The following is a 922,746-nucleotide window of genomic DNA, read 5'->3' as shown; positions in this document are numbered from 1 at the left end:
AGTTGCTCACGCTGAAGATTCGCTACAAGCAACCCGAAGGGGGCGCGAGCAAGAAGCTCGAGTTCCCGCTTGAGGACGCTGGCGACGACATGAGCGTCAGCGACGCGGACGCGGACTTCCGCTGGGCCGCGGCGGTGGCGGAGTTCGGCATGTTGTTGCGGAACTCCCGGCACGTCGGCGACGGATCGTTCGACACGGTTCTCGAACGGGCCCGCGGCGCGATCGGCGACGACCCGCAGGGGTACCGGGCCGAGTTCATCGACCTCGTCCGGCGCGCAAAAGAAGTGAGCGGGCGCTGAGCGAACGAAGGGCCCCCGTGTGAGCCGCGTGGTTGGGCTGGTCCGATCGCTTACGAGTTCCCGATCGCAATCGCCTTCGATAGGTCGATCGTCCCCTCGTACAGCGCGCGGCCGATGATGGCGGCGGCGAGGCCCGCGTCTTTGAGCCGCTGCACGTCGTCGAGCGTCGTGACGCCGCCGGAGGCGACGACAGGGAGACTCCCCATGGCGGCTTGCATCTCGGCCATGGCGGCGACGTTCGGGCCCTGCATCATGCCGTCGGTGGCGATGTCGGTGTAGACGATCGCGGCGAGGGGCTTACCGATGAAGCGCTGGGCGAGTTCAACGGCGTTCGTCTGGCTGGTTTCGAGCCAGCCGTCGGTCGCCACGAGGCCGTCGCGGGCGTCGACGCCCAGCACGAGCTTGCCGGGGAACCGCTCGACAATCCCTTCGAACCAGTCGGTATGCTTGATGGCCGACGTGCCAACGACGAGGCGGTCGAGGCCAAAGTCGAGCAGCTCGGCGATCGCTTGCTCGTCGCGGACGCCGCCGCCAAGCTCGACGTGGCAGGGCTCGTCGTAGCTATTGAAGACATCGAGAATCTCTTCAACGGCCGGCAGGTTGACGGGGGCGCCTTCGCGGGCGCCGTCGAGGTCCACCACGTGCAAGCAGCGGGCGCCGGCGTCGGCGAACATCCGTGCAACAGCGGCGGGCTCGTCGTTGAAGACCGTCTCCTGGGCGTAGTCCCCCTGCCGAAGGCGGACGCACTTGCCGCCGCGGAGGTCGATGGCGGGCCAGATTTGCATTAGTGGGCAGTCAGCAGTGGGCAGTGGGCAGTTTCTTGAGCGAGACCGGTATTTTCGCAGAGGCAGCTTTCGACGGCTAGCCATCCTCCGAGCCTTGCGATGAAGTAATCTAGGTGTTCCTGCCCACTACCGACTGCCCACCGCCCACTCCTTCATGCCCACCCCCACCCAGCCGCTGGACGTGCTTGCCGCGATTGACGCGGTTTGCGACCGGTACGAGGCGGCCTGGCGCGAGGCGGCGGGCGCCGACGGGCCGCGTTGCGAAGACTTTGCCGCCGAGCTGCCCGAGGCCGAATTGCCGGAAGGGCTAAGACTGGAGGCTCTGCGGGAGCTTTTCCAGATCGAGCGGCAGTACCGGGCCGTGCGGGGAGAGCAGGCAGCCGACTGGGCGGTTGGCAGGCCGGCGATTGAAGCCCTGCTGAACGAATCGCTGGCCGACGCCGCGACGCTCACTGGGCGCGGCGTCACGCCCTCTAGTTCGGGCGCCTTGCAGCTGCGCTGCCCGCAGTGCCAGAGCCGGGTCGGCTTGCCGGTGGACGCCCAGCTCGACGACATCACCTGCCAAGCGTGCGGCAGTTCGTTCGGATTATTAAGCGAGGGGCCCAACGCCGACATCACGGCGCCGCGCGTCGGTCGGTTTGCTTTGAGGCAACGGCTGGGCGTCGGCGGCTTCGGCGCGGTGTGGCGGGCGCGCGACCCGGAGCTCGACCGCGACGTGGCGCTCAAGCTGCCGCGCCGCGGCGGGCTGGCGCCGCACGAGGCCGAGCTGTTCTTCCGTGAAGCGCGAGCCGCGGCGCAGCTCGCGCACCCGGGCATCGTTTCGGTCTACGAAGTGGGACGTGACACGGGGCCCGAGGGGACGGGCTCGATCTACATCGTCAGCGAGTTGGTTGATGGCGAGCCGCTCTCGGAGCGGATCAAAGAGTGGCGCCCGGCGCCCCGGCAGGCGGCGGCGATCGTCGCCGACATCGCCGAGGCGCTCGACTACGCGCACAGCCGTGGCGTCATCCACCGCGACCTCAAGCCGTCGAATGTGATGCTCGACCGTTTCGCGTCGGGGGGCGAGACCGCGCGCGTCGGCTTGACGGAGATCGGGCGCCCGCGGCTGATGGACTTTGGACTGGCGAAGCGCGACGCGGGCGAAGTGACGATGACGATGGACGGTCAAGTGCTCGGCACGCCGGCCTACATGTCGCCCGAGCAGGCGAGCGGCAACGCGCGGTGGATCGACCGCCGCACGGACGTGTACTCGCTCGGCGTGGTGTTGTTCCGCCTGTTGACGGGCGAGTTGCCGTTCCGCGGCACGGCAACCAGCCAGATCCAGCAGCGGATCACCGACGACGCCCCGAGCCCGCGGCGCCTCGACGACAGCGTGCCGATGGACCTGGCCACGGTCTGCCTGAAGTGCCTAGAGCGAGACCCCGGCGGGCGCTACGCCACCGCGGCCGATGTCGCCGCCGAGATGCGGCGGTACCTGGCGGGCGAGCCGGTGCTTGCGCGGCCGCTGTCGGTGTGGGGAAGAGCAGGGCGGTGGGCGCGGCGGCGTCCGGCGTTGGCGGCGGCGTTGGTGCTGGGAGCGGTTCTGGCGATCGTTGGGCCCACCGCGGCGGTGGTGATCGGACGGCAAGCGACGAAGCTGGAGTCTCAACTCGACGAACGCGACGAGTTGATCGCTCAACAAGAGAAGCGAGTCGATGAGCTCGAAGCGGCGAAGGACGCCGAGGGCGTTCGCGTCCGAGGGCACGATATCGATCCGATCCGCGTGGCGGCGATCGAGCGGTTGCTGACAAACGACGGCGAGCGTCTCATGGCGACCACGCAACAGTTGCCCGTGAAAACGGCTGGCGGAATTAAAGCCCGCATCGCAATGGCCCGGCTGCTCCTCGCCGTCGGACGTGACGCCGAAGCCGCGATGCTGTTGTCCGAGATCGGCGAGCCATCCACCGCTCAGTTATCGAAAGAGCTAACGCAGCTGCGCGAGGCGTTGTCCAAAGCCGAAGCCCTACGCGATGCGGTGCGCGAAGAACGTCTCGGCGCCGCCGGTGTGAAAGCGGCAAGGCAATTAAGAGACGTAACAACGCCGCAACTGCCCGCCGGCAATCTCACACCAAGCGACATCGTCGCACTAGCCGAAGTGCTCCTAGAGCAAGAGCAAGGTCGTCTCCCCCTCCCTTCAAGGGAGGGGCTAGGGGAGGGTCTCGATAGACCGTGACGATGTCATGTTAGTTACTGAAAAGGCGACCTGTGGGAGGCGTCTCCAGACGCTGATGAGGCGCACCATGCCGTTTTGGAATGGAGACCGTAATCGGGGTCTGGAGACCCCTCCCACACTAAAGTCGCGCACACGGTTCAAAACTCCCCGTCGCGCACTTCGCCGCCGTTCCGGCTGCCGAGCGCGCGATACAAGTTGATGTCGATGTCGTCGCGCAAGAACGGCACGCTCGCATCGGTCATCGCAAAGTGGGCCCCGCCGGGGTGATGGCTACCGAAGTAGAAGTCGTTGATCTTGAGTGACTTGTCGGCGCCGGGCGGCGCCGTGACGTCTTGGTAGTAGTAGCCAAACTGTTTGGGATCGGCGTTGATCGGGTAACGGACATTCTTGGTGGCGAAGGACCTTACTTCGTCGATTCGCCGCGTCGGGCCCGGAGGGCCGTCCCAGATGGCGCCCTCTAGCAAGGCGTCCCAGCGAGTAACGCCATAGACGCGCTCGCCGATGGCGAGCGTTTGGGAGGCGCCGTCTGTTATATGGGAGAATCGAACCTCGCTCCCGGGGTAGAAGACGCCATCAATGTAGAGATCGCCGTTGAAAGTACCGGTGAGGTCCCACACGCCCTCGGTTGTGGCGCCGGAGCCGTTAACGCCGGCGTAGTTGGACCAGCCGCGGTCGAGTTGTAGGCTCGAAGGCGTCGCCGGATCGTAGGGACCGTTGTTCGTGGGACGATCGGGCGAACTGGGGCATACGAAAACTTCGGGCACGTGCGTCGGGTAGGCGTTGGCGTATCCGCCGTCGTCTTGCAGGCCAACGAAGTCTTGTAACGCGGACTCTTCGATGCCGTCGAGCACGATCGCCCTCCAGGATACGCCCGCTCGCTGACGCACATCGTGCAATCGTGAGCCGGGCGGCAGCACCTTGTGACGCGACTCATAGAGGTGCGCGGCGAGCACCAGTTGCCGCAAGTGATTCGCACACGTCATCCGCCGCGCCGCCTCGCGCGCCGCTTGGACTGCCGGCAGCAGCAGCCCCACCAGCACCGCGATGATTGCGATCACCACCAGTAGCTCGACGAGCGTGAACGCACGACAGCGATCGACGGCGCCGGCGCTCATCCTGGACGGCGGCGCGCCGCGTAGGAGAGCATCGCAATGAGCGACAGCGCGGCGCCGGTGGGTTCGGGGATTGCGAAGAAGGCCTGCGCGTACGCCGAGGCCGGGGCGCCGACATCCTTCATGACCTCGAGAAACCACGGGATGTCGTCGAAGTCGAACGTGCTGTCGAGGCTGCCGTTCTCGACCGGGTAAGCGCCCCAGAAGTCGATGCGGTAGGCCTGCGTGTCGAGCATCCCCAGGGCGAAGGCGTCGTAGTCCCCTTGATCGAGGTCGCCGCTAAAGTTCATGTCGCCCAGCAGCGTAGCGTAGGAAGTCATCTCGATGTTGTCCACCGCCCACCAGCCGTCGTCGCCGGCGTTCTCGACGGCAAACTCGATCTGGATGTCGCCCTTGAGTCGCGTCGCGCCTCCCGCGATTGTCGGAGCGGGCGATAGGAGGGCGGCGAGGTCGATGAACACGCGTTCGTCGAGCGCGAAACGGCGGTAAAAGGGGTTGGGCGTGTTGGGCGCGCCGGTGAGCGACATCGGCATCATCGTCGGGAAGCCGTTGCCGTCGTAGTAAGGCGCCGACTCCCAGCGGAGCAGCTCGATCGGCGCCCCACCATTGACGCGGGCGCGAACGACGGCCGTTTGGTTGTTGCGGTGGAAGAGGGGCGGGTCGAGGTAGTCGCCGTCGTCGCAGCAGTTGAGGCTGAGCCAACTGCTATCGAACGCTAGGGTCAGCCTGTCCTCGGCGGCGGGCCGGTCGTCGAGGTCGATCACCGGCGTGTGGAGGAAGCTGTAGAAGAAACCCCCTCGGTTGGCGGGGTCGCCGGTCTGCCCGATCTGCGGCGAGTTCCAGAGGTCGGGGTCGGCGACGGCGATGGTCCCGCTACCGCGGGTGAACTGTTCGCGGCCCGGGGCGTCGCCCGACGCGGCGCCGACCGCCTGCCAGAACGACTTGCGGGCCATCGCCCAGCCCCGCCACTCGGGGACACCCCCCGGCGGCAGCGAGTTCGAGACATCCCAGCCCGGAGGGGGGACTGGAGAGTAGGCGTTGGGGACGCCGTAGGTTGGCGAGGCAGTCAGCGTGACGCTGTTGAAGTCCTCAGCGAACAGCACCGTCGCGGCGAAGCACGGCCCGGCGCCGGTGGCGAGGGCCGTGACGGCGATAATCGGCAGGATTCGGCGTGACGAGTGGCTTCGCATGGCGTTATTCAAGAAGTGGGCGCTATCAAGATAACGTTGCCGCCGGGAGAGCCGGCACGCGGATTGTGAAACTTTTCCCCAGCATTTGGCCCGGCCAAACCCGGCGGGTAATTTGAGAGGGGCGCCGTTGCGCCATTTTTCCGGGCCCTAACTCTTCGGAGCCGATCGACGTGCGTTTGCCTTTAGGCCTAGCAGCCGCTGTGATCGCTCTGTCGGCTTCGTCTGACGCCGGGGCCGTATCGGCTCACTTCTGGCTTTCGACGAGCGCCGTGGCCACGCCAGGGCCCTCTAACGCCGATGTGGGGGCTACTCTGGGCGTCACGACGCGTCTGTACGTCTGGGGCCGTCCGACGGCGGGCCGGCAGTTCGAGGCGGTCTCGCTCAACGTCGTGGCGACCGGTCCGGAAGTTGATTTCGTGGACGGCTCTTTTCTCTTCTACAACCAGATCGATGGGTCGACCGACCGCTTCGAGTACGTTGTCGATTCCACCACCACACCGACACTTGGCTCGGAGTACAACGCCTTCGAGCTCGGATTGGGGGGCGTGACGGACGGGCTTTATGGACTCAACGGATTCAACCTCACGGCGACGGCGCCACGAGGGCCAGGGCCCGTTTGTGCGTCTGGCGAGATCGGTTGCGTTGTTGCGGGCGACGGCCAGCCGGCGTGGCTGATCGCGTCTTTCGAGGCAGCGGCGATCGACGCCGGGTCGGCCGACCTGCACCTGCAAATCGGCGATCGGGGCGTCGTCGAACGTATAACCGCGGTCGGTGACTACGATCTGCTGGGGACTGTCGACCAGCCTGACCACGCCACCTGGACTGCGGGATATGGCGCCGTGGGTTTGCACGCCGCTGACGGCAACCTCGATGGCGTCGTCGATGCGGCTGACTATACGGTCTGGCGTGACCACATTGGGGGGGTCTCGCAACTGCTGGGCGTTGCGGCGACGACGGTCCGTTTCGGCGAGGATCTGGGAGGATTGGATGAACCGGCGCACAACGCCCTCACGGATCGGGACCTGAACCTGCCCGGGGACGACGCCGACGCCACGTTCACCATCGCGGCGCCGGCGCTGTCGGTCCCCGAGCCCGCGACGGCCCTGATGGCGGCCGTCGCTCTCATGCCGCTGATCCGCAAGCGTGGGGCGTGCCCGACAGAGATTTTTTCGTGGCGCTGATAGTTCACCACGACGGGCACAAAGGACACGACGGACTTTCTGGCGGGGCCAAGGTAGTCCCAATGACAGGCCGTCGTGTGCTTTGTGTCCTTCGTGGTTAATTTCCTTCCCGAATCTCAAACCTCAGCCGCCGGCGCCCACGTCGCCCGGATCAAGGCGAGCTTTCGCTCCACCGTTCGCTCCACGACGCCTAGCTCCGTGGCGATCTCGGCGCTCGAATAACCCTCGAGCTTGCGGCCAGCGATGCGGCGTAGGGTTTCGTCGGGGAGGATCGTCATCAGGCGGCGCATCTCTTCCTCCATCGCGACGATGAACTCGGGGCCGAGGTCGTCGTCCGAGGGGTCGCACCGTGGCATCGAGTCGTCGGCGCCGGTGGGGCCGACGCTCAGCCGCGGGACGCCGCCGCCGCGTTTCTTCGCGGTCTGCTTCTGGCGTTCGTTGATCGCTTTGCGGGCGGTGATCTTCGCCAAGAGCGACCAGAGGTTGTGACGGTCGCACAGATCGGGGAAGCGGTCGCGCTCGAAGCCGTGGAACAGGCTCTGCATCGCGCTGATGGCGACGTCTTCTTCGTCCGCCGGCCCGCGCGGCAGCGCGCCGAGCTTCGCCCGCGCTAGGGCGACGATCCGCCGGAAGTACCGGTCCCAAAGCTCCCGCTGCGCCGACGACGCCTCCCCGTCACGCAACTCGGCGATCCAATAAGTGACAGAGCCGTGGGAAGGGTCGTCAATCATTAGAGTTGCACAGTAGGAAACGGACTCAGTGGCACGACTGCGAAAGACTTGGGTCGGGTTTCGCATGCCCGCTTCGCCTGAGGAGGCTAACCACGAACAACTCTTCGTCCGGTTAGAGGCAGAGCGGCAAACAGTCCGAAGGCGACAAAGATACTCGATGCGGGTTCGGGCACGGCAACCGCCGACCAAGCGATGGCGAACGCCTCGCTCAGTGACGCGCCGGTGATCGATGTGCCGACGACCCGCAGCGTGTAAGTAGCCGCCGCGGTGATCGGCGTGAACAGATGCTCGATGTTGTCGAGCTGGCTCCGCGACTCGGCGACTAAGACCCCGTCGGCAAGCAACTGTAGGTCGAGGTTGTCGAGCGCTTCTTCGAGGAAGAAGCTGTCAGAGGCGTCGACGCCGACCCGACCCCGGTCTATGCGACCGATATGCCGCGACCATGCCAGCGTTGCTGTGAGGTGCGACCCGAGGACGAGCGGGGCGTCAAAGGTGTAATCGACAGACGCGCCACCGACGGCTTCGCTGAGGTCCCAGCCAACTGCGGCTACTATTCCAGGTGATTGCTCTCTGGCGAGGTATTGAGTCGCCAGGTTGGCGCCGTCAACCTGTCCTGCGCCCGAATCGGGGTCGAGTGGGCGGGTGACTCCGTCGGTCGCCCACGCCTGCCCTTGCTTGTCGAGGACCTGCTTCGACGCCGAATTCAGAACGGTGGCGCGGATGACTTTCGGATCAACGCTGAGACCGTGTCGTCGGCCGGCCTCGATCTGCTGGGCAATCAGACCCGCGACATGCGGCGTGGCGAAGCTGCAGCCGCTGGCCGTGTTGAAATCGGATTGCGTCTCCCAATCGTCATTAGCCATCGTGATCGAAACGCCGGGCGCCACGACATCGGGCTTCATCCGCCCGTTCTGTGTGTAAGAGGTTGCGCTATCGTTGTCGACTCGGAGGAAGCGACCGTCCGTTTTGCCGACCGTGATTCCGTTGTAAGCGCTCCCTGGGCCACGCACCGTTGTGGCGCCGTTCCCCTGACCAATATTGCCAGTGCAGATGGCGCAGACGACGCCCTGTTTATCAGCCGCCCAATCAATCATGTACTCTAACTGAGTATTGCCCCCGCTCGTTGTGGCGAAGTAGTTGAGCGACAGGTTAACGACATCGGCGCCGTTATCGATGGCGAACCCGAGGCCGTTTCGGACTTGCACATCGCTCGGGAAGCCGTTGTTGTTGTCGAGCACACGTGCGTTGATATAGCGGGAATCCGGCGCCAGCCCCGTGTGAGTTGCGTCGCTGCTTCCGATGACGCTGGCGATCCAAGTGCCGTGGCCGTGGACATCGTCTCCCGTGTTACCCGGCTCGCTTGCCACGAAGTTGGCTTCCGCCACGAGTCTCGGGAGCCCCTGTGAATCGAACCCCGCTAGAGCCGGGTGCGTGTCGTCAACGCCGCTATCAACAACGCCAACAATGACACCGGTTCCGTCGCCAAGAGCTAACCGTGAGATGTCACCGTGGATCGCGGGCACACTCAAGTCGAGCGCACTGACCGTAGTCGGCGCCAACAAACACCCCGCCGCCATGGCGCGGAGTGCTATAGCCGTGATGCTCATTAGCTCCAACTCAACTTGTTAGTTGACCGCTATCGGATGTGGCGTCAAATCACCGCATCAAGAATCTCAAAGAAGGCCGTGATGGCACGATAAATCGTCTGAGGCGGCCACACAACTAAATAAGATCGCTGGAAATGGACAGACGCTCAGCAGCGGCCCGGTTCAGCACGGGAACGTAGCGACAAACGTTGAGGCTGTGGGATTAAACCCCCAGCTTGGCGTAGTCCTCCACCGAAGCCCCGCCGAGGCAAGCCTCAATGATTTCGCGGCCGCGGGACTGGAGGTCGGGGACGGTGAACTCCCGCAGCTGGGTGTGGAAGAATTCGGTGAGAATCTTGGCGCCGAGGTCGTACGCTTCCTCGCCTACCTCCGGCTGCTGCGACACGTCCATGAACCACTTGCCGATGGTCTGGCCTTCGACTTGCAGCGTTTCCTTGTGGTAGCCCAACAGGGGGCAGCGTGACGCCTTGAGGTCGCCGTTCTTGAACTTCGCCGCTCCACGGCGGGCCAGGTACTCGCGCGCCACCCACTGTGGGGCGAAGCCCACCTTCCAGGCGCCGAGGTTTTGATTGGGGATTAGCACGAACTGCGTGTGATCGGTCTGCATAATCTGGTCGAGCAGGATGTTCGCCTGGTCCACCTTTCGCCCCGTGGCGAACGGCCAGAACGAGCCGACGCCTTCGGACTGCATACCCCCCTGATCGACGATCGAGGGGTTGCCGTGACCGCGCGGCGCCACGAGCCGCCACAGCCACGCCAGCGAAGGCGGCAGCACGTGGAACAAGCCGATGATGCCGTAAGTCGGCAACTCGCGCGTACACGGCGGGCAACGGACGCCGAAGCTGCGGATGTCAACGGTAACCGGCCCGTTGATCACGTCCGGCACGTACTTGCGGGGCACGACGACGCGCGGGTTGGGGCACGGCTTGCCCGGTTCGTCCATCGTGTGCTCCCAGATCAGCGCCGTGGCCCCGGGGTGGGCCTCGATGTTGAGGAACAACAGCGGCCCCGGTGGCGTACAGGTGAGCCGCTCGTTGTAAGGGTCAGTGCCGTAGCGGTCGATGTGATTGACGCGGAGGAACCACGCGCTCTCGGCGTCGATCAGCGACAGCTTGCGTTGGTCGGTCTGTTGCAACGACGGGTGGCAGAGGGCCATGTCGTCGGTCACGGGTCGTAAGGCGCAGCCGCGCGGCAAGACCAGCTTGCGGGCGTCGTGCGTCACGGTGTTGACGCCCAGGAGCAAAGTGCCGTCCGCTTCGCGATGCATCTGCTCGAGCATCTCGCTCTTGCCGCCGCCCGAGGCGCCCTCGTGCATGATGACCGTGGCGTTCTCGTAAGGCGTCATCACCTCGACGGTCGAGCAATGGGCAGTGGTCCACGGCGTCTCGTGTCGCTCGCCGAGCGTGAGCAGCATGCCGTAGACGCCCTTCTTCGCCGACGGGCCGGGGTAAAGGTTGTAACTGAACAGTTCGTGCAGCCCGACATCTTCCTGGCGTCGGTTGTGAACGACGACTTGCCGGCCATCGAAGTGCGTGTGGCGGAAGGGCGGGGCGACGTACACCACGGCGCCGTGGTAGTAGTCTGAACCGGCTGCACGGATCTCATCCAGCGGCACGATGCCTTGCAGCATCGCCAAACCCAAGGCGAAGAAGCCCGCGTTCGCCGGCGCGATCGCCACGGCGTTGAGCGGTTCGTCCGGAAGGCCCGTGCGGAAGAAGAAGCAGGCGATCGGCTGCGACTTCAGCCACTCGATGGTCTCGTTCCGCAGCTTGTCGAAGGGCTCACCAAATCGGCCCTCGTAGGTTGGCTTGTCGGTCGCCCGGTTGTCGCCCACCACCATGCAGTCGGGGTCGCGGCGCCGCATGTAGGCCTCGAGGTAGTTGGCGGCGACGCCGTTCTTGACCTGACAGACCTTGGCCTCCTCGACGAAGCCGTTGCCGGGCACGTCGTAGCCGACCGTGTAGTATCCGTCGGGGGCTACTTCCCCCAGCCCGAGCGAGGCGTCGGGCGTCGCCAGAGCGACGAGCTCTTCGACGCTGCCGGCGAGATGCAGGCGGCCAGCCGCTTCGGCCGCCTCCAGAATCGACATTGCGCTATTGGAGAGGGTAATCCCGGGAAGCTGCGACAGGGGCATGGCGGGTCGTGGGGGGTAGCGGTGCAATGGGAGGCGCCTGTTTCGCCTCAGAAGCTAACTCGTGGCGCTGCCGGCGCGAAGGATTGGGGCCCGGTGACTTGGCAAATCAGGCTGCTGCGAAACCGAGAGACATTCGATCGATCGCGCATTCTGACGGCTCCCGGTGGTAGGGAGGTGGGTTTACGTCAAGTCTTCCGCCTTGACCGGACGACGAATCAAGCGGAGAGTTGTGTCATGCGGTTTCTTGTCGCCCTACTGCTCGTCGCTTCGGTGCTGCACACGCAGCTCGCCGTTGGCTGTCACTGCCATCACGAAGGGCATGACGAAGCGGCGCACGGCGATTGCCTGCACGGCGGATTGTCCGAGGTTCATGAAGATCATCGTGACGACTCACGGCCGTCTAAGCCGTGCGACGGGTGCGCCGAGTGCGAAAAAGGGGACCCAGTGGCCGTCCGCATGGCGGCGTCCCCGGACGGCAGTCCCAGCGTCGAGCTGACCGTCTGGATGGCGCCACCCGCTAAGGCGACGTCAGGAGTTGTCCAGCACGAGCGGAACAACGCGGCCCCGCCGCCGGCTGGCGTGCGATCGCTCTTTGCCTGTGGGACGCTGCTGCGCATTTGATGCGAGCATCTTGGGCCTTCTGCCCCGCAATAGCGCCTTCTCGGCGTTGAAGACTTCTTTGACCTCGTTGTCATGTTGCGATCGGGCTTGCGCTAGCGCGCAACAGCTCCTCCGTGCAACCGTCACCTCTCAATCGAAGGATCGAAGGTATGCGTTCCCTCCTGTTCATTGCGCTCTACACGACCGCAGTTGTCGCGGTACCCCACGGCGTCCTTTCCGCGCCAGGTGTTTACGAAGATCACGATCATGCGGCCCATGAAGGACATCGCCACGACGAGGAGGGTCCCCACGGCGGCGTGCTGTTCGCTCTTGGGAATGAGGAATACCACGCCGAGCTCGTGTTCGACGAGGAACGGAATCAGGTAACGGTTGTGGTGTTGGACAGCGCCGCCAAAGGGCAGATCGCTCTTCAAGAACCGCACATGCTGATCAACGTCCGTGGCGGCGGTGCGCCGCGGCAGCACAAGCTGACCCCGCTGTACGCCGACGGACAGAACGCTGGCCCAACGGCGATGTACGCGGCCGTTGGCAAGACGTTGATGAACGACCTGCACTCGCACAACGCGGTCGCTAAGCTCGCGCTGCGGATCGCTGGAAAGCCGTACTCCACGACGCTGCATCACGACCACAGCGGTCACCAGCACTGATAAGTCATGATTGGTCCCCGGGCGCTGGCGCGTCGGCCAGCGCCCGGCGGATCGTTTCGATAAGGATTGCAGCATGCCATCACCGATTCGTGGCGTAACGGCCGTGCTGGGACTGGCTCTAGCATTGATCGCGTTTGCCGGTGGCGTTGTCGTCGCATCGTTGGACACGCCCGTGGCCCGTTGGGCCCGCGCGTGGCGAGGTGATACCGCCGTGGATCACGACGATCACGATGACCATGAAGGTCACGATCACGAGGTCCATGACGATGAGCACGCGGATCATGACCACGATCACAACCATGAGGGCCACAGCGAGGAAGCCTCGCTCGAGCTTTCCGCAGCGGCGATGGCCAACCTCGGCCTTGGCCCGGAGACGGTCCGTCCCGTCGAGACTTCGACCTACGTACGCAGCGTTTCGGTCCCAGCCGTCGTCGTCGAACGTCCCGGTCGCAGTCGACTACCGGTAAGCGCTCCGATGACGGGAGTTGTCACCCATGTTCACGCCGTCACGGGGGAAGCTGTCACACCGGGGACGCTGCTATTCGAGTTACGTTTGACCCATGAGGACCTTGTGAACTCTCAGAAGGAGTTCTTGCAAACACTCGGCAATCTCGATGTCGAGGAGAAAGAGGTCGCTCGACTCGAAGAGGTCAGCGCCAGCGGCGCCGTGCCGGGAAAGGTGCTGTTAGAACGCAAGTACGCGCGCGACAAGCTACTGGCGTCGCTTGCTTCGCAGCGCGAAGCCCTGCGGTTGCACGGGCTGTCGATGGAACAGGTTGATCGAATCGCTACGGACCGACGGCTCCTCACGCAGATGCGGGTTTTTGCCCCGAGCCTTGACGATCACAGCCACCCACACGGAGATGGCATTCAACTCTCCAACACGCCGCCGGTCCAGCAGGCGCTCTTCACGGACGAAGAGGCGGCGACCGATGACGAGCCCACACACCATACGCCGGCGAGTGACCCGCTCGTGGTCCAATCGCTCGACATCCACAAGGGAGAAACCGTCAACACGGGCGACGTGCTTTGTGTGCTCGCCGACTACAGCGAGCTCTATATCGAGGGCGCCGCCTTCGAGACCGACGCCACTGCGGTCGCCGAGGCCAAACGCCGTGGTTGGAAGGCGACAGCGGTCGTCGAACAACTCGGCTCCGAGCGCGACTTGACAGGTCTATCGATTGCTTACTTGGCGAACGAAGTGAACGCCGCTTCGCGGACGCTTCCGTTCTATGTCTCGCTGAAGAACGAGATTGTCGAAGACACCCAGAACGAATCGGGTCAACGATTTTTATCGTGGCGCTACAGGCCGGGGCAGCGGATGCAACTGCGCGTTCCCGTGGAGGAGTGGGCCGACCAGATCGTGCTGCCGGCCGGAGCGGTCGTGAAGGAAGGGCCCGACAGCTTTGTGTTCGTGCAGAACGGCGACCACTTCGATCGCATCGCGGTCCACGAGCGTTACCGCGATCGACGCTCGGTGGTGGTCGCCAACGACGGCGCCGTCTTCCCGGGCGACTCCGTCGCGATGACCGGCGCGCACCAGATGCAGCTCGCTCTGAAGAACAAGGCGGGCGGAGCTATCGATCCCCACGCCGGCCACAACCACTGATCAGGCGCCTCGCACGATGCTCAACGCCGTTATCCGATTCTCGTTGCGTAATCAGTTGCTGGTGCTAGGCTTGGCGTGCGCGGTCATGGCGGCGGGCGTGTGGTCGGCGACCTTGATGCCGATCGACGTCTTTCCCGACCTCGATCGTCCGCGCGTCGTCGTCATGACCGAGGCGCCGGGACTCGCGCCCGAAGAGGTCGAGTCGCTCATCACTTTCCCACTCGAGACCGCGTTCAACGGCGCCAACGGCGTGATCGCGGTCCGTAGCGCTTCAGGCATCGGGCTGTCGGTGATCTATGTCGAGTTCGACTACGGCACCGACATCTACATCGACCGACAGGTCGTCGCCGAACGGCTCGCGATGGTCGCCGAGAGGATGCCCGAAGGGGTGCAACCACAGTTGGCGCCGATCTCGTCCATCATGGGACAAGTTCTCGTGCTGGGCATGTGGAGCGAGGCGGGGGCCACCGACCCTATCGAGCTGCGCACCCGCGCGGACTGGGTGCTGCGGCAGCGGCTGTTGACGGTTCCCGGCGTCGCCCAGGTCTTCACGATGGGTGGCGGCCGTAAGCAGTTCCAAGTGTTGGTGAACGCCGAAGCCCAGCGGCGCTACGGCGTGACGCTAGCCGATATCCGCGAAGCGATCGCCAGCTCGAATCAGAACGCGACGGGCGGCTACCTCGACCAGCAAGGCCCGAACGAACTGCTCGTCCGCGCGCTGGGTCGGGTGAAATCCATCGAAGACCTGAAGAAAGTCCCGGTCACCGTCCGCGACGGCCGGCCGGTGACGCTCGCCGAGGTGGCGCGCGTTGTCGAGGGACCACAGATCAAGCGCGGCGACGGCAGCGCTTACGTCCGTCAGACCGGGGGAGCCTTCTCTGGGGGTCCCGCCGTGATTCTCACCATCAGCAAGCAACCCGGCGCCGATACACGCAAGCTCCATCAGGGAGTGATGGAAGCGGTAGCCGAGATGCGAGGCGCCCTCGGCGCCGATGTCCGCGTCGAGCCCGTTTACGCCCAGCGTGCCTTCATCGATCGCGCGCTGCACAACGTGGCCGAAGCCCTGCGCGACGGCTGCATTCTCGTGGTGATCATCCTCTTCGCGTTCTTGATGAACTTCCGCACGACGTTTATCTCGCTCACCGCGATCCCGCTGTCGCTGGCGGTGACGATGCTCGTGTTTCACTGGTTCGGTCTGTCGATTAACACGATGACACTCGGCGGCTTGGCGGTCGCAATCGGTGAGCTCGTCGACGACGCGATTGTCGATGTCGAAAACATTTTTCGTCGGCTCAAGGAGAACCGCACTCAGGCCGAGCCGAGGCCCGCGATTCAGGTCGTTTACGAGGCGAGCGTCGAAGTCCGCAGCTCGATTGTCTACAGCACGATCATCGTCTGCCTGGCGTTCCTGCCGCTGTTCGCTTTGACAGGGATGGAGGGCCGACTCTTTGCGCCGCTTGGAGTGGCGTACGTCGTTTCCATCGCCGCGTCACTCGGCGTGTCGCTCACTGTGACGCCGGTGCTGTCGTACCTGTTGCTCGGGCGCAGCAAGAGCATCGGTCACGGGAAGGACGGGCCGTTGCTCCGCTTGCTGAAGTGGGTAGCCACCGGCGTCATCCGGTTCAGCCTCGCGATGCCTTGGCTAAATCTTATCGCCGTTATCGCTGCAGTGGTCGTTGCGATGGCGACGCTTCTACAACTCGAAAGGGACTTCCTCCCGCCGTTCAACGAAGGGACGGTACAGCTGAACGTGCTCTTGCCGCCGGGCACTTCGCTCGCCACTTCCAACGCCGTCAACCAACAAGTCGAGCGCCGGTTGACCGAGAACCCCGACGTTATTCAGTTCGCCCGTCGCACCGGCCGCGCCGAACTTGACGAACACGCCGAGCCCGTGAGCGCCAGCGAATACCTCATCGATCTCGACCCCAAGTCGCCCCGCTCCCGCGAAGAACAGCTAGCCGCGATCCGCGCGATGATGGACGAGTTTCCCGGCGTCGTCTCCGCCACCGAGCAGCCGATCGCCCACCTCATCTCGCATATGCTATCGGGCGTCAAAGCGCAAGTCGGGATCAAGATCTTCGGCGACGATCTAGATGTTCTCCGCCGCGAAGCAGAGAAGACCCGCGCCGCGATCGCCAACGTGCCTGGAGTGCGCGACTTGTTGGTCGAGCAACAAACACTCATCCCGCAGTTGCGGATCGAGCTTGATCGCGACAAGCTGCTGCTCAACGGTCTGTCGGTCGAAGCGGTTAATCAGATGATCGAGACCGCCATGAATGGCCGTGTCGTTTCCGAGGTGCTTATCGGCCAGAGGACGTTCGACCTGTTAGTGCGGCTCGACGAAGACGCGCGGGAGAATATCGAGGTGCTGCGCCGCTTGCCGATCGAAACGCCCGGCGGGGGCGTGGCGCCGCTGGAGTCGGTCGCCCGTATCTACACGTCGGCCGGCCCGAATGTCGTCAACCGCGAGCAGGTGCGTCGACGCATCGTAGTGCAGTGCAACGTGGCCGGCCGCGGTTTGGTGGATGTCGTGCAGGACATCAAGGATCGGCTCCGCCCGATCCAAGAGGCGCTGCCGCCGGGCTACTATTTCGAGTTCAGCGGCCAGTTCGAGAGCCAGCAGAAGGCGTCGCGGATGATCGGTTGGCTCTTTATCGCCTCGCTCGGCGGAGTCTTCCTGGTTCTTTACAGCATGTTCAAGTCGGTTAATCTCGCGCTGCAAGTGATGGCCGCCGTGCCGATGGCGTTTATCGGCTCGGTCGCCGCGCTCGTGCTCACCGGCCAAACGCTGACGATCGCCAGCATCGTCGGCTTCATCTCCTTAGCGGGCATCGCGTCACGAAACGGCATCCTGCTGCTGCAGCACTATCTACACCTCGTGAAACACGAGGGCGAGACGTGGACCCACGAGATGATCCTCCGCGGCGGCGTCGAACGCCTGGCGCCAGTGCTGATGACCGCCCTCACCGCGGGCATCGCCTTAGCGCCGCTTGTGGTAGCCGCAGGCGAACCCGGCAAAGAGATTCTCTACCCCGTCGCCACCGTCATCCTCGGCGGCGTGATTAGCAGCACGCTGCTGGACTTCTTCGTTCACCCGGCGCTATTCTGGTTGTTCGGGAGGAAAGAGGGTGAGCGGGTGGTGAGCGAAAGGGACGAGCAGCGACTCTGAGAGATCGCACGATACGTCGCTGGCTTTGCTTGCCATGTCGCGCTTGCCTCTGGGAGTCATTTGATACAGGCTATTCAAGTCGCGTGACGTCGTGAACAATTCTGCCGCCGACCACGGTGCAATCGACTTCAATATCCTTCAACTCGTTCGGGGGCGTCGCCCAGGGGTCGCGGGATAGCACAACCAAATCGGCTATTTTTCCGACTTTCAGCGAGCCTTTCTCCTCTTCCTGGAACGATGCAAACGCGCCGCCCCAGGTCCATGCGCGGATGGCTTCATCAATCGTAACAGCTTGCTCAGGTCCGTAGCACTTTCCCTCGGCGCTTGTCCTGGTGACCATGCTTTGGATGCGGAGCATCGGCCGCGCCTCGCTGACGGGAGAGTCGCTGGTGCCGGCGACGGGGATTCCCATACGGATTGCTGAACCGTTGGGGTGCATCCACGGCCAGCGCGACTCGCCGAAAGCCTCCATCTTGTCGCCGTGCTCCCAGATGTAAGAGTGCGGAGCCAAGACGATGCCGAGACGTTTGACGCGTTCCAGTATGGATTGATTCACGACGCTGGCGTGCTCGATGCGATGACGATGATCGTCGCGAGGCGATTGCTGTAACGCCGCCTCGAATGCGTCGAGGACCATATCAATCTCACGGTCGCCATTGGCATGGATGCAGGCTTGGAGGCCCGCTTCATGGATCGCAAGAATGCGTGCGTTGAGCTTCTCTTGCGATGTCGCCGGGGGAATGCCGTGGTAGCCGGGGCGGTCGGCGTACGGCCCGTAGAGCCAGCAGGTCCGGCCGGAGAGGGAGTTGCCGTGGAAATCCTTCACGGCGCCGATTCGCAGCCAAGCGTCGCCGCGCCCCGATCGAACGATCGTCTCCTGCAAGTCGTCGAGGTAACGCCGACGCAGCATGGCGTACACTCGCACTTGGGGCTCTTCACTCTGAAACGCTTGGTAGCGGCGCAGCTTGTCGGGATTGATGCCGGCGTCATGGATGCTGGTGATGCCGACACGGTTGTACCGAGCAAATGTGCGGCGCATGCCTTCGATCCATTCGCTGAGGCTCGGCTCCGGAGGCTCTGGCCCCGAGTCGGAAATGCGTCCCTTCGCTGATTCACGGAGGACCCCATTCGGCTCTCCGTCGGAGTCACGGTCGAAGGCTCCGCCGGGCGGGTCGGCGGTTTCACGAGTGATGCCGGCTATGGAAAGCGCGTACGAATTGGCAACGGCGACGTGTCCGCTGGAGTGAACGATGTAGATCGGGTGAGCTGTTGATGCTTGGTCGAGGTCTAGACGCGTCGGATGACGGCCGAGTTTGGTGTCTTGGTAACCTCGCCCGCGCACCCATTCCCCGCTAGGGGTGTGCTCGGCCTTTCGCCGCAGTCGCTCGATGAGTTCATCGATCGACGAGACGGCCTCGGGCCCGCAAGCGACGACCCCGTAGGGCGACAACTCGTCAAAGGTCGGCGACGGGTGGATGTGCGCGTCGATGAAACCCGGGAGAACGACGCGACCCTGGGCGTCGAGGACCTCTGTGTCATCGACAAGATGTTCGCGGATCGCTTCGTCGGCGCCTACCGCGGTGATTCGGCCATCTTTGATGGCGATGGCCTCGGCGGGGGGCGTCTCCTCGTCCATCGTTATTACGCGGGCATTGACGATCACGAGGTCCGCGGCGAGCGCGGCTTGCCGCATCCGCACCTCTTCAAGTTGGCGCAGCAACGCGGGATTCTCGGGTCTGTTCGCGAGCCGATCGAGCGCTTCGGCATTGGCCACGGCTAGGTCTCGTCGAGCGTGTTCAAGGTCGCCATCCCGCTCGTAGGCGGACGCCCTGAGCAGAAGCCAGGACCGCTTCCAGTGGCTCTGCTGAAGACCCGCTTGAATCATCGACCGAGCTGCGCTCGTATCGCCGCACTCAATCAACGTGGCGATTGCTTCCCGATGCAGGACGACGCTAGGATTTCGGCGTCGCGCCGCTTCAAGGGCGAGCCGTTTGGCTTTCGGTCCCTCAACACGGCCAGCGGTTTCGGCGTGAGCCAACAGCCAATCGACCTCGGGAGACGGCGATCGGATGGCCTGCTCCCATGCGGCCAGCGCTGCGACGTTGTCGCCTTGCATGCTCGCGGCTTCTGCGAGGACGGCGTGAAGCGACGCCGCGGTTATGTCGTCGGAGTACGGCAGTGCGCTATCGACAACCGCACGGCATTCGGCGAAGTCCCCGGCTGCGAGGAGTGTCCGCGAAAGACCTAAATTGGCATTCGGCGAATGGGGGTCGAATTGAAGGGCGTCCCGATAGCTTGCGATTGCCTGAGCAAAGTGGCCAATCGCCCGGAGCTCATCCCCGCGGCGTACGAGCAGGCGTGAATTGCCGCCCTCTACGGCTAACTTACGATCGATAGCCTTGATGGCGTGCTCGGGGCTCTCGTGGCCGTTTGCAGCGATCCCACTACCGACAATCAGAATCAGCAAAGCGATTGAGCCAGCTTTCATTTTGCTCGCTCCACGACCAAATCGCTAAACTGCACTGAGGTCCCTTCGGAGAGCACGACACCAACCCGACCCGCTTGGAATGGTTCGGGCAGTGGCACGGTGTACTCAAGGTCGTCGTTGAGCTGAACCTCGAGCGCCGTGGGACTGGGCTCGAGCTCGATCTTGATCGGCTTATCGAAAGGCAGGTCAATCGATCGCTGGCCGACGACGGTTCTTTCGCCGTCAATGACTTGCACCAACAACGCCTCACGCGTTTCCGGAGAGATAACGTACGCGAATAGCCGATCGGCGCTTTCGCAGGCGAAGGCAAGCCCCGCGGCGCCGACGGACGTCGTAAACTGCACGTGTGCTTCGAGCTCGCCTATCTTGCCTTCGAAGCGGTCGCTCGTGATGAGCAGGGGTTGATCGGTAGAAGTGACCGCGATCAGATTCCTCCGCAAATCTTCTCGCCTCTCAATCTCAAACCGGCCGGGTTCTCCTGAGAGGACCGACCATCCTTGCGGTTGCCCCCCCTTCCCCTCACGCCATCGCAACCGCATCTCCGTGATGAGGTCGGGGTCGTGCGCCGGGCGCCAAGGGTTGGTGATGGGGGTGTGCTCAACTTTACCCCGTTTCACAAGTTGGAACTCGTCGCGGACAGCGCCGTGCTTGTTCACCATGGTCCCGGTGAGCGTATCACCCTTGATGTCCAGCAGCAGCGAGCCGTGCTCGACAATGATCTCACGCATGATCGGCATCGTTCCTTTCCGGCCTACTCCGCCGCCGCCATGTCCAGAGACAATCGCTAGGGAGCCGTTGTGGGGACGGAGCCCGGCGCTCTTGCGATAGGCGCCGTCTCCCTTCGGGTCACCATCGCCGTCGTCGAGCACGACACCTTCGGAAACCGTTGGCGTCGCGTAGGCGCCGTCGATCAGCATGCTCCGCTCGTAGATGTGAGAGTGGCCTGAGAGGACCACATCGACGCCGTGCGCCTCCAAGAGCGGCATGATGTGCTCGCGCATCTCCACCAATGCCGTTTCGTGGTCGCTGTCGTGCGACCCCTTGGTGTAGGGCGGGTGATGCCAGAACGCGATCAGCCAGTCCGAGTCGTTCTCCTCCAAATCGGCTTCAAGCCAACGAGCCATGGCGCCATCGGGGGAGCGGTCGAGGTCGTGTGAGTCGAGACAGATAAAATGCACGCGTCCGAAATCGAAGGCGTAGTAGGCCTCGCTGCCGGAAGCCAGTCCACCCGCCTCGCCGGCGGTCGGCAGGACGTAAGCGTCGTAGTAGGGGCCAAACTGGGAGAGGCCCCGGGACGTATGCCCTTCGTGATTACCCATCGCCGGCCAGCAGACGGTGTTGCAGAGAGTGGGCTGGTAGACGTCGAAGAAATGCCGTTGGAACTCGACATCGGCGCCGTCGCCATACGCCATGTCGCCCACGTGCAGGACGGCGTCGGGCGTTCGGCCGGTCGTCGCGGCAAAGTCCTGCATCGCCTCGTAAACCCGCTTTTGGTCGGGCCCGCCGGTGCCCGAATCTCCAACGACCCAAAGCCGTAAGTCAGCCGGGGCTGAGGGCGAGGGCGGCGTCGTGAAGGTGTGGTCGCCGTCGCCGCCAGCCAAGAGGCGGTCTCCATCGTAGACGGCATACCAGTACTTCGTTGCCGGCTTCAATCCGGCGACCTTTGCCTCGTACTGCCAAGTCCCCTCAGGAGTCGAAGGGTTGCGGTCCCACAGCTTGCGGTCTCCGGCGTACGCATCCGGCTCGTCGTAGAGAACGGGAATCGATCCATAGGGGGCGTCGCTAGTGGCTGCGACATCGGCAGACAGACGCACCGTCACTGCATCCGAGTGCGTGCTATGCGAAAGGTCCTCACGGGACGTTCCGTATCGGACAACTGGATCAATGGCCTGGTTGGTTCTCAAGACGACCACCACCGAGCGAGGCGTCGCGAGTTGCAAATAAGGGCCGCGGGTGACTTCCTGGGCCCAAGAGTCACTCGTCGAAGCCAGGGCGGCTAGCGACAGCCAAGCGAATGCAAGGGAGTGGTTCATTGCCATTGGACGTGAGCGTTCCGGTCAGAGGATCGACGATGACAGAGATGTCCGACGCGCGAAGTCTGCCAGAGATCCTCCAATTGGTAAAGCATCTTTCAATCGAAGCGACAGGGCTTCTTCCATGCAGGTTTCTCAAGAGGATGTTGTCCGTCCGAACTCTTCACACTTCCCTTACAAGGCGATCCTCTTGCTCTTCCGCGCATTCCACATCGTAACTTAACACCCGGCGCCCACCTGCAGAGTTACGCAAATCAATCGATTGTGCAGACCAGTTGAAGAGACCGTGAATGTTTCAAGTCAGAGGTGGTAAACGGCTGGCGCCCGTTTACAACACCCGCATCTGACGCGGCGTCTGAACGTCGCACCCCAAGCGCGGCGCCCGCCGCAGTAGTTGGTTAGCCCACCCTGCGAAAAGACATCATTCAAGAAGGAGTTTGCCGTGATCCGAAGACTGGCTTTGATTGCTATCGGATGCAGTGCGACCTCGGCCGTTCATGGCCAAGCGGTCACGTTCCGTGACGGTGTCTCGGAACTACCGGGGGGCGGCATCTACGACGGGACCATCGACACCGAGTTCCGCGCAGCCAACCCGACAACCGAGCAAAGCGCCAACGAAGGCATATCGATCGACGACTTCGATGGCGGATTCCAAACACAAGGCGCGATTCGCTTCGAGAACCTCCTGGTGAGCCAGGGCGGTTTGGTGCCTGATCAAGTCGCCAGCGGGCAGTTCGAGTTGGTCTTTGCTGAGCTGAGTCTCTGGGTGACTAGCAACACCGATTCAAATGCTGTCATCAATTTCAATCGCATCGTCAGCGTGGATTCAACCTCCGGCGACTTCTGGCAGGAGGACGACACGTGGGCGTCGCTCGGCGGCGACTTGATCCCGGACCAGGGCGGATTCCTCGATGGGGACCCGATCAAGGAGGATGGTACTGAGGCCGCTGCGACGCCCGACTTCGTCGTCGCGACGCCCGACATCGATCCTCTCAACAACACGTCAAACGATTCCAGCGACGTCCTCGGGGAACTTCTTGCGTCCGGCCTCCCATTTCAAGACGCTATTGCCCAGTCTTTCTACCGCTTCGACGCAACGGCGGCCGTCACCGACTGGCTCGTCAACGGCGCGCCCAACTTCGGCTGGTCGATCAACAACAACACCGGCAACGGCTGGGACTTCCTCACCAGCGACTTCACTAACGGTGGTGAAGGTACCGTCGATGTAAATGGTGAATTGATCGACGCTACTCTGCTGCGTCCAGCATTGACCGTCATCTTTGCGAGCCCCGGTGGCCGCGGCGACCTCGACTTTGATGGCGACGTCGACCTCGACGACTATCAAACCCTCCTCGACAACTTGGCCATCGAACTCGACGGCCCGATCTCGACCGGTTCGACCGGCGACCTCGACTTCGACCGCGACGTTGACTTGAACGACTTCGCGATCTTCAAGAATGAGTACGACATCGTAAACGGCACGGGCGCTTTCGCCTACGCGATGGCCGCCATTGTCCCCGAGCCGTCTTCGCTGTTCTTGCTTTCCTGCTGTGGCCTGATCGGCGGCGCTTGGCGTCGTCGCTGATCCGCGACCGCTCGTGTGCGGCCGACGGATGCTTCTGTTACTTACCCGACTGAAGCCAGCATTTCCTTCAAGATCAGCCACAGGATCTCACACCATGCGTACTCGAGTTTCTACGGCGCTGGCGGCCTGGGCCGTTATCGCCACCGCTCTCAGTCCGACTTTCGCGGACGAAGATCTTTCCATCGTTGTCAATCCTCGAACCGGCGCTGCATCACTACGCAACGATTCGAACGCCCCGATCGATGTCGATGGCTACCTCCTACGGGCAGGATCGACCGTCTTCGATCCGTCCGCTTGGAACAGCCTCGACGAGCAAGGGGTTTCCGGATGGTTCGACGGGCCCGCGGCAGCGAATCGCCTCGGCGACACCAATCTGCTGGGGTCCACATCGATACAACCAGGGGCCTCGCTTTCGATCGGATCGCCATACATTCCCATCGAGCCCGCGTCGATCGGCGAAGCCGAACCAGAGTTCGACTTTACCTACAGTGTCCCTGGCCTCGGCTCCTTCACCGGCGATGTCGAGTTCAGCGTCCGCAACACCGTAGTGCTCGTCGTTGACCCCGCCACGGGGGAGGCGACTCTCGAGAATCAGTCGGAGTTCGGTGTTGATCTCGACGCCTACCTGATCCGCTCATCCGCGGGAGTCCTGAGCCCAACTGGTTGGGAGCCGCTGCAAGACTCGAACCCTGCTTGGCGCAAGGCTGCCGGCGCCGCCAATCGGTTGGCGGAAGGCAACCTACTCAGCTCGACCTTTTTGTCTCCCAACGGCGGTTCGCTGTCGATCGGCTCTCCAATCGACCTCACCTTGCTAGAGGACGAGACGGACCTCGCCTTGGAGTACCACGTCCCGGGGCTAGGAACTCTAGTCGGCGGAGTCCTGTTCGCGCCGTCGACGATCGCCTCGCTACCCGGCGACTATAACAACGACGGTCGTGTCGACGCCGCCGACTACACGGTCTGGCGTGACGGTGGGTCTCCCGACAGCACGCAAGCGGGCTACGACACCTGGGCAAGTAACTATGGCGCCGTCGCTTCGCCTGCGGCTGCTGCACCTGTAGCCGCTTCGATCCCAGAGCCCAGTGGCCTCTGGGTTGCAGCCCTCGCCGCCGTCATCGCATCGTCGTTGCGCCGTCGAACGCTAGGCGCCTGAGTTGTTCCCACCCCGGCACGGAGTCGATGAGGTAATGCTAATGGAAAGCCAATCACGTTGGAATCACCGAGGCTTCACTCTCGTTGAGTTGCTGGTCGTCATTGCGATCATCGGCATCCTCGTCGCCTTGCTTCTACCGGCTGTTCAATCCGCTAGGGAGGCGGCGCGTAGGAGCCAGTGCCAGAGCAACTTGAAGAACGACGCGCTGGCGGTGATTAACTACGTCGATGTGGCCGATGAGTACCCCATCGGGGTTCGGGGCGGTAATCCCCAATATGGCCGTGTTGTGCCCGGTGAGGAAGCGGCGGAGAACGGTGGACCTTCAACGGGATTCTGCGACAGAGGTATGGGATGGATCCCTTACACGCTCCCATACCTAGAGGAGCAGGCTCTCTACGATCGAGTTTTTGACAGCACCGGAATCGATCCGGAGCAGATCAAGAACAACTGGCCGTTCCCAAACATGCTGCAGGCGGGGCCCATACTGATTGGAGAAGAGGTTTGGCGGGGGGGGGATTACGTCTTACCTACTTATCGGTGCCCTTCATCACAGTTGCCCGATCACGCCACCGAATGCCATCCCGAAGAAACCAACGGGTACGCCACCTCCGATTACAAGGGGTCGGGGGGTACGGGGGACGATGGCATCTTCTTTCATATCTGTGACAACATCCGGGCGAGAATCCGCTTTCTCGGAAAGGACCCCGACACGTCACCAGCTACCGTCTCGCCTATCACCATCAAGCCCGCGAACATCACGGACGGATTGAGTCAGACGATCCTGATCGGGGAATCGGCCTACTACAACCGTGATTTTTCTGCGGGAGTCGGCGAGAAGAACTCCGACTGGCCCATCTGGATGGGCGGGGTGTCGAGTGACGAAAATACCATCTTCAAGACAGCGCCCCGAAGCGGTCGCGATAACGGCGGGAAGGGGAGAGGCTCGGCTCCCATCAACTGCGGCGTCTCACCAAAGTCCGTCGATAAGTTCTTCTACGGCACCCGTCCAGGAGTGGATATCACCGACGGCACCGACGGCGCTGTCCTCGATGACGATTGCGCCTTCAGCTGGCACGCCGGCGGCGCGTTCTTCGCCTTCTGTGACGGATCGGTGCATTTTCTGCGGGACGATATCGACGATCAGTTGTACGAGAACCTCGGCGCCCGCAATGACGGAAATGTAGTTGAAGGGGGAGCGTACTAGTGGAGTCGCTGCAGGCTCCTACTAAGCACTCTAAGCGACGATGAAACGCGACGCGGTCCATAGAGATTAGACCGATGCGGGATCAACTAACGAAAGCACCAACGCGATAAGAGGTAGCGCTAATGATCGGCAACAAGCGTCTTCGCAACTCCGCTCTTGCGGGTTTCGTGCTCACCATTATTGGTCTGAACACAGCCGTCCCTTCGGCTCGTGGCACGACCATATTCGACAACGGAACCCAGAACCTCATCACGCAACCGATTGATGACATCGAAGTGCGTGACGGCGTCGGCGGTGCGCCTAGCCTCGTGGTCAATAGCGGGTCGCAGGTTGGCTACCAACTCAATCTCGACGGCACGCTCTTCCTCGACCCGGTAACGAACCAACCCGTCAGCTCTAATAGTTCCCAGAGCATCGCCGTGTTCGATACGTCGATCGTCGCAATGGCGGGCGGCCAGACCGCCGACTCCGTCGTCGCCAACGACATCTCACGGATCGCGATTTCGAGCGGCGCTATTGGCGATGACATCATTGCCAACCATGATTCATCGATCTCGATCGCCGGTGGGTCCGCCGACGATGTTCTTGTCAATGACAACGCGGTGGTCGCGATGTCGGCTGGATCGGTGGATGCCGTCCAAGTTGGCGGAACCGCGACGTTCCGCTTCAGTGGCGGTCGTATCGATGATATCGAAGACGCGACCGGTGCTAGCCGTGTCTTCGTCAGCGGGTCGGCCAAAGTCGATGACGATGCTTTTTTCTTCGGGACCTCACGGCTCGAAGCAACCGGAGGACAATTCGACGACGAGTTGCAGCTCTACGAGAACTCTTCCGCTTACTTCAACGGCGCTAATGTCGATGACGATCTTGTCGTCGCGGACAATGCTGTCGCAGATATCGACTACATCACCATCGGCGACGCGATCGAGGCCTCAGGTGACTCGACGACAAACTATCGAGGCGGCGTGATCGGCAATCTTATTGCTGGCGACCGGGCTGTCGTCAACATGAGTGGCGGGCGTGTCGAAGACGTTATTCAGGCCGGTCCCGGGGGGACCATTCGTGCGACCGGTGGTGAGCTCGGCGCGGAAGTCATTGCGTCTCTGAATGGACGCGTCGAGCTTCGGGGTGGAACTGCCAATTCAATCGCCCTCTCGGCGCAGAGCGGCGGCGAGCTGCTGGTGGACGGCTTGGTAGCCGATTCGCTAAACGTGGAGGTCTTGGCGGGCGTTGCCGAGATCGCCGGCGGCGCGGCCGGCTCGATCGACCTCTACGCCGAGCTGTCGGGCGAGGTTTCTATCTCGGGCGGCGTCTTTGCGAGTGGCGATCTAGAGGCTCGCTCGGGGTCGGTCATCACGATCTTCGGCAAAGAGTTCTCGGTGCTCGGCATGCCAGCGCCATTCGGCGCCATTCCATTCGTCGCCGGAGACATCGTGGGCACGCTCGCCGACGGCAGCCCGTTTGACGTGACCTTTCGTCGGGACTTCGGGGCTGGGAACGCTGCACAGATCGTTTTGGTCAATTTGCCCGAGCCTTCGACATCACTTCTGGCGGCTTTGGTGATTCCCGCCGCGTGGCGTGTTCGCCGCAACGCGACGCAGCTCGGCTAGCAGCATTTGGCGCCACCCGCACAACTTTCCGCGGCGTCGCGGGGTGGAACGATGCCCTAGGCGGCCCAGCCCGCCTAGGGCGTTATTGTTTTCCCCCTTTTCAGCCCATGCCATCTCTATTTCGATCCAGGCAAGCCCAATCTCAGTGAACTGCGGGTCGAGTTCGAGGCTGGCCAGTTCAAGTCTCCCACGTCGGTAGCCATTCGCACCGCAGGCCCAACGATCCCCTTGCCTTGGCCGACGGACACTCGCGCCAATGCCGCGAGTCCGCTCCGTTGAACCAGATCTCAGGCTGCCGATAGCCGCAGACGTCGCTTCACCAACACGACATAAGTCGTTACGACCAAAAAAAAGGCCGGCGTTAGACGCCGGCCTCTGAGGTGCTCCCTCTAGGACTCGAACCTAGAACCCATTGATTAAGAGTCAATTGCTCTGCCGATTGAGCTAAGGGAGCGGCTGCAGGGGGCTTGCCCCTGAGCTCCGTAATTTATCGGCTCGCTCTGAGGACGGGAAGGGGGGCGAGAAGGTTCGCCGGGGCACACTTTCGGACTTTTCTGCTCGGCTTTTTCGGTTGCCCGGACTTTGGGGGGCGTCTATGTTGACGCTAATAACGGCTGGCGCCTCTGCCGGCCGGGTTCTTGCCGGATGGCTGCCCCGGACTACTACGGCCCGTCGATGTCCTCTCGTACTGCTCGCCGTCGCTTCGCCTTACGGGCGTTGGCGGCTGCGCTCGCGGTGGGGTATGTCTTCTTGGCGGCGGTCGGCGATGGGCTGCACCGGTTTGCCTGCTTGAGCGGCTGTTGTGACGCCGTTTGCTGCCAATCGGTGGAGTGCCAGTCGGTTGCTGGCGATTGCCTCTTCTGCCACCACGAGGGCGGCTGTAACGAGGCCCTGGGAGCTGAGTCCACGGGTATTGCGCCGTGCGGTTCGTGCCCCACGGAATCGCCGCAGCCCCATGACAGCGACTGCGATGTCTGCCGCCTGCTGGCCCAGCTGAAGACGGCGACCGCGACCGTCGAAGTCCCCGCCCAGGTGATCTGGGCCGCCGCGATGGCGCCCCCCGAGTCGGACCCCAAAGCGCCCTCGCTCGTTCTCCCCGCGACCAGCGCTCGCGGCCCGCCGATCGCCTAGTGCGATCGTCACGTCGAAGCCCCCCAGCGCATCGCCGCGCGCAGGGTGTTTCGCCGTGTTCCTCTCTCGCCTGACCACGTTACGCATCAGCACGGCGTTGGTAGGCAAGCCCGGTTGATCGTTCCAGTCGCCCCCGCGCGCCGTGTTGGCTCGCTAGGGCGGTTCGGCGCGAAACCCGGCGTTCTCAGCGTGTCCTGCAAGGCCGCATTATGTCTCTCAAGCGTAGCGGTTTCACTCTTGTCGAGCTGCTGGTGGTGATCGCCATCATCGGGGTGCTCGTCGCGATGCTCCTGCCCGCCATCCAGGCGGCCCGGGCCACCGCGCGACGCAGCCAGTGTGCGAACAACCTCCGGCAGATCGGCCTCGCCGTGCATGGCTACGTCGGCGTGCACCGCGGGCAGTTTCCCTTCATCTCGGGCCATGAGCACGGGCATGAAGAGGAGGAAGAGGAAGACGAGCACGAGGACGAACGCGACATCTCCTGGATCCGGACGCTCGCGCCGTACCTCGAGGGGGTCGATTCGATCCGTCTCTGCCCCGAGCACCACGCCCGTATCGAGCAATCGATGGTGAGCCGTAAGGACGCGGACGGCAACGTGATCGAGACCGCTCTGGTGATGACGCGTGACGAGTACGACCGTGCGAAGGCGACCGGCTCGCTCGATCCGAATGTCGAAGTGCGGGTGATCGACACCAGCTACGCGCTGAATGGGTTCTTGAGTCGTAAGGACAAGCCACCGGTCGGCGCGCCGCCGCCGGTGATTGCGGCCCACAACGCGGAGCAGTACGGCAAGGTCGATAACATCAACCGCTTGCAGGAGACGCACGGCACGCTGCTGGCGGTCGAGGCGTCGGAGTTCTCGCTGGCGGTCCATTACGACCATGTGCATTCGTACGACTGGTTCAGCGAAGAGAACCTAGCGGCGAATGGCCCGGGGCAGAGAGAGGTCTGGCATGCGGTGACGGCCGAGCTGGTCGTCGACCGGCACCAGGGGAACACGGCGAACTATCTGTATGTCGATGGTCACGTCGAGGCGATTTCGGCGGACCAGATCGGCGAGTGGTGCGACGAGGGGTTCAATTTCGCGATCCCTCCTGAGTTTCGTTAACCACTGGCGCTGTTAATTATCGCCGCAGTGGATGCGCGGCGTTCATTCATCCGGGGCGACCTGTAGGTCGTCCTGCGGGTCGCTTTTTGCACTTACCCAAGAATTAGAGATGCTAACCATGCGATTCACCAAAGCCTTTCTCCTGACCGGCCTCGCTTGCCTCACCGCGGACGCGGCGGCTCACAGCGACATCCTACTCCGTGCCGACGGCGGCCAAGTTGTCGTCGGCGCCGCCGAGGATCTGTCGGGCGAAGAGGGCGGGCCGTTCTATCACCTCGACGAGAAAGTCTTCGAAGGCGTGTTTCTGAATCCGACGATGCCGACGCCGCCGTTCGGTTACGACTTCGAGCGCACCGAGCCGGGCTTCTTCTCAGCGCCCGGTCTGCCCGAGGGAGAAGATCTGCCGGCCAACGCCGACATCGCCTTGTCGTTGTCTTCATTCTCGATCGGCGCCGCGAATGACTTGGCGTATTACTGGGACGGCACGGGCGAAGTGGACTTCCAGCCGCTGTCGGCGACGCAGCCGGGCGTGAGCTTCGCGTTCGGTCCGGCGTCGTTCGCTTCGACCGACGCGACCGGGGCGGTGGATGATCACCCGTTGTTCGGCCTGACCGGCGGCGCCGCGGACGGCGTTTATCTCGTGAGCCCCGTGGTCTCGGTGGCGGGTCTCGCCGACAGCGACCCGTTCTACATGGTGTGGCTTGCGAACAGCGTGCTGGTGGATGACGAGACGGCGGAGCAACTCGAGGGCGCGCTCGAGGCTTACGAAGAGGGCGGCCCCGAGCCGATCGTCGGCGGCGTGAACTTTGCGTTCTTCGAGGAAGCGGTCGAGTATGTCGGCGCGATCCCCGAGCCTTCGACCGCGTTGCTCGCGATGTTGGCGGCAAGCCTCGGCGGCGTGATGCGTCGTCGTTGAGGCAATCGCTTCGCCGCGTGCTCGGATTGGCCGAGCACGCGGCGCTCTTTGATGAACGAAGTCCTATGGGTTGCGGATCATGAAACGAAACTTGATTGCCCTACTCGGGGCGGTGTGGCTCGCCTCGCCGGTGCTGGCCCAGCACTCCGATATCTACCCGTTCGATGATGCCGGGCAGGTCGGCGTTGGCGAATACAGTTACGAGCAAAGCGCCATTCTTGCCAACCGAGTCTTTGGCGGGCGTTTCGACGCTATCTATTACTCGGTGAACAACCCGGGATTCACCGCCCTCTCGACGGGCGCCGCGCTTCCCGGCGGCGAGACGCTGTCGTGGGACTTCTTACCGATGACCGCGAGCGGCTACACGTCAACGCTCCTCTATTGGGATGGGCAAGGCGAGTCGGCGAACTTTGGCGCAACGCCGACCCCCGACTACTCGCTATCGCTATATGGCGGCAACGGTTCCGCTTCGGCCGACGGCGGCGACACGCTCGTTCCGGGCGCTTCGATCGGGATCACCAGCTCTTCGGGCGCTTTGCACCAGCACCGCTTCTTCTTCCTCGATGACAACGGCGACGGCGATATTACGACGCTCCCCCTCAGTGGTTACTACCTGATTTCGATGCAGCTGAGTATCGATGGCCTGGAAACATCGGCCCCGTTTTTTCTGGTCTGGGGGACGCCGGACTCCGACGCCCTGAAGCAAGCGCAGGTCGCGATCCCGTGGGTGAACGACCGGCTCGATTCGCTCGTCGGCGGGGGGCTGCCGGGCGACTTCAACAACGACGGCGTCGTCAACGCCGCCGACTACACCGTCTACCGCGACAACGAGCGCAACCTCTTCACGGCGGGCGCTTATTCGCAGTGGAGCGAAAACTACGGCGCCGTGGCGACGCCGCCCGCAACGGTCTCGATCCCCGAGCCGTCGGCCTTCGCGCTCGCTGCGATCTTCGCAGGCCTACTCCGCCGTCGCTAAGGAAACGCACCAAAGAACACCATGTCACCGGCTTTCAACAACCCGCTGGCGCGAGAGCGCCGACTGCACCTTGTGGTGAGCGTCTTGACGCTCACCACGGCGGGGTTGTTGTCGTCGATTGGTCTGGGGTTTCACGCTTGGTTTGGATGTACATCCAGCTGCGCGACGCCTATCGTCAAGGCAGCCGACCGGCCCGATGCGCCGGCTTTCGAGTCGGCCGAGCGTTGTGCTCTTTGCGACCTGCTATCGCAATACCGCTTCGTCCGCGTACCCACGCCTGAAGTTGTTCGCGCTCCCTCTCTGCCGGCGACACGGCGACCTGAGGCCCGGCCTCGGCTGCATGCATTCGCCGCCACCTGGCCCGCTCCGCGCGGGCCCCCTCTTGGTTGGTTGATCTAAACCGGCACGGCGCTCCGTCTCATGAGCGCCTTCCATGTCCGCACTTTCGACGGACAGCCGGAGATTCTGCCCCTTGGGTCTCGCCTTCTCTTTGTGAAGAGGCTGCGCCCAAGGACTAGCGACACGTCTTCCAACATTCGATATCAATCAACCAAGAAAGAGAGAATGACTGCTAATCAAATCCGCACCTGTGTTGCGATTGCGATCCTCTTGGCGACCTGCGCGTCGGCGCTCGCCGCGCCAGAGCCGGGCGTCGGCTTGTACCACGTTACATACGACAACGCGCCGAATGTCACCTTTGGGACTTACCTCGGCCAGCCGAATCCGAACTACCAGCGGCTGACGTTTATGCTGACGCACACCTACGCCGAAACGCCTTGGAACAACCACTTCCATCGCATCGGTTCCTATAGCTATACGGGTCCCGCTGAAAGCCCTGTCGAGGCGCTCAGCACCAATGATCGTGTTCCGGAGCCTCACTACCTTGATGACGGCCTCGCTCTTCTGCCTGGCGTTGGCGTCTTCGCTGGCAAATTGGTCTCGGGGATGGGCCCTGCCGCACTCCCCAATGATTCCATCGAACAGGAGTTTGGTCACTTGACCATCGCCCCGATGGATTCGCTGATGGCGTTCGACGGGCTCGATCACCCGAACCCGGCGCTCGAGGACCCGAACCCCGCGATCGATGGCGCGAAGCACCCGGTGCATTACCTCATCAACGCCAGCAGCGGGGTCTACAAGAACTCGGTGGATGGCGTGCGGATCGGCTTGGAGCTGACGGCGATCTCGCCAGGTCTCGAAATCGCCGACGCCGCAGGGGCTTCGCTCTTCGGCAGCGTGGGCGACGTGCTGACGCTCGGTGAGACCGACGACTGGTCGCTGACGCCGTACTTCGCCGTGGATGAGTTGACGGCGCCCGGCTCGGCGTTCAGTGCGACCTTCAAGCTGGTCGATCTGAGCGACACGCCGCAGTTCGGCGATTCGGCGCCGTTCTCGTTCGACTTCATCACCGTTCCGGAACCGACCGGAGCGGTGCTGGGGCTCGTCGCGATCGGTCTCGTGACCGTCCGTCGGCGATAACGCGGCAATTTAAGGGGTTCCCGGCGGCCTTCGGGCCGTCGGGAACCCGCCGCCGCGGCGCCAAATCGTTGACCGTATGGCCGGTCCTATCTACTTTGCTAGTAGAGGTTTACTACTAGTAGTCTCGGCGTTCGCCGGAGCCTGCGGCCCCAATTAGCGGCACAGAGAGAGCGACATGCGGCAAGGCGGCTTAAGAACGTTACGCGCCTTGAGCGCGCTACTGATGCTATCGATCAGCGTCGCCGCCGTTGCCCAAGTTCCCATCGATGGGTTCTTCCCGATGGTGGGCCTCGCGCTCACCGATGAGTTCGACGAGGACTTCAACTTCTTCCCGTTCGCCTCGTCATCGCCAAGCGGCACGATGCTCGGCCCGAACGGCAATCCGTTCTACGACCTCGCATTGCTCGACACGGGCGCCGGCTTCTCGGTGCTGACCTCGCAGGCTTACGACGACTTCAACCTCGACGGGCCTTATCCCGGGGAGAGCGACGGGTTCTTTGGAACCGAGGTTGTCACGATCGGCGGCGCCACGGGGCAGCTCGACGCCCATATCAACGATCCGTTCGGGTTGTACGTTGGCGGCTTGCAGGGACGATCTAGCGCCGGCGCGTCGCTGACGATGAACCATGCGGCGTTGAGCGGGCAGACGAATACCTCGACCATCACGCTGCCGCCCGAGTCGGACCTTCCGAACATCGTTGGTTTGCCATTCGCGAGCCAGTACGCCACGCGGATCCGCAACGACGCGCCGCAGGTTTTCGAGTTGGAAGGGAAAACCATCCGCACGCCGTCGATCGACTTCCTGCCACGAGGCAGCGGCGGCAACGGCATCACTCGCAAGGCGCCGCTGCTATTGAATCCAGGCGCCGCGTTCGCGCAACCGCCGACTTATCTGCCAAACATCCAGAATTTCGATATCGACAACCCCGAAGAGAACCCGACGATCCCGACGATCATTCAGGGCGCGCTGTTCATGAACGCCAGCGCGACGAACGCTGGTTCGAGCCTTGGCAACAAGGAGTTCTTCTTCGATACCGGCGCCAGTGTGACGGTCGTCTCCGAGTTCAATGCGCTACTCCTCGGTTTTGATGTGACGACCGACTCGCCCGAGTTCACGGTCTCTATTGTCGGTTCTGGTGGGACGCTCCAAGACGTTCCCGGATTCTTTGTCGATCAATTCACCATCCCGGCTCTCGGCGGAAGCATCACGGCGAATAATGTCCCCGTGCTGGTCCTCGACGTCACCAACCCTGCCGACCCCGGTAACGTTGTCGAAGGAATCATCGGCACGAACCTGCTGGCGGGTCGCAATATCGTCATCGATCCCAATCCCTCGGCCGGCGCCGGGGGGCAGAGCGCGGGCGTCTATATCAGCGACCCCGTCACAACGGCGTTCAACTGGACCACGGCGGCGGCTTCGGCGGCTTGGTCCACCGGCGGGTCGTGGAACGCCGCAGCGACGCCGACTTATCTCAGCAAGGCGACGCTGCAGAACACCGGCGCCGCCGGCAAAGAAGCCGTTGTCTCCGGTGAGCAGCAAGCGTGGGACGTCACTGTCGGCGGCGCCTCGGGCGCGATGACGGTCCGCATCGCCAGCGGCGGCAAGTTGACGACCTTCTCGGGCGTCACCGTCAACGACGGCGGCGTCGTGCAACTACAGGACTCGGCGCTCGACACCCAGTACATCGATGTCCGCGGCGGCACGCTCACCGGCGCCGGCGACATCCGCACGGGCAGCGGCCCGATCACCGGCCAAGTTGAGGTCATCGATGGCGTCATTGCGCCGGGCAATGGCGTCGGAACACTTTCGATCGATGGCCGCCTGGCGACAAGCGGTGGCGCGGAGTTCCAGTTCGAGCTGGGTGGCACGACTGCGGGCACGGGCTACGACCAACTCGTCATCAACGGCGACGCCGCCCTCGCCGGCAAATTGTCGGTCTCGCTCGTGAACGGCTTCACGCCTGCCGTGGGCGCTCTCTTCGAGCTCATGACCTACGAGGCCCAGGGTGGCGAGTTCGCGACGCTTGATCTCCCCGGCGGCTTCCAGTGGGAAGTGATCTACGGTCTCGAATCGTTGATGTTGGAAGTCATTGGCGAAGGCCTAGCCGGCGACTTCAACGCCGACGGCACGGTGAACGCCGCCGACTACACCGTCTGGCGCGACGGACTCGGCTCGGTCTACACACAGGCCGACTACACCGACTGGAAGAACAATTATGGCGCCACCAACGTCTCGATGAGCGTCAGCGTTCCCGAGCCGGCGTCGCTGGTGTTGTTGGCTTTTGCCCTGTCGGCGTTCACCAAGCCGCGCCGCTGATCCTGAAAGCCGCCCTAACCGGACAGCGCCGCGCCGCAAAGATCGCAGTAGAGCGCGTCCTGGGCGTGCTGTTGTCGGCCGCAACCGGGGCAGGGGAAGGACTTCGGCCGCGCCTCCCGGATCACCTCGGCCGAGAAGATGCCCGTCGGCACGATGATGATGGCGTAACCGAAGAGCATGATCATCGCCGCGGTGAACTTCCCCAGAGGCGTTATCGGTGCGATGTCGCCGTAGCCGACGGTGGTCATCGTCACGATCGCCCAGTAGACGCTCGTCGGGATGTCATTGAAGCCGCTGCCCGCGTCACGCTCGATCAGGTACATCAGCGTCCCGAGGATGACGATCGAACAGAAGATGACCGTAAGGAACACGGTGATCTTCGGCCAAGTGTGCCGTAGCGCCCGCAGCAAGGTGTTCGCCTCAGAGAGGTGACGCCCCATCTTCAACACACGGAACACCCGCAGCAGCCGCAGTGTGCGGATCGTCGCCAGCGAATGGCTCTCCGCGGCGAACGGCGCGAGGTAGGTCGGCAAGATCGAGAGGATATCGACGACGCCGAAGAAGCTGAACACGTACCGCAGCGGCCGATCGACGCATGCCAGCCTGGCGATAAACTCGGCCGTGAACAGCAGCGTGACGCCCCACTCGAACGCCACCAGCAGCGGCCCCCAATCCTCGCGCACGCTACGCACACTCTCAAGCATCACGACCGCGATGCTCAAGAGGATCATCGCCAAGAGGAGGACATCGAACGCCCTGCCGTAAGGGGTGTCCGCCTCGAAGATCACCTCGTAGAAGCGGCGCTGCCAGGGGCGTGGGCCCGGCCGTAAGCGGTTCTCGAGATAGCCGGCGCGTGGGGGTCGTTCCATGCCGCGGAGTTTAACGTCCGCGGGAGTCGCTTACCAACTGTGTAGTGATGCGTCCCGTCAACCTCTCGCCCGTTTGAGCCGCGCCCGTTAGGGCGCGGCTCAACATCTTGGCAGTTGCTACTCGAGCAGCACCGCGGCGTCGTCGCGCATCGCGTCGCGTTGCCGGGCGACCATCTCACGGTACGCGCCTCCCCGGGCCATCAGCTCGTCGTGCGTGCCGTGCTCGACGATCCGCCCCTCCTCCATGACGATGATCACGTCCGCCGCCGCGATCGTCGACAGCCGGTGGGCGATTACGAAGGTCGTCCGGGTGTGCATCAACTCGTCCAGCGACTGCTGGATGAGCTGCTCGCTCTCGCTGTCGAGATTGCTCGTCGCCTCGTCGAGGATCAGGATCTGCGGGTCGGCTAATAGAGCGCGGGCGATCGACAACCGCTGCGCCTGCCCGCCGGAGAGCTTCACGCCGCGTTCGCCGATCAGCGACTCATAACCCTTGTCGAGTTCGGCGATGAAGTTGTGGGCGTTGGCGTGCCTGGCGGCTTCGACAACCTCTTCGTCGGTGGCGTGCTGCCGGCCGTAGGCGATGTTGTCGCGGATCGATCCGTCGAACAGGAACGTGTCCTGCTGCACGACGCCCAGCAACCCGCGGTATGAATCGAGCCGCAGGTCGCGCAGGTCGATGCCGTTGAGCCGTACGGCGCCGTCGGTTGGGTCGTAGAACCGCGCCACGAGGTCGGTGATCGTCGTCTTGCCGGCGCCGCTGCGACCCACCAACGCGACGACCTGCCCGCCCTTGGCAGTCAGATTGAAATCGCTGATCACCGGCTGTCCCGGCGCATACTCGAACGTGACGTGGTCGAAGCGGATCTCTTCGACCACCTGCGGCGCCTCGATCGCGCCGGGCTTGTCCGGTTTGTCGGTGGGGCTCTGCAGCACCTCGAAGACGCGCTCCATGCCGGCGAGCGACCGCTGCAACTCGCTGAACGAGTTGACGATCTGCCACACCGGGTTGAGCAGCATGAACGTGTACCATTGGAACGCCATGATGTCGCCGATCGAGGCCGAGCCGGCGAGATTCAAGAAGCCGCCGTACCAGACGATGACGACGTTCACGATCGCCAGCAGCAGCGCCCAACTGCTCCACAACACCATCTCGCGCTGCTGGGCGAAGTACTCCTTGCGGGCGATCGTGTGCCGACCGACGAGGTACTCGGCGAGCTCGCGCGTCTCGCGTTGGAACGACCGCACGACCCGGATGCCGCCGAACGTCTCGCTGACGCGGGCGTCGATCTCGGAGTTCTCCTTACGCATCGAACGGTAGATCGGCCGGATGCGCCGCGCGACCCACAAGCTGATCACCAGCGCCGGCGGGATGACCATCATCGCCGTCAGCGCGAGGCGCCAGTTGACGGCCAGCAAGATGCCGATGGCGATCACCAGCCGCACGGCCGAGACGCCTGGCGAGATCACCGCCAGTTGCAAGAGCCCCGTCGTGCGGTCGATGTCCCCCGACAGCCGAGAGAGGATGCCGCCCGTCTTCATATCGGTGAGTTGCCCCAGCGGCAGCCGCAGCAACCGGCTGAACAGCGCCCGTCGCAACGCCTGGATGACCCGCAGATTCAGCAGCCGTTGCTGGCAGTTCTTCCAGATGTCGAGCGTGCGGTCGACGATGACCACCAGCAGCAGCGCGATGCCGGCGACATGCAGCTTGGTGAGCCGCTCGGCGTCGGTGAGCCCTTCCGCTAGCAGCACGTTATCGACGACGTAGCGCATGAACAGTGGCTGCGCGACTTCCAGGGTCGCCACCGCCAGCGCTAGGCCCATCATCAACGCAACGGCGCCACGGTGCGGCCACAGCCACTCGATGTACTGCCGCAGGTACTGCTGCCGCTCGTCGGCGGATGCCCGCTTGTGGTCCTTCTCAGGGTCCGCGGCGCCCGGCGGCAGGTCGGCCTCGACCTTGCCGGCAAGATAAGCCTGACGGAACCGCTCGAAACGCGAGCGGGACGAACGCAAACGGGGCACGGCAGCGGGGGGCGAGGGGTAGGGAAGGGGAAGCGAGGCGGGACGGAGAAGTGTAGCGCGACGCGGCTGACGAGCAAGCGTTAGTAGGCGTACTTAGCGACTTGCAAGGAAGAGTGGTGCTTCAAACGGAGGCGTTCCCTGTTCCCTCTCGAATTTCGGAGTTACCGAGGGCTATTACAACGTGATGAACAAGGGCTTCAACCACAACAAGACCTGAGTACGACCGTTGCGAAACCAACTCTTTGCGAGGCCGCGCGAAGGGGCTCGTCGGGCAAGGGTCACAGGTGGCCAATTGCAACTGAAAAGGTCAGCAAACATCGGAAAAACACGGAATCCGTAACGCCCCGCTAGAGGCTCCTGGCGGCCTTCTAGCGGCGTTCTGATCCTCCCCGAGCCCCAACTTCGCCTCGGGGTGTTTGGAGCCGTCCTAGGGCCTCCTGTGGGCCCTCAGGGGCCTGCTGTGGGCGCCACCGATTCGACACCGGAGTCAGTGTGCAGCAATGAAGGCTGATCGCTACAAGGCACACGCTTCCGGGGCTAAAGCCGCCCGGCTCGCACTTACGCGAGAACTCAGCGAGCCGCGTGGCGTAAGCCCCGGAGGGCGCCACGAACCGTTCGCACAGCCGCTTACTTCCCGCAGTAGTCAATCGTCCGCGCGATCTCGCTCTTCAAGTCCGCGCGGCGGACGATGCGGTCGATGTAGCCGTGCTCGAGGAGGAACTCGCTTGTCTGAAAGCCCTCGGGGAGTTCGGTGCGGAGCGTGGCCTTAATCGTTCGCGGGCCGGCGAAGCCGATCAGCGCCTTGGGCTCGGCGAACACCAGGTCGCCCAGCGACGCGAAGCTCGCGGCGACGCCGCCCATCGTGGGGTTGGTGAGCACCGAAATAAACAGGCCGCCAGCGTCGCCGTACTTCGCCAGCGCGGCGGAGACCTTGGCCATCTGCATCAGTGAGAGGATGCCCTCGTGCATCCGGGCGCCGCCGCCCGAGCCGCTGACGATCACGACGGGGAGCTTCTGCTCGGTGGCGCGCTCGATGAGCCGGGTGAGCCGCTCGCCGACGACCGAGCCCATGCTCCCCATGATGAAGGCCGAGTCGGTGACGCCGAACGCCACCCGGCGGCCGCGGATCATGCCCGCGCCGGTGAGGGCCGCGTCCTTCAGGCCGGTCCGCTTCTGCTCGGCGATGACGCGCTCGGCGTAGGGCTTCTTGTCGGCGAATTGCAGCGGATCGGCCGGCATCAGGTCGCCGTCCCACTCCTCGAACGTCCCCTCGTCGAGCATGAACCGAACCCGGTCGGGCGCGCTGAGATACATGTGCCGGCCGCAGACCGGGCACACGCTCATCAGTTGTTCGACTTCCTTGCGGAAGACGGTCTCGCCGCAGTCGTCGCAACGCAGCCACAATCCGCTCGGGACGCCGCGCTTGGGGCGCGGGGCGGCCGGGGTCGGCAAGGCGTCTTCGGGCGTCTGGTTGTCAGACGTCATGGCGGCGGGCGGGATCGACTGGCCGATCGACATAGGGCAAGGCGGGGCGGGGGTAGCTGTTTTCTCAGCGGCCACGAGAGCCGCGTCGTCCCCGACCGCGGCAGACCCACGGCGAGGGGGAGCAATCTCGCAGAGGACGCGGAGCCGTCGCGCAGCGGGGGCCGCTGGCGCCACCGGCGCGTCCGTGCGCATCTTACCAGTCTGTTAAGGTCGCCACCATGGCGGCAGGACCATGAGTTTCCCTCAAAAATCGGCCCGAATGCCCCGCCCCAGCCGCCTGTCGATCGCCGTTCCCGCCGATTTGTGGCTCCCCACGGCAGTCTGCTCGTACGGCTACTTCCTGCTGGCGCCCAACCGCTGGCGCCCTCAGGAGTTCACTTGGGAGCGATCGTTCGACGCCGCCGAGTTCGGTCTCCCCGAGGAGCGGTTCCACGCCACGATCGACCAACCCGCCGGACGGGGGGCGCCCCTGCGGGTCCGCTGCGACGTGGTCGTCTCGCCGCCGGCCCGCCAGGCCCTGCGGGCGGCGATCGGCCGGATGCTCCGCCTCGACAAAGACCTCCGCCAGCTCCACCGGGCTCTCCCCGCCGCCAAACGCCGCGGCTACGGCCGGCTGATCCGGTCGGCGACGCTGCTGGAGGACATGGTCAAGACGATCACCAGCTGCAACGTCGGCTGGCCGAGCACGGTGCGGATGAACCAGCTGCTGGTCGAGCGCGTCGGCGGCGGCGCCTTCCCCTCGGCCGAGCGCCTCGCCCGCTGGACGCCGGCGCGGCTACAGAAAGTCTGTCGGGTCGGCTATCGGGCCAAGCGGATCATCGGCCTCGCGCGGCTGTTCGCCAAAGGCCAGCTCGAAGCCGCTTGGTTCGAGTCGCCGGAGCGCTCGACCGAGGAGCTGCGCGAGAAGCTGCTGTCGCTCGATGGGTTCGGCCCCTACTCGGCGGCGAACGTACTTCAGCTGCTCGACCGCGACGACGAGCTGCCGATCGACACCGAAACCTACCGCCTCTACTGCAAACGCCAAGGCGTCGAGCGACCCGTCAACCCGCTCGCGCTGCACCCACAGATCATCACCCATTACGAGCGCTACCGCCCGCACCGCTTCCTGGCGTACTGGTTCGAACTCTGGCGCGACTACGAGAGCCAACGCGGCGAAGCCTGGACCTGGGACGCCGACACCGTAGGCTCATCCTTCACCGCAGCGCAGCTTGATAAATGAACCACAAAGGAACGAGGGAACAAAGGAAAGTATTAAGGGCCCGCGAATAGCGCGAATGGACTGTCTTATTCGCGCCCATTCGCGCTATTCGCGGGCTATTTTAATCCTTTGTTCCTTCGTTCCTTTGTGGTTCAACTAAATCGATAGCCCGTTTTTTGGCTTCGAGGTCTAATCTGACGGGGGCGGGGTGTGAGCTAGACTTGGGGGATGCACCATGTCTACCTCCGAGATTCGCTTGATGAGAATGATGCAGCACACGGTCAAGAGCTGTCGCCTGATGCAGATCAGCGAGGACGAAGCCCTCGCCGTGGGCGGGCTATTGGCCAAGGTTTTTCCGAAGCCCGACAAAGGGCCGGTTGAAAGGGCTGCGCAGCTCAAGCGGATTGGGCAGGAGTATGACGGGCCTGTCGAGTGCGGCCCGGTGTCGCACATCATCCTTCAAGAAGACCGTGTCGTCGCCCATGCCGTGACTTTCGGCCGCACGGTCGGCGCCAACGCGGGCGAGCTCACGGTGATGGCGCTCGCTTACGTGGCGACCGACCCGGAGTGCCGCGGCCAAGGCCTCGGCGCCGCGGTGACGCACGCGGCGTTCGCGCGCGTCGATCAGGGCGTGTTTCCATTCGCGCTGTTTCAGACCAGCTTCAAGGTTCAGCCGTTCTATGAGCAGATCGGCTGCAAGCTCGTCGAAAACCGCGTTTACAACTCGCTGAATGAAGAAGACCCGCAGGCGAATCCCTTCTGGGATGATGTCTTGATGCGTTATCCAGCGAGTGAGGGTTGGCCCATTGGTGAAATCGACCTTCGCGGTCGTGGTTGGTGAGGGCGGCTCGGTCCGTGATTCACGCGCGGCTAGCGCCGACGGCTCATGATGCGAGCATCTCTTCGATGACTTCGATCACGCGCGGGCAGCCGTCCGGGCATGGGCGCGTTTGGGCGAGGCGCTCGCGGTAGAGTTCGCGGCGCCCGAGAAAGCCCTGCATGTCGTCGGCGGTGACGCGTTCCAGTATCCGCCGTTCGCCGCCCTGCATCTGCTCGACGAACTCGCCATTGATGCGTTGCTCGTAGTGGTGACGTTCGGGGAGCACCAGCACCGGCTTGCCAAAGTACAGGGATTCGCCGGTGAGTTGGTTGCCCGCGGCGCCGATCACTGCGTCGCAGCCCGCCAGATCGTCGGCGAAGGTCTGCTCGTCGATGGGGTGATAGGTCAGTGAGCCTTTGGCGGGTCGTGCACCGAGCCCGTAGAGCTTGACCGGCATCGGCAGATCCGCCAGCAAGTCGAGCACCCGTTGCGGCGTCGCCCGGCGGACGTAGGAGAGGATGAAATCGCCCTTCGTCGGCTGACGGCTGGCGACAGCGCTGCGGATCAGCGGGCCGACCTGCACGACGTCCTCGCAACCGCGACGCAGCGGCGGCTTGTAGAACGCCGAGACGACCGTTCGCTCTTGGCGGATGCCGAAGGCCCAGATCGACCAGCTCATCCGCCATGCCCAATCCCGCAGCTCGCGCGGCAGGGTCGAGAGGTCGTAGGTCGAAAGAAAGTGCTGATGATCAAGGCTCAACACGGGCACGCCCTGACGTCGCGCGGCGCGGGGGAGCAGGGGCTCAAAGTCGGTGATGACGAGGTCTGGACGCTCGGCGACGATCGCCTCTTCCAATTCGTTCGTGTGCCGCCGCATCGACGCCCAGAACGCTAATCCAAGGCGGATCGTCTTGAGGTTGTCGATCCCCGAGGTCGTGTAGTGGAACTTGAGCCCCGGGATCTCACGGACGTCGACCTCGGCGTCGTCTGCGTACTCCTTCGCCAGGAATTCCAGGGCATCGTGCGAGGTGAATAGCACCACCCGATGCCGCCCCCGCATCCGCTCGACAACAGCCCGCGCGCGAGCCGCATGGCCGCGACCCTCGCCCATCACGCTGTAGTAGAGGAGGGACACAGGGAAGTGGGAAGTAGGAAGTGCGAAGTGGGAGGAAGCAAGTTTGGTTAGAAGTGTTGTAATGGCCGCTGCATCGCTTGCGCCAACTTCCCACTTCCAACTTCCTACTTCTTTCCAATGAACCGGTAATACGGCGCGCGGATGATCGGCAGCAGCGGCAGCTTGCCTTGCGACTCTTCCACCAACTCGGCGGTGAAGCGCCGTTCGAGCATCGGCAGGTGGTCGGGGCTCGGGTGGACGTTGTCGTGGTTGAACCAGTACGGCCAGAAGTTGCGGTTGAAGTACGAGTGCTTCCGCCGCCCGTCGGCCGGGTACTTGCGCGAGACGTAGAAGTCCACGACGCCGATGACGCCTCCGGGCTTGAGCAGACGCTGCGCTTCTTCGATCGCCGCGAACCAGTCGGGGATCATCGTTAGCGAGTAGGTGAACGTCACCAGATCGAGCGACGCGTCTGGCAGCGGGATCGCCGTGGCGTCAGCGCAGAGCGTCGTGGCGTTGGACCAGCCCGAATCCTTAATGCGGCGGTCGGCGACTTCGAGCAGCGACTTCGACAAGTCGAGGAACGTCACCGCGCCGTATTCATGGATGCGGTCGCCCAACAGCTCGCCGTTGCGAGCGGTGCCGGCCCCGATGTCGATCCACGAGCCGCCGGGCGTCACGGGGAGCCGCTCGAACAGCGCCTCACGTCCGTGCAGCATCTTCTTGCGGAACGCGTCGTACTCGTCCGCTTGGCCGCCATAGAAGCTGTCGAGGCGCTCCTGATGCGTCTCACCGCGAATGGGCGAGAGCGTCAGGTGATACAGCGTTTTTAGCTGACTGAGCGCCCCCATCGGCCGCCGTCCCCGTTGTTCGGTTGGTTTTCTTGTTGGCTCGGCCGCCGGCGGCGTAACCGAGGACTCCGGCGCCCTGCGCAGCCGCGGCCGCCTCGGCCGACACGCCATCGCGACGCAGCGTTGCGATCGAGAAGCCGCCGTAGGTGTGGACGCGGTCCACTTGGTGGAGTTCGTCGGCGAGCTCACGGTTGTATTCGAGGATGTCGCCGAGGCGCCGCGTCTTGCCGCCGACATTGACGGTGATCGGATCGACGAACTCGCAAATCACCGCGGCGCTACGCCACAGGTACTTCGCATCGTCGTCCGATCGGTCGATGATCTCTTGCCACTGGAGACCGAGCACGTCGCGCATGTGCTCGGCCATCCAGTCCATGTGGTCGAGCAGCACGAAGTGCGAGTAGTTGCAGTCGGCGCCCTTGAGGTGGTCGAGGATCGTTGTCGTGTGCGTATGGACGCGCTCGGCAAGGCCGGGCTGGCCGTTCGTCCCCTTCAGGCGAGCGAAGTTCTCTTCCTTCAGGTACTCGGGGCAGCACTCCTTGGTGTACTCGCCCGTCAGGTAGACGCGCCAGAAGTAGTTGTCCTTGAGCGGCAGCTCGCTGAACACCGTGTCGAGGCTGTCTTCGACAAACTTGGCGATGCCGCCGGGGTAGTAGCGCTCGAGCTGCTTCCGCTGCGCGCGGGGCACTCCCAACAGCGACAGCGCCGCGTCACGCCGCATGAACCACTTGATGTACGGGCCCCAGAAGGCGGGCTTCACGCGGCTCTCGTAGATCTCTCTTTGCTGTTCGACCGTGTCGGCGGCCAACAGGGCTTCGATGTCGTCGCGGACCTTGGCGTAGCGGTTGATGTACCAGTTGATCCACGAGGCGAACATGCCCGCGGTGCCGCGGAAGTAGAAGCTCGGGCGCCGGCCTTGTCCGAGGAAGAACTTGCCGTGCTTGTCCCAGAACTGGCGGCTCGCCTCGGGGAGCTCGGCGCGGATGGCGTCGGTATAGACGGCCTCCCAGTTATCGGTCTTGCCACGACCGAAGAGGTCGAAGAACTGCTCGTAGCTAAGCGTGCGGATGCCGGCGAGCTTGAGGTCAAGCAGCGCGTTCTGACGCGGGTTGACGTCGACCGTGTCGATCCGCGCCGGGCCGTCGAGCGCGTAGTCCAGCGCGTTGCAGCCCGCGGAGGTGATAACAATCAGTCGGTCGCCTTCGCCAAGCTGCAGGGCGACGCGGTCGAGCCGCGGGTCTTCCCAGCAAGTGTTGTAGACCAGTTGATTCCCGTGGCAGAGCTTGAAGAAAGCTCGGCTAATGTGGGTGGCCAGCATCGGGGGTCCTCAATGACGCCGTGACGGCGCGGGGCAATGCCTGGCCCGGCGCGAAGTCATCAACGTACGCGAGTTAGCCCGGATTGGAAAGATGCTGGCCTGCGGAAGGCCGCATAGTTCGGGGGATTTGCGCCGGCCGAGCGTGCAGAACCCGCAAGTTGGATCGGTGCTGGGGACTCAGCAAGCGCCGGCCATCGGACGCTGCGGCAGCGACGGGGTCGGACGGGCTGGCAGCCGGTCGATCACCTGACCGTCGCATCGCACCAGCTCGAACGAACCGTCAGCATTCTCGATGAGGGCCGAGCAGTTCTCGACCCAGTCGCCCGTGTTCAGGTAGGTCACGTCCTCGAACGAGTCGATCCTGGGAACGTGGATGTGGCCACAGATGATCCCGTCACAATCCGACTGGCGGGCGTCGGTCACGAGTTGTTGCTCAAACTCGCTGACGTGCGTGACGAGGCGTTTGACCCGCGCCTTGATGCCGCCACAGAACGCGTAGGGGTTGTGCTTCTTGCCCCGCAGGCGGTTGCCGAACCAATTGGCGGTCAGCAGCACGTCGTACGCGTAGGAGCCGACGAGCGACAACCACTGGGCCGACTGCTCGATGCGGTCGAACTGGTCGCCGTGCGTGACGACGTACCGCCGGCCGTCGGCGGCGGTATGGACAAAGCGATCCTGGATATCGATGACGCCGAAATTGGCCAGGAAGCCGCGCAGGAAGTTGTCGTGGTTGCCGGGCGTGTAGAACAGCTCGACGCCACGGCGTTTGAAGCCCATCAGGCAGCGGAGTACGGCGTCGTACTCTGGGCGCCAACGCCAGCGGTTCTTGAGTTTCCAGCCGTCGATGAAGTCGCCGACGATGTAGAGCTTCTGCGGTTCGTACCGTTCCAGCAACTCGACCAGGGCGGCGGCCTGCGAGTGGCGGCAGCCGAGGTGGATGTCGCTGATGAACAGGGAGCGAACCACGCGGCGGTTCTCGGGTCGGTGGGGTCGGACGCTATCCGGGCGGACGACCGGGGGTCGCGGCGCCGGGCGGACCGGGGCGGGGGCCTCGAGCACGGCGGTCGCTGAATCGCAGCCGGATTCTAGGAACATGCGGAGTTCAACCCGTCGGGGCAAGGCGGCTTCCGGGCGGCGTGACGCTAAGCGGCCCGTTGGCGGCGTGTCGCACGTTCAATGTTATCGGGCCTCTATGTTACGCCTTTGCGTGTCTGCGGTGGATACCCCGTTAAAGTTTCGTGAGGATTTAGAGAAGGCCCTCCAACCCCGGTGATAGCAACGGGTTGCGGCGCCATCACATCCGCCTGTGAGCCCACGACACGAGTCGTGGGAGAGAATTGGGAGCTCGGAGCACTCCCACGACTGGCGTCGTGGGCTCCCGGACACTCGCAGGGCAGAGTTTTTAGCTGTGCATCCGTGGCGGATCCTCGCTAGCAGCGAGGATCTCCGCCTCTAGGATTGCTAGCTCGTCCAGCCGCTGCATTACCTCTTCGGCGGGGGCGAAGTGCTTCGCCAAGCGGGTGTAGGTCGTGTGGTGGCGGGCCTCGGATTCGAACAGGCTGCGGTAGAACTCGGCCAGCTCTTGGTCTTCGACATGCTCTGCCAGCTTGCTAAACCGCTCGCAAGACCGGGCCTCGATCAGTCCCGCCACGAGCAGACGGTCAACGGCCCGCTCCGGCTCCTGCTTACGGACTAAGTCGTTGAGCTTGCGACCGTAAGTGCTGGGCGTCAGCCGACGCAACCGTACGCCGCGGCGCTCGAGCAGCTCGACCACCATGTGGAAGTGCTCCAGTTCCTCGTTGACGATCTCGGTCATCTCACGGCACAACTCGAGGTCCTCGACGTAGGCGAACATCAAGTTCAGCGCCGTCCCGGCGGCCTTCTTCTCGCAGTGGGCATGGTCGATAAGGACGGCGGTGAGGTCCTGATCGACCTGCTCGAACCAGCGGGCGTCGGTCTCGCTCTTCAGATGCAGCATGGGAGTTCTCGGGGGCGTGGCTCCGAATTGCAGCCCACAGGCTTAACTGCTTCAAGGGGGAACCGCCAAGACGCCAAGAGCGCCAAGGCTCGCCAAGAAGTTTTCTAGACGGGATCGACAGGACTAACAGGATTGAATACGGACCTTTCTTATCCTGTGAATCCTGTTGATCCTGTCTAGTTTTTCTTCCTGGCGAGCCTTGGCGCTCTTGGCGTCTTGGCGGTTCCTCACTTCTCCAGTTCGCGGTTCGCCTGCTCGGCGACGCGGCGCAGCACGAGTTTGGGCAGCCAGCGTTTGAGCCAGTAGTAGCGGGTTGCGCGGCGGCCGATCGGGACGACGAGTTTGCGGCGACGGTAGGCCACCAGGGCGGCGTCGGCGACGGCGTCCGCGGTTAGCTCGGAGGCGCCGACGTGGCGACGGACCATCTCTCTGAAACGATCGTCGGCGTAAGCGGCGTGGGTGAAGAGGCCCGTTGGAGTGACGCCTGGCAGGACGGCCGTTGCCGTCAGGCCCACGGGCGCCCACTCGCCGCTGAGTGTCTCGGTGAGGGCGATGACGCCCGCCTTGGCGGCGTTGTAGGCGGCGAAGCCCGGTGGCGCGACCGTGGCGAAGATCGAGGCAATGTTCAGCATGCCCCGCGGCAGTGGCACGTCGCCCCCCGCGGTTTGCGAAGCGGCGAGCAGCGGCGCCATCGCCTGCGCGCCGAGCACGACGCCGGTGAGGTTGACGCTCACCAGCCGCTCGACATCGACAGGCTTGCAGTCGGCGAGCCGGCCGGCGACTAACACGCCCGCGGCTTGCACCAAGAGGGCGACGCTCGCGCCGTCGTGCTGAAGCGTGGAGGCGAAACCCGCCCACATGTCGGCGTCGGACGTGTCGGCTACGACGAGCTCGTGCTCAATGCTTTCAGAGGGAAGCAGCGACGCCTGGACGTGACGCAAACCCTCATGGTCGAGGTCCCAGAGCACCAATCGGTAGCCGAGCGCAGCCAGCCGTAGGGCGATCGCCCGACCGATCCCGCTGGCGGCGCCGGTGACGATGGCGACGGGGGCGTTCGCGCGGTTGGGTGAGGTTAGGTCCACCGGTTGAGTTTACCGGGGAGACTCGATGCTGTGGGAGGCCCGGATAGCGGTCGAACCGGGGGCTAAGGCCCCGCGGCTGATAATAAGGCGCCACCAAGATCAGCCGGCACGCGTTAGCGTCCGGTTCTTGCCGCTTCAGAGATTCGAAGCCAGCGCACCGGGGTACTTCGTCTCGAACTTGCGCCGGCAGCCGCCGCAGCGGTGGAGGTGCTCGGTCATCTTGGTGGCTTCCTCAGCCTTGATCGGCGGGGCGCCGGCGTCTTTTTGCGTGAGCTGCTGATAGTAGGCCGGCATCAGCACGTTGCAGGCTCGGCAATTGATCCGTGTCGCAGCGGCTGGCGTCTCGGTCGGCTGAAGCGTCAGCACGAAGATCGCCACGGCCGCCACCGAAGCGGCGGCGACGCTCGCCAGACGGGTCGCTACTCGGGTCGTCGCCTGGCGTGAGCGGTTCGCCCGCAGGCTGTGGCCTAGACCCGTGAGCGTTCCCGGCGCGCACGCCCCCCAGTCGTCAATCGACTCATCGGCGGGGCGGAAGGGGGTACTCATGGTCGTCTGCGGGGGGAAGGATAGCAGGTTGTCCCGCTCGTCGCGCCTGCATTGTGGGACGAACTTTCCTGCTGCCTTTAATATTGGTCAATAGGAGCCTGGGGGTCCGTGATCCACTTCACTGTGGGGTCGCGGTCTCTTGGGGAGTGGCCGGCCGATTCGATTCCAGAGGCCCGTCCGCTGCCTTTTCTAGCATCGACAAGTCGGCGAGAACAATTTTCCGCCGGCCAATGCTGACCAAGCCTTCGCTCTGGAGTTCGCCCAGCACAACCGTAACGGTTTCGCGGGTGCTGCCGATCACGCTGGCCATGTCCTGGTGCGACAACTTGATGCCTAGCCGCACGCCCGGCGGGTCGTCTGACGATTGTCCGTACTGTTCCGCGAGCTCTAGCAGCAGGCTCACCAGCCGCTGACGGTTGGAGCGGAAGAGGAGCGACTTGAGCCGCCGCTCGATCCGGCGGCGGCGGAGGCCGATCAACTTCGTGATGCCAAGAGCCAGCGTCGGGTCGGCTTCCATCAGCCGCCGCAGGACTTCGGCTGGCATGAGCACGACGGTCGATTTCTCGGCCGCTTCGGCGAATTCCTCACGGGGGCCGCCGTCGAGAGCCTCCAGCTCGCCAAACAGCTCGCCTGGCTCGATGAAGGCGAGGATGGTCTGCTTGCCGTCGCTGGTGAGGGCGCCGATCTTTACCCGGCCTTCGGCCAGGACCATCGCGGCGTCGGCGGCGTCGGCGGGCAGGTAGATCGGCTCGCCACGGCGGAAGGTCCGTGACCGGCAGAGCGGCTCAAGCCGTGCGATCTCTTCCGGCCCGAGTCGGCGGAAGAGGTCGCACTGCTTTAGGTACCAGAGCTCTTCGGTCATACGCGAAATTAATCGTATGGATTCAGAACCGCCAGGAAGCAAGCGCCGCTTCGGCTTGATTGGCAGGACCGTCGGGCGTTCAACCCCGAGCCGCTCCGTAGGTTCCGTCTGTTCCGTTCCTCAGCTGGGCCTATCGACGACAGCCGCTCAGGGAGTGCCTCAAGGCTTGCCTCCGCCGGTCGCCCAATAGCCGCCTCTGGCATGGTCGTACCGGGCTTCGGCCCCCCGTACAGAGTCGTCGAAGCGACCCTCCGCGTAAACCGTCCTCCCCAGGATCATGGTGCGCACCGGCCTGCCGACAAGTTCGACGCCGTCCCAGGGGCTCCAGCCACTTTTTGTGATTTGTTCGGCGTTGCGAACGGTGTGGCGGGCCTCTAGGTCCACCAGCACGAGGTCCGCGTCGTAGCCGACCTCGATTCGGCCCTTGCCCACCAGGTCCCAGGTCCGGGCTGGGGCGTCGCACATCCAGTGGATGACCTGCTGGAGCGTACAGCGGCCGTGGTGGGCCTCGTTGAGCATCAAAGCCAGGGAGTTTTCGACCGCAGGCAGGCCCGAGGGGGACTGCGGGTAGGGCTTCCGCTTCTCCTCCAGGGTGTGTGGGGCGTGGTCGGTGGCGATCACCTGGAGCGTCCCGGCCGCCAGGGCGTCCCACAGTCGGGCGGCGTCGGCGGCCGTTTTCAGCGAGGGGTTCATCTGCACCAGCGTTCCCAAGCGGGCATAGTCATCCACCGTGAACAGCAGGTGGTGTGGGCAAGCCTCGCCGGTGATCAGCCCGTGGCCGCGGCCGATCGCCGCGCGGATCAGGTCGGTTTCGTCCCCCGTCGAAACGTGCAAGACGTGGAATCGGTGGTTATGCCGCTCGGCGAGGTCGATGGCTCGGGCCGTGGCGATGCGGGCGGCGGCGTGGTCACGGATGCGAGAGTGGTCCGCTACGTCGGCCGTACCGGCGATGCGGGCGGCGTTTGCGCGGACTGTGGTCTCGTCTTCGCAGTGGGCCGTGAGCGGCAGCGTCGTCTCTGCGAAGATCTGCTCGAGGGCATCCTGCCCGTCCACCAGCAGGTCGCCCGTGCTGGAGCCGATGAAGACCTTGATGCCCGGCGTCCGCTCCGCGGCCTTCAGCTCTTCAACGTTGGTGGGCGTCGCCCCGATGTAGAAGCCGTAGTTGACGAGGCACTTGCTAGCCGCGAGAGCGAGCTTCTCGTGCAGCCGCTCGACGGTGGTCGTTGTCGGCAAGGTGTTGGGCATTTCGAGGAAGGTAGTAACACCCCCTTTAGCGCACGCGCGGCTGGCGGTGGCGAGGTCCTCTTTGTGCGTCAGGCCCGGTTCGCGGAAGTGGACCTGATCGTCAACGACGCCCGGCAAGAGGTGCAGCCCGGCGGCGTCGATTGTTTCATCGACCGCTAAGCCGGCGCCCGGGGCGATGTCGGCGATCTTGCTCCCTTCGATGACCACATCCACCCGTTCGAGGCCGGTGGGGAGCATCGTGGCGGCGTTTCGGATGAGGATTCGCATCGGTTGCTTGGCGGCGACACAGGGATGGGGCAGGGCGTTGCGGTCGGGCCTCTGATTGTGACCGGCCTTGTGGCTTTCCGGCAACACGCCTCGGCGGTTGTCGGCAAGGGGCGGGTTCGCCGCTGGTAATTGATGGCCGCATCGATTGCGTGACCTAGGCTTTTCACGGCCCGGGCTTTCCGGGCTGAACCTCCTCACCGACACGGCTTCACGCCACCCACCTCCTCCCGCTGTGCGTTGCCCGCGCCACGAAGGCCGGCGACGCCCCCTCCTCGCGTCACCGCCATGGCCCGCCGAGCCCCCCGCCGCCAAGTCACGAAGACACGCTCGCCCGAGACGCTCGAATCACGTGTCGTGATGTCGGCCGACCCGTTGTTGAGCTTGCATGGCTCGCTGTCGATGCTCGACGACGTCCCGGCGATGACCACGCACAGCGCGCCCGCGCTCGACTATTCCTTGGTGCAAGGGGCGCTCGTCGAGACGGCGCCGGCGCACGACCCGGACGCCGACTTCTGGGCCGGCGACGGGCTGTTCAACGAAACGCAGGACGACCTTGGCCAACGCATCGAGCAGACGCTCCACGAAGCGAATCAGCAGACCGGCCAAGACGACGTCCTCGCCAAGTATGGCTTCACCGGCGTCGGGCAGACCGTCGCGGTGATCGATACCGGCATCGCCTACAGCCATAATGCGTTGGGGGGCGGCGTCGGCGCGAACTACAAGGTTGTCGGGGGTTGGGACTTCACCGAAAACGACGCCAACTTCTACGACGACCAGGGCCCCAAATCGGCCCACGGTACGCACGTTGCTGGCATTATCGGCGCTCAGGGAGCCGGCAACCATTCGGGCGTTTCGACGGGAGTCGACTTGGTGGGCCTGCGCGTCTTCGACGACGCCGGTAATGGATACTTCCACTGGGTCGAGCAGGCTCTCCAATGGACCTATGACAACCGCAACAGCTACGCCAACCCGATCACGGCGGTCAACCTCTCACTGGGAACCGAATGGAACTCGATGAGCAACCCCGCCTGGGCAATGCTCGAGAACGAGTTCGCCCAGCTGGAGTCGGTAGGGATTTTTATCTCCGTATCGGCCGGCAATAGTTTCACGAACTACAACACCAAGGGCCTCAGCTACCCAGCGGCCAGCGATCACGTCGTCCCCGTAATGGCGACCGACGGCAACGGACAGCTCAGCTACTTCAGCCAGCGCGCTGAGAACGCCATCGCCGCGCCGGGCCGATACATCACCAGCACCGTCCCCGACTACGCCGCCAACGACGCCGACACAATCGACGACGATTGGCTGAGTATGTCGGGCACCAGCATGGCGGCGCCGTACGTCGCCGGCGCGAGCGTGTTGATCCGCCAGGCGATGGAGTTCGTCGGCCAGACCGGAATCGACCAGTGGGACATTTACAACCACATGATGGCGACGGCCGACACGTTCTACGATTCGGCCACCTCAACCAACTTCAAACGGCTCAACCTCTTCGCGGCGATCGACGCCCTGATGCCCGCCGACGACTTCACCTCGTCGCAGGTAAACGCCTACAACCTGGGAACGATCAACGACTCGGGCGCGACGCCCCTAGCGAACCTGAGCGGCGTCATCAGCACGCTTGACGACGCCGACACGTTCAAGTTCGTCGCCGGCGCCTCTGGGACCGTGACGATCAGCGCGACGCAGTCGCACGAGTTGGCCGCTCAATGGAATGTGTGGGGTGCGAACAGCTGGACGGTCAATCAAGCGGGCGAGTGCGTCATCGATGTCGTCGCCGGGCAGACGTACACGTTCTCCCTCGCAACCTCCGACGGCCTCGGCTACTACGACCTCTCCGTTGATCTCGAAGCGAGTTTCGCGGCGGTCGAGTGGGGCTCGATCGGCCCACAAGAAACCCGCACCGGTCTCTCCGTCAACGGCGAGACCTGGTACCAAGTCACTGCCGGCCGCACGGGCTACTTCACCGCCGAGACAATCGCCCAGAGCGGCGCGGCGACGGTCGCGATCTACGACGCCCAGATGGGCGCCCTCGCCGCCGACGGAACGAGGGCCGACGTGCAAGTCACTGCGGGGGAAACGCTCTACCTCCGACTGACTGGGAACTCGGCGGACTACAACCTGCGGATGACGAACGCGTTGACAGTAAGCGGCGGCGTAGCGACGTTGGTGGGGACGGGGGGGGATGACTCCCTGTCGTTTAGCGCTGGCGGCGGTTCGCACTCGGTAAGTTTGAATAGTGTTACCTACACAATAGCCAGTTCTCATGCCGGCGCCTTTCAGCTGGACGGAGGTGTGGGTGGGTATGACCGCGTGGATCTCAACGGCGGCGTGGGTGACGATGCCGCAACACTAAATAGCGCCGGGGGCTCGATCTCAGGCGCCGGTTATTCCGCAAGTTCGTCAAACATTGACTACACCGTCGTTACAGGTGGAGGCGGTAACGACCAAGCGGTGCTGTACGATTCGGCGGGAGACGACCAGCTAGTAGCGGACCCGACGAAGGTGGAGTTGCGGGGGGTCGGTTACCGAAATCGCGCGGAGGGATTCTCACGGGTGCTTTCATACGCCACGCTCGGCGGCTACGACACGGCGGTGTTCCACGATTCGGCCGGCAACGACCTGTACCGAGCTTGGGATAATCGGGCGTTGATGGTTGGGGCGGGATTCTACAACTACGCCTTGGGCTACGACCGGATTGACGCGTATGCGAGCACTGGCGCGGACCGGGCTGAGCTCTTTGGCGGGGCCGGAGATGACGCTTTCCTGGCATGGAGCACCCATGCCGTGATGCAGAGCAGCCTGTCGTATAGTTATGCCCGTGGCTTCGACGAGACGATTGGCTACGCGACAGGCGGTAACGACCAAGCGGTGCTGTACGATTCGGCGGGAGACGACCAGCTAGTAGCAGACCCGACGAAGGTGGAGTTGCGGGGGTTCGGTTACCGAAATCGCGCGGAGGGATTCTCACGGGTGCTTTCGTACGCCACGCTCGGCGGCTACGACACGGCGGTGTTCCACGATTCGGCCGGCAACGACCTGTACCGAGCTTGGGATAATCGGGCGTTGATGGTTGGGGCGGGATTCTACAACTACGCCTTGGGCTACGACCGGATTGACGCGTATGCGAGCACTGGCGCGGACCGGGCTGAGCTCTTTGGCGGGGCCGGAGATGACGCTTTCCTGGCATGGAGCACCCATGCCGTGATGCAGAGCAGCCTGTCGTATAGTTATGCCCGTGGCTTCGACGAGACGATTGGCTACGCGACAGGCGGTAACGACCAAGCGGTGCTGTACGATTCGGCGGGAGACGACCAGCTAGTAGCAGACCCGACGAAGGTGGAGTTGCGGGGGTTCGGTTACCGAAATCGCGCGGAGGGATTCTCACGGGTGCTTTCGTACGCCACGCTCGGCGGCTACGACACGGCGGTGTTCCACGATTCGGCCGGCAACGACCTGTACCGAGCTTGGGATAACCGGGCGTTGATGGTTGGGGCGGGATTCTACAACTACGCCTTGGGCTACGATCGAACTCAGGCATACAGCACTTCAGGGAGCGACCGGGCCGATCTCTACGGAGGCGCCGGTGACGATGTCTTCTCGGCTCTCGGAGCCGACGCAACACTCTTGCGGGACGATTACTATCACGCGGCCTCTGGCTTTAACGCCGTCACTGCTCACCTCGATGGCGGTGGAGATGACACCGTGAATGTGGGCGTGACGGACTTTGCTTTTGCAACGTTAGGCGGCGGGTCTTAAGCGAACGGTTCGTAGACAAGCGTCGTCTTGGCCGACATTCCTCATACCGGAAGCAGATCGCAGCTCCGCGGTTGCTAGGGCATAGCATCGATGCGTAATTCCCACGACCAGATAGATCGGAACGGCTGTTTGTAGTTGGATGAAGTAGAGTTGAAAGTGCGATCCGATCAAGGCGGCTATCAAAAACGACATCGATCCAACACCGACGACCATATAGTTATGGGAGAGAGCGCGCGCGCGTCGCGATGTGAGTCGACGGCACTGACATATCGCCTTCCAGAAAAGCATGCAAACGGCTACTAGGTAGACGACGCCTCCACGCAGTCCCAGGTCTACGTATTGGTTGTGAGCGCCGAATAACCGCTTGACGTCCACCTCTTCTCCACCAGCCCGCTCCTCCCAGCTAGGGATAAACATATCGCCGAACATAGGTCTCGCGGCGATCCGCTCGCAGCCTTCTATGAATAGCTCAAGCCGCTTCCGATCAGATTTGTTGTCTACCGAGTGGACGTCGGTCCTGGCGCCGAAAGTGCTTCCCATCTTCAGGACTGCTACCGGCAACACGACAGCAAAAACCACTAACGCGACAACGGCCCGTTGCATGCCGCGGCCACGGTCACAGGTTGCCGCATAGAGCAACTGAATCGCGCCGCACAACGCGAACCCAAGCATCCCCGCTCGCGACCAACAGAGCGGCAAAAACAATGCATGGGCGGCCAGCCATAGTTTCGCATAGTTGCTCCCGTCACGGCTGAACAGGTAGTGGGACAGAGCGAAACTAAACGTCGCCAACACGGTCATTGGGTAGTAGCTCTTGAACTGTGGGATCGCATAGGCGATCTCCTTCATGACGCTGATTCGATCGAAGGTTAGCCGCACAAGTCCGTAGTTGTGGACTGTTGAAATGGTGAGCGCAATAATAAAGAAACTCGTGGTGGCGCTTGCGATTCTTATGAACCGCGGAATATCATCACGAGTTCGGATCAGCCGCCACCCATATGCCATTGCGAAGATTGGTAAGAGAGTCTGTACGTAGTAAAGCAGATTCTCTTTGGAGGGTTCGATGTAGATGCCTGCTGTCAACGATGCAGTGAGCCACAATAGACAGAAATTGATATGCCGGCAGATCGACTTCCCTGACCAGCCGCTGAACCAGAAATAGAATCCTGCGGCTGAGATCGCTAGGCTAAAGCTTAAGTTGAGAGAATCCCTGCTCATCGGGATTTGGAGCAAGCTGAGAATCGGTACAGAGAGTGTCGGTAGGCCGACAAATAGCGGCAAATAGGCGAGCGGCAGCAGGAGGCCGCCTGACGCGGGGCGTTGTGCTTGCGGGTGTAAGTGGCCCATTCGGGGGTCCGTCTTCGAAGGTCGTTCAAGCCGCGATGCGAGCATCGCCACTTAGTGAGGCTTGCATAGCCGTACCGATTGATCGACGCCACAACCAGATCAACGCAAAGGCGTGGACGACTGACACCACGGTTCGTAACACGGCCAAGCCAGCGGCGCCTCCGGTCACCGCCCACGGCGCAACAACGACGAATATGGCTGAGCGGGTTAGGCCGATTGTGAGAGTGTTCCGGTAGCCGGCTATGGCTAGCAGTGACCGTTCCACCATGACCTGCAAAGCCACTGCAACGCCTGCTGCGATCAATGCGACCAAGACCTCGGTGCGATCCGCGTAGGCAGGACCATAAGCGCGCATGATCCATGGCGCCAAAGGAGTAGCAATGGCCAGCACCAACACGCCACCAGCGCAGATTGCCAGTACCGCTCGTTTCATGGAATCTCTCCCGTGGGCGATCGCTCCATCGCTAAATTGCTTTGCAAGGTGCGATTGTAAAGCGATTCCCACTGACAACGGCGCAAACCGGAGCAGCGTGCCGATCTGATTGGCGGCGCTGTAGACGCCAACTTCGACCAATCCGTCAGGTTGACGAGCCAGCGCAGCCAACCCCCACCAGTCGGCCGGTCCGGATAGTCCCAATAAGAGTACCGACGGCAGGCCCATCGACCAGATTGCGAAACGACTCCGCCAAGCCCCCTGCTTCCAGTCGAATGCCCATAGTGGAGCACTTCGCTGAACTTCGCGATTGAGCAGGAAGCAAGTCGCTAGAGCACCTATCGACAACCCTACGAGAGCGCCGTGGCTTTGGCCGAGTCTAATGCCAACAGCCACGCAAGTGATGGCTACGATTCCACCGGTCGCTTGTGCGAACGCGAGCGGCCGGAATGCAGAAAGTCCGGCCAAGACTCCCGCCTGATAGAAGGCAATGGCGTTCAGCACTACGAGGAACGCCCCCGTTGCGAAGTGGGAAGCGAATTCGGCTTGCCCTGTCGTGATCCGTGCAATTGGGCCGCTTAAGGTAGCGAGGGCAATCGCTCCCAATAGAGACACGCCAATCGTCGCTGAACCGAGAGCCGCTGATTCGCTTAGGGCTCGCTTTGGATCGCTATGCAGGCGTGCTGCAAGTGCCGTCGTCGCCGCGGCGCCGAACCCGATTCCCACGATTCCGCCGGCCATTAGCACCGTCGAAGTAACAATCGTAACGACGCCGTACGATTCAGGCCCAAGACACACAGCGCATAACAAAAGCGCCGCTACGCCACTCGATCTCGCGAACAAGGTTGCGAGCAACGTCCAAGCGGAGTTCTTCGCAAGGGATGATGAGGTCAAGGTAGCTGAATTGGGTTGTGCCAGCAGTAGTGAGAGATGGCGAGGGAGATTCGCGTTGATACTGCAAAGCTCTCCGCCAACCAATACCAGGCCAAATTAACTCAATCTTTGGCAAGCCAGCTTGTGAGGTCTGGGCGGGGTGTCTAGACTCCCGCGCCCAGACCAATTCCCGGGGAATCATCCGAGCAGTGTCTCGCGATCAATCACTACAAATTGCCGTCAAGTCTATCGGCGATCGTTGCGTTGCTGTTGCGTTGCTAGCGTTGGCGGTTCCGCTATGGCTAGCGATCGTGGTGGCGATACGATTAGACAGCCCAGGCCTCGCCCTGTTCCGACAAGAGCGAGTCGGGCGGAACGGGCGACGATTCACCATCTTTAAGTTTCGTTCGATGGTGCATGACGCCGACGAACTGCTAGACAACCGCGGGCGCGTCCTGGGGAACCGCATTACGCGTGTCGGCCGGTTCCTTAGGAAGACAAGCCTCGACGAGTTGCCGCAGCTGCTGAACATTGTCCGCGGCGAGATGTCGTTTGTCGGTCCCCGGCCCATCCTGCCCGAGCATCTCGGCAGGTATGAAGGGCGAGGCGAACTTCGCTTCAGGCTCAGGCCGGGCATAACGGGTTTGGCTCAGGTCAATGGCAGGAACACGATCCCATGGTCGCGTCGTGTCGCGCTCGACGTTGAGTACGTCGAGCAATTCTCGCTGGCACTTGACCTTCGGATCTGGATGAAGACCTTTGTCGTAGTCTCGAAGGGATCGGGGGTAGTAATGGATCGCAACCCAGAAGTAGTGGACGATCTTGCCGGTGTGAGAGTGGGAGGGACAACGGAGTACAACGGCCGTGTCGAACCACGTATGCAGGGGGCGTTCCGCAAAGATGCCGCCTACGAAGACATCATGACGGCTATGAACGCGTCGCTCGCGGGGAGCCATGACGCCGCTCTCGAAGATATGCCGGAGACGCACGCCACGATTCACGTAATTGGTGCTCCCCGCTCGGGGACAACGCTAATGACTCAGCTACTAGCATCGCAACTCGACGTGGGGTACGTGAATAACCTGGTTGCAGCCTTCTGGCGTGCGCCCGTCTACGGGATTCATTTATCAAAGAAGCTCATGCCAGAGGCGACTCCGATGAGCTTTGCCTCTCGCTACGGCCGGACAGACGGGATCGCGGAGCCACACGAATTCGGCTACTTCTGGTGCCGGTTACTCGGTTACTCAGAGATGCGGCAGCGTTTGCAGGAGGCGGAAGGATCTGTGGATTGGGACTGCTTCCACCGGCAGATCGTCAATATGACGCATGCCTTCGGCAAGCCGATGGTGTTCAAGTCCTTCTTGCTGTCATGGCATTTACGACGTGTGGCGGAAGTTCTGTCGCGTTCATGCTTCGTCTGGGTTCGGCGCGATCCGGTTGAGAACGCACTGTCATTGCTTGAGGCGCGTCGGCAGCAGCTTGGGTCGGTCGATCAGTGGGTTTCGCTGAAGCCGCTGGAATATGAATGGTTGCGCAGCGAATCGCCCGAAGTTCAGGTCGCAGGTCAGGTGTTTTTTCTAGAGAAAGCGATACGAGAGCAGTCTAGAATGCTTGACTCGTCTCGACTAGTCGAGATCAATCACACCGACCTATGCGGCGACGCAGCAGGCGCGGTTGCTAGCGTTGCGGAGCTGCTCAATAAGAACGGCGAGACGACGTCCTTGCGAGGCGTTCCGACACCGTCCCTCAATGCGGCGAAGAAGCTGGGCGATTACGACCCCGCTGAGCGGCGGAAGGTAGAGCGAGCCGTCGAGAGGTTCTTCACCGAGATTCCGCACCAATGCGACAATAACCGAGCCGCATAGAGGCAAGGAATGGATGCACTGCGAGTGTTGAGAGCCGATCGGGTTGACGAGCGCGCCGCATGGATCGACCTATGGTCGCAAAGCCCTGCGCAAGAGGTCTTTACTCATCCCGCCTACCTAGAGATCTTCCGTCAGCGTAGCGATCACGACTGTTGTTGTGCGACGATGTCTTCTGATGCCGGAACCGTCTTGTATCCGTTCTACCTAAGGCACTTGCAGAGCGAGTACGGATTAGGGCTGCCGTGCTCTGAAGCAAAAGACATCGCAACGCCGTACGGCTACGGAGGGCCCTACGCCTGGGGTCAGGCAGACCCGAAAGAGCTCGCGAAGGCCTTCTGGGGCGCCTTTGACAACTGGACAATGCAAGAGAACGTTGTCAGCGAGTTCATTCGATTTAGCCTCTTTGAAGACGAGTTGTTGCCTTATCCGGGGGAGGTTGAATCCCCGTTGATGAATGTTGTAAGGTCGCTAGACCTCACCGAAGAAGAATTGTGGGGCGAAGTTCGTCATAAAGTCCGCAAGAATGTCAAACGTGGACGAAACGCAGGAATCGAAGTCATAATCGATGGCAATGGAAATCGGCTCGGAGATTTCTTGAGCATCTACCACCGCACGATGGACCGCCGCTGTGCAGACGCCTCTTTCTACTATGACACCAATTTTTTTGAGAGCTTTTGCGACGCTCTGGCGGGGCGATACTGCTTCGTCCACGCGATGTCCGGTGATCTTGTGGTCGCCTCGGAGCTAGTGCTCGTTTCCCCACGGAATGTCTACAGCTTTCTTGGCGGCACTGATCCCGCCCACTTCAGCAACCGGCCTAATGATCTGCTCAAGTTTGAGGTCATGCTGTGGGCAAAGTCTGAAGGGAAGCACAATTTTGTTCTGGGAGGCGGCAAAGCAGCCGATGACGGTATCTACAAATATAAAGAATCGTTCGCTCCCAATGGGGTTCGTCCCTTCCGAGTCGGCAAACGTATCCTCAATTCGGTAGATTATGGCCGACTTGCTGCCGCTCGATCGAAATCCGTAGATCTGGCGTACTTCCCTGCCTACCGTGCGGCGTAGGGCGCATTGCCTTGCGATGGATCAGGCGGCAATTGAGTCTTCTACCCCTAGCCGTGTCGCTTGTTTCATCACGGCCTGGATTGCATCGCAAGTCCTTTCGATTTGCGCTTCGGTGAGGGTTGGGTCGACGAGCCAGGCGAGGCTTGTCTCTGCTAGTTGCTTCGCCATAGGCAGGCGATCTACCGGACGAATACTCTCGAAAGCGCGTTCGAGATAGATCTCACCGCAACTGCCGCTGAAACAAGGCACGCCCAGGGCTTCAATGGCTTGGAGAATACGGTCACGTGTCCAGCCATCGGCAAGCCTCTCTGTCCGTACGAAGGCGTAGTATCGGTAGTAAGCCTGCTCCCCCTCAGTGGGAGCCGTGAGTGTTCGCAATCCCGGGCATGCGCGGCAGCACCTATCGATCCGTATGGCGTTAGACTTGCGGGCAGCCAACGCGACGTCGAGCTTCGAGAGTTGCGCCAGTCCTAACGCGGCCTGCATGCCTGTGAGGCGCCAATTTGTGCCAAATGTCGTATGCAACCAGCGGAACCCAGGCTTGTCTGCCGGCGCGGCGATCAATTCAGGGCACTTGCCGTGATCTTTGTAGCTCCACGCTCGATTCCAAATTTTATCACTGTTAGTGACGAGAGCGCCACCTTCTCCGCCGGTCGAGATAATTTTGTCGGTGCAGAAGGAATAGCAGCCCACGTCACCCAAGGAGCCAACCGGGTACCCTCGATATGTCGCGCCAATCGCCTGAGCGCAATCTTCGACAACATGCAGGTTGTGTGCTCGCGCCAGGTCGAGAAGGGGACCCATCTCGCACGGCCTGCCGGCAAGGTGCACGGCAATGACAGCTTTTGTGTGGGGCGTCAGCACCGCTTGAACCGAGTCAGCCGAGATATTCTGCGAATCGAGTTCGACATCCGCCAACACTGGCCTAGCGCCTCGAGCCACGATTGCACTTGCGGTAGCGATAAACGTCCGGCACGGCACGACGACGTCATCGCCAGGGCCTATGCCGAGCGCTAACAGGGCGAGCTCGATGGCAACGGTCCCATTGGCTACCGCGATAGCGTGCTTGGTCTGCATGCGTTCGGCCAACGCGTCCTCGAACTCGCGTCCGTGTGGGCCGGTCCAGTAATTCACGCGGCCGGACCGAAGCACATCGGCCGCAGCGGCGATCTGTTCCTCATCGTATAGGGGCCAACGCGAGAATGGAATGTTTATAGGTTTTGTAGACATCACTACAAGGCTGTTGCGTGTTGCTCTCTGTTCAGGTGACTCGGCCGAACCTCGGCCAGAACTTCCCCAGATACTTTGCCTAGAAGATTCTCAAACTTAGCGACTTGGACGCTTGAGCAGTAATTATCTAAATAGGCACGTCGTCCAGCGGCGCCCATCTCTTCGCGATCTAGAATAGGCATATCCCGCAGCTTGCAAACAGCGCGACATAGCGCTGCGGCATTGGATGGCGCCACCGCGATGCCGCAGCCATGGCGTTGTACGATGGCGGCCGCCTCGCCTTCGACCGCCATCAAGAGAGGCTTCCCACTTGCCATGTAGGCGAACGTCTTGGAGGGGATTGAGATGCTCGAAAGAGGATCGGGCTTTAGGTGAGCCAACAGGGCATCGGCGCAAGCATATAGCCGCCGTATTTCTTCGGGAGGTCGGCGGCCAACGAATTGCAGATTGGTTAAGCCGCGATCGATAGCCTCTTTCTCTAATTCGACACGTTGGATGCCTTCACCCGCAACGGTGATCTTGATGGTCTTATCGCTAAGTAGCCTCTCGGCTACGTCGAGCAGGACACGCAGGCCTTGGACAGGACCAATTGCCCCGGCGTAAACGATGTTGAACTTTCCTTCCATGCAGTACTCTCGCCGGATGGCTGGCTGGGGCGCCACAGGATCGAAAAGCCCTTCCGCAGGCCAGCAATGGATGAGCGAAAGCTTTAGTGGACTAATGCCGCGCGCGGCGAGGTTGCGCCAATACCCGTCGGTAATGACGTTGATTCGGTTGGCGCCGTTATAGATGAGACTCATGGCGAAGTTGATTGCTCCGCTGGCTGCTCGACTATTAAGCATCCCAGATGCTTGCACACTCTCGGGCCAGAGGTCGACGACATCGAGTACGTAGGGGATTCTTCGTAGACGCGAAACCAGCCAACCTGCTAGGCCGGTCGGCATCGCGGACTGGTAGACTAACAAAACATCTGCTTGACGTGCCTTAAAGACACCAATCGTCGCCGCACTCAATGCAAAGGAAAAATAGTAGATCGCCCGACGTATCGCGGAACGGCTGTGGTCAGGGACTTGCGGGACCCTCGTGACGAGAACTCCGTCCAACACATGCTCCTGGCATAGTGATTGCCGATAGCCGGCGTAGGTCTTGCCAAAGGGATAGCAAGGAAATCCCGTAATGACTTGGACTCGGTGCCCACGCGCCGCAAGTTGACGCGCCAAGTCCGGGAACTTGAAAGCAGGTTCCGGATCGTAGAACTGCGTCAGAATCAGTATCCGCATGGTGTTTCCCTCCTCCTAAGCCGCACGGATGCCGTCCCACAGGTGGCCGAGCTTTGCGGTGCCGAGGATCAGCTTCACGACGCGGTGGGATACGTTGGTCACCTGATACTCCGCGGCGATGGGCTGCTGGCGGGCGTGATCGCGGTTCTTCGTGACGAAGGCGACCGACGCGACGACCGTATCGACATCGAGACCCGTTAGCACGATGTGCCCCGAGTCCATCGCTTCGGGGCGTTCCATCGCGGTGCGGGTCGTGACGGCGGGGAAGCCAAGGATCGAGCTCTCTTCGCTGATCGTGCCGCTATCGGAGACCGTGCAGAACGAGTCGAGTTGCAGCTTTACGTAGTCGTGATAGCCGAATGGCTTGAGAAACTGAATTCTCGAATCGAACGTGACGTCGACCGCGTCGAGCCGCGCCCGAGTGCGTGGGTGGGTGCTGACAATCACCGGCATGTCGAATCGCTCGCAGAGCGTGTTCAGGACGCCGAGAAGTTGCAGCAACTGATTTTTGTTATCGACGTTCTCGGCTCGGTGTAGGCTCACCAACAGGTAGCCGTGCGGAGTCAGGTCGAGTCGCTGGGTGACGTCGGAAGATTCGATAGCCGGGCGGTTGGCGTCGAGGACCTCGCGCATCGGCGAGCCGGTGAGGTACACGCGCCGCGGGTGCACGCCTTCGCCCAGCAAGTTCCGTCGGGCGTGTTCGGTGTAGACCAGATTGAAGTCGCTGATGTGATCAACGATCCGCCGATTGATCTCTTCGGGAACATTGAAGTCGAAGCAACGATTGCCTGCTTCCATGTGATAGACGGGGACCTTCATCCGCCTTGCCAGCACTGCCGCGAACGCGCTGTTGGTGTCGCCAAGGATTAGCACCGCATCGGGCTTCTCGGCGATGAGGACTTCCTCGGTCTTAATCAGAATGTCTCCTAGAATCACTCCAAGCGAATCGCGGCGGATGCCCAAAAAGTAATCGGGCTGGCGGACGTTGAGGTTGTCGAAGAAGACTTCGTTGAGCTCGTAGTCGGAGTTCTGTCCCGTGTGCACGATGACGTGACGCACGTGCTGATCGAGCAGCGTCATCACCCGCGACAGCCGTATGATTTCCGGACGCGTGCCGAGCACGGTCATCACTTTGAGGGGAGCGGTCACAGCGGCGTCCTTGCTGTTCGGCAAAGCATGAGGTGTCAGGCGGCGTGGGCGATGCGGCTCGGGAGGACTTCTTCGAAGTGCGTATCGGCGTCGGCGGGGTCGAATCGCTCGTTGCACCAGAACAACGTCAACAACTCGTCATCGCCGGTGTTCTCGATCGAATGGCTGTGCAGCACAGGGATCGAGATGTATTCCGGCCGGTCGCCCGTGACGTGGAACTCGGTGACCTTGTCGGTTCCGATCTGCCGAAGGCGGATCGTCGCCTCCCCACGAACCACGCAGAACCACTCCGCTTTGCGGGTGTGGTAGTGATTGCCGCGTGTGACGCCGGGGTTGGTGGTCGAGAAGAAGACCTGACCTCCATTTGCTGTCTTAACGACCTCGCAAAGGTCTCCGCGGGCGTCGCTATGAAGCGGAGGTCGGTGGACGTGGCTCGCCAAATCGATATGCGAGAGGAATGTTGTGTAAAGCGTCGAATGGAGTTGCGTCGTCAAATCGGGGACGATGTCGTGCTCGAAGTAATCGCGACGGAATCCATCGAGGATCTTGAGCAACTCGCTGATGCGCAGGGCGGCGGAGCCGTGAACCTGCACCGTAATCGCCGCGTGGGGCTTCGACCCTGTTGCGATGCGGGCGATGCGTTCGGCAAGATCGCCCACCCAGATGAAGTCGATCGTACGGTCTTCGACGATCGTCGGTTGGTCGCCACGGGCAAGCTGGTGGCAAAACGTCGCCACCACCGAGTTGTAGAATGGCTTGCAGCCGGCGCCGTAAACGTTCGGGACGACGAGCGTCGTTACGCTGGCGCCGGATTCTTCTGACCAGGCGGCGAACGTCTGCTCGGCGTGAACTTTGCCGCGGCCGTAGGGGGAATCCTCGGTGCGCTTGGTTGTTGACGCGTAAATGATGTGCGGCGTGTTCGCCGTTTCGCGGCAAGCCTGGACCAGCCGCTCGGCAAGCGCGGCATTGGCTGACTCGACTGCGTTGGGTTCGCCGCGATTCACGCCGGCGAGATGGATCACTACATCACAATGGCCGACCCATGTCCGTAGCAAGGTGGGGCTGTCCCACGCTTTTCGATCGAGCGTGACGACTTCGCAGGCGGTCTCCCTCCGCAGTCGGCGGAGGACCCACCCCGCGACAAAGCCGTTCGGTCCGGTGATGCCGATGCGCCGGTTCACGCCGCCACCTTTAGTCGCGGGTTCTTTGCCTTCCAGCCGACGAGTTCTGCTTGGACCTCGGGTAAGCCGATCAGCAGTTGCTTGGTTTCTTCAATGGTGAGTTGGTACGCATTTTCGGACGTGTAACCTTCCGTGACGAAGCGTGAGGTGCGGTCGCCATCGGTGAAGTAGCGGTCGTAGTCCTGCCCACCCTCGCACGGGACACGGTAGTAGTCTTCAAACTCCTCCGCCCGTCGCAGTTCCTCGGGAGTGACGAGCATCTCGTGCAGCTTCTCGCCGGCGCGGACGCCAACGATGTCGATTGCGTTGTCGGCGCCGAATAGTGATAGCAGCGCCTCAGCCAGAACCTGCACGGTGGCGGAGGTCGCCTTACGGACGAAGAGGTCGCCCTGCCGGCCGTTCTCCATGGCGAACGTCACCAGTCGCACCGCTTCGGCGAGCGGCAGCAACAGCCGCGTCATGCGTGGTTCGGTGATTGTGATCGGCTTGCCGGACTTGATCTGCTGGATGAACAGCGGGATGACCGACCCGCGCGAGTACATCACATTGCCATAGCGGACACCGCAGTAGGTGACGCGTGACTGGTCGCTGAGGGCCCGCGCGAAGGCGAGCTTCTCCATCAGGGCCTTGGTTTGGCCCATCGCATTGATCGGTTGGACCGCCTTGTCGGTGCTAAGGACTACTAGCTTCTCGACGCCCGTTTCTTCGGCGGCCTCAAGCACGTTGTGCGTGCCAAGGACGTTAGTGCGGACCGCTTCTATCGGGAAGAACTCGCATGACGGCACTTGCTTTAGCGCTGCCGCATGGAAGACATAGTCAACGCCTCGCATTGCTGCAGAGATCGAGCGAGATTCGCGGATGTCGCCGATCACGAACCGCAGTCGGTCGTCGGCGAAGGCTAGCCGCATGTCGTGCTGTTTCTTCTCGTCGCGACTGAAGACGATTACCCGCCGCGGCGAATGCTCTGCTAGCACGAGCTTGACGAAGTCGTTGCCGAACGACCCGGTGCCGCCTGTCACGAGTAGCGTCTTGCCGTCGAACATCCTGTTCCTCTGGCGTTAAGCCTGAAGTCGTAGCGGGCTCTCGTTTGTGCTGTCCGGTTGGGACGCACCCCCGCTGCACAGGCCTCCTGCCTGCAAATGGCGAGCATAGTCCGCTAAACGGAAAAGCGGCAAGGTCGAATGCGCGAACGTTCTGCGCGAGGTCGTGAAAGTATCGCTCAACTTCTGAACTCACCTTGCCGGGGGGGCGAGCGTTCGGTAATTGTCCGCCCGCTCGCCGAGCCAAGCGAGGGAGAGACGCATCGAGGCGTGGCTTCTTAGTTCTTCATTTGCTGTCCTGCAACGAACGCGACATGCCTGCTAGCTGTCGAGATAAGTTGGCGCCTGTCCTGATGTCGCTCGCCGTGTTGTCGGCGATCGGAGGGTGTTCATCGCCTCGTCTGCAGGCCCGCTCGCTGCCGGCTGAGTTCCGCGCTGCTCGCGATTTGGGCCAACAGCGGGTTCAACTCAGCGCGTTCTCGTCTGTCAGTCGACCCAGCAAGGCGATCGATATCGACGACCGCGTCGTGGTGCGTATCGTCACGGGTCTTGCTGGCGAGGAGCCGATCGAGCAGGAAGTGCGCGTCACGAGGGACGGGTCGATCGATACGCTTCATATTGGGCGGGTCGTCATCGCGGGTCTTGAGCCCGCCGCCGCCGCCGAGCAGATCGCCTCGGCAGCCGTAGCGCGTGGCGTTTTTGTTCGGCCGCAGATCAGTGTTGAGCTAACCGAACCTGCTACCAACCAGATAACGGTCCTCGGCGCCGTGAGCGAGCCGGGGGTCAAGGAACTGCCACGGTCGGGTTGCGATGTCCTCAGCGCCATCGCCGCTGCCGGCGGCCTATCCGAGGAAGCGGGAGCGGTTGTCGAACTCCAACGCGGCGGCTCCCATCGAGTCGCTGAAGGGAAGGCGACTGATAGCGCGGGCGGCGTTCAGCAAGTTTCGTTCAACGCCCCTGGTGAAGGTCAGATGGCATCCTCTCCCGGAGCCGAAGTGATTGATTTGTCGCACCCGGAATCGACGTCCCCGGATCGCATGCAGTTGTCAGACCGTGATGTCATCATCGTCCGGCCCAGGCAAAAGCGCTTCGTCCACGTCACGGGCTTGGTGAAGACACCCAAGCAGTTCGAGTTGATCGACGAGCACGATATGCGTGTGCTCGACGCGATCGCGATGGCGGGCGGCGCGTCGTCGGTGATCGCGGACAAGGTATTGTTGGTCCGCCAGACGGCTCAGCAGGCCGAGCCGCTGTTGATTGAGGTGAGTCTCAACCGCGCTAAACGAGACGGCGCGGAGAACCTGATCCTGCAATCGGGCGACCTGGTGAGCGTCGAATCGACTCCCGCCACGGCGGCGCTCGACACCTTCTCAACGTTGTTCCGCGTCACGATGGGCGTCGGCGGCAACCTCACGCTGTTCTAAATAGAAATCGTATGTCGCTGGATACCGTCAACGACCGCGGTGAGCCGTGGGGCAACGAGTTGGACGCCGGGGGGCATGCCCTCGAGGCGGTGGTGCGTCTGACGCGCGTCGTCCAGTACCGCCGCAACACGGTGCTGTGGACGCTAGCGGGGTGCTTGGCGATCGGCGCCGTCTACTACGTGACGGCTAAACGCTACTACCGTTCCACCGCGAAGCTGCTCGTCGTGGATCAGAGCGCCGGCGAACTGACGACGATGAATGACCAAGCGGGCGCCGACAATCTGATGGCGACGCACCGAGAACTTGTTAAGAGCTCAGAGGTGGTCACTCGGGCGATCGAACGGCTCGCTCCCGAGCACCGGATCGACTTCGTCGATCAGAAGCCGAATCGATGGGTGGAGACGATCGGCGATAGCCTCACCGCCTCGACGGTGCGAAAGACCAACTTCATCAACGTCGGCTACGACTCGCTCGATCCCGAGGCGGCCGCCGCGGTGGTCCGAGCCGTCATCGAGGCGTACGTCGATTTTGTCGGCGAGACCCACCGCGGCACGGCCGCCGAAGTGCTCGATGTTCTGACGATCGAACGCGACCAACTCGAGCAGAGCCTTGCGGCCAAGCAGCTTGAGCTGCAGCAGTCGCGCGAGCGGGTCGGCCACCTTTCGCTGCCTGATCGGGACGACGTCGTCGATCCCATCATCAGTCGCGCGATCCAATACAACGACGCCCTCCTCGAAGCGCAGCGTCGGCGACTCGATCTGCAATCGTCGCTCACCACGATCCAGATGGCGATTGATCGCGGCGACGACCTTTCGCAACACTTGGGACTCGTCGAGCAATCGATCGGTGAGGCAGCGATGCTCGCGGCGATGGGCATGGGCCCGAATGACATGGAAGTCCTCGCCAAGCAGCAAGCAAAGCTAATCGACCTACGTGATGAGCTCGGCCGTTTGGAGCCATTCTATGGGCCTTCGCACCCACAGGTCGCCACGCTCAAGTCGCAGATCGATTCGACCCAGCAGTTTCTAGCCTCCTACCGCAGCGACGCGTCGGGACGGCCTACTGGTTTGACAGCGGCTGAGCTGGGACCGTTCCTGGTCGGCATGCTCAACCAAGCCATGTCGCAATCCGTTGAACGTGAGCGGCAACTCGAGGAGGCGTTCCAGGTTGCTCGCGCTGATGCGGCGCGCCAGAGCGGCGACTTGGTGAAGGTTGATATGCTCGACCGTGAGGTCGAGCGGCTCGAGAAGTTGCACGACCTCCTGTTTGAGAAGATCGCCACGGTTGATATCCACCAAGTGCAGGCGCCCATCCGCGCGACGATCGTCGAAGAGCCGTTGCCTTCGGACCTTCCCGCCTCACCGCAGCTGCGTCTTGTGTTGGTGGCGTCGCTCATGGCGGGCTTATGTTTGGGCGTCGGTCTGGTCTACGTCCAAGACTTGCTCGACGACCGATTCGGGTCACCCGAAGAAATGGCGATGCAGCTCGGCTGCCGCGTTTTGGCGGTGATCCGTGAATTGCCGTTGCGAACGGGGGTTGGGCTTGAGAAGGTCCAGATGTTCTCTCAACCGCAAGCGACTGAATCGGAGTCGTTCCGGACGCTCCGCACCGCGATCACATTGGGTGCAGAGGTCTCCGAACGGCTCGTGATCACTAGCAGCGAACCCGGCGACGGCAAGACGACCGTATCGGCGAACCTTGCTGTCTCTTACGCGCAGACAGGAAGGCGGACGCTCGTTATCGACTGCGACATGCGGAAGCCTGGCCTCACGTCGCTTCTCGAATTAAAAGGCTACGAGGGGGTGACCGACATCCTCTCGGCAGAAGGCAACGTCGGCTTGATTGCCCAGCGCTGCGTGGTTCGCACGGCACTCGAGTCGCTCGACGTCATCCCGGCGGGGCCGCGCCGTCCTGACCCCGCGGAGCTGCTTCTGAGTCCAAACTTTGCCGAGCTGTTGGCCTGGGCCGACTCGAAGTACGACCAAGTCCTCATCGATTGTCCACCAATTCTGGCGGTGAGCGACGCGCAGATCGCCGCACGATTGGTTGATGGCGTCGTGCTCGTGGTGTCGCCCGAGAAGAATCACCGTCGCTTGGTGAACCGCGCCTGTGGGCACTTCACATCCGGCGGCGCGCCCCTGGTTGGCGTGGTTGTGAACCGCGTCTCGGACCAGATCGGCAAGGGGTACGGATACGGCTACGGATATGGCTACGGTTACGGGCATGAAGAGGAGGAGCACGTGTCTCATGCCGACGAGAATCGCCCAATGGCGGCGTAAGCCGAACTGTCGATCAGCTGGGGCCTCAGCAGCCAATCCCCTCCAAATATGCCGTTACCGATGACGATCGCAGGCCTCATGCATCGGGTGACGCTCATACGCTGGTGCAGCGTTCAGAGCCGGCAGACAGCGTTGGACTTGACCTTGGTCGTTGGGTTGGGGCTGACTCTGCTCGCTCTGGGAGGGCGACATGATGGTGGATGCTTGGTCTACGTGGCGACGGTTGCCCTGGCGACGCTTCTAACGGTGCTGAATAGCGCGGGCGCAGGCAGGACAATCCGGGTGCAGAAGGGCCCCTTGCTTCTTGGGATAGCGGCGCTGGCATGCGTTGTTGTCCAGCTTGTTCCCCTGCCGGTGGGGCTCCTCAATGCCCTCGCTCCCGGCCACGCTAGCCTGCTTCCGTTGTGGTCAGAGGAATCGCCTCTCGGACGTTGGACAAGGGTCTCTCTGGCGCCGCCAGAGACGTTCGAGGGTCTCGCTGTCTTAGTGTCGCATTGTCTATTGTTCTTCGTTGTTGCGGAACGGGTCCGATCCGAAGGCGATGTGAAGAAGGTTTTGGGCTGTGTCGCAGTCGCCAGCGTCGTGCTGGCGATCATTGGCGTGGTTCAAGCGGGCTTCCCAGACGGACGCCTGCTCTGGATGTACGACTATCCGAGCCGCTCGTTCAAGGGGCAGGTCCAAGGCGCCTTCGCCAATCGCAATCATTTCGCCCATTTCCTGATCTTCGGGCTGGCTTCGCTCGCGCCTTTCGCCTTTCAACGATCGATTCGAGCAAAAGGGTCTACGGCGCTTGGGAGTGAGAAAACACGGAGGATTGTATGCCTCGGCGCGATGATCTTCGTTGTCGTGATCTTGGTGGCGACTCAGTCTCGTGGCGGCGTTGCGGCATTTGGGGTAGCGCTGCTGGTCGCGGTGATTGGCTGCTGGTGGCGTCGACTAGTGGGGTTGAAAGAGACGCTACTCTTAGCGGCGATGGCCTCCGTCGTGCTGCTGGGCGTGTCGCTTTTCGACTATGAAAAGGTGACCAATCGGCTGAACGACTTGGTGTCGGGTGAGATCGAAGAACTCGACGCCAATGCCGGGCGCCGGCTGATATGGGGCGCAAACGCTCGGGCGTTCCTCGCGAATCCGTGGCTCGGTCACGGGGCGGGTAGTCATCGCTACGTCTACCCTGCCTACATCGACGGATCGTCGGCGAGAGAGTTTACCCATGCAGAGTCGGGGTACTTTCAGATCGCAAGCGAGAACGGCGCCGCCGGACTGCTTGTCCTCGCTGCTGCTGCTGCGATGGTCGTGCGGACCCTCCTCTGCGGCTTGAGACGAGCCGCCTCGCCGAACGGCGTGTTGTTGCAGGCCGTCCTGATGGCGGGAATCGCCGCCAGCTTCGCCCATTCCGTCGTCGATTTCGTTTGGTACGTGCCGTCGCTTGCCATGTTGGCGATTATCTTTGCGGCGTGTGCAACGCGGCTTGAGCAGTTGCACCCCGTTGGAAAGCTGAACGAATCAGCGCCCCCCCAACTCTCCCGCGCCAACGGCGCCCCGATCTCCTCCTGGTTCCCAGCGGCTGTCGCTGTCACGGCGGGAGCGCTTGCCGTTGCGATCAGCTGGGGGCCGGGGTTGGGGTCACTCGCCTGGGACCGATACCTACGGGCTTCCAAGACCACACAGTCGCTAGAGGCCAGCTTGCTAACTTCGGCAACGGAAGAGGGGGACCCTCACTTACTGGCGACTATCGATGAAACGATACGCCGTGCCGTGAACGAACTTCTGATGGTTGTCGAGAACGACCCACAGAACGCACGTGCGCACACCCGGCTTGCCGGACGGCTCATGCAGCAGTTCGAGAGTGCGGTGATGCAGGGTGAGAATCCGCTGTCGATCGAGATGATCGCGGACACCGTGACATCTGGGGGATTTCAAAGTAAGGCAGAGGTTCGGGACTGGCTTGCTCGCGCCTTTGGCGAGGACGCGCTGCTGCTACCCCGGGCATTGGAGCACGCACAGGCAGCGATACGGTTGTGCCCTCTCCAGGGTGAGACTTATCTCCAAGCCACTAGGCTCTCCTTCTTGGACGCCGACCCCTTGCCGCTCGGCGGCGCCATCGCCCAGGCGGTCCGCCTCCAGCCTAACGACGGTGGCGTCCGATTCGACGCCGGGCGACAGATTCACCTCTCGGGTGATGTGGAAGCAGCGCTGGAGCACTACCGCGCCAGCATCCGTTTGCCCGGTTCTCACCGGGAGCGGCTGGTGCTGTCGCTGGCGCGTGTCTTACCCGCTTCGGTGTTTGTCGCGGAGCTCGATCCCGATTGCGCGGCGACGGACCTAGTCTTAGCGGCCTACCGTCAGTCTGGCACCGACGAGGACCTTGTGGCGATCGCTGAACACGCCGAGGGTTCGACCCTCGCCGAGAGCGAAGCCCTCAGCCCTCGCGATTCCGCCCGACGTTGGCGACAAGTCAGTGTCGTCAACCGCTCGTTGAAACGATACGAGAAAGCCATCGAGTGCGCAACGCGGGCGTATGAACTTTGCCCGAATGACTTTTGGGTCCGATTCGATCTGGCTTTCGCCTACTTCGACTCCGGCGCGTTTGTCGAAGCCGATCCCCATTTACGCTGGTGCCTCTCCCGGCGACCCGACCTACGCCACTTGCAGTCGAGTTTGCAAGCGGCCGCTAAGCGACGGCTGGAGATGGCGTCTGGTGAACGCATGCGGACCGTGTCGCGTTTCCTTGCGCCGCGTCGTCTCCCCATCGTCGAATCCGACGCACACAGCTCACCAGAAACGGTGGCGCGATGACCGCACTCTTACGTCGATTAACTCTTTTGCTTGTGCTGACGGCGATCTCCGCGGTCACATTCGTCGTCGCCTACTCACTTCGTTTCGGGGGGCCGATCCCCGAGTCGCATGTGGCTGGCATGTCCGTGGCCGCTCTCTGCGCCGTCGGCGTCAAGTTATTCTCATTTTGCTGGCATCGTCTCGACCAGAACGTGAATCGCTACATCGGCTTCTACGACCTGCTCACGATCGCCAAGGCGACGACTTGGAGCACGGTTGGGATGACGTTTGTCGACGCCTTCTTGCTGCCGGAAGTATCGATTCCTCGTGGCGTGTTGCTGATCGATTGGGGGACGACGTTCCTCGCTTTGGGTCTACTGCGGTCGGCGCCGCGGGCGTTTCGCGACCTACGGGCGAGTTTTGGCGCCGAGGCCGTACGGCGGGTCCTTATCGTCGGCGCCAATGACGAGGGCGAGACGTTGCTGCGGACGCTTCGGCTGGGTCGTAAGCAGTCACTCCGTGCGATCGGCTTTGTTGATCCTGATGCGCGACAGATTGGTCAGCGGATCGGCGGCGTGCCAGTTGTCGGTGTACCCGACGACCTAGAACGCTTGGTGGCCACGTTTGCAGCCCAAGAGGTGCTCATCACCGGTTCGCTGCCTGGGCATGTGGTCCGATCGTTGATGGGACGAGCGCAGAGCGTCGGCGTGCCGGTGCGCGTGCTGCCGACTTATGAACAGCTGTTGCGCGGCAGCGTCTCGGTCGGTCCACGCGACGTCTCGATCGAGGACCTGCTTCGTCGCGACCCGGTACGGCTCGACGACGGCGCGATTTCAGAATGGATCACGGGACAGACGGTGCTTGTCACGGGCAGCGCCGGGTCGATTGGTTCGGAAATCTGCCGGCAGTTGCTCAAGCACAAACCAAAGAAGCTCGTTGCGCTCGACCGTTCGGAGACCGGGCAGTTTTTTCTGGAACGCGAGCTTGAGACATTGGCGCCGGGCGTTGTCGACGCTGTGCTGGCGGACACAAACGATCGTGACCGGCTCGACGCGGTGTTCGCCGAGCATCGGCCAAGGATCGTTTTCCATGCGGCGGCTTACAAGCATGTGCCACTGATGGAGAAGCACCCGGGCGAGGCAATTAAGAACATCGCATTGGCGACGCGCAACGTCGCCGACGCCGCCGAGGCCGCCGGCGCCGAGAGCTTCGTGATGGTGAGCACCGATAAAGCGGTGAACCCCACCAGCGTGATGGGCGCTTGCAAGCAGCTGGCGGAGCGCTACGTGCAGGCCAAGAGCGTCGGCTCGGCGTGCCGGTTTGTGACCGTGCGGTTCGGCAACGTGCTCGACTCGGCGGGGAGCGTGATCCCGATCTTCCGCCAGCAGATCGCTCAAGGCGGGCCGATCACCGTGACGCACCCGGACATCAACCGCTACTTCATGATGATCCCGGAGGCCGCGCAGCTGGTCATCCAAGCGGGGACGATGGGGCAGGGGGGCGAGATCTTCGTGCTCGACATGGGCGAGCCGGTGCGGATCCTCGACCTCGCGAAGGACATGATCCGCTTGTCGGGCCTGCGCGAAGGCGAAGACATCTCGGTCGAGATCACCGGCCTGCGTCCAGGCGAGAAGCTTTACGAAGAGCTCTACAACGACAGCGAGCAGCACAAGCCAACGTCGCACGAGAAGATCATGACGGCGGACTGCGACACGCAGCCGCTGGTGCGTGTGCTCAACGAGATATCGCAGTTGGAAGACGTCGTGGATGGATCGCCAACCGAGATACTCGGATTGCTAGAGACGATCGTGCCGCGGACGGAGAGCGAGGCGCCGAAGCTGCGCGTCGCGGCGTGATTTCTGGCGGCGAACCTGTTCGTAGGGCTACCCGCGGCTAGGGCCGACGGGTCACACCTTGCGAGGTGTCGTCATTGAGCCGTCGGCGCAAGCCGCGGGTAGCCCTACGGGTGACTCTGCTCCTCACCACGCAATGTCTCTAACGTGTGTGGCAAAACGTCGGCGATCAGCCGTAGCGTATCGACGGCGCCCTTAGGTGAACCCGGTAGATTGACGATCAGCGTCTTGCCAAGTACGCCGGCGACGCCGCGCGAAAGGTAGGCGTGCGGCTTGCCCGGCAGGCAGCGCGCGCGGGCGAGCTCTAGGAGGCTCGGGTGCGTGCGCTCGACGACATCGAGCGTCGCCTCAGGCGTTACGTCGCGCGGACCGACGCCGGTGCCTCCGGTGGTGAGGATGAGCGTTGGCGCGCCGTCGCCGGTCGCCCAATCTCGTAGCTGGTCGGCGATTGCTTTACGGTCGTCGGCGACGAGTTGGGTAGCGATGACCTCGCTGCTGAAGAATTTCTGTACCGCTTCGACGAGCAGCGGCGTGGCGGTGTCTTCGGCGGCGCCGGCGGTACGGCTGTCGCTGATGGTGAGGATTGCAACGCGGAAGCCAGCCGCCCTGCATGTGGTTGGGTCGCTCTTGCCGCCGGTCTTCTCGACGACGCGGAGCGAGACGATTTCAATCGCCGGGTTGAGCGATTTGCCCATGTCCACGACGTTGAGCGCAGCGCCGGCGACGGCGGCGAGGGCTTCCATCTCAACGCCTGTCTGACCCGCGGTGCGGACCGACGCGGTGAGCAGGACGTCATCGTCATCGAGCCGTGCGTCGATGTCGATGTGCGACAGCGGCAGCGGATGGCAGAGGAGCACGAGGTCAGAAGTCCGCTTCGCCGCTTGGATGCCGCCGAGTCGGGCGACTTGCAGCAGGTCGCCTTTCTTGAGCGAATTGCTGCGGATCGCGGCGGCGACTCCGGCGCCAACGCGGACGCGGCCTTCGGCGACCGCACGACGGTCGGTTACTGGCTTGCCTCCAACGTCCACCATCCGTGCACGGCCGTCGGCGTCGAGGTGCGAGAGCTTGGCGGCGGGGTCTTCGGTCGAGGCCATGTCGTTGTTAGATCCGCCAGGAGTAGTACGAATAGGGGCCGGCGTCGGCGCGTTCGGGTGGGACCTCGATGAAGCCGTCACTCATCGCGGGGCCGCACACGTCGCCGGAGCCTTGTAGCGCTGCGAGCCTCGCAACGCCCGGCGCCGTGAGCGTCACGGGTCGCCACCAGGTGAGCGGTAGCGGCTTACCGCTCCAGGCGTTTAGCGTAACGTGCGACGCGGGCGGATCGAACGTCGCCAAACCGGCGAGGCGCTTTAGGAGAGGCGCCAACACCCGGCGTCCGGCGGTGAGCACTGCTAGCGGATTGCCCGGCAGCCCGATGATCGGTTTGCCGCCGGCGATCGCGCCGAGCGTCGGCTGTCCTGGGCGCGCGCGGAGGCGATGGAAGAGCACGTCGCCCCCTTCGGCGCGGACGGCGTCGGGGACGAAGTCGTAGGCGCCCTTCGACACTCCGCCGGTGAGCACCACCGCTTCAGAACCGCCGAGACCCAGGCTAATTGCCATTTTCAGTGAGTCGAGCGAATCGTTCGCATGCATCCGCCGCACGGACTCGATCCACGGCGCCGCGCCGAGCATCGCGGCGAGCGCCGGACCGTTGGAGTCGCGGAGGCGCCAGGGCTTGAGTTCGCCTTCGCCAAACTGAGCCAGCTCGTTGCCGGTGGTGATGACGGTGACTCGCAGGCGTCGATGAACGGGGATCACGGTGAGCCCGACCGTTGCGACAGCGCCGATCGCTGCGGCCGTCAATTCAATGCCTGGCGATAGTACAACCGAGCCTGCCGCGGCATTCTCGCCACGGCGGCGGATGTCTTCGCCTGCGCGGACCGACTTGCCTTTGATCAGCGTGATGGAGCCCTCTGACTCGATGACGTGCTCTAAGCGAATCACGGCGTCGGCCCCGTCAGGAACGGGACTGCCGGTGTAGATGCGGAGCGCGCTGCCAGCGGGCAACGTCTCGGGCGCCTCGCCGATGCGGCACTCGCCGACGATCGGTAGCACGCCCGCAGTCAGCTCCTCGGCGCTGACGGCGAAGCCGTCCATCGCGCTGACGTCGCAGGCCGGGCTGTCGCGGTCGAGACGCACTTCGCGGGCGAGCACACGACCGGTGGCGTCGGGCGTGGCGAGTTCCTCCGTGCCGATCGGCGCGAGACGGCTCGCCAGGAGCTCGATCGCGGCGGCAGGCTCGATGGCTTGGAGGGTCATGGTGATGTGTCGGCCGAGGCTGGTTTCAATCGAGTCTAAACCGCCGGCGTGCTAGCGTCGCGGGCCCTCCTTGGGTGACCGGTTGTACCGATTCTGCCGCTTTTAACGGTTCGCCCGTCAAGCAGGCAGGCGTTGGGCGTCGATGCTTCGAGAAGCACGTCGGCTACGCCGGCATGCAAACGGGGGTCGCCGAGGGGGCGGCCCGGCCTTCGTCACGAAGCCGGGACATCTTGTTCACAACGCTCTTGCGCATCGTCTGCGTCGCCGCTATGCTGGCGCCGCTCGCCGGCTGCAGCCGCAGCAAGGCCCGCCTACGCGCGGACCGCGACGCCTACGAGCTGCTCGATCAGAAGTCGACGGTCGCCGGCGGCGACATAGGGGATTACCGGATCACCGTCGATCCGCGCTCGCGGATGTTCGACGAGGAGTCGCCCGACTGCCCGCCGATGCCGCCCGACGACCCGACCTCGCATCACTACATGATGCAGGTCGACGGCAAGAATGGCGCAAAGTATTGGAAGAAGGCGCCGCGGACGCCTTGGGTCGATCCGCCGAACTGGCGGGCCACGCTGCCGCTCGACGAGCAGGGGCGATTGGTGCTCGACACCACCGCCGCGGTTCGCTTGGGTCTGATCAACGACCCGGATTACCAGAACGAGCTCGAAGAGCTGTATCTCTCGGCGCTCGACGTGTCGTTCGAGCGGTTCCGCTTTGACGCGCAGCTCTTCGGCGGCGCCGCGGTGGACTACGTTGCCCAGGGCCGCGTGGCCTCGGGGACAGGCGAGTCTTCGAGCCAGTTATTCGTCTCACCTAGTAGCCGGACTCTCGGGCCCGCCACGCCCAACCGCTGGCGCGTGCAGCGGCTGACGGCGTTTGGCGGTGAGATGGTCGTCGGCCTCGCCAACACGCTGGTTTGGCAGTTCTCCGGGCCGAACGACTACACGAGCCGCACGTTGCTTGATTTCTCGATCGTCCAGCCGCTGTTGCGGAACGGCGGTCGCATCCGGGTGCTGGAGCGGCTTACGGTCGCCGAACGCGCGCTGCTGGCGAACGTCCGCTCGATGGAGCGGTTCCGGCGTGAGTACTACATGAACGTGGTGACCGGCCGCTTTGCGGGCGGCGGACCGCAGCGGCGCGGTGGTCTGCTCGGCGGCGCCGGTTTGTCGGGCTTCGCGGGTGTGAACTTGCAAGTTGGCAACTTCGGCGGTGGGTTCTTCGGTGGCGGCGGCGGCAACCAGGGCGTCGCTGGTGCCGCGGCGGCGGGCGGCTACCTCGGTCTGTTGCAACAGGCAAAGGTGCTCAGCAATCAACGCGCGAACGTCGCGGCGCTACGCGACAGCACGCTGCAGCTGGTGGCGTCGTACGATGCGGGCCGCATCGACCGCTTCCAGGTCGACTTGGCGCGTCAGGCGCTGTTCAACGCTCAAAGCCAATTGCTGCGCGCCGAGGCCGACTATCAGACATCGCTTGACGCGTTCAAGGTGGAACTGGGCTTGCCGCCGGACCTCGAGTTGGTGGTCGCCGACCCGCTGCTGGAGCCGTTCAACCTGCTGTCGCCCGAAGTCACGGACTTGCAGAACAAGGTCGCGACGGTGCTGCTCGTGGGTAACGAAGCGATCGACGCCGCCAGCGAGAGCGCGACGCCCGAGGCCCTGGTCGATCCCGAAGCCGAACGGCTTGCCGACGACGTGGAGACGCCGATCGCCGGCCCGACGCTGCCACCGCCGCCGCCGACCGAGCCCGAGCTGGTCCCGGCCGAGACGCCCGAGGGCGTCATTGCGAACAATGTCGATCCGCTGGTGGCCGAGGCGGAGGCCCAGTTCGCGATCGTCGAGTCGGACCTCGGCAAGCTGCTCGCCGTGCTTCCCGATCGTCGCGAACACCTCGTGGTGATCGGCGACCGCCCCGAAGTGCGTGACGCGCAGATTGATTTGGCGCTATTCGATCCGGTTGCACTGGACGAGCGTGTCCAGTCGATCGAGGCCGACATCGTCGCTTGGCGGCAGATGCTGGACGAGTTGAAGGCGGACATGGCGGGCGCCACGAGCGACGAGCGGAACACGCTGCTGCGGCGGCTGTCGTCGATGCTGCTGGAGCTGTCGATCCTGCAAGCCCGCACACGGCTCGACGCGTTGGACATCACGCCGACGGAGTTGACGCCCGAGCAAGCGCTGGAAATCGCCCGCGCCAACCGCCGCGACTGGGCGAACGCCCGGGCCGCGCTGGTGGACGCTTGGCGGCTGATCCACTTCAACGCCAACAACCTGCTGTCGGCGGTGGACCTAGTCTTCTCGGGCGATTTGGCGAACGTTGGGGACAACCCGCTGGAGTTCCGCGACACCAACGGACGCCTGCGGGTGGGCGTGGAGTTCGACTCGCCGACGTCGCGGCTCGCCGAGCGCAACGTCTATCGCCAGTCGTTGATCGAGTACCAGCAGGCGCGGCGGAGTTACTACCAGTTCGTGGACCAGATCTATCAGGGGCTGCGTTCGACGTTGCGGCAGATCCGCCTCAACGAGGTGAATTTCGAACTGCGGCGTGAGGCCGTGCTGGTGGCGATCGCGCAGGTGGACCTGACGCAGTTGCGGCTCTCCGAGCCGCCCAAGCCCGGCGCCAGCGAGCAGTTCAATAACACCACCGCGCGGGACCTCGTGCAGGCGCTTGGCGACTTGCTCAACGCCCAGAACGACCTCCTGTCGGTGTGGGTCAACAACCGCGTTCAGCGTTACAACCTGGAGCTCGACCTGGGCGTGATGCTGGTGGACAACGAGGGGCTGCGAGTCGATATCGGCGAGTCGCTCGATGTGTTCGTGCCAACGGGCCGGAGCTGCCCGGGCGGCGGGGACGTTTCGCCGCTGCCGCCGATGGGGCCGTCGCTGCTGCCGCCGGACATCGTCCAGGAGATGCAGCAGGAGTTTGGTGAGCTGGTGAACCCGGCGGCTGGCGGCGCGTCGTCCGGCGGCGGTGAAGCAGCGAACACTCCGGCCGGTGGCGACGCAGAAACGGATGCCGAGATTCCGCAAAACAACCTCACAATGCCCCAGTTATCGCTGGGATTTAGCCACCAGAAAGCTCATAATAGTTAGCTGCTTTGCGGGCTCGGTCCTACCGTTACAAGAGCACTCCTTTCGGCCAACCGGCTGCTGCTATGAAGCGTCCAACCGCCATTGCCAAACGCCCTTCGCAACGCCGTGGCGGCGCCGCGGTGTGGCTGTTGGTGCTGGTAGGGCTGGCGAGCGCCGGAGGGTATGCGTGGTGGCGTTCGGTCGAGGCCCAGAAGGCCGCGGCGGCGATGACCGATGCGGTGCTCCACAAGGTGGACCGCCAGGACTTCTCGCTGCAGATCACCGAGCGCGGCGAGATCCAGTCGGCCGGCGGCGTCGAGGTGAAGTCCGAGGTGAAGACGCTCGGCGCCGCGGGGATCTCGATCCTGCGGATCATCCCCGAGGGGACGCAGGTCGAGCCCGGCGACTTTCTCGTGGAGCTCGATTCCTCGTCCTTGCAGAACGACCGCTTGCTGCAGCAGATCAACTTCAACACGGCCGAGGCCTCCGTCATCGAGGCGCAAAACCTCTACGACACGGCCGTCATCGCGGTGAAGGAGTACGTCAACGGCCTGTTCGTTCAAGAGAAGCAGACGATCGAGAGCGAGATCTTCGTGGCCGAGGAGGACCTCAGCCGGGCGAAGGAGTACGTCGAGTATAGCAAGCGGCTGGCGGGCAAGGGCTACGTTAGCGAGCTGCAATTGCAGGCCGACCGTTTCGCCGTCGAGAACGCCCAGAAGGCCCTCGATGCGGCCAAGACGAAGCTGATGGTGCTGGAAGACTACACCAGGGCGAAGACCGTCAAGACGCTCGAGTCCGACGCCGCGATCGCCCAGGCGAAACTCAAGTCGTTACAGAACAGCTACCAGCTGGAGAGCGACAAGCTCCGCGACATCGAGGACCAGATCGCCAAGTGCGTGATCACGGCGCCGGCCGCGGGGACCGTCATCTACGCCCACGGCGACCGGCCGCAGGGGGGCGGCGGTGGGGGCACCGAGTTTGTCGTGGAGGAGGGCGCTGCGATCCGCGAACGCCAGACGATCATCCGCTTGCCGGACGTGTCGTCGATGCAGGTGGTAGTGGATATCAACGAATCGCTGATCCAGCACGTCAAAGAAGGGATGCCGGCGGCGGTGAAGCTCGTTGGCGGCGACGGCAAAGTGCTGAAGGGCCGCGTATCGAAGGTCAACCAGTACGCCGAGCCGACAAACTGGCGCCGCGCGAACGTCAAGGACTACAAAGCCTACGTCGCCATCGAATCGGAGCCCGGCCAGCTCAAGACGGGCATGACGGCGAGCGTGACGATCAGCGCGATGTACGTCCCCGACTCGATCGTGACGCCGGTGCAGTCGGTCTACGCCCATGGCGACAAGCTCTATTGCTTTGTCCAGGAGGGCGATGCCGTTGTGCCGAAGGAGGTGACGGTTGGACCGACCAACGACCGCTTCTTCGTCGTCGAGTCGGGTCTCGATGTGAACGACGAGGTCGCTCTCAACCCGCGGGCGCTGGCGAGCCAGGTGGCGCTGCCGGAGATCTCCGCCGACGAGAAGCAGCAAGCGGTCGATAACGGCGCCGACTGGCGGAAGCTCCAAGAAGAGCAACAAGAGCCAAAGCCCGCCGCCACGGCCTCCGCCGGTGAAAGAACAACCGCGGCGAAGACGTCGAAATCAACCGCCGGCGTAGGGCAGGGCGGATGACAGCCTCGGCAGCAGCTCCCCCGCCACGCAGCGATACGCGGCTTGCGGTCAGCATCCGTGACCTCAAGAAGGAGTACGTGCTGGCCGGCGGCACGGTGCACGCGCTGCGAGGCGTGTCGTTCGACGTTCCCAATGGTGACTTCGTTTCGATCATGGGGCCGAGCGGTTCGGGCAAGAGCACGCTGCTGAACCTGCTGGGCTGCCTCGACCGGCCGACGGCGGGCGAGTTCTTCCTGGGGCCCGACAACGTGGCCCGGATGAGCGACGACGAGCTCGCCGACGTCCGCGCCACCCGGCTGGGCTTTGTCTTCCAGTCGTTCAACCTGCTGCCGGCGTTGACCGTCGTGGAGAACATCGAGCTTCCGCTGCACTACAGCGGCCGCTTTGGCGTCGAGAGTCGTCACCGCTGCGAAGAGCTAGCCGGGAAGGTAGGCCTGGGCGACCGCCTCGATCACCGCCCGATGCAGCTCTCCGGCGGCCAACAGCAACGCGTGGCGATCGCCCGCAGCTTGGTGAACGATCCGTGGTTTCTGTTGGCGGACGAACCGACCGGAAACCTCGACACGTCCACGACGCGCGAAATCCTTGGCCTGCTAACGGGCCTCAACCAAGAGGGCCGCACGATCATCCTTGTCACGCACGAACCCGAGGTAGCCGACCTGACGAAGCGCACCGTGGTGCTGCGAGACGGCCGCGTCGTCTACGACGGCCCGCCCGACGGCAGCCGCGCGGCGCTGGAGTCGAGCCGGCAGGTTTAACTCTTTGGAAGAAGAATGGGACGCGGATAAACGCGGATTGAAAGGATGGACGCTGATAGGTTTTTTTCTATTTGCGTCCATCCTTTCAATCCGCGTTCATCTGCGTTCCATTCGTATGCAGTAAGTTAATGGCTAGCCCCAGTTTTATCGCGTCTTTCGCTCGCTGGCGCCGTACGGTGGCGCTCAGTGTGAAGAGCCTGTTATTGCATCCGATGCGCAGTGGGCTGACGGTGCTGGGCATTTTGATCGGCGTGCTAAGCGTTGTGTGGCTGCTGGCGATTGGTGAGGGGATCAGCCAGGCTTCGCAGGAGCAGATCGCTTCGCTCGGCGCGAAGAACATCATCGTTCGCACGGTGAAGCCCACCGGCGACGACTATGACGGCGCGGGGTACGGCGTCACACGCGACGACTATGTGAAGCTACAAACGACGCTCTCGACGCTCGAGTCGGCGGTGCCGATCCGCGAGATGAGTTGCGAGTTCCGCGTCGGCCGGCGGGCGCTCGAGGGGCGGCTCGTGGGCGTGACGCCCGAGTACCGTGAGATCGCGAGGCTGAACCTCAGCGCGGGGCGGTTCCTCTCCGACGGCGATGGCCTTACCGAGCGCAACCACTGCGTCATCTCGGGAGAGGTGGCCGACACGCTCTACCCGACCGGCAATGCGATCGGCGAGTTGATCCAGGTCGATCACGAGTTCTACGAGGTCGTCGGCGTTTGCGAGCCGCGGTCCGCTTCGGCGGGGATCGGCGGCTCGCTGGCGGCGGAGGATTATTCGAAGGACGTCTACATCCCGCTGCAAACCATGTGGCGACGCCTGGGCGATCAGATCATTCAGATCACGCCGGGCCAGTTCCGCCGCGACTTGATCCAGTTGTCGCAGGTGACGCTGCGCGTCGCCGAGGCGGACGACGTGCTGCCGACGGCGGACCTCGTGCGCGAGACGATCGCCGGCGACCACCCGCTAGTGGACTACGCCGTCACGGTGCCGATGGAGCTGCTCGAACAGGCGAACACGACGCGGCTGATGTTCATGCTGCTGCTGGGGCTGATCGCGGCGATCTCGCTGGTGGTTGGCGGCATCGGCATCATGAACATCATGCTCGCCACCGTCACCGAGCGGACGCGCGAGATCGGCATCCGCCGCGCGCTAGGCGCCAAGCGACGCGACATCGTCGGGCAGTTTCTGACCGAGAGCGTGGTGCTGTCGATCGTTGGCGGCGGGCTAGGCGTTATCGGCGGGCTCTTTTGCCGGCCGGTAGCGGTGGGTCTGCGTTACCAGCTCGAACGCTGGATTCCCGAGCAGATGGCGGCGGTGCCGGACCTGGTGCGCAATGTCGAGCCGCAGGTCGTGCCGTGGTCGATCCCCCTGTCGCTTGGGATCTCGGTGGTTGTCGGCGTGGCGTTCGGGGTTTACCCTGCGATCCGTGCGGCGCGGCTCGATCCGATCGAAGCATTGCGGCACGACTGAAGTCTTATCTGATTGCGCACGTCCGGTGACCTTAGAGAAGAGCGTGCGCGGGTCTTCACACGCTCTTCACGCGCGGCGGTTAGCCTTCGCGCAGGCCCGTGGTTTGTCACTCAAGGATCACCGCATGACTCGCTTGGTTCTGGTTGCACTTGTCTTCATGGATGCGGCAGGGCTGAACGCCGCCGAGTTGCAGACGCTCGATAAGTCGAATTACGACTTGCTCGTCCCTGATGGAAAAGAAGTCGACGCCATCCATGGCGACTTTGTCTTGCAGAACGACAAGATAATCGCCGTCATCGGAGCGCCGGGACCCGAGCGTGACGCCAACTTGACCGTCCACAACGTCGGCGGTGGCGTCATCGATCTCACCGAGCGTGACACGCAGAGCGATCAGCTAAGCTGTTTTTATCCTGGCGGCGGCGGTTTTAAGTTTAAGAAGCGGATCGACTGGCCCGCCGAATGGGGCAAGCCCGCCGACGGCGCGGCGACAATTGCCTTCGAAGGCGAGGCAACGGCTAAGAACCAGAAGGGGCTCGTCCACCGAGTCGGCTACGAACTGCGCGATGGCGAAACGTTCGTCCGTGTCGTTTCGACACTAAAGAACGACGGTGAGGAATCGGTAAAGGCGCCGCTACGCGATGGGTGGCGGCTCGATGGGGAGTTCAAGTTCGGCGCGATCGAGGGGATCGACCTCGTCTGGGGCCACGACCTCTTCTGGCGGCAGGCGTACGGCGTGCAGTCGGAGGAGGGCGTCACGCTCCGGACTTTGGAGATGCAAGAGCCACGCCGGCCGCGGCAGTTCGAGTACGGAGTCGCAGGCCGTGACGAATCGGGAACGCTCGCCGCGGGTGACTCGGTCACTTGGCGTCGCTGCTTGATCCCGGCGGCGGACAGCTTGGCCGTGCAGGCGACCGCGTATGCGATGCGGGACGAGGATTTGGCGACGGGGAAACTCACCGTAACCGACGGCGTCGATCCGGTCGCCAACGCGCTCGTGACCGTCCGGCAAGACAACCAAGTCGTCGGCTACTTGTTGACCGACGCCCAGGGTGGGGCGGTTTCGCAGGCGCCGGCGGGTGAGTACGCCGTCACCATCTCGGCGGAGGGGCACGGCTCAATGACGCATGAGGGGTCTCTCGAAGCGAATCCCGACGAGATCGACGCCGAATGGACGGTCCCTTTGAAGCGGGCGGGATACGCCGAGGCGACGATCACCGACGGCGCCGGCAGGGCGATTCCCGTCAAGGTGCAGTTCACCGGCCTCGACGGCGCGAAGTCGCCGGACTTCGGGCCGGAGTCGGCCGAGCGGGGCGTCAAGAATGTGCAGTACACGCCCGACGGGCGGTTCCGCTGCAAACTGGCGCCCGGGCGTTACAAGTGGGTCGCGAGCTACGGGCCCGAGCACGACGCCGCCTATGGCGAGATCACCGTCGAGGCGGGCGAGACGGCGACGATCGCCGCGAAGTTGCCGCGGACCGTGGACACCACCGGTTGGCTCTCAAGCGAGTTGCACAGCCACAGCAGCCCGTCGGGCGACAACACGGCGAGTCAGGCGGGGCGGGTGCTTAACCTGCTGGACGAGCACCTGGAGTTCTGCCCCTGCACCGAACACCAGCGGATCGACGTGTACGACCAGCACTTGGCGGCGTTCGACGCACAACATCGGATGCTGACGTGCCCCGGCATGGAGCTGACCGGCCAACCGTTGCCGCTAAACCACCAGAACGCCTTCCCGCTTAAGCATCATGTCCATGAGCAAGACGGCGGCGGGCCGCAGACCGACCCGAATCCCGTGACGCAGATCAAGCGGCTAGCGGAGTGGGACGACAAGTCCGAGAAGCTGGTGCAGTCGAACCACCCGAACACGGCCCAGATGGTCGGTGACCGCGACCTCAACGGCGAGCCCGATGAAGGTTTTGAGGCGATGTTCGGCTACATGGACGTGCAAGAGATTCACCCGCCAGAGCTGATCTTCGACCCTCTCGGCGAGCGTGGCGACCCCAACAGCGGCGTCGGCAACGGCGGCTGGGACAATCGCGGCAATGCGATCCAGAATTGGCTACAGCTGCTCAACCTGGGCTACCGGGTCACCGGCGTTGTGAACACCGACGCTCATTACAACTTCCACGGCAGCGGCTGGATGCGGAACTGGGTCCGCAGCTCGACCGACGACCCGGCGGAGGCTTCCGTGATGGAACTGGTGCATGAGTTCGAGCACGGCCACGTGGTGGTCTCTAACGGCCCGTTCATGAGCGTCACGGCCCGCTCCGCCGCTCAGGACCGTCGCGCGCTCCCTGGCGATGACCTCCGCACGAAGGACGGCAAAGCAACGCTCCGCATCGTTGTCCGCTGCCCGAACTGGATGGAGATCAACCGCGTGCAGCTGTTCATCAACGGCCGACCCGACCCCGAGCACAACTACACGGTGCGTTCGCACGGCGACTGGTTCGGCCGCGGGACCGAAGTTTTTGACCGGGAGATCGAGGTCGAGCTCGAGGAGGACGCCCACTTGGTCGTCGCCTGCTGCGGCGAGGGGCGGTCGATCGGGCCGATGTACGGCGTTCCCGAGGGCAAGACCGAGTGGGGCCGGGGGATGCCCGTAGCGGTCGCCAACCCGGTGTTTGTCGATACCAACGGAGACGTCGACGGGGACGGCGTCGTGTTCGAGCCCAACGGCGACGACCTGGGCCTGCCCTTGCCCCGCCTCGAGGGCCGTAGGCCCTCACACGGGCACGATCACCCGAACCACCACCATACGCACTAACCGGTGGCTGGAGGCCCGTAGCGTGCCTGCAGGGGCCTCTGGCGCGGTCATCCGGGCGAGGGCTAAAAAGAAAGCCGCCGGCTGCCGCCGGCGGCTGAGAGTTGAGGGGGCGTGGAGGTTTCGCTGGTCGCGAATCCGACGCCTCGAATCTAGTGGGCAGAGGCGGGATCGAACCGCCGACACCAGCATTTTCAGTGCTGTGCTCTACCAACTGAGCTATCTGCCCGCACCACAGACTTACGAGTTTAGCTCCCGCCGCCGCCGTGTAAACGGGGAGGGCGGGCGCCACCAGCCGAGTGTGCCGCGGATTACGCCGGTCGCAGCGTTTCTGCGGTTTCTCGGCGCCAGCGGTTGACCCACGGCAGGGCTTCGATCGCAATAGCCACGACTTCCTTCGACTACTTAGATCCTCCGAGGTTCGTTTCGATGACGCCGATTTGCTGGAACCGCTACTGGCACGCCATCGCCCTGCTGATCGTCCTGGGGGCGTCGCCCGTTTGGGGGCACCCCAACCACGACGAGCCGCCGCGCGTTTACCCGTCGGTCGAGCAGTTCCGGCCCACGCCGCTGCCGGACCGGGTGGTGGTCAGCTGGAGCGAGGACCCCGCGACAACGTTCGACGTCACGTATCGGACCGACCCGGCGACGACGCCGACGGTCTGCCAGTGGATCGCCGCCAGCGAGATCCTCGGTGACCACAACAAGGGCGACATCCCCGAGGCGGCTACGCTCGAAGGGACGAGCGAGTCGTTCACCAGCGACCTCGGCGAAGCCCGCGTCCACACGGTGAAGCTCCGCGGCCTCGAGCCGAAGACGCGTTACGCTTACCGCGTCGGCGACGGCGCCAACTGGAGCGAGTGGCACCACGTCACCACCGCTAGCCGTGTCAAAGCCGGTGATGAAGTCGAGCCCTTCGAGTTCCTCTACTTCGGCGACGCCCAGAATGCTGTTAGGGCGCTGTGGTCGCGGGTGCGGCGTGAGGCCCACGCCGAGGCGCCGCGGGCCGCGTTCGCGCTGCACGCCGGCGACTTGATCAACCACCACAAGTCCGACGCCAACTGGGGCGAGTGGCACGGCGCCGCCGGCTGGCTCAACGCCACGGTGCCGACGGTCGCGGTTCCCGGCAATCACGAGTACCACGTCCGCGACCTGAAGCCGACGGTGTCGGACCATTGGCGGCCGCAGTTCTCGTTCCCGACCAACGGGTTGAAGGGGCTCGAGGAGACGAGCTATTGGTTCGACTACCAGGGCGCGAGGTTCGTCGCCCTCAACTCGAACGAGCGGCAGGAAGAGCAGGCCGAGTGGCTCGACCGGTTGCTCACCGACGAGCCCAAGACGCGGTGGACCGTCGTCACATTCCACCACCCAATCTTCTCGGCCGCGAAGAACCGCGACAACCCGACGCTCCGGGCGATGTGGAAGGCCGTCTTCGACAAGCACGGCGTTGATCTGGCGCTAACAGGCCACGATCACACCTACGCCCGCAGCGGCCTCGGCGGACCGACCGATGATGAGCTGGTGGGGACCGAGAATGTCGGCGAGGGCCTCCGCGGCAAGGTGGGCAAGACGGTCTACGTCGTCAGCGTCAGCGGCCCGAAGATGTACCCGTTGGGCGACGCCTGGGAGGTAAGCCGCAACGCCAGCGGCTTGCAGCTCTACCAGGTGATTGGCGTCGATCAGGACGCGATCCGCTACCAGGCCTTCAGCGCCGCGGGCGACCTCTACGACGCCTTTACGCTGCACAAGAACGCGGATGGCGAGGTCGATCTCGAAGAGCAGACGCCGCCTACGCCCCCCATTCACAAATAATCGTATTCGACAGACTCAGTCCGCCATCACGAACTGGCCGTTGATGTCGTAGAACGGCCCGCAAGGCTTACATTTGCGGATCGTGCAGACGACCCGGATCTGTTTGCCGCCGACCTGCGTGGCGTTCCAGCAGAGAGCCAGGTACTCGGCGTTGGTGGCGCGGGTGTGCAGCAGCCGCACGCCCCCTTCGGAGAGGTCGCGTAACGCGAGCTTGAAGGGGTCGCCGATGCGTTTCCACAAGCGATCAACAGGCACGGCCACGGCCGTCGTGAAGCAAGTGACTCGGTCGCTGTTGCGACCGGGGTGGCTTGGCATTGCCGACCCGTCGGCCTTGTCGTTCTCCATGACCTCCGATTCCGCCATCCGGCGAATGAATTCGCGGATGGCGCGCGGCGGGTCGGGGAGTTCATGGTGGACTTCGAACACGCTGTCGAGGCGGTCACCACCCAGTTCGGTGAGTTCGACCAGTGAGGCCTCGACTTGCTGGAGGAGGTTGAACTTCTTGAGGTTGGCTTTCTTGGGCGGGCCGACGACGGACTTCATCTGCTGTTGCCGGCCCTGTTCGATGACGGCCTGAAGCTTCATCGCGAGCACGTCGTAGTTCACGGGCTTCTGGACGACGTCCTTGACGCCCCGCATCATCAGGTCGCGCACCAAGCGGGGATCGGTCAAGGCCGTCAACACCATCACGCAGGGCGGCTTAGGTAGCTGCATGAGGTCGATGCACAACGAATGCCCGTGCTTGCGTGGCATCCGCAGGTCGGTGAGCACCGCGTCGTAGCTGGTCTTGGAAACGAGCTGCACCGCCTCCTCCCCGTCGGAGACCACGTCACACTGGAAGCCATGCGCCGTGAGCGCACGACGCGTCAGGTCGCGGACCTGAGGCTCGTCATCGACGATCAGAATGTGGTTGTTCGGTTGGGACATGCTCGTGCGCGGTCAACTCACGAAGTGCTCTCCCAGGGGCGCCAGTGCGACGTCTTCAGTGGCGGTCGCGAGCGGCAAGTAGAGGTCGAACCGTGTCCCCTCGCCGGGGGCGCTGTCGATCGTGATGGCGCCGCCTGCTTCGGCGACACAATTAGCGACCATCGCCAGCCCCAGTCCGGTTCCTTCACTCGGCCCTTTGGTGGTGAAGAAAGGCTGGAATATCCGCTGTTGGATCGCCTCGGGTATGCCGTCGCCGGTGTCGGAGACCGACAGGCGGACATAGCTCTGGTCCGAAAACACACCCACGTTGGGTGTTACCCCGTTCGGCGCCGTGGTTAGCGCCGTCTGAAGCAGCAACTCGCCACCGCCGGACATCGCGTCACGAGCGTTGATACACAGGTTGAGCAGCGCCTGGCGGATCGCGGATTCGTTGACGCCCGCCTCCGGCATTCCGTCGCGAACATCGGCAAGGATGCGGATGTTTTCGCCAATGATCGGACGCAACAACAGCTTGGTGGCAAGCACCGTGTCGCTGATGTCCGCGCTGCGACTTTCTCCGTCTGGGGAGCGTGTGAATTGAAGCAGACGTGACGCCAATTCAGCTGCGCGATCGGTCGCTTGTAGCGCCGCCTCTAGGTCTTGGCGGGGCTCGCTTTCTGCTGGCAACGCGTCCCGCGCGAAACTGACGTAGCCGTGAATGATCTGCAATACGTTGTTGAATTCGTGCGCGACACCAGCGGCGAGACGATTGATCGTCTCCATCCGCTGATGGGTATAGTCAGCCGGCGGGGGGCCGAGTTTGTTGGTCACAGTGGAGCATTAAAGACGTTGAACTACGGATTGTTGTCGCCGGCAAAAATACTTCGCTCAGTAGCCCCATGCCTCCCGCTTCGCGGCATTCCACACGCCAACTTTGGTTTGCTCTTGGATGGCGCAATACACCAGGAATGCTTTCTAGACCAGATAGTCCGAAAGCTCTGGATAGTCCGACGGAGAAGCCCCTCTTCGCGAACCGCATTTTTTCGGTAGTTACCGATGCGAAGCCGTCCAAGCTTCGGTTTTCGACCTACCTTTGGTGGTTGCCCGACCGCACAGCCGGAGGGTGAAAGGCCAGGCGCCAAATGCCACCGACAGCTACGCCTAGAGAAGCGGAAGAATGTTCCTAATTGCATCCGGCAGCGCGATGTTAATCGTAGTGAATCTGGTGTTTGCTGCGATCGCGCTTGCCGTGGGTTTTGCCGCCGGTGCTTGGGTGTGCGGTGGGGCCAAGGCGCCGATAACACCGTCCGTTGAAAACCCGGCAATCGACAGTGACCGCACCGAAGAGTTAAAGCTTCAGCAACTCATCATGGAACGAACCATGATGGCTAGTGATCGACTCCGCGACCTCGCTGCGAGCGTCGCCACGGACGTGGACGCTCACACCGCCAATATCGGCGCTATCGAGGCGCAACTCAGCAGCCAGAAGTCAGACGGGAGCGCGAGTTCCGACGCGGTTTTCGCCGCTCTCACCCAGATCGAGCAGGCAAACCACGATCTCCAATCGAAGCTCGCACGGGCGGAAGAGCAGATTCAGTCGCAAGCCGCCCTCATCCGTACGCACGAGTCCGAGGCCCGTACCGACTCCTTGACGGGGCTGGCCAACCGTCGCGCGTTCGACGACGAGATCAACCGCCGGTTCGCCGAGTGGGAACGCCGCGGAACCCCGTTCTCGCTGCTGATCCTCGACGTCGATCACTTTAAAGCGTTCAACGACACCCACGGACATCAAGCCGGAGACGAGGTTCTTCGCAATGTCGCCAAGGCGATCAACGGATGCGTGCGGGAAATGGACTTGGCATGTCGTTACGGTGGGGAAGAGTTCGCCGTTGTAATGCCGACCACCGAATCGGCCGACGGATGCGTCCTTGCCGAGCGGGTCCGAACGGCGATTGAGGCGTTGGTGGTGCCATTCGAGGGCAAAAAACTGTCCGTCACGGCTAGCGTTGGGCTCGCGGGCATCGCCGTCGAGGACAAGCTCGGGGGCCTAGTGAAGCGGGCCGACGAAGCCCTTTACGCGTCGAAAGACGCCGGCAGAAACAACGCCCACCGTCATACAGGCGTTTCTTGCGTGCCGATCAAGAACGCCAAGGACGTGGCGTCGAAGGGACCTGCTGGCCCCCCGGACCTGGGGATCGACGCCTTGCCAAACCGGACCCGCTTCCTGGAGATCCTGCGGACCGAGATCCGGACGTCGCAGGAGGATCGCACGCCGCTCTCTCTGTTGACGGCGCGTTTCGATGGCTACACGAAGCTTGAGCAAGAATACGGCGACGCGGTCGCCAAGCTCACCCTCGATTCGGTCGCTCAGTTTCTCGATAGCGCCTTGGATGGGGAGGAGCGGCTCGGACGCATCAATGACTTCACTTTTGTCGCCATTCTGCCGGAACACAGCCGACAACAGGCGGACGAGGTGGGTGACCGAATCAACACGGCTTTAGCGAAGTGCGCCGTCCCGCTGGGCGAACAGGAGCTGAATCTCACGACCACAATGGCGGCCACCGAAATGACCAGCGACGACACGGCGGTGTCTTTGATGGCCCGGGCCGAAGAGGGCGCCGGGATCGAGGTCCCGGCGTCTTTGGCGATGGCGTAAGTAGCCACAACGTGTGCGTGCCAACGGCGTACGAGCAAACCGTGGGCCGGCGAAAACGACGTGAAATCCCGGGGAAACAGCCGACCGCAGAAAAATCCGCTGGCGCCCCCTTGTTCTCTCTCAAGGGTCCAGTAACATTCTGCCGAAGTTGGTTGTCCGAAGTCGCTTGTGACACTTCACTTGCGGCGAGGACGTCCAGCGAGCGGCTCTGGAAGGCCCAAGGCGACACCCGCCCGGCCAACCGAAAAAAATCCTGAAAACGCCCCTTGGCAAGCTTTCAGGACTCGGTTAAATTTCCGAGCTCGCAACTGACGGAGCGAACGAAGTAGTCAGCAGCAGGGCGGCTCAATGGCCTCTAGGCTGTGGCCGCCAATCAGGCTGGCTTCTTCGTGCGTCCCGTCGCGATGCGACGCTGTGATGTAGACCTCGGCAGGCTGTGGCCGGGCCAACGCAAGTTGGCGATCTTTGACAATTTGGCTTGAGCAAGAGTGGCATCTTAAATGAGGGCGACTCAGCTGCTGCGGTCCCAAGGGGGCTGTTGGCGGTCCTTCGGGGCCGTCGGCGAACCTGCGATCTGCTGCCAGGTGAGTTGTCCTTGTCGAGCACCTCGCTCTTCTGTCGCAAGCGGTTTTCTAGCCCGCGAGCGGCAGCAGGGCAATGAAGAAGCGTTACTCGCTGTTAGTCTTCGCCGACTAGCAGCATAGATAGCTAGCATTCTTCGCTCGCCGATGGATAGCTGGTTCGCTTGCGAATCAGCGACGCCTGGAGCGTTCGATTAATGTGGCCAAGCTATTAAGAGCGTATGGGGGATGTCTTGGCATCAGGTGGCGATAATGGGCGTGAAAGTCTGCGAAATGCTCGGGGGAGTTGACAAATAAACAGTGATCCCGAGATTCCCTAGCAAACGCGGAGAACTGAAACATCTAAGTACCCGCAGGAAGAGAAAGAAAAATCGATTTCCTCAGTAGCGGCGAGCGAACGGGAAACAGCCCAAACCGTCGAGGTTTCCTCGGCGGGGTTGTAGGGCCCTTCACATGAGAGTCACAAATCTATCTGGAAGCAGAAGTCCTTGGAAAGGGACGCCGCAGAGGGTGACAGCCCCGTAAGCGACTCCGGATAGACTCTCGAGGGGTACCTGAGTAGGTCGGGTCACGTGAAACCCCGACTGAATCCACGGGGACCATCCCGTAAGGCTAAACACAACCTGATGACCGATAGTGAACTCAGTATGGCGACTGAAAGATGAGAAGAACCCCTTCTAGGGGAGGTATGTGAACCTGAAACCATACGCTTACAAGCGGTCGGAGCACTATTTTAATGTGTGACGGCGTGCCTTTTGCATAATGATCCGGCGAGTTACCGTTTGCGGCTTGGTTAAGGCCTTACGGGCCGAAGCCTCAGGGAAACCGAGTCTTAATAGGGCGAAATTGTCGCGGGCGGTAGACGCGAAACCTAGTGATCTACCCATGAGCAGGTTGAAGCGCGGGTCATACCGCGTGGAGGACCGAACCCACTTGGGTTGAAAACCGAGGGGATGACTTGTGGGGAGGAGTGAAAGTCTAATCAAACTAGGAGATATCTCGTTCTCTCCGAAATGCCTTTAGGGGCAGCGTCGAGCCACTATCTACCGGGGGTAGAGAGACTGATTTGGTTTGGGGCCCTTCGCGGGGTACCCTGCTGAACCAAACTCCGAATACCGGTAAAACTATCTCGGCAGTGAGTCCGCGGGGGATAAGCTCCGCGGTCGAGAGGGAAACAACCCAGACTACCTGCTAAGGTCCCGAAGTCGTGCTAAGTCACTAAGGAAGTTGAATTGCTGTGACAACCAGGATGTTGGCTTAGAAGCAGCCATCATTTAAAAAGTGCGTAACAGCTTACTGGTCGAGCAGTTCTGCGCCAATAATGAACGGGAGTAAGTACGACACCGAAGCAGTAGATTTATGGTAGGAGAGCGCCGCTGAGCAGATACAAGCCGTACCGGAAGGAGCGGTGTTGGGTTCAGCGGGTGATTATGCCGGAATGAGTAACGATAAGGCAGGTGAGAATCCTGCCCGCCGAAAGCCTAAGGTTTCCTGGGGTAGGTAATTCCGCCCAGGGTTAGCCGGAGCCTAAGTCGAGGCCGAAAGGCGTAGACGATGGACAGCAGGTTAATATTCCTGCGCCGGTTCTGTGGACCGAAGAGGGGACGGCGTTTGGATCGCGAGGGGACTGTTAGAAATGTCCCTGGCCGCAAGGCTAACCCCGTTTACGATGGGTATGTCGCGTGAAGGACGTCCAAGAAAAGCCTCGTAGGGTTGAAGCAGACCGTCCGTACTAAAACTGACACAGGTAGGCGAGACGAGTAGTCTAAGGCGCTCGGGAGAACATTGGTTAAGGAACTCTGCAAATTGATCCCGTAAGTTCGCGATAAGGGATGCCTACGCGAGTAGGCCACAGTAAATCGGTTCCAGCGACTGTTTATCAAAAACACAGGACTCTGCTAACACGCAAGTGGATGTATAGAGTCTGACGCCTGCCCGGTGCTGGTAGGTTAAGGTAAGAGGTTAGTTATATTTATATAGCGAAGCTTTTGACCGAAGCCCCAGTAAACGGCGGCCGTAACTATGACGGTCCTAAGGTAGCGAAGTTCCTTGTCGGGTAAGTTCCGACCTGCATGAAAGGCGTAACGACTGGAATACTGTCTCAACCAATGACCCGGTGAAATTGTAGTCGTGGTGAAGATGCCACGTTCCCGCAGCTAGACGGAAAGACCCCGTGAACCTTTACTGTAGGCTGATATTGGGCTCGTGTATTGACTGTGTAGGATAGGTGGGAGGCTTCGAACCTCGGGCGCCAGCTCGAGGGGAGCCGTTGGTGAAATACCACCCTTTTAATGCATAAGTTCTAACGCTGATTCCTGTGAAACCAGGCAGCGGACAGTGTCAGTTGGGCAGTTTGACTGGGGCGGTCTCCTCCTAAAGAGTAACGGAGGAGCCCAATTGGTACCCTCAGCCTGGTTGGCAATCAGGCATCGAGCGTAAAGGTAGAAGGGTGCTAAACTGCGAGACTGATAGGTCGAGCAGGTACGAAAGTAGGGCTTAGTGATCCGGTGGTCCCGCATGGAAGGGCCATCGCTCAACAGATAAAAGGTACTCCGGGGATAACAGGCTTATCGCTCCCGAGCGTCCATAGCGGCGGAGCGGTTTGGCACCTCGATGTCGGCTCATCACATCCTGGGGGTGGAGAAGCTCCCAAGGGTTTGGCTGTTCGCCAATGAAAGTGGTACGTGAGCTGGGTTCAGACCGTCGTGAGACAGGTCGGTCCCTATCTACTGTGGGCGCACGAAACTTGAGAGGGTTCTTCTTTAGTACGAGAGGATTTAGAAGGACGTCCCTCTGGTGTTCCTGTTGTCGCGCTAGCGGCACGGCAGGATAGCTAAGGACGGAACGGATAAACGCTGAAGGCATCTAAGCGTGAAGCCCGCCTCAAGATTAGGTTTCGTAGGTCAATGACCGAAAGTCCCCTGGGAGACGACCAGGTTGATAGGCCGGATGTGTAAGCACAGTAATGTGTTCAGCTGACCGGTACTAACGGACGAACGTTTGGCCACATTAATCAAACGCTTCAAGCGTGCGAGAGACGCGTCACAGCGATGTGACCGTCAGTCGCTCTTGCTCAAGTCATGTCAAAAATTGACACAGCCATATTCGCCGCGTAAGCGGTGAGGCGTGATCGGTCTAACCGCCGATCACGGCTTTCTGGCGACCATATCCGAAAGGAAATACCTGTTCCCATTCCGAACACAGTAGTCAAGCTTTCGGAGCCGATGATAGTGCCTACCAGTGCGAAAGTAGGTATCGCCAGTTTTTAAAACCTTCCCGGGCTTCGGCCCGGGGAGGTTTTTTTATGCGCCGACCGTAACTCGCTGTCTCTCTTACTCGTCACTTTTTGTAGCGAGTTTCCCGCGGGGTGTCACAGACCCGTGGGCTTCTACGTCTAATTGGTGATCCCTGGCGCCTTGGCGCGGGGAAAGCGCCCGATCATGGGCGATCACCGATGCGTTTTCATTGTCTTGGAGGAGAACTCTGATGAACCGATGCCGCCTCTTTTCCTTATTGGTTGGCCTCGTTCTAGCAGTATCGATGGCGCCCAGGGACATGCAGGCAGAAGAGCATGACCCGGTAACGACAGACAATCTCGCCGCGCTGCAGGAGTTTGAGGCGACCTACGGCTATGACACTGCTTACCTCCGGCAGTTGGCGGAGGAATCGCCCGGCGCCTACGAGGTGTTCACCCAAGCGGAGGGGATGTCGGCTTATCGAAGGGCGCTCCCGCTCGAGGCCCACTATGTCGCCCGCATTGCGACGATGCTCGAGGAAGATTGCGGCCCCTGCACCCAATTGAATCTACGGATGGCTATTGCGGCGGGAGTCGAGCGGAGCACGCTTAATTTGCTGCTTCATAGCCCGGAGAAGCTCCCCAGCCATCTGCGGGATGTCCGGGACCACTCACGGGCGATCGTTGGCGCCGGCGAAGTCACACCTGAACGCGTCAAACGCCTCCGAGCCCACTATGGCGACGAGGCCGTTGCTGAAATCGCGGTGGTAGTGATAGGTTCGCGCGTCTATCCAACGCTCAAGCGCGCCATGATAGCCGATCAGAAGTGCATCATCGGCGAGCTGAAGTTCTAGAGTGGGGTTCGCGTAGCCGTAGCTTCTGAACCGTGGGCGTTGTCCCTTGGAATGCAGCACCCAGTCGCCCTCCCCTCTGACGGCTAGCGCCCACGGCTCAGACGTTCTATCGTGGGAGCTGCTATAGGCATCGGCATTGCCCGCTCCCGACTTGCTGTCACGAGAGGCTCGTGCCCCCGGCGCCCATCGTGGTTCACTCTGCCTCGTTTCTACTGCGAGAGCTGCCCCGCGAAGCCCGCGGCTTCGAGGGCCGGCTGTTTCAGCGGGTCGGTGAACTTCACCGTCGAGATCTCTTCAAACGGGATGACGATGAATCGTCCACCGAGCGAGTCCGGGCTCACCCGCTCAAGCAGCAAGAAGTCGCCGCGCATCATGAAAGCCTTGAATGGCGAGGCCTCGTTGAGCTTCGTGATTAGGATGCCCCGCTTGGGGATCTGACTCGGCCATTCAGAGAAGAACGTTCGCCACGGGTGCTCGGCCAGCGCCTCCCCAGGAGCGGGCGCAGCCGGAACCGACGCCGTGGGTTTAGGTCCCGCGGCAGGCGCCGTGGGAAGCGGAGCCAGTTTGGCAGGCGATTGCCGCGACGCGGCGAGGGCTTCTGAGCGGGCAATCGCTGCCGCCGCTGCGTTGGTCGATGCCGAGGCTCTTGAGCTCGGCGGAGCAGGGTGGCTTGAGGGCGCTGCGGCGAGAAGTGTCGGGGGGGCGTTTAACGGCGTTGGTGCGTTCATGGCTGCTACCCGAAGGGGCGATCGAAGGTTCAGACGAAGGCTCGAACCACCGCAACCATACGTCGTCCCCCGCGCTGCGGCAGCCTAGAGGCCGATGTTAGAGACCTCTTCGATCAGCTTCCAACGCGATTCGCCCTTCAGGCGGCTCTCTGGCACGCTGCGGATCTTTTCGAGTCGCGGGCGGATGCCGGTTCGGTTGGCGACCTGGATTGCCAGGCCCGGGCGGGCGTTGGCTTCGAGGACGACAGGTCCCTTTTCGGCGTCGATCACGAAGTCCACTCCGATATAGCCCATCTCCAGGGCGTCGGAGAGTTTCATGGAGGACTCGAGCAGCCGTTTCCAGTCGGGCAGGCCGATGCCGGCGATCGGTTGGTGGGTGTCCGGGTGTTCGTCGTAGACGCGATTGTTGCAGACACCGCCGTAGGTGCGGCCAGTCACGAGGTCGATCGCCGCGGCGATGGCGCCCTGGTGGAGGTTGGCTCGGCCGCCGGAGGCGTGTGTCGGCAGGCGGAGCATCGCCATGACGGGGATGCCACGGTAAAGGATCACACGGCAGTCGGGCGTGCCGCCAACCGAGACGGCGTCGAGGGCGGGATGGGTCACGATCCGCCGCTCGACAATCGCTTTATCCATCTGTCCGCCGAGCGAGTGCAGGCCAGAAATGACGGTCGAGAGGTGGTAGCGGACCTCGCTCCACCGCAGGCCGCGTCCGCTGGGGGTCACGTAAATATCACCGACGTGTTCGGCGATGACCATCACGCCACGGCCCGCGGCGCCGCAAGCCGGTTTGATAACGAAGTCGTTCTGTTCCTGGACCAACGCCGGGAAGTTGCGGACCTGCCCATGCGAGCTGAAAACGCCGTAAGTCTCGGGAACGGGAATCCCGTTCGCCTCGCAGATCGACTTGGTGATCAGCTTGTTGTCGACCCGCGGGTAAAGCCGGCGGGGGTTCGACTCGAGGATGTACGAGAGGTTGCGGCGGTTGATCCCAAGGATCCCGCTCTCTTTCAGCTCGCTCGGCCAGGCAAACCAGCGCGGCATCGCTATCGGCTCGGAGGGGGGAAGGGGATCAAGCGTCCTGGGCCTTCACCAGATCGCGGAAGCGCCAGAGCTCGACGATCCGGTAGCCGGCGTAACGACCGATGGCGATGAACAGGGCGACGGTGATCAGGTGGATCTCGGGGTAGACGAGGATCAGGTCCCCGACTTCCTTCCAGCTGAGGATCGTGAAACACACGGCGCCAACGGCGATTGTGCCCGCGATAAGCTGCAAGGAGTAGCCGATGCCATCTTCTTCGGTGGTTACGTAGAAGCGTTCGATCAGCACCGTCACGATCACCAGCGGCAACAGCACGGCGTTGGCGCTGGGAGTTAGATTGAGGTAGTCGAGCGCCGACACGCCAAAGACCACGCACAGGATGATGACGGTTAGGATGATGCTGAGCCGTGGCACCATCAGCAATTGAAGCCTGCCGACAATTGCGCGGCCGATAAGCCCAGCGGCGAAGACGACCGCTAGGATCATCAGTCCGGACCCCCAGTCGGCATAAATGAAGCTGACGGCGAACAGTGCTGGCGCGAACGTCCCGAAGGTTGGGATGCCGACAATGTTACGGAAAAAAGCGGTGATCAACGCCCCGAACGGCAGCAGGAGAAGCAGCTTCAGGACCTCGTGCATCTCGACTGGCAGGCGAGTGAGATTGAAGACCTGAGAGGGTCGAGGCTTGGCGCGGTTGATGACGGCGTTGGAGGGGCCAAGTCGCACAATCGAATACTTCGTCTCGATCGCTTCGGCCATGGCGGCCCGGGGCGTGCGGACGATCTGTTCGCCATCGCGGCGGGCGGCCACGAACTCGTTTGGCATCCGTCGGGCATGTCCGTAGACCGGGTCGAACGGCAACCAAACGCCTTCACTGAAGACCTCGACCCAGGTGTGAGGGGTTAGCTGGTCCTGCTGGCGCAGCTCAAAGCCAGTAACTAGTCGTGCAGGGAAATCGGCGGCGCGGCAGAGCGTCACCATCAAGCGGGCACGGCCCAGCGGTGTCGCCGTTTGATCGCGAAGGGCGCCGAGGACGGTGTCGTTGGCGTTTGCCGGGGCCGGTTTCAGGTCCCGTGAGCAGTGCTCGAAGATCCATTGAAGAATGGCGCCGCGGGACTCGCCGCTCACTTCCTTCGCCTGATTCAGCAGGGCCTGCACGTCCGAGTTGCGGGTGGGGAAAATCGTCCGGACTTCGGCGGTGTACCGGGCGCGGACATCGCCAGAGAGGCCCGCCAGCGGCGTTTCGCCGAATCCCCCCCGTGGACGGAGTCGTAGGACGAACTCGGAGGTTACTTGATAGTCGCCGAGCTGGTTGGTGGCGACGACCAACTCCCGAGTCCCGCTCGGCACTAAACGACGGGTGTCTTCGGTGAGCTTAGGGTTGGTGGCGTTCTCTTCCTCGATCCGGATGTGGTCGCTGCCCAGGGGCAACGCCAGGCGGACCTCGGTGCGCGAACCGGTCGCCTTGAACTTGACGTCGTACGTCAAGCGCCAACGGCTGTCTTCAAGGGCGGTGCGGTCGGCAATGCGGGCGGAATGCCGCATCGCCACCCACGCCCCGCCGATAACGAGGAGGGAAACCAGCCCGATTTGGCTAAGCGAGCGACTGCTCACGGTCGGAAGGGGGAGTCATAGGGAGTGTGTCGTGTCGCAGAAACATGCCGTTTAGGCAGCCTGCAATCCGTCGCAAGGGAACTAAACTGGCGGTGTTCGCGTAGACTATAGCTCGGAAATAGCCCCCCTGAACTACCGACAGCTTGCTATTCTTCCGTATCGCCCCGATTTTCCAAGCCCACCCTGGGCGCCTGATCCACGTGATCCGAATCCCGATGCTGAGCTACCTAACCTGCCTGAATTGGTCCCGCTGGCTCCTCTGCTTCGCTGTCGTGCCGACTTGCGTGTTCACGTCGAGCATGGCGCCGGCTTGGGCGCAAGAAGCGGTAATAACGGAAGAAGTGGACGAATCCGTGCCACCGGACCCGCCGGCGCCGGAGGACTGTCCGGAGGCGGAGAATAAGGTCGTCCTCGGTCCGGTCGCCAAGTTTACCGAGAAGGAATCGGGATTTAGCTATCGGGCCCGCGTCGATACGGGCGCCAAGACGTGCTCGATCCACGCCACCAAGGTCAAGATCGAAGACGCCAACAAGAAGTCGATGATCAAGAACATCGGCAAAAAGGTCTCCTTCGAACTGGAATCGACCGACGGCAAGAAGAAGCGGGTGACAACCACCATCGCCGACACCGTCCGGGTGAAGACCACCAACTCCGACGCCATCCAGCGTCGCTACAAAGTCTGGTTGACGCTGAGTTACGGGGACGTCGAGCGGCGCGTGCATGTCACGCTCAACGACCGTTCGCATATGAAGTATCCGCTCCTCATCGGGCGCAATCTGCTCTGCGGTACCTTCCTTGTCGACGTCTCCGTTGAACCGGTGGCGGAGCAGATCGCCGATAACGAGGAGGTCGAGATCGAGGACGACGAGGAAGAGGACGAGAGCGAAGGCTGAGATTAAGGCGCGCTCCGGGTTGCTGACGGCAGGGGCTGGAGGTTAATCTCCTCCATCAGTGGTTTTTCTAAACCATTGTTACTTTTCTGTCCCGACACTCCTCTGCCTCTCGGATCGCCGTTCGTGGAAACGCTCGACTGGGCCGTCATTGGCGGCTACTTCGCCATTATCCTGGGACTCGCTTGGTGGGTCATCCGCCAGAAGAACGATACGTCTGAGGATTACTTCCTCGCTGGTCATAGCCTCGGCTGGTTCATCGTCGGGGCGTCGATCTTCGCGTCGAACATCGGCTCGGAGCATCTCGTGGGCCTCGCCGGTTCGGGCGCGACCGACGGCGTCGCGATGGCGCATTACGAGCTGCACGCCTGGTGCCTGCTGGTGCTCGGATGGATCCTGGTTCCGTTCTACGCCCGGAGCCGGGTGTTCACGATGCCGGAGTTCCTCGAGCGACGGTTCTCGCCCGCGGCGCGGTACACGCTGAGCATCATTTCGCTCGTGGCGTACGTCGTCACAAAGATCGCCGTGGGCATCTACGCCGGTGGCATTGTCTTCTCGGTGCTGCTGCCCGAACTCACGATCGGACCACTCAACAGTTTCTGGATCGGCTCGCTGATTGTGCTGGTGCTGACGGGTGTTTACACGACGCTCGGCGGCTTCCGCGCGGTCGCCTATACCGAGACCTTGCAAACGGTCGTGCTGATCGTCGGCTCGGCGTTGGTGACTTACTACGGCCTGCAAGCGATCGGGGGCTGGGAGGGGTTGCGTGACACGATCGGCGACGACAAGTTCAACCTCTGGAAGCCGCTCACCGCGGTAGTAGACGGGAAGGCGTTGCCGTTCGAGTGGGCCCCGGTCGAAGAGACCAACGACGCGGGCCAGCTCACCCGCCAGGCGTGGTACTTCAATGGCAACTACCCGTGGCTTGGCATGCTCTTCTGCGCGCCGATCATCGGCCTCTGGTACTGGTGCACCGACCAGTACATCGTCCAGCGCGCCCTCGGCGCCGAGAACGAGACCGAGGCCCGCCGCGGCAGCATCTTCGCGGCGCTGCTCAAGCTGCTGCCGGTGTTCATCTTCATCGTCCCCGGCATGATCTGCATGGGGCTGGTGATGAAGTCGCAGTCGGGTGAAATCGACAATCTGGACTTCGCGCCAATGATGACCGAGGACGGGTCCGAGATCGAGGACTCCGGCAAGGCGTTCCCGATGATGGTGCAGAACGTCTTGCCGACGGGCATCCGCGGACTGGTCGTTGCGGGTCTGCTGTCGGCGCTGATGAGCTCGCTGGCCGGCGTCTTCAATGCGTGCAGCACGCTGTTCACGATCGACCTCTACCAGAAGTTCGCGCCGCTGGCGTCGGAGAAGCGGCTGGTGCAGGTGGGCCGCATGGCCACGGTGGCGATGGTGCTCATCGGTATGGCGTGGATCCCTGTCATCCAGGGCTCGAAGGGCCTCTACGATTATCTACAGAGTGTGCAGGGTTACCTGGCGCCGCCGATCTTTGTCGTCTTCTTCCTCGGCATCGCCTGGAAGCGGCTCAACGCGGCCGGCTGCATGGCGGCGCTGCTGGTGGGTTTCGCGCTGGGGCTTTTCCGCATGGGCGTCGATACGCCGAGCAAGATCTACCCCGGCTTCGAGTACCCGGCGGGCTCGCTGCTGTGGATCGTGAACAAGATCTATTTCCAGTACTTTAGCCTGATCATCACGCTGGTGAGCGCCGCGGCGATGATCCTCGTCAGCTACCTGACATCGCCGCCCAACGAAGCCCAGATTAGCGGACTCACGTACGGCGCGATCACCGAAGAAGACAAGGCGCGGACGCGCGAAAGTTGGGGCACGATTGACGTGATCACTTCGTGCCTCGTGATGGCGCTGATCCTCGGCGCGTACATCTACTTCAGCGGTTGATCGAAAAGACTTGTAGGAGGCGTCTCCAGACGCCGATTTCGGTATCCACTCCGTAGCCGAATGGTGCGCGTAATCGGGGTCTGGAGACCCCTCCCACAGCCGAACCTTATCGGGGTCTGGAGACCCCGATTACAGCATGCGCGCGCCTCGCTTTACGCCCCGAACTGCCGCAGCACCATGTCGAACACATCGACATCGGCGGTCGGCTGTTCGATGAACGTCCCTTTGCGGCTGGAGAGCAGCACGCCGCGTTGGGCGTCGCTGCGCGGCGGGGCGCCGTGCGAGCCCTTCACCCGCAGCGGATCTAGCGGCACGCCGCCGCCGTGCTGCTGCATCGCGGCCATGTCCCAGAACTGCTCGCACGGGTCGTAGCCCGGCTTCTGGTGGATATCGACTTGCCGGGCGAACCGCGGCGAGAGCGCGTCGTCACGCCACCAGTAGTAAGCCTGCCAACTATGCGGCTCGCTAACCAGCAAGAGGTCGCCCGAACGCTCGTGGCCGACTCCCTGGCGGGCTTGCTCTTCGGCGTCCCAAACCGCGGCGATCCCTTCGAGTTTGCCGAGCGCGTCGGTCGCTTGAGCGATCACCGCCGCGTCGCGGTCGCGGACGAAGACATGCCCCACCTGATGGTCCACCATCACCCATGCGCGGCTCGCCGCGAAGTCGAGCCGTTCGCGACCGTCCTCGTCCTGCCGTACTTCCAGCAGCCCCGCGTCGCGCAAGGCGCGGTTCGGGTAGCTGGCGTGCGAGACCTCGCTGATCGCATACTCCGAAGCCACTAGCCACAGCGGCTCGCCGCTTAGCGCCGTCTGCACGCCATCGACGAGTCGCCCAATCTCACCATCAAGTTCCTCCAAGGCCGCAATCGCCTGCGGCGAATCGGGCCCGAACTTCTGCGCCGCGTAATCGAGGTGCGGCAAGTAGACGTAAACAAAGTTCGGCTGCTCACGCTCCAGCAGCCACAAGAGCGACGACACGATCCAACGGCTCCCCTGGATGTTCGCCATCGGCCCCCAGAAGTGCTGCAGCGGGAAGTGGCCCAGCTCGGGCAGCAGGTCGGCGTACAACGGCTCGGGCCGGGTGTAGCACCACATCGACTCGCTGCCGTCCTCGTTGTGCTTCGGCGCGGGCGTGCAAACGAAGTCCGCCGCACAGCCTTTCACGAGCAGGGGGAACCAAACGGCGCTGGTGAGCGACGTGTCGTGGTCCTTGAGCCGATCCCAGATGCGCGGCCGCTGCACCACGTCGGCCCAAGCGGTCCACATCTCGACGCCGTCGTGCGCGCCACGCCCGTCGCGCCAGTAAAAGCCGTTGGCGACAACGCCATGCTCCGCGGGTGGCTGCCCCGTCGTCATGTTGGCCTGCACCGGCAGCGTCACCGCCGGCACGCTCGCCACGAGCGGCGCCCGATCGCCCGCCGCGGTAAGCGAGCTCAGCCGCGGCATGTGCTCAAGGTCGCGCTCACGCAGACCGGGAACGGACAACAGAAAAACGTGGTCGGCCATGCTCAATGGGATTCAGTTATTCACCACAAAGGAACTAAGGAACGAAGGGAAGGGGTATATAGTTGGTTGGGACGGTCCAACCCACCTTGGTTCCTTCGTTCCTTTGTGGTTAATCAAAAGAGGTAAGGAAGTCGTAAGCCGCGCGGGCGACGCGCGGGGCGTCGTGGCTGTGGCGGCTGAGCTCGACGCATGCCGGGCCCGTGTAGGTGATTCGCTTGAGGGCCGCCATCACTTCGGTGAAGTCGATCTCGCCTTCGCCGAAAGGCAGGTGCTCGTGGACGCCGGCGCGCATGTCTTCAAGGTGGACGTTCGCCAGGTCGGCGGCGTGCCGCTCGATCTCATCGGCGAGCGGCGTCTCGCCGTTGCAGTGCAGGTGCCCGATATCGATCGTCAACCGCAGCGGTTCCATGACCACGCCGCTAGCGGCTAAGCGTTCCTTCAACTCACGGTAATCGGCAAGCGTCGCGACAAACATCCCCGGCTCGGGCTCGAAGGCGACCGGCATCGCGCACCGATGGGCGTGCTCCAGCACCGGCTTCATCCCCGCGACGAGCCGCTCCCAAGCTTCGCCCGCCGGCGCGTCATCACGCAAGACGCCCGACCAGAGCGAGACGCACACGGCGCCGAGTTCCTGTGCGACATCAATCGCTTGCTCATAAAACGCCACCCGCGACGCCCGCTTGTCGGCGTCGGTGGAGACGAGCGTCGGCTCGTGCTTCATCCACGGGTCGAGCAAGTAGCGTCCACCCGTTTCAACGACGATCGTCAGCCCCAGCTTCTTCGCCACTCGCCGCAACCGCCCGGGCTGATCGCCGAGAGCCGCGTCGCGCGGATTGAGCACGCCGTGATCGATCGTCAACGCGACCGCGCGATAGCCGATCGAAGCAAGCACCTCCATCGCGTCCTGCGGCGCGTGGTGGGCGAAGCCGTTGGTGTTGTAGCCGAGGATCAAGAGAGAAGGGACGAGGTGCTAGGGACGGGGGGCTAGGGACGGGGGACTAGGGGCTGGCGAGCCGGGAGCGTTAGCGACCGGAGTGAATCACCAAACGACTTTCTATTGGGTGCATACGTCACGTCTGCGGAATCCACCGCGCAAGCAGCATCGTAACCGGCAGCAGCGCGAGAATCGCCAGCCCCGCGACCGGCCCCGCGTAAAGCGTCGCCAGCGTCGCGTCGATGACAACGAGCCCCTGGATAGCGATGCCAACGCCGCGGCCGATGTTCTTGGGTGTGGGCTGAAGGATGCCGGCGACCATGCCGCGTACAGAAAACAGGCCCGCTACTACCAGCATGAGACGCCAAGACAACGGATTGACGCTAGGTGGGATCCATAGGGTGGTCGCTGCAATAGCAATCGCGGCTAAGCTAATAGAGAGCCCAATTAGAAGAGGAACTCTATTTGCGCCTGCCGTTTCATGGCGAGCAAACAGCGTTAGACCCAGCACATAGCAGCCGATAACAAAAGCGGCGGCATAGGCGTCGGATAGACTCGCAGGTGCTTTGCCTTCAAAGGTTTGCAACGTGAAGACCGCGGCAGATGATCCCAACTGAACATTCAAGAATCGGCAAAATGCCATCAAGAACGGGCCGGCAACGGTTGGTTTGTATCGCGAGTTGTAGGCGATGATTGCTGCGCAGAGCAGAGCTGTGATGAAGAGCAGTTCAAATCCAGCGATTAGAATGCAGAGATAAAATGAGAGCAGTATCGCCAAGGTGAAAAGGCCATAGGCGAGGCTATACGCGGTGTTTCTTGAGACCTGCTCGTTCTCAATTGGGCGGCCGCGATTATCTCGTGCGTCCTCCTCTGCGTCATTCGCATCATTGAGCGCCATGCCGCCGTGGTAGAGGCACAGCGACGCTACCGTCATCAGCGCCAGCGGCCAAGTCGGCTTCAACTCTCCGCTCACCACCGCGTAGCCCATCCACACATCCGCCACGGCCGTCGGCGCGTTCGACAGCCGCAGCAGCTTGGCGTAGGCGGCGATTTTTTTGACCACGGATGTCACGGATAACACGGATGGGGATTGCCTTTATTCTTCATCCGTGAAATCCGTGTGATCCGTGGTTCTCCTCTTCGCGTCATGCACCAGCGGCGCCAAGTACGCGAAAGCCTCCGCCGCTGCGGCGTCGGGCGAGTCACCATACGGATAGAGTTCGACGGTGAGCCAGCCGTCGTAGCCCGTATCGGCGATCGCGTTGATCGTTGCCTTTAGATCGACGGCGCCGTGGCCGGGGATGAGGTGCTTGTGGACGCGGGTCGCGGCGATGTCTTCGAGGTGGTAATGCACCGTGTGCGGCGCCATCCGGGCGACCCAGTCCTGCGGGACTTCGCCGACGCAGTACGCGTGGCCCACATCGAAGTTCAGCCCCACACGCGGCGAGTCGAGCGACTCGACGAACTCCAAGTACTCACCGAATCGTTCGATCGTGAGCTCGGGCTCGGGCTCGATGAGCAGCCCGACGCCGATCGCCTCGGCCATCTCGACGCACGGCAGCAGCTCTTCGCGGAAGAGGCGCAGCGCGTCGGCGCGGGACTGGCCTTCGAACGCCGGGCCGCCGGGCTCGGTCGTGATGTGCGGGGCGCCGAGGTCCAGGGCGAGCCGCAACGAGCGCTTCGTGTGTTCGCGGCGGATCGTGCGGTAGTGCGGGTCGGGGTCGGTCCAGCTCGGGTGCCAGTACGGCTGCCGCGGGTCGGCGACGGCGTTCATCATGAACGCGTTGATGTTCGAGATCGTCAGCCGGTTGTCTTCGAGCGAACGCCGGATCGCGTCCTTCTGCACTTCGAGCAGACCCGCGGGCCAGGCGTGCGGCACGTCGGCGAGCAACTCGACGCCCGCATAGCCCGCCGCCGCGATACGACGCAGCGCCTCGTCGATCGGGAAGGAGAGATAGGCGTTGGCGCTGAAGGCGAGTTTCACGGCGGCTCCTGAGGTGGCAGAGGACGATTGTCGCCAGCAACCCGTGCGCCGGACAGGGCTACCCGCTGTCGGACGCTCAGAGTGGGCGCTCGGCGATGACGACGATCGGTTTGCCGCGGTGGTCGGGGAAGATGAGGAGCGTCGCTGACGCGTCGCCTTGGGGCTTGAGCTCTCGCCGCAGCGCTTCGGGTCGGACATCGACGCCGCGGCATTTGATCTCAAGCGTCCCGACGTTGTGCTCCCGAATCCAATTCGCCAGCCGCTTGCGGCTTAGCGGCGCCACTTCAACAACCCGGAACGAAGCCACCAGCGGATCATCGACCGCTGTGTCGCTGGTGAAGTACGCCACCCGTGTCGCGCAGCGCGACAATGCGTGTCGCGCGGCGAGCGCGCTGTCGAGGCCCGCGGCGAGGATGGCGGGGTCGAAGTCGTGGATGTAGGCGCCGAGTTGGCCTGCTAAGCCGCAGGCGGCGTTGGAATCGCCAAGGAACGTCGCTGCCGTTCCGTCGCTATGAACTTTGGTGGCGCGGCGCTGACCCGGATCGTGGGCGAGGGGGCCGGCCCAGGCGACGAGCTGGCGGCACTCGCCGGCGCGGCTGATCCATTCGAGTTCGCACTCCGCCTGCCAGTCGTCGGGGAGCTGGGCGGCGGGGGCGAGTTTGATCGCGGCGGCGGGGGTCCGTCGGCGCCAAGCGGCGAGCGTCGCTAGCGTCGGTTCGTGGAGGTCGGGCTGCGACGAACGCCGGCCGCCGACGCGGCGGTCGGGGTCGGCGTGCCAGGCGTCGCACTCGGGCAGATTATCGGCGGCGAGGGTGGTTGTGGAGATGGTCGCCTCGACGCCGTAGACCTCCGCGTTACGACCCGCGTAGGCGGCCAGAAGGGGGTCAGAATCGACGCCTTTGGGTCGGCCGGTCAGATTCCCCACTAGGTCGCCACCGAGCCCACAGCATGCGTCTACGAGCGTCTGGTGGGCGCTCAGCCGCTGGGCCTTGTAGCGGGCGATCCACTCGTCGGTCGACTGCTCAAGGGCCTTGCGGGTGAAGAACATCTCGGCTGCGCGGGTGAACTTGTTCGTAGCGCGATGGCGCAGCTCGGCGAGCTCGAAAGCGGCGGCGGCCCGCGGAGCCGCGTCGGGGCCGCCGAGCTGCTTGCGCAGCTTCTCGATCGCCGCGGGGCTGAGCGTCGCGTCGGCGATGTCGGCGAGGACCGTCGCCGCTTCGTCGCCCAGCAACCATTGGGCTGTCGTCGGCGAGGGCAGGGGAGGGGACGCCATCGATTGGGCTGGTTCTCGGGATGGGGCAAAGCTCGCCAGCTAGCGGCGTCCTAGCGGCGCGGGCGCCATTGCAGGGGCGGCGCGACTGCTGGCGCCGATCTTCTCCGATGCGGGCGTTTTGTTCCAACGCCCCGCCGCCCGCGCCGTCGCTGGCCGGTTACTCCTACCGATCCTCCTGTGTGATCCCATGATCGGACGCCCCCTCGTACTCGCTGGCGTGCTCGGCGCCGCCGCCGGCGGACCGTACGTCCTGTCGCAAGCGAACAACGGCGGGCTGCCGAACCCCTGGGCCGCGCCGGCCGCACCGGCCGAGGCCGAAGCGGCGCCCCCGCCTAAGCAAGAGTTCGACCCGCTCGGCGGCGGAGTCGCCCGCCCGCCCGAAACAGGTTTCCGGGGCGGCCCGGGCTCGCACGTCTACGACAGCCCCGCTTCGCTCGTGGGACCCGTCGGCATCCCGCTCGAACAGGCGATGGACTGGGGCGTCGATAAGAACTGGGTCTACCGCAACTGGGCCCGCAAATCGACCGGCCTCTCGGACCCAACGCTGTTTGGCGTCCGTGTGCCGCTGGTGACCGGCGCCGGGATGACCGACATCGCTGGGTCGCTCACCTACTACTTCGACGCGAACGGCGTGTTGCAACGCATGACGCTCCACGGCCGCACGGCCGACACGTCGCGCCTCGTCCACTTGGCGACGAGTCGCTTCGCGATGCAGCCCGCCAGCGGTTCGCCCGGCGATCAGGTCTTCCAAGCCGTCGAGAAGAAACAGCTCCGCGGCATCCTCCGGACCCGGCCCGAGGGGACCCTCTGGGCCACGTCTCCGCACGGCAGCTTCACGGTGGACATGGACGTGACGCGTCCCGGCGGTCCCTACGTCGCCAAGTCGTTCGCGCCGCGGCTTGAGATCCCGTCGGCCGCGCCGCCGCCGGAGCCCCGGCTTGCCGAAGCGAGAGGGAAGAACGACGACGCGTCGCCGGTTCTCCCGTCGCGGAGCGTGGTGCCCGACGCCAAGCCGATCGATCCAAAGGCGTCCGCCGCCCCCGCCGACCCCAACGCGGTGAACGGCCCGCCGACGCCGAAGCTGCCGGAGTTCGGAACCCCCGCCGCGGCGCCGCCGCCGGAAGTGGAGAAGCTGGATGGGTATCGGGATCGGTTTCGCTGGCCGGGTTAACGGCAAGCCGGGAGCGTCAGAGACCGGAGTGAAGCAGGTACCCGCTTCGCTCCGACGACTGGCGTCGCCGGCTCTCCGCGAACGGAGTTTTAGGCGTGTACCCGCCTCGACTCCGGTCGCTGATGCTCACGGCTCGCCGGTTGGTGGTTGGTGGCGTCGCCATGCCGACCGCGTATAACGGGGCGGCATGTCGACGTCGTCACTACGAATCCGCGTTGCCGCCGAGCCCGAGCGCCGTCAGGCGCTGGAGCTCGTGTTGCGGCCGCTTGCGCCGGAGTCGCGGGGGCCGCTGCTCGACGCCGTAGCGGGCGCCGAGCCGCATGCGCTCGGGCCGCTCGACGCGTTGTTGGTGGCGGTCGATGGCGAGCGGATCGTCGCGGCGACTTGGGCGCAGCCCTCGCCGGGCAAGGCGGCCTCGTTGTGGCCGCCGGAGTGGGTCGGCAAACGCCCTCAGGACGCGCAGCTTGCCGAGGCCGCCCTCATCGCCAAGGCCGCCCAGGCGTGCGACGCGGTGGGCGTGGCCATGACGCAGACGTTGTTCGAGCGGTCGGACGACGCCCGCATCGCCGCGCTCGCCGAGGCGGGCTACGACAAGATCGCCACGCTCCAGTACATGGGCCGCTCGATCCGCGGCGCCGATCGAAAGGCGGCTGGCGACGACGCCCTGTCGTTCGAGCCCTACTCCCCCCGTGAACACGGCCGCCTCAAGCGGCTGCTGACCGCGACCTACATCGACAGCCTCGACTGCCCGGGGCTCGAAGTCTATCGCGACCTCGACGACGTGCTCGCCGGCTACCGGGCGACAGGCATCTACGACCCGCGGCACTGGCTCGTGGCCAGTCGCGATGGCGAAGACGTGGGCGTTGTCCTCGTCGCCGAGCACCCCGGGACCGATCAGGCCGAGCTGATCTACATGGGCCTCACGCCCGCGGCGCGCGGCCGTGGCTACGGCAAACGGCTGGTGCAGCAAGCGATCAGCGCCGCCGCGTCGATCGGCGTCGATCAGCTGATGGTCGCCGTCGATGAAGGGAACGCGCCGGCGAAGCGCCTCTACCAGCGGGCCGGCTTTGCAGCGTGGGCAAAGCGTTACGTCTACGTCCGCCCGCGCAGCGGCGCGAAATGATGGGTTCTCATGTCTTTTGAGCCGCGCCCGTCAGGAAGCGGAGTTACGCACCGACTCCGCTTCCTCACGGGCGCGGCTCCAACGGGCGCGTCGATTTGAGCTCGAAGCGGTGACCGCGAACGGGTTATGCACATCCTTCCATCGAACGTCGCGCGGCTGTCGATAACCGTTCGAAGATTGTTTTCTGCTGATTAAGCCGAGGTTAAGAAACGTCGCACGAGAATCTTTTCCCCCGTTGTCGTGGGGGTGTTTGACATTGGTGCTAGCACGCCCATAATCGGCCCCTCGGGTGGTCGGGGTGACCGCGGGCAGGGCCAAGAGCATGGCCTGCCGCGGCGCTTCTCTCTGCGTGGTGATGGGGTCGCCGGCAGCGACGTGATTAGGGGTTGATTCCCTAGTGCGACGCGCTTCAGCCGGCCCGCTACGAAGGCGGGCCAGGCGCCGGGCCTTCACCGCGACGGCCCTCCCTGGAGTGGTGAATCGAGCCGATCGGAGTGCGCCTTGGGCGCCGCGTCGCAACGGCTTTGTAGGACTGGCACGGAAGGCTTCGCATGGAAGGTCGTTGGGTGAGCGAACGGACAGCGCTAGACGCTTTTCGTGACGCGCTGCTGCTGCGGATCGGCGCGACTCGGTATGCGACATGGTTCGGCCCCGTCGGGCTGGGCGCCAAGGACAACCCCTCAGGAGCCGCGTGCATTGTTGTGACTTGCGACCCCGGCGCCGCCGACGCGACCGTTACCGTCGAGACCGGCTCGCCGTTCGAGCAGTCGCTCATCCGCCGGCAGTTCCACGCCGAGGTCGAGGCCGCCGCCAAGGACTCGCTGGGCGAAACGGCCCGGGTGCACTACGCCGTCGCCGCGACCGCTCCGCAGCAGGCGCCGAAGGCGCGAAGCCGTCGGTCCCATGCCCCGGCGCCAACGCTGTCCGCACCTCACGTCGATGTCGCCTCGGCCGCTGAGGTTCGTAAGCCAACCGAGGCCCGGCAGCCGGTCGAGAAGCTGCTGCCCGAAGAGGCGTCACAAGTCGCCGAGGCGCCTCAGCCCGCCGTCCTGGCGGCTCCCATGATCGAAGGCGATGTCGTCGAAGCCGCTGTCGTCGAAGCCGCTCCCACCCCTCCAAGGAAGTCGCGGCCCATCGATCCGCTCGAGGGTTGGGTCGTCGGTGAGGGGAACGCCCCCGCGACGCGACTCTGCCAACGCGTCATCGCCGGCCATGTTGTGGCGTCGCCGGCCCTCCTCTGGGGTCCTTCGGGCGTCGGCAAATCGCATCTGTTGCGGCTGGTGACCGACGGTGTCCGTAAGCGGCAGCGCCGACGGCGGGTGCTGCACGTGACGGCCGACCAGTTCTTGCGGGGCTTTGTCGAAGCGGCGCGCGGCGGCGGCTTCCCCAGCTTCCGCCAGAAGCACCAGGGCGCCGACGTGCTGCTCGTCGATGACGTGCAGCAGCTGATCGGCAAGCCGCGCACGCTCGAAGAGTTCCGCCAGACGCTCGACGCCGCGATCGAGGCGGGCGCCCAGATCATCCTCACCGCCGACCGCGGCCCGGCCGAATTGCGCGACCTCGGCCCGGAGATCGCTTCGCGTCTCGCCGGCGGCTTGGCGGTCGAAGTCGCCACGCCCGACGGCGACATGCGTGAACGGCTGGTGCTCCAAGCCGCAAAACGTGTCGGCCTCGACCTCCCCGCAGCGACCGCCCGGGCCTTGGCCTGCCGGCTCGTGGGCGGCGGTCGCGAAGCCCAAGGCGCCGTGAACCGCATCGCCTTGATCCACGACACGTTCGCGTCGGTGCTCGATGAGGCCCTCGCCCAACGCGTCGCCGACGACACCAACCGCCTGTCGAGCCCGCCGGTGCGGCTGGCGGACATCCAGCGGGCCGTCAGCGAGGTCTGCCACGTCGATCTCAAGACGCTGCGCTCGGACAAGCGGACCAAGGCCGTCACCGAGCCGCGGATGCTCGCCATGTGGCTGTCGCGGAAAATGACCGGCAGCGCCTGGAGCGAGATTGGCGACTACTACCACCGCAAGAGCCACAGCACCGTGATCGCCGCCCACAAGCGGGTCGAGCAACTCTTGTCGGCGAAAGAACCCAAGCGGATCACCGCCGGCGACCTCGGCGAAACGATCCGCAGGATCGAAGCGGCACTGCGGTGTGGGTGAGAAGCAGGGGTCAATCCACAGTCGTCAGGACGCGCTGGGAGTGACCTCGGGGACATAAGCTCCCAATTGAACAGTGGCGAGCCGGCGACGTTAGTCGTCGGTGGAACCTGGGTACCCACTTCACACCGACGACTAACGTCGCCGGCTCGCCATCATTGGTGATGGGCTATGGGTACCCGGCGCGACTTCTGACCCTGAGCTGAGGGTGCCCCAAGAGTGGGGGAATCTGACTCGGCGGTTCCGACTTCGCGAAATCGTTGTGCTGATTTGCGCATTTCGTAGGCTCTTTCACCGTCGTGGGGCGCCTTAGCCCCTTTCAATCGGCTCAACTGCCGACCATCGTAGAGAGACGCCTCCCGGACCTTTGCGGGTCGTGGCGTCTTTTCTTACCGATTTCCTCGTTGTGCGTAGGTCTCCCTCGATGTCACCAAAGCCGCTGCTCGCTTCTCGCCGTGATTTCTTGAAGGTCTCCGCGGCGTCGGCCGCCGTGGCCAGCGTCGCACCGGGGGCGTGGGCCAGCGGCTACCGCAGCGCTAACGAACGGCCCGTCTGTGCGTTCATCGGCACGGGCATCCGATACGGGCAGCTCGTCCACGACTTTCTCAAGTTCGGCCCCGGCGCCGCGCTGTGCGACGTGGACAGCGCCCAGCTCGACGCCGCCGTCCGCCAATTCCACTCGGTCTATGAGGGCCGCGGCGTCGCGGCCCCAACGCCGGACCGCTACGAAGACTACCGCCGCATCCTCGACCGGCCCGACATCGACGCGGTCGTGATCGCGACCCCCGACCACTGGCACGTGAAGATCGCCATCGAGGCGCTGCAAGCCGGCAAGGACGTCTACTCCGAGAAGCCGCTGACGCACAACGTCGGCGAGGGCCAGCTGATGCTCGACGCGCTCGGCCGCTCGAAGGGCGTGATGGCCGTCGGCACGCAGCAGCGTTCGAACTACCAGTTCCAGACCGCCGCGGCGCTGGCGCGCACCGAGCGCGCCGGCAAGGTGCAACGCGTCACGTGCGGCTTGCAAGGCGCGCCGAGCAGCGACTCGCTCCCCAAATGCGCCCCGCCATCGGGCATGAACTGGAACCGCTGGCTCGGCCCGGCGCCGTGGGCCGACTTCCGCTCGGCGTCCGAACTCCCGCAGGGAGGGTACGGCAGCGAGTTCCCTTACAGCCGCGGACACGCCCACTTCCGCTGGTGGTACGAGTACGCCGGGGGCAAGCTCACCGACTGGGGCGCGCACCACGTGGACATCGCCCTCTGGGGCCTCGGCAAGAGCGACGCCTCGATGGGCCGCTTTACGATCGACCCCAAGCGTGTCGATCACCCTGTTGAGTTCAAGGACGGCTATCCCGTTGACGAGACGCGCCTCAACACGGCGACGGGTTTCGATTTGAACGTCAAGTTCGAGGACGGGGTCGAACTCGACATCGTCGACCGCTCCGAGCGGTTGGACTTCGACAACGGCATCATGTTCGAGTGCGAGAAGGGCCGCTTCTTCGTCAACCGCGGCAAGCTCAAGGGCAAGCCCGTCGAGGAACTGGAGGGCGAGCCGCTCCCCGACTCGGCCTTCGGCGATCTCTACAACGGGCTGACGCGGGAGCAGGCCGAGAAGAACGGCCTCGCCGATGGCGTGAACCACGTCCGCAACTTCATCGACTGCGTCAAGAGCCGCCAGACGCCGATCTCCGACGTCGCCTCCCACCACCGGCACCTGACGGTCTGCCACGTGGCGAACATCGCGATGCGGCTGGGCCGCAAGGTGACGTTCGACCCGGCGAGCGAACGGTTCGTCAACGACGAGCAAGCCGACGGCCTCCTGAGCCGCGAACCCCGCAAGGGTTTCGAGTTCGCGACCTGAGTCCATCGAGTAACCCTAGGGCCACCGAGGAAGTCACGGAGAGCGGTCTCTGTGACTCTCTTGGTGATCCATGAGGTTTTAGGGAGCGCAGGGAAGGACGATCTAGCAAGCTCCCCGGGGGGAATTGTCCTCACCGGGAGTAGCGGGGCGCAAGGTGTGGCGGCGCCGATGGAGTTCGAGTTTCGCGGCTCTCCACGAAAGCCCAGTCCTTCTGGGGGCGTCCAATCCGCTACTCTCGGTCGAGATCGCGTCGCTGGCGATCCTGATCCACGGATCCCCCCCGATATCCGGAAATCTGGCCATTCTTCCGGATAATCGCGCGCGTAATGGAGGGGGCTGGTTGTCTTCTATATAGGAGAGTCCGCGGCGCGTCGCCCCTTTCTGGACTCCTGATTCTCGATCAACCCACCTCTTCTCCTTTTGTCAGTGCTCCTGCTGGTCCGATGAGGCCCGAGATCGGCTTCCAGGGTCAGCTAGTGTGCCGTTCACGAACGGTCCGCAGAGAACTCGGGTCGCAGTAAGCATAGGCGGATTCTTCCTCGATGGACCCAATCCAACCATCAACAATGCGTGGAGACGAAGCCGACCGGCTGGACGACGAGCGAACGGACCCGGCGAACGCCGAACGTGACCGGGCGGAGTTGTTTCTGGTGCTGCATGCACAAAACCATTCTCGTATTTCGGCGTTTGTCCACACGCTGGTGCCGTCGTGGCAGGACGCCGAGGAGATCATCCAAGACACGCTCGTCGTCCTGTGGCGGAAGTTCGACGACTTCGATTTGTCGACGAACTTCTTCGCTTGGGCCGCCCGAATCGCGCAGTACGAGGTGCTCAATTACCGCCGCGTCAATCGACGCAAGCGGGTTCTAACCTTCGACGATGACGTGCTCGAATCGCTCGCAGCGACAGCCATCCGGCAGTTGAACGACATCGAGCTCGAGCGAGAAGCCCTGGAGATCTGTTTGCAGAAGCTCGCCCCCGCCGATCGCGAAATCGTCCGGGCGCGGTACCAATCCGGCGGCGACGTGCATCTCGTTGCGGAGCTGTTGCAGCGCACCGCGGGTCACGCGCAAAGAGTCTTGAGGAGCATTCGATCTTCCTTGATTCGCTGTGTGCAGCAGCGGATGGCGGAGATTGGGGCGTAAAGGTGAGAGGCTCTCACGGGGTAATTGGTTTGAATGGCAGATGACGCCAATGAACGATGAATTGGATCAACTGATCGGCGATCTCTTTGACGGAGAGATTGAGGAGACCAAGCGGCAGCGTCTGAATTCGCTGCTGCGCGACGAGCAAGGCCGACGTCGCTACCTTGAGCTGACGAAGATGCACTTCAGCTTGGCCAGCCGGGCTGGCGCATCCAGCCAGACGGACCAAACGGCCCGGGCTTATCGTAAGGTGCATGATCGCATCGCCCCCGTTACGGATTCCGCGTTCGATCGACGGACGGCCCTCGAAGAGACGTCGTCGGCGCCCGGCTTTCGCGCGTGGCGAGGGGCTTCGGTTGCCGCTGCGGCGGTGGTTCTTGTACTAGGCGGCCTGGCTGTCATAGCGCAACGACCCGAGGCGCCCCTCGCAGATCCCGTTGTGATGGCGGCGTCATCGCCATCGGAGGCGCCGGTTACGTCCGAGGATGTCGCCGAGCCGGTGGCGCCAGAGGTCTTTGCGGCGCGCATCGTTTCAATGTCGAGCGACGCCGACTGGGCCCTTGGCTCGGGCGTCGCCGACTTCTTGTTGAGGCTTCAGATTGGCGACGAGTTGCGACTCAAGCGAGGCGTCGCCAAGTTAGAGTTCGCATCGGACGCCATCGCGGTTCTGTTCGGCCCGGCGCGCATGAAGATCACCGGGCGTGGTGAGGTCTTGCTGATTGAGGGACGTCTCACCGGGCGTTCTGAGGAGGGCAACTTCGTCGTCAATACGCCGAACGCGCGCGTCATCGATATCGGCACCGCCTTCGGTGTTGTCGTGGAGGCGGATGAAACGAATGTCGTCGTCTTCGAGGGCGAGGTCGATGTCCAATGCGACCATGAGCAAATGGAAGCCGTGCGGCTCACGACCGGCATGTCGATCCGTGCGGATAAAGCCGGATTCGACTCGCCCCAGCAATCGAGCGATCCCCCGTGGCTGGACCGCGATTTCCGAGGACAGCGGCCGGGCGCCTTGGGGCCAACCGAGTTGAGCCTAGTCGACGTCGTGTGCGGCAGCGCGCCTAACGAGTACCGGTTTGCAGGTTCCATCGATCCCAACACAGGCACGTGGACGAGTCTGCCGTGGTCCGAGCGCAAGGGCGTTCGCGCGGCTCCGGCGACGGGGTTGGTGTCGGCGGTTTCGGGCAATCCCTGGGTGCACAGTGTTTTCGTGCCAGCGCCGGGCGGAGCCGCCATCCCTGTGGACCTCGAAGGCGTTACGGTCGAAGCGCCGGAGTTTAGTGGAGGCTCGTGGGGGCCGATCTGGGCGCGGCGTCCCTTCGACAGCCAGGCCGATCCGTTGATGAGCAGCGTGGAATCGGACTCGGAGGGATTCTGGGGCGCCGGCACTAAGCGGGCGCTGCTTGACCGTTCACGGTGGGTCCGCGACGGGATTGTCGGTCTACACGCCAATGTCGGAATGACCATCGACCTCGACGCGATCCGAAAGCACTTCGGCGTCGCGCCCAAGGCGTTCCGCGGCGTGCTCGCGCACCTAGAGAAGTCTCACGTCTCGCTGCCGTTTCACCCGGAGGCGAAGACCAGTTTTCAGGTCTTTGTCGATGGCGAACTGCGTTACGAACGCCTCGGTTTCTGCCGCGAGAACGGCGACGTGGTGTTTGGCGCTGATCTCAAAGCAGGCGACCGTCATCTCACGCTCTTCGCCACCGATGGCGGCGACGGACCGATCTACGATCGTCTTGTGCTGCTTGACCCTGTCATCCTGCTAGCGGCGCCGATGGCGCAATAGTCTCATTCTGCGATCTTGTTCTGCTGCCTCTTCTATGATCCTCAACAGTCCTGCATCCCGAATCGCGTTGACGCTCGTGCTCTCGCTAGCGGTCGTCTCTTCGACGCGCGGCGCGTCACCGAAGTTGGTGACGCGCTGGGCGGCTGAGGTTTCTGCCGAGACCGCTTGGCCCGAATACCCCCGTCCGCAAATGGTGCGTGACGAATGGCTCAATCTCAACGGCGAATGGGACCTCGCCATCCTCGACGCCGCTGAGCAACAGCCCAGCGAGTACCCCGACAAGATTCTTGCGCCTTACCCGATCGAGAGTCAGCTAAGCGGCGTTGAGAAGCCTTTGCTGCCGGATCAGAAGGCGTGGTACCGCCGCGAGTTCCGCGTCCCCGCTGCCTGGGGCGAGCGCCGCGTGCTGCTGCACTTTGGCGCCGTCGATTGGGGCGCGGCGGTGTGGCTCAATGGCAAGCGGATCGGCGAACACCGCGGCGGCTTCGATCCCTTTAGCTTTGACGTCACCGAAGCCTTGGATGCCAACGCCAACAACGTGTTGGTCGTAGCCGTTGAGGACCCGACCGACTCGGGCAGCCAACCGCAGGGCAAGCAGCACCTTAAGCCTGACGGGATTTGGTACACGGCCGTGAGCGGCATCTGGCAGACGGTATGGCTCGAGCCAACGCCGCAAGCCGCGATCCGCAACCTAAAGACGACCCCACGCCTCAGGGATTCGGTGGTTGATGTTGTCGTTGATGCGGTCGGCGTTGACGACTCGATGGAGATCGAGGTGAGCGCTGTGGTTGACGGGGACGTGGTGGCGTCGGCTAGCGGCCGATCTGGCAGTCTTCTCACGCTGGAGATCCCCGATCCCCATTCCTGGTCGCCAGACGATCCCTTTCTCTACGACCTCGAGGTGCGTCTGGTGAAGAGCGGTGAGATCGTTGATCGGGTGAGCAGTTACTTCGGCTTTCGGTCGATCGAACTAGGACCCGATCGCAACGGCCACGTACGGATGTTGTTCAATGGCGAGCCACTGTTTCAGTATGGTCCTCTCGATCAGGGCTACTGGCCGGACGGCCTTTACACACCGCCCACCGAAGAGGCGATGGTCTTTGACCTCAAGCAGGCGAAGCGACTGGGCTTCAACATGGTGCGTAAACATGTGAAGGTTGAGCAAGCGCGGTGGTACTACTGGTGTGACCGACTGGGCCTGTTGGTGTGGCAAGACATGCCCAACGGGGGAGAGCACGCCCCGTGGCCAGCGGACGGCGTGGAGACCACGCGAACTGCGGAATCAGCTCAGCAGTATCGAGTTGAACTCAAGGCGATGGTCGATGCGCTCTATAACTTTCCTTGCATCGTCACCTGGGTTCCTTTCAACGAGGGTTGGGGCCAGTTCGACACGGTCGAGGTTTCCGATTGGTTAAAGGCGTACGATCCTAGCCGCCTCGTCATCGCCGCGAGCGGCGGCAACGATTTCGGCGCGGGGCATATCGATGACGATCACTTTTATCCGGGGCCCGGTTCGCCCCCCGCTGAGCCGGACCGCGCCGCGGTGGTCGGCGAGTTTGGCGGCCTTGGCCTGCCGATGGAGGGGCATACGTGGCGGGACAAGGAAAACTGGGGTTACCTTAGTTTCCAGAAGCCCGATCAGCTCACCAACGAGTACGGCGACTTGATTGCGCGGCTGCGGCCATTGGTCGAATCCCACCTCAGCGCGGCGGTGTACACGCAGCTGACGGACGTCGAGGTCGAGGTCAACGGGTTGATCACGTACGACCGTGAGGTCGTTAAGCCAGACGTTATGGAAGTGCGTCGCGCGAACTTGGCGCTGCATTCCGCTATCCCAACGCAGCCGCCAGCGGTTCGCGCTGCGGCTTCGGCGCTGGCGTGGTGGAGGTTCGAAGCGGGAGAGCCTGATCAGCAAGTGGCGAACGTTAGCAGTCGGATGGGCGCTATTGCTGCCCACGACTTCTCGGGGCGCAACAATCACCTGTATGCGTTCTTCGAAGCTTCGGCGCCAGCGATCACGACCACCCACCCGAGTCGGCCTCTATCGATCCCAGGCGTTGTGAATCGTCAATCGCTCGACGATCGTTTGGCGCCCGAGGCGCCGGCTCCGAGTCGGGACTTGTATACGAATCCGGAGCAGTCGTTGACGCACATGGATTTGCTAGACCGCTACCCGCTCCGCGACTTCACGATCGAGGCCAGCTTCTGCCCGGAGAGCATTGACCGGGAACAGATTGTCCTGGCCAAGGAAGAGGATGTCGGTGGGACAATCACGCCGCAGCTACAGCTCGGTCTCCTCGGTAACCCGCCGGCGATCGTTTTCGAACTGCTCAGTCCGTCTGGCGAACAGGTGCGACTCACGAGCGACATCGACGTCGTGGAGGGTGAGTGGCGACATGTCGCCGTGACTTGCGAGAAAGGCGAGCTCTCCCTCCAAGTGGCTGACGAGCACGGCAGGTCTAGCGATCCGGTCAAGGTATCGATCGATACGTCTCCGCTTTGGCGGCGTGGCACCTGGGTGGTCGGGCGTGGCTCGGTTGAAGGTCGGATGGGGCGCGACTACGCCGGGCTCATCGACGAGGTGCGTGTATCCGCCAAAAAGCTCGAAAACGCCGAGCTGCTTTTCGGCAGTCCGCAAGCGACCGCACGGAATCGCGATAACAATCAATAGAAATAAGTACTAGGCGGCTTCTCAAAACACTCCTCCTACAGGAACTCCACCATGCGAAACCATCGATCCAGGCAAATGATCATCAATCGATATCGAGCCGCGCGGCTGCCCTTAGTGCTCGTTGCGCCTTTCCTGGCGATCCCGCCGGCCGAGAGTCAAGCGGCGACGGCCGCCTACTGGCGACACGAAGAAGGGCCGGCCGGATCGATCGTGCCCGATGGCTCGAATACCGTGCTGGATTCGTCGGGCGCCGGCAACCACATGCAGACGTTTAGCTCGGCGAACGCTCCGTTCACTGCCGCGACCTACTCGTCGAACGTATCACCGCTAGCACTGCGGAGCGGCCTGCCGAACGACCTGTCGCTGGACTTCGGCGCCAACCCCGTCGGGACCGAGGACGGTGGCGGCCGCAACGACGACAACTACACCGCCGGCAAGCCGATTCAGACCCAGTTGTTCACCGCGATGACGGTCGAGTTGGCTTTCAACATGAATGAGATTGGCGGCTTTCAAACGCTGTTCGGCCACGATGGCAAGCCTCTTGGCGACGCCGAAGGCGAGATCGATTCGCCGGTCGCGCCGTTGCAAATCAAGGTGCGCGGCGACGACTTCCCGAATGCAATCCCCAACCAACTGTTCATCGAATGGATCGACGGCGACGGCGATATCCATTCGCTTGCCTCGGGTGAGTCGGCGGTCGCGGGCCAGTGGGTCCATCTAGCGTTCACGCTCACCGACAGCGCGGCCGAACTTTGGGTGGCCGGCGAGACGGGCGACTACTTGCTGAAGGACGCTATCTCCGGTGAAGACTTCGCCGGCGCCCTCGGCCCCGGAGAGGTCACGATCTTTGAGCCGGCCGGCTTCTCGATCGGTCGTGGCATGTTCAACAACGGAGTTACGGACTGGTCCGACGCCCTCATCGACGAGGTGCGCATCAGCGATGTCGCCCTCACTCCTGACGAGTTCCTCTTCATCACGGCGCCGGGCATCGATGGCGACTACAACGGCGACGGCTCGGTCAACGCCGCGGACTACACCGTCTGGCGTGACACACTGGACTCAACGACCGAACTTGCTGCCGATGGCAACAACAACAGCGTAATCGATTCGGGTGACTACACCGTCTGGTCGAACAACTACGGGGCGTCGTCCGGGTCGGCGGTCGCTGTCCCCGAGCCGACGGGCGTCGCCTTGTTCACGGGTTTACTGCTGGCGACCTCCGTTCTGCATCGCCGGAAATAAAGCTGCTTCTTTTCGGGTCGTGGCCCAGGCCATTTCGGCTGGGCCATGCCCCCTCTCTTCCTCTCCCTGTGAGACAAGGCTCATGAGTAACACCACGATGATGATGTCTCCCCGCCGCATGGCGTGGACTGCCCTCCCCGCTTTGCTGGCGGTCATAGGGCTGGCCCAGGCAAGCCAAGCAGCCACCTCCGCCTATTGGCGGCACGAAGAAGGGAGCGACGGCGCGTTGATCGCTGCCGGTCCCGGTTCGGTGCTCGATTCCTCGGGCAACAGCAACCACATGCAAACTTTCGATCCCACTTTCACTTCGGCGTCTTACTCGACGAACGTGTCGCCCGTCCCGCTCCGGAGCGGGCTGCCGAATACGTTGTCGCTCGACTTCGGCCCCGGCGGCGACGACGCCGGACTGAACGACGACAACTACTCGGGCGGTGCCGCGATCAATTCGCAGTTGTTTAGCTCGATGACGATGGAACTCGCCTTCAACATGAATGCGATCGGCGGCTTCCAGGCGGTTTTTGGGAAGGACGGCAAACCGACGTCGAGCGTCGTGCCGCCTCTCAAGGTCTTGGTGCGGGGCGACGACTTCCCGAACGCCGTTCCCAACCAGTTGTTCATCGAATGGATCGACGGTGACGGCGACGTCCACTTTCTCGCTGGTGGATCGACCATCACTGCCGGGGAGTGGAACCACTTGGCGTTCGTGTTGACCGATGCCTCAGCGAGTCTCTATGTCGCTGGCGAAGACACGCCGTACGAGTTGGTCAGCTCGATCGCGGGTGAGGATTTTGCCGGCACCTCCGGCGAGGTGCTGTTCGCCAGCGACGCGAACTATTCGATCGGCCGAGGCGCCTTCAACGGGGGCGTCGCGGACTGGGCCGACGCGGTGATCGATGAGGTGCGGATCAGCGACACCGCTTTGGATACGTCGGAGTTCCTCTTTGCCGCCGTGCCTGAGCCGAGCTCGCTGCTTCTGGTCGCCCTGGGCGCCGCTGCGCTTGGGGCGCGGAGCGTGCGTAACCATTCCTAGTAGATAATGGCTCGGCGGGGTCGTTGGGGTGGCGGCCCCGCCGAGCAACCTTATTCAACGATTGTTGCTTCTCCAAGGAAGACAGAGATGAAGACCGAACGGCCATTCCCGAGACCTACGGCCAAGGCATTCACGCTGGTGGAACTGCTGGTGGTGATCGCCATCATCGGCATCCTCGTCGCCCTGCTGCTCCCAGCCGTGCAAGCCGCGCGCGAGGCGGCCCGGCGAGCCCAGTGCACCAACCAGCTCAAGCAAGTGGCCTTGGCGTGGCAACTGCACCACGACACCCATGGATTTCTGCCCTCGGCAGGGTGGGGTTATCTGTGGACCGGCGACCCCGATAAAGGGTTCGGCGCCTCGCAACCGGGGAGTTGGGCGTACAGCAGCCTCCCTTTCATGGAAGAGTCCGCACTGCACGACATCGGCGCGGGGCTGACGGGCGCAGCGAAGATGGAGGCGCTTGGAACAACCCTGCAAACGCCGGTTGCTACCTTCTATTGCCCTAGTCGTCGCGCCCCAGCCGCGTACGCCAATCCTGACTCAGTGTATGGACCCGGGGCGAACCACAGTACGGCGGACAGCATCGCACGGATGGATTACGCCGCGAATCTGGGGCCAGAGATTCCAGTCAGCGGCTTCGGCCAGACGCCTCCGACATTCGGTCGTTACACCCAATGGAAATCAGGGCCGCAGAACGAAGCCGCTGCGGAAGCCGGCGACGGCTTCTATACATTCAATCCCCTCAAGTACTGCCACGGCATCTCGTTCCAACGGAGTGAGATCAACTTCCGTCAGATCACCGATGGCACGTCGAAGACGTACATGGTGGGCGAGAAGAACGTCAACCCGGACTACTACTTGGGCGGCGCCGGCACGGACTTCGGTTTAAAGGACATTGGCGACGATCAAGCCGCATGGGTCAGCGACGACCTCGATGGCAACCGCAACACCGAACTCCTTCCCCTACCCGATCAACCCGGAGTGCCGGCGCAGCTGGTCTTCGGCAGCGCCCACCCCGGCGTCTTTCAGATGTCGTTCTGTGATGGATCGGTTGCGAGCATGTCCTACTCGATTGAACAGACCGTCCACAACTCGTACGGCACGAGGAACGGCGATGAAGTCAACCTCGGTCAGTGAATCAGACCCTTCCAACGACCAAGCACGAAGCTAAGACCTATCCCATGCGATTCTACGATAATCTGCCGTGCGGCTTGATCCTGGCTCTGGCGGCCTTGCACCTCGGCTGCTCTTCTGGCCCGGGCCGTATCGCGCCGCCTAGCGTCAACGCCGGAGAGGCCGCCGCCTCCGCTGTCGAAGAGTTTGACGCCAATGGTGACGGCTTACTTCAGCGAGAGGAAGTCCGCGCGTCCCCCGCGCTGGTTCACGCCCTGGGAGTGTATGACGCCGACCACAACGGTGAACTGACGGTGGAGGAAGTCCAGGCCGGCATCAATCACTGGGCCGCCAGCCGTACCGGAGCGATGATGCTTCCCTTTCGGGTGTCACTCGACGGGCGTCCCGTAGCCGACGCCGAGGTGAAGCTCATACCGGTGAGTTTCTTGGAAGGATCGATCCTGCCGAACGTCGGCAAGGCCGACCAAAACGGCGCCGGCATGCTGGGGCTCGCCCCCGAAGACCGGCCGAGCAACGCCCCCTCTACTCCATTGGCGACGCCGGGTCTGTATCGAGTGGAGATCACCGATCCGAGCGGAAAGGTCCCCTCGCAGTACAACACCGAATCGACGCTGGGGATTGAGACTTTCGTCGCTTCTCGCAACCCAGCGGGGATTCACTGGGACCTGCAGTCAAAGAAGAAGTAGCGACCGCTGGCGGGATGACGGCGCCTTGGGGCAGACGCCGGTAATACGGAACGAGAGGTAAAACGCGGCTATGCAGACATATCGAAGCAATCGTCGATCGGCTTGTCAGGCTGGGCGGGTCACAAGGATTGAGCAACTCGAACAGCGTACCGTCCTCTCCGGGAGTGGACTCGTCGGGCAGTACTTCCACAACGAGGACTTTACCGGACTCGCCTACGAGCAGACCGAAGCTATCGACTTCGATTGGGGCAATGGCTCGCCAGCGCCGGGAGTCGCTTCCAGCACGTTTAGCGTGCGCTGGACGGGGCAGGTCGAGGCGCTGCATTCCGAGCAGTACACGTTCTACACGACCAGCAATCAGGGCGTGCGGCTGTGGGTCGATGGACAGCTGCTGATCGACAACTGGGAGCCGCACAACGCCGAGGTCGATTCGGCGACGATCACGCTCTCGGCGGGGGAGAAGTACGACATCCGTCTCGACTACTACGAACAGTTCGGCGCCGCCGAGATCCAGCTCGAGTGGTCAAGCCCAACGCAACAGCGCGAGATCGTCCCCGCCGCGCGGCTCTACGAGAGTCCCCAGGGCCTCTACGGACGGTACAGCGACGCTTTCGGTGGATCGGCGACCCGCGTTGATCCATCGATCGACTTCAACTGGGGGACCGGCCGCGCGCACCCGTCGGTGGCGGTCGATCAATTCAACATCAAATGGATAGGCCAGGTCCGTCCCGATCACAGCGAGGAGTACACGTTCTCGATCCTCAGCGACGAAGGCGTGCGGCTGTGGATCGGTGGCGAGCTGGTCATTGACGACTGGGAGCCCCACACCACGCAGACGGCCTCGGGGACCAAGATGCTCGAGGCCGGCAAGTGGTACGACATCCGGCTGGAGTACTATGATCGAACCGGCTTGGCCCAGGTGTCGCTCCGCTGGTCGGGGGAGGGCCAGACAGGGGGCGTCGCGCAGGTGGTCCCCCTCACAAACCTGCAAGCCGCTAAGGCCGCGGAGCTGACGTTCTCCAACCCGATCGGACCGGGGCAGGACCCCTACGTCACGCTGTGGAACGATAGTTATCTGCATGTCCGCTCGGCGGGCCGTTCGGTCTTCATCGAGAAGGCCAACGCCTTAGAGGATGTCCATTCGAGCAATCCAGCAAGCTCGACGGTCGTCGCCTGGACGGCGCCGCCCGGGACCGCTTATTCCGAACAGATCTGGGCGCCCGAGATCCACCACCTCAACGGCAAGTGGTACATCTATGTCGCGGCGTCGGACGGTGACAACGCCACCCACCGGATGTATGTCCTCGAGCGCGACGACCCCAACCCGATGGGAGCGTACGTCTTCCGCGGTCAGCTCGCGGCGGCCACCGATCGCTGGGCGATTGACGGGACCGTGCTTGATTGGGAGGGCCAACTCTACTTCATCTGGTCGGGGTGGCCCGGCACGACGGACGGGCAGCAGAACCTGTACATCGCGGAGATGTCAGACCCGCTCACCATCAGCGGCGAGCGTCACCTGATCGCCACCCCGGACTATGCGTGGGAAAGGCACGGGCTGGCGATCAACGAAGGTCCGCAGATTCTCACGCACAACGGCAAACTGCACATCATCTACTCGGGCAGCGCGTACTGGCGGCACGAGTATGCGCTCGGCAGGCTCACCTACGACGGCGTGGGATCGCTGCTCGATAGGGCTTCGTGGCAGAAATCGCCGACGCCCGTTTTCCAGCAGGCAGGCGACATCGTGGGAACAGGGCACGCCTCGTTCACGACGTCCCCCGATGGGACCCAGCACTGGATCGTCTACCACGCCCATCACGACGCGGACAACTTCCAAGACGACCGCGACATCTACCTACAACCATTCGACTTCAACGCGGCGGGGACGCCCGTCTTCGGCTCCCCGATCCCCGCCTCCGTTCCGCAAACGGTCCCCCACGGGACGGCCGACCCCGAACGCCCGTTTCTTGTCGGCGACTTTGACGCCAGCGGGGTTGTCGATCAAGCGGACTACGATGTCTGGCGGTTGAGTTACGGCCTGACAGTCGCTCCCGGAGTCGGCGCCGACGCCAACGGTAACGGCGTCATCGACGCCGGCGACTACACTGTCTGGCGCGATAGCGTGGGCGTCGTGCCTCCCGAACAAGACCCGACCGTCGCGTACTGGCGGCACGAAGAGCGGGCGGGTGGTCAACTCGTGGCTTCGGGCGCCAACTCGGTCCTCGACTCGTCCGGCGAGGGAAATCACATGCGGACGTTCGACCCCTCTTTCAGCGCGGCCAGCTACTCCACCGATGTGTCGCCTCTCGCCTTGAGGAGCGGCTTGCCGAACACCCGGTCGCTCGACTTCGGTCCCGGCGGCGACGGGGCAGGGCGGAACGATGATAACTACACCGAAGGCAAGCCAATCAACACCCAGGCCTTCGAGGCCCTGACGGTTGAGTTGGCGTTCCGGCTCGACGCGGTTGGTGGTTTTCAGTCGATCTTCGGCAAAGACGGGGCGCCGGTCAGCAGTCCTGTGGCGCCGCTGCAGATCAAGGTGCGTGGCGATAGCTTCCCGGGCGGCGTGGAGAATCAGCTGTTTGTCGAATGGATTGACGGCGACGGCGATGTCCATTTCTTGGCGAGTGGATTCCCGATCACGCCAGGAGACTGGAACCACCTCGCCTTTGTGTTGGAAGACGATTCCGCTCAGCTCTTTGTCGCGGGTGAGGCGGGCGCCTACGAGATTGTCGACGCCATTTACGGCGCCGACTTTAGCGGGCCCTCGGGCGAAGTGCTTTACGTCACCAATTCAAACTTCACGGTTGGCCGCGGAGCCTATAACGGCAATCCCGCCGACTGGGCCGACGCACGGATCGACGAGGTCCGTGTCAGCGACGCGGCGTTGTCGCCAACCGAGTTCCTCTTCCTGCCGAACCTCGCCCCGTCCGCAGCGCGGATGGTCGGCGATGTTTCGAGCACGCCATCCACCGCGGAACAAGAGATGCCGCGATTCCTGTTCGCCGCCACGACTCCCGAAGCGACATCGCCAGAATCCACTCGATCGGCGCCAGTACGCACCGAGAGTATTCATGCAGCCCTCCAGCTCTTGCTGCTGACCAGCGATGACGGCTTGGGAGATGAGGCGACTCTGGAGAGTACGGAGTATCGGACGCTGTCGGAGGAACAAACCGACGAGGCGGCGTACGATGCCGCACTCGCATTGCTCTGAGCGGGAGTGTCTTGCGCCTTCCGCCCGTTGGACCATGACGGCAGATCCGCCGAGCGGCGGGATTCAGAACCCCCCTACACGTCTCTGTATTAGCACAGATGCAGAAAGCTAGTGCGGGCTGCGCCGAAGCGTAGCAGCTTCCATGAGAGAGAGCCTGAGCCGTAGGCGCGGGCCCTCGGAGTAGAACTCGAGTCGCGCTGCACTCGGAGGGCTAGTGCCCACGGATCAGACACTGCGATAACGCGAAGCATGCTTTGATGCTTCGCTCCAGTGAAGTAAGTAGCGGCAAGGTGCGTGCTGTATTCGCACGGCCCCTAGCAAGCGTCGTAGCCCGAGCGGCGAGTAGCTAGGGCTGCAACGCCCATAAGGGAAGCCCACACCGCTAGAGAAAAGGGCTCGGGCAAATCGGCCGGAGGCCCAGGGGGCGTCGCGTATTGGATGATCTGGTCCTGCTTGCCGGGGTTCGTCAAGGCGACAAGCGATAGGGAGTCGTCCGCCGTGAGCGTCGCTAACTGTCCCAGCCAGTCGTTCGCCAAGTCGATGGCGTCGCGGATCGAGCCGCTACTGGGGTCTGCGTTGACGAAGAAGGAGCCCTCGCTTTGGCTCACATTCAAATCGGCCGCGAGCGGCGGATTCAGCATGTCGGTGACAGTGACATTGCTGAACTCGTGAACGATCTCCCAAACGGCAAATTGAAACGCAACGGCGCCAACGAGGTCAGAGCCTGTTGCATTGTCCCAGAAGTGATCAGCGAGGAGGTCGAGAGCGGCGGCGCGGGCCGACCCGAGCTTGTGGCCCGGCTTGCCCGAAATCCCCGGATCGACGGCGTCGGCGACAGCGCTCTTCTCGTAGACGTTCCAAGAACCAGAGACATACTGGCCCAGCTCAATACAGAAGGTCATGATGCTGTCGGGAGCAGCGTCGGCGCCATTGATCAGAGCGGGCGTTCCGGAATCGTTCTTAGCGTCCCAAGTCATCTGGCCAACGATGGCCGAGACGTTGTTGCCGTTGTAACGCAAAGCCACGGCACTCGAGCCGGGGCCTGGTTCGACTCCTGCGAACTTCAACTCAATGCTCGCCTTCGTCGCCGTAGCGCCGGAAAGGGCAATAGTGGCGAGAGAAAGGACAAATAGATTCGATGCGTGGCCGAACATGCTGACTCAAAGTTGTGAGAAGCTGATAGCTTAGACGCTTATCTAAACGGATCAGCCCGAGTGCCCTTCTGGTCCTCCAATAAAATAACTGGCAGGTTGGGCAAATCCTAGGGATTTGACCGAGTTTGAGTTTAGAATTAGAGAATAAGATTACCCCGATCGGGGGGGGCTTGAGGGGGGCTTTGGGTTGTCAAGCAAATCAAGAAAGCACGACTGGGCAGCCTGGGGTGTCCTCGTGGCACTGTTGTTCGCGCCGGCATTGAGTCACGAGTCCTTGGCGGGAAAGGTCCTGGTGCTCGGCGACGACTGGATGCTTTCCGATTACGCGTTCGACATCGACCCCAATGGCACGGGTCTACTAGCGAGCGGCCTTGCCGATTTTTTGGTAGGCGAAGCTCCAGCAAGCTTTCTGGTAGTGTCCGACACGTTGCCAGAGATCCCCTTTGGGCCTCGGGGTCTCCTTGGTAACGAGCTGGCTCAGTGGATGGGCGACCATGGACATTCATGGACCATCGATCCCCTTGCCGACCTCGATTTCGCAAACCTAGCGTCTTACGACGCCCTGATGCTGGGGGGCCAAGTTGCCAGCGGTGAGGCGAACGCCATTGCCTTGCAAAAGTACGTGCTTGCTGGCGGGAGTGTGCTGCTCGTGGGGGGAACCGGCGACTTCGGCAGCGCCCAGAACGAGGCGGACGCATGGGCGCCTTTTCTTAGCCGCTTTGGGCTGTCACTGGGCAACGAGCTGCTCGCCGCCGACCCGGGAGCGTTGACCCAGCTTCCCGTCCAAGTTGAGACGGAGATTCTACCCCCCGCCCTCGCATCAGTCGTCTGGGGCCAAGGTCAGCTTGCAGTGGCGGATGTCCCTTCGAACCCTCGAACAAGCGTCTTTCTCCAGGGCGACTTTGCGGGCCTTGGAGGCGTGTCACAGGCAACGCTGAATGACGTCGGGGTCGCCTACGATTCTCCCTTCCTGCCGGGTGATTTCAATGATGACGGGAGGGTCGATGCCGCGGACTACACCTCGTGGCGAGACTCGCAAGGAACGACGGCCCTCCTCGCCGGTGACGCAACACCCAACTCCATCGACGCCGCTGACTACGAAACTTGGCGTCTGAACTATGGTCGGACCGCCCCAATGGCGCTTACAGCCGCCACCACCGTCCCTGAGCCGTGCACCACAGGACTTGTGGCGATGTCAGCGATCCTCTGCTGGAGTCTGGCGTTCCACCGGACCTGAGCAGCGTAGCAGCGATTGTTCTGCAGCCTGTTAGAGGCATCCAACGCCAGCCGCACTAAACGAAACGCGGGCGGTCCTACCCATCCCGAACTCCCATGACGTGAGTCTCAGGTACTTGGAGCAGGCCTGAAGAAGCTGAGGCCTCATGAGACGGTTGTGCGGGTCGTGACGAAAGCGATAGACGAGGCCTGGCGACGACGCCGAGCCTCGTCCTGTCTCTATGGCGTAGGGTTGGGAGGCTCCTCTCAATTTGGCGCCACTCGCAACCGTGTGGCGGTGTCGGATGGATTTTCTCGCCGTTAGGATGCTCCTCGCCGACCGCGGCAAGCTCGTCACGGCTCTGGTCGGGGTTGTCTTCGCTGTCGTGTTGGTGAACGTCCAAGGGGGACTTTTCATCGGGCTGATCCGGAAGGCAAGCCTCTTAGTGGATCAGGGGGGCGCCGACATTTGGGTTGGTCATCTCAAGATGAATAACGTGGATTTTCCGCACGATATTCCTCGACGCTGGGTTCACCGTATCCGGTCGATCGAAGGGGTCGAATACGCCGAGCCCTACATTGTCGGCCACTCCGTTATGACCTTGCCCAGCGGCGGGTTCGAGCAAGTGCTCGTTGTCGGTGGTGACAGTAAGACTCTGCTCGGGACGCCGGGGAGCGTCGTGGCCGGCAGTCCGCAATCGATCAGGACGCCCGATGGCGTCTTCCTCGACATCGGCGACCTTCACAAAGTTGAGAATCCTGCGATCGGCGACCTCCGTGAGATAGGGGGGAAAAGGGCGCGGGTTGTTGGGCTTACCGAGGGCATCCTTGGTTTTCTTGTAACGCCCTACGTCTTTACGACGATCGACCGCGCCACCGCCTTCTTGAGCAAGCCCAGCGACCGGGCTTCTTACTTCTTGGTCAAGCTAAAAGACTCGGCCGATGTCGAAGCGGTGCGACGAGATATCGAAGCTCGTTTGCCCGACGCCACGACGATGACCGGGCAGGAATACGGCCGCGCGTCCATCGACTACTGGTTGCGGCGGACAGGCATCGGAATGAGCTTCGGCGCCGCGACGGGCCTCGGGCTCATTGTCGGCCTCGTCGTGGTGGGCCAAACCCTTTATGCATCGGTCCTCGACCGCGTCCAGGAGTACGCCACCCTCAAGGCGATTGGCGCCACAGAGGCGCAGGTCCGAACCGTGATCCTCACCCAAGCCGTCTTGCTGGCCCTACTCGGATCAGCAATCGGCCTAGTGGCGGTTGGAGGCGTGCAAGCGATGGCCAGTACTCCCCGGGCGCCGATCGCGGTTCCCTGGTCTGTGAGCGTCGCCAGCTGCGTCCTGGTCACGGCGATCTGCCTGGTCGCATCGCTTGCCCCCTACCTCCGATTGCGACGAGTCGATCCGGCTATCGTCCTCCAATAGCAGCGGCGCCCGTCGCGATAACCGTATGCCTACGACAACAGAACACACATCGAGTGACGCGTCGACCAACACCTTGAGCCCGGCAGTTGTTGTCCGTGGGGTAACGAAGTCGTTCGCACGTGGTGATGTCGTCACCAACGTTCTAAAGTCGGTCGATCTGACGATCGAACAAGGCGAATGCCTGTTCTTGCTGGGCCCTTCGGGCAGCGGTAAGACGACACTTATGTCGATCATCGGCTGCCTGCTCACTCCCGACACGGGGACGGTAAAAGTCCTCGGTCGCGACATACCGGCGTTGACGTTGAGTGAGCGTGCGGACTTGAGGCGTAGAGAGGTCGGCTTCGTCTTTCAACGATTCAATCTGATTCGCGGCCTGACCGCCGCTGAGAACGTCGGGGCCCCGTTGCGTCTGGACGGCGTTTCGGAGCGGGACGCCCGTCGCCGCGCCGTCGAACTCTTGGAGCGAGTGGGGCTTGGCGATCGGGCCAACGAGTCACCCGAAAGGATGAGTGTGGGGCAATGCCAACGGGTTGCCGTAGCCCGGGCGCTTGTCGCCGACCCGCAAATCGTGCTTGCCGACGAACCAACCGCCTCTCTCGACGCCCAGTCGGGTCAGCAAGCGATGCGGCTCCTGCGGGAGCTAACGGTTGAAGCGGGTAAGACGCTCGTGGTCGTCACACACGATCACCGCATCGTCCCGGCTGGCGTCTCGGTGGATCGTATCGTTGCCATGGATAGTGGGCGGCTCGTCGAGTCTCCCTCGTGACGCCCTGGCCCAAGCCGCCGAGACCGGACTCCCGTAAACATGGCTCGGTTCGTATTTCTAACAACCGTCCTGACGGCGATCGTCGCGGCGTCCGCGGTGATCGACTACCGCTCGCAAGGGGTCGAGCCGCCGCTTTCCGACATCGCAGCAATGCCTTCGAAGATTGCGGCGCCAGGAGTTGTTGAAGGAGCGACCGAGGAAATGGGCCTCCGACCCGAGGTCGCGGGCGTCTTGGTCGAGTTGCTAGTCGCCATTGGCGATCGGGTTCAGAAGGATCAACCGCTGCTGCGACTAGACGATCGTGAAGCACGGCTGCGGGTAGAGTCGGCCCGGGCCGACCTCGCATCGGCGGTCGCCCAACGCGATCGCCTCATCAACGGCGCCCGGGTGCAAGAGCGGGACGAAGCCCGCGCCCTCGTGAGGTCGGCGGCGGCCCGGTTGCTGCAAGCCGAGTCGTCTCTGGGACGCGTCGAGCACTTGGAGCGTGAAGCGGCGGTGACCGAGCAGGAAGCCGATGACGCCCGGTCGGACGTCGATTCGTTGCGGGCAGAGTTGGCGGCGGCTGAAGCGCGGTTGGCACAATTGGAGGCGCCAGCCCGCGAAGACGAGGTCCGCCTTGCCGACGCCCGCATCGCTTCTGCCCAAGCGGCGGTCGACTATGCAGAGCTATCGCATCAAAAGACAACCGTCCGGTCGCCGTGCGACGCTCAGGTGCTCGATTTCAATGCGGAGTTGGGCGAGTTGATCGGTCCGACCAGCCCGACGTCAACCGTTGTCTTGGCCGACACCAGCCGCCTACGAGTCCGCGCATTCGTTGAAGAACTCGACGCGCCGCGCGTGATGTTGGGCGCGCCCGTGACCATCACCGCCGATGGCCTCCCCGAGCATACCTACGAAGGCCGGGTCGTCTCGCTCAGCCCCCGTATGGCGGCAAAAACCCTGACGACCGGCCGACCCAACGAGCTACACGACACCAAGACCCGCGAAGTGATGGTGGAGGTCCGAGGTGGGGCGGGGCTGATTGTGGGGCTTCGGGTGGATGTGTCGATTTCAACTCTCTCCGAGTGAAGGATCGGAGCGGTTAGCCGCGTCGTCGCGGCGTTAGTCGACAGCGCTGACCTAGGTTAGTTGAGGTGAAGACCCCAACCCCTACACGGCGCCTGGAGATTGACGAGTATGTCCTCGACGACACTAGAGTTAGACGCAAGCGAGCTTATCCAGGACATCGCTCCAGAAGAGGCGGCTCGTTTCTATAGCGTCTTTGGTGGGCACATCTTCTTTCAAACGCTGCGTGCTGCGGCAGCGTTCGACTTGTTCACGCTGCTGTCGAACAATGGTCCTATGACGCGATCGCAGATCGCGAGCGCCCTGGGGGTTGAAGAGCAACCGACGCGTGTCCTGTTGTTGCCGCTTACCGTGTCGGGGATCCTCGAAAAGCAAGGCGACACCTACACGAATAGCCGGCTGGCTGAGCAACTGCTCGTCGCCGGATCGCCGCACAGCGTGCTGGCTTACATAGAGCTACAGCACCGCGTTATGTACCGTGGGCTCACCCGACTGTACGAGTCTTTGGCGGAGAATCGCAACGCCGGTCTCGACGAGTTTGAAGGCGACGAGCCGACTCTCTACCAGCGCCTAGCGCACGACCCAAGCACCGAAGAGGTTTTCCAGGACGCCATGCAGGAGCTCTCGCTCCAATCGAATCGGTGTCTAGCGAACGGAGTCGACTTCTCGGGTGTCCGTCATGTGGTAGACGTTGGCGGCGGTGACGGCACAAACGCGATTGCGTTGGCGTCGCGCTGGCCAGACCTGCGAGTCACGGTCTTCGACTCGCCAACGGTCTGCAAGATCGCCGAGCAAAACATCCGTGAGAAGGGATTGTCGAGCCGGATCAGCACGCACTCGGGAGATTGCTTCCGGTCCGATTTCCCGACCGACGCCGATTGCTTCTTGTTCTCTCACTTCTTCACCATCTGGAGCCCGCAGAAGGACCGCTTCCTCCTCCAGAAGGCCTTCGACGCGTTGCCGGAAGGCGGTCGTGTCGTGCTGTTCAACATGATGCAGGAGGACGACGAGTCGTCCTCCTGGGCCGCCGCGGTGGGGTCGCCCTACTTCCAGGCGATCGCGACCGGCGAAGGCATGCTCTACACCTGGAGCGAGTACGAGGAGTGGATGGGCTCAGTCGGATTTACCGGCATCGAGCGGCTGCGACTACCTCGTGACCACGGCGCCATCAGCGGTGTTAAGGACAGCGCGGTTCAGAGGTCGTGATGATTGCTATCGACGATCCTGTGCAGACCGATGGGACCGCGCAGACCGATGGGACTGGGCAGCTAGGGGGATCGACGCAGGGGGATCGAACCTCCATCGCCGATGCCTTTCAGGAATGGTCCACCGCGATCGGCTCGCAGCACGTTGACGCCAGCGAAGCGGTCTGTCGTCAGTACGGCCGTTCAACGTCCCCGTGGCGTCAGGCGCCGATCGGCGTGCTGTCTCCCGGTACAGCCGACGAAGTCCAAGCGGTTGTCCGGATTGCCGCGAAAAACCGCGTTGCTGTTTATCCGGTAAGCGGCGGCAAGAACTGGGGTTTGGGAGACGCCTGCCCGACAGGACCCGGGCAGGTGGTTGTCCACCTTCGGCGATTGAACCGTATCCGAGAGGTCAACGAAGAACTCGGCTATGCCGTCGTCGAAGCGGGCGTCACCCAGGGGCGGCTCTACGAGCACCTGCGTGAGAACTACCCCGACCTGATGATGGACGCGACCGGAGCCGGTCCGAACGCGACGATCGTTGGCAACATAATGGAGCGCGGGTTCGGCCACTCGCCGCTGGGGGATCGGTTCCACAACTCCTGCAACTACGAGGTCGTGCTGTCTAATGGCGAATTGATCCGCACCGGGTTTGGGGCGTTTGAAAACGCCACGACGGCTCATCTGTTAAAGGCGGGTCTCGGGCCTTCACGAGACGGGCTCTTTACACAGTCCAACCTTGGCGTTGTGACGTCGATGACGGTCTGGTTGATGCCGCGCCCCGAACGCGTCGAGGCATTCGCGTTTAAGGTAGACGACGACGCTCGACTCGGGGCAATCATCGACGCGTTGCGGCCGCTCCGCCTGCAGGGAACACTTACGAGCACGATTCACATCGCGAACGACCTGCGGCTCATCTCCAGCAAGACAACTTACCCGTACGACGAGACGGGCGGGCAGACGCCACTAACGCGCGAGAAACGCCAGGAGCTACGCCAACGCTACCAGGTCGGGGCGTGGAACGTGTTGGGAGGGGTCTACGGGTCCCATGCCATTGTTCGCGCGACGCGTGACGCGGTGCGAAAGGCCCTACGTGGTGTTGCGACGCCGCGATTCGTGAATGACGGTCGCTTAGCGCTGGCCAAGCGAGCCTTGGCGATCTCAAGCCGCGTAGGCATCGGTCGTGGCTTCGCCGAGCAGGTGGGCTGTATTGAATCCGCCTACGAGTTGCTGAAGGGCAAGCCCGTCGCCGAGCACCTGCGGGGGGCGGCATGGCGGCGCCGCGAGTCTATCAAATCAGACGCATCGCAAGACCCGCTCGACCGTGGCGATGGCTTGGTATGGCTCAGCCCGACGCTGCCGATGACAGGTGAGCACGCCGTGGCGTGGGAGAAGATCGCCACCGAAACGCTCGAGTCGCATGGCTTCGAACCGTTGATGACCTTTGTTTCCATCAGCGGTCGGGCGATGTGCGCCCCGACAACGATCTGTTACGACCGCACTGATGTAACACAAACACAGCAGGCGCAACGTTGTTATAAACAGCTCTTCGATCGGGCGATGAAGGCGGGTTACACACCGTACCGACTGGGAACGCAGTCGATGGGAGACGCCGGACTTTCGAGCAAGGCTTCCGGCGACGCTGCACCATCGGCTCCATCGCCGAGCGTTCTTGCTCCAGGACGCTACGCCCCGCTGTGAGGCCGCTGCATCACCAGCGGGGACGTGCCCGAGCGGCGGCTGGGCGCTACCACGTCCGCGGGGTAATCGCAGCGAAGGCGACCCTTCCGCAGAGTGGTGTGGGTGGTGCTTTCCAGTTACGCCACGAAGTATGGCCATAAACACGTGTTCAGAGCCCCGTAGAGGGCCGCTACACGCCTCCTTAGGCTCGCCTCAGGGTTTCTTAAGCCCTCGGTCCGAACGCAGCAGGCGGCGTTCTGTGGGCTTCTGGGGGGTACTCCGACGGGGGTTGGTTGGCCAATCAAAAAGGGCAGGGAACCCTAAGGTTCCCTGCCCCAATTCGTCAGTAAGTGAAGTGACTAGCCGCTCGGACTAAGCACGCTTCCGGCGACCGGCACACAGACCGAAGGCGCCACTGGCCAGGAGGCCCCAGACAGCAAAGGTTGTGGGCTCGGGTACCTGCGCTAAACTCGCGAAGGATGTCTGAGTGATTTGAAACTGGTAAGTGCCTGGGTTCAGAGAAATCGTCTCTGAAGTAAAAGTTTGGTTAACCTGAGGGCCTGAGATGGAGGAGCCTGGGCTAATGATAGAAATCAGATTGTCGTTCAACGCACCGATGCCGAGGGTGCCGTCAGCTGCTGAGCCGTAATTGAAAGGGGTACCCGTAGTAGAGGTCCCATTGATGGTAATCGAGTAACCGCTGCTGGCAGATGCGACGAACGGTATAATTCCCGTATTAGTGACATCCATCTCTAGCAACGCGTCGAAGCTGAATGTGAGAGTAATTGGCGCTGTGACACGAATGGATTGCACCTGTAACTGCTCAAAAGAAGAGGTCGCTCCGGCCAATGGCAAGGTGTCATCGGCACCTATGCTAGCCATAGTTGTTACTGATGCGCCCCCTGGGCTAAGGATGGTGCCACTACCGTCAGAATCTGCAAAAATATAGGGAGTGCCAACAGTTCCATGGGACGGGAACGCGTTATCAGCGACTAGGGTCCCAAACGAAGAGATTGTGCCGTCCAGAGTTGTACCAAAAGTAGTCACGAGTCCTGGAGTGACGGTGTCCATCTCAACGTCGAAAATCCAACTCTCGTTGGGACCGCCCAAAGGGGTTATAGCTCCTGGGTTGCTGGCATTGACGGTGAAACCAGAGATGGAAAGTTTGGACGTTGCTTCGATCGCAGCGAGTGTCGTTCCGGAGATCAGGCTGCACGCTACAGCGGCAGCTAGAGTTAGGATTCGGGCGTACATCGTATTGTTACCTTAAGAAGCTGGGAGGAATTTTGAGAAACAGCCGCATGACTGGGCAGTACAAAGCAGACTAGTAGCCGCCAAGTCATCTGTGCGGTTGCCAAGTGCAGCTGAGCCATGACACCGGCATAAAACAGCGATGCATAACCCGTGAGCTCAAACCCGCGGTGGTCTCAGCAATTCCATCCCAGGGGCCTCCGGCAGGAAGAGCGAACGCTCAGCGGCGTAGCGCTCGACCGGGGCGTCGTCCGCGAGGAGTGGCTCGGAAGCGGCGTAGGGGGCGAGCCCCACACCATTGCCAGAGCCTGCGGACGTTGAAGAAGTGGACGTGGTCGAGCCGCCGGACGAGCCGGCATCAAGACTCAGCGTCGCAAACTGTTTTTGATCCGTCCGGCTGGGAACAGGTAGGTCTTCAGCTGGGCACGAAGGCGACTCGTCGGCAGCGGCCCCTCGGGAGGCCCGCTTCGAGGAAGGAGCTGCCATCGACTGATCGGCGTCGGCAAGCTTCTCAAGCGCCACATCGATCTGGTCCGCCGTGAGCGGGACGCCAAATTCAACGCCAAACTCGGCATCGGACGCCGGCGCCAGAATACTGGCTCGGAGGTCAGCGCAACCAAACGCCGCGCAGAACGCCACCAGAATCAACGCAGATCGCGTTGCTCGGTGAGGCTCGGCTGGGTTGCTTTGGCGCGTCATCTAAGTCGCTGGATGAGATCGTCGTGTGTGCACAAGGCAACTCCTGCCCGGGGCACATCACGCGGCATTGTCGTGGATTGCCGCAACGCATGCAAGCATAAAAAGCCGGAAATTCTGTCGGACAGTCTGCCCTCCCGAAATCAAAGCAAGCGTGGCGATCATCCAGGCTTGGGCAACCGGCAGGCGTTCCAGATTCCGCGCACCCTACGGATCGCCTCTGACCACCCGTGTGGGCGCGGACGCAGGTCCGTTACGGCGAAGTGTCCCAAGGAGGTGGGGGTAGGGGAGGATATGGTCGCTGCTAGGCCTTTCGCACTAGTCGAGAAACTCTGGGGAGGGGGGTCGGGCTGGCTGCGCTAGGTTTGACGGTGCGGTTCCGAGCACCTTCGTCGTTTCAAGGTTTCTTTGCAGATAAATCGCTTGCGGGTACCCCCCTCGTAGGTATCATCAGCACGACAAGTTCAAGCGTGATTTGGCGCAAAATTGCTTCTCACCTTGCGCATTTCGACCCTTCGGGTCACCTTCGCATCATGAAGATCAACATCTGGAAGAGCGGCATCAACTTACGAAGGGCTGTGTCGAGTCTACCTAGTCGCGTCCAAGCGGACGTGCCCGGAGCCTGATTCGCAGGCTGGGACGCTCGTACGCAAAGGGGGCCGGAATGAACTCACAAGCAGACCGCCTGGACAATGTCGCCTCCAGTTTAGCTGGGCCGCGAGATGCTTCGCGATTCCTTTACCCTGTGGACCTTCTCGATCGGGATCGCTCTGCGTCGGAGCAATTGGAGTCAAGTTGCGAAGCTCGTATCACGCGGTTCGTAGGACCCGTGTCCGACGAAGACGAGGCAGCCGCTCCGCATGAGGCCGGCTCCAGCGCCGAGTTCTGCGAAAGATCGAGTGAGATTGAGGGGCGGGGGTGGTGGCTCGTCTACACAAAGAGCAGGCAGGAGAAGAGGCTATCGCAACAGCTTTCCGAGATGCGCGTCCCTCATTACTTGCCCGTGCATAAGCGGGAGGCGATTACGCGGGGACGAGTCCGCTCGGTCGAGGAGCCGCTCTTTTCCGGCTATCTCTTCTTGTACGTGGATGACACGCAGAGGCGAGAAGCGCTGACTACCAATCGAATTAGCGTGACCTATCCGGTAAGCGACGGAGATCGGCTTCGCAATGAGCTCAAGCAGATCGCCCGAGCGATCGGAGTCGGAGCCCGACTTACGCTCGAAGCACAGATCGAGCCAGGCGACTGGGTGCGAGTGCGTTCCGGGGTCTACGAAGGTTTAGAGGGAGTCGTTCTGAGGCGGAAGAACAAATCAAAGCTGCAATTGTCGGTCAACTTCCTGAAGCAGGGGGCCTCACTAGAGCTGCCCGACTGCTTATTGGAGGTGATCGATCCCCCCCAGATCGACGACTCACCGGCGGTCGAAATCGTCGGCCGGAGAGGCCTGTGAAGGCTCTCGAGCGTTGATGAAATCGTTGCCGGCCGGCAGCGATCAGGCGAGAAGAGGCTAGGCGCCGAATTGCTTCGGAGCAGACGCCTCAATATATAGCCGCCCTTTCGAGGGCAAAAGCCGCTCGGACGCGGAACGTTTGCGACAAAGCGCGCAATCGACGAGAACGGAGTGTGCGCAAAATTGCTCGCTAAAGAATTAGGCAACCGCTGAAGTGAATAGCTCCAACCTACCTAGCTCCGAGATTGGTCGCACCAGCGATAGTGGTGCATGGCGTACCAGTGTGCTAGCCACGCTGGTAGTTCTCGCCATAGCGGTGGTCTGGTCGTATTGGCCCGCTCTGGTTGATATGGTCAGGGCGTGGAATAGCAATCCGGACTATTCACACGGGTATCTCGTACTGCCGATTGCCGTCTACTTTCTTTGGGCACGGAGAAACGCCATCGCGTCCGAAGTTATCGCGCCTAGTTGGGCTGGGATCGCGCTGCTGGGGGGCATTGTCGCCATTCGCTACTTCTCTGCTAAGTACTATTTAGGCCCCGTCGATTCCTGGACTTTTCCGTTATCAATTGCCGGGATAGTCCTTGCCATTGGCGGTTGGAGGTGCCTCCGCTGGAGTTTGCCGAGCATCGCGTTTCTCTACTTCATGATTCCAATTCCCTACTCAGCCGAGACTTGGCTGAGCGTTCCGCTGCAAGCCGTTGCGACGAAGTTGGCCACCGAGTCTCTGCTTCTACTCGGGCAACCTGCGATTGCTGAAGGGAATGTTATCTGGATCGAAGACCACCCTCTCATGGTGGCCGAAGCGTGCTCAGGACTCCGGATCCTCGTAGGCATCAGCGCGTTGGCGTTCGCCTTCGTCTTGTTCTCTAGCTGGTCGTGGTGGCAGAAGGCGATGGTCTTAGTCGCTACGGTTCCCGTTGCATTGGCGGCCAATGCGGCTCGGATCGTCGTCACTGGACTATTGCATCGGCTGGTGTCGGGCGAGGTTGCAAAGCAGTTCAGTCACGACATGGCGGGGCTCGTCATGATTCCTTTCGCGGCATTGTTGTTTTTTGGATTGCTGGTCTACGTGGAAGCGTTATTTCCTCGAGTGCAGACGATTTCACCAAGTGCGGTTGTGAGATCGTCTGGATCGGATCGCTGAGCGATGTTGCATCAAGGCTTACAACGGATCGACGCATGAGCGACCATACAAAAACTGACGAAACCCAACTCCCGATACGGCGAGTGGACAACGGCATCGTGAAGCACGACGCATATCACCGTCACCCCCGCCCAGTGAACAATAGCGGTCCGGCGCCGTCTCACTTCACGCCCAAGTTTCTACTCTGGGTTTTTTCACGCTCGTGGAAGGTCGTTGTTCCGGTTGGAGTTCTCCTTGCAGCCGCAACTGCCGCCGTCCTCTTGTACACTTACGTTCCCCAGTTCGCTGCGTCGGGTTTAATCAAGATTGAGGACATTCAGCCATACGTTGCTTTCCAGCAGGCCGCCGTTGGGAGCAATAACGGAAGCTTTATACGAACGCAGATCGAATTGATGCGGAGTCCCGTTGTTCTGCGAGAGGTGCTCTCCGATCAGCGGGTAGGAGCTGCGTCTCACTTGAATAAGACGCCAGACCGATTGAGTCACCTCCGAAAAAATCTCCAGATAAAACAGGTTGGTGGGTCAGAGCTTTACGAGGTCTCATACTCGGCGCCCTCGCCGCAAGAGGCAAGCGATGTCGTTGGAGCGGTGATACAGCAGTATTTTGCCCGTCAGTCCGATGAGGGCTATCGTCGTGTCCAGCGCGTCGTCGATCTCCTTGAAAAAGAGCGGACGCGACGACAACTGGAAGTCGAACGACTCCAGACCTACGTGATTGATTTGTCTCGGGAGGTTACCGGCAAGGACCCGTTCGGGCAGAACGTTGTTGACGTCGAGAAGGCGATCAGCCCTCTGGCTTCACTACATCAACAGCTGACCGAGATCGAAGTCCGCATCGAGATATTGAAGGCAGAGCTTCAGTCAATCGAAGAGACCCCGATCGTCACGCAGACCCATGAGGACCGTACCGGGTCGATCGACCTTGAAGTGTCGATGCATGCCGAGGTGCGTCAACGGGAGCAAGCCATTCTTGCCCTTGAGTCCCAGATGCGGCAGATTCAGCAACTCACCAAACAGTGGCGGGAGAATGGTTCATATAAGTCGCTGTCTGATGCTCGTAAGCACGCAAGAACGGAACTAACGGAATTCAAAGCCGCGCTGCGTGAACAGCTCTTAGCGGCTCGGGAGTCAGATCGCCAAGTCGGCGGTCAATCGGTCGCCGATCACAAACGAGAAGAGTTGGCTTCACTCGAAATCCAAGAGCGCACGCTCCGGAGAAGATTCGAAAAGGAACTTGCAAACGTTCAGGAGGGGGGAGGCAAGGGGGCGGAACTCGAGTTCGCAAAGGCGGAGCTCGCGCGGGAGGAGAAGGTATTTGAGTTGATCGCCGCGAGGAAGCTTGCCCTTCAGACAGAGTCGAAGGCGCCCGCTCGAGTGGAAGTCGTCGATGAAGTGACTGCTTCCCCGGTCCCGTTGGAAGCTGCCCCATGGAAGAAGCTTGTTCTTGCGTGCGGGCTAGCGATGGCTGCCCCATTCGGTTTGGCGGTGCTACGCGAGGCGTCGCTACGCCGCGTCTCTGATGCCGAACAGCTCTTCGAGGACACTCGTCTTCGGATCCTGGGAGAGATCTCCACTTTCCCGACTCGCCGTGTAGCGGCCAACCCACGACAGATTCCTCGTAAGCTTCGCAAGGAGATGTTCGCCTTCGCGGAGTCGATCGACGCGCTGCGGATGAGCCTGACATTCTCAGCCGACTCCGAACAGCAGCGGATTGTTGCGATCACGAGCGCCAATTCGGGTGAAGGCAAATCAAGCGTGTCGGTCGCGCTCGGCATGAGCTTCGCAAATGCGACGCGACGGCGAACACTCATCATCGACGGCGATATGCGTGACCCTAGTGTGACCGACCTGCTCGACGTGCCGGCCGGTCCCGGCCTGTGCGAGGTCCTAGGGGGAAAGCTCTCGCTGAACGAAGCGATCCAGCCCGTTCCTGCTACGGAGCACTTGTTTGTGCTTCGCGCAGGTTCGTGTGCCGGTGCGCCTCACCATCTGGCGCAGCCGCAGCGCTTGCAAAAGCTAGTGGAGGCACTTCGCGGAGATTTCCGAACAATCGTAATTGATACGCCCCCTGTCCTCGGCGCCAGCGAGGCACTTTCGTTGTGCCGATCGGCCGACATGACCGTCGTCTGCGCCCGCCGAGGTGTGAGCCGAATCCGGCAGATTAAGATCGCCAGCGAGAAGCTTGAGAACGCAGGGGTCTCCATAGTGGGTTCTGTGTTGAGTGGAGTTCCTCCCCGCGGCTATGGCTACGCTTACGCCTACGGGTATGGATACCGCGACGACACTCAGGAACAGATCGAGTCGGACGATGCGGGAAGACGTTGATCTACCCTCTAGGTCAAGAGTAGACACCATTAGCAGGCGGCAGTTTTACCTGAAGTGAGCGAGAACAAGCCAAACCAATCGACGCATCGAGCGGGGGCCGCGAAGGCGTCTCGATCAAGCGCCGTGTCCGAGCATCGCGTCGTCAATTTTTCACTCTTGGGTGTCTCCGCCATCGTTCTGCTGGCGGTTATTGCTGCAGGTTATTTCCTGCGAGGACACCAGCAACAGCGACTCTCGAAATACTTGGCCAGCAGGTCCCAGCAGCTTGCCGACGCTGGCGATTGGCGAAAGGCGAAGTTCTATCAACAGAGGTATTTGCAGGCGCATCCTCAAGACTTCCAAGCGAGGGTTCGTCTTGTTGAGATTGCGAGCGAACTTTCTTCCAGCCGCGAAGATGTGGACTACCTGCTGCGACTGCTGTACGAGACGATCGGCTTGTCGGGCGAGGGATCGTCCGAAACGGTTGTCGGGATGCGAACTCTGCTCGCCGAGAAGTTACTTGTCGTTGGCGACTACCAAGCCGCCATCCGGGAGTCTCAGCGAGTTCTCGACTCGAAGAGTTCGGAGCATCAGCCGTCTGCCCGGCGAGTCCTTGCGTTGGCGAGTTGCAACAGTGTTCCAGCGCGGGGTGTTGTGTCCGAGGTCGAGCGTCGCGAACGATTCGGCAAAGTTCTCCCGCAAGTCCTCGAAGCACTGGCGTCGAATTCGAAGGACGTCACTCTGGCGCAGACTGCCGCGGAGATCTACCGAACTTACCCACTCCTGGCGCCCTCGCCCGGACCGAGTGCTGCTGAGCTTGCCGATAAGATAATCGATGATCTCGTGGCGAGTTCTGCGGGCGACGCCGACGCCTTGTTGGCCCGGTATCGCTACCGCAAGCGTTACCTTCTCCCCAAGGCCGAAGACGACTTGCAGGCAGCGCTCGCGGCTTCACCAGAACATTTCGAGGCAAATCTCTTAACGGGCTTAGAGTATGCCGCAACGAAGGATGATGCCGAATCCGTCGGGAACGCTAAACGCCACTTTGAAGCCGCTGTTCGTTCGAAGCCGACCGACGAGCGTGGTTACCTTGCGCTGTCGCAACTCCTGTGGCGATCAGGAGAGCGTAGCGCTGCCATTGAAACGCTGGAGTCGGCGTCCCGTCAGCTGCCTCCCACCGTCTTAGCGACGAGGTTTCTGTTGGCAGACTATCTGTTGGCTGAAGGGGAACACGAGAAATCGGGCGAGGTTGTCGTCGCTCTGAAATCGCAAGTAGAGAACCAGCTTGCTCGCTTCCCGGTGCAATCGCGAGGTCAACTCACCAACCGTGTGCGTCTCCTAGAAGCGCGTCTCGACGCGGCGAGAGGCGACATCGCTTCGGCAATCTCATTGTTTAGCGCTGTAGCCGATTCGCCGGAGAATGAGACCGGCAGCACCGCGTCAACCGAGGTAAGCCGTCAGGCGAGGCTTGGCGCGTCTCAGTTGCTCGCGACAGTTGGACACTGGGACCAGGCCGGTCAGGAGCTGGCTCGACTTGCTGACCGCCTTGCCGTGGAGATCCAGTCCGCTGACGCCCAGAAGGGAAATGCCGAGTCGCTTACCGATCCCGGGGCTGTCGAGGGCGAATACCGCCGTGCACGGCTTCAAGCAGCCGAAGCATTCCTCCGGTCAGGGCAGCCCCAAGAAGCACGCTCTCAGATCGATATGTTGGGGAAGATTGGATCGCTTCCAGTGGACGCGATCGAGCTTCGACTGGTTGTCGAGCTCGCACTGCAACTGGATCTGCAACCTCAGAATCGTCGGTGGGACGAATTCGCCTACCTACTAGAGCGAGCTCGGAGCCTGCAGCCAGAGAGTGAGCGGGTTTACTTCGCCGAACTGCAGCAGGCAGTTGCAGTCCACCTGTCAAATGACTCATCAGCCAGACTAGCCGATGTGATTGCCAGCGGCGAGAAGCGGTTTGACAAGAGCCCCGGTTACTGGCGCGCAGCCATGAGTGCCTACCTGCGGGTTGATGACGTGCAGGGCGCGGAGCGATCGGTAGCTCGATTCTTGGATGTTGAACCAGACCCGATGCGTAAGGCCGAAGTAAAAGTTTCGTATCTCGTCCTCACGAATCGGCTTGAAGAAGCGAGTGCTTGGCTCTCGGAGCAGATCGCTCAAAGTCAGGACCCACAAAAGCGATCGTTGCGTCGTCTAGAAGTGCAGGTTCTCTCACAGTTTCCAGACAAGTCTGACGCACTATCCAAAGCTGTCGCCTTGGCGGAAGCACCCGAGGGCAATAAGGAAGAGGTCGTGCTCGCTCTAGAGTTGGCCGCTTCCCAGCAAGAATGGGAGTTAGCCGAGAGATTAGAGGCGCGGCTCGCCGAGCAAAGGATGATTTCGCCCTCGGATGTCGACTTCTACCGGGCGGTGCGACTGATTGGCACTTACGAGAAACTCACTCAGGGCCAGCGCGAAGAACTCTCGAAGATCGTATCGAGGCAACGTTCCGAGAGGCCAGGGTGGCGAAAAGGGGCAGCACTTGCAGCGCAGTACGCGGAGGTTCGAGGTGACGTCAACGGTGCTATCCAGGCTTACGAACTAGCCGTTACTCTCGGCGACCGCCGCCCTGAGGTACTCGAGCGACTGACCCTGCATCTTTACCGTACGGGTGAGTACGACCGTGCTCAGCAAGTCATCGATCGACTCTATTCGGGCGACGGCGACCTCTCCGTCGGCGCCGAGTCACTCGCCATCTCGACCGCCGTAAAGAGGCAGCGGATCGAAGACGCGCTCGTTATCGCCCGCAGGTCAGTGGAAGCCCACCGAAACGAGGTGGAACGACGGCTGTGGCTCTACAACGTCTTGTTGGCTGCCGAGAATCCGACCGAGGCTGCCTCGGTATTGGAAGAAGCCCGGGAGGATTTCCCCGATGACGAATTGGTTTGGAACGCCCAATTCATGCATCACCTGAGAGGCGGACTGCACGAGGCCGCCCGTGAGTTGTTGAGTCAGCTCCCACCTTCGATCGCCAAGGATGACTACCGTCGAAGCCTAACCATCGCAAGAGGGAGCGAGCAACTTGGAGACCTCGCCGAAGCGGAAAGGAGCTACGCTGCGGCCCTGGAGATCCGGCCTGACGATTTGGATGTCCGCTTGAGTTACGCCAACCTCTTGGTCCGCAAGAATCCGCAGGCCGCCAAGGAGCAGTTCGAGAGGATCCTCACGGGAGATCCTAAGAATGCCGACGCGCGAAGGAAGCTCGCCGCCCTTCTTGCATCGAGCGGCGCGGTTACCGACTGGGGGAAGATCGACTCGCTCCTCGCCGACGCCGGCAGTGGCGGTGAAATCGCCGACCGAAGATTGCGGGCAGTCTTGCTGACCCGTCGCGGCCGAAATGTGCAGGAACGCGCCTCGAATTGTGAGCTTGCGAGGCGGATTCTGACTGGAGTCGTCGAAGACTCGGGAGCAACTCCTGAGGACATTGACTACCTGCTTCTTGCGGGAGCCTACGAGCAAGAGGGGATGTTCAAGCGAGAAGTTACCTACTTCGAGTCTGCACGGAACCAATTGCGGCGTCTTCTTGAGCGTACTGACGCGTCGGATAAGTACGAGAATTTGTACCTCACCTATCTTCTGCGCACCGCGGATGAATTGGCGAAGATCCCTCAGGCGGAAGGGGCACGACAGGTATTCCTTCGGGACGCCAGCGGTCGATTGGAAGACCTTGAGCGACGTCTCACCGCGCGTGGTGATGCTGTTGACTTGTCCGCGAGACAGGCACTGATCGCCCACCAGACGCGGCTCCTACGGTCAGAAGGTCGGATTGACGAAGCGCTTGAGAAACTCGCCGCCTACGCCGATAGATTCGTCGATACGGCGGAAGACCCTGGCGCGAAGGCGCGCTTGGTTCTCGGGCTTGCCTCGCTTTATTCCTTGCTGGAAGCATACGAACTTGCGGAGCCTCGATACCGGGAGCTGATGGAATTAGCTCCAGGAGCGAGACTGCTTCTTTCGCAGTCTTTGGTGAGACAGGGCAAGTCTGCCGACGCAGTGAATCTCTTTTTGGAGCAAGATACCAAGGACCTGTCGCCCAAGAGTGCAGCAGTGCTCGCCGGGATCCTTGCGAGCGATCAAGCCGAGAGTGAGCAGTATGAACGGGCTTGGCCGGCTATCTCGGGGGCTATAGAGCAGCATGGCGACGATGTTGAATTACTCATGTCGGTCGCCGTCCTTCATGTGACGCGAGGCGATGAGGATGAGGCCATTCGCTTGTTTCGACGGGTTATTGAAGTGGCGCCGGACCACACACTTGCTCTGAATAATCTGGCGACGCTGCTTGGCGAGCGAGAGAGCGATCGCGCGGAAGCCCTACAGGTCGTCGGGCGAGCCATTAAGGTGGCCGGACGGAACGCCGCGCTGCTCGACACGCAAGGGACGATCCAGCTGAGGGTTGGCGCCGTCTCCGAGGCCATCGCCTCTCTTGAGGAGTCGGTCGCCTCCGTGGATGTCGATCCCCGGTACTACTTCCACCTATCGGCTGCCTACCTGCGGAGCGGTCGAACGGCCGACGCCGCTAATGCGTTCAAGGAAGCGAAGCGTCGTGGCATCGCAGACGCGGTGCTGACGGCAGCCGATCAAGTTCTGATGCAGGAGATCAAAGCGAGTCTTGATGTATCTCGAACCGTTTCTCGTAAGGCTTCTTGACGGGTGAAACAACTCACAGCAAACCAATCTGTCGCAAGGTTTTCCGTCGCGGTTGCCGCCCTGGCGCTGCTTTCAGTCGCGTTGGGAGGCCTGGTCCATGGTCGCCTTTCTCACCGCTGGGGTGAGCCTGCTGATCTCGTGGCGGCAGCCGAGGTGCTCAACGATTTTCCTGAGCAGTTCGGCGACTGGCGACTGGCGACAAAAGAATCGATGGATGACAGTGTGGTCGAGACTCTGCAATGCGCAGGTTACCTAAGCCGCGCCTATACAAATTCTGCAACCGCGGAGTCGGTTCGTGTAGCCGTCATCGTCGGCCCACCCGGCCCCACGGCGGTCCATACTCCCGAGATTTGCTATTCCAGCCGCACATACAACCTTGAGAAGCGTCCCGAGTCCGAAAAAATCGGAAATGAGCAAGACGGCGACACATTCTGGTCAGTTAAGTTCCGTTCCAAAGAAGCGGGAGGCGGTGAATTGAATGTTTACTACGCCTGGGCGTCTGACGGAGTTTGGCGAGCTTCCGAATCGCCTCGATATGAGTACGGCGGTCTCCCCTTCCTTTACAAGATTCAAGTGGCGGGTGCGCCGTCACCGTTCGGGGTGAGGCAGGAAGAGGACTTGTGCAAGAGGTTCTTGCAAGACCTCTTGCGGAGTGGATGGCGGGTGGGGCCAAAAGTCGGCAATGAAGTTTAGGAATCACGTCATGAGATCATCTGGAATGTCTGCAACACTCGAGCTTGAGACGTTCGCGAAGGACTCGGACTGCGAGCCTTTGGAGCAATTCGCACCGTCAAGCTATCTCAGGAGAAAGCGACTTCCTGTGAGGCTGGTCGGGATTGTGTTAGGGGTGTGTCTTGCGCCACTAATAGCGATGTTAATCGTCGCCGTTCGGCTAACCTCCCGCGGTCCCGGATTGTATTGGCAGCGCCGAGTCGGCCTCCATGGCCGGGAGTTCACCATTTATAAATTGAGGTCAATGCGCCAGGATGCAGAGTCACTCAGCGGCCCTGTATGGGCTCGTAAAGGAGACAGCCGCATCACGCCGATTGGCGGGTTTTTGCGATGGTCGCATCTTGACGAACTGCCACAGATCATCAATGTCATTCGCGGAGAGATGTGCTTTGTGGGGCCCCGTCCCGAACGTCCGGAGATCATTGACGAAATCATCGAGGAAGTTGATGGCTACTTGGATCGCCATGAGGCGATGCCCGGCATTACCGGCGTCGCGCAAGTTAACCTGCCTCCCGATGAGAATGTCTACTGTGTAAGGCGCAAAGTTGCCGCAGACAAGTACTACATTGAGAACGCAAGTCTGTGGCTCGACATTCGTCTCATGCTCGCCACCTTCCTGCGGATTGCCGGGATACGTTATCACTACGGCGCCCGCCTCTTAGGCGTCACACTTCCCGTTGAAGTACTCAAGCTGGAAGCGTCTCTTGAGGATAACGCTTTGTCAGAGCTGGAGAGTGATTTTAGGCCGGGCGTCTTGCCTGCTTCGGCCGAAGAGACCCATGTCGATCTCATCGGCGCTGAAACGCTCGTCGCGCCTGCATGGAACCGCAGCGTTGAAAGTGCGGTGTCCTCCAGCGCTAGACCAAATGCGCCTCGTTAGTGTGGTGAGCTTAACGCTGTCGCACGGGACGAATAGCGTTGCTTGAAGCGGGGTGTTCTCCGCCGAATCTCACGGATGAGGAGTTGCCTCACCGTCATGGTGGCTTGATGAGTTGTTGCATTGGAGTTGGATTGCAGGCGATCGCGGTGCCATTGATGTCCAATAGTCGGACGCATTCACAAGTCATGGAAGACGGTTTCTACATTGATATCGCAGTTGACGTCTTCGCGAGCCGTGGCTCATTTGCGAAGAATGCCCTCGCACACAGCCCCGAGGGTGCAGAAGTGGTCGAGACGGTTAGTCCTCGCACTTCCCCGGTGGATCTGTGTCGGCTCGAGTCTTCTGTGCACAAGTATGCTTCACATTGCGGCGTCGTTTCCGGCTTGAGTCAGTCTACGACGCCTGCGTTTTCGCGAGCAAAGAGTAGTCGCCTCGCCACCACCCCACCTACAAGCCTTTCTAGGCGCGTTATGGCGAGATGTTCGGCCTATTTATTCTGCTCAATTTGATCCTGTTTCTCCGTCCCGGAGAGATTGTGCCAGGTCTGCGTGCTGCGCCGCTCTACCAGGTTACGATCCTGGCGTGCCTAGTCGGGGTTTCATCAACGTTGCCGCAGCTGCTGTCAGGGCAGTTCCTTCGGCAAAACCCCGTTAGCGCCTGCGTGACAGCGGTTCTCGTGGCCGCTCCACTTTCGTTCCTGGGCCAAGGGCTCGGTCAGCTTTTCTATTTCGGCCAGCTCGCCTTCGAAGACTTTGGCAAGACTTACCTTTACTTCCTGGTCGCTACGGCGGTGCTGACCAGCGCAGAGCGAATCGAGCGGATGCTTGTCTGGTTGGCACTCATGATCGGTGTGGTGGCGGCCCTCTCACTTGCACATGATCGGGGCCTTCTCGTTATTCCCGAGCTAGCGGCAATCGAACGAAGCGAACTCGACGAGAGCGGGCAGAAGTTAACGTTCACCCAGTTGCGCGGAACGGGGATCTTCAACGATCCGAACGACTTGGCGATGGTGCTGACGGTCGGGTTTGTCGTGGCGGTGCACACGATGAGCTCACCGTGGGCGGGCGCCGCTCGCCCTATCGCGATCGCGGTGGCGGCTCTCTGCGTGTTCGGTATCTTCGAGACGAAATCGCGCGGCGGGGCACTAGGATTCCTTGCGGCGGGGTGGGTGATGGTTTACGCCCGCTGGGGAATGAGCAAAGCCGTCCTTGCGGCCGCTGGGATGGCCCCCGTAGCCCTGGCGATCTTCGCGATGCGAGAGGGAGGGGGCTCCGTCACCGAAGGCACCGCCCTGCATCGCATCCAGCTCTGGTCCGAAGGACTGAAGTACCTGAAATGGAACCCCCTCTTTGGTGTTGGGTACGACCGGTTCGCCGCGGAGATCGGGCTGGTCGCTCACAATTCCTTCGTCCATTGTTTCACCGAGCTGGGCTTCTTTGGCGGAGCGTTTTTCCTCGGCGCTTTTGTCGCGGCGGGAATTGGCCTCAGGCGGGTCTGGCAGCATGGCAACGATTATCTGCCCCCTGCAAACCGGGCCCGGATTGCGACTGTGGCGGCCTGTCTCGTTGGTTACACTACAGCGATGCTCACGTTGTCCCGGGGCTACGTGGTCCCGACCTACCTGATTCTCGCACTCGCGGCGAGAACCGCGGCGATCGAGCAAGAGAGTCTCCACGAAGAAGGCGTCCAGGTCGATCTGCCGCAGTTTGACGGGGCCTTCTTGTGGACCCTTGCGAAGGCAAGCTTTGCCTTCTTACTGGCGATCTACTTATTTGCTTTCATGATTACTAGGCTGGTGATGTGATCGGCGAGATTGTTAGCAACGCGTCCACCGTCGACGCACCGACTGAAATCGATAGTTCGACTGAAATCGTCACAGCCGAGGCGGCTGCCATGCCGCCCGCGGCGGCCAATCGCTTCGAGGTTGTCATCGAGCCCCGGCGTGGCTTCTCGCTCGTCGATCTCGCCGAGCTCCATGCGTACCGCGACCTGTTCCGCTTCCTGGTCTGGCGCCAAGTCAAAGTCCGCTACGCCCAGAGCGCCATCGGCATCGGCTGGGCCGTGATCCAGCCCGTGTTCTCGGTGCTGCTCTTTACCGTTGTCTTTGGGAAACTCGCCCAGATCGAGAGCGACGGCGTCCCTTACGCCCTCTTCAGCTTCGCCGCCCTCGTCCCCTGGACGTACTTCTCGAACGCCCTCACCGAAGGCGTCGGCAGCCTGGTCAGCGAAGCCAACATGCTGCGTAAGGTCTACTTTCCGCGGATCATGATGCCCCTCTCCGCCGTCGTGGCGAAGCTGGTGGACTTCGTGATCGCGATGGGTTGCCTGGGGATCGTCATGCTGGCTCACCGCCACCTCCCCCCGTGGGAGATCGTCTTCATGCCGCTGCTGACGCTGCTCATGGTCGCCGCCGCGGCCGCGGTCAGCATCTGGCTCACGGCCCTCGCCGTCCAGTACCGCGACGTCAAGCACGCACTGTCCTTCGTCGTCCAGCTCGGCATGTACGCGTCGCCGGTCGTTTACCCGGCCAGCCTGATCCCCGAGCGGTTCCAGCTGCTCTACGCCCTCAACCCGATGGTGGGCGTCATCGAAGGCTTCCGCGCCTGCCTGCTCGGGACGCAGCCGATGCCCTGGGGCTTCTTCTTGGTGGGCTCCGCCGTCACCGCGCTGCTGCTGGTGACGGGGCTCGCCTTCTTCCGCAAGAGAGAGACCGTCTTCGCCGACGTCGCCTGATCGACGGCTGCTAATCACCGTCGCCTGATCGACCCCACCTGATCGACGGCGCCCGAATCGACACCCCCCCCTCCGCTATGACCCAGCCCATCATCTCTGTCGAGAACCTCTCCAAGGGGTACCGCATCGGCGCCAAGGAGGAGGCGGCCGATACGATCGTCGGGGCGCTGACCAAGTCGATCCGCGCGCCGCTCCGCAACCTCCGCCGGCTGCACGAGGCGACCAGCATCCGCGACGGCGACGAGCGCGACGATATCCTCTGGGCCCTCAAGGACGTCAGCTTCGAGGTCCACGAGGGCGAGGTCGTCGGCGTCATCGGCCGCAACGGCGCCGGCAAGAGCACGCTGCTCAAGATCCTCAGCCGGATCACCGAGCCCACCGGCGGCCGGGCCGTGATCCGCGGCCGGGTGAGCAGCCTGCTGGAGGTCGGCACGGGCTTCCACCCCGAGCTGACCGGCCGCGAAAACATCTACATGAACGGCACGATCCTCGGGATGACAAAGCGCGAGATCGACCGCAAGTTCGACGAGATCATCGACTTCTCGGGCGTGGAGAAGTTCCTCGACACGCCCACCAAGCGATACAGCTCGGGGATGCAGGTGCGGCTGGCGTTCGCGGTGGCGGCCCACCTCGAGCCGGAGATCCTGATCATCGACGAGGTGCTGGCGGTCGGCGACGCGGAGTTCCAGAAGAAGTGCTTGGGGAAGATGAAGGACGTGGCGGACGGCGGGCGGACGGTGTTGTTTGTGAGTCACAACCTTGCTGCAGTAAAATCGCTTTGCACTCGTGGCCTTCTGATACAAAGCGGAAAATGTAAGTTCGCGGGCGATACATCTGAGGCTCTCGCCGCGTATGCGAACATTAGTCCGGCTTCAAGTAATGCAGGTGAACGCGGGGATACCTACGCGTCCAGTGATATCTACTGCTCGCAGGTTGAAGCGTCACTTATAGGCCATCAACCTAATATGAAGTTGATACTAGATTTGAAACTTCGGTCGAATGCGCAGCATCCGCCATTACTAATTGCAATAGATCTTTTTGATACGCATGGCGATTGGCTTATGCAGACACTGCCATCGGATTCGCCCTTTGTGCATTCTCAGCCCGTTTCGGAGATCAGCATCTCGATCGACCTTCCGCCGCTTATCCCTGGTGATTATCAGATTGGAATCTGGGCAGGTACTGCACTCTGGGACGGTAGGTACGAAGATCGGTCGATCTGTAGTGTGTCGGTAGTTGATCCACCCGTCCACGGTCGCAGTTTGCCGCATAATCCAATGCGTGGGCACATAGCGCCCACTTCGAGATTGCTGACGCGTTCAGGTCGCGCTAGTCTATCTTCGCCGATAGGTGCTTGAAGAAATGAGAGGATACTGGTCTGCACAGTTTGTTGCGAGATGGGCACCCTACATGACTATCGGGTCTGCGATGAGGGTTCGTCGCGCTTTTAGCCTTGATGTCGATTGCGCTCAAACGGTTAGTGTTGTACTGCGGCCACCCATTGGGAGGCGTGTGCAAATACGTGTGCCGTCGTCTGATCTTGGCGCGATTGGCGAAGTAATGCGTCAGAAGGTTTACTCCCCAATTAAGAAGCATGTTAAGAAGGCAAGAGCTGTTTTGGATCTTGGCGCGAATATTGGCATAGCAACAAATTACTTTGCGTCCATTTATCCAAATGCCCAGATCATAGCTGTTGAGCCGCACCCCGAGACTTTCGAGCTTCTTGTTGAGAACACTAGGCATGCGAATTTTCGCGGCCTTGTAACGCCGGTTCATGCAGCCGTTTGGCATGAGGCTGGATCGCTAAATCTTACTACGCCTGAATCGGGGGCTTATGTTGCTGCAACAGTAGTCGAGAGAAGTTATGACGGTGATTGCGTGGCCGAAGGTATTGAAGTACCGGCGGTTAGGGTGCAGGATTTGCTGGCTAAGCTAGATGGAGGCCAGGCTGATATTGTGAAGATGGATGTTGAAGGTGCGGAAGCGGTGTTACTTTCTAGTTCTAACGATTGGATCGATTCGGTGCGTTGTCTCGCGGTTGAGTTTCATGCCGACTCGCGAGAGGCGTCCGGATTTGATGCGTTAATGAAAGAAAAGGGTCTGAGGGTTTACGAGTATCCACACACAGTGCTTGGGGTTAGGGAGTAAGGGTATGGTTGGGAAGCGTTTTGGCATTGGAGTCTAATCTGTAGTGGAGTGCGTTCTCGTAGAGGTTGATATTCGATTGAAGCAGAGCCGAACTCGACGAAGTTCCTCAAGAGAATTGATTTCACGCGGTTCAATAGTGCAGCATCGTTGTCGAATTGCATACGATGTAGCAGCCAGCAGCTCCGGTCCAGGACGTTATGTAATGTCCCTGTCGAAGGGGGAGAGCGGACACGACTCCCTATTGGGAGTCGACGTTAACGACAATCGGACTGACGATGTACCGCTATCGCGCGAGCGGCATGCCGAGCCGCGTCAGACCTACCGAGTCTTTAATAAGCTAGCGCCGGCTGACGCCAAGATCCTCCTCGGCGCCCTCCGCGAGGCCCGCGCGGAGGCGGATCGAATCCGCCGGATCGGCGCCGACCTCTACCACGCCCAGAACACTGGTTGCGAGACTTCGCCGATCGCCGCTCGTTGGGCCGGCATTCCGATCGTGCTAGGCACCTTCCACACCGACAGCACCTACGACCTCGACCGCCAGCGCGACGGCTGGGGCCACCGCCTCATCGAACGCTACAGCAACCGCTGTTTGCACCACGCCATCGCCGTTAGCGAAGCGACAAGACACGACTGGATGCGTCGCACCGGCATCCGCGGCGATCGCGTCACCACCATCCACAACGGCGTCTGCCCCGAGACGTACCGTCGCCGGCGGTCGCAGGCCGCCGCCCGCGCCGAACTCGGGCTCCCCGCCGACCGTTTGTTGATCGGGGCCGTCGGTCGCCTCGACCGAGCGAAGGGCCACGCCGATCTGATCGACGCCTTCGCACGGATCGCGACGACCAAGCAGGAAGCCGATCTCGTGATCGCCGGCGCCGGTCCTCTGCGTGAGGAGCTGGCGAGCCGCTCCGAGCGGCTGGGCGTCGCGAGCCGCGTGCATTTTCTCGGTCAAGTGAGCGAAGTGTCTTTGGCCTACGACGCGCTGGACGTCTACGCCATGCCGTCGCTGTGCGAGGCGCTGCCGTTCGCGCTATTGGAGGCGATGGCTCACGGCTTGCCTTGCGTGACGAGCCGCGCCGGCGGGATGCCCGAGGTGGTAGTTGATGGGCAGACGGGTCGGTTGGTGGCGACCGGCGACGTCGAGGCGTTGGCCACGGCGTTGACCAACCTGATCGGCGCCGAGGAACTGCGCCGCGACTACGGCGCTGCGGGCCGGGCGCGGGTTGAGAAGCATTTCACCGAGCGGCAGATGGTCGAGCAGACGCTACGAGTGTATGACCAATTGGTAGAGCAGCGCCTAACCAAACAGCGGAGTGGTTCGTGAACCCGCTCCATTCCGCGGCGATTTCTGCCTACCAGCATTTGGCGCCACGTGTTCCATCGTTGCAGAGGACTTATCGCCGTTACCGTAGGTACGGCCGAGCAGGTAACATCCTATTCGCCAAGCGAAGTCACGTCCTTTTTGCGCCAGTACTGGGGATGCATCGCTCTGGAACCAGTGCGACTAGCAATTTACTGGAGGCGAATGGGTTGTTTCTTGGTGACGATTTGATCGACGCCAACACGCATAACCCCGTGGGATTCTTTGAATCTGAGAGAGCGATCGTCCTCAATGAGGCGGTGCTGCGGCGATTCGGATCGGGGTACCTTGACCCCTCACCGCTAGTCAATCGATTCCCAACGAAGCTCTACAAACAGGCGATTCGATACCTGTTGGAGCTTTCGACGGAGCACAAGGTAGTCGGTTGGAAAGACCCGCGGACGACGGTGACATGGCCGTGCTGGCAAGAGGTTCTGAGTGACTGTCAAGTCCGACCGATCTGCGTCTTCCGTCACCCCGACGCGGTCGTGCGATCCTTGATGAAGATTTATAGCGACCTCGATCGCGAGAAATCCCTACGTTGCTGGCTCACGTATAATCGGCGCTTACTGGGGCTAGGCGCCGACGTTGAATGGATCAACTTCGACGAATCCCTAGGACCACAACTCGATCGGGTGCTGTCTCGCCTTGGACTGCAGTTCGATGAAGCAACCTTGGACCGGTTCGATACATCCCTAGTGCACAACCAGTCGAAGGCGAGCCCAACTGGCGATGCTGAAGTAGACGCAACGTACGAGTGGCTGCATACGGTGTGGTCTGCGGCACACGGAAGGTCTGAGGCGCCGCGTTGAAAGTCGCGATCGCATCTTCTGGCCTGGGGCATGTCGCCCGGGGGATCGAGGCCTGGGCCTCGGACCTCGCCGCGGAACTCGACCGCCGTGGCGTCGACGTCCGACTCTGCAAAGGGGCGGGCCCCGCGGCGGCGCCCTACGAGCGGGTCGTCCCCTGTGTACGGCGCGACTCGCGTCTGGGCCGGCTGGCTTCGACCCGATTGGCGACGCGCGTCCTCTGGCGCTTCGGCTGGGGCGGCGGCTACGCGGTCGAGCAGTCGACCTTCGCCCGGGGGCTCCTCCGCCTGCTCGCCGACGAGGACGTCGACCTGCTGCACGTCCAGGACCCGCTGCTCGCGCTGCTCGTCCAAGAGGCCCGCGGGCGGGGCGCCGTGAAGACGCGGGCGATCCTCGGCCACGGCACCGAAGAGCCGAACGAGTTCCTCGCCCGCCTCGACTACGTGCAGCACCTGGCGCCCTGGCGGCTCGAACAGGCGCAGCGGGAGGGCTGCCACAGGGCCAGTTGGACGGCGATCCCCAATTTCATCGACACCGAGCGTTTCGCCCCCGACGGCCCCAACCTACGCGATGAGCTAGGCTTGGCGGAGTCGACGCGGGTGGTCCTGTGCGTCGCGGCGATCAAACGCGGGCACAAGCGGATCGACTACCTGCTCGACGAGTTCGCGGCGGTCGCCGACGGCAGGGAGGCTTGCCTGATTGTCGCCGGGGGGCGCGAGTCGGACACCGACGAGCTGATGAAGATCGGCACGCAGCGTCTCGGCGAGCGGGTCCGCTTCCTGCCCGCGTTGCCGCGTGAGAAAATGCCCGAGCTATATCGAACGGCCGACGTGTTCACGCTGACCAGCCTCAACGAGATGATGCCGATCGCCCTGATCGAAGCGGCCGCCAGCGGCCTGCCGTGCGTGACGCACGAGCACCCCGTCATGCAGTGGATGACCGGCCCCGGCGGCGTCGTCGCCGACCTGCGGGCGCCGGGCGGACTGGCGGCCCCGCTCGGCCGTTTGCTCGACGACCCGGCAGAGGCAGAGCGGCAGGGCAGGGCGGCGCGGACGCACGCCGTAGCGAGCTTCTCGACCGAACGGGTCGTCGACCGGATCGTCGAGTACTACCGGCAAGTGCTCGACGACGCTGTCCCCGCCGCATCGCGGGAGGTGGCGTGAGCGACCTGCGAGTCATCGTGATCATCCCGGCCTACAACGCCGAGCGGACGCTTGCGCGGGCGATCGACAGCGCGCTGGCTCAGACCGAGCCGGCGTGGGAAGTGCTCGTGGTGAACGACGGCAGCCGAGACGCAACGGCCGACGTCGCGTCGCGCTACCCGGCACCGGTCCGGTTGATCGACAAGCCCAACGGCGGCGCCGCCAGCGCACGCAACGCCGGCCTCGACGCGGCGCGCGGCGAGTTGGTGGCGTTCTTGGACGCCGACGATTACTGGGAGCCGGACAAACTGAAGCGGCAATGCGAGCTCTTCCGGCGCTGGCCCGACTTGGTGCTCGCCGCCGGCGCCTACTACTCGCAAGAGCCGGGCGCCGACAGGGCGCCGTCACGCTTGCCGGCTAGCATCGCGACCAACGAACGGTTGAACCTATCGGGCGGCGCGGCGTTGCGGTTTGCGATGCATGCCTGGACGGGAGTGGTTGTCGCTCGCCGCGACGCGATTGGCGAGGATCGCTTTGTGTCGGGGCTCGAGCCCGCTGAGGACCGCGACTTTTGGTTCCGCCTGACGCTGAAAGGCCCGGTGTGCTTCCACGCCGAGCCGCTCGCCACGGCGGTGCTCGAGCCGAGCTCGCTTTCACGTTCCAATGTGGCGAGAGACTGCGGCAACATGCTCCGGGTGATCGATAAGAACCGCGACGCTTTGCCGGGTTGGGTCCGAGCGAAGTGGTCGAGCCATACTCGCTACCGCTGGGCCGCCTGTGACCCGGACCTGGCTGCGGCGTGGCGTCAGTTCGGTCGGTCGCTATGGGCGTGGCCGTTCCCCTACGCAAGACACGACGTCACGATGCCCTTCGCCAGACCGCGACTCTTCGCCCGGCTGGTCAGGCAGACGTTGATGGGGCGACCGGTCGGCGTATCGCAAGGGGCGGCGTCGTGAGCGTCACCGCAAAGATCCGCCAAGGGCGGGGCCCGTTCTGGGGAGGAATCAAGCGTATCGCCCGTAGGTTGATGACAGCCCACTTGCCCGTTAACAGGGTGACGCGGCCATTCTGGCGGGGACTCTATGCCGTCCACGTCGCCATTCGTGACGGATGGATCGCTACACGCCGGTTCTTTTGGAACGAGCCGTTGTTTCGCAGCCAATGCGAGGCAATCGGCGCACAGTTTCAGATGGAGGAAATCCCTTACCTCACCGGTAGGGGCCGGATTGTCATCGGGAGTGGTGTGCGGCTATCGGGTAAATCGGGTATCGGCTTTACCAGCAGGGTGACGGCTCAACCCGAGCTAAAAATCGGAGACAAGACGTTTGTCGGACATGACTGCAGTTTCAGTATCGCCAAGGCGATCTCTATCGGTCGGAACTGTCTCTTGGCGGGAGGTGTTTCCATCCGTGACTACGATGGTCACCCTCTCGACGCCGAGGCTCGCCGTGCAGGCGAGTTCGTCGTGCCGGAAGCGGTTCGGCCTGTTGCGATCGGTGACGACGTATGGCTCGGGTCTGGTGTGCGGGTTCTGAAGGGCGTGACAATCGGCGACCGCGCGGTAGTCGCGGCGGGATCGATCGTCGTCAAGGACGTTCCGGCAGATTCGGTCGTCGCGGGGTCGCCCGCACGAGTCGTTAAGCAACTAACGCCTAGTCCCGAGGGGGCAACCCGTGCTGGAGAGTAGCACGAAAGAGCCGCTGGCTGACACGCCGCGGCCGAGGAGCCTTTGGCGTCGTGCGGCGACGTGGAGCGTGTGGGGTTACACCGTTGCGCTGGCGGTGATTGTCGGTTCTCTATGGATTGGGACCGACCGTTGGTGGTGGGCGACGATCCTTGCCTTCGCCCCGCGCTGGCCGTGGCTGGTCCCCGCACCTTTGGTGCTATTGTTTGCGGTCTTCGCCCGTTGGGGAGTCGGCGCTTGCGCGCTGATTATCACATTGGGCGCTGTCCTGATGGGCGTGCGTGTGAATTTGCCTCTTCCGCGGGAGCACACAGGAGCCGAATTCCGACTCGTTACGATGAATGTCGCCGGTGGGAAGGTGAACCCCAATCACTTTACAGCCATCTGGCCTGAAAGGATCGATCTTGTGGTCCTGCAAGAGGGTGGGCGGGAATTCATAGAGCAAGTCGTGCCCTCAGACTGGTTTGTCGAGAACCCCGACAGCGGTGGTATATTCATCGCAAGCCCGCATCCCATAGGGGGTGTCGATTCGCTTCCGCGACCCTACATGCCGAGTTGGGGGCAGTCTGCCGTGAGGTGTGTGGTAGAAACCCCGCAGGGGCCGGTGCGAGTCGTCATTGTTCATCTACGAACTCCCCGTGACGGATTTGAACGGATTTTGTCGAACCGGCTCTCAGGCATTGCCCATTTGAAGACCGCGATCGAGGAGCGGCTTCAAGAATCTCGAGTCCTAAGAGAATGGATATCCCAATGGGAAGACGCAGATAGAGCTCCTTTGGTAGTGGCGGGCGACTTTAATTCGCCAGTTGAAAGCCTTGTCTACCAACGCTATTGGTCTGATCTATACAATGCGTTTGGAATCGCCGGTCTCGGTATAGGTGGAACTAAGAATACCGGATGGCATTCTATACGGATTGACCATGTCCTCTGTGACGCAGAGACCAAGGTGGTTTCGTGCGAAGTGACGCCGAATCTAGGCGGAGATCACCGTGGTCTGATCGTGTCCTTAGCGATGAAGCGAGCGACGGGGGCGCAATATGAATACACAGGCAATGCCAATGCCGCTCGATAAAGTAGAGACCACATCGAGAAGCGACCTTCTTCCGGTCCTTCATCTCGTTCTGTCGCTTGATTGCGGTGGGCTTGAACATTTAGTGGTTGAATTATCTCGATTGGCTGTTGTATCGGGCCGACGAGTTGGTGTCGCGTGTCTAGAACGTCCCGGTGTACTGGCCGATCTCGCCAAGGCCGCTGGCGCAGAAGTAGTCACTTTCGGTAAGCAGCCAGGCATTGACTGGGGTCTACGACGGCGTCTCGCCGATTTCTACGCAGAATGGAAGCCGGGTGTGGTGCACACCCACCAAGTTGGCGCACTCTTCTACGGGGGGCCGCCGGCACGCCGCTTGAGCGTCCCCGTGGTGCACACCGAGCACGGTAAGCACTACGACAGAAGTTGGAGACTCCGCATTCTAGCGAGGTATTCGTTTGCCTACGCCAATCGTTATGTGGGCGTAGCCTCCGACGTCACGGAGCATGCAGTAGCCAGGTATGTTGTTTGCAAACGTAAAACGGCAACGATTGTAAACGGCGTCGATATCGCAAAGTTTACAGCGTATCGCAGTGGCGACGCAGTTCGTAAGGCTCTATCAATACCCGACACCGCGCCAGTTGTCGGAACGGTTGGTCGTCTTGAACCCGTTAAGAACCAAGCCCTTTTGCTCCGCGCCTTCGCCAACGTAGCTGAGCAGCTTAGTGACGCCAGGCTGTTAATCGTCGGGGACGGAACGCAGCTAGAGACGCTGGGCAGCCTCGCGGGGGAGCTAGGGTTGGGCGACCGCGTGCATTTCACGGGCTACCAAGCTGACGCTGCGGCGTACTTGGGCGCGATGGACGTCTTCTGTCTTACTAGCGATTCTGAAGGTTTACCCCTATCGCTACTTGAAGCAATGGCTGTTGGGGTGCCTGTGGTTGCTAGCGCGGTTGGCGGCGTTCCCGGCGTTGTGCGGGATGATGAGAGCGGCCGGCTCTTTCCTCGCGGCGACATTGCTGCCGCAGCAGGCGCCATCAAGCAGATGCTTGTAGACCGCAATTTGGCGCACCGCTTCAGCAGGGAGGCTTCCAAGGTGGTCAATCAGCAATTCTCGCTGGACACCACAGCAATGGCGTACGACAAACTCTATGAGGCCGTTGCAGCAGGCAAGTGAGCGAGATGCGAGTCTTATTTATCAGCAACCTCTATCCCCATCCCTATCAGTGGCGTCGAGCGCCATGGAATCGGCAGCAGATTGCTGCGCTTTCAGAGCAGTGCCCTGTCCGTGTCATCGCCCCCTTAAGTTGGATCGATGAGTGGCGATGGGCCCGTGAGCAAGGGGAGCTATTTACGCAGGGAAGACGTCGGAGCGAGGGCTGCCTCACAATCGATCACCCGACGTACTGGTATCCGCCACGATTCCTTCGAAGTTCGTACGGCGAATGCTTCCGTCGGTCAATTTCTTGCGCCTTTCGAGCAGCGGTCAAAGAGTTTCAGCCAGAGATTGTGCTAGCGGCGTGGGCCTATCCAGATGGTTGGGCTGCGGAAAAGCTCTGCCACGAGACTGATTTGCCGTGCGTTATTAAAGTCCATGGTTCAGATGTGTTACAAATGAACGCTTTCTCGGGACGCGCCGGCAAGACGGCGGCGGGTCTCCGGGCGGCCGATGGCGTCGTGGCAGTGAGCGACCACCTCCGTCGTGAAGTCGTGAAGCTTGGTGTTGACGAAGCGAAGGTTAACGTTGTGTATGACGGAGTGGATACTAGCATCTTTTCCCCCGGATCGAAGCAAGAGGCTCGGGAATCGCTCGGCATTCCGCCAGAACAGGCGGCGATTCTGTTTGTCGGCAATCTCGTTCCGGTGAAGGGTATCGACCGTCTTCTCTCGGCAGCCGCTGATCTCGTACAATCGACTGAGCGACTTCATGTCCATCTGGTGGGCGCCGGACCCGAAAAAGCGAGACTGCAAGAGTTAGCGATAGACTTAGGGGTAAGCGAGAAAGTTACTTTTCATGGGCCAAGGGAACATGCAGAGCTGCCGAATTGGTTCAGGGCGGCCAACGTTGTATGTCTGCCTAGCCATTCCGAAGGAGTGCCCAACGTCTTGTTGGAATCCGCTGCGTGCGGCGCTCCCTTTGTCGCCTTTGACGTCGGGGGAATTCGGGAAATTGCCCATCTTGGACCCTCCACGCTGGCGCCGGCCGACAAGCCGGAAGCCCTAGCAGGCGCACTGCGACCCTATCTAGAAGAGAATCGAGTCGTTGGCGAGCAGACGCCGTTCCGCAGCTTCCGGGACTCGGCATCCGACCTCGCCAAAGTGCTAGAAGGCGTCCTCCATGCCCGGGCTGGGGGTTGCCGTGCTTGAGTCAGTCACGGCGCTGGACGCGCCGAAAGTCAGTTATGCATTCGACCTTGCCAACAATCACTATCACCTTTCTTTGCTATATGCGGGCCTGACGGGTTTGGCCGCCGAAGGCCGCATCCGTCTTGATTGGCGGATGCAAGGTGGCTGCGAGCTAGACGCCACCGCGACAGGTGGCATGGTTGCTCGAATGCTCGTCGTGCATGGAGATCAAGAGCATCGCGTGGCGCTCGATCTTTTTGACCGTAGCGACACGTTCGACTCGCCAACGCTCCAGTGGTGCGACCGATACTATAAACGGAGCTTCTACGAGCCTCACGTTGCGACTATTGCTGACGAAAACGCGCGGAAGGTTCGTCCCTTCGGGATGAACTACGCTTGCCGTGACAAGCGAGTCGACCGCCTGCTGGCCCGCTCGGTGATGATCCAGGTCACGCAGCGCGGGTTTCGGGCGCCCACTCGAGTAGCTAGGCGACTGCTTGAGCAACGCAATGTCTTCCGCACCTACGCCTCGCTACCGACGCTAGCGGAGTTTAAGGAATCGCCCAGCACGCCGCGACAAGAGAGTGTGCTTTTCCAGACACGGGTCTGGGAGCCTTCCGAAGTAGCGCCAGACCACGCCGAAGAGATCAACGGCATACGGAGCGAATCGGTCAGGAGGTTGAGAGCCTACTTCAAGAGTCGCTTTGTGGGTGGGCTTGTGCCCACTCGCTATGCTGAAGAGCGGTACCCTGACCTGTTAACCAACTTGTCCACGAAGAGGCGAGACTTTGCTAAGCTAGTACGAAGCTGTGGCGTGTTGGTCTACACACGCGGCTTGCACCATTCGGTGGCATTCAAGCTGCCGGAATACTTGCTGTCATCGGGAGCGATCGTCACCGACCCGATCCGCAACGAGTTGTCTTGTCCGCTTCGGGAGGGCGTCAACTACGCATCGTTCGGGGATTTAGACGAGTTGATCGGAGTCGCCGATCGCCTGTTGAACGCAAACGCTTCGAAAGCGATGCGGTCGGCCAACTGTGACTACGCTACTGCCCATTTAACACCTTGTGCGGCGGTGGCTCCGTTAGTGGATCACAGATAGTGGTGCACACCTTGCGGTAGGATTGCATGTCAAGAACTCTCTTTGTCATTGATGATCTAGCGACAGCGGAATTGCATGCCCCGGATGTATGGGAGGGTAAGGTAGGGATGAGCTGCTCTCGAAGCTCTTTCCTTCTGGTTCTGAAAGCATTGTCCGAGTTAGATGAGTTCGTCGCTGTAACGATCTTGCGGGGCGACCGATTAACGGGGTCCCCTGTCCTTGTTGTCAATTCACTTGATGAGGCGCTCGAGTGGGTTGGAGCTGGGAGAGTGGTGTACTGCAGTTGGGGCAACAGTGATGGTTTGAAGCAGCTGGTTGGGCGAGGTGTTACGCCCTATGTATGGTTGCACACGTATCTTGATCGTCACCATCTGGTGGCGCTCGACGCCGGCGACTTGGAAGCAGTTATTGTGCCCTCCGACACTGCGCGGGTTCATGCTCTTCGTCGCCGTTGTGTGCGCCGCGTAGCACGTATGTACAATCCTATACACCCGATATTTATTGAGATCCCTCGGAGAAGCGATGCGTCGTATGCTTCTAAGCGAGTGGTGTTTGCAGGCGCTGTCAACGAGCACAAGGGAGCCCACCGTGTATTGCAGCTTTGGCCGCGCGTGCGTGATTCTGCACCAGGGTCGCAACTCGTTGTCGCTGGTTCTCCCCGTCTCTACGACTCTAACGCTGGGCTTGGGGCGTTTGGCGTCGCCCTTCCGGAATTCGAGGCAAGGTATGTTCAACCCCTCGTTGATCGATACGGCTCACTCGATGAGGCGGGCGTCGAATTTGCCGGTCTGCTGACGCCGTTAGAACTCCGCGAGCTATACTCACATTCGGCATTAGGGCTATGTAACCTGAATTGGTCGACTGACGCAGAGACTTTCGGTTGTGCCGTTGTCGAGATGGTGGCCGCTGGATTGCCGGTAGTAGGCGTCGCCAGAGGCGCATTGCCGGAGACGGCCGGGCAAACTGGTGCAGCAACACTACTCAATAGCCCGGATGAGGCGACTATCGCTCATGCTGTTACGGAATTGCTGAACGATACTCAAGCACTACGCGCGCTGGGTATGCGTGGGCGCGAACAGGCGTTGCGTCTCTACGGCGGTGACACGATAGCGAGTGATTGGCGTAAGCTACTCAACTCTCCGCCAGAGAAGGTCGGCATAGTCGCGGGAAGTTGGCGTAATAAGAATCGTCGACGTGCTGCGGTCGAATCTGTCGCGGGATACTTCGGGCTGGGCAAACTACTCGATCGTATCGAGGACATGCGCAATGGGATTTGATACAGACGAGTGCTGCCATACGACGCTATAACGTGCCGCGTCGCTGTCCCGACTAGAGTGTCTTCTAGTATCACCTTTCCCGTACCCGCCTACCCACTTTGAAGTTACCGCCGCAAGACATCGTTTGCTTCTCACACGACTGGGGCGGAGACCCCTTGTCGAAGAATCACCTCATGCGTCTTGCTGCCGAACGGCACCGTGTGCTGTGGGTCAATTCGATCGGATACCGTGCCCCGAAGGTCAACGCACGCGATATGCGTCGCGTGGCGCAGAAACTTCGCGCCGTAGCGCGAGAGCGGCTCAAACGTGTTGAAGACAACATCTGGACACTAAGTCCGCTCGTGTTGCCTGCATATGGTTCTTCTGCCTTAGGATCGATCAGCCGATACGCTCTCGCTCGTCAGGTCCGCGGAGCGATGCGTCAGCTTGGGTTTGTGGAACCGATCAACTGGGTGTTCAATCCCACTGCTTCGACGGTGGCGGGGCGGCTAGGGGAGAGCCTGCTAGTCTACTATTGCGTCGACGATTACCTCCATATCGAAGGGGTCGATCACGAAGCGGTTGGTCAGTTGGAAGATCAATTATTGACGAGGGCGGATGTGGTCGTTGCTTCCACCGCTGCTCTATGCGAGACGAAGACGAGGGGGGAAAGACGACCTATCCTGATCCCACATGGCGTGCAGTACGATCACTTCCGCACGACGCTCGAGGAAAACCTCACCGTCGCGTCGGAAGTCGCTGACTTACCCGGGCCGGTCTTTGGTTACTTCGGCTTAATGAGTCATGACTGGTTCGATTGCTCGTTGATCGAAGCTATCGCAGACAAGTGGCCGCAAGGATCGGTTGTACTGATCGGCAAATCTACGATGGACCTCGGACGCGTCTCCCGACGTTCCAACGTCCACGTGTTAGGTCAGAAACCCTTCGCCGAGCTTCCGCGCTACTGCAAAGGTTTCGACGCAGCTCTGTTGCCATTCCCACTGACGGAGTTGACACGGGCGGCCAATCCGTTGAAGGTTCGCGAGTACCTCGCAGCAGGATTACCGGTTGTTTCGACTGGCATCCCAGAGGTGGAATCTATTGGCAGCTGCTTTATCGGGGATGGTCCCGAGGGATTCGTCCAAGCGGCGCGGGCGGCGCTGGAGGACTCGACAACGCCTGGAGAGCGGAGCCGCCGCATGTCTGCCCAAAGTTGGAGGGCTCGTTACGAGCAGGTCGAAGCCCTGCTGTCGTCTCATCTGAGGGCGTCTTCCGGAAAGTGATGAACCCATCCCCTCCCGATAAAGGCGCGCCGATCGTATGGATTGCTGAAGACATCCGCGCAAAGGCGGAATGGCTGTACGGATCAAGCACGTTCCGAAACACGGTCAAGGCGACTCTCACCGACGGCAGCCTCGCCATGATCCTCTATCGCTGTATGCAGCAAGCGACCCGCTGGAGGCTATCGCCGGTTGCGATGGTAATCGGGAAGCTTAATAACCTACTGGGCGGGTGTGTCATTGGCAGGCGGGCTGACTTCGGACGACGGTTTGTTTTGATCCATTCTAACGGCGTCGTTATCAACAGCAGTGTTCGTGGCGGAAGTGGCGTTCACATTGAGCACCAGGTAACGATCGGCGCCGAACGCCAGGAGTCACCGATCGTGGGGAGCGGCGTTTTCATCGGCGCTGGGGCCAAGGTGGTCGGCCCCGTGCGTCTCGGCGACGGCGTCAAGGTTGGCGCCAACGCCGTTGTCGTGCGTGACGCGCCCGCAGGTGCAACGGTCGTCGGGGTGCCTGCGCGGCCGTTAGAGCGTTCGGTTGCGGAGTCGAACCATGATTGACGCGATTGCGATAGCCGGCCTTTGGACCAGCGTCGGGTTAATCGGGTTCAGCTACCTAATCTACCCCCTCGTTATCCGTGGGGCCGCTCAACTCCTGGGCCAACCAACCCTTCCTGTGACGTTCAGTGAAGACGCTTGGCCGAGGGTTTCGCTCATTGTGGCTGCTCATAACGAAGAGGCCGTGATTGACCAGCGTATCAAGAACGCCTTGGAGACGGACTACCCGTTCAATCGGTTTGAGATGCTTGTCGGCTCGGATAGCAGCACCGATAGAACGAATGAGATTGTCGCCGATTGCGAGGATTCGCGAGTGCGCCTGTTGGCGTTCGAGGAACGGGGAGGAAAGGCATCGGTTCTTAACCGCGTTTGTCCAGAGGCGACAGGTGAGGTGCTAGTCTTCTCCGACGCAAATACCTATTTCCACCCGGATGCGATCCGTCATCTTGTCGCGATCCTTCTGGCGCCGGGTGTCCTCGGTGTCTGCGGGCGATTGATGCTGGTGGATGACAAGAACACCGCCAATGCCGATGGGGTCTATTGGCGTTATGAGACAAGCATCAAGAAAGCCGAGGGTCAGCTTGGCGCGGTGCTAGGAGCTAACGGCGCCATCTACGCTATTCGCAAGGAGCACTTTGTCCCGCTGCCTAGCAACACGATCATTGATGACCTTGTTGGGCCGTTGATGGCTAAGCTTCGCCACGGTGGCCGTCTCGTGTATGCTCCCAACGCCGTGGCAAATGAAGAGGCGGCCCACGACCTAAGGGCCGAGTTCCGTCGTCGCTGCCGGATCGGGGCTGGCAACTTCCAATCCCTCAAATGGCTATGGCCTGTGCTCAGCCCGACGCGCGGTTGGACCTGCCTCGCATTCTTCTCGCACAAGCTCCTCCGCTGGGTGACTCCCCACTTGATGATCCTGGCGTTCGTGAGCAACCTCTGGCTGGCTTCACGACCTTTCTATGCAGTTCTTTTAATCGTGCAGGTGCTGTTCTATGCGGCGGCGATTGTCGGACCGAGATTCGCCTCACTCGGCAAGTCGTGGGCGGTAATCCGATTGGCCGAAATGTTCGTCGCGATGAATATTGCTCTGCTTGTCGGCTTCTTACGCTGGCTGCGAGGAGACTTGAGTGGAACTTGGCGGCGCACAGCACGACGCGAAGCCACGTCTTCAATCGCACTTGGCGCCACCAATGCGGATGGATAGCAGCGGAGGCAGAGATGATTCTGATTCAAATCACGGAAAAAGGCTAAGACAGGTTGAAGTACTGTTGGTCGTTTGCTGGGCCGATCGCTGCGGTTTTACAAGCAACAATATGCGGTTTGCCAGACGCTATACACCGACGATGACGTCGAATCGGTTCAGCACCTCCCCATCCATTTCTTTCTATGCATCCGGCGTTCTCACCCGTGTTGAATCACCATCGAGGCGATACGCATTCATCGGTGGGGGCTAGAGCTAAAGCGGCAAAGGACACAGAGTTTGATGAGGTTGAAAGGCATTCCGCTGGACGTTATCGCTTCCCTTGCCGCGCCGCGTCGGCGCAGGCTGCCACAGGGGCCGGTCCACGTCTTCATTGCGATTGCCGACCACTACGAGCCAATGGTCGGCGGAGCCCCTTTATCGCAACAGATGGAGCGGGTTGAACGTTGGGTGCGGCAATACCCGGAGAGTCTTGGGGACTTTCGGGATTGCTGGGGACGACCGCCACGCCACACCTTCTTTTATCCGGCCGAAGTCTATGAGCCTGAGCCGGTAGAGCGACTTGCACACCTCTGCAGAGTGGGATACGGGGAGGTCGAGATTCATCTGCACCATGACAACGACACGGCGTCAAACCTCAAAGAGACCTTGTTGCGTTTCGCCGATACCCTGCGTAGTGAGCACGGCCTGCTGCGAGATGGACCCGACGGACGTCCGACCTATGGATTCGTCCACGGAAACTGGGCGCTCGACAACAGCAGGCCAGACGGACGTTGGTGTGGAGTCGATAACGAACTGAAGGTCTTGGTAGAGACAGGGTGCTACGGCGATTTCACTCTGCCGTCGGCGCCCAACCCGACTCAGACACGTATGGTCAATTCGATCTACTACGCGCGGGGCGTGGACGGTTGCCGGAAGAGCCATGACCGTGGTGTGCGTTCTCGAGTGGGCGTGATACCGGCCCCGGAAGACCTGTTGCTGGTGCAAGGGCCGCTTGCTCTCGATTGGTCGCGGCGAAAGTTTGGCCTAGCTCCATCGCTCGAGAATGGCGAGATTCATGGCGGCTTTCCCCCTTCCTGCCGCCGACTGGCGTTGTGGTTGAATGCTTCGGTCACGGTGGAGGGCCGAGAAAACTGGCGCTTTATCAAGCTCCACACCCACGGAGCGAAGGAAAGCAACGCCGACGTCCTTCTTGGCGGCCCGACATGCGATTTTCACCAGACGCTAAGGCGCTTGCACCTAGCAGACGCAGATTTCAACTACTACTACGTAACGACCTGGGAGATGACACAACTCATCCATGCCGCAGAGTGCGGTGTTGAACAGCCACAGTTGGAACTCTTGTCGTAATTACGAGCACCTCGTGACATCGCTGGGTCGATTGGGACCCGCACGCCGATCAGTATTGGGCGTCGCGGCATTTGGGCCGCGAATCATCCGTCACGTTCCCTGACCCCGCAGCAGCGAATTGGTCTGCGTCATTTGACGATGCGGAAACCAAAATTTCCGCATCCACCCGACTGGGTTGATCTGGAAGCGTCGGAAGACTGCGGATCCAGTTGAGTGCTCCATGGGGCGCCCTCGGCGACTAGCGGCATTTGCCGACCCTCCGGCTTGCTCCGTTGGGGGCTTTGCAACCACGAGGCGACCGGCAGAGCAAATCCATGGATTCGCGCCGAGTCTAGCGCCTCGTCAGGCAGCATTTCGGTCTCATCGCCGGAATCCTCGAGACCCTCGGGGCCGACTGGCAAGGTCTCGTATCGGAGCTCATCTGCGCCATCCTCTGGCTCACCCATTCGGGGGTCGGCAATCGGGGGCGGGGTGGTCACCGTCGGGCCGCTCCCGTCGTGGTAGACCGGCGACAAGGGCGCCGGACCGTAGCCCGATGTGGGGCAGCCGCAACGCTCATCGCGCCACACCGACGCGGGCGCCTGCCAATCGCGCCAGCACGTCGGCTTGTGACCGTGATAAGCCTCATCGGGGCCGCAGGGGCAATCGAAGACGGCGTCTTCTCCCCAGCACCAGTGGTGCATCTTCCTGACGTCAGTGGGGCAAGAAAGTTCTTGCGTCCGCTTTCCCCATGGGCCCGTGCTGCACCCGACGCCGCCTGCCAGGGTGATCACGGAGCATGCGACAATAACTAGCCTAGTCACCGCGATTCTCCGGCTTATACGTTGTTCGAACCGTCAGCAATTGCCAGGGGTAGCCGACCACGCATCACTAGAAGCCGCCACCACCGAAGCCGCCGCCGCCGTTTTGGCCTTGGAGGGAGCGGACCGTCGAGTTCCCGAGAAGCGTGACGCCTAGAACTCGTTCCACCGGAGCGATCAACTTGCCGAGTCGGGTGTCGATCGCGATCAGCTTGTCCTCGGAAACAAACAACCGGTCGCCGGGGAGAATCTGGTAGTTGGTCGAGGCGTCCCCTCGCTGGGTGATCGCTAGCCAATCGACAGGCAGGATTTGGTCTCCCCCACACTGGTTTCCACCGGGCCGCGCCACCCACATCCGGGTGCTGGATATCGATTGCAACCCTTGGATCTGGCCGATCGCATCGAGTACGGTTTCGTTGCCTCGGGACGGCAGGATCGCAACCCCGTCGCCAAGCCCCGCGCCTTGGGTTACGACATAAAAGACCTTGCTGTTGTATCCCAGCACATCGACGCTCACCTTCGGCGCTTCTAGATAAGCAGAGAGGTGAGACTCGATAGCGGCCCGTGTCTCATCGATGGTAAGACCGACCACTTTGACACGGCCGTAGGTTCCGAGATTGACCCTGCCATCCGGAGCGACCAAGTGCTCGCCCGCGATCTGTTGCTGGGCGCCGAGTTGGCTGAGCGTCACCCACACCTGTGGGTCTTGGTAGACCTCTCTGAGTCGCGCATCGATCTGGGCCTGGAGAGCCTCTGTCGTCATCCCGGCGGCTTGCACCGCTCCGATCTTGTAACCCAGCTGGATGGTTCCGTTGGGCTGGATCGCGTACTCACCCGTGATTTGCTCTTCTGGCAGCAGCCCCGTCGCGGCGATCGCCACGACGTCGAGCGGCTCCAACAAGTAGGGAGCACGCGGCGTGATACGGATCGCTTCGATCTCGAGCACGTCTGGTGGCTCGACGATGTAATCGGGGTGGACGACCTTCGAGAGCTCTCGTGGGATCGATTCCGGGACGCACGGCTGAGGCCCGTCGTGCTTCTGGCCCGGGTAAACCAAATGGCATCCGGAGCAGACGGCGAGCGCCGCTACCACAAGTGGAGCCAATAAACCGAAGTGTCTTGATCCCATCGTTCGTCCATGAACGGTCTACCTGCCGAAGCATTGAAGCTTGCCAGGCGGAATCCCTAGTTACGCATGCTTGGTACTATCGTCAGTTCCGCTACAATGCTGAAGTAGAAGTCGCATCACAGCCGACATAATCCTCGTAGTGCGTTTAGCGACGGTTTGACGTCAACGGGAGTTGCGATGAAGACGGACCGGATAAATGGGGCGGTTTGGGGACTGTTGACGGCGGGCTTGGTGCTTATGGTGAGTTCAGGCGCGGCGCAGGCCCAGCGTCCGCAGCGGTTTCAGCCGGCTCGGCCAACGGTCAGTCCCTACCTCAATCTGCTGCGCCAGAACAATTCGGCAATCCCGAACTACTACTCGTTGGTGCGTCCCGAGCTACAGCAATTGCAGGTGAATCAGCAGCAGCAAGCCCTGCTCCTGAAACAGAACTCTCAGATCCAGCGTCTGCAAACCAACCTCTTGAAGACCCAAACAGAGGGGCCGGTCTCCGGAACACCCAGTTGGTTCCAAACTCCGGGGTCGCGGTCGACATTTCTCAACACGGGACAGTTCTTCAGCCGCTCGGGCGTAGCTGCGTCTCGGTGACTGCGAGAAATAAGTGAGTCGCCGCCTTTCCAAGGCTGGCCTTGCTGCGCGCGGCGATTGCAGGGCAGAGCGGCGATTGCAGGTAAGTCGAGTGAGTTGAGACGCCGCCCGCCTTCATCGACGCCTAAGCTGGGGCATCGGTTGGCCATCGTCTCGTTGGCGACGTAGGGTTGAAGAGGGCGCCACGATCATCCAGACCGCACCCCCTGCGGCGTCGGTCTGGGCGGAACTGGAGCGGCGTATGAATACTAAGCTGCTGACAGTCGCCGCATTGCTGTTGCTTGGGGGCTGTGGGTTCATCGCATCAATATCGTCGGACGCGACGACGCGCGGACTTGCGGTGCTGGGAGGGCTGGCGACAAGCTTTGTCCTCGGCTTGGGGGTCGGCGAACGCTCCAAGTCGGCCTATTGCCAAGAGTTGATCCGTATCAATAGTCACCTCGGCGAGATTAACGAGGCGCTCAGCGAGACCAACCTCACGTTGATGCGTTCGGCCCGTCGAGGACCCTCTGCTGACCCCGACATCCCCGCGTAGTCCCTTTGCGATCTGGTGCAACCTAGTCGATCACGAGCAGGCATCGATCAGGAGGACCTTCGCCCAACTTGGTCCTAACGCGGTGCAACAACGGACGTGCGGTTTGCCGCTGCCACTTTAGGAGGCTCTAGGAGGCCGTCTGCCGCGTGCTTTGCGGAGGCCTGGGTAAACCCTCAGGTGGTGAATAAAGTCGCGCCTATGGGCCCTCTATGGCGATGTGGGCGCATGTTCATTGTCGCGCCACTTCACCGGACTCGGAATTGCCCCGCCACGCCCTACCGATAGGGGGGTAGGCTCTTCCTGCAAGGGCTTTGCAAGAGACCTGAGAGACCTTAGCTCCCCTCATCGACATCTCGGTTGAGCGACCGTTACTAGGACGCTTATCCCCCATAGGCACTGATTGCCTGCAAGCGCCTATGCAAGCTCGACTAGCTCGCCCTCACGTACGTTACCGCAGTGTTGGACAATCGTTGAATAGAAGGCCTTCTGCTCGGGGCATAGGTGCGAAGGGGAAAGAATGTCCTCAGCGATTCGCTCGCTAAAGAACTGCCGCCAGACCCGTGGATAGTTCACTTTCAGTTCGCGTAAATCCACGCAGAGGGGGACAGCCGGGTTCCCGAGGACCGCTGGATAGTCGCTGAGCTCTCCCTGCCGCTCGAATGCGAGTCGTCGTTCGTAGAGCAGCGCGTGGTTGGGGTGGCAAGCGATCCAGATCTCGTCGACGCCGTGCAGTTCGGCGAACTGGGCCATCAAGCGGCTTAACTCGCAAAACAGGGTGAAGAACCTCTTAGGGCTCAGCCGACGGTCGGCAAGGCAAGTCACCTCAGCAAGCCGCAGCCCACGGTTGCGCCTGCTGGCGATCTCTTGAGGGTAGACGGCTTCCATCGGTAGTCCGAGTTCGCCATCCCGCACAAGCGTGAGGGTGCAAATCACCTCCTCGTGATAGGTGGCGACGAACACCTGAGAGGTGTCCAGTAGCTGGTGCGCCGTTACCCGCATGCCGTACTCGTTCGGGTTGTCGAGCCCAGCGCGGCAGTACGATTTGTAAGCCAGCTCAAACGCTCCGCAGTACTGGTCGTTCGTACGCGCCAGCTGCAGGGAGATGTTCGGGCTGGTGTTCGACGGAAGGCTGTTCGGCCGGGGTGTGGACACGATATTTACCCCTTCCAAGGTTGACGTGGGTCGAGTTCGGGAAGCAGCCCAATCGATCAGCTAGCCAACGGGTGACGTCGGCAGTCGGAGCGCGGATCGTGGCGGGCATAGTGCGTCAGAGACGCCAGCCCTCGTCGGATAAGTCGTGGTGAAAAGGTGGCGGCGCCGCATTTGGCCCCGCACCAGAACCCTAGGTCACAGACGGACCCCAGGTCGACGGACGGGCGGCTAAAGAGTGGATGCCGAGGGCCTAGAATGCCGGATTTGCCGGTCGTACGCAGTGCTGGGTCGCTAGGATTTCGAGTCCTTAGAGCATTCCAGCGGCGTACCGCAAACGCAATTCCGCCAGCACCCGGTTCGTACACGCCTCAAGATAGCGAGCCCTGGCTTCTGCCAGAGACGATCGGGATGCGATCGTCTCTGACGACATCGCCGCTCCCGTCATGCACCGCTGCTGAATCGACCGGTCGAGTTCGAACGCATAATCCAGTCCTGCCGCGGCGGCGCGCTCGGCGCTGATCGCATCGGACCGGCTATTCCACGCCCGTAGCACTTCCACAGCAATCTGTGACTGCAGGTCACGCAGCGCAGCAAGCGTTGCAGCGGCGCGTCCAGACGCCGCCTCTGACTTATGGCGCCGGCTCCCCGCGTCGAAGACGTTCCAATCGACGAAGACCCCCGCCACCCCGATCCCGGGTCGGGTCTGGAAATCGTTATCTTCGAAGGCGTACCCCAGCTCCGCGTTAACCTGCGGATACATTGCGGCACGCCAGCTGTCGGACTCGCGCTTCAAGGAGTCGAAGGTCGCCTGCAACGCCCGAACGTCCGGCCGTACGGCAATCGCCCGTTGCAACATCTGATCCCGCGAAAGGCCCAGTAGAGGCAGGGCTGGGAATGCGGGCCGGCAGTCAAAATTAGGGGGGCGCCCCAGCAGTTGATTGTATTCCGCAAGGGCGGCTGTTGCCGCGTTCTCGGAGGTGTTGGCGCGGTGCTTTGCCTCCTCTAGGGCGACTCGCGCCGCAAGAACATCGGTCTTCGAGGCGCGCTGTTGGGCTGCTCGACCGACCGCGTTGTCGGATTCGGCCTGCGCGGCGACCAGGGCTTGCTCGGCAGCCGCTTGCCAAGCGTCTGCACAGAGGATCGCCATGTAGGCCTCTGCGACCTTCAAACGCAGTTGCATCTCCTCCCACCGCACGCCTGCCGCACCGGCGAGATAGCGGCTCTCGGTGGAGGCGACCGAGTTCTCTATCCGCCCGGCCGTCCATAGTGGAGCCGTCAACTGCGCCGAATAGGTAGCGGCGTTTTGCTGAGCGGAGGGAAACGCAAACACGCCAACTCCCGGTTGAGACCCTCGGAAGCCGGGTTGTGCCGTTCGGGCGAGGTACCCTGTTCGCATCGAGACCGCAGGCCATTGGCCCGAAGCGACCGCTTCGGACTCCTGCCGCAGAGCACCGGCCTCTAAACGCGCGCCATGAAGCGAGGGATTCTGTGATATCGCTATTCCCCACGCTTGGGGCAGCGTTTCCTCCGCCGGGCAAGGTCCGAGCGATACCAGGATCACCAGAATGGCGCGAGTGGCGGCCTTCATGGGGAGCCAGTGCCAGCGCAGGGGGATAGCTGCAGTGGGAGGCGCCTCTCACTACCCATACTATCGACGGTCGGGAGGTTGCCCTCAGACTTCTCCGCCACAACCCTAACGGCTTGCCCAATCCGCAAACGCGGGCCCAAGACGCTAGGTAGGCGGCCCCTAGAGTCGACTTCTGCTACAGCCCTAGTCATGAACCAAGAAGGTTCAAGCCAGCACCTCGATGTCGGCGGCCGTCCACTCGACTTTGCCAGGAGCTAGCCGCGTAACAACTCGGCGATCACCGACGCGGGTCGATGCAATCACCTCGAACGCGACGCGGCAGGTATGGTGGCTGTCGGCCAAGAGACCCTCTAGCAGCCATCCCTTGGCGAGATCGAATTGCAGCCGCAAAACCTGCACGCTATGCCAACGCAGGGTGGCGCCAGCGGGGAGCGGCGCCAACACGTCGATGCATCGGCCAGCCGACGCGGCGTGCTGCGCCGCCTCCAGGACCCCGGCGTAACGCAGCTGGTCGCTCGGCAACGCCCGTACCATAACGCTCGCCTGGAACTGCTCGTACTCCTCCCGTTGCGCGGGCGGGAGGCGAGTGGCGAGAGCCTCAGCAGCCGCTGCCGCTTGCCGCCGTTGGGTAGTCGTTGCGGGCAATGACGTCGCTGCGGCGTGACGCAATAGTGTCAAAAGAGCTTCGGGGTCGGGTAGGCTATCGTCATCGTCGCGGCTGCTGGTGTGTCCCTTTCGTGAGGGATCGAAGCGGATCTCGAGGCCAGCGCTTCGGAGTGCTCGAATGTCGCGGAAAATGGTCCTGCGGCTGACTCCTAACTCCGCTTCCAGATCGCTGACGCGGGCCGAAGGGCGACCTGCGAGGGCCCTTTGCAGGACGATCAAACGATTAATTCGCGATTGCATGGCGAGTTTCTTTGGTGATGCTGGCGTTGTCGGCTACCCCTGTGGCTCTGAGCGTCTTCCCCGCCCGATCGACCCTGAGCCAACCTCTAGTCGCAAGCCGGCCCTGAGGTCCGCCACGTCGCGACGAGAAAGCCAGAAAAAATCTCCGGCGTCGGGGGTTCTTTTCACCCACACACTTGGCCTTGCCGGAGAACTGGGTAAAAACTTCTCATCCACTTCCGCAGGCACGGCCCGTCGATGACCCTTTCTGGTTCCGTCAGCGTCTGGATCGCCGGCCTGCAGTCGGGAGACCTTAGCGCCTTTGAGTCGCTCTGGCTTCGTTACGCCGACGCGCTCTCCGCCGAGGTAGAGCGGCGGCTGCCAGACAGGGCAGGCGTGTACGACGGCGACGACGTGGCCCAGAGCGTCTTCACGGCAATCTGGGCGGCGGCCGAATCGGGCCGGCTGAAGGACGTTCGCAGCCGTGACCAGCTATGGTGGTTCCTCACTGCGGTTGCCAAGCGGAAATTCATCGATCGGTTGCGGCGAGAGACGGCCCAGAAACGCGGCGGCGGCCGGGTGAATGGTGAGTCGGCGCTTGCCCGTATCGACGGGAGCGGCTTCCGGATCGATCAGCTGATCGGTGATGTCCCCAGTCCCGATCTGCTTGCCGAGATGCAGGAGGAATACGCCGCGCTGATGGCGACCTTGGCCGACCCGGTGCTCGTGAAGATCGCCCACTCCCGACTGGTGGGTTACGATGTGCAGGAGATTGGCGAGCGCTTAGGAGTCAGCAAACGAACCGTGGAACGCAAGCTCCGTCTTATCCGGGGCCGGTGGTCCAGCTATCTCGACGCCTACGACCATGCCGCCAAGCCCGCCGATAGCTCCCCCTAACGCCGCCGATCGGGACACGATCGAGGCGCTTTGCGACGAGGGGGAGACGCGGTTGAAGCAAGGCGCTCCGTTCGAACTCGTCGAACTTGTGCGGCGATGCCCAACGCGGCTGCAGGATCGGCTGGCGCCCGAACTGCTCTTTTTGGAGATCGATTACGCCCGTCGCTCTGGCGGGTGTCCCCGGCGTGAGGAGTTTCTCACTCGCTATCCGGGTTACGGCCGGCACGTTGAAGCGGCATTTTGCACTCTGGACCCGGACGAGGGAGGAATCGAGGAAGCGCGAAGGCGTTTCGCAGCCCTTCAGCCTGGCGCCACGTTGTCGCACTATCAGATCGAGCAGCGTATCGGACAGGGGGCCGCGGCCGAAGTATGGAAGGCCAGCGACACCATGACTGGGAGGCGTGTCGCACTCAAGATTCCACGTTGGGCCGATCACTCGATCGATCAGCGGCTGCGGTTCCTGCGCGAAGGCCGCGTCCTTTCTCGGCTCGATCATCCCGGGATCGTAGGGCTCTACGAGATGGGACACGACGGCGTGCTACCGTACCTAGCCATCGAGTATGTCGATGGGGGCGCGCTGCGGGACGCGCTGCGAGCGGGACCGCTGCCGCCAACCCGGGCGGCGGAGCTTTGCCGATCACTGGCCGAGGCGCTCGACCATGCTCATCAGAAGGGCGTGCTGCACCGCGATATCAAGCCGGGCAATATCCTGCTGCGTTATGACGGCGAGCCCGTCCTGACGGATCTCGGATTGGCGAAGGATGGCGCCGAAAGCGGCGACCTCACCGAGCACGGCGACATTCTTGGCACGATCGCCTACATGGCGCCCGAGCAAGCGGCGGGGCGATCGGCGGAAGCGGACGAGCGTTCCGACATCTATGGCGTTGGCGCTGTGCTCTACGAATCCCTCACAGGCCGCCAGCCGGCCCTCCCCAACGCCGGCTCCCGCGCAGGAAACCTAACAGGCATAGGGCTAGACGCGCGGCGGTTACAGCCGGCGGCCCCTAGCGACCTCGCCGCTATCTGTCTTAAGGCGACGCAAACGCTGCCCACCGATCGCTACGCCACTGCCGCCGACCTCGCCGCCGACTTGAGGCGTTACTTGGAAGGCCAGACGGTTCAAGCGCGTCATCCCTCTCGGTGGGCCCTGGGGCTCCGGCGCGCGGTGGAGTCTCGCTGGACGGCAACGGCCGCGATTATCACGGCATCGGCGGTGGTGCTCGCCAACGTGATGGGCCCGGCGCCCGGCGACGCAGCGTTGCGTGACGTGCAGGTCCTTGTGGATCCGCCCACGGCCCGTGTCGCTTTCGTCCCGTTGGGAGATCGCGGCGACTCTCCCGACCCGCGGCAAGCCGTCTTTGGCCGAGGCGAGGGGCGAATCCAGGCGCGGCTCGCCCCGGGACCGTACCTCGTGGTCGCGGTGACGCCAGACGGTGGATTTCACGAAGTCTATCGGGTCGTCCGGGCGATCGACAACGTTATTGGGAGCCCCGGCAAGTATCGGACGAACGCGGCGCTCCCTACAGGTGGAGTTCGGCTCCCGCCGATTCAGGTCCCCTCGGCCGAAGTCTCCGGGGATATGGTCTACGTAGACGGTACGCCCGGCTATGCACCGGGCGGCGCGGAAGGCGCTACCGGCCGATTCGCAATCCCAGCGTACTACATGGATGTTATTGAGCATCGCAACGACGATGGCGGCGCCTGGACCGGTTCGTACTTCATGGCGGTTGATATCGCCGAGCGACTGGGTAAACGGCTGCCAACAGAACTAGAATACGAGTTTGCGGCGACCGCGCGCGGCGCTTCACGATTCCCGTGGGGCGACGCATTTCCCGATGCCGACACAACTTTCGAAGGCAATGTCGCGGCTATCGATCGGCTTGATTTGGAGGGGGTCATCCGCGGGCTCTGTTCGGGCGTCGCTGAATGGACGATGCCTGCCGAGGGGTTGAACCCGGCTCGTCCGCTCGACTTCGCGGTGGTGCGGGGCGGCGACGGCGGGACAATCGAGGGCGACCTCCGTTTTACGGAAGCGTCTCGAGACCCCACCAACCGCAGCGAACTCCCGGACGTCATCGGCAAACGGGGGATCGGCTTTCGTTGCGTGCGGAGCGCGGCGCCGCTCTTCCGCTACGACGAGATACGTTAATGGTTATTCGATAGGGTCGAGCTGAGGGCCTGTCGGTAAGTGCGAGTAGCGGGCGTCGCGCCACCACAGGAAGGCGAATATCGGAATTAGGAGGACGCAAGCCACTTGGTAGACAGTCAGCCCTGCGATGTAGGTCGGCTCAGGCCGGACCGTCTCGGTCGCCATCCGATAAACGGCATAAGTCATGATGTAGAGTTTCAGCAACTGGCCGCGGAACAAGCCTCGACGCTGGAGCGTGATAAGCACGATCGCCATCACGGCGTGGAAAGCAGCTTCGTAGAGTTGGGTTGGGTGACGCGGCAACTGGTCTGCGAGTGGAAAGACAACGCCGCAAGGTGCGTCGGTCGGGACGCCATAGCAGCACCCCGCACGGAAACAGCCCAGCCGACCGATCGCCACGGCAACCGCCACCGCCGGCGCGAAGGAGTCGCCGGTCTTCGTGCGAATCTCCAAGGCCCACTTGGCGAGTTCGACCGCCAAATAGCCGCCGACGAGGCCGGCGAGGATGGTCTTGCCATTGGCAAGCCAAGCCGGCGCCGACCACCACGCCGCGTCGCCCGCCAGCACGAACGGCGCTTTGGAACCGATCATCGCCCCGCAGAACGCGGCGAAGCCGATCGCCAGGCGATCGGTTCTGTCGATCGGCAGCGACCGTTGGCTGCGGTGGAGCACCACCCCGCCGGCTAGCACCGCGGCGGCCATGATGAGCGTATAGACCGGGTCGATCATCGACCTGACCCAAGAGGAACGAGGTCTACGATCGGGGCGATTGGCGGCAAGGGCGCGTGACCTTCCCGGTACAAGACGTTGTAGGCCGAGAAAGGGATCAGATGGCCCGTCGGCAGCGCAAAGGCGACACAAGACTGCATCAACTGCCGCAGGTCAAAGTTGTAGGCGTCCATGAAGCTAGTGATGGTGACTCGGAAGACGTCGCACGGGTCGAGTCGTTCGGAGATAGCTCGTTCGACGAACTCCAGCCCGATCGTCGCCAAGTCAGTATCGGTATTCGGCGTCGTTTCGAGTACGGGCAAGTTCATGCCTAGCGTCGCTGGGGGTGAATCAATGGGATCGCAACCGCTCGTGCCGCAACCACCGGGTCCGCAGCACTGGCGGCTGAGGTACTCCTCGATCAGTTTTTTGGCCCGCGGACGTGTGTACGTGATCCGGCCGGAGAGCAGATCGATGTGCTCACCCAGGTCGATCAGCCTCGCCAGCGGTGTGACGCGGCCGCCCGACCGATAGGCGTAAGCGATGGCGTGGGCGTTGGGATGTGCACACGGCAGCGGTGTGAAGTCGCTTTCGCGGAAGCGGCCTGCGGTCTCTCGCTCCGCGGCGTGGATCACGTCCGGCAGCGTGACGCGCATCTCCAATTCCGCCGGCAAGAAGTGACGGCCCGAGTAAGTCGCCGGCTGGAAGCTGACGCCGGTCACCCACGGCCGTGCGGAAGCGTAATCGATCAACTCACCAACCTCGCCGGCGCCGAAGTTGACGCCCGCCTGCAAGGTTGCGACCAGCGTCATGTTGAGGCCTGCCTCGCCGCACGCCTCGATGGCGGCAAGCTTCGTCTCAAGCAAGTCCTCGCCGCGCAGCCGGCGATAGACCTCGTCCCTGAAGCCATCCATCTGAAGATAGATCTCTAACCGATCGCGCCGTGCGGCAAGTTCTTCGAGCAGCCGTCGATCCTTTGCCAAGCGGACGCCGTTCGTGTTGATCATCAAGATGTCGATCGGCTGATCGCGGGCGTAATCGATAATCGGAAGCAGCGCGGGGTGAATTGTTGGCTCGCCTCCGGAGAGCTGGAGCACCTCGGGGCGTCCTTCCGCCGCGACAAGGGCGTCGATCGCTCGGCGGCACTCCTCGAGCGATAGATGCCTTCCGCCCGGCGCGCTCGAGGCGAAGCACATCGGGCAGGTCAGATTGCAAGAGCTGGTGATCTCGAGCAGCGCTAGACACGTGTGCTGCTCGTGCTCGGTGCACAGACCGCAGTCGTAGGGACACCCCCGACGCGGCCCGACCGCCCTGCGATGCGGCGTCTTGCCGATGTTATTGCCAACGTGCCGATCGAACCACGCCGCGTCGCCCGAAACAAAGTCCTCTCGCACGCCGTGCGTGGGGCATCGCTTGCGAAAGTAAACGCGGCGGTCGCGGCGGAGGATCTTCGCTGGCACGACCTCCAAGCACTCGGGGCAGAGGCTTTGCGTCATGCCGAGGAAGGCGTGATCGCTGGCGCGGAGAGGCTCAGCCATCATTTGCTTCGTCTTCCTGTGGCATTGGTTGATTAGCGAACAGCTTCTTGCGGAGGCGAATCAAGAGATAGACCGTCAAGATCAAGCCGGCGCCAACCCCCACATAGAAGGCCAGCATCGCGCCTGATTTTGGCAGCCCATACATCGCCGCCCCTTCGAACTGCATGACTCCCAGGCAACAGCAGAAGCCGCACAAGAACACTGCCAACGGCGATAGCAACACGAGCAAGACGAAGAGGGCTTTGCGTCCTGGAGGGTCTGTCCTGTTGGGCACGGCCACGTTCCTCACTGGTTCCGATGGTGGCATGGACTGTACTTAGGAACGCCGACTGTAGGTTGCACCGTTGTCCTTTACCGTACGTTCTTCGCTTACAAGCGAGTCGCCGCGCCGTCGTCACGGGTCGCCAAGTTCTTGAGCTCGATGACTTCTAGCGATTCGTGCAACGCCCTAACCGAGCCGTCAAGCATCGCCGCATTGACGATACCGGGGTGCGCCGAGAGCAGCGGGTTGTTGGGCCCTCGGTTGTCGTTGACGCCGGGCAACTCGTAGCGCTTCGTGTTGAGAGGGTAACGCACCGTCGTCACGTTGTAGGCCGGGCTTACTCCTGCATAGTTCGGGGGAGTGCCGGGCGAGCTGGTCCCCGCGGTCCAGCCCATATAGACGGCGCCGTCAATCCGGTGTGGATAGCCCGTGGAGCTATAGGCAAAGTCCGTCTGTTCCGCCACCAGCAGAGTGCGCGAGGCGCCATCGGTCACCTCTCGCCAGCGGACGGCGTGTCCGGGTGGCAGCAATCCACCGCCGCTAATATCGCCATCGACTCTCGGTAGGCAGCAAGCCGAGACGCGGGCTTCAAGGTAGCCCTCAGCGCTCGACGCCCCGGCAACGCCTACGTACGAAGGATTCGTCAGTGGCGATAGCGATCCGTGAAAAGGACTCATGGCTGGGATCGGAGACGAGGGGCAGAGCAGGGGGGGGATTAGCTTCCCTTCCACCACTCGGCGGTTGCGTGAGTGCAGACCAATCTCGCCGCTATGCATCGACCGCCGGTCGTACGCGTCGTAAATGATGGATTCCTCAAGGTAGGGGAGCAGCTCGACGATCCACGATGTTCCCATCGTTCGGTAGGGCGCAGAACTAGCGCCTGCCGGAAGGAAGTCATGGGTCTCTTCGTGCAACCAAAGACCCAACGCGATTTGCCGCAGGTGGTTCTTGCAGGCGGAAGAGCGAGCCGACTCGCGCGACGATTGCAATGCAGGCAACAGGAGAGCCACGAGCACCGCAAGGATTGCGATGACCACCAGCAATTCTACAATCGTAAAGCCCCACGAGGGGTGTCGCTCAGTGGCGCCGTTCATCCCGCATGCTCCCGCAGGCCATCGTCAGGAAGGTCACCGTCAATGCGGCGCCGGTCGGCTCGGGGACGCCGAGCGGCGGCATGCCATAGCGATCTCGCCAGATCGTGTAGTCGGCGGCGTCGACAACCCCGTCGAGGTTGCCATCGGCCGAGGACACGCCGATCGTCCCGTAGTCGGTGCGCCACGCCGTGAAGTCCAGGGCGTCAACCTCGCCGTCTAGGTAGTAGTCGCCTAAGGGGATGACGAAGCGTTCAAGGCTGCCGAAATCAATGAACCCGAACACCAAGTTCTCGCCATCTCGGACGAGGATATTGCCAATCGGGAAGTCGCTCGGCTGAGGGTCGAGCGGTAGGTGGGGGGAGTCGACGTACAGAGAGTTGGCGACGAGCGCCAAGTCCATCGCTGCCGTTTCAACTGGCACTCCGTTGACGCTGACGAGTCGCGTTGGCGACTCGGAAGGACTTACATTCTTTGAGAAGGCAATGACGTCCTCGGTCGTGTCTGGGAACAGCCCTGGCCCGTCGTTCGAAACGCCAGCCAAGTAGTCGTGATAGCGGAGCGAGAGCGGCCCGACTTGCATCACAAAGCCATTGAACATCCGCATTGGGTAGGCGGCGCAATCGTCGCAGTTCGCCATGGGCGCCGGGGTCGATGAGTGCGGCCGGAACACCACGTGGCCCCTCACGGCGTCGTCGGGGCCGATCGAGTGGCCGAAGAGTTCTGCCTCAATGGCAAGGCTGGCCGTGAACCGAAACCCTATGAGCCCTGAGGCGGACGCCGTGCCGATCCCTGAAAACAACACGGCCGTTGCTAAGAGGTAGTTCCAGTGCATGCGATTACTTGAAAGAGGGGGTCGGGCGCTGAGGGCGATCCGCCGCCGCTAGCGATGGCTGGATTGTAACCGGCCGAAGCATTAAGTGGTGCGCGACGCTGCCGCCGGCGGGAGGTGGTCGCCTGCCCGACGAGGAAGCCTCTGGTCGTCAGCGGCGCTGGCGCCTTCAGGACCCACTCTCCGGGTCAAAGGAGGGGAGATCCGCCGGTTCCTCGGGCCACATCTCCCTGAGCGGCGTCGCATTGGCGTCGAGCTGAGCGGCTAGATTGCGGATCTCAATCGCCGAGATAGCGAACTCAAAGCTTCGCCCCTCGAAGGGGAGTCCGAACGACGTCACGCCCAAGACGTTGCCAAACCAGTCCAACACGGGTCCTCCGCTGTGGCCGGGCATAGAAGTCGCTGTGAACTGGAGCAAGGCGCAATGAGGCGAAAGGTCCAGCCGGCCGCCCCCTCGAAGTTGTCGCGCGATGCGCTCGACCTCCCTTACCGTGCGCGCCGCACTGATCGATCCCTCGCTAAAGGTGAAAGACAGTCCGGCAGGCGACCCGAACGTCACGACCGGCTCGCCCTTCTGCGGCGGGGCCTCGGCGAGCCTCAGGAAGGGGAGCGGCTGCGGAGCGGCGACTTGCAGGATGACGAGGTCTCTGCCCGGACTCATCGCGCGAACCCCCTCGACCTCCAGCACACCATTGTCCGCGAAAACGACACGGGCGGAAACGTCGTTTTCCACGCAATGAAGGCACGTCACGATCAAGCCCGCTGGGTCGAGGACAAAACCACTGCCCACTCCTGATACGTGTCTCGATTTGTACGACGGCCGGTTCGATCGTCCGGATCAGGTCCGAGACGGTGGCGAACGGAGAGTCGATTCGCGCCGCGGCGAGCTTCACGTCGCGTCCCCAACGCTGGTGCGGTGAGACGGTGGGGGCTTCGTTGCGATCGGCCGTCACCAACGGCACGAGCGCGATGCCGGCTAGACCGATGGCGGCGAGGGCAACCGCCGCGAGTACCAGAGGGCGCTGTCGGAGGGGCCGCATCCGTCCCGTCCACCTTCCCTCACGCCAGCGAACAGCTGCGAGGTTGGCGGCCAACGCGGCGGCGATTGCGCGCTCGCCGACCCCTTGATGCTTGGCCACCCGCCGCCTAACAGGTCGAGTGACAACGCTCGCCTCGATCACGAACTCATGCCCGCAGCTACGGCACTTGGCGTGCTTTTCATGCGTGAGCGGGGGCAGGTGGTAGACCCGCCCACAGCCGGCGCACTTCACGGCGATTTGCTGTTGCGGAACGATCGGCGTGTCGCCCGTTACGAGGGCTCCGCGGCTACACGACCGGTCGCCAGCGGCCTCAGTCTAACTCAACGCCCTCGGCCGTAGCGAGACTGGGCTAGTAAATCGATGTCGGCATGTCGGCGTGTCGGAACGAACGACGTCGCTGAAGTTACAGGAGTCAATTCGTCGCGGCCCGTCTTCGGGGGCGTGCAGCGAGACCGCGGCGGGGTATCATGTCTGCCGCTCGCCCCTGCGGCAGGCGCGCTGGCGTACCACTGACGGAGTGCTCGATATGCAGCTGAACGCCCAAGCCGGGGTTCTCTTCGCAGAGAATCTGTCCGGGGTCCGAGCGATCATCGATGGGAATGGAATTGCGATCACGATCACCGGTCTGCTGATCGTTTTTGCGGCGCTAGCGGCGATCAGCCTGTTCATTGCCGCTCTGCCGAGGTTACTCAGCGCGCTCGGGCCCTACCTTCCCGAGATCGAATCGCACCACGACCTGCCATCTGGCAAGGGCGCCGCGACAAAGTCCTCACGTGACGATGACATCGATCCGCGACTCGTTGCGGCAATCGGATGGGCCGTTCATGCGACCCGGCAATCGGACCGATAGAGCACCGCACTACCGTTTTCGCCACCAAGCCCGTAACGCTCGGCAATCCGCTCGATGGACATCCTGCTCGAGTTCTTGAAGACCACCGGCTTCTATCAGATGTCGCCGGGCAATCTGGGGATGCTCCTCGTTGGATTGGTCTTCATCGCGTTGGCAATCCTCAAGGACTACGAGCCCTTGCTGCTTTGCCCGATCGGGTTTGGCATCCTTGTCGGCAATATCCCGTGCGCCGACAACATGGCGCTCGGCGTGTACGACGAGGGGAGCGTGCTGCACTACCTTTACTTCGGAGTCAGCCAAGGCGTCTTTCCGCCACTCATCTTCCTGGGCATCGGGGCGATGACCGATTTCTCGACGATGCTCTCGGAGCCGAAGCTTGTCCTGTTGGGGGCGGCGGCGCAAGCAGGCATCTTCTTGACGTTGCTCGGCGCCATGTTCATCGGCTTCACGCCGAGCGAGGCGGGGGCAATCGGCATCATCGGGGGCGCCGATGGGCCGACCGCTATCTTCCTATCGGCGAAGTTGGCCCCGCACCTCCTCGGGGCGATCGCCATTGCCGCCTACTCCTACATGGCGCTGGTGCCGGTGATTCAACCGCCGGTCATGCGGCTGCTAACCACGAAGAGTGAGAGACTTATCCGGATGCGACCGCCGCGTCAGGTATCGCGGCACGAGCGGATCCTCTTCCCGATCGCCGCCTTTTTAATATGCGCGATGATCGCGCCGGGGTCGCTTGTGTTGATCGGCATGCTGTTCTTCGGCAACCTGCTGAAAGAGAGCACGGTGACCGAACGGCTCGCTAATACGGCCCGCACCGCGATGATCGATATTGTGACGATATTGCTGGGCTTTGTAGTCGGCGCGAGCACCGACGCGGACCAGTTCCTCACCAAACAGTCATTGTTGATCTTCGGTCTCGGCGCGCTGTCGTTCGCCATCGCGACCGCGTCCGGCGTGCTCTTCGCGAAGTTCATGAACCTCTTCCTGCATCACAAGATCAACCCGTTGATCGGCGCGGCGGGAGTGTCGGCCGTGCCCGATTCGGCGCGCGTCGTCCAAGTGGTAGGCCACGAGTCCGACCCGAACAATCACCTGCTGATGCATGCGATGGCGCCGAACGTGGCGGGCGTCATCGGGTCAGCGATTGCGGCGGGCGTGCTATGGTCCGTCCTCACCAAGTAAGAAGCGTGCTGCTGCCGTCCCGCCGTGCGAGATGGAAGCGGCTTGCGACCCCCAATGCCGAGCCACCTGAGGCACAGAAGGGGTGATCCACTTTCGCGACCGGCTGGGCTCTCAACCAACCAAGGCTTTTGACCGTGGCGAAGAAAATCGATTTCATGTGCACCGCTTTCCGGGACGGCTTCCAGTCGGCCTATGGGGCACGAGTACAGACCGCCGACTTCCTGCCGGCGCTCGAGGCGGCCCGTGACGCGGGCCTCAATTACTTCGAGGCCGGTGGGGGCGCCCGGTTTCAATCGCTGTACTTCTACTGCCAAGAAGACGCGTTCGACATGATGGACGCGTTCCGGGCCACCGTCGGCCCCGACGCGAACCTGCAGACGCTTTCCCGCGGCGTGAACGTCGTGGGGCTCGAGTCCCAGTCGAGCGACGTCATCCGACTGCACGCCGAGCTCTTCAAGAAGCACGGCATGACAACGATTCGCAATTTCGATGCGTTGAACGACGTGCAGAACCTCGTCTACAGCGGGCGCTGCATCGTTGAGGCAGGCCTGAAGCACCAAGTGGTCGTCACGATGATGGAGCTGCCGCCCGGCTGCGTCGGCGCGCACGACGCCGACTTCTACGCCGGCGTGCTCCAACAGATCCTCGACGCCGAGATCCCCTACGACTCGGTCTGTTTCAAGGACGCCTCTGGCACGGCCGTGCCGTCCAAAGTCCACGAGACGATCAAGCGCGCCCGCAAGGTGCTGCCGGCCGACACGTACATCCATTTCCACACCCACGAAACGGCCGGCGTCAGCGTGCAGGCCTACATGGCCGCATTGGAGGCTGGCGCCGACGCCATCGACCTGTCGCTTGCGCCCTGCTCGGGAGGGACTTGCCAGCCCGACGTGCTGGTGATGTGGCACGCCCTTCGCGGCAGTCGCTTCGAGCTCGACGTCGATATCGACAAGGTCCGCGAAGCGGAGGGGGTCTTCAAGGATTGCATGAAGGACTATTTCCTTCCGCCCGAGGCGGTTGCCGTCGAACCCCTGATCCCCTGGAGTCCGATGCCGGGCGGCGCCCTAACGGCGAACACGCAGATGCTGCGGGATAACGGCGTCATGGACCGCTACCCGGAGATGATTCACGCCATGAGCGACGTCGTCCGCCGCGGCGGCTATGGCACTTCGGTTACGCCGGTCTCGCAGTTCTACTTCCAACAGGCGTTCAACAACGTCATGTTCGGAGCCTGGGAGAAGATCGCGGAGCCGTATGGGAAGATGGTCCTCGGCTATTTCGGAAAGACGCCGGTCCCACCGGACCCCAAGGTTATCGCCCTGGCGTCGGAGCAGTTGGGCATTGAGCCGACCTCCCGCCCACCGCTTGAGCTGAACGACGCCGACCCCAACAAAGGCGTCGAACCGGCACGCAAGCTGCTCCAACAGCACGGGTTGGCGGAGACGGACGAGAATCTCTTCATCATCGCCACCTGCAAGGACAAAGGCCTCGCTTTCCTGAAGGGTGAGGCGACCCTCGGCATCCGCAAGATCGATAAGAAGGCCACTGGCGCGACGACGGTCGACCATCCGGGCGACTTCGCCCTTCGAATCGGCGGCAAGCGCTTTGACGTACGGGTGGATGGTCAGCGTGTGACGGTCGACGGACGCGTCTACGACGTTGACATGGTGGACAAGTCCGACGCGCCCGAGCCGGTCCCCTCTGAAGACGTGACGGAAGTCGCAGCACAGATGCCCGGAGTGGTGCTCCGAATCCTTGCGCATCCGGGCGACCAGGTCCGCGCCGGCGAGCCGATCCTCGTGCTCGAGGCGATGAAGATGGAGGTCCGTGTAAATGCGCCCCAAGACGGTGTGGTGCGTTCGATCGGGGTTGAGGTGGGGCAGCAAGTCGCCAATGGGCAGGCGTTGGCCACGCTTGGCTAGGCCCTCGGTACTTGTTGCAGCTGTCGTCCGCTGCGATCGCTTGAGGCGAGGCGGACGCGAAGCGATCGATCGACCGCGGTGTGAGGCTATGTCTACCGGTTGAGCGAAGGCGATTGGCGCGCATGCCTCCTTTTGGATTTCGCCGTCCAAGGCCTCGACAAACCGTTCGCTAGATCAGCGCAGGGACCGCTTCTGAGCGCCACCTTTTGCTTGCTGTTTACCTACATTCTTTTGCGCATTCGCACACGGGCGGACGCCGGCGAAGTGGTTATGTTGGCAGTTGGCGTCAAGCATTCGCGCTTCAACGGCTCGAGTGGGGATGCCGGCTCTTCTTTCGATGGTCAATCGCGAAATCCGACTTCAATGCAAGCGACGTGAGGCGTTGCACGCAGTTATGAGATACCGGCCGCTAATTCACTGAGATCGCACGGCTGGCGATCCCTTCAACGAAGGTCTGACGGTGCAGGCGAAGTTGCGATCGAGAGCGGAGCCAAGCAGTTACTAGTCCCCAAAAACCAAGGTTGATGGCGAGACGGCAAGCTGTGTGTTCTGTCTTCGGTGAGCGATTTGTTCGCGTCGCCGACGGTATCGATGGCTGACGCCTCTATCGGAGAGGAAAACTGGGCGCCGAGGCGAGTTCTGAGTCGAATTGCCAGCGGTGCCATTTTTCCTCTAAATTAAGTTGACACTATGGTTTCACGGCGATAACGTTGCGAATAACCGGTAGGGGTGGCCGAATTCTACGCGCCCGTCGCCGAGTTTGCTCCTCCGATGTTTGTTCAAACTACGAAACGCTGCCAATAAAGTGACAGCGCCGCCACTTCTGCTCTGACCCTCAGAGGCCCGGCTCATGGGCGGAAGGCGTAGCGCTGACGCTTCCAACTTCAGCGACTGGATTCGGCTCGATGAATGGGCGCCGCAGGGCGCTCTTCAGCTTCTCCTTCTCATCCCGCGGCTTCTCTACGTTGATCTACACCTCTCCTCTGATGCAGCAGGGTTCAACTGATGAAAGCGACATCGGCTTTTCTGCTTTGCCTGGTCTTGTGCGCGACGGCTGCACAGGCCGTCATCATCGTGTCCGGAACGGACAGCGGCATCTATGACTCGTCCGGCGGGGCCGGGAGCATCGACTACACGCTCCAAGGGTCTGGCAACGCGCTCGTCTTCGGCACCTACATCGACAACACCTACACGCCCTCCGGCATCCAGTTCGGTGGGGCCACTGCCGACGGCTTCGTTCAGGACGGCCGGACGTCGCTCTTCTACTTCTACGACCCCGTCGATATGGGGTCGTTCTCCTTCAATGTGTCGGCCGGCAGCGCTAACTCGGCATACTTTGTTTACGAGTTGAGCAACGTCGATACGTCCTTCGCGCCCGACCTCGGGACGGGAAACTCGATCACTACAACGACCGATAATCGCTTCATCACCAACTTTATCGGCGTCAACAACGCCGATGGCTCGGCGCTCACTTCCACCGGCATCCAGTCCCTGTTCGGCGTGGGGAACGCCAATGGGGCGATCGGTGGCGGAGCGGTCGGCGCCGGCATCGCCGACGAACTCGCCACGGGCGTCGCCGGTTTGAAGTCCCTAACGTGGGACGGCTTCGGCGGCGGCTTCTCGCAGGGAGAGGTCTCCGCGGCGTTCGTCGGGTTGGCCGGCGGCCCGGTCTCGTGGGCGATCGACGGCGGCGGCGACTGGAGCCTCAACAGCAACTGGAACGGCGGCGCGCCGAGCAGCGGCGGCGAGGCTCTGTTGGGCAACATCCTCTCCACGCCGAACTCTCCCGCAACGATCAGTCTCGACGCTCCCGGCATCAACCTCAGCAAGCTGACGATCAGCAACCCCAACCGTTACGTCGTCACCGGACCCCAGACGCTGACGCTGAGCGGCGACGCCGAGATCTCGGTCGGTGGCGGCACGCACGAGATCGCCGCGACGATCACCGGGTCGTCGGGCTTATTGAAGAGCGGCGGCGACAACCTGATCCTCTCGGGCGTCAACACCTACACGGGCGGCACGACCATCCAGGGTGGTTCGCTGCAACTCGCCAACAGCGGCGCCGTGCCGGGCGATGTCACCATGGCAGCGGCCGGCGAGCTGCGCTTCATTGAAGGCTTCAACGGCGCGTTCGCCGGGAACATCACCGGCAGCGGCGCGGTTGTGCTCGACAACTCGATGACGACTGAGACCGTCACGTTCAACTCGGCCAAGTCGATCTCGGGCGCGGTCAACATCAACGGCGGCACGCTAGCCGTCAGCAACAGCGGCGCGTTGGGCACGGCGGACGGGACCGCGGCGACTTGGACACGGGTGAGTGGCGACGAACTAGGCGGCGTCGAGGACACCGGCAAGCTCGCCCTGACGGGCGGCGTCAATATTGCTAGTGAGTTCCTCGTCCTCGGGCCGCGGGCAAATGCGGCGATCGACGCGGTTCACCTGACGAGCAGCGGCGCGAACACCTGGGGTGGCAACATCAAGGGTGAGGCGACCGGCTCGCAGTACAACATCGAATCGACTTCTGGAACGCTCACGCTTAGCGGCACCCTCTCTGCTCCCGAGGGGGACGGCGGCGCGGTGGCCTACGTCTTCTCGGGCGCCGGCAACACCAACCTGACCGGCCGGATCACCGACGCCGAGACCAACGCCAGCGGCGACACCTTCGTCGGCGCCCCGAACGCCGAAGACAACGTTAGCGTGATAAAGCGTGGGTCCGGCACGCTGACGATCGGCACAGCCACCACGCTCCAAGCGGACTACTGGCAGGCCGGGACGGTCGTCGAGGGGGGCACGCTGGTGGTCCTCTCCAACGGCGCCAACGGCGGCGAGCTCTGGGGACCCGTCGAGGTGCAGAGTGGCGCGGTCCTTGATGTCGATAACTTCTCGAGCTACTCAACGCAGGTCGATCAACTCATCTCGGGTGGTGGAACGATTCAGGCCCAGACCCTGGCTCTCTTCGACGACGCCCAGGTCAGCCCTGGCGATGGCGGGGTGGGTACGCTGACCGTGAACGGCAACGTCGTGATGAACGCAGGCGGCGGTGGCGGCGGCACGCTCCAGTTCGAACTGGGCGACACCACGGCCATCGGCGACAGCGACCTGATCGACGTCAACGGCAACGTCACGACGGCGGGCGGCGCGCCCAGCATGACGGTCAGCGTCGTCGCGGCCGAGGGCAGTCTCGCCGCGGGGCAGTACAAGCTGATCTCTCACAACGGCGCGGCGATCAACGTCAGCGGCCTCACGCCGGCGTTCCTGGATTCCTTGGGCAACGCGCTCACGACGCGACAGTCGCTGGCGATCAGCTCGGCTAGCGGCGCGGTGAACCTCGACGTCACCGGCACGGCGGGGAGTCTCACCTGGACCGGCGCCAACGGGACGGCGTGGGACAAGAACACCACGCAGAACTGGGTCGATGGCGGCGCCGAAGTCTTCTACGACCTCGACCAGGTCACGTTCGACGATTCGGCGGGCGCCAACAGCACCGTCGATATCTCGGGTGAGGACGTCTACCCCTCGGTCGTCACGTTCAATAGCTCGACCGGCAACACCTACACGGTGACCGGCACGAACGGCTTCGGCGGTCAGACGCCCCTCAACCTGACGGGCGATGTGACGGTCTCGCTTGGGAATACGAACACGCACGAGGGCGACATCAGTCTTGCCTCGGGCACGACCCTTGAGATCAACGGCGGCGCCCATACGTTCTCGGGTGAGATCAGCGGCGCCGGGTCGGTTGTCTTCCAGACGGGCGCTACTCTGAACGGGGCCAACACGTTCACCGGCGAGGTGACGATCAACGGCGGCACCGTGTTCCCGAACTCGGCGACCGCTTTCGGGACCACCGATGCGGGGACGACCCTCAATGGTGGGGCTATCTGGTACAACTTCCAGAACCTGGCGGTCGCCGAGCCGATGACGCTCAACGGCGGCAGCGTGATTGTCGCGGGCAACGACGCGTCGGCCGTGAGTTTCACCGGTCCGGTGAGCGTCGGCGCCGGCGGCGGCACGTTCCTCGTCAACGGTGGGCTCGGCGGCGACGCCCTCGCTATCACGAACAACGTCACGGGTTCGGAATCGGGGGTCGTCACCGTCAACGTCGGCCCGAACTCGGTCGCCACGCTCACCGCCAACGTTTCTAACAACGGCGCGTTGAGCAAGGTCGGCACCGGCATCCTCGCCCTGGCCGCTTCGGCGGCTGTTTCGTCGCCGGTGATCGAAGTCAACGGCGGCACGCTCGACGTCACCGCAAAGCCGTCCCTCGTGCTCGGCGATGGGCAGATGCTGACGGGCAACCTGAGCACCGTTAGCGGCAACGTCACCGCTGGCAGCGGTTCGACAATCCGGGTCGGCGGCGACGGCTTGCCGTTGTCGGACGCCGTGTATGTCGACGCCACCTGGGGCGCCGCCGAGAGCAACACCACGCTGGTGGGCGGCGGAACCCTCACGCCACTCAACAATGTCTTCGGCGACCAGCCCGAATGGAACGCCCGGACCCCGTTCGGTAACGGCGGCAGTGTACTGCAAGGCCAGACGTCGCAGCCGAACCCGAACTCCGCGCCCGTGCTCGTGACGACGGTTGACGGGCTGCAGTCCGGCGAGGAGTACGAGGTCTGGGTCAACTTCTGGAACGACGGCTCCGGCTGGCGGGTGCTCGCCGGTGATTCGGAGAGCAACCTGTCGCTCTACGACCCGGCCAACAGCGTGGCCGCCTCGACGCTGACTTATCCGACCCTCGTGCTCACGACCGAGGGGAACCGAACGATGCTCGCCGGCAGCCTCGGCACGTTTACCGCGAACGCCTCGGGTGAGATCCAGGTGTACCTCGACGAGAGCAGTGAGACCGGCGGCGGCAATCGCGCCTGGTACGACGGTCTCTCGGTCTCGGTGCAAGAGATCATCGGCGCGACTCTGACCGTTACGGGCGACGTGACCCTGCAAGCCGACTCGGCGGTCGCGCTGGACCTCGGCACTCCCGAGAACTCGGACCTGCTGAGTATTTCTGGCAACTTGGCCGCCGCCGGCATCCTCGACCTCTCGCTCGACTCGCAAGCGCCGGCTCCGGCGGAGGGCGATGTGTTCAACCTCTTGGACTTCACTGCCGCTAGCGGCGTCTTTGACTCGATCTACGTTCCGGGGTTGGGCGCCGACCTGACGTGGGACGACGCCAATCTGCTCACCACCGGCGAGCTGAGCGTCGTCAGCTTCGAGGGTTTGCTCGGCGACTTCAACGACGACGGCGTCGTCAACGCGGCTGACTACACCGTGTGGCGTGACAATGTCGGCACCAGCTTCGACCTCAACGGCAACGGCAATGAGCTTGCCGATAGCGCGGGCTTGGTGGACGCCGCCGACTACCAGCTGTGGGCTCGGAACTACGGCGCCCAAGCCGCGTCGTCGTTGGCCAGCGTGCCCGAACCGTCGGCTCTGATGTTAGCGCTGACCGCGGGATTGCTCGCAGCCCGGCGGCAGCGAATTGAGAACTGATGCGGGGGTGTGGGGTGGGACGAGACGCCGTGCCGCTGGACGGCGGCATGGCGTCTCTCTCGAAGTGAGTTAACAAGCACGACACAGCTTTCTTGATCCAAAAGGAGTCGAGGGATGTCGACCGAAGCGATTCGTGTCACCCTACCGCGCAGGGCTTTCACGCTTGTTGAGCTGCTAGTCGTGATCGCGATCATCGGCATCTTGGTCGCGCTGTTGCTGCCGGCGGTCCAGGCGGCCCGCGAAGCGGCCCGGCGCACCCAATGCACCAACCAGCTCCGCCAGTTGGCGATCGCGGTGCATAACTACGAATCGACCAACGGCAGCGCGCCGGGCGGCTCGGGGTATCCCAACTACTTCGACGCCCGCCTCTGGCAGAACGGCGATCAGGTGTACTGGAACTGGATGACGGCTCTGATGCCTTTCATCGAGCAGCAGAGCGTCTACGACACGCTAAACATGACTAAGGGGGCGGCCGCCGGGACTTGGCCCGGCAATGGCTCGCTGACCGACCCGAACTCGAACGTAGCGATCGCGGCCAACACGCAGGTCCCCGAGTTGCTCTGCCCGAGCGACCCGTTCTTCTCGATCGCGTTAAAGGTCAACTCGTCAACGCTGTCGGCCGACTTGCAACCCATCAAGATCTTCGGGATCGAGAACCCCCCCTCGTCGCAGGGGAACTCGTACATCGGATCGCTAGGGCCCACGGTCCAAGACTTCTGCACGTTCGACAACGCGCCCGACGTCTGTATGGGACGCAACTGGGGGACGCCCGACCCCGCCAGCTTCGCGTCCGATTGCTTCATGGCTGGGACCTGCATCCAGTCGGGGCCGTGTGTTGGCATGTTCTGTCGCAATCCCGAGGGCGTTAAGTTCAGGACGGTCTCCGACGGGCTGTCGAAGACTTACATGTTGGGAGAGACGCTAGCCGACGACAGCAACCGCAACTGCGTGTTCTGTCTCAACACGCCGCTGGCTGGGACGCAGACGCCCATCAACACGCCGGGCAGCTACAAGGACGGCATCCCCAACGCTTACTACCTCTTCAATAGCTACAAGAGCGCCCACCCCAGCGGCGCGAACATGGCGATGGGCGACGGGTCGGTGCAGTTCGTCCAAGACACGATCGACTACCTCGTGTGGAGCCAGACCGGCACCACGGCCGGCAGCGACTTCGGCGGCGAGAAGCTGCAAGGGACCGTCAACGAACCGCCGCGGTAGGCGGCTCGTCGATGGGTCTTCCACTAACACTCACTTCACAGCGAAGCGGTCTTGCTTCTCCTCACCAACCAGCGGCGCCCGATGTCTCGGCTGAAGATGAAGTTGAACCAGCAACATGCTCCACTGCTTGCGATGGCGGGCTTCGCCGTGCTGGTGATGGGGTGTGGCGATTCGGGCATGCCGATGACCAAGGTGACCGGCAGCGTGACCATCGCCGGCGGGCCGCCGCCCCAACCGGGGCAGATCATCTTCACCCAGGTCGCCGGAACAGGTCGGGACGGCCTGCCCACCCGACCGGGGATGGCGGTCTTCCGGACCGACGGGAAGTTCGCCGCCCGGACCTTCGAGGAGGGCGACGGCCTCTTGCCCGGCACGTACACCGTGAGGATCGACTGCTTTTCCGGCGCGCTCGGCGAAGGCAAGTCGGCCCGTGAGCTCAGCGTCGTGCCGGCCGGCTGGGCGCCGGAGCAGCTGGTGGTGACTGGCGACGAGCGTTCGATGACCGTGAACTACGAGGTGCCCGCCAAGTGACGTCGCGCCTGCCGGCCGCTGGGCGGAGCCCAATCGCCTCCCAACTGCGACGGTCCGACGAACACACCACAGGACGACCCTGCATTCCAAAAGGCCCCCGTAGGAGGCCCCAGGAGGCCGTTTAGAGCGTCCGAAACCGGGGCCTGGCAAAACCTGAAGGCGGCGCAAGGACGCGTCTACGACCCCTCCATGGCGATCTAAACGCATGTCCACGTTCCCGCCTCCCCGCCCCGGGGAACGGCGCCCGCTATACCCCCTCGAACGGGGTCATTCTGGGATCCGTTGAGCGCGACCCCCACGACGAACCAACAACGCCTTCAGAGACGCGCCTAGGCGCGTCCAGAGTCAGGAGCCGCCAAGCAACGGCGGGGCGCCAAATCGAGGCACGAACGAGTCGGATCAGAGAGCATGGCAAAGCGGTCACGAAACACTCGACCCCGACGGGTCGGCGCGTACGCCTACCCCCACAAGCGGCCCCATAAGCGGCCCCACTTCGAGCCGCTCGAACAGCGGCTGGTCTTGTCGGCGACGTCGACGCAGCTGTCGGCTGCCTGGAGCGATGAGGCGGCGGTCTTCGGCGACTACAACGGGGACGGCGCCGTCAACGCGGCGGACTACACCGTGTGGCGCGACGCCCTCGGCGCCACGCTGACGCCCGGCGCGGGCGCCGACGGCAGCGGCAACGGCAAAGTCGATGCGCAGGACCACGCCTTCTGGGCCGCCAACTACGGCGCCAACTCCGTCACGCAACGCGTCGAGCTCTCCTGGGAGGCTGTGCCCGGCGCGAGCAGCTACGACATCCAACGCTCGACAACGCCCGATGGCCCGTACGTAACGATTGCGACAGGCGTGCTGGGCGAACGGTTCAGCGACCCGGCGCCCCCCGCGGCCGAGCACTACTACGTCGTGACCCCGATCGTGGACGGCGTCGAGAGCGCGATCAGCAACGTGGCGACGCCGCCGCGGGTATTGCAGGCCGAGGACGCCGCGCTCTCCGGCGCGGTCGAGGCGACGTCAGGCGAGGGGTTCTTCGGCGATGGCTACGTGAGCTACGCCTCGGCGACCGGGGGCTCGATCGAATGGACGGTCAACGCCGCCGCGGACGGCTTGCACCAACTCGGCTTCCGCTATGCGCTCGACTCGACGCTTTCGCGCTCGCTTGAGCTGACCGTCAACGGGCAGCTGATCAACCCCGAGTTCATCTTCGCCACGACCGGCGACGACTCGAATTGGAAGGAAGTCACGCTCTCGACTTTATTAAGCGCCGGGGCCAATACGATCCGGCTCACGACGACGGGACTCGGCGGCGGCGCGTTCGATCAGCTCACCGTCACGCAGCTGAACCACGAGAGCCCGGCGGACAGCAACCTGCGGCGACCGATCTCGTCGGAGCAGCCGATGTGGTTGGTGCACATCGACACATGGAACTACGCCGACCCACAGAAGATCATCGACCTGATCCCGGAGGACCTGCGTCCCTATGTGGTGATGAACATCTCGCTGTCCATCAGCCACGACGCCGAGACGAGCCAGTTCCAGGTCGCCGAGTACGGCTACGAGATCGCCAAGTCGTGGCTGCGGGTGTGCGCCGAGAACCAGATGTGGGCGGTGATCCAACACTCCAGCGGCGGGTTCGCTCAGTTCTCGGATTTCGACCTCTCGGTCTACGAGGAGTTCTACCGCGACTACCCGAACCTGATCGGCTTCAGCTATGCCGAGCAGTTCTGGGGGTTCGACGACCCGAACGACCCGCTGTCGGCGCAGTGGACCGACCGGATGGACCACTTCGCGAACCTGCTGGAGTTGAGCAACCAGTACGGCGGCTATTTGATCGTCAGCTGGTGCGGCAACCAGTGGAACGAGAACATCAATCCGATCGCGATGATGAAGCGGGCGCCCGAGTTCGCGCAGGCGGCCCGCGACTACACGGAGAACTACATCCTCTTCGAGAAGTACACCCAGCAGTCGTACCAGCTCGACATGGAGAGCGTCACGCTGGGGGCCTACCTGTCGGGCTACAGCGGCAACTACGGCATCCGCTACGACGACACGGGCTGGACCGACGCCAACGGGAACCACGAGAACTTCACGCTCGTGACCGGTGCCGCGCCGCAACTCGAGCACGCCATGCTCACCGGCCAGACCGTGGTCGATGGCCCCGAGCTGATCTGGACGCAGAACTTCTACGAGACGGGCCGCATCCCGGCGGGCGACGGCTACACGCAGCGCAACTGGGACACGTTCTCGCAGTTCGACAACGTCAGCTTCGATCTGTTCCGCAAGGTCCTCGACGGGACGGTGCGTATCCCGACCCGTGAAGAGGTGATCGAGCGGACCAAGGTCGTGGTCGTCAACGACGTCGACACCGGCACGCCCGAGCAGGTGTACGCCTCGCCGCAGACGCTGTTCGACGGGCTCTATGCCATGGACGGCAGCTACGAGAATAACAAGAGCTTCTTCAAGTCGTCGGGCCGTTACCCCACGATCCCGACGGTGTTCGACCTGGACGACGACCTCGCCCAGTCGTTCGAGGTCCAGGTCAACCGCTCCGATTACAACGCCCTCTGGCCCACCGTCGGCGACAAGGTCGCCGACTTAAACGCGCTCTTCCCCGAAGAGTCCACGGGCGACCTCTACGCCGGCCGGCACGAGAACGGGTGGGTCGTCTACAACCCGTTCAAGACGGGTCAGACGGCCAGCGCCAGCATCCCGCTGAAGTACAACACCAGCGACCGGATGGAGTTGACCTTCTCTCAGTACACCACGGGGATCGTCAAAGAACACGCCGACAGCCTGACCTTCTATCTCAACAACTACGACAACGTCATCGACACCGGGCTAAAGACCGACACGATCAAAATTTACGGCGCGACGACCGAACCGAGTTGGTCCTACGCCGACCGGGCGAGCCACCAAGCGAGCGTCGTCACCAGCGACTGGACCGACGGGGTGTTTATCCTGACGGTCGAGCACAACGGCGCGATCGACATCACCATCAACGCGGCGGGCGCTGCGACCGACCGCCTGACCGAGTTCACGCCGGCGACGATCGTCGCCCCCGATCGGCCGATGGCCTACACGGGCGCGCTGCAGCACGAGGCGGAGGTGTTCGACTACAAGAACATCAGCGGCGTCACTACGGCCGGCCAGTGGGGCGGGGTCCGCAACTACACGGGGCAGGGCTACCTGAATTTCGGGACGAACCCGTCGGCCGCGGTGCGGGACACCTTCAACGTCCTCCAAGAGGGCGTGTTCGAGCTCCAGGCGCGGTACTCCGTCACCGGCGCGACGGTCTCGACAATCGATGTGTACGTCAACGGCGTCTTCGCCGGTACGCCGATGTTCACACCAACCGCCTCGACCAGCGACTGGGCCGTTACAACGCTCGATATCGCGCTCGCTGAGGGCCAAAACACGATCGAACTCCGCGCCCGCTCGAACGGGGCGGCCAGCCTCTACCTCGATAACCTCGTGCTGGTCCCCACCGCCTACGGCAGCGGATTGGTGATCGAGGAGGGCGCGCCCGGCTTCGCCGGCGTGGACGGCGTCATCGGCGCGACCCATTCAGGCTACAGCGGCGCCGGCTACGCCGACGCCCAAAACGCCGCGGGCGCCAGCGTCGATTGGGTGCTCGACTTCGACGCCTCCACCGTCAAGTCGTTCACGTTCCGCTACGCCGGGACGACCCCGCAAACCGCCGACCTGGTGGTGAACGGCGCGACGGTGGCTTCCGACATCCTTTTCGCTCCGACGGGTTCGCTCTCCGATTGGGGATATGTCACGGCCTACGCCAGCGTGCCGGCGGGCGTCTCGGCGGTCGAGCTTGTGGCGACCAGCGCGAACGGCTTGCCCAACATCGACCACCTCGAGGTCGTCGGCGCATCGACCTGGACCGTGGGCGACGCGCCCTTCATGCCGGTCGGAGTCGCGGTGACGGGCGTCACCGCCTCGCAGGTCGATCTGGATTGGTGGCCCACTCCGGGCGCCGACAGCTACACCGTCCTCCGCGGTACGAGTAGCGGCGGCCCCTACGCCACGGTCGCGACTGGGGTGACGGCGACTGACTACAGCGACGAAGGGCTCGAAGAACTCACCGGCTACCACTACGTCGTCGTAGCCGTCAATGCGAACGGCTCCAGCACGCCCAGCGTCGAAGTCAGCGCGATCACCAAGACGACCCAGCCCCCGGCGGCGCCAAGCGGCTTGTCGGCGGTCGCCTTGGCTTACAACGCGACTGCCCTGTCGTGGTCGGCCGTGCCGGGCGCCGAGAGCTATACCGTCAAGCGAGCGACCAGCAGCGGCGGCCCTTACGTCACGGTGGCGATCGGCGTCGCGGGGACCTTGTTCACCGACAACGGGTTGTTCGCCGACTCGACCTATCACTACGTCGTCGCCGCGGTCAACGACGTCGGCGAGGGCCCCGCCAGCGCCGAGGCGAGCGTCTCGACGCCCGCGTCGGCGACGCTTGAACCGGTGGCGGACACCTTCGTGCGCGACGGCGGTAGCGTCAACGCGAACTTCGGTAACGACACCACCATCGTTGTCAAGAACGACGGCGGCGCCGGCTTTACCCGCAACGCCTTCTTGCGGTTCGACGTCAGCGATCTCGCCAACGCGTCGAGCGTGCTGCTGTCGCTGACGCCGTTCCAGATCGACAGCGGCGACCCGATGTGGGTCGAGCTGATGACGGACGACAGCTGGAGCGAGTCGGGCACGACCTGGAACAACCAGCCATCGGGTTCGGGCAACGTGTTGGCGGTTGTGTCGGGCTTCGTGGTGGGTCAGCCGAAGTTGATCGACATCACCAACGCCGTTCTCAGCGAAGCGGCGAACGACGGCGTGCTGTCGCTGCGGCTGTCGATGCCGAACGTCGGCAACAACTTTGTCGGCTTCTATTCGAGCGAGAGCGTGGCGCCCGGTTCGCGTCCCCAATTGTTGGCGACGCTGCCCAACGCGAACGACCCGGCGCCAGCCGCACCAACCTACCTGTCTGCGACGGCCGCAACCGCTGCCCAAATCGACCTCACCTGGACGGCCGCCCCTGGCGCCGCGGGCTACAACGTCTACCGATCGGCGGTCGCCGGTGGGCCGTACACGTTGATCGCCGCGGGCGCGCCGGCGAACGGCTATAGCGATGCCGGCCTCGAGACCAGCGCGACGTACCACTACCGCGTTAGCGCGATCAATGGCGCCGGCGAGAGTCCCTTCAGCGCCGAGTCGAGCGCGACCCTGGCGGCGGGCCCGCTCGTCCTCGAGGCCGAAGACGCGTTGCTCTCGGGCGCCGTCGTCGGCACCGAGTGGGCAGGCTTCACCGGCAGCGGGTACGCCGACTTCGTTAGCGCGACCGGGGACTACGTCGAGTGGACCTTCGACACACCGGCGGCGGGCGCCTACGAGTTGGCCTTTCGTTACGCCAGCGGCGCCTCGGGAGACCGGCCGCTGCGACTGACCGTCAACGGCGCGATCGTCAACAGCGGCTTAAGCTTTGCGCCGACGGGCGGTTGGGGGGCTTACACGTCGGTCGCGGAGGTCGTCGCCCTCGTCGCGGGCGTCAACACCGTGCGGCTGACGGCGACCGGTTCCAGCGGCGGCAACCTCGATCAGCTCACCGTCACGCCGGTCGAGGAAGGGGTGGGGCGGATCGTCGCCGCCGCTTTAGAAGACGGTGTGGAGGCGGCGATTACGGCGCCGCGCGGCAGGCCGACGCTCAACACCACGGGGACAACTTTCGTTGCCGACAACGGCGCCCTCTTACGGGGGCCGTTCGCCTCGACCGAATGGGGCAATCCACCGCCGCTCGCCAACATCCAACAGATCAAGAACTACGGCGCCAACTCGATCCACCTCTACGGCGAGGTGTTCGACCCTGACTACAGGTCGGGCGTGCCCGGTTCGGGGACGGCGCCGGGTTACGCGATGAATCGCATCGACCAGATGGTGCAGATGACCCGCGACGAGGGCCTGTACCTCGTGCTCACCATCGGCAACGGCGGCAACAACGGGAGTTTCAATAACGACTATGTGATGGACTTCTGGGCCTTGTACGCCGATCGCTACAAGGACGAGACCCACGTCATCTTTGAGGTCCAGAACGAGCCTCACGCCTGGTCAACGCCCTACCCAGCGCCGGCGCTGCAGATGCAGGCCGACGCCTACACGCTGATCCGCTCGCTGGCGCCAGAGACGCCGATCCTGCTGTTCTCGATCGCGGTGCTGGGCGACGGGGCGTCGGCCATCGCCGACATCAACACGGTCTCGCAGGCGGCGTCGATCGACTGGTCGAACACGGGCGTCGCGTTCCACGGCTACGCGGGCATGGCGACCATCCCCGCGGTGGAAGCGATCATCAACGCCGGCTACCCGGTGTTCATGACCGAGGTGGCCGGCGAGGAGTGGGGCTCCTTGGACCACGGCCTCGTGGTGGAGCAGATTTCGGAGTACGAGCGGCTGGGTATTTCCTGGCTGACGTTTCAGCACATCCCGCCGAACTTCATCTCCTCCTCGATCTTCGCTCCCGGGACCTACAGCGACCTGATTGAGCGGGCGGGCCTCTCATGGACGCCCGACTTCGGCGCGTTCCCGGCCCAGCGAGGCGTCTACAGCAACGGCGGTCTGCCGCGCTACACGACTGGCCTCTCGGGAACGCTCCGCATCGAAGCGGAACACTTCGACACGGGCGCCGAGGGCGTCGCCTACAGTGACGCCGACGGCGTCAACCTAGGCGGCGCATTGCGGCCCGACGTGGGGGTCGATATCGAACTGACCGACGACCGCTTCGGCGACTTCAACGTCACCGATACCGTGTCGGGCGAATGGCTCGAGTACACGCTCAACGTCCGCGAGCCGGGGTACTACACGCTCCGGCTGCGCACGGCGAGTTCTGTTGGCGGAGCCGTGCGTGTCTTGATGCACGACGACGACAAGACCGGCGTCTGGCAGTTGCCCGCTACGGGCGGCAACCAGAACTGGACGACCGTCGAGAGAGTGGTCTACCTCGAACCGGGGAGGCAGAAGCTTCGTCTGGAGGTCGTCACCGGCGGCTTCAACCTCAACTGGATCGAGCTGACGCCGTCGGCGACGGGCTCGCTCCCGAACGGCGTCTACAAGCTGATCAATCGTAACAGCGGCTTGGCCCTCGAGCGCGGAACGTCGCAGGGGAGCGACGTGGTGGTGCAGAACGAGTACACCGGGTCCACTAGCGAGCAGTGGAGCCTCGTTCACCGCGGCGCCGGCCAGTACAGCATCCTCAACGTAGGCGCCAGCAATTGGAGTTGGAGCAACACCTACGCCCCAGTCTTCTCGCAGCAAGGGAGCGACCCGCTGGGGTTGACGCCGTGGGGCTTTGACAACGCGTCGGCGCGGCGGTTCGTCCTTTCGCCCGCCGACGATGGTTTCTTTAACATTGTCGTCGTCGATCAAGGCTACAGCGTGGGAATGGCGGGCGGCTCGACCGTCGTTGGTGATTTTGCTCAGTTCCTCGAAACCTCGAACGACGCCGCCCAGCAGTGGGCGATCGTCGCGCCGGGCTCGCCCTCCTTCCCAACGGGGCTAACCGCAACGTGGGGCGTCGAAGAGGCGACGCCCGGCGACTACAACGGCGACGGCGTCGTCAACGCCGCCGACTACGCCGTCTGGCGAGACAACGTCAACACCGTCGTAGCGACGCCCGGCCAAGGCGCCGACGGCGATGGCGACGGGGTTGTCGATTCCAATGACCACGCGTTCTGGGCCGCGAACTACGGCGGCAGCACGCCCGCTCGCAGGGTGGAGCTCTCCTGGAATCCCTCGCCGGGCGCCACCGCCTACAACGTCAGCCGTGCGCCGAACGCTGGGGGCCCTTATGTAACGATTGCGACCGGCGTCACCGGGACTAGCTTCAGCGACCCCGCCCCCGCGCCGGGCGACTACTACTACGTCGTCAGCGCCGTCGGCCCCGGCGGCGCCAGCCTGATCAGCGCCGAGGCGCTGGCGAAGACCGAGCGGCTCTTCGTCGAGGTAGGCGGCGTCGTCTCGATGGAGACGGAAAGTGGCGTTGTCGGCGACCGCTGGACAATCCAGAGCGACACCTCGGCTTCGGGCGGCGCGTCGATCGAAGTCGATCCCGCCTACAACCACACCGGCAACGCGCCCCCGGGAACGACCGACGAGTTCATCGTCAGCTACAGCTTCAACGTCTCGACGGCGGGCAACTACCGGTTCTGGTTCCGGATGATGACCAACTCCGCCGAGGACGACTCGTTCTTCTGGCGGATCGATAACGGGGGCTGGAACCTCGAAAACAACCGCTCGGGAATCGGGGCTTGGTTCTCGACGGACAACGCGCAGGTCAACGCACTCGGGGCCGGCGACCATGTGCTCCAGATCGCTTACCGTGAGAACGGAACCCGCCTCGATAAGTTCGTCCTCCAACTCGACGCCTTGCCGGCGCCCACGGGCTTCGGCCCGGCTGAAAGCCTCGCGCCGTCGGCGCCGAGCGGTTTGACGGCGACCAGCGCATCCAGTTCGCAGATCAACCTGGCGTGGACGCCGTCCTCCGGCGCCACGAGCTACAACGTCTACCGTTCCACTGTCAGCGGTGGGCCGTACGAAGTCGTCGCCACGGGCGTCACCTCGACCAACTTTAGCAACAGCGGCTTGGCGTCGAGCACGGCCTACTTCTATGTGATCAGCGCCGTCAACGCTTTCGGACAAAGCCTCAACAGCCTCGAAGCCAGCGCCATCACCGGCAGCGGCGGGATCGCCCGGATCGTCACGACGCCGACCATCACCGACACGCAGACGCTGCTTCTGCTTTCGTTACAACGGGACGAAGCCTTTGACGCTGACAGAGTCACTATCTCTCTAGCAGATGAATCGGGCGATGAGCCCGGCGAAGGAGAGAGTTCATGGCTCGATGAGTTAGCCGCGGATTTGGCGGTGGCTTTGTGATCCAGGTGAAACGACCAACGATCGTCCGCTCATGCCTTCAACCACCGTGTAAAAGCGTCATGACGAGAAGCGTCGGTTTCACGCTGGCGTGCCTGTTGACGCTCACGTCGGCGGCGGCCCAAAGTCCGATCGCCCTCAGCGTGATCAATGGCGGCTTCGAGTCGGGCGCTCCGCTTTCGATTCCTGCCGGTTGGAGTGTGGCGGACGGGTTCAATCCCTTCTGGGTTGGCGACAGCTCGCTGGCGGGGGCCGATCCCGGTGGTGGCTACGCGGGCAGCAATCAGTTCATCTCGGCGAACTGGCCCTACGGCGGTTACAGCGGGTCGGGCCCGCTGATCGGCGGCGACGCGAACGCCGCGCGGATTTACCAGGACATCGACCTGACGCCTTACGGTTCTCAGATCGGCGCGGGCGATTGGTCCTTGGGGCTGTCGTACGCCTACTTCGACATCGACACGAACGACCTCGGAACGATCTCGTACGACTTCTACGACGCGGGCGGCGCCATGCTCGGGGCGGGTTACGCCGGCGACACCCAAGCCGGAGGCGGGTGGGTCCATGTCGAAGACATGCAGGCGGCTGCGGTCCCGTCCGGCGCAGCGCGGTTGCGGGTCTCGCTCGGCGCCGAGCGGACCGGCGTGGGGTCGCAGCGAAACATCGCGTTCGACGCCATCTCCGCCAGCCTCCTGCCCCCCTCAGGGCCGGCGCCCATCACCGACATCGTGCGCGGCAATCTGATCCAGTTCGATAGCGACGGCAACTGGACCTGGTACACCGACGAGCGCGCGATCGTCAATCCAAACAATGGCCGCGTGCTCGTCAACTCGGTCGGCTTCGACGAGACCGTGCAGGGAGGCGGCTACCCGGGCAACGTGGACGTAGTCGATTTCGATCCCGCAACGGGCCGTCGCGTCGTGACGCGATTGTCGAACCAGACAACCAACCCCGCCATCCAGAACGACGACCACAACGTCGGCGCCCTCTTGGTGCTGCCCGACGGACGCTACTTGGCGATGTACGCCAACCACGGGAACAACGGCGGCCTCGGCGACGAGTTCACTCGCTACCGTGTCTCCAGAAACCCCGGCGACAGCAGGTCCTGGTCGGAGGAGCAACTCTACAACTGGTTCGAGAACGTCCCCGGCGCCAACACGCATCCCGGCGGGACCGCCGAGTTCGCCAACGTGAGCTACCACAATCTCTTCTACCTTTCGGAAGAAGATCAGGTCTACAACATCTCCCGCAGTTACGGCCTGCTATCGACCAACGGCGCCGCGCAGAACATGCCCAATGTGCTCCGCTACGACCCCGAGACGAATAGCGTCGAGTGGGGAGGGCAACTTCTGGAGAGCGCGGCGCAGGGGTACTCGGCGTACCCGAAGTACGTCTCGAACGGCGTCGATCGCATCTACTTCGCCACCACCGAGACCCACCCTCGCAACTACAACAACAGCATCTTTGCGGGTTATATCGAAGGGGGCCAGACGTTCGACTTGCTGGGCAATGTCATCGACGAGAATCTGTTCGACAGCAACGTGACCGCCGGCGCCGGCGCCGGCGCCGTGCCGGACGTCACCGACTTTACGCCGGTCGCAGCGCCCGACCCGTTAGGGCAAGGGACCAACCGCCTCTGGACGTCCGACGCAGCGCTCGACTCTGACGGCAATCTGATGCTGCTCTACACGTCGCGGTGGAACCCCGACGGCCTGACCAACGACGGTAGCACGAGCAACCCGATCGACCATCGCCTGCACTTCGCCCGCTGGAACCCCGCGACCTCCAGTTGGGAGAACCAGGAGATTGCCCGGATGGGGGATCGTCTGTATGGCCCGGAGCAAGACTACACAGGCATCGGGGCGCTGATCCCTGGCGATGAGAACACGCTCTACATCTCGACGTACATCGATCCGCGCGACGCGACCGGGAGTACGGAGACCGCCAATCACGAGATCTACCGGGGCAAGTACGACGGGTCGCAATGGAACTGGAACGCGGTCACCGAGAACTCCTCGGTCGATAACCTCCGACCGATTGCGCCCGACACGCACGGCGTGGGGCCGCAAACGGTGTTCTGGTTCCGCGGCAACTACACGTCGGCCCACGACATCAATGCGGCTGTCGTCGGGATCATCGATCAAGACGACATCGGGCCGAGCAGGCTCGTCACTTATGTGGACGCGACAGCGACGAACACCGCCCGAATGGATGGTTCGCCGATCGCCCCGACCTCCGCCAGCAGCACCGCCGGGGCGACGGACAACCTCTGGCACGAGCGCACCGGCTTCGGCAACGGCGGCAGCGTGCTGACTTCGAACGAGTCGGGCGCCGAGAACGCCCCTACGCTGAGAACCACTGCTTCCGGCATAGAGGTAGGCGTCTACGACGTGTTCGCCTACTTCTGGAGCGACAATGACGAGGACTGGCGTCTGCTCGCAGGACTCGAAAGCGACAACCTGCTGGACTTCCGCAAGTACGGCTCGCAACACGCCCCAGATGATCAGTTCGAAGAGCAGTTCGATGACGCCGTGACGGTCGCCGCCAACAACAACGACCTCTTGCTCTACCGCGCCTACTTGGGTCGGGAGAGCGTCGAGACGGGCGGTGGCATTGAAGTGTTCATCGACGACTGGCAGACGCTCAACGGGAACGCCTCACGAACTTGGTTCGATGGGATCGGATACGCGATGGTGGCGCCCCTCTTGCCCGGCGACTACAACGGCGATGGCGTGGTCGACGCGGCGGACTATACCGTCTGGCGCGACAACCTCGGGACCACAGGCTTGGCAGCGTACGATTCCGCCGATGGCGACGGCGATGGCGAAGTCACGCTCTTGGATTACCAGCTCTGGAGCAGCAACTATGGCGCGACGATCAGTCTAATTTCTTCCCAATCGACGCCCGAGCTGACCGGAGCCGTGTTGCTGCTGCCGCTGTTGGGCGCTGGCATGCTACGACGCCAGCGCAACCACTGTTGTCTCTGACGGCTTACTCTTCTTTATCCATCCATGCCTCATCGTTATCCGTCGAACGCCATGCTACACAACTCCCGCTGCGCCACGTCCGCCATAATTTCAGCGCTCTTGCTCGCCACGGCGTGTCAGGCCGACTACCCGATCGTGTCGCACCGGTACTTGGCGGACCCGAGCTGTCTGGTGACCGACGACCGCGTCTACATCTACTGCTCGAACGACGATGAGAGCCCGGTCGAGGGGTCGTACAACATCCCCAACGTCGTCTGCGTCTCGAGCAGCGACATGAAGAACTGGACGGACCACGGATCGGTCTTCCGCGCCGAGGACAGCACCACCTGGGCGAAGAAGACCTGGGCGCCCGCGGCGATCGAGCGGGACGGCAATTACTTCCTCTACTTCGGCAACGGCGGCGCGAACATCGGCGTCGCGGTGAGCGACAAGCCGACCGGCCCCTTCACCGACCCGCTGGGCAAGGACCTCATCAACCACGGCACGCCGGGCGTCCAGCCGGCCGAACGGATGTGGCTCTTCGACCCGGGCGTCTTCATCGACGACGACGGCCAGGCGTACATCTACTTCGGCGGCAACGGCGACGACAACGTCCGCGTCGCGAAATTGAATCGCGACATGATCAGCCTCGATGGCGACGTGATCAAGATGAAGGCCCCCAACTTCTTCGAGGCGGCGTGGGTATTCAAACACGACGGCAAGTACTACTTCACCTACTCGACAACGCCCCGCGCCGAGATGCGGATCGACTACATGACCGGCGACCATCCGATCGAGGGCTTCGAGTACGGCGGCATTGTCGCCAAGCAACCGCCGATCAATAACGACAACAACCACGCCGCGCAGTTCCATTTCAAAGACCGCTGGTTCCACGTCTATCACAACCGCGTCGTCGCCAAAGCGGCCGGCATCCCCACCGGCTTCCGCCGTAATCTCGCCATCGAAGAGATGCGATTCACCGAAGACGGCGCCATCGAGCCGGTGACCTACACCGAGGACGGCGTCGCTCAAGTCGGCCATCTCGATCCCTACGAGACGGTGGAGGCCGAGACTTTCCACGCCCAGCACGGCGTCGAAACCGAACCCGTTGAAGCCGGCATTGCGCTCACCGATCTCCAGAGCGGCGATTGGGTCGAGCTCGTCGGCGTCAACTTCGGCGATGAGGGCCCGAGCCAGTTCATGGCCCGGGTGGCGAGCGACGGCGCCAGCGGCAAGATCGAGGTCCACTTGGGAGGCGACGACGGCAAGCTCCTCGGGACCTGCGACGTGGGCAACACCGGCGGGTGGAATAAGTGGCAAGAAGTCTCGTGCGACGTTTCTGGCGTCAAGGGCGTTCAGGACTTGCGGCTCAAGTTCGTCGGCGATGGGGATCGCCTTCCGAACGTCGATCTTTGGCGATTCGAACGCTAGTCTCCTGTGCTGGAAGTTCGTTCCTAAATTGGGACGGCTACAGAACAAAGTCATCGACCAGACATTTATCCACGACGGGCACAAATAACACGACGGCCTGCCTGCTAAGGCGCCGTTGCCTCAAGAGGCAAGCCGTCGTGCTCGTCGTGTCCGTCGTGGTTCACATGACTTTGCATCCCAACAGTGACTAGCTTGTCCAAATGAGAACGATTTTCTGACTCGGGGCATGAGAGTCGGAACGCTCCCCTACCGGACCTCTACGCGTCCTAACTCGATTACAGCATGAGACGGTTACTCCTTACGCACGTCGCCGCGCTCGTCGTCGCGGTAGCTCCTTACGCTCGGTCCGAGCGAGCCGCCAATCCGATTCTGTTCGCGGATGTCCCCGACGTGGCGATGATCCGCGTTGGCGACACGTACTACATGAGCAGCACGACGATGCACATGAGTCCCGGGCTTCCGCTGATGAAGTCCAAGGACCTCGTCAATTGGGAACTGCTCAACTACGCCTACGACACACTGGGCGACGCCGACGCGTTGCGGCTGGAGAACGGGGAGAGCGATTACGGCCGGGGCTCGTGGGCCAGCAGCCTCCGCCATCACGACGGCGTGTACTACGTCACCACGTTCTGCGCCACGACGAACCAGACGTACGTCTTCAGCACTCCCGACATCGAGACGACGCCCTGGGAGCGGCGTTCGTTCACGCCCTCGCTGCACGACCACTCGCTCTACTTCGCCGACGACGGTCGGGTCTACATGCTGTGGGGCGCCGGCGCTCTGCGGCTCACCGAGCTGCGGCCCGATTTCAGCGGGATCAAGGAAGGCGGCCTCAACAAGGTGATCATCGAGAACGCCAGCGCGCCGGCGGGCGACGACATCATGCTGAATGCCGAGGGGAGCCAGCTGTTCGAGGTCGACGGCAAGTTCTATCTGTTCAACATCGTCTGGCCGCGGGGCGGGATGCGGACCGTGCTCGTCCACCGTGCCGACAAACTGGAAGGCCCCTACGAAGGCCGGGTCGCGTTCCAGGACCAAGGCGTCGCTCAGGGGGGCCTGATCGAAACGGCAGGCGGCGACTGGTACGCCTACTTGTTCCAAGACCACGGCGCCGTCGGCCGCATCCCGTACCTCGTCCCCGTGACGTGGGAAGAGGGCTGGCCCGTCCTCGGCGTTGACGGCAAGACGCCGATGCAGCTCGACCTGCCGGCGAGCAAGGGGCTGATACCGGGCGTCGTCGATTCGGACGAGTTCGATCGCACCGAGGGAGACCCCGCGCTCCCGCTGGTGTGGCAATGGAACCACAACCCGGACCCGCAGCACTGGTCGCTGACGGATCGCCCCGGCTATCTGCGTCTCACGACGTCGCGTCTCGACGAGAGCCTCGTCGCGGCGCGCAATACGCTCACGCAACGCACCATCGGGCCCGAGTGCACGGGGACCATCTCCTTGGATACCGCGGGCATGCGCGACGGCGACGCGGCCGGCCTCTGCCTGTTGCAGCAGAACTACGGCTTTGTCGGCGTTGAGGTGGTCGGAGACCAACGCAGGGTCGTCATGGTCAAAGGCGGCGCGGCGCCACAGCGCCGTGGAGCGGAGCGCAACCCCACCGACGGGCCCACGGTGCGCGTCGTCGAGTCGATGCCGCTCGCCCAAGAGCGGGTCTACCTCCGAGCGACGTGCGACTTCCGCGATCGCGCCGACGCAGCCCACTTCTCCTACAGCTTGGACGGCGAGTCGTGGACTCCGATCGGCGATGGCCTCACGATGCGCTACACCCTCCCCCACTTCATGGGCTACCGCTTCGGCCTCTTCAACTTCGCCACGAAAGCGGCCGGGGGGCACGCCGACTTCGATTACTTCCACATCGACGACACACTCACATCGACGACGGAGTAACGACCCCTGCCGGTCCGAGGCCCGCAATCGACTCATCGCATTCGACGCCGTCCGCCAGCGGACGTTTGCTTGTTACTCGATCGTTAGTCGGACGGTCTGGAGGTCGGCAGAGCTCGGCCCGACCATCACCTCGAAATCACCCGGCTCGACAACGAACTGCGTGTCGATATTCCAAAAGGCGAAGCTCTCCCGCGTCAACTCAAGCGACACGCTGCGCGTCTCGCCGGGTCCAAGCGTCACCCGCTGGAACGCCTTCAATTCTTTGACGGGCCGTGTCACGCTGCTGACGAGGTCGCGTACGTAGACCTGCACGACCTCGTCCCCGTGGCGGTCGCTCACGTTGGTGAGATCGACCGAAACGGTGACGGCCTGATCAACTCCGATCCGCTCCGACGACAGGCGTGGCGCCGAAAACTCGAACCGGGCGTAGCTGAGGCCGTACCCGAAGGGGTAGAGCGGCGTCACGTCGTCGAACAAATACCCGCGGCGAGCCGAGGGGCGGTAGTTGTAGTAGGCCGGGAGGTGCCCAACCGACCGCGGGATGGTCACCGGGAGTTTCCCGCCGGGGCTGTAGTCGCCGAAAATCGCCTCGGCGACGGCGCGCCCCCCTTCTTGGCCCAGGTACCAAACCTCAAGCAGCGCTGCGCTCTTCGACGCCAAATTCGCCACCGCCAAGGGGCGCCCATTGGACAACACCGAGACGATCGGCTTGCCGGTCTCGGCCAAGGCGTTCACCAAGTCGTTTTGGCTGCCGAAGAGTTCGAGGCTCGTGCGGTCCCCCAGGTGGTTGGACATCCACGCTTCCCGAGAGGTCTGCTCGTTGCCGCCGACGACGAGCAAAACGACATCGGCTAGCTGCGCGACGCGGACCGCTTCGGCGATCGAGCGGCGATCCTGCTCGGGGTCGCTCGGGACGACTTCGTCCTCCCACCAGCTGCCGCCAACGGTGATCTTGCACCCCTCGTGGTGTAGCACCTCGGCCGAGCCACCGACGCGTTCCCGAATGGCTTGCAACACGGTCGAGACCGCGGCGGGCCGGCCACTGTACCCGCCCAGCAGGGGGCGGTCCGCGTTCGGTCCGATCACGGCGATCGTCCGGAGGGACTCGATCCGAAGCGGGAGAATCCCGTCGTTCTCAAGCAGCGTCACGGTCTTGCGGGCCGCTTCGAGGGCGAGCTCTCGATGCGCGGCGGCGCCAACGATCGTCGGCGGGGCCGACTCATCGACGTAGGGGTTCTCGAAGAGGCCTAACTCAAACTTCATCGCCAGCAGCGGCGCCACGAGCGCGTCGAGTTCGGACTCTTTGACGAGCCCCGCCTCCAACGCGGCCGGCAATTCGCGGTAGCAGTCTGCCTCGGGGAGTTCGACGTTGACCCCGGCCTGCACCGCAAGCACAGCGGCATGGAGCCCATCCTCGGCCACGTGATGCCCGTAGAGTTCGGGCCGTTCGGCAAGCTCTCTGATCGCGTAGTAGTCCGAAACAACGAATCCCCGGAACCCCCATTCACCACGCAGCACGGCGCCGAGCAGCCACTTGCTGGCATGCGACGGGACGCCGTCGACTTCGTTGTACGACGCCATCACGCTCCGTGCGTCGGCGAGCCGGATGGCGCGTTCGAACGGGGTGAGGAAGGTTTCTCGGAGGTGCCGCTCGGAAACGCTGACCGGCCCGCAGTTGTTGCCCGACTCGGGTTGGCTGTGAGCGGCGAAATGCTTCAGCGTCGCGACCACGCCGCGGCCCTCGCCGAGGCCCGCTTGCAGGCCACGCACCGCGGCGACCCCCAGCTCGCTGACGAGGTGAGGGTCCTCGCCGAAGGTCTCCTCCACACGGCCCCAGCGGGGATCGCGGGCCACATCGACGACCGGTCCGAGAGCCTGATGGATGCCCCGGCAGCGCGACTCGGCCGCCGTCATTTGGTAGAGCCTCTCGACCAAATCGGGATCGAAGGTCGCTCCCAGCCCGATCGGCTGGGGGAAGCTCGTCGCGCCGACGGCGACATGGCCGTGGAGCGCCTCGTCGTGGAACATCACCGGGATGCCCAGCCGACTGTGTTCGATGAACCATCGCTGGATGACGTTGGACTCTGTGGCGGATTCGGCGGGGACGAGCCCCGGCTTCGCCCCCCCGGCGGCGTCGCTCGGCCGGCCGATCTGACCAAGGCCGTCGCCGCGACCAAAATGCCGCCCCGCAACGTCGGGGTCGAATCGGCCGTCGGGCCCCAGCAACTTGGTGTGCCGCTCGTTCCAGAGACACGTCATCTGCGCGACCTTCTCGCCGATCGTCATTCGACCAAGCAAATCGGCGACGCGCTCAGCGATAGGCAGCGAAGCGTCTCGATACGCGGGGGGGTCCATCGGGGCGGGAGGCAGAGAATCAGCTTGGAGTACGGGCATTGCATAAGGCCAATTGGGGAGCCGACACGTACAGGCAGGCTATCTGCGTCGTCGTCGTCGAGCGATAGGCCGATCGCGTAGAAATATGTAGAGAATGCGGCCGATCATCCGACGCCAGCGAGCTTGGCTCAGGGTCCGTCCCCCAGAGGGGACCGCGTCGGCACGCTACAGCGGCCAGCGTCCCCTTCCGAACTTCTGAGTCGAAACTTCGCGGTCCATGTAACGTGGAGACTTCCGCTCCTGGACCAGTGACCGCAGCGTCCTCCCAGTGCAAGCGGCCGCGACTTGGAGGCCGCGACAAGGATCGGCGTAGCGCTGACAAGTCTCCCGGATGCCCCATGTTGTCGACGCCGACGCCCGCGTCTCAATACGAAGCGACAATTGATGTCGAGAGAAGGAAGATAGTGGGGCCATAGCCAGGACAGGGGAGACGCCTCGGCGGCGCCGACCTCGGTCGCGACGACCTTCCCCGATAGCAAGTGTGACACCAACGGCGCCAGCGAACGAACCCGCTCGGGCCCGGCGCACAAAAAAACCCCGACGAAACAAGCTGTTTCGCGGGGTTTCCTGAGCGACGCCGACGGGGCTCGAACCCGCAACCACTGGATCGACAGTCCAGTACTCTAACCAATTGAGCTACGGCGCCTCACTCGACCAAGAGTAGCCCACGCCTGGGGGCTTGCCGTAATGACACGCCCTGCGGCGACCGGTTCGCTCGGTCGAGATTCGTAATCTTATTCGGATGGGCGGGCCCGTCAATCGGGGGTCTTGGGGCTTCTCGGCAAGCCTTTTTTTCGCCGCTTGGACGGGTGGGGTGGGTTGGGCCGGTTACGCCGCGGGCCTCGTGGCGACGCAAGTCGGGCCGGGGCATAGCTGCGGATCGCCGTGGCGTACGGTTGCACAGGGCCTCTTCGGGCCCGCCGCCGCCGTGATTCCACCTTTGCAGCCCTGAGGGCGACGCCATGCTCGAATGGCAAGACTACGCGATCTCGTTTGCCGGCGATCGGATCCACGACCTCTGGGTGTGGTTCGATTCGTTGTCGCGGGAGGAGTGGCTCATCGTTCTGGCGGCCTGCTGTGCGGTCGGCTTTCTATTCCTCAAAGGCTGGGGCCAGCGCGGCCCTTGCTGAAGCTCACCCCAAAAAAACTCACCCGACCCTCCTGGGCGGCAGGCCTGCTATGAACTTCGTGTCGATATGGGGGGGTGGCTTCGGTTTGCCGGAAACGGTCGCACTAGCGGCGGTGGCTCTCGTCGGCTATCTGTTCGGCCGCAGTCAGAAACGTGAAGAGGACGAGATTCCCGCCGACGCGCCGATCGAGGTGATCCGCGCCGCGGAGATCGCCCGCCAACTCGAAGCGATCGCCGCCGCTCTGCGGAGCGACTTGGCGATGCACCGCGCCGAAGTCGAGCACTTCAAGAAAACCGTCTTCAGCGCCAGCGGCCGAGCGGGCGACGACGCCTCGTGGACGGTGCTGCGCGACGAAGCCGACCGCGTCCTCGAGCCGACGCTGCGGCTGGTGTCGCGCGTCGCGGCGGCCTACGACCAGATACGCCGCCAGTCGAGCGCCCTCGCTCGCTTCAGCGGCGGGCGGACCGACACGCTCACCGGGCTTTGCAACAGCCGGGCGTTGAGCGAGCTGCTGCGTATCGAACTCGCCGGCCACGCCGCCACAGGCGGCAAGCTGTCGATCGCTATTATCAGCGTCCATCCATCGAAGGACGCGACGCCCGAGTCCCGCAGCGAGCAACAGGCCCGCATCCTCCAAGCAACCGAGCTGCTGCGTCCTCAATTACGAGAATCGGACGTGCTGGCACGCTACGGGATCGACGAGCTGGTCGTCGTGATGCCGCACACACGGCTCTACGGCGCCAGCGTGTTCGCTCGACGTGTGCGGCGAGCGCTCGGCGACGCAGGCATTGCGATCAGTTGCGGACTTGCCCAGACGGTTGCGGAAGATACGGCCGCCGCGATGCTCGGCCGCGCCGACTCGGCCCTCTACAGCGCTCGCGCCAAGGGAGGCGGCGCGCAGTTCCTGCACAATGGCCATACGATCCGCGAAGACGCGGGGGAAATTGGCAGCGGGAAGTGGGAAGTTGGAAGTGGGCAGGACGATGGTGAGGCGACAGCAACGATTGAAGAACACGTAACGTACTCAACAAGCAAGTGACGGAAAGCCGACAACGCCCGGCGCATACGGCTCAAGTTATCTGCCCAACTGCTGACTGCCCACTATGCACCGCTTCGCCCTCGCAGCACTCCTCACCGCCACCACGGCCCTGGCCGCTGAGCCGCAGCAGGCGCGGCTGACGATTGGAGAGAAAGTCTACAACGTGCCGGTGGGCAAGGCTTTCGCGGTGCGGGTCGCGGGGGAGCGCGTCACGTTACGGATCGAAATGCTCGACGAGAAGGCCTTCGACGCGGCCGGAGTGAGTTTCCGCTATCCGATGAGCCTCGAAGCGGGCGAGTCCTCCGGCGATGCAGGCGTACGCGTCTGGACCCTCCAGGGCCGCACCACGGCCGTTATGCTGCAGCAGTACGGCGACGACCTCGACGCCAAGTCGCTACGCGATGTGCTCGCCGAGAATCTCGTCGCTAGCGCCGGCAAGGATTCCGAGAAGCCCAAGACGGTCCGGCTCACGACGCCTGGCCGGGCTTACGATGGCTTGCAGTTCAACTACACGACACCCGCCCGGGGCAAATCTCCGGCCACCGTGACGGTGCAGAACCTCTTCACGTTCGCCAGCACCGAGGGCGTCTTTGCATTGATGGTGCAAGACGTGCGGCCCGAGGGGGAAGGCGAATCGGCGGAGTATACCGAGACGCTGCGGCTGCTGGGCGACTCACTCAAGACGGGCGACGAGCCGGTGGCGAGCGACACAGCGCCGGAAGAGGACGCAGCGAAGTAATCAGGAGCCGGCGACGTTAGTCGTTGGAGTTGCTTCGAATTCACTCCGACGACTAACGTCGCCGGCTCGCTGCGGCTCTTGTGAGTCGCGCCGTCTGCAACGCCACCCGCGGCTAGCGCCGACGGCTCACGGTGGCGATTGCGACTGCCGCCAGCAGCGCGGCGGCCGTGGGCTCGGGGACCGAAACGCTGCGATTGCCGCCGCTACTAGGGTAGGCGCCGAGGTGGTAGCCGTAGTGGGTACGGAAGAGCGCCATCGCGTCGTCGGTCATCGAGGTGGCGCCATCGCGGATCAGGGTGTAATCAGCGGCATTGACGACGCCGTCGCCATTCAGGTCGCCTTCGGCGAGATCGGTAAAGCCGGGGACGAAGAACACATTATCTTGCAGGCTCGTGACGCCGGTATTGACCTGGATGATGTCCGCCAACGTTACCGTGTCGAGGTCCACCAGGGAGCGGATCAGCGGGTCGAGCTCGCCTTCAATGTACAAACCGGCAGCGACGCCGGTGTAGAACAGTCGGTCGCCATCGCGGAGACGGCGGAACTGACTGTCGATGATGGCGTGGAACATCCGCCCGACGCTGCCGCCGGCGACGTGGTCTTCGGCAAGTCCGCCGACCCAAGCGTCGATGTTGCTGAGGTTGTTGCCGTAGACCGTCGCCAAGGCCTCAGCCAACTCGGGGTCGGAGGTGATCTGGCTAAAGGTCTGGACCCCCCCGGCGCCATGGCTGGACTTGAGGTTGCGGTAGTTGGGAAGGCCTGCGTCACGGCCGCGTTGGATATTGATCGCCGCCAGATCGAGCCCGCCCGAACCGGGAGGGCCAAATAATGCGTTCCGCAGGTCGTCGACAACAAGCGTATCGATCTCTTCGGATCGTTGTCTGGCCGCCCCCCGCAGGAAGGTATCGACAAGCGACGGGTCCGCGTCGATTAAAGCGGGATTATGGAAGGCGTTGCGTAGCGGCAGGGTCGAATCGACGCCAGTCTCATCGACGAGCGTTAGGTCGCTCGACACCTGGCTATGGCCGAGACGGAAAGCGGCGTTGGCGAAGGCGTTGGTGACCGAGGAGTCGAGGCCCGACAGGTACTGGTGGTTGTCGAGATTCTGTGTGCTCGTGCCGCCGCCGATCAGGGCGGGCAAAAACTCTCGGTAGGTGATTGCCTGGATCTCGGCGCCGACGAGTTGACGGGCGAGTTGGTAGCGGCCCTCGTCATCGAGACCCGGCCGTTGCACGGCGATCGCATCGACCAGCCGATTGTGCTCACGGGCAAACACGGTCTGTAGCGAGGTCAGCAGCGGGTTCTCGTTTGCGCGGATATCGCCGGCGAGGAACATGCTGGTCGAGGGGAGGGGGCCGTTGTTCTCGACTTCCAGACCGGCCGTGTTGCGAGGCAACAAGCCACTGGGGTCGAGCAGCAGCTTTCCCCCCGTGTCACGGAGGGCGGCCGCCCGCGTCGCGTCGCTGCCATAAACGACCGAGCCGTCCAAGTAGCTCGACACATAGTTGACGGGCGACCTGCCGCCGCCGCGACCCGGGATGGTCGTGAAGTCGGCGCGCACAAACGGGATCGGACCCGGCGCCAGAACGTCGGCGGGATTGTTCACCGCGATCGGTGCGAATCCATTAATGACCGGTCCATTGTCGGTCTTGAGCAGCTCGATGTCGTGGGTGACGAACTGCCCCCAGCCCCAGGCGAAGTCGCTGAGCCCCCGCATGCTTTTGACGCTTGAGGACTGGGCGAAAATCGCATTGCTGATGTCGCGGGCGTTAGCGCGCTGGGCGTCGGTGATCATCGCCCCGGTCGAGTCAAGAAACTCCGCGCTGTAGCCGAAGCGGATCATCCCGGTCCCGGCGGCGCCCCGCGTCGGAATGGCGACGTTGTTGCCCGTTCCGTCGTAAGTGCGAACCTCGGCGAACGCCGAGATCGGCACGAATGCCAATACGAAGAAACCCAAGGCATGTAATCGCATCGCACCGTCTCCCAACCGATAGCTAGCCCCTGGCCGCCTAGTTGGCCCAGCAACCGTGAGTGTAACGGCATTGGCCCGCAGGGAAACGATGAAATGCCGTTAAATGTCGTCCGACGGCGTCGGTCGAAGAAGCTCGCCCAGCCGCGGCAGAGTTAAATAACAACGTGTCATTCGTCACGCCACCCGCGGCTAGCGCCGCTGGCTCACAAAGGCGAGCGACGTTGCTGCGAGCAGCGCGGCGGCGGGTTCGGGGATCGATAGCGGCAGCAGCGCGCCGAGCACTCTGCCGAAGTGGCTCCGCCAAGAGGCGAGGTCGGCGTGGTTGACCCAGCCGTTACCGTTGCTGTCGGCGAGGCCCCCAGTGAACTGTCCAAGGTGGTCACGCCACACAGTGTAGTCGGCGATGTTGACGACGCCATCGGCGTTGAAGTCGCCTTGCTTGCGGCCCTGGTAGAGGCTCAGTAGCGTGTCGGCGTCGGCTTGATCGACGCGGCCGTCGGCGTTGAGGTCGCCGTCGGCGTAGAAGACGGCGCTGTCGGCCGAGTTGGCGCCGAGGTTCAACTTGAGCTGGGCGTAGTCCTGCGGATCGACGTCGCCGTCGAAGTCGATGTCGCCCAGCGGTGTCGTGCGGGCGAGGACGGCGCGCCAAGCTTCGTTCTGGCCGGTGGGGTTGCGGCCGTTGCCGATGATCGTCGTGCCATCGTCGCTGATGCCGGTCGCTTCGTTGAGCGTCCAGCCGGAGAGGTCGAGGCCGTAGTCGAGCTGGAGGACAGCGGAGAGTTCGCGCATGCCGCGGGCTTCGTCCCAGAGGAAGGGGGTAGACTCACAGTCGATGCATTGCCCTTTATACGAACTGCTCGAGATTTCACCGATCACAACGCTGCCATCGCCGGAAACGCCGGTCGCGACGGCGCTGTTGATGAATTGGTCGGGCCGTGTGCGGATCTCCCCAAGATTGGTCCAGCCGATCGATTCACGCCAGAAGACGGCGGCGCTTTGCCATCCAACGTCGAAGTAGAAATTTTCGGCGGAACCTACGACCGTCGTGCCGTCGGCAGAAATTGCATAGGCCTGTGTGTAGAAAGAGTCGTAATAGTGGCTTTCTCCTTGTAGATGATCGTAACCACATAGCGCCTTAACAGTCCCATCAGCCGCCCAAAGGAACGGCTCGCTGCGTCCTGGTATTGTGGGATTGCTGCCATTGAGGAGTACGGTGCGTCCGTCGCGGGTGACATCTACCGCCGCGGAGTTAAGGTAATAGCCTGCGCCGCTTGTTAGCACACCCGGCTCTTGGAGGACGCCGCCGCGCGTATAACGGTAGGCCCATTGGGAGGGCGTATCATCATCATCGTTTTCAAGGTCGCCGGCATAGTTCGCATCCGGCCCAATATCGGAAGCTCCGTCCGAATGGTATCCCAGACCTGAAGTTCCTGGGAAGTGATAACGTCGATACTGCGTGCCAACTGCAATCTTACCGTCTCCCGAAAGTGCGTTAACTTCACGGCTGCGGTCCAAGGTTGTAGGGAGGCGTTGGTTACTCGCGAGCGACCACAGAAAGCCCGATGAAAAATAGTTGGACGACGTAACGTGCCCGCCGACATAGACGCCGTTGGCCGAAATTGAAGTGGGAAATGCGTTGCCCAAGACGCCGCTCGGCTGCATGTTGTATGCCGTCTTGCCGGTGGCTGGTGACCAGACGAAGGGACGAGACTCCAAGGAAGTCGTCACGTCGTATCCCACAACAACGCGGCCATCGCCCGACAGATCGGCGGCGAAACTATACCTACTGGCGCCGATCCCCAGGCCGTGGAACTCCCCGCGGAACGGATGCAGCACGCGCCCGACTTGGTCGCGGGTTGACGCCAGCGAGCGGGCCACCCGGTCGCGCACGATGTCGGGCGTTTGCGCCGGCAGGTTGACCGCAGGAACGGTGTACGCCGCGTGCGATACGGTTCCCAGACCTAGCAGCCAAGCTGCGATCCCCGCCAGCGCCGTTCGTGTACGCATTTGTTCATCCTTGAGAAGTGGTGTCCCAACCAGTCGGGCCGAAGTATGACGCCCGGAGGGTCGCTACGCCAATCGCAGTCGGGCACGACAAGAGCGTCGGCGCCACGAACACTTGAGCATCACAATGGACGGCGAGCCGGGGACGTTAGTCCTCGGTGGAACCTGGGTACCCGCTTCCCACCGACGACTAACGTCGCCGGCTCGCCACGATGCGATGGTGGAGTTGCTCGTGGCGCTAGCGAGCGGCTAGCGCCGACGGCTCAGAAGAGGCGCGGGGCGTCTTCTTCGCTTGGCGCTTCGACGCCGAGGTGGTCGTAAGCCTTCGTTGTTAGCTTTCTGCCTCTTGGTGTCCGGATCACGAGCTCGCTGCGCAAGAGGAACGGCTCGACTTCGTCGGTCAGCGTATCGACGGGCAGGTTCATCGTGTGGGCGATGGCTTCGACGCCCGCTGGGCCGCCGTGGAAGACGCGCAGGATTGTCGAGAGGTACTTGCGGTCTTGCGGGTCGAGGCCCGCTTGGTCGACGCCGAGCATTCCTAGCGCGTCGTCGGTGACGGGGAGCGTCGCCTCGCCGGCGGCGCGGCTCTGGGCGTAGTCGCGGACCCAACGCAGGCGGTTGTTCGCGATGCGCGGCGTGCCGCGGCTAGCGGTGGCGATCTTCTCGGCCGCGTCGTCATCGATCGGCAGGCCTAGCTTCTTGGCGTTGATGACGACGATGCGCGTCAACTCGGCGATCGAGTAAAAGTCGAGGTGCTCACGCACTGGGAAGCGGTCGCGAAGCGGGGCCGACAGCATGCCGCTGCGCGTGGTGGCGCCGATGATCGTCATCGGCCGCAGCTTCATGTTCAGCGTGCGGGCATTCATCCCTTCGCCGAGCGTGATGTCGATCCGAAAGTCCTCCATCGCCGGGTACATGAACTCCTCGACCGCTTTGGGGAGCCGATGGATTTCATCGATGAAGAGGACCGAGCCCTCCTCGGCGTTGGTGAGGTAGGGGAGCAGGTCCTTCGGCGCGGAGAGGGCGGCGCCGCTGGCGATCTGAAGGCTGACGTCGAGCTCGCGCGGGATGCAGGTGGCGAAGGTCGTCTTGCCGAGCCCCGGCGGCCCATCGAGCAGCACGTGCCCGAGCGGCTCCTTGCGGCCCGCAGCGGCGTCCACGGCGATCTGGATGCGCTCGCACACCGCGCGCTGCCCGATGATGTCGCGCAGGTACTTGGGCCGCAGGGCGACATCGTCAACCGTGGCGAGGTCGGTGCGAGGCGCTTCGGCAGCGAGTCGCGTCGGCTCGACGCGGTCATCGGCAGCGGCGTCACTGTCGGCGGCGGTGAGGATGGTTTCGCGGGGCATCGGGCGCCCTCCGTGGTGCGTAGCGGCGGAGTGAACAGCTTAACAGATGCACGCCCGGCCGCGGAGAGCAGTGGTAAATCCGCGGGCATTCGCGGAAAAAGGCGAGTCGGCGACGCCAGCCGTCGGTGTGGAACGGGCGCCAGGCCACTAGCTGCGTTAGGCGCGACGCCGCGATATTGATAGCACAACCGCGCAGGCGGTGATGGCCATCGCGGTCGGCTCGGGGACCGCGGCGCTCCCGGTCTGCGTCGCGCCGTAGTTGGTGCGCCACTGATTGAGGTGACGGAGGCTGATGACGCCGCCGATACCGTGGTCGTTCGGCAGGATGGCGTTCGTGCCGCGGGCGTCGCGCCAGACGGTGTAGTCAGCGGCGTCAACGACGCCGTCGTCGTTGTAGTCTCCAGCGAGGCCCAGCGGGGAACTGAGGCCCACATGCAGATACGACCGCGCGACCGACGCCATGTCGTTGAGGCTCCACTCGGTGAGGGTCGCGGACTGCACGCCGCCACGGCCCCAAAGCACCCCGTAGTGGCCCTCGGGGTCGAGCCGATTGGCGTGCAGCCACTCCAACGCGTCGCCGGCGGCGTTGACCCACTTGGGGTTGCCGTCGTGCTCGTAGAGGTCCACCAGAGCGTCGACGAGTTCGAAGGTCCAGTAGCCTTCGTCGTTGAGGGCGCCGGTGGATTTGTTGATGTAGCGGTTGAGCGAGGCGTTGCCGATCCGCTGTGCTTCGACGAGGCGGGTGCGATCGCCCGTGGCGTCGAACCAAGCCAAGTTGGCCGAGATGCCGAATCCCGCGAAGTTCACAAGCGGGAAGTTGCCGGCCGTACCGGCCTGAGGTCCAGTGAGGAACAACTTTTCGTAGAAGGTCCCTTCGGGGAGTTGAGTGTACTCTTCGGCCCACTGGACGCGCTCGATCGCGTCGTTCAGATAGCCGGTGGAGCCCGTCTCTTCGTACAGCATGAAGCCGGCGCGAGCGCCTTGCAGCACGGCGGCCGAGTCGATGAAGGAATCGTCGCCGACGCGCCAGTAGCTTCCGCCGGTGTAGCCGGGGACGTCGCCGGCAAGCAGGAAGCGATAGACGTCTCGGGCGCGGCGGGCGTAGATATCGTCGCCCGTGAGTCGGTAGGACTCCATCAGCGCTAAGGCGATATGGGCGTTGTCGTCGTAGTAGCGATCGTTGCCACCTTCGCAGCACGAGTAGCCGCCGCTCCCCTGCGGCCACCAGAAGTCGTCGTGGAACCGGTCGGAGAACGCCCGCAACTGAGGCGCGTAGGTGACCGGGTCGATTCGCGTCAAGCTGTTGAGCACACGGAACTGTGTGCTGAGCGGCCAAGCGAATGCGACGCCGCCGGCGCCGCCCGACTGACTGCCATTGAGATGGGCAGTTTCGGCGTAAAGGGGGCTATTGGCGAGTCCGAGCGTCGCTTCGATTTCGGCCTGTGTCTCTAGGCCCCAGCTGATGAGTTGTTGGTGGTCGAAAGAGAGCGACTGCGCGGCGGCCTGGCACGAAAGGCCGAGGGCCACCAACCACACGAAGGGGGCGCGCCAAGAGCTATCAGAGGGTCGTAGAGACAAGGTGAACCGCCCCATTCATGAATCGCACTGTGGGGGAGGGTCCGGACCTCCTCCGCGGGATTCAGAATAACCACTGGCGTCGGGCTTGTCTCGCACCCACACCGCCGGCTCGCCGTGACGTGGGATTGGTGAGGCAAGCTCGGCGTCACCCGCGCCTGGCGCCAAGGGTCTCAAACGCATCAGCCCGCTACGGGTAGGGGGATGGGCGTCTCTGTTTCTTCCAAGAATCGATTCAGCTGGGAGTAGAAATCGAGCGGCGCCGGGTCGTGGTGCTGGCCGCCGCGATGGATGACGAAGCGCTTTCGCTCACTCGGGCAAGCGGCGAAGAGTTCGCGGGCGAACTTCGCTGGGACGATGCGGTCGCGCGTTCCGTGGAGTTGGAGCAGCGGGCCATCGTACTGGCGGATACGCTGGATAGAGTCGTAACGCTCGTGCATCACACGGCGCACGGGCGCCCAGGGGAACCGGTAGGCCGCCACATCCGTCAGCCGGCTGAAGGTGTTCTCAAGCACCAAGGCCCGCGCGCCGCGCGTGGCGGCGACCGCGACGCTAACCGCCCCGCCAAGTGAGCGGCCTACCAGGACAATCTCTTCGGGAAGCCTGCCAGTGCGCTCTGCGAGCCATTGCTGCGCGGCGAGTCCGTCGGCGATGCATCCCGCCTCGGTTGGCCGGCCAGTGCTTTTGCCATATCCGCGGTAGTCGTAGATCAGCACCGAAGCGTCCAGTGCGTCCTGCAATCGGACCACGACGCTTACGAGGCTCGCCACGTGCTCACTTTGGCCATGCGAATAAAGCACGACCCGCCGCGACCGCGGGTGAGGGCAGAACCAACCGTGCAAGCGTTGGCTTTGCCGACCGGGTCCGATTGACGTGATCGAGATGTCTTCGTGATCGATCCAGCGAGTCTCCCAATTCCCCCTATTGAACGGGGGGGCGGGGTAGACCAGCGATCGTTCTATGGTGCTGAGTATCACTTCGGTAGCGGCAGCGGGGCCTCTTCCTGGGTCCGTGGAGTCGGCGACCAATGCAATCCGGGCGCCAGCCTCTGGCGGAGCGTCGCGCGAGCAATGCTTGCTACGCAGCGATAGTCGTCCGTGGTTCGTTATCGGCGAGCGTAGCGAAGGGAATGCACGCCCAATCAGCGCGGCAAGATGGCGAGTACTGTGGGCGGATTAACTCTTGGCGCATTGCCGACTCTAGCGGGACCGCCTACTCCGCCTAGACCACCCTGGTCGTAGGGAGATCAATCGATTGCGCAACGGGCGATCAGTTGTGGTTGCCCGTAAGAATCGCCAGGATATCGTCGTAGTACGCCAGCGGTTGGGCGTCGCGGTGCATCCCCTCGGGGAGTTCAACGAACCGTTTGGGTCCCGCGGCCGCGTCGTAGAGCTGCCGCGCCTGCTCAAAAGGGACGACCTCGTCCCTCGTTCCGTGGCTAATGAGCACGGGGCCCTGGTAGCGCGCCATCCGCGCAAGCGAGTCGAATCGATTCTTCATCAGCCACCGCACCGGAAGCCACGGATAATGCCGCGCGGCCGCGTCCGGCAGGCTCGTGAACGTGCTCTGCAAAACGAGCAGGGCGGCCCCTTGCTCGGCGGCGATCGCCGTGGCGACGCCGCCGCCGATTGAGCGGCCGATGACGACGATGTCGACTGGCGTGCGGCCCGTCCGTTCTGCTAGCCAACGCTGGGCGGCTAGGCCGTCAGCGATAACTCCGGCCTCGTCAGGCGTCCCTTCGCTCTTGCCGTATCCACGGTAATCGAAGACGAGCACCGCCGCGTCGAGTCGATCCCGCAGCAGCCGCGCCAGCTCGGGCAGGTCGGAAATATCGTTACCATTGCCGTGGCAGTAGAGAACAGCGTGCTTGGCGTTGGGCGCGTCGAAGAACCAGCCGTAGATGCGGGCCGCCTTGGCGCCGGGGGCGGCTGGCACGTCGATCCAGGCTTCCTCGTAATCCCCACCCGCGGGGGTCCAATTGCCTGACGCCGCGGAAGGCGCCGGGAACACGAGCCGCGTTTCTAAGAACGACATCAAAAGCAGGATCGAGAGATAGACGATCGCGCCGAGCCGAGCGGCGCCTAAGGCAATGATCCCGAGGCGGCGGCGATACGAGAGAGCGGACGTCACATCCGCTATATTCCCCTCCCCATCATGGAGGGGCTAGGGGAGGGCAGGCGTCGCGAGCCGTCCGGCGTCTATCCATTGAGCCACAGGAAGACACTGAGCAATCTCCTCGATGCCTTCCTCCGCGTTCTCTGTAGCTCTGTGGTCACCTGTTACCGGCTCTCGACGGAGATGGGACACTTCTCGAGGATGCCTTAGTTCGGCATCTCGTCCTCAAGCCTCTTCGTCGCCGCCGCTCAGAATGCCACTGCGGGCGAGCTTCACGCCGACACCGATGACAACGACGATCGTCCCGATTACCAATCGCCTCAGCGTTCGCGACATATACCAGGGGCGGCCGGAGGAATCTCCGTCATCAATGTCGGCGAGCAGACTGATGTCACCCTCTGCTAGAGCCACGCCACACAACGGGCACGGCGTCCCGGTGCTGAAGCCTACCGGGACGACGTACTCGCCCTCGCAATGCGAGCAATAGGCATCGGCGTACGCGTCGTCATAGTTGATCTCGGGATAAGACGCGAAAGCCTCATCGAGTCGGCGATCGTATTCGTCTCCGCTGAGCTCATCGACACTCGAGATCCAGGGTGGGTCGCCGCGTCCCTGGTCGCCAGCGGCCCCATCGACAACTGTCGCGGTGTTTTCAGGCGGCGGCATATCGACGGGCGGCTCGGACGCCTGATAGGCCTGCACCTCGGAGGACGGGTCAGACGCTTCGGCCGTGCCAGCAGGGTCTTGGTAGCCGCGGTCGTAGGGAGGCTGATTGAATCCGTTCGACGCCATCTGGCGGGGGTCGCTGTACGGCGCGCCGCGATTCCCGCCCGGCGGGGCCATGCCCGGTTGACCCATCGGCGGCATGGTAGGGGGCGTCCGGCCTTCCATCATTGCCTTTGCCATGCCGGTCATTGCGATCGTGGAGGCCGCCGACCAGCCCCCTTTTAGATCGTTAGCGAGTTGCCCGAGCTTCTGCTGACCGACCCACGTGCGGTCGGCGGCGCTGAGGCGGCTTAGCGGGTACACATATCGCTTGCCCTTGATCCACAGCACGGCTTGATCACCCTCGGTGCCGCCGTAGAGGGCCGTGATGGTGCGCCCCTTGGCGTCGGTCCAGTCGCGCTCCACGGCGCCGTCGGGCGGCCGGCTCGCCACAGCGGTGCGCTTGACGGTCGCAAAATAAGCCGGCAGCTCCTCCTCGGTATGAGCGTACAACGCCTCAAGGTGCGCCACGTCTTCGGCGGTGAGGTCCTTGAGCGGGATGCTGAGCGATTCACTCGCCAGCCGCACCTCGACGTGGTCGTCGCGGAGCACTTGAAACCGGCCCCGCTGGCGTTTCGCCGGGTCGCCCCAGATGCGCGGCGCCACAAAGTCGCGGTATGCCTCGACCCATTGCTGGTCTTCTTCGCTGAGCCGATCGATTGGCGCCGGGACGAGCTTACCGTTCTCGCCACGGAGCAGCACGGTGCGGTCGCTGCTGCGATAGCGGACGAAATCGGCTTCGAGCGTCTGGTCCTCGTCATTGGTCCATGTTCGGGCCGATGCGACTGAGGCAGTAACTGCCAGTACGCCAAACAGAGCGCAAGCGAGCGAACGCATAGCGAAGAGAGGGGCTAGAGTCCGAGCGCCCAGCCGGCCTACGTCCCCAGACGCGATCCCAGCCGCCAGCGCCGGCCCCTACCTATGTTCCGCCGCATATCCTAGCCGATCGGAGGCGGCGGAGCAAAATCACGGCCCCGCAGTGGGGTTTTTGAGTGTTCCGACCCAATTGAGCCGACGGCGCTCGCCGCTGATCCAAATTGCAGTGCTGTTTGTGGCTAGCGCGTTCGGCCTGAGTTCTTGCTGCCCACTAATCGTTCCGATGCTCGTACACCGCGTGCAGCAGCGCCTCGACGTCCTTGAACTTCGACTTGCTGCGGGTGACGACGCCGTCGATCAAACGGCGGGCGTCGGCGTCGCTGTGCCCGAGGGTGCGGAGGATCTCGAACGCTTCGCTGAGGAGGTCGCCTTCGACGTCGCCCAGCGGCGTCTCTTTGCGGCCGACCAGGAGGGCGAACTTCGCCGCCTTGCGCCGTAGCTTGGCGATGACGCGCTCGGCGGTTGCCGGGCCGATGCCGGGAAGCGTCGCCAAGCCCTTGGCGTCTTGCTCTTCGATCATGACGGCCAGCTCTTCGACCGGCCGCACCATAGCCCGCAGCGCCTTGCGGACGCCGATGCCGTCGACCTGGCAGAACATGTCGAAGAATTCACGCTCCACCGCGGCGGTGAAGCCCACGAGGCGCGGCGTGAGCTTGCCACGCGCCGCGTCCCCTTCGAGGTACTCGATGGTGTGCAGGGAGGTTTCGTTACCGATGATTCCCGACAGCCGCCGGCGGCAGAACTCGGGGATGAGCACTTCGTACTCGAAGGGCCCCGCGGCGATCGTGGCGGCGTCGCCCGCAGCGGCGACAACATGGCCGGTGATTTTGGTGATCAAGGGGGTGGGCAGTGGGCAGCAGGCAGTGGGCAGTAATGGCGAGCCCTCGACGTTAGTCGGGGGAGGGCGGCTCGAACAGCCCGGGCTTCGGCGCCCCGCTCTCCCGCCGCCACCGGACATAGAACAAACCCGCCAACACGATCCACATCCCGACGCCGATCCAGTCGCGTTGCAATGCGTTGGCGGCGCAGAAGAAGAGCACCACCACCGCCCACCCGAAGTTCTCAACCGCCGTCGGCGGCCCCGAACGCTTCTGGATCGTCTGCCGCCAAAGCACGTACAGCACCAGCCCAACGCCGACGGCGACCTCGGCGTACTTTGTAGCGGTGATAAGATCCATGGTGTCTCTCGGAGAAGTTTCGAGCCCTACAGCTGCCCGCTGCCCACTGCCCGCTGCCCACTCAAGTACCAATGCGTCACCGCAATCGCCAGCGCGTCGGCGACGTCGGGCGGCTCGGGCGCGGCGGCAAGGCCCAGCTCGCGCTGGATCGCTTGCTGCATCTGCGACTTCGGCGCGCGGCCGGCGCCGGTGAGGATACGTTTGACTTGCGTCGCCGCGTAGTGCGCGACGGGCACGTCGGCCTGCGTCGCCGCCAGGACGATGACGCCCCGGGCGTGGCCCATCAGGATCGAGGTCTTCACCCGCTCGTAGTGCGAGTACAGCTCTTCGACGGCCATCGCCTCGGGCTTAAGAGCTGCGATCACTTCGGCGATCCCGGCGTGGATCTCGCCAACCCGGTGCGCAAGCGACTTGCCCTTCGTGCCCCGCACGACGCCCGCCTCCACCAGCCGCACGCCGGCACGCGACGCGTCGATAACGCCGTAACCGGTGATGTTCAGGCCGGGGTCAACGCCGAGGATACGCACAGGGTAGGGGTGAGGCTTGAGGCTACAGGCTTGAGGAAGGGAACCGCCGATGAACACAGATAAACGCAGATGCTAATCTCACTGCTACCCGTTTCGAGTCGGCAGTACGAAGGACATCTGCGCTTATCTGCGTCCATCTGCGGCTAGAAATTAATAGCTACAGCAGCTTGCGGAACTCTTCGATCGTTAGCCCCGCGTCACGGACGATCCCGCCCATTGTGTGGGCGTTGACCGGATTGTGTCGTGGGATGGTGAGGATGCGCTCGCCGTCGGTCATCACGGTGTGCTTGCCTTCGCGAGCGACGACGAAGTCCGCCTTCTCAAGGGCGCGGATCGCATCCTTGTGGTTGACGCCGGGGAGCTTGGGCAACGCTTACGCCTCCACTTCGACTTCACGCACTTCGCGGTCGGCCCAGAGGTCGCGCTGCACCTCCAGGTACTCGCGGATCGCGTCTTGGATGTTCGCCATCGCCTCGGCTTCGTCGGCGCCTTGCGAGTGGCAGCCCGGGAGGCCGAGGACCGAAGCCGCGACGCCTTCGTCGCTACGCTCCAGTGAGACTTTGTACCGCATCGCTTTGACTCCGCAGGTTGGGGGACTATTTGGCGCTCCACTCCGTGCCGCCCGCTCGGTCTTCGATCGTCACGCCGATCGCCGCCAGCTTGTCGCGCAACGCGTCGGCGGTGGCGAAGTCTTTGCTATTGCGGGCTGTGGCGCGGAGCTCGATCAGCATCTGCATCACCGCTTCGGTGGCGCCATCGCCTCCTCCGGTCCACTCGGCGCCGCTGGGGCGGTCTTCGATCGTCAGGCCCGCCGGCTTGAGGCCGTCGCGGATCGCGTCGGCCACGGCGAAGTTCTTCGCCTTGCGGGCGTCGGCGCGGAGGTCGATGACGACCCCCATGACCTTCGCCAACAGCTCGTCGCCCCCGCCAACTTTCGCAGGGGGCACGCGGAAGAGTCCGAGGATGTTGGCGAGTTCCTTGATGGTGGTCATCAAGAGCTCGAGCGAAGCCACGTCGGCGGGGTCGGCCGACTCTTCGAGCTTGTGGTCTTCGCAGTACTTGTTGGTGATCCGAGCGAGCTCGAACAATTCGGCGATCGCGCCGCCCGTGTTGAAGTCGTCGTCCATCGCGGCGATGAACTTGTCACGGCACGCCTCGGCGGCGTTGAGCGTTGGGTCGTCGCCCAGGGCGATGGTGCTCGCGCCGCGGCTGGTGGGGGGCGTCAGCGCGTAGAAGTCGGCCTTCGTGATGCGTGTGAATCGCTTGAAGAGGCGGTAGAACGTCTCCAAGCCAACGGCGGCCTCTTCGATCGCATCCTCGCTGAAGAGGACGGTGCTGCGGTAGTGCGTGCGGAGGAGGAAGAAGCGGATGCGTTCGCCGCCTTGCTTGGCGATGAGGTCGGCGAGGCCGCCGGCGCCCTTGCTGCGGCTCATCTTGCCGCCGGCGTCATCGGCGGCTGCGCCTTCTTCTCGCTCGGCCTTACCGCCGATTTTTCCTGCCGCGGCGTCTTTGCGTAGCAAACCATTGTGGGCCCAGTACTTCACCATCGGCTTGTGGTGGCACGACTCGCTCTGGGCGATCTCGTTCTCGTGGTGCGGGAACACCAAGTCGAGGCCGCCGCCGTGGATGTCGAACGTCTCGCCGAGCAGCTTCTTGCTCATCGCCGAGCACTCGATGTGCCAGCCCGGCCGGCCCTTGCCCCACGGCGAGTCCCAAGACGGCTCGCCCGCCTTGGCGCTCTTCCATAGTGCAAAGTCCGCAGCCGACCGCTTGCGGTCCGCCGCGCCGCCGCCGTCACCCTGCATCCCTTCGACGGTGCGGTTGCTGAGTTTGCCGTAGTCGGCGTCCTTGGCGACATCGAAGTAAACGTCGCCCTGCGATTCGTATGCAACGCCTTCCTTCACGAGGCTCTCGATGAAATCGACGATGTCTCCCATGCACTCGGTGGCCTTGGGGAAGTCGTCGATCTCCGTGACGCCGAGCGCCGCGAGGTTGTCGTTGTAGTCCTGGATGTTGAGGTCCGCGACCTCGGCCATTGTGATGCCTTGCTCATTGGCGGCCTTGATGAGCTTGTCGTCCACGTCGGTGATATTGACCACCCACTGCACGTCGTAGCCGCTGAACGTGAGATAGCGCTTGATCGTGTCGAACAGCACCGGCCCGACCATGTGGCCGATGTGCGCCTTGCCATAGACGGTGGGCCCGCAGAGGTAGATGCCGACCTTGCCTTGCTCGACGGTCTCAAAGGGCTCTTTCTTCTTCGAGAGCGTGTTGTAGATGGTCAGCGTAGGATGCGGACCGGCGCTCGTCGCAGGATTGAACACGGTAGAAGGCGAGGCGGCAGGCATAACGGACTTGCTGATTGCGGATTTTGAATTGCGGATTACGTTCACCCACTGCGAGAGCCGCGTCGTCCCCGACGGCGGCTCGTCGTAAGCATCAGCGAGCGACGCGCGTAGTTCGAGTCGCGTCGTGCCGACACAAAGCAGTCAAACCGTAAGGGTACGGCTTTCGGGGCGATCTGGGAAAGAGCAGGCGGCGAGCTGACCGTCGCCGCCCATTTAGCCCCCGGTCATTGACCGGGGGCTAATTGCGGAGGAAAGCCAGCTGGGAGGAGACATCAATCGGCCGATTGCTCACGGCATACCAGCACCACGCACCGCGCGTCGATCGCCTCCTCACGCCCCACGGCCCCGACGCCCTCGCCGGTCTTCGCCTTGAGTGAAACCTCCGCGACGGGGACTTCGAGAATCGCCGCGATCGCGTGCCGCATGGCGTCCTTGTAGGGCGCTAGCTTCGGCTTCTCAGCGAGGATTACGCAGTCGAGGTTCACCAGCTCGTAGCCGGCCGCCCGGACCCGCTCCATCGCAAAGTGCAGGAAGTCCCGCGATTCGCGGCCGCGATTGGCGTCGTCGTGGTCGGGGAAGAGTTGCCCGATGTCGGGCTCGCCAATCGCGCCCAGGAGGGCGTCGGTGATGGCGTGCAACAGCACGTCCGCGTCGGAGTGCCCCACGAGCCCACGCTCATGCGGCACATTGACGCCGCCAATCCGCAGCGGCCCCGTGCCGGGCTGATCGAGGCGGTGCCGGTCTTCGCCCAGTCCAATTCGTTGGTTCATAAAGAAGTTCACCACGGAGCCACTGAGAGCACTGAGTAAACGCACAGAGGAAACACAAAGGCTACTAACCTCTGTGCTTCCTCCGTGTTCTCAGTGTCTCTGTGGTTCCAAAAAAGGAACTAAGAGGCGACCGCCATCGACTCCGCCGCCTTCGCCAGGGTCGCGGCCTTGTCGGTCTTCTCCCAGCTGAACTCGCCGTTCGGGCCGGGCTCGCGGCCGAAGTGGCCGTGGGCGGCGGTGACGCCCATCACGGGCTTGGTCAGGCCGAGCTCCTTGATGAGGCCGCGCGGGGTCAGCTTAAAGTTGTCGCGGATCAGCTGGATCAGGGACTCGTCGTCGATCTTGCCCGTGCCGAACGTGTCGACGTTGACGCTCACCGGCTCGGCGACGCCGATAGCGTAGGCGAGCTGTACCTCGATCTCATCGGCGAGGCCGGCGGCGACGAGGTTCTTCGCCACGTAGCGGGCCATGTACGCGGCCGATCGGTCCACCTTCGAGGGGTCCTTGCCGCTGAAGGCGCCGCCGCCGTGACGGCCACGGCCGCCGTAGGTGTCGACGATGATCTTGCGTCCGGTCAGACCGGTGTCGCCGTGCGGGCCGCCAACCACGAACTTGCCGGTCGGGTTGATGTGGTACTTGATCGGGCCGCTGACGTACTCGGCCGGCAGCATCGGCTCGATCGCCTTCTTGATGACCTCTTGCTTGGCCTCTTCGGTGATCTTCGTGCCGCACGGGGCGAGGATCGACTCGTCGTGCTGCGTGCTGACAACGACGGTGTGGATGCGGATCGGCTTGTTGTCCGGGCCGTACTCGACGGTGACCTGGCTCTTGCTGTCCGGACGCAGCCAAGCGATCTCGCCCGACGCACGCAGCTCGGCGAGCTTCTCGACGATGCGGTGCGACAGGTGGATCGGTAGCGGCATCAAGACGTCGGTCTCGTTGCAGGCGTAGCCGAACATCAGGCCCTGGTCGCCGGCGCCTTGCTCGCCGTCAACGTCCGACGCCTTGTCGACGCCCTGGGCGATGTCGGGCGACTGGCCGTGAATCGCGTTGAGGATGCCGCACGAGTCGTAGCTGAAGCCGATGTCCGAGTGCGTGTAGCCGATCTTCTTGATCGTGTTGCGGACGACCTCTTGGACATCGACGTAATGCGTGGTGCGGACCTCGCCGGCGACGACCACCTGGCCGGTCGTGACGAGCGTCTCCACCGCGACGCGGCAGTTGGCCGGGTCCGGGTCGTTCGCCAGAATATCGTCGACGATCGCGTCGGAGATCTGGTCGGCCACCTTGTCGGGGTGGCCCATGCTGACGGACTCGCTAGTGAAGAGGTAGTTGCCAGACGCCACGGGGTGAACTCCTTTTACGGAACGCTACGCGGAAGGGGCCGTCGCGGGGCCCCGAGGATTGACAGCGGTAGCCCAGTAGAATAACCGCTTATCCATCGGCTGTGAACGCCCCGGGGGAGCGGGAATCCGGCTGCAAAGCGGACCATCCTGTGTCACAATCGGCGGCCGACGATATCCAACGACGCCTGTGGAATCACAAAACTGTGGGAGGCGTCTCCAGACGCCGATTGCGGTATCCATCCCGAACCGGCGTGGTGCTCGTCGTCGGCGTCTGGAGACGCCTCCCACCGTTATCCGTTCGGTTGAATCCGCCGCTCAATAGCAACGACCCTGGTCACTTCAATGCCTGCCCCCAGCCACCTCGTCGATCGCCTCACCGCTCACGGCCAGCACCACTCGGTGATGTTTTGGGACTCGCTCACCGCCGCTGACCAGCAGGCACTCGCCGCACAGCTCAACGCGATCGACCTCGACGAACTGTCCGCCCTCTACAAAGGGGACATGGACCAACCCGACTGGCACGAGCTGGCCCGCCGAGCCGAACCGCCGGTCGCGATGCGGCTCGCCGATCGCCGTTCGGGGCAGGGCGGTGGCCTCGGCGTGACGCCCGCCGAGGCGAAGAAGCTCGGCAAGGCCGCGCTCGACGCCGGCAAGGTGGGCGTGCTGCTCGTCGCCGGCGGGCAGGGGAGCCGCCTTGGGTTCGAGAAGCCCAAGGGGATGTTCCCGATCGGCCCCGTCTCCGACGCGACGCTCTTCCAGATCCATTTGGAGAAAGCCGTTGCCCTCGCAAAGCGGCATGGCGTCGGAGTGCCTGTCTATCTAATGACGAGCCCCGTCACGCACGACGACACGATCGAGTTCCTCAACGCCAACAACCGCTTCGGCCTCGCCGAGGACGACCTCTTCATCTTCTGCCAGGGGACGATGCCCGCCGTGGACATGGCGACCGGCAAGCTGCTGCTCGCCGAGAAAGGCCAACTTTTCCTCAGCCCCGATGGCCACGGCGGCACGATCGCTGCGCTCGCATCGTTCAAGAACGCCAAGGGCGAAGGCGCCATCGACCACATGCGGCGTCGCGGCGTCGAGAACCTCTTCTACCTGCAAGTCGATAACCCCATCATCCCGATAGGCGATGCGGAGCTGATCGGCTACCACCTCGCCACCAAGAGCGAACTGACGAGCGTCGCCGTCGCCAAGCAAGAGCCACAAGACAAGCTCGGCAACTTCGTCATGGTTGACGGCAAGCTCTGCGTCATCGAGTACAGCGACTTCCCGGACGACGTGGCCGACCAAGACGACGGCCGCGGTGGTCTACGCTTCTGGGCGGGCAGCATCGCGGTCCACGTCTTCGGCGTGGCGTTCCTGGAGCGGATGCTCTCGATGAGGGACGCGCTCCCGTTCCACATCGCGAAGAAGAAGGTTCCCCACATCAACGAGCAGGGGGAGCAAGTCGAACCCGCCGAGAACAACGCTCTCAAGTTCGAGCGGTTTATCTTCGACCTCTTGCCGCAGGCCGAGCGTCCGATCGTCGTTGAGTACGCCGAGGAAGAGATCTTCGCCCCTTTGAAGAACGCCCCCGGGGCCGCGAAGGACACGCCCGAGTACGTGCAGCGGTTTCTGACCGGCCAGCACCGCGGCTGGCTCGAAGCCGCGGGCGCCCACGTCCCTCAAGACGTGACCGTCGAGATCAGCCCCCTCTGGGCGCTCGACGCCGAAGGCGTCGCCGAGCGCGTGGCGGAGCAGCCGCCGGCGCTTGAGAAGGACACCTATCTGCGGGACTAAGAAGTCAGCCACAAATGGACACGGAAGGGCTATCCGTGTGCATCTGCGTTCATCGGTGGCTCTACTGATTGTGTGATCGATGCTCCATCGCGGTGGCGAGCAAGCGTGGCGCCAATCGCGTAGCCGCATGCCATGCCCAACCAAACTTCAAAGACGAGACCGGCTCGAATAGCGAGTCCAGCTACAGAAATAGCAGCGAGTCCAGTGACCACGTAGGTACAAACCGGCCACGATGTTTGGAGCTGGATGGGACAGCGGAAGAATCGAGCCATATTGCTTGCACTACCTTCCGCACGTAAGGCAGACATCAGCATTATCAAAGCGCCGCCAATAATTCCCAAGACACTGATCGATCGTTCTGGTTGAAGCTGGCTGATCACCATCGCCGTCCCGAAGCAAATAGCAAGGATTGTGAGGATAGCCAGTACGTCGGCAAGATTGATTCGCATAGCGCATTCCGCAAGTTGAGAAATCCTGTCGATGCAGTGTATCTGCTCGCCCCTCCTATGTGTTCTTCGAGCCTTCGCGAACTGATTTGGGAGCCACAGATGGACACGGATGAACGCGGATGATTGATCCGCGTTCATCCGTGGTTTCCCTCTACTTGCTTGGCGGCGATGATCGATTGGACTTCGTCGATAAGGTCGCGCGGGACGCCAAGGCTCCAATCGGTTGTAAACCCATTCCCTTTCCGTCGGCGCTGCCAACGGAGTTGACGATCGCCTTCTCGGAGTCGGAACTCATATCGATCCCACGCTAGGAAGCCCGCGCCAGCAGCGACTCCGTTCGACCCGACTGTCACGACGGAACCGATCCATACGATCACGGGGCTGACAGCGAAGAGCACTGCCAGCGGCGCCGGCACGGTTTGCTCGGCCAGCCTGAACAAGATCGCCATCGACAGCAGGAATGCCGGCGCCAGCGTCAACAGGACCCATGTCAACGGCCGCCATCGCCAGGAAGCGAGGCGCGGCCCGGCTCGGTATCGACTGACGATCGTGAGGACGACACCGACGGCAAAGATTGGCAGCATCAGATTGGCCGAGTGTACGCCAGGCGCCTCGCGTACGGGGGCGAGCGCATAGGCCGTCAGGCAAATCACGATCAGAGCCAGTAGGCCGATCAGGTCGCGGTTGCCGAATCGCATACGTTGTCCTCGCAGCATCCGCTTGGTGAAGGGGGGCCCACGGCTGGCGGCTGAAACAAACGCCGGCAAGCTTTCCGGCAACTGCCATCCGCTTTGTCGCTTGTGAACATGATTATACGAAATCGCGCGGCCATTTCCGAGCATAAAGTAATCAATCGGCATGCCGGACGGTGAACACCTCGCCCTCGCGCCAAAGGACGCCCCGCCATTGCAGGGTCGTTGGCCCCTCCTTTGTGTCCTTCGTCTCTTCGTGGTTCACTCTCAGGGCCGCCGCGGTCGGGGACGACGCGGCTCACACCTTTTCCTACGGACTGCCCACCGCCAACTCCTCATGCTCGAAGTCGAACTCAAGTTCCCGCTCGATGACGCCCGCTCGCTGCGCGAGCGGTTGGTGAGCGTTGGGGCCGTTGCGATGGGCGTGGTCGCGCAGAGCGACGCTTACCTCAATCACCCGGCGCGCGACTTCGCTGTGACCGACGAGGCGCTGCGGCTCAGGACTGTCGGTGACGAGTCGTTTGTGACCTACAAAGGGCCGAAGCAAGGAAGCGCCGCCAAGACGCGTTTCGAGCTCGAGCTGCCACTTGCGGTGCAGACAACGGACGGCTGGACCGAGATCCTGACGCGGCTCGGCTTCCGTGCGGTCGCGACGGTGCGGAAGCGGCGAGAGCTGTTTGGTCTCGAACGAGACGGCAGGGCGTTCGAGTTCACGATCGATGAGGTCGAAGGCCTCGGCGCGTTTGCCGAAGTCGAGACGCTCGCCGACGAAGCTTCGCGCGACGCTGCCGAGCACGCGGTACTGGCGCTCGCGGCTGAACTTGGGTTAACGGACGCGGAGCCGCGCAGCTACCTCGAAATGCTGATAACAAAGCGTTCCTAGTTAGATGGGCCTCAGCCGAGGGCGGCAGCCCACGGCCTTGCAGCGCGATCAACCGTGGGCTGCCGACTACGGCTGGTGGTCCTTGGCGATGGCGGCGCTTAGAGTGAGGGCTCCCGCCTTGCTCTGCCCACCTCTCCTGCCCCATGTCGCGCGTCGCCCCGCCGATTTCTGCCTCCGCTCCCGATCTGGTGACGGATGCGCAGGTGGTGGACCCCGACCATGGCGGCGTTCCGGGCGCGGACCAACGCAACTTCGCGCTGCTGGTGATGCACCAGGTGCTCTTCCGCATCGGCTGGGTCTTTAAGACCGAGAGCATCGTGATGCCCTACTTCCTCGACGCGATCGGGGGCGGGCCGATCATCCGCAGCTTGCTGATGGTGCTCAACCGCCTCGGCGCCAGCGTCCCGCCGGCGCTCTACGCGCGGCGGCTGAAGCTCATGAAGCAGAAGCGCTGGAGCCTCTACGCGACGACCACCGGGTCGGGCGTGCCGTTCGCGATCATCGCCGCTGTGTGGTGGTCGGAAGTGTGGCGCGAGGCCGACGGCTCGGTGGCGCCGTGGACGAAGTGGTTCTTCCTGGCGATGTACGCCTGGTTCTTCGTCGTCACCGGGCTCAACCAACTCTCGCTACAAGTCATCCAAGGTAAGCTCGTTCGCGCGAACCTCCGCGGTCGGCTTTTCACGGCGGGCGTTGTGATCGGTTCGCCGCTGTCGATCCTGGCGGTGTGGCTCTTGATGCCGGGCTGGCTGGCGCGGCCCGACGGATTTGCGCTGATCTTCGCTGCGCCGGCGGTGTTGTTCTTCTTGTCGGGCTTAGCGATGCTCGCGATCCGGGAAACCAGCGATAGCTACACCGAAGTCCGCGAGCCCGGGTGGCGACGGCTCGTGCGCGCGGCACGACTAGCATTTGAAGACCCCAAGCTCCGCCCCGTGGCGATCTCGGCGGTGCTCTACAGCGCGGCGTTCACGCTCTTCCCGCACTACCAAGCGATGGCGCGTGAGTCGGCGGGCGAGGCGTTCAACATCCAGTCGCTCGTCACTTGGACGATCACGCAGCACACGGCCGTCGCGGTGATCAGCTTCCTCGCCGGACCGATCGCCGACTGGTTCGGCGCGCGAAGAGCGGTGCAGATGACGATGTTCGGCGCAGCGCTCGCGCCGTTCACCGCGATCTTCCTGGCGAAGGGCGCCGGGCTTGGCGACGGCCAAGCCTTCTGGCTCGTCTTCCTGCCGCTGGGCTGCACGCCGGTCACCAACAAGATGCTGCTCAACTACACGCTTGAGCTCGTCGGCCGCGAGCACCACACGCTCTACAGCAGCTCGATCGGCCTCTGCCTGGCGCTGCCGGTGATCGTGATGTCGCCAATCGTTGGCGTGCTGGTGGCGTGGCTCGGCGCAGCGCCGGTGTTCGTGCTGATGGCGACGATCCTGCTGGCAGGCGGCGTGCAGTCGCTCTGGCTCGCTGAGACCCGGACCAAAGAATAGTCACCACGACGGGCAAGAAGAGCACGACGAGTCGAATTGGCTGCTTACCGAAACGGTGTAGCTTTTCCGAGTTGCCCGTCCTGTTCTTCGTGTCCGTCGTGGTGACTTTAATTTTTCTGCCGAAGAGGTTGGCGACTGTCAGGCTTACAACGGTCTTTGTAAGGATGTCGCAGAGGACACGGCCTGATCGAAGCGGCGCCGCGTTCTTTCCGCGGTTCTGGCGACCCGGCCCGTTTTGGCGCCGGGGTTGCTTTATGGTTCCGTCGGTGACGCGAGTCGTCGCCAACGTTTCCCCTACTTCGCCGGCGACGCGGCGCCGGGTCCATCCGAACGAAAGGAGTCGTTCTTATCTCTATGCCAATGAGTCCAACCACGAACTGGCCCGGCGCCTGATCAATCGCCGGCTTCCATTCCAAACCTTCCATCCAATACTTCCAACCAAATCCTTCCAACAACCATGCCTCCTCGCCGGGCTCCGCGTTCTTGCAGAACGGGGAGCCCGGCGACTTTTCGTACCTGTAGGCCGTAACAAGCGCAGTTACGGCAGAACCGGCCTAGCACCAAATACCCTGACGCCGCCGCAACTTCGTTGGTGCTTGTTACGGCCTAAAGTGCCCCAGGAACTGGCGCTGCGTCGCCTGGCCCGATTTGGAATACTCCCGCCGCGCTTGCGCTCTTTGTGCAAACCCTCAAGCGATGCGGCGATGGCGAAAACGATCTTCTTCTCCGTTGGCGAACCCAGCGGCGACCTCCACGGCGCGAACCTGATCCGCAGTTTCCAGCGGCGCGGCGCTGACGTGCGCGCGGTCGGCTTCGGCGGTCCACGTATGGCGGCCGAAGGGGCGGACCTCCTCTTCGACCTCACGCAGCTCGCCGTGATGGGCTTCATCGAGGTCTTCTGGAAGCTGCCGCAGTTCTTCCGTCTCAAGGCGCTCGCCGAGAAGTACTTCGCCGAGCACCGGCCCGACGCGGTCGTGCTCATCGACTTCCCCGGCTTCAACTGGCACATCGCCAAGGTCGCCAAGAAGCACGGCATCCCTGTCTTCTACTACGGTACACCGCAGGTGTGGGGCTGGGCCGCGTGGCGCGTGAAGAAGCTGCGGGCGTACGTGGACCATGCCCTCTGCAAGTTGCCGTTCGAGGAAGCATGGTTGCGCGAACGCGGCGTCAACGCGACCTACGTCGGCCATCCGTACTTCGACGAGCTGCACAGCCGGGTACTCGACAAGGCGTTCATCGCCGAGCACTGCGACCCCAAGCAGCCGCTGGTGACGCTGCTGCCGGGTTCGCGCACTCAGGAAGTACGGAACAACTTCCGTTCGCAGCTCGAAGCTATGAAGAAGGTCCGTCGCCGCGTGCCCGAGGCCCGCTTTGCCGTGGCGGCGTTCAAAGAGAAGCATGTCGCGATGGCCGAGGAGGCGATCCGCGACGCCGGCATGGTCCGCGGCGAAGGCCCGACGATCTATGTCGGCAAGACGCCCGAGCTGATCGAAGCGGCCACGTGCTGCGTAGCCGTGTCGGGGTCGGTGTCGCTCGAACTGCTGCACCACGCCAAGCCAACGGTGATTCTCTACCACGTCTCGCGTTTCGCGTACTGGCTGCAAAGCGTCTTCCGCCGCGTGCCGTACATCACGCTGGTCAATCTGCTTACGGCGCCCGAGTTGTTTCCGGACAAGGTCGGCGTCTACGACCGTCGCGACTCGAAGGACGCGCACGTCTTGATGCCCGAGTACCTGACTTATGAAGACAAGTCGGACGACCTCGCCTATCACGCTGTACAATGGTTGAACAGCGAAGCGGCCCGCGCGCAGCTCGTAGAGCGGATGACGACGCTCAAGCAGCAGGTGGCGGTCGCCGGCGCTTCGGAGCGCGCGGCGGAGTATGTCTTGCGGGAGCTTGGCGGTGCGAGCGGTGTCGCCAAAGCCGCCTAAACGCCTTTCCGCCAACGATTTAGCGATTAATGCTGTTCACCAGCGCCGCCCCCGGTCCCTACGACGTGCGTTTCTCGCTGCTAGGCGTTCCGGTGCGGATTGCGCCGGTGTTCTGGATCGTCGCGTTGTTCTTAGGAGGCGGTCGGCCGCCTGAGTTCGCGATCGTCTGGGTCGTCGCGGTGGTCGTTTCGATCCTCGTTCACGAACTCGGCCACGCGGTCTTGCAGCGTGCGTTCGGCGGCCAACCAGAGATCGTTCTCTACGCCTTCGGCGGTTACGCGTCCGCTTACGGGGTGCGCGAGAGCTGGTGGCGGAACATTTTGATCGCGTTGGCGGGACCTTTTGCCGGATTTTTTTTGGCGGCGCTTGTGTGGGGTTATGTCGAGCTTGCGGGCGAGCCCGAGGCCCGACTAGCGCGCGTGTTCGTGGGCGACATGCTCTTCATCAACATCGTTTGGGGCGTGCTCAATCTGTTCCCGATCTGGCCCTTGGATGGCGGGCGCGTCGCGCGCGAAGTATTGACTTTGCTAATGAAGCCATCGACGGGCATCGTCGTCTCGCTCGCGATTTCTGCGGTAGTTGCTGCGGGTTTAGCGCTGTGGTGTTGGGTTGAGACCCAATCGATTTGGAATACAGCGCTGTTCGGCCTGCTCGCCTATCAGAGCTACGAGACGATGCAGCAGTACCGCGCTTCGCGCGGCGGTTGGTGACGCGCGCGGGACGTCGCGCAACCGCGCAGCGCGCGGTGCGTCGATCATCGCGCGCGATCATCATGACGCGCGCGACGCAGAATCCGCGCTACGATTCTCGAAAAACCTGTTGCAGGGATTGAAGTAATGCTTACAGTAGCAACGCAGGTGTAGCCGATAAGGTCAACGCCAACGCGCTCGACTACCACGACGCACGATACAAGTCCCTGTGACTCACGTCGTCGTCGCGAAGCAGCGGGCGCCTTGGTCACTGCGTCGGTTACTTGAGAGTCGCTGCGGAAGAGCGGCTCGTTTTCAAAAGCGGGTGATGAGGGTTGCCCAAACTAACGCAAAGCAGCCGCTCGATCACCGCGACTCGTTTTGAGGAGGAAGAACGTGGCTAAGAAGAAGAAGGTCGCCAAGAAGAAGACGGCCAAGAAGAAGGTCGCGAAGAAGAAGGGCGCCAAGAAGAAGGTCGCCAAGAAGAAGAAGGGGACCAAGAAGAAGGTAGCGAAGAAGAAGAAGGGGACCAAGAAGAAGGTCGCCAAGAAGAAGAAGGCGGCCAAGAAGAAGGTCGCCAAGAAGAAGAAGGGGACCAAGAAGAAGGTCGCCAAGAAAAAGACCAAGAAGAAGACCACGAAGAAGTCCTGATCGGCGTCGCCGTCAGCCTTCGGAAACATCGAAAGCCGCGTGCTCTCTCGCAGAGCACGCGGCTTTTTCCGTTGTTTCACCGGCACTTTGCCGGGAGAGGCCGTTTCCCCAGGCCACGAAATGGGAACCACAAAGGACACAAAGGACACGAAGAACTGTCATTGGGACTGATGTCCTGCAAGAACATCCTTCGTGCTCTTTGTGCCCATTGTGGTTTGACTTCTTAGGTACGACGAACCGCTCAGCCTCAAAGCACCGGCAGCGAAGGCATCGCCGGTTGGCCGCCGCGCTGGGCGACGATCTGCCGGACCATGCCGCGGGTGATCTCCATCAGCGGGGCCGCGATCGCCGGGTCGTCGTAGAGGCCCGCCATCTGGCCGTCGTCGCCGCGCTTGCGGAGGTCGACGTTGATCGGAGCGTCGCCGAGGAACGGGACGTCCATCGCTTCGGCTTTCCGCTTCGCGCCGCCGGTGCCGAAGATGTCGTGCCGCTCGCTACAGCCCGGACAGATGAACGAGCTCATGTTCTCGACGACGCCCAGCAGCGGGATCTTCACCTTGCGGAACATGTTGATCGCCTTCACCGCGTCGAGCAGCGCCACGTCTTGCGGCGTGCAGACCACCACGGCGCCGGTGAGCGGGATGAGTTGCGACAACGTCAGGGCGATGTCGCCCGTGCCCGGCGGCATGTCGATGATCAGGTAGTCGAGGTCGCCCCAATCGGTGTCGCGGAGCATCTGGGTGACCGCCCCGTGCAGCATCGGGCCACGCCAGACGACGGCTTCCTCGGCGGGGACCATGAAGCCCATGCTCATGACACGGAGGCCGGAGCGTTCGATCGGTTGCAAACGTTGATTGACCGCGGTGGGTCGTTCGTTAACGCCCAAGAGGTGCGGCACGCTGGGCCCGTAGACGTCCGCGTCCATCAAGCCGACCTTGCAGCCGGCGTTGTGGAGGCCGAAGGCGATCGCCGCGGCCATCGTGCTCTTGCCGACGCCACCCTTGCCACTGCCGACGGCGATGACGCTCTTCGCTGTGACGCCTATCTGACCCAGTTTGTCGGCGGGGCGCTGGTGCGTGGTTGTGTCGATGGTGCACTGATTGGGATCGACCCCCGACGCGACGAGTTTCTCGCGCAGCGCCTCGACGGTTTCGTCGCGCAGCGGCGCCGCCCACGTTGTTAGCCCGATCTCGACACGCACCCGATCGCCATCGATCTCGACGGCGCCGGTCTGCCCCATCACGCCCAGGGGGCGATTCGTTTCGGGATCGGGGAACGAATCAACGACGGACTTGATAGCGTCAGCGGAGGGCATCGGGTAACGGCAGGGCGAAAGGGTGGTGGTGGGCAATCCAGTGGTGGTGAATGACCAATGACCAAATCCCAATGACCAATGCCAGCGGAGCGGCAGCTCCCTCATTGGTCATTGGGGCTTGGACATTGGTCATTCCCCAGCACGAACTCCCCACAGTGTAGGCGTTCGCCGCTCCCCGCGTACCCGGGGCCCCCGGCGCGATTGTCCCGATGGCGAGGGTTTTTCCCTCAATGCCGGATGTGCCGCGGGCCGATCTTTTCCCTAGCCAGGGAGCCGTGCGCGGCGCCCGGCGTATCGATTCGCGCGGCGGCCGAGAGGCGCGCCGCGTTCGCGCGACGACTCGCCTCGTCGCTTCCGGGGGGGAAACCGATGATCCGCAAACTCTTGTGCGCGGCCGTGGCGACGGCCGCCTTGACGACGGTCTTCGCCGACCGCGCCGAAGCCCAGAACGCCTACGGCCGGGCGTTCAGCGGGACCTACACCGAAACGGATTGGAACCGCTTCTACCACTACCCGTACGTCTACTATCCCCAGAACTACTGGGGCAGCGACTACTACCGCTCGGCCGACAGCCTGTACCACCGCTATCCGCCCGAGATGCGGATCCCGGTCTACAACAAGCGCTGGCACAACTACTACCCAAGCCCGCGCAAGTTCCATTCAGGACACCACTTTATCCTGGACGTGTTCTGATGCCCTGCGTTGCGAGCAAGGTCTTGGCGTAGCCAAGCCGCGCCGCGCCGAAACGCAGCCATTCAGGGCCCCACTTTATCCTGGACGTGTTCTGAGAACGCGCCTTGTGGGAGGCGTCTCCAGACGCCGATTTCGCGCTGCGATGCGATACGGCATGGTGCACGTAATCGGCGTCTGGAGACGCCTCCTACAGATAAGACGAAGTGCGAGGCGCGACCCAACCAAAAAGAGGCGAGCCCCCGACGTTAGTCGGGAGAGGGAACCGCGTCCCTCCCCCGACTGATGTTGGGGGCTCGCCCTTTCTTGTTGGTGGCTACTCGCTTAGCTGCCGATCGACGCGAGCAGCTCTTGCGCCTTGACGGCGGCTTCGGTGTCGGGGTGCTCTTCGACAAGCCGGTTGAGCAAGCCCTTCGCGCGGTTGACGCCGCTGGGGCCGCGAGACGCGGTCGCCATCGCCTTGCCGAGCATCTTTGCCGCGGCGATCTGGCCTTTCACGGTGTCGGACTTGGCGAGTTCCTTGGTCTTGTCCTCGGCCCGCTCGATGAGGTCGAACTCATAGCCATCGAAGCGTTGCGGGATCGACTCCAGTAGCTTGTAGGCGTGCCAGTCGTCTCCCTCATTGAGCGACTCCTGGGCTTCCTTGGCGGCGCTGGTCAGCTCTTCCTCGACCGCGGCGAGCAGCTTCTCAGCCCCTGCTTTCAGTTCGTCGTCTTTGGACTCGGCGGCTTGAGTGAGCGGCCGGGCCGCCGCTGTGAAGCTGCCGAGTTCGACAGCTCGCCAAGCGCCCTTGAGCTTTTCCGGGACCTCGGCGGGATCGACGCGCCACGCCGCGCCCTTCAACGCGGCCTCAGCTGTGCCGGCCACGTCGGCGCCTTTTCCTTGACCCATCGATCCATCGCCCGCGACGTAGCGGAACGCAAACTCATCGCCGCCCGGGTTGAGTTGGGGGACCGCCATTGCCCGCTCGAGCGAACGGTCGTAGTCGTGGATCACCGGCCAGCCGACGCGGTACTGCCCGAGGTATCGCTTCAACACCCGTGGGTCGGTCCCCGAGCTGACGGCGACGAACAGCACGGGCTTGCCTTCGTACTGCTTCGACAGCCCTTGCAGGTTCGGCCAATTGGCGGCGATCCGTGGGCTCTCCTCCTCAAAGAGATAAAAGACCACGCCCTTCCCCTTGAGCGACTCGAGCGTGAGCGGCGGCGAGTTGTGCCACAAACGCGGGTCGGTGGGTAGCCGCAAGGCGGGCTCTTGCTCGCCGGCTTCGTACGACTGCGCGCTGACGTTCGCGACGCAAGCCAGCGCTGCGGCCAGTGTCGCCAAGGCGACCGGGTATCGACGAGACATGCCCCTTGCTCCTGATTGGATGGACGTGCGGCAGGCGGCGTCCCCGCGCGTTCCAGACGCGGGCGCCGCAACCCTCTTCAATTGTACTCGCAGCGGCGCGTCTACTGCGGCAAGCGCCCCTCGACGAGTTCGTCTTCCCACTCTTCCATCAGCGGCCAACTCGTGGCGCAGGTGCCGAAGTCGGCGAGCTTCTGGTAGCCCTCTAGCCGAGCGATGGTCGCTTGGATGTGGGCGTTGTCTTTACGGAAGACCGGTCCGTGGCTCGGCAGCAGCCACTCGACGTCGCTGTCGCGGATGCGCTCCAACGAGCGGATGAAGTCAGGGATGCTGCTGCCGTGGTGGGCGTCGATGACGCCGACCGAGCCGTCGCGGAACAGGTTGTCGCCGGAGAACAGTAGGTTGCCGAGGCGGAAGGCGAGCTGCCCGTCGGTGTGGCCGGGCGTGTGCCAGACTTCGAGCTCGAGGTTGCCGACGCAGATGATGTCGCCATCGGTAACGGGCCGCTCGGTCTTCACCGGCGGCATCGCCAGGTCGATCCCCTGCGCGCTGATCTGGGCGAAGGTCGCGATGCGGTCCCCCTCTTCGAGCTTCTTCGCCGCCACGGGGTGGCAGGCGACCTCGGTGCGGAGGACCTGCTTCGCCTTCGCCAAGCCTTGGATGTGGTCCACATCGGCGTGCGACGCGATCAGGGCGACGCACTTGCTGAACGGGAAGTCGAGCTGCCGGATCAGCTCCAGCACCTCATCGACGGCGTCCTCGTAGCCGATGTCGATCAGGGTCCAGGCGTCGTCGTCATAAATCAGGTAAACGCTGCAAGTCACCCGGCGGCGGGCCTGGTGGTTGAGCTCGATGACGTGCGGAAATATCGGCGTACGCGGCAGCATTCGGCGGCAATCAGGCGATAAGGGAGGGGGGCGTGGCCCCCGATGATACGGGCCCAAGCGGGGGCCTCGCAACCAACGACGGCGCGGAACGACCAGCGTCGTTGCGGTTCCATCCCATTTAACCCCCGGTCATTGACCGGGGGTTAATTGACCGTGGCTAACGTCATGCCGGCCCCAGAATCGCCGCCAGTCCTTCGCGGTAGCTCGGATACCGCAGCGAAACGCCCAATCCACCCGCCAACAGGTCGCTACGAACCCGCTTCGACGCCGCCGCCCGGGCGGCGCGAGGTGAATCGGCTGGTGGGTCGGTGAAGGTCGGCGGCGCGGCGCCGATCAGCCGGGCGACTTCGGCGTAGTAGTCACTCCGCAGCGGCGGCTGCCCGTCGCTGACGCAGACGATCGGTGGCGGGGCGGCCTGGTCGGCGGCGGCGAGCACCGTGGTCGCGGCGTCGTCAACGTGGATCAGATTCAGCCAGCCAGTGCTCGGGGCGGCGATCGGTTCGCCGGCCTTCAACTGAGCCAAGTACGGCAACCGGTCGGGGCCGTAGATCCCCGCCAGCCGCAGCGACACGCCACGGGTGGCGAACGGGCTTGTCCGTAGAATCTCCTCGGCGGCGAGCGACGCCCGCCCGCCGTCGCGGCTCGGGGCGGGGTGGGTCGTCTCGTCAATCCATTCGCCGTCGGCGTCGCCGTAGACGCCCGTCGTACTGATATAGACGATGCGCTCGGTCGATCGGGCCGCGGCGGCGAGGACGTTCGCCAATCCGGCGGCGTAGACCTCTTCGATCGACGGCCCACCGCTGCGGTCGTAGCCGACGGCGTAGAGCAGCGTCTCGGCCTGCGGCAGACCCCGCAGGGTCTCGGGCTTCGTCACGTCGGCGACCAACGGCTCGAGTCCCTGCTCAACGAACTGTCGGGCGGTCGGCTCGCTGCGGGTGACGGCGATGACACGGTCGCCCGCCGCTCGCCACCGCAGGGCGACGCGGCGACCGAGGTATCCGCAACCGAAAACGAGTCGTGTCGCCACCTGTGCCGCCTTTAACCGTCGTGAGGGCCTTAGCCATTGTGAAAGGGAGGTTGATTGCTAGCGTATCCCCCCGCGGCGGCGTCCGATACACTCATCGAAGCCCGCGACAGCCAGAGTTCCCCCTTAAGGAAGGGCTGTCGCACTTGATCGCCCCAAGGTGAGACGCCCCTCCGATGAGTGACGCCCCCCTCTTGGCCGAGCTTGGCTGGATCGAGTGGTGCGCTCTACCCAGCCTCGGCATCCCCTTGCTGCAAGCAAAGATCGATACCGGCGCGCGGACCTCGTCGCTCCACGCCGAGGACCTCGAGATCGTCGATCAGGGCGGCCGCCACGTCGCCAAGTTTCTCGTCCGCACCCGCAAAGGGGTCTATGCTTGCGAATGCCCCGTCAAGGACGAACGCCACGTGAAGAGTTCGTCGGGGCATGAAGAGCTGCGCGTCGTCATCGAAACCACCTACGTCATCCAACGCGTCCGTTGGACGATCGAGCTGACGCTCACCGACCGCACCACCATGCGGTTCCCGATGCTGCTAGGCCGCCGGGCGATGGCCGGGCGGTTCGTCGTCGATCCCAGCCGCCGTTATGTGTGCGGCAAGCCCAAGCGAAAGTTCAAGTCGTAAGCTTCGATTACGGCCGTAGAATTGTCTCACTGACGTTGCCGCCGCGCCCCGGAACCGCCATGAAGCTCGCGATCCTCTCCCGCAACCGCAACTGCTACAGCACGCGGCGGCTCTGCGAAGCCGCCGAGGGCCGTGGGCATACGGTGCGCGTGCTCGATACGCTCAAGTTCTCGATCGACCTAACCCAGGGCGAGCCCGAGCTGTTCTTCCGATCCAAAGTCCTCAGCCAGTACGACGCCGTGCTGCCGCGCATCGGCGCGTCGATCACGTACTTCGGCACGGCCGTCGTGCGGCAGTTCGAGCAGATGGACGTCTTCGTCGGCAACTCGTCGGCGGGCATCGCCAACTCGCGCGACAAGCTCCGCTGTCTGCAGATCCTCAGCAAGCACCACATCGGCATGCCGCCGACAACGTTCGTCCGCGAACGCAAGGACATCCTGCCGGCGATCGAGCGCGTCGGCGGCTCGCCGGTCGTCATCAAGCTCATCGAAGGGACGCAGGGCGTCGGCGTGATCCTCGCCGAATCGACCAAGATCGCCGAGGCGATCATCGAGACCCTGCAGAGCACCAACCAGAACGTGCTGGTGCAGAAGTTCGTCGCCGAGAGCCGCGGCCGCGACGTGCGGGCGTTCGTTGTCGGCGATCAAGTCGTGGCCGCGATGCGCCGCGTCGCCGTCGGCAGCGAGTTCCGCAGCAACATCCACCGTGGCGGCACGACCGAACCGGTTGAACTCTCGGAGGACGCCAAGCACCTCGCCGTCCGCGCCGCGCAGATCATGGGCCTGCGGATCGCGGGCGTCGACATGCTCGAAGCGAACGAAGGCCCGCAGGTGATGGAGGTCAACTCGTCGCCGGGCCTCGAGGGGATCGAACGCTGCACGCAGCTCGACATCGCCGGCGCGGTGATCGACTACCTCGCCGCTCAGGTCGATTTCCCCGAGGTCGATATCCGCCAGCGGCTGACGGTCAGCCGGGGTTACGGCGTCACGGAGATCCGCATCCCCGAGGGTTCGGACTACGTCGGCAAGACGATCGACGAGTCGGGCCTCCCCGACCGCGACATCAACGTCCTCACGCTCTACCGCGACACGAGCGTGATCCCCAACCCCCGACTCAAACGCGCGTTAGAAGCCGGCGACCGCCTCCTCTGCTTCGGCAAGCTCGACGCGATGCGCGACCTGGTGCCCGAGAAGGTCCGAAAGAAGCGCCGCCCGAAGGTGAAGGAACTGCCGGAAGAGGCGATCGAGGCGCCGGCGGCGGTGTAGGGTCCGCTGTGCGGACCGTGGGCTAGCCAGTATGCAGCTACTGTTACCCAACTCCCCAGTAGGGCAGAGCGTTGGAGGCGAAACACATGATGTTTGCTACGAGTTGGTCTTCGGCGAGCAATCTGTTGCCCCTGTTCGCGCTGTTGCTGGTGACCGGTTGCGATAGCGGCTACCAAAAGATCAATGGCAAATGGAATTATGTTGTCATCAATGCGGCAGTTGGTAGGCAGGTCCATTCCATAAACGCAGATGTAGGGACGTTTGAAGTGCTGTCCGATCCCAGCTACGCGAAAGACAGCAAGAACGTCTATGTGAATGGGCGCCCCTTTGTTGAAGCTGACGCTTCTACATTTGAGCTTCGAGGCAGGGACGGATTCGCCATCGATAAGCACCACGCCTATTTCTTGCAGAGAATTATCTCTGGGGCTGATCTCGGCTCATTTCGCCTTCTGACGTTTCCCTACGCCAGAGACGACGAGCATATCTACTGCGGAAGCCTGAGGATTCCTGTTGAAAGCGTGGAGGATTTTCAAGTATTGAAAAAGGGCGATGCGGGCTACGCGTCCTTCTACTATTCGACGGACGATTTAGTTCAGCGGATCGGAAAGGAGTACTCGCAGCATGTAGTAGAGGCAGACCCGGATAACTTTCATGACACCAGAATCATTGCCGCTTCAGAATCTGGCGTCGCCACAGATGGCGTTTGGATGTACGAAGGTCCGAAACGGAATGGGGCAAAAAAGTGAGTTGGTTGGGTGCGGCGTGCGGCTGGGGTCGTAGGCGTCAGCCGAAGCCCCCAGCCACGTAGGGATTCAGCGTCTTACCGTGATTCGCTGGGGGCTCCGCTACGCTGCGACCCCAGCCACCCGAACGGTTGGCGACAGCCCCGGAGGGGCGGCAGCGCGTAGCCAGGGGCGCGAGCCCCTGGAACCAAGCGTTGTGAAGAACGAGCCCCGGAGGGGCGACAGCAGTTTGGCTTGCTAAGTTGCTGTCGCCCCTCCGGGGCTTTTCCCAGCATCGCGTTTGAGTCCAGGGGCTTGCGCCCCTGGCTACGCGCTGTCGCCCCTCCGGGGCTTCTTTGAATTACGCGCGGGTGGAACCGACAATCGTTCGTGGTATGCCTTCTCGCATGGTGAACGGGTCGCTTACGACAGTCGCGGCCACCCAAGCCCGCGGCTCCGACCGATCGCCGCTGCCGAGCCGCCGGGTCCCGCGCCGGTGGCGGGTACCCGCCATAAAATGGGCGCCCCTCGGACGCCTCCGTCACCCCTCCGAGGCGCGGGCCGTAACGGGCCCGTGAGGGGCCCTAGCGTCCACGTACAGCCCCGCGCGCGGTGTCCGGCTGCCCATCTCGGGGGTCGGCCAGGAATCGCGTAAATGGGCCTCTGAGAGCCTCTGGCGCGGGGGCGACTTCTTCGGGCTTTCTCGCGGCTTTTCGCTTGCTTTTAGCCACCCTTGGGTCCGCTACTTGGACCGGCGCAGGCGGCCTGGACGGGGTCACTGACGGCCGCCGCTCAAGCCATCTTTCGAACCTTCGCCTGCGCGTCCGGCGTCGGCAGTTTCACGTCCCACGCCAGTGAGAGCCGAGCCATCGCGTCGATCACCCAGTAACTCAGATCGATCTCCCACCAGCGGAGCCCGTGCCGTGCCGACGTTGGAAAAGCGTGGTGCGTGTTGTGCCAGCCCTCGCCCATGGCGAGGACGCCGAACAGCGCGTTGTTGCGGCTCTCGTCGTCGCTCTTGAACGGCTGACTCCCCCACAGGTGACACGCCGAGTTGACGCTCCACGTGACGTGGTGGACCAAGAAGATCCGCACGAGCCCGCCCCAGATCAGGCCACTCAGCGCGCCCATCCAACTCTGCGAAAGCAACCCGCCAACGACCGCCGGCAACAACAGACCCAGCGCCACCCATAGCGGGAACAACGCGCTGATCACCCGGAACGTGCGGCTCTTGCGGAGGTCTTGCGAGTAGCGCGCCAGGTTCGGCGGATCGGCTTCGAAGAACCAGCCGATCTGCGCGTGCCAAAGCCCTTTCATAAGGCCGACGAAGCCGGCGCCGCCGTGCTGCGGCGAGTGCGGGTCGTCGGGCGTGTCGCTATGCTGATGATGCCACCGGTGCATGCCGACCCATCTCAGCAGAGGGCCTTGCAGCGCCATCGAGCCCATGACGGCAAAAACGACTTTGACCCACAGGTACGTCTCGAACGAGCGATGGACGAACAGCCGATGGAAGCCAATGGTGACCCCCAGCGCCGTCAGCACGTACATCCCCACGAGCACCGCCAAATCGCTCCACCGAAAGCCCCACTCCCACACATAGAGCGGCGTCACCAGCACGGCCGCCAGAGGAACAACGATGGCGATCATCGTCGCGACGCGTTTCCCCAACGAAGCCGGCGTCCGGGGCGGTTCGGTCGTCGGAGTCGTGACGGACGCTGCGGCCGACCTGGGGGTGACGGCTTCGAGCGCGGAGGGTTCGCTATTGATGATCGGGTCTCACGGGCAAGTGAATAGGCGGTCGTCGTTCAACCAATCCTCAGCGTCGATTGGCAGGACTCGCCCCAACTCGATGCATCAATCGGCAGTGACCTGCCCGGATGGCAGGCTGTAGAGCCTGTCAGATATGCGGCAAAGCCGAAAGGGGAAGGGGCACTTACTGTGCCGAAGGCGCTGGGGGCAGTAGGGTCTGCTGTGCGGGCCGTAGGTAAGAGCTTGCATCAACTCTAGCGCAAGCCGCAACGAACGGTTCGCTCAGGGGACCTTACCGGGCGGTTGGTTCACTTGCCGGCGATGCGCTTGAGCACCTGCGACATCACATTGATGTCGAAGTAGTACTGCAACGCCGACAACCGGTCGTCGAGATCGCGGCCCTCGCCGACGCGGGCGATCGAGTAGAGGTGAACACACCCCGTGTAATCGATGCCGGAGTCGACGAGCGAGTGAATCGCCCGCCGGGCTTGGCTACGGCTGTCGTCGAGCCAGTCGCTCACGGCGGGCTCGTTCTTGATGCCCGTGATCAAGAAGTTCTCGTCGAGCTCGGCGCCGAGCGAATGGTACTTCGCGATGAGCATCGCCGACCGGGTGTTGAGGCTCAGCGCGGCGCCGAGCCGGGCGTACTTGAGTTGCTCGGTGGGACCGAAGACCTCGTTCAGACGCGAATGCATCGACCCGATCACGATCGCGTTGGTTCCGTAGACGGGGTCGGCGATCGATAGCCGCCCCTTCATGATGTCTTGCGAGGCATGCAGCTCCTTGGCCGCCGGGGTGAGCACCAGCTCGTCGACGACGGCTTGGTTGGCCTCGGCGCAGCGGAGGTAGAGCTCGGTGAGTTCCTCGAGCGGCGCGTCGTCGGGGATGGGATGGCCCCCTTCGAGGTTGGCGAGCTCCAAGTACTCGTAAGACAGCTTCATCGCCAGCCACGCCATCGCTTGGCGTTCGGCCGCATCGACGATCCGGATGGTCGCCTTTTCGTCGTCCTCCGACAGGTTCTCGGCGATCGCTTCGCCGAGTTCTCGATAGGCGAGGCCGACGAGGAACTGATCGCACGAGTACATGTAGTACGGCAGTTGCTCGAGCGTGGTCGGGCGGAAGAACTTCAGCGCGGCCTGCAGTTTCTCGGACTCGTCCTCGATCCAATCCTTCTGCGCGAGCATCGCTTGGACCGCCTTGAGCCCGCCGTCGGCGTACACGTACTCGCAGCGGCCGACCTGATGGGCGACGGAGCCGTTGATCGCCGCCCACTGGGCGTCGGCGTAAGCGGCGGCGAACTGCCCCTGTCGCCGCAGACGCTCGGCCTTCTCACGGCAATCGGCGGCCTCTTCGAGCAAAGCGTCGGCGTAATCGTTCTGTCCGCGAACGCCCCACGACTCATAGGTCTGGCGGGCTGAGGCCTCCATGGCGAGCCAGCGATCGATCCGGCTCTCCATCCGCCGGCTCGCCTGAAGCGGCAGAGCAGGGGGGCTGACGTCGTCGGGCCGCGGCAACGGCTTGCCGGTGAAAGCTTCGTAGGCTTCCCAGATGTTGTGGACCAGCCGCACCTCGACGCCGTGCTCCTTGCCATGCTCAACCAGATCGACCACCTTGTCCGCGCGCTTGTCGAACTCCAGCGGCGCCATCTTGGGGATGAGCACCACCTTCTTGCCGGCGCGGGCGGCGCCTTCGAGCTTGTAGGGGATGCCGCCGACGGCGCCGATCTCGCCGTCGGGGTTGATCGTGCCGGTCATCGTCATCGCGGGATCGAGCGTGTGACCCTGGGCGCCGGCGAGCACGCCGACGGTCAGCAGCGCCCCCGCGCTGGGGCCGTCGATGTTGCCGCTGACCGCCAGGGTCGCCTGCGTGGCGCGCGGGTTGTAGTCGAGCAGCTGCGAAGCGGTCAGCGCGGCCTGCCAAGTGGTCGCGTGCCAGAGACGACTCGACCCGCCGATCCGGCTATCGAGAACGCCGATGCGGATCGTTCCCGGTGCGTAGCCCCCGATAGTGAACTCGAAGTCCTCGCACATGCCGAAGGGCTCGATGTCGTCGGCGCCCGGGGCTCCCGCCCGACCGGTGACGAAGAACAGTGGCGACACGACAACCGAAGTCGCGGGCAGCGGCTTGGCGACGGGTGAGGGGACGGGCTGAGCCTGGACGACTCCCGCCGCCAACAGACCCAGTAAGATCGACCACGCACGAGAACGAATCGGACCGCGAATCGCCATCAACTCACCCTCCAGCGAAAAGGAAGTGCTAACCGCGTGAATTGCTGCTCGTCTGCCCCTGACAGGCGCCATTCTAATTACAGCGGACGCGGCTGTGTCGAGATCGATGAGAACCTTTCGAGAAAGGGTCCGAAGAGGTGAGCGTTATTGCTCCCTACACGGGTAGCACCACACGGCTAAGCGATTCCGCGCAGGATATCGAGCCGATTTGGCGGTGCGTCAGCCGCAAGGAAGTTTGGGATTGTCGTTGGAGTTCGCTTTGGCCGCACAAGGAACTTGGGCGGCCACTCGACTTGCCGGGGCGCGGTCACGTGCTCGTAAACGCCGGGACTGGGTTCGTTCAGATGCTCTAGTTGCAGGACGAGCGCAAGCGGCTCTTCTGCACCTGGGTTTGCTTGGGCGAACGATGCAGCTTCGTCGTAGGTGGCAAACGCGTGGTAGTAGTCTCCACCCTCGCTTATGTCTGGGGCGCCGTGTTCAGGATGCATCCAAACGCGGTACTCCAGGACCGCATCCCATACGAGGCCTCCTCCAGCTCCGGCTCTCGCGGGGTAACTGCCAACCTTTTCAGCATCAAGGGCATCTGGGTACATGGCAGTCATCCGATCGACCCGGGGTCGGTTTGGCCCTTCGCGCCGCTCTCCAGATACGCCGTCAGCATGATCTGTGCGGCGAGTGCGTCGAGCCGCGCCTTGCGGCGTTTGCTGGTGAGGTTCGCCGCCTGCAGAATCTCTTCGGCTTGCGACGACGTGTAGCGCTCGTCGAAGAACTCGACCGGCACGCCGGTCTTCTCCGCAAGCCACTTGCCGAAGCGCCGCGCTTCAAGCGACTTCTGGCTCTCACCGCCGTCGAGGTGCACCGGCAGGCCGACGACCCAGCGGATCAGTCGCTCTTCCCGCGCGAGCGTCGCGAAGTACTCGCCGTCGAGCCGCTCGCTACGCCGGTTGTAATTCTCGTGCGGCGAAGCCATGCCGACCTCGAGGTCGCCGATCGCCACGCCAATGCGGACCGTGCCGTAATCGATACCGCCGATGCGACCGCGCTGCAATTGCGGATTGCGTATTGCGGATTGCGGATTGGCATCGTCGCTTTCGGCATTCCCCTTTCCACTTTCCGCCTTCATAAAAAGCTCTCCCACCCGCGCGTCTCCAACTCCTTTACAATCGCCCGGATGCTTTCTTCGTCGTGCTTGTTGGCGACGAGGGTGGCGTCGGGGGTGTGGACGACGATCAGGTCTTCGCAGCCGAGCGTGACGACGAGGTGGTCGGGCGTCGTGCGGACGATGGCGCCGGTGGTGTTGAGGCCGAGGTGCTTGCCGACGATCGTGTTGCCGGCGTCGTCCGCGCCGAGGCGGCGCGGCAGCGACTGCCAACCGCCGAGGTCGTCCCACTCGAAGGGCGCCTCGATGACGGCGACGTTCTTGGCGTGCTCCATCACGGCGTAGTCGATCGACACGCCCTTGATGGCGGCGAACTCATGCTCGAACACGGCCGGCCCGTCGGGCGTGTCCCAGGCGTCAACGATTTTTTCGAGGTGGGCGAGCGTCTCCGGTTGGCGTTCGCGCAGGGCGTCGAGAATGGTCGAAGCCCGCCAGCAGAAGATGCCGCTGTTCCAATAGAAATCGCCCGAGGCGAGGAACTCGGCGGCGGTCGCCGCGTCGGGCTTCTCACGGAATCGCGCGACCTTGAACGCTGACGCGTCGCCGCAAGTGTCCGTTAGCGCTTCGGCCCGTTGGATGTAACCGAAGATCTCGGCGGGGTAGGTCGGCTTGATGCCGAAGGTGACGATCCGCGATGGCTCAGCGTCCACTAGGGCCTCGGCCTGCTTCACCGCTGCCTGAAAGACTTCGGGCGTGGCGATCACATGGTCGGCCGGCATGACGATCATCGTCCCGTCCGGGTCCTTGCGAGCCTTCGCCACCAGCAGTGCCGCCAAGCCGATGCACGGCGCCGTGTCGCGCTTGCAGGGTTCGCCAACGATCGAGGACGCGGGGAGCTCCGGTAGTTGCTTTGCAACATCGGCAACGAGCCGCTGATTCGTCACGACCATCCGCCGTTCGGGCGGCACGACATCGCCGAGCCGCTGCGCGGTCTGGCGGATCATCGTCTCATCGCCCACGAGCGAGAGCATCTGTTTGGGCCTGTCGCGGCGGCTAGCGGGCCAGAACCGAGTGCCGGACCCGCCGGCCATGATGATCGCGTGGAGCATGAAGAAGTGGGCAGTGGGCTGAGTTTTTTGAGCCGCGACCGTGAGGGAGTCGGAGCCGTCGGAAAGAGCCAACACACTCTAACGCCCCAACTCTATCCCGCCGACTGGCCCCCGAGCGTTGCGACGAGCGATTCCACGGCGGCTATCGGATCGCTTGCTCCGGATACGGCCCCACTGACGGCTACACGACGCAGGCCCGCGGTGACGACCTCACTAACGTTTGCCGGGGTGATTCCGCCGATCGCGAACGCCGGCAGCGAGACCTCTGCCGCGACTTGGCGGACGAAATCGAGCCCCGGGAACTCGGCAAACGCCTTCGTTGTCGATGGGAACGTCGGCCCAACGCCCAGATAATCCGCCCCGGCTAGCACCGCGGTGCGGGCCTGTTCGATCGAGTGCGTCGATACGCCCACCAATCGCCCCGGCCCAACAACCGAACGGGCGTCGGCGACGGTCAGTTCTTCTTGCCCCACGTGTATGCCGTCGGCCCCGGCGGCGACGGCGATGTCGGCCCGGTCGTTGATGATCGACGTGACGCCGTGCCGACGGCAGAGACTCGCTAAGTGGCGAGCCCGCTCGACGAGGGTTCGATCGTCGAGCGACTTGTCACGGAGCTGCAGCACATCAGCGCCCGCCTCGCAGAGCGTCTCGACACGTCGGGCGAACGCTTCGGACGATTCGGAGCCGTCAATAAGGACGTAGAGTCGGGCATCGCCGAGGCGTTCGCGGCCGCGTTGAGTCCCGCCGAGGCCGGAGGCGAGCGTGTAGGCGTCGTACCGCAGCCGCTCGAACCGGGCGCCGAGGGCCGGGTCGATCGTTTTGCCATACTCCTCCAGCGAGCGGATCGCCTCCTGCAAGCGACCCAGGCTCGCGGCGCAGACGGCCCAGGCGTCGGTGCGTTGGCCCTCGCTAGCAGTCGAGATCGCCGTCCCCACGTCCCCAGGCGTGTCACGACACGCCAGCCGGTCTGCTAGCGGCAGAATGCCCCCCGCCGCCGCGATGCCGTGCCGCAGCTCCTTCGCGAGCCGTGCGAGGTGAGCGTCGTCGAGCACAAACCGTGCATAGTCCTCAACGACCCGCGCGCCCTCGCTCGCCCGGTTGAGCGAAGCGTCGAGGAGCCGGATGACGCGGTGGTTTAGGGTGTTTGGGTGGTTCATGGGCCGGGCGTGCTTGGAGAGTTCAGGTCGTAGTCTCACGCAAAGGCGCGATGAAGTTAATGACCAATGTCCAAATCCCAATGACCAATGCTGTAGTGCGCACGGCGACAGCACCACATTTTCGGCCCCAGATCCCTTCAATTGGTCATTGGGGCTTGGTTATTGATCCCTTCAACCTCTTCCAGACAGGGCGCCTCACCTTCGCCTGCCACATTGGCGGCGAATCCGCACGATGTGGAATCCCACATCCAACCGGCGGCGTACGTTTGTAGAGGCCGTCAGCGAGGGCGCTGCTAGCGGTCCTGTTTCGCCGTAAACCCCCTTCGCCGTTGGGTTTGTCTTGTTACCCCTCGGGGCGACCGATACACTCCGCGCCGCCGTTACGACGGGACGGATCGGCCTATCCCGTCGATGCGCCCCGCTATTTGCATACTCACTAGCCATGCCGCCGCTTCGATGAAGCCGGCGGCTACCCGAAAGGGCCGGTTTTTTGCCTCGTCGTCAGCCCCGCCGCCACCTGCACTGGGCCGCCTATCTGTGGCCCGGGTTGCCGCACTTATGGGTGCGGGGCTCACTGGCGGGACTGACGTTGGCGCTGGCCTTTTCGGTGCTGCTGAACGTTCTGGTTCTGGCGACGCTAGTTTGGCCCGCGTGGCTGGAATCACGGCTTAAGTTTGCATGTGGCGCAACGGCCGTTGCGCTATGGCTCGCGGCGTTATGGGAAACGCGCGGCGAGCTCCGTCGATTGGCCGCCCAACGCAAGGCCGCCGAAAGCGAGGCAATCGACGGCAATGACCCGGCCGAAACCGACCGATCAAAGCCTGTTCCTAACGACTCCTTACTGAACGACTCCTTATTGGGCGAGGCGCAAACGAGCTACCTGCGGGGCGATTGGCTCACGGCGGAACGCAAGCTCCGCGAGGCGATCCGCCGCGACCGCGACGACTTCGAGGCCCGGTTCTGGCTGGTGAGTGTGCTCCGCACAGCGGGGCGTCACCGCCACGCCCAACGGCTGCTGCGGCGGGTCGAACGGCTCGACGCCGCTGTCGCCTGGCGCCACGAGATCACCGACGAGCACCGCCGCCTCGACGAGTTCCTGCGGCCCGCGGCCGACGAAAGAGACGAGGACCCCACCATCCTGCCGATCGATTCTGCCCGGCCCTCGGCTGACGCCGGTCAGCGTCGGGTGGCCTGAAAGTTCGCCGCCTTGGCGGACCGTCTTGGTGAGAAGGTGAACAAAGGCCTACAATACAGCGCATCAACGACAGCACAGCGACACTACCGAAAGACGTCCACAAGCGACCCCGGCACGGAAAGACAAGCCCGCCGAGCTAAACCGATCCAACCAGTGAGCCGCCGGGCTCGCTATCGCAACGGAGACACTCCATGTACGAACGCTTCACCGACCGCGCCCGCAAGGTGATGCAGCTGGCCAACCAAGAGGCCCAGCGCTTCAACCACGAATACATCGGGACCGAGCACGTGCTGCTCGGCCTCATCAAGGAAGGAAGCGGCGTCGCGGCGAACGTTCTGAAGAACCTCGACGTCGACCTGCGCAAGATCCGCCTCGAGGTCGAGAAGCTCGTTCAGAGTGGCCCCGACATGGTCACGATGGGCAAGCTCCCGCAGACCCCCCGCGCCAAGAAGGTCATCGAATACTCGATGGAAGAGGCGCGGAACCTCAATCACAACTACGTCGGCACCGAGCACATCCTGCTCGGACTACTTAGAGAACAAGAGGGCGTCGCCGCTCAGGTGCTGATGAACCTCGGTCTCAAGCTCGAGGAAGTCCGCGACGAAGTGCTCAACCTCCTCGGCCACGGCATTGAGGGGGGTGAGCCCGAGCGTGGCGGCCGTGCCGGCATGGAGACCGCCGAGGAAGGCGAAGAGGAAGGTGGCGAAGGCCGCAGCGGGCGCAAGGGCTCGCGCAGCAAGACCCCCGCGCTCGACAGCTTCGGCCGTGACCTCACCGAGCTGGCGCGTCAGGGCAAGCTCGACCCGGTCATCGGCCGCGAAAAAGAAATCGAGCGCGCGATCCAGGTCCTCTGCCGCCGCACGAAGAACAACCCGGTGCTGCTTGGCGAAGCGGGCGTCGGTAAGACGGCAATCGTCGAGGGCTTCGCCCAACGCGTCATCGACGGCAACGTCCCTGAACTGCTGCTCGATCGGCGGATCGTGGTGCTCGACCTGGCGATGATGGTCGCCGGCACGAAGTACCGCGGCCAGTTCGAAGAGCGGATCAAGGCCGTGATGAACGAGGTCCGTCGCGCCAAGAACACGATCCTGTTCATCGACGAGTTGCACACGCTCGTCGGCGCCGGTGGCGCCGAGGGCGCGATCGACGCGTCGAACGTCCTCAAGCCGGCCCTCGCCCGTGGCGAGATCCAGTGCATCGGCGCTACGACGCTCGACGAGTACCGCAAGTACATCGAGAAGGACTCGGCGCTCGCCCGCCGGTTCCAGGAAGTGCTCGTCGAGCCGACCACGGCCAACGACACCAAGGAAATCCTCCGCGGCCTTCGTGAGCGGTACGAAGAGCACCACCGTGTGCAAATCACCGACGACGCAATCGACGCTGCCGTCGATTTCTCGGACCGCTACATCACCGGCCGTTGCCTGCCAGACAAGGCGATCGATGTCATCGATGAGGCGGGCGCGCGGGTCCGTCTGAAGACGATGTCGAAGCCGCCAAATCTCAAAGAGATCGACGAAGAGGTCGAGGCCCTCAACCGCGACAAAGAAGAGGCCGTCGCGAACCAGGACTTTGAGAAGGCCGCCGCCCTCCGGGACCAGGCCGACAAGCTCAAGAAGAAGAAGGCCCAGATCACCAAGGACTGGCGCGAAAAGTCACGTGAGAATGGCGGCGTCGTCGATGAGGACATCATCGCCGAAGTCGTGTCGAAGATGACCGGCATCCCGCTGACGCGGATGAGCACCGAAGATTCGCTCCGCCTGATGCGGATGGAAGAGGAGCTACACAAGAAGGTCATCAGCCAGGACGAGGCCATCAAGGCGATCGCCAAGGCGGTCCGTCGCAGCCGCAGCGGCCTGCAAGACCCAAAGCGTCCCACCGGCACGTTCGTCTTCGCCGGTCCGACCGGCGTCGGCAAGACGTTGCTCGCTAAGGCGTTGGCGGAGTTCATGTTCGGCGACGCCGAGGCGTTGATCCAGATCGACATGTCCGAGTACATGGAGAAGCACAACGTCAGCCGACTGATCGGCGCCCCTCCCGGGTACGTCGGTTACGAGGAAGGTGGTCAGCTCACCGAGCAGATCCGCCGCCGTCCGTACGCCGTGGTGTTGCTCGACGAGATCGAGAAGGCGCACCCCGAGGTGTTCAACATGCTCCTCCAGCTGATGGAGGAGGGGCGCCTCACCGACTCGTTCGGCCGTAACGTCGACTTCCGCAACACGATCGTCATCATGACGACCAACGCGGGCGCCGAAGCGATCAAGAACGAGTCCGCCTTCGGCTTCCAGAAGCCGGACGAGGACGCCAGCTACGACGCGATGAAGGCCCGTGTGATGGACGAGATCGAAAAGGTCTTCCGTCCCGAGTTCATCAACCGTGTCAACGACGTCATCGTCTTCCGTCACCTGACCGAAGAGAACCTCAAGCACGTGGTGGAGCTGGAAGTCGCCAAGGTCCGCCAGCGTCTGGAAGAGAAGGGCCTCGTGCTCGAACTCTCCGACGAGTCCAAGGCGTTCCTCGTGAAGAAGGGCTCGAACACCGACTACGGCGCGCGTCCGCTCCGTCGTGCGATTGAGTCGTTCGTCGAGGACCCGCTGGCCGAGGAGCTGCTCAAGGGCGAGTTCGCCGGCAAGGACACGATCCGCGTCGACGTGAAGACCGTCGGCGAAAAGAAGCAGCTCGTGTTCGAGGGGGTGCAAACGAAGGAATCGGAGCCTGAAACCGTCGGCGCCGGCGTCGGCGGCGAAGGCGAAGAGACCGAGGGCTGAGCCCCGCAGGACGCCTGAGTACCGCAACCATCGAGGCGGGCCGCAGAGTGCGGCCCGCCTTTTTGCTTGATCAACACCTTCGATTCGAAGGCGTCGTGCTTCGATTAGTCTCAGGCGACCGCATCTAACGGCAGAGTTGGTGTTCTATAGCGGACTTTATTTTGCTGTAGCGTCTCGCGCAGAGACGCGGAGACGCGGAGGGTAGGCAGCGAAGACTCACGCCAAGCCGCCAAGGCGCAAAGACAAAGTCGTTGAGAAATGAGCGTAGCTGTAAACGATCGCACAGCAACGCGTTCTTTGCGGCTTAGCGCCTCTGCGTGAGTCTTGAAGGCATCCAACTCTGCGTCTCTGCGTCTCTGCGCGAGACTTCTCCACATTGCGTCGTGGATCAGAGCGAGGCTAGAAGCGCTACGGCCAAGTGAAGCACGCTCTAGAACGACGCCGCCCCACTAGCATGCACTAATGGGGCGGCGTTTGATTGGATCGTCCGGCTCTTCAACTCAGCCGGGCAGCCGTCGGCGCCACAGCAGTGAAACGGCTCCGAGGCACGCCATGCCGATGGCGGCCGGTTCCGGGATGGCGCTGGACGCGATGTCGGTGCGGCCGTAATTGGCGACCCAGCGATCGTACTGGGCGGCGCCGACTTCTCCACCGTCGATGTCGTTAGGCAGAAGGCTGGCGTCGTTCCCAACGTTGTCGCGCCAGACGGTGTAGTCCGCCGCATCAACGACGCCGTCGTCATTGAAGTCACCCTCAAGTACGTCGGCGACAACACGGTAAATCTTGTTGCCGAGATAATCGACCAGATAGAGCTCGCCCATCGCGTCTTCCGTAATGGCGGTGATGCGCGGGGGGAGAGAGTCGGGGAAGAGTTCAGGGCCGCGATCAATCACGTTGATCGTCTCGTCATCGACATTAAAAGAACGGACGTACCGCTGGTTGAAGTCGGCGAATACGTACTCCCCCTGTAAGGCAGGGATCGCATCGCCGCGATAGACGGTTCCCCCTGTGATCGAGACGCCACCAGAAACGGAGGGATAGTAGTAGATGGGGTCGATGGCGTCGGGAGGAGCCGGGTCATTTACGTACGGGACGTCGAATGGTCCCTCAAGCGCCCGCCATCCGAAATTGGCGCCGCTTTGCCCCGTGGGCAAGAGATTAACTTCCTCGTAAATGTTCGAGCCCACGTCGCCGATGTAGAGGTCGCCGTTGGCCTGGTCGAATGACGCGCGGTAAGGATGCCGCAAGCCTAGCGCATAGACTTCCGCCGCGCCCTCGCCCGGCTCGAACGCGTTGTTGGCAGGAATCGCATAGTTGCGAGTACTGTCCTCGGGGAAATCGTCACCACTGACATCGAGTCGCAGCACCTTCCCGTGTAGATCGTTCGGGTCTTGGGCGGGCAAGCCGTTATCGACGCCGTTGTTGGCTCCGCCGTCACCCGTCGTCACGTAGAGGTAGCCATCGACGGGGCTGAAGCCGAGCCAACCACCGTTGTGGCTCCCCCGGTTCGGCATCTCCATAATCTGACGCTCGTACGTGGGGTCAGCCTGCAGGGGATTGGTCTCAGAACGCTTCCGCTCGACGACACGGACAAAGGGGTCCGTGTCACGGTAGACGTAGGTGTAGAAGAGGCCGTTGGTCTCGTAATCCGGGTGGAAGGCAAAACACAACAAGCCGTCTTGAATCCCCGTCGAATTGGGCAGGTCGAGAAACGTCGACTTGAGAGCCCCAGTCGTCCGGTCGAGCACGTTGATCAAGCCGCTCGCCCGCGTCGCGTAGTAGATGTTGTTGGGATCCGATTGAGTGGCCGAAAGGTAGATTGGCAATCCGGACGTTGTTGCGACTAACTCTGCGCGCAAGGGCACAGCGTCCGCCGCAGTTGCCATCGTGAGGATCAGGCCGACCGCGGTGAGAATCTGGGTGATTTTGCTTACGGGATAGGCCATCAATTTACAGTGATTGAGTAATCGCCTGAGTCGATCCGCAACTAAACGACAGGCAGGAAGGCGGGTGGAAAGAGGGCCGCAGCGTGTCTCGGCCGCGGCAAGGGGGGACAGCCGAAGGGAATCAGCGAAGATGCGTTAGCCAGAAAGTCCCTCCCAGAGACCTCGCCTCCAGCATCGAGAGCAAATGCAGGGTAGTTGCGTTGCAAAATGCGGTCAACAATTGGGCCACAATCAACCAATAGCCGCCTGTTATCGAGTTAGCGGCCGCCGTAGCAATTGGGACCCAAGAACCCCTCACCGAGGGGGGGCGGCCGGCTGGATGGACACCTCCGTCACTCGCCATTGGTGCAAGCGCGACTAGTTCGTTACCCGCCGGCTGCTGTCTGCTGTAAGACGTGATTAATAACGTCATCGTCGGCAAATTTTGCTCAAGTCGCCCAGCCGGCAAAGTCGAAAGCATTCGATGGCCCTGCGCCGCGCTTTCGTCCGTGCCTCGATTCACTGCCCGAGTCCTTCCGATGGCTTCGCCGCTTGCCGCCGCGCGTTCGGGCTTAGGTCTGTTGGATGGCGTTGTATGGGTTGGCGCCAAGGTGCTCGAAGGCGTTGCGACGCTCGGCAGCATGGCGATTTTCTTCCTGCAGACACTTTCCTGGATTGTCGCGCGCTGGCCGAGTCGGCGGCTCTTGGTGGCGAGCTTGCACCAGATCGGCGTCTCGAGCTTGCCGGTGATCTGCCTTACCGGCGCGTTCATCGGCATGGTGCTGGCGGTGCAGTCGTACTACCAGTTCCGCGCGTTCGGCATGGAGTCACGCCTTGGCGTGATGATCAACCTGTCGATGTTCCGCGAATTGGGTCCCGTGCTCGCCGCGACCATGCTCGCCGGCCGGGTCGGAAGCGCCATCGCCGCCGAACTGGGCACCATGAAAGTGACCGAACAGATCGACGCGCTGGCGTCGATGGGCGCGAGCCCTATCCAACACTTGGTAGCGCCGCGGTTCCTCGCCTGCTTGGCGATGATCCCGCTGCTCACGATCGCTGCGATCGCGATGGGCGTGCTCGGCGGCGCGTTCTACTGCATCTACGTGTTCGGCGTAGACCCGTTCTTTTACTTCGAGAACGCCCGCGAAGGGACCGAGCGCTGGGACATCGCGTACGGCGTCATCAAGAGCTTCTTCTTCGGCGCCGCGATCGCGATCATCAGCTGCTACCGCGGCTTCCACTCCAGCGCCGGCGCCGAGGGCGTCGGCCAGGCGGCGACGATCTCGTTCGTGCAATCGTTCGTAACGATCTTGGTGCTCGATCTCTTCCTGAGCATCGGGCTCGACCGGATGCACGACTTCCTCTGGCCGCCGAGCGGGATGTGACGGCTACGCCAGTTTCAACTACCGAAGAGCCGCTGGTTGCCGTCGAGCGGATGTCGGTCCAGTTCGGATCGCAGACGGTGCTGCGCGACCTGTCACTCGGCGTCCGCCGTGGCGAGACGCTGGCGATCATCGGCGAGAGCGGGTGCGGCAAGACCGTGCTACTCAAGACGCTGATCGGCTTGGTAAGGCCGACCTCGGGCCGTGTGGTCTTCGATGGTCAGACGCTAAATGAACTGGACGACCGCCACTTGACCGCCGCCCGGTTGCGGTTCGGATTCGTGTTCCAGCAAGCGGCGCTGTTCGACTCGCAAACGGTGGCGGAGAACGTGATGTTCCCGCTCTTGGAACACCGGCGGGGTACGCCCGACGAGGCCCGCGCGAAGGCGCTCGAGCACCTGCGTCAGGTCGGCCTGCCCGAATCGGCGATGCAGAAGAAGCCCGCGGAGCTTTCGGGCGGCATGCGTAAGCGGGTCGGCCTTGCGCGGGCGTTGATGATGGACCCCGATGTGCTGCTCTACGACGAACCGACGACCGGTCTCGACCCGATCATGAGTGACGTCGTGAATGAACTAATCCTCAAGACCAGTGATCTGCGGAAGTCGGAGAATCCCGTCACGAGCATCGTCGTAACGCACGATATGCACAGCGCGAGGAAGGTCGCCGACCGGATCGTGATGCTCTACCCGGTGCCGCGTCTCAAGGGAGACGAATCGCAGATCGTCTACGAAGGCCTGGCCGAGAAGATCGAGAAATCGAGCGACCCACGCGTCACCCAATTCGTCCGCGGCGAAGCCGGCGATCGCCTCGAAGAACTACAAATCGCCTAGCGGTTTTTACCTGCCCACTGCCGACTGCCCACTCCAAATGTCCAACCGAAACCAAGAACTGCGTGTCGGCGCTGTGACGCTCGTCATCTCGGGCATTGCGGCCGTGCTGGCGACGTTTGGCGCCGGCGTGTCGTTGCCGCTTGGGGCGTCGACTTACCAGATTAAAATCCGCACCGACCGCGCGCCGGGCGTGGGCGAGAACACGCCCGTGCGTAAGGATGGCGTCGCGATAGGCCGTGTTACCAGCGCAGACTTCTTACCCGAAGGGGGCGTTCTGATCACGGCCGATATCCAGCCGGGGGCGCCGATCTACCAATCCGACACCTGCAGCATCCGGCCTTCGTCTCTCTTTGGCGACGCGGTGATCAACTTCGCCTACGCTGGCGACGGAACCATGCCACCGCAGCGGCTCGAGCCCGATTCGCTCGTGGCGGCCTCTTCACTCCCCGACCCGATCGAAGCACTCACCAGCTTGCAGGTCGATGTGGGACCGACGATCGAGTCGATGGGCCGCGCCGCCACCGCCGTAGAACAGTTGACGACCAAGGTGAATCGCGCTCTAGGGGACGACTTCGGCGGCGAACGCATGACGAGTCTCGTGGATGACATGACCGTCTCGATGCGCGAATTTCAGGCGACGATGCAAGTGATGGAGCGGACGATGAAGCAGGTCGAGACCCTGGTGAGCGACCCCGACCTGCAGCGTGGTGTCGACGAGATCCCCGCTCTCCTCACGGACGCCCGCACCACCGTGCAGAAGGCGACGCAAACGCTCGATCAGTTCGGCGGCGTTGTGAACAGCGCCGAGACGAACCTGCGTAACCTCGAAGGCTTCACCAAGCCCCTAGGCGACCAGGGCGCCGAGCTGTCGCAGAAGCTGGTCTCGGCGATCGACAACCTCGACCGCACGCTCGCCGACGCGTCACGTTTCGTCGGGACGATGACCGCCAGCCGCGGCACGCTCAACCGGCTGCTCAACGACCCCGAGCTCTACGACGAAGTGCAACGTGTCGTGGCGAACGCCAACGTGGTGCTCTACCACATGGACGAACGTCTCAAGCAAGTGCGGCCGATCCTCGACGACGCCCGGGTGTTTACCGACAAGATCGCCCGCGAGCCCGGCCGCCTCGTCGGTGGGGCGCTGAATAAAGGGCCCGGCTTGAAGTAATGCAATCCTTCGCGTCGCGGCGCCTCCCTTCAATACCGGAACGAGTTCGGCGAGGTTGTCGTCGGCGATAACGCCGGCGGTTCTGAGCGAAGGGGAGGAGGTGGATCGCTCGGCGTCTGCGGCGTGAAGCCGCCGAAGGGGTCCACCGCAGAGGCCGGCGTCACCGGCGCGGCGCCGACGGGCGTCACTTGCCGCCGCAGGTCCTCGCCGCGGGCGATGATCTGCTCGGCCGGTTCAATCCGCGCGGGCTGGAGGTTGAAACTCACGGTGCGAGCGTCCTCGATCCGCGCCGGCACGAGGTTCTCGCTGATGAAGTCGATGCCTGGCCACTGGTACCACGGCGCGGGGAGCGGCTGATTGACGGTCAGCGTCTCGTAGCCCGGCAACGACATGCGGACTTCGCGCGTGCCGTAGTAGACATAGTCGACCGAGCACGGCGTCGTGCCGATCCGCTGGTTATCGACGTGGACCACGGCGCCCGGCGGGTTGCTGCGGACCGTCAGCCGGCGACGCACGCAGCCCGTGGCCGAGACGACCGCCAGCAGCACGACGATCGCCGCGAGGGAGCTTCGACGATGGATTCGGATGGCGAGCAAGGGCGGACCGCGACCGATGACAGGAAAAACAAGGGCGGCGGAGTCTAGCGGGCGGCGCCTTGCGGCTCCAGGCCAACGGCGGCGCGAGACGCTGTCACCATCGGGCGCCGCTGGCTACGATGCAAAGACAGGAGCCGTCAATGCCGAGCACGACACCATCACCGCCAGCACTGGTCGTCCACGCCGTTTCGCGGACGGACATCGGCATGCGTCGGTCGACCAATCAGGACGCCGTCTCGGTGGTTCCCGCTGGGGAATCCCCGATCGAGGGGGACGCCTTCCTGATGGTCGCCGATGGAATGGGCGCCCACGCCGCGGGGGAGCTCGCCAGCAAGATCGCGGTCGACACGATCCCCCTAGCTTACGCCAAGTCGCGCGGCGAAGCCCCACCCGCCGCCCTCCGGCAAGCGATCCGGCAGGCCAACGACAAGATCCATCAGAAAGGCTGCTCGTCCACCGAGTTCCATGGCATGGGCACCACTTGCAGTTGCCTGGTGCTGACGCAGGGGGCGGCGATCGTTGGCCACGTCGGCGACAGCCGCGTCTATCGTCTGCGTCACCGCGTGCTCGAGCAGCTGACGTTCGACCACAGCCTGGTCTGGGAGATGGCGGCCGCCAGCAAGGTTTCGGCCGACCGCGTCCCGGCGTGCATCCCGAAGAACGTGATCACCCGATCGCTCGGCCCGCACGAGACGGTGATGATCGATCTCGAAGGACCCCACGAGCTTTGCGACGGTGACATCTTTCTGCTGTGCAGCGACGGCCTGAGCGGCGTTGTGGAAGACCCGATGGCCGGCAGCCTCCTCAGCGTGCTAGAGCCGGAAGCAGCGGCGGAGGCCTTGGTGAATCTGGCGAATCTGCGTGGAGGGCCCGACAACATCTCGGTGATCGTCGCCCGGGTCCAGAAGTCCCAAAGCGCGGCGGGCTGCTGTCACAAGGGCGCCGCTGGCAGCGACACCCTGCCCGCTGCGGGGATCGCCTTGGCGGCCGCCTGCACCGTGGCGATCTTGGTGTCGATCTCAAGCGGGGCCTTCGGCGCGGCCCTGCTGTTCGCGATGGGATTGGGCGCGGCGCTGATGTATACGTTGGCGCGACGACAACCGACCCGCGCCGCCGCGCTGCCGCCCATGCTCGGCGAGGCCCTGGGCAACGGTCCCTACCGACGAACCGAGTGCGGCGACCACGCCGCCGCCGCGGGCGACCTCCGCGACTTGGTGCGCGAGTTATCGTCGCTCCGGTCGGAGGAAGACACGGTCCGCCCCGAAGACGCCGCGACCAATGGCCACCCCAAGGCGGCGCCCTACTACCTCGACTGGGAGCCCTTCCGGGCGCTGCAGCAGACGGCCGACGCGGCGTTCGAACGCGGCGATCACCTCGGCGCCATCAAGCATTACGCCGAGATCATCGCGGACGCGATGGCTCTAGTGCGTGGCGACGACAACACCCGACGCTACGCCGCCCACGGCGATGGAGTGATTAGCTAGCACTCTGAAGTTAGTCGACTCGCGTCCCCGGCTCGCCAGCAAAACCGTTGTTCTCACAACGTCGGTGGCTTGGTACGTTTCTCGGCCTCTCTCGGTCGACTTCCCGCCACGCCCCGCCGCCACCCGTGAAGCTCCTCACCCGGTACGTCTTGCTCGAGCTGTTGCAGGTCTTCCTGCTGACGCTCGCCGGACTGACGGCGCTGATCTTCGTGGGTTTGATCGGCAAGGAGGCGGTTGATAAGGGCCTCGGCCTCGGGCCGCTCTTGCGGATGACGCCTTACATGCTGCCTCAGGCGATGCAGTTCGCGGTGCCGGCGACGATGCTGCTGGCGACGACCAGCGTCTACGGCCGGCTCTCGGCGACCAACGAGATTATCGCCATCAAGGCGATGGGCATCTCGCCCTGGAAGCTCGCCCTGCCGACGATGATCCTCGCGGCGGCGACGAGCCTCGGCGCGGTGGCGCTTAACGATATCGCCGTCTCGTGGGGCCGGCTCGGTGTGCAGCGGGTGTTTGTCGAATCGCTTGAAGAAGTCATCTACAGCCAGCTCCGCCTACACCGCAGCTACGCCGAAGGCGGCCTGCAGATCAGCGTGCAGCACGTCGTCGATCGGACACTTGTACGCCCGACCGTCATCGTGCAGGCGCAGGGTGACAATGAGGCCTGGAAGCTCGAATCCGATTCGGCCCAGCTCAGTTCGTCCCCCGACCGCAAGAAGCTGATCGTCCGCTTCGAGGGGATTGCTCTGGAAGGCGAGGTGAAGGCCGTCATCGACTCTACCGTCGAGCGCGAGATCGATCTCGAAGAGCTCTTCGGCGAGTCGAGTAGTTCGCGTAGCCCCTCGAACTACGCCCTGTCAGAGATCGATCAGGAGCAACGCATCATCAGCAATCGGATCGCCGACATCCATCGCCGCGAGACGACCGAACAAGCGCTGGCGATGATGACCGGCGATTTCGACCGGCTGTCGGCCGAGTCGTGGTTCCCGCTCACCAACACCATTGCCGGCGAAGAGTACCGTTACCGCCGGCTGTCGGTCGAGCCGTTCCGTCGCTGGGCGAACGGCTTCAGCTGTCTGGCGTTCGTCATGGTCGGCGTGCCGATGGCGATCTGGCGTCAGAAGGGCGAGTTCCTGGCCAGCTTCTTCCTCTGCTTCCTGCCGATCCTGCTGGTCTACTACCCGCTGCTGATGGTGAGCGTCGACCACGCCAAGCAGGGAGACGTGCCGCCGATCGCGGTCTGGGTTGGCAACGCGGTGCTAGCGTTGTGGGGGCTGTGGATGATGCGGCGGGTGGTGAGGAACTGAACAATCGGCGGCGAGCCGTAAGCGTCACAGGATTATGCAACTAGTAGCTGAGGGTTCTTTGCGAGCGAGCGGGTTCCGGCGATAAGGAGCTTGGCCTGGACCCAGTGTCGGACGCGGTGGAAGCGTCGGACCCAGGCGGGGAGCGAGGCGAGCCCGCCGCCGAAGGTGACCAGCGTCCCGAAGGAGGTCTCGATCGCCGTCCGCTGGCGGTAGAGAGCCGCCCCGAACGCCGTCCCCAACAGCTCGATGCTCCGCAGCCGACTGGGCGAATGTCGTTGGTGGCCCAAGCCTTTCCCCTTGCGTTTCTTCGCCACCAGCTGAAACCCTTCGGCTTGGGCCGCGTCGTAGAGCGGGTTGGCGTCGTACTCGGTGTCCGCCAGCAGGTAACCGCCGCCGGCAAGCCCTTCGATCAACCAGCGGGCCACGCGTTTCTCGCTGACGTTCATCGGTGAGAGGTCCCAGGCCAGCGGCATCGGCCCATCGCCCCAGATCACATGCAGCTTGTAGCCCAGCTGCTTGCCCCCGGCGCCACGGCCGTAGCCCGCGTCGGGGTCCTTGCTCACCAGACTCACCGCGAGCGCCTTGCCATCGATCTTCTTGACGATCCCCTGGCCCAGGTTCAGCAGCCCGATCAGCCGCTGCTCCACGGCCGTCAGCAGCAGCACGCAAGCGGGCTTACGCAAGCGTCGGCTCAGCGTGCCTTGCGTCGGCAAAGGTTGAGGGCAGAGGTCGGTGGGCCAGTTCTCGGGGCACGCGGCCCAGGCGGTGGGGCGGTCGTGGACCACCGCCCACAGGTAAACCACCACGATGTCGCCGGTGGAGTACCTCCAACTCCCCCATCCCACGTCCAACTGTTTCACCAAACGGTACAATAACCGCCAGAGTTCGCGTTCCATCGGATCGTCTCCCCCTGCAAGGAATAGAATCTCTCCATGCAGAATGGGACGCGGACTCCCTCTTCGCCATCGGACCGTGCTAGCCCTTGCATAATCCTGGTCAGCGCCCGGAGTAGTAGCGGAGAACGCGCTGCCACTCCGGGCGCTGACGCTTACGGCTCGCCTTTTTCTGTCGTTGCCGCCCCCGCGCGGGTCCTGTTATGCTCGCCGACCGCCGGGCGATGGATGCCCAGCGAACCTTCCGTTGCGACAAGGAGGTCGCGCGTGCTCGCGCACCGTTCCATCGGCGTTAAGCTGCGCATCGGCGTGGGCCTCTTGGGGGCCAGCACGTTTGTGCTCTTTTTCGCCGCGATCCACGGGCTCTACGCCTACCGCAACCTGGTCAAGACCCTGAGCGCTCGGGCGGCGGAGTTGCCGATCGCCAACGAGCTGAGCCAGCACGTCGCCGATCTGCGCGTCGCCTACGGCACGGCGCGCGAGCGTTCGATTCTATTGCAACACGCGACGGAGAGTTCCCCCGAAGCGCCGTTCAGTTTCACGGAGAGCAAACCAACCGATGACTCGGCTCTCTCGGCCGAACCTTTCGACTTGCGTCTCCTCTACGTCGCGTACCGCAACGGGCTCGACCGATTTGCGATTACGTTGAACAACTACCGCGGACGACTCGACGCCAACAACGATACGGAAGCATCGCAGATCGGCGACGACGAACCAGAACGCCAGACCCTGGCTCAGATCGACACCGTTCTGAAGAAGATCCATCGCGAAGGAACCTCGGACACGCTGCTCTACGAGGAATTGCGGGGCGGCCCCACGTCGTTAGAAGCGGCTCTCGAACAACTGCGCGAATTAGCGGCGCAACTCCCCAGCCACTTGCACGAGCGATTGGGCGAGCTTTCGGGCGAGGTCCGCTCGCAGTACCACGTCGCGATGGTGCTGTCGTGGACGACCTTCATCTCCGCCCTCGGCCTGCTCACGCTGGCGATGTACGTCTTCCAGTCGTCCGTCGCCAGGCCGATCGGCCACCTCGTCGCCGCGGCGCGGCGGGTGGCGGCCGGTGACTACCAGCATCGCGTCGCGCTCGACTCCAACGACGAGATGGGCGAGCTCGCCGAAGCGATGAACCGGATGATGACCAGCTTCAAGCAGACCCGCGACGAACTCGACAAGCAGGTCCGTGACCGAACCAACCAGGTGATCCGCAGCGAGCAGCTGGCGAGCGTCGGCTTCCTCGCCGCGGGGGTCGCCCACGAGATCAACAACCCGCTCGCAGCGATCGCTATGTGCAGCGAGTCGCTTGAGAGCCGCTTGGTCGATCTGCACGAGGACCCGTCCAACGCCGCCGAGTGGGACATCGTTCACAGCTACCTTGAGACTATCGGTAAGGAATCGTTCCGCTGCAAGCAGATCACCGAGAAGCTGCTTGACTTCTCAAGGATGGGCGATCGCGAACGCCGGCCGACCGAGCTACGCGAGCTCGTGGACGGCGTCATCGAGATGGTCCGCCACCTGGGCAAGTACAAGCACAAAGACGTCGAACTGTTGCCGGGCGAGCCGGTGATCGCCGAGGTCGATGCGCAAGAGATGAAGCAGGTGCTGCTGAACCTCGTCACCAACGGCCTCGACAGCCTCGAGGCCGGCGGTCGCGTGACCGTGGAGATCGATACCGCGTTGATGACCGATGGGCGCCACGCTCGGATCGCCGTGCGCGACAACGGCTGCGGCATGACTGACGAAGTGAAGAAGCACCTCTTCGAGCCGTTCTTCACCCGCCGTCGTGGAGGGCAGGGGACCGGCCTGGGGCTGTCGATCACTTACCGCATCATCGAAGAACACCACGGCGAACTCGCAGCCGACAGCGAAGGCCCCGGCCAGGGCTCGACGTTCACCGTAACGCTGCCAACCGAACAACCCGCCGCCGCCATGGCGGCGTGAGAGATTTTTTTACCACAGATGCACAGGGAGCACGGAGGAAAGCACAGAGGCAGGATCTTGGAGGAGGCGTCTCCAGACTGCGATTACGCGCACCATACCGTTTCGGAATGGAGACCGTAGTCGGCGTCTGGAGACGCCTCCCACAGAGATTGTTCATCTCGTCTCCGTGCCTTCCTCCGCGCCCGCTGTGCCTCCGTGGTGAATCGATTAGAAGAACCGGCCAAGGATGGCCGCCGACGACCGTAAGGAAGCGTGATGCCCGCCGACGTGAAGAAGACGAAGACCCCCAGCCTGTCGCTGCTGTTCGCCGACGACGAGCGCTCGCTGCAAGAGCTGATGAAGCTCGAGCTGCCGCGGATGGGGCACACCGTCACGGTTTGCCCCGACGGGCTGACGGCGGTCGCCGCCATCGAGAAGAATAACTACGACGCGATCATCGTCGACCTCGACATGCCCGGCATGACCGGCGTCGAGGTGATCGGCCGCCTGAAGGAGATGTCCCCCGCGACCGAAGCGGTGGTCCTCACCGGCAAGAGCACGACCGAGAGCGCGATCGCCGCGCTCCGCTACGGCGCGTTCGACTACCTGACGAAGCCTTGCAAGCTGGTGGAGATCGAAGCCCTGCTGCGTCGCATCGCCGCGAAGCGCGAGCTGACTCAGAAGTTCACGGCGCTGCAGCGACGGCTCGACCGCATCGAGGGCGCGCCGACGCTTGTCGGTGACAGCCGACCGATGGCGCGGGTAAAGGCGCTAATCGACAAGGTGGCGCCGACCGAATCGACCGTGCTGATTCTCGGCGAAACGGGCACCGGCAAAGAACTCGTCGCCCGCGCGGTTCACAACCAGTCTCCCCGCGCCGACAAGCCGTTCGTCGCGATCAACTGCGGCGCGCTGCCCGAGAACCTGATCGAGAGCGAGCTGTTCGGTCACGCCAAAGGCTCGTTCACCGGCGCCGACGACCACCGCGTTGGTTTGTTCGAAGTCGCGTCGGGTGGGACGATCTTTCTCGACGAGATCGGCGAACTCCCCAAGGCGATGCAGGCTAAGCTCCTGCGGGTGCTCGAGAGCCGCGAGATCCGCCGCGTCGGCGAGAACAAGACGGTGAACGTCGACGTCCGTGTCGTCTGCGCGACGCACCGCGACCTGTCGGCGATGGTCGCCGCGGACGAGTTCCGCGAAGATCTGATGTACCGCGTCAACACGTTCGAGATCCACCTGCCGGCCTTACGCGAGCGGCTCGACGACCTGCCGAACCTCGCCGAGCACCTGCTGCGGCGTTTCCGCCCGCACGCCAAGCCAATTGAGCAGCAGCTCACCGACGACGCCGTCGCGGCGCTCAAAGGTCACGTCTGGCCGGGCAACGTCCGTGAACTGGCGAACGTGATCGAGCACGCCACGATCCTCTGCGACCAAGGCCCGATCACCGCCGACGACCTGCCGCAACATTTCAACCGCCGGCAGCTCAGTGGCGCTGCGAAGGCGAGCCGCGGGCCGATCACGCTGCGTGAGCTCGAGATGGAGGCGATCTACGAGGCCCTTGAGCGCAACGACGGCTCGAAGCCAAAGGCCGCCGCCGAGTTGGGCATCGCGCTGAAGACGCTTTACAACAAGCTCAGTCAAGAAACGGGACTGAAGGCCGCCTGACGGCTAGAATGACGAAGCACGAATGACGAATGACGAACCTGCCGGTGGCGGATAACTGTGCCGAGAGGTTCGACATTCAGGCTTCGACATTCGTCATTCACTTTGCCTCAGGCACCCTATGAGCATTCTCCTCGAAAGCCCTCTCGCCGTCGGCGCCTTGGGCCTGCTGCTCGTCACGATGGCGGCGATTCCCTATGTGCAGACGCGGTCGCGCGGGGCGTTCATGCTGCTAGTTGCCGCGATGTTGCTGACGGCTGGCGGGATCGCGTTAGAGCGCTGGTGGCTAACGCCGCGCGAGCAGGTGCGGCAATCGCTCGGTCAGCTCTTCGAGGCGATCCGCTCGAACGACCTGCCGGGCGTGCTGCGGAGTATTGACCCCAGCGCGACCGACGTGCAGTCCGACGCCCAAATGCTGATGCCGATGTTCAACGTCGCGGCGGCGAGCCTTGGTGGGGAGGTGACGGTCGAGCTGCCCGACCCCCTGACGGACGGCGCCGTCGCGGTGGCGAAGTTCAAGCCGCTGATTCGTGTGCAGCACAAGCAGTCGGGCGCCGTCGGGCCGTACCACGGTCGGCTCGAGATGGACTTCGTGCGCCGTGGTGACGAGTGGCTGGTAAAAGCATACCGGCCGGCTGAAGGTAAGAATTGGCGTGAGGAAGCGAGTCGGTTGGGGCGATGAAAGGCGCTGCAACTCCGGGCGCTGACGCTTACGGCTCGCCAGCTCGCTGTAGGCGAGCCGTAAGCGTCAGCGCCCGGAGTTGCAGCGCAACCAAACTCACCAACCTTACGCGTTCACGCACCGCGGCGCAATCACCACCCGCCGCCCTGGAAGTGCGATTGCCGACCGGGGCCGTATCCCGACCACGGTTGGGGACGCCAACCGGGGTGCTGACCGCCACTCCAGCCGCCGCCGTTCCAGCCGCCACCACCCCAGTCGCCGCCCCAGTACGGGAACGGAACGGCGTAGGGCATCGGCGCCACGAAGCCAGATTGTGGCGCGTAGGGCCACGCCGTGCCGGGCATGCCGGGGGAAGGTTGAGGCGCGGCCATCGGTGGCGCCCAGTTTCCGTTCCCTTGCGGAGCGTAGCCGTTCTGTGACGGGACGGGCGTTCCGGGGGGCGCCGCCGGGTAACCCGGGTAGCCGTAACCGAAACCCTGCATGCCGCCGAAGAACAAGAACGGGTTGTTGCGGAAGGGCGTCAACGCGTTGAGGGTCTCTAGCTGCGCGTCGTGGCCACGTTCACGTTGGGCATCAAATCCGCCCAGCGTGTTGCCAAAACTCCTCACCTCGTAGATCGCGTCGCTCGAACCGTTCACGCCCTGCAGATTGGTGCGGGTACGCCAGTAACGGCTCACCGTCTGCCGCGGGTCGGGGAGCCCCTCGACAGGCTCGTGCTGGGCGTACTGCACGACGCGCTGCCCCGACTCCGGGCTGTGCGTATAGGCCCCGGGCGCAAAGGCCCAGCTGGCCTCGGCGAGCGCCTCAACCGGGCCCAAGCACAGGCAGGCGATCAGGGCCACCAGCCGCTTGCGGCACAGCGGAGCGAGTTTGGCGTTCATCATCATTTCGCTGCGAAGAGGAGGGGGCAGCTGAGGAAAAGCGAAAAGATTTCGGGGGCTCGGGGGACGTTTAGGTACTAAGGAGCAACAAGCATGCCGGATGACGGTTGCGGTGCGGGTAAGGAGGGTTGTAGAGAAGAAACTGCGGACTACTGCTTGGCCGCCTCCGCCTTGCGGTCGGCCTCGGCCTGGGCGGCCGCGGCTTCGGCTTGAGCCGCTTCAACGGCTTCTTGCTTGGCGACCTTGTAGAGCTCGCCGTCCTCGGCGTTGTAGTAGTACTCGTAGGGCTCTTGGAGCGGTTCGAGGACGATGCCGTTGTAGTCGATGATTTTCTCCATGAACTCTTCGTGCGACTTCGGATAGTTGCCGTGCTCGCCGTAGTAGAGGTTCATGGCGTGTTGGACGGTGTAGAGGTTCAGCTTTTGCTCGGCACGGATGCCGCCCTTGAGCGTGGTCTGCAGGTAGCCTCCGCGGGTCATTTTGCTGCCGCGTTGCATGTCGTCGGTCGTGACCTCGGTCCCGCCTTGGGTGGCGAGCCGCTCGGCCTCCGCGGCCTTGGCGTCGGCGGTAGCCTGGGCGTCGGCGGCGACCTTTTCCTTGGCGGCCTGCTTCTCCTGGACGGCCCCTTGGTTGAGCTTCTCGGCCATCGCATCGAGGCTCGACTTCCCGCCGCTGCTGCTCGACCCACCGCAACCCGTCAGCGAAACCACCGACAGGGCAATGAGGAGGAACCGCGGATAAACGCGAATTTGCGCGAATGAGGATTCGCGAAGATTCGTGTCAATTCGCGGTTCTTTACCGAAATCGCATAGCGTATTCATCGCGGACTCCGTCCAAGGACTAGTGGTTGGTTGTATTAAATGAGCCGGCGGGGAATTGGAGGTTCCAATCAGCCATCTCGCCGAGCATCGCGTCGCGGGTGCGATCGACGATCAACGGCGACAGCGACACGGCGCCGTCGCGGATCGCGATGATGTCCGTGTCGGCGCCGGGCTCGTCGGTCGGTGGTGTGCCGATCGTCCAGAAGTAGCGGCGTCCCTTGGGGTCGAGCCGCTCCTCGAACGCCGCGTCCCAACGCGTCGACCCCATTCGCGTGATCCGCAACTCGGGCGTTGATTCGGGGAGCGTGGCGACAGTGGGGATGTTGAGGTTGTAGAGCCGGTGCTCGCGCCAAGCGTTGCGCTCGAGCATCTGGGCGATGACGTCGGTCGCCATCGCCGCGGCGGCGTTGAAGCGCGAATGGTCTTCCCACTCTAGCGACACGGCGATCGCCGGCAGGTCGTTCAGAGCCGCCTCGGTCGCGGCGGCGACGGTGCCGGAGTAGAGGACGTTGATGCCCGCGTTCAGGCCCCAGTTGATCCCGCTAACGACAAGGTCAGGCCGGAAGATTTCGCCATTCGCATCGACGCAGAGCTTCGCGAGCGCGAGCTTCACGCAATCGGCCGGCGATCCCTCGACGGCCCAGCCGCGCGGCTCATCGCCATCGAAGACCTGGCTCGCCATCAGCGGCGTAAGAAACGTGATCCCGTGCCCGACGCCCGATTGCTCCGTCGCCGGCGCGACCACATGGACCTCGCCCAACCGCGCGAGCGCGGCCCGCATCGCCGCGAGGCCGGGGGCGTAGATGCCGTCGTCGTTGGTAAGGAGTATTCGCACGGGTGTTGATGCTTGAGGCGTGAGGCCGCAGGGGTCGTCATCTGTGGGAGGGGTCTCCAGACCCCGATTGCGGTATCCATTCCGAAACGGCGTGGTGCGCGCAATCGGGGTCTGGAGACCCCTCCCACAACGGAATGGAAGGAGAAGGGTCTCGAACCCATGATAAGCGGCTTCGCCACTTGCGCGAAAGCATCGGGGGAGCCGCTGCTGGGCGGGCCGCGCCGGGACCGTTAGAATCCGCGTTCACGACCGCACAACCGGCGCCACTCGACCCCCACGGGCGCCTCTCCGTCACGGAACGACCGCATGACCGCGACCCCGACCCCCGCTGCGACCCACCAGAAACCTCCCAGCGGCTCGAGCAGCCTCGCGGCGGAGAAGGTGCTGGTGCTCGACTTCGGGTCGCAGTTCGCCCAGCTCATCGCCCGCCGCGTCCGCGACGAGCACGTCTACTGCGAAATCGTCCGCCACGACCTCACGGCCGAACGGATCGCCGAGCTCTCCCCCGTCGGAATCATCCTCTCGGGCGGGCCGAGCAGCGTTTACGAAGCCGGTGCGCCGCAATGCGACCCGAAGATCTTCGAGCTCGGCATCCCCGTGCTCGGCATCTGCTACGGCATGCAGCTCGCTTGCAAGGCGCTTGGCGGCAAGGTCGAGAGCCACACCGTCCGTGAGTACGGCCGCGCTCACTGCGAGGTCGTCGATTCGGGCGATCTCTTCCGCGACGTTCATGCCCAGACCGAAGTCTGGATGAGTCACGGCGACCAAGTCACCGAGATCGCCGGCGACTTCACGGCGCTGGCGAAAACGGCGACGTGCCCCTTCGCCGCGGTGCGTCACAACCGGTTGCCCATCTACGGTTTGCAGTTTCACCCCGAGGTGACGCACACCGTCGAAGGGAAGAGGATCCTCGGCAACTTCTTGCGCGAGGTGTGCAAGACGTCGGGGCAGTGGCGCCTCGGTGACTTTGCCGACGAAGCGGTCGACGCAATCCGCCAGCGCGTCGGCACGAGCCGGGTGATCTGCGGCCTCTCGGGCGGCGTCGACTCGGCGGTTGTGGCGGCCTTACTCGCCAAGGCGATCGGTCCGCAGCTCACGTGCATCCTGGTGGACAATGGCCTCTTGCGTAAGGACGAAGAGATCGCGGTCGTCCGTGAGTTCACCGAGCACTTCAAGACCGACCTTCACGTCGTCAAAGCGGAAGAACGGTTCCTCGCCAAGCTCGCCGGCGTGACCGAGCCGCAGACCAAGCGCAAGATTATTGGCGGCGAGTTCATCGTATGCTTCAGGGAAGAGGCCGCCAAAGTCGAAGACGCCCGGTTCCTTGCTCAGGGGACGCTCTACCCTGACGTGATCGAGTCGGGCGGTAGCCCCGATGGCCCCGCGGCGTCGATCAAGCTCCACCACAACGTCGGCGGCCTGCCGAAGGAGCTGGGCTTCGAGTTGATCGAACCCTTGCGAGACTTGTTCAAAGACGAAGTGCGTCGCTTGGGCCTGCAGCTCGGCCTGCCGGAAGAGATCATCTGGCGCCACCCGTTCCCCGGGCCGGGCCTGGCGGTGCGTTGCCTCGGCGAAGTGACGGCCGAGAAGCTGCACGCGCTGCGCGAGGCCGACGCGATCGTCGTCGGCGAGATCAAGGCCGCCGGCCTCTACCGACAGACGTCGCAGGCATTCGCGGTGCTGCTGCCGGTGCAAAGCGTCGGCGTGATGGGCGACGGCCGCACCTACGAGAACGCTCTTGCGGTGCGATGCGTGAACACCGACGATTTCATGACCGCCGACTGGAGCCACCTGCCGCACGATCTGTTGAGTCGGATCAGCACGCGGGTGATCAACGAGGTGAAGGGCGTCAATCGGGTGGTTTACGATATTAGTAGTAAGCCGCCGGCGACGATTGAGTGGGAGTGACCTGATGGCCAAGCCGGATCCCGAAGATGGGCGTTGGAATTTTGCACCGGATGACCTTGGAGGACTTATCTTCCGTTTCTCTCGATACTTCCGCCCGAAAATCGGCCCTTATCGACCAGCGAGCTGGGATCACGACCATTGTGAGTGTTGCTGGAAGAAGATCATGGAAGAGGGCGGAGACGCAGAGTCCGGCTGGGTAACGCAACTCCACGATGAGGACCGCTGGATTTGCGGTGAATGCTTCACCGATTTCCGAGAAGCCCTTGACTGGAGAATAGAAGCGACAAAAGGGCATTAGGTGATCATGTGCTGCTTTTGTCGGCGAGCCGGCCACGTCAGTGGTCGGTGGGCGCCGGGTGCCTGCTTAACTCCGACGACTTGCGTCGGCGGCTCCCGGTCAATTGGAGTGAGGGCTGTTGCTCCAGGTGAGTAAGGGATTTGCTTGGCGATGGAGAACATAGTTGATTGCTGCCACTAAGGCCTCTTCGTCGGGGAGTAACCTCCGCGATCCGCTCTTGGTCCACCAAGTGCCAGACTTCGGTTTGCCAAAGTCCTTGTTCAGAACGCGGCTACCATACGACTTGAACTCTTGTAGTGCCTTAACCGACGACGTTTCCCGCGGCAAACCAACTACGAGGTGGACGTGGTTAGCCATCAGCGCAACCGCAGAAAGACGCCAGCCGTGGTGCGACGCCGTACGCTGGAACTCGGATAAAAGGCACTGAGCTTGTTCGGGGGTGAGTAGCACCGGCGGGCCTTTCAGAGTGCTCTCCGCACTTCGCCGCAAACCCTTTGCTTGCGGTTCCCACGCTTCTCCGTATCGCGCGTGCTCAATGCGAGTCGCTGGACTTCCGTCACCAGGGCGATAGTCTCGCACTGACGTGACACTCCCGCGCGCGTCGCCGGGGAGCCACGTGCCGTAAGTCGTGCTAGTGAGGAGCCAATACCACATGGCTCGCACAGTAATTGCGAGAAAGAGCGGCTTCAACTCGTTTAGACTGGGAGCCCACGACGCAAGTCGTGGGAGTTACGTCACTCCGACGACTTGCGTCGTCGGCTCTTGGTCAACTCCTCAGTTCTAGTTTTCTGCTACACTCACACGCGTCCGCTTCCCACACTCATCCACGGAGGACCTCCGCCATGTCGGACAACAAGGGCGTTGCTTACGTCAAGCCGGGTGTTGTTGAGATCCAGTCGATTGACGACCCGAAGCTCGAGCTCGATTACAAGGGGAAGACGCGCCCGTGCCATCACGGCGTCATTCTCAAGATCGTCTCCACCAACATCTGCGGCAGCGACCAGCACATGGTCCGCGGCCGCACCACCGCGCCGGCCGGCATTATCCTCGGCCATGAGATCACCGGCGAAGTGATCGAAGTTGGGCGCGATGTCGAGTTCATCTCGAAGGGCGACATCTGTAGCGTCCCGTTCAACATTGCATGCGGCCGCTGCCGTTGCTGCAAGGAACGCGACACGGGCGTCTGTCTCAACGTGAACCCCGACCGCCCCGGCGCCGCTTACGGCTACGTCGATATGGGCGGCTGGATCGGTGGGCAAGCTCGCTACGTCATGGTGCCGTACGCCGACTGGAACCTTCTCAAGTTCCCGGATCGTGACGCGGCGCTGGCGAAGATTCGCGACCTGACGCTGCTCTCGGACATCCTGCCGACCGGCTACCACGGCGCCTACACAGCGGGCGTGACGACGGGGAGCACGGTCTATGTCGCCGGCGCCGGCCCGGTCGGTTTGGCTTGTGCTTATAGCTGCCAGATTCTCGGCGCCGCGGTCGTGATCGTTGGCGACATGATTCAAGAGCGGCTCGACCAGGCGAAGTCGTTCGGCTGCGAGACGATCAACCTCGCCAAGCACGGCAACCTCGCCGAGCAGATCGAACAGATCCTCGGCGTGCCGGAGGTTGACTGTGCCGTGGACTGTGTCGGCTTCGAGGCCCGCGGCCACGGCGACGACTCAGGCGCCGAGAAGCCCGCCACGGTGCTCAACAGCGTGATGGAAGTCACCCGGGCGGCGGGCGGCATCGGCATCCCCGGCCTCTACGTCACGGGCGACCCCGGCGGCGTCGACGCCAACGCCCAGATCGGCATGCTCGGCATCCGCATCGGCCTCGGCTGGGCGAAGAGCCACCATTTCACCACCGGCCAGTGCCCCGTGATGAAGTACAACCGCGGCCTGATGATGTCGATCCTTCACGACAAGGCCCACCCGGCCAAGGCGTGCAACGTCGAGGTCATCTCGCTCGAAGACGCCCCGAAGGGCTACATGGACTTCGACAAGGGCGCGGCGAAGAAGTTCGTGATCGACCCCCACGGGATGATCCCGGCGGCCTCGGCGTGATGGGATTTTCGGCTGAGATATCCGCCGCGGGCATGCGTGGCGTGGCCTAGAGTTGTCCAACCTGCGACGAGCCGAAAAGCTCGTCGCAGGTTGCTTCTAGGGCCTGGAGCGGAATGCCGTGTATCTTCTGCGTGTATTGCTGTTGGGGTTATTGGGAGCGGCGATCGGCCTCGTCACAGGCTTTGCGATCCCGTACGTCGGTGGCGAAATCATCGATTACTTGGCCCCCAATCCCAATGGCCCGTCAAACTCGATGATCCTTCTGATCGTCGCGCCGTTTACGATTCTTGGCGGCCCCGTTGTTGGAGCGTGGCTCGCCATTCTTTGGGCAACTCGGCAACGGCGCCAGAAAACGACGCACTGATCCTGCCCGGCTGACTAGCCCTTACTTGTCCGCCGACACATCGAAACAGAACAGCAGCTCCTGATCCCTCAGGTAAAGCTTGCCGCCCGCGATCACCGGGTGGACCCAGATTTTTCCTTGAGGCTTGCGCTGTTCGGTTTGCGGGTCGAGCTTGAAGCGGCCGTGCTCTTTCCAGCCTTCGGGCGAAGCCTCGATGAGCACCACTTCGCCGGAGTCTTCGCCAAGGCAGACAAAACGGCCGTCGGCGTAACCGATGGCGCCCATCTCAAGGGCGCTGCGTTCGCGCCAGACGGTTTCGCCGGTCTCGAAATCTTGGCAGACCCAGCCGACGCCGTCGGAGTGGCCGTAGAGCTTGCCATCCAAGAGAACGACGCCCCCGTGCTTGTTCTTCATCACCTTGTTTTCGTAGACCTTGGTCGCCGTATTGTCTTCGGAAATCTCAACGAGCATGCAGCCAACGCCGTAACCCATGGTCGCGTAGACGCGGTCGCCATCGACGATCGGCGTCGGGATCACGGCGACGCGGCCGGGCCAGCCGACGGTCCACAGCAGCTTGCCATTGGCGGGATCGACGCCGACGAGTTGGTCCTGCAGCAACTGGATGTACTGCTTCTCGCCATGAGGTTCACCGACAACGATCGAGGAATAATGGGCGGTTGGTTTGAGCTCGGCAGCTTGCCAGAGGAGTTCGCCGGTCGCCTTGTCGAGCGCGACGATGGCGCCTTGGTCACCGCCGGGGGTGACGACGACGCGGTCCTCATCGACCAGCGGCGACTCGGCGTAACCCCATTGCGGGATGCTGCCGCCGAAGTCCTGCATCGCCACGCGCCAGACTTCCTTGCCGCTGGCGATCTCGACGCAGATTAAGTTGCCTCGCGCGCCGAGGGCGTAGATGCGGTCGCCGTCCACGGTCGGCGTGTTGCGCGGGCCGTTGCCCCAGTCGTTCTCATACTCATCGCCGATGTCGGTCGCCCACAGTTCGTCGCCCGTCATGGCGTCGAAGGCGATCAGCTGCTCGGTCCCGTCGCGCGAGCCGAGGATAAAGAGCTTGCCGTCAACGATCGCCGGCCCCGAGTAGCCGAGCCCCGCTTCGCGGCTGAGCCAGACTTGCTTCGGGCCGCCCTCCGGCCACTCCTGGAGGATGCCGGTTTCTTTGGTCAAGCCGTCCCGGTCGGGGCCGAGCCATTGCGGCCAGTCGGAGGCCATCGCCGAGGCGGTAGCAGTCACTAGAGCGAGGGCAAGCAAGCGGCGCGTCATGGCGATTCTCGTCGAGACCCGATGGAGGTGTTTCAGCCCACAGTCCCCGGACCATATGCGGGCGAGGCGCTCTGGGCAAGCGACGCCGGGCAAGAAAGCCGCCCCTTTAGGATGACTGCTTACTTTGGGCGTTGAGGGCCGCGATCGCGATCACCGTCGCCAGGACGATTGCGTCGTACTCGGCCTCCAGCACCTCAACGCCATAGACGTCGCGGAGCGACCACATTTTGCTCGAGACTTCCGCGATGACGCGACTGCCTTCCGTAAATTGGTAATTGTGCTCCCAGAACGACCCGGCCACTTCCAGCCTCCCCCCCTCCGCCAGGTCCACCGTGAAGTACGGCTTTAACGTCATCCGCCGCACGACGGTCGCCAGCGGCAGACCCTCCCGGGTGATGTCGAACCGTGGCCGCCAAGTCAGCAACTTCTGCCGCAAACACGCCAGCTCGACGCCGTTCTTGGAACGGATGACGATCTGCGGCCGAAACCAGGACTCGCGGACCGCTTCGAGAATCGGCTCACCCGCTTCGTTGGCGATATCGTAATGAGCGGTGAACGTCAGCAGCCGCTGTCGGATCTGGTAACGCATGGGCTAATACCACCATGGCATAGGGGACGGCGGCTCTTCGTCGCTGGACCGCGGAGCTAGCCACAAAAATGCACAGAAGGCGCAAAAAGCGCGGGGCGCACAGTCCTTGTGTCTCTTCTGTGCCTTTTTGAGGCGATCCCGTTTAAGGGCCCATCAAGGGCCCATCAGGGGCGCCATCCGCGGCTTAGCTTTGGTAAAACATGGGTCTCACCCACCAAGTCCCTCCGCTTGCCGCGCCCACGCGGCCCCGCTGTATGCCGCCCAATCAGAAGTACATCTACCAGATCGCCGGCCTCAACAAGAAGCACGGGCAGCGCGAGATCCTCAAAGACATCGACCTCGCCTTCTACCCGGGGGCGAAGATCGGCGTGCTGGGCCGCAACGGCGCCGGCAAAAGCACCCTGCTGAAGATCATGGCCGGCATCGACAAGGAGTTCGAAGGCTCGGCCCGGCTGACCGAGGGTTTCACCGTCGGCATGCTCCAGCAGGAGCCGCCCCTGAATCCTGAGAAGGATGTCATGGGCAACGTCATGGAGGCCGTCGCGGCGACACAGGCCCTTCTCGACGAGTACAACGCCAGCTGGGAGAAGATGGCCGAGGTTGCCGACGACCCCGTCGCCACCGAGAAGCTCATGGCCCGCCAAGCGGAGCTGCAAGACAAGATCGACGCAGCAAACGCCTGGGAACTCGACCGCCAGATCGAGATCGCCATGGACGTGATGAACCTCCCGCCCGGCGACGCGGGCATTACGAACCTCTCCGGCGGCGAAAAGCGTCGCGTCGCGCTCTGCAAGCTGCTGCTGGAGAAGCCCGACCTGCTGCTGCTCGACGAGCCCACCAACCACCTCGACGCCGAAAGCATCAACTGGCTCGAACGATACTTGGCCGACTACAACGGCACGATTGTCGCGGTGACTCACGACCGGTATTTCCTCGACAACGTCGCCAGCTGGATCCTCGAGATCGAGTACGGCCGCGCTTATCCGTTCGAGGGCAACTACTCGTCGTGGCTCGAGCAGAAGGCCAAACGGCTCGAGATGGACGAGAAGAAGAAGTCGGCCCGTCAGAAGACGCTCACCAAAGAGCTGGAGTGGATCCGCAGCTCGCCCAAGGCCCGCCAAGCGAAGAGCAAGGCGCGGATCAGCTCTTACGAAAAGATGGCGTCCGAGGAGTTCGAAGAGCGGCCCGAGGAGCTGGAAATCCAGATCCCGCCCGGGCCCCGGCTCGGTGACAGCGTCATCGAAGCGGTCAACCTGTCGAAGAGCTTCGGCGACAAGGTGCTGTTCGAGAACGTCAACTTCCGCCTCCCTGCCGGCGGCATCGTCGGCATCATCGGGCCCAACGGCGCCGGCAAGACGACCCTCCTCAAGATGTTCATGGGGAAGGAACAGCCCACCAGCGGAGAACTGAACTTCGGCCCCACGGTCGCCCTCGGCTACGTCGACCAGAGCCGCGACCACCTCGACCCGGACAAGACCGTCTGGGAAGAGATCTCGGACGGGCTCGACCTCATCGAGATGGGCAAGAAGCAGATCAACAGCCGGGCCTACGTCGCGAAGTTCAACTTCCAGAAGGCCGACCAGCAGAAGAAGGTCGGCGTCCTCTCCGGCGGTGAACGCAACCGCGTCCACCTGGCGAAGCTCCTCCGCGGCGGCTCGAACGTGCTCATGCTCGACGAACCGACCAACGACCTCGACGTGGACACGCTGCGGTCGCTCGAAGAAGCGGTCGCGACGTTCGTCGGCTGTGCGATCGTGGTGAGCCACGACCGCTGGTTCCTCGACCGCTTGGCGACGCACATCCTGGCGTTCGAGGGCGACGGCTACGTCCACTGGTGCGAAGGCAACTTCTACACCTACGAGAACCAACGCCGCGAACGCCTCGGCATCGACGCCGACCAACCCCACCGCTTCCGCTACAAGAAGCTCGAACAGAGTTAGCGGTTAGCCTGTGGTTCGTTGCTGAAAGGAGATAGGGGGGATGTTGGTGATAGGGGGGATCGCAAGCGGCCGGCACGGTGTGCCGATGCTGCGAGCCGCCAAGTCGCACGATGTCCTCTGTATCCCTTTCAAAAGATCAGGCACTGATCGGTAGGAGGCGTCTCCAGACGCCGATTACGATCTCCCTACCGAAACGGCGCGGTGCGCGTAATCGGCGTCTGGAGACGCCTCCCACAAACAACAAGAAATTCAATAGGTGAGAGTCCGCTTCGCTAAGTCGCGTCGCCAAGCAATGACGGCGTCCACACCGCCTGCGATTCCCCTATCATCACCCTCCCCCCATCTCCTTCCCAAAAGCGAGCCCCCAATTGAGTACGATCCGCGTCGGTTCCAACGAAAAGTACGCCAGCGGCTGGGAGAAGGCCTTCGGCGGCGGCAAGTCGACTAAGAAGCAGTCGGCCAAGAAGAAGACCGCTAAGAAGGCCGCCCCGAAGAAGGCCGCCAAGAAGAAAGGAAAGAAAAAGAAATAGCCCCGCCTTTAGGATCGTTTCGGAGGCCCCCGACGCCAGTCGGGGGAGTGCAGCACGAAAAAAGAGTTGCAAACCAAGCGGCGATTCGGCCACAGTTGGGGTAAGGGAATCTCTCTTCTCTCCGGTGGAGGTGACCAAGATGCGCCATCGATTGACGGTCTCAGTACTGGCCCTACTTCTGACCGCGGCCGCTCCCACCGCCGGTTGGGCCGACCCACCCGATTGGGTGAGCCGCTACCGCATCGTCCCGCGTAAGAGCACGCTGATCGAGAGCGGCGGTTTCACCGGTTGGACGCAGCGCTACCGGGTGCACGGGCAGTTCGACTTCCTCCAGCTGTGGACCCCCGGCGTTCCGGGGGACCCCCAGCAGCGGGTCGTCGAGTTCGACAACGCCAACGTCTACGCCCCATTGGGCGAGATGCTGCCGGCGTTTTACGACGTCGATGACCTCTTCAACCTGGAAGGCCTCGCTGGCAAGTTGCTCCCGCTGGGCGCGCCGTTCGATGTCTACCACTTCCAAGGCCTGGGAAACACGAGCGCCGCCGCGTCGCCGCTCGAGCAGTCGAGGGTCGATCTGTACGCCGCGATCCATGGTCGCTGGATGTACCTCTACGGTGAGACCACGCCGCCCCCCTACTCGGCCGACTACCCCGTCTACCAGCTCCAGGCGCTCGCCTACCAAGGACGCTGGGCCGACTGGAACAGCGATGGCGTCATCGACGCCGCCGACTACACGGTGATGCGCGACCTGCAATCGAATCCCGCGGCGTTCCCGCCGGACTGGGATACCGAACACGCACTCTGGAGCGCCCAGGTCGGCGAGCGAGAGCCCGACACCGACGCGATGTTCGCCGCGCTCAGCGCCGCGCTGGCGACGTCAACAGCGCTCGCGGTCCCCGAGCCGTCGTGCCTGGTGCTCTTGGCGTTGGGAGTGACCGCACGCTTAACCCGCCGTCACTAAGAACTGGTGGTGGCAAGTTCGTAGGGTGGGTTGCCACCGACCGAATGCCGGTACCGGCTTCCCAGTGGGTCACGCCCCCCCTTCTTGTTTTCGTGCACAATATTTGGATGCGGACGACGAAGAGTGATAAGGTCCAAAAACCTCGCCGCGACGGAGTTCACGCATGAAAACAGAAGAGCGTCCCTATCCTCTTGACCGTCTCGCCCTGGGATTGTCTTTGTCTGGAGTCGTGCTGGGCGTGCTGATCGCAATCGGCGGTCGGCTAAACGCCCAGGATTTTACGATGCACGGTTACGGTGTGTTTGTCGCCTTCTCCGTCGCTGCGATTGTTCTCGGAATCATCACACGCACTTCGGCAATCGGACGGACTGCACTGATCACGTCATCGATCCTGTTGGTCGGTTCCCTCGGGATGCTGGCCTGAATGCCTCTCTCGCAATTACGCGGCGTGTGGCCGGGGTCGGAGGCAGCAGTCGTAGCCCTCGCGGCAGTACGTAGAGTGGGTTGCAACCCACCGAATACTGGTACCCGCTTCTTCGGCCACCCGCAGCCGTTTCCGCGTCGACGCACGTTCCCGAGCCCATCCTGCCCGTTTGGCGTTATGGATTACGGAACGGAAGTTGGTTCGAGTTTCCAAAGTCCATTCGGGTTATGGAACATATCCCCTGGTGGATAGAATCCGTGCTCTTCGAATGAAACTCGATAACGTTCCGTTCCATCCGGGACGCTGAAAGTGTGCCCGTCTGCAAGTGCTGGACTCTCATCCATTAAATAGCAGCAGAACTCGGTTGCAACCTCGAACGCGGTCCGCAGGTCACCTTGCTGAACCGAGCAATCTGGAAGCGAGAAGGCACTCATGCCACATGTGAAGTGTCGGGTGTCGTCTCCAACTAGGGCAACCATGGAGCGATAGAGTGAATACGCAACCTTCGTCAATGCATGTTCACGCCATTGGGCTGCATTGACCGAGAATCCGGCGAACTCCACCTTAACCGCTAGCCCGCCCGATTCGAGCAAGCCCACCGCGGCATCCACCATACGCTCGACGACATCGCGGCCTGTCTCGTAGGACACGAGGTAGAGTGTGAACGTATGTGCTTGAATTGCATTGAGGACATCCTCCGGAATTTGCCCCATGCTACCCGAACGCACCTTCTCTACGAGAGTCGGGTCGTGGTCATACACTTCCAATCCGAAGTGCGTATTGCTCTCGGAGTGCATCAAGACCTTGCCAGCAAACAGATAGCCCCCGCTGTGCAAGGCGATCGATTTCACTAATTCGGAGCGATCTTTCCAAGCACCCGGGATGCCGAGGACGATAGATGGTTCTTTGGAACACATGTCTCTCCGTTCCTCTGCACTTCTAGTTCGTAGGGTGGGTTGCAACCCGCCGAATGCTGGTACCCGCTTCCCGGTGGATCACGACCCACCCTACTTGCTTTGTTAACGCAGCTCATCCGGGCGTGGCGGTCGAACGTTTTCGATCATGGCCTCCTCGCACGCCCCAAAACGCAAATAGTTAGCCCGCGCTTGGCGGAGACTTAGCGAGCCGTTCGGACCACCCCGGCACTCGTTCGCGTCGCCGTCGTCTTGTCCGTCGTCTTCCCAGAAGCAGACATCGCAGATTTCGAATGCGATCCGCTCAGTCAGTGTCCGGCACCCACAGCACGGGCACCTCAAGGGCAGGTCGCGCGGCCGGGCGTTGACCCGAGCGGAATACTCTTCGATCCACAATTCCCGCTGCGACAGTTCTTCGGGCGACGGAGAGTCTGATGAGTCGTGCCCCACTTAAATTCCTCCTACGCCCGCCCCAAAAACTCCCCCGTCCGCGTATCCACCTTAATCACCTCGCCCTCGGCGATGTACTCGGGCGCCTGAATGGTGACGCCGGTCTCGAGCGTCACCGGCTTCGTGCGGCCGGTCGCGCTGTTGCCGCGGACGCCCGGGTCGCATTGGGTGATCTTTAGCGCCGCTGACGCGGGGATCGTGATGCCCACGCACTCGTCGTTGTAGATCATCGCGATGATGCCGGTCGTGGCTTCGGTGATCCACTGCATCTCTTCGGCCACGTCCTCGCGCGCCACCGAGTACTGCTCGTACGACTCGGAGTCCAAGAGGTGCACCGACTCGAGGTCGGAGAACATGATCGTGACGTCGCGGCGGCTGAAGTCGGCCTCGGGGAGCATGTCGGTCCCCTTCATCGCGAAGTCGACCTTGTTCTTCGTGACGATATTCCGCGCCCGGAACTTGTAGAGCGTCGTGCCGCCGCGGGCCGAGGGCGACTGCACGTGGATGTTTTCGATAACACACGGCGCGTCGTTGTAAACGACCATCGCGCCGGGCTTGATGTCTTTGCCAAGCATCGAGGAGAAGTGGGAAGACGGAAGTGGGAAGTGGGAAGTTGAGGAATGTTACTCCACTGGAGGCCACTCCAGTAATTCCCCCCATCCCGTAGCTGTACAGCCCCTAGCCCCCCGTCCCTAGCCCCTTAAATCAAGACTTCCCCCGCCTCCGGATCGATCGGCAGGCCGCCGGTGAGCCTTGCCAGGGCTTCCACGACGGTGATCAGCGTCGCCGGGTCGAGGCCGCCGGGGCCCATGAAGTCCTCCTCGGGCTCGTCGGCCCACTCATCCGTCGCGGCGACGCGCTGGAAGTGCATCACCTCGAGCCAGGCGTCGCTACGCAGCAGCTGGGCCAGCTGCTCGCCTTCGAGTTCTTCCCGCAGCTGCTTGGCGAGGGCCATCGCCCGGTCGCTGACGGCGTCGCCCTCTTCGTAACGGATGTCGATGGCGGCGTTGTCTTCGGCGGCTTGGACGAGGACCGACTTGAACTGCCCGTCGTCGTTCGCCTTGAGCCGCTCCATCCGCAGCCGGTGCCCCGCCTCGCCGATGGCGGACTCGACCTGCGTCAGCGTCGGCCGCGCAGCGGACTCGAAGAAGACGACATACGTCTCGAGCCACTCGAGGTCGTCGCCCGAGCCAGCGCTTTCGAATCCGAAAGGATCGTCCATCATGTTTCCTGTCAGCGGCGGCGGTCGAACGCGCGCCGGTTAATACGGTTCGTCTGGAAGGCCCGAGACTCCTTCAGCCCCTCAGCCCCTGACCCCTCTAAAATTGTTCATCCGCGGGGCCGAGACCGCCCTGCCACGATTCGAGCATCTCGACCAGGTTGTCGCGCTCGGCGGTGGTGGCCCACAGCGACTCGTCTTGTTCGAGCCGCACCTCGTACGAGCCCTCGCGCAGGCAGTCCTCTTCGCCGCAGAAGTGGGGCGTCGCCGCCACCCACATCACACGGTAGAGCGGCACGTGCTTGTCATCGACGCGGCAGAGGATGGACATGGCGGGGGGAGGGGCTAGGGGCTGAGGGGTTGGGGGCTGAGGGGTTGGGGGCTAGGGACCTTGTGGCGAGCCCTAGCTACTTGTTGCCTTGTCCCGGTTGTTGTTGTCCCAGTTCGGCGGAGCGCCGGGCGGCGGTGGTCACCGCTTCGATCAAGGCTGACCGTATGCCGTGGCGCTCGAGTTCCGCAAGGCCGGCGATCGTCGTGCCGCCTGGGCTGGCGACGGCGTCGCGTAGCGCGGCGGGGTGCTCGCCCGTGGTGATGACCATCTCGGCGGCGCCGGCGACGGTCCGCGCGGCCAGCTCCGCGGCGAGCGCCCGCGGCAATCCTGCCCGAACGCCGCCATCGGCCATTGCTTCGATCATCGTATACACATACGCCGGTCCGGAGCCCGAGACCCCCGTCACCGCGTCGAGCAGCTTCTCGGGCGTCTCGCTGGCGAAGCCGACGGCCGACAGCAGGCGGCCCACGTCGGCGCTATGCTCGGCGGTGGCGTGCTCACCGAGGGCGTAGCAACTCGCCCCCTTGCCGATCAGGCTCGGCGTGTTGGGCATCACCCGCACGACGGCCGATCCCTTCGGCAGTGGCGCGGCGAGCGCCGCCAGCGTCACCCCCGCGGCGACCGAGACCAGCAGTTGCTCCCCGGCGCGCCAGTCCTTGGCCACCGAGGCGAGGGCCTCGGGCGCCTTCTGCGGCTTGACCGCCAAGAACACGATCCGAGCCGCTTTAGCGAGCTCGCTCGGCGAGGCCGCCAGTCTGCCGTCGGGGCCAACGGCGTCGATGAAAGCCTCGCCGGCCGCCGGGGAAGGGTTGTAGGCGATCAGGTTGCTAGCGCTCACCAAGCCGCCGCGGACAAACCCCGCCGCCAGGGCTTGCGCCATGCGTCCCGCGCCGAGAAACCCGACGACGCCTTCGATCTCACCGTTGCTTGCCATGCTGGCGCCCGGGGTTTTGAAATCCATTGCTTTGCCTGCACTGATGCTAGGCGACCTCCTCCCGCACCTCAATCCGCGACGCTTCAACTCCCTTCTGGCCGTCCCGGCGGGTTCGGTCTGGACAGATTACGCACATTTTGCGAACTCTCCGCACGGACTTATTGCCCGCAAACGCCGATAAGGGGTTAAGTGGGCAGACCAGAACACCTTCAAAGATCTTGGAGTGGACGCACGATGCGAGCCCTTCGCACGAATCGACTACCGATCCTCGCCGCCTTGGCGGCGACTGTTTTCGCTCTCGCCGGCGGCGTGTCGTCGGCGGCAGCGCAGGAAACCGGCGCCGCAACCGAGGACCCAGCGATGGTCGACTCGTCGGCCTTCAAGCTCAGCTGGCCGAAGTTTGAGATGCCCAAGTTCTCCTGGAAGGGGGACACGGCGCCGGCAACGGGCGAGTCGGCGCTGACGCCCGAGGGGAACCCGATCTCGCGCGCCCTGGATAAGGTGTCCGAGTCGTCGAAGAACGCCGCGACTAACGTGCGCAACGCCTGGGGCGCCGCGGTTGATAAGCTCCCCTTCGGCGGCAAGGGCAACGCCCAGGTCACCCAGAAGGAAGAGAAACCCGGCTTCTTCACCCGACTCTTCAGCCCCGCCGAAGAGCCGCGCGGTTCCGAGACCATGTCGGAGTTCATCGCTCAGGATCGTGTCGGCACGCTCCGCTGAGAGGGATGAATCCGCCACAGCGGCGCTTTGACAGCAGGGGACGGCGGTCTACAACCGGTGGACACGGTTGACCGCTCCCCCGCCGGACTCGCGCCCCAATGTCCCGTCCCGAATTCCTCTCGCAGCTCCCCTCGATCGAGGAGTTGCTCGAGCACCCCCGCGTCGCTAAGACGATCGACCGGGTGAACCGCTCGACCGCGGTGGTGCAGCTCCGCGGGGCGATCCACAGCCTCGGCGCCGAGATCGCCCGCCGCACCGAGGGGCTGCCGTCGCTCGGCGCCGGCGAGCTGCTGGACCGCTTGATCCGCCAGCTGGAGTTCCCGCGGCCGACCTCCAGCGCCTCGTGCGTCAACGCGACGGGCGCGTACTTCCTGGCGCCGACGCTCCGCCCGCCGATCGCCGCCGCCGCGATCCAGGCCGCCCGCGTCGCCGCGGACGGCTTCCGCCAGGGGCCTTTCCAAAGCGCCGCGCCGATCGCCGCCAAACTCGTCGGCGCCGAACGCGGCAAGGTCCTCAACTCACGGCCGCAGGCCATCGCCTCCGCGATCGAGGCCCTGGCGGCGGGGGGCGTCTGCGTGGTCGCCCGCGGCGACATGACCGAGCTGGCGCCCGGCGTCCGCATCGACGCGGTGGCCCGTCGGGCGGGCGCGACGCTGCGCGAGGTCGGCGCCGCTGATGCGGCCTCGGCGGGGGATTTCCAAGCGGCGCTGGAGGGCGTGGGCTCGCCCGACGGCGGCGCGGCGTGCGTGTTGCTGAGGCAATCCGTTCTCGGCAGCCCCGACGCGGACCTCCTCGCCCAAGTGGTCGCCGCCGCCCACCAGGCGGGCGCCACGGTCCTGATCGACGGCGGCGGCGCCCGGTTACGCCGCGACACGCCCGCCTACGGCGACCGGTCGCTGACGGTCGAAGAGCTCGCCGCCTGCGGCTCGGACCTGGTCGTCTTCGACGCAGCGGGGCTCGTGGGCGGTCCGGTCGCCGGCGTCGCCGTGGGGACCCAGGCCGCTGTGGAGCGACTGGACGCCTCGCTGGCGGCGAAGATCGACGCCATCGACCCCGCGGTTGATGCGGCCCTCGGGGCGACGCTGCGGCTGTTCGAGAAGCCCGGCGACCTGCGGTTCACCCACCCGCTGCACCAGCTGCTCGACGCTCCGGTGGAGAACCTGCGGACGCGGGCCGAGCGGCTCGCCCCGCGGATCGCCGCCCTCGAGGGGGTCGCCGCCGCGGCGGCCTTCGAGCGGCCCAGCAGCGCTCGAGGGGCCGCCACCTGGGCGATCCGCGTCGAACCCGCCGGCGGCGACGCCGAGGCACTCCGCACGCGCCTGGCGACGAGTGAGCCGGCCGTGCTCGCTGAAATAGCGGAGTCCGCGGTGGTTTTCGACCTCTCGACGGTGTACCCGGGCCAGGACAGCGCCCTGGTTGCCGCGATCGGCCCCGAGCGGCCCACCAGCGGTGACACAACCGGCGGCGACCCCGGCAGCGGTGAACCGTCCTCGGAAGCGTCCCCCCCGCCTGCCTGAGACCCCCCGGACGTGGGCTGGGCCCTCCCAATCCCGAGAAAACCAGGTCCAACTCAGCGAAGGCTGCTCAATGGCTTGAATTTGCGTCCGCTGGAGTGGTTCGATACATTTGTCCACCGAGCGCGCAATCGTCCGCTAAGACGCATCCTGGGCGATCTGGCGCGGGTCTGGGCGGGTCCAGTGGACAGCCCCGGATCCAACGGGCGCGGGTCGATTTCCGTAGCCGGTCCGTTTAGCGGCTCAAACCGGGCTCGCCGACCGGCTACAATGCGGGGCTCCGCCAAACTCCGGAGCCTAACTCCCCCCAACCGTGCCTCCATGACAGGCAGTGATGCGCCGCCGCTTCGAACACCTGATCCCACGACTCCTCTTCGGCGCTTGGTGCGTTGCGGCCGGCGGCGCCGCGCTGGGCCAGCAGCCGGCCCGAGCCTCGACCGTTGACGCCCCCCTCCTTGAGCCGGCCGGTGAGTCGCCAGCAGAACCGGCCGAGGAAGCGTCCATCCTGGCGGAACCGATGTCAGCCGGCCCGCTCGAAGACGCGTCGCCTAACAACGCCGAGGACGCGACCGAGGACGAACCAGACAACGGGGCCGACGTCCTCTGGTCCGAACTCCGCCGCACGCACGCCTGGGCCCGTTTCGAGCCCGGCGCTTGGCGGCGGCTCCGCGTCGTCACCGAGTCGTTTGACGCCGCCGGCGAGTCCGCCGGCGTCAGTTCCGCTGAGCGCATCGAACGGCTGGTGGCCGTTGACGAAGAAACCTACACGCTCGAAGTCGAGAACCTCGCGCCCGTGGCGGGCCTGGCGACGCCCGGCGCCGTCGAGAGCCGTCACCTCTCGCTGCTGACCGACCGATCGGCCGACTTGACGACGCCAACGATCGAAGAAGACGAGCCGACCACCATCAGTTCGGGCGGGGTTGTCGTGCCGTGCCGAACATGGCGGGTGACCATGACGGGGCAGGGGGCGACCGAAGAAGAGCTGCTAGCGGTCGCGGTCGGTTCCGATCCCGCCGTGTTGCGCCGCAGCCTGGCGACCTCGGTCGGGGGGACGCCGGGGTCGACCGTGACGGCGAACGTCAGCCGACTTGGCCTGCCCGTCATCTACGCGGAGCAACTGACCCGCTCGTGGCAGGTCAGAACGACGATCACCCACCCCAGCGGGTCGCGTACCGAACGCACCGCGGTTTACTCGGCCGACGCCCCCGGCGGGCTGCATTCGGAGTCTGCCGCTGACTTCGACGCCAGCGGGCGGCGCACCTTCTGGTCGGTGACGGATTTGGTCGAATCGGGCCGCACCCCTGTCGAACGGGTCGAGGCGGCCGACGCGCCCGAGAAGCCGGCGGTGTCGATCGAGGTGAATCCGCGGCGGCTGATGCGGTTGTTGCGGCGGGACGAACGTCGCAGCGATGACGCCCCGGCGGCGCCGACCGTTCCGATGCAATGACCGTTCCGATGCAAGGAGCGAACCCGCGGGCGCTTTGGGGCGTAGGCGTGGGTTAGGGGCGGCGTAGCGTCTTGCGCCTGATCGTTACAGATACGCGATCTTGCCCCGTTTGAAACTCCCCGATAAGCTGCAAGTCGTTAGCAGATTTTGGCTTAAGGCAATGAGCCGGGAGTCGCCCGCCGGACATCTTCATCGCGGTGACCAATCGCGGTGATGCCTCCTATCGGGCGACGCCGAAACCGTCCTTATCGCCCCGAAGCCGTCTTTTTCCGACCAGGCTGCTCGAAACCGTCGAGTTCTTACGGCATGACCGATTCAACCCGCCGCGCGCGTCCCTTGTCTTCCCCCTCACAAGCGATCGCCTCGCCGCGCCCAAGGCGGTGGGGCTGGACGACCTCGGCCGGCCTGGTCGCCCTCGGCGTCGCGGTGATCGTCGCGCCGGCTTTGGCGCGGCCCGAGCCGCCGACCCGCACCGACAACACGATCGTGATGCTCGTGCGGCGCGAGCTCGAGCGGAAGCATATCTCAAAGCACGCGGTGGACGACGAGATGTCCGCGCGCGCCTTCGACGCGTTCCTCGAGACGCTCGACCCGCTCAAGCTCTACTTCTACCAGTCCGACATCGACGCCTTCGCCAAAGACCGCGACAAGCTCGACGACCAGTTCCGTCAGACCAAGATCGACTTCCCTCACGAGGTCTTCGCGGTCTTCCTCGCCCGCGTCGAAGAGCGCGCCGCAACCGCGCTGAAGTGGGTCGACGCCGAGCACGACTTCACGGTCGAGGAGACGATGGTCACCGACGCCGATACCGCGACCTACGCCAGGACGCCCGAGGAGGCCGACGAGCGCTGGCGCAAGCGAGTCAAGTTCGACCTGATGATCAAGCTCTCCGAAGCCGAGCCCGAGCTCGTCGAGAACGTCGTCAATCCCATCGACCCGCTGCAGAATCTCGGCTGGAAAGTCGGCGAGCACGTCGAGTTCCCCGAGGACTCGGGCCCGAAGCTCAACGAGGCAAAGGACCGTCTGCGCAAGCGGTACAGTTCGCTCGCCAAGCGTTGGGAACAGACCTCGAGCGACGAGCTGCTGGAGCTGTACGTCACGGCGATGACCAGCAGCTTCGACCCCCACTCCAGCTACATGTCGCCGGAGACTCTCGATAACTTCAACATCCAGATGCGACTGGAGCTCGACGGCATCGGCGCGTCGCTGCGTAGCGTCGACGGCTACACCGAAGTCGCCGAGATCATCGCCGGCGGCGCCGCCGACACCGAGGGCTCGCTCAAGAAAGGCGACACCATCATCGGCGTCGGCCAAGACACCGATGGGCCGATCGAAGACATCGTCGACATGAAGCTCAACGACGTGGTGAAGCTCATCCGCGGCAAGCGCGGCCGGGTCGTTCGTCTGCAAGTGAAGCCGGTCGAGAACCCCAACCAGATCGTCGAGTACGTCATCACTCGTGACCGCATCGAACTAAAGAACCAAGAGGCCCGCAGCGCGATCATCGAGACCGGCGAGAAGCCCGACGGGCGCCCTTACCGTATCGGCGTCATCGATCTGCCGAGCTTCTACATGGACATGGACGGCGCCCGCGCCGGCATCCCCGACTTCAAGAGCGCCACCCGCGACGTCCGCCGGTTGCTCGACGGATTCGAGGCCGAACGCCAGGCCGGAAGGCCGATCGATGCGGTGGTCGTCGACCTCCGCTTCAACGGCGGCGGCTCACTGACCGAGGCGGTCAACCTCACCGGCCTCTTCATCGATCAGGGCCCCGTCGTCCAGGTGAAGGGAACCGACGGCCGCGTCACGCCTTACTCGGACGAACTCCCCGGCATGAAGTGGGACGGACCGCTCGTGGTGCTATCCAACCGCTTCAGCGCCTCGGCGAGCGAGATCTTCGCCGGCGCCATCCAGGACTACGGCCGCGGCATCGTCGTCGGCGACGAGTCCTCGCACGGGAAGGGGACGGTGCAACAGCTGTTCGACCTCGGCGAGCGTCTGCTCGGCAACTCCAAGCTCGGGGCGTTGAAGCTGACCATCCAGCAGTTCTACCGCCCCGGCGGCGACAGCACCCAAAACCGCGGCGTGCTCGCCGACGTGAAGATCCCGTGCCTGACGGACCACCTCAAGGGGATCACCGAGGCGGAGATGGACTTTGCCCTGGCGTTCGACCGCGTCCGACCGCTGCGGCACGATTTCCACGGCATGGCGGGCTCCGAGATCGCCAACCACCTCCAACGGCAGTCAGACGAGCGCGTCGCCGCTTCGAAGGAATTCAGCGAAGACATCCGCCGCATCGACAAGTATGAGACCCAGAAGGACCGCACCGAGATCTCGCTCAACCTCGAGGAGTTCCTCGCCGAGCGTAAGCAACTCGACGCGGACAAGGAGACCGAAGAGATCAGCGAAGAGTTGAACGACTCGGACCGCCCGGTCTTCGACATCGAGGACCACTACAACAAAGAGGCGATGGCGATCACGGTCGATTACATCCGCACGCTACTGGCGAGCAAGCTCGCCGTGGCGCGGTGAGCGGCGGAGATCGCCTTCGACAGAAATCGGAGGGAGGCGTCTCCCGACGGCGATAACGGTATCCATTCCGAATCGGTATGGTGCGCGTAATCGGCGTCGGGAGACGCCTCCCACATTTCATTTAGAGCGTGCTTCACATAGGGGTAGCGATTCTAGCCTTAAGCGACTGTGCGGGAAGTTTCGCGCAGAGACGCCGAGACGTAGAATGCCTGCGATGAACACTCACGCAAAGCCGCTAAGACGCGAAGCTAAGGATCGGTAGAAGAAGGACCGCAACGGCAGACGAACGCGCACTTGCGTGCCCTTCGCGACTTCGCGCTTTTGCGTGAGTCTTCAAGTCATCCAACTCTGCTGTCTCAGCGCCTCTGTGCGAAACGCTACGGCAAATTGAAGAACGCTCTAGTGATGGCGGTTCTTAGAAGCCGCACCGATGATCGCTAACAGCACCAGCGCTGCGCCCGTCGGTTCTGGCGTTGCGACGCTGTTCGCCATCGCGATGGCGAACCGATCTCGCCACACGGTGTAGTCGGCCGCATCGACGACGCCGTCGCCATTGCCATCGGCCGAGAGGTCGCCGCTACCGTAGGTGGAACGCCATACCTCGTAGTCGGCCTGCGTGACGGCGCCGTCGCGGTTGTAGTCGCCCGCCAGTTGCTCGAAGAACAAGTTGTCGAGCGCTTCGGAGACCTGCGGCAGATCGGCGACGAAATGCGCCGAGCTCTCGGGCCCATCGATGTACCGCATCAACGCCATCAGCGAGAGGGCCAGGTTCCAGTTGTCTTGCAGGGCGTTGACGATCGACGGGCCCTCAGCGCCGGTGGTCCAGCGGGCGCCATCCGCCATCCCCAGCGGGCCGTGCAGGTCGCTCTGTAAGAGGTGCCGCAGCGCAAACTCGGCGTTCTCGTCGCCCGACAAGAGGGCGAGCGTCGCGCTCCACGGCATGAAGAGGTCTTCGTTAGTGAAGCCTCCTGCGGGGTGGAGGTCGTACAGGCTGTAAGCCTTATAGCCCGAGGGCGGCCCGCCGCGAGCCGCGTCGGGCTGATAGAAGTAAGGGCGGTCTTGCTGGGCGAGGTACTCGCCCGAGTCGACCTCGAAGTCTTTGAAGTTCTGCCAGCTGTTGGTGCGTAGATTGGCGTCGGGATAGGTGTCGAGGCCGCGGTCCGAGACGTCCACGAACAGGTTGACCAGCGCCTGACCAAATGGCGCGCGGTGGTCGGTGCTGGTGTATGTGACGACGTCGTTGTCGTCGTCGGCCAGCGAGTCCCGCGTCCGCAGCGTGTCGGAGTGCCACTGGTCCTCGAGGTCGACGTGGTTTGTGTCGGCGAGCTCGGCGGCGAGCGAGATCGTCTTGCCCTCGCCCGTGTAACCCTTGTAGCGGAACGACGAGAACCCAGCGCCGGCCGAGTACGCTAGTCGCCACCCATCGCTCGCCTCGAACGCGGCAAAGTTGAACTGGTTGACGGTATCGTGGACCTTCTGCTGCACCGCGGGCGCAACGCCGGGCTGCGACTGGTAGAGCTGCATCCCCAGGGCGATGAACGCCGCGTCGATCGAACTCTCCTCCGTGTAGGCGTCGCCGGTCGCGAGGCCGACGAAGCGACTCGGCAGGTACGTTGTCCCCGCCATCGTGTGGACGAGCGTGTCGCTGAGCTGCGACATGTAGGCGTCGGCCTCGGTCTGCGAGACCCAGCCTCGGCGCACCGCCGACGGCAGCGCCCAGACGAGCCCCGCGGTGGTGTTGAGCGCGCCGGTGTCGGCGTCGATAGAGGTGTTCGGCACGATGCCCGACTGCCGGCTGCGCTGCCCCCAGAGGCCGCGGAACGTCCGCTGCGCAAGGGCCTCGGCCACGTCGTAGATCGGCGCGGTGAGTGGGTCGATCGCAGCGCCCGGTTCGATAAGCCGGGCGTCGTCGAAGTAGATCGAGCCCGACGCAAAGCCTTGCTGCGGCCTGACGCCGAAAGACATTGCGTACATCTGGTCGAGCTGTGGCGAGCCGTTGACGTTCCAACCGCTTGTAAGGTCGAGCGACGTGCTGATCGGGGACCAGGCGGCGCCGGCGGGGACGACGAAGTCCTTGGTGGCCGAGTGGGCGAGCGAGTCGCGATAGTCCTTGAGTTCGAGCGTCACCGTGAGCGGCGAGCCCGTGTCGTTGCGGACGTAGGTCTCGAACGCGTCGAAGTAACCGAGGTCGCGCGTGTTGCGCTGGCTAGCGCTCTTGAGTTCGGTGGCGAAGGTCTGGAAGAACTTCGACTGCCCAGCGGTCATCGCGCCGAGGTCGACGCGGTAAGCAGCGCTACCGCTGCGAACGACGCTCGACTGACGCGTGACGCCGCCGGTGCTGCCGGCGCTGAAGCCGCCGCCGAAGTAGTTGACGAGGGCGCCCTGATTATCGAAGTCACGTCGCTCACCGTCGAACAGCGGCGTGCTCCGCAGGTTGGTCGACTTGCCGAGGTAGAAGTTATCGACAAACGCCGATCGCAGGGCCCCCGTCCCGCCGACATGCGAAGCGTACGCCCCTACGGACAGTTGCTGGCCCGCCTGCACGCCCGACAGCTTCAAGGCGTTGGTCCGATAGCCGCCCGCGTCGGCGGCGGAGTAGGCGCGTCCGACCGAAGACGCTGGCCCGGTGAGATCAACGTGAAGGCTGTCCGCGGCGGCAAAGTAGTTCTCCTCGACCTTCGACTTGTAGAGCAATACGTAGTCACCGGCGCTTGGCGCCGTGACCGCTTGCGACACCGACGCGAAGCCCGGATTAAAGCCACGGACCCAGACGCCACGCATTCCGGCCCCGGCGGCCCATTCGGCCTCTTGCACTTGCGCCGGCCCGCTCACGAGCCAAGCGGTCGCGCCGGACTCGAAGCTTGGATTGAGCAGCAGGTTGGGCTGCGCTTGGCCCAGCGCGAGCGAGGCAACCGCGAAGGCGGCGGCGCCAAAGACGCCGTGAGCGATCGTGGTGGGGAGACGCATGGCGGAAATGCAGGACAAGCGCAGGCGCGGGTGGGACCTCGGCGCCGACCGGGACTGCAAGCGTTTGCAGAACCCTTCCAGCCTAAACCAGCCCCGCGTTCTTCTCAAGCAAACAGGGGCGCCTTTGTCCGTGCGATCCCTTCTGCGCCAGGCCCTAAGTCAGCGGCACGCGCAGGCCGTCGTACGCCAGGGCCATCCCTGCTGGCAGGGCGGCGTTGGTCGCTTCGTGCTCAAGGTCGTGCGACATGTGCGTGAAATAGACCTGCTTGGGCTCGAGCTCCTCAGCGAGCGAGATCGCTTCCGGCAAGCTGAGGTGTGTCGAGTGGCCCGTCTCGCGCAGCGCGTCGAGGATCAGCACGTCGAGGCCATGCAGCAGCTCCTTGCTGGCGTCGGGCATCGCGTTGAGGTCCGTGCAGTAGGCGACGTTGCCGATGCGGAACCCCAGCGTGCTGAAGTTCGGGCCGTGTTGCTGCCGCACGGCGATAAGGCGGGCGCCGAGCACGTCGAAGGGGGGCCAGCCCCCGTCGGCGGGGCCAATCCGTTCGAACTGCAACTCCGGAACCGCGCCGCTGTGCAGGTTCGGGCGGCGCTCGAACGCGTAGTCGTACGACTTGCGGATCCGCTGCTCGGTCCACTCCTCGCAGTACAGCGGCACCGGCCCGCCGAGGTAGAACTGCATCAGCCGCAGGTCATCGAGTCCGAACAGGTGGTCGGCGTGCTCGTGCGTGTAAGCCACCGCGTGCACCAAGCCGATCCCCTCACGCAGCAGCTGCTGGCGCATATCGGGCGCGGTGTCGATCAGTAGGTTCCCCTCGGGGAGGCCGAGAATGACGCTGCACCGGGTGCGGTTGTTCTTCGGGTTGGTGCTCGTGCAAACGGGGCAGCCACAACCGATCAGCGGCACGCCGACGCTAGTCCCGGTCCCCAGAATGACTAACTGGCCGGAGATATCAGCGGAAACGATGTTGGACGGCACGGGCGGCGCTGTGGATGACCTTGGGCGAATACCGCCTTGAGTCTGTGCCAGACGATCCGCCTCGTCCAGAGTGGAACCGCCAGGACGCCAGGAGCGCCAGGAATCGCCATGCAGTATTACTTGACAGGATTTACAGGATCAACACGACGAATTGACAGCAGTTTGAAGGCATTGCATGGCAAGCCCTCATGCTGAGAATCCTGTCGATCCTGTCCAAGTTCTTCGACCTTGGCGCTCCTGGTGTCTTGGCGGTTCCCTTACCGGGAGCGTACGCGCTCGGTGCGCATCGTCGCCGACGAGGTCAGCGTGCGGCCGCGCGTGAAACGGGGGACGACCCAGCCGTTGCTGTCGAGCGGGATGGTGACCGTGACCGTCACCGAGTCGGTTTCGGGCGTGATCGTGCCGGGGTTGAAGTTCACCGAGGCGCCGCGGGCGCCGACGATTGTCAGGAGACGATTCGCCTCGGTGCGGGCCTGGGCCGTCGTCGCACCGGGGACGATCGCGACGCGGGCCGCCTCGTAAGCGGCGTTGTCGGCCGTGTGGCGGAGCACGTTGAGCCGTGTGAACTCGAACATCGACATGATGACGAGGAAGAACGCCGGCGCGACCAGCGCGAACTCGACAGTCGTCGCGCCCATCCGTCGCTTGCGGCCCCAGCGGCGCCCCAATGCGGAGCGGGAACCCGGTGCGGAGCGGGAACCCAGCGCGGAGCGGCGACGGCCAGCGGCCTTCGTCATTCGGGTTTCGTCATTCGTCATTGAGTCTTTCGTCAACATGGCTCAGTCCGTGACCAGCACCGGGAGGGTGCGGGCGATGTCGCGGAAGGCGCTGGAAAGGTCGCCGGACGTGTCGGCGTGGAAGCTGCGGCCGCCGGCCGAGTTCGCGATCGCCCGCATGCGGTTGATGTCGGCCGCGGGGCTGAACGTGACGGTGTGGATGGTAATGCCTGCGGCGCGCGCGGAAGGAACCATAGACTCGGGCGACACGCCCGTGTTGTGGCGTCCGTCGGTCATCAGGATGATGGTTTTGATGGCGTAGGGTCGGGCGTCTTCGAGTGCCGAGATGCCCTCACGCAGCCCTTCGCCGATCGCCGTGCCGCCGCCAATGCCGTTGGTCATGAAGTCGTCCATCGACGACGTGATGCGGTTGTAGTTGAATGTCAAAGCACGGTCGGTGTTTGCTGTGTCGTAGCGGAGCCGACCCCTGTCGCATCGTGTGTTGAAGCTGCTGCTATAGCTGACCAGGGCGACCTGCTCGTTAGGGATCGTCAGCTCCAACTCGTTCAAGAACACGCCGATGGCGGAGTTGAGCGCGGCGAAGCGGGTTCGTGATCCCATCGGGCCGCAGTTCTGGCCGTTGGCGTCGTAGGGGATGCTGATGTCGAGGCCCATCGAGCCCGAGCGGTCGATCACGATGGCGATGTCACGGTCAAGCACCGTGGAGGTCGCGGTCAGCCGCGGCTCGAATTCTTCCGAGCCGAGCATCGACCCGAAGAACAGGTTGACGCCGCCGTCGGCAGAACTGGCGGTGCGGAGCCCTTGGACACGCACCGCATTGACAGGCGAACCGCCGACGCTGAAAGCGAAGCGGGCGTTCGGGTTGGCTTGGGTCGATTGACCAAACGTCACGTCGGCGGGGTCAACCGTAAGCGGCGTGCCCGCGACCGTGTTCCGCGCGGCGGCTTGGACGGCGGCGGTGCGGGCCAGCGCTTCGCTCTGACGCAGCGACAGCGTCTTGGCCCCGGCGCGCGAGGCCGAGTCGGTGGCGGTCCGCAGTTCGGTCCGCACCAGTTGCATCCAGGCGAGGTCGATGGCGAACGCGGCCATCAGCACGAACACCGGCATCAGCACGGCGACGAGCACGAGGATCGCGCCCCGGCGACGCGGTTGAGGGCGGCGTGATCGACGGCGGTAGACGAGGGGGGGACGCACGTGGTCGTTCCTAGAGGTTCTCTCTCATGAAGGAGGCCGTCGCCGTCAGCGTACGACCCCCGAAGAAGTTGAGCGGCAGGATGCGGTTGGCGTTGGTTGGTGCGCTGACGCGGATATCGAAGAACTCGCCCTCGGCGATCGACTCCAGCGGCCTGGGGGCAATCTCGACCGAGCCGCCCGCGATGCGGCGCTCGGTGAGGATTGCTTCGGCAGCCACGCGGGCCTGGGCCGACGTCGCGCCAGGGGCGAGCGCGGCGTGCCCCCCTTCGTAGGCGGCGACGGCGAGCGTCTGCTTCAGGAAGATCATCGAGCAACACTCGATGGTCCCCAGCAGCAACAGCATGAGCACGGGAAGGCACACGGCAAACTCAGTCGCCGCGACGCCACGTCGCGCTGGTCGGTTGGGATGGAACACGGCGGCTGGTCTCTTCGCGGAGGCTACTGGCGCCACGACAGGCTGCTACTGCAGGCTGCAATTACGGGCTGCCACTACAGGCTGGTGGTGGAGGGCGGTTGGTGGTCCGGCTTGGCGGAGGGATCGAAACGATCGATCACCCGGTTGAAGTCGGCCGCGACCTCTTGCCAAAAGTCTCCGCGTCGAAGCTGTATCTTGGCGGGCCTCTCGCCCGAGGCGAGCGACTTCGCCGCGTTCTTGAACCGCAGCATCGGTCCCGTGAAGCGGTTGCTGAGACGCACCGCATCGAACACAAAAATCGGCGCCAGGCAGACGAGCACCAGCAGCGCCGGCCCGTAGTCGCTGGTCATCCGTTGGAAGTGCGTCGTGGCCGGAGTGAACGGGTCGCTGAGCCAGTTCATACCGAAGATCAACATCGCCGCCGCGATGATGAAAATCGCCCAGTGCAGCACGAGCCGCCGCGCGAGCGCGCCCTGCACTTCGGGATCGATGTACGTTCTTCGGCGGGCGTTCATGCCTAGCGGCTCCTGCAAGCGCGGACCGGGCGCCGGAATACCTCTCGGCGCCTACGGCAAACCTACGTCATGCCCTGGCTTGGGACGTGGGGCGATGAATGAACGCCAAGCGTTCAGCCCCGCATAACCGTCACGAGCGGCGCCGCCGTCGGTTGTGAGACCCGCAATCCGCAAGCGAGCCGGCTGCGTCAGTGGTCGGAGTCGAGCGCCGGTCGCTGGTAAGGGCGTGTTGGCGCACACGGGGCGCTGACGCTGACGGCTCGGCTCGACCGTCGCTGGCGCCGGTAACGACGCGGTTGCACTCAACCCAGCGGTAGTTCCGCGAAGTTCTTCAACACCCGTAAGCCCGCCGTTTGGCTCTTCTCGGGGTGGAACTGCGTGGCGAAGAGATTGCCGCGCCAAACGCTCGAACAGAACGGACCGCCGTAATCGGTCTCGGTGGCGATGACCGACGGGTCGTCGTTCACGACGTGGTACGAGTGCACGAAGTAGAAGTACGCGCCCTCTTCGATGCCCTCGAAGATCGGCGGGCGGTGGACGAACCGCACCTGGTTCCAGCCCATGTGTGGGACCTTCAGCTCGGCGGGCACTTCGAAGCGCACCACCTTGCCGGGCAGCACGCCGAGGCCGCGGTGCTCGCCGTCCTCGTAGCTCCAGTCGTAGAGCATCTGCAGCCCCAGGCAGATGCCCAGGAACGGCTTGCCCGAAGCGATGAAGTCCTTGAGCGGGCCTTCGAGCCCCTGCGTCCGCACCGCGGCGAGCGCGTCCGCCGAGGCGCCGACGCCCGGCAGGATGACCCGCTCGGCGCGGGCGACGTCGGCCGGGTCGGACGTGATCGTCGCCGCGTGCCCCACCTTCTCCAGCGCCTTCTGCACGCTGCGGAGATTGGCCATTCCGTAATCGACGATCGCGAGCAAGGGAGGCGGTGAGGCTTGAGGCGGCGGGTTTGAGGGTAACGCTGCGGGGCGTCAACAAAGGGCCCCTATTCTCGCCCGGGGTTCGCCTGGTGACCAGATGCCGGGCGTACCGTGGTTGGCGGTTGGTCGTACGATCTACTCCGCTTCCTGACGGGCGCGGCTCAAAGAAGCCAACTAAATTGAGCCGCGCCCGTCAGGAAGCGGAGTGACAAAGCAGGAGAAAGCGAACGCCAAGGTCCACCCAGCGGACGCTACCTAGCGGCGACGGACCGTCTCGGGATACACCACCAACTCAAGCCGGCGGTTCTTCTGCCGGCCCGCTTCGGTGGCGTTGGAGACCAGCGGGTGGTTGGCGCCTTGGCCAACGGTGAAGAGCTGGGCGGCCGGCACCCCTGTGCGCCGCAGGGCGTCGTAAGCCGCTGTCGCTTGGGCGACCGACAGGTGCTGGGCCGTGGGGAACTGGGCCGAGGCGCTGGGCGCCCCGTCCGTGTGGCCCTCGACGCCGATCATGTGGCCCGGGTAGGCCTCCATTAGCTGCGTGGCGACGTTCGTCACAAGTCGCTCGCCGGTCGGCTGTAGTTGGGCCGTGTTGGTGTAGAAGACTTGGTCCGCGGGGAGCGCGACGCGGATCACGTCGCCATCCTGGCGGATATCGACGCCTGTCAGGCCGCGGAGCTGGATCGGTTGCAGCAGCGAGCTGTTCGGCGCGAAGCCGATCGTCTTCGTCTGTGCCTGAGTCGAAGCGAGCAGCTCTTGCGTGCGGTTTTGTAGCTGGGTGTTGTCGCTCTGCGTCGAGGCGAGCCGCTCGGCCGTGGCGCGAAGCTGGTCCTGCGTGGCGGTCACTTGGTCGCCGAGCAATTGCACCTGTTGACGCGACTGGGCCAAGAGCGACTCGAGCTCTTGGTTGTCGCGGTCGAGCTGATCGGCGCGGCGTTGCAGGTCTTGCTCACGCTGCGCGATCTGCTGCTGCTGGTCGTAGGTGAGCGTCACCGGTTGGGGCTGACCGGGCGCTGTGCCGTTGGGCCGGAACACAACCCGACCGCATCCCGTTGCGAACAACAGGCAGAGGCACAGGCAGGGAACCGAGTATCGAGCCATGACGCTTGGCAGGGGGCCGGCGGCAGCAGTTGCTCTTACAAGCGGCGGGAGACTAGCAACCACTCGCCGAGGGGCCAAGAGAGCTTGGGGAGGGGCTGAGGAACTAAGGGGCTGAGGGAAGACGCTGCTACCACTCCCCCTCAGCCCCTCAGCCCCTTAACCCCTAGCCCCTGACGCGAAGCGTCGGATGTAATTGCGGCGGCCCCACATCGGGGCGTGCGGTTCCCAGCCCATTCGCCGCAAGATACGGTCTGAGAGGCGGCGGTTGGCGGCGTCGCAGACGATGGCCCGGCAGCCTTTGAGGACGGCGATCTCGTCCAGGACCGTCAACGCCGCTCGGAACGTCTTGTAGCTGGCGCCAGCGGTGCAGGCGGCGTAACGCAACGCCAGAAAATCTTCGCAGCCGCAGGGCTGGTTGTAGTAGAGCCGGCAGCGGTCCGCCGGTCCTGGGGGGCGCCAATCGTCGCCCAACGGCCACAACTCCCGCAGCGAAAGCAGGTGCGGCCAGGGACGCAGCGTGACGCTCACCAGCTCACCGCCACGCGTCTCGATCACACCGTACCGCCGACGACAGAGCGCGTCCGCGCCGGCGGTGAGGTCGGTGATGGTTTCGAGCAGGGGCATGTTGGCGAAACGAAGTGGAGCTGTGGGAGGGGTCTCCAGACCCCGATTACGGTAGGCATTCCGAAACGGCGCGGTGCGCGTAATCGGGGTCTGGAGACCCCTCCCACAAGAAACTACTCGTCGCCCCAATCTTCGCTCATACCGAGCACCCTAATCTTGAATTGCCGCCAGATCGCCAGCAGGACGCCGAGCATCACTAGGCACACAATCAGCACCACCGGCAGGACCGTCCCCATGCCGAAGAGGGCCTCGCTCCGCGGCCAGACAACGGCCCACAGGCAGACGACGCCCCCGGTCGCCAGGCAGAGGTAGGGGCCGTAGGGGATCTCGTCGTCGCGCTTGAGGATCAGCTGCGCCACCGCGATCAGCACGGCGGCGAACGGCGCCAAGAAGAACACCAACAGCCCCGCCTGCCAGCCGACGAACGCGCCGATCATCATCATCAGCGTCACGTCGCCGAAACCCATCGCCTCGCGTTGAAGCGCGAGCGAGCCGACGATCCGCACGGCCCAAACCATGCCGCCGGTGACGACCATCCCCACCAGCGCCGTCAGCAGTCCGCGCCACGCGTCGCCGCCGGTAAACCACGTCGCCGTGATCCACAGCACGCCGAGCAATAGAATCTCGCGCAGCGGCCGCCGCAGAAGCTCTCGGCCAACACGCCGCAGCATCACCGCAAAACCGAAGCCGACGCCCTTACGCGTGCGCCAGAACCGGGGCGTCAACGCGAAGCACCAGACGACGAAGCAGCCGAGTCCCAATAGCAGCGAACGGTGATTGTTCGGTCCACCTTCCAGCGATCGCGGCCAATCGTTCGGCGCCGCAAGGTGCGTGGGTTCGAGCCAAGTCGGTACGCGCCAACTCAATCCGAAGGAGCCGACGAGCTGTCCGCCGCCGGGCTCCTCGAGTGCGACACCCATAACAGGCCGCTGAGGGCGGTCCTCGACGTTTGGCAAGAGCCCGATCGGTAGCAACGTCGCGAGCAACAGTCCGATCAGCGTGCCCGGCACAGTGATTTCGTCGGGGATTGTCTTCTCGTCGAGATCGATAAGCGACGCAACCAGCATCAACCACGCCAGCACAGCGTGAAAAGCAAATGTCGCCCATAACCAAGCTGTCGGCGCCTCAATCGCTAACGAACCAACTTGCTTCGCGACGAGACCCTGCGCGCCGACCTCCCACCAACAGAGCCACGCCAGCGCCGAGGCGAACAACAGCTCGACCACCATCGGCCGCACCCAGAAGCCGCGACCGAGCAGACCGGAGTCACGTCGCAGCCGCAGCCAACCGACGATCGGCAACCGATCAAGCCAGCCACGCGGCGCGACGCCCTCGGGAGTCGGTTGCCACGGCGAGAAGCGGCGGCGGTTCCACGCCCATTCGTAGGTCGCCGCGTTAGCGAGCGAAGCCGCTGCCGCCGCAACAACAAAGACGACGGCTAGAGCTAGGTTCATTTTTAACCGCCAAGACGCCAAGAGCGCCAAGGATCGCCAGGGATAGATTTTTTAGACGGGATCGACAGGATTTACAGGATGAGTTGAAGTCAAAGCCATCCCGTCGATCCAGCTAATCCACTCTGACACTTTTTCTTGGCGACCCTTGGCGCTCTTGGCGTCTTGGCGGTTCACTTCACTTGGAAGTGGCCCACGATCTCGTCGGCGATCGCCTCGGGCGCCCGGCCATCGACGTCGATCGCAACCGTAGCACACTCTCGGTAGATCGGCTCGCGGACGGCCAACACGCGCTCGACTTCTTCGAGGCCCGCAAGACCGGTCAAGCTAGGTCGGCGGCTGGCGGTGGTCGCGTCGCCGGCGATCCGGGCCGCGAGCGTCGCCGCCGGCGCGGTGAGGTAGACGACCTGCCCCGCAGCTGTCATCCGCCGTCGCGAAGCCTCACGCAGCACGGCGCCGCCGCCGAGGGCGATCACCGTCTTGTCGCGGTTGCAGAGCGACGCGACGACCCGCTCTTCGAGGTCGCGGAACGCCGGCTCGCCGTCCTCGGCAAACATCGCGGCGATCGACTTCCCCGCCTCGCGTTCGACCTCGTCGTCGGAATCGATGGACGCCCAGCCAAGCCGTTCCGCTAAGAGCCTCGCGACAGTGCTCTTGCCGCTGCCGCGATAGCCGATGAGGAAGAGGCGGTGCATAAAGCGTTTGCGGTCGGTTGCGTCGCGCGTGGCGCGCCGTGGGCTGCCGCCCTCGGCTGAGGCCTCATTCCAATCCAATCCGTAAATCCCTCAGCCCCTAACCCCCAACCCCTAGCCCCTGCCTAGTACTTCACCGGTCCGATGATCCGCTTCAGCGTCTCGCGCATCACATCGAACGGCGGATCATCCCCCGTGAACAACAGGTACTGCAGCGACGCTTGGCGGATGAACATCTCGACGCCCGTCACCACGCGGCAGCCGTGGTCGCGGGCTTCTTTCACCAGCAGCGTCGATTCGGGGTTGTACACGGTGTCGAACACCACCATCGACGGGCGCAGGTGGGCCTTGCCGTAGGGGGACTCATCGACGTTGGGGTGCATGCCGATCGGCGTGCCGTTGACCAGCACGTCGACGTCGGGGTTGTGTCGGGCGGCCCACTCGATCGCCCGCGCGCCGAACTCCTTGGCGAGTGTCTCGGCCCGCGCCTTGGTGCGGCTCGAAATCGTCACCTGCGCGCCGCGCTTCTGCAAGCCGTAAAGAACGGCCCGCGACACGCCCCCGGCGCCGAGCACCATCACCCGCTTGCCAGTCAGCGGGCTGGCCGCGCCGGCGATCGCTTCTTCGTTCGGGCCGCGCAAGCCGTGCTCCAGCGCGTCCATCGCCCCCTTGTAGTCGGTGTTGTAGCCGACGACCTGATCGTCACGGATCACGACGGTGTTGACCGCGGCGATCCCCTTGGCGGCCGGATCGACCTTCGTCAGGTGGGCGGCGATCGCTTCCTTGTGCGGGATCGTCACCGACAGCCCCCGCAGCCCCAGCCGCGGCGCGTCTTCCATGAACTCGCCCAACGAGTCCGGCGGCACCCGGAACGGCACGTACACCGCGTTCACTTCGTGCGCGCGGAACGCCGCGTTGTGGATGTGCGGGCTGAGGCTGTGCGCTACCGGGTCGGCCACGACGCCGTAGACGGCCGTCTCGGGGCCGATCTTCTCGTAATTGTAGACCTCGCTCATCTGCTGGAACGACAGCTGCCCCGGCGCGAGGGTGCGTTCGTGGTGGAACGTCGCGTACGTGAAGGGCGCCCCGAATCGCGCGCCGAGGATCCGCGACGGCGTGCCGATGTCCCCCATGCACATGCCGACGGTCGGCACCGTCGCGTTCTTCACCAGCTCGAGCATCCGCACGTTGTCTCGCGGGCGCTGGGCCATGGTGGCGATCTTCACCACGTCGGCGTCCATCGCCGCCATCCGCGCATGAAGCTCTTCGAGGTCGTCCGGCGTGTGGCGGAAGTTGTGGTAGCTGACGATCCGCTTGGTCTTGCCGTACCGCGGGATCTTGTCGGCGATGTCCTCTTCGATATCGACGTAATCCGCGCCGAGGACGATCGCCTCGCGGATCGCCTTCATCCGCTGCTCCTCGGAGCCCGCGTACTTGCCGCCGTCCTCTTCACGCCGGTAGGTGACGATCACCGGCGTCGGCCGGTCGGTCAGCAGACGGCCGAGGTTCACGCGCGAGCTGATGTAGTCCAAGCGCAGCTCGACCAGCTTCGCACCCTGCTCGGCGAGGTGCTTGTGCTCCGCCAGCATGTGCTTGTGCCGGCTGCGGCCGATCGAGACGCAGATCATGGGGGAGGGGTGAGGGGTTAGGGACGGGGAACGAGGGAAGAACGATTGCGGATTGGAGATTTCGGATTACGGATTCTTTGGAGGAGACCTCAGCCGAGGGCGGCAGCCCACGGCGCAGCGCAACCCAGCCCCCCATTCTGTCTACCGCAGCGCCCCATCGCCACCCGCCACCAAAACTCCCCCGTCCCTTAGCCCCTCGTCCGCAGGGCGTCAGCCCCCTCAAATCCTCTGAAAACGCCGGTCCAGCTCTTCCCGCGTGAAAACCAGCGACGTGGGCCGGCCGTGGGGGCAGTGGTGGTGGTTCTCCGTCGCGGGGCGGGCGGCGAGCAGGGCGGCGATTTCTTCGTCGCTCAAGGGGTCGCCGTACTTGACCGCCGCTTTGCAGCTCATGGTGTGCAGCAGCTCGTCGAGCACGTCGCGGGCGTCGGGCGCCTTGCCGGCCTCCGAAGCGAGCTGGGCGGCTAGGTCCCGCAGCGTCTCACCCGGCGTCAGCCGCCGCAGCATGGCCGGGAACGAGTGCACCAGCACCGTGTCGCCGCCAAAGGCGCGCACATCGAGGCCGACCGACAACAGCAGCTCGCGCGCGTCGAGTACCGCCGCCGCCTCGGCTGGCGACAGGTCCACCGGCTCGGGCACCAGCAGCTTCTGCGTTTCTAAGGGCCCCGCAAGCACGCGCGTGCGGAGTTGCTCGTACAGCACCCGCTCGTGCAGCGCGTGCTGGTCGATCACCTCCATCCCCGCGTCGGTCTCGACGATCAGATAGCGGTTATGGAGCTGCAACGCACGGACCGGAGCAGCATTGTCGTCGCTTTCCGAGTATGCGTGAGCCGCGTCGTCCCCGACCGCGGCGCGCATCGGGACCGACTCCCCCTCCGCCGCGGTCGGGGACGACGCGGCTCTCGGGCCCATGAAGCGGTGCATCGACAGCGACTCGCCCCCCGAGGGGAACGGCCGAAAGGCGGGGACGCTGCCGCCCGATGTGTGCCGCGCGTACGACATCGGCGCCGAGTCATCGAAACGCCGTTGCCGTTCGCCGAGTTCGTTCTTCGCCCAATCCACCAGCCCGCTTGTCGCATCGCCGACGGCGTCGTCCTCGTCGTTGCCGATGTGGTTGCTCGCCCCCACACGCAAGTCCGACGACAAGAACCGCGACCGCAGCGTCCCGAGCAGTTGGCTATAGAGCGGCCCCGAGTCGGCGAACCGCACCTCGAGCTTCTGCGGATGCACGTTCACGTCCACCAGCGCCGGCGGCATTTCGAGACGCAAGAAGCAGATCGGCTTGCGGCCCGTAAGGATCAGCCCGCGGTACGCCTCGCCGAGTGCGTGCTGCAGCGAGCGGTCGCGGATCGCCCGGCCGTTCACCAGCAGGTACTGCATCCGCGTGTGCGTGCGGGTCTCCTTCGGGTCGGCGACAAACCCCGACAGCCGCACCAGCCCCTCGGTCCGCTCGTCACGGCTCTCAACGGCGATCAGCGCCGCCGACAAGTCTTCACCGAAGAGCGCGGCGATGCGGTCCCGCCACGCCCGGTCTTCGCCTTCCTCCGGCGGAGCGGGGCAGGGGGGGAGGTCGTGCAACAGGCGGCCGTTGTGGCTCAGCGTGAAGTGCCGCGACGGGTGCGCCAGGGCCACCCGCGCGAACGCCTCGCTGACGTGCCCCGCCTCGGTCTGGGCGGTGCGCAAGAACTTGCGGCGCACCGGCGTGTTGAAGAACAGGTCGCGGACCTCGACGGTCGTCCCCACGGGGCACCCGGCGGGCGAAATGTCGGCCGTCGCCGAGCCCGACATCACCAGCTCCGCCCCGTCGCACCCTTCCTGCCGACTACGGATCACCAGCCGGCTTACCGAGGCGATCGACGCCAGCGCCTCGCCGCGGAACCCCAGCGTGCCGACGCGGAACAGCTCCTCCGCCGAGGCGATCTTGCTGGTGGCGTGGTTGGTGACGGCCAGATGTAGCTCGTCCGCGCCGATGCCGCAACCATTATCAACGATCCGCACCAGCCCCGCGCCACCTTCTTCGATGGCGACATCGATCCGCGTCGCCCCCGAATCGACGGCGTTCTCCAGCAGCTCCTTCACCACACTCGCCGGCCGCTCCACCACCTCGCCCGCGGCGATCTGGTTGACGACGAGCTGGGGTAAGGGGCGGATCGTGGGCATCGTCATCCTTGCGATGAGAATGACGAAGCCCGAATGACGAATGACGAACCTGTCGGAGGGTACTAGCCGCTACAAGCAGCTTCGTCATTCGTCATTCGGATTTCGTCATTCAGCAGTTTAGTTCAGTCCGTACTCTTTAATCTTCCGATACAGCGTCCGCTCGCCGATGCCGAGCATCGTGGCGGCTTCTTCGCGGTTGCCGGCGGTGACCTTGAGCGTCTCGGCGATGAACAGGCCTTCGATGTCGGCCATGCTCTTGCCCACGAGTTCGGCGAGCGAGCCGCCTGTCGTGATCGGCGCCGCCGCTGTGTCGTCGCCGCCGTAGCCGCCGGTGAACTGTTCCGGCAAGTCGTCCAGGTCCAGCACGCCGTCGAGGTCCACGACGACCATGCTCTCGATCGCGTTCTTCAGCTCGCGCACGTTGCCGGGCCACTCGTAAGCGAGCAACCGCCGCCGCGCGGCCGGAGCGACGCTCTTCACCTTCTTGAAGTGCCGCTTGCTGTGCAGCTTGAGGAAGTGCTCGATCAGTAGCGGGATGTCCTCGCGTCGCTCCGCCAGCCGCGGCAGCCGCACCGTCACTACCTTGAGGCGGTGGTAGAGGTCCTCGCGGAACGTCCCGGCGGCAATCGCCGCTTCGAGGTCGCGGTTGGTGGCCGACAGGATCCGCACGTCGACCTTCTTTGCCTCATTGGACCCAACGCGGGTGATCTCGCCGCTCTCCAGCACCCGCAGCAGCTTGATCTGTGTCGCGGGGGGCATGTCGCCGACCTCGTCGAGGAACAGCGTGCCGCCGTCGGCGTACTCGAACTTGCCGACCCGGTCGTGCGACGCGTCGGTGAACGCGCCTTTGATGTGGCCGAACAGCTCGCTCTCGAGGATGTTCTCCGAAAGCGCGCCGCAGTTGAGGGCGACGAAGGGCCGTGTCTTCCGCGGGCTGTTCTGGTGGATCGCCTGGGCCACCAGCTCCTTGCCGCAGCCCGTGTCCCCTTGGATCAGCACGGTGGCGTCGGTCGGCGCGATCCGGCTGAGCCGTTCGATGACGCTGCGCATCGCCTCGGACTCGCCGATCACCCCCTCGAAGCCGAACTTCTCATCGAGCCGCTTCCGCAGCTCGGCGTTCGCGCGGCGCAGGTGCTGGCTGCGGGCGGCGTTGTCGACCACCGCGCGGAGCTGCCCGAGGTCGAGCGGCTTCAGCAGGTAGTTGAACGCCCCGCGACGCATCGCCTCGACGGCCGACTCGATCGTGCCGTGGCCAGTGACGAGGATCACCTCCGCCTCGGGGAGCCGCTGCCGAGCCTCGGCGAGGACCTCCAGGCCACCGGCGCCGCCGGGCATCACGAGGTCCGTAACGACGATCTCGTAGCCCCCTTTCTCCATCCGCTCGACGGCGGCCTTCCCCGACAGGGCCGTGTCGCAGGCGTAGCCGATCTTGCCGAGCGACTCCGCCATCGCCTCGGCGTGGCCCTCGTCGTTATCGACCACCAAGACCCGGATCGGCGGTCCAGCGGCGGCGCGGGTGGTGGGGGTGGGCATACCGGAAAGTATGAAGTGGGAAGTGGAAAGTCGGAAGGTCCTCAGCCGAGCCGTGAGCGGCCGACCGTCCCGAGCCGTTACTAGCGTGGCCGGCGAAAGCACAGCGGAAGCCCAGACGGCCGCCACGCTTGATGGTGTCGGGAGGCAACCCGCGAGCAGCACGGCGGCGCACAGACGACTCAACACGCGACACCCCCAGGGGAAGAAACGCAATGACGTCGTAATAGTGCTCGGCAACCCTCTAAAGGATTCAAGAATCTTGAAGAAAACAGGGAAAGCGGAAAGGGGGCATCAAAGCGAGTGAAGTCGAGCGAATCGCTTGGGCAAGCGATCGAACCTTCCACTTTCCCCTTTCCGCATTCCCCTTTCAAAAACGCTCACTAACGGTCGCGGCTCGGCCCCCAACTTCCCACTTCAAGTGATCGTATCGACAATCCCCCCATCGACCCGCATCGCCGCGCCGCTGGTCGCGCTCGCCAAGTCCGAGCACAGGTACGCCACGAGCGACGCCACTTCTTCGGCGGTTGCGAAGCGCTGGATCAGCGACGTCGGGCGGTTCTTGGGAACGAAGTCGCTCTTCATCTGCTCCTCGCTGACTCCCTCGGCGTCGGCCATCTCGCGGACGAACTCCTCGACGCCATCGGTCCAGGTCGGGCCCGGCAGGACGCTGTTCACGGTGACGCCCGTGCCGCTGAGCGTCTTCGCGAGGCCGCGGGCCACGGCGAGTTGGGCCGTCTTCGTCATGCCGTAGTGGACCATCTCCACGGGGATGTTGAGGGCCGATTCGCTGGCGATGAACAGCACACGCCCCCAGCCGCGGTCACGCATCGCGGGCGCAAGCAGCCGACTCATCCGCACGCCGCTCATCACGTTGACCCGGAACAGCCGTTCCCACTCGTCGTCGGGGATCTCGAAGAACGGCTGCGGCGTGAAGACCCCCGCATTGTTGACAAGGATATCGACATCGCCGAGCGCCAGCGCCGCCGCGGCGACCTGCTCAGCCCCTTCACCCGTCGACACATCGCCCGCAACCGGCCGCGCGTCGCCAAACGCCTTCAACTTCTCCGCCGCCGCGGTGGTGCGAGATTCGTCACGGCCATTGACCAGAACTGTCGCCCCTTCTCGAAGCAGCGTCTCGGCGATCGACGCGCCGATGCCGAGGGTCGAACCAGTCACCAAGGCCGTACGGCCCTTGAGTTTGAGATCCATGAGAGAGACTCACGAGAGGAAGGTGGGACGTTGGCGTAGCGACGCGGTTTACGGTGGGAACGCTTCTACGCTCCAGAGTGAGCAGAGGTTCGTATCCGAGCCGCGACCGTCAGGGAGCGACCAGACACTAGACCACGGGTGAGCGGTTCGGGTCCGTAAAGGGATAGACGCCCTCTTGCTTCAACAAGTCAATCAGGGCGTCACCGCCATTTTCTTGCTTGTATTCAAACTCGCTGGGAAAAATCTCGATAACGGCGAGCAATCCAAAGGTTTGATTGTCACCCAAATCGAACTTTGCAAACTCGTCGAAGATTACCAAGGGGTAATCGGATTCGCTCTCATCGACCTTCGGAACCGCGCTAGTTTCATATGGATTCAGAGTCGCCTGCTCGCTGTAACGCGCTAACGCATTCATAAAGATGTCGAGTCGTCGATAGATTCGACCCGAGGTTGTCTCAAGATTGCCAGCGTCTTCACCGGTGAATGGTGGACGCATGAATCCAACCATCTCATAGGTCGTGAGTCTGTCATTCGATGACCCCTGATCTGGCAAGAGCGACAATTCCTTCGTCGCCATCGCCGTGCCGGTTTGGAACGACCTGTAAAAGTACTGATCAAGCCTTCCACCAACATCGTATGGGATAATGGCGTGCATTACCCAATCTTCAGGCTTGCCAAGTACTGATGCCATGAGCTCAGACTTACGTTCGTACCATGCGTCCACCTCGGCGCCTTCCGAATCGTTAACGTTGTCTGTCATCGCATGATCTCGAATACAAGGCGGTCTTTGGTAGCTGAACGGTTTGGTCCGTCCCTGACGGTCGCGGCTCGGACACAATCACCATCTTCTACACATCATCTGCGCTCATCCGCGTCCATCGGCGGCTCTTTACCAGAACCACTAGAAGCCTTCGGCAGCCGCGCCACCGCCGGCAGCTCGATCGCGAACCGCGTCCCGCGTCCTAGCTCGCTCTGCACGCTGATCGCGCCGCCGTGGGCTTCGATGATCTTCATCGTTGTCGGCAGGCCCAGGCCGCTGCCGCCGGGCTTGGTGCTGAAGAACGCCTCGAACATCTTGCTCGCGGTCGCGTCGTCCATGCCCAGGCCCGTGTCGGTCAGGTAGACCGCCGCCCGATCGCCCAGGGCCCGCGTCTGCACGACGATCTGCCCGCCGTCGGGCATCGCCTGCACCGCGTTCAAGAGCAGATTCACCAGCGCCCCGCGGAACGCCTCGCGGTCGAGCCGCACCGTCGGCAGGTCGGGGTCGAGGTAGGGGACGATCTCCACCCCCGCGCGCTCGCACTCGGGCTCGAAGAAGTCGAGCGCCTCGGCGATCTCGATGTTGAGGTCGCGCGGCGTGAGATCGACGCGCCGCACCTTGGCGTAGTTGAGGAAGTCCTCGAGCAGGTCTTGCAGCCGCGTGCACTCACGCTGCACCGCCGCGATCCGCTTGGCGACCCGCTTCTGCTGCGGAGAGAGCAGGGCTTCATCCTCAACGTCTTCGGGGAGCACGTCTTCGGCGAGCAGCTGCATGTTGAGCCGGATCGTCGACAGCGGGTTCTTGATCTCGTGCGCAAGCCCCCCGGCGAGCCGAGCGATCTCGGCGTACTGGTCCATCAGCCGCTGGACCGTCTCGTCGGTGGTGGGGTCGCTCATGGGACTTATTTAACCGCCAAGACGCCAGGAGCGCCAGGGATCGCCAAGAGTCAATTCTAGGGGTTGACGTAGCGCGGACCCCAAAACCAGATATCAAGTGAAGATCGATCGAGCGCCTTCAAGTTGCGGCGAGATATACCCGAGCACTCTGGATCGACTGCGAAGTCTTCATGCCCTTGAAGCCACTTTTCAAACGCCTGGCACAAAGCGTCTGCGCCATGCGATGTAACAGTCACGGTCACCGAACCCTTAGAAGTGGATTCGACGTGCATAACGGCCAAATCGTCTGTTGGTTTCATCCACCGGAGCTGAAGCGAACTGACCGATTGCGGTCGATCACAAGCCTCGAACGACAGTAAGCATCGCGTTTGTGTTTCGGAAAGCTCGGCTACCGCGTTACGCAACTGCGTCCCCCGTTCGGCGTCACTGTGAAAGAGACAAACCGACCGTGTCATAGAGCTAAGCTTGCCATCATGCAACCAGCACTCAACGTTAATATCTTGGTACTCAGGTCGTGGCACGATCAAGCTCTCAACATGCTCTTGGCGATCCCTGGCGCTCTTGGCGTCTTGGCGGTTCCAAAGAAAAGAGCCGGGCCCCGCAAGCGAAGCCCGGCTCTCGATTAGTTGTCAATCACACGCACGCGATCAGGCGTCCGCTTCGGCGGGCTCGGCCTCGGCGGGGCCGGCGGCGTCGGCCATTGCGGCGCGGCGGCTGAGCTTCACGCGGTCTTGGTCATCGACGGCGATGACCTTGACCTCCATGACGTCGCCCACCTTGCAGATGTCGCCAACGCTCGCGACGTAGCCGTCGGAGAGCTCGCTGATGTGGCACAGGCCGTCCTTGCCGGGGAGGATCTCGACGAACGCGCCGAAGTCCTTGATGCTCGACACCTTCCCCTTGTAGACGCGGCCGACCTGGACGCTCGCGGTGAGCGCCTCGACTCGGCCGAGACCGGCGGTGACGGTCTCTTGGTCGGGGCCGGCGATCGTAATCGTGCCGTCCTCTTCCACGTCGATCTGCACGCCGCAGTCCTCTTGGATGCCGCGGATCGTCTTGCCGCCGGGGCCGATGAGGAGGCCGATCTTCTGCGGGTCGATCGAGGTCCGCACCAGACGCGGCGCCGACGAAGCGGTCGACTCACGCGGCCGCTGAATGGCCGAGAGCATGCTGCGGAGGATCTCGATCCGGGCGTCACGGCTCTGAGCGAGCGTCGCGCGGATGATCTCCTCGCTGATGCCCATGATCTTCAGGTCGAGCTGGATGCCCGTGATGCCGTTCTGGGTGCCGGCGATTTTGAAGTCCATGTCGCCGAAGTGGTCCTCGTCGCCGAGGATGTCGGTGAGCAGAGTCCAATCCTCGCCTTCCTTCACCAAGCCGACCGAGATGCCCGCCACCGGGTTGGTGATCGGCACGCCGGCGGCCATCAGACCCAGGGTGGCGGCGCAGACCGAGGCCATCGAGCTCGAGCCGTTCGACTCGAGGATGTCGGAGATCACGCGGATCGTGTAGGGGAACGAGTCGTGGTCCGGCAGCACCGGGTTGACCGACCGCTCGGCGAGCATGCCGTGGCCGATCTCGCGGCGACCGGGTCCCCGGATCGGGCGGCACTCGCCGACCGAGAAGCTCGGGAAGTTGTAGTCCAGCATGAACCGCTTGCTGTACTCGTCGAAGAGGCCATCGACGCGTTGCTCGTCGCGGCCGGTGCCCAGGGTGATGGTCACCAAGGACTGGGTCTCGCCACGCTGGAACAGGGCCGAGCCGTGGACGCGCGGCAGCAGGTCCACTTCGCAGTGGATCGGACGCAGGGTCTTCGAGTCGCGGCCGTCGGGACGCTTCCCTTCGAGGATCGTCTGGCGGATGACCTTCGCTTCGAGGTCGTGCCACGCGCTCTTGACCTTGCCGATGTCGAGGGCGTCCTCGGCCTTCGGGTCGGGGACCAGTTCGGCCAGGGCCTCGGCCTTCAGCGCGCTGCACGCCTCGGCGCGATCTTGCTTGCCGACGATCTGCTTGGCGGCCTTGAGCTTCTCGCCGTAAGCGGCTTCGAGCTTCTCGAAGATGCCGTCGGGCTCGGGCGAGACGTAGCTGCTGGCCGGCGTGCCGACCTTCTCACGTAGTTCGAGCTGCAACTCGCACAGCTCGCCGATGAGCTTGTGGGCGTACAGCAGGGCCTCGGTCATCTCGTCTTCGGGCATCTCGCGGGCGAAGCCCTCGATCATCAGGATCGCGTCCTTCGTGCCCGACACAATCAGGTCGAGCTCGCTGAACTCCAGCTGCTCGGCGGTCGGGAATGCGACCAGCTTGCCGTCGACCTTGCCGACGCGGAGCGAGCCCAGCGGGCCCTCGAACGGCAGCGTCGAGATCGTCAGGGCGGCCGAGGCGCCGATCATCGCCAGCACGTCGCCGTCGGTCTGACGGTCGCTCGACATGACGAACGATTGGATCTGGACCTCGTCGTTGAATCCGGCCGCGAACATCGGGCGGATCGGGCGGTCGATCAGGCGGCTGGTGAGCGTCTCCTTGGTGGTGGGACGCCCTTCGCGCTTCATAAAGCCGCCAGGGAACTTGCCAGCCGCGGCGGTCCGCTCGCGGTAGTCGCAAGTGAGCGGGAAGAAGTCGATGCCGGGACGCGGGGCGCTGGTGGCGACGGCGGTCAGCACGACGGTGTCGTTCAGGCTCACCAGGACGGCGCCGGCGGCCTGCTTGGCTAGGGTTCCGGTCTCGATGCGGATCGTCTCGCCGCCGATCTGCCGTTCAACGATGTGTTTCTGCAACTTGGTAGTTCCTTGAGTAGCGGGCCGCTGGCTCCGATCGCTTAAGTCCGATCGATAAGAGCCGCAGGCCCCGTTTCAGCGGGGGCGGTCCGGAGTCGCAGGGGCGGGTGGGCGCCAAGGAGCAGAAGCAGCCGAAAGACGCCGAGTGCGCCCAAGCCCCACGACGGGGTGAACGCATCATTGACGTCGCGACAAGGCGCGGCTGGGACGGCACGACAACGCCCACGAGGCGTGCGTAGGAGCCGCTTGTCAGAAAGAAGACTCTCGGTCTGGCAGGGCGCCGCCGATCGGCGCCCGCACAAGCAGCACGGCGCTACTTGCGGATGCCCAACCGCTGCAACAGATCGAGGTACAGCTGCGGGTTCTTGCCCTTCACGTAGTCCAGCAGGCTGCGGCGGCGGCTCACCATCCGCAAGAGACCACGGCGGCTCGAGAAGTCCTTCTTATGGACTTGCATGTGCTGCGTCATCTCTTGGATGCGGCTGGTGAGCAAGGCGATCTGAACCTCGGGCGAACCGGTGTCGTCGCTCTTGCGGCCGAACTCGTTCACTACTTCGCCGGTCTTTTCGGTCGTCAACGCCATTGCCTGGTACTGCCTGCGTGTCTCGTTGGGGCTCTGGGGGCTCTCCTTAGGCAGTTAAGCCAAGAAGGGCCTCCAAGCCGCGTTTCTCGGTCTGGAGCCTGCTTCCCTCGCGGCCGTGATCCCTTTTTCGCGGGATGTCGGCGGGGGGGGCTGCACCTGCTCCTGGGCGGGGACCACCGTTGGCCCCGGCTCCTACGAACCTTACGGATGTCAATAAACGCTTCGCAAGCCGCGTAAGGTAGCAGAAGGCCTGCCCATTGCAAGAGGGGTATGGGCAACAGGGGTTGCGGCGGCTTTGCGCAGAAGTGGCCATAGGCGAGCCGGCGACGTTAGTCGTCGATTGGAAGGAGATACCCGCTGCCACCGACGACTAACGTCGCCGGCTCGCCCTACTCTCGTCCCGAGTCCCTCAACCCCCCACCAACAATCAGGCCGGCGGCGTCCCCTTCGGGATGTCCCGCAACCGGACCACGTTCCAGGCTAGGCCCGTCTTCTCCATCGCCAGGATGAACCAGTAGGTCATGTCGATCTCGTACCACTTGTGGCCGGCTGAGGCGATCCGCTGGTAGGCGTGGTGGTTGTTGTGCCAGCCCTCGCCGAACGCCAACAGCGCGACCCACCACAGGTTCTTGCTGTCGTCGGTCGTCTCATAGGTGCGGTAGCCCCAGAGGTGGGTGGCCGAGTTGATCAGCCACGTGACGTGCATGACGTACACCATCCGTAGCGCCAGGCCCCAGATCAGCATCGAGCAGCCGTACCAATGGCCGCCCATGCCGAGCCCCGTGCCGAAGTAGCCGACCGCGTACAACACCACGCCCAGGAAGAGGTGCGAGGGGAGAAAGAGCTTGTGCAGCACCAGCATCCCCTTGTCTTTGAGCATGTCCGGGGCGTAACGCTTGAGCAGCTCTTCGTTCCACTTCAACCCGCGGTTGGGCATGAACCAGAACATGTGCGACCACCACTTGCCGTGCCGCGGCGAGTGCGGGTCGCCGTCTTTATCGCTGTACTTGTGGTGCTTGCGGTGGTTGGCGACCCACGTCAGGGCCGAACCCTCGCCCGACAGCCCGCCCAAGAAAGCGAGCAGCCAGCGGATCGGCTTGTAGGTCTGAAAGCTGCCGTGTGTCAGCAGCCGATGGTAGCCCATGCAGATGCCGAGCGAGCCGGTGAGCACGTACAGCACTAGGAACGCCGTCAGCGCCTGCCAGCTGAAGAAGAACGGCGCCGCTAGGGCCGCCAGGTGCGCCAGGCCGATCCAGACGACCGTTGGCCAGTCGAGGCCGCGGCGCCACAGCGCCCAACTATTGGCCGGCGGATTGATCGCATCCATCGCGTCCTTGTCGCGATCGACAGGGCCGCGATCGACAGGCTGGGCGGGACGGGTCTTGGAGCGGGGGGCGACCGTGGTCGCCGAAGCGCCGGTCGAGGGGAGATCAGAGGACGGTAGCGACATGCGAATAAGCCTTCGCAGGATTTCTTGTAGGGACCACCGCTCGCGTGCGAGACGGTCCGAGGTTAAGCATCTGTTACGCAGTTGGTGTGCCGGATCGCCAACTTTATTCGGAGATCGGCTCCGAAAATTCGGGCAAATCGTCTCAGTAGAAGCTAGGCGTGGCAAGCCCGGCTGCCTACCCCAACAAGGCCAATTGCGGCGATCGGTCGCGGCCTAGCATGAACGTTTCGAACGGTTTGCGAAGCTAGCGGTCATCGCCAGGCAGAAACCCGCACACCACTGCCGCTAACGGCGCCCGAAACGAAGCCCCGTTCATAGGTCTCCCAGACCGAGGCGCCTCTCGCCGTGAACGAGTCCTGGGCCACAGTGCGGGCCTCACCGCTGGAGACGACCACCTGGTCGGGCAAGCACCACGCCGCGAAGCCGGCGGGGTCGCTGCGTGCGCTCCCGTGGTGCGGCGCTAAGAGCAGGTCGCAGTCGTAAGGTTCCTGACGCATCAGCCACTCAGTGCCGGGCGATTCCAGGTCACCGGGCAAGAGTACGCGCCGGCCTGCGTACTCGACGCCCAGCACGAGACTGTTGGCGTTGTCCGACCCCGCGACGCCGATTTCGTCGGGATGGAGCACCAGGAACTCCGCCTCGCCGACCCGCCAGCGGTCGCCCATCTCGACGGTCTGCACGGGCACGCCCGCCGCGTCGAGCATTCGGGCGAGCTCCGTCGGGCCGCTGTGGTCGTCCGGGTCGAGCCACATCGGGAACATCAGCGTCGTCGTCAGCACCTGGCCGATCGCGAACCGCTCCAGCAACCCCGGGACGGCGTTGTAGTGGTCGGTGTCGGGGTGCGTGAGCACAAGCGTGTCGATCCGATGCACGCCGCGGGCCCAGAGGGTCCTCGCAACGACGTCCGCCACGTGGTCTGGCGCCGTCAGCGCCCCGGCGTCAACGAGCACCACACGACCATCGGGCGTTTCGATCAAGGTCGAGGAGCCATGCCCCACCGCGATAAACGAACACCGAAGTTCATCGTTCGCGCTGACGAAGTTCCACAGCGAGGGAACGAACGCCGCCGCTAGAAGGGCTAGGCCTAGTCGTGTCGTCACCCAGCCATGGGTGGGCCAGAACACCGCAATCGCAGACGCCACAGCGAGCCACACAGTCCACGCCAACACCCACCACGGCGCCGGCCCCGCGGTCCAGATGCTCGACCCGTCGAAGGTCGCCGTCGCCTTGACCGCGCTGTCGAGCCCTTCCGAAGAGACCGACGCCAACCATGCCGGCAACGCGACCAGCCAGTTCAAGCCGAATATTTCGCAGAACAGCGTGCCAACGCCGCCAATCATTTGAAGGTAAACGAAGGGCGTCAGCACTAACGATAACGGCGCCGCAGCGAACGAAACGAGGTGGTACTCGCTCGCCACCAATGGACCCGTGGTGATTTGAACAAGAACGGATGCAGCGAGCGCCCAAACAATCCAACGACAGGCGCCGCGTGTCAGTCGGTCCAATGGTGACCGTGTCGAGCGAATCAAACGTTCTAACGGCGGCGTCACCGCGGCTTCCCGCTTAGCGGCGTACCCCGCGACCTCCAACAGGGTCGCCGTCGCCAAGAAACTCAATCGCGTCCCCGGCGCGACCCACGCCCCCGGCGATAACGCGAACACAACGACCGCCGCGCCGGCAAGCGTGTTCACACTAATCGGCCGCCGCCCCGCGAGCGCCGCGACGCACGCCGCGATCGCGACAATGCCCGCCCGCAACGCCGACGACTGACCACCGACGATCGCGACGTAGACCACCACGAGTGCGATGCCCAACAAGCTCGCGGTTCGCTTCGATACTAAGCCGCATATCAAGAATAAGAACGGCGTAAACGCGATCAACCCGACGTGGAAGCCCGACACCACCAAGAGGTGTACGGTTCCCGTGTAGCGATACGCGTCGAAGTCCTCGGCGCTCAGCCCCGACGGGTCGCCGAGCAACATCGCGCGCGCCAGGGGCGCCGCCCTTGGCGTCAGTCGTTTGTCGAACGCGTCGATCGCACCTTGCCGCAGCGAAGCGATCGATCGAGCGAACGCCGACGCCTCGCCGCTGTCGATCGTTGTCACGCACTCGGGTGATTCGGACCAGACGCGCGCCAGCCGACGCTCGGCGCGATCGGCGGCGGCGCTGTCGCGCTGGCCGGGGTTCATCGCCGGGAGCGGACGACTCAGTTGACCGAACACCCGCAACCGGTCGCCCGGCCGGATGTTCTCCGCGTCTCCAGCGATGGTGACTTCGCACTGGCCGCTCGCCTCGCGCCAGTCGGCGGCGCTACGCAGCTTAACCACGCGCGCCGCGACGACCGTGCGATCGGTTGAGGGGATCGCGCGGAAGGCCGTTGGCGTCTCGGCGGGGTAGTGCGTCGGCGGCGCCGTGGCGACGACCTCAAGGCACACGGGCTCCGCCTCCAAGTGCGCGAAGCGCCCAATGTCGTCTTGAGCAAACAGCCGCCACGACGCGCCCGACCACGCCGCCGCGAGCAGCGCGATGGCTCCCAGCAGCCAGGCGGCGGCCAGCGCTTCGCTCGTGCGGCGACGTAACACGCCCATGTCGCTGCCAAGACGACCGTTAACAACACGAGCCACTCGGGCCGCAGCCACACCGCTGCGGGCGCCAGCAGGCCGCCAACGGCCACGGCGACGCCTACCCAGATCAGCGGCAGGTCGGCGGGGCTGCGTGGCGCAAGGCGACGCTCCGCTAACCGCATCTCAGCGGCGCGGCGGGGCGAGGCGGCGGGCGTGCTAGCAGGCGTCACGACCGGCAGCTTAATCGCCCGATCCCCGCCCGACACGCCGCAGCCGGGCGAACCTCGCCAGATTGCCCCGCGTAGCCAAGCTGTTGCCTGATAGGGCTGCGCTTCTCCCTGGTAGGCAACGGGGCCCGGTTGGCGGTAGGATCGCCAGCTAGGCCCCAATGCGGGGGGCCGAGCCGCCCGCGCAGCTCCAAATCGCGGCGGTCAGGGAAGACCCGCACTCACCATGTCGTCGCCGGCCACGAAGGCCCGGCGAGCGGCCGCCGCTTCAGGGAGGACTTTTCGCCATGTCTCACCGCCGCCCATCCCGCGCACCACGCCGCAAGGCGTCATCTTCGATGCGAACCCTAACCGAGCTCGCCGCTTTCCTCGGACTGCTCGCTCTGTTTGCCAGCGGCTGCGCCGAAGGGCCGATTGAGTCCGTCGCCGCCGCGCAAGATTCTCGCGACAAGACGGCCCCCGCTAAGACGACGAATGTCGCCGCCAAGCCCATGACCAAAAACGCCGGCGCCGCCGCCGAGGGCGTCAACTCCACGCCCCTGATCCCCCGCGACGTGCTGTTCGGCAACCCCGACCGCGCGCAGGCCCGCCTCAGCCCCGACGGCAAGTACCTCAGCTACCTCAAGCCCGTCGATGGCGTGCTCAACGTCTGGGTCGGGCCCGCCGACGACGTGGACGCCGCCAAGCCCGTCACCGACGACAAGCTCCGCGGCATCCGCTCGCACGGCTGGGCCTACAACAGCAAGTACATCCTCTACACGCAGGATAAGGGTGGCGACGAGAACTGGCACGTTTACGCCACCAACGTCGAAACCAAAGAGACCCGCGACCTCACGCCGATCGACGGCGTCCGCGGCGAGCTCTCCGGCTCGAGCGAGCGCTTCCTCGACGAGGTGCTCATCGGCTTCAACGACCGCGACGACCGCTTCCACGACATCTACCGCGTCAACGTCCTGACGGGCGAGAAGTCGCTCGTGCAAGAGAACCCGGGCGTCGCCGGCTTCGTGACCGACGACGACTTCAACGTGCGCCTCGCCGTGACCTTCACCCCCGACGCCGGCCAAGTGTGGCTCAAGCCCAAGAGCGACGAGCCCGGCCTCAAGGGCTACGAAGACTGGGAGCCGATGGAAGAGTTCACCAGCGTTGATGCGATGAATAGCGGACCGGCGGGCTTCGACAAGACTGGCAACGTCCTCTTCTACGAAGACAGCCGCGACCGCAATACGGCCGGCCTCTTCTCGCGCAACCTCGACACGAACGAGACCAAGCTCGTCGCCGAAGACCCCCGCGCCGACGTAGGCGGCGTCATGTCGCACCCGACCGAGAAGACGCTGCAAGCCGTCTCGTTCACGTATAGCAAGACCGAGTGGAAGATCCTCGACGAGGCGATTCGCCCCGACATTGAGTTCCTCCAAGCCTTCGGCAAGCAGGACGGCTCGGACGGCGAGTTCATCGTCAGCGGCCGGACGCTCGACGACTCGAAGTGGACGGTCGCCTACGTGCTCGACGACGGCCCGATGAAGTTCTATGTCTACGACCGTAAGCCCGAAGGGGACGCGAAAATGCGGTTCCTCTTCAACAGCCGCGACGACATCGCCGAGTACCCGCTGGCAAAGATGCACACGCCGGTGATCGAGGCCCGCGACGGGCTCAAGCTCGTCAGCTACCTGACGCTCCCGGTCGGCAGCGACCCCGATGGCGATGGCGTCCCCGCCGAGCCGCTGCCGATGGTGCTCGACGTTCACGGCGGCCCTTGGGCCCGCGACGGTTGGGGCTTCAACTCGACGCATCAATGGCTTGCCAACCGGGGCTACGCCGTGCTCAGCGTCAACTACCGCGGCTCCACGGGCTTCGGCAAAGAGTTCGTCAACGCCGCCGACGGCGAGTGGTCCGGCAAGATGCACGACGACCTCTTGGACGCGGTGAAGTGGGCCGTCGAGGGCGGCGTCGCCAAGCAGGACGAGGTCGGCATCATGGGCGGCTCGTACGGCGGCTACGCGACGCTCGTGGGCCTGACGTTCACGCCCGACGTGTTCGCGTGCGGCGTCGATGTCGTCGGCCCGTCGAGCCTCGTGACGCTATTGAACAACGTCCCGCCGTACTGGTTCCAGTTCATGCCGGTGATGAAGCAACGCGTCGGCGACTGGACCACCGAAGAAGGTATTAAGTCGCTCGAAGCCCGTTCGCCCCTCAACAAGGTCGACGCCATCAAGAAGCCGCTCCTCATCGGACAGGGCGCCAACGACCCGCGCGTCAAGCAGCAAGAGGCCGACCAGATCGTCGAGGCGATGCAGGAGAAGGGCATCCCCGTCACCTACGCCCTCTACCCCGACGAGGGCCACGGCTTCGCCCGCCCCGAGAACTCGACGAGCTTCAACGCCGTCACCGAGATGTTCCTCGCCGAGATCCTCGGCGGCCGCTACGAACCGCTAACGGCCGAAGACCTCGAAGGCTCAAGCCTCCACGTCCCCGCCGGCGCCGACGACGTGCCCGGCCTCGCCGAGGTTCTGCCGGCGGAGCGGAAGCAAACGCCGAAGTCGGAAGAGAAGGAGTCAGACGACGGCGCGTGACGGGTCTGCAGTAGGCCACCCCTTCCGCTACGGGTTCTTCCTAACGGAATGAACCAACGAGTTGATTCCCGGCACGCACACCAGCGTATGCTAGCCCACAGGTCGCCCGCCTTGCAAAGTGAGAATCTGCTAACAGGCATTCTGACCTTGATGGTATGTGTGCTCGCCTTGTTTGGGGGCGCCAGCGGAGCGGCGAGTTGGCTTGAAGCCACCTCATTCGTGACTGGCGCCGCCTGTGTTTGGCTAACGGTGAAGGAGAACGTCTGGAACTTCCCAATCGGCTTAGTGAATGTGACGACTTTCTCTGTCGTCTTTTTTCAAGCAAGGTTGTATGCCGACGCCGGTCTGCAAATCGTGTACTTTGCTCTTGGTGTCGCCGGATGGATGATGTGGCTTCATGGCGGTGCAAACCGGTCGCCCTTAAAGGTGACTCGTGCGCCGCTCGTGGAATGCGTTCTGTCGGCGGTTTTTGTTTCTCTGGGGACGATTGCCCTTTGGAGTTTGCTCACGAACGTCGGCGGCTCAGCTTCTTTCTGGGATGCGTTGACAACCTCGCTTAGTCTCGCGTCGCAGTGGCTGCTCAATCGCAAGCGGGTCGAGAGTTGGCTTGGCTGGATCCTCGTCGATGTCATATACGTGCCGCTCTATCTTTGCAAAGAGCTCTATCTAACGGCTCTTCTCTACGCTGTGTTCTTAGCGATGGCGGTCGTTGGCTTAAAAGCGTGGACGAACAGCTGGCGCCTTCAGGTAAACGCTCAAGAGGATAGTGGCGCATACCAAGCCATTCTAACATGACCCTCGGCTTCATCGTTGGTAAGTTTTACCCACCACATCACGGTCACAAGCATCTCATCAACACAGCGCGTGCGCAGGTTGATCAGTTGATTGTGATGGTGGCGCACCATGCTTCTCAGAAGATTCCTGGCGAGCTCCGCAAGGCGTGGCTCGAGGAAATTCACCCGGACTGCGAGATTCACCTCGTCCCCGACGAATTGGACGACGACAGCCAGCAGTGGGCCGAGTTCACGGTGCGTTATCTAGGCCGTTCGCCTGACGTAGTCTTCACGAGCGAAGACTACGGCCACGAATACGCTAGGCTCATGGGGGCTCAGCATGTCATGGTCGATCGCAACCGTTCCGACGTACCTATTTCAGGAACTGCCGTTCGTTCAGCGCCGCTAGATAACTTAGACTTCCTTGAGCCGTGCGTGCGTGCGTTCTTTGTCCGCAGAGTCGTACTAATCGGCGCCGAATCAACAGGCAAAACGACGCTCGCTAATATGCTGGCGGATCGATGGCAAACAACCTGGGTGCCAGAGTACGGACGAGAGCATTGGGAGAGGAAGGTTGCGGGGCTGCCAATGAGTGGGCCGTTGCCGGTCTGGACTGATGAGGAGTTTGTCCACATCGCGAACGAGCAGCAGGCCCGAGAAAACCTAGCGGCGAGGTCGGCAAACCGCGTCCTGGTCTGCGACACCAACGCGTTTGCAACAGGCACTTGGTTCGAGCGCTATCGAAACCACAGAAGCCTAGCCGTCGATGCGATCGGCGCTGCCGACAAAGCCGATCTCTACCTAATTCCAACACCCGATGTGCCGTTTGTCCAAGACGGGTTTCGCGACGGAGAGTCGGTCCGGAGCTGGATGCACGCTCGGTTTGTCGAGCAACTGTCGGAGGGGAGAGTTAATTGGCGGCAACTGAATGGAACCTATGCCGAGCGTTTACAACAGGCCGAGAACGCCGTTACCGAACTGATGTCAAAAAGCTGGGAGAGTGAATGACTCCGTCACGACCCGTCTCAAGTTGCGAGCGTCGCATTCCGCCGCCACGTCTGCCTCAGCAACCGCGTCGGTGGCGTCTCGCCGCGGAATTGCCAGTCCCACGCTTCGGCGATGAAGTAGGCGTACAGCAACTCGGACGTCCGGCGGGGACGGCGCAGTAGCGACTGTGCGATCTTCCACAGCACCTTGGGCTTCGTCGCTAGCGCCCGCCGCATGCGGCTCATCCGGTACTGGCTGGCGGCGCCGTAGCCCGTGGTGCCGTCGGTTTGCTTCTCGAGCGCGAAGTACGGCTGCGCGCATTCGGCGAGTTGCGTGTAGGTCGGGTAGTAACCGCCGAACCAGTGGTGCAGAAGGCTGAACATCCGTTCGGACGAACCCTTCGGCAGGCGGCGCCAGTCGGTCAGCAGCGCGTCGGGGTCGAGCGACTCGGGGACGTGGATCGCCGTCGTCACGAAGCGTGCGTCGGCGTCTTGTGGATCGAGCATCCGTTGAGCGATCTCGAACGCCTCGTTGTAGATCGCGTTCGCTTGCCCTGCCTTCACGTCCTCGGGCTGCACCCAGTGTTCGAGGGATCCATTGGCGACAACGCCATCGAACCGCCCCTGCCACTCCGGCGCCTCCATCAGGTCGCGGTAGTTGCAACAGTGGACCTCAAGGCCCTGCTCTTGGCAGTCGCGGACTTGCTCCGGCGAGATGTTGACGCCAACGCCAACGGCGCCGCGCTGGCGCGCCTGCCTCAGCAGCCGGCCGTAACCGCTGCCGATCTCCAGCAACCGAAAGCCCGGCCGCGTGCAGCCGACTTCGTCGAGCAGGTAGTCGTTCTGGCGAATGATCCCCTCTTCCAGCGTCGTGTCGCTCTCGGTGTACTCCCCGTCGGCAAAGTCACGGACGCCGGCGCCCGCGGCGATGTGCATCAGCGCGTAGCACGTCTGCACCCGCCTCACCGGCGGGACCCGTCGCGGGGGCTCGGGCAAGTCGAGGCGGTCGGCAACGCCGGGCCGTTCAGCGGAGGGAACCGGCGTCAATGGTTCAGAAAGGAGAGTCATGGCGTCGCTCCTCGGTGAGAGGGCAGCTATGGGAATCGTAGCGCTCGACGGCGCCCGCTGTCAAAACGTTTGTCTGGCGAGTCGCTAGCGGCGTTACGGCTGCCTTCCATCACGGGCGATCCACGCCCGCTCAGGCTGGCCGCTTTGCCGCCACGCTACGCCGCGACATCGAAGGCTCTTCGTTGTCGCAAGCGACGAAAGCCCGCTGACAGGTAACGAGTGCGCGTTGCGCGCCAAAGTCAGGGCGTTCGGTACAGGCTTTGCTTCCATGTCGGCGACTGAGAGCCGGCCAACGTCACGCCGCGCTCCTCACCGCACACTCCCAAACGATCAGGACAACACCATGTCGATGGAAACCCTAGCCGACGCCTTTCATGACGAACTCCGCGACGTGCTCAGCGCCGAACGCCAACTCACCAAGGCGTTGCCGAAGATGGTGAAAAACGCGACCTCGCCGCAGCTCAAGAAGGCTTTCGAGAGCCACCTCGCCGAGACCGAGACTCACGTCGAGCGTGTCGAGCAGGCCTTCGAAGAAACGGGCAAATCGGCCCGCGCCAAAACCTGCGAGGCGATGAAGGGCCTCCTCAAGGAAGGCGAGGAGCTGATGGAAGAGGAGGCCGCGCCCGAGGTGAAGGACGCCCTGCTCATCGCCGCCGCCCAGAAGGTCGAGCACTACGAGATCGCCACCTACGGCACGCTCTGCACCTGGGCGGAGGCGTTGGGCTACAAGAAGGCCCTCAAGCTGCTGAAACAGAACATCGCCCAGGAAGAGGCCGCCGACAAGAAGCTGTCGCAGATCGCCGAGAAGGTGAACGCCGAAGCCGCCCAAGCGGCCGTTGCGTGAGCGCGACTATTCGGTCGGTACTCTTTACCTGACGTGCAGACACGGCGGGCGCATCACTTTTCGGGGGCGCCCGCCGTGTCGCTGCGCGTCGGGGCCGACAATCTTTTACCAAAGTTGGTTGCAGGCGGCGTGATCGGTCGGCGAATATGGGGCGATGAAGAAGCCTCTCCTCACGCCGCGCGACCTTCCGCGACTTTTGCTGGGCGTTACCTTAGGGGTCGTGGGGGCAGTGGCGGTGGTGTCACCGTTCTCGCTGATCCCGCGGGCGTGGGTCGAAGCCCCGACCAGCCTGCCGGCGCCCGAGCATCTGCCCTCGACCGGGCCGTCGCACGCCACTTGGCCGCCGCACGAGTGGACCGACGATCCCAAGTGGCACTGGGTCCGCTACGACGACGAGGGTTGGAGCACCGGCTACGTCGGCACCTATCGCAGCCTGGAAGACTTGCTCGGCCCCGCCCCTGCGAGCGATCGGCAACTCTCTGTCCCGCTGTTCCCTACCGTCTATCAGCCCGACAACCTCGACAAGCTGTACTACGACTGGATCGCCGAGGGCCCCATCGAGCGCGGCGACAAGGTGCTGGTGATCGGCACAGGGTCGGGCGCCGATTCGTGGGCCGTAGCGCTGAAGACTCAGAGCAAGGTCTACGCCGTCGATATCAACCCGCTGGCGGTGCTCAACGCCCGCGTCACGGCGCGGCTGGGCGGCTTCGAGCTCGAAGCGGTGGCGGGCGACTTCCAAGCGATCGAACTCCCCAAGTCGTTCCGAGACTTCGACTACGTCCTCTGGAACATGCCCTTCGTCGAAGCCGGCGCGAGCGACGAGAACTTCCTCAGCCGCAACTTCCACGACGGCGACGACGGCACGATCGCGACACGCTTCTTGGAACGGCTGCCCTCGCTCCTCAAGCCCGAAGGCGTCGCCGTGGCGCTCAACTACGCCCTCGCCCGCAACTACCTCAACACGCCCGGGACGACGACCCATGTCGCTCCCGACGACGAAGCAGCGATCACCGACACGACCTACATGCTGTTCGTGGTCCCCAACCCGGGGACGGCGCAGTAAGACTACGGATTTGTGATGTGGGTTCCGTTTCGTGCGTTCTAAGGCCCCGCGGCTGATAGGGATGAACCTTTACGCAAGAGATCAGCCGGCACGCCTTAGCGTCCGGTTCTTCTGCTGTGCGTGAGACTTCCCAGAGCAGGTTGCAACGAACTGAGCGCTATTCCGCGACCCGCGCGCCGAGCATCGCTACTTCGTTGAACCGATCGACGTTGCGATGCCCCGCCCAGGCGACGCCGCGTAGCAGCAGCGTGCGGTAGACCGGGTCGTCGAATGTCCACATGTAGTGGCCCGGGATCGAGACGAACACGCGGCCGCCGCTGGCGTGCTCCATCGTCCAGAAGAGCGGCTGCGGAGCGCCGTCCTCGACGCCGGCGCCGAGCAACGTCAGCCGCGAGGGGTCGCCCGTTAGCGCCCAGTACGACTCGTCGGTCCACCGCGCGCGGTGCAGGTTGCGGGCGACCGGGTGGCCGGCGCCGGGCGTGAAGTCGAGGTCGAGCTCGCCGTGGCGGTACTTGATGCCGCCGCCCCCCTTGGCGGAGAGGCCGATCCGCTCGGCCATCGCCTGCTCGCCGCCGCGGCCATCGACGGCCCAATGGATGTAAACCAAGCCGCCGCCCCGATCTAGGAAGGGGTCGATCACCGCCGCCCGCTCGTCGTCCCAACGACCCCGCTGGTAGAACACCATCACATCAGCGCCATCGGCTTGCTCGGCGGTCGGAAACTCCCACGCCGAATCGACCTCAACGCCGGGCGATCGCGGCAGCAACTGCGACCAGACGTCGAGCCAGCTGGGGTAATCGTGCTCGCCGGCGTCGTGGTCCTTTGGGCCCGCCACGAGCAGCACCCGCAGCGGTTTGCCGGCGCGGTCGGCTTCGACCTTGCTTTGGTTGGTCCCCGAGTGCAGCGCTTCCACCGCGTCCTCCGACGCCGGCTCGGGGATTGCGTCTTCATCGCTGTAGACCGGCATCTTTGCCGAGGACTCCTCGCCGAGCACACGGTCGAGCTCCGCCTTGATTTGCGACGACCACAGCTCGTAGCCCGCGTCGTTGAGGTGCAGCCGGTCCGCGCGGTAAACGTCGCTGCGGGCGTCGCCGTTGTCGAGCAGGTACTCGTCGGCCGTGTCGAGGTAGTAAACCCCAGCCCGTTTGTCGCACTCGGCCTTGAGGGCGGCGTTGACCGCCTTGGTCTTGTCCCACACGTGATGGCGCGACGGCGTCGGCCGCACGTCGCAGCAGATGACCGGGGCGTCGGGCTCGTGGCGACGCAGCACGTCGGCGACGTAGCCGAACCACTCCGCCACCTCTTCAGGCGAACGGTCCCCGGCGCCGCCCGTCACGTCGTTCGCACAGAACACCACCGCCGCGCGGTACCGGTGCGGCGAGACGATCCGCTCGGCGTAGTGGGCGAGGTCCGCGAAGCTCGCGCCGCCGTAGCCCCGCTCGATGACGGGGTAGGGCGCCAAGTCCTCGGCCGCGGTTTTCCAGAGCCGGATGCTCGAGCTGCCGATCAGCAGCACCGCGTCCTCGGGGTCGGGGTTCACCGCGTCCTTCGCTTCGAGCCGCGAAACCTCGTCCTCCCAGCCCGCGATCGACTTGGCGTACTTCGACAGATCGGGAAGGCGCGGCGCCTCACCGCAGGCGACCGCGCAGGTGGTGAGGATCGCGAAGCAAATGCCGAACGATGACCGAAACGTCATGACACAACGCAGGCGTTTGAACAGGAAGGATGGCGCTACGACGAACGAAGCCGTAACAGAACCGCCATTTTACCATAACGCCGGTGAGACTCACCTCGTTTTAGCCACTACTTCGCACTTTCTGCGAAGCCCCTTACGCCCCAACAGAAGGCGCCTAACGAATCCGATCTTCGGGCGGCCGGCGGCCGATCGGCACCGTCGCGCGGATACGCGTGCCGTTACGGATCAGCTCGATCTCGACCCGCTCGCCGACCTCGCTAAGGTTCACTAGATTGAAGAGATGATCGAAGTCCTCGATCGTCGTGCCGTTGTAAGTCAGCAGGATGTCGTCCTCGCGCAGCGCCGCTTGGGCCGCGGGCGAGTCGGTCTTGATCGCGGTGATGCGCGCGCCGAACAGCCGCGGCAGGCCCGCCGAGCGCGCCCGCTGTTCGTTGAACATCGCGTCGAACTCGACGCCGAGGTAGCCACGCTGCGCTTCGCCGTTCTCGATCAGCTGGCCCGCAATGCGGGTCGCCAGGTTGATCGGGATCGAGAAGCCGATCCCCTCGTTTCCGCCGCTGGAACTAGCGATCGCCGTGTTGAGGCCGACGACCTCGCCGCGGAGGCTCACCAGCGGACCGCCCGAGTTGCCCGGGTTGATGGCCGCGTCGGTCTGCAAGAAGTTCTGCAGCTCGACCTCGCCGTCGCCCAGGTCGAGGTTATAACGACCTTTGGCGCTGACGATGCCGCGCGTGACGCTGTGGCTGAGGCCGAAGGGGCTCCCGAAGGCCATCACCTGTTCGCCGATCTCGAGTTGCGAGCTGTCGCCGAGCACCGCGGGCACGAGGCCAATGGCGTCCGCTTTGCCAACCGACATCACCGCGACGTCGGTCTCGCTGTCGCTCCACAACTGTTCCGGGCGGAACGGACGACCGTCGACCAACTGCACACGGATATGACTCGGTGACGAGTGCTTGATGACGTGGCGGTTGGTCAGCACGTAAGGCTTGCCACGGAAGTGGACGATGACGCCCGATCCCGCTTCTTGTCCGCCGCGGACGCGGTGTTCGTTGATCGGCCGGGCTTCGATGTGAACAACGCTCGGCGCAACGAGCTTGGCGACGCGTTTGAAGATGCCCAGCTCCGACTCCAACGCCGCCACGTCGCGCGCCAGGGCGCGGAACTCGTTGGCGCGTGTCTCGAGCGTGAGCGGTTCGATCTTCGCCTCAAGCGAGTCCACCGCCACGAGCCGTGGCGAAGCCTGATCGACCGCCGTCGCGGCCTCTTGAGCCACGGCGGGCGATCCGAGAGCCGCGATCACGACGCTCAAGACGATCGCCGCCGGGGACGATTTACGGACGACGTCCGACATAGCAGGCAAGGGAAGCGGGCAAGGAGACAGGCGTGCGGCAGGACACGATGCGGAACGGGGCCGCGACGCCCTGGCGTCCCGACCCCGTAGTCTAGCGGATTGTTGTCGGCTTTCGACGCCGGAGAGCAGTTACTGCAACTCGAAATCGTTGACGCGGCTATCGACCTCGGAATAACCGGTATCGACGACGCGACTCCAATCTTCGGGCATCCGATCGTCCAGCGTGCCGTCCTCGGCCGCTTGTTGACACTCGATGCACATGGTCGCGTAGGGGAGGGCGTTCAGCCGAGCCAGCGCGATCTTCTTGTTGCAGATCTCGCAGTCGCCGTAGTGGCCCTGTCGGATCCGGTCGAGAGCCTTCTCAATGCTCCCCAGCTCACGGCTTTCAACTTCGGCCAGCTGCGAACTGATCTCGTCTTGGGTGGCGTCGAGGGCGGCGTCGACGATGTCGCCGCCGGACTGCTCACGCAGTTGCATCAGCATGCTGAGGTCCCCCGCGAGCGCCTTGCGGAGCGCGTCACGTCGGGTCGCCAGCAATTGCTGGATCTTCTTGATCGAGTCGTTACGGGTGCGGGACATGTTTGGCGCCTTCTCGTAGCGCCCTCCCGGTCAAGCCGCGTGGTGCGGCGGTGTGCGGGCAGGGCCTTGTTTGCTGTTCCAGGTGCAGAGCGCGCCAGTCCGGGTAGTGGAGCCACCCGACAGGACCGCTTTGCAAGCTTAGTACGCGTTGACCGGCAGATGGGTTGCTGAGTTCGGTTCGGATTCTGGGTTTCCGTTTATTCCCCTCTTGCGGGTGGTAGCGGCTATCCGCGGACCCCTCGTGGACGGATCGGCAAAATGACCGACGAAACCAGCCGATGCCCGCGATCCACAGGCTTTCTTACCGGGGTCGTTGTTTTGACCACCCCGGTTCGGCGAGCTACATGCTGGTGTCCGGTGCGCCTGCCACGAGCCGGACGGCCGGCCTCCCCAACAAGGCCCACCCCCGAAAAGGCAATCCAAGATTGCCGCCTCGGCCCGACTGCCTACCGCTCTTGCACCATGACGACCCTCGCCCCTCCCGCCAGCCCGAAAGCCGCCGCGGCCGACCGCATCGCCCGATTGGCGTTGATCGACGCCGGCGGGACGAACCTCGCCGACCTGACCGACCAGCCGCAGACGATCGGCGGCGGTCCGCGCTGCTCGGTGCGGCTCGACGCGACGGGCCTGCGGCCGCTGCACTGCGTTATCACGCCTAGCCAGGAGGGTCCGGTGGTCCGCCGCTGGGCCGTCGAGACCCACCTCAACGGCCAGGACTTCACCGAAGCGGCCCTCACCGCCGGAGACCTGCTGCGGATCGGGTCGATCGACCTGCGCGTCGTCGCGCTCCCCAGCTATCTGCCGGATGACGGTCGCCCCGACGAGACGCTAGAGCCAACGCCGCTGAACGATTCCATCGTTGAAGCGGCGGCGGCGCCGATGGCGCCGATAGCCGAGCCAATGAACGGCGACACGACGGCCCTCGAGCCGCTAGCCGCCGATCCGGAAGACCCGGTTGAGCCAGACGACTTGTCGGAGCTAGACGCAGTTGTCGAGCCAGAGTGGTTCGCCGACAACGCCGACGGCAGTGCGGATGAGAACGAGACGAACGCCGAGCGCGCCGACGCGGCGCCCTTGGCGGAGGTCGACCCGGCGATACCGAGTTGGCTGCTAAAGCCGTGGGCGCAGGATAAGACGGACACCAACCGGATTGCGAACGATCCCGTTGAACCCGTGACCCAGGCCGAGCAAGCGTCGGACGACGACCCGTTTGCAGCCTTCGGTGGCGTCGGGCGCGATGACGCTTCCGTGGCGGAGTCCGTTGATGCCAACGAACCAGAGCCTGCCGGTAAGACGGTGTTTGGCGCCTTGATACAGCAACCGGGGTTTATTGAAGTCGCTCCGGAAGCCGTTAGCGCCGCAACCGACAACGACGACGACCCATGGCGTGTCGCGCTGCCGACCGCGACAGCGGTCGAGCCGGCCACGGCCTTCGACCTAACAGCGGCGGCCGCGTTCAGCGCCGATGCCGTCGCCCCTGAGGTCGAACCCGCGGACAGCTCGATTGTCGAGCGACTACTTGCACGTACGGCGTCGAGCCGCACCCGCGTCTCGCGTCTGGTCGCGGCGCTCCGCGCGGAGCGACGCCATACGCACGAGCTAACGGACGCCGTCACCGAATTGGCGTCGCAGCTCGAACAAGCCCTCGCCGCTTCCGACGAGTCCAGCGCCGAGTTGGCGCGGTTGGCGAACGAGCGTTCCGCCGCCAACCACGACCTTGCCGCGGTTCGCGAATCCCTCGCCGAGGCGACCAGCCGCGCCGAGCGACTCGAGTCGCAAGTCGCCCAACTCGAAGCGGACCTCGCCGCCCTAGCGACAACGCCCGAGCCGACCGTTCCGGAGACGTCAATTGCCGAGCAATCGGGTTCGACTGGTGAGAGCCCGGCCGAGACCGAGGGGTCGATTTTGTCGTGGGGCAACGACGCCGACGCCGTTCCGGTCTTTGCCGACGAGATCATCGAAGACGCGACGGAAGAAGTCGATGCAAATGAAGAACGCGTCGAGGCGACAGCCTATCCCACCGACGGGGCCGAGGCGGCCAACGGGGACGCATACGCTTGGCCGGCGCCCCCCGAAGCCGAAGATTCGGTAGCCGAAGATTCAGTAGCCGAAGACGAGCCCCTCTGGGGCATCGAGCGTCTCGCCGCGACGGAAGAACCTTTGCCGACGGTGTCGCCATGGGCCGATCACGCGCCCGACCCCCGCGCCGAATCGCCCGCTGCCGAGACGCCCGCCACTGAGACGCCCGCCACTGAGTCCGGCTGGGAAGACGAGCCTGCCGCCATTGCGGTCGATGAATCGCCGGAGGCAGCCTTCGAGCCGACAGCGCATGCCGACGAATACGAGGAGCCCGCGGCGGCGTACTCTGAGCCCGAACTTGCGCCCGTCCACGAAGAAAGTGAATCGGCGCCGGAAGCTGCGGCCGGCCTGTGGGGACCCGAGTCAGAGAATCGATCCGAGGACCCCATCGATCCGGCCACGCCCGAGCCGCAGGCGTCGTTCATCGAGCGGTTCGCGCACTTGGTGCCCGACGAAGACGAGCCGATCGAGCGGCCCGTCGCGGTCGAAGCAGCGCCCGCGGCGCCGGCGGCGGACAACGATGAGTCGATCGACGACTACATGCGGAAGTTGATGCAACGCGTCCGCGGCAGTTCCACGAACGAAGACGCCCGCGATCCATCGCCGAAGCCGACGTTCAGCGCAACGGTCACTACGACCAAGACCGCCAGCGAAAGCCTCCAAGTCCCTGCTCAGGCGCAGCCGGTCGAGCCCCCCGCCGCCAAGCAGGAACTCTTTCGTGACATCTCCGAGCTGCGTCGCGGACCGGCGCCGGAGGTGAAGACCGACATGGGCGCGCTACGCCAACTCGCCAACCAGTCGGCCCGCCACGCCATCGACGTCGCCGCGTCGCGTCAATCGCGCGAGAAGGCGACGATGCGGCTGGCGGTGTCCGTCATCTCGGTCGCCGTCGGCACGCTGGCGTCGGTTGTTTCACCCAGCCCACTCGATCTCCAATTCATCGGCGGCTTCACGTCGGTCGTCGTTGGTGGTTGGTTCTTCGTGCGAACCGTTCGCCAGTGCCAAGTCCGCACGCTCGACGAACAAATCGCCCTCGCCGCCAAGCAAGCTGGCTAGAGTTCTACAAAGCGAACCACAAAGTCGTAGGGTGGGCATGACCCACCAGCAGCAGAGTCGACTCGCAATTCTCGGTGGTTCGCGACCCACCCTACTTGCTCAAGAGGCGGTTAGATCGCCGAGCCCGCGTACTGCGCCGTCACCGTCTCGGTGATGCCGCCGCGGGCGTTGAACGCGATCTCGACCTTGATCCACTGCGGCTTCACCACCGCCACCAGGTCGTCGAGGATCGTGTTGGTGATGTGCTCGTAGAAGATCCCCTTGTCGCGGAACGAGCCGAGATAGAACTTCAGGCTCTTCAGCTCGACGCACAGCGCCCGCGGCGTGTAGGTGATCGTCACCACACCGAAGTCCGGCTGCCCCGTCTTCGGGCACAGCGACGTGAACTCCGGCTGGCGGATCTCGATCCGGTAGTCTCGGTCGGGGAACTGGTTGTCAAACGTCTCGAGCAATTCGCGCGACATCGGTGGCGTGGCGGCAGGGCTAGCGGGGAGGCGACTAGCGGTGAGTGGGGCGTTGTGAACTAGTCGGCGAGTTTGGCATGATGGAGCGGTGCGGGGTAGGGGAGCACGGCTTCCTCCGGTGACTTGCGTCACCGGCTCCCGGACCATTGGTACACGCTCCCATCCCGTTGCGCCGGGAGCCGGTGACGCAAGTCGCCGGAGTGAACCCGCCTTACCGCCCGCCACCCCGCCCCGCCCGCCGTGCCCGACCCCCCCAAAGCCGTCGTCCTCCTCTCCGGAGGCCTCGACTCCGCCACCGTCGCCGCGATCGCCAAGGCAGCCGGTTTCGCCGTCTACGCCCTTAGCATCGACTACGGTCAGCGACACCGATTCGAGCTGCAATCGGCGGCCCGCGTCGCCGCCGCGACGGGCGTCGTCGAGCACCGCACCGTGCGGATCGACCTGGGATCCTTCGGCGGCAGCGCCCTGACCGCCGACATCGAGGTCCCCCACGGCCGCAGCGACGAGGAGATGGCCGGCGGCGTGCCGATCACCTACGTCCCGGCCCGCAACACCGTGATGCTGTCGCTGGCCCTGGGTTGGGCCGAGGTGCTGGGCGCGGCAGACCTTTTCGTCGGCGTCAACGCGGTCGATTACAGCGGCTACCCCGATTGCCGGCCCGAGTTCGTCGAGGCGTTCGAACGCCTGGCGAACCTCGCCACCAAAGCCGGCGTCGACGCCGACGCCGGCGTTCCCGGCGCCCGCCCCATCCGCCTCCACGCCCCGCTGATTAAACTAACCAAAGCCGAGATCATCCGTCGCGGCCTCGAACTAGGAGTCGATTACCGCCTCACCCACACCTGCTACAGCCCCAGCGAAGCGGGCGTCAGCTGCGGCCAGTGCGACGCTTGCCTGCTGCGGAAGAAAGGCTTTGCGGAGGCGGGGCTGACGGATCCAGTTGCTTACCAATAGAAGTTCACCACAGAGACACCGAGGACACCGAGGCGGCACTTAGGAAAAAAATTGGAGAGGTTAAATGTGGGAGGGGTCTCCAGACCCCGATTACGTGCTCCATGCCGTTTCGGAATGGATACCGTAATCGGGGTCTGGAGACCCCTCCCACAAAAAGACCTTTCTCAGTGCGTCCTCCGTGCTCTCTGTGCCTCCGTGGTTAAACAACCCACCTCATGCGTATCGCCGAAGTCTACAAATCGATCCAAGGCGAAGGCCTCCTCACTGGGACGCCCTCCGTCTTCGTGCGCGCTAGCGGCTGCAACTTGCGGTGCTGGTTCTGCGACACGCCGCACGCCTCATGGGCGCCGGAGGGACGGGACCTCTCGGTTGACGAGATCGTCGCCCAGGTCGAGGAGTGGGACTGTCGCCACGTCGTCCTCACCGGCGGCGAGCCGATGCTGTTCGCCGAGCTGATACCGCTCTGCGAGCGATTGCGACGCATCCGACGCCATGTGACGATCGAGACGGCCGGCACGCTCTTCCTGCCTGTGACGTGCAACCTGATTTCAGTCAGCCCCAAGCTCTCCGGCTCAACGCCCGACCCCGAGCGCCACGCCCACTGGGCCCGCCGCCACGAACGCTCGCGCCTACGGACCGACATCGTCCGCCGCTTGGTGGCCCGGCACGTGTACCAACTGAAGTTCGTCGTCGATGTGCCCGACGAGCTGCCCGAGGTTGAGGAGTTCCTCAACGACATCGGCGAAGTCGATCCCGAACGCGTCCTGCTCATGCCGCAAGGCGTGACGCCCGCCGAACTCGACCAGCGCGCCGCGTGGCTCAAGCCCTACTGCGAAAAGCAGGGCTACACCTACTGCCCCCGCAAACAGATCGAGTGGTTCGGCGCAACGCGCGGCACGTGAGCGTGTGATGGGCGTTTCGTAGCGACACCCGCGGCTAGCGTTACAAACCGCTCAACTTCACGAACCGCCGAGAGCCCACGACACCAGTCGTGGGAGGGCGCCACAAACCGCTCACCTTCCGAACAACGTCGAGCCGGCGACGCCAGCTCAATCACGAAATGCGTCGTCGGTGTGTAGCACGCCTTCACGGCACCGGCGCTACCGCCGCCTCCACCGCCGGCTTCGGCGTCCCCCCCTTCGGCGCGAACACCAGCACCAGCGCCGCTCCGCTGATCACCAGAATCAATCCGGCGAAGAACCCGCCCAGCATCATCGGTGACATCCCCTCGGCGCCACCGCGTGCCCATAGCGCCTCGATCGTCGTCACCACCGGCGCCCCGCCAAACACCAGCGGCATCACGTACATCGGCTTGCCGCCGAAGTTGAACGCCAGGATGATCCCCAGGGCGCCGATCGCGCCCGCGGCGCCGCCGGCGAGGCTCCAAAACGTGCCCGAGAAGTTGTAGCTGCTCGCCTCGGGGAAGCTCGCCACCAACAAGAACTGCGGCACGATCACCGCGATCGCGAAGTAAGCGAGCCCGACGCACAGCAGCGGCCGCAAACGGCTGTGGTGCATCGCGGCCTGCCCCTGGTGCAACACGGGCCCGTAGGCGCCCCAGCAGAGGATCACCGTGGCGATCGAAAGAATTTGCAGCAGCCAGTTAGCGCTCGCGGTGGCGGCTTGCTCAACCTCGGTCTCAACTTCTTCGGTGATCGACGCATCCGCCGGCGCGTCGGCATGGGCGACCGCAGCGGGGCCATGCGGTGGCGGGCCCGGCTTGCACACCAGCACCACCACCGCGCCGATCACCACCATCAAGAGGCCCGCGATAAAGATCGGGCCGACCTCACGGAACTTCTTCGCCCAATAAATCGTGAGGATCGCGTTCACGACCGGCGCCCCGCCGAACACCAGCGGCATCACGAACGAAGGCCGCCCGCCGAACGTGAACGCCATGATGATCCCCAGCGCGCCGACCGCGCCGAGCGCGCCGGCGACGAGGCTCATCACAATGCCGCGCGCCGTCCAATTCCCTTTCTCCCCCTTGGTCGCCAGCAGCACGATCGGCACGACGACACCGATCGCGAAGTACGCCATGCCGACACAGACGAACGGCCGCAGCCGGGCGAACTCGCCGGGCACGTCCGACATCGCCGCCTGGCCGCGGTGCAGCACGGGCCCATAGAGCCCCCAGCAGAGCACCGCCAGAGCGATCGAAGCGACAACAAACACTAGGCCACGCATGGCGGGTCTCGAAGAAGGGGAGGGCGGTGAGGGGGAGGACGCCCCACTCTAAACGAACGCGCGACAACCGACCACCGCAGCACTCTTTACCTGAAGCGGAAGCGATCTGTGGGAGGGGTCTCCAGACGCCGATTACGGTGTGCCGGCCGTATATGTAATGGTGCGCGTAATCGGCGTCTGGAGACGCCTCCTACAGAATGTGGGATACGTCACTCACCGCGCAGCGCACTGGTGAGCGGCGCGGCGAGGGCGTTGCGGGCGGCGATCCGCGCCGCGACTAAACCGATCGCGATCGTCGCGGCAATCAGCGCCGCGGCCGACAGCCACGGCGGCCGCGCGTCGCCCGCCGCGGCGAGCGGTCCGAGCGTCGCCGCCGCCGCGATGGCCCCCGCAGCCAGTCCCGTCGCCAGCAGCGCCAAGTTCTCCAGCAGCACCAGTCGTCGCAACCGATCCTTCGTAAAGCCCGCCGCCCGCATCAAGGCCAACTCGCCGCGACGCTCCAACAAGTTGCGGAACTGCGCCACCGCCAGGCCGATGGCGCCGAGCGCCAGTCCCAGACCACCGAGCGCTTGGAACGTCGAGAGGTAAGTGTTCTGCACCGCCAAGAAGCCGGCGAGGCGTAGCGCGGCGCTCTGCGCGTCGAAGCCGTAGTCGGCGAGCGCGTCCTCGAGCAATGCGGCGAGCTTGTCGGGCTCACTTCCAGCGATGAGGAAGAAACGATAACCCGACGCCGACGGATAAAGCCGCAAGAAATCGGCTTCGCTCATCAGCAGGTCCCCTTGTAGCACGCTGTTCTTCAGCAACCCCGCAACAACCGCGGTGACGGGCTGACCGGTCTCGTCCTGGATGGTAAACGTCGATCCGACACCGCCGTAGAGTTTCAGCGAGTAGACCGCCGTGTTGAAGTCGATGACGACCGGGACCGGTTGGTCCGTCGTCGTGTCCGAGAGCTTGCCCGCATTCAGCGTCTGCCAAGGATGGTTGGAATCGGTGGAGTGAACTTCTGCCCATTCAAAACGATGCTCGGGCTGGGCCGCGGTCATCTCGATGAACAACGGCGTCACGCCGAGCACCCGCGGCTGACGCGTCTGATAGAGATTGCGGCAACTGGCGTCCTCGCCGTCGTGGACGCGGAAGCCATAGACGCTCGCGTCGGCGAGCGCCGCGTCGGCGTCGCGCGAGACGCCCAAGTCCGCCCGGCCCGCTGCCGTGGCCAAGTCGTAGTGCAACGGTTGGTCCGCTTGGGCGACGAGATCGAAGCCGCCGGTCCCCGCTTCGGTGGGCGGCAGTCGGAACGCACTCGTAGCGAGCAACAGAAAGCTCGCCGCCGCCACCAGGCCGATCGTCAGCAGCGACCGCCCCGGCCGCCGCCGCACGTTCATCGCCGCGAGGCGCGCTAGATCAAGGCCGCTAGTCGGCTTAGCGGCGCCACTACGGCTCAACCAATACACCAACGCCAGTAGCGCAGCGAGCGTCAGCCCGCCCGCGGTAAAGAAGACCCCCGCCGCCGCTTCACCGCGGAGCGACGCGCCCGACAGGATCGCGACGCCCGCGAGCGCCGCGCAGCCGAGCGCTGCGCCGGCGGCCCAGCGGGACGCCCCGAAGGCTTCCGCCGTCGGCTGCGCCGATTCGCCGGCGAGCAAGGCGCGTGGCGGAGTCTTTGTCGCGCGACGAACGGCCCAAGCGATGGTAATTAGCGCGACGAGCCACGAGCCGATGGCGCCGGCGATGATGGTCAACGGCCCTGCGTGCAGTTCTAAAAACGGCGCGCCGACCGCCGCGACCCACACGGTGCGTAGCAGGAAGAGCAAACCGCCGGCATACGCGACGCCGATCGCAGCGCCGACGATCACGCCGATCGCCGCGACCGGCGCCATCTCACGCAGCAGCCCTTTGCGGAGCGACTGGCGATCAAATCCCACAGCGCCGAGCAGGCCCAACTCACGCCGGCGCTCGTCGATCGCCAGCCACGCCAACAGCACGATCAGCATCAGGGCGGCGCCGATCAGGAACATGCTGAAGAGCAGAAACAGCACATCGAACGGCGTACTCCCCGACGACGCCGCAAGCCCCTGGGCGCGAACGGCAATCGGCGCGAAGCCGAGGTCGGCGGGTTCGATCGCGTCGAGCAGCGACTGGCGTAGCTCATCGCCCGTCGCCTCTTCCGCCGCGACGCGGAGCAGGCTCACGTCCCCCCAGCGCGAACTCCACAGCTTTTCGGCGAGCGCGAAGCTAACGAACGCCTTTGGCGTGGTGCTGTATTCGTCCCAGTACGTCTCGTCCTGGTCGCGAATCTCCTCGACCAACTCGAACGGCAGGTCCCAGTTGTTGATCGACTCGGCGTCGGTCACTCCTTCAAGCCGCGGCGTCAACCTCGGGTCGCTGGCCGCCGTTGGCTTGTCATCCGCGTCCACGAATTCGACGATCCCGGCGAGCCGTAGCGTCACCGGCGCCGCCTCTTTCAACTCGCCGTGCGTGCTTTCGGGCTCGTAGTAGGTGAGCGTCACGTCGTCGCCAACCTTCGCGCCGAGGTCATCGGCCGCCCAGCGATTGAGGACGACGTCGTCGTCACTCGCCGGCGACAGCGGCGGCGTCCCCGGCGTCGCTTCGATGCCGGTGACGGTCGAGTAGGGGATCGACTTCTCGCCAACTCGGATGGTGTTCGCCAGGTACGTCGTCGCCGCAGCGGTCGGATGCCGGCTCCACGCTTGCCGGGCGGTTTGCACCAGCCGATCGGGCAGCACCAGTGCGCTCGATTCGAGTTGCCACACGCCGGGGTGCGCCTCCTCGAACGTCAGGCCATAATCGGCGAGCTTTGGGAGAACACTTGGCTCAGCGTCACTGTTGACAACGATCGCCGTGCACTCGCCTTCAATGCCGACCAGCCGCTGCGCGACGTCGAGCGATACGAACACGTTCCGCGGCTCGGTCTGCGAAGGAGCAAGGCCGAACCGCGCCAGGCCTTCGGGCGGCAGCACCGCATCGACCTTCAATCGCAAGGAGGCCACCGTGTCGGCCTTCTCGCCCAGCGCACTGTCGGAGGGGAGGGCCGTCGCGGCCTTGGTTCGCACCAGCACGGAGTCGCCCGCCGCAACGCCTAGCTCCTGCGCGATCGCTTCGCCGAGCAGCACGCCGCTCGCCATCCCCGGCGCGGGGGCCGCGCCCATCGCCCAGAATCGTTCGTCGCAACCGATGAGTGTCAGGCCGCTGACGTTGCGCGTCTTGCCATCGACACGAATCGAAACCGAAGCGGGCGCCAACAAGAGCGGCGCCGCCTTCGCTCCATCGTTGCCGGTTTCGATCTCGTCAGCGAGTTCAACCCGGAACGGCCGGCCGGGCGCGATCGCGTAGTCGATGGCGCCAAGCCGCTCGAGTGTCAGGCCGCGCAGGCTCCCGCGGACCGAGTCGCCGACCACCAGCGCGCCGACGAGCACCGCCGTGGCGATCGCCACACCCGCCGCCGTCGCCGCGTGAGCGCGCCGCCAACCCCACAGGCCGCGCCGCGCGAGCATCCAAGGAGTGAAACCATTCATCGCGTCAGCAGAACACGACAGCGCACGGCGAACCACCCCCACTGAGCCTGCGCTAACGACCGGCGAGCCGGGAGCGTGAGCGACCGGAGCGGAAGTGGGTACCCGCCTCACTCCGGTCGCTGACGAGCATTTGCATCCATCGTCGTCAGTCGAAGAACCGGATCCTAAGGCGTGCCGGCTGATCTTGGTGGCTAGCCGCTTATTAGCCGCGGGGCCTTAGCCCCCGGTTCCTTACCTATCGTTTGCCATAACCTCATGATCGCCAAAGCCTTTGATTAAGTCAGCGACCGAAGTTGCTCCGGGCGCCCACTTCCCTCCGGTCGCTCACGCACCCGGCTCGCCAAAACAAAAAAAGCCCCCCGGCCACTTGGACCGGGGGGCTCGTCATTCAAGCGTTCAACAAGGCGGCTGCGTCAGATCGTGTCCGATGTGGCGCACGAACCGTCTTCACAGCACTCGCCGCTCTCGCAGCAGCACTCGTCGCCACCGGGGCACGACGTGTCGCAAGTGCAGTCTTCACACTCGCAGCCATCGCCACAGCAGCAGTCGGCCGCGGCCTTGGCGGAGACGGCGGTCGTCTTCGCAGCGGCTTCGGTGGCCGGGCAGCAACCTACCGTGCAAGCCGCGTCGCCGGTGCAGCAGTCGCCATCCTCGCAGCACGTGCCGTTCTCACAGCAGCACTCGTCGCCGCCCGGGCACGTCGCGTCGCACTTGCAGTCTTCGCAAGCACACGTCGCCCCACAGCAGCAACCCGCCGTCTCAGCGGCGACGTCATTCGCCGGCGCCAAGCGGCCGGTGAAAGCCATCGCGGCAGCAATTCCAAACAAAGCAACTAAACGTAACATTGCATAACTCCGTGTTATGAGATGGTCGCTACGTCAAACGGACGAAGCGAAGAGATTTGAATCGCAGCAGAAGCTTCCCATGGCGTGGCGCGGAGGGAAGCCAGCGATTCAAATGACCCACACACAGAGCAGGGCCCGCCGATCGGGCGGCGGGCGGTCGAGCGTGCGACCTTCCAACCCGGCCCATCGCGACTCGCCAAGCGAGACGACCTGAGGCGGGTCCAGCGGACCGGCGCCGAGGGCCAGGGGGAGATCGTCCAGAGCAGGCGCCCGCGGAGCGGCCGCCGTTTCGGTAAGGGGGTCGTCAGGCCGATTGGTCAAGCAACCGTCGCACTTGCACGGACCCGACTCGACGCCAGCCACCTGCTGTTGGCAACACGGCGGCGCCTCCTGAGCGACCCTGCAGCAGCCGGGCAAGCTCGTCGCCGGAGACTCGTTCGGCGTCGAGTCGTCCAGAGCCGCGACACGGCAGGCGCCCGTCGGCGACTTGCAGCAACACGGCGGCTCAACGATCGCCCCAACGGCGAGCGTCAGCGTCAGCACGAGTGCAAGCAGCTGGTCGAACACGGGAACAAAACGCCTCGGAGAGCGACGGACGGAACAGGGCAATTATAACGTATTACGTGGCCAATTCCGAGAAGGTTTTGGCGGCCCTGTTAACTTCTTCACAGGTTACCGGGGCCCGATGGTGATCATCATCTGATCGTGCCCAATCTTCTGCCCCAGCCGGTCGGTCACCGACAGCTCCAGACGGTAATCGCCCGGCGTCAGCGTCGTGGGGAGCGTCAATGCGTACTGGATGTGGAAGTCGCGGCGGAGCGTCAGGCACAGGTCGTCCACCACCGGGAAGTCGCCCGAAGCCGCCTCATCGCCGGCCTGGTTCACGAGGCGGTACGAGCTGTCGAACGTCGTCCGATATCCCTCCGCCGTGGCGTCGCTGCGGTAGTTGTCTAGCTCGGCGTACAGAACCAACTGATCGCCGGCGGCGTAGCGGGCGTCGCTCGAGGGCTCGTAGGCGCCGTAGCCGTACACCTCGCGGCAAGCGACGAAGTTGCGGACTTGCAGGTTGCCCATCGACCGCAGCTTGGCCGACGCCTCGCTCTGGTGCCGAGCGGCTGCGTCGACGCGCGTCCGTAGGTCGGCGGGGCCGTTCTCGTCGAGCATCGTCGACATCGCGTAGAGCTGGTTCGACCAGTACCCCTGCTCGGCCGACGACAGACCTGCCGCCGGGGTGACGGCCTGCTTGGTGTCGCCCGACACCAAATGCAACAGCTGGAGCCGCATCCGCTCCCGCGCCTCGTCCACGGACTTCGGTGGCGAACTCGCCGAGGCGCCGAGCTGCGTGATCGCAGCATCGACGTGGCCGCGCCAGTCGGTCGGCTTGGCGGGTTGGGGGGGGAACAGGGCCTTGGCCTGCGGCGCCGCGGACGAAGCCCCACGCTTGGAGGACATCGCAACCCGCTCCGACTCGTCGAGCAGGTGGTGGTTCTGGATCACCGAGGGTTGCTGCTGGGAAGCATCGCCGCCGACAACCATTGGCATCGCGTCGGGCATCGCCGTCGAGTCGAACGCCATCGGGTCAGCCGTCTTCGTCGGAGTATCGACCGTCGCGCTCGCTTGCACGACGTCGCTGTCGTCGGACGTGGTGTAGGGGCTCGGCAGCTTGGCGGGCGGCGCCGGTTTCGCGGCGGCCACCTGCGTTGTATCGGACCCCGCCTTGCTCTTCTCGGCGAGTTGTTGCTTGTAGGCTAGCCGGTGTTGTGCGCTCTGCACGGCCAGCGTCCACAGCGACGGCTTCGTGCCGGAGAGTTGTTGCAGCACTTCTCCGTGGAGCTCGGGGTCGGCAACGGCGATCTCGGCGAGCATCGGCGAGACCTGCGCCATGGCCTCTTGCTCGGTCATCTCGGCGTACGGACCCGGCGGCACGGCAGTGGCTGCCGGCGCGGCGGCCATCGGCGCCGCGTCCGCCAATCGATGGTCGGCGGCGTGCGCCGACGACATCTCCTTCAGCGCAGTCGTCGGCGTGCCGAGCGTCGTGCAACCGGCGAGCGTGACGAGTGCGATTGGCGCCAAGCGCAGTGACATAGCCAATCCTTTGGCGTGACAAATCCTTTCGGCGTCGGTCGGCGAAGTGCTAGCGGCAGACCAACGAGCGGCGGATGGTAGGAAGTTTGGGCGACTTCAAGCAACGCCAGTCGCAAAACTCTTGGGAGTGCGCCACAAAAGATTCTCTATCGACCGAACGCTAGCGGACCGCCGCCGCCTCGCGCGACAGCCGGAGCAACAGCCGCTCGAGCTCCAGCCGCGCCCGCGCCGGCGCGCTGTTGTGCCCCTTCATGGCGAGGTCCGCTTCCAGCACCCAGTCTGCTAGCTGCGACGCGCGGCCGCGGCCGATCTGCCGCAGCTGCCGCTCGGCGGCTTCCATTTTGAACGGCGCGAAGCCCGCCGCCTTGAGCGCCGAAGACAGCGAAGGCCGCTGGCCCATCCGCTCGGCCGCCTCGACATTGGCCGCGGCGGCGGCGAACTTGCGCAGCGTCGAACCGAGCTGCGCCAGCACGCCGATCGGTTGCTCGCCCGCTTGCAACAGCCGATCGAGCTGCCCCAACGCGTCCGCCGCCCGGCCATCGGCCGCGGCGTCCACGAGGTCCCAAGCGGTCCGCGTCCGCCACCCGCCGACATGCTCGCGCGCCAGCGCCCCATCGACCCGCCCGCCGTCACCCGCCAACAGCGCGAGCCGGGCAACCTCTTGATCGATGACGCCCAGGCTCATCGGCAACAGGTCGAACAGCACCTCAACCGCGTCGGGGGTGAGCTTCGTCTGATGGACCATCTCGGCCCGCATCGTCAGCCACTTGGCCGCGTCGCGGCGGTGCTTGCCGACCTCGGGGCCACGCTCGGGCGTCTTGCAGGCGACCAACAGGCCCGCCTCGGCGATCGCCTTCGCCAGCCGTGTGTTGCCGGGGAGAGTCTTCACGTCGAGCACCAGCAGTCCCGCTTTTGGGCCTCCTGCCTTGCCCGTCGCGAAGTCCTCCAGCTTTTCCCGGTAGCGCGTCACGAACACGTCGGCGTCGTCAATCACGGCGACCGGCTTACCGCCGCCCCCGAACAGCGACCGCTGCCCAACGGCGTCGATCACGTCGCGCCACTCGACAACCGGCCCCTCGAAGGCGTGCCAGTCGATGTCCCTCTCGCCACCGCCGCACAGCGACCTGCGGAGCGAAGCGAGGACCTCGTGCTTGAGAAACCCATCGTCCCCCACCACCGCCACGACCGACCCCGGCGGCGCCGTGGGCGACAGGAGGTAGTCCAGTCCGGTCGGGGATGCGTTGCTCTTCGCCATGGGGGTGAGTTTACCGCGACGGCCTTGCCTCGGTTAGCGGGTTAATCGGCGCCAGCTTTCGCGGTCTCCGCAGTATCTGCCAATGCCAACGAGCATCGAAAGCAGTCCCACATGAAAGACTTGCAACAGAAACGAATCGTCATCGCGGGCGGGAGCGGCTTTCTAGGGACCTCGATGGCCGCGAACTTCGCCAGGCGCGGCGCGAAGGTGACGGTGCTTTCTCGCGCGAAGCCTCGTGTGATCGGCACGTGGGCGTCTACCAACTGGGACGGCCGGAACCTCGGCGATTGGACGACGGCGATCGACGGCGCCGACGCGGTGGTGAATCTAGCCGGCCGATCGGTCAACTGCATCAAGACCCCCGATCACCAAGACGAGATTCTGCGGTCACGGGTCGAATCAACCCGAGTGCTGGGCGAGGCGATGCGAACCATCGACTCTCCCCCGCCGGTTTGGGTGCAGATGAGCACCGCCCACATCTACGGCGACCCACCTACCACAGTCTGTGCGGAGGATTCGGCAGAAGGCATTGGACTCGCGCCGATGGTCGCTCGGGCGTGGGAGGCAGCCTTCGCGGCAAGCAAACTGCCGGATCAGCGCGGTGTGATCCTGCGCACGAGCTTTGTTATCGGCCGCAACCGCGGCGCCGGTGGCGGGGCGTTGGCCACTCTCGGTTTGCTCGCCCGTATTGGCCTCGGCGGCCGCGTTGGAGCCGGCACGCAGGGCATGTCGTGGATTCACGAAGCCGACCTCAACAACCTCTTCGCCCGCGCGATTACCGACGACATGATGTCGGGCGTTTACATCGCTTCGGCGCCCAACCCCGTCTCACAAGTTGAATTCATGCGCACGTTGCGTCGCGTCATCAGAATGCCTCTGGCGTTGCCAGCCTTCGAGTGGATGGTCCGCCTCGGCGCGCCGGTCATCATGCGGACCGACCCGGAACTGGTGCTCTACGGTCGGTACGTCGTCTCGCAGCGTTTGCCCAATGAAGACTTCGTCTTTCAGTTCCCAATGCTCAAGCCAGCGCTAACGAACCTCTACCACGAGGCGCGGTGAAATAGCATCAGTGCAGCGCGATCTTTGCCGATCTCAATCCGATCGCGAGCCCCCGATGTTAATCGGGGGTGTGCAGCGAGATTCGCACCTCCGATTAACATCGGGGGCTCGCCATAGACTCGCGTCAATTCCCGCTGGCCCGTACACTCTTCAGCGACCCGCTCGCTACCGACACGTCGATCTCAATCGCTTGCGGCGACGCCGCCGTGGCGACGTTGCCGGCTTCGTCGCGGGCCTCGGCTCGGACGAACAGTTGTCGGGGCAAGTGCCGCTGGAGACGCCAGGTATGCCGACCATTGTTCGGCAAGTTCGTAGCGATCGGGATCCAGGGGCCCGTCTCGCGGTTGGAGTAGAAGAGGTCGATCGGGCGCTCGGCGAGGTGCTCGTCCTCGGCGCGCCATTCGATCGTCAGCTGGTCGGCGAAGTAGCCGACGCCCTGCCGTACGTCCCCGAGCAGCACCTGCGGCTTGGTGAGGTCCACGCCAACAATTGCCTCGGGCTCGTCGCCCGGTCGTGGTGTCGTGCCTTCGAGTCCGCCGACCGACTCGACCACGAGGCGGAACCCGTAGGTCCCTTCACCGGGCGTGGTGACGAAGATCGGGCTCTCACGGTCGGCGTCCACCGCGAAGCGGCGCCAACTGCGTCCGCCATCGTTGGTGCCCCACAGCTCGACCTTCGCGACGCCCCAGCGGCCCGTGTGTTCGAGTTCATAGTCGAACTCGAACTCTGCGCTATTGACGAGCCGGCTCGGCGTCGCGGGGTTGAAAGTAGGCCGCTCGCGGTCGCGACTGCTGAACGAGTCCGTCGTTGTGAACGGGTCCCCCGACGAGCGACGGAAGCTCGCCGAATTGAACGGCGACGAACTGAACGGCGCCGAGTCGAATTGCGATGATGGCTGTGCGTTCTCACCCCCCATCATCCCCGCCACGAGCGGCCGCGACTTCGGCGACTCCGCAGGCCAAGGCGTAGCCGAAGCCGGCAGACTGGGTGGCCCCGCCGGGAGAGTCGATCCCGCCGAAGGCGGCGCCGCTGCGCTCGACGACGAAGCAAACAAACCCGGCGCCCCGCCGTGCCGCCGCTCGGCCTCTGCGAACGGATCGCCCGAGGAGGTCGATGCCCGCGAAGTGGGCGAGGGCCAACCCGACCCCAGACTGAACGAGGGCGCCGATGGCTTCAGCGCCGCGACCGCTTGCGCCGCGTTGGCGGAAGTGGAACGCTCGGCGCGGTTGCCAGCGCGGTCCTCAACCGTCGCACGGACTTCGAGACGCGCCACGTTTGCCGGCGGTTGCCACTGCCCGACAACGCGCAGCGACCGGCCGTCTGCCGACGGCTGTGCAGCCGTGATCGGCACCGGGGTCCAGCCTGGCTGTCCACTCGATTGGGCGTACAGAGAGACGGGCTGGCCGGTTGAGAAGCCGCCCGGGTCGGTCGCGCTGAGTTCGACGGCCAGCACGCCGCCGGTCACTTGGGCGTCGAGTCGATCGATCGTCGGCGCTGTCGTGTCGACGACTACCCGCATCTCGGGCGCGAGCGGCCCGGCGGGGGTGGCGACGCCGGCGCTGTCGTAGGTGCGGATGGCGAACCAGTGCTCGCCATCGCCGGGCGACTGGAAGCGGAACGACTGGACGTGCGGCGCGGCCGTGCCGGCGACGCGCCACGAGCGTCCCAGGTCCGACGAGTAATAGAGGATCACCTCCGAACCCGACTTCGCCGCGCCACCCCATCGGTAGGGGATCATCAGCTCGTGCCGGGCCCAGTAGACGGGCTCGCTCGTCGGCGTACCCGTTGGGGGCGACTGGGCCATGATGGACGCGCAGCAGAGGCCCAGTGCGAGGAGCCCCAGCACTAGGGGAAGCCCCACAGCTCGCGTCACGGTCGGCGGTCGCCGTCGGCCCTGCATCCGTGTCGTCGGGCGTTAGTGTCAGCGGGAAAAAAACTCGGCGGGCGGGGCCGTTCGACCCGAAGAGCACCAGACCGCACCCGTCTCGGTCCCTATCGACCGCCCCGCCGAGCCTGCTTGATCGGGTGCGGCTGTTGCGAGGATTGGGTAAGATGGGAGGCGGGCAGCGTCCGCGGCATCGGCTTCGGCATTCACCCGAGGACGCGACCCTGACGAATAATCCGGTGCGACGCGCGCGATTTGGCTAGCAGGCGGTTATGCTGGCGCTGTCGGAGCGCTTGCGCTGAATCGTTACCGAGAAAAGCAAGGCGTTCCGCGCGTGTCGTTACCTCCCTTGGCCGTCGCTATCGTCTGGATCGCGGTGATCCTGGGGATGACCGCGGCGTTCATCGTGTTCGTCCACAAATGGCGCGAACGGCGGGTGCAGGAGCGAGAGTCGACGGCGAGCGACCTGCTATCAGAGTTCCACGAGATCCGTTCCCGTGGAGAGCTGAGCGCGGAAGAGTATCAACGAATCAAGGAGCGGCTGAACGCCGAAGTCCAGCGCGAGCTGATTGAAGGGGACGCGAAAGACAGCAGCGACCCGGCCCGAGCCCTGAAGGCGACGGCCCGGCGGCTCTTGTCCAGTCATCACGCCCCTACGGGTGAGGGAGAGACGAACGGCGCGGTGGGCGGCGCCGCGCAGGACGGTTGTGACGCGGCGCCCCCCAGCGGTGGCGATAGCACGGAAGAACGCCGATGAACGATTCCTGTCGGCGTAACGTACACACGGACGCTTACACTGCTCGAACTATTGAGCGTGGACAAGGAAGCCCCGCCTGGCGTGAGGTGAGTGAACCAGTTCGGAAGCGGCCGCAGCGGAAAAACGTGTTCGGGGCTTGGCGTCGGGAAGAACGCCGCCGCCACCCGAAGGCGACCGCGGACCGACCGAACGGGGGCGCGAGCATCGAGCGGCACCACACGAGTTGCGATTGGAATTACGACCGGCTAACGAGCCCCTCGCGTTCCGTCGCCACGCATGACGGGTTAAGGAGAATAGTCCATGCCTTCGGGTAAAGAGATCACCGGCACGCGGCGCACCGGCGCCACGAAGAAGAACGCGTTCTGTTCCTTCTGCCGCAAGAGTTACCGTGACGTCGGCCCTCTCGTCGAAGGGCCGGGCGATGTCTACATCTGCGGCGAATGCATCGAGCTCTGCCAGAGTATTCTGGACCAGGAGCGCAAGCGTCGCGGGAACAGCCAGCAGCTGTTCACGAAAATCCCCTCGCCGCGGGAGATCGTCGCCGAGCTCGACAACTACGTCATCGGGCAAGAGGCGGCCAAACGCGTGCTCGCTGTCGCCGTGCACAGCCACTACAAGCGGCTCGTGGCCGCGGAGGACGAGTCCGACGTCGAGATCGACAAGTCTAACATCCTCCTGGTGGGCCCGACGGGCTGCGGCAAGACGCTGCTCGCCAAGACCTTGGCCCGAACCCTCAACGTGCCGTTCGCCATCGGCGACGCCACGACGTTGACCGAGGCGGGCTATGTCGGCGAGGACGTCGAGAACCTGCTGCTCAAGCTGCTGCACGCCGCCGATTTCGATGTCGAGTCCGCCCAGCGTGGCATCCTCTACATCGACGAGATCGACAAGATCGGCAAGACCAGCCAGAACGTCTCGATCACCCGCGACGTGTCGGGCGAGGGCGTTCAGCAGGCCTTGCTGAAGATGCTCGAAGGCACGATGGCGAACGTCCCCCCGCAAGGCGGACGCAAGCACCCCGAGCAGCAGTACATCCAGATCGACACCACGAACATCCTCTTCATCTGCGGCGGCACGTTCGCCGGCATCGAAGACATTGTTCGCAAGCGTCTGGGCAAGCGTTCGATCGGCTTCAGTCAGGACGTCGAGCAAAACGAGGACCTGTCGTTCTCCGAAGCGATTTCGCAGGTCAACTCCGACGACCTCGTGGAGTTCGGCATGATCCCCGAGCTGGTTGGCCGACTGCCGGTCGTCAGCAGCCTGCGTCCGCTCGACAAGTCGGCGCTGGTGCGGGTGCTCACCGAGCCGAACAACGCCCTGACACGTCAGTACCAGCGGTTGTTCAGCATGGAAGAGGCCGACCTGCAGTTCACGCCGGGCGCGCTCGAGGCGATCGCTCACCGGGCTCACGAGCGTGAGACCGGCGCCCGTGGCCTGCGGTCGATCATCGAGAACGTGATGCTCGACATCTTGTTCGAACTGCCCGACCAGCCGCGTGGCCAGCGCTACACGGTCACCGACGCGATCGTCGAAGGCCGTGAGAAGCTGTTCACCAGCACCCCAGAGAAGAAGTCGGCCTAACGGCCGAGTGGGCAGCCGGCAGAGGGCGGTGGGCAGCAGCGCAAGCGGCTGCCCAGATGACTACCCACTGCCGACCACCCACTGCTGAATAAATCACAGGGCGACGTTCAAACTCGGGGCGGGGGCGCTAGACGCTGCCGCCGCTGGGGGTCCAGTTGCCCTTCCAACGCCAGCGGGTCGGGTGGAGATAATTCTCCACCCGACCCGCTGCGTTTCTTTATATCACTTCGCGAACAGCTGCCCCGCGATGTCGCGGAACGCCTTGAACTCCAGCGCGTTGCCGCTGGGGTCGCGTAGGAACATGGTCGCTTGCTCGCCGGGCTCGCCCTTGAAGCGGGTGTAGGGCTCGATCACCCACGCGACGCCATGCGATTGCAGCCGGTCGCGGAGCGCCTCCCAGTCGGGCATCTCGAGCACCACGCCGTAGTGCGGCACGGGCACGCCGTGGCCATCGACCGGGTTGGTCGTGGCGTCAGCTTTGGCCGGGTCTCGTGACGTGTCGAGGTGGACGACGAACTGATGACCGAAGAGGTCGAAGTCGATCCACTGTGGCGCACTACGGCCCTCGGGGCAGCCAAGCACCCCGCCATAGAACGCGCGGGCGGCAGTGATGTCGTGGACGGGGACGGCGACATGGAAGGGCGTGAGGGCGGGCATTGGCGCAGCCGGGGGTGAGGGGGCGAGTCGCCGCTATTCAATCGCGCCCGTCGGCAAGTGCAAGCAGAAACCCGCTGGCGGCTAAAACGCTGCGCAAAAAAAACGCCGCGGCGGGCTTTTGCCCACCGCGGCGCCGGGACGCTTGCTCCCTTTATCCTTGGTCACTCCATTCTCGTCCCATCAGGGGAGGTCCGTCTCCCAGTACGGCCGAGTCCCGTAGAACTCGTGGACCGAAGCCCCCCACGTCTGGTCGGCGAAGTCCGGCCAGTTGTCTTGGTCGAAGCCCGGCGCGTCTTCCAGGCGGTCCTTTGTGACGTCGAACAAGAGGGCGTGGTTTTCACCATCAACCTGCATCGCTCCCCACGGCACAGCGAACAAACGGTCACCGATGCCAAGGAAGCCGCCACTCGAAACCACCACATAAGAGATGCGACCGCGATCGACGTCGAGCATGATCTCCTTGACGGTTCCGACCTTCTCACCGGCGAAGTTATTCACGTCGTCGCCGACGAGCGTTCCTGCCGATAGGGTTTGTCGATTGATACCAACAGCCATTTGATCCGCTCCTTCGCTATTGTTGCGAACAGGCGATTGAGTCGTCGCCGACGGAACGCCAGTTCGCAAAGTTGGTCGATTCTTCACTCCAGTATGGAAGTAAGCACTTACTAGATGCAGCACATGCGGCGCCAAGCGACGCGTGATTAACTGCGTGCGCGGATGGCGTCGATCAATTCGACCTTTGACAACCGGCTGCGGCCAACGATGTGCAGCTGCTTCGCGCGGTTGTAGAGCTCCTGACGGGTTCGCTCTTCGAGCTTGGCGTGGGGCGAACCGGTCCCTTGAGTGGTCTTATTGGCTGTTTTGCCGTGCAGGCGTCGCTGCTTGTTGACCGTCCGCGCTGCAATTTCTTCGGCCCGTTCGGTCGTTCGGCCCCGGTCCAAGGCGCTGTCGCGGATGTGCTCGTACTGTCGTTCTTCTCTGTCGGTCCATGCGGTGGGCATGATGGCGTACTCCGATTGAGGGGTGTAGGTTCCCGTCTCAAACGATGAGCAAACCCGAGGCCAACGCTTTGATAGAAGCGCCCCCTGCGAAGATGGAAACGCTTTGGGAGAACAGAGAAACGACAAAGCCCGGGCGAACTTTAGAGTTTACCCGGGCTTCGCGGCTTGCGAATTGCGAAGAGGTAATCAGTCGGCGTCGATGCGGCGACGGAAGCCGAACTGCACCATGCCTAAGGTGCCGGCGAACCAGACGAAGGACATTGGCTCCGGGACCGCAGCGACGGTGACATAGGAGACGCCAGAGAAATGCACCTGGGTGTTCCACGGAGAGTTGAACTCGAACTCGATCGTCGGATTCATCAAAGGAGTATCGAAAATCCAAACGATATCCCCAGTCGCACTGTTGCCAGCGCTGCCAGTGAGCGACGAGCCGACCGTGTCGCTATTAAGTGCATGGGTTAAGTCCCCGGTTGCATAATCTGGATTGCCTGCCGACCCCCCGGTGAAAGTAAACGTACGGGAGTCTTTGAGACTCGATACCGATAGCACAATCTCGCTGATTGGATTTGACGAGTTGAAGGTGATCGTGTGCTCAGTAGGAGCGGCAGTTGTGAGAAGCGTCACCAGATTCGGAATGGAACCAGGGTTGTTGGTGCCGCGAAAATACTTGGTGCCGGTCGATGAGAACGAGATCGAATCTCCCGCTGGGATTGAGTTGCTCCCCGTAGGGACCACGGAAAAACTTGAGAGTCCCTGGGAATCAACGGCAGCTTGGAAGCCCAGAGGATTGGGGACAGTGAATCCAAAGACGGTTGTCGTATAAAGACTCTCGTTGATATCCGTTAACTGCGTGCTAGGGTCCAGGTTCGCGTTGTTGAAGGTGCTGGTCGCGATCGATGCTTCCGCAACGGTACCGGCGAGGAGCATCGCCACGAGGGCCGGTAGAGCCAAAAGAGTACGCATGGGTGTCAGTCTACTATGGTGCTTATGGAGGAGCCGGTCGGACGCGTCACCGTCGCCGCGGTGAAATAGCGCGTCGGGGCAGCGACGTTGCCTGGGGAATGGCGCCTGGGGAAATGCCCGGGGCTCAGGCGTCGCTAGACCACCTGCTCAGCAGACCTTAATTAGGGGTGCGCTAGCCTACAACCGTCAAGAACCAACTTTCTTCCAAGCGGGAAGCTGCTGGGTGGAGAGGGCGCCCATCAGCCCTTCACCAGCCGCCGCAATACTTCGAGGCCGCGGTCGATGGTCGCCTTCGACGCCGCATAGCTGATGCGGAAGTGCGTGTCACGGCGGCTGAAGATGCCGCCGGGGATTACCAGCAGTTCGTTCTCGATCGCGCGGGTGACGAACTCATTGGCGGTGCCTCGCCCCTCGGGGACCTTCGGGAAGACATAGAAGGCGCCGCCGGTGGGGGCGACCTCATAGCCCGCGTCGCGGAGGCCGGTGACGATGTGGTCGCGGCGTTCGCGGTAGGCGTCCACCTGCGGCGTCATGTCGGTCGTGAACGCCTCGATCGCCGCGTGCTGTAACGGATTGGGCGCGCAGACGAACGTGTACTGCTGCAGCGCCGCCATCTTGTCGATCAACGGCGCGGGCCCGTGGACCCAGCCGATCCGCCAGCCGGTGACGCCGTACGACTTGCTAAAGCCATCCACGACGATCGCTTGGTCGTTCCACTTGGCGGGCGAGGGGAGGGCGCCGTCGTAGCAGAACTCGCGGTAGATCTCGTCGGAGAGCAGGGCGATGTTGTGCTTGGCGGCTAACTCCGCTAAGCCGCGAGCGGCTGCGTCGCTGGCGACGACGCCCGTGGGGTTCGCCGGGCTGTTGAAGAGAATGAGCTTGGTCTTTGGTGTGATGGCGGCTTCGACCTTTGCCAAGTTAATCTGAAAGTCATCCTCGTAGGTGTCGATCACGACCGGGACGCCGCCGACCATCTCGCAGAGGGTCGGGTACATGACAAAGTACGGGTCGAAGACGATCACCTCGTCGCCGGGGTTCACGAGGGCCCACATCGCCAGGTTCAACGCGCCGCTCGTGCCGCTGGTGACGAGCAGCTTCCGATCGGCGTGGCCCCACTCTTCGTCGACGCGCTGCTGCAACCGGTCGCGCAGCGCCGCGGCGCCTTGCGTTTGGCTGTAGCCATTCTTGTCCTCGCGTATCGCCTTGCAGGCCGCTTCTTTCAGCGAGTCGGGCGCTGGGAAGTCGGGCTGGCCGATCGATAGGTTGATCGGGTCCTTCATCTTCGCCGCGAGGTCGAACACCTTACGGATGCCGGACGAGTCGAAGCGGTCGGTGCGATCGGCGAGCCAAGGATGCGCGGGCATGAAGAGCGATTGCGGATTGCGGATTTGGGATTGCGGATAGGGCAATTAACCACAAAGGAACGAAGGAACCAAGGACTCTCTATGCGAGGCCATCCTTGGTTCCTTCGTTCCTTTGTGGTTCAACTTTCTACGCATCGGCCGGGAGGGTTTTCCCCGGCCAGCTGTCGTTGGCGTTGAGCGTGGCAGCTTGTTGGCGTGCCGGGGCTTGGACGAGAGCGACCATCGACAGAATGCCGGTGATCGCGACCACTTGGCGGGTGGTGATCTGCTCCTTGTCGAGTAGGCCCCACACCAGCGCCACGACGGGGACGACGTACGTCACCATGCCGGCGAAGAGCGGGCCGTGCGATTGGACGAGCTTGACGATCAGCCAGATGCAGACGCCCGTGCCGATCGTGCCCAGCACCAGAATCGCGCTGGCCGCCAATTGAAAGTCGGCGCGAACCGCGGGAACCGGCGCGCCGAGCGACGCTTGTAGCGCCGGCGAAGCGGCGAAGGGCCCGAGCGCCGTGGCGGACGACATCAGCATTACGCACGTCAAGGCGATCGGCGGCGTGCCGCTCAGGCTGCGGCTTAGCCACGTGTTGCCGATGGCGTAGGTGAGCGGCACGGTGACCGCCATGGCGAGCATCGCGAAGCCGATGCCGCGGAGGTTGCCCTCGTACATCAGCAGCACAACGAACACGAGCCCACCGAGAACGCCGACCATCTGCCGCGTCGTCGGCTTGACGCCCAAGAGCGGGATCGACACCAGGATCGTCAGCAGCGGGTTCAGCGTCACGGTCATGCCGAAGAAGCTGTGCCCGAATCCGTTGGAGATCAGCAGCGGTTGAATCACATACGGATAAGCGTTCGCCAACACGCCGATGCCCGCGATCACCGGCAAGTCGCGCCAGCGGACGCGTTGCTTGCGGTCAACCGTCACCCATAGAGCCGCTAGCAGCAATGCGGCGCTGGCGACGCGGAAGAACGCGATCTCAAACGGCCCGAAGTAATGGGCCGCACGGTCCATCAAGACAAAGTTGGAGCCGAAAGAGAGGCAGACGAAGAGGAACTGGAGGTAGGCCATCACACAGCAGGCGGGGCAGGGGAGGGAGGCTCGATTCTAGCCCCGAAGGCCCCCGACGGACACTGGCTGTGGAGGGTGGGTTCATGCGACCAGCACATTGTGCTGCTCAAATGACGAAATCCGAATGTCGAATGACGAACCTGTCGGAGGGTATTGACCGCTCCGACAGGTTCGTCATTCGGGGCTTCGTCATTCAGCGCACGCGGCACTTGAACGTAAGAACGCCGCCTTGGCCGGCTTCTAACTTGCCGTCGAGCTTCCAGCGAAGAATGAGCGACCCCGCGTCGTTGCGGCTGGTCGTAAAGTCGGCGTCGCGCGACGACTTGGCCGAGCCATCGACGTACTCCAAACGGGTCGTCAGGTTGTCGACGATCACGAGGTCTTCCAGCGCCGAGTCGCCGACGTTGTCGAAGCGGAGTGTGAACTCGACCTCGTCGCCCGGCAGAGCCGTGTCGGTCGAGGCACACTTCACGAGTCGTAGTCGGGGGCAGCCTTCGTCGACGTGATACAGCAGGCCCGGCTGCTTGGGCGAGAAGACCGACGACGCGGCTTGGCCCGAGATGACGACCTGCACCTCTTGGTCGCCCGTCCAGGTGACGGCGGCGATCGAGTGCTTGGCGATCACCGGTCCTTCGGACATCACGACCTCGCCGAGATGCATGATCTGCAGGTTGACGTAAGGGCCAACGAGCGCGCGGACCTCGGCGACGGCGAGCAGCCGCTCCATAGCGCCCGCTTGTTGGCGGCCCTTGTAGAGACCCGGCGGGAGCGGCAGCACTTGGCCCTTGAGGGCGACGTTCTGCATCGAACTGGTCGCGACCTGCGTGCGGTCCGCCTCGGCGGGGCCGAAGATGTCGCCGAACTCGCCGACAAACGTCCGCTGATTGGCGCCCATCGGATAAACGACCTGCCGCACCGACGCGAAACGCGGCGCATAGATGCAAACCCGCGAGCTCGGCGCGACGATCGTCTTGCCTTCGCAGCCGGTGTAGGTGGCGACGGTGTCCTCTTGCTCAAAGCCGGAGAGGCTGCCGTCACGCATGACGCCGGTCGAGTAGGCGCCGTCGCCGCCGTCGCACAAGTACTCGTCGCCAGGGCCGGCGAAGCAATCCGGCTGACAAACGGGGCAACCCCCTTCGACGTTGCAACCGCCCTTGGCGCTACCGTCACGGCCGACCGGGCAGCTCAGACAATCCTGCCCATAAGCGCGGCAAGAACACATTAGCAGCGCCGCGACGATAACCAGCGTCCGCCGGAACCAGTTCGGCATCATCGGCGAGTCCAATCGTGTGCTCATCGCGCTCTCTTCGAAACAAGAGTTAACCACGACGGACACGACGAGCACGACGAACGATCCGTCGTGCTCGTCGTGTCCGTCGTGGTGCATCTTTCTTTTAGTGAGTTGATGCTGGACGCACTTCGCTTTCCGGTGCGGCGTCGGCGAGCGGCGTGGGTTCGGCGTAGCAGCCCGTTGCTAGGACGCCCGTGTCGCGGGCGCCGAGGCGGACGATCGCTACGGGGCGGCCCAACTCATCGGCGAGGACGAGCGGGTCGTCGGTCGGCCGGGCCTCGAACCACTGCTGGCCGCCCGCTTCCTTCTCCGAGACCGGCAACGCCGTCTTTGGGTCCTCGACATAGACTACCCGCGTAACGAAGGCGCCCTCGGCGGCGAGCCGGAGGTCTTCCATCGTCAGTTCGATGGGGATCGGAAACTCGCTCTCCCGTCCGCAGGGCGGGTAGGTGCGGTCGATCAACTCGATGGTCGGGTAGACGACCGCTTGTTCCATGCCCGGGACCCCCTCGACACGGAAGCGATAGAGCTGTCCCGCTAGGATGCCCACCTTGAGACGCTCCGACCGATCGGTCGTCTCGCCGTAGGGGCCCGTCGCCGCGATGCTCGTGCCCGCAGGCATCCGCCACTCGATCGGCTGTGTGTAACCATACAACGGTCCGCCTCTCAGAAGCCGCTGATTCCCAATCGCTCCCGGAGGCATGGCGCCGGCGTGTAGCCAGTGCTTGGGCGTTTCGGCGGCCGAGTGTTGAGGCAAGCTCGGCAGCAATCCGCCCAGCGTCGCCAACAGCATCACGCTGCTAGCGGCAAGGCCCCGCTTTCGCGGGACGCATCTGAGAGGGCGGACCGTTGTCATGATTACTCTTAGCGTCTCTCGTGAAGAATCGTGGCGTTACGCACTCGCAGCAGCCATCACTCGCAGTACTGCTCGCCGTGGTTGCCGTAGACCTGGGCCCCCTGCAGCGCGGTGCGGATCCCAGTCCCCGGCTTCACGGTGCCGTGCAGCGGGTTGAACGGGGCGCGGTTCACTTCGTCCACGTGGACGTGCGTCACAGGATTCGGGTAGTTCAAGCCAGGACGCTGCTTGACCGAGATATTGACGGCGTTCGTCGGCGGCGGCAGGTGGACCCGGGTGCGGTTCTTCATCGTGTGCTTTCGCAGGCCGGCGGGCGAACCCAACGGGAGGTGCGGCGGGCCGGGGAGGCCGATCGGCGTACCCGTGTACGGCATGCCCCACTGCGGGGCGCCGGCCATCATGTGCGGCGGCATCGGCGTCGGAGCGAAGCCGGCGGTCGGCATGCCCATCGGCATGTTGGCGCCGCCAGCCGAGCCCGCCATCGGCCCACTGAAGCTCGGCGACGAGCCGCCGCCGTTCGGGCCGCAGTTGTCACAACCTTCCCCGTAAGCGGCGGGGATGACGTTCTCTTGGTAGCCGGCGCCCGGGTTGTTCAGGTCCTTGCTGCCCATCCGCAAGACCGCGAGGATCGAGCCGCGACGGTCCGCTTCGGCGACCGGGTCCACACCCGGATCGAGTCGCGTACTCACCAGTGTCTCGACGCCCGACAGCGCGAGCTCTTGGAACTCGGGGTCCGGCAGGTAGATGACCTTGGTGACGAAGTTGCCGCTCATCACTTGGTCGAAGTCTTCTTCAGTGAACTGCACCGGTACCGCGGCGTGCGCCAGGAAGGCGTCGGTCCGTGAGGTGACCGGCGCCACCTCGAGCGTCGGGTACAGCGTCACGCCGGCACGGCCGGGGATGTTGCTGACCTTGAGACGGAAGATCGCCCCTTGCGGGAAATCCTGACGACCCGGGACGAACAGCGACGCCGAGTCGAACATCCCTTGGCTGGCGACGTCCCAGTTGATGGTGAGGCCGTCTTCGCCGACGAATTGGATCTGCGAGGTCGGGCCCGCGGCCATCCCGCCGCCGGCGCCGCCGCCGTAGCAACCGCCGCCGCCAACGGGGCAGCTGCCCCCTTCGCAGTATTGGACCTGCTGGCCCTCGTAGGAGCACGGGCTAGCGCCGTACTGCATCGGCGGCGTGCCGCCGGGGCCGAACTGTTCCGGCATGCCGGGGCCCATCATCTGATTCCCCACCGGGATTACCCCGGGACCAGGGCCGTCAACGCCCGGGCCTGGGTGCATCAGGCGCGAGGCGGGCGGCAGGTTGTAGGCCATCCGGCCGGCGCAGCCAGTGGCCGCTACCGCGGCTACCAGCAACGTGTTCGCGAACAAGGTTTGGACACGCATCGCTTCCCCCCTCGGCGTGTTCGTCGCGTGCTCGGTCGCTGGCGTCGTGCCGGCGAGTCGCTGCGCTACGTAACGTGGCTTGTTAAATGGGCTTGTCGCCGCCGGTGATCGCACGGCCATTGGCTCGCCAGAATTCGGCGGCAATTGCCGTGGACTCCCCCCGTGGGCGGCCCCTAGACTCCCGCCGCGACGCGTCCGTAAGAGACGCGCGCCACGGGGCCGGTGTTTACCCAGCCCTTAGGTTCGGCCCCGCACAATGCGTTTCTTTGGTGAAAGCGGCAAACTCGGCGCATGAGGACGAACCCGCGTAGCCCGACCCCCTCGCGGCGGTCCCTTGGATGGATGGCCCGGGGCCTCGCGCTGCTAGCAGTCGGCGTCGGCGCCTACTACGGCCTGGAGCTCGCCGATCAGGTGTTGATGGACCGCTTAGCTGGCGGCCGGCAAGACTTGGTGATCGAGCCGATCGAATCCCCCCCCGCCCCCTCGCCCCCGCCCCCGCGCGTGGCGGCTTCGAGCGAAGGGCCCGGCAACGCTTACGTCCGCCGCGCCGCGCTGATGCTCGAAGAGCACTCGACGGTCGGCGTCCGCATCGACCAGCACGGCTGGATCGACGGCGAGCCGGTCAAAGCCAGCGGCCAGTACTACCAACTCGGCGCCGGCGGGCAGCGGCAGTTCTTGTTGGAACAGACCGGCCAGCTCGCCGGCTTCCCGACGCGGCTCTTGCGGGTCTCGGACAGCCGTTTCATGTGGACCGACTTGGCGTGGGGCGACCCCTCGCAGCCCAACCGCTCGGTCACGCGCGTCGATCTGCGGAAGGTCCGACGTGCTGTCGAAGGAAGCGAAGACGAGGAGGATCAACCGCTCTCCGACGACCCGTCGGCTTGGTCTCGCTTCGGCGGCCTGCCGATGCTGCTGGCGGGCCTCGACGAGTCCTTCACATTCGGCCAGCCCTGGCTGATGCAGTTCCGCAATGAACGCGTCGCCGCGATGGTGGGCCGCTGGCGCCCCGAACGACTCAAGCAGCTGTACGGCCATGAAGAGGTCCCGCCACGGACACCGAATCACGTGGTCATCGCGCTGAGCGAGACGACGGGCTTCCCTGTGCTTGTTGAGTACCGCGACAACAAGGACCCTCTGTCGGCCGAGGGTTTGGCCGACAAGACGCTGCTAACCTCCAGCAACCGCCCGCTGTTCAAGCTCGACCTCGGCGCGCCGACGTTCGACGAACACCTTGACTCGCGGCTGTTCAGTTATCGCCCGACAAAAGACGACTGGTCCGACCAGACCGACCGCGAGGTGCGCCTTGCCGCCCAGAGCGCCGGCGTGGTGCGATAAGTCTCTGTCGGTCTTACTCAAACGGATGGCAGGAGAGGATTACCACGACGGACACCAAGGACACGACGGCCGTTTCCACCGGCCCACATGGTCGTGATGGCCGCTTGTCGTGTCCTTCGTGTCCGTCGTCGTTAAACATTCTTTGGCTCGCGATAGATGCGAGCTGCCCTTGCCGCAAGGTAGCAACAAGCGACCAATACGGGCGAATACCCGCCGTAACGCGGAGGATTTCTTTGTTAGAATCACCCCGTCACTTGGTTGTGGTGTGCAGCGGATTCACGGTTGCTATTAGCGAATGATCGACCTGCTCCTTGAGAACGCCGTCTTGCCGCTCGCCGACGGCGCAGCGGACGCGGTGGCGATTCGGGATGGCAAGATCGCCGCGGTAGGGCAGGGCGCCGACTTGCGCCGCGAGCTCTCGCCGCGGCGCCGTCTCGATCTTGAAGGCCGCGCGTTGCTGCCGGGCTTCAACGACGCCCACATCCACGTCTGGAAAGTCGGGCATCTCCTGACCTCGCTCGTCGATCTCCGCGACGCGACCTCGCTCGGCGAGCTGCAGACGCGCCTCGCCTCACGGAGCGACGCAACGAAAGCCTGGCTGCTCGCGCGCGGCGTGAACGAGCTCAAGCTCGCCGACGGCCGGTTGCCGACGCGCGACGAACTCGACACGTGGTTCCCCGATCGGCCGGTCTGGATCACCCGCGTCTGCAACCACGTGGGGCTCGCCAACAGCGCCGCGATGCGCGCCGCGGGAATCGATAACGCGACGGATTCACCGGCGGGCGGTGAAGTCCGCCGCGACGCGGCCGGCCAGTTGACGGGCGTCTTCACCGAGAACGCGATGCGCCTCGTCGCCGACCGCGTGCCGCCGCCCTCGAGTGACGACTTGCGAGCGATGGTCCGCGCGGCGAACCAGAAGCTTCTTGGCCTCGGCGTGACCGCGTTCACCGATCCCGGCGTGGACGACCATCTGCTCGCTGTCTACCAAGCCATGGACGACGCCGGCGAGCTTGTCGGACGGTTCAACGTCATGCGGCTTGCGCCCGAGGAGGCGTCGTCGGAGGTGATGGCCGAATGGGCGCCGCCAACCGTTAGTGGTTTTTTGCGTATCGATACGGCCAAGCTCTTCATGGACGGCGGGCTCAGCGGTGCGACGGCGGCGCTATCGGTCCCCTATCGCCACGCCGACACACGCGGCGTGTTGCGCTACGAATGCGACGAGTACGCCACGCTCTGCCGCAAGGCGGACGCCGCTGGCTACCGGGTCGCGACGCACGTCATCGGCGATCGGGCGATCACGACGGCGCTCGACGCGTTCGAAGCGCTGCCACGCATCGCCAAGCGCGCCCGCTTCGAGCACTTCGGTCTGCCCACCAGCGCCGACCTCCTCCGCACAACTCGGCTGCGGATCGGCGTGGCGACCCAGGCGATCTTCTTGCCGGAACTCGGCGCCAACTTCCGCCAGTACCTGCCCGAAGACTTCCCGATCACGCCGTACCCGATCCGTGCGATGGTCGACGCGGGGCTAACGGTTGCGCTCTCCACCGACGCGCCGGTGGTCGTCGATGAACGCCCCCTCGCCGGTGTTGCGGCGGCCGCGCGGCGGCTCAGCGGCGACGGCGCCCCGATTGGCCCCCACGAAGCGATCACTGTCCGCGAAGGCCTCCACGCCTACACGGCCGCCGGCGCCCAGCTCTCGGGCGACGCCGACCGCTTCGGCGCGATCGCCCCGGGCCAGCTTGCCGACCTCGTGGTGCTCGATCGCTCACCGCTGACGACGCCGCTCGAAGAACTCGCCGACATCGAAGTGAAGATGACTCTCGTGGGGGGAGAAGTCGTTTACGAAAGCTAGTGCACGCGACGTTTTGGCGAAGCGTACTCCGGAAACGGATCTGCATTCGATCTCCGGCAAGCGGCGCTAAAGACCCCCCCGAAGGGTGCCCCCCTGTGAGCCTCTAGGACGCAATCTGACGCGTTCGAGCGGACCCCCTGGGTAAACCCTGAGTGAGGCGCCAAAAGGCCCGTGGCGTGGCTCCTATCGCGTCTGAACGGGTGTTCATGGTGGGTGTCTGGGCCGGCCGCGGCGGGTACAAGGAAGAGTCTCCCAGCCCTCCCTGCAGCGGCGTTTGCCACGAGAAGACCATGTCCGACTTTCCCGCCCAGCAACTGATCGCCGGCGACTGGGTCGCCGCGGCCGATGGCCGCACGATCGACGTGATCGACCCCGCGACCGAGCAGCCGATCGCCACGGTCCCCTACGGCGCCGCCGCCGACGCCGAGGCGGCGATCGACGCCGCCGCGAAGGCGTTCCCCGAGTGGGCCGCGAAGACCGCCTACCAACGCGCCGACGTGTTGCACGCCGCCGCGACGCTGCTGCGCGAACGCCGCGACGCGCTCGCCGCTGTCACCACCGCCGAGAGTGGCAAGCCGATCGCCGAGTCCAAGGGAGAGTGGACCGTTGTCGCCGACCTCTTCGACTGGTTCGCCGAAGAAGCGAAGCGCGCCTATGGCCGCACGATCCCCGCGAAGCTCCCCGGCCGGCGGCTGATGACGCTCGTGCAGCCGCTGGGCGTCGTGGGCGTGATCACGGCCTGGAACTTCCCGGCGTACAACCCGGCCCGCTCGATCGCCGCGGCGCTCGCGGCCGGCTGCACGGTGGTGTGCCGCCCCGCCGACGAGACGCCGCTGTCGGGATTCGCGATCGGCGCCGCGCTCAAGGACGCGGGACTGCCGGCGGGCGTGCTCAACGTCATCAACGGCGCCCCCGCGGCGATGGCGGGCGCGATGCTCGACGACCAGCGTTGCCGCAAGGTGAGCTTCACCGGCAGCACCGAGGTGGGCCGGCTGCTCATCAAGCAGTCCGCCGCGACGATCACGCGCCTCGCACTCGAACTCGGCGGCAACGCGCCGGTGATCGTCGAGCCCGACGCGATCGAGCGCGTCGGCGCCGAGGCGTTTGCGAAGGCGGCGGTGCTCGCCCGCTTCCGCAACGCGGGCCAGGTCTGCGTCGCGCCGCAGCGCTTCTACCTGCACCGTGATGTGTGCGGCGCCTTCGTCGAAGCGGCGGCGCCGATCGTCGCTGGCTACCGTGTCGGCCCCGGCGCCGACGCCGCCAGCGACATCGGCCCGCTAGTGAACGCCGCGCAGCGCGACCGCGTCGAGAAGCTCTTGTCGCACGAGCATGGCGGCCGTGTGGTCGTCGGCGGCAAGCGGCCGGCCAACCGTGACGCCGGTTACTTCTTCGAGCCGACGTTGGTCGCCGACGTGGCGACGAACTCGGCGTTGTGGCGCGAAGAGACCTTTGGGCCGGTGCTCGCCGTCACGCCGTACGACAACCTCGACGAAGCGATCAACGACGCCAACTCGCTCGAAGCGGGCCTCGCCGCGTTCTTGTTCACGCACGACCTCAATCGCGCGGTGCACGCCTACGAGCGCCTCGAGTTCGGCATGGTGGCCGTCAACGGCTGGGTCCCCCACGCCACCGAGGGCCCTTTCCCCGGCTGGAAGCAAAGCGGCCTCGGCGCCGAGTCGGGCCCCGAAGGGCTGCACGAGTATCTGGAGCCGAAGCTCGTGAGCTTCTTCGTATAGCTAGAGCACGCTTCACTTAGCCGTAGCGTTTCTAGCCTCGCTCTGATCCACAGAGCAACGTAGGGGTGTCTCGCGCAGAGACGCAGAGGCGCAGAGTTGGATGCCTTCAAGACTCACGCCAAGGCGCCAAGGCGCCAAGCCGCCAAGCCGCAAAGAACGCGTTGCTGTGTGATCGTTTGCGGCTGCGCTCATTTCTCAACGACTTTGTGTTTGCGCCTTGGCGCCTTTGCGTGAGTCTTCGCTGCCTACCCTCGGCGCCTCCGCGTCTCTGCGCGAGACGCTACGGAAAAATGAAGTACGCTATAACGGGTTAATTTTGGAGAGGAGGGCGTCAATATGGGGCCACCCGCGGCTAGCGCCGACGGCTCACTATCACTTCTCATTCAAGCGACAAACATACGTCTCCTCCCGCAACACGCGCCCGTTGAGACCCGGCGCGTCGCTGAAGTACTCGGTGCGGTCGCCGATGCCGTCGGTCAGCTTCTGCGAGCTGCGGTAACGGAAACCGACGCGCTGGCCGTCTTCTTCGATCCACTTAAGGAAGATGACGCTGTGCCCCGAGCCCCCTTCACGCCACAGTTGCACGAAGTCGCCGGTTTGCGCGTCCTCGAAGGGGACGGCCTCGCCGATGCCGAGGTTCTCAACCGCTAAGACGACGAGCGTCTTGTCACCCCCCGGCGCGCCGTACCAGTCCTTGAGGAACTTGCGGGCGTCTTCGACCGACTTGTCCTTCAGCAGGCTGCGTTCTTCCGCCACGCGCATCGCGACGGCGAACGTGTAACCGCAGCAGAAGCTGCCGCCCTCGGTCGCTTCGAGCAGTCGCGCGCCCTTGAAGTCCACCGGCTCCTTCACGCCCGTGGCGCCGGCGGTCCAGTTGTAACCACCGCCATCGGGGAAAGAGCGGGCGACATCGATGACGTCGGAGGCCAAGGCGAGAGGCGTAGCGATAACGAGAGAAAGTAGCAGCAACGCGGCGCGCATGGCATTCTCTAACGGATCAAGAAGATGTTCGGACAATCAACTTCTGTAGGAGGCGTCTCCGATGCCGATTACGCGCACCATGCCGTTTCGGGATGGATACCGTAATCGGCGTCGGAGACGCCTCCTACAGATTGAGCTTTTAGCATACGCCCGATCGCGGACGCGAACAGCAGTGCGAAGGCACATGACTACCGAGAGACGGCGAGCCCACGATGTTGAGCGTGGGTGGGCAGCGGCTACCAACATCCACCCACGATTAACATCGTGGGCTCGCCGTTATCGTGAGCTTTGTATCGCCCGTCGCGCTACGCCAAAAGGTCCAAATGCCCTTCGCTGTCGGGGTCCGGCGCCGATCCGTCGGGGGAGGTTGCTTCCTCCTCCGACTTCGGGTGGTCGTTCCACTCCCACGCCCGGCGGCCGTCGGCGTCGCGGTCGGAGGTTTCGCTATCGCCTTCGGTGGACCCGATGCCCGCCGACTTCTCCGCTTGGAGGTCGAGCTGGTCGGTCGTCTCTTTGACGGCGCTGTCGCGCGCCGCCCGCTCCGTCGTTGCGCCCTTGGCCTGCGACAGCGGCGAACCGGCCGCGCTGCCAAGGATTCCTCCCAGCGGTCCCATGCTCATGATGAACGAGAGGGGTTAGGGATTGCGGATTGGCGATCTCGGAATGCGGATGGAGTCTCGTGTTGCGGAGCCAAAAAAATCGTCCGGCGAGCCCCCGACGCCAACTGTCGGTCGACAATCGTCGTGGGAGCACGCCCCAGTAACGTACTTCAATATCTCGCCGCCGGCGCGCTTGCGGCGCGCGTCGCATTCATCCCCGGGCGCGTCCCGAGGTCCGTCTGCAACTGTTCTAACGCATCTCCGACCGCCGGCAGCACCTTACGGATGACCTGCGGGTTGTCGATCGGACCCACCACACGCAGCTGCAAGAACTGCTCGCTGGCCGAGCTGACAAACGCCTTAAGCACCGGCACCGCGAACTCGCTGCGGCCAACGATCGTGGCGAACGTTAGGTCGACGTTGCGTTGCAGTGTCGCTGTCCCCCGGCCGTTGAGGCTGAACGCGTCGCCCAATAGGTCAAGCGTCTGGAAGTCGAGCTTATCGCCATCGACCGTGAACTTGGTTTCGAGGCGGTTGAACGCCGTGTTGTCGGGGTTGCGGTTGCGAAGCACCTTGAGCACGCTGAGGAACAGCGGCAGCTCGTAGAGGTCGGCGTCGTTGACAGCGATCGCGCCCTCGCCGGTGAGGCCGTACAGCGAATTGCCCATGCCTTGCAGCTTGAGCTGCCCGTCAAGGCTGCCGTGCAGGGTTTCGGGGCGGCGGAGCCACTCGGTCGAGAGCCGGGTGACATCGACGCCGCTCATGCCGATGGCGATGCCATAACGTGTCTGTCCGCCGCGGCGGATCCAGCTGTTGACCTTCACCTCGCCGCCGTAGGCTTGCGCTTCGATGGACCGCGTTTGGGTGCTCTGGAGTTTGCGCGCGGCCCCCTCTCCCAAGAAGCAGTCGGCGCCGTCTGACCACAGCGGGCCGCGCACCTGCGTGAGTTGCAGGTCGTTCCAGAAGAGCGAGTCGAGATTCAGTTCGCCCGCCGTGGTGGCCGAGGCGCCGTCGCTCTGCCCGCTGAGGAAGATCTCACCCGAAACGCCTTCGATCGGCACGCCGGCGTTGATCGACGCTTGATGGCAGCTCAAACCCAAACGCCACCGCGCGTTGACGGGGCCTGTCGGACCGGCGCCCTTGGTGAACTCCAGCCGGCTGTCGAAGAGCCCGAACGCCCCCTGCGGTTGCAACTCGTCGATGACGCTCCGCAGCCCCGCCGGCGCGGCGAGCAAGAAGTCGCGGTTGAACTCGACCCGGTCGACGTCGAGGCCCAGCAATTCGAGCTTCCAAGCGCCACCCGGTAGGGCCTCCCATACGCTGTCGCCCGTTAGCACCGAGCGGCCGTGCTCGGCCCGCGCTTGCCGCGCCGTCAGCTTGTTGTCGGCCCAGTAGAAGTCGCCATCGACTCTCTCGAGTCGATAACGGTAGCCGCTGTCGGAGAGGGGCGGCTCGACGCGCAGGTTCTGCTCGTGCGGCCGCATCCGCAGCCGCACCGTGGGGTCTTGGTGCGCGCCTTCGCGCGAGATGTCGGCGACGAAGTCGATCTGCCCCTGCGGCCGCATCAGCGACCAGGCCTGTTGGGCCGAATCGGGGAGCGCGTCGAACAGCGTCTGGTCGAGCGGCGCCGCTTCGCCGGTGAGCTTGAGCTCGAACCGGTGCGAGTCGTCGCGTGGCTCGAGCGAGCCCTCGCCCTCGACGATGGTGCGGCCTTGCGTGTCGCGGCTGCGGAGCTCGTAGAACTTCCACTGCGTGCCACGCTGCTCGACCCAACCGGTGACGCGGCTCAGCGGGTACGGGAAGCGGTCGTACGTCATCCGGCAATCGACTAGCCGCATGTTGGTCGCGACGTACAGCTCGGGGTCTTCGAGGCTGTTGCGTTCCACGCGCCAACGGACATCGATGCGGCCCGTGGGGTGGAGCGCCTCGATGAACTCACGGGCGCCTTCCTCGGGGATCGCCGCCACCAGGCGGTCGCTGATCGGGATGTTGTTGCCAGAGACCTCGATCCACCCGGGCGGCATCTTCTGGCGGCCGTCATCGTCCGCGGTTGGGTTCAAAGGCCCGGTTGGGTTCAGGGGCCCGATTGGGTTCAGGGGAACATCGCGTAGCGCGCCGGTGATGACGACCGGCGCGCCGTCGGCTTGACCTTGGAGTTGGACGTCGATCGTGGCGCTTCCCGGCGCGGGCGGTTGCGGGTCGTCGGTGACGCCGCCGTTGACGAGGATCTGTCCGGTCGCCCCCGTGAGCCGGTAGGGAAACTTCTCGGCGTCTTCGAAAGACGCCCCCTTGGCGGTGATGGTCGCGCGCGGCGCCCAGGTCTGTCCGTCGTAGGCGAGGTCCATCGCGACGTCGCTACGTCCCGCCGGACGGAAGCGGTTCCATAGGCCGAGGGCTTTCTGGGGCAGCTGTTCGATGGGAACGTCGCCGAAGTCGAGGTCGTCGATCCGCACCCGCGCGGCGAGCGGCGATCCGAGCGACCAGCCCTCACGCCGCCCAACCAGCCGGATCACCGAATCACCCCACCGCGCCGTCGCCTGCTCGAACCGCACGCCCGTGGGCGAGGCTTCGCCGATGATGACGATGTCGCTGAGAGGGCGCTTGAAGCCCGGGATGTGGCCCTCGCTCCCCGCGAAGTTGAAGGCGGTCCGCCACGATAGCGGTTCCGCTGCGGCGGTGCGCGACGCTTCGCCGCTGAGCGAGAGGACGCCCTGCATCGGCGGCAACGTCATCCGCGGCGCGAGGCCGAGTCCGGCGAGCGTCTCGACGAGGGCGGGCGTCGCTTCAATGCCATCAGCCTTGTAATCGAGGCGGAACCCCGAGCCATCCGCCGAGGCGGCGCCACGCACCTCGAGCGACTTGGCGAGCGTGTCGCGCGCGGCGATCGTCAGATTGAAGGTACGGCTGCCGTCCGTGGCCGGTACGAAAGACGCGTTGAGGTGGTTGACGCCGAGCGTCTTCGTGCCCCCAGCTTCACCCGTCAGCAGGACGGTGGCGTTGTGGAGGTCGATCCGCGGCAACGGTTGGTTGGGGTTGCTCTTGAGCTTGAGGTCGCTGACGTTCCACACGCCGTTCTCGCGACGTGTGACCGCCAAACGCGGCGACTTGGCGACGATGCGCGTCACCACCGGCGCGCCGCGCAGCAGCGTGGTGATGTCGAATTGCCCCTGCACCTGAAGCTCGTCGATTTGCAGGACGCCACGCGGCGGCTGCCATTGGAGACGTTCGACGATCTCGACGTCGTACATCGTGACGCCCTTGCCCGGCGTGAAGCGGGCGGCGCCGACGCGCGCGACGAACGGCTCGCAGTGGCGGTTGAGCGCCGCTTCGCAGAGCCGCTGCGCCTCGTCGTCGAGGCGGTAGTACAAAAACACCGCCAGCGCAACCGCGAGCACCGCCGCGAGCGTGAGCACGCCGCGGAAGAGCGACCAACAGGAGTTGACGACGTGTCCGAAAATGGAAGCCCAGGTCCGTCCGTGGAGTGCTGCGGGCGGCGCGACGGGTGGCGATCCTTCGCCAGCGGTGGGTCGCGTCGCACCGTTTCCTTCAGTTACATAGGCCCTTTCGTTACAAGGGGTTATCGACCCGCGAAGAGTACGCGGCCCCTAGGAATAGGGTCAACAGGAGCCAGTATCTTTCGGCCCAGCTAGCACAAACTCGGCGCCGACCCGCTCGACCCGAATACTTCCAGGGAACACCACCGCCGGTTGCGGCTTAGCGGTGACCGCCATCTCCCCTAGCTGCCGCCAGTGCCCCGCCGTCATCGCCTGCTGCGGCCAACCTGCCTCACGCCATGCCAGCCGCAACGCTTCGACCACCAATGGCTGCGGCGACTGCGTAAGCACGGCGCTTTGGAGCGTGACATGACCCTCGGCGGTTGGCGTCGCGCCGACGGCGCGTCGTAGCAGGTCGGCGGCGAGGCTCTCGACGAGGTCGCTCGTCTCGGCGGCCCGCTGCGCGAAGCCAGCCAACTCAGTCGCCGCCGTCGGAAACCGCTCAGCCAGCAGCGGCAGCGCTTGGTTCCGCAGCCAGTTGCGGGCGTACGTGTCCTCGCCGTTGGTGGCGTCGGTGCGGTAGGGCTGGCTGATCGCGGCAAGATAGGCAAGCACGCCGCCCCGGGTGGCGCCGAGCAGCGGCCGCACGAGCGAGCACGCGGGCGACAGCGCCGCCATCGGCCGAATACCGGCGGCGCCCCGCACGCCCGTGCCCCGCAGCAGCCGAAAGAGCACCGTCTCCGCCTGGTCGTCGGCCGTGTGCCCCGTCGCCACGTAGCGGGCGCCGAGTGAGTCCGCCGCCCGGCGGTAGAATTCGCGCCGCAGATCGCGCAGGGCCTCTTCGCTGTGAGGGCCGGCTTGGGTAGCGGCTTCGACAACGGACTCCAGGCCGAGGCCGGTCGCCAGTTGTCGCACCCATTCGGCATCGTTATGGGAAGCCTCGCCACGACTTCCGTGGTCGAGATGTAGAACGATGAGGTCACCCCTCCCGCCAGCCGATTGCTTGGCCTGGACCAACGCGCGCAGCAGCGCGACGCTATCGGGCCCGCCGGACACGGCGACCGCGACGCGTAAATCTCGCCACTCACCGGCTGGCCACGCCGCTTCCAGAAGGGCATCGAGACGCGCAGCGGCCCCCCTCTCGGTCGGTGCCGAAGGGGCTGTGCTGAGGCTGGTGGATAACGCCCTATCTTGCATCGTGACAAGAGTTTGGGTAAACACGCACCCTAGCCGACTGGTAGCCCGCGCGACGAGCGTTGACACCATGTGGGCAAGAGCAAGCTAGCAGCGGCGCCGGTACTCCTTCCCCCTGGTGGAGCTATGGTCTACCAGCGATCGAAGCCCGCGCCGCCATCATCAATACACCAAACCGCGTCTTCTCTCACCCCAGCGCGGGGCGTCGCCGCCCCGGGGCAAATCGCATCGCTGAGTGTTTAGGGATCGACCGCGGACCACCAGGACGCCGCTTGGGCAAGCGCGTCCGATGGGACAATCCGATCCATGCAAACGTTGATCTACGCCGCGGTGGCCCTTGTCGCCGCCCTGATGGGAATGGGCGTCGTCCTATTCCTTGGTCGACTCCGCAAGTGGGACGCCGAGAAAGAGGCCGCCCAAATTCTCGAGCGGGCCGACCTCGAAGCCAAGAATCGTCTGAAGGACGCGGCGATCGAGGCCAAAGAAATGGCCATCACCGAGAAGTCGCGCATCGAGGAGCAGCTTGCCGACGTACGCGACAAGCTCCACGAACGCGAGCGGCACCTCGACAAGCGTGACGACGCCGTGACCTCACGTGAGGACCAGCTCGCCAAGCAAGAGAAGATGGTCGAGAGCAACCAGCGCCGCCTGACGGAAAAGCTGGCCGATGTCGATGTCCGTACGAAAGAACTCGAGAACCTCCTCGACGTCCAGCGGCAAGCCCTGCACAAGGCCAGCGGGCTGGGGCCCGAAGAGGCCCGCAAGATGCTCCTCGAGCGGCTTGACGCCGAACTGTCGCACGAGCAGGGCGTCCGCGTCATGGAGGCTGAGAAGCGTCTGGCTGAGAAGGTCGACGCCAAGGCCAAGGAAATGCTGATCACCTCGATCCAGCGTTTCGCCGCCGCGCACACGGCCGAGTCGACCACCAGCACGGTCGATATCCCCAGCGACGAAATGAAGGGCCGGATCATTGGCCGCGAGGGTCGCAACATCCGCACCTTCGAAAAGGAGACCGGCGTTGACGTCATCATCGACGATACGCCGGGCGTGGTGATCGTCAGCTCATTTGACCCTGTGCGGCGGCAGATCGCGCAACTCGCGCTGACGAAGCTCATCGCCGACGGCCGCATCCATCCCAGCCGCATCGAAGAGCTGGTCGTCGAGACGACCGCCGAGGTCGAGAAGCTGCTGGTGAAGTACGGCGAAGAAGCGGCCCAAGAAGTCGATATCCGTGGGCTGCACCCCAAGGCGATCCAGCTGCTGGGGCGCCTCTACTACCGCACCAGTTACAGCCAAAACGTGTTGCGACACTCGATCGAGGTGGCGTTCGTCGCCGGCATGATCGCCGAAGAGCTGGGCTACGATGGCGACCTCGCTCGACGTGCGGGCCTGCTGCACGACATCGGCAAAGCGGCCGACCACGACACCGAGGGCGGCCATCCGAAGATCGGCGCCGACCTACTGAAACGCTATGGCGAGAACGATGTCGTTGTGCACGCCGCCCTCGGCCATCATGACGATATCCGCGTCGATATGCCGTACACCGTGATCGTCGCCGCGGCGGACGCCTGCAGCGCTTCGCGGCCCGGCGCGCGGCGCGAGACGCTCGACCGTTACATCAAGCGGATGCAGGAGCTCGAAGCGATCGCCTCAGGCTTCACCGGCGTCCACCAAGCTTTCGCGATCCAAGCGGGCCGCGAGGTGCGTGTCATCGCCAAAACGAACGAGACGACCGACGAGTCCGCCGCCAAGGTCTGCCGCGACATCGCCAAAGCGTTCGAAGAACAGCTCACCTACCCCGGCGAAATCCGCGTGACAATGATCCGCGAGACCCGCTTTACTGAGATGGCAAAGTGACGTGAAAGGGGAAGTGGAAAGGCGAAAGGGGAAAGCGGTTGATTCCCCGAAGCAATCCCTCCCCGTTTATCTCTCCCCTTTCCACTTTCGCCTTTCCCCTTTCCCATGCTTCTCCTCTTCATCGGCGACGTTGTCGGCAGGCCGGGGCGGGAGATCGTTCAGCGTGCGTTGCCGGGACTGATCGCTGAGCGCGGGATCGACCTGGTGGTCTGCAACGCCGAAAATGCCGCGTCGGGATCGGGCTACACGCCAAAGATCCACGCCGAGCTGACCGCCGCGGGCGTCGATGCGGTGACGCTCGGCGATCACGTGTACCGCCGGCGTGAGGTGCTGCCGCTGCTTGAATCGGCGGACAACGTTGTGCGGCCCTGCAACCTGCCGGCCGAGGCGACCGGCCGCCGCTGGGCAACGGTCCGCACGAAGGACGGCGCACATCAAGTGCTCGTCTGCTGCGCGTTGGGTCAGCTCTTCATGAAACCGATCGATAGCCCCTTTCGAGCGGTTGACGCCGCGCTCTCAGAGGCGCCGGCGGACGTGAAGGTCCGCTTCGTCGATTTCCACGCCGAGGCCACCAGCGAGATGCAGTCGATGGGCCGGTATCTCGACGGCCGCGTGGCGGCCGTGCTGGGGACGCACACCCACGTGCCGACGGCGGACGAGTGCGTCTTTCCCGAAGGGACCGCCTTCCAGTGCGACGTCGGCATGACCGGCCCGCACGACAGCATCCTCGGCCGTCGCGTCGATCGTGTGCTAGCGGCGACGCTGACCGGCGTACCGCACTCGTTCGATGTCGCGGAGAAGGACCTGCGCATCAACGGCGCCCTGGTGACGATCGACGCCGAATCGGGCCGGGCGACCGCGATTGAGCGCGTGATGGTCAATGAGGCGGAGGCCGATCGGCTCCGAGTCGATAAGCGTAGCTCTTAGCGATTGATCGTGATGGCGCCCTCCAGGTAGAGCACCGCTTGTCCGGTGAGATACACGCGATCGTCCGCGACGGCACAAAGCACTTCGCCACCTCGTGAAGACACCTGTTCGGCTTTGAGTTGCTGCTTGCCGAGAACGCCAGCCCAATAAGGCGCTAGCAAGCAGTGGGCCGCTCCCGTGACAGGGTCTTCGTTGATGCCATAACTCGGCGCGAAGAAGCGGCTCACAAAATCGACATCGTTACCCTGAGCCGTAATGGCGACACCTCTCAACTCGACCTCTGCCAGCGCACGAAAATCTGGCTTGGCGCTACGCACGGCTTCTTCGTCGCGGAGCACCACGAGATAATCATTCGCCTTGAGGCATTCCACCGGTTCGATTCCGAGCGCCTCGGCAAGGCCCCGCGGGGCTTGGCACGGCTGCGCGGCGCCGGCAGGAAAGTCGAGGGTGATGCCGTCGGCGCCGCGCTCGGCGAGCAAGAGGCCACTCCGCGATTGGAAGCGGAGAGTGTCCCCGCGGAACCCCTGTCGTTCAAACAAAACAAAGGCCGTCGCCAAGGTCGCGTGCCCACAGAGGTCGACTTCGCGGATCGGAGTAAACCACCGCAGCCGAAAGCCGTCTCCCTCGGGCGAAAAGAAGGCGGTTTCCGAGAGATTGTTCTCTGCCGCGATGGCTTGTAGCGTCGCATCGGGAAGCCACTCTTCAAGCGGGCATACCGCGGCCGGGTTGCCGCCGAAGAGCTCGTTGGTAAAAGCGTCGACCTGGTAGAGGGGGATTGGCATGCTGGCGCGGGGTTGAGGTGTTCGAGAGGACAGCCAGGATACCCCGAGGTTCGGCGTCTGCCTTGGTGTTGACGCAAACGGAATCCAGCTTGCGACCATTGCCGCCTCCCGCTATTCTCCCGCCGCCCCGCATGGCAGCGGGCCTGCGCTCTGCTTACTTACCTTGAAGAGAACGACGCGATGGATCGCCCCGCTTCTCGCCCTTTGGCCGTCGTCACGCCCCGTTATGCAACGCGGCTGTCGCTCGCGCTGGCGGCGTTGACGCTCCTCCCCACCGCGGGATGCCTGCACATGTTGCTGGCGACCGGCATCTACATGTTCCAAGGGGGGAACATCAAGGACGCGGAGTACGAGGGCTTCAAGAAGAAGACCGTCGTCGTGTTCTGCAGCCAGCCGGTCTCGCAGGAGTTCCGCCACGCCGGCGCCTCGCGGCAGATCTCGCAGCGCGTCAGTGAACTGCTCGAAGAGCACCTCACCAAGAAGCAAAAGATCAAGGTCGTCCCGCAGCGTAAGGTAGACGCCTGGATCGACGAGAACGACTCGGACGACTACCTCGAGCTTGCCAAGGCCGTGAAGGCCGACATGGTGCTCTATATCGACCTGGCGCACTTCGACCTGATGCCGGGCCAGACGGTCTACCAAGGGAGCTCCGACATCACTCTCAAGGTGCACGACATGACCACCGGCGGGAATATCGTCTGGAGCAAACCGCTCGGCGAGATCCTCTACCCGCTCAACGCCCCGATCGCAGCTCAGAGCAAGAGTCCTTCGACGTTCCAGACCGAGTACGTCAACGTGCTCGCCATGGCGATCGGCAAGCACTTCTACCCGCACGACCCCACGGCCGACTTCGCGATGGACGCTCTTGCCAATCGGTAGGCGTTGTTGAGGAGAAGGGGATGTGGAGATGGTCGTACGTGACCCTCGCATAGGATGCGCTGCACACATCCCGTCGTAGCGGCGGTATCCACGAGGAGATATCGGGGATGTCGCTTTCGCAGGACGGCGCGGGACGGTCATCGACGCCGTCGTGCAAGAAATATAAGAACCTCTCCACAGAGTGGCGGTAGGTCCCAACGACCCGCCATCCCCATGTCTCCTCAGCTGGCAGTCGCCACCAAGGCGAGGCCAAGACCTCACATCGGTGGCGTGAGTTCCGTTCCCGCCATCCCCCCATCTCCTTTCTCTGATTAAAGCTTTGGAGTGCGCCGCGGCTTCGGCGGCGGCTCGGGGCGTTCCGGTCGCGGGGGGCGGTTGTTCTCTTGCTGACGCCTTTCGGCGAGGTTGCGGAACTCGTCGTTCCATTTCCAACCCAGCGGCGTGCTGAGTTCGCGCTGGGCGAGAAAGGCCCACGGCGTTCCTTCGTGCTCAGCGACGACACGCTTCAAGTAGCGGATCGCGTCTTCCGCTTCGCGCTGGTCTAAGCTGCCGGTAGAAATCTCCTCGGCGGGGCGGATGACCCAGGTGTCTTTCTTTTCGGACGTGAACGACAACCCCTGCTTCGCCAGGGCGAGCATCGCGTTGTAACCCTCGGCCCGGACCTTGGCGGCGAGAGCCTGGCCGAGCGCCAAGTCGTAGCCCGCCTGCCAACGCGGGTCGTCGATCTTCGGCCGGTCCGCTTCGCCGCGCCGCAACGTCGTCACCAGCTGCGCCAGCTTGGGTTCAAGAATCGCCGCGGCGCGCTGGGCGTTGCTGAGGTCCTCGGCGAACTGGGCTTCGTCGAGTTTCGGAAAATCACGCCGCACATTCTCGAGCTTCTCGGTCCAAGCCATCGCCGACGCCTCGACCAGCGCCCGCTTCGCGCCGTTGCGGCTGACACGCTTCTGGTACTCGGTCGTGGGCACATAGTCGGGCAGGTAGCGCCGCATCACCCGCTGGTCGAAGAAGTAATCGAGCCGTGCGACCATCGTGTCGTCGGCGCCGCGGCGGTTGGCGCGGCCGGCGTCAACACGGAAGGGATGCACGGCGATGAATGAACCATTGGTCTCGCGCGTCAGCCGCGTCAGGGCGTAGGGGCCGAAGCCCGAATCGAGGATCGTGCCGTCGTAGTCGTCGCCCGCAAACGACCCGAGCCGCAGCCGCTCGGGGAACAGCGTCTCGGGGCCTTGCTGCACCGGCAGGTACTGCGGCGTCTGGTCGTACTTCGGGTCGGGGTCAACGTAGCGGACGTAGGTCTCTCGGCGGCCAAACGGCGCCGGCGCTCCCACGGCGTAGACCGGCATCTGCATCTTCCGGCAGTAGGCGACGGCGCGATCGATATTGGCGAAGTCATCGCCCGCCTCGTCGGTGACCACCACTAGCATCACATTCCGCCGCGGCCGCTGGAGCCGGTAGCGCTTGTGACGCTCGGCGGCGCTCAGCACGGCTCCAAAGACGTTCTCGGCGCCGCTCTCGTCGGGCTCGATCGAGCGGACGGCCTCCTTGATTGCTTCGATGTCGGCCGTTGGCTTGCGGGTGACGAACTCGACGCCCTCGCCGAACGCCACGATCGAAGTCAACAGCGGCGCCTCGTCCTCCTCGGCTGCGTCGAAGCCTTCGGCGCCGCGCGTCGCGGCGACGCCTAGCTCTTCGTAGACGCGGTCGAAGCGGCGGACGATCTCCTCCCGCTGCGCTGTGAGGCTCTCTGAACGGTCGAACAGCCAGACGACCACCGTAGGGCTCTGTTCGAGCGATTGCAGGATCGCGCCGGTGAGCCAATCGATGGCGCCCTCGCTGCCGGTTGTGCCTACCGCGCCGACGCCAATGACGAGCGTGTTGCTGTTGGGGTCCGGGCTGGAGAGCGAGGGCGTTGAGGCTTCGAGTGTCGGGATCTGTCCCAGCTCCGTCAGCGCTTGCAGGTCGAGCGCCACCTCGGGGACGACCGCCTCGAGCGGCGCCGAGGCCGCGGCGTCGCCGACGCCGCCGTCGGAGAGGGCGCCGATATCGATCGAAAGCTCCTCAGAGACGCGGAACGCATCGTCGAGCGGTTCGGGCTCTTCGGGTGGGGGCGAGGTGAACAGCAGCGGCGCTTTGTCCAGCGGTGCGATCTGCGTGAAGACCGCTAGACAAATCAGTGCGCAGGCATGCATTGCCAAGCTGGAGAGCCATGCCAGCGGCTCGCTGAACCGTCCGCTCGCTGCGGCGGTGGCGTTCGGTTGATCCTGGTATGCCTCGGACAAGCGCTGACCGCCTCGATAAAAGTCGGTTCGGGTCGGGGCCGACCCCGCGGCGAGGGCCCTTCTATTAACTATACTTGAGTTGGCCGATTTGTCCCCTGCCTGGAGCCAACCGCCTGATGCTATTCCTTCGCCAGCCGATTTCTTCCGCCTTACGCCGCTTTATCGGCATGCTGCCACTTGTGCTGTTGGCGGGAATGGGCGTCTCGATCGTGGCCGCTGCTGCTCCGCTACCGGTGGAACTTGAAACGCCCGACGGCGTTCTCCTTTCGGGCACGTTTTTCCCTGCCGAAGAAGCCGGGCCCGACACGCCGGTCGTCGTCATGTTGGCTGGGGAGAACGAGTCCTCGGCGGTGTTTCACGGCCTAGCGACGCGACTACAAACAGCCGATGAGGGGGGGTCCACCGCGACGCCGATGTCGGTCCTCACGGTCGCCCTCCGTGGCTTGGGAGACAGCACCCGCGTCCGCAGTGCTAATGGCCAGGTGACCGACCGTCGCGGCGCGAAACTCACCCCCATCGACGCCGCCGCGATGGTGAAATCGGACATGGAGGCGGTGCGGCGGTTCCTCGTCGATAAGAACGACGCCGGCGAGTTGAACCTCAACCGGTTGGCTTACCTGGGCATCGAGCTCGGCGCGATCGTCGCCACCGGCGCAGCGGCGGTCGATTGGGCCGTGCCGGTGCTCAATCGGGGCAAGCAAGGACGCGACGTGAAGGCGTTGGTGCTGGTGTCGCCGCCGTGGAAGCAGCTCGGCCTGGAGATGCTCCCCGTGCTGCGTCAGCCGGGTGTGCAGTCGGAGATCGCGTTCTTGATCACCTACGGCGGCGACGACAAGGGCGTCGCCAGCGACGTGAACCGCATCGTCAAGCAGCTCGAAAAAGGTCGCCCTGAGCCGACCAAGCTAAACGAAGGTGATGACCCCACACCACCGAGCGTCATCGACGCCCCGGGCCCGTCACGCTTGCAAGGCTCGGCGTGGCTCAAGCAAGCGGGCCGCGACGGCGAGACCGCGATCATCCGTTTCCTCGACCGTACCCTGGCCCAGCCCGACTACGCCTGGTCGCAGCGGCGCTTGAAGTAAGTCTTCTACTGAGGAAGGAGATGGGGGGATGTTGGTGATAGGGGGGATCGCAAGCGGGTGGAGGCGGGGAACCTTGGGGGACGGTTATGGAAGAGGTATGCCCGACCCACTGTAAGCTTGGAGATGGGCGGGCAGTCGCATTGCGACTCTCCGAATACACGAAAAAGGACTGCGAGCCGCTCGTCTTCTGAAGGGGGTTTTAAGGTGCGTCGCAACTTACCATCCGCTTGCGATCTCCCCTATCACCAATATCCCTTTATCTCGTTCCCCTTCCTAGCGACACAACTAATCGCTACTTCCCGAGGCGAGTTGCTCCGCGAAGGGTTGGTTCAGCTTGGGCATCCATTTGCACAGCGCGATGCCGATGAAGTAGAGCGGCGTCAGGCAACCAGCCATCGCTAAGAGACTCTGTGGGTCGGCCGGAGTAAGGACCATCGACAGGACAAAGATTACCAGCACCGCGTGCCGCCAGTACTTCCAGTAGTAGTCCGTCGTCATCACGCCGATCCGCTCGAGGAAGAGCATCACCAGTGGCATCTGGAACGACACGCCAAACATCACCGGCAGGACCAGCACGAACGACAGCCACTCGTTGATCCGCGGCGTCGCCTCGATACCCATCCACTCGTTGAATCCGAGCAGGAAGGTGATGACGTACTTCAGCACGACGTAGAACGCCACAATCGCGCCGAGGAAGAACAGCCCGATGCTCAGCGGCATGAAGACATGCACGTAGCGTTTTTCGTGCGGGTAGAGTCCCGCGGCGACAAACGTCCACAAGAAGTAGAAGACGGCGGGGCTCGCTAGCACGACGCCCAACACGAGTGACGCTTTCACGTAAACGGAGAAGACATCGGGCGTGCCGGTCGAGATCAATTGCGCGTCGCGCGGCTTGGTCCACATCCACAGGTCGATCTGCGGTGGCGCGTTGGCGGTCGGCTCGGCGTCAATGCCGAGACCGCTCAGCGCCTCAAGCAGGGCTCCTGTCTCCAGCGAATACCGCTCCGGGACGAGGCCTTCCTTAACCAGAGGGTGCTCGTCATCCGGCGTTTCGCCTTGCTCAGCGTTGTATGCCGATTGCTTGCGGTTGCGTTCGAGGTTCTCTAGGCCCTGTTCGAGCGGCGCCTTCACGTACTCAATGAACTGCTTCCCGCCCGCGAGGCCAACGAGAAACCCCAGGAAAACAGCGACGACCGCTTTCCAAAGCGCCCCACGCAGCTCCTCGAGGTGCTCGCCAAAGGACATCTTCGAGTCCTCGGGCGGGTCGGCAGACGTCAGACGCTTCAGCACAGGCGAGCGGGGAGGGTATCGGGCAGGGGGGAGGCGGTTGGCGGTGAGCGGCAGGGGCGCGATAATAGCTGGAGTCGTCGCGGCGGAGAACCCGGCCGCGGCGGTCGCAAAGAAAGCTATGCCAACAGTTTACGCTCCAGAACCCCCGAAGGGCGCCGATGTCTTGCAATTACCCACTCCGCTTGCGACCGATTCTCCAAGAGTACCTGTGGGGAGGGCGTCGCCTTGGCGAGCTGTTGGGTAAATCGATCGGCGACGGCCCGACCTACGCCGAGAGCTGGGAGGTTGTCGATCACCCGGACGGGCAGAGCGTCGTCGAGAATGGCCCGCTGGAAGGCAAGACGTTAGGAGAAATCTCCAAGGAGTTCCCCGCCGACCTCTACGGACCAATTACGCCGCCCGAGCGGTTCCCGCTGTTATTCAAGTACCTCGACGCCCAGAAGACGCTCTCAGTCCAGGTCCACCCGAATGACGCCCAGGCCGCGAAGCAATCGCCGCCCGACCTCGGCAAGACCGAGGCGTGGCTCGTCATCGCCGCCGAGCCCGGCGGCAAGATCTATTCTGGCCTCAAGCCGGGCGTTGATCGCGAAACCCTCGCCGCTGCGATCGAAGCGGGCGAATGCGATAAGTGCCTCTACTCGTTCGAGCCGCGTCCGGGCGAATGCGTGTTCATCCCCGCCGGCACGGTCCATGCCCTGGGGGCGGGCCTCGTGATCGCCGAGATCCAGCAGGCCAGCAACACGACGTTCCGCCTGTTCGACTGGAACCGCGTCGATAAAGACGGCAAGCCGCGGCCGTTGCACATCGAAGAGTCACTCGCTGTCACGGACTACGAGCGCGGCCCCGTTGGTGCGCAAAAGCCCCAGGCATGCGACCTGCGTTGGGAACGCCTCGTGACGAGCGACAAGTTCCTCTTCAGCCGTCTGCGGACCGGCTCGGACGAGAGCCTCGCACTACCGAACTGCGAGAGCTTCCACATCGTGTCGCTCGTCGAGGGGAGCGGTCGCCTGACGGGCGAGGGCTTCGACGAGCAGCTGGCGCCGGGGCAGACGCTCCTCGTGCCAGCGGCGTGCCCCAAGGCGACCTTCGTCGCCAGCGAGCCTTCAACACTGCTCGACATGCGTTTGCCGTCGTAGAAAGGCGATCCAGACACGGACGAGCACGAAGCATCTGATGGCGAGCCCCCGATGTGAATGAGGGGTGGGAAGCGGGTAGCCACGTTCCACCCCCGATTTACATCGGGGGCTCGCATTGATCGGTAGTGGCGCCAGCACCCGGCGATTGCCGTAGGGCGGCGGCGGCGGGGCTGATACGATTCCGCCCCATGCTCCGCGCCCGATCAATCGCTTGGTTCACGCTGCTCGCCGCCGTCGGCTGTGGGCCGAGCACGCGCATGCCCAATCTCTTCGATCCGGGCAACGCCGCGACGCAGCAGTACAACGCGATCCGCCATGACCCGTACCCGATGAACGATGTGGGTCCCGAGATCGTCGGCGGCCGCCCGCGCGAATACGCCCAACCGGTGCCCGAGGCCCGCCGCGGCTGGTACAAGCAGCAGACCGTGGCCCCGCCGCGATAGATTGAGAAACTTAGAGTATTTCGCCACGACGGGCACGAAGAACACGACGGCCGATTTGGCGGGGCGGCGGATTGCCTTAGAGCGTGACCCTCGTGTGCTTCTTGCCCGGCGAGGTGAATTAGCATCGGCATTGGCGTAAGGCCGCTGGGTTTTGCGGGGTTGCGGCGTTAAACTAGGCGGTTTAACTCTCCGTCTACGCCGCGTGGCCCCGATGCCCAAGAAGTTCGCTAAACGATCCAAGCCCAGCGGCCCGTCCGCCAAGAAGGGCGTCGGCGGCAAAGGGCAGGGTGGTCGGCCGAAGAAAAAAGGCGCCAAGAAGAAAGGCCCCGCGGGAAGGACTTCCTACGGCCCGCCGAAGAAGCGTGTCTTCCGCAAACGCCCGCCACGGCCCAGCGCAACGCCGGCAACGACGGGGCCGCGTGAAGACGGCGAGCGTCTGCAAAAGGTCCTCGCCGCGGCGGGCGTCGCCAGTCGGCGTGAGTGCGAAGAGCTGATCACCGCGGGTCGCGTCCATGTGGACGGCAAGATCGTCACCGAGCTCGGCGCCCGCGTCGATCTGTCGAAGCAAACGGTGCATCTCGATGGCGAGTTGCTCACCGCGTCGAAGCCAGTCTACTTCGCCCTGAACAAGCCCACGGGCGTCGTCTGCACGGCGCGCGATCCCGCTGGTCGTCCGCGTGTGACGGACCTCTTGCCGCCGAACGCGGGTCGCGTCTTCGCCATCGGTCGGCTCGACATGTCGAGCGAAGGTCTGATCCTGCTCACCAACGACGGCGAACTCGCCAACCGCATCACCCACCCCCGGCACGGCGTCGAGAAGCTCTACCACGTCCAAGTGGCGGGCATGCCGAGCAACGAGGTGCTCGCCGAGGTTCGTAAGGGCGTCTACATCGATGAGGGCCGCGTCGCGTTCAAGAATGTGAAGCTCAAGAGCACCCGCAAGTCATCGGCGATCCTCGAAGTGATCCTCGACGAGGGTCGCAACCGCGAGATCCGCCGTGTCCTGGCGCGTGTCGGCCACAAGGTGCAGAAGCTTCAGCGCATCGCGGTCGGCCCCGTGCGGCTGGGTGAGATGCCCGTTGGCGCGTACCGCGAACTGACGCGCGAAGAGGTCACGGCCCTGCGTGAAGCGACTACCGGCAAGCACAAGACGATTGCCGTAGAAAAGCGGCCCTCGGGCCCGCGCCCCGATCGCAAGCGACCGCCGCGCAAGGCGGCGCCGAAGAAAGCCGAGCGGCCCGCCGAGGGTCGAGCCATCATTGGCGGGGAAGAATCCAAATCGGCGACGGAGCGTCCTAAACGCCCAACCGCGCGCCCCGCCAAACACCGCCCCCATAAGCACGGCGCCACGGGCAAGCCTACCGGCAAACCTAGTGGCAAGCCGCCCATCAAGAAGGGCGTCAAGAAGTCCGGCGGCAAGCCGTTCAACAAGTCGAAGAACAAAGGCCGCGGCGGCAGTGGTGGCGGCAAGCCGAAGGGCAAGCGTTGAAATTGGTTGCCCGCGAATGAGAGCGATTTCCATTCGCGTCATTCGCGGGCTCGACAAGGAAGCACAAGTGCCGGACTGCCAACGCCTCGACGCGACGCCGCTACACGCCAATCACTACGCCGACGGCGCGGCGTTCGTTTCGGCGCCGATCATCGAGAACGTCCAGCTCGCGCGCGACACCTATCGTCTGCGCTTCGAGGCGCCGGCGATCGCCGACGTGATCACGCCGGGGCAGTTCGTCATGGTCCGCGTCGCGGGGATCGATGACCCGCTGCTGGGCCGGGCTTTCGCACTCTATGACACCAGCGACGACCGCACGACCGTTGACGTGGTCTACCTAGTTCACGGCAAACTGACCGCGCTGCTTGCGACGCGTCAGCCCGGCGACCTCGTTGAAGTGTGGGGTCCGCTCGGCAATGGTTTCACGGGTTCTCGGTTGGCCGGCGACATTGAGGCGCTCGACCACCTGATCCTCGTCGCCGGCGGCATCGGCTACACGCCGTTCCTCGCCGCGGGCAGGGAAGCCCTCGCCCAAAAGACCTACGGCGCGCCCAGCCGCTCGCGGCTTAGCGCTTCCCGCGTCACCTTCTGCTACGGCGTCCGCACCGCCGCCTACGTCGCTGGTGAGCAAGACTTCCGCGCCGCGGGATTCGACCTTCGCATCGCCAGCAACGACGGCTCGATCGGGCACAACGGCCTGGTGACCGACCTCTTGCAGCAGGCGCTATCAGAGACCACCGGCCCGTCGCGGCGCGTCCTCTGCTGCGGCCCTGAACCAATGATGCACGCCGTCGCCGAAGTCTGCCTCGCCTCCGGCGTGCGTTGCGACGTGTCGCTCGAAACGCCGATGGCCTGCGGCCTAGGCGTCTGCTTCAGTTGCGTCGCCAAAGTGCGCCAGCCCGACGGCGAGTGGGACTACAAACGCACCTGCGTCGAAGGCCCCGTGTTCGACGCCTCGCTCATCGAGTGGTAACGGCGCTAAGCTCTCGCGCAGAGACGCGGAGAAGACTCACGCAAAGCCGCGAAGGCGCTAAGGAAGTGTGTCACCGACTTATTGCGAGACTTCTGGCCATTTGAGAAGCCAGCGACGATGGACTTCGCGAGCGAAGTCGCTGCCATAGATGGGCATCTGTGCGTCGTTGTCGAACTGAACCAGGTCCCTGCGATCGCGATGGACTTCTGACCACAAGCGACGAGCAAGTTCTGCGGACGGACCAACGCCTTCGGTCATGAGATTATCAACAGCCCCCCAGTTGTCCGATAGGGCGCATTTGGTCCAGAGTTCTGAAGCACGGACGAGCAGGTCTTCACGCTGAGCTTCCAACTCTTCCATCGAGCGGAGAGCTAGACCAGCGACGAGAACGACTGCCAGAGCGTACGCACTCTGCATATCGCCCTGCTGAACCTCACGTTCCAACTCGGGAATCAATGCCGCAAAAACCTCAGGGCTCTTGCTCGGCTGATTCAAGGCAGGGTTGTAGGCTTCCCCCTCCATTGCGGAGAGGAATCGATCGTGAGCGGACGGTGATTGCGGCATGATTGCCCCCATCTCAAAAGAAAAAGGGCTGGCAAATGCCAGCCCTCGTCTTCTCTGCGTCTTTGCGTCTCTGCGCGAGACCTTTAGGCCTCAGCCCTGGGCCTTCGCCTTCACGGCTTTGATCGCCTTGGTGAGGCGGGCCTTGGTGCGGGCGGCGCTATTGTCGTGGATCAGGTTGCTTGCAGCGGCCTTGTCCAGCTTCTTTTGCACCGTCTTGAACTCGGCGTCGCACTTCTCGGCGTCGCCGGCAGCGATCGCAGCGCGGACCTTCTTGATCTGCGTCCGCAGGCTCGAGCGGACGCTGCGATTGGCGAGGCGACGCTCCTGGTTCTGGCGGAGGCTCTTCTTGGCGCTGGCTGAATTGGGCATCGGGAAGGGGTCTGAAAATGACGCTGGCGGGTGTCCGGACTCACGGGGCTGGCCTCGTCATCATCGACCGGCCGCCCCTGCCCACGCCGCTCCGCGGCGGGGAAGTCAGCCAGTTTTGCGGATCGTGGCCAGTTTGTCTAGCCGTGCCGAGACGTCTCGATACCCAAAATCGGCCGAAGCGAGGTCCGTCAGGTACTTTTCCGCCGCGTCGAGGTCCTTGAGCCCCATGGCCAGCACCCCGGCCCGATACAAGGCCAGCTTCCGGAGGTCGGTCCATTCTCCCTCGCCGCAGATCGCGATCGCCGCCTCGTAGCTACGCATCGCCAAACGGTGCTGCTCGATGTGCTGGAAGCACTCTCCCAGGTGCAGTTCGGCCTCGGCGGCCCGCTTCTTGTCGGCTCGGGCCGCCTGGAAGGGCTTCACCGCCTCGCGGAAGTTGCCGACCCGCTTGAGCCGGATGGCGAAGTCAAACTGCACCCGCGGATCGCCCGGCGTCCGTTCGGCCCGGGCGGAGAAGACCTCGACCTCGGCCAGGTTCGCCTCACGCTGGGCTTGCTCGGCAAGCTTCTGGGCGGCGGGGCTCTGCTGTCGCTGGGCCCGTTGCTCGGCGACCCGGGCCGTGTCGCGTTTGCGGTTGAGATAGACCTCTTCCAGCTTCTCCAAAAGTTCCAAGTCGCCGCCGCCGGCGACATGGAGGGCCTTCTTGTAGAGCCGTTCGGCGTCGTGCAGCCGTCCGGCGCTAGAGAACATCTCGGCGAGCTGCACGTACGCGGCGGGGTCGGCCGGGTTGGCGTCGATCGCGGCGCGAAGCTCTTCCTCGGTAAGGGCAGCCTGGGGCGGCTCGGCGGGCTGCTCTTCGCGTTCCGCGTCGGGCGAATCGTACTTCCGCCGCGCCGACGCCTCGGCGACCCGCCCGGTGTGGGGCATCGCCACGTCGCCGGCGCCCTTGAGCAGCTGTGGATTGTAGCCGCCACGGTCGATCGTCTTCTCGACGCTAAGCCGGGAGATGGCCCGGGAGGCCTCTTCGTCCCCGGGCTTTTGTTGCTGAACCCGCAGCCAGCAGCCGATCGCCTGGTCGAACTCGCCGATCTTCTCCAGCGCCGCCGCCGCTTGGCGGTTGACGTCGAGGTCCGTCGGCGACAGGTCGAGCGCCCACCGCAAGTAGTAGAGCTGGCAGTCGCTGTGTCCGAGCTCGCCCGCCGCGCCGCCGAGCTCGGCGATGACGCCCACGTCACCGGGCGACTTCTTTAGCGCCTTACAGCCCGCGGTGAAGGCCTCGCGCCAATTGCCCTTGTCCGCCAGCTTCGACACGGCGGCCCGCCCGCCGCCGAAGCCCGGCAGGCCCGAGAACGCGCTGTGCTTCGCGGCCGCAGTCTTGGGGTGCATCTGCGCGAGGTTCGCGCGGAAGTGCTGCAAGTAGATCAGCGAACCGGGGTCTTCCGCGACGCACTGCGAGAAGAGGTCATGGGCGTAGGCGTAGTCGGCCCGTTCGAGGCATTTCTTCGCCCTCAGGAACACCTGTTGCAGCCGATTCCGATCGGCCGCTGAGAGGCCGCCAGAGGCCGCAGGAGGCGGTTCCATCGGGGGTGGCGTCTTTGATGGGGGAGGGGTTTTCATGCCCGTAGGATGCACGCTGGGGCCTTGTAGGGGCCTCTGGCGCGGTTGGGTCTGCTTTGTCGGTTCCGGACGAGGGGGACTTCGAAGATCGCCCTCCCTCCGAGTCTACAACTTCCTGCTCGCCGGGACCAACATCCGCCCGGCGCCCCTCGTTTGTGGGCGGCGGTGGTAGTCATAATCGGCACAGGCCGTCCTGCCGCGCCCCGTCCGCCAGTAACTTCGCCTCTTTGAGCCCCGGTCATTGCAAGTGTCAGCCCCCCCGACAGGCCGCGTTTACCTCGTCGGCGCCGGGCCGGGTGATCCCGAGCTGCTGACGCTCGCCGGCGCCCGCCGCCTGCGAGAGGCCGACGTCGTCCTCTACGACTACTTGGCCAACGACGCCCTGCTGCGCCACGCCTCACCCGCCGCCGAGCGCGTCAGCCTCGGCCGCCACGGAGCCGGCAAGCTCTGGAAGCAGGACGAGATCAACGCCCGGATGATCGCCGAGGCGCGGGCCGGTCGGACCGTCGTGCGGCTCAAGGGGGGCGACCCGAGCGTCTTCGGTCGTCTGGCGGAAGAGGTCGCCGCCCTCAAGGCGGCGGGCATTGAGTACGCCATCGTCCCCGGCGTGACGACCGCCGTCGCCGCCGGCGCCTACGCGGGCGTCACGATCACCGACCGTGACCACGCCTCGTGCGTTGCGCTCGTCACGGGTCACGACCGCAGCGACAGCGATCCATCGGGCACCGCGGATTTCGCGAAGCTCGCGGCGTTCCCCGGCACACTGGTCGTCTACATGGGCGTGACGAACGCCCCCGAATGGAGCCGTCATCTCATCGCCGCCGGCAAGGCGCCCGACACGCCCGTCACAATCGTCCGCCGTTGCTCGCTCCCCGATCAACAAACCTTGCACGGCAGGCTTGGCGAGTTGCCGACGATCCTTGCGCCGGGGCGGATGCGTCCGCCCCTGGTGGTGGTGATCGGCGACGTCGCGGGTTCGAGCGATGACGCGAATTGGTTCACGAGTCGCCCGCTGTTCAGCAAGACCGTCGTTGTCACGCGCCCCGCTGGTCAGGGCGACGCCATGGCCGAGCGCCTAGCGGACTTCGGCGCTCGAGTGATCGAGCACCCCGTTATCGAGATCACCCCGCCCGACGGCTTCGCTGAACTCGACGCGGCGATCGATCGCCTGAGCGACTACGCCTGGGTGGTGTTCAGCAGCCGCAACGGTGTCGAAGCGTTGCTCCAGCGGATGCAACAGCGCAACCGCGACGCACGGGCGTTCGGCAATTCAAGAATCGCCGCGATCGGCTCCGCCACCGCCGACGCCCTCGCCGCTTGGCGGCTTAACGCGGACCTCGTCCCGGAAGAGTTTTGCGCCGAGTCCCTCGCCGCCGAGCTAAGCCGCGAAGCGGCAAGCAAGAGGATTCTCTTGATCCGCGCCAGCCGCGGGCGCGAGGTCCTCGCCGAAACGCTCGACGACGCCGGCGCCGAGGTCGATCAAGTCGTCGCCTACGTCAGCCGTGACATCACCGCAGCGAATCCGGCCGTGATCGAAGAGATCGCCGCCGGCCGCGTTGATTGGATCACCGCAACCAGTTCGGCCATCGCGCGTTCCGCCGCTGTGTTGTTTGGCGAAGCGATTGCGGCGTCCCCAAACGCGCCACGATTCGCCGCGATCAGCCCGATCACCGCCACGGCGTTAAGGGACGCCGGCTACGAAGCCGCAGCTGTCGCCACGGACTACACCGCCGACGGCGTTATCGACGCGATGTTGCAACAGCGATAGCGATGGCAAAGAACCGCCCCACAACGATCGCCGACTACATCGACGCCGCACCCGCCGCGGGGCAGACGCACTTGCGGCAGGTCTATGCGATCCTTCAGAGCGAGGCGCCCGAGGCCGAGGAAGCGATCAAGTGGGGCGCCCCGTTCTTCATCGAGCCGCGGGTCGTCTACTCGTTCGCTGCATTCAAGGCCCACTGCGTCTTCGCGCCGATCGAGGGGACGCTCGAAGCGTTCGCCAAAGAACTCGAGCAGCACGAGACGACCAAGAACTACCTAAAGATGCCCTACCACGAGCTGGTGCCGGAGAAGTTGCTCCGCAAGATGGCCCAACACTGCGTCAAGACCGTGAGCAAACGCAGGGATGACGCGTTCTGGGCGTAGCGTGACGTTATGCTTTCCTAAACCAGTGACGGGGGGCTACGACGCGACTCATGGAGGTGTGTCGGTACCCGCTTTACTCCCACGACTCGCGTCATCGGCTCGCCACGAGTCGCCAGCGATGCGCTCACTGCGATTTCAATTCCCCAACCCACAGCCGGTTGCCGTCCGGGTCTTCGATCCGGAACTCCATCATGCCGTAGAACGTGACTTCGAGTTCGGGGACGGCAACGCCGTTGTCGGCTAAGGAGCGATGAAAGTCGGCAACGTCGTCGGGGTAGAGGTAGACGACCGACATCCGCGGCGCCTCGGGATGGACGTTGATCGACTGGTCGAGCATCAGCCGGCAACCGTCGCGGGTGAGCATCGCCCAACCCCACGGGGCGTTCTGGCCTTCGACGGAGAAGCCGAGTTTCTCGTAGAACGCGATGCTAACGGCGACGTTTCGCACAGGAAGCATCGGGACGAGGGCCGTCAATCGCATCGCGAACTCCAGGGATGAAAGCAGCGGGCGCGGGCGTCCAGCCTAACATCGGCAGATAACTTCTGCCCCCTACGATCAGCGCGTCGTTGGCGCCCCGTCGCTCTGTGTCGCCGTTCGCTCCCTGACGTGAAGCGGCGCCGGCAACCAAAGCTCGGCGACTTCGGCATGAAAGTAACGGAGGTCGCTGGGCTTCTCATACGTCAATGCGTACGGGACTTGATCGTACTGGATAGCGGGCTGGGCGAGTTCGGCTGGCGGGGCGTACTCGATCGTGAAGAGCCGGGTCTGGCCCGGTTCGATCAGAAGCGCGCCGCCTTCGAGCTTGTCGATCGAGCACGCCAGGACTTGCGACTCGGGGCCATAGGGCCTGCATGAACGATCGCGAAGGCCATCCGAGTTGGTCGCCATCAGCGCTTCGGGGCAGGGGACGATGAGCGGCGCCGCTTCGAGGTTGGAGAGCGCGAGCGTCGCGGTGACGATATCGGGGCCGCCCGCGGGGTTGCGGCGGGTGGTCCACTTGATGGTGTCGATCTTCAAGCCCGTGCGGTCACGCTTGCGGTAGGCCTCGTAGCTGGCGGCGTCGGCGCCTTCGACGTCGAAGCTCGCTTCCAAGGCGACGCCGCAAGCAATCCCCGCGACGCAGGTCGCAGCGAACGCCGCCGGGTAACGCAACACCCGGGCCCATGCGCGGCGCGACTCCTCGGCGAGTGACGCGGCAACGGTGAGCATCCCTCCGCCCGCGCAGAAGAAGAGAAGCCCCATCGCTGTGTAGTTCACCCAGTCGAATTCGAAGGGAGAGAGCTCCATGTCGAGCGCGACCCGTAGTCCCATGGATCCGAAGACCAGGACCGCAACCATCGCGTACAAAAAGCCCGCGGCGTAGCAGCAACAGGCGAACAGCGGGCTCCGCGTCGGACAGCGACCGACGCCCCCCGCCCAGGCCAGCAGCGTCGCCAGCGCGACGACGATCAGGACACTCGGGAACGTCATCACTGCCGCGGTGGCGAGCGATGCTTGCGAGAAAGTCTCCCGCAAGTCGCTGACGAGTTGGTTAGCGGCGACCTCCTCGGCCCACTCGTGCGAGCGGTGCAGGCGGACGCCCACGCCGGCGAGGAACAGGGTCGCTGTCAGGTACGACAGCGGCGGAGCGAGCCGCTTGTCGCCTGCGTGGGCGAGCACGGCCACACGCTGCGGCAAGACCAGCGACATGCCGGTCGTGAACAATGAACGTCCGATGAACCGCACGACGCCTGCCGCGGTGCGTTCGAAGAACGATTCTTCGATCGGCTCGTCGTCGGCGGGGCTGGTTTCAGACATCGCTAGAGCGGCAAGGGACGGCGGCGCTCGCGGAGCGCGCAAAGCTATCGCGCGCGAAGCGTAGCGACGGGTCGGCGACAGCGGAAGACCGAAGCCGGGGAGCTAGCAACCGAGGCCGATCGGGCCCACGATTCCACCAAACCATGCGGGGATTACCGGATAGGCGTAGGCCCTCCGCCTCCGAATGCCGGGGGCGCGCCCTCTGTGCGCCGCCGCGAGGTTAGAATGATGCGTTAATGTTTTCGAACCTTGAGAGGGTTCGTTGCTACCGGTCCACAAGCAGAACCTCGAGCTGAAAATCCCACCGCATGTCTTGGCGCAACTTAGCTTCGATCTTGATTCTGCTTTCGGGTTCAGCCATCGACGCTTGGTCCCTGCCCCCGACTGGAAAGCCGATCTCTCCGAGAGGCGCCTCGCTCGGTGACTTACCGATCGTCGATGTCGCTCCGGCGGCGAACCAAACGGGTCGGAACGCCGGCGACCGCGACGCTCGCGTCTATAGGCAGCACGTCAGGCCTCATTGGGTCGCGGGCAACAATCTGTTCTGGTACCGCAACGACCTAGCGGACGGCGCCCGAGAGTTCGTCGTGGTCGATGCACTGAAGGGCGTGCGGTCGCCGGCGTTCGACCACGCGGCAATGGCGGTGGCGTTAGGCGAATCCACCGACGCCGCCCGCTTGCCGATCGATTCGCTGGAGTACTCGGCGGAGGGCCAACTGGTCGCCGTGCGGAGCAACGACAATCGATTGCTGTGGAACGCCGACACAGGAGTGCTGACGAAGTCGGACGACGCTGGACCGCCCGAGGAATCGATTCAGTCGAGGGACGAACGCCCGTCGCGGACCGGCGCCGATACCACCATCACCTTCATCAACAAGTTGAAGGATTCGGTCGAGCTCTTCTGGTTGAGCGGCGACGGCACGAAGCGTAGCTACGGCGAAGTCTCCGCCGGCGCGCGCCGCGACCAACACACGTTTGGCGGCCACCGCTGGCGGATTGTCGACGCCGATGGCGTCGAGGTCGACGAGGTCATCGCCGACGATCGACCTCGAGATGTCGTCATCGACGGCAAGCGGCGCCCGCGTTCGGAACGCCGGTCTCGCCGAGGGCGTCGCAACATGGATCGGGGCGCCAACTCACCGGACGGCAATTGGGTCGCTGCGATTGAAGACCACAACGTTGTGGTGCGGTTGGTCGAGTCGGGGCAGACGCGGCCGCTGAGCACCGACGGGGGCGACAGGCAGAGTTACGGACAACTGACTTGGGCGCCCGATTCACAGCACTTGGTCGCCTTCCGAACGTTTGAGGTAGAAAAGCAACCGGTCCATGTCATCCGCTCATCGCCTCCGCAGGGCGGACGCGCGGTGCTGGAGTCGCATCCGTACCTTTTGCCGGGAGACCCGTTCCCGACGCACGAGTTGAACGTCTTTTACATCGACTCGGGGCAACAACTCAAACCCAAGGTCGAACGGTTCGAGCACGAATGGGAGCGACCCGCCGTGACGTTCTCTCCCGGCGGCGCGCACCTGCGTTACGGCCAGACGGATCGCGGGCATCAGCGCTATCGGCTGATCGAGGTTGGCCTGGCGGATGGCGAGGTACGCAACCTCATCGACGAGAAGTCCGAGACCTTCATCTGGACTGCCCACACGGAGAATCCATCGACGCCGCGCATCAGCTGGCTCGAGGGCGCCGATGAGGTGTTATACGTCACGGAGAAGAACGGTTGGCGTCAGTTGCTGCTGGTGAACGCCGCGAGCGGGCAAGAGGTCCGTGAGCTGACGCCGCGCGGCTTGGTCCTACGTTCGATCGAGCGGATCGACCACGCTCAGCGACGCGTCTTGGTCGCGCTCAGCGGCCGGGCGGAGCAAGACCCTTACTTCAAGCACTACGCGCTGGTCGATATCGACACCGCCGCGTTGATATGGTTGACCGAGGGCGACGGGAACCACTCGATTGAGTTCTCGCCCGACGGGCGTTTCCTCATCGACACTTACTCGCGCGTCGATCTACCGCCGGTCCATGAACTGCGCAGCGGCGAAGACGGGCGGCTCGTCTGCCCGTTTGAGTCGGCCGACGCGAGCGAACTCGTCGCCTCCGGCTGGACGTCGCCGGAGGTGTTCGTGGCGAAAGGTCGCGACGGCGTCACGGATATCTGGGGAATCATCTGCCGGCCGCGCGACTTCGATCCGCAGAAGAGCTACCCGGTGATCGAGGACATCTACGCCGGCCCGCAGGGTTCATTCGTGCCGAAGTCTTTCAGCCCAGCGCCGTACTACGAGGCGTTGACATCACAGGGGTTCATCGTCGTGAAGATCGACGGCATGGGCACCGCCAACCGCTCGAAGGCCTTCCACGACGTTTGCTGGAAGAACCTCAAGGACGGCGGCTTTGAGGACCGCATCCTCTGGATGAAGGCCGCCGCCAAGCAGCACACCGAGCTCAACCTCGACCGAGTCGGCATCTATGGCGTCTCGGCCGGCGGTCAGAACGCAGCGGCCGCCGTGCTCTTTCATCCCGAGTTCTACAAAGTCGCCGTGGCGGCGTGTGGTTGTCACGACAACCGGATGGACAAGGCCTCGTGGAACGAGCAGTGGATGGGATACCCGGTCGGTCCGCACTACGCGGAGTCGTCGAACGTCGAGAATGCCCACCGACTGCAAGGCAAGCTGCTGCTGATCGTCGGCGAGGTCGATACCAATGTCCCGCCCGAATCGACGATGCGCGTCGCCGACGCGTTGATCCGTGCCGACAAGGATTTTGACCTGTTGGTGGTTCCCAACGCCGGTCACGGCATGGGCGGAGCGTACGGGGAGCGACGGATGTGCGACTTCTTCGTACGGCACTTGCTAGGCGAGCGATAACTCGATTGATCGCACATGTAGAGCAGGCTTCACCTGCCGAAGCTACGTGCAACTCCGATCCAGGCAGGCAATGGCCTGACCTACCGTGTGCAATTCGAAACGCGCAGGTTGTAACGCCTGTTTCCGCTACGGAAGCGGCGCCGGCGCCTCGAGAAATCTTCCGTGCGTGAAGGGGCAACCGCCGAAGCCTAAGGACGCGGGCCGGAATGCGCCCGCCGAGCGGCGGAGCGTTTGGGAAAGTTTTCTGGTAACGAATCCCGCGCGGCGCCGCTCAGCCCATTAAGCACGATCCCACGGGGCGCAAGGAGGGCCTCGCTGGACGGCCGAACCCGTTTCCACACGACGGAGCCGTTCCGATGACCCCCATCACGAGCCGCCCTTTCATTCTCGGCCGCCCCACTCTAGCGCCGCGACGCCACAACCTCCCCGAGAGCGAGGTCGCCCTCTTGCGGATGCGTCGCCGCTTGTTGCGGTTCATTATGGAGAACCACCGCCAGCGCACCGCTGAGCGTGGCCTCAGCCAACAGCCCGTCAGGCACACCGCATGAGTGCGTGGCTTGGCAGGATCGCCGCGGGCCTTCTTCTTGTCGACTTCGCAAGCCGGGCCGACGCTGCGCTCTTCGGCAACACGGCGGTGCCGCCGCACCCGGCCGTCTGTCGGGTGGCGGTTGAAGAACGCGACGGCAAAGCCTACGGCAGCGGCACGCTCATCGACTGCCGCGATGCGTATGGCCTAGTGGTGACCAACTGGCACGTCGTCCACGAAGCGAAGGGCAAGATCGAGGTCCGTTTCCCCGACGGCTTCACCAGCGAAGCCCGCCCGCTCAAGCTCGACGAGACCTGGGACTTGGCGGCGCTCGTCGTGTGGCGACCACCGATCACGCCAGCGCGTCTCGCGATGTCGCCGCCGCAGCCCGGCGATCGGCTCACGATCTGCGGCTACGGCCAAGGCGAGTACCTCGCGCAGACGGGTCGTTGCACCGACTACTACTCGCCGGAAGTTGGTCAGCCGCAAGAGATCGTTGAGCTCAACGTCCAAGCGCGGCAAGGCGACTCGGGCGGGCCGATCTTCAACGACCGCGGCGAGCTCGCCGGCGTCCTTTTTGGCGCCGCGCGGGGGACGACACTGGGTAGTTTTGGCGGCCGCGTCCAGACGTTCTTGGCGACGCTCGCGCCCGACATCGGCGCCGCGAAGTCGGCGACGCTCATAGCTCAGACGCCGCAACGCTTGCCATCGATCGACGCGGCTCCGCTCTCACGGGACGCGACCGATCCGTTCTTGGCGGCAGAGCGGTCGGCTCCACCGACAGCGGCGCCGCTTTTTCCGACGCCGCCTCCGGCGTTGAGCGATCGGAGCTCGGCGCCACAGCTGGCTTCGATTCACCAATCGGCAGAGGCCAACCTCCGGCCGGAAACGCCCAGCCGCCAGACGGAAATGCCCAGCCGCCGACCGGTTTCATCGAGCCACCACACGTCGGCGGACTGGAAGCCCTCGGCGCCTGCGACATCTTCTCAGCAGCCAATGAAGCCAGAACGCGACGCTCGCGCAGAAGTTTCGCCCCCAATCTCCAGCATTTCTGCGGAGCCTGATGAGGAGTCCCTCGATTGGTATGAGGAGGGGAGGACTTTGCTTGCCTTGGTTGGAATTGCTGCAATTGTTATGACCGGCCTGCGAACACTGGGTTGATCCGCCCCGTCTGTTACCCGGGCGATTGCGGCGCTTGATTTCGCCGGCCCCGGCACGCAATCTAAAGGTTCAGGCGAATCCAAAGGGCGGCAGCCCCACCGTTGCAGGACGAGGCTAACCGAATGGATCAACTCAGCGCCGAAAGCGCCTTTAGTAGCGTCGAGTTCGCCGAGAACCCCGAGCCCCGGGTCCCCTGTGTGCTCGTGGTCGATACCTCGACCTCGATGCAGGGCATGAAGCTCATCGAGCTTTCGAAGGGCCTCAAGACCTACCGCGATCAGCTGATGAAGGACCCGCTCGCCTCGAAGCGAGTGGAAGTGGGCATCATCACCTTCGGTGGCCGCGTGCAGCGGAAGACGAAGTTCGTCACGGCCCCCGACTTCAATCCGCCCCAGCTCGACGCCATCGGCGGCACCCCGATGGGCGAGGCGATCCTCGAGGCCATCACCATGGTCGAGGAACGCAAGCAGGCGTACCGAGAGAACGGCATCGCCTACTACCGCCCGTGGATCTTCTTGATCACCGACGGCGAGCCCAACGACCACTGGAAGCCGGTCTGCAGCCGCGTCCAAGCGGGCGAGAAGGACAAGGCGTTCTGCTTCTTCGCGGTGGGCGTGGAGGGCGCCAACATGGAAGTCCTCAACGAGATCTCGGTGCGCAAGCCGCTGTGGCTGAAGGGCCTGAAGTTCCACGAGCTGTTCACGTGGCTGTCGAACTCGCAGCAAGCGGTGTCGCAGTCGTCCCCAGGCGAAGAAGTCGCGCTGCAAGACCCAACCTCCGGCCCCAGCGGCTGGGCGGCGATCTGACGGAGGGGATGGGGATTTGAGGGGCTAAGGGGCTTAGGGGAATCGCAAGCGGACCCCGGCCCTCCCCTTGGTCCCTCAGCCCCTCAGCCCCTCAGCCCCTCAAATCCTCAGCCCCTCCCCACCCCATGTGGCGATACATCGCAGGAAGCGTCACGGGGCCCTCTCACGCTAAGAGCGGCGCGCCGTGCCAGGATAGCCATCGGGCCTGCGTGCTGACTCGTCTGGGGGAGTCTTCGTTCATTGCTTGCGTCGCCGACGGCGCAGGCAGCGCCGACTTCAGCCAGGACGGTTCAAAGCTGGCCTGCGAGGCCGTGCTCGAACTCGCCACTTCTCACTTCGACGAGTCGAAGGGCTCGTTCGCCGGCGTCACCGCCGACACGGCCCTCGGCTGGGTCCGTGAGGCCCGGTCGCGGATCGAGCAGCTCGTCGCGATGCGTGAGGGGAAGTTGCGCGATTACGCGACCACGCTCTGTGTCGCCTGTGTGTCACCGGCCGGGGCCGTTTTTCTCCAGATCGGCGACGGAGCCATCGTCTGTCGTCGCAATGGCGCGCTCGGCGTGGTATTCTGGCCCCAATCGGGCGAGTATGCGAACTCAACCATGTTCCTCACCGGCGACCGGTACGAGGACCACGTCGAGTTCCAAGCGGCCGAGGGCGACTTCACCGATGTCGCCTTGATGACGGACGGAGTAGAGAGGCTAGCGCTGTCGTTCGAGGGGCGGACGCCCCACGCACCGTTTTTTGACCCGCTGTTTAACGCTCTCCGTTCCGCCCCCGCCCCCGACGCCCTCAACGCCGAGCTTCACCGATTCCTCGAATCGGATTCGATGAAGCGTCGGTCTGATGATGACAAGACCGTCGTCCTCGCTGTTAAGACAGCCGCTCGATAAGCCGCTGCTCTACGACGCGTCCGACCGAGTCGTCCCCCTGGGGGACGTGATCGGCTCCGGCGGTGAGGGCGCTGTGTTCGAGATCACCGGCCACCCAAAGCTGGTGGCCAAGGTCTACCACAAAGACAAGCTCACCGAGCAGCACGAGCACAAGCTCCGTAAGCTCGCTTCTCTCAGCGGCGGCGAGCTGCTGACGATCGCGGCTTGGCCTCGGGGGCTGCTGTTCGACCCTCGCACCAAGGGGGTCCGCGGTCTCTTGATGGACCGCATCGCCGACGCCTACCCGCTCCACGAGCTGTACGGCACCAGCAGCCGCGCGCGCACGTTCCCGCAAGCGCAGTGGGGGCACCTCGTGCTCGCCGCGCGGAACCTCGCGGCCGCGTTCGCCACGATGCACGAGCGCGGCGTCGTCATCGGCGACGTCAACCAGGGCAACCTCCTGGTCGATTCGTCGATGTGCGTGCGGATGATCGACTGCGACTCGTTTCAGATCCCGCACGGCAAGCAGTTCTTCCGCTGCCCGGTCGGCACGCCTCACTTCACGCCGCCCGAGTTGCAATCACTGAAGCTCGTCGACGTCGATCGCACGGTCGATCACGACGCGTTCGGCCTGGCGATCCTGATCTTCCACCTGCTGTTCGTCGGGCGGCACCCCTTCGCGGGCCGCTACAACGGGCCGGGCGAGATGACGATCGAAAAGGCGATCGCCGAACGCCGCTTTGCGTTCTCGCACAACCGCGCCGAGACCCTCGTCGATCCGCCGCCGGCGTCGCTGCGGCTCGACGACCTGCCGCACTCGGTGGGCGACCTCTTCGAACGCGCGTTCCGTGCGCAGGGAGACAAGCCCACGCGCCCCAGGCCGGCTGAGTGGATTGGCGAGCTCGAGACGCTGATCAAGCAGCGACGTGTCTGCCCGATCGAAGAAGCCCACGTCTACTCGTCGGCGTCGCTCGACTGCCCGTGGTGCCGGATCGAAAATGCGGGCGGCCCGTCGTTCTTCCTCAACTTCGCGATGACCGACGGCTCGACCGAGTCGCGGCTTGCGGCGCTCGACACGCAGCTCGAGAAGATCGACGCGATCCACTTCCCCGAACTGGTCGGCGCCTCGCTCAAGCTCCCCCGTCTGCCGCTAGCGATGAAGACCGCTAAGACGCCGACGCGCACCGCGGCCGACTGGATCGCCGCGGGCTGGATCGCGTCGGCAGCCACGTCGGTGGCGGGCGCCTTCTTCTGGCCCGTGCTTGCGGCCGGCGCCGTCGGCTCGTTGGCCACCGCTTCGCTGCTCGCCTTCGGCAAGGCGGGCAAGCAGCGTCGCCAAGACCTCCTCGACGCCGACAAGGTGCTCACCGAAAAGCTGCAGCGCCTGGCGCTCGAGGCCCGCAAGATCAACGGCGAGCACGGCAAACGCCAAGAAGAGTATGACGCCTACGCCGCGAGCGTCTCGACCGGCATCCAACGCTACAAGTCCGACACCGAGGACATGGAGACGATCCTCCGCCAGCTCCGCGTCGAGCAGAAGGAGGACTACCTCCGCAACTACTCGCTCAGCGACTACCGCCGCCGCATCCCCGGCCTGACGCCGCAGATGGTGTCGGTCCTCGAATCGTACGGCGTCGATTCGGCGTACCACGTCGACAAGGCGCTGCTGACGGGCGTCCCCGGCCTCAGCCCCGCGGTGATGCTCGAGCTCCAGGCGTGGCGGCAGCGCGTCGAAGAGAAGTTCGAGTACAAGGCCGAAGAGGGAATCACCGAGCGCGAACTCGCCGCCGACAAACAAGAGGCGACCCGGCGGTTCAAAATCGCCCTCGCGCGCAAAATCCTCCAAGGCGCCAAACGGATGCGCGCGATGGCGTTCGCCGCGCAGGGCCAACTCGACCAAGCGATGTCGGTGTTCAAACGCCACGTCGAAGAATGGCGCGGCCTCGCCCAAAAACGCCAGCAAGAACAGGCCGAACGCGCCCCGTGGGAGCGGCAGTTGAACTCGAACCTGTGGGCCGTGCTAGGCGCTGGAATCGGCGCGCCACTGGTGGGGGCAATCTTGTGGCTTCTTATGGGATGAGGCAGACTACGCCGTTCTGTAGTATCAGTATCTCCAAAGACAGCGTGTCCGCAGAAGACATTGCGAAGTTGTCCTACCCCGTGCACGTGCTAAGCACGCTAAAGAGGAGACTCGCAATGCAAGTCAGGGTTTGCCTTCGTGTCATCCTGCTGCTGCTTGCCGGCAGCACAGCCAAAGCGGTTCTTGTACAGGTCAACGACCCTCTCATCGTCGGCAATTACACTTATACCCGAGATGGTTTCAACATCACACGCGACACGCAGTCAGGTCTTGATTGGCTCGATGTAACGTTATCGACTGGCTACTCATACAAACAAGTCATTGAACAACTTGGCGACGGTAGAGCATTCGAAGGGTTCCATCATGCAACGGAGGCCGAACTGGTCGTTTTGTTCGAGCATGCTGGGCTTGATATCGACGCTCATACTCCCGTCGCGCCAGCAATAGCGTTACTCGACCTTGTCGGCATATCTGTGACGTCGAGAGGGGGCGGGCATATAGCAGGGTATTTTAATGATGGGGATACAAATAGCTCTGTTGGTCTGGCCACATTGATTGCTCCAACGCGACAAGAAGAAAGTTACGATATTATCATTTGGAAGAATTCACGTTCTTCGTCCCAAGTCTCTTCCATTACAGGGAGTTGGTTAGTTCGCGACACCCCTATTAATGTCCCAGAGCCGGCAGCATTCTTGATGTGCACGATTGGACTATTCGCCGCGTTCCTAGAAGATTCTGCATGCCGTAGGGTGAAGCAAAGCACACAAAGCTACCCTGACCGTGAAGAGGGCTGAGTGTGGAAAAACGCCAGCTTATTTGGCTTCGTCAACCTCTCTTCAGCCAGGCGCCACACCCACACGCAGCATGGGCATGTGAACTGTCGATAGACTCTGCCGCGCTTGCCCACGCTGAAGTGCTGGGGCATGGCGCCCAGACCGACGCCTCGGGTTCCTCGCCCACAGCATCCCCTTAAAGGGCCCTAGAACGCTCCAGGATTTGCGCCGGCGTGTCCGTGTGTCCGGCGTTGGGTTGGCGAAGGAACGCGGCAACGGGCCGCTGAGGGGCTCAGGCGAGGGGCGCCACTTCTCCGACTTTTGACCGGCATTTTGCTTTTGGCCAGGGGGCCACTCGCGGATGCCTACTCATTTCGTTGTTTCGTAACGTCGGTTGCTTCGGGGCTTCCGTATAGTTTTTTGAACGCAGGACCCATCTCGTAATCATACGGAATCTCCTCTGCCGGCCGTTCCTTCTTAATCTTGTCTTGCGAGTGTCGATGTCGACTATCATGCAATCATGAAGCTAAACAAGATCACGCCGCAGGTAACTAAGAGAAGGACCCATTTGGGAATCCCCGGCTCATCGGGCAAGACAGGTATTCTTCTATCGGGTGCTTTGCTCTCGAGCTGCGTCTTGTATCGATCGAGTTCGCTATCCCTTCCGATACCTAGCCATTCACAGGTCTTTTGAAAGTCCTCAATCTTCTCGGGCGTTTCGAGTCTCGATTCTTCGGGGTTCTCGACCCAGAAAATAATGTCGCGGGAATCGTTCTTGGCTGACTCGACGTAATTAGCAACTGCATTGATCTTTCCACGCGACAACAAGAGAATGTATTTTGCAAGTTTCGCATCCCCTTCCATGAAGGGGCGGATCATTTCTTTAACGCGATCTTGGTCAGCAGCAGCGAATTGCTGCGAGATTTGACGATCGATTGCGTCCCAAACGTGGGCCGGCGGGTTGCTATTGAAGGCCATTTCCTCTTTCAGAATTCAATCGAGTTAGAGGAATTGATTCCGCCTACCAGCCCTCGTGCGATAGTCAGCGGCGGCGCTACTAGTGGGTCTCACCCCATCCCTAGCGTCATCACCTCAATAAAACTCGTGTGTCCCGCCAGCAGCTTCTCCACCGCGTCGTCCATCATTGAGACGCCGCCGTGCTCCTTAGCGGCGGCGGTGATCTCGGGCTCGGGGGCGCGTTCAACCACTAATCGTTGCATGTCGGGCGCGATCGGCAGCAGCTCGAAGACGCCCACCCGGCCGCGGTAGCCACGCTTGCCGCAGAGCTCACAGCCAACCGGCTCATACAGCGCCGATCCCACGAGGTTCGGGTGGCCCAACGCCTTCGCTTCGGCGAGCGTCATCTCACGGCGGCGACGGCACTTGGAGCAGAGCCTCCGCAGCAGCCGCTGCGCGACGCAGAGCCGCAGCGTCGCGGCGACGAGGAAGGGCTCGACGCCCATGTCCACAAGGCGCGTCACCGCGCCGGCGGCCGAGTTGGTGTGTAGCGAGCTGAACACGAGGTGCCCGGTGAGCGCCGCCTTGATGCCGACGTCGACCGACTCGAAGTCGCGCATTTCGCCGATCATGATCACGTCGGGGTCGCTGCGGAGGATGTTCCGTAGCACCGAGCCGAACGCCACCTTGTCGGCCGTATCAACCTCGACCTGCGAGACGCCGACGATGTCGTACTCGACCGGGTCCTCGACCGTGATGATGCGGCCGGGTGAGTTTGCCAGGCGGTGCCGGAGGGCGGCGTAGAGCGTCGTCGATTTGCCGGTGCCTGTGGGGCCGGTGAGCAGGATCATCCCCTGCGGCTGGGCGATGGCGTTGGAGAAGAGTTTGTACGCGGTGTCGGTGAGGCCGAGGCGGTTGAGCGTCATGCGGGACGCTTCGATCGCCAGCAGCCGCAGCGTAAGCCGCTCGCCGTGCGTCGTCGGCAGCGAGGCGACGCGCAAATCGACGCGGCGTTGGTCGGGCCCTAGGTGGACCATGAAACGCCCGTCCTGCGCTTCGCGGCGTTCGGCGATGTCCATACCGGCCATCACCTTGAAGCGCGAGACGATCGCCGAGTGGTGTTTCTTGGCGAGCTTGCGCACCGGCTCGAGCGAACCATCGACGCGCAGCTGCAAGAGGACGACGTTCTCTTCGGCGTCGACGTGAATGTCGGAGGCGCCTCGCTCGTACGCCAACTCGAGCAGCTCATTGCAGACCTCGACGGCGTTGATCGGCGCCGTTTCGGTCTCGAGTTCCTTCGCGGGCTTAGCCTTCGTCATGCCGAGGAAGCCGCGGCGCTTCGGCGCTGCGTCGTCGTCGAGCGCCGCTTTCTTCTTAGCGTCGGCGGCGGTCGTCAGCTCGAGGCCGTCGACGTACGCCGCGATCATCCACTCGTCCGAGTCGGCGTGCCGCACACGGTGCGTGGGCATCAGGTTGCCAGCCTCGGCCCACTTCTGGAGCTTCGCCATCGGGTAAGGGCCGTAGACTTGGCCGTCACCGATCTCGAAGTACCAAGCGTCTTTCATGGCATGAACCCGGGCGGGAGCGTATCGACACGCTTAGTCTAATCAACGCGATACTTTTTCGCTTGGGAAGAAAAGGTCAGGGAAACACTAAGGCACGAAGGGCACGAAGGAAAGAAAAGGTCTTGCCCGCGAATAACGACGGATGTCTGAAAGCAAGTTCATTCGCGCTGATTCGCGTCATTCGCGGGCGTTCCTTCCTTTGTGTCCTTCGTGCCTTCGTGGTTCATTAAAAAAGTGAGCCGCGTCGGGTTGGCCCCGACGCGGCTCGCTTCGATAGTAAGGTGCACCGACGGCTTAGACTTTCACGTCGGAAGCTTTGCGGGGCGTGCGGCCGCCGGGGACGGCGTCGCTTGCCGGGTCGAACCACTCGGGGTTGAAATCGATGCGGCGGTTCTCGGCGATCGCGATGTTGGTCGTCAGCGCGATCACCGCGTCGGCCAGGGCGACCTTCGGGTGGCAGTGCAATGTCGTGGCGGGCTCGCCGTTGCGGATGCACCAAGCCCAGTGCTCGATCTCTTCCTTGTAACCACGGCTGACGGCTTGCGTGACGGCCTGGGCCGCGGGCGTGTAGCCGCCGCCCGTCTCGTACGAGTCGAGCGCGTCGGCGGCGTCGTTGACCGTCACCTTGGTGCGAGTGTTCGACCCACCGTAGAGGAGGACGTCTTGCTCACGTTCGAGGATCAGTGTGCCGTCGGTGCCAAGAACGACCTCGCCGTACCCGCCGAAGCCGTTGCCGTTGATCGACGAGTAGACGACGCCGACCTTCTTGTTGGCGTCGGCGACCTTGGCCGTCGAGGGATTGTTGTCCTCGAAGTAACCCTTGCCGGGGTACTCGTAGGTGGCGTAGACGTGGTCGTCGCAGTCGCGGTCTTGCGGGAAGATATAACGGCCACCGACCGCGGTGACGCTTAGCGGGTTGACCTTCACGTGGCCCTCGAACTGCGAGCTGATGAAGATGCCCGAGGCGTCGAGTTGGTGGCTGCCGAGCTCGGCCATCAAGCCGCCGCCGGTGCGATTCCAGATCCGCCAGCGGATCAATTCTTCGAGCGCCGAGCGGTGATAGCCGCCGGAGAGCGTCCCTTCTTCGTAGCCGTAGTCCTTGGCGTCGACGTTAATATCCTCGAGCTGGGCCTTGAGTTGAGCGACCTTCATCGCCCACTTCTCTTGGTCGCTGACGCTGAGCTTGCCGTACTTGGGATGCTTACCAGCGAGCACCAGCTCCCACGACTCGAGGGACAGCACCAGCTCGTGCGTCGCCTTGATCTGTGCTTCAAGCGCTTCGGCCTCCTGCTTGTTGGGAAGCTTGCGGGCAGCACGGATGAGGTTCTTGACCTCTTCAACATCCATTCCTTGCGGCACAGGCGGCGTCCAGCTGTCATTGCCCGGCAGGTTGCCGCGGTGCCATTGGGCGCGGATGCTGTGGATGTCGCCGATCAGGCCGCGGCGGATCGTGTCGACCGCGTTGTCGTAGAGCACGCTGTAGTGACGCTGGTGGCCGGTGGCGAGCAACAGGCCCGTCTCGTCGGCGACACGCGCCATCTCTTTGCACTGGGCCACGTCCCAGGCCATCAGCTTCTCGGTCAGCACGTGCTTGCCGGCCCGCATCGCGGCCACCGCCGCCGGGTGATGCATCCACAGCGGCAACGCGATGATCACCGCCTCGATGTCGTCGCGCTCCAGCAGCTCGTTGTAGTCGTTGTAGACGGCGATGCTCTTCTCCGCCTCGGTGCGGTCCTTGTAGCCGTAGACGCGGCACAGGCCGGGACGGGCGTCGAGTGTGCCGTCGCTGGACCAGTCGCCGTAGAACGCGCGGTGCTGGTTGTACGGCCGGATGTCGGCGATCGCCTTGACGTCGATGAAATCGGGGTTGAGGGCGCCGATCAGGACGTTCCCCTCGTCCCCCGTGCCGATGACGCCGACCCGGAGACGGTCGTCAAGCTTCCTCCCATAGCCCCAGTAAGCGGCGCCAAAGCCGCCCGCGGCAACGGCGCCCGCGAGCGTCACCTCTTTGAGGAAGTCACGTCGCGACTCGTTGCGGGCGAGCAGCTCGCCCGAGACGCGGCGGAAGTTGTCTTGGCCGATGGCCTTCTCTTCGTCGGAAAGGTTCATGGCTGGCGAGGAGGGCAGGGGGCGTGCCGCGATCTTGCGGCGTTGATGGACGGTTGGGTTGCTTTGTAGTACGCGTCAAACGGTCGAGGGTTTCGGCTCTCGAGACCGGCGCCAGACGCCGAGGATCACGCCGTCGAGCCCCGCCCAGCGGCCGGCGCCAACCGTGGCGAGCACCAAGAAGGCGGCCAACTCGATCGACCAGTTGAAGAACGCCGTCATGTCCGCGCCCGTAGCCCATGGCGGTTGGGTCATGATTAGCGAGAGAAGGAAACCCGCCGCAATCACTCCCGCAACGGGCGTGAGGAAACCGAGGAAGACGCACACCCCGGCGCCGAGGACCACGCACGTCACCGCGCCGTCAATCAGCTTCAGGTTGGACTTCTCTTCCAGGGCGTCGGCGATGCTGCCGGCCTCAACGTCGGCGTCGGCGGCGAGCGCTTGCGCCGCTTCGATGAACTGGTCCTCGATCTGCCGCACCGTCGCGATCCAGGGCTGCATCGTTAGCCAGTTCTCGTTGTCTTTTTGATCGATGAGCGCTTGGGCGAACGGCGCGGGCGTATCGCCGCCGGACTCGCGGAGCTGATGCAGTCGCCACTCTTCGTGTTGGAGGTCTTCGATGTCGGGGTAGATGCCGTAGACGTAGTAGACGACTTCGCCGAGCTTCTCGTCACGCAATTGGCGGATTTTTCCGATCGTTTCGTCGCCGAGATTCGCCTGCTCCAGCCGCTGGATGCCCTGGTCCCAGCCCTTGGCGATGTTCTGCACCCAACCGCTGCCGGGGACCGCGGGATCGATGTCGTGCGGCAGAGGCTTGCCGTCCTTGGCTGCTTGGTCGGCGCGCTTGCCGTAGTCCGCGAGCCAACCGTCGATGGCGGCCTGCGTCTCGGCCGACCGCGAGCCGAACTTGATGGGGCGCGCCAAGTCGATGTGGGCGCCGTAGGGGCCCGGGATCATCGACCGGAACAGCGGGGCGAAGGTCCCCTTCGCCGTGCGGAGAAAGCCTGCCGACGAGAACGACGGGTCGAGCTTCTTGACCCCTTCGTTGAAGAAGTGCCACCCACAGAGCAGGCGCAGCAGCACGATGGCGGCGATCGCAATGGTAGAGATTCGTGTCATTCGAGATTGATAAGCAGCCGGCGACGATTCGCAAACCCGCAGTCTAGCGGACGTTATGGCTTGTTTCTACGACGGTCGGCCGGGCATCTGGGCCATGTGTTAGGACGCAAACCCTGGTCTCGGCTCGAATTGCTGGGCTCGGGTCGACCTGCTGGGCTCGACGGGGATGAAAAGGGGCAGCAGACTCTCTGGGCGCCGCAACCGCTGTGTCCAAACTGACGACGTGCAATGCCCTCACTACCTAATTCCACAACTGAGCGAATCGTTCTCTGTTTTCCGGCAGAATCTTGGCATCTTCGCCAAATCGAGGCCACGGTTCAGGAACTCGGCGTCGCCGCCGAGGTCATTAACGCGGGCCAGGAGCGGATCGCTGAGGAACTGCCAACCGCGACGATCTACTGCGGCCACGCCAAGGTCCCCGTCCCCTGGGCCGAGACCGTCGCCGGCGGCCGGCTCAAATGGATCCAGAGCACGGCAGCCGGGATGGACCACTGCCTTGTGCCGGAGGTGATCGCCTCGGACATCACCGTTTCGAGCGCGTCGGGAGTCCTGGCGAACCAGGTGGCGGACCACACGTTTGCGCTGCTTTTCGGCCTCGTGCGCAGCTTGCCGGTCTTCTTCCGGGCCCAGCAAAAGAAGGAGTTCATCCGCCGTCCGACGCGCGACCTGCACGGCTCGCGAATCGGCATCGTCGGCCTGGGCGGTAACGGCCGGCGGCTGGTGGAGGTGCTACGGCCGTTCCACTGCCGGATTCTGGCGACCGACTGGTTCCCCGAGGACAAGCCCGAGGGGGTCGAGGCTCTGCTCCCCGCCGACCAATTGGACGAAATCCTGCCGGAAATCGACGTGCTAATCCTGGCGGCGCCGCTCAACGCGATGACCCGCCACCTGATCGACGCCCGCCGGCTGGCCTTGCTCCCCAAGGGCACCCTACTGGTGAATATGGCCCGCGGCCCGATCGTTGACGAAGCGGCGATGGTCGACGCCCTGGAGTCGGGCCACCTGGGCGGCGTGGGGGTGGACGTGACGGAGGTGGAACCTCTGCCCGTCGAAAGCCGTCTGTGGGGGCAGCCCAACGCCATCATCACCCCGCACGTGGGGGGGCAGGTCGCCACGCGGGTCGAGGATGTCACCGACTTTTTTTGCCAGAACCTGATCAGATACTTCCGCGGAGAGACGGTCCTCAATCTGCTGGCGGACAAGCGGCTGGGGTTCCCGCGACCGGAGCATGCCGCTTGGCGGCGATGAAAGAGGCTCGGGGGACGAACTTGAACATCGACGCGGCCGTACAGGAGATCGCCCGATCTGCCAGAATCCCCCACACTGCCAGCGGCTTTTCTAGCGACCTGGCAGCCGACTTTATGCCTACAATGGGGGGATGATCCAATCGCTGGGTTGTCTCCTCTCGCCGAACCCCTCGGACGGGGCCTGCGCTGTTCACGAACGATTGACTAGAGTCCTACCTAACGAGGCGAGTGGCGGCTCGCCTTGCCCGACAGTTTCACGAGTGGCCGTCGCGCCACAACTATGAACACGACGGTCCTCCAGCAGAGCAAGACGCTCACGTTCCACGGCGACCCCCCTCGGTCCCGCGAGAACGCCATTCTCTGCAAACGCTACGACGAACTGCTCCAGTCCGAGAAACTCGGCTGGACCGAGCACCTCCGCCTCAAGAGCCTGCTCGGTACGGGCGGTCAGGGCGTTGTCTACCTGAGCGAACGCCGCGGCGCCGACAGCTTCACGCTGCCGGTCGCGCTGAAGTTCTTCTCTCCGGAGCGATACGCGTCCGAACACGCCTACGACGAAGCCATGCGCCGTATGGCGATGGTTAGCGGCCGCGTCGCGCAGATCGCCCACGACAATCTGATCGACGTCCAGAACTTCATTGAGCGGGACCGGGTGCGGATCCTCGAGATGGAGTGGGTCGATGGATACGACCTCGACCTTTTGCTGACGCCGGCCATGCTCCGCCGCGCGAAGGACCGTGTCAGCGGCCGCCGCTGGGACTACATCAACAACGTGATCGTCACCCGCGGCCCCGTGCGGCCCCGGCTCAAGCCCGGTATGGCCGTGGCGATCATGCGCGAGATCATCGGCGGCCTCGCCGCGCTGCACAGGGAGGAGATCGTCCACGGCGACATCAAGCCTTCCAACATCATGGTGAAGCGCACCGGCAACGCGAAGATCATCGACATCGGCTCGGCGATTGACCTCAACGACATGCCCGCGCAGCGCACCTGCACGCCGCAGTACGCCGCCCCGGAAATGCTCGAGCGTGAAGAGTTCACCCCGCGCAGCGACCTGGCGAGCCTCGGCTATGTGCTGATCGAGCTCCTGTCAGGCCAGCCCCTGTTCGCGGGCATCAACGATTACGCCAAGCTGCTCGAAGCCAAGCGAACCTTGCCGCAACGGCTCGACCAGCTCCTCCCCGACGAGGTCACCGACAGCGACCTGTTGATGGGCATCTGCCGCCGCCTGACGGCGCCCGACCCAATGCTGCGCTACGGCAGCGCCGAAGAAGCCGACACGGCCGAGATGGGTTTCGCGGAGTTTCAACGCACGCTGGTGCGCGGCGACCTAGCGAGCGAGTACGAGAACGAACTACGCGTCTGGCTTGAAGAGCTGGATTGATCGCGCCAGCGCCGCCCGTCGTAGGATGGCGCCGAAGGCCCATCACGCTTCGACATGGGCGAGCGTCTCGTGGAGCATACCGGGCGCTAACGCGCTCCGGCACTCCACCCACGGGATGGTCGGCCATTCGTTGCGCAGGGAGCCGGAATGCGTCACCGTAGGCCGTAACCAGCGCCAGCGCAGTTACGGCGATTTCCAGGGTGACGCCTATCGCACTACACGCCGTAATTGAGCCTACGTCGCGCGCCAATCAGGCCGCTGGCGGATCGTGGCGGGGAATTTCGCATCTCCTGCATCGCTCGCCAATGTTTGGCAGCGAACCATTGCCGCAATGTCCGCACACACCAGCCTTCGTTCGGCTGGTGTAAACGTTGTGTAGCGAGCGTAGCTGAGAGAGTAGGGTAGCGACCTCTTCGTGGCCTTTCTTAGTGTGAGAGACAACAAGGGCCATCAACTTTCTGTCAGTCTTGATGGAGTGCGTTGCGTTCCACGAATCGGGCAAGACGTAAGTTTGAACGGCGTTGGTTAGCCCATCGTAGTCCGGTTCTGTGTCCTTAGGGTCCCAGGAGACTACGAGGTCGCGAACGGGATAGGTCACGCTTGTGACGCTTGTATCCTTGCCGAGCAATCCGCCAGCATGCTGATAGCCGACGAAGTAACCGGATGACGCAGCGACCACAGCTAACAAAGAGGCAGCTAAGGATTTCCTTAACGAACTTCGCATACGACACTCTCTGGCTGAGTTGTAGCAACAGAAGTGGATTTTCTACCCCTTGTTTCCGCGGTGCAGCAAGCTCAGTCGCACGCAATCAAATCGGAGCCCAAGCGGCAGCGCCGGGAGTGAAGCGCGTACGCGCTCGCCTTGGTGTTCCCCGCTTCATTCCCGGCGCTGACGCCTAGGGGTTCTGACAAGACCCAAGTGTTACGTTCCTGCTGTCTAGCAACGGTAGCGTCAACTCGGCCACAATTGCCCTCCACCCTCATTGCTCTTGACGCCGCCTCGGGGTCTGGCGACCTTGATGGCTAGGCAGTCAGGAAGGCCGCCATTCACCGCCCGAAAACTCGTGTCGCGGAGACGCAAGGATGCGTTTCGTACTGCCGTTGCGTTTTCTACCGACGCTTGCGCTGACTGCTATCGCCACTCTCGTGGCGGCGCCGGCCTATGCCGCTGAAGAAGACCGATACGGCGGCGATATGTCGACGTACGACTTCGGCTCGTTCGACAAGCTGCCCAGCAGCAGCTCGGCCACCGGCGGGTATCGCAACTCGACGACGCCCTCCTCGAGCTCGTCGCCGTCCTCGAACCCCGCGCCATCTTCGGCGCCGCGGCCATCACAATCCGCGACTACGACGGGCGCATCGGCGCCGAGGCCCTCGTCGATGAACGACCTGCGGCAGCCCTCGTCCACACAGGCGCCCTCAAGCTCAGCATCGCTGCCGCCGCGGACCTCAAGCGTCACGCCCAGCAGCCAATCGCAAGTGACGCTCCCCGGTTCGTCCCGCCCGCTGTCCGCGACGACGCCTGGTTCGGCATCAGCATCCGCCATGCCTCCTTCGACTTCAAGCCAATCGGCGCCGCGGGCTTCCGATCCCTACGCCGGCCTGCCGCCATCGCCTTCATCGAACTCTAGAGGCAACAATCAATCTTCGCGCGCAAACCTCTCCTCGACAGCGACATCCTCCGGCTCTTCGAACTCTTCTTCTTCAAGTTCGTCGGCGACAAATCGCTCCACCGCCGACGACTTCCGCAGCTACTCGCAATCGACCGCGGGATCGTCGAGTCCATTCGATCAACCCAGCCGTCCCGCCGATCAACCCAGCCGTCCGGCGACGAGCCAACCGTCGCGCCCTTCGCAACCGACGTTCGACGGCAATTCGTCGGTGCTGACGAGTCGCGTCGGCGCAGCCAGCGATCCGCAGGCTCGGACGCGCGAAGAGAACACCCGCAAGATGCTCGAGAAGATGCTCGCTCCACGGCAGGGATCACAACTCAGCGGGTCGCCGATGTCGCTGGCGTCGGTGGTCTCGTCGGCCGCGGATCGCGACGAGCAAGCACGGCGCGTCGAGGCCTACTGGGCGCTTAGCTCCGCAGTGGCGGACTACTACCTGGGTCTCGACGAGATGGTCGAGATGTCGCGGCTCCGTCAGACGCTGCCGACCTACAGCACCGCACTTGGTGAAGCGGAAACAACGCTGAAGACACGCCTCGATACGTCGCTCAAAGCGGCCCGAGCCGCGCAGTTCCGCCTGTCAATGTTGATGGGCGGCGGCGTGGCGCCGCTGCCGTCCGACACGCCCTTTACGGGACCCTACGCGACTCGCATCGAAACCGTCTTCCCCGAAGGCGCCCCCGCCGAGGCGCGGCTGATCGCCGAGCTACTCCCACTACGCCTCGCCGAATTGCAGGGCGCCGCTGCCGACCTAGCGGGTTCGGAGAACTGGGTGGACAAGGTACGCAATGACCAACAGAACACCTCCGATGGTCGTGGTATCGTCCTGGCATTGAAGCTTAACGCGCTGAGCCGCCGGGCATTTGTGCAGATCGCCCGCGACTACAACCTGCAGATCAACCGCTACTCGCAGCTGGCGACGCCCGACCACATCGACACGGGCCGCCTCGTGGCTATGCTGATAAGGACGGCGCCGACGAGCGCCGCGTCGGCCGACGACGCCCTGATGGCCGGCTTCTCGGCCGGGTCCAACAGCTCGGCCAGCCGCACCCCCTCGACGAACGGCCCCGCGCGGCGTTAGTGAACGCGTCCGGCGGCGGCCTCCGCTTAGCAGCCCGCCATGCCAAACGGGATCACCGCCATCGCCAACCGCAAGCCGCTCAGCGGCTTAGCGTCGTCGGACACGACGCCGTTTGACGCCGCCGTTCTGCCGATAGTGACGCCGCTGCGGATCGGCGACCTCGTCGTCGATCCACCGATTCTGCAGGCGCCGATGGCGGGCTATACCAATTACGCCTTCCGTCAGATCGTCCGCGCGTACGGCGGCGCGGGGCTGCTGGCGACCGAGATGGTCAACGCCCGCGGCTTCATCTGGATGGACCGCGAGCAGGCCGAGCACCCCGACCGTTTGTGGGGCGTCGCCGACGAGCCGCGTCCGCTGGCCGTGCAGATCTGGGACAACGACCCGGAGACGCTCGCCGCTGTCGGCGCCCGACTGACTCACGAGTACAAGGTGTCGGTCGTCGACATCAACTTCGGCTGTCCGGTGCGGCAGGTGACCGAGAAGGCCCACAGCGGTTCGTACCTGCTCCGCACGCCCGACCGGATGGGTCAGATCATCGAGCGCGTCGTCGCCGCCTGCCATCCGACCCCGGTCACTGCGAAGACACGACTCGGTTGCAGCCGCGACAAGATCAACATCATTGATGTCGCGCAGATCGTCGAAGGCGCCGGCGCTGCAGCGCTGACGGTCCATGGCCGAACCGCCGCCGACATGTTCCGTGGGCAGGCGTCGTGGGACCTGATCAGCACGATCAAGCCGCACCTCAAGCGGATCCCGCTGATCGGCAACGGCGACCTCGACACGGCGGAGAAGGTCGTCGAGGCGTTCCGTCGCTGGAACGTCGATGGCGTAATGATCGCGCGGGCGAGCTTGGGAAAGCCCTGGCTCTTCCAGCAAGCCGCCGCCGCGCTGCGCGGCGAGCCAATCCCGCCCGACCCGACGCTCGAAGAAGAGCGTGAACTGATGGTCGAGCACTTCCGTCTGGTGTGCGAGCGCTTCGGCGAAGAACGCGGCGCCGTGCTAATGCGGAAGTTCGCCTGCTGTTACGCCCAAGGCCGCCCCGGCGCGCGGGAGTTCCGCAAGCACGTGGTGGGTATTGAGACAGCCGCGGAGTTTTTCGACGTGGTGGAGCAGTGGTTTCCGCGTTCGGTGGTGTAAGATATCAGAGATAGATGCCTATCCCGTTGAGGTAATTATGACCTTGCACATTGAACTCGATCCCGGATTGGAGGCTTCGTTAAGTGTTGCGGCGCAGTCGGAAGGGCTCAGCATAGAAGACTTCGTCCGCGGCTGCTTGAAGAAGCAGTTTGGTAAAGCAGCTCCCGCAACGAACGAGGAAACAACAACGCCGACGCACAGTGAAGCGTACGAACTCGGCAAGCATGTGTTTGGCAAGTACTCGAGCGGTCGTTCTGATTTGTCGGTGAACCACGAGAAAATCTTGGGCGAGATCTTTGACGAGAAACATCGCAATCGTTGACACCGGACCGCTCGTTGCCTTGTTTGATGGCGCCGACATCTACCACCACGAGACGGTCAACTTCTTGGCAGCGTCCCGGCGAAAGCATGTAACCACGCTTGCGGTCGTTACCGAGAGTGTCTACCTCCTGCGTTTCAATAAGAACGCACAGATTGATTTTCTCGAATGGCTTCAGTCTCCTGCCGTGGAGATCGAGACGTTGGAGGACGCCGACCTCGCCCGCGCGATTGAGGTCATGCAGAAGTACAGCGACCTACCAGCCGACTTCGCCGACGCTACCCTAGTCGCAATCGCGGATCGGCTTGGCGTCAATGAAGTCGTCTTGTTCGACTCTGACTTCGACATCTATCGCCGAGGCGATGGCGCACCGTTTATCCGACTCCCCGCATAACGCACGGACGCGACCGGTTTGGAAGCCACCGACGTAGCCATCGACGAAGCCCAAGTCCTCGAGAAGCTCGAGCGGTTGCTCGAATCGGAGGACGCCGCTGTCGAGCCGCTGACCGAGCTGCTCGGGTCGCTAGACGCCCGTGAGACAGCGCGCGCGGTGTGCGAGCTGCCGATCGAGCAGCAGGCCGAACTGTTGCGGCGGCTGTCGCCCGAGGCGGCGGTCGAGGTGCTCGACACGCTCCCCGAGGTGACCGTTGTTGAGGCGGTGGAGGAGCTTCCCGCCGATGTGGCCGCGGCGATCGTCCACGAACTCCCCAGCGACGACCAAGCCGACCTCATCGGCGCCATGGACTCGGCGGCGGCCGCGGCGGTGCTCGCCGAACTCGCCGACGACGAAGCCGAACGGATCGCCGAACTCGCCGCGTATCCCGAAGATTGCGCGGGCGGCCTGATGGCGACGGAGGTCGTGGCGCTGCGCGACATCGCCACGGTCGAGACAACCTTGCGGCGTCTGCGCGCCGGCGCCACCAAGCTGCGCGACCTCGACGTGCAATACGCCTATGTCGTCGCCAAGGGGCGGCGGCTTGTGGGCGTGCTGCGCCTGCGGGACCTCTTGATTGCCGATGAGCGCTCACGGCTAACCGAGATCATGATCGCCGATCCCCTGTCGATTCCGGCGGAGACGCCGCTCGACGAGCTGATCGCGTTTTTCGATAGTAATTCGTTTCTCGGGGTTCCGGTTGTCGATGGCGAGGGCCGCCTGCTTGGGGTGGTCAGTCGCCGCGCGGTGGACGAGGCGGCCGAAGAGCAGGCCACCAGCGACTACCGCCGCTCAATGGGAGTCGTGGCCGAAGAACTGCGTTCGATGCCCGTGCTGCGCCGCAGCCGGATGCGTCTCTCGTGGCTGAGTGTCAACATCCTGCTGAACGTCGTCGCCGCGAGCGTCATCGCCGCCTACGAGGAGACGCTCAGCAGCGTGATCGCCTTGGCGGTCTTTCTGCCGATCATTTCGGACATGTCCGGCTGTAGCGGCAACCAAGCGGTCGCCGTCAGTATGCGCGAGTTGTCTTTGGGCTTGTTACGGCCGAGCGAGTGGCTGCGTGTCTGGATCAAGGAGGGGAGTGTCGGCTTTCTGAACGGCTTGGTGCTGGGGGGATTGCTCGGCGTCGTCGCGGCGTTGTACGCCGGAAATGTTTGGATGGGGATTGTCGTTGGCGGCGCCCTGGCGATCAACACGCTGGTCGCCGTGTTGCTCGGCGGCGTGATCCCCCTCGCCCTGAAGAGGGCGGGAGTGGACCCTGCGCTGGCGTCCAGCCCGCTGCTGACGACCGTGACCGACATGTGCGGCTTCTTCTCGGCGCTGAGCCTGGCCACTCTGCTGCTGGACAAGCTGGTCTGATAAGCTCACGCCCTAACGGCGTCGGCTTGGCCTAGCGTGGGGCCGGACGCCCGGCAACGCATAACGAGTCGCAACGATGGTCGCCTTCGGGCTGCTGATTGGTGGGTTGGTGCTATTGGTGTTCGGCGCCGAGTGGCTCGTACGCGGCGCCAGTCAGTTAGCGGGCCGGGCGGGGATTTCGCCGCTGGCAATCGGGCTGACGGTCGTCGCCTACGGCACGAGCACGCCGGAGTTGGCGGTGAGCATCAACGCCGCTCTCACGGGGCAGGCCGACATCGGCATGGGCAACGTCGTTGGCAGCAACATCTGCAATGTGCTGTTGATACTCGGTGTGTCGGCGCTGGCGGCGCCACTCATCGTCTCCTCACAGCTCGTACGGATCGACGTGCCGTTGATGATCGCCGTGTCGCTGGGAGTGGTCGGGCTGGCGTTCGACGGGAAAGTCAGCCGTGTCGACGGTCTCATCCTGCTAGCGGTGGCGATCGGTTACACCGCGCTGCAACTAGTGCTTGCCAAGAGAGAAGCATCGATCGACGCCGACGCAACGCCGCCCAGCGGGTCGGTGGTGGCGTCGGTCCTGTTCATCCTCGTCGGCCTGGGGCTGCTGATGCTCGGCGCGCGATGGATGGTGGGCAGCGCGGTCACGATCGCCAAGTGGTGGGGCGTCAGCGAGTTGGTGATCGGCCTGACCGTTGTCGCGGTGGGGACGTCGCTGCCGGAGCTGATGACCTCCGTCGTCGCGAGCCTCCGCGGCCAGCGCGACATCGCCGTGGGGAACATCGTCGGCAGCAACCTTTTCAACCTGACCGCCGTGCTCGGCGCCGCTTCGGCGATCTCGCCCAACGGCGTGGCGGTCGCGGCGGAGACGCTTCGATTCGACTTGCCGGTGATGGCCGCGGTCGCGGTGATCTGCCTGCCGATTTTCTTCACGGGAAGCACGGTCGCCCGCTGGGAGGGCGCCCTGCTACTCGCTTACTATGTAGCCTATGTGACCTACCTCGTGATGGCCGCCCAACGGCACGAAGCGACGCAAGGCTTCGGCGACGCGATGCGCTTCTTTGTTGTGCCGATCACCGCCGCGGTCTTCGTTGGCCTGACGGTGCTGGAACTAAGGCGTCGTAGGAACGGCGCGGCGAACGTTTAAACCTCCCAAGGCAAGCCGCCGATGAAAGCCCTGCTGCTCACCGACGCCAAGCGGCTGGAATATGTCGACTTCTCCGAGCCGCCGATCGCCGCCGACGAGGTGCTGGTGCGTGTCGCGGCGTGCGGCGTGTGCGGCAGCGATGTCCATGGTTACGACGGCAGCACCGGCCGCCGCATCCCACCGATTGTCATGGGGCACGAGGCCGCCGGCGTGATCACGCAAATCGGCGCCGCGGTCGAAGGCCTTGCGATTGGTGAACGCGTCACCTTCGACTCGACAATCTACTGTGGTAAGTGCGACTACTGCCGCGTCGGCAAGATCAACCTCTGTGATAACCGACAGGTGATGGGCGTGTCGTGCGGCGACTACCGTCGCCACGGCGCCTTCGCGGAGTACGTCGCGGTCCCTAGCCACATCGTTTATCGTCTGCCCGATACGCTGCCGATGGAGCACGCGGCGATGATCGAGGCCGTTTCGGTCGCCGTCCATGCGGTCAGGCGGTCCGGGGCAGGGCGGGGCGATACAGCCGTCGTTGTCGGCGCCGGCATGATCGGCCTGTTGGTGATTCAGGCGCTCCGCGCTTACGGCGCCGAGCGCGTTATCGCCGTCGATGTCGATGACGACCGGCTGCGCGTCGCCCACCAGCTCGGCGCTAGCGACACGGTGCATCCCGATCGGCAAGACCCCATCGCCCACATTCGTGAACTCACCGGCGGCCGCGGCGCGGCGGCTTCGTTCGAGGTCGTCGGCGCCACCGCGCCATTGCGAACGGCCGTAGAATGCGTCGCAAAAGGTGGCTCGGTGACGCTCGTCGGCAATGTGAGCCCGCGCGTCGAGGCGCCGCTGCAGTCGATTGTAACCCGCGAGCTCACCCTCTACGGCTCCTGCGCGTCGCAGGGCGAGTACCCCGAGTGCATCGAGTTGATGGCGGCGGGGAAGATCGACGTGGCGCCGCTGCTCAGCGCCCGCGCGCCGCTCGCCGAGGGGCCGCGGTGGTTCGAGCGGCTCTATGCCCGCGAAGCGGGCTTGATGAAAGTAGTTCTCGAACCGTAGCCGATCAGCAACTACATGTCAGTGAATCCATTCGATCTTACCGGCCGAGTTGCCGTGGTCACCGGCGCGAGTCGCGGTCTTGGCCAACAATTCGGCCGCGCGCTAGCGAAGGCGGGCGCTGACCTCATCGTCACGAGCCGCAAGCGGGACGACCTCGCGCCGTTCTGCCGCGAGATCGAGACGCTCGGCCGCGACGCGGCGCCCATCCAACTCGACGTGCGCGAAAAGGCGAGCATCGATCGCTTCGCCGACGAGGCCGTCGCCGCGTTCGGCAAAGTCGATATCCTCGTCAACAACGCCGGTTGCAACGCCCGCAAGCCGGCGCTCGACGTCACGTGGGACGACTGGAACTTGGTGCTCGATACCAACCTCCGCGGCACGTTCTTCGTCGCGCAGGCGATCGGCCGCCACATGATAGAGCACGAGTACGGCCGGATCGTCAACATCGGCTCGGTGACGTCGGTGATGGGCTACGCGGGCCTCGCCCCCTATTGCGCGAGCCGCGGCGGCGTCAAGCAACTGACGATGAGCCTCGCCGACGACTGGGGCCGCCACGGCGTAACGGTCAACTGCTTGGCGCCGGGCTGGTTCCGCACCGAGCAGAACAAGATGCTCTACGAGAACGAGCGCTGGGTCGAGTATCTGAAGGACCGCATCCCGCTCAAACGCCCGGGCCTGCCGGGCGACCTCGAGGGCGCCGTCGTCTTCCTGGCGTCCGACGCGAGCGCCTACGTCACAGGCCAGACGCTGCTGGTAGACGGCGGCATCAGCACCGGCGCGACCAAGGCGACGCTGGACGAGGTTTGATAGCGCCGCTCGTGGACAGCGAACGATTCGCAAGGGGGTCGCTGTATGTCGAGTCGAGTGCGTAAGAACCGGACGCTAAGGCGTGCCGGCTGATCTCGCTGATCAGCCGCTGGGCCTTACCCCCGGTTCGTTGTGGACGGTTGGCTCAAGCGTCGCCATCGTCCAGCAGCACTTTCGACAAGCAGAAAGTCACCAGCGACAGCACCGTGCCGATCGACAGGCCCATCACGATCCAGCCTGCATAGGTCATGACTTGGTTCCTCGGAGTTAGGGGCGTCGTAGTTTTGTCGTCGATTTCATTGCGCTGACATCGTTCTCAGATGCCCGCGCCGTCTTCTTCGACCTCGTCGAACTCCAACTTGCCGCCGTCGCGCCAGCGTCGTCCCGCGACGTGGATCAGGATCAGCAAGAAGGCGCCCACAACCGCGATAAACGATATCGAGCTCAGTGCGACCGTGTCTTCGGTGATGATGGCAAGTCGCGGCCCGAGGTCTTTGTAGCCGGAGACCGCGAGGATCACGATGAGGTACGTCGGCACGAAGTACTTCAGGAGGTACTGCACCAGTCTTGGGATCGGGAACTTTGCGCCTTCAGCGGCGATCTTGGCGCCTCGGTCGATGCCGAGTTTCCAGCCATACAGGATCGATTGGATCAGCGCGAGGATGACGATCAGGGTCGTGCCTATCCAGAAGTCGAACGTATCGAGCGCCACCATCCCCTTCGAGAAGTAAAGGATGAACCCCGATCCCAAGGCGGAGATGAGCCCCAGCAGCGAGGCGGAAGCCGGCCGGGGCAGATCGAACCCTTCCTCGAAGAACGCGATCACCGGTTGCAGCATCGAGAGGCTGCTGGTGATCGCGGCGAGGAACAGCATGAAGAACCACAGAAACCCGAAGAAGCGTCCGGCCGGCATTTCGGCGAAGACATTGGGCAAGGCGTTGAAGCCGAGCCCGAAGGTTCCCTGATCTCCAACGGTGGCGCCGAGGAACAGAAAGGCCGCTGGAATGGTGATCAAGCCACCGAGGCAGACCTCGAAGAACTCGTTCATGCTCGACGCCGTCAGGCCGCTAAGAACGACATCGTCCTTCCTCTTCAAATAACTGGAGTAGTTGATGATCACCCCGAAGCCGACCGACAGACTGAAAAAGATCTGTCCAGAAGCGGCCAACCATGTTGATGGCTTGGCAAGCGCCTTGAAGTCCGGGTTCCACATGAAACCGAGGCCATCGAGAATCGTGCGTCCCGAGTCATCGGGCGGCAGCGTCAGCACCCGTGTGAGGACGATCAACGCACAGATGGCCATCGCCGGGATGGCGACCTTGCAGAAGGTCTCGATCCCGCGGGCGACGCCGCGATAGATCAGGATGAAGTTGAGCACAAAGGTGATGACCACCAACCACATCAAATTGCCGCCGCCGCGCTTTAGCAGCGCGCCGTCTTCGCCGGCGCCGACGAACTTATCGAAGAACGCGCCGTAGGCCTGCGGGTCGCTGCCGAGCATCAAGTCGCCGGTCAGATAGCTCCACGCATAGCCGAGGCACCAAGCCTCGATCACGACGTAGTACATATAGATGACCAGCGGGATCAGCAGCGCCGGCATGGCCAAGTACTTCGACAGCCGATGCGGCCAGATCACGGAAAAGATGCCCGGCGCCGAATTGAAGCCGCGCGACCCGCCGTGCCTCCCCATAACCCATTCCGCCCAGCAGAGCGGGATGCCGAGCACCAGCAGCGAGATGAAGTAGGGGATCATGAAGGCCCCCCCGCCGTTCTGGGCCGCTTGCCCGGGGAACCGCAGGAAGTTGCCTAGGCCGACCGCCGAGCCGGCCACGGCCAGAATGACCCCGATCCGCGACCCCCAGCCCTCGCCAATTTTTTGGGCCGGTGTGGCCTCGTTTACTTCGTTTGGGGGGGGTGTCTCTGGCATGGGCACTCATTCCTAGAGGTTTGAGGGGTCGATTGACGGTTTGCCGTGGCGCCTGCGGGGGGCATCCAACACTTAAACCTTTGGCGAGTCAAGGCTTTACGTCGCGTCGCTATCGCGCTAATGCGACGCCGTCTCATTTAAAACATTATGGGTTGTCGAAAATGCGGACTGCTTTACGATTGAGTCAGCCATGGTTACCAGCGACGACTCCGACCGCCTGTTACTCGACTATCTCCGCCGCCACCGCACGGCGTCGGTGGGGGAGTTGGGCGATTTGCTCGGCGTCACCGCCACCGCCATCCGCCAGCGTCTCACGAGGCTTATGGCGGAGGGTTTGATCGAGAGGCAACTTAGGCACCCGGCGGTCACAAACGGCCCGCAGGAGGCCTCTGAGGAGCTCCTAGAGGCCTCTCAGGGGGTCCGTCGGGACCCGACGCCGCCAAGGAGCAAGAACGGCCGTGGGCGACCGAGCTATGACTACCGCCTCACCGACCGCGGGCGTCAGTCCGCGGGCGACAACTTCCACGACCTCGCCGAGGTCCTCTGGCAGGAAATCCGCCAGATCGAGGAACCCCGCGTTCGGGTGGGCCTCGTGAAGCGAGTCGCCGAGCGGCTCGCCCAGCGTTACTCCAGCCAAGTCGGCGGCGAAGACGTCGCCGAGCGGATGCGTCACCTTATGCGGTTGATGGGCGAGCGCGAAGTGCCGGTCGATGTCGATGAGACGAACGGCCTGCCGGTGTTGACGATGCTGGCGTGTCCCTACCCACAACTCGCCGAGCAGGACCGCAGCATCTGCGCCGTCGAGAAAGCGATGATCAGCGAGATCGTCGGGCAGGGCATGCGGCTCAGCGAGTGCCGCTTGGACGGTGGCGGTTGCTGCACGTTTAGCCCATCGGCTGAGTTCGCGACGGAGGGGGCGACGGAATGAAAACCCCCGCCACTTTCAACTCGACCAGTTACACCGAAACGGGCGACGTGCTCCCCACGACGCTCGGCGCTGATGGCGTCACTTACACCGCCGACGGTCGGCCGTGGATCGAGGGGCGCTTCGAGGAGAACGTCATTACTACGACCCTCGAGCAAGCGATCAACTGGGCCCGCGAGTCGAGCCTCTGGCCGATGACCTTCGGCATCGCTTGCTGTGCGATCGAGATGATGGCGACCGGCGCCGGCAAGTACGACCTCGACCGCTTCGGCGCCGGCGCCTTCCGCGCGACGCCGCGGCAGGCCGACCTGATGATCGTCGCCGGGACCGTTACCTACAAAATGGCGAGCCGGATCCGCCGGCTCTACAACCTGATGCCCGACCCGAAGTACGTCATCGCGATGGGCGCCTGCACCGTCGGTGGCGGGCCGTACTTCAAGCACGGTTACCACGTGGTGAAGGGCGTCGACTTGGTGGTGCCGGTGGATGTTTACATCCCCGGCTGCCCGCCGCGGCCCGAGTCACTGCTCGAGGGGCTCATGCGGGTGCAGGACAAGATCCGTAGCCACCGGATCGCGCGCGTTGCTGGCGCAGCGGTTGGCGTCACCGACGCCGAAGAGTTGCCGATGCCGCACCACTCGGGCCACACGATTCCCGCGATCGACCTCGAGCCGGTCCGCCATCACCAGCAGATCACCGACCAAATCAAAGCGGCGTCGAAAGCGTAATCCTTGTGAAAGGATGGAGCCCACGAATCAACGCGAACAAGAACGAATAGAAAACAAGTACTGCGACCATCGAACCACTAGGCGAGACCTGACTGCCAGAAGCAAGCGAGTGAATACAGTTCCGGAAGATTCGAGATAGTTCGTGTCATTCGTGGGCAGTTCCTTCATTCGCGAGAATTCGCGTCCATTCGCGGTTCCCTCTAGCAGTCACCCACAAACCATCACTTCAGCGAAGCTTCAAGCGAGTCCAGCGATGTCCAAAACTCTCCGCATCAAGAACCTCCACGTCTGCGTCGAGGGAAAGCCGATCCTCAATGGCGTCAACCTCACGATCAACCGCGGCGAGACCCACGCCCTGATGGGCCCTAACGGCTCGGGCAAGAGCACGCTGGGCAACGCCATCATGGGCCACCCGTCGTACGAGGTGACCGACGGCACGATTGAGCTCGTCGAGGAAGACGGCACAGTCGCCAATGTCCTCGAACTCGACGCCTCCGAGCGCGCCCGCGCGGGGCTGTTTATGGCCTTCCAGCGGCCGATGGCGATCCCCGGCGTGAAGCTCGCCGACTTCATGCGGCACGCTACGTCGAACGTCCGCAACCCCGAGCGTAAAGAGGGCGAGGACCTGATCCCGATGCGTGAGTTCCGCAAGGAACTGCAGGAGAAGATGGGCCACCTGCGGATGGACCTTGACTTCGCCCGCCGCTACGTCAATGACGGCTTCTCTGGTGGTGAGATGAAGCGAGCCGAAATCCTGCAGATGGCGATGCTGCGACCCAAGTTCGCGATCCTCGACGAGACCGACTCGGGCCTCGACGTCGACGCGGTGAAGCTCGCCAGCGAGTCGATCGCCGAGATCTCCGCCGACGCGTCGCACGGCGGCGCGATGGGCGTCCTGATCATCACGCACCACGATAAGCTGCTGGAGCGGAACACGCCTGACTTCACCCACGTGATCCTCGGCGGCCGCATCGTCGAGACCGGCGGCGTCGAGCTCGCCAAAGAACTGCACAACGACGGCTACGACCGCATCCGGGCCGAGTACCCCGAAGCGGCAAAGCTCAACAGCAAGATGGCCGAGGAAGAAGCCGTTTCGGTCTGACGATTAGAACTCAATTAAACAGGTAGTGACGAATTACGAAGCACGAATGACGAACGCAAGCGGACGCTTCTTCGTCATTCGTCATTCGGGCTTCGTCATTCGCAAATAGCGTTCACTAGCGAACAGCGACAAATATCATGGCAACCGACACAATTCCCACACCGGCCGACCTCGAACGTCCCGTCGATGACGTGCCGCACGAGATCAACAAGTACAACTTCATCACGCAGACGAAGGACATCTTCAAAGCGAAGAAGGGTCTCTCGCGCGAGGTCGTTGCGCAGATCTCGGAGATGAAGAGCGAGCCGGCGTGGATGCGCGACTTCCGGCTGCGATCGCTCGAAATCTTCGAGTCGAAGCCGATGCCCAAGTGGGGCGGCGACATCGCCATCGACTTCGAAGACGTCTACTACTATCTCAAGCCCACCGAGGGTCAGAGCAAGAGCTGGGACGACGTGCCCCAGGAGATCAAGGACACCTACGACAAGCTCGGCATCGTCGAGGCCGAGCAGAAGCGGCTCGTCGCCGGCGTGAAGGCGCAGTTTGAGAGCGAGGTCGTCTACGGCTCGCTTCAGGAAGAGGTCGCCAAGATGGGCGTCATCTTCACCGACACCGATACCGCCGTCCGTGAGCACCCCGAACTCCTGCGTGAGTACTTCGGCAAGATCATCCCGCCTGAGGACAACAAGTTCGCCGCGCTCAACTCGGCCGTCTGGTCGGGCGGTTCGTTCATCTACGTGCCGCCGGGCGTGCACATCGAGTTCCCGCTCCAGGCCTACTTCCGCATCAACGCCGAGAGCATGGGCCAGTTCGAGCGGACATTGATCATCGTCGATGAAGGCGCGTCGGTTCACTACGTCGAGGGCTGCACGGCCCCGATGTACACGACCGAAAGCCTCCACTCGGCCGTCGTCGAAGTGATCGTCAAGAAGAACGGCCGCGCCCGTTACACGACGATCCAGAACTGGGCGAACAACATCTACAACCTGGTGACCAAGCGCGCCGTCGCTTACCAAGACTCGCTGATGGAGTGGGTCGATGGCAACCTCGGCAGCCACCTGACGATGAAGTATCCGGCCGTCTACATGATGGAGCCCGGCGCCCGCGGTGAGATCCTCTCGATCGCGTTCAGCAGCACCGGCCAGCACCAAGACGCCGGCGCCAAGGTCGTCCATTGCGCGCCGAACACCTCCAGCCGCATCGTCTCGAAGAGCATCAGCAAGAACGGCGGCCGCAGCAGCTACCGCGGCCTCTGCAAAGTCGAGAAGGGCGCCACGGGCGTGAAGAGCAACGTCGTCTGCGACGCGCTGATCCTCGACCCGCAGAGCCGCAGCGACACGTACCCGTATATCGAAGTCGAAGAGCAGGACGTGCAGATCGAGCACGAGGCCAGCGTCTCGCGCATCGGCGAGGAGCAGCTCTTCTACCTGATGAGCCGCGGCCTCACCGAAGCAGAGGCGAGCTCGATGATCGTCTCGGGCTTCATCGAGCCGCTCGTCAAGGAACTGCCGATGGAGTACGCCGTCGAGATGAACCGTTTGATCGAACTGCAGATGGAAGGCAGCGTCGGCTAATTGTTCGACGTTGCTTCTGAATAGACGGCGAGCCGGCGACGTTAGTCGTCGGTGTGAATCACGATCAACACCGCCACCCACCGACGACTCGCGTCGTCGGCTCGCCAAACCGTAAAGCTAAGCGTCTCCTACGACGCAACTCCACAAGCTCAGCATGACCACCGCGATCTCTAACACGACCAAATTCGACGCCGCCGGCTTCGAAGCCCTCCTCGCCGAGCGCGCCGGCGAGCCCGCTTGGCTCACCGAGCGCCGGAAAGTCTCTTGGCAAGCCTTCGAAGCCGCCAACTGGCCGTCGAGTAAGGACGAGGAGTGGATGCGCACCGACATCCGCCTCTTCAAGCTCGACGCCTTCAAGCCGACCGCCGGTGTCCCCGTTGCCATCGCTGGCGAGCAGCCGCTGCTGTCGCATGGCGTTGATCTCGGCGGCCGTGTCGAGTCGGTCAACGGCGCAGCGACACTCTCGGAACTCGATGGCGAGATCATCGCGAAGGGCGTCGTCTTCGGCAGTCTGAGCGAAGCCGTTACGCAGCACGGCGATCGGCTGCAGAAGGCGTTCGACCGCGAGGTGGTAAGCCCCACCTACGATCGCTTCGCGATGCTCAACGACGCCTGCTGGACGGGCGGCGTTGTGCTGTACGTCCCCAAGGGCGTACGGATCGAGAAGCCGCTGCACGCCGTCTCACGGCTCAGCGGCGCTGGCGCCACGGATATGACCAAGACAATCGTCGTGCTCGAGGAGGGCGCCGAAGCGACGCTCCTCATGGAGTCCGCCTCGACCGACGCCGAGTCGGCGGGCCTCCACAACGGCACGATCGAGATCGTCGTCGGCCGCGGCGCGAAGCTCCGCTATGTGAACCTCCAGAACTGGAACAACCGCACCTGGCACTTCGCCCACCAGAAGGCGGTGGTTGGCAAGGAAGCACAACTCCAGTGGACCATCGGCGCGCTCGGCGCCCGTTTGGCGAAGGTCAACCAGCGCGTCGCCCTCGCCGGCGCCGACGCCGAGGCGCAGGTCAACGGCGTGATGTTCACGCAGGGCAAGCAGCACCTCTGCTACAACACGCACCAGCACCACGAGGCGCCCTACTGCCGCAGCGACCTGCTCTACAAGAACGCCCTGCAGGACAGTTCACGCACCGTCTGGCGCGGCATGATCCAAGTCGATGAGGCCGGCCAGCGCACCGACGCCTACCAACGCAACGACAACCTGATGCTCGCCGCCACGGCGCGGGCCGACTCGATCCCCGGTCTCGAGATCGAAGCCGACGACGTCCGCTGCACGCACGGCAGCACCAGCGGCCGCGTCGATGACACAATGATCTACTACGCGATGAGCCGCGGCTACACGCGTCAAGAAGCGGTGCGGATGATCGTCACCGGCTTCTTCCAACAGGTCTTCGACCGCATCACGATCGACAGCGTCCGCGAAGCGCTGGGCGAAGCGATCGGCCAGCGGGTGCAGGATTTGCCGAATCAGTGAGTGGGCAGTCAGCAGTGGGCAGTAAGTTTAGAGGTGAGCCGGAAGCGTAAGCGCCCGGAGTAAGCGTCAGCGCCGGCTGTAGAGCACGGTCGCTCAGCCAAGCGTCAGCATCCGGAGCAATCGTGTCCGAGTTCATCCCTGTCGGCCCCATCACCGACTTTGCCGATCCGTCGTCAACGCTCGTTGAGGTCGATGACGAATCGGTTGCATTGATCCACGCCGCGGGCAGCTTCTACGCACTCGACGACGTTTGCACGCACGACGGCGGCCCGCTATCGGACGGCCCGCTGCACGAGGACGAGAACCCGCCGGCGATCGCTTGCCCACGCCACGGCGCCAAATTCGCCCTCACCACCGGCGCCGCCCTGACGATGCCCGCCACCCAACCCACCCGCGTCCACGAAGTGAAAGTCGAAGACGGCCAAGTCTTGGTAAAACTCACTGTATAGAGAAGTAAGCGGCAAAGTTCCCCGAGACGGCTCTGTGATTGAAGCCCGAGGCGAACGGCACTAAGCTGAAGGTATGAGCACCGGCGCCCTACGTTTCGACACGATCTCGGTTGAAGACTACCTCGCTGGCGAGGAAGTCGCCGAGGTCCGCCATGAGTATGTCGATGGCCGTGTTTACGCGATGGCTGGCGGGACGGTCAGCCACGCATTGGTGCAAGCCAATGCTCTCGCTTCTCTCCATACTGGCCTACGCGGTAAGAAGTGCCGCCCCTTTGGTTCGGACATGAAGGTCCGGGTCATCACTCCCGGGCGTCCCCACTTTTATTACCCGGACGTCTCGGTCGTTTGCGACTCCAACGCCAACAGCGACGTCTTCCAAGACCGGCCGGTCGTGATCGTCGAAGTCTTGTCGCACTCCACGCGGCGTATCGACGACGGCGAGAAACGCGAGGCGTATTTCTCGGTCCCAACCCTGCTGGTCTACCTCCTGGCAGAGCAGGATAAGGCGGCCGTCAAGGTTTACCGACGGACCGAGGCTGGGTTTTCGATCGAGGCTTATGCAGGTCTTGAGGCGGTGATCGACTTGCCCGAGATCGACGCACAGTTGCCACTCGCCGAACTCTATCAAGGCGTCGACTTTACGCCCGAGCCCGGCGATCCCGAAGACATAAGCTCATAAATCGACGTTTACGAAGAACTTTAGAACCACGGATTGCACGGATCACACGGAAAGAGATTGCTGCAGACTCATCCGTGCTATCCGTGTCATTCGTGGTTCCCAACCGAACCAAGAGCTACCCATGCCCATCGCCGAAGACCACGTCCGTGAAGCGCTCAAAGAGGTCATCGACCCCGAGCTTTTCGTCAACATCGTCGATCTGGGACTGATCTACGACGTGACTATCACGCCGAACGAGGCGAGTGGCGCCGAGGACGTGGCGATCGACATGACGATGACCAGTCCCGCGTGCCCCGCCGGGCCACAGCTGGTGAGCAACTCGCACGCGGCGATCAAGAAGATCGAGGGCGTCGGCGAGGTCGAGGTGAAGGTCGTGATGACCCCGCCGTGGACGCCCGACCGCATGACCGAAGACGCCCGCGACCAGCTCGGCATCTTTTGAGGCGCAACCTGCATCGCGTCGCTGAACCTGGCCTAGCAATAAGGAGCTTCGATTGCGCGCCCGTACCGTCAACGTTTGGGTGGCCATCTCGTCGAGCTTCTGGTTTGTGCCGGGGCTGATGATGGCGGCGGGCGTCGTGCTCGCCGTGTTGTTGCCCGAGATTGACCGGGTGATTCAATGGAATCTACCAGGCCGCTTCCAGGTGTCTGGCGAGACGGCCCGAACCACTATCAGTACGCTCGCCGGGGCGATGGTGACGGTCACCGGCATTGTCTTCTCGACCACCACGGTCGCGATCTCAATCACCGCCGCACAGCACGGCCCGCGGCTGCTGAGGAACTTCTTCGCCAAGTCGGTGACGCAGGCGACTCTCGGCATCTGCCTCTCGGTGAGCGTGTATTGCTTGCTGCTGCTCCGGACGGTGGACGAGCGCGAGGGTGAAATCTTCATACCACAGATTTCGGTCCATGCGGCTTACCTCTTCGTGCTTGTCGCGTTGGTCGCCATCATCTTCTTCACGCACCAGGTGGCGAGCCTGATGCAGACGCAGAACGTCGCGTCCGATGTCGCCGACGAACTGGACAACGCCGTCGGTCGTCTTTACCCCGACCCGCTCGACGACGAAGCCGAGGAGGGGGGGGATTCGCCTGCTTGGCGAGAATGCTGGGAGGGCTTCGATGAAGAATCGTCACAAGGGGCGCCTTCTTCGTATGACGGCTACGTGCAAGCAATCGATGTCGATTCGCTCGTCGATATTGCCACACGCCGCGACGTGCTCTTGAGGATCGAGGCCCGGCCTGGGGATTATGTCCGCGATGGCGATCGGCTCGTGTCGGCGTCGCCGGGCGATCGACTCGAGGAGGATGACGCCAAACGCATCCGCAGCGTCTTCATGATCGGCAACCTGCGGACGCCCCAGCAGGACGTCGAGTGTGCGGTGGTCGAACTCGTCGAGATCGCCGTCCGCGCGTTGTCGCCCGGAGTGAACGACCCGTTCACCGCCATCACCTGCATCGATCGATTGAGCGGCACGCTGCGGCGTCTCGCCGGCAGGAAGCCCGCGCAATCGCTTTGGCGTGACGACGACGAGGCACCCCGGCTGGTCGTGAAGCCCCGGGCGTTCGCCGACGTTGTCGACGCGGCGTTCAACCAGATCCGCCAGCACTGCCGCTCGGACGTCGCCGTGACGGTGCGGTTGTTGCAATCCATCGAGGCAATCGCCTCCGCGCCGCGTAATGCCGAGTCGCTCGCCGCCCTGCGACGTCAGGCCGAGATGATCCTTGCGGGCGCCCGAACCGCGGGGCATACCGACGGGGATATCAAGGACATTGAAGACTTCTTTGGCTCTGCGGTGGATGCGCTTGCACAGAATCCGGCTTCGACGGCATGAAACGCCCAACGCCCCCCCCAAGCTTCTGCGCGACGGTAACGCGCGTACCGACTAGATGATGGTGGGATCCGCATTCGCCCGCCGATGACGACCAGCATCGGCGGCCTCGACACGCTGTGCCTCGCTGTGACGTATCGTTTACGAAGGCGCGACGCGTACGTCGGCGCCGGCCAAGGCGGAGTTCCAGGAATGATCACAGCGCGAGTCAGCCCCATCAACGAGTCGCGACACTTCGCGCCGCAGGAGCTTTTTTTCTCACTCACCGACGACAAGGGCCGAATCCGCTACGGCAACCAAGTCTTTACCCGGGTGTCGGGGTACAGCGAGCACGATTTGCTCGGCCAGCCGCACAACATCATCCGCCACCCGGACATGCCGCGGGGCGTCTTCCGCTTGCTCTGGGACTATCTCGGAGAGGGCAAGACGATTGCGGCGTATGTCAAGAACCTTGCCGCCGACGGGCGTTACTATTGGGTCCTTGCCGCGGTGACGCCGTGTCGTGACGGGTATCTCTCGGTGAGGCTCAACCCGTCGAGCCCGATGTTCGATGTCGTCAAGAAGGCTTACGCCGATACGCTCTCAGTGGAATCGCCGCTTGAGATTGAACACGGCAAGCCGTACGCCATTCAGAAGTCCCTGGAGCACTTGTGCGGCGCGGTCGAGTCTCTGGGATACAAGTGCTACGACGACTTCATGCGCGCCGCTCTCTGCGCCGAGCTAACGGCGCGGTCGCGGATTGCCGACGCCCGGCCTACGAGTTCGCTCCGCGTATCGGAATCGACCGCCGCGGGCGACCTGCTCGACTTGCACGCGTCGCTCGCGAATCTACGCGAGCAGCTCGGCGAAATCTTTCGATCGCTCGACGTGTTCGAATCGCTTAGCACACGGCTGGTCGAGAAACACGAGGCCATGGAGGAGCTTGGCCCGTCTCTGACGTTCCTGTCCCTCAACACGCACATCAGCGCGTCGCGTTTGGGAGACGACGGCGCCGTGCTCTCGGTGGTGTCACGCAACCTGGGCGAGCGATCGAAGGACGCGGACCGGCTGATCGCCACCTTGATGCAACGCATGACCCCGGCTTGCGACGCGGCCCGCGCGATTGCGTTCGATGTCGCCGTCGCCCAACTTGAGTCCGAGGTCTGCAGTTCGTTTGTCGAGGAACTGCTCGAAGGCGACTCGGGCGGTGATCAGGCGCTCGTGGCCGAGAGCCTCGACTCGCTTATCGAGGAACTTGTTGATCGGTGCCACAAGGTGCTGGTAGCGCTGCACTCGCTCCGGGACGACATCGGCGTGATGAAGCACGCCGCGTGCAACCTCGTCGGGCGGGTTGATCAAATGCGGACCGCCCAACTCAACGGCAAGATTGACATCGCGTCTCGGAAGAACGCCCAGGGCTTCGAGGCGATCTTCGAGGACGTGGCCAGGATCGTCGCCGAGGCGCGCCGAGACTGCGACGACATCATCGAGCTGTTGAACACGACCGGCGAGCGGCTCACAGCGCTGTTGTCGATGGAGGTCGCTCTGCGCACCGAACTCGGCGCCGCTCGAGCGTCCACCTCCGCCGCAGTAGGGAGCCGGTGTGAGCCGGTGTGAGGAGAGGCGGCCCGGTGAGCGCGGCCCGAGGGCGATCCTCTCAAACCCGTCGTCGGCGCATGCCGCACAGCGCGATCGCGCTCAGCGCCGCCATGGCGGACGCCGGTTCGGGAACAGCTGACACGACAAAGTCGAGTTCGTACGTGATCTCCATGCCTTGCTGCTGTGTCCAGAACGTGTAGCTCGAACCGGTGAGCGGACCCGTGAAGCCGATCGCACCAAAGTTCGTGCCCATTCCCGGCAGGATATCGCCATCGATGCCCCCTTCGAACAAGCCGAAGTGGGACCAGCCGAGCAACTCGCCAACTTTCATGTTGGCCTCATCGGCAGGAAAGCTAAAGCTGGTTCCTTCTTGCACGCCAATAAAAGCCGTGCCGTCGAAGAGGGTCTCGAAGGCGCGCAAGATGATGGCGTCGATCTGTCCCTGAGCCGGCAAGTTCAAGCGGAAGTACTCGAGGTCGAGCGATGTGGTAGCGCCTGACGTCGCGCGGATCGTGTTGACGCCCAAGTCGAGATTGATCTCGGTGGGGTTCTGGTAGTCCCCCGAGAGGTCCCCATCATCGGCTTCAATCCAGCTTGCCGCCGAAGCGTAGGTGGCCGACAGCGACGCCAATAGCGCGATAAGTAAGGTAGCTCGGAAATAGATGCCTAATCGATTCATGGTGGGTGCGCCGAAGGGGAACGGGTGGTCGAAGATTTGCACGGTGTGGGAGCGGACCGCCATCGGGGCGCCTGAAACCGGGTCTCGCTGACAACAATCTCTCGGAGCGATTCTCCTTCTCGACGCTATCAGGTCGTGGGAGGGAGAACGCGACTGAGAGAGTGTGAGGTTGCCACCAACCGCGCGTGATCGCTGTGGCGATCGTGTTGCACTCGATTCAGATGAGTGCTGGCGGGGTCGAGAGACGCGGCAATCGTCACAGCGAGGTCGGCGCTGGAACGGCTGCCCTTCGGCGGCATTAGCAAGAAGCGGTGGAGGGGGAAGGTCGTTAACTCAGCTTAATTCAGCGTTGGCAGCCAATCTAGCGATTGTCAGACGCGCTTGCGCACGCCTGGGCGCAAGGCGACCAAGAGCGCCAACAGCAGGCTGGCGACCGAGGTGGGCTCGGGGATGGCGGCGGATGCTGAGTAGAAGAAGTCTTCCCAACTCGCGCCGTAGTTGTCCCGCCAGACGGTGTAGTCGGCGGCGTCGACGACCCCGTCGCCATTGCCATCGGCCAGGAGCGACTCGGAGGAACCGTAGTCCGCTTGCCAGACAGCGTAGTCATCATCATTGACGAGCCCGTCGCCGTCGTAGTCACCCGATAGGGCCACGAAGGGGTCGGTAAACAGATCACTGGTCAAAAAGGCCGTGTCGGTGAGCGTCTCCATGAAAGCCACCAACGCCGCCTTGTCGTCCTCAGTGAGGTTCAAACGTAGTGGGTCACCGGTGCTTGTCTTCAGCCGGAAGTCCAGGTCCGGGTTGTCCTGCACGCCGCTGTTGTAGAACTCGACGATCTCTTCTAGCGAGCTGAACCGACCGTCGTGCATGAAGTGTTCACGCACCGCCACGTTGCGGAGCGACATCGTCTTGAAACGACCATCGCCGGCGCCTTCGTCCGCGGAGTTGTCGGCATCGAGGCCGATGTTATGCGGCTCGGTCCCGATCTGGGCCGGTGACGCGTGGCACATGTTGCAACGGCCGACGCTGTTGAAGACATCGTGCCCCCGCTTCTCTTGCGGCGTGAGCACCGAGTTGAATCCAGGCGATCCGGGCGGGCCGGCGGCGAGCGCGACATCGAACTTCGATTGGTACGACACCATCGAGCGGACAAACTGCGCCAGCGCCTTGCCGATCTTTTCGTTGGTGATTTCTGAGTCGCCGAATGCTTCCTGGAACAGCTGGGGGTAGAAGTCCGTGGCGGCTAGCTCTCCGCGGAGCTGGTCGAGGTCCGTTCCCATCTCGACGGGATCTTGGATCGGCATCAACGCCTGCTCTTCAAGCGAAGCGGCTCGCTCATCCCAGAAAGCCCGGCCATTGGCGTAGTACGCCGCGTTCGACAACGGCGTCGAATGGCGCCCGGTGAGGCCCCCCTCGAACCCCGTGCTCTTCTCGCCGGGATCGTCGAAGGCGAACTCCTGTTGGTGACAGGAGGCGCACGCCGTGCCGTTGTCGTGGGAAACCCGCTTGTCGTAAAAGAGCACCCGACCCAGCGTCGCGCCGGCGTTGGTGATCGGGTTATCGACCGGTGTGTTGTTGAAGAGAGCCAGCTGACCCGTACTGAAATGGGTTGGCAGATTCGTGACGGCGTAGCCGACATAGTCGGCGTTCGTCGATGGCAACGCGGGTACGCCCGGCGCAGCCAAGGTCGTAGACGCTGAGATTCCCAGCGCAGAGACAGTAGCCAACAAGGTCGCCGTGATAATGCGGCGAGAAGTGGATTGCATCGACATCAGGAGGTGTTCCGGACAAGCTGCTGTCGAGCGCCCAAATCCGTTCGCTACGGAGGGCGACAGTCGATCCATGCTAATTGCGTTCTGCAACCGCGGAAACACCCTTAGCTGGGCAAATCCTCAGTATTTTTGATGAAGATTGCGTTATGAGACGATCGTTCGTCCACTCAGCCATCCGGATTGGCCGGATCGGCGCGATTACCGCGGAAAAACCGGGGCCCCCACGCTGGTGGGGTACGCTTCGGCGGCGACATTGACCGCGTCGTCGGTGAAGAATCGCGTCGTCTCTTCGGCGGCGAGCTTGATCTCCAGGTCTCGACACAGCACCTCGGCACGGAAGAGGTGAGTCCCTTCCTCGTGGGCCCGGGCGTAGATCTTGAAGACCCGCTTCTCGCCCGCCGCGAGACGCTCAATCGTTTGGAAGGCAACCCGTCCGTCGCGGATGTCGGTCGTCTCGCCATCGACGTGGTGCGGATCGACCCCTTCCGAGAAGAGGCCAACGACCCGCACATCGTGGGCGTCGTTCGATCCGCGGTTGGTGATGCGGATCTCGTAAACGACCTCTTGGTTGGTCGCCACGGGTCCCTTCGGATCGATGACGTCGAGCTTCAGGTCCGCCAGGGCGACGACCTCGGTGACGGCGTCGACAGCCTCGGAACGCGTCTCGTCCGTCGCTGCGGCACGGAGGCCAATCGTGTTAGCTCCGGCCTGACGCAGAACGCCACGCAGCTCGACCACCCGTTCGGCGCCCGGCTCAAGCGAGCCAACGCGGTACGCAAGGGTGTTGTTCTTTGCCGCGGGCGTTCCCTCGGTGGGGAGCACCTCGAAGCCCTCCGGCAACGCGACATCGAGCACCACGTCAGGCGCGGCGGCGGTGCCGGGGTTGCTCACACGGAAGTAATAGGCCGTCGGGGCGCCGGCGTAGCGGTCTGCCGGGCCGCGCCAATCAACCACCAGCTCGGCCTTGCGACAGAAGACTTGTTTTGTAAGCTCGGCGGCGACGCCGTTGAGGGCGCTGGCCGAGGCGTTAACAGCGAGCTGGCCCGCCTCGCGGGCGGTAAGCTCGATTTCGACCGTGCGTTCTTCACCGGCGCCGATGTTGCCGAACTCGTGACTGGTGCGGCGGTCGGCGTCGCCGCCGGGCGGCGTCAGGTGCAACGCGACGTTCTCCGCGACGCCGGTGCCCGGGTTGGAGATCGTCAGACGGAACGTTTGCGGCTTGCCATACAGCACCTCTTCGGGTCCGACGATCGCCAGCGCGAGCTTCGGCTCTTGGACTTGGACCAGCGTCGTGCCGTCGATCGGCTTGTGGGTGTGGGTCACGCCCAGCTCAATCGGCGTGCCGGTGCGGGCGATGAGGCGCAGGTCGAGCTTGGCGACCGCGCCGACGTCCAGCCGCTTGGTGCGCCAGACAACCACGCCGCTCGTCCCTTGCTGTTCGATGACGCCATCGACCGAATCGACGCCGACGACTTCGGCGCCCTCGGGGACGTTGACGTTGGTGACGACTTCTTCGGCGGCGATATCGCCACGGTTGGCGAGCAGCACACGGTAGGTCGCCTCTCGGCCGACGACAATCGTGCGCGGACCGCCGACCTTGGACACCAGCACCGGCATCTTCTGCGTCATCAAGAAGTCCTCTTCCTCGGCGTTCTTGCCCGCCTTGGGACTCTCGGCCGGGGACTCTTCAATCGTGCTCTTATCGACAGCCGCCGTTGCGCCGAGGGACGAACCCTTGTCGGATGTGCTGTAGCGATCGCCGATGAACATCGGCAGCTTGGTCGTGGCGCTGGGCTTCGAGGCGACGCTGACGCGGCCGGAATCCGTCTCGGCGAACTGATCCGATTCCTCTTCGGCGGGGGCGTCGTCTACAGGGGCGTCGTTGGCGGCGGAATCGTCCGCGGGGATGGGCGTGATTTCCTCAGCGGGTGCGGGAATCGGCGCCGGCGGTGGGGTGGCTTCGCTGGGGGCTGGCCCGATCTCGTTGGTTCCGGCAACAAGCGGGGCGATGTCGTCCGGCGTGTGCGTGCGGACGGGCCGCGGGGTGGGCGAGGTGTTTGACACCGCGCTCGCGGCCTCGGCGGCGATCGACCGCGCAAGTCGGGCGTTTGTCGAAGCTCTCGTAGCCGCCTCAGCGCCCGAGCGCGGTGCGCCCGGCGAGAGAGCGCTGCCTGCGCGGGCCGTCGGCACTCGGCCGTCGGTCGCCATCGCGACATCATTCCGTCGGACGTCGTGCAGCAGTCGTGACTGGGCGCTGCCCGTCGGACCGCCTGCGGCTGCGTTTACTGCCGCGGGCTTCGGCGTGGCAGGGCGCGGCGAACCAGCTCCGAACCAGTTGCGTGGCAACAACTCGCGCGGATTGATCCGCGGCATGGAGACTTTCTGATCGGTCGCCATCACCGGGTAGAGGTCGCCTTGCGACGCCGCGGCGGATTGACCCTGGGCCGTCGCGGTGGGCGCGTAGGCGAGGGACAGAACGGTCAACAGACTTCCAATCAGCCGCTTCATGCCAAGACATCCCTGCTTGGTGGCGCGCGGCGCTGCTAGCAACCGCGCACGGATCGACACTCACTCCTTCCCGACATCGGCACGGCGAGGGGTGGGGATTGAGCCGAAAGCTACGAATCTTCCGGTCAGAGAAGACGGGTGGTGTGCGTAAATTGCGGCGTTGGCTGGTAGGCGGATTTGAGGCTTGAGTCCAGAGGGTTGGTCGTCAGACCGAAGGGCATGGATAGGCGAAGGATGGTGGCGCCTAGAGCACGCTGAACCAAACCCAAGCGTCATAGCCGTGGGCGGTACAGGATTATGCAACTGCTAGCAAATGGACGTTTAACAAAGGACTTACGTCGATGATGCACTGCTGCGATAGCAGTCCGACGACGCTTAAGTCCTTATCTGAACGTGGTAACTGCTAGCCCTTGCATAATCCTGGGTAGCCCTCGGAGTGCAGCGCAACTCGTCCTCCACTCCGAGTGCTACCGCCCACGGCTCAGGCGTTCACGGATGGGAGCCGCTAAGCCTAGGCGTAGCCCGCACTATCCGGGGGCTAAGGCCCCGCGGCTGATTCGTCGCTGCCGAAAGTATCAGCCGGCACGCCTTGGCGTCCGGTTCTTTGCATTGGGGTAACACTAAGCAAGACGCTCAGCTCCGGCCCATCAACCCCCACGCCTTAAATCTCAAGCCTCACTCCTGCTAGCAGGCGCCAACCTCTTCGCGCAGCACCGGCTCGAACCCCAGGTCTTCGATCATGTCGTAGTCTGCTTGGGGCGTCTGGCCTGCGGTCGTCAGGTAGTCGCCGACAAAGACGGAGTTTGCCATGTAGAGGCCAAGCGCCTGCAAGCTCCGCAGGTGCAGCTCGCGGCCGCCGGCGATGCGGAGTTCGCGGTCCGGGTTCACGAGGCGGAACATCGCCAGGACCTTCAGGCAGTAGCGCGGGTCCAAATCAATTGGCTCGCCGATGACCGCGCCCTCGATCGGGATCAGGAAGTTCACGGGGATCGAGTGGACGCCCAGCTCGCGCAGCTGGATCGCCATGGCGACCACATCGGTCGGCTTTTCACCCATGCCGACGATCCCTCCCGAGCACATCTCCATGCCGGCGTCGCGCACCGACTCGAGCGTCCGCACCCGGTCGGCGTGTGTGTGGGTCGAGCAGATCGTCGCGTAATGTTCGGCGCTGGTGTTGAGGTTGTGGTTGACACGGTCCACGCCCGCCGCGGCGAGCCGCTTGGCCTGTTCGTCGGTCAACAGGCCCAGGCATGCGCACACCTTCAGGTTGTGCTCGGCCTTGATCTGCGGAACGATCTCCTCAACGGCGCGGATCTCCCGCTCGTTGGGCCCGCGGGCAGAAATCACGATGCAGTACGTGCAGGCGCCACGCTCGGCCGCCATTTTCGCGCCGGACAGCAGCTTGTCGCGGCTCAGCAGGTTGTATTTGGGGATCTCGGCGTCAGAGACCTTGGACTGTGAACAGTACGAGCAGTCCTCGGGGCAAAGCCCGCTCTTGGCGTTCATCAAGAAGTAGAGCTGGACCCGCTTGCCGAAGTGCTCACGGCGGACCCGGTAGGCGGCGTCGATCAGGGCCAGTAGTTCGTCGTCCGGGCAGGCCAGCACCGCCCGTGCCTCTTCCACTGTGAGGTGGTCACCGGCCAGGACGCGGTCGGCTAGGGCCGACCAGTCGGTCCGCTCGGTGGTCGGGGCGGGGCAGGGGGGAGCTTGCGTCGGCATCGCGGTCATCGGCAGATCGTCAATTCGCGGGGTTCGCTCGTATGGCGTGGCATGGCATGATAACTCGTACCAATGCCACGTGTCAGCGTGGCGCCACACCGGTCGATCGCGCCACTGGCCACTTAGCCCCCGGTCAATGACCGGGGCAAAATGAACGGCGAGCCGGGAGCGTCAGCGACCGGAGTGAAGAAAGTACTCGCATCCCCTACCATTTCAATATGAACCACCTCATCCGCGTCGGCGCCATGGGCCACGTCGGCCGCTTCCGCTCGGCGGACGGCCTGCGATACGCCCGAGGCCAGCGCGTGGTTGTCCGCACGGCCCGCGGCTTGGAGGTGGGCGAGGTCCTCGCCGACGACCCTCAAGGACCTGGCGACGCCGACGGCCCTCTCTTGCGGCGGATGACCGATTCGGACGAGATGGTCGCCGAACGGCTCCAGCGGAACCGCGACGCCGCCTACGGGGCCTGTCTCCGAGTGCTCGCTGAGCGCGGTTCCGACGCCGTGCTGCTCGACGTGGAGCATCTCTTCGACGGCCGCGGGCTCTACTTCTACTTCTTGGGAGAAGTCGACCCAGCGACCGAGGCTATCTCCGCCGAGCTCGCCGCCGCCTACGACGCGGAGGCCCGCTTCGGGCAGTTCGCCGACACGCTGGAGCAAGGCTGCGGCCCCGGATGCGGCACCGCCGAGGCGAAGAACGGCTGCGGAACGGCCGGCGGCTGCGCCACCTGCTCGGTCGCGGCGGCGTGCTCTCGTTAGCCGGTTGGGCGGGTTGATTGTGGGAGGGGTCTCCAGACCCCGATCTTGGCGTCCAGACCGTTCAGGCATGGTGCGCGTAATCCGTGTCTGGAGACGCCTCCCGCAGTTCCACGCCATAAGGCGTGCAATCTAGTGCAAAGGGAGTAGACTGCACGCCCCTGCACACCCCACTCCGGGCCCTACCATGGCGATCACCACCGCGATCCGCGACGGCATCCTCTTCATCCAGATCGATGACGTCCGTCTGCTCGACGAGACGAAGATCGGCAAGCTCGAGCAGGAACTCGACGAAGCGATCGACGCCTCCACCGAAAGCCGCGTCATCGTAGACTTTTCCAAAGTCCAGTTCATGTCGTCCTCCATGCTCGGCAAGCTGGTGAAGACCCAGAAGAAGGTCACCAGCTACAAGGCGAAAATGAAACTCGCCAACGTCTCGCCCGATATCAAAGAAGTTTTCAAGATCACAAGGCTCGACAAGCTCTTCAGCATCGAACCCGATGTGGAGACGGCGCGGAAGGCGTTTTTGAAGAAAGGACTGTTTGGGTGAATGACGAATGACGAAATCCGAATAACGAAAGCTCTGATGTCTTCGTCATTCGGATTTGGTCATTTGGGCGTTAGCCGATGAGCGTTTGCGCCGCCGCCGGCCTTCCGTAGTAAAAGCCCTGCCCGCACAAGAAGCCCATCTGCGCGCAGACCTCGTGGTCTTCGCGTGTCTCAATCCCTTCGGCGAGCGGGATGATGCCCAGCTCTGCCGTCATCTGCACCAGGCGCTCGACCATCTTCTGCCGCTCAGTCGAGGCGGCGTGGATGTTCTGCACCAGCGCCATGTCGAACTTCAAGTAGTCGGGCGGGACCTCCACGAGCTCGATCAACCGCGCCTGGCCGGCGCCGAAGTCATCGTACGCCAGGCCGATGTTCAGGTCGTTGAGCTTGGCCCGCAGCTCGCGCATCGGCTGCGTTTGGGTCGCGGTCTTCTCGTGGATCTCTAGCACCAGCGGCCGCGTCGGCGCCGACTCACGCAACTCACGCAGCGAGAACTCCAACAGCTCGGGCTCTTCGATCTCGTTGGGATGCGTGTTGGCGAACAGCAGGTGCTGTTCCGGCAAGACCGAACCGAGGTGCAGGCCCTCTTCGCGGAAGATGCGGCTCAGCTCCGACTCAAGATTGAGCACCGCCGCGGCGCCGAACATCGTCTGCGGATCGCTCAGGCCGAACAGCCGGCTGCGGCCGAGGATCTCGTAGCCAAACGCCTGCTGAGACTTCATCGACACGATCGGCTGAAAGTGCGGCACGACCGCCCGCTCGGTCATCAGCTTGTCGAATTGGATCAGCGATAACGCACGGTCAGCGGAGTCGTCCTTGATCGTCTGGCAGTGGTTCGTCGCGGCGTTGCGCCCTGTGCGGAACACCACCTGGGCGAACTGCACGAGGTCGCCGTGCCCGATCGGGCATTCGCCGTGGACCCGTTCGCCGTTGACGAAGGTGCCGTTGGTGCTGCCGAGGTCACGGACCACCAGCCCTTTTTCGACGAAGAGGATCTCGGCATGAGCCCCGGAGACCGTTGGCGAGGTGAGGCAGAGCTTCTGGTCGGGGCGGCGCCCGACGGTGAACGGCGACGCGTCGATGGCGTAGCTACGCATCGGCTCGTCGTCGCTGACCTGGCCGCTAAGCATCCAGGCGCCGGTCGTGGCTTCGGGGGTGGCAACGCTCATGGAGATGGTCGATGGCTGGTCGCGGTCGAGGCGAAGCAGCGTGGGGTGAGTTAAAGGACGGCGGTCACCATCGGGCCGGCGCAGACGCCGACCGTCGAGACCAGCGGCGAAGGCGTCTTGTCTGCCGACAGAACAGGGTCGCGCCACTCGATGTCACGACGTGTGCGGACGCGCTCGGCGTACGCGGCGTAGTCACGGCGTCCGCCAATCAGCGACGCGGCGAGGTGCGGCAGCGAGACGCCCGCCATCTCGGTGACGAGCAGCAGCTCGCTCTCCTCGGTGGTGTCGGTGGGCGACGTTTGCTGGATCGTCAGATGGCAGTAGTCGCCGCCGCAATCCTGCAGCGGTGGTTCGGCAAAGCCGGCCGTCAAAGCGGCGTCGGCGGCGGCCCGAGAGGCGTTTGCCCCGTCGCGGGCGACCCGCTTCGCGCCGTGAGCGATCGTCCCCGCCAGCGATGGCGAGCGGGTCTCTTCGGCGAGTGCGCCGAGCAGCCCCCCGTGCGACGTCAGGTAATCCGCCTGCAGACGCTGCTCGAGCGCGATCGAGAACCGCTCGATCTCCGACGGCGGGGCGTCCAACGCCTCAAGGTTCACTGCCGGACGCAACGACTCGATCACGTCCCTTAGCGTTGTCAGCTCGGCCGGCAGCTCCCGCAATTGTTCACGCAACCGCTGGCTGATCCGGCGGGCGGCGACGAGTGCGGCGTGATCGAGCCTCAGACGGAAGAGCTTGAACTTGTCGCCCTTGGCGTTGTTCTTCACAACCCGCGCGCGATCCGCAACGACGTTGGCCATCACCTTCTGCAGGTCGGCCTCGACGGCATTCAAGTGATCTTCGAGCCAACGGATCGCCCGATCGGCGCCCTCGAGGCGTTCTTGCGTGTCGTTGACGCGGCCGATTGTCCAGGCGATCGACTCTTCCGCCAGCTTGTTGACCATCGGCTCGATGATCGTGTCGATCACTTTCTGTTCGAGCTTGGTCGGTTCGTCGTCGGCGGAGACGATCCCGAAGCCTTCATCGATCTTGCCGCCGAGCGCGGCGAGGTTGCGCGACCGATCGGCGCCGAAGCGGGCCTCGAAGTACGCCGACGCGTCGCCGCCCAGCGACGCTTCCAGGATCGAGCGGCAGTTCGACGCAAGTGTCGAGGCGTCGAGCTGCGTGCGACCCAAGAACGCCACAGCGCCGTGCACCACCTGGTCGGTCGAGTTGAGGTCCGTCGCTGGGGGCTCGTCCGTAGTGACGCCAACCCACCGATCGAGCATCCGCGAAACCGCAGCGCTCTCCAGCGGGCTGAGTGTCGTATCGCCTTGGCTGTCGCGGTGACGGACGGCGAACGAACGCAGCGTCGAACCCTTGGCGTCCGCGCGCTGGGCGCGGAACGCGTCGAGCAGGCGTTGCCCCGTGGTGAACGCGTCGGCGAACAGGTACTCCGCAACCGCTTCGGCGGCGGACTCCAGAGCGGGCGTATCGATCTGCTCGCCCAGCGGCACGAAGTAAGTGTGGTCGAACGCCTCGACGCCGCGTTCGTGTTCGGGCAGCCCAACACTCGAGTCGCCTGGGTAGCCCTGATCGCTCTGGCGGAACTGCTCAAACTCGCTGAGCCAGGCGTAAGAGTTCACCCGGGCGAGTTCGGATCGGCTGTTCTCTCGGAAAGTCGAGTGCGTCATCACACCGATGACCGTCGCGTCCTCGACGCCTAGTCGCTTCACAATCGAACGCACCGCGTAAGCGATGTCGATCGACATGCCCGACCCGGTCCCGCCGGCCGTTGAACCGACAACGTACACCCGTAACCCGGGTTGATCGAACGAGAGGCCAATCGCCTCGGTCGAGGCGTCGCGGCTGTCGGGCTCGATCGCGCCGGAGACCACCGATCGCAGTCGTTGGAACGCTTGGCGCGCGTGGTCTACCAGCGCCAGGCGACCGAGCGGGCGGATGCCCTCGGTCTGTAGCGAGCGCGGGACGTTGTACAACCAGCGGCGGCCGAGCCAACGCAGCAGCAGCTCCGACTTGTCGCGGTACGCCTGCGGCCGCCGGAGGGGCAGCGACACCGTTTCGCCGGCGTCGAGTCCGATGCCGCGATCGCCGCCGATGGAAGCAGCGGCCAGCGTTCGCGAGTCCGTATCGAAGAGCAGCATCGGTGCCGCTGGCAACGGCGCGGTGGCGCCGAGACGCTCGCGCATCTGCGCGCGCAAGGCGCGGAGCACCCGCGCGCCGGTCCCGCCGACGCCGATGAAGACCGCCGGCGCCGCGGCGAAGGGCGAGGCGTCGGCGTCGGGCGCCGAGACCTCGCTTGGCTTGGGCGTGACGAGCGGCGCGGGCCGCACCGTCGCGAGCTCCGACCCGCCAGGACCCGTTTCGGCCGGGTTGTCCTCGAAGACCTCGGTCACCGAAAAGCGATTCGCCGCCGGGGCCGTGAAAGCTTCACGGCTTTCGGGAGGGCTCGCGACGTTGCACGCCGCGCCATCGAACGCCGAGGAAGTCGGTTGCGATCGCAACGCCGCGACAAACGCGCGGGCCGAGTCGAAACGGTTCGCGGGGTCCTTCGACAGCGCCCGCGCCACGGCGAACCGGTCCGCCCCGCCGAGCGAGTGGAGGTCCGGGTCGTCCTTCATGTGCTGCAGCGTCAGCTCCGCCGCGTTGGCGCCGGCGAACGTCGGGGCGCCCGTCAGCATCTCTTGGTAGAGGATCGCTAGGCTGTACTGATCGCTATGGCGAGTCGGCACACCGCGGAACACCTCGGGCGCTGCGTACGCGGGCGTCATGCCGCCCACCAGCGACGCCTGCGTCTGGAGACTCAGGCTCTTCACGAGGCCGAAGTCGGCCACCTTGACGTGCCCCGCCACGAGCAGCAGGTTCTCGGGCTTGATGTCGAGGTGCGCCAGCTCATGCCGGTCCGCAAGGTAGTCGAGCGCGTCGGCGGCGTCGGCTAGATAGCCGAGCAGCTCGTCGCGCGGGATGCCCGGGAGACCCTCCGCGAAGCACTCACGGAAGCGGTCGCGCAGGCTGCCGTCGGCGAGCTCCGACACCACGATCAACCGGCCGTCGACCACCTCGATCCGCTCGAGCGAGAGCAAGAACGGGTGCCGCACCGACTTCACCTTCTGCAGCGCGTTCATCTCGCTGATGGCGCGCTTGTCGAACTCATTGCCGAAGACATACTTGACCGCCTTGTGCAGCCCGCCCGGCGCCATGGCGCTCCACACCTCGCCGTAACCGCCCGCGCCGATCTTCTCGATCAGCTCGTAGCCGGGGAGCAGCACGTCGGGCTTTTGGTGGTTGTCGTTCACGACGCTTTCTCGCGGGTCGTTCATGAGATTCATCTCGCGCCGCCGAGGGCCGTGAAGTACGCCCCCACCGCGCGGTCGAGGTAGTCGGGCCGCAACTCAACGGGCAGGCCCTGGTACGCGCAGAAGTTCCGCACCTGCATCAACAGGTCGCGCGCGTGGCAACGCCGCAGCGGCATCTTCCGCGGGTGGTAGTGCTTCTGCAGCAGGTAGTCGACCGCTTCGGGTCGGTATGCGCAGCCGATCGACTCGCAGCTCGCCCGGAACAACGAGCGGAACTCATCGACCGTTGGGTCCGTCACCTCCACCTTGTAAGGGATGCGGCGTAGGAACGCCTCGTCCGCTAGTTCGTGGGGTTCGAGGTTCGTCGAGAAGATGATCAGCTGGTCGAACGGCGTCTGAACCTTCTTGCCGCTGGCGAGCGTCAGGTAGTCACAGCGGTTTTCCAGCGGGATGATCCAGCGGTTGAGCAGCTCGGTCGGCTCGACGCGTTGGCGGCCGAAGTCGTCGATCAAGAGGCAGCCACAGTTGCTCTTGAGCTGTAGCGGCGCCTCGCTGACCTTCGACGCCGGGTCGTGGCGGATCTCGAGGCTGTCCATCGTCAGCTCACCGCCAACGATCGCCGTCGGCCGACGGATCTTGATCCAACGCGGATCGACGCCGTCCTCGGCGAGCATCCCCAGGTCGTCGTCCCCAGAGCCGGCCCGGGTGTGGATCGCGGTGTCGTAGAACTTGATGATCTGGCCGTCTTCGATCAGGGCGTGCGGGACCCAGATGTTCTTGCCGAAGCAGGCCGTGATTCGCTTAGCGAGGGTCGTCTTGCCGTTGCCCGGCGCGCCGTAGAGGAACAGGCCGGCGCCGGAGTTCACCGCCGGGCCGAGCACATCGAGCAGCGCCGGTTCGACGCTGATGTCGGAGAACGCCCGCACGAGCTGCTGACGCTGGACCGCTTCGGCGCGGATGGTCTGCGCCTCGACCGCCAGGACGTAGTCGTCCATCGGCACCGGCGCCGGGCCGACGTACGCCGAGGTCTTCATCGCCGACGCCGCGCGGTCGCGACCGCTGTCGGTCAGCGCGTAGTAGTAGTCGTTCAGCGGCGCCTGCCGCTCGTGGAACATCAGCTGCCGCGACCGCAAATCGCCTAACAGCGGCTCGACCAGACAGAAGGGCAGGCACATCCGCCGGCCGATCTCGCGCCCCGCGGCCGAGCCGACCTGCAGCAGCAGCTTCAGCGCTAGCTCCTCGAGCAGCACGCGGCTGACCCCCGTCTCCGCAAGGTCCGTGGGTTCGCGCGGGCAGAACTCCTCGTCCGACAGTAGCGGCGAGAAGAGCTGGTTGTCGGCGAAGGCGCCTTCGGTGAAAGCGCCATCGGTGAAAGCAGAGTCGAGCGAGACCATCGGCGTCGGCAGTCGGAACGTCGCCTCTCTCCGCCGGTAAATCCGGCGCCGAGTGGCGACACAACTTCTGCCGAACCGTACGTCACCGTAACGGGAAAGCCACACTCACCACGGCCCTGCGGAGGCCCGCGTAGCCGGCGCCAACGGCGCATGCCGCACGAAGAGTGCGACGCGACTCTCGCTACCGAGCCTCTGCCGTCACGCCCGGCCAATCGTCGGTGCGGAACGGAGTCAGCGGCAACCAAGCAGAGTCGAAAACGTTCACCACCGGGTTGTTGGCCCAGCCGTAACGGACCGCGACGGGGTTCGGGACCGCGTCGGAGTGGACGACGACCTTCGACTTATCGACGATCTCGGCCGCCGCGGCATGGAAGACTTGGTCTTCGCCCGCAATGGTAAATCCTCGCGGCGCGACGCCGTCGAACGTCTTGAGCCCGTCGCCGACGTCGCCGATGGTGACCGTCGCCTTCTCGCCGTCGATGGAGAGGCTCTCGTAACGCGGGCTCGCCGCTTTGATCTTCTTGCCGTAAGTGTCGGCGAGCGCCAGCCGCGCCAGCCGGAGGCCGACCTCGCGCTTGTTGCGCGGGTGGATGTCGTTCGCCTCGCCGATGTCGATGATGACCGCCTCGCCCGCGTTGGGGACGGCGTCGATGGTCATTGTCTGGGCTTCGCGGAGCTCGGCCCAGTCGGAGCCCTTCACCGGGTCGGCGGTTTCGGGCGTGAAGTCGGCGAGCTGGACCCAGTAGAACGGGAAATCGCCCTGGCCCCACGCCTCGCGCCACGACGTAATCATCCGCGGGAACAGGTCGCGGTACTGGTACGCCCGGCCGGCGTTCGACTCGCCCTGGTACCAGATCACGCCCTTGATCGCGAAGGGCACGATCGGCAGCACGCGGGCGTTGTAGAGATTCGCCGGGCGGTGCTGGTGGAACAGCGGGTTATCGACCCACGGCGCCCGTCCCGACGGCTTGCCGGCGGCGTACGCGGCGTCGCGCTGCTCGTAGAAGCCGGCGAGCTTTGTAGCGTAGTCGGCTCGCAACGCGGCCTCGTCGTGCTCTCCCTCGACCTTTTTCCAGCGTTCCAACAGCGGGCCGTACATCGCCGCGTCTTGTAGCTTGTCGAGCGGGACCCAGGTCTCACACGACGAACCGCCCCAGGCGTTGCGGATCAGGCCGATCGGCACGTGGAGCGACTGCTGCAACTGCACGCCGAAGTGGTACCCAACCGCCGAAAACGACTTGACCGACTCGCGGTTGGCGACGCTCCAGGCTTGGTCGACATCGTCCAGCGGCGTCGGTGAGCCCATCTGATTGACCTGGAGTAGCCGGATTCGCCGCCGATTGGCCGCGGTGAGGTCGAGGTCGCCGTCCTTGGAGTTCTCGATCGACCATTCCATGTTCGATTGACCCGAGCAAATCCAGACGTCGCCCACCAGCACGTCACGCACCACGACGGGTTCGTCGGTCTCGGACCCGGTGACCGTCAGCTCCCGCGGCCGGCCGAGCGACAGCGGGTCGAGCGTCACGCTCCACTTGCCCGACTCGTCGGCCGTCGCCACTTGCTCCTGATTCCCAAACCGTACCGTCACGGTCTCGCCCGCCGCCGCCTTCCCCCAGACCGGCGCCGGCTGGTCGCGTTGCAGCACCATGTGGTGCGTGAAGAGAAACGGCAGGCGGACCTCCGCCGTCGCGACGCAGGTAGCGACGAGCGCGAGAAGGAGGGAGCAAACGACAGGCGTCAATCGCATCGGGAGGGCTCGCATGACCGTGGAAGAGAGGCAACCTTGTGAAGGCGTATTTTAACGCATCCCGAGGCGGCCTTCGAATCGAAATAGCCACTATTACCGGCCGATTCAACCAGTGTGAGTCACGCTACCGTAGCGCTCGCGAACCGCGATGGATCGAACGGCGCGGCCGGCAGATCACATGGCTCGCCGCGGATCATGGCGCTCACCAGCCGCGCCGTCGGCGGCGCCAATTGCAGACCGCTGCGGTGGTGCCCGCTGGCGACCCAGGCGTTGCTGTACCCGGGCAAGAGTCCGATCTGCGGCAACGCGTCCCCCGACGCAGGCCGCAGCCCCGCCCAGTGCCGCATGAGCGTGGCGTTCGCTAGTGCCGGGTCGATCTGCTCCGCCGCCCGCAAGAGCTCGGTGCGGGCCGATTCGGTCACTTGCTTGTCGAACCCGGCTTCCTCGACCGTCGCACCAACGAGCACCAGCCCATCCCGACGCGGCGCCGCGTAGTGCGGGTAGCGATGGACGATCTGCTCCAACGGCTTTTCCGGTCTCAGCAGCAGCATCTGCCCCGTCACCGGCCGGCCTGGGGCATGCGAATAACCAAGCTGCGCGAGTTCCGGCGTCCAAGCGCCGGCGCAGAGGCAAAGTCCTCCGCACGGGATCGTTCCGCTAGGCGTCCGCACCGTGGCGATCACGCCATCCGCGCCGACCTCGAAGCCGTTGACGGGGGTGTCGGTCACCAAGTGCACGCCACGCCCCGCACACGCCGCCGCCAGGGCCCGCAGCCGCCGCGGGTTGCGGACCTGCGCTTCGGCGGGGACGTGGTAGGTCGGGCCCTCGTCGATCACCTCGATGCCCAGCGAACGCCAGCGCGCGAAGGTGGCGGCAAGACAGGCCGCGTTCTCGGGCGTCTGGTGGTAGACGGCGCCGCAGCGTGTGTACTCGTCATCGACGCCGGTCTCGTCGAGCAATCGCTGCGACAGCTCGGCGTGGGCGGCGCTGGCTTCGATGGCGAAGGCGTCGAGCGCCGGGTGATCGACATACCACGACGCCGGAGGCAGGATGCCGGCCCCCGCCCACGACGCCTCACGGCCGATCTCGCCGCGTTCCAGCAGCGTGATACGCATCCCCGCGCCCGCCAACTCATACGCCACGGAGAGACCGACGATGCCTCCGCCGATAACGATGAGGTCGGTGGCAGTGGCGCGGCTGGGCATACGACGTGGTGTTCTGTGGGAGAGAATCGATCGGTGACGCATTCAATGGCGCAGGCCGCGCTACATCGTATCAGCGTTACCCACGATCGAACCGGGGGCGCGGCAAGTGCGGTCGCGTAGCGTGTCCGTCCCCTCCGGACGCCATCCAACGGCTGCTCGGAGGCGGAACTAGCGAGTCGGCGGAGGTGTCCAGCCAGCGCACGCTACTCCGGGGACACCCTCTACGGAGGGGGTGGCCGTCCCGGCGCCACCCGCTGATCAGCCCTTTCCGCCTATTCCGACGTGCGGCTTTGCGCATGGTCCGAAAGAGGGGGTCGAGCAAGGCGGGCTGGTCGTTCAGAAACCACTTTCGATAACTCGGGACAGGGCCCGGAGTTGCGGATTGCGGGGTCACGCACGGGGACCGCAATCCCCTCTGTGGGGTGGTTTTCCTCCCGGGGGGTTGCACACCGATTTCAGCCTGTCGAAATAACGTAAGTTATTATTCAGTAGTGACTTATGTGTTTATTTGCTTCCCCGTTTCCCAGCTGCATAGCATGAAGATGTGGCTCGCTAGATCGCCCAAACACCCACGGCAGTGGAAGGCACGAGCGGCCGCATCTCGACAGGTACGTCGAGTCAACACACGCCGCGCATGTCACGTGACGAGCGCGATTGGAGAGGAGGCCAATTGATCGAGTTCGGCGTTGTCACCGTGAAGATGAACGTTATCCCCCCGACGTCATGGCCGCCTCTCGATCAACACGCAGCGACTTCCGCGGGAAGCAGCCCGCGCGACAGGCACGTCGTAGCAATACCAACGTTTCAGCGCGCATCGCGCGTGACTCGCAGCCCAAGTCACGTCGCGGCGTCGCCAAGCGCAACCTCGCGCTACCATTCTCACCGCCTGAAGACTGGCACGAGCCATCCGAAGAGTGCGACGGCTACCGCGTCATCGTGCAGCGGCCCGGTGAGGGCTATCGCCACGTCCTCACGCCCGAGGACGTGCGTGAACGGCTGTCGCAATTGCCCGAATCGTTCCTCGTCGACCTCGAAGTGGTCCAATTCAGCCGGATGACCCGCAAGAAGCAGTCCCTGCCGTGCTATGGCATGCAGTGGGGGCCCGCGCTGTACCTCTATCCGATCGACGAGACGCTCGTCGAGTACTTCGGCCAACCGCCGACGCCCGCCATCTACAACGAATCGAAGATGTACGGCGGGAAGTGGAACGAGGGGGACGGCGGCTATTGGACGCTCACCTGGAGTGAGTCCGCGATCCGCGACTTCTACCTCAACAACATCCTAATCCACGAGCTGGGCCACCTGCTCGACGACCGCAACAGCAGCTATATCGATCGTGAGCGCTACGCCGAGTGGTTCGCCACCGAGTACGGCTACCGCGGCACCGGCGGCGCCGCGTCGCGTCGGCCGAAGCAGAAGGTCAAGCGGCGGCACCATGCGTGTTGAGCTGGCGTCGCTGTTGACGCCGCTAAGCCGCCATCGGCTTGCCGCTTAGCGGCGTCTCTTCTGGGGCAATCCCCAGCTTGATCCGCAGAGCCGCTTCTCTATTAGCGCCGAGCGCCGCCAGCTCGGCCCGCTTCTCGGCCACCCGTTTCGATCGGCCGAGCGAGTTCATCCAGTCGAACACGCCCGGCGCCAGCCCCATCGCGCCCCGCAACCAGCGGCCGACGGGATCGACCACGACGCGGCGACGGTTCCGCTCGACGCCCGCCACCGCCGCGCGGGCGATTTGATTGGGCGTCACGCAGAGGACCCACGGCGGTTGCCGCAGCGGCGCCCCCGCAACCGGCGCCGAGTCGATCATCGCCGTGCGGACGAAGCCCGGGCAGAGCGTCGTCACGCCGAGCCCCTGACGGCCGTACTCCAGCCGCAGCGTCTCGCTGAAGCCCACCAAGCCGTGCTTGGACGCGCAGTACAGGGCCACCTTCGGCATCACCGCCAGCCCCAGGACGCTCCCCACGTTCAGCACGTGCGACTCGGGCCGGGCCAGCAGCGCCGGCAGCAGAGCGTGCGTCAGCCGGATCGGGGCGTGGAAGTTGACCGCCAACAGCCGATCGATCTGCGCCTCGGTCATCGCATGGACCGGGCCGTAATGGGCGATCCCGGCATTGTTCACCAGCAGGTCCACGCCCGCCCAGCGCCGCAGCATCGACCCGGCCAGGTCATCGACCGACGCCGGGTCGGTTAGCTCACAGTCGCAGGCGTGGGTCTCGACGCCGTAGCCCTGGACCTCCCGCACCGTCAGCGCCAGCCGCGCCATGTCGCGGTCCGCCAGCGCCAGCCGCATGCCCTTCACCGCCAGCCGCAATGCGATCGCCCGGCCGATGCCGCGGGCGGCGCCGGTCACGAGTGCGGTCTTACCGGCGAGGGGTCGCATTGAGGTTCCGGCTGCCCGGGGAGGAGTTAGGCGGCCAGCCGTGTCGGCATGGCGTCGTAGCCGCGCTCGAGCATCTCGGCCGGAATGGTGCGGCTCAGCTGGTGACGGTCCTCACCGCGCAGCAGCGCGACGCCCCACTTGTCGAGGTGGTACTTGCCGCCGTTGTAAACGCTGCGGTAGTACTTCTTGCCGGGATAAACAGCGACGTTCGTCGGGACCGCCCGGAGGTTGAAAGCGATCCGGTGCTTGTCGGTCTTGTTCGCCGCCGAGCCGTGGATGCAGCGCTCGGTGAACAGGATCATCTGGCCCGCACGGCAGGGGATCTCGACGATCTCTTGGTCCTCTTCACGGAAGTCGAGCTCGAACGCCGCGTTGTAGAACCCTTCCTTGCCGCCGAAATTGATCGTACGGATGCGGCTGTGCGTCCCGGAGGCGAACTTTAGGGCGCCGTTCTCGTGGGTCGAGTCATCGACGGCGATCCAGGCCGTGATCTGGAACAGCTCGTTCCGGTCGGCGGGGAACAGGGCCGGGTCTTGGTAGTCCTCGACCATGAACGTGCTTGCCTGGTGCCACTGAATGGCGGGCGAGCCCGGGCCCTTGTAGAAAATCTGCGAACGCCAGCAGTTGAGGTCCGGGCCCAGCAATTGGGCGATCCGGTCCGTCACCGCCGGCGACTTCATGTAGTACCACAGCCGCGGCATCTCGAAATGACGGTCACGCGGCGTCACGAAACCGTAGGTCTGCGACTTCTCACCCTCGATCGCCAGCAGGTCCTTCTTGAAGTCCCGCATCTGCTCGGGCGTGAACACGTCGATCGGGCCGATGAACCCGCGGGTGTAGAACGACTCGAGCTGCTCCTGGGTCAGCCGGTACTCCGGCGCGACCTCGGCCTTGGGGGCGACGACGGCCGGCTGGCGGAACTCGCAGGGCTGGTCGATGTACGCCGACGTCACGCCCGAGCGAATCAGCTGGTGGAACATCCGCGGGTCCCAGTTGCGGACGATCGCCTTGATGTCGCGCGGCAGGATGCGCGTCGGCAGCCGCATGGCCTGGTAGGCCCGCAGGGCGCTCAGGGCGCCGACGATCGGGGCGCGTTGCCATAGCGGACGGACCTTCGGGGCCATGTTCATAGCCAGCACTTCCCTGCAAAAAGGCCTTCGATTCGACCGGCGGTCCGCGGAAGGGACCAGCAGCGGTCTGGATGGCGCCTCGTGGCGACCTACTTCTTATCGGCGTTGCGGTCAGCACGATTGAACCGGTCGCGCCCTTAGTCCGGTCGTGCCGGCGCCGGCGCCGGCAAACTCCTCACGCCCGACGTATACTGGCGGATTCACGCGCGCCCACGGCGCCGACGATCGCCCGTTTCCTCTTGCTACCCCCTCGGCTGGGCGGCTTCTTCGATGGCTTGGATCACTCGACTGCTAGCGGCTGCCGCGGTGGGCCTGTCGGCTTACCTGCTGTGGGCCAGCGCGACGCTACAGCCCGTCGTTGGTTGCAACGCCTTCTCGGGCGCGGACTGCGATGCGGTGCTCGCTAGCCCTTGGGCCAAGTGGCTTGGCGTGCCGGTCGCGGCGGGCGGAGTGGTTTGCTACGCGCTGGCGCTCGTTGGATCATTCTTGGCCGGAGGCCGTGGCGCGCTGGCGACCGCTGGATGGCGACTGATGGAGTTCACGGCGCCGCTAGCGATCGGGGCAGGGCTCTGGTTCACCGGCGTCCAGTTCGTCGAGGTCGGCTCCCTCTGCGTCTGGTGCCTGGCGACGCACGCCTGCGGCTTAGCCATGGCGATCGCGATGATCGTCTGGCGCAACAAGGCGTCGGTGGACGGCCCCCGACCGGTCGCCCTCTCGCCGATTGCCGCGTCGCCGACGATTGCCCACGCCGCCGAAGGCCCGCCGACGCTCGGCCTGCCGACGGTGCTAGGCCTTCTGGGCGTCATCGTGCTAGCCGGCGGGCAGACGATGTTCGCCGCCCCAACGGTCTCTGAGTACACGGCCGAGATCAACGAGCAGTTCGACCTCGGTGACGCCACACTTAACGAAAATGTCGAAGCAATCGAAGAGCCCGAGTCCGAAGCAACGGTTGCTGATGAACCTGTCGCGCCACGAGAGGTAGCCAAGCCGGCCCGGCGGAAGGGCGGTTCGCGGATGTTCTCCGCGCTCAACGGCCGGCTCAAGTTCGACACTTACGAGCAGGCCGTGCTCGGCTCGCCCGACGCGCCGCACATCGTCATCGAGATGATGGACTACGCGTGCCCCCACTGCCGTGAGTTCCATGAGAAGCTCACCGAGGCGCTGCAGCGTTTCGATGGCCAGATCGCCGTCGTCGTGATGCCCGTGCCGAACGAGATCGCCTGCAACCCCTACGTGCAGAAGGCCCGCAAGCAGTCGCTCGGCGCCTGTTACGCGGCCAAGCTAGCGCTCGCCGTATCGACGCTGGCCCCCGATGAGTTCGAGTCCTTCCACGAGTGGATGCTCCGCGGCGACTCGATACCCAACAGCACAGCGTCCTTGATCGAGGCCCGCAATCACGTCGATGGCGACAAGCTCAGCCGCGCGCTGGTGGATGAAGACGGCTCGCTCGCCGCGCGCGTGAAGAACCACGTCGCGCTCTCCGCCGCGATCGCCAAGCAAGGCCGCTTCGGTCTGCCGGCGCAGATCCTCGGCAACAAAGTAATCGCGGGGCCCCCCGACACCGTCGATGAGTTGTGCGAGACCTGGGCGGAGGCGTTTGGGTTACAGACGCCAACGGACCCGGTCCCGTTCTAATCCGATGGCGAGCCCACGATGTTAATCGTGGGTGGGAAGTGGGTACCAAGCTCACACCCACGATTAACATCGTGGGCTCGCCGTCAATCGTGATAGTGCGTTAACGTGAGGGTTCGACGAATCTCACCACCGCCCCACTATGCCCACAGCGCGCATCGCTAAACCGTCCGCCGAGCGCAGCCGTACGATGCGGGCGGTGAAGAGCCGCGACACGAAGCCCGAGTTGCTCGTCGCAGCGCTGCTCGATGAGTTGGGCGTCGCTTACCGTCGCGAAGTCGCTGCGCTCCCCGGCAAGCCCGACTTTGTGATCACAGGGCGGGGCCGGGTCGTCGAGAAACGCGGCCGCCAACCGCTGGCGCTGTTCGTGCACGGCTGCTGGTGGCACGCCCACGACTGTCCGCGCGGCGCCCGAACGCCCAAGACGAACCGCGCCTACTGGACCGCCAAGATCACCCGCAACCGCCGCCGCGACCGCCGCGTCACCCGTGAACTGCGCGAGCTGGGCTACTCCGTCTGGACCATCTGGGAATGCCGCCTCAAATCACGCCGCCTTCCCCCCAGGCTCACCGCTCGCTTAAAAGACTACGTCGTGAGCCGTCGGCGCTAGCCGCGGCCACGTCTCCTTGGCAATGGCCCGCGAATCAACTCACCATTCCAATCACGCTCGCCTCCCGATGTCGCACGCCAATCAAACGACGATCCACCTCGACCAATTCCTCAAAGTCCAAAACCTCGTCGGCACCGGCGGCCAAGCGAAGCAAGTCATCCAGGGGGGCGAGGTCCAGGTGAACGGCGAAGTCGAAACCCGCCGCCGCCGCCAACTCCGGCAGGGCGACGTGGTTCTCTTCGAAGGGGAGGAGATGGTGGTGGTGTTTGATGATGACGAGAGCGAGCACGTGTCGTAGGGCAGGCTCTGGCTGCCCGCTTGACGCGTGCCCGCCGATCTTGGAAGGTGAAGGTCCGCCCCACGATCGTCGCCACAATGCCGAGCATCGTGATAAAGTGCCAATGGCTAGCTGTGGTGACGGCAATCGAACGTTAGTCCGTTAAGCTTGGAGGCATTCCGATGAGCGCGCTTAGGCTGTCTAAACCTGCTGCGGTCTCGGCTGGTCTCGTCATCGCAGTAGCGGTAGCGATGATCGTTTACCGCGAAGCAGCCGCTTCTTCGCGCGTCGATGACGGAGTTAGATTCCGTAACGCCATCAACGCAACGCTACATGCGAGTGTGAACACGCAGCCTCAGGGCGTGGCCGTCATTCTCCCGCCTACGAATGACAAGCTGGCCGGATTTGTAAATCCACTTTCAGACGAAGCGCACATTCGCAGCGTCCTCAATCAACGCGATTGGCAAGAGAGCAGCCAATTTCAGCTTCTTCTCGAGCTGACTCCCTCCGCCTTGCCAGCGGAAAAGCAAGGAAGCTCGGAAACGATGGCGGCGACTGTCTTGCTGAACCATTATTTCGGCGGACTGGAGAAAATTGGGCTTAGTCGCCGAGGATCGCAGGGGGTTGTCATCGGAAAGGTGCAATCTTCTCGTAACGAGTGGCACGATCCCATGGGTAATTTTTATGTTGACGGTGCGGTCTTCGTTTCACCCGAATCGAAGCAGGCCATCGTGATTGGGCATATTCGCGCGCACCTGTCTAACTGACAGCTTGGAAGGTGCGATTGCATCGACACCCTACGGCGCCGTGTCCAATGCCGGACTTCTTCGTGTCCTTTGTGCCCTTTGTGGTTCAAAACCGAGGTGCCTACCAGCGCCGCCGTTCAGACGATCTTTCCGTTGGTGAAAGGGGGCTGGCGTCTCATGATGGCGAGAGAATCGGGACGCTACCCGCGGCTAGCGCCGACGGCTCACGCCTGCCGCGCGCGCCAGGCTTCGGCCTCGGCCCGTTCGTACACGGGGCGCGATCCGAGTTGCTCGCCGGCTAAGCGGTCGGCGGCGTCGGTGGCTTGGAGGTCCCCATCGACGGCGACGCGGTCGTCGAACACAAAGCACTCGCCCGTGTAGTGGGCGGCGCCGCACTCCTCGAAGTACTTGAGGATGCCTCCTTCGAGCTGGAAGACGTTCTTGAAGCCGGCCCGTTCCATGTAGGGGCCCGCCTTCTCGCAGCGGATGCCGCCGGTGCAGAACATGACGACCGTCTCTTCCTTGCGGTCGTCGGGCAGGGCGTCCACCGCCTTGGGGAAGTCGCGGAAGTGAGCGACGCCAATCGGCTCGGCGCCGGCAAAGGTTCCTAACGCGACCTCGTAGTCGTTGCGCACGTCGAGCAGCGTGACGGGGCGTCCCTCGTCGAGCCACTGCTTGAGCTGCTTTGCCGGCAGCTTGGGCGAGGTCCGCTGCGACGGGTCGATCCCCTCGACGCCGAAGGCGATGATCTCACGCTTGAGCTTCACCAGCATCCGCCCGAAGGGCTGCCGTTCGGTGTAGCTCTCTTTGATATCGAGCGCGCCGACTTGCGGATCGGCTTGCAGCACGGCGACGAACTCATCAACCGCGGCCCGTGCGCCGGCAAGAAAGAAGTTGATCCCCTCGGGGCTAAGCAAGATGGTCCCCTTGAGCTCCAGCCGACGGGTGAGTGCACGCAACGCTTCACGACGCTGCGTGAGCTCATCGAGCGGCGCGAACTTGTACGCCGCGATGTTGACGATCGGCGGCGACATTTCGGCGTTAGTAGAAGACAGTTCGCTCATGGGTTCGAATTGTACCCAAGTAGTTGTTGGCGTGCTGCCCCGACGGCTCGGCTCCCTGAGTCCTTCTTCGTGCCTATTGTGCCCTCGGTGGCTAAGTCATCCAAGAAGTAAACCAGCGTCGCCTCACCATTTATGGCCTGCGTGGCGTTTCAAGAACTCTGTCGGCAGCGCTAGCGCCGCGACCGCCAGGTCGGCGACGATCGCCCGGCCCTTCGTGAGCCACGCCGCGGCGAACGCCCATAATGCGACCCATTCCATCCAGAACAGGAAGCGGTAGTCGTTGAAGTACGCCTTTAGCCAAGCGGGCATGACGAGGTAGGCGCCCATCGCCGCCATGCTGGTGAGGATCACCAGGCCGCTCGCCCAGTAGATGAGGTTGCGTTCGAGTTCGTGTGAGTCGAGTTCTTCGGCGGGCTCTTGTTGCGATCGCTCCCTCAGCCAATTGGGCACGAGCCAAGTGAGCCAGCGCCAATTGGGCCAATGATAGTTTGGGAAGTGCACCAGCGAGTAGAACGCCAACGTCAGGAACAGCGCGGCGCCGAACGCCATGTGCATGTACCCCACCCACGATTGCTGCTCGAGCGGGTTCTTGCCGGCGTCGAGCGGGAAGAGGGCAAGGCCCAATGCGGAGATACTGCCGAGGTTCGCCGAGGCGTTCTCGATCCAGTCGTGGCCGCGGTAGCAGTAGAGGAAGACGCCCATCGTAAACAGGGCGCCGACGAACACGTCCCGCGCGGGCGTGTGGTAGTAGGCGCTCATGTTGTCCTGCACCGGGACGCCAAAGACGAGCCATGCGCCGGGCCAGAGGAGCAGGGGGAGCGCGAGGCCCGTGACGCCGACCGCGCGGCGGATGGAGAGGTAGGAGACGACGAGGGGGTCGGCGGCGCTGTTCTTTAGTTCGCCGTTCTCAGGTTGCATGTCGTCGCCGCTTGCGCGCTTTCCCCCTCCCTTTTTAGGGAGGGGTTAGGGGAGGGTCAGCCGTGTCCAGTATCGCAAGGGTTGCCGATAAGTGAATTGCCGAGCAGTTCGTTCTGTGGGAGGTGTCTCCAGACGCCGCTTACGGTTTGCTGGCTGAACACGACATGCTGCGCGAAATCGGGGTCTGGAGACCCCTCCCACAATTGTGCTGTATAGCCAATGCACACCGTTCTCTTTGGGAACGGTTAGACCCTCCCCTAGCCCCTCCCTGAAAAGGAGGGGAATTACTGCTCGCTGCGCTCGCATGAAAGAAAGGCCGTCGTCGCACTTGCGACGACGGCCTTGGTCGTTAGTCATTAGCGAACGAACAGCTTCAGTCCTTCGCCGCTTCGCGGAGCGCCACGAGGTACGGCACCGGCTCGCTGCCCAGGGCGTTGAGCACCGTGCCGCCGGCCGTGAAGTTGTGCGTGACCCAGCTCTCTTCGCCGTAGAGCTCAAGGGCTTTGCCGCCCTCGCCGCCGCCGACGTAGACGTTGATCCCGGCGTCTTGCATCCGCTTGAGCTCGGGGACCCACGACTTGGTGCCGTTCTCGAACCGTGGGTCCTCGAACATGCCGAAGACGCCGTTGTGGAACGCCACCGAGCCCTTCGGGGCGGTCTCGATGAACTTGGTCACCGCGTCGTGGAAGTGCTGGATCGACTTGGGGCCGATGTCGAACTGCTGGTCGCTGGGCGAGAGTTCGTCCTTCGCTGAGCCGTCCTCGATGACCGAGTCGCACGGCACCGTGAACGTGATGCCCTTCTCACGGCCGTCGGCGACAATCGCCTTGGCCTGCTCGACGCGCGCCGGCGGGATGTACCAGGGGGCCTTCGAGTTGGCCGGGTCTTCGGCGGCGCCGAGGCAGACGGGCTTGTCGTCGAGCTCGCCGATCGCCTTGCGGATCGCCATGGCGAGTGAGCCCGATGCGAAGATCTGCTTGATCGTGCCGCGCGAGATCATGGCTTCCATGTCGTCGAGCTTGTCGATCTTGATGCCGCTGAACACGGCAAGCGCCGCCTTGAGGCACTGCTGCATCGGGCCGTCGAACTCGCCGGCCGCGTACTTGCCCAGCGCGACGCGCTTCATGGCGGCGGGCACGGCGACGCTCGACGCGTCGAGCGAGCCGGCGCTGAAGGCCTCGTGGACGTAGACCGTACCGACCTTCTCGGCCAGCTCGTTGGCGAGCTTCGCCAATTGCGGCGCGAGGTCGGCGAGCTGCTCGGGCTTCGCCTTCCAAAGGACGCGCTCGATGTCGTACTTGCGGGTGTTCTGCAACACGATCACGTCGCCGGGCTTAGCGGCGGCGATCGCCTCGGTGACGGCGGGCGTGACGGTCGTCGTCGCTGGGTCGAGCCAGTCCTCGATCATCGGAATGTTCGTACCGAGCAACTCGCCGAGACGCTTGGCGACCTTGTCGAGCGACTTCTCGGGCTCACGGCCGATGTGCCCGAAGACGACCTGGACCCAGCCCTTCTCTTGGCCGTACTTGAGGGTGTCGGCCATCGAGCGGAGGCGGATGTCCCCCTCGCCGACCTTGGCGCCGGGCTTAGCGTCGGTGTCGCCACGCACCAGGACGACCGTGCCCAAGGGCAGGTCGGCGAGCGAGTCGAGCCGCGGCACGTCCGTCAGGTAATCGTTTAGCGAGAGGTCCGGATTCGCCTCGCGACCTCGGACGACGGTCTCGCAGAAGGCCTTCATTTGATCGGGGGTGACGCTCATGGGGGCGTTCCTTCGACAGGGGGTGGGCAGGTTGATTTGGGGTCTGCGCAGCAACGTAGCACAGAGCGCCCCGGCGGTTGAGGGGGCGGGGCGGCGGCGGAGAACTCCGCCAGCAGAAGCGACCTGAGCCGTGGGCGGTAGCCCTCGGTGGATTGCTGGTACCAGCTTCCCACCGAGGGCTAACGCCCACGGCTCAGATCAAATGAGGTAGCGACCCGTATCCTACGCGTTCACCGCGGGGTGCTTCGCCAAGAGCCGGAGGATGTCGTCGATCTGCTCGGGCTTCTCGAAGCCGATCGTCATCGCGTCGAGCCACTCGTGCTGCTGGGCGTAGGCGATGCAGCGGTCGCGGTCGTCGGCGAGCTGGCCTTCGCCGATGATCTTCATGCCAATGATCGTCTTGCCGGCGGCGTGGGCGTCGGCGAGGACCGCTTCGACCTCGGCGGGCGACGCGTCCATCTTTACCCCTTCGGGGTTCGTACGGGCGAGGATCACCTCGACCCAGTCGGTCTGGGCCGCCGTCTTTAGCGCGCCAAAGTCATGGCACGAGACGCCCATAGCCTTCACTTGTCCACGAGACTTGGCGTCTTCGAGCGCCGCGCGGTACGGCTTCATCTGCTCGGGCCACTTCGCATCCATCAAACAGTGCAGGAGTACGATGTCGACGCGGTCGGTCGAGAGCTCGTGGCAGAAACGTTCCAGCGCACTCTTGGTGACCTGCTCACGGAACGCGGCGGACGTGTTGGCCTCGGGGCCGTCGTAGCGCCACCACAGCTTGCTGAGGATCGTCACCTCGTCGCGCGGGATCGTTCGCAGGGCCTCGCGGAAGTAGAGGTGCGTGCCGTAGAGGTCGGCGAGGTCGAAGAAGCGGACGCCGCGGTTGTAGGCGTGTTGAATGAGCCCGACAAATTTCTCGAAGCCCAGCCGCGTCTGGTTTGATTGCCGATTGCCGCCGGCGACGCCGGTCCCCTGGGCGAGCCGCGTGGTGCGGATGCCGGTGTTGCCGAGCGTGACCATCGGCGGCGGCGGGACGGCGCCGAACTCTGGCTGCGCAGCGTTCTCGGCCGTCTTGCCGTGGGCGAGGGCGCCGACACCGAGTCCCGCGCCGATGCCAGCAGCGGTACCCAAGAATCGGCGGCGGTCCAGTTCAATGGTGGGGTCGCTCATGGCGTCGCTCCAAAAGGCGAAAAGGGCGTGGTATGACCCGAACCCTAGCCTATTCCAGCGATGCCGACAGGGAAAGCTCGCCGGCGCCACGTTTCGATAGCTCCGCCGGATCAACACGACGCCGACTTCTGAGGCTATCCTGATGGAGGGTCGTTGCTGAGAAGCCACCCGCGGACCCCTCCGTTTCATCACCATACGACAGGCGTCGAGCGAATGAACTTCAACCGTCCTCATTTCAGCAAGGCGATTCTTGTCGTCGCTGGACTGCTTGTCTCTACACACGCCCATGCCGCTTCGGTCGACGAGATGCTCGCCAACGGAGAGTTGGCGGCGGCCGAGAAGTCACTACAAGAATCGCTTGACGCCACTCCGAACGACGCCCTGGCGCTAACCCAACTCGGGGCCGTGAAGTTTCTCGGCGCCGTTGAACGTCTTGGGCAAGCGAGCTACCGATTCGGGACGGGCGACTCATTGATGCGGGCGATGCCTTTCTTCCGCTTGCCGGTCCCACCCAACGACGAACCTCAAAAAGTCGGTTACGAGGATGTCCGCGAAGTCCTTGAGCAATTCGTCGCGGACCTCGCCGAGGTCGAAGCAATCCTCGTGAAGGTTGGCGACCGTGACGTTAAGTGGCTAGTGGATATCGCCGCGCTGCGGATGGACTTCAACGCCGACGGCAAGGCAGAAGCTAGCGAGTCGCTCGGCGCGGCCTACCGGTCGATGACAAGAATGCGTGACGAGAAGGCGGAGGAGGACGCCTTCGTCGTCGGTCTCGATACGGCGGACGTGTATTGGCTGCGGGGATATTGTCACGTGCTATGCGCCCTCGGCGAGTCGCTGCTTGCCTACGATCAGCAGCGGATGTTCGACCATACGGCGCAACTGGTCTTCCCGAAGTCAGAGTTGAAGCACGACTTCCTTACGCACGACACCCCAGGAGCCGATGAAAGGCAGCAGCGAAGCAAACGCTGGCAGTACCAGTTTGCCGATGCGATTGCGATGATCCACTTGGTGGACTGGCCCCTGGCAGAACCGGAACGGCTCAAGAGAGCTCACGGTCACCTGCTGCTGATGGTAGAGACCAGCCGCGACAGCTGGCGGTCGATCCTCGCCGAGACCGACAACGACCACGAGTGGATTCCTGGCCCAGAGCAACAAAGCGTATTGCCGCGTGGCGCTCTCTCGCAAGAACAGATCGACGCCTGGCAAACGTTTCTGGACGAGGCCGAGTCGTTGCTTGAGGGCGAGAAGCTCGCTCCGTTTTGGCGTGAAAGCGACCAGGGCGTCAATCTACGCCGCGTGTTCTATGAGCCGACTCAACTCGACCTGGTGCTCTGGGTCCAAGGTTCGGCGGCCGCGCCCTATCTTGAAGAAGGCCCAAAGACCGAAGAAGAAACCTGGATGATGCTCCAGCGTGTCTTCCGTGGCAACTTCATCGGTTTCGCCTTCTGGATCAATTAGAGCCGACGCATGACGACGTCATGGCGCTGGCTTCCGCAACGGCCGCCCCGCGGTGAGGTCGGCAAGCTCGCCGTCGCGGATCGCCAGCGAGCCATTCACCAGCAACCACTTCACGCCGGTGGACATGCCGAACGGCGCCTCGTACGTCGCCGTGTCGCGGTAGGTCGCGGGGTCGAGCACGACGATGTCGGCGTACAGGCCCGGTCGCAGGTAGCCGCGATCCGTCATGCTGAGGATATCGGCGGGGAGGCCGCTGGAGCTGCGGACGGCTTGTTCGAGTGGCATCGTCCCTTCGCCGATCGCGTAGTGGCCGATCTTGCGTGAGAACGTGCCGAAGCTGCGTGGGTGGGGCTTCGTGCCGTCCTCGACTTTGACGCCGCCGTCCGAGGCGGTCGCTAGCCACGGCCGGGGCATTAGCCACTCCACGTCGCGCGGGTCCATGCCGAAGTTGACGCCCGGCACGTCGCCCATCGTAAGGAGCTCGAACGCGATTTCGATCGGTTCCCGGCCCTCGGACCGCGCGATCTCCTGCACGAGTCGGCCGTTCCATTCGGGGCGCTTGCGGCAACTGGCGACGAGGATGCGGTCGCGCTGGGCGAGCGACTCGGCGACGATCGGCCGCAAACGCTCGACTTCGGCGGGGTCCTCGAGCCGTTTGATGACGGCCCTGTTCCCGCCTTCACGCTCTTCGTCGGGGAGCAGCATCGCCGAGATCGACGTGCTGCTCGCTTCGTAGGGGTACTGGTCGGCAGTGACGCGAAGGCCCTTGGCGCGGGTCGCCTCGATCAACTCGGCGGCGGCGCGGACCTTGCCCCAGTTGCGGCGTTTGCTCGCCTTAAGATGCGAGATGTGTACCGCTGCGCCGCTCAGACGGCCGATCTCGATCGCCTCGTCGATCGATTCGAGGAGCGTGTCTCCCTCGTCACGGATGTGGCTGGCGTAGATGCCGTTGTAGTTAGCGACGACCTTGGCGAGCGCGGCGATCTCGTCGGTGTCGGCGTAGGCCGACGGGACGTACTGTAGGCCGGTGGTCATGCCCCACGCGCCCGCCGCCATGCCGTCATCGACGAGCTGCTGCATCCGCATGAGTTCGTCCTCCGACGGCGCGCGACGCGTCGAACCGATGATCTTCTCCCGCACCGCGCCTTGGGGCACGAGGTGCGCGACGTTGACGCCCGACGGTGTCTTCTCGAGGGCGTCGTAGTACTCGGCGACATCGAGCGCCCCACCGCCGCAGTTTCCGGTGACAATTGTCGTGCAGCCCTGCGTCAGATAACAAGCCGAGGGCCGCGTGTCGTCGGCTAGAATCGCGCGCGTCGAGATGTCCTTGCCAGTCTCCTTATCTTCGACCGTGGTGGAGGAGTCGCTGTGGTTGTGCAGGTCAATGAACCCCGGCGTGACGACGAGGCCCGTGCAGTCGATTTGCTCGGTGTCGCCTTCGACCGTGAACTCACCGACCGCGACGATCTTGTCGCCGAGGATCGCTAAGTCACCGACGTAACCCTTCTCGCCCGAGCCGTCGACGATCATGCCACCGGTTAGGACGTAGTCGGCTTCGATGGCGAGTGAACCCGGAGTGAGCACACCGAGTGCGGCAAGTGCTATGAAGACAGAACGAAGTCGCGGCATGGAACTTCTCGGCTGGGGTTAGGAAACCTCGCCGAGGATAAGCATGCGGCGCCCATGAAGTCGAGCAGCGGGCGAGACGGCAGCGCAAATGCGCGATTGCTGCTGAGCGGAAGCTTTGCTGTGGAAGGGGTCTGCGGACCCGGATTACGCGCACCAAGCCGTGTTCGGCCAACACACCGTAATCGGGGTCTGGAGACCCCTCCCACAACTCGTGCTGACAAAGATTACGAGAGGTAATCGATCAAACGACGGCCATCGGCGAGAAACGTCGTTCTATCGAAATCGTCGCGAAAGCTTTCACCAAAGCTCGCGGCGCCTTTACGGCAGACGACGAGATACTCTGGGTGCGGCAGCAACTGCGGATCATCGGGCCCGAGATACTCCAGCGCGAACGCTTTCGAAGAAGAGTTGTCGGAGGCTCCTTCGCCCCACGGCGTTATCGAGACCTCGGCCAACCGATAACCCGTCTCACGTTGGCGAAAGCCTTTGAGGTCTTCCGCTGCGAGCGAGTAGACGAGTCCGTTGACGCGGTCGGTCGGCAGGCCCGTTGCTCTCACACCGAGCGCGGCGACGTGCTGTGGCGTCGGGCCGGGGCCGTAACGCTCGATTGCGTCGGGCGTCAGCGGATAGTTGAAGACCCGAACTAAGCCCACCGCATTCGCGGGGCGGCACTCTTCACCACGCCAACCCGGCATCGTCCGCACCGCCGACGCGGCGTTGAGCAACGAGCCATACGCGAACAGCGGCAGCCGGCCGTTGTGATGCGCGGCGAGATGATCTTCGAGGCCGGCCCAAGGGTAATCGAATGATAGCAAGCGGGCCTCACTGGTTCAGCGAATCGTCAACCTCACGCCGCTCGGCGGCTTTGCGCCGGTTCACCGAGCGCAGCCGGTCTCTCCATCTTTAAGATGGCGGGTTCCTCAACTTCCGACCGGATCGCAAGCACGTCAAGCTTCTCTGTCAGGAAACGATAGTTGTGTTCGGCGAGCGTATCGACCCATTCCGTGAGGTCGCCGCGGTCGAAGTGGCGGTGCTCGAAGCGGATGACCCGCGGCGCGACGCGCTCCAGGTCGATCGAGCGGAGGATCGCGTAGTCGTGCCCTTCGGCGTCGACCTGGACGAGGTCCACCGATTCCATGCCGGCCCGATCGAGCACGTCGTTGATCGTCAGGCACTCGACCTCGACCGCCTCGATCTCGTTGTGATTCAAGCCGTGCCGCAGCAAGTGACCACGGTCGAACGAAGCGAACTGCACATCGGCGTTCTTCGCCAGGTAGAACGGCCGCGATCCGCCCTCGCTGTCGATCGCCGCGTTGACGAGCGTCAAGTCGTTGCGGCGTTCGTGCCGCTTGCAGAGTCGCGCGAAGACGCGTGGCTGCGGCTCGACTAAAACGCCGCGGGCCGGGTAGTTCTCAATGAGGTGGACGATGGCGTCCCCCTCCTCACCATCGAAGGCGCCGACCTGCAAGAAGGTGATCTCACCGTGCTCCAGCACGTGGGCCGCCGCAACCAACGAGAGCAGGCCGTCGAAACGCAGCGTCGGATCGATCGTCAGCGCCTCGGGCTCGTAGGCCCGGGTGAGGCCGATCTTCCGCAAAAGTCGGTCACGGAGCCGTCGCACCTCGTAGCCTTCCATGAGGAAGGGGAGATAGCGGCGCTTGAAGCGGCGAAACCCGGCCATCGTCTGCCTCACGGTGGAGGGGTGCTAGCAAGGCCGGGCGTGGCGACAGGAAGTCGCACCCGCAGCGGCGTACCTTTTGCTAGTCGGCGGCACTGGTGAGTTGACGTGATGTCAATTTACGTGAGTTGTCGCGTGGTTGCTCACCTCCATCTTGTTATTAAGGGTTCTTGAAATCGCCCAATCCACTGAATGAGAATTCTGACTCACTTTACATCGAGAGATTCAACGGAGAGATCACGGTATCCAGCGAAAGCGTTGCCGCCCCACCTAGGCTCTTTGCCGTCAACGACCGCTGCTTTGACAATCTCAAGAGCCTCCTGCCATTCCTCACTAGGCGTTTCTTCAGTGGGATTCCGTGTTCCCGCGTTGCGGATCAGTCGGACAAACGACTCGTAGTCGGGGTCGTCGTCGCTAACGATGGCTGCCTGCTCAAGCATCTTGGGCGGGTAAGTGTAGACAGGCTGCGTTAGGTTTGGATTCGATGTCTCTTGATTCAAATAGAGACTTCTTGGGCTAGGGAGGAACACGAAGACGTCGGATTTTGGTGCACCCTCAAGCTCATTCGCCGAGCGAGATGAAAAGCCGAAGATCAAACTACCGCCGTCGAAGACAAAGTCGAACTTAATGAGCGTTAGCGAGTCAATATCTTCGATCACTTGGCCGAGTTTCATTCGAGCAGGTGCGTCGCGTTTCGTGTTGGGAGATTCGACACTCTTTGGGCGAAGAGCGAACGCAAGAAGGGTCAAACCGATGGCGGAGATTCCAACCCCCAGTGATACGGCGCGTCGAGCGCTCATCGCGCCTCCTCCGAGAGTAAGGGACATCACTCCTTCAACCCAAACCGCGTCCGCTCATCCTTCACCTTCACCTTCTCCTCCCACACCGCCTTGTCGGCGATGTCCTTGCGGCACCAGGCGCCGCGCCAGCGGATCGCCTTCACGGCGGTGTAGGCGGCGAGCTTTGCGGCAGGGATCGTTTCGCCCAGGGCCGTGACGCCTAGCACGCGGCCGCCGACGTTCACCACGTCGCCGTCGATCGACGCAGTGCCGGCGTGGAACACTTTCACGTTGGGGACCTTCGCCGCTTCTTCGAGGCCGCTGATGACATGGCCCTTCTCGTAATTGCCCGGATAACCCTCGCTTGCCATCACAACGCAGACCGACGGTCGCGGGTCCCACTCCATCGGCGGCGCCTCGTCGAGCCGGCCGTCGGCGGTCGCCTCGAGAACGTCGAGCAGGTCGCTCTTGAGCCGCATCAGTACCGGTTGGCATTCGGGGTCGCCGAAGCGGACGTTGTACTCCAGCACCTTCGGGCCTTGCTTGGTGAGCATCAGGCCCGCGTAAAGGACACCGCGGAAGGGGCGGCGCTTGCGCTTCATGTGGTGGACCGTCGGGATGAGGATCTCTTCCTCGACGCGGCGCAAGAGGGCGTCGTCAACGATCGGGGCAGGGGAGTACGCGCCCATGCCGCCCGTGTTGGGGCCTTTGTCGCCGTCGTAGGCCGCCTTGTGGTCCTGGGCGGCCGGAAGAGCGACAATCGACTTGCCGTCCGTAATCGCCAGGATGCTCACCTCTTGGCCGTGCAGCCGCTCCTCGATGAGGATCCGATTGCCCGCGGCGCCGAACTCCTTGTCGCCGGCGATGCGCTGGACGGCGTCGAGCGCCTCGTCGCGGTTGTCGCAGACCACGACGCCCTTGCCCGCGGCGAGGCCGTCGGCCTTCACGACGAGGGTTTGGCTCTCACGCTCGTTGAGGAACAGCACCGCTTCTTCGGCGGTGCGGAACGTGTGGAAATCGCCGGTGGGGATGTCGCCGTGCCGGAGCAGCTCTTTGCAGAAGACCTTGGAGCCCTCGAGCTCGGCGGCGACCTTCGAGGGGCCGAACACTTTGAGCCCGGCGTCTTGTAGGGCGTCCACGAGACCCGCCACCAGCGGCGCCTCGGGGCCGACGACCGTCAGGCCGATCTCGTTCGCCTTGGCGAACTCCACGAGCCGGGCCGTGTCGGTAGCGGCGATATCGACGTTCTGGATCGGTAGACCCGTTTCCCGAGCCGTGCCGGCGTTGCCCGGGGCGCAGAAGACGATATCGGCCCGCGGGCTCTGCGCGAGCTTCCAACACAGGGCGTGTTCACGCCCGCCATTCCCAACGACCAAGACTTTCATCGCGACGCTCCAACCGGACTGCCAAAGAACGGGGGCATTCTAGCGTAGGGGCGGGGTGAGCGGTACGCGGTGGCAGGGTTTAGGAGGTGGATAAGGAGATTGCTGGGGATGGGGGGATGGACTTCTGGAGGGGCGGCGCCATGCGGATGGCTAAGCGTCTAGAATGAAGGAGAAATTTACCCACGATTGATTCGACGCGTCGGAAGCGGCTCGCAGTTATTTGGAGTATCTCGTCCGCTTGCGATCCCGCGTATCTCCATCTATCCCCCTCTCTCCTTTCTTAAGTTGCGCCCCGCAATGAAGTTCATCCTCGCCCTGACGATTCTCTCGGTCTCAGCCGTCGCCTACGCGGGGGGCGTGTCGGGGCGGGTCGTGGTGGTGGGGGACGTTCCGGCGGCGGAGCCGCTGCCGCCGGGGAAGGACGTTTGCTGTCAGGAAGCGGGACCGGTGGACGAGCGTGTGGTGGTTGGGCCCGAAGGGGGGCTGGCGAACGTGTTCGTCTCGGTTGAGCCGCGTCGTGGGGAGCCGCAACCCCCGGCGGCCAGCGATGTCGCTAATTCGGGGCCCAACGAGCCCGTGACGCTCACCAACCACGGTTGTGCCTTCTCGCCCCGGGCCTTGATGGTGCGGGTTGGGCAGCCGCTGGTGCTCGCCAACAGCGATCCGACGATGCACAACGTCGATATCAACTTTGTCCGCAATCGGTCAGTAAACGTCGTCGTCGAACCCGACGGCGAGCGGCGTATTGACCTCCAGAAGCCCGAAAGCCGGCCCGTCGCCGTGCGGTGCAACGTCCACACCTACATGCGGGCGTGGATCATGGTCCGCGACGACCCCCACGCCGCCGTGACGGACAAGACGGGCCGTTTCGAGCTCCCCGACCTCCCCCCCGGCGAGTGGCGCCTGCGGTTCTGGCGCGAGGGCCAGCCGCTGGTCGGCTTAGCGGTGGGCGACCAATCCACCGACGACCGCGGCGAAGCCGTCCTCACAATCCCCAATGACGGCCTCGACCTCAGAGATCTCAAAGTCGCCGCCGACACGCTCCGCTGACGCGACGAATCGCCGCGGCAAACCGCCGGCTGTGGCGGCGCCGCTCGGGGCCGCAGTTGGGTACGCTGAATGGTTTCCCCCGTTGTCGCCGGCTTCACAGTATGCGTCTCGCCCGCCACCGCCGCCTCGCCGCGATGCTCTGCATCGTGCTCGGCGCTGGGGGATGTCGAGATCGCGTCGTCGAGTTCGAGCCCGACGCCGTGCTGCGGGCCGTCAATGGTTTGACGGCGGAGCAGTCGGCGTCGATCGACGCGGCCCTCGTCGAGCTGTTCGGTTCGCCGAACGAACCAAGACTCCCCGCCGACCTGCCGAGGATGGCGGAGCTTTGCGGCTTAGCGGCGCTGGAGCAAGCGGCCGGTCCCGTTGCGAGCCATGAGGTGGGCGTCGTCCACGGGCTTTACCGGCGGCACTGCGCGCGGTGCCACGGCGTCACGGGCGACGGTCGCGGGCCGACGGCGCGTTATCAGGCCCCTTATCCGCGCGACTACCGCCGCGGTGTCTTCAAGTGGAAGAGCACCTACCGGGACGCCGCGCCCACCGCGGCCGACCTCGACCGGGTGCTCGAGCACGGCGTCCCAGGGACGGCGATGCCGTCGTTCCGCCTCGTGAGCCAAGAGGAACGCGACATCCTCCGCCAGTACGTCGTGTACTTGGCGATCCGCGGCCAGACGGAGCGTGTGCTGGTGGACTTCGTCGCCAACGAACTGCCGGCAGGTGAGCCGCTCGAGTTCGAGGGCGATTTGCGTGACGAGATCGTCGCAGACTACCTCACGCCAATCGTTAATAGGTGGGCGGATGCCGGCACGCTTGTCGTCGAGCCTTCACCCGAACCGCCTAGGACCGACGAGGGCTTGCTCGTCGGCGTTGAAGCATTTCACGGCAACATCGCAGGGTGCGCCGCTTGTCACGGAGTCAATGGACAAGGCGGCGCGCAAGGGATGGCGAACTACCAAGTCGATTACGACATCTGGAACCGTGACCGCCTCGTCCTCAAGCCCAACGAAGAGTTGCAGCGAGTTCTGGCGCGCGACCTTCCGGTTCGGCCAACGACGCCACGAGAACTCGTTGAGCCAGGAAGCGGCGGGCTCGTGATCCCGCACGGCGGCGCTTCGACCGGAGACCTCTACCGCCGCCTCCACCAGGGCATCGCCGGCACGCCCATGCCGGCCTACGGTAGTTTGAGGCCCGGCGAGCGTGGTGTGTTGTCGGAGCAACAAATATGGAACCTCGTGCACATCACCAAAGCGTGGATGGAGAAGGACCCGGTTCCCGGTGATTGACCGATCGCAATGACGCAAGCCGCCGCCACCGCCGACTGCTACTCCCCCTGGCCGCACCGCTGGGCTTGGGTGCTGTGCTGCGCGACGTACCCGCTCCTCTGGCTCGGTGGCTTGATCACGACGACCGACGCCGGCATGGCTGTCCCCGACTGGCCCGGCACCTTCGGCTACAATCTCTGGCTCTATCCATGGAGCACCTGGTTCTTCGGCCCGTGGGACCTGTTCGTCGAGCACGGCCACCGGCTGTTCGCGTCGGGCGTCGGATTGCTGACGATCGTTCTGGTGGTCGTCGTGTTCCGCTGTGACAAGCGGCGGTGGCTACGGGGGCTTGCGCTATTGGCGCTGGCTTTAGTGATTTGGCAAGGCGTGCTCGGCGGCATGCGCGTGGTGCTCAACGAACGCTTGTTAGCCTTCGCGCACGGCGCGACGGGACCGGCGTTCTTCGCACTAACCGCAGCGCTAGTCGCTTTGACCTCAAGAGGACCTCAGCCGCGACCGGAAGGTAGCGGTGAAGTGGGGACTCACGCCGCTAAGCCGACAAGCGGCTGGCGCTGGATGTGGCTACCGCTGCTGATTTACATCCAAGTCATCGCCGGCGCGGCGGTGCGGCACGTCCCCGAGGACAGCTCGTTCAACACCTTCGCGATGCACGTGCAGATGCACTTGTGGCTCGCGCTGGTGGTCTCGCTGGCGGTGCTCGCGAATGTCATCTACGCCTGGCGCAAGCCGGTCGGCGTGGCTCGGCGGATGCTCTCGACGCAGATGCTGGTGATCCTGATCCTGCAGGTCGTGATGGGCGTCGCCACCTGGGTCGCCAAGTACCGCCTCCCCGACTGGGCCCAGAACGGAGTCGCAGCCGACGCCTGGGAGACCGTCGCCGGGCCGGGTACGATGTCTCCTTCAACTTCCGGCGGCTGGACCGAGACCTATGTCGTCACCGGCCACAGCGCCACGGGCTCGCTGCTGTTGGCTCTGGCGACTGCTCAGGCTGTCGTAGGTCGCCGACGATCCCGCACGCTCTCGCTTACCGATTCCCCCACCGACTCCCTCCGCGAAGGGACCAGCGCTACCGCTAGTCATCCCGCATGAACCCAGGCGTCACGACGTTGCCGGCCACTGCTGATTGCTCCAGCCCCACGGCGAAGCTCAGCGCGTACCTCGGGCTGACCAAGCCGAAGATCGTGCTGCTTGAACTCGTTGCCGTGTTGATCGCGCTGCACATGGCCACCGGCTATGGGGCGCCGGGCTCGCCATGGTCGGCTGCGCTGGTGCTCGCCACCGCGGTCGGCACGGGCCTTGTGGCGGCAAGCGCCAACGCGCTGAACATGTGGGTCGAGCGCGAACGCGACGCCAAGATGCCGCGCACGATGGGCCGGCCGTTGCCTTCGGGTCGGCTGACGCCCGACGAAGCGCTATGGTTTGGCACGTTGTCGCTGGCGCTCGGCGCGTCGCTGCTGCTGTCGTTCACCACGCCAATGGCGACGTTCGTGGCGGTGTTCACGTGGCTGGTTTATGTCGCCTTCTACACGCCGCTGAAGACGCGGACTTGGCTGAACACGGCGGTCGGCGCGGTGAGCGGCGCGACGCCGCTCCTCATCGGTTGGACCGCCGGTGGCGGCGAGCTGACGCACCCGATCGCGATCGCGATGCTGGCGACGATGTACGTCTGGCAGTTCCCTCACTTCATGGCGATCGCTTGGTTGTGTCGCGACGACTACACTATCGCCGGCTATGAGATGTCGACGAAGCTCGACCCGAGCGGCCGATGGGCGGGTCTGCAAGCGGTGATCGGTTCGGCGATTCTGCTGCCGGTCAGCTTGGCGCCGGTTCTGTGGGCCGCCGCGGCGCCAGTCGCGTACACGATCGTCGTCGGCCTCGCTGGCGTGGCGATGCTCCAGTCCTCCGCGGCGTTCCTCGCCGACCGCAACGACGCGCTGGCCCGCCGGTTGATGCGAGTCAGCTTGCTCTATGTGCCGGTGTGGCTCGTGGCGCTGTGGTGCTGTGTGGGCTAGTAGCGAATGGGACGCGGATGTACGCGGATCGAAGAGATTCAAGCCGATCGCTTTCTACCAATCTTTCTATCCGCCTTAATTCATGTCTTCTTTCTTGAATGAGTTTGGCTTCGCCTGAATGACGGACAATCCTGCCATCTCGATCCGTGATGTCCGCCATGCGTATGGCGAGCGTGAGGCGTTGCGGGGCGTGTCGTTCGACGTAGGGGCGGGCGAAGTATTCGCGCTATTGGGGCCTAACGGCAGCGGTAAGACGACGCTCTTCAAGTTGCTCTCGACGCTCGCGCCGGTGCAGTCGGGGATGATCTCGCTCTTCGGCCACGACGTGACGCGCGAGCCCGCCGTCGTGCGGTCGATGCTCGGCGTCGTGTTCCAGTCGCCGGCGCTCGATAAGAAGCTGCGCGTTGAGGAGAACCTCTGGTGCCACGGCCGGTTGTACGGGCTCAAGGGCGCCGAGCTGCGCGAGCGGATTAACGAAGGTCTCGGCCGCTTCAACGTTGCCGACCGACGCCGCGACTATGTCGAGACGCTCTCGGGCGGATTGCAACGGCGCGTCGAACTGGCAATGTGCCTGATGCACCGCCCGCGGGTGCTGCTGCTCGACGAGCCCTCGACGGGCCTCGACCCCGGCGCGAGGGCCGACTTGTGGCGGGCGATTGGTGAGGCGCGTCGTCAGGGAGTCACCGTCGTCGCCACGACGCACCTGCTCGAAGAAGCCGAACGCGCCGATCGTATCGCGATCGTTCACCAAGGCCAACTCGCCGCGCTCGACACGCCGCAGGCGCTCCAAGCCTCGGTCGGCGGGGACACGATTACGCTCCGCACCACCGAGCCGGGGCAACTCGCCGCCGCGATCGAATCAGCGTTGCAGCTCAAGACCACCGCGCTCGACGGCGCCGTCCGTGTCGAAGCCACCGGCGGCGCCGGCCCCGACCTCGCCTCACAACTCTATAGCCGCTTCCGCGACCAGATCGACGAACTCTCGATCGGCAAACCGACGCTCGAAGACGTCTTCATCGCTCGGACTGGGTCACGGTTTGAGGAACAGGATTAACCACGGAGGCACGGAGGGCACGGAGGACAACACAGAGAAAACTAGACAGGATTTGCAGGATCGACTGGATGAAAACGAAATGCCTAGTTCATTCATCCTGTTGATCCTTTAAATCCTGTCTAATAAATCTTAGTGCCGTTCTCCGTGCCCTCCGTGGTTCAATTTCAAAAGACAAGCATGACAGGCTCAACCTACTCATCACCGACTGGCGTCATCGGCGCGCTCGCTTGGCGGGAGCTCGTGCGGTTCTTCCGCCAGCGGAACCGCGTCATCGGCGGCCTGGTACAGCCGGTGCTGTTTTGGCTGCTGTTTAGCGAGGGGCTCAAGTCAAACCAACTGGGTTACGCCCATTTCTTTCCCGGCACGCTGGTGATGATCCTGCTGTTCACGGCGATCTTTGCGACGATCTCCGTGATCGAAGATCGCAACGCCGGCTTCCTGCAAGGCGTCCTCGTGGCGCCGACGCAGCGGCTTTCGATCGCACTGGGCAAGGTCGTTGGCGGGGCGGCGATTGCGATGGCTCAAGCGGTGCTGTTTCTCGTCCTCGGACTGGCGACGGGCGCGGCGACCGTGTCGGGTCCGCTCGATGTGCTGTTGGTGCTAGTCGCGATGACGTTGATCGCTATGGCGCTGACCGGTCTTGGCTTCGCGATCGCATGGCGGATGGACAGCACGCAGGGTTTCCACGCCATCATGAGCGTGTTCCTCTTGCCGATGTGGCTGCTTTCCGGCGCGTTCTTCCGCCGTGGGGCGGAGGGCTGGCTAGGCGGCGTGGTCGCGGCGAATCCGCTCACCTACGGTGTCGCGGCGCTGCGGTACCGGCTCGAGGCGGGCGACACGAGCGGCCTGCCGCCGGAGCCGCTTTGCTGGATGGTGACTATTGGCTTCGCCGCGCTGATGCTGGCGGCGAGTTGGTGGGTCGTGAGTTGGAAGAAGAGTTAGTCATCGGTTAGTAACTCCGCTTCCTAACGGGCGCGGCTCGAAATCAACTAGCGCCTCGCGCCTAATAACTAGCGCCTTTGCATGGCCCATCCGATCGTCCACATCAACGCCTTGCTCAACTCTGTCGCAACAGTGCTGTTGGTGCTGGCGTTCGTGTTCATCAAGCTGCGCTGGGAACGCGCGCACCGCAACACGATGTTCGCCGCCCTCGGCGTCTCGGCAGTATTCCTGTGCTGCTACCTCTGGTACCACTACCACGTCGGCAGCGTTCGCTTTACGGAGCAGGGCGCGGTGCGGTATGTCTACTTCGCGATCCTGATCAGCCACGTGCTGCTTGCGATCACGGTGCCGTTCTTGGCGCTTTGGTCGGCGTGGCTGGGGACGAAGGCGATGTCCGCGGGCGAAGGCGCCTCGCTCGAGTTCCGCAAGCGGCACAAGCAGGTGGTCCGCTGGGCGTACCCGATCTGGCTCTATGTCTCCGTCACGGGGGTGCTGGTCTATCTGATGCTCTACATCTGGTTCCCGCCGATTCGTTCGTAGGAAGAGGAATAGGGACTAGGGGCTGAGGGGACGCGCAAGCGGCTTGCGATCCTTTCCTCAGCCCCTCGCCCCTAACGCCTCCCCCTGCCGGTTGTTTCCCCCCGGCGGGGCGCCGCGGTAGACTGGAAGGACCGCTACGAGCGACCGAGCGACCCTCTTGCCCACGACACGGATGCCGCCCCGCCCCCGCGCTGACCGCCGCACGGCACTGCTTGCGCTGGCGGTCTGGGTATCGGCCGGCGCACTGGCGGGCGCGGAAGAGCCCGATTTCGGCCCGCCGCGGCTGCTCCGTGAGGCGCCCGAACAGCCCGCCAACGCCCTGCTGATGTCGGCGGCGCTAACTCCGTTCGAGCCGCACGGCGTCTCCAGCCGGGTCCGTCGCACGCTGTTGCAATACGAGGCGCTCGCCGCCGACGGCGCATGGGACGAAGCGATTGCGCTCGTCGAGCGCCTCCAAACCGAGGCGGGCGCCGAACTGACCAGCGTCCCCAGCGGCGAGGCGCCCCTCGAGGACGCCGATGGGCACGAACGCTTTGTGTCGATCGCCGAGCGTTGCCAGCGACTCCTCTCGTCGCTCCCACCGGAAGGGCTCGCCGCCTACCGGGCGCGGGTCGATCGTTCGGCCCGAGAGCGATTGGACGGGGCGACCGCGCGGCTCGACGCGGCGGAGCTTGAGAAGCTGGTGCGCGAATTCCAGGCTAGTGAACCCGCCGCGGACGCCCTGTTGGCGCTGGGGGAACTCGCCCTAGAGCGGGGCGACTACGCCGCCTCACGCCGCTGGCATACGCGGCTCCATCCGTTGCTGAGCGACCCTTACGGCCGCCCGGCCGCGACCTCGCTGGTGTTGCTTGATCCCAGCGCCGATCCCGCTCAACTCGCCGAGGCGTGGCGCGATGGTGAGCGCCCCGAGCGGATGCCGCTCGCGCCGGCGGACGACGGGCTCCTTGCCTTAGCGTTATCGCGCCTCGCGCTGACGTCGATCCGAGAAGGCGACTTGCGGCGCGCGGCCGCCGAGACACGCTTGCTGCGGGCGCTCGCTACCGACGCCGAAGGCCGCATCGCCGGGCGCATTCAACCGTTGGCGCCGGCGCTGGAGGCGCTCATCGAAGCGCGGCGTTCCTCAGCGATGACGAGTGCGCGTTGGGGCGAGTTGGTTTGGGCTTGGGCTGACCCGGTTGAAATCGAACAAGAGGAGCCGGCGCCCGAGGCGGTTCGGCGGCGGAATGTCATCCAGCTCAACGCGTTCGGCCAACTGATCGCGGCGCCCGAATCCGGCGGTGAAGGGGACGTGCCGACGCCGACCCTCAACGCGATGGTCCACGGAACGGCCGCCTATTTCGTCGAAGCGGGTCAGCTACGGCGATTGGACCTCGCTACGGGGGAGAAACATCGTCAATCCGTTCCCGGCGTCTCCAACCCACTCCGTCGAGGTCCGCAGCCAGCGCCCGGCGACATCGCCAACGCCGAGGCGATTATGCGTCGGCTCGCAGCAGCGAACGGCGCGCGGCCGTTGGTGTTGGGGGCGCGGGGAGGCGCCCGTCCTGCCGCGGCGGGCTTGTCACAGGTTGACCCCGAGATCACGATCGCCGGGGACACGCTCTATGTGCGGATCGCGGACACGCAATGGCCCGCCCGGACGCGACAAGCCGCGTTCCCCTCGAGGGAAGAAATCGTCGCCATCCCGCTGGAAGGCGAGGTAGAGACGCCGGTGCGGTTCGAGCCGCCCAGCGACGACGCGCCGGCTGATGCGCAAGGCCCCGCGGCACAAGCCCTTGGTTTTCAGTTTGTCAGCACGCCGACAGTCGTTGGCGACCGCCTGTATGTCGCGGTGGCGCGTCCTGGCGCCCGCACCGAGATCGCCGGCGTCTGCTATTCGGCTACGAGTGGTCGACGGCTGTGGACGACTCCGCTGGGATCGGGGGACAGTTCCCAGCGTCTCATCGGAGCCAACGCATCGCCTCCTGTCGTAGCGGGCGATACGCTCTACCTCGCCACCAATCTCGGCGCCGTCGCGGCGCTCGACGCCGCCACGGGACGCGTGCGCTGGATCGCCCGCTACCCGCGTGAAGGGCAGCCGATGACGCGATTCACTGCAGAACCGCCGCAGCAATCGACGAGGTGTGTCGTCGCAGGGGACCAAGTCATCGCGGCGCCGTCGGATTCGAGCCGCCTCTTGGCGTGGGACACGGCGACGGGCGCCCCGCTGTGGGACGCCGACCGGCCGCGTGACGCCGCGCTGGTGGGCGTCGTGCGGAGCAAGGCGGGTTCGGCCGTCGTGTTGGCGGGTCGGCAGTTGGCGAGCTACGACACGCTCACCGGCCAGCGGCGGATGCTGTGGCCCGAAAGCCCGCGCTCGGGACTGCGAGGCGTCGGCGAAGCGGCGATCGTCGGCGATGAGGTGTTCTGGCCGACGCGCGAGGCGATCTTCGCAATCGACCCGATCACCGGCGGCCTCACCCGCTCGCCGATCGACCTCTCGCCTGTCGGCGGCGCCGGCGCGAACATCACCGCCACCGACTACGGCCTCTTAGTCTGCGGCCCCCAGCGGCTGCGCCTACTGGCCCGAGCCGAAGTAGTAGCCCCTCCGGAACCACCCGAGCCGGTGTCGCGTTTAAGGGGAGCTGAGCCCGCTGAGTTAGCTCAACAGTAGTACTGAATTTAGCAACCACAGATGAACACAGATAAACACCGATAGATGATTTGGCCGTGGCTGTCTCATCCGTGTTTATCTGTGTCCATCTGTGGCTAATAACTGAAATAGAAGGCAAGTCGCATGGCGTTACCTGATTCGGACCTTGAAGCGATCCAGCAGCTCGGCGCTGCGCACAAGCGGCTGACGGCGGAGCTGGGCAAGGTGATCGTGGGGCAGCAAGACGTCGTCGAGCAGTTGCTCGTCGCGCTGTTCGCGCGCGGGCACTGCGTGCTGGAGGGTGTGCCGGGGCTGGCGAAGACGCTGCTCATCCACACGCTCGCCGACGCGTTGTCATTGCAGTTCAGCCGCGTGCAGTTCACGCCCGACCTGATGCCCGCCGACATCACCGGCACCGAGGTCATCCAAGAGGACAAGGCGACCGGCCACCGCGAGTTCCGCTTCTTGCCGGGGCCGGTGTTCGCCAACATCGTGCTCGCCGACGAGATCAACCGCACGCCGCCGAAGACGCAGGCTGCTTTGCTGGAAGCGATGCAGGAACGCCAAGTCACCGTCGGCGGGGAACGCCACAAATTGCCCAACCCGTTCTTCGTGCTTGCGACGCAGAACCCGATCGAGCAAGAGGGCACCTACCCGCTCCCCGAGGCGCAGCTCGACCGCTTCATGTTCATGGTGAAGGTCGATTACCCCAGCGAAGTCGAAGAGCTGGCGATCGTCAAGCAGACGACGACCGACGTGAAAACAAGCGTCACGCCACAGCTCAGCGCCGAAGACTTGCAATCGATGGCCGACCTGGTGCGACGTGTGCCGGTGGCCGACCATTTGGCGCAGTACGCGATCCGCATCGTGCGGCAGACCCGCGTCGGCCGCGGCGAGAGCGGCCCGTCTAAGAACGACATGGTGGACCGCTACCTAAGCTGGGGCGCCGGCCCTCGCGCGAGCCAGTTCCTGGTGCTCGCCGCGAAGGCGCGCGCAGCCCTGCAAGGCCGGCACTGCGTCGAGATGGCCGACCTTCGCGCGGTCGCCCACCCCGTGCTACGCCACCGCATCGTGACGAACTTCAACGCCGAAGCGGATGGCGTAACGCCGGACCACGTAATCGACCGGCTCTTGGAAAGCACGCCGGCCGAAGCCGCGGCTTAAGTTTATTTACCGCGGAGTGCGCGGAGGACGCGGAGGAAATGTGAACTTCTGGCAGACAGTTGCAGTTGTCGCGATCACAGCGCTTCTCACATGGGTTGGGCATGGATTGGTCGCTGCGAACCAGCGAAAGAATGAGAAGGATCGCGCGCTAGAGCAAGAGAAGAGAGAGACTTACAAGCGATTCATGACGTTAATGTTCTCGATACTCCAGCAGAGTAAGAAGGTTATTGAGAACAGTGGCTTAAGCGACGACCTTGAAACGAGATTTTTCGAAGTTGCACGTGATATGACCATTTACGCGTCCGACGACGTGCTCGATCTGTGGGTGAAGTTTAAGAACATGGGAGAATCGGCTGACACCAAATACGTTCTCGCATTGGTAGGGGAATTGATGTCGGCAATTCGTACCGATCTTGGCCACACAAGCAGTCGTTTCGCAGCTAAAGACCTTCTTAGTACTTTCGTGACGGATATAGATTCGATCGATTTGCCTGCGGTGAGGTAATGACTTCGTCCTCCGCGTCCTCCGCGCACTCCGCGGTAAATCCTTAAAGAATGACCCCTTCCCCCGAACGCCTGCTCGACCCCGCCGTCCTCGCGCGGCTCAAGGGGCTACGGCTGCGCGCTGAGCGGATCGTCGAGGGCTTTGTCAGCGGCTTGCACCGCTCGCCTTACCAGGGTTTCAGCAACGAGTTCGCCGAGCACCGCGAGTACGTCCCCGGCGACGACCTGCGTTACGTCGATTGGCGCGCGTACGGCAAGAGCGACCGCATTTATCTGAAGCGGTTCGAGGAAGAGACCAACCTGATTGGTTACCTCGTGCTCGACGTGTCGGAGAGCATGACGTACCAGAGTGGGCAGTCGGCAGTGGGCAGTGGGCAGAAAGAGGCGAGCCGGCGACGTAAGTCGTCGGTGGAATCACCAGCAACCGCCCCGATGTCCAAACTCGAATACGCCCAAACCGCCGCCGCCGCGCTCGCATACCTGATCCTCAAGCAGCAAGACGCCGTCGGCCTGGCGACGTTCGACGACCGTGTCCGCACGCTGCTCAAACCCAGCGGCAGCCCCTCGCAACTGACGCCGGTGATCGACGCCATCGCGAAGAGCGATGGTCGCGAAAAGACTTCCGCTGGGCCCATCTTCCACGAGCTGGCCGAGCGCTTCAGCCGCCGCGGCGTGGTGATGATCCTCAGCGACCTGTTCGACGACCCCGAGCCGCTGCTGGCGGGCCTCAAGCACTTCCGCCACCGTCGGCACGACGTGATCGTGATGCATGTGCTCGACCCGGCGGAGCTTGAGTTCCCGTTCCAACAGCCGACGCTGTTCAAGGGACTCGAAAGCCTCGGCGAGTTGCTGGTGGACCCGGCACGGCTCCGTAAAGCGTACAAAGAAGAGTTCGACCGCTTCCGCAACGAGGTCGCCGCCGGTTGCCGCTCGCAAGGCGCCGACTACGTGCTGCTAAGAACCGACCGCCCCCTCGACGCCGCCCTCACCGCCTACCTCCACCAACGCCAAGCCCGCCTCCGCTAGCTCACTTTCACAACTACCTAAGAATGGGACTCGGATTGACGGGATATATGAGGATTGAAGGGGATCAAACACTCGTTGTATCTGCGTTCATCTCTTAAATCCGCGTCCATCCGCGTTCCATTTTTCGAACTAAGAATACTTTTTGCTACCAGAACAGAATCCGCTGCTCGCTTTTACGTTCGTCAACCTCGCCATGCTGGGTTGGTTGGCGGCGGCGGCTGCGCCGATAGTGATTCACTTGTGGATGCGGCAGACGCACCGTGAGACGGCGTGGGCGGCGGTGCGGTTCTTGAAGGCGGCTCTTGAACGCCAAGCCCGCAAGCTGCGATTGCAGCACTGGATCTTGCTGGCGATGCGGACGCTGCTCTTAGTGCTGGTGGCTCTGGCGGCGGCGAAGCCGCTGCTGGAGAGCGGACTGCTCGGAAGCGGCGCGCCGACGCACCGCGTGCTGGTGGTGGACGCGTCGCTGTCGATGAACGCCGTCGATGCGGAAGGAACTTCGGCGCTCGACCGTGCGAAGCGACTGGCGATCAAGCTCGTGGAGAACGCCCGAGCCGGCGACACCTATTCGCTCGTGGTGATGGGCGCCGACGCCGGCTCGCCGCTGGGCCGGCCGACCTCCGACGCCGCCGCCGCAAAGCGCGCGATCGAAGCGATCACGCCGTCGCAAGGCGTCGCCGACCTCGCACAAGCGCTCACCACGACGCAGCGTCTCGTCGATAGCGCCGGCGAGATCGGCGCCACGCAGCGCCAGGAAGTCGTGCTGCTCAGCGACCTCGGCGCCAACAGCTGGGGGCCGCTCGCCGCTGACGAGGGCACTACCGCTGCGGAGGCTTACAAGAAACTCGATGAAGCGGCGACGATCTCTGCCCTCGACGTGGGCGGTTCGCCGTTGCCGAGCGTCGCGATCACGTCCGCGGGGCTCGTGAACGGCTTCCCCACGCTCGCGGCGCCGATTGAAGTGCTGGCCGAGGCGCACGTTTACGACGGTCAAGAAGTCGAGCGGGTCGTTGAACTACTTGTTGACGACGCCGTTGTCGCGGAGCGCCGCGTGACCCTCTCCGGCGACAAGCCGACGCCGATCGACTTTGTGCACAAGATCGATCAACCCGGCGCCCGGTCCATTGCGATACGGATCGCCAACGAAGCCGGCGCCGAGGACCGCCTCGCCGATGACAACACGCGCTACGTCGCCGTGACGCTGCGTCCGCGCGTGCGGGTGCTGTGCGTCGCCGGCGCGCCGGGGGCGGCGGACTATCTGGCCGACGCGCTCGACCCGACGGGCGAGGGCGCGTTCGAGCCGGTCATCGTCAGCGACGCCGACCTGCCGACGGTGGATCTTTCGGAGTACGTTTGCGTTTTCTTGTCGAACGTGCGCGAACTCTCCGGACCCGAAGCCGAGCGCCTGCACGACTATGTCGAACGCGGCGGCGGTGTCGCTTGGTTGCTTGGGGACCGTGTTAGTCCGCAGCGCTACAACGAAACCTTGGGGCCACGGCGGGAGACGCTCGGCGCTACGCCGCGGCCCGACGTGCGCCTCGTGTCGGTGGACGTTAAGCCGCAAGCGGCTGAGGGCGAGGAGGAGGTGGCCTCTGATGGGACGCTAATGCCGGGGTGGTTGTCACCGTCGGTTGCCGCGCCGTCGTACCGTGTCGATCCGCTCGAGTACAAGCACCCGATCGTCCGGCCGTTCCAAGGCCAAGAACGCGCCGGGCTGCTCAACATTCCGGTGATGCGGCACTTGCCCATCGAACTCCCGAAGTCATCGTCGGCAACCGTCGCGATGGCGCTGGAGAACGGCGACCCGCTGCTGGTGACGGGCGAGATTGGCCGTGGGCGCGTGGCGGTGTTGACGACGGCGGCGACGCTTAGTTCGCTCGACCCGGCGACGGGGCAGGCGTGGACGGTGTTGCCGGCTTGGCCGAGCTTCTTGCCGATCGTGCGCGGCCTCGTGACGTATCTGGCGAACGACGCCGGCGCGCAGTCGCTGCTGGTAGGGCAGCCGATCGACGGTCGCGTCGCCAGTGGTTCGGCGGCACAGATCGCTGTCGAAGGGCCAACGGGCGGCGAAGTGGGACGCGTTGCTCCCGATGAAGCAGGCTCTTGGTCGTTCGCTTCCACGAAGCTCGCCGGCGTCTATCGCTACGGACCCGCGGGTGACGTGCCCGACTCGGCGGTCGCCGTGAACGTCGACTCGGCGGAGAGTGATCCGATGACCGTCGCGGTCGAGTTGCTCCCCGATTCACTCACCGTCCGCCGCGCAGTTGGCGACGCCGCAAGCGAGTCGGCCGCCGCAGCGGCGCCGACGCCGATCCACCGTTGGCTGCTCTACGGCGCGCTGGCGCTCGCGCTCATGGAACCGGCCGTCGCGTGCCTGTTCGGGAGGGGAAGCGGTTGAACGGCTACCTGCCAACACTACTGGCGCAAGCTGAGACCGAGGTCTGGCGCTTGCAAACGCACTGGACCTGGGCGCCGTGGATGACGCTCGTCTTCGTCGTCGCCGCCGTCGCGGCGGTAATCGCCTGCTATCGCTACGAGACGACGCCCGCGGGCTTCGCCTACCGGACGGCGCTGACGCTGCTGCGGCTGACAACGATCGCGTTGATCCTGGCGATGCTCAGCGAGGCTGTCTTCTCCGGCAGCCGCAGCGGCAAGCCGCGGCTGGCGATTGTGCTCGACCGCTCGGCGAGCATGGAGCGATCCGACGTGGGCGATTTATCAAAGACACGGCTCGAAGCGGCGAAGGAGTTGCTCACGGCCGATGAAGGCGATTTACTCCGCGACTTGCAGCGTGGCTACGAGCTCGAGCTGGCGGTTGTGGACGGCGCCATCGCGAACGCAGCAAAGGGCGCCGAGCAGATCACCGCGTCGCTTGGTGACGCGGAGACCTTGCCGGAGGCCGACGACACCGCCACGCGGCTCGGCGACGCGATCGCGGCTCAGCTCGACGGCGGTCCTGCCGCGCCGCTGCAAGGGATGCTCGTGCTTTCTGACGGGCAAGTGACCGCTGGCCGGTCGCTCGCCGACGCGGCCGAGGCGGCGCGGCGTTCGGGCGTGCCGCTCTATGTCGTCGGGCTCGGCAGCGAGGAAGCGCCTCCCGAGGCCCGGCTGTCGGACCTGATCGCCGATGACACCGCCTTTGTCGATGACTTGGTGGCGTTCAAGGCGACGCTCTCGACGCGCGGGCTCGAAGGCAAGCCGATCCGTGTTGAATTGCTGCGAGAGGGGTCGAGCAAGCCCGTCGCTACGGAGACCGTCACGCCAAAGAGCGGGACCGCAGAAGTGCGCCTCATCGATCGCCCTACGACGCCGGGCGAGTTTCGCTACACGCTCCGCGCAACCGCTCCCGATGAAGGCGAGGCGTCTGCGGCTCCAAGCGAGTTGACGCACTCGCTGCGCGTGCGCGACGACCAGATCCGCGTGCTGCTCGCGGCGGGGTACCCGAACTACGAGTATCGCTATCTCAAGCAGCTGCTGGAGCGCGACGAGACGATCCGCGTCGCGACGCACTTGCAAGAGGCCGACCCAGAGTACTCCGAAGCCGACCTGGCGGCGCTGCCGCGGATGCCGCTACGGCTGGAGGCGCTCGCCGAGTACGACGTGCTGGTGCTGGTGGACCTCGACCCGACGCTGTTGCCGCGGTCGCTGTGGGACGAGGTGGCGAAGTTTGTCAGCGAACGGGGTGGTGGCGTCGTGCTCGTTGCGGGGCCGCGTTACCTGCCCGGCGCCTATCGCGGCCGTGAGTCGTTCGTCGCCCTGGCGCCGACGGAAGTGGGTGAGTCTTCGTTCGGCGGCTGGGGCGACAAGAGCGGCTTCGAGGCGTTGCCGACGGAGCTGGGCCAGCAGAACCCGGCGATGGAGCTCGGCGACTCGCCCGCCGATAGCGGACGCATCTGGCGTTCGCTGGCGCCGCTTTACTGGCGCGCCGATGTGGGTCCACCTAAGCCCGCCGCGCAGGTGTTGGCGGTTCACCCGACGGCCCGCCTGGACCGCGGCGAACCTGCGCCGCTGATCGTGTCGCAGTACTACGGCGCTGGGCGCGTTTTGCTGCACGCCTTCGACGCGACGTACCGCTGGCGTTACCGGGTGGGCGACGTCTACTTCGCGCGCTACTGGGTGCAGACGCTGCGATCGCTTGCGCGCAACAAACAGGACGAAGCGTCGGCGGGACTCGAACTCGCCGCCGACAAGAGGCGTTACGAGCCGGGCGAAGCCGTACGGTTGCGTTTGCGCGACCAGCGGCCCGGCGCCGCTAAGGCCGAGACGGCGACCGTCGTGTTGCAATCGCCCGGCAAGGCGGAGCGACGCATCGAGTTAGCGGCCGGGGGCGAGGGGGGACGCTTCGAGACGACCGTCCGCGATCTGCCGCCGGGGCGCTATCGCGCGCTACTCGCCGAAGCGGGCGCCACGCCCACGGTGACCGAGTTCGAGGTCATCGCGCCACTGGGTGAGGACGCTCGGCCCGAGATGAACCGCGCCGGCCTCAACGCCGCGGCGGAGCGGTCGCGCGGCGTGTTCCTCACTCACGACGAAGCCCAACGGCTTGACGAAGTGATCCCCCCAGGCAGACCGACGGCGTTGGAATCACTACCACCAATCGAAATCTGGAACCGCTGGCCGCTGCTGGCGGGCATCACGGCCTGCCTCTGCGCCGAATGGATCCTCCGCAAACGCCGTGCAATGCTCTAATCCTCAATGGCGAGCCGGCGACGTTAGTCGTCGGAGGTTACAAGCAACCACCTAACGTGTCACAACCGCTCCTAGAACGACTCGACGCCACCGCCAACCGCTTGCGATCGGTCGCACGCTGGGCGACCGTCGGCTGGGTCACCGCCGCGGCGATCGGCCTGACGGCGCTGCTGGTACTGGTCGATTGGCTGGGGCGCTTCAATGATCCGGGGCTCCGCTGGTTGTTCTCCTTGACGCTCATCGGCGCGACGATCGGCGTCGCCGGGTGGGCCAAGCGGCGCCTGACGCCGCCTGACGCCACGCGACTGGGCGTCGCGCAGCGCCTTCAGCAAGTGCGTCCCGAACTTGGCAGCCGTTTGGCGAGCGCCGTTGAGTTCGCGGCGAGCGACGCCGGTGACCCGACCGCTGGCTCGGAGCAGTTGCGTCGGGCGGTAGTGGTCGAAGCCTCGAACGCGGCGGACTCGCTGCCTTTTGACGCGGTCGTCGATCGGACGCCGCTGTGGCGAGCGACACGCTGGCTCGCCGGCGCCGCCGCGGCGATGGCAATTGTCGCGTTGGTGTCGGGGACGGCGCTCGGGACGGGGCTGTACCGCTTGGCGGCGCCGTGGGCCCACGCGCCGTGGCCGCGAATGGTGACGCTCCGCGCGGTCGATCCGCCGACCACGCTCGCCCGCGGTGCGACGTTCGAGGCGACCGCCGTCAACGAATCGGGTCCGCTGCCGGGCGACGTGCGGATCGAGTACCGCTTCGCCTCCGACCAAGAAGGATCGAACCGGCGTGAGACGGCGCCCGCGCAGCTCGTCGGCGATCAGGCCGTCGCGACGCGCGAGCGGGTGCAGCGGGCGTTCGCGTATCGCTTCGTCGGCGGCGACGACGACACGATGGCGTGGATTGATCTTGAGGTGATCGACCCGCCTGTCGCGGAGCGTTATACGGTTTATGCAAAGCCACCGGCCTACAGCGGCTTACCGACGCTGATGGAATCCTCGGGGCCATTGCGTGTGCTGGCAGGTTCTGAGATCAACCTCCGAGGCGCGTCGGATAAGCCGTTAGCTGCTTCAACGGTCGTCTTACCGGGCGGCACTGAAGTCAAGCTACGGCTTGACGATGAGAAGAAGCAGTTTGTGTCCTTTCCGCTCGGTTGGAGAGCCGAAGTCGTTGAGGACGCCGCTGCCAAGCCGACTTACGAGGTGCGTCTCGAAGGCGATTCGGGCGTGAAGGGAATTGTCGGCCCACACCGCTACGAGGTCGTCGCCGACGCGCCGCCCGAGGCTAAGTGGCGCGCGACGGAAGAGGACGATGTCGTCACGGCCCGCGCGATTGTGGCGATCGCCGGCGTGGCGACGGACAACTTGGCGCTGGCGCGGGTCGATCTCGAGTGGACCGCGCCTCCGGCTGAAGAAGGCGAAGAGCCAGCGCCGCAGCGCGAGTTGATCGGCGAGGGCGAAGCGACGCCGCCCGCCCGTGCGTCGCTTGACGACGGCGACGAGGCGCCTATCGATTACGATTGGGACCTGGAAGCGCTCGGCGTGGAGCCGGGGAATGAGCTGGTGGTGTCGCTCGTCGCGACGGACTACGCGGGGCAAGAGGGTCGCACCAAATCGCCGCGGCGGCTGTTGGTGGTGACCGACGACGAGTACCAGTCGCGGCTCGCCGAGCGGCAGTCGCGGCTGTTGGGGCAGGTGCAGCAAGCGATCGCCACGCAACGCGACGCGACGACCGCGACAGGCGACCTCGCCGCTGACACACAGCAGGCCGGCGCCGTCGATCGCGCGCAGCTCGACCGGCTGACGTCGATCGAATTCCAACAGCGTGAGGCGGCCGCCGCGGTTGATGATCCCTCGTCGGGCGCGGCGGCGGCGGCGAAGCGACTGCTCGAAGACCTGCAGCGCAGCCGGCTGGAAGCGCCCGAGCTTGCCCAGCAACTCGCTTCGGCGGCGGAGACGTTAGAGCAAGTCGGCGAGGGGGCGATGCCCGCGGCGCGTGGCGAGCTCGCCTCGGCACGGCGTGTCGGGCAGCGCGCGAACGAGCCGAATGCCGACAAGCAGCAAGCGGCCGGCGAGTTCCAGGAGAGGCTAGGCGACGCCCAGACGCAGCAAGCGGAAGCGATGGAACGCCTAGAACAGGTTGCGGATTTGCTCACTAGTTGGGCCGACTACCAGCGGTTCGCTGGCGAAGCGGCGGCGCTGGAGAAGATGCAGCGCGGTCTCGCCGATGAAGCGCAGAAGCAAGCCGCGGCGATGGCGTCGAAGCTGATGCCCGACCCGACACAGGCCGAGCGCGACAAGCTGCTCACCAGCCAGGCCGAAGTCGCGCGGCGGTTCGACAAGCTCCGCGCCGCGATGCAGAAGCTGTTGGCGAGCCAGCCCGAGGGCGCCGAGCCGACAACCGCTTCGGAGTCGGTGAGCGACGCACTGGCCGAGTCGGACGACGCCGACGTGGCGGGCAAGCTGCGCGAAGCGTCGAGCGACTTGGCGCGCAGTCGGACTGGTGCGGCTTCGCAGGCGCAGCGCGGCGCGGCCGACGGACTGCAGGCGATGGTCGAGGCCTTGCGGCAACGGACGACGACCGATCCGGAGGAACTCGCCAAGCGTCTGGAGCAAGAGAAGGAACGGCTCGCCGAGGTGCAGCGCGAGGTGGAAGAACTCAAGCAGCGGCCCGACACCCGCCAGACCGCCCAAGCCCGCCAGCGTGCGGCGTCGCGCGCGGCGCGGGCGAGTCGGCGGCTTGAGCGGCTCACCGCGTCGCAAGCGGCTGCCAGCACCTCGCAGGGCGCGCAGCAGACCAGCGGAGAAGAGCAACAGGGGAGCCAGCAAGAGCAGCTGGCTCAAGCGGAAGAGTCGTTCGAGCAGGCGCAGCGTGAAATCGATCAGGCGATCCGCGAGATGCAGAACCGGCAGACGCAGCGACTACTCGACCAGCTCAAGGCGCGGATCGACGGCTACATCGAGCGGCAGGAAGGCGTGCTCGACACGACGATCGGTCTCGAGCATGCGGCCGATCGGCAGCGGCTCGACGCCGAGGCGCCGGAGCTAGCGGCGAGCGAACGGGACTTGGCGGACGAGCTGTCGCGCTTCGCCGAAGAACTCGGCAAGCGTGCCGTCTTCGAGCTGGCGCTCGGCGGCGCCGCGGATCAGACGACGGAGGCGGCGAGCCGGCTCGAAGAGTCGCGCGTCGATTCGTCGACGCAGCGGCTCGAGTCGATGGCGCTGCGTCGATTGCAGCACATCAAGGAAGTGCTGGAGCAGACGCCGCCCGAGCCGCAGGAGGACCAGCCGCAGCAGGAGGGCGGCGGGGGAGGGCAGGGGGGCCAGCCGCCACCGCCCTCGCCGATCGACGTGGCCGAGCTGAAGATGCTGCGGCTGATGCAGCTCGAGGTGCTGTCAGAGACCGACGCTTACGAGGCGGACACGGCGACGGCCCGACGATCGGGAGAACCGCTCCCCCCGGACTGGGGCGACCAGGGCCAAGAGCTCGCCGACCGCCAGCGGCGCTTGGCCGAGCTAGCCTTGGAGTTGTCGGAGCGGGATAATGATCCCGAGGCGGAGCCGCCGCCAGAATAAGCCTAATAGTGGCTATTTCGATTCGAGGCGTTGGCGCCAATTTGCTATAATTGCAGCGTTGTTGGGCGGCCCCCGCCTGCCGCGTTGCGATGGATTCGAGTTCTGGCAGGCGCGGCCTGCCCCACGCCCGCACGGAGCATCCGATGTCGAAGCGAAAAGGCCTGATCGCGCTGCTCACCCTCTGGTGCTTGCCGCTGATCGCTGCTGCCGCGCCGGCGCCGGTGGTTGGCAACCTAGGCGACAGCCTGCTCGACGATGACTTGGCGAAGTCGCTGTCGCCCGCGCCGGAAGCACGGCCTGAACCCGCGGGGCCCGGGGCCTTTGTTCCACGCGACGAGATGCTCGACCGCCTGCTCAAGCAAGGCGGCGCAGAGACGGCGGGGGAGGACGTTGGCGAGTCGCCGCTGGCGGGCGTCGTCAACGGCATGCGCCAAGCCGAGTCGCTGATCCGGGACGACGCGAAGGTTAAGCCCGCCGTGCCGGTTCAGAAGCAGGTCGTCACGCGGCTCGACCAGTTGATCGCCGAGATGGAGAAGCAGTGCCAGGGCGGCAACTGCAACAAGCCGCCATCGGACCAAGAGAAGCAGGCCTCGAAGCGCAGCCAGCCGAAGCCGGGCGAAGGTAAAAAGCAGGGCGAAGGCAAGAAGCCGGCGCAGGCGTCGAAGAAGCTCGCCCAGAAGGCGAACCAGTCGGGCACGAGCGGCAGCAACGCCGGCATTTCCGACACCGACCCGGCCGAGCAACAAGAGCTGCTCAAGGCCGCGTGGGGTCACCTCCCCGAGCGGATGCGTGAGCGGATGCTGCAAGGGTCCGACAGCGAGTTCCTGCCCGAGTACCGTGACGAGTTGCAGCAGTACTACCGCCGCCTCGCGGAGCGCTCGAGCCGGGAGGCGCCGTGACACGGCAGCTTGCGGCGGCAGTTCGAACCGATTTTGTGGGAGGGGTCTCCCGACCCCGATTACGCGCACCATGCCGTTTCGGTATGGATGCCGTGATCGGGGTCTGGAGACCCCTCCCGCGATTGCTTTTGCTGGTGGGCGCCCTACTCACGCTGCCATTGGCGTCTGTCGAAGCCGCTGAGGGGGCGACGCCCGACGAGACCGCGCTGGAGATGGTCGCGCCGGCGGACCGCTCGATCGACCGCGGGTTGCGTTACTTGGCCGAGGCGCAGCTCGCCGACGGGTCGTTCGGCGGTCGTGGTCAGCAGATGGGGAACAACCCGGCGATCGTCGCGCTGGCGGGGATGGCGTTTCTGGCTAGCGGGAGTACGCCCGACCGCGGGCCTTACGGCGAGAACGCGCAGCGCTGCGTCGATTACCTCTGCGAGAACACCCAGCCCAGCGGGTTCATCGCTGTCGGCGGCGCTACGAGCCACGGGCCAATGTACGGGCACGGCTTTGCGGCGCTGTTCCTCGCTGAGGCGTATGGCATGTCGCCGCGCGACGACTTGCGCGAGAAGGTCGCCGCCTCGGTGCGGCTGATCGTCTCGGCGCAGAATCCCGAAGGGGGTTGGCGTTACCAGCCCGTGCCGACCGACGCCGACATCAGCGTGACGATCTGCCAGATCATGGCGTTACGGGCGGCGCGGAACGCAGGAATCCATGTGCCGGCGGAAGTGGTCGATCGCTGCATCGCGTACGTGAAGCGTTGCCAGGTCGAGGACGGCGGGTTCGGCTACACGCCCCGTGACCGTTCGAGCCAGTTCCCACGTTCGGCGGCGGGCGTCGTGGCGCTCTACAGCGCGGGCGTCTACGACGACGACGCGGTTGAGCGTGGGCTGTTGTATCTTGATCGGCAGCTGCCGGTTGGCGATCGGGCGTCGCGTGCGGGTCACTTTTACTACGGCCACTACTACGCCGTGCAGGCGATGTGGCAGGCTGGCGGCGACCGCTGGGACCGCTGGTACCCGACGATCCGCGACCTGTTGATCGGCGCGCAGCTGGGCGACGGGTCTTGGCAGGACGGCAATGGGTCGGCGTACGGCACGGCGATGGCGTGTGTCATCTTGCAAACGCCAAACAATCAACTGCCGATCTTTCAGCGTTAGTTAACCGATCCATGCGACACGCATCCGTTAGCGGTATGAATCGCGCAGAGACACAGAGGCGCAGAGGTGTCGTGGCAGCGCTCGTCGTTGGGTGTTTGTTTACGGGCAGTTTTGTATTGGCGGATGGGACGGCTGTCTTTGCGGGCGGTGAGCGGATCGAGGAGGCGGCGATCAAGGCGTTCTCGGTTGATCGCGATGGTGTTGAGGGCGTGCTTGTCGTTGATGGCGAAGAGCGGGAGCTATCGGGCCTTGTCCGTTGGGGTGAGCCGCGGGCAGCCGTGACGCGTACGGCGGTGGTGCTGGAGGATGGGTCGCGGCTCGTGTGCGATCGGCCTTGGTCGCCGGCGGGGCTGGCGCGGGTGGATGAAGCGACGGTGCGGCTGCGACGTGGCAAGGGTTGGGTCGATTTTCCCCGCGAATCGGTGGCTTGGCTGCTGCTGACACCCGAGGCGGTGGGGCTCGATGTCGAGCGACTGCCGTCGGTTGATGTCGTTGATGGTGAGGACGTTGTCTTGCTTGTTGGCGGCGACCGGTTGATCGGCCGCGTCGAATCGCTGACGAATGACACGCTGCGATTGGTCGTGGCCGACGAAGCGATCGATACTCCCCTCGAATCGGTCGCCGCTCTGCGGCTTAGCGGCGGAAGCATAGAACGCACTGAGGCGAAGTGTCTTGTCGGCCTCGCGGACGGCTCGCTTCTAAAGGCTGACGACCTGACGGTCGCCAACGACTCGTTCACCGCGAAGGCCTCTGGCGCCGAGGTGACGGGCGAAGCGGCGACGCTCGTCTTGATCCAGCCCCTCGCCTCGGGCGTGCGGTATCTGTCGGACCTCGAGCCGGCGGACTATCGGCACACGCCGTACCTCGACTTGCCGTGGCCCTACACGCGCGACGGGGGTCTCCGCGGCGGGCCGCTAGTCGGCGGCGGGCGGCGGGCGGCCAAGGGGATTGCAATGCACACCGCGGCGCGGCTGGTGTATCGGCTCGATGGCTCGCCGCAGCGCTTCCAGGCCGAGATTGCCGTCGCCGATCCCGAGCCGGGCGCGGCTGCGACAGGGAGCGTTTCGTTCCGGGTCTACTTGGTGAAGGAAGGCAAGTTCGAGCCCGCCAACGAGGGTTACGTGATGCGTGTCGGCGAGGCGGCGCGGCCGATCGACATCGACTTGGCGGGCGCCGCTGCGCTGGCGCTGGTGGTGGACTTTGCCGACGACGGCGACGCGGGGGATGACGCCTTGTGGCTCGACGCGCGACTAGTTTCTGTCGAGTGACGGAAGGTTGGGACGAGGGACGGGGGAGAGCGAAAGCGGGCTCAGGGCTTGTCCTGATGTGCATCCTGCATCAATCGTCCTAAGTCGAATCCGGCGCCGAAGAACCGGACGCTAAGGCGTGCCGGCTGATCTTGCTGGTAAGGACCATCAGCCGCGGGGCCTTAGCCCCCGGTTCTCTTGCCTCAAGCCTCAGGTCTCACAAGCGCAAGCGGTCTCACCCCCGGCACGAGGCAACGGACTAGAACCGAGACGGCGGGGGCATGCGAAGGCCCGCTCGGCCGATTAAGCTGGAGAGTCTTCCCCTCAACCAGCGATTCGTTTCCTTTGTTCATTGGCCCCGTTTTCACGCGCGAGGCGATCACCGCCCCGCGGCGACCGCAGTTCTTTGTCGCGCGAGTGCTCCTCGTCGCGGCGCTGCTGGGCCTTGCGCTGACGGCTTGGCAGGTGTTTGTCGGCTCGAGCGGCGGCGGCGAGCTAGACGGGCCGGGCGACCTGGCGCGGTTCGGTCGCGTCGTGTTCGAGCTGTTGACGCCGCTGGTGCTCACCGTGGCGGTGCTCTTTTCGGCGCTCTTCTCGGCGGCGGCCGTGTCGCAGGAGAAGAGCAAGGGGACCCTGCTGCTCTTGCTGCTAACGGACCTGAGCAACAGCGAGCTGGTGATCGGACGGCTGTTGGCGAGTTTGCTGACGGTGCTGGTGTCGACGCTGGCTGTCGCGCCGTTCCTGTTGCTAATTGCGCTGCTCGGCGGCGTCGATCACTGGCAGATCGCCTGGGCGCTCGCGGTGACCGTAGCGGCGGCGTTGGCGTCGGGGAGCCTTGGTTCGATGCTCGCCCTCTGGCGTGAGAAGACGTTTCAAGCGCTGGCGTTGACGGCGATCGGCTTGGTGCTGTGGCTGGCGCTGGGCGAGGTGATCGCGTCGGGGGTGTTGGGGACGCCGCTGCTCGGGATGAACGCCGACGACCTTGCGGCGCGGGTTAGCCCCTGGCGGGCTTTGACCGCGGCGATGGAGCCGCGTTGGGGCCGGGCGCCGGCGTTGTTTGGGATCGATCAACCGGTCGCCACCGGCGCCGAGTCGGCGGCATGGTTCGTTGGGGTGGGAGTCGGCCTGACGATGCTGCTCAACGCCATCTCGGTGGGGATGGTGCGGGTTTGGAACCCGTCACGCGAGCTTCGCGCGACGCCGGCGGGCGCCGCGTCGTCGGCGCCGCGGGAACGCGTGATCGCCGAGACGATCTCGCCGACGGCGCCCGACGAGAGCACGGTCGTCGTTGGCAAGGCGCGCGGGCAAGACGCCGCGGTCCACCACGCCGGCGGTCAGTCGCGGCCCGTGTGGGACAACCCCGTGCTGTGGCGCGAGGTCCGCACCTGGGCCTACGGCAAGAAAGTGCTGGTGGTGAAAGCGGCTTACCTGGTGATCTTCGTCGTCTGTGCGTTGGCGACGGTCCAGACGCTTGGCGATGCTGCGGCCTTGCGGTCAGCGATCCCGCCCGCGGCGTTGCCGATGGCGCCGCTCTTGGTGGTGAGCCTCGTGCTGGTGAACGCCCTGTCGGTGACTTCGCTGACCGGCGAGCGCGACGGCAAGTCGCTCGACCTTCTGCTGACGACCGACCTCTCGCCGCAGGAGCTGATCCTCGGCAAGCTCGGCGGCGCCTTCTGGAACTCGCGCGAGATGATCGTGCTGCCGCTCCTGCTGTGCGGCTATCTCGGCTGGGTCGGCGCCGTGAGCGGGTGGGAACTGGGCGTGCTGATGGCGTGCGTCGTGGTGATGGATGTCTTTGCGGCGGTGCTTGGTTTGCACGCGGCGATGATCTACTCCAGCAGCCGCAAGGCGATCGGCGTCAGCGTCGGCACGCTGCTGTTCTTATTCCTGGGCGTCTCGACGTGCATGCGGATGATGCTCGCGCTGTCGAACACGTTCGACGGCCAGTTGGCTTCGTTCCTGGGCTTTATCGTTGGCGGCGGGCTGGCGTTGTTCGTGGCGTTGGCGTGGCGGAACCCCTCGACGGCCATGGCGCTGGCGAGCTTCGCGGCGCCCTTCGCGACGTTTTACGCGATCGTGAGCTTTCTGCTCGGGAGCTACAGCCTAGTGGGGTTTGCGACGGTAGGCACCTTTGGGTTCGCGACAGCGGCGATGCTGGTTCCGGCGCTGTCCGAGTTCGACATCGCGACGGGGTCGCAACCGACGCGCGAAGACTGAGGCGAGCCGGCGACGTTAGTGGGGCGATTCACTCCGACCACTGACGTGGCCGGCTCGCCCCAGCGGTTATTCCCGTGGCGGTCGTCGGCAGCATCGTGGTTGTGCTAGGATGGGGTCGCCTTCCGCCGCCCAACCGCCGCCCGTCATGCAACTGCTGGACTACTGGTTCGAGCTCACCGCGATGGGGATGCTCGTCGCCGTTTCGGGGTTCTTCTCGGGGAGTGAAGCGGCGTTGTTTTCGCTATCGCGGTCGGACTGCGCCGACCTAGCGAAGGGCACGCGCGGCGAACGGCAGGCCGCGGCGTTGCTCTCTCGGCCCGAGAGTTTGCTCACCGCGATCCTGTTCTGGAACCTGCTGGTGAACATGGCCAACTTCGCCCTCACGGCGGTGGTGGCGGCCCGGTTCGGCGGCGGCGAGCAGGCGTCTTCCTGGCGCCAAGCGTTGTTCACGGTTGGCTCGCTGGCGACGATCATCTTGTTCAGCGAGGTCCTGCCGAAGAGTCTCGCCGTCATCCGGCCACGGTGGGTGAGCCGGGCGGTCAGTTTGCCGCTGACGGTTGCGATGAAGTTGGTGGCCCCCATTCTGCCGGCGTTGCAAGCAATCAGCGACGCGCTGGCCAGGTTGCTGCTGCCGAATCTTGAGGCCGAGCCGTTGATGGAGCTCGCCGACCTCGAGCGCGCCGTCGCGATCCAGTCGCACGAGACGGTCGAGAACGAGACGTTGTTGATCCAAGAGCGTCAGGTGCTGGCTCGATTGGTCGAGCTCGCCGATACGACCGCGGCGGAGATGATGCGGCCGCGCCGGCGCTGTTTGGTGGTGAGCCCGCCGGTGTCGCTCGAAAGCCTTCGCGGGCGCGTCGATGGCGTCGGCGAGTATGTGCTCGTCACCGGGTGGGGCAGCGACGAGATCGCCGCTGCGTTGCCGCTGAATCGGCTGGGGATGTTGCCGCCGGAGCGACTCGACCTCCGCGCGGAGCCGCTCTCGGTCGTTCCCTGGTGCGCGCCGGCGTCGATGACGCTGAATCAACTCCGTCAGGAGGGGCGTCGCGTCGCGGTGGTTATCAACGAACTCGGCGAATCGATCGGCGTGGTGGCGCTGGAGCAATTGCTCGACGCCGTGTTGCGTGACACGTCGCGGATCGACCCGAACGACGCCCACGGCCCGGCGCTGGCGCCGATCGACGACAACGCTTGGGCGGCGTCGGGCGAGACGCCGCTCAAGCGGGTCGCGAAAGGGCTCGGGCCGTGGGTGGATGCGCGGGACGATGTGGCCACGACGTCCGAGTCACTGACGCGCGCCTTGGTGGAGGCGCGCAGCTTGACTGTTGCGGGCCTTCTCCAGGAGCAGCTTCAGCGGCCCCTCCATTTCGGTGACGAGATTCACTTCGAGGGATTGCGATGGGCGGTCGTCGGGGGAGCCGTCGATGACATCCAGGACGACCCCATCGCCGTGCGGATCGAACCCAGTCCACGAGACGATTCCCATGAGCCTGGTGCGCCGCGGAGAGAAGGGCAGGAGGGGGCGCCATGACAACGGCCGTGATTGTGTTCTGCATCGGGCTTGCGCTGAGCGCCTTCTTTAGCGGCTCCGAGACCGGCTACTACCGCGCGCCACGCATCCGGCTAGTGGTCGACGCCGTCGGCGGCGACCGCAAGGCGCGGTGGTTGCTGTGGGCGTCGAACCACCCCGAGGCCTTCGTCTCGACGGCGCTGGTTGGGAACAACATCGCCAACTACCTGGTGTCGGCCGCCGTCGTGGCGTCAGCCGCGGTGCTGGTGCCGAACGCCGGCGCCGGTGGCGAGGTCGCGTTCACGCTGTTGTTTACGCCGGTCGTTTTTATCTTCGGAGAGTTGCTCCCGAAGCGGTTGTTCCTCAAGTCGCCGTACAAGCTGATGCGGCGGTGCGGCGAAGCGCTGGCCGTGGCGGGCGTGATCTTGGCGATTCCGACGTTGGTGCTGTGGCTGATCAGCAAGGGCCTCAGCCGTTTGACGGGGTCGTCCATTCAGCCGCTGCGGATGGCGGTGCGTCGGCGTGAGTTGAGCGACGCCTTTGCCGAAGGGCAGGCCGTCGGCTTGCTGTCGCCGGCGCAGCGGGTGCTCGCCCAAGCGACTTTCGCTGTCGGCGGCAAACCACTCCGCGAGTTCATGACGCCCGTGGCCCGTCAGCCGCGGCTGACGACACGGGCCGCAGTCGAGGACGTGTTGCGGCTCGCCCGCCGCCATCAGATCGACGCTTGGCCCGTCGAACCGTCGAAGTTGGACAAAGAAGTTGGCAGCTATGCCTACGTTCGCGCGTCCCGGCTCGCGATGGACCCGCCAACCTCGGATTCCTTGCCAACGGAGCCGTTGACGGTCTTCAACGAATCAACGCCGTTTCTGCAGGCGCTGACGCAGCTCGAATCAAGCGGCCAGCCGATGGCGGCGGTCGTGGGAGCGGCGCGACGTGTGACGGGTTACGTCTACGTCGAACGTCTCCAGCAAGCGCTATGGGATGCGGTGTGACCGAAGACGAATGGATGTCGAATCGGTTCGGGGAGCCGAGACTCGCTTAGCGGCTGTATCCCAACGACTTCACGACCGAGAGCATCTCTTCGTAATTGATAAAGCGACGGCGGTGGCGTGCTTTGTAGCTGTCGATGGCGCGGGCCAGCTCGCCGGCCTCGTCACTGAGTCCGTCGTGGCTGTTGGTGAACTGGCGTCGCTCACGAACCACGCCGTCCTGCTTCTCGCGACGGCGATCGACGAACCCGCCTTCTACAGGAACCGGGGCGGGCGTTGTGGTGGGTTCGGGGGCTAGTAGGCTGTTCGGCATCTTCGCAATCCCACGGAGGGCTCTGGTTCGGGAGGCCCACAAGGGGTTGTGGGGTCACCGCCTGAAACCTAGCTCACACTTCGCGGTGAGGCAGGCCCGAGTCCGCTTGTAGCAGTGGCGCCGATTATCGCAGCGTCGCGTCGCCGGGTTGGAGCCGCGCGAGGAGTTGGCGGCTTCCTTGGTGCGACGAATCAACGCTGAGGGCGCGCTGGGCCTCGACAACCGCACGACCGTTTTGCCCACAAGCGGCTTGGGCCTCGGCGAGGCGACAATAGAGGTTGGCGTCCGCCGGCGCCCGTTCCGCCGCGAGCAGCAGCGTCTCGGTGGCGTCGCGCGACCGGCCTAGGGCCTGATAGGTTTCGCCCGTCATCGCCAGCGCCTCGGCGGGCTCTTGGCCGGGCGGGTAGGCGTCGAGCAGTTGATGCAGCGTCGTCAGGCAACGCCGGTGGTCGCCGCGGTCGCGGTAGAGTTCGGCGACATCGGTGAGCAGTTCTGCATCGGTGGGGGCGTAGCGGAGGGCTTGCTGGTAGTCGGCGAGCGCCAGGTCGGTCTTGCCGAGCTTTTCATTCGAGCGGCCGCGTAGCGCCCAAGCGGCGGCGTGACGAGAGTCGATTTCAATCGCGCGCTCACCCCAGGCGACCGCCTGACCGGCGTCGCCGTTGGCGAGCCGCATCTCGCCCGCGCGGATCGCCGCCTCGATGTTGGTCGGGGCGTAGCGGCAGGCCTCTTCGACGCACGTGAGAGCCTCGTCGTGCTTGCCGGTCTGCCAGAGGGCCTCGGCGAGCTGGTGCTGCGTGGCGGCGTCCTTTGGCGTCGCCGCGGCCGCCTTGCGGAGCCAAGACTCGGCCTCGCCCGCCTTGCCCGCGTCGAGGGCCGCGACGCCCCGGCGCCACATCTGCTTGGCTTGGCCGACGACGTCGGGCGCCTGCCGACGCGCCAGCGCCCGGCAACCCGGCAACATCGCCAGGCCGACGAGCAACAGACACAGGCGGCGGCAGTTGGTGCTGCGGAACAACGGCGGACGGCGTGAATTGAGGGCCACTCCTTGCCTATCGGCGCCGGAGGGCGGGGCGCTGCGGGAGAGTATCGGCCTAACGCCCTCGTCACAACGCCAGCAGCGCCGGTCTACAGCCGTCCGATTCTGCGTTAATATGGGGTGTTTCGACCACCTTGGCCGCAAGCAGCGGCTGCTAGCAGAGGGTTCGCGGCGTGTTTTTGACCTACGACAAATCGGGCGTCTCGCTCGCCTACCCCGAGAACTGGCGGCTGGAGGAGGACTCCGACGAGGACGCCCGACTCAACCTGACGATCACGAGCCCCAACACGGCGTTCTGGACGCTGATCGTCTACACCGAGGCGCTCGACCTCGACCACGTGCTCGACCAGACGCTAGCAGCGCTGCGGGAGGAGTATCCGGAGATCGAGATTGCCGACGCCGATCAAGAGATCGCCGGCCAGTCGATCCGCGGCAAGGACGCCTCGTTCTTTTGTCTCGACCTGACCAGCACCACGCGGCTGCGGGCCCTCCACCGCGGGGCGTCGACGTACTTGATCCTCAGTCAGGCGGAGGACCGTGAGATGAAGGTTGCGGGCGCCGTCTTCGATGCGATCACGCAGAGCCTTTTGGCGGGGACCGGGCCTCTTGGCGGGGAGTAGGCCTCTCGGCGAAACTGGTTTCACTGGATTCCGCACGGAACGCACTCAGAAAGGATCGCTATGGCGAAGAAGCCTGCCGCCGCCAAGAAGGCCACGCCCGACGCCGCGGAGCCGTTTGAGGAATCGCTTGCCGAGCTCGAGACGATCGTTGCGGACCTAGAAGGGGGCGAACTTGGGCTCTCCGACGCCCTGGCTCGCTACGAGGAGGGCGTGCGGCGGCTCAAGCAGTGCCATACCCAGCTCCAGGCGGCCGAGCGGCGGATCGAGCTGCTCAGCGGCGTCGATGCCGACGGCAATCCGGTGACGACTCCGTTCGACGACAGCGCCACGGCCGATGACCGGGACGCGACGGCCCGGTCGAAGAAGCGTTCGGCGACGTCCGCTGGGGCCAAGGGGTCCGCTGGGGCCACAGGACAGGCCAGCTCGCGGCAAGAGCGAGCGGGCGTGGACGAGGGGTCGCGGCTCTTTTAGACTGGTAGCCGTTGCCAGCTAGCCCCATCTTGTTGTGGCTCAAAGCGTTACGATTGCAGCCGCGTTGCGGTTAAAAGTGCAGTCGCCCGCCGCGAGGGCCTCCCGAGAGGGGCGCCCGATCGCCCTTTTGGCTCTGCCCCCGACTGATGCTTACCGAAGCCGCCGCCGAGATGTCTGAAGCCGCGGCCGACTCAGTGTCCGATATCGAAGCGATCGACGCGGCGCTGACCGCTGCCCTGCGGGAGGCCCCCGGCCGGCCGGCTCGGCTGATGGAGGCGATGCGGTACGCCGTGCTCGGTCCTGGCAAGCGGCTCCGCCCGCGGCTGGTGCTGATGGCGACGAGGGCTTGTGGTGGCGACCCGGCGGATGCGATCAACTGCGCATGCGCCGTGGAGATGATCCACGCCTACTCGCTGGTCCACGACGACTTGCCGGCGATGGATGACGACGACCTACGTCGCGGCCGGCCTACGGTCCACCGCCAGTTCGACGAGATGACAGCGATCCTGGCCGGCGACGCCTTGCTGGCGTTGGCCTTCGAGACGCTGATCTGGCCCCCCACGCCCGTCCAGGCGGCCGCTCCTGCGTGCCGTGAGCTCGCTCACGCCGCGGGCCCAGGGATGCTCGTAGGCGGCCAGGTGGACGACCTAGCGGGCGTTCTGGCGGCCCCAGAGGGGCGTGAGGCGACGCTTCAGCGGCTCGAAACGATTCACCGCCGCAAGACAGGGGCAATGATCGTTGTGTCGCTCCGCCTCGGCGCCCTGTGTGCGGGCGCGAAGCCGCCGCAACTCACCGCCCTGTCGGAGTACGGCGACGCGATCGGCCTCTTGTTCCAAGTCACCGACGACCTGCTCGACGCCGCCGGCGACGCGACGGCGGTCGGTAAGCGTGTCGGCAAAGACCAAGACGCCGGCAAGCTGACCTACCCGGGCCTGCTAGGCGTCAAAGAAAGCCGCACCTACGCCGCCGAGTTGGCGAAGCGAGCGACCGCCGCCCTTAAGCCCCTCGGCCCCGCTGCGGAACCACTCCACGCCCTAACGCGACAGATACTCGAGCGGGACAGGTGAGGTGAATTTAGGAAAGGAGATAGGGGGATGTTGGTGATAGGGGGATCGCAAGCTAGTGGGTTAGGCAATTCCTAGATCACGCCGATAAGTGGTTCTAGCCAATCCTGTGACCAGAATAATTTCGTAGGGCAGGCCTCGCCTGCCGCCGGCACGAGTCAACTCTACTTCCATGGCAGGCGAGGCCTGCCCTACGTTGATCGATACCGCCTCACCGTCACCCTGTACCGACCGCTTCCGATCCCCCCTATCACCAACATCCCCCGCTCTCCTTCTTCTAAAGCCCCAACCGATGTGTACCGCGTTGACACGACGCGACTCACTTGCGGAAGCTTTTTTGCTCCTTTCTTAAGCCCACCAGCCGATGCCCCCGCTCCTGCCGAAGATTGCCTCGCCGCGCGACCTTGATGGGATGTCGGCTACGCAGTTAGAGCAGGTGGCGTCGGAGATCCGGGATACGCTCTGCAACCTTGTTGAGGCGCGCAGCGCGCACTTCGCCTCGAACTTGGGCGTTGTCGAGCTGTGCCTCGCGCTGCACACGACATTCGACTTCTTGCACGACCGGCTGATCTGGGACACGGGGCATCAGATCTATCCGCACAAGCTGATCACGGGCCGTTACGACGAGTTCCCGTCGATCCGCACCAAGGGGGGCCTGATGGGCTACCCCAACCCCGAAGAGAGCGACTACGACCTCTTCGTCACCGGCCATGCGGGGGCGAGTGTCTCGACGGCTCACGGTTTGGCAAGCGGCGACCTCGCGCTGCGGCCGCACGAGAATCGTTGGAGCGTCGCGGTGATCGGCGACGGGGCGTTCCCTTCGGGAGTCGTCTACGAAGCGCTCAACAATCTCAATCGCGACGGCAAACGACTGCTGATCGTGCTGAACGACAACAAGATGTCGATCTGCCCGCGCGTCGGTGGCGTGGCGGATTACTTCGATCGGTTGCGGATGAATCCGATGTACACGGGCCTCAAGGAAGAGGTCGCGCGTGTGTTGTCGAAGGTGCCGCTCTTAGGCGATCCGACCGAGCGGATGCTCGCGCAGATCAAAGAAGCGGCGAAGGCCGGCCTGCACGGCGGCATGTTTTTTGAAGAGCTCGGTGTCCGCTACATCGGCCCGATCGACGGCCACAACATTAAACTGCTTCGTAAGTACCTGCGGATGGTGAAGGCGGGCGACGGCCCGGTGCTGTTGCACGTCGTCACCGAGAAGGGCCACGGCTTCCGCCCCGCTGCCGAGGACCCGGTGACGTTCCACGCGCCGCCCGTGTTCCAGCGTGACACTTCCGACCGCGACCGCGTCGTCTCGATCAAGAAATCGGACGGCCGCAGCTACACGCACGTCGCCAGCGATGCGATCCACGCCGCGATGGCGAAGAACGACCGCGTCACGGTCCTTACGGCTGCCATGTGCCAGGGGAACAAGCTCGAACGGCTGCGCGATGATTACCCCGATCGCTTTTTCGACACGGGCATCTGCGAGGCGCACACGGTCGCGTTTGCGGCCGGGCAGGCGAAGGTTGGCGTGCGCCCAGTCGTGGACATCTATAGCACGTTCTTGCAGCGGTCGTTCGATCACATCTTCCAAGAGGTGGCGCTCCAGAACCTACCGGTGACGTTCACGCTCGACCGCGGCGGCCTCTCTGGCCCCGACGGGGCGACGCACCACGGCGTGTTCGACATGGCTTACCTGCGCGTGTTCCCGAACATGGTCGTCATGGCGCCCGGCGACGCCGGCGATCTGTCGCCGATGCTCGACTTTGCCATCAAGCACGATAGTCCCTGCGCGATCCGTTACCCAAAGGCGGCGGCGATTGAGATTGCCGGTGACCGCGCGCCGGTCGAACTCGGCAAGGCCGAAGTGTTGCGCGAAGGCCCCGACGGCGCGATCGTCTGCGGCGGCGCTCTGCTCGTCGATTGCCTCGCCGCGGCGGACAAGCTGCAGAGCGAGCAGGGGATCGACCTTACGGTCGTCAACGCCCGTTTCATCAAGCCGCTCGATACGAAGACCATTCTGCCAATCATCGATCGCAGCCCCTTCGTTGTAACGGTCGAAGAAGCGCAGCTCGCTGGCGGCTTCGGCAGCGCGGTGCTCGAAGCCTGCTCCGACGCCGGCGTCTCGACGGCCCACCTCAGGCGCCTTGGGATCCCCGACGTGTACGTCGAGCACGGCGACCGCGAAGAGCTGCTGGCCGACCTGGGTCTCGACTCGGCGGGAATCTTGAAGACGTGCCAAGAACTTGCCGGCGCCCGCGCGGCGAACCTAGCGGGGTAGCTGAGATGGGAATCGAGGCGTCAGGCACGCAACTACCCGAAATCAAAATGTCTCAATGCGGAGGCGCGGGGAACGCTGTTCGTGAAGTCGCGATTCGAATCGGCAAAACTCTTGCGGTCATGCTGGGGATGCTTGCAGTAGGGTTGGTTGCAGCGGTAGCGTTCAACTATGTCTCGGACTGGATTGTCGGAGCAGCGTTTGGACGAGAATATCGCTATAGCATCGAGTGGGTAGTCCGTCGAGCAATCACTGGCGCCATCATCTTCGATGCATTTCTTCTTGCGAGCGTCTATCAAACTTGGTGGTTCGCGATTACTGAGCTCAGAAGAAGCATCCCCCTCGCAATCGTCGTGTTGATACTTGCGATCATTTACACCATGTACGCGATAGCATTTGGACTTGCAGCCGTACTTTTTGCTCCGGAAGGCGCGGTGGGACGACTGGAAAGTACGGTCGCTCTAAGAATCTGAGGCCCCGTTCCACGGTCCGCACAGCGGACCCTACACTAGCGACATGCCCGAAGCCCCTAATGCGATTCTGATGTACGATGGCTCGCGGCCTGAATTGGCCAAGCGGGCGGCGTCGCTACGCACCGTGATCGAAGAGGCCCTGCCGGTCGTTGCCGTGGAGAACGACCTGGAAGCGCCCTTCGACGCCCAGGGCGCCGAGATCGCCATTGCGATGGGGGGCGATGGCACGATGCTCCGCACGGCTCGAAGGATGGGGAGCGAGCAGATCCCGGTGCTGGGCGTGAACCTCGGCAAGCTCGGCTTCTTGGCCGGCACCAATCCGGATGAGCTCGAGAAGACGCTCGTCGAAGTCGCGGCCCGGCGGTACCGGCTCGTCGATCACTTGATGATCGATTGCTCGCTTGTCCGTGGCGGCGAAGTTGTCGAAACGCGGTTGGGGCTCAACGAGGCGGTGATCCTCGCCGGCGAACCTTTCGGTATGATCGAGGTCGATCTGCGGATCGATGGCGCGCTGGCCGCCACTTACGGCAGCGACGGCATGCTGATCTCGACTCCCGTCGGCTCGACCGCGCACAACCTGGCGATCGGCGGTCCGATCCTCCGCAAGGACATCCAGGCGATCGTCATCTCGGCGATCAACCCGCACACGCTGACGGTGCGGCCCGTCGTGGACTCGGCCGACCGGACCTACGAGTTGACGGTTCCCAATCCCAATCCTGGCACGTCCTTGTTGGTGGACGGGCAGCTAATCGCCAAGATCGAAGCGGGCGACACGGTACGCGTCGAGCGCTCGCCGGCGGTCTTTCAGCTCATCGAGATCGAAGGGCAGGCGTATTACCACACGCTGCGTGAGAAACTCGGCTGGGGCCGCCGGCCGCGCGAAGGCAAATAGGCGGCGTCGCTCTCGTTAACCACAGAGGCACAGAAGGCACTGAGGGACGCTAAGTGCTCTTGCTGCTTCTCTGTGTCTTCCTCAGTGCTCTCTGTGCCTCTGTGCCTCTGTGCCTCTGTGCCTCTGTGCCTCTGTGCCTCTGTGCCTCTGTGCCTCTGTGGTTTCATTAAAGTGGGAGGAGTCTCCAGACCCCGATTACGCGCACCACGCCGTCTTCGGCCGGGATACCGTAATCGGGGTCTGGAGACACCTCCCACAATTTTGGGCTTCCATCGATCGCCGCCCATCGGTCATCGTTAGCGTTCTCCCATCGACTCCATGTGCAAGCCAAGGATGGCACGACATGACCCGCCAGCTAGCATCGCTCGTTCTCGCCCTTGCCCTGCCTCTCTGCGTGCTAGCGGAGGAGGGGGGCAAGCATCTTCTCCAGTACAAGTTCAAGACGGGCGACACGCTCCGCTGGGAAGTGGATCAGCGCTCGAGCGTCACCAACTCGATGGAAGGGACCACCCAAGAAGCGCAGACCAAGACGGTCTCGCTCAAGGTGTGGAAGGTGATCGACGTCACGCCTGATGGCGAGATCGAGTTTCTCAACCTCGTCGAACGCGTGCGGATGGAGAACAAGCTCCCCGACCGCGCGGCAATGGTCTTTGATAGCACCAGCGGCGAAGAGCCGCCTCCGGGGTTTGAGGACGCCGCCCGCGCGGTGGGCGTGCCGCTCAGCTCGATCCGGATGTCGCCGCGTGGCGAGGTGAAGGGCCGCGACATCAAGCACCACCAGCCCGCCGCGGACCCGCACGAGCAAGTGACTCTGCTGCTGCCAGAAGGCCCGATCGCGATCGGCGATTCGTGGAACCAGCCGATCGACGTGTTGGTGAAGGTGGGCGATGGCGGACAGAAGACCATCGCCGCCCGCCGCAAGCACACACTCAAGAGCGTCAGCGCCGGCGTGGCGACGATCCAGAGCGAGTTCCAGGTGATCTCGCCGACGACGCCGGAGATCGACGGCCAGATGGCCCACCGGATGGTGAAGGGCGAGATCCGCTTCGACATCGACAACGGCCGAATTCTATCGCAGCGGCTCGACGTCGATCGCCGCGTGCTTGGCTTTGCCGGCGCCACCAGCAGCATGCACCTGTTGACCCGCCTGGAGGAGAAGCTGCTGGACGGGCCTACTTCGGTTGCTAGCAAGCCGTGATGTCTCGCGCGGAGACGCAGAGGCACGTCGCGAAGACTCACGCAAAGTCACCAAGGCGCGAAAGATAAAGATTTATAGAAGACCGCCATCGTAGGTGATCGCACAACTACGAATCCTTGGCGACTTCGCGCCTTTGCGTGAGTCTTTGAACTTACCCCTCAGCGTCTCAGCGTCTCTGCGCGAGACTTCTACCCCCCGTTTGGAATCGGTCTACCGCCGTCTGGCCTCTAGCCGATATATGACGATAGCGCCCGCAACGAGCGAGCGCTAACACCCCGCGACCCCGCCTGAGCGTCCCGCGCTCCGAGCCCACCATGCGAGTCTTTGGTACCCGCGTCTTCCTGCTGGCGGCCGCCGCGTCGCTGGCCGCCGGGGACGCCGCCGCTCAGTACACCTACGCCCCGTCGCAGGACTATTACCGCAACGACACGGCCCAAGGGACGGTCGTCGGCGGCGGCCTGGGGGCAATCACCGGCGCCTTAATCGGCGGCGGCAAGGGCAAAGGTGGCGAGGGCGCCCTGATCGGCGCCGGCATCGGCGCGATCACCGGCAACCTGCTGGGCCGCTCGAAAGACGCCACCGACGAACGGGTCGCGCAGAATGGTTACGCCACCGCCCACAGCGCCAATATCCAGGCGGCTGCCCAAGCGGTCACCAACTACGACCTCGCGCAGATGACGCAGTCGGGGCTTAGCGAGGCGGTCATCGCCGGCGCCATCCAGCAGCGTGGCGCCCGGCTCGACCTGAGCCCCCAGGGCCTCATCCAGCTCAAGCAAGCCGGCGTTAGCGACGCGGTGCTGATCGCCGCTCAACGTGCGTCAGCGGGCCCAACGTCAAGCTACATGGCGCCCGCAGCCCCTGCTTTAGCCCCGCCACCGGCGGTGGTGATCGACCGCCGCCCGGTGTTCTACTACGAGCCGCCACCGCCACGGCTGTACTTCAGTTTCGGTGGGCATCCGCACCATCACCACGGCCACTGCTGGTGATTGGGTAGGGATTCAACCACAGAGCCACAGAGGGCACGGATTTAAGCACAGAGACGATTGCCTCGGTGTTTTCTTTCTGAGCTCTCTGTGGCTCTGTGGTTAACTAGCCTGTCGTGCAATGAAACTGTAGGAGGCGTCTCCGACGCCGATTACGGCTTCTAACCGTTGACGGCGTGGCGCGCGAAATCGGCGTCTGGAGACGCCTCCTACAGACATAGTGGTTAGCTCGGCGGTCGGGAGGACTAGGTCCCCTCCACTTCGTGCACGATGACGATGTCGTGCACGCCGCTGGTCATCTCTTGTGAGCCGTCGGGGCCGGCGGTGAGGTGCGAGCCGCCGACGATCACGATCCGGTCGCCCTTCACGGCGAAACCGTTCTCGATCGCCCAGGCGTCCATGTAACGGATCAGCGCCTGGGTGTCGAACGCCGGCGCTCCGCGGAGTGGCGTCACGCCCCAGTAGAGGCACATCTTCCGCAGCGTCTGTTCGTTGTCGCTGACGCCGATCGTCGGCGTGAAGCTACGCTGTTGCGAGAGGGCCATCGCCGTACGGCCGGAGAAGCTTGCCGCGACGACCAATTTCGCCCGCAGCGTGTGAGCCATCGAGCCGGCGCCGCGGACGACGGCCCGCGTCACGTCGTGCAATCGCTTGCCGACCGGTACGGCGTCGGCGTCGCGCGGCGGCCGCTCAGAGAGGCTCCGCTCGGTCGCCAGCGCGATGCGGTTCATCATCTGCACGGCTTCGAGCGGGTAGTTGCCGATCGCCGTTTCGCCGGACAGCATGCAGGCGTCGCCGCCGTCGAGGATCGCGTTGGCCACGTCGGTCACTTCGGAACGTTTCGGCCGCAGGTTCTCGTGCATGCTATCGAGCATCTGCGTGGCGATGATCACCGGCTTCTCGTGCCGGTGGCACGTGTTGATGATCCGCTTCTGCTCAACGGGCATCTCGGCAACGTCGATCTCGACGCCCAAGTCGCCACGCGCGACCATGATGCCGTCCGCCGCGGCGACGATCTGATCGAGTCGATCGAGCGCCTCACGCTTCTCGATCTTGGCGATCACCAGCGCCTCCGAGCCGTTCGACTGGAGGATGTCGCGCAGCGCGTGGACCTCGTCCGGCTTGCGGACGAATGAGAGGCTGACGAAATCGACGCCCGCCTTGGCGGCCCACTCGGCGTGCTGGTGGTCGGTCATGCTGATCGCCGGGGCGCTCAGCTTGACGTCGGGGAGGTTGATGCCCTGGCGGCTGCGGATGGTCCCTTGCTGAATAACGCGGACGCGAGCCCGGCCGGGCGTTTTCTCGACGACCTCCATGCACACGGTGCCGTCGGCAAGCATCACGTGGTTGCCGACCGCCAGTTCCTTCACGAGCGGCTTGTAACTGCAAGTGAACTCGTTCTCGGCGCCGGGCTGGTCGCCGGCGACAAAGAAGAACTCGCGGCCATGCTCGCAGAAGAGTGGATCGCCGGCGACTTCGCCAAGACGGAACTTTGGACCGGCGAGGTCCACCAGGATGGCCAGGGGGTGGTTCAGCTCTTCGCTGATCTGGCGGATCGTATCGACATTCTGCTGCTGGCGTTCGATGTCGCCGTGCGCCATGTTGAGGCGGAACACATCGACGCCCGCGATCGCTAGCTTCTTGAGCATCTCCGGATCGGAGCACGCGGGGCCGACTGTGGCGACAATCTTGGTGCGGGCATTGCTGCGGAGGTCGGCGGGGTTGGGCATCGGCACGGGGGTGTTGAGCGGGGTACGGACCGCCTCGGCGAGCGAGGCGGTGGCTTCGGCCGCGACCAATGACGGCGACTCGACGTTCTCGGTGGTCATCGTTTGGCGCCGGGGGTCGGCGGGGAAGGGGAGGGGGGCTGCCCGGGGGGCCGGGGCAGTGGGGCAGACCGGACGGCCGCCCGCGGGGTTGCGTAAGCCAAAGCGTTACACGAAACGCCCCGCCCGTGAAGCGCGAAACGGAAAACCTTGTTAAGGATTGAGCCGGAAATGCCGGGCATCCGGCGTAAATCGGCGTCGCAGGGCTGCTGGGGGCCTGCCCGGCAGTAGCAAGCCTGCTTAACCTCCCCTTATGCCGACCCCCAGCGACCAACCAGAAACTTGCCGCCACGCCCTCGTCACCGGCGCCTCGGCGGGGCTGGGGTTGGCGATCGCCCACGCCGCCGCCCGGGCGGGGATGGCGGTAACGCTTGTCGCCCGCGATGTGGGCCGTCTGGAGGCCGCCTACGACCGCCTGACCACGCTGTATCCGGGCCAGGTAGCCGGCAGGCACTCGGCGGACCTCTCCGAGGCGGGCGCCCCCACCCACGTTGTCCGTGAGGCTCAGCGGGAAGCGCCGCTCGACTTCGTCTGCCATGCGGCGGGCCTTTCGACCCGCGGGCGGATCGTCGAGACGCCGCGGAGCGAGTTCGAACGCCTGATGGCGATCAACTTTTTCGCGGCGGCCGAGTTGGCGACGGCGCTCGGCGAGCCCTTCGCTGAGCGGGGTGGCAGGCTGGTGCTGATTGGTTCGTTAGCAACGCGCGTGGCGCCGGCCTATCTCGGGGCGTATCCGGCTAGCAAGCATCCGCTGTCGGCCTTGGCTCAGCAGTTGCGGATGGAACTCGGGCCCGTTGGCTTGAAGCCCCTGTTGGTGATGCCGGGCCCGCTGGCGCGGAAGGACGGCGGCACACGCTACGACACGCAGGCCGAGGGATTGCCGGAGGCGGCGCGGCGGCCGGGTGGGGGCGCCAAGGTCAAGGCGATTGACCCGGATTGGCTCGCGGACCGCATCGTGCAAGCGGCAATTGCTGGTAAGAGCGAGCTGATCGTGCCCGCGAAGGCTCGGTTGTTGTTCGCGCTGTCGCAACTCTCGCCGGCGCTGGGGGATTGGTTGTTGCGGCGCTATATGAGGGTTTAAATTCCCTACATTTAGCCCCCGGTCATTGACCGGGGGGTTAATTGCGATGGGGGGCTAATTCGCGGTGTCATTGACGCTCTCGACCATGCTGATGACCTCGCCGCGTAAGAGGCGTGTCGTCAAGCGATCGCCGATCGACACGTCATCCATCGCGCGCACGAGTTTACCGCGCGCATCGGTCGTCAGCGAGTAGCCACGTTCGAGGACGCCGAGCGGGCTGAGCGATTCGAGCTTGCCGGCGATCGTCGCCATCCGTGCGCCGCCGCGTTCGATCCGCCGCCGGATCGAACGGACCGCGGCGGCGTCGAGTTCGTCCAGCTGGCGCATCGCGTCTTGCAGCATGGCGTGCGGTCTTGCGAAGGGCCGGCTGCGGCCCGCGCGTTCGACGCGGTCGCGCGACATGAGCACCCGGCGCCGCATGCCGCCGTGAAGCCTGCCGCTGAGTGAGCGGAGTCGGTCGCTAATCTCATCAGCGGAGGGGGCGACGCGTTCGGCGGCTTCGCTGGGCGTCAGCGCGCGGACGTCGGCGGCGAGGTCGGCGAGCGTGACGTCAATCTCGTGGCCTACGGCCGAGATCACCGGGACCTTCGAGGCGGCGATCGCGCGGACGACGGGCTCTTCGTTGAAGCACCAGAGGTCTTCGAGGCTGCCGCCGCCGCGACCGACGACAAGCACGTCGAGCATCGGGCGGAGGCGATTGGCGGCGCGGATGCCGGCGACGATCTCGGCGGCCGCGCCCTCGCCCTGCACCCGCGCGGGGATCACGAGCACGTCCACCCCGCGCCAGCGGCGGCTGAGCACCTGCAAGAAGTCGCGGATCGCGGCGCCGGTGGGGCTGGTGACGAAGGCGATCCGCCGTGGGAACGCCGGCAGCGGTCGCTTGTTGGCGCGATCGAAGAGCCCTTCGGCGGCGAGCTTTTCGCGCAGCCTCTGGAGTTGCAGCTCCAGCGCGCCGACGCCACGGGGTTGGGCCTCTTTGATGACGAGTTGGTAGCTGCCGCGCGGGGCGTAGAGGTCGATCGATCCGTGACAGACCAGATCGAGCCCGTCGCCGAGGTCGAACCGCAGCCGCGACGCGGCGCCCTTCCACATCACGGCGCGGATTTGGGCCGTGTTATCCTTCAGCGTGAAGTAGCAGTGGCCCGACGAGGGACGCGAGAAGTTCGACACCTCGCCGGCGACCCACACGCTGGGGAAAGCCGATTCGAGCGTGTCCTTGAGCTGCGCCGTAAGCGCGGCGACGGTGAGCGGTTCGGAAACGATGGCAGCTCGCGACACGTGGGCCTCCTTGCGTGAAGACCCAATTGTGACGCGGCTCGCCGCTTAGCGGTATGGGTCGCCCGCGGCGCTGGAAGACCTCACGCCCCTAAGCGGCAAGCCGTCGAGGCTGCGGAACCTCTTTCATCTTGGGCAGCGAGCGTTCGCGGCGTACGGGGACGGCGTCGGGGCGTGTGCGCTGCGTTGCGGCCCAGGCTTCGGCTTCGTCGGTGAGACGGTTGAACTCCGTTTGGATCTCAAGCCGGCGGGACTCGATCGCATTGCGGTCGAGGTCGGGCGCGACGTGGTGCTCGGCGCTGAGCAGGGCACGGGCCGTCGTGAACGGCCGCGGCACCGCGAAGCAGTCCCAGCTTTTGGTGCGCCAGCAGCGGTCGTACGCGACGGCGATGAAGACAATTGGCAGGCCAAGGCGTGACGCCAAGTAAACGGGACCCGCTGCGACTTCGCGGCGCGGGCCGCGCGGGCCGTCGGGCGTGATCACGAGGTGCTGTTGCTTGCCACGCTCGGATAGCTGGCGGAGAGCGGCGACGCCGCCCCGGCCCGTCGAGCCGCGGACGCAGCCGAAGCCCGACGCGGCGGCGATCGCTTCCAGCACGTCCGCGTCGATGTGCTGGCTGACGAGGATCGAGAGGTCCGTGTAGGGGCGCAGGTACAGCGGCGCCAGCAGGTACTCGTGCCAGACCAGATACAGCCGCGGCCGGTGGATGCCGCGGACCGGGTCGAGTGACGGGTCGGCGTAGACGCACTCGTAGCGGAGCGTGCTCATCCACGCCCGCATAAAGTAGGTGAACGCGTGCCCCGCGGCGCCGTTCATGCCTTTGAGCTTGATCTTACGCTTCATCGCCCAGCTTCCGTGCCTAGCTTCTCAGCCCGCTCCGCGGCGCCAGCATCCCGACGCGATTCGTACCGAAAACGCGCCGATTGGCGAAAGACCGATTGAATCGCAAGCTGTGGGACGGGTCTCCAGACCCCGATTTCGCGCACCACACCCCATCGGTCTGGACACCTTAATCGGCGTCTGGAGATGCCTCCCACCGAGCTTTACATCGACCATTCGCCGGTGAAGACTTCGACCGCAGGTCCCGTCATGACGACGTGATTGTCGGATTCGCGCCAGAGGAGGTCGAGTTCGCCCCCCGATAGCTGGATCGTGGCGGCTCGCTCGGTGCGGCCCGTTAGAACGGCGGCGACAGCGACGGCGCAGGCGCCGCTGCCACAGGCGAGCGTCTCGCCGGCACCGCGTTCCCAGGTGCGTTGCCGTAAGCGGTTCGGCGCCAGCACTTGCACGAACTCGACATTCGTCCGCTGTGGGAACGCGGGGTGGGTCTCGATCTGCGGACCGACGGTGGTGACGAGTTCGTCCGAAGGCGACTCATCGACGAACAGCACGCAATGTGGGTTACCCATCGAGAGGACCGTCGCTGTTCGCGCGCCGCCGGCGTGTTCGATGACCGCGGATCGCAAATCGCCTTCGGGGCCTGCGGAGAGCCGGCAGGGGATCGAGTCGGGGGCGAAGATCGGTTCACCGAGATCGGCTTCGATACGCTCGGCCCTCCCTGCCGGGTCGCGGCTAATGATCCGCATCGGCACGAGGGTATCGGCGGTGCGGACAACGACCGCGTCACCGTCGAACTCCCCGGTGTCGGCGAGCCGCTTGGCGACGCAACGCAGGGCGTTGCCGCACATGGCGGAGTACGACCCGTCGGGGTTGTACATCCGCATCTCGAACGCCGCGTCCGAGTCGTCGCGGGTCTCGGGCAAGATCAGCACGAAGCCATCCGCGCCGACGCCATAATGGCGGTTGCACATCGACGCCGCTAAGCCGCTAGCGGCGTCGATCGGCGCGGCGGCGTAGCGCTCGGCGAGTCCGCCCCGGAGCGCTTCGACAACGACGTAGTCGTTGCCACAGCCGTGCATCTTGGTGAAGCGCATGGGGTGGTGAGGGTGGGAAGGGAGGTGTGGGGATCGCAAGCGGAAGGTGCGATTCTCGTCAGGTTAGCAGATTCGGGAGGATTGATTAACGGTTGGGAATTGTAAGCCAGACGGCAAGTGCAGCGGCTTTTGAGAAATTGGTTGCTGGGTGTCGGGTGGTGACTCGGAAATCGGATTGGCGGTGTATGAGGGCTTCGCTCTTCCTCCCAACACTAACCCGGTAATCGAGAATGTCTGCAATCACTAAGCTCTCCCAGTCGATGGCGATTGTCGCCGCTTTGACCTCCGTGGCCGATTTCGCCGGGGCTGCGTTACTTGCGCCGGGCGGCGTTGTTGGCCTGGCTGGCACAACGGTCGCCGTCGCGCCGGAACTGGCGGGTACGGTGCAGGACGACCCGCTCCGTCCGTTTGAAATTCGCGACGCCGGCGACAACCTGCTCCTGTCTGGCAACTTCCAAGACCGTGTCTCTCGCTCAGACGATCTAGAGACGCTTGTCTTCTCTCCGCGGCTACGCGACACCGTTTCAACGATCGGCGCCGCACCGATCGAGATCATCGCGATGACGATTACGGGCTACGGCGGGTATACGACCGATGTCGAGTTCCGCACCGATGGGTTGGGCGATGTCGGGCCGAATCTAGCGAGCCGCAGCGCCGACGGCGAGGGCTTGAGGTTCCAGTACACAACGTCGCCGATCGTGGCCCCGGCCGAATCGTACTTCAACTCGATCCTCACCAACGCGACCGCCTTCGCCCCGATCGGCACGGCGACGATCCACGCCCGCATCGGATCGACGGGCCCGGTGTTCTCAACGACGCTGCAAGGGATCAACGTCCCTGTGCCCGAGCCGACCAGCAGCGTGCTGGTGCTCGGCGCCCTCGGCCTGGCGGCCGCGGTGCGGCGGAGGTGATGAACTGAAGGTGAATTTGAATCACCGAGCAGCCACGACCCATCGGTCGTGGCTGCTTCTATTGGTGGTGGCGTTTAGGGAAGGAGATAGGGGGATGTTGGTGATAGGGGGGATCGCAAGCGATGCGGTCAGCGGCCTAGCAGGACGAAGGGACCGCCGAGGAGGAACTTCCAGGCGAGGACCGTTAGCCAGTGGACAACGACTGGCGGCCAGATGGAACGGGCGATGACATACGATGCTCCGCAGGTAACTCCGAGCAAGTAGACGATCAACAGGAACGCGGGGTTCGTAAAGATTTCGCGGGCATGCGGCACGAAGAATGTTCCCGCCACCGGGTGAGCTGCGGTGAAGACAGCCGCCGTTGCGAGAACCCAGCCGATTGTTCGTCCGGCTTTCCCGTCAAAGCAACTCGGCGGGATAAGCAGCCAGCGCCAAAAGAGTTCTTCGGCGAGCGACGGGAGGAAGAAGAATCCCACTGCCAGCGCCAGTGACTGTCCGACGGGGCTGAAGCTCGGCGACCATTTACCAAGCTCTGCCGACAAGTAGATCAGCGTTGCCGTAACGGCGTAAACGATCCCAAGACCTGCGAGCGTCCCACGGTTCCGCCACGTCTCACCAAAGCCAAGCGCGGTGAGACGAGTGGCGGGACGCGCTTCGTTCGTCATCTTAGAGATAGAGAAAAAGTAGTCGCTCAATGCGCCGGAGGTTCGCAGTGCAGCAATCGGCTGCGCCGGCCGCTTGCGATCCCCCCTATCACCAACATCCCCTTTATCTCCTTTCCTCCATTAACTACCGACCACTTACGTGGCCGGCTCGCCTCTTACGCGCCGAATTTGGCGAGGCGGTTAGCGTTGGCTAGGGCGAGGGTCATCAGGTGCTTGGCTTCGAATTGGCCGAGGCCGCCGGTGCGGCACTGGGCTTCACCGAACGACTCGGCGCCGTCGCTGCGGCAGTTCTTCGCCCAGAGGAGCGTCGGCACCGGGTGCCAACTGTGGCTGGCGAGCATGGCGGGCGTGCTGTGGTCGCCGGTGGCGATGAACACATCGGGCTTGAGGGCCATGATCTTTGGAACGGCGGCGTCGTACTCTTCGGTGCGCTTCACCTTCAAATCGAAGTTGCCGTCTTCGCCGCTGGAGTCGGTGTACTTGAAGTGGATGAAGAAGAAGTCGTACTTGTCCCAGTTGGCCTTGAGGACTTCCATCTGCTCATCGATCGTCTGGGCGTCGCCGAGGATGTCCATGCCCACGAGCGAGGCGAGGCCTTTGTACATCGGGTAGACAGCGATCGCGGCGGCCTTGAGGCCGTAGACTTCTTCGAAGCTGGCGATCGAGGGCTTGCCGGTGATGCCGCGGAGCGTGCAGCAGTTGGCCTTCTTCTCGTGCGAGAGGAGCTGGCGGACTTGCTTGACGAACTCGTCGCAGATTTGGGCCGTCTTCCCACTGGCGGCGTCTTTCGCCTCGGCCTTGAGCGGCGGGACGCCGGTGGCTTGCGGGTCGGTGTCGGCGACATTGCCGCCGAGGCCGTCACCACGCAGCACGACGACAAAGCGGTGCTCCTTGACGGGCTTAACGATCACCTCGACGCCGGGGATCGAGATTTCCTTGGCGAGCCGCTCGACGATCGGGGTCGATTCTTCGGTCGGGATGCGGCCGGCGCGGCGGTCGCTGATGTTGCCCTCGCCGTCGATCGTGCAGAAGTTGGCGCGGATGGCGACGTCACCGTCCTTGAGCGCGAAGCCGATGCCGGTGGCCTCTAGCGCGCCGCGGCCGATGAGGAACTTGACGGGGTCATAACCGAACAGCCCAAGGTGCCCCGGGCCCGAGCCCGGCGAGATGCCGGGCGCCACGGGGATCGAACCGCCGCAGACGCCTTCTTTGGCGAGCTTGTCGAGGTTGGGGGTGTTGGCGGTCTCAAGCTCGGTCTTCCCGCCCGGCTGCTGCGGCAGGCCGCCCAAGCCGTCGCCGACGTACATGACGATCTTCGAGTCGTTCTTCTGCAGCAGCGGCTTGATGAGGGCGTGGATGTCCATGGCAGGAAGCTTGAGGCGGTGAAGGGATGGGATAGCCCCTTAATCGTCGAGAATTGTGCCGTGGGGGCAAGGCCCGGGATTCGGGGGGGAATGACGAAATCCGAATGACGAATGACGAACCTGCCGGAGGGGGTTTGGCCGCTACCGACAGGTTCGTCATTCGTCATTCGTGCTTCGTCATTCCTGCCCATCTTGGCGCTCAACCTCCGTTGGCGGCTAATCGTCACATGCCCACCCCCACCAACGTCGTTCTCATTGGCATGCCCGGCTCGGGGAAGAGCACCGTTGGCGTGCTGCTCGCCAAGCACCTGTCGTTGGGTTTCTTGGATACGGACCTGTTGATCCAGCAGGCGAACGGGAAGTCGCTCCAGGCGATTGTTGATGGCGAAGGGCAGGGGGCCCTCTTACGGGCGGAGGAGGCGGCGGTGCTGAGCGTCGAAGCCGAGCGTTGCGTCATCGCCACCGGCGGGAGCGTCGTCTACAGCGCGGTGGGGATGGCCCACCTCAAGGCGCTGGGCACGCTTGTCTACCTGGCGACCGACCTGGCGACGCTCGAAACCCGCGTCGGCGACTACACGATGCGTGGACTGGCGAAGCGGCCCGACCAGACGCTCGCCGACCTCTTCGCCGAGCGCGCCGCCCTCTACGACCGCTACGCCGACGTCACGGTCCAAACCACCGGCCTCACGCACGACGCCGTCTGCAAAGAGGTCGAAGCGGCATTGGCGGCCCGCTGACCAGCCGAACGCCGGGCGGTAGACTCTGGGGCAGACAAACCGCCTTGGGGAATGACGAAGCACGAATGACGAACCTGCCGGTAGCGGCTGAACCCCTCCGACAGGTTCGTCATTCGTCATTCGGATTTCGTCATTCCCAACCAATCCGCATCCCGCATCCCGCATTCCCCACTCCACATTCCCATGTCCCTGCTCAAGTACGACCCTTCCGGCGCCTTCTTTGACCATGGCGGCACGTCGCAGGCCGACCTCGACGCGCTCGCTCCGCAGTTGGAGGCCGCGCGGGCTGAGGTTTTGGCCGACGCCGAGCTGTGGGCCGCTGGGGCCGCGGTTCCGGAGCAGAAGGAGCCGCTCGATGCGGGGTTTCATTTGTTGCCGGACCGGTTGCTTGCCGAGTTGAAGGAGAAGGGCGCCGCGAGCGAACTGGCGCGGCTTAAGGCGACGGCGGACCGGCTGGCGGGTGATTGCAAGAGCGTCGTTGTGCTGGGCATCGGTGGTTCGTACATGGGCGCTCGGGCGTTGCTCGAGTCGTGTTGCCACCCGTATTACAACGAAGTCCCCGCCGACGCGCGTGGCAATCGGCCCCGCATCTACTTCGAGGGGAACAACGTCGATAACGATGCGGCGACCGGGCTCATCGAGTTGCTCAAGAGCCGTGACGAGCCGTGGGGCGTCGTGGTGATTTCGAAGAGCGGCGGCACTCTCGAGACGGCCGCCGCGACGCGGATCTTCCTGCGCGAGCTCGCCGCTTCGGCGGGGGACAAGCTCTCGCAGCGCTTTGTTCCTGTTACCGGCACGAGCGGCAAGCTGTTCGATCTGGCGACCGCGCTCGGCGCGCCGGAGATGTACGACGTTCCCGACGGCGTCGGCGGGCGTTTCAGCGTGCTGTCGGCGGTTGGTTTGTTGCCGGCGGCGATTCTGGGGCTCGACATCGAGAAGCTGCTGGCTGGCGCGAAGGCGATGAACGATCACTTCGCCACGGCGCCGGTGAAGGACAACGTCGTGCTGAAGTACGTCGGCGTCAGTCATCTGCTCGAAGAGACTGAGGACTGCGTCACCCGCATCCTCAGCACCTGGGGCAAGCGGCTCGAAGCGGCCGGCCTGTGGTACGACCAGTTGCTCGCCGAGAGCCTCGGCAAGGACGAGCGCGGCGCCCTGCCGCTGACGGTCGTCAACACGCGCGACCTCCACAGCCGCGGCCAGCAGCACCAAGAGGGCGTCCGCGACAAGTTGATCACCAACGTCATCGTCGAAAAGCAGGACTCGAAGCCCCTAGCGATCGGCAAACTCGATCTCGACGGCAAGGCGTACAACCAGGACAAGCTCGACGAACTCGCCGCCAAGACGCTGCCCGAAGTCCTCACCGCGGCGATAGCCGGCACCAACCAGGCCTATGCCGAGGACAACCGCCCGACGACCGACATCGTGATGCCCGAGCTCGACGAGCACACGATCGGGCAGTTCCTGCAAATGATGATGCTGGCGACGGTGGTCGAAGGCCGCCTGATCGGCATCAATCCTTATGGGCAGCCGGGGGTGGAGGCTTACAAGAAGAATATGAACGCGATCCTGCGCAAGTGAATTGATTTACCGCGGAGGCGCGGAGGACGCGGAGAAAGTAATTGGTAGTCAAATCGCCTGGCATTTACGAAGTCGGCCTGATCACCTGGGATTGGCATTTTTGTAACCAGTCCGGGTGGTCATTCCGCGTTGGGGAGCCCTGGCTGGAAGTGGAGGAGTACGGTTCTCCACGGCCGATGCTCGGTTATCGAACGGTAGTTGCCAAAGGCGACTATAGCATTCATGTGCTTGCGACTCGCTGGAAGATCCAACGTCATGGTGTGCCGTTCGTGGTATCAACCGACCACGAAACAACCATCGCGAGGCGATTTGCGTGGCTCGCCGGCATACAAATCAAGCAAGTTGAGATTGTGGCTCCGGGATGGGTGAAATCAGCGTCCTTTGAGCACGACTTTTCCCTGACGATCCACCCTGTCGATGACGAGGACCAGGAATACTTAGCGAACTGGTTCGATGATCGAGAAGGTCGCAGCAACTGACTCCGCGCCCTCCGCGCCCTCCGCGGTTAATCCGAATACGAAAAACATGCCCACGACGCTCACTTGGTACGGCCACAACGCTTGGCTTCTCGATTGCGACGGCACGAAGGTCCTCGTCGACCCGTTCCTAAACGACTCGCCTACTTCGCCGGTGAAGGCGGAGGATGTGGCGTGCGATTACATTCTGCTTTCCCACGGGCACTTCGATCACGTCGGCGATACGGTCGCGATCGCGAAGCGGACCGGGGCGACGGTCGTCACGGGCTTTGAGATTTCGCAGTGGCTGGCGAAGCAGGGGGTTGAGGAATCGAAGGCGATTGGGATGAACCCGGGCGGCACGGTGACGCTCCCGTTCGGACGAGTGCGGATGACGATCGCGCATCACTCCAGCAGCTTGCCGGACGGGACTTACGGCGGCGTGGCGATGGGGGTTGAGGTGACGACCGGCGACAAGCGGATCTACTTTGCTTGTGATACGGCGATGTTCTTCGACATGAAGATGATCGGCGATCCGTCGCTCGCCGGGTCGCCCCTCGACGTGGCGGTAGTGCCGATCGGCGACCTGTTTACGATGGGCCCTGCCGAGTCGGTGCAGGCGACGAAGCTGCTGATGCCCGCCAAGGTGCTGCCGTGCCACTACAACACCTTCCCGCCGATCCAGCAGGACGCCGAGGAGTGGGCGAAGGACATCCGTAACCATACGGTCTCGGAGCCGATCGTGCTCGAGCCGGGCGGGTCTCTTACGCTTTGAGAAAGGACTCACGCAAAGGCGCGAAGACGCAAAGGAGTTGGATTCCAGAGAATGATCAATGACCTAGCCCCAATGACCAATGACGTGCTCCCGCAGGGACCTTCAATTTAGTCATTGGGGCTAGGGCATTTTTCTTCCTTGCGCCTTCGCGCCTTTGCGTAATTCGTGGCGCTCGACTGTCGCGGCAAAATGGCGCGACAAAGTGGCTATCTTTGCGTGCGGGCGGTGAGCGGATCGGCTATAATACGCGGGTCTTTTGCCGTTAATTGGGCCTGCTGGGGTGTCTCGATGTTGAGCCGTATTTCCGCGTGTTGGCGACTGTGCGCGATCGTCCTTGTGGCGAGCCCCGTTCTCGTGGCGAGTTCGGCGCGCGGCGCCGAGCCGCTGGTTTGGAAGTGGCAGAAGGGGGACGCGGCCCGGTACCTGATGACCCAGTCGATGGGGATGACCATCCAGGCGGGGGCGGGCGGGCAGGCCGAGACGTCGATGCAGCAGGACATGCTCATGGACTGGGCGGTCGAGGACGTTTCGGAGGATGGCGCCGCCGTGGTGGAGCAACGGGTCGAGCGGATCGTCATGCAGAACAAGGCGGGAGCCGGGCAGGAGTTCAAGTACGACTCCGACAGCGAAGACCCACCCGCGGGGATGGCGGCCCTGGTGGCGCCGGCGTTCGACGCGATGGTCGCGCACCCTTTCCAGATGACGATGCTCCCCACCGGCGAGATCACCGAGGTCACCCTCTCCGACGAGCTGTCGAAGGCGCTCGACAACCTGCCGGGGGGCGCCGTTTCGAGCGACATGATCAAGCAGATGAGCCAGCAGGCGTCGCTCAAGTTCCCCACCGAGCCGCTCGCCGTCGGGGACAAGTGGACAACCACCGCCGAGGTGACCTCGCCCGCCATCGGCAAGATGAAGGTCCACACGACCTACACCTACGACGGCGTCCGCGAAGTGGATGGCAAGACCTACGAAGCGTTCACGCCGGCGATCGAGATGGAACTCGGTGAGAACAAGGGCCCGATGGCGATCGACTTTGACACCAAGGAGTCGACGGGCGAGATCCTCTTCGACCGCGAGAAGGGCCGCGTCTTCCGATCGCGTGTGCTGCAGACGGTCGATATCCGCGTCAAGATGGGCGAGAACGAGATCGTCAACAGCATGAAGCAAGCCGTCGAAATGCGCGAGCTCGGCAAAGACGAAACCCCCACCCTCGGCGCCCACGCCGAAGAAGAAGCGGAAGTGGATACGGAGACGGATTCCGAAGCGACCCCGACCGAAGAGCCCGCCGCCACCGAGTAACGTCCCTGGCGCTTCTCCCACTTACCACTTCCCGGTTTCGCCTTCCCACTTCGCTTGTCCGACTCGTTCGTCACCGTCTGTCGTGTCGGCGACCTCACCGAGGGCCAAGGCCGCACGGTCGTGGTCGATGATCGCCTCGTGGCGATCTTCTTGGTTAGCGGCGAGTACCGGGCGATTGACGACTTGTGCCCGCACCAGGGGGCGTCGCTCGGCGCCGGCTGCGTTGAGGATGGCGAGGTTTACTGCCCCTGGCACGGCTGGCGTTTCCGCCTGAGCGACGGCAAATGGGCCGACAACCCACGGCTGGGGATCGATGTGTTCGAGACGCGCGTGGTGGGGGAGGAGGTGCAGGTGAGAGTGGGCGGTGGGAAGTAGATAGTGGGCGGTGGGCAGTCGGCAGTGGGCAGTAAAGGGATGAGTAGTCGAGTTGTAGGACGAGGCGTTTTAGACACCCCTCGGCGACGCAGTCGCCTTCATCCCCCTCCTTCTTCAGAGGGAGGGGCTAGGGGAGGGTGTTGAAGCGGGTACCAGAGTCGCCCCCTCCCCTAACCCCTCCACCTGAAGGGGGCGGGGGATAAGCGCGACTGCGTCGCGTAGGAATGTCCGTACTACCTTGGGCCAGTCGATAAGCGGGTCCGCGCGCGGTAAACTGGTTGCCTTGCGTCCTGCCCACTGCCTGCTGCCCACTGCCCACTCCCCATGAAACTCGCTGTCATCGCCGGCGACGGCATCGGCCCCGAAGTCGTCGGCGCCTCGCTCGAAGTCCTCAAGGCCGTCGCCCCGTCGTGCGAGCTGTCGTACACGACGACCGACTTCCCGTTCTCGGCCGCCCACTTCCTCGAGACGGGCCACGTCCTCTCGGACGACAACATTGCGACGTTGCGCGCGTACGACGCGATCCTCCTCGGCGCGGTCGGCGGCCTGCCGAACGACCCGCGTCTGGCCGGCGGCGTGATCGAGAAGGGAATCCTGCTCAAGCTGCGCTTCGAGATGGATCAGTACATCAACCTGCGGCCGGTGACGCTCTACCCGGGCATCGAGACGCCGCTGAAGAACAAGACCAGCGAGCACATCGACTTCGTCTGCGTGCGCGAGAACACCGAGGACCTCTACTGCGGCGTCGGCGGCTTCGTCCGCAAAGGCACGCCGCAAGAGATGTCGACGCAGACGATGATCTCGACGCGTTTCGGCGTCGAGCGCTGCATCCGCTACGCGTTCGAGTTGGCGAAGACCCGCCAGCGCAAGCACCTGACGCTGGTCCACAAGACGAACGTCCTGACGTTCGCCGGCGACACCTGGCACCGCGCGTTCCAAGAAGTGGCGGCCGAGTACCCGGGTGTCGAGACGGCGTACCACCACGTCGACGCGTGCTGCATGTACATGGTCGCCAAGCCCGAGGTCTACGACGTGATCGTGGTGCCGAACATGTTCGGCGACATCATCACCGACCTCGGCGCCGCGATCGCGGGCGGCATGGGGATCGCCAGCAGCGGCAACCTCAACCCCGACGGCGTCGCCCCCGGCATGTTCGAGCCGGTGCACGGCTCGGCGCCCGACATTGCGAACCAGAACGTCGCCAACCCAATCGCCACGATCGACTCGCTCGGCCTCTTGCTGCGTGAGACGGGCCGCATCAAGAGCAACGCCGCGGCGATCAAGGCGGGCGAGTGCATCGGCGCCGCGGTCCGCAAGGTGACGCCCAAGTTCGCTGGTAAGAATCTTGACCGCAGCGGTTATGGGACGGATGAGATTGGGCGGATGGTGATCGAGGCGCTGTAACCAAGTGTTTGCGTTTCGCGATTGAAAGGAGATGGTGGGGATGTTGGTGATAGGGGGGATCGCAAGCGGGTGGTTGAGAGCAACGAGATTTTGATGTGTTCTGGTAGCGATGTGGTTCGTAGGTGCTGGTGGAGATTTGGGGGCAGTCGCTTTGCGAATGCTTTCTACGATCTCCAGAGGCGCTACGAACCGCATGCCTTACAAGAGGCGTTTCGCTGCGCGGCGCAATTCACCCCCCCCGCTTGCGATCCCCCCTATCACCAACATCCCCCTATCTCCTTCCTAAAACCAATTCATCCTAAAGTGATCGAACCGGGGGCTAAGGCCCCGCGGCTGATAAGCTTGCTGGCGGGATCAGCCGGCACGCCTTAGCGTCCGGTTCTTACGCTTACGACGCAATTCCACAGGACCAAAGTTTAAGTGAACGTCACCGCGTTACGCTGCGGCGCCCCGCCTGAGATGACCGACACGCTGCCGCTCGAACGGCTGCGTTGTGAGGCCGTGGCGCCGAGCGTGGAGACGATTGCCAAGCTGGCGATCGACGCGCTGCAGAGTCCGCTGGGACTGCCGCCGCTTGCGCAGTGCGTGACGCCCGACGACCGCATCGCGATCGCGGTCGGCCACGGCTTGCCGGCCGCGGGGCCGTTGGTGGCGGGTGCGATCGCCGCGTTTGCCGCCGCCGGGATTGATCGCCGCCACATCAAAGTCGTCACCGCTTCGGTGCGCGACGCCGTGCCGCTTGAAGAGGCGTTGAGCCACGAGGTGGCGTCGGGCGTGCTGGTCGAGTCGCACGACCCGTCGGGCGACGACACGCTCTGCTTCGCGGGGCTGGCGAAGGGGGACAAGCCGCTGCTGGTGAACCGCACCGTCTTCGAGGCGGATGTGGTGCTGCCGATCTCGGCCGAGGCGACCACCGGCGACATCGCCGCGACCGACGAGGCGGGCGGCGCGTATGACGGGTTGTTCCCGGACTTCTTCGACCGCGAAACGATCGACCGCTTCCGCAAAGTGCGAACCGTGAACGACGCCAGCGCCCTGGGCGCACGGCAGTCGGCGCGGCGTGCGGCGGCGGACCAGGCGGGCTGGATCGTCGGCGCGCCGCTGGTGCTCCGCGCGGTGCCCGGCCCCGGCGGCGGCGTCGCCAGCGTCCTGGCGGGCGACCCCGAGCAAGTGACCGCCGCGGCCGCCGATGTTAGCCGCGAGGCGTGGCGGACGCCGCTCGCCGAACCGGCCGACGTGGTGCTCGCCGTCATCAGCGGCGGCGCCGACCAGCAGACCTGGTCCTCGGTTGGCAAGGCGCTATCGGCGGCGGAACGGCTCGTGCGATCGGGCGGCGTCATCGCCGTTTGGAGCGAGCTGGCCGAGCCGATCGGCGAAAGGCTCGCCCTGCTCACCGAGGCCGACGACCCCGACGAGCTCGCCGCGGCGCTCGCGGCCGAGTCGGGCGACGAGGCGCTCGCCGCGTGGCGGGTGCTGCAAGCGTTGCAGAACGGCCCGGTGTTTCTCCGCAGCCTGCTCGATCCCGACGAGGTCGAACCGCTGGGCATTGCTCCCGTCGCGGGCATGGAGGAATTGCAGCGGCTCGTGAACCGTTTCGAGGACTGCACCGTTCTTGAAGAGGCCCAGCATGTCCGTTTCACCGACGGAGCCAACCGGCAATGACTTCGCCAGACGCCTACGCCCGTGTCGAGGGCTGGTCAGCGATCGAAGCGGTCGGCCGCGACGCGGGAAAGTTCCTGCAGAACCTCTGCACCAACGACGTGCTCAAGCTCGCCGATGGGGAGTCTTGCGAGGCGATGTTCCTCGACGTCAAGGCGCATGTCCAGGCCTACGGCTGGGTCTCGCGCACCGACGCCGAGCGCTATGTCGTGCTGTTGTCGTCCGATCACTGCGATCGTTTGCACGCGCACCTCGATCGCTACCTGATTCGTGAGAAGGTTGACCTGAAGCTCGTCCCGCCGGGCGTTTGGACAATCGGGCGCGGCGTCGCGTCGGCGTTGACGGTGCGAGTCGATGCGTTCGGCGCCGGCGTTGTCGCGGCGCTCGACGCCGAAGCGGTCGAGGGACGGTTGATGACGGCCGAAGCGTTCAAGCAAACGCGGATCGCGTTGCGCGTGCCGCTGGACGGCGTTGACGTCGATGACCGCAACTTGCCACAAGAGGTCGATCGCAACGACCGGTCGATCTCGTTCACGAAGGGTTGTTACTTGGGCCAAGAGCCGGTCGCCCGTATCGACGCGTTGGGCCGGGTGAACTGGCTGTTGCGTTGTGTGCGGATCGAAGACGGCACGCCGTTGCCGGGCGTTGAGTTGATGCTTGATGCGAAACCGGTGGGCCGGGTCACTTCGAGTGTGGCGACCGAGGGCGGCGCAATTGCCCTGGCGTATGTCCGCCGCGAGCACAGCGGCCCCGGCGGCGAGCTACGCGTGGATGGCTTGCGAGCGGCGATCGCTCCCGCATGAACAGCGCCGACCAAGCAAGCTACGCGATGAAGTCTCGCGCAGAGACGCGGAGGCGCACAGTGGAGGCGAGCTAGAGGTGGGCGATCAGGTGTGGGTTTCTTCCAAGGGACAAGCGTCCCCTTCGCTCCAGCGGCCGACGTCGAGGTCGTGTGGCTCGCGTTCGATGCGGCAGATCGCCTGCACGTCTTCGCGGGCGGCGAAGTAAGCGGCGACCACGTTCGGGTCCCACTGCTTGCCGGCGCCGCGGCGGAGGATCGACTCGACCTCTTCGATCGGCATCCCCTTGCGGTACGGTCGGTCGCTGCCCATCGCGTCGATCGCGTCGGCGACCGCCGTGATGCGGGCGAGCTTCGGGCAGGCGTCGGTCACGAGCCGATCGGGGTAGCCGTTACCGTCCCACGTTTCGTGGTGGTGGCGGACGATCGGCAGCACGTGCGCGAGTTGCGGCACTCCTTGCAGGATCTGCTCGCCGAGGGTTGGGTGCAGCTTGATCTGATCGTACTCGTCGTCCGTCAGCTTATCCGGCTTGCGGAGGACGGCGTCGTCGATGCCAATCTTGCCGATGTCGTGCAGCAGGCCGCCGAGGTAGAGGGCGTTCAGCTCGTCCGCCCCACAGCCCATCTGTTTGGCGAGCCGCACCGCGACGCGGGCGACGCGGTCGCTGTGGCCACAGGTATAGGGGTCCTTGGCGTCGATCGCCGAGGTGAGGGCGTAGACCGCGCTATCGAAGAGTTGTTTACGCTGTTCGAACAGGTCGCGGTTGCCGGCGTGGACGCCGATTAGCGTCGCGACGCTCGACAGGAGGCTTCCCTCGACGGCGCCGAATCCGCCGCCATAAGCGCCACGCTTCGGCCGGTAGTTAAGAGCGCCAAGCCAGCCGATCGGCTCGCCGTTCGAGAGGATCGGAGCGGTGACGACCTCGCGCACCTCGGGGTAAGCCCAAGTCGGCGAACTGGTGCGGTCGTGATTCAACACCAGCGACCGCCGCTGCGCCTGCGGACCGAGGCGGCCGAAGAATTCGCTGAGCTGGTCCGCGGCGATCGGGGTGTAACGCCCCGCGATGGTCGTGTGGGCGGGCGTCCCGTCGAGACGGGCGACAACGCAGTCGCTCGCGATGATCTCCGCGAGCCAATCGACGGCTTGGTCGAGCAGCTCACGCTCGTGACGGCCGAGCGAGAGCCCTTCGGTCATCTGGTGGAGCAGGTTCAGCTCTTCAAAGGTCGCGAGCAGTTGCCCGGAGACTTCGGAGAGTTGGTTCTTCATCGAAGACACCGATTGCTGCGCGACGAGCGACTCGACGATCGCTGTCGCCAGCGGCAGCGCGGCGTGGGCGGGCCACGCCCGACGCCCGGCGGCCCACTGCGTCAGTTGCTTTCCATCGACGCCGAACGCCCGGGCGGCCGACTCCAGCGCAGCCGGTGAGGGGTTGGCCTCCGTCAGCAGCACGGCAACGGCGATCCTCGACGGTGACAACTCTTCGGGCGGCAACGGCGTTGCGAGCAGCAGCAGAGGCGAGTGGTCCTCGATGACCTCCGGCCGACCCCTTCGCGCGACGTGTTCGCAGAGTGACGCCCAGCGGAAGATATCGACACGCGGCCAGTCGGGCGTCACACGCTCCAGGGCGCCACGTGTCACGTCAAGCACTGCGAACGACTGCCGAAAGGCCGCTTCGAGGCGGTCCACGAGGGAGTCGCTCGAAAGCTCGCGCGGCAGCGTCGGCTTCGTTGCACTCAGCGGTTCAGCAGTCGTCACCATGTTGCACGCCTGTAGCGAAGCGTCCCGACCACCGGGTAATTCAGCAGTGGCAGAGAGAGGTCGCCCAAACGCTACGACGCACCGGATGGCGCCGCCAACGCCCGATGGGGCGCCTACGGAGATCACAGGAACCGCGGTCCGGCCGTAGCGGTTGGGGAGGTTATGACCTCGCCCGGGCGGCCAGAACGGCCGTGCCGAAAGGCGGCTCAGTCCAGCGGGCGGCGGCGCTGCTGGAAACGCTGGCTGGCGCGTTCGAGGATCGCTCGCTCGTTGGCGGTCAAGCTGTGAACGCCGGCTACATGGACCTTCGCCAGGATGTCGTCGACCTGGGTCTCGTCGAAGCGATCGACCGAGTAATCGTCGATGTCCTCGTCGAGAGGGTACGCGTCGTGGTCATACCGCGAGGCGGTAGCGGGCTCGACTCGGACGTCGCGGAGCGACGCGCCGACGTAGTCGTCGTCGTTCGGAGGCAGCCAGGCAAGCGGCGTCGCCGGTGCGTTGGCGTCGGCGACTGCGCCGAAGCCGACCAGCACCGCCAAAGCGGCTAGCGACGCCCCAAGCCACGGCAGATTCAGGTCGGTCAGCGCTAGCGCCCCGCCGACCGCGAGCAGCGCTGCCGCAACGAGCAGTCCGGCGGCGCAGGTGGCGTCCCGCGCGGCGCGGCCGGGCATCCAGAGCTCGCCCCAGGATCGGAGCGCGTCGGCGCCGTCGAACGGGCTAGCCGGCGCCAGGTTCACCAAGAACAGCGGCCAATTCACGAGCACCAGCGCTACCGCCACCAAGCCCAGCGGCGTGGTCACTACATCGCCGTGAAGGAGCGTCAGGGGTTCGGTAATGACGGATGGAGCGAGTGGCTTGACGTTGGGGCCTTCTACCGCAGCCAAGCAACAGACGGCCGATACGACGATCGCCAGGCTCGCCAGCGGCCCCGCCATCGCAACAAAGACGCGTTCGCGGGGGTCGATCGAGGGGCAGCGGAAGGTCATGCCGCCGAAGGGTCCCAACAGCAAGGGAGCCGAAAGCATCCGCCGCTGCGCCGCTCCGCGGAGCCGGCTGGCGGCCAGGACGTGGGCCGTCTCGTGGAGGCTCAGGCTGACCAGGTACGCGGCGAGGACGAGCCAACCGGTCGCCGAACCCGACCGCACACAGGCGCCGGCCGCGAGCACAATCACCACCGCGAGCGACACATGGAGCCTGACCGGGGCTCCCGCCCAAACGCCCAGGGGGGCCGACCAGCGGTCGGCGACCGATGAGGAGAGGAACGGGGCTTGGTCGGGAGGTCGGACTCGCGACGAGCGGGCCATGAAATGGGGCAGGGGGGCGGCGAAGGGGTCGCTTGCTATCGATGATCGTAGCGAACCCCACCGGTCGCGGCAAATTAACCGGCTTCGGGGGGCGTAAGCCGCCTCACTCGACGGTGACGCTCTTCGCTAGATTGCGTGGTTTATCCACATCACAACCCCGCAGGACCGCGATGTGATAAGCGAGTAGCTGTAGCGGGATCGCCGTGACGATCGGTTGGAGGTAGTCGGCCACGGCGGGGACGCGGATCACCTCGTCGGCGATCTCGCTGGCCCGCTCATCTTGTTCGTCGACGATGGCGATCACCGGGCCGCCACGGGCGCGGATCTCTTCCATGTTGGCGAGGACTTTGTCGTAAACCGCCCCCTGCGGGACGATGAAGACGCTGGGGGTGTGCTCGTCCACCAGAGCGATCGGGCCGTGCTTCATCTCCGCCGCCGGGTAGCCCTCAGCGTGGATGTAGCTGATCTCTTTGAGCTTGAGGGCGCCTTCGAGCGCCGTCGGGAAATTGAACTGGCGACCGAGATACAGGAAGTTGTCGCAGCCGGAGAACTGCCCCGCGACACGGCGGGCGATGTCATTCGTTTCGAGAGCCTTCTCGACGGCCTCGGGAAGAGCCTCGAGCTCGTCAATGATCCGCAGCCCCGCCTCGTAGCTGAGATGACGCAGCCGGCCCAAGTGCAAGGCGAGCATCGCCAGCACGACACATTGCGACGTAAACGCCTTGGTCGACGCGACGCCGATCTCGGGGCCGGCGTGCAGGTAGACGCCGCCGTCCGCTTCGCGGGCGATGGTGCTGCCGACGACGTTGCAGATGGCCAACGACCGATGCCCTTTGCGCTTCATCTCGCGCAGGGCGGCTAGCGTGTCGATCGTCTCGCCGCTTTGGGTGATCGCCAGCAGCAGCGTCAATGGCGACATGGGCGGGTTGCGGTAACGCAGTTCACTGGCGTACTCGACCTCGACCGGCAAGCGGGCGAACTCTTCGATGATGTACTCACCCACCAAGGCGGCGTGCCAGCTCGTGCCGCAGGCGGTGAGGATCATGCGGTCGATCGAGCGGAGCTGCCGCGGCTCGAGGTTGAGGCCTCCGAAGACGGCGGTTGCGGAGTCCTTGTCGAGCCGCCCCCGCATCGCGTTGCGGATTGTCTCGGGCTGCTCGAAGATCTCCTTGAGCATGAAGTGGGGGAAACCGCCCAGCTCGACTTGGCTGGCGTCGATCTCTAACGCCTCGACGCTGTGCACAACGAGCGCCGAGTCACGCCCCAAAACGCGAATGGCGCCGGCCGTGAGGACGGCGATCTCGTAGTCCGCCAGATAAACGATCCGGTCGGTGTGCCCGGCGAGCGGCGAGCCGTCGCTCGCCAAGAAGTGCTCGCCGTCGCCGACGCCGATCACCAGCGGGCTGCCGAGCCGAGAGGCGATCATCACGTCGGGCCAGTCGCGGAACACGATCGCCAAGCCGTACGTGCCGCGGAGCTGACTCGTGGCGGCGCGGACCGCCTCCACGAGGATGCGGTGCGGGTCGTCGATGTCAGGCAGTTCCCCCTCGGCCTGGGCTGCGAGTAACTGTTCGAGTTCGAACGCCACAAGGTGGGCGACGGCCTCAGTGTCGGTGTCGCTGCGGAATGTGTAGCCGCGTTCGGAGAGTTTTTGACGAAGAACCTGGTAGTTCTCGATGACGCCGTTATGCACCAGGGCTAGCACGCGGTCGCCGCCCAAGTGCGGGTGTGCGTTGGAGTCGGTAGCGGGGCCGTGCGTCGCCCAGCGGGTGTGGCCGATGCCGATGTTCCCCTCGTGGGGCGTCACTTGCAGGGCGCTGGCGAGCCGTTCGATGCGGCCGGTGGTCTTGGTGACGGCGAGGCTGCCGCCGTCCTCGAAAGTGACGACCCCCGCGCTGTCGTAGCCGCGGTACTCCAGGCGGCGGAGTCCCTCGAGCAGGAAATCGGTCGCCCGGTTCGGGCCGATGTAGCCAACGATGCCGCACATAGACGCGGGTTTCCTCTAAATCGACGGCGCTGGCGGCCTTGCCAAGGCGACGTCGCGGGCTGGTGGTGGGGGATGAATGCGGAGTCTAAGTCCCGGGGCGTCAGCGATAAAGACAGATACGGGGCGTATTTACGGAATCGACCTGTCCGGAATCGGCGTTTTGACGTACGAAATGGGCCCCAAGTTCCAAGGATGGCTCGCCCCCGCAACCGATTGTATGGCTCTCGCCACGGACAGCATGGCCGCTCCCCGCACCTGCGTTGTGATCCCCGCCCGGATGGCTTCGACCCGCCTGCCGGGCAAGATGCTGTTGCGTGAGACCGGCCGCAGCTTGGTGGAGCACACCCACGCCGCCGTGTTACGGGCCAAGCTCCCCGCCGCGGTGATCGTGGCGACCGACCACGTGGCGATCGCCGACGAGGTCCGCCGCTTTGGCGGGACCGCGGTGATGACCAGCACCGACTGCCAGAGCGGCGCCGACCGCGTCGCCGAGGTCGCCAGCCGCACGCCACAGTTCGACCTGTTCGTCAACGTGCAGGGAGACGAGCCCGAGCTCGACCCGGCGGCGATCGACCTGTTGATCGAACAGTTCGACGCCGACACGACCACCCCGATGGCGACCCTCGCCACGCCGATCACGGACCCCGAACGGCTGCGGGACCCGAGCGTCGTGAAGGTGGTCTTCGACAACAGCGGCCGCGCGCTCTACTTCAGCCGCAGCCCGATTCCGTTCGTGCGCGACGCCCAGTCGGCGACCGCCGCGGATCAGCCACCACTCTTCCATCAGCACCTGGGCATCTACGCGTATCGCCGCGAGTTCTTGGCCAAGCTGCCCCATCTGCCGCCGTCGCCGCTGGAGCAGGCCGAGAAGCTCGAACAGTTGCGCGTGCTGCAAGCGGGCGAGACCATCCGCGTCGGCGTCGTGGCCCATGCCGCGACCGGCATCGACACGGCCGCCGACTACGCGGCCTTTGTGCGTCGCCACTGCCGGACGATGGCAGCCTAGTTTTGAGAGCGTGGCATTGAGTAGAGAACCGGGGGCTAAGGCCCCGCGGCTAATGGGCGTCTGGCGCCACAATCAGCCGGCACGCCTTAGCGTCCGGTTCCTAGATTACGTGCTTAGTGGCGGGTGTTCTCTTCGATGTCCATCTGGACGTAGAGGAACTCGGCGATGGCGTTGAGCAGCACATAGATTGTGAAGCCGATCGCTAGATCGATCGCGACGCTGATGATGGGAAATACGACGATCGCGAAAAATCTAGCCCATAGGCCGCTGCTTATTGCGGCGGTGATCTGATCGCCCGTAGAAGCAATCGCAGCGATAACGATCAGCACTGCCGAGAGAATCGACACCCACAGGACGATCGTGGCTTGAAGCCGCAGTACCCCACATAGCCGACGGAGATTGCCGTAGTTCCTAACCACTGCCGGACCTTGCCGCGGCGCCGGCGGACTCGAATCGAATGCCGGCAGTGGCGGCGGCGTCAACGCGGGCGGTTCGCCATCGGCGCTGTTTTGTTCGGCCGGTGGCAAAGGCGGGGGCGTGGCCCCGTCTGCGTAAATGTCGGGCTCGGGGAGTTCCGCGGCCTCGGCGTTGCGGGCCTTGCGAGACTGGTCCGCCAGCTCGGCGATTCCTGCGGGATCGTAGACGGGCTCGCGCTGCTTCTCCGCGATCGCTGCCGCTTCTTCGAGCGTCCGAGGCGGCCGAGGCTTATCGGAGACCGGCGTCGGCTTCGCCGGCACGTTGAGCACCGCGCCGCACTCGCACTTCCCCTTCCGCCCGGCAGCGGTATCGGGGATCTCGTAGACACGGTTGCATTCGAGGCAGGCGACTTTGATCGACATCGGCGGGGACGCTCGCAGGGCAGGGGGCCATCCCTGATGGTAACTCCCCCTTAGGCGTCATGCGCGCCGACTCGAACCTTTATGCCCTCATCGCAGACCATTCACCGCCGCTAACTGTGCAGCGACGCGGCGGCTGGAGTCCCCCGAGGTCTCTCGATAGCCCACCCCACATAGCGGACAGCTGTAGTAGACCCGAGTGGGGCGGCGATCGGCTTCGCGCGAGCGGCCTTGCACATGGGAGGGTTCGCAGGGTCCGCCACAGGTCACGCAGTCAACAATTTTCACAGTAGTGGGCTCTCTTGGTTCCGTTCCGCGGAAGAGTCGAATTCGTGTTCCGACGAGTTGTTTCCCGCAAAGCCACCCTGACCGAACGCCCGCCAGCAACAAAGTCCAGCTGGCGGCGCGGCGTTCAGTTCGTGGGGCGAAGAGGGCGTCTTAGGGTGATCGAGCGGAAGAAATGCATTCCGCGCGCCAAACCGATGAGACCGATTCTGCGCTGCCGAGAAGTGGAACCACGACGGGCACGAAGGACACGACGGCCTGTTTGGCGAGGCAACGTACGCCCCAGTGAAAGGCCGTCGTGTTCGTCGTGCCCGTCGTGTTAATAAAATTCGCTGCCAGAGAACGCGTCCTGGTGATTCAGTGCGAAGGCGCTGTCTGTCCGACGGTGACGCTCTCGCTCGGCTTGACCGGCGCGCCGCGGAAGTACTCGTCGATGCGTTGGAACACGACGTAGAAGATCGGGATGAAGAAGACGGCCAGGATCGTCGCGGCGATCATGCCGCCGAACACCGCTGTGCCGAGCGCCTGCTGGCCAGCGGCGCCGGGGCCGTTGGCGAACACTAGCGGCGTCACGCCAAGGATGAACGCAAACGAGGTCATAATGATCGGCCGGAACCGCATCCCCGCCGCGCGGATGGCGGCGTCGATGATCGACGCTCCGTCGCGGCGGAGGTCGCGGGCGAACTCGACGATGAGGATCGCGTTCTTACTCGCCAGCGCGATGATCAGCACGATGCCGATCTGCGTGTAGACGTTGTTATCGAACCCACGGATCGCCACCGCCGCCACCGCCCCCAAGAGGCCCAGCGGCACCACGAGGATCACCGCGATCGGCAGGACCCAGCTCTCGTACTGGGCGGCGAGCACCAAGTACACCAGCAGGATGGCGATCGCGAAGATGAAGATCGCCTCGCCGCCCACCTTTTTCTCTTGGTAGGCCATGCCGGTCCACTCGTAGTTGACGCCGACGGGCATCGTCTGGCTGGCGAGCTGCTCCATGATCCGCAGGGCGTCGCCCGAGCTGTGCCCCGGCGCCGCTTCGCCCGTGACGGTTGCGGCCGGATAGAGGTTGTAGCGGTTGATCACCTGCGGCCCGAGCGTGCGATGCACCGAGACCAGCGATCCTAGAGGCAACATTTGGCCGTTCTTGTTGCGGACCTCGAGCTTGCGGATGTCGTCGGCGGCGAGGCGGAACTCCTTCGCCGCTTGGACGCGCACCTGGTACGTGCGGCCGAATTTGTTGAAGTCGTTGACGTACGCCGAGCCGAGATAGGCCTGCAGCGTGCTGAAGATGTTGCTGAGCGGCACGTTGAGGGTCTGGGCTTTGACACGGTCGATATCGACCCGCAGCTGCGGCACGCCCGGTCGGAACGACGATCGCACGCCGGCCAGCGCCGACTGACCGTTGGCGTTCTCGACCACCGCCTGAGCGGCCGATTGCAGAGCCGCGAGGCCGACGGAGCCCTGGTCCTCGACCTGCATGTCAAAGCCGCCACGCACGCCGAGGCCGCGGATCGCCGGCGGCACAACGGCGAAGGCGACCGCCTCACGGATGCCGGCTAGACGCATCTGGATCGAGCCGACGATCTTGTCCTGCGAAAGCCCTTGCTCCCCGCGTTCCTCGAAGTCGGTGAACGACGCGAACACGGTGCCGGCATTCGGCGCGCTGGAGTTGTCCATGATGGACAGGCCGCCGATCGTGATCCAGCTATCGATCCCTTCGGTCTCGGCGAGAATCTCGTCGATCTGCGCCATCACGTCGCGCGTACGCTCTTGCGACGCGGCGTCGGGCAACTGCACCGCCATGAGGATGTAGCCCTGGTCCTCAGTGGGGATGAAGCCAGTGGGCAGGCGCGTGTACCACCACGCTGTGCCGGCTACGAGCATCGCGAAGACGAGCAGCCCGAGGATCGTCACCTTCACCAGTTGCTTGATAATCGCCAGATAGATGCGCTCGAAGAAGCTGTAGACGGCTTCGAACCAGCGGAAGAGGAACATCTTCTCCTTCCGCACCGGCCGCAGCCACAGGGCGCACTGGGCGGGCTTGAGTGAGACGGCGTTGATGGCGCTGACGATCGCCGTCGCCGCGATCGTGAGGGCGAACTGTCGGTAGAGTTGCCCCGTGATGCCGCCGAGCATCGACGCCGGGATGAACACGGCCAGCAGCACCAGGGTGATGCCCATGATCGGCCCGAGCACTTCGGACATCGCGCGGATGGTCGCTTCCTTGGGAGGCTCGCCGCGTTCGATGTGGTGCACCGCGTTCTCGACGACGACGATCGCGTCGTCCACGACAATGCCGATCGCCAAGATCAAGCCGAACAACGTGAGCATGTTGATCGAGAAGCCAAGCATCGCCATCGCCGCGAAGGCGCCGATGATGGTCACCGGCACCGTGGTCGCAGGGATTAGCACGGCGCGCCAGTCTTGCAAGAAGACGAGGATCACCGCGAGGACGAGGATGCCCGCCTCGAACAGCGTCTTGTAGACCTCGTGCACCGAGGCTTCGACGAACAGTGTCGTGTCGAGCGGGACCGTGTACTCCATCCCGTCGGGGAAGTCTCGACGGATCCTCTCCATTGTCTTCTTGACGTCTTCGGCCACCTGCAGCGCGTTGGCGCCCGGCAGCTGATAGATGCCGATGTTGGCGTTGGGGCTCCCTTCACGCTCGGTAAACTGGTCGTACGACTGGCTGCCGAGTTCGACGTCCGCCACGTCCTTGAGGTAGACCAGCCGGGTGCCTGCGCCGCTCTTGACGATGATGTTCTCGAACTGCTCGACCGTGCTGAACCGGCCCTGGGTGGTGACCGAGTACTGGAACTGCTGGCCTTCGGGCGTGGGGGGCTGGCCGATCTGCCCGGCCGCGACCTGGACATTCTGCTCGGCCATGGCGAGCACTACGTCCTGCGCCGTCATCCCGCGCGCCTTGAGCTTCTCTGGGTTGAGCCACACCCGCATGCTGTAATTGGCGGTGCCGAAGACGGTCACCTCGCCGACGCCCTGGATGCGGCTCAGTTCGTCTCGCAGTCTCAGCGATGCGTAGTTCGACAGATAGAGCGTGTCCATGCTCGGGTCGTCGCTGGTGAGCGAGACCACGAGGATGATGTTCGTCGACTGCTTCTTGACCGTGACGCCCTGGCGGCGGACGTCTTCCGGGAGTTGCGGCTCGGCGATCGCCACGCGGTTCTGCACCTGGACCTGGGCGTCGTCGAGATTCGTGCCGATCTCGAAGGTCACCGTCAACGAGTAAGAGCCGTCGCCCGAGCTCGTCGACTGCATGTAGAGCATGTTCTCGACGCCGTTCACCTGCTGCTCGATCGGTGAGGCGACGGTGTCGGCCACCGTGGTGGCGTTCGCTCCGGGGAAGCTCGTCGAGACGCGCACCGTTGGGGGCGTGATCTCCGGGTACTGCTCGATCGGCAGGTTCCAGAGGGCGACGGCGCCGATCAGCATCGTGATCACGGCGATCACGTTGGCGAAGACGGGGCGTTCGATAAAGAACTTGGACAGCATGCCGTTGATCTCGGGGCGCCGCGAAGGGGCGGTTATTTGTTAACCACAAAGGAACAAAGGAACGAAGGTAAGAAACGAAAACGATGAGATCGCAAGCAGAACGAAACGGTCATTCGTTTCGATTCGCGTTAGTCGCAGCTCTCTTTGTTCCTTCGTTCCTTCGTGGTTCAAAAGGTCTTTGCTTGATTAGTTGTGGGGGCGCGTAGCCGCTAGCGGGTGACGGGCGCCGACCAAGCGGCCTGCTTGATGGCCTGAGCGTCGGCGTCGGGGGCTGGGCGGAGTTCGGGGACAACCTCGGCGCCGGGTCGCGCACGCTGCAAGCCCTCGACCACGACTTGGTCACTTGCGTCGATTCCCTTGAGGATCACACGCTCCTTGCCGTAAAGCGTGCCGAGCGTCACGGGGCGGTACTCGACTTTCTTCTCGGGCCCGACCACCAGCACGTAGTCGCCACGCTGGTCCGAGCCGATCGCGCTGTCGTCGATCAGCAGACGTTCTTGTGGCCCGCCAATCGGGTAGCGGATGTGAACAAACAGCCCCGGACGGAGTGAGCCATCGGCGTTGGGGAAGATGCCACGCCGCTCGGTCGTGCCGGTCTGTGGATCAACGCCGAACTCGCTGAAGTCGATGTAGCCCTGGTAGGCGTAATGATCGCTATCGCCGATGGCGAGTTCGATTGGAGTCCGCCCCTCAGGGTCGCTAGGGATCTCGCCCGTACGCCGCATCTCGAGGAAACGCAGTAGGTCGGACTCGCTCAGGGTGAAATAGGCGTGGATCGGATCGATCGACTCAAGTGTCGCCAGCAAGGTCTCGCCCGGCTGCACGAGGTTGCCCGGGTCCACCATCCGACGGCCAATCCTGCCCGTAAACGGCGCACGGATCTCCGTGTAGTTGAGATTCAGCTCGGCTTCCCGGACTGCCGCCTCGGCGGCCTGTACATCGGCAGCAGCGGCGGCTTGCTGGGCGATGATCTCGTCGAGTTCGTTCTGGCTGACCGCTTGCCGCGTCACCAGCGGTTCGGTGCGGGCGAGTTGGCGATCGGAGAGCTCGAGCTGCGCCTTCGCTTTCGACAGCGTCGCCATCGCCGAGCGCAACGTCGCCTCGAACGGCGCGCGATCGATCTCGAACAGCAGCTGCCCCTGCTGGACCGTGTCGCCGTCGCGGAACTGGACGCTGTTGAGGTAGCCGTTCACGCGGGCCCGCAACTCGACGCGGTTCATTGCACGGGTCTGAGCGACCGTGGAGTAGTACTCCTGCACCCGCTGCGACAGCGGCGTGGCGACGGTCACCTTCGGCGGCGGGGGCGGCGCGTAGGTGTTGGGCTTCTCACAGCCCGCAGCTAGCAGAATCAGCACGCCCGAAAGCACGACATTGGGAATCGACTTCATAACGTTCACACCACGGGGCCAGTGCACGAGCCGGCTAGGCACAGTAATGGTTGGGGGGGATTTGGGTTTGATCGTTGATGCGAGGGACCACTGGGAGCCGTTAGTCGCCCTCAAGGTTCGTGTGAACCCGCTCAAGCAGCGAACGGAGCGTCGCAATCTCACTCTTCGTGAGGCCCTTCGTGGCCCGTTGATTGATGCGTTTCGCGCAGCCGATGATCCGTTCCCACACGGGTAGCGCCCTCTCGGTGGGGCTGATGATCCGCTTGCGGCGGTCGTCGGGACACGCCTTGCGCTCGATGAGGCCGTCGCGCTCCATGCGGTCGATGACCGACACGACGGTGGGGGGTTCGACGCCCATGCAACGAGAAAGGTCCGCCTGGGACTGGTCCCCCTCCATGGCGAGCCAAGCAAGGACCTGCATCTGGCGGTACGAAATCCCCTCGTCGGCGAGTAGAGCGTTCATATGCAATTCGAAGCGGTGGGCGCATACGTGCACCCAGTAGCCCGCGTCGGATTGGAAATTGTGCTTGAGCAACTCGACTCCGATGTTGCTAGACGCCGAATGGTTAGATATCGAATTATTCGACATCGACGCAGCGGAAGCAAGGCCGATTGCGGAAACCTTGACGACCTAAGCCGCTAGCAGCGACTGTGGCCGCGCGGAACTGGTGGTAAACCCTGCGTCTTATGCCGGCAACGGCAGGCTGGGAGGAGCCGCGAAGGCGGCATAGGGCGGATGAATGGTGGGATCGCTGCGTCCGTGGCGACCGATAGAGACCGCAGAATCCTCGTGAGGCGACGCGCAGGGAGGCGCAATGCACCACAACAAGTACCCGTCAAGCCGTTACTCAACGCCCCGGCGCCTGCGCCGCTGCGCGTGCCTCGCCGTAGCGGCGGTTGCCGTCGGCGGCTCCTCGGGCTGCATGACCAGCTTCAAGGAGTACGTCCACAACGGCTTCAAGGTCGGGCCCAACTACTGTAAGCCCGCCGTCCCGGTAAGCGACGAATGGGTCGAGGCCCGCGATACGCGGCTCTCGAGCGAACCGGTGGACCTCCGTGATTGGTGGGGAGTCTTCAACGACCCGTGCCTCGACGAGCTGATCCGCATCTCGTACGCCGAGAATCTCACGGTCCGTGACGCCGGCTATCGTGTCCTTGAGGCCCGCGCGCTGCGTCAGGTCGCCGTCGGCGGACTCTTCCCGCAGCAGCAGCAGGCGACCGGCTCGTACACCCGCACGCAGATCAGCGACGAGTCGGGCTTCGGCGGCGCCGGATTTGGCGGTGGGCAGATCGACATCTGGCAGTTGGGCGGGCAGCTTGCCTGGGAACTCGACTTCTGGGGCCGCTTCCGCCGCGCGATCGAGTCCGCCAACGCGGAGCTCGACGCCTCGGTCGAGGCCTACGACGACGTGCTCGTGATCCTTGTCTCGGATGTGGCCTCGACCTATGTCGAGATCCGCACGCTCCAGCAGCGGATCGCCTACGCCGAGCAGAACGTCGAGTCGCAATCGGGCTCGCTCCGTATCGCCACCGACCTGTTCGAGGGCGGCGCCGCCGGCAAGCTCGACGTGACCCAGGCGCAGACAAACCTCTCACAAACCGAGGCGCTGATCCCGCAACTGCGGCTGCAACTCCGGCAGGCGACCAACCGACTCTGCGTCCTGATGGGCCGCCCGCCCGAGGACCTGTCGCCGCTCCTGGCGATGTCGCCGGCCAAGATCCCGACTTCCCCAAAGCAGGTCGTCGCCGGCATCCCTGCTGAACTGGTGCGGCGTCGCCCCGACGTCCGTCAGGCCGAGCGTCTCGTCGCCCAGCAGAGCGCGCGCATCGGCATCGCCGAAGCGGACCTCTACCCGGCGTTCTCGATCACCGGCAACCTCGGCTGGCAGGCGCCGACGTTCAATCGGATGTTCCAGACCAGCGCCTTCACGGGGAGCATCAGCCCGGGCTTTACCTGGAACATCCTCAACTACGGCCGTCTGCGTGCGAACGTCGCTGCTCAGGATGCTCTCTTTCAGCAGCGTGTCGCGCAGTACCAACAGACGGTGCTCGAAGCGCACCGCGAAGCAGAGGACGCGATCGCCGCATTCCTGCGATACCAAGAGCAAGCCGAGGCGCTCACCAAGAGTGCGGACGCGGCGCTCGAATCGAGCGACCTTGTGCAGCAACTCTACAAGGGCGGCCAGACCGACTTCGGCCGAGTGTTCGTCGCCGAGCTGGCGCTCGTGAACCAGCAAGACGCGAAGGCGGTCGCCGAGGGTCAGATCGCCCAGGGTCTCGTTGACATCTACCGCTCGCTCGGCGGCGGCTGGCAGGTCCGGCTTGGCGGCCCGACCCGACTACCGGTCGTCATCCCCGCGGAAGACGCCGAAAGCGTCCCCACTCCGTTGCCCGCGGAAGAGACGCCGGCTGAAGAGGCGCCGTCGGAAGTGACGCCAGAGGAAGCCAAGGAACCGACGATCAACCTGCCGGTCTTCGCCGCGAAGTAGACACCCCAAGTCTCGCCATACCGTTGTTGTACGAGTTCTCCAATCATGCGCAATCAACGTTTGTCCGGTGGCTCGCTAGGCCTTGTCTTGGCGATGTGGCTGACGGCAACGCCGTCACAGGCGATCTTCGGCGTTTGCTTGGACGATTGGTTTGGCGGCGAGTGCTGCTGTCCGCAGAAGTATTGTTGCGACGACTACTGCCCGAAGCCCCTCCCGTGCCCGCCTCGGGCGGATTGCTGTCGGCTCTGCGACAATTACTGCCACAAGCCGTTGCCGTGCCCGCCGTGCGTGGACTGCCGCCGATTCTGCGACGATTACTGCCCGAAGCCATTGCCGTGCCTGCGCTGTCGCTCGACGGAGCACGACGTCTGCATCCCGTACCGGATCGGCTATCAATGCGGTGAGGCTTCCGGCTGTGTCAGTGGCGATTGTGCCGCCAGCATCGACGGAAAATAACACCGATCTGCTCGGGAATGGGCCGTCTCGTGCGCCGTTTCCGCCACAGGGAAGTTGTGGTTACGATGGCGGCGCGCGGCAGATCGCAACGGCGACGCCAACGCGACGTTTAAAAGCCACTCCTCCGCAATCGTACCGCCGCGCGGGCCCATGAATCTCCTCTGGATCGTCCTGCCCAGCGCGGCAGTATTGGGGATCGCCTACGTCACCTACGGCCGGCTCCTGGCCCGCCTGCTGCGTCTCGACGCCAAAGCGCCGGTGCCGGCGATTGAGCAACGGGACGGCCTCGACTTCGAGCCCATCTCGACCGCCGAACTGCTGCCACAACATTTCTCGGCGATCGCCGCCGCAGGGCCGATCGTCGGCCCGATCCTCGCTGGTCTGCTGTTCGGCTGGTTGCCGGCGCTACTGTGGATCTTGATCGGATCGATCTTCATCGGCGGCGTGCAAGACATCACTTCGCTGGTCGCTTCGATCCGCCACCGTGCGAACTCCATCGCCGAGGTCGTGCGGCTCTACATGTCGCGGCGTTCTTACTTGATGTTCCTGATCTTCATTTGGATCGCGCTGGTCTACATCATCGTCGCGTTCACCGGGGTGACAGCCGCGGCGTTCGTCGGCGAGCCGCTGGCGGAGAATGGCGGTGTCGGCGGCGGCGCGATCGCGTCGGCTTCGTTGATCTACCTGGCGATCACGCTGGCGATGGGCATTGCGATGCGCTACACGGGCATGCCGTCGTGGCTCGGGCTGTGCATCTTCTTGCCGATGGTGGTCGGGGCCATTGTATTCGGGCCCAGCGTCCCATTCGACTTGGCGACGATTACCGGTTCGAGCGAAGGCGTCGCGGTCAAGCTCTGGAGCATCCTGCTCCTCGCCTACTGCCTCGTCGCCGGCGTCTTGCCGGTATGGCTGCTGCTGCAACCGCGCGGTCAACTGGGCGGCTACTTCCTGTACGCCGCGCTCGGCGCCGGAGCGATTGGACTGGCGTTCGGCGGCGTGAAGGTCGAGTACCCGGCATTCCGCGGGTGGGAAGTCGCCACCGCTGCCGGCGGCGTCGCGACAATCTTCCCGCTGCTCTTCATCACGATCGCCTGCGGCGCCTGCTCGGGGTTCCATTCGCTGATCGCGAGCGGCACCACCTCTAAGCAACTACGCAACGAACGCGACGCCAAGCCCGTCGCCTACGGCTCGATGCTGCTAGAGGCGATGGTCGCGGTGGTGTCGCTCTGTTGCGTGATGATGTTCGCCGAAGGCGCCGCAGAGCTCTCGGGCAAGCCCAACCAGATCTACGCGCACGGCATCGGCAAGTTCCTCGACGTGATCCACGTGTCCAAAGCGATCGGCGTCACGTTCGCGCTAATGGCGTTTACTACCTTCGTCTACGACACCCTCGACGTCTGCACTCGGTTAGGCCGCTTCATCGTCCAAGAACTGACCGGCTGGCACGGCCGTGGCGGCCGACTCTTGGGGTCGGGTCTGACGGCTGGCGTGCCGCTCTTCTTTATGCTGCGTCACCCGTCCGACGCCCCGACGCCGGTCTGGCAACTCTTCTGGAACCTCTTCGGCGCCAGCAACCAACTCCTCGCAGCGCTCACACTACTCGGTGTGACGGTCTGGCTGTGGCGCACACGGCGAGCAAGGTGGGTCTGGTTCGTCACGGGCATCCCGACGGTCGTGATGTACGTCATGAGCACCTGGGCGCTCGTTTCGATGACGGCGCCCGCGTTCCGTACGAGCGAGGGCGCCTGGCAGGCACCCAGCGACCCCGTCCCCTGGATCGGCTTGGTGCTGTTGGGGCTTGCCGCGCTGATGCTAGTCGAAGCGGTGCGCGTCTTGACCGGCTCCGACACGCCCCCACCGCAACCGAAACTAACGCCCGCCACAATGTGACGCTCGCAGCGTTAAGGCCGGGCGACCCTCCCGATGGGGAACGCCGTTGAAGCACAGTAGCCGAGGCGGGACTCGAACCCGCACGGGGGTTACCCCCCACTGGATTTTAAGTCCAGAGCGTCTGCCATTCCGCCACTCGGCCAAGTTGTTACAGCATATCGACTTAGGTCGATCGTTGAAGGGTATGGCAGGGCCCAACACTCAACAAACACTCAATTCGCCACTTTCGCCGTGAAGGTCGCGGGGACGTGAAGTCTATCGACCGTCCCTTGGCTTTGCATCCGCCTAGCCTTGTTGATGTAGCCCTGGGTTGTCGATGCCCCCCGGTGTCGCATCATCCGTTGGAGGACGTCGGCGGGGACGTGATCCACGTTTGCATTGGCGAACCCGAACCGCAGCCGATGGAAGGCTCCTTTGAACTCGACTCCAGCCGCTTCCTTCAGCTTGGCGAAGTCTGCCCAGAGCCGGCGCGGCGACTCCTGCCAAGGGAACACCAGCGGGTCAAACGACAGGACTGTCCGCAGATGGTCAATGACGACGGGGTGAAGGTCTGCCCGGGCGTCCCGTCGCCCCTTGGTGCTCTCGGCCGCCAGGAATGCCGTGCCGGTCGATAGATCGACGTCCTCGCGCCGTAGGGCCAGAATCTCGTTGACCCGCCAGCCTGTCAGGTAGCTGCAGGAGGTAACCGCGCGTGTCGTGCGTTCGGAGGGTCTTGCCCCGACCGTGTGTGCTTTCATCCGCACTCGTCGAAAATGCTGAGAACGATGAAGCCTCCGCGGGTTTGGCGAAGTCTAAATCCGTGGAGGAGTTTACATCCTGTCCAGAATTGCTCGAACGCAAGGTTAACCGGTGTCGGCCCGTTCGATGCCGTTTGTCTCTTCTCCCGAATGGGACGCGACAAATCGCAGGCGCCTTGTGCCCGTCGTTGTCGGTGCAGCGGCTCTGCCTATAGTTTTGCGGCTTCATGGGCATGCGCGGGTAATTTTGTCCGGCACCGTTGCTAAATCAAGACAAAGTCGTCCGTTATTGGCGGCGTCGCGGTTGGGCGACGCCGTCTCTCCCCCATCGATCTTGTAAAAAACGGCCAATTTCATCGTGACGGAAGAATAGGTCGCCACATTCCAACGGTGAGGCTCCTCGACGAGGTCTCACGGCATCGATTGCTGCTCTCTTCAGGCGGAGAAACCATGTCCCAGGCGGGCGACGGACGTGACCGGGAAGCGTTTCTTGAGCTGTTGGTCCTCCACGAGGCTCAGCTGCTGGGCTTCCTCTGTGCGATCGTGCCGGGCTTTCAGGACGCCGAAGACTTATTTCAGCAGACCGTGCTCACGATGTGGCAGAAGTTCGGCGACTTCGAGCCCGGCAGCAGTTTCGTCGGTTGGGGCTGCCAAATCGCTCGGTACAAGGCGATGAACCATCTGCGGGCCAAGCGGGTTCCCTCGCTTGACACGGAAACGATCGAGATGCTCGCAACCACGCAGCAAGACGAGGACCCCGAGAGCCGGATTGAGCGGCGCCGGGCGCTAGCGGCCTGCCTGGCCAAGCTGCGTGAGGCGGATGCAGCCATTGTCACGGCGGCCTACTCCGACGGGATCAGCGTCAAGGACATCGCCGACCGGCTAGGTCGATCGGCGGGTGGGGTCGCTAACTCTTTGGCGCGCATCCGTGCGTCCCTCTATCAGTGCATCCACAGCACTCTGGCGCAGGGGGGGCACGTGTCATGAACAGCCTCGACCCCCGCTGCCAACGACTCTTCAGCTCCGCGTGCGACAACAACCTTTCGGAAGCCGATCGGACCGAGCTCCAAGACCTCCTGCGGAAATCTCCCGAGCGGAGAGCGGAGTACCTTAATTACGCCGGCATGCACGCCGACCTCTTCGGCGCGGTGAGGTTGGCGAGAGTGCGCGACAACATCCTTCGAGAGATCGAACGCCCCGCGGCGACCGTCGCTGTTCGCGGCGGACGTTCTAGGGCCGTATGGTCGGTCGTCGGCTTGGCGATCGCGGCGTGTTTACTCCTGGGCTTCGTCTATCGCGGCGGCCAAGATCGGGGTGCCGGTAACGCGGTGGCGGCGGTTGACCGCTGGCCGGGAGTCGTCGCCACGGTCAAGCGAGTCGAATCGGTCGTTTGGTCCGACGGCGCCAAAGCGCTCCTCGTCGATGAGACGCTGCAGTCTGGCAATGTTGTGAAGTTCGAGGGCGGGCTGCTCGAGGTCGAGTTCCGTCAAGGCGCGATCGTCGTGCTGGAAGGGCCGGCCCATTTCGTGCCGATCGACCCGAACCAAGGGGCCCTGTACGCCGGCAAGTTGGCGGCGGTTGCTCCCTCGTGGGCGACGGGATTCCGCGTAGCGACGCCCAAGTTCGAGGTCATCGACCACGGGACCGAATTCGCCATCACCGTTGGCGGCGACGAGTCCGATCCGTTGGTGAATGTCGTCGTGACCGAGGGCGAGGTTGAGGTCGTCTCGCCCAATCAGAAGAACGACGGCCGCCGTCTGTTCGCCGGGGAAGGCGTCCGCTCCACGGGCGACGACACCGACCACCTCGAGGGCGAAGCGGCCCGTCTGCTCACCGAGAAGCTCCCCAATCGGCCGGAACTCAAGAACACCATTGTCGTGGGCGATCGCTGGTACGACTGGCGTGCAGGAGTCGAACGCCAGCCGCGGCGCGAAGGTCTGTGGCGCTACTACACCAACGCCGACGGCCCGTTCGGCGAGCCGACGCTGTACTCCGAGCTGCTGTGGAACGCGCCGACGAAGAGCTACCGCCCGGCGGATTTCCGTCGCGTAGGGGAAGCGAATCAGTACGTCCGCGTCCACCGCGATGGCGGTCATCCCGGCAAGGGCCGTGAGCAAGCGGAAGACGGCCTCGACCACTACAGCATCGCCGCCTTCACCGTTCCCGAGGACGGCGCCTATCGGATTGAGTCGGGCTGGCTCGAGCGGCACGACGCAAAGCGATGGGACATCGACCGGGTGGTCGATATCGCGGCCCACGTCAATGACGGGCCAATCCTGTTCCAGCGATTCTGTAACCGCTCGGGTTACGTCGCCTTCCGCGGCCCGCTAGGGAATCTGAAGGCTGGCGACACGGTCTACGTCGGCGTGGGGCCGAACGGCGTCGATCACGGTGACCGCTTCCGCTGGGGCTTCTACATCGTTCGAGAAACCGGCGCAGAGAAGGCAACGGCCGTACCGGGTGATCCCGGCGCGCCGCCGATTTAGCGGCGCGGCTTCTCCTCTCATCATCACTCATCCACGAAGACATGCTTCCAAACATCCGACGCGATCTGTACGCGGCGCCGTCGAGGCGCCACCGCGACGACGCCGTGCGAGGTTTCACCCTCGTCGAGCTGTTGGTGGTGATCGCCATCATCGGCATCCTGGTGGCGCTGTTGCTGCCGGCGGTGCAGGCGGCGCGGGAGGCGGCGCGGCGCGCGCAGTGCCAGAACCAGCTCAAGCAAATCGGGCTGGCGTGCCTCAACTACGAGTCGAGCAAGAACGCCTTCCCGGCCGGTTGCACCGGAAAGGCGATGTACAACGACGACGACACACCGGGCGGCGTAAAGGCAGAGGTGGGGGAGAACTGGTGCATCTCGTTGCTTCCCTTCATGGAGCGGCAATCGCTCCACGACCAGTACGACTTCTCTGGCGCCAAGCACTACAACTCCACCCAAGTGAATGCGTCGGGCGTCTCGAACCAGCAGCTCGGGCGGATCGTCCTCGAAGAATTGGTCTGCCCCTCCGATCAAGACGCGTTGCAGCCATTCGCGGCTCACGGTAACGATTGGGCAGGCAGCACGTACCGCGCGGTCGCCGGGAAGATCGACCTAACCGTTCAGCCCAACCTCCTCTTCTGGGACCGCCTCAACACGAGTCAGAACGCGGCCCGGGCCGAAGCGAAGCAATTCCAAGGCCCGATCATCGCGGCCAGCGATCGGATCAACTCCGATCCGGTGCGGGTCGCCAAGGTGACCGACGGCCTGTCGAAGTCGGCGATGGTCGGCGAGGCCGTCTCTGACCCCACCGCGATCCGCCGCAATGTCTGGGCGTCGGGTTGGCGCTACCACAGCAAGGGGCATTTCATCCGTGATGAGACCGGCCGCAGCTCGATCTTCCGCACCCCTGATCAGACCTTCTGCGCCGCCAGCGCGCGCGAAGTTCCACCGGGACTTGGCGCCGACCCGAACCTCTGCTTCCGCGGCTTTGGCAGCGTCCACTCTGGCGGAGTGCTGCAATTTGTCTTCTGCGACGGATCGGTGCAAAGCATCCCCGAGACCGTCTCCGACGAAGTCTTCCTGGCACTTGGCACCATCGCGGGTGAGGAGGTTGAGTTCTATGACTTCTAAGCCAGGGCTAGGTCTCGCGTTTGTTGCCTTACTGCTTAGCAGTGTGCTGTTGCCGGGCTGCGGATCGGGCGACTTCCGGATGGCGGATGTTTCTGGTGTGGTCACGTTGGACGGTGAGCCGCTGAGCAACGCACGGGTCCAGTTCCAACCGCAGCGCAGCGGAGAAAGCATCGTTGTCGGACCGACCTCGTTCGGTACGACCGACAGCACGGGGAGGTACTCCCTCTCGACCCGCAAGCACGGCAAAGGAGCGGTTGTCGGCACGCACCGCGTGAGCGTCTCGACGTTTGACCAACGACTGGTGGACCCACAGAACTCCGATCGCGTTGAGACGCTAGAGGAAGAACGCGTGCCGGCCCGCTACCGCGCGCCGACGGAGCTCGTCTTCGACGTGCCCCGTAGTGGCTCCGCAGAAGCGAACTTTGACCTGCAGAGTAAGTGAAACCGACGATCGTAAGCACGACTCCACGAGGAACGCTAATCCAGCAATCTTTTCCTTCCGCCCCCCACGAGATGACAACATGAGAAACCTGCTGACATTCATCGCCTGCGCGACGCTGATCCCCTGCAGTTGGTCGCACGCTGCGTTGATCACCCATTTGCCTGTCGGCGATACGACTCCCATTTCCGACGTCCTCGTCGGCGATCTCTTCCTCGACGCGGCTACGACGGGAGGCGGAGACACCAACAATGCTACCGGCGTGCAGAGCACAATCCGAACGCTTGACCTCAATGGGACGGCCGGCGCTCCAGGCGTCGCGGGTTCGGTCTCGGTCCAGGGATTTGCGTTCGCGACAGGCAACAACCTCACAGCGCCTGCCGCTGCCGAGCTGACCTTTACGTTTACCTATCTCGGTCTCGATGGCGCCGTCGGCGGAATGGATGACGTGGTGATTGGCACGACGGAGCCGGTTGTCTTTAACGACGGACTAGGCAACGCGCAGGGCTTCGAGGGCGCTGGTCGGTATTACGTCAATTTCGAGACCGTTCCGACCGCAATGATCGACGGTCTCAATGAAAACTTTCTGGTCTCAATCCTTCCTGCCAACGGCAGCATTCGCTTCAAGACGACTGGGAGCGGCGCTCAGCCTCTATTGAACGCCAAGTTCAGTGTCTCTGGAACCTTCGCCGCAGTGCCCGAGCCCTCAGGGATGCTCATTATAGGCGTCCTCGGCTCGATCACGGCGTTCACGCGCCGACGCTAACGGCTATTCGACTAGTTGGTTCGCCGCGCGGGGTGGCGCGGCGAACCCTCTTCTCTCGCTAAGCGACTACACCTCCTCTCCCTGGAAATTCCAATCATGAGATTTAGGAACCTGGGCCGGGCGGCCGGCATGTTTTCGGCTGCACTGCTCACCGCCGCGACCGCCAGTGCTCTGGACCTTGTCAAAGGTTTTGAACGGGGCATGAATCTGCCCGAGCAGCTTGGCGGCGACTTCATCCTTGACGAAGCCGCTACGGGAGGAGGCGATTTTGCCGACCAAACGGCCCCGGGTTTCGCGACGTGGGTCGCCCAGTACAACAACATCTGGACCGCGGGCGATGCGGTTTCCATCTCGGGCCTCGCGATTCCGATCGTGGCCAACGATGCGGCGGGTACGAACAACTCGCAGCCAGGCGATTGGACGTTCACGTTCTTCGAGCTCTCGGGCGGCGCCAACCCGAACCTCTTTGACGGCTACAGCTTCAGTACGATGACCGGAGAGCCGATTCTCGGCACGGTGACCGCTACGCTCCAGCCTTACACCGGCAACCAGAATGACGAGTACTTCGTGAAGTTTGATACGCCGATCGACTTCACGGCGCAGAGCAGCGGCTTCGCGCTCCACATGCAGAGCACCAACACGATGCGGGTGAAGATCAACACCGCAGCGCCGACGCGGCGCGGTGTGCGTGTTGGACTTGCCGATGGCGTCGCGGTCGGCGGAGCGAACCCGAACTTCGCCGCCTCGTTCTCGGGATCGCCAGTCGCCCTACCGCCGCCCGCGGTTGCTCACCGGATCGACTCCGCGGTTCAGATTCCCGGCAATCGGACCTGGGAGACGCTCGCCCCGTCGCAAGAGCGTTTCGCGTTCCGTAACCCGCAACCGGGCGACTACAACGGCGACGGCTTCACCAACGCCGCGGACTACACGGTCTGGCGTGACAATCTGGACGGCGACGAAACCCTGCTCGCCTCGGGTAGTCGGGCGCCCGGCGTGTCCGGGCCGGTGAACGCTGGCGATTACACGCACTGGGCCGCCAACTACAGCTCGCCCGCGATGACTTCCGTCAACGATCCTTCGGTCCCCGGCATCACAGCGGCGTTCCGTGGCGGCGCCATCGGCACGGCGAACGTCTTCGAGTCGGTTTTGAACGGTCAGCAAGTGAGTCGTCAGAGCGGCTCCTTCGAGCTCTGGTTCAAGCCGGACGGGTTGTCCAACGGCGATCAGGTCCTCTACGAGGTCGGCGGGACTGGCGCAGGGTCTTACCTTTCGCTGCAAGATGACACCCTCTCGCTGTACGTGAAGTCGGCTTTCGCAGGCAACGATCAGCTGGTATCGACGACGCTGACCGACGACGGCTGGACGCAGGTCGTGGCCGTCATCCACAACACCTACGAAGCGACACTCCCCTCGGCGGACGACTACGTTGATCTCTACGTCAACGGCGTGCTCGCCGCCACGACCGAGCTGAGCCCTACGGACGTGAACGACTGGGCTGGCGGTAACCAGGCCGGCCTCGGGTTAATCGGCGGCGTGTTCGCCTCGGGCGGTCCCTTGACCGATCCGGGCGACGCCAGCGCTGACTTCGATCTGAAGGGTCACATCGCGATCTTCGAGTTCACGCCAACCGCGCTAACCGCTGGCGACGTGGCGGCGCGCTACGCGGCCATCACTTCGTCGTCATCGCTGGCCGTGCCCGAGCCCTCGACCGTGATGCTTGCGGGCCTCTCGCTAGCGCTGATGGTTCACCGCGCTCGCCGTTAGGACCCGGACTACTGCCTACGCTTCGCCGCGTCCACCTGTGGGGCTTTACAGGACTGCAACCGTCAAGATTCGTCTTGATGGCGGGCGCGGCGAGGCTTCTACAACCTTTGAGACTATCCACTTGATTCGCACCGTCGCTATCGCCGTCCTCACGATCCTCGCGGCAGAGACTGCTCTGTCGGTGGAACGTCCGAACGTCGTTCTGATCATCACAGATGACGCAGGCTGGGCCGATTTCGGTTTCATTCGTGACGCCGACCCCGCCGCGAACCCCGGGGCCAGGGGCGTCATCCCGACGCCGAACCTCGATCGACTCGCGTCGCGTGGCGTTAGCTTCACGAATGCCTACGCGGGCAGCGTGTGCTCGGTCTCCCGCGCGATGATCACCACGGGTCGTTACGGCAATCGCTTCGGTTATGGCAACAATATCATCAGCGATACGAGCGCCATCGGATCTTCTCCGACGGACCAGGGGTTGCCCACTTCGGAGGTGACCATCTGGGAACGCATGCAGAGCGTCGGTTACTCGACGGCGGCGATCGGCAAATGGCACATCGGCCAGCACGCCAACGCCGGCAGTATTCTCGGCAACCGACCGGAGAACCAAGGCGTCGAGCTCTTCGAAGGCCTCTGGGAAGGCTCGCGGTCATATTCCGTCGGGGCAGAAGCGGACGCGCGGGCGCTGCGTCGTACGGTGTCGGACGGCGCCGGCGGAGTGGCGCAGAGCGCCCTCATTGAGGGCGACTACTCCGGCCAGTACATCACCGATGTTCTCGGCGACCTCTCCGTGGACTATGTGCGGGCGAACGCTGCCAGTACGACGGACCCGTTCTTCTTGTATACGTCGTTTACAGCTCCCCACACGCCAATGCAGGCGACTCCCGCCGACCTGCAGTACATCGACTCTTTGGGCATCGCGGGCTTCACCGGGTCGCGCCGTACCTACGCCGCCATGCAGCACGCCATGGACCGGAACATCGGCAAGCTGCTCGATGCGATCGAGGACCCCAACGGCGACGGCGACACCTCCGACAGCGTCGCCGAAAACACCCTGCTGATGTTCATCAACGACAACGGCGGCGACTGTTGCGATGTCGATCCCAACTTCAGCAGCAACGGCGCCCTCCGCAATGGCAAGGGGAGCCAATTCGACGGCGGTATCCGTGTGCCGATGATCGTCGCCGGTGCCGGCGTTCAAGCGTCGGTTCGCGGGACATCTTCGCAAGACCTCGTGCATGCGATCGATCTGCTCCCGACCGCCTTCGTGGGCGCTGGCGGCGGGGCATTCGACGATGCTGAGGTCATCGACGGCAAGAACTTGCTGCCCTACCTCAATGGACAGTCGCCGGGCGTCGCCCACGACAACCTCTTCCTGCCCCGCTTCAGCAACCAGCAGTCTGCCGTTCGTAAGGGGGACTGGAAGTACATGTACCAGCCCAACACGGGCTACCAGCTCTACAACTTGGCCGTCAACCCGGGCGAGTCAAACAACGTCGTCTCGTCGGCGACGAACGCCACGCTCGTCGCCGAGCTGCACCAGCTGTTGGCGAGCTACCACGTCCAGATGGACAAGCCCCGCTACGACAACCAAGCGCCATCGACCAATCAGTTCGATAGCTTTCTCTTTCGCGAGGCCGATTTTGCATCGGCAAACTTTTCATCCGCCGGCGTGTGGCAGAACGCGGACAACCCCGCGGGCGGGAACACCGCGACGTTTACGGACGGTTACGCCAACAACCGCTTGACCTTCCGCGCGAAATCTAGCGGCGATTACACGGTCACCAACGACCTCAACTCGGTCGGCGGTTTTGCCTACATGGCCAATCGTTTGACCCTCGCCAGTAGTGAGGCTCCGCTCGGCGCCGAGCACACCGCTACGATCAACGGCAAGGGCCTGCTCATGGTCACTAGCCTCGATAGCGTTACGCCAGAGATTCGGCTCGAGGCGACGGACGCCAACCCCAATCGCTTCACCTTCCAGATCGACCACGAGATCGAACTCTACGACGACCTCGCCATTACCGGCGACGGCAATCAACGGTTTGTGTTTGGCGGCGACATCCGGGAGTTCCGCCCCGGACGCAACCTAATCAAGCAGGGCAGCGCGGAGGCGACGTTTGGCGGCGAAGTCGCTATCACCGGCGTCCTCGATTTGCAGCAGGGCAAGGTCGCCTTTACCGACGGCGCCGTTCGCGGCGACGTGCTGGTTCGGGCAGGCGCGTCGATCCGCGTCGGTGAGGAGGGGATATCGCCTTCGACAGGGGGCGGCGACCCACCGCTGCGATTCGTGCAGGCGGGGCTGGAACTCGACTACAACGCCGCCAATGACACTAGCGGGGACGCCATCTGGTTCGACAGCGCTGGAACTGCCGATAACATCACCTTCAATCAACCGACATCGACGAGCCCGGTCAGCACGCCGACGTTCCCCGCACTGTCAGCCGCCTACAGCATCCCGCTGAGCGGTGGAGCTGCCGGCCTCACGAACTACTTCGAGAACACCGGACCGCGCAGCCGTCTCGACGCGACCTTTGAGTTGGTCTTCCACGTCACCGACGCCGCAGCCGGCCCCGATCAGGTTCTCTTCGAGGCGGGCGGCGCCACGCGGGGCGTCGCGCTGGTGCTGAACAACAACGCCTTAACGTTCAACGTCGATGGCGACGCGGCAGACGCCGACCTCACCGCAACGCTAACTCCAGGCTGGAATCAAGCCATCGGCGTGGTCGACCTGGAGAACGGTGGCGACACGATCTCGCTCTATCTCAACGGCGCGCTCGTCGGTAGCCTTGCCAATCAGACGATCGACGATTGGGCCGGCGGCAATCCCCTGGGGGTCGGGGCCGGCGCTAGTTCGTCGACCGGGGTCGCCTCCGCCGTTGGCAATCCGTTCCATGGCGACATCGCAATCGCTCGCTACTACACAGACGTTGCGTTTCGTCTCGACGAAGTCGATCAGAACTACCAGTGGCTGCTCCAAGGCCATCAGCAGCCCAGCGGCGCCGACGCCGTCACGTTGGCGATCGTCGGTGACCTCTCGCTCGAGTCGGCCGCCACGATCGAACTCGACCTCCTCAATCCCGAGACCCACGACCGAGTCAGCGCGGCCGGCAAGGTCGAGTTAGACGGTGTGCTGGTGGTGTCGGCGGCGAGCGGCTTCGCCCCGTCCGCGGGCGACGTGTATGCGATCATCAACGGAGCGACGCTGTCGGGAGTCTTCCAGAGCGAACAGCTCCCGGCGCTGACGAGCGGCCTGATGTGGCAGGTCAAGTACGACGGCTCATCGGCAACGCTGCTGGTCACCCTGTCGGGGGACTACAACGGCGACGGCGCCGTGGACGCCGCGGATTACACCACATGGCGCGACATGGACGGACAAGCCGTGCCGGCCGGTACGAGGGCCGATGGCAACGGCGACGGCATGGTCAATCAACTCGACTACGCCGTCTGGAGCGCGAACTACGGGCAAGCATTCGCAAGCGGAGCCGATTCGAACGCCACGCCCGAACCCACCGGAGCCTCGCTGACGATCGTCGGCGGGCTGTTGCTCAACTGGCTAAAGGGCGACGGGCGCTGAGACGCAACCAACGGGCGCCTCTTGCCATCCAGACCAACTAAACGTGTGTGATCAGATCGCGATGAGAGACGGGATTCATCTAACGCTACTCGTGCTGCTGAGTATGGCGCTCACGCCGTACTCAGTCGTCGCCGGGTCGCCGAAGCTCGGCTGGGCGGGCGGTAGCGCCGACGACATTAACGCCTCGAACGCCAGTTGGTATTACCGCTGGTGGCACGATATTCCCGCCTCGGCCAACGGCGCGCTGGCCGAGTTTGTCCCGCTGATCAAGTACCCCGCCAACCTGCAGAACAAGCTCGACGCTATCAACAGTATTCCCAATGTTGATTCGGTGCTCGTGCTCAACGAACCCGAACGGGTTGATCAGTCGGACGTTACGGTGACGGAGGCGCTCGCGTTGTGGCCTCAGGTGCAGTCGAATCTCCCCGACAAGCGGTTGATCAGCCCCGGCGTCTCGGACGACGCAGCAGGCCAGGCATGGCTCGACGCGTTCTTCCAAGAGGTCGACGCCTCCAAGAGCAACGCCGACCCACTGGATGATCTCCGCGTCGATGCGGTGGCCTTCCATTGGTACGGCGCCAGCACGCCCAACGCCGTCAGCGCCGCGAACAATTTCCTCAGCCGCGTGGATCACTACCACAACCGTTATGGCCTCCCGGTCTGGATCACCGAGTTCACGATCCATGATTGGGCGGGCAACTACACCGACGAACAGATCCTCAACGCCAACGCGGAGTTCCTCGACATCGTTATCCCTGCTCTTGAGAGCCGGAGCTACGTCGAGCGTTACGCCTATTACAGTTTCTTCAGTGACGCAGCGGCGTTCAGCGGCACGCCGATCACCCCGACCGTTGTGGGAGACGCCTACGCCGGCACGCTGATGGCGGGCGAGTCGCGCGATCTTGCCGGGGCCGATCCCAGCACGGATGTCGTTTATTTACGCGGCGGAATGCTGCAGAACTCGGGACCAGCCTTAACCGACGCGGTCCGGGCGATCGACGCCCTTCAAGGAGTGAGCACGATTGCCGCTGACAGCGATTGGTCGACGCTGAACCTCCGTTCGAGCTTTGTCAACGTTCGCGCCGGGGCGACGCTACGCAAGACGGGCGATGCGGCAATCGACCTCTACGGGCCGGTGCTGCTGGAGGGAATGCTGCGGGTCGAAGCGGGGACGCTGCGGCTGCTGGAGAGCCCCGTCTCGGCGGCGCAGGGCGCCACGATTGTCAACGCCGGCGCCACGCTCGGTCTGTCCTTGCAAGACGGGCGGGGAACCCACACGTTTTCGGATCACGACCTAAGCGTAGCCGGCACGGTCGCGGGGTCTCTGCGGCTCGCTGCGGGATCAACGCTGACAACCTCCGGGGTCACGGCCGGATTCACCTCGAACCTGACGCTCAACGCCTCGGTCCTCGATGTCGGCGGCGCTGGGCTCGAGAACGGGGCTCCGCAGGTCCTACCAGTCGCTACAGGGCTGAAGCTGAACTACGTCGCGAGCCTCGACACGCCCGGCGATAACGCTTGGTCCGACGCGATCGGGTCAAGCAACTCCTTCACTTTTGCTAAAGCCGTGAGTCCGATCGCCGTCTCGAACTCGGCGTTCCCCGCGATCACGGCGGCGTATTCGATCGGGTCCACCGGCGGCGCTCAGGGTCTCAATCAGTACTTCGAGACGGACGGGCCACGCAGTCGCCAAGACGCCACGTTCGAGGTGGTATTCCGTGTCAACGACACAGCTGCGGGCGCCGATCAGGTGCTGCTCGAAGTGGGCGGGGCGGCGTCGGGCGTCGGGATAGTGCTCAATGGCGACGAACTCCTCTTCAACGTCGATGGGACCGGCGGTGACATCGACCTCCGCGCCACGCTGGCACCGGGTTGGCATCAAGCGGTGGGCGTCATTGATCTCGACGCCGGCGGCGACACCGTCACGCTGTACCTCAATGGGCAACCCGTCGGCTCGCTAGCCAATCAGAGTGTGGTTGACTGGTCGGGTGGAAATCTCTCCGGGCTCGGCGCCGGCGCTAGTTCGGTGACGGGAGTCACTTCAACCGTCGGCTCGCCCTTCCACGGCGACCTTGCGATTGCTCGGTACTACCAGAACAAATCACTCAGCGCTCTAGAGGTCGAGCAGAACTTCGCGGCGATCACGTCGCCGTTGGCCAAGGTCGCTAGCTTGCTCCAGGTAGAGGGCGACCTTCGTTTGGAGAATGGCAGCGAATTACGCGTCGATCTCGGCGACCACGGCGTTGCCGATAAAGTATCGATAGCCGGATCACTCTCGCTTGACGACGCGACGCTCACCGTGGCGTATGACGGCGAGCCCGGCATTCAAGCCGGCAGCTCGTTTGATGTCCTCGACTTCGCTGCGGTTCAGGGCGAATTCGCAGCAATGACCCTGCCGCAACTCGACAGCGGTCTGATGTGGAACACGGGACGCCTTCTGAGCGAAGGCGTGGTCAGCGTCACCCTCGCGGGCGACTACAACGGCGATGGCGCCATCGACGCGGCCGACTACACGGTCTGGCGCGACGCGCTGGGTAGCGCCGTTACAGCGTTCACCGGCGCGGACGGAGATGGCGATGGAATCGTCACGGCCGCCGACCTTGCTGTCTGGAGCAGCCGTTATGGCGAGTCGATCTCAATGAGCGCTACGGCGGTTCCCGAACCAACCAACCTCGTGGCTCTTTCACTTCTGCTCGTCAACTACCAACTGTCTGTCCGGCGTCGCAGCCGACAGACTTTTTCACGGAGCTTTTAAGAGATGATTACTCGTCGTCATTTTGGCGCCCTTGTGGGCGGCGCGGCATTGGCAGTCGCAACTCGCGCTGCAGCCGCTAAGCCGGAAGTCGGTCCGTCGAAGAAGCGCGGCTGCTGCTTCACCACGAGAAAGAACGACGACTGGCGTGAGCGCATCGACGCCTTGAGTCCGGGGTGGATGTACAACTGGGGTCACCGGCGGCCCGCGGAGCTCTCCGAACAGGTGGCCTACGTCCCAATGATCTGGGGCAACATGTCCGACGAGAAGCTCGAAGCTTTCCTGGCGTCACAGAAGGAGCGCATCGCCGCGGGCGAGGTGAGCCATCTGCTCGGGTTCAACGAGCCCGATCAAGAAAAGCAAGCGAACATGACGGTCGAGCGGGTCGTGGAACTCTGGCCGCGGCTCATGGAACTCGAGGTCCCGCTCGTCAGCCCGGGCTGTGTCCATCCCGACCGCGATTGGATGCACGCGTTCATGGACCAAGTCGAAGCGAAGAACCTCCGTGTCGACGCCGTTGCGGTGCATTCCTACGGCGGGCCGAACGCCGAGGGGCTCGTTCGTCGGCTGGACAACTTGTACAAGGAGTTCGGCCGGCCGCTCTGGATCACGGAGTTCGCGGTCGGCGATTGGCAGGCGAAGACGGTCGCTGTCAATCGGCACAAGCCCGACCGCGTCGCTGGATTCATGCGGGAAGCGCTGCCGGCCCTCGACGCGCAGCCGTACGTCGAGCGGTACGCCTGGTTTAGCGCCGCGCAGGACAGTGGGCCGCTGGGCACTTCGGCCCTATTTGACGCGTCGAATCAACTGACGCCGCTGGGGGAGATTTACCGCAACGCCTAAGGCATCTCTCTCAGTCGCTCGTCGCTAGGGCCGCTGCGTGCTCAATCCGCTTGTAAAGTCGAGGTCTCTGTGAATCTGCACTGCAAAGCCGCCGGTATTGCTCTGGCGCTTCTCATATGGTTTGGGGGCGGCGTCAATCAGATGGCGGCGCAGCGGCCCAATGTCGTCGTCATCTACGCCGACGACATTGGCTACGGCGACTTCGGCTGCTACGGCGCTAAAACGATCTCCACGCCACGCATCGATGAACTCGCTGCGAACGGCTTGCGGTTCACCTCGGGATACGCTACCTCGGCGACGTGCACGCCCAGCCGGTTCAGCATCCTCACGGGTGACTACTCGTGGCGAAAGCCGGGGCGGGGCATCGCGCCGCCCAACGGCGCCGCGCTGATCCAGCCAGGCGTCCCGACGATCGCCTCGGTGCTCCGCGACGCCGGTTATCGCACGGCGATGATCGGCAAGTGGCACCTCGGCCTGGGCGTTCCGCCGAAGCCCGATTGGTCGGGCGAGATCAAACCGGGACCCCTCGAAGTCGGCTTCGATGAGTGCTTCATCATGCCAACCACCAACGACCGCGTGCCGTGCGTGTATGTCCGCGATCATCGGATCGTCGGCCTCGACCCGACGGACCCCGTTGATGTCTTCGATACGAACCCCGACGGACAGGCCACCGGCGTCACGGACCGTGACAGGCTACGCGTCGATTGGTCGCACGAACACAACGACTCCGTCGTCAACGGCATCGGCAGGATTGGCTTCATGGTGGGCGGCAACGCTTGCCGCTGGACCGATGAAGAGATGGCCGACACGTTTGTTGGCGAGGCGCGGAAGTTCTTGAAGCAGAACCACGAGCGGCCGTTCTTCCTCTTCTACTCCGCGCACCAAGCACATGTGCCGCGGGCGCCACACCCACGATTCGTCGGATCGACCCCGCACGGGCCGCGTGGCGACGCCATCGCCGAGTTCGATTGGTGCGTCGGGCAGATTGTCGAAGAGCTCAGAGCCAACGGCCAACTCGACAACACGCTGATCCTCATCAGCAGCGATAACGGCCCGGTGCTAGACGATGGGTATCAGGATCAAGCGGTTGAACTCCTCGGCGAGCACCGCCCCGCCGGTCCCTATCGCGGCGGCAAGTACAGCCGCTTCGAAGGGGGCACACGCGTCCCCTGGATTGTCCACTGGCCCGCACGCATCAAGCCCGGCGCCTCGGACGCCCTGATTAGCCAGGTCGATGTGCTCGCCTCGCTCGCCACGATCGCCGGAACAAACATCCCGAAAGGGGCGGCGTCCGACAGCCTCGACCTCAGCGCGACGCTGACGGGCGAATCGACTCAAGGCCGTGAGTTCGTTGTCGAGCACTCGGGGATGGCCAGCGCCCTGGCGATTCGGCAAGGCGACTGGAAGTACATCGAGCCGTCGCCCGGCCCCGCTGTTCTGGGGGGCAAATCCGCCGAGACCGCCAACCATCGCCAGGACCAGTTGTACAACCTCGCCGACGACGCCGGCGAGAGGCGTAACGTCGCGAGATCGCACCCGGCCAAGGTGGCGGAACTCAAGAGCCTGCTCGCCTCGGTGCGCGCGTCCGATCCACAGCTTACCTCGTCTGGAGGAGACGCTACCGGTGAATAGGTTTCATCTCAATCGATGGCGTCTCTCTTCGGCGATTCGGCTTAGCACCGTGCGATACGCACTTTCGATGGCAATTGTAGGGACGCTCTTTGCGTTCACCCTGCATTCGACGCACGCGGCGCCGAATCTGGTGATGATTGTCGTCGATGACCTGGGGTGGGCCGACGTCGGCGCCAACAACCCGGAGACGTTCTACGAAACGCCCAGCATCGATCGCTTGGCGGCCTCCGGCGTACGGTTCACCAATGCCTACGCCACGTGCCCGGTCTGCTCGCCCAGTCGCTACAGCCTGTTGACGGGACGTTACCCCGCGCGCGCCTACGTAACGGACTGGTTTACAGGGGATCGAACGGGCCGCTTTAGCCATGCCCCTTACGAGAGCCGCTTGCCAGCCAACGAGTTCACTATCGCCGAAGCTCTGAAGGAAGCGGGCTATCGGACGTTCTTCGCAGGCAAGTGGCACTTGGGGCATGCGGAAGAGGACTGGCCCGAGCACCATGGCTTCGAAGTCAATCGCGGCGGGCACGGCGCTGGATCGCCGCCGGGCGGTTACTTTGCTCCGTACAAGAACCCGTGTCTCGCCGAAGGTCCGGCAGGCGAGCATCTTCCCAGGCGTCTCGCCCGCGCGACCTGTGACTTCATCGAAGCCCATCAGGAGGGGCCGTTCTTCGCGTGCCTCTGGTTCTATGAGGTTCACAATCCGCGTCAGGCGCCCGAGGAGCTGATCGAGAAGTACCGTAGTAAGGCCGCCAAGCTTGGTCTCGATCCAAAGGGAAGTTTCAAGACCTGCGAGCAGGTGTGGCCCGTCAAGGCGGCGCGACATGTCCGCGTCGAGCAGAGCCAGCCCGAGTACGCCGCGATGGTCGAGTCGATGGACATCGCGGTGGGCACGGTGCTCGATAAGCTCGCCGCGTTGGGTCTCGATGACGACACGAACGTTGTCTTTACGTCCGACAACGGCGGTCTCTCCACGGCCGAAGGACTCAACACCAGCAATCTGCCGCTCGCCGGCGGCAAGGGTTGGCTCTACGAAGGGGGCGTCCGCGTCCCGTTGATCGTTCGCTCGCCCGCCGCGACGAGCAAGCCCGGGAGTGTCTGCGATGCTCCGACCACGGCGACGGACCTCTATCCAACATCGCTCGCCTTGCTGGGGCTGGCCCCACGCCCGGATCAGCACCTCGACGGCGTCAGCATGGCGCCACTCTTGAAAGACGAGCGGATCGAGCGGGGACCGATGTACTGGCACTACCCCCACTACAGCAATCAGGGCGGCTTCCCAGGCAGCGCTATGCGGGACGGGCGCTGGAAGTTGATCCAGCGGCACGAAGATGGTCGCGTTCACCTTTACGATCTGGAGTCGGACATCGCCGAGCAACAGGACCTAGTGGAGGAACAACCCGAGCGCGTCGCCCAAATGCTCGAGCAGCTCGAAGCGTGGCGACTTGAGGTAGACGCTCGCTTCTTGGAGCCGAAGGGTGGCAATAAGCCTTGGCGCCCCGGGGGCTGAACATTTGCCGCATTGGTGAGCGTCACCCACTAGGCTGATGTACGGCTACACTTAGCGTGACCTACAAGGCCTTCGTACGGCGCCGACGCCCGCCGGCATCTTTGCAGCGGTTCCATGATGATCAAGTTCCCTCAACTCGGCCCCGTTATCTGCGTCGCGTGCTGCGCGATGTCGGCACATGTCGCGGTCGCCGATTGGCCCGCCGAGTCCGCTCCGCCGCCCGCCCTCGAGCAAGGGGGCTACGAGCTTGTCTGGGCCGACGAGTTCGACGTCGACGGCGCGCCCAATCCGGCCAGTTGGAGCTGCGAACACGGCTTCGTCCGCAATCGAGAGTTGCAGTGGTACCAGCCCCAGAACGCGTCGGTTGATGAGGGGAAACTTGTCATCCAGGCCGTCCGAGAGCGCGTCGAGAATCCTAACTACCGCGAGGGGAGCCGAGCGTGGGACACCCAACGCGAGTTTGCCGAGTACACCTCGTCATCGCTCAAAACTCAAGGCATGCGCCAGTGGCTTTACGGCCGGTTTGTGATGCGCGCCAAGATCCCGACCGCGCCGGGCATGTGGCCGGCGTTCTGGACGCTCGGCAACGGTAGCTGGCCCCGCTGTGGCGAGATCGACGTCATGGAGTATTACCGCGGCATGATCCTCGCCAACGCGGCGTGGAAGGGCGACGGCTGGAAGCCCAAATGGGATGCCGTCCAGGCGCCGATCGATCAGCTGGGCGACGCCGACTGGGTCGATCAGTTCCACGTCTGGCGTATGGACTGGACCAGCGAGCGGATCGATCTCTACGTTGACGAACGGTTGATCAATTCGATCGATGTCGCCGCAGCCGACGGCAGCGGTCACAATCGCGCGAACCCGTTCCGCAAGCCGCACTACCTGCTGGTGAATCTCGCGGTGGGTGGAATCAACGGTGGAGATCCAACCGATGCGAGCTCACCCGCTCGCTACGAGATTGATTACGTTCGCGTGTATCAAGTCAGCGCCAGTGGCGAAAGTGCTGATCGATAAAGCGAATGGTTGGCCAGACACGAATAATCGTCTAGACCGGCTTCGGAAGAGGCGTTTTGGTGATGAAATTGTATTCCCCTGTTCAGTTGATTGTCGTCCCTACACGTCGAAGTCGCTGAGGTGAGTCAGGCCTCTGCGGTTCCGAGCCGTCTCTAATCTCCGTAGGACCGATACGCCGAAGGCTGTCTTCGAGCCGACGAGATCGGCGGAACAGTGAAACGGCCTCGGGATGCCCGGAGTACGGAACTACGCAGTGTGACCCGCGGCAGTTCCTGGTGCCGAAAGACTTTGGTTTGGGCGGCAGACGCGCGTGTCGCGACAGAACCAAGCTGCCCCTAACCACCAAAACTCACCGGACGGACGGTATGTCTGCTTCAATCGCGGCCGGGATGACCTTTCGAGAGGGACCTACAGGAGGACCCTGCTTCCTACTTCTGACTGCTTCTTTGACGCTGCCTTCTAGCTCCTGCTCGCTTCTCGCTGCCTTCTACAGCCGTCTACAGACTGCTCGCTGATCGCTACTGGGAATGAAGGGGTTTTCGCTGGGGAAAATAGGTGGGAATGGGGTGTTGATGATGGGATTGGTCGCTTGGCTGACTGCTGAACTTCACTGCTGCCTACTGCTCACTGCTGACTTGGTCATGTCGCTTCGCTGCTCACTGCTATAGGCTCCTTCTGCTCGCTTATGGCTACTAGTGGCTACTGACTACTGCTGATCGTTGCTGAGGCCTTCTGGTGGCTACTGAGGGCCTGATTGGCTGCTTGCTTCTGACTACTGCTTCCTGACTTCTGCTGACTGCTAAACTGCTTACTCCCGCTATTTCCCAGCTAAAACCTGCTACTGACTTCTCAAAAAACTGCTACCCGCTGCTGGCGGCTTCTTCGGAGCTCTACAAGGCTCGAAATCCTCTGGAAAACACGGCTGTTTGGGGCTGCCCCCTGATTACTCGGCTGTTTTGCTCTCGTTTTGGGCTCGGTTTGGGGGGCCTGTTGTTGAGCTACCCCCTCCTCGCCGCTCCTCTGCGAAAGGCCTCCTTCATGACTGCTGCCGACTGCTTGGGGTGGCAACCGTTGCCACCCCTCTGGAGAGGCTCCCCTCGGATCTACCTTCACCTGTTGCTTCGCTTCGCTCGAGGCTGCTGAGCGAATCCGCTTCGGAAACTCAACCTGTTCTCTCGTCGCTAACCACGCCTCGTCACGGGACGACGATGCGGATGCCGCCGCTCTTCTCCTCCTCGTCGACGCCGATCCAGCTGAGGACGACGCGGTACGTCCCTGCTGTGGTGGCCCCTGTGACCTTCGACATGAGCAGGTAGTCCCGGACGCCTACGTTCTCGAGGTCCGTCGGCTGGGCCACCGTCAGGCCTTCAGAGGCCACTCCCTCGGCGTCGTAGACCGTGATGCTCTGGATCTCGATCGGGTGAGAGTCGGTAGCTCTCAAACCAGCTCCGGGGTCATCTGGACCGGAGGAATCGGCGCGCTGTCCAGACGGCGGGGTGATGAGGTGAGGACGGAGCCTGAAGGCAAAGACTAGAGTCAGAGGGCTTCTGACTGGGAGACCTGCGTTTTGCTGACTATCTCGTAATTCGAAACCCGCGTACTAGCTCGCAGGACGCACTCAAGACGGTCTTGCCTTCGCTCTCGCCCTTTGCGATTCCGTTTAGCATCGTTGCGAAAGTTTCTGGCCAGTCCTCAATGAGGCTCCTCCGTGGTTCGCCGGTTCGGTCAGAGCGAAGGGCCCCCAACCCCCAGGTAAGAAGGCCCAGAAATTGGGAGCCCAAACTCCGTCGTCCGCTCGGACGGCCGTCGATTGGCCGCGGCAATACTTGCTATACCCTGCCCACCGCTGGCTCGGTTGGCCCCACTCATGGAAGTGGCACCGGTTGGTTCCCATGCGGCCCGCGGGTCGGGTCCGGTGTCGCAACTTGTCGTCCCCTCGCAGGGGCCACTCGGCGTGCGACACGCCGTTCTACCATCAGGGGCTACCGCTCATCGCTAACTGGTTCTCTCATTAGCGGCTCGATTTGTTCACAGAGCAGGGCTATTGCGTTGGATGCTGGGTCGATGCAAGAGCTGGAAAATCGGTTGTCGCTTTCGACCTGCTTGTTTCGAAAGACAAGAATCTTGACGCCGCCAGAAATTACGATGTCCCCTCTACCGCCCAAAGAGAAGTCGCTTCCTGAACTTTGACAGTCTGCGAATCGTTAACGCCATCTGGTCGAACTCGTTGCGATGGCTCGGGCGGATGGATGATGACGTAAACCGTCTCGTCGAAGAAAAACAGCTCGAAACAACGCTGGAAACCGCCCGGTGTCTCCGTCCTAATGCAGACGCATTCCATGCCGCCGCCCGACGCATCGTTCGCAGAGAGGAAGCTTTCGCCTAGCCGATGCCGCCAAGCGGCGATTCTCCGCAACCACTTCACTTGCTTAGGCGTGAGCACTATCGATTGGCTCCCGCTGATCGCGTCCCTACGACGTCGCTGACCTTGCGATACCATTCGGCTTGGCTGGTAGGCATCATCGGGAAGTCTGGACCTGGGACACGGCCGCTATTCTCCCGCTGAAACAACGCCCGCGCCTGATTGAACGTTCGACCCGAGTTGCGGCAGCGGAAGACGCACGCCTTCCACGCGTTGTGGTCGGCCGGGTCGGTCGAGACGCGGGGCGGCCTGAACACGTCGCCCATGACTTCCCGCAGTGATCCGTCCGTCTGGATCACCAGCCGCTTGCTCACCAGGATTATGCAAGGGCTAGCAGTTACCACGTTCAGATAAGGACTTAAGCGTCGTCGGACTGCTATCGCAGCAGTGCATCATCGACGTAAGTCCTTTGTTAAACGTCCATTTGCTAGCAGTTGCATAATCCTGGACCGCTGTAGGCAAAGCCGCAGGCCGGACATGCCACGCCCCTCGCCCGCACCTTGGCGCATTTCGGGCAGACAATGGGCTCCGCTTCTTTCTTCTCCCGGTACGCTTCAGCATGGCGATCGGCGATCTTCGCTTCGGTGTCGTCAAGCGACCACACTCGATCCGCGTTCAGCGAGTCATGGCGCCAGTAGTTTCCGCCGTGGTCCTGGATAACGACGTGATCAAGCGACGGGTGATTCCGCAGCACACGGCCTCCCGATTGAAGGTAGCCGCAGATACCGCCGAACGTGCAGGCAAAGACGCTGTGGACCAAGTGCGTCCAGTCCACGCCCTCCCTCATTACGAAGCGGTTGCTGACGATCTCGATGTCTCCCGCTTCGCTGCGTCGCTTTAACTCCGCGCGGCTCTCCCTGTCCGCCACGACGGTCATGTGCTGATAGATGATCTTTTCGCCGTCGATATGGGCCGCCGAGATGCCCCGCTTCCAGAGCATTTCGGTGAACCAGATGGACTCGGCGACGCCAGGGGTAAACAGGATGGCCGGCTTGCCTTGGGGGTTAAGCCGCTGGTAGTGCTCCTACACCCGCCCGAAGATGACGGGCAGCATCACCTCCTTCAATCCGTCCCCAAATTGCAACAGCCCCTTCGCCTTACTCTTGAACGCTCGCAGGTCGCGCCGAGTCGATGCCGGTCATCAGTGTCTCGCACGAATGCTTCGAGACGGCGGCGAGGCTGGCAACGATTCGGGCGGCTCAGGCCGGATGGCGGCTGGCAGGAATTTGGCGGGAGGGACTCGCTGCGCCCGTGGAAGCCGGCCCCACGCAACACGTCTCGGTTGCCGAGCCCGTAGCGGTCCGAGAGGTAGGCGCCGCCCGTCCGATGTCCCCGACCGTCGAAAGCGACACCGACTCCGCTCCCGGCCGCTACTGACTCAACACGGAAACCGGCGTCCGCCACAACGGGCGATGCCGGAACTTCGAAACCACCAAGGCCGGACGGTTCTGCGATGCTGACGAGGGGAAGGCTTACGGGATCTGTGGGGATGACTTCGTGGGGACGCGGGATGGCGAACGATCAAGCGGAGATGAACCTCCATGAGCTTATCGAGAAGGCTATCTGCCAAGTGGTCCGGGCCGTCGCAGGGGCATCGCTGGCGCTGGCGGATGATAAGGCCAACAAGAGCGCGGAGATCGATCCGCGAGTAATGGCGGTCGCCGGGCTGCCGCAGACAAGCCCAGTCACAAACGACACCGACCGCGGCAAGCGAAAGCTCGTAGAGATCGACTTCGACCGCGCCATCACCACGTCGGAAGCCAATAGCAACGAAGGGGGCGGCGAGATAGGCGTCGCCGTCGCGGTGGTGAAGATGAACGCCCGGGGCAATAAAATGGCGGAAACTTCGACAAGGACCGCCAACCGGGTGCGGTTCTCCGTGCCAATACTCCTGCCGGTTGCAGAGCCATCCGGTGGTGTGATGCTGAGTGCTACGTGAGGAGTGCGTAGCCCGCCGACAGTCCAGAAGAAATCCAGAGCGGCCTTAACACTCAATAAGCACTCAGTAGGGCAGCGATTTCGGCCGATTCCAGCCGACCCCTCAAAATAGAAAAGCCCTACGATTCCAGTGCGGAACCGTAGGGCTGTATAGAGCGTTGTAGGCGGCCCTTAGATTTTAAGTCCGGAGCGTCTGCCATTCCGACACTCGGCCAACGGGTTGCAGGATAACGAGTTACGCGGCAGAGGGTTGGCCCGTCTTCGGCGCCGTTCTTGGACGCAGACGGAGTCAAGTTCTCTCGCGACGATGCGAATGTCTCGACACCCCTGGGCCGCGTGCCCGCACGGCGGGTCCGGGGTTACGAACGCGGCAGTTGTGCCTCGGATACTTTGCGACAGGCCGGTGAGTTTGCGCAAACGCGATAGCCTCTCTCGGAGACCGTCGATAGGCTGAAAGGACGTTTAGCGTCGGTGTCGGCACCGAATCGAGTTGTATGAGGAAAAATTATGCAGTTGGTTGTCAGGACGTTTGTTGGCGCCGCCGCTGCGGTGTCTGTCTGGGTTGCGTCGGTGAGTCACGTCGCGGCTCAGTTCACGGCGCTGCCCACGATCAACGTCACGGGCTTAGGTAACAAGCCGACGGAGAGCGATTACGTCCCCAACGTTGTGAAGAGTGAGAATGGCCTAGCGTCTTTCGAAGCGCTCAAGGCTCAGGCCGTCGCCGCGCGGACCTTTGCTTACTACAAGATGACCCAGCAAGGGTTCATCAACGATGGCACTTCCGATCAGGTGTACACCGGCAACGGCCAATCTCCGCGGCAGATTCACTACGAAGCGGCCGCGGCCACCGAGGGCGAGATTCTCTGGGTGCGGGATAACCTAGGAGCCCAGGCCGACGTACTGCTCGCCTCCTTCTACGTAGCTGGGGCCATTCCCACAGGACCGTTCAATCCGGACAACCCAGGAATCATCTACGAGCCGGGGGATTCGGACCCAACTGACACCGAGCGGCATGTTACCTACCCTTACGCCGAGGGTCTGGTCGGAAGATACAACTTCGGCACCCCGCTGGGCTTCATCGGTCAAGACCCGGTCAACAATCCGAACTGGCCGAATCGCGGCGCCATGTCGCAGAACGGCGGCGACTATCTATCCGACAACTCCATCAACTACCTCGACATCCTCAAGTACTACTACGGCGCCGACATCCAGGTCCGCACCGCGACGACCGCCGGCACGGGCGTTACGTACGGTCGCAAGGTGCTGACGACGTTCGACGACTACGGCAGCGGCCGAGTGTCGGATGGGATCATTGACGGCAACGAAGGTGTCTTCCATCGCTCGCCAACGTTCTCGGGCAGCACCACGGCAAACCTCGCCGGCTCCGATGCGGTGCGCGATAGTTCGACGGCCCAGCAAGGCTCGCACTCGCAGCGGATCGACGTCGTTTACGACGAAACGATCGGCGGCGAGTTCTTCATGCGGCACGTCGCCGGCGCCAAGTACAGCGACTTCGATGGATCGCAAAACGCGGCAGAGCAGATTGCCAACTTGCAGTTCGAATCGATCGGTTCCGTTGGCTTCTGGTTAAAGACCACGGACCCCGGATTGCAAGTCTCGCTCGGCATTGACGATCCCAACACGGGCGATCGCGGCGTTCGTAAGCCGGTGATCGCCGACGGTGAGTGGCACGAGTACAAGTGGTTTCTCGACGATGCGTCCCAATGGGATGCGTGGGCCGGCGGCAACGGCCAGATCGATGGCGTCAACGTGTCGCTCGACTCGGTTCAACTGTTCGGCTCGTCGGATGCAACGGTCTACCTCGACACGGTCTTCTGGGACCCGACCGACGTGTTCGACCCCCGCACCATCGGCGACTTGAACGGAGATGGCGATGTGGATGCCGCCGACTACACGGTCTATCGCGACAATGTCGGCGTGATCGACGCCGGCAATCCAGCGGACGCCAACGGCGACGGCGTCGTCTCAGAGACCGACTATGCGGTGTGGTCGGCCTATTACGGGACAACGACCGGGGGCGCAACCCTATCGGTCCCCGAGCCGACAACTGTCGCGTTTGCAGTGATCGTTGGACTGACGATGCTGACTCGACTAGAGCGTCGATGAGTATTGGCGCAACGCTTCTAGCAGGGAGCTGTAGGGGTGCGTGACAATTGGCCGCGGGTCGCTTTGTGGCCCTCCAGCCGTTGAATACGTCGCTATACTTATAAGTAGGGACGGGTAAAGTCTCCGGTATGGCCTGACTGCCATTCACTTTAGTCACCTTGACGCGACGTTGCGACTGCGAGCGTGTGAGATCGACGATTGAGGTGCTCGCTAGCAGTCGCTCAGCAAAGGAGCGCGGCGATGAACCGATCGATCTTAGTAGGCCTCGGCGGGATGGGGACTGAAGGCGCTTGCTACACCGAAGCCGCCACGCAGACCGCCATCGAGTTGGCTCGCCGGAACGAGGCGCTGCTCACCGGCGTTACAATCGTCAACACGGCCCAGCTCGGTAGCCTCGGCCCGGCGCCGATCGGGGCCGGAGCCATGGCGGCTGAGATGCGCGAACACCGCTTTGCCGAGACTCGCGACCGGGTCGCCGCTGCCGTGGTTGCGTTCGAGAATGCGTGCACCGCCGCGGGTCTCCGTTACAAGGTGCTGCGAGAAGAACGCAGCGAGCCGTTCGATTACCTGATCTCGCAGGCGCGCTACCACGACCTCACGCTGATCGGTCTGCGAGGACTCTTCGAGTACGGCGTTGCGGGGGAGGCCCACTACAACGCCGCCGACACGATGGTGAAACTGATCGCGGGGGGCGTTCGGCCGCTGATCGCCACCGGGCCCAAGTACCGACCCATCAACCGGGTGATGATCGCCTACAGCGGCTCGCCCCAGTCGGCGAAGACGATGCGGCGGTTTGTCCAGATGCGGCTCTGGCCCGACGCGACCGTGCGGGTCGTGGCTTTCGGCGATGACTACGAACGGCGGCAACGGCACCTGTCACACGCCGCGGGCTACTTCGAGGCCCACGACATCGATGTCGAGTTGGACTACCAGCCCGGCGACGCCAGGAAAGGCCTGCTCGAAGCGGCCCATGAGTGGAACGCCGATCTGATCGTGATGGGGAACAGCCACCGCACGCTTATCTCTCGGAAGGTGCTTGGTGACACAGTTCTCGAAACGATCCACCACTCCGATTTGCCGCTGTTCTTGTCGCAGTGAAGTTTGAGTCGGCATCGCTATCACGATTCGATTAACCATAGAGAGAAGGCGGCCGGCGCAACGCGCCGGCCGCCTTCTGCGTTAGCTATCCGACGCGTCGCCTAGCGGCGGCCATAGCAAAGCCGATGAGAGCCACTCCGAGCGTGGAAGGCTCGGGAACAACGAGTTCGCCAATCGCTTCGATGCCGTTGACATCGATGTATGCCAGGGCGTTGGCTCCCGCGATCCGCAAGTCCGATATCGCATAGGCGTGGTCCCAGAAGTGGCCGCCGTGGAAGAGATAGCCCGCCGTGACCGGACCGCCGGCCACCGGAGCATTCAACACAAACAACTCGCTTCCGGTCGCATAGAACCCATCCGGGTCGGCCGGGTCAACGATTTGACGGATGCTGAAGATGATCGAGTCACTGCCGACGCCGGCCGGGTCGGTCTCGAAGATCATGTCGTCTCCGATAATGTCCCGCACCATCATAGCGTCGAGGTTTACCGCCTCCCGGCCCGGAAAATCGCCGCTGCTGGAGAAAGCCGTCGTAGGGACAGTCCCTAGGAGTGATTCGACCGCGTCGACGATCAGGGCGTGACTGATATACGGCGAGCTCGTTCCAAGACCGAGGTCATAGTTCCACACGGAGGCGCCTCCGGTTGTCACATCGACGTCGAGCGAGTACTTGTTCGAGTCGGCGGCGGTCCCCGGTTCCGGGCCCCAGAGCTCAAGGCCATCGACGTCACGCATCGCCGCCATTCCGTTGACTAGTGGCGCGGGTGTCCAGAGATGCTGCACGGCGAAGCCGGCGTAGACGCCAGCCTCTTCAACCGAGATGTCTGCTGATCCACCGATGGTGTTGCCGTTGGACAGGGCCACAGGGCCGCTAGGTGGGACGAAGGCGCCTGGCACGGCGGGAATAAGAGTCCCTGGGCCGATGGGGCCGCCGTATCCGGCGACGGCGTCGTCGATTGTGAAGACCAGGTGGGCGGTATCTGGCATCGCCCCGCTACTCGGATTGTAGAGGCTCGTGTAAAGCGCATCGCCGTGGTTGGCGAGGGCGTCGACCTCTTCTTCCCGCGGAAAGTTGGGCCCGCGGCTGCCGCTGTAGTCGATGCCGTCGAGAGTTCCGCCGAGCCCGTCCCAGGCGACGACCTGTTCGGGATCGACTCCGCCCATAAAGTCGTGGTCGATGTTGTGCGAGTACTCCTTGCCGAAGACCCCCGGGGCAGGGATCACGCCGGGTCCCAAGGCGGGGATCGCCCCCGGCGGGAGCACCACCGGGACATACGGCGCCGCGGTGGCCAGCGAGCCGATGGCCGCCAGTAAGATCGCGACAAGACGAACTGAGTTGCGATACATGGGATTAGCTCACTCTGAAGTGAAGATGGGCCGGGAGGAGTAGAGGCCCAACCGCGACGCGCCGACCCGAAAGACGCCGCAGGCTGGTCGCTGCGCAGAACCAGAAGGGCGGCGTACGACGGCCGGGCTTCTCCCGGCACGAGCCGTCACAAAACCGCTTAGGTTCCGCTACGCAAAGACGCTGTCCACGCCGCTGGGCTAGCCGTCAGCGGCCGATCGATAACAGCCAATCAAGAGCGCGTCTTCCTGCCCGACAGCGACGCTTGAAGAAAAGATGGCGACGGGAATGAAAGCCTTACCCGTTCTGCGCCCCTGTCATATCCAATTAACGAGGCGAGTCAAGAATGCGCACGCAACTTCGCGAAAACGAATCAGTGTTTGAGTGAAAGGGCAATAATGAGCTGAAAGCGCTTGCTGACATCCTCCGCCGCGTCAGTAGCCCGAGAATCGTGCAGATAGGCTCGAAGTGAGATCACTCGAATTCCATCTGGTCTTCGCTGAGCAAGAAGTCCGCTACTGCGCTGCTATCGCCGCTTCGAGCACATCGAGCGCCTCTTCCAGTTGCTCGTCGGTGATCACGATCGGCGGCAGCAGACGGATGCAATTGCTGTAGAGGCCTGCGCGGATCAGGATCAGTCCGGCTGCGACCGCGCGTTGGATGATCTCCAGCGTCTCGTCTGGCGCCGGCGTCTTCGTGTCGCGATCGCGAACAAACTCCACGAGCCGCATTGGGCCGACCCCACGGACGTCGCCGACCAGCGGAAACTTCTCTCGCCACGATTCGAGCCGCAGCCGCATGCGCTCGCCCACTTCATGGGCCCGTTGTTGGAACTCAGGACTTTGGATCTGATTGAGCGCCTCGATCGCCGCGCGGCACGCGACGGGATTGCCACCAAAGGTGCCGCCGACGCCGCCTTTGTGGGCCGAGTCCATGACATCCGCCCGGCCGATCACCGCGGCGATGGGCATCCCGGCGCCGAGCGACTTGGCCGTTACGATCACGTCGGGGACGACACCTGTGTGTTCGATTGAGAAGAGCTTGCCGGTCCGTCCCATGCCGGCTTGCACCTCGTCGGCGATGAGGACCATGCCGTGTTCATCGCAACGCTTGCGGAGGTGCTCCATGAACCGCTGTGGGATTGGGACAAAGCCCGCCTCGCCCTGCACGGGCTCGATGATCACTGCCGCGACCCCCGCCGGATCGACCCGCGCGATGAGAGCGTTATCGAACTCGGCGATCGTCCAGTCGATGAACGCCTCTTCGTCGAGCCCCGCGGGCCCGCGATAGACGTTGGGCGTCGCAACGCGGTAGACCTCGCCGCTGAACGGCCCGAACCCTTTCTTAAACAGCGCGTACTTGCTCGTGAGCGACAGCGCCAGCTGCGATCGGCCGTGGTACGCGCCATCGAAGCACATCACCCCCTGCCGGCCCGTGTAGTAGCGAGCCAGGTTCACGGCGTTCTCGACGGCCTCACTGCCCGAGTTGGACAGCAAGGTCTTTTTCGTGAAGTGCCCTGGTGCGGCTGCATTGAGCTTCTCGCACAGTTCGACATACGGCTCATAGGTTGTCACCAGCGCGCAGCTATGGATGAGCTTGCCGGCCTGGTCACGGATCGCCTCGACGACGGCCTCCGGCGTGTGCCCCACGTTGAGCATGCCAATCCCGCCCGCCATGTCGATCAGCGTGTTGCCGTCGACGTCAGTAACAAGCGCGCCATGAGCATGCGAAACTGCAACGCCGGTCGAATGCGCCAGCCCCGCGGGAGTCGCCGCATGCCGCCGGGCGACAAGGATCTTGCTCTGCGGCCCGGGGATTTCGGTAACGAGATGGATCGATCTAGTCATTCAGAGATTATGCACGATGTGACAAAGGAACGAAGGCAAGGCATGATTAGTCTCTTCGTTCCTTCGATACTTTGAGGTTGATCTTAGAGAATCGCCAAGAGAGATTGCTCGAAGACCTCCAACCCGTCGTCGAGCTGCTTTTGCGTGACGTTCAACGGTGGGATCCAGCGGACGACGTTGCCGTGCGTGCCGCAGGTGAGAAGCAGCAAGGAGTTCTCGGCGCAGTGTTTCGCGACGCCGCCGGCTTGGGCCTTGCCCGTCGCCCCGGCGGCGAACTCGCAACCGACCATCAGCCCGGGGCCGCGCACTTCGCGAAGATCGGGGAAGCGAGCGGCGAAGACGCGCAACCTTTCGGTGAGGTACGCGCCGAGCCTCTCGGCGTTCTCGGCGAGCTTCTCGCTTTCCAGAACGTTGATGGTCGCGATCGCCGCGGCTTGGGCGATCGCCGAGCCGCCCCCATAGGTGCCGCCGTGCATGCCGGGGCCCATTTTCGCCATCAGCTCGCGTGGCGCGGCGATCGCCGACATCGGCAGGCCCGACGCGATCCCCTTCGCCATCGTCAGGATATCGGGCGCGATCCCGGCGCGGGTGTGGTACCACCAGTCACCCGTGCGGCCGAAGCCGCTCTGGATCTCGTCGGCGATCAACAACAGGCCGTGCCGGTCGCACAGCTCGCGCAGTCCCTTGAGGTAAGTCGCGGGCGCGGGGACGTAGCCCCCCTCACCGAGCACCGGCTCCAAGAGCACGGCCGCCGTCTCGCTCGGCGCCGACTGCGACGCCAGGACGTGTTCCAGCCGTGAGAGACAGTAATCCGACAGGTGCTCGTCATCAACGAACTGGAGGCCCGAGTCGGCGTGATTGAGGACGTACGGGAACGGCGCGTAGAAAACGCCGCCGGGGAGCGGTTGATAGCCGGCGCGGTAGACGGTCTTGCTGCTGGTGAGCGCCATCGTCATCGCCGTGCGGCCATGAAAGCCCCCTTCGAGCGCGATGACGTTCGGCTTACCCGTCGCGGCCTTCGCAAGCTTCACCGCGCCTTCCACGGCCTCGGCGCCGGAGTTAGCGAAGAAGAACGTATCGAGACCTTCCGGTAGCTTCGGCCGCAAGAGGTCGGCCAGCTCGATCGCCGTCTCGGGGACGACGCAGTTCATCTGCCCAAACAACAGCCGCTCCGCCTGCGACCGCACCGCTTCGACGACCACCGGGTGGCAGTGCCCCGTGTTGGTCACGCCGATGCCGCTGGTGAAGTCGAGGTAGCGTTTGCCGCTCTTGGCGTAGAGGTACGCTCCCTCGCCACGTTCGATGACTTCGCAGACGACCCGGGCCCACGCGGGAGAGAGGCAAGCGAGCGGGTCGGTGTTAACTGGTGCGTGCATCGCTTTTTGTCCCCCTCCTTTTCAGGGAGGGGCTAGGGGAGGGTCTGAACGCTCATTGCGGACGACCTCCCTAGCGTAGCAATACGCGGACCCTCCCCTAACCCCTCCCTGAAAAGGAGGGGAACTCAACGCGCTTACGCTTCTTCGATGGTGCGTTTTAGGAGCGGTTTGTACGTGTCGATGCGGCGGTCGCGCAGGAAGTGCAGCAGCTCGCGTGACTCGCGGACGCGGCCCAGCGGCAGGTCCGCTATCAAGACCTGCTCTGTGCCGTCGGCTTGGGCGATGATCTCGCCGAACGGGTCGCTGACGAAACTCTCGCCGTAGAACGTCATGGCTTCTTCCGTGCCGACGCGGTTCACCGCCGCGACGAAGACGCCGCTACAGATGCCGTGCGAGCGGATCACGGTCCGCCACGCCTCGGCCGAGCTGTAGCCGGGCCGGTCGGGTTCGGTGCCGATCGCCGACGGGTAGAACAGCACCTGCGCCCCCTGGAGGGCCATGATCCGCGCGACCTCGGGGAACCACTCGTCCCAGCAGATCGCGACGCCGATCTTGCCGAACCGCGTGGCGAACGTCTTGTAACCGAGGTCGCCGGGCGTGAAGTAGTACTTCTCGAGGTACTGTGGCCCGTCGGGGATGTGCGTCTTGCGGTACTTGCCGAGGTCGACGCCGTCGGCGTCGAAGACCACGACCGAGTTGAAGTAGACGCCCGGTTGCGCCTCTTCGAAGATCGGCACGATCAACACGACGCCGAGCTCTGCCGCCAGCGCGCCGAAACGCTCGGTCGTCGGCGAGGGCAGCGGCTCCGCGAGCGCGTAGCGCTCGACGGCGACCTCCTGCGGGAAGTAGGCCGCGTCAAAGAGCTCCTGCAAGCACACCACCTGCGCGCCGTCATCGGCCGCCTGACGGACGTAGGCCTCGGCGCGGTCACGCACGGACTCTCGCGACCCACTACAGGCCATCTGCACCAGGGCGACGCGAACCGTTGAGTCTGGTTTCATCGATTCAAAAGAAAAAAGAATGGAACGCGGATGACGCGGATGAAAAGGATAAACGCGGATTGCTTCTTGAATTGTATCCGCGGCTATTCTTTAAATCCGCGTCCATCCGTGTCCCATTCTTCGGAACCAAGTTAGACAGTGTCGCGAGGCTCCACGTCGACCGACACGACCATCGTGTGCGAGCCACCGCCGACGAAGACGCCTTGGATGGGGCTGATGTCGGCGTAGTCGCGGCCGATCGCGACGGTGATGTGATCGGTTCCCGGGATGCAATCGTTCGTCGGATCGAAATCCACCCAGCCGATGGCGCCGCAATAGACGCTCAGCCACGCATGTGACGCGTCGGCGCCCACCAACCGAGCCTTGCCCGGCGGCGGGATCGTCCGCAGGTAGCCGCTCACGTACCGCGCCGCGAGCCCCAGCGACCGCAGGCAGGCGATCTCGACGTGGGCGAAGTCCTGGCACACGCCCGCGCGAGCGTTAAACGCATCCAGCACTGGCGTGCTGACGGTCGTCGCCCGGGGATCGTACTTGAAGTCGGCGTGGATCCGGCTGGTGAGGTCGCGAGCGGCGTCGAGGATCGGCCTGCCGGGAGTGAAGGATGTCGACGCGTAGTCGCGCAGGGTTGCGTTCCGTGGGACGTGCGTGGAGGGAAACGCGAAGCGATACGCCTTGGTGGCGTCGGCGTCCCCCGGCAAGCGGAACGAGTCCCGCACGGTCTCCCACGGGAGAGACGTCGCCGGCAGCAGCGGCTGCTCATGGACCTCGACGTCGCTGATCGCCGTCAGCGTCAGGGTTTGATGGGCCCGTTGAATCGAGAAGAACTCGACTCGGTTGCCGAACAGGTCCGTCCGCTTGGCGCAGTCCGATGGGTCGGGGGACACGATTAGCCGGTAGGAGTCGAGCGTCTGCCCACCAAACGCCCGCGGCGCGAGCCGCACCAAGTTGTGGCACACAGCGACCGTGTCGCTGTAGGCGTACTTCGTCGAGTGGCGGATGCGGTAGCGCAAGGGGAGGGGCGGGGGGCTAGGGGCGGGGGACGAGGGGCATTGGATTTGGCAGGGCGGTTAGGCAGCGCGAATGAAATTTGTAGGAGGCGTCGCCGACGCCGATTTCGGTCTCTTAGCAGTTGCGCGTCATCGGCGTCGGCGACGCCTCCTACAGGACGAAGCCTCAAGCCTCACGTCGGCGCGAGCTGACGCGGTGGGCCGGAGTGAGCCAGGTACTTCAAGGAGATCGCGTGCGACAAGGCGGGCAGGTCGCGTTCGAGGTCAGACAACAGCCTAGTGAGGGGGCGTGGGTTGTCGAGTTCGTACGCCTCGCAGATTTCGCGGATGTCGGCCATCCGCACGGTGTGCGAGAGGGCGAGCGCCAGCCGCTGCTCGGGCGGGGCGCCGGGGCCGCCGTCGTCCGCGCGGGGCAGCTTGCCGATGTGCCGTTCGAGCGTGTTGAGTTGGTAGGCGATGCTGCGGGGATTGGTTTCGTCGGTGACGAGCAAATCCAGCACCGGCGCCAGCTTGACGCTTGCGCGGTAGCGGGCGCGGTAGGTCATCAGGCTGTCGGCCGACTCCAAGAGCGCTTCGAGCAGGGCAGGGGAGACGTCGCGCGACTCGACGAGGCAAGTCCGCAAGAGGTCGATCGCTTGCATCGCGCGTTCGAGGCGCCGGCCGATGTCGAGGAAGCGGTAGAACTGCGTTCGCGTCATGCTCTCGACCACCATGCCGCCCAGCGCCGCAAGGTCGATGATCAGCTCGTTCGTCAGATTCAGCACGTCGGTGAGGTTGGCCCCGCCGGCGTCTTGGTTGCGGAAGTCCTCGTAGACCCGCAGCACAATCCGCCAGGTGTCGCGCGACAACCGGTCTCGCACCTTGGCGGCCGACGCGAACATCCGATCGACCGTCGCCGCAAGTGAGCTCGATTGTGTGTGGTTCAGCACCTCGCGCGGCAATGCTAGCTCAACCATCGGCAACCGCTCGCGCATCTCGGCCAGGGCGTAGCCGGGTTCGATCTGTCCCTTCTCCGCCAACGCGCGGATCAGGGCGGGCAGCTCGGGAAAGTCCGCCGCGTTGCCTTCGCTGCTCAGCCGCGTCGCGACGATGCGCACCAGCCGCGCCGCGGCGTCCGCTCGTTCGAGCTGCCGCCCGAACCAGTAGCTGTTGTCCGCCACACGGCTGGGGAGCTCAGAGCCGATCCGTACGAGTTCGATCGACTCGTGCTCGCCGGGGAGCAGGGTCACTACCTCGACCGGCTTGTCTCCTACGATCCAGACGTCCTTGCTCCCTTCACCCGTAAGCAGCGTCGCCTCCAGCGGCCCGGAGTCGATCGACGTCCGCGCCAGCGCGCCGGGCATCACGTGGTAATCGCCGTCACCCGCGACGACGAACGCCCGCAGCGCCACCCGCGCGGGCTGCACCTTCCCTTGACGATAGGTCGGCGACGCGGAGCGGTTCACTTGCTCCTGGGCGACGAAGTTGACCGGGTCGCTGCGGATCATCTTCACCAGCGCGTCACGCGGCGACTTGCGCAGCTTGTTGGTGAGCAACGACTCTTGGCCACGGCGCCGGAAGGCGGTCTTGAGGATCAGGGTGTCGAGGTTCTCGATGACGTACTCGAGCGCCTCGGGGTCGCCGCACCACCAAGTGGCGACGCCCGGCAGCTGGAGGTCTTCGCCCAACAGCTCTTGGCAAAGCCGTGGCAAGAAGGACATAAAGATCGGAGACTCGACCAGGCCGCTGCCGCAAGCGTTGGCGACCAGCAAGGCGCCGTCGCGTTCTGCCTGGACCAAGCCTGCTACGCCGACTGGGGACTCGCCCCCCAGTTCGAGCGGGTCGCATTGGTCGGTGCTGGGCCGCCGCACCAGCACGTCGATCGGCGCGAGGCCGTCGAGTGTTTTCATCCACAACTGGCGGCTGCGAACGGTGAGGTCCTCGCCTTCGACGAGCAGATAGCCGAGGTAGCGAGCGAGGTAAGCGTCTTCGAAGTAATTGGGGTGCGCGGCGCCTTGGCTGAGAATCGCGATGGTCGGGTTTGTGCGCCCGGCGGGCGCCCAGCGACGCAATGTCGCTTGCAGTTGCAGGAAGAACGGCGCAAGACGCCGGACGCGGCGTTCGCGGAACGACTCGGCGAGCATCCGTGAAGTGACCAGCCGATTCTCGAGCGCAAAGCCGACGCCCGAGGGCGCTTCGGTCCGATCCGCCAAGACCCACCACTGGCCGTCCGGAGAGCGGCCGAGGTCCGCGGCGTAAAACAGCAAGTTCGGCGGCCGACCCCCTTTGGCCATCGGTGGGCGATGCAACGCCACACGGTAGCCCGGGTGCGAGTAGACCACCTCCGGGGGCAACAGGCCCGAGGTGATTAGCTGCTGGTCGCCGTAGAGGTCGGCGATCAGCAGCTCGAGCAGCGAAGCCCGCTGCGACAAGCCCTGCGAGATGGCGCCCCATTCGCTCTCGTGCAGCAGCAGCGGCGAGGGGTCGAGCGCCCAGGGGCGGTAGCGTCCCTCGGCGTCGCCGTAGGCGCTGTAGACGATGCCGTTCTCGTTGATCAGCCGTTGCGACTGCGTCCAGCGGCGCAGCAGCTCGACTTCGCCGATCTGCGCGACCTGCGAGCGGAAGCCCTTCCAGGCGGGCCGTGAACGGCCCGTCTCGTCGAGCATCTCGTCGTAGACGCCGGCGATCGGCGCGTACTCAGCGAACAGCGATCCAGGCTCGGCGCTATTCGGAGCGGTGCTTGCCGGACCACCGAGAGACTGCGCCTGACTCTGCATCAATGCTTGCCGCGGCGGAGATCGAGCGTGAGCGGGAACTCGGGATTAGGACCGTCGTCCCTCATCATAGCTTTACCTGCCGTATGACCGAAAGCGAGGAATCGCGTCGCCCGACGGGTCTCGGCCTCCAGGGCGTTGACAGGGAAAGTTTGCGGGTTAAGCCCGCCTGGATGGCCGACGTGGTACTGGCAACCGCCGGCGGAGCGGTCCATCCACTCGTCCACGAGGTCGAACACCAACGGACCGTCTACCGGGATCGTCGGGTGCAGGCAGCTCGGCGGCTGCCACGCCCGGTAGCGGACGCCCGCGACGAACTCGCCCTGCACGCCGGTTGGGTGGAGCGGCACGCGGCGGCCGTTGCAGGTCAGCACGTAACGCGGGTCGGTCATGCCATTGACCTTCACCTGCATGCGTTCGACCGATGAATCGACGTACCGCGCGGTGCCGCCCGGGGCGCCTTCCTCGCCGAGGACGTACCAGGGCTCGATCGCCCGCCGCAGCTCGACGTTCACGCCGCGCTGCGTGAACTGGCCGATGAACGGGTAGCGGAACTCAAGGTGCGGAGCAAACCAATCACGCTCCAGCGGGAAGCCCGCGGCGCGGGTCGCTTCGATGACGTCCTCGAAGTCCTGCCAAATGAAGTGAGGCAGCATCCACTTGTCGTGCAGCGAGGTGCCCCAGGAAACCAGCGGCTTTTCGTAGGGTGTCTCCCAGAACCGAGCGACCAACGCCCGCAGCAACAGTTGCTGTGTGAGGCTCATCCGCGCGTGCGGCGGCATCTCGAAGGCGCGGAACTCGAGCAGGCCGAGCCGGCCCGACGAGGTGTCGGGGGAGAACAGCTTGTCGATGCAGAACTCCGCGCGGTGGGTGTTGCCGGTGCCGTCGACAAGCAGGTGACGGAAAATCCGGTCCACCAACCACGGCGGCGTGTGCTCGCCCTTGCGGACCTGCTCGAAGGCGATCTTGAGTTCGTAGAGGTTGTCGGCCCGCGCCTCTTCAACGCGCGGCGCCTGGCTCGTCGGTCCAACGAACTTGCCGCTGAACAGGTACGACAGCGACGGGTGGTTGTTCCAGTAGCCAAGGAAGCTCTTCAAGAGGTCCGGGCGACGCAGCCAGGGGCTGTCCGCTGGCGTCGAGCCGCCAAGCACCACGTGGTTGCCGCCACCGGTGCCGGTGTGGGAGCCATCGAGGTCGAACTTCTCCGTCCCGAGGCGGCTCTCACGGGCGTCGTCGTAGACGCCGGTCGTGATCTCCACCAGTTCGTCCCAACTGTGGGCGGGGTGGACGTTGACCTCGATGACTCCTGGGTCTGGCGTCGCCTTGATATGCTTGAGGCGGCTGTCGTGCGGGGGCAGGTAGCCCTCAAGGACGACCGGCAGTTGCAGGTCCTCGGCGGTCTCCTCCACCGCGGCGATCAGGTCGAGGTACACGTCCAGCCGTTCGATCGGCGGCATGAAGATATGGAGCGTGCCGCCGCGCGGCTCGATGCACATCGCGGTGCGGATCAGGTTCGACGGGTCGTTGTAGTTGACGTCGGCTTTGTAGGGATCGAACCGCGAAGCGCTTCCTTCCGGCAAGGGATGTTGCGGTTGCGAAGGATCGTGGCCGTGACCGTTGTCGCCATAGCCGTGGCCGGCGCCATTGGCGCCGTTGCCGTCATGGTGGCGTCCTTGGAACTGGAAGTCGTGGTGGCCGTAGTCTCCGCCACCGCCGCCGTACCCGTAGCCACCGCCGGCGACGCCGACGGGCACGGGCACCGCGCGCCGCAGACGCTCCCGCATCGGCAGCGGGCGCTCGGCGTCGAAGGGGTCGGCCTCGAGGAACGCCTTGGCGTGCGCCGGCCGGTCGTCGTAGACGAGCGATTGGATCGGCAATCGATAGCCCATCGGTGAGTCCCCCGGCAGCAGGAACATCTCCTCCGACCGCACGATCCACTTGCCGCTTCGCCAACGCGGCTGGAACTCCCACCAAGCGAACTGCAACGGCAGGGCGACGCCGACCGAGCTCGTCAGCCCTTGCTCGAACACCCGCGCCAGGCGGGTGCGTTCTTCTTTGTCGTCGAGCTTCGAGTCGCGGACATCGACGTTCGCCGGCAGCCGCCGCTCGCGCCATGCGTAGTACATGGCGTCCTCGAAGCCGTCGATGACGTGCTCCGGGTTCACGACCAGCCGCTCGGCGAGCGCCTTACCGAAGCGGCGGGCGTCGTCGGCCGTGTGGCCGTACGAGACGCCGTCCTTGGCGAACAGCTCGTCGTTCTCCCAGATCGGCTGCCCGTCCGCGCGCCAGTAGCACGACAGGGCCCAGCGTGGCAGTTGCTCGCCGGGGTACCACTTGCCCTGCCCGTAGTGGAGCAGTCCGCCCTTGCCGAAGCGCCGCTTCAGGCGCAGCAGCAGGTTGTCGGCGAGGCGGCGCTTGTTCGGGCCGACCGCGGCGGTCTGCCACTCTTCGCCGTCCATGTCGTCGATCGAGACGAACGTGGGCTCGCCGCCCATCGTGAGGCGCACGTCGCCCGCTTCGAGATGACGGTCGATCTCGTGACCCAGCGACTCGATCCGAATCCACTCGTCTTCGGTGTACGGCTTGGTGACGCGCGGGTCTTCGTGGACGCGCTCGACCGACATTGCGAAGTCGAACTCGACCTCGCACGGCTCGTGGCCGCCGCTAATCGGCGCGGCGGACGTCGGTTGTGGCGTGCAGGCCAGCGGGATGTGACCCTCGCCGGCGAAGAGGCCCGACGTGGGGTCGAGGCCCACCCAGCCCGCGCCGGGGAGGAACACCTCGGTCCAGGCGTGCAGGTCGGTGAAGTCCTCTTCGGGGCCCGACGGGCCGTCGAGCGACTTCTGGTCGGCCGTCAGCTGGATCAAGTAGCCCGACACGAAGCGCGACGCGAAACCCAAATGCCGTAGCGCTTGGCACATCAGCCACGCCGAATCGCGGCACGAGCCGGTGCGCTTGGTGAGCGTCTCTTCGCAGGTCTGCACGCCCGGTTCGAGCCGGATTGTGTAGCCGATCTCGCGCTGCAGCAGTTGGTTGATATCGACCAGGAAGTCGATCGTCTTCCGCGGCGTGCGGTCGATCGTCGCCAGCAACTCCATGAGCGCCGGGCTCTCTTCGTTCGTGGCGAAGTAGGGCTTCAGGTTGTGCTGCGATTCTTCGTCGTAGTAGAAGGGGGTCTTCTCGGCGTTGGGTTCCAAGAAGAAGTCGAAGGGATTAATTGCCGACAGCGACGCCGTTAGGTCGACCGTGATGTCGAGCTCGGTCGCCTGCTCGTTGAAGACGCACCGCGCCAGGTAGTTGCCGAACGGGTCCTGCTGCCAGTTGACGAAGTGGTCGGCCGGCCCGACCTGCATCGAGTAGCTCTCGATCGGCGTCCGTGAGTGGGGCGCCGGCCGCAGGCGGATCACCTGCGGGCCGATGCTGATGGGTCGGTCGTACCGGTAGCTGGTCCGGTGGTGCAGCGCAACACGAATACTCATTATTTGACGACGGCGCGGTCGGCGGGACCCGGTTGTGCCGGGTGTAGGGGCGGGGGGCTTGGGCGGCTAGCGAATCAGTGCAGCATACGTTGAAACTGCGTCTGCTTCGGCGGTTTTGCGTCCGTGTCCAGCGTGAAGAAGTCCTTTAAGAGGGCGTCGCCGATGTCGTTCAGCCGGCGTTGGAAGGCGTCGATGTACTCGTGCATCCCTTCGCGGACGACGTCGTCGATCGCGGTGTAGTCCATTTCCGACCGCAGGCGACCGGCGAGTTTCTCCGAGCGGCAGCTGAACGTCCCCGGCCGACTGCCGGTGATCTCGCTGATCGATTCCTGGGCCCGCATCAGGCAGAACCGCATCGAACGGGGGAAGTCGCGGTCCAGGATCAGGAACTCGGCCACCTCCGCGGGAGTGATCCGGCCGTGGACGCGGCGGTACATGGTCAGAGCGCTCGCGGACTTCAGCAGGGCCGACCAGCGGACCACGTCGAGCGTCGAGCCGACGTCGTCCAGGCCCGGCAGCAGGTGGAAGTACTGCACGTCCACGATCCGCGAAGTCTTGTCGGCACGCTCAAGGAGCCGCCCGATACGCGAAAAGTGCCACGCCTCGTTGTGAGACATGGTCGCGTCGGTGGTGCCCACCAGCGTGTGGCTGGCGTGGCGGACCATGTCGCAGAATTGGTTGGGCTCGGAGATGAAGCGGCTGTTCTGCAGCGCCGACTGCACCATGAGGTAGAACTTGTTGACCTGCTCCCACATCGCGACGGTGATCGACTCACGCACGCTGCGGGCGTTCTCCCGCGCGGCGGCGACGCATGAGAAGACCGAGTTGGGATTCCGTGGGTCGAACGCCAAGAACCGCAGCACCGCCTCGCGTTGGGGCTCGCCGTAGAGCTCCTTGTAGAGGTCCTGGTCGCCCGTTGTGTAGACCAGCGGCGCCCACTGCTCGCTGAGGTCGACCCCTTCGCCGAGCGTGAGGTTGTCGTTCACGTCGATAAAGCGCGCGACATTCTCGGCGCGCTCGACGTAGCGGCTCATCCAGAAGATCGATTCAGCGACGCGGCTTAACATTCGGTGCGGGGGAGAGCTTGGGGCCCGGGCTGATTCGCCGCGAGGGGGACTTTTGGTTAAGTGGGGGCGTCAAGCCGACGCCGCCGACCCATTGATGTGGCTAGTCAGCGCCTTCCAGGAGTCGGTCCCAGCGGGGTCGCGGAGCACCCAGGTGTCCTTGCTGCCGCCGCCCTGCGAGGAGTTGACGATCATCGACCCTTGGACCAGAGCCACCCGTGTCAGGCCGCCCGGCATCACGTAGATTTCTTTACCGGCCAGGACGAACGGCCGTAGGTCCACGTGTCGGGGCTCCAGGCCGTCGGACGTGAGCGTCGGCGCGGTCGAGAGGTCGAGCATCGGCTGGGCGATGTGCTCGCGCGGGTTCGCGCGGATCCGCTCGGCGCACTTCTCAAGGTCTTCTTTCGAAGCCCGCGGTCCCAGGACGATGCCGTAACCTCCCGACTCGTTGGTCGGTTTCACCACCAGCTTGTCGAGGTTGGCCAGCACGTGTTCGCGCTGTTGTTCATCCCAACAAACATAGGTGGGCACGTTGGCGAGGATCGGCTCTTCGCTCAGGTAGTAGCGGATGATGTCGGGGACATAAGCGTAGACCGCCTTGTCGTCGGCGACGCCCGTGCCCGGGGCGTTGGCGAGCGTCACGTTGCCGGCCCGACAAGCCCGCATTAGGCCGCGGACGCCGAGCACCGAGTCTTCGCGGAAGCACTCGGGGTCGAGGAAGTCGTCATCGATCCGCCGGTAGATCACATCGATGCGTCGCAGGCCGCGCGTGGTGCGCATGTAGACCACGTCATCGATGACCGTGAGGTCCACGCCCTGCACCAGCTCGACGCCCATCTGCTGGGCGAGGAACGTGTGCTCGAAGTAGGCCGAGTTGTAGACTCCGGGTGTCAGGACTACCGCCAGGGGCGACTCCACCCCGGGCGGGGCGCTGTCCAGCAGCGTCCGCAGCAGTTGCTCGGGGTACTGCTCCACCGGCGTCACGGCCATCCCCTGGAAGATGGTCGAGAACGTCCGCTTCATGATCTCACGGTTCTCGAGCACATACGACACGCCCGAAGGACAGCGCAGGTTGTCCTCCAGCACGTAGAACACGCCGTCGCGGTCGCGGACGAGGTCCACGCCGCTGATGTGGCACCACGCCTTGTTCGTCGGGCTAAAGCCGCGTAGCTCGGGGCGGTAGGAAGACGCGGTCTGGATCAGGTGCTCGGGGACGACCCCGTCGGCGATGATCTTCTGGTCGTTGTAGATGTCGTCGATGAACAGGTTTAGCGCTTTGACGCGTTGACGAAGCCCCGCCTCGACACGGGCCCACTCGTCATAGCCGATGATCCGCGGCAACACGTCGAACGGCCAGACCTTCTCGACCCCGGCCTCGTGGCCGTACACGTTGAAGGTGATGCCCATGTTGCTGAGGTGCAGCTCCGCGGCGATCTGGCGATTGCGGAGCTCGTCGAGCGTGACGCCGCCGAGCCGTTCGACGAACGCCCGGCAGGGGTCGCGGGGAACGTCTGCCGAAGCGAACATCTCGTCGAACGAGTCGGTGCTGTACATGGGGCGGGTGGGCCCTCGGAGGTGCTGAACAAGGCCGGCAAATTACCGCACAAGGCCCGTCCGGGTCCAACGTTATCGGCTGAAAACTGCTCGACGAGTAGGCAGGCCCAGCGGCTTTGCGCGGCACGCGCACACCCCGACCGCGCGCCGTACTCCGAAAAGAACGGGTCCGCACAGGGTGCGTCGTATGGACAAACTGGGGCAGCAACCGTTGTGCCATATGCGTTAGCGACCCCACCGTTTCGCGCTAAATCTCGCAGCGGCGTCCATTAGTTGCTGGCTTATCCCCTCCCGCCCGGTTATCCATGTCCTGCGCCAAGGCATTGCGGGTCCTACGATCCGCAACCGAGCCAAGTGCTTGATAGCCCCGGAGCGTTGACCGATGCCCGTCCCGAAACCCACCCGCCGCGGTTTCCTTGCCGCCGGTGCCGTGACTGGACTTGGACTCTCGCTCGGCGACTTCTTCGCCCTGCAATCGGCTCAGGCCGCGACCAACAGCTACACGCCCCCGCCGGTTCGGGCCAAGAGCGTCATTCACATCTTCTTAGAGGGCGGCGTCTCCGCCCAAGAGACCTGGGACCCGAAGCCCGACGCCCCCATCGAGTATCGGGGAGAGCTTGGTTCGGTGGCGACCAACCTACCCGGTGTCCGCTTCAGTGAATTGCTCGGGCGCACCGCGGGCCTTGCCGACAAGCTGACGGTCATCCGCTCGATGACCCACGGCGAAGCCGCCCACGAACGCGGCCAGCACAACATGCTGACCGGCTACCGGCCCAGCCCGGCGCTGGTCTACCCGAGCTACGGCAGCGTCGTGAGCCACGAGTTTGGCCCGCGGAAGGACCTGCCGGCTTATATCAGCATTCCCGGTCAGGTCACCGATTACGGCGGCTCGGGTTACCTGAGCACGGCGTTCGCCCCGTTCAGCGTGGGTGACGACCCGGCGAATCCCAACTTCGCCGTCCGCGACCTCAACCTCCCCGGCAACGTCAGCGACGAGCGCTACCACCGCCGCCGCAAGGCGCTGGAGATCGTCAATCGTCCGTTTACCGAGGAGGCCGCGTCCGACGCCGTCGCGGCGATGGACGCCTTCTACCAACGTGCCTTCGAGCTGATCGGTTCGCAGAGCGCCCGCGAAGCCTTCAACCTCCAGAAAGAAGACAACGCGATCCGTGATCGCTACGGCCGCCACCAGGCCGGGCAGCGGATGCTGCTCGCCCGCCGGCTCGTGGAAGCAGGCGCGCGGTTCGTGACACTCTCCTACGGCGGCTGGGACCACCACCAGAACATCACCGGCAACATGCGCAACCTGCTGCCGGCGTTCGATCAGGGGTTCTCGACGCTCGTCGCCGACCTCGACGAGCGTGGCCTCCTAGACGATACCCTGGTGGTCGTCTCCAGCGAGTTCGGCCGCACGCCGAAGATCAACGCCGACGCCGGTCGCGACCACTGGTCGAAGGTCTTTAGTGTCGTGCTCGCCGGCGGCGGTATGAAGCGCGGCGCAGTGATCGGTTCATCCGGGCCGACCGCCTCGGAGCCCGAGGCCACGCCGATCACGCCCGAAGACCTGGCGACGACGGTCTTCCACCAGCTCGGCATCGACGCCACGAAGGAGCTAATGGCGCCGGGCGACCGGCCCATCGAGATCGTCGATGGTGGTCGCGTCCGCAAGGAATTGATCGCGTAGCAGCCTGCCCCGCCGAACCACAGCCCTGTGGTTCTTCCGCTCGCCCTTCCTCCCGATAGGGTCGTGACGTGCTCCTCCAGAGATTATCGCCGGCAATCCTCGGCATGCTGTGCTTCGCCGGCGCCATCGCCGACGCGGCACAGCCTCGCATCAATCAGCTCGCGCCCCAAGGCGTCCGCCGTGGCGCGGAGGTGACGGTCAAGCTGCTCGGCCCGCGCGTCGGCGCCGAGCCGCAAGAGATACTCTTCGACGCGCCCGGCCTGAGCGTCGTGAAGCTCGAGCCCGCCGACGGCAACACGCTGCAAGCCACCCTTAAGGTCGCCGAGGACTCGCCGCTCGGCCGCCACGCGATCCGTTTGCGCACAGCGACGGGCGTCAGCAACCTCGTGACGCTCCATGTCGGCGCCCTCGAGAGCGTCGATGAGGTGGAGCCCAACAGCACCATCGCCGAAGCCCAAGCGATCCCGCTCGGCCGTACGGTCCACGGCGTCATCAAAGTCGAGGACGACGATTACTTTGCGGTCGAACTAAAAGAGGGGCAGCGACTCTCGGTCGAGGTCGAAGGCATCCGCCTTGGCCGCACGTTCTTCGATCCGTGCCTCGAATTGCTCGACGCGGCGGGCAAGACGGTCGCCGCCAGCGACGACGAAGCCGCCGCTTATCAGGACGCCTTCCTTTCCTACATCGCGCCGGCTGCCGGGCGGTACCTCGTGCGGCTGCGTGAGTCGGCGTACCAGGGCAACGACGCTTCGACCTATCTGCTGCATATCGGCGATTTCCCCCGTCCAGCGGCGGCCTACCCGCCCGCGGTCGTCGCCGGTCAAGCGAGCGAGGTCACGCTCATTGGCGACCCCAAGGGTGACTTCAAGCAGACCGTCACGGCGCCGGGAGAGTTGAAGGGCGACTCCGAACTCCACGCCGCCGATGACGCGGGCGTCGCCCCGTCGTCATTGCCAATGAAAGTCGTCGCCGCGCCGCCGGTGCTTGAAGCCGAGCCCAACAACGACCGTAAAAAGCCGACCCGCATGACCACGCCCGGCGCCGCCGCGGGGGTGATCGGCGCGGAGGGGGACCGTGACCACTTTGTCATCACGATGAAGAAGGGCGAGGTGCTCGACCTCCGAGTCCGGGCCAGAGAGCTGCGCTCGGGCCTCGACCCCGTGCTGCGTGTGTTCGACGCCAAGGGCAAACGCCTCGCCGGCGCCGATGATGAAGGCCGGTTTCCCGACAGCTACATTCGTTTCACCGCTCCCGACGATGGCGACTACACGCTGCAGATCGAGGATCGCACGCGGCGCGGTGATCCGTCGTTCGTTTATCTCGTCGACGCGACGCCGCGCGTCGCCGCGGTTGAAATCACTCTCGATGAACGACAAAGGTTCGAAGCGACCACGATCGAAGTCCCACAGGGCGGCCGCTGCGCGGTGCTGCTCACCGTCAATCGCAAGGACGTGGGCGGCGAGATGCAGGTCGCGTTCGACTCGCTCCCGCCGGGGATAACCGCGGAGTGCTCGCCACTGCCGGCCGATTACAACCAGTTGCCGGTCGTGTTCAGCGCCGCGTCCGACGCGCCACTCGCCGGCACGCTCACGTCCGTGACAGCGAGCTTCACCCAGCCGGAGAATCAGCCGCCGCTCGAGACCCGCTTTCGCCAGCAGACTTGGATGGTCCGCGGCCGCAACAACGTCTCGGTGTGGAGCCACTACGCCAATCACGCCGCGGTCGCGGTAACGAAGAGGCTGCCTTTCACGATCACCGTCGATCAACCGCAGGCGCCGCTCGTCCGCGACGGCAACATGGTCCTCAGGGTCCACGCCCGGCGCGATGAGGGTTTCGACCAAGCGATCCGCGTCTACACGCTGCACCACACGCCGGGCGTCTCGACCAACCGCTCGCTCTCGATCCCCCAGGGCCAGAACGACGTTGATATCCCAGTGACCGCCAATGGTCAGGCCCGCACTGGAGCGTGGCCCACCGTCGTCGTCGCCGACACAGGCGTCCGCGGCCGCGTCTTCGCGTCGTCGCCGTTCGTCACGCTCAATGTCGCCGAGGCCTACTTTGATCTTTCGGTTCCGACGGTCACGACCAAGCAAGGCGAGCCGGTCGAGATGACCGTCGCCCTGTCGCACCGTACGCCGTTCGAAGGCAACGCGACGCTCGAACTCGTCGGCCTCCCGCCGGGCGTCACCGCGGACCCCGTCGAAGTCGCCGCCGGCGCCGAGTCGGCGAAATTCGCCATCAACGTGCCGCTCGACGCCCGCATCGGCCCCAACCCGGGCGTCGGCGTCCGTGTGCGACTGATGGTGAAGGGCGAGCAAGTCGAGTATCGCCACGGTTACGCCGAGTTCCGCATCGACCCCGCGCCGACCAAGACCGCTAAGCAAACCGCGAGCGCTGGAGGGCAGAAGTCATGAAGACCCAGAAATTTACGCTGATCGCGTTACTGGCAATCAGTTGCACGATCGCCGAGGGGACCGAAGAGGGCGTCACGCCCGAGCAATCCACCACGCGCTTCGTCGAGCTCAGCCTCTACCCGCCGCAGGTGACGCTCGGCCACGCCGGTGACTACCAAGGCATGGTCGCGGTCGCGACGCAGGCCGACGGCGTGACGATCGACGTCACCGACCTTGCCAAGTGGCGCGTCGGCGTCGAGCACGGTGAGAAAGACGCCTTAAGCGTCGAAGAGGGCGTCGTCCGCGCGGCGAGCGACGGCGTCGCTCGTGTCGGCGTCGAGTTCGCCGGCCTCCGTGCCGAAGCTGACGTGCACGCCCAAGGGACCGCGAAAGAGAAGCCCGTCAGCTTCCGTCACGACGTGATGCCGATCCTCATGCGCACCGGGTGCAATTCGGGCGGCTGCCACGGCTCGTCGCGCGGCAAGGACGGCTTCCGGATGTCGCTGTTCGGATTTGACCCGGCGGGCGATTACCACCGACTGACGCGCGAGCAGGTCAATCGCAGACTCAACCTTGCGATGCCCGAAGAAAGCCTGTTGCTCACCAAGGCCGTCGCCAGCGTCACCCACACCGGCGGCAAGCGGTTCGACGAGGACAGCGACTATTACGCCAAGCTCCACGACTGGATCGCCGCCGGCGCCCGCAACGACCTTGAAGGAGCACCAACGGTGACGGGCGTCGCCATCTACCCGCCGAAGGCGGCCATCGGCGCCGGTGGTCAGATGCAGCGCTTCGTTGTTGTCGCCGATTATTCGGACGGGACCTCGCGCGACGTGACGAGCCTTGTCGTCTTCCAGTCGAGCAACGAGTCGTCGGCCGCCATCGACGCCGCGGGCCTCGTCACCTCCGACCGCCGCGGCGAGACGTTCGTCACCGCCCGCTTCGACACGCACACCGTGGGCAGCCAGGTGCTCGTGCTGCCGACCGACGAGCCGTTCGAGCCCAGGCCGGAGACGCCCGCCAATTACATCGACGAGCTGGTCAGCGCGAAGCTCCGCACGCTCCGCGTCCACCCCAGCGACCTCGCTAGCGACAACGAGTTTCTCCGCCGCGTCACGATCGACATCGCCGGGCGCCTGCCGACCGTCGCCGAGGTCGAGGCGTTCACCGCTAATGAGGACCCGGCCAAGCGCACTGCGAAAATCGACGAGTTGCTCAAGGACCCGGGCTTCGCCCAGGTGTGGGGCCTCAAGTGGGCCGAGCTGCTGCTCGTGCGGACGCTCCCCAACCGCGTCGAGTACAAGCCGATGTTCTTGTACTCACAGTGGCTCACCGAGCAGATCGACTCGGGCCGGCCGCTCGACGACATGTTCGGCGACCTGCTCGCGGCGAGCGGCAGCTCGTTCACGACGCCGCAGGTCAACTTCTATCAGATCGAGCCCGACCCCAAGAAGATCGCCGAGAACGTCGCCCAGACCTTCCTCGGCACCCGGCTCCAGTGTGCCCAGTGCCACAACCATCCGTTCGACCGCTGGACGATGGACGACTACTACGCGTTCACCGCGTTCTTCACGCAGATCGGCCGCAAGACGGGGGAGGACTACCGCGAGGTGTTCGTCTTCAATTCGGGTGGCGGCGAGTCGAAGCACCCGGTTGATGGCCGGGTGATGAAGCCGAAGTTCCTCGGCGGCGCCGAGGCCGACGTGAAGGGCCGCGACCGCCGCGAGGCGCTCGCGGAGTGGGTTACGTCGCCGGAGAACCCGTGGTTCGCCCCGAGCGTCGCCAACCGCGTCTGGGCGCACTTCTTCGGCGTCGGAATCGTCGAGCCGCTCGACGATATCCGCGTCAGCAACCCGCCGAGCAACCCCGAGTTGTTCGACGAACTGGGCGAGAAACTGATCGAGTACGACTATGACCTACGGCGTCTGGTGCGTGACATAACCACCTCGAGGGCTTACCAGCGTTCGTGCGAGCCAAACGAGTCGAACGCCGGCGACACGCGCAACTTCGCCCGCTCGCACGCCCGCCGAATGCCGGCCGAGACGATGCTCGACTGCCTCAGCCAGGCGACCGGCGCGCCGGAGAAACTGCCGGGTCTTCCGCTCGGGTCTCGCGCGACACAGATCGCCGACGGCAACAGTGGCAACTACTTCCTGACGACCTTCGGGCGCTCACGCCGGGAGTCGGTCTGCGCCTGCGAGGCCAAGACCGACCCGACGCTGTCGCAAGCCCTGCACCTGCTGAACGGCGCGACGGTCGCCGGCAAGATCGACAGCGGCAAGCTTATCGAGGGATGGCTCGAGGCCGGCAAGACGCCCGTCGAAGTCATCGACGCCATTTATCGCAGCGCTCTAGGCCGCCCCGCGACCGAAGAAGAGCGCGCCGAGCTAACGCCGCTCCTCGGCGATGACCCCAAACCGATCGAACCCTTGCGCGACATCTTCTGGGCGGTGCTCAACTCCCGCGAATTCGCTTTCAACCACTAAAAGTTTGGAGCCACAGAAAGGCACAAAAGACACGAAGAAGGACGGTAGGTGGGTAGACCGGTAGGCCGTTAGGGTTGTCCGTCAAACCTCTTCCTATCGTCCTTCCAGACGAACTTCTTCTTTGTGCTTTTTTGTGGCTCACCTTAACATCGTCATGATTAAGCATCTTGCAGTAATCGGCTTCGTCGCAGCGGCGTCGAGCGCTCTCGGCGCGGTGACGTTCGAGAAGGACGTGAAGCCGATTTTTCGTGAGCACTGCGCTGGGTGCCACAACCAAGACGACGCCGCCAGCGACTTTGCTGCTGACGGTTTCGACGGGGTCCTCGCTGGCGGGGCAGGGGGGGAGGTCGTGGCGCCGGGGGACCCGGACGGCTCGCGGTTATGGCGGCTGATCACGCACGCCGAGCAGCCCGCGATGCCGCCAGGCGGCGACAAGCTGCCCGACGCCCAGCTCGCCGTTGTTCGCGCCTGGATCGAGGGCGGCCTGCTGAAGGACGACCAGTCAAAGCCGATGGCGTCCAAGAAGGCGGCGATCGCGGTGGTCGATGTCGGCGATCTCGGCAAGCCCGTCGGCGAGCCGGCGATGCCTAAAGACTGGTACCGCGAGCCGGTGGTCACCAGCGACGCCGTTGGCCCCGTCGAGTCGATCGCCGCCAGCGCCTGGGCGCCCGCGGCCGCCGTGCCCTGGCAGCGGCAGGTCGCGCTCTACCACACGGAGACCAGCGCGCTGTTGGGCGTGACGCCGTACCTGGAAGGCGCGCCGCACGTCGTCCGCTTCAGCCGTGACGGCAGCCTGCTGCTCGTTGCCGGCGGGCGCGAGGGCGCGCTCGGCACCGCTGCGATTATCGACGTGGTCAGCGGCGCGCGTCTTGCAACGGTTGGCGACGAACTCGACACCGTCCTCGCCGCCGACATCAGCCCCGACAACCGGCTCGTCGCCATCGGCGGGCCGAAGAAGAAGGTCCGCGTCTACCGCGTCGTCGACGGCTCGCTCGCCTACACGTGCGAGAAGCACACCGACTGGGTCACCGCCGTCGCGTTCAGCCCCGACAACCAGCTACTCGCCACCGGCGACCGCTCCGCGGGGTTGCGGCTCTGGCAGGCCGAGGCGGGCCACGAGCGTGGCGACCTCCGGGGCCACTCGCTGGCGATCACGTCGCTCGCTTGGCGGCCGGGCGTGCTCGCTTCGGCCAGCGAAGACGGGACGGTCCGCTGGTGGAACGCCGACGGCGCGCAGGTGAAGTCTTTCCCTGCTCACGGCGGCGGCACCTTGTCGGTGGCGTTCGCCAGTGACGGCCGCCTCGTCACCGCGGGGCGCGATCGGCTGGTGAAGCTCTGGAACGCCGACGCCGGGCATGTCGCCGACCTCACGCAGACCGACGACGTCGCGCTGGCCGCGGTCTTCGCGCACGGCGACAAGCGCGTCGTCGCCAGCGACTGGTCGGGCAAAGTCCGCGTCGTTGATATCGAAACGAAGCAGCCCGTCGCGATGTTCACGCCCAACCCGCCGACGCTCGCCGAGCGTGTCGAGGCAGCGGACAAGTCGCTCGCCGACTTGCAAGCCAAGCATGCCGAGGCCACGACGCTATCCGCTGAGAAAGGCAAAGCCTTAGAACTAGCGCAACAAGCCCACGACGCCTTCAACAAACGACTCGCCGACGCCGAGCAAAGCCTCGCCGCCGCCCGGCGTTCGCTCGACGAGGCCCAGGCGACGCTCAAGGGCCGCACGGGCGCCGAGTCCCGCGCCAGCGAGGCGAAGTCCGCCGCCGACACGGCGCTGGCGGAAGCGGCGAAGAAGCTCGAAGAGGCCCGCAAGGCGAACGCGCCGAGCGTCGGCGACCTCGTCGCGGCCGTTGCCGACGCCGACAGCGCCGTCCACGCCGCGACGGCGGCGCTAGGCGAGACGCAGACGCTCCGCGTCGAGGCCGAGGGCCTCGCCGGTCAGGCGACACAGCGCAAGTCCGACGCCGACCAGCTGTTGGCGGAAGTCGGTTCGCAGCGCGCGGGCCTGCCAGACCTGGCGCCGCTCCAAGCCGAAGCCGAAGCGGCAACCAAGGCGCTCCAAGAGATGGCTCAGCAAGTCGCGCAGGCGACGACCGCCCGCGACGCCGCCGTCGCCGAGCGCGAGCGCTACGCCGCCGCGGCCGACGAACTGGCGAAGCGCGCCGAGCAGACGCTCGCCGAGGTGACGACGCTCGAAGCCGCCGCCGCCGAGGCCGCGTCCCGCGAGGCGGAAGCCGCCCAGGCCGCCGAAGCCGCCGCCGAGGCGACCAAGGAATTGCAAGCCCAGCTCGAAGCGATCAAAGAGCAGATCCGCGACAGCCGCGCCAAGCAAGCGGAGTCGAAGCAGTCGCTCGCCGACCTCGAGGCCGAAGCCGCCGCGCAGCAAGCGAAGCTCACCGAAGCCCAGCGCCGCGCACAGGTCGCCGAAGCGCAGCTCAACGACCTCAAAGCGACAAGCGAGTGGCGCGCCGAGCACATCGCGAAGGAATGACACAAGCATCCAACCACATCGATGGGTCTCAGCCGCGGGCGGTAGCCCCCGGCGCGCCGCCGAGCAAGTGGGGATTCCTCCGCTTCATCTCCGGTGGCTTCTGCCACCCGGCTGAGAGCCTAACAGTGCTTGCCTAAGTGGGATTGCAATTCCGCGACGCTGTTCGCTTGCGGCGGTCCATCCGCAGCTCCATCCCACTTAACCGCCGCTGCCTTAGCGCCGTCGAGCGCCGCTTGCAGCGACCGCGTCCCCGCCGCGGCTTGCTCGCTGAGGGCCGGGAGCCAGCGGGTATGGGCGACGCTCGGGAACGGTTGCCAGCGGTCCGCCGCGCGGTAGGCGGCGATGTCGAGGGCGCCGGACCCAGCGAACTCGGCGACCAGCGGTTCCAGCCAGACCCTCTCAGGCCGCACCAGATCGCACGAGGCGAACGCTAGGAGGCCGACGCCATATTTGTCGAGTCGGTCGCGCAAGGCCGCCAGAATGCCTGCTAGAGGCCCAGAGAGGCCCTCTAGGTCATCGATCCGCCGCAGCCCGTCGAAGGCGCCGTCGGGTGTCCTGCCAGCGAGCACGATCTCGCCCCCCTCCGTCGCCAGCCGCCGACCGACATGCAGTGCCCAGGGCTCGCCGTCCACGAGCGTCGTCGCCTTGTCGGCGCCGAACCGCTGGCTGGCGCCGCCGACCAGTACGTAGACGGGGATTTGTGGGTAATGAATCAATTTGCCGACGCATTCGTCTAGGAGTTGAATGACCAATGACCAACGAATCGCGGGGTCAGGGGATTGGCGCTAGGGGCGAGGGATTCGCCGTGCGGTAGCTCTCCATTGGTCATTGGGGCTTGGTCATTGGTCATTCTCAGTACGAGACCGAGCCAACTAACCCCCTACCTATCCGCGGCATGTCTCGCTCCGGGGTGGCGGGGGTGATAGGCTCCAGTTTAACGCATGGCGCCGCCGGATGGCGCTGCAGACTCCTGCCCCTGCGGGTCAAGCCTTGGCGATCGCTCTCCCTCTCCTCGACCGCTTCGGCCGCCGCCACACGAAGCTCCGTGTGAGCGTCACCGACCGCTGCAACCTGCGGTGCCGGTACTGCATGCCGGCCGAGGGCATCCCCGTCGCGCCGCGCGACGAGCTGCTGACGTTCGAGGAGATCGAACGTGTCGTGCGGATCGCGGCGTCGGTCGGCGTCACGCAGGTGCGGCTCACGGGCGGCGAGCCGCTGGTGCGCAAGGGCCTCGAAGTTCTCGTCGCCAAGCTGGCCCGGCTGCCGGGCGTCGAGGACCTGGCGTTGTCGACCAACGCCGTGCTGCTCGACGAGCACGCCGAGTCCTTGCGAGCCGCCGGGCTCAAGCGGGTCAACATTAGCCTCGACGCGCTCGACCCAACCGTCTTCAAAGAGCTGACACGGCGTGACGACTACCAGCGCGTTGTCGCCGGCATCGCCGCCGCGCGGCGTGTGGGCTTTGACCCGATCAAGGTGAACGTGGTATCGCTGCGGGGGGTCACCGAGAGCGAGGTCGTGCCGTTCGGTTGCTTCGCGCGCGACACGGGTCTCGAAGTCCGCTTCATCGAGTACATGCCGCTCGACGCGTCGAGCGCTTGGGAGCGTGGCCGGGTGCTGTTCGCCGCCGACATCCGTCGCGCGCTCGAAGAGTCGATCCAGCCGCTTGTCCCCGTCACCGAGCCGACCGGCAGCCCCGCTACCGAGTACACGTTCGCTGACGGCGTGGGCCGCATCGGGTTCATCCCGACGGTCAGCCAGCCGTTCTGTGCGTCGTGTGACAGATTCCGGCTCACCGCCGATGGTAAGCTCCGCAGCTGCCTGTTCAGCCTCGACGAGGTCGACCTCCGTGAGCCGCTCCGCAGCGGCGCGAGCGATGAGGTTATCGAGGAGCGCGTCGAAGAACTAATCCGCCAAGCGATCCGCGACAAAGGTCCGGGGCACGAGATCAACACGGACCATTTCGTGCAGCCGCTCCGGACGATGTCGTCGATCGGGGGGTGAGAGCGATCGCGTTTGGAATATCAACTTGTGGGAGGCGTCTCCAGACGCCGATGACGCGCACCATACGAGATTGCGGCCTGGATACCGTAATCGGGGTCTGGAGACCCCTCCCACAGTTGATCGATTGAGCCTCCTATAGAACGTCTAAACGTATGCGTGTCTCGGTCCTCCTCTTCGGCCCCCAAGCGACGCTCGCCGGCGCGCGCAGTGTAGATTTGGCGATCGAGAAGGAGGCGCCGAGTGTGAGCGATGTGCTCGCCGCTCTCCACGAAGCGGCGCCGGCGCTGACGGGTTCGCTGGCGTCGAGTCGCCTGGCGATCAATCACGAGTTTGCAGCCGCTGAACAAACGATACGGCAAGGCGACGAGGTTGCGCTCATCGGCATGGTGTCGGGCGGATGAGTGAACGTGTCACGATTCAGTTGATCGAGGGGCCGCTCGGTCCACCTACGGCTAAGCCGCCAGCGGGCGCTGGCGCGTGGGTGGTGTTCGACGGGATCGTGCGGCCGTCCGAAGAGGCCAGGCCGCTCACGGCGCTGGTGTACGAGGCTTATGAGCCGATGACGACGCGCGAGCTTCGCCGGCTTGCCCAAACGACCCTGACGACCCACCAACTGCTGGCGATCGTCGTCGAGCACAGCACGGGCCGCGTCGCGGCGGGCGAGGCGTCCTTTCGGCTGTCGATCGGCGCCCTTCATCGGGCGGAGGCGATCCGGGCGGCCGACGAGTTCGTCGCCGCGATGAAGAAAGTCGTCCCAATCTGGAAAACCCCCGAGTTTGCCGGAGTTTCTGGTTGAGATCGGGGGCGCCAACGGCCATTTAATGGCAGGAACCGAGGCACTCTTCGTTATACTTTTCGCATGAAACTACCCTTCTCGCCCGCGGCGTGGCTCGTGATCGGCTTGCTGGTCGGCGCGGGTGGTGTGTCCCTGGCGGCGGAGGCCCCAGCGGCCGACCATGTCGCCGACCAAGCCGCGCCCCCGACGGTTAGTTTCCAGCGCGATGTTGCGCCGATCCTCACCAAGCGTTGCTTCTCGTGCCACGGCCCCGACACGGCCGAGAGCGGCGTCGCGCTCGACTCGTTCAAGGGCGCGACGGCGGAGTCCGACTCGGGGATGTTCGCGATCGTCGCGGGCGATCCCGACGAGAGCGAACTGCTGCGGCGCGTCGCCTCGGAAGAGGACAACGAACGGATGCCCCCCGAGGGCCCGGCGCTGAAGCCCGAAGAGGTCGCCACGCTCCGCGCTTGGATCGCGTCCGGCGCCGAGTACGAGCAGCACTGGGCGTTCGAGCAACCAGAGAAGCTCGAACCGCCGAAGGTCGAGAACGCCGATTGGGCGCGAAACGACATCGACCGCTTCGTCCTGGCGAAGCTCGAAGCGAAGGGCCTCACGCCCGCGCCCGAAGCGGACCGTCGCACGCTCGTCCGCCGCTTGTACTACGACCTGATCGGCTTGCCGCCGACGCCCGAGGAGGTCGAAGCGTTCGCGCGCGACGAGAGCCCTGAGGCCTACGAGCGGCTCGTCGATACGCTGCTCGCTTCGCCGCACCACGGCGAGAAGTGGGCTCGGCACTGGCTCGACGTGGTTCGCTACGGCGAGACCAACAGCTTCGAGCGGGACGGCGCCAAGCCCAATGTCTGGAAGTATCGCGACTACGTCATCCGTTCGCTCAACGAGGACAAGCCGTACGACCAGTTCGTGCGCGAGCAGATCGCCGGTGATGAACTGGAGGAGGTGACCGACGACTCGATCATCGCCACGGGATACTACCGCCTCGGCATCTGGGACGACGAGCCCGCCGACGAGTTGCAATCGAAGGCCGACGAAATGGACAACCTCGTCAGCACCACCAGCCAGGCGTTCCTTGGCTTAACCGTGGGCTGCGCGCGGTGCCACGATCACAAGATCGATCCGATCCCGCAGAAAGACTACTATGGCATGGTCGCGTTCTTCGGCGACGTCACGCCGTACGGGGCCCGGGGGGACCAATCGACCAACAGCCAGTGGGACCTATCGGGTAAGGACATCAAGCAGCAGCGTCGTCGGCTCTTCCGCAAGCGACGGGCGCTCACCAAGGAGAGCACCGCGCTGGAGCAGGCCGCCATCGCGCGGATGCCGGGCGAGGATCAGCGCAAGACCGAAACCGACGAGCGCGACGTCGTGCTCGAAGCGAAGCTCGCCGACCACCAGACCGAGGCCGAACGCGAGCTTTATGAAGACCTGAAGCGGCAGCTCGCCGGCGTCGAGGAAGAGCTTGCCGCGTTGCCGCCGCCGAATCAGGCGCTGGCGCTAGCGACCTGCGAGCCCCACCCGGAGCCGACGCACGTCCATCTGCGCGGCAATCCCCACGTCCCCGGCGACGAGGTCGGCCCGCGGTTCCCCGAGCTGTTCGAGGACGAGCAGCCGACGATCGAGCCCGCCCCCGAGGGCGCCCGCTCGGCGGGGCGGCGTCGCGTGCTAGCCGATTGGATCGTTTCGCCCGACAACCGGCTCACCGGCCGGGTGATCGCCAACCGCGTCTGGCAGCACCACTTCGGTCGCGGCATCGTCCGCAGCGCCAGCAACTTCGGCCAGCTCGGCACGCCGCCGACGCACCCGGAACTGCTCGACTGGCTCGCCGGTTGGCTCGTGGAGCACGAGTGGCGCCTGAAGCCGCTACACAAGCTGATCGTGACGTCGAGCGCGTACCGCATGAGCTCGGCGCCGAATGCCGAAGCCCTCGCCATCGATCCGGCGAACGACCTATTCTGGCGTTTCGACCTGCGGCGGCTGACGGCCGAAGAGGTGCGCGACTCGGCGCTCGCCGTGAGCGGGCAACTGCTCCGTACCGTTTACGGCCCGAGCGTGTTTCCGAAGCTGTCGCAGGAAGTGCTCGCGACGCAGAGCGTCCCCGGCGCCGGCTGGGACACGTCGCCCGAAGCGGCTGAGGCCGCGAAGCGGCGCAGCGTCTACATCCACATCAAACGCAGCCTTATCCCGCCGGAGCTGGCGAACTTCGACTTCCCCGAGACGGACAACAGCTGTGAGGCCCGCTTCAACACGGTGCAGCCGTCGCAAGCGCTGAGCCTGATGCACGGCCAGTTCCTGCAAGAGCAAGCCGCCGCGCTCGCCGACCGCGCGATCGCCGAAGGCCCCGCCGACCTCGAGGGCCGCGTCGCGTTCACGCTCCAGCAAGTCACGCAGCGCGAGCCGACCGCCGAGGACATCTCCGACAGCCTGCAACTGATCGACCGCTACCAAACCGCCCACGGCCTCTCGCCCGACGCGGCGTTCGACCAGTTCTGTGTGATGGCGATGAATCTGAGCGAGTTTGTTTACATCGACTAGTAGATTTGAAATCCATAACGAGGCGAAGCCGAGAATCCCCCTCCTCCTTCAGGAGGAGGGGCTAGGGGAGGAGGCGAAGCGGATACACGGTTCACCAATTCGTACCGTTAGCCGTGTACCTAGTTATCCCCCTCCCCTAACCCCTCCCCCGTGCCGGGGGAGGGGGATTAAGCGCGAACCCCATACGATCGATTCCTATGCAACGCAACTTCTGCGGCCGCACGCGGCGTGAGTTCCTCTGGCAGACCGGCGGCGGCTTCGGCGCTGCTGCGCTGGCGGGGATGCTCGGTTCGGACGGCTTCTTCGCCAACACCGCGCGTGCCGCCTCGACGCCGAGCCCGGTCGATGTCGCTAAACGCGCCGCCGCCAAGACGAAGGCGAAGAGCGTCATCTTCCTGTTCATGTACGGCGGCCCAAGCCACATCGACACGTTCGACTACAAGCCCGACATGATCGGCACCGACGGCAAGACGGTGGCCGTCAGCACCTTCGGCCGCGGGGGCAAGAAGAACGAGGGCCGCATCGTCGAGCCGCGCTGGAAGTTCAAGCAGTACGGCCAGTGCGGCAAGTGGGTCAGCGACCTGTTCCCGAACGTCGGCCAGCACGTCGACGACATCGCATTTCTCCACAGCATGACGGCCGACAGCCCGATCCACGGCTCGGCGATGCTGATGATGAACTCGGGCAAGCTGCTGTCGGGGAGTCCCGCGATGGGCTCGTGGGTCCACTACGGCCTGGGGAGCGCGAACGAGGACCTGCCAGCGTTCGTGGTGATGCTCGACCCGTCGGGCGGGCCGATCAGCGGCGCCAAGAACTGGTCGAGCGGCTACATGCCCGCCAAGCACCAGGGGGTCGTCTTCCGCCACGAGGGCGCGCCGATCCTCGACCTGGCCCGCCCCGAAGGCGTCACGCGCGAGATGCAGCGAGACACGCTCGACGCGCTCGCCAAGATCAACACGCGCCACATGAACGCGCGGGGCAATGACGACAACCTGGCGGCGCGGATCGCCAGCTACGAGCTCGCTTACAAGATGCAGATGTCGGCGCCCGAGGCGGTCGAGCTCGCCCAAGAGTCGCCCGCGACACTCGAAGCGTACGGCGTTGGCAAGCAGCCGACGCACCACTTCGGTTCGCAGTGCCTGCTTGCGCGCCGGCTTGTCGAGCGGGGCGTACGCTTCATCCAGGTGTACTCGGGAGGCAACCACATCGACTACAACTGGGACGCCCACGGCGACCTCGTGAAGAACCACACGCAGCACGCCGCGGAGACCGACCTGCCGATCGCCACGCTGCTGAAAGACCTCAAGCAGCGCGGCCTGTGGGACGACACGCTCGTCATCTGGGGCGGCGAGTTCGGCCGCCAACCGACGGCCGAGTACGCCGAAGGGACGGGCCGCGACCACAACTCGTACGGCTTCACGATGTGGATGGCCGGCGGCGGCATCAAGGGCGGCGTCTCGGTTGGCTCGACCGACGAACTCGGCGCCCGCGCCGTGGACCGCCCGTTAACGGTCAAGGAGATGCATGCGACCGTGCTGCACCAACTGGGCCTGGACCCGAACCATCTCAGCTATTTCTACAATGGGCTTGATCAGAAGCTCGTTGGCGTCGAGGGGGCGGAGCCTATCCGCGAGGTGATCGCTTAACTGGGGGTGGCGTTAGGAAGGGAGATGGGGGGATGAAGTGGGGATACGGGGATGGTCAAATGGCACGGCTATAAGGTAGCGAATGACTGTCCCGGCAATCTTCTACTTACTGCTAGCCATCGGGGTGCTGATCTCGTCACTTAACTTCTACTTGAGTTTCTTGCGGTATCCATTGTGGCAAGCCCGCGGAGGAGTTCTTGGGGATTTCAAGTGGGCGTCGGGATTCCCTTTCATAGGTAGTCTTCTAATCCTCGGTTGCCTTCTCTTTGTGCAACTACCAACTTGGGTTTTCATCACTAGCGCAGTTGCTGCGATTCTCGATACGGGGGGAATCCATTGGCTGCTGTTTACGTTGATCAAGCATCGAAATGACTGAACTATCCAATCGCACCGCTCTCGTCACTGGCTCGACTCGTGGCCTCGGTAAACGCATCGCCCTTGAGCTTGCCCGGCGTGGCGCGCGGGTGGCGATGAACTACTACGGCAATCAGGAAGTCGCTGCGAAGGCGTTTGCTGAGTTGCAGGCGATTGGCGGCGAGCACTGCCTCGTGCGCGCCGACGTTACTGAGGAGGCGGGCGTTGCTGACTTGCTGGGTGAAATCGAGAGCAAGATTGGGCCGGTTGATATCCTCGTGCCCAACGCGACGTGCGATCAGCCGATGACGCCGATCGAGGAGTACGACTGGGCGTTCGCGCAGCGGATGGTGGACTTCTTTATCAAGAGCCCCTTCCTGCTCACCAAGGCGTGTGTGCCGCACATGAAGCGGCAGGGGTGGGGGCGGATCGTTCATATCACCAGCGAGGTGTTCGACGGCGCGTGGCCCAACTTCTGCCCCTACGTCGCCGCGAAGGGGGGCCAGATCGGCCTCGCAAAGTCGAACGCCGCCGAGTTCGCGCCGCACGGGATCACCGTCAACATGGTGGCGCCGGGCTGGATCCCGGTCGAACGCCACGAAGACGCGCCGCAGGAGGCCAAGGACGAGTACCTGGCCCTCGCGCCGATGGGCCGCTTCGGCAAGCCCGAGGACGTCGCCGCCGCGGTGGCGTACTTCGCGTCGGACGACGCCAAGTTCGTCACCGGCGTGTCGCTGAGCGTCAACGGCGGGCGGACGATTCACTAAGTCTTTCCCGGGTTCTTTTTTTTGAACCACTAAGGAACAAAGGAACGAAGGGACTGACATGTCGTCGTCCTTGGTTCCTTCGTTCCTTTGTGGTTGATTTCTAGAAGGGTAGTCAGGGCCTGCTCGGCGGGGCGTTGTCTTCTTGCTAAATTGCTTGCCTGGATGAAAGGGCAGGGCGGTAGATTCATCTCGTCGTGCCCGTTGTGTCCGTCGTGGTGAACTCCTCAAACCCCGTGGTTGCGATGGAACCCAATGACGCCCTGGTCGAACGGGTGAAGGCGCGCGACGCCCAGGCGCTCGCCGAGCTGATCGACGCCGAGCGTAACCGGCTCGTTGGCTTCACCAAGTCGATCATGAGCGCGAAGCTGCTCTCGATGGTCGAGCCCGACGACCTGATCCAGGAGGTCGCCGCCGCCGCGCTGGCCGGTTTGGAGACGGCGCCGCTCGACCGGTACGAGCCGATCCAGTGGCTCCAAGAGCTGTGCCGGCGGCGGGTGGTGGACGCCCATCGGTTTCACTTCGGCGCCCAGCGGCGCGACGCGGGCCGGGTGCAGTCGATGCACGCCGCGGGCGACGATGGGGCAGGGGGGTTCGAGGCGTTCCTCGCCGCTAGCATCACCTCGCCCAGCGCCGCGTTCAGCCGCGACGTGCGAGTACAACGCATGCACGAGGCGGTCGGCGGGCTCTCCGACGAGGCCCGCACCGCAGTCCAGATGCGCTACGCCGAGGGCCTCCCCACCAAAGAGATCGCCGCCCGGCTCGGCAAGACCGACGTCGCGATCCGGGTGCTCTTGTCGCGTAGCGTCCGCGTCCTCGAAGAGCAGCTAGAAGACGTCCGCCCTACCGACCGCTAGCAACGCGGCGGCGGCGAGAGAGGCGGCGCTAGGCCCTGGAGTCTTCGCTGTCGCGATAGCAGCGCCAGCCCCGGGCCTGCTGCCCCCTGCCCGAAGGTAAAAATCGCCCAGCCCGCAAGGTCCCCCAACCGCCGGCTAGAAGCCTTTTTCGGCAGCCGCTTCCGGCAAAGTAACCCTCCCAACCCGGACGATCCCCACGACTGGGGCAACCTGTCGATCCGCTATTTGCGGCTTGGTCGTTCAAGCCGGCGGATCGGTCAGAGTTTACAGGGGGGGAGGGGATGATGCGCTTTAACCTAGGCGGCGCGTTGCGTCGCACGATGGGGCTCACGGCAGCGCTGCTGGCTTGGCCGGCGGTGAGCCACGCCCAAGACGCCTACGCGTCGGATTGCTGCGACGTCACGAGCTATGGCTGCTGTGACACCGTCTGCGATCTGCCCGAAGCCTGCGGATGTGGCGACGAGGTTTGCTACACCTACGGCGGCGGCAGAGGCGGGCTCGGCGGGGCGTGGTTCTCGGCCGACTACATTCTCTGGCAGCTCGACGGCGACTACGTGCCGCCGCTGGTGACTGCTAGCCCGGCGGGCACGCCGATTGTCGATTCGGCCGTCTTGGGCCAGCCGACGACCAGCATCCTGGCCGGTGACGAGCGGATCGGCGACGGCTGGCGGAGCGGTTACCGGCTCCGCGGCGGGGTGTGGCTCGACGGCTGCCAGACCATCGGGATCGCCGGCGACTACTTCAACACCGGCAGCGACGGCTACGACTACTCGCGTTCGCAAGACCCGAACACCATCGTCGGCCGCCCGTTTTTCAACAGCGAACTGGACGAGCCCGATGCGGAGCTTGTCTCGGTGCCGAACGAGCTCGACGGCACGGTCACGGTCCGTGGTTCGGACACGTTCCAAGGCGCGGGCATCTCGTTGCAGCAGAACTTGATCCGTTGCTGCGACCCGTGCGGCTGTGGCCCGTCGTTCACGCTCGATGTGATGTCGGGGTACCGCTACTACCAGCTCGACTCGAGCCTGTCGATCAACGAGCAGCTGGAAGTGCTTCCGGGCACGACGCAGCCACTGGTGCCCGGCACGACGATCTCGGTGCACGACCAGTTCGACGCCAAGAACGAGTTCCACGGCGGCGAGATCGGCCTGATGGCGCGGCGTGGCTGCTCGTGGTGGTGGATCGATGGCTCGGCCAAGCTGGCGATCGGCGCCAACCGCCGCACCGTCACCGTCGGCGGACAGACGATCAACAACGTCCCCGGCGGCGGAACGGCCACGTTCGATGGCGGCCTGCTCACGTCCGAAGTGACCAACATCGGCCGCTACACGGACACCTCGACGGTGGTGATCCCCGAGTTCCGGCTCGGCCTGGGCGCGCAGCTGACGTGCAACCTCGGCATCCATGCCGGGTACAACGTGATCCTTTGGGGCGACGTGGCCCGCGCCGCGTCGCATCTGCCGCCAGGGCTGGCGGTGGACCCGCGGAACCTGCCGCCCGTGCAGACCGGCGGCGGTCCGGAACCGGCGTTCCCGGGCGTCACCGGATCGGACCTTGTGGCGCACGGCTTCGATTTCGGCGTCGACTTTACCTACTAGCGCGACGCGTTACGTCAACGACGGCGTGGAGCGGTCAGCAAGCCAACCCCGACGCCAACGATCATCGCCAAGGTCGTTGGCTCGGGGACCGGCTCGCCAAAGGGATTCGAGGGTGTCGAAGCGAACAAGAAACGCTTCGACACGTACCCCGCGGCCAGACCGCGTTCGCCGAAGTTGTAGAACTCACCGATCGTATTATTGGTGAGCTGGATGTCGGTAACGAAGTTGTTGCCCGACACGCCGACATTGCTGCCGGGCGGGACCGACTGGTCATTGATGGCGAGCAGCACGCCCGCGGTGTCTTTTCCGTCGACCCAGCCCACGGGCTGGACTTGTTCGATCTTGTAGCGGCCCGCGTCTAACTGGCCGAACTGATAACGGCCGTAGGGGTCCGTCGCGGTGCTGGCGATCTGGATGTAATCAACCCCGTTGTGCTTGTACAAGTTGATTTCGACGCCGCCGATCACGATTTCTGGATTCGGATCGTTGCTGAAATTGAGTACGCCATCGTTGTTGCGATCGACGTAGCTCCAGCCACCGAGGTAGCTGCTGAAGGATTGGGCGTAAGTCGGGGCGGGGAGCAGCGCGGCGCAAACGAGTGCGGCCAGCGCCGGCAGAACCCGCCACCCTGCGAAGGTGGAGGCCGGCATAGGAAGTCTTTTCAAGGGGTGAGAATCGGTACGCCACAGGGGGCGTCGTGCCGAAGGGCACGCTTACGATCTGGCGATGGCTGCGAGAGCAGCCGAGATTGCCATTAGTCACGCCTTGGGGGGTTAAGACTTCCGGGTTGAGCAAGGGGCCACGTTTAGTGAAACGAGGAACCCTCGGAGCAGAGAACCTGCACCTGAAAGGTCAACGTAATCCGCAGAGTCGCCGTCGTCAAGGATTTCATTGGGGCGATCCGTAATGAGGCTGATTCCAGGTGAGCCGGGTGGCGTCAGCCCCCCGAGGGAATCAGGCGCCCGCTTCCCTGCGGGATTCGACGCTTCCCGGGTCGCACGATGGCGGTCCGTTGGACTGGCGCGGTGGCAACGACAAAACCGCCGGGCCCAAGTTGGGCCCGGCGGTTGGCGTTCTGTTTATCGCGGTGTCGTTCAACGGACGAACAGCAGGCCGTCGCCGGTCGACGAGGCGAGCTTGAAGCGGAAGCCGCCCGCCGATTCGGGGATCAGCGTGCCGGCGAGTTGCTGGTTGTCGCTGGACCGAATGAGCGTCAGCTGGCCATTGGCGAGCGTGTAGCTGCCGCCGAACGAGCTGACCTTGCCGTTGGAGTTGGCGACCCAGTTGAAGCCGCCGTTGGCGTCGAGTTGCAGCTGGACGCGGTTCGTGCCGTTGACGTTCGCCGTCCACGAGCCGACGAAGCTCGGGGACTGGGAGGACACCCCTTGAGCCGCAGGGGCGCCGCCGAACGCCGCCAGGGCGTCGAGCGCGGAGCCCGACGCGTCGAGGCTCGGCTGTGAAGCCGCCTGCGGCGTCGGCTGCTGCTGTGGGGCCGCTGCTTGAGGCGCGGCTTGCTGCTGTTGCGGCTGCTGAGCGATGGGTTGCTGTGGCGGCTGCCCCTGCGGCTGCTGGGCGAACTGCGGCTGGCCTTGCGATTGGCCTTGCGGCTGAAACGCCGGTTGGCCGCTGTACGGCTGCTGACCGTACGGGGTTTGGCCGTATTGCGGTTGCTGGCCGTAATGCTGCGGCTGGTGTACGACACGCTGCGGCTGTTGGTAGACGGGTTGGTGGTAAGCGGGCTGCGAGTAGCTCGGGTAGCTATAACCGCCGCCGTATCCGCCGCTGTACCCACCGAAGCCGCCGCCGCCACCGCCGCAGGCGAACGCCTGCGAGGCCGACAGGGCAGTGAGAACGATCGAGCAGGTCGCGTTGGTGAAGGTCGAGGCCATGATTGGGGTTCCTTGTCTTGCGGGGGTTGGCTTCAGGGGTTGGTCATCGCCCCCGTCTAAAGAGCCCAGCGGCAGGGCAGGGCGCCTGTTACTAACATTCCTCGAAAACTTCCCCGCCTCAGCAGAAAGGAACCGCAAGGACAGTCGCACCTGCTCGACAACTCAGAGCCCCACACGCAAGTGGGGGGGGAGTGCTCCCGGTTTTGACCCGCCAAAAAAGCAAGAGGGGACGCCCCGGCACACTGCCGAAGCGCCCCCTCTCGGGCCAACCCAATTCTGGGGGAGAGTCTCACTCGCCAAAGGCCGCCAAAGCGGCCAGGGCGGCGTCTTCAGGCGATTGGGCCGTCGGGTCAACAGTGGCAGGCGTGGTCACGACGCCGGTCGGTTGGGCGCCCTGCTGGGGGGCGAACTGCGGCGCCGCGGTGGGCTGCTGCACGATCGGCTGTTGGACGGGCTGTTGCACGTGCTGCGGCTGAACGGCGACCGGCTGATGGTGAATCGGCTGCGAGACGACTGGCGCCTGGTGGTAGCTGGGGGCGGCGCGGTGGTAGTTGCCGCCTTGGTTGTAGCTTTGCCGCGGGGCCTGGGTCTTCATGTGGCCGACGTTGCGGTGGTAGTTGATCGCGAAGCGGCCCGAGGTGCGGCCGCCGCCGCCACCGCCGCCGCAGGCGAGCGAGCTGCCGGCCGTTACGGCGACCAGGGTGAGAGCGGCGAGGGTGATCTTGGCGGTGCGGGCGGTGCGGGACATGGCTGGGTTCCTTGTTTTGAAGCGTTTGGGTTGGCTGAGCGGGGCTCTTGTCGTCCCCGTCTGAAAGGCTCAGCGGGCCTGGCGGCGGAGTGTTACGGGTTTTTCGAGGATTCTTTTTCAGAGCCCCACGAAAGACGCGATTCGCGGCGTTTCCAGCCGACCAACGACGTAGAGGTTTCCCACTAACCCTCAGGAAGGCCTCTAGCAGGCCGTTTACGGCGTTTTGGTGAGGGGCCTTGGTAAACCCTTACCCGAGTCCCAAGAGGCCCCGAATGGGCCCTCTATGCGGATGTAAACGCATGTCCATGACCGCCGCCGTCGTCTGAGGTCGAGCCACTCCCGCATCCCCCACCAGAGGTGAACGTCTGAGCCGTGGGCGCGAGCCCTCGGTGGGTAGCGGGTACCAATCTCCCCACCGAGGGCTCGCGCCCACGGCTCAGATCGATCGTTGGGCTTAACAAGATAAAACCGGGCCATTACTCCGAGAGCCAGTCTTGGAGCGTGTCGCTCGCTTCCTGGGCGGCCTTCTTCGGCTCCAGCTCCTTTTTCATCGCCGCGGTGATCTTGCCGGTGTACTCCAGGATGCTCGCCAGCGAGTCGGGCGTCGCCGTGGCGTCGACCTTCGAGACGTAGATCAGCAGGTACTTGCCCTGGCCGTCCGACTCGACCGACCAGCCGCCGAGCTTCGTGCGGGCCGACTGTTCCAGCAGCTTCCGCATCGTCTCCTCGGTCAACTCCTTTGACTCGATCGAGGCGGCCAGCGACCACACCTTACGGACGTCGGTCCGGCCGTAGTACTCGGTGTCCTTGGTGACGAAGACCTCCTGATCGCCGTCCTTCTCGGTCGCGATCTTGACCGTGAAGTGGCCCGATTCGTGCTTCTCAGCCTTCAATTCGGTCTTGGCGAGCACGTCGGCGATGGGCAGCGGGGCGGGCTTCCAGTCGCTGGCGAGGAACTCCTTCACCTCGTTGATGTCCACGCCGTAGCTGATCAGCGAGCCCTTCTTGCTGATCGCCTGGACGACGCCCACGAGTTTGCCGTCCTGGCTGACGATCGGTCCACCCGAGTCGCCCGTGTTGAGCGGCGACTGGGTTTCGACGACGCGGAACTCGTGCTCGCCGGCGCCGGTGCGGAACTCCTTGACGTAGACGCTGCGGACTTTGCCCGAGGTGTAGACCCAGAGGGCGTCGCTGGCGCCGGGGTTGCCGATCGAGTCGATCGACTCGCCGGGGCCCGTGCTGTCGGCCGCTAGTTCGAGGGCCTTGGCGAATTCGGGGAGCTTTTCCAGCTCCACCAGGGCTAGGTCCCGCTTGCGGTCGATCGCGACGATCCGGCCCCGGACGCCCAGTTTACGGACATTGTCGAGGTAGTGCTTCTTTTCGACGATCGGCTTGTCGTCTTTCAAGTCTCGGAAGAAGATCACCGCACTACGGCTGTCGCCGACGACGTGGGCGTTGGTGATCATCAGCCGCTTCTCGGCGTCCACCAACACGCCGGTGCCGCTTGAGGTCCCTTCGGAGTTCTTCGAGAGGACCCAGGTCGTGGCGTCCAGGACCTGCCGATACAGCGCCGCGTCGGCCCGCGCCACCTCCGCGGTGGCGATGACGGCCAAGGCCGCGAGCAAGGTCAGGGGTCGTAAGTTGAGGCGGAAAGCGGACATGGGAGAGTTCCTTAAAGAGTTGGGTTGGAGCCGCTTGGCGAGCGGCAGGGTTGGTTCTGCAAATCCCAGCGACAACCCGCGAAAAGTGTTACAGCCGTTCCCCGATTCCCCTTTCACGAAAGACCTCAGCCGGGTGGCGGCAGCCCTCGGAGCCTCGGAGCCTCGGGGCTCGCCCGCTGCTGGTGACCGCGCACAGCAACAACCGCAGGCTTCCGCCCGCGGCTGCGCCGTCATTGCAAAGGTCCCATAGTTCGCTTATTTCGCCGCGGGCTTCTTGAAGGACAGCTTCTTGCCGCTGGTGAGCGTCAGGTCGAAGCCCTCGGCGGTGATGTTCGAGAGCGTGCCGGAGATCGTGACGCTGCCGTCACCGACCAGCCTCAGCTGGTCACCCGTCCGCTCGGCTTTGCCGTTGGACGTGGTCGTCTTGCCCGCTTTGACGTGGGCGAGTTGGAACTTGCCGTCGGCGGTGAGCTTGATGGCGAACGCCTCGCCCTGGCCTAGGCTGGCGACCCACGAGCCGATGATCGAGGTCGGCGCCGCGGCGTTCGTAGTGGCGGGTGTCGACTTGTCGGACTCCTTCGGCTTGTCGAACCAGGCGCTCTCACGAGAGACGGCGAACTCGGCCATCTCGGTTAGCAGCCGGCCCAGGTTGACGCTGGTGACCTCACGGGCCGACACCGTCTGACGGACCTGAACCTGCCCCTTCGAGCTATCGAAGGCGAAGTGGGCGCCCCCGTCCTCGGGGTCGGCCAGCAGCCGCAGCAGCTTGTTGGCGTCCCATTTGACGCCTTTCTCGGGGGTCGCCAGGCCCATCGTCACATCGACCTGGCTGCGGTCGATGGCGGCGTGGAGCGTCGTCGGGATCGTCCATTGGCCGTGGGCCAGCTGGATGGTGACGGTGCGGCCATCGACCCGTTCGGGCTCGAACCCCAGTTCCCGCAGCAGCTCGCCGAGCTGCCCGGCGCCGGTCACCCGGACCCCCGTCGCGGAGACGCCCGTCGAGGCGGCAGCGCCATCGGCCGACTTGCTCGAGGCGCCGAAGACGCTCTCGACAGCCACCTCGGAGAACAGCTCGTCGCCGCTAGCGGCGACCGGCAGGCAAAGGGCCACGAGGGCCATTGGTAGGTAGTAACGCATGATCGGTCGTGGGGTTGGGGTTGGGTTGGGACCTTAATCCCGCCCAGCGGCGACACGCGGCTGATGTTACCCGTTGTCACTCAATTCTCCAAAGAAGCTTGAGAATCTCGCGCAGAGACGCGGAGACGCAGAGGAAGGGAAGCCTTTAAGACTCACGCAAAGGCGCTAAGACGCAAAGGACCGATTGTTTAATCTTCTTTCTCTTCCCTTTCTTCCTTCTTTGCGTCTTAGCTCCTTTGCGTGAGTCATTCCACGCACCAACTCTCTGCGTCTCCGCGTCTCTGCGCGAGACTTTTCAATTTTCGAGTTTGATCGGTAACACCCGCCGCAGGTCGTCGCTTGGTCCGTCAGAGACGCGACTAACACGGCTGCGGCGAGACGACGGCAGAGTTCGCCACGGCCCTTCACCAAAACCTGCCGCCTGGAGATTCGATCATGTTGCTCAAGAACGTTGTCTTCGCTGTCGTTGCGGTCTTGGCTGTTTCGGGCTCGGCCTTCGCCGACGACCTGATGAGCGAGTTGCAATCGACCGACCTGGCCTCGATCAGCGACGCCGGCGTGGAACTCGAAGAGATGGACCTCAACTCGCTCGACGTGGATCAGATGGCCGAAGAGGCCGGCGAAGAGTCCGACGCGGTTGAGGCATGCTTCCGTCGCTTTGGCGGTTACAGCCACCGTGGTTGGAACTGCTGGGGTGGCTACAACCACTTCAACTACGGCTGCTACTCGAACTACAGCTACAACTACTGCTACCGCCCGCTGTACTGCTACCGCCCGGTGGTGAGCTGCTACACGACCTGCCTGCCGGTCGTCACCAGCTATTGGGGCTGCTACTGAGCCCGCGGGGGTTTCGATAAGCGGGTGTCCCTCAACAGGCCCGGCGACTCACGGCGACGTGGTCGCCGGGCCTTCTTCGTAAGCAAAACCGACCTCTCAATAGAAAAGGATTCGTTGCGATGAACGCCAAACTAAAAATCCGCCTTGCGGCGATCGCGACGCTGGCCGTCGCAGCGCCTAGCCTCGCCAACCTGCCACTAGGTCAGCCGGTCGAGACCGCCTTCACCGGCGCCCCCGGCTGTGGCCATGTGATCGACCTGATGATGCGATACGGCTCGTTCCACGGTTGCCTAGCCTCGCCCAGTTGTTCGATTGTCCCTTCGCCCTACGGATCGTTCGAGCTCCCCGCGAACGAGATCGGCGACCTAGCGATCACGACGGTCGTCGAGTCCGCCATCAGCGACCCGGCCTGCGCCCCGACCTTCATCGTCGCCGTCACCAACAACAGTGGCCGCTCGGTGTGCAAAGTGCACGTGTCGCTGGTGGCGCTGCTCGGCCCGATCAAGCCTTGCGACCCCACCGCGACGGCGTGCATCGAAGAGATCCCCGGCGGCGCGACCGTTGAGATCGAGGTCACGCTCCCTGTTGAGGCGCTGGCGATGGGCTCCAACGGCGGCGCGCCGATCGGCTTCCAAAAGCTGATGGTCGCCGTGGACGCCTTCGACTCGTTCGCCGAGATCGACGAGTCAAACAACCTTCGATTGCTCGACCGCGCCGAGATCGCCCGTCAGGTGATCGAGGTGGCCCCGCTGCAAGAGGCTGCCGAGGCCCTCGCGCCGGAACCGGTGACCGAAGAACTGGCGGCGCCCAAGTCACAGATCGACTCGGCCCTGGAAGAGTTTGGCATCGACCAAGTGGAGACCGAAGCCGCTGCCGTGCGGATGTAATCGTCAGCACTGAATTGAAACGTACAAAGACCGCCGGTCCCACGGGGCCGGCGGTCTTCTTCGTAGGGTCCGCTGTGCGGACCGTCGTTACGAGTTACAACCGAGACTAACTCAACCGTGCGGTCCGCACAGCGGACTCTACTCGAGGCCTGGCGCCGCATTGGACTTCCGCCGTGACAACACGGGCGTGATCTGAGTCCAGACCCGCAGCACGTACCGATACGCCGAGAACGCGGCCAGTAACCCGAACAGCGTCGCAAACACACCACAGAGGATCATATCGCGGAACTTGTCCATCTCCTCGGTCCGAGACAAGAGGAGCACGATCGCCATCAGCGGGATCGACGCCGCGGCGAGCAGGTAGTAGACGCCGTGGTCGCTGAGGTGAACGCCGCGTTTGTCGAACTTGGGGTCCGACATCGTGCCACGCACCAAGCGTGGGTAATAAACCGAAGTAGCGAGCGTTACGAGCAAGAAGTAGGGGTACACCGCCGCCACGCCGCCACATACGAGTAGCGAGAGGAAGAAGTGACCTGCTTCTTGTGGCGGAAACTCGTCACCAAACCGCAGAGTCAAAGCGATCGGGAACACGAAGCTCGCGATCCCCCACAACGTGCCGCCGAGCAGCGCGCCGCGGTGGCAGAGATGAAACAGGCTGTCGATCTCTGCGGTCGTTGCGTCCTCGCCACGCTTCGCGCGTTGGATCGATCGTACGATCGGCAGGCCGTAGTACATCGCCAAGACGCCGCCGAGCGGGAAGGCGATCGAGTTCACCACCGTCGAGAGGGCGACGAAGTAGTCCTTCATCTCCGGATGCTTCTGGATGATCTCGCGCTCGTTGTAGAAGTAGTTGAAGAGCCCCGCTGCGATGTTGGGCAAGAGCACCGCGGCTAAGACCACGGTTAGCGGCCACGCCGCCAACGCGTAGCGCCGCCAGTTATTGGGTGGTGGATCGAACACCGCCGCCGCCTCCGGGTGCAACGCGAGCTGCAACCGCCCGGCTAGCTCGGCGCCCGACGCGGGCCGCGCTTCGGGCGACGGGCTCAGCGTTTCACGCAATGTCTGCTCGAGAACGCGCTCGCTGCTGTGGCCGATGCGGATCGGCTCGGTGAGTCCAACCTCGCGCGAGACGATCTGTTGAGCGAGGGCGTCCGTCCACGAGTCGGCTTGCCCCTCGATGCGGAACGGCCGCTGGCCTTGCCAGAGCTCCCACAGCAGAACGGCGAGGGAGTAGAGGTCGGCTCGTTCCGACACGTCCTCGGGACTGGTGTCCGGCAGACCGCCGATCGCCGCGAGGTGTTCGGGCGCCATGTAGCCGATCGAGCCGCCGAGCGTCGCCGCCGCTCCCGCGCGGCCCGCGGCGCCCGCGAAGCTGACGTTGAAGTCGGCGAGTTTCGGAATGCCTTCGGCGGAGAGCAGCACGTTCGCCGGCTTCACGTCGCGGTGGAAAACGCCGTGGCGGTGCGCTTCGTCGAGCGCCCGGGCGATCTGTACGCCGATCCACGCCACCGCCACCGGCCAAGCCGCCTCGGCGATCCAAGTCCGCAAAGCCGACGATTCAGGCGGCTGCTGCGCGGCGTCGAGCAGGTTGTCGTCGATCGCGTCGAGCATCACCGCGCCACTGCACGCCGTGGACCCCGCCCATTGAACTCGCTTTACCACGTCGGAAAGCGTCCCTCCGGGCAGATACTGCATGTAGAGCAGGTGGGTCGATCCGTCGTCCATCGCGCGCTGGTCGTAGACCCGCACGATGTTTGGGTGGTCGAACTGCGCTAGCGCCTGGGGCTCGTCCCCTTTGCCGGCCGAGACCTTGAGCGCCACCAACCGTTGCATCGACATCTGCCTCGCCAGGTAAACCCGCGCGAAGGCGCCGCGGCCCAACTCTTGCACGACCGTGAAGTCGTCGATCACATCGCCCGCCATCAACTCGCCGGGCGCGGTCGGCTTCCCCCCCGCGGGCGCGACCGTCACCGCGTTGCAGGAGAACTTCTCGAGCAGGTGGGCGTGCTGCGGGAACCGCTGGGCGTACTCGACTTGCCGCGGATCGTGGCCATTTTCGCGCCGGAGCTGGTACTCCTCGATCACAAGGTCGAAGGGCAACCGCTCGGCGACGAGCATGTCGGGCATCGCCGCCAGGTACCAATCGAGGCACGGGTCGCGCCCCATCTCGGCCGCGGCGGCCATGTCGAGCTTCACCAACTCCGCTAGCAAAAAAGGCGCGTGATTCGGCGCCGACGGCGGCAGGAAGTCGCGCAGCACCCGCGCGTCTTCAACCGGCGCGACCCCGGCAAGTCGCTCGAGGCATTCTTCGAGCAGGTCGTCCAGCCGCAGCGTCGGCTCGATCGCTGCCGAGGGTGAGCCCGCAGGCGGCGTTGAGCTGGCGGACGGCGGCGGGGCGTGATCCATACCGGCCGTCGGGGCAGGGCGGGGCGGTTCTTCGACAGATGGCAATCGTAAACGCTAAACGCCTCGGCTGGCCACAGCCAAGGTCGTTATAGTGGCTAGGAAGTGCAAACCGACCCGAGGCTGACGGAGTAAATGGCAGGTCCACAACCCCCTACCACTGGTCTCCGTCGAGGACTACCTCGCTGCCGAAGAAAGGTCGTACATCCGCCATGAGTACATCGGTGGGTTTGTCTAAGCGATGGCGGGCGGGAAATATCGCCACAATCAAGTCAGCAGCAACATCTTGATCGCATTGGGCTCCCGACTTCGTGGCAAGCCGTGCCAGGCGCTGAACCCGGACGCCAAGGCTCGTATCCGTGCCGCATCGGGAACCTATTTCTATTACCTCGACGCGATGGTCGTTTGCGAACCGAACTCTGGCAACGCGGTGTTCCAGGACCAGCCGGCCATTGTCGTCGAAGTTCTTTCCGATAGCACACGCCGCCAGGACTCACTCGAAAAGCGCGACAATTACCTGACGATCCCATCGCTGAAGGCCTACCGATTCGTGGAGCCCGACGAGGCGAAGGTGAGCGTCTACCGCCGCCGCGCCGACGCCGCCGACCTCGACTCTTTCGAAGCCCAGCTCTACATGGGCCACGAAGCCGTCATCCCGCTCGATGAGATCGAGGTCGAACTGCCGCTGGCGGAGGTTTACGTGCGGTTCAAGTTCGAGGCTTGAGCGCGCCACTGCGGTTTACTCACCCACCTAGCTTCGCGCGTAGGGCGGGAATGATCTCGCGCGGGACGAATTTCGCCACCTCGTCGTCGCTCGCCAGCGGAGTGATTTGCTTGATCAGCGTGCTCGACACATGGCTGAACTCGTCGCCGGCCATGAAGAAGATCGTCTCGATCTCCGGGTCGAGTTTGCGGTTGGCGAGGATCATTGTGAACTCTGCTTCCATGTCAGTGACGGACCGCACACCGCGAAGGATGAGCCGTGCGTCCATCTTGCGCACAAACCGCACGGCGAGGCCGTCGAAGGTTTCGACGCGGACGTGATCGAGCCCCGCCGCCTTGACGGCGCGTTCGACCAGCTCGGCCCGCTCTTCAACATCAAACAATGCCGTCTTGTGTGCATTGTGCCCCACGCCGACGATCAGTTCGTCCGCCACGAGCCGGGCGCGTTGCATCACGTTCAGGTGCCCGAGCGTGACGGGGTCGAACGACCCGGTGTAGACGGCGCGGCGAGACATTCGATTTCGGCCGTTAGTTAGAGAACGGGGGATTGCGGAATGCGGATTAGTTTGACGCCGCACTAGTTCAGATCTGAGCCGTGGGCGCCAGCCCTCGGAGTGCTTCGTATTCCCCGTCCGTTTTAGGGAGGGGCTAGGGGAGGGTAGGGGGTGTCGATCGGAGTTCAGATCGCCATCGTTGTTGCGTCGATAGAGTGAAGGCGAGTGGCTTTGTAGGTGGACGCCGCAGACCCCTCCCCTAGCCCCTCCCCTAAAAAGGGGAGGGGGATCAGCGCAACACATCGATCAGTCGATCGACATCCTCGTAACTAGTGTAACCATGCGGGCTCATCCGCAGACGGCCCCCGCGAACGCTCGTGACGCATCCGGCGTCCAAGAGCCGCTGGCGGGCAGCGGTGGGGTCGGTGAGGTCGGCGACGACGATGCCGGAGCGCGGGTCGTGGCCGTTCTGCTCGATACCCCGGTGCGACGCGACCGCGACGCCAATCGACGCCAGCCGCTCGCACAGGTAGTCCGTCACATCGAGCACCGCGGCGGCGACATCGTTGGTGGGTTGGGCGGTTAGTAGGTCGAGGCTCGCCCCTAGCGCCAAGTGGCCGGGCATATTGGCGGAGCCCCCTTCGTAGCGCGCGGCGGAGTCTTTGAGGTCCAGCGCGATCCGCCCGAACTCGCCCGAAGCCTTGACGCTGTGCCAGCCGACGCCCAGCGGCCGCAGCTTGTCGAGGTGCTCTTGCCGGATGTAGGCAAAACCGGCGCCTTCGGGGCCGAGCATCCATTTGTGGCCGTCGGCGGCGAGGAAGTCGATCGCGGTCTGGCTGACATCGAGCGGGAAGACGCCCGTGGCTTGGATCGCGTCGAGGAAAAACAGGGCGCCAGCGCTGTGGGCGATATCCGCGACCACATCGAGCGGTTGGCGGTAGCCGCTGGCGTATGCTACCCAGCTCACCGACACGATACGCGTCCGTGAGTCGCACGCCGCGCGGAGCTGGTCGAAGTCGATTCGGCCGCGGTCGGTCGACACGGTACGGGTCTCAACGCCGCGCCACGCCTGCTGCATCCAGGGGTAGAGGTTCGAGGGAAACTCGTCGGCGAGAACGACGACGTTGTCGCCGTCGCGCCAGTCGAGCCCCTCGGCGACAAGGTTAATGCCCGCTGTGGTGCTGGGGACGAGCGCGATTTCGTCGGGCGTGGCGCCGATGAGTGTGGCGGCGGTCCGTCGGGTTGTCTCGACGCCGCGGTCCCAGGCGAGCCAATTGGTGTCCCCTTCGGCAGCGGCCTCGCCGGCCCATGCGGCGAGGCGGTCGCGGGCCGGGCCGCTCAGCGGCGCGACCGCGGCGTGGTCGAAATAAGCCCAATTGTTCGTGACGGGCATCGCGGAGCGGAGCCGCTGGCGGGTGACGGCGGGGTCGGCTGGTGCGGATGGCATCGGTTGGGACGGATTGGGGAACGGGACAGGGCAAGGGGACGCCGCTCGGGACGGTAGACCGGCGGCCAGCAGGCGTATATTGGAACATGCCCGCTCTACCCGCTGTGACGCAACCCGTGCCGGTGCGTCGTCGCCAAATTATCGCCCTGTTTGTGCTGACACTTGTCGCCTCGACGGCGCCGGCGCAGCAGGACCGGCCCAACTGGGACGCTCAACGCGCCCGAATGGTCGAATCGGCCATCATTGAGGCCGGCGTCTCCGACCCGCGCGTCATCGCGGCGATGCGCGCGACACGGCGCCACGAGTTCGTGCCCCTCGCACAGCGGCGTTTGGCTTACGCTGACATGGCGTTGCCCATCGGCGCTAGCCAGACGATCTCGCCGCCGTTCGTCGTGGCCTACATGACCGAGCAGCTCGAGCCCAAGCCGACCGACAAGGTGCTCGAGATCGGCACCGGTTCGGGCTACCAAGCCGCGGTGCTGTCGCCGCTCGTAAGAGACGTTTACACGATCGAGATCGTCCCCTCGCTCGGCAAGCGCGCGGCGAAGACACTGCGGCGGCTCGATTACGAGAACGTCCACGCCCGCATTGGCGATGGCTACGAAGGATGGCCCGAGGCGGCGCCCTTCGACAAGATCATTGTCACCTGCTCTCCGGAGAACCCGCCGCCGAAGCTCGTTGAGCAACTCGCCGAAGGGGGCCGCATGGTGATTCCGCTCGGCGAACGCTTCCAGCAAGAGCTTTGCCTGTTAAAGAAAGTGAACGGCGAGCTCGTGCGCGAATCGCTACGCGGAACCCTCTTCGTGCCCATGACGGGCGCCGCCGAAGAGCGGCGTGAGGTGCTCCCCGACCCCGCCAATCCAGCGATCATCAACGGTGACTTCAGTGAGGTCGCCGAAGAGGGGGAGGAACCTCGCCCGGCGGGTTGGCACTATCTGCGCCAAGCGGAGATCGATCCTTCGGCGCGGGGCGACAACCCTGCGATTGTCTTCAGCAACAAAGAGCCTGGCCTTCCGTGCCAAGCGCTGCAGGGTTTCGCTATCGACGGCCGGAAGGTGAAACGGCTGCGGGTTGGCTTCACGGCTAAGGGAGAGGGGCTCCGCTTCGGCCAGCGGCCGTCGCAGCTGCCTTACGTCGTCGTGACCTACTACGACGAACGGCGGGTCTGGTTAGGGGATGAGGTCATCGGCCCGCTACGCGGGACCTTCGATTGGACCGAGCGGGAAGAGGTCTTGCCGGTCCCCGCTGGCGCCCGCGAGGCGGGGTTGCGGATTGGGCTGCTTGGGGGGGTCGGGAAGCTTTGGGTCGATGACGTCCGTTTTGGACGGGCTAGAGACTGATTAAACCGCCTCTATCGAGGGGGCTAGGGGGCAGTTTCTGCCTATTCTCCTAGGAGCCCCTAGTCGCCAAAAACCCCGTAATCGCTTGATCTTAGCGCCTGCCGGGTTATCCTTTGCCATGAACGCCGTGCCGTCATCGGCGCAGGCGACCCGCTTTTGCCTGGTTCATTCACCGGAAGATTTTCGCAGACATGAGGAGCTCCAGCATGCTTCGTCGCTCGCTTCTGACGGCCGCCGCGGTTGCGGCTAGCGTTTCCTTCGGCCTCCCGGCCGACGCCTTCTGGGCGAGCCATGGCAGCTACGGCTCGTATGGCTCCTACGGCAGTGCGGGGTCCCATGGCAGCTACGGCAGCACGGGCTCGTACGGCAGCCGTGGTTCGTACGGTGGTTATTCGGTCAGCTACGCATCGACGGGCTCGTACGGCAGCTACGGCTCCACGGGTTCGCACGGCTCAGCCGGGTCCTATGGTTCGACGGGCTCCTATGGTTCGACGGGCAGCTACGGCTCGCACGGTGGCGGTCTGTTCGCCCGGATGCACGCCCGCCACGCCGCCCGTCGTGCGGCTCGTCACGCTTCGCACGGCAGCTACGGCTCGTACGGCAGCACGGGTTCGCACGGCTCGACAGGGTCGTACGGTAGCCATGGCTCGACGGGTTCGCATGGCTCGACGGGCTCCTACGGCTCAACGGGCTCGCACGGCAGCACCGGCTCGTACGGCGGCCACGTGATTTACGAGAGCGCCTCGACTACCAGCTCCGCTGGCGTTGTCGTCGCCAAGGCAGAAGCCACCAGCGGTTCGCTCCGCGTCCAGGTCCCGGCCGACGCCGTCGTGTTCGTCAACGATCACAAGACGACCAGCACCGGCACCATGCGGAACTACGTCTCGCACGGCCTGAACAAGGGCGAGTCGTACCAGTACCGCGTCCGCGTCGAATACGAGGCCGATGGCGAGAAGGTCGTCGATTCGAAGATCGCCACGCTCATTGGCGGCGGCACGGCTGAACTGGCTTTCGGTAAGACGGACCCCGTCGCCAAGAAGCCCGAGACCGCCAAGACCAAGCTGACGCTGTCGGTCCCCGCCAATGCGAAGGTCACCCTCGCCGGCGTGACCACACAGCAGTCGGGCGCCGAGCGTGAGTACATCACCAGCACGCTGCCGCAGGGCGAGACGTGGGACGCCTACACCGTCGCCGTGATGGTTGATGGCAAGACGCAGGAGCAGACCATCACCCTGGTGGGTGGCGAGTCGCAGCACCTGGAGTTCGACTTCGCCAGCAGCGTTGATCAAGTCGCCGCTCGCTGAAGGGTGATCGGCAGCTCAAGCTAGCAATCAACGAAACCCCCGCAGCGACTCCCTGTCGCTGCGGGGGTTTTTTGTTTGCCGCTCGCGGCTTAGCGGTGAGAGTCCGTCCGCGCTAAGCCGCGAGCGGCGAGTCAGTCATTCCACCGCCATGCGACCGGCGTTGCCTAGATCGGCGACTTCGCCTATCTCCTAGGGCCTACGCACCACTCGGCCCCCCCTCGAATAGCCATGGCGAAATCGGGCAAACCCAAGGACCGTCAGCCCCCGGCAGCGGGGCAGGGGGGGGCTAGCACGGCGCCCGTCGGGCAACCCGCTCGCTGGGTTCGAATCGCCGTTAGCTTTGCCGTTGTCTGGCATCTCTTCGCTGTCTTTATCTCGCCGCTGGCGATCGAGCCGACGTCCATTCTCGTGTCGCGTATCGGGACCTCGCCCTACGTGCGCTGGTACTCCGACTCGCTCTATCTCAATCAGGGCTACCACTTCTTCGGCCCCGACCCGCCGCGCAATCACGTGCTGCGCTACACGGTCACCGATGAAGCGGGCGCCGTTGTTGCTGAGGGTTCGCTCCCCAACAAAACGGCGCAGCGGCCGCGGCTCTATTACCACCGCCATATGATGCTCGCCGACCAGGCGGGCAATGGTCCGCCCGACATCAATCCCGATGAGTGGCTGCGACTGATGCTGCGCGGGTATGCGAGGCAGTTGTTGCGAGCCAATGGCGGCGCCCGCGCCACGGTCGAGTGCGTGATCCACAATCCCTTGCCGCCACGCGCTGTGCTGGAGGGCGTTGATCCGAACGCCCCGGAGATGTTTCAAACGATCACTCGAGTTGAAGAGACCGCGGCGTCGCTCGAAGAGCCGCTGCCCGTCCCGGCGCCACCGGAACGCGAACCGCAAACGTCGGAAGAGCTGCCGATCGGGGAGGAGCTATGAAAGCCGCCCTGGCAGCTGTGAAGACCTACTTCGCCGATCTCGCCGCGGCGTGGGACGACTTCTGGTTTCGGCCCGCGGACCCGGCGGTGCTGTCGGCGATCCGCGTCGTGACCGGCTTGCTGCTCTTCTGGACGCACCTTGTGTGGTCCTTTGGCCTCATGGCGTTCTTCGGCTCCGAAGGATGGGTCCCGCCAGAGCTACACGAGCGGATGACCGATCCGCGGATCGGCGTCAATTTCTTCGACTTCTTGCAGGCGCCGTGGGCCGTTTGGACGTTCCATGTGATGAGCCTGATTGTCTTCTTCCTGCTGACGATCGGGCTTTTCAGCCGGACGGTCGCGGTCTGGTCGTTCTTGGCGGCGCTGAGCTATGCGCTGCACGTCACGCCGGGGGCGTTTTTCGGCCTCGACAAGATCAACTGCTTCTTGGCGATGTACGTGATGCTCGGCCCGTGCGGCGCGCGGTACAGCGTGGATCGCCTGCTGCGGATACGGCGCGGCGTCGAGGACGCCGACCCCGATTACGTCGATGAGTCGTGGACGGCGAATCTCGCCTTGCGGCTCATCCAGCTGCACCTCTGCGTGATCTACCTCTTCGGCGGCTTCGGCAAGCTGCAGGGCCGTATGTGGTGGACAGGCGAGTCGATCTGGATGTCGGTCGCCAACGTCGAGTATCGCTCGCTCGACATGACGTGGCTCGCCGGGCACCTGCGGATGGCGGAGCTGCTCGCCCACGGCACCGTCTTCTTCGAGCTGTTCTACTGCTGCCTGATCTGGAGCCGCTGGGCCCGGCCGTGGGTGCTGCTCACGGCGGTCGGCGTGCACGCGTTCATCGGCCTGGCGATGGGAATGCCCGAGTTTGCTTTGGCGATGCTCACAATGAACGCCGCGTTCCTGCCGGTCGCTTTGGTGCGGGGTGTGCTCGACCCCATCAGCAAACGGGCCGGCGGGATGCTGGCCAGCAAGCCGAAGCCGAAAGAGCCAAAAGAGAAGACGAAGGAGTAACCGCCGGGCTGCACTAGAAATGGAAGGCGAGCCGGGCGACGTTAGTCCCCGGAGTTGCAGCGGGTACCCACTTCCCTCCGGGGACTGACGTCTCCCGGCCCGCAGAGTGCCTTTTCGTTTGTTTTTGGCGATCCCTGGCGCTCCTGGCGTCTTGGCGGTTCCCCCACCGCTGGTTCCGCGCGAACCCGCCGCCTAAAATGCGGTCTTACCCCGATAACGGCCGCCCCAATCGTAGGGGGCGCCAACTAGCCAATTGGCCCCAGGGCCAATAACACCCAGCAGAGACTCTTCCCCGTGTTCGAGACCATCGCGATCGTTGGCGCCACCGGCGCCGTGGGCGGCATCATCCGCAAGCTGCTTCAGGAGCGTGAGTTTCCCTACAAGAACATTCGCTTCTTGGCGTCCAAGCGGTCGGCGGGGACGACGATTGAGTTCGCGGGCAAGTCGTACACGGTCGAGGAGATGACGCCCGAGGCGTTCCAAGGCATCGACTTGGCGATCGGCAGCACGCCCGACCCGGTCGCCAAGGAGTTCGTCCCCTGGGCCAAGGCGGCGGGCTGCATCGTCGTCGATGAGAGCGGCTTCTGGCGGATGGACCCGACCGTCCCGCTGGTGATCCCCGAGGTGAACCCCGAGGCGGCGTTTACCCACCAGGGCCTCATCGCTAGCCCGAACTGCAGCACCACCCAGATGGTGCAATCACTGAAGCCGCTGCACGACGCGGGGCGAGTCCGCCGCGTGATCGTGAGCACCTACCAAGCCACCAGCGGCGCCGGGGTAGGGGGGCAGCGAGAGCTCGTTGACGCTTCGCGCGCGGCGCTCGACGGCGCCGACTTCACGCCGGAGACCTTCTCGCATTCGATCGCGTTTAATCTCATCCCGCAGATCGGCTCGCACAAGCACGCCGGTTACACGTCGGAAGAGATGAAGATGGTTTTTGAGACCCGCAAGATCCTCGGCGACGAGTCGATCCAGGTCTGCCCGACGTGCGTCCGCGTGCCGGTGAGCAACTGCCACAGCGAGAGCATCCTGGTGGAGACCGAGCGCAAGATCACCGTCGAAGAGGCGCGTGAGCTGTTCGCCGCGACGCCGGGCCTCAAGGTCATCGACGATGTCGCCAGCGGCAAGTACCCGATGCCCAAGGATTGCGACGGCGACGACGACACCTACATCGGCCGCATCCGCGAAGACCTCTCATGCGAAAACGGCCTGGCGTTCTGGTGCGTGAGCGACAATTTGCGCAAGGGCGCCGCGACCAACGCCGTGCAGATCGCCGAGCTGCTGGTCCGCAACGGGGCGGCGGTGTGAATCGGTGGGCGACAACGGCGTAGCTAACGAAGGTTCGCAGGCTAGGCCGACACACTGGCTCAAGCTCACCGTCGCCTACGACGGCGCGGCGTACGCCGGTTGGCAGTGGCAGCCGAGTGAGCCGACGGTGCAGGGCGTGCTGCAAGACGCTTGGCGCAGCATCACGCACGAAGAGCCTTGCTTTACCGCCAGCGGTCGCACCGATGCGGGCGTGCATGCCGAGGGGCAGGTCGTTGGCGTTGAGACGACATCGACGATCGAGCCGCGGCGTTTGCTGCGGGGGCTGAACGCGCTGCTGCCCGACGACGTGGTCATTCGGGCCGTCGAGCCGGCGCCGGTGGGCTTTCACGCCACGCACGACGCGTTGCGGAAGACGTACCGCTACCAGGTCCTGAGCGGCCCCGTGCCGCCGCTGTTCGACCGTAAGCACGTCTGGCACTGGCGCGCGGGGCAGCTCGACACCGAGCGGATGGGGCAGGGGGGGGCGTACCTCGTCGGTCGCCACGACTTCGCGTCGCTCGAATCGACGGGCTCGGAACGCTCGAGCACCGTCCGCACGATCACCGACCTCACCGTCACGTCGCGCCCCGCGGATGGCGGCGAGCGGATCGACATCACCGTCACCGGCGACGGCTTCCTCTACAACATGGTCCGCACGATCGCCGGCACGCTGGTGGAGGTCGGCCGCGGCGCGAAGCCGCCGGAGTGGGTCGCCGAAGTCCTCGCCAGCCGCGACCGGGGCAGGGCGGGACAGACCGCGCCCCCGCAGGGGCTTTTTTTGGTGAGGGTGGAGTACGCCTAAGGACAGGCCGCTTAGTTACGCGGTCTCGCGAGGCATCGCGATCATTGGGCGCTCGTCAACGAGGGCAATAACCACCGGCTCGAAGTATTGCCGTAGCAGTTCGGCCAGGGCGTCACGGTCGCTGCCTTTACTCGATTGGCGGAAGGCGACGCTGAGCCAATCGCTCGTGGCGGTTTCTTCAACGACCTTGCCGAGACGTTCGATCTCTGGCTGGGTGAGCAGGTGCTCGCAGGCGATCAGTTGCATCTCGATCAGAATGATCTCACGCAAACGTTCGTCGTCATCTTTCACAAGACGGTCGGCGCAGGAACGGGCGAGCTTAGAACCAGCAATGCCGGCCGAAGCTGCGCCCACGATGCCTCCGACGATTCCGCCCACGGCCGTGCCGACCCCAGGGATGACACTGCCGACGGCTGCCCCTCCGGCCGCGCCGCCTAGCCAACCGACGGCGCCGGCAGCAGTTTGCGAGACGTTCACCGACGTGTTCTTGGCGAACTGGCGCCACGAGATCGATTTAGCGAATGCCGCCCTATAGAAGTCGGGCGTCGTCATCACGGCGGCGGCCACGGTAGCGGTGACCACGTTCGTGCGCAGCACCTTGGCGAGATGATTCGTCGCCGCGGCGCCGCTCACCGCTCTACCAAGTGACCCCGTCGCTACCCCTTTCACAAGACGCTTGCCTACCGACGTTTTGTAGCTGGCTTTGAGAGCGTGCCTGATAGCGGTGGAACCCGCGGCCGCAATCTTGGTGCGGAGTATCTGGGCACTAATAACGCCGGTAGCGAGCGTTTGCCCACCGACGAGCGAGGCGTCACGAGCAGCATGTCGCATCGCGGTTTTGTGGCGCTCGCCCGACCAGACTCGGCTGGCGTACATGACGACAAACGAAATGCCCATCCCCGACGAGGAAACGATCGCCTGGGTTGCGACATCGTATTTGAGGGATTCGATGTTGCAGGGCCGCGCGATGTTTCTTGCTTGGCGATAAGTGATCGCGCCGCGTTGCACCAGCGTCTCGGCCTCGGCCGGATTCTCGAAACCTGGAACCGCACCCGATTGGATTCGCCTCCGCATCAAATCGACGCAGGCGTCGTACTGATCGCGAGGCACTTCGAGTACATGTCCCGGATAGCGATAGAGTCGCGAATCGGGATCGAAGGCGGCGGCGACGGTTTCCGCTGGGCTTCGGTAATACTTCGATTGGAGTGACATGCTGCCGACGATTCGGTCGGCGCCGTTTTTCTCGTTCGAGACGCCTACCAACTTCGGACGGCGGCCCCGAAGAAGATCGCAAGCGTGATTGGCGTCTTCTGCCGCGAAACCCGTGCCGCCGGGCGTGTAGTACTTGGTGATCTGCGTTGCTTCGGTCGCGTTGGCGAGAAGAGGCGGGGCGGCGGACTCGGTGGCCCGTTCTCGATGGCGTCGCGGCTGCTCGTCCATCCCGTCCCGATTCGTTGTCTTTGCAAAGGAAACTACTGTAGATCGGAACAGTCCGAGGCTGACAGGCTAACGACAGCCAACTGATTGGCAAAGCAAAATCCTACGAGCCTCGCCCGGGCCCATAGTCAGGCTGACAGCTCACCAACCATCAAGCCCAGCCAGTCCAGCGGGGCAGGGAGGCTAATAAAGCTGAGCGGTAGCTTCATCCCCCTATCTCATTCCAAAAATCCGCCGCCCAAGCACTGTCGCCCCCCTTCTGGGGGAAAACGTCGGCCTTTCTGCGACCCTGCCGGTCAGATAAACTTCATGGTCTGGCTAGATAGGGACTTCGGAACCCCCCAAGGGGCGGCGTGTGGCGCGGACTAACGAGATCGTCGGGGATTATCGCCTCTTTCACATGATCCGCACCGGCGCGGTCTACGAGATCTGGGCGGTGCGGCCCGTTTCGGGGAACGAGTCGTTCGCCATCAAGTGGCTCCCCAAGGACAGCAGCCGGTACAGCTCTGCGGGCGTCCGCGAGCTGAAGCACGAGTACACCGTCGGCAAATCGCTCGACCATCCGGCAGTGATCAAGACCTACGACTACGGCACGGGGAAGAACGGGGCGTGGCTCCTCATGGAGTTCTTCAAGACGCCCAACCTCAAGCAGCAGATTATCGCCAACGTGAAGGCGCTGCAGTGGCGGGTGAAGGAAGTCCTCACCAACGCCGCCGCGGGCCTCGCCCACATGCACGAACGCGGCTGGGTCCACCGCGACATCAAGCCCGACAATTACCTGATCAATGACGCCAACGAGGTGCGGCTGATCGACTTCACGATCGCGGCGAAGCCGACCGGAGCGCTGGGCAAGCTGCTCGGCTCGAAAACGAAGATCCAGGGGACCTACAGCTACATGGGACCTGAGCAGATCCGGGGGCAGGGGGTCGATCCGCGCGATGACATCTACAGCTTCGGCTGCCTGGTCTACGAGGTGCTCGCCGGCAAGCTGCCGTTCACCGCGAACACGCCGCCCGAACTGCTGCAACGCCACCTCAAGGCGAAGCCGCCGTCGCTGACGGTCGTCGATTCGAACATCAAGCCCGAGTTCGCCGCGTTCGTCACTAAGATGATGGCGAAGAAGCGCGAAGACCGGCCGCAGTCGATGAAAGAGGTGATGGTGAAGATCAAGAACGAGCCGATCTTCTACACCCAGCCGGAGAAGCCGAAGGTCGAAGCTGCCGTTGAAGAGAAAAGCGATTAACCACTGAGACACAGAGATCACGGAGTAAAGCACTGAGGAAGTTTCGTAGCAGAGACCAAGCAATCTGTGTCTTCTCCGTGTCCTCTGTGCTCTGCGGTGAAAAAGAAAGAAGGAAGGGAAACAGCATGTCAGCAGGTCCAGGACTTGAGTTTGAGCAGTCGCTGCAGGCGCTGGAGGCGGAGGTGCGCCGCCACGAGGCGGCGCCCGACAAGACGCCGGAGCAGCACGAGGAGCTGCGCGCGATGAAGCGCAAGCTCGCCGACGCGACGCGCGACGTTTATTCAAAACTCGACGCGTGGGACACGGTGCGCGTCGCCCGCTTGCAGGATCGGCCGAAGTTCACCGACTACGTCGAGCTGGTGTTCGATGAGTTCGTCGAACTGCACGGCGACAAATTCTTCGGTGACGACCGCGCGCTGCGCACCGGCTTCGCCAAGCTTGACGGCCTCAAGGTGATGCTCGTCGGTCACCACAAAGGCAAGACGTTCAAAGAACGGACCGAGTGCTACTTCGGCTGCGCGCACCCCGAGGGTTATCGCAAGGCGATGAGCAAGATGAAGATGGCGGCCAAGTACGGCATGCCGATCGTCTGCCTGATCGACACGCCGGGCGCGTACCCGGGCATCGGCGCCGAAGAACGCGGCCAGGCTCAGGTGATCGCCGAGAGCATGCTGCTGATGTCGAAGCTGCGGACGCCGATCGTCTGCGTCGTGATCGGCGAAGGCGGCTCGGGCGGCGCGCTGGGCATCGGCGTCGGCGACCGTGTCGCGGTCCTCGAGCACGCTTACTACTCGGTCATTAGCCCCGAGGGTTGCGCCGGCATCCTCTGGAAGAGCCACGACTACGCCGACCGCGCCGCCCGGGCGCTTCAACTCACGTCGAAGCGGCTGCAAGAGCTCGGCGCGATCGATGATGTCATCGAAGAGCCGCTCGGCGGCGCCCACCGCGACCACTACCAGATGGCGGCGCGGCTCAAGCAGTACCTGATCAAGCAACTCCGCGAGCTGTGCGAGAAGCCCAAGGACGAGTTGGTGGCGGCTCGCTACGAGAAGTTCCGCAATATCGGCCAGTTCCTCGAAGGCGGCGTGGCGTGAACGCCGGCGGCCCGGCGACGGTCGCTGCCTTGATCGCGGTGGCGATCTGGATGTGGCTGGCGATGCTGTTGACGCACGAGCTCGGCCACGTCGTCGCGGCGATGTTCACCGGCGGGAAGATCATGGCGGTTGAACTTCGACCGGGCTGGCTGCCGCACACGTTGGTCGATCCGAATCCGCGGCCGAGCGTCGTCCTGTGGAGCGGGTTTCTGTCGGGCTGGATCGCGCCGCAAATGACGGCGCCGGCATGGCGAATCCGCGCCGGTTTCGTTGGCCCGGTGCTGAGAGCCTGGGCGGCGTTCTGCCTGTTGGCGGGCGGCGTCTACCTGGCGGCCGGCGGCGCCGAACGACTCACCGACACGGGCCAGTTCCTCGCCAACGGTTGGTCGCACGCGCTGCTGATCCTCATTGGCGCCACCGTCGCCGCGCTCGGCTACGGACGGTCTCGCGCGGCGTGGATCGCGCTCGCGAAGGACGTCGAAGCGAAGCCAATCACACGGCGAGCGGCGATCGCTTGGTGGTGCTGGCTCGCCGCCTGGGCGGCAGGCCAGGGGATGCTGCACACAACCGTCCAACCCTCCCAGTAACGTCCGATAATCTCTGTTATGTTCGTTTCGGAGGCCGGAAACGGCCTGGAAACGGCCCTGCTGACGCTTCGCTACCTTTGCCCGCTTACTGCCCCAAACATGCCTAACGACGTGCTCATTCGCCGCGCGGACCTCACTTCCCCTGCCGACGCCGCGGCGTATCTAGCGGTGCTCGACATGTATTCGCGCGACCCGCTGGGCGATGGGAAGCCGCTCGACGACGAGGTGCGTGAGCGGATCGTTCCCGCGTTGATTGAACATCCGACGACGCTCATTTGGTTGGCGTTCGACGGCGATCGGCCGATCGGGTTCATCACGGCGTTTCGCGGGTTCTCGAGTTTCAAGGCGCGGCCGCTGGTGAACATCCACGACATCGCCGTCGCGTCCGAGATGCGTGGCAAAGGAATCGGCAAGGCGCTGCTCGCCGCGGCCGAAGAGTACGCCCGAGAGACGGGTTGCTGCCGGCTGACGCTCGAGGTGCTAGAGCGCAATCCGGCGCGGGCGGTTTACGAAGCGGCAGGCTACCGGCAAGCCGCCTACGCGCCCGGAGCGGGAGGGGCGTTGTTCTACGTCCGGCCGCTGGACTGATCGCCGCTAGATTGATCATCGCGGCAGGGGGCTGAAGCCGCGATTTGTAGGAGGGGTCTCCAGACCCCGATCACGGTCTCCATCCCAAATCGGCATGGTGCGCGAAATCGGGGTCTGGAGACCCCTCCCACAGAATCGCACAGCGATCCTTCAGAAGGCTGAGAGCTGACCGCTGGTAAGCTGACCGCTAACAGCCCTGTTGAACTTCAGAAGTTGCTCACACCGCAGTTGCTCACACGGCCTGATCGAGCGCGCGGAACACAATGTCTCGCGCCGCTTCGGCGTCGATCGACATCACGACTTCGACATTGACTTCGCCGCCGGGCACGTCGCGGCGGTCGAAGACGGTGGCGCCGTGCGTCAGTTCGCCAGAGGTCTCGACATCGGCGTACATCGGCGTCGCCTTGGCGATGCCCGGGTACGCGGCGGCGAGCAGGGCGACCAGCGCATGCAAGCGGACGCCTTCGATGCCAAAGCGTTGACGGTAGGCGCGGTAGTACCCGGGCAAGAGTTCGGCGAGAAGTCGGCAGGTTCGCGAATCGCGGTTGCGAACGAAGTCGAGCAAGTCGTAGCTGAAGCTCATAGAACCGACCACATCGAGCGGTACGACGGTCGGGATCAGGTTGCTGCGGAAGACTTCGCGCGCCGAGCCGGCGTCGCAGTAGACGTTGAACTCGGCCGCTGCGGTGACGTCTCCACCAACGGCGACGCTGCCGCCTTGGACGACGACGTCGAGCAGCGTCTCGGCGGCGTCGCGCTCGCGCGTCAGGACGGCGGCGACGTTCGACATCGGGCCGCCACCAATCAGGACGATCTCGCCGGGGTTGGCGCGGACCTCTTCGGCGATCACCTTCGGCGAAAGGTGCCGGTTGGCTTTTTCTGCGACGGGGAGTTCGGCTCCGCAGAGGCCGTTGGCGCCGTGGAGGTCGCGGGCGTCGGTCCGTAGCGGCTGCAGCGCGTCGGCGACGCCGATCCGCGGCCGTCGGGGCGGGTCGATCCGCTCGACGATCGCCTGCAAGTTCCGCGACGCTTGGTCCGGCGAGACGGCGCCGCCGGTGGCCGTCACCGCGATCACTTCTAGATTGGGATCGGCCAGCGCGACGCAGATCGCTACCGCGTCATCGACGCCAGGGTCGAGGTCGAGGATCACTTTGCGTGGCATCGGGCGGCTGTCGGCTAAAGGAGGGGCGGGGTATTCTATGCGGGTTATCCCCGACGAGCGGGCTGGCTGCAATGCGGTTTCTTACCGCGGCGGTCTGTGTCCGCCTCGGAGCTGCCCGCGAGGCGGCCGCCGTTCTCCCAGCCGAGCCCCGACGACATGCCCTCCCCTCTCGCCACAGCACTGGGCCGCCTGACGGCCGGCGAGGACCTCTCAATCGACGAGATGCGGGCGGCGATCGGCGACATGATGTCCGGGAGTGTTGCGGATCATCAGATCGGACAGTTCCTCTCGACTCTGGCTCGCAAGGGCGAAACGGTCGAAGAGGTCGCCGGCGCGGCGATGGCGTTGCGTGAACACATGACGCCGATAAACACGAGTCGGCCGCGGTTGGTCGACACCTGCGGCACGGGCGGCGGCGGGTCGAAGACGTTCAATGTGAGCACCACCGCGGCGATCGTCGCGGCGGCGGCCGGCGCGTCGGTCGCCAAACACGGCAACCGCAGCATCACCAGCCGCACCGGCTCGGCCGACGTGCTGGCGGAGCTGGGCGTGAACATCGAGGCCTCGGTCGCCCAGGTGGAGGCGTGCCTCGACGAGTTGGGCATCTGCTTCTGCTTCGCGCCGCTGATGCACCCGTCGATGAAGCACGTCAGCGCGGTCCGCAAACAACTCGGCATCCGTACGATCTTCAACGTGCTGGGGCCGCTGGCCAACCCAGCGCGAGCGACCCGGCAGGTCCTGGGCGCCGGTCTGCCGGAACTGCGGCCGCTGCTCGCCGGCGCGATGCAGCGCCTCGGGACCGAGCGGACCCTCGTGGTCAGCGGCGAGGACGGGCTGGGTGACGTGACGGTCTCGGGGACAACGCATGTGTCCGAGGTCGTCGAAGATTCGGTGCGCGAGTACCGCTGGACGCCCGAGGATTTTGGTTTGGAGCGCGGCGCTACTTCAGGCTTGGAGGTGGAGAGCCCCGCCCATAGCGCCATGGTCATCCGCAAAATCCTCAAGGGACAGCCGGGCACGGCCCGCGATATTGTCGTCCTTAACGCGGCCGCGGCATTGATCGCCGCAGAAGTCGCCGACGGCCCCCGCACCGGCGCACTGCTGGCGGGCGACGCGATCGATTCCGGCGCGGCAAGCGCGCTGCTGGCGAAGCTCGTCGAGCGCTCGCACGCGCCGGCTTAAATGTGGCGCCCCCTGCCCTGCTCCGTTTCTTGACGGGCGCAGCTCCGACCCTGCCGGATCGTTCAGGGAGACGTCAGTCCCCGAAGGATGCCGGGTACCCGCTTCACGCCGGGGATCCATGTCTCCCGGCTCGCATAAACTCGGGCTTTGCTGGCTGACGAAACGACCGGTTTGGGGAACTCTTGGCGTCTGCGGAGCGTACCAAGCAGCATCACTGCGGCGGACTGCCGTCGCCCACGACCAAGGACCGGAATGATGCCCCTCGCCCTGACAAAGAAAGCCGCCGCTGTTGCCCGCCGTCGTCTACGCCGGGCCTGCGACGAGGTTCGCGGCAACTGGAGCCACCGCGAGCAACGCCATCGCCGCCTCGAGGCGTTCGAGTTGCAGATGCGTCTGGCGGTCGCCCTAGGTCTCACGCCCGCGCCGTTGCCGGTGCGGAAGCCGACCCGCTAAGGCCACTCCGTCGTCTCGCCACCGGCAATCGAGGCGCCCGCCGCGAACTCCTCGGGGGTGATCGATACCGGCGTGGGGACGACGTGACCATCGGCAAAGCCGGTTACGAAGACGCCCGGATGCAGCTCGCCAATGCCAGCCGTCGGGTTATCAGCGTTCGCCGCCGTGTCGTAGTCGACTGGCTTGGTCCATTCAACGGCGTGGGCGTCGTTCACCTGCACGACGATGACGGATCGCGACAGGCCGTCGGAGAACTCGGCGAGCCGGACGCCCTCGGGCTTGCCCGCGAAGGCGGTTCCTTCGCCGGAGACGGCGAGATAGTGGGTCTTACCGTCTTCCGCCGCCATGCCGGACGAGGGGTCCAAGTAATCCGCCGGCATCTCCGCCAGGAGCTTGATGTTGTGGGGGCTGTCCCACGGCTCGTCGAGGTGAAACTTCTCGTAGAGCGCGCTCTGCTCGATAAACGGCAGGATGGCGACGCGCCAGCTCAACAAGGGCTTGCCGTCAGAATCGCAGATGGCTTGGGCGGGTAGTCGGCTGAACGTCGATTCGTGGTTGAGCATCGCCAGCAAGATCTGTTTGACGTTGTTTGTCGAGGCGTTGCGCCGCGCCGCTTCACGCGCGGCTTGCACGGCCGGCAAGAGCAGCGATGTCATGACGCCGGCAATGGCCAGGATCGTGGCCTGCGATTGATAGGAGCCCGGCCCGACCTTTGCTAGGACGAAGGTGGTCTCACCCTGCCGCATTTCGCCGAGCGACAGGGCGTACTGGTCCATGATCCGGAGCCAGTAGTCGCCCCACGCCCGCATCGTCGCTTCTGGGTGATTGCGTACTTTCTCGTTAAAGTCGCTGTCCTCAAGCAACTTCTCCCTCAGGCGAGCGTATCCGTCGGCGATCAACCGTTCGATCTCATCGGCTGCCGCAGAGCTGACGGCGTTGGCAGTCAAGGAGCTGCCCCGCTCGCTATCGAGATCGACAGCGAGCACGATCCGATCGATAAGCAAGATTCCTTCAAGGAACGGCAACGCCTCAGGATCGATCTCTTGCTTCGCAGCCGTGATCCCCATCTCCATGACAGGACGCAACGGCCCGAGCGTCACGGCCGCGTGTAGATCGTTTTGTAGGGCGTCCTCCGTGGTCATCAACTCTTGCAGTTCGCTCTGCCCCGCCTTCACGCCGCGCACTAGCCGCTTGAGGAACAACCGCGGCCCCACAGCGAGAGTCTGGTCATCGAGGAGGCAGAAGCTCGGCTTCATGCCCTCACTGCTTTCTAGCATCGGGCGGCCGAGCAGCTCGCCGGGCGTCGTGTGCTCGGTGAGTTCCGCGCGGAAGTTGTCGAACGAGATCGGCCGCGAGGACTCTAGCACGATGGCGTACTGAGGGCTGACACCGACCGGCGGTTCGACCATCGCGGTGACGCGGTCAATAGCGCCGAGCGGTACGCCCAAGAAGTCCTTCGTCGCCGCGGCGAGGACTTCGACCGGATACTGTTGCATCACGGGCGATTTGGCGGCGTTGGCGAGTCGCACTGTCACCGCGGCAATCGATTGCGGCGTCAGATGCGAAACACGCGCTGCCTCATCGGCGCGGATCGAGGCAATCGGCGAAAGCGCCGTCGCGGCGGCGACGATAGGGCGGAGGCAGTAAGACGAGATTAACGAAGGCATTGGGTTCGCTCCACGGGGCAATTGATGCCCGGATGCTAACCCGTTCCGCGCGCTACGTCAAAAAACCTCATGATTGAACAACAGTAGGAGGCGTCGGCGACGCCTCCTACTGAAGAGGATTGCAGAGGTCGATCGGTTTACCCCCGCCCTGCCCCACTAGCTTGCGTTGGCGGGATAGCGGTCGGTGTAAACCACCTCGGACTTGTCGAGTTGCCCGCCGCGCGGATGCGCGGGCTTGAGCGCCTTGCCGACGACGACCATGAAGCCGATCGCGTGGCCCTCCGGGAGTCCAATCAACTCGGCGACCTGCTCGGCGTCGAAGCCGATCATCGGGCACGAATCGTAACCCATCGCCTTGGCGGCGAGCATGATCGTCTGGCCCGCGATGCCGGCGGAGCGCATGACCTCGTCATGCTGCACCTGTTCGCCGGAGTTGCTGTAGAACTGCTCTATCATGGGCACCAGAACGTCTTGCGTCGACTGCGGCGCGTTCCGCCAATAGCGCTCGGGGGACTTGGCCCACGATTTGGGGTCGCCGCAGATGACGATCGCCAGGCAAGCGTCGGTCACTTGGGCTTGGTCCCATGCGGCGGCGCGGAGCTTCTTCTTCTGCTCGGCGTCGCGGACGACGACGAACCGCCAGTTCTGAATGTTGAATGACGTCGGCGCTAATAGCGCAAGGTCCATCAGCCGATCGTAGTCGGCTTCGGGCATCTCAAATTTGGGGTCGTAATGCTTGACGGCGCGACGTTCTTGGATGGCGGTGAGGGTGTCCATGCTTTCTCTTGTTCAGGATAAAGGCCCACTAATCGAACGAATCATATCGAAATGCCTTTCTTGTTCGAGTCAATTCGTGAGATTCGATCTCGTGGGCGATCAAATTGTGGGAGGCGTCTCTAGACGTCGATTATGCACACCATGCCGTGTTCGCCCGGCATGCCGAAATCGGCGTCTGGAGGCGCCTCCCACAGCCATAGATTCTCAAGCCTCAGGTCTCACACCTCAGGTCTCATACACGATCCGCCCGTGCTGTTGGCTGCGGCTGATACGGTCGGTGGCGTAGAGCCCAGCGAGGACGAACTCGACGCAGCTCGCCCGTACCGCGGGGTCTTGCGACGCGTTGACCTCGAACGCCTTGTCCCACGCCGGTGGGACGCGCTTCAGCAAGGTAGCGTAGTGCGAAGACGGCAACATGTCGCCGACTTCGACGCGGACGCCCTGCGAGAAGACCTCGGCGATCTCGGCCAAGCCGTGCTCTTCGACGTACTCGCTGAACACCGTGGCGATCGCCTGGGCGATGACCGCGTCGAGGACCTGCCGCTCGGACATCTGGTGCGACCCCATCAGATCGAGCTCGAGCTTCCCCAGCGAGCTGGCGTAGAGGTGCCCCAGGTCGCTGATCCGTGGCACGGCCGTCTCTTCGCCGAGCACCGCCGCGCGGTGCCGCGCCGAGGCGATCATCGTCCGGTAGTTCGCCAGCGACAGCCGCGCTGACACGCCCGAGTCATGGTCCACGTACTTCGAAAGCCGGGCGGCCCGGCTGATCTCTTCGATCAGCTCTTTCATGAAGTAGGGAACGATGACGGAGGGGTTAGGGACGGGGGACGGGGGACGAGGGGAGTCAGGGTCATCACCCTCGTCCCCCGTCCCTAGCCCCTCGTCCCTCGTAACAACCTCTTGCTCCAAGATCTCCACCCCCAGCGTGCGTTCCAGCGGATAGTGCGTGTGGATGAGCGAGCCGATGCGGTCCTTGAGCTGCGGGATCACTTTGCCCGAGCGGTTGTAGGTCGCGGGGTTGGCGCTGAAGAGGATCATCACGTCGATGTCGAACTTGATGGGATAGCCGCGGATCTGCACGTCGCGTTCTTCGAGGATGTTGAAGAGACCGACTTGCACCAGCTCGTCGAGCTCGGGCAGCTCGTTCATCGCAAACAAGCCGCGGTGCATCCGCGGAATCAGGCCGAAGTGCAGCGACTCTTCGGCGCCCATGCTGACGCCCGCCGCCAGCATCGCGGGGTCGATCTCACCGATGAGGTCGGCAAACTTGGTGCCTGGCGCAAGGCGTTCGGCGTAGCGGTCCTCGCGGCGCCACCATGCGATCGGCACCTCGTCCGCTGGCGTGCCGTTGACGAGCATCCGCCCGCGCGACGTGATCGGCTTGTAGGGATCGTCGTGTAGCGGGATCTTACGGTCATCGATGTAGGGGATCGCCTCATCGAGGAAATCGACCAACCGCCGCATCAGTCGGCTCTTCGCCTGGCCCTTCTCGCCGAGGAACAAGAGGTCGTGCTGCGCGAGCAACGCGATGTTCAGCTCCGGGATGACGGTTTCATCGTAGCCGATGATGCCCGGGAACAGTTCCTCACCGCTGCGGAGCTTGCGGAGGAAGTTGTCGTGGACTTCTTGCTTGACGGTCTTGCTATGCCAGCCGGAGTTACGGAGCTCCGCGAGATTGCGGGGGCGATCCAAGTTGGGGTTGGACATCGGTGGGAAGCTGGTGGGGGTGCGAGGCGGGGAGCTCAATTGTAGGCGCCAAGCCTCGCCTGCCCAGCAATTCAAATCCTGTTAACCACAAAGTGACGAAGGAACTAAGGACGGGTCGGACCCCGCCTCATTGTGCCTCCGTTCCTTTGTGGTGAACAAAAAAATGAGCCCGCCGGAAACTGCTCCGGCGGGCTCTCGCTATTTCAGAAGAACGAAGCGGATCAGGCTTCGGCGGGGTCTTTGCCGTCGATCCAGGGGCCTTCGAGCTTCTGGTATCCCGGGGGGATCAACTTGCTCCCCTTATCGCCGGCGTGCCAACCGGGGACGTGCTTCGCGTCGGCGCGGTCGTAGGACATCTGCTCCCACTGCTTGGCCCACGAGTCGTTGCCGTCGGAGTACTCGAGAGTCTCGGGATTGAAGTGATAAACCTTGCCTTCGCGGTAGCTGCTGGCGCCGAGCTTGACGACAACCATTGCCGCGGCGCCGAGTTCCGGCGAGCAGTTGACCTTCGATGGGTCGTCCGCCTTCACCGCGTCGATGAAGTTCTCAAAGTGAACGAAAGACGTGTTGGGCACATGGCCGACCTCGACGCGCTCGTCCTTGATGCTCGAGTCGTGCGTGACCTGAGGACGCTCGGCGACGAAGTCATAGCCCGAGAAGTCCTCACCGGTGCCGAGGACAGCCGAGCCGAAGTGGCCACGGATGCACTGCTGGATGGGGACATTCGACGAGCACATCGTGGCGGTCACGAGGCCCTGGACGCCCTCGTGGAAGTCGGTGATGACGGTCGCGACATCCGGCGCCTCACGCGAATCGTACTCGAGGTAAATACCACCGCCGCCGGCGACGCGGCCCGGCCAGCGGAGGCCCGTCGCCTTGAGCATCGACGTGGTGCGGTGCACGAACAGGTCGGTGTACATGCCCGAGCCGAAGTCCCAGTAGCAACGCCACTGGGCGAAACGGGCGCGGTCGAAGGGCTGCTTCGGGGCGAGGCCTTGTTCGTGACCGAGGAACATGTCCCAGTCGACGTTCTTCGGGTTCATGTCCTTCGAAAGGCCGTAGTAACGCCACTGCCCCATGTCCGAGTTGCGGAAGAACTCGGTCTGGTATTGCATGATCTTGCCGAGCTTGCCGGCACGGATGTCCTCGTTGATCTTGTTCCAGACCGGCAGTGAGGTGCTCTGCACGCCGACCTGCATCACCTTGCCGGAGTCCTTCCAGGCGCGGTAGACGGCGATCGCCTCGTCGACGGTGTGCGTCATCGGCTTTTCGCAGTAGACGTGCTTACCCGCCTTGAGGGCGTCGATCGTCTGGGTGGCGTGCCAGTGGTCGGGCGTGGCGATGACGACGGCGTCGATCGACTCGTCGTTGATGATGTCGCGGTAGTCGGCGATCTTGGCGGGCGCCTTGCCAGTCTTTGACTCGATCTTGGCGGCCGTCTCATCGCGGTAACGGTTGAAGACGTCACATACGGCGACGCATTCGACCGAGCCGGGGTCGTTCTGCAGGCGGATCGCCGAGTCGACGTGCGACTGGCAACGACCGCCGACACCGATGAAGGCGATGCGGAGCCGGCTGTTGGTGTTCGCGCTGCTCACGGCGCCAAGAGCACTGGTGGAAGCAATCGCCGCCGAGGCGCCGGTCGTCGCGAGGAAGCCGCGACGGGAGAGGTCACGCGGAAACATGTCGTGAGGGCTCCGATAGAGAGACGTTGTTGTAATTTGTCAAACGCACGTGGTGTCGGTTTGGGACCCCGTGGCGTCTGAGTTCGATGAGCTGGGCAGTATAAGCGCCCGGCAGGCGATGATTCCTACCGGATTTCGACCCGAATAACTACCGTGTTAGACCGCTTACGGTTCTAAACGGCAGCCGGTTCGGCGCGCAGCATCTGCCCTTATTAATTCCAGAACTCCCCAAAACGTGACAGGGAAACTGCTTGAATCCGGCAAAAAACTGCTGTTACGGCCAGTGCGGCCAGCTCACCGGCTGAGCAGTCGTGTCCGATGGGCCGCCGCTGGGCGTCGAGCCGGTAACAGGCTGGGCGCTCGCCGAGGGCCAGCCGAAGTCGGCTGGCGAAGGCTGGGTGGCGGGCTGTGCGCCTGGGGGTTGGGCCCGACCGGCTGGCTGACTCGTTGGCCAGCCCGGAGACGCTGGGGTCTGGGCAGCCGGTTGCCCCCACGACGGGGCGGCCTGCGGGGCCGGCTGCGAATTAGCAGCGTTGGGCCAACCGTTCGCCTGTTGCGGAGTCGGCGCAACGCCCGTTTGGCCGGAGTGGAGCTCGGTCTCGAGGCGATTCAGGTACGGGCCGACCACCTGATGGACCTCCGGCGGGAAGAGCGAGTCGGTCTCGTCCAAGAGGCGAGCGATGTAGAAGCCCGATTTCGAGCCGACGACCTGCTGTTTCCATGCCTGAGGGACGAAGGGAAGCGTCACAGCGAAAAAAGTAACCCCCACACACCAAAGTGTTCCACGTCCGATGCCGATGATGGCGCCCATCTGGTGATCGAAGCCCTCCATCTTCACGCTGTCGATCCCCTTTCGCACGACCCGGAACAGGTACCAGACAACGAACGACGTCCCGATATAGATCAGCAGCATCGCGACAAACTTATTAGCTGGCGCGGTCACGTAGGGGATATGCGGCGCCACTTGGTCGGCGAACTTCACAGCGACGAAGTAGCTGGCGACAAACGACGCCAGGTAGGCGAGCTGCCAGGCCATCCCGCGGAAGTAGCCGAAGAGCGTCATCCCCACGAGGATCGCGATCATCAGCAGGTCGTAGGTCGCCATGGGAAGGGGCTAGGGGTTAGGGACGGGGGACGATGGAGTCCCCCGTAGGGCCAGGAGTTTATCGGGTTGTTGTGGTAGGCCGAATAGCGATATCGGCGCCGCTGGCATGAGGGCGCCAGCACTCGGGGCTCGTGTTCCGCCGAAAACACGGATCCCCTACCCTACGCGCGCTTGCGTCCCTAGTCCCACGTCCCTAGTCCCCCGCCCCTCCACAAAGTGGCCGACTTCAAGACGCACGTGACGTTCTCCAGCGCCATCGGCGCGGGGTACGCCGTTGTCGCGTCGGGGCTGGGGTTCGACCTCTCGACGTCTGTGTTGGCCGGCGGGTTGTGCGGCGTGTCAGGGATGTTGCCGGACATCGACAGCGATTCGGGCGTGCCACGGCGCGAGGCGCTGGGCTTCGCAGCGGCGGTGATTCCGCTGCTGATGATCGACCGCTTCAAACAGTTCGACCTGTCGCACGACCAGATCGTGCTCTGCGGCGTGTTGATGTACTTCGGCATTCGCTTCTGGCTCGCCAAGCTGATCGGCCGTTGGAGCGTTCACCGCGGCATGTGGCACAGCATCCCGGCGGTGCTGACCTTTGCGGGCTTGGCGTTCTTGATCAGTGGGCCGCCCGATCAGATCTTCGTGCGCTACCTGAAGGCGATTGCGGTGGGTCTCGGGGCGCTCAGTCACCTAGTGCTCGACGAGGTCTACAGCATCGACACCCGCGGCGTCGTTCCGAAGTTCAAGAAATCGTTCGGCACGGCGGTGAAGTTCTTTGGCAAGGACCCGAAAGCCAATTTCTCGGCCTACGCCAAGCTGGCGGTCGTCGCGTTGATGATCGGCACCGAGCCGATGGTGATCGACCGCGTTGAACTACGAAACCCGCAACTCGCCGCCAAATTGCGCGGCACGGCGAGCAAGGTCGAGGCGATCGAAGAGCGGCTCGCGCAGCGGACCGGAGGGGGGCTAAACAATTCGACGCCACCGTCCCCGTCGGTGTCGAATTGGTCTAATGTGTTCCGGCGGTCGGACCCGGACAGGCAGTCGGCGCCGGCGCAGGATCGGCAGTCGTCGCCTCAGCCGCCGACTTATCCATTGCCGAGTCAGCAACCCGCTCAACCAACAACCTTGCCGCCAGGAACACCGTCTTGGTTCGCGCCGCCGGGGGCGACAAGCGGCGGGTTCGCACCCAATCGCAGCGCCGCGTTATCCGAACCGTTCACTCGGTAGCGGTCGTTTCACGCCTGCGGCGGCGTTTCGACGAGGATTGTCACGGGGCCCTCGTTCACGAGGGCGACCTTCATCTCGGTGCGGAACCGCCCCGTCGCCGTCGGCACGCCCGCCGCGCCGACCAACGCTACGAACCGCTCATAAAGCTTGTTAGCGACCTCCGGCGCCGCGGCGCCGATGAAGCTGGGGCGTTTTCCCTTGCGGCAGTCGCCCAGCAGTGTGAACTGGCTGACGACGAGCATGGCGCCGCCCGTGTCGAGCAGCGAACGGTTCATCTTGCCGTCGTCGTCCTCGAAGATGCGGAGCCCGACGAGCTTGTCCGCCATCCAGCGGGCCTCCTGCTCGGTATCGCCCTCCGCAACGCCGAGCAGGACCATCAGCCCCGGCCCGATCTGGCCGACGACCTCGCCATCGACAGTGACGCTGGCCTCGCTGACACGTTGAACGACGGCTTTCATGAAGGACGGGCACCGCCAAGCGGTTTTTTGTAGGAGGGGTCTCCAGACCCCGATGACGGTATCTATTCCGAAACGGCATGGTGCGCGTAATCGGCGTCTGGAGACGCCTCGCACAGCTGATCTGTAGGGACCGTCACGCCAGACCCTAGCGGCGAATCGCCTCGGAAACCATCCTGAGGGGCTTTCATTTTTTAACCCCTTTCCTTCTTGGCGATCCCCGGCGCTCCTGGCGTCCTGGCGGTTTCCCCCTTCCCGGAAAACCAACGTTGTCCACGGACTACGTCCTGCTGACTTACTACTGCATCGCGATCGTCGCCGCGTCGATCGCGGGGGGGCTCGTGCCGCGGTGGCTGCGGTTTTCGCACCGGCGGACCGAGCTCATTGTCAGCTTCGTGGCCGGGACGATGCTCGGCGTCGCCATGCTGCACCTGCTGCCGCACGCCCTAGCGGCTTCGGCGCCGGGGCCGGGGGCGACGCTGGCGGTGTTCCGTTGGACCATCGCCGGCTTCCTGGTGATGTTCCTCATCGAGCGGTTCTTCTGCTTCCATCACCACGAGGCGGACGAAGACCCCGCAGCGCATCACCACGACCACGAAGATCACCCTGATTGCGGCCACGAGCACTCCCACAGCGAGCACACCCCTGAGATGACGTGGAGCGGCGCGGCGATGGGGCTCACGCTGCACACCCTGCTGTCGGGCGTCGCCCTGGCGGCAAGCGTCCGCCACACGCCAGACGAGGTCTGGCTGCCGGGCCTGGGGGCGTTTATCGCAATCGTGCTGCACAAGCCGCTCGACGCGATGACGATCGCCGTCTTGATGGGCAAAGACAAATGGGGCCCCGGCGCCCAAGCCCTCGTGAACGGCCTGTTCGCCCTAGCGGTGCCGGCGGGAGTGGCGCTGTACGTCCTCGGCCTGTCCCCGGTGGGCGAGTCGGGGCCGTCGGCCGGTGTCGCGGCCGGCGTCGCTTTCTCGGCCGGCGTCTTCCTCTGCGTGGCGATGAGCGACCTCTTGCCGGAGCTTCAGTTCCACCACCATGACCGGATCGCCCTGTCGGCGGCGGTTCTAGCGGGGTTGGGCGTGGCGGAGCTGGCTCAGCGGCTGGAGACGCATTCGCACGGGCCTACGCCTGGGCCTACGCCGACGGCGATCGAGTCGCCGCTTGATCCGCCCACGACGCGTTTGGATTAGCCACAGAGCCACCGAGGACGCGTAGGAAGGCACAGAGCTACCAAAAGTCTCTGTTCGTCATCAGTGCCCTCGGTGGCTCTGTGGTGAGCTTTGTTAGCTCACAATGCCGTAGCGGCCTAGAGGCCGTAATCGGCGTCTGGAGACCCCTCCCACAGAAAAGCCACCCGCCATCGACCTTAGTTCGACGCCCGGAAAGCGTCCCAGGCCATGTAGCCAAGGATCGCCGCGCAAATGACAAAGCCGATATCCATGATCGGGCTTGCCCCCCCAAAGGGGATTTGCAGGACGAGGTCCAGCAGAAACGCCAGCAGCAGAAGCGCCGCCACGGCCATGCCGAAGATCGACATTGCTTTGGCCATGCAGTAATGGGGGGTCCGAAGGGAACGGGCGATCGAGCGCCCAGGCGGGCTTCTGGGCCACTATAGTTGCCCGAGTTTGCCTGTTACAGCCATCCCCCCCAATCCATCGGGTCGAACGGCAAAGTTCATCCGTTATCTTGGCGTCTGGCGCCGGCTGTAGGGGTTGAGCAGCCCCAGGCGCTTGTCGTCAACGCACGAGCATTGTGGTGGGCCGTTGTACCAGTCGCCCGTTAGAGGAAGCCGTCGGCTGCCGTTGGCCGTCGGTGGCCCAAAGGGACCACTCACCGGCGGGTTTGCCCTGATTAAAGCGGCAGGCGGCGGCCCGCATGCCGTTCTCTCGCCACCAGTTCCATTCGCCGCTGGCGAGGCCACTGTCGTAATTGCCGCTGAGGGCAAGCTGGCCGTTCTCGTGCCACCAGCGGGCCTCGCCAACCGCCTTGCCGAGACGGTACTCGGTCTGCAGCTTGGGCTGGCCGTTGGGCCACCAGGCTTCGCGGACGCCGCTGCGGACCTCGGGGCCGCTGGGCTCGTACTGGGCCAGCCGCAGCCGCCAGGGGTCGTCGGTCACGACCGGACGCTGGAGGCCGCTGAGCCAACCCTCTCGGGCCTTCAGCCGGCCGTTGTCGTGGTGTTCCGTGTGCTCGATCCGCTCACGGCCCGCTTCGAACTGGGCGGTCGTGACGAGTTCGCCCGATTCGTCGAGCGACTGGAGGACGCCAGTCGGCAGGCCGGCTGCGAACTGTGATCGGCGGCTGACCTCGCCCGCAGAGGTCCAGAGCGTCGCGAAGCCGTCGCGCTGGCCGGCCACGAAATGGACCTCGCTGACGCGTTTGCCGCTGGCGTCGAAAATCGACCAGACGCCGTCGAGCTGGCCGTCGCGGTAGTTCGCCTGCGAGAGGAACGGACCGGTGAAGCCGGCAAAGTGGTCGGCGGCGAGGCTCGGCGTGTCCTCGGCCGTCGCCCAACGAGACCAGAGCCCGGCGGGTTTCCCCGACTCGTAACGGCCTTGGCCGGCGAGCTTGCCACTGGCGTCCCAAGTTCGCCAGACGCCGTGGTTGACGTAATCTCCCCGGCGGTTCTGGCGGACCTCACGCTGAACGCGGATAACGCCGGCGGCGTCGCGCTCGCAAACCGTCTCAGTGACGGGTTCGGCCCGGGTCACCCCGAGCGGCGCGGCGAACTCCTCGGCGCGTCCCGGGGACGCGAAGGCGAGGGCCGACAGCAGGCAGAGGAACTTCTTCAAGACCGGTGCGATCGAGAGCGATATCGGGATTACGGCTTCACCAGCGCCATCGGCAAGCTTCGCCGGAGGAGTTCGGGCCAACCGGACCGCGCGGACCAAGCGGCACGACGGAGCGCATTTTCGCTAGCCGGCATATCCGGCAGGTCGGTGGTTGGGTGCGCCGTCCAACGGACTGTCGTCGGCGCGGGGGGCGACTAGAATCGGCTGCTCACCTCCCCTGCCCTTCCCACCAGACCCCCTCAGGACGCTCTAGGATGGCCCGTATTGCGTTGACGATGGGCGACCCTGCTGGAGTCGGTCCCGAGGTGATCGCCGCCGTATGGGCTTGTGAGAGCCTCTGGCGCGTCTGTCAGCCAGTCGTCTACGGCGACCGTGCGGTGATGCAACGTGCGGCCGACCTGCGCGGCCTGGCGGCGGCGGTTGTCGCCGTTCCGTCGGCGGAGGGCGCCTTCTCGGTCTCCGCGGCCGACTGCATGCCGTGCGTCGAGGGCCCGCCGCTAGATTCGCAGGCGATTGTGCCCGGCGTGGTCACGGCTCAAACGGGCGAGGCGGCCTACCAAGCGGTGGTCGCGGCGACGCGGCTGGCGCTCGCCGGCGGCGTCGACGCCGTCGTCACCGCGCCGATCAGCAAGGCCGCCCTCCATGCCGCGGGGCACGATTACCCCGGCCACACTGAACTTCTGGCCGAGCTGTGTGGCGTCCGTGAGTTCGCAATGATGCTCTACCTGCCGAAGGACTTGGCGTCGCGGACGCGGGCCGGGCTCGGCGTGATCCACACGACTCTGCACCAGTCGCTCCGCAGCGCGATCGACTCCCTGAGCGTCGAAGCAATCTTGGAAAAGTGCCGCCTGGCGCACGATGCGGCGACGGCTTACGGCGCCGAACGGCCGCGGATCGGCGTGGCGGCGCTCAACCCGCACGCCGGCGAAGGCGGGCTTTTCGGCGATGAGGAGGCCCGCCTGATCGCTCCCGCCGTCGAAGCCGCCCGGGCGGCGGGCATCGACGCCACGGGGCCCCACCCGGTCGATACCCTCATGGGCCGCGCCGTCGCGGGCGAGTTCGACGCGGTGGTCGCCATGTACCACGACCAGGGGCACATCGCGCTGAAGCTGCTCGGCATGCACGGGGCCGTGAACATCACGCTCGGCCTGCCGATCGTACGAACCAGCGTCGCGCACGGCACCGCGCCGGACAAAGCGTGGCGTGGTGTCGCCGAGACGAGCGGAATGATCGCGGCAATCGAGGCCGCGGCTTCGCTGTCGAGACGACGAAATCGGAATGACCAATGACCAAGCCCCAATGACCAATGAGGGGTCAGTAGTCAGTAGTCAGTAATCAGGTTGGAAGGGTCGAAGACTCGTGCGGAGGCACGTCCTGACTCCTGGTAACAGACCCCTGAACACCACTTCCTCCTCATTGGTCATTGGGGCTTGGTCATTGGTCATTCGTACACGAGTATGTCCGCGTTCGCGGGCTCTCACTGACGTAATCCGAAACCATTTATCCGCAATTCAACGTGTCTCTCCTCTTCGATACTCTGGGTCATGGCGATAGCCTGATGTACTTGCTGCGTCACGGCGCGACGCCGCCTAATCTCGTCGAGCCACCTGTCATGCAGGGGGACGGCATCGATCAGCCGCTGGCGCCGATCGGCCGCGAGCAGGCCGCCCGCGCTGCGGAGTGGCTCGCCCACAGGCCGATCCGGGCGATCTACTCGAGTCCCCTGCAGCGGGCGATGGAGACCGCCGGTCTCATCGCCGAGAAGCACGGGCTTGCGGTCGAGCCGGTCGATGCGATCCGTGAAGTGAAAGTTGGCAGATGGGAGGGAAGCAACTGGACGGAGGTCGAACGCAATTACCCGGAGCAGTACCGCGCCTTCCGCGAAGACCCCGGCGTGAATGGCTATCCCGGTGGCGAGACGCTGCAAGGGCTGCTCAATCGCGTCACACCGGCATTGGAGTCGCTGATGACGCGGCACGCGGGGGGTGAGTTCGTCGTCACGGCGCACAGCGTGGTGAATCGCGTTTACGTCGGATCGCTGCTGGGCATCCCGTTCGCGCGCGGATACTTCCTGCCTCAAGCCAACTGCTGCGTGAACATTGTCCGCTGGCGCGACGGCAAGGCGAAGCTGGTGACTTTTAATGCGATCGGTCACCTGATGTGAGTACAACCTGCGGAGAGTCCATGCGATGGCGTGATAGAAGGCCATTATTCCGGGGCCTTTGACATCCCCCCTCGGCGATAGGAAAGTGTCTAACCTCAAGGCCTTCCTGCATTTGCCGACTTGTCAGACGTGACGACGTGAGGTCACGCCGCCTTCTTCCTAACACCATCGCCTGATCCGAATGTCGTCTTACGCCCTACCCGCCGCTGCGTCGCCGGTCCCGCTGGGAGACAAGCGTGTCTACTTGATGGCAAACGGCGACCTCCGCCTCTCCGCCAATCAAAATTGTTGGGCGGCGCAGCGCGCGATGGAACTAGAGATCAGCCAGGCGCTAAACGCTCTCGGCTGGGCGGTGGAACGGGCGCATCCCTACAAGGAGAGCGAGAAGCACGGCTTCATCGGCTCTCAAAAGGAGGGGCAAGAGGTCTTCCGGACGCTCGACCCCGATGCGCCGCTCATTGTCGCCGAGGCCGTTTGGCAATACTCGCACCACATCCTGCACGGCCTATTGACGCACCGCGGCCCGATTCTGACGCTCGCGAATTGGTCGGGCACTTGGCCGGGTCTTGTGGGGATGCTGAACCTCAACGGTTCGCTCACCAAGGCGGGCGTGCGGTATTCGACGCTTTGGGCTGACGACTTCGGCGCTCCCGAGTTTCGTGAGCAGCTGGCCACGTGGCTCGAGACCGGCAAGCTCCAGCACGCGACCGATCACGTCCACGCCTTCGCGCCGTCGATGGCGCCCCAGGCCGAACGCGAATTGGGCGAAGCGCTCGCCGCCCAGCTGCGGCGCGAGAAGGCGATCATGGGTGTCTTCGACGAAGGCTGCATGGGGATGTTCAACGCGATCATCCCCGACCACCTGCTCAACCCGACCGGCGTCTTCAAAGAACGGCTCAGCCAGTCGGCCCTCTACTACGAATCGACACAGGTCAGTGACGAAGAGGCCGACGCCGTGCGGCAGTGGATGGTGCAACAAGGCGCTAAGTTCGAGACGGGCCCCACGCACGAGACCGATCTCACCGACGAGCAACTGCGTCAGCAGTGCAAGATGTACGTCGCCGCGGTGCGGATCGCGGACGACTTTGGGTGCGACTGCCTCGGCATCCAGTACCAGCAGGGCCTCAAGGACTTGATGCCGGCGAGCGATCTCGTCGAGGGAACGCTCAACAACACGGCTCGTCCGCCGGTGAAGAGCCGTGACGGTTCGCGCGTCCTCTACGAGGGCGAGCCGATCCCGCACTTCAACGAAGTCGATGAGTGCGCGGGGCTCGACGGGCTGATGACCTACCGCTTGCACAAAGCGATGGGACAGCCCGTTGAGAACACATTGCACGACATCCGTTGGGGCGACGCCGACCGTTCGGGGACGACCGACGACTTTGTCTGGGTCTTCGAGATCAGCGGCAGCGTCCCGCCGGAGCACCTGATCGGCGGTTGGGCGGGCGTCACGAGCGTCCGCCAGCCGGCGATGTACTTCCCCAACGGCGGCGGCACGATCAAGGGGGTCAGCAAGCCGGGCGAGCTTGTTTGGTCGCGGGTTTTCGTCGAGGACGGCCGCTTGAAGATGGACATCGGGCGGGCGAAGGCGATCTCGCTGCCGATCGAGGAGACCGAGCGCCGCTGGCGCGAGACAACGCCACAGTGGCCCATTCAGCACGCGGTGACCTACGGCGTGTCGCGCGACCAGATGATGGCCCGTCACAAGAGCAACCACATCCAAGTCGCTTACGCCAACTCGGCCGAAGAGGCCGACAAGGCGGCGCTTGCGAAGGCGGCGATGGCGGCGGCGCTTGGGATGGAGGTCGCGCTGTGCGGGGCTCGCAAGGGCGGCGCCCCCTGGCAGGCAGCCGACGAAGCGGGCGTGACCGGCGCCTATGAGGGGGTCGAGTGAACGAACGTCAGCAACTCATCGACGAACTGGTTGAGCTGTCGCGTTGGCTCGGCGCGCCGGAACGGGACTGTACGATCCTCGGAGAAGGGAACACTTCGGCCCGGCTTAGCGAGGACACGTTCCTTGTGAAGGCTAGTGGCGGCGAGCTGGGGACGATCGAGGCCAAGGGCTTCGTCGAGGTCCGCCGGTCCGAGATCCTGGCGATGCTCGACGCCGACCGCATCCTCGACGAAGAGGTCCGCAGCCGGCTGGCGACCGCCAAGGTCGACGCCAGCCACCCGGGGACGCCGTCGGTCGAGGCGCCGCTGCACGCGGTTTGCCTGGGGTTGCCTGGCGTGAACTTCATCGGCCACACGCACCCGACGGCGATCAACGGCATTACTTGCTCCAACGGCTTCGGAGAGGCGCTGAGTCATCGGTTGTTCCCCGACCAGATCGTGGTCTGCGGGCCGCGGTCGCTCCAAGTGCCGTACGTCGATCCGGGCGTTGAACTCGGCAAGGCCTTGCGTGAACGGCTCGACGCCTACCTCAGCGAATGGGGTGAGGCGCCGAAGACGATCTACTTGCGCAACCACGGTTTCGTGGCGCTCGGCTCGTCGGCTCGGCAGGTCAAGGCGATCACGACGATGGCCGTGAAGGCGGCCCGCATCCTGGCGGGGACGGCGGCCTTCGGCGGCCCGCACGGCATGGCGAAGATCGACATCGACCGCATCCACACGCGTCCCGACGAGCACCACCGCCAACGGATCATTGATAACGGCTGACGCGTTGTTTCAAGTTCCTACTCACCATCATCTCATCTCGCTGCCCGTCTATGAGCCAACCCGCGTCATCGCGCGACAAATCGCCCGTCATCCCGCCGGAGTATTTCTTTCCCTTTGTTTTGGTGACGTCTCTGTTCGCCATGTGGGGGTTCGCGAACAACGTTACTGATCCAATGGTAGCCGCGTTTAAAAACGTGCTGTTGTTGAGCAACTTCGAGAGTTCGCTCGTTCAGTCGGCGTTTTATGGCGGCTATTGCGTGATGGCGATCCCAGCAGCCTTGTACATCCGCCGTTTTGGCTACAAGAGCGGAGTGCTGATGGGTTTGGCCCTCTACGCCATTGGCTGCCTGCTATTCGTCCCGGCGGGACGTTCGATGCTATTCGCCGCTTTCTTGGCGGCTTACTTCATAATGACGTGCGGATTGGCGTTCCTGGAAACCACCGCCAATCCCTTCATCCTGGCGATGGGACCCGAGCACAACGCGCCGCGTCGGCTTAACTTCGCTCAAGCGTTCAATCCGATGGGTTCCTTGACGGGGATGTTTGTCGCAATGGAATTCATCCTCAAGAAGCTCGACGAGACCGACGAAGCGGGGCGTCGAGCGCTCGCCGAGGCGGACCCGTCAGCGTTTACAGCCATTCAGCAGAGCGATCTCTCAGTAATCGTCATTCCCTACGTAACGCTTGGGGTAGTCGTCCTCTGCGCATTGATCGGCTTTGCTGTAATCAAACTCCCCGAGGGGGAGTCGTACGAGCGTGGTGACAACCGTCTGTCAGCGCAGTTGGGTCGGCTATTCAGCAATCCTCATTACTTGGGGGGCGTCGTCGCCCAGGCGTTCTACGTCGGCGCACAGATCATGTGCTGGACGTTTATTATCCAGTATGGGAAAAACGAACTCGGCATGTCGTTTGCCGAAGCGCAGAAGTACAATATTGTGGCGATGGTGATCTTCGTATGTAGCCGCTTCATCTGCACTTACTTGTTGAAATTCTTCAATCCCGGAGTGCTGTTAGGCGCTCTGGCGATTGGCGGCGGGCTATTCGTGTTGGGCGCCATCTTCATCCAGGGGATGGTCGGCTTGTACTCCTTGGTCGCGGTATCGGCCTGTATGTCGCTGATGTTCCCGACGATCTACGGCATCGCCCTCCGTGGCTTGGGGGACGACGCCAAGCTAGCCTCGGCCGGGCTCATCTGTGCGATCGGCGGTGGCTGCTTCATGCCCCCGCTTCAGGCCGCGATCATGGACGGCTCGGCGGTGTCGCTGGGCGGCTTGACACTGTCGGCGACCCGAGCCTCGTTTGTCCTGCCCTTCATCTGCTTCGTGGTGGTGGGCGTTTACGGCTACTGGAGTGCGGGCGATCGGGAGAAGGCCCTCGCGCATGCGTCGCAATCCGGGGCGTAATTCGGACTTCCCCGCGGCCAGTCCGTGCGACAATAGGAGAAGGTCACTCTTCTCTAGGTCCTCGGAGTCGAAAAGGCGTGTGGCGTGCTCGGTTGAGGCGGTTCTTCGTGGCGGCGTTTCTGACGCCCGTGGCGACTGTCTGCGCTGCCGATGGGCCAAGCACGCCGATTGACTTTGCCCGCGACGTGCGGCCGATCCTTTCCGACAACTGTTTCCTCTGCCACGGGCCCGACGAGGGGAGTCGTTCGACCGAGTTGCGGCTCGACAAACACGACAGCGTCCTAGCGGACCTCGGCGGCTACGCCGCAGTCACGCCGGGCGATGCAGAGGCGAGCGAGCTGATTCGCCGCATCGAGTCGTCCGACGAGTATGAGCAGATGCCGCCGCCCGACTCCGGCAAGTCGCTCGCAGCCACAGAGATCGCAACCATTCGCCGGTGGGTCGAAGAGGGCGCGAAATGGTCAGGCCACTGGGCGTTCACGAAGCCGCAGCGGCCGCCCGTGCCAGAAGTCGTAGCCGATGCGCCGATGGATTGGCGTGGCAATCCGATCGACGCCTTCGTCCTCGTGGGGCTCGGCGAAGTGGGCCTGCGCCCTTCGGAACGAACCGACCGTGAAACGCTCCTGCGGCGCGTCACGCTCGACTTGACCGGCCTGCCACCGACGCTCGCCGAACGCGAGGCGTTTCTCGCCGACGACGAGCCGGGCGCCTACGAGCGCGTCATCGAGCGGCTGCTCGCGTCGCCGCACTACGGCGAGCACTGGGGTCTGAAGTGGCTCGACGCCGCGCGTTACTCCGACTCGGATGGCTACGAGAAAGACAAGCGACGGCCGAACTGGTTCTACCGGGACTGGGTCATCAATGCGATCAACGCCGACAAGCCCTACGACGAGTTTCTTATCGAGCAAATCGCTGGAGACTTGTTGCCGAACGCTAGTCAAGACGAGCGTGTCGCCACGGGGTTCTTGCGGAACTCGATGGTCAATGAAGAAGGGGGCGCCGACCCCGAGCAGTTCCGCGTCGAGGGTCTCTTTGACCGCATGGACGCCATCGGCAAGGCGATGCTCGGCGTCACCACGCAATGTGCACAGTGCCACACGCACAAGTTCGACCCGCTAACGCACGAAGACTACTTCGGCTTGTACGCTTACCTCAACAACGTCCATGAGGCGACGATCGCCGTCTATACCGACGAGGAGCAGACGGAGATCGAGCGGATCCACGCCCGGGTAAACGCGATCGAAGAAGAGTTGAAGGCGGCAACGCCCGATTGGCGTGAGCGGCTGTCGGAATGGGCCAAGCAAACGCGTGGCGATGAGGTCGCCTGGCAAGCCGTGAAGGTCGAGCGCGAGAACTTCACGGGCGAGAAGTTTTCGTACCTTGATGACCTCTCCGTTTTATCGCAGGGGATGACCGGCACGCAGCTCACCGCCGACATGGCGGGCAAGCCGGCGCCGGGGCGGTACGCCGCGGTGCGCGTCGAGTTTCTCACGCACCCGTCCTTGCCGCATGGCGGCCCGGGGCGGTCGATCTATGGGACGCATGCGCTGACCGAGTTCCGCTGCTTCTACACGTCGCCGTCCGGCGAGCGGAGGCAGCTGAAGATCGCATCGGCGAGTTCGGACCGGGAGCTTCCCGACCGGGAGATGGAGCACCCCTTTGTCGATACGACCAAGCCGACCGACCCGCGGCGTGTCGGGCCGATCGCCTACGCCATTGACGAGGACCTCAACACCGCATGGCACACCAAGTCGGGCCCCGCCGACCGCAACCGTGATTGCAAAGCGGTCTTCGTACTCGCCGAGCCGATCGAGGTTGAGGAAGGGGGCGTGCTCACGTTCCGTCTCAAGCAGGACCACGGCGGTTGGAACGCCAACGACACGCAGACCAACATGGCGGGGCGGTACCGCTTCTCGGTCACCAAAGCCCCGGCGCCCGTCGCCGATCCCCTGCCCCGCTCCGTTCGTGAAATCGTCAATCGTGACGAAGCGTCATGGAGCAGGAGCGATGTCGCCGAACTGTTCGGCTATTGGCGGACGACCCAAGCGGATTGGTTGGCGCCGAACGAGCGTATCGCCGCAGCGCTCGCGGAATATCCCGAGGGAGTGAATCAATGTGTCGTCATCGAGCGGGAAGAGCCGCGGGTGACGCACCTGTTGCAACGAGGCGATTTCTTGAAGCCTGGCGACGTGATTGAGCCGCACACGCCCACGTTCCTGCATCCGCAGCCTGCCGACTCGCCATCGACGCGACTTGGACTTGCGCGGTGGGTGGCCTCACGCGATTCGCCAACGACATCGCGGGCCTTCGTGAACCGCGTCTGGCAAGCCTACTTCGGCACAGGCATTGTCGAAACGCCCGAGGACCTGGGCTCGCAAGCTCCCCCCCCTTCGCACCCCGAGTTGCTCGATTGGCTGGCCGTCGAGTTTATGGACTCGGGGTGGCGACAAAAGCCGCTGCACCGGCGGATTGTCCTATCGGCCGCGTACCAACAGTCGTCGCGCGTGACAAACGAACACCGCGAATGCGACCCCAGTAACCGCTGGCTCGCCCGGGCGCCACGGCTGCGAGTTGGCGCCGAATCGGTGCGTGACATTGCCCTGGCGACGAGCGGACTGCTTGACGATCGAGTCGGTGGGCCAACGGTTTACCCCCTGACGCCGATGTTCTTGCTCGAACCCCCGGCGAGTTATGGCAAGAAACCATGGGATCTTAGTAAGGGGAGTGAGCGCTATCGACGCAGCCTCTACGTGCAGAAGTACCGGACGAGCGTCCACCCACCGTTGCAACTGTTCGACGCTCCCAACGGCGCCGTATCGTGCGTGCGGCGCAACCGCTCGAATACCCCGCTGCAGGCGCTAACGCTCCTCAACGAAGAGCAGTTCGTCGAGTGCTCGCGCGAAATGGCGGAGCGCATCATGGCGATGGATAAGGGCGACGAAGCACGGATCGAAACTGCTTTCCTCCTGTGCGTCGGTCGAAAGCCGCGAGCTGAAGAATTAACGGTGGTGTTGGACTACTTGCAATCGGTCCGCAGCGGGATCGACGCGGGCGCGATTGACGCAGTGGCTATCGTTGGCGACGAAGCCGCCGGTTCCGACACGGCCGCTTGGATGCTTGTCGCCCGTTGCGTGCTGAATCTCGACGAGACCATTACCCGACAATGAAGCGACGGCAACAGCGATCGATGAACGGCCCTCCGTACCCTTGCGGGCGTTGCACGCCCTCGGCTGGCGACCCACATCAGGTCAGCCGGCGGTGGTTCTTGCAGCAATGCGGCGTTGGGCTGGGGGCGATCGCTCTTCAGGGCCTGATGGCGAATGACACGCTCGGCGCGACGGCCGCAGCCGATCCCCTCGCGCCGAAGGCGCCGCATTTCGCGCCGCGGGCGAAGAATGTGATCTTGTTGTTCATGGGTGGCGGTCCCAGCCAGTTCGAGATGTGGGACTACAAGCCGGCACTGCTCAAGCACGACGGCCAGCTCCCGCCAGCGGAACTGCTCGAAGGATATCGGGCCGCATTCATCAATCCTCAGTCGAAATTGCTCGGCCCGCGCTACAAATTCGCGCCGGCCGGGGGCAGCGGGCTAATGGTGTCGGAGTTGTTGCCGCACACGTCGAAGATGCTCGACGACCTCTGCGTGGTGCGTTCGGCGAAGACCGACGCGTTCAACCACGCGCCGGCTCAACTGCTGATGCAGACCGGATCGCAGCAGTTCGGCAGACCGTCGTTTGGCGCTTGGACGACCTACGGGCTGGGGAGTGAGTCGCGCAACCTGCCGGCGTTTGTGGTCTTTAACTCGGGCAAGAACGGCCCGAGCGCCGGCACGGCGAACTGGGGCTCGGGCTTTTTGCCGACCGTCCATGCCGGGGTCGAGTTCCGTACCGTTGGCGACCCGGTGCTGTACCTGTCGAACCCCGAGGGCGTCACCAGCGAGTTGCAGCAATCGACCGTCAATACAGTGAACGCGCTGAACCGCCAGAACCTCGACCTCGTTGGCGACGCCGAGATCGCCACGCGGATCAATTCGTACGAGATGGCATACCGCATGCAGGCGAGCGCGCCGGAAGCGGTAGGCGTTGCGTCGGAGTCGCAGCACGTGCTCGACTTGTACGGCGTCGATCCGGCAAAGCCTTCGTTCGCCAAGAACTGCCTGCTAGCGCGACGTTTAGTAGAACGCGGCGTGCGTTTTATCCAGCTCTTTCATGAGTCGTGGGACCAGCACGGCGATCTCAAGAAAGACATCGTCAAGAACTGCGCCGATACCGACCAAGGTTGTGCTGCGCTCGTAACCGACCTTAAGCAACGTGGACTCCTCGACGAGACACTCGTGATCTGGTGCGGCGAGTTTGGGCGCACTCCAATGGTCGAGGGTGGCGACGACGGTCGAGACCATCACCCCAACGCGTTCACGATCTGGATGGCCGGAGGCGGCGTGAAACCGGGCCTCGTCTACGGCGCCACCGACGAATTAGGCTTCAATGTCACCGAGAACCCCGTGCACGTGCATGACCTCCAAGCGACGCTACTGCATTTGTTGGGCTTTGACCACAAGCAACTCACCTACCGATTCCAGGGGCGTGACTTCCGCCTCACGGACGTTCATGGTGAAGTCGTCCACGACCTCATCGCCTAAGCCGAATGACTTGTGCCCGTCCGCGCTTGCCGCGGGCGAATCACGAGGCGCCTGCTATTCGAAGGTGGCCGGTAAGGAGTCACCACACGGCCGCAAACTCAGGTCAACGTCTGCACCCGGTGACAGGCCGTCGTGTCCTTAGTGTCCCTTGTGGTGAAAACAATGCCGGCAACTCACGATGTTTTCACGAATCGACGGCGAGCGGCAATTGCACGGTAAGCGTGGTCCCCTCCCCTGCCCTGCTCTTGCAGGTAATCTCGCCGCCGTGGGCTTCGACGATCGACTGACAGATGCTGAGACCGAGCCCCGAGCCCCGGGTGTCGTCGCGTTGGCGGGCGCGGTCTGCGCGGAAGAACCGCTCAAAGAGCCGCGGCAGGTCCTCGGGCGAGACGCCCACGCCGTTGTCCGCCACTTCGAGCCGCGCGACGCCGTCGGCGTCGCTCAGCGTTAGCTGAACGCGCCCACCCTCGGGCGTGTATTTGATCGCGTTATCAAGCAAGTTGCTCGCCACCTGATGCAAGTGCCGGCGGATGCCGTTGACGGCGATGTCGGGCGCAATATCGCATTCGAGTCGAATGCCGCGCGATTCGGCGACGCCGGCGAACATATCGGCCGCTTTGGCGGCGACTTCGTCGAGCAGGACGCGCTCAGGCTCGGCCCGATCGACCGTGGCGTTGGCCTCTGAGAGGAGCAGCACTTGGTTGACAAGGACCTCCAGCGACTCCGACTCGTCGAGCACCTGCTCCATCAGATCGCGGTAACTCTCGCGGCTCCGCTCGCCGCCGAGGGCGACCTCGATCGAGCTGCGAATCGCCGCGATCGGCGTGCGTAGCTCGTGGGCGGCGTCGGCGAGGAACGTGCGGCGTTCATCGACGAAGGTCGCGATCCGCGCCAACAGGTGATTGATCGTATCGGCGAGTCGATCGAACTCGTCATCGACGCCGCGGTACGGCAACCGCTCGTTGAGCTGCGTGGGCCGGAGTGACGAGGCTTTGGCGGTCATCGCCTCGAGGTCGCGCGTCGCGATGCCCGCGAGCCAGTACCCGCATAGCGGCGCCACGATCAGGATCATCGCCACCGCCCCCGCGACGAGGCGATCGATCAGTTCGAGGTCGTCGTTGTAGAGCGACATCGAAGAACCGACCTGCACCGACGCAATCCCCAGCGGGTTGGTCGGCGTCGCGGCGCGGAGCGTTCGGAGGTCGCCGACGGTCCGCGGGACGGCGTCGGCCTTGGCGGGCGCCGGCGGTGTCCCCTCGGCGTCGCTGCTGCGCCAGACACGGTCTCCGTCCTGATCCAGCAACCGCGCGAACCAGCGGTGTTGTTTGTGACCGGCCGCTTTGCGGGTGAGCTCGTCGGCGATAGCGTCGAGCCCTTCGGGCGACAACTCGTTGATGACAAGCGTGACTTCGGCCACGTCTTCTAAGAGGACGCGATCGACCTCGTGGAGCAGCGTCCAGTAGAACGCCTGTCGCAGTCCGATGAGCGCGGCGGTTGCGGCGACGGCGACCGCCAGCGTCGTCAGCGCCGCGATGCGAAACCGAACCGAACGGAAGAACGAGACTGGCCTGCGGGCGCGCACTAGATCTCGGGGTAACCCGCCTCGGCATCGTTGGACGCACGCAGAACATAGCCGCGGCCGCGGACGGTGTGCAGCAAGGGCGGCGAGAACCCGCGGTCGATCTTGCCCCGCAACCGTGAGACGTGCACATCGACGACGTTAGTGACGCCCTCCCAGTCGGCGTCCCAGAGGTGCTCGCAGAGCATCCGCCGCGACAGCACCTGGCCGGCGTGCCGCATCAGATACTCAAGCAAGCTGAACTCAGTCGGCGTGAGGTCGATCTCTTTCGACTCACGGGTGACGCGGCGCAGGGAGAGGTCGAGCGACAACGCGCCGACACAGTACTCTTGCGAGGGCGCCTCGGTGGTGCGCCGCGAAAGTGCCTGTAAGCGAGCGAGCAACTCGGCGAAGGCGAACGGCTTGATCAGGTAATCGTCGGCGCCCGTTTCGAGGCCGGTCACCCGGTCATCGACCGAACCGAGTGCCGAGAGGACGAGCACGGGCGTCCGCACTCCTTCGCGTCGCATGCGCGAGAGGACTTCGAGGCCCGGCAGGTCGGGAAGCAGCAGGTCAAGCACGACGACGTCGGCCTGCTGCGCAAGCGCCGCTTCGAGTCCATCGACGCCATTGCGGCGCCACTGGCAGTCCATGCCGGCCTCTCGGACGCCCTGCTGGATGGCCTTGCCGAGGGCGCCGTCGTCTTCGATGAGCAGCACTTGCATGCGAAACGCCGAAGAGTCGGGGCGTGTTGGGTGGGATCCCTAGAGTCAGCGACGGATTGAACCAACGCGAAGCGAAGTTATCAACCTTATGCCGCCGATGTCGAGCCGGGTGACTGACTTGCGAAATTGTAACGAAGTAGCGAACCGATCGCGCCGTCGGAAGAGGCCGTTGATGGATCGGGTGATCGCCTGTGCTTGAAAGGACCTGCGGGAATCGCCCCCTTGTAGTTGAGGAGCGGCAGCAGCTCTCGCACCGTCCTGGTCAGCTCGCGTTGAGCATGCAGGACTTGCCGCAGGTCTTTGTAGGCGGAGGGGGCTTCTTCGCGAAGGCCCTAGGCGCGTCGGTGGTCGCACCACAGCCGACCGAGTTGTTTCGCTAGGGACTTGGTCGAGATCGCGCGGCGAGCGTCGCTACGGCTGAGTCGCCGACCGGCACCATGCGACGAGGAGCAGAGTGATTCGACGCAGCCACGCCCGGCAGTTAGGACGCTGAAGGTCCCCATCGAGCCGGGGACGATCCCCGGCTGCCCTTCGGAGGAGGCGGCGCCGGGTGGGGCCGTCGGTTGCGGTTACGGGCAGCGCTCAGCGACGAAGGTTCGCGTCGAGACGGTCCGTCCGTGTTCTCAGTGGCGAGGTCGATTTGCGCGCCGACACGGGGGGCAGCCGGAGGTAAATTGCCCGGCGTCACGTCGAGTACGTGGACGGGTGTTTACAAGGCCATAGAGGGCCCGTAGGCGCGTATTTATGAACTTTGGAGGGTTTACCAAGGCCCCCGCGTCGGACGCCGTAGACGGCCTCCTGGAGCGTTCTTGAGGGGGGCAATAAAATGCACCCGATTGGGGGCGTCTAGCTGGAGAGATCCGTTGACGGCTACGGTCTTCTTTGCCGCAAGAAGCCCACTAAGGCGGCAAAGAACGCCATGCCGGCTGACACCGGCTCGGGCGTTGCCTTGGCATTCGAAGAGTTAGCCGATGCCCCGTAGTTCTCGGCCCAGGTTTCATAGTCTTCCTGGGTGTAGTTGGCGCCGAGCCCGTCTCGCCACACGGTGTAGTCGGCGCTGTCGACCTTGCCGTCGGAGTTGAAGTCGCCCGGCAGTCCTGCCAAGGCTTCTCGTGTTTCGTAGGCGACGCGCAACAGCGAATTGCTGTTGGTCGCGGGCAAGTCCTGTCCGATCTCCCAGAAGATCAGGTGTTGTAAACCTTGGTCGAGGGCGTGCTCTACGCGTTGCGCTGCGAGTCCGGGCGACGGAGACCAGACCTGCTGTCCGCTGTACTGGTAATACTCCCCGTCGGTGGTGGCGCCCCCGGTGACGAGTTCGCTGTAGGTGTAGGCCGTCTGATTGGCTATGGAGCGACCGTAGATCGGTATCGCGACGCCCAACTGGTTGGCCGGCGAACCGTTCCCCCACGTTCCGAAGACCCAAGGGCGATCATTCGGCGAACCGGGAGATTCCGACCAAGCCTCGAAGGTGTCATCGACGTACTCTTGAAGCGAGTGTTCGCCGTTATTGGAGTTGGTGGGGTCATTACTCCACCAACCCAGGTCGTAGGTCATAAGCGAGACGCCGTCGATCGCATTCTCGTCGGAGAAGACGCTGTTAGAGATCACAACCGAAGGGGCAACGGTGGCGTAGACCCTCCGATCCGCGCCGATCTCTTGCTTGATCCGTTTGAGAAGAGCTGGATATTGAGTGTTTCGTTGGACGCCGGCGTCAGGGTGTTCCCAGTCGATATCGACCGCATCGGCGCCCGTTTCGTTGAGCAGCGTGCTAATGTTCTGAGCGAGAACGCTTCGCTTGGATTCACTCGCCGCGACGCTAGTGAAGGTGGCGTCCTCTCCCGCGGCGCCGATCGTGATGTCGAGCCGCGGGCGGCTAGCTACGGGAAGCGAAGCGATGACGCCTTGGATGGCCGCGATATTGTCTTTATGAGTCTGCATCGATCCCGATAACGACACGATCTTCCCATCGCTATCAACGCTGAGGCCAAAATATCGCACCTCGTCGAGCATCGAGAGCTGCCCGGGCAGCACGTGGTTGAGATAGTCGCTGTTGATCCGGTAGTACGGCAAATAGCCGATCAGATCGAGCGCCGCGGCATCTGACCCCGCAATTGTGGCGGCCAATAAAGCGATCGCACGGACCTTCATACTCAAGCGGCGCATTCAATGTTCCTCGGTGCGATAACCATAGTGCGACAACACTCAATGCCGAGCGTGCGGCGGCATTCGGCGTTTACTTGGCGATAGTAGGGTTCGCTAGCGGTCGGTACTTTACTCCCCCCAAGAAGCCTCTCAGGCGGGGAAGCTCGCGCTCGGCAAGATGGTGCTCGAACTCTACCCAGGTCCGCGAAGGGTCGGCATCCGCATCGCGCGAGTCGGCTGGCCCCGCCCACGCGATCTCTGCGAGAGCGAGTAGACGAGGGAACATCATGTATTCGAGCCGCTCGGCGGAGTTGAGGTTCTCTCCCCAGAGATGACCCTGCATGCCGATGATATGTCGCTGTCCCTTGGCGGAAAGCCGGGTCATCGGCTCTCTGTCGCTGACGGGGATTGGGTTCCCGAAGCGATCACGCAGCGGCGCATCGAAGTAAGCGTAGGGCTGGAAGCGGAAGACTTCCTCAACATCGGTGGCGCCCGCCCAGTAATAGCCTGGTTCATCGACCGTGTCTTCGTAGGCGAGGTCAAAGTAGAGGTGTGTCGCGTTGCAGAGCACCACATCGACGCCGGCGTTCGCCAAGCGGTAGGCGGCGTCTTCTTGACCCCATCCCCAGATGTTGTTCCAGGCGTAGCAAACACCCCCGGCGCTAGCTCCAGACCTTAATGCAGCTCTGCCCTCTTCCGCTAGGAAGACTTCTTCCCAGCCCGCCGACCTGGCGCCATGGGAAGCGGCAATCTCGGCGCAGCGGTCCATGAAGGACGCAAACAAGGCGGCTTGTTGTAATGTCTCTGGGGCGTTTGAATCGGTCCAACACCCGTGCGGCACTTCATCGCCGCCAAGGTGAATCGACCTGAATGCGACTCCGGCCTCGTCGTACATGCTGGCGACATCGCCGACGACACGCTCCACGAACGCGACGGATGACTCTAGGCGAACATCAATGACGTTGTCCTTCCACATCTGTACCGACTCGTACTCGGCGCCGTCGCTGTCGCGTCGTAGGACAAACTGAAGTGCTGCGGCTTCGTCTCCGGCGGCGCGGAGGCGCTCGCTGCGGACCTGCATTGCCCTGATCGCGGCCCGTGAGTGGCCAGGCAAGTCGATTTCGGGAATGATTTCAATATGGCGCTCGTTGGCATAGCGGAGCAGAGCGATGAAATCTTCCCGCGAGTACCACCCGCTTCCCGGCGCGACATCCGGGCGAGGGCCCGAGCCGAACGAGGGCGGCAAGAACTCTTGGAAGCCGGGCGAGTAGCCCCGACGACCGCCCACTTCGGTCAACTCGGGCAGCCCCTCAATCGCCAACCGCCAGCCTTCGTCGTCGGTGAGGTGAAAGTGGAAACGGTTGAGCTTGTACGCCGCCATCAGGTCGAGCACCTTGCGGATGGTCGCGACCGATTGAAAGTTGCGGGCGACATCGAGATGCAGGCCGCGGTAGCGGAAGTGTGGGGCGTCGCGTACCAGCATCTCACGGACAGCAGGACGCACGCTCCCCCCGATAGCGACCGGCGTGTTGGCGATCGCCGCGACCAACGTCTGGACGCCGTAGTGAAGACCGGCGGGACCCGCTCCCGTGATCACAACGCCCGACTCCTCCCGGGCTTCGAGTGAATACGCCTCTTCAGCCTTGCCGCCAGCGGGAGCATCGACAGGCGCGTCCCCCAATCGCAACCGGATCGCGGGCCGATGGGGATCAATGGCGGTGTGGACTGCGGGCGGCTCACCCCCGGCGGCGACGATGGCGTCGCCGAGCAGCCGCGCTGCAGCGGCGTGATCGCTCGAGCATTCAATCGGGAGCCCGCTCAGCTCGACGACGCCCGCCAATGGCTCGTAACGCCACGGCTGAGGAATCCACGGCGCCGCGGGCGCGGCCGACGCAACCGATTCACGACGCCGTGCAGCGGCGCCGCTCTCTCGTTGCGGCGCCGCAGGCGGTTTCGTTTCTCGCCGGAGGACCGAGAGATCGATCTTCACGGCGATCGGTTCGACAGACTCGGTGAAACAGCCCCGGGTTACGACGAAGAATCCCGCGGGCGCGTCGGTGACGTGCCGTACCGCGCCCTCGAAGACGGTCTCGATACGCAGGGGGCCATTCTTGTTCTCGCCACGGCCCAGCTCCACCCGGAAGAGATCGCCATTGATGGGCTCCACGGCGCTGCCCGTCGTCGAGTTGTAAACCGCAGACGGCTTCCGGACGAAGTTGAAGTACAGCGTGGACTTGCCCTCGGGGTCGAAGACCGAGGGGTCCACGAGTAGTTCCGCTGCGCAGCACCCTACAACAGGCGTGTCATTCCCGACGAGACGCCAAGTGATCACAGGCCCTGTCGATGGTGGCGCGGGAGTTTGGGCGTCGCATGTAACGGATGCGCTAAACAGCAGGGCCGCCGCTAAGTACGTCGGGGTGTTGTACAAACCGAAGGACCTGTGTGGTGGCGCCGCCGCGTACGGTGCCGCCGTGGCCGCGTGGGCCGCAACGGCCGCGTGGCTAGTTGACGATCGTGGTGTGAGACAACCGCGGAGCGAGGGCGTCGGCCAGGTGGCCGATGATGTGGGCGATGCTCCCGTCGAGCGGCGTCGTCGCCGCGTTCACGAACTCGCAGCCGCGGAAGTTGAGCGGCAGGGCAATCCTCTCGACGTTGTGGACGAGGAGCTCTAAGAGTTCGGGGCAGGCGCTGAAGAGGCGGCTGTAAACGACGACTTTGCCCGGGTTGAATAGGTGGACGGCGTGCGAGACGCCGAGCGCCAAGTGCTTGCAAGTGCGGCGTACTTCTTTCTTCGCCACGGGGTCGCCCGAAGCATAGAGCCTCGCGACATCTTCAACGGTGACCTGCCGGCCGAGTTGTTCGCTGAGATGGTCGGAGAGGCCCCACTCGCTAGCGACGGTCTCGAGGCATCCCTTTCTGCCGCAGTGACACAATTGCCCGCCGGGGACGACCGTCATGTGCCCGAGTTCTCCGGAATAGCCGTACTGTCCGAAGAAGAGCCGTCCGTCGATCATGACGCCCATGCCAATACCGACGCCAAGATGCAACAGCAAGAAGTTGTCAAGATTCTTTGCGCTGCCATGCAGCCTTTCGGACACGCACATCGCATGCGTGTCTCGCACGATTGAGCAAGTGATGCCTATCGCTTCGCGGAGGTCCCGTTCGAGAGGCTTGTCGCTTAGGTAGGGCAGGTTGGCGGCGACCGCCACGCGGCCAGCCTTTTCATCCACCTGAGCGGCAACGCTCACGCCGACGCCAAGAACATTGAGTCGTTCGCTCTTGATCAGGTCCGAAAGAGCTTCGCTTATGGATCGCACCAGTTGTTGGTACGACGATGGCGTTTTGAAAGTGCTCGTCGCCCCACGCCGCTTACCGTCCAATCCTGCGGCCGCCACCAAGACCTCGTCGATCTCGATTGCCACCCCGACGACCTGCGACTGATCGACCGCCAAACGGATACGCTTAGCTGGTCGGCCACGCCCGACGGTCGGCTCGTCGTACTCTTCGAGCAATCGGGCGTCGATCAGCGACGCGACGGCTTTGGCGACCGTTGCGAAGGTCACTCCGATCCGTTCGGTGACCTCCGCTCGGGTTGAAGGGCCATAGCTTTGGATGGCGTCTAAGACGAGCCTCTCATTGAGTTGACTCAGGAGGCGGGGCTGCACAATTGACGTTTGCGTCATGCCGTTACCTTGAAACCGGCGGCCTGCGACTAGCGGTGGCGCGGACGAACTCTGGAAGGGGAATCGCATGGGCAATTTTCACACAGAAGACGCCACGTAGCGAATTCCAATATTCCCCAGGTTGAGTCGCAATCCGCCGGTGACTTATTGTAGGCTCTAAAGTAAAGTGGTGGAAGTGTTTTCACCGCGCATATTGCGGGCGTTCTCGTGACTACCGGCGATTCCCTGGTGGCCATTATCGGTCTACCTCAGGCTCCCCTCCGATTGCCAATGCCGATTTTAGCGGAAACGGCTGCTTCCATCGTTCCGGCGCTCACGACGCTCGACGTGGCGATTATCGCCGCGTCGTTGCTGGGCGTGTTGGCTGTCGGCGCGCTAACGGGAAGGCAGTCGGGAAAGGACGCATCCCAGTTTTTCCTATCGGGCCGAGGCATGCCATGGTGGTTACTCGGCATGTCGATGGTCGCGACGACTTTTGCCGCCGATACGCCGAACTTGGTCACCGACTTGGTCCGGACGGGCGGCGTGGCGGGAAATTGGGTCTGGTGGGCCTTCTTGCTCACGGGGATGCTCACGGTCTTTAACTACGCAGGCCTTTGGCGGCGATCAGGGCTCATGACTGACCTGGGCTTCTACGAGATGCGGTACAGCGGGCGCCCCGCCGCATTCTTACGGGGGTTTCGTGCCCTGTACCTAGGCGTCGTCTTCAACGTTATGGTGATGTCGGTGGTCATGCTGGCCGCCATCAAGATCGGTCAAGTGCTGTTGGGGGTTGGCCCGCTGGTGTCGATCGTCTCTGCTTCGGTGATTACTGTGGTGTTTAGCGCTGTCGGCGGTTTCCGTGCGGTGGTGCTGACCGACGCGGTCTTGTTTGTTCTGGCGATGACCGGGTCGATCGCGGCGGCATGCTACGCCGTCAATCGGCCCGAAGTCGGCGGCCTAGCGGCTTTGGTGTCGAGCGATGCCGTCGCTGGCAAGCTCGCCTTCTTGCCGCCGCTGGACTTCGGCAGCGCCGAATCGATCAACACCCTGCTATCCGTTCTGCTGATCCCGCTTGCTGTGCAGTGGTGGAGCGTGTGGTATCCCGGATCAGAACCGGGCGGCGGCGGCTACTTGGCCCAGCGGATGCTTGCCGCTAAAGACCCGGGCCACGCGACAGCCGCGGCGCTTTTTTTCAACTGCGCCCACTACGCCTTGCGGCCGTGGCCCTGGATCCTCGTTGCGCTGGCCTCGTTAGTCGTCTACCCCGACCTCAATTCGATCCGCGAGGCCTTTCCCGGCATTGACCCCTCCAAGATCGGCCACGACCTTGCTTATCCGGCGATGCTCACTCAGATGCCATCGGGGTGGCTTGGGATCGTGCTGGCCTCCCTCTTGGCGGCCTATATGTCCACGATTTCGACGCACCTCAACTGGGGGTCGTCTTACGTTGTCAACGATTTCTATCAGCGCTTTGTCGAGCCCGATGCGTCCGACGCTAGGCTCGTTGTGGTGGGACGGGTTTCGACCGTCCTCATGATGATCGCGGCGGCTGCGATGGCGCTGCAGTTGCAAACGGCGTCGCAGGGCTTCCAGATCCTTCTGCAGATCGGCGCCGGGACGGGGCTGTTGTTCATACTGCGCTGGTACTGGTGGCGTATCAACGCTTACTCCGAAGTCGCCGCGATGGTCGTTTCTTTCGTCGTCGCCTTGGTATTAGCGTGGTACGGCGAGTCACTCGGCGTACCCGACTGGGCGAAGCTCACGCTAGGGGTGGCGGTGACGACGGCCGGTTGGCTGATGGTCGCCATACTTACGCCCTCCGACGATGCGGAGACGCTCGAAGAGTTCTGCCGTTCGGTTAATCCTGCCGGTCCCGGCTGGGGCCCTGTCCGCGAGCGGGCCACCGCCGCGGGCCGCCCGATTCCAGCCCCCTTGGCGGATGACAACGTCTGGCTCGGCCTCGCCCGCATGGTTCTGGGCTGTGTTGCGGTGTACGCCATGCTGTTCGCAACCGGCTACGCCCTCTACGGCGAACTGGTCAGTGCGGCCATAACCCTCGCGCTTTCCACCGCAGCGGCGAGCGGCATCGTGTGGACCTATCGCTCGCGATTCTTGAAACCGACGACACCCACCATCGAGAGCCTGCCGCATGACCCCTCCAATGCCCCGCCGAACGGCACTGGCGATCCTCGCCGGCCTCACATGCTCGGCGCCCCTGGTGTCAATGACGCCGCTCTCAGTGACGCAGGCCGCCGAGCCCGCGACGAAACCCGCGTCTGACGTCCCCGCGTCGGATGTCCCCTCGCCTGATGTATTCGTCGGCTACGTCCACGGCCAGGCACGTGACCTCAACTACAGCCTGTACACGCATCTTTGTCACGCCTTCGTCGTCGCCGGTGAAGACGGCAAACTGCGTCCCAATAAAAGCGTGCCCGACGCGGCGTTCGCCGCCAAGGCCCATCGGCACGGGGTGCGGGTGCTGCTCTCGCTAGGCGGATGGGGTTGGGACGCGCAGTTCGCCGCGATCGTGCTCGACCGCGAGGCCGAAACTCATTTCGTTCAATCCGTGCTCCAGTTGGTCGATGACGCCGATTACGACGGCATCGACCTCGATTGGGAGTACCCCGACTCACGCGAAGAAGTCCCCGGCTTCGAACGGCTGACACGGCGACTGCGGGCAGGGCTCGATGCGATCGCCGAGCGAAAAGGGAGGCCGATGCAGCTGACGATGGCGTCCGCCGCCCATCCGCAGACGCTCGAATGGCTGTCGAACGAGTTCCTGCTCGAGACGATGGATTGGGTCAACGTGATGACCTACGACTACGCCGGCGGCTGGGCCGGATTCGCCGGGCACAACGCCCCGTTCACGCCCTCATCAAAAACCCCCGCTGACAAGCGCCACTCGGTTACAACAACGTTCGAGTACCTGCTCGAGAAGCGCGGGCTCCCGCCCGAACGGCTGGCCCTTGGCCTACCGCTCTACGGGCGGGCTTTCTCGGTCCCGCAGCCCTACGCCGACACAACCGACACCGACGACCCCGGCCGATCGAAGACATATCTACAAAGCCAAGAGCTGATCGCCCAAGGCTGGACCCGCACGTGGGATGACGAGACCCAGACCCCTTGGCTAACTTCACCAGCCCGCCATGCCGTCATAAGTTACGACGACGCCGAATCGATCCGGCTCAAAACACGCTGGGCCCGCGACCGCGGCCTGCGCGGCGTCTTCTTCTGGGAAGTCTCGCAAGATCGGCTGCCCGGGGGCGGCAATCCGCTGCAAGAGGCGGCAAGATCGGTCTGGGGGGCATTTGACGTCACCGGGCCGCGATGATGGCTGCCTTGCGTAGAAATCTAACCTTCTAGAAGAGGCTAGCGACTTCTTCACCCTTAGTCGTGCCGGCAGCCCGCCACGGCCCGAGGTCAATCGAGTCGGAAACCGTGTGAACAGATCCATCGATCATCACGGCGTTGACAACTCCAGGATGTCGGCTACGCGCAAGCGCACGGTAGAAGAACGGCCCCGACATCCCCTCGCAGGGCGGATTCGGCGCCGTGGGATTGCAGTAAGCGCTCTGCTGCATCAAGTCTGGCTCAGTGTCATTGGGAACCGAGAAGGTCTCGAAGCCCGCCGACCACCCCCACCAAGTGAGTCCCCGAAGATCGCCGTCTTGGCCTTGCACCGTCTCAGCGGCAAGGAGGGTCTTGCTCAAACCGTCGGGGACTTTTCGAAAGCTAGCCACCCGATCGAGATTGGGTGGATTGGTGTCCTGACTCAAGAAGGGCGCGCCTAGGAATTCGACAAAGTCGGGACTCGTCGGTCCTAGATGGTTCGTCTGCCGGTGATTGGTATTCCCGTAGTTGACGACGTAATTGTGCATCGTCACTGCCGAATCAGGTCCTTCCAAGACGTTTGTAGTCTGCTGCTGATCACTGGGACATGTGAGCGTGGAGATCCTTGTCTCGACGACCTGCTTGTTGCGGATCGGCGGATTTGCCGTCAGGTCTTCGGCGTGGTAACGGTACCTCTCGATCAGCAGTTCGCCTTTCGGCAAAGGCGTGTAGAGATCGGCGAGGCTTTGCTCTTCGATGAACGGAAGGATTGCCATTTGCCAAGTGCCGTGACAGCAGCTGATGTTTCCGATCGGGAGATGCCCGTTCGTGTCGTGGTAATTCTGCATCGCCACGCCAAGTTGCTTCAGATTGTTGACGCATTGGTTTCGGCGGGCCGCCTCACGCGCAGCCTGCACGGCAGGCAGCAGTAGCGCTACCAGGATGCCGATAATGGCGATGACGACTAAGAGCTCTACCAGGGTGAACCCCGAGCGATTTGCTTTCATCGAACTTGCGGACCTGATGGAGGGGGTAGGATTCGTCGCCTGGTATGTCTTGCCAATTTAGAGTCCACCGCGCGGCTATGGCTTAGCGCTGGTAAGCTCAAACTCAAATCGGTTTTCCTCGCCGCGGGCCACGTTGGCTGTCAGAGTAGATTCGGCGTTGTACTGACTGGGGACGCGGTCGGGGGCCGTGGGAAACCCTTCGTAGAGAATCTTGGGCGCGTCATTATCTGGAGATCGGATCACCACCGCGTAGTCGCCTGGCAGGAGGCCCTTCTCCGCAGGGATCTGGAAGCGCCCTTCTCGCACAAGGGCGCCGGCGGCCATCGGCGTGTCGCCGCGCGAGGTAAATCGTATCGACCCCTCGTCGAGCGGGGCCCCGTCGAGCCTCACTTGGCCGCTAATTCCCAGCCGATCAGTCTGGGGGCCGCAGCCGAAGGCCAGAGTTGCTAGGGCGAGGAAGCTCCATGCACTGAGTCGCCGTTTCTTACCCATGGTATCGCCCCTCTATGAGCACTCCCCAACGAGCGAGTCACTAGTCGGAATACGGCTATCGCCCCGCCGGCCTCGACTTTTTATACGTCATTGAATATATCGAGTCAATCTATCTTGACTCAATTTGACGATCCCGACTCGCAAGCGATCAGCAGATCGAGCTTGATGTCTAAGCGTACTCGGATTTGCTCGGCGAACAGTTACTTGAAAGAGCAGGCCCAAATCGTCTGGAATTTGGTTGCAATTATTCTAGGTCTTGATATTAATGGCTGAAGACCACGCCATTCCTCTGCCTGTGGCCGCAGTCGCCCGTCCTCGTTGGAGTAGCAGCTAATGATGAATGACTTTGCGACTTCATCTTTATCTTGGGGCCGCCGAATCACGCCGTCTTTCGCCGCAGCGCCCTTGGCTGCCCTAGCGGTGGCGGTCGGCGCAATGGGCTTCTTCAGCCCCCCCGCCCTGGCGCTGGAACTTGCCTACTCTTTCGAAGCCGGAACCGATGGCTTCGGCCCCAACCCAACCGGGGGAGGCATCGCGGTATCTCAGGATACGATCGGGGCCACCGAAGGCGCAGGCTCCTTGAAGGTTGCAATTGACGACGGTCAGACCTTCGTCGGCGCCCTGGCGAGTGAGCTCGCACCATCTGTAGGCGATCCGCCGGGACTCGACTACTTCCTGGTCGATATCACGATCACCGAAGCCTTCACAGGCACCTTCGCCGATCTCGGTGTGGCGTTCTTTGGAGACTCGCAGCCTGACCGTCCGGGCGGTCAAGTGGCTGGACAGCAGGTTCAATTCATCCGTGACCAAGTGCCGATCGGCGCGCTCGAGCCCGGCACGCACCGGAATGTCTTGCTCGACCTGACCCGCGGCAATTTCCACCCGCTAACTTTCCAATTCCCCGTCTCATTCAACGACGCTTTCGGGACGCTGGGGAGCGGTGTTGATGACCTCATCCCTACCGGATTCCAATTCTACGTTAACCTGTCCGGAGGTCCGATCACGGTCTACTTTGACAACGTCCGCACCGGTCAGATCTTCGAGGCCGATTACAACGGCGACGGCGTCGTCGACGCCGCCGACTACACTGTGTGGCGTGATCACGTTGACCTCGAGATTGACGAGCCGGCGAGTTTCTTTGAAGGCGACGGGAACGGTGACGGCGTCGTTGACAACGCCGACTACGACTACTGGGCCGATCGGTACGGCCTTACGTCTGTTGGCGTCGACCAGTCAGGGATCGTCGTACCCGAGCCCACGGCGATTTGCTTGCTTGTCACTAGCGGCTTTGGCTTGCTGGCGGCTTCTCGGTATCGGTGAAGTAAGTTGCGATCGATACATGCGGTTATTGGCACAATCTGTCCCTTACGATTTTGCGAAATTCGTCTAAGCCAGGCGACCTCGTTTTGACACCGGAGAGACTCATGAGATTCGTCACGAAAGCTTGTTTAGCTGCGATTCTGGTTTGTGGAGTAAGCGGTGCTGCGCAAGCTCAACTCCTCTATTCGTTCGAAAGTGGGCTCGACGGGTTCTTCCCCACCAGCGGCGCGATAACGGCAACCGCCTCGGCGACGGGAGCCACCGATGGATCGACTGCTTTGGCAATTTCGATGATTACTCCCGCGACTTTCGAGGCCGCTCGGACTGAGACGGTCATTCCGGCGGCATTGGCTGATCCCCCGGGGGTGTCGGCGATCATGTTCGATCTCACGATTGAAGAAGCCTTCGCGGGCGGGTTTGCGAGCCTTGGCATCACGACATTCGGCGTCGCCGACGGCCCCACCTACAATCAATTTCAGTTTGCTGAGTTCGTTGCTCTCGAAGCGCTTGCTCCCGGCACATACACCGATCTATCGATTTCGCTTGAGCAGACCTTCGGTGGCGGCCCGTCCTTCAATGACCTCTACGGCAGTGAGCCCGGCGGTTACGCCGCCACTGGCTTCCAGTTCTTCATCAACAAATCGGGCACCGCTCCGATCACGGTCTACATCGACAACGTCCGCGCTGTCGTTCCGGAGCCCGCAACGCTAGGTCTGCTCGGCCTGGGGCTGATTGGGGGACTCGGAGTACGGCGTCGGCGAAACTGAAGAAACCTATTAAACTTGGGTGTCGACCGGAGCGGTGCGGTAGGGAAGCTCTCCCAGCCGCGCCGCTCCGGTTTTTTATTGAGGAGCCAAAGTGCTTCTATATGACCCAACGACGCTGAAGTCTCAAAGTCACTTCGTCCTCTCGACCAATGGCTGCGAAGCGACACAGGTTAAGTGTTCCCCGGCGCCGACGTCATTTTCCGATGGTTCCTTTCCAGTGCTTCCCTTTCCAACGCTGTAAGAATGGAAGCGGTTCAATTGTGACCAATGCGGCCGCTCGATGAGCAATGCGGTCGCTTTGCTGGTAAGTGAATCCGTTGCAGCAGCCTACTGCAGGTGATTTGGGAGGCTTGGCAAGGAAGTTGCCCACGGCTGAATCGTCAGACTTCTTATCCCAAGCATTCCTTTAACGGAGCCGCTGTTGTGAACGAGCACGTCCACGAAGAAATACAAACCAATATCCCTCAGCCTGTTGCCGTGAGTTGGGGCGCTATTATCGCGGGCCTTTTCGCCGTTCTGTCTACGAGTTGGCTCCTCTATCTGCTTGGGGCGGCGATTGGCGTCAGCGTTACCGATGTCGCCGATGACACGATGATGAACGACGGACTCCCCGAGGCTGCGATCGTCTGGATGCTGCTGTCGTCGCTAATTGCCTACTTTGTGGGATCGGCTTTGGCGTCGCGAATGGCCAACACTGTCGATGAGGCGGTCGGAATGATGCACGGCTTCGTCGTGTGGAGCGTGGCGACGGTCGTGATGGTGTGGCTAAGCTATCTCGGGGTGAGTTCGCTTCTGCAGACTGGCGCTAGCGTCGTGCAGACCACGGGATCGGCGGCCACGACGGCCATCTCGGCGACCGCGCAGGGGGTTGGGTCTGTGGGGTCTGCGGTTGGATCTACCGTCGCATCTGGAGCTGAAGGAGCTACGGGCCTCTTTTCGTCGGTCGCCGATACAGAAGCATTTCAAAGGATCGCATCGCGATTGAATCGCCGCGCTGCGGAGGCTATAGCCTCGGTTGACCCGGAGGGAGGCGCCGAGGTGTCAGCCGAAGACGTTCGTAACGCGATCAATGACCTTGACGCCGAGACGCTCGATCAGGTTCTGGCGGACCTCGCTGACAATGATCAAGATAGCGCTGCGGGGTTGATTGCCGACCAGACGAACCTGAGTAGAGCTCAGGCCGATGAGCTCATCTCCGGCGCCTACACAGAACTGGAGGAGCGGCTTGGCGATCCCGACGATGATCAAAGCCTTGCTGAGGACCTGCAATCACAGCTCGCATCGAACGTCGCAGGTGTGATCGCTTCGGCAGATGCCCGAGGTGGGGCGGAAGTTTCTCGCGAGGATATCGCGGAGGCGATGGAGCAACTGGATGCTGAAGCGATGGAAGAAGCGGCCTACTACCTGATCCAGGGCGAAACCAATTTGGCGACCGATCTGATCGTTGAGGAGACTGACTTGAGCCGCGCCGAAGTTCGAGCTCTCGTCAGCGGTATTCAGAGGACTTACCGCCGTCAGGTCAATCGCCTAAGCCAAACTATGACCGGCACTTTCGATTCGATGGCCGAGACAGCCGACAAGACGATGGATGAGGTTGTCGAGACGGTTGATGAGTCAGTCGAAACGGCGTCTTCGTACGCTCAGCAAGTGCTTTGGGCGTCATTCGCCGCAGCGGGACTTGGGCTAGCGGTATCGGTACTTGGTGGCTGGTGCGGCGCCGATACACATCGTCGCATGTATTACGACGTTCGCAGTCGCACTTGAGCGGATAAGCCCCCTCCATCGCCGTGAGGGAGGGGTGGGTAGGTCATTGCGACGCAAGCCTACACGGATCCTGGCCCCTGTTCAGCTACCACTTATACGAAAGGTACTCCATCATGCGCTTTGGACTTATTGGAACGGTCATCGTTATCTTGCTGATTGCAGCTCTATTGCAGAACGTAGCCCTAGGGGGTATCGGAGGGATTGTCCTCTTAGTGCTGATTGTCCTGCTTCTGATGGGTCGACTGTGAGGGTGCATGGTTGCGATCTCCGTGGAACGGCAGCCAGAGGACGTTCGCCCTGGGCGCCTCGCTGTTGCTGAGACGGTCGCAGCAACAAGTTGCACGTGATGGCGGACCGACGGTGTCCCGCATCTTAATAGCGCCGTAGGATATTGGGACGAAACGAGCATACCTCCAGACGTTCCCTACCGCGTTGACCGTGCAGCACTTCGATTCCGACCTAATTTCGCGTTCAGAAACCACCCTTAGGCGGCTCTGGCCGAGGCTAGAGGAACGCTTCGGCTCGCGGGTTGATGCGTGGGAGTGGGAGACGTTTCAGAAACGGGTCGAGACCCATTTCGCTTCGCTCTTCGCGCCGCTGTTTGCACTTTATGGCGAGCAGTATGACTTTTTTTTTCATCTCGAGACAATCTTGCAAACGATTGCCGAGGCTTGGATTGGACGGGATTCTGAACTGCGAGCGCTCGACGCTTTGAGAGAAGAGGATCCAACGTGGTTTCAGTCGCACCGGATGGTGGGTGCGACGTGCTACCTAGACCTTTTCGCTGGTAATTTCGATGGCTTGCGGGAAAAGTTGCCCTATCTCAAGGAGCTGGGCATCACTTACCTGCACCTGATGCCTATTTTCCGGTCCCCGGAGGGCGATAACGACGGCGGATACGCCGTAAGCGATTACCGTGACGTCGATCCGGCGCTTGGCGTCCAGGATGACCTACGGAAGGTCGCCACACAGTTACGCCAACATGGAATTGCGATCGCCCTGGACTTCGTTCTGAACCACACTTCGGACGAACACATCTGGGCTAAACGCGCGCTGGAGGGTGACGCTAACTATCAAGCGTACTACTGGATGTTTCCAGACCGGTCATTGCCCGACGCCTACGAACGCAATCTACACGATATCTTCCCGGACGATCACGATGGCTCGTTCACCTATCGTCCTCGGATTAAGCGTTGGGTCTGGACAACCTTTCACACGTACCAGTGGGACTTGAACTACTCGAACCCGGCCGTCCTGCGGCAGATGACCGAGGAGATGCTCTTCTTGGCGAATGTCGGGGTCGAGGTGATCCGAATGGACGCCGTTGCATTCCTCTGGAAAGAGCTCGGCACCGACTGCCAAAACCTTCCCAATGCGCACAATGTTCTCCGAGCCATGAGCGCTGCCGCCCGGATTGCGGCTCCGGCTATCGCTTTGAAGTCCGAAGCAATCGTCCATCCTGACGAAGTTAGCAAGTACATTCACCCCGACGAGTGTCAGCTCTCTTACAATCCTCAGCTGATGGCATTGCTTTGGGACGCCCTCGCCACGCGAAAGACAAATGCGTTGCGGTCGGCAATGGAGCAGCGCTTCGCCATCCCCGGCGGGTGTGCGTGGGTGAACTACATCCGCTGTCACGACGATGTAGGGTGGGCGTTCTCGGACAATGACATCGAGGCGGCGGGGTTCGACCCGCGAAGTCATCGACGTTTCCTGACCAACTTTTACACTGGCCAGCACGAGGGAAGCTTCAGCCGCGGCCTGGTCTTCCAAGTGAATCCCGCTACTGGCGATGCACGGGTTTCGGGAATGACGGCCTCGCTCGCCGGCCTCGAACACGCCTTAGAGATTGGTGATGAGGAAGAGGTGGAACTCGCGGTCCGCCGGATCACCTTGCTTCACGGCGTCATCGTGACGATCGGCGGCATGCCGCTGATTTACCTCGGCGATGAAATCGCCATGACGAACGATTACCGGTTCACCGAGGACCACCAGAAGTACACCGACTCGCGATGGGTTCATCGGCCGCCGTTCAACTGGGAGCAGAGCCGCCGTCGGTACGACAGCGACACGCCGGAGGGCCGTGTCTACGAAGGCTTGCTTCGGCTCATTCAACTGAGGACGCAGAGCCCGGCTTTTGATCGGGCCGAGACGGAGTTTGTTGATGTGGGGAACGAACACATCTTCGCGTTCTTCCGGAGCCGCGACGAGCATTCGGCGTTGGTTATAGGCAACTTCTCCGAGCATCCGCAGTCGATTGAGGCGAAGAGGCTGAGGAATCTCGGCCTGAGAAAGACGGTGGTCGACATGTTCCGCGGAGAGGTGATTACGGCTGGACAGCGGCTCGACATGGAGCCTTACCAGTTGATGGTGCTGGTGACAGGCGCCCAGCATGGGATGCAGCAGGACCGTCTCACAACGAGTCCCCATGCCCAGGACCATCAGACAAACGAGTAGTGGCGGAGCCCTTCGAGGATGCCAGCAGCGTAGGCGGTGTTCGCGAAGTAGACCCTGGTCGCCTTCTGTTGGCGGAGTTGGGTCAACTCGGCGTCATGATTGGCGACAACGATGCCGGCAGTCTTACCTTGCAGCATGTCGAGATCATTCCCGGAGTCGCCTGCTGTAGCTATGTCTTCGATCCTTAAACGCCACTTGTCGGCGAGGTACCTGACCGCCTTCCCCTTGGAGGCCCGATGGGGGAGCACGTCGAGGAACGTTCCGTGCGAGAAGACCAGCGAGTAGCTGCTCTTGGTCGTCGCCAGGACTTCGCGGACTTTGCGGAGGGCGCTGTTCCTATCAACTTGGCTGTCGAGGTCGTAGCTAATCTTAAACTCACGTTGGGCGAAGTCGCGTTCCTGCAGCGTCAAGAAGCTTAGCGACGACAGGGCGTCTTCGATCTTGTCTCGCTGCCATCGTGCACGCAGTTTGCTGGCCCAACCGCGGTCGGGGGTGAAGTCGGCCCCGTAGTAAATCTCGGCCCCAACGGAACAGATTGCGACATCGACCTTCTCGATGCCCGCGTGTGCGAGCGCCTCACGGGTCAATTCGATTGAGCGGCCCGAGGCGATGCCGAAACCGATCCGGTCGCGATGCTCGTGGAGCACATCGCATAGCGTCCGCATCGCGTCGTCGTCGCCCAGCAGCGTATTGTCAATATCGGTAATGAGAAGTCGTTCAATGCTCGCCATTCTTTTTCCCACGGCTGGCGGCTCTTCACCGTCCGACCCCTTCACACGGGCGGTGATAAGCGGCGTGATTTCCTCAATGAATCGGTCGGCATGCGTCGCCCAGCTGTAGTGCTCCCGCACCTTGTTGACGCCGTTGCTCGACATCCGCTCCCATGCGGACTTGTCGGTGAGCACCTTGAGCATAGCGTTGGTGACCGCCGTGTGGTTGTTGACATCTACGAGCAGCCCGCTCTCACAATTTGCCGCGATGTCTTGCGGGCCCCCATTGTCGGTCAGCACGAAAGGGAGACCAACGGCAGAGGCCTCGATCGCCGTCAGGCCAAACAGCTCGGTGAACGCGGTATTGACGAAGACGCCTCCCGATGCGGCGGCGAGTCGGTAGAGCTCCGGGACATCGAATTCCGAGTCGTGGTTCTTCGGGATCGCCATCTTCCCGTAAAGATTGTAACGGTCCATTGCGAGCAGCATGTCGGTGAGAACGACCCGTTCGTTCTCCGGCATTTCCTCGATGTTGTTGCGAATCCCGGCGAGGATTACCAGATTCGCAATGGCTCGCAACTGATTGCTGCGACCGTATGCTTCGATCAGGGCGCCGATGTTCTTACGTCGGTCGGGTCGACAAAGGGCGAGGATCAGTGGCTTGTCCTGCTCGAAGTGGAAGCGGCTTAACTCATTCGACATCCGCACGCGTGCTTGCTTGAACCGTTCGTCAATTGCGGCTCCGGGGAGATCGTAGTCGTAGTAAGGGAAGAAGCGGTCGAGGTCCGTGCCCGGGGGTATCACCTTGAAGTTAACGTCGGTGCGGCTCGGGTAGAGTCCCCACTGCGACGACTTCTCGTGCCGGGTGCTTGTCACGATCAAGTCCGACACGCCAAGGCAGTCTTGCTCGACTGAAATGCGTTCCTCGATCGCGAGCGTCTTGTTCGCTTGCTCAAGAGTCCAGCCCTCTTCCAGGAGGTACTCGAGCTTGCTCTTTCCTAGTGAATGTCCCGTGAAGACAAAGGGAGATCCAAACGCCGCGGCTACCTCCTTCGCAATATAACCAGCGTCGGCATAGTGCCCGTGAACCAGGTCGGGCAAACGACCTTCGGCACGCGTGAAAGCGATCATCGCATCGACGTATTCGTCGAGATGGGGCCAAAGCTTCTCTTTCGGTAGGTAGCGGTTTCCGCCACATGGCAAACGGACTAACCGACAGTTGGGCGCGATATCCTGGATTGGCTCCGAGTATTCGGCATCGACACGTTTGTCCTTGATGCGCCGCGTAAAGAGATCGACCGCGTCGACCTCCGGGTGCTCGCTCAGGCTCTTCGCCAGCTCCAGGACATATCGAATCTGACCGCCGGTGTCCGCGTCACGTCCCATCTCGATGTTGCAAGGGCGGATGAGACCGTGGATGCTAATGAGCTGTAGGTACATTTGTGCCATTTGGAAGCATTTCGAGCGGAGATCGGCCCGGTTGGGCGGATCTCAACCATGTGGTAGCGAGGCCTGATCCTCTAGGATATCCGATTGCCGCTACCTCTCAACGTCGGTAACCATCCTTCTGGGTTGTATCGCACCACGCTGCACTTTCTGATTCGCAGGTCTATCCAATGATGCAAATTACTGGCCCTTTGGTCGTCGGGCTCGGCGAGGCTCTATTCGACTGCTTTCCTGACAATCGCGTTCTCGGCGGAGCTCCGTTGAATGTCGCCATCCATGCAAACGCCGTACTACGGCCTCAGGGCGGCCTGGCGACTCCGGCGACACGCGTCGGCGTCGATGCTCTTGGAGACGAGGTCCTGGCAACGCTGCAGGAACGCGGCGTTGCGGTTGATTGGGTGCAAAGAGACCCAGTGCGACCGACAGGGCGTGTGGATGTCCAGCTAGATGAGGATGGCGACGCGAGCTACAAATTCCAGCCCGATTCTGCCTGGGACGCGCTTGAATTGACGCATCAGTTCGAAGAATTGGCTCAACGATGTGACGCCGTCACCTTCGGCACGCTCGCCCAGCGAAGCGAGCCGAGTCGCCAAGCCATTCAAGGATTCCTTGGAAAGGCCAAGGGAGCGCTCCGCCTCTTCGACGTTAACCTGCGTCAGGATTTCTACTCAGCGGAGTTACTGAGCGAATCTCTTCATCTTGCCACGGCAGTCAAGGTGAACCAGGACGAACTTAGAATCCTCGCTGGTCAATACAGCGGCAAATCGAGGGAGGAAAGCAGCCTCGCCGCAAACGCAGAAGCGATCCGTTCCGAGTACGGGCTCGAGTGGGTAGCTGTGACGCGAGGAGCAAACGGCGTGGCTATGGCGACGCCCGAAGGCTGGTTTGAGGGCGAAACGCCAAGTGTTACTGCTGCCGCAGAACCAAATGCTGACACCGTCGGCGCCGGAGACGCTTGTTGTGCGGGTCTGCTGACAGGCGCCCTACTCGAATGGCCGACCGAGCAGACTCTACGGTTAGCAAATACTCTTGGCGCCTTTGTCGCCTCTCGTCCGGGGGCCACGCCAAGACTCCCGGAAGAGATCATTTCAATGGCTTTCCCTGGCAGGCAATGAGGGAGCCGTCAGTCGTGAAGTAATCGCCTCTGCTACTTGTTGTGCGATACATCGTCCGACAGTCTGCCGCTACGGAGTGTGTCATTGGCCGTCTGAATCACTGGCCCGACATGACTCTGAGCGACGATGTCGCATCGTTATGGTTGGCTCGTCATGGAGGCGTGCGATCGACGTTGTATTCCTCTAGACCGCTGCAGGGCACCATTTGCCGACTTTTTCGACGATCATCACCTGCGTGAACGGCTTGACCATGTAGTCGCTTACGCCGTTGGCGATCGCTTCCATGACCTTCTCTTTCGAGCCTTCGGTCGTGGCCATGATAAACGGGACAGCGCCGTGCTTAGCTCGGGTCTCCTTGAGGAACTCCAGGCCGCTCATATTCGGCATGTTCCAGTCGCTGAAGATCAGATCGACGTCGCCGGCTTCCAGAGCCTTCAGCGCTTCGACGCCGTCGCCGGCCTCGACGATGTTCTCGACACCCATCGAGGCGACCGCCTTCTTTACCACGGTACGGAGCATCGCCGAGTCGTCAACAATTAAAACTTTCATGGCCGGGTCTCAGATCACAAGAGTGGAGTGAATTTGCGAGGGCAGGATTGGTAGCAGATCAAAACGACGGCTTAACGAAGCCAAACTCGATCAAAAACGGGCCGATCTCCGAGTCGTAGCCAACCCGCATCGGTGTCGAGAGCACTGGAAACTCAACCGAGTACTCTCGCCCGCGGATCACGTTGGGCAGACCCAGGTTGAGGCCCATTTTGAGGCGGTCCTTGGCGCTACCGCCAACCATGTTGGCCAGCTCGCCGACGCCATCGACGACCATCTCGTCGACCTTGTTGATGTCCATGCCGAGGATCGTCCCGACTGCTTTGATCGCCGTTGATTCGGCGAAGCTGAGCACGATCGACCCCTTCACGACGCCCGAAATGCCGATCACCGCCGACAGCTCGTACAGTGGTGTGTTCGGTTCGCGGAGCGTGAGCGACGTGCGGACCGGGTTTACGCCGATCATGGTTTGGAAGGTGTCGGCAACCGCGGACAGGACCGGGTTCATCACCTTGGTCGCGAGCTCGGCGTCAACCGGGGCCGTGGTAGACATGGTGTGTCTCTGGGTTTAATGGGGGGAGTGACCGGAGGTCTTGTCGGGTTAACGTGTCAACGCGGTGGGCCGTGAACCCGGCAGGGCATGGAGGATGCCGCGAGATATCTTGTCGAGCGGGAGCACGCGCTCGGCGCCGCCTGCCTCGAACGCGGCCCGCGGCATGCCGTAGACGACGCACGTGGCCTCGTCCTGGGCGATGGTGTGCGCCCCGGCGTTCCGCATGGCGACCAAGCCGCTGGCGCCGTCGCGACCCATGCCGGTAAGGATCACGCCGACGGCGTTGTTCCCCATCTGCTGGGCGACGGAGTGGAACAGCACATCGACCGAGGGCCGGAACCGGTTAACGGGCGGCGTCGAGTGGAGCGTCACGGACATCGTGGCGCCGCTCCGTTGGAGCTTCATGTGCTGATCGCCCGGGGCCAAGAGCGCGCGGCCCTGCTGGACGCGGTCGCCGTTCCGGGCTTCGCGGACGTTGATCGCGCAAGCGCCGTTGAGACGCTCGGCGAAGGACGCCGTGAATCCGACCGGCATGTGTTGCACGATGACGATGCCCGGCGAGTCGGCGGGCATGTCGGTGAGCACCTCCATCAGCGCCTCGGTGCCCCCGGTCGAGGCGCCAATCGCGATCACCTTGTGCGTCGCCGAGAACCCCAGACCCGACGGCCGAGGACGCGGCGCCGACGGCCTTGCCGGACGCCGGCCGCGGATGCGTGCGGTGGCGGCGGCCTTCACCTTTTCGCGGATCTCGCGGCCAAGGACCGCCGTGCGAGCGGCGACGTCCATGGCCGGCTTCGAAACGAAGTCAACTGCTCCCGCCTCGAGGGCGCGCATCGTCACGTCGGCGCCGCGCTCGGTGAGCGACGAGACCATCACGACAGGCATCGGGCGGTGGGCCATTAGTTTCTCGAGGAAGGTGACGCCGTCCATCTTCGGCATCTCGACGTCAAGCGTCATCACGTCGGGGGCGAGCCGTTGGATCATCTGCCACGCCTTCTCCGGGTCGGAGGCGGCGCCGACAACCTCGAGCTCGGGGTCCTCGCCGAGCAGCTTGGTGAGGACCTGCCGCATCAGCGCCGAGTCGTCGCAGATGAGCACTCTGGTTTTCTGTGGCACTTCGATTCACTCCCGCAGAGTCGCGGCGTTATTTTTTGCAGAACACGGTGTTGCCCAACGGGACGAAGCGTGTGTTGGCGGATGTGTGGTTACTCTCGGCGTGCCCGAGGAAGACATAACCTCCCACTTTGCACGCCGAAGAAACGGTTCGTAAAACCCTAGCTTGCGTTTCGGCGTCGAAGTAGATCATCACATTGCGGATGAACACAGCGTCGAAGTCGATGCCGGTCGGCATGGTGTCTTCGGTGAGATTGAAACGCTCGAAACGCACCAGCTTGCGCACGAACGGTTTGACCGCGAAGCAACCCGCGAAGTCGCCGGTCCCGCGCAGCAGATAGGACTTGTGGTACTCGAGCGGAATCTCCTTCAACAGCGTCGATTCGTAGACGCCGTGCCGGGCCTCGTCGAGCACCTTGGTGTTGATGTCGGTTGAGAGCACCTCGACATCCCAAGAAGCCAGCGCCTTGCCGAAGTGGTGGGCGATGCACATCGCGATCGTGTACGGCTCCTGCCCCGTCGAGGCGGCGCCGCACCAGATCCTGAGCCGCCGCCTGCCGCCGCGATTCGCACGCTCGCTGATTTCCGGCAGCATCTTCTGCATCAAGAAATCGAAGTGGTGCGGCTCGCGGAAGAAGTGCGTCTTGTTGGTAGAGATCGCGTTGATCAGGTGCTGCAGCTCGACGCCATCGGGGTCGCTGTACCTGACGTGTTGGTAGTACTCCCAGAGGTTTGGGAGCCCGAGCTGACGGACCCGCCGCGCCAGACGCGACGCAACAAGGGTCCGCTTTGAGTCGGAGAGGTAGATACCGCTGGTATCGTAGATCAGGTCGCGGAGCGGGACGAACTCTTCTTCCGTCGGGACGATAGCAGAGTTGGTGGGGCGGCCGCACATGGTGGCGATCACTTGAGTTGCATCTCTTGCGGGGGGATTTGATTCAGAGTCGCCAACTGGCCAGGGGCGTCGGCTCGTAGCCGGCGCCCCTGGCTTCGTCTAGCTGGCGTTAGCGTTCAACAATCAGAACTCCTCGAAGCCGCCGTCGGCGCCGGCGCCGACCAGCACCGGCTCTTCGTCGTACGACGGAGTCGGGGCGGGCTTCGACGACTTCGTCGGCTTCGCGGTCCGAGCAGGCGCCGAAGGCTTCGACGACCTCGGAGCGACGTGGGCCGCCTTGATGCGGGACGCCCCGGTACGCGATGGCTTCACCGCTTGATGGTGCGAATCGTTCGTCAGATTAAACTGAGCGACGACACGTTGCAGGGTTTCAGCCTGATCCGTCAGCGACACCGACGTGGCTGACAGCTCTTCGGTCTGAGCGGCGTTGGTCTGCGTCACCTGGTCGAGCTGCGTCACAGCGACGTTCACCTGCTCGATGCCGGTCGATTGCTCACGCGACGCGGCGGCGATTTCGCCGACGATGTCGGTAACCTTCTTGACCGAGTTGACGATCTCCTCGAGCGTCGAGCCCGACTTGTTCACCAGATCGGTCCCCTTCTCGACCTTGCCGACCGAGTCTTGAATCAAGTCCTTGATCTCCTTGGCCGAAGCGGCGCTGCGCTGGGCCAAGTTGCGGACCTCACCGGCGACGACCGCGAAGCCGCGGCCCTGCTCGCCGGCACGGGCGGCTTCGACCGCTGCGTTGAGGGCCAGCAGGTTCGTCTGGAAGGCGATCTCGTCGATCGTGGTGATGATCGCAGCGATCTTCTTCGAAGCGTGGTTGATCTCGCTCATCGCGGTGACGCACTCACCAACGACCTGGCCACCCTTCTCGGCGGTCTGGCGGCTGGCGTTGGAGACCTGGTTGGCCTCGTCGGCGTTGTCGGCGTTCTGACGCACCGTCGCGGTGATCTCCTCAAGACTCGAAGCGGTCTCTTCGAGACTTGAAGCCGACTCCTGGGCGCCGGCGGACAGGTCCTCGGCGGCGCCGGAGAGCTGTTGCGAAGCGACGAGCACGATCTGGGCGATCTGATCGACTTCCAGCAGAGCGGTTGCGATCCAGCGAGCGATGTACCAGCCAAGGGCCAGAGCGGCGGCGACCGTGGCGATGATCACGCCGATCACCAGCATCGACGCACGCTGGTAAAGAGCCTGGCTAGCCTGGAAGGACTGCTCAGCGACAGCCGTCTTAGTCTCCGACAGTTCTGTGAAGACGTTATCGAGTTGATCCGCTAGCCCGCGCATCTTGGCCACACCCGCGGCGGCTTCTTCGTTCTTGTTTTGAAGAGCGAGGTCGATCACGGTCCGGGTGGCCGTGAGGTACTCGGGGATGATTCGCTCCACCGACGAGATGGTTTGCCGACCCTTCTCTGTGTAGAACTGCTCGCTGGCAGAAGCGAACTGCTCTTGGAAGCCCGCGACGATTGAGTCGTAGCTGGCGCCCACTTCCTTGAGCTTATCCATATCCGTCTCAATGATCGAGTTCCGCACGGCGCGGCCGATCTTGATCAGGCTGGTGTTGGCTTCCTTAATGTTCGAGAGGCCGACCAGCTCGCGGTTGTAGAGATTCCCCATCGAATCTTGGATCTGGCCCATCTGGTTCATGGCGAACCAGCCCTGGGCGCCACCGGCAGCGGCGACGATGGTAAAAGCGAGCAACAGCTTCGCTTTGACAGACATTTTCGAAATCATTCTTGGTTTCCTCGTTTGAATCAGCTGGAAGGATTGGGTGTGGGGCCGCTGTCGCGACCTATTGAATGACGTGTTGAATGCTTTAAGCGGCGATCTCTTCGAGCACCTCGGCTTCGGCGCCGATGAGCTTCGAAAGGTCGAGCAGCATCACGAGCTTGTCGTTGACTTTGCCCATGCCGGTGAGGTACTGCTCTTCAATGCCGGACGCGAGGTCGGGTGTGTCGCAGATCGCATCGGTGGGTATGTCGAGGACGTCCGACACGGTGTCAACCAGAAGGCCGACGACGCGCGAGCCGACATTCACCACGATGATCACGGTGAACTGATCGACCTCACGCTCGGGCATGCCGAAGCGCGCCCGCAGCTCGATGATCGGGACCACGGTCCCGCGGAGGTTCATCACGCCCTTCATGTAGTGCGGCGTGCTGGGGACGGGCGTCAGGTGGTCGTAGCCCTTGATCTCCTGCACACGCAGGATCTCGATCCCGTACTCTTCGCAATCGAGCTTGAAGGTCAGGTACTGGCGGTTGTCGCCGCCCAACGGGGGCTGCGTCTCAACCGGCCGTTCTGCGGTCGCGGTTTCCATGGTTCCTCTGCTGTTGATAGGCGAGTCGATGGGGGGAGGCACAAGGCCTCTCTCAGCAATCGTGCGAACCTCGCCTTACGAGAGCGAAGTGGGTCGCTGATTACGCAGGGAGCAGCTTGGCGTTACGCACGTCAATTGATGCTCTCTATGTGAAGGAAGTCCGGCAAAGCTAAGTTGCTGTTCGGCGGCAAACCGACGGGATTTCCGCAAATCGCGGCGACGCGGTTGCATCGGGCCGACCTTTCGTTCGGTGTGCGAACGCCGAGCAGCAGCGACGCGTTGAATAACGAAGCGATGCGGTTGCGTGTTGAGATCGTGGCGCAATAACAACTTGAATAAGTCTGCATGAAGAGACCGTGACCTCTTTGCGCAGGCATGAGCAACGTGACGAACGCTTATCGATCAGGCGTTGAGAAGCAGGCCTTCATCTTGCTGTGCCCACAAAACGCCGTCGCTCGAGTGCATGCTTATGCGTTGCTACGAGCAGCACAGCCGTGCGATACCGATGCGAGCGGACTGCGTTCGAAGCCGCCGACGTGATTTCCGCAATTGATTTTGGCCGCTTAACGACCTGCGCGCACGCTAACGCCACCTAAGTTTCTGTCGCCTGAACCGCCATGTGGTCCGTCATGGGTCACGTCCACACTCCGCCTTGATGGGGTTTGTTGGTAGGTGAAGCTTACACAAACAACCAGGCGGCCCCGCTGCAACGGCCGCATTCCACGGAGTCACTCACCGTCATGCTCACCGCCGCCGAAGAAGCCAATGGCCGCCTACGAGGCTTGCTCAATCTTGTACGTTCGGGCCAAGGCTCTACCGCCGCATTCATGGCGTCGGAGCTAGGAACACTCGCCGGCGACATCGACTCTTGTGACGAAGCGGCGAACCTCGTTGCCGAAGCGGCGGCGACCGTTACCGAACGGGGGTCAACAGAAGAAAGCGGCGATTCTCTTGCCGAGTATCTCGAAACAGCCCTCGCTCGTTTCGAGCAACTCCTCGCCGAGGCCGAGGGGACGTTCGACGAAGAATCGACCTGCGATCCTGTCGCAGAAGAACTGCCCGAAGTCGATTACTCGTTGCTCTCGGCCTTCGTTCAAGAGTCGCGTGAGCACCTCGAGGCCGCCGAACCCTGCCTGCTGAAGCTCGAAGAGAACCCTTCGGCGAAGGACGACCTCGACGCCGTCTTTCGCGCCTTCCACACGCTCAAGGGTGGCGCTGGCTTCTGTGGGTTGGTCGCGATCGGCCGTGTCGCCCACGAAGCCGAGACGCTGCTCGACTTGGCCCGTCAAGGGAAGGCCTCGCTGCAAGGCGAGGCGATGGACCTGTCGCTCCGCTCGATCGACGTGTTGAAGTCGCAAGTCGACGCCGCGGCGGAACTGACGCCCGAAGACGGCAACCTGCAGATGAGCCCCGAAGCGGCTTCGTTGCAGAACGACCTCCGCGCGGCAGTCGAGTCGATCCGTTCCGGCAAGCAGATCGCCGAGCGAGTGGTCGAGGCGAACGCCGCCAGTGCGGAGCCGGCCGGCCGCACCGCGACAGCCGCCGCTGCTGGCGAGACGGTGCGTGTCGATCGCGACCGGCTCGATAGTCTCATCAACTTGATCGGCGAGTTGGTGATCGCCGAGTCGATGGTGGCGGCGGGCGCCGTTAAGAACGGCCACTCGAACGAGAACACCATGCAGCTCAACAAGATCACCCGCGAACTGCAGGAGTTGAGTCTCTCGCTGCGGATGATGCCCATCCAGGGTCTGTTCCAGAAGATGGCCCGCTTGGTACGCGACCTCTCTAAGAAGCTCGACAAGCCGGTCCGCTTCGTCACCGAAGGGGGAGAGACCGAACTCGACAAGAGCGTCTTGGATCAAGTCGCCGACCCGCTGTTGCACATCGTCCGTAACGCCGTCGATCACGGCGTCGAGGCTTCGGGCGCCGACCGCGTCGCGGCCGGTAAGGAAGAGGCGGCGACAGTGACGCTCCGCGCGTTCCACCGTGGCGGGTGCATCCACATCGAGGTTTGCGACGACGGCCGCGGCCTCGACCACGAGCGGATTCTCAAGAAGGCCGTTGAGCAAGGACTCGTGGCGCCGGACGCGTCGCTGACGCCGGATCAGATCAACCGCCTGATCTTCCACCCCGGGTTCTCAACGGCGGCGCAGCTGACGGACGTCTCGGGCCGGGGTGTGGGGATGGACGTTGTCATCCGCAACGTCGAAGCCCTCCGCGGCAGTGTGTCAATCCAGACCAAGAAGGGCGAAGGGACCAAGATCACGCTCACGCTGCCGCTGACGCTGGCGATCATCGACGGCATCATCGCCAAGATCGCCGGCCAGCGTTATATCTTCCCGACGCTCGCCATCCGCGAGCAACTCCATCCGTCGGCGGTGAACATCCAGACCACGCCCACGGGCGGCCAAGTGATGCTGGTGCGTGGGCGGACGTTGACCCTGCACTCGTCGCACGATTTGTTCGGGGTGCACAGGTCCTTCGACACCGATTTCGACGAGACGGCAACGGATAAGCAAGGAATCATCATTGTCGTCGAGGAAGGCGACAACCTCGCTGGGGTGTTGGTCGACGAGGTGATCGGCCAGCAGCAGGTCGTCATCAAGTCGCTCGGCGAGATCGTCGGCGAAGTGCCCGGTGTCGCCGGCGGCGCGGTGCTACCCGACGGGCACATCGGCTTGATCGTTGACGTCGGCGGGATGCTGGCTTTGGCTTAGACGCTCGGCGACGTGCCACGGCGGCGCTAGCGATTCGGCAGCGTCCAATCGACCGGTGTACGTCGGGATATCTTCATTCGTAGTCTCTCGTAGTCGTCCAAAACTTCGATTGTCGTCAGGTTGTTTTGGGCGATATGGGCCGCCACGACGCCGCAGGCCGTGCCGCTTGACCACTCGATCGGGTGCAATCGGGTTGCGCTATTGGCTAGGAAAGTCTGCGCCATGGTCTTGCCGGCGACCAATAAGTTGTCGAAGCCATCGTTGGTAAGGGAACGCAGCGGCAAGTAGAACGGCAGCGTAGGGTGGTTCTCAAGCACGTGCGGCGGGTACTCGTATCCGACCAGCGGATGGATGTCGGCCGGGTAAGCACCCAGGGCTACCCGATCAGGAAAGACGGTTCCGGTTCGGCTTACGAGATCGTGTTCGTCAATCTGGCCGACCAGGTCGCTGAGCTTGAGCACGAACCCCCCTGCCCCGATCGATCGACGGGTATCGCGGACGTAGGGCAGCTTCGCAAGACCATGCCGCGTGCCTAGGCAGGCGCCGTCAAGCGTAAACTGGTCGGGGTCCAACGGTTCGGGAGCGGCACGGCGGAACCAATCGTGCCATGCAAACGCTCTTCGCTCGGCGGCGGCGAGAACGTTGATAGCCACGCCGCCGCACCAGTCATCGCGCTGAGCCGCTGTCTCTTCTTTCGAAAGGAACAGATACCCAAAGGGGAAGTCGTTGCCGCCTTCGTTGTGCCGCAGGCTGTAGCCCCAGTTTTGCAGCGAGAGCTGCCCTGGCGCAGCCGATGAGCCGTCACCGAGTACCCGCCGGTAGGTCCATATCTTCTGCCAAGCGTCGGGTCGGTTGCAGTAGTCGCCAAAGCCAAGACCCTCGACGGTCCTGAATTGGGGGTGCATGGCGACCGGCTTTGCATGCATCCTCTGAACAAAGCAGTAGACCGTTGATTGGCCTAGTGTATCGTTGCCGTCGAGTGAGTCCTCGGAGACCTCAGCGCCTTGCAGGTAGGGAGCGTCCGACAGGGCGAGCAACTCCCCCCACTCGCTCGCGTCGATGAACACACTGCCTTCGAGCCGAAGTGTCTCTTTAGTGAACCGCCGCGAGTCGTCGGGCGAGTACCAATCCTCGATCTCCTGAGAAGGGAGTCGGTCGTAGCTATCGACGTTGAGACGCGGGGTGCGGCGGATGGCCTCAAGCGCCGTAATACGGCGACCGTTAGTCTCGGCTCGCTTGACGACCGTATCACGAAAGATAGACAGCCGTGGGGCGAGTTCGTGCTCCCGAGGCACGAGGAAGGCGTCTAGCAGTTCCTTCGGCTCGAAGCAGTAGCGACTCACCCAGCCCCCGCCGGGATTGCCGATTGCCGCGAGGGCGTCACGGAAGAATGGCGTCATGTTGCGCGGGTCACGTGCGACTCGCGCGACATCAAGTAAGAGCTTCCCATCGTCGGCGACAACTTTGTGCCATGCCTCGTCGATAGCGGGTACGCCGGACGAAGTAAGCTGACCGCCAATCCAGTCGGTGGGCTCGACAAGGGCGACGGACGCGCCCTCCTCCGCAGCGGCGAAGGCCGCGGCGAGAGCCGCGGTGGAGCCACCCGCAATTACAACATCAAAGCGGAGTATCGACGGGCGTTCGCCAGACGCCGCATCACAGGTCGAGGTCGCCAACGCGACCAACAGTGTGAGGAGAAGACGCTTCAAAGCGAACCGGCCTCTCCGTCACGGCGATTGAACAGATTGATGTACTGCTCGAAATCGACGTCGTAGTTCAAGAAGTGGACTGACCCATCTGCGTAAGCGCAATTAAGCCCGGCGGGGTGAGCGGCGCCCATCGCCATGCCCGCCTGTGGGCAAGTGCTTGACGGCGTGGCGTTTCCCTGGCAACCTCGCAGGCTGACGTCGAGCTCGCTGTCGGGTGTCGGAGGACAAACCGAGGACCTCACCGTGTCGGGGTCCCAGCCATCCGACCAGCCGCGGTCGTCATACCACGAACTCTGCTGATACCGCGTTGCATCCACCCGCTTTTCGGCGATCATAGCGGTCTTGCTTGTTCCATCGGTGACTTTTGCAAAGGTAACGCGAGGCTCGTGTTTCATTTCGAGAGATGCGAATCCCCCACCAAACGCGCTACGGAACAGGCCGCTTTGGATGATGACGCCGTTATACTGGGATTTCACGGATCGGTTCGGCGGGGGCGTTCCGACACCGGGCGACGACCATGCGGCGTTGAATCCCCAAAAGTAGCGTCCCGTGTTGCACCACGAGCTACCGCTATTGTGATTGAGGATGTCGGCGTCGAAATCGACGCCAAGCTCTGATGCTTGACCGCGCGCAGGGATGGCGTTAACGGCTGCGTAATCGCTAACGTAGCCGGTCACAGCGCCGCTGTTGGCGTCGACCGCCTGAGTTACCCCACGGCGTGACGGACAGTTGTAGATCGCAACGGGAGTGTTACGGAGTTGGTCGGTTGAGTTGATCCCGTAGACCGCTCCCTCCTCAAGGAATGGGAGGATCTGAAAGGCCCAGCCAAGGCCCTGATCGGAGGCGCCGAAGGGCTTGCCACCCTCGGAATAGGCCTCGATCTGAGGGAACGATCGGATGCCGCCGGTTGGGAACTGCCCAGCCGTGTCGTGGTGGTTGATACACCCCAGTGCGATGTTCTTAAGCTGACTCGTGCATTGGGTGCGCCGAGCGGCTTCGCGCGCCGCCTGCACCGCAGGGAGCAAGAGCGCGACGAGAATGCCGATGATGGCGATCACCACTAGCAGCTCGACGAGAGTAAAAGCCTGACGCCCTACCGCTGTCATCCGTTGCCTCCGATTTGTCCCAGCAAGGCGTCGTGCCTGTCGGTGAGAGAGGTGAATCCCTGAAACGACGACTAACAGCGACGCGCCACCCCTACGGCCGCCGCCAAGGCAAACAACGCCAGGGCATTGGGTTCTGGGACCGCAACGCTGATCGCAGACGAGGTCGCACCGTAGTTGTCGGCCCACGCGGCGTAGTCTTCCGCATCCACAACGCCAGGGCTCACCGTCTCGTTTTGCAAGGGGCCGCCGTCGCGCCAGACTGTGTAGTCAGCAGCGTTTACGGCGCCGTCCCCGTTGTAGTCGCCCACAAGTGGCTCGACTTCGAATGGCCTGCTGAAGGCGTAGATCGCGCCGTTAGAATGGTCGGCGATGTAGAGCACTTCGTTGACTGGATCGAAGCTAAAGTCGTAGATGCCGTCAGTCGATCCGGCGGTGGTAAAGGGTGTCACGCCGTCCGAGTTGAGAAACGTCAATGAGACCGGGACACCGGCCGGATCGAGGCTGAATGGCGTCTCCCCGTCGAAGCCGGCGTCGGCGTCGAAGGCGAGCACTTGGCTGTCGAAGGAAGCGAGTGTCGGCGCTGAAACTCTAGTATTGGTGATAAACACCGCTTCGGTCCCTGTGAACGACGCCGGGAGGAATTCGATGTTCAAGGCAGACCGATTCGAGTCTTGCAGCGTGGCAAAGTCGCCGCCGGCGATCTGAGAGAAACCCGCTGTGGCGCCCAATGAGTTCAGCGTCGTGAAATCGTCAACGGACCCCTCCAGCCTCTGCCCGCCGAGTACGCCGTTGGTAGCGCGGAGGTAGAGATCACCCGTCTCGGAATCGAAGTCGATGTCTCGGAAGCCGGTCCCTGTCGGGGACCCAGCAAAGAGAGTGGACGGGTTGTCGCTCGCGCTGGTGAGCGTGTCGGCACTCAGAACCGTTGGGAGCCCACCACCAAAACCGGTCAACCAGACGTTGCCGGTGATGGGGTCGATGGCCGCGCCGTCGATCCGTGAGAGCGAGGGGCCGGGTCCTGGCCCGGGGAGGCCCCCCGGATTGGCTTCGTAGCGGAGCGATCCAGTGGCGAAGTCGAAGACCTGAACGAGGTCGTTGACGCCACTGTTGTTGCTGGCCGCGACAAGTGTGGTCCCATCAGTATCGAGAGATACGTAGCCGTTCCCTCCCAACACGAGCGTCCCCGAAAGCGTCCCGGCATTCACGGGCGAAGTGAGCGGATTATCGATACGCGTGATTGTCCCAGCCGAAAAAAGGCTGCCGACGAAGAGAGAGTCTCCGTAAGCAGCGACGGACCCGGGGTTCCCCGTGCCTAACGTGAAGGCATCGAGAGTGCTACGTAGTTGCAGAGTGACCTGTGCGATGGACGGGATCGCCGAGGCTACTACCAATGCGACGGCAGCGGATCGAGTAAGAAGCGATCGGGTCATAGCGAGACTCGTGTAGTTGCAGAGGTCAACGGTGCGGGAAGCGAAGCAGAAGGGAGGGGCCGACGCTTGCGCAAACGGCCCCTCCCACTCGGATCAACGCCGACGCTTCAACAGCCCAGACAGCGCGGGGGCGAGCAGCAATGCCGTACTCGGTTCGGGGACGTAGCGGAACACGTGGATCTGACTCGCCGAGAAGTCGCTGACGTACAGCAGTGAATTCACTGGGTCGTAGCTGAAGTCGTAGATGCCGCTATCGGCCGCGGTGGTCGTAAAGGGCGCGCCTGACTGGGTGACGAACGTCGCCGGTACGACTCCATTAACGGTGTTTGCGTCGTAAACGCGGACTTGGTCGGCAAAGGAATCGACTGCGTCGCGGCGGTTGAATATCGCGACGGAGGGCGCGCCTAAACTCGACGGGACGTACTCAACATTGATCGCCGAGTTGAAGCCGTCACCAACCGTGGCGCCGAAGGCGATTGCCTGCACACCGGCGGTCGTGTTGTCCAGTTTTACGAAGTCGTCAAAGCCATTACGCTTGCCGACCGCTACGCCGTTGACCGCGCGAAGGTAGATGTCGCCCGTAGCGCTGTCGAAATCGAGATCACGGAAACCGGTGCCAGTTTCTGAGACAAACAGGTTGGTCGGCGACATGCCTGCGTCGACGCCCGTGGTCGGATTGAGCACCAACGGCAGACCCGAACCGAAACCGGTCACGAAAATGTTACCCGTGTTTGGGTCCACCGCAGCGCCGTCAAACCGTCCGCGGCCGTAAACGGCAGGACCGGCGGTGAAGTTCAGTGCATCAGTCCCGAAGACATACGACTCGACGACATCGTTGACGCCAGCGTTGTTCGACGCGGCAACAAGGGTAACTCCGTCGGTGCTAAGGCTCACCCGGCCGTTCCCAGCAAGTGCAGGACCAAAGGTACTTGCGACGGTAGGTGTTCCGAGGGGGTCGGTGATCCGACTGATCGATCCGGCAAAAAGGCTGGCCACATACAGTGTGTCACCGTGGGCGGCGACAGAGCCTGGCACTCCAACGCCAAGGGCGGCGGCGTCAAGTTGCGTGACGAGTTGGAACGTCGCGGCGCTGGTGAGGGCTGGGGAGTGCGACATCGCTAGCAGGGCGACAGAACAAAGTTTCAAGGTGCGGATCATTAGGCGTCCTCGTGATGGGGAACAGGCTGAGCAACAGACAAGAAGGACACACCCGCCGTCGCAAGGCGAGCAACTGCACAATCCAAAGTAACCGCGCTAGAGGATCGCCGGTAACGCAGGTGCGGTATTTTTTCCATCGCATGCGACAGGTGGCTGTGTGATCGTCGGAGCCATCCCAATCAAACTAGCCTTTGCCCATCCGGCGACGGTAGGACAATGGCGTCACCCCGTACGCCTTCCGGAAGGCCGCGCCAAACTGGGTGGCCCCGGCATAGCCACTAGCCTCCGCGACTCCTTCGATCGAGAGTTCCGACTCAACGAGTAGTTGCCGGCCGCGTTCAAGCCGCAATCGGCGCAGCTCCTCTGCCGGGAGTCGCCCGAGGCGTTTCTTGAACTGGCGTTCGAGCTGCCGCCGAGCGACCGGCACTTGGGCGAGAACGTCCTCGACGGTAACGCCGCTGTACGCGTGCGTTTGCATGTAACGGAGAGCTTGAACTACCGCAGGGTCGTCTACGGCCAGAAGGTCGGTCGATTGGCGTGCGATGACACGATCGGGGGCGATCAGCAGTGGGGCCTCACGTGGCGCGCCGCCGCTCAGCCGAGCTGCTAGTTGCGCCGCGGCTTCGTAGCCGATGCGTCGGCTGGCGACATCGATGCTCGACAGGGGGGGCGAGCAGATCTCGCAAGCGAGTTCGTCTGCATCCCCAGCAAGGATCGCGACCTGATCGGGGACCGAGAGGCCCTGCGCAGCAGACACTTCGGCGAGGTCCTTGCCGCGTTTGGCGTCAATCGCCAGCACCGCTACGGGCGAAGGAAGCTGTTCGACCCAACGACCGACACGACGTCGATGCTCGTCGCGGCTCACTTCTCGACCGACTCGATAGCCGGGCCGGTACTGCACGCAGTGCAGGCCAGCGGCCTCGACAGCGGCGACGAATGAATCGCCCCGGCGTTTGGCGTAGTCGCGGCTGGGCGGAGCGTACAGTGCAAAGTCCTCAAACCCTTTGGCGCGAAAGTGGTCTAGTGCGAGCCTCGCCCAGGCCACAAAGTCGGTGACTACCGAATCGACCCGAGGGTCGTCTACGAACAGGTCTCCGACATCAATGACTGGCGCCTTTCGCGCAACGAGCTGCCGCAAAATGAGCGGTGTCGCGACACGGGCAATGACCCCATCCACTCGTAACGAGTCGGGGAGCGGCCAATTGGGGGCCCCCTCGTGCGACTCGACCAGCAGATTCCAAGGCCCGAATTGTTGGGCGTAGCTCGCAACGCCGCGGAGGACGTTGCGGCCCCAACTGGTGTCGGTCTCAACGAGGACGGCGACTTCAGGAATGTGCACGACGGCGCTCGACGAACGAGTTAACGGCCATGAAAGGCAGCGTATCGAGAGGATAGGCGGCGGGCGTCGCGGCTGGTACGGTCTCTCTGCCGCGAATCCTTGATGCGGCTCCCATGTCTTCACGGAACGCCCCGTCATGCGTTACGCCATCGGCCTGGTTTCGACCGTCACCGGGGACGCCGTTGAAGGCGCCCTGATACGTAGCGATGGCCGTGATGAAGTCGAATCGATCGGTGGCGTAAGGGCCCTTTGCGATGAGTCGCTCCGTTGGGGACTGCTCGAGGCGACACAGAACGACCTCCCTACGACCGAGATTTTACGGCTCGAACGTGCGTTGACGGATCATTACGCAACTGCCGTCGAGATGTTGCGTGAGGCTCACCCCTCTGAGGCCGCGCAGGCGGCTGTTATTGGACTCGACGGTCACACGCTGCGGTGGGCGCCGCACGAAGGGCTCATGCTACAAATCGGAAACCCGTGGCGGCTCTCGGCGATGACGGGCTTGCCGGTCGTTTCCGACTTTCGGCGGTACGATATTGCCCGTGGAGGCCAGGGCGCGCCGATGGAGGCGTTGTTCTACTGGGCGCTGATGGCGCGGGAGCCGCGTCCGGCGCTGATGATCCATATTGGCGACGTGACCAGCGTCACGTGGCTCAGTCAGCAGAATGAGATCATCGCCGGCGACGTGGGCCCGGGGCTCGAACTCTTAGAAGAGTGGGTGCAGGAAGTCGCCGACGCGCCGCACGACCGCGACGGCTGCGTCTCGTCAGCGGGGCTTGTCGATGAGGCATGTGTCGAATACGCCCTGGCAAGCCCCTTTTTCTCTCGTCCGCTGCCACGTACGCCGTCGCGGGCCGACTTCGAACGCATCGATGTTTCGGGGCTCAACCCCCAGGATGGCGCCGCAACCATTTGTGCGGTGATAGCCGACGCGGTTCGACTCGCCGTCCGACAACTCCCCGATCGGCCGCGGCTTGCGTGGGTGACCGGGCCGGGCAGCCGACACCCGTTGATCCTCACACGGCTTGCTGGCGTATTTGAGGAAGTTCGAAACGTCAGTGATCGAGGGCTCAATCCCGAGACACTACATGCCGAAGCCTTCGCTTGGTTGGGGATCCGCTACTTGAGAGGACTACCTGTCTCGACCCCGGAAACAACGGGGTGCGATGCGGCACGTTGCGCTGGTTCGTCGACGGTTTGGGGAATTAGTCACGGCGAGGCGCGATAGACGCCTGCTCTCCCACATCGTTGACGGACGGGTCGCCGTGAATACGGTACAGAGTGGGAACAACCCTCCGAGGCACTCTTCGTATGATATCTATCCAGACTTCGTGCCTGCTGCCGTTCTTCGTGATGGGAATCCTCGCTCCTGCGCCCTGTCTAGCCGCAGCGCCCGAGGTGCGGGGTACTTGGCTGACCACGACAGGTCCCGACCATATACGGACGGGCGTTAGCACGGCAGATGTGATGTCTGACCTGCGCGATGTTGGGCTAAACACGGTCTACGTTGAAACGTGGAAGAACGGGTACACAAACTTTCCTTCACAGACTCTGGCGACTCTGACAGGCGGCGCCGACCGCGCGACCTACCTTGGGTCGTCGCGTGACTTGGTGCAAGAGACACTCATCCAAGCACACCGCAATCAGCTTCACTACTTCGGCTGATTTGAATACGGCTTGGCTGCCGAGTTTGTCGGCGCCGGAGGGTATCCCGTCACGCCCCTTGGGCAAGCGATGCGTGACAACGGATGGCTCTTGCGAGACCAAGCGGGGAAGTTCGCCAATAGTTCAAACGGGTTCGCATGGATGAACCCTGCAGTCGCCGAAGTGCGGCATTTCATGATCGACATCACGCTGGAAGCGATCGAACGTTACGACTTCGACGGCGTGCAATTCGACGATCGGCTCGCTTGGCCACGTGAGTTCGGCTGGGACAGCACTACGGCGGCGATCTATCTGCAAGAGACAGGTCGCTCGCTTCCCTCGAGCGTCAACGACACCCAGTTCCGGGAATGGCGGCAAAGAAAAGTGACACTCTTTGCCGAGGAGCTGACCTCAGCAATCTCAGCCAAAAGGCTCGACCTCCTGCTGTCAGTGAGTCCCTCGGTGACGAACTTCTCTGACGTGAACTTCAACGCTGAATGGCCGCAGTGGCAGGACGCGGGCTTGTTCGACGAGTACGCCGTACAAGTCTACCGCGACAATTACACGTCATTCAACACAACTCTCACCGGTCAAGTAAGTCAGTTCTCGTCATCCCAACGAGGCGAGTTAGTTGTGGGGCTGCGGGGTAACGGCTCCGGTTCAAACACACCGATCGCCGACCTTGAGCAGATGATCATCCGTTCGCGTGAGGTTGGCGCGGGAGGCCATGCGATCTTCTACAGCAAAGCGGTCCGCGACGATTATCGCACTCAGCTCACCGCGTTCTACGATGTCGCGGGCCAGGGCCGTGCCCTCAGTCCGCAGTTCGCAGCCGACCATCGCCTCGCCCCGGTTCTGGGAACGTCACGAGGCTCCAACCGGTGGCGATTCGACATCCCGAAAGGACAAGGGTATCGTCTGGTCGCCCAGGTCGGTGGCGTCTGGCGCGAGCTTTCGGACGGCTATTTTCCTGCCGGGGTCCGAGACCTGACCGTTCCGGGCGCTTCGCGGGTCGAACTTCTCTCGGATCGCCGACCCATCGAACCGGCAGACTACAATGGAGATGGCTTGGTAAACGCCGCCGACAACACGGTTTGGCGAGACTCCTTGCTCTCGACGGCTGACCTCCGCGCCGACGGGAACGGCGACGGTATTGTCAACGCGATGGGCTACGACTTGTGGTCTGGGAGTTACGCTTTTGAGCCGCCGAGCTCGACGACAGTTCCCGAACCCTCCTCGATCACATTGCTGTTAACACTACTTGCCGGTTGCCAGTGCAGAAGACCGACGGGTTAAGGAGCCGAGTATCTTGATCCACATCGCGCCGTATCTTGCTTGCCTTATTGGTGGCGTCTTAGCTACAACGACGGGCGCCACGTCGCCAGTGCGAGGCGTGTGGCTGACGAATGTGGGCAGCGATGCGATGATGACTCGCGCGGGGCTTGAGCAGGTTATTGCCCGTTGTAAAGCGGTGGGCATAAACACGATCTACCCTGTCGTATGGAATCGTGGTTACACGCTTTACCACAGCGCACTGATGGAGCGGGAGTTCGGGGTAGCTATGGACCCTCAGCTGCGAGGGTTCGACCCGCTGAAGGAACTGGTTGAGTTAGCCCATGCCGAGGAGATCCGCGTCGTGGCTTGGTTTGAGTTTGGCTTCGCCGCCAGCTACCAAGAGCCCGACGGGGGTCGAGTGCTGCGTGATCGGCCTGAGTGGCGGGCTCTCGACCGCGAGGGAGACCTTGTCAGCCGCAATGGCTTCCAGTGGATGAACGCCTTCGACCCAGATGTGCAGGACTTCCTGCTCGAGATGCTCAAGGAGGTCGTAAGCAACTACGCCGTCGATGGCGTGCAAGGAGATGATCGCCTGCCGGCGTGCCCAAATACGGCGGGCTACGACCCGAAGACGGTTGCGATCTACCGGCATGAGCACAGTGGCGCTGCTCCGCCGGATGACTTTGCCGACCCCGTATGGACGCAATGGCGAGCGGACAAGCTCAGCGAATTCGTTAAGCAAACTTACCTAGAGCTTAAGACGCTGGAGCCCGACGTTTGCGTATCATGGGCGCCAAGTGTCTGGCCGTGGAGTCGAAATCAGTACCTCCAGGACTGGCCGCGGTGGGCGCGTGAGGGTTGGGGCGATGAGTTCTGTCCCCAGGTCTACCGTCGCCAGCTCGACGATTACCGTGCGACGCTCGGTTCGGTTAAGGCACAAGTCCCCGCAGAAGTCTTGCCAAAGGTCTACCCCGGAGTGCTCATATCACTCGCCGCCGGTTACGACCTGCCGAGCCCGCATTTACGCGCAATGATCGAAACGAATCGTGAGCTGGGATTTGGTGGCGAGGTCTTTTTCTATTACGAGGGTCTGCGTCAGCACGCCGAGGTGTTCGACACGATCTACGTCGATTGACGCCGCCAGAGAAGAGCCGGGAATCAGCGATCAAGCGTCGGCGTCCAAGCGGTTCATCATGCGGTTGAACAACCGGGTAAAGATAACCCCAAACGCCACCGAGATAGCAGCGTAGATTGCCGCCTCGCTCCAACGGCCGACAAACGCGACCGACGCCGCCAGTACTCCGCTGGAGGCGGAAATTGCCCCGAAGGCAGCCGTGGCGAAGCCCTGCACAAGCAATCCTCCGCGCGGGGCTTGCCACGCGGGATCGTCATTGAGGCACGCCTGCCGCACAGGGCCCCAGGCGCCCATCGGCTGCGCACGGCGGTAGAACGCCTTGAGTACTTCGATCGGTTCGGGACGCGTGACGAGCGTGACGACGACCCAAGCGACGAGCGTGACGGCCATGCCTAGGGCGGCCTGGAGCATGTCCATCCCTTGGGCGGCCGACTCGCTGCCGCCACGCGCAGCAGCCCAGGCGGGTAAGGCGCCGAGGATCCCAATGAACTCAATCGGACCGATCGTGAGCCCACCTAAGGCGACATAGACCAAGGGGCCACCGACCATAGCGGTGAGCCAACTCCAGAAGTTAACACGCCACCACCACCACTGCCCCCAGTAGACCGTGGCCGTAGCGCCGTACATGCCGGCCAACACGATTGCGATGCCAATAAGGGATTCGGCGTTGTAGGTGACTGCAACACCAACGCCGAGGATGACAAGCATCAGCAGCCGTCCGGTCCACACTGCCCCCGCCGAGCCCGGGGCCAACCAGGAAGCTGTGGGTATGACTTGCCTCGCCACATCGTTTACCAACGTCTGCGAGCCGTAGCTGAGGTGACTGGAGATTGTCGACATCACGCTGGCGAGTAGCGCTGCTAGCGCAACGCCGAAGAGCCCGGCTGGGAGATACTCGTCCAGGAGCATTGCGTAGGCCTTCTCTCGTTCAGAAGGCTCGGCCTGGTAGAGCTCGGGGTGATTGACGAGTAAGCCCAGCGCCGGCAACGTCAGCAGCAGTAGCATCACGAAGAGGCCGATCATCGCCCAAACGTTCATCAATGCTGCATCGCGGTCACTGCGGCACGAAAAGAGCCGCTGTCCTTCGAGATCGACGGACCCGCCACGGCCGACGGTTGGCACAACGAGCCACGCCATGACCACCAAAGGCCCCAATACTCGGTGCCCCCATACGGGCCAAGTTGAGAGCACCTCGGCCGACTGTTCTGGCATCGACGTTGTGATCGCCTCGGCGAGGCCACCGGGTCCCCCGTGCTCCCAGAGCACCGCGGCAGCGAGCATAAGACTCGAGCCAATGATAACGAGAGTCTGCATCACGTCGGTCACGACAACCCCGGCGAATCCGCCGATCCAGACATAGACCAACAGCACCGGCAGCACGATCGATAGCGTGACGGCTTTGTCCTCAACGCCAAAAGCGGGGCCGAAGATCTTGTGGACCCCTAGAAGGCCGGCTCCGATCCATGGGGCCATGTTCACGAGCACCGCGAAGAGCGACGAGTAGACCCGAACAAAGCGTGTCCGTGCGCCGCCGAAGCGAAGAGCGTAGAACTCGGGACCCGTGCGGACGCCCAGCTGCCGCCAGCGGGCGGCGAAAAGCATCGCAGCGATCATCCACGCCAGCGCGAAGCGGGGAAGGTAGAAGAAGGCGATCGGTAGCCCTACCACAACCGCGAATCCGCAGTAGGTCGGGCCGACGTCGGCGTTGAGGGCGGTCGCGGCGTAAGAAATGCCATTGGCCCAGCCGGGCATTCGCCGCCCTGCTAGGAAGTAGTCCTCCTCGGAGTCCCTATCGGTCTGGGGCTGACCGAGGTTGGTGGACGATTTTCTACGCAACCAGCCGCTCGAGGCGATTCCTAGAGCGAGGCTCGCTAGTAAGTAGACTGCCACGACGACTTGGTCGCTCAGGTCAGCCGCGGCAATGAGTGGCGCAGGAAGGACCAATCGCCTACAGGGGGTTTTCGCTAGAGCGTCACGGGAGCATTGGCGTCGCTCGACTTGTAGATCCCATCAATAATTGCTTGAACCTTGCGTCCTTCGGCGGGGGTCGCGCCCACGCCATGGGTGCGAGAACTCACTGCTTCGACAAAGTCGGCCATCTGGAGCGCCATCTGGTCGGCTAGAGGGAGGGGGATTTTTGCGTCGGCGTTGCGGCCCGCGACCTCTGTTCGGAGGACGAGGTGGTCGCCGAAGAGCTCGAAAGTCAGCCCGCCGCGGTCACCGAGAAGTGCAACTAGTGAGTCGGGCGTCGTTCCTGCCGGTAGGTTACATGCCCAAGCAATTTGCAGATCGAGGGTCGCGCCGGAATCAAAGGTTACTAAGGCGGTGGCGTGATCATCCACGTCGCAAACGCCCTCGTAGTTTGGGGGGCCTGCCCACATCGATTCGTAGATGTAATCGCGCATTTTCACGCCGAACTTGGCGTACGCCTTGCCGCTGACGGCGACGGCGGTTGGTTGCCCAAGGAGGTGGAGCCCGAGGTCAACAAGGTGAACCCCCAAATCAAGCAGAGCGCCGCCGCCGGACATCGCTTTGGTCGTGAACCAACCACCGAGGCCGGGAACGCCGCGTCGGAGATGGAGGTGAGCCTTGGCGTGATAGACCTCGCCTAGCACGCCTGTCTCGACGAGCCCCTTGGCGCCGGCGCCGACGGCTGTGAAACGGTGGGCGTAACCGACCTGCAGGACTCGTCCCAACCCTTCGGCGGCTTCACAGAGATCGTCGCATTCGGTGGCGGTGAGAGCCATCGGCTTTTCGAGTAACACGTCCTTGCCCGCTCGCATCGCTTCGAGCGCCAATGGACGGTGGAAGCAATTCGGTACGCCGATGACAACCGCGTCGATCGATGCGTCGTCCCACAAAGTGCGTGGATCGTCGCTCGCTGTGGCGCCAAATTCGCCGGCGATTACCGCGGCGCGATCGACATTGCGATCAACGACGCGACCCAGCTCAACCCCTGCGATGGCCGCAGCGGCGGCATGCTTTGCGCCGACGGCTCCTGCCCCAAGTATTCCTAATCGCATGTCGTCAGCTCCCTTGTTCTGCCAGTCGGCGGCTCCTCGGCTAAGGGCGAGCAGTCCTGGCCTATGCTAATGTGGTTCGCTGAACGCACGAACGCAACGGGGCGGCTTGCGCAGCCGTCTCTCGAGACGGGTTCAGACGGTAACCCATCCATGGCGAGCCGCGGGGCTTTTCACTGCCTCCAGAATTCGCATGACAGCGAGGGTCTCGCCACGCGGAACGAGCGGTTGACCGGCCTCGAAGAAGTCGAGGATCGCCGCCGCCGCATCGACAAAGAGTCGTTGGTCATCCACTACCACATGCCGCGACCAACGATCGGTCGTAAGCATCGCGACAAACGGCGCGTACTCGGCGGCATTGAAGTCGATCGTCGCCACGCGGCCACGGCTGTACTCGATGACGAGGGTGGGGTGAAGCTCGGCGCCGGCGACGGTAAGCCGCTCGGCTTCGGGCCCGAGGCAACTGACAACAATCTCGACCGGATGGACGCCGTACTCGGCAAGAGACGCGCCGCCGGCCCACACGCCAAGGTTCACCAGCGGACCTTCGAGCTTCTCAAGCTGCGCTTGAATTGCCGTCGTTCGCAATGCCGAGGTCGATTGAACCGCGACGCGATTGGAGTCAGCTAGTGCAAAAATTCGTTCCGCCGCCGCTAGGTCGGGCGCGAAAGTCTTATCGATGAAAGTCGGCTTGCCGTGGGGCAAGACCTGTTCTGCCAGCGCCTCGTGCGTCTCTGGGGTCGAAGGCGCCAAGATCGCGATGGCATCAACGGCTGACGCCAGGTCAGCGATTGTGTCGTAATGAGGGATCCCATTCTTGGTAGCCCAGGCTGTGCCCTTCTCAGCCTGAAGCGCCGTGGCGCCGACAATCTCCCAACCGCGGTGGACGAGCGGGCCTCGTAGCGCCGACAGGTAGGTGTTTGCGTGGAAGTTGTCGAGGTTGTCATCGACGAAGCCAATGCGCTTAGCGGCCATTCGGTGAGGTTCCAAAGAGGTCTTGTAATCGTCGCCAGCCTACGGCGCCCTGGCGCGGAACGACTAGGGAGACGCGACCCTCCTGGGAATCACGGTTCTGGTCGATTCTAATCTAGCGCTCTACTTCTTCCGGCAGTTGTAGGGCCTCCTCGATCGGCAGCGGCTCGATGGCGGGCGGGGCGGCGATCTCTTCCTCGGCGGCCTGGATTGCCTCAGCAGCTTCGACCGGAGGGGTAAGTCCCCGTGCGAGATAGGGGGACGGCCACCCTCCGCCCAGCGAACGGTAGATCGCGATATAGGCCTGCGCGACCTGCCCTTTCGCAACGGCGGCGTTCTCCTCTTGTCGCGTCTTCGAGTCCTGGACAGTGATCACACGATTGATATCAACTTCACCTTCATCGAGCTGCAAGTTGATGAGCTCGTTGGTCTTACCGGCGGCTTGTGCCGCTTCGAGTTGAAGCTCGAAGCGCTGTTGCGACTTCAAGAAATCGACGATCGCATTTTCCGCTTCCAGGTTCGCCAGCAAGACCGTCTGTCTGTAGTTGGCCAAGAGTTGCTGGAACCGGGCGTCTTGAACGCGAATACCGTTAACGATACGGCCGTAGTTGAGGATGTTCCAATTCAGGCTGGGTCCAATCGAACCGAATCCGGCGCCGCTGCGGAAGACATCCGCAAACTGGTTCGCGCTGCGGCCGACGGTTCCAACCAGCGTGATCTGAGGGTACAAGTCCGCCTCGGCGACGCCGATCAACGCGCTTTGTGTTGCGAGATTGCGTTCGGCGCGGCGAACGTCGGGGCGTTGCAACAGCGTCGCCGCGGGAACGCCTAGGGCGATCTCGGGTTCGACCGCCGGGATTTCGCCTTCGCCAAGCATTGTCGTGAGGTCCTCGGGGGGCATGCCCAAAAGGACGCAGAGTTGATTCTGTGCTTGCCGTAGTGCGCTCTCGACTTGCGGCGCAAGCGCCTTCGTTTGCGCCAGGCTGGATTTGGCCTGCTGGACGTCGATGTCGCTGGCTTCTCCGCCGTTGAAGCGAGTCTGGATGGTGTCGTAGGTCTTCTGCTGATTGAGAACGTTCTGCTGAACGAGTTCGAGGCGCGCTTGTAGCGTGCGAATATCGATGTAAGTCGCCGCCACGTCCGCGACGAGTGTGACAACGACGTCGCCGTAGTCGAAGACCGAGGCGTCGAGGTCGGCGTCGGCCGCCTCAATGGCCCGACGGTAGCGGCCCCAGAAGTCAATCTCCCAGGCGAGGCTGAATGACCCACGCCAGGTGCTGAAGTGCCTGTCGAAGCCCGACCCCGTTGAGAGGTTATGCGTGTAGGATGCCGAGAAGTCTTGCTGCTGAGGGAAGAAACTCCCCACGGCGATCGCCCGCAGCGCCCGTGCCTCCATGATTCGGGCGCCGGCTTCGCGGACGGTGAGGTTCTGGCCGTAGGCCTGAAGCACGAGCTCGTTGAGGACCGGGTCGTTGAAGGACGACCACCAGACGACGTGATCGACGGGGTCCTTCAACACCCGCCTGTCGTTGGCGTCGATCCAGTCCTGGGCGACCGGCGCCGTTGGCGGGCAGTAGTTGGGACCCACCTTGAAACCATTGGCGACCCATTCCCTCGGACTCCGGCAACCCGGGGTGAGCGCAACCACCCCAAGCAAGGCGAGGCCCGCTAACCAGCGCGAATCGGCTCGCAGGGTTATTAGACAGCGGCTTGGTCGTGATCTTGGTCGCATGTCCCGCCCTGCAAATCGAGAACTCTCGTCAGCATCAGAGTTTTCGTTGCTTTCGGCGCCGGTCGGACAACCTGCCCGTGCGAGCCGGAAAAGCTTCACCGATCGGCGCCAGCGGATCGGCAGAACCACTGCGACCGGTAAGGTTTCACTGGGCGGACGGGGCTGCTGCGGAGCCCCCTGCCCTACTCGGCTGCTCCCTGCCTTAAGCAAGCGACGAATCTCGCTGTCTGGTGAGCTAAACCACAAGCGACACGCCGGGGTGGCTAAAAGGGGCGGTCAATGCCCACGGGGATAGCTATAATGAGGGGCTCTCCAGGCTAACCCGCATGCGACACTATCAGTTGATGACGGCCGCTCCCCAGCCGATTGCGAAATCCTCCGCACCGACAGCCGCTCAGCGGGCTGCCGGGCCCTTGGGCATTGCCTTGCGCTCTGCGCTTCCGATCGCCATCTTGGCCTTGGGCTGGTACGGGTTTACGACACTTGCAGTCGAGATCGAGCAGAAGCCGGCGCAGGCTCCCGCCGCATTAACGCTCCGGACCAAGGTCGAGAACCTCGTCGTTGAAGATTACCCCGTCATCATAAAGACGAATGCAGTCGTGCAGTCGGTCAATCGGGTGGTGCTTTCGGCTGAGGTAGCGGGAACGATCGTCAAGGTGAGCCCTTCCTTCGAGGTGGGCGCGTACTTCAAGGCTGGTGACGTCTTGGTGGAAATCGACCGCCGGGACTACGAAACGGCCCTCTCGATCGCCGAGTCGGAACTGGCGGCCGCGAAGTCGGCCCTCAAGCTGGCGACCCTCGTCGAAGAGCGGAAGCTCCGGCTGGTCGAGTCCAACGCGGTGTCTCGCGCGGAAGTCTACGAGGCCTCGGCAACGCGTGAGCAAGCCGAGGCGGATGTTGAGCTGGCAAAGACCCGGCTTGCCCAAGCTTCGCTCAACCTCCAACGGACGCGAGTCGTCGCTCCCTTCGACGGTCGGGTTCAAGCGAAGCAGATCGGACTTGGGCAACTTGCCAACCCAAGCTCGCCGCTGGGGGAGGTCTTCGCGGTTGAGTTCGCCGAGGTGCGGCTCCCTATCTCAAGCGAACAGCGGCAGTACCTTGAATTGCCGGAGTTCGCAGACGACCCGCCGCTGAGAGTCGAACTGCGTGACGCCATCAACAGCGAAAACGATACGGCGTGGGAAGCGGAGATTGTGCGGACCGAGGGCGTCCTCGACGAAAGCTCTCGGGACCTCTTCGCCATCGCTCGTATCGATGACCCTTTCGGGCGTGAGTCGGGCCGCCCGGCGATTCGGATCGGGCAGCCCGTGTTGGCGTCGATCGAAGGCCGTGTGTTGCGTGACGTGATCGCTCTTCCACGAGGCGCGGTGCGCGAGTTAGACAAAGTCGTGCTCGTCAACCAATCCGACCAGACGCTGCTACCGCTGAGCGTTAGCGCAATCTGGTCCGACGCCGACCATGTGGTGGTGGCGAGTTCGTCATTGCCGCATAACACGTGGATCGCCACCACACCGATGGCCTTCACTCCCAAAGGGGCCAAGGTCGATATTATTCCTGATGCGCAGTCGGGCACAGCGATTGCCGACGCTAAGACCGAAGACGCCGACTCGGGCGTCGCCAACTGACGTAGGCCAATGATTCGCTGGTTCGCCGTCAATGGCATAGCCGCTAACTTCTTGATGCTCGCGATCGTCGTCGCGGGCGTCTACGTGGCGATGTTCCATGTGCCCCTGGAGGTCTCTCCGGCTCGCAATTTCGAGATGGTCATGGTCGACATGGTGTACCGCGGCGGCACCGCCAAGGATATCGAGCGGGCCATCTTGATCCCAATGGAAGAGGCGCTCGAAGGGGTTAAGGGCATCCGAGAGATCATCTCAGAGGGCCGTCAGGGCGAGGCGCGACTCTTTTTGAACGCCGAGCCCGGCGCCGACCTGCGGGCGCTGATGGACGATGTCGTCGCGCGAATCGATACGATCACGACGTTTCCGGACGAAACCGAACGTCCCCGCGTAATGATCCCGGACTCTTCCAATTGGTGGGAGGTCCTCAGCATTGCGGTCACCGGAGACCTTAGTCAACGCGAACTCCGCGAAGTTGCGCGGCGTGTGCAGGAGGACGTAATCGCTCTTCCAGGCGTCAGCCGCGCCCAAGTACAGGGAGACCGTCGGTACGAAATTAGCGTCGAAGTTGACCTAGAGAAACTCGTTTCGTACGGGCTGAGCTTTCAAGAGCTCGCCGATGCGATTCGGCAATTCTCGATCGATCTGCCCGCGGGTTCGATCGACAGCGCTAGTGGCACCTTCATCGTCCGCACCCGGGGTCAGGCTTATAGTGAGCGGGACTTCAACCGCCTTCCCATCCGTGCAGCCAACGGCGCCGATGTGCTGCTCGGTGACGTCGCGACTGTAACCGACGGATTCGAGGAGGGCGAGAAATCGGTCGAGTTCAACGGTAAACCGGCGCTCTTCGTCGAGGTGTTACGCACCGGCAACGAGAGCGCTATCGACATTTCGGACCAGGTTCACGAGTACGTCCGCAAGTCCCGGGCCCGTTTTCCCGAGGGGATCGATCTCTTCATTTGGGACGACGAATCGGTTTCGATCCGAGGCCGTCTGAGCACGCTCGTCGGTTCGCTCGTTCAAGGCGGAGTGCTTGTCATGCTTCTCCTGGGTCTGTTCCTGCGACCGATGCTGGCGTTCTGGATCGTTCTCGGGATTCCCGTCGCCGTTGCCGGCGGCGTACTGACGATGCCGTTCTTCGGTCTAACCGCGAACGTGATGAGCTTGTTCGGGTTCATCATCGTCGTCGGTGTCGTGGTCGACGACGCCATCGTCACCGGCGAGAATATCTATATGAAGTTGAGAGCCGGCGTACCCCCGCTCGACGCGGCCGTCGATGGCGCGCATGAGGTGGCGGTGCCGGTGACCTTCGGCGTGCTGACGACAATCGTCGCGTTCTTGCCGCTAGTGTTCTTCGACGGGAGTTGGGGGGACTTTGCGTCTCAAGTACCGCCGATCGTTGCGCCGGTGCTGCTCTTCTCGCTCATTGAATCCAAGCTGATCCTCCCCGCGCATCTCAAGCATCTGCGAGCCGCGCCCCGCGACAACACTTTCTCACGCTTCCAGGCCTCCATCGCCAACGGACTTGAGATGTTTGTCGATAAGGTCTACGTGCCGGTGCTTAGGGTCGCGATGCACTACCGGGCATCGGTGTTGGCTTTGTTTGCTGTGGGCGCCCTGCTTATGACCGCTTATTGCCTGAGTGGGCGGATGGAGTTCATCGCCTACCCAGCAGTCGATGGGCAGAGAATCTCCGCCGAGCTTGACATGCCTGACGACACGCCGTTGGAGGTGACCGTTCGTTATCTGGATCGGATCGAGGACGCCCTGCTGGAGATGCAGGAAGAGTACGTCGATCCAGGAACAGGTAAGTCGCTCGTCTTGAACGTCTCAAAGCTTATCGGAGCCGCTCGGATACACCGCGATTTCGATAAGTCACGCGGCGTGATTTCGTTTGAGGTGATGTCCCCTACGGATCGTACCGAGCCGGGGCCGAAGAACAGCGAGCTGGTCACGCGATGGACCGAGCTGGTTGGACCGATCCCCGAGGCCACCGAATTTCGAGTGCGTTCAGACTCGGGGGTGCGCAACGAGCAGGACTTCGACGGCGAAAACCTCAATATCGAGCTCCGCGGCCCGATGTCGCCTGAGAAGGCGGATGTTGCGCGTCAGATTCGGTCCCTATTGCAGGAATACGCCGGCTTTGCCTCGACGTGGGCCAACATCAACTACGGTCAAGACGAGCTCGAGCTGAAGCTGAAGCCGCTCGCTGCCGAGTTGGGGCTTACCCAGCAGCTTCTAGCTCAGCAGATTCGCCAAGCATTCTTTGGCGAAGAGGCCCAGCGAGTGCAGCGCGGGATCGACGATATCCGCGTCATGGTGCGGCTGCCTCGCGAGCAGCGCGAGTCCCTCTACACTCTGGATCGCATGCGGATCCGAACCCCTCTCGGGGCGAACGTCCCGCTTTCGACGGTCGCCGAAGTGGCCTTTACCAAAGCCCCCTCTTCGGTCCAGAGAAAAGATGGCTCGGAAATTCTCCGCATCGGCGCTCAACCGGCCGACGAGACCGTCGATGTCCTCGGCATCGCCAGGGAGATCAATCCACGCATAACCGAACTGTGTGCCGCCAACGGACTGGCATTCGAGTACGTCGGGTACGTCGCTGAAGCTGACGACGCTCAGAAGACGACAATCCTGGGATCGCTGCTGTTGTGCTTCTGTTTGTACGGCCTGCTGGCGATCGCGCTCAATTCGATGAGCCAACCCTTTTTTGTGATGCTCGCGGTGCCCTTTGCGATCATTGGCGCCTTGCTCGGGCACCTCTTCATGGGGATCACTCCGTCGTACTTATCTGTGTTTGGCATCCTCGCTCTAGCGGGGGTCGCGGTGAACGATACCCTCGTGATGATCGACTACGTCAATCGTCGCCGCGAGGAGGGGTCTTCAATCGAAGAGGCCGCTCTGCTCTCGGGCGCTCGTCGGTTTCGCCCCATCCTGTTGACCTCGGTCACCACCTTTATCGGCTTGGTGCCGTTGATGATCGATAAGTCCTTGCAAGCCCAGTTCTTGATCCCAATGGCGGTATCGTTGGCCTTCGGCGTCATGTTCGCAACGCTGGTGTCGCTCTTCCTTGTGCCGACAGCGCTCGTGTCAGCCAACGACGCCATGAAGGCGGTTCGCGCTGCGAACCGCTGGTATTTTCAGCCCTTCCACAAGAAGACAGAGACAGAGGCGTGACGGCGTTAGGCAGTCATTGCAACAGCTGCGGCGCGTAGTTGGTCAGCGAAGCCGCAGACGACAGGACGTGATTGAGATGCTACTTGCGTTGCGGAGTCTAGTCGGCCCGAGCCGCGACTTCCGTAGGTGATAGTGACTGACGATGTGAGGATTTCGGAATGACGCCGTCGTCTTGTCGCTGATAGACACGAATGAAGTCGATGACGTACTTTGCGGGCATCTCGACGCCTGAGGGGTCGCCGCCGTTTTGACCACCAACGGCTAGGTTGACAAGGAGGTAGTGAGGCTGCCGGAAAGGGTTTTTGCCTTCGTGGCCGCCGCCGTCCGCCACCGTGGAGTCAATGCTGTTGATCAATCGGTCGTCAACGTAGATATCGATCCTCGCCGCAGTCCAGTCCACCCGCCATAAGTGGAACTCATCGGACCAACTGGCGTCGCCGAGTTGATCGATCGGCACGCGAACAGCGTCCCAGGCGACCAGCCGGTCTTCGCCTTGCCAGGCCGCGTTGGCGAGTACCATGCCGCGGTAGTACTCCATCACGTCGATCTCACCGCAGCGTGGCCAACTGCCGTCGCCGAGGGTCCAAAACGCCGGCCACATACCGGGCGCGGTCGGGATCTTGGCTCGCATCACGAACCGGCCGTAGAGCCACTCGCGTTTGCCTTGAGTTATTACGGAGGCGGACGTGTACTCGGCAGACTTTCGTTGCGTGGCCCACGACCGGCTCCCTACGTGGTAGTCGGGATTGGCACGGCGCTCGCGGACGGCCTGAATGGTCAAGAGCCCATTATCGACCATGGCGTTTTGCGGCTGGTACCATTGCAACTCGTTGTTGCGGACGAAGCCGTGCTCGTAGTCCCAGTTGGCCGGGTTGGGGACGCCATCTTTGTCGAACTCGTCCGCCCACACCAGCTCGTAGCCGCCTTGCTCGATGGGGGGTGGCGGGTCGGCTTCGGTGGGCCAGTCCGCATGCGCGGCGCCGGCCGTCAATGCTTGGCACACGGCAAAAGCGACAATGCCGAGCGGGATCGATCCAATGTTCATTGGCACTTCAGTCCCCGACAGAGCGGTAGGTAAAACCGTCGCGGAAAGTTGGTTTGGCAATCCCCTAGTGTAGCGTAGAAGGCAGCTCACGGGTGGACCGCGGTGCTTATTCGATCTAGCCCGTCCGGCAAGAATTATTGTCTATAACGGCAGCGTTAATGACGTCCTCTACGGCTGTGACGTACGATGCTAACGTAAATCGACTGCGAGCCGTTCGTGACCCCGCTGCGACGAGCGAACTTGTCAGCTCTCTATCGGATAATAGTCGTTGAATCGCAGCTGAGAGCGATTGAACATCACCGGGGGGAGTCAAGAGTCCGTTCACGCCGTCTTCGATGATTTCCAGAGCGCCACCTGCCGCCGCGGCAATCACCGGCCTACCCGCGAGCTGACCTTCTAGGATAACGCGTCCAAAAGGCTCCGGCTGAGTCGAGCAGTGAACGATGGCGTCACAACCCTTCATGAGCGTCGGCACGTCGTTTCGATGGCCAAGCCAGTGTACTCGACCGGCGAGTGCATCGCGCCTTGTGAGGGAGATCAGTTCATGGGCAAGTCGTCGATCGGCATCCGTGAACAGTGCATCGCCAACGACGACTACTTGTACGCGGCCGAGTTCGTCGCATTGAATCGCTTCGAGTAAGATGCGGTGCCCCTTCCATTCGGTGATCCGTCCGAATACGCCGATGAGTGGCGTATCTTCACCGACTGCAAATGATCGCCTGACGGCGTTCGCTTCCTCGACGGTAACTTTATCGAAAGGAACAGCATCGATGCCGTTGTAGACAATTCTTGTGGGGCATTTTCCGCCGGCGCGGCGGTAGGCGTTGGCGGTGGCCTTCGAATTAGCGATCACTGTCCTCGCGCACGCGTTGGAAGTGAGCACTGCAATCCGGCGGTTGGCCCGGCTGAAGTGACTGGCGTCGAGCATGTCTCGCAGATGCCACAGGAAGGGCTTCCGAGCCCATTTGGCGGCCACTCCGCCGATGACGGCTGCGCGTTGTGTATTGGCGTAGATGACCTCGTGTTGCGTCGCCAAATTTCTTAATCTCAACGCAAGCTTCAATGCGTTCGGCGCCGCCGCCAGGTGCCGTGTGAGGCCCGCGTTCTTCTGAACTTTGAGATCTTCTTGTAGTACTTCAACCCGCACGCCGGCGGAGCGGAGTTGATCAGCAAAGGGGCCCTCGGTAAAGAGGGCAACCGTGTCACGCTTAGCGCCGGCATCGAGCCGAGTGCGGACGACGTCAAATAGCGAGAGCTCGGCTCCGCCTAGCTGACCGCTTTGATCAATGAAGAGAACACTGGGCGCCGTCATCTCAGTTGTATGCCTCCATCGCCTCGGTGTAGACGCTGAGGACGCGTTTGGCGATCGCCGGCCAGCTGAACCGTTCTTGAGCATAAGCTTGGCAAGCGGCTGTACTCGGTAGGCTCTCCAGGCCGTTCAGCGCGTTCAGCAACCCGTCACGGATATCGCCGACGGTCGAGCCTGGGAGGATGAGGTTCGAGTCTAGGTCACGAACGATCTCCGGCATGCCCCCGACGGGAGTGACGAGCGCGGGGGTTCCCGCTGCCAACGATTCAGGAATGATCAGCCCGAAGCCTTCTAGCGACTGGCTTGGCACGATCGAGAGGTCCGCAGCGCGGTACACCGTCGGCAGCGCGTCGTCGGGGACGAAACCCAGCAGACGCACCGTATCGGCAAGGCCGGATTCAGTGACGATGTCGGCCAGCGCCGGCGATAAGGGGCCTTTGCCAGCGATCATCAACTGGGCGTCGGGGCGACTCCGGCGGACCTCAGCCATTGCTTCGATGAGTTGTTCAAGCCCCATGCGGTGAACGAGCCGGCGAACGCAAAGCACGATTGGCCGATCGAGTTCCCATCGTAAGCTTCGCCGCGCGTCTCGCCTTGAGAGCCCGGTTTCGAAGTGATCGATATCGACGCCACCCGGGATCACCCGCACTCGTTCAGGATTCACATCGTAGCGATGGAAGAGTACGTTGGCGAACGCCTGCGAAAGCGTGATGAAGCGGTCGCCCGTCGCGTACACCGCGTGTTCAATATGACGCTTGACCCGCACATTGAGACCGACCTTCTTCTCGACGTGAGACTCGTCGGCCCAGGGACCATGGAAATGAACGACATGGGGTAGATACTTCAGGCGCCCACGCAAGGGGTACGCGTAGAGCGCTAAGTGCGACGTGACCAAGTCGGCGCCCTCGATAATTGAACGCTCCCGCCACATGGCGCGAAGGCGGGTGATCACGCCGTCGTCGGGTGACGCGACGGCGTGAACTTGAACCAACTCGCTCGGGGTCAGGTCTTCTGTCCCTGTCACCAACCATCGTTGCGCGACGCCCTCGGCCGCAAGCGCGCGGGAGACCCCTTCCGCATAGCGGTTGAGTCCGCCGGTACGGACGTTAAGCCACTCGGCGCCGATAGAGACGATTCGAGTCGGGATGGTATCAGACACACGAATCTCTTCCGCTTTGACTCGAACTGGCGGGTGATCCAGCGGCGACTTCCGACGCGACTTCTATAAGAATCGCTTCATACCGCTCACCAACTCTTGGCCAAGCGAGTTCCTGAGCGGCTGCTCGCCCACCCGCACCCATCCGCCGTCGCATCGAACGATCTCCAAGTAGCAGCCGTATCGCGTTGGCGGTGGCTGTGGTATCGGTAGGGTTCTCCAGTACGATGCCAGCATCGTGGCGACGCACCGCCGCGCAAGCACCGCAGGTTGCCGATGTGACGATGGGGAGACCAACCGACATTGCTTCGGTGAGCACTAGCCCAAACGGGTCGTAATGCGATAGCAGGGCGAACGCATCGCCACCAGGGAAAAGCGAATTGACGTCACGACGGAATCCCAGGAATCGCACCCGATCTCGGACCATGAGGCGGGCGGCCATCGTCGGATACGGTCCTCCGTCATACGCACCTGCCGCGACAAGAACCACCTGCGGCGGCAGAGTCGGAAGCGCACGAAGAAGAACGTCGAAGTTTTTTCGAGGAGTCTTCAATTCGCCGGCGAAGAAGACGACGAATGCGTCGTCATCGACATCAAACACTTTCCGCGCGTGCTCTCGGGTAATACTGCATTTCTCTGAAGGTCCGGGGTCGAGGCCGTTCTCGACGACAACCACCTTCGCAGCTTCAACGCCGACATCCTTCACCAACTGTTCCTTAACAAGGCCGGAGACCGCTACGATCCGGCGCGCCCGCCGGTAGGCGTCGGCTTCCCAGCGGCGCGCCTGCCACGAATAGGCATACTGGTACCAACTCCACGGGCGTCGCCTGGACGCACGGGCCGGATGTTGCGCCGACTTTATCCAGCTGGCGTGCACGAAGTGGCAGAGGTTCACGTCCGACGACGCCATGCTGATCCCGCCATTGGCGACAATCAAGTCATGCTCGCTACGGAGGCGTTGAATCGTGTCGGCCGAGCGCTTTCCGAACAATAAGTGTCGCAGCAGTCGAGTCGGCGCTTTCGCAGGCGAGACGGTGATGTGCGACGCACCCTCAAGCCCTTCGACATCGCCCTGTCGGTCCGCTGAGATCAGCGTTACGGCGTGCCCACGCCGGAGAAGGTGTTCGGCAACCTTGGCGTTGACCTTCCCCTGGCCGTCGGTGGAGAGGAACGTGTGACTTAAGAGAGCTACTTTCATGCTCTCATCTTGATTCGAGATCGAGATCGCGCTGGCACACCGATGGCGGTGCAGTCATCAGGCACGTCTTTGGTTACGACGGCGCCGGCGCCGATAATTGAACGAGAGCCGATTCTCAGACCGCGGTCGGGTCGAGGTACGATTTTAGCGCCAACGCCAATGACGACATCATCACCGATCAAAATTCGATGTTCCGAACCGATCCAGGTTTCTCCCGCGATGGCTACTTGGTGATAGATCGTGACTCTATCTCCGATCTCAACATTAGGGTGGATCACCACCCCGAGACCGTAATGCTTGAGTATCAGACCAGTTCCAATCTTAGCCTCTGGAGGTAGCAAAGCGCGAAAGCAAATAAAATTGAAGGCCTTCGCAAGCTTGGCAGGTAGGCGCCAACCCTTCGCGTATAACCGGGTACTTAGTCGCCAGGCAAGCGCAGCCGTTGTTGACTCGGACATCATCAGGATAGGACTGGAGGCTAACGTGTCCACTGCTAGTCGTGAATGGGTGCTCTGAAGTTAGCTGGGTATTGCCCTGAGGGGTGTCGCCTGTGGGGTGAGGCCTCGGCGACTCGGGACGCGCAACCGCTGTTGGCTAATCCAGGAGCGATCATGCGTAACCTCCGCCACACCCGTGTGTCGATGTTCAGACTGCATTCCCAATTGCGGAGCTCTCCTCCTAATAGGCATGCCGGACGTGGGCTCGGTGGCAGCAGCACACACCTCACCTGCTGCTTAAGCCAATTCTGGACCATGAGGTCTGTCCCCTGTAGTGAAGGCCAGCGAGGCAGGGCCATTTGCCGTTATCGGTTTGGCCCCTGTCTCGGAAGTTGGCGCTAACGCCAACCCCGCTGTCAGCCAAGTGACGATCCCCATCTCACCAGCCAGAAAGAACGCCGATGCGAGCGAAGCAAATGACATCGACAGCTGGACCAGGCTCGCCACAGCGATCCGGCGACAGGCGCCCGTCGATTGCTTGACCTTGGCGCGCATAGCCGCCACGAGACTAGCAAGGCCGACGAACCAAAGCATGGCGCCGGGGAGGCCTAGCGAATAGATGACCGCCCCGATTCCGTTGTCCAAACCGGTCACCTTCCCTCCTCCGCCGTTGAGCTTATTCGCCGACGTATAACCTATCCCCTGACCGAACGGATGCTCAGCAATCGATTCCATCAAGTCCGATGCGATGCGCAGGCGGGCGCGTAGACTGTTGTCTCGATCGAGGTTGCAGAAAGATTGCAACCGTTCGGAGACGAGGTCGCCGCCCGGCAGCATAGTCGCCACCCCCACGACGACCGTAATCAACACCCCAATGCCCATGGCTTCCCCAACGCCCCTTTTTCCGCGGAGAACGCCGTAAGTGATCAAGCCAACGAGGGGCGACAACCAGCAGACGCGGACGCGTGACAAGAGCAGCGCGCTTCCAATCAGTAGGCAGTGCACCACTCCTCTTGCGGGGGCGGGGCGGACGCCGCACAACAGCAGCCCTAGGGCCGCTGCCCAGAAAGCGGCGGCGGGGCCCGTCGAGCTCAGTGTTCCCCACACGCGGACGCTCATCGTCTCGGCTAGGCCCATACTACTCGTCATGCCGGACTCTCGCAGCCACATCGCGTCCCAAGGCGGTAGAAAAACGAATTGAAACCAGCCGTACGCGGCGACAACGGCGGCGAGCGCAACAACATCATGCAACGTGGCAAGGCGATCAGCGAGCGGTGTCGGCTTCACGGCGAAGTAGGGGACAAATAGGAGAGGCAACAGCCAGCCCCCGGTATCGACGATCGCCGCGCTACCGTACGAAACGACCCCAATGATGGCTCCGACCATCGTCGGGGCGATGAGTAGAAGTAAGGCTTGCGCCACTCGGTTGGGCAGTCGGTGCAGCCGCGGAATCGTGGGAATGATAAGCGTAAGCGATGTCATCATCGGGAGCAGGCTGAGCACGGTGAGTGACTCAAAGCCTCCCAACTGCCAGTCGATCAAACGGCGGACGAATCGAGACAGCATCCAGACGCAGATGACGTACGTACCAAGCCGCTTGCTGTCCCGCATCGCTAGTGTGAACGCGCCCAAGAGTGTCGGGATCGTGACGACCAGATCTGGCAGGCGGAGCGCCCCCATCTTTGCGCACAACGCCAGCACGCCGAAGTTGATGATCAAGCACAGAACGGCGTAACGATTACGTGCGTTGATCTCAGCCGTCGAAGTCTTCTTCACGCGTCGATGCCTGATCACCGGTGCGGGGTAGACGTTACTCATGGGCGCCTCTTCGCGACTAATTGCGTGGGACGCGGCAATAAAAGATAGGTTCTCAAACCCGCAAACCGTCCGGAGCGCGTGGCCCACCAGCGGCGCACCGCCTGTGTAGCCGGCTCTCCCCCGGTTGCGACTGACCGAAGGCAATGGAGTAAACCCGGCGTGAAGGCTGTGCCGATCAGGAAACTCCAACACGCGAATGCGATCCGTCCGAGGGGACTTAGGTGCTCAAGCACCATCAGTGTTTCGTTATGCGTTGTATCTCCAAATCCGCTGGTGTTGAATTCCCCGCGGTGGTTGTTGTCGCCGTCCTGACGCTGCGCGATGTGATGCGTCACGGATAGCTGCGGATCGTATATCAGACGCCATCCCGACCGCCGCATCGGCAGGCAAATGGAGAGCTCCGTGTGGATAACAGTTCCGGACCCTTTCAGTCGGCGATCGACCCCAATTTCCCGCAGCAGGTCGCCTCGGAAGCAGCAATTAACGCCTTTGAGGAAATCGACGTCACGCATGCCGCCTACGCCGGCATGGTGGTTGCCGATCCTTCGTCCGAACCATTGGATGCGACCGACGACTTCTGCCAACACGGTTTCGCTGGGGAGAACATCGCGGCCGCCAACGCCGGCTACCGAGGCGTCACGGAAGTAGCCCGTAATCCGTTCCAGCCAGTCCGGCGGAGCTTCCGAGTCATCGTCGGTTAACGCGACGAGGTCACCGCTACTAGCAGCGATCCCGGCACGGAGTCCTGCCGCGAAGTTGTCGCTACTTCCCAGCACCATCCGATGAACAAGCGACAGTTCTTTTTCACCGAGGGATAGGAGGGCGCGCTCGGTCTGGCCATCACCATCGCGATAGCAGACGAACACCTCAAGCGGCGGCAATGTCTGCGCGCTCAACGCCCTGAGGCATCCGACGAGCATATCGGGCCGACGGTACGTGGGGACCACGACAGAAATTGTGCAACTCGAAATGCTCAACGCAACCTGAACGACTATCTGGAACCCGCGCAAGTAACGCGTTTGATGATCAGAGGTAAGAGGTAGGCGACTCAATGACGAGGGTTCATTGAGTCGTGTATCGGTAAGAGTATTCGGGCTAGATGGGAAAGGCCCCGCGGACTCAATCGACGCCTCCAGCCGTACCAACGTGATAAGTAAACGCTCATCGCTTCCTGCCGGGCGCCTTGCCGAGCCAGCTGCCCGGCTGCATTCGCAGCGATATGAGTCAGTACCGTTTGCTTGGTCTGCTCCGAGGCCTCCGGAACTTCCAGGCGCAGAAGGAACCGATAGTAGTCGGCTGTCGATTTCGAAGTTCGCGAGATGGCCATGCGAGTGATTCGATACTCCGCAGTATAGGTAGCCGTCAGGTAGAACCTTGGTCCTGGATTCGCTATTGCGAGGCGTACGCCGAAGTCCGTATCGCAGGCATCGCCAACCTCCGTCTTTTCACGGAATCCAATCGCCTTCGCCTTATCGGTCGCAACGAGATACGCGTTGTTGGGGAATTGTCTTTGAAGCGCGGCTTCAACCGAGTCGGTCTGGAGTCCAGCGTGCGTAAGACTTTTCCGAAAACTCTGATTCAAGGACTCCGCCGCCCTATCGCCGAGGTCGGTTCCGTCATCTTGGATGAGTCTTTGACGGCCGTAGGCGGCTACGATCTCAGGGTGGCGCTTGAAACAGTCGGAGAGGGTCGAGAGAGCTCCAGGGAGTAAACGGTCGTCGTCGTGCAAAAGCAGAAGTCGATGGCCCTTCGCTGCATTGAGTAAAGAATTGACATTCCCAGCCTGGCCAAGCCCGGGGGAATGATGAAGGTACTCCAGCGGAACGGAAGCGGCGGCGCAGAGCATCTCGACATCCTGTCGTCCCGCCGGTTGTGGTGAGTCGTCGCCGACGAGGATCTCTATTGGGCGATAATCTTGCTGCAAGCATGACTCGACTGCCTCAACTAAGAGTTGAGCGCGCTTGTAGGTCGGTATGCATATTGAAATGAGGCTCATGGATTCAGCTAGCACTCGGGGTTCTAGCCGATCGAATAACCGGACTATCAACACTGGCGGCTTGCTCAGGAATCAACTCGATTCGCTCCAAGCCATGTCGTGAATAGTTGGCGGGGCGGCGCCATTCGTTGATTAGAGACTTGTAGAAAACTGCTATCTGATAGAGGTCGAGCTCTTTGTCGTCTGCCCCCTCAGACTCATCATCTCGACCTGTCCTGTTACGCAGGCGCCACCACACAAGCTGCAACCTCTTTCGAAGGAGCCTAAGCCAGAGGAAGGTTGGTTTCTCATGCTCCCAGTGTCTGGTGACATAGGCAGTCGATCGTCCGGTCTTCTCCGCCGACTGTAGGAGTGAGGGCCGGGTAAGCCTAATGGGGTCGAAGCAGTGGACCACTCTGGCGTCAGTCACAAAGCAGCCTCGTGCGTCAGCGACTTCAAGTTGTCGAACAAAAAGCGTCTCCTCTTGAAACCCCAACGCGCCAGGTCCGAGTTCCTCGTCAAAACACGGAACGTGCTTGAGAACGGATCGCCGGAAGGCGAGATTGGCGCCGACAAATCCTTGGCGCTTCTCTGAAAGAGTCTCAGCGAGTCGAAGTCGATGACGCTCGGTAAACCAATACTGCTCGAGGTGCGTCGCGATCGTGACAACGCCGCCGGTGATGTCCGAAGCTTCTGGGTGATCGTGTGGCAATAGCAGTGGCCTACAGAGCGTCGCCAGCCATTCGGGCTCGGGGGTTATGTCGTCGTCTGTCCAGGCCAGAATATCGGCACGGCTACGTTCCAACCCCAGATTGATAGCCCGCGCCTTGCCCGGCTTTGGGCTGCAGAGATTGACGACGGTCCAGTTTCTGTGCAATTTCTGCTCCGCCGCTGTGCTGATCTCACGAACGACGCGTCGGTGACCGCTGTAGATGAGTAGTAGCTCAACTCCAGCCTCCGGTAATCCGACTTGCCGTGCGAGGGCTTCCAGGAGTTCCGTAGGGACTCTGGCGCCGTCGGTGCAGACGATGAGGCTGATGGCGGGTGGCACAATAGGAAGGGTGTCTAGAGATACAAAGGCTTGCGACCGAGGAGCATTCTTACGGGCTCGATGGCCAAGTGTCGGTACAAGGCAATTCGAACCGACCAATGCCTCGTCGAGAAAGGTTGGCCGTAGCGACGCATCACATCGATCAACTGATGACGACGGTAAGGAACAAAAGTGACTCCGTTCTTGGCTTCAGCATGGACCGTTGCCTCTGCCAAAACCTGATCAACAAGTCGGAATGAGGTTAGTTCAGCCAATCGAAGCCAGAGTTCGAAGTCCATCGTGTAGTACAAGTTCTTCCGGATGCGTCCGGCGGATTCATAGATGCCCCGTCTCCAGAAAACCGCGGGCTGGTGGAGGTGATACCCCTTCCAATACGAAGCTACGTCGAGCAGCGTCGAGTCACGCCCTTTGGCCGCATAGACAAGCTTCCCAGATGGGTCAACAAAATCCACGTGTCCCACTAGGACGTGTGTGTCGGGCTCGTCACGAAAGATCCGCCCCACCGTTTCGAGGGCGCCTGGTCTAAGGCGGTCGTCGCTGCAAAGCCAACCCAACACGTCCCCGGTCGCTCGGTCGAACCCTTTGGAGAGCGCATCGGCCTGCCCGTTGTCGGGTTCGGAACACCAGAAGGCGAGGTCATGGGTGTGGCGTTCGAGTATCGCGCGGCTGCCGTCGTTGCTGCCGCCATCAACGACGAGATGTTCGAGACCGGGATAGTCTTGATCGAGGACCGAACGGATCGTGGCCTCGAGGAATTCGCCCTGGTTGTAGGAAGGTGTGACCACAGAGATCTTCGGCCACGACAGGTTGTCGTAGGGCATGGCCGCCGTATCACCAGCGTTCGTAGTTCCAAGCAAGGCTGTTGGCTCTAGCGACTGCATATCGATTTCTGAAGTCGATGGTCTTTGACGGTGACCGGAGGTCTCTTGGTAGAACGCTGGTAAAAGGCGGTGCGTATTCAACGAATGATTCTACTTACGTCCGCCATTCGAGGGTCGAACCCTAGGGGCCTAAGGCATATTTGCGGTGCGCTGAAGCACTCTGGTTGATGCTTTGGTGATACTTAATGCGCCTTCGGACAGCGTACGGAATGCACTGGCTCCAGTACGCACGAGGCTGTGAAGTCCCGGCTGGAGCTTCGGTTCATCCGCCAGATGTCGGTAGTCAAGAAGGCTGCAAAGTTTCGCATACGAATCGCTCGCGAGCGCTTCAGAGACGAGCCTGAGGGTGTAAGGTCTGCGAGGTCGGCGGGAGACTCGGGAGTCGTTGCGTCTCCCGGAGTTTCCGGAGGATGAAACCGTAGCAGGTTGGTAGGTAGAACCTGCACGAACTCTCAACGCCGATGCGCATTGAAGGATCAGATTTGTTGAAGATTCGCAGAAGTCTTCGTACTTGATTAGGTAAACTAAATGGCGACTTTCACGAGCAGATTCAATTGCGGGCAGAATCCATTGCAAGTACCGATCACAGTAGGCGTTGAAGTCGTACGATACGGTATCGGGAAAGCTCGCCTTCATTCCTAGCCAGCAGTCGACTGGGTCGCGATACGACACGACAGTTGGCGGAATCGCTCCTGTCCTGCGTTGGTACTCATGTCGGAGCCAGCTGATATCCGCCCCAGTAGGTTCGGAGTCGTCGAAGTAGTATTGATGGGTGTGTTCTCGGACAAGCAGTCGGCTCGCCGATCGCTTGGCGATGACGCTCGCGTTTAACATTCGAGTCCAGTAGATCTCGGCAAAATCCTCGGGACTTAGTTTCCCCATGCTAGTCAGCTGGCTTTCTGGGTCGAGTGGCCGAAAGTCCTCGGGGCGCGGCAGCCAGTGATGGCCAACTTCGTGCACCGAGACACAACCCGTCGCAGCAACCAAGTGGCGATAGATTAGCGAGCCGCCCGAGCAGGCTGGATGGCATAGCACGATTGGAAGTGTCGTTGCTGATTCGACAGAGTAGAGGTTAGTCATCGGCTACCAACGCCTCCCCTGGCTGGTCGAACGCCCACCGATGGTTCGCTAGTAAGTAACCTTTCGATTGGTCGAGTCGCGTGCCGCTCTGATAGTAGTTGCTGTCATGGACTTCGAACGTGAACGCCTCGGTGGGAGGAATCACGAAACCTAGATTCGGCATCGTTACTCCAACGGAGAGGCGGTACATGCCCGCCGTCAGAGCGAGCATCGGTAGTCGCAGCTCAACATTTACGTGCCCCTGATTGAAGGGGCATGCGACTCCCGAGATAGGCTGGTTGGAAAGGCGCAAGAGTTCGATCCCTTCCAAGGTTGCGATTGAGACAACGAATCCTGGATCGAGTAATCTCTTACGCAGTTCACATCGAATCGAGATAACCGCCGATTCACCGGTCTGGCAGATCGCACGGCCGTCGCCATCAGAAATTTGCACGCTCTCAATGCATGCGGTGGCGTCGCTGCTTTCGATTTGGACGAATCGTTCGCCCTGGTCGGGCAGTTCGCTCATTCTTCGGTACCAGTCGATCGCATCAGCCGAACTAGAACTTAGGGCGACGGCGCCTCTCTCGAGAACGACTCCTTGGGTGCAGAGCTGTTTCACTGCCGCCATGTTATGGCTTACGAACAGCACCGTCCGGCCGCTCGACGCTACGTCCTGCATTTTTCCCAAGCATTTCTTCTGAAACGCCGCGTCGCCCACCGACAGCACCTCGTCGACCACTAGGATCTCCGGGTCGAGGTGGGCGGCCACCGCGAAGGCTAGCCGCGTGTACATCCCAGAGCTGTAATGCTTCACTGGGGTGGCGAGGAACCGTTCGACCTCGCTGAACGCCACGATCTCATCAAACTTGGCCCGCACCTCGCGTTGCGTCATCCCGAGGATCGCGCCGTTGAGGAAAATATTCTCTTGCCCCGTCAGCTCGGGATGAAACCCGGTGCCGACCTCGAGCAGCGACCCGACTCGGCCGCGGACCTCGATCTGGCCCTCGGTGGGGCGGGTTATCTGCGACAGGATCTTGAGCAGCGTGCTCTTTCCGGCGCCGTTACGACCGATGACGCCGACCACATCGCCGCGGCGCACGTCGAACGACACGTTCTTGAGGGCCCAAAAACTGTCCTGATCGGGACGACGCAACGCGCCGGCGGCGGCTCGCAGCGGGTTGCGAAGCGCCCCGGTCAGTCGCTCGCCGAGCGACTGATAGCTGAAGCGACCGCCAGTGCTGGCGGCGCCGACGTGGTACTCCTTACCCACGCCTTCGAAGCGGATGGCGAGGTCAGACGACATCGGCGAACCGGTCCTCCATTCTCGCGAAGTATGCCAGCCCCACTCCCAGGCAGACGAAGGTGCTGATGGCGCCGACGGCCCACATACCGGGGTGTGCTGGTGTGTCGAGGACGCACCAACGGAAGAACTCGATCGGCGCGGCGACGGGTAGCAGCCCGTAGACTTCGCGCCATCCGTCTGGCAGACGGCTTGCCGGCCAAAAGACAGGGGCCGCGAAGATCGCAAATTGAGTGATGAACGGTATCACATAACGGACATCGCGAAACTCGACATTGAGCGCCGCGAGCGGCAGGCCGACCGACAGCGCCGCCAGGAAGGCCCACACTATCGCTACCGGAAGCAGCACCACCTGCGGAGGCGGCGTCAATGCGGCGCCGCCATGCAGCAGCGGCAGCGCCAAGATCACCAAAGCTACCAAGATGAACTGCACAGCTAAGTCAACCAACGAAACCATCGCGGCGCTGACTGGGAGCACAAGTCGTGGGAAGTAGATCTTCTTGAGCATGTTCTGTGCGCTGACCAGAGACATGCTGCTGGATTGCAGGCCCGTGTTAAACAGCATCCACGGGAGTTGGCTCACAAGGAAGAACAGGAAGACTGGCACGACGCCGTCGGTTCCGAGGTCGGCTGCGCGTCCGAAGACAAAAACCCCTAGCACCGTGAAAGCGATCGGCTGGACCAGCGCCCACGCGGCGCCGATGACCGTCTGCTTGTAGCGGACCTTGATGTCACGGAGTGCGAAGATCCAGAACAACTCGCGGAAGCGCCACAGCTCGACGACGTCGATGGCGCGCCAACCTTTCGAGGGACGCAGGTAGCGGACGCCGGCGGACAAAGGAGCCGGCTGAGGCGCAGCATGGCCTGTCTCGCATTCGAGATGGGAAATCGCGGCGGCGGGTTGGACGCTCGGCGGCGTTGCGGTACTCACGTTCTACTTCGAAGATTGTTAGTCAGGGCTTCTAAAGACCCGCGACGGCCTACTGATCCGTCCCTGGGAATACGTCATCGATGGGCGGCAGCTCGCCTGGAGCTTCTGGCAAAGTCTGGCCGACGTCTTCCGTCGAGCAATGGCGGCTCTCGATCGCTCGCGGGAGACGGTCTTCAAGGCGGCGAGAGGCGCCGGCGCGACGATGACCGTTGCCAGTCACTTCTCTAAGGAAAGAAGTGAGATGCTCAACAAAGGCGTCGTTCGAGAATTGTTCCGCTCTGCGACGCGTCGCGATCCGATCAATCTCGTTGAGAGGCCCCTGGGACTCGAATCGCTCGATTGCTTCCAGTAGCGAGTCGGCGGATTGCTCGTCATAGAATATCCCGGCCTTACCTTCTTCGAGCGACTCGGTGACGCCGCCCTTGCGAAACGCGATCACCGGCGTGCCGCACGCCATAGCCTCGACCGGGGCGATCCCGAAGTCTTCTTCCGCAGCAAACACAAAGGCCCGCGCCCGTTGCAAGTGACGAACAAGCGACGCCTTACCAAGCTGACCGCGGAGGACAACGTTTGATCCTGCCAAGCGTTCGAGTCGCCGTCGCTCGGGGCCGTCGCCGATGACGATCAGCCTACGGTCGGGGGTGCGATTGAACGCCTCGATAATGACGTCGATCTTCTTGTAGCCGACAAGTCGGCTGGCGGTGAGATAATAATCGTCGCGAACATCGACGGAGGGAACAAATGTATCGACATCCACCGGTGGGTGGATCACCACCGCTTCACGTCGGTAGAACTTACTAATGCGGCGGGCGACGAATCGACTGTTCGCCAAGAAATGGTCGACGCCGAGCGCCGTCCGTACGTCCCAGTTTCGCAAGTAATGGAGGATGGTCCGTGCGAGAATCCCTTGGGGGCCGAAGCCAAGACCGGCTTCGCGGAGGTACTGGTGCTGCAAGTCCCAGGCGTACCGCGCGGGACTGTGACAATAGCAAACGTGCGTCTGGTCGGGCCCGGTGATCACCCCTTTAGCGGCCAAGTACGAGCTGGAAATCACGAGGTCGTAGTCCGAAACGTCGAGCTGCTCGATAGCGAGCGGCATCAACGGCAGGTACGCCCGGTGCTTGGTCCGAGCCAAAGGCATTCGCTGCAGGAACGTCGTGCTCACAGGCTTGCTACAGAGAAAGCCACGGCTCTCGTCGGGAACAAAATCGAATAGCCCGAAGACATCGCATTGTGGAACGACACGGATGATTTGTTCGACGACACGTTCGGCGCCGGCGTAGGTGTAGAAAAAGTCATGGACGACTGCCACACGTAGGTCGCTGAACTCACCGCGGGGCTGCGCCGCGATTGCGTGGCATGGAGGCTCTTCCATACGCTGGATTCGGCGAAGCGCAGCGCAGCCACTGTCGGACATCAGCCGTGAGAAGAGCGCCAGACGCTCGCTGGCCGATTCTAGTGAGGAGCCGACCGGCACTCGAACTTCAGCAAAGTTGGTCACTTCCGCGTCGGTGCAAATAGGAAGCTTGGCGTCGATCGACCGACCGACATCCTCCATCTCGCCGTCGCCTTCGGCGTTCACCCATCGGAAGGTCATTGGTTCGCCGTTCATGGCCTTGGCAATCGGCATTTCAATGCGGGCGAAGCGCAGTTGCTCGGCGGCGTCGCAAACGGTCTGCCACCACTCGCTGAAGGTCTTGGCGCTATCGAACTCGAGCTGTAAGGCTTCGCAGGCGTTGCGGTGACGTCGAGAGTCACGGTCAATCTCTCGTTTGCTGCGGATTGCGGAGATCATCTGTGTCGTCCGCACCGAGCCAGCCGCGTGGAACAGCCCCCACAGCAGAGGAACCACCAGCGCCAGCCCACCGAGGGTCGACCATCCCACGAGCGGCAGCGAGCAGACCCCGATAGCGACGGCCATGGCTGACACGGCATGGATCAACAGCACGGCTTGGCGTGGGTGTAGACCACGATCTAGCAGTCGGTGATGGATGTGGCCTCGCTCAGCGGTGAACAATGAGCGGCGCTGTTCGTACCTCCGGCGAAACAGCGTGAGAGCGGTATCGACGAGCGCGACGCTCATCGCCAGGCTCGGAACAACCATCGCACGCATCGTGCCTGGTCTTGGCTCGGCGTTAGCGGCAATTGTCATCGCGCCGATCAGATAACCGATGGTGAGACTCCCGCCATCGCCCATGAAGGTACGCGCCGGCGGTCGGTTGAAATGGAGGAAACCGGCTATCGCCCCCGCCATCACCAAGGGCGCAACGGCCGCGGCATAGTGGTGGGCGTCGAGCTGAAAGTAGGCCAGCACCCCAAACGCCATCAACGCCAACCCGCCCGATAGTCCGTCGAGCCCATCGATGAAGTTGAACGCAACAGCCATACCGGTGATCCAAGCCGCCGTGAGGATCCACGACAGCCACGGAAAGCGGATGGCGGCTTGGAAGTCATAGACCACCTCACCAAGCCCGGCGCCCGAGGCGCAGAACACGCACGACGCCGCCAGCAAGGTGATCAGCTTAAGCCGTGATGAGACTTCCCAAAGATCGTCTAGCACGCCCATAACAAAGACGAACAAGGCCCCAATAGCGAGGGCCGAGTAGTGCTTCAACTCAACCCACCCCCCTTCAGTCGAGGGATCCACCAAGCAGGCGAACAGGGGCACGCCCACTAACAGTGCGGCGCCGATGATCCCTACGCCACCAAGACGCGGGGTCGCTTGGCGATGTACCTTGCGGTGGTCGGGCTGGTCATAGAGTCGAAGTCGGTGCGAGACAGAGATCACGTAGGCGGTTAGCGATAGTGATACGGCGCACGCCGCCACCGCGCCGATCAAAGGGATCCAGATCATCGCCGCTGCCTCCGACTCGAGGACGCCGGCGAAACATCGATATCACCTTCCTGCAATCGAATTCCCCGTAGCGGGGCGCCGCCTTCATCCGTGTTCGAATGCTCACACATGGAGTTCATCCGCAAGACGGGAAGTTAGTCGTGGCGGGTGGATGGCTCGGCGCGACGATGCCTTACACGGCGCGCTTCGCTGGCGGGGGCTGGCCGGAGCGATAACGTCGGGACTCTTCGTCGTTAAGACGTAAATTGCAGCATAGACACGCGTCCAACGAGAGCAACGCTGTGGGACGAATCATGAAGAGGTTATTCACAATGAGTCTGCGGATAGGCGTGAGCGGCCCGGATTATCGGACTTTTGGACGCAGTTTGGCACGCATCACAGGCAACCTCGCGCTGGAACTGCCTCAAAATCGGGCGCCTCAGCCCTATTTATTGCTATTGCCACTCGGGGCAGGATCCCTAGTGGGCATTCGCCCGCATCGGCAGCGGGTCATTACCGTCAAGAGCGTCGCAATTCATGTCATCGTCAAATCTGCACCTCATGTGCCGAGAAGGCGCCGATGTCCGGAGTAGGCCCTTTGGTCATTGAGAGTAATCTGCCGAACCAGATGCCTATAAAATGAAAAACCGCCCGCACGGTTTTCACCGTGCGGGCGGCGCGTCACGGGTCCCGACGACCTACCGACGCTCGCTTTCAATCACCTCCACTTGAGCACCGCGAAGACGCCCTCCCCTTCGCGGATCCGCGAAGGGATGGCCAGCAGCCGGTCGCGGTACACGCTCAGCAGCACCGCGGCGCCGAACAACACGCCGCCGCCGGCCATCAGGTAGACCGCAACATTCTGCAACTGATCGGGCAGATGCAGCAGCGTCACCAGACTCGTCAGATACACCATCAGCATCCCGGCGCCGGCGAGCGTCGGGGCCCGCAGGCGGCAAAGCACGCCCGTCCCGACGAGCCCCAATCCGATGGCGAGGACGCCCACGTCGTGCAATGCGACCCACGCCGTCGCGCCGCCGAGGAATCGGGCGACGATCAGGCCAAGCGTCATCGGTACCGCCGCCAGGAAGCTGCCAAGCCACAGATTGACGTCGGTGGCCGAGTCCTCGGCCAGCGTTTCGCCGGCCTCGCGCCGCCAGCCAATGAGTCCCGTCGTCACAAGCACGACGCCCACTGCGGTGGCGAGCAGTTCGATCCGCTGGATGAACTCCAGTTGCGACATCGTGTTGAGCAGCAAAGCCGACGCGGCGACCTGCACCAACCCGAGCGCCACGAGCGGGCTGCGGCCCTCTTCACGCCGCGTGAGCGCGACCGCCAGGGCTGTCATGACCGCTTGAGCGGCGACGGTCCCCAGCAGCGGCCAAGTGGCGTCGTCGCCAAGCAACCGGTTGCCCGCCAGCAACACGCCGGCGACGCCGGCGACCACCATCGCCACCCGCGCCGGACCGGCCAGCCGCACCGGCGTGCCAAACTTCTCGAGGAAGATTAATGTCGTTGCGACAACGCTAACCGCCAAGAGCGGCAAGCAAGCGTCGAGGTCGTAGACCACCACCGCTTGCGAAGCAGTCGCAACGGCAGCGAGCGTTGCAAGGAAGACCGTTGTGTAGCGTTTCTGCTGACAAGCGACAAACGCCAACGCGACGGTGACGCCGCCCGTGCCGAGGATGGTCGCGAGCCCCGTCTCGAAGAGCGCGAACGGCGCGATTAAGCCGCCGACGAACAGCACGCTCGCTTCGACGCCACGCCCCAGTGCGGTGCTTTCCTCGTCACGTCGCAGCAGCGTGGCGACGCCCATCGTCAGCGGGGCGAGGGTCGCGGCGGAGAGCACCCACGCGATTGGTAGACCCGTCGCGCCGGCGGCCACGAGTCCCGCAACCGACGCTGCGCCTGCGAGGCCAACCGGCATCCAACGCAGCGCCTGGGTGGACCGCATCGCTTGCAGCACCGTCGAGACTGCAACGAGCCCTGCGGCCGCCGCGTAGCCCCAATCGAGCGTGAAGGCGAGCGGACCGAAGCTGCCCAACCACGCCGCCCGCACCAACTGGGCAAGAGCGAGCGCCAAGCCCGCCGCGCCGGCGACACGCGCCGTGCCATCGAGCAATTGAGTGACATCGGCTTCGGTCGCGGCTTCTTCGCTGCTTTCATGACGCCGACCGTTCAGCGCCAGTTGGCAAGCCAACGCAACGACGCCGAGCACGCCGGCGACCATCACCTCGGTGATCACGATGCCAGCCAAGTCGACGCCGATGGCGCCACTCCACGATAGCGCGAGCGCGGACAGCAGCGTGTAGCGGCCCTGCCCGGTACGCGACCAGCGGCTGTAGGCGTAAGCATAGGCGCCCACCAGCGCGACGCCGAGCGCTGCGAGCTTCACGCTGGCGACTGTCGCCACGTCGGGCTGCACGAACCAGCCAAGGTCCGCGAACAGCGTCTCATAGAACCGTCCTGCGATGCGACCAACGAGCAGCAGACCAAGTCCGCTGGCGAGTAGCGCGTGGCCGGCGCGGAAGAACGCTAGGCCGAAGTCCTGCCGACTGAAGGGTTCGTCGGGCTCGCTGGCGTTTGGGAACAGTCGCTCGGCATGGATGCAGGCGACGCCCAGAGACACCAGCAGCGTGCTCGGCGCTAGGACTTCCCAGAAGCGAGCGACATCGCCATCGGCCAAGAACACTAGGCCTGTCATCGCGACGCCGGCGGCGAACGCGTAGACGAAAAGCGAATCTTTCAAGAGTCGCGCGACGCCGGCGTAGACGACGCAGCAAATTAGGGCGGGGACCCAGAGGTTGCCGCCGCCTGCGAGCGTCACGAGACCTTGGGCGTCGTAGAACCATAGATTGAGCGGCAAGAGCAAGCAGGCAAGCATCGCCGTTGCGCGGCCGGCGAGACGGTAGCGGGTGCGGGCGGCGAGCCACGCACCCACGCCCAAGAGGGAGAAGTTCGCCACACCCAGCCCGACGGCGGCGTGGAGTGGATTGTCGAAGACGCCGATCACCGTCAGCCACAGGACGAGGCCGAGGGTCAGCAGCCCCCCGCCGCCAAGCATCAGGGCCTGGAGGCTGCGGGGGTCGAGAAGCGTCTGCACCAAACTCGTAGAGGCGCCCGTCTCGCTGGCGGCGGGCGGTGTGTCGGCATCCATCATGGCGTCGGTCCTTACGGAGGGAGAAAAACGGTCGTCGGGAACAGCGACCGCCCCATACGCAACGCCGGCGCCAATGGCGTTAGCGATGCGTATGTCTTTACCCGACAGTAGTTTGCGACAATTTCCGTCTCTCCGGCGACACGCGACTTTGAGCGAGGCTGTACATCGGGCGCCAAAATGATGGCGCCCGATGTACACTGTTGGTGGGCGTTCAATAGAGACCTCAGCAACCTGCCAACCATGTCCCGTCTGAACGATGACGAGCACCACCTGCTCCGTTCGCTGTCCGACCTGACCTACTGCAACCCGTTCTTGCCCGAGCGGATCACGCTGGAGCAGGCCGTCCTTCGCGACGCTTACTCGCCGGAACCACTTGCCTCATGGAGCCGCATCGCCAGCGCCAGCCGCACCGACCGCCCCAACGTTGTTGCGATCACCACGCTGGCGAGCGAACTGGTCGAGCGTCTCGTTGAACGGCAGACGTGCGAGGGGTCGCTTAGCGGGCGGGACGCGGCTCTCTACGACGACGCGGTCACCTACACGCTCTATTACCGCCACGTGGCGAGCATCGGCGCCGAGCTCGTCTATCCCCAACGCAACGACCGCCGCGTCGCCAAAGCGTGGGCCGCGTTCCGTGACGAGCGTGAACGGCTCCACCGACCGCTCAGCGAAGAGCAGCGCGCCCAGCTATCGACAAGCGAGCACCTCTTCGCTTGTCTCTACCAAGTCCGCCGCGCCTTCGACGGCATCTACAGCTGCCTGATCGGCGAGTCGGGCCCCGCGACGCGGTTGCGCGCGGCGGTCTGGCAGTCGATCTTCACGCACGACCTGCGTCGCTACCGGCGGTTGCTTTACGACCGGATGCGCGAGCTGGCGACTCTCGTCACGGGTCCCTCCGGCGCCGGCAAGGAGCTCGTCGCCCGGGCGATCGGCCGCGCGCAGTACAGGCCGTTCGATCCGGCGACGGGTTCGTTCGTCGGCGATGACGATTCGTTCATCGCGCTCAACTTGTCGGCGTTGTCGCCGACGCTCGTCGAGTCCGAGCTCTTCGGGCACGCCAAGGGCTCGTTCACCGGCGCGACGGCGGACCGTGTCGGCTGGCTCGAACGCTGCCCGGAGCACGGCGCCGTGTTCCTCGACGAGATCGGCGACGTCGATCCGGCGATCCAAGTGAAGCTGTTGCGAGTCGCCCAGTCGCGCGACTACAGCCGGCTTGGCGAGACCTTGCCGCGTCGCTTTGCCGGCAAGTTGATTGCCGCTACCAATCGCGACCTCGCCGCCGAGATGCGAGCTGGGCGTTTCCGGGAAGACCTCTACTACCGGCTCTGCTCGGATCGTATCGAGTTGCCATCGCTCGCCGAGCATCTGCTCGATCGCCCCGAGGCGATCGCTGGACTCGTGCGCTTCCTCACCGGCAGACTGCTTGGCGCTGCCGCGTCGTCCGAGGCCGACGAGCTCGCGGCCGATGTCCTCGCATGGATCGATGAGCGGCTGCCGCGCGACTACGAGTGGCCCGGCAACATCCGCGAACTGGAGCAATGCGTCCGCGGTGTATTGGTGCGCGGCGAGTACCTCCCGGCGTCCCACGAGGCCGCAACGACACGCGCCGCGTGGCTTGCGCTCGCCGAGCAAGGCGAGCTCACCGCGGACGAACTGCTCACCGCGTACTGTCGCCACATCCATGCGCAGGTTGGCGGCTATGAACCGGCCGCGCGCGTGCTAGGAATCGACCGCCGCACGGTGAAGAGTCGCGTCACCAACGGCGCAACCGCAGTCGAGTAGCACCGCGTAGGGTCCGCTGTGCGGACCGCATGAATCGACTGCCTTACCAACGAAGGTTCAACCGCGAGTTGCCAGCAAGCTGGAAGCGTGAGCGCATTTTGCACCCTTCCTCGTAAGTCGAGGAACCGGACGCTAAGGCGTGCCCGCTGATCTTACGGGCTAGGACTTACTAGCCGCGGGGCCTTAGCCCCCGGTTCTTTGCCTAGCGTTTGACACAACCTCTTGATCGCCAAGGCTTTGATTAGAGCGTGCTTCACTTGACCGTAGCGTTTCTAGCCTCGCTCTGATCCACGGAGCAACGTGGGGACGTCTCGCGCAGAGACGCAGAGGCGCAGAGTTAGATGCCTTCAAGACTCACGCAAAGCCGCCACGGCGCAAAGACAAAGTCGTTGAGAAATAAGCGCAGCCGCGAACGATCAAACAACAACACGTTCTTTGCGGCTTGGCGCCTTGGCGTGAGTCTTCGCTGCCTACCCTCTGCGTCTCCGCGTCTCTGCGCGAGACGCTACGGCAATATGAAGTACGCTATAAGAGCTGCAAAACGCCCGTGAGCTTCCGGCTCGCCAGCATTTTGTAACACGGAGCGCGTGTACTACGGACGGTCTGTCGCAAGCTCAGCACATCAGAGTCCTGTGGCCAAAAGCAAGCGAAAAGCCGGCAAATAGACCGGAATGACCGTAAAACAAGGCGCCCCGCCTAAGGCTCACAGAGGGCCCTTTAACGCGTTCCAACTCCGAGGTGGCATTCTGTGCTGAAGCACGTCAACGTGGCCTGTACGTGCCTGCTAGGGCCCTTAAAAGCGATGCTATGGGGTCTCTATCCACCGGTGCGTCTGAGCCGCGGGCGCGAGCCCTAGGTGGGTGGCGCAATCGAGCGTCACCTCCGTCCGCGCCGCCCACCGAGGGCTCGCGCCCACGGCTCAGATGGGCCCGTAGGTTCGAATTGGTTTCAGGGACGACGTGATGGGCTTCTAGAGTGGCTTCGGCAACTCGCCATCGGCGCGGGCGCCGATTTGACGCAGGACCTCCGGGGCGATGTCTTGCTTCAAGTACCTTGTCGAACCGTCCGCAAACGCCGCCATCACAACACCGGGATGAGGTCCGGAGAAGCCTCCGACAAAGGTGGCTAACGGCTTCTCGAGTTCTTCCTCCGCCGGAGCCGCTGTATACCGCCGCTTGTGACCAACGTTGAGATTGCTTGTATTGCGGAGCGTAGCACGCGTCCCCGAAGGCCAACCCAATGCCTCGGCGGGGTCCGAAACGGACTCGGCTAGGAGCAGCGTACGGCTCGACCCGTCGAGGATATCGACGTAGCGAACGGCACTATTGAGAAACAACAGGCCCGCGTTGTCTTCGTCGATCGGCGCCTCTTCGTGATGGTGGCACCCCGCGTAGTCCGAGACCGCCGCCGTCTTGTCTTCATCGATCACGTCGTGCCAAGTGGAGGGGCACTGAAGCACTTTGATCGGCAGCTTCCGCAACTCGGCGTTAACTGGGGCGTACGCTCCGGCTTCTTGGTCGAATAAGTTGTAGACCGTTAGCTCCTCGAAGTAGGGCAGCACCTGCACAATCCAGCCGACGTGCTGGCCAACCGGCTCGCTACGGATCGGCCCCTCCGGGTTGATCACCCCGGGCGGTAACTTCTCGTGCGCGAACTCGTAGTTGTGAACGGCGAGACCGAGTTGGGTGATATTGTTCTGGCAGCTGCACCGCCGCGCCGCTTCGCGCGCGGCCTGCACCGCCGGTAGCAGCAGCGCCACCAGGATGCCGATGATGGCGATCACCACCAGCAGTTCAACGAGCGTGAAGCCGCGACGCGGCGACGGGAGAGACGTGGTTGGCATGGCGTTCATTCCTCGGCCGAGGGGTTGGCGTTTGTCAGCAAGAAGACTCGCGATCGACGGACCGCTTGGGGGCTGTCGGTGGGATACTGCGTCGCGACCGTGACGCGGATAGCGCCGTCGTCGTCGGGCTCAACCGAGATATCAACGGTGGCATTGAGCCCGTCGCCGAGTTCGGGCGCCCAGCTCTCGCCGTCGTAGTCGGCGCTGGCGGCGAGCCGCACCACCGCCCTGCCCCGCCCCGCTTGGACGAGCAACTCGGCCTGGCGGGCGTGAAGTTCGATTTTCAACTGGCCGCGACGCGCGATCGACTCGACGATCATCGTCGTGGCGATCGACAACGCGATCAGCAAGCAGACGAGGGCCGCCACGAGCACCGCGGCGCTACGGCGTAGTTGTCGGTGACGTCTCATGGCGTTGACTCCCCTCCGGCCCGCACGACGAGCCTCACGGGGACGGGCGCCAACGATTGGACCGGCAGCCGCGACGGCATGGCTTCGATTCGTACCGCCTCCAAGTCTTCGAACTCATCGGCGACCCAATCAGCGACACTCGACAGCACAAAGGCATCGCGCGCTACACGATCCCCTTCGAGTTGTTGTGATCTTTCCACCTGGGCGCCGAGGAACCGATAGACGATCGTCTTCGCTTGCGAATCGCGAAGCGCAACGGTCAACTCGGCGCCCGTCACCTCAAGGTCGATCGCCACGGCGCCGGCAGCGTCGCGACGCAACTGAGAGGAGAGCCGCCAAGCGGTCGCCTCTTCGGCATGGAACGACCGCGTCTGCGACGCCAGACGCATCGTGCGGTGGATGAGCATCGCCGATAGGGTGAGGACGGTCGAGGCGGCCGCCATCACGACCAGCAGCTCGACCAGCGAATAGCCGCGGCGTTGTTTCATAGCTGGTCCTCCGTGGAATCATCTTCAACGAATGACCATGCTGATAGCGTGACATCGGGGCGGCGCTTGATCGCGGCCGGCCAAGAGAGCGTCACGGTTAGCCTGCGCCCATAGTCTTCGTCCGCCATCTTACCCCGCAGCGTGGCGCCGGTGACCGGTCCTACTGGTTCTTCGCCGCTCAACGCCTCGAGCGCTGTCGCCGCTTCGTCGGCGGGCAACGCGGTGAGCATGTCAAGCTGATTCGACAGCTCATCCACCGCAAGGCGGTACGCGCGGTTGTCGGCGAGCACCCGCTGGTTGCGAACCGCGAGCGAAGCCATGACCGACATCAGGGCGACCAGCAGCCCGAGGGCGATCGTCGTCTCGACGAGCGTCACGCCGCGGCGGGTGTTATTGACTTGGATTCGCTGCATGGGGTTAGGCGTTGTGGTAGACGATATCGCTGAGGAACGTAAACATGCCGATCGCCTGGACGAGCACGAAGGCGCCGAACAGCAGCACCACCGCGAGCCAAAGCGCCATCGACAACCAGGTTTGCTTGCGGATGGCGAGGCGCTGCTTACCGTCGGCAAGCGTGGCGAGCGTCCATACGGTTACGCCCGACGACTCGTTGGCGTCGAGCCGCTCGCTGGCGCCGAGCGCACGCGCTTCGTTGTCGGTCAGCAGGCCCGCTGCGTGGAAGCTCGGCCAAAGCTCGGCGCCGAGCGCCAGCTCGTTGCGGGCGTAGAGCAACTTGTGACGCAACGCCGGGTCGTAGTGATTGCGAGCAAGTGTGGAGAGGGCGCCGGCCAGCGGCTTCCCCGCAGCGCAACTTTCGCTGAGCCGTTGCAGCAGGTGAGCAGTACGCAAGCGACGCACCGATCCGAACAGCATCGGGGCCACACTGCGGCCTAGGCGGCGCCACGGTCCCGTCATCCAACGGCTGGCGATCAAGATGGCGATGGCGCCGATGCTAAACGGTACGATCCAATCGAACACGAAGTGCTGCAGATCGTTGATAGGGCGTAACGCCGAGCCCCCCACACCAAAGTCGTCATCGATCTGCTCCAGCGCAGGGCCGATGAAGGTGTAGACCCAGAGTGCGAGCGGGGTCCCGATCAGCACAAACATCAGCAGATAGTTCTTCGCGCGGCGCAGGTTGCTGCGGACCGGCGCGGCGATGTCGACCTCTATTGCGAGGTACTGTTTTAGTGAGGAAACGAGCGTGCCAGACTCGCTGGCGAAGCGGACCAGCAGAATCTCCTCGTCACTCAACGTAACCGGGAACCGCTCGACGGCGTCGGCGATGGAAAGCCCGTCGGCGAGCGATTGCGATAGCTTGATGAGTCGTATGCGTTGCGACGACGGCTCCTCTTGAGCCCATGCGGCAACGAGCGGCGCCAGCGCGAGCCGTTCTTCAGCCGCGACTTGAATCAATCGCAACAGGGCCCGTCGCTGCGTCGGCGTCACGCCGCCCCGACCCAAGAGCGCCATAAACCATGGCGCGAAGGTGGGGAACCAGTCGCCTCCCTTAGGGCCGGCATAGGACGGCCAGCGCGCTGTACGGAGGCGGTTGGCGAGCTTGCGAAAGGTGGGGAAGTAGGTAGCAGTCATGCAGCTAGCTGAGTCCTTCGATGAGGCGTACTAGCGGCAAGAAGAGCGCGATCGTGCTTAATGCGACGACGATCCCCAACGTGACGACCGAAACCGGACCGGCCATCCCCATCGTCCAAGTCTCCACTTCGGCGGCGGCTTCGTTCGAGTTTGCGGCGAAGGCCCGCAGCAGCCGCGTACGTGAATCGGGTGGGAGATCAGCGCTCATGGCATAACGGATGGCGCTCATTGATGTTCGGTTACCGCCCGACGTCATCTCGACGCCGTTGGGGTCCAGCAGCGAGAAGCTCGATGGCGCCGGCAGTCCTGCTTCGTGGAGGTTGGCCAAGTGCGCCGCGATCCGCGCCTTCACCAGCGATCGGGTCGCCCGCCGAATTCCGCCGAGCCAATCGACGACGCGACGCACACTTCCCGGCGCCCACCACGGGTAGAACGCCCACAAGACGGCGGCAATTAACAGCGATCCAAGAATCAACAGCCCTCCGCCGCTAGCGAGAAAGCACCCGAGGGCGAGCACAAACGTGGTAAAGGCCGGGAGTTCGAGCCCAAAGTCTCGGAAAATAGCGTTGAAGGTCGGCATTACGACCAACGAAAGCCCCCAGACGAAGACGAGGCAGAGCGCGCCGATGAATAACGGGTAGGCCAAAGCAAGTCGTCGCCTGCGCCGCACTTCGATAACGGTGGCTTCGCGCTCGACGAAGCGCGCAAATTGACTTTGCAACGAGGCGCCGCTGGCTGTTGCCGCGAGCAACGCGCTCCAAGCCGCCGGATCGCTCCCCGCCGCGGCGAGCACCGCTTCGCGGTCTCCTTCCCGCAGCATGGCCGCGATGGAGACAAGTTCGCGGCGCCGGCGTCCCGTTGCGAACTCCTCGGCGTACGCCGTCAGGGGTTCGGCTAGCTCGTCAGGCGCTTCCACGAGCCGATCCACCGCCGCTGCCAACGGCGCTTCGGCTTCGCCGATTTGCCGGTCATCGAGCGCGACCGACCGCACGCTCAGCCCTTGCGACTCAAGCCGCGCCGTAGCGGCGGCGACGCTCGGGGCGGTAAGCACGCCGCGGAGAGCGGCGCCGGCGTCATTGTTCGCTTCGTAGCGGTAGCGGGGCATCGAAGAGGTCGGTTCCGATCGTTTAGTTGGCGAGGCGGTAGAGCAACTCGATCATCGGCTCGAAGAGCGCGAGCCCCAGCAGCAGCGTCGCGCCGCCGCCGACAACCACCAACGCAATCAGCGGCCAGTAGGTCGTGCGACGCCAAGCGCGTTGATGGGTTTGATTCGCTTCAAGTCCAGCGACCGCTCGGCGGTCCGCTTCGCTGCCGGAGCGCTCGGCCCATTCGGCGAGCTTGGTGCGCCGCCGTGGCGCCCGGATCGAATGGTCGCTCCGCTTGGCCCACCGGACGCCGTAGGCGATGCCGAGGGGAACCGCCACCAGCCACAAGGGCGTCAGAGTCCGGAGGACTTGCAGCCGGGCGACGGCCGGGCTCACCGGCTCGTAGAGTTGTTCGTAGGTCGATTCATAGATCGGGAGCAGCTGGTAGCCCATCACCGCGGCGATCACGCAGGCGAGCGTCGCGACCACCGCCGGGTAGGCGAGTCCGGTCGCCATCCGCCCGCCGTAGGCGTTGTGCTCTTGGGCCAGCGCCAAGGCATGTTTGAGGGCGGCGACACGGTGGCTGCTTTCCGCTATCTCGTCGTCGGCTTCCCAGTTGTCGACGAGTTGGCGATAAGGAGCGGGCGTTTTGACGCCTTGGTGGAGTTGCTCTCGCAAGGACCCCGGCCCGAAGCCAAGGTCGAGCGCCACGCCCGCTTCGTCGAGCGACACGAGCAGCTCGTCGAGGTCACTTAGCGACTGAGAACGATTGCCGTCCATTGGGGGCCAGTGCGGGTCGCCAAATCGGCGGTCCCGTTGGCCGCCTTCTGACTACATCGAGCCGTCGGCCGCCGGCATTTGTGCAACGCCTTCGGAAGTTTCTTCGGCGGGGGCGTCGCTATTCGGACGGAAGGCGTCGGCCTGCTGGCTACGGACCGCGAAGAACGCGTCCACCAGCGCCCACAAGCCCTCGCCGGTCGATTTGCTTGTGGCGTCGCTAGCGGCGACGAAGCGGGCGACACGGTGCGAGGGCGTCGCCTCCGACAGGGATTGGCTCATCGTCGAGGCTTGTACCGAGATCACTAGAGCGGCCGCCAGCGCCGACCCGCCGGCCAGCAACGACCGCCAACGCCGGCGCTCGCCGCTCCGCAGCCGCCGGGCCTCTTCGAGCACCCGGGGACGCAGGTCTTCCGAGGGGCCGACGTAGCCGCCGGCCGCTTGGAGAAGCGCCTCGACGCCAGCGGCGTCGAAGTCCTGTCCCTCAAAGTCTAGCCTGTTGTGTGGGCTCATCGCCGACCCCCCAAGTTAAGAGGTCGGTCTTCCATCGCCTCGGCCGCCGCCTTCTTGAGTCGGTCGGCAAGCTTCTGCAGACCGTACTGATAACGGCTGGCGACCGTATTGGGCGACTCTTCAAGGACCTCGGCGATCTGGGCGAAGGTCATTCCCTCCCAAGTCTTGAGCACCACGACCTCCGCCTGAGCCGCCGGCAGCGACCGCAGAGCCGTCCACACCGCCCGGTGGGTGTCCTCTTGCTCAAGCTCATCGACACGGCGGCGGGTCACCAGGTCGGTGATCGAGTGCGTCGTCGTGATCCAGCGTTTCTTCTTGCGGGCGATGAGCAGGGCCTCGTTCCGCACCATCCGCAGCAGATACGCCCACGGCGCCTGTGCCGCGCGGAGCGGTTCGGGCCGCACGGCGATCCGCGTCATGACGGCCTGGACGGCGTCCTCGCCGTCGTACTGATTTCGGGTAATCGCCACCGCGAGCCGCACCAGCCGCTGGGCCGTGAGGTCAAACAGCCCCCCCAGCACCTCGACCCCGGCGAGCCCGAGCTGGTCGGTGAGGAGTTGGACGCGGTCGTGGAAGGGTATCTCGGCCATGACACCCCGTAAGATGCACGACCGGGCAGGCTTTGTGCAAGATAATTCGAGAAACCGCCAAGAACCTCAGGGATCGCCAAGAAATTCTTAGACGGGGTTTACAGGATCGACAGGATGCGACAAATCTCTTGCTTTTCTTGGCGTACCCCGGCGCTCCTGGCGTCTTGGTGGTTCTCATTGCTTACTCCGCCTTCTCGATCCGCACCGTGTCGAAGAGGTGGTCGTCCAAGTCGTACGAGCGGAGTTCGAGCGTCGGGCCGTTGATGTGCACCATCACGTAGTGATGGGTGCGGCGGACCTGGTTCTGAAAGAACGGGCGGTAGGGGCCGGGCGACTCGAGGTTCCCGCCGCCGCCGCCGACCACCATGTAAATGGGCCCGTCCTTGGCGACCGCGGCCTCTTCCTTCACGGGCCAGGTCCGCTCGTAGGAGTGGATGTGCCCGGTCCAGACGATGTCGACGCCGTACTTCTCGTAGAGCGGCGAAAGCTGCCGCGCGCGGAGGTCGCCTCTGGCGCTCTTGTTCTGCTTCCAGAGATTGCCGTAGTCGTCTTCATCCGACGAGTAGGGAGGGTGATGATGGCTGGCGAACTTCCACTTCGCGTCGGAGCTGGCGAGCTTCTCTTCGAGCCACCGGTACTGTTCCGAATCGGGCCCGACATTGCGGTTGGTGTCGATCATGAAGAAGTGGGCGTCGCCGTAGCGGAACTCGTAGTAGTACTCCGGCGCCGGGACCGAGACATACTCGTAGTAGTTGCTGGCGTTCTGCTCGTGATTCCCGAGCACCGAATAGAACGGCACGCGCGAGATGAGCGGCTGCATGCCGGGGAAGAAGTGTTGCGTCCAGTGCGAGTCGTTGGTGCCCGTGTCGACAAGGTCGCCGGAGTGGAGCACAAAGCTCGGCCGCTGCGCCCAGGCGTGCTCGCTTAGTTTGCCGGAAACAACGGGGTTGTACTGCGTGTCGCTGATGACGGCGTAGGCGAAGGGCGTCCCTGGCTGGACAGCCGTGGTAAGAGTGGAGACGCCACTCGCCACCTTCTGGCCCGCGTCGTTGGTCGTCTCGACGCGATAGAAGTACATCGTCGCCGGCTCGAGCCCTTCGATGCGGACCTCGTGGATGTCGGCGTCGTCGCTCGAGACCGACTGTTCGCATTGATCGGTCTCACCGAAGTAGACGATCGACGTGCCGGGCTGCGTTGTCTGCCACATGACGGTCATCCCGTCGGTGGTGCCGTACTGCAGGTAGGGCTCGACGACCATGGTCAGCGCGTCGCTGCGGGCGTCACGCTGTAAGTTCACCAAACCCTTCAGGTGGTCGAAAGCGTGCGTGACCCACTCCGAACGCGCGGCGAGGTCGTAGACGCTTACCTCCCACAGCCGCCCACGCAACGAGGCGCCGCTCGGCCCACCGGTCGAACCGAGCACGTAGCGAGTCTCGTCGCCGTACTGGAGGTCGCCGCCCGAGACGCGGGCCTCAGCGTCGAGCTTGCCATTGACGTAGAGCTCGGCCCGCTCGCCGTCGTAGACGCCGACGACGTGGAACCACCGCCCTTTGGAATAAGGTCTCGTACCGACGAGAACGGTCTCGCCATCACCAGTGCGGAGGCGGAAGGTGAAGGCCTTGTCGTCGTAGCCGAGGCGCCAACCCGATTGGCCTTCGGACCCCACCGTGCCGATCACGCCCCCTTCGGCCTCGGCTTCGTCAATCGATACCCAAGCCGCGACCGTCAGGGACTCACGCGGCAACTCCTTCGACTCGACAGGAGCCGAGGTCGCCCACGCGGAACCATCGCCGGTCATGTCGAGGGCGTGGCCGGGGCCATCGGCGACGACCTTCGCGCCAGTCGGCAGCTTGATCGCCGGACCAAGCGACGCTTTCACGACGCCATCAACGACATTGCGGGGGTTGAAACTCCAGTGCGCGACCGGGTCGGGCCCTTGGTGTGCTTCGGCAGACGTTGCGAACAACGCCGCGATGATCAAGACGCAGGAAGGCCTTAAGAGTTCAATCATCACGAGTACGGAAGGAGTTGAGGCTGAGTGTCAGGAGTGAAAACATCATCAACGCGGACGCCGTGGGTTCGGGCGCTGCCCTCAGGAGCGCTTCGTCGAGTGCGAGGCCATTCGCCTGCTCAAAGAGAGTGCGGAAGGACACCGCGTCGCTCAGGCCACGCGACCCGTCGCGATTGAGATCGCCCAAGAGGTAGTCAGTGAATCGATCTCCCGTGAGCGGTATATCAATACGGGTCAAGAATGCGGCCCAGTCGTCGAGATCAAGATCGCCGTCTTGGTCAAGGTCGCCGATTGGGGGGTAGTCGAGGCCTCGGACGGTCCCGTCAAGGCCGGCAACAAAGGGATCGACCCCAAGGTGCCACAACGCCGTAGCCGCGACGTCGCGCAGCGTGCCTTGCGGCATCGCGACCCCGGCCTCGACGCTGGGCCCGCTGATGATGAACGGGACCTCCCAGTTCTCCAGGCCTTGCGCGGCGTAGTGACCGAACTCACCTCGGGTTGCTCCATGGTCGGCGGTGACGAGGACCAGCCAATCCTCTTCCTGCGCCATCACACCAGGACGCTGGTAGAGCGCCTGCAGGATATCGCCAATCAGCGCGTCGACGTTCTCGATCGCCGCCAAGTGCTGCGAGCTCCCCCAAGAGTAAGAATGACCCGCGCCGTCAACCTGATCAAAGTGCAGAAAGATGGCATCGGGCTGCGCAAGCGGGTCCGCCGAAGCCAACGCCGCGACGGCGTCGTTCCGAACCATTACGTCTTGCTGCTCGTACGTGCCCGAGTCGTAGCCGACCTCGACGTCCGCGTAGAGGTCTGGCGTGATCTCGGTGTTAATCGGCGACCAATTCGCTAGCGAGATGGTGAAGAAGTCGCTGTCGAACTGCTTGGCGTGCTCGAAGAAGTGCGGGTACTCGTCGAACTTCGAGCCGCTGAAACTGTTGTCAACGACTCCGTGGTGGGCGGCCGAAGCTCCGGTGAGGATGGTCGACCAGTTGACGCCGCTCGCGCCGTACCCGCTGGGCGGGTTGGGGGTGAGCGCTCCTTCGTTCAGGAAGTCGTAGCGAGCGCCCCCCGACGCCGCGAGGGCGTCGAGGGTCGGCGTATTCGCTTCAACAACGTAACGACCCCCTGCCCCGTCAATGCCGATGACGAGGACTTTCTTCTGCGACCCAAACGTGAGACCCGGGTGCAGTGCTAGCAGGAGCGGAAGCCATAAACCAGTCTTGTAACTCAAGGACATTGATAGCCGCGCCGATCGCCGATTGTTGTAGGAGTACTGCGATCGTTGACCGGATCGCACGCCGTAACCAGGAGAACGCACGCAACGCCCGTTCAACGGCGACCGCCTAGCGATTCGGGAATTTGACCGGCGCGGGTGGCGAGGTCACGCCAAACTTCGGCCTCAATGCCCTCCTCGACGGAATCGACCGAGGCGTCGCAGCGGAGAATCTGAGCGCCGCCGGGGTGGGCGCTGCCGTAGCAAAGCTGCACCTGTTGACACACGTCGGTGGTCGGCGACGCACAGTAGTCTTGGTTCTTCGTGATGAACTGGTTTTGGAAATTGATCGCCACCGCCGTCGAGCCGAGAGCCTCGGTAAGGTCCTGGCCTTCGCGACCGCCGCGCGAGGTGTCGAAGTCGTCGCTGCCGAAGTACCAGATGTCTTTCCAGTTGCCCCCTTCCGGCTCTTGCTGCTCGGCTTTGGCCGTCGCGGCGTTGACATCGAAGTACCCTTCGCCGACTAGCAACGTCTTCGACAGACCGTCGGTGACTTTGGAGAACTTCGTCTTGCTGAAGGAGTAGAGGACTCCGTCAAGGCCTGCCATGCGGTGATCACCCGACGGGCCGCCGGGTGCCGGGGCGAGGGCGAGGTGGGCGTTCTGCACGATGCCCGACGCGCTTCCCAGATACGACCCTGGCACCCGGGCCATCACGTGCCAACCGTCAAACGAAACGTCGTGAATCGCCTCGGGAAGCCCCAGAGACGGGCACCGAAACACCGGCACGAGAGTCTCCGCCGCCCGGATATTCTTGAAGTTGTCCTGCTGGTAGATCGACTCTGAATTGCTGTACGGCTGCGGAGACGCCCACTGGAAGTTGCCCGAGCTGTTCTCGCCGATGGACATCGTCTGCTGGAGGCCGCTCTCCTCGATAAACGGCATGATGTAGTAAGACCACATCGACCCTTCTGCCGTGACCGCTCCGGGCGGGAGGTAGCCGAAGGTGTCGTGGTGCATATGGAACGCCAGTCCGAGTTGGTGCAAGTTATTCTTGCACGTCGATCGTCGAGCCGATTCGCGCGCGGCCTGGACGGCGGGCAGCAAGAGCGCGACAAGGATGCCAATGATTGCAATGACCACCAACAGCTCGACCAGGGTGAAGCCTGCCGCCAGCTTCAGTTCGCCATTCCGTGTTGCGGTGTCTTTCCGCATCTGATTCGCTCCGTTGAGTGGGGTGGGTGCGCCGGCTTGTCCACTGCCGGATCGCAAACGATTGAGCAAACAGGCGGGGCGGGTTGTTGGCCTCGCCGCCCCGCCTGGGATTCAACAGTCGCTTACTTGCGCTGACGCGGCAACAGGCCCATGACGCCAAAGGCCAAGAGAGCCGTCGTCGTCGGTTCGGGGATCGTGATGAAGCCGAGGGCTTGGCCGATCATGGTTCCCGTTGCCGGGCTAGCCAGGTTGATTTCACGCCAATCGAGAAGGTCGACCCGACCATCGAAGTTCACGTCGCCGTTGGCGCGCGAGCGGAGGTCGCCCACGACAAACCCGTTGACCGTGTTCTCGGAGAGCCACCCGGCAACGAACGCGTTGACGTCGTTGACATCCTCGAAGCCGTCGAGATTGAGGTCCGCAGCGCCCTTCCCAGCCAGCGTGTTGGCGATGAAGCCGTTGTCGGCGGCGAGATCGAAGTTGCCCCACTCCGTGCCGTTGAAGGATGTCCCCGTGACGAACATCTCGAGATCATCGACGATCCCTTGGAAGGGCTGCTGAATGCCTTGGAACGCCCCGGTCGCGGAAGTCGGGCCGAAACCGCCGACGTAGAGGACCGAGTCGCCACGGAACTGGCCGGTGCCAAAGTTGTAGGAAAGCGAGGTGTCAAAGCCGCCCCCTTCAGCCGCTACAGCGACGCCGTTGATGTAGAGCCGAGCGCCGCCGTTGGGTCCATTGCTGACGTCGCCGTCAAAGGTTGGCGGATCGCTAGGATCGACGGGGTCTTCAACCTTGCGGAAGGCGCCGTAGGGGCGCACGAGCATCACGTGGTACCACTGGTTGGCTTGCGCCAAGCTCTCCGGAACCGACGTATCGACGACTTTGTCATCGACAGCGCCAAAGATGGTCCGACCCGGGGCGCGGGCGTAGTCGTACTGCATGAACCACCGACCATTGGACGAGATGCCGACGACGTGCTGGTCGGTGTCGTAGACGATGACTTGGTTGGTGTTGACGCGCGACGGGCGGGTCCAGAACTGCATGCCACGATTGGTGACGCCCTCGTAGTCGTAGGGGCCGACGCCAGACGCGTAAATGCTGGACGTCGCCGACGAAGACGAAACTGACTCGCCAGGCGAGCCCAGCGGCTCAGCACGCAGCGTGTCGGCGCCTGTCGCTGAGAACTCAAGACCTATCTCACCGGCGCCGGCGAACGGGCGGGCGAGCGGTCCACTGCTCAAGTCGCGGTAAATAGGGCCATTGCCGACGACTGGCACGAGGGTGATCACCTCGTTATTGCCACCCGCCGAGTTGGGAACCCCCGCCGAGTCGTTGGCGTCCCCGGCGCCATTCTGCTTGACCCGCGTTCCGATGGTTGCCGGGCCGTTTGCGAGCGTGTCGTTCTCCCCTAGTCGATAGTCGCGGTCGGGCGTGTACGCCGCTTCCGCCGCGGGGGCCACGTTCAGTGCGACGAGGCAGCCGAGAGCGATCGCTTGACGGGCGGGCCGCTGAAAGCCCCTGCGTTTCGTGCCGAAAATCAGACCCATGATGATGACTCCAAGGCTCCAGGTAGTTGGTTCAGGAACGCTAATTCCGCTCGACTCGGCGGGGTTGATGTAGACCACGAGGCCTTCTGTCACCGTCCCGTCGGGGCCGGCATACTCGAATATCAGGTCTTCCACGCCACCCACCAGGAAGGCGTTGCCGAGCGAGACCGAGAAGTTCTCGTCGAGCAGTTCGGAGCCGATCAGAACGGCTTCGCTCAGCAGACTGCTCTGGCTGATGACCGTGTCCCAATCAGACCCGGCGCCGCCATACTCGGCGCCATAGTTCGCAGCCCACAGGGCGTAACCCGCGGGGCCGGTGGTGGACGCGTCGCCGTCCCGCCAGACGGTGTAGTCGGCGGCGTCAACGACGCCATCGAGATTGAAGTCGCCGGGACCCGAACCCGACCCGACGCCCTGGGCGTCGAGATTGCCCGCTTCCCAAGCGACCGAGTTCAAAGAACTAGCGGCGCTCGAAATCTGGTAGCTGAACATCTCGCGCTCGACCGCCGCATCGGGTGTGCCGATGATTCGAGCTTCTCCAGTAGCGACATCGACTTCGAGCGCGACGGGATTGAACGTCTCCACAACGAGGTTGTCGATCGCCCACCACCAGTCGTTGTAGGCCTGGGTCATCCCGAAATCGAGGCTGACCGAGGTCGCCCCGGCTGGAGCAATCAGAGAGATCGACACCTGCTCATTGGTGGCGTCGTTCTTAAAGAAGGGACCGGCAGGGTCCGAGTCCCAACGCAAAGCCTCCAACGTCGCCTGACCACCGCCGACGTCAAAGCTCGCGCCGATGGTTGCGGTTTGGTTATTGATCCCGCCGAGGTCGTCGAACCCTTCAGGCCTCCAACTCGAGTCGAAGCGGATATTTAGGGCACGCGCTCCGTTGAGTTGAACGGTCGGTGTCTTCAGGAACGAGTTGAAGAGCGCGTCGGGGTTATCTCCGTCGTCCCATTCGTCGGGGTCGGCGACGGCAACGCCGCCCGTGGCAAGCGTGAACTGCTCGCGGTCCTGCCCGGGAGCGACGAACAAGTCAGCATGCATGAAGTTCCAGCCGTAGTACTCGCGAGTTCCATCGTCCGGGCCGCCGAGCGTCCCGGGCATTTGCGAGTCGTCAATCGTCCAACCAACGGGAGCGGTCTTTGTCCAGACGTTCCCCATGCCGAGTTCGGTGGTTGCTTCTCGCTCCTCCGTCGGACCGAACGGCAATCCGTCAAAGTTCTCATCGATGAGAACGACAGCGTCAGCGCTACTGACACACAGAGTCATCAGCAATGCAACAAGTGACGCACCTGTACGCAGTTTCGAAATGATCTTAACCACAGACGGACTCCTTTCGACGGCGGATGAACGTTGCGACGACTGCCACGGCTCCAGCGGATGCTAGGGCCGAGGGCTCGGGCACCGTGCCGATCTGGGCGAACGCGCCCGCGCCGTTAAAGGCGTCGTAGGCTTGACGGAAGCGGACGATGTCACGCAGGTCGTGGACGCCATCTCCTGTCAGGTCCGACTGACGATACAGCTCGGGGGTGCTGAGACCCGCGAGTGTGCTTGGGATATCCGCCTTGAACTCTGTCCAGTCGGCGACATCCACATCTCCGTCGAAGTCGAGATCGCCGAACGGGAACGCCGAACCGTCGTTGCCGACAAACTCCACCGGCGAGTTCACGAGCACGCCGCCGAGGTCGAGGTACTGGAACGAAAGGTCGCCGATCTCATCGGGGTTTTGCAGCCAAACCGCGCCCAGTGAGATTTCCGCGCCCGGGGCGACGTTGAAGGTTCCGCTGGCAAGGCCCTCGCTGACGTCCGTCTTCGAAGAAGCCGTGCTCAGCTGAACCCAACCGCTCTGTGAGTCGGCCAGCGGCGTGTAGTCGTCCGCCACGAGCGATCCTTCTTGCGACGTCACGGTGTAGCCGCGGATTGCCGTTGTCTGATCGGAGTTGTTGACGAGGGTTAGCTCACCGGTGTCACGGTTGACGACCGCTTTAAGGCCGAACTCAGTGGAAGGCGCCTGGGTGCCGGCGAAAACCTGGATATTGTCGATCGCCCACCACCAGTCGTTGAGCGCGTTATCCATCTGGAAATCGATCGCGAAGCTGTTCCCCGCAATCTCCGAACGAGGAATCGTCAGGACGATCCGCTCGTTGTAGTTCTCGCCCGTAACAGGATTCGCCGCGTCGCCGGTCACAGCGCCCGCCCGGTAGTTGGGGTTGGCTGTCTCCGAGCGCGTCAAATCACTGTTAAGTAGGAACGGACTGGCCTCCCAGCGCAGGCGTTCCACGCCGCCGACGGAGACGGTCGAGGTCTGGTTCTCGCCAACTTCGTCGCCGGTCTCGCCGAGCCAGCTGCTGTCGAACGTGACGTAGATGTTTTGGTTTGCGGGGATCGACGCGATACTGATCGACGGCGTGCTGAGCTTCGTCTTGTAGAAGACCCCCCCCGCGGCGTCCTCGGAGTTCAGCGGATCGCTCAGATCGTCGAACTCGTCGGGGTCCGCGACAGCGATCACGCCAGTAGCGCGAGTGAAGCGATCTCGCCCCTGGTTGTCGGCGCCGATCCAGAAGGTCGGGTCAACGAACGACCAGCCACGCCACTCACGGACGCCCAGCGGCGCGCCCGTTACCGGATCGACCGCGGGAATGTTGGCGTTGAGGTCGGAGTTGTCGATCGTCCAACCAGCAGGCGCCGTGTGCGTGAAGGCGGTCGGGTCTGCGTAGCCTTCGTCGAGGTTAGGGTCGAGGGCGAGCGTGTCGAAGTTTTCTGCGAAGATGCGGATCGGCGCCTGGGCGACGACACTCGCCGTTGGCGTAAGCAACATCATCGCAAGAACAACGAGACTGAAGGTCCTGTTCTTCATGGAAGTTCGTCGAGAGGGGGGAAGGGAGGCCGCGGGAGCGGCGGGCAGTGCCCGGTTAAGCACGAATCGATTCACAACGCTTTAGCGAACGGGCCACGGATGCCGTAGAAGCGACGCCCGGAGGTTACTTGTCGAACGGGAAACTCGGATACGAGGCGCAGCGCACATCGGGTGACGTGTTCACTGAAACCTCATGGGGGCTTGTCGATCGCGACGCCTCATTGAAGCGCCGACGGTGACGGTGATCATGCACGTCACTACGGACGAAGGCTCTGGAGTCGGGATGGCTAGCGACGCGGCCGCGTAAGCGTCCCGCCAGACGGTGTAGTCCGCGGCGTCGACGCGGCCGCTACGCGCTCCGTCAGCAAGTAGGTCGGGGCCAGAGGCGCCGTAGCTCGCCCTCCACACCTCGTAGTCGTCCTGGTCGACGTTTCCGTCGCGGTCGTAATCGCCAGGCAGCGGCGACTCGATGAATCGCACGATGCCATTGAGTGGGGGACCGGTTGCTAGTGCGTACGAGAAGCTCAGCGACGGATCGACGCCGAAGGCAGTGTCGTAGATCTTGCCGAGTGACAAGATGACCGTCTCGTCAATTGCCGAGGCGCCGAAGAGGCGTGCCTCCGTTATTGCTGTTGCCGAGGCTTCGAAGACCTCCCAACGCTCTCCTTCGGAGTTGCCGGCAATCGTGTCGGCGTCGGCGGGGCCGTCTACCTCGTCGAGCCGTTGACTGCTGAGGGAACGCAGTTGGTCTGGCAGCAGCGAACCCTCCGAACTCGCAATCTGGTAGGCCGACATCAAGGACTCGTCCAGCCCTTTGCCGACGATCCAGGCTTCGCCTGTCAGCGAGTCGATCTCCAGGAGAAAAAGGTCGCTGCGATCGACTACCTGAATCGCGTGGATGCCGGCGTTGCCGGCAATTCCTTCCAGTTCGATCGCCGCTGTGGTGACGTCGAGGCTGGGGTAATAGAGATAGTTGGACGGGACCGCTGCCTCTTGAGTGATTGCAGTGGCCTGCTTGTAGTCGGCGGGACCAAGGAAAGAGCCACGCCCCGTGTTGGCGAGGAAGAAAGTCTGCGGCCCGCTATTCAGCGAGACGCCAGCCAAGCGGTTGTCGCCGTCGGAACCCACGTAGACGTAGAGGTCGTAGCGCTCGTAGGGGACTTCGGTAAGAGTCACTTGAAGCTTGCGACGCTCGGCGTTACCGCCGATGTCGATATAGCCATCCATCAACCGGGTGTCTTCGTTCGTGAGGTTGGCGTCGTTGTCGGCATAGTAGGTGTTGTCGGAGAACCAACTGATGTCGGCGGTCGTCACCCCGCCGGCGTCGTCGAGAAGGTCGAATGCAGAGCCATCGACATCAGGGTCATCAGGAGGCAATCCCGGCGCCGAGCGGTCTTCGGACCAGGGAGCCACGTTGTTCCAGCCAGACTGCGGCACGACGCCGGCGACGCCGGTAACAAGCGATCCGTCGCGACCATTGACGCCGCCCCCGTGAGGGCCGCCGACGAAATTAATGCCGATTGATTTGGCCTGGACGTCGCCTGCGAGCGAACAACCTCCCAGAAGGGCAGCGAGAATTAATCGAAGACGTTTCATCAGGAAGTAGTCCATCGGCTGCGGGCTTCCAATACGGTTCATGGTTTGGCTTGCCTGCGACATTCCAGTGATCGAGGCTGCGCTCCGCGACGCGTCCCGCCGCCATTGCTGGCGGCAGGACGCCATCACGGATTGCACCAGCCCCACAGAACAGAAGTTGCCGCGATCAACGACGGCGGGTAGCCAAACCAGCGAGGCCCAGAGCGACCATTGCGAACGACGCCGGCTCGGGAACGATCGACAACTTGACGTTGTCAACAGCCCACCACCAATCGTTGCGCGCTGTCTCCATGCCAAAGTTGACCTGGACGTTCTCAAGACCCGACCCGGTAATGCCGGCGGGCAGGTCCACGACGGCGAAGACGTGCATGTCGAGGAACGGATTCACGGTCGGGTCGCCCGATGTGATGCCGGGCTGGTAACCGGGGTCCGCGAGGCCGGTGACCGGGTTGATCTCGTTAGGAGCCCACCGGAAAACTTCGACATCGCCCAAGAATCCGAAGCCGAAGCTCGCGGTTAGGACCGCTGTCTGGTGATCGTCACCTTCGTCGCCCGAGCCTTCACCGCGGAAAGAGCTGTCAAACTCGATTACCAGCTTGCTCCCCTCGATCCCGGTGAAATCGACAAACGGAGTCGACATCTTGGTCTCGTAGTACTGACCGCCGGCGCCGGGGATGCCGGGGGCTGCGTCGTCGAACTCATCGGGGTCGGCGACAGCGACGGTGCCTTGACCTCGAGTGAAGAATTCACGTGACTGCCCTTCGGCCGTAAAGAAGTCCTTCCGGGCGAACGACCATCCTTCCCACTCGTCAACGCCGTCGTTCTCACGGATGAGGTTGTTCTCTTCATCGAATGTGCCACCGAAACCGGGGACGCCGCTCTTGTCGATGGTCCAGTCGGTCGGAGGAGTAGCAGTCCACAGACCGGGGGTTCCCAAGGGATAAAGAGGGTCGTCGTCTTGCGTCTCTTCGACGTTCGGACCTAGGGCCAGCCCCTCGAAGTCTTCGTTCAGGATCACGGTTCCAAACGCTTGGCTGCATCCACAAGCAGCCGCCACAAGCATGCATCGCGTCAACATTAGACGGGTCTCCAGGCAATGGTGAGAAAACGGAGATGTAACGCCACCAGCACATCAGAAGAATTCAGGAGGCGACGCCGCGTTCCCAGAACGGAACTGGAAGACGCCCCCTCGTGTGTGGCCAGAGACTAGCGACGCCGCGTGTGAGTATCGTGAAGGCCGAAGGAATATTTGACTCCTGCGCTTCGCACCGCGCAGTTTGCGCTACGAGCCAACGTCAGCGCGATTCACCGACGGTTAACGCGCTGGCGGATGCGCAGAGGGTCAAATGCATCTTGGCGTCAGCCGCGACTGTCTCGCGGTCTTACCAAGAGGACTTCGATCGAAACACGCACCAACGGAAGGCGGGGCGTAAAAGGAAGCCAGGATGTCAACTTGTCGGCGCGTTGGATCCAGCACAAGCCTCGACGTCTTGCATATCGTTGATGTACGCAGGAGTCTCAATTCCAGTCACGGACACTGGATGCCGCGCCGAGACCGCATTGCTTGATGGAACGCATGCGAGACAGCGTCGTTTGTCAGACTTCGTGCCTAGTCTACAAGTGGCACTGGGCTGGCTCGGCTCCTTAAAGAGGGCGCGCCCCAACACAAAGCCTGGGGGGTGCGCTTAGGGCGACTAGCAAGAGCCTCGACGTAAAGGAGAAAGGCGCCGACGCGTGCCGATGAGGTCGCCATGCTGGCCGCAAGCAAATGCGCCAGTCGTCACATCAATTCTTGCGTCTCGTTCTCAAGATCGAGGTCGAGTCCGAGTTTCAGGCCAAGCCTAGTATCAATAGCCCCACGAGTACGGGCTGCGGCCGCAGCCCGACGGACTCGCGCCGCTATCCATGAAGTCGGAAAGGATGGCGATCTAGTGGCGCCGCCCACTCCACCCAGCCGACAGAACGGAGACGATTGACACGAGCGAAATAGCTGTCGGTGTTGGAACCGACTTGGCGTCACTGGCCGACGCGCTTGCGCCGTAGCTCGCCGCCCAGATGCCGTAGTCGGAGTCGTCAACCACGCCGTCGCCATTGCCGTCTGCTGCAAGCCCCGCGCCCGTGCTCCCCTTCGAATCGCGCCAGACCGAGTAGTCGGCGGCGTTGACGGCGCCGTCATCGTTGTAGTCGGGATCGACGAGAACGATCGGCACCTGCACGAGGTCGCCATAGATCACCGCCTGGCTGTCGGCGCGTTCGGGATCGGCGTAGTCGATGTTGACGGCGTAAGTCAAGTCGGCCGATACCTCCTCGCTTACCCCATTCGGGAAGAGCTTTCCGAGCATCATCCGCTCACCAGGGACCATCTCCGATCCACCGAGAAGGTACGATTCGATCAACTGGCCAAGCGAGTTGTCGATCACTTCCCACCGCTGGCCTGAGGCGGCTGGGTCCATCGCATCGACACCGCGGGCGGACAGGTTGGTCGCTTGCCAGTCGGCGACATTGAACGGGACGCCGTCGGGACGGACTTGATAGTCCGTAAGCGTGACCGAGAGGATGTCTTCGCCGGCAAAGGTTGATGCGAAGTACGCGATCCCGGTGATCGGATTGACCTCAATCACTAGCGGCGGCGGGACGCCGATCATCTCGACGATGGCGAAGTTCGTTTTAGTATCACGTTCGTCGTTCCAGCTGATGTAGTCGGGTTCCGCAACGTCGGCAGGGTTAATCGTCCAGATCTCACCCCAATCTTCGCCAGTAGCGCCCGCGTCGTTCGGCTCACCGGGAGCCCAGTTCGTGTAAACCACCGGCTCGCCGTTCTGCCAGACGAAGTTCCCTTCGGTCGTCCCGAAGTCATCACGGTCGGTGAACCCGATCCACAGGTTGGAGTACGAGTCCGGAGCAGTGGGTTGAAAGTCTCGCAACCCTTCGACGACGGTGACTTCCTCCTCGCGGCTGCTGACGGTCATCAGCCACCCGCCAAAGAAGTCGGCGGCGTCTTGGGCCTCGAACGGATTCATCGTCCCAACTTCGGACCCCGTGGTCGGCTGGAGTCCCACGAGCAAGTAGTCGTTACCGCCGTAGGTTGTTCTGCCTAGTTCAATGAACGATTGTGCGGACGAATCGATCGGTTGAAGAGCTAGCATGAGAATCACCGCGGCAACAATCCTCATCGGGGACGCCGCTTTAGAGTGCCACTGTGCCGTACGAAGTTCCATCATGGGTGCTCCAGTAGGTCGGTGATGTATGCCTCCCTCGACGATGGCAGCGAGATTAGCACGCGGCGGATGCCGCACAATTACTATCCGAATTCTTAAAGGTAACTTTGCGTGAACTGAACAGCTTCCGACTGCCGGCGCATCACGCGCGACGTTAAAGGCGCGCTGAGGCCCGGCGAATTCCGCACAGCGATCGTCCTCTGATCGGTGGCGCCTGTGACCGCCGCCCAGGCAGATGACTCGACGTATCGCGGCAAGAAGTCGATTGCGTGGGGGGTAGTGACGCCCTCCCCGACATCGCAGCAAGTTTGGTCACTCCAAATAGAAAGCCCTGCACGCTTTTCGGGCTGCGCTCGACGGCATTACTGAGACGATGGCATTCATCGCTCAATGACATGTCATGATGCCCGACGGCAGAAATGATCTAGCAATCCTTGCCACGAGGGCGGAGCCGCGTCTAGCGGGTCGGCTTCCGGCGGACACTTGATAGTACCGCCGGCGCCAATAGCAGGGTCATTGCGCTAGGTTCCGGGACGCTTAGCGCTCCGACGTAGACCACACCCCCTTGAATCTCTTGGCCGTTAGCAAGGGCGTAAGTGAAGCGAAGGTCGGGCACACCGCCTGAGTGGTCATAGACCTTACCAATCGACTCGCTTTCGAAAGTCGATTCTCCACCGAGGAAGAATTCGTAGAGCAGCGAGTCCTCAGCGATAACCGTTTCCCACGACTGGCTCAAACCCACGCTCGCGCCGTACTGCGACGCCCAATCTGAGTACCCACCGGTTGCCTTGCCGTCGCGCCAGAGCGTGTAGTCGGCTGCGTCGACGTGGCCGTCATTGTTGTAATCCGCGGTGGCGAGTGTCGGTGAGCCAAAATTACGAGCGTCGAGGTTCTCTGACCGCCATGAGTCGGGGTCCAGAGAGCCCGATGAGCTTGTGATTTCGTAGCCGGTGATTCCGTCGGCGCCGATAAGCGTACCGACGCCGGTCGCGTTGTCGATAACCAGCGTCGTCGGCGCGTAGACTTCGATATTGTCGACCGCCCACCACCAATCGTTTCCGGCGTTGAGCAAGCCGAACTGAAGGATGACGCTCGGGGCATTCGCAGGGTTGTCGAGGTTCACCAGCACCTGCTCGTTCGTCGCGTCGTCTTTGAAGAACTCGCTCCCCAGCGTCGAGTTCCAACGCAGGGCATCACCGAACGTCACGCCGCCATCGTATGAGGCGCGGACGACAGCCGTCTGGCTGTTCGTTTGCGGGCCGTCATCGCAACATTCGTCGCGCCAACTCGATGCAAAGGTCAGCTTCGCCGATCCTGGAGCAGCGCTGCCCAAGTCGATTTCGGGGGTCTGCATCCAGGCGTTGTAGTAGCCGCGGAAAGGGGAACCACTTGCCGGGGCGCCGCGGTCGTCCCACTCATCGGGATCGGCGACGGCGACCGTTCCTTGGCCAAGCGTGAACTCGGAACGCCCTTGATTCTGAGCCGCGTTGCTCCACCAAACCTTATCGGCGAAGCTCCACCCCTCCCATTCTTTGACTCCGACGCTCGGCAAGTTGATCGTCGGCACGCCGGAGTCATCGACACTCCACCCGGCTGGGGGCGATTGCGTCCAGGCATGGGGGTTGCTCAAAGACTCATTGAGGTTGGGCCCCAAGGCGAGGCCTTCAAAGCCCTCTTCAAAAAGCAGCACCCTTGCCGAAGCAACTCGCCCCGAAGAAATCGCGCCGAAGGCCGTGAGGGCGACAGCGAAGGCGACCGCCTTACCGAGTTGTCTTCTGTTGGTGACACCTATCGCGGTCAGGGCGACGCCAATCAGTAGCAAAGAGGTGGGCTCGGGGACACTCGATGTCAGACTCGCGAAAGCGCCAGTGCCGTTCGCCGCGTCGTAGTACTCGCGGAAGAGCCTCGCGTCGCTGAGACTATGCCGGCCGTCGAGATTCAGATCGCCAAGAGCTAAGAGATCACGCTCACTAAGGCCGTCTAGCGACGCGCCCGAGGACGCTTTGAAGGCCAGCCAGTCATCGAGATCGACGACGCCGTCCGCCGTCAGATCACCTGGCGTCGGAGGGGCGGCGTCTCCCGGCTGCACGAAACGCCCGTCGTACATCACAACCTCGCCGGGCTTCCGCAGGTCGATTAACACCTGAGCAACGTTGTTGGTTTCATCGGATTCGTGGATGCGGTTGGCGGGATCGACGGTCTGCTGCAGCCAATAGAGCGGTCCGACCGGCACCCCGGTGATGTCCATGACTTGGCCACGCGAGCCGGCCCCGTAGAGGTCGGCCCAACCGGCGCTAATGCGTTGCTGGACGCGCTGGTCGGGGCTGGTGTAGTTCGGCGGAGAATCAAACCCAGGCAGTGGCCCCTGATTAGCGCTGAGCCGCCAGCTTGTCTTGGTGACGCCGGCAACCTCCTCGCCGAGAGTGAGCACGCCGTCAACCACCGGCGCTGCTCGAAGAGAGAAATGGGTGAAGTCCTCGAACCAGATGGCGTTGATGTCATTCGGAACCGGGGCGCCCGGCGTTCCCGGGATCGGGGCGGAGCCGATCGGGATATCGACGTAGTTCGCGCCGAAGTCGGAACCGACGTAAACACGTTGGAGCAACTCGTAGCGGTCGGCGCTGATGGCGTCACCGCGGCGGATCTCGAAGAGCCCGTCTCCTTGATTGGCGAAGAGGGTGCTGTAGCCGATCGAGTTTCCGCTCAGAATCCAGTAGCGCAGGGATGGAAGATTCGAATCTTCGGAAAGAAAAGGGAACATGTCGGGGTAGAGGAGATCAAGCTCTCCGGCGCGCATAACCGCACCAGTCAGGATGCACGACGCTAAAACAACGAGGAACTTAATCCGCACAGTCCGAAGCAAAGCCGCCTCCTTTACCGTTTCTTAACGAGAGTTCGTAGGTGTTATCCGATCGTGGGTTGAGCGGTAGTCGTAAGGCTAAACCGTGAGGCGTGCAATCGTCCGCAAGAAGTCTGCGCGGAGAGTCAAGGCGGCCCGTCGTTTCAGGGCGAGCAACTACCCACGCAGACGGGATAGCGCTTGTTTCGCTGAAGCGTCTGCTGGTCGAACGAGCAACACCGCGTTGAAGGCCGCTCGCGCCTCTTCGCAACGACCAGCCTCGGCGTAGAGCAACCCCAGTGCCAGTTGAGCATCGGCGTGCTTCGAATAGGAGGCTACCGCGCTCTCAAAATACTCGCGTGCTTCTGTCCGATCGCCAAGTCGTCCCGCGACATCGCCCAGCAAGAAGTACGCGCCGGCCAGTACTCTGCGATGACTTAGCGGCGCAGGGCCCTGGCCGTATCGTCTTTCGGTATCGGCGACGATTGCGAGGGCCTGCTGCCTCGCCAGTTCGATACGCCCGTCGGCAAGCCATGACTGAGCCACCAGCAACTGCCCTGCCTGATTTCCTGGGTCTGACGCCAGGACGGCGTTGGCTTCACGGCGAGACTCGTTGGTCTTTCCTAAACGCAGATAGAGTGCGGCCATCTGTGTCCGCCAGACCCCAGGAACGACCGGTGCCCAGCGACGCGCCTCCTGGAGATACCCCAGCGCCGATGCGGCTTCCGCCCGCCTCGACGCCTCATCGGCGCCTTGGGCTTCGAGATGCGCGAGCCTTGCAATGGCCGATTCGCCCCTCGCTTCGTGGAATCGCACGACCGTGCTATTGGCTAACAGAGCACCAAGTGACGTAAGCAACACGGCCGCCAACCGCCCGGTACGGGTAAGCTTCCCGTCGATCTTCCATGGCCGACCATGAAAGCTGTAGTTGCTCTGCAATGCGAATCTCCAGCCAACGACGGCCGCGTAGGCCGCCAGTGACGCAATCGCGAGCGCGAGCAAGAATGAGATCGAGCCGTAGAGGCCGCGAGACACCAGGACGGTCGCCAGAAAGACTATCGACAGCAATCCTTCTTCGCGAAGATTGAAGTCGTACCGCTTATCTTTGGGCTCGGCTACCTTGAGTCGTCGAAGTGCCGGCGGTGTCGCCCATCCAAGTTCAATCGCGTTCGTGGGGCAGACGCTGACGCAGTCGAGGTCTTTAAAGCAGCTGGAATCGACAACGCTGCCGTAGTTGCGGACTTCCTCGATGACTCGCACGCCGGACTTGCAGGAAGCGATGCACAAACCGCAGTTGGTGCAGGACCCAGCAGAGGCCACAATTCGCCGCGGCGACGTTCGCTCTACTCCCGCGAAAAGGGCGCCGTACGGACAGGCGTATGAGCAAAAACTACGCGACCCTAGGAAGTAGACGATGGCGAACCCGCAGACGCTCAGGGTGACGAGTGTCAACGCGATTCCGAGGAAGCTTCGTAGTAGGTCATCGGTCGTGAAGGAGGTCCATTCGTCGCGGTCGGTGACTATGGAAAGCTCTGGAAGCGAGTGGCCATGTAAGAGGCGTTCGACCTGTGGCCACACAAACAGATAAATGGCTGCCGCTACCGGCGCCCAGGCGAGAGTCCTCGAACGCAGCGGACGTGGATTCACGCCGATCTTCGCAAGGCACCAGGCGGACAGATCTTGCAGGGCCAAGATATGGCAACCCCAGCCGCAGAAGAATCGCCCGAAGCAAGCGGTCGCCAGGACGACTCCCACCGTAAAAATAAAGCCGACAGTGACAACGCCCAGGTGCAGGGTGTCAAACATCTCGCTTGGCTCAACCGGCGCCAAAGTACGGCCTGCGAACTTCCAATGAAGATAATGAGCTGCAGCGAGCACATGCACGAGGACGAGGCACGTTGCACGCCACCGTGTCGCGGTTGACTTCACTATCGTCACGGCGCCTCCAGTTCTAATGCGTCAGATAGAGAGTCTTCGACCGTGTCCGTCCTCACCGACGCGGAGCCTACCATTTCGTTTAGCTCAGCGGTTCCGTTAAGACTGGCCGAAGGCGTCAAATCTTTTGCGCATGGTTGCGGGGGCGGCGGAGGGCAGCCCCGGTACGGTGTTGCGCTTGCCTTCGACTCTCTACAGACCCTAGCCCACCTGCAAGAAATGGATTCGATCGCATCCGATAGCCGGACAAGCGAGGAGATCGACAAGCTTTTCGCCCGATCCGGGGGGTCTCAATACGGCGGCGAAGCGGTCACACAGCTCGAGCACGGACTGCAAGCGGCATCGCTGGCTGAACAAGAGGGGGCGCCTGACGAGTTCGTCGTGGCCGCATTGCTGCACGACATCGGCCACCTGCTGCACGACCTCCCCGACGACGCGCCCGACAACGGCGTTGATGACCTGCACGAAAATCTGGGCGCCGCTTGGATCGAAAGCCGCTTTCCTGCGTCGGTGCTAGAGCCCGTGCGACTCCATGTGGAGTCGAAGCGGTACCTTTGCGCGGTCGAACCGGGGTATCTCGAAGCTCTCAGCGAACCCTCGCGCGTCAGCCTCCAGCTGCAAGGCGGGCCGATGACAACAGACGAGTGCGAGTCATTCCAGAAAGGCGAGTTCTTCGTCTCGGCGATCCGCCTGCGGCGATGGGACGACGAGGCCAAGGTCGCGGGGCTCGCCACCCCGCCCCTCAGTCACTACAAGAAGTATATCGAGGCGGTCGCCATTCCGGCGGAAGCCAAGTAGGGAACGCCATGCCTGAAAGAGTCGCCATTGTCGGCGCCGGTATCGTCGGAGTCGCCCACGCCTGGAGGGAATCTGTCCGCGGCGCGCAGGTGACGCTGTTCGAACGCAGTCGCCGCGCCGAGGGTGCGTCGGTTCGCAACTTCGGCATGGTCTGGCCGATTGGGCAACCCCTCGCCACGCGCGACGCGGCTCTGTTGAGTCGCTCGCTATGGGATGAGTTCGTCCGTGAAACAGGCGTCTGGTCGAGCCCTCTGGGTTCAATCCACCTGGCGGTGCGCGACGACGAGTGGCGAATCCTCGAAGAGTTCGCCGAGCAGGCGCCCGGGCTTGGCTACGATTGCAGATTGCTCGACGCTCGCGAAGCGAGGGCCGCGTGTCCCGCAGCGACCGCTGACGTGATCGGCGGCCTTTTCAGCCCGACAGAGTTAGGCGTCGACCCCCGCCAGGCAATCGCCGCCGCGCCCCGTTGGCTCGCCGAGACCTTTGGCGTGCGTCTTGAGTTTGAAACGACCGTTTGCGATATCGATCTCCCGCGCGTTCGCTCAACCGATGGACGCGAGTGGGACTTCGATCGGGTAACGGTTGCGAGCGGCGCGGACTTCGCGACGCTTTATCCCGAGGTCTTCACCGAGAACGCCCTCGCACGCTGCAAGCTGCAAATGATGCGGACGACGCCTCAGACGGATGGCTGGCGACTCGGCCCGATGATCGCCAGCGGTTTGACACTCCGCCACTACGCCAACTTCGCTATCTGCGAAGGGCTGCCGGCCTTACGCCAGCGCGTTGCCGAAGAAACACCGGAACTCGACCGGTACGGCATCCACGTGATGGCCGCGCAAAACGGTTTGGGGGAAATCGTCCTTGGTGACTCTCATGAGTATGGCGAGGCGATCACGCCCTTTGACAGCGATGAGATCACGAGGCTCATGCTCCGTGAGCTACGGCGTTTGCTGGACCTGCCCGATTGGCGCCTTGCGGCGCGGTGGCACGGCGTCTATCCCGTCCAAGCCAATGGCGTGCAGTTTGTACACAACCCGACGCCCGGCGTGACCATCGTCATCGCCACGGGCGGGTGCGGCATGACGATGTCGTTCGGTCTGGCGGAAGAGATGGTTTGTGGCCGAGCATCAAGCCGTGTTCCTAGCGTTGCCCGAGGGTAGCGCCTGCGGCTCAAGAAACATGAGCTTCCGCTAGCTCGCTTGCTTCAAGGGTCTCGGCAAATCGTTCGAGGAACGCCTCGCAATCCGCTTCGCTGTGCGCCAGTGACAGATAGAGCTTCGTTCCCATCGGATTGAGGAAGACCCCGCGCTTGAACAGTTCCAGCATCACTCGCCGCGCCGCCAACGGGTCGCGGTGCTGGCTGGTGCGATAGTCGTGCGGCGCCGCCGGTACCAGCGCAAATTGAGCGAGCGGGCCGTCGCCGAGGACGTGCGCCTCGATCGAAAGCCCGTCGAGCACGCGACGCATCCCGTCCCGCAGGTAGTCGCCTAGATCGTGAAGTTGCTCGTAGACGCCTTCCGTCGATAGGACATCGAGCGTGGCGAGTGCGGCCGTCGCCGATAGAGGGTTTCCACCGAGCGTCGATGCGGTCCAGACATAACTTCCGCGGCCGGCGCGATCCTCCCGCGCAAGGTCCATCACGTCGCCGCGCCCTCCAAAGACGCCAATCGGCAACCCGCCACCCAACGCTTTGCCGTAGGCCACCAAGTCCGGCTTCACGCCGTAGTAGGCCTGAGCTCCGCCAAAAGCCAGGCGGAAGCCCGTGACGACTTCGTCGAAGACCAATAGTACGCCGTGCCGCTGTGTCGATTCGCGTAGGGTCTCGAGGAAGCCTTCCACGGGCGGAAGACAGCGTTGCAACGGCTCGACGATCACCGCCGCCAATTCGTCCGCATTCTCCGCGATAAGGTTGCTGGCAAGCTCGGCGTTGTTAAACGGGGCGACCAGCACCCGGCCACCCTCGTGAGCGACGAGACCATCGCTGGAAGGTTCTGCCAGCGGATAGTCGAGCCGCTTCGAGGGAAACAGGCTTGTGACGCCTACGTCGTGCGCGCCGTGGTAGGCGCCCTCGAAGCGCAGAACCGTTTGACGACCCGTGTGGGCCCGCGCCAGCCGCAGGCAGTACATCGTCGCTTCGGTGCCCGAAGCGCAGAACCGCACCTGCTCACACGCCGGGCTCATGCCGATGAGGCGTTCGGCTAATTCCAGCGAAGCCTCCGTAACGGTCGCGAAGTTCGTCCCGCGGCCCAGTCGCTCGGCGACCCGGCTGGTAATCCGTTCGTCGGCGTGCCCCACAAGCACCGACCCCCACCCCATCGAGAAGTCGAGCATTTCGCGCCCCTCGGCCGTCCAGAGCCGGCATCCCTCGCCGCGGGCGACGACGGTGGCCAGTTCTTCTGGCAGGTTGAACTCGCCGTTGCTGCCGGCGGGGAACGCGGCGAGAACTCGGCTTCTCGGATTCTTCATGGTTGGGCGCCACACTACCGCGGCGATAAAAGATCGTGGCTGTCGATTGAAGGCCCGAGACTATTCGGCGTCGATTGAGACCGCCACGACTCCGCACGCATTTCACCGCGCGATTCGCGCAGAGTGGATCGAACTGAGTGCTGGCGACGAGGGCTTTCAATTCATTGTCTTACCTCCCGACGATTCAGTTGGCGCCAAGGGCAACTCGAAGATGAAGGAACAGAAGCGAATCGCACTGTTGATCGACACCGCAACTTCGTGGGGCGCCGGGCTCATCGAGGGCGTCGCCGAGTACGCGAAAGTCCACGGTCGCCGCTGGCTTTTCTCGCTCGAGCCCCGCGGGAAATACGATCGCATGCTGCTCCCCGAGAAGTGGAAGGGTGACGGCGTCGTCGCTCGCATCACACACCGCGCCTTGGCCGAGCAGCTGATCGCCGGTCGCACCCCGGCTGTGAACGTCTCGTGGTTCCGATACGGTGAAGACCTGATCCCCCGTTGCACCTGTGACGAGGCCGCCGCCGCCGAGATGGCGGCCCGCTACTTTCTCGACAACGGCTACCGCCAGTTCGCCTATTGCGGCTCAACGCTGCGCCCCAGCTATCACGACCGTCTCGGCGAAGCGTTCGTCGAAGCCTTGCAGCGGGTGGGCCACGTCTGCGATCGCTTTGCTCCCGACCACGAGAGGTTCTCTCGGCTCGATTCCGAGGAGCAACTTGCCGAACTTTCTGAATGGCTCTTGCGGCAGCCACGCCCCGTGGCGCTCTTGGCGTTCGACGACTTGCAAGCGCGACAAATAACCGAAGCCTGCGCGCAGTCGGGCATTCTGGTGCCGGACGACATCGCTGTCCTCGGTGGCGAGCACGACGAGCTCAGCTCGCGGATCTCGAGCCCGCCTCTCTCGGGGGTCGATCAGAGCCCCGTCGATGTCGGCTACCGCGCGGCGGAGATGCTCGACCAGATCATGTCGGGCCAACCACTCCGCAGCACGAACGTCCTCTTGCCGCCACGTCGGATCATCACCCGCCAATCGACTGACCAGGTCGCCGTCCCCGACGAGATGCTCGCCGACGCGATCCGCTATATTCGAGAACATCACGCCGGCGAGCTGCGAATCCGCGACATCCTCCGTGAAGTGCCGCTAAGCCGCCGCGCTCTGGAGATCGGCTTCCGCCGCCATCTCGGCCGCACGCCTCGCGAAGAAATCCGCCGCATCCGCGTCGAGCGCGCGCTGGCGCTGCTGTGCGATACCGAACTGCCAATCACCAAGATCGCCTCGCAGTGTGGGTTCGATCGCCCGGAGCTGCTCACCAGGGCGTTCCGTCGCGAACTCAACGCGACCCCCTCGCAATTCCGCAAGCGGCTAAGCCGCCATCGCACCGCCGTGCCGATAGCGAAACCATGAGAGTGTCGACGCCGATTGTTCTAATCAAGATCGCACGGCCATTGCAGAACGGCTTCGCACAATCTTGATAGTCGAAGGTTAGCTTGGGATTCGATTCCGTTTCCGTCCAAGGATAAGCCACGCGATATGTCACTCGAGTCGCCAACGGCCTCGGCCCCTCGTTCGCGGATAACGGCCTGGCTAGATCGAGCAAGCCCGACGGCGTTCTCAACCTACTGCATTGTCGCCGCGTTCACGACCTATTTCTGTATGTACGCGTTCCGCAAGCCTTTCACGGCCGCGGAGTTTGCTGATATTTCGTTGATGGGGCTCAGCTACAAAGCGGTGCTCGTCGCCGTGCAAGTCGCCGGCTACACGCTCTCGAAGTTCATCGGCGTCAAGGTAATCGCCGAGATGCCCGCCGGCCGCCGCGCGGCGTCCATCCTCGCGCTGATCGGACTAGCCGAGGTCGCCCTGTTAGGGTTCGCGCTCGTCCCACCGCCCTACAACTTCCCGATGCTGTTCCTCAACGGGCTCCCACTGGGGATGGTCTTCGGACTCGTCGTGTCATTCCTTGAGGGGCGGCGCCTTACCGAGGTCCTTTCCGCTGGGTTGTGTGCGAGCTTCATCGTGTCGTCCGGCGCGGTAAAGTCGATCGGACGCTGGATGCTGGTGGAAGGCGGCGTCGGCGAGTTCTGGATGCCGTTCCTGGTTGGCGCCATCTTTGTTATGCCCTTGACGCTCGCGGTCTGGATGCTCAGCCAGACGCCGCCGCCAAGCGCCGCCGACGTCGTTCATCGCACCGAGCGTGTCCCGATGGACCGCGCCAGCCGGGCCGCCTTCTTCCGCCGACATGCGCTGGTGCTGACAGGCCTGGTGGCGATCTTCGTTGCTCTCACCGTGCTGCGAAGCCTACGCGACGATTTCGCCGTCGAGATCTGGCGCGACCTCGGGCACAGCGGCGCGCCGTCGGTCTTCGCGATCTCCGAGATGTGGGTCATGCTCGGTGTGATCGTCATTAACGGCGGCGCCGCGTGGATCAAACCCAACCGGTCGGCGATGCTCTTCTCGCTCGTGCTGGTGCTGTTCGGCTTGGTGCTCGTGCTGCTGAGCTTGCTAGGTCGCTCGGCGGGACTGCTCGACCCCTTTATGTTCATGGTGCTCATCGGCCTCGGAGCCTACATTCCGTACGTTGCCTATCACACCACTGTCTTCGAGCGTTTGATCGCGCTCTATGGCGAACGCGCAAACCTTGGCTTCCTGATCTGTGTGGCGGACGCCGCGGGCTACTTCAGCTACGTCGTCGTCATGTTTGCTAAGCCGCTGCTTGTAGCGCAGAGTTACCTAAGCCTCTTCACGCTGCTCTCCTTCTGGATTGCAGTAGGCTCACTCGCCATCGGCGCGGTGCTGCTAGTTCACTTCGCCCGACCAACCAACGCTAGCTCGGCAGCGGCAGAGCCGCTAACAAGCACCGTGTCATAGCTCGCTAGAATTCTTGGCGATTCCTGGCGTTCTTGGCGTCGTGTGGTTCCTACTGCCGCCCCGCCAATTGCCGCTCGACATACTTCGCCAGCACGTCGGTCTCGATGTTGACGTGGTCGCCGACCTTGCGGCCGCCGAGCGTCGTGACGCCAAGCGTGTGCGGAATCAGCGCCACACTGAACCGTCCCCCCTGCGCCAAACCAACAACGGGTGGCAAGTCTTCGACATCGACGAGCGTCAAACTAACGCCGTCAACCGCTACGGAGCCCTTGCTCGCCATCTGGCGGATTTGAATAGCAGGGACGTGGAACCAATACTTCGACCAATCACCTTCTGGCTCAATCGCATCAACAACGCCGAGGCAGTCGACGTGGCCCGTAACATAGTGCCCGCCGAGTTGGTCGCCGGCCTTCAGCGAGGGCTCGAGATTCACTCGGCTACCGGCTTTTAGGTCGCCAAGATTCGTGCGCGAGAGCGTCTCGCTCCCCGCCTGAAACGCGACCGCATCGCCTTCAATCCCAACGACCGTCAAGCAGCAGCCGTTGATGCAAACACTGTCGCCAATCGCCACACTGCCGGCAATCAACGCGTCACGCACCGTCAGCCGCACGCCGGGCCCTTCTTCGGCGAGCGAGACGACTTCAGCGAGGGATTGAACGAGGCCGGTGAACATGAAGCGGTTAGCGGTTAGGCGTTGGCGGTTAGCAGGCTAAGCCGCAAAGCGGCCCTTCTTGGCTAACAGCTAACCGCTAACTGCTAACCGCTCGCACGTCAGTGCAAAACGGGACAAGCATCGAACCATTCGCGGCGCTGCGCCGCCATCCACTCGGTGCATTCGACCGGGCCCCAGCCGCCGGGCTCGTACGTTAACAGCTTCGGCTGGTCGGTCGCGGCCCAGGTGTTAAGGATCGGGTCGCAGATGCCCCACGCGGCTTCGACCTCGTCGGCGCGGGCGAAGAGGCTCGCGTCCCCTTCGATCGCGTCGAGCAGCAGCCGCTCGTACGCCTCGGGGATGCTGCCGCCGAAGTTCTTCTGGTAGTTGAAGTCGAGGTCGGTCTGCCGCATCGTCATGCCGGCGTCGGGGACCTTCGTTTGGAAGTGCATCTGGATCCCCTCGGCCGGCTGCACCTGGATGATTAGGCGGTTGGCGTCGCGGATCGTCTTGGGCCCTTCCTTGAACAGCATGTGCGGCGGCTGGCGGAACTGGATGACGATCTGTGTCGTGCGGCAGCTCATCGCCTTGCCGCTCCGCAGATAGAACGGCACCCCCTGCCAACGCCAGTTGTCGATCCCCAGCTTGATCGCCGCAAAGGTCGCCGTTTTGCTATTCTCCGGCACGCCCTCGGCTTTGAGGTAGCCGTCGTACTGGGCGCGGACCGTGTCGCGGGCGATGTCCTTGGGCGTCTTCGGACGGACCGCGAGCAGCACCTTCACCTTCTCGTCACGCACCGGGTCGGCCGCGTAGCGCGCGGGCGGCTCCATCGCGGTGACCATCAGCAGCTGCAGCAGGTGGTTCTGGATCATATCCCGCACCACGCCCGCCGAGTCGTAGTACCCGGCGCGGCTGCCGACATTGACCTCCTCGGCCACGGTGATCTGCACGTGGTCGATGTACTGTCGGTTCCAGATCGGCTCAAAGATCGCGTTGGCGAACCGCAGCACGAACAGGTTCTGGACCGTCTCTTTGCCGAGGTAGTGGTCGATGCGATAGACCTGATGCTCCTTGAAGTGAGCATGCACGGTGTTGTTCAAGGCCTTGGCCGAAGCGAGGTCGATGCCGAAAGGCTTCTCGATAACCACGCGGCGGTCACAGCCGCCGTCCTCGCAAGCGAGCCCCGCCTTGCCGAGCTGTTCGACCGCCTGCCCATAGAACCGCGGCGCTGTCGAGAGGTAATAGACCCGCGATGCGTTCTGACCGCCTTCAAGTTCGCCAAGGAACTTGCCGAGCGCGACGAAGTCGGCTTGGTCGCCGATGTCGCCGGCGTGATAGAAGACCTGCTTGGCAAACTCGTCCCAAACCTCCGGCTTGAACTTATCGCCAGCGAACTCCTGCGTCGTTGCCCGCAGGTCCTTCCGCCACTCGTCATGCGAAAACGCGGTGCGGCTAAAGCCCACGATCCGCGCATCCTCCGGCAAACGTTTCTTGCGCTTGAGGTTGTACAGCGCAGGGATCAGCTTGCGGCTGGTGAGGTCGCCCGAGGCGCCGAAGATAACGATGGTGTGCGGCATGGGGGTCGTTTAGTTAACCACGGAGGCACAGAGGACGCAAAGAGGGAGGAAGGTCAGCTTCGTAGGTCAGGCTGTGCCTGACGTCCCGCGATCCGTTGCGGTTGAAGCGTCGGGCACTACGTTACTGCTTATGTCCGCCGGCAACGAAGTCAAAAAACAGCCTGTCGCCAATCTTCAGTTGAGGGTTGTCCGAGTATTCGGGTTCGTCAAACGTCCCACCGCAAGCAATGTCAATCGCTTTCTCTCTTGTTGCAGCGGACCAATCGGTTCGCGTCAACCAAACTTTCGGCGGCCAATCAGCGTGTCGGTCAATCCCATTGTTCTTCAATCCCGCCCACGGCTCCGTTGAAGCGGTCAGTTCATGAAGGTCTCGAAATCTACTGCACCGCACTTGCATGGTATTCATGCCTTGCTGTGAGCGTACGATGACAAAGAAGTAACCGTCGTAGTGCTGAGCTCGCTCGATTTGTCTCGCCCGTTGGTCAACTGCAAGCACTAACGCGACCAACCCGATCACAATCAGCATCGACCGCAGTGAAAATCTTGCGAGTCTCGATAACCGAAGTCGAGGAACCGGTATCTCGATCTTGATATGTCGCTCTTCCGACATCAATTACTCGACCTTTCTCCGCGCCCTCCGTGCCTCTGTGGTTAACCAGCCTCACGAAGGATCCTTCCGCAGCTCAATCCACTCCGTATGGAAAAACTCCCCGCGTGGCTTGTCGGTCCGTTCGTAGGTGTGGGCGCCGAAGTAGTCGCGTTGTGATTGCAGCAGGTTCGCGGGCAGGCGTTCGCGGCGGAAGCCGTCGTAGTACGCCAGGGCCGTGTAGAACGCCGGGACGGGGATGCCCAGTAGGGCCGCTTGCGACACGACGTGACGCCAGGCGTCTTGGGCCTTGTCCACCGCGTCGGCAAAATAGGGCGCCAGGAGAAGATTCTCGAGCTTCGGGCTCTTGTCGAACGCTTCCTTGATGCGGTCGAGGAACACGGCGCGGATGATGCAGCCGCCACGCCACAGCATCGCGCAGTCGCCGTAGTTGAGCGGCCAGTCGTGCTCGACCGCAGCCGCCTGTAATTGCACGAAGCCCTGCGCGTAGCTAACGATCTTCGAGGCGTAGAGCGCCTGACGCACCTGCTCGATGAACTGCTTTTTGTCGCCCGCGTACTTCGGGTTGGGTCCCTTCAGCAGTTTGCTGGCGCGGACGCGCTCGTCTTTGCGAGCCGAGAGGCCACGGGCGTAGACGGCTTCGGTCACCAGCGTGCTCGGCACGCCGAGGTCGAGCGCCAGTTGGCTCATCCACTTGCCAGTCCCCTTGGCGCCGGCCGTGTCGAGCACCAAATCGACCATGTCTTTGCCGGTCTCAGGGTCCTTGACGCTGAAGATGTCGCGGGTGATCTCGATCAGATAGCTGTCGAGTTCGCCCGTATTCCATTCGGCGAAGACCTCGTACAGCTCGTCGTTGCTGAGGCCGAGGCCCTCCTTGAGCATCGAGTAGGCCTCGCAGATCAGCTGCATGTCGCCGTACTCGATGCCGTTGTGCACCATCTTCACATAGTGCCCGGCGCCGCGGGGGCCGACCCACTCGCAGCAAGGGATGTCGCCATTGGGCCCAACCTTGGCGGCGATCGCCTGGAAGATCGGCTTGAGGTGCGGCCACGAGTCGGGCGAGCCGCCCGGCATCATGCTGGGGCCCTTGAGGGCGCCCTCTTCACCGCCGGAGACGCCCGTGCCCGAGTAGAGGAAGCCCGCCGCCTCGACTTCTTTGGTGCGCCGTTCGGTGTCGGCGTAGTAGGTGTTGCCGCCGTCGATGATGATGTCGCCCGGCTCGAGGTAGGGCGTCAGCTCTTTGATCACGGCGTCCACGGCGGGGCCCGCCTTGACCATCATCATGACCTTGCGCGGGCGCTTGAGGCTCTTGCAAAGTTCTTCCACCGTTTTGCAACCGACGAACGCCTTCCCCTTCGCCCGGCCGTTGACGAAGTCCTCCATCACGCTGGTCGTGCGGTTGTAGACCGCGACGCGGTTGCCGCGGCTCTCGACGTTGAGGGCCAGGTTTTCGCCCATAACGGCCAGGCCAATCAGGCCAAAATCGCACAACTCGCTCACGGCAGCCTCGCACAGGAGAGGAAGAACGTCACCCAAAACCGCAACGGTAGGGCGCGACCGGCGTGGTGGTCAATCCGGTGCGACGGGAACCGCCAAGACGCCAGGAGCGCCAAGGAACGCCAGGGAAGAAAAAGCTAGACGGGATTTACAGGATCGACAGGATAAGAGTTCCGTCAATTCATCCCGTCGATCCTGCTAATCCTGTCAAAAAACTCTTGGCGATCCCTGGCGCTCTTGGCGTCTTGGCGGTTCCGTTATTAAGGAAGGCCAAGGCGCATGAGTGAATACGCCGGTAGGGCTTCGATCCGGCGGTCGATCTCTTCGATCTGGGCGTTGAACCGTGGGTCGCCTTGGCCGCCGTAGGTTTTGACAACGTCGTTCAGCGGCAGGCCTTCGGGGAGTCCGTCGATGGCCGGCAGGTAGTTGTCGATGCGGAAGCTCGTCGCCAGCCCGGCCGTGGGGGGATTGCCGGCGAGCACGCCCTTGGCGAACCGCACGCCGGCGCGGTCGGCGGCGAGGTCGGCGAAGCTGAAGCCCGAGCCGCCTTCTCGTGTCGCATCGGCCAGCTCTTTGCCGAAGCCCCAGAGGTAGGCCTCTTTCTCGCCCAGCAGCGCCGTCATCGCCGCCGAAACGAAGAAGTGCTTCACGAGGTCTTCGCGCCCGCGTGCGGTGGGCTTGCCGAGCAAGTTGAGCCGTTGCCGACGCTGTCGATCGGGTTCGATGCCTTCGACGGCGGCCCGCGTGCGCGGGTTCATCCGCAAGGCGCCGGAGTTATCGATCGCGATCCCGACGCCGATCACAAAGCCCTTTGGGTCATCCGCAGCCCCAGCCGCGGCGCGGACGAGTTCGTCGGTAAGCTCGTCCCCCTTGAGGCGGGCGTCGAAGTCTCGCTTCTGATTGCTCGCGGCGGCGCGTGTGACCGCTTCGATCACCGCGGCGGCGGCGGCTTCGCTGCGGTCGTCGCTGGTGACGGCGCCCGAGTCTTCGGCCTTGCCGTCGCCCCCAACCTGGGCCAGTCGTCGCAGCAACGCCACGCCGGCCGGTTCACCCGGCGTCAGCGACGACAGCGTTGTGTAGACCTGTTGCAGGCGATTGCGCCGCGATTGCGTAATGCCTGCCAAGTCACGGACGCCGCGCCGACGGACTTCTTCGCCAACCATCGCGATCGCCAGCGTGTTCACCGGGTCGAAGCGGACGACCTCGCTGCGCAGACGCACGGGGCGATCGCCGAGCACCGGTCGCATGACACTGGCGGCTTCCGGGCTATGACCGGCACCCAAGTAGTGGCCAAGCTCGTGCACCAGCAGCTCGATCCGTTCCGCTTCGCTGATCCGCGGCGACCACTCCCGGAGCATCACGTGGCGCCGCAGCGGGCCGCGTGTGCCGCCCATGTGCTGCCGCCCCAGTTGGAGGCTGTACTGGCTCGTGAACCCGATGGCGATCGCGTCCTCCGGCGGCGTGATGGTGTTCTCGAACTCACGGAAAGACTGCGTGAAGTCCGTCACCGCGTTGTTCGACTGCCAAGTCTGAAAGCCTACCGGCACGAACTTCACGCCCGATTGGCGTTCGACGATCTCCGACGCCTTCTTCAGCCGCTGAGTGAGACGGGACTGCCACTGCGCCTCTCGCATCGGCTCATCGTCGTCCACGCAAACGATGACCTTCACCGGCGCGTCACTGGGGCCGGCGCCAGTCCGCCAGGCCGCGGGGTTGGGCGCCCCCATCACCTCACCCGTCAAACCGATCCGCCGCAACTCGACGCCGGTGTGCCCGCCGAGCGTGTGGGAGACGAACCGGTAGATCGCGTCCGCAGCGAGCGCCTCGGACTTGCGATTGAGACCGGCGCCATAGGTAGCCGTCAGCGGTGTGCCTGAGAAGAACGGGATCGAATCGCCCGGCGCGATCATCTGCGACAGCTTGGCGCCGGCGCTGCCGACCTCGACGGCGACCGGCGCCGTCGTGTGGTTGGCGATCACGACCGTGGCCGCATCGGCCCGCGCCGCCAGCGCAGCGACCAGCACCGAAAGGGCGAACGGGCGGAGCACGGAGCATCGGTCAGGCATGCCCCCATTTTAAGGCATGCGCTGGCTAAAATCGCCTGTTTTTTAGACCGTTTGTGCCGTGACGGCTTCCGGGAACGCGGCGAGGAACGAAGCCCGGGTGACGATCACCGGGGGAAGCACGCCGCGGGAGGCCTTCTCTTCCTTGAGCTTCTCGATGTGGGTCTGACTCAGTTCCCGGCCCGACCGCAGCAGCGTCGCCCCGCCGGCGCCGGTGAGGTCCTCGAACAGCACCAGTCCCGGCTGCAGATTCTCGATGTCCACGGGGACTCCCTCGACTTCGATGTCGCTGGGATAGGCGTCTCGAGCCGCGGCGGCGAGCTTGTCATTGAGCGCCGGCAGCGTCTTGCGGATCGCCTCCATCGCGATGGCGCACTCGACGCCCGAGTCCACCATCGCCTCGATCATATGGGCCACACGCAGCAGCGCGGCGCCGTTGAGGATGACGTCCGACGGGTCCTCCGAGTTGGCGTGCACCAGCGCGCCGTCCGTCGTTGGAACACAGCGGATGATCTCGGCGACCGGGTCAAGCCGCGGGATACGCTGCACGATCCGCGCGGCGGTGGTGCAAGCGCGATTGAGCTGCATGTTTGCTTGTGTCGGCGAGACGTTCACGCCCGACTGCTGCTGCGTCTGCATCGCGAAGCCGAGCAGGAGGACCTTGGCGGCCACTTTGTACTCCCACCGCGCCGGCAGCAGGCAACGCTGACGGAGGTCGTCGAAAATCTGTTCGGTCTTCCCCGAACGCCCCACCAGCCTCGGCTGCAGCGTCTCGACGACGTCGGCGAAAACGCCCAGCGCGCCGACGAACGTTTTGTTGAGCAGCTCGCGCTCCGACGCTTCGAGGTCGTACTGGTGCTGCGCCTGTGCGACGGCGGCGGCGATCTCTTCGGGGCGGCAAGGTTTGGTCAGGAAGCGGAAGACCTGCCCCTCGTTGACGGCGCGGATCGCCGTCTGCACGTCCTGGTTGCCCGTCAGCATCATGTAGACGGTGTGCTTCGCGACTTGCCGCGCCTTCTCGATGAATTGCACGCCGTCCATCCCCGGCATCCGCATGTCGCTGACGACAACGGAATAGGTGGTGGATCGCATACGGTCCAGGGCCTCGGGGCCCGAGAGCGCCGTGTCGAGATTGAGCTTCAGTCCGAGACAACGCTCCATGCTTGATAGGAGCATCTGGTCGTCATCGACGAATAGCACGCGGTTGTCCATGGCCTACACCGATTGCAAGAAAGCGGGGTTCGTTGATCGATTACACAAAAGAGTAGTTTTTTTGGCGGCGTGGCGTCGGCTCCAGACCGGCCTATGTGGTAGTCCGGTCCCGAAACCGTCTGCCTATATCATCACGTGTTCAAGAGGATGTTTGTGAAGGCTCGCGTCTCGGCTTCGGGGCTGCTTGAGCGGGAGCCGGACACGGAGGGTCGTCCCGGCAAACGGCTTGGTTTCGACGTCGATAGCTCCGCCGTGATTCTTGACGACGATGGAGTGGCTCAGTGACAGGCCTTGGCCGGTCCCCTTCCCGACTTCTTTCGTCGTAAAGAACGGATCGAAAGCACGCCGCCGAACGTCCTCCGGCATCCCGCTGCCGTTGTCGGTGAACTCGAATACGGCCTCGGCCCCCTCGGTGAAGGACCTCACCGTGATCAGGCCCGCCGGCGCAAGGGGGTCGTGTTCGCGCCGCTCGATGACCGCGTCGGCCGCATTCACAATCAGGTTCACAAACACCTGGTTGATCGCGCCGCCTTGGCATTCGACGTGCGGCAAGTCGGGATCGAGGTCAAGCGTCAGTTCGCCAGCCATCTTCCAGCGGTTGCGAGTCACGGTCACCGTGCTCGAGAGGCCCCGGTTGAGGTCGGTGAGCGTGTGACGCTGCTCGCCGGGGTGCGAGAAATCCTTCATCGCACGCACGATTTGTAGGACGCGGTGGACCCCTTCATGGCAATCGGCAATTGCCTTCGGAGTTTCTTCACGGATGTGGTCGAAGTGAACGCGCTTCAGCAGGTCGCGGATCTCAAGCTGCCGGTCACGCCAAGACTGCGGCGGCGCCATCGGGTCGAGCAGCCCCTCGAACGCCCTAAAGACCTCGAACCACGCGCCCGAGCACTGCTGCAGGAACTCGATGTTGTTCTCGACGAATTGCAGCGGGGTGTTCATCTCATGGGCGACGCCCGCCGCGAGCTGACCGATCGATTCTAGCCGCCGCGCGTCGGCGAGCTGCCGCTCCAGCTCACGCTGTTGTGTGACGTCCGAACCGATCGCGACAAGCACGTCACGGTCGAGCAGGCGGGCGGTCTGGACGTTTAGCAGGGCGGGGTAAGTCGTCCCGTCCCGGCGGACATGCATCGTCTCGAAGTCCTTCCGCGCCGTCTTGCCGGATAGAATGTCGGCGATGCGTTTATCAACGTCGGCATGAAGGTCCGCCGGGGTGATGTCGTACGGGGTCATCCCGCGTAGTTCTTCCAGCGAGTAGCCGAGGTTTTCGCGCGCGCCGCGGTTGACCTCCAGGAACTGCTTCGTTTTAGGGTCGCAGACGAAGAGGAGCTTGTTGGATTCTTCGATGATCTTCGCCATGCCAGCGTCGCGCATCTCCGCCGACTTCCGTGCATCGATATCGATGAGGATTCCCGTTAGACACTCTGGCGCGCCTTGCGGAGTCATCGAAACCGCGCGACCGAGTACCTGGACCCAGCGGTAGCTCCCGTCGGGACGCCGGAGACGGAACTGCCGATCGTACGGCTTGCCGTCCGCGACACTGGCCGCGTCCTCGGGCGTCCAGATCGTCAGGTCTTCGGGCGGCAAGAGGTTGCGTAGCGTCGAGATGTCGGGATGGAAGCTGAACTCTTCGATGCCGATTCGTTCGAGCCAGTCGGTGCTCAGCTCGAAGTAGCCCGTCGCGACGTCCCAGTGCCAGCGCCCGAGGTCGGCGCCCTTCATCGCCAAGTCGAGCGCCGCTTGGCTTGCTTCCAGTGCGTCGGCGAGCCGCTCGGCTTTGTGCTTCTCTTGGAGGATCAACTCCTGAGCTTGCCGTTCCTGGGTGCGATCGAGCTGGGTCACGATGACGGCGCCGCGCTCGTGCGCCGGGAGCGGACGCACCTTGACCTCGAAGCAGCGCTCGTCATCGGGCAGTTGGACAAGGCATTCGGTGTGGAACGACGGCCCACCGCCCCCAGCGATCCGCGTGACGGCCTCGACGATCTGCTCCGCCGAGCGTTGGTCATAAATCTTTCCGGCGCGATACAACTCCTCGAAGCCCGCGCCGACGCGGGCTTGGTCGCCGACGCCCGCCGAGTAGGCGAATTTGTCCCAAGTGCTGTTCGTCTCGACGATCTTGCCGTTCTCGTCGAGGATGCAGATTTGCAGATCGACCCCGTCCAATACCGCGAGCAAGAACTCGCCGTAGCCACGCAGCTCGGTGGCGTGCTGACTCATCAGCTCGGCCGTCGTCGTCGCTTCACCGTCGTGAAAGGCTTGCGATACCCGCTCGTGCAACGCAGCGGCGAGGGCGCCGGCGTCGTCGGCCTCATCGACCCGGATGGCGTCGGCGTGGGGCGCGCGGTTCGCCAGCGCGAGCGAGCGCCGCAGCGTCTGCAGATCGGACTCGATGCCGTGTTCGGACAGGTTGAGACCCAGTCGTTCTTCGTGAGGGGTCACACGGACCCACGATTTTGGCATGGCGAACGCCAGCAGTACGAAGATCGGCACGAACGACGTTACCGCAATCACGACTCCGCCAATCGCTTGGATGACGAACTCACTGATCCCGCCCTCGGCGCCAGGCGCAATCGGTTGCATCAAGAGACCGACCAGTCCACCAACGCCATGCACCGGAAACGCGCCGACGACATCGTCCACCCTCCACCGGGCAAGCAACGACGCGGCGGCCGTTGCCGCGAAACTCGCGCAGACGCCAACAAGCACCGCCGAGGAAGGAGTCGCCACGTTCGCCGAGGCGCAGATCGCCACGAGTCCCGCAAGCAGGCCGTTGATGACAACCTCGGGTGAGACGACGGGGCCACGGAGCCGACAGAAGCCGAGGCTCGCTGCCCCGCCTGCGGCGCCTGCCATCATGGTGTTGAGGACGACCAGCCCCACCGACTCATTGAACCCCAGCGTGCTGCCGCCATTGAACCCTACCCAGCCGACAGCCAGCAGCATCGCGCCCAGCATGGCGAGCGGCAGATTGTTCTTCGGAAAGCCCTTGGCGGCGCGTTGGCGGCTGAACCGTCCGAGCCGCGGCCCCACCGCGATGGCGCCAGCGAGCGCTGCGAAGCCACCCGTCACGTGGACGACGCCCGAGCCGGCGAAGTCGTCGAAGCCGATCGCATTCAGCCACCCGGGCCCGCCCGACCAGACGCCGCCCCAGGCCCAGTGCCCGACGAGCGGATAAACGACGGCGGCGATCAGTCCGCAGATCGCGACGTACGCGCCGATCCTTATCCGTTCGGCGACGGCGCCACTGACGATCGTCGTGGCGCTCGCACAAAAGAGCGTTTGGAACAGCAAGAAGGTAGCGAACCCGCCGGAGAGTCCGTCGCCGAACGCCAACGGGTTGCCGATAAATCCGCTCCAGCTGGCGCCAAACATCAACCCCGCCCCGACCGCGACGTACACCAACGGCGTCAGCGTCAGATCGACAAGATTCTTCAGCGCGACGTTCACCGCGTTCTTGCTGCGCGTCAGACCGGCTTCCAAGCAGAGAAAACCGGCCTGCATCAGCAGCAGGAGGCCGCTACAGGTCAGAAGCCAGAGCTGGTCGATCGCGGAGAGGTTCATCGTCGGCAGGGCAGCGTCGTGCAGTCGGAAGAATTCCTTTGCATTCCGAAGCGTAGAACCGCGATCGCAGCGCGTCAGAATCAGGACCTCTAAATCCCGAGGCCCGATGACGAACGCGCCGATTGTGACGGCTATGCCATCGCTGACATGAAGAACGACGGGTCCGGGCTACGAAGCCCAGCGATAGAGCGTCGCGAAGTTCTTTCGCATAAAGCCGTCCCAGTACGCGCGGTTGCGCCAACGCGGGACGTACTGATAAGGCGCCTCCCAGTCCTGGGCGGCGACGCGCTCGCGCATCACCGCCGGGTGCGTGCCGCAGAACGGCTCGCAACGTGACACGTCGTAGGCGTAATCCTCCGCGACCTGCCGCTCGGCTTGCTTGAGGCCGACGCCCTCGTCGCCGTTGTAGTAGCGCAAGAACTCGCTGTGCTTCTGGTTCATCACCCGCGGCGGGCGGACCCAGCCGTAGTGATAAATCCAAGCGCCGCTCGCCGCTGTGCGCAGCTTCCGCGTCCCGGTTGCCGTCGTGACGCCAAAGCCACACGCATCGCCGACCGATACGACGCCCACACCGTTCCGGACGATCCGCACCTGCTTGCGATAAGGCAACGGGTCGCGTAGGTCAAAACTGCCCTTGAAGTGGTGGTAGCGGAACGACAGCCCCTCAACTTCCGGCTTTTCCAGGTTGCGTTCCATCGCCCGGCGCAGCCGGTCGTAGTCCTGCTCGTGGAGGACCTCGTCGCCCTGCAAATAGAAGCACCAGTCGCCTGAGCACGCAGCGAGGGCCTTGTTCGTCTCCACCGCCAGCACCTTGCCGCCCTTCTGCAGCGCCGGGTCCCAGACGGTGTCGAACGCGCGGACCTTCGGCGAGCCGATCGCGCGCAGCATCGCGGGCGTTTCGTCGGTGCAGTTGCCGACGGCGACCACCAGCTCGTCCACCAGCGGCAAGAGCGACCGAATGCTCTCGACGAAGGGATAACCAAGTCGGGCGCCGTCGCGCAGGATCGTGAAGCCGCTGACTTTCATGCCGCCTTCTCCGCAAGCTTGTCGAGATGAACCGCCGCCGCGCGATAGACGCGCTCGACCGACAGGTCTTGCATGCAGCGGTGATGCTTTAGCGGGCACGACCGCTCCCAGCAGAACTGGCAATCGAGCTTTAGCGACAACGGCGTCTCACCCGCGTAGTGCGTGCGTGTCACGCTCGGATCGGTCGGCCCGAACAGGCTCACCACCGGTTTGCCGAAGGCGATGCCAAAAAACCGCGGCCCGCTGTCGGTCGTCACGAGCATCCGCGAGCGCTTGATGATCGCCTTCGAAAGCCCGATCGGCAGTTGCTCGACTTCGCCAAGGCTCCGTACGCGCGGCGAAGCGGCAAGCTCCGCGATCCGCCCCGCCGTCTCGCGCTCGCCGGGGCCGCAGTTGATGACGACCGAGGCGTCGCTCGTCGCGGTAATTCGTTTGGCAAGCTCGGCAAAGTGCTCGGCGGGCCAACCCTTCGCGTCGCCGTAGGCGCCGCCCGTGTTGAAGACGACGACGCGATCACCGCTCGGCAGACCGAGCCGCTCCCAGGCCGCGTCGGCGGCGGCTTCGTCATTAGCAGTCGTCGCCAGTCGCAGCGTCGGCGGGCGCCACTCGCCGCCCGTCGCGTAAGCAAGGTTCAAGTAAGAATCGATCGCCGGCAGCGGCGCGCGCTTGCCGGACTTCACCGGCTCACGCAGCCGCGTCGTCAGCAGCCACGAGCGGTAATCGCGGTCGTAACCGATCCGCTCTTGCGCGCCGCTCCGCCATGCGAGCCACGCTGTCCGCAGCGAGTTGGTGAGCAGTACCACCGCGTCGAGCCGCTCATCACGTAGCGCCGCGACAACCGCCCTGCCCTGCAACTCGGGCTGTTTCGCCTTTGGCTTGTAGAAGATGTTGCGGTCGATGTACCCGAGACCATCGACCACATCCGCCACGTACGGCCGCATGACGCCGACCATGTGACCGCTCGGACCGACCAGCTCGCGCAACGAGTCGAGCGCCGGCGTCGTCATGACGGCGTCGCCGATCCAGTTCGGTAAAAAAACGCCGAGTCGCATCCGTGCGGCTCCGTTAGTAAGTGGCTATCTGAAGCCGCAACTTACTCGAAAACCGCCGGCGCCAGCAACGTGAGTCGTTGGCCACGAAAAAGCACAGAAAGCACAAAGAAAGAGTTGCCAGACAAGAAGCACTTTTTTTGTGCCTCTTGTCCCTTTTCGTGGCCCGATTTCTTAGCGGCTTTCAGCTAGCAGTCGATGCCCCGTGCGCGGAGGTCGTACTCCAGCCGCGCCGTGTCGCTGAAATGCACCGCGTCGATGCCACAGGCGATGGCGCCGGCGACGTTTTCTTGGCGGTCGTCGGTGAAGAAGAGCTTCTCGGCCGGCACGCCCGCCTTGGCGATCGCCGCCTCATAGATCGCCGGCGAGGGCTTCATTGCGCCGACCTGGAAGCTGCCGATCTGGACCTCGAACACCTTGGTCAGCGTCGGGAAGCGTCCGTCGAGGAACCACCGCCAGTGCATCCCGCAGGTGTTCGACAACAGGCCCAGCCGGTAGCCCGCTTCGTGCAGCCGGTCGAGCAGTTCGAGCGACGCCTCGATCGGCCCAAAGATATCGTTCGACGCCTGCTCGAGCTGCTCCCGCTGCGGTCGTTTTCCGATCCGCTCGGAGAGCTGCTCAAAATACTCGTCGTCAGAGACTTGCCCGGCCTCAAGCTGCCACTGGAGGTCCCCCTCGCAAGGCGTTCCTGACGGCATCAGGGCTTCGCGCATGATGTGAGGCTCCACGCCCGCTGCCGCCGCCATCTGCCGCAGCATCTTGGCGTGGTCGAAGGTCAGCAGCACGCGGCCGAGGTCGAAATAGAGAAATTCAGGCGTCGTCATGGCGGTAGTTGTACCTCAATGATCGCCCCCTAGGCGAGCCGGGGTTTCCTCGCCCCCGGGGCCTGCATTTACGAAAGGAGATCGGGGGAGGTTTGGTGATAGGGGGGATCACAAGCGGACGGGTGAGGGCCCACTACCAAGAGCCGAGTGCGTCGCAGGGAGCGGTCGCTTGAAAATGGGGGATAAACGCCAGCCGCTCGGCGGCTGCCCGATTATCCCCAAGAGCCCCAACGCATCGCCCACCACCTAATGGCAGTTTCCTCCCTACCCTTGCTCCCCACCCGCTTGCGATCCCCCGTATCACCAACATCCCCCTATCCCCTTCCCCTGAACCACCCGCCATCCCCTGCGGCGCGAACCCCCGGGCGGTAAACTGCATCCCCTGTAGCACGAGCCGGGGCCGAGGACGGCCCGACTCACAAGCCCCGCTGAGGGGCTGATTGCTAACTGCTAACGACCAACCGCTAACCGCTTCCACCCATGCTCAACAAGTACTCCTCGCAGATCACGCAGCCCAAGTCGCAAGGCGCCAGCCAGGCGATGCTCTACGCCACCGGCATCTCAGAAGATCAGATGAGCCAGCCCCAGGTGGGCATCGCCAGCGTTTGGTACGAGGGGAACCCCTGCAACATGCACCTCATGGACCTCGCCGTGAAGGTCAAGGAAGGCATGGCGCCCGCCGGGCTGGTGGGCCTGCGGTTCAACACCATCGGCGTCTCCGACGGCATCTCGATGGGCACCAGCGGCATGTCCTACTCGCTCCAGTCGCGCGACATCATCGCCGACTCGATCGAAACCGTCATGCAGGCCCAGTGGTACGACGGCCTCGTGGCCCTCCCCGGCTGCGACAAGAACATGCCCGGCTGCGTGATGGCGATGGGCCGCCTCAACCGCCCTGCGATCATGGTCTACGGCGGCACCATCAAGCCCGGCTTCACCAAGATCAAAGGCGAGCCGGGAGCGTCAGCGACCGGAGAGAAACGCGACATCGTCTCCGCCTTCCAGTGCTACGGCGAATTCCTCGCCGGTCGCATCACCGAAGAAGAACGCCAGGACATCGTCCGCCACAGCTGTCCCGGCGCCGGCGCCTGCGGCGGCATGTACACCGCCAACACCATGGCCTCGGCCATCGAAGCGATGGGCATGTCCCTCCCCTACAGCAGCAGCACCCCCGCCGAAGACCCAGCCAAACTCCAGGAATGCCTTGAGGCCGGCAAGGCGATCCGCCACCTGCTCGAAAAAGACATCAAGCCGCGCGACATCATGACGCGCCAAGCGTTCGAGAACGCGATGGTCCTCATCATGGCCGAAGGGGGCTCGACCAACGCCGTCTTGCACCTGATCGCGATGGCCCGTGCCGTGGACGTGGACCTCACGATCGATGACTTCCAGAAGGTCAGCGACCACGTCCCCTACCTCGCCGACCTCAAGCCCTCCGGCAAGTTCGTCCAAGAAGACCTCCACAAAGTCGGCGGCACGCCGGGCGTGCTCAAGATGCTGCTTAAGGAGGGCCTCATCGACGGCAACTGCCTCACCGTTACCGGCAAGACGCTCGGCGAAAACCTCGAAGCTCTCCCCGGTCTCACCGAAGGCCAGAAGGTCGTGATGCCGCTCGACAAGCCGCTCAAGGCGACCGGCCACATCCGCATCATGCGCGGCAACTTCTGTCCCGACGGCGCCGTCGCCAAGATCACCGGCAAAGAGGGCTTGGTGTTTAAGGGCGTCGCCAACTGCTTCGACAGCGAAGAGGACATGCTGCACGCCCTCGAAGCGAAGAAGATCACCAAGGGCGACGTCGTCATCATCCGCTACGAAGGCCCTCAGGGCGGCCCCGGCATGCCCGAGATGCTCACCCCCACCAGCGCGATCATGGGCGCCGGCCTCGGCCAAGACGTGGCCCTGATCACCGACGGCCGCTTCAGCGGCGGCTCGCACGGTTTCATCGTCGGCCACGTCACGCCCGAAGCCCAAGTCGGCGGCCCGATCGCCCTCGTGAAGAACGGCGACAAGATCACGATCGACGCCGAGCAGAACCTGATCACCGTCGACATCACCGACGCCGAACTAGCCGCCCGCAAAAAGACCTGGACCGCCCCCGCCTACAAAGCCACCCGCGGCACGCTCTACAAGTACATCAAGAACGTGAAGAGCGCGTCGGAGGGGTGTGTGACGGATGAGTGAGGGCGACGTTTCGGAAAGGAGATAGGGGGATGTTGGTGATAGGGGGGATGGAGCTGCCGCTCCGCGCAATAGCTACCCTTTGCAGACCACGACGAAATGTCTCAGCAATACCGTGCTAAGCGACGGCTCGATCGAGAACGCAAAGCCCATGATCTTCAATTGCTGCGTGCTGTTGCTCGAGGAGGCGTGATCTCACTCCTTGCACTAGCGGGTTTCCTGTATTCGGATCGGGTCGATGAAAACACGCTACGTCGGGTTGAAGGGCGGGTTACGGAAATTGAGAGGCGTCTGAAGGGGCGGGCAAAGGAATATAGGGTAAGCACGCCAGGCGGCGAAACGCTTTCATTTGAGTTGCACCGCAGATTTGGAGGTCGTGTCCGTTCAATTGAAATTGGCGACGATGCCAAAGCTATTGTTGGAGACAGCTTTTGGGCAACCCGTACCGTCGAGTTATGGATCAATGGTGAGTGCCGATACGACAAAGCACATTTCCTAAAGGACGAAGGCTTTCGTCTACGTTCCATACTTGTGCTTTGCATGACATCCGTGCTGTTAGCTATTGCCTTGGAAATTCGCGGTCGTAAGAGTGCTCAGCCAAATACGCCTTCGTAGGTCAACCCTCACTGTTGAGCGGAGTATGTGTGATGCTCTTAAGATTGAGTTTCAGCCAAGATGGAAGGAGGAGTTAGTCTGCTCGATGGACGGCAGGCAGTTCGTTCTGGAGATGACAATGGGAGTCCTCTCGGTCTACCTCCCTTCGGAATCGAAATGGGAGGCTGATGCGCCTGAGTGGGCTAGTCATCAGTGGGAGCGAGTCAGTGATGACTTAGTGGCTTGGTGCAGTCAGCAAGACATTCCCGTAGTGATTGAGGACAGTGCCTGGGTAAGCTTCATGTAACGCTGCGAGTAGCTGAGCCGCAGCGCGGCGAAGCCCCCAGCGAATCACCAGCACGGTGTCCACCCGCTCGGCCGCTGGGGGCTCCGGCTCTCGCCTTCGACCCCAGCCACACGCCGTCTGCCCTCAAGAGTCAATTTCAGAATCGAGGTGACCCAGATGACCGTCCTCGTCGTTGGAGCAACTGGAGCAACCGGACGCCTCCTCGTGAAGGAGCTGCTGGACCGCGGGGCTTCGGTCCGAGTCGTAGCTCGGGACGTGGATCGGCTGGACGAGTCCGTAAGAGAGGCGCCCGCCCTCTCGATCGTTCAGGCGAGCATATCGAAGATGAGCGATCAGGGGATCCGGGAGCTCGTTGCAGGGTGCACGGCTGCCGTTTCGTGTCTAGGACACAACTTGAGCTTCAAAGGCCTGTTCGGACCGCCCTATCGTCTTGTGACGGACGCGACTCGTCGAATCTGCAAAGCACTCCAAGCGGAAGGTGGCGACGCGCCCCGTCGCTTCGTCCTGATGAACACCACTGGGGTGCGGAACCCGGACGTTGATGAACGGATCTCGGCGCCACAGAAGCTCATCATTCTTGCCCTGCGGCTCTTGTTGCCGCCGCACTCAGACAACGAGGGGGCTGCGCACCACCTTCGCCGAAGAATTGGCCCTTCGAATCCACACCTCGAGTGGGTCGTCGTCCGTCCCGATGGATTGGTCGATCATGACGTTGTCTCGGACTACGACCTGCACCCGTCGCCGACGCGGAGCGCAATCTTCGACGCCGGCCAGACGAGTCGCATCAACGTAGCGCACTTCATGGCCGCTCTTGTGACGGACGCTGATCTCTGGGAGCGCTGGAAGGGGGCGACGCCCGTCATCTACAACGCCGGAACCGTGTAGCCTTCGGCCGCTAGCTGCCACGCTATCTAACACTGGCCCGGCGCCATGCCCACGCGCCAGCATGGGCATGTGAACTGCCAGGAGACTTTGCCGCAACGTACATGCCCACGCTGACGCGCGTGGGCGTGGCGCCCAGATCGTGTCGTGGGCATGGGTCGCAGCGCAGCGCAGCGAAGCCCCCAGCGAATCACCAGCACGGCGTCCACCCGCCCGGCCGCTGGGGGCTCCGGCCATCGCCTTCGACCCCAGCCACCCGCCGTGAGGCGATAAGCCACGCGGCGCCGGTGGGTCAGTTTGACGCAGTGCAAGCGGCGCCGCGATGATCGATACTAGAGAAGAGAGAAGCGAGAAGCGGATGGCGATGGTCAGAGGCGGGGAGGCGGTTATCCCATCGGACTCAGGCGGTGTTTCAACCAACCCAAACCGGAGTGATCACGATGAGCCAACCCTCGGCATCCCCTTCCCTCGTCGCGCAGCAAGTCGAGCAAGAGCACGACGCGCTGCGTGACCTGCTCGGCGCGATCGCTAAGCAGTTCTCGCAAGGTCCCGGCGTCGCCCGTAGGGTCGCCGATGACCTCTTGGAACTCGGCGAGCTGCTCGGCAGACATTTCCGCACCGAAGAAGACGCCGGCTTCTTTGCCGAGATCATCGACAAAGACGCGCGCTTCACGGGCGAGGCGAGCCGGCTCTGCGACGAGCACGCAACGATGCTCCGCGACGCCAAGTCGCTCGCCGACAGGTTGTCGGTAGCCGACGACGCGGCCGCCATCTGGCCGGATCTGCGGCATGACTTCCACGAACTGAGCATCCAACTGATGCGGCACGAAGGCGACGAGAACCGCCTGCTTCAGCAGGCGTACGTCGAAGACATCGGTTCGAAGGACTGACGATGCGGGTGGCTAGGGCTCGCAGCGCAGCGAAGCCCCCAGCGAATCACCACCACGGCGTCGTCCCGCTCAGACGCTGGGCTCCGGCGATCGCCGGAGCCTCCAGCCACGCTCTTCAAAAAGCCCCGGAGGGGCTGAACGCCCGCCCGCCTCAGATGACCTCGTGTGGGCCTCTAGGACGCAACCTGCGGCGATCTAACCTCGAGTCGATGGATTTGCCGTTCGTTGCCTAAACCGCGTCGTACGGGGCCTTCTGGGGCCTCTGAACGCGTGTCTAGGACCACTCCCTAGCCGCTGTCGCCCCGCCGGGGGTTTCCTCTATCCTGTACCGTCGTCCCGGGGGCTCGTGTCCCTGGCGACGCACTGCCGCCCCCCGGGGCTAATGAACCCAGGCTGTTTCGCGGATGGACCCCCAACGCCCCTTGTTCGACGCCACCCCCCTGGCGCCCCCCTTTTCAGGTGGGGCTGTCGCGGGGCGGACCGCTGCGGAGTTCTTTGCCGGGGTGGGGCTCGCGCGGATGGGGCTCGAGCGGGCCGGCTGGGAAGTGGTCTTCGCCAACGACATCGAGCCCGCCAAGCGGCGGATGCACGACGGCCACTTCGGCCCGTCTCCTCACTACCACGTCGGCGACATCCACGACCTGGCCCGCGACCCGACGCAGGTCCCCCCCGCCCTGCTGGCCCACGCCTCGTTCCCCTGCACCGACCTCTCGCTCGCCGGCGGCCGCAAGGGTCTCAACGCCGGCCAGTCGTCCGCCTTCTGGGGCTGGATCGAGCTGCTGCGCGCGATGAGCGTTGAGCAACGCCCCAAGCTGCTCCTCGTCGAGAACGTCACCGGGCTCTTGTCGTCGCACAACGGCGCCGACTTCCGCGCCCTCGTCGCCGCGATCAACGACCTCGGCTACGCCGCCGACGCGATGATGGTCGACGCCGCCCACTTCACCCCACAGAGCCGGCCCAGGCTCTTTGTGATCGGCGTAGCTAGTGGATTCGAGACGCGCGCGTATCCCCCTCCCCCTTGTGGGGAGCCAGCTTTCTCAGAAAAGTGGGGGGAGGGGGGCGAAGTGGGTACACGCCCAACTAGAGATGAAGCCGGCGCGCGCTCAACAGGAGAAGAAACCTGGTACCCGGGTTCTTCACCCCTCCCCGACCCTCCCCATCAAGGGGAGGGAGACTCGGTGGCGTCCGTTAGGAGGGGCCTCAGCGTTAACGACCTTCACCCCTCCACCATCCGCCCCGCCAAACTCGTCGAAGCCATCCGCGCGAGCGCCGACCTCGACTGGGACCTCTCGGACCTCCCCGAGCCGCCCCCTTATGGCGTCGTCCAGCTCGAAGAAGTCCTCGACCGCTTGCCGGGCGACTCGCCGCAGTGGTGGAGCACCGAGCGCGCGGCGTATCTGCTCAATCAGATGAGCGACCGCCACCGCCAGACGGCCGACACGATGATCGCCGGCAAGAAGGTCTCGTACGGCGCCGTGTTCCGTCGTGTCCGCAACGGGCGCTCGATGGCCGAGCTACGCACCGACGGATTGGCGGGCTGCCTACGGACTCCCAAGGGGGGCAGCGGTCGCCAGATCCTCTTCGAGGCCGGCCGCGGCGAGTACCGCGTGCGCCTGATGAACCCCGACGAGTGCGCCCGCCTGATGGGCGCCAAGGGTTATCGAATCACGACGCCGCTCAACCAAGCCCTCTTCGGCTTCGGCGACGCGGTCTGCGTCGACGCCGTCGCCTGGGTCGCCCAGCACCGCCTCAACCCCGTGGCCGAAGCGATCCTCGGCGCCGCGGCTTCTTCTGTAAAGGATTGCACCACGACGGGCACGAAGGACACGACGAGCTGCCACTAGGAAGAACGCCGCCCCGGAAATCAGACCGTCGTGTCCTTCGTGTTCGTCGTGGTGAACACTTCTTCTTAAGACACGAGAGCGTGTTGCTCGGAGTTCGTGCGCTGGGCTTGTCGATCCATGGCCTCGTCCGACTCGTGGACGCCAGCGCATTTCGGGTCAAAGTCGCGGATCACTTCCGCCAGCCGCACGAGCTCCTTCTTCGGCGCCCGGAAGTGGATCGGCAGGTAGAGCGCTTTCTCTTTGGTCGCCTTCGCCGCGGCGGCTTCGAACGCTTGATAGCCGGCGGGCGGTTCGAGCACGACGAACGTCTTGTGGCCGAGCGTCGAATCGAAACCCTTGCGGTGTAGCTCCCGACGCAGAGCAACCGGATCGTCGGTGCAGATCGGGAACAACCAGTAGCCGTGGTCCTCGGCGGCGCGGCCGGGGCGGCTCAGGTTGGGGATCGTGCTCAGCACCGCGTCGGCGGCGTCGAGCCGCTGTTGCACCTTCACGGGGTCGAAGGTCTTCCAGCGGTGGAGCATCATCGCCAACAGCGGGTAGCTCGGCTGCTTGCGCAGCTTCCGTCCCTGGTAGTCCCGCGGCCCGTTGAAGTTACGCACCGGCGTGTTGACAAACTCTTCGAGGCCGAGCCGCCGAGCCGTATTGATGGCGATCGTGTACGGCAGGTTCTGCGTGATGAAGAGGAGTTCGGAGAACAGCACCATCCGCACGTAGAACTCGCTGCGCCGTTGCACGGGCAGCTGCGACTGGATCGCGCGCGCCTTCCGGTGAATCTCCTGATCGCGATAGCGGACGATTCCGCCCATCGTCGCCGAGCACGTCTTGAGCGGCCCGAAGCTGAACATCGTGACGTCGCTACGCGGATCGCCCCGCCACTCGTCGGCGCGGTAACATTGCGCGCAGTCTTCGAAGAGGATCAGGCCGTGCTTGTCGCACAGCTCGCGCAGCTCGTCGAGCTGTTGCCGTGCGCCGAGGACGTGGGCGTGGACGATCGCGACGGTCTTCGGCGTGATGGCCTTTTCGAGCAGGTCACGCCGCATCGACAGGGTGTCCATGTCGAGGTCGATCGGCACGGGCGTGAGGCCGTTGTCTTCGACGATCTCCGCCATCGGGCCGATGTTCATGCACGACATCAGCACCTCGCTCCCCGGCGGGAAGTCGTACGCGGCGAGGGTGACGTCGAACCCGCTTCGTAAAGACAAGCAAGCGAGCCACTCGTCGTCCGGCGACCAATAGCGCTCGACCTCGCGCTGTAGCGCCAAGCGATCGCCCGACGTAAAGATCTGCCGATAGCCAAACAGCAGGTCTCGCCATCCAAGGTCGAAACGGGTGCGCGGAATCATGCGGCAGACTCACTAGGGGATCAAAGGTCGAGCGGCGTCTCCTTTCAACCTGCGCAAAACGTTCCATCTGCCTAATTGCGCAGGTGATGATAATAACTAGGGGCGGGGCTGAGTCCAAGAACCTAAGGAGACTGAAGGCGAGCCGGGAGCCTCAGCGACCGGAGTGCGCCGCCGTTGGATAGTTTGGGCAGGGTTCCTCCGGTCGCTGACGCTCCCGGCTCGCCTCGCCCTCAGGCTTGGGGCTCTTTCTCCAGCCTCACCACCAACCCCTTAAACGCCGGGGTTTTACTCAACGGGTCAACGCCGCGGCTCACGAGGACGTTTGCCTCGGGGTAGTACATGGCCGCGTTGCCGGCGCGGATCGCGGGGTGTTTCGTCGCGCGGACGTGGCGCATTTCGCCCGCCGGCCCGACGACGCGTAAGGGATCGCCCTCCTTGGCGCCGAAGCGATCAAGATCGTCGGGGTGCATCAAGATCACCCAGCGACCCTCGACGCCGCGATAGAGGTCGTCGTCTTCATAGACGACCGTGTTGAACTGCCCCTCGCTGCGGATGGTCATCACACGCAGCTCGCCCTCCCCTGCCCCGCGTAGCGCCGGCGGCGTGAGGACGTGCAGCTGCGCGCGGCCATCGGCGGTTGGGAATCGCGGCGTGTGGAACGTCCGGCCGTCGATTTGGAATTCTTCTTTGGTGCGATCGATCTCGCCGACCTTTTCCCAACCCGGCACGACCTTGGCGATGGCTTCGCGGATGCGCCCTGTGTCAAGCATCGCGGGCCAGTCGAGCGCCGAGAGGTTCGCATTGCCAGCGAGTCGTCTGGCGACGCGGTCGGCGAGGTCGGCGATCACCTCGACCTCGCTCCGTGGTCCGTCGTGCCGACGCGGGCCGCCGTCGGAGAGCCGCACGAAGTTGAACATCGACTCCTGCGTCGTCGCCGAGGGCTCTTCGTCGCGCGCCAGCACCGGCAGTATGATTGTCTCGTCGGCGAGGCCGTGGGCGTGGCCCGTATTGAGAGTCGTGCTCAGGTAGGTGATCTGCTTGAGCTTGCCCAGCGCGGCGGCGGCGTACGTCGAATCAGGGTTCGAGCCATAGAGGTTGCCGCCGAGGCACAACGCCGTGGTCAGCTCACCGGACGTGGCGCCCTCCATGCAAGCCATCGTATCGCGGCCGATGGCCGTTGGAAGTTGCACGCCGTACTGTTCTTGCAATCCATCGAAGATCGCCTGCTTCAAGAGCGGCGTGACGCCCATCGAGCCGATGCCCTGCACGTTCGAGTGCCCGCGGATCGGCATCAACCCGGAGCCGGGCTTGCCCACCATGCCGCGCAACAGCGCAAGGTTGCCGATCGCCTGCACGTTCTCAACGCCGTGGGCGTGGTGCGTAATACCCATCGTCCAGGCGAACACCGCCGCTTTGCTCTTGGAGTACTCCTCGGCGATGCGGTCGATCGTCGCCAGATCGACGCCGCTCCTGGAAACGAGATCGTCGTACGAGGCAGCGTTGAGCGCGACATGCAGTTCGTCCCAACCGGCGGCATGATTGGTAAGAAATGCCTCGTCGTGCATGCCGAGTTCGACGATGCGCTTCTGGATCGCTACGAGCAGGGCCAGGTCGCCGCCGATGTGCGGCTGCACATAGAGGCTCGCGATCTTCGAACCGAACAGCAAACTCAACGGCCGGCTCGGGATGCTGAAGTTGACGAGGCCCGTCTCGACGAGCGGGTTGATGACGATCACCTCGCCGCCGCGGCGCCGCAACTCGTGGAGCGTCGTCATCAGCCGTGGGTGGTTCGACGCCGGGTTGCCGCCGATGAGGAAGACGAGGTCCGCCTTGTCGAGGTCTTCCAGCTGAATCGTCGCCGTGCCGCTGCCGGTGACGCTGGTGAGGCCGACGCCGCTCGCCTGGTGGCAGTAGTAACTGCAATTGTTGACGTTGTTCGTGCCGTAGAGCCGCGCGAACAGCTGCAACAAGAATCCCGCTTCATTGCTGCTGCGGCCACTGAAGTACCAGAAGGTCTCGTCGGGCGATGTGGTTGCAAGCTGATCAGCAACACCGTCGAGCGCCTCGTCCCAACTCACCGGCCGATAACGCCCCTCGGCCGCCGTGTAGCGAACGGGTTCCACCAACCGCCCGCAGTGCTCAAGCTGCCGGGGCGACATGGCGCGCAGCTCACGCGCGCCGTAGCGGTCCCAGAAATCGCGCGGGATACCCGGCTGCATGTCGGCGGCCATCGCCTGCATCGATTTCTTGCAGACCTCGGGAAAGTGCCCCGCCTCGTTGACCATCCCGCCTTGCTGGCCGCCCATGCCGAGCGCACAAGTCTTGCAGGCGTTCCGACTCCGCATCGCCCGCCAGAACGCCAAGAGCCCGCCCGACTCGCGCGCCTTTCGCAGCGTGTACAACACCGCCGGCCAACCACCGCCCGTTCGGACCTTACGCATGGTCGAATCTCAGAGAAGGAGATGAGGGAGATGTTGGTGATAGGGGGGATCGCAAGCGGTCGATGTGCTCAATCACACTGCGCCACGCGTCGTCGTTGTGAGTCTAAACTGCTTCCAAAAAAATAAGTTGATGAGGGCAGTCGCTAAGCGACTGCTGTTCAATCAAATGAATTCTACGAATCGCACTCCGCAAAGTTTTGGCTGGCAGCTTAATCAGCTTTTCCCGCCCGCTTGCGATCCCCCCTATCACCAACATCCCCCTTATCTCCTTCCAATTTGCGAGCACCACCACTCCGTTTAACGCGGCGCTGGCTGCGGGTGCGCATTGCGGCGAGGCAGTACTCACGCCGATTGTGGGCGAGTTGGCGGGTGCGGACGTCGGTGAAGCCCCACGAACGGACTCGGGCGATCGTGTCGGCCACCACGTCGGGCCGCGCGAGGTTGAGGCTAATCAGCTTGAGCGTCAGCAGGAGGCCGCGGACGTGCGTCGAGGAGTTAGTCACCAGTCTTTCAACGCCGTCGAGCGTGTACTGCGGCGCGCAGTTGATGTCGGCGGCGATCCAGTCGGCGTCGGTGATCTCATCGACCGCGATCTCGTTGGCCCGGGCGCGCAGATGCTCGAACTTGGCGTGCGTAGCGATCACCGGATCGACCTCGGCCGGATCGACGCCGACGACCGACATGCCGGCCTCAAGCAGCGCCTGGCTAGCGCCGCCCGGCGCGCAGCCGAGCTCGACCCACAAGTCTCCTCGCTGCGCCGGCAACGCCGACCAGCGCAGGCCCTCTTGCATCTTCAAGTACGCGCGCGAGACGGCGTGCCCGGGCAGTTCCAGTCGCGGCACGCCCCCCGGCCAGCGGTCGATGCGGCTGCGAAGCGCGTGGGCGCCGATCCACCACTGGTTCGGTTCGACCATCGCGATGTCGAGCGCGACCTTGATGGACCCCTTGCCGGTGGTCGCGGCCTTGTCGGGGGGCGGCGCCTTCTCGCCCCCTTCGCTGCGATCCACCAGGGCCCCCGCGGGCGCCGCGTCACGGATCGCGGCGACAGCGGCGAGCGTCTCGGCCGTAGGACCGGGCTCAATGCTGTTCTCACCCGGCAGGTCGTTGTCGCGTGCCCAGACGTGCAGCGCTAGCGGGCCCGACGCCGTCAAGCCACGGGTCGCTTCGTGTTCCCAGAGACGGGCGGCAAGGCTCAACGGATCGGACGACGGCGCCTCGACACGGCCGTACGACAAGCCGATGGTGCGAGCGAAGGTGAGCCGCACGGGCTCGAACCGCTCCGGTGACGTCGGTGCTGGGAGCTTGAACGTCACAAACCCCGGGCGTGAAAACGCGAACTTCCACCCCGACTGACGCGCCGCGACCTCTGCCTTGAGGGCAGGCTCAACGCCCGGCTGACAGGCGCAGTAAGCAAACTCAGTATCCACGAATCTCTCAGCTTCCGAACGACGAAGGGTTGAACCACGAAGGAACTAACCACAAAGGAACGAAGGAACGAAGTAAGTAGGATGCTTTTTCAATCCTTCCCCTTTGTTCCTTCGTTCCTTTGTGGTTCTTTATAGTAACACGGATAGGTCCCCAGCCCCATTGCCCAGCACACCACCATGGCTGAATCTAGCGACGAACTCCGGGCCCGGCTCAGCGACGAGCAGTATCAGGTCACCCAGCATTGCGGCACCGAGCGACCGTTCTCCGGCGCCTACTGGGATCACAAGGAGCCCGGCGCGTACCACTGTGTGGTGTGCAGCGAGCGGCTGTTCGATTCGACGACGAAGTTCGACTCGGGCACCGGCTGGCCGAGCTACTTCGACGCCACCGGCGGCGCCGTCACGACGCGTCGCGACGAGAGCCACGGCACGGTCCGCGAAGAGATCATCTGCGCGAAATGCGGCGCCCACTTGGGCCACGTCTTTCCGGACGGCCCGCCGCCGACGGGCTTGCGCTACTGCGTGAACTCCGCGTCGCTGGCGTTCGTGCCGGAGTAACGCATCGCTAGGTCGTCTTGATGAACTCGCAACCGAGCTTCGTCACGCCGTACGCCGTCGTGCGCCAGCGCACTTGGCCGACCGCTTGCACGCCGGGATAGCCCGCGACGGCGAAGTCGATGAGCATTAGATCAGCGATCGCGTCCCCGGTGCGCATCAGGCCGACGCCTCCGACCGAGATGTTGAGCAGCGTCATGTCGTACGCCTCGGCGATCGCGCGGCCTTGTTCGTTCAGCGGCACAACGACGACGGGCGCCGACAAGGCATACCGCACGCTTCGCCGGCGTTCGACACGCTCGCAATCTTCGCCGAAGAACGCCGAAAAGACTTTGCTGCCCGAGGCGAGGAAGCTGTTCGTCGCACCGTGCGCGGCGGGTGCGCTCGGCGCATCGGTTGGCGGCTCGAGTTGCGGCAGCGCGATGCCGTTGGTGCTACGCCCTTCGGTGAAGTAAACCTGCCCGCACTCGGGGCACGACACCGGGGCGGCCCAGAATCCTGGCCGTGGCGCCGGCCACGGCAGGTCGCGGTTGCAACCAGCGCAGTTGCCGATCAGGTGGGACTCCAACGCCGCGGCCGGCGTTTGCGGAACCTTGCCGATGTTGCAGAGGAAGTTGAACTCGTTGTCGAATTGGGCCACCAGCTGTTCGATCTCGGTTGACATGATCAACCCTCGTAGCTGTGCCGGCTGTGAGATATCGCTGCCTCGTCAGCCGTTAGGGCGAGGCAGTGGGCGCGAAGTGCGTCACAACGTCGCAGGAAGATTCGAATGCGATTGGTCGGCCCGTGGGGATTTTCCACATGGTTTCTCAGTGACCACCCGTTTCAGAGTGCGTTTTGTGACGGGCATGCCGACAAAGCCAAGCGCGATGCCGCAGCCTTTTCGTATTCTCACGATGGCGCACGGACTTCCCAAAGTGGATATCCACTATCTGGGTCTTTATGACTTGCTTCGCAAGGGGTGACAGACGGGTGGCGCTACTTGCCGAGCGGCCGCAACGGGCTGAAGGCGAGGACGAATCGCTTCTCGCCGTGGTCGGGGAAGATCACCGCGGCGCGGCGGCCCTTGCCCGAACCGCTGAGAGTGAGCACCGTTCCGACGCCGAGCTCGGGGTGCTCGACCTCCATCCCGATCTTGAACGCGTCGGGCGAAACGCGCATCGCCCCCATCCCGCCCGCAGAGAGCAGCGTCGCCGCCGTCTTGATGGCCGGCGCTTCGACCGTGACCGGCTCAGGCGCTTTGGCAATCGGTTCGTGGCGATAGACCTCTTCGTCCGGCGCGTCGCCCCAATCGCCGATCAGATCGTCCGGCGCCAGGCCGAGGTCGTCCGTTGCGGCAAGCTGCGCGAGGTCCATCGTGTCGGTCGGCAACTCCATCAAGAAGCTGCTGGGGATCGCGATGCGGCGCTGGCCGCGGTAGTCCCGCCGGAGGGCGTGGCTGAGCTGTAGCTCTTGCTCGGCGCGGGTGATGCCCACGAACGCCAAGCGGCGTTCCTCTTCGAGCTGCGTCGGATCGTTCGCCGAACGCTCGTGCGGCAGGATGCCGTCCTCGACCGCAAGCAAGAACACGACCGGGAACTCCAAGCCCTTCGCGGCGTGGAGCGTCATCAGCGTCACCTTGTCGTTGTCGTCGTCCCAGCCGTCGGTCTCGTTCACGAGCCACGTGCGTTCGAGATAGGCTTCAAGATTCGCCTCGGCCCCTTCTTCCTCTTCCATGGCCTCGTCGAACTGCCGCGCGTCGGTGAGCAGCTCTTCGATGTTCGCCAGCCGGTTGAGGTCCTCTTCGCTATCGCTCCCTTGCAAGTGCTTGCGGTAGCCGGAGTGCTCGAGCACGGCGCTGACGGCTTCTTCGGCGGGGCCGCCGACGTACGCGTCGAGCGTATCCATCAGCGTGACGAACTTGGCGACGAGCGTTGCGGTGCGCTTCGTGACGCCATCGATCTGCGCCGCGTCGCGCGCGGATTCGAGCAGGGAGATGCCGTGACGGTACGCGTAATCGCCGAGACGCTGGATCGTCTTCGCCCCGATGCCGCGCGCGGGCGAGTTGACGGTCCGCTCGAAGGCGAGGTCGTCCTTCGGGTTGTTCATCAGCTGACAGTAGGCCAGCACGTCCTTGATCTCACGCCGCTGATAGAACTCCTGCCCGCGCACCATCTGGAAGGGGATCTGCTGCTGGCGGAAGACGCGTTCGATCGCCCGCGACAGCGCGTTTACCCGATAGAAGACGGCAAAGTCACTCCAGCGCCGGCGGCCGCTGCGGACCGCGTCGCGGATCGCCGTGGCGACGCCACGGGCTTCGTCGTCACCATCCGCGTAAGTGACGAGCCGCACGGGCGGGCCTTCGGGATTCTCGGTGAACAGCGACTTGGCTTTGCGTTTCTTGTTCTGAGCGATCAGCGTGTCGGCGACCGACAAGATCGCCGGCGTGCTGCGGTAGTTCTGCTCGAGCCGCACGACCTTGACGCTCGGATAGTCGTTCTCGAACTCGAGGATGTTGTTGAGGTCCGCGCCGCGCCAGCCATAGATCGACTGGTCGGGGTCGCCCGTCGCGGCAAGGTTCGGGTGATCGACCGACAGCGCGCGGAGCAGCACATACTGTGCGCGGTTGGTGTCCTGGTACTCGTCCACCATGACGTAGCGGAAGCGCTCGTCGAGATTCGCGCGCAGGTCGGCGTCGTCGTGCAGCAGCCGCGCGATGTGCAGCAAAAGGTCATCGAAGTCCACCGCCGACGACGCGATCAGCCGCTGCTGATATGCGGGGTAAACCGCCGCGACGATTTCGGACAGCGGGTTGCCCGGCCGCGGCTTGAACTCCTCGGGGCCGATCAGGCGGTTCTTCGCCTTGCTGATCGCGGCGGCGATCCGGTCGGGCGTGTAGCCCATGACGGGGATCTGCAGCGACTCGATCACCCGCTTCAGCGTCTGGCGCGCGTCGCCCGCGTCGTAGATCGTGTAGTTGGGGTCGAGGCCGACGCGCTCGGCGTACTTCCGCAGCATCTTCGCGCCGAAGCGGTGGAACGTGCTCACCCAGACCTTCTCACCGGGAGCGAGCCGTTCGACGCGCAGCCGCATCTCGGCGGCGGCCTTGTTGGTGAACGTCAGCGCGAGGATCTGCCACGCCGGCACGCCGAGCGACAACAGGTGGGCGATGCGGTGCGTGACGACGCGGGTCTTGCCCGAACCCGGCCCGGCGAGGATCAGCAGCGGGCCATCGACATGCTCGACCGCTTCACGTTGGGCGGGATTGAGGCCTTCAAGGAGTTTCGTCACAGCGGGTCCGTCCGATTTGCCAGTAGCAGCGGCGCGCGCCAGCTCGTCGGCAGCGCCTTAACAGAAGTCTACGGGCCGGCGCCGGCGCCGGGCCACCCGCTAGCACACCGCGGGGTCCCGTGATTTGTGGAAAAAGTGGCGAAAATGCTCCCCGAGTCGGCGGCGAATCGCTAAACTCCGCGACAATTCTGCGGCTCGGACGGAGCTAGCCGCCGCGCCGCGTGCAGAACCACAACACGCCACAAGGGAGGGAACCCCGACATGAAGACGCGTATTCCGGTCGACAAAGTTCAGGCCGCCAGCGACGATCTCCAGCGTCGCCTCGAGATGAGCACCGCCGAGATCGGCCTCGCCGTCCGCACGACGAATTGCCTGGAAGAGAAGGGCGTTTTCACGGTCAACGACCTGTTGCACTGTTCGCCCGAAGACCTGCTGAGCATCTCGAACTTCGGCGAGAAGACGCTTGAAGAGGTCTACAAGGCCTTGGAAGGGGTCGGCTTCTACCGCCCGGCCCGCCAGCAGGCCGCCCCTGCGATGGCCCCCCTCGCCCGCCGGGCCAAATAAGCCCTTCGACCAGTTGGTCCGATCCACCAACTGACGGGCGCTAGCGCCGGAAACTAGACTAGAGGCGGGGGCGGATGTCCGCTCCCTTCCGCCCCGCCTCGTGGTCTGCCCTGCTGGATGCGTCGCCGCTTTCCCCTCTTGCTGAAGAAACGCGGCCGTCGCCGCACCGGTTCGCCGGTGTGGGCGTTGGTGGGTGAGTCGCTCTACTACGCGATGTTCGTCGCGGCGGGCGTGATCGGCCTGTGGTGGAGCCTGTCGGATGTCTTGCTTCCCGAGTGGCGCCTCGCGCGGCGTTCGCTCGGTTTCGTCGAGACCACCTGCACCGTCCGTGGTCAGCGCGTCGCCAAACGACCGGGCCTCGCCGAAGAGGAATACTGCCCCGAGCTCGAAGTCGAGTTCACTCCTGTGGGCGCCGATCCGGTGCGGGTCTGGACCCGCCACGGCGTCGGGCGCGACACGCCGAGTGAGAAGGAAGCCGCCGCCGAGCTGCAGCGATTCCATCTCAGCGACCGGCTCGAATGCTGGTACGACCCCGAGGACCCCGCAGAGGTTTTGCTCAGCGTGCGGCGGCGCTGGTGGCCGTGGCTGGTGCTCTCGATCCCGATCTCGTTGGTCGTGATCGGCGGCACGGGTCTCGTGCGGAGTCTGGTGCGTTCGCAGACATCGCCCGAACGCCGCTCAGCGCAAGTCGCGATCGGGCTCGGTTTAAAGCCGGCGAACGCCACAGCGTTGCGGCCGACGATTGCTTCTGGGCTGCCGTCCATTGAAACGCTTGCGGATAGCCCCGGAGTCGCACGGACCCACCGCCTGCCGGTGGATGGCGCCAGCGGTTGGCGCGTTGCGGGGATGGCGACCCTCTGCTTGGTGTGGAATCTGCTGGTAGCGTTGTTCGCCTATCAGATAGGCGTCGGCTACTTCCCGGTCTGGCTGCGGGTGATCCTGGCTCTCTTGGTCGCGACGCCGCTGGCGGTGATCGGTTGGCGGATGACGATGTCCACTTGGCGCGAGACGCGCGGCGTGGGTGGCGCCGGTTCGACTCGGGTCGAGATCGATCGCTTCCCGCTCGTCTCGGGGGAGCCGGCGCAGGCGACGCTGCTGCAATTCGGCCCGGCGCGGTTGCGTGCCTTGGAGGTCGATCTCGTTTGCGACGAGATCGCCTCGTTCCGCCAGGGGACCGACAGCCGCACCGCAACGGTTGAGGTGTACCGGCGGAGCCTGCTCGCAGAGAAGCGGATCGACGCGCCCGCCGGCGAGGCGTTCCGGCGTGAGCTCGAGGTCCGCACGCCGACGGCCGGGCCGCACTCATTCGTGTCGCCGAACAACGAGGTGCGTTGGTCGATCGAGGTCACAATCACGCCCATCACCCGCGCCGAGGTGCGTCGTCGGTTTCCGTTGTGTGTTCATCCGCCGGCGATCGACCGTTCGGACGAGTTCGTCTCCACCGCGACGATGGAGGAGGTCGGATGAACGAACCCGTTGTCGAAGACGAAGGCGCGCAACTATGGGTCGATCGTGGCGCGCGGCGTTACGCGCCGGGCGAGCTGCTCACGGGCGGGTATCGCTTGGCTGATTGGCGCGACGACGACCTGACGGCGATCGAGTTCTCGGTGCTTTGGTACACCGCGGGGCAAGGCGAGGAAGACTTCTTCGTCCATCACTTCGATCGGCAGAAAGCCGCGGTGCTGCCAAAGCGTCACGACGAGACGCCCTACCGGTTCGAGGTCGTGATGCCGGCGAGCCCGCTCAGCTACGACGGCCAGATCGTTAAGGTCTGTTGGGCGGCGCGGTTGCGGGCCTTCTTCCGTAGCGGCAAGCAGCGCGTCATCGAGACGCCGTTCTGGTTGTCGCTGCCGTCGGACAAGCCTCCCGCCGTAGAAACGTCGAACGGGGAGGCCGCGCCGCTCCGATGAATGCCTCCCCTGCAACCACCGCTACTCCGCCCTCGCGCGACGCGAACCCGTTCGCGACGTGCTGGACCCGCCCGGGCGCCCTGCCCTGGCGTGGCGATATCGACGCGGTGGTTGAACGACTGCATCGCTGCGAATGGCGAGGCCAGGTTGTTGGGCCACATGGATCGGGCAAGTCAACGCTAATCCTTTCGCTTATCGAGCCACTCCGCGAAGCCGGCAAGCGGCCGGTGATCGTCGATGTTCTGACGGATGACGATCCACAAGGCGACACGCTGCTTGTCGAGGCATTCGAACGCCTGCCACGTCGCGAACAGCGACGGCGCCTAGCGCAGTGGCGTGAGTCGGGCCTCGGGTATGTCGTCACGACGCATCGTCCCCTGCGCAGCTGGTTGGCTCCGCTCCCCGTAGTCGCCGACGCGGCGCCCGACGAATCCGTTGTCGCTGCGTTATACGGACAGCTAATCGAACGTCGCTCGACACCCGTGACGCTGGGTGATGCGCTGGCGAGCTTTGCTAGCCACGATGGCGACCTGCGCGAGACGTGGTTCGACCTCTACTCGCTGCACGAAAGCCGGAGGCGGCGAACCTTGCCGCCGGTCGTTGCGTACTCGGAGCGGAAACCGGCGCCGCAAGACCGCGGCGCGACGCTTCTCTGAGGGGGGCCTCTGGCCTCGGAGTCGATGTCTGGGCGGGCCACCCGGTGGGTGTCCAGTGACGGCGCCAATCGGCGCAACCCGCCAGGTTTGCCTCGCCGTTACGGTCGGGATAATCGTAATCTGCGTCCAAATGGCGAGGAAACTCAAGCCGTGAGTTGCCTCCCGGGGCGCCTGCGAGGTAGATAAACACAACGGCAATTTGTCCGTCCACCTTTCCTAACGGTCAGAACACGATGCGTCCTGTCGCCCTCACGTTGTCGCTCGCCCTCGTCGCCGGCCTGTCTGCCGACGCGTTCGCACAGTGCTGCGGGACGCCGACCGTGGCGTTCTCGCCGGTTGTCGCCGCCCCGGCGCCGGTCGTCGCTCAGACGACGACGGTCGATAGCTGGTACCCAGGCCGTGCCCTCGCCAACTTCAGCCGGAGTCTCTTTGGCGGGAGCACGACCACGACGACGTTCGCAACCCCTGCGGCCGGTGTCGCTACGCCAACAACGGCGTTTCGTCCGGTCGTGATGGATACCTGGGGAGCGACGCCCACTTGGGGCGCTACGACGGCCTACCGGCCCACCTTCCCGGCGACCTGGGGCCAAGTCGCGTATTCGCCAGTCGTGCAGACAGTTAACCGCCCGGTCGTGCTGTCGCCGGTTATGTCGATGCCCGCGGCTGCTTCGGCATGCAACGCCTGTGACGCTTGCGGCGGAGTTGCTCAGGCGTCGTTCATGTCCTCCCCCACGAGCACCTGCAGTTCGTGCAGCGCGGCCTCGAACGTCGTAACGCCGTCAGGCGCCTACGACTCGTCGACCTATGGCTCCTCGACTCTCGTTGAGCCGGCCCCTGCCTTGGCGCCGACGGAGAACCCCCCGCCGGTCCGTTCGCAGCGTCCCGAGATCGACGACACCGACAGCATCCTCCATGACGAGCCAGCGGGAGAGGAAAAGACGCCCACCGACGCGGCCTCTTCCAACGATTACTTCAATGCCCCGCCGTTGTTCGCCCCGCCCGCGAACCGCGTGACCCAGAACACGCACCCCGCCCCGGTCCACACGGCGGTGTACCGCCAACCCGTCGAGAATCGCGCCGCCTCGCACCGCACGCAAGCGACGGGCAAGACGCACCACCTCAGCGCCGATGGCTGGGCCTCGGCGGACTAAGTATCGGGGAAGGCCGTATAAGCGAGCCTTTGGCGAGTTGCAAACGTCAGCGCACGGAGTGGAAGCACCAAGACGCTTCGCTCTGGTCGCCGAACGTTTACGGCTCGCCTCTTTTTTTGCGCCCCTGTATCGGTTACGCACCGGCTCGATCTTGACCCGTTTGCTCCGCTGCTGGTAGTTAGCTCTGTCTGTTTTGGGGCGACCTAGCGAGCAATAGGGAGTGCGTCGGGTGGATTCGACTAGGCGAAAGCGCAGCGGCCGAGTATCTCGGCTGTGGCGCGCGCTGCTGTCGATGCTGTCGCTTGCCCTCGGGGTGGCGACGTCGGTCGCGTACGCCCAGACGGTGCAACTCCCGTACAACGGCGTCCCCACACCGGAGTGGGGCGCCCCCGCGGTAACTCCCATGCCGCAGCCGACGCTTGGCGTCCCGGCGCCCAGCTTCAATCCTTACATGACGAGCCAGGGTACGCCCGTTTTTGGCTCGCCTGTCGGCCCTCCCCCAGCAACCTCCCTCCCCTACGCCGTCGCCCCACAGGCGCCCATGTCGCCTGCGTGGGGCGCGCCAACGGCCCCAGCCAACTTGGCGAATCCGTCGAGCGCGGGGGCCTTCGGTGAAGGCAACGCGATCGGGTGGCAATCCGGGGTCTACGGCTTTCAGCAATCGGATGGCTCGACGGTAACCTGGCGGCAATTCCTGGCCCGCTTGCGGTACGAGCACACGTTGCTTCTGGGCGACAACACGGTCGATTCGTTCGGCATGAATCGATCGGAGGTGGCCTCGACTCTGGCGGTCCCGATCAACGGCTCGGTCGAGACGCCGCTCTTCGTGACGCCAGGCTTTGCTTTCAATTGGTTTGACGGACCGGTGGCCGACCCGGCGGCAGTGCCGCGTGGCCCCGACATGCCTCCGCTGGCGTACGACGCCTATCTCGATCTCGCTTGGAACCCGCAATTCACGCCACAGTTTGGCGCCGAACTCGGTTTCCGTACCGGCGTCTGGACGGACTTCAAAGAGGTCAACGGCGACACGGTCCGCCTGTTGGGTCGTGGCTTGGGCGTTGTGTCGATTACCCCGCAATTCGACTTCCTACTCGGCGCCGTCTACCTCGACCGCGTACGCACCAAGCTCCTGCCCGCAGGCGGCGTACGCTGGCGTCCTTCGCCGGAATGGGACCTCTACCTCGTCTTCCCGAACCCCAAGATCCGGCGGACTTGGTTCTCGTCTGGGACGGCCGATTGGTGGTGGTACGTCGCCGGTGAGTATGGCGGAAGCTCGTGGACGCTCGAACGCGCAGGCTTCGGCGACCGCGTCGACTACAACGACATCCGCGCGATCCTTGGTGTCGAGTGGCAAACGCCGCGTCAGGCGACCGGCCATCTGGAGATCGGCTACGCATTTGATCGAGAGCTGGTCTTCGAGAGCCAGGACCCCTACAGAGGAAAGCTCGACGACGCGATCATGTTCCGTGCGGGCATCGGCTACTGATGACAGGTCACGGAAACGAAGGGCAGGAGGCTGCGATCGTTATGCTGCGTCTAGGCTCGTTGGTGCTAGCGGCAGTCTGCTCGATGGGCGGCGCCGGCACTGCTGCGCAGGACTTGCCCAAGCGGCTGCCGGCTTCGCCGACGGATGAGACCCGGTGGGCGAGCGACAGCGACTCGCAGCCCGAGTATCGATTGGCGCAGAGCACCGAGGCGATCGGCATGCCCGCGGTCGCCCAGCCCCCGATCGAAGCCGTCGAGGCGCCGGCGGCGCCAACGCAGCGTGGAATCTTCCAGGGCGTCGAACTCAACGCCGGCTGGATGCCACGGCTCGAGAGCGACGGTCTCGGTCACACGAACCTGTCCGCGGCGGTGAGCTTTGGCGTGCCGCCGTTCGTCTTCGGCACGCCGGTGTTGATCACGCCCCGAGCCGGGCTGCACCTCTTCGACGGGCCCAGCACGATCGACGCCCCATCGAGCGTGAACGACTTCGAACTGTCGTTCGCAACCTTTAAGAAGTTCAACGAGCGCTGGAGCTTCCGAGGCAGCTTCAGCACCGGCCTCTATGGCGACGATTACAGCCTCGACGACAGCGACGCCTTGCGCTTCAGCGGCTTCGCCGCGGCGGTCTACCAAGCGTCTGAAGAGTGGCAGTGGTTGTTCGGCGCCGCGTATCTGAACCGCGACGACCTGTCGGTCATCCCCGTGGCGGGCTTCATCCGCGACTGCGGCGACGTCCGCTACGAACTGATGATGCCCCGGCCGCGGGTCGTCTGGCGGTTGCCTCAGGACGAGGCGGGCGCCGAGCGAGCGGTCTACCTCGCCGGCGACCTCGGGGGCGGCGCCTGGGCCGTCCAGCGCCCCGACGGCACGACCGACACGCTCAATCTGTCGAGCTGGGGCGTCGGCATCGGCTACGAAACCAAAGCCGGCCCCGGCAGCCTGCTCGCCGGCAAACGCCGTTATGAATTGGCGTACGTCTTCGGCCGCAGCATCGAGTACCAGAACACCGGCGAAGACGTGTCGCTGGATGACTCGCTGGTGGCTCGCGTCGGGTGGTCTTACTGAGCGTGGTGCGCAGTTGACTCTGTAGGAGGCGTCTCCAGACGCCGATTACGGTCTCTTGGCCGTTACGGTATGGTGCGCGTAATCGGCGTCTGGAGACGCCTCCTACAAAAGCCTCCCAGGCTTCCTAAGTGCGTAGGGTGCGATTCCGCTTCGCTCCATCGCACCCTACATCCTGTGAGTAACTCCGTGCTCCCAGTGCCTCTGTGGTGAAAGCCCTTCAACCAGAAAAAACGCGGCCCGGTGCACTTTGCACCGGGCCGCGTTGATTGTCATTCTTGAACCGCTCGCCGCGTCAGATGTAGTAATCCTTCAACGGAGCGAAGCCGTTGAAGCCGACGCTCGAGTAGGTCGTCGTGTAGGCGCCCGTCGAGATGATGTCGATGAAGTCCCCTTCGGCCAGGGCGATCGGCATCCGGTAGTCGGTCTTCTCGTAGAGCACGTCGGCCGAGTCGCACGATGGGCCGGCGATGATCACCGCGCCAGTGGGGGCGCCGTTCTCGACTGCCTCGTCGTGGGGGGTGCGGAACCGGTAGCGGATCGCCTCTTCCATCGTCTCGGCGAGGCCGCTGAATTTGCCGCAGTCGAGGTAGACCCAACGCTTCTCGTCCATCTCGTGCTTGCGCGAGACGAGCACCACCTCGGTGCGGAGCACGCCGGCGTCGGCCACCAGATAGCGGCCCGGCTCGGCGATGATGCGGGGCAGGTAGTCCCCGTAGAGCGGCCCGAAGTGGCGGGCGAGCGAAGCGGCGATCGCTTCGCCGTACTTCTCGATCGACGGCATTTCGCGCTGGTAGATGCCGGGGAACCCGCCGCCGACGTTCACCACGTCGAGGCGGACCGGCTCGGTACGGCCCATCAGCGAACGCGCCAAGCGGGCGGCGATCTCGAGGGCGGCGTCCCAAGCCTCGACATTGCCCTGCTGGCTGCCGACGTGGAACGAGACGCCCACCTTAAGGCCGCGGTCGGCGGCCAGGTGAAGCAGGCGCTCGGCCTCATCCGGGTCGCAGCCGAACTTGCGGCTCAGTGGCCACTCGGCGCCCTTGCCGTCACACAAGACGCGGCAGAAGACGGTCGCCTCGGGGGCGGCTTGCGACAGCTTGTCCAGCTCGGGCTCGGCGTCAAAAGCGAACAGCCGGACGCCCTGGTCGTAGGCGTACTCGACGTGGCCCCGCTTCTTGATCGTGTTGCCGTAGCTGATCCGATCGGGCGTGACGCCGGCATTCAGGCATAGGTCGATCTCACCGACCGACGCGACGTCGAAGAACGAGCCGCGCGCGATCAGTGTGTCGAGGACCGGCCGGCCGGGGTTCGCCTTCACGGCGTAGAACAGGTCCGCCATTGGCAGGGCGGCCTGGAGGGCGTCGTAACGCTGGGCGACGACGTCGGTATCGACCACCACGAAAGGGGTCTGCAGGTGGCTGCTGTTGGCCAGGAACGCCTCGAGCTTCGCACTCGGGTGCATCAGCGCGGCGTCCGTCGAAGGAGAGTCTAGCACAGCACAGGCTGGCGTCGGCTCGCTTACGGGCGCATCCATGGCCTCGTTAACGGCGTTCTCGAAGGTAGTCACCCTCCGGCGACGGCTTTTGGACAATGCAGGGCACCCCCTAGGTACAGATTTTATGTAGTTGTGGGCCGAGAAAAATCGACGGACGGAGAACTATCGACACCCACCGTCCCGAGTGGAAGAGCATTTTTGGAAAGATTTAACGATTCGCCTGCCAACGCTTCTTGGCTCCCCAGGTGGAGGACCCCAATCTGGGTGGAGGGTGGTCGGCAAACTGCCGCCGCTAGGCCGCTATCGTCAAACACTCAAACGTACTTCGTCCATGGGCTGGGTCAAAAAGATTCGCCCCATAAAGCCAGTACGATTGCCGCAGAACTCATGTTCGGCGTCGGTGGACGAATCGTGCTTCAGGCTCTCGGCCGACGACGCAGCACCAGGCCGTTGTCGATCGCGGTGAATCCGACCGACTTGTAGAGGGCCAGGGCGCCCTCGTTCTCGGCCATGGTTTGAGCCTCGACCATGGACGCGCCGCGTCGCTGAACGAGCTTCAGGGCCTCGTTGAGGAGGTGGGTCGCCGCCTTACGGCGGCGGTAGATGGGATCGACCCACAGGTCGGTCATGCCGACGGTAGGGATGCCCCAACTCGTCGCCAGCGGCTCGATGTCCCAGAAGACAACGTGAGCGATCTCGGCGCCGGTCCCACGGTCGCGGAGGGCGAAACGCATCCGGTCCTGCCCGCCGGTGACACAGGCCTCCCACCAGTGCCGGGGCGGCGGCATGAAGGTTTGCTCGACCGAAGTGTCGCGCTTGATCTGCCGCGTCTCCCGCGGGCCGCCAAAACGGAAGCGGGCCAAGTCGCGTTGCAAGATCACGACACGGCTGGCTTCTTCGTAGTCGTTGCGCAGGAAGTGGGTGAGTTGCCTCTGGTCCGATTCCAGGATGCCCGGCAGTTCGCTCCCGCCGTAAAGCCCCAGGTAGAAGGCGTCGAGCGGACGGATGCCGCCGGCGTAGTGGACCGTAGCGCCCTTGGAGCGTTGGTACTCCTCGCTGCTGGCGATGAGGGCGTCCGCCAGGGCGTCGTATTCGAGCCCCCGTTGTAGCATCAGGATGTGCGAGGTCCCGAGCGTCGTGTCAGGGCCTTCGCCGCGTTCGTCCGGGCCGAAGCCGGCGTGGATGAAACCGATCGGTTGCCCGTCCCGAGCCGCGACGCGGAGGCCTTCCGGATCGAACATTTGCTTCGAGAAGACGCACAGCTCAAGCACCGCCGAATTGATCGGTTGGGCCAGCCCACGCTGCAAGGGCTGGCTCTGCCAAATAGCAGCCAGGGCTGGCGGGTCCGAGTTGCGGAAGGGCCGGATCTCGAACACTTAGCGGCAGGGGGGCGAACGCCAGGTGGGGAGAGGGAAAGGCGCTGGGGGTAAGCAGCGGCGTGTTAACCGTCGCTCAACCGAACCAAGATCGTACCCCCTTCGATCCGCACCGGGTAGCGCCGCTGGCGGATATGCTGGCTGAGGAGCTGCTGGCCGGTCATGGCGTCGTACTGCCAGCCGTGCCAGGGGCAAGTCAGCGTACAGCCCTCGAGCTTCCCGCGTCCCAGCGGCCCCCCTTGGTGGGCGCACATGCCATCCAGGGCATGGATATCGCCATTAACGTTCACGAGGGCGACAATCGCGTCGCCGACAACGGCTTCCGCAGCCGTGCCGGGCGGCACGTCGGCGAGTTCGGCGGCGGGTAGCCAATCCGTGTTCGGCATTGAGGAAAGAAGCAGAGCGAAGAAGCAACGGGTGCGCAGCGACCTGTGGGAGGGGTCTCCAGACCCCCGATTGCACGCACCATACCCAAACGGCTTGGAGACCGAAATCGGCGTCTGGAGACGCCTCCCACAATAGGGAACAAGCAAGGACGCTACACCGCTTGCGGCTCAGTCTTATCCTTGGAGGTGGCCTTCCTCCGAGACGGCGGCTCTCCTTTCCAGCGCCGATGCACCCACCAGTACTGGGCCGGCTCCCGACGGATCACCTCTTCCAGCCGCCGCGTAAACCACTCGGTCAGCAGCGGCGTGGTCCCCAGTTCGAAACCCTCGGCCCGTGGATCAACCGCATCGACGCCGCTGATGCGGTACTTGAGAGCTGCGTCGCCGCGTCGCTGGACGCCCACCACCACCGTCGGCGCCGCGTACGAAAGCGTGAACAGCGACACCGCCTTGTGCGTCGAAGCCGGCTTGCCGAAGAAATCGACCCAACAACCTTTCGGCCCGGCGTGCTGGTCGCCGAGCAGCGTCAGCACGCCGCCGCCCGAGAGCACCCGCTCGACGTCATCGCGGCTCCCCGTCTTCGGCAGGATGAACTGTCCGGTGCGGCCACGGAACTCGTTGACGTACCGGTCGACAAAGCGGTTATCGAGCGTCCGGGCGATGGTGTGCGTCGGCAGCCCGAAGACGCCCAGGACGTAGCCTCCCAGCTCGAAGTTACCGTAGTGTGCCGAGATCACGACCTTCGGGCCGTCGGCGAGGACGGTCTGGAGAATCAGGTCGTCGCGGTCGAGTTCGATCCAGTCGCGCCAAGTGGTGCGGTGGACCTTTCGCGGCGTGTGGGCGATCTCTGCGACCATCAAGAACAGGTGCCGCCACATTTGCTTCATGGTCCGCTCTCGCTGAGCGTCAGACCAATTGGGGAACGCGATCGCTAAGTTGTTTTCGACAACCCGGCGGCGCAGCCGCAGCACGTCGTGCATCAGCCACGCCAGCGCCTCGGCCCCGCGTTCGCAGATGCTCAGCGGCAGGGCCTGCACGAGGGCGATCGTCCCGCGGAGGCACAGGTAGGCGGCGTAGTCGATCGCGGTTCGCATGAAGGGCGGCATGGACCGATTCTGACGGGCGTGGCGGGGCGACGGAAAGACCGATTACGCCGATTGTTATCGTCGTCCGCAGCGCAAGCCTGTGGTTAACCAAGGTGGCAGCCGAACAGCCACTCGACTTCGACGGATATTTTTTCCGTCCGCCAATCCCAACACGCCATTATCCGCCATGGTTGCCGCTCCCGTTGCACCGCCGGTCGCTACGAACGACCTGCCGATCGATTTCAACCGCGAGCTATTCAACGCCGTCGTGGACGCGGTCCCCAAGGCGCTGGCTATGTGCGGCGCCAAGGCCAGCTGCGTCGGCGTATCGCGGATGCCCTCCAAGCAGTACGGCGATCTGACCGGCCTGATCGGCGCGCACGGCCGCGTTTCGGGCTTTATCGCGGTGAACATGTCCAAGCGGCTCGCCCTGCACGTCGTCGATGGCCTGCTCGGAGAGCGGCATCCCGACCTCACGCCGCAGGTGATCGACAGCGCCGGCGAGGTGACGAACATCATCGTCGGCGGAATCAAGTCGTCCCTCTCACGCGGCGAGTGGGCGTTCACGAACATCACGGTCCCCAGCGTCGTCGTCGGCGACGGCTACCAAGTCGCCTTCGCGACGGGGCTGGAGTTGCTCGAGGTCTGCTTCGAGGTCGAGAACCCCGAAGCGATCATGGCAAGCGACCGCTTGCTGCACGTGACGCTATCGCTGCTGAAGCTTTGAGATATCGGGGCTCGCGACTGTCTTTGCCGCGTATTAACCACAGAGCCACTGAGGACGCCGAGGAAGGCACTGAGGAATTTCTCTGTGCGTCGCTCCGTGCCTTCTGTGGCTCCGTGGTTAACTAGCTACCGCCATGGGTGTTTCGAGACACCCATTTCGAAAGCCGATTTCAAGCCTCATCACTCGCGCGGAGCCACGGGGCGACCGTTGGCGTGTTCGCGACGATCTCTTCGGGCTTGAAGTACAGGGCGATCTCGCGCTTCGCGGCCTCTTCGCCGTCCGAGCCGTGCACTAGGTTCATCTGGCGGCTGCTGCTGAAGTCGCCGCGGATCGTCCCGGGCGCCGCCTTGAGGCCGCTAGTGGCGCCGAGCATGTCGCGGACGACCTGGATCGCTTCCAGGCCCTCGAGCACGCCAGCTAGCACTGGACCGCTGGTGATGAACGACTCGAGCGTGGGGTACCAGCCCTTCTCGACGTGCTCGGCGTAGTGCTGCTTCGACAGCTCGGGCGTGATCTGGATCAGCTTCATCGCCACGAAGTTGAGGCCCTTCTTTTCGAAGCGGGAGATGATCTCGCCCATCAAGCGGCGTTGGAAGCAGTCGGGCTTGAGCAGGATCAGCGTGCGTTGCATTGCGGTCGCAGGGGCCAGTGGTGGTGAGGAAACTCCAGAAGGGCCCCGGATTCTAGGCCGGCGCCGGCATTGCCTCAACGGGAGGTCACCGAAGGCGAGCCGTCAGCGTCAGCGTCCGGAGGAACCTTGGTACCTGCGGCACTCCGGACGCTGACGCTGACGGCTCGCCTATGGCTCGCTAGCGTCGGCCCCTCGCATCTGCTCTGGATCGTTACCGCCCATCTGCTAGCCTCCGCCGTGTTGACCGTAGTGCGGGGGGGCCGCCGGAGTTTGTCTGAGATGTATCGCTACGCCCGCCTCTACGCGCTCCTACCGTCGCTTTTCTGTCTGGTTGGTTGCAGCAGTAGCTCACCGGCTGTGACGAACCCCTTCACGACGGCCGACCGCGTGCCCCCGCCGACGATTCGTTCGGTCGATGGCGCCACCCCCGCCTTCGGATCGCCCGCCGCGACGACGGCCCCGGCCTTTGGCGCCGCCCCCCCTTTCAGCCCCGCGGCGCCGGCTTCGATCAATGGCGGTACGGCCTCGCCCTACACGTCGGGGTCTCCGTATGGCGCGCCCCCGACCGCCGCGCCGTCCTACGGCGCACCGCCTTCGACCTACGCCCCTGCGGGGACGACACCGGCCCCCGGGACCGCGACGCCCTACTACGGAGCGTCGGCAAGTCCGCGTTCGATGACCCCAGGCGATTCGATCTCCGTGCAGCCCGATTCTGGCGCGCTTCGCTTCGCGACGCCGAGCGAATCGCTGCTGGCCCGGCAACAGTCGCAGCCCGTCGCCCGTTCTGGATCGGAGCAGTTGGCGATGAGCGCCAACACCCAGCGTCCCGCTGCGACCGCCAGCGGCTGGATCGCGGGTTCGGCGCCGGTGCGGACCGACACGCTGGCCGGCAGCCCCCGCGTACGTGTCCCAGGCGAGAGCCTCGGCTACGAGCCGGTGAGCCTCGCCGCCATCAACGGGCAGCAGAGGGTTCCGATCGCGCCGCTTGAACCGGCGCCGACGGGCGTCAGGGCCGGCGAACCGGCGCCGCTGCGGGTCGCAACGCCTCCGTCTAGCACCGGCTGGCGCTAAGCGGTGTACGATAGAGGGTTCAGCCTCTCCCCTGCCCCGCGTCTGTACGCCGCTTTCTTCGAGCGGTTTCCCCGTTGAAAACGATCCCGCAAGGCGTCGCCCGCAAGATCCAGATGCTCACCGGCGGCCCGGTGAAGCGGCGGCTCGCGCAGTGGGCCTCGTGCCTCGAGCCGATCAATCGCCTCGGGCCCGAGTACGAGAAGCTCAGCGACTACGACCTACGCAAGGAGAGCCTCTCGCTCCGTTACCGCGCCCGCAGCGGCGAGCCGCTCGATCGGCTGCTGGTGGAGGCCTTCGCCCTCGTGCGCGAAGCGGGCCGACGCACGAAGAACATGCGGCACTTCGAGGTTCAGCTGCTGGGCGGCGCCGCGGCGCATTACGGGTCGATCATCGAGATGCAGACCGGCGAGGGCAAAACCCTCACCGCCACCCTGCCGACGTACCTGGCCGCGCTCGAAGGCAAGGGCGCGCACATGGCGACGGTCAACGACTATCTCGCCGCCCGCGACGCCGAGCTGATGGAGCCCGTCTACAACGCGCTGGGCATGTCGATCGGCGTCATCCAGTCGCAGATGCCCCAGGCCGAGCGGCAGAAGGCCTACGCCTGCGACATCACTTACGGCACCGCCAACGAGATGGGGTTCGACTTCTTGCGGGATCGGCTGCTGAAACGGCGGATCAGCGAGGGCGCGCGGGACCTCTTCGGCGAGATGCTCACCGGTGGCGCCAGCGGCGGCGCGGGCGAGAAGCCCGTGCAACGCGACCTGCACTTCATGCTCGTGGACGAGGCGGACAGCATCCTCATCGACGAAGCGCGGACGCCGCTCATCATTAGCGCGCTGCCCGGCGAAGCCGAGGAGATCGCCGCCGAGGCGTACCAGTGGGCCGCGCAGCAAGCCGCCGCCGATCCGCCACAGTTCATCGATGACGAGCACTACGAGTACGACCACAAAGACAAGCAGGTCAGCCTCACGCTCGCCGGCAGGCGGCTTGTCCGCGAACTGCCCAAGCCCCCGGCGATGGACCGGGTTGCGCTAGCGGAAATCTACGAGTACGTCGAGCGCGCCATCAAGGTGAAGCGTGAGATGTTCCTCAATCGCCATTACATCGTCCGTGATGGTGAGATCGTCATCGTCGATGAGTTCTCCGGCCGCCTCGCCGAGGGCCGCAAGTGGCGCGCTGGCATCCACCAAGCCATCGAGGCCCAGGAGGGCGTCGAGATCACCTTTGCCACCAACCAAGCGGCGCGGATCACGATCCAAGACATGTTCCTCCGCTACCACCGTCTGGCGGGTATGACGGGCACGGCGAGCTCGAGCGCGCCCGAGTTACGGAAGATCTACAAGGTCCACGTCCTCCCGATCCCCACCAACCGCCCACCGATCCGCAAGCAGTTGCCAACGCTCGTCTACGGCACGGCCGATGCGAAGTGGCGGGCCATGGTCGAGGAGATCAAACAGATTCACGCCACGGGCCGACCGGTGTTGATCGGCACCCGCTCGATCGACAAGAGTGAGGTCCTTTCGGTCCTGCTCAAGGAAGCGGGCATTGAGCACACCGTGCTCAACGCCAAGCACATCGCCAAAGAGGCCGAGATCGTTTCCGCCGCCGGCGGGCAGGGACGCGTCACGGTCGCGACGAACATGGCGGGGCGCGGCACCGACATCAAGCTCGGCCCGGGCGTTCACGACCTCGGGGGCCTGCACGTCATTTGCTCCGAGTTGCACGAGTCGCGCCGCATCGACCGCCAGTTGATCGGCCGCTGTGGACGCCAGGGGGACCCCGGCAGCTACCGTCAGTTTCTTTCTCTCGACGACGAGATCCTGCTGCAAGGCTTCGGGCCGCGGAGATACAAACGCCTCGTCGAACGTGGCAAGTCGACCGGCGACGCGTCGCTTCGCGGGCTCGAAAGCGTCTTCACCCGCGCCCAAGACCGCGTCGAGCGCCGTCAATTCCGTGATCGCAAAGTGCTGCTGTATCACGAGAAGGAACGGCAGAAGATGCAAAGAGCCATGAGCCAAGACCCCTACCTGGATTCACCAGGTTAAAGGGCGAGCCGGGAGCGTTAGCGACCGGAAGGAAGTTGGTACCCGGCGCCCTCCGGTCGCTAACCAGGATTATGCAAGGGCTAGCAGTGAGAAATCGGTTGGTTTCGTCCATGAAGCGTTAGCGCGTTGTGTCCCCCTCCTTCTTCAGAGGGAGGGGCTAGGGGAGGGTGCTGAAGCGGGTACCAGCGTTCCACCCCCTCCCCCCCTTTTCCTGGATAAAGCGGCCTCCCCCGAAAGCGGTGGAGGGGGACATAACGCGCTAACGCTTCTTTTGTCTGCCCAACGTTGAACTGCTAGCCCTTGCATAATCCTGTAACGCTCCCGGCTCGCCGTCTTTTTCGTGAACCTTCGCGGTATTCACGGGGTCGGTCACGAATGCCCGTCGAGGGCGCGACGACCATGAAGACCAAGACCAACACCGCCGAACGCAACGTGACGCTAGCCAAGACGCTAGCGCCAGAAGACGTGCGCCCTGGCGATTACGTCGCGGTGCTCAGCGAAGAGTACGAGTACGCGGCGTTTGCTTGGAGCTGTGACTCGCCGCTAACCAGCGACGACCCGCTGATCCGCGTCCGCTTCCGTCCGCGCGAGACCACCGACCCGCTACGCGTGATCGACGCGTGCCTGCCGTTCGTGTTCGTCAAAGAGCCGAAGGGCAAAGGCCGCACGCTCGACCTCCGCGCGGTGCGCCTCGCGCGGCTTGATAGGGCGTACGCGAAGCGCGTCTGGAAGGCACTGGGCTCTCGGGCGGCGAAGGCCTAAGAGCGGTCAACGCGCCGATTGATGGGGGTGGGGCTGTTGCAGCTCAAAAGCCCGCCGCGATCAGCGCATCGAGTTCGCTCTTCAGCCGCGGCAAGATTTCGTCGTACCCAAACCGGCCCAGTTCCTCTTCGCCGCGCTTGAGGTTCACGAAGTTCGGTCCGCACCAGAGGCCGAGGTCGGCGTCGTCGGTCTCGCCGGGGCCGTTCACGCGGCAGCCCATAACGGCGATCGTGATCGCGTGGTCTTTGGCGTAGCGCGTCATCTCCTTGACCTTCTCGGCCAGCTCGACGAACGCCTCGTTCTCGACGCGGCTGCAACTGGGGCAACTGATGATGTTCATCGTCGGCAGGCCGTAGTCGACGACGCTGCGGACGCGGCCGGCGTAGATGTCGGCGACGATCGAGCGACCCGCTTCGATCTCTTCTCGCTTGCGATGATTGGGGACCGTAAGCGACACCCGCAGCGTGTCGCCGATCCCTTTGGAGATCAGCTGCTCGAAGGCGATGCGCGTCTTGATGACGCCCTCGGGCGGGATGCCCGCCTCGGTGACGCCCAGGTGGATCGGAACGTCGGGCCGGGCTTCGGCGAAGCGTGTGTTGACCTCGACGACGAGCTTCGGGTCCGAGTCCTTCAGCGACACGCAGTAGCGCGTGAAGCCGAGCTCGTCGAGGTACGCGCAGTGATCGAGCGCCGACTCGAGCATTGGGCCGATCGAATCCTCCGGCGCGTACTTCGCCTTCTTCGCCGGATCGACGCTGCCGCAGTTGACGCCGACGCGGATCGCGCAGTCGTTGTCTCGCGCGACGCCGATAAGGTAAGCGACCTTTTCTTGCCACGGCTTGTCGCGCTCGTGGTGGTAGAGGTGCCCCGGGTTGTAACGCAGCTTATCGACGTGCGGCGCCACCAACTCAGCAAGCCGATAGTTCTCTTGCAGATCGACCGATAGGTTCGCGGTGGTTTGCTTACGGATCTCGGCGAGCGCCGCGGCGTCGGCCTTACTATCGACAGCGATCCGCACTACATCGGCGCCAACGCCCGGCCCGCCGTCCGCCATCCGATTCACTAGCGCCACCGTGGCGTCGATGTCCTGCGTGCTGGTCGCCGTCATGCTCTGCACGGCGATCACGTTGTCGGCGCCGATCGTGATCGAGCCGATTCTGACGGGACGTGTAGGGTTTCGCTTGATCTCAACCATGATTCTTAAAGCTAACCACAAAGGAACGAAGGAACAAAGGAAGACTACATGACGCAGTTCGTAGTCGCAGGCTTACGTCCTTTGTTCCTTTGTGGTTCATAAAACTCCTTCCCAGAGGGCCGAGCCGATGCGGACCATCGTTGAGCCTTCGAGGATCGCTTCGTGGAAGTCGCCCGACATGCCCATCGATAGTTCTCTGAGAGGAAGGTTGGGCGTGGCGACGCGGTCTCTAAGCTCTCGCAGCGCGGCGAAGTTGTGGCGGGCCGTGTCGCGGTCCCCCTCGCGGGCGGCCATCGTCATCAGGCCCTCCACTTGGACGTTCCGGTAGGCGCCGAGTTCCCCGAGCATCGCCGGCAAGTCGTCGGCAGCGAAGCCGTGCTTCTCGGCGTCGCCCGACTCATTGACCTCTAGCAGCACCGCCATTGTCTTACCCGCAGCGGCGGCCGCGTCGTTCACCGCTTTGAGCAAGCGGAGCGAATCGACGCTATCGATCGCCGCAGCCACTGAAACGGTGCGGTCCACTTTGTTCCGTTGCAGGTGGCCAATCATCCGCCACTGGATCGGCAAACCGAAAACCTCCGGCGCCTCGGCCTTCGACCACAAGAGCTGCGGTCGTGACTCACCGAGCACTGTGCAGCCCGCCCGCACCAGCGCCGCCGTTTCTGGAGGGCCAACGTACTTGCTGACGCCGACAAGCGTCACGTCGCCTACCGATCGCCTCGCCGCCTCGCATGCCGCCGCGACCTGCTCACGAACCCGCTCGACATTGCCACGAACAACGGCGTCGAGGTCGGAGCCTAACATTTCAAAAATGGAACCACAGATGAACACGGATCAACACAGATAAGTAATCGGGTTTGGCGTCTGTCAGAGGAGCCATCGTTGTTCATCTGTGTGCATCTGTGGTTACTCTAGCTCCGGCCCTTCGATCTGGAAGTATTCCTCGACGACCGCATCCGGCGACTTGTATTTGCCGACGAGCATCTCGCACGACAGGTTTTGGCCCATTAGCGTGCGGTTGCCGAGCTTTTCCAGCGAACGGTAGATGAACCACTGCTGCTTGGCGGCTTGGACACGGTAGCCGATCGCGACATCGGGCGTGACGGTCTTCAGCGACTCGGCGACGGTCAGCTGGCGCCAAGTCCGCTGTTTGGCGAACCGCGGCGCCGAGAAGTCGAACCACAGGAACGACGCGGCGTTGCGGCCTTGGCGCTGGCGGGTGAGGACCAGGGCGTCGCCATTGGTGAAGAGCTCGCCGCCGCGCGGGTCGTCACGCCACTCGGCGAGGTCCAGCGGCACGAGGCCGGCGACGGTTTCGTCGCCGGCAACGAGCATCGCTTCGCGGGTCTCTTTCTCGGGCTGCAAGTTGACGCCGGCGCCGAGCGGGATCCGGGCGGTGGTTTCGAGCTGGGCGCCGTCGGGGATCGCGGAGAAGAGCGTCTCGGCGAGGAAGCCGACGCCGTCCTTGCGCGAGAGGAAGAACTGCCGTTCGAGGCGTCCGCCTCCTACTAGCGGCAGCGCGACCTCGAGATAGTCCCCGTCCTCGTCGGTGTGCCAGCACTGGCATTCCCAGTCGTCGGTCGAGCGGACCGGTTCGCCGTTGATCTTGGCGTCGATCGGCCACTCGCCCGAGAGCAGCAGGTCGCGGCCGGCGTGGACTTCGATCCGCATTGTGTCCGACGGGTGGGCGACGACGATCCGCGGCGCCTTGTCGCGCCAGCCAGTCGCCAGGACGCCTAGTTCGGCCCACTCGGAATGGTTCGAGGTTTCGGGCTCTTCGAACGACTTGTCGGCCTTGAAGCCCTTCAGTCGCAGCGCCCCGGCCGCCTTGTCGGAGGCGTCGCCACCCAGCCGCAGGGCTTCGCGTAACAACTCATCGGCGCCGCCGAGGTCGGTCGGCGCGAAGGCCAGCCGGCCATAGCGGTCGGCCATGCGGAGGCTTTGCTGCACGACCCACTCGTACTGCGACTGCGCGTCGCTAGTCCATGGCTTGCTGTCGCCCAGCGAGCGGCAGCGGGTCCAGCAGGCCAGCAGCAGCGAGGCGGCGTGCATCCGAGGATCGATCCACAGCGCCGCGCTCAGCAGCCCCTCGCCATCGGTGAGCCGCTCGATGCCGTCGCTGAGGGACTTCTTCGAACCGTCCGTCAACTCGTGCAACGGGCGCAGGTCGCCCAGCTGACGGGACAATAGGAGAGGGAGTTCGCCGGAGAGCAGTTGATCGACGACGGCCTCTTCGCACTCCGTCGACTCTCCCTCCCCGTCACTCGACGGCGGGGCGGCCGCGGCGCCGGACTCTTGGGCGACTTGGTAAAGCGTCTCGGTGAGCGACCACCAAGCGTCGGCACCGAGTCTGGCGGCGAGCTCGGGCAGCGCGGCCGCCCAGGCGACGCACTCGAGGGCAAACACGAGGTCCGCCTCACGCTCGCCGCCGTCGGCGACCCAGCGGTGCGCAGCCGCGACGGCCGTCTGGCCCTTGGCGAGCGGGCCCTCGAGGAGCCATTCGCGCAGCGCCTCGGCGGCGCCGGCGCTCACGCCCCAGGTGACCGCGGGGTTTTTCTTTCCCAGGTGCAGGCCGCTGGACTTGTGCTTGCTGAGGTGCGCGGCCCAGGCCTTCCAAGCCGCTGCATGGTCGTTCTTTTTCCAGGCGTCGCGGACTTCGCCAGGAGCGCTGGGCCGCCACAGTTGCTTGGCGTCGAGCTGCGTGAGGGCGCCGATTGCGCTGCTCAGGGGGCGGGAGTCGGTCGAAGATTTGGGCGGGCGGGCCGTCGACACCGTGGCGATCCTTCAAGGGGTGGCGTTAAGATGCGGGCCGACGGTTACGAAACGGCCCGAATCCGGAGCGGGCCCGAAACTGGAGCTAGGAAGATGGCTAACTCAGACACCCGACCCGTAAGCCGCCGAGTTTATCCAGCTCGCCGCCGTGCTCCTAGTCTTCGCCGACAAACATTCGCCTGCTTGTGCCTCGCTGTCGGCATTTCGCCGGCCTGGGCGCTGGAGCCCCCCGAGAACGCCAAACGGCTCGATCCCAAGTCGCCCGTCTGGATCGACGAGGCCCGCACCTGTGTGATGGTTGACGGCAAGGTCGTGCTGCGGGAGGGCGTGCTGGAGATGTTCGCCTGCCCCGCGGGGACCAAGGAGCACGAGTCGGTCGTCGCGGTCGACACGAAGGCCTACCTTGTCCACACGGGGCTGCTGCTGGTTGGAGCCGAGGAGGGGACGCCCGTCCGCTTTCAGCCCGAGTACAAGCCGCCCACCGGGACGGAGATCGAGGTCAGCATCGAGTGGACCGCCGACGGCAAGCCCCAAAAGGCCCGCGCTCAGGACTGGGTCCGCAACGCCGACACCAAGAAAGCGATGGACCTCCCGTTCGTCTTCGCCGGCAGCGGCTTCTGGACCGACCCCGATTCGGGCAAGCAGCACTACCTAGCCGACGCGGGCGACTTCATTTGCGTCTCGAACTTCGGCTCCGCGATGCTCGACGTGCCCGCGCCGAGCAGCGCGAGCAACAACGAGCTGTGGTTCGAGCCTTTCACGGAGCGCATCCCCGAGTTGGGGACCGAGGTGCGGCTGGTGCTGACGCCGAAGAAGAAGGACGCTGCGAAGCCGGAGGCCCCTGAGGTAAAGCCGGAGGCGGAGACGAAGCCGGCTGAAGCGAAGCCCGCTGAGGAAAAGACGCCGACGTCGAAAGCTGAATGAAGCTGGCACGCCGTCTCCGGGTTCCACCCCCGATTAACATCGGGGGCTCGCCTGAGTTTCTTCGACAGGGTCGCCGGGATCTATCGAATAGGTTCCTGATCCTGTCGATCCTGCAAATCCTGATTGACTTCCCTGCATGTCCACCGATTCGATCGAGATCACGCCAGTCGCCGGCCCGCTGAACGCGTCAGTGCGGCCGCCGGGGTCGAAGAGCCTTACCAACCGCGCGTTGGTGTGCGCGGCGCTGGCGGACGGCGAATCAACGCTCAGCGGCGCGCTGGTGAGCGATGACACGCATGTGATGATCGAGGGGCTCGGTCGCTTGGGTATTCCGATCGATGTCGCCGACAACGGGACGACGCTCCGAGTCGCCGGCGCGGGGGGTCAGATCCCGGCGATCGAAGCCGACCTCTTCATCGGCAACAGCGGCACCACGGTGCGGTTCCTCACGGCGATGGTGACCCTCGGCCACGGCGCCTTCCGGCTCGATGGCGTGCCGCGGATGCGCGAGCGGCCGATCGGAGACCTTGTTAAAGCCCTCAACGCGCTCGGCGCGACAGTGCGCTGCGAATCACCCGGCGGTTGCCCCCCCGTCGATGTCCACGCCAACGGCCTGCCGGGCGGCGCGGCGATGGTGCGCGGCGACATCTCGAGCCAGTTCCTCAGCGGTCTGCTGATGGCGTGTCCCTGCGCCGACGGCCCGGTGACGCTCGAGATCGAGGGCGAACTCGTCAGCAAGCCCTACGTAGCGATGACTCTCGAAGTCATGCGGTCGTTTGGCGTCGAGGTCTCGGCGCCCGACGACCTCTCGCGCTTCGAGATCGAGCCGGTTGGCAGCTATCAGCCGCGCGACTACGCCATCGAGCCCGATGCCTCCGCCGCGAGCTACTTCTGGGCCGCCGCGGCGATTTGCGGCGGTGAGGTCACGGTCGATGGCCTCACCCGCAACGCGTTGCAAGGCGACGTGGCGTTCGTCGATTGCCTCGAGAAGATGGGCTGTCGCGTCAAACCTCTTGCCGAAGGGATCAAAGTGATCGGCCCCGCGCCGGGCGAAAAGCTCCGCGGCGCCACCCTCGATATGAACGCCATCAGCGACACGGTGCAGACGCTCGCCGCGGTCGCGCTGTTTGCCGACGGGCCAACCGAAGTGACCGGCGTCGCCCACAACCGTCACAAGGAGACCGACCGCATCGCCGACCTCGCGACCGAGCTGCGCCGTCTCGGCGCGTCGGTCGAAGAGAAGCCCGACGGGCTCGTGATCACACCGGGCGAACTGCGGCCCGCCCTGGTCGAGACCTACGACGACCACCGCATGGCGATGAGCCTCGCGCTCGTAGGCCTCAAGCAACAGGGTGTCCGCATCGCAAATCCCAGCTGCACCGCCAAGACTTACCCGAACTATTTCGAGGACTTAGCACGCGCTGTGCAGCAGTGATTAACCCAAGCAATCAGCAGGGCGCGTTCCAGCCGGGCCCGTCAGGTAGCGGATCGGTCCAAACCCAAAATTAGTCCCTGATTACCGACCCGCATTCGCCGCGGCCATCTCTTGCCGACGCCGTTCAACGGCGCGCAGCAGTTCGTCGGCGCGGTCCAGCAGCGCGAGACCCGATTCCGAAGCCCGCGGCGCACGCGTTGCCTGCTGCGCTACGAAGCTTGCGTTGCAATGCTGACAGGCAATCCCTTTGCCTAGGTAGTCGACACGGACCTGCAGATTACGGCCGCAGGCGGGACAAGGCTGTACGTAAAAGACCGAGCCTGGCATCGCAGTAGCCTCCATGTAACTCGGGGAAGAAAAGCCTGAGGGTAACAGTTTACGCAATCTGGGCCCCGGCGTCCAACAGAACTGCGAGATGTGGTAGACCACACTGCCCACCCCCTGAAGAGGGGGTTCGGGTCGCAGTCGCGGGGCTTACCGGGTAGGATCACCGAACGGGCGGCGAGGTTCCGGGGAAATCTTCCTTCCTGGCAGCTTTCCTGGGCACGTGCGCTCCGCTCGCTGGTTTATAAGGAACTAAGAGGGGCTGTTGCGGCGTCGGACTGCTTCTTCCAGTCGGCCTAGATTGCGGCTTTCTACGGAGATTTCCGGGGTGGTAGGGAATCGGCTTTACACGGGTGTGGTGATCGTTGGTTGGCTAGCCGCCATGAGTTGGCTCGTCACCGACCGGATCTTACCGCCCTTCTATCGAGGGGACGCCCCCGCGACCCGGCCGACGAATCAGGTCGAGCCCGTTGCCTGGCGAATCGAAATCGGCGGCAAAGGCTGCGGCCTCGCCGTGCTCCAGGCGGTGCCTGGTGAAGGGGGCGTCAAGGAAGTCCATAGCCTGATGAAGCTCGATCACATCGAGGCCCCTCCCGGCGCCCCGGTCTGGCTGGCGCCGATGCTCAAGACGCTCCGCAATATCTCGCTCACCATGCGGACGACCACCGTCTACGACGGATTGGACGAGCTCTCGTCGTTCCATTCGAAACTGCAATTGACCCGCCCCGAGGTGCCGATCGACATCCGCGGGCGCGTCCTCGACAAGATGATGAAGCTGACGATCCGTGTCGGCGATCTCACGAAGCGTTACGACCACCCTTGGCCAGGCAATAGTGTCCTCGGCGGCGACGTCACGCCCAGCGGCCGGTTGCTGCCGCTCTACGAAGGCCGGCGTTGGGTGCAAGAGGTCTACAGCCCTTTTGGGTCGCCTAGTGAGCCCACCGAGCTAATCATCGCCGAAGTGACCGAGCCCCTGCGACTGACCTACAACGGCGTTAGCACCGACGTATGGCGTGTGCAGTTCCGCTCGTCGGAAGTGACCGGCAGCACCGACGAGGGCCGCCTGCGGGCGGACTTGTTTGTCGCGACCGATGGCCGCATCCTTAAACAGGAGACGCACTTCCTCGGCAGCAAGATCACGTTCCACCGCGAGTCGGATGAAACGTCAGCCGAACTCGCGTCGCTGTTGGAGTTGGAGAAGTACGCCACGGTGGCGCCGTCGTCGGTCGCGGCCGCGCCGGACGCCGAGGGGCGTCTCCAAGCCGATGGGGCGCCGCCAATTTCCGTACCAGCCTCCTTGGGCGTCAACGCGGCCCTCAACCGATAGCGGCCGACAGTCGATGATCCAGTTCGAAGGCGTCTCTCGCAGCTACGGCGACACGCTCGCGGTGCGGGGTCTCGATCTACGGATCGAGTCGGGAGAGCTGTTCGCCCTCTTGGGCCACAACGGCGCCGGTAAGACGACCACGATCAAGATGATGGTCGGCCTGCTCAGGCCGGCCTCCGGTCGCGTCCTCATCGACGGTTTCGACACGGTCTCACAAGTCCGCGAAGCCACCAGCCGTATCGGCTACGTCCCCGACGAGCCCTACCTCTACGACAAGCTTTCAGGACGCGAGTTCCTCAGCTTTGTCGCCGAGATGCACGGCATGTCGCGCCGTGAGGCGGCCGCGGCGATCGATCGCGAGATCGAGCGCTTCGGTCTCGGCCGGTTTGCCGACGAGCTTGCCGAGAGCTATTCGCACGGCATGAAGCAGCGGACGGTGTTCGCCGCCGCCCTGCTGCACGACCCACCGGTGTTGATTGTCGATGAGCCGCTAGTGGGGCTCGACCCGCATAGCATCCGCCTCGTGAAGGACCTGCTTCGCGAACGCACTGCGTCGGGCACGAGCATCTTCATGTCGACCCACACCCTCGCCGCGGCGGAGGAGATCGCCGATCGCATCGGCGTGATGCAGCAGGGCAAACTGATCTTCTTGGGGACGGTCGAGGAGCTGCGGCACAAGTATCACGCCGAAGGGCAATCTCTCGAATCGCTCTACTTATCGATTGTTGGCGAGAACGTCGGCGGCGTCACCGCGGAGGAAGAGGCCACGCATCAGGTCGAACCCCCTTCCATGCTCGATGGGACCGAATGAACAACCCCGCTGGGAGCAACGCGAGGCTGTCCGCAAATCCAGCCGGAAACGAGATCGACCCACGGGTCGAAGCGGCCCTGTTCCGCCGCATCCGCGCGACGGAGACGGTCGCTCACTTGCGACAGCTGATGGCGACGGCTCGCCTGCGGACGCTGCTGGTCGTGGGGCTGAGTATCTTCTTCTGGTGCGGGCTGTTTGCGCTGTTTTACGTCGGCTTCGACTTCCTGCGTGAGAATATCGCCCGCCCCGGCGAGGTCTACCACGCCAAGACGGTGGAGTTCGTGTTCCACCTGTTCTTCGCGTCGCTCAACGTGATGCTCGTTTTCTCGTCGGGCATCATCCTCTACGGCGGCCTCTTCAGCTCCGACGAGACTCGATTCTTGCTCACCACACCCGCTCGCGAAGAGCGGATCGTGCTGCACAAGTTTCAAGAGGCGACGCTCTTCAGCAGTTGGGGCTTCTTCCTGCTCGCCAGCCCGCTGACGCTCGCCTACGGCATCTCGGTGGGGGCGCCGTGGCACTACTACGTTCTGATCGCACCGCTGATCGCGTCGTTCGTTTACATTCCCTGCGTGATCGGCGCGTTGTGCTGCCTGCTGCTGATCTACAAGCTTGCTCATGTGCGGGTAGCGGTCGTGCTGGTCGTTGCGACGCTGTCGATGTTGGCCGCGGGCGCCGCTATCTGGGAAACGATCGCCGTCGACCGGAAGGAGTTGTTCGAGGACCAGTTCTTCCTCGACACGATCCGCAAGTTTCGTTTTACGCGCGAAGAATGGCTCCCCAGCTCGTGGCTCAGCGACGGTTTGATCGACGCGGCTCAAGCGTCGCCGCGGCTGCCCACGCCGCTGCGAGACACGCCGGTGGTGCGGTCCCTCCTATCGCTGGCGCTACTGGTGACCAACGCGTTGATGGGCCGATTGATCCTCACGACCGTGGCGAGGCGAACCTTCCGTTCGGGGTTCAGTCAGCTCGAGTGCCGTCCGCGTCGTCCGCGCCGCGCCGGCGCGGCATGGGTCGATCGCGTCGCCGCTTGGTTCCTCCAGCCCTTTCCACAGCAGGTGCGGCTCTTGCTAATGAAGGACTGGCGCCTGTTGCGACGCGACCCCGTGCAGTGGTCGCAGTTCTTGATCTTCTTCGGCCTTTTGGGGCTGTATTTTCTCAACGTCGATCAGTTCCGCGTCACCGCCGGCGACATCGAGCACGCCACCTGGGTGAACCTCGTCAGCTTCCTCAACCTAGCGGTGGTGGGGCTCATCCTTTCGACCTTCACGACACGGTTCATCTACCCGATGCTCAGCCTCGAGGGTCGTCGGTTTTGGGTCCTCGGGCTGATGCCGGTGAGCCGCGACACCATCGTGTGGAGCAAGTTCGTGTTCGCCGCGCTCGGGTCGTGGCTCCCCTGCGCCCTACTGATCCTGCTCAGCGACTTGATGTTGCACGTCTCAGCATTGGTGGTGGGCGTTCACCAACTGACGACCGTGCTGCTTTGTGTCGGGTTGGCCGCGCTGGCCGTGGGTTTGGGAGCGATGATGCCCAACTTCCACGAGTCGAGCCCCTCGAAGATCGCCGCGGGATTCGGCGGCACGCTCAACCTCGTGCTCAGCGCGGTCTACATCATCCTGATCGTCTCGTTGACGGCGCTGCCGTGCCATTTCAAATTGATCGCCCACTCCAGCGCGATCAGCTCGGAGTTCTTGAGCGAAAAATACCTCGACCTGTGGCTCGTGCTGGGCGCTGGCCTAGCGGTAGCGGTCGGGCTAACCGCCACGGTGGTGCCGCTCTACCGCGGCGTGCGGGCATTCAACCGGTTAGAGTTCTACTAGGTCAAGGCTGCGTTGAGGCAAAGCGTGCTCTTGGATCGACCTAGAGCGTGCTTCACTTGGCCGTAGCGTTTCTAGCCTCGCTCTGATCCACGGAGCAACGTGGGGACGTCTCGCGCAGAGACGCAGAGGCGCAGAGTTGGATGCCTTCAAGACTCAGGCAAAGCCGCAATGAACGCGTTGCTGTGCGGTCGTTTGCGGCTACGCTCATTTCTCAACGACTTTGTCTTTGCGCCTTGCCGGCTTGGCGTGAGTCTTCGCTGCCTATCCTCTGCGCCTCCGCGTCTCTGCGATCGACGCTACGGCAAAATGAAGTAGGATACAGCGAGGTGGCGAGCTAAACGCACCGCTGAGCGGCGATGCTGCTCAATGGCTTGAATTTCGAGCCGATGACGCGATCGGTACGTTTGTCCACCGGCGGCGCAATCGCCCGTTAGAACGCATCCTCGGCGATCTGGCGCGGGTCTGGCGCGATGGACGATTGTCCGCGGCATTCTGCCGCTCGCGCGCAGGGGTTAAACTGACCGCGTCCGCTGCGGTTACGCTTCCGACTGAACGATCTCGCCCTCACCCCCCCTGCCCCGCCGATGAAGCCGTTCGAGCCGCTCCGCGTCGGGGCGGTGAACTACCTGAACTCGAAGCCGCTGATCCATCGCTTCGAGGAGCACGCCCGCCGGCTAGCCGAGTCGGAGGCGGCGCTTCGTGGCGTGCGGCTCTTGAAAGACCTGCCGAGCCGGCTTGCCGATTCGCTCACGGCGGCGCGGCTCGACGCGGCCCTGGTGCCGGCGTTCGAGGCGCTGGCGGCGCCCGACTGGCGGATTGTTTCGGACGCCTGCGTCGCGGCCGACGGGCCGGTGAGCAGCGTGAAGGTCTACTTCCGTCGCCCGCCCGCCGAGGTGAGGACGCTCGCGCTCGACGAAGGGTCGCGGACGAGCGCGGCCCTGAGTCGCCTCCTGCTCTTGCGTCGTGTCGGCGTCGAGCCGCAGCGCTCGCGTTTGCCGATCGGCGCCGGGCTTGGCGATTCCGACGCGGACGCGGTGCTCCTCATTGGCGACCGCGCGATGCACACGCCGGCTGCTGAGTTGCGAGAGCAGTTCGTTGCCGAATGGGACCTCGCCGAAGAATGGCGCCGCGACACGGGCCTGCCGTTCGTCTTCGCCGTGTGGGCTGCGCGTCCGAACGTGGACGGCGCGGCGCTCGCGGCGTTGTTCGAGGCGATGCGGGACGACGGCTTCGTCGCCTTCTCCGCAATCGCTCAGCAAGAAGGCCCGCCGCTCGGGCTTACGGTCGAGCACGCCGAGCGTTACCTTCGCCAGAACCTGCGGTTCACGCTCGGCCCGCGCGAGCGGCGTGGCCTCGAGCTGTTCCGCCAGCAGTGCCGCGAGGCCGGGCTGCTCCCCGACGCGTCGAACTCCAACACGACTGCAACACCACTGCCCGTCCGATGATCGCCGCTATCAGCGTCCAAGAGATTCTCGCCAAAGCCGCCGAAGGTCAGCGCCTCACGCGCGACGAGGGCGTGCGACTCCTCAAGGAAGCGAGCCTCGCCTCGTTGGGCCGCGCGGCCGACGAGGTGACGCGCCGGCTCCATCCCGAGCCGCACCGCACCTACAACATCGATCGCAACATCAACTACACGAACGTCTGCACCGCGGTGTGCGACTTCTGCGCGTTCTACCGCGGGCCCAAGTCGGACGAGGGCTACGTCCTCTCGATCGACGAGATCCTCAAGAAGGTGCAAGAGACGGTCGAGCTCGGCGGCGAGCAGACGCTGCTGCAAGGCGGCCTGCACCCCGAGTACAAGCTCGAGTGGTACGAGTCGATGCTCGGCGAGATCAAGCGGGCGTTCCCGCAGGTCAACCTGCACGCCTTCAGCCCGCCGGAGATCCATCACTTCACCAAGATCAACAAGCTGCCGCTTCGCGAAGTGCTTGAGCGGTTGATGGCGGCCGGCATGGGGAGCCTCCCCGGCGGCGGCGCCGAGATCCTGGTCGATCGCGTCCGTAAAGAGATCACCCGCGGCAAGGTGCTGTCGGACGACTGGCTGAACGTGATGCGCGAGTGGCACCAGCTCGGCGGCCGCAGCAGCGCGACGATGATGTTCGGTCACGTCGAGACGCTCGAAGAACGGATCGAACACCTCGACCGGTTGCGCGACCTGCAAGACGAGTCGCTTGCGGCGGGCCACAAGGGATTCACCGCGTTCATCTGCTGGACCTTCCAGCGTGATAACACGCAGCTCGACCACCTGCCGCCGGCCGGCGCCCACGAGTACCTCAAGACCAACGCTGTCGCGCGGCTCTATCTCGACAACTTCGCCAACCTCCAATCGAGCTGGGTGACGCAGGGGCTCAAGGTCGGCCAGATGGCGATGCTCTACGGCGCCAACGACATGGGGAGCCTGATGATCGAGGAGAACGTCGTCGCCGAGGCCGGGACCGTTCACTTCCTCACCCTCGACGACATCCGCGGCGCCATCGAAGAGCTGGGGTTCACCCCCCGGCAGCGGAACGTTCATTACGAGTTGGTCGACCCTGAGCACGAAATGCGGGCCGTCAAAGCCGCCCACAAGGGACTGCCGAAGCTTCCGGTAGTGAGCTAGGGTTGAGGTCTGAGGGGGCGCTAAGCCGCGAGCGGCCGGTCATGAACACTGGCGATTGCGGCTTAGCGCCCTCCAACCGAAAGAACCCGCACGACCGTCCCCGTTTCGCGCCGCCCGTCGCCTATGCCTCCTGTGACGAGCCCCGTAGAGACGGTTGACGCCGAGACGCCGCCCCTCGGCCGCCCGATGGTCGAGGTCGTCGATCTCACCAAGGCGTACGATGACTTGGCGCGCGGCGAAGTGCTGGCCGTCGATCATCTGTCGTTCTCGGCGCACTCGGGCGAGGTCTTTGGCCTCCTCGGCCCCAACGGCGCCGGCAAGACGACCGCGCTGCGGATTCTCACGACGCTGCTAAAGCCGACGGCCGGCGTCGCCCGGGTGAACGGCTTCGACTGCGTCGAGCAGGCCGAGCTGGTCCGCAATCAGATCGGCTTCATCTCGGCGAACACGGCCGTCTACGACCGGATGACGGCGTGGGAGTTCGTCGAGTACTTCGGCCGCCTGCACGGCCTCGCGCCGGCGCAGCTGCGTGACCGGATGGAGTGGCTATTCACCAAGCTGCGGATGGACGACCTCCGCGACACGCTTGGCGCGAAGATGTCCACCGGCATGAAGCAGAAAACCTCGATCGCCCGTGCGCTAGTCCACGACCCGCCGGTGATCGTCTTCGACGAAGCGACTAACGGTCTCGACGCCTTTGCCGCGCGGGCGTCGCTCGACGCGGTCGCCGAGCTACGCGACGAAGGAAAGTGCGTCGTCTTCTCCACGCACATCATGAGCGAGGTCCAGCGCATCTGCGACCGCATCGCCGTGATGTACCGCGGCAAGATCATCGACTGCGGCCCGATGGACGACCTCCGCGAGCGCCACGGCGAGGATGACTTAGAAGAGCTGTTCTTCCACCTCGTCTCGAACGCTGAACGCGAGGCGATCGAAAGGAAGGGAGATGATGGGGGTGTGGGGGGATAATGGGGATGGACGATTGGCGGGGCGGCCCGACGCGGTGTGGAGCTTGTTTATAGGAGGCGTCTCCGACGCCGATTACGCGCACCATGCCGAAATGGCCAAGAGACCGCAATCGGCGTCAGAGACCCCTCCTACAGAATTACTCATTTAGCTGAAGGACTCCCCGTTACGAACCGCCATCCCCCCATCTCCCCAAATCGACAAACCCTCCATCGGCGGCCTGAACAAAACCCGCGACAACTACAGCGATAGACCATCCCCCCATCCCCTCCATGAATCTGCGCAACGTCCTCTGGATTTGGCAGCGTGAGATCCGTGATCAGTTCCGCGATCGGCGGACGCTGTTCATGGTCGCGGTGCTGCCGGTGCTGATGTACCCGCTGCTGGGGACCAGCATGTTCCAGCTGGCGCAGTTCATGCGTCAGACGACGGGCAAGGTCGCCATCTACGGCGCCGACGAACTGCGCGACGTCGAGGGGCTGCCGGCGCTGGTGGACGGGGACCGATTCGCGGCCGACCTGTTTATCGACCCAGAAGAACGCGGGCGGCTGAAAGTCGAGGAGCGGTCGGCGCCGGCCGGCGAGCGGCTTGCTATGGCCGAGGCGGCGGTCGCCGGCGGTGAGATCGACGCCGCGATCTGTTTTCCTGACGACTTTGCCGAGGGCGTCGAGCGTTCGCGCGAAGCCGAGACGACCGACGCCGCCGCGGTAGCGCCGCCACAGCCCGCCGTCCGGTTCAACTCGAGCCGTGAGTCGTCACAGCTCGCCGGCCTGCGCGTAACGAGCTTGTTGCGGCGTTGGAGCGACGCCGTTGTCGCCGGCAACCTGCGGGCCCGCAACGTGCCGATTGCGGCGACACAGCCCTTCTCGGTCGACCAGGTCGATGTGGCGCCGAAGGAATCCCGCAACGCCCAGCTGTGGGCCAAGCTGCTGCCGTTCATTGTCTTCCTATGGGCGCTCACCGGGGCGTTTTACCCCGCGATCGACCTCTGTGCTGGCGAGAAGGAACGCGGCACGCTCGAGACGCTGCTGGCGAGCCCCGCGCGGCGCAGCGAGATTGTCGGCGGCAAGCTGCTGACGGTGATGACTTTCAGCATCTTCACGGCGCTATTGAACCTGGCGAGCCTCGCTTTGACGGCCAAGGTGCTGATGGGTCAGCTGGCCGGAATGGCGGGCCTCGGCGCCGCGTTCGCTCCGCCGCCGGTGTCGGCGATGCTCTGGCTGGTGGTCGCGGTGCTGCCGATGTCGGCGCTGTTCAGCGCCCTGTCGCTCGCTTGCGCGGCGTACGCGCGGAGCACGAAGGAGGGGCAGTACTACTTCATGCCGCTGTTCCTCGCCGCGACGCCGCTGATGCTGATGCCCACGGCGCCGGGCGTCGAACTCAACCTCGGCAACAGCCTAGTCCCCGTAATGGGGCTCGTGTTGCTGCTGCGGGCGACGATCGAGGGCCAAGTCGCGCAAGCCGCGCTCTACCTCGCCCCGGTGATCGCGGTGACGGCGGTCTGTTGCTGGTTGGCGATGCGGTGGGCGGTGTCGCAGTTCAACCAGGAGTCGGTGCTGTTCCGTGAGAGCGAGCGCTTCAGCCCCAAGGCCCAGCTCGCCGCGATGGTCCGCCGCCGGGGCGAGACGCCCTCCGCCGCCGCCGCGATGGCGTGCGTCGCTGGGATCTTCCTGTTGCGGTCCTTGCTGACGCCGCTGATGCCGGCGCCGATCCAGGGCGAATCGGGCTTCGGCTATCTGGCGGTCCTAACCATCCTCTCGCAGCTCCAGATCCTGGCGCCGGCCCTGGCGGTGGCTTGGTTGCTGACGCGCGACCCGCTCCGCAGCCTGCTGCTTAAGGGTCCCGTTCGCGGTCGGGACATCGCTGTCGCCGCCCTCGCTGCCCTCTGCCTGATCCCGCTGAGTGAGCGGCTCAAGACGGGCATCCAGGGGCTCTATCCCTTGCCGGAAGGGGTCGAGGCCCAGTTGGGCGAGGTTTCGCGATGGATCACGGACTCGCCTTCAATCGCTCTAACGGTGCTGCTGCTCGCCGTGCTGCCGGCGGTTTGCGAAGAGCTTGCGTTCCGCGGCGTTGTGCTCTCGGGTTTGCGCAAGTCGCTTGGCGACCTGGGCGGCGTTCTGATGACGGCGGTCTTCTTCGGCGCCGCCCACACGGTGCTCCAGCAGTCGCTCGCCGCGGCTCCTGTAGGCTTCTTGCTGGGACTTATCGCTGTCCGTACCGGTTCGTTGATCCCGTGCGTCGTCTTCCATGCGGTGTACAACGCGTTACAGCTTGTCTCGGCACTCAATGCAGAGGCAATCCGCAACGTCGCCGCTAGCTGGGGCGTTCATGACATGGTTTTCATCGAAATGCCAGCCGAACAGCTAGGCTACGCGACGCCCTTTGCTATCCTGGGGGGCGTCGCGGCGGCCGGGCTCATTTGGGCGCTTGGCAGCCACGACCGCGGCAAACCGCAGGTCGCAGCGCGGCTCGGCACGGCCTCTTGAGGCCTTCTTCGCGGCGGAAACGCCCCTAGCGAGCCTGTGGCGCCGGCGTAGGCGTCGAGACGGAACCTCCGACGCCTGGGGACCGTCCTGTATTTGGCGGAGGCATCCAGCGGGATGCGTCCGCCACCCAAGACGCGGCCCACCGCGACGAACCACCAGCCGGTGGGGAATAAGGCGACAACACGGCGGCGTCCGGGGAGTGAGTTTTCAGTCCCCCGACGGGCCGGCGATCTTTAGGAATACGATGACACGACAGGCTTTGCGAGCCCGATTGGTTTGCCCGGTGGCGGCGCCTCCTATTGAGGACGCGATCGTCGTTATCGAGGGGGACCGCATCCAACGCATCGGCCGTCAGGCGCCGCCGGATGTCGAGGTCGAGGACCTCGGCGACGTAGCCCTCATGCCCGGCTTCGTCAACGCCCACTGCCACCTCGAGTTCAGCGGCCAGAAACGCCCCATCGGCCGCACCGGCATCACGCTGCCGGACTGGATCCGCCAAGTCATCGAGAAGCGGCCCAACGCCAAGAAGATCGGCAAGGCGATCTCGGACGGCCTCGAAGAGAGCATCCGCTACGGCGTCACCACCGTCGCCGAGATCTGCCGCACCGAGACCGAGGCCTACCGCACCGACGGCTACAGCCCGCGGCTAGTCCTGCTACAAGAGTCGATCGGCTTCTCACAGGCCCGCGCGCAGTCGGCGCTCAACGCCGCGGACGCCCGTTTGGAAGACCTCGCCACGCTGACGCGGCCGAGCGACGTCTCGGGCAACGGCCACGCGGCGTCCGTCAACGGGCTAAACGGCTCGAACGGCTACGCCAACGGCCACAGCAACGGCCATGCGAACGGTTACAACGGCATGGGCCTCAACGGCTCGGCGCCGAAGCCGAGCCCGCGCTACCGCCTCGGTGTCAGCCCGCACGCGCCGTACACCGCGTCGCCGGCGCTGATCCGCGAACTCGTCTCGCTCGCCGCAACGCGGCGGATGCCGGTGGCGATGCACCTAGCCGAGTCGCCCGAAGAGCTGCGCCTGCTCGCCGAAGGCCGCGGACCGTTCCAGCAGATCCTCGAAGAGCGTGGCATGTGGGACCCTTGGGTCATCGGCCGCGGCTCAGCGCCGCTCGACTACCTGCGGATGCTCACCCGGGCGCCGAAGTCGCTCGTGGTCCACGGCAACTACCTCGACTACAGCGAGCTGGCGATGATGGCCCGCCAGGCCGGCGCCATGTCGCTGTGCTACTGCCCGCGGACCCACGCCCACTTCAAGCACAAGCCGTACCCGCTGACACAGGCGCTCGAGCTTGGTGTGCCGGTCTGCCTCGGCACCGACAGCCGGGCGTCGAGCCCCGACCTCTCGCTGCTCAGCGAGATGCGCGAAGTCGCCGCACAGCACCCGACCGTCCCGGCCGAGACCGTCCTGCGGATGGGCACCCTCAGCGGCGCCGAAGCGCTGGGCCTCGAAGATGTCGGCGCGATCCGCCCCGGCGCGATGGCCGACCTCGTGAGCGTCCCGCTGCCGAAGAACGCCAAGGGCCGCCCCGACGAGTTGCTCGCCGCGGTGCTCCGTTCCGACGAGGACGTCGAGTACGTCTGGCTCGGCGGCGAAGCGCTTGAGGTCGTCGCGGTTTAGCTTCACCTCTGTTTCTTAAGAGAGCGCGGAAGGCCTGTCGCGATGCGCAAACCCTTGCGGCATGCGCATGGAGTCGAAACCTCTGCGCCGCACCTCAATGCTATTGGCGGCGACGCGGAATGAGTGTCGTCGGCGTTGCTTGGCCGTTGCCTCCCTAAGCTGTTCGACCGATCGGCTAGGTGGCCGATTCTTGGTAGGGATGGCGTGTGAATTGTGGTAAAATCGGCGTATAGGGCACGCGCATCTTTTCTAACTGGAGGCGGTATGGCTCGTATTCTCGTCTTGTTGGCGTTGTGTGCGAATGGTGTCGCTGACGCCGCTTTGATCGGCTCGCCCGAATTCGTCCATCGGTCTGTCCCGGGCGCGCCGGCGGGACATGTGGTTAACGGCATGTCAATCGATTTCGACGGGCAACTTTTCGGACAACAATTGGTAGTGACCCTCACGCAGGGGACGATCTACCAAGATGTATTCGGAACAGAGACGCCACCCAGTCCGGCGTTGTTCCCTATCTTCCCATCATTAGCAGCCGACACCTTCGTGGCGATCGGAGGATACGATTCAGTGACATCGCGGCCCGTCATCGTTATTGGCGGTACAACCGAACTGGGTGTTAACGGCCCGAAGAAGTTCGACAACGTGGGAATCAACATCACGTGGGCTCCAGCGCCCGGCGTGGTCGTCAACGGCGGTAGGGATTTTCCCATCGCGCAGATCACCCTCTCCAATGACGCCAGAGGTTCGTGGCACTACTTTGGCAACGCGGGCGGCACAGGCGTCGTCACGAGTGGCTGTATCTCCGGTGGCGGTTTCAACCTTTGCCCCGAGCCCGCTTCGCTGTTGCTCGCCGGCTTTGGAGCGATTGCCGCAGCCTTACGCCCAACGCGACGAGAGTAACAACCTGCGGCAGAAAACGAGGTCGTCGCCTTTGCTATCAATCGATTTCACTCAACTCCCCCTCTGGAGCAGGCATCGTGAAGCAACTACTCACCTTGGGGGCCATCCTGCTCACCGTCGCGGTTTCTCCGACGCATGCCGCGCTAATTGGACAGCCGGAGTTGATTGAACGATCGATACCGGCGCCGGCGGGGCATGTCGTTAATGGCATGCTGATCAACTTCGACGGCCAGCTCTTCGGTCAACAGTTGTTGGTGACGCTCACGCAGGGAGCGATTTTCCAAGACCCAACCAATCCCGGTGATGGGCCGCCGATTCCAGATCCCTTCTTCCCTGTAAATCCTTCGTTGTCGGCTGACACGTACGTGACACTTGGCGCCTTCGCTTCTTCTCCTGGCTCCTCAAGCATGCTCGTAGTCGGCGGTTCGACGGAGCTCGGAGTGAGTGGCCCCAAACAGTTCGACACCGAAGCGCTCAACGTTGCGTGGGCGCCCGCGCCCGGAGTTGTCATCAATGGCGGCGCCCACTTCCCGATTGCGCAGATCACTCTAACCAACACCGCCCAAGGTTCCTGGCGACTCTACAGCAGCTCGGGTGGCGTTGGGAGGATTGTTAGCGGCGGGATTCTCAACGGCCGTCTCTACAACGTTCCGGAGCCGGTGTCGTTGTTGCTCGCGGGTCTGGGATTCGCTGCAGTAACGGTAGGCCAGCCACGTCATCGAGCGAGGCTTTGAAGAACGAAGCGCGTCTGTCCGACGGCCATTTGGCTATCCCTCTTAAGCCAACCACCTCGTCAAAGTGCAAATCACGAGATACTCCTGTCTAACGCTGCTCTTGATCGCCACAAGTTCAGTCGGGAATGCGGCAACACTGTCTCAGAATGTCACGTTCCCTACCGTCGCGGGGACACCGGCTGGTTATAAGGTCAACGACCTCTCCATTGACTTCACTGGACAACTGTTCGGTCAACAAATGGTGGTGGAGCTGACGTCGGGATCGATCTATCAGAACGCCTCGTTTGGTGCAGAAACAGCGCCCAACGACGCACTCATCCCAATCTTTCCCGAGGTGGCTTCCGACACTTTTGTGACCATCGGCGGTTTCACTCGGAATACGTCGTCGAGTGTGCTCGTTGTCGGCGGCTCAACAGAGTTAGCCGGTTTCGCTGGTCCGAAGAAGTTCGATACCGCAGGCATCAACATTGCTTGGGCTCCGGCGCCGGGAGTGGTCATCAATGGCGGCAACGACTTCCCGATTGCAAGAATTACGCTCTCCGATAACGCGAATGGGACTGTCCACCTTTTCTCGAACTCGGGAGGGCAAGGGGTTGTTTGGAGTAGGCAAATCATTCAGGGCAACCTGTTCGGACTGATTGACCCCCCGGACCCAGACCCTATTTTTCCCGAACCATCGTCGGCGATGTTAACATGGTTTTTGCTGTTCGCCTGCGCGCTCCATTGTGGCAAAAGAGATCAGGTACGAATCGGTCGTACGTCGTTGAACTAACTCTGGCTTGACTAACTTCCATAGGGGATTCGATCATGTGTCGACGCGGTATGCTTGCGGTAATCGCTCTGCTGTTCGTAACCTCGGCGACAAACGCTGCGCTGCTCACTTCTCCACAATGGCGCAGCGCCATTGTGCCGGGAACACCTGCTGGCTACACGGTTTGGGACTTGTACATCAGCTTCGACGAACAGTTGTTCGGTCAGCAAATGGTGGTGGAGTTGACGTCGGGATCGATCTATCAGAACGCCTCATTTGGGACGGAAACTGCGCCCACCGACGCGCTGATCCCTATTTTCCCCGAGGTGGCGTCGGACAGCTTTGTCACCATGGGTGGTTTTACGTCGGGAACCTCTTCCAGCGTTCTCGTGGTGGGCGGGTCTACCGAAATCGCCGGCAAGAACGGGCCGAAAAAGTTCGACACCCAAGGAGTGAACATCGCCTGGGCGCCGGCGCCGGGGGTTGTGATCAATGGGGGGGACGATTTCCCCGTCGCTCGGCTGACGTTTTCGAACGACGCGAGGGGAACGATTTATTTTTTTAGCAACGCGGGAGGAACGGGACAAATTTTTGAGGGTCAGGTCCCTCCGCTTCCTGAGCCCACTACTGCTGCCCTCGTTGGCCTAGGTCTGCTCGCCGCAGCGACCCGTCGGCGCGCCTGAACGTAGACGTCCACGCCTATCGAACCCGCACTCTTGAACGAGACGGACTCAAATGCGTACTCTGCTTGCAGCTGTCGCGATGCTCGGATTGTCGGCAGCCCCTTCGCTCGCGCTGCCGTCTATCAACCTTGTGGACACCGGCGCAAACACGGGGCGGCTCGACATCACCGTGACGGGGAGCGGCTCGATTGCTGCTGAAATTGCACTCACCGATGCGGGAGCTTACTCGCTGACAAACGTCGCCATCAATTCGGCGATCTTCGACACCGCGAACCCAGGAGACAGCCCCTTCATTGAGGGCTCGACTGAGGGCGGAGACAGTCTTGGGTTAACCTTCGAGCCCGAACTGGGCCGCGCCTTTGCCGCTCTTGGCTCGGGGATCGTTGACGGGCCGGGCACCTACACGTTGCTGACATTTGAGTACAGCGTGACCCAGCCCTGGCCCCTCGGCTTCTCGGGAGTTTCGGCGTCGGGGCTCGTAGCGCAAGCGGGCGTCATGACAAGGGGCTTATTCGACCAGTCCGGAGTGGTTGTCGAATTTACTCCTGGCGATTTCGACGGAAGCGGGGCTATTGGTGATGGCGACCTAACGCTGCTACTTTCGAACTGGGGACTGCCCGTACCCCCGGTACCGGCTGGTTGGACAGGAATCCAGCCGACAGCCCCCGGCGTCGGCGATGATGAACTTACGTGGTTGCTTTCCGTGTGGGGGCAGAGCCCCGCCGCAACGACCGCAGCGCCTGAACCCAGCGCGGCCTTTCTTGTCGTCGCGTGTTGGGTAGCGTCTCTTCTTCGCACAGAGCGGAGACGACTCAACTGAGGAACCAGCATTCAGGTCACGGCGACGGCAGTCGATCCTGATGACGCCCGTGCAGCCATACGGCGAGCAGGTGCAGCAGCGCGGGCAGGCCGACTAGCAAGAACGCGGGGTTGGGCAGCGGCATGTCGAACGGCGGGGCGATGAAGTACGCGCCCAGGGACGCCGCGAGCGCCACCACGCTGCCGATCACTTCGTAGCGCGGGCTCCAGGCGATCGCGTAGCCAACGAAAGTCGCGACGACGAGCGCTGTGTAGGTCGCCAAGTAGTACGTGCCGAAGATGTCGTGGTCACGCTCCATCGTGTAAGCGAGTCCGAACAGCAGGGCGGCGGCGAGGCTTCCCCATTGGGCGACACGACGGGTGACGAGTTCAGTTGAGTGAGCGGGGGCAGCGGCGTACATGGTGACGCTCCTAACGACGAGAGTAGTGGGTCCCTCCTGGGGGCCGCGTCTTGTTGGACTTCATCGATCATCGTACGCCGATGCGATCGCGAAATCGCTGCGTCGAATTGACTAGGCGCGTAGGGTCCGCTGGTAGCGGACCGTGGTTGGGGGTAGGCGGTCCAGCGCCCACTGACATGCCCCGTCAGAATCGCGCCGAAGAACTCGATGAGATCAGCACGATGCGAGCCGGGGTGCGCAGCATGCCGCTTTCCACGGTCCGCACAGCGGACCCTACGTTTCAAGAGGCTGCGCCAATAAACGCTCAGATCGCGCGTAGAGATACACGAACGCCGTCGCGCCCGCGCAGAGGAGGTGCCACACCGCGTGGCCTTGCCATAGCGAGTAGGGGTCGCACCACGGGCCGTCGGTGCCGCTGGTGAGGAAGCAGGCGTACGCCGTGAGGAACGTGACCGCTCCCCAGCCGAGGTAGCGTAGGTCGGTCTTCTGCCGTCGGCGGTTGCGCCAGGCGCCGATCAGTTCGATTCCTACCGCGGTGGCGACCATCGCTCCAAAGAGCGTGCTGCCCTTGATGGTGTAGGGCTCGCCAAACGCCAGCCTTGCCGCGATCGCCGCCGCTTGCGCCATCCAGAGCTGCACGAAGTGGCGGTCGCCCAGCCGCAGCAGTCGCGTCGTCGCGTAGGCGATCATCCAGGCGCCCCAGAGGTGCATCGACAGGAGGTCAAGCTCGGCGCCCCAGCGCGTCGTCGAGGCGTGCAGCGACGTGCTGCCCGCGCCGATGAGGATCGAGCAAGACGCGGAGGTCGATGGGTAGAAGACGGTTGTCACCATCCGGTTCGACCACGTCGCCGCCTTGCGCGCGGCTACGTCGCGCGACGCCTGCCAGCCGATGCCCAGTCCGATGGCGAGGAAGCCGAGATTCGAGAACGTGTTGGCGGGTTGAGCGACAAAGCCGTTCTGAATCGCTTCGCAAAACTGCAGCGCGCTGACGCCGTGCTCGCCCGGCCAGCCCAATAGCGCCGTCACGCCGAGAGCCGCGAAGCAGGCGACGGCGACCGCAAGCGGGATGAGAAAGCAGAGACGGGCGTAGGGCATGCGAACGCGGAATAGCCGAAAGGGGTTAGGCAAACTCAACGGTTTACCTCAGTATCCGGGTCGCCGCGATGCGTGGACAAGAGCAACAATTCAACGATCTCCGTCGGCGCCTTGGTAAGACGCCCCGTCGGCGTCCGCAAGGCCCGCGCGACGAAGGGTGTTTTCCCGCACCGTCTCCCAAGCCACCGTAATCACCACACCGGCGTCAAGGTCCGCGGAGCGACGCGCGACCTCAGCGAGCCATTCGGCGGAGAGTACGGCGTTATCGTCGGCCATGGTTGGAATGTCCCTCGCGGCGGAGGGATTGATAACGATAGTTCTAGCAGAAGCCGGCGAAGGAGTGCGGTCGGATTCACTTGCAGGAAATCCGGCGAGCCCCCAACGTTAGTTGGGGGAGTGAAGCGAGCACCGGCGCACTCCCCCGATTAACATCGGGGGCTCGCCGACGACCCGATTGCGAGCCTTTTTACGCAATTCGGAACCGGTCTTGCGTTTGCGCGTCGTTGACCGGTCCGCTGCGCAGTTCGTACACTGCGGGCCTCTGTCGACCGTTTTGACACCGCCCCTTAACGCCTCCACCAGCCCGCCGATGCCCGCCACCACTGCCGACATCACGCAAGCCGCCATCAACGCCATCCGCACCCTGAGTATGGACGCCGTGCAGGCGGCTAACTCGGGGCACCCCGGCACGCCGATGGCCCTGGCGCCGGTCGCCTACAAGCTGTGGGCGGAGGTGATGAAGTACGACCCGGCCCAGCCCGAGTGGCCCAACCGCGATCGCTACGTGCTGTCGTGCGGCCACGCGTCGATGCTGATCTACTCGGTGATCCATCTGGCGGGCGTGAAGAATGAAGACGGCTCCCCGTCGCTGACAATCGAGGACCTTAAGCAATTCCGTCAGCTCGGTAGCAAGACCCCCGGCCACCCCGAGGTCCATCACACCGCGGGCGTTGAGACGACGACCGGCCCCTTGGGTCAGGGCTGCGGCAATTCGGTCGGCATGGCGATCGCCAGCCGCTGGCTCGCCGCGCGCTACAACAAGCCGGGCAAGACGCTCTTCGACTTCAACGTCTACACGCAGTGCAGCGACGGCGACCTGATGGAAGGCGTCGCCACCGAGGCGGCGTCGATCGCCGGGCACCTCGGTCTGTCGAACCTCTGCTGGCTCTACGACGACAACAACATCACCATCGAGGGCGAGACCGAGTTGGCGTTCAGCGAGGACATCGGTAAGAAGTTCGAGGGGATGGGGTGGGCGGTGCAACGCGTCGATGACGCCAACGACCTCGCCGCCCTCGGCCGGGCGATCGACGCCTTCCAGGCCGAGCAAGAGCGGCCGACGATGATCATCGTCAAGAGCGTCATCGGCTACGGCTCGCCCAACAAGGCGAACACCCACGGCGCCCACGGCGCGCCGCTCGGTGACGAAGAGATCAAGCTCACCAAGGAAGCTTACGGCCTCCCCGCGGACCAGAAGTTCTACGTCCCCGACGGCGTTCTGGAACACTTCAACGAAACTCTCGGCAAGCGCGGCGCCGAGGCGTCCGCCGCTTGGCAGAAGCTGTTCGCGGCCTACGAGAAGGAGTTCCCCGAACTGGCGGGCGAGCTGAATAACATCATCGCGGGCCGGGAGCCGCTCGGCTGGGAAGAGGCCGTGCCGACGTTCCCCGCCGACGCCAAGGGCCTCGCGACGCGCGCCTCCAGCGGCAAGACGCTCAACGCGATTGCGCCGCAGTACCCGTGGCTGCTGGGCGGCTCGGCCGACCTCGCGCCCTCGACCAACACGCTGCTGTCGGGCGAGAAGAGCTTCGCCGCCGACGAGCACGCCGGCCGCAACTTCCACTGGGGCATCCGTGAACACGGCATGGCGGCCGCCGCCAACGGCATGTCGCTCTGTGGATTGCGTCCGTACGTGGCGACGTTCTTCGTGTTCAGCGACTACTGCCGCCCGTCGATCCGCTTGGCGTCGATCATGAACCAGGCGGTGATCTACGTCTTCACGCACGACTCGATCGGCGTCGGCGAAGACGGCCCGACGCACCAACCCGTCGAGCAGCTCGCCGCGTGCCGCGCGATCCCGGGCCTGCACGTGCTGCGTCCCGGCGACGCCAACGAGACGGCCCAGGCGTGGAAGACGGCGCTCAAGGAGCAGCTGCGTCCCACCGCGCTGATCCTCACCCGCCAGAATCTGCCGACGATCGACCGAGACAAGTACGCCTCGGCCGAGGGCGTCGCGAAGGGCGCTTACGTCCTCGCCGACGCCCCGAGCGGCAAGCCTACCGTCATCCTGATGGCGTCGGGCAGCGAGCTACAGCTCGCCGTCGCCGCGTACGAGAAGCTTGTCGCCGACGGCGTCGAAGCCCGTGTTGTTAGCATGCCGTCGATGGAGATCTTCGAGAAGCAAGAAGACGCTTACAAGGAGTTGGTCTTGCCGCGAAAAGTGGAGGCGCGCGTCGCGGTCGAGGCGGCGATCCGTCAGCCGTGGGACCGCTACCTTGGCCTCGCCGGCGAGTTCGTCGGCATGGACACCTACGGCGCCTCGGGCCCGCAGGAGAAAGTCTTTGCCCAGCGTGGCATCACCGTGGACGGCGTTGTCGAGGCCGCCAAGCGAGTCCTGGCGTGATCGCGCGGCCGCTCGTCGTCGTCTTGTTGCTGGTCGCTGCCGTAGCGAATGCCGCGGACTGGCGCGCGAGCCTGCCGTCGGGCTGGTTCGTGGCGGTTGAGGCGAAGGACTTGGCGACGCTCGAGGCGGGCGCCGCGAAGCTCTTCGCGCCGTGGGGCCGCAAGGTCCCGCCAATCGGCAAGTCGCTCGCAACGATGCTGCCGGGCGTCGAGATCACGGAGCGTCCGTGGGGCTTCGCGCTCGCTCCGGGCAAGCAAGGGAGCCTGAGCCCCGTCGCGTACCTGCCGACGGACGACTTCGACGCCCTCTGCGACGCGCTCAACGCCGACCGCGCCGACAGCGTCGCGGTCGCCAACGTCTCGGGCTACGACCTGACGCTCGTGGACCTCGACGGCTGGGTGCAGGTCGGCCTGCTCGACGGGTTGGCCGCCGCTGACGAAGGCGACGGCCCGAGCGAGCCGGCCGCTTGGTCGGTCGATGGCGGCGTGAGGCTGGTGGTGTCGAGGGCGGGGCAGCATCGACTCGCCGCAGGGCTCAAGCAGCGTCGGCAAGGACAGCTCGCCGCCGGGCAAGGCCGCATCGGGCCGTGGCGCTGGCCGCGCGGCTTCGACGAGTATCTCGATCAGCTAGCGCCCTACGCGCCGCTTGCGAACGAGCTGGCGTCGTGGAACGAGCCGCTAGAGGTGGCGGTCACGATGGACGACGGCGCCGTGCAGCTCACTTCGGAAATCTCTCAAGCAGTCACTCCGATCGACTCGGCGACCGCCGCCAACTACTCGGCGCCCGATGGCGCGATCAGCCACGCCGTCTTGCCCTACGGCCTCCCCGAGCAGTTCATCGATCTCGCCATCGCTTGGATGAGGTGTCGGCCCGATGAGATCGACGCCCCCGAGTACCCGCAGCCGCAATGGGACGACGTCGCCGAGGCGTACCGGGAACTGTTGTCGCGTTACCGGTCCGTCGCGATGCTACGGCGTCTGCCCGCTAAGGGCGAGCCGGTCGCGACGAACGACGTCGCGACGTTCGCCTGGGACGGCGACGCGGCGTCGCTTGGCGACACGTTGCAGCTAACGACGCTGCGTTGGAACCAACTCATCGACGCCGCCGAGGCGCGGATGCCGCTGCGGCTCGAGATGGCGCCGCTCGAAGACGCCGAGGGCTGGCGCATCTCGACCGACCTCTTCAAGGGTTTTGGCTTGGACCGCAGCCCCGAGGTCCAGGCCGTGTTCGACCGTTACTACGGTGGCGACGTGCTGGCGATCGATATCACGCGCCGCGACGAGTCGAACGAGTGGCTGGTCAGTTACGGCGAGCCGGCGATGGAGCTGTTGAAATCGGATCCCGCCAAGGCGACTGCCGACCGTCCCGTGCTGGCCAATCGTCCCGTGCTGATCGAGGGCGAGCTGCGCCTCGACCGCTGGTTCGCCTGGAAATCGATGATCGAAGCGATCGACGAGCAGGGGACAATCGGCTTCCGCCCCCGCAAGCCGATGGCCGAATCGCCCGCTGCGACGCTGCGCGTCACGGGTGGCGACTCGCTCAGCATTGATTCGATGCTGCCTATCGCGACCTACGAGAACGCCGTCACTCACTGGCGATCGAACGAGAAGCCGAAACGGCCGTAACGCGCGCCAATACAGCGTGGCGGAATCCGCTCCCGCGATTGTGAACGTCTAGAGCGTGCTTCACTTGGCCGTAGCGTTTCTAGCCTCGCTCTGATCCACGGAGCAACGTGGGGAAGTGTCGCGCAGAGACGCAGAGTTGGATGCCTCCAAGACTCACGCAAAGGCGCTAAGCCGCAAAGAACGCGTTGCTGTGCGATCGTTAGCGGCTACGCTCATTTCTCAACGACCTTGTCTTTGCGCCTTGGGGGCTTGGCGTGAGTCTTCGCTGCCTACCCTCGGCGTCTCCGCGTCTCTGCGCGCGACGCTACGGCAAAATAAAGTCCGCTATAAGCCGTGGTCGGTAGCCCTCGGAGGTAGTGGTTACCCGCGTCACTCCAAGGGCTACCGCCCGCGGCTCAGACGCCAAATGAGGTCGGTGATGCGTCGCCCGGCGCGCACGCGACGCGTTGCCCGCTCGCTGCGCTGTGCTGCGCGGCGAGCACTACTTGCAGCGCGCGGTAGGCGTCGTCGAGGCTCGACGATCGCAACACCAGGCTCGACACCGAGCGGTGGAACGCCATCAGCAGGCGTTCGCCCAAGGGGCGTTCGTCTTGCAGGTGCTCGGTGTGCTGGCCCGCTTCGTCGAACCAGGTGACGGTGCCCGGCAGATCGACGAAGGCGATGCCGCGTTCACAGGCGACTTGCAGGTCGGCTGGGCGGCGGAACGCGGCGGCCTCGGTCCAGCCGGTCGGCACATAGCTGCCGCAGGCGATCTGGGCGAGCACCGGCGGCGCGCCGGACGCGTCCGGCTCGAAGTCGATCGTCACCAGCGAGTAGTCCTCGGGCTGCACGCTGACGGCGCTGCGGTGCGTCGCGCATTGGACGGTGACGGGCTCGCTGTCGGCGATGTAGCGGCACCAGTCAACCATCTCGATCAGGCGCCGGCTGTGGCTTGCCGGGCATTCGGCGACGCCGCCGTTGGGCGCCGGGGCGGCGTGGCGTTCGTTGCAGAACATCATCCGCGGCGCGCCGAGCCGCGTGGCGATAAGCTCTTTAAGCCGGATCGTCGCCGGGGCGAGGCGGTACGGGAACTCGGCCATGAAGGCGATCCCCGAGCGGCGGACGCGCTCGCGGAGCCCCTCGGCCTCGTCCTGGCGGAGGTCGACCGAGGCGCCGCAGTAGATCGCCTTGCCGTAGTCGCAGGCGGCGAGGATCGGCAGCGCGCCGAACCAGCGTCCCGACAGCATCAAGATCGCCTCGATGTCGTCGGCGGCGGCCAAGGCACGGAAACCGTAGACCGGTCGGGCGCCCAGCTCGTCGGCGACCTGCGCCGCGCGGTGGGCGATCGGATCGCAGACGGCCCGGACGCTGTACCGATTCGATAGCGCCGCCAGGGCGGGCCGATGCCGCGACTGCCAGGTGGGGCCGAGCCCGATGAGGCCGACTTTGAGCTTCAAGGCGTGACTTGCTTTATGGCCAAGAGTGGGAGTGATCGACGGTTCGCTAGCGTGCCGTGGGTGGCAGTATAAGGGATCGGCGCCAAAGTCCCAAAGCCTTTCCTGTTTTAGGGTTAGGGGGTAGGCGAGGGGTAAGGGTCTGACGGGCTGAGGGCGTAGGGGGTGACGGTGAGGGCTGCTTTTGCTAGTGGGTTTACTCTCGCCTGCGCAGGTTGGGGGGATTCGGCCGGGCGATTGGCTACGATACCGGCCAGCGTGACGCCCGCCGGAACGGCGTCCCCAGCCGAGTCTCTGCCGCCCCCTGTGTCGATGCCCCGCCTGTGTCGCGCTGTTGTTGCCGCCCTGGTGATTGCCGGTTCGGTGTCTCACGCCCGGATCGCGATCGACGCCAACTTCGATCACGGGTCGCTGGAGTCTTGGAGCGGCGACCTGATCAACGTCCAGCTCGTCGGCCGGGATAATTATTACGGCAGCGGCCGCTGGCGGTGGGTGAACTTCAAGGCGTCCGGCGTGCTCAACGCCCAGCCGACGTTCTCGATCAGCTCGAACTTCGCCGGCGACGCCACGCCCGGATTGCATGAGTTGCAGGAGCACGAGTTCGTCTACTCGTACGACGGTGAGAACTGGCAGTTCTTCGAGAACAACCAGCTGGGCGGCTCCACGTACACGTTCAGCAGCAGCACGCCGTTCACGCAGAACGAGGTCTACGTCGCCTACGCGATCCCTTACTCGTACGGCCGATCCGTCTCGCACACCCAGGCGGTGCTCGAGTCCCCCTGGGCGGCGCCGTCGCCATCGGCCAACGCGGCGGGAGTCATCGGCAGCTCCGCCCCCGGTGTCGATGACCTCGGCCGCGCCGTGCCGGCGCTGGACGTCTTCGGCTACCGCGTTACCAACCCCGCCACGGATTCCCTGATCGAAGACAAGCACAAGGTCGTCATAGCCAGCGGGCTGCACGCCGGCGAGTCGCTCGGCACCTGGACCTATCAGGGGATGGTGGACTGGCTGATCTCCGACGACCCGCGCGCGTCGTGGGTCCGTGACAACGTCGAGGTTCTTGCCTACCCCGTGCTCAATCCGTCGGGCCGCTACGCGGGCATGAGCCGCACGACCGTCAACAACGAGGGCCGCGACCCCAACGGCTTGTGGGACTCGACGCGCTGGTCGAATAGCAACTACGGCTGCGGCGGCAACGACTGCAAAGAGGTCCGCGACACGGGCCTGGCGATGATCGCCGACGCGAGCGCGACGCCCGGCGGCGTGGACGTGTTCGTCGATTTCCACTCGACCGTCCCGGACTACACGATCGACCCCCTCGACGGCCGGCCCGACGACTTTGCGTTTATCACTTCGGCGGACGCCGACGCCGACTGGTGGCTGGAAGTGCTTGAGCTTCAGCCGAACGTTTTGACCGCGATCTCGGGCGGCGGCTCTTACACCACCGCCGGCTTCGCGCGACGGATGCTCGACGCGGAGGTCGAAGTCACGTTCGAGACCCAGTTCACATGGGAACGCAACACGGACTACTACCTCAACCTCGGCGCTAACTTCGGCGTCGCGCTCTACAACACGTGGGCCCCGCAGCTGGCGGGCGACTTCAATTACGACGGCGTCGTCGATGCGGCAGACTACACCGTGTGGCGCGACGCCGAAGGGGCGACGGGCCCGGGCCTCGTGGCCGACGCCAACGGCGACCAGGTGATTGATGGTTTGGACTACGCCGTCTGGCAAGGTAACTACGGCGCAACGCGCGCCGGCGCCGCGGGGGCGATCCCTGAGCCGGCGGCGGTGGTCGTCGCGTTGCTCGCCGTGGTGGGCATGTTGGGCGGTCGGGACGCTCGGTGATTCCTCCGGGAAGCGTCAGCTCCCGGAGTTGCCCCACGCTGACGGCCGCTGCCCGGCCCTCCCGTGGACACGCGTCCAGAGCCGCAGGAAGGCCCCTAGAACGGCGTGTTGGACCCCATTCCGACCCAGGTGTCGACCCCGCACAAGAGCCCCGCAGAAGGGCTCCTGGAGCCTCACAGGGGGTGCTCCGGAAAGACCTGGGAAAAACCGAGGCTTCGCGGACGCGACTCGGGGCTGTCCGAGGCCCGGTCCCTGGGCGCCCAAGCAATCAGCCCCGGAGGGGCGAAAGCGCGTAGCCAGGGGCGCGAGCCCCTGGTGGGAGACGCAAAGTTCGTGACAGCCCCGGAGGGGCGACAGCAGCTCAGCATGGCATTGCTACCGCCTTTCTGCGGCCATCAACGCATAAGCGTGCTACGCATCATCATCTGTAGATGGGAATGAGAAGTTGTATGCCGTTCCCTGCGTATCTAGTTCTCCAGCAACGTACTTAAGTTCTGGTGGGTTACCATCGAATTCATCCGAATAGATTTTCATGTCGTGATCCCGACACCAATCGGCAGCCAAGCGGCTGATGACATACTTGACGTCAGCTTCATTAAGACTATCTGTCCATGTGATCCGACCTTCAATTGGCAGGCCCTCTTGGTATCGAAATTCGTCATCATCCATAATGAATGTAAAGAAGAGCCGCCCTCGGTTGCTAAGCTCTTGTAGCAATTGGATATCGGTAGCGGAATCAATGAGCATGTCCGCTTGTCTGAGTTGTTCTTCGTGGCGTTGAGGAGCACGAGACGCCATCTGCCCCTGGATGTCGAAGCATGCGTCGATCAGCATGCTGATCTGACTCGATCGGATATCATCGGGAAAGCTCACACCCAAGTCCCGGAGCATCACTTTCTGATTCTCGGTTGCAGGAAGCTGATTCTTCGCCTCGTCAATTAGCTCGCTTAGCTCTGCTCGGCGGATGCCTGATGGGACAATGACTCCTAGGCTTTGAGCGTAGGCGATCTGTTTGTCTGTCGGCTCCTTTTGATCAACTGCAGTTGGCTTCGCGGGGTTAGGAGCTGGTACAGTGATCGCCTTCTTGCAATATGGACACTTGCCAGTTTTTCCAGCACAAGCGTCCTTGAGAAGGAGCACCTTTTGGCAGTTTTCGCATTCGACTTCAATCGCCATGGGAACTCCAGATGAGGAGGGCAGGCCTGGCTTGTTGTGTTGATTGATTCTTTGAGAATCTAATCACTTCATCAACTTCTTCACCTCAGGACTCCCCAACTCCTGCAGCACCGCCGGCAGGTCAGCGCCGATCGGGCCGAGCTTGCCGCGGCCTTCTCTTAAGCGCTCGGTGACGGCGCGGGCGACGCTCTCTTCTTCAGCGTCCCAGACCTTTGCGCGGATGTCGTCGGGGATCGGGTCGAGCGGGCGCACCACACGGAAGCCGACGCCGGTCGCCGGGAAGTCGGTGTACCACCAGGGGCTCGCCGGGAGATTCGGATCCGAAGCCTTCCAGTCGGAGTCCTCGGTCACGAGACGCGCGGTGAGCGTCACGGTGTCTGCCTCGGCGTCGTAGAAGCCCCCTTTCGCGATGCGGCCGTCGCCCTTGCGAGGCCAAGCGACCGCCTCGGCCCACGTCAGGCGCCTTCCCGACGGCGCCTCGCGGCCCTCGGCATAGACGCCGTCGAGCACCAGCTCTGCGGCGTTGCCGAGCATGTCGTAGAGGCCCCAGGCGTTGGGCTCCTTCTCGCCGACCGGGTGGGCGACGTAGTCGGCGTTGTCGGTGTACCAAGCGACCGCGTCGAGGTCCGCCGGCTCGGCGTAGTCGTCGGCGGCCGCGGCGCGGAACCACTCGGCCTCGCTCGGCAGGCGGTAGTCACGGCCCACCAGCGAGCTGAGCCATTTGGTGTACTGCCGGGCGGCGAACGGCGTCATCGTCACGGCGGGCAGCTCTGGCTCTTCGCCCGACTCGTACGTGCTCGACGGGTCGTAGAGGGCGGTCGGTGCGGTGACGGCGTCGACCTCGATCGTCGCGGCGTCCACCGCGCGCTTCATCGACAACTTCTTAGCGAGGTGCGGCGCCTTCTGGATCGCGGCGGCCGCGTCGCCATCGGCTTCGAGCGTCGCCAGCTGCTGGATCTGGGCGTAGGCCTGATTGAGGTCCATGTAGGGGCGGTACTCGGCCCAGGTGACCTCGGTCTTGCCGATCCAGTACGGCGGCAGCTCGACCTCGACCAGCGCCGGCTCTTCCCCCTCGGCGCCAACGTCTTGATGGACGAAGCCGCCGGGGACGGGGACCATCTCGAACGTGGCGTCCGTGCCGGGGATCGTCTCGGTGTAGGGGACCATCCAGCCGCGGTCGGTTTTGACGGTTTGGACGTCATCGCCGGGGGCCTCCGTGACGATGCCTACTTCGGCCCGGACCTGTCCAGCGAGAAGAACCGCAGTGGCGAGGGACAGGATCCAACGGAGTCGGTGAGCAGCTTTCGGCATGTCGTGCTTAATGGGGCTTGCTGTGGGGAGAAGTGACGTCAAGCGATGGAGTCGAACCGGGGGCTAAGGCCCCGCGGCTGATAGGCGCCAGCCATTTATAAGATCAGCCGGCACGCCTTAGCGTCCGGTTCTTCAAACAGGTTGAACCAACCGGGGGTGGGGCCGAAAAAGGGTAGACCCCGATTATGATTGCCCGCCCCGCTCGGGGAAACAGCCCGCCGCGGCGAGCAACTCGACGACCCGCTCCATCGGCAGGCCGACGACGTTCGACTCGCTGCCGGTCTCGACGTGGACGAAGCCCAAGCCGTCCTGGTAGCCGAAGCCGCCCGCCTTCCCCTCCCAGGCGCCCGAGGCGGCGTAGTCGGCGATCCAGTCGGCCGACAGGTCGTTCATCCGCAGGGTGGTGACGACGGTCTCGGCGGCCAATCGCACTGCCACTCCCGACGCGACGCGGGCCAGAGCGACGCCTGTATAAACGCGGTGCCGCCGGCTGCTGAGGGCCCGCATCATCGCGGCGGCATGGTCTTCATCGGCGGGCTTGCCGAGAATCTGGCCGTCACACTCGGCGACCGTGTCGGCGGCGAGCACCAGCAGCGGCTCGCTCTCACCGGTGAGCTGGTCGATGACATCGTTGAGCTTCACGATGGCCAGATCGACCACCAGCTCCGCCGGCCCACAGTTCGAGCACAGCCCCCCCTCCTCCACTCCGTCCCGCGCCGCAACGACCCGAAAATCGTACCCCGCCTCGGCGAGCAACTCTCGGCGACGGGGTGAACCACTGGCGAGTACGAGCTGCGGCTGCGACATTGGGGGCTCCGTTAAAAGGATTTTGCCCGCGAATGACGCGAATCGGCGCGAATCCCCTTATTTCATTCGCGCCGATTCGCGCCGATTCGCGTCATTCGCGGGCACTCGTTAAGAAACAAGAAACTCCGTGCCTTACGAACCGCTAAGAATTCTCCTCGAAGATAACCACCTCCTCGCCGTCGCCAAACCGGCGGGCCCGCCGACGCAGGGGGCGGCGGCGGGCGTTATTTCGGTGCTCGACATGGCGAAGGCTTATGTCGCCAAGAAGTACGACAAGCCCGGCAAGGTCTATCTCGGCGTCGTCAGCAGGCTCGACGCGCCGGTGACGGGGCTCCTTATCTTCGCCCGCACGTCGAAGGCGGCCGGGCGGCTCAGCGAGGCGTTCCGCGCACGCCAAGTCGATAAGGTCTACTTGGCGACCGTCAAAGGAACGCCGCCCCCCTGCCCCGGCTCGTTGGTCCATCACATGGTGAAGGATGAACGCACCCGGCGGATGGTCGCCACCCACGCCGACACGCCCGGCGCCCAACGGGCCGAACTGTCCTACGAGGTGCTGCTTTCGCAGAAGGGACACAGCCTCTTGGCCGTGCGGCTGATGACGGGCCGTAAGCACCAGATCCGCGTTCAATTGGCGAAGATCGGCTGTCCGATCCTTGGGGACAGCAAATACGGCACAACCCAACCCTATGAGCCGGGGATCGCCCTGCATTCGTGGCGGCTGGGAATCGAGCACCCGGTCCGCCGCGAACCGCTTGAGCTGGAGTGCCCCCCCCCGCCGCGGTGGGGCAACTGGGCGCCCGGAGACCTGGCGAAGGCTCTGGCGGGGCTTTGATTGCCCTCCCGGCAGTCTGACCCATACTCAGAGAGTCGCACCGTCCGCCACCAGCTAACACGCCCCCGCCGTCTGACCTTGCTCCCCCACACGCCGACCCCGACGACGAACCCGGCGCTGGGCGCGACGATCACGCCGCTGACGGCGACGATCGCGGCCAGCGGATTGGTGGAGGGACTGGCGCTGCATCGAGCGGTGAGCCATGTCGTCTCGCAGCTCCCCACCTCGGTCGAGGACCACGACCGCCGGCTGGGTGAGCGGCTCATCGAGACGGGGGTACTTAACTCCTGGCAGGTGGACCAGCTCCGCCGCGGCCGCACGAAGTTCACGCTCGGCCCCTACCAGATCGTCGATTCGCTCGCCCGCGGCGGCATGGGGCACGTCTTCAAGGCCCGGCACGAGTTGCTCGGCCGGATTGAAGCGGTGAAGGTTCTCCCGCGGACACGGAGCACGCCCGAGGCGGTCGCCAGCTTCCTGCACGAGATCCGCTCGCAGGCGTCGCTCGATCACCCGAACCTTGTCCGCGTCTCGTACGCCGACCGGGAGGGTGATGTCTACTACCTCGTCACGGAGTTCATCCCCGGCATCGACCTCCGGCGGCTGATCCGCAAGCGCGGGCCGGTCGATGAGAAGATCGCGGCTTGGATCGTGTCGCAAGCGGCGACGGCGATCGATCACGCCCATCGCCGCGGCCTTGTGCACCGCGACGTGAAGCCCGGCAACGTGCTGCTGACGCCCACCGGCGGCGTGAAGGTCACCGACCTCGGCCTCGCCTGGTCGCTCGATGGCCTCGCCGCGGCGGGGGAGGTGTACGCCGAGGGCAAGATCGCCGGCACCAGCGATTACCTGGCGCCCGAGTCGATCCGCTACCCCGATATCGTCCGGCCGGAGAGCGACCTCTACGGCCTGGGCTGCACACTCTACTACGCGGTGACGGGCAAGGTCCCCTTCCCCGGCGGCACGCACGCCGACAAGCTCCGCCGCCGGCTGCGTGAGGAGCCGAAGGAACCGCAATCGCTGAACCCGTCGCTGTCGCCGGCGATCGTGTCGATCATCCTCCGCGCAATGGCCCGGCAGCCCGAGCAACGCCCCGAGTCGGCCGCCGCGATGGCGAGCGAACTGCTCGAGCTGGTGGACTCGGGCGCGCGCGAACGGCTCGCCGTGGTCGTCACCGAGACGATCGCGCGCCGACAGGCCGACGAGTCGGCCGCGCGGTGGTCGAGCGGCGAGGCCGAGGACCTGCCGGAGACGGTGGGCCTGCCGCTGCACGAGATCGCCCCGCCTTTCGCGGTTGAGGCGGCGGTCGCCCGTGAAGCGAGCGCCACGTCCGATCGAGAGATGTCTGAAGGCGAGCTGCCCGAAGTCGAACTGCTCGAAGAAGACTCGCCCCGCCTGAAAGACCGCACGGCGCCGCAGGTGATCACCTGGGTCGCCCTCGGGTTCACGGCCGGACTCTTGCTCTTAACCGCCTTGCGTCGCTGGTTCGGTTGGTGAGCTCGTCGAGGACTCGGGGACCCGGGCCGAGGCCGCCTGCCGGGCGCGATCGATCAAGATCGACAATTCGCGCGACTCGCGGGCGTCGAGCGACGTGCTGACCACGGCGCGCGTTTGCTCAAACAACTTCTCGAGCCGCGCCTTGGCCATCGGGTGGGGCGCCTTGGCGCCGCGTTGCACCGAGTCGAGCCGCCTGGTGAAGTCCGACATGCCCGGCAGGGCGTCGAACTCCGAGAGCAGCGCCTTGGCGGCGTCGAAGCTCTCGGCCTCGGCCAAGCGGCGGATGCGCTCGCCGAGGATCTTGCGGCGGGCGACGGTGTCGATCAACTCTTCGCGGAGGCTGGTGACTTCGAGCTCGGCCCGCAGTCGCGACCGCTCGTCCACTAGCGGGACGTCAACCGCCTCCGCGATCCCCGCGGCGACGGGGATGCTCGCCACCGCGATCGAACCGCAACGCACGTGAGCCATCCAGACCTCGCCGCCCGCGGGCAAGAGCACCGTGCCGTCGTCACCGGTCAGGCCGAGCGGGCGCAGCGCCGACTCACCAGGCGGGGCGATGTTCACTTCGTAACCGGGGAGCGGCGTCGCCGGGTTGTCGTGGGCGTGGAGCCGGAGGCGTGTGCGGCGCGACGGGTCGATCGGCGCCGCCATCGCCAGCTGCTCGACGCGTCCGCCGGTCCGTGCGACGAAGGGCCGCCGGGTGTGGCTGATCACCTTCGCCGCGACCTCGCCCTCTTCGGGGGCAGGCTGGGCGATCAAGTAGGTCCAGGGGATCGGCTCGGAGCTGAGCACTTGGCCTTCGCGGTCGAGTTTCCGGCGATAGGGGAGCAGCAGCGTCCCCGGCGCCGCGACGCCGACGCCCGACTCCGGCGCCCGCTCGGCGGCGCGGTACTCGAGCGTGACGCGGCCGGCGTCGTTCGGGTCGCGCGTCAACAACGCGATCGGCCGGAACGTCGCCAAGGCGGCGGTGAAGACCCGCTCGGCCAAGTCGGCCGCGTCTGCCGCGCGGGCCGTGACTTCGTCCCTCGGGCTGGCGAGGGTCTCGTCATGCTCGCTGGCGGTGATGTGATAGCCGCTGCCGCTGGCGCTGACCGTTACGTCGAACCGCTTGTCGATCGGCGTCGCGTCGTCCTCGGCGGCATGCACCCGCCAAAAGCCGGGCAGGCGGTTGCGGACGCGCTGGACGACTTCCTCCGCCAGCCTTTCGCGCTGCAGGGGCGTCAGGCCGCTGGCCGTCGTGTCGATAGCGATCACGACCTCGTACGGCCTGGTTTGCCAGACCGCGTCGGCGCAAGCGAGCGTCGGCGCGAGGGCGAGAAGCACCACCGGCAGCATGAACGAACGAAGACGATGAGCGAGGTTCATCGGGCGCCTCCGTCGGTGATCCGCCAATCGTCGATCGTTTGGTAGAGGTCGATCGGTTCGGCGGCGACGCCGGCGAGGTTCGATTGGTAGGCCGCGTACTCGACCGTCTGCCAGAGCGGGATCAGCGGCAGGTCGGCGTAGACGACGCGGTGCAGGTCCCGCAGGGCATTAACGGCGGCTTTCACGTCGGTGGCGCCGACGACCTTATCGAGCGCGTCACGCATCGCCGGCGAGCAACCGCCCGACACGCCGCCCGGCCCGTAGAGGCGCCAAACGTCGGTGAGCGGTTCGCCCATCGTGATCTCGGCGTAGCGGAGGTCGTAACCCAAACCGCCGCTGGAGAGTTCCTCTTCGCTGGCTTCGCGGAGTTCGATCTCGAGGCCCACCGCGGCGAGCTGGTCGCGGATCGCTGCGACCGCGGCCCGGGCGACCGGCGTTGGCGGGTGGGCGATGGTCAGCGACGTCGGTACGGCGCGGATCGTGAGGCCGGCCTCGGCCGCCTCGGCGTCGGCCGCGCGGGCCGCCGCTAACAGGAGCGCCGCCAGTCGCGGTTCGTAAGGCCGGGGCTCGATGCTCTCGTTGTAGGCGTACCGCAACGGGTCGCCGAGCGATTTGCCCCGCGGCACGGCGTTTGACAGGACCTCGAAGCCGTTGCGTTGGGCCTCGCCGAGCACGATCTTGTTGAGCGTCTCTTGGCTGGCGATCCCGTACCGGATGGCGCGCCGCACTTCGCGACGCTCACGGAGCGACGAGGAAGGGTGCAACAACAAGCAGTGAAGCGTTGGCAGCCGCAGTTCGGCGAGTTCGATGGTGGGTAGCGCCTCGACCTCAGCGACCCGCCAGGGCGGCACGCCCATTAGAGCGTGGATCTGTCGCGCGCGGAGGTCTGCGAAGGCCTCGTCGATGTCGCTGTAGACATACTCTTCGACGGCGCCGAACGCGCCGGCGCCGGAGACCCGCTCGTAGCGGGCGGCGGCCTCGGAGCCCGCGGGCAAGCTGACACGCCGCCACTCGCCGGGGGCGATGTCTCGCTGGCTGGCGTTCAGGGGCGCCGCGGCCAACGCCATCGGTTGCGGGTGTGGCGACTTGAGATCGACAAGCAAGCGATTGTCACCTTCAACGGACACCGCCGCGGTGCGTTCTCGCAAGAGCGCGAGCGGCTCGCGCGCAGCGCCCGCCGGCTCGAGTAACAGCCGGGCGAGCCGGTAGGCCATTGCGCTGTCGGCGAAGCGAATCGAAAGTTGGCGGCGGGCGTCGTCGGTATCAAGCACGCCGGCCGTCGAAACGTACTCGCCGCCTGAGGGTTGGAACGACTCAAGCGTGGCGAGGCGCCCACCAATCAAGCGGCTCTGTCGCACCGCGGCCGGTGAATCGAGGTCGGGCGTCGCGTCCGGCGCCGCCGTTTCCCAGACGCCCACCCACAGCGTGCCGCCGGCGCTGCTCAGCTCCGCCAGCAGCTGGCGAGTTTTTTGCGAGGTCGGGTCGAGCGCGACGGCGCCGCTGACAATCCGCAGCGCCTCGCGGCCCTTCCCGGCGGCGGCGAGCCGCTGGGCCTTGGCGCGCTCCAACGCGGCGCCCTCGGACATCCGACCCAGCCAGCGCTCGCCGAGCGACAGCCGCATGCCCGCGAACTGTCCTTCGATCGCGTCGACCGTCCGGCGTACGCCGAGATAGTCCTCGGCCTCCCAGCGGGCCTTGAGAATGGCGTCGCCGATCGTATCGACGGCGTTCTCAAGCCCCGGCGTGCGCGAAGAGCGTTCTTTGAGGCTGCCCAGCAGCGCCAAGGCGTGGTCGTACTCCTTGGCGGCGAAGAGCGCCCGCGCCTCGTCGTAGATCGCCTTGGTGAACGCCTCGGTCAGTCCGGGATAGTCGGGGTAGTCGCGTTCGAGTTTGGCGAAATAGGGGTACGCGCTGTTGAAGTCGCTCTTCGCGGCGAACTCCTTCGCCTTGGAGAGCAGTTGCTCTTCGTAGAGCTCGACCCGCTCGACCGATGGGCCCGGGATCGCGATCTCTTCGCCCGGAGCGTCGAGCAACCGCGCGTAGAGGTCTCCCGACCTCGCGGCGCCGGGCGTGCGGTCCTTGAGGGGCAGCACCTCGAGCGGCGTCGACTTGCCCTCGTCGCGGACGATCACTAGGTCGAACGGTTGACGCTCGTAGAGCGGTGTGTCCACGGCGCAGGCGACGGGGCAGACGATGGCGGCGACCAGCAGGACGGTCGTCGCCAGCATCAGCCGGCGCAGTGAGCGGCAGATCAAGTAACGCAGGGACAACGAGTGACTGGGGGTGAACGCGATTACGGGTGAGTGACGACGAGCACCGCGCCGTCGGCGGCGGAGACGAGCCAACGCGGGCCGTACGCCGTGGGGCCTGAGCCGAGTGGCTGGCCGAGTTCGAGCGTCGCCGACGCGTCGCCCGAAGCCGACGCGAATCGGACGAGCCGTCCATCGGCGAACGCCACGGCGACGCCATCGCCATCGACGAGTGGCTCGCCAACCGGTTTGGCGTTGTCGAGCGGCGCTCGCCAAGCGATCGCGGGTTCGCTCGATGGATTCACCGCCACGAGTTCGTCTGCTGTGGCTAGGAGGGCGACGTCGCCCGCCGCGTAGGGACCCCAGACGATCGCGCCGGGTAGCGGCAGGGTCCCGCTGGCGTCGAGGCTCGGGAGGCTGAACGCCGCCAGCGAGTTGTCAGCGAGCGCCACCACGGCCTGCTGGCCGACGATCGCCGCAGCGGCCGGCGCCGCTGACGTAGGGAGCTTAGCGCTGGCCCGTTCGACGAGGCTCGCCGACGCCGACGAGTCGATCGCCAGGCAGTAGACGGTCTCGGCGCCGTCGGTCAGCACCGCCACGGGGCCGGCCACTGCGGGCTTTGTCCATTGGATCGGGCTGCCCGCGGCGACGCGGGGTTGGAACGGCGTCGCCAGCGGTTGGCCCGCCAGATCGAGCAGGTGAACTTGTCCAATGGCGAGCGGTGTGAGTACTCCCTCACCCATGGTGACGGGCTCGCAAGCGAGCTCGCCCGGCAGGCTCACGGCGCGCGATCCGGCGCGGGGGGCGACGCGGACAGCAAGCCACTCGCCGCCGCCCATTTTCGCGAGCGCCGAATCGGTGCTAGCGAGCCTGGCGACGGCGTCGAAGACTTGCGGGCGGCTCGGCTCGGCGTCCGGTTGGGTGGACTGGCGGGCACGGACCTCGGGGGGGCCGATCAGGTGCGACTGCCCCGTGACCGTCGAGGCGACAACGGCACGGGCCGAATCGGAGTAGATCGGCGCGCCCAACGGCGGCGCCGCCAAGTCCGTCTCCCAGAGCAGCCTCCCCGTGCGCGAATCACTGGCGGCGACCGTCAGGCCGGGCGCCCCTTTGCGGACGCGGGCGTGGAGCACGGCGTCGCCGTTCTTGACGATCGGGCCGACGAACAGGTCTCCCGTGCAGGCGTCGGGCAGGTCGCGCGGCGCCAGCCGAGAATCGGCGAGGGATGCGGCCGTGCGGCGGAGCCCTTCGCCGGCGATCCAGACCTCGCCCCGCGACTCCACGACGCTGCGTCGCCGCTTTTCGCCTGGCTGGGCGGGCTGCGACGCAATCAGCGTCAACGGCGCGCCCTCTTTCGCGGCGGTCACCTCGAACAAGTAAACAGCGCCCGACTCGGTCGCCACCAAGAACCGCCGCGCCGAGACGACCGCGGGCGTCGAGACGATCCCTTCCAGGCGCCATTCGCCGAGCTGGGACCCGACGACACCCGACTCATCGGTCGCGTAGACGCTAAGCCGGCTCGTTTCGGCGCCGGTGTTCTCGATGATCGCGACGCGACCGCCGATCGCCAACGGCGGCGTGAGGACCGTCCCCGGGGCGTGACCCGTGAAACGCACGCCGATGCACTCCAGCGACTCGGTGTCGAGCGTGTAGAGACTCGACTGCTGACCCGCGACGTAGGCCCTGCCGGTCTCGGCGTCGATCGCCGGCGCCGAACGCAGCGGCTGGGCGAACTCGGTCGCGCCAACCCGCGCGCCGCTGGCGGCGTCGAAGGACCAGAGGCGGCCCGATTCGCTCGCGACGAGCACCCGCTCGCCAGCGATCGTCGGCTCGAAGAGGGGCGCTTCGGGGCCTTCGACCGGCGTCCGCCAGATGAGTTCACCGGTCGCGGCGTTGACGCGCACCAACTCACCGCTGCGGTGATCAAGCAGCAGCCGATCGTCGCCCAGGGTCACCGCATTCGTCTCCGCCAGTCGCACCCCAACCGGCCGGCGCCAAGCGAGCGTCCCGTCCGCTGCGTTGACGGCGTAGGTGACGCCGTGGAAGGTCGCCGTGAACACGCCGTCGGCCGTCGCCGCGCCGTCGCGGCGCGGGTTGACGAGGGGCAGCGCGAGGGCAACCGGCGATTCGGCTTCGGTCGTGACGGCGTCGGCGGGCTCGGGAGTGAACTTCACTTGGCTGCGTTCGGCTTCCACCGCGGCTGCGAGTTTCTCCGCCAGGCGGGGGTCGTCACGCAGCTCGGGGCGCCGATCGACGAACGCGGTCCGCGCCTTGTAGGCCGCTTCGATGTCGCCGCTGGAAGTCGCCGCTTCGATCGCCGTCAGCGTCTTGCCGAGGTCGTCGAGCGCCTCGCGACGCCGGGCGACGCGGTCGAGCAGGTCGTTGATCGCGGTGACTTCGCGTTCGTCGCGCAACGACTTGGGGACGTACTTGGTGTTGTTGACCAGCGTGAGCGCTTCGGTCGCTTGGTTCACGAGCCCCTCGACCTTCTCGTTGTCGAAGTCGGCGCCGCCGGAAGCGCGGTCGGCCGAGTCGGCGAGGCCGCGGGCGATACGCGGCAAGATCGAGGCGAACTCGCCGCGGTTCTCGGAGAACGCCTCCTCGTCTTCGATCTGCGGCAGCTCTTGCTGGGCGGTCGCGAGCGCGGCGGGCCAGTCGCTGGCGGTCTCGGTCTGTTGCCGCAACCGCACGACGGCGAGCTTGACGCGGGCCTCGCTCCACCGGGCGTTGCCCTCGAAGTCCTCGACGAACTCTTCGTACACTTCACGGGCTTGCGCGTACGAGCCGCTGGCGTAGGCCGATTGGGCCGACTCGAGCAGTTGATCGCCCGACTGGAGGTTCATCACCACCACCAAGGCGATGCCGCCGAGCGCGAGGAGCGCCAGGGCGCCGCCGCCAAGCAGCAACAGCGGCGAGTCGAAGTCGTTCTTGTGGGACTTCTGGACGTGCTTCCGCCGGCCGGCCGCGTCTCGTTTGACGCCGCCCTTAGTCTTCTTGGTTTCGAGGTCCGAATCGAAGGGATCGTCCGGCGCGACAGGCGTCGGGTTGGCGGGGTTGAGGATGCCCGATCCGACCTGAATAAAACTCTCGCTGGAGGCTTGCAGGAGGGTCGCCGCTTTGCCGTCGGTGATCAGGCCGCGCGACTGGAGTTTCTTAGCGAGGGCCTCCGCGGTGATCGCGCCGCCGCTCGCGCGGTACTCCTCGTACAGCTCGTCGAGCACATCGCTAGAGACGAGCTTCTGGAGCTCGATCGCTTCGAGGAATTGTTTGGCGGTCGCCATCGGGTCGGGGGTCTCTTTGCGAGAAAGTCGTGCGGCACGGGGGGCGGTTAATACTCGTCTTCGACACTCATCAGGCGGATCTCTTCAACGCCGGCGCCGCTCCCCGCGTCGAGGGCCGAGACGACGAACTCGTGCGTCGCGTCGCCGCTGGCTTGGACCAGCATCTTGCGATAACCACCGCTGGAGCCGGCGGCGCCGTCGGGCATCTGGCCTTTCCGGGCAGCGCGGACGAGGTTGCGCATGTCTTGGCGGCTGGGCGCCTTGACCTCTTCGGTCCAGGCGGGGCACATGACCCAGTAGACGTTGTCGCCGTCGAGGCGGACGATGATCGAGTCTTCCTCTAACTCGTCGATCGATTGGGTCGGCGCCGAGTCGTCGTCCTTCACCGGCGGCACCGCGATCGCTTTCTGCAGCGCGAACGCCGCGGTGATCATGAAGAAGATCAACAACAGGAACGTGACGTCGACCATCGGCGTCATGTCCATGTCCCCTTCCTCCTCGGCCGCGTTGCGGCGCGCGCGGGCCCACGGGCTCGGCCGGGGGCCGGAGCGCGGTTCTTCGGGAGGTGGTGGGGGAGTCGCCATGGGGTGGCTCAGGACGCCTTGAACTAATCGGTATCGAGGACGGCGAGGTGGAGGTTCACTCCTTCGACGCGCGAGATGCTGGTCACCACTGCCGCCACGTGGCGGTAGGCGACGCTCTTATCGGCTTTGACGATGACGTTGGGCTTATTATCGACGAGGCCTGCCTCGACCGCCTTCTGGATGGCCGCGTCTCGCGAGGCGGCGTCCTCGGGGAGCAGGAACTCATCGATCTTGCCGTCGGCGGCGTAGATCGGCGCGAGGGGGCCCGACGCTTCGCCGATGGTGAAGACGGTCGACTCGAGCTGACTGACCGCTTCGCCGTGGAGGGCCTCCGGCAGGCGCACCGAGCTTTCTTGGTCGGGGGTCGAGGTCACGAGGAAGAAGATCAACAGCAGGAACGTGATGTCAATCATCGGCGTGATATCGACCTCATCCTCTCCCGCGCCGGGCTTGGCCCGGCGAAGTGAAGGAGAGAGCGTGGCGGCGTCGGGATTGAACGGCACGGCGACGGAAGTGGCGGGTCGGGGTTGGGCGGATGGATGTGAGCGACGGCAGACTAACGGAGCCGTAAGACCTCGAGGATCTGCGAGACGCCCGCGGTCACGAGGTCTTCCATCTTGCGGATCTGGACGTTGATGCCTTCACGGGCCAAGAGCAGCGGCACCGCGATCGAGAGGCCGCAGGCGGTCGTGATCAGAGCGAACATGATGTCCTCGGCCATTTGGCCGGTGTCGACCTTGGTGCCGGAGCTGAGGTTGGAGAAGGCGCCCATCATGCCCACGACCGTGCCCAGCAGGCCGATCATCGGCGCGCTCTTGATGACGGTCGCGACCCAGCTGAGGCGGTAGTCGATGTCGGACATCACGTCGAGCTGGAACCGTTCGGCGAGTTGCCGCTCGACGCGCTCGGCGCCCTGCTCACGGTTCATGATCGCGTAGAGCGCGAGCTGCGGCATGGCCCGGCGGTCCTCGCCGCAGAGGGCGATCGCGTCGTCGTACCTCTTAGCGGTGACGGGCTCGTCGATCGCCTCGATGAAGGCGTCGAGTTCTTCCTCGTCACGGAAGCGCACCATCGCGACGCGCCGCCACACCAGGATCAGATTGAACACGCCCCAAATGGCGATCCCCCCCAGCCCGATGAAGGTGATGTACTCAACGATCTTGAAGAGCAGCTCGAATTTCATGCTCGTTCTTTTAGTTTGTCAGCGACGCGTTGTAGCGGGGCGTCTGCTTGAGAACGCCCGCGTTGGGGTTAGAAGTACAGCCTTTGCTCAGCGACCTCGAAGTCGTAACCGGACCCGCGTTTCACGACCTTGAACACGGTCAAGGCGATGTCCCCTGTGGGACGGTCGCCCGCGGCTTCTTTCTCCAGGGCGAGCAGCTTGTTTTGCAGGGCGGGCGAGCAGAACTCGAGGATCAACTGGCCGTGCTTGAGGATGCCGGCCTTCTCGGCGAGGCGGCGATCGAGCGGGTAGAGCGGCCCCCCTGCGGAATTGAAGTATAGCCGGGAGTCTTCGGAGGGGTCGCCGGTTCGGACAACGGGGTTGGGCGTGCTGACCTTGGATGCGTAATAGACGACGTTGTCGGCGCCGAGAACCGCGACCTCGAGGCCGACCTCGTCGAACCACTTCGCGTACTGATCGAACGATTCGGGCTCGAAGCGGATCTCTCGGCGGGGTTCGCGACCCATCCCCATCCCGTTGCCAGAGACGCCCGTGCCGCGGGGGTCGCCCTTCGAGGCGCCGGCGTTCTGGTCGTTCTCGGTCGTCATGTCCTCGGCCATGAGGACCTCGTCGCTCGTGGCGGCGATCGAGAGCTGATCGAGAAGCGATTCGAGGTTCTTCTCGAGTATCTCTGGGGCGTTCTCGACGCCCGGCAAGAGATTGTTCGCCTGCGGGTTGTTGGCGGCGCTGTCGTTGAACGGGGATACCGGCGTCACCGGGATCGCCGGCGGCGTGCGTTCCAGCCGGCTGGAGAAGAAAATAACGACGATGCCGAAGGTCGTCATGCCGACCATCAGCAACAGCGCAATGAGCAAACTGCTCGTGCGGTCGTACGCGCTGACACGCAGCCCGGACGCCGCCCGCTCGGGGCGCAGCGATTCAAGCGACTCAACGGCCAAGGTCGATCACCGCCTCCGGCCGTAGGGTGAGATACCACCGTTTCCACTGTTCGAGTTCGGCGTAGCGCTGGTCGTCGTTGAACTCGTCAGGCATGCCGAAGCCACGCGGCCGCCGGGCGATGGCCCGCAGTCCGTCGCGCGAGGCGAGCGCCACGCGTGGGTCGGGATCGGTCAGCCCGTACATGAGCACCGGGGCGAAGTCGAGATCGCCGAGGCTCCCCAGCGCGCGGGCGGCGACGAGCCGCTGGTTCGGTTCGCCGGCGCGGAGAACTTGCGACAACCTCGCCGCGTCGGCAGACGAGAGCTTGCCGACAAGCAGGGCGGACGGGTCCGCCGCGAGGGCGTCGAGGCGGTCGGCCTCCCCTTTCTCCATCATCGAGAGGAAGTCGGCGACGCCCACGACGTCCATCTCGACAACGACCTGACCCCGCTTGAGCGTCGCGGACGAGAGGTTCTTCGGCAGGCCCCGGCCGCTGACGAGGGCCCCCTCGCCGATGCCGCCTTGAAGGCTCTTCTGAGTCGCGCGCATGAGGAACAGAACGGCAAACGCCGTGTCGGCCGGGGCGCCACAGCCATTGTTCCATTGGCCCGGCTTGATCTGACTTCCCTCCAGGTAGTCGACGCCCTGCTCGTACCACTCGGGTTCCAGTTCCGATTCACCCGACCGCAACTCGTTGAACGAGTGGTACCGTTCCAAGGCGTAGAGGTAATAGAACGGGAAGGCTCCAGCCGAGTTGAAGGGCGCCTCGTTCATCCACTGTTCGCCGAGCTCGAACGACTTCGTAACCTCTTTCCAATCGACTCCCGAGGGGCTGAGAGGCTTGGCGGAACTGACTCGGTCCTTCGAAAACCGCAGGGAGGGCGGCAGTTCGCCGCCGTTTCCAGTCCCGGCGGCCACCGACATCGAGCCCGCGTTGAGCAGACCGTGGAGGTCGGCGCCAATCATGAGGCTCGCCATGGCTGCCGCGGTAAGCGTTGGGGTGACGCCGGCCTGGGCTTCGCGCTTGCCGCCGTCGGGAACAACGCCGTGGTATCCCCACCCGCCGTCGGGGGCCTGGGTCTTGTTGAGCCAGGACATCAGGCCTTTCACTTGGTCGTCATCGAGGGAGACTCCCGCGCGATGCGCCTGCCACATCGCCAGGGCGACGTACTGGGTTTGCGAGGTGTCGCCAACTTGTTCACCTACGTAGCCCCAGCCGCCGTGGGGCAGTTGGCGCTTGGTGAACATGTTGAGGTACTGCTGGATGGTCGCCTTCTCGGTCTTGGGAGCGACCTCGGATAGGAAAATCACCGCCAGGCACTGGCTGTAGGTGAAGTTGTCGCGCGAGACTTCGCCGGCGCGTTCCGCGCAGGCTTGGATGGCCTCCTTAATCCGCGGGCTGTTCTTTTTGCCCGCCTTGTGGAGGGCGAGGCCCACCAAGCACTTGGACCCCAGCATTCGGTCGTACTGACCGCCATCGAACGGGATCGTCTCCAGAGTTTTCACTCCGGCTTCGACGAGGGCTGAGACCCGCGGGCTGGTGGGCAGCAACGCCGTCGCTTGCGCAATGCACAGACCCCAAACGACCGTCACCGTCGTGACGTACCGGGAGACTCCACGCAGTTTGGTGGGCGACGCTCGCACTGATCGATATTTGCCTTGTTCCGTAGACATGACAGGCCGGAGGCCCGCCGAGGGTTGTCTCTCGACGTAACCCATTTAACCGATGCTACTTCCGCCCATCTACTCTCGTCAACCAATGGGCCGGGAGCGGGTCGAATTTTAGGGCGGTTTGACAGACGCCGCCTTCGCCCTAGAATGCGGAGCTTCGCTGAGAGACTCACGCCCGACTTGGTTTTGGCCGAAGAGACTTTTCATGCGACGCCTAGCCCGCTGGAAGCGTTCCAGGGTCGGCCGGGCATCTGGGTGCATAGCTCAGTTGGTTAGAGCGCAGCCCTGATAAGGCTGAGGTCGGAGATTCGAGTTCTCCTGCACCCACTTTTTCTTATCCCCCCGAGGCGCCCGAATCGGCCTCGCGGTGGCGGCGGTGATTCGGCCGAGTTCCCGGGCCGCCGTCGGCGTTCTCATGACGGGACACCCGCAACGCCGGCTCTCTAAAGATAGGGGATGCCGGACGGGCGTCGAGAGAGAGATCGATTCCGTTTCGCGTTGGACGATGCCGCGCGGTAGGGCTCAGTGAGCGCTTCCAGCCGCCGCCGGGTACGGTTCGGGTTGTTGGCCGCTGGCCGCTTCGCGGATCACCTCCACCAACTGCTGAACGCCGATTGGCTTGTTCAGAATTCGGTAAACGCAGCCGAGCGCATCCGCCTGCTCGCGCGCCTCGTCGCTGACCCAGCCGCTAAGAATGATGAAGCAGGTGTCCGGGTGTTGAGGCGCCACCTGCTCTAGGAACTCGATCCCGCCGATGCCGGGCATCGCCAAGTCGGTGACCACGATGTCGTAGTGGTTCCGTCCCGTGAGCAGGGCCTCGGCGTGGGGGGCGGAGCAGGCGGTGGTGACATCGAACTCGCACCGTAGACCACGCTCAAGGGAGCGTAGCAGCAGTTCTTCGTCATCAACCAGAAGGATGCGGGGGCTGACGGTCATCGGGTGCTCGTCGTGGAGACGCCCCATCGTGGGGCCGGGTTGCGGAGGCCGGAGGTCGGCTTAATGAAGTCTTCCTTACCCGGGAAGAATCGCAACCTTCATCGCGGCAATCACGCCGCGAGGCCGTCCGCACCACCGCTGCGTCCCGACTCCGGGCGTAAAAACCCGAGGAGAGTGTTCGGAGTTGAACCTTCTGCGAGCAACCTTTCGTCAATAGCCGCTCAATTTGCGTGTGCATGGATATGCAATCCCCTCAAACTGGGGGTGGCTTTTTCTCGTCTGTCCTTGTGGACGATTTTGAGGTATACTTTGCTCACTTGAACAAGGTGTGAGACCTTCCGGACTCACTTCTCGGGGTCTGCCTTTTTAGGCGGGGCTACCGAAAGCGCCGGTTGTGGTCATTCAAATTCGAAGAAAGCGGCGACCCGGCCCGGGCTTTACCTCTCTGCCATGAGAGGCCCTACCAGATCCTCTGGATATCAAATCCTTTGGATATTGGGCCCCCCGGTACCTGGCTCTCGACCGCGATTGATTCTCTTGCCCCTTGCGGCCAAAGCCGCTTGCAGCCGTTGCAAGCAGCGATTGGCGGCGTCTCGTGACGCCTGCCCCGATGGCCGTCAATTAGGCAACCGCTCCCCGTGCATGGCGCACTACTGCGCTGTGGATGCGCGCGAGCAACCCCTTCCAGGACCCACTTGATGAAGTTTGCTGACCTCGGCCTCGCCGAACCTTTCTTCCGCGCCGTCAAAGAACTCGGCTACGAAGTCGCCACGCCGATCCAGGCGCAGGCCATCCCCTCGATCCTCGCGGGCTGCGACCTCATCGGTTGCGCGCAGACCGGCACCGGCAAGACGGCGGCGTTCACGCTGCCGATGCTGGACCGCTTGGTGCAGTCCACGCCCAAACGCGACACCAACACCGCCCAGCCCGAGCAGCAAGAGTCGACCGTCGAACGCCCCAACCGACCGGAGCGTCGCCGCAACCGCCACGGGGCGACTCCCAAGCCCCGCACGATCCGCGGCCTCGTGCTCGCGCCGACGCGTGAGCTCGCCGCCCAGATCGGGGCCAGCCTCAACCGCTACGGCAAGCACACGGCCCTACGCAACGCGATCATCTACGGCGGCGTCTCCCAGGTCCCGCAGGTGAAGGCGCTGCGGCACGGCGTCGATGTGCTGGTCGCCACGCCGGGGCGGCTCTTGGACCTCGTGAACCAGGGCTACGTCGAGCTGAAGCACGTCCAGGTCCTCGTGTTCGACGAGGCGGACCAGATGCTCGACATGGGCTTCTTGCCCGACCTGAAGCGCATCGAGCGGCTCGTGCCGCGCGAGCGACAGACGTTGATGTTCTCGGCGACGATGCCCGAGCCGATCCGCCAGATCGCCAACGAGTGGCTCCACAATCCCGTGTCGGTCCAAGTGACGCCGGTCTCGACGCCCGCCGACCGCATCGAGCAGTCGGTCCACTTCGTCGATCAGAAGCAGAAGCCCGACCTGTTGACGCAGCTGCTGCATGAGACGGCGCGGGGGCGGACGCTGGTGTTTAGCCGCACCAAGCACGGCGCCGACAAGATCGTCAAGCACCTCGAGCGCAAGGGCCTCGAAGCCGCCGCGATCCACGGCAACAAGAGCCAGGGCGCTCGCAATCGGGCGCTGGAGCGTTTCAAGGGGAAGAACCCGCCGGTGCTGGTGGCGACGGATATCGCCGCCCGTGGCCTCGATATCCGCGAGGTGACGCACATCGTCAACTACGACCTGCCCGAAGTGCCCGAGACGTACGTGCACCGCATCGGCCGCACGGCCCGAGCGGGCGCCGAAGGCATTGCGTTCTCGTTCTGCGCCGGTGACGAGCGTGGCTTGTTGCGGCAGATCGAGCGGCTGATGAAAGTCTCGATCCGGATTGAGCCAACGCTGGATGGCTTCGAGCCGACGGAGCCGATTTCCCACGGCACAACGAGGAAGAAGTCGGGCGGCCGTGGCGGTCGCAGCGGCGGCTCTCAGGGTAAGCCTAAGGGACCGATCAAGCTCGAGTCGACCGGCAAGCCGCGGCGTCCGTCGCGTAACAAGGCGAAGTCGAGTGGGAGTGGCGGCGCGAAGCCTGCGGGCAATCGCGCGGCTGGGGCAACGGCGACGGCGACGCGACCGCCCAAGAAGAAATCACGTCATCGCTCTGCGATTTGACGTTGTCGTTTAAGGTTGACTCGAAACCGTTGATGGGGGCGGCCTAGCGGATGCTTACCTTCCGGCTTTTAGTAGGAATCCTGCTGTCGGCGATCGGCGCCTCGTGCGCCGACGCCGCTCAGCAGAAGAGCCACGCGCAACCTCCCAACATCGTCCTGGTCTTTGTCGACGACATGGCGTGGGGCGACCTGAGCTGCTTCGGCGGCACGGGCGCTGAGACGGAGAACATCGACCGGCTGGCCAGCGAGGGCGTCCGTTTCGAGCAGTTCTACGTCAACGCGCCGATCTGCTCGCCGAGCCGCTGCGCGATCACGACGGGTCAGTACCCGCAGCGGTGGCGGATCAACTCGTATCTGGACAACCGCCAGCAGAACCGGCGGCGGGAGATCGCCAACTGGCTCGACCCCGCGGCGCCGACGCTCGCCAAGGCGCTCGCTGAGAACGGTTACGTCTGCGGGCACTTCGGCAAGTGGCACCTCGGCGGCCAGCGCAACGTCCGCAACGCGCCGTTGATCACGCAATACGGCTACGAGGAGTCGCTCACCAACTTCGAGGGGCTCGGCGCCCGCATCCTACCGCTCAACAACGCCCACGACGGCAAGGGGCCGCAGCGATACGCGCTGGGGTCGGACCTGTTGGGTCGCGGGCCGGTGATCTGGCGAGACCGTGCGTACGTGACGCAGGAGTTTACGCGGTCGGCGATCCAGTTCATCAAGGGGGCCGTCCATCGCGACGCGCCGTTCTACGTCAACGTCTGGCCCGACGACGTGCACTCCCCCTTCTTCCCGCCGAAGGACCTGCGTGGCGACGGCAGCCCCAAGGCGGTCTTCCACGGCGTGCTCGACGCGATGGACCAGCAACTCGGTGAGTTGTTCGACTTCATCCGCAATCATGAGAAGTTGCGCGACAACACGATCGTGCTGGTTTGCAGCGACAACGGCGGCGAGCCCCGTACCGGCGACCACGGCCCGCTGCGGGGCAGCAAGGCGACGCTCTTCGAAGGCGGTGTCCGATCACCGCTGGTCGTGTGGGGGCCGGGCCTGCTGGGCGATGGCGTGAAGGGCGCCGTGAATCGCGAGTCGGTGTTCGCCGCTTTCGACCTGCCGCCAACCTTGCTAGAGATCGCCGGCGTCGGCGCCGACAAGATGCCCGAAGCCGATGGCGAGCCGCTCGTCGAGGTCTTGCGCGGCGAGTCGGACGCGTCGCGTCGCCAGCCGATCTTCTTCCGCCGCCCGCCGGACCGCGACGTGATCCCGTTCTACGGCAAGGGCGACCTGCCGGACCTCGCCGTGCGCGCCGGCAAGTGGAAGCTGCTGTGCGAATACGACGGCTCCGAGCCGCAGCTCTACGACGTCGTCGCCGACCCGGGCGAGTCAAACGACCTAGCTTCGGACAATAACCGCGTTGTTGAACGTCTCGTTCGCGCCGTCACGGAGTGGCACACAGCGATGCCGCAGGACAACGGACCGCACCTTGCCGATCGTGAGTGAGTGCGGCCGCGGAGCGATGGCCGGAGAACGAAAGCCCAAAGACGAGAAGAACGCAGAAGACGCCCACGGCGGGCAGGGCAAGTCATCGGGCGGTCACCACTATAGTGTACTTCAGTTGGCCGTAGCGTCTCGCGCAGAGACGCGGAGACGCAGAGGGTCGGCAGCGAAGACTCACGCAAAGCCGCCAAGGCGCAAGGACAAAGTCGTTGAGAAATGAGCGCAGCTGCGAACGATTGCACAGCAACAAGTTCTTTGCGGCTTAGCGCCTTTGCGTGAGTCTTGAAGGCATCCAGCTCTGCGCCTCTGCGTCTCTGCGCGAGACGTCTCCACGTTGCTCCGTGGATCAGAGCGAGGCTAGAAAAGCTACGGCCAAGTGAAGCATGCTCTAACTGCTAACGATCGTCTTTTAAGAAACTACGGAGAGCACGGAGAAAAGCACCGAGAGAAATCCTCGGTGCGTCCTCCGTGCCTTCCGTGCCCTCCGCGTCTCTGTGGTGAATCAAAAAAAGGCCCGGGCACTGCCCGGGCCTTTTCGTTTAGCTAACCGCTAACCGCTAACCGCGTCCCTCACTCCGCCGAGAACGCGTACACACAAGTATGCGTGTACGTCTCGCCGGGACGCAGCACGACGCTCGGGAAGTCGGGCTTGTTCGGCGAGTCGGGGTAGTGCTGGGTTTCGAGGCAGAAGCCGCTGCGGTGCGCGTAGGTCTTGCCGTCCTTGCCGGTCTGGCCCTTGAGGAAGTTGCCGCCGTAGAACTGCACGCCGGGCTGGTCGGTGAGGACCGTCAGCACACGGCCCGACTTGGGGTCCTTGACGGTCGCGGCCTTGTGCAGTCCCTCGACGTCGGACGGCGTCTTGTTCAGCACGAAGTTGTGGTCGTAGCCAGCGCCCTCGGCGTCGCCGAACGAATCGACGCGATCGCCGATGGCGTGCGGCTCGCGGAAGTCGAGCGCCGTGCCTTCCACCTTGGCGATCTCGCCGGTGGTGATCAGCGTGTCGTCAACCGGCGTGTAGTGGTCGGCGTAGAGCGTCACGACGTGGTCGTTGATCGTCGGCGAGCCGGCCCCGCTGAGGTTGAAGTAAGCGTGGTTGGTAAGGTTGAGAACCGTCGGCTTGTCGGTGGTCGCCTCGTACTCGATCCGCACCGCGTTGTCATCGGTGAGCGTGTACGTGACCTGAGCCTTCAGCTCACCGGGGTAGCCCTCTTCGCCGTCGGGGCTGGTGTACGAGAAGGTGACCGAGTTGTCGGCGTCCGACTTCTCTCCCTTCCAGACGACCTTCGATAGCGCGCGGTCGCCGCCGCCGTGGAGATGATTGGGGGGGTTGTTCGTGGCGAGCGTGTACTCCTTGCCGTCCAGCGTGAACTTACCCTTAGCGATGCGGTTGCCGTAACGACCAACGACGTTGCCGAAGTACTGGTTGTCATCGCTGAGGTATTTGGCGGGGTCGTCGAAGCCGAAGAGCACATCGGCCGTCTTGCCTTCCTTGTCGGGGACTTCGGCGGCCATCAGCGTGGCGCCGAGGTCGAGCAGTTTCACCTTCATGCCGCTCTTGTTCTCGAGCGTGTAAACGTGGGTCATCTCTCCCCCGGGAGTCTTTCCGAATTCAGCGACCTCGACGGCCGGCGCCACCGAAGCGATGGCGAGCGTGGCGAGGGCGGCGGTGCGCAGGATCATCATGGCGGTTCTACTCAGAGTGGGAACGGGCAGCGACAAGGGCAATTGCCGACAGATTGTGGCGCCAGCGGCGTCGAGCCCCTGACTGACGAGTCATCCGATCCGTCGAGGATCGCCACCAGCGCCCTGCCCCGTCAAGTAGCCCGTCGGTTTTGGCCCGCCGCCGGAGTCTCGCAGACGCCTTTTTCGCAACGCCCCGTGAGACGCAACCGCTGGCGTGCAAAGAGGCGATAAGCGACGTCGAGAGCCGGGCGAATAACCGGCCATCGCGTCACCGAGACGATCCAGCCGCAGCCAACCGCCGCGTACAGCCGCCGAAACACCTCGACCCCGACAAGCCAGTTCCCTTGGGCGTCGCGGCCGTGGATCTCGGCCATCAGGCGGTCCTGAGTCACCCCGTAAGCGGCGGCGTCGAAGTCCGCATCGGCGATGTCGGTGAATCGGACCCGCTCCCGTTTGTCCCAACGCCGGATCATCGCGATTTCGCGGCGACAGAGGGGGCAGTCGCCGTCGAAGAAGACCTCGACCTCGTAGGGTCCGACGGGCGGGGCGGTCGGCGGCGGTGGCTGGAGGGGCATGGTGTGGGAAATAAGTCCGGATGCGCGGGTTCAACGTCGAACTATAGGCCCGCCGCCTCAATCGGCGAGTGGTGCCGGGCGTTGCGGCAAACGGCCCCTGGGGATACGCTACAGGGCTCGCCCGGGCCCCGTGGCGCAATTGGATAGCGCGTCGGCCTCCGAAGCCGAAGGTTGCTGGTTCGAATCCAGCCGGGGTCACTTGCTACCAAAAGACTTACGACGACGGTCGTTTTTCTCTTTTCGAGTTGTCACGGTATTTGTCACGGTATCCCGTTGCTCAGGCAATAGGATGGGGGCTCAGGTGAGTTGCCGCTCACCCAAGCCCCCGGCTGAAGCAAACCCTGCGGTTCGCTCCGTTGGACCTAGTTTCCGACTGGAGGGTTTGCGAGATGCCGAAGAAACCGAAGCCCTGGTTGCGCAAGGGCCGGGGGTGGTGGGTCACCATCGAGGGCAAGCAGTACGCGCTTGGCACAGACAAAGACGACGCGTACGCCGAGTTCCATCGGCTGATGACACAGCCGAAAGAGCGGCGTCAGGTCAGCGGCAAGTTGTTTGCCGGGACCGCCGACGACTTCCTGGACTTCGTCGCGAAGAACAACGCCGAGGCGACTTTCGCCTTCTACCGCGACCTGCTGCAAAAGTTCTGCTCGCTGCACCCGAACCTCCGCATCGACCAGCTCAGGCCGTTCCATGTCCAGAAGTGGGTCGACGGCTACGGTCACCTCTCGAAGAACTCGCGGCGGAACCACATGCGGGCCGTCAAGCGGTGCGTGCGGTGGGCCAAGAAGATGGGCTACATCGACACGAACCCCATCGAAGACCTGGAACTCCCGGGGGCCGAGAGCCGCGAGGTCTGCCTGACCGACGCCGAGTACATCGAACTGCTCCGGTTCGCGAGCCCCGACTCGCTCAAGGACCTCATCACGGTGACTTGGGAAACCGGCTGTCGCCCCCAGGAATCGCTCATCGTCCGGGCGAGCCACGTTGACCTGGAGAACCAGCGCTGGATCATCCCGGCGAGCGAGACGAAAGGCGAGCGGTGTGCCCGGGTCGTCTACCTGACCGACGAGGCGCTCTTCATCACCCGCAAGCTGATGCTCAGCCACCCCGTAGGGAATCTGTTTTGCAACAGCAGCGGCAGACCTTGGACAGCCGACACGGTCAACTGCGCATTCGACCGGATTCGTCAGCGGATGGGCAAGGCGGTGATGGCCGAGCGGGGCGTCACCGTGCCGGACGACGAGGTCGAGGCGTTTGTCCAGACGCTCAAGAAGACGAAGATGGAGAAGGGCGTGCTGCGGGAGAAGCGGCCAGCCGAGCTTCGGACCGAGGCGCGTCAGAAGCTCACCAAGCGGTTGGCGGCCACGCTCGTCCCCCGGTACTCGCTGTACGCTCTTCGACATACGTGGGCGACCAACGCGTTGCAGCGGGGTGTCAATTCGGTGACGGTGGCGGAACTGATGGGGCATTCGGACCCCTCGACGCTCGCGAAGACCTACCAGCACGTCTCAAAGAACCCGAAGTTCATGCTGGCCGAAGCCAAGCGGGCGACGGCTAGAGCTTGAGGTGCTTGAGCCGTTGACGGGGTTGGCGGTCGGAAGCACTCGATTCAGAGAGGCCGACCCGAGTGCTCTGCAAATAGTCGGAGATGGCCTGATCGGTGATGCGGATGACCCCGCGTCCCAAGCCGACCCGGTGGTGCTCTATACGCCCGGCCTGAATCAATCCGCGTACGGTCTTCTCAGAAACGCCTAGCTTCTCGGCGGTTGCGCGGACCGTGTTCATTAACGATTGGGTTGGAAGTCGTACCGAACCTCCGCTCGGGCTCGACAGAGGGGACGCCGCCCCTCGCGCCTCTGCCCTCGCCACGGCCCTCAGCCGGAGGTGAAGGGCCGAGGCGAGGGCGACGGCGGAGGGGCTTACCGAAAACTCTGTTGGGGTTGGTTCAAAAGGGAGACGAGGCCGCGTTACGCGGCGCTCGCTTCGGGGGTGACAAGCCCACCCCTCACTGGACGGTCACGAATCGCTCTGGTCGGGCGTGATCCGGAGGGCGTCCGCTTGAAGCGGGGTCGGAAGAGAGACCGCCAGAAACAAACTTGGTCCGTTGCCGAAATTTGAGGGGCTTGTCGTTACGCTCCTGTTGCTTGCAGGGATTAGTTGAAAGGTGGGGGAGGGAGCCCCTTAGCAGAAATCCCTCCCCCGGTTCGGTCACGCCGCTGCGCCTCGTTTCAGGTAGACCGGCTCGCCGGCCCGTTGCACCACAAACCCCGAGAGGTCTTCCCGGGCGATCCCCTTGGCGCGGAGCCCCACGATGTAGCCGCCCCTTGTGGGAACTTGCTCGTCGTCGAGGAACCGCGCGTCGTGCTTGTCAGCGTCGACCACGGGGAAAGTCCCGTAGGTCTCGGGCAGACTCGGCCAGAAGACGACCGCCACCCCGGCGCCCTCGTCCAGCAGAGAACGGGCCTCGGCCGCGTTGGTCTCGCTGTGCGAAAACGTGAGGTGGTAGTTGGCCGGGAAGTCGGATAGGCCCCGTCGGCCCAAGAGGAACTGGCGGACCCGCGAGGGGACTTTGGTGTAGTCGTAGAATTCGAGGTCATCGAATTCGGCAAACAGTTCACCATGCAAAGTCTCCCACGGGATGTCGCTTGTTCCGTTGAGCCGAACGGCGGGAGTCATCCCTTCCCGTCGCGCGTCTTCCCTGAGCAGCCGCAAGTCGCAGCGAAGAAGGTCCAGGAAGTGCTCCTGGTCTTCGGCGTAGAGCGCCGTGCGGCGGTCGCGGGCGTTGGCCGATTGCAGCATCGTCATCCGCCCCGACGCATGCCCCAGGCAGACCCGGAGGCAACCCTCCGTCGCCCGGGGGCAGAAGACCCCGGGCGTGAGATAGAGCACCCGCGAGAGCACCCCCACGCCGCGGGACTTTTCGGTCTTGGCGGACGACGACAAGAGCCGCCACGGCGGCCCCAGTCGCTCAAGGATCTCCTTGGGGTTGTGGTAGTGAAACATCGACTGCGGGTCCCCCGTTCGGAGCACCCGGAGTCGTGAAGCGGTTGGTTGTCTGGTCATAAGCGTTCTGTCCTTTTGGCGGCCCGTAGTCCACCGAGGGGAGGCGGCCGCCTTGCCCAACTCCCTCGCCCCAGACGTAAGAACGCAAAGGGCCAAGGCTTGGGGAGACAAGAGCGAGAACGCGACAGGCAGAAAAACCAACACGGGCGTCACCGAACAAAACTCCTTGGTTAGCGGATCGGGCTAGAGGTACTGCGGCACGCAGCGGCGCCACGCTCCGGCCAGTAAAGGCGTTAGCCCCGAGAACTCGTACACCAGCGCCTGCCGGTTGGGGCCGCCCGTGCGGACCACGAGCCGCTGGCTGTGACGGTCCCGATGCGCGTGGCCGCCGGGGAAGGTGTAGTCGATCGGCTCGGCGCCCCAACGGCCAAGCAACCAGTTGCCGCGGAACCAGCGGTTGCCGATCACCACGGCGCCCGAGTCGAAGAGCGTCAGCACGCCGTCGATGACGACGCGGTCGGGTTGACGCTCAGCGTTTGTGTCGTTCAGCGGCATCGACATCCAGCGGATACGGGTCGGTTTCGGCTTCGGGGGCATCGTAAGGATTTCTCGTTCAGGTAGGGCGCCGAGAGGCGTCGTGAATCGCTCGTTGGGCGGAATCGGCATGGGGTCGTTGGTCAGCGAAGGGTGGGGGGCGCCTCCAGCGGCGTGACGCTCCTCCTGTCGGTTTGGGGTAGTTGCGAGTTTGGCTTTTGGGGGAAGGGGTTGCCCGACGCTCCGCGGGCGGTCGTTACCACCAAGTCCAAACGACCGACTGGTGTCCGGCGTTACTCAGGCTCGGTTGTGGTGCGTTGTGTCTCACGAAGAAGACGTTGTGAGGGTTCTCGTCCCCCCGTAGGGCCCCGTCGCCCAAGCCACCGCAGTGACTTGGGACGATGGGGAGTAGGGGAAGCGACCAGGCCGCGGCCCAGTCACCAGGGGAGGCACTGTGCGAGCAGCCGCCCCACCCCAAGAACCGCTTCACGCATCAGCTCGTCGGGCAGCCGGGCGAGTCCGATAAGAACGTCGCCGACTCCAAACGCCATCAACAGAAGCCGCACACGGGGGTGTGGGGTTCGCTTTTTTCCTTGGTTTGTGCTCATAGTCAGTCCTCTTAATATTGGCGGGCGCAAGGAACGACTCGACCACGGTCAAGAAGTCCTGGAAGCCCGCACGCGTTATGCCGGTCGGTGAGCGCGCCTCACAGAGCCGGATAAAACACCTCACCAGAGTTCGAGCGGGCCATCGCGGTAGGCCCGCCAGACCGCTTCGATCTTCTGTCGCGTGTAGCCGCGGCCGAGCACCTCGACGGTGACCGTTTCGCCATCGCGCTCATAAGTCGCGTCGGGACGCTCGCCCGCACGGGGCGGGAAGGCGTCTTCGTGGCGCCACGCGGCGACACCGACGCTACCGAGCAGTTGCAGGTAGACCGCCGCAACCGCCAAGTCGTGCTCCCGCTCATGGTCGCGGGACGGGCGGCAGGCGCCGCCAAACGCGAGCCGTCCTTTGTCGGTCGCGAACACGCAGAGCGTCGGTCGCGGCTTGGCGTCTCGCCAACGTCGCTCGTTTGCCCAGGCGATGGTGGCTAGGTTGGGCTTACCATCGGTCAACCCCCAACGCAGCAGCGGCGCCACGGGGTCAACAACGCCGAGGCTGCCCCGCAACGTGCTCACCAGGCCGTGCTTCTGGAGGGTTTGCACCGCGCTGTAAGCCGACTCGACCGGCCGCCGCCGACCGCCGTAGAACGCCGCGGCGGCCTGATGGATGGTAAGCACACGGCAACGTCTCGCAAGCGTTTCGATGAGGGCTTGTGCTTCGGGTCGCATGGGCGGGGAACCGTCTTTCTGGTCGTCGAGCGCAGCGCGCAAGTCGCAACGCGCGCTGTGGCGCGGACTTAGAATGCTTCGACCGCCACCGCGCGCCGCCCGACCATCCCACGGCGGTCGCACGTCGGACGCGGCGAGCATTGGCCAGCCGCACCGCGGACACGCATCGACCGGTTGGGGGGCGAACAGCTTGACCGTGCAGCGGGCGCATGCGGCGTACTGGTGGCGAGGGGTCATACGGCGCCCTCCGACGACGAGGGGGAGTCGCTCCGCAGCCGCCACGACAACTCGACCCGTACCTGATGGTGCAGGTCTTGCAGCCGCTTGCGTCGCTCGGCCTGCCGAAGGGTGAGGGGGTCGGTTGTTGGCTCGGCCGGCGCTGCGCCACTTGCGGGCGTATAGCGGGGGAGCTTCTTGCGCTTAAGAAGGTCGTGTTCGGCGGGCGAGGCCGTGGGGGGGATGATCGTGAAGGGGATCGGATCGCGGTGCTTGTCGCCCAGTCGGAGCACGGCGTAGGCCCGCATCGCGACGCCGGAGAGTTCGAGCACGTCGTTGCGGCTTATCGCCGGTTCGAGCACTTGCCGAACGGAGGTGGAGTGAGAGAGACCACGCAGGGACTGGCTCGTGTCGTCTCGCAGCACATCGCGGCTCCGTTCGCGGAGTTCCTTGATCTCTTCCTCCGACTCGCGGGCGAACAAGATGCGTTGGCACTGGCTGCGGATAATCGAGCGAAGGTCTCCTTCGGGGGTGACGAGCTGCGTGTCGTCCTGAAAAATAGCCCAGATAGTGAGCGACCACTTCCTAGCGAGCACCATCGCGCTATCGACGGCGCCACGGGAGGCGGCGACCTGCGGGTACTCATCGACTCCGAGGTGAACGTAGCGTTTGGGGAGCCCCTCCTCGCAGCGGTGCTCGCACTGGGCCATCACGGCGCGCATGAGCATCGAGGCGACCGAGCGGGAAGCCTCCTCACGCAGCGCCGTCGGCAGGTAGAAGTAGATGACCGCCCCCTCGTCGATCGCTTGGCCGAGGTCGAGCTTGCGCGGGCGTTTGCCGGTCAGGGCGTCGTAACGGAGCAGGCGTTCGGCGGCGAGGAATGCTTCGCTCACGTGCTTGGCGTTGCGGCTCGCTTCCCCCATCCGGCTCAGCTCGCGGACAAGCTCCGGGAAGGAGGGGAGCCTCCCCTTGGCGGCGATCAGGTTGTCGAAGGCGGAGTCCACCTCGCGTTGGTTAAGCCGGCCGTAGAACGAACGCCCGTAGCCCGAGCCGTGCAGCAGCTCAAGACCCGTGGCGACGCCTGACGAAGCGACCGTCGTATCGACCGCGTAGGCCGGTGTTCCTAGCACCGGGTCCCAGCTGACCGTGTCGTGGAGGTTGTTGAGCGAGAAGAAGTAGACCGGCTTATCCGCCTTCTTGGCCGCGTCGGCCAAGACCCAGTAAGCAACCGGATCGCCGCCCAGGTCCACGTAGACACAAACGTCCTCGGGCAGGGCGACAAACTGCTTCAAGACAGACAACGCAAACAGCGTCTTGCGCTGGCCCGTGGGCCCGGCGATAGCGAAGTGTTTCTCGCGCAGCTGGTCGAGCAACAGGTCCAAGGGGACCGTGTCGGTCATCCCGAAACGGATGTGGTTCGCTGGTACCGGCTTCGGGGGAGCGATGATCATGACGCCGACCCCCGCCTTAAGACCGCCGCAAGCGACTCACTCGTCGGCCCGAGCCCGACAACCACCCGCTCACCTCGAAAGCGGTCATCGTCGCTAATCGCTTCGGCGAGCTGACCGACCCGTTCGGGCGTATGTCCGAGGACCGCTACCCCCAGGTCTCCCGACTCGACCCACGGCCGGCTCTTCGGATTGGCGACCGCCTTTCGGAACGCCTCGGCCGCTTTCTCCACGACCCGCTTCGGTTTTGCCCGAGGACGCGAGCAGCACGCGGAGCACTACTAGGCTTGGCTCTCCGCCCCCCGCAGCGGCAAACTCGTCGGTCAGCACATGCGGGACGTTGGCCGCCAGCCCGGCGTCCAGCCGATTCACTTCTTGCGGCGTGAGTCGGGTTCGGCTCTTCGCGTTTCCGGCGTCCAGCAGGCAGAACCCGGCCACAGCCAGCGCCGCGTCGAGCCTTGCCGCCCCCAGCGGCCGTGGCCGGTAGGTCACGCCGACCTCTCGGGCGCCGACCGCCGTCAGCGTCGCGTACGTCACTCCACCGGGGATCGCCGCGGTCTCTAGCTGAAGCCACCCCTTTGCCTCGAACCGCCTCAAGACGTGACCCGCTTGCTTCCCTTCCAGGAATTTCGCCGACGCCATCGCCGCCACCAGCACCTGGTAACGCAGCGTCGCCCGCAGCATCGCCCGGTCACGCTCGGCGTACTGCTCCGCCGGTCGGCGGCGATTGGACGTTGACGGTGGCCTGGAGATCGACATCGTTCGGTGTGGGGTTTCGGCGAGATGGTGGGGGTGCCGGTCGGGAGTCGTTTGTGGTGGTAAGTCGTTGGGCAGTGGCGGGTTGCGAGGCGTGCGGCGCGCTGCTCAGAACGGCGTCGCCGGACGCCCGAAATTCTGCGTGGCGTAGTACCCCCCTTCGCCGTCGGGGACGACGCCAACGCCCACCTCCACCCAATCGCCAACAAGGTTGGCCTCGTGCCCGGGGCTGTGGACCCAGCCGTCGTGCATGGCCCAGGCGAGTTCGGCCATCCCCTTCGTCGGTGCGAGCAGCCAGAACAGATTCTCGCCGCAAGACCGGTAGCGATACCCAAACCGCTCCACACGCTCGTTCAGCTCAACGCCATCGCTCAGGACGTGGGCGAACTCTCCCAGCTCGCTCATGCGGTTCGACTGGTAGAGCGACGATGCTTCGAGTCGCGCGTTCCACCGGAGCGGCCTCAGGCCCTTGGCTTGCCGGTAGGCGTTCAGGTGTTCAAAGACCTGCTCGGCAACTTGGCGGCATCTCCGGTCTTGATGCCCGGCGGCGACCTGGGAAGTTTGGGCGTCGTGACGGCTGGCCAGCGCGACGTTCACCAGCCGGCATAGCAGCATGACGACGCTTCGGACTGCCTCCGCGAGGGCCCAGAGCCTCCAAACCGGCAGCGGCAGCACAACGATACGGCGGGGACGCGACTTGTCGAATTCAGCAGGAGACATGGTAGGGCTCATCGTCGAGTTCCAAAGAGGAGCCGAGCCCCTGCCAAATGGCAGGGACCCGGACTCCGGTGTTGTTGTTAGCCTCCGAAGGCCGCGAGCAGGCCACTCGGCCTGGTCTCGCCGTTCGGCGCCGCCAGCTCCTTCACTTCCGCCACGACCGTCTCAAGACGGGCGCTCAGCGCGCTGAGCTCGGCCTTGAGATCGGGCGCGCAGTTGGGGTCTTTGGCGAAGACCTGCGCCATAAACCCCACCGCTTCGACGGCGTCCCGACACTGCTCCGGTTTCAAGAGCCGGTACGAGCGTCCCCCGTTGGGGTTCACCCGTGAGAGGCCCCAGTACGTCCCGTTGTCGGCGACGAACAGATCGACCTCGGTCGACTCGTTGACCCGGGCGGACTCGGTCGGTTGGTAGGCGCTTCGGTTCGGTTTTTTGTTGCTAAATAGCGACATGGTTGCTCCTTTCAGATAGGTCGTCTCTGACTCTTGGGGAGCGAGAAGACGACCGGTTTGTTGCTCCCCACCAGACGCTCGCAAGCGGCCGGGGCGGGACAACATTCAAAAGAGCACCCAAACCAAAAAGCGGCTTAAGGCAAACAAACAACAGACAACGCACAGGTAACAGCTAGAACGGGCGGCCAGGGCGACCTCCGCACCAGGGTTAGCGACTCAGTCGACGCAGCTCGTGGCGGGTGATCCGATCGGTCGCCGCGAAACCCTCCTCGAAGTTGCCGCTGACAACCGGGCAGAGAAAGGACAGCGTATCTTCGCTTTCTGAGTCGAGAGCGTAGTCGCCGACCTCAACCCAGTCACAGCCGATCGGCTTGTACGCCAAGCCCACTAGCGACGCGCCAGTCGCCTCGACACGAATCTCTCCTCGCGCCGCTTCTAGCTGCTCGTGCTGACCGGCCAGCTCAACCAGGAGCCGACCGTTCTCGGGTGAGACCGTTACCTCTAAAGACCCATCGGCCGACGCCAGGAGCCAAACCCCGCTGTAGAATCCCTCGGCGCCGCTGGGTCGATGGGCGGCCGAAGTCGCCAAAGGAACCCCTGGGCTTGGCCGCAGCGACGCCGGGTCTGCGCTCAGCGCCTCCGAGCCCGCCGGCTCCGATGCGGCTGGAGCGTCCTCGACGCCATCCACGGTCTTGGCATGCAGAACCCGGAGACGCTCGCGGAGGTCGGTGAACCCGCGGACATACACGGCCAAGCGACGCAAGAAACGCTCGGTGTCGGCTTCATCGAGTTCGGGTACGTTCAGGTGCTCGTCGATCCGCTTGAGCATCAGCCCCGTGCGACGGACGTAGTGCAGATTAAAGGTTAAGGCCTGGACGGCCGGACCGGTCGTTTCCCCCTGCAACTGGTAACGCGTAGCGAGGGCGTCGAAGAAATCCGCCCACGTCTTGTAGTCATCCCGCAGGTCGTTGTAAGTCTCGTTGGCGGCGTACTGGCGGAACCGTTTGGCCGACTCTGCCAAGACCGGCGCCGCTGTCTGCAGCGTCTCCCCGAAGCCGCGGGTCGCGTCAACCGCGCCCTCGTGGGCAGCGACGACCTCCGGGGCCAGTTTCCGCAGCAACCCGACGACCTCCTTAAGCTCCAGGAGCGTCATCGCTTCACCAAGACCCGGCTTATCGGTGATCATCGCGATAGCCCGGTCGAGCCGGACGAACGCCCGATCGGCCTCTTGTTGGTCGACCTCGATCTGCCGACGCCAACCGTCGCTGACTTCGGAAAGTTGGTCGTCGGTGAGGGTCTCCAGGTCGTCGGCCCGAACCGCCAGCGGGCAGGACGACACGAGCAGCAAAGTGAGTAGTAGTCGCTTCATCGTTCAGTTCTCCAGAGGATTTCGTTCCAAAGCCCAGGCGTTTCACCCGGGCCGGAAGGGGGGATCTCGCAAAACTCCACGTTCAGTTGATGCTCACGCCAAGTTGGCGTTGTCGTCGGCGCCGGTGACTCTCTCGTCACCACACCGACTCCCCTCAGAGCGGTTGTTGACGCCAACGCCGCTCTCTCGATGGCCGACGCCACGCCGTTTGGCGCCAGCACCCAGCACGAAGCGGCCGCAAGGCCGCCAAGCAGCAAGCCCCAGCAAGTCAACTTCGTCCAACTCCAATCCCGGTCCCCGGCGCCGGGCAGCGACTGGCCGTTCTTGAGCGCTTGCCACTGGTTGGTCGGGAGCCGTGTCATGGGGTCAGGATGTCGAGCGGCTGGAGCGCTTTCTCCCACGCCTGGAGCGTCGGGCGGTTACGGGGGTCGCGGTTTGGGTGACCGTCAACAAACGTCTGCCGGAACAGGCTCTGAAGCGACGGATCGAGATACGACAGCGGCAGTGAGCCGGGACGCGGCTCGGCGGTGGCGCAGTTCGGGTCGTGGGGCCATTGACCAGCGAGCACCCGCTGGGTGAGGTTGGCCGCCGCTCCGGCACCGACCGGGACGGCGTCGAACGGGTGCTCGCCGCGCATCAGCACCAACCACGCTAGGCTCGCAAACGCCCAGGCGTCGTGCTCTCGCGTGGTTTCGAAACCCGGGCCGCCCCCTTGCTGGTAATGTTCGAGGACCTCGGGCGGTGCGGTGGTCACTTTGGCCGCGCCGCTGTGGTAAGTGGCGCCGGGGTGGTTCACTTGCAGCGAATCGAGGTCGATCTCGGTGATTGACGCGTCCCGGTGGAACAGCGAGTTGGGGAGGTCGCCCCGTCGGTAACCGGCCGCTTCAAGGTCGATAAGAGACCGCACATGGTTCAGCACGACCCGCACCCGAAACCATTCCGGGACTTGCAACCCTGAGAACAGCATCTCGGTCTCAACGCCGTCGTTGGCCTTTTGCATCGCGTAGCAGCACGGGTATCCACTCACGGGGTCTAGGCAGACCGCCTCCGGCCATGCGTAGCAGTATCCCTGCATGGTTGGCACGACTCGGTTGGCGATCAGGTGCGCGACCTTGCCGAAGTCAACCTCGCCAAGCTTGTACACATGCGAGCCCGTCGGGCCTTCGTAGGCGGCGCCGTAGCCGCCGACGCCGACCGTCGCCCCGAGCGTTGTGGGGGCTTGGGCGTTGCGGTGGAGAACCTTCATCGGTCCAACCGAAGCGAACACCCCCGGTACTCCAGCTGCAACGGCGCACCCGGCATCGACATCGAGTGCCGCCGGAGGCTGCGTCTCAGGGCCTTAAAGAAGGTGGTGAAGTCGTCAACACTGTCGAGCGCCAGGGGGGGCCTGCCCGGCTGCGCGACCGACTCTGCGAAGTTCTTATCCACGTCGCCGACCGTGAGCGGGAAGAGCAGCACGCCCGCCTCGGCCGCTTGGCGGAGCGACGATTCCATCAGAGCTTGCTGGTCCTGGGCGTCGGTCGGCAAGAAGTCGCTCATCACAAACACCAGGTTCATCGCCTGGTCGCAATGACGCTCACGCGACAGGGACGCTCCGCGGGCGACCGCGTGGTCGAGCGTCTGGCTGATCGCTCCGCAAAGGGGCGTGTGACCGCAGCGAGGGAGCTCGGGGATTTTCAGTTGGGACGCCGGGACCCAATCGGCCATCAACGCGGCGGGGCGGCTATCGGCGAGCGACCACACCGAGACGGCGACCCGCTCCCGCAGCCAAGCGTCCGTCCGCACCTGATCGACGAACTGCTGGGCGCCCTCCCGGACACGCTGGATGTACTCGTCGAGCGACGGGGACGTGTCCACCAGGAGCGACAAGCTCACTTGGCCCGAGAGAAGCGGAGGGCCATCGTACTTACTGACCGGGACCAAAGCGTTGGCGCCGGACGGGGGTGTCAGCGTTTGGCGGAGACTGTGCAAGAAGTTTTTGGGGCTCATCGCTCAACCCTCCTCTTCGTCGTTGAGCGTGTTCAGCAGCTCCAGCATGCAGACCCGCAGGTAGGCCAGCCGCAGCATCTCCGAGGCAGCGAGTAGGTCCCACTTGCGGAGCCCGTTGGTCTTGCGCCAGCCGTCGTCATCCGCCCCTTCGCGCTTTTCGGGCGGCAGCTGGTAGCTGCGAGTGAGGTAAGTCACATGGCCGACGGCGCCGTCCGGCAGCTCGTTCGCCCAGGTCGAGAGTTGCAGTGGGCCGGCCTGCGATTTGTACGCCGGGCGATTGGGGGTTGTCGTGGGCATAGTGTTACTAGGGCTAAGGGGAAAGGGGTGAGATGTGAAGAATCCTTGGGAGTCGCTCGGGCGGTGTTCTTCGCTTACTTGTCGAGCGCCAGTTCGGCCACCAGCTCGCTCGCCTCGTCGGCCGTCAGACCGGCGAGCCGCTCTTTGAGGCTCTCTCGCTGGCGGGCGCTGAGCCCCACGGCGAGCAGACGCTGCTTGGCGCCCACCTCGACAACGAATTCGAGGGCGCCGTTGGGCCTGGCGTTCCAGAGCACGGGCATGCCGTTGGAGCGGTTCTTGACGCCAAGAACCCGTACGGTCAGGAGCCGGCCGTCGTCGGTCGCTTCGCTCTCGACAAGTTCGGCCTTAACATTGACCGTGACCTCAAGCTGGTCACCAGGAAGGTAGTTTTCGGGGAGGTGACGCATATTCGACGCTCGGTGACGGCGTTCCCGGCCGGGCGGTAATCGCTCTAAGAGCGGGGCCGTGCAAGCAGGGATTGGTGAGTCTTATCGGGATTGCTTGGCGAACCGAGCAGGGCTCGCTAAGTTCGTGGCGGTGAAGGGCTGCTGCGTTCGCCCTCCACCCAACTCATCCGGAGAACGCGCGCCGCGCGCAGAACTTTCTCAAAAAAACTCCGAGCGACTATGAAAGAGCCCACCCCGATCACCGACCTTATCGGCAAGACGCATATGGGGCGCCGATCCGCCCGCGAAGCGGAAGACGCCTACACCGACCTCTACGACTATTACCTGAACAGAGCGCGGGCGCTCGCCGCCCAGCAGATGGGGCCGATGCTCAAGGCGCGCCGGACGCCGACCTCGATCGCTCATGAAGCGCTCACTAGCTGCCTGGAGAACGCCGCTACCGCTCCCGCGCGAATCGCCAGCCGAAAAGAGTTCGAGATGTACCTCTGCGCCCACGTGAATCGGAAAGTCGCTAACGCCGCCGCGCACGAACAAGCGCAGAAGCGGGACATCAAGAAAGAAACGCCCACCGACGAAACGCCGCGTGCGGAAAGCTCTGTCGCTAGTCCCGTTGACAAGGCAGTTGCGAGCGAGCTGGCGATCCAAACGGTGCGGTGTCTTTTCGAGGAGCCGGACGAGCCGCGCCGAGCGATCGTCGTGCTCGGCCTCCTCCTTGAGTACTCTCCGGGGGAGATCCGAGAGATGATCCGTCCTCTCGTGACCGAGGATGAAAATGGCGAGTTGCCCCTCGGTTACTCGCAAAGCTCAATCCGCCAGATCCTTAAGAAGCGGAAGGCAATTCTCGGTAAGCAACTCAGCAAGAACGCCCAAGCCGATGAGTGACACGCAAGAGCCAGACAGCCTGGAGTACCTGCTCGCCTTCGAGCGAGCGGTCCAAGCCGACCCGCTTCCCGATGTCGGCGGCTGGGTGGAGCGATGGCCCGACCCCAAGAGTCGCTGTGACGTCGCTAGCTCCCTGCTGCTGTGCGCCGTAGAGCACCTGGGGTTTGACATTGCTTGGCTGAAGACTCAGCAGGGCGACCCACGATTCCCTTCGACGGTTTGGGCGTCGGGCGAACTTCTTCGCATGGTCTACCGTGACCAGGTCGATAGCCGCGGGCGGCCTCGCTGGGGAGACTACGAGTCCTTCGGCGTCCCGGCGGATCAACTCGGTCTACGAGCCGACAAAGACCGATACAGCCTGGGCCAAGTAGTCGCCGGCCGGTACCAACTCACACGCCGCCTCGGTGGAGGGGGGGTGGGAGTCGTCTACGAGGCCTGCGACACGGCCGAAAGCCGCAATGTTGCGGTCAAGGTTCCGCTTGAGGTTGAAGACGATGAACGCTTCAGCGAGGCGATCCGCAAAGAAGCGGCCGTGCTCGCTTCGCTCTCACATCCAGGCGTTCCTCGGTTTGTCGATCTACTCGAAGCCGAGCGCGGGCCCGTGCTTGTCACAGAGCTTGTTACCGGGGATTCGCTTGAAGACCGGGGGCGTCTGTCGTTCGAGGAGGCGCTGCCGCTCGTCATCCAAGTGGCGGAGGTCCTCGACGATCTGCATCAGGCAGGCTACGTCCACGGTGACGTGAAGCCAGACAACATCCTGGTCGATGGATCCGAGAAAGCGACTCTCATCGACTTCAACGTGTCGAGGATCGACAACCCGACAACCGCTACCGAGGGGTTTCCCGGCGGAACGCTCCCGTTCATGAGCCCTGAGGCGGTCGTCGGTGTCGCCGCCGATGTCGATCTACGGCAGGACGTCTACGCCCTCGGTTCGCTCCTCTACCAACTGGTCGTCGGTGAACCGCTGATGAGGCCGAAGGGCCGTGAAGAGGCGGTCGTGATGTCGGTCCTGCTGGGCGGCTCGCACGAGCCGAAGTTTGCCGACGACATCCCTGAGAGCGTACGGCGTTTGTGCCAGGCTGCGATCTCGCGTCACCCGCTCAGCCGATTTGAAACGGCAAGCGACTTCGCCGCGACTTGCAGTCAGGTCCTCAGCAACCCTACTGCCGAGCACGACATACCGCCCGCACGCACGGAACTCCACTCCTGGAGGTTGGGGGTCGCCCTGGGGACGCTTGCTGTGAGGCAGCGACGCATCACGACAACCCTCGGCGAGAGCGACGATCTCGCCGTGCTGCAAGACCTTCTACCCAATATTATCGGCGTGACCACGGCGATGGACGAGGTCGTTCCACTGGCTGAGCGGCTCTGTGTGCCGGTCACCGAATGGGAGGGCGCTGACGAGTGCCGGACGCTCTTCTACCGCCAACGGCGGTTGCAGACCGACGACCTGCTGCGGCTTAAAGCCCTGGCGCCAGAAGCCGAGCAGTGGACCCGCGACACACTTAAGACGGTCGAAACGGGCCTCACCGACTCGCTGCCACAGGGCGCCGCGTTGTACTTCGCCGCCCTGCAGTCTCGGTTTGTCCCGTACGCGAGTAGCGCCGCCGAGCGGTGGCCAGGTGTCGCCATACCGGTCGGATTTCCTGAAAAGGTGACTGGAGCGTTCCTTCTTGCTTGCGCTAGTCCGGGAGAGGCCACGGATTGGGGCAGGTCGCTACAGCAGCTCGACTACGCGGTCGTCCGCTGGCTGAGGTGGGGGGTCGTTCCGTGTTAGCGTCGAAGACAGAGACCGGCGACGCATTGCTTGCCGTCGGCCTCTGCCCCATTTACACGGACATCGGCCATTCCTTAGCGATCTTCAGGTACTTGCGACAAAGCGACCGGACAAACATCGCCAGCACCTCCTTGTTGCTGACGCAGGTGACCTGCCCGCTATGCAACGAAACCAAGGGAGGGTCGCCTCCTTTATCGAGCCATTCGAGCATCGCATCGACCGACGCCTGAAGATCCTCGCTCCGCTGTTCGTTCACCGCTGAGCAGATTTCTTCCCAGCACTTCTGCGGATCCATTGCTGCCAACCTCCGGGGTTCAACCTTGAATACAACCGTGGCGACACGCCACCGGTCTCCAAGTCAGCCGGCCGCGCCGGTCGGTTGAATTGAGGATCGCTCGCTTAGTCTGATGTTCGCACATCTGGCGACGTTAAGCAAAATCCTCCGCATTGTTGAGTAGCGCTGCGGACGTGGTAGTCTGGAGCCTGCAGTCGATGCGGCGAGTCTGCAGCAGCTCTGCCCCTCTCCGGAGCCGCCCTTGCGAGGGCGACGCCGGAGACCGGCGGCGTGCGGCGAATGCGTCTGCATGGTTTCGCTTTAGAGCGCAGCGGTCTTCTACCGCTGCCGGTTTGTGCGGCTCTCTTACGCCGCGGTTCCTTGTTTCGCTGGGCGAAGAGGGAGTCTTCCTCGACGTGCCCGGTTACCCCAATGCGCTCCGGCGCGTTGGCGCGCCGGAGTCGAAGGAGCACTCTGCGATGAAACGCGACGAAGCAACTAAGCTGAGCGACGAGCTGCTGGCCGACCTCGCCAGCCAGCTCGACGGCGGCAAGAGCGAGCAGTTGGTCAAGTACTTGGACGCGATGTCCCAGTTCCACAACTACTCGTTTGGCAACTGCCTCCTGATCGCGAGGCAACGACCCAACGCGACGCTCGTCGCCGGGTTCCACGCCTGGAAGAAGAGGGGTCGGATCGTGAAGAAAGGGGAGAAGGGGATCTGCATCCTCGCTCCGATGGTCCGCAAAGCGGACGACGATGTGGAGGGAGAGAAGAAGGTGTTCGGCTTCCGAGCCGCCCACGTCTTCGACATCGAGCAGACCGAGGGTGACGAGTTGCCCGATGTCAACCGCGTTGGCGGCGACCCCGGCGACGCGCTCGACCGACTCCGCGCAGCAAGCTCCTCGCTCGGGATCGTCGTCACCGAAGAAGAAGACCTCGGTGGCGCCGATGGCGTCTCCAAGGGTGGGGCGGTCGTTCTTAGGAGCGGCTTGTCGCCCGCCGAGGCGTTTGCAACGCTCGCTCACGAGCTAGCCCACGAGCTGCTCCACCGGGGCGAGGACCGCAAAACGCTCTCGAAGTCGGTTAAGGAACTCGAAGCGGAAGCGGTCGCGTACGTTGTCGCTAGAGCGGCTGGGCTTGAGAACGCGCTCCTTCAGGCGTCTGACTACATCCAGTGTCACCGAGGCGACAGCGAGATGCTCGCAAAGTCACTCACACGGATTCAGCAGACCGCTAGTCGGCTAATCGAAGCGATTCGAGAGACCGAGACCGTGGCGAGCTGACCAAGAACAAGGAGGTTTACTCAGCGAGGTTCCGGACGACGCCGCACGCCGCCCGGGCCTCCCTATCTCGCAGGGGCCTGCCTTGCGCTCGCAAGGGATCGTGGTGCTCCCAGGGGATGGAACAAGACAACTCCCCTCTCTCTGAAGACGAAAAACAACAGATCCTCGCCAACCTCGACAAGGCGGAGTGGGCATTAAGGCTTCTCGCCGAGGGTCAACACCGCCGACTCCTGCGATACCTCTCGGGGATCTCGGCCAACTACCGCGTCGTTATCGACCGCAGCAAGTTAGTAGACGCCCAGTTGACAACCTCACTCGACGACGCGTTGCTGCTCACTCCAGCGCCGTTGGCGTCATCCGAGGCGGGCTCGTCGATGGCAGGCCCAACCTAACGGTTGTTTCGCTCAAAGACGACAACGACCCGAGCAGCGCTCGGCTGCTAGCCGAGTCGGCAAGAGCCTTGCTCGCCGAGATCAGCGAGACGCTCGGCGTCCGATTCGGCAAAACGCTGACGCCGGACTTGACGTTTCTTGCCGCAATCCCTGAGAAGCACGAATCAAACGAGTGAGCCGGTCGCTATTTGATTCCGACAACGCTTGCTGTTTCAGCGGATCTGGATCCGCTTCGCGGCCTCCTCGGCGTCTTTTTCGTTTTCCTCGTAGTACAACTCAGTGGTCCGTATCGACGCGTGCCCGGCAAGCGCTTTAGCTTGCTGCATGGTGGCGCCGTTGTTAAGGGCGCTCGTGATCGAGGTCTTCCTGAGCGAGTGCGTGCAGACGGCCCGGCGTCCGGGACGCTCTACCTGGATCCCTGCGAGGCGAGCGTACTTCTTGACGATATTGCGGATGCGGTGCGTCGTGAGGTGTCGGTCCTCGACACTCGCTCCGTCACGACCGATTGGCGGGAAGAGGGGATACTCGTGCTTGTCAGCGATGCCGGCCCGTTCGACCCAGGCGAGTACAGCGGATGAGGCGTCGATGAGCGCCTTGCGCTCTTCCTTGCTTCCTTTCTCGGTCACGGTCAAGAACCAGTCGGCGCCGCTTCGGTCAAGGTCGCCGACGGTGGCGTGAGCTACGGCGCTCGCTCGGCAAGTTGTCATGAAGTAGGTAAAGAGCATCGCATGATCACGGCAGCCGATGAGCGTTGTCGTGTCGGGCATGTGAAGAAGCTCGCGAGCTTCTTTCTCGGTAAGGGCGGGGGTCGTATTCTTCTTGACCCGTGGGCTCTCGACTGCCTGGATGTCGCCGACCGTCTTCCAGTCAACTAGGCCCTTGCGGCCAAACTGCTGGTAAGCGCCTCGGATGACCGAGAGAGTCCGGCTGATGGTCGTCGGCTTCCTGCCGGCTCGAACGAGCGACTCTTTGTAGAACGCGACGTGGTCGGCGGTGACGTCGAGCGGCCCGACACCAAGACCTGCAAAGTGACGGAAGAACGTCGCAAGGTCTGCAAGATAAGCCCGGCGGCTGTGCTCGCTCGGGCACTTGTCGCAAAGCCACGGGACGATCGCCGCTATCGGCTCATCTGAGTCGAGCACCGGCACGAGCCGACGGAGGCAGCGGGCGACTCGGCTAGCGGAGGAAAGATCGTCGGTGACGGCGAGCGACCGTGAGTCCATGACGCTCGAGACAGCCGAGGCTGGCTCGGCCACAAGAGCTGTCTTGTCAATTGGTCTCAGTGTCGCCTTGTCTCGCTTCTCCAACGGTGTTCGGATCCTCGCTCCTGGGCATCAAAACGGCACCCTATAAAGCACATTATCATGCCTACCGACTCCGCGCAAGTGGTGGCGGCAGAGATGGGGCAAACGCAGGTCGAGTACGGATCAGGCTGGGCGACGAGGGGCACCATTGGCTGAACGGGAGGCACGTCGTCGCCGACTCCAGCGTCTCCGATCGGCAGGCAAGGCCGACTAACATCTAGTGATAGGAATCGGTGGAAGGGACTTCCTGCATTGGCAACCGGCCGATGGTGGCGAGAGACCCGGCAACGGCGACCGTCACCATCCAGAAGAGGCGTTCGATATCTTCGTCGCTTGCTCCGAGTTCGCACAACGTGTCGAGTACCGCGGCGTGATTGTTTGGGGTCTCTTCCGCCGAAGGAGCTAGCAGCGTCACACGACGCGGCGTCCAGGGTCGGTTCTCGGGAGTGCGTAACGGCTTGAGCACCGCCTCAGGGTCTTTGAGGATTGACCCTGACACCATGAGCATCGTCCGCACGATGAGACCTGCAAAAAGCTCCGGGCTGTCGAGCGCCGTCGTGCCACATGCCTTGGTGAGATGATAGCTGAATCCTCTCATGGCGACGCTCACCTGTTCGGCGGTGATTGCCGGCAGCGTAAGCGTCAGCTCGTGGTAGGTCGGATTGAGGCTCTCGATATCAAACGGTTCAAATGAGGTCGGTTCCATCCCTCGACGTTGCCACAGGTCGAACTTGGAAAGCAAGCGAATTCCCACCGTCATCTTCACCGCAGCGATTTCTATCGCTGGTGGTTGAACCCTGCTCGTGGCGCCCAGAGGCTTACCTCTACCTGATTCGTGAGAAGCAGAAGAGTCAATCGGCCTGAGAGAGCCGTTCGAGAAGTCCTTCGGGGGTCACCACCAGAAAATCCGCGACAAGCCCGTCGAGCACGCGGCGCTCGGGCGTGTCCCCGGCGTTTAGCGCGAGCAGGTCCCGGTCCCGGCTGACGACCAGACTGGCCGACGCCGTGATGGCCAAGTCGACGTAGTGGGCGTCTTTGGGGTCGCGGTCGTACCGGAAGACCTCCGGGACGTTCTCGATGTGAGCGCCCGCCTTCTGGATCAGCTCGACAAACAGCTCAACCGCTTCGGGTGTTATCCGGAACCGTTCGACGAGCTTGGGACGCAGCGCGACACCGCGCAGTTCCTCTAGGACGAAATCGGAGTAGAAGAGCGAGAGTCGGCCGCTCTGGGCGGCGTCGAAGCAGGCGGCGGCGGGGCCGCGGGCGGAGATCAGGGCTTGCAGGTAGACGTTGCAGTCGAAGACGACGCGTTCCGCCACCTGCCTACTCCCCTCGCCGGAGGGCGTGCTTCTCGGCTTCGAGCAAGTCACCGAGCCCGTCCTCGCTGAGGCCCGACGCCGCGTACGCCTCCCGCACCGGGCCAACCGCTCGGTCGAGCCGCTCGGCTTCGGCGAGCGACTGCTGCACAGCATGGATCACGTAATCGACCGGGTTGGCGCCCGTCAGGGCGACCCGTTCGGCAAGCTTTTGGGCGATCTCTTCAGGGATGTCGATTTGTAGCGTCATACTCCCAGTATACCCCGATTATGAGCCCTTTGGCAAAGTCAACCGAACAACTGCTCGGTAGCCGAGGAGGAAGTCTTCGCTTCCCTAAAGGAAGGTCCCGATCAGGGGACCACCGTCGGCAAGCACCTGAAGGACAATTGTCGGCAGATCGCGTTTTGGCGCTGAAAATCGCGAGAACGGGGCTGATGCCGAAGACGAAATCACTACCACTATCTGGCGACTTCATCGAGTTGAGGCGGACTAGCCGCCTACAGCCATTCGGTTGCCGGGTAGTTCGACCATCGGTGCTCCGCGACGGACACGAGGATCATGAACGACAGCCGTGAGGCCTTCAGGTCGCTGACGGGAGGAGCGGCGCCCCAGCCCACTAGCGGCGAACAAGCGACGGCCACACCTCTTCGAATCTAGCCGCCCTCTTCGCCGGGAGGGCTGGAATCGTCTTCGGCGGACTCCGGGGGTTTTGGATCTGCCGCAGGCGGCTTAGGAGGGGGCGGCGCGTCGCTCCCCGCGGTACCTGTCGCCGCTTCGCCTGACTCGGGAATCCAAACAGGAACCGTGTAGATTCGCTCCTCAAACCCCCATCGGCCCTTCGCGGTGGTCGGCGTCCGGGCAGGCAAGCCGGCCAATTGGGGGATCCGCTGATCTGGAACCGGGTAGACATGAGACTCCGCGTATCGCGTCAGTTCGAGCGTGTCGCGATCCACGATGTAGTCGTTAAGCTCGACGTTGAACTGCTCCTTCTTGAGAAACCCGATCGTCCATCCTTCAACAAGCTCGATCTCTTCGGACCGCACGTGGTCGGGCGTGAAAGTGAGAACGACACGAACGGTGTAAAGCCCTGGCGACTCACCAAGGAACCTAACTTCTACCGCATCCCAGCTATCCTCGCGAATGCTCACGGGTCTGCTTCCCCATCGGAAGACTTCGTACTGCTGCGTCTTCGGATTGGGAGTGGCGACGCAACAAGGGTGCGCTTCCTTCTCGTTGGCATCCAGCGATACGTAGAGACGAATCGGTGGAACCCCCGCCCCTCCGACAGTTTGAGGCGGAACGGTCGCTGGAATATCTAGCGTCTGGTACCCATCGATGTGAACCACGCAGTCGGAGAGCAGCACCTCCTTGATTGTCGGCTCCTTCAGTACGGCCACTTGGGCGACCGGCCCCTGGTACTCGTTGTTGACGGACTCCATCCCCTCTTCGCTGAGCTGCAGAGGGTTGGCGTTCGCGAACTCAATGAAGTCCGCACTGCAATCGCGGAGCTTCTGGGCATCCGCCTCATGGATCGCTATCGGCTCCCAGCCTGTGGTGTAGTACGAGAACCTGCCGGTCTTGATGAAAGGAGTCGAGGCGTACGAGGCAACGTCGGTGATTAGGGTGACCAACGCCAAGACGCCCAACGCGAGTCGCAGTGGTTGGCGGTGTGGCCAGAAGACCTTCTCTAGCGGAAGGCGGGACGGGCTGAGCCACCACGACATCAAAAGGCAGACCGCAAGCAGCCCCTCGACCCACCAGCGAAGAAACTGGTTGCTGAAGGTCTCAGCGAGTTGCGGTAACGCTACGAGCTGCCCAACAAGCAGAGCCAAGAAAGCCAATGCTGTAACGACACCGGCAGCCGACTTCCCTAGCAAACGCTCGATAATAGGGGCCACTCGGTCCTCACCGGATAATTCTCTGTCCACGAATGGCCCTCCTTTTTCTCGGCGAAACACGCGTTGTGGACCGAGTATACCCGGTAAGGCGAGCGGGCCGCATCCTAGTGTACCGCGTCGCTAATGCGTGATCTTATCCAGGGTGGCCTTTGCCCGGGCGACTTTTTCGAGAATGGCGTCGGCGGTCTTGGTCCAGATGAAGCCTTCGGTCGTGTTGTTGTGGTGCTCGACGTAGCCCCTGATCGCCTTCACCAGCTCCCGCACGCTGCGGATCGTGCCGCGCGCCCTGGATTCGGCAAGAGAATACTTGAGGTCCTCCAAGCCCTCGGGGCCGGGAACTTGTTCAGACGGCGCTTGCAGATACGGCGGTTGATGATATCAGGCAACGATCCTGGGAAGCGAATTTCCCGCAAGATCTCCAGCTAGGCCGTGCGCCTCCCTATCCACATCCAAACGCCGCAAGCGGAGCCGCTGTCTGGTTCGGACCGCGCCCTCCTCGCCGGGCGGCGCCAGGCCCAGCCGGGCTAGGTCGTCCGGCGTCCAGGCGACGATCCATTGCTGTTCGGACGGGCGGACCTTAACCGCCTCGGCCCCCTCCAAATCCTCGGGAACGACCACCGACTCAAGCTCGCCAGGCGCGACCCAGGTCTTGTGGGCGCCGCGTTCGGCGGTGATGTAGTAGCCAGTGAGGCCGTTCTCGCGGCTCGTGACAGGCAGGTCGTAGAACTCGCACGGCAGGACCGCTTCCTTTAGAACCCGCTGCTCGCTCCTCCCCTCCCCGCTTCCGATTCGCGAGCTGTCAGACCGAAAAACTTCGAGGCACTCGTACTGCCCGAGAAGCCCTGAGGCCCAGTCGGCAGAGTCCTTGGACTGGCACCGCAAGAGCGCCTTGTTCGCGCACTGGGCGATGATCTCACCAGCGAGTTTGGCGCCTGCCGCCTCCTGAAACCCCTCAATGTCCTGGAATGCGAGGACAAGGCAAACGCCGCGCGACCGGCCCTTGTCGGCAAGCATCGTCACCTTGCCACTGGAAAGAAGCCCCTTGGCGAGCCGCAGCTCATCGACCCAGACCCAGGTGCGCCGTTTAGCCGAATTGCTCTGCACGTCGATCTGTTCGGCCAGGAATCGGAAAAGGGTACGGTTCATGACTTCAAGTGACGCCGATGCTGCCTCGTTGTCCCCGAGGATGAGGACCGAGCTGTCGGTGAGCCACCGCTTAAGGGACAGGCGGGCGGCTGCCCGCTGCCACTGGGCCGCGACCGCCTCGTAGAAGACCATGTTCGAGTAGACCGTCGAGGCGACGCAGTGACCAGTGTTGTTGTCTGGCAAGAAACCGGTAAGTGCGTCACTCCCGAAGCTGTCGCGACTCAAGACCGATTCGAGCCGCTCGCGGCTCGTTGTCGCAAGGACGAGGTCCGCGAAATTCCATTCGCCCGGGGAGTGCTTGATGAGGCTTAAGATGACGGCCCGGACCACGAGCCTCGCTGAATTCGAGAAGTAACGGCCCGTGCCTTCTTCGCTTTCAATGAGCGAGCAAGCAAGATTGAGCGCGTCGGTCGGACTGGTGATGTCGGCCGCGACATCCCAGGCGACCGCTTGCGGCCGCTGCGTGCGGCTGTCGAACGGGTTGAGCGTATAGACGGGTCCTGCGTAGCCGATGCGGGCCAAATAGGCGGCGGTGTCTCCTTTGGTGTCGTAGATGAGCACACGGGAGTCGGTTTCGGCGCCGATTCGGTTGAGCACGTTTTTCATCAGGCGGCGCTGTACCAGCGATTTTCCGGAGCCGGTGGCGCCCGCTGCGAGGAAGTGCTGCGTGGCGGCCGACTCAGGGAGCACGGCGTTTCCCCACAGGAGCCCATCCGCCAGACGCGCCCGCGGGGCGCCGGGCGAGGTCTTGAGACGACGCCCTCGCTCGTAGCGCCGTGCCCGCATGGCTCGAAAGACCTGCTTGTGCGTAGCGGCTGCGAGCAGCAGCACGAGGACAACCAGTATCCGCCACCATTCCATCAGACGGCCTCCAACGTGTGTTCGATCGCCATCTCGTTCTGTCGGCTGCGGCTCATCATGGCGGCCAGCTCATCGAGTCCGAGCGCTGCCGCTTCGTAGGTGAAAAGGCTGGTCGACTGCCGGGCGCGGCTTCCTGCGACGTAGCTCAGTTCGCGGTCGGTCGCCGCCGCCCCAACAAAATAGAACGCGTGCTCGCAGGTTGTTCCTTGAGCCTTGTGGACTGTCTGGGCGTAGGCGAGCGTGACGTGGGAGAAGATCTCCGTGTCGATCTCGACCTCGAATCCCGAGTCGAGCCGCACCCAAATCCGCTTGGCGTGAACCCCAGTGACTTCACCGAGTGTTCCGTTCTCCACGCCAAGTAGGCGGTTGTTCCGCGTCAACATCACCCGGTCGCCAAGATGGAGCCGCAGGCCGTCGACCTCAATGGCGTAGTCGCCAAGCTGGCCGCGGCGGCGCATCACATCCTGGACACGGCGGTTGAGTTCGCGGGTGTCGAGCACGGTGGACGACATGACGAGCACATCAGAAACGCCTCCTGGCGCCCGCAACGCGAGCCGCTCCCACCGCTCACACAGCCGCTCGATGGCGTCTTCGCGTTCTAGGGCGAGAAAGAGACGCCCGCGGCGGTCCAGGGCGGTAAGGGCCGCTGCGGCGTCCCCCGCTCGCAGGTCGAGCACGACTTGGCGGGCCCAGGCGTCTTGTTGCCTTACGACCTGGGTCATCTCGGTTGTCCCGAGCGTCTCGGTGATTTTTCGGAACGGGGCGCCCGCCGCGACGGCCTGCGTCTGGCGCTCATCGCCGACGAGAACCACCTTGGCTCCGGCCGCCTCGACGCGGCTAAGAAGCGACGCCATGTGCCGGGTGCCGACCGTGCCCGCTTCATCGACGATGACAACGGTTTTGTAGTCGAGCTGTCTTAGCCCCCGGTCTAGTTCAACGAACAAGCGGTCGAGGTGTGTGGACTCGATCCCGGAATTCGCTTCGAGCACCTTAGCGGACTTGGCGGCAAGCGACGTTCCGAGCAGCCGGTAGCCGGATGCTTCGAGGACACGTTTTGCGACGCCCAGCATAAAAGTCTTTCCTGTCCCGGCGAACCCGGTGACACAGATTGCGTCCCCGCCGGTGGCGATCCGCTCGACTGCCCGTTGCTGTTCGTGTTTGAGAGTCGGGAAACCTGCTGTGACCTGATGAACTAGTGCTGATGAAATGGCGTGTCCGTGACGGCGTGACAACCGGGCTGCGGCGTCTAGGGCTTGCCGCTCTAGCCGGAGCATCTCGCGGGTCGTGTAGCTCGGCACACGTTCTTTGTCTTGAAGTCTTACGATTTCGCGGTTGCCGGTGAGCTGGGCCTCTACGGCTCGGGTCACGTCGTCGATCCCGACGCCTGCTCCTTGCGACTCGATGGCTGCTTGTTCGAGCAGTTCGTTTCGGGTAAAGCGGGCGGCGTGGTCGAGGAGGCCTGTTAGCGCGCGGTCGCTGACTTCGCTTGCCTTCGACAATTTTTCTTCGGGCGTAAGGCTTCGGTTGTTACCGAAGAGGTTCGCCGCTTGCTGTCTCCCAAAACCCCACGCCCTGCCCTGCTCGGCCCACGCCGTGTCGAGTTCTTGCCTCGTGAATCGCTTCTTGTCGGCGCGGGTCACGAGAGCCGCCTTCTCGGCAGCTTTCGCGCCGGACAGGCCGTGGCGTCGGAGCCAAGTCTCGACTTCGGCCCGGCGTTTGCTCATCGCACGGACAAGCCCTTCGGGAACGCCCGTGACCTCCCACCAGCTCACCGGTTCGTCCCGTCCCTCACGATTCGGGCGGTGTGTCGCGACGCCGAGTTGGTCTTGCAGAAGCATCGAGACCTCAGCCCGAAAGAGGCCGCCGAGCGCGTTCTTCATCCGGCGAGAGAAGAGATGCCGGGCGTCAATCGCCCCGCTCGTCCCGTCCTCGCGGACCGCCACGTTGGGGGTCACGCAGTGGTAGTGGCGATTAGCGTCGGGCGCCTCGCCCGGCACACCGCGGGCCGTGTCGTGCTGAAAAACAGCGAAGACGAGCCGCGCGTCCTCAATGGCGTGCGACCCCTTGCCACGCCGCGTCTTGCCACAAAGCTCTTCGACCACACGCAGGGTGCGGAGCAAGGCTCGCTCTGCAACCGTGTCGAGCCGGAAGCGGTCGGCCTCGGACGCCTGGCTCCATAGCACGCTAAAACTCTTGGGGAGCGAGAACGTGAGGTCAAACCCGGCCCGCCGCCCCCGGGCGCCGCGCTGGTTCTGCACGAGCGAGCGGGCGCCGTCAGGGCTCTTGCCTTCAAGAAGGTTCCGGAACGCCTCGGGGGTCACATCGCCTGCAAGGCCGAGCGACCCGGCGCCCTCGCCCCGCCAGACTCCGGGCCGTGCCCCGTCCTCGCTGTAGTAGTCGTGGCTCTCGGCCTCGCCGAGGTGGGCGTAGTAGGTAAGGATGTCGCCGTCAGAAGTGAGGGGTTTGATCGAGAGCACGGCCCTACTCCCCGTCAACGACCGCGTCGTTAAAATCGCGGCGGAGCCGGATGGTCTCATCAACCACCTGCTGCATCATGGATTTGAGGTCGAGGTAGCGGTGATCGCTAAAGGCGATCCCGGCCATCCGCAGGTACTGCCCCGGGCGGACGCCGCTCTTCTCACACTCCTCGGCGATCTTCTCGGCCTGCGGCCGCGCAAAGCGGATCGTGATCTTCTCGCACTGCTCAACAAGCGACTTGCTGGTTCTAGCCATGGGCGCCCTCCCACTCGTTGTCGAGCCGGTCGAGGGCGTCAACGATCGCTTGCTCGACGAACTTCTTCTTCGCGGTTTTTTTGCCGCGCGACTCCATCGTCAAGAGCGCGAGTTTGAGCCGCCAGCAGACCTGCTTCGGGATATCGACGCTCAGCTTTTCTTCCTCGGCCGCCGCCGGGGGCGTCGGGATGACCTCGGTGAGCGTTGTCTTCGGTTTCTTCTTGGTGGGGGGATTTTTTCTCGCCATAGCAGAAAATGCCACGACCACGATTCTTAGTCAAAGATCGCAAATCGGCGCGAGAGAGCGTTGGGACCCCCATTCGGAAAAACCCTCGTTCCCTCGTTTTGCCGACCGAACCCTCGAACGGAAAAACCCTCGTTCGATCAAACGATCGCTGACAACCCCTTCTCCCCTTCATTCCTGGATTCCACACCCGTGCTCCCCTGGAGCGACAAGCGGGGCGCCGCCCGAGACCGTGACAACGGACGACACGGGCTGCTTTGCGACACAGAAAAACGCCGCAACCACAGCGAATTACTCGAGTCGACACGCGGCGGATGCACGCTGCGAAAAGGACACGTCTAGATTGCGGCGACAGGCCCGAGCCGTCGGCAGTTTCTGAAAATCAAGCCCATGAACGGTTTCTTCATCTTGCCGACACGCGATAAGTCACACTGCCGTTCGGTCGCTCCATACCACAGGCATGGACCAAGCAGACCGACTCGTCTTCATCGACATCGAAACCGCAGGCTTTAAGCCCACGGCGCCGCTCATCGAGTTAGCTGCGATCGCCGTCACATCCGGCTCGTTCCAAGAGCTTGAGACCCTTGAGATGAAGATCGCGTTCGAGATGAAAGACGCCTGCCCCCGCTCGCTCGGGGTCACGAAGTTTAGCCCCTCCCTTTGGGAGCGGTACGCCCTGCCACCAGAAGACGCCGCCGCAAAACTCGCCGTGTTCCTGCGCCGCCATGCAATCGAAGAGGTGCTGAGAAAGAAACCTAGGGTGTCGCACTCACTGGCCCGGCTCGCCGCCTACAACGCCGCCTACGACGGGCCACGGGTCGATAACTGGGCGACGCGGCTGGGAGTCTACTTGCCAATACGAAAGAGATCGCTTTGCGTCATGCAGCGAACGCTCTGGTTCTTTGAGGAGAACCAGGGGCTCACTCCGCCGCGCGACTACAAACTCGCAACCATCGCCGAGCACCTGGGACTTACGGCAATGCCTACGCATTCGGCGCTTGATGTCGTGCGCGCCACGGTCGAGCTTGCCCGGGTCTTAGCAGAGCACAACCGGATAACCACCACCCGAGCGGCATGACGCGGCTCGGGGCATCGAATGGAGAAACCCTATGACGAACCAAAAAGCACCGATTGGCGAGCTGACCCTGGTAGGCACGGTCGCCGTCCAGCTCTACTCCCGCGTCTACTACGGCCGCATCGAGTACTTCGCCGAGATCGGCAAGCCCTGGACGAACCACCAGAACGGGGTCACCAAGATCATCCCGCAGATGAAGGCAGCTTCCACGCGGGACTACGTCGCCGCCACGAGCCTCGCCGCCGAGAAGCTCGATGAGCTTTCCCGGGCCCAGTTCCAACACGGCGTCCACGCCGCGGCCCAATCGACCTCACCGCTCGGGGCGGACGCATCGCGGACCAAGGAGCCGCTCAAACTGAAGCTCGCCTAGGCTCGCTCCGGTGTGGCTCTCAGAGGCGGCCCTTATCGGTCGTTTGCGAGAGCCCTGGCAGAGTGTGCTGTCGATCATGGTTCAGGGGCCTTTCTTCTTTTCGTGTTCAACCACCACGCAACCAAGAGAGGTGTCCCATGGCGAGCTACAACCGCGTTGTCCTCCTCGGCAATCTGACCGCCGACCCGGAGCTGCGCTACACGGCTGGCAAGAAAGCGGTCGTCGATGTCGGCGTCGCGATCAACGAACGGTACAAGCGAGACGGCGAGTACGTCGAGGAGGTGAGCTTTCTCGACGTGACCTTCTTCGGCCGCACGGCAGAAGTCGCTAGCGAGTTCCTCTCAAAGGGCGCCCCGGCGCTCATCGAGGGGCGGCTCAAGCAGGAGCGGTGGGAGAAAGATGGCCAGCGACGCTCACGCGTCAAGGTCATTGCGGACCGGCTCACGCTGATCGGCCCCCGCCAAGCTGATGACAATGAAGAAGCGGTCGCCGCCGGCGCCGCTGAGTTCTGACGGGTTTTTCTTGACGAAGGTTCCTGCACCGGCACGCACACTCTGCCCAGGGCCTTCTTTTGAATGGTCTAGGGAACGACGTCCGTCAAAGGGTCGGCGTGGTGTAGCCGTTTGGCCTACTTTGTCGTGGGGTGCTGAATAGCCGTGACCGATGCAAGCAAGGAGCGAGGGCTCTCGCTGAGCGTTGGCACGGCACGGCTGCTCCCGAAGACGGCGGCGCCTTTTCTGTTTCGGGACAAACGTTGGAGTTCCCGCTTCCTCCGGTTGCATATCCGGACGCAGAGCGCGTCCGTACCGTATCGTCTCACCGACCCCTCTGACTCTGGCTGCCAGTATTCAGAACGAGGCCGTCGCACGCTCAAGTCTCCTACCTCCCCATTGGCCAGACGCGAGCCCCCAACGCCGCGGGGCGTTCTGACTCCCCGAGGTCGTGGCTAACGGAACGCCCTGGGCTGGCGCTCGCCAATGGGCACGACGCCTTACGAGCGCCGATTGGTTCTCGTCAAAACCCCCGTGCTACCACCACTGAGGTGCGACGGGATGCTGTCACTCGATGTGGGCAGCGCCGTCCGTTCGGAAGAAGATTGACGTGGAACGATTACGTGATACTCTCCTCGTGCGGCGTGCCATCGAACCGGCGTTGGGAGTGAAGCTCCGAGAGTGCGCCACACACCACTTCGCCGCCTGAGCGTCCGCGCCGTTTTCGTTGAGAATGCCGGCAGCCTATTCAGGGAAAGCGCCACCGGTCACGCTCGAGATCAATAGCCTCATGCTCTTTGCCGGGTTCTCATGACCATCCGATCATCAAGACTCCCCGCCGTCCCTCTCATCCTCCACCTCGCAGTCAGCTTTGCCTTCGCCGGAGCGATAAGGTTCGACCAGGCAACGGACGCTGTAGGCACGTGGGGAGCCCAAGTCAATCCCCGGGCGACTGTTCTCGGGAACAGCGCGACACTTGAGGCATGGGTCGCATTTAGTAACGTCAACTCGGCGTTCGGCGAGTTCTACAGCGAATGGGCACTCGCCTTCGAAGACAAACACCTCCGACTCGGGCCCTCGCGAATCGAGGGTTTCCTGTTGGGGGCATCCGCCGCTGGCGACCTTGTCGCGACGCCGTCGATGGGTTTGAACCGGTGGTATCACGTGGCCTACGTCTACACCGGCTCCGAGGAGTCGATCTATGTGAACGGTACACGGCTCGCTAGCCGCGCAGCATCCGGCAACATCATGGATTATCCGCGACCGGGAGAGAACCCGCAGTTTAACGAGGGCTATGCTGGACTGGGCGCGTATCGCCGTCCAAGTCTCTCGCCGAGCTTCGAGGGTGTGGTCGAGTCGATCCGAGTATCCTCATCCGCCCGCTACACGGGAGATTCGTTCGTTGTCCCACACTTCGGCGACTTTGAGAACGATGCGACGACGGTCTCCCTGATGAACTTCGAAGAAGCACCAGGAAGCGAATTTGTAACGGCAGTTGGTCCGGGTGGCTTTACTGGTCGATTGGGAACAATCATCCCGGGACCCAACGGGACTCAGCCTACGCTGCTGTCGTCATATGATGCGCTCCTGCCGGGCGACTTCAACGAAGACGGGGCCGTGGACGCAGCAGACTATACCGTTTGGCGAGATGCGCTGGGTACACCTGCGGTGGGACAAGCCGACGCCGACGCAGATGGCGATGTCGATGGCCGTGACTACGCAATCTGGAGGAGTTTCTATGCATCCCAGCCGGGAGCCGAATCGCTACACGGATTTGCCGCGCCCGAGCCGGGCGGTGTCAGTCTCTTCGCCCTCGCAATAGGCTTTGCCGCGTGTTCATCTGTCCGAAGAGTGCACAACTGAACAACTTATTCGAAGCGGCAGCCACCACGCTTATGGCCGTCGCTCCTGCGCTTGCTGACAGCCTCACACACTCCTCGGGCGTGCCGTACTGACTCGGCAAGAGCCTAGTCCCTCGAACCCCAAGAAGCAGGTCTTTCAGAATTCGGTCGAGATATCTCTGCGTCCGTACCGAAGCGTTTAGTCGGCGACGCCGCTCTACCTGCTCTTCCAGAATCCGCAAGAGGGACTGGTACTGATCTTCGAGAACGACTCGGTCGTCGCACTCACCGGCCATGACCGCCGACTGAGACGCAAGGACGAGCATGCGGTTCAAGACCGCGTTCGCTTCTAGCACGACGTAGTTCACCACCTCGACATCACGACGATCGTAAGCCCCTGGCGGGCAGTCCGCATCTGCGATTCCAATGTCTGGCTTCGCAAGCATCAGAGCACACATAAGTATACAAAATAGATTTACAGTCCTTCTCATCCCATCCTCCTGCTCGTGCCCCCCGCGGCGAGTTTTCAGCCGTGGCTCGGCGTGTTAAAGCGTCCCCGTGTGAACGGTAACGCAGGCTTCACGACTATCACGTTGCGGCGAGTAGGTCAAAGTAAATCGCCTCTATCGCCAGTTTGCGAATACTGCCTGATACGATTCTCAAAGCTAGGAACCTGTCGGCGCCAGTGCTCGAAGAGCGCCGCTTCGAGATACGTCGCGTAATGCGGTGTCGTAGCCGGGTCGGCTTTTCTAAGCGACTTGCCGTACGCAGCGCTCTCGGCGATTGCCTCGGCGCGGAACTGTTCGTACACCTCCTCGTTGAGCGACCGCACGAATGCGCTGAACTCCGCCTTCTCCTCCTGACGGCGACGTTCCTCGCTCGCCCTCATACGGTCTTCTCGGTTGACCTTGCGTTTGTCTGCGGCACGTGAGGCACGGAGTTTTTGTTCTTCGACTTCGGGAGGCGTGTAATCGTCACGGAACTTGTATGGCTCTTCTGAGGTGATGTTACCGTGGAGCCAGCCCGGCCCGACCCGCTCGCCAGATTCCCGGCGGTGGTCGTAATTGGCGATTGCTTGCCGAACTCGCTCCCGGCTGTCGGCGGAAACCAGCTGCTCGGCGCCGCTCACGCCTCGGCGACGCAGTTCGCCAACGAGTGGGTCACGGGTTTGCGGCTTTGCGGTATCAAGAGCGTGGTAGACCACCTCGGCCTGCTGACCGCGGCCGACGTACTCGGCGCGGCAGAACCCCTTGCGCTCCAACTCGCTATGTGCCTTCTTGAGCGTCGCCTTGATCTGACCGTTATGGTTCTTCTCGCTTATCCCGATCTTGTTGACCGCGAAGTGCTTGAGCCCCAGGCGGACGCTCTTAGTGCGGTAGAACCGCTTGCCGAGAAACCGGTAGGCTCGCCTGGAGACCGCGTTCTCAAGGCCTAGCAAGAACTCGTAGTCAAGACTCCGGAGGTTCCCGGCCTCAAAACTCTCCCACATGAAGTCGCCCCAGACAAAGAACGCTTTTTCGGGGAGGCCCGTTTCAGGGTCGCGCCCGCTTGACTGCCAGCGGTCGAGGATCCCGACGACATCCCTCACCGGCTTGCGCTTGCCCTTGTTCCAGTAGGCGCCCTCGGAAACGACCGAGATGGTCGAGTAGCGGTCGAGCGCTCGGCGGAGCCTGGCGTAGGCGGGTCCGTCGGTCTTCCACCGCATGGCCCGCAGGAACGAGGCGGGCTCAAAATCAACGCGGCGGCTCTCAAAGCCCGCCTCCTTGGTCGCTCGCAGGCACCCCATAAGCACCTCGTCGTCAACCGAGGTGGGGAGCCCAAACGGCGCCTGGCCGAGCACTGTGACGCGTCGCAAACACCGCTCGCCCGTGTCGGGGTCGGTCGCTTCGTCCTCGAACACCAAGCGATCGACGCCTGCCGGAGGTCGTTCGCCGATCGTACTGAGCGGGAACTCGGCTAGGTTCATTTCGTCTGAGATGATGTGGGAACTCTGGGGTCTTCGCATTCGCCTCCTACAAGGACAGGGTACTCGTTCATAAAGAATGGCTCTTCTAGATCTCTACTCTTTCTAGATCTCTAGATTAGGGCCCTCTAACCCCGCGAATCGACTGCCGAATCGGGGGCGTTTTATCGGTCAGATAACGACCAACTGTCGGTCACGTAACGACCGTCTGTCGGTCGTCTAACGAAGCGTCTGTCGGTCATTCAACGTCCGTTGTCGGCCGTTTAACGCGATTCAACTGTCGGTCAGATAACGACGCTTGTCGGGTGAGAACAACGCATCAACTCAAGCCGCAACTTTAACCGCCTTAAAGCAGACCTTAGATCGGTTCATCCTCAGATGGCAAGATGCGAATACGCACGTAGCTTTCTGACTACCGCGATTCTCTGGCGGCCGGTTAACGGCGGGGCATCGAACCGGCTCCGTGAGCAGCTCGTTGCTTGAGCGCAGCTCGCACGGCGCCAGAATTGCCCAGAGAGCCAGAAACTTCCGGCCTCCAGAATTGGCTCATGAGCAGACTTTTTCGTTGACCTCCCTTACCCCTAGGTCGGACCGAGATCTCGTCGCAGCGAGCAACCTGGCGCCCTTCTCGCGCCTACGCGTCGGCGCCGACTGCCCTATCAGACTTCCTCGGGGACGAGTTGACTTGTCGACAACGCGCGTTCGTGCGTGATTGGTGGGTCGGCAAAGAAGCTGCGTCCGAAACCACTTGAGCGCGTAGTCAAAAAAGTAGCTTGCCACTCGACGGAACTCCGTGATAGCGTCGGCGTGTGAGTAGCAAGCATCAGCCCGCAAGCGGGCAACCATTCGTCATCGGATTCTGTAACGGCAAGGGCGGTCCCGGAAAGACAACCCTTGCCCTCAACTCCACCGTCGAGCTCTTTGATCAGGGCCGTCACGTCGCACTCATCGACGGCGAAGAGGGGGGCATCAACGCCGGAGCGCTCAACCGCTTCGAGCCACGGATCGAGACCCGCAGAGCAAGGACCGCGTTTGAGATCGACGACGCTATTCAGGAACTTGGCCAAAGCCACGACATCATTCTCTTTGACGCCCCCGGACAGACCTCGGGCGAGGAGGTGGCCACCATCTGCTCGGTCGCTGACCTCGTGGTCGTTCCCATCAAGCTCTCGCTCAAGGACGTTCGCGGGAGCAACTCGGTGCTCCGCATGGTGCGCCGTCTGCAACAACGCCAGAACGGCAAGCCCGAATCGGTGATCGTCTTCAACGAGGTCCGACCGCTGGGAGAGGGGAGGCAGAGCCGCAGCGCCGCCAACTACCGGCGTCAGTTGATCGACGCCGGGTACCAAGTCGCACGGTCCGAGATCCGCTACTACGAATGGCACCGGCTCTGTGAGTTCGTGACCCGCAACCCGATGGCCAATCTGCAGAGGAGCAGCGACAAGTGCGCGATGGACTTCGGGGCGTTTGTCTATGAGGTGATCCTGCAACGGCTGCCGACTACCGAGAGGGTCGCCAATGGTTGACAACTCTGCTTACGACATCACGGCCGAGATCGATCCGGTCGAGAAGCTCGACGACATCCAGGCAAAGATCAAGCAGCGCCGACGCGAGCGTGAACAGAAGGCCGCAGCGTCATCTGCTGCGGTGACTTCGCTGTCCGATCCTCAGGAGGACGATCAAACGGAAGCTGCAAGAGAGGCGGCCACAAAGAAGCGGGCGGCCGATTCCGCCAAGAAAAAGCGTGAGGAAGAAGAACGGTTACTCCAAGAGAGAGCCCAAGAGTTAAGAGAGAGCCGCTGGATCACCGCCGGGCACAAGGTCCGAGAGAAGCGGGTTGAAAGGCTCGACCGCATCTTCTACCGGCTCAAGGCGGACGGACAGTTCAGTGGCGCCAAGCAGGAGTTCTACGACGAGGGGCTCGCCTTGCTTGAAGAGAAGTACGCCGCAACGGGCAAGTCGGCTGGCTAGTTTTGTCTGCCTACTGGCTCAGGCCATGGCGAGGTATTTGGAAATCAGGCGTTGCTCAGAAAAACGTCTTTTGGACCGCTGGCTCAGCCGTTGATTGGAGAAGGATCGGCTCGATGATCTGGACGAGGAAGTCGGCGGCGGCGAAACCGAAAGCCGACGCGTAGGCGTCAACTAGCCCTTCGTACTGGTTGGTGAGGTCGTTGTATTCCCGTTGCAGCTCATCCAACCGATCCGGTTCCGAGAGAGGCCAGCCTGTTCGTGGATGGACTCTTAACGTGAGGCTTCGCTCGACATGACGCTGTTCAAGGAGTGTCGCGGTCAACGCAATCGAGTGCTCCTTGACGATCGAAGCCACCTCACCAGGGCTCGGCCGGGGGGAGCCCTCTCGACAGACGCCGAACACACCGGCTTCGATGGCGATCTCGAGCGGTTCGGGGCTGGGCAGCGTAAGCTCTCCCCAAGAACTAGTGTACTGCGTCACTCAGTCTTGATCTTATCGAGGGTGGCTTTGGCGCGGGCGACTTTTTCGAGGATGTCGTCGGCGGTGGCCTTCCACTGGAAGCCTTCCGTGGTGTCGTTGTGGTGCTCGACGTAGCCCTCGATCGCTTGGATCAGTTCGGGGACCCCCGAGAACGTGCCGCGTCGGAGCCGCTCGCTGGTGAGGTCCGCGAAGAACAGTTCCACCAGATTGAGCCAGCTGCTGGAGGTGGGGATGAAGTGCAGGTGGAATCGCTTGTGCCGCTTCAGCCACCGCAACACTTTGGGATGTTTATGCGTCGCGTAGTTGTCGGCGATCAGGTGCAGGTCCAGCTCGGGCGGCGTGCGGGCGTCGATCTCCTCCAGGAACTTGATCCACTCCTGATGCCGATGACGCGCCATACACTTGTCGATGACGATCCCCTCCGCCACGTTGAGCGCCGCGAGCAGCGTGGTCGTCCCGTTCCGCTTGTAGTCGTGCGTCATCGTCCCGCAGCGGCCCGGGTGGATCGGCAGCCCCTTCTGCGTCCGGTCGAGCGCCTGGATCGATGTCTTCTCGTCGACACTCAGCACGATCGCGTGTTCGGGCGGGTTGAGGTACAGACCCACCACGTCGCGGACCTTCTCGGCGAAGTGCGGGTCGCTGGAGACCTTAAAGGTCTTCACCCGGTGCGGCTGCAGGCCGTGCGCCCGCCACACGCGGGCAACCCGCGTGTCGCTCACCCCCAGTTCCTTGGCCAGCGTGCGGGTGCTCCACTGCGTGGCGTGCTCTGGCTCGGTCTGCGTGGTCGCTTCCAGAATCCGCTCGGTCAGCTCGGCCCGGTTAGCGCTCGGGTTGCCCGGCCGCGGGGCGTCCTGCTCGATCCCCGCCAGACGCTTCTGGGCGAACCGCTTCCGCCACGTCCCGACCGGGCCGCGGGCCATGCCGACTTCCACGGCGATCTGGGCGTTGGTCTTCCCGTCGGCCGCCAGCAGCACGATCCGAGCCCGCTTCATCAGCCGCACGGGCGTCGAGTGGCCTCGGCTGTACTTGCTGAGCTTCGTTCGCTCTTCGTCCGTCAACTCGATCGCAACCGCTACCCGCATGGCGCCCTCCGTGGGTTAGAACGCCTCGCGTTCTATCACCATCAACGGCTCAGCGCAATACGCCCAGGGAACAGCGCCGCGGTACACTAGCTCTATCGGCATTTGAGTTTATTAAGGCAGTAACCCCAGTCATCTGGAGACCGTACCACCTCAAGACATGCTACTCAAATCTCTAGCTAACCTCAGACGACGTCGTCGGGGCTGGTCCCCATGAGGTCCTCGGCCCAGGCGATCCAGTCGGGGCGTGTGTCGTGGAGCCGCAGCGCGCCGTCGCGGAGTTCGGTGACGGGGGAGTTGTTGTCAGTCATCGTGATTTCTCCTCAGGGGGTTCGGTGAGCTCCGGGGGGCCGTTCTTCGCCCCCGCACCCAAATGGCTGGGGGGCAAGAACCGGCCCTCGTGGCTCAAGGACCGAGCCTTCGGTGGAAGAAATTGAAACCGTCACGAGTTACCACGCACGCGTTCGTCGGATGTCGCAACGCACATTGTTCTGCGCATAAGCAAACGTCGATGACCCGTGGCTAGTGAAAAACACCTAGTCGCGCGACCGAGTGCCTCATCCAGACAGGAGCCGATTGCCCTGCGCAACTCGATTTTTTCTACAGCGACCACTTTTCCTTGCAGCCAGCACAGTCTGCGGGTAGAACCGTCGTCTCCTACGGAATCCCGCCGGACTCTTTCGGCCCGCAGAGCAAGGAGGCGCCTTGGTTTCTCCTGAGTGGGTCGAGTTCGGCTTCTCCGCGTCGCGAACTCGACGAGCACCCAGGACCTGCCATGCGTCGCTTCCCCATCTCTTGGGACCGGACCCTTACTGCGCTGGGCTTCCGCCGCCGCTTCCAACGCGTCAGGCAGAACCGCTACGGGCGGCAGTCCAGCCGGCTGGAGCGGCTCGAAGAGCGGGCCATGCTCTCAGCCACACCGGCACAGAACGAAGAGACGGTCGCCGTCGGCGCCAACCTCTTCCAGCCGCCCGCTAAGCTGATCCGACCGGAGTACGTGCTGGCGTCCTCGGCGGTTGGCGATACGCCCGAGCAGTTCGAGGTCACGACCGAGTACACGACTCAGGGCAAGCCGGTCGCCGTCGTGCGGCTCAAGGACGGGCTGGAGCGGGTCGACAAGTCGCTGCAAAAGCTGACGCTTGAGCTGCGTCTGGGGACAACCGTGCTGGCGCAGCAAGAGGTGCTGATCGACATCGCCGAGGCCCAGTTCGTCCACGGCTTCCGCACCGCGCGGGAGCGGGAGGCGGCCGCCGTGACCAACGACACCGAGGTCTCGGCCACGGACCTGCAGGACTGGGTCACACGGATCGACACGGACGGTTTCTTCAGCGACCTCGTTCCGGCCGCCGCGTCCACGCTCCAGCCCGCGTTGGATTTCATTGGCGGTGGCGCCCTCCGAACCATCGACGCCGCGGGCAACGCCGAGTCGCTGAAGCGTTTGAGCCTCATCGCGCAGAGCCAGTCGGGTGACTTCTTCTTGGACGGCGCCGCCAGGAAGAATTTTTATGGTGGGATCGAGAAGACGCTCGCCGACGCGAAGGGTCTGCGGGGCGGGCTCGACTCCGAACAAGCCGCCCAGAACGACAGGATGGTCGGCGGGCTGGCGCTGACGTACGGTCAGCAGATCGTTCGCGACCTCGCATCGGGCGATATGGCGGTCGTCGCCGCGGCGAGCCGTGCGCGTGACGCGTTGTTGGAGACGGCCGACCCGTACTACACGGTGCTCGCCGGGCTGGGAGCGAACCACGAGCTGGCTTCCCGCCGGGACGGGCTGGGCCGCAACGAGTTCTCGCTGAACATCGTCGAGGAGGGGTCGCTCACGGTCGACGGAGCCGTGCGGGTCGAGCTGGGCGACTACGACGCGATGGTGCAGGTCGAGACGACCTGGGGCACTACCGGAGTTGCCTTCGCGGCGGCGCCGCTGACGGCGGATGTCGGCCCGGTTGACGACGCCTCCGTTTACTCGGGGAATCCCGAGGAGGGCGTAAATGAACCAACTCTCTATGCCTGGAATTACGGAGCCAGCGACGAGCTCATCCCGCTACTCGGCTTTGATCTGGCCTCCTACGCCGGCAGCGTCCCGCTCAGCGCGTCGCTGACGCTCACGGCCTCTTCGAGCACCGGCGGCGATTTCTCTTTGTCGGCGCACGAGGACCTCTGGTCCACCAGCACGGCGGCGGCTTGGTCCGAATCGACCATCACATACGACTACTACGAGAGCAACCTGCTTCCCGGGTTCGGCCCGACGCTAGACGTGCAGACGGTTGGGACTGGCGCGGTCACGTTCGATGTCACCGAGACGATCCAGCAGGCGTTGCTTTTAGGCGACTCCAACCTGAACGGCGTGCTCGACGCCACGGGAGCCGCGGGAGATATCGAGGCGTTCTACCTCGCCGCCACCAACTTCACGGCCTACACGACCAAGTACGCGGGACTCGAACTCTCCGGGGTGGCGGACGGTTACCTCTACCGCAACGACGCGAACCTGGACGGCCTGGTCGATGGGTTTGACGCTAACCGTTTCTTCGACCGGGTAGGCGTGTCGCGCGGCGACTTCAACCTCGACGGCGTGGTCGACGGCAAGGACTACGCCGTGTGGTCGGAGAATTATGGCGAGTCGGCCGACCGCTTCGGGATGGGGGACGGCAACTTCGACACATTCGTTGACACGGCCGATTACACCGTCTGGCGTGATCACTTCGATGAGACCTCGCAGACGCCGACCTCGCCGCGGGCGACCTTCCAATTGACGACCGACTCGGGAGAGTACGCCTACTTCTACGCCAGCGAGTCGAGCACCTCCCCGCCGGAACTCTCGCTTTCCTTCGGACCAAGGGTGATCGTCCAGTCGTTCGGAACCGAAGCGGGCCAGCTACACGTAACCTACGAGGTGGAGCACGAGGAGACGGAGAACTCGGAGCTTACGATCTACCAGGTCGTCGATGGCGTCCGTACGGCGATCCTGTCGGGGGTCGAGTTAGAGACTGGGATCGGCATCCATGAGCTGGTGGTCACCGACCCGTTCACAGTCGCCGACCCCGAGGGGGAGTACACTCTTGTCGCCGAGGCGATCAGCGAGGACGCGATTGTCTCGTGGCGGGAGTTCGACGGGGGCGTCTTCCAGACGGCCGACGGCGCCGTGCACGCCCTCGGCACGGCCGCGGACGACACGCTGGTGTACGAGGACGGCCGCGTGACCGTCTCCGACGCGAGCGGCGAGATCGACGGCTTCACCGCGGGGGCGCTCGACTTCCGGGACTACACCTACACCAGCATCAACGGCCAGACCTCGACCGTCGGCGGCAACGTTCCCCTCTACGAGGCGCGGGACAACGGCCAGACCTTCTACCTGGAAGGCAACACATGGCAGGCGATCCCCTTCGACTACACGGTCACCGCGAACACCATCGTCGAGTTCGACTTCGAGAGCACCCTCGAAGGAGAGGGCCACGCCTTCGCGTTCAGCAACTCGCTCAACTCGGTGGGAGCGAACCACATCCGGCTCTACGGCACGCAGACCGGCGGTTCGTCCAGCAACGCCGAGCCGACGGACTACTCGACGAGCGACGGGGTGCGGCACTACCGCGTCCGCATGGGCGACTTCTACACCGGGTCGTTCGACTACCTCTACTTCGTTAACGACAGCGACGCGACGGGGATCGGGAATAGCGCGTGCTCCAACTTCCGGGTCTACGAGGGGGAGCCGGAAACGATCGACTTCACCTCGCTAATCACCGACAATGTGACATCGCAGACCGCCTCGGTCGGCGGGAACACCCCCGCCTACGAAGTGCGCGATGACGGGGCGACGTTCTACGTCGAGAACAACATGTGGCGGGCGATCCAGCTCCCCACCCCCGTGCAAGTGACGGCCGACACTATCATCGAGTTCGACTACCAGAGCACGGTTGAAGGCGATGTCCACGGCTTCTCCCTCGACGATAATCTGGTGCATAACTCCAACATCCGGGTGAAGCTCCACGGCACGCAGAGTCTCACGAGCCCCTGGACCGACGCCGACGCCGTTGACTACGTCGTCGGTGAGGGGGTGCGTCACTACCGCATCCGCCTAGGCGACATCGCCACTGGGACTTTCAACTACCTCTACCTGTTTACCGACAACGACGCCACCGGGACCGGCAACAGCACGTTCTCGAATATCAAGATCTACGAGGACGTGCCGTCGGCTCAGCCGGATGTCTACCTCCACGGGCTGGGAGGCGACGACACGCTCGCGATTGAGAACCACACGGGGGCGAGCGTCACGCTCGAAGGCGGGGCGGGGGACGATGTGTTCGAGCTGGTAGGCGAAACCTACGCCGCCTCGCAGGTTCAAATCGACGGAGGCCTTGGGCTCAACGAGATAAAGTTGACCGGCATGGCGGCCGAAACGGCGATAGCCCTCGATCAACAACAGCAATCGTTCCAACCGGCGGATTTGCAGCAGTCGCCGGTGACGGTTCAGCGCCTCACTGAAGTGCAGCTCGCCGCCGGGACCGACGTAAGCAATATCTCGGGCCCCGGATACTCCTACCCGCTTGAAGTTAGCAACTCATCTGACATCGCCAACGATGACTTCGGGTCATTGGATCCAGGAGACGACGGCCTTAGCCTAAGAGAAGCACTAGCTTGGTCAGAAGAGATTGGTGGATCACGAGGGATAACTTTCTCAGACACGCTATTCGAAGGTGGAGATGCCCATGTCACGCTCACAAAACCAACCGCAAGCGGCGACGGTGTCGAACCGCTGTTTATTTCAAAAGACACTGCCATTCTAGGGCCGGGGGCTAACAAGCTAACGATTGACGGCGGACAGGCCAGCCGCACCTTTTACATGTACGGCGACTCCTGGATACAAGAGGAATTCTCCGATGTCATCTTGTCTGGGATGACAATTACGGGCGACGGGTACATCGGCATAGAGGCCTACTCCACAAACCTTACAGTCAGGGAGGCAGTTATAAAAAACGTTGGCTCCTCAGGGTCAGATTACGGTGACGGCGTGTGGTCGGACGTGTTATCCCTAGAGCACTCGGCGGTGATCAACAACCAAGGAGCAGGTGTTGTCGGTGTCCCGGGTTTTTTATCAATATCCAACAGCACGATTTCATCCAACGGAGAGCATGGCCTTGTAATCGGCGAAGGGCATAGCCTCTCCGTAACGAATAGCACTTTCGCGTACAACGGCGGCCACGGACTATTCCTCGGGGGATCTGATGACCTACCTTACCCGACAACGCTTGTAAATACCATTTCCGTCGGAAACGGAACCGATGGCGCGGTCGTCAGCTACGACCTGTACAACTATGGTTCGGAACTAGTCGGTAATAACAACGTCTTGGGCAGCGTTAACATAGGCCACCCGGTTGCAACTAATACGCTAACGAGCACAACAACCAATGCTGCTGCAAGCAGCACACTAGCCCCTCTGCAGCTTATCGGAGAGCCGACTCCGGCGCATCCCCCGCTTCCAGGGAGCGCTGCGATAGACGGGGGGGATAGTTCTGCCCCAGCAACCGACCAATGGGGCCGCTTCCGCTACGACGCTGCGGTAGACAAGGCTTACATCTCCGACATCGGCGCCGTTGAGTACATTCCACTCACCTACTTAGCGGCGGGCGCGACGCGCAGTCTAAGCACTAGCTACCTTAACGACACACTATCTGCTACCGGAACGTACCGCCTCTCGCTCCGCGTGAGCGACCCGCAAGCCGGCGAATTCTCTGCACAGACGCTCGAAGGCACACGTAGCGTACTTATTAACGATCTGTCCGCGGTCGACTTCGTGCCGCACGAGCAATACGGCGGCACGGTCCAGCTTCTGGCCGACATCCAGGACACGAGCGATCCCGCGACCGTAAGCACAGTTGTCCTGCAAGACCTCTTCATCTACCCCGATGTCTTCGTCGTCAATTCGCTCGGCGACGGGTCCGATTCGACAGGCCTCGGCGACGGCGTCGCCGACACCGGCAACCGCCCCTACGGGCGGGAGACAACTCTCCGAGCGGCGATCGAGGAGGCCCAGGCGCTGCGGGTCTTCCTGATCGACAACAACATCAACAACTTGGCCACGGCCGACCCTGACTGGACCCCGACGATCCGATTCGATGAGTCGTTCGGAAGCAGCGCGAGGATCGAGCTAGACCCCGATGCGATCGAAGGAGCAAACTCATACCTGCATATCTTTCAGCCCATCAGCATTGAAGGGCCGGGAGCCGAATCACTCACGATCGATGCGAACGGGAGCGCTGACAACGGCGCTCGCGTCTTTTTGATCGGCGGCGTCAACGTATCCATATCAGGAGTGACACTGACGGGCGCGTACGCATCGCAAGAACACGGCGGCGCTATCACCAGCTACGGTGACCTAACACTAGAAGATGTCGTCGTAACGGGCAACTACGCAGAACGCACCGGCGGAGGGATCTACAGCACGACGGGCTCGTCTCTGTCGCTTAACAGAGTCACCATCGACGGCAACTCAGCAGCCCATTCTGGTGGGGTGCGGTTCATACCCGACGGCGACGCCTCAACAAGCGAATCGCTCACCATCGCTAACTCGACCATCTCCAACAACGTAGCGACGGCCTCGCTCAACCCCGATGGTTTGTCACCCTACGCGCCATACGGCGGCGGTGTTGTTGCGGGGAGGGGAGTGGGCTCATCCTCCACGCTTGATATCGACGGATCGGTCTCCATCACCAACACCACTTTCTCTGGAAACAGGGCTGAGAACACCGGACAAGACACGGGGGTGGGAGAGCCCAATCAGTACAGCGCAAGCGTGGCGGGTCTGTCGATTCTAAACCCATACGAACTTACGCTGGACAGCATTACGGTATACGACAACACCGTTAAATCAAACGCTAGCAACGCAACCTCCGGCGTCGCGATCATCTACGACGCGCAGAGCGACCCACGCCAGCCTACCGCCACCCTGTCGAACAGCATCATTGCAGCAAACGCTAACGGCGATGGGTCCTACCGCGACTTGGTAGTGTCGGCACCACTTTCCGTTGTGCGTCCCGCGACACTGAACGCAGTCAACCTGGTCATCCCGACGGTAGCGACCGACATTACTATCCCCGCTTCGGAGCTGTCGTCACCAGCGATAGCCGAGATAGGCCTCTCTGAACTCAGCGACCACGGTGGGCCTACGGCCACTCACGCGATCCTCGTCGACACAAGCCCGGCCGTCCGCTCGGGAAGCAATACAACCGTCAACGGCACAGACCAAAGAGGGGTCTATAGGGACACCACCCCTGACGCGGGCGCCTATGAGTACGTCCCAGCCTCGATCGAGGGAGATTTTGACAACGACGGACGTCTGGATGTTCTCACCTTCGACGCATTGACGAAGACGATCTACGTCGATAGGGCCAGCACAGACGAGGGGCCCAGCCCCTGGGCGGTTGTGCCCGACGGCCAGTTCAACAGGTGGCGTGTCGGCGACTTCAACGGCGACGGGCGTGACGACATCGCCTTCCGCGACAACTCGAACTATTGGACGTTTGGTTTCTCAGAAAGCACTCGCTTTCTTCTCCGTGACACCGGAGAGGACCCAAACTGGCTATTCCAAGATGTCTTAGTCGGCGATTTCGATGGTGATGACAGAGACGAACTAATCGGCCGCGAGAGTGGGAGTACCGGTCAGTGGGAGATGTTCGATTGGGAGGGCGAAGACTTTAGCTTCGCATTCGTTGGTGGGTCTCACCGGGATGCTAGCGGGAGTTTCATTGATAAGGTTTTTGTTGGCGACGCGAACCGTGACGGCAGAGACGACCTCATCGGTACGGCCGATTTGTCGACAGCTCCAGGCGCCGGCGGTGCGGTTTGGTATGTCAGCCTTTCAACGCCCGACCCTGTCACAGGAGTCGATCTTGAAGCCGCTTACTCATGGGGCGACTGGTTTGATGACGCGACATTCGACCTCACAACAAAACGGATTGACGCCGATGAGCCGCTTCGCTTTGTTACCGAACAGTTCGCCAAGGTTTACAACAACGTTGAGCTAGAACTCTACAACGGAATCAAGAAAGGCCCCACGGCGACTGAGGAGACGGGCGCCGGCAGTCCGTGGGATCAGGCCGCCCTGCTGACCCAGCTGCTCAGCGACACGGCGGTCAATTACTACCGCTACGAGCCCACGCTGGTGACAGGGACGATGTCGATTCCTGTCGAGACAGCCGCTGCATGGGTTGGCGCCAAGAAGGACGGGGACGACGAGTACCCGGCAGTGCTTGAGCTGCTAAAGCTGCTTGATCCTGGCGCTACGGTGGATGGGTATGAACCGACGGATACGGCAACCTTCGAACACGCGTGGGTGCGGGTGAATCTGCCGCGGTTCGACTCAACCAACTCGCAGACCAACAACCCAGCTGACGCCGATTCGAACGGAGACAACTACATTGACTTGGACCCGTCCTGGAAGTTCAAGAGTCGCCAGCAAGGCATCAGCCTGCCAGTCGACGATTTGTTCGCAAGTGATGGCTTCAGCAATGGACTCTTTGACGAAATAAAGTACCTCGATTCTACCGTCGCCGAAGATCTCAACCCAACCAGCCAGCTTGGATTCAAGCTGCTGCCGGACACACCGCTGGAGTTCTTCGAGCAAGAGGTGCTGGAGTGGTTAGCAGCCAGCCAGCCGGGGAAGTCTCTAGCGGATGTTCCATATAACGGGGCACTCTCCAGCACAGAGACAGCTGTACTACCGGTCGGATGGACTGCCATCTCGGCATCGGATTTCCCCACCCCCACCAACAGCTGGGGGCCATACAATCTAGCGGCCTTAGAGCCAGATGCTGCATCGCCGCTCCCAGCGGCGGATCAAGTGCCAGAGGGCCTCGATATTATCGAGAACGCAGCAGCGGAAGAAGCACTCACGTACCGGGTGCAATTTGTGATTTCTGATGATGCGCAACAATCGCGTGTAGACGCAACCTATGTCGCTCCAGAGATAGCACAGAAACAAATATGGGCCGGGCATGACCAGGCTTATTCCAACGGAGCTCAGAGCAGTGTTTATGTCATTGTAGGTGGCATCGGTACCGACAGCGCTCAGTTCACGGCCAGGCAAGACGAGATGCTGGAGGTGAGGTTTTACGCCCCTGGCATCAGCGCTGCTAGCGCGCCGAGCGCCAAATCGATTACAGGACTTAGTGCCGACTCGTTGGTGGCGATAGGACTCGATCTTGGCCAAGCTTCGTGGCAGTGGCAAGACGCCGCGGTAGAGTTGGCTCGCACTTCCGTCTCGACGACAAACACATCCGCTGGAGATACCACCGCAGCGAGCCCCGCCGACCTGCCAGAACTTCTCTACGCCGCCACCACTACCCACCTAAGCAGCACACAAAGAGACCGACGAACAATCGGCTCGCTAGCCCAGGCTGTCTTCCATTCAGTACCGGGCGTTGTGTTCGCCGCGTCTTCGCAAGAGCTGCTGGATCTCTCACCTGAGATCGACGATGTTTCATCTGCTGTGCAGCTAGGGGGCATACCAAAAGACCTACGCATAGAGTACGTTTCTTCGCCCGAGCTGTTCACCCGAATCGCTACAGGGCTAAACGATTCCGAGCTATCCGAACTATCGAGTTGGAACAACTCCAACATCGCCTCATTGACAGCATCGCAGGTTTTTTCGGTAGACAGCCTAACTACCGTTGACTTGCTAAAGAGGGCTTATGCTGGACAGAAACTACACCAAGGCGTTCTCGAAAGCCCGCAAACAGGCGCCGTCATCCTGCAACCGACGGAATGGGACTCATACTTGGTGCAGATTGAAGCCCGGGTTGATACGGATGGGTACCTTCTCGTGAGCTACACAGATTTCCCGACAGCAGATTTCAACAACGCCTCTATTCACCTAGAGCCTTACCAAGACCCTGACACCGCAACAGCCTACCCCCTGGCAAACTTCCAGAGGGATGTCTGGCGGAGCCTCAAGCCGATATCGTCGATGACGGCGGCAGACGTTAGCAACCATAAGGGTTACTTAATCGGCTTTTTTTCAGCTTCAGGTGCAGGCAACGATGACGGGCGCGGGGTGCTGAGTGGCGGAGGGGGCTTGATTTTCAACGGAACAGCCGTTTCGTCACACAGTGTTATCGGAGAGGAAATTGGCACATTCATAGCTGACGCATTGAGCCACAATGGCTCGGCGGCAACTTTCCGGAAAGTCGAAATACTGACCCAATCGCCGGCGTTGTCAGTTGGCGCATGGGAGGGAGCATCGCTCGTTGGTAAGCGAGCAGATGGCGTGCGTGTGCATTACGTCGATCGGTTTGATGCCGACGAACAATTTGATAGCTACACGGTATCTAACACATACTCAGATGGCCTTGGGGTGTTAGGTGGATGGACAGCAAGCATTTCCCCGAAGGCTCTTACACCTACAGTTTTAACTTCGGTAGCTGCGATAGGCAGCCGCGGAGCGCAAGTCTCAGAGGGAGCGATAAGGGTTGGCGGTGCTGACATCGCTTTTCCAAATGCAGGTGCTTCTTTAAAATTCAACAGGTCTTACCTCTCGCGTTCCAGTCGCGATATCGGCCTCGGCATAGGCTGGACGCACTCGTTCAGCGATCGCCTGATTCGTCAAGAAAGTGGATCGAACAACCTTATTTGGTACACCTCGGACGGTGTCGAGCATCTCTTCAAGTGGAACGGGACGCAGTACGAATCGCCTAGCGAACTCCTCGGCGAACTCCTCGACGACGGCAACGGCGTCTTGACCTATACCGATCGCGATGGCTCCCAGGTCGAGTTCAACGTGGTCGCCTCGAGCAGTGGAGATGCCGACCGCTCTCCCTACGCCCGCCTGGCGTACAAGAAAGACCTGAACGGGGATGGTGTGTGGGTCAAGTACGCAAACACCTCCACTGATGTGATCGTAGCCGTCCACGACATCTACACGTCGGAAAACGGAACGACTGACGACGACCGGAAGCTGGTTTTTGGCTACGACGCCGGGACGCACATCGATAGCATCGAGAAGTACGCTCCCGTTGATGGCGGCGTATCAACGCTCCTCGGCGAGTGGACTTACGGGTACGTGCAGAAGACGCTCAACGACGATGGCGTTGCGGTCACCAGCACGGTGCTCACTAGCATAACGGCGCCTGCAGACTCACAACAGGACAGTGACGGGAACGCCTTTATCACGGCTGGGGAGATCGAGTACGTCTACACCTACTACGACAACCAGAACGGCGCGTCCGGGGGGGACCCCGCGGGGTGGCACGCCAAGATGGCTTCGGCGACGATGCCCAACGGCGACAAGACATCGTATGACTACTACCTGAACGGTCGGGTCTACAAGAAGCGGACCGAGATCGACGACGACGGGGATGAATCGTCCGAAACCTACACCTACGATCTGGTCAACGGCAAAACGGTCGTCCGTAACGACAACGGCGCCGAGACAACTTACTTCTACAACGAGGACGGGCTGGTCACACGCGTGATCAACCCCGACCGTACCCGCACCGAAACTGAGTGGGGGGTCGAATTCACCGGCGCCTCCGGGCAGTCAGATACGGACTTTGACAGCGTTATTGATGGCACCGAGTTCCTGCAAACCAAGACAACCGACGAAGTCGGGGCGGTTGAGCGATTCACCTACTACGCTAGCGGCTTCCAGGATCGCGAGCTTGAGACTGTGCGGTCGAAACGGTACGAGGACGCGAGCGGAAACCTTCTTAGTGGAACACTCGATGGCTCATTGACAAATTACACGTATGTAAGCAAGGGCGACACGGTGCGTGTCGGCTCTTCCACGGTGACAGACCCGGACTGGACCGACCGTATCACTACTTTCGACTACGATGGAGTGGGCCGCTTGAAGTCGGTTGTTGACCCCGATAATAACCGCACTCAGTACACCTACTACACGTCCGGTGCAGAGGCCGGATTGTTGGCGACCAAGACCACGGCCCGAGGCGACAGCAGCAGCGCCGAGGCTGTGATTTGGCAAGAGCTGACTTCCGCTCCCCTACAAGTCGACAACGGACGCCTCACGGTCGTGTTGACGCCCAGTGACAGCGCCGGGGGAGTAGTGGCGGATGCGATCCGGGTTGAACACCTGCTACCGTCCGGAGTTGTCGAAGCATACATTATCGACAACACCAATCTCTCCACGGCGAAGGCGTCCAAAGACGATCTTAACGCGCCTTTCCGGTTTGTTGGCTCGGGTGGGTGGGACGCCTATGGCACACCACAATATGCAGGAGACAGCATCGGTTTCACCTCGCCAAGCAACCAGGCTGTCTGGACTGTTACGGATCTTGAAGCTGGTCAGTATCGGGTCTCTGCAACATGGGACGGCTACTCTCAGCGGAGTTCTGGCGAGTACGCGGTTTACGATGGGTACCTGAGCTACCTCGATGGCTTGGTCGAATTCCCTCCGGTCCAGGTTTCGCACGCTGCTGCCCCGGTGGGCGACGCCGAGCACACGACAGCCTACGCCTACAACGCGGCGGGGCAGGTCACAAGCGTTACCGCCGGGGGAATTGTTAACCAAATAATCTCCTATCACCACACCGGACAACCACTCTCGGTTACAGATGGTTCGGGCCGCGTCTCGACCTCGGTCTACGACGTGCTCGGCCGCCTGCGTCAGTCTATCCAAGAGGGAGGAGCGTCCGACGACCTTGCCTCCAACTACTCTTACGACAAAAGCGGTCGGCTCTTAGGGGTAACCGACACCCTCGGCCGCGAGACGTTGACCGAATACGACGGGCGTGGCCTGGTGACCAAGGTCACGTACGCGGAAGAGACCTTCGTCGAGCACGAGTACGATGGCGTCGGCAACCGCACCCTGATGAGGGACGAGCTAGGCCGCGAGACCCACTTCGAATACGACGGCCGTAACCGGCTGGTGCGCACGGTCTACGCGGACGGCGCCTCGGAGACGATCCGCTACGACGGCGCAGGGCGTGTCGCGGCGACAACCGACGCCGAAGGCCGCACAACCGAGTTCACTTACGACGCCGCAGGACGCTTGGTCAAAACCGTTTCCGACGCCGGCTACGGCATTACGGAGCACCAGGTTGTCACTCGTAACAAGTACAACGTGCTGGGGGAGCTGATCGAGGCGATCGATGGCGAGGAGAACATCACCCAGTTCTTCTACGATGATCTCGGCCGCATCGTCAGGACGATGGTGCTGTCGGAGTCGGATGCCGGGGACTTCGACGCGGGGTCTCTTCAGCGGACACCGGCGACGATGCGTCCGGTATTCGTTGAAACCAGAGCCTACGACGCCGATGGGAACTTGACAGAGACAATCGTCTACGACACACGTTCAGGCAATAACAACGTGCCCGATGAGGTGCTGCGTGCCGAAAACGGGTACGATCCGCATGCGTGGGTACAGGAACCGGCTAACGCGGGTAACCTGACCACGACAGCGTTTGAATTTACAACGCTCACCTACGATAGCTTCAACCGTCCGACGGCTACGACTTACGCCGATGGGACCACGACCTCGGTCGAGTACGACGGCGCGGGCCGTGTCCGCTACACGGTGAACGAACGTGGCGCCCGATCCGAGAATCGCTACGACGAATACGGCCGACTGGTGACGACCGTCTTGCCAGACCCCGACAGCGGTCAGGCGAGCGGCCCCGAGACCCAGATAGCCTACGACGCCGTCGGGAACGTCATCTCGACCACCGACCCGAACGGCCACACGACGACTTTCGTTTACGACGACCGGAACCGCCTCGTCTCGACCACCGACGCGTTGGGCTCGACGGGTCAATCGCTCTTCGACAAGGCGGGCCAACTGGTCGCGACGATCGACGCCTTCGGCGTCGCGGTTGCTTCGCTCTACGACGCGCGGGGCCGCCTGACCCGCAAGAGCTGGGCCGACCCCGATGGGCCCGACGGCGCCGGCGTCGCCCCCTTCGAGACGTACGATTACGACGACGTGGGCAACATGGTCGCGTCGACCGACGCCCGGGGCTACACCACCTACTTCTCCTACGACGAGCTCAACCGTTTACGTGAGCAGCAGACGCCACGGACACACGTGATCAATGGAGTGGTGTTGCTTCTCGATGGCCAAGACGCGATCACCAAATACGAGTACGACGATAACGGCAACCGAACAAAGATCATCGACGCCAACAACGCCGATACGCAGTACGCCTATGACGAGCTGAACCGCGTCTACAAGGAGATCTACGCCGACCCAGACGGCGACGAGCCTTTGCAGCGTTTGCAGCACTGGAACCATTACGACGGTTACGGGAACGTCGTCACAATCGACTACCGCACTGGCGGTCTCACCGGCTCCGCCCCGGCGTTCCGCTACGACGAGTTCACATACGACCAGCGGAATCGCTTGACCGTTGAGGTCTTCAACAACGGCGCGAGCGAGAGCGCCGCGGATAAGCTCAGGAACGTCTACGAGTACGACAAGGCCGGAAACCTAGTCGCCCTGAAAGAGGCGGTTCTCAAAGACAGCACTTCGGGGGCATTCGTTGAAGGGAGCGACGCGGTATCTCCCACGGTCACGACTCACTACTCCTACAACTACCTGAACCGCCTCACGGCGGAACACCTCGCGGCGCCGTTTGATGGCTCCAACGCCGACTTCACGGGCATGCACTCGTCGGTGTACGAGTACGACGACGTCGGCAACCTGAAGTCGGAGACCTACATAATCCGTGCTGATGACGCCTCAACGACCAGCTCAGTCGTCACGGCCTACGAGTACGACGCCGTCGACCGTCCGACCGCTGTGATCGAAGACGCCGCGGAGGGAGGCGTCGCGGCGAGAACCGAGACGCACTACGACGCAGTTGGCAACGTCGTCCTGGAGGTCGACGCGACCGGGATCGCGACAACTCACACTTACGACGCGCTCTACCGCCTCGTCAAGACGGTCGCAGCGGACCCCAAACCGTTCGACTCCGACTCCAGTCCTTTGGAGGAAAAATACGAGTACGACGAGGCCGGCAACATGACGGCCTACGTCAACGGGGAGGGCGAGCAGACCGACTACCAGTACAACACCTTCGGCCAGGTCATCGAGGAGCGTGCCGCCTCGTTGGGCATCGCCACGGTCTACAAGTACAATGCGCTCGGCGACCAGACCCAAGTGATCGACCCGAACGGCAACAGGACTTCCTACCGGTACGACAATCTTCGCCGGGTCTCCAAGGAGATCCAGGGAGATTTCGACACGGACGAGAACGCTACGACGGGTAATGTCTATGTCAACAACCGCACGTACGAGTACAACAGCCGCGGCAACCTCGAGAAAGTCACCGATCGAAACGGCCGTGTCGTCACGTATGAGTACGACAATCTTGATCGGTTGCGGTACGAACGTTGGTATACAGCCGATGGCGGAGTCCACACCGACACCCTTGAGTGGCAGTACGACAAGCTGGGCCGCGTCTTGGCGGCAGCGCAATCGGACGCCACCCTCGCTTCCGGGAACACACTTGTCTACGACGCCTACACCTACGACGACCTCGATCGTGTCACGGGCCGGTACAACTACAACCCGAACGGAGGACGCATCGGCCCCGAGGCTCGCCAAACCTACAATCAGGACCAAATCCCCCAACTCCTGACGGGAGAGTTGAATGCGGTCGAGTACGTCCTCACATACGAGCCAAGGCAGAGCAACCCGCCAAACGAGTTTGTCAACGTCAACTACGCCACGACGACGTTCGCGACCGACAAGCTCGGCAGGCTTGTGCGTCTATCGGAGAGCAGAGACGTCGTGACTTCAGGCGCCACGGTGAAGGCGAAGGAAATCAACTTCGCCTACGACGCGGCGGGCCGAATGACGGGCGTCGTCCGCCGCGCCGACAAGAACGACAATTTCTCGGTCGTCGACATCAACCCGACCGGCGTCAACGACAACAACAACGACTTCTACTTCAGCACCTACTACGGATACGACCCCGCCGGCCGCCTCGACGCGATCACGCACGCTCGTATCGATGACACCGGCGCGTTCGCCACCTACAGCTACGCGTACGACAACGCCTCGCGTATCGCTGCTGTCGAGGGGACGGCGCGCTACTCCAACGTGTCGCTCGACCGCAGCGAGACGTTCACCTACGACACGGCCGGGCGCCTGTCGAAATGGGAACGGACGATCGCGGACCTGAAGCCGGGCAGCCGCAACCTCGAGACCGACCTCCCCGACATCGACACGCCGTACAGCCTCGACGCGGCCGGCAACCGCGGGGACAACGGCCAGGACCTGTCGACGCTGACCCACAACCAAGTCGCCAGCGACAGCGAGTACGCCTACACCTACGACAACGAGGGCAATCTCAAGACACGCTCCAAGTCCGGGGAGTACACCGAGTACTTCTGGGACAACCGGAACCACTTGATCGAAGTGGTTGTCAGCGACAGCGACGGTGGGGTTGTCCAGAAGCGGATTGAGTACCGCTACAACACCGACGACCTCCGTACCCGCAAAGCGATCTTTGTCGGCGACCAAGAGCTCGAATCGGTCGAGCACTACGTCTACAACGGCGACCAGCTCGCCGCGGTTCTCGACGGCGACTGGACGGACGTGACGAACGGACGCGACGTCCCCAATTCCGACAGCCACTTCCAGCGTCGCGTCCAGAACGGCCCGGGCGTGGACGCAGCCCTGTTCGACGAGGTGTTCCGCATCGGGGGCTACGACGGCCAAACCGTCAACGAGCTCTTCTGGGCGGCCGCCGACCACGCCGGGACCGTCCGCGACGTGCTCCAAAACACCCACGACCTGATCAACCACCTGGAGTACGACGCCTACGGCGAAATCCAACTGCAGATCGACCCGTACAAGGAGGACATCAACGACAACAACGCAAGCGTCCTACGGAGGGAGCTGGCGATCGACGCCGCCTTCGCAGGCCGCGAGTGGGACGCCGACGCCGACCTCTACTACAACCGGGCTCGCTGGTACGACGCCAGCCAAGGTCGCTTTATCAGTGAGGACCCGGCAGGGTTTGCGGGGGGCGACGCCAACCTGTACCGCTACGCGGGTGGCGACTCGGTGAACGGTCGCGACCCGACGGGGCTCTACGAGGATGATATCAACTTCGCGAGTGATAGCTGGTTCGCCGGGAACAGCATCTGGAGTGATTATTATCTAGCCGGCATTTCATTTGAGAGTTTTCTTGCAGACTCACTCTCACTCGCTAGCTTTGAGTACCACTCATTCAACGACGAGTATTCCGCATTTGGAGTTATTCCATTCAACCCCATCCCGGCATACTCGTATCTCGATGCCAACCTCCTCACTGGGTATTCACCCGAAGTGATTGGTGTCGATCGGGAAGTAGCATCCTTAAAGGGGACGGCTGAACATCTTCGGCGATTCCTACCCTACCAATCAAATCAAATTGTCAGGGAGCGGCCGAGTGGCGGAACGCATGGCGGTGTCCCAACGTATGGGCCAAGTGTCAGCGAAAGAATAGCTAACACCGAAAGCTACATCGACTACCTCACGGCATCGAGAGCTAGCGCGAGGGCTTCGGCCAAGAGTAGGATCCTTGGCCAGTACTTTGGGTCCGACGTCGCAACTTACGCCATGGCCCCATACAGTCCTGACCTGCCAGAGTCGGTTTTCATGACCGACAATTTCGGCGGCATCGCAAGGGCGGTCGGCGCCGCAGTCCCATTGGGGATTCTTACGTACGCAACTGCGATGACCGGCGGGACCATTACCCCCCTTACGGGAGGCGCGATAGTGTTCCTGACGGATCAGTTTCAGGCTGGTCTGCGCCAAGGTTACAATGGGGGCAATGTGTCCTCGATCGGCGGGAGCTTCGTCAACTATTCTGCGGCTTCACTGTCGGGCAGCAGTGCGGTTGGTGATTATGCGGAAGTTGGATACGATTTGATCGGAGGCATGCTGGCGGGAGGGCAAGTAGGGAAGGCGCTGCTGCCAGGTCCCAGAGCTGCTAACGAACTGAGTTGGCAGCAGTTTAGGAAAGTAAATGCAGGGAGATTCTCACGAAGCGACCTTTCTGAGGCTTGGGTGCAGTACAAGGGTGGCGTAAGTGGAAACTACCTAACACGCGAGCCATCTGCACTCGAACGCTTCTTTTTTGACAACAGGAATTTCGATGCTGTCAGGGCCAGCAGGGGAGGGGCAAGCGGACAAACTTTTGAGCATTTATTCATAATGCAACGTTCATTTGACAATTCAGTCCCATCGGCAATGAGGGGGTTTGGCAATTCCGGGTGGAACAGCGGCTTGCTGATCTCACGCAGCTTCAACTCAAGTCTAGGGCAAAGCTTTGCAAAGCGTTTGGCGTTCAGGACTTTTGTAGTCGGTTCATCTGCGACTGCCGGCTACACTGGTCACTGGGTTGGCGGCGAGTATGTCGCCCCCATGCTCTTTGGAGACGAGCATTGACCAATGCATTGCTTGCCGCAGCGGTTGCTGTGATGTGTGCGGGGGCAGTGCTTCCCGACATTAGAGGGCCTGCCCTTGTTATTGGGTTGGCCTTGTTGCTGACCGCGTGGCTAACTGAAAAAGCAACGCTGTCGCGTTACCGACGACAGCCGTTTGTTGAAGTTGAAGGAGGGCGTAAGCAGCTCCATTTTTGCACGCCATCCAAGCTGCTCGTTGCAGATGACTGGTCGTTGACTAAATGTGTGTCTATTGGCCAGTTTGATGGCGTCTACGATGTCGAGGTCCTCAAGGGCCTTCGGCACGAACAAGAGTGCGTTAGCGCGATTAGGCTGCATAGACACGCTGTGCCTGAGGGGGTGCCTAGGATCTGCAAGCACGAAGTGTCAACTGGTACCGGCTGGATGCTAATCTTAAAGCAAGAGTGTTTGGGTGAGTTGCTGATTGATAAGTGTCAGCAATTAACGGAGGAGTTTTTGACATCGCGAAACACTGGGGACGGGATGCACTCTTGGATAGAGCGTGACGGCCAGCCGATATTGGGGGTATGTGTTTCGACGAAAGGTGGAAATGCAAAGCACACCATAACCTGCGAGTTGGTTAGAGGTATTGCAGTAGAGGCCATTGTCGATTTCGAACTAGATGGAAAATATATTTGACTGCGCATCACATCACCTACTTGAATCGATGGTGGTAGATTGGGGCAGCATGGCGCAGGCGGATAGCAGTGAGGCTGGTCTCCAAAACGAGAGACTACTACACCAACACCGAGAGGGACCTCATGAAGTTTGTTCAGCATGCGGCAAGCGTGGCAGCTTGTCTTGCAGCGGCGGTCTCGACGCCGCTCTCTGTTACGGCCCAGCAACTGAGCGGCGATTACCTGATGGACGACGCCGACATCGCGTTCTTGGGAACCGCCTATTTGGGGCGTGTTGGTTTCTCGGTCTCCTCGGCAGGAGATTTCAACGGCGATGGTTTCGACGATTTCCTTTTCAGCGCGCCGAACGCTCCGCCGAACTCTCAGTTCTCCGGTGAGACGTTCTTGCTCTACGGCGGCGCCGAGACAGGTAACGGCCAGAGAACGTTGTCGCCGATGGACGCCGACGTTCACTTTGTCGGTATAGAGGGGCAGCATGCGGGGTACCGGGTCTCATCCGCAGGCGACCTCAACCTCGACGGCCTTGACGACCTCTTGATCGCAACGGCGGACTTCAGCGAGCGGAACAAGGTCTACTTGGTCTATGGGCGTCCCGACGCCAACCAACTTACGGGCGAATTCCAGCTGTCCGATTCGGATGCGACCTTTGTTCTCGAACGGTCGTCGGACCCCGGGCCGGTTGGCCTCACCCCGGCCGGCGACATCGACGGCGACGGAGCCGCCGATCTGTTGATCGGCGACTACACCTACGGCAGTGGCTACCCGGGAAGAGCCTATTTGTTCTACGGAAACCCGGACGCGTCCCTCTCGGGGGGGATCGACATAGCAAGCGCAGACGCCACTTTCGATGTCGACTTTAGGGACGGCACCCTGGGCTACTCCGTCTCATCTGCCGGCGACCTCAATGGCGATGGGCTCGACGACGTAGCGATCGGCGCCCTCGGTCAGGGCGAGGTCTATCTCTACTACGGCCGGCCAACCTCCGAGCGCATCGCGGGCCGGATCGGCCGGGGCGAGGCCGACGCGGTGTTCAGCGTCTACGGCGCCGGCCGTTCGCTGTCGACCGCAGGCGACCTGAACGGTGACGGACTCAACGACCTCGTCATCGGGGCGTCCGACATGGATTACAACGGAGAAGAGTCGGGCGCCGCCTACCTGCTCTACGGCAAGGCGGGCGACAACGCGTGGCGCGGCGAGATCGACCTCGACAACGCGGACGTCCGCTTCGAGGGAGTGGCCGAGGGGGATAAAGCAGGCTATCAGGTGTCGTCCGCAGGCGACGTTAACGGGGACGGGATCGACGACCTGTTGATCGGGGCCTACCAGGCCCAGGGAGACCCCAACGATTACGCTGACGGGCAGCAAGGCGGAAAAACCTACCTCGTCTACGGGCGACGCGGCGGCGTGCTCGACGAGGCCGTTTACGATCTCGACAACGCCGACGCGGTGTTCATCGGTGGGTACCGCGACTTCATCGGCTCCGCCGTCGATTCCACGGGCGATCTCAACGGGGACGGTTTGGCGGACATCGTCCTCGGCGCTCACGCATCGGATACGGTCCGCTTAAGCGAAGGCGCCGTCTACATCTTCTACGGCCGGCCCGTACCGGAGCCGAGCGCGGCGGTCCTAACGATAGCCGCAGCCGCCGCATTCTCTTCTACGTTTCGCGGGAAACCAGTCTGCCAGTTCTCGGAATAGAGCCCCGGATGCCGGGGCCGGTGCTCGCAGCGGGTGGCACGGAATCGGGCACGGAATCCCCTCGACACGGGGCGAGAAGCGGCTTTACCCAACCCCTACCTTCATAGCGGGTGGTACAGGAATTCGATGCTGGTCACTGTGGTTCGCGAAAACGCACACGAAAAGAAGCCCGAGAACTACGCGTGTCCGTTCCGCGAAACTTTCAATTCCCCACAATTCCCTTGCCGATCTCGACGCCCAGGTGGATATCGGTCAGGCGTGATAGCCCACGCCACATCACCGCGTTCCCCGGCGGGCCGTCGTTCTTGCGGGCGAGGTAGCCGCCCAGTTTGGCGACGACCAGCAGGTAGTGAGCAACGTTCTTCGGTGGTGGCTCGGAATCGCCTGCCACATGATTCAGGATCGCGATCTCGGTCTCCGTAAACACCGTGTCGGCGGATGTTTTCGGATTAGTTCGATTGACCATCGTCAGCCAAAACACCCTCCACGCGATGATGCAGAAGACGGCGATCAAGTTGGTGAGCCGCTCGGCGGTACGCAGCTTGGCGTCTTCGGCGCGGCAGCCCGACTTGAGCACCTTGTGAAAGGTCTCGACTTTCCACCGCTGCGCGTACCAGTCGAGCTTCTCGCCGGCTGACTCCAGGCTCTCGACCGGCAGGTCGGTGAGCAGCTTCCAGCAGATCGGCTTGCGGCCCTCCGGCTTGCCTCGCTCCCGGGCGTGGATCACGGTGAGCGACAGCGGCGGGTATTTCGTGTGCTTGCCGATCGGCGGGTGGACCGTCATCTCGCTGAACCGCAGTTGCAGTTCGACCTCGATCGGCCGGTGCTTGGCGTCGAGGACTTCGACGACGTGCGTCCCGTGGATCGGCTCGCGCTGCATCTTCCGGGCGATCGTCGTCTTGCCCGTCCCGGCGCGACGATCGACGCACGTCCGCACGAGGAAGTGCGTCTGCTGCTCCTTCGCAAGGCAGAACAGCTCGTAGATGTCGCTCTCCCGGTCGCCGATGTGCACCAAGCGATCGGGGCTCGCCAGCCGCGTCGACTGCTCGAGGTTCTCCAGCCAGCGGACGCCCTCCTCGTCGATCTGCTGTGAATGTCCGTACTGCCTAGGGCGACCTTCTACGGTAAAGTGCGGTGCTGGGTACAGAATTGGGTACGAAATCCCCTCAGCATAAGGTCCCCGGAACATACCCGGAATCCATTCGTAAGATCGAAAATATGGGAGTTGCGACGAATTAGCGACAACTCTTGCTCGACGCAACCGCCATGGTATCAAGCATTTACGCATTTACGCATTTACGCATTTCGTCATGAGGCGTGTCCTACCTTCGCAATGCAGTGGTCACAGCTCGACTTGTTGGCTTGCCAGTAGGACAAGTTCCTGTACCGAGTCAAATCAGGGGGGCTAGCTTGGCAGGCCACCCCGGTGACCGTTGGCTCTGCAGCCGATGCTATCTGGCCTTGTCACGGTATCTGTCACGGTACCCCGTACAAAGCCGGGCAAAACCGGGTATTATTCGCCAATCGTCGGACGAACGGCAGTTGTCTGCGGTGGTCGCTAAGGCAAGGCCTATAAACAACTTACGAAGAGAGCCTCATCGGAGTTAGTCTGCGATCGCGTCGGCCTCCGAAGCCGAAGGTTGCTGGTTCGAATCCAGCCGGGGTCACTTTTTCTGCCGTTAGTAGGGCTCTCGCCGATTTTGGCGGCGCCTTGCGATCCCGTGCTAGAGTTTTCTGCGGCGCGCAAGAGGACCCCCGAAGTGACGCCACCTTTGGCTCGTGCATCGGGAAGCCCTTCATGAAGAGCAAACGCGTCCTTATCGCGGCGGCCCTGGCCCTTCTTGCCCTGAGCTGGTGCTTTGCCGATTGGTATGTCGCCCTGCCCGCCGATGCGGTGGCTACGTACGTTGGCCGTGATCGCTGCGTCGCCTGCCACCAGCAAGAGGCGCAGCTCTTCGAGGGGTCGCACCACGACCGGGCGATGGAACTCCCCACCGACGAGTCGGTCCTCGGCGACTTCGACGACGCGACTTTCGAACGGCTCGGCGTCGTCAGCAAGTTTTTCCGCAAGGGGAAGGATTTCTACGTCAACACCGAAGGCCCCGACGGCGAGAACCACGACTACAAGATCGCCTACACCTTTGGCTACACGCCGCTCCAGCAGTACATGGTGGAGATGGAGGGCGGCCGTGTGCAGGTGCTGCGGGTCTCGTGGGATACGGAGCAGAAGAAATGGTTCGAAGTACCGCCTCCCGACGCGGTCGAATTGAAGCTCGACCCGCACGACCCGCTCCACTGGACGGGCCTGGCGCAGAACTGGAACACGATGTGCGCCGAGTGTCACTCGACGGACCTCAAGAAGAACTTCGATCTCAAGGCCAATACTTACCACACGACTTACAATGAGATCGACGTAAGCTGCGAGGCGTGCCACGGGCCGGGGAGTATGCACGTCGAGCTGGCGGAGGCGAACTCGCTGTTCTGGGACCGACGGCACGGTTACGGGCTGGCGAAGCTCAAGCAGGAATCGAACACCGCACAAATCGCGGCGTGCGCGCCGTGCCATTCGCGACGCGGGGTGTTGGCGGGCGGCTTCGACGCGGGTGACGATTACTTCGATCACTACGACCTCGCGCTCTTAGAGCCGGGGCTCTACCACGCCGATGGGCAGATCGAGGATGAGGTCTACGTCTACGGCTCGTTCTTGCAGAGCCGCATGTACCACGAGAACGTCAAGTGCAGCGACTGCCACGACCCGCACTCGCTGAAGCTGAAGTACGAGGGGAACGCCCTCTGCGCCCAATGCCATCAGAAGTACGACAACAAGGCGCACCACTTCCATAGCGATCCTCAGGGATCGCTGTGCGTGAATTGCCACATGCCGCAACGGCACTACATGGTCAACGACGGGCGCCGCGACCACAGCTTCCGAATCCCGCGGCCCGACCTGAGCGTCGAGCTCGGCACGCCCAACGCCTGCAACGATTGCCATACGAAGGATGGCGAGGACGCCGCGTGGGCCGCCGAGGCGATTAAGAAATGGTACGGCCCAAAACGCCCCAACGACCCGCACTACGCCCGCGCGCTCGACGCGGCTTGGAAGGGTTGGCCCGACGCCGTCGGCAAGATCTCCGACCTCTTGGCCTACGAGGCGCCGTTGCCGGGCCGCCGTACGCCGGACATCGTCCGCGCGACGGCGCTGCGGGCGCTGGCGAACTTCCAGACGCCGCAGAGCGACGACCTCTGCCGTGAGGCGCTCGACCACCCGAGCCCGCTAGTCCGCGCGGCGGCGGTGGGCTCGCTCTCATCGGAGGCTGTGGCGAGTCACGCCGACGACATCGGTGATATGCTCAGTGACGAAACGCGGCTGGTGCGTAACGCGGCGGTCGATGCGCTAGCGATCCGGGCTCCGAACACGCTCCGCAAGCCGCAGCAGATCAAGAAGCTGAAGGAGCTGATCGACGAGTACGACGAAGACACGACCGTCCTCTTCGATCGCGCCGGGCCGAACCTACGCCTGGCGGAGCTGGCCCGTAGCCAAGGCGACGTGCGGAAGTCAATCGCCTCGCTGCGAGACGCGATTCGCATGGAGCCGTATTTGTCCGGCCCTCGTAGCGAAGTGGCCCGGCTGCTCGAGCAATCGGGGCAGGCCGACAAGCAAGAGATACGTGAGCTCCGCGAAGAAGAGGTCGAGCTGCTCGAGCGCGATAGCGAGCTGCTGCCCGAGTCGGGACGCCCGCACTACCAACGTGGCATGCTGCTGTACCTGTTGGGGCGGAACGCCGACGCAGTTGGCGCCCTAGAAGAAGCGACGCGGCTAGAGCCCCAGTCGTTCGAATACCTGACGGCGCTGGCGCTGCTCTACGAGCAAGCAGGGAAGAAGGCCGAAGCGATTGAGACGCTACGGAAGATGAACGCCCTCAGACCGAACGACCCCGTCGTCGGCAATCTGTTGCGGCGTGTTCAGGCGATGCGGGACACGGAGTGAGTTGGGCGGCGTCGCTGCCGACGGGCCCGCTCGGAGTCGATGATCGTGCCGCTGCTAAAGCGAGAGTGATCGCCATTCAATCGACTCTTCGAGCGATGCGAACGCCGAATCGACGGATTGCAAGTCTTGCCGCGTGGAGGGGCGATAGCGAGTCGGTACGGACTCTTCGGCGGCTTGCTGCTGATGGCTGTCGAGCAGCAGCAGGCGCCGCGCACGGTGGGGAGTCGGCCCAGGATCGCTCATCGGTGTTGCCGATCGGCTTAGCGCCGACGATGTGGCGGTGATGAGTGGCGTATCGATCCACCTCAGCGTGTTGACGCCGATAGCGGACGACTCGGTCTGCGTGGATTCACTTTCGCTGACGGTGGCTGCCACCTCGGGCTGGGGAGGGGCGTCGACTTCGGTTGGCGGCGTGCTGGCGAGCGCCGCCGCTAAGACTTGTGCCGCGTGCTGCTGATCCCGCCAGACCGTGTAGTCGGCGGCGTTAACGACGCCATCGGCGTTCCCGTCGGCGCGGAGGTCGGTGGTCGAGCCGTAGGTTGCACGCCAGACGAGGTAATCGTCTTCATCGACGACGCCGTCGGAGTCGAAGTCCCCTGGATTGGTCGCGACATCGAAGGTCGCCTTGACGAGGCCCGACCATTGCCCACTGAGCGTGCGTAGGCGCGCCATGACGGTCGTCTCTCCGGCGAGTGGGATCGGCCCGCCGTAGGCTTGGACCTCGCTTGAAGCGTTGACCGCGCCTCCGATGCTGCGGGGGTCGGTCTGGCCGTCGGTTGTGTAGTAGATCGTGCCCGCGCCTGAGGTCATGGACAGCTCGAAGCCGAAGGGCGCTTCACCGCCGAACTGGCTGAACGTTGGGGCGGCGAAGGAAGTGAACAGGCCGTCGGCGCGGAGCTGGTTGAGGACGAGCGGTCCCCGGGTTGGGAAGTAGGTGTTGATCAGCCAGTTGACCTCGGATTCCCAGGTCGACTTGTTCCGGGGCGTGCTGAGTTTCGAGTCGCCCCAGCGTGCGGCCTCGGCGATGATCGCCGGATCGACCTGCTCCTTACGCTCGAGCATCCGCGCGATGCTGGCGTCCACAGTCAGCGCTCCGCCGTTGAAGAACAGCTCTTGCGTGCGGTCGATGAACTTCTGCTTGTACTCGGGGTGCGAGAGCAGGTCTTGGTGGAGGAAGTGCGGGTTGAACTGCTCGAAGACCCGGTCGTTGTTGCTGATGAAGGGGCCGGTGCGGTCGATGCCCAAGGTGCCGTGAACGCCCGAGCCGGCGCCGAGCGAGTGCTCGTTGTCGTGAAGGAAGAACTGGAAGCCTTGCTCGCCCGTGACGCGGTTGCGGATGCCGAACCAGTTGTTGGCGCGCTCGTTGTTGAGGAACTGGGAGATGCCCGAGTCGTAGCCGCCGGTGTAGATGATGATCATCATGTAATCGACGAGGTTGCCTACGTCGAGCAGCACCGGCAGCGACGGGTCGCGCGAGCCGTCGGGGTGAAGCCCTTGCATGGTCCAGTAATTGTTGGCGTACCGGCCGGGGCTATCCGCCATGGTCTGGGCGAGCTCGAACAACTGGCGCCATGCGGCGTCGTTGCCGTCGGCGATCTCGGTGCCCCCGGAAACAGCGAGGTCGGATTTCACAACGTCGTAGTCCGAGGCCTCACCGCCGAAGTAGCTCTCACCGAAGTCTTCACTAATGCGTTCCTGGGTCATGAAAATGCCCCAGTATTGACCGTCGAGATAGAGATGGTAGTAATTGCTACGGGTGTGGGGCTGACCGAGGTCGGCCTGTGTGTCGCGTGCAAAGACTTCGCGCAGGAACGTGTTTTGGACGTTGCCTTCGGACGACCAGGAGTAGTTCTGGGCGGTGCGGAGATCGAGGACGTCAAACTCATCGACGCCGTCGTCCCCGTACAGCGGGTAGTTGAGCTTTCCGTCGCCGTAGTCGCCACGGAAGTAGAGGCGGAAGGCGTGCTTGGGATTGAAATCGCCGCGGCTGTAACCGCCGCGGATCCGCAGGCCCGCGGTGGTGGAGAAGCCTTCCGATCCGTCGGGGTTGATCAGTTCGACCGACGTGAGTCGTTCCCAGTTGCGGCCTCGGTTGCCGGCATTAACGTAGATGCCCGTAGACGAATTGAACAGGTTCGCCAGATCGGTTGTCAGCGTGATTGTCGGGATCGAGAGGAGGGAGTCCTTGACCGCCTGCACGCCGTACTGGCTGATGATGTCAGGGTCGATCCCGTAGTTCATCTCCTGGCCATTGACGCCGCTGACGGGCCAGCCGGGGGGTGTTTGGCCCTGAGGCGACTGAGCGACGATGTCGTTGAGGAAGAGGTAGCTCGCCGATTGGACGTAGGAAGTCTTAAAGTCCTGTCGGTACGCGATCGCCCGTATGGTCCGTGTGCCGCTGACGGTGATCGGGCCCGTGTAGACAACGCCGTTGGTCGGGACGAGGTTGGCGTTGACCGTCGGCGTTGAGCCGTCGGTGGTGTAGAGGATCGTCGCGCCGGGCGTCGCGCTGGCGAGCGCGATCGACTGCGGCGTGTCGTAGAAGCCGTGCGGGACGCTGAAGGTCGGCTCGGTGGCGAACCCGGCGAAGCTCTCGCCGTTGCCGTATCCGGGAGTAGGGACGTCGAAGAAGCCGAGCGTCTCAGGCGTTGTGATGACGGACTGCTCGGCGACTAGCAGCGGCGACATCAGGAAGTCGGAGCTGGTGTTGGAGATGTTCAGTGCGTGGATCGCCAGGACGTTCTCGCCGATCACCAGCGACGAAATCGCGCCCGAGACGTCGAACTCTTCATAGACAATCGCGTCGTCGTCCTCGTTCAGCCCCGAAGCGGTGGCGTTCCATTGCGCGCCCTCGGGCGCGTTCGATTCGGCGATCGGGACGCCGTTGAGGTAGGCGATGAAGCCGTCGTCGTACTTCATAGCCAGCTTGAGCTGGTCAATGCCCGCAAGCGTTGTCAGATCGAACTCGATGCGCACGTACAGCGATGTCGTGCCTGCCGGAACCGTTGTGCCGATATGGCTGGTGAAGTTGACGGCGTTGCCAGGCGAAGATTCGTATCCAAAGCCCGT

General features: G+C 63.8%; 704 protein-coding genes, 6 tRNA genes, 2 rRNA genes and 3 pseudogenes (2 of these 715 running past the window's edge). 356 read left to right on the top strand and 359 right to left on the bottom strand.

The features are described from left to right. Positions 1-299, top strand: the 3' portion of a protein-coding gene (locus Spa11_RS16755) for a YfbK domain-containing protein (protein WP_145114331.1). Its footprint begins 2,134 nt before the window's first position; the window shows 299 of its 2,433 coding nt (coding positions 2,135-2,433); the start codon falls outside the window, past its left edge; the stop codon is at positions 297-299. Positions 300-349: 50 nt separating this feature from the next. On the opposite strand, the gene hisA is transcribed toward Spa11_RS16755, so the two are convergent. Next, entirely contained in the window at positions 350-1,084 is a 735-nt protein-coding gene (gene hisA, locus Spa11_RS16750) for a 1-(5-phosphoribosyl)-5-[(5-phosphoribosylamino)methylideneamino]imidazole-4-carboxamide isomerase (RefSeq protein WP_145114329.1), read from the bottom strand. A 154-nt stretch (positions 1,085-1,238) separates the two neighbouring features. Between hisA and Spa11_RS16745 the strand changes: the two genes are divergently transcribed. Continuing rightward, the gene (locus tag Spa11_RS16745; protein WP_145114327.1) at positions 1,239-3,296 is read left to right on the top strand and encodes a serine/threonine-protein kinase; all 2,058 of its coding nucleotides are present in this window, start codon (positions 1,239-1,241) and stop codon (positions 3,294-3,296) included. Positions 3,297-3,433: 137 nt separating this feature from the next. On the opposite strand, the gene Spa11_RS16740 is transcribed toward Spa11_RS16745, so the two are convergent. Together Spa11_RS16740 and Spa11_RS16735 are read right to left on the bottom strand one after the other, a co-directional pair. Next, positions 3,434-4,411, bottom strand: a complete 978-nt coding sequence (locus Spa11_RS16740) for a DUF1559 domain-containing protein (RefSeq protein ID WP_145117043.1) — start codon at positions 4,409-4,411, stop codon at positions 3,434-3,436. Beyond that, positions 4,408-5,598 carry a hypothetical protein gene (locus Spa11_RS16735; RefSeq protein ID WP_145114325.1) on the bottom strand — a complete coding sequence of 397 codons (1,191 nt, stop codon included), beginning with the start codon at positions 5,596-5,598 and terminating at the stop codon, positions 4,408-4,410. Before Spa11_RS16735 ends, Spa11_RS16740 begins: the two co-directional genes overlap by 4 nt. Positions 5,599-5,768: 170 nt before the next feature. Between Spa11_RS16735 and Spa11_RS16730 the strand changes: the two genes are divergently transcribed. After that, positions 5,769-6,779: a hypothetical protein gene (locus tag Spa11_RS16730; protein ID WP_145114323.1), complete on the top strand. Its 1,011-nt coding sequence runs from the start codon at positions 5,769-5,771 to the stop codon at positions 6,777-6,779. A 116-nt stretch (positions 6,780-6,895) separates the two neighbouring features. Here Spa11_RS16730 and Spa11_RS16725 read toward each other — a convergent pair whose 3' ends face one another. From Spa11_RS16725 to Spa11_RS16715, 3 genes are all read right to left on the bottom strand, one after another. Further along, entirely contained in the window at positions 6,896-7,510 is a 615-nt protein-coding gene (locus Spa11_RS16725) for an ECF-type sigma factor (protein ID WP_197529467.1), read from the bottom strand. 86 nt (positions 7,511-7,596) lie between these two features. Next, entirely contained in the window at positions 7,597-9,117 is a 1,521-nt protein-coding gene (locus Spa11_RS16720) for a S8 family peptidase (protein ID WP_145114320.1), read from the bottom strand. A 202-nt stretch (positions 9,118-9,319) separates the two neighbouring features. After that, the gene (locus Spa11_RS16715) at positions 9,320-11,251 is read right to left on the bottom strand and encodes a DUF4914 family protein (RefSeq protein ID WP_145114318.1); all 1,932 of its coding nucleotides are present in this window, start codon (positions 11,249-11,251) and stop codon (positions 9,320-9,322) included. A gap of 234 nt (positions 11,252-11,485) precedes the next feature. Here Spa11_RS16715 and Spa11_RS16710 point away from each other — a divergent pair, with 234 nt between their 5' ends. The 4 genes from Spa11_RS16710 (at position 11,486) to Spa11_RS16695 (ending at position 17,297) form a co-directional block, all read left to right on the top strand. Beyond that, positions 11,486-11,872 (top strand): hypothetical protein, encoded by a 387-nt coding sequence (locus tag Spa11_RS16710; RefSeq protein WP_145114315.1) that lies wholly within the window; start codon positions 11,486-11,488, stop codon positions 11,870-11,872. 149 nt (positions 11,873-12,021) lie between these two features. Continuing rightward, positions 12,022-12,519 (top strand): hypothetical protein, encoded by a 498-nt coding sequence (locus Spa11_RS16705; protein WP_145114313.1) that lies wholly within the window; start codon positions 12,022-12,024, stop codon positions 12,517-12,519. Between the two features lie 73 nt (positions 12,520-12,592). Beyond that, positions 12,593-14,128, top strand: a complete 1,536-nt coding sequence (locus Spa11_RS16700; RefSeq protein WP_145114311.1) for an efflux RND transporter periplasmic adaptor subunit — start codon at positions 12,593-12,595, stop codon at positions 14,126-14,128. Positions 14,129-14,144: 16 nt separating this feature from the next. Further along, positions 14,145-17,297: an efflux RND transporter permease subunit gene (locus Spa11_RS16695; protein ID WP_145114309.1), complete on the top strand. Its 3,153-nt coding sequence runs from the start codon at positions 14,145-14,147 to the stop codon at positions 17,295-17,297. Positions 17,298-17,367: 70 nt separating this feature from the next. On the opposite strand, the gene Spa11_RS16690 is transcribed toward Spa11_RS16695, so the two are convergent. Together Spa11_RS16690 and Spa11_RS16685 are read right to left on the bottom strand one after the other, a co-directional pair. Next, entirely contained in the window at positions 17,368-19,785 is a 2,418-nt protein-coding gene (locus tag Spa11_RS16690) for an amidohydrolase family protein (RefSeq protein WP_145114307.1), read from the bottom strand. Then, the gene (locus Spa11_RS16685; RefSeq protein WP_197529466.1) at positions 19,782-21,818 is read right to left on the bottom strand and encodes a metallophosphoesterase family protein; all 2,037 of its coding nucleotides are present in this window, start codon (positions 21,816-21,818) and stop codon (positions 19,782-19,784) included. The genes Spa11_RS16690 and Spa11_RS16685 overlap by 4 nt, the downstream gene beginning before the upstream one ends. Before the next feature lie 442 nt (positions 21,819-22,260). Between Spa11_RS16685 and Spa11_RS16680 the strand changes: the two genes are divergently transcribed. From Spa11_RS16680 to Spa11_RS16665, 4 genes are all read left to right on the top strand, one after another. Further along, on the top strand, positions 22,261-23,403 hold the full coding sequence (locus Spa11_RS16680; protein ID WP_145114303.1) for a PEP-CTERM sorting domain-containing protein: 1,143 nt from the start codon (positions 22,261-22,263) through the stop codon (positions 23,401-23,403). Positions 23,404-23,497: 94 nt separating this feature from the next. Then, a complete protein-coding gene (locus Spa11_RS16675) occupies positions 23,498-24,556 on the top strand; it encodes a hypothetical protein (protein ID WP_145114301.1) in 1,059 nt (352 codons plus the stop codon). A gap of 34 nt (positions 24,557-24,590) precedes the next feature. Continuing rightward, positions 24,591-25,760 carry a DUF1559 family PulG-like putative transporter gene (locus tag Spa11_RS16670; RefSeq protein ID WP_145114299.1) on the top strand — a complete coding sequence of 390 codons (1,170 nt, stop codon included), beginning with the start codon at positions 24,591-24,593 and terminating at the stop codon, positions 25,758-25,760. A 122-nt stretch (positions 25,761-25,882) separates the two neighbouring features. Then, positions 25,883-27,370 carry a hypothetical protein gene (locus tag Spa11_RS16665; RefSeq protein ID WP_145114297.1) on the top strand — a complete coding sequence of 496 codons (1,488 nt, stop codon included), beginning with the start codon at positions 25,883-25,885 and terminating at the stop codon, positions 27,368-27,370. Positions 27,371-27,751: 381 nt separating this feature from the next. On the opposite strand, the gene Spa11_RS16660 is transcribed toward Spa11_RS16665, so the two are convergent. After that, positions 27,752-27,824: transfer RNA gene (locus Spa11_RS16660), tRNA-Lys, on the bottom strand. A gap of 221 nt (positions 27,825-28,045) precedes the next feature. On the opposite strand from Spa11_RS16660, the gene Spa11_RS16655 reads away from it, so the two are divergent. The 6 genes from Spa11_RS16655 to Spa11_RS16630 all read left to right on the top strand — a co-directional run bounded on the left by Spa11_RS16655 (position 28,046) and on the right by Spa11_RS16630 (position 35,298). After that, the gene (locus Spa11_RS16655) at positions 28,046-28,501 is read left to right on the top strand and encodes a hypothetical protein (RefSeq protein WP_145114295.1); all 456 of its coding nucleotides are present in this window, start codon (positions 28,046-28,048) and stop codon (positions 28,499-28,501) included. 209 nt (positions 28,502-28,710) lie between these two features. Further along, a complete protein-coding gene (locus tag Spa11_RS16650; protein WP_145114293.1) occupies positions 28,711-29,610 on the top strand; it encodes a type II secretion system protein in 900 nt (299 codons plus the stop codon). Positions 29,611-29,728: 118 nt separating this feature from the next. Further along, positions 29,729-30,526 carry a PEP-CTERM sorting domain-containing protein gene (locus Spa11_RS16645; protein ID WP_145114291.1) on the top strand — a complete coding sequence of 266 codons (798 nt, stop codon included), beginning with the start codon at positions 29,729-29,731 and terminating at the stop codon, positions 30,524-30,526. A 79-nt stretch (positions 30,527-30,605) separates the two neighbouring features. Then, the gene (locus Spa11_RS16640) at positions 30,606-31,502 is read left to right on the top strand and encodes a hypothetical protein (RefSeq protein WP_145114289.1); all 897 of its coding nucleotides are present in this window, start codon (positions 30,606-30,608) and stop codon (positions 31,500-31,502) included. 564 nt (positions 31,503-32,066) lie between these two features. Then, positions 32,067-32,981: an all3515 family Zur-repressed PEP-CTERM protein gene (locus Spa11_RS16635; protein WP_145114287.1), complete on the top strand. Its 915-nt coding sequence runs from the start codon at positions 32,067-32,069 to the stop codon at positions 32,979-32,981. A 223-nt stretch (positions 32,982-33,204) separates the two neighbouring features. Then, on the top strand, positions 33,205-35,298 hold the full coding sequence (locus tag Spa11_RS16630) for a retropepsin-like aspartic protease (protein ID WP_197529464.1): 2,094 nt from the start codon (positions 33,205-33,207) through the stop codon (positions 35,296-35,298). 14 nt (positions 35,299-35,312) lie between these two features. On the opposite strand, the gene Spa11_RS16625 is transcribed toward Spa11_RS16630, so the two are convergent. The 3 genes from Spa11_RS16625 to accD all read right to left on the bottom strand — a co-directional run bounded on the left by Spa11_RS16625 (position 35,313) and on the right by accD (position 39,710). Beyond that, a complete protein-coding gene (locus tag Spa11_RS16625; protein WP_145114283.1) occupies positions 35,313-36,167 on the bottom strand; it encodes an ion transporter in 855 nt (284 codons plus the stop codon). Positions 36,168-36,284: 117 nt separating this feature from the next. Then, positions 36,285-38,192, bottom strand: a complete 1,908-nt coding sequence (locus Spa11_RS16620) for an ABC transporter ATP-binding protein (protein ID WP_145114281.1) — start codon at positions 38,190-38,192, stop codon at positions 36,285-36,287. A gap of 627 nt (positions 38,193-38,819) precedes the next feature. After that, on the bottom strand, positions 38,820-39,710 hold the full coding sequence (gene accD, locus Spa11_RS16615; RefSeq protein WP_197529463.1) for an acetyl-CoA carboxylase, carboxyltransferase subunit beta: 891 nt from the start codon (positions 39,708-39,710) through the stop codon (positions 38,820-38,822). A gap of 226 nt (positions 39,711-39,936) precedes the next feature. On the opposite strand from accD, the gene Spa11_RS16610 reads away from it, so the two are divergent. Together Spa11_RS16610 and Spa11_RS16605 are read left to right on the top strand one after the other, a co-directional pair. Further along, complete coding sequence (locus tag Spa11_RS16610) at positions 39,937-40,896, top strand: DNA glycosylase family protein (protein WP_197529462.1); 960 nt, start codon at positions 39,937-39,939, stop codon at positions 40,894-40,896. A gap of 214 nt (positions 40,897-41,110) precedes the next feature. Continuing rightward, on the top strand, positions 41,111-41,716 hold the full coding sequence (locus Spa11_RS16605; RefSeq protein WP_145114277.1) for a GNAT family N-acetyltransferase: 606 nt from the start codon (positions 41,111-41,113) through the stop codon (positions 41,714-41,716). Positions 41,717-41,759: 43 nt separating this feature from the next. On the opposite strand, the gene Spa11_RS16600 is transcribed toward Spa11_RS16605, so the two are convergent. The 9 genes from Spa11_RS16600 to Spa11_RS16560 form a co-directional block, all read right to left on the bottom strand. Continuing rightward, on the bottom strand, positions 41,760-42,830 hold the full coding sequence (locus Spa11_RS16600) for a glycosyltransferase family protein (RefSeq protein WP_145114275.1): 1,071 nt from the start codon (positions 42,828-42,830) through the stop codon (positions 41,760-41,762). A gap of 104 nt (positions 42,831-42,934) precedes the next feature. Continuing rightward, positions 42,935-43,660 (bottom strand): class I SAM-dependent methyltransferase, encoded by a 726-nt coding sequence (locus tag Spa11_RS16595; protein ID WP_145114273.1) that lies wholly within the window; start codon positions 43,658-43,660, stop codon positions 42,935-42,937. Continuing rightward, positions 43,599-44,978 (bottom strand): DUF3419 family protein, encoded by a 1,380-nt coding sequence (locus Spa11_RS16590; RefSeq protein WP_145114271.1) that lies wholly within the window; start codon positions 44,976-44,978, stop codon positions 43,599-43,601. The genes Spa11_RS16595 and Spa11_RS16590 overlap by 62 nt, the downstream gene beginning before the upstream one ends. A 177-nt stretch (positions 44,979-45,155) precedes the next feature. Then, the gene (locus Spa11_RS16585) at positions 45,156-45,944 is read right to left on the bottom strand and encodes a UDP-2,3-diacylglucosamine diphosphatase (protein WP_197529461.1); all 789 of its coding nucleotides are present in this window, start codon (positions 45,942-45,944) and stop codon (positions 45,156-45,158) included. Positions 45,945-46,380: 436 nt separating this feature from the next. Continuing rightward, positions 46,381-46,956: a tRNA-(ms[2]io[6]A)-hydroxylase gene (gene miaE, locus Spa11_RS16580; RefSeq protein WP_145114267.1), complete on the bottom strand. Its 576-nt coding sequence runs from the start codon at positions 46,954-46,956 to the stop codon at positions 46,381-46,383. A 227-nt stretch (positions 46,957-47,183) separates the two neighbouring features. Continuing rightward, positions 47,184-48,038 carry an SDR family NAD(P)-dependent oxidoreductase gene (locus Spa11_RS16575; RefSeq protein WP_145114266.1) on the bottom strand — a complete coding sequence of 285 codons (855 nt, stop codon included), beginning with the start codon at positions 48,036-48,038 and terminating at the stop codon, positions 47,184-47,186. A 135-nt stretch (positions 48,039-48,173) separates the two neighbouring features. After that, the gene (locus Spa11_RS16570) at positions 48,174-48,584 is read right to left on the bottom strand and encodes a hypothetical protein (RefSeq protein WP_145114264.1); all 411 of its coding nucleotides are present in this window, start codon (positions 48,582-48,584) and stop codon (positions 48,174-48,176) included. Positions 48,585-48,702: 118 nt separating this feature from the next. Next, complete coding sequence (locus tag Spa11_RS16565) at positions 48,703-49,446, bottom strand: Crp/Fnr family transcriptional regulator (protein WP_145114262.1); 744 nt, start codon at positions 49,444-49,446, stop codon at positions 48,703-48,705. Positions 49,447-49,605: 159 nt separating this feature from the next. Continuing rightward, a complete protein-coding gene (locus tag Spa11_RS16560) occupies positions 49,606-50,958 on the bottom strand; it encodes a dihydroorotase (RefSeq protein WP_145114260.1) in 1,353 nt (450 codons plus the stop codon). 285 nt (positions 50,959-51,243) lie between these two features. On the opposite strand from Spa11_RS16560, the gene Spa11_RS16555 reads away from it, so the two are divergent. Then, complete coding sequence (locus Spa11_RS16555; protein ID WP_145114258.1) at positions 51,244-54,717, top strand: S8 family serine peptidase; 3,474 nt, start codon at positions 51,244-51,246, stop codon at positions 54,715-54,717. Here the strand turns inward: Spa11_RS16555 and Spa11_RS16550 are convergent. Next, positions 54,700-56,064, bottom strand: coding sequence for an O-antigen ligase family protein (locus Spa11_RS16550; protein WP_145114256.1), 1,365 nt, complete (start codon positions 56,062-56,064; stop codon positions 54,700-54,702). The genes Spa11_RS16555 and Spa11_RS16550 overlap by 18 nt on opposite strands. Positions 56,065-56,089: 25 nt before the next feature. Then, positions 56,090-57,391 (bottom strand): oligosaccharide flippase family protein, encoded by a 1,302-nt coding sequence (locus Spa11_RS16545; protein WP_197529460.1) that lies wholly within the window; start codon positions 57,389-57,391, stop codon positions 56,090-56,092. 188 nt (positions 57,392-57,579) lie between these two features. Between Spa11_RS16545 and Spa11_RS16540 the strand changes: the two genes are divergently transcribed. Both Spa11_RS16540 and Spa11_RS16535 read left to right on the top strand, forming a co-directional pair. Next, a complete protein-coding gene (locus Spa11_RS16540) occupies positions 57,580-59,235 on the top strand; it encodes a sugar transferase (protein WP_145114252.1) in 1,656 nt (551 codons plus the stop codon). A 9-nt stretch (positions 59,236-59,244) separates the two neighbouring features. Further along, complete coding sequence (locus tag Spa11_RS16535) at positions 59,245-60,300, top strand: GNAT family N-acetyltransferase (protein ID WP_145114250.1); 1,056 nt, start codon at positions 59,245-59,247, stop codon at positions 60,298-60,300. A 21-nt stretch (positions 60,301-60,321) separates the two neighbouring features. Here the strand turns inward: Spa11_RS16535 and Spa11_RS16530 are convergent, their stop codons facing one another. The 5 genes from Spa11_RS16530 to Spa11_RS16510 are packed head-to-tail and all read right to left on the bottom strand — an operon-like array spanning position 60,322 to position 66,183. Further along, positions 60,322-61,530 carry a DegT/DnrJ/EryC1/StrS family aminotransferase gene (locus tag Spa11_RS16530; RefSeq protein ID WP_145114248.1) on the bottom strand — a complete coding sequence of 403 codons (1,209 nt, stop codon included), beginning with the start codon at positions 61,528-61,530 and terminating at the stop codon, positions 60,322-60,324. A 2-nt stretch (positions 61,531-61,532) separates the two neighbouring features. Continuing rightward, on the bottom strand, positions 61,533-62,810 hold the full coding sequence (locus Spa11_RS16525; protein ID WP_145114246.1) for a glycosyltransferase family 4 protein: 1,278 nt from the start codon (positions 62,808-62,810) through the stop codon (positions 61,533-61,535). Positions 62,811-62,825: 15 nt separating this feature from the next. After that, positions 62,826-63,959, bottom strand: a complete 1,134-nt coding sequence (wecB, locus tag Spa11_RS16520; RefSeq protein WP_231932989.1) for a non-hydrolyzing UDP-N-acetylglucosamine 2-epimerase — start codon at positions 63,957-63,959, stop codon at positions 62,826-62,828. 35 nt (positions 63,960-63,994) lie between these two features. Next, positions 63,995-65,140, bottom strand: coding sequence for a polysaccharide biosynthesis C-terminal domain-containing protein (locus tag Spa11_RS16515; protein WP_197529458.1), 1,146 nt, complete (start codon positions 65,138-65,140; stop codon positions 63,995-63,997). Further along, positions 65,137-66,183 carry a polysaccharide biosynthesis protein gene (locus Spa11_RS16510; RefSeq protein WP_145114242.1) on the bottom strand — a complete coding sequence of 349 codons (1,047 nt, stop codon included), beginning with the start codon at positions 66,181-66,183 and terminating at the stop codon, positions 65,137-65,139. Before Spa11_RS16510 ends, Spa11_RS16515 begins: the two co-directional genes overlap by 4 nt. Positions 66,184-66,494: 311 nt before the next feature. Here Spa11_RS16510 and Spa11_RS16505 point away from each other — a divergent pair, with 311 nt between their 5' ends. The 4 genes from Spa11_RS16505 to Spa11_RS16490 all read left to right on the top strand — a co-directional run bounded on the left by Spa11_RS16505 (position 66,495) and on the right by Spa11_RS16490 (position 74,514). Further along, on the top strand, positions 66,495-67,604 hold the full coding sequence (locus Spa11_RS16505) for a polysaccharide biosynthesis/export family protein (RefSeq protein ID WP_145114240.1): 1,110 nt from the start codon (positions 66,495-66,497) through the stop codon (positions 67,602-67,604). A gap of 11 nt (positions 67,605-67,615) precedes the next feature. After that, positions 67,616-69,883 (top strand): GumC family protein, encoded by a 2,268-nt coding sequence (locus tag Spa11_RS16500; protein ID WP_145114238.1) that lies wholly within the window; start codon positions 67,616-67,618, stop codon positions 69,881-69,883. A gap of 543 nt (positions 69,884-70,426) precedes the next feature. Continuing rightward, positions 70,427-72,679 carry an O-antigen ligase family protein gene (locus Spa11_RS16495; RefSeq protein WP_197529457.1) on the top strand — a complete coding sequence of 751 codons (2,253 nt, stop codon included), beginning with the start codon at positions 70,427-70,429 and terminating at the stop codon, positions 72,677-72,679. Next, positions 72,676-74,514: a polysaccharide biosynthesis protein gene (locus tag Spa11_RS16490; RefSeq protein WP_145114234.1), complete on the top strand. Its 1,839-nt coding sequence runs from the start codon at positions 72,676-72,678 to the stop codon at positions 74,512-74,514. The genes Spa11_RS16495 and Spa11_RS16490 overlap by 4 nt, the downstream gene beginning before the upstream one ends. Positions 74,515-74,618: 104 nt before the next feature. On the opposite strand, the gene moaCB is transcribed toward Spa11_RS16490, so the two are convergent. Beyond that, complete coding sequence (gene moaCB / locus Spa11_RS16485) at positions 74,619-75,605, bottom strand: bifunctional molybdenum cofactor biosynthesis protein MoaC/MoaB (protein ID WP_145114232.1); 987 nt, start codon at positions 75,603-75,605, stop codon at positions 74,619-74,621. A gap of 7 nt (positions 75,606-75,612) precedes the next feature. Continuing rightward, a complete protein-coding gene (locus Spa11_RS16480) occupies positions 75,613-76,809 on the bottom strand; it encodes a molybdopterin molybdotransferase MoeA (RefSeq protein ID WP_145114230.1) in 1,197 nt (398 codons plus the stop codon). A 74-nt stretch (positions 76,810-76,883) separates the two neighbouring features. On the opposite strand from Spa11_RS16480, the gene Spa11_RS16475 reads away from it, so the two are divergent. The 5 genes from Spa11_RS16475 (at position 76,884) to Spa11_RS16455 (ending at position 86,538) form a co-directional block, all read left to right on the top strand. Further along, a complete protein-coding gene (locus tag Spa11_RS16475) occupies positions 76,884-79,895 on the top strand; it encodes a TolC family protein (RefSeq protein ID WP_145114227.1) in 3,012 nt (1,003 codons plus the stop codon). A 62-nt stretch (positions 79,896-79,957) separates the two neighbouring features. After that, positions 79,958-81,550 carry an efflux RND transporter periplasmic adaptor subunit gene (locus tag Spa11_RS16470; RefSeq protein WP_145114225.1) on the top strand — a complete coding sequence of 531 codons (1,593 nt, stop codon included), beginning with the start codon at positions 79,958-79,960 and terminating at the stop codon, positions 81,548-81,550. Then, positions 81,547-82,308: an ABC transporter ATP-binding protein gene (locus Spa11_RS16465; protein ID WP_145114223.1), complete on the top strand. Its 762-nt coding sequence runs from the start codon at positions 81,547-81,549 to the stop codon at positions 82,306-82,308. The genes Spa11_RS16470 and Spa11_RS16465 overlap by 4 nt, the downstream gene beginning before the upstream one ends. Before the next feature lie 128 nt (positions 82,309-82,436). Continuing rightward, positions 82,437-83,774 carry an ABC transporter permease gene (locus Spa11_RS16460; RefSeq protein ID WP_145114221.1) on the top strand — a complete coding sequence of 446 codons (1,338 nt, stop codon included), beginning with the start codon at positions 82,437-82,439 and terminating at the stop codon, positions 83,772-83,774. A 124-nt stretch (positions 83,775-83,898) separates the two neighbouring features. After that, complete coding sequence (locus tag Spa11_RS16455; protein WP_145114219.1) at positions 83,899-86,538, top strand: CehA/McbA family metallohydrolase; 2,640 nt, start codon at positions 83,899-83,901, stop codon at positions 86,536-86,538. Positions 86,539-86,691: 153 nt separating this feature from the next. Here Spa11_RS16455 and Spa11_RS16450 read toward each other — a convergent pair. Then, a tRNA-Phe gene (locus Spa11_RS16450) sits at positions 86,692-86,764 on the bottom strand. A 200-nt stretch (positions 86,765-86,964) separates the two neighbouring features. Between Spa11_RS16450 and Spa11_RS16445 the strand changes: the two genes are divergently transcribed. After that, on the top strand, positions 86,965-88,347 hold the full coding sequence (locus tag Spa11_RS16445) for a purple acid phosphatase family protein (RefSeq protein ID WP_145114217.1): 1,383 nt from the start codon (positions 86,965-86,967) through the stop codon (positions 88,345-88,347). 15 nt (positions 88,348-88,362) lie between these two features. Here Spa11_RS16445 and Spa11_RS16440 read toward each other — a convergent pair whose 3' ends face one another. Both Spa11_RS16440 and Spa11_RS16435 read right to left on the bottom strand, forming a co-directional pair. After that, positions 88,363-89,274, bottom strand: coding sequence for a response regulator (locus Spa11_RS16440; protein ID WP_145114215.1), 912 nt, complete (start codon positions 89,272-89,274; stop codon positions 88,363-88,365). Between the two features lie 12 nt (positions 89,275-89,286). After that, a complete protein-coding gene (locus tag Spa11_RS16435) occupies positions 89,287-90,084 on the bottom strand; it encodes a sensor histidine kinase (protein WP_145114212.1) in 798 nt (265 codons plus the stop codon). 346 nt (positions 90,085-90,430) lie between these two features. On the opposite strand from Spa11_RS16435, the gene Spa11_RS16430 reads away from it, so the two are divergent. From Spa11_RS16430 to Spa11_RS16415, 4 genes are all read left to right on the top strand, one after another. Then, a complete protein-coding gene (locus Spa11_RS16430; protein ID WP_145114210.1) occupies positions 90,431-91,909 on the top strand; it encodes a GGDEF domain-containing protein in 1,479 nt (492 codons plus the stop codon). Between the two features lie 782 nt (positions 91,910-92,691). After that, a 23S ribosomal RNA gene (locus Spa11_RS16425) occupies positions 92,692-95,498 on the top strand. A 147-nt stretch (positions 95,499-95,645) separates the two neighbouring features. Beyond that, positions 95,646-95,754, top strand: a 5S ribosomal RNA gene (gene rrf, locus Spa11_RS16420). Between the two features lie 222 nt (positions 95,755-95,976). After that, on the top strand, positions 95,977-96,579 hold the full coding sequence (locus Spa11_RS16415; protein ID WP_145114208.1) for a carboxymuconolactone decarboxylase family protein: 603 nt from the start codon (positions 95,977-95,979) through the stop codon (positions 96,577-96,579). A 209-nt stretch (positions 96,580-96,788) separates the two neighbouring features. Here the strand turns inward: Spa11_RS16415 and Spa11_RS23040 are convergent, their stop codons facing one another. From Spa11_RS23040 to Spa11_RS16400, 3 genes are all read right to left on the bottom strand, one after another. Next, on the bottom strand, positions 96,789-96,953 hold the full coding sequence (locus tag Spa11_RS23040; protein WP_197529456.1) for a hypothetical protein: 165 nt from the start codon (positions 96,951-96,953) through the stop codon (positions 96,789-96,791). A 438-nt stretch (positions 96,954-97,391) separates the two neighbouring features. After that, the gene (locus Spa11_RS16405; protein ID WP_145114206.1) at positions 97,392-98,348 is read right to left on the bottom strand and encodes an alpha-L-glutamate ligase-like protein; all 957 of its coding nucleotides are present in this window, start codon (positions 98,346-98,348) and stop codon (positions 97,392-97,394) included. Between the two features lie 28 nt (positions 98,349-98,376). Then, positions 98,377-99,960, bottom strand: a complete 1,584-nt coding sequence (locus Spa11_RS16400) for a 7TM domain-containing protein (protein ID WP_145114204.1) — start codon at positions 99,958-99,960, stop codon at positions 98,377-98,379. A gap of 215 nt (positions 99,961-100,175) precedes the next feature. Here Spa11_RS16400 and Spa11_RS16395 point away from each other — a divergent pair, with 215 nt between their 5' ends. Beyond that, positions 100,176-100,853, top strand: coding sequence for an ATP-dependent zinc protease family protein (locus Spa11_RS16395; RefSeq protein WP_145114202.1), 678 nt, complete (start codon positions 100,176-100,178; stop codon positions 100,851-100,853). Positions 100,854-100,976: 123 nt separating this feature from the next. Continuing rightward, positions 100,977-102,761: a sodium:solute symporter gene (locus Spa11_RS16390; protein ID WP_145114200.1), complete on the top strand. Its 1,785-nt coding sequence runs from the start codon at positions 100,977-100,979 to the stop codon at positions 102,759-102,761. 152 nt (positions 102,762-102,913) lie between these two features. Here the strand turns inward: Spa11_RS16390 and Spa11_RS16385 are convergent, their stop codons facing one another. The 5 genes from Spa11_RS16385 to Spa11_RS16365 form a co-directional block, all read right to left on the bottom strand. After that, complete coding sequence (locus Spa11_RS16385; protein WP_145114199.1) at positions 102,914-104,266, bottom strand: alkaline phosphatase family protein; 1,353 nt, start codon at positions 104,264-104,266, stop codon at positions 102,914-102,916. A gap of 109 nt (positions 104,267-104,375) precedes the next feature. After that, a complete protein-coding gene (locus tag Spa11_RS16380; RefSeq protein WP_231932987.1) occupies positions 104,376-105,218 on the bottom strand; it encodes a sugar phosphate isomerase/epimerase family protein in 843 nt (280 codons plus the stop codon). Positions 105,219-105,336: 118 nt separating this feature from the next. Continuing rightward, on the bottom strand, positions 105,337-106,272 hold the full coding sequence (locus Spa11_RS16375; RefSeq protein WP_145114196.1) for a UbiA family prenyltransferase: 936 nt from the start codon (positions 106,270-106,272) through the stop codon (positions 105,337-105,339). A gap of 24 nt (positions 106,273-106,296) precedes the next feature. Continuing rightward, positions 106,297-107,184, bottom strand: a complete 888-nt coding sequence (locus Spa11_RS16370; protein WP_145114195.1) for a sugar phosphate isomerase/epimerase family protein — start codon at positions 107,182-107,184, stop codon at positions 106,297-106,299. A gap of 76 nt (positions 107,185-107,260) precedes the next feature. Continuing rightward, a complete protein-coding gene (locus Spa11_RS16365; RefSeq protein WP_145114193.1) occupies positions 107,261-108,457 on the bottom strand; it encodes a THUMP-like domain-containing protein in 1,197 nt (398 codons plus the stop codon). Positions 108,458-108,644: 187 nt separating this feature from the next. Here Spa11_RS16365 and Spa11_RS16360 point away from each other — a divergent pair, with 187 nt between their 5' ends. The 12 genes from Spa11_RS16360 to Spa11_RS16305 all read left to right on the top strand — a co-directional run bounded on the left by Spa11_RS16360 (position 108,645) and on the right by Spa11_RS16305 (position 127,676). Then, the gene (locus Spa11_RS16360; protein ID WP_145114191.1) at positions 108,645-109,628 is read left to right on the top strand and encodes a DUF6690 family protein; all 984 of its coding nucleotides are present in this window, start codon (positions 108,645-108,647) and stop codon (positions 109,626-109,628) included. Positions 109,629-109,815: 187 nt separating this feature from the next. After that, entirely contained in the window at positions 109,816-110,751 is a 936-nt protein-coding gene (locus tag Spa11_RS16355; protein WP_145114189.1) for a GNAT family N-acetyltransferase, read from the top strand. Positions 110,752-111,302: 551 nt separating this feature from the next. Beyond that, positions 111,303-112,907 carry a DnaA/Hda family protein gene (locus Spa11_RS16350; RefSeq protein WP_145114187.1) on the top strand — a complete coding sequence of 535 codons (1,605 nt, stop codon included), beginning with the start codon at positions 111,303-111,305 and terminating at the stop codon, positions 112,905-112,907. A gap of 421 nt (positions 112,908-113,328) precedes the next feature. After that, positions 113,329-114,765 (top strand): Gfo/Idh/MocA family protein, encoded by a 1,437-nt coding sequence (locus Spa11_RS16345; RefSeq protein ID WP_145114185.1) that lies wholly within the window; start codon positions 113,329-113,331, stop codon positions 114,763-114,765. 566 nt (positions 114,766-115,331) lie between these two features. Next, positions 115,332-115,910, top strand: coding sequence for a sigma-70 family RNA polymerase sigma factor (locus Spa11_RS16340; RefSeq protein ID WP_197529455.1), 579 nt, complete (start codon positions 115,332-115,334; stop codon positions 115,908-115,910). Positions 115,911-115,959: 49 nt separating this feature from the next. Next, positions 115,960-117,699, top strand: coding sequence for a FecR family protein (locus tag Spa11_RS16335; protein ID WP_197529454.1), 1,740 nt, complete (start codon positions 115,960-115,962; stop codon positions 117,697-117,699). 34 nt (positions 117,700-117,733) lie between these two features. Further along, on the top strand, positions 117,734-120,370 hold the full coding sequence (locus Spa11_RS16330; RefSeq protein ID WP_145114178.1) for a sugar-binding domain-containing protein: 2,637 nt from the start codon (positions 117,734-117,736) through the stop codon (positions 120,368-120,370). A 51-nt stretch (positions 120,371-120,421) separates the two neighbouring features. Further along, positions 120,422-121,612, top strand: coding sequence for a LamG-like jellyroll fold domain-containing protein (locus tag Spa11_RS16325; protein ID WP_145114176.1), 1,191 nt, complete (start codon positions 120,422-120,424; stop codon positions 121,610-121,612). Between the two features lie 82 nt (positions 121,613-121,694). Then, positions 121,695-122,642, top strand: a complete 948-nt coding sequence (locus Spa11_RS16320; protein WP_145117038.1) for a LamG domain-containing protein — start codon at positions 121,695-121,697, stop codon at positions 122,640-122,642. An 87-nt stretch (positions 122,643-122,729) separates the two neighbouring features. Continuing rightward, positions 122,730-123,779: a DUF1559 family PulG-like putative transporter gene (locus Spa11_RS16315; RefSeq protein WP_197529970.1), complete on the top strand. Its 1,050-nt coding sequence runs from the start codon at positions 122,730-122,732 to the stop codon at positions 123,777-123,779. A 44-nt stretch (positions 123,780-123,823) separates the two neighbouring features. Further along, on the top strand, positions 123,824-124,462 hold the full coding sequence (locus tag Spa11_RS16310) for an EF-hand domain-containing protein (RefSeq protein WP_145114172.1): 639 nt from the start codon (positions 123,824-123,826) through the stop codon (positions 124,460-124,462). Between the two features lie 70 nt (positions 124,463-124,532). After that, entirely contained in the window at positions 124,533-127,676 is a 3,144-nt protein-coding gene (locus Spa11_RS16305) for a PA14 domain-containing protein (protein ID WP_145114170.1), read from the top strand. A gap of 314 nt (positions 127,677-127,990) precedes the next feature. Here Spa11_RS16305 and Spa11_RS16300 read toward each other — a convergent pair whose 3' ends face one another. Beyond that, on the bottom strand, positions 127,991-128,830 hold the full coding sequence (locus Spa11_RS16300; RefSeq protein ID WP_145114168.1) for a hypothetical protein: 840 nt from the start codon (positions 128,828-128,830) through the stop codon (positions 127,991-127,993). A gap of 235 nt (positions 128,831-129,065) precedes the next feature. On the opposite strand from Spa11_RS16300, the gene Spa11_RS16295 reads away from it, so the two are divergent. The 6 genes from Spa11_RS16295 to Spa11_RS16270 all read left to right on the top strand — a co-directional run bounded on the left by Spa11_RS16295 (position 129,066) and on the right by Spa11_RS16270 (position 136,188). Then, complete coding sequence (locus Spa11_RS16295) at positions 129,066-130,067, top strand: hypothetical protein (protein ID WP_145114165.1); 1,002 nt, start codon at positions 129,066-129,068, stop codon at positions 130,065-130,067. Between the two features lie 283 nt (positions 130,068-130,350). Further along, positions 130,351-131,472: an ABC transporter permease gene (locus Spa11_RS16290; protein ID WP_145114163.1), complete on the top strand. Its 1,122-nt coding sequence runs from the start codon at positions 130,351-130,353 to the stop codon at positions 131,470-131,472. Between the two features lie 25 nt (positions 131,473-131,497). Further along, positions 131,498-132,238, top strand: coding sequence for an ABC transporter ATP-binding protein (locus Spa11_RS16285; RefSeq protein WP_145114161.1), 741 nt, complete (start codon positions 131,498-131,500; stop codon positions 132,236-132,238). 39 nt (positions 132,239-132,277) lie between these two features. After that, the gene (locus Spa11_RS16280) at positions 132,278-133,306 is read left to right on the top strand and encodes an HlyD family secretion protein (RefSeq protein WP_145114159.1); all 1,029 of its coding nucleotides are present in this window, start codon (positions 132,278-132,280) and stop codon (positions 133,304-133,306) included. Between the two features lie 108 nt (positions 133,307-133,414). Further along, complete coding sequence (locus Spa11_RS16275) at positions 133,415-134,509, top strand: methyltransferase (protein ID WP_145114157.1); 1,095 nt, start codon at positions 133,415-133,417, stop codon at positions 134,507-134,509. Next, complete coding sequence (locus Spa11_RS16270) at positions 134,509-136,188, top strand: FAD-binding oxidoreductase (RefSeq protein WP_145114155.1); 1,680 nt, start codon at positions 134,509-134,511, stop codon at positions 136,186-136,188. Before Spa11_RS16275 ends, Spa11_RS16270 begins: the two co-directional genes overlap by 1 nt. 351 nt (positions 136,189-136,539) lie before the next feature. On the opposite strand, the gene Spa11_RS16265 is transcribed toward Spa11_RS16270, so the two are convergent. Together Spa11_RS16265 and Spa11_RS16260 are read right to left on the bottom strand one after the other, a co-directional pair. Beyond that, the gene (locus tag Spa11_RS16265) at positions 136,540-137,421 is read right to left on the bottom strand and encodes a hypothetical protein (protein WP_145114153.1); all 882 of its coding nucleotides are present in this window, start codon (positions 137,419-137,421) and stop codon (positions 136,540-136,542) included. A 156-nt stretch (positions 137,422-137,577) separates the two neighbouring features. After that, complete coding sequence (locus tag Spa11_RS16260; protein WP_145114151.1) at positions 137,578-138,117, bottom strand: hypothetical protein; 540 nt, start codon at positions 138,115-138,117, stop codon at positions 137,578-137,580. A gap of 826 nt (positions 138,118-138,943) precedes the next feature. On the opposite strand from Spa11_RS16260, the gene Spa11_RS16255 reads away from it, so the two are divergent. The 23 genes from Spa11_RS16255 (at position 138,944) to Spa11_RS16145 (ending at position 169,313) form a co-directional block, all read left to right on the top strand. Further along, on the top strand, positions 138,944-139,564 hold the full coding sequence (locus tag Spa11_RS16255) for a transcription termination/antitermination NusG family protein (protein WP_197529453.1): 621 nt from the start codon (positions 138,944-138,946) through the stop codon (positions 139,562-139,564). Between the two features lie 283 nt (positions 139,565-139,847). Then, positions 139,848-140,711 carry an exosortase/archaeosortase family protein gene (locus tag Spa11_RS16250; protein ID WP_145114147.1) on the top strand — a complete coding sequence of 288 codons (864 nt, stop codon included), beginning with the start codon at positions 139,848-139,850 and terminating at the stop codon, positions 140,709-140,711. Between the two features lie 35 nt (positions 140,712-140,746). Then, entirely contained in the window at positions 140,747-143,035 is a 2,289-nt protein-coding gene (locus tag Spa11_RS16245; protein ID WP_145114145.1) for a polysaccharide biosynthesis tyrosine autokinase, read from the top strand. Between the two features lie 123 nt (positions 143,036-143,158). Continuing rightward, a complete protein-coding gene (locus tag Spa11_RS16240) occupies positions 143,159-147,703 on the top strand; it encodes a tetratricopeptide repeat protein (protein WP_145114143.1) in 4,545 nt (1,514 codons plus the stop codon). A 3-nt stretch (positions 147,704-147,706) separates the two neighbouring features. After that, complete coding sequence (locus Spa11_RS16235) at positions 147,707-148,396, top strand: exosortase-associated EpsI family protein (RefSeq protein ID WP_145114141.1); 690 nt, start codon at positions 147,707-147,709, stop codon at positions 148,394-148,396. Continuing rightward, positions 148,386-149,315, top strand: a complete 930-nt coding sequence (locus Spa11_RS16230; RefSeq protein ID WP_145114139.1) for a sugar transferase — start codon at positions 148,386-148,388, stop codon at positions 149,313-149,315. The genes Spa11_RS16235 and Spa11_RS16230 overlap by 11 nt, the downstream gene beginning before the upstream one ends. Before the next feature lie 478 nt (positions 149,316-149,793). Next, positions 149,794-151,119 carry an O-antigen ligase family protein gene (locus Spa11_RS16225; protein WP_145114137.1) on the top strand — a complete coding sequence of 442 codons (1,326 nt, stop codon included), beginning with the start codon at positions 149,794-149,796 and terminating at the stop codon, positions 151,117-151,119. Positions 151,120-151,208: 89 nt separating this feature from the next. Beyond that, positions 151,209-152,048: an ABC transporter permease gene (locus Spa11_RS16220; protein WP_145117037.1), complete on the top strand. Its 840-nt coding sequence runs from the start codon at positions 151,209-151,211 to the stop codon at positions 152,046-152,048. Positions 152,049-152,125: 77 nt separating this feature from the next. After that, the gene (locus tag Spa11_RS16215) at positions 152,126-153,406 is read left to right on the top strand and encodes an ABC transporter ATP-binding protein (RefSeq protein WP_145114135.1); all 1,281 of its coding nucleotides are present in this window, start codon (positions 152,126-152,128) and stop codon (positions 153,404-153,406) included. A gap of 202 nt (positions 153,407-153,608) precedes the next feature. Then, the gene (locus Spa11_RS16210) at positions 153,609-154,196 is read left to right on the top strand and encodes an FkbM family methyltransferase (protein WP_197529450.1); all 588 of its coding nucleotides are present in this window, start codon (positions 153,609-153,611) and stop codon (positions 154,194-154,196) included. A 202-nt stretch (positions 154,197-154,398) separates the two neighbouring features. Beyond that, positions 154,399-155,520 (top strand): glycosyltransferase family 4 protein, encoded by a 1,122-nt coding sequence (locus Spa11_RS16205; RefSeq protein WP_145114127.1) that lies wholly within the window; start codon positions 154,399-154,401, stop codon positions 155,518-155,520. 844 nt (positions 155,521-156,364) lie between these two features. Continuing rightward, positions 156,365-157,528: a glycosyltransferase family 4 protein gene (locus Spa11_RS16200; RefSeq protein WP_145114125.1), complete on the top strand. Its 1,164-nt coding sequence runs from the start codon at positions 156,365-156,367 to the stop codon at positions 157,526-157,528. Continuing rightward, positions 157,525-158,463 carry a glycosyltransferase family 2 protein gene (locus Spa11_RS16195; protein ID WP_197529449.1) on the top strand — a complete coding sequence of 313 codons (939 nt, stop codon included), beginning with the start codon at positions 157,525-157,527 and terminating at the stop codon, positions 158,461-158,463. Before Spa11_RS16200 ends, Spa11_RS16195 begins: the two co-directional genes overlap by 4 nt. Positions 158,464-158,561: 98 nt before the next feature. Then, the gene (locus tag Spa11_RS23505; RefSeq protein WP_315851334.1) at positions 158,562-159,194 is read left to right on the top strand and encodes a DapH/DapD/GlmU-related protein; all 633 of its coding nucleotides are present in this window, start codon (positions 158,562-158,564) and stop codon (positions 159,192-159,194) included. 67 nt (positions 159,195-159,261) lie between these two features. Continuing rightward, complete coding sequence (locus Spa11_RS16185) at positions 159,262-160,263, top strand: endonuclease/exonuclease/phosphatase family protein (protein ID WP_145114121.1); 1,002 nt, start codon at positions 159,262-159,264, stop codon at positions 160,261-160,263. Continuing rightward, entirely contained in the window at positions 160,229-161,395 is a 1,167-nt protein-coding gene (locus tag Spa11_RS16180) for a glycosyltransferase (protein WP_145114119.1), read from the top strand. The genes Spa11_RS16185 and Spa11_RS16180 overlap by 35 nt, the downstream gene beginning before the upstream one ends. Positions 161,396-161,400: 5 nt before the next feature. Then, complete coding sequence (locus Spa11_RS16175) at positions 161,401-162,585, top strand: glycosyltransferase (RefSeq protein WP_231933274.1); 1,185 nt, start codon at positions 161,401-161,403, stop codon at positions 162,583-162,585. Then, positions 162,557-163,666: a hypothetical protein gene (locus Spa11_RS16170; RefSeq protein WP_145114115.1), complete on the top strand. Its 1,110-nt coding sequence runs from the start codon at positions 162,557-162,559 to the stop codon at positions 163,664-163,666. Before Spa11_RS16175 ends, Spa11_RS16170 begins: the two co-directional genes overlap by 29 nt. 26 nt (positions 163,667-163,692) lie before the next feature. Continuing rightward, positions 163,693-164,943, top strand: a complete 1,251-nt coding sequence (locus Spa11_RS16165; protein ID WP_145114113.1) for a glycosyltransferase family 4 protein — start codon at positions 163,693-163,695, stop codon at positions 164,941-164,943. A gap of 173 nt (positions 164,944-165,116) precedes the next feature. Next, positions 165,117-166,205, top strand: a complete 1,089-nt coding sequence (locus tag Spa11_RS16160; RefSeq protein WP_145114111.1) for a glycosyltransferase — start codon at positions 165,117-165,119, stop codon at positions 166,203-166,205. After that, entirely contained in the window at positions 166,205-166,765 is a 561-nt protein-coding gene (locus tag Spa11_RS16155; RefSeq protein WP_145114109.1) for a serine O-acetyltransferase, read from the top strand. Before Spa11_RS16160 ends, Spa11_RS16155 begins: the two co-directional genes overlap by 1 nt. Next, positions 166,758-167,966, top strand: a complete 1,209-nt coding sequence (locus tag Spa11_RS16150; RefSeq protein WP_145114107.1) for a glycosyltransferase family 2 protein — start codon at positions 166,758-166,760, stop codon at positions 167,964-167,966. Before Spa11_RS16155 ends, Spa11_RS16150 begins: the two co-directional genes overlap by 8 nt. Positions 167,967-168,242: 276 nt before the next feature. Beyond that, positions 168,243-169,313 carry a hypothetical protein gene (locus Spa11_RS16145; RefSeq protein ID WP_197529447.1) on the top strand — a complete coding sequence of 357 codons (1,071 nt, stop codon included), beginning with the start codon at positions 168,243-168,245 and terminating at the stop codon, positions 169,311-169,313. 870 nt (positions 169,314-170,183) lie between these two features. Here the strand turns inward: Spa11_RS16145 and Spa11_RS16140 are convergent. Further along, positions 170,184-171,242, bottom strand: a complete 1,059-nt coding sequence (locus tag Spa11_RS16140; protein ID WP_145114102.1) for a polysaccharide biosynthesis/export family protein — start codon at positions 171,240-171,242, stop codon at positions 170,184-170,186. 177 nt (positions 171,243-171,419) lie between these two features. Between Spa11_RS16140 and Spa11_RS16135 the strand changes: the two genes are divergently transcribed. Beyond that, complete coding sequence (locus Spa11_RS16135; RefSeq protein ID WP_145114100.1) at positions 171,420-171,827, top strand: hypothetical protein; 408 nt, start codon at positions 171,420-171,422, stop codon at positions 171,825-171,827. A gap of 241 nt (positions 171,828-172,068) precedes the next feature. Further along, complete coding sequence (locus Spa11_RS16130) at positions 172,069-172,362, top strand: hypothetical protein (protein ID WP_145114098.1); 294 nt, start codon at positions 172,069-172,071, stop codon at positions 172,360-172,362. Positions 172,363-172,776: 414 nt separating this feature from the next. On the opposite strand, the gene Spa11_RS16125 is transcribed toward Spa11_RS16130, so the two are convergent. From Spa11_RS16125 to Spa11_RS23635, 4 genes and pseudogenes are all read right to left on the bottom strand, one after another. Then, positions 172,777-173,514 (bottom strand): N-acyl amino acid synthase FeeM domain-containing protein, encoded by a 738-nt coding sequence (locus Spa11_RS16125; RefSeq protein ID WP_145114096.1) that lies wholly within the window; start codon positions 173,512-173,514, stop codon positions 172,777-172,779. Between the two features lie 307 nt (positions 173,515-173,821). Then, positions 173,822-175,102, bottom strand: coding sequence for a TolC family protein (locus Spa11_RS16120; protein WP_145114094.1), 1,281 nt, complete (start codon positions 175,100-175,102; stop codon positions 173,822-173,824). Positions 175,103-175,306: 204 nt separating this feature from the next. Next, positions 175,307-175,747, bottom strand: coding sequence for a hypothetical protein (locus tag Spa11_RS23310; protein WP_231932984.1), 441 nt, complete (start codon positions 175,745-175,747; stop codon positions 175,307-175,309). A gap of 96 nt (positions 175,748-175,843) precedes the next feature. Further along, positions 175,844-176,008, bottom strand: a pseudogene (locus Spa11_RS23635) (HTH domain-containing protein); the annotation flags it as partial. Between the two features lie 237 nt (positions 176,009-176,245). Between Spa11_RS23635 and Spa11_RS16110 the strand changes: the two are divergent. After that, the gene (locus Spa11_RS16110) at positions 176,246-176,884 is read left to right on the top strand and encodes an ECF-type sigma factor (RefSeq protein ID WP_145114090.1); all 639 of its coding nucleotides are present in this window, start codon (positions 176,246-176,248) and stop codon (positions 176,882-176,884) included. Then, complete coding sequence (locus tag Spa11_RS16105) at positions 176,853-179,033, top strand: bifunctional serine/threonine-protein kinase/formylglycine-generating enzyme family protein (protein WP_145114088.1); 2,181 nt, start codon at positions 176,853-176,855, stop codon at positions 179,031-179,033. The genes Spa11_RS16110 and Spa11_RS16105 overlap by 32 nt, the downstream gene beginning before the upstream one ends. A 3-nt stretch (positions 179,034-179,036) precedes the next feature. On the opposite strand, the gene Spa11_RS16100 is transcribed toward Spa11_RS16105, so the two are convergent. The 6 genes from Spa11_RS16100 to Spa11_RS16075 form a co-directional block, all read right to left on the bottom strand. After that, on the bottom strand, positions 179,037-179,762 hold the full coding sequence (locus tag Spa11_RS16100; protein ID WP_145114086.1) for a prolipoprotein diacylglyceryl transferase: 726 nt from the start codon (positions 179,760-179,762) through the stop codon (positions 179,037-179,039). Further along, positions 179,759-181,282, bottom strand: coding sequence for a radical SAM protein (locus Spa11_RS16095; RefSeq protein WP_231932982.1), 1,524 nt, complete (start codon positions 181,280-181,282; stop codon positions 179,759-179,761). Before Spa11_RS16095 ends, Spa11_RS16100 begins: the two co-directional genes overlap by 4 nt. Further along, entirely contained in the window at positions 181,272-181,553 is a 282-nt protein-coding gene (locus Spa11_RS16090) for a hypothetical protein (RefSeq protein WP_145114084.1), read from the bottom strand. Before Spa11_RS16090 ends, Spa11_RS16095 begins: the two co-directional genes overlap by 11 nt. A gap of 95 nt (positions 181,554-181,648) precedes the next feature. Next, positions 181,649-182,635, bottom strand: coding sequence for a DUF1559 family PulG-like putative transporter (locus Spa11_RS16085; RefSeq protein ID WP_145117034.1), 987 nt, complete (start codon positions 182,633-182,635; stop codon positions 181,649-181,651). Then, positions 182,619-183,467 carry a hypothetical protein gene (locus Spa11_RS16080; protein ID WP_145114082.1) on the bottom strand — a complete coding sequence of 283 codons (849 nt, stop codon included), beginning with the start codon at positions 183,465-183,467 and terminating at the stop codon, positions 182,619-182,621. Before Spa11_RS16080 ends, Spa11_RS16085 begins: the two co-directional genes overlap by 17 nt. A gap of 166 nt (positions 183,468-183,633) precedes the next feature. After that, positions 183,634-184,254, bottom strand: coding sequence for a S1C family serine protease (locus Spa11_RS16075; protein WP_145114080.1), 621 nt, complete (start codon positions 184,252-184,254; stop codon positions 183,634-183,636). A 776-nt stretch (positions 184,255-185,030) separates the two neighbouring features. On the opposite strand from Spa11_RS16075, the gene Spa11_RS16070 reads away from it, so the two are divergent. The 10 genes from Spa11_RS16070 to Spa11_RS16025 all read left to right on the top strand — a co-directional run bounded on the left by Spa11_RS16070 (position 185,031) and on the right by Spa11_RS16025 (position 210,912). Next, a complete protein-coding gene (locus Spa11_RS16070) occupies positions 185,031-185,354 on the top strand; it encodes an OadG family protein (protein WP_145114078.1) in 324 nt (107 codons plus the stop codon). A gap of 54 nt (positions 185,355-185,408) precedes the next feature. Next, positions 185,409-186,536, top strand: a complete 1,128-nt coding sequence (locus Spa11_RS16065) for a sodium ion-translocating decarboxylase subunit beta (RefSeq protein ID WP_145114076.1) — start codon at positions 185,409-185,411, stop codon at positions 186,534-186,536. 134 nt (positions 186,537-186,670) lie between these two features. Then, entirely contained in the window at positions 186,671-188,458 is a 1,788-nt protein-coding gene (locus Spa11_RS16060; protein ID WP_145114074.1) for a biotin/lipoyl-containing protein, read from the top strand. A gap of 1,005 nt (positions 188,459-189,463) precedes the next feature. Continuing rightward, positions 189,464-193,945, top strand: coding sequence for a beta strand repeat-containing protein (locus Spa11_RS16055; RefSeq protein WP_145114072.1), 4,482 nt, complete (start codon positions 189,464-189,466; stop codon positions 193,943-193,945). 114 nt (positions 193,946-194,059) lie between these two features. Next, on the top strand, positions 194,060-195,163 hold the full coding sequence (locus tag Spa11_RS16050) for a DUF1559 domain-containing protein (protein WP_145114070.1): 1,104 nt from the start codon (positions 194,060-194,062) through the stop codon (positions 195,161-195,163). Positions 195,164-195,244: 81 nt separating this feature from the next. Beyond that, positions 195,245-195,694 (top strand): hypothetical protein, encoded by a 450-nt coding sequence (locus Spa11_RS16045; RefSeq protein ID WP_145114068.1) that lies wholly within the window; start codon positions 195,245-195,247, stop codon positions 195,692-195,694. A gap of 408 nt (positions 195,695-196,102) precedes the next feature. Then, positions 196,103-204,622: a glycoside hydrolase family 98 domain-containing protein gene (locus Spa11_RS16040; RefSeq protein WP_145114066.1), complete on the top strand. Its 8,520-nt coding sequence runs from the start codon at positions 196,103-196,105 to the stop codon at positions 204,620-204,622. Positions 204,623-204,681: 59 nt separating this feature from the next. Beyond that, positions 204,682-207,603 carry a BNR-4 repeat-containing protein gene (locus Spa11_RS16035; protein ID WP_145114064.1) on the top strand — a complete coding sequence of 974 codons (2,922 nt, stop codon included), beginning with the start codon at positions 204,682-204,684 and terminating at the stop codon, positions 207,601-207,603. A 51-nt stretch (positions 207,604-207,654) separates the two neighbouring features. Beyond that, on the top strand, positions 207,655-209,013 hold the full coding sequence (locus tag Spa11_RS16030; protein ID WP_145114062.1) for a glycoside hydrolase family 43 protein: 1,359 nt from the start codon (positions 207,655-207,657) through the stop codon (positions 209,011-209,013). Between the two features lie 282 nt (positions 209,014-209,295). Continuing rightward, entirely contained in the window at positions 209,296-210,912 is a 1,617-nt protein-coding gene (locus Spa11_RS16025) for a glycoside hydrolase family 43 protein (protein WP_145114060.1), read from the top strand. A 72-nt stretch (positions 210,913-210,984) separates the two neighbouring features. Here Spa11_RS16025 and Spa11_RS16020 read toward each other — a convergent pair whose 3' ends face one another. Continuing rightward, positions 210,985-213,267 (bottom strand): glycoside hydrolase family 3 N-terminal domain-containing protein, encoded by a 2,283-nt coding sequence (locus Spa11_RS16020; protein ID WP_197529445.1) that lies wholly within the window; start codon positions 213,265-213,267, stop codon positions 210,985-210,987. Positions 213,268-213,878: 611 nt separating this feature from the next. Further along, positions 213,879-213,952, bottom strand: a tRNA-Asp gene (locus tag Spa11_RS16015). Positions 213,953-214,268: 316 nt separating this feature from the next. Here Spa11_RS16015 and Spa11_RS23035 point away from each other — a divergent pair. From Spa11_RS23035 to Spa11_RS16005, 3 genes are all read left to right on the top strand, one after another. Next, entirely contained in the window at positions 214,269-214,436 is a 168-nt protein-coding gene (locus tag Spa11_RS23035; protein WP_197529444.1) for a hypothetical protein, read from the top strand. 49 nt (positions 214,437-214,485) lie between these two features. Beyond that, entirely contained in the window at positions 214,486-215,475 is a 990-nt protein-coding gene (locus tag Spa11_RS16010) for a GGDEF domain-containing protein (RefSeq protein ID WP_145114056.1), read from the top strand. 64 nt (positions 215,476-215,539) lie between these two features. After that, positions 215,540-216,214, top strand: coding sequence for a hypothetical protein (locus tag Spa11_RS16005; RefSeq protein ID WP_145114054.1), 675 nt, complete (start codon positions 215,540-215,542; stop codon positions 216,212-216,214). Between the two features lie 112 nt (positions 216,215-216,326). Here the strand turns inward: Spa11_RS16005 and Spa11_RS16000 are convergent, their stop codons facing one another. The 15 genes from Spa11_RS16000 to metK all read right to left on the bottom strand — a co-directional run bounded on the left by Spa11_RS16000 (position 216,327) and on the right by metK (position 233,039). Next, on the bottom strand, positions 216,327-218,186 hold the full coding sequence (locus tag Spa11_RS16000; RefSeq protein ID WP_145114052.1) for a peroxidase family protein: 1,860 nt from the start codon (positions 218,184-218,186) through the stop codon (positions 216,327-216,329). Between the two features lie 189 nt (positions 218,187-218,375). Then, positions 218,376-220,193 (bottom strand): hypothetical protein, encoded by a 1,818-nt coding sequence (locus Spa11_RS15995; RefSeq protein WP_145114050.1) that lies wholly within the window; start codon positions 220,191-220,193, stop codon positions 218,376-218,378. Positions 220,194-220,453: 260 nt separating this feature from the next. Then, entirely contained in the window at positions 220,454-221,539 is a 1,086-nt protein-coding gene (gene ruvB, locus Spa11_RS15990; RefSeq protein ID WP_145114048.1) for a Holliday junction branch migration DNA helicase RuvB, read from the bottom strand. 156 nt (positions 221,540-221,695) lie between these two features. Next, positions 221,696-223,075: a glycoside hydrolase family 76 protein gene (locus tag Spa11_RS15985; RefSeq protein ID WP_197529443.1), complete on the bottom strand. Its 1,380-nt coding sequence runs from the start codon at positions 223,073-223,075 to the stop codon at positions 221,696-221,698. A 221-nt stretch (positions 223,076-223,296) separates the two neighbouring features. Beyond that, positions 223,297-223,914, bottom strand: a complete 618-nt coding sequence (locus Spa11_RS23030; protein WP_261342267.1) for an alpha/beta hydrolase — start codon at positions 223,912-223,914, stop codon at positions 223,297-223,299. A 469-nt stretch (positions 223,915-224,383) separates the two neighbouring features. Beyond that, positions 224,384-225,244, bottom strand: a complete 861-nt coding sequence (locus Spa11_RS15975; protein ID WP_145114042.1) for an alpha/beta hydrolase — start codon at positions 225,242-225,244, stop codon at positions 224,384-224,386. Between the two features lie 210 nt (positions 225,245-225,454). Next, entirely contained in the window at positions 225,455-226,831 is a 1,377-nt protein-coding gene (locus tag Spa11_RS15970; RefSeq protein WP_145114040.1) for a hypothetical protein, read from the bottom strand. Positions 226,832-227,081: 250 nt separating this feature from the next. Further along, positions 227,082-227,708: a Holliday junction branch migration protein RuvA gene (gene ruvA / locus Spa11_RS15965; protein WP_231932980.1), complete on the bottom strand. Its 627-nt coding sequence runs from the start codon at positions 227,706-227,708 to the stop codon at positions 227,082-227,084. A 52-nt stretch (positions 227,709-227,760) separates the two neighbouring features. Continuing rightward, complete coding sequence (locus Spa11_RS15960; RefSeq protein ID WP_145114036.1) at positions 227,761-228,048, bottom strand: hypothetical protein; 288 nt, start codon at positions 228,046-228,048, stop codon at positions 227,761-227,763. A 26-nt stretch (positions 228,049-228,074) separates the two neighbouring features. After that, on the bottom strand, positions 228,075-228,575 hold the full coding sequence (gene ruvC, locus Spa11_RS15955; RefSeq protein WP_197529441.1) for a crossover junction endodeoxyribonuclease RuvC: 501 nt from the start codon (positions 228,573-228,575) through the stop codon (positions 228,075-228,077). 157 nt (positions 228,576-228,732) lie between these two features. Then, a complete protein-coding gene (locus Spa11_RS15950; protein WP_145114034.1) occupies positions 228,733-228,945 on the bottom strand; it encodes a type II toxin-antitoxin system HicA family toxin in 213 nt (70 codons plus the stop codon). Between the two features lie 3 nt (positions 228,946-228,948). Next, complete coding sequence (locus Spa11_RS15945) at positions 228,949-229,146, bottom strand: type II toxin-antitoxin system HicB family antitoxin (RefSeq protein WP_145114032.1); 198 nt, start codon at positions 229,144-229,146, stop codon at positions 228,949-228,951. 25 nt (positions 229,147-229,171) lie between these two features. Beyond that, a complete protein-coding gene (gene cysS / locus Spa11_RS15940; RefSeq protein WP_145114030.1) occupies positions 229,172-230,923 on the bottom strand; it encodes a cysteine--tRNA ligase in 1,752 nt (583 codons plus the stop codon). A gap of 272 nt (positions 230,924-231,195) precedes the next feature. Beyond that, the gene (gene ispF, locus Spa11_RS15935; RefSeq protein WP_145114028.1) at positions 231,196-231,693 is read right to left on the bottom strand and encodes a 2-C-methyl-D-erythritol 2,4-cyclodiphosphate synthase; all 498 of its coding nucleotides are present in this window, start codon (positions 231,691-231,693) and stop codon (positions 231,196-231,198) included. A 119-nt stretch (positions 231,694-231,812) separates the two neighbouring features. After that, positions 231,813-233,039, bottom strand: coding sequence for a methionine adenosyltransferase (gene metK / locus Spa11_RS15930; RefSeq protein ID WP_197529440.1), 1,227 nt, complete (start codon positions 233,037-233,039; stop codon positions 231,813-231,815). Between the two features lie 342 nt (positions 233,040-233,381). Between metK and Spa11_RS15925 the strand changes: the two genes are divergently transcribed. Beyond that, entirely contained in the window at positions 233,382-234,821 is a 1,440-nt protein-coding gene (locus Spa11_RS15925; protein WP_145114026.1) for a UTP--glucose-1-phosphate uridylyltransferase, read from the top strand. 29 nt (positions 234,822-234,850) lie between these two features. Here Spa11_RS15925 and Spa11_RS15920 read toward each other — a convergent pair whose 3' ends face one another. Beyond that, positions 234,851-235,270, bottom strand: coding sequence for a hypothetical protein (locus Spa11_RS15920; protein WP_145114024.1), 420 nt, complete (start codon positions 235,268-235,270; stop codon positions 234,851-234,853). Between the two features lie 134 nt (positions 235,271-235,404). Further along, positions 235,405-235,968 carry a hypothetical protein gene (locus tag Spa11_RS15915; protein WP_145114022.1) on the bottom strand — a complete coding sequence of 188 codons (564 nt, stop codon included), beginning with the start codon at positions 235,966-235,968 and terminating at the stop codon, positions 235,405-235,407. A 331-nt stretch (positions 235,969-236,299) separates the two neighbouring features. Here Spa11_RS15915 and cyaB point away from each other — a divergent pair, with 331 nt between their 5' ends. The 5 genes from cyaB (at position 236,300) to Spa11_RS15890 (ending at position 241,600) form a co-directional block, all read left to right on the top strand. Beyond that, positions 236,300-236,845: a class IV adenylate cyclase gene (cyaB, locus tag Spa11_RS15910; protein WP_197529439.1), complete on the top strand. Its 546-nt coding sequence runs from the start codon at positions 236,300-236,302 to the stop codon at positions 236,843-236,845. Between the two features lie 143 nt (positions 236,846-236,988). After that, complete coding sequence (locus tag Spa11_RS15905) at positions 236,989-238,329, top strand: MFS transporter (protein ID WP_145114018.1); 1,341 nt, start codon at positions 236,989-236,991, stop codon at positions 238,327-238,329. Positions 238,330-239,033: 704 nt separating this feature from the next. Then, on the top strand, positions 239,034-240,260 hold the full coding sequence (gene lpxB / locus Spa11_RS15900; RefSeq protein WP_197529438.1) for a lipid-A-disaccharide synthase: 1,227 nt from the start codon (positions 239,034-239,036) through the stop codon (positions 240,258-240,260). 29 nt (positions 240,261-240,289) lie between these two features. Then, on the top strand, positions 240,290-240,970 hold the full coding sequence (locus Spa11_RS15895; RefSeq protein WP_145114014.1) for a site-2 protease family protein: 681 nt from the start codon (positions 240,290-240,292) through the stop codon (positions 240,968-240,970). A gap of 375 nt (positions 240,971-241,345) precedes the next feature. Beyond that, positions 241,346-241,600: a hypothetical protein gene (locus Spa11_RS15890; protein WP_145114012.1), complete on the top strand. Its 255-nt coding sequence runs from the start codon at positions 241,346-241,348 to the stop codon at positions 241,598-241,600. A 247-nt stretch (positions 241,601-241,847) separates the two neighbouring features. On the opposite strand, the gene Spa11_RS15885 is transcribed toward Spa11_RS15890, so the two are convergent. After that, positions 241,848-242,915: an Mrp/NBP35 family ATP-binding protein gene (locus Spa11_RS15885; RefSeq protein ID WP_145114011.1), complete on the bottom strand. Its 1,068-nt coding sequence runs from the start codon at positions 242,913-242,915 to the stop codon at positions 241,848-241,850. Positions 242,916-243,284: 369 nt separating this feature from the next. On the opposite strand from Spa11_RS15885, the gene Spa11_RS15880 reads away from it, so the two are divergent. Then, the gene (locus tag Spa11_RS15880; RefSeq protein ID WP_145114009.1) at positions 243,285-243,608 is read left to right on the top strand and encodes a calmodulin-binding protein; all 324 of its coding nucleotides are present in this window, start codon (positions 243,285-243,287) and stop codon (positions 243,606-243,608) included. Between the two features lie 321 nt (positions 243,609-243,929). Here Spa11_RS15880 and Spa11_RS15875 read toward each other — a convergent pair whose 3' ends face one another. The 3 genes from Spa11_RS15875 to Spa11_RS15865 form a co-directional block, all read right to left on the bottom strand. Further along, the gene (locus Spa11_RS15875; protein WP_145114007.1) at positions 243,930-244,955 is read right to left on the bottom strand and encodes a TlpA family protein disulfide reductase; all 1,026 of its coding nucleotides are present in this window, start codon (positions 244,953-244,955) and stop codon (positions 243,930-243,932) included. A 101-nt stretch (positions 244,956-245,056) separates the two neighbouring features. Continuing rightward, the gene (locus tag Spa11_RS15870) at positions 245,057-245,839 is read right to left on the bottom strand and encodes an MBL fold metallo-hydrolase (RefSeq protein WP_145114004.1); all 783 of its coding nucleotides are present in this window, start codon (positions 245,837-245,839) and stop codon (positions 245,057-245,059) included. A 163-nt stretch (positions 245,840-246,002) separates the two neighbouring features. Further along, positions 246,003-246,866, bottom strand: a complete 864-nt coding sequence (locus Spa11_RS15865) for an SDR family oxidoreductase (protein WP_145114002.1) — start codon at positions 246,864-246,866, stop codon at positions 246,003-246,005. A gap of 173 nt (positions 246,867-247,039) precedes the next feature. Between Spa11_RS15865 and Spa11_RS15860 the strand changes: the two genes are divergently transcribed. The 3 genes from Spa11_RS15860 to Spa11_RS15850 all read left to right on the top strand — a co-directional run bounded on the left by Spa11_RS15860 (position 247,040) and on the right by Spa11_RS15850 (position 249,497). Beyond that, positions 247,040-247,486 (top strand): ATP-dependent zinc protease family protein, encoded by a 447-nt coding sequence (locus Spa11_RS15860; protein ID WP_145114000.1) that lies wholly within the window; start codon positions 247,040-247,042, stop codon positions 247,484-247,486. A 59-nt stretch (positions 247,487-247,545) separates the two neighbouring features. After that, positions 247,546-248,751 (top strand): RimK family alpha-L-glutamate ligase, encoded by a 1,206-nt coding sequence (locus Spa11_RS15855; protein WP_145113998.1) that lies wholly within the window; start codon positions 247,546-247,548, stop codon positions 248,749-248,751. 86 nt (positions 248,752-248,837) lie between these two features. After that, positions 248,838-249,497 carry a DKNYY domain-containing protein gene (locus tag Spa11_RS15850; RefSeq protein ID WP_145113996.1) on the top strand — a complete coding sequence of 220 codons (660 nt, stop codon included), beginning with the start codon at positions 248,838-248,840 and terminating at the stop codon, positions 249,495-249,497. A 768-nt stretch (positions 249,498-250,265) separates the two neighbouring features. On the opposite strand, the gene Spa11_RS15845 is transcribed toward Spa11_RS15850, so the two are convergent. Continuing rightward, positions 250,266-251,120 carry an acyl-CoA desaturase gene (locus tag Spa11_RS15845; protein WP_145113994.1) on the bottom strand — a complete coding sequence of 285 codons (855 nt, stop codon included), beginning with the start codon at positions 251,118-251,120 and terminating at the stop codon, positions 250,266-250,268. Between Spa11_RS15845 and Spa11_RS15840 the strand changes: the two genes are divergently transcribed. Further along, positions 251,110-251,364, top strand: coding sequence for a hypothetical protein (locus Spa11_RS15840; protein WP_145113992.1), 255 nt, complete (start codon positions 251,110-251,112; stop codon positions 251,362-251,364). The two genes, Spa11_RS15845 and Spa11_RS15840, sit on opposite strands and share 11 nt — an antisense overlap. 166 nt (positions 251,365-251,530) lie before the next feature. On the opposite strand, the gene Spa11_RS15835 is transcribed toward Spa11_RS15840, so the two are convergent. The 5 genes from Spa11_RS15835 to Spa11_RS15815 all read right to left on the bottom strand — a co-directional run bounded on the left by Spa11_RS15835 (position 251,531) and on the right by Spa11_RS15815 (position 256,815). Continuing rightward, the gene (locus tag Spa11_RS15835) at positions 251,531-253,450 is read right to left on the bottom strand and encodes a S16 family serine protease (RefSeq protein ID WP_197529437.1); all 1,920 of its coding nucleotides are present in this window, start codon (positions 253,448-253,450) and stop codon (positions 251,531-251,533) included. Between the two features lie 176 nt (positions 253,451-253,626). Beyond that, positions 253,627-254,043, bottom strand: a complete 417-nt coding sequence (locus Spa11_RS15830) for a hypothetical protein (protein ID WP_197529436.1) — start codon at positions 254,041-254,043, stop codon at positions 253,627-253,629. Positions 254,044-254,048: 5 nt separating this feature from the next. Continuing rightward, positions 254,049-254,573: a Holliday junction resolvase RuvX gene (gene ruvX / locus Spa11_RS15825; RefSeq protein WP_231932979.1), complete on the bottom strand. Its 525-nt coding sequence runs from the start codon at positions 254,571-254,573 to the stop codon at positions 254,049-254,051. Beyond that, the gene (locus Spa11_RS15820) at positions 254,570-255,658 is read right to left on the bottom strand and encodes a mannose-1-phosphate guanylyltransferase (RefSeq protein WP_145113986.1); all 1,089 of its coding nucleotides are present in this window, start codon (positions 255,656-255,658) and stop codon (positions 254,570-254,572) included. The genes ruvX and Spa11_RS15820 overlap by 4 nt, the downstream gene beginning before the upstream one ends. A 92-nt stretch (positions 255,659-255,750) precedes the next feature. Continuing rightward, positions 255,751-256,815, bottom strand: a complete 1,065-nt coding sequence (locus tag Spa11_RS15815) for a thiamine phosphate synthase (protein WP_145113983.1) — start codon at positions 256,813-256,815, stop codon at positions 255,751-255,753. Between the two features lie 490 nt (positions 256,816-257,305). Here Spa11_RS15815 and Spa11_RS15810 point away from each other — a divergent pair, with 490 nt between their 5' ends. Both Spa11_RS15810 and Spa11_RS15805 read left to right on the top strand, forming a co-directional pair. Beyond that, on the top strand, positions 257,306-258,010 hold the full coding sequence (locus tag Spa11_RS15810) for a hypothetical protein (RefSeq protein WP_145113981.1): 705 nt from the start codon (positions 257,306-257,308) through the stop codon (positions 258,008-258,010). Between the two features lie 191 nt (positions 258,011-258,201). Continuing rightward, positions 258,202-260,775: an ATP-dependent Clp protease ATP-binding subunit gene (locus Spa11_RS15805; protein WP_145113979.1), complete on the top strand. Its 2,574-nt coding sequence runs from the start codon at positions 258,202-258,204 to the stop codon at positions 260,773-260,775. 500 nt (positions 260,776-261,275) lie between these two features. Here Spa11_RS15805 and Spa11_RS15800 read toward each other — a convergent pair whose 3' ends face one another. Continuing rightward, positions 261,276-262,721, bottom strand: coding sequence for a PQQ-dependent sugar dehydrogenase (locus Spa11_RS15800; protein ID WP_145113977.1), 1,446 nt, complete (start codon positions 262,719-262,721; stop codon positions 261,276-261,278). A gap of 518 nt (positions 262,722-263,239) precedes the next feature. On the opposite strand from Spa11_RS15800, the gene Spa11_RS15795 reads away from it, so the two are divergent. The 3 genes from Spa11_RS15795 to Spa11_RS15785 are packed head-to-tail and all read left to right on the top strand — an operon-like array spanning position 263,240 to position 266,080. Beyond that, complete coding sequence (locus Spa11_RS15795; protein WP_145113975.1) at positions 263,240-264,085, top strand: MlaE family ABC transporter permease; 846 nt, start codon at positions 263,240-263,242, stop codon at positions 264,083-264,085. Continuing rightward, on the top strand, positions 264,082-264,912 hold the full coding sequence (locus Spa11_RS15790; RefSeq protein WP_231932978.1) for an ABC transporter ATP-binding protein: 831 nt from the start codon (positions 264,082-264,084) through the stop codon (positions 264,910-264,912). Before Spa11_RS15795 ends, Spa11_RS15790 begins: the two co-directional genes overlap by 4 nt. Positions 264,913-264,949: 37 nt before the next feature. Beyond that, on the top strand, positions 264,950-266,080 hold the full coding sequence (locus Spa11_RS15785; protein ID WP_145113973.1) for an MlaD family protein: 1,131 nt from the start codon (positions 264,950-264,952) through the stop codon (positions 266,078-266,080). Between the two features lie 29 nt (positions 266,081-266,109). On the opposite strand, the gene Spa11_RS15780 is transcribed toward Spa11_RS15785, so the two are convergent. Then, on the bottom strand, positions 266,110-266,676 hold the full coding sequence (locus Spa11_RS15780; RefSeq protein WP_231932977.1) for a PEGA domain-containing protein: 567 nt from the start codon (positions 266,674-266,676) through the stop codon (positions 266,110-266,112). 140 nt (positions 266,677-266,816) lie between these two features. On the opposite strand from Spa11_RS15780, the gene Spa11_RS15775 reads away from it, so the two are divergent. Together Spa11_RS15775 and Spa11_RS15770 are read left to right on the top strand one after the other, a co-directional pair. Then, on the top strand, positions 266,817-268,160 hold the full coding sequence (locus tag Spa11_RS15775) for a PP2C family protein-serine/threonine phosphatase (RefSeq protein ID WP_197529435.1): 1,344 nt from the start codon (positions 266,817-266,819) through the stop codon (positions 268,158-268,160). A 125-nt stretch (positions 268,161-268,285) separates the two neighbouring features. Next, entirely contained in the window at positions 268,286-269,467 is a 1,182-nt protein-coding gene (locus tag Spa11_RS15770; protein ID WP_197529434.1) for an LptF/LptG family permease, read from the top strand. A 32-nt stretch (positions 269,468-269,499) separates the two neighbouring features. Here the strand turns inward: Spa11_RS15770 and Spa11_RS15765 are convergent, their stop codons facing one another. Then, complete coding sequence (locus tag Spa11_RS15765) at positions 269,500-270,363, bottom strand: transposase (protein ID WP_145113967.1); 864 nt, start codon at positions 270,361-270,363, stop codon at positions 269,500-269,502. A gap of 264 nt (positions 270,364-270,627) precedes the next feature. On the opposite strand from Spa11_RS15765, the gene Spa11_RS15760 reads away from it, so the two are divergent. The 3 genes from Spa11_RS15760 to Spa11_RS15750 all read left to right on the top strand — a co-directional run bounded on the left by Spa11_RS15760 (position 270,628) and on the right by Spa11_RS15750 (position 274,621). After that, positions 270,628-272,298, top strand: a complete 1,671-nt coding sequence (locus tag Spa11_RS15760) for a sensor histidine kinase (protein ID WP_197529433.1) — start codon at positions 270,628-270,630, stop codon at positions 272,296-272,298. Between the two features lie 255 nt (positions 272,299-272,553). Further along, positions 272,554-273,942 carry a sigma-54-dependent transcriptional regulator gene (locus Spa11_RS15755; RefSeq protein ID WP_231932976.1) on the top strand — a complete coding sequence of 463 codons (1,389 nt, stop codon included), beginning with the start codon at positions 272,554-272,556 and terminating at the stop codon, positions 273,940-273,942. 118 nt (positions 273,943-274,060) lie between these two features. Beyond that, the gene (locus Spa11_RS15750; RefSeq protein ID WP_145113963.1) at positions 274,061-274,621 is read left to right on the top strand and encodes a hypothetical protein; all 561 of its coding nucleotides are present in this window, start codon (positions 274,061-274,063) and stop codon (positions 274,619-274,621) included. A gap of 131 nt (positions 274,622-274,752) precedes the next feature. Here the strand turns inward: Spa11_RS15750 and Spa11_RS15745 are convergent, their stop codons facing one another. The 3 genes from Spa11_RS15745 to surE form a co-directional block, all read right to left on the bottom strand. After that, positions 274,753-275,508, bottom strand: a complete 756-nt coding sequence (locus tag Spa11_RS15745) for a hypothetical protein (protein ID WP_145113961.1) — start codon at positions 275,506-275,508, stop codon at positions 274,753-274,755. A gap of 143 nt (positions 275,509-275,651) precedes the next feature. Further along, positions 275,652-276,323 (bottom strand): hypothetical protein, encoded by a 672-nt coding sequence (locus Spa11_RS15740; protein ID WP_145113959.1) that lies wholly within the window; start codon positions 276,321-276,323, stop codon positions 275,652-275,654. A gap of 19 nt (positions 276,324-276,342) precedes the next feature. Next, positions 276,343-277,158 carry a 5'/3'-nucleotidase SurE gene (surE, locus tag Spa11_RS15735; RefSeq protein WP_145113957.1) on the bottom strand — a complete coding sequence of 272 codons (816 nt, stop codon included), beginning with the start codon at positions 277,156-277,158 and terminating at the stop codon, positions 276,343-276,345. A gap of 306 nt (positions 277,159-277,464) precedes the next feature. On the opposite strand from surE, the gene guaA reads away from it, so the two are divergent. Next, a complete protein-coding gene (gene guaA / locus Spa11_RS15730; protein ID WP_145113955.1) occupies positions 277,465-279,066 on the top strand; it encodes a glutamine-hydrolyzing GMP synthase in 1,602 nt (533 codons plus the stop codon). Positions 279,067-279,070: 4 nt separating this feature from the next. Continuing rightward, positions 279,071-279,364 carry a hypothetical protein gene (locus Spa11_RS15725; RefSeq protein WP_145113953.1) on the top strand — a complete coding sequence of 98 codons (294 nt, stop codon included), beginning with the start codon at positions 279,071-279,073 and terminating at the stop codon, positions 279,362-279,364. Positions 279,365-279,463: 99 nt separating this feature from the next. Here Spa11_RS15725 and Spa11_RS23630 read toward each other — a convergent pair whose 3' ends face one another. Continuing rightward, positions 279,464-280,018: a transposase gene (locus tag Spa11_RS23630; protein WP_145113951.1), complete on the bottom strand. Its 555-nt coding sequence runs from the start codon at positions 280,016-280,018 to the stop codon at positions 279,464-279,466. A gap of 188 nt (positions 280,019-280,206) precedes the next feature. On the opposite strand from Spa11_RS23630, the gene fdhA reads away from it, so the two are divergent. Both fdhA and Spa11_RS15710 read left to right on the top strand, forming a co-directional pair. Next, complete coding sequence (fdhA, locus tag Spa11_RS15715; protein WP_145113949.1) at positions 280,207-281,418, top strand: formaldehyde dehydrogenase, glutathione-independent; 1,212 nt, start codon at positions 280,207-280,209, stop codon at positions 281,416-281,418. Between the two features lie 118 nt (positions 281,419-281,536). Further along, positions 281,537-281,782, top strand: coding sequence for a hypothetical protein (locus Spa11_RS15710; protein ID WP_145113947.1), 246 nt, complete (start codon positions 281,537-281,539; stop codon positions 281,780-281,782). Between the two features lie 21 nt (positions 281,783-281,803). On the opposite strand, the gene Spa11_RS15705 is transcribed toward Spa11_RS15710, so the two are convergent. Both Spa11_RS15705 and Spa11_RS15700 read right to left on the bottom strand, forming a co-directional pair. Further along, positions 281,804-283,039 carry a PQQ-binding-like beta-propeller repeat protein gene (locus tag Spa11_RS15705; RefSeq protein WP_145113945.1) on the bottom strand — a complete coding sequence of 412 codons (1,236 nt, stop codon included), beginning with the start codon at positions 283,037-283,039 and terminating at the stop codon, positions 281,804-281,806. 106 nt (positions 283,040-283,145) lie between these two features. After that, positions 283,146-283,628, bottom strand: a complete 483-nt coding sequence (locus Spa11_RS15700; RefSeq protein WP_145113943.1) for an LURP-one-related/scramblase family protein — start codon at positions 283,626-283,628, stop codon at positions 283,146-283,148. 254 nt (positions 283,629-283,882) lie between these two features. Here Spa11_RS15700 and ettA point away from each other — a divergent pair, with 254 nt between their 5' ends. From ettA to Spa11_RS15685, 4 genes are all read left to right on the top strand, one after another. After that, positions 283,883-285,568, top strand: coding sequence for an energy-dependent translational throttle protein EttA (gene ettA, locus Spa11_RS15695; RefSeq protein ID WP_145113941.1), 1,686 nt, complete (start codon positions 283,883-283,885; stop codon positions 285,566-285,568). Between the two features lie 368 nt (positions 285,569-285,936). Further along, complete coding sequence (locus Spa11_RS23020; RefSeq protein WP_197529431.1) at positions 285,937-286,098, top strand: hypothetical protein; 162 nt, start codon at positions 285,937-285,939, stop codon at positions 286,096-286,098. Between the two features lie 139 nt (positions 286,099-286,237). Further along, positions 286,238-287,059, top strand: coding sequence for a hypothetical protein (locus Spa11_RS15690; RefSeq protein ID WP_145113939.1), 822 nt, complete (start codon positions 286,238-286,240; stop codon positions 287,057-287,059). 163 nt (positions 287,060-287,222) lie between these two features. Next, a complete protein-coding gene (locus Spa11_RS15685) occupies positions 287,223-287,483 on the top strand; it encodes a hypothetical protein (RefSeq protein WP_145113937.1) in 261 nt (86 codons plus the stop codon). A 182-nt stretch (positions 287,484-287,665) separates the two neighbouring features. On the opposite strand, the gene Spa11_RS15680 is transcribed toward Spa11_RS15685, so the two are convergent. The 6 genes from Spa11_RS15680 to proC form a co-directional block, all read right to left on the bottom strand. Further along, on the bottom strand, positions 287,666-288,400 hold the full coding sequence (locus Spa11_RS15680; RefSeq protein WP_145113935.1) for a DUF4261 domain-containing protein: 735 nt from the start codon (positions 288,398-288,400) through the stop codon (positions 287,666-287,668). Positions 288,401-288,502: 102 nt separating this feature from the next. Beyond that, complete coding sequence (locus Spa11_RS15675) at positions 288,503-288,847, bottom strand: CPCC family cysteine-rich protein (RefSeq protein ID WP_145113933.1); 345 nt, start codon at positions 288,845-288,847, stop codon at positions 288,503-288,505. Positions 288,848-288,858: 11 nt separating this feature from the next. Then, a complete protein-coding gene (locus Spa11_RS15670; protein ID WP_145113931.1) occupies positions 288,859-289,422 on the bottom strand; it encodes an elongation factor P in 564 nt (187 codons plus the stop codon). A 125-nt stretch (positions 289,423-289,547) separates the two neighbouring features. Then, positions 289,548-290,072 (bottom strand): hypothetical protein, encoded by a 525-nt coding sequence (locus Spa11_RS15665; protein ID WP_145113929.1) that lies wholly within the window; start codon positions 290,070-290,072, stop codon positions 289,548-289,550. A gap of 94 nt (positions 290,073-290,166) precedes the next feature. Next, positions 290,167-290,397: a hypothetical protein gene (locus tag Spa11_RS15660; protein WP_145113926.1), complete on the bottom strand. Its 231-nt coding sequence runs from the start codon at positions 290,395-290,397 to the stop codon at positions 290,167-290,169. A gap of 76 nt (positions 290,398-290,473) precedes the next feature. Further along, complete coding sequence (gene proC, locus Spa11_RS15655; protein ID WP_231932974.1) at positions 290,474-291,358, bottom strand: pyrroline-5-carboxylate reductase; 885 nt, start codon at positions 291,356-291,358, stop codon at positions 290,474-290,476. Between the two features lie 207 nt (positions 291,359-291,565). Here proC and Spa11_RS15650 point away from each other — a divergent pair, with 207 nt between their 5' ends. The 4 genes from Spa11_RS15650 to Spa11_RS15635 all read left to right on the top strand — a co-directional run bounded on the left by Spa11_RS15650 (position 291,566) and on the right by Spa11_RS15635 (position 297,544). After that, entirely contained in the window at positions 291,566-292,051 is a 486-nt protein-coding gene (locus Spa11_RS15650) for a hypothetical protein (protein ID WP_145113924.1), read from the top strand. A 98-nt stretch (positions 292,052-292,149) separates the two neighbouring features. After that, complete coding sequence (locus Spa11_RS15645) at positions 292,150-293,568, top strand: PLP-dependent aminotransferase family protein (RefSeq protein ID WP_145113922.1); 1,419 nt, start codon at positions 292,150-292,152, stop codon at positions 293,566-293,568. 331 nt (positions 293,569-293,899) lie between these two features. After that, positions 293,900-295,012: a hypothetical protein gene (locus tag Spa11_RS15640; RefSeq protein WP_145113920.1), complete on the top strand. Its 1,113-nt coding sequence runs from the start codon at positions 293,900-293,902 to the stop codon at positions 295,010-295,012. Positions 295,013-295,348: 336 nt separating this feature from the next. Then, a complete protein-coding gene (locus Spa11_RS15635; RefSeq protein WP_231932972.1) occupies positions 295,349-297,544 on the top strand; it encodes a carboxy terminal-processing peptidase in 2,196 nt (731 codons plus the stop codon). 399 nt (positions 297,545-297,943) lie between these two features. On the opposite strand, the gene Spa11_RS15630 is transcribed toward Spa11_RS15635, so the two are convergent. From Spa11_RS15630 to Spa11_RS15530, 21 genes are all read right to left on the bottom strand, one after another. After that, on the bottom strand, positions 297,944-300,511 hold the full coding sequence (locus Spa11_RS15630; protein ID WP_145113916.1) for a hypothetical protein: 2,568 nt from the start codon (positions 300,509-300,511) through the stop codon (positions 297,944-297,946). 154 nt (positions 300,512-300,665) lie between these two features. Then, a complete protein-coding gene (locus tag Spa11_RS15625; protein ID WP_197529430.1) occupies positions 300,666-301,487 on the bottom strand; it encodes an MBL fold metallo-hydrolase in 822 nt (273 codons plus the stop codon). Between the two features lie 257 nt (positions 301,488-301,744). Further along, entirely contained in the window at positions 301,745-302,224 is a 480-nt protein-coding gene (locus Spa11_RS15620) for a TadE/TadG family type IV pilus assembly protein (RefSeq protein WP_231932970.1), read from the bottom strand. Between the two features lie 42 nt (positions 302,225-302,266). Next, on the bottom strand, positions 302,267-303,418 hold the full coding sequence (locus Spa11_RS15615; RefSeq protein ID WP_145113910.1) for a vWA domain-containing protein: 1,152 nt from the start codon (positions 303,416-303,418) through the stop codon (positions 302,267-302,269). A 10-nt stretch (positions 303,419-303,428) separates the two neighbouring features. Beyond that, complete coding sequence (locus tag Spa11_RS15610) at positions 303,429-303,833, bottom strand: TadE/TadG family type IV pilus assembly protein (protein WP_231932968.1); 405 nt, start codon at positions 303,831-303,833, stop codon at positions 303,429-303,431. A gap of 74 nt (positions 303,834-303,907) precedes the next feature. Continuing rightward, on the bottom strand, positions 303,908-304,348 hold the full coding sequence (locus Spa11_RS15605; protein WP_145113906.1) for a hypothetical protein: 441 nt from the start codon (positions 304,346-304,348) through the stop codon (positions 303,908-303,910). Positions 304,349-304,650: 302 nt separating this feature from the next. Beyond that, a complete protein-coding gene (hisH, locus tag Spa11_RS15600; protein ID WP_145113904.1) occupies positions 304,651-305,265 on the bottom strand; it encodes an imidazole glycerol phosphate synthase subunit HisH in 615 nt (204 codons plus the stop codon). Positions 305,266-305,520: 255 nt separating this feature from the next. Further along, positions 305,521-306,363, bottom strand: coding sequence for an OmpA/MotB family protein (locus Spa11_RS15595; protein WP_145113902.1), 843 nt, complete (start codon positions 306,361-306,363; stop codon positions 305,521-305,523). A gap of 156 nt (positions 306,364-306,519) precedes the next feature. Continuing rightward, positions 306,520-306,987, bottom strand: coding sequence for a hypothetical protein (locus Spa11_RS15590; protein WP_145113899.1), 468 nt, complete (start codon positions 306,985-306,987; stop codon positions 306,520-306,522). A 113-nt stretch (positions 306,988-307,100) separates the two neighbouring features. Further along, a complete protein-coding gene (locus tag Spa11_RS15585) occupies positions 307,101-308,441 on the bottom strand; it encodes a prepilin peptidase (protein WP_145113897.1) in 1,341 nt (446 codons plus the stop codon). Positions 308,442-308,611: 170 nt separating this feature from the next. Further along, entirely contained in the window at positions 308,612-309,133 is a 522-nt protein-coding gene (locus Spa11_RS15580) for a shikimate kinase (protein WP_145113895.1), read from the bottom strand. Positions 309,134-309,255: 122 nt separating this feature from the next. Beyond that, on the bottom strand, positions 309,256-310,758 hold the full coding sequence (gene aroE, locus Spa11_RS15575) for a shikimate dehydrogenase (RefSeq protein WP_145113893.1): 1,503 nt from the start codon (positions 310,756-310,758) through the stop codon (positions 309,256-309,258). A gap of 219 nt (positions 310,759-310,977) precedes the next feature. Then, positions 310,978-312,915 carry a DNA mismatch repair endonuclease MutL gene (gene mutL, locus Spa11_RS15570; protein WP_145113891.1) on the bottom strand — a complete coding sequence of 646 codons (1,938 nt, stop codon included), beginning with the start codon at positions 312,913-312,915 and terminating at the stop codon, positions 310,978-310,980. Positions 312,916-313,032: 117 nt separating this feature from the next. Continuing rightward, the gene (locus tag Spa11_RS15565; RefSeq protein ID WP_145113889.1) at positions 313,033-314,448 is read right to left on the bottom strand and encodes a sigma-54-dependent transcriptional regulator; all 1,416 of its coding nucleotides are present in this window, start codon (positions 314,446-314,448) and stop codon (positions 313,033-313,035) included. A 414-nt stretch (positions 314,449-314,862) separates the two neighbouring features. Next, positions 314,863-315,657 carry an SDR family NAD(P)-dependent oxidoreductase gene (locus tag Spa11_RS15560; protein WP_145113887.1) on the bottom strand — a complete coding sequence of 265 codons (795 nt, stop codon included), beginning with the start codon at positions 315,655-315,657 and terminating at the stop codon, positions 314,863-314,865. Between the two features lie 127 nt (positions 315,658-315,784). Continuing rightward, positions 315,785-316,417 carry a suppressor of fused domain protein gene (locus tag Spa11_RS15555; RefSeq protein ID WP_145113885.1) on the bottom strand — a complete coding sequence of 211 codons (633 nt, stop codon included), beginning with the start codon at positions 316,415-316,417 and terminating at the stop codon, positions 315,785-315,787. A 95-nt stretch (positions 316,418-316,512) separates the two neighbouring features. Beyond that, a complete protein-coding gene (locus tag Spa11_RS15550; RefSeq protein WP_145113883.1) occupies positions 316,513-317,313 on the bottom strand; it encodes a two-component system sensor histidine kinase NtrB in 801 nt (266 codons plus the stop codon). A gap of 647 nt (positions 317,314-317,960) precedes the next feature. After that, entirely contained in the window at positions 317,961-320,087 is a 2,127-nt protein-coding gene (locus tag Spa11_RS15545; RefSeq protein WP_145113881.1) for a polyribonucleotide nucleotidyltransferase, read from the bottom strand. Positions 320,088-320,400: 313 nt separating this feature from the next. Next, entirely contained in the window at positions 320,401-320,670 is a 270-nt protein-coding gene (gene rpsO / locus Spa11_RS15540) for a 30S ribosomal protein S15 (protein WP_145113879.1), read from the bottom strand. 427 nt (positions 320,671-321,097) lie between these two features. Beyond that, positions 321,098-322,120 carry an acyl-CoA desaturase gene (locus Spa11_RS15535; RefSeq protein ID WP_145113877.1) on the bottom strand — a complete coding sequence of 341 codons (1,023 nt, stop codon included), beginning with the start codon at positions 322,118-322,120 and terminating at the stop codon, positions 321,098-321,100. Between the two features lie 251 nt (positions 322,121-322,371). Further along, a complete protein-coding gene (locus Spa11_RS15530; RefSeq protein ID WP_145113875.1) occupies positions 322,372-324,744 on the bottom strand; it encodes a ComEC/Rec2 family competence protein in 2,373 nt (790 codons plus the stop codon). A gap of 505 nt (positions 324,745-325,249) precedes the next feature. Between Spa11_RS15530 and Spa11_RS15525 the strand changes: the two genes are divergently transcribed. The 3 genes from Spa11_RS15525 to Spa11_RS15515 all read left to right on the top strand — a co-directional run bounded on the left by Spa11_RS15525 (position 325,250) and on the right by Spa11_RS15515 (position 329,262). Then, complete coding sequence (locus Spa11_RS15525) at positions 325,250-327,481, top strand: S9 family peptidase (RefSeq protein ID WP_145113872.1); 2,232 nt, start codon at positions 325,250-325,252, stop codon at positions 327,479-327,481. A gap of 111 nt (positions 327,482-327,592) precedes the next feature. After that, positions 327,593-328,276 (top strand): nicotinamide riboside transporter PnuC, encoded by a 684-nt coding sequence (pnuC, locus tag Spa11_RS15520; protein WP_197529428.1) that lies wholly within the window; start codon positions 327,593-327,595, stop codon positions 328,274-328,276. Next, complete coding sequence (locus Spa11_RS15515; protein WP_145113868.1) at positions 328,273-329,262, top strand: AAA family ATPase; 990 nt, start codon at positions 328,273-328,275, stop codon at positions 329,260-329,262. Before pnuC ends, Spa11_RS15515 begins: the two co-directional genes overlap by 4 nt. A gap of 17 nt (positions 329,263-329,279) precedes the next feature. On the opposite strand, the gene Spa11_RS15510 is transcribed toward Spa11_RS15515, so the two are convergent. Then, positions 329,280-330,308, bottom strand: a complete 1,029-nt coding sequence (locus Spa11_RS15510) for an SAM-dependent methyltransferase (protein WP_145113866.1) — start codon at positions 330,306-330,308, stop codon at positions 329,280-329,282. Between the two features lie 343 nt (positions 330,309-330,651). On the opposite strand from Spa11_RS15510, the gene Spa11_RS15505 reads away from it, so the two are divergent. Then, positions 330,652-331,152 carry a YciE/YciF ferroxidase family protein gene (locus tag Spa11_RS15505; protein WP_145113864.1) on the top strand — a complete coding sequence of 167 codons (501 nt, stop codon included), beginning with the start codon at positions 330,652-330,654 and terminating at the stop codon, positions 331,150-331,152. Between the two features lie 154 nt (positions 331,153-331,306). Then, entirely contained in the window at positions 331,307-332,215 is a 909-nt protein-coding gene (locus Spa11_RS15500; protein WP_145113862.1) for a methyltransferase domain-containing protein, read from the top strand. A 157-nt stretch (positions 332,216-332,372) separates the two neighbouring features. Here the strand turns inward: Spa11_RS15500 and Spa11_RS15495 are convergent, their stop codons facing one another. The 3 genes from Spa11_RS15495 to Spa11_RS15485 all read right to left on the bottom strand — a co-directional run bounded on the left by Spa11_RS15495 (position 332,373) and on the right by Spa11_RS15485 (position 335,841). Next, the gene (locus Spa11_RS15495; protein WP_145113860.1) at positions 332,373-333,911 is read right to left on the bottom strand and encodes a ThuA domain-containing protein; all 1,539 of its coding nucleotides are present in this window, start codon (positions 333,909-333,911) and stop codon (positions 332,373-332,375) included. Positions 333,912-334,065: 154 nt separating this feature from the next. Further along, positions 334,066-335,262, bottom strand: coding sequence for a S1C family serine protease (locus tag Spa11_RS15490; protein ID WP_145113858.1), 1,197 nt, complete (start codon positions 335,260-335,262; stop codon positions 334,066-334,068). A gap of 129 nt (positions 335,263-335,391) precedes the next feature. Further along, positions 335,392-335,841 carry a TraR/DksA family transcriptional regulator gene (locus Spa11_RS15485; protein ID WP_145113856.1) on the bottom strand — a complete coding sequence of 150 codons (450 nt, stop codon included), beginning with the start codon at positions 335,839-335,841 and terminating at the stop codon, positions 335,392-335,394. A gap of 462 nt (positions 335,842-336,303) precedes the next feature. Here Spa11_RS15485 and Spa11_RS15480 point away from each other — a divergent pair, with 462 nt between their 5' ends. Beyond that, positions 336,304-338,976, top strand: coding sequence for a hypothetical protein (locus tag Spa11_RS15480; protein WP_145113853.1), 2,673 nt, complete (start codon positions 336,304-336,306; stop codon positions 338,974-338,976). A 110-nt stretch (positions 338,977-339,086) separates the two neighbouring features. Here the strand turns inward: Spa11_RS15480 and queF are convergent, their stop codons facing one another. Continuing rightward, positions 339,087-339,440: a preQ(1) synthase gene (gene queF, locus Spa11_RS15475; RefSeq protein ID WP_145113850.1), complete on the bottom strand. Its 354-nt coding sequence runs from the start codon at positions 339,438-339,440 to the stop codon at positions 339,087-339,089. A gap of 240 nt (positions 339,441-339,680) precedes the next feature. Here queF and queC point away from each other — a divergent pair, with 240 nt between their 5' ends. Further along, positions 339,681-340,391, top strand: coding sequence for a 7-cyano-7-deazaguanine synthase QueC (gene queC / locus Spa11_RS15470; protein WP_145113847.1), 711 nt, complete (start codon positions 339,681-339,683; stop codon positions 340,389-340,391). 215 nt (positions 340,392-340,606) lie between these two features. Further along, positions 340,607-341,293 carry a 7-carboxy-7-deazaguanine synthase QueE gene (locus Spa11_RS15465; protein WP_145113845.1) on the top strand — a complete coding sequence of 229 codons (687 nt, stop codon included), beginning with the start codon at positions 340,607-340,609 and terminating at the stop codon, positions 341,291-341,293. Between the two features lie 184 nt (positions 341,294-341,477). Here the strand turns inward: Spa11_RS15465 and Spa11_RS15460 are convergent, their stop codons facing one another. The 6 genes from Spa11_RS15460 to holA all read right to left on the bottom strand — a co-directional run bounded on the left by Spa11_RS15460 (position 341,478) and on the right by holA (position 350,296). Next, entirely contained in the window at positions 341,478-342,578 is a 1,101-nt protein-coding gene (locus Spa11_RS15460; protein WP_145113843.1) for a hypothetical protein, read from the bottom strand. 209 nt (positions 342,579-342,787) lie between these two features. Next, positions 342,788-346,111: an ABC transporter permease gene (locus Spa11_RS15455; RefSeq protein WP_145113841.1), complete on the bottom strand. Its 3,324-nt coding sequence runs from the start codon at positions 346,109-346,111 to the stop codon at positions 342,788-342,790. A 413-nt stretch (positions 346,112-346,524) separates the two neighbouring features. Beyond that, positions 346,525-346,956, bottom strand: coding sequence for a hypothetical protein (locus Spa11_RS15450; protein WP_145113839.1), 432 nt, complete (start codon positions 346,954-346,956; stop codon positions 346,525-346,527). 108 nt (positions 346,957-347,064) lie between these two features. Further along, positions 347,065-347,523 (bottom strand): hypothetical protein, encoded by a 459-nt coding sequence (locus Spa11_RS15445; protein ID WP_145113837.1) that lies wholly within the window; start codon positions 347,521-347,523, stop codon positions 347,065-347,067. Positions 347,524-347,628: 105 nt separating this feature from the next. Beyond that, positions 347,629-349,041: a hypothetical protein gene (locus Spa11_RS15440; RefSeq protein ID WP_145113835.1), complete on the bottom strand. Its 1,413-nt coding sequence runs from the start codon at positions 349,039-349,041 to the stop codon at positions 347,629-347,631. Between the two features lie 160 nt (positions 349,042-349,201). Continuing rightward, on the bottom strand, positions 349,202-350,296 hold the full coding sequence (holA, locus tag Spa11_RS15435) for a DNA polymerase III subunit delta (protein WP_145113833.1): 1,095 nt from the start codon (positions 350,294-350,296) through the stop codon (positions 349,202-349,204). Between the two features lie 111 nt (positions 350,297-350,407). Here holA and Spa11_RS15430 point away from each other — a divergent pair, with 111 nt between their 5' ends. Continuing rightward, positions 350,408-351,355 carry a TIGR01777 family oxidoreductase gene (locus Spa11_RS15430; RefSeq protein ID WP_145113831.1) on the top strand — a complete coding sequence of 316 codons (948 nt, stop codon included), beginning with the start codon at positions 350,408-350,410 and terminating at the stop codon, positions 351,353-351,355. 124 nt (positions 351,356-351,479) lie between these two features. Here the strand turns inward: Spa11_RS15430 and Spa11_RS15425 are convergent, their stop codons facing one another. Further along, positions 351,480-353,159, bottom strand: a complete 1,680-nt coding sequence (locus tag Spa11_RS15425) for a hypothetical protein (protein ID WP_145113829.1) — start codon at positions 353,157-353,159, stop codon at positions 351,480-351,482. A gap of 415 nt (positions 353,160-353,574) precedes the next feature. Between Spa11_RS15425 and Spa11_RS15420 the strand changes: the two genes are divergently transcribed. Together Spa11_RS15420 and clpX are read left to right on the top strand one after the other, a co-directional pair. Beyond that, complete coding sequence (locus Spa11_RS15420) at positions 353,575-353,997, top strand: SHOCT domain-containing protein (RefSeq protein ID WP_145113827.1); 423 nt, start codon at positions 353,575-353,577, stop codon at positions 353,995-353,997. Between the two features lie 300 nt (positions 353,998-354,297). Beyond that, a complete protein-coding gene (gene clpX / locus Spa11_RS15415; protein WP_145113825.1) occupies positions 354,298-355,578 on the top strand; it encodes an ATP-dependent Clp protease ATP-binding subunit ClpX in 1,281 nt (426 codons plus the stop codon). 222 nt (positions 355,579-355,800) lie between these two features. Here the strand turns inward: clpX and Spa11_RS15410 are convergent, their stop codons facing one another. The 9 genes from Spa11_RS15410 to Spa11_RS15370 form a co-directional block, all read right to left on the bottom strand. Beyond that, on the bottom strand, positions 355,801-356,235 hold the full coding sequence (locus Spa11_RS15410) for a VOC family protein (RefSeq protein WP_145113823.1): 435 nt from the start codon (positions 356,233-356,235) through the stop codon (positions 355,801-355,803). Between the two features lie 180 nt (positions 356,236-356,415). Beyond that, the gene (locus Spa11_RS15405) at positions 356,416-356,790 is read right to left on the bottom strand and encodes a PRC-barrel domain-containing protein (RefSeq protein WP_145113822.1); all 375 of its coding nucleotides are present in this window, start codon (positions 356,788-356,790) and stop codon (positions 356,416-356,418) included. Between the two features lie 146 nt (positions 356,791-356,936). Beyond that, the gene (locus Spa11_RS15400) at positions 356,937-357,236 is read right to left on the bottom strand and encodes an addiction module toxin RelE (RefSeq protein ID WP_145113820.1); all 300 of its coding nucleotides are present in this window, start codon (positions 357,234-357,236) and stop codon (positions 356,937-356,939) included. Positions 357,237-357,422: 186 nt separating this feature from the next. Then, positions 357,423-358,199: a hypothetical protein gene (locus Spa11_RS15395; RefSeq protein ID WP_145113818.1), complete on the bottom strand. Its 777-nt coding sequence runs from the start codon at positions 358,197-358,199 to the stop codon at positions 357,423-357,425. A gap of 239 nt (positions 358,200-358,438) precedes the next feature. Further along, a complete protein-coding gene (locus tag Spa11_RS15390) occupies positions 358,439-359,563 on the bottom strand; it encodes a pyridoxal phosphate-dependent aminotransferase (RefSeq protein WP_145113816.1) in 1,125 nt (374 codons plus the stop codon). Between the two features lie 127 nt (positions 359,564-359,690). Beyond that, on the bottom strand, positions 359,691-360,632 hold the full coding sequence (locus Spa11_RS15385; RefSeq protein WP_145383112.1) for a DMT family transporter: 942 nt from the start codon (positions 360,630-360,632) through the stop codon (positions 359,691-359,693). A 193-nt stretch (positions 360,633-360,825) separates the two neighbouring features. Next, on the bottom strand, positions 360,826-362,019 hold the full coding sequence (locus Spa11_RS15380) for a DUF11 domain-containing protein (protein WP_145113812.1): 1,194 nt from the start codon (positions 362,017-362,019) through the stop codon (positions 360,826-360,828). A 7-nt stretch (positions 362,020-362,026) separates the two neighbouring features. Next, positions 362,027-362,779, bottom strand: coding sequence for a hypothetical protein (locus Spa11_RS15375; RefSeq protein WP_145113810.1), 753 nt, complete (start codon positions 362,777-362,779; stop codon positions 362,027-362,029). A gap of 56 nt (positions 362,780-362,835) precedes the next feature. After that, complete coding sequence (locus tag Spa11_RS15370; RefSeq protein WP_145113808.1) at positions 362,836-364,173, bottom strand: hypothetical protein; 1,338 nt, start codon at positions 364,171-364,173, stop codon at positions 362,836-362,838. A gap of 342 nt (positions 364,174-364,515) precedes the next feature. Between Spa11_RS15370 and Spa11_RS15365 the strand changes: the two genes are divergently transcribed. The 3 genes from Spa11_RS15365 (at position 364,516) to Spa11_RS15355 (ending at position 369,096) form a co-directional block, all read left to right on the top strand. Then, positions 364,516-365,508 (top strand): hypothetical protein, encoded by a 993-nt coding sequence (locus Spa11_RS15365; protein ID WP_145113806.1) that lies wholly within the window; start codon positions 364,516-364,518, stop codon positions 365,506-365,508. Positions 365,509-365,803: 295 nt separating this feature from the next. Beyond that, the gene (locus tag Spa11_RS15360) at positions 365,804-367,360 is read left to right on the top strand and encodes an amidohydrolase (protein WP_145113804.1); all 1,557 of its coding nucleotides are present in this window, start codon (positions 365,804-365,806) and stop codon (positions 367,358-367,360) included. A 290-nt stretch (positions 367,361-367,650) separates the two neighbouring features. Beyond that, positions 367,651-369,096 carry an NAD-dependent succinate-semialdehyde dehydrogenase gene (locus tag Spa11_RS15355; RefSeq protein ID WP_145113802.1) on the top strand — a complete coding sequence of 482 codons (1,446 nt, stop codon included), beginning with the start codon at positions 367,651-367,653 and terminating at the stop codon, positions 369,094-369,096. A 372-nt stretch (positions 369,097-369,468) separates the two neighbouring features. Here Spa11_RS15355 and Spa11_RS15350 read toward each other — a convergent pair whose 3' ends face one another. The 4 genes from Spa11_RS15350 to tilS form a co-directional block, all read right to left on the bottom strand. Then, positions 369,469-370,065 carry a hypothetical protein gene (locus Spa11_RS15350; RefSeq protein ID WP_231932965.1) on the bottom strand — a complete coding sequence of 199 codons (597 nt, stop codon included), beginning with the start codon at positions 370,063-370,065 and terminating at the stop codon, positions 369,469-369,471. A 317-nt stretch (positions 370,066-370,382) separates the two neighbouring features. Beyond that, complete coding sequence (locus tag Spa11_RS15345) at positions 370,383-370,697, bottom strand: hypothetical protein (protein WP_145113798.1); 315 nt, start codon at positions 370,695-370,697, stop codon at positions 370,383-370,385. 149 nt (positions 370,698-370,846) lie between these two features. Further along, on the bottom strand, positions 370,847-374,089 hold the full coding sequence (locus Spa11_RS15340) for an AsmA-like C-terminal region-containing protein (RefSeq protein ID WP_145113796.1): 3,243 nt from the start codon (positions 374,087-374,089) through the stop codon (positions 370,847-370,849). Positions 374,090-374,293: 204 nt separating this feature from the next. Beyond that, positions 374,294-375,367: a tRNA lysidine(34) synthetase TilS gene (gene tilS / locus Spa11_RS15335; RefSeq protein ID WP_261342266.1), complete on the bottom strand. Its 1,074-nt coding sequence runs from the start codon at positions 375,365-375,367 to the stop codon at positions 374,294-374,296. A gap of 303 nt (positions 375,368-375,670) precedes the next feature. Here tilS and rny point away from each other — a divergent pair, with 303 nt between their 5' ends. Both rny and Spa11_RS15325 read left to right on the top strand, forming a co-directional pair. Continuing rightward, the gene (gene rny, locus Spa11_RS15330) at positions 375,671-377,221 is read left to right on the top strand and encodes a ribonuclease Y (protein ID WP_145113792.1); all 1,551 of its coding nucleotides are present in this window, start codon (positions 375,671-375,673) and stop codon (positions 377,219-377,221) included. 105 nt (positions 377,222-377,326) lie between these two features. Then, positions 377,327-378,148, top strand: a complete 822-nt coding sequence (locus Spa11_RS15325; RefSeq protein ID WP_145113790.1) for a TIGR00282 family metallophosphoesterase — start codon at positions 377,327-377,329, stop codon at positions 378,146-378,148. Here the strand turns inward: Spa11_RS15325 and Spa11_RS15320 are convergent. Next, on the bottom strand, positions 378,145-378,930 hold the full coding sequence (locus Spa11_RS15320; RefSeq protein ID WP_145113788.1) for a PhzF family phenazine biosynthesis protein: 786 nt from the start codon (positions 378,928-378,930) through the stop codon (positions 378,145-378,147). The two genes, Spa11_RS15325 and Spa11_RS15320, sit on opposite strands and share 4 nt — an antisense overlap. Before the next feature lie 180 nt (positions 378,931-379,110). On the opposite strand from Spa11_RS15320, the gene Spa11_RS15315 reads away from it, so the two are divergent. Then, positions 379,111-379,809: a hypothetical protein gene (locus tag Spa11_RS15315; RefSeq protein WP_145113786.1), complete on the top strand. Its 699-nt coding sequence runs from the start codon at positions 379,111-379,113 to the stop codon at positions 379,807-379,809. Positions 379,810-380,120: 311 nt separating this feature from the next. On the opposite strand, the gene Spa11_RS15310 is transcribed toward Spa11_RS15315, so the two are convergent. Beyond that, entirely contained in the window at positions 380,121-382,088 is a 1,968-nt protein-coding gene (locus tag Spa11_RS15310) for a vWA domain-containing protein (RefSeq protein WP_145113784.1), read from the bottom strand. A gap of 116 nt (positions 382,089-382,204) precedes the next feature. On the opposite strand from Spa11_RS15310, the gene Spa11_RS15305 reads away from it, so the two are divergent. Beyond that, a complete protein-coding gene (locus Spa11_RS15305) occupies positions 382,205-383,170 on the top strand; it encodes an alpha/beta hydrolase family protein (protein WP_145113782.1) in 966 nt (321 codons plus the stop codon). Positions 383,171-383,455: 285 nt separating this feature from the next. On the opposite strand, the gene tatC is transcribed toward Spa11_RS15305, so the two are convergent. Then, entirely contained in the window at positions 383,456-384,460 is a 1,005-nt protein-coding gene (gene tatC / locus Spa11_RS15300) for a twin-arginine translocase subunit TatC (protein WP_145113780.1), read from the bottom strand. A 158-nt stretch (positions 384,461-384,618) separates the two neighbouring features. On the opposite strand from tatC, the gene Spa11_RS15295 reads away from it, so the two are divergent. The 4 genes from Spa11_RS15295 (at position 384,619) to Spa11_RS15280 (ending at position 388,501) form a co-directional block, all read left to right on the top strand. After that, positions 384,619-385,596, top strand: coding sequence for a type I phosphomannose isomerase catalytic subunit (locus Spa11_RS15295; RefSeq protein ID WP_145113778.1), 978 nt, complete (start codon positions 384,619-384,621; stop codon positions 385,594-385,596). A 188-nt stretch (positions 385,597-385,784) separates the two neighbouring features. Then, a complete protein-coding gene (locus tag Spa11_RS15290) occupies positions 385,785-386,039 on the top strand; it encodes a hypothetical protein (protein WP_145113776.1) in 255 nt (84 codons plus the stop codon). Between the two features lie 211 nt (positions 386,040-386,250). After that, the gene (locus Spa11_RS15285; RefSeq protein WP_145113773.1) at positions 386,251-387,528 is read left to right on the top strand and encodes a pseudouridine synthase; all 1,278 of its coding nucleotides are present in this window, start codon (positions 386,251-386,253) and stop codon (positions 387,526-387,528) included. A 67-nt stretch (positions 387,529-387,595) separates the two neighbouring features. Next, complete coding sequence (locus Spa11_RS15280) at positions 387,596-388,501, top strand: dihydroorotate dehydrogenase electron transfer subunit (protein WP_231932963.1); 906 nt, start codon at positions 387,596-387,598, stop codon at positions 388,499-388,501. A 78-nt stretch (positions 388,502-388,579) separates the two neighbouring features. On the opposite strand, the gene Spa11_RS15275 is transcribed toward Spa11_RS15280, so the two are convergent. From Spa11_RS15275 to Spa11_RS15265, 3 genes are all read right to left on the bottom strand, one after another. Continuing rightward, a complete protein-coding gene (locus Spa11_RS15275) occupies positions 388,580-389,065 on the bottom strand; it encodes a hypothetical protein (RefSeq protein WP_197529426.1) in 486 nt (161 codons plus the stop codon). A 90-nt stretch (positions 389,066-389,155) separates the two neighbouring features. Continuing rightward, complete coding sequence (rpsT, locus tag Spa11_RS15270; RefSeq protein ID WP_145113767.1) at positions 389,156-389,434, bottom strand: 30S ribosomal protein S20; 279 nt, start codon at positions 389,432-389,434, stop codon at positions 389,156-389,158. A gap of 105 nt (positions 389,435-389,539) precedes the next feature. Then, on the bottom strand, positions 389,540-391,015 hold the full coding sequence (locus tag Spa11_RS15265; protein WP_145113765.1) for a tetratricopeptide repeat protein: 1,476 nt from the start codon (positions 391,013-391,015) through the stop codon (positions 389,540-389,542). Between the two features lie 283 nt (positions 391,016-391,298). On the opposite strand from Spa11_RS15265, the gene cobA reads away from it, so the two are divergent. Together cobA and Spa11_RS15255 are read left to right on the top strand one after the other, a co-directional pair. Continuing rightward, positions 391,299-392,819, top strand: coding sequence for a uroporphyrinogen-III C-methyltransferase (gene cobA / locus Spa11_RS15260; RefSeq protein ID WP_145113763.1), 1,521 nt, complete (start codon positions 391,299-391,301; stop codon positions 392,817-392,819). A gap of 2 nt (positions 392,820-392,821) precedes the next feature. Beyond that, positions 392,822-393,199, top strand: a complete 378-nt coding sequence (locus Spa11_RS15255) for an iron chaperone (RefSeq protein ID WP_145113761.1) — start codon at positions 392,822-392,824, stop codon at positions 393,197-393,199. Positions 393,200-393,323: 124 nt separating this feature from the next. Here Spa11_RS15255 and Spa11_RS15250 read toward each other — a convergent pair whose 3' ends face one another. Continuing rightward, on the bottom strand, positions 393,324-393,680 hold the full coding sequence (locus tag Spa11_RS15250; RefSeq protein ID WP_145113759.1) for a bleomycin resistance protein: 357 nt from the start codon (positions 393,678-393,680) through the stop codon (positions 393,324-393,326). Positions 393,681-393,755: 75 nt separating this feature from the next. Continuing rightward, positions 393,756-394,997, bottom strand: coding sequence for a hypothetical protein (locus Spa11_RS15245; protein WP_145113757.1), 1,242 nt, complete (start codon positions 394,995-394,997; stop codon positions 393,756-393,758). Positions 394,998-395,305: 308 nt separating this feature from the next. Between Spa11_RS15245 and Spa11_RS15240 the strand changes: the two genes are divergently transcribed. The 7 genes from Spa11_RS15240 (at position 395,306) to Spa11_RS15210 (ending at position 404,097) form a co-directional block, all read left to right on the top strand. Beyond that, entirely contained in the window at positions 395,306-397,861 is a 2,556-nt protein-coding gene (locus Spa11_RS15240; RefSeq protein WP_145113755.1) for a prolyl oligopeptidase family serine peptidase, read from the top strand. 356 nt (positions 397,862-398,217) lie between these two features. Next, positions 398,218-398,409 carry a hypothetical protein gene (locus Spa11_RS15235; protein ID WP_145113753.1) on the top strand — a complete coding sequence of 64 codons (192 nt, stop codon included), beginning with the start codon at positions 398,218-398,220 and terminating at the stop codon, positions 398,407-398,409. Then, positions 398,406-399,548 carry a trypsin-like peptidase domain-containing protein gene (locus tag Spa11_RS15230; RefSeq protein ID WP_145113751.1) on the top strand — a complete coding sequence of 381 codons (1,143 nt, stop codon included), beginning with the start codon at positions 398,406-398,408 and terminating at the stop codon, positions 399,546-399,548. Before Spa11_RS15235 ends, Spa11_RS15230 begins: the two co-directional genes overlap by 4 nt. Before the next feature lie 122 nt (positions 399,549-399,670). Next, complete coding sequence (locus Spa11_RS15225) at positions 399,671-400,354, top strand: vWA domain-containing protein (protein ID WP_145113749.1); 684 nt, start codon at positions 399,671-399,673, stop codon at positions 400,352-400,354. 125 nt (positions 400,355-400,479) lie between these two features. Continuing rightward, positions 400,480-401,244 (top strand): PP2C family serine/threonine-protein phosphatase, encoded by a 765-nt coding sequence (locus Spa11_RS15220; RefSeq protein ID WP_145113747.1) that lies wholly within the window; start codon positions 400,480-400,482, stop codon positions 401,242-401,244. Beyond that, entirely contained in the window at positions 401,198-403,303 is a 2,106-nt protein-coding gene (locus tag Spa11_RS15215) for a protein kinase domain-containing protein (RefSeq protein WP_145113745.1), read from the top strand. Before Spa11_RS15220 ends, Spa11_RS15215 begins: the two co-directional genes overlap by 47 nt. Before the next feature lie 116 nt (positions 403,304-403,419). Beyond that, positions 403,420-404,097 carry a hypothetical protein gene (locus Spa11_RS15210; RefSeq protein ID WP_145113744.1) on the top strand — a complete coding sequence of 226 codons (678 nt, stop codon included), beginning with the start codon at positions 403,420-403,422 and terminating at the stop codon, positions 404,095-404,097. Between the two features lie 489 nt (positions 404,098-404,586). On the opposite strand, the gene Spa11_RS15205 is transcribed toward Spa11_RS15210, so the two are convergent. The 4 genes from Spa11_RS15205 to Spa11_RS15190 form a co-directional block, all read right to left on the bottom strand. After that, positions 404,587-405,054: a hypothetical protein gene (locus Spa11_RS15205; RefSeq protein ID WP_145113741.1), complete on the bottom strand. Its 468-nt coding sequence runs from the start codon at positions 405,052-405,054 to the stop codon at positions 404,587-404,589. Positions 405,055-405,143: 89 nt separating this feature from the next. Beyond that, positions 405,144-406,598 carry an ATPase, T2SS/T4P/T4SS family gene (locus Spa11_RS15200; RefSeq protein WP_145113739.1) on the bottom strand — a complete coding sequence of 485 codons (1,455 nt, stop codon included), beginning with the start codon at positions 406,596-406,598 and terminating at the stop codon, positions 405,144-405,146. Positions 406,599-406,892: 294 nt separating this feature from the next. After that, the gene (locus Spa11_RS15195; protein WP_145113737.1) at positions 406,893-408,707 is read right to left on the bottom strand and encodes a Gfo/Idh/MocA family protein; all 1,815 of its coding nucleotides are present in this window, start codon (positions 408,705-408,707) and stop codon (positions 406,893-406,895) included. Between the two features lie 75 nt (positions 408,708-408,782). Then, positions 408,783-409,823 carry a DoxX family protein gene (locus Spa11_RS15190; protein WP_145113735.1) on the bottom strand — a complete coding sequence of 347 codons (1,041 nt, stop codon included), beginning with the start codon at positions 409,821-409,823 and terminating at the stop codon, positions 408,783-408,785. 228 nt (positions 409,824-410,051) lie between these two features. Between Spa11_RS15190 and Spa11_RS15185 the strand changes: the two genes are divergently transcribed. Together Spa11_RS15185 and Spa11_RS15180 are read left to right on the top strand one after the other, a co-directional pair. Continuing rightward, complete coding sequence (locus Spa11_RS15185) at positions 410,052-411,071, top strand: D-2-hydroxyacid dehydrogenase (protein WP_145113733.1); 1,020 nt, start codon at positions 410,052-410,054, stop codon at positions 411,069-411,071. A gap of 279 nt (positions 411,072-411,350) precedes the next feature. Next, positions 411,351-412,454, top strand: a complete 1,104-nt coding sequence (locus Spa11_RS15180) for a serine/threonine-protein kinase (RefSeq protein ID WP_145113732.1) — start codon at positions 411,351-411,353, stop codon at positions 412,452-412,454. Positions 412,455-413,614: 1,160 nt separating this feature from the next. On the opposite strand, the gene Spa11_RS15175 is transcribed toward Spa11_RS15180, so the two are convergent. Further along, positions 413,615-414,001: a hypothetical protein gene (locus Spa11_RS15175; RefSeq protein ID WP_145113730.1), complete on the bottom strand. Its 387-nt coding sequence runs from the start codon at positions 413,999-414,001 to the stop codon at positions 413,615-413,617. Positions 414,002-414,335: 334 nt separating this feature from the next. Between Spa11_RS15175 and Spa11_RS15170 the strand changes: the two genes are divergently transcribed. From Spa11_RS15170 to Spa11_RS15135, 8 genes are all read left to right on the top strand, one after another. Then, the gene (locus tag Spa11_RS15170; RefSeq protein ID WP_231932962.1) at positions 414,336-415,205 is read left to right on the top strand and encodes a hypothetical protein; all 870 of its coding nucleotides are present in this window, start codon (positions 414,336-414,338) and stop codon (positions 415,203-415,205) included. 39 nt (positions 415,206-415,244) lie between these two features. After that, positions 415,245-416,345, top strand: coding sequence for a tRNA dihydrouridine synthase DusB (gene dusB, locus Spa11_RS15165; RefSeq protein ID WP_145113726.1), 1,101 nt, complete (start codon positions 415,245-415,247; stop codon positions 416,343-416,345). Between the two features lie 37 nt (positions 416,346-416,382). After that, the gene (locus Spa11_RS15160) at positions 416,383-416,667 is read left to right on the top strand and encodes a hypothetical protein (RefSeq protein WP_145113724.1); all 285 of its coding nucleotides are present in this window, start codon (positions 416,383-416,385) and stop codon (positions 416,665-416,667) included. Next, positions 416,642-417,058: a type II toxin-antitoxin system VapC family toxin gene (locus Spa11_RS15155; protein ID WP_145113722.1), complete on the top strand. Its 417-nt coding sequence runs from the start codon at positions 416,642-416,644 to the stop codon at positions 417,056-417,058. The genes Spa11_RS15160 and Spa11_RS15155 overlap by 26 nt, the downstream gene beginning before the upstream one ends. Positions 417,059-417,076: 18 nt before the next feature. Next, positions 417,077-418,456, top strand: coding sequence for a magnesium transporter (gene mgtE, locus Spa11_RS15150; protein WP_145113720.1), 1,380 nt, complete (start codon positions 417,077-417,079; stop codon positions 418,454-418,456). Positions 418,457-418,532: 76 nt separating this feature from the next. Beyond that, positions 418,533-419,600 carry a calcium/sodium antiporter gene (locus Spa11_RS15145; protein WP_145113718.1) on the top strand — a complete coding sequence of 356 codons (1,068 nt, stop codon included), beginning with the start codon at positions 418,533-418,535 and terminating at the stop codon, positions 419,598-419,600. Between the two features lie 21 nt (positions 419,601-419,621). Further along, positions 419,622-420,653, top strand: a complete 1,032-nt coding sequence (locus Spa11_RS15140) for a galactitol-1-phosphate 5-dehydrogenase (protein ID WP_145113715.1) — start codon at positions 419,622-419,624, stop codon at positions 420,651-420,653. Positions 420,654-420,668: 15 nt separating this feature from the next. Next, positions 420,669-421,460, top strand: a complete 792-nt coding sequence (locus tag Spa11_RS15135) for an SDR family NAD(P)-dependent oxidoreductase (protein ID WP_145113713.1) — start codon at positions 420,669-420,671, stop codon at positions 421,458-421,460. 316 nt (positions 421,461-421,776) lie between these two features. On the opposite strand, the gene Spa11_RS15130 is transcribed toward Spa11_RS15135, so the two are convergent. Then, a complete protein-coding gene (locus Spa11_RS15130) occupies positions 421,777-423,387 on the bottom strand; it encodes a sodium-dependent transporter (protein WP_145113711.1) in 1,611 nt (536 codons plus the stop codon). Between the two features lie 190 nt (positions 423,388-423,577). On the opposite strand from Spa11_RS15130, the gene Spa11_RS15125 reads away from it, so the two are divergent. From Spa11_RS15125 to Spa11_RS15080, 10 genes are all read left to right on the top strand, one after another. Beyond that, a complete protein-coding gene (locus Spa11_RS15125; RefSeq protein WP_145113709.1) occupies positions 423,578-424,315 on the top strand; it encodes a helix-turn-helix transcriptional regulator in 738 nt (245 codons plus the stop codon). Further along, entirely contained in the window at positions 424,312-425,040 is a 729-nt protein-coding gene (locus tag Spa11_RS15120) for an NADH-quinone oxidoreductase subunit B (protein ID WP_145113707.1), read from the top strand. The genes Spa11_RS15125 and Spa11_RS15120 overlap by 4 nt, the downstream gene beginning before the upstream one ends. Positions 425,041-425,293: 253 nt before the next feature. Then, entirely contained in the window at positions 425,294-426,142 is an 849-nt protein-coding gene (sufC, locus tag Spa11_RS15115) for a Fe-S cluster assembly ATPase SufC (protein WP_145113705.1), read from the top strand. Between the two features lie 137 nt (positions 426,143-426,279). Continuing rightward, entirely contained in the window at positions 426,280-427,716 is a 1,437-nt protein-coding gene (gene sufB, locus Spa11_RS15110) for a Fe-S cluster assembly protein SufB (RefSeq protein ID WP_145113703.1), read from the top strand. Positions 427,717-427,870: 154 nt separating this feature from the next. Then, positions 427,871-429,199, top strand: a complete 1,329-nt coding sequence (gene sufD / locus Spa11_RS15105; protein ID WP_145113702.1) for a Fe-S cluster assembly protein SufD — start codon at positions 427,871-427,873, stop codon at positions 429,197-429,199. Positions 429,200-429,321: 122 nt separating this feature from the next. Next, positions 429,322-429,648, top strand: coding sequence for a Rieske (2Fe-2S) protein (locus tag Spa11_RS15100; RefSeq protein WP_145113699.1), 327 nt, complete (start codon positions 429,322-429,324; stop codon positions 429,646-429,648). 73 nt (positions 429,649-429,721) lie between these two features. Further along, positions 429,722-430,327: a Uma2 family endonuclease gene (locus Spa11_RS15095; protein ID WP_145113697.1), complete on the top strand. Its 606-nt coding sequence runs from the start codon at positions 429,722-429,724 to the stop codon at positions 430,325-430,327. A gap of 121 nt (positions 430,328-430,448) precedes the next feature. Next, positions 430,449-430,769, top strand: a complete 321-nt coding sequence (locus Spa11_RS15090; RefSeq protein WP_145113695.1) for a metal-sulfur cluster assembly factor — start codon at positions 430,449-430,451, stop codon at positions 430,767-430,769. 52 nt (positions 430,770-430,821) lie between these two features. After that, positions 430,822-432,159 (top strand): DUF2254 domain-containing protein, encoded by a 1,338-nt coding sequence (locus tag Spa11_RS15085; protein WP_145113693.1) that lies wholly within the window; start codon positions 430,822-430,824, stop codon positions 432,157-432,159. An 84-nt stretch (positions 432,160-432,243) separates the two neighbouring features. Beyond that, positions 432,244-433,752 carry a PAS domain-containing protein gene (locus tag Spa11_RS15080; protein WP_145113691.1) on the top strand — a complete coding sequence of 503 codons (1,509 nt, stop codon included), beginning with the start codon at positions 432,244-432,246 and terminating at the stop codon, positions 433,750-433,752. Positions 433,753-433,792: 40 nt separating this feature from the next. Here Spa11_RS15080 and Spa11_RS15075 read toward each other — a convergent pair whose 3' ends face one another. The 4 genes from Spa11_RS15075 to bioB all read right to left on the bottom strand — a co-directional run bounded on the left by Spa11_RS15075 (position 433,793) and on the right by bioB (position 440,421). Next, positions 433,793-434,476 carry a hypothetical protein gene (locus tag Spa11_RS15075; RefSeq protein WP_145113689.1) on the bottom strand — a complete coding sequence of 228 codons (684 nt, stop codon included), beginning with the start codon at positions 434,474-434,476 and terminating at the stop codon, positions 433,793-433,795. A gap of 308 nt (positions 434,477-434,784) precedes the next feature. Continuing rightward, on the bottom strand, positions 434,785-436,074 hold the full coding sequence (locus Spa11_RS15070; RefSeq protein ID WP_231932960.1) for a cytochrome c peroxidase: 1,290 nt from the start codon (positions 436,072-436,074) through the stop codon (positions 434,785-434,787). A gap of 309 nt (positions 436,075-436,383) precedes the next feature. Continuing rightward, on the bottom strand, positions 436,384-438,753 hold the full coding sequence (locus tag Spa11_RS15065) for a CARDB domain-containing protein (RefSeq protein WP_145113684.1): 2,370 nt from the start codon (positions 438,751-438,753) through the stop codon (positions 436,384-436,386). A gap of 624 nt (positions 438,754-439,377) precedes the next feature. Then, positions 439,378-440,421, bottom strand: a complete 1,044-nt coding sequence (bioB, locus tag Spa11_RS15060) for a biotin synthase BioB (RefSeq protein WP_145113682.1) — start codon at positions 440,419-440,421, stop codon at positions 439,378-439,380. Positions 440,422-440,630: 209 nt separating this feature from the next. On the opposite strand from bioB, the gene Spa11_RS15055 reads away from it, so the two are divergent. Beyond that, positions 440,631-441,170, top strand: a complete 540-nt coding sequence (locus Spa11_RS15055) for a PSP1 C-terminal domain-containing protein (RefSeq protein WP_145113680.1) — start codon at positions 440,631-440,633, stop codon at positions 441,168-441,170. 184 nt (positions 441,171-441,354) lie between these two features. Beyond that, positions 441,355-441,717 (top strand): STAS domain-containing protein, encoded by a 363-nt coding sequence (locus Spa11_RS15050; protein ID WP_145113678.1) that lies wholly within the window; start codon positions 441,355-441,357, stop codon positions 441,715-441,717. Between the two features lie 70 nt (positions 441,718-441,787). On the opposite strand, the gene Spa11_RS15045 is transcribed toward Spa11_RS15050, so the two are convergent. The 5 genes from Spa11_RS15045 to Spa11_RS15025 all read right to left on the bottom strand — a co-directional run bounded on the left by Spa11_RS15045 (position 441,788) and on the right by Spa11_RS15025 (position 450,521). Further along, the gene (locus Spa11_RS15045) at positions 441,788-442,885 is read right to left on the bottom strand and encodes an EAL domain-containing protein (protein WP_145113676.1); all 1,098 of its coding nucleotides are present in this window, start codon (positions 442,883-442,885) and stop codon (positions 441,788-441,790) included. Positions 442,886-442,935: 50 nt separating this feature from the next. Further along, the gene (locus Spa11_RS15040; protein WP_197529424.1) at positions 442,936-446,199 is read right to left on the bottom strand and encodes a tubulin-like doman-containing protein; all 3,264 of its coding nucleotides are present in this window, start codon (positions 446,197-446,199) and stop codon (positions 442,936-442,938) included. A 5-nt stretch (positions 446,200-446,204) separates the two neighbouring features. Further along, positions 446,205-447,569: an ATP-binding protein gene (locus Spa11_RS15035; protein WP_197529423.1), complete on the bottom strand. Its 1,365-nt coding sequence runs from the start codon at positions 447,567-447,569 to the stop codon at positions 446,205-446,207. A 181-nt stretch (positions 447,570-447,750) separates the two neighbouring features. Then, the gene (locus Spa11_RS15030) at positions 447,751-449,316 is read right to left on the bottom strand and encodes a sialate O-acetylesterase (RefSeq protein ID WP_145113672.1); all 1,566 of its coding nucleotides are present in this window, start codon (positions 449,314-449,316) and stop codon (positions 447,751-447,753) included. Between the two features lie 119 nt (positions 449,317-449,435). After that, a complete protein-coding gene (locus Spa11_RS15025; protein ID WP_197529422.1) occupies positions 449,436-450,521 on the bottom strand; it encodes an NAD(P)/FAD-dependent oxidoreductase in 1,086 nt (361 codons plus the stop codon). Positions 450,522-451,244: 723 nt separating this feature from the next. On the opposite strand from Spa11_RS15025, the gene Spa11_RS15020 reads away from it, so the two are divergent. Beyond that, positions 451,245-451,967 (top strand): hypothetical protein, encoded by a 723-nt coding sequence (locus Spa11_RS15020; protein WP_145113668.1) that lies wholly within the window; start codon positions 451,245-451,247, stop codon positions 451,965-451,967. Between the two features lie 22 nt (positions 451,968-451,989). Here the strand turns inward: Spa11_RS15020 and Spa11_RS15015 are convergent, their stop codons facing one another. Next, positions 451,990-452,898: an SDR family NAD(P)-dependent oxidoreductase gene (locus Spa11_RS15015; RefSeq protein WP_145113666.1), complete on the bottom strand. Its 909-nt coding sequence runs from the start codon at positions 452,896-452,898 to the stop codon at positions 451,990-451,992. Positions 452,899-452,924: 26 nt separating this feature from the next. After that, entirely contained in the window at positions 452,925-454,028 is a 1,104-nt protein-coding gene (locus Spa11_RS15010; protein ID WP_145113664.1) for a phytanoyl-CoA dioxygenase family protein, read from the bottom strand. Between the two features lie 270 nt (positions 454,029-454,298). Here Spa11_RS15010 and Spa11_RS15005 point away from each other — a divergent pair, with 270 nt between their 5' ends. From Spa11_RS15005 to Spa11_RS14990, 4 genes are all read left to right on the top strand, one after another. Beyond that, positions 454,299-455,663: a vitamin K epoxide reductase family protein gene (locus Spa11_RS15005; protein ID WP_145113662.1), complete on the top strand. Its 1,365-nt coding sequence runs from the start codon at positions 454,299-454,301 to the stop codon at positions 455,661-455,663. Positions 455,664-455,802: 139 nt separating this feature from the next. Then, positions 455,803-456,270: a DNA mismatch endonuclease Vsr gene (gene vsr / locus Spa11_RS15000; protein ID WP_145113660.1), complete on the top strand. Its 468-nt coding sequence runs from the start codon at positions 455,803-455,805 to the stop codon at positions 456,268-456,270. A 67-nt stretch (positions 456,271-456,337) separates the two neighbouring features. Further along, entirely contained in the window at positions 456,338-456,568 is a 231-nt protein-coding gene (locus tag Spa11_RS14995) for an RNA-binding S4 domain-containing protein (protein ID WP_145113658.1), read from the top strand. Between the two features lie 161 nt (positions 456,569-456,729). Continuing rightward, positions 456,730-457,314 carry a hypothetical protein gene (locus Spa11_RS14990; RefSeq protein ID WP_145113656.1) on the top strand — a complete coding sequence of 195 codons (585 nt, stop codon included), beginning with the start codon at positions 456,730-456,732 and terminating at the stop codon, positions 457,312-457,314. A 203-nt stretch (positions 457,315-457,517) separates the two neighbouring features. On the opposite strand, the gene trhO is transcribed toward Spa11_RS14990, so the two are convergent. The 4 genes from trhO to Spa11_RS14970 all read right to left on the bottom strand — a co-directional run bounded on the left by trhO (position 457,518) and on the right by Spa11_RS14970 (position 462,201). Further along, the gene (trhO, locus tag Spa11_RS14985) at positions 457,518-458,357 is read right to left on the bottom strand and encodes an oxygen-dependent tRNA uridine(34) hydroxylase TrhO (protein ID WP_231932956.1); all 840 of its coding nucleotides are present in this window, start codon (positions 458,355-458,357) and stop codon (positions 457,518-457,520) included. Positions 458,358-458,480: 123 nt separating this feature from the next. Next, positions 458,481-459,275 carry a hypothetical protein gene (locus Spa11_RS14980; protein WP_145113654.1) on the bottom strand — a complete coding sequence of 265 codons (795 nt, stop codon included), beginning with the start codon at positions 459,273-459,275 and terminating at the stop codon, positions 458,481-458,483. A gap of 373 nt (positions 459,276-459,648) precedes the next feature. After that, complete coding sequence (pgk, locus tag Spa11_RS14975) at positions 459,649-461,034, bottom strand: phosphoglycerate kinase (RefSeq protein WP_145113652.1); 1,386 nt, start codon at positions 461,032-461,034, stop codon at positions 459,649-459,651. A 222-nt stretch (positions 461,035-461,256) separates the two neighbouring features. Beyond that, entirely contained in the window at positions 461,257-462,201 is a 945-nt protein-coding gene (locus Spa11_RS14970; RefSeq protein WP_197529421.1) for an aldo/keto reductase, read from the bottom strand. A gap of 213 nt (positions 462,202-462,414) precedes the next feature. Here Spa11_RS14970 and Spa11_RS14965 point away from each other — a divergent pair, with 213 nt between their 5' ends. Continuing rightward, a complete protein-coding gene (locus tag Spa11_RS14965) occupies positions 462,415-463,662 on the top strand; it encodes a hypothetical protein (protein WP_197529420.1) in 1,248 nt (415 codons plus the stop codon). Between the two features lie 18 nt (positions 463,663-463,680). On the opposite strand, the gene Spa11_RS14960 is transcribed toward Spa11_RS14965, so the two are convergent. The 5 genes from Spa11_RS14960 to purD all read right to left on the bottom strand — a co-directional run bounded on the left by Spa11_RS14960 (position 463,681) and on the right by purD (position 469,133). Further along, positions 463,681-465,291: an N-acyl-D-amino-acid deacylase family protein gene (locus Spa11_RS14960; RefSeq protein WP_145113646.1), complete on the bottom strand. Its 1,611-nt coding sequence runs from the start codon at positions 465,289-465,291 to the stop codon at positions 463,681-463,683. Between the two features lie 224 nt (positions 465,292-465,515). Continuing rightward, positions 465,516-466,106, bottom strand: a complete 591-nt coding sequence (locus Spa11_RS14955) for a gamma-glutamylcyclotransferase family protein (protein ID WP_145113644.1) — start codon at positions 466,104-466,106, stop codon at positions 465,516-465,518. Between the two features lie 32 nt (positions 466,107-466,138). Next, positions 466,139-466,972 (bottom strand): FkbM family methyltransferase, encoded by an 834-nt coding sequence (locus tag Spa11_RS14950; RefSeq protein ID WP_145113642.1) that lies wholly within the window; start codon positions 466,970-466,972, stop codon positions 466,139-466,141. A 203-nt stretch (positions 466,973-467,175) separates the two neighbouring features. After that, on the bottom strand, positions 467,176-467,769 hold the full coding sequence (locus tag Spa11_RS14945; RefSeq protein WP_145113640.1) for a hypothetical protein: 594 nt from the start codon (positions 467,767-467,769) through the stop codon (positions 467,176-467,178). Positions 467,770-467,795: 26 nt separating this feature from the next. After that, positions 467,796-469,133 carry a phosphoribosylamine--glycine ligase gene (purD, locus tag Spa11_RS14940; protein ID WP_145113638.1) on the bottom strand — a complete coding sequence of 446 codons (1,338 nt, stop codon included), beginning with the start codon at positions 469,131-469,133 and terminating at the stop codon, positions 467,796-467,798. 297 nt (positions 469,134-469,430) lie between these two features. On the opposite strand from purD, the gene Spa11_RS14935 reads away from it, so the two are divergent. The 20 genes from Spa11_RS14935 to Spa11_RS14840 all read left to right on the top strand — a co-directional run bounded on the left by Spa11_RS14935 (position 469,431) and on the right by Spa11_RS14840 (position 497,599). Further along, entirely contained in the window at positions 469,431-470,183 is a 753-nt protein-coding gene (locus tag Spa11_RS14935) for a carboxypeptidase regulatory-like domain-containing protein (protein ID WP_145113636.1), read from the top strand. Between the two features lie 101 nt (positions 470,184-470,284). Continuing rightward, complete coding sequence (locus Spa11_RS14930; RefSeq protein WP_145113634.1) at positions 470,285-471,463, top strand: c-type cytochrome; 1,179 nt, start codon at positions 470,285-470,287, stop codon at positions 471,461-471,463. A gap of 9 nt (positions 471,464-471,472) precedes the next feature. Then, a complete protein-coding gene (locus Spa11_RS14925) occupies positions 471,473-472,552 on the top strand; it encodes a COX15/CtaA family protein (protein WP_145113632.1) in 1,080 nt (359 codons plus the stop codon). After that, a complete protein-coding gene (gene cyoE, locus Spa11_RS14920) occupies positions 472,549-473,475 on the top strand; it encodes a heme o synthase (protein WP_145113630.1) in 927 nt (308 codons plus the stop codon). Before Spa11_RS14925 ends, cyoE begins: the two co-directional genes overlap by 4 nt. Positions 473,476-473,593: 118 nt before the next feature. Then, positions 473,594-474,529, top strand: a complete 936-nt coding sequence (locus tag Spa11_RS14915) for an ABC transporter ATP-binding protein (RefSeq protein WP_145113629.1) — start codon at positions 473,594-473,596, stop codon at positions 474,527-474,529. A 177-nt stretch (positions 474,530-474,706) separates the two neighbouring features. Next, positions 474,707-475,471, top strand: coding sequence for an ABC transporter permease (locus Spa11_RS14910; RefSeq protein WP_145113627.1), 765 nt, complete (start codon positions 474,707-474,709; stop codon positions 475,469-475,471). Positions 475,472-475,552: 81 nt separating this feature from the next. After that, positions 475,553-476,011, top strand: a complete 459-nt coding sequence (locus tag Spa11_RS14905; protein ID WP_145113625.1) for a DUF420 domain-containing protein — start codon at positions 475,553-475,555, stop codon at positions 476,009-476,011. Between the two features lie 172 nt (positions 476,012-476,183). Beyond that, positions 476,184-478,661: a PQQ-binding-like beta-propeller repeat protein gene (locus Spa11_RS14900; RefSeq protein WP_145113623.1), complete on the top strand. Its 2,478-nt coding sequence runs from the start codon at positions 476,184-476,186 to the stop codon at positions 478,659-478,661. A gap of 123 nt (positions 478,662-478,784) precedes the next feature. Then, a complete protein-coding gene (locus tag Spa11_RS14895; RefSeq protein ID WP_145113621.1) occupies positions 478,785-479,804 on the top strand; it encodes an AAA family ATPase in 1,020 nt (339 codons plus the stop codon). Positions 479,805-479,844: 40 nt separating this feature from the next. Continuing rightward, the gene (locus Spa11_RS14890; protein WP_145113619.1) at positions 479,845-480,309 is read left to right on the top strand and encodes a hypothetical protein; all 465 of its coding nucleotides are present in this window, start codon (positions 479,845-479,847) and stop codon (positions 480,307-480,309) included. Between the two features lie 50 nt (positions 480,310-480,359). Continuing rightward, the gene (locus tag Spa11_RS14885; RefSeq protein ID WP_145113616.1) at positions 480,360-481,334 is read left to right on the top strand and encodes a DUF58 domain-containing protein; all 975 of its coding nucleotides are present in this window, start codon (positions 480,360-480,362) and stop codon (positions 481,332-481,334) included. A gap of 142 nt (positions 481,335-481,476) precedes the next feature. Continuing rightward, the gene (locus tag Spa11_RS14880; protein ID WP_145113614.1) at positions 481,477-483,732 is read left to right on the top strand and encodes a VWA domain-containing protein; all 2,256 of its coding nucleotides are present in this window, start codon (positions 481,477-481,479) and stop codon (positions 483,730-483,732) included. After that, positions 483,705-486,023 carry a VWA domain-containing protein gene (locus tag Spa11_RS14875; RefSeq protein ID WP_145113612.1) on the top strand — a complete coding sequence of 773 codons (2,319 nt, stop codon included), beginning with the start codon at positions 483,705-483,707 and terminating at the stop codon, positions 486,021-486,023. The genes Spa11_RS14880 and Spa11_RS14875 overlap by 28 nt, the downstream gene beginning before the upstream one ends. 56 nt (positions 486,024-486,079) lie before the next feature. Next, positions 486,080-489,586, top strand: a complete 3,507-nt coding sequence (locus tag Spa11_RS14870; RefSeq protein ID WP_145113610.1) for a hypothetical protein — start codon at positions 486,080-486,082, stop codon at positions 489,584-489,586. Positions 489,587-489,729: 143 nt separating this feature from the next. Then, complete coding sequence (locus tag Spa11_RS14865; RefSeq protein WP_145113608.1) at positions 489,730-490,485, top strand: hypothetical protein; 756 nt, start codon at positions 489,730-489,732, stop codon at positions 490,483-490,485. 134 nt (positions 490,486-490,619) lie between these two features. After that, complete coding sequence (locus tag Spa11_RS14860; protein WP_197529419.1) at positions 490,620-491,633, top strand: prenyltransferase/squalene oxidase repeat-containing protein; 1,014 nt, start codon at positions 490,620-490,622, stop codon at positions 491,631-491,633. Between the two features lie 71 nt (positions 491,634-491,704). Beyond that, complete coding sequence (locus Spa11_RS14855) at positions 491,705-492,901, top strand: NPCBM/NEW2 domain-containing protein (RefSeq protein WP_197529418.1); 1,197 nt, start codon at positions 491,705-491,707, stop codon at positions 492,899-492,901. 324 nt (positions 492,902-493,225) lie between these two features. After that, positions 493,226-495,097, top strand: coding sequence for an ABC transporter permease subunit (locus tag Spa11_RS14850; protein WP_197529417.1), 1,872 nt, complete (start codon positions 493,226-493,228; stop codon positions 495,095-495,097). Positions 495,098-495,242: 145 nt separating this feature from the next. Beyond that, positions 495,243-496,628, top strand: coding sequence for a CNNM domain-containing protein (locus Spa11_RS14845; protein WP_197529416.1), 1,386 nt, complete (start codon positions 495,243-495,245; stop codon positions 496,626-496,628). Next, complete coding sequence (locus Spa11_RS14840; RefSeq protein ID WP_145113597.1) at positions 496,625-497,599, top strand: CNNM domain-containing protein; 975 nt, start codon at positions 496,625-496,627, stop codon at positions 497,597-497,599. The genes Spa11_RS14845 and Spa11_RS14840 overlap by 4 nt, the downstream gene beginning before the upstream one ends. Before the next feature lie 46 nt (positions 497,600-497,645). On the opposite strand, the gene Spa11_RS14835 is transcribed toward Spa11_RS14840, so the two are convergent. Together Spa11_RS14835 and Spa11_RS14830 are read right to left on the bottom strand one after the other, a co-directional pair. Beyond that, positions 497,646-497,909 (bottom strand): hypothetical protein, encoded by a 264-nt coding sequence (locus Spa11_RS14835; protein WP_145113595.1) that lies wholly within the window; start codon positions 497,907-497,909, stop codon positions 497,646-497,648. Between the two features lie 124 nt (positions 497,910-498,033). After that, the gene (locus Spa11_RS14830; RefSeq protein WP_145113593.1) at positions 498,034-498,951 is read right to left on the bottom strand and encodes a tetratricopeptide repeat protein; all 918 of its coding nucleotides are present in this window, start codon (positions 498,949-498,951) and stop codon (positions 498,034-498,036) included. 167 nt (positions 498,952-499,118) lie between these two features. On the opposite strand from Spa11_RS14830, the gene Spa11_RS14825 reads away from it, so the two are divergent. The 8 genes from Spa11_RS14825 (at position 499,119) to Spa11_RS14790 (ending at position 506,924) form a co-directional block, all read left to right on the top strand. After that, positions 499,119-499,565, top strand: a complete 447-nt coding sequence (locus tag Spa11_RS14825) for a hypothetical protein (RefSeq protein ID WP_145113591.1) — start codon at positions 499,119-499,121, stop codon at positions 499,563-499,565. A 60-nt stretch (positions 499,566-499,625) separates the two neighbouring features. Then, positions 499,626-500,036 carry an exodeoxyribonuclease VII small subunit gene (xseB, locus tag Spa11_RS14820; RefSeq protein WP_145113589.1) on the top strand — a complete coding sequence of 137 codons (411 nt, stop codon included), beginning with the start codon at positions 499,626-499,628 and terminating at the stop codon, positions 500,034-500,036. Between the two features lie 146 nt (positions 500,037-500,182). Further along, positions 500,183-501,103, top strand: coding sequence for a polyprenyl synthetase family protein (locus Spa11_RS14815; RefSeq protein WP_231932955.1), 921 nt, complete (start codon positions 500,183-500,185; stop codon positions 501,101-501,103). Between the two features lie 361 nt (positions 501,104-501,464). After that, on the top strand, positions 501,465-503,378 hold the full coding sequence (gene dxs / locus Spa11_RS14810) for a 1-deoxy-D-xylulose-5-phosphate synthase (RefSeq protein ID WP_145113586.1): 1,914 nt from the start codon (positions 501,465-501,467) through the stop codon (positions 503,376-503,378). A 47-nt stretch (positions 503,379-503,425) separates the two neighbouring features. Continuing rightward, positions 503,426-503,848 carry a hypothetical protein gene (locus Spa11_RS14805; RefSeq protein ID WP_145113584.1) on the top strand — a complete coding sequence of 141 codons (423 nt, stop codon included), beginning with the start codon at positions 503,426-503,428 and terminating at the stop codon, positions 503,846-503,848. A gap of 43 nt (positions 503,849-503,891) precedes the next feature. Beyond that, on the top strand, positions 503,892-504,740 hold the full coding sequence (locus Spa11_RS14800; RefSeq protein WP_145113582.1) for an NAD(+)/NADH kinase: 849 nt from the start codon (positions 503,892-503,894) through the stop codon (positions 504,738-504,740). 343 nt (positions 504,741-505,083) lie between these two features. Continuing rightward, complete coding sequence (locus Spa11_RS14795) at positions 505,084-505,938, top strand: hypothetical protein (RefSeq protein WP_145113581.1); 855 nt, start codon at positions 505,084-505,086, stop codon at positions 505,936-505,938. A gap of 314 nt (positions 505,939-506,252) precedes the next feature. Further along, positions 506,253-506,924: a glycine zipper domain-containing protein gene (locus Spa11_RS14790; protein WP_145113579.1), complete on the top strand. Its 672-nt coding sequence runs from the start codon at positions 506,253-506,255 to the stop codon at positions 506,922-506,924. Positions 506,925-507,166: 242 nt separating this feature from the next. On the opposite strand, the gene pyk is transcribed toward Spa11_RS14790, so the two are convergent. Next, positions 507,167-508,750 (bottom strand): pyruvate kinase, encoded by a 1,584-nt coding sequence (pyk, locus tag Spa11_RS14785; protein ID WP_231932953.1) that lies wholly within the window; start codon positions 508,748-508,750, stop codon positions 507,167-507,169. Positions 508,751-509,000: 250 nt separating this feature from the next. On the opposite strand from pyk, the gene Spa11_RS14780 reads away from it, so the two are divergent. After that, the gene (locus tag Spa11_RS14780; RefSeq protein WP_145113577.1) at positions 509,001-509,828 is read left to right on the top strand and encodes an SDR family NAD(P)-dependent oxidoreductase; all 828 of its coding nucleotides are present in this window, start codon (positions 509,001-509,003) and stop codon (positions 509,826-509,828) included. A gap of 54 nt (positions 509,829-509,882) precedes the next feature. On the opposite strand, the gene xseA is transcribed toward Spa11_RS14780, so the two are convergent. From xseA to dapF, 3 genes are all read right to left on the bottom strand, one after another. Beyond that, complete coding sequence (xseA, locus tag Spa11_RS14775) at positions 509,883-511,106, bottom strand: exodeoxyribonuclease VII large subunit (RefSeq protein ID WP_145113575.1); 1,224 nt, start codon at positions 511,104-511,106, stop codon at positions 509,883-509,885. A gap of 88 nt (positions 511,107-511,194) precedes the next feature. Continuing rightward, the gene (locus tag Spa11_RS14770; RefSeq protein WP_145113572.1) at positions 511,195-511,947 is read right to left on the bottom strand and encodes a lysophospholipid acyltransferase family protein; all 753 of its coding nucleotides are present in this window, start codon (positions 511,945-511,947) and stop codon (positions 511,195-511,197) included. Between the two features lie 200 nt (positions 511,948-512,147). After that, complete coding sequence (gene dapF / locus Spa11_RS14765; protein ID WP_145113570.1) at positions 512,148-513,038, bottom strand: diaminopimelate epimerase; 891 nt, start codon at positions 513,036-513,038, stop codon at positions 512,148-512,150. Positions 513,039-513,268: 230 nt separating this feature from the next. On the opposite strand from dapF, the gene Spa11_RS14760 reads away from it, so the two are divergent. After that, a complete protein-coding gene (locus Spa11_RS14760; protein WP_145113568.1) occupies positions 513,269-513,949 on the top strand; it encodes a PEP-CTERM sorting domain-containing protein in 681 nt (226 codons plus the stop codon). A gap of 128 nt (positions 513,950-514,077) precedes the next feature. Here the strand turns inward: Spa11_RS14760 and Spa11_RS14755 are convergent, their stop codons facing one another. Both Spa11_RS14755 and Spa11_RS14750 read right to left on the bottom strand, forming a co-directional pair. Beyond that, entirely contained in the window at positions 514,078-514,614 is a 537-nt protein-coding gene (locus tag Spa11_RS14755; RefSeq protein WP_145113565.1) for a CPBP family glutamic-type intramembrane protease, read from the bottom strand. A gap of 155 nt (positions 514,615-514,769) precedes the next feature. Next, positions 514,770-515,978: a 2,3-bisphosphoglycerate-independent phosphoglycerate mutase gene (locus tag Spa11_RS14750; protein ID WP_145113563.1), complete on the bottom strand. Its 1,209-nt coding sequence runs from the start codon at positions 515,976-515,978 to the stop codon at positions 514,770-514,772. A gap of 227 nt (positions 515,979-516,205) precedes the next feature. Between Spa11_RS14750 and Spa11_RS14745 the strand changes: the two genes are divergently transcribed. The 9 genes from Spa11_RS14745 (at position 516,206) to ygfZ (ending at position 525,066) form a co-directional block, all read left to right on the top strand. Continuing rightward, a complete protein-coding gene (locus Spa11_RS14745; protein WP_145113561.1) occupies positions 516,206-516,715 on the top strand; it encodes a shikimate kinase in 510 nt (169 codons plus the stop codon). Positions 516,716-516,898: 183 nt separating this feature from the next. Further along, positions 516,899-518,296, top strand: coding sequence for a glucose-6-phosphate isomerase (locus Spa11_RS14740; protein ID WP_145113559.1), 1,398 nt, complete (start codon positions 516,899-516,901; stop codon positions 518,294-518,296). A 41-nt stretch (positions 518,297-518,337) separates the two neighbouring features. Next, on the top strand, positions 518,338-518,775 hold the full coding sequence (locus tag Spa11_RS14735) for a hypothetical protein (RefSeq protein ID WP_145113557.1): 438 nt from the start codon (positions 518,338-518,340) through the stop codon (positions 518,773-518,775). A gap of 46 nt (positions 518,776-518,821) precedes the next feature. Then, the gene (locus Spa11_RS14730; protein WP_145113555.1) at positions 518,822-519,526 is read left to right on the top strand and encodes a metal-dependent hydrolase; all 705 of its coding nucleotides are present in this window, start codon (positions 518,822-518,824) and stop codon (positions 519,524-519,526) included. 336 nt (positions 519,527-519,862) lie between these two features. After that, positions 519,863-520,825, top strand: coding sequence for a DUF6263 family protein (locus tag Spa11_RS14725; protein WP_145113552.1), 963 nt, complete (start codon positions 519,863-519,865; stop codon positions 520,823-520,825). Positions 520,826-520,879: 54 nt separating this feature from the next. Beyond that, positions 520,880-521,200 (top strand): Rieske (2Fe-2S) protein, encoded by a 321-nt coding sequence (locus Spa11_RS14720; protein ID WP_145113550.1) that lies wholly within the window; start codon positions 520,880-520,882, stop codon positions 521,198-521,200. A gap of 324 nt (positions 521,201-521,524) precedes the next feature. Continuing rightward, a complete protein-coding gene (locus tag Spa11_RS14715; RefSeq protein WP_145113548.1) occupies positions 521,525-522,604 on the top strand; it encodes a 3-isopropylmalate dehydrogenase in 1,080 nt (359 codons plus the stop codon). A gap of 420 nt (positions 522,605-523,024) precedes the next feature. Next, positions 523,025-524,266 (top strand): lactate racemase domain-containing protein, encoded by a 1,242-nt coding sequence (locus Spa11_RS14710; RefSeq protein ID WP_145113546.1) that lies wholly within the window; start codon positions 523,025-523,027, stop codon positions 524,264-524,266. Then, a complete protein-coding gene (gene ygfZ, locus Spa11_RS14705; protein ID WP_145113544.1) occupies positions 524,263-525,066 on the top strand; it encodes a CAF17-like 4Fe-4S cluster assembly/insertion protein YgfZ in 804 nt (267 codons plus the stop codon). The genes Spa11_RS14710 and ygfZ overlap by 4 nt, the downstream gene beginning before the upstream one ends. Positions 525,067-525,150: 84 nt before the next feature. On the opposite strand, the gene Spa11_RS14700 is transcribed toward ygfZ, so the two are convergent. The 3 genes from Spa11_RS14700 to glmS form a co-directional block, all read right to left on the bottom strand. After that, complete coding sequence (locus Spa11_RS14700) at positions 525,151-526,821, bottom strand: HD domain-containing phosphohydrolase (RefSeq protein ID WP_145113542.1); 1,671 nt, start codon at positions 526,819-526,821, stop codon at positions 525,151-525,153. 206 nt (positions 526,822-527,027) lie between these two features. Further along, complete coding sequence (locus tag Spa11_RS14695) at positions 527,028-528,125, bottom strand: site-2 protease family protein (RefSeq protein ID WP_145113540.1); 1,098 nt, start codon at positions 528,123-528,125, stop codon at positions 527,028-527,030. Positions 528,126-528,228: 103 nt separating this feature from the next. Beyond that, positions 528,229-530,112, bottom strand: a complete 1,884-nt coding sequence (gene glmS, locus Spa11_RS14690) for a glutamine--fructose-6-phosphate transaminase (isomerizing) (protein WP_145113538.1) — start codon at positions 530,110-530,112, stop codon at positions 528,229-528,231. Positions 530,113-530,329: 217 nt separating this feature from the next. On the opposite strand from glmS, the gene kdsB reads away from it, so the two are divergent. Continuing rightward, the gene (gene kdsB / locus Spa11_RS14685; protein WP_231932951.1) at positions 530,330-531,118 is read left to right on the top strand and encodes a 3-deoxy-manno-octulosonate cytidylyltransferase; all 789 of its coding nucleotides are present in this window, start codon (positions 530,330-530,332) and stop codon (positions 531,116-531,118) included. 113 nt (positions 531,119-531,231) lie between these two features. On the opposite strand, the gene Spa11_RS14680 is transcribed toward kdsB, so the two are convergent. The 4 genes from Spa11_RS14680 to Spa11_RS14665 form a co-directional block, all read right to left on the bottom strand. Further along, on the bottom strand, positions 531,232-531,957 hold the full coding sequence (locus Spa11_RS14680) for a hypothetical protein (RefSeq protein ID WP_145113536.1): 726 nt from the start codon (positions 531,955-531,957) through the stop codon (positions 531,232-531,234). 639 nt (positions 531,958-532,596) lie between these two features. Then, positions 532,597-535,752, bottom strand: a complete 3,156-nt coding sequence (locus Spa11_RS14675) for an efflux RND transporter permease subunit (RefSeq protein ID WP_145113534.1) — start codon at positions 535,750-535,752, stop codon at positions 532,597-532,599. Between the two features lie 209 nt (positions 535,753-535,961). Next, positions 535,962-537,140 carry an efflux RND transporter periplasmic adaptor subunit gene (locus tag Spa11_RS14670; protein WP_145113532.1) on the bottom strand — a complete coding sequence of 393 codons (1,179 nt, stop codon included), beginning with the start codon at positions 537,138-537,140 and terminating at the stop codon, positions 535,962-535,964. Positions 537,141-537,240: 100 nt separating this feature from the next. Continuing rightward, the gene (locus tag Spa11_RS14665) at positions 537,241-537,729 is read right to left on the bottom strand and encodes a MarR family winged helix-turn-helix transcriptional regulator (RefSeq protein ID WP_145113530.1); all 489 of its coding nucleotides are present in this window, start codon (positions 537,727-537,729) and stop codon (positions 537,241-537,243) included. 226 nt (positions 537,730-537,955) lie between these two features. Here Spa11_RS14665 and Spa11_RS14660 point away from each other — a divergent pair, with 226 nt between their 5' ends. The 3 genes from Spa11_RS14660 to Spa11_RS14650 all read left to right on the top strand — a co-directional run bounded on the left by Spa11_RS14660 (position 537,956) and on the right by Spa11_RS14650 (position 541,975). Next, positions 537,956-539,629 carry an efflux transporter outer membrane subunit gene (locus Spa11_RS14660; protein WP_145113528.1) on the top strand — a complete coding sequence of 558 codons (1,674 nt, stop codon included), beginning with the start codon at positions 537,956-537,958 and terminating at the stop codon, positions 539,627-539,629. 45 nt (positions 539,630-539,674) lie between these two features. After that, on the top strand, positions 539,675-540,085 hold the full coding sequence (locus tag Spa11_RS14655; RefSeq protein WP_145113526.1) for a hypothetical protein: 411 nt from the start codon (positions 539,675-539,677) through the stop codon (positions 540,083-540,085). 150 nt (positions 540,086-540,235) lie between these two features. After that, on the top strand, positions 540,236-541,975 hold the full coding sequence (locus tag Spa11_RS14650) for a carbon starvation CstA family protein (RefSeq protein WP_145113524.1): 1,740 nt from the start codon (positions 540,236-540,238) through the stop codon (positions 541,973-541,975). Between the two features lie 57 nt (positions 541,976-542,032). Here the strand turns inward: Spa11_RS14650 and Spa11_RS14645 are convergent. After that, positions 542,033-542,117 (bottom strand) — tRNA-Leu (locus tag Spa11_RS14645). Positions 542,118-542,187: 70 nt separating this feature from the next. Continuing rightward, positions 542,188-542,712, bottom strand: coding sequence for a tyrosine-type recombinase/integrase (locus Spa11_RS14640; protein WP_145113522.1), 525 nt, complete (start codon positions 542,710-542,712; stop codon positions 542,188-542,190). Positions 542,713-543,162: 450 nt separating this feature from the next. On the opposite strand from Spa11_RS14640, the gene Spa11_RS14635 reads away from it, so the two are divergent. The 12 genes from Spa11_RS14635 to Spa11_RS14580 all read left to right on the top strand — a co-directional run bounded on the left by Spa11_RS14635 (position 543,163) and on the right by Spa11_RS14580 (position 560,613). Further along, on the top strand, positions 543,163-543,699 hold the full coding sequence (locus Spa11_RS14635; protein ID WP_145113520.1) for a sigma-70 family RNA polymerase sigma factor: 537 nt from the start codon (positions 543,163-543,165) through the stop codon (positions 543,697-543,699). Next, the gene (locus Spa11_RS14630) at positions 543,696-545,198 is read left to right on the top strand and encodes a hypothetical protein (RefSeq protein WP_145113518.1); all 1,503 of its coding nucleotides are present in this window, start codon (positions 543,696-543,698) and stop codon (positions 545,196-545,198) included. The genes Spa11_RS14635 and Spa11_RS14630 overlap by 4 nt, the downstream gene beginning before the upstream one ends. 41 nt (positions 545,199-545,239) lie before the next feature. Beyond that, positions 545,240-546,322, top strand: coding sequence for a DUF1559 family PulG-like putative transporter (locus Spa11_RS14625; RefSeq protein ID WP_145113516.1), 1,083 nt, complete (start codon positions 545,240-545,242; stop codon positions 546,320-546,322). Further along, entirely contained in the window at positions 546,312-546,764 is a 453-nt protein-coding gene (locus tag Spa11_RS14620) for a transthyretin-like family protein (protein WP_145113514.1), read from the top strand. The genes Spa11_RS14625 and Spa11_RS14620 overlap by 11 nt, the downstream gene beginning before the upstream one ends. 79 nt (positions 546,765-546,843) lie before the next feature. Then, on the top strand, positions 546,844-547,527 hold the full coding sequence (locus Spa11_RS14615; RefSeq protein WP_145113512.1) for a hypothetical protein: 684 nt from the start codon (positions 546,844-546,846) through the stop codon (positions 547,525-547,527). A 96-nt stretch (positions 547,528-547,623) separates the two neighbouring features. Further along, a complete protein-coding gene (locus Spa11_RS14610; RefSeq protein ID WP_145117021.1) occupies positions 547,624-549,291 on the top strand; it encodes a LamG-like jellyroll fold domain-containing protein in 1,668 nt (555 codons plus the stop codon). Positions 549,292-549,412: 121 nt separating this feature from the next. Continuing rightward, positions 549,413-552,865 (top strand): sulfatase-like hydrolase/transferase, encoded by a 3,453-nt coding sequence (locus tag Spa11_RS14605; protein WP_197529415.1) that lies wholly within the window; start codon positions 549,413-549,415, stop codon positions 552,863-552,865. A gap of 43 nt (positions 552,866-552,908) precedes the next feature. Further along, positions 552,909-555,620: a glycosyl hydrolase gene (locus Spa11_RS14600; protein ID WP_145113508.1), complete on the top strand. Its 2,712-nt coding sequence runs from the start codon at positions 552,909-552,911 to the stop codon at positions 555,618-555,620. Between the two features lie 3 nt (positions 555,621-555,623). Further along, complete coding sequence (locus Spa11_RS14595) at positions 555,624-556,460, top strand: glycoside hydrolase family protein (RefSeq protein WP_145113506.1); 837 nt, start codon at positions 555,624-555,626, stop codon at positions 556,458-556,460. 69 nt (positions 556,461-556,529) lie between these two features. Then, positions 556,530-558,092 (top strand): sulfatase family protein, encoded by a 1,563-nt coding sequence (locus tag Spa11_RS14590; RefSeq protein ID WP_231932949.1) that lies wholly within the window; start codon positions 556,530-556,532, stop codon positions 558,090-558,092. Between the two features lie 49 nt (positions 558,093-558,141). Next, a complete protein-coding gene (locus Spa11_RS14585) occupies positions 558,142-559,599 on the top strand; it encodes a sulfatase (protein ID WP_231932947.1) in 1,458 nt (485 codons plus the stop codon). A gap of 114 nt (positions 559,600-559,713) precedes the next feature. Next, a complete protein-coding gene (locus Spa11_RS14580) occupies positions 559,714-560,613 on the top strand; it encodes a glycoside hydrolase family 16 protein (RefSeq protein ID WP_231932945.1) in 900 nt (299 codons plus the stop codon). 1,195 nt (positions 560,614-561,808) lie between these two features. Here Spa11_RS14580 and Spa11_RS14575 read toward each other — a convergent pair. From Spa11_RS14575 to Spa11_RS14565, 3 genes are all read right to left on the bottom strand, one after another. Beyond that, positions 561,809-562,054: a hypothetical protein gene (locus tag Spa11_RS14575; RefSeq protein ID WP_145113504.1), complete on the bottom strand. Its 246-nt coding sequence runs from the start codon at positions 562,052-562,054 to the stop codon at positions 561,809-561,811. Positions 562,055-563,055: 1,001 nt separating this feature from the next. After that, positions 563,056-563,349, bottom strand: coding sequence for a hypothetical protein (locus Spa11_RS14570; RefSeq protein ID WP_145113502.1), 294 nt, complete (start codon positions 563,347-563,349; stop codon positions 563,056-563,058). Between the two features lie 113 nt (positions 563,350-563,462). After that, positions 563,463-563,975, bottom strand: coding sequence for a hypothetical protein (locus Spa11_RS14565; protein ID WP_145113500.1), 513 nt, complete (start codon positions 563,973-563,975; stop codon positions 563,463-563,465). A gap of 570 nt (positions 563,976-564,545) precedes the next feature. On the opposite strand from Spa11_RS14565, the gene Spa11_RS14560 reads away from it, so the two are divergent. The 3 genes from Spa11_RS14560 (at position 564,546) to Spa11_RS14550 (ending at position 568,198) form a co-directional block, all read left to right on the top strand. Then, positions 564,546-564,974 carry a hypothetical protein gene (locus tag Spa11_RS14560; protein ID WP_145113498.1) on the top strand — a complete coding sequence of 143 codons (429 nt, stop codon included), beginning with the start codon at positions 564,546-564,548 and terminating at the stop codon, positions 564,972-564,974. A gap of 506 nt (positions 564,975-565,480) precedes the next feature. Then, the gene (locus Spa11_RS14555; RefSeq protein WP_145113495.1) at positions 565,481-567,100 is read left to right on the top strand and encodes a SpoIID/LytB domain-containing protein; all 1,620 of its coding nucleotides are present in this window, start codon (positions 565,481-565,483) and stop codon (positions 567,098-567,100) included. Between the two features lie 240 nt (positions 567,101-567,340). After that, entirely contained in the window at positions 567,341-568,198 is an 858-nt protein-coding gene (locus tag Spa11_RS14550; protein ID WP_145113492.1) for a universal stress protein, read from the top strand. Positions 568,199-568,283: 85 nt separating this feature from the next. Here the strand turns inward: Spa11_RS14550 and Spa11_RS14545 are convergent, their stop codons facing one another. The 9 genes from Spa11_RS14545 to Spa11_RS14505 form a co-directional block, all read right to left on the bottom strand. Then, positions 568,284-569,543 (bottom strand): PEP-CTERM sorting domain-containing protein, encoded by a 1,260-nt coding sequence (locus Spa11_RS14545; protein ID WP_145113491.1) that lies wholly within the window; start codon positions 569,541-569,543, stop codon positions 568,284-568,286. Positions 569,544-570,056: 513 nt separating this feature from the next. Further along, entirely contained in the window at positions 570,057-571,388 is a 1,332-nt protein-coding gene (locus Spa11_RS14540) for an aspartate aminotransferase family protein (protein ID WP_145113488.1), read from the bottom strand. Between the two features lie 83 nt (positions 571,389-571,471). Further along, entirely contained in the window at positions 571,472-572,764 is a 1,293-nt protein-coding gene (locus tag Spa11_RS14535; RefSeq protein ID WP_145113486.1) for an aspartate aminotransferase family protein, read from the bottom strand. A 134-nt stretch (positions 572,765-572,898) separates the two neighbouring features. After that, on the bottom strand, positions 572,899-573,765 hold the full coding sequence (locus Spa11_RS14530) for a carbon-nitrogen hydrolase (RefSeq protein ID WP_145113484.1): 867 nt from the start codon (positions 573,763-573,765) through the stop codon (positions 572,899-572,901). A gap of 131 nt (positions 573,766-573,896) precedes the next feature. Next, the gene (locus Spa11_RS14525) at positions 573,897-574,775 is read right to left on the bottom strand and encodes a transglutaminase family protein (RefSeq protein ID WP_145113482.1); all 879 of its coding nucleotides are present in this window, start codon (positions 574,773-574,775) and stop codon (positions 573,897-573,899) included. Between the two features lie 170 nt (positions 574,776-574,945). Then, a complete protein-coding gene (locus Spa11_RS14520; protein ID WP_231933270.1) occupies positions 574,946-577,528 on the bottom strand; it encodes a circularly permuted type 2 ATP-grasp protein in 2,583 nt (860 codons plus the stop codon). Beyond that, complete coding sequence (locus Spa11_RS14515; RefSeq protein WP_145113477.1) at positions 577,528-581,004, bottom strand: transglutaminase family protein; 3,477 nt, start codon at positions 581,002-581,004, stop codon at positions 577,528-577,530. Before Spa11_RS14515 ends, Spa11_RS14520 begins: the two co-directional genes overlap by 1 nt. Before the next feature lie 74 nt (positions 581,005-581,078). Continuing rightward, on the bottom strand, positions 581,079-582,071 hold the full coding sequence (locus tag Spa11_RS14510; protein ID WP_145113475.1) for an alpha-E domain-containing protein: 993 nt from the start codon (positions 582,069-582,071) through the stop codon (positions 581,079-581,081). 69 nt (positions 582,072-582,140) lie between these two features. Beyond that, the gene (locus Spa11_RS14505; protein WP_145113473.1) at positions 582,141-583,622 is read right to left on the bottom strand and encodes a circularly permuted type 2 ATP-grasp protein; all 1,482 of its coding nucleotides are present in this window, start codon (positions 583,620-583,622) and stop codon (positions 582,141-582,143) included. A gap of 382 nt (positions 583,623-584,004) precedes the next feature. On the opposite strand from Spa11_RS14505, the gene Spa11_RS14500 reads away from it, so the two are divergent. The 4 genes from Spa11_RS14500 (at position 584,005) to Spa11_RS14485 (ending at position 592,679) form a co-directional block, all read left to right on the top strand. Then, positions 584,005-585,306, top strand: a complete 1,302-nt coding sequence (locus Spa11_RS14500; RefSeq protein ID WP_145113471.1) for a DUF1501 domain-containing protein — start codon at positions 584,005-584,007, stop codon at positions 585,304-585,306. Positions 585,307-585,374: 68 nt separating this feature from the next. After that, positions 585,375-587,720 (top strand): PPC domain-containing protein, encoded by a 2,346-nt coding sequence (locus Spa11_RS14495; protein ID WP_145113469.1) that lies wholly within the window; start codon positions 585,375-585,377, stop codon positions 587,718-587,720. Further along, positions 587,717-590,185, top strand: a complete 2,469-nt coding sequence (locus Spa11_RS14490; RefSeq protein ID WP_145113467.1) for a DUF1553 domain-containing protein — start codon at positions 587,717-587,719, stop codon at positions 590,183-590,185. The genes Spa11_RS14495 and Spa11_RS14490 overlap by 4 nt, the downstream gene beginning before the upstream one ends. 154 nt (positions 590,186-590,339) lie before the next feature. Continuing rightward, positions 590,340-592,679, top strand: a complete 2,340-nt coding sequence (locus Spa11_RS14485; RefSeq protein ID WP_145113465.1) for a c-type cytochrome domain-containing protein — start codon at positions 590,340-590,342, stop codon at positions 592,677-592,679. A gap of 119 nt (positions 592,680-592,798) precedes the next feature. Here Spa11_RS14485 and mobA read toward each other — a convergent pair whose 3' ends face one another. Further along, entirely contained in the window at positions 592,799-593,395 is a 597-nt protein-coding gene (gene mobA, locus Spa11_RS14480) for a molybdenum cofactor guanylyltransferase (RefSeq protein WP_197529414.1), read from the bottom strand. 274 nt (positions 593,396-593,669) lie between these two features. Here mobA and moaA point away from each other — a divergent pair, with 274 nt between their 5' ends. The 8 genes from moaA to Spa11_RS14440 all read left to right on the top strand — a co-directional run bounded on the left by moaA (position 593,670) and on the right by Spa11_RS14440 (position 603,227). Further along, complete coding sequence (moaA, locus tag Spa11_RS14475) at positions 593,670-594,680, top strand: GTP 3',8-cyclase MoaA (RefSeq protein ID WP_231932944.1); 1,011 nt, start codon at positions 593,670-593,672, stop codon at positions 594,678-594,680. Between the two features lie 152 nt (positions 594,681-594,832). Beyond that, positions 594,833-595,081, top strand: coding sequence for a MoaD/ThiS family protein (locus tag Spa11_RS14470; RefSeq protein ID WP_145113459.1), 249 nt, complete (start codon positions 594,833-594,835; stop codon positions 595,079-595,081). Next, positions 595,078-595,476, top strand: a complete 399-nt coding sequence (locus Spa11_RS14465) for a molybdopterin synthase catalytic subunit (protein ID WP_145113457.1) — start codon at positions 595,078-595,080, stop codon at positions 595,474-595,476. Before Spa11_RS14470 ends, Spa11_RS14465 begins: the two co-directional genes overlap by 4 nt. Before the next feature lie 63 nt (positions 595,477-595,539). Continuing rightward, complete coding sequence (locus Spa11_RS14460) at positions 595,540-598,008, top strand: PSD1 and planctomycete cytochrome C domain-containing protein (protein WP_145113455.1); 2,469 nt, start codon at positions 595,540-595,542, stop codon at positions 598,006-598,008. A gap of 197 nt (positions 598,009-598,205) precedes the next feature. Then, a complete protein-coding gene (locus Spa11_RS14455; RefSeq protein WP_145113453.1) occupies positions 598,206-599,654 on the top strand; it encodes a DUF1501 domain-containing protein in 1,449 nt (482 codons plus the stop codon). 368 nt (positions 599,655-600,022) lie between these two features. Then, the gene (locus tag Spa11_RS14450; protein WP_145113451.1) at positions 600,023-600,775 is read left to right on the top strand and encodes an SDR family NAD(P)-dependent oxidoreductase; all 753 of its coding nucleotides are present in this window, start codon (positions 600,023-600,025) and stop codon (positions 600,773-600,775) included. 242 nt (positions 600,776-601,017) lie between these two features. Then, the gene (locus Spa11_RS14445) at positions 601,018-601,629 is read left to right on the top strand and encodes an RNA polymerase sigma factor (protein ID WP_145113449.1); all 612 of its coding nucleotides are present in this window, start codon (positions 601,018-601,020) and stop codon (positions 601,627-601,629) included. 281 nt (positions 601,630-601,910) lie between these two features. Continuing rightward, positions 601,911-603,227 carry a BBP7 family outer membrane beta-barrel protein gene (locus Spa11_RS14440; protein WP_145113446.1) on the top strand — a complete coding sequence of 439 codons (1,317 nt, stop codon included), beginning with the start codon at positions 601,911-601,913 and terminating at the stop codon, positions 603,225-603,227. Positions 603,228-603,241: 14 nt separating this feature from the next. Here the strand turns inward: Spa11_RS14440 and Spa11_RS14435 are convergent, their stop codons facing one another. The 5 genes from Spa11_RS14435 to Spa11_RS14415 form a co-directional block, all read right to left on the bottom strand. Continuing rightward, the gene (locus Spa11_RS14435) at positions 603,242-603,877 is read right to left on the bottom strand and encodes an SdrD B-like domain-containing protein (protein WP_145113444.1); all 636 of its coding nucleotides are present in this window, start codon (positions 603,875-603,877) and stop codon (positions 603,242-603,244) included. A gap of 444 nt (positions 603,878-604,321) precedes the next feature. Beyond that, positions 604,322-605,116 carry a hypothetical protein gene (locus tag Spa11_RS23015; RefSeq protein ID WP_197529413.1) on the bottom strand — a complete coding sequence of 265 codons (795 nt, stop codon included), beginning with the start codon at positions 605,114-605,116 and terminating at the stop codon, positions 604,322-604,324. Between the two features lie 289 nt (positions 605,117-605,405). Beyond that, a complete protein-coding gene (locus Spa11_RS14425) occupies positions 605,406-605,864 on the bottom strand; it encodes a hypothetical protein (protein WP_145113442.1) in 459 nt (152 codons plus the stop codon). Between the two features lie 476 nt (positions 605,865-606,340). Further along, positions 606,341-607,525, bottom strand: coding sequence for a S1 family peptidase (locus Spa11_RS14420; protein WP_145113440.1), 1,185 nt, complete (start codon positions 607,523-607,525; stop codon positions 606,341-606,343). 255 nt (positions 607,526-607,780) lie between these two features. Then, positions 607,781-608,662, bottom strand: coding sequence for a hypothetical protein (locus Spa11_RS14415; protein ID WP_145113438.1), 882 nt, complete (start codon positions 608,660-608,662; stop codon positions 607,781-607,783). Between the two features lie 435 nt (positions 608,663-609,097). On the opposite strand from Spa11_RS14415, the gene Spa11_RS14410 reads away from it, so the two are divergent. Together Spa11_RS14410 and Spa11_RS14405 are read left to right on the top strand one after the other, a co-directional pair. After that, a complete protein-coding gene (locus tag Spa11_RS14410; RefSeq protein ID WP_231932942.1) occupies positions 609,098-609,499 on the top strand; it encodes a hypothetical protein in 402 nt (133 codons plus the stop codon). Between the two features lie 119 nt (positions 609,500-609,618). Beyond that, positions 609,619-610,386, top strand: coding sequence for a hypothetical protein (locus Spa11_RS14405; RefSeq protein WP_145113436.1), 768 nt, complete (start codon positions 609,619-609,621; stop codon positions 610,384-610,386). 138 nt (positions 610,387-610,524) lie between these two features. Here the strand turns inward: Spa11_RS14405 and Spa11_RS14400 are convergent, their stop codons facing one another. Further along, complete coding sequence (locus Spa11_RS14400; RefSeq protein WP_145113434.1) at positions 610,525-612,792, bottom strand: serine/threonine protein kinase; 2,268 nt, start codon at positions 612,790-612,792, stop codon at positions 610,525-610,527. Positions 612,793-613,030: 238 nt separating this feature from the next. Between Spa11_RS14400 and Spa11_RS14395 the strand changes: the two genes are divergently transcribed. Further along, a complete protein-coding gene (locus Spa11_RS14395; RefSeq protein WP_145113432.1) occupies positions 613,031-613,513 on the top strand; it encodes a Uma2 family endonuclease in 483 nt (160 codons plus the stop codon). Positions 613,514-613,532: 19 nt separating this feature from the next. On the opposite strand, the gene coaD is transcribed toward Spa11_RS14395, so the two are convergent. After that, complete coding sequence (coaD, locus tag Spa11_RS14390; RefSeq protein WP_145113430.1) at positions 613,533-614,027, bottom strand: pantetheine-phosphate adenylyltransferase; 495 nt, start codon at positions 614,025-614,027, stop codon at positions 613,533-613,535. A gap of 268 nt (positions 614,028-614,295) precedes the next feature. Next, positions 614,296-615,453, bottom strand: coding sequence for an aminotransferase class V-fold PLP-dependent enzyme (locus Spa11_RS14385; protein WP_145113428.1), 1,158 nt, complete (start codon positions 615,451-615,453; stop codon positions 614,296-614,298). 86 nt (positions 615,454-615,539) lie between these two features. Between Spa11_RS14385 and Spa11_RS14380 the strand changes: the two genes are divergently transcribed. From Spa11_RS14380 to truA, 6 genes are all read left to right on the top strand, one after another. Next, positions 615,540-616,793, top strand: coding sequence for a protein-L-isoaspartate(D-aspartate) O-methyltransferase (locus Spa11_RS14380; protein ID WP_197529412.1), 1,254 nt, complete (start codon positions 615,540-615,542; stop codon positions 616,791-616,793). Between the two features lie 206 nt (positions 616,794-616,999). Further along, entirely contained in the window at positions 617,000-618,097 is a 1,098-nt protein-coding gene (locus Spa11_RS14375) for a TIGR03000 domain-containing protein (RefSeq protein ID WP_197529411.1), read from the top strand. Positions 618,098-618,325: 228 nt separating this feature from the next. Next, positions 618,326-619,030 (top strand): hypothetical protein, encoded by a 705-nt coding sequence (locus Spa11_RS14370; protein ID WP_145113422.1) that lies wholly within the window; start codon positions 618,326-618,328, stop codon positions 619,028-619,030. Further along, a complete protein-coding gene (locus Spa11_RS14365; RefSeq protein WP_145113420.1) occupies positions 619,027-620,034 on the top strand; it encodes an HTTM domain-containing protein in 1,008 nt (335 codons plus the stop codon). The genes Spa11_RS14370 and Spa11_RS14365 overlap by 4 nt, the downstream gene beginning before the upstream one ends. A 294-nt stretch (positions 620,035-620,328) precedes the next feature. Further along, positions 620,329-621,342: an aspartate-semialdehyde dehydrogenase gene (locus Spa11_RS14360; protein ID WP_145113418.1), complete on the top strand. Its 1,014-nt coding sequence runs from the start codon at positions 620,329-620,331 to the stop codon at positions 621,340-621,342. A 4-nt stretch (positions 621,343-621,346) separates the two neighbouring features. Continuing rightward, a complete protein-coding gene (truA, locus tag Spa11_RS14355) occupies positions 621,347-622,144 on the top strand; it encodes a tRNA pseudouridine(38-40) synthase TruA (RefSeq protein WP_145113416.1) in 798 nt (265 codons plus the stop codon). 15 nt (positions 622,145-622,159) lie between these two features. Here the strand turns inward: truA and Spa11_RS14350 are convergent, their stop codons facing one another. Further along, positions 622,160-623,584 carry a hypothetical protein gene (locus Spa11_RS14350; RefSeq protein WP_145113414.1) on the bottom strand — a complete coding sequence of 475 codons (1,425 nt, stop codon included), beginning with the start codon at positions 623,582-623,584 and terminating at the stop codon, positions 622,160-622,162. Between the two features lie 352 nt (positions 623,585-623,936). Here Spa11_RS14350 and Spa11_RS14345 point away from each other — a divergent pair, with 352 nt between their 5' ends. From Spa11_RS14345 to Spa11_RS14330, 4 genes are all read left to right on the top strand, one after another. Next, positions 623,937-624,824, top strand: a complete 888-nt coding sequence (locus Spa11_RS14345) for a serine/threonine protein kinase (protein ID WP_145113412.1) — start codon at positions 623,937-623,939, stop codon at positions 624,822-624,824. A gap of 125 nt (positions 624,825-624,949) precedes the next feature. Next, a complete protein-coding gene (locus tag Spa11_RS14340) occupies positions 624,950-625,918 on the top strand; it encodes an acetyl-CoA carboxylase carboxyltransferase subunit alpha (RefSeq protein WP_145113410.1) in 969 nt (322 codons plus the stop codon). After that, on the top strand, positions 625,915-626,505 hold the full coding sequence (locus tag Spa11_RS14335; protein WP_145113408.1) for a M50 family metallopeptidase: 591 nt from the start codon (positions 625,915-625,917) through the stop codon (positions 626,503-626,505). Before Spa11_RS14340 ends, Spa11_RS14335 begins: the two co-directional genes overlap by 4 nt. 18 nt (positions 626,506-626,523) lie before the next feature. Further along, the gene (locus Spa11_RS14330; RefSeq protein ID WP_231932939.1) at positions 626,524-627,093 is read left to right on the top strand and encodes a GNAT family N-acetyltransferase; all 570 of its coding nucleotides are present in this window, start codon (positions 626,524-626,526) and stop codon (positions 627,091-627,093) included. 232 nt (positions 627,094-627,325) lie between these two features. Here Spa11_RS14330 and Spa11_RS14325 read toward each other — a convergent pair whose 3' ends face one another. Further along, a complete protein-coding gene (locus tag Spa11_RS14325; RefSeq protein ID WP_145113404.1) occupies positions 627,326-628,255 on the bottom strand; it encodes a nucleoside hydrolase in 930 nt (309 codons plus the stop codon). A 156-nt stretch (positions 628,256-628,411) separates the two neighbouring features. Here Spa11_RS14325 and trpD point away from each other — a divergent pair, with 156 nt between their 5' ends. Further along, the gene (gene trpD / locus Spa11_RS14320) at positions 628,412-629,437 is read left to right on the top strand and encodes an anthranilate phosphoribosyltransferase (protein WP_145113401.1); all 1,026 of its coding nucleotides are present in this window, start codon (positions 628,412-628,414) and stop codon (positions 629,435-629,437) included. 252 nt (positions 629,438-629,689) lie between these two features. Beyond that, a complete protein-coding gene (locus Spa11_RS14315; RefSeq protein ID WP_145113399.1) occupies positions 629,690-629,890 on the top strand; it encodes a hypothetical protein in 201 nt (66 codons plus the stop codon). Here Spa11_RS14315 and Spa11_RS14310 read toward each other — a convergent pair. The 5 genes from Spa11_RS14310 to Spa11_RS14290 form a co-directional block, all read right to left on the bottom strand. Continuing rightward, complete coding sequence (locus Spa11_RS14310; RefSeq protein ID WP_145113397.1) at positions 629,887-631,557, bottom strand: DUF1559 family PulG-like putative transporter; 1,671 nt, start codon at positions 631,555-631,557, stop codon at positions 629,887-629,889. The two genes, Spa11_RS14315 and Spa11_RS14310, sit on opposite strands and share 4 nt — an antisense overlap. Positions 631,558-631,713: 156 nt before the next feature. After that, positions 631,714-632,334: a nitroreductase family protein gene (locus tag Spa11_RS14305; RefSeq protein WP_145113395.1), complete on the bottom strand. Its 621-nt coding sequence runs from the start codon at positions 632,332-632,334 to the stop codon at positions 631,714-631,716. A gap of 225 nt (positions 632,335-632,559) precedes the next feature. Next, positions 632,560-634,041, bottom strand: a complete 1,482-nt coding sequence (locus tag Spa11_RS14300; RefSeq protein WP_145113393.1) for a magnesium chelatase — start codon at positions 634,039-634,041, stop codon at positions 632,560-632,562. A 221-nt stretch (positions 634,042-634,262) separates the two neighbouring features. Further along, positions 634,263-635,726 (bottom strand): Gfo/Idh/MocA family protein, encoded by a 1,464-nt coding sequence (locus tag Spa11_RS14295; RefSeq protein ID WP_145113391.1) that lies wholly within the window; start codon positions 635,724-635,726, stop codon positions 634,263-634,265. Positions 635,727-636,000: 274 nt separating this feature from the next. Beyond that, on the bottom strand, positions 636,001-636,831 hold the full coding sequence (locus Spa11_RS14290; protein WP_145113389.1) for a CvpA family protein: 831 nt from the start codon (positions 636,829-636,831) through the stop codon (positions 636,001-636,003). Between the two features lie 216 nt (positions 636,832-637,047). On the opposite strand from Spa11_RS14290, the gene Spa11_RS14285 reads away from it, so the two are divergent. Beyond that, positions 637,048-638,049, top strand: coding sequence for a metal-dependent hydrolase (locus Spa11_RS14285; RefSeq protein ID WP_145113387.1), 1,002 nt, complete (start codon positions 637,048-637,050; stop codon positions 638,047-638,049). An 8-nt stretch (positions 638,050-638,057) separates the two neighbouring features. On the opposite strand, the gene dtd is transcribed toward Spa11_RS14285, so the two are convergent. Next, entirely contained in the window at positions 638,058-638,507 is a 450-nt protein-coding gene (dtd, locus tag Spa11_RS14280; RefSeq protein WP_145113385.1) for a D-aminoacyl-tRNA deacylase, read from the bottom strand. 266 nt (positions 638,508-638,773) lie between these two features. Here dtd and Spa11_RS14275 point away from each other — a divergent pair, with 266 nt between their 5' ends. Then, complete coding sequence (locus Spa11_RS14275; RefSeq protein ID WP_197529410.1) at positions 638,774-639,697, top strand: ZIP family metal transporter; 924 nt, start codon at positions 638,774-638,776, stop codon at positions 639,695-639,697. A 176-nt stretch (positions 639,698-639,873) separates the two neighbouring features. On the opposite strand, the gene Spa11_RS23010 is transcribed toward Spa11_RS14275, so the two are convergent. Together Spa11_RS23010 and Spa11_RS14270 are read right to left on the bottom strand one after the other, a co-directional pair. Further along, on the bottom strand, positions 639,874-640,044 hold the full coding sequence (locus tag Spa11_RS23010; RefSeq protein ID WP_197529409.1) for a hypothetical protein: 171 nt from the start codon (positions 640,042-640,044) through the stop codon (positions 639,874-639,876). Between the two features lie 199 nt (positions 640,045-640,243). Continuing rightward, entirely contained in the window at positions 640,244-641,380 is a 1,137-nt protein-coding gene (locus Spa11_RS14270) for a toxin-antitoxin system YwqK family antitoxin (RefSeq protein WP_197529408.1), read from the bottom strand. Positions 641,381-641,553: 173 nt separating this feature from the next. On the opposite strand from Spa11_RS14270, the gene pdxA reads away from it, so the two are divergent. The 7 genes from pdxA (at position 641,554) to Spa11_RS14235 (ending at position 652,160) form a co-directional block, all read left to right on the top strand. Next, positions 641,554-642,588 (top strand): 4-hydroxythreonine-4-phosphate dehydrogenase PdxA, encoded by a 1,035-nt coding sequence (gene pdxA, locus Spa11_RS14265; protein WP_145113379.1) that lies wholly within the window; start codon positions 641,554-641,556, stop codon positions 642,586-642,588. Between the two features lie 227 nt (positions 642,589-642,815). After that, positions 642,816-643,463 carry a histidine phosphatase family protein gene (locus Spa11_RS14260; RefSeq protein WP_145113377.1) on the top strand — a complete coding sequence of 216 codons (648 nt, stop codon included), beginning with the start codon at positions 642,816-642,818 and terminating at the stop codon, positions 643,461-643,463. A gap of 181 nt (positions 643,464-643,644) precedes the next feature. Then, entirely contained in the window at positions 643,645-645,357 is a 1,713-nt protein-coding gene (locus Spa11_RS14255; protein ID WP_145113375.1) for a fucose isomerase, read from the top strand. After that, positions 645,354-646,121, top strand: coding sequence for a class II aldolase/adducin family protein (locus Spa11_RS14250; RefSeq protein WP_145113373.1), 768 nt, complete (start codon positions 645,354-645,356; stop codon positions 646,119-646,121). The genes Spa11_RS14255 and Spa11_RS14250 overlap by 4 nt, the downstream gene beginning before the upstream one ends. A gap of 50 nt (positions 646,122-646,171) precedes the next feature. Then, the gene (fucP, locus tag Spa11_RS14245) at positions 646,172-647,524 is read left to right on the top strand and encodes an L-fucose:H+ symporter permease (RefSeq protein ID WP_145113371.1); all 1,353 of its coding nucleotides are present in this window, start codon (positions 646,172-646,174) and stop codon (positions 647,522-647,524) included. A gap of 107 nt (positions 647,525-647,631) precedes the next feature. Next, entirely contained in the window at positions 647,632-650,691 is a 3,060-nt protein-coding gene (locus Spa11_RS14240; protein ID WP_231932936.1) for a PSD1 and planctomycete cytochrome C domain-containing protein, read from the top strand. Beyond that, a complete protein-coding gene (locus Spa11_RS14235) occupies positions 650,688-652,160 on the top strand; it encodes a DUF1501 domain-containing protein (RefSeq protein ID WP_197529407.1) in 1,473 nt (490 codons plus the stop codon). Before Spa11_RS14240 ends, Spa11_RS14235 begins: the two co-directional genes overlap by 4 nt. A gap of 184 nt (positions 652,161-652,344) precedes the next feature. Here Spa11_RS14235 and Spa11_RS14230 read toward each other — a convergent pair whose 3' ends face one another. From Spa11_RS14230 to Spa11_RS14200, 6 genes and pseudogenes are all read right to left on the bottom strand, one after another. Continuing rightward, the gene (locus Spa11_RS14230) at positions 652,345-653,742 is read right to left on the bottom strand and encodes a sensor histidine kinase (RefSeq protein WP_145113367.1); all 1,398 of its coding nucleotides are present in this window, start codon (positions 653,740-653,742) and stop codon (positions 652,345-652,347) included. Next, positions 653,742-654,443, bottom strand: coding sequence for a winged helix-turn-helix domain-containing protein (locus tag Spa11_RS14225; protein WP_145113365.1), 702 nt, complete (start codon positions 654,441-654,443; stop codon positions 653,742-653,744). The genes Spa11_RS14230 and Spa11_RS14225 overlap by 1 nt, the downstream gene beginning before the upstream one ends. Positions 654,444-654,775: 332 nt before the next feature. Further along, positions 654,776-654,976, bottom strand: a pseudogene (locus Spa11_RS23625) (RtcB family protein); the annotation flags it as partial. A gap of 337 nt (positions 654,977-655,313) precedes the next feature. Beyond that, the gene (locus tag Spa11_RS14210) at positions 655,314-656,606 is read right to left on the bottom strand and encodes a glycoside hydrolase family 18 protein (protein WP_145113361.1); all 1,293 of its coding nucleotides are present in this window, start codon (positions 656,604-656,606) and stop codon (positions 655,314-655,316) included. Positions 656,607-656,676: 70 nt separating this feature from the next. Then, positions 656,677-658,851 carry a family 20 glycosylhydrolase gene (locus Spa11_RS14205; protein ID WP_197529406.1) on the bottom strand — a complete coding sequence of 725 codons (2,175 nt, stop codon included), beginning with the start codon at positions 658,849-658,851 and terminating at the stop codon, positions 656,677-656,679. 235 nt (positions 658,852-659,086) lie between these two features. Then, complete coding sequence (locus Spa11_RS14200) at positions 659,087-660,148, bottom strand: ROK family protein (RefSeq protein ID WP_197529405.1); 1,062 nt, start codon at positions 660,146-660,148, stop codon at positions 659,087-659,089. A gap of 390 nt (positions 660,149-660,538) precedes the next feature. Between Spa11_RS14200 and Spa11_RS14195 the strand changes: the two genes are divergently transcribed. Together Spa11_RS14195 and Spa11_RS14190 are read left to right on the top strand one after the other, a co-directional pair. Then, a complete protein-coding gene (locus tag Spa11_RS14195) occupies positions 660,539-662,530 on the top strand; it encodes a sodium:solute symporter family protein (RefSeq protein WP_145113355.1) in 1,992 nt (663 codons plus the stop codon). Next, complete coding sequence (locus Spa11_RS14190; protein WP_197529404.1) at positions 662,412-663,581, top strand: glycoside hydrolase family 18 protein; 1,170 nt, start codon at positions 662,412-662,414, stop codon at positions 663,579-663,581. The genes Spa11_RS14195 and Spa11_RS14190 overlap by 119 nt, the downstream gene beginning before the upstream one ends. A gap of 28 nt (positions 663,582-663,609) precedes the next feature. Here Spa11_RS14190 and Spa11_RS14185 read toward each other — a convergent pair whose 3' ends face one another. Together Spa11_RS14185 and Spa11_RS14180 are read right to left on the bottom strand one after the other, a co-directional pair. Further along, positions 663,610-664,587: a DUF1559 domain-containing protein gene (locus tag Spa11_RS14185; protein ID WP_145113351.1), complete on the bottom strand. Its 978-nt coding sequence runs from the start codon at positions 664,585-664,587 to the stop codon at positions 663,610-663,612. Between the two features lie 75 nt (positions 664,588-664,662). Next, positions 664,663-665,079: a hypothetical protein gene (locus Spa11_RS14180; protein WP_145113349.1), complete on the bottom strand. Its 417-nt coding sequence runs from the start codon at positions 665,077-665,079 to the stop codon at positions 664,663-664,665. 579 nt (positions 665,080-665,658) lie between these two features. Between Spa11_RS14180 and Spa11_RS14175 the strand changes: the two genes are divergently transcribed. Further along, positions 665,659-666,399 carry a hypothetical protein gene (locus Spa11_RS14175; protein ID WP_145113347.1) on the top strand — a complete coding sequence of 247 codons (741 nt, stop codon included), beginning with the start codon at positions 665,659-665,661 and terminating at the stop codon, positions 666,397-666,399. A 181-nt stretch (positions 666,400-666,580) separates the two neighbouring features. Here Spa11_RS14175 and Spa11_RS23005 read toward each other — a convergent pair whose 3' ends face one another. Next, positions 666,581-666,778: a hypothetical protein gene (locus tag Spa11_RS23005; protein WP_197529403.1), complete on the bottom strand. Its 198-nt coding sequence runs from the start codon at positions 666,776-666,778 to the stop codon at positions 666,581-666,583. Here Spa11_RS23005 and Spa11_RS14170 point away from each other — a divergent pair. From Spa11_RS14170 to Spa11_RS14160, 3 genes are all read left to right on the top strand, one after another. Continuing rightward, the gene (locus tag Spa11_RS14170) at positions 666,777-667,166 is read left to right on the top strand and encodes a PEP-CTERM sorting domain-containing protein (protein WP_197529402.1); all 390 of its coding nucleotides are present in this window, start codon (positions 666,777-666,779) and stop codon (positions 667,164-667,166) included. The genes Spa11_RS23005 and Spa11_RS14170 overlap by 2 nt on opposite strands. Before the next feature lie 423 nt (positions 667,167-667,589). Continuing rightward, the gene (locus Spa11_RS14165) at positions 667,590-668,930 is read left to right on the top strand and encodes a hypothetical protein (RefSeq protein ID WP_145113343.1); all 1,341 of its coding nucleotides are present in this window, start codon (positions 667,590-667,592) and stop codon (positions 668,928-668,930) included. 438 nt (positions 668,931-669,368) lie between these two features. After that, the gene (locus Spa11_RS14160; RefSeq protein WP_145113341.1) at positions 669,369-671,387 is read left to right on the top strand and encodes an amylosucrase; all 2,019 of its coding nucleotides are present in this window, start codon (positions 669,369-669,371) and stop codon (positions 671,385-671,387) included. On the opposite strand, the gene Spa11_RS14155 is transcribed toward Spa11_RS14160, so the two are convergent. After that, a complete protein-coding gene (locus tag Spa11_RS14155) occupies positions 671,372-673,537 on the bottom strand; it encodes an HAD-IIB family hydrolase (RefSeq protein WP_145113339.1) in 2,166 nt (721 codons plus the stop codon). The two genes, Spa11_RS14160 and Spa11_RS14155, sit on opposite strands and share 16 nt — an antisense overlap. A gap of 176 nt (positions 673,538-673,713) precedes the next feature. Between Spa11_RS14155 and Spa11_RS14150 the strand changes: the two genes are divergently transcribed. Next, positions 673,714-674,658, top strand: a complete 945-nt coding sequence (locus Spa11_RS14150) for a carbohydrate kinase family protein (RefSeq protein WP_145113337.1) — start codon at positions 673,714-673,716, stop codon at positions 674,656-674,658. Positions 674,659-674,841: 183 nt separating this feature from the next. Here Spa11_RS14150 and Spa11_RS14145 read toward each other — a convergent pair whose 3' ends face one another. From Spa11_RS14145 to Spa11_RS14120, 6 genes are all read right to left on the bottom strand, one after another. Then, positions 674,842-675,207, bottom strand: coding sequence for a response regulator (locus tag Spa11_RS14145; RefSeq protein ID WP_145113335.1), 366 nt, complete (start codon positions 675,205-675,207; stop codon positions 674,842-674,844). A gap of 58 nt (positions 675,208-675,265) precedes the next feature. Further along, positions 675,266-675,757, bottom strand: a complete 492-nt coding sequence (locus Spa11_RS14140) for a chemotaxis protein CheX (RefSeq protein ID WP_145113334.1) — start codon at positions 675,755-675,757, stop codon at positions 675,266-675,268. A gap of 48 nt (positions 675,758-675,805) precedes the next feature. Continuing rightward, the gene (locus Spa11_RS14135; RefSeq protein ID WP_145113332.1) at positions 675,806-676,873 is read right to left on the bottom strand and encodes a protein-glutamate methylesterase/protein-glutamine glutaminase; all 1,068 of its coding nucleotides are present in this window, start codon (positions 676,871-676,873) and stop codon (positions 675,806-675,808) included. Positions 676,874-676,901: 28 nt separating this feature from the next. Continuing rightward, entirely contained in the window at positions 676,902-677,765 is an 864-nt protein-coding gene (locus Spa11_RS14130) for a CheR family methyltransferase (RefSeq protein WP_145113330.1), read from the bottom strand. Between the two features lie 123 nt (positions 677,766-677,888). Further along, the gene (locus Spa11_RS14125; RefSeq protein ID WP_197529400.1) at positions 677,889-679,487 is read right to left on the bottom strand and encodes a methyl-accepting chemotaxis protein; all 1,599 of its coding nucleotides are present in this window, start codon (positions 679,485-679,487) and stop codon (positions 677,889-677,891) included. A 94-nt stretch (positions 679,488-679,581) separates the two neighbouring features. Continuing rightward, positions 679,582-680,085, bottom strand: a complete 504-nt coding sequence (locus Spa11_RS14120) for a chemotaxis protein CheW (RefSeq protein WP_145113326.1) — start codon at positions 680,083-680,085, stop codon at positions 679,582-679,584. 740 nt (positions 680,086-680,825) lie between these two features. Here Spa11_RS14120 and Spa11_RS14115 point away from each other — a divergent pair. Then, positions 680,826-682,802 (top strand): chemotaxis protein CheA, encoded by a 1,977-nt coding sequence (locus tag Spa11_RS14115; RefSeq protein ID WP_145113324.1) that lies wholly within the window; start codon positions 680,826-680,828, stop codon positions 682,800-682,802. 26 nt (positions 682,803-682,828) lie between these two features. Here the strand turns inward: Spa11_RS14115 and Spa11_RS14110 are convergent, their stop codons facing one another. The 5 genes from Spa11_RS14110 to Spa11_RS14090 all read right to left on the bottom strand — a co-directional run bounded on the left by Spa11_RS14110 (position 682,829) and on the right by Spa11_RS14090 (position 689,544). Next, positions 682,829-684,511, bottom strand: coding sequence for an FAD-dependent oxidoreductase (locus Spa11_RS14110; RefSeq protein WP_145113322.1), 1,683 nt, complete (start codon positions 684,509-684,511; stop codon positions 682,829-682,831). After that, the gene (locus Spa11_RS14105) at positions 684,508-685,617 is read right to left on the bottom strand and encodes a DUF1559 family PulG-like putative transporter (protein ID WP_145113320.1); all 1,110 of its coding nucleotides are present in this window, start codon (positions 685,615-685,617) and stop codon (positions 684,508-684,510) included. Before Spa11_RS14105 ends, Spa11_RS14110 begins: the two co-directional genes overlap by 4 nt. A 71-nt stretch (positions 685,618-685,688) precedes the next feature. Beyond that, complete coding sequence (locus tag Spa11_RS14100) at positions 685,689-687,047, bottom strand: PEP-CTERM sorting domain-containing protein (protein ID WP_145113318.1); 1,359 nt, start codon at positions 687,045-687,047, stop codon at positions 685,689-685,691. A 93-nt stretch (positions 687,048-687,140) separates the two neighbouring features. Next, positions 687,141-688,205, bottom strand: a complete 1,065-nt coding sequence (locus tag Spa11_RS14095; protein ID WP_145113316.1) for a hypothetical protein — start codon at positions 688,203-688,205, stop codon at positions 687,141-687,143. A gap of 184 nt (positions 688,206-688,389) precedes the next feature. Continuing rightward, the gene (locus tag Spa11_RS14090) at positions 688,390-689,544 is read right to left on the bottom strand and encodes an AraC family transcriptional regulator (protein ID WP_197529399.1); all 1,155 of its coding nucleotides are present in this window, start codon (positions 689,542-689,544) and stop codon (positions 688,390-688,392) included. Positions 689,545-689,680: 136 nt separating this feature from the next. Here Spa11_RS14090 and Spa11_RS14085 point away from each other — a divergent pair, with 136 nt between their 5' ends. The 3 genes and pseudogenes from Spa11_RS14085 to Spa11_RS14070 all read left to right on the top strand — a co-directional run bounded on the left by Spa11_RS14085 (position 689,681) and on the right by Spa11_RS14070 (position 693,598). Beyond that, on the top strand, positions 689,681-690,772 hold the full coding sequence (locus tag Spa11_RS14085) for an anhydro-N-acetylmuramic acid kinase (protein WP_145113312.1): 1,092 nt from the start codon (positions 689,681-689,683) through the stop codon (positions 690,770-690,772). Between the two features lie 83 nt (positions 690,773-690,855). Beyond that, positions 690,856-692,484, top strand: a pseudogene (locus Spa11_RS14075) (family 10 glycosylhydrolase). Positions 692,485-692,497: 13 nt separating this feature from the next. Further along, positions 692,498-693,598, top strand: a complete 1,101-nt coding sequence (locus Spa11_RS14070) for a glycoside hydrolase family 10 protein (protein WP_145113306.1) — start codon at positions 692,498-692,500, stop codon at positions 693,596-693,598. Positions 693,599-693,628: 30 nt separating this feature from the next. On the opposite strand, the gene Spa11_RS14065 is transcribed toward Spa11_RS14070, so the two are convergent. From Spa11_RS14065 to Spa11_RS14050, 4 genes are all read right to left on the bottom strand, one after another. Continuing rightward, positions 693,629-695,488 carry a sodium:solute symporter family transporter gene (locus Spa11_RS14065; RefSeq protein WP_145113304.1) on the bottom strand — a complete coding sequence of 620 codons (1,860 nt, stop codon included), beginning with the start codon at positions 695,486-695,488 and terminating at the stop codon, positions 693,629-693,631. Positions 695,489-695,562: 74 nt separating this feature from the next. Continuing rightward, entirely contained in the window at positions 695,563-696,621 is a 1,059-nt protein-coding gene (locus tag Spa11_RS14060) for a Gfo/Idh/MocA family protein (protein WP_145113302.1), read from the bottom strand. 132 nt (positions 696,622-696,753) lie between these two features. Then, entirely contained in the window at positions 696,754-697,593 is an 840-nt protein-coding gene (locus Spa11_RS14055) for a Gfo/Idh/MocA family protein (protein WP_145113300.1), read from the bottom strand. 112 nt (positions 697,594-697,705) lie between these two features. Then, positions 697,706-699,178, bottom strand: coding sequence for an efflux transporter outer membrane subunit (locus Spa11_RS14050; RefSeq protein ID WP_197529398.1), 1,473 nt, complete (start codon positions 699,176-699,178; stop codon positions 697,706-697,708). Positions 699,179-699,747: 569 nt separating this feature from the next. Here Spa11_RS14050 and Spa11_RS14045 point away from each other — a divergent pair. Beyond that, on the top strand, positions 699,748-700,947 hold the full coding sequence (locus Spa11_RS14045) for an efflux RND transporter periplasmic adaptor subunit (protein ID WP_197529397.1): 1,200 nt from the start codon (positions 699,748-699,750) through the stop codon (positions 700,945-700,947). A 9-nt stretch (positions 700,948-700,956) separates the two neighbouring features. Beyond that, positions 700,957-704,118, top strand: coding sequence for an efflux RND transporter permease subunit (locus tag Spa11_RS14040; protein ID WP_145113294.1), 3,162 nt, complete (start codon positions 700,957-700,959; stop codon positions 704,116-704,118). A gap of 97 nt (positions 704,119-704,215) precedes the next feature. On the opposite strand, the gene Spa11_RS14035 is transcribed toward Spa11_RS14040, so the two are convergent. From Spa11_RS14035 to Spa11_RS13970, 13 genes are all read right to left on the bottom strand, one after another. Next, positions 704,216-705,163 (bottom strand): glycoside hydrolase family 16 protein, encoded by a 948-nt coding sequence (locus Spa11_RS14035; RefSeq protein WP_145113292.1) that lies wholly within the window; start codon positions 705,161-705,163, stop codon positions 704,216-704,218. Between the two features lie 115 nt (positions 705,164-705,278). Continuing rightward, positions 705,279-706,475, bottom strand: a complete 1,197-nt coding sequence (locus Spa11_RS14030) for a glycosyltransferase family 4 protein (protein ID WP_197529396.1) — start codon at positions 706,473-706,475, stop codon at positions 705,279-705,281. Between the two features lies 1 nt (position 706,476). After that, positions 706,477-707,631, bottom strand: coding sequence for a glycosyltransferase family 4 protein (locus tag Spa11_RS14025; protein WP_145113288.1), 1,155 nt, complete (start codon positions 707,629-707,631; stop codon positions 706,477-706,479). Then, complete coding sequence (locus Spa11_RS14020; RefSeq protein WP_145113286.1) at positions 707,624-708,826, bottom strand: glycosyltransferase family 4 protein; 1,203 nt, start codon at positions 708,824-708,826, stop codon at positions 707,624-707,626. The genes Spa11_RS14025 and Spa11_RS14020 overlap by 8 nt, the downstream gene beginning before the upstream one ends. A 734-nt stretch (positions 708,827-709,560) precedes the next feature. Next, positions 709,561-711,081 carry an O-antigen ligase family protein gene (locus tag Spa11_RS14010; RefSeq protein WP_145113284.1) on the bottom strand — a complete coding sequence of 507 codons (1,521 nt, stop codon included), beginning with the start codon at positions 711,079-711,081 and terminating at the stop codon, positions 709,561-709,563. Beyond that, positions 711,078-712,028: a glycosyltransferase gene (locus Spa11_RS14005; protein WP_261342265.1), complete on the bottom strand. Its 951-nt coding sequence runs from the start codon at positions 712,026-712,028 to the stop codon at positions 711,078-711,080. Before Spa11_RS14005 ends, Spa11_RS14010 begins: the two co-directional genes overlap by 4 nt. Before the next feature lie 101 nt (positions 712,029-712,129). After that, a complete protein-coding gene (locus Spa11_RS14000; protein ID WP_145113279.1) occupies positions 712,130-713,077 on the bottom strand; it encodes a glycosyltransferase family 2 protein in 948 nt (315 codons plus the stop codon). Positions 713,078-713,081: 4 nt separating this feature from the next. Continuing rightward, the gene (locus Spa11_RS13995; protein WP_197529395.1) at positions 713,082-714,107 is read right to left on the bottom strand and encodes a glycosyltransferase; all 1,026 of its coding nucleotides are present in this window, start codon (positions 714,105-714,107) and stop codon (positions 713,082-713,084) included. A gap of 14 nt (positions 714,108-714,121) precedes the next feature. Next, a complete protein-coding gene (locus Spa11_RS13990) occupies positions 714,122-715,069 on the bottom strand; it encodes a glycosyltransferase family 2 protein (protein ID WP_197529394.1) in 948 nt (315 codons plus the stop codon). A 991-nt stretch (positions 715,070-716,060) separates the two neighbouring features. After that, entirely contained in the window at positions 716,061-717,353 is a 1,293-nt protein-coding gene (locus tag Spa11_RS23000; protein WP_197529393.1) for an ABC transporter ATP-binding protein, read from the bottom strand. Next, on the bottom strand, positions 717,343-718,281 hold the full coding sequence (locus Spa11_RS13980; RefSeq protein WP_145113275.1) for an ABC transporter permease: 939 nt from the start codon (positions 718,279-718,281) through the stop codon (positions 717,343-717,345). Before Spa11_RS13980 ends, Spa11_RS23000 begins: the two co-directional genes overlap by 11 nt. Before the next feature lie 49 nt (positions 718,282-718,330). Further along, positions 718,331-721,135 (bottom strand): glycosyltransferase, encoded by a 2,805-nt coding sequence (locus Spa11_RS13975; protein ID WP_145113273.1) that lies wholly within the window; start codon positions 721,133-721,135, stop codon positions 718,331-718,333. 697 nt (positions 721,136-721,832) lie between these two features. Continuing rightward, positions 721,833-724,274: a hypothetical protein gene (locus Spa11_RS13970; RefSeq protein WP_145113271.1), complete on the bottom strand. Its 2,442-nt coding sequence runs from the start codon at positions 724,272-724,274 to the stop codon at positions 721,833-721,835. 240 nt (positions 724,275-724,514) lie between these two features. Between Spa11_RS13970 and Spa11_RS13965 the strand changes: the two genes are divergently transcribed. Continuing rightward, positions 724,515-726,056, top strand: coding sequence for a sigma 54-interacting transcriptional regulator (locus Spa11_RS13965; protein WP_145113269.1), 1,542 nt, complete (start codon positions 724,515-724,517; stop codon positions 726,054-726,056). Positions 726,057-727,026: 970 nt separating this feature from the next. Here the strand turns inward: Spa11_RS13965 and Spa11_RS13960 are convergent. The 19 genes from Spa11_RS13960 to Spa11_RS13870 all read right to left on the bottom strand — a co-directional run bounded on the left by Spa11_RS13960 (position 727,027) and on the right by Spa11_RS13870 (position 751,659). After that, complete coding sequence (locus Spa11_RS13960) at positions 727,027-727,899, bottom strand: DUF1559 domain-containing protein (protein WP_145113267.1); 873 nt, start codon at positions 727,897-727,899, stop codon at positions 727,027-727,029. A gap of 5 nt (positions 727,900-727,904) precedes the next feature. After that, on the bottom strand, positions 727,905-728,309 hold the full coding sequence (locus Spa11_RS13955) for a hypothetical protein (RefSeq protein WP_145113265.1): 405 nt from the start codon (positions 728,307-728,309) through the stop codon (positions 727,905-727,907). Further along, positions 728,306-728,797, bottom strand: a complete 492-nt coding sequence (locus Spa11_RS13950; protein ID WP_145113263.1) for a PulJ/GspJ family protein — start codon at positions 728,795-728,797, stop codon at positions 728,306-728,308. The genes Spa11_RS13955 and Spa11_RS13950 overlap by 4 nt, the downstream gene beginning before the upstream one ends. Further along, positions 728,794-729,210 (bottom strand): type IV pilus modification PilV family protein, encoded by a 417-nt coding sequence (locus Spa11_RS13945; protein WP_145113261.1) that lies wholly within the window; start codon positions 729,208-729,210, stop codon positions 728,794-728,796. Before Spa11_RS13945 ends, Spa11_RS13950 begins: the two co-directional genes overlap by 4 nt. A gap of 4 nt (positions 729,211-729,214) precedes the next feature. Further along, on the bottom strand, positions 729,215-730,390 hold the full coding sequence (locus Spa11_RS13940; protein WP_145113259.1) for a type II secretion system F family protein: 1,176 nt from the start codon (positions 730,388-730,390) through the stop codon (positions 729,215-729,217). Positions 730,391-730,394: 4 nt separating this feature from the next. Continuing rightward, entirely contained in the window at positions 730,395-731,495 is a 1,101-nt protein-coding gene (locus Spa11_RS13935) for a type II secretion system F family protein (RefSeq protein WP_145113257.1), read from the bottom strand. Positions 731,496-731,517: 22 nt separating this feature from the next. Next, a complete protein-coding gene (locus Spa11_RS13930; protein ID WP_145113254.1) occupies positions 731,518-732,255 on the bottom strand; it encodes a hypothetical protein in 738 nt (245 codons plus the stop codon). 51 nt (positions 732,256-732,306) lie between these two features. Further along, positions 732,307-732,765, bottom strand: a complete 459-nt coding sequence (locus Spa11_RS13925) for a hypothetical protein (RefSeq protein ID WP_145113252.1) — start codon at positions 732,763-732,765, stop codon at positions 732,307-732,309. After that, positions 732,762-733,355, bottom strand: a complete 594-nt coding sequence (locus Spa11_RS13920) for an RNA polymerase sigma factor (RefSeq protein ID WP_145113250.1) — start codon at positions 733,353-733,355, stop codon at positions 732,762-732,764. Before Spa11_RS13920 ends, Spa11_RS13925 begins: the two co-directional genes overlap by 4 nt. Positions 733,356-733,536: 181 nt before the next feature. Next, a complete protein-coding gene (locus Spa11_RS13915; RefSeq protein ID WP_145113248.1) occupies positions 733,537-735,366 on the bottom strand; it encodes a LamG-like jellyroll fold domain-containing protein in 1,830 nt (609 codons plus the stop codon). Next, positions 735,359-736,603: an alkaline phosphatase family protein gene (locus tag Spa11_RS13910; RefSeq protein WP_145113246.1), complete on the bottom strand. Its 1,245-nt coding sequence runs from the start codon at positions 736,601-736,603 to the stop codon at positions 735,359-735,361. Before Spa11_RS13910 ends, Spa11_RS13915 begins: the two co-directional genes overlap by 8 nt. A gap of 92 nt (positions 736,604-736,695) precedes the next feature. Further along, positions 736,696-737,793 (bottom strand): DUF1559 domain-containing protein, encoded by a 1,098-nt coding sequence (locus tag Spa11_RS13905; protein ID WP_145117012.1) that lies wholly within the window; start codon positions 737,791-737,793, stop codon positions 736,696-736,698. 122 nt (positions 737,794-737,915) lie between these two features. After that, on the bottom strand, positions 737,916-740,666 hold the full coding sequence (locus Spa11_RS13900) for a LamG domain-containing protein (protein ID WP_145113243.1): 2,751 nt from the start codon (positions 740,664-740,666) through the stop codon (positions 737,916-737,918). Beyond that, positions 740,659-742,200, bottom strand: a complete 1,542-nt coding sequence (locus tag Spa11_RS13895) for a hypothetical protein (RefSeq protein WP_145113241.1) — start codon at positions 742,198-742,200, stop codon at positions 740,659-740,661. Before Spa11_RS13895 ends, Spa11_RS13900 begins: the two co-directional genes overlap by 8 nt. A 180-nt stretch (positions 742,201-742,380) precedes the next feature. Next, positions 742,381-743,838, bottom strand: coding sequence for a hypothetical protein (locus Spa11_RS13890; RefSeq protein WP_145113240.1), 1,458 nt, complete (start codon positions 743,836-743,838; stop codon positions 742,381-742,383). Positions 743,839-743,962: 124 nt separating this feature from the next. Continuing rightward, on the bottom strand, positions 743,963-744,874 hold the full coding sequence (locus Spa11_RS13885) for a PEP-CTERM sorting domain-containing protein (protein WP_145113238.1): 912 nt from the start codon (positions 744,872-744,874) through the stop codon (positions 743,963-743,965). Positions 744,875-745,724: 850 nt separating this feature from the next. Continuing rightward, the gene (locus Spa11_RS13880) at positions 745,725-746,942 is read right to left on the bottom strand and encodes a hypothetical protein (RefSeq protein ID WP_145383037.1); all 1,218 of its coding nucleotides are present in this window, start codon (positions 746,940-746,942) and stop codon (positions 745,725-745,727) included. A 529-nt stretch (positions 746,943-747,471) separates the two neighbouring features. Beyond that, positions 747,472-749,775, bottom strand: a complete 2,304-nt coding sequence (locus Spa11_RS13875) for a PEP-CTERM sorting domain-containing protein (RefSeq protein ID WP_197529392.1) — start codon at positions 749,773-749,775, stop codon at positions 747,472-747,474. Positions 749,776-750,030: 255 nt separating this feature from the next. After that, complete coding sequence (locus Spa11_RS13870) at positions 750,031-751,659, bottom strand: tetratricopeptide repeat protein (RefSeq protein WP_145113232.1); 1,629 nt, start codon at positions 751,657-751,659, stop codon at positions 750,031-750,033. Positions 751,660-752,007: 348 nt separating this feature from the next. Between Spa11_RS13870 and Spa11_RS13865 the strand changes: the two genes are divergently transcribed. Both Spa11_RS13865 and Spa11_RS13860 read left to right on the top strand, forming a co-directional pair. Then, positions 752,008-752,586, top strand: a complete 579-nt coding sequence (locus tag Spa11_RS13865; protein WP_145113230.1) for a phosphonate degradation HD-domain oxygenase — start codon at positions 752,008-752,010, stop codon at positions 752,584-752,586. An 8-nt stretch (positions 752,587-752,594) separates the two neighbouring features. Then, a complete protein-coding gene (locus Spa11_RS13860) occupies positions 752,595-753,746 on the top strand; it encodes a TIGR03364 family FAD-dependent oxidoreductase (RefSeq protein WP_145113228.1) in 1,152 nt (383 codons plus the stop codon). 10 nt (positions 753,747-753,756) lie between these two features. Here Spa11_RS13860 and Spa11_RS13855 read toward each other — a convergent pair whose 3' ends face one another. Then, positions 753,757-755,052, bottom strand: a complete 1,296-nt coding sequence (locus tag Spa11_RS13855) for an aspartate aminotransferase family protein (RefSeq protein ID WP_145113226.1) — start codon at positions 755,050-755,052, stop codon at positions 753,757-753,759. A gap of 46 nt (positions 755,053-755,098) precedes the next feature. Between Spa11_RS13855 and Spa11_RS13850 the strand changes: the two genes are divergently transcribed. Next, positions 755,099-756,454: an AraC family transcriptional regulator gene (locus Spa11_RS13850; protein ID WP_231932932.1), complete on the top strand. Its 1,356-nt coding sequence runs from the start codon at positions 755,099-755,101 to the stop codon at positions 756,452-756,454. Between the two features lie 249 nt (positions 756,455-756,703). Further along, positions 756,704-757,915, top strand: a complete 1,212-nt coding sequence (locus Spa11_RS13845; protein ID WP_231932931.1) for a DUF5690 family protein — start codon at positions 756,704-756,706, stop codon at positions 757,913-757,915. Between the two features lie 49 nt (positions 757,916-757,964). On the opposite strand, the gene Spa11_RS13840 is transcribed toward Spa11_RS13845, so the two are convergent. The 10 genes from Spa11_RS13840 to Spa11_RS13795 form a co-directional block, all read right to left on the bottom strand. Continuing rightward, the gene (locus Spa11_RS13840) at positions 757,965-758,588 is read right to left on the bottom strand and encodes a riboflavin synthase (protein ID WP_145113220.1); all 624 of its coding nucleotides are present in this window, start codon (positions 758,586-758,588) and stop codon (positions 757,965-757,967) included. Positions 758,589-758,686: 98 nt separating this feature from the next. Further along, positions 758,687-760,144 (bottom strand): glucose-6-phosphate dehydrogenase, encoded by a 1,458-nt coding sequence (gene zwf / locus Spa11_RS13835; protein ID WP_145113219.1) that lies wholly within the window; start codon positions 760,142-760,144, stop codon positions 758,687-758,689. A gap of 121 nt (positions 760,145-760,265) precedes the next feature. Continuing rightward, entirely contained in the window at positions 760,266-760,670 is a 405-nt protein-coding gene (locus Spa11_RS13830) for a hypothetical protein (RefSeq protein WP_145113217.1), read from the bottom strand. A gap of 135 nt (positions 760,671-760,805) precedes the next feature. Next, complete coding sequence (gene gnd / locus Spa11_RS13825) at positions 760,806-762,251, bottom strand: decarboxylating NADP(+)-dependent phosphogluconate dehydrogenase (RefSeq protein ID WP_145113215.1); 1,446 nt, start codon at positions 762,249-762,251, stop codon at positions 760,806-760,808. 257 nt (positions 762,252-762,508) lie between these two features. Beyond that, positions 762,509-764,314, bottom strand: a complete 1,806-nt coding sequence (locus Spa11_RS13820) for a M12 family metallo-peptidase (protein ID WP_145113213.1) — start codon at positions 764,312-764,314, stop codon at positions 762,509-762,511. Positions 764,315-764,356: 42 nt separating this feature from the next. Continuing rightward, complete coding sequence (locus tag Spa11_RS13815) at positions 764,357-765,523, bottom strand: response regulator (RefSeq protein WP_145113211.1); 1,167 nt, start codon at positions 765,521-765,523, stop codon at positions 764,357-764,359. A gap of 123 nt (positions 765,524-765,646) precedes the next feature. Then, a complete protein-coding gene (locus Spa11_RS13810; protein WP_145113209.1) occupies positions 765,647-769,084 on the bottom strand; it encodes a PAS domain S-box protein in 3,438 nt (1,145 codons plus the stop codon). Between the two features lie 168 nt (positions 769,085-769,252). Further along, positions 769,253-770,110 (bottom strand): glycosyltransferase family protein, encoded by an 858-nt coding sequence (locus Spa11_RS13805; RefSeq protein WP_145113207.1) that lies wholly within the window; start codon positions 770,108-770,110, stop codon positions 769,253-769,255. Continuing rightward, positions 770,107-771,162, bottom strand: a complete 1,056-nt coding sequence (gene waaF, locus Spa11_RS13800; protein WP_145113205.1) for a lipopolysaccharide heptosyltransferase II — start codon at positions 771,160-771,162, stop codon at positions 770,107-770,109. Before waaF ends, Spa11_RS13805 begins: the two co-directional genes overlap by 4 nt. A 185-nt stretch (positions 771,163-771,347) precedes the next feature. Further along, a complete protein-coding gene (locus tag Spa11_RS13795) occupies positions 771,348-771,983 on the bottom strand; it encodes an HAD family hydrolase (protein ID WP_145113203.1) in 636 nt (211 codons plus the stop codon). Positions 771,984-772,463: 480 nt separating this feature from the next. Between Spa11_RS13795 and ilvD the strand changes: the two genes are divergently transcribed. From ilvD to dcm, 5 genes are all read left to right on the top strand, one after another. Beyond that, positions 772,464-774,164, top strand: a complete 1,701-nt coding sequence (ilvD, locus tag Spa11_RS13790) for a dihydroxy-acid dehydratase (RefSeq protein ID WP_145113201.1) — start codon at positions 772,464-772,466, stop codon at positions 774,162-774,164. A gap of 96 nt (positions 774,165-774,260) precedes the next feature. Further along, positions 774,261-774,776 (top strand): hypothetical protein, encoded by a 516-nt coding sequence (locus Spa11_RS13785; RefSeq protein ID WP_145113199.1) that lies wholly within the window; start codon positions 774,261-774,263, stop codon positions 774,774-774,776. Between the two features lie 442 nt (positions 774,777-775,218). Next, positions 775,219-775,947 carry an NAD(P)-dependent oxidoreductase gene (locus Spa11_RS13780; RefSeq protein ID WP_145113197.1) on the top strand — a complete coding sequence of 243 codons (729 nt, stop codon included), beginning with the start codon at positions 775,219-775,221 and terminating at the stop codon, positions 775,945-775,947. A 437-nt stretch (positions 775,948-776,384) separates the two neighbouring features. After that, positions 776,385-776,834, top strand: a complete 450-nt coding sequence (locus Spa11_RS13775; RefSeq protein WP_145113195.1) for a hemerythrin domain-containing protein — start codon at positions 776,385-776,387, stop codon at positions 776,832-776,834. 422 nt (positions 776,835-777,256) lie between these two features. Next, entirely contained in the window at positions 777,257-778,678 is a 1,422-nt protein-coding gene (gene dcm, locus Spa11_RS13770) for a DNA (cytosine-5-)-methyltransferase (protein ID WP_197529390.1), read from the top strand. 65 nt (positions 778,679-778,743) lie between these two features. Here the strand turns inward: dcm and Spa11_RS13765 are convergent, their stop codons facing one another. The 3 genes from Spa11_RS13765 to Spa11_RS13755 all read right to left on the bottom strand — a co-directional run bounded on the left by Spa11_RS13765 (position 778,744) and on the right by Spa11_RS13755 (position 783,889). Beyond that, entirely contained in the window at positions 778,744-780,021 is a 1,278-nt protein-coding gene (locus Spa11_RS13765) for a DegT/DnrJ/EryC1/StrS family aminotransferase (protein WP_145113191.1), read from the bottom strand. A gap of 230 nt (positions 780,022-780,251) precedes the next feature. After that, complete coding sequence (locus Spa11_RS13760) at positions 780,252-782,462, bottom strand: FdhF/YdeP family oxidoreductase (protein ID WP_145113188.1); 2,211 nt, start codon at positions 782,460-782,462, stop codon at positions 780,252-780,254. Positions 782,463-782,671: 209 nt separating this feature from the next. Beyond that, the gene (locus Spa11_RS13755) at positions 782,672-783,889 is read right to left on the bottom strand and encodes an SAM-dependent methyltransferase (RefSeq protein WP_145113186.1); all 1,218 of its coding nucleotides are present in this window, start codon (positions 783,887-783,889) and stop codon (positions 782,672-782,674) included. Positions 783,890-784,066: 177 nt separating this feature from the next. Here Spa11_RS13755 and msrB point away from each other — a divergent pair, with 177 nt between their 5' ends. Then, entirely contained in the window at positions 784,067-784,447 is a 381-nt protein-coding gene (gene msrB, locus Spa11_RS13750) for a peptide-methionine (R)-S-oxide reductase MsrB (RefSeq protein ID WP_145113184.1), read from the top strand. Between the two features lie 7 nt (positions 784,448-784,454). On the opposite strand, the gene Spa11_RS13745 is transcribed toward msrB, so the two are convergent. Together Spa11_RS13745 and Spa11_RS13740 are read right to left on the bottom strand one after the other, a co-directional pair. After that, positions 784,455-785,108 carry a PilZ domain-containing protein gene (locus tag Spa11_RS13745; RefSeq protein WP_145113182.1) on the bottom strand — a complete coding sequence of 218 codons (654 nt, stop codon included), beginning with the start codon at positions 785,106-785,108 and terminating at the stop codon, positions 784,455-784,457. A gap of 314 nt (positions 785,109-785,422) precedes the next feature. Continuing rightward, a complete protein-coding gene (locus tag Spa11_RS13740) occupies positions 785,423-787,714 on the bottom strand; it encodes an ATP-dependent helicase (protein ID WP_145113180.1) in 2,292 nt (763 codons plus the stop codon). A gap of 261 nt (positions 787,715-787,975) precedes the next feature. Between Spa11_RS13740 and Spa11_RS13735 the strand changes: the two genes are divergently transcribed. The 7 genes from Spa11_RS13735 (at position 787,976) to Spa11_RS13705 (ending at position 794,545) form a co-directional block, all read left to right on the top strand. Then, positions 787,976-788,278, top strand: a complete 303-nt coding sequence (locus Spa11_RS13735; RefSeq protein WP_145113178.1) for a DNA-directed RNA polymerase subunit alpha C-terminal domain-containing protein — start codon at positions 787,976-787,978, stop codon at positions 788,276-788,278. 117 nt (positions 788,279-788,395) lie between these two features. Continuing rightward, the gene (locus Spa11_RS13730) at positions 788,396-789,745 is read left to right on the top strand and encodes a DUF3592 domain-containing protein (RefSeq protein WP_145113176.1); all 1,350 of its coding nucleotides are present in this window, start codon (positions 788,396-788,398) and stop codon (positions 789,743-789,745) included. Beyond that, positions 789,742-790,188, top strand: coding sequence for a hypothetical protein (locus tag Spa11_RS13725; RefSeq protein WP_145113174.1), 447 nt, complete (start codon positions 789,742-789,744; stop codon positions 790,186-790,188). The genes Spa11_RS13730 and Spa11_RS13725 overlap by 4 nt, the downstream gene beginning before the upstream one ends. Next, the gene (locus tag Spa11_RS13720) at positions 790,185-790,844 is read left to right on the top strand and encodes a P-loop NTPase family protein (protein ID WP_145113172.1); all 660 of its coding nucleotides are present in this window, start codon (positions 790,185-790,187) and stop codon (positions 790,842-790,844) included. The genes Spa11_RS13725 and Spa11_RS13720 overlap by 4 nt, the downstream gene beginning before the upstream one ends. 233 nt (positions 790,845-791,077) lie before the next feature. Then, positions 791,078-791,995, top strand: a complete 918-nt coding sequence (locus Spa11_RS13715) for a hypothetical protein (protein ID WP_145113169.1) — start codon at positions 791,078-791,080, stop codon at positions 791,993-791,995. 292 nt (positions 791,996-792,287) lie between these two features. Further along, positions 792,288-793,481, top strand: a complete 1,194-nt coding sequence (locus Spa11_RS13710; RefSeq protein ID WP_145383021.1) for a hypothetical protein — start codon at positions 792,288-792,290, stop codon at positions 793,479-793,481. A gap of 41 nt (positions 793,482-793,522) precedes the next feature. After that, entirely contained in the window at positions 793,523-794,545 is a 1,023-nt protein-coding gene (locus tag Spa11_RS13705) for a DUF6268 family outer membrane beta-barrel protein (RefSeq protein ID WP_145113165.1), read from the top strand. A gap of 292 nt (positions 794,546-794,837) precedes the next feature. Here Spa11_RS13705 and Spa11_RS13700 read toward each other — a convergent pair whose 3' ends face one another. The 4 genes from Spa11_RS13700 to Spa11_RS13685 form a co-directional block, all read right to left on the bottom strand. Beyond that, positions 794,838-796,079: a type III PLP-dependent enzyme gene (locus Spa11_RS13700; protein WP_197529389.1), complete on the bottom strand. Its 1,242-nt coding sequence runs from the start codon at positions 796,077-796,079 to the stop codon at positions 794,838-794,840. A gap of 377 nt (positions 796,080-796,456) precedes the next feature. Then, positions 796,457-797,416 carry a GNAT family N-acetyltransferase gene (locus Spa11_RS13695; RefSeq protein ID WP_145113164.1) on the bottom strand — a complete coding sequence of 320 codons (960 nt, stop codon included), beginning with the start codon at positions 797,414-797,416 and terminating at the stop codon, positions 796,457-796,459. A gap of 65 nt (positions 797,417-797,481) precedes the next feature. Further along, positions 797,482-797,802, bottom strand: coding sequence for a Rieske (2Fe-2S) protein (locus tag Spa11_RS13690; RefSeq protein ID WP_145113162.1), 321 nt, complete (start codon positions 797,800-797,802; stop codon positions 797,482-797,484). 152 nt (positions 797,803-797,954) lie between these two features. Next, entirely contained in the window at positions 797,955-798,896 is a 942-nt protein-coding gene (locus tag Spa11_RS13685) for a lysophospholipid acyltransferase family protein (RefSeq protein WP_197529388.1), read from the bottom strand. Between the two features lie 178 nt (positions 798,897-799,074). Between Spa11_RS13685 and Spa11_RS13680 the strand changes: the two genes are divergently transcribed. After that, complete coding sequence (locus Spa11_RS13680) at positions 799,075-799,614, top strand: chemotaxis protein CheX (RefSeq protein WP_145113158.1); 540 nt, start codon at positions 799,075-799,077, stop codon at positions 799,612-799,614. 169 nt (positions 799,615-799,783) lie between these two features. On the opposite strand, the gene ndk is transcribed toward Spa11_RS13680, so the two are convergent. Further along, positions 799,784-800,245: a nucleoside-diphosphate kinase gene (gene ndk / locus Spa11_RS13675; protein WP_145113155.1), complete on the bottom strand. Its 462-nt coding sequence runs from the start codon at positions 800,243-800,245 to the stop codon at positions 799,784-799,786. Between the two features lie 357 nt (positions 800,246-800,602). Here ndk and Spa11_RS13670 point away from each other — a divergent pair, with 357 nt between their 5' ends. From Spa11_RS13670 to Spa11_RS13660, 3 genes are all read left to right on the top strand, one after another. Further along, positions 800,603-801,316, top strand: a complete 714-nt coding sequence (locus tag Spa11_RS13670; protein ID WP_145113153.1) for a hypothetical protein — start codon at positions 800,603-800,605, stop codon at positions 801,314-801,316. A 74-nt stretch (positions 801,317-801,390) separates the two neighbouring features. Then, positions 801,391-803,364, top strand: coding sequence for a preprotein translocase subunit SecA (locus Spa11_RS13665; RefSeq protein ID WP_391503293.1), 1,974 nt, complete (start codon positions 801,391-801,393; stop codon positions 803,362-803,364). Between the two features lie 399 nt (positions 803,365-803,763). Further along, positions 803,764-804,126 carry a hypothetical protein gene (locus Spa11_RS13660; RefSeq protein WP_145113151.1) on the top strand — a complete coding sequence of 121 codons (363 nt, stop codon included), beginning with the start codon at positions 803,764-803,766 and terminating at the stop codon, positions 804,124-804,126. 43 nt (positions 804,127-804,169) lie between these two features. Here Spa11_RS13660 and Spa11_RS13655 read toward each other — a convergent pair whose 3' ends face one another. The 3 genes from Spa11_RS13655 to Spa11_RS13645 form a co-directional block, all read right to left on the bottom strand. Next, positions 804,170-805,321: a flavodoxin/ferredoxin-dependent (E)-4-hydroxy-3-methylbut-2-enyl-diphosphate synthase gene (locus tag Spa11_RS13655; protein ID WP_145113149.1), complete on the bottom strand. Its 1,152-nt coding sequence runs from the start codon at positions 805,319-805,321 to the stop codon at positions 804,170-804,172. A 96-nt stretch (positions 805,322-805,417) separates the two neighbouring features. Continuing rightward, positions 805,418-806,125 (bottom strand): YggS family pyridoxal phosphate-dependent enzyme, encoded by a 708-nt coding sequence (locus Spa11_RS13650; RefSeq protein ID WP_145113147.1) that lies wholly within the window; start codon positions 806,123-806,125, stop codon positions 805,418-805,420. Positions 806,126-806,227: 102 nt separating this feature from the next. Further along, positions 806,228-808,093 (bottom strand): hypothetical protein, encoded by a 1,866-nt coding sequence (locus tag Spa11_RS13645; protein WP_145113145.1) that lies wholly within the window; start codon positions 808,091-808,093, stop codon positions 806,228-806,230. A 183-nt stretch (positions 808,094-808,276) separates the two neighbouring features. Here Spa11_RS13645 and Spa11_RS13640 point away from each other — a divergent pair, with 183 nt between their 5' ends. The 15 genes from Spa11_RS13640 to Spa11_RS13570 all read left to right on the top strand — a co-directional run bounded on the left by Spa11_RS13640 (position 808,277) and on the right by Spa11_RS13570 (position 826,300). Beyond that, entirely contained in the window at positions 808,277-809,017 is a 741-nt protein-coding gene (locus Spa11_RS13640; protein WP_145113143.1) for a YdjY domain-containing protein, read from the top strand. A gap of 136 nt (positions 809,018-809,153) precedes the next feature. Beyond that, the gene (aroA, locus tag Spa11_RS13635; protein ID WP_145113141.1) at positions 809,154-810,452 is read left to right on the top strand and encodes a 3-phosphoshikimate 1-carboxyvinyltransferase; all 1,299 of its coding nucleotides are present in this window, start codon (positions 809,154-809,156) and stop codon (positions 810,450-810,452) included. A 706-nt stretch (positions 810,453-811,158) separates the two neighbouring features. After that, positions 811,159-812,103, top strand: a complete 945-nt coding sequence (locus Spa11_RS13630) for a hypothetical protein (RefSeq protein ID WP_145113139.1) — start codon at positions 811,159-811,161, stop codon at positions 812,101-812,103. Between the two features lie 13 nt (positions 812,104-812,116). Then, positions 812,117-812,914, top strand: coding sequence for an ABC transporter ATP-binding protein (locus tag Spa11_RS13625; protein WP_145113136.1), 798 nt, complete (start codon positions 812,117-812,119; stop codon positions 812,912-812,914). Further along, positions 812,911-814,737, top strand: coding sequence for a putative ABC transporter permease subunit (locus Spa11_RS13620; RefSeq protein ID WP_145113135.1), 1,827 nt, complete (start codon positions 812,911-812,913; stop codon positions 814,735-814,737). The genes Spa11_RS13625 and Spa11_RS13620 overlap by 4 nt, the downstream gene beginning before the upstream one ends. A gap of 584 nt (positions 814,738-815,321) precedes the next feature. Continuing rightward, positions 815,322-816,182, top strand: coding sequence for a menaquinone biosynthetic enzyme MqnA/MqnD family protein (locus Spa11_RS13615; RefSeq protein WP_145113133.1), 861 nt, complete (start codon positions 815,322-815,324; stop codon positions 816,180-816,182). Then, positions 816,179-817,336: a cyclic dehypoxanthinyl futalosine synthase gene (mqnC, locus tag Spa11_RS13610; RefSeq protein WP_145113131.1), complete on the top strand. Its 1,158-nt coding sequence runs from the start codon at positions 816,179-816,181 to the stop codon at positions 817,334-817,336. Before Spa11_RS13615 ends, mqnC begins: the two co-directional genes overlap by 4 nt. A gap of 186 nt (positions 817,337-817,522) precedes the next feature. After that, positions 817,523-818,305, top strand: coding sequence for an ABC transporter ATP-binding protein (locus Spa11_RS13605; RefSeq protein WP_145117009.1), 783 nt, complete (start codon positions 817,523-817,525; stop codon positions 818,303-818,305). A gap of 269 nt (positions 818,306-818,574) precedes the next feature. Beyond that, complete coding sequence (locus Spa11_RS13600) at positions 818,575-820,788, top strand: ABC transporter permease subunit/CPBP intramembrane protease (protein ID WP_145113129.1); 2,214 nt, start codon at positions 818,575-818,577, stop codon at positions 820,786-820,788. Positions 820,789-821,071: 283 nt separating this feature from the next. Continuing rightward, positions 821,072-822,415, top strand: coding sequence for an amidohydrolase family protein (locus tag Spa11_RS13595; RefSeq protein ID WP_231932928.1), 1,344 nt, complete (start codon positions 821,072-821,074; stop codon positions 822,413-822,415). A 264-nt stretch (positions 822,416-822,679) separates the two neighbouring features. Beyond that, a complete protein-coding gene (locus Spa11_RS13590; protein WP_145113125.1) occupies positions 822,680-823,312 on the top strand; it encodes a PEP-CTERM sorting domain-containing protein in 633 nt (210 codons plus the stop codon). A 77-nt stretch (positions 823,313-823,389) separates the two neighbouring features. Beyond that, positions 823,390-824,046: a hypothetical protein gene (locus Spa11_RS13585; protein WP_145113123.1), complete on the top strand. Its 657-nt coding sequence runs from the start codon at positions 823,390-823,392 to the stop codon at positions 824,044-824,046. A 100-nt stretch (positions 824,047-824,146) separates the two neighbouring features. Continuing rightward, the gene (locus Spa11_RS13580) at positions 824,147-824,818 is read left to right on the top strand and encodes a hypothetical protein (RefSeq protein WP_145113121.1); all 672 of its coding nucleotides are present in this window, start codon (positions 824,147-824,149) and stop codon (positions 824,816-824,818) included. A gap of 50 nt (positions 824,819-824,868) precedes the next feature. Beyond that, on the top strand, positions 824,869-825,480 hold the full coding sequence (locus tag Spa11_RS13575; RefSeq protein WP_197529387.1) for a PEP-CTERM sorting domain-containing protein: 612 nt from the start codon (positions 824,869-824,871) through the stop codon (positions 825,478-825,480). Between the two features lie 52 nt (positions 825,481-825,532). Further along, on the top strand, positions 825,533-826,300 hold the full coding sequence (locus tag Spa11_RS13570; RefSeq protein ID WP_145113117.1) for a hypothetical protein: 768 nt from the start codon (positions 825,533-825,535) through the stop codon (positions 826,298-826,300). A gap of 16 nt (positions 826,301-826,316) precedes the next feature. On the opposite strand, the gene Spa11_RS13565 is transcribed toward Spa11_RS13570, so the two are convergent. The 3 genes from Spa11_RS13565 to Spa11_RS13555 form a co-directional block, all read right to left on the bottom strand. Beyond that, the gene (locus Spa11_RS13565; RefSeq protein ID WP_145113115.1) at positions 826,317-826,700 is read right to left on the bottom strand and encodes a hypothetical protein; all 384 of its coding nucleotides are present in this window, start codon (positions 826,698-826,700) and stop codon (positions 826,317-826,319) included. Positions 826,701-826,973: 273 nt separating this feature from the next. Continuing rightward, entirely contained in the window at positions 826,974-827,795 is an 822-nt protein-coding gene (locus tag Spa11_RS13560; RefSeq protein ID WP_145113113.1) for a ceramidase domain-containing protein, read from the bottom strand. A gap of 90 nt (positions 827,796-827,885) precedes the next feature. Continuing rightward, entirely contained in the window at positions 827,886-828,071 is a 186-nt protein-coding gene (locus Spa11_RS13555) for a hypothetical protein (protein WP_145113111.1), read from the bottom strand. A 313-nt stretch (positions 828,072-828,384) separates the two neighbouring features. Here Spa11_RS13555 and tkt point away from each other — a divergent pair, with 313 nt between their 5' ends. Together tkt and Spa11_RS13545 are read left to right on the top strand one after the other, a co-directional pair. Further along, entirely contained in the window at positions 828,385-830,418 is a 2,034-nt protein-coding gene (gene tkt, locus Spa11_RS13550) for a transketolase (protein ID WP_145113109.1), read from the top strand. After that, positions 830,415-832,043: a hypothetical protein gene (locus Spa11_RS13545; protein WP_145113107.1), complete on the top strand. Its 1,629-nt coding sequence runs from the start codon at positions 830,415-830,417 to the stop codon at positions 832,041-832,043. The genes tkt and Spa11_RS13545 overlap by 4 nt, the downstream gene beginning before the upstream one ends. A gap of 395 nt (positions 832,044-832,438) precedes the next feature. Here the strand turns inward: Spa11_RS13545 and Spa11_RS13540 are convergent, their stop codons facing one another. Next, positions 832,439-833,479, bottom strand: coding sequence for a Gfo/Idh/MocA family protein (locus Spa11_RS13540; protein WP_145113106.1), 1,041 nt, complete (start codon positions 833,477-833,479; stop codon positions 832,439-832,441). Positions 833,480-833,788: 309 nt separating this feature from the next. Here Spa11_RS13540 and Spa11_RS13535 point away from each other — a divergent pair, with 309 nt between their 5' ends. After that, positions 833,789-835,324: a M14 family zinc carboxypeptidase gene (locus Spa11_RS13535; protein ID WP_145113104.1), complete on the top strand. Its 1,536-nt coding sequence runs from the start codon at positions 833,789-833,791 to the stop codon at positions 835,322-835,324. A gap of 411 nt (positions 835,325-835,735) precedes the next feature. On the opposite strand, the gene Spa11_RS13530 is transcribed toward Spa11_RS13535, so the two are convergent. The 3 genes from Spa11_RS13530 to Spa11_RS13520 all read right to left on the bottom strand — a co-directional run bounded on the left by Spa11_RS13530 (position 835,736) and on the right by Spa11_RS13520 (position 838,618). Further along, a complete protein-coding gene (locus tag Spa11_RS13530; protein ID WP_145113102.1) occupies positions 835,736-836,500 on the bottom strand; it encodes a hypothetical protein in 765 nt (254 codons plus the stop codon). A 63-nt stretch (positions 836,501-836,563) separates the two neighbouring features. Beyond that, positions 836,564-837,811 (bottom strand): formylglycine-generating enzyme family protein, encoded by a 1,248-nt coding sequence (locus Spa11_RS13525; RefSeq protein ID WP_145113100.1) that lies wholly within the window; start codon positions 837,809-837,811, stop codon positions 836,564-836,566. A 183-nt stretch (positions 837,812-837,994) separates the two neighbouring features. Continuing rightward, positions 837,995-838,618, bottom strand: a complete 624-nt coding sequence (locus tag Spa11_RS13520) for a Maf family protein (RefSeq protein WP_145113098.1) — start codon at positions 838,616-838,618, stop codon at positions 837,995-837,997. A 127-nt stretch (positions 838,619-838,745) separates the two neighbouring features. Between Spa11_RS13520 and Spa11_RS13515 the strand changes: the two genes are divergently transcribed. Both Spa11_RS13515 and Spa11_RS13510 read left to right on the top strand, forming a co-directional pair. Further along, positions 838,746-839,450, top strand: coding sequence for an RluA family pseudouridine synthase (locus tag Spa11_RS13515; RefSeq protein ID WP_145113096.1), 705 nt, complete (start codon positions 838,746-838,748; stop codon positions 839,448-839,450). 78 nt (positions 839,451-839,528) lie between these two features. After that, a complete protein-coding gene (locus tag Spa11_RS13510; protein WP_145113094.1) occupies positions 839,529-840,944 on the top strand; it encodes a serine/threonine-protein kinase in 1,416 nt (471 codons plus the stop codon). Here the strand turns inward: Spa11_RS13510 and Spa11_RS13505 are convergent. From Spa11_RS13505 to Spa11_RS13470, 8 genes are all read right to left on the bottom strand, one after another. Continuing rightward, the gene (locus tag Spa11_RS13505) at positions 840,912-842,309 is read right to left on the bottom strand and encodes a hypothetical protein (RefSeq protein ID WP_145113092.1); all 1,398 of its coding nucleotides are present in this window, start codon (positions 842,307-842,309) and stop codon (positions 840,912-840,914) included. The two genes, Spa11_RS13510 and Spa11_RS13505, sit on opposite strands and share 33 nt — an antisense overlap. Continuing rightward, the gene (locus tag Spa11_RS13500) at positions 842,306-844,579 is read right to left on the bottom strand and encodes an ABC transporter substrate-binding protein (protein WP_145113091.1); all 2,274 of its coding nucleotides are present in this window, start codon (positions 844,577-844,579) and stop codon (positions 842,306-842,308) included. The genes Spa11_RS13505 and Spa11_RS13500 overlap by 4 nt, the downstream gene beginning before the upstream one ends. A gap of 23 nt (positions 844,580-844,602) precedes the next feature. Beyond that, on the bottom strand, positions 844,603-847,839 hold the full coding sequence (locus Spa11_RS13495) for a PQQ-binding-like beta-propeller repeat protein (RefSeq protein ID WP_145113089.1): 3,237 nt from the start codon (positions 847,837-847,839) through the stop codon (positions 844,603-844,605). Positions 847,840-847,886: 47 nt separating this feature from the next. Continuing rightward, positions 847,887-848,423 carry an ExbD/TolR family protein gene (locus tag Spa11_RS13490; RefSeq protein WP_145113087.1) on the bottom strand — a complete coding sequence of 179 codons (537 nt, stop codon included), beginning with the start codon at positions 848,421-848,423 and terminating at the stop codon, positions 847,887-847,889. 23 nt (positions 848,424-848,446) lie between these two features. Further along, entirely contained in the window at positions 848,447-848,926 is a 480-nt protein-coding gene (locus tag Spa11_RS13485) for an ExbD/TolR family protein (protein WP_145113085.1), read from the bottom strand. A 53-nt stretch (positions 848,927-848,979) separates the two neighbouring features. Beyond that, positions 848,980-849,606: a MotA/TolQ/ExbB proton channel family protein gene (locus Spa11_RS13480; protein WP_145113082.1), complete on the bottom strand. Its 627-nt coding sequence runs from the start codon at positions 849,604-849,606 to the stop codon at positions 848,980-848,982. Positions 849,607-849,674: 68 nt separating this feature from the next. Continuing rightward, positions 849,675-850,544 carry a hypothetical protein gene (locus Spa11_RS22990; RefSeq protein WP_197529386.1) on the bottom strand — a complete coding sequence of 290 codons (870 nt, stop codon included), beginning with the start codon at positions 850,542-850,544 and terminating at the stop codon, positions 849,675-849,677. Next, positions 850,534-852,198, bottom strand: coding sequence for a hypothetical protein (locus tag Spa11_RS13470; RefSeq protein ID WP_145113080.1), 1,665 nt, complete (start codon positions 852,196-852,198; stop codon positions 850,534-850,536). Before Spa11_RS13470 ends, Spa11_RS22990 begins: the two co-directional genes overlap by 11 nt. A gap of 250 nt (positions 852,199-852,448) precedes the next feature. On the opposite strand from Spa11_RS13470, the gene Spa11_RS13465 reads away from it, so the two are divergent. Beyond that, a tRNA-Ile gene (locus Spa11_RS13465) sits at positions 852,449-852,522 on the top strand. Positions 852,523-852,717: 195 nt separating this feature from the next. Here the strand turns inward: Spa11_RS13465 and Spa11_RS13460 are convergent. Next, positions 852,718-853,158, bottom strand: a complete 441-nt coding sequence (locus tag Spa11_RS13460; protein WP_145113078.1) for a response regulator — start codon at positions 853,156-853,158, stop codon at positions 852,718-852,720. 671 nt (positions 853,159-853,829) lie between these two features. Between Spa11_RS13460 and Spa11_RS13455 the strand changes: the two genes are divergently transcribed. Next, the gene (locus Spa11_RS13455; RefSeq protein WP_145113076.1) at positions 853,830-855,308 is read left to right on the top strand and encodes a DEAD/DEAH box helicase; all 1,479 of its coding nucleotides are present in this window, start codon (positions 853,830-853,832) and stop codon (positions 855,306-855,308) included. Positions 855,309-855,358: 50 nt separating this feature from the next. After that, positions 855,359-856,798, top strand: coding sequence for a sulfatase-like hydrolase/transferase (locus Spa11_RS13450; protein ID WP_145113074.1), 1,440 nt, complete (start codon positions 855,359-855,361; stop codon positions 856,796-856,798). Between the two features lie 567 nt (positions 856,799-857,365). On the opposite strand, the gene Spa11_RS13445 is transcribed toward Spa11_RS13450, so the two are convergent. Both Spa11_RS13445 and Spa11_RS13440 read right to left on the bottom strand, forming a co-directional pair. After that, the gene (locus Spa11_RS13445; RefSeq protein WP_145113072.1) at positions 857,366-858,478 is read right to left on the bottom strand and encodes an aldose epimerase family protein; all 1,113 of its coding nucleotides are present in this window, start codon (positions 858,476-858,478) and stop codon (positions 857,366-857,368) included. Between the two features lie 131 nt (positions 858,479-858,609). Continuing rightward, positions 858,610-859,053, bottom strand: a complete 444-nt coding sequence (locus Spa11_RS13440; protein ID WP_145113070.1) for a thiol-disulfide oxidoreductase DCC family protein — start codon at positions 859,051-859,053, stop codon at positions 858,610-858,612. Positions 859,054-859,177: 124 nt separating this feature from the next. Between Spa11_RS13440 and Spa11_RS13435 the strand changes: the two genes are divergently transcribed. Both Spa11_RS13435 and Spa11_RS13430 read left to right on the top strand, forming a co-directional pair. Further along, positions 859,178-859,251, top strand: a tRNA-Arg gene (locus Spa11_RS13435). A gap of 191 nt (positions 859,252-859,442) precedes the next feature. Beyond that, positions 859,443-860,618: a tyrosine-type recombinase/integrase gene (locus Spa11_RS13430; RefSeq protein WP_145113067.1), complete on the top strand. Its 1,176-nt coding sequence runs from the start codon at positions 859,443-859,445 to the stop codon at positions 860,616-860,618. Here the strand turns inward: Spa11_RS13430 and Spa11_RS13425 are convergent. From Spa11_RS13425 to Spa11_RS13360, 15 genes are all read right to left on the bottom strand, one after another. After that, entirely contained in the window at positions 860,608-860,838 is a 231-nt protein-coding gene (locus Spa11_RS13425; RefSeq protein ID WP_145113065.1) for a helix-turn-helix domain-containing protein, read from the bottom strand. The genes Spa11_RS13430 and Spa11_RS13425 overlap by 11 nt on opposite strands. 423 nt (positions 860,839-861,261) lie before the next feature. Beyond that, positions 861,262-862,116 (bottom strand): GP88 family protein, encoded by an 855-nt coding sequence (locus Spa11_RS13420; RefSeq protein ID WP_145113064.1) that lies wholly within the window; start codon positions 862,114-862,116, stop codon positions 861,262-861,264. A 183-nt stretch (positions 862,117-862,299) separates the two neighbouring features. Further along, positions 862,300-862,653: a hypothetical protein gene (locus Spa11_RS13415; protein ID WP_145113061.1), complete on the bottom strand. Its 354-nt coding sequence runs from the start codon at positions 862,651-862,653 to the stop codon at positions 862,300-862,302. 374 nt (positions 862,654-863,027) lie between these two features. Further along, positions 863,028-863,198, bottom strand: a complete 171-nt coding sequence (locus tag Spa11_RS22985) for a hypothetical protein (protein WP_197529385.1) — start codon at positions 863,196-863,198, stop codon at positions 863,028-863,030. Positions 863,199-863,318: 120 nt separating this feature from the next. Further along, positions 863,319-863,921 carry a hypothetical protein gene (locus Spa11_RS13410; RefSeq protein WP_145113060.1) on the bottom strand — a complete coding sequence of 201 codons (603 nt, stop codon included), beginning with the start codon at positions 863,919-863,921 and terminating at the stop codon, positions 863,319-863,321. A gap of 233 nt (positions 863,922-864,154) precedes the next feature. Further along, positions 864,155-865,588: a type IV secretory system conjugative DNA transfer family protein gene (locus tag Spa11_RS13405; RefSeq protein ID WP_145113058.1), complete on the bottom strand. Its 1,434-nt coding sequence runs from the start codon at positions 865,586-865,588 to the stop codon at positions 864,155-864,157. Between the two features lie 93 nt (positions 865,589-865,681). Next, on the bottom strand, positions 865,682-866,344 hold the full coding sequence (locus Spa11_RS13400; protein ID WP_145113056.1) for a hypothetical protein: 663 nt from the start codon (positions 866,342-866,344) through the stop codon (positions 865,682-865,684). Between the two features lie 105 nt (positions 866,345-866,449). Beyond that, positions 866,450-867,061: a CAP domain-containing protein gene (locus Spa11_RS13395; protein ID WP_145113054.1), complete on the bottom strand. Its 612-nt coding sequence runs from the start codon at positions 867,059-867,061 to the stop codon at positions 866,450-866,452. Between the two features lie 77 nt (positions 867,062-867,138). Further along, entirely contained in the window at positions 867,139-867,510 is a 372-nt protein-coding gene (locus Spa11_RS13390) for a hypothetical protein (protein ID WP_145113052.1), read from the bottom strand. Positions 867,511-867,718: 208 nt separating this feature from the next. Continuing rightward, complete coding sequence (locus Spa11_RS13385) at positions 867,719-868,879, bottom strand: hypothetical protein (protein ID WP_145113050.1); 1,161 nt, start codon at positions 868,877-868,879, stop codon at positions 867,719-867,721. Between the two features lie 93 nt (positions 868,880-868,972). Further along, the gene (locus Spa11_RS13380) at positions 868,973-869,161 is read right to left on the bottom strand and encodes a hypothetical protein (protein ID WP_145113048.1); all 189 of its coding nucleotides are present in this window, start codon (positions 869,159-869,161) and stop codon (positions 868,973-868,975) included. A 76-nt stretch (positions 869,162-869,237) separates the two neighbouring features. Further along, positions 869,238-870,125: a hypothetical protein gene (locus Spa11_RS13375; RefSeq protein ID WP_145113046.1), complete on the bottom strand. Its 888-nt coding sequence runs from the start codon at positions 870,123-870,125 to the stop codon at positions 869,238-869,240. Beyond that, positions 870,122-870,868, bottom strand: a complete 747-nt coding sequence (locus Spa11_RS13370) for a vWA domain-containing protein (RefSeq protein WP_145113044.1) — start codon at positions 870,866-870,868, stop codon at positions 870,122-870,124. The genes Spa11_RS13375 and Spa11_RS13370 overlap by 4 nt, the downstream gene beginning before the upstream one ends. A gap of 3 nt (positions 870,869-870,871) precedes the next feature. Next, a complete protein-coding gene (locus Spa11_RS13365) occupies positions 870,872-871,165 on the bottom strand; it encodes a hypothetical protein (protein WP_145113042.1) in 294 nt (97 codons plus the stop codon). Positions 871,166-871,239: 74 nt separating this feature from the next. Beyond that, positions 871,240-871,572, bottom strand: coding sequence for a hypothetical protein (locus tag Spa11_RS13360; protein ID WP_145113040.1), 333 nt, complete (start codon positions 871,570-871,572; stop codon positions 871,240-871,242). 219 nt (positions 871,573-871,791) lie between these two features. Here Spa11_RS13360 and Spa11_RS13355 point away from each other — a divergent pair, with 219 nt between their 5' ends. Together Spa11_RS13355 and Spa11_RS13350 are read left to right on the top strand one after the other, a co-directional pair. Then, on the top strand, positions 871,792-872,454 hold the full coding sequence (locus Spa11_RS13355; protein ID WP_145113038.1) for a hypothetical protein: 663 nt from the start codon (positions 871,792-871,794) through the stop codon (positions 872,452-872,454). After that, positions 872,447-874,231, top strand: coding sequence for a serine/threonine-protein kinase (locus tag Spa11_RS13350; protein WP_197529384.1), 1,785 nt, complete (start codon positions 872,447-872,449; stop codon positions 874,229-874,231). The genes Spa11_RS13355 and Spa11_RS13350 overlap by 8 nt, the downstream gene beginning before the upstream one ends. A gap of 52 nt (positions 874,232-874,283) precedes the next feature. Here the strand turns inward: Spa11_RS13350 and Spa11_RS13345 are convergent, their stop codons facing one another. Continuing rightward, the gene (locus Spa11_RS13345) at positions 874,284-874,526 is read right to left on the bottom strand and encodes a hypothetical protein (RefSeq protein ID WP_145113034.1); all 243 of its coding nucleotides are present in this window, start codon (positions 874,524-874,526) and stop codon (positions 874,284-874,286) included. A gap of 458 nt (positions 874,527-874,984) precedes the next feature. Here Spa11_RS13345 and Spa11_RS13340 point away from each other — a divergent pair, with 458 nt between their 5' ends. Both Spa11_RS13340 and Spa11_RS13335 read left to right on the top strand, forming a co-directional pair. Next, entirely contained in the window at positions 874,985-875,788 is an 804-nt protein-coding gene (locus Spa11_RS13340) for an ArdC family protein (protein WP_145113032.1), read from the top strand. A 116-nt stretch (positions 875,789-875,904) separates the two neighbouring features. Continuing rightward, positions 875,905-876,180, top strand: coding sequence for a hypothetical protein (locus tag Spa11_RS13335; protein WP_145113030.1), 276 nt, complete (start codon positions 875,905-875,907; stop codon positions 876,178-876,180). Positions 876,181-876,392: 212 nt separating this feature from the next. Here the strand turns inward: Spa11_RS13335 and Spa11_RS13330 are convergent, their stop codons facing one another. From Spa11_RS13330 to Spa11_RS13290, 11 genes are all read right to left on the bottom strand, one after another. Next, on the bottom strand, positions 876,393-877,436 hold the full coding sequence (locus Spa11_RS13330; protein WP_145113028.1) for a tyrosine-type recombinase/integrase: 1,044 nt from the start codon (positions 877,434-877,436) through the stop codon (positions 876,393-876,395). A 265-nt stretch (positions 877,437-877,701) separates the two neighbouring features. Next, the gene (locus tag Spa11_RS13325; protein ID WP_145113026.1) at positions 877,702-878,190 is read right to left on the bottom strand and encodes a hypothetical protein; all 489 of its coding nucleotides are present in this window, start codon (positions 878,188-878,190) and stop codon (positions 877,702-877,704) included. A 145-nt stretch (positions 878,191-878,335) separates the two neighbouring features. Further along, a complete protein-coding gene (locus tag Spa11_RS13320) occupies positions 878,336-878,803 on the bottom strand; it encodes a putative toxin-antitoxin system toxin component, PIN family (protein ID WP_197529383.1) in 468 nt (155 codons plus the stop codon). A gap of 4 nt (positions 878,804-878,807) precedes the next feature. Next, positions 878,808-879,050, bottom strand: a complete 243-nt coding sequence (locus Spa11_RS22980) for a hypothetical protein (protein WP_197529382.1) — start codon at positions 879,048-879,050, stop codon at positions 878,808-878,810. A gap of 248 nt (positions 879,051-879,298) precedes the next feature. Then, a complete protein-coding gene (locus Spa11_RS22975; RefSeq protein ID WP_197529381.1) occupies positions 879,299-879,442 on the bottom strand; it encodes a hypothetical protein in 144 nt (47 codons plus the stop codon). A 12-nt stretch (positions 879,443-879,454) separates the two neighbouring features. Continuing rightward, positions 879,455-880,699 (bottom strand): hypothetical protein, encoded by a 1,245-nt coding sequence (locus tag Spa11_RS13315; protein WP_145113022.1) that lies wholly within the window; start codon positions 880,697-880,699, stop codon positions 879,455-879,457. Between the two features lie 120 nt (positions 880,700-880,819). Continuing rightward, positions 880,820-881,020 carry a hypothetical protein gene (locus Spa11_RS13310; protein ID WP_145113020.1) on the bottom strand — a complete coding sequence of 67 codons (201 nt, stop codon included), beginning with the start codon at positions 881,018-881,020 and terminating at the stop codon, positions 880,820-880,822. Between the two features lie 57 nt (positions 881,021-881,077). After that, a complete protein-coding gene (locus tag Spa11_RS13305; RefSeq protein WP_145113018.1) occupies positions 881,078-882,706 on the bottom strand; it encodes a type IV secretory system conjugative DNA transfer family protein in 1,629 nt (542 codons plus the stop codon). Then, positions 882,706-885,183: a MobF family relaxase gene (gene mobF, locus Spa11_RS13300; RefSeq protein WP_197529380.1), complete on the bottom strand. Its 2,478-nt coding sequence runs from the start codon at positions 885,181-885,183 to the stop codon at positions 882,706-882,708. Before mobF ends, Spa11_RS13305 begins: the two co-directional genes overlap by 1 nt. 4 nt (positions 885,184-885,187) lie before the next feature. Next, a complete protein-coding gene (locus Spa11_RS13295; RefSeq protein ID WP_145113007.1) occupies positions 885,188-885,439 on the bottom strand; it encodes a hypothetical protein in 252 nt (83 codons plus the stop codon). Next, positions 885,432-885,686: a hypothetical protein gene (locus Spa11_RS13290; protein WP_145113005.1), complete on the bottom strand. Its 255-nt coding sequence runs from the start codon at positions 885,684-885,686 to the stop codon at positions 885,432-885,434. The genes Spa11_RS13295 and Spa11_RS13290 overlap by 8 nt, the downstream gene beginning before the upstream one ends. A gap of 457 nt (positions 885,687-886,143) precedes the next feature. Here Spa11_RS13290 and Spa11_RS13285 point away from each other — a divergent pair, with 457 nt between their 5' ends. The 4 genes from Spa11_RS13285 to Spa11_RS13270 all read left to right on the top strand — a co-directional run bounded on the left by Spa11_RS13285 (position 886,144) and on the right by Spa11_RS13270 (position 889,482). Continuing rightward, a complete protein-coding gene (locus Spa11_RS13285) occupies positions 886,144-886,761 on the top strand; it encodes a 3'-5' exonuclease (protein ID WP_145113003.1) in 618 nt (205 codons plus the stop codon). 31 nt (positions 886,762-886,792) lie between these two features. After that, positions 886,793-887,128 (top strand): hypothetical protein, encoded by a 336-nt coding sequence (locus Spa11_RS13280; RefSeq protein WP_145113001.1) that lies wholly within the window; start codon positions 886,793-886,795, stop codon positions 887,126-887,128. 137 nt (positions 887,129-887,265) lie between these two features. Next, positions 887,266-887,640, top strand: a complete 375-nt coding sequence (ssb, locus tag Spa11_RS13275; protein ID WP_145112999.1) for a single-stranded DNA-binding protein — start codon at positions 887,266-887,268, stop codon at positions 887,638-887,640. Positions 887,641-888,429: 789 nt separating this feature from the next. After that, positions 888,430-889,482 carry a LamG domain-containing protein gene (locus tag Spa11_RS13270; RefSeq protein WP_145112997.1) on the top strand — a complete coding sequence of 351 codons (1,053 nt, stop codon included), beginning with the start codon at positions 888,430-888,432 and terminating at the stop codon, positions 889,480-889,482. Positions 889,483-890,067: 585 nt separating this feature from the next. Here Spa11_RS13270 and Spa11_RS13265 read toward each other — a convergent pair. Next, positions 890,068-891,426, bottom strand: coding sequence for a replication initiator protein A (locus tag Spa11_RS13265; protein ID WP_197529379.1), 1,359 nt, complete (start codon positions 891,424-891,426; stop codon positions 890,068-890,070). 806 nt (positions 891,427-892,232) lie between these two features. Here Spa11_RS13265 and Spa11_RS13260 point away from each other — a divergent pair. Together Spa11_RS13260 and Spa11_RS13255 are read left to right on the top strand one after the other, a co-directional pair. Continuing rightward, positions 892,233-892,949 carry a ParA family protein gene (locus Spa11_RS13260; RefSeq protein ID WP_145112993.1) on the top strand — a complete coding sequence of 239 codons (717 nt, stop codon included), beginning with the start codon at positions 892,233-892,235 and terminating at the stop codon, positions 892,947-892,949. Continuing rightward, positions 892,942-893,394 carry a hypothetical protein gene (locus tag Spa11_RS13255; protein ID WP_145112990.1) on the top strand — a complete coding sequence of 151 codons (453 nt, stop codon included), beginning with the start codon at positions 892,942-892,944 and terminating at the stop codon, positions 893,392-893,394. The genes Spa11_RS13260 and Spa11_RS13255 overlap by 8 nt, the downstream gene beginning before the upstream one ends. A gap of 55 nt (positions 893,395-893,449) precedes the next feature. On the opposite strand, the gene Spa11_RS13250 is transcribed toward Spa11_RS13255, so the two are convergent. The 3 genes from Spa11_RS13250 to Spa11_RS23460 form a co-directional block, all read right to left on the bottom strand. Then, positions 893,450-893,875, bottom strand: coding sequence for a hypothetical protein (locus Spa11_RS13250; protein ID WP_145112988.1), 426 nt, complete (start codon positions 893,873-893,875; stop codon positions 893,450-893,452). Beyond that, entirely contained in the window at positions 893,872-894,957 is a 1,086-nt protein-coding gene (locus Spa11_RS13245; protein ID WP_145112986.1) for an IS630 family transposase, read from the bottom strand. Before Spa11_RS13245 ends, Spa11_RS13250 begins: the two co-directional genes overlap by 4 nt. Positions 894,958-895,139: 182 nt before the next feature. Continuing rightward, positions 895,140-895,265: a hypothetical protein gene (locus tag Spa11_RS23460; RefSeq protein WP_261342264.1), complete on the bottom strand. Its 126-nt coding sequence runs from the start codon at positions 895,263-895,265 to the stop codon at positions 895,140-895,142. Between the two features lie 464 nt (positions 895,266-895,729). Here Spa11_RS23460 and Spa11_RS13240 point away from each other — a divergent pair, with 464 nt between their 5' ends. The 3 genes from Spa11_RS13240 to Spa11_RS13230 all read left to right on the top strand — a co-directional run bounded on the left by Spa11_RS13240 (position 895,730) and on the right by Spa11_RS13230 (position 915,689). Next, entirely contained in the window at positions 895,730-913,336 is a 17,607-nt protein-coding gene (locus Spa11_RS13240) for a choice-of-anchor Q domain-containing protein (RefSeq protein WP_145112984.1), read from the top strand. Beyond that, positions 913,333-913,992 (top strand): hypothetical protein, encoded by a 660-nt coding sequence (locus Spa11_RS13235; protein WP_145112982.1) that lies wholly within the window; start codon positions 913,333-913,335, stop codon positions 913,990-913,992. The genes Spa11_RS13240 and Spa11_RS13235 overlap by 4 nt, the downstream gene beginning before the upstream one ends. A gap of 122 nt (positions 913,993-914,114) precedes the next feature. Then, a complete protein-coding gene (locus tag Spa11_RS13230; RefSeq protein WP_145112980.1) occupies positions 914,115-915,689 on the top strand; it encodes an FG-GAP-like repeat-containing protein in 1,575 nt (524 codons plus the stop codon). Between the two features lie 202 nt (positions 915,690-915,891). Here the strand turns inward: Spa11_RS13230 and Spa11_RS13225 are convergent, their stop codons facing one another. Continuing rightward, positions 915,892-916,878, bottom strand: coding sequence for an IS4 family transposase (locus Spa11_RS13225; protein ID WP_197529378.1), 987 nt, complete (start codon positions 916,876-916,878; stop codon positions 915,892-915,894). A gap of 609 nt (positions 916,879-917,487) precedes the next feature. On the opposite strand from Spa11_RS13225, the gene Spa11_RS13215 reads away from it, so the two are divergent. Beyond that, positions 917,488-919,677 (top strand): HEAT repeat domain-containing protein, encoded by a 2,190-nt coding sequence (locus Spa11_RS13215; protein ID WP_145112977.1) that lies wholly within the window; start codon positions 917,488-917,490, stop codon positions 919,675-919,677. A 54-nt stretch (positions 919,678-919,731) separates the two neighbouring features. Here the strand turns inward: Spa11_RS13215 and Spa11_RS13210 are convergent, their stop codons facing one another. Further along, a protein-coding gene (locus Spa11_RS13210; RefSeq protein ID WP_145112975.1) for a chitobiase/beta-hexosaminidase C-terminal domain-containing protein crosses the window boundary here: on the bottom strand, positions 919,732-922,746 show its 3' portion. It continues 597 nt past the right edge of the window; 3,015 of the gene's 3,612 nt are visible here — the last part of the coding sequence; the start codon falls outside the window, past its right edge; its stop codon occupies positions 919,732-919,734.

This window comes from Botrimarina mediterranea (genome assembly GCF_007753265.1).
In the GTDB taxonomy this organism is placed as follows: Bacteria; Planctomycetota; Planctomycetia; order Pirellulales; family Lacipirellulaceae; genus Botrimarina; species Botrimarina mediterranea.
The sequence above is the reverse complement of the archived record's forward strand: the minus strand, read 5'-3'. Positions and strand labels throughout refer to the sequence as shown.

What these genes read in the sequence shown, in the direction of transcription:
- hisA (WP_145114329.1), bottom strand. Translation starts at nt 1,084, where the DNA reads ATGCAAATCTGGCCCGCCATCGACCTCCGCGGCGGCAAGTGCGTCCGC.
- Spa11_RS16745 (WP_145114327.1), top strand. Translation starts at nt 1,239, where the DNA reads ATGCCCACCCCCACCCAGCCGCTGGACGTGCTTGCCGCGATTGACGCG.
- Spa11_RS16740 (WP_145117043.1), bottom strand. Translation starts at nt 4,411, where the DNA reads ATGAGCGCCGGCGCCGTCGATCGCTGTCGTGCGTTCACGCTCGTCGAG.
- Spa11_RS16735 (WP_145114325.1), bottom strand. Translation starts at nt 5,598, where the DNA reads ATGCGAAGCCACTCGTCACGCCGAATCCTGCCGATTATCGCCGTCACG.
- Spa11_RS16725 (WP_197529467.1), bottom strand. Translation starts at nt 7,510, where the DNA reads ATGATTGACGACCCTTCCCACGGCTCTGTCACTTATTGGATCGCCGAG.
- Spa11_RS16720 (WP_145114320.1), bottom strand. Translation starts at nt 9,117, where the DNA reads ATGAGCATCACGGCTATAGCACTCCGCGCCATGGCGGCGGGGTGTTTG.
- Spa11_RS16715 (WP_145114318.1), bottom strand. Translation starts at nt 11,251, where the DNA reads ATGCCCCTGTCGCAGCTTCCCGGGATTACCCTCTCCAATAGCGCAATG.
- Spa11_RS16710 (WP_145114315.1), top strand. Translation starts at nt 11,486, where the DNA reads ATGCGGTTTCTTGTCGCCCTACTGCTCGTCGCTTCGGTGCTGCACACG.
- Spa11_RS16705 (WP_145114313.1), top strand. Translation starts at nt 12,022, where the DNA reads ATGCGTTCCCTCCTGTTCATTGCGCTCTACACGACCGCAGTTGTCGCG.
- Spa11_RS16700 (WP_145114311.1), top strand. Translation starts at nt 12,593, where the DNA reads ATGCCATCACCGATTCGTGGCGTAACGGCCGTGCTGGGACTGGCTCTA.
- Spa11_RS16695 (WP_145114309.1), top strand. Translation starts at nt 14,145, where the DNA reads ATGCTCAACGCCGTTATCCGATTCTCGTTGCGTAATCAGTTGCTGGTG.
- Spa11_RS16690 (WP_145114307.1), bottom strand. Translation starts at nt 19,785, where the DNA reads ATGAAAGCTGGCTCAATCGCTTTGCTGATTCTGATTGTCGGTAGTGGG.
- Spa11_RS16685 (WP_197529466.1), bottom strand. Translation starts at nt 21,818, where the DNA reads ATGAACCACTCCCTTGCATTCGCTTGGCTGTCGCTAGCCGCCCTGGCT.
- Spa11_RS16675 (WP_145114301.1), top strand. Translation starts at nt 23,498, where the DNA reads ATGCGTACTCGAGTTTCTACGGCGCTGGCGGCCTGGGCCGTTATCGCC.
- Spa11_RS16670 (WP_145114299.1), top strand. Translation starts at nt 24,591, where the DNA reads ATGCTAATGGAAAGCCAATCACGTTGGAATCACCGAGGCTTCACTCTC.
- Spa11_RS16665 (WP_145114297.1), top strand. Translation starts at nt 25,883, where the DNA reads ATGATCGGCAACAAGCGTCTTCGCAACTCCGCTCTTGCGGGTTTCGTG.
- Spa11_RS16655 (WP_145114295.1), top strand. Translation starts at nt 28,046, where the DNA reads ATGTCCTCTCGTACTGCTCGCCGTCGCTTCGCCTTACGGGCGTTGGCG.
- Spa11_RS16650 (WP_145114293.1), top strand. Translation starts at nt 28,711, where the DNA reads ATGTCTCTCAAGCGTAGCGGTTTCACTCTTGTCGAGCTGCTGGTGGTG.
- Spa11_RS16645 (WP_145114291.1), top strand. Translation starts at nt 29,729, where the DNA reads ATGCGATTCACCAAAGCCTTTCTCCTGACCGGCCTCGCTTGCCTCACC.
- Spa11_RS16640 (WP_145114289.1), top strand. Translation starts at nt 30,606, where the DNA reads ATGAAACGAAACTTGATTGCCCTACTCGGGGCGGTGTGGCTCGCCTCG.
- Spa11_RS16635 (WP_145114287.1), top strand. Translation starts at nt 32,067, where the DNA reads ATGACTGCTAATCAAATCCGCACCTGTGTTGCGATTGCGATCCTCTTG.
- Spa11_RS16630 (WP_197529464.1), top strand. Translation starts at nt 33,205, where the DNA reads ATGCTATCGATCAGCGTCGCCGCCGTTGCCCAAGTTCCCATCGATGGG.
- Spa11_RS16625 (WP_145114283.1), bottom strand. Translation starts at nt 36,167, where the DNA reads ATGGAACGACCCCCACGCGCCGGCTATCTCGAGAACCGCTTACGGCCG.
- accD (WP_197529463.1), bottom strand. Translation starts at nt 39,710, where the DNA reads ATGTCGATCGGCCAGTCGATCCCGCCCGCCGCCATGACGTCTGACAAC.
- Spa11_RS16610 (WP_197529462.1), top strand. Translation starts at nt 39,937, where the DNA reads ATGCCCCGCCCCAGCCGCCTGTCGATCGCCGTTCCCGCCGATTTGTGG.
- Spa11_RS16605 (WP_145114277.1), top strand. Translation starts at nt 41,111, where the DNA reads ATGTCTACCTCCGAGATTCGCTTGATGAGAATGATGCAGCACACGGTC.
- Spa11_RS16595 (WP_145114273.1), bottom strand. Translation starts at nt 43,660, where the DNA reads ATGGGGGCGCTCAGTCAGCTAAAAACGCTGTATCACCTGACGCTCTCG.
- Spa11_RS16590 (WP_145114271.1), bottom strand. Translation starts at nt 44,978, where the DNA reads ATGCTGGCCACCCACATTAGCCGAGCTTTCTTCAAGCTCTGCCACGGG.
- miaE (WP_145114267.1), bottom strand. Translation starts at nt 46,956, where the DNA reads ATGCTGCATCTGAAGAGCGAGACCGACGCCCGCTGGTTCGAGCAGGTC.
- Spa11_RS16570 (WP_145114264.1), bottom strand. Translation starts at nt 48,584, where the DNA reads ATGAGTACCCCCTTCCGCCCCGCCGATGAGTCGATTGACGACTGGGGG.
- Spa11_RS16565 (WP_145114262.1), bottom strand. Translation starts at nt 49,446, where the DNA reads ATGACCGAAGAGCTCTGGTACCTAAAGCAGTGCGACCTCTTCCGCCGA.
- Spa11_RS16560 (WP_145114260.1), bottom strand. Translation starts at nt 50,958, where the DNA reads ATGCGAATCCTCATCCGAAACGCCGCCACGATGCTCCCCACCGGCCTC.
- Spa11_RS16555 (WP_145114258.1), top strand. Translation starts at nt 51,244, where the DNA reads ATGGCCCGCCGAGCCCCCCGCCGCCAAGTCACGAAGACACGCTCGCCC.
- Spa11_RS16550 (WP_145114256.1), bottom strand. Translation starts at nt 56,064, where the DNA reads ATGGGCCACTTACACCCGCAAGCACAACGCCCCGCGTCAGGCGGCCTC.
- Spa11_RS16535 (WP_145114250.1), top strand. Translation starts at nt 59,245, where the DNA reads ATGGATGCACTGCGAGTGTTGAGAGCCGATCGGGTTGACGAGCGCGCC.
- Spa11_RS16530 (WP_145114248.1), bottom strand. Translation starts at nt 61,530, where the DNA reads ATGTCTACAAAACCTATAAACATTCCATTCTCGCGTTGGCCCCTATAC.
- Spa11_RS16525 (WP_145114246.1), bottom strand. Translation starts at nt 62,810, where the DNA reads ATGCGGATACTGATTCTGACGCAGTTCTACGATCCGGAACCTGCTTTC.
- Spa11_RS16510 (WP_145114242.1), bottom strand. Translation starts at nt 66,183, where the DNA reads ATGTTCGACGGCAAGACGCTACTCGTGACAGGCGGCACCGGGTCGTTC.
- Spa11_RS16505 (WP_145114240.1), top strand. Translation starts at nt 66,495, where the DNA reads ATGCCTGCTAGCTGTCGAGATAAGTTGGCGCCTGTCCTGATGTCGCTC.
- Spa11_RS16500 (WP_145114238.1), top strand. Translation starts at nt 67,616, where the DNA reads ATGTCGCTGGATACCGTCAACGACCGCGGTGAGCCGTGGGGCAACGAG.
- Spa11_RS16490 (WP_145114234.1), top strand. Translation starts at nt 72,676, where the DNA reads ATGACCGCACTCTTACGTCGATTAACTCTTTTGCTTGTGCTGACGGCG.
- moaCB (WP_145114232.1), bottom strand. Translation starts at nt 75,605, where the DNA reads ATGGCCTCGACCGAAGACCCCGCCGCCAAGCTCTCGCACCTCGACGCC.
- Spa11_RS16480 (WP_145114230.1), bottom strand. Translation starts at nt 76,809, where the DNA reads ATGACCCTCCAAGCCATCGAGCCTGCCGCCGCGATCGAGCTCCTGGCG.
- Spa11_RS16470 (WP_145114225.1), top strand. Translation starts at nt 79,958, where the DNA reads ATGAAGCGTCCAACCGCCATTGCCAAACGCCCTTCGCAACGCCGTGGC.
- Spa11_RS16465 (WP_145114223.1), top strand. Translation starts at nt 81,547, where the DNA reads ATGACAGCCTCGGCAGCAGCTCCCCCGCCACGCAGCGATACGCGGCTT.
- Spa11_RS16460 (WP_145114221.1), top strand. Translation starts at nt 82,437, where the DNA reads ATGGCTAGCCCCAGTTTTATCGCGTCTTTCGCTCGCTGGCGCCGTACG.
- Spa11_RS16455 (WP_145114219.1), top strand. Translation starts at nt 83,899, where the DNA reads ATGACTCGCTTGGTTCTGGTTGCACTTGTCTTCATGGATGCGGCAGGG.
- Spa11_RS16445 (WP_145114217.1), top strand. Translation starts at nt 86,965, where the DNA reads ATGACGCCGATTTGCTGGAACCGCTACTGGCACGCCATCGCCCTGCTG.
- Spa11_RS16440 (WP_145114215.1), bottom strand. Translation starts at nt 89,274, where the DNA reads ATGTCCCAACCGAACAACCACATTCTGATCGTCGATGACGAGCCTCAG.
- Spa11_RS16430 (WP_145114210.1), top strand. Translation starts at nt 90,431, where the DNA reads ATGTTCCTAATTGCATCCGGCAGCGCGATGTTAATCGTAGTGAATCTG.
- Spa11_RS16415 (WP_145114208.1), top strand. Translation starts at nt 95,977, where the DNA reads ATGAACCGATGCCGCCTCTTTTCCTTATTGGTTGGCCTCGTTCTAGCA.
- Spa11_RS23040 (WP_197529456.1), bottom strand. Translation starts at nt 96,953, where the DNA reads ATGATGCGCGGCGACTTCTTGCTGCTTGAGCGGGTGAGCCCGGACTCG.
- Spa11_RS16405 (WP_145114206.1), bottom strand. Translation starts at nt 98,348, where the DNA reads ATGCCGCGCTGGTTTGCCTGGCCGAGCGAGCTGAAAGAGAGCGGGATC.
- Spa11_RS16395 (WP_145114202.1), top strand. Translation starts at nt 100,176, where the DNA reads ATGCTGAGCTACCTAACCTGCCTGAATTGGTCCCGCTGGCTCCTCTGC.
- Spa11_RS16385 (WP_145114199.1), bottom strand. Translation starts at nt 104,266, where the DNA reads ATGGCCGACCACGTTTTTCTGTTGTCCGTTCCCGGTCTGCGTGAGCGC.
- Spa11_RS16365 (WP_145114193.1), bottom strand. Translation starts at nt 108,457, where the DNA reads ATGGCGTCCCCTCCCCTGCCCTCGCCGACGACAGCCCAATGGTTGCTG.
- Spa11_RS16360 (WP_145114191.1), top strand. Translation starts at nt 108,645, where the DNA reads ATGATCGGACGCCCCCTCGTACTCGCTGGCGTGCTCGGCGCCGCCGCC.
- Spa11_RS16355 (WP_145114189.1), top strand. Translation starts at nt 109,816, where the DNA reads ATGTCGACGTCGTCACTACGAATCCGCGTTGCCGCCGAGCCCGAGCGC.
- Spa11_RS16350 (WP_145114187.1), top strand. Translation starts at nt 111,303, where the DNA reads ATGGAAGGTCGTTGGGTGAGCGAACGGACAGCGCTAGACGCTTTTCGT.
- Spa11_RS16345 (WP_145114185.1), top strand. Translation starts at nt 113,329, where the DNA reads ATGTCACCAAAGCCGCTGCTCGCTTCTCGCCGTGATTTCTTGAAGGTC.
- Spa11_RS16340 (WP_197529455.1), top strand. Translation starts at nt 115,332, where the DNA reads ATGCGTGGAGACGAAGCCGACCGGCTGGACGACGAGCGAACGGACCCG.
- Spa11_RS16335 (WP_197529454.1), top strand. Translation starts at nt 115,960, where the DNA reads ATGAACGATGAATTGGATCAACTGATCGGCGATCTCTTTGACGGAGAG.
- Spa11_RS16330 (WP_145114178.1), top strand. Translation starts at nt 117,734, where the DNA reads ATGATCCTCAACAGTCCTGCATCCCGAATCGCGTTGACGCTCGTGCTC.
- Spa11_RS16325 (WP_145114176.1), top strand. Translation starts at nt 120,422, where the DNA reads ATGCGAAACCATCGATCCAGGCAAATGATCATCAATCGATATCGAGCC.
- Spa11_RS16320 (WP_145117038.1), top strand. Translation starts at nt 121,695, where the DNA reads ATGAGTAACACCACGATGATGATGTCTCCCCGCCGCATGGCGTGGACT.
- Spa11_RS16315 (WP_197529970.1), top strand. Translation starts at nt 122,730, where the DNA reads ATGAAGACCGAACGGCCATTCCCGAGACCTACGGCCAAGGCATTCACG.
- Spa11_RS16310 (WP_145114172.1), top strand. Translation starts at nt 123,824, where the DNA reads ATGCGATTCTACGATAATCTGCCGTGCGGCTTGATCCTGGCTCTGGCG.
- Spa11_RS16305 (WP_145114170.1), top strand. Translation starts at nt 124,533, where the DNA reads ATGCAGACATATCGAAGCAATCGTCGATCGGCTTGTCAGGCTGGGCGG.
- Spa11_RS16300 (WP_145114168.1), bottom strand. Translation starts at nt 128,830, where the DNA reads ATGTTCGGCCACGCATCGAATCTATTTGTCCTTTCTCTCGCCACTATT.
- Spa11_RS16290 (WP_145114163.1), top strand. Translation starts at nt 130,351, where the DNA reads ATGGATTTTCTCGCCGTTAGGATGCTCCTCGCCGACCGCGGCAAGCTC.
- Spa11_RS16285 (WP_145114161.1), top strand. Translation starts at nt 131,498, where the DNA reads ATGCCTACGACAACAGAACACACATCGAGTGACGCGTCGACCAACACC.
- Spa11_RS16280 (WP_145114159.1), top strand. Translation starts at nt 132,278, where the DNA reads ATGGCTCGGTTCGTATTTCTAACAACCGTCCTGACGGCGATCGTCGCG.
- Spa11_RS16275 (WP_145114157.1), top strand. Translation starts at nt 133,415, where the DNA reads ATGTCCTCGACGACACTAGAGTTAGACGCAAGCGAGCTTATCCAGGAC.
- Spa11_RS16270 (WP_145114155.1), top strand. Translation starts at nt 134,509, where the DNA reads ATGATTGCTATCGACGATCCTGTGCAGACCGATGGGACCGCGCAGACC.
- Spa11_RS16265 (WP_145114153.1), bottom strand. Translation starts at nt 137,421, where the DNA reads ATGTACGCCCGAATCCTAACTCTAGCTGCCGCTGTAGCGTGCAGCCTG.
- Spa11_RS16260 (WP_145114151.1), bottom strand. Translation starts at nt 138,117, where the DNA reads ATGACGCGCCAAAGCAACCCAGCCGAGCCTCACCGAGCAACGCGATCT.
- Spa11_RS16245 (WP_145114145.1), top strand. Translation starts at nt 140,747, where the DNA reads ATGAGCGACCATACAAAAACTGACGAAACCCAACTCCCGATACGGCGA.
- Spa11_RS16230 (WP_145114139.1), top strand. Translation starts at nt 148,386, where the DNA reads ATGAAGTTTAGGAATCACGTCATGAGATCATCTGGAATGTCTGCAACA.
- Spa11_RS16225 (WP_145114137.1), top strand. Translation starts at nt 149,794, where the DNA reads ATGTTCGGCCTATTTATTCTGCTCAATTTGATCCTGTTTCTCCGTCCC.
- Spa11_RS16220 (WP_145117037.1), top strand. Translation starts at nt 151,209, where the DNA reads ATGCCGCCCGCGGCGGCCAATCGCTTCGAGGTTGTCATCGAGCCCCGG.
- Spa11_RS16215 (WP_145114135.1), top strand. Translation starts at nt 152,126, where the DNA reads ATGACCCAGCCCATCATCTCTGTCGAGAACCTCTCCAAGGGGTACCGC.
- Spa11_RS16210 (WP_197529450.1), top strand. Translation starts at nt 153,609, where the DNA reads ATGCGTCAGAAGGTTTACTCCCCAATTAAGAAGCATGTTAAGAAGGCA.
- Spa11_RS16205 (WP_145114127.1), top strand. Translation starts at nt 154,399, where the DNA reads ATGTCCCTGTCGAAGGGGGAGAGCGGACACGACTCCCTATTGGGAGTC.
- Spa11_RS16180 (WP_145114119.1), top strand. Translation starts at nt 160,229, where the DNA reads ATGAATACACAGGCAATGCCAATGCCGCTCGATAAAGTAGAGACCACA.
- Spa11_RS16175 (WP_231933274.1), top strand. Translation starts at nt 161,401, where the DNA reads ATGCGAGTCTTATTTATCAGCAACCTCTATCCCCATCCCTATCAGTGG.
- Spa11_RS16170 (WP_145114115.1), top strand. Translation starts at nt 162,557, where the DNA reads ATGCCCGGGCTGGGGGTTGCCGTGCTTGAGTCAGTCACGGCGCTGGAC.
- Spa11_RS16165 (WP_145114113.1), top strand. Translation starts at nt 163,693, where the DNA reads ATGTCAAGAACTCTCTTTGTCATTGATGATCTAGCGACAGCGGAATTG.
- Spa11_RS16160 (WP_145114111.1), top strand. Translation starts at nt 165,117, where the DNA reads ATGCGTCTTGCTGCCGAACGGCACCGTGTGCTGTGGGTCAATTCGATC.
- Spa11_RS16155 (WP_145114109.1), top strand. Translation starts at nt 166,205, where the DNA reads ATGAACCCATCCCCTCCCGATAAAGGCGCGCCGATCGTATGGATTGCT.
- Spa11_RS16150 (WP_145114107.1), top strand. Translation starts at nt 166,758, where the DNA reads ATGATTGACGCGATTGCGATAGCCGGCCTTTGGACCAGCGTCGGGTTA.
- Spa11_RS16140 (WP_145114102.1), bottom strand. Translation starts at nt 171,242, where the DNA reads ATGGGATCAAGACACTTCGGTTTATTGGCTCCACTTGTGGTAGCGGCG.
- Spa11_RS16135 (WP_145114100.1), top strand. Translation starts at nt 171,420, where the DNA reads ATGAAGACGGACCGGATAAATGGGGCGGTTTGGGGACTGTTGACGGCG.
- Spa11_RS16130 (WP_145114098.1), top strand. Translation starts at nt 172,069, where the DNA reads ATGAATACTAAGCTGCTGACAGTCGCCGCATTGCTGTTGCTTGGGGGC.
- Spa11_RS16120 (WP_145114094.1), bottom strand. Translation starts at nt 175,102, where the DNA reads ATGAAGGCCGCCACTCGCGCCATTCTGGTGATCCTGGTATCGCTCGGA.
- Spa11_RS16110 (WP_145114090.1), top strand. Translation starts at nt 176,246, where the DNA reads ATGACCCTTTCTGGTTCCGTCAGCGTCTGGATCGCCGGCCTGCAGTCG.
- Spa11_RS16105 (WP_145114088.1), top strand. Translation starts at nt 176,853, where the DNA reads ATGCCGCCAAGCCCGCCGATAGCTCCCCCTAACGCCGCCGATCGGGAC.
- Spa11_RS16100 (WP_145114086.1), bottom strand. Translation starts at nt 179,762, where the DNA reads ATGATCGACCCGGTCTATACGCTCATCATGGCCGCCGCGGTGCTAGCC.
- Spa11_RS16095 (WP_231932982.1), bottom strand. Translation starts at nt 181,282, where the DNA reads ATGATGGCTGAGCCTCTCCGCGCCAGCGATCACGCCTTCCTCGGCATG.
- Spa11_RS16085 (WP_145117034.1), bottom strand. Translation starts at nt 182,635, where the DNA reads ATGAACGGCGCCACTGAGCGACACCCCTCGTGGGGCTTTACGATTGTA.
- Spa11_RS16080 (WP_145114082.1), bottom strand. Translation starts at nt 183,467, where the DNA reads ATGCACTGGAACTACCTCTTAGCAACGGCCGTGTTGTTTTCAGGGATC.
- Spa11_RS16070 (WP_145114078.1), top strand. Translation starts at nt 185,031, where the DNA reads ATGCAGCTGAACGCCCAAGCCGGGGTTCTCTTCGCAGAGAATCTGTCC.
- Spa11_RS16065 (WP_145114076.1), top strand. Translation starts at nt 185,409, where the DNA reads ATGGACATCCTGCTCGAGTTCTTGAAGACCACCGGCTTCTATCAGATG.
- Spa11_RS16055 (WP_145114072.1), top strand. Translation starts at nt 189,464, where the DNA reads ATGAAAGCGACATCGGCTTTTCTGCTTTGCCTGGTCTTGTGCGCGACG.
- Spa11_RS16050 (WP_145114070.1), top strand. Translation starts at nt 194,060, where the DNA reads ATGTCGACCGAAGCGATTCGTGTCACCCTACCGCGCAGGGCTTTCACG.
- Spa11_RS16045 (WP_145114068.1), top strand. Translation starts at nt 195,245, where the DNA reads ATGTCTCGGCTGAAGATGAAGTTGAACCAGCAACATGCTCCACTGCTT.
- Spa11_RS16040 (WP_145114066.1), top strand. Translation starts at nt 196,103, where the DNA reads ATGGCAAAGCGGTCACGAAACACTCGACCCCGACGGGTCGGCGCGTAC.
- Spa11_RS16035 (WP_145114064.1), top strand. Translation starts at nt 204,682, where the DNA reads ATGACGAGAAGCGTCGGTTTCACGCTGGCGTGCCTGTTGACGCTCACG.
- Spa11_RS16030 (WP_145114062.1), top strand. Translation starts at nt 207,655, where the DNA reads ATGCTACACAACTCCCGCTGCGCCACGTCCGCCATAATTTCAGCGCTC.
- Spa11_RS16025 (WP_145114060.1), top strand. Translation starts at nt 209,296, where the DNA reads ATGAGACGGTTACTCCTTACGCACGTCGCCGCGCTCGTCGTCGCGGTA.
- Spa11_RS16020 (WP_197529445.1), bottom strand. Translation starts at nt 213,267, where the DNA reads ATGGACCCCCCCGCGTATCGAGACGCTTCGCTGCCTATCGCTGAGCGC.
- Spa11_RS23035 (WP_197529444.1), top strand. Translation starts at nt 214,269, where the DNA reads ATGCTCGAATGGCAAGACTACGCGATCTCGTTTGCCGGCGATCGGATC.
- Spa11_RS16010 (WP_145114056.1), top strand. Translation starts at nt 214,486, where the DNA reads ATGAACTTCGTGTCGATATGGGGGGGTGGCTTCGGTTTGCCGGAAACG.
- Spa11_RS16005 (WP_145114054.1), top strand. Translation starts at nt 215,540, where the DNA reads ATGCACCGCTTCGCCCTCGCAGCACTCCTCACCGCCACCACGGCCCTG.
- Spa11_RS16000 (WP_145114052.1), bottom strand. Translation starts at nt 218,186, where the DNA reads ATGCGATTACATGCCTTGGGTTTCTTCGTATTGGCATTCGTGCCGATC.
- Spa11_RS15995 (WP_145114050.1), bottom strand. Translation starts at nt 220,193, where the DNA reads ATGCGTACACGAACGGCGCTGGCGGGGATCGCAGCTTGGCTGCTAGGT.
- ruvB (WP_145114048.1), bottom strand. Translation starts at nt 221,539, where the DNA reads ATGCCCCGCGAAACCATCCTCACCGCCGCCGACAGTGACGCCGCTGCC.
- Spa11_RS15970 (WP_145114040.1), bottom strand. Translation starts at nt 226,831, where the DNA reads ATGCGTTCGCTCGCTTGCGCTCTGTTTGGCGTACTGGCAGTTACTGCC.
- Spa11_RS15960 (WP_145114036.1), bottom strand. Translation starts at nt 228,048, where the DNA reads ATGGATCTTATCACCGCTACAAAGTACGCCGAGGTCGCCGTCGGCGTT.
- Spa11_RS15945 (WP_145114032.1), bottom strand. Translation starts at nt 229,146, where the DNA reads ATGCGGTACAAAGTCTCACTGGAGCGTAGCGACGAAGGCGTCGCGGCT.
- cysS (WP_145114030.1), bottom strand. Translation starts at nt 230,923, where the DNA reads ATGCCTGCCGCCTCGCCTTCTACCGTGTTCAATCCTGCGACGAGCGCC.
- ispF (WP_145114028.1), bottom strand. Translation starts at nt 231,693, where the DNA reads ATGAACCAACGAATTGGACTGGGCGAAGACCGGCACCGCCTCGATCAG.
- Spa11_RS15925 (WP_145114026.1), top strand. Translation starts at nt 233,382, where the DNA reads ATGCCTGCCCCCAGCCACCTCGTCGATCGCCTCACCGCTCACGGCCAG.
- Spa11_RS15920 (WP_145114024.1), bottom strand. Translation starts at nt 235,270, where the DNA reads ATGCGAATCAATCTTGCCGACGTACTGGCTATCCTCACAATCCTTGCT.
- Spa11_RS15915 (WP_145114022.1), bottom strand. Translation starts at nt 235,968, where the DNA reads ATGCGATTCGGCAACCGCGACCTGATCGGCCTACTGGCTCTGATCGTG.
- cyaB (WP_197529439.1), top strand. Translation starts at nt 236,300, where the DNA reads ATGCTCGAAGTCGAACTCAAGTTCCCGCTCGATGACGCCCGCTCGCTG.
- Spa11_RS15905 (WP_145114018.1), top strand. Translation starts at nt 236,989, where the DNA reads ATGTCGCGCGTCGCCCCGCCGATTTCTGCCTCCGCTCCCGATCTGGTG.
- lpxB (WP_197529438.1), top strand. Translation starts at nt 239,034, where the DNA reads ATGGCGAAAACGATCTTCTTCTCCGTTGGCGAACCCAGCGGCGACCTC.
- Spa11_RS15895 (WP_145114014.1), top strand. Translation starts at nt 240,290, where the DNA reads ATGCTGTTCACCAGCGCCGCCCCCGGTCCCTACGACGTGCGTTTCTCG.
- Spa11_RS15885 (WP_145114011.1), bottom strand. Translation starts at nt 242,915, where the DNA reads ATGCCCTCCGCTGACGCTATCAAGTCCGTCGTTGATTCGTTCCCCGAT.
- Spa11_RS15880 (WP_145114009.1), top strand. Translation starts at nt 243,285, where the DNA reads ATGATCCGCAAACTCTTGTGCGCGGCCGTGGCGACGGCCGCCTTGACG.
- Spa11_RS15875 (WP_145114007.1), bottom strand. Translation starts at nt 244,955, where the DNA reads ATGTCTCGTCGATACCCGGTCGCCTTGGCGACACTGGCCGCAGCGCTG.
- Spa11_RS15870 (WP_145114004.1), bottom strand. Translation starts at nt 245,839, where the DNA reads ATGCTGCCGCGTACGCCGATATTTCCGCACGTCATCGAGCTCAACCAC.
- Spa11_RS15860 (WP_145114000.1), top strand. Translation starts at nt 247,040, where the DNA reads ATGAGTGACGCCCCCCTCTTGGCCGAGCTTGGCTGGATCGAGTGGTGC.
- Spa11_RS15855 (WP_145113998.1), top strand. Translation starts at nt 247,546, where the DNA reads ATGAAGCTCGCGATCCTCTCCCGCAACCGCAACTGCTACAGCACGCGG.
- Spa11_RS15850 (WP_145113996.1), top strand. Translation starts at nt 248,838, where the DNA reads ATGATGTTTGCTACGAGTTGGTCTTCGGCGAGCAATCTGTTGCCCCTG.
- Spa11_RS15840 (WP_145113992.1), top strand. Translation starts at nt 251,110, where the DNA reads ATGGCGATCATCGTCGCGACGCGTTTCCCCAACGAAGCCGGCGTCCGG.
- Spa11_RS15845 (WP_145113994.1), bottom strand. Translation starts at nt 251,120, where the DNA reads ATGATCGCCATCGTTGTTCCTCTGGCGGCCGTGCTGGTGACGCCGCTC.
- Spa11_RS15835 (WP_197529437.1), bottom strand. Translation starts at nt 253,450, where the DNA reads ATGGCGATTCGCGGTCCGATTCGTTCTCGTGCGTGGTCGATCTTACTG.
- Spa11_RS15830 (WP_197529436.1), bottom strand. Translation starts at nt 254,043, where the DNA reads ATGTACCCAGATGCCCTTGATGCTGAAAAGGTTGGCAGTTACCCCGCG.
- ruvX (WP_231932979.1), bottom strand. Translation starts at nt 254,573, where the DNA reads ATGAAGGCGGAAAGTGGAAAGGGGAATGCCGAAAGCGACGATGCCAAT.
- Spa11_RS15820 (WP_145113986.1), bottom strand. Translation starts at nt 255,658, where the DNA reads ATGCTCCACGCGATCATCATGGCCGGCGGGTCCGGCACTCGGTTCTGG.
- Spa11_RS15815 (WP_145113983.1), bottom strand. Translation starts at nt 256,815, where the DNA reads ATGAACCACCCAAACACCCTAAACCACCGCGTCATCCGGCTCCTCGAC.
- Spa11_RS15805 (WP_145113979.1), top strand. Translation starts at nt 258,202, where the DNA reads ATGTACGAACGCTTCACCGACCGCGCCCGCAAGGTGATGCAGCTGGCC.
- Spa11_RS15800 (WP_145113977.1), bottom strand. Translation starts at nt 262,721, where the DNA reads ATGGCCTATCCCGTAAGCAAAATCACCCAGATTCTCACCGCGGTCGGC.
- Spa11_RS15795 (WP_145113975.1), top strand. Translation starts at nt 263,240, where the DNA reads ATGGCTTCGCCGCTTGCCGCCGCGCGTTCGGGCTTAGGTCTGTTGGAT.
- Spa11_RS15785 (WP_145113973.1), top strand. Translation starts at nt 264,950, where the DNA reads ATGTCCAACCGAAACCAAGAACTGCGTGTCGGCGCTGTGACGCTCGTC.
- Spa11_RS15775 (WP_197529435.1), top strand. Translation starts at nt 266,817, where the DNA reads ATGCCGAGCACGACACCATCACCGCCAGCACTGGTCGTCCACGCCGTT.
- Spa11_RS15765 (WP_145113967.1), bottom strand. Translation starts at nt 270,363, where the DNA reads ATGGAACGCGAACTCTGGCGGTTATTGTACCGTTTGGTGAAACAGTTG.
- Spa11_RS15755 (WP_231932976.1), top strand. Translation starts at nt 272,554, where the DNA reads ATGCCCGCCGACGTGAAGAAGACGAAGACCCCCAGCCTGTCGCTGCTG.
- Spa11_RS15750 (WP_145113963.1), top strand. Translation starts at nt 274,061, where the DNA reads ATGAGCATTCTCCTCGAAAGCCCTCTCGCCGTCGGCGCCTTGGGCCTG.
- Spa11_RS15745 (WP_145113961.1), bottom strand. Translation starts at nt 275,508, where the DNA reads ATGATGATGAACGCCAAACTCGCTCCGCTGTGCCGCAAGCGGCTGGTG.
- Spa11_RS15740 (WP_145113959.1), bottom strand. Translation starts at nt 276,323, where the DNA reads ATGAATACGCTATGCGATTTCGGTAAAGAACCGCGAATTGACACGAAT.
- guaA (WP_145113955.1), top strand. Translation starts at nt 277,465, where the DNA reads ATGACCGCGACCCCGACCCCCGCTGCGACCCACCAGAAACCTCCCAGC.
- Spa11_RS15725 (WP_145113953.1), top strand. Translation starts at nt 279,071, where the DNA reads ATGGCCAAGCCGGATCCCGAAGATGGGCGTTGGAATTTTGCACCGGAT.
- Spa11_RS23630 (WP_145113951.1), bottom strand. Translation starts at nt 280,018, where the DNA reads ATGTGGTATTGGCTCCTCACTAGCACGACTTACGGCACGTGGCTCCCC.
- fdhA (WP_145113949.1), top strand. Translation starts at nt 280,207, where the DNA reads ATGTCGGACAACAAGGGCGTTGCTTACGTCAAGCCGGGTGTTGTTGAG.
- Spa11_RS15705 (WP_145113945.1), bottom strand. Translation starts at nt 283,039, where the DNA reads ATGACGCGCCGCTTGCTTGCCCTCGCTCTAGTGACTGCTACCGCCTCG.
- Spa11_RS15700 (WP_145113943.1), bottom strand. Translation starts at nt 283,628, where the DNA reads ATGCGTTACCAGATCCGACAGCGGCTGCTGACGTTCACCGCTCATTAC.
- ettA (WP_145113941.1), top strand. Translation starts at nt 283,883, where the DNA reads ATGCCGCCCAATCAGAAGTACATCTACCAGATCGCCGGCCTCAACAAG.
- Spa11_RS15690 (WP_145113939.1), top strand. Translation starts at nt 286,238, where the DNA reads ATGCGCCATCGATTGACGGTCTCAGTACTGGCCCTACTTCTGACCGCG.
- Spa11_RS15685 (WP_145113937.1), top strand. Translation starts at nt 287,223, where the DNA reads ATGAAAACAGAAGAGCGTCCCTATCCTCTTGACCGTCTCGCCCTGGGA.
- Spa11_RS15680 (WP_145113935.1), bottom strand. Translation starts at nt 288,400, where the DNA reads ATGTGTTCCAAAGAACCATCTATCGTCCTCGGCATCCCGGGTGCTTGG.
- Spa11_RS15670 (WP_145113931.1), bottom strand. Translation starts at nt 289,422, where the DNA reads ATGCTTGGCAAAGACATCAAGCCCGGCGCGATGGTCGTTTACAACGAC.
- Spa11_RS15665 (WP_145113929.1), bottom strand. Translation starts at nt 290,072, where the DNA reads ATGATGGACGATCCTTTCGGATTCGAAAGCGCTGGCTCGGGCGACGAC.
- Spa11_RS15660 (WP_145113926.1), bottom strand. Translation starts at nt 290,397, where the DNA reads ATGTCCATCCTCTGCCGCGTCGATGACAAGCACGTGCCGCTCTACCGT.
- proC (WP_231932974.1), bottom strand. Translation starts at nt 291,358, where the DNA reads ATGGATTTCAAAACCCCGGGCGCCAGCATGGCAAGCAACGGTGAGATC.
- Spa11_RS15650 (WP_145113924.1), top strand. Translation starts at nt 291,566, where the DNA reads ATGCGAGCCCTTCGCACGAATCGACTACCGATCCTCGCCGCCTTGGCG.
- Spa11_RS15645 (WP_145113922.1), top strand. Translation starts at nt 292,150, where the DNA reads ATGTCCCGTCCCGAATTCCTCTCGCAGCTCCCCTCGATCGAGGAGTTG.
- Spa11_RS15640 (WP_145113920.1), top strand. Translation starts at nt 293,900, where the DNA reads ATGCGCCGCCGCTTCGAACACCTGATCCCACGACTCCTCTTCGGCGCT.
- Spa11_RS15630 (WP_145113916.1), bottom strand. Translation starts at nt 300,511, where the DNA reads ATGCGTCTCCCCACCACGATCGCTCACGGCGTCTTTGGCGCCGCCGCC.
- Spa11_RS15620 (WP_231932970.1), bottom strand. Translation starts at nt 302,224, where the DNA reads ATGACGAAGGCCGCTGGCCGTCGCCGCTCCGCGCTGGGTTCCCGCTCC.
- Spa11_RS15605 (WP_145113906.1), bottom strand. Translation starts at nt 304,348, where the DNA reads ATGAACGCCCGCCGAAGAACGTACATCGATCCCGAAGTGCAGGGCGCG.
- Spa11_RS15595 (WP_145113902.1), bottom strand. Translation starts at nt 306,363, where the DNA reads ATGGCTCGATACTCGGTTCCCTGCCTGTGCCTCTGCCTGTTGTTCGCA.
- Spa11_RS15590 (WP_145113899.1), bottom strand. Translation starts at nt 306,987, where the DNA reads ATGCCCCTGCTCGAAACCATCACCGACCTCACCGCCGGCGCGGACGCG.
- Spa11_RS15585 (WP_145113897.1), bottom strand. Translation starts at nt 308,441, where the DNA reads ATGAACCTAGCTCTAGCCGTCGTCTTTGTTGTTGCGGCGGCAGCGGCT.
- Spa11_RS15580 (WP_145113895.1), bottom strand. Translation starts at nt 309,133, where the DNA reads ATGCACCGCCTCTTCCTCATCGGCTATCGCGGCAGCGGCAAGAGCACT.
- aroE (WP_145113893.1), bottom strand. Translation starts at nt 310,758, where the DNA reads ATGATCTGCGTCTCGATCGGCCGCAGCCGGCACAAGCACATGCTGGCG.
- mutL (WP_145113891.1), bottom strand. Translation starts at nt 312,915, where the DNA reads ATGCCCACGATCCGCCCCTTACCCCAGCTCGTCGTCAACCAGATCGCC.
- Spa11_RS15565 (WP_145113889.1), bottom strand. Translation starts at nt 314,448, where the DNA reads ATGCCCACCCCCACCACCCGCGCCGCCGCTGGACCGCCGATCCGGGTC.
- Spa11_RS15560 (WP_145113887.1), bottom strand. Translation starts at nt 315,657, where the DNA reads ATGGATCTCAAACTCAAGGGCCGTACGGCCTTGGTGACTGGTTCGACC.
- Spa11_RS15555 (WP_145113885.1), bottom strand. Translation starts at nt 316,417, where the DNA reads ATGACAGACAACGTTAACGATTCGGAAGGCGCCGAGGTGGACGCATGG.
- Spa11_RS15550 (WP_145113883.1), bottom strand. Translation starts at nt 317,313, where the DNA reads ATGAGCGACCCCACCACCGACGAGACGGTCCAGCGGCTGATGGACCAG.
- rpsO (WP_145113879.1), bottom strand. Translation starts at nt 320,670, where the DNA reads ATGGCGTTGACGACCGAAAAGACCGGCGAAGTAGTGAACGAGTTCGGC.
- Spa11_RS15535 (WP_145113877.1), bottom strand. Translation starts at nt 322,120, where the DNA reads ATGTCGCTACCGTCCTCTGATCTCCCCTCGACCGGCGCTTCGGCGACC.
- Spa11_RS15525 (WP_145113872.1), top strand. Translation starts at nt 325,250, where the DNA reads ATGCGAACCCTAACCGAGCTCGCCGCTTTCCTCGGACTGCTCGCTCTG.
- Spa11_RS15515 (WP_145113868.1), top strand. Translation starts at nt 328,273, where the DNA reads ATGACCCTCGGCTTCATCGTTGGTAAGTTTTACCCACCACATCACGGT.
- Spa11_RS15510 (WP_145113866.1), bottom strand. Translation starts at nt 330,308, where the DNA reads ATGACTCTCCTTTCTGAACCATTGACGCCGGTTCCCTCCGCTGAACGG.
- Spa11_RS15505 (WP_145113864.1), top strand. Translation starts at nt 330,652, where the DNA reads ATGTCGATGGAAACCCTAGCCGACGCCTTTCATGACGAACTCCGCGAC.
- Spa11_RS15500 (WP_145113862.1), top strand. Translation starts at nt 331,307, where the DNA reads ATGAAGAAGCCTCTCCTCACGCCGCGCGACCTTCCGCGACTTTTGCTG.
- Spa11_RS15495 (WP_145113860.1), bottom strand. Translation starts at nt 333,911, where the DNA reads ATGACGTTTCGGTCATCGTTCGGCATTTGCTTCGCGATCCTCACCACC.
- Spa11_RS15490 (WP_145113858.1), bottom strand. Translation starts at nt 335,262, where the DNA reads ATGTCGGACGTCGTCCGTAAATCGTCCCCGGCGGCGATCGTCTTGAGC.
- Spa11_RS15485 (WP_145113856.1), bottom strand. Translation starts at nt 335,841, where the DNA reads ATGTCCCGCACCCGTAACGACTCGATCAAGAAGATCCAGCAATTGCTG.
- Spa11_RS15480 (WP_145113853.1), top strand. Translation starts at nt 336,304, where the DNA reads ATGACGACCCTCGCCCCTCCCGCCAGCCCGAAAGCCGCCGCGGCCGAC.
- queF (WP_145113850.1), bottom strand. Translation starts at nt 339,440, where the DNA reads ATGTCGCGCGAATTGCTCGAGACGTTTGACAACCAGTTCCCCGACCGA.
- Spa11_RS15465 (WP_145113845.1), top strand. Translation starts at nt 340,607, where the DNA reads ATGCGTATCGCCGAAGTCTACAAATCGATCCAAGGCGAAGGCCTCCTC.
- Spa11_RS15460 (WP_145113843.1), bottom strand. Translation starts at nt 342,578, where the DNA reads ATGCGTGGCCTAGTGTTTGTTGTCGCTTCGATCGCTCTGGCGGTGCTC.
- Spa11_RS15455 (WP_145113841.1), bottom strand. Translation starts at nt 346,111, where the DNA reads ATGAATGGTTTCACTCCTTGGATGCTCGCGCGGCGCGGCCTGTGGGGT.
- Spa11_RS15450 (WP_145113839.1), bottom strand. Translation starts at nt 346,956, where the DNA reads ATGTTACGTTTAGTTGCTTTGTTTGGAATTGCTGCCGCGATGGCTTTC.
- Spa11_RS15440 (WP_145113835.1), bottom strand. Translation starts at nt 349,041, where the DNA reads ATGTCACTGCGCTTGGCGCCAATCGCACTCGTCACGCTCGCCGGTTGC.
- holA (WP_145113833.1), bottom strand. Translation starts at nt 350,296, where the DNA reads ATGGCGAAGAGCAACGCATCCCCGACCGGACTGGACTACCTCCTGTCG.
- Spa11_RS15430 (WP_145113831.1), top strand. Translation starts at nt 350,408, where the DNA reads ATGAAAGACTTGCAACAGAAACGAATCGTCATCGCGGGCGGGAGCGGC.
- Spa11_RS15425 (WP_145113829.1), bottom strand. Translation starts at nt 353,159, where the DNA reads ATGGCCCAGTCGCCCCCAACGGGTACGCCGACGAGCGAGCCCGTCTAC.
- clpX (WP_145113825.1), top strand. Translation starts at nt 354,298, where the DNA reads ATGCCTTCGGGTAAAGAGATCACCGGCACGCGGCGCACCGGCGCCACG.
- Spa11_RS15410 (WP_145113823.1), bottom strand. Translation starts at nt 356,235, where the DNA reads ATGCCCGCCCTCACGCCCTTCCATGTCGCCGTCCCCGTCCACGACATC.
- Spa11_RS15405 (WP_145113822.1), bottom strand. Translation starts at nt 356,790, where the DNA reads ATGGCTGTTGGTATCAATCGACAAACCCTATCGGCAGGAACGCTCGTC.
- Spa11_RS15400 (WP_145113820.1), bottom strand. Translation starts at nt 357,236, where the DNA reads ATGCCCACCGCATGGACCGACAGAGAAGAACGACAGTACGAGCACATC.
- Spa11_RS15395 (WP_145113818.1), bottom strand. Translation starts at nt 358,199, where the DNA reads ATGCGTACTCTTTTGGCTCTACCGGCCCTCGTGGCGATGCTCCTCGCC.
- Spa11_RS15390 (WP_145113816.1), bottom strand. Translation starts at nt 359,563, where the DNA reads ATGCCCGCGCATCCTTGGCTCGCCGATCGCACCGACCGCTTCGACTCG.
- Spa11_RS15385 (WP_145383112.1), bottom strand. Translation starts at nt 360,632, where the DNA reads ATGGCCTACCTCCAGTTCCTCTTCGTCTGCCTCTCTTTCGGCTCCAAC.
- Spa11_RS15380 (WP_145113812.1), bottom strand. Translation starts at nt 362,019, where the DNA reads ATGCACCACGACGGACACGACGAGCACGACGGATCGTTCGTCGTGCTC.
- Spa11_RS15375 (WP_145113810.1), bottom strand. Translation starts at nt 362,779, where the DNA reads ATGACAACGGTCCGCCCTCTCAGATGCGTCCCGCGAAAGCGGGGCCTT.
- Spa11_RS15370 (WP_145113808.1), bottom strand. Translation starts at nt 364,173, where the DNA reads ATGCGTGTCCAAACCTTGTTCGCGAACACGTTGCTGGTAGCCGCGGTA.
- Spa11_RS15365 (WP_145113806.1), top strand. Translation starts at nt 364,516, where the DNA reads ATGGCCCGGGGCCTCGCGCTGCTAGCAGTCGGCGTCGGCGCCTACTAC.
- Spa11_RS15360 (WP_145113804.1), top strand. Translation starts at nt 365,804, where the DNA reads ATGATCGACCTGCTCCTTGAGAACGCCGTCTTGCCGCTCGCCGACGGC.
- Spa11_RS15355 (WP_145113802.1), top strand. Translation starts at nt 367,651, where the DNA reads ATGTCCGACTTTCCCGCCCAGCAACTGATCGCCGGCGACTGGGTCGCC.
- Spa11_RS15345 (WP_145113798.1), bottom strand. Translation starts at nt 370,697, where the DNA reads ATGAGCATGGGACCGCTGGGAGGAATCCTTGGCAGCGCGGCCGGTTCG.
- tilS (WP_261342266.1), bottom strand. Translation starts at nt 375,367, where the DNA reads ATGCAAGATAGGGCGTTATCCACCAGCCTCAGCACAGCCCCTTCGGCA.
- rny (WP_145113792.1), top strand. Translation starts at nt 375,671, where the DNA reads ATGCAAACGTTGATCTACGCCGCGGTGGCCCTTGTCGCCGCCCTGATG.
- Spa11_RS15325 (WP_145113790.1), top strand. Translation starts at nt 377,327, where the DNA reads ATGCTTCTCCTCTTCATCGGCGACGTTGTCGGCAGGCCGGGGCGGGAG.
- Spa11_RS15320 (WP_145113788.1), bottom strand. Translation starts at nt 378,930, where the DNA reads ATGCCAATCCCCCTCTACCAGGTCGACGCTTTTACCAACGAGCTCTTC.
- Spa11_RS15315 (WP_145113786.1), top strand. Translation starts at nt 379,111, where the DNA reads ATGGATCGCCCCGCTTCTCGCCCTTTGGCCGTCGTCACGCCCCGTTAT.
- Spa11_RS15305 (WP_145113782.1), top strand. Translation starts at nt 382,205, where the DNA reads ATGCTATTCCTTCGCCAGCCGATTTCTTCCGCCTTACGCCGCTTTATC.
- Spa11_RS15295 (WP_145113778.1), top strand. Translation starts at nt 384,619, where the DNA reads ATGTCTTGCAATTACCCACTCCGCTTGCGACCGATTCTCCAAGAGTAC.
- Spa11_RS15290 (WP_145113776.1), top strand. Translation starts at nt 385,785, where the DNA reads ATGCTCCGCGCCCGATCAATCGCTTGGTTCACGCTGCTCGCCGCCGTC.
- Spa11_RS15285 (WP_145113773.1), top strand. Translation starts at nt 386,251, where the DNA reads ATGCCCAAGAAGTTCGCTAAACGATCCAAGCCCAGCGGCCCGTCCGCC.
- Spa11_RS15275 (WP_197529426.1), bottom strand. Translation starts at nt 389,065, where the DNA reads ATGCCGCAATCACCGTCCGCTCACGATCGATTCCTCTCCGCAATGGAG.
- rpsT (WP_145113767.1), bottom strand. Translation starts at nt 389,434, where the DNA reads ATGCCCAATTCAGCCAGCGCCAAGAAGAGCCTCCGCCAGAACCAGGAG.
- Spa11_RS15265 (WP_145113765.1), bottom strand. Translation starts at nt 391,015, where the DNA reads ATGGAACCGCCTCCTGCGGCCTCTGGCGGCCTCTCAGCGGCCGATCGG.
- Spa11_RS15255 (WP_145113761.1), top strand. Translation starts at nt 392,822, where the DNA reads ATGGCAAAGAACCGCCCCACAACGATCGCCGACTACATCGACGCCGCA.
- Spa11_RS15250 (WP_145113759.1), bottom strand. Translation starts at nt 393,680, where the DNA reads ATGCGATTGACGGCCCTCGTCCCGATGCTTCCTGTGCGAAACGTCGCC.
- Spa11_RS15245 (WP_145113757.1), bottom strand. Translation starts at nt 394,997, where the DNA reads ATGTCTGAAACCAGCCCCGCCGACGACGAGCCGATCGAAGAATCGTTC.
- Spa11_RS15240 (WP_145113755.1), top strand. Translation starts at nt 395,306, where the DNA reads ATGTCTTGGCGCAACTTAGCTTCGATCTTGATTCTGCTTTCGGGTTCA.
- Spa11_RS15235 (WP_145113753.1), top strand. Translation starts at nt 398,218, where the DNA reads ATGACCCCCATCACGAGCCGCCCTTTCATTCTCGGCCGCCCCACTCTA.
- Spa11_RS15230 (WP_145113751.1), top strand. Translation starts at nt 398,406, where the DNA reads ATGAGTGCGTGGCTTGGCAGGATCGCCGCGGGCCTTCTTCTTGTCGAC.
- Spa11_RS15225 (WP_145113749.1), top strand. Translation starts at nt 399,671, where the DNA reads ATGGATCAACTCAGCGCCGAAAGCGCCTTTAGTAGCGTCGAGTTCGCC.
- Spa11_RS15220 (WP_145113747.1), top strand. Translation starts at nt 400,480, where the DNA reads ATGTGGCGATACATCGCAGGAAGCGTCACGGGGCCCTCTCACGCTAAG.
- Spa11_RS15215 (WP_145113745.1), top strand. Translation starts at nt 401,198, where the DNA reads ATGATGACAAGACCGTCGTCCTCGCTGTTAAGACAGCCGCTCGATAAG.
- Spa11_RS15210 (WP_145113744.1), top strand. Translation starts at nt 403,420, where the DNA reads ATGCAAGTCAGGGTTTGCCTTCGTGTCATCCTGCTGCTGCTTGCCGGC.
- Spa11_RS15205 (WP_145113741.1), bottom strand. Translation starts at nt 405,054, where the DNA reads ATGGCCTTCAATAGCAACCCGCCGGCCCACGTTTGGGACGCAATCGAT.
- Spa11_RS15200 (WP_145113739.1), bottom strand. Translation starts at nt 406,598, where the DNA reads ATGAAAGACGCTTGGTACTTCGAGATCGGTGACGGCCAAGTCTACGGC.
- Spa11_RS15195 (WP_145113737.1), bottom strand. Translation starts at nt 408,707, where the DNA reads ATGAACCTTTCCGACGAAGAGAAGGCCATCGGCCAAGACAACTTCCGC.
- Spa11_RS15190 (WP_145113735.1), bottom strand. Translation starts at nt 409,823, where the DNA reads ATGACACGAATCTCTACCATTGCGATCGCCGCCATCGTGCTGCTGCGC.
- Spa11_RS15185 (WP_145113733.1), top strand. Translation starts at nt 410,052, where the DNA reads ATGCCCTCACTACCTAATTCCACAACTGAGCGAATCGTTCTCTGTTTT.
- Spa11_RS15180 (WP_145113732.1), top strand. Translation starts at nt 411,351, where the DNA reads ATGAACACGACGGTCCTCCAGCAGAGCAAGACGCTCACGTTCCACGGC.
- Spa11_RS15175 (WP_145113730.1), bottom strand. Translation starts at nt 414,001, where the DNA reads ATGGCGGATGCTGATGCCGAACCAGGCGTCGTCGCGGACAGCGGGCGG.
- dusB (WP_145113726.1), top strand. Translation starts at nt 415,245, where the DNA reads ATGCCAAACGGGATCACCGCCATCGCCAACCGCAAGCCGCTCAGCGGC.
- Spa11_RS15160 (WP_145113724.1), top strand. Translation starts at nt 416,383, where the DNA reads ATGACCTTGCACATTGAACTCGATCCCGGATTGGAGGCTTCGTTAAGT.
- Spa11_RS15145 (WP_145113718.1), top strand. Translation starts at nt 418,533, where the DNA reads ATGGTCGCCTTCGGGCTGCTGATTGGTGGGTTGGTGCTATTGGTGTTC.
- Spa11_RS15140 (WP_145113715.1), top strand. Translation starts at nt 419,622, where the DNA reads ATGAAAGCCCTGCTGCTCACCGACGCCAAGCGGCTGGAATATGTCGAC.
- Spa11_RS15135 (WP_145113713.1), top strand. Translation starts at nt 420,669, where the DNA reads ATGTCAGTGAATCCATTCGATCTTACCGGCCGAGTTGCCGTGGTCACC.
- Spa11_RS15130 (WP_145113711.1), bottom strand. Translation starts at nt 423,387, where the DNA reads ATGCCAGAGACACCCCCCCCAAACGAAGTAAACGAGGCCACACCGGCC.
- Spa11_RS15125 (WP_145113709.1), top strand. Translation starts at nt 423,578, where the DNA reads ATGGTTACCAGCGACGACTCCGACCGCCTGTTACTCGACTATCTCCGC.
- Spa11_RS15120 (WP_145113707.1), top strand. Translation starts at nt 424,312, where the DNA reads ATGAAAACCCCCGCCACTTTCAACTCGACCAGTTACACCGAAACGGGC.
- sufC (WP_145113705.1), top strand. Translation starts at nt 425,294, where the DNA reads ATGTCCAAAACTCTCCGCATCAAGAACCTCCACGTCTGCGTCGAGGGA.
- sufB (WP_145113703.1), top strand. Translation starts at nt 426,280, where the DNA reads ATGGCAACCGACACAATTCCCACACCGGCCGACCTCGAACGTCCCGTC.
- sufD (WP_145113702.1), top strand. Translation starts at nt 427,871, where the DNA reads ATGACCACCGCGATCTCTAACACGACCAAATTCGACGCCGCCGGCTTC.
- Spa11_RS15095 (WP_145113697.1), top strand. Translation starts at nt 429,722, where the DNA reads ATGAGCACCGGCGCCCTACGTTTCGACACGATCTCGGTTGAAGACTAC.
- Spa11_RS15090 (WP_145113695.1), top strand. Translation starts at nt 430,449, where the DNA reads ATGCCCATCGCCGAAGACCACGTCCGTGAAGCGCTCAAAGAGGTCATC.
- Spa11_RS15080 (WP_145113691.1), top strand. Translation starts at nt 432,244, where the DNA reads ATGACGACCAGCATCGGCGGCCTCGACACGCTGTGCCTCGCTGTGACG.
- Spa11_RS15075 (WP_145113689.1), bottom strand. Translation starts at nt 434,476, where the DNA reads ATGGCGGTCCGCTCCCACACCGTGCAAATCTTCGACCACCCGTTCCCC.
- bioB (WP_145113682.1), bottom strand. Translation starts at nt 440,421, where the DNA reads ATGACCGCGATGCCGACGCAAGCTCCCCCCTGCCCCGCCCCGACCACC.
- Spa11_RS15055 (WP_145113680.1), top strand. Translation starts at nt 440,631, where the DNA reads ATGAACCACCTCATCCGCGTCGGCGCCATGGGCCACGTCGGCCGCTTC.
- Spa11_RS15050 (WP_145113678.1), top strand. Translation starts at nt 441,355, where the DNA reads ATGGCGATCACCACCGCGATCCGCGACGGCATCCTCTTCATCCAGATC.
- Spa11_RS15045 (WP_145113676.1), bottom strand. Translation starts at nt 442,885, where the DNA reads ATGAGCGTTGCCACCCCCGAAGCCACGACCGGCGCCTGGATGCTTAGC.
- Spa11_RS15040 (WP_197529424.1), bottom strand. Translation starts at nt 446,199, where the DNA reads ATGAACGACCCGCGAGAAAGCGTCGTGAACGACAACCACCAAAAGCCC.
- Spa11_RS15035 (WP_197529423.1), bottom strand. Translation starts at nt 447,569, where the DNA reads ATGGTCTCGCTCGACTCTGCTTTCACCGATGGCGCTTTCACCGAAGGC.
- Spa11_RS15030 (WP_145113672.1), bottom strand. Translation starts at nt 449,316, where the DNA reads ATGCGATTGACGCCTGTCGTTTGCTCCCTCCTTCTCGCGCTCGTCGCT.
- Spa11_RS15025 (WP_197529422.1), bottom strand. Translation starts at nt 450,521, where the DNA reads ATGCCCAGCCGCGCCACTGCCACCGACCTCATCGTTATCGGCGGAGGC.
- Spa11_RS15020 (WP_145113668.1), top strand. Translation starts at nt 451,245, where the DNA reads ATGGCCGCCTCTCGATCAACACGCAGCGACTTCCGCGGGAAGCAGCCC.
- Spa11_RS15015 (WP_145113666.1), bottom strand. Translation starts at nt 452,898, where the DNA reads ATGCGACCCCTCGCCGGTAAGACCGCACTCGTGACCGGCGCCGCCCGC.
- Spa11_RS15010 (WP_145113664.1), bottom strand. Translation starts at nt 454,028, where the DNA reads ATGAACATGGCCCCGAAGGTCCGTCCGCTATGGCAACGCGCCCCGATC.
- Spa11_RS15005 (WP_145113662.1), top strand. Translation starts at nt 454,299, where the DNA reads ATGGCTTGGATCACTCGACTGCTAGCGGCTGCCGCGGTGGGCCTGTCG.
- vsr (WP_145113660.1), top strand. Translation starts at nt 455,803, where the DNA reads ATGCCCACAGCGCGCATCGCTAAACCGTCCGCCGAGCGCAGCCGTACG.
- Spa11_RS14995 (WP_145113658.1), top strand. Translation starts at nt 456,338, where the DNA reads ATGTCGCACGCCAATCAAACGACGATCCACCTCGACCAATTCCTCAAA.
- Spa11_RS14990 (WP_145113656.1), top strand. Translation starts at nt 456,730, where the DNA reads ATGAGCGCGCTTAGGCTGTCTAAACCTGCTGCGGTCTCGGCTGGTCTC.
- trhO (WP_231932956.1), bottom strand. Translation starts at nt 458,357, where the DNA reads ATGAGCGAACTGTCTTCTACTAACGCCGAAATGTCGCCGCCGATCGTC.
- Spa11_RS14980 (WP_145113654.1), bottom strand. Translation starts at nt 459,275, where the DNA reads ATGCAACCTGAGAACGGCGAACTAAAGAACAGCGCCGCCGACCCCCTC.
- pgk (WP_145113652.1), bottom strand. Translation starts at nt 461,034, where the DNA reads ATGAGCGTCACCCCCGATCAAATGAAGGCCTTCTGCGAGACCGTCGTC.
- Spa11_RS14970 (WP_197529421.1), bottom strand. Translation starts at nt 462,201, where the DNA reads ATGAGCGACCCCACCATTGAACTGGACCGCCGCCGATTCTTGGGTACC.
- Spa11_RS14965 (WP_197529420.1), top strand. Translation starts at nt 462,415, where the DNA reads ATGAACTTCAACCGTCCTCATTTCAGCAAGGCGATTCTTGTCGTCGCT.
- Spa11_RS14960 (WP_145113646.1), bottom strand. Translation starts at nt 465,291, where the DNA reads ATGCCGCGACTTCGTTCTGTCTTCATAGCACTTGCCGCACTCGGTGTG.
- Spa11_RS14950 (WP_145113642.1), bottom strand. Translation starts at nt 466,972, where the DNA reads ATGGCCGGGTTTCGCCGCTTCAAGCGCCGCTATCTCCCCTTCCTCATG.
- Spa11_RS14945 (WP_145113640.1), bottom strand. Translation starts at nt 467,769, where the DNA reads ATGAGCGCTCGACGCGCCGTATCACTGGGGGTTGGAATCTCCGCCATC.
- purD (WP_145113638.1), bottom strand. Translation starts at nt 469,133, where the DNA reads ATGAAAGTCTTGGTCGTTGGGAATGGCGGGCGTGAACACGCCCTGTGT.
- Spa11_RS14935 (WP_145113636.1), top strand. Translation starts at nt 469,431, where the DNA reads ATGAAGTTCATCCTCGCCCTGACGATTCTCTCGGTCTCAGCCGTCGCC.
- Spa11_RS14930 (WP_145113634.1), top strand. Translation starts at nt 470,285, where the DNA reads ATGCGTCTCGCCCGCCACCGCCGCCTCGCCGCGATGCTCTGCATCGTG.
- Spa11_RS14925 (WP_145113632.1), top strand. Translation starts at nt 471,473, where the DNA reads ATGACGCAAGCCGCCGCCACCGCCGACTGCTACTCCCCCTGGCCGCAC.
- cyoE (WP_145113630.1), top strand. Translation starts at nt 472,549, where the DNA reads ATGAACCCAGGCGTCACGACGTTGCCGGCCACTGCTGATTGCTCCAGC.
- Spa11_RS14915 (WP_145113629.1), top strand. Translation starts at nt 473,594, where the DNA reads ATGACGGACAATCCTGCCATCTCGATCCGTGATGTCCGCCATGCGTAT.
- Spa11_RS14910 (WP_145113627.1), top strand. Translation starts at nt 474,707, where the DNA reads ATGACAGGCTCAACCTACTCATCACCGACTGGCGTCATCGGCGCGCTC.
- Spa11_RS14905 (WP_145113625.1), top strand. Translation starts at nt 475,553, where the DNA reads ATGGCCCATCCGATCGTCCACATCAACGCCTTGCTCAACTCTGTCGCA.
- Spa11_RS14900 (WP_145113623.1), top strand. Translation starts at nt 476,184, where the DNA reads ATGCCGCCCCGCCCCCGCGCTGACCGCCGCACGGCACTGCTTGCGCTG.
- Spa11_RS14895 (WP_145113621.1), top strand. Translation starts at nt 478,785, where the DNA reads ATGGCGTTACCTGATTCGGACCTTGAAGCGATCCAGCAGCTCGGCGCT.
- Spa11_RS14885 (WP_145113616.1), top strand. Translation starts at nt 480,360, where the DNA reads ATGACCCCTTCCCCCGAACGCCTGCTCGACCCCGCCGTCCTCGCGCGG.
- Spa11_RS14865 (WP_145113608.1), top strand. Translation starts at nt 489,730, where the DNA reads ATGTCGAAGCGAAAAGGCCTGATCGCGCTGCTCACCCTCTGGTGCTTG.
- Spa11_RS14845 (WP_197529416.1), top strand. Translation starts at nt 495,243, where the DNA reads ATGCAACTGCTGGACTACTGGTTCGAGCTCACCGCGATGGGGATGCTC.
- Spa11_RS14840 (WP_145113597.1), top strand. Translation starts at nt 496,625, where the DNA reads ATGACAACGGCCGTGATTGTGTTCTGCATCGGGCTTGCGCTGAGCGCC.
- Spa11_RS14835 (WP_145113595.1), bottom strand. Translation starts at nt 497,909, where the DNA reads ATGCCGAACAGCCTACTAGCCCCCGAACCCACCACAACGCCCGCCCCG.
- xseB (WP_145113589.1), top strand. Translation starts at nt 499,626, where the DNA reads ATGGCGAAGAAGCCTGCCGCCGCCAAGAAGGCCACGCCCGACGCCGCG.
- Spa11_RS14815 (WP_231932955.1), top strand. Translation starts at nt 500,183, where the DNA reads ATGCTTACCGAAGCCGCCGCCGAGATGTCTGAAGCCGCGGCCGACTCA.
- dxs (WP_145113586.1), top strand. Translation starts at nt 501,465, where the DNA reads ATGCCCCCGCTCCTGCCGAAGATTGCCTCGCCGCGCGACCTTGATGGG.
- Spa11_RS14805 (WP_145113584.1), top strand. Translation starts at nt 503,426, where the DNA reads ATGTCTCAATGCGGAGGCGCGGGGAACGCTGTTCGTGAAGTCGCGATT.
- Spa11_RS14800 (WP_145113582.1), top strand. Translation starts at nt 503,892, where the DNA reads ATGCCCGAAGCCCCTAATGCGATTCTGATGTACGATGGCTCGCGGCCT.
- Spa11_RS14795 (WP_145113581.1), top strand. Translation starts at nt 505,084, where the DNA reads ATGACCCGCCAGCTAGCATCGCTCGTTCTCGCCCTTGCCCTGCCTCTC.
- Spa11_RS14790 (WP_145113579.1), top strand. Translation starts at nt 506,253, where the DNA reads ATGCGAGTCTTTGGTACCCGCGTCTTCCTGCTGGCGGCCGCCGCGTCG.
- pyk (WP_231932953.1), bottom strand. Translation starts at nt 508,750, where the DNA reads ATGACCACCGAGAACGTCGAGTCGCCGTCATTGGTCGCGGCCGAAGCC.
- Spa11_RS14780 (WP_145113577.1), top strand. Translation starts at nt 509,001, where the DNA reads ATGCCGACCCCCAGCGACCAACCAGAAACTTGCCGCCACGCCCTCGTC.
- Spa11_RS14770 (WP_145113572.1), bottom strand. Translation starts at nt 511,947, where the DNA reads ATGAAGCGTAAGATCAAGCTCAAAGGCATGAACGGCGCCGCGGGGCAC.
- dapF (WP_145113570.1), bottom strand. Translation starts at nt 513,038, where the DNA reads ATGCGCTTCACCAAGATGCACGGCTGTGGCAACGACTACGTCGTTGTC.
- Spa11_RS14760 (WP_145113568.1), top strand. Translation starts at nt 513,269, where the DNA reads ATGTCTGCAATCACTAAGCTCTCCCAGTCGATGGCGATTGTCGCCGCT.
- Spa11_RS14755 (WP_145113565.1), bottom strand. Translation starts at nt 514,614, where the DNA reads ATGACGAACGAAGCGCGTCCCGCCACTCGTCTCACCGCGCTTGGCTTT.
- Spa11_RS14750 (WP_145113563.1), bottom strand. Translation starts at nt 515,978, where the DNA reads ATGGACATCCACGCCCTCATCAAGCCGCTGCTGCAGAAGAACGACTCG.
- Spa11_RS14745 (WP_145113561.1), top strand. Translation starts at nt 516,206, where the DNA reads ATGCCCACCCCCACCAACGTCGTTCTCATTGGCATGCCCGGCTCGGGG.
- Spa11_RS14740 (WP_145113559.1), top strand. Translation starts at nt 516,899, where the DNA reads ATGTCCCTGCTCAAGTACGACCCTTCCGGCGCCTTCTTTGACCATGGC.
- Spa11_RS14730 (WP_145113555.1), top strand. Translation starts at nt 518,822, where the DNA reads ATGCCCACGACGCTCACTTGGTACGGCCACAACGCTTGGCTTCTCGAT.
- Spa11_RS14715 (WP_145113548.1), top strand. Translation starts at nt 521,525, where the DNA reads ATGAAACTCGCTGTCATCGCCGGCGACGGCATCGGCCCCGAAGTCGTC.
- ygfZ (WP_145113544.1), top strand. Translation starts at nt 524,263, where the DNA reads ATGACTTCGCCAGACGCCTACGCCCGTGTCGAGGGCTGGTCAGCGATC.
- Spa11_RS14700 (WP_145113542.1), bottom strand. Translation starts at nt 526,821, where the DNA reads ATGGTGACGACTGCTGAACCGCTGAGTGCAACGAAGCCGACGCTGCCG.
- Spa11_RS14695 (WP_145113540.1), bottom strand. Translation starts at nt 528,125, where the DNA reads ATGGCCCGCTCGTCGCGAGTCCGACCTCCCGACCAAGCCCCGTTCCTC.
- glmS (WP_145113538.1), bottom strand. Translation starts at nt 530,112, where the DNA reads ATGTGCGGCATCGTTGGCTACATCGGCCCGAACCGGGCGACCGATTTC.
- kdsB (WP_231932951.1), top strand. Translation starts at nt 530,330, where the DNA reads ATGGCTCTCGCCACGGACAGCATGGCCGCTCCCCGCACCTGCGTTGTG.
- Spa11_RS14680 (WP_145113536.1), bottom strand. Translation starts at nt 531,957, where the DNA reads ATGTCGATCAAAGTCGCCTGCCTCGAATGCAACCGTGTCTACGAGATC.
- Spa11_RS14675 (WP_145113534.1), bottom strand. Translation starts at nt 535,752, where the DNA reads ATGCTGTCCAAGTTCTTTATCGAACGCCCCGTCTTCGCCAACGTGATC.
- Spa11_RS14670 (WP_145113532.1), bottom strand. Translation starts at nt 537,140, where the DNA reads ATGAAGTCGATTCCCAATGTCGTGCTTTCGGGCGTGCTGATTCTGCTA.
- Spa11_RS14665 (WP_145113530.1), bottom strand. Translation starts at nt 537,729, where the DNA reads ATGTCGAATAATTCGATATCTAACCATTCGGCGTCTAGCAACATCGGA.
- Spa11_RS14660 (WP_145113528.1), top strand. Translation starts at nt 537,956, where the DNA reads ATGCACCACAACAAGTACCCGTCAAGCCGTTACTCAACGCCCCGGCGC.
- Spa11_RS14655 (WP_145113526.1), top strand. Translation starts at nt 539,675, where the DNA reads ATGCGCAATCAACGTTTGTCCGGTGGCTCGCTAGGCCTTGTCTTGGCG.
- Spa11_RS14650 (WP_145113524.1), top strand. Translation starts at nt 540,236, where the DNA reads ATGAATCTCCTCTGGATCGTCCTGCCCAGCGCGGCAGTATTGGGGATC.
- Spa11_RS14640 (WP_145113522.1), bottom strand. Translation starts at nt 542,712, where the DNA reads ATGAAAGCACACACGGTCGGGGCAAGACCCTCCGAACGCACGACACGC.
- Spa11_RS14635 (WP_145113520.1), top strand. Translation starts at nt 543,163, where the DNA reads ATGTCCCAGGCGGGCGACGGACGTGACCGGGAAGCGTTTCTTGAGCTG.
- Spa11_RS14630 (WP_145113518.1), top strand. Translation starts at nt 543,696, where the DNA reads ATGAACAGCCTCGACCCCCGCTGCCAACGACTCTTCAGCTCCGCGTGC.
- Spa11_RS14625 (WP_145113516.1), top strand. Translation starts at nt 545,240, where the DNA reads ATGCTTCCAAACATCCGACGCGATCTGTACGCGGCGCCGTCGAGGCGC.
- Spa11_RS14620 (WP_145113514.1), top strand. Translation starts at nt 546,312, where the DNA reads ATGACTTCTAAGCCAGGGCTAGGTCTCGCGTTTGTTGCCTTACTGCTT.
- Spa11_RS14615 (WP_145113512.1), top strand. Translation starts at nt 546,844, where the DNA reads ATGAGAAACCTGCTGACATTCATCGCCTGCGCGACGCTGATCCCCTGC.
- Spa11_RS14610 (WP_145117021.1), top strand. Translation starts at nt 547,624, where the DNA reads ATGAGATTTAGGAACCTGGGCCGGGCGGCCGGCATGTTTTCGGCTGCA.
- Spa11_RS14595 (WP_145113506.1), top strand. Translation starts at nt 555,624, where the DNA reads ATGATTACTCGTCGTCATTTTGGCGCCCTTGTGGGCGGCGCGGCATTG.
- Spa11_RS14580 (WP_231932945.1), top strand. Translation starts at nt 559,714, where the DNA reads ATGATGATCAAGTTCCCTCAACTCGGCCCCGTTATCTGCGTCGCGTGC.
- Spa11_RS14565 (WP_145113500.1), bottom strand. Translation starts at nt 563,975, where the DNA reads ATGCTCTGGAAGCGGGGCATCTCGGCGGCCCATATCGACGGCGAAAAG.
- Spa11_RS14560 (WP_145113498.1), top strand. Translation starts at nt 564,546, where the DNA reads ATGGCGAACGATCAAGCGGAGATGAACCTCCATGAGCTTATCGAGAAG.
- Spa11_RS14555 (WP_145113495.1), top strand. Translation starts at nt 565,481, where the DNA reads ATGCAGTTGGTTGTCAGGACGTTTGTTGGCGCCGCCGCTGCGGTGTCT.
- Spa11_RS14550 (WP_145113492.1), top strand. Translation starts at nt 567,341, where the DNA reads ATGAACCGATCGATCTTAGTAGGCCTCGGCGGGATGGGGACTGAAGGC.
- Spa11_RS14545 (WP_145113491.1), bottom strand. Translation starts at nt 569,543, where the DNA reads ATGTATCGCAACTCAGTTCGTCTTGTCGCGATCTTACTGGCGGCCATC.
- Spa11_RS14540 (WP_145113488.1), bottom strand. Translation starts at nt 571,388, where the DNA reads ATGACTAGATCGATCCATCTCGTTACCGAAATCCCCGGGCCGCAGAGC.
- Spa11_RS14535 (WP_145113486.1), bottom strand. Translation starts at nt 572,764, where the DNA reads ATGCACGCACCAGTTAACACCGACCCGCTCGCTTGCCTCTCTCCCGCG.
- Spa11_RS14530 (WP_145113484.1), bottom strand. Translation starts at nt 573,765, where the DNA reads ATGAAACCAGACTCAACGGTTCGCGTCGCCCTGGTGCAGATGGCCTGT.
- Spa11_RS14520 (WP_231933270.1), bottom strand. Translation starts at nt 577,528, where the DNA reads ATGCAGAGTCAGGCGCAGTCTCTCGGTGGTCCGGCAAGCACCGCTCCG.
- Spa11_RS14515 (WP_145113477.1), bottom strand. Translation starts at nt 581,004, where the DNA reads ATGAGTATTCGTGTTGCGCTGCACCACCGGACCAGCTACCGGTACGAC.
- Spa11_RS14510 (WP_145113475.1), bottom strand. Translation starts at nt 582,071, where the DNA reads ATGTTAAGCCGCGTCGCTGAATCGATCTTCTGGATGAGCCGCTACGTC.
- Spa11_RS14505 (WP_145113473.1), bottom strand. Translation starts at nt 583,622, where the DNA reads ATGTACAGCACCGACTCGTTCGACGAGATGTTCGCTTCGGCAGACGTT.
- Spa11_RS14500 (WP_145113471.1), top strand. Translation starts at nt 584,005, where the DNA reads ATGCCCGTCCCGAAACCCACCCGCCGCGGTTTCCTTGCCGCCGGTGCC.
- Spa11_RS14490 (WP_145113467.1), top strand. Translation starts at nt 587,717, where the DNA reads ATGAAGACCCAGAAATTTACGCTGATCGCGTTACTGGCAATCAGTTGC.
- Spa11_RS14485 (WP_145113465.1), top strand. Translation starts at nt 590,340, where the DNA reads ATGATTAAGCATCTTGCAGTAATCGGCTTCGTCGCAGCGGCGTCGAGC.
- Spa11_RS14470 (WP_145113459.1), top strand. Translation starts at nt 594,833, where the DNA reads ATGCGTGTCTCGGTCCTCCTCTTCGGCCCCCAAGCGACGCTCGCCGGC.
- Spa11_RS14465 (WP_145113457.1), top strand. Translation starts at nt 595,078, where the DNA reads ATGAGTGAACGTGTCACGATTCAGTTGATCGAGGGGCCGCTCGGTCCA.
- Spa11_RS14460 (WP_145113455.1), top strand. Translation starts at nt 595,540, where the DNA reads ATGAAACTACCCTTCTCGCCCGCGGCGTGGCTCGTGATCGGCTTGCTG.
- Spa11_RS14455 (WP_145113453.1), top strand. Translation starts at nt 598,206, where the DNA reads ATGCAACGCAACTTCTGCGGCCGCACGCGGCGTGAGTTCCTCTGGCAG.
- Spa11_RS14450 (WP_145113451.1), top strand. Translation starts at nt 600,023, where the DNA reads ATGACTGAACTATCCAATCGCACCGCTCTCGTCACTGGCTCGACTCGT.
- Spa11_RS14445 (WP_145113449.1), top strand. Translation starts at nt 601,018, where the DNA reads ATGGAACCCAATGACGCCCTGGTCGAACGGGTGAAGGCGCGCGACGCC.
- Spa11_RS14440 (WP_145113446.1), top strand. Translation starts at nt 601,911, where the DNA reads ATGATGCGCTTTAACCTAGGCGGCGCGTTGCGTCGCACGATGGGGCTC.
- Spa11_RS14435 (WP_145113444.1), bottom strand. Translation starts at nt 603,877, where the DNA reads ATGCCGGCCTCCACCTTCGCAGGGTGGCGGGTTCTGCCGGCGCTGGCC.
- Spa11_RS23015 (WP_197529413.1), bottom strand. Translation starts at nt 605,116, where the DNA reads ATGGCCTCGACCTTCACCAACGCGACCTGCTCGATCGTTCTCACTGCC.
- Spa11_RS14425 (WP_145113442.1), bottom strand. Translation starts at nt 605,864, where the DNA reads ATGTCCCGCACCGCCCGCACCGCCAAGATCACCCTCGCCGCTCTCACC.
- Spa11_RS14420 (WP_145113440.1), bottom strand. Translation starts at nt 607,525, where the DNA reads ATGTCCGCTTTCCGCCTCAACTTACGACCCCTGACCTTGCTCGCGGCC.
- Spa11_RS14415 (WP_145113438.1), bottom strand. Translation starts at nt 608,662, where the DNA reads ATGCGTTACTACCTACCAATGGCCCTCGTGGCCCTTTGCCTGCCGGTC.
- Spa11_RS14410 (WP_231932942.1), top strand. Translation starts at nt 609,098, where the DNA reads ATGTTGCTCAAGAACGTTGTCTTCGCTGTCGTTGCGGTCTTGGCTGTT.
- Spa11_RS14405 (WP_145113436.1), top strand. Translation starts at nt 609,619, where the DNA reads ATGAACGCCAAACTAAAAATCCGCCTTGCGGCGATCGCGACGCTGGCC.
- Spa11_RS14400 (WP_145113434.1), bottom strand. Translation starts at nt 612,792, where the DNA reads ATGGATCACGCCCCGCCGCCGTCCGCCAGCTCAACGCCGCCTGCGGGC.
- Spa11_RS14395 (WP_145113432.1), top strand. Translation starts at nt 613,031, where the DNA reads ATGGCGGGCGGGAAATATCGCCACAATCAAGTCAGCAGCAACATCTTG.
- coaD (WP_145113430.1), bottom strand. Translation starts at nt 614,027, where the DNA reads ATGTCTCGCCGCGCCGTCTACACCGGGTCGTTCGACCCCGTCACGCTC.
- Spa11_RS14385 (WP_145113428.1), bottom strand. Translation starts at nt 615,453, where the DNA reads ATGCCATCCGCACCAGCCGACCCCGCCGTCACCCGCCAGCGGCTCCGC.
- Spa11_RS14380 (WP_197529412.1), top strand. Translation starts at nt 615,540, where the DNA reads ATGCCCGCTCTACCCGCTGTGACGCAACCCGTGCCGGTGCGTCGTCGC.
- Spa11_RS14375 (WP_197529411.1), top strand. Translation starts at nt 617,000, where the DNA reads ATGCTTCGTCGCTCGCTTCTGACGGCCGCCGCGGTTGCGGCTAGCGTT.
- Spa11_RS14370 (WP_145113422.1), top strand. Translation starts at nt 618,326, where the DNA reads ATGGCGAAATCGGGCAAACCCAAGGACCGTCAGCCCCCGGCAGCGGGG.
- Spa11_RS14365 (WP_145113420.1), top strand. Translation starts at nt 619,027, where the DNA reads ATGAAAGCCGCCCTGGCAGCTGTGAAGACCTACTTCGCCGATCTCGCC.
- Spa11_RS14350 (WP_145113414.1), bottom strand. Translation starts at nt 623,584, where the DNA reads ATGGACGAGCAGCCGCGACGCCATCGAGAACGGGCCACCGAGTCCGCC.
- Spa11_RS14340 (WP_145113410.1), top strand. Translation starts at nt 624,950, where the DNA reads ATGTCAGCAGGTCCAGGACTTGAGTTTGAGCAGTCGCTGCAGGCGCTG.
- Spa11_RS14330 (WP_231932939.1), top strand. Translation starts at nt 626,524, where the DNA reads ATGTTCGTTTCGGAGGCCGGAAACGGCCTGGAAACGGCCCTGCTGACG.
- Spa11_RS14325 (WP_145113404.1), bottom strand. Translation starts at nt 628,255, where the DNA reads ATGCCACGCAAAGTGATCCTCGACCTCGACCCTGGCGTCGATGACGCG.
- trpD (WP_145113401.1), top strand. Translation starts at nt 628,412, where the DNA reads ATGCCCTCCCCTCTCGCCACAGCACTGGGCCGCCTGACGGCCGGCGAG.
- Spa11_RS14315 (WP_145113399.1), top strand. Translation starts at nt 629,690, where the DNA reads ATGATGCCCCTCGCCCTGACAAAGAAAGCCGCCGCTGTTGCCCGCCGT.
- Spa11_RS14310 (WP_145113397.1), bottom strand. Translation starts at nt 631,557, where the DNA reads ATGCCTTCGTTAATCTCGTCTTACTGCCTCCGCCCTATCGTCGCCGCC.
- Spa11_RS14305 (WP_145113395.1), bottom strand. Translation starts at nt 632,334, where the DNA reads ATGGACACCCTCACCGCCATCCAAGAACGTCGCGCCGTCAAGCATTAC.
- Spa11_RS14300 (WP_145113393.1), bottom strand. Translation starts at nt 634,041, where the DNA reads ATGTCCAACCCCAACTTGGATCGCCCCCGCAATCTCGCGGAGCTCCGT.
- Spa11_RS14295 (WP_145113391.1), bottom strand. Translation starts at nt 635,726, where the DNA reads ATGTTTCCGCGTGACCTCTCCCGTCGCGGCTTCCTCGCGACGACCGGC.
- Spa11_RS14290 (WP_145113389.1), bottom strand. Translation starts at nt 636,831, where the DNA reads ATGGCGACCTACGACCTGCTGATGATCGCGATCCTCGTGGGGATGACG.
- dtd (WP_145113385.1), bottom strand. Translation starts at nt 638,507, where the DNA reads ATGAAAGCCGTCGTTCAACGTGTCAGCGAGGCCAGCGTCACTGTCGAT.
- Spa11_RS23010 (WP_197529409.1), bottom strand. Translation starts at nt 640,044, where the DNA reads ATGTCGATCTTCGGCATGGCCGTGGCGGCGCTTCTGCTGCTGGCGTTT.
- pdxA (WP_145113379.1), top strand. Translation starts at nt 641,554, where the DNA reads ATGGCCCGTATTGCGTTGACGATGGGCGACCCTGCTGGAGTCGGTCCC.
- Spa11_RS14255 (WP_145113375.1), top strand. Translation starts at nt 643,645, where the DNA reads ATGTCGTCTTACGCCCTACCCGCCGCTGCGTCGCCGGTCCCGCTGGGA.
- fucP (WP_145113371.1), top strand. Translation starts at nt 646,172, where the DNA reads ATGAGCCAACCCGCGTCATCGCGCGACAAATCGCCCGTCATCCCGCCG.
- Spa11_RS14235 (WP_197529407.1), top strand. Translation starts at nt 650,688, where the DNA reads ATGAAGCGACGGCAACAGCGATCGATGAACGGCCCTCCGTACCCTTGC.
- Spa11_RS14225 (WP_145113365.1), bottom strand. Translation starts at nt 654,443, where the DNA reads ATGCAAGTGCTGCTCATCGAAGACGACGGCGCCCTCGGCAAGGCCATC.
- Spa11_RS14210 (WP_145113361.1), bottom strand. Translation starts at nt 656,606, where the DNA reads ATGCGCCGCTTGAGTATGAAGGTCCGTGCGATCGCTTTATTGGCCGCC.
- Spa11_RS14195 (WP_145113355.1), top strand. Translation starts at nt 660,539, where the DNA reads ATGCCGATTTTAGCGGAAACGGCTGCTTCCATCGTTCCGGCGCTCACG.
- Spa11_RS14190 (WP_197529404.1), top strand. Translation starts at nt 662,412, where the DNA reads ATGCCCCGCCGAACGGCACTGGCGATCCTCGCCGGCCTCACATGCTCG.
- Spa11_RS14185 (WP_145113351.1), bottom strand. Translation starts at nt 664,587, where the DNA reads ATGAAAGCAAATCGCTCGGGGTTCACCCTGGTAGAGCTCTTAGTCGTC.
- Spa11_RS14180 (WP_145113349.1), bottom strand. Translation starts at nt 665,079, where the DNA reads ATGGGTAAGAAACGGCGACTCAGTGCATGGAGCTTCCTCGCCCTAGCA.
- Spa11_RS14170 (WP_197529402.1), top strand. Translation starts at nt 666,777, where the DNA reads ATGTTCGATCTCACGATTGAAGAAGCCTTCGCGGGCGGGTTTGCGAGC.
- Spa11_RS23005 (WP_197529403.1), bottom strand. Translation starts at nt 666,778, where the DNA reads ATGATCGCCGACACCCCCGGGGGATCAGCCAATGCCGCCGGAATGACC.
- Spa11_RS14155 (WP_145113339.1), bottom strand. Translation starts at nt 673,537, where the DNA reads ATGTACCTACAGCTCATTAGCATCCACGGTCTCATCCGCCCTTGCAAC.
- Spa11_RS14150 (WP_145113337.1), top strand. Translation starts at nt 673,714, where the DNA reads ATGATGCAAATTACTGGCCCTTTGGTCGTCGGGCTCGGCGAGGCTCTA.
- Spa11_RS14145 (WP_145113335.1), bottom strand. Translation starts at nt 675,207, where the DNA reads ATGAAAGTTTTAATTGTTGACGACTCGGCGATGCTCCGTACCGTGGTA.
- Spa11_RS14140 (WP_145113334.1), bottom strand. Translation starts at nt 675,757, where the DNA reads ATGTCTACCACGGCCCCGGTTGACGCCGAGCTCGCGACCAAGGTGATG.
- Spa11_RS14130 (WP_145113330.1), bottom strand. Translation starts at nt 677,765, where the DNA reads ATGTGCGGCCGCCCCACCAACTCTGCTATCGTCCCGACGGAAGAAGAG.
- Spa11_RS14125 (WP_197529400.1), bottom strand. Translation starts at nt 679,487, where the DNA reads ATGTCTGTCAAAGCGAAGCTGTTGCTCGCTTTTACCATCGTCGCCGCT.
- Spa11_RS14120 (WP_145113326.1), bottom strand. Translation starts at nt 680,085, where the DNA reads ATGGAAACCGCGACCGCAGAACGGCCGGTTGAGACGCAGCCCCCGTTG.
- Spa11_RS14115 (WP_145113324.1), top strand. Translation starts at nt 680,826, where the DNA reads ATGCTCACCGCCGCCGAAGAAGCCAATGGCCGCCTACGAGGCTTGCTC.
- Spa11_RS14105 (WP_145113320.1), bottom strand. Translation starts at nt 685,617, where the DNA reads ATGACAGCGGTAGGGCGTCAGGCTTTTACTCTCGTCGAGCTGCTAGTG.
- Spa11_RS14100 (WP_145113318.1), bottom strand. Translation starts at nt 687,047, where the DNA reads ATGACCCGATCGCTTCTTACTCGATCCGCTGCCGTCGCATTGGTAGTA.
- Spa11_RS14095 (WP_145113316.1), bottom strand. Translation starts at nt 688,205, where the DNA reads ATGATCCGCACCTTGAAACTTTGTTCTGTCGCCCTGCTAGCGATGTCG.
- Spa11_RS14085 (WP_145113312.1), top strand. Translation starts at nt 689,681, where the DNA reads ATGCGTTACGCCATCGGCCTGGTTTCGACCGTCACCGGGGACGCCGTT.
- Spa11_RS14060 (WP_145113302.1), bottom strand. Translation starts at nt 696,621, where the DNA reads ATGCGATTAGGAATACTTGGGGCAGGAGCCGTCGGCGCAAAGCATGCC.
- Spa11_RS14055 (WP_145113300.1), bottom strand. Translation starts at nt 697,593, where the DNA reads ATGGCCGCTAAGCGCATTGGCTTCGTCGATGACAACCTCGACAACTTC.
- Spa11_RS14040 (WP_145113294.1), top strand. Translation starts at nt 700,957, where the DNA reads ATGATTCGCTGGTTCGCCGTCAATGGCATAGCCGCTAACTTCTTGATG.
- Spa11_RS14035 (WP_145113292.1), bottom strand. Translation starts at nt 705,163, where the DNA reads ATGAACATTGGATCGATCCCGCTCGGCATTGTCGCTTTTGCCGTGTGC.
- Spa11_RS14030 (WP_197529396.1), bottom strand. Translation starts at nt 706,475, where the DNA reads ATGACGGCGCCCAGTGTTCTCTTCATTGATCAAAGCGGTCAGCTAGGC.
- Spa11_RS14020 (WP_145113286.1), bottom strand. Translation starts at nt 708,826, where the DNA reads ATGAAAGTAGCTCTCTTAAGTCACACGTTCCTCTCCACCGACGGCCAG.
- Spa11_RS14010 (WP_145113284.1), bottom strand. Translation starts at nt 711,081, where the DNA reads ATGAGTAACGTCTACCCCGCACCGGTGATCAGGCATCGACGCGTGAAG.
- Spa11_RS14000 (WP_145113279.1), bottom strand. Translation starts at nt 713,077, where the DNA reads ATGAGCCTCATTTCAATATGCATACCGACCTACAAGCGCGCTCAACTC.
- Spa11_RS23000 (WP_197529393.1), bottom strand. Translation starts at nt 717,353, where the DNA reads ATGTCGTCTGACCTCGCCATCCGCTTCGAAGGCGTGGGTAAGGAGTAC.
- Spa11_RS13975 (WP_145113273.1), bottom strand. Translation starts at nt 721,135, where the DNA reads ATGATCTGGATCCCTTTGATCGGCGCGGTGGCGGCGTGCGCCGTATCA.
- Spa11_RS13970 (WP_145113271.1), bottom strand. Translation starts at nt 724,274, where the DNA reads ATGATGGATGCCGACACACCGCCCGCCGCCAGCGAGACGGGCGCCTCT.
- Spa11_RS13965 (WP_145113269.1), top strand. Translation starts at nt 724,515, where the DNA reads ATGTCCCGTCTGAACGATGACGAGCACCACCTGCTCCGTTCGCTGTCC.
- Spa11_RS13960 (WP_145113267.1), bottom strand. Translation starts at nt 727,899, where the DNA reads ATGCCAACCACGTCTCTCCCGTCGCCGCGTCGCGGCTTCACGCTCGTT.
- Spa11_RS13955 (WP_145113265.1), bottom strand. Translation starts at nt 728,309, where the DNA reads ATGAGACGTCACCGACAACTACGCCGTAGCGCCGCGGTGCTCGTGGCG.
- Spa11_RS13950 (WP_145113263.1), bottom strand. Translation starts at nt 728,797, where the DNA reads ATGAAACAACGCCGCGGCTATTCGCTGGTCGAGCTGCTGGTCGTGATG.
- Spa11_RS13945 (WP_145113261.1), bottom strand. Translation starts at nt 729,210, where the DNA reads ATGCAGCGAATCCAAGTCAATAACACCCGCCGCGGCGTGACGCTCGTC.
- Spa11_RS13940 (WP_145113259.1), bottom strand. Translation starts at nt 730,390, where the DNA reads ATGACTGCTACCTACTTCCCCACCTTTCGCAAGCTCGCCAACCGCCTC.
- Spa11_RS13935 (WP_145113257.1), bottom strand. Translation starts at nt 731,495, where the DNA reads ATGCCCCGCTACCGCTACGAAGCGAACAATGACGCCGGCGCCGCTCTC.
- Spa11_RS13930 (WP_145113254.1), bottom strand. Translation starts at nt 732,255, where the DNA reads ATGGACGGCAATCGTTCTCAGTCGCTAAGTGACCTCGACGAGCTGCTC.
- Spa11_RS13925 (WP_145113252.1), bottom strand. Translation starts at nt 732,765, where the DNA reads ATGAGCCCACACAACAGGCTAGACTTTGAGGGACAGGACTTCGACGCC.
- Spa11_RS13920 (WP_145113250.1), bottom strand. Translation starts at nt 733,355, where the DNA reads ATGGCCGAGATACCCTTCCACGACCGCGTCCAACTCCTCACCGACCAG.
- Spa11_RS13915 (WP_145113248.1), bottom strand. Translation starts at nt 735,366, where the DNA reads ATGATTGAACTCTTAAGGCCTTCCTGCGTCTTGATCATCGCGGCGTTG.
- Spa11_RS13910 (WP_145113246.1), bottom strand. Translation starts at nt 736,603, where the DNA reads ATGTCCTTGAGTTACAAGACTGGTTTATGGCTTCCGCTCCTGCTAGCA.
- Spa11_RS13905 (WP_145117012.1), bottom strand. Translation starts at nt 737,793, where the DNA reads ATGCGGAAAGACACCGCAACACGGAATGGCGAACTGAAGCTGGCGGCA.
- Spa11_RS13895 (WP_145113241.1), bottom strand. Translation starts at nt 742,200, where the DNA reads ATGAAGAACAGGACCTTCAGTCTCGTTGTTCTTGCGATGATGTTGCTT.
- Spa11_RS13890 (WP_145113240.1), bottom strand. Translation starts at nt 743,838, where the DNA reads ATGAACCGTATTGGAAGCCCGCAGCCGATGGACTACTTCCTGATGAAA.
- Spa11_RS13885 (WP_145113238.1), bottom strand. Translation starts at nt 744,874, where the DNA reads ATGTTGACGCGATGCATGCTTGTGGCGGCTGCTTGTGGATGCAGCCAA.
- Spa11_RS13880 (WP_145383037.1), bottom strand. Translation starts at nt 746,942, where the DNA reads ATGCTAGCTCTTCAACCGATCGATTCGTCCGCACAATCGTTCATTGAA.
- Spa11_RS13875 (WP_197529392.1), bottom strand. Translation starts at nt 749,775, where the DNA reads ATGTTCCCTTTTCTTTCCGAAGATTCGAATCTTCCATCCCTGCGCTAC.
- Spa11_RS13870 (WP_145113232.1), bottom strand. Translation starts at nt 751,659, where the DNA reads ATGTTTGACACCCTGCACCTGGGCGTTGTCACTGTCGGCTTTATTTTT.
- Spa11_RS13865 (WP_145113230.1), top strand. Translation starts at nt 752,008, where the DNA reads ATGGATTCGATCGCATCCGATAGCCGGACAAGCGAGGAGATCGACAAG.
- Spa11_RS13860 (WP_145113228.1), top strand. Translation starts at nt 752,595, where the DNA reads ATGCCTGAAAGAGTCGCCATTGTCGGCGCCGGTATCGTCGGAGTCGCC.
- Spa11_RS13855 (WP_145113226.1), bottom strand. Translation starts at nt 755,052, where the DNA reads ATGAAGAATCCGAGAAGCCGAGTTCTCGCCGCGTTCCCCGCCGGCAGC.
- Spa11_RS13845 (WP_231932931.1), top strand. Translation starts at nt 756,704, where the DNA reads ATGTACGCGTTCCGCAAGCCTTTCACGGCCGCGGAGTTTGCTGATATT.
- Spa11_RS13840 (WP_145113220.1), bottom strand. Translation starts at nt 758,588, where the DNA reads ATGTTCACCGGCCTCGTTCAATCCCTCGCTGAAGTCGTCTCGCTCGCC.
- zwf (WP_145113219.1), bottom strand. Translation starts at nt 760,144, where the DNA reads ATGCCGCACACCATCGTTATCTTCGGCGCCTCGGGCGACCTCACCAGC.
- Spa11_RS13830 (WP_145113217.1), bottom strand. Translation starts at nt 760,670, where the DNA reads ATGCTGATTGTGATCGGGTTGGTCGCGTTAGTGCTTGCAGTTGACCAA.
- Spa11_RS13820 (WP_145113213.1), bottom strand. Translation starts at nt 764,314, where the DNA reads ATGCCTGACCGATGCTCCGTGCTCCGCCCGTTCGCCCTTTCGGTGCTG.
- Spa11_RS13815 (WP_145113211.1), bottom strand. Translation starts at nt 765,523, where the DNA reads ATGGACAACCGCGTGCTATTCGTCGATGACGACCAGATGCTCCTATCA.
- Spa11_RS13810 (WP_145113209.1), bottom strand. Translation starts at nt 769,084, where the DNA reads ATGAACCTCTCCGCGATCGACCAGCTCTGGCTTCTGACCTGTAGCGGC.
- Spa11_RS13805 (WP_145113207.1), bottom strand. Translation starts at nt 770,110, where the DNA reads ATGAAAGTCAGCGGCTTCACGATCCTGCGCGACGGCGCCCGACTTGGT.
- waaF (WP_145113205.1), bottom strand. Translation starts at nt 771,162, where the DNA reads ATGCGACTCGGCGTTTTTTTACCGAACTGGATCGGCGACGCCGTCATG.
- Spa11_RS13795 (WP_145113203.1), bottom strand. Translation starts at nt 771,983, where the DNA reads ATGACGACGCCTGAATTTCTCTATTTCGACCTCGGCCGCGTGCTGCTG.
- ilvD (WP_145113201.1), top strand. Translation starts at nt 772,464, where the DNA reads ATGCTCAACAAGTACTCCTCGCAGATCACGCAGCCCAAGTCGCAAGGC.
- Spa11_RS13785 (WP_145113199.1), top strand. Translation starts at nt 774,261, where the DNA reads ATGTCTCAGCAATACCGTGCTAAGCGACGGCTCGATCGAGAACGCAAA.
- Spa11_RS13780 (WP_145113197.1), top strand. Translation starts at nt 775,219, where the DNA reads ATGACCGTCCTCGTCGTTGGAGCAACTGGAGCAACCGGACGCCTCCTC.
- Spa11_RS13775 (WP_145113195.1), top strand. Translation starts at nt 776,385, where the DNA reads ATGAGCCAACCCTCGGCATCCCCTTCCCTCGTCGCGCAGCAAGTCGAG.
- Spa11_RS13765 (WP_145113191.1), bottom strand. Translation starts at nt 780,021, where the DNA reads ATGATTCCGCGCACCCGTTTCGACCTTGGATGGCGAGACCTGCTGTTT.
- Spa11_RS13760 (WP_145113188.1), bottom strand. Translation starts at nt 782,462, where the DNA reads ATGCGTAAGGTCCGAACGGGCGGTGGTTGGCCGGCGGTGTTGTACACG.
- msrB (WP_145113184.1), top strand. Translation starts at nt 784,067, where the DNA reads ATGGCTGAATCTAGCGACGAACTCCGGGCCCGGCTCAGCGACGAGCAG.
- Spa11_RS13745 (WP_145113182.1), bottom strand. Translation starts at nt 785,108, where the DNA reads ATGTCAACCGAGATCGAACAGCTGGTGGCCCAATTCGACAACGAGTTC.
- Spa11_RS13735 (WP_145113178.1), top strand. Translation starts at nt 787,976, where the DNA reads ATGAAGACGCGTATTCCGGTCGACAAAGTTCAGGCCGCCAGCGACGAT.
- Spa11_RS13730 (WP_145113176.1), top strand. Translation starts at nt 788,396, where the DNA reads ATGCGTCGCCGCTTTCCCCTCTTGCTGAAGAAACGCGGCCGTCGCCGC.
- Spa11_RS13725 (WP_145113174.1), top strand. Translation starts at nt 789,742, where the DNA reads ATGAACGAACCCGTTGTCGAAGACGAAGGCGCGCAACTATGGGTCGAT.
- Spa11_RS13720 (WP_145113172.1), top strand. Translation starts at nt 790,185, where the DNA reads ATGAATGCCTCCCCTGCAACCACCGCTACTCCGCCCTCGCGCGACGCG.
- Spa11_RS13715 (WP_145113169.1), top strand. Translation starts at nt 791,078, where the DNA reads ATGCGTCCTGTCGCCCTCACGTTGTCGCTCGCCCTCGTCGCCGGCCTG.
- Spa11_RS13710 (WP_145383021.1), top strand. Translation starts at nt 792,288, where the DNA reads ATGCTGTCGCTTGCCCTCGGGGTGGCGACGTCGGTCGCGTACGCCCAG.
- Spa11_RS13705 (WP_145113165.1), top strand. Translation starts at nt 793,523, where the DNA reads ATGCTGCGTCTAGGCTCGTTGGTGCTAGCGGCAGTCTGCTCGATGGGC.
- Spa11_RS13700 (WP_197529389.1), bottom strand. Translation starts at nt 796,079, where the DNA reads ATGGATGCGCCCGTAAGCGAGCCGACGCCAGCCTGTGCTGTGCTAGAC.
- Spa11_RS13690 (WP_145113162.1), bottom strand. Translation starts at nt 797,802, where the DNA reads ATGCCGAACACGGATTGGCTACCCGCCGCCGAACTCGCCGACGTGCCG.
- Spa11_RS13685 (WP_197529388.1), bottom strand. Translation starts at nt 798,896, where the DNA reads ATGCGAACCGCGATCGACTACGCCGCCTACCTGTGCCTCCGCGGGACG.
- Spa11_RS13680 (WP_145113158.1), top strand. Translation starts at nt 799,075, where the DNA reads ATGGTTGCCGCTCCCGTTGCACCGCCGGTCGCTACGAACGACCTGCCG.
- ndk (WP_145113155.1), bottom strand. Translation starts at nt 800,245, where the DNA reads ATGCAACGCACGCTGATCCTGCTCAAGCCCGACTGCTTCCAACGCCGC.
- Spa11_RS13660 (WP_145113151.1), top strand. Translation starts at nt 803,764, where the DNA reads ATGAAGACCAAGACCAACACCGCCGAACGCAACGTGACGCTAGCCAAG.
- Spa11_RS13655 (WP_145113149.1), bottom strand. Translation starts at nt 805,321, where the DNA reads ATGGTTGAGATCAAGCGAAACCCTACACGTCCCGTCAGAATCGGCTCG.
- Spa11_RS13650 (WP_145113147.1), bottom strand. Translation starts at nt 806,125, where the DNA reads ATGTTAGGCTCCGACCTCGACGCCGTTGTTCGTGGCAATGTCGAGCGG.
- aroA (WP_145113141.1), top strand. Translation starts at nt 809,154, where the DNA reads ATGTCCACCGATTCGATCGAGATCACGCCAGTCGCCGGCCCGCTGAAC.
- Spa11_RS13630 (WP_145113139.1), top strand. Translation starts at nt 811,159, where the DNA reads ATGAGTTGGCTCGTCACCGACCGGATCTTACCGCCCTTCTATCGAGGG.
- Spa11_RS13625 (WP_145113136.1), top strand. Translation starts at nt 812,117, where the DNA reads ATGATCCAGTTCGAAGGCGTCTCTCGCAGCTACGGCGACACGCTCGCG.
- Spa11_RS13620 (WP_145113135.1), top strand. Translation starts at nt 812,911, where the DNA reads ATGAACAACCCCGCTGGGAGCAACGCGAGGCTGTCCGCAAATCCAGCC.
- Spa11_RS13615 (WP_145113133.1), top strand. Translation starts at nt 815,322, where the DNA reads ATGAAGCCGTTCGAGCCGCTCCGCGTCGGGGCGGTGAACTACCTGAAC.
- mqnC (WP_145113131.1), top strand. Translation starts at nt 816,179, where the DNA reads ATGATCGCCGCTATCAGCGTCCAAGAGATTCTCGCCAAAGCCGCCGAA.
- Spa11_RS13605 (WP_145117009.1), top strand. Translation starts at nt 817,523, where the DNA reads ATGGTCGAGGTCGTCGATCTCACCAAGGCGTACGATGACTTGGCGCGC.
- Spa11_RS13600 (WP_145113129.1), top strand. Translation starts at nt 818,575, where the DNA reads ATGAATCTGCGCAACGTCCTCTGGATTTGGCAGCGTGAGATCCGTGAT.
- Spa11_RS13590 (WP_145113125.1), top strand. Translation starts at nt 822,680, where the DNA reads ATGGCTCGTATTCTCGTCTTGTTGGCGTTGTGTGCGAATGGTGTCGCT.
- Spa11_RS13575 (WP_197529387.1), top strand. Translation starts at nt 824,869, where the DNA reads ATGCTTGCGGTAATCGCTCTGCTGTTCGTAACCTCGGCGACAAACGCT.
- Spa11_RS13570 (WP_145113117.1), top strand. Translation starts at nt 825,533, where the DNA reads ATGCGTACTCTGCTTGCAGCTGTCGCGATGCTCGGATTGTCGGCAGCC.
- Spa11_RS13565 (WP_145113115.1), bottom strand. Translation starts at nt 826,700, where the DNA reads ATGTACGCCGCTGCCCCCGCTCACTCAACTGAACTCGTCACCCGTCGT.
- Spa11_RS13560 (WP_145113113.1), bottom strand. Translation starts at nt 827,795, where the DNA reads ATGCCCTACGCCCGTCTCTGCTTTCTCATCCCGCTTGCGGTCGCCGTC.
- Spa11_RS13555 (WP_145113111.1), bottom strand. Translation starts at nt 828,071, where the DNA reads ATGGCCGACGATAACGCCGTACTCTCCGCCGAATGGCTCGCTGAGGTC.
- tkt (WP_145113109.1), top strand. Translation starts at nt 828,385, where the DNA reads ATGCCCGCCACCACTGCCGACATCACGCAAGCCGCCATCAACGCCATC.
- Spa11_RS13535 (WP_145113104.1), top strand. Translation starts at nt 833,789, where the DNA reads ATGCCCCGCCTGTGTCGCGCTGTTGTTGCCGCCCTGGTGATTGCCGGT.
- Spa11_RS13530 (WP_145113102.1), bottom strand. Translation starts at nt 836,500, where the DNA reads ATGGCGATTGAAGTCGAATGCGAAAACTGCCAAAAGGTGCTCCTTCTC.
- Spa11_RS13525 (WP_145113100.1), bottom strand. Translation starts at nt 837,811, where the DNA reads ATGCCGAAAGCTGCTCACCGACTCCGTTGGATCCTGTCCCTCGCCACT.
- Spa11_RS13520 (WP_145113098.1), bottom strand. Translation starts at nt 838,618, where the DNA reads ATGTCGCAGCCGCAGCTCGTACTCGCCAGTGGTTCACCCCGTCGCCGA.
- Spa11_RS13505 (WP_145113092.1), bottom strand. Translation starts at nt 842,309, where the DNA reads ATGAACCTCGCTCATCGTCTTCGTTCGTTCATGCTGCCGGTGGTGCTT.
- Spa11_RS13495 (WP_145113089.1), bottom strand. Translation starts at nt 847,839, where the DNA reads ATGGCGACCGCCAAACAATTCCTCGAAGCGATCGAGCTCCAGAAGCTC.
- Spa11_RS13490 (WP_145113087.1), bottom strand. Translation starts at nt 848,423, where the DNA reads ATGGCGACTCCCCCACCACCTCCCGAAGAACCGCGCTCCGGCCCCCGG.
- Spa11_RS13480 (WP_145113082.1), bottom strand. Translation starts at nt 849,606, where the DNA reads ATGAAATTCGAGCTGCTCTTCAAGATCGTTGAGTACATCACCTTCATC.
- Spa11_RS13470 (WP_145113080.1), bottom strand. Translation starts at nt 852,198, where the DNA reads ATGTCTACGGAACAAGGCAAATATCGATCAGTGCGAGCGTCGCCCACC.
- Spa11_RS13460 (WP_145113078.1), bottom strand. Translation starts at nt 853,158, where the DNA reads ATGGGGCGTCTCCACGACGAGCACCCGATGACCGTCAGCCCCCGCATC.
- Spa11_RS13455 (WP_145113076.1), top strand. Translation starts at nt 853,830, where the DNA reads ATGAAGTTTGCTGACCTCGGCCTCGCCGAACCTTTCTTCCGCGCCGTC.
- Spa11_RS13450 (WP_145113074.1), top strand. Translation starts at nt 855,359, where the DNA reads ATGCTTACCTTCCGGCTTTTAGTAGGAATCCTGCTGTCGGCGATCGGC.
- Spa11_RS13445 (WP_145113072.1), bottom strand. Translation starts at nt 858,478, where the DNA reads ATGATGATCCTGCGCACCGCCGCCCTCGCCACGCTCGCCATCGCTTCG.
- Spa11_RS13440 (WP_145113070.1), bottom strand. Translation starts at nt 859,053, where the DNA reads ATGCCCCTCCAGCCACCGCCGCCGACCGCCCCGCCCGTCGGACCCTAC.
- Spa11_RS13430 (WP_145113067.1), top strand. Translation starts at nt 859,443, where the DNA reads ATGCCGAAGAAACCGAAGCCCTGGTTGCGCAAGGGCCGGGGGTGGTGG.
- Spa11_RS13425 (WP_145113065.1), bottom strand. Translation starts at nt 860,838, where the DNA reads ATGAACACGGTCCGCGCAACCGCCGAGAAGCTAGGCGTTTCTGAGAAG.
- Spa11_RS13420 (WP_145113064.1), bottom strand. Translation starts at nt 862,116, where the DNA reads ATGACCAGACAACCAACCGCTTCACGACTCCGGGTGCTCCGAACGGGG.
- Spa11_RS13415 (WP_145113061.1), bottom strand. Translation starts at nt 862,653, where the DNA reads ATGCCCCCGAAGCCGAAACCGACCCGTATCCGCTGGATGTCGATGCCG.
- Spa11_RS22985 (WP_197529385.1), bottom strand. Translation starts at nt 863,198, where the DNA reads ATGAGCACAAACCAAGGAAAAAAGCGAACCCCACACCCCCGTGTGCGG.
- Spa11_RS13410 (WP_145113060.1), bottom strand. Translation starts at nt 863,921, where the DNA reads ATGCGACCCGAAGCACAAGCCCTCATCGAAACGCTTGCGAGACGTTGC.
- Spa11_RS13405 (WP_145113058.1), bottom strand. Translation starts at nt 865,588, where the DNA reads ATGATCATCGCTCCCCCGAAGCCGGTACCAGCGAACCACATCCGTTTC.
- Spa11_RS13400 (WP_145113056.1), bottom strand. Translation starts at nt 866,344, where the DNA reads ATGTCGATCTCCAGGCCACCGTCAACGTCCAATCGCCGCCGACCGGCG.
- Spa11_RS13395 (WP_145113054.1), bottom strand. Translation starts at nt 867,061, where the DNA reads ATGTCTCCTGCTGAATTCGACAAGTCGCGTCCCCGCCGTATCGTTGTG.
- Spa11_RS13390 (WP_145113052.1), bottom strand. Translation starts at nt 867,510, where the DNA reads ATGTCGCTATTTAGCAACAAAAAACCGAACCGAAGCGCCTACCAACCG.
- Spa11_RS13385 (WP_145113050.1), bottom strand. Translation starts at nt 868,879, where the DNA reads ATGAAGCGACTACTACTCACTTTGCTGCTCGTGTCGTCCTGCCCGCTG.
- Spa11_RS13375 (WP_145113046.1), bottom strand. Translation starts at nt 870,125, where the DNA reads ATGAAGGTTCTCCACCGCAACGCCCAAGCCCCCACAACGCTCGGGGCG.
- Spa11_RS13370 (WP_145113044.1), bottom strand. Translation starts at nt 870,868, where the DNA reads ATGAGCCCCAAAAACTTCTTGCACAGTCTCCGCCAAACGCTGACACCC.
- Spa11_RS13365 (WP_145113042.1), bottom strand. Translation starts at nt 871,165, where the DNA reads ATGCCCACGACAACCCCCAATCGCCCGGCGTACAAATCGCAGGCCGGC.
- Spa11_RS13360 (WP_145113040.1), bottom strand. Translation starts at nt 871,572, where the DNA reads ATGCGTCACCTCCCCGAAAACTACCTTCCTGGTGACCAGCTTGAGGTC.
- Spa11_RS13355 (WP_145113038.1), top strand. Translation starts at nt 871,792, where the DNA reads ATGAAAGAGCCCACCCCGATCACCGACCTTATCGGCAAGACGCATATG.
- Spa11_RS13350 (WP_197529384.1), top strand. Translation starts at nt 872,447, where the DNA reads ATGAGTGACACGCAAGAGCCAGACAGCCTGGAGTACCTGCTCGCCTTC.
- Spa11_RS13345 (WP_145113034.1), bottom strand. Translation starts at nt 874,526, where the DNA reads ATGGATCCGCAGAAGTGCTGGGAAGAAATCTGCTCAGCGGTGAACGAA.
- Spa11_RS13340 (WP_145113032.1), top strand. Translation starts at nt 874,985, where the DNA reads ATGAAACGCGACGAAGCAACTAAGCTGAGCGACGAGCTGCTGGCCGAC.
- Spa11_RS13335 (WP_145113030.1), top strand. Translation starts at nt 875,905, where the DNA reads ATGGAACAAGACAACTCCCCTCTCTCTGAAGACGAAAAACAACAGATC.
- Spa11_RS13325 (WP_145113026.1), bottom strand. Translation starts at nt 878,190, where the DNA reads ATGGAACCGACCTCATTTGAACCGTTTGATATCGAGAGCCTCAATCCG.
- Spa11_RS22980 (WP_197529382.1), bottom strand. Translation starts at nt 879,050, where the DNA reads ATGACGCTACAAATCGACATCCCTGAAGAGATCGCCCAAAAGCTTGCC.
- Spa11_RS13305 (WP_145113018.1), bottom strand. Translation starts at nt 882,706, where the DNA reads ATGGAATGGTGGCGGATACTGGTTGTCCTCGTGCTGCTGCTCGCAGCC.
- Spa11_RS13295 (WP_145113007.1), bottom strand. Translation starts at nt 885,439, where the DNA reads ATGGCTAGAACCAGCAAGTCGCTTGTTGAGCAGTGCGAGAAGATCACG.
- Spa11_RS13290 (WP_145113005.1), bottom strand. Translation starts at nt 885,686, where the DNA reads ATGGCGAGAAAAAATCCCCCCACCAAGAAGAAACCGAAGACAACGCTC.
- Spa11_RS13285 (WP_145113003.1), top strand. Translation starts at nt 886,144, where the DNA reads ATGGACCAAGCAGACCGACTCGTCTTCATCGACATCGAAACCGCAGGC.
- Spa11_RS13280 (WP_145113001.1), top strand. Translation starts at nt 886,793, where the DNA reads ATGACGAACCAAAAAGCACCGATTGGCGAGCTGACCCTGGTAGGCACG.
- ssb (WP_145112999.1), top strand. Translation starts at nt 887,266, where the DNA reads ATGGCGAGCTACAACCGCGTTGTCCTCCTCGGCAATCTGACCGCCGAC.
- Spa11_RS13270 (WP_145112997.1), top strand. Translation starts at nt 888,430, where the DNA reads ATGACCATCCGATCATCAAGACTCCCCGCCGTCCCTCTCATCCTCCAC.
- Spa11_RS13265 (WP_197529379.1), bottom strand. Translation starts at nt 891,426, where the DNA reads ATGAACCTAGCCGAGTTCCCGCTCAGTACGATCGGCGAACGACCTCCG.
- Spa11_RS13255 (WP_145112990.1), top strand. Translation starts at nt 892,942, where the DNA reads ATGGTTGACAACTCTGCTTACGACATCACGGCCGAGATCGATCCGGTC.
- Spa11_RS13245 (WP_145112986.1), bottom strand. Translation starts at nt 894,957, where the DNA reads ATGCGGGTAGCGGTTGCGATCGAGTTGACGGACGAAGAGCGAACGAAG.
- Spa11_RS23460 (WP_261342264.1), bottom strand. Translation starts at nt 895,265, where the DNA reads ATGACTGACAACAACTCCCCCGTCACCGAACTCCGCGACGGCGCGCTG.
- Spa11_RS13240 (WP_145112984.1), top strand. Translation starts at nt 895,730, where the DNA reads ATGCGTCGCTTCCCCATCTCTTGGGACCGGACCCTTACTGCGCTGGGC.
- Spa11_RS13230 (WP_145112980.1), top strand. Translation starts at nt 914,115, where the DNA reads ATGAAGTTTGTTCAGCATGCGGCAAGCGTGGCAGCTTGTCTTGCAGCG.
- Spa11_RS13225 (WP_197529378.1), bottom strand. Translation starts at nt 916,878, where the DNA reads ATGTTCCGGGGACCTTATGCTGAGGGGATTTCGTACCCAATTCTGTAC.
- Spa11_RS13215 (WP_145112977.1), top strand. Translation starts at nt 917,488, where the DNA reads ATGAAGAGCAAACGCGTCCTTATCGCGGCGGCCCTGGCCCTTCTTGCC.